Consider the following 922,746-nt stretch of genomic DNA (forward strand, 5'->3'; position numbering starts at 1 on the left):
GGCTGCGGGGTCGGTTGCGCTTGCGGCTGCTGGGCGGAAATCGGCGCCTGCTGGCCGCCGTCTTTGACGAGCTCGGCCGAGTCGGTAGCCAGCGTCGGTCCGCTGACATGCTCGTCGCTCTCGGCCGGCGAGTTGATGACCGGGATGCCGCCCGTCGTCGTATTGTCGAGGATGCGCTCGAGGTGGTTTCGCACCGCCTGGGCATCGGGCGGACGGTTGTCCGGATCCTTTTCCAGAAGGCGCATGCACAGGTCGATGAGCGCTTCGGGCACGTCGGCGCGGTCGATGAGTTCGCGCACGTGGCGCGGCTGCTCGCTGACATGCGAGACGAGCACGGCCATGGGCGTGTCCGACTCGAAGGGCGGGTGGCCGCCGAGCATGCGATATAGGATGCAGCCAAGGCTGTAGAGGTCCGAGCGGCCGTCGATCTTGTTGCCGCGGCACTGCTCCGGGCTCATGTACTCGGGGGTGCCGAAGACCTGGCCGGTCTTGGTCATCTGGTCGTCGGAGCTGGTGTCCTTGGCGATGCCGAAGTCGAGCACCTTGATGAAGGTCGAGCCGTCCGAGATCGACAACAGGAAGACGTTGTCGGGCTTGAGGTCACGGTGGATGATGTTGCCGTCGTGGGCGGCGGCCAGCGCGGACGCGATTTGCATGCAGATCTGGACGATCTCGCGCACGGTCATGTCGGGGTGGCGCAGCCGATGGGTCAGCGGCATGCCCTCCAGGTACTCCATGGCCAGATACAAGATGCCGTCGTCGGTCTGGCCAAAGTCGAGGATCGTGACGCAGTGCGGGTGAGCGATGGTGCTGGCGACGCGCGCTTCGCGAAAGAATCGGTCGACGAATTCGCGGCTGTTGCACAACTCGGGGCGCAGGGTCTTGATGGCGACCTTGCGGTCGACGCTTCGCTGGCTTGCCAGGTAGACGGCGCCCATGCCGCCTTCGCCGATCTGCTCCTCGATGACCCAACGCGAGTCGAGGACGCGGCCGATGAGGGCGTCGCCGCCTTCATCTTGCATCTCCTCGAGACGAGTGCCGTCCTGAGCACAAAACTCGGTGTCCTCGGGGTACTTCTGTTGGCATGTTGGACAGACTTTGATCATCGCTCGGTCCCGTTCATTTCAATGCGCGTTTGAGAGTTTACGTTATTTGCGCGCAAACGCCAGTGCTGTTTGAGGCCCGCGGACGCCGAAGTGACGCACTAAAAACGCCTCCCGTAGGAAGACTCTCGCACATTCGGCGGTTGCTCTTTTGGACGCGCGCTAGCTATAGAGTATTCGAATCTGCCAACCACTCGACGCATCGGTCTAGGGACGAGCCCATGCACCTTCCGAAGTTCTGGTACCTGCGGGATCTGCGCATCGACGAGCGCCTCCCCTCCGACGTTCTCGACACTCTACGACAGCGCGCGCGCCTGGAGCGCTGGGGCCACCGCGCCGACATCTTTCGCTCGCCCGACGACGCCGACGTGTCGGTGGTGCTCGAGGGCAATGTGTGGCTGCAGGATCGAAGCCGCGCCGACGAGGTCGGCCTCGGTCGCGGCGATATCTTCGGTAAAGCAAACGGTGAGCTCGACCACAAAGATCTAATTTTGCGCGCCCACGACGACACGCTTCTGGCGGTCGTCTCCCCCGAGGAGTTTCGCCAGATGGTCACGCCCCACCTGGGGCGGTTGCAGACCAAGGTCGGCATGTTCCACAAGCGCCGGGACCTGTGGGTGCCGGTTCAGCCGTTGCTCTTCACCACCCCCAAATGCCGCTTAGCCAAGGTCTTGTTGCATCTGGTCGAGACCGAAGGATCGGTCGACGACGACGGCCGCGGCCTGCTGGGCATGAGGTTGCAACCACGAAAGCTCGCCGACCTGACCGGCGTCAATCCTCAGCGCGTCAAGCGCATCCTCGCCTCGCTCGAGACCGACAAGATCCTCGAGCTCGGCCGCAGCGGGACACGCGTGTGGGACCTCGACGAACTCCGACGCATCGCCCAGAGCGGATAACGCTGCAGACAGGCATCAAATCTGGCTCAAAAGATGGTTTCGACAGGCAGCGTATTCCGGTGTATACTCCTTGTATACGGTCTTCCGTGACACCGAAACGATACCACCGCGACCAATGATACCACCGCGCCGCTGGTGGGGTATGAGCTAGTGCTGTAATTGATGGCTGTATGGGAGCGATATGATTCCCGAGGGCACGTACCTGAGTATCAATACCAGCCTGGTGCTGGGGATTCAGTTCGACGAGGTCGACTACCGTCGCTTTCTGCGTGACTACCACGCGGATTTGCGCAAACGGTTCTCCTCGCAGAGTGTGCCGGCGTACGCGCCGCACGTGGTACTCGACAGTCTGATGCTTCGCCTCGAGCCCGACTGCTCGATGCGGGCGGCCGGCAGCCGTTGGCGCGCGCTGCAGGCCTTCGCCGACAAGGCGCATCGGCTCGACTTGTGCCTGACCGGCTCCGACTTCGGTGACTTCGAGAAGCGCCGCTCACCGTATCACTTCGACCGCAGCGTCTATCACCTCGGCCGCTGCCTCGTCTCCGCGCAGCTCACCATGGAGTTTCCGGGCTACAACCCGTATCGGTCGACACGAAAGCTCGATATCCCCTTCATGCGCGAGAACCTCGACGGCATGCTCGACTACCTGCCCGATTATCTGTGGTGGGAGTTACACGACCAGAAGGACATGGTGCGCAATATCTTGGCGCCCGAGCAGCTCTTCGAGGTGCGTCGACGGTTGGAGCGCGCCGGATACAAGCTCGACCAATTCGGGCTCTATCTGACCAATATGGAGACGCTGCGCGTGCCGCTCGAGAAGGCCGCCGAGTAGCTGGCGCGCGGAATTCCCCCACTATCCCCGCACGTTGTTTTCGTGACGCGAGTCTGTATAGTGGCCCGCAGTCTACCTGTTTCAGACGCGCTGGTATGATGCGTCGTCGTACACTCGTACACGACCCCGCGGCGCGCGGAGAGGGATATGGATTTCGAAGAAAGAGTAATCGATTTAAAGAATAAGAAGCCCGAGTTCGAGTTGCGCCCCAAGCTCGTCGCCGGCATCGGCGTCTTCTTGGTGGCGGCCATCGGTATCTGGGGCTCGTGGTTCCAGGTGGAGGCGGACAGCGTCGGCATGGTGATGCGTCTGGGCGAGTATGTGCGCCAGACCGGCCCGGGCCTGCACTTCAAGCTTCCGTACGGCATCGAGACGGTCGAGAAGGTGCCCACCGAGAAGCAACTCAAAGAGGAGTTCGGCTTCCGCACCGCCGAAGCCGGCGTCGACACGCGCTACTCGTCGAAGGATTACCCCGACGAGTCGCTCATGCTCACCGGCGACCTCAACGTGGTCGACCTCGAGTGGACCGTGCAGTACCGCATCGTCGACCCGGAGAAGTTTTTGTTCGAGGTGCGGCACGTGCGCGACACCTTCCGCCACATGAACGAGGCGGTCATGCGTGAGGTGGTCGGCGACCGCACCGTCAACGAGGTGTTGACCGTCGGTCGTACCGAGATCGGCGACGCCGTCCAGCAAAAGCTGCAGAAGCTCGCCGACCAATACGAGACCGGCATTCGCGTCGATCAGGTGATCTTGCAGGACATCACGCCGCCGGATCCGGTCAAGCCGTCGTTCAACGAGGTCAACCAGGCCCAGCAGCAAAGAGAGCAGCTCATCAACGAGGCCAAGGCCGACTACAACAAGGCCGTGCCCAGCGCCCGCGGTGAGGCTCAGCGCACCATCCAGAAGGCCGAGGGTTACGCGGTCAACCGCGTCAACCGCGCCAAGGGTGAGGCGGCGCGCTTCAACAGCCTGCTCGAAGAGTACAAGAAGGCTCCCGAGGTCACCCGCCGACGCATCTACATCGAGACGCTCGGCGAAGTGCTCCCCAAAGCCAAGCGCAAGGTGATCATCGACGGCGACACCTCGAACGTCGTGCCGCTGCTTCCCATGGGAAATGGGGCGATGGGTGAAGGCGGCGTCAATCTTCCCGGACAGGGAGGGGCGAAGAAATGAAGAAGTTTTTGACGATTCTGGCAATTTTCGGCGTGATTCTGGGCCTGTGGCTCGCCTCGTCGGCCGCGTTCGTGGTCAACGAGACCCAGCAGGCGATCGTCACGCAGTTCGGCCGACCGGTCGGCAAGACGATCACCGAGCCGGGCTTGTACTTCAAAAAGCCCTTCGTGCAGACGGTCCACTACTTCGACAAGCGCTTCTTGGAGTGGAACGGCTACAAAAACCAAGTGCCCACCAAGGACAAGCGCTTTGTGTGGGTCGACACCTATGCGCGTTGGCGCATCACCGACCCGCTGAAGTTCTACCAGCGTGTCCGTAACGAGAAGGGCGCGCACTCGCGCCTCGACGATATCATCGACGGTGAGACGCGCGACGCGGTGGCCAACCACAACCTGCTCGAGATCGTGCGCACCTCGACCGAAGAGCGCGAGCCGCTGGTCGACGCCGAGCTCGCCAAAGAGGAGCAGACCGGTCTCGATAAGGTCAACGTGGCGCGCACCGAGATCATGACCGAGATCTTGGAGTCCGCCTCCAAGCGCACCCAGGACTTGGGCATCGAGATCATGGACGTGCGTTTTCGACGGATCAATTACAACGAGGACGTGCGAAATAGCGTCTACCAGCGCATGATCGCCGAGCGAAAGCGCATCGCCGAACGGTATCGCTCCGAGGGGCGCGGCGAGGCGGCCAATATTCGCGGACGCAAAGAGCGCGAGCTGCAGCAGATCGAGTCGGGCGCCTTCCGAAAGGCCGAGGAGATCCGCGGTAAATCCGACGCCGAGGCCACGCGCATCTATGCCGAGGCCTACCAGCAAGACCCCGAGTTCTATCAGTTTTTGCGCAGCATGGAGACCTATCCGAGCGTGATCGACGAAGACTCGACGATGCTGCTGTCGACGGATAACGAGTTCTTGAAGTTCATGACGGATTCGGAAGGGAAGAAGTAGAAGAGTAAGCCATGCAGGCGCCACGCCCCTGCATGGCCACCGCCCCCGAACAACCTCCCAAGATGCCCAATTTAACCCACCTGCCTATCGACGATGTCATCCCCGACATCGTCGATTCGTTGAACACCAACAACAGCCTCGTTCTGCAGGCGCCCGCCGGCGCCGGTAAGACGACCCGCGTGCCGCCGGCGGTGCTCGACGCCGGCCTGGCCGGCGACGGGCGCATCCTCGTGCTCGAGCCGCGGCGTGTGGCCGCGCGGGCGACGGCCAAGCGCATCGCCTACGAGCGCGGAGTGAGCTTGGGCGGCGAGGTCGGCTATCAGGTGCGCTTCGACCGGCGCATGACCGACGAGACCAAGCTCGCCATCATCACCGAGGGGATTTTGACCCGTCGGCTGCAGTCCGATCCGTTTTTGGAGGGCGTCGGCGCGGTCATCCTCGACGAATTCCACGAGCGCAGCATCCACACCGACCTGGCGGTCGCATTTTTGCGCGAGCTCCAGCAGGTGCGCGACGACCTCAAGGTCATCGTGATGTCGGCGACGATCACGACCGGCCCCATCGCCGACTACCTCGACTGCCCGATCATCGAGTCAGAGGGGCGAACCTATCCGGTCGACATCGAGTACCTCGACAAGCCATCCGACGATCCTATCGAGACGCAGGCCGCCCGCGCGGTCAGTCAGATCTTGGGCGACGAGGACGACGGCGATATCCTCGTGTTCATGCCTGGCGCGGGCTCCATCCACCGCACGATCGACGCGGTCGAGCCTTCCGCCAAGAGCCACGGCGTCGAGGTCTTGCCGCTGTACGGGGCGCTGCCGCCGCAGAAACAAGACCGGGCCATCGAGTCGAGCGGGGGGCGAAAGGTCATCGTGTCGACCAATATCGCCGAGACCTCGCTCACCATCGAAGGCGTGACCGCGGTGGTCGACTCGGGGCTGGTCAAGCAGCTTCGCATGGCGCCGCAGTCGGGCCTCGACAAGCTCGAGAAGACGCACGTGAGCCTGGCCTCAGCCGACCAACGCGCCGGTCGCGCCGGTCGCGTGCGGCCGGGCCGGGCGCTTCGGCTGTGGACCCACGCCTTCGAGTTTCGCATGCCCGAGGAGGACACCCCCGAGATCCAGCGCGTCGACATCACCGCGCCGATCTTGGAGGTCATCGCCTGGAGCAGCGCCGATCCCAAGGAGTTCGGCTGGTTCGAGGCGCCGCCCGACCACGCCATCGACCGCGCGGTCGACCTGTTGCGCGACCTGGGCGCCGTAGAGCGCGACGGGTTTCGGCTGACCGACATGGGCCAGAAGATGCTCGACTTGCCCGCCCACCCTCGCCTGGGACGCATGCTCATCGAAGGGGCCCGGCGAGGCTGCCTGCGCACCGTAGCGGGGATGGCGGCGGTGCTGAGCGAGCGTGATTTCGTCAACCACGTCGACGACGGTGCGCCCACCGGCGAGTCGGACTTGCTGAGGCGCGTCGAGGTGCTCGACGAGGCGGCTCACGGGCGCACGCACTCGGCCAGAAGCCTCGGCATGAGCGTGCACACCGGCGGCGCCCGCAGGGTCAAGCAGGTGCGCGACCAGTTGCATCGCCTGCTCGTCGACGAAGAGACCGGCCGAGGCGGCGGCGTCGACGCCCAGAAAGCCCTCGCCGTGGGCTACCCAGACCGCGTGTGCATCAGTCGTGGCGGCGAGCGCAAATACGTGATGGTCGGCGGCGAGCCGTTGGCCCTGGCCTGGGAGTCGGTGGTGCGCGACGCGGAGTTTCTGGTCGCGGCGAGCATCGGCGGCCAGATTCGCGGGCGCGGGACCGGTGCGGTGTCGAGCCGCGGGCTCATTCGCCTGGCCAACGCGATGAAGCGCGAATGGCTCGAGGAACTCTTCCCCGAGCATTTCACCACGCGCGTCGAGGTTGACTTCGACGACGAGCGCAAGCGCGTGATGGCCGTCGAGCGCGAGCTCTTCCACGGGCTTCGTCTCTCCGAAGCAGTTGTCTCGGTCGACGAGCACGCCGACCCTGCTGACGTCGCCGACATGCTCGCCGAAGCGGCCTCGAAGAACCTGAGCGAGGCGTTCTCGCTCTCCAAAGAGTCCGAGCAATTCCTCGACCGGCTTCGCTGCCTGCGCGAGTGGATGCCCGAGCTCGAATTTCCCGACCTCGACGCCGACGGCGAAGAGGGCCGGTTTCGCGAGATTTTGCGCCAGATCTGCTGGGGCAAGCGGAGCTTCGACGACCTCAAGCGCGTCGGGCTGGAGGGCGCGCTCAAAGGGTATCTGAACCACGAGCAGATCTCGGCGCTCGACGAATACGCCCCCGCCTCGCTGACGGTGCCGTCGGGCAAGACGCGCCACCTCAAGTACGAGCCGGGCAAACCGCCGGTCTTGGAGGTGCGCATCCAGGAGATGTTCGGCACCGCGCGCACCCCGACGGTCGCCCGCGGCAAGATTCCGGTTCTCCTGCACCTGCTCGCTCCCAATTTCCGGCCCCAGCAGGTCACCGACGACCTGGCCGGGTTCTGGGAGAACACCTACCCGGAGGTGCGAAAGGAGCTTCGCGCCCGCTATTCGAAGCATCCGTGGCCCGAAGATCCGCTGTCGGCGAAGCCGATCGCAAAGTAGGCAGGTGCCTGCGCTACTCACCGAAAGAAGTTTATTCGCCGAGCCGCCCTAGATAGGTATACTGTCCGCAGATTTTCAACATCTGTAGAGCCCTATCATGTTTGCCGCGCCGTCTGGGACGTGCGCGGTCGAGGGAGGCGCTTTGGCGAAATCTGTCGACTACTTTATCCCGCCGCATCTCGACGGCTTCGAGCGCCGTCGAGCCAGCCTGGCCGTCAAGACGGTGTTCGTGCTCGCCATGTGGGGGCCGATCGTCGGGCTGCTCTCTTGGATCTTCGTCGGGGACGCCGCGCGCGCGCTGATGATCTTGGGCGCGGCGCTGCTCTTGTTGGTCTCGCCGATGTTGTTGCGATGGACCGGAAAGCCGGCCGTGGCCGGCAACTATCTGGTGGGCACGCTCTTCGGCGTGGTCGTCTGGCTGACGTGGGTCAACGGCGGCATCGTCGCCCCGTCGTTTAGCTGGATCTCGCTGCTTCCCATCTTCGCCTTGCTCTTCGCCGGCAAGCGCTCGGCGCTCTTTTGGATGGGCGCGGCGTTGTGCGCGCTGGGCGCCTTCTTCGGATTGCACGCCACCGGATTCGAGTTCGTCCAGCAGTTGAGTCCCTGGCAGCAGATCGTGATGCGCTTCGCCGAAGTCTGCGGGCTGACGATCGTCATCTTCGGCGTGGTCTACCTCAAAGACGGCCTGCAGCAGTGGTTGGTCGACGTCGCCCAGCGCAACCAGCAAGAGACGCGCGCCATCATCGAGACGGTGCCCGACGGGCTGGTCACCGTCGACGGCAGTGGGCGGGTCGTGCAGGTCAACGAGGCCGCCACCGACATCTTCGCGTTGGACCGCGAGGCGTTCACCGGCCGGGCGATGGCCGACCTGATGCCCACCTACGACCGCTTGCAGGAAACCGCGCAGGGCCCGGCGATCGCCGCCGACGAGCATGTCGGCGAGCTCGACTGTGGGCGACAATTTCCCATGGAGGTGGCCGCCGGGGAGTTGGAGAGCAACTCGCACGCCGAGCTCGTCTTGATCCTGCGCGATATCTCCCGGCGCAAGGCCGCCGAGGAGAAGGTGCGTCAGGCGCGCGACGAGGCCCTGGAGGCGAGCCGCGCGAAGAGCGCCTTTCTGGCCAATATGAGCCACGAGCTTCGCACTCCGCTCAACGCCGTCATCGGCTACTCGGAGATGATCGCTGAGGAGATCGAGTTTGCCCGCCAAGAGGACGCGCCGGGGAGCGGGTTCGGTTCGCTCTTTTTGCCCGATGTCCAGCGCATCCGCACCGCCGGCAAGCATCTGCTCGCGCTGGTCAACGATATCCTCGACCTCTCCAAGATCGAGGCGGGCAAAATGCAGCGTCATGTCGAGCGTATCGACGTCGCCGAGCTCGTCGACGACGTCGTCTCGACCGTGCAGCCCCTGGCCGACAAGAACGACAATACGCTGCAGGTCGGCGTGGGCGAGTCGGTCGACCACGTCCACTCGGATCTGACCAAGGTGCGCCAGATCTTGTTCAACCTGTTGAGCAATGCCTGCAAGTTCACCTCGAACGGCCAAGTGCGACTCGACGTGCGCACGACCTCCGACGGGGAGCGCATCGTCTTTCGCGTCGAGGACACCGGCATCGGCATGACCCCGGAGCAGCTCGACGAGGTCTTCGAGGCGTTCAGCCAGGCCGACAGCTCGACCACGCGCCAATTCGGCGGCACCGGCTTGGGCCTGACGATCACCAGTCATTTCTGCGCGTTGCTCGGCGGCACGATTTCGGTGGAGTCGACCGAGGGCGAGGGCAGTGTGTTCACCGTCGAGTTGAGCGCGGACTTGCGCGACGAGGCGCGCTCCGAGACGTCGCCGCTGGATACGCAGGACATGGTGGGCGCGCAGGAGATGGTGGGCATCGTGGGGGCGACCGGCGAGCTCCCCTATCTGAACGCGCAGACCGACGCCGACACGATTCTGGTCATCGACGACGACCGGGCGATGCGAAATCTGTTGAGCCGCATGCTCTCGAAGGAGGGCTACAACGTAGCGCTGGCCGCCAGCGGCGCCGAGGGGTTGTTGCTGGCCGAGCAATTGCAGCCGGCGGCGATCACGCTCGACGTGATGATGCCGTCGATGGACGGCTGGGAGTTGCTCGCGAGGCTCAAAGAGGAGCCGTCGCTGGCCGACATTCCGGTGATCGTGATCACGATGCTTTCGGAGCGCTCGCGCGGGTTTGCGCTGGGGGCGGATCACTATCTGGTGAAGCCGGTCGACCGAGCGGAGTTGTTGGGTGTGCTTGGGAAGGTGGATGGGGTTGGGGTTTGAGGGGGAGGAAGGGTGAGGAGGGGGAAGAAAGGAAGAAGGCGGCCCGCGGTGGTGGGGCCGCCTTTTTCGATCTGGGCATCCGAGGGGTTATTGGATGCTTACGGGCGCTTGAATGGCGGCCGGGTCGAGGCCGACAGTGGCCGTCGAGACCGCGGTGGCGGTCCATTGGTAACCCGAGAACGAGGCGTTCGTGCAGGTGCTCGAGCCCGGATCGTAGTACGAGGCGTACGGTCCGCTGGCGCTGATCACCGAGCCGGAGCCTGTCGGCGAGACGTACGAGCCTTTGGCCGGCACGTAGACGGCAGTGTCGGCGAGCAGTTGCTCGGGGGTGCCGTCGTAGGGCAGCGAGAAGATGTAGGGCGTGCCGGTGCAGCTGCTGCCGCTGTAGGTTACCGATAGTTGCTCGTTAGTGGGCACGCCGTTCCAGTCGAGGCTGACCAGGTAGCCGCCGGAGGTGCGGATATTGATGCCCCAGGGGCCGACGCTGAGCACGTCGCCGAGCGTGGTGCCGTTGGCGTCGACCAGCGTCGAGCTGGAGCCACTGGCGCCGTTGCACACGTACTCGGTGTGGCTGACCTCGCCTGTGTCGAGCACGCCGTCTCCGTCGGCGTCGGTGCCGCTCTCGATCTTGACGCCGCCGTCGGGGCAGGTCGCGCCGGCTGCGCTCTGCTGGACCAGCGCGTCAGCGCCGTCTTGGCCGTTGGTGCCGTCCGCACCGTCTTGGCCGTTGGTGCCGTCCTGGCCGTCTTGACCGTCGACGCCGTTGCAGACGTACTCGGTCTGGTCGATCTCGTCGGCCTGCAGCACGCCGTCGCGCGCGGTGCCGCCGCCGTCGCCGTTGTCGAGGCCGCTGTCGACCTTGGTGCCGCCGTTCGCGCAGTTGGCTCCGGCTGCCTCGACCGAGGTCGACACGAGAGCGTCGAAGCCGTCGGCGCCGTTCGCGCCGTCCTGGCCGGCCTGCCCGTCGGCGCCGTCAGCACCGTCAGCACCGTCCGCGCCGTTGCACACGTAGGTGGTCGAGTCGACCTCGCCTGCGCCGAGCACGCCGTCGTCGGCGGTCTCGTCGCCGTCGCCGTTGTCCAGGCCGGTCTCGACCTTGTAGCCGCCGGCGATGCACTCGTCGCCTGCGGCCTCTTCGGTCACGTTGACCAGCGAGTTGGAGCCGTCGGCACCGTCTTGGCCGTCTGCGCCGTCTTGGCCGTCGGCACCCGCAGCGCCGTCTTCGCCATCTTCGCCGTCTGTGCCGTGGCACACGGTGGTGGTGTCGGTGACTTCGTCGTCGCCGATGGCGCCGTCGCCGTCGGTGTCCACACCCATCTCGATGAGGATGCCGCCGGCGGCGCATTCGTCGCCGGGCTCGACGGTCGATGTGCGCGAGGTGAGGGGAAGTCCGGCTTCGCCCTGGTCGCCGTCAGCCCCGCTACAGGCGGTGGCCGACAGGGCGCAGGAGACGACAAGAACGGCGATCGAGCTTAGCTTGAGATACTTCATTGATGCCTCGTGGTACGAACGTCGGGGCTCGGCGTCTCCGGCGATACAATTCGCCTCAGCATGTGTCGCATGTGGACACATCCTCGGTGTGGACCCCCAAGAGCCCGCTGTAGAGCGGACGTATTTATTGTTGGAACAGAACTGTGTGAGACGCGGTCGGAAGCCTATAGATTTGCTAAAACGGTTTCAATGGTGATTTATCGTTTTTATCGGGGCGTTTTTGTGCCGTTTTTGCAACATTGGAAAGCCCTCGACACCGGTCCAGCTCGACGGCCTCTTGCTGAATCCCTCTCCTCGGTCCTCTCTTTCCTCTCGTTTAAAGCTTACGGCGTTCCACGTCGACCTCGCCCGCGTCGACTTCCACCCACAGGTACTCGCCTGCGCGCTCGACGCTGGTCAGGTGCGTCTGCACGCCGTTGATGGTGCCCGAGTGGGCGTCATTGATGTGGCCGACGAACAACGCGTCGACGCCGGCGTCGGTGAGGATGGATAGCGTGCGTGCGCCCTCGATTTGGCTCTCGAAGCCCTGGTCGCGCGGGCCGACCGGATCGATGGGCGGAGTGTGGGTGAAGAGCAGGCGCGGGCGTTCGGTGCCCAATCGCTGCAGGGTGCTCTGCAGGCGCGTGGCGCCGTCTTGGCCGAGCGCGCCCTCGGCGGAGTAGAAGGCGAGCATATGGACGTCTTTGAGGCCGAACCGGTAGTCGAAGGGGCCGAAGGTCTCCAAAAAGGGCTGGCGCGAGCCCTCGACGATTTCGCCTTCGCCGGGGATGACCACGGCCGGATAGTCGGCACGGCGGAGCACGAGCTCGAGCTCGCGAAGCCCGTTGAGGCTGGCGTTTTCGGCGTTGTCGCCCAGGAGGACCACGAGGTCGGGGTCGTCGGCGGTCGCCCGATCGAGCGCGCGGCGAAGCTCGTCGAGGGAGGCGGTGCGCCCGAGCACGGCGAAGCGAAGCGGCGCCGGAGCGTCGTCTTGTTGGTCGGGGATTTCGGGCTGGTCGGGGACTTCGGGCTGGTCGGGCATGTCGGGTTGGCCAGACAGCTCCACGTTGTAGCTGACGCGCGTGCAGCTCGGTTGGCTGAGCTCGAGCTCGAACTCCGATCGCTGGGTCTCGGGTCGCTCGAGCGTCGGCGCCGCGCAGGCCGGGTCGGTCTCGGCGCTCTCACAGGTGATCGGCAGCCTCTCGGCGTTGGTCGGGCAGCCGAGCATCTCGCCCGAGTCGAGTGCGGTGATCTGGGCGACGCGGACGCGGGCATGGCGGTGGACGTTGGTCAGCGTCACCGACACCGAGTCGAACTCGCTCGGGCCGCTGCTCAGGCTGAAGGTGGGCAGCGGGGCGGAGGCGCGCGCTTCGACCGAGGTTTCGGTGTCGCCGGTGATCGTGCCCGGCGAGAGCCGAAACTCGAGGCCGCGCTGCAGCACGGTGTGCCCCAGATCGCGCTGCTCGGCGGTGCCGGCGAGTTGGGCGTCCGAGCAGCCGGTCAGCAGGCCGGCCGACGCGACGAGAAAGATGCCGACAAAGATGAATAACCCCAGCCAGATAGTACGTCTAAGCGACGGAAAGATTGCGCACTGAACGCTGTCGGTGCAGTGTGCTATAAAACCTAGTGCTCGCGTGTGCCGGTCGGGTCGGCGCACAAGGGCGCGTGGTGCTTCTTCTTTGTCGGGGCTATTTTTCATGCAACTGGGCGGTCTCACAGACGAGATCGACGTCAAAGTGCTGGGCAGCCACATCAAGATCCCGTTGATCTTTTTGGTGCCTGCGGCCTTCGTCGTCACACTGTACGCTGCAGTGTACCTGTATGCCAACTCCGGCTGGTTTCTCGAGACGCTCACCTCGACGTTGCACGCCCAGATGGGCGGCCATTACCGCGTCAAAGAGCTGGTGGTCGACCCGACGCTGACCAACGTGCGCCTGTACGACGTCGAGATGGAGACGCCCGACGAGCGTCCCGTCATCGCCGCCGACGAGATCTTCGCCTCCATCAACCCGCTCGTGTTGCTCTCCAGGCGCCTCGAGTTCGACGACATCGACGTGCGCGGCGCCGACGTGCGCTTGGAGTTCGACGAGGAGGGCAATTTCGGGCTGATGCAGGCGCTGGGCATCGATCTGGACGACCAGGAGGACGAGCCGCCCGAGCAAGAAGGGAGCGGGCTGGCCATCGATCTGGCCGACGTCGAGATCGTCGACTCGAGAATCGCCTTCGTCACGCCCGACTTTCGCTTCGAAATTCCGCAGATCGACCTGCCCAAAGGCTCCATCTCGGTGGAGCCCGAGCTGTTGTTGATGAACGTGCCCAGCCTCGACCTTCCGCGGATCGACTTCGTGTTCAGCCGCGAGATCTTCGGGTTCGATGAGGAGCAGGGCGACTGGACGTTCAGCGTCGAGGACGGCCGCATTCGCAACTGGCGGTGGGCCAACGACGGCTACAACGTCGACAAGGTCGCGTTTGTCATCGAGGGGATCGACGTGGAGGCCGAAGGGCAGATGGCGTTTCCCGGCGGGGAGGGGCCCGATGCGCCGGTGATGACCTACGACGCCACCGGACGCATGAGCGTGCCGTACACGAGCACCCTGGCGCAGTACTTTTTGGACGACAACGTCCACTTCGAGATGCCCGAGTTTCGCATCGCGGCCAAAGGCAGCCTCAACGAGATCGACGGCGCCGCGCAGTTGTACGCGAGCCACGTGGAGACCGCCGGGCTCAACTTCGAGGATGTGCGCGCCACGCTGGGTCTGGCCAATGCCTCCATCGATATCACCGAGGCGAGCGCGAAGGTCCACGGCGGCACGCTCGAAGTGTCGCAGGCCTACTTCAACATGTTCGCGGTGCGCTACGGCGGGGAGGGGCGCTTTCGGGGCGTCAACCCGCGCTCGCTGCTCAACGACTTCGAGGTCGACCTTCCGTTTCTGGACGGGCAGATGTCCGGGGCGTTCGCCGTGGAAGGGGGCGTGCCGCTCTTTCCCGAGGAGCCCAAGCCGCGCGACGCCTATGCGCTGCGCGATTTCGCCAGCACCAAGCTCGCCCACGTGACGGTCACCGAGGACTGGGTGCTGCAGCGAAATAACCGAGAGCTCGCCCCGGCCGACACGGCCGTGCTCGACAGGGGCGCGACGACCTGGGTCGACATGGACCGCGTGGTCATCCCGCGCGCCCGGCTTCGCCTCGACACCGACACCGTGCTCATCGACGATTTCCGGTTCGGCTACGAGGAGATGGTCTTCGAGCGCGGCCCCGACGGGCGGCCCATCGAGTTCTCGGCGTTTCTCGACGACGTGGGCGCGTGGACCTCGCACTACGGGCTCGAGGGCGTCCAGGGACCTGCCGTCGCCCGCGTGAGCGTCGCCGGCCCCTTGGCCTCGCCGACGCTGACGCTCGACGTGCGCAATCGCCGCGCGCCGATTCGCCTGCCCGGCGCGTCGGTCGCCGCCGACGACCTGAGACTGCGCGTAGGGCTCGACCGAGGCCGGCTCACCATCCACGACGCGAACGTGTCGACGGCGCTCGGCAACGCGTCCGCCAACGGCTGGATTGACCTGCTCTTGCCCACGCCGCCTGGTTCGAGCGCTTCGGACGACTCCGACGAGGCGTCGGTCTTCGCGCTTCGGCGCGTGCAGCCGGCGAACCTGTCGTTTTCGGCCGACTCGGTCGACCTGAGCGCCGTCGCCAAACTCGCCGGCCTGGGCGTGCCCGTGCAGGGCACCCTCGACGCCTCGGGCGAGCTCACCGGCAGCCTGCAGAACCCCGACGCCACGCTCGAAGCGGCCATCGAGCAGGGGCGAGTGCTCAACCAGCCCATCCCTCACGTTCGCCTCGAGGGGGGCATGCGCGACCAAAAGGTCGTCGTCGATCGCTTCGAGATCGACGCCGCCGGCGCGGGCATGTTCACCGCCAGCGGCCATTATGGCTTCGACGGCGCCTACGGGTTCGAGCTTGCGGGCAGGGGCATCAGCTTCTCGCAGGTGGGGCCGCTCCAGCTCTTACCGGCGGCGGCGCGTCCGCAGGGCCGCGCGCGCATCTCGCTGCACGGCGAAGGCACCGTCGACGAGCCCAACATCGGCGGCGACATGCAGCTGTTCGAGTTCCACGTGGGCGACCGCAGCTTTGGCGACGTGGCGATGGTGGTCAACACGGTCGACGACACGGTCTATCTGTCCGGAGCAGTGCTGCCCCTGGCCACGCTCAAGCTCGAGGTGCCGCTCGACGACAAGTCGCCGTTTTACGCGCGCATCGGCATGGAGCAGCTCGACCTGGCCGACGCGGTCGCCGAGCTGGGCGACAGCTCGGTGGTCGATGAGGCGAAGGCGACCGGCATGGTCGAGCTCTTCGTCGAAAAGGACTTCTCGCGCTACCAGGTGCTCACCTACCTGACCGAGTTCGAGGTACGCACGATGGGCCGCACCATCAAAAACCGCGGGCCCCTCGCCCTGGGACTAAACAACGGCGAGGTCTTCCAGATCCAGCAGGCGACCATCGGCACCGGCGACCGGTACGTGAGCCTCGAGGGGGCGATCGTGCTCGACCCGCTGCTGGTCGACCTCAAGGTCGACGGGCAAGTGAATCTGGCGATGCTCAATACGCTGCGCCGCGCGCTGCCGGAGGTCTTTCCGTCCGCGATCGTCGAGTCGCGCGGGGTGCTCGGCGTCGACGCGAGCTTTCGCGGCGCGCCCGACGCGCTCATCGCCGACGGCGAGCTCAGCTTCGACAACGCCGAGGTGGGGATTCGCGGGCTCTCCGACCCGATTCGGGTGGGCTCGGGCAAGGTCCAGCTCGCCGACAACCGCATCTTCGTCTCCGAGAAGACGCCGCTCAGCGGCAGCGCGTTGGGAGGCGTCTTCAACCTGACCGGCGAGCTGGCCCTCGAGGGGCGAAAGCCGGGCCGCCTCGAGCTGAGCGCGTGGAGTCACAACATGAACTTCCGCGTGCCCGAGACCGCCAACCTGACCTTCGACACCGACGTCAAGCTCCTGGCGCGCGACGTCTTCGACCCGTCGACCTGGCTGGTGAGCGGCAGCGTCGACGTGCTCGACGGCAACTTCTACCGCGATATCAGCCTGTTCGAGCAGGAGGTCACCGGCCGGGTCATCGGCGCATTCAACCGGCGCACCGAGCGCTACGAGGCGAGCATCTTCGACCAGATGCCCGAGCTCGAGGATATCCGCTTCGACCTGGCCGTGCGCGCCCGAGACGGCTTCGAGATTCGCAACCAGATCGATCGGCTGGGCCTCGATCTCGAGCTTCGTATCGACCTTCGCCTGCAGGACACGCTCGCCGAGCCCTACGTCACCGGCGACGTCGACGTCGCCGACGGGATGGTCAGCTTCCAGGGCGAGGAGTTCGAGGTGCGCTCGGGCACGGTGCGCTTTACCGGGGAGGCGTCGAACCCCTGGATCGACGTGGTCGCCGGCGCCGATATCCGCAACCGGTGTCGCGAGGACCAGTTCGCCGAGGAGTTCCAGACCGACATGACCCTGTCGGGCGATCTCGACGACGACGAGGAGCAGTACTACCACGTCATCCTCAACCTGCAGGGGCAGGCCGACAACCTCGACATCCAGTTCGAGAGCAACCCGTACGCCGACCAGCGCGACATTCTGAGCCTGCTGCTCACCGGCTGTACGGTCGACCAGTTGACCGCCTCGAGCGCGAGTGGGCCGACTTTGGAGATCGCGCTCGGCCCGCTGTTGGGGCGCATCGAGAAGGAGATTCAGGACGTGGTCAAGGTCAGCGAATTCACGATCATGCCCGGCGTCGAGCGCACCCAGGTGCGTATCGGCGACCGGCTCACGCGTCGGCTGAGCTGGAATTTCCAGCTCGACACCGGCATGGCCGAGACCGCCGGCGGGCAGCGCTCTCAACTCGAGTACAAGCTCTCCGACCGCTGGTCCGCCGAGCTCAGTGGTGAGCGCTACGAGGCCGAGACGAATAATTTCCTGCTCGATCTCAAGCTGAAGTATAGACTGCCGTTGGACTGAGGGCGCACGGAACCAATCGCTTTGAAACACCGAGACAACCAAAACAGGTCGCCTCTTGTCGGAGGCAGGGCTTCGAGCCCTGGCAGGAGGACTGTGCGCCTGTGTGTCCAGACCTGGAAGCTCTGCCTCCTGGGCGTGTGGCTCTGTCTTGGCTTTTCAATCAGCTCCGCTCATGCGCAGGAGTCCCCAGAGCAACAAGTCGAGTCGCTCGAGGGGAAGACCGTCTACGACATCGAGTTGTCGTGTGATTTGAGCCTGTGCGACAACCCGGTGTCGGTCGAGAAGCTGCGCGATATCGCCGGGTTGTACGTGGGGATGAAGTTCTCGCGCGACAAGCTTCGCCGCGCCGAGGAGCGTCTGGCCAAGACCGGCTTCTTCGACAAGATCGAGTCGACCACCGAGCCGGTCGGCGAAGGCATCGAGCTCACCATTCAAGCCTACGGGGCGGTGTTGGTGCGCAAAGTCGACTTCGTGGGCGTCGACGGCCCGCCCTTCGAGTCGGACCTGCGAAAGCTGTTGATTTTTCGACAGGGGCAGGTCTACCGCGAGGATCGCTCCAAGGCGACCACCCAGCTGCGCACGCTGCGAAACGAGTTCGAGAAGGAAGGCTTTTTCGGCACCGAAATCAGCATGTTCGTGCGGCCCGTCGAGGGCGAAGAGCACCTCGTCGACATCACGTTTCGCATCACCAGGGGAAAAGAGCTCCGCATCTGCGATATCGGCATTCGAGGCCTGCGCTCGATGCCCTACGAGGAGGCGCGCGAGAAGCTCTTGGCGAGTCACTCGCTTCTGACGCGCCGCTTCGAGGTCTTCGCGCCCACGTTTACCACCCGCGAGTTCAAAGAGGGACAAGAAGCGCTCATCGACCACTACCGAAGCTTGGGCTTTTTCCAGGCACGTATTGTCGGGCGCACCGTCAAGAAGAACACCGACAAGGGCTGCGTGACCGTGTTGGTCGATGTCTCCGAAGGCCCCCAGTGGAAGCTAAATTTCACAGGAGACCTCGAGTTTTCCACAGACGAGCTTCGCGAGGAGCTTCCGTTTTACGAGTCGGGCTACGTCGACGCCGAAGAGATCCGTCGCGCCGAGCGCGCCATTCGCCAACTGTACGAGACGCGAGGTTATCCGTTCGCCAAAGTCGACGGGACCGAGGTGCGTCGTGACCGCCTCGATCGCGTCCTCAAGTTCGACATCGACGCCGGCCCTCGCCTCGAGATTCGCAGCATCGTGCTGCACGGCAACGCCAAGGTGAGCCGCGAAGAGCTGATCGCCAATTTCGGGACGCGTCGCTTCGGGCTCTTCGCCGAGGGCGGTTATCTACAGACCGAGCAGCTCTTGGGCGACCTGCTCAAGCTCGAGGAAGCCTACCGCGCCAAAGGCTATATGCAGGCGATCGTCGAGCGGTTCGAGCTCGAGGTGCGGCCCAAGCAAAAGGCGCTGCGCATTCATATCTACATCGACGAGGGAGAGCGCACGCGGGCAAAGCGGGTGACCTTTCGAGGCAACCGCACGCTGACCGACGGCTTGCTCGAAAGGGAGATCGAGATCGGCGCCGGCCAACCCTTTGTGCCGCTCGAGCTCAAGGCCGACCGCTCCCGGCTGGTCCAGCTCTACTCCTCGTACGGTTATCCCCTGGCGGACGTGAAGACGAGTTGCCGGGCGATGACGGGCGAAGAGCTGCAGTGTCAGGCGCCGCGCATGCCTTCTGGCTGCGTGGCGAGTACGCTGGAAGACCTGGAGGAGCTGTGTAAGTGGACCGACGGGCCGCAGAGCACCCGCGTGTGCCGACGCATCCGCCGCGACTCCGGCTGCAAGCTCGGCGGCGGCGTGCAGTCCGAGGAGGTGCGCATCGAGCACGAGATCGTCGAGGGGCCGTTTGTGCGTGTCGGCGAGATCTTGCTCAAGGGCAACTTCGACACGAGCACCTCGCTGATTTACCAGGAGCTGCCGCTCGAGACCGGCGACGCATTCGACGTGCGCAAGTTGCTCGAAGGGCAGGGCAATATGCGCTCGCTGGGCGTCTTCGACTCGGTCTCCATCGAGGCGATCGGCCTCGACGAGCAGTCGCGCAGCGCCGACGAGGCCACCGCAGCCCTTCTCATCAGCGTCGAGGAGAGTCGAAACCGCTACCTCGACTTCAAGTTCGGCTTCGAAGGACGCGACCTGCTCGGCGACACGCGGCGTCTGCTGGTCACCGGCGAGACGCAGTACAACGACGACAACTTCTTCGGGCGCGCCCAGCGCTTTCGGCCGCGCCTCATCGGCGCCTTCGACGCCAACCAGGTGTTCGAGGCGGGCACCGAGACCGCCGGCATCAGCCAGTCGCAGCCGACGGGGCAGCTCGACTATCTGTTGGGCGCCGAGCTCGTCTACAACCACCCGCGCTTTCTCAAAGGGCTGACCGACATCGACAAGCTGTCGTTGACGGTCGCGCCGTTCTACATGCTCGACCTGCTCGGCGTGAGTACCGACAACGTGCTGCGCGAGGAGTGGGGGCTTCGCCTCGAGGTGCGGAAGCATCTCACCGAGGTGCTCGACCGGCTCTTTTTGTCGTTCGGTATCGAGGGCAAGCAGGCGGCGCTTTGGACGCCGGCCGACCCGACCATCGACGGTGAGCGTATCTTCTCGCCGCGGCGCGTCACCGGAAAGCTGGTGCCCGAGCTGACCCTCGACCGGCGCGACAGCCCGCTCAACCCCAACGAGGGTTACTATATCCAGCTGCAGCCGGGCATCGTCAGCGGCGCCACGCTCGTGCAGGGCGGCGAGGGGGCGATCTCGGACTCGTACCTTCGCTTCGTGCTCACCACGAACTTCTACCTGGAGTTGCTCGACGACGTCGTCTTGGGCCAGGGCGTGCGCTACGGGCATATCCTGCCGTTCTTCGGCCGCGACCGCCTCGTCACCGAAGACGAGCGTTTTCGTCTGGGCGGGGCGGGCAGCGTGCGCGGCTTCGGCAACAACACCCTGGGCCCCCTGGCCAACGAGCAGCCCACCGGCGGCGAGTTCTTGCTCAACTACAACGCCGAGCTTCGCTACCCGCTGATTCGAGGGATTAATCTGTACGGCGCTGTGTTCTTCGACGCCGGATTGCTTGCCGACTGCTTCAGCGATGCCGAGAATAATGACGTACGAGTCAGTTGTTACGAGGATGCGTTCGCCGACGGCAACCCGTTCGAGAAGGTGCGCACTGCGGCGGGGCTGGGCATCCGCTACCTGATCGTCGACCAGATTCCGGTGGTCTTCGACTACGGCATGGTGCTAGACCGCAAGCCTGGCGAGAGCTTTGGGGAGTTGCATTTCAATCTTGGATACACGTTCTGACATGAAGATCGACTGGCGAAAATTTGCGTTTGTGTTCGTCTTTGTTGCCGGATTGCTGTTCTCGACCCAAGCAAGTGCCTCGCAGCCACCTTGGGTGACCGGGGAGAGCCGGCCCGAAGATCTGTCGATCAAGCTGGTGACGTTTAGTCCGGGCGACGAGATCGTCGCCTGGTTCGGCCACACCGCGCTGGTCGTCGAGGACGAGCGCCTCGACCGGGCGCGGCTGTATAACTACGGCATGTTCTCGTTCGGCGACGATATGCTCGTCAAATTCGCGATGGGGCGGCTGTGGTTCTGGGTGGGCCAGGCGCCGGTGTATCGCACCTACGAGTTCTACAAGCATATGGACCGCGACGTGCGCATCCTCGAACTCAATCTAGAGCCGGAGGACCGCCTGGAGATGGCCAAGGCGCTGGCCCACGACGTGCTGCCGGAGAACCGCGACTACCTGTACCACCACTACTTCAACAACTGCTCGACCAAGATCCGCGACGCCATCGACAAGGCCGTCGACGGCCAACTCAAAGAGGCGACCTCACACCCGAGCGACCAGACCTTCCGCGGCCACACCCGGCGCCACTCGGCGCATAACCCGCCGATGGAGATGTTGTTGATGTTCTTAATGAACGACGACATCGACCAGCCCATCGAGCGCTGGGACGACATGTTCCTGCCCGAAGAGCTCGAGGAGGCCGTCGAGAACCTCGAGTACAAGAACTCGAAGGGCGAGGTCGTCCCGCTCGTCGTAGAAAAGGAGATCTACTACGAGTCGGACCGCGAGCGCGTGCCGCAAAAAGCGCCTACGCGCTGGCCCTGGGCGCTGGCCGTCGGCCTGTTGCTCGGCGGCACGGCCGTGCTGTTGGGGAAGTGGTATTTCGACAACCGAAGCAAGGTCGCGCGCATCGGCTTTGGCCTCTACAACGCGCTGATCGGACTCGTCGTCGGGATTCCCGGCCTGGCGCTCTTCATCATGTGGGCTATCACCGACCACAAGGTGACCTACGCCAATGAGAACCTCTTTTTGGGCAACCCGCTGACCCTGCTGGCCGCGCCCTTGGGGGTCGCGCTCGCCTTCGGCTCGACGCGCGTCGAGAATGTGCTGCGCTTCCTGTGGGCGGGGCTGGCGGCGCTGGGCCTGGCGATGCTGCCGCTCAAGCTGCTTCCGATGTTCGACCAGAACAACCTGCTGCCGGCGCTGATGCTGCTGCCGATTCTGCTCGGCTTCGGGGCCGTTTGGTGGGTGTGGGGCGGGTCTTCTGAGGAGTGACTCCGCTTGTGCGGAACGACGCCTCGCAGCCCCTATGTCCTTAATTGCCTATGTAAAAGGCCTACAAGAACCGAGGCCTCCGCAACGAAAAAATGCCCATGTAGCAACGCCTTTAGAATTCGAGGCGCCTGCTACATGGGCATTTAAGGACACAAGGGCTGCCGAATGCGGCGTAGTCGCCGCTGCGTCTCAATCCTCGACCAACTCGATCGTGGCCGTGGCGGTGAGGCCCTCGCCGCCGTTGGTGTTCCGCGATACGGCTTCGACGGTGCAGGTCCCCGGGGCGTGCATGCGCAGTTTTGTCTCCTCGAAGCTGCAGACGTCCGGTGTCTGGTTCGACAATTCGACGCCCAACAGGTCGTGCAGGCGGATGTAGCCGCTCCCTTCCGAACAGATCTTCTGTCCGTCGACAAAGTGCTCGAGGCTGAGGCTCGAGACTCCTCGAAAGACGTACTTGGTCTCGCCGTCACTGCCATCGCGAAACGTCAGGCGGCTCTCGTCGATAGCTTGGGGCTCGACGAATTCGAGGACCCGCGGGGTGGGCGCGACGTCCAGCGTGATCGAGACGTTGCCCGGTTTTGCTGCGATATACTGTTTGAATTCGCCCCAGGTGTCGGTGGGACGCCCCGTCGTCTCCGATTGGGGCACGAGAGCGTCTTCCGGGTCGGACAGCACCGGGTTCATATCCGACGCGATGAGCGGACGCCCTTTGACGTCGTGGAGCGTGTAGGTGAGTGGAACCTCGTCTCCGACGACGATCGGAGCCGATTCCGAGACACACGAGCTTCCGCCGAGCGCGCCGGAGACCGCCTCGCGCACGTTGACCTCGATGTCGATGGTGCCGTACTCGGCCGTCTTGATCTCGACGTCAGTCGTTCCCGTACGTTTGGCGCGGACGAGGAAGCTGCCCGTCTCCAGGTCGACGCCGCGCGCTGCGACGACATCGGGATCGTCACTCTCCACGCCGACGAGGCGCGTGGGCTCGTTTCGAGGGAGCTCATACTCGGGATCGATGACCCGCTTGACGTCGAGGCGCAGTGTGGCTCCGACGGCGAGCGACTGTGAAGACGTGTAGGCTTCGGAAGGCTTTCGGTCGTAGAACACATCCGGCTCGTGCCGGTCGACGCAACCGCCGACTCCCAGCAGAAGCACACACAGAAGAAGGCAGCCAGGCGAGTTGTTTGTCTTTCGGTGGTGTTCCAAGCGGTCCCCCTCACGTTCGAGAATGCTTGGAAGTGTAGCGAGAGGCGCGGCACATTTCAAAGGGCGCGAAGAAGACCTTCGCGCCCTTTGCGGTAGGTGATCAGTTACCGAACACCTGGACCCAGTAAGTGGGGTACTGGGTGTTGTTGTTGCCCTCGGCGTACCCGACGCCGATGCGGGTGGCTTGGCCATTCATGATGTTGCGGCAGTGTCCGTCGGAGTCGACCCAGCCGGCCACGACCTCTTCGGAGCTGCGCTGGCCGCCGGCGACGTTCTCGCCGACCGGGTTGCCGGTGTAGTTTGTGCGGCGGATGCGCTCGGCGAAGTCGCTGCCGTCCGAACCCTCGTGACCCAGGAAGTTGTTGGCGACCATGTCTTCGGCGTGGGCCTGGGCGGCTTTGCTCAACTCGGGGTCGAGCACGAGCGGGCCAACCGCGTCGATGGTGCCGTACTGACCGCAGTCGGTCGGCGTCGAGCGAGCGGCGTTGGTCTCCTCGGTTACGCGCATCGGAATCGACTTGCACTCGCCGGCGTTGCAGACGTCGCCCTCGGCGCAGGTGTTACCGCACGAGCCGCAGTTGACGCGGTCGACTTGCGTGTCGACGCAAAAGCCGTCGCAGTAGGTGTAGCTGTCGTCGTCGCAGATGCAGTTGCCCTGGTCGCACGTGGCGTTCCACGACGGGCAGGTCATCCCGCAACCGCCGCAGTGCTGGGTCGAGGCCAAGATGTCGCGGCATTCGTAGTCGCAGTAGGCTTCGCCCTCGCCGCACTCGGGGACTTCGATGTCTTCTTCGACGTCGGCACCGGCGTCGCTCGTCGAGCCGTCGGTGTTGCTCGTGCCGTCACTCGTCTGGTCGGTGTCGCTGGTGCTTGCGTCGGTCAGTGCTCCGCCGCCGCCTCCGCCGTTGTCATCGTCGTCGCTACATGCGGCGGCGACGAACGCCAAACACATCAGGGCAATCAGGTATCGTTTCAAGACCAAGCGCATCGACATCGGTACTCCGTGAAGGCAAGTTCTGGGGTGCAGGAATGGGGTTCTGCTTTCTGGCGAGGAGAGTAGCGGATTCCCCAGGCGAGGTCGAGGCTTGCGATTCGAGGCGCGGCACTTGAATATGTCGCCTCCGGGGCTCGTTGAACCTTTGACGTTTCCTTCAATTGCTCGAGCCGACCTATGGTACGCCAAGTTGCTTTGAAGAGTTTCTTTTTGCTGGTGGTCGTGATGTCGTCGTTTGCTGCCGCGCCGGTCTACGCGGGTCAATCCGATTGGGTGGTGAGTGCCAAGGAAGCCAAGAAGTTGATCGAAGCCGATAAGGCCACCGTCCTCGACACTCGCGGCAAGATGTCGTGGATCGCCGGTCACGTGCCGCGCTCGGCGCCGGTCAAGTGGCAGGACTTCTCGCGCACGAAGGCGCCGTACAAAGGCGAGTTGTTGCGCGACGACGCCAAGCTCACCCAGAAACTGCAGGAGTTGGGCGTCTCGAAGGGGCGTGCGGTCCTGGTGGTCGGCAAGCCTCCCAAAAATTGGGGCGAGGATGGGCGCATCGTCTGGATGCTGCGTACGCTCGGCCACTCGAACGCCGCGTTGGTCGAGGGCGGATACAGCGCGCTCAAGAAGGCCGGCGTCGACACGACCCTCAGCCAGGCGAAGGCGCCCAAGGGCGACTTTGTGGTCAAACGCACCGGTAAATACGACATCGACCGCGACACGCTGCGCAAGAAGTACAAGTCGAAGGATTATGTGCTCGTCGACACCCGCGAGCCGCGAGAGTATCGGGGAAAGACCCCCTACGGTGAGAGCCGTGGCGGGCATGTTCCGGGCGCGAAGCACTTGCACTACACCGACTTGATGGACTCGAAGGGGCGGCTCTTACCCAAAGCGAAGCTCGAGAAGAAGCTCGCCGCCAAGGGGATTTCCCCCGACAAGGAGGTCGTGGCGTATTGCACCGGCGGGGTGCGCAGCGCCTGGCTGGTCGCCGTACTCGCCGACTTGGGCTACGCGAACGTGATGAATTACGCCGGGTCGATGTGGGAGTGGTCGGCCGGGGATGAAAAGACATATCCGCTGGAGAAGTGATTGATACAGGCAGGCGTCTTGAGTACGGTGGCGGTGTTTGACATTGCCATTATGAGATGCAGGCCATGAATCGATACGTACGTGCGGCCGGGACATTTGTCGCGAGCGGGGTGGCGGCGCTGATAGCGTTGGTTTCTCTCACGACGACAAGCTGGGCCCAGACCGACACCGAGCTGACCGAGTCGCAGCTCGACTACAATAACAAGGGCGTCATGCTCATCAACGAGGGCAAGTACGACGAAGCCCTCGGCTACTTCCAGTCCTCGCTGGCCATCGGCGAGGCGAACGTCACCTACCTGAATCTGGGGCGAACCTACGCGCGCATGGAGCGCTGCGCCGAAGCGGCTGCAGCGTTCGAGCGGGTGGAGTCGGCTCCCAAGGTCAAGAGCCCGCCTCCGGCGGCCATCGACAAGATCCTGAAGCGTTATCGTGCCGAGCTCTTCGAGGTGTGCTCGGCCAGGATTCGGCTGCGCTGCCCCGACGAGAAAGTGTCGGTGGCCATCGACAACGCCCCGGCGGTGACGTGTCCGCAGCTTCCGGTGCCGGTGACGCCCGGCGAGCACCGCGTGCAGGTGACCTTTGAGGGTCGCGAGTCGGTTCAAACGGTCGACGCGAAGGCCGGCGAGGTGACGCAGTTGGATGTTGAAGTTCCCCAAGATCCCGCTAATCAGGAGCCTGCTGACGAAAAGCCCGTTGCTCAGAAGCCGGTCGAGCAGGCGCCGACGGCCCTCGAGCCGATCGAGCCTCTCGAGAGCGAGCCGTCCAATGGGCTGCGCACGGCGGCTTGGGTCAGCTCGATCACCGGCGGGGCATTACTCGTCACTGGACTTGTGGTCGACCAGACAGTCGTCGGCTCACGCCTCGACGAGGTCGAGGCTGCGTCGACGGCGGGTGATCGCTCGGCGTACGACACACGGCTCGAAGAGTACGAGCAGGCCCGCGACCTGAACCGCGCGGTCTTTATCGCCGGAGGCGCGTTGGCCGCGTCGGGCGTGGTGATGTGGGTCTTGTCAGCGGACGAGGCCGACGCGCCGACGGCCGGCGCAAGCGTTACGCCTCGCGAGGGTGGGGCGAGTCTCGAAGTCAATTGGAGGTGGTGATGTACGCACGAACTTGTTTGGTAGCGTTAACGCTCGTCGCAATCTCGGGCTGCAACACCTTCTTCGAGTCGAGCCCCGAGTTTATCGAGAATTCCGACGTCGGGCTCGACACGCAGGTCGAGGACGTCACCGAAGACGTGGCGGCTGCGGACGCCGAAGATGTCGACGACGTCGACACGACAGACGTCGATGATGTCGCAGATGCCGTCGATGCAGACGCGAACGAAGATGGCGGCGACGCGGTCGAAGGTGACGCAGGTGATACACCGGCGCGCGAGTGGTCGGTGACCGACTTGGCCTCGCGAGATGTCTTGCCGAAGGTCTCGCTGACAGGCTCCTCGACCGCCGGTGGTGGGCCTGCAGAGTTCGGCGTGGCGTATATCGAGGCCGATGGTGTCGGGTCCGAACAAGGCATCGCCTTCTTGGAGCGTATCGCCTTGCCACAGACAACGAAGTCCGGCAGCGAGCGAGTGAGCAGTCAGAGCGACGAGCAGTGGGATGTGGCAACGGGCGTCGATGAGGGAGGCGCGCTGGTCTGGGGGGCTGTTCAGTCGTGTCAGAACGCCATTGTCGCCCACGTTGTCACCAGTAGCTCGCAACAGGTGCCGATCGATGGGGGCGGTTGCGCGACCACCGAGACTTTGACCCAAACCGCGATCACCGGCGGTCTGCACAAGTTTGCGGGGGTCGGAGGACCCGAGCCGAACTGGGTGTGGACAGGCGAAGCGAGTAACACCGAGGACTTGATCTCCGCGATCAACGAGAGCTTCGCTCCGAACACCACCGACCAGACGATCGTGCGCTCATCCGAATTCCGCATCGATCCCGACTTTATTCGAGCTTCCGGTGGACGCCTGGTGTTGATGCGCTCGGCCGATCGGAAAAATGTAGTCGTTTGGGACGCCGTGGCACGTTCACAGAATGCTCTGGCACCCGTGCTGCTCGACGATATCAACCTGACGAATGGTGGAGACCTGATCTGGCTCGAAAACCACGACTACTTGTTGGTGACCTTCACTGACGAGCGGCTCAACTTGTCGACCTTGACGTGCGACTTGTCCTCGTCGAGCCCCTGTGGGGACTCGACTGTCCTCGATTTTGTTGACGAGCAGACAACCGAGGCGTTCGGTGTGGCTGCGTTCAGCAGCGGCTTCGTGCTCGGGGCGCTCGTCAGCAATCAACAAGGGCATTCGCTCGTATTTCGTGTGTACACGGTCACGGCCACCGTGGACAGCTACCTTCTGGAGAGTTCGGACTCTTATAGTGTTCAGTTGAGTGATGTGTCCCCCGTCGACTTCGACGTTGCCGCGGCGTTCACCGATGGAGAGTTGTTCGTCGCTGCCGCCGTCCTGCGAGAGCCGGCTGGCTCGCGGAGTGTGGAAGTGCACGGCTATCGTTTCCCCGACTTCTGGTCGACCGACTACTAAGTGCAAACACACAATTCATGTGACTTACGAGAAGCACCTGCTCCGATGAGCCGCCATGACAGTTGCACCTGCTCTTGGTTCTTGGTTCTTGGTAGGGACGTCGAAGCATCGACCAAGTACCAAGAACCAACCACCAAGAACAGGTGCATGCTTGCCAGGCGATTCAGCAGCCGGAGAGCGACTCTTAAAGTACATAACTTCCGTGTTTGCACTTAAGTGCAATCACATAATTTTTGGCAGAAACGGTGTCTAGATTCGGGTCTTGCTGGGGAATGAGCCCCACCTTGACCGGAGACGAAATCATGGGACGTCCTGCCAAACATATCCAGCTCGCAAAAGAGCAAATCAACGAGTTGCACGAGTTCTATCACCACGCCAAGGTCGCCAGGGAGCGAACGCGAGCCCAAATAGTGTTGCTCGCTGGCGAGCAAGGCCTGTCTGCCCCTGAAATTGCACGCCTCGTGAACATGAGCCAGCAGACCGTGGGTAGATGGATTGCTCGATATCTCGATGAAGGCATTGATGGGTTTGCAGATCGGCCTCGAACCGGTGCTCCATCGAAAGTAACTGAGGAGTTTGTCGAGCGGCTCATCGAGGTGGTGCGCCACCGCCCGCGTGCCCTGGACCAGTCTGTTTCGACCTGGACGCTCGAGCATCTTGCCGAGTTCATGGCCGAAGAGTTCGATATCGAGGTCAGTGGCGAGACCATTCGCCGGCATCTCGCCGACAATGGAATCGTTTTGCGCCGTCCACAGCACAAGATCACAAGCCCCGATCCGTTGTACCGCGTAAAAAAGCGCAGATTGAAGCCACCCGAGAAAACTTAGGCGACGACGAGGTGCTCTACTACGCAGACGAATTCAACATCAGCTGGCTGCCCACGCTTCGAGCCATGTGGTCGCCCGTCGGCCAACAGGTCATGATTCCGACGCCTGGCATCACCACCCGACGCTACGGACTCGGCGCGGTCAACTGGCAGACCGGCGACTGCATCGTTCTGGTGCGAAGGCGCAAACGACGCATCGAGGCATGTGAGCTGCTCGAAGCCTTACTTACCAAGCACCCCGACAAGACCGTTTACGTCGTCTGGGACAACGCTGCGATGCACTCAAAAAAGGAAATCGATCACGTCGTCGACCAGAGCAATGGTAGACTCAAGCTGCTGTATCTGCCGACCTACTCACCATGGCTCAATCCGATCGAGATGCTGTGGAGGCACTGGCGCCGGGAAGTGACTCACTGCGAACTGTTTGAAACCATCGACGCGCTTGTCGATGCCACCAATGACTTTTTCGATCGCTGTAATCGACTGCGCCATAAGGTGCTATCGATCATTGGCTCAAAGCACCAAGACTTCTGTGTTTGCACTTAAGTGCAATCACATAATTTTTGGCAGAAACGGTGTCTAGATTCGGGTCTTGCTGGGGAATGAGCCCCACCTTGACCGGAGACGAAATCATGGGACGTCCTGCCAAACATATCCAGCTCGCAAAAGAGCAAATCAACGAGTTGCACGAGTTCTATCACCACGCCAAGGTCGCCAGGGAGCGAACGCGAGCCCAAATAGTGTTGCTCGCTGGCGAGCAAGGCCTGTCTGCCCCTGAAATTGCACGCCTCGTGAACATGAGCCAGCAGACCGTGGGTAGATGGATTGCTCGATATCTCGATGAAGGCATTGATGGGTTTGCAGATCGGCCTCGAACCGGTGCTCCATCGAAAGTAACTGAGGAGTTTGTCGAGCGGCTCATCGAGGTGGTGCGCCACCGCCCGCGTGCCCTGGACCAGTCTGTTTCGACCTGGACGCTCGAGCATCTTGCCGAGTTCATGGCCGAAGAGTTCGATATCGAGGTCAGTGGCGAGACCATTCGCCGGCATCTCGCCGACAATGGAATCGTTTTGCGCCGTCCACAGCACAAGATCACAAGCCCCGATCCGTTGTACCGCGTAAAAAAGCGCAGATTGAAGCCACCCGAGAAAACTTAGGCGACGACGAGGTGCTCTACTACGCAGACGAATTCAACATCAGCTGGCTGCCCACGCTTCGAGCCATGTGGTCGCCCGTCGGCCAACAGGTCATGATTCCGACGCCTGGCATCACCACCCGACGCTACGGACTCGGCGCGGTCAACTGGCAGACCGGCGACTGCATCGTTCTGGTGCGAAGGCGCAAACGACGCATCGAGGCATGTGAGCTGCTCGAAGCCTTACTTACCAAGCACCCCGACAAGACCGTTTACGTCGTCTGGGACAACGCTGCGATGCACTCAAAAAAGGAAATCGATCACGTCGTCGACCAGAGCAATGGTAGACTCAAGCTGCTGTATCTGCCGACCTACTCACCATGGCTCAATCCGATCGAGATGCTGTGGAGGCACTGGCGCCGGGAAGTGACTCACTGCGAACTGTTTGAAACCATCGACGCGCTTGTCGATGCCACCAATGACTTTTTCGATCGCTGTAATCGACTGCGCCATAAGGTGCTATCGATCATTGGCTCAAAGCACCAAGACTTCTGTGTTTGCACTTAAGACGCGGCTGTGTCAGACGGTCGCACTTCCTTGCCGACCACGAATAGAATTGCCGCCAGAGCCCCCAGCCCCAACACGTGCGCCAGCACGACCGGCAAGCCGACCGCCACCCCCACATATCCCAAGCTCGCCGCCACCAGCATGACGGTGGCGGCGTAGGGAAACTGGGTGCGCACATGGTCGATATGGTCGACCGACGAGGCGATCGAGCTCATGACGGTGGTGTCTGAAATCGGCGAGCAGTGGTCGCCGAAGATCGCGCCGTCGAGCACCGCGCCGAAGCAGAGCATCAAGATGATGCTGCCGCCGGCGACCCCATCGGTCATGTAGTAGGCCAGCGGGATGATCGCCGGCAGCAAGATGCCCATCGTGCCCCAGGAGGTGCCGGTGGCGAACGCGATCACAGACGCCAGCAGGAAGGTCAGAATCGGCAGCATCGCCGGGGTGATCAGGTCGTGGACCGCGCCTACCAGATAGATGCTCGTGCCGAGATCGCTGCACACGCCCTGAATGGACCAGGCGAGCACCAAGATCGCCACGGCGAGCCACATCGCCGGGATGGCTTTGAGCCAGCTCATGAGCGCTTCGCCCATGCTCAACAATCCTTGAGCGACGGCCATGACGATGGCGGTGATACTCCCCAAAAGTGCCGCCCAGAAGAGCACCTTGGCGTTGTCGGCGTTCGAAAATGCGTCTCGCCACGCGCTCCAATCGGCCAGATCTCCGGCGGCGGTGCTCCAAGCGGCCACCAGGCCGGCCCAGTCGGCTTCGCCGAAGAGGACGTCCCCGAGGCCGGGAATCGCACCCGGGTCGGCCGCGCCAGCCCAGCCCGACCAGAACATGCCCAAGAGCGTGCCTGCGATGACCACGCCCACAGGGAGCGCGGCGTTGATCCATCGGTGAGGGATGCCCTTCTTGGGACCCATGTCGGAGACCGCGCTGCTCGACAGCGGCGTCGAGCCCGGCCGCAAGACCTTGCCGGTCTTCTGCGCGCGGCGCTCGGCCTCGAGCATCGGTCCGAAGTCGCGGCGCATCAGCCCGTTGAGCACCACGAAGGCGAGCGCGAAGATGCAGTAGAAGCGAAGGGGAATGATCCCGAAGAAGATTTCGTAGCCGCTCGTCTGCAGGTCGAGCTGTTTGGCGAGCACGTCGAAGAGGCCGACCTCGTAGCCAATCCAGGTCGAGATGATGGCGATGCCGGCGATGGGCGCGCTCGTCGAGTCGACGATATAGGCGAGTTTTTCGCGGCTGACGCGCTTTTCGTCGGCCAGCGGGCGCATGGTGGTGCCGGTGACGATGGTGTTGGCGTAGTCGTCAAAGAAGATCGCCAAACCGACGGCGGTGGTCGCCAGTTGGGTCGAGCGCGCCGACTTGGCCAGCCAGGCGAACGCGTCGAGCACGCCCTGCATGCCGCCCATGCGCACGATCACCTGGACCATGCCGACGAGGCTGAAGGTAAAGGCGATGATGTAGAGGCTGAACGTGTCGGCGACGCTGCCCCACACGTATGTTTCGGCTGCCATCCAGGCCCCCTGAAGCGGGTTGAGCCCGGTCTGGAGCGTGGCGCCCACCCACACCGCGGCGACGAGCGCGATGATCAGGCGCCGGAAGAAGAGGGCGACGAGCACCGCGATCAGCGGCGGCAGCACAGCCTGCCAGCCGCCGACGCGCTTGGTGGCGTCGAGCGCGTCGTAGGGGGCGGCTCGGCCGGGCTCGACCCAAGCGCGCACCTGGACGTTGGGGTCGTCATAGCGCACGTCGACCTTGAGGTTGCCGTCGGCGTCGGGCGCGACCCCCCTGACGATCTCGGCGTTGGTCATGCGCTGCAATTCTTGAAAGACCGGCTGGCGGCCCGGCTCGGGGCCTTCGTAGCGAAAGCGGAGCCGAACCGGATCCTGTTCGCTCGCTCCCATCTCGGCGGCGGCTTTTTCGAGCGCGGCGGTGTTCTCGCGCACCACGACCTGGGCGGTCAGACCCTGCTGAGTGTCGGGCGCTGCCTGGGTGAACGGCAGGATGACCAGGCACAGCAAAATGGCCAGGCCAAAGCCGGCGATGCGGCGCGGCGTCAGAGTCGCCTCTTGGGCACTCTCCGGGCGCTCTTCCGCGCCCGATTTTTGGGATTCATCGGTCATCGAAAAGCCGTCGAAGGTGAAACACGCTTGCAAGAATTCGTCTGCAAGTTCTAAGTTATGGCAGCATCGATTTTCAAGGATGCTAGCGCGGCCCATAGTGGATGTTTGCTGCGCTAGAGAGAGCGGGAATCGACTTCTCGATAAATCGTTCAGGAGGAAAGTGTGGCATCTCGCGAGTCGAAAACCTCGACAATCAACCGGGTGGGGACTCAGACCTCATCGGAAGCCCAAGAATCGAAGCCAGTAAGCGTCGAAATTCGGGGGCAGAGGCTGTCGATTCGCAGCAACCACGATCCTGCGTTCGTGCGCAGCCTGGCCGATCATATCGACGCGAAGGTCGCCGAGTTGCAAAAGGCAGCCCCGGCGGTGTCGCTCTCCAAACTTTTGATGCTGGCAAGCATGACCGTGGCCGAAGAGCTGTTCGAGGCCCGGCAAGAGATAGATAGATTGAGAGACGAGATCACCAACAGAACTGACGCCATGCTGGCGCTCCTCGACGAGGCCGGCGGCGATGGACCGAGCCCGGAGACCGGTTGAGCCTCTGCGGAGGCAGGGTCACACGGGGTATGCTCTCTGCAAGAAATCTGCTTTTAGTGCCTGCCAGCTCGCCGTAACCGGCGGGTGGTGCCGAGGTTTGTCTTCGGCACGACCCGGATCCTGTACGCGTGGGCACACTCATGGCCGAACAGTTGCCGTCGGCAAAGAACAAAGCGGAGCTACGCACCGCGGTTCTCAAAAAGCGCGACGAGCTCACCTCCCGTGTGGCCGAAACACACTCGCGCGACCTGTGCGAGCGCCTCGATGCGATTACCCAGCTCGAGGCTTTCTCGGCCATCGCCGGCTATGCTCCCATCCGAAATGAAATCGACGCCACTGCCTACTTGGCCCGACGCCAAGAGCAGGGCGCACGACTCTATTTCCCACGCGTGACCGGCCCGAGCTCGTTGTGCTTCGTGCCGGTCGACTCCCTCGACGAGCTCGAGCCGGGCTCGTTCGGCGTGCCCGAGCCGCAAGGCGAGCCTGCCTCGGTCGAGGAGCTCGAGCTCTTCTTGGTTCCCGGCGTAGCCTTCGACAAGCAGGGGCGCCGGTTGGGCTTCGGGCGTGGGTTCTACGACCGTGCCCTGGCGCGAGCGCTAAGTGCTCGAAAAAGAAATCAAACATCCAAACTCACGCCCCCGGTTTTGGTCGGCGTGTGCTATCATTGGCAACTCATCGAGGGCGAGATTCCCGTCGAGCCTCACGATATTTCAATGGACGTCATCGCGACCGACGAGGAGACCATCTGGTGTTCTCGCGATCGTCTGACATAAATTTTTAGGAGTAGTGATGGACATCGTCTTTCTCGTGGTGGGGGCGCTCGTCGGCTTGATCGCCGGCGTCGTCTTCGCCAACCGGAAAGCGGATGCCACGCTGGACCATAGGCTCTCCGAGAAGCTCGAGGAGCTACGCGATCAGACGGTCGAGAAGACCAAAAAACGCGTGGAGGCCGAACTCCGAGAGGAGTTGACCAGCGAAGTCCGCGACGAACTCAAGGATAAATACGACGAAGAGATCAAAGCCTCGGCCACCGAGCAGGCCGACCGAAAGCTAGAAGATGCCCAGTCCAAGGCCGACGCGCTGCGAAAGGAAGCGCAGCTCGAGGCCGACTCGATCAAACTCGAAGCCCAGAAAGAAGCCGAAAAGGAGCTCAAGGAGCGACGCGCCGAGCTACAGAAGCTCGAAGAGCGGCTGACCAATCGCGAGACCAAACTCGACGGTCGCGCCTCCAAGCTCGACGAGCGTGACGAGGAGGCCAGCCGACGCGAAGAGCGCATCAACACGCGCGAGCAGGCGCTCAACGAGCGCGAAGAAGAGTTGTCGCGCCACACCGAGCGCGTGCAAGCCGAGCTCGAAAAGGTCGCCGGCTACACCTCCGAGGAGGCCAAAGAGCAGCTCATCGACTCGATGGTCGCCGAGGCCAAAGCCGAAGCCACCCAGAAGGTGCGCGAGGTCGAGGAGTCGGCGATGGACGAGGCCGACAAGCGCGCCAAGAAGGTGCTCGCCACCGCCATCCAGCGCTATGCCGGCGAGTACGTCACCGAGCGCACCGTCAAGGTCGTCCAGCTCCCCTCCGACGACATGAAGGGGCGCATCATCGGCCGCGAGGGCCGCAATATCCGCGCCCTGGAGGCGGCCACCGGCATCGACATCATCGTCGACGACACCCCCGAGGTGGTCGTGGTCAGCGGCTTCGATCCGGTGCGTCGCGAGATCGCACGGCTCTCGCTCGAGAAGCTCATCGCCGACGGGCGCATCCACCCGGCGCGCATCGAGGAGGTCGTCGAGAAGACTGAGCAGGAGATCGCCCAGGTAATCAAGGAGTCGGGCGAGCAGGCGGCCTTCGAGTTGGGCGTCCACGGACTGCACCCCGAGATCACCAAGCTGTTGGGGCGCCTGAAGTGGCGCACGAGCTACGGCCAGAATATGTGGTCGCACTCCATCGAGGTCGGCTTTTTGTGCGGCTTGATGGCTTCGGAGCTGGGCGTCGACGTCAAGCTCGCCCGGCGCGCAGGCCTGCTGCACGACATGGGCAAAGCGCTCACCCACGAGCGCGACGGAAGTCACGCGCTCGTGGGCGCCGAGATCGCCAAGAAGCACGGCGAGACCGAGATTGTGCGAAATGCCATCGCAGCGCACCACGACGAGGAGCCGCAAAACTCGGTCATCGCCCACCTGGTCATCGCCGCCGACGCGCTCTCGGGCGCTCGTCCCGGCGCTCGCCGCGAGATTTTGGGCACCTACGTCAAGCGCCTCGAGGAGCTCGAGAAGATCTCGCTTGGCTTCGACGGCGTCGAGAAGACCTACGCCATCCAGGCGGGTCGTGAGATCCGCGTGATGGTTTCGAACTCGAAGGTCTCCGACAACGACGCGTACGCGTTGAGCAAGGATATCGCGCGCAAAATCGAGGACGAGTTGACCTACCCCGGTCAGGTCAAAGTGTGCGTGATTCGCGAGACCCGCGCGGTCGATTTTGCGAAGTAAAGCCACTGGCAAGGGGTGCCGCCCGGCACCCCACTTGCCAACACCCCCACCCGTGTGTTCTATAACCCCACACCCGGCATTCGCCGGACATAGAACAACACACGATTCCAAACCGACCAGAGCCATGAGCGACTTCAACAGCAGCGTACTCGCCGAACTCGACTGGAGAGGGTTCATCCAACAGACGACCCATGAGGATCTCGACGAGCTCCTCGAGAAAGAGTCTGTGACGCTGTATTGCGGCTTCGATCCCTCGGGTGATTCGCTGCACGTGGGCCACTTGCTGCCGGTGCTGGGGCTCGCCTTCTTCAAGCGCCACGGGCACAACCCAATCGCGCTGGTGGGCGGAGCGACCGGCCTCATCGGCGACCCGAGCGGCAAGTCCGAGGAGCGAAACCTCCTCGACGACGAGCAACTCGAGAAGAACGTCGCCGGCATCAGCGAGCAGCTCCAGTCGATCCTCGATCGCGCCACCGCGATGCACGAGGAGACGATGGGTGACGTAGACGAGTCGAGCGATGAAGTGCCGCTTCTGAACAACGCCGACTGGCTCAAGCCGTGGAGCTACATCGACTTTCTGCGCGACGTGGGCAAGTACTTCCGCGTCAACGTGATGATGCAGAAGGAGTCGGTGCGCGCGCGTCTGCAGGAGCGCGAGCAGGGCATCAGCTACACCGAGTTCAGCTACATGCTCATCCAAGCCTTCGACTTCATGCACCTGCGTGAGCACCACAACTGCAAGCTACAAATCGGCGGCAGTGACCAGTGGGGCAATATCACCGCCGGTACCGAGCTGACGCGTCGCAAGCTCGGTGAGACCGTCTTCGGGATCACCTTCCCGCTGATCACCGATTCGTCGGGCAACAAGCTTGGCAAGACCGAGGGCGGTGCCGTCTGGCTCGACCCCGAGCGCACCAGCCCCTACGAGTTCTACCAGTACTGGGTGCGCCGCGACGACGCCGACGTGCCCAAGCTCCTGCGCCTCTTTACGTTCCTGCCCAAAGACGAGGTCGACGAGCTCGTCGCCGAGATCGAAGAGGGCAGAAACCGCGGGCAGGTCCAAGAGAAGCTCGCCTGGGAGGTTACCGCGCTCGTCCACGGCGCCGACGAGGCCGACAAGGCCGTGCGCGCCTCCAAAATGCTCTTCGGCGAGAAGATCGAAGGGCTGTCGGACCGCGAGCTGGCGTCGATTTTTGCCGACGTGCCCTCCACGGAAATCCCCAAGGAGAAGTTCGAGGGCGAGGGAGTCGGCATCCTCGACCTGTTCACCGAGACCGGCCTGCAAAACTCCAACGGCGCCGCGCGCCGGCTCATCAAGCAGGGCGGGGCGTACCTGAACAACGAGAAGCTCGAGCGTTGGGACAAGCAGGTCACTCTCGATGACTTGGCCAGCGAGTCGATGATGGTGCTCAGGAGCGGCAAGAAGAACTACCACGTGGTCAAGGTGGTTGGTTGAGGGAGGGAGAGAGTAAAAGAGTAAAGGAGTGAAGAGTAAAAGAGTGAAAGAGTAAGAGAGCAAGAATGAGAAAAGGCCGGCGCCGCGATGAAGCGGCGCCGGCCTTTTTTGATCGTCCTAAACTAGGAGATCAGAGGCCACAGGCGGTGACTGCAGCGGCGGCGCCGCCACCACCGATGTCGGAGGCGCTGATATTCAGCCCGCTGCACTCGGTCAGCGAGGCGTTATCGCGCACGAAGAGCGCCACGCCACCGCTGTTGGTCAGCTCGGTGTTCGTGATGCTGATGCTCGTTGCACCGTTCCAGTAACCCAGTCCGACGTTGGAGGCTTCGACATCGTCGAAGGAGTTGTCGCTGCCGCCGCCGTCGACGACCACGTGGGTCAGCTCGTTGCTCGAGCTGGTGGTGTTGGCGAAGCGAATACCTCGCCACCAGCCAGCGGTCGACTCAGAACCCTCGAAGGTGATGGGGTTGTCGGCGGTACCCACTGCGTTGAGGGTGGCGTCGCTGACGACCTCGAGGCCGACGCGCTCGTCGAACTGGAAGGTGGCGCCGGGCTCGACGACCAGATCGGCGCCGTCGCCGGTGACCTTCAGGTTGTCGGAGATGAAGTAGGGCACGTTGACGCCTTTCCACGTGGCGGCCTCGGTGAGGTCGCCGCCCGGGATCTCGATGATGTCTTCGGTGTTGCCCGAGTAGTCGGATACGTCATCCAAATCGCCGATCACGTGCGCTCCGGCCATCATGGCGCCGTTGGTGTTGCCGGTGATGGTATTGTTCTCGAAGGCCGTGAAGTTGGTGTTGTCACGGGCATACACGCCCCAAGCACCACTGTTGCGGATCGTCGAGTTCTTCAGCGTGACTCGGGTCTCGCCATTCCAGTAGCCCATGCCCAGGTTGGAGGCTTCGACATCGTTGAAGGAGTTGTCACTGCCGCCGCCGTCGATGACCACGTGGGTCAGCTCGTTGCTCGAGCTGGTGGTGTTGGCGTAGCGAATGCCTCGCCACCAGCCGGCGCTATCTTCGGAACCCTCGAAGGTGATGGGGGCGTCGGCAGTGCCCACCGCGTTGAGGGTAGCGTCGCTGACCACCTCGAGGCCGACCTGTTCTTCGAATTGGAAGGTGGCGCCGGGCTCGACGACCAGATCGGCGCCGTCGCCGGTGACCTTCAGGTTGTCGGAGATGAAGTAGGGGACGTTGACGGCCTTCCACGTGGCGGCCTCGGTGAGGTCGCCGCCCGGGATCTCGATGATGTCGTTGGTGTTGCCCGAGTAGTCGGAGGCGTCGTCCAGATCGCCGATCACGTGCGCTCCGGCCATCACGGCGCCGTTGGCGTTGCCGGTGATGGTGTTGTTCTCGAAGGCGGTGAAGTTCGAGTTGTCCCGCGCGTACACACCCCAGGCTGCGCTGTTGCGGATGGTCGAGTTTGTCAGGGTGATCTTCGTCTCACCGTTCCAATAACCGAGACCCAAGTTGGAGGGCTCGACGTCGGAGAACGGGTTGTCGCTGCCGGCGCCGTCGATGGTCACGTAGACCAGCTTGTTGTCGCTGCTGGTGGTGTCACCGAAGCGAATGCCTCGCCACCACCCGGCGGTCGACTCCGAGCCAGTAAAGAGGATGCCGCTGTCGGCGGTGCCCTCGGCGGTCATTTTCCCGCGCACGTTCAAGCCGGTGTCCTCGGCAAAACGCAGCACCGAGCCTGGCAGGATCGTCAGGTGACCCTCGGCACTGACGGTGACGCTGCTTGTCACGTCATAGCAACCGTCGAGAGTGACAGCGGTCTCGACGTCTTCGGCCAACTCCTCGTAGGTAGTGCAATCGTTGGTGTTGGTGCCGCCGTCGTTGGTGCCGCCGTCGTTGGTGCCACCGTCGTTGTTTCCGGCGTCGGCGCCGTTGTTGACCGTGTTGTTGCTGTTATTGTCGTCACCGTCATCACCGCAGCCCGCGGTGAGGGTGATCGCTACCGCGACCACCATCAGTCGCGCCGAAAGACGGGACAGACCCCGAAGAGAAAGATCACTACGTTCGAAAAACATCATACTTTCAACCTCTCACGAAAGAAGAGTTCCATGTCAATGCTTACTGGATGGCTAATAATAATTCGGTTGCAAGTCAACAATTTGCACGACTAGATCGCCGCTTAGAGCGTAACCGGCTCTCCGAAGCGCATGATGTGAACCGCGTCGGCCTCCGTGTCAGCCTCCAGATGCCCCTGGAAGGCAGCTTTGGCGTCCTCCTCGCCGTGCACGAGTAGGACGCGCTTGGCGGCGGATTGATTCACCCAGCGCGTCAGCGTGCGGCGGCCGGCGTGGGCCGAAAAACCGTTGATCGTCCAGACCTGCGCGTTGCAGTCGTAGTAGCTGCCCATGATGCGTACCGTCGAGGCGCCCTCGACGATCTGGCGGCCCAGACTTCCCTCGGCCTGATAGCCGCAAAAGACGACGCTGCATTCGGGGCGCTCCAGGTTGAACCGCAGGTGGTGCAAGATGCGCCCGCCGGTGACCATGCCACTGCCTGCCAGGATGATCGCGCCGGAGCGGTGGTCGTTGATGCGGATGGAGTCGCGCGCCGAGCGGCTGAAGGTCAGCGCGGCGAAGTTGAACGGATTGCCGCCGTTTTCAGCCATCTCGAGCGCCTCTTTATCGAAGAACTCGGGGAAGCGGGTGAACACGCGCGTGACGTCGATGGCCATGGGGCTGTCGAGGTAAATGCGTGTGTTCTTGGGCAGCCGTCCGCCACGCCAAGCTTCGTAGAGGACGTAGAGAAGCTCCTGGGCGCGCTCGACGGCAAAGGTCGGCACGAGCACGTTCCCGTTGCGCTCGATGGTGGTGCAGATGGCTTCTTCGAACTCGGCGACGGTCTCGTCGAAGGCGCGGTGGCTGCGGTCGCCATAGGTGCTCTCGACGATGGCGATGTCGGCTTCGGGCGCGCGCTCCGGGTCGCGGATGAGCGGCTTGTCGACATTGCCCAGGTCACCCGAGAAGAGAAGGCGGCGGGTCTCGTCGCCCTCGGTCAGCTCCAACAGGATGAACGCCGAGCCGAGGATGTGGCCGGCGTCGTAGAAGGTCAGCCGAATATTCTCGGTCAGCTCGAGCGGTTCGTGGTAGCCCACAAAGGTGTTCCACCGATCGAAGGTGTCGAAGATGTCCGGCTCTTCATAGAGCGGGGCGATCGGCGGGGTGCCCTCGGGCCGGTTGGCGTTCGCGCGCTTGGTCGCTTGCTCGATGAGTTCGACCGAGTCGACCAGGCTGATGCGCGAGATCTCGTAGGTCGGCCGCGTCGAGATGATCTCGCCGTCGAACCCCTCTTTGACGAAGAGCGGGATGCGCCCGATATGATCGAGGTGCCCGTGAGAGACCACGATATAATCGATGGACTTCGGGTCGATGGGCAGAGGAGGGCGGTTGTGCTCGCGCACGCGCTTGCCGCCCTGGAAGATGCCGCAATCGAGGAGAATACGAGTCTGGCCGACTTCGAGGAGGTGGCAAGAGCCGGTGACGCCTTCAGCGGCGCCGAAACTGGTCAACTGCATAGGTTACTGCGGGGCAAAAGGGCAAAGAAGCGAAACAGCCAACGAACAAACGAGTAAAAGAGTGAAAGAGTGAAAGAGTAAAAGAGTAAAAGAGTAAACGGGTGAAAGAGTGAAAGAGCAGGAAGAGGATAAGAACGAGTGCCCGCAGTGGCCACCAAAAAAATGCCCAAGAAAGACGAAACCCCGCAAAGCTCGAAAAAGCTTTGCGGGGTCAGCGTCCCGTACGGGATTCGAACCCGTGTCGCTGGCGTGAAAGGCCAGTGTCCTGGACCAGGCTAGACGAACGGGACGTGAGCCGTGCTGGGATCGAACCAGCGACCCGCAGATTAAAAGTCTGCTGCTCTACCAACTGAGCTAACGGCCCAAATTCCGGCCACTTGGCCGAAGTTTGTCCCCGCCTCGGAGGGGATGCCTCGTCAACGGGAGGGCGTTTATAAGGGGGCTTTGTGCGCCTGTCAACTGCTTCAATAACTTCTTTGCCAAAAAGTGCCAAACGGTCTCGTCAAAGGGGCCGAGCGGCGGTGAGACTCAAGAAAGACGAAACCCCGCAAAGCTCGAAAAAGCTTTGCGGGGTCAGCGTCCCGTACGGGATTCGAACCCGTGTCGCTGGCGTGAAAGGCCAGTGTCCTGGACCAGGCTAGACGAACGGGACGTGAGCCGTGCTGGGATCGAACCAGCGACCCGCAGATTAAAAGTCTGCTGCTCTACCAACTGAGCTAACGGCCCAAATTCCGGCCATTTGGCCGAAGTTTGTCCCCGCTTCGGAGGGGATGCCTCGTCAACGGGAGGGCGTTTATATGTATGGTTGGTGGACCTGTCAACAGAATTTTCCAAATTTGTCGACGAGGTCGGTTTCTCTCCTTTTATCTGTGTCTATTTTGAATAAAGCGGCACAGATTGGTACTCTAATAAGCGATTGAAACGTCGGCGGTTGACCGATGTCGAAGTACCACGGGGCACGCACATGGAACGTTCATATCGTAGACGCTGGAGAAACACGCGGGACACTATCCCCGCCCGGCGCCGTCGTCGACGCACTCACCGTCGCGATCACAAGCGCGGCGGCACCTACTATCCGATGCGTGTCGATCCGCAATCGGCGTTGCGCGGCGTTCGTACGCGCCTCGTCGGGGCGGTGATCGCCGCGTCGACCACGCTGGTCTGCGTGCTCTATGCAATGCTGACTTCGATGAGTTCGTTCGGGTCGACTTTCGCGCTGACCTTCGGGCTGTGCTCGTTCGGGGCGGCCGTGGCGCTGTTGCTCAGCGCTCGCCACGAAGAAGAAGTCCACGAGCTCGCTTCTGAATTCAACGATCGCCACCGCCAGGCCTCCGAGGTCGATTCGACCCCGACAACCCCATCCACGCCGCGTGCGTTGCCCGAGCCCAACCCCCTCGAGGGAGCCGAGCTCTTCGAGCGCACGGAGATGAGAGGCGTGAGAAAGCGCAGTTATTCCGAAAAAACTGACGGTGTCATCTGACCAGCCCTTCTTCCCGCCCCCTGATTTCACCGGGGGCGCTTACTCGCCGCGGTAAGTACACGCCGAGGTGCACGTCTCGTGCACCGTGATCGCGCTCAGACAATCGAGCGTCTTTTCGAGCCTCACCCAGATCCACCGCGCCAAAACTTCCGAGGTGGGATTCTCCAGCCCCTCGATCTCGTTAAGGAAATAGTGGTCGAGTTCGTCATGGAGCGGCTTCCACGCCTCCTTGATCTCGGCGAAGTCAATTAACCAGCCGGTATCCGGGTCGACAGGGCCTTTGACTTCGACGGTCACTTTGAACGAGTGGCCGTGCAGCCGCCGGCACTTGTGTCCTTCGGGCGTGTTCGGGAGACGGTGGGCGGCTTCAAAGCGAAATTGTTTGGTCAGTTCTACTACCATTTTTACTTCTTTCTCGGTTCGAGTGGTTCGACGGCCTTTCTATACCACCCATACCAACGGACAACCAGCCCTCCACATTGCATTTTGTCTCCCCTGTCCGGTAAGACAGATCGGGGCTGATTCGTCATCTGGAGCAACATCGATGGGCAAAGCAACGAAAGTCACGCGAGAATTCTTGGAGGTCGTCGATGCCGGCCCGGTCGTTTTCGACGGGGCGGTAGGCACCCAGCTATACGAGCGCGGCATCTACATCAACAAGTCGTTCGACGACGCCAACCTCTCGCAGCAAGATCTCGTGCGCAGTGTCCACGAGGCGTATCTGCAGGCGGGGGCCGACGTCATCACCACCAACACGTTTGGCTCGAACCGCATTAAGCTCAAACGTCACGGGCTCGAAGATCGCGTCGTCGAGATCAACCGCCAGGGCGTGCTTTTGGCCCGCGAGGTCGCCCAAGACGCCGCCTTTGTCGCAGGCTCGGTCGGCCCCACCGGGCTGACCCCGACGATGCTTACCGACGCCGAACTCGACGAGATTCGCCAGGCGTACCACGAGCAGATCACCGCGCTGGCCGATGCGGGCGCCGACCTCATCGTGCTCGAGACATTTCGCCAGCTCAGCGAGATCCGCATCGCCATCGAGGTGGCCAAAGACGTCTGCGACCTGCCCATCGTCGCCCAAATGGCCTTCGACTCCGACATGAAGACCGGCGACGGCGCCGCTCCCGATCGCGTGGCGCTCCTGCTCAAGCAGTGGGGGGCCGATGTCATCGGCGCGAACTGTATGGAGGGACCCAATGTCCTGTTCGACGTGGTCGAGCAGATGATCGGCCACGGCTTGCCCGTGATCGCCGAGCCCAACGCCGGCTATCCGCGCAAGGTCGAGGAGCGGCTCGTCTACATGGCGACGCCCGAGTATTTCGGGGTCTACGCGCGTCGTTTCTTCAAGCTCGGCGTCAATATCGTAGGCGGCTGCTGCGGCACCGGCCCGGAGCACGTGCGCCAGATCGCGGCGGCAGCCAGGATGATGGGCGGAGGGCGTATCAAGGTCGAGATGGCCGAGGCCGACAAGGTCGAGCAGCGCGTCGAGGAGGGGCTCGACGCCATCCCCCTCGAAGACCGCACCAACCTGGCCCGCAAGATCCTCCGAGTGCAGCGAGAGCGCGTCTTGGCTCCGCCCGACAAACGTCCGCCGGTGAGCCGGGACACGTTCGTGGTCAGCGTCGAGGTCAATCCGCCCTCGGGGCTCAATCCCGACAAGTCGATCGAGTCGGCCCAGATGCTCATCGACGGGGGCGTCGACGTCATCAACACCTCCGACGGTCCGCGCGCCTCGGTACGCATGGACAACGGCGCGTTCGCTGCGCTGATGCGCAAGCGTGTCGGCTGCGAAGTCATCGTCCACTACTGCTCGCGCGACCGGAACCTGCTCGGTTTGCAGTCCGATCTGTTGGGCCTGCATGTGCTGGGGCTGCATAACCTGTGCGTGATCACAGGCGATCCCCCCAAAGTCGGTGACTACCCGCACGCCACGGCGGTCTTCGACCTCGACAGCATCGGCATGCTGCGCATGATCAGCAATTTCAACCGCGGGCTCGACCCTTCCGGCAAGTCGGTGGGCGACGTTACCCGCTTTTTCTGTGCCTGCGGCGCCGAACCCGCCGCCAAGGATTACGAGCGTGAGATCCGGCGTTTGGAAGAGAAGAAGGCCGCCGGTGCGAACTTCGTGATGACCCAGCCGGTCTACGATCATCGCGTGCTCGAGCGCTTCTTGAGCGATATCGAGCATCTGGAGCTGCCCGTGCTTGTGGGCCTGCTGCCCCTGGCGAGTCACCGAAACGCCGAGTTTTTGCACAACGAGGTGCCGGGCATGGCGGTGCCCGACGATATCCGCAAGCGCATGAAGGAGGCGGGCAGCGGACCGCAGGCGCGCGCCGAAGGGGTCAAAATCGCCCAGGAGACCCTCGAGATGGTCAAAGACCAGGTCGTGGGGGCCTATATCATGCCGCCGTTTGGCCGCTACGTGGCGGCTCTCGAAATTCTGCAGTGTATCGATGGTTATCCGGAGGTTGGCTGATGCCCATTCATGACAGCATCGTCGAGTTGGTCGGAAAGACCCCGCTCATTCGTTTGAACAAGGTCGTGGGCGACTGCCCCGCCGAGATCGTCGGCAAGGCCGAGTTCTTCAACCCATGTAGCAGCGTCAAGGACCGCATCGGCGCCAACATGATCGCGCGCGCCGAGGCCGAGGGTAAGATCGGCCCGAGCACCACGATCGTCGAGCCGACCAGCGGCAATACGGGCATCGCGCTGGCGTTTGTCTGCGCCGCCAAGGGCTACAAACTCGTGCTCACGATGCCCGACACGATGAGCTTGGAGCGGCGCGCGCTGCTCAAAGCCCTGGGCGCCCGCCTCGAGTTGACCCCGGGTGCTGCGGGCATGCAGGGCGCCGTCGACCGCGCCAAGCAGATGGTCGACGAGCAAGACGACGCCATCTTGCTCCAACAATTTGAAAACCCGGCCAACCCGTCGGCGCACGCCGAGTCGACCGCGCTCGAAATCTGGGAGGATTGCGACGGCCAGATCGACGCCATCGTCACCGGCGTGGGCACCGGCGGAACCATCAGCGGTGTGTCGCGCGTGCTCAAGGAGCGCAACCCCGATTTCAAGGCCATTGCCATCGAGCCCTCCGGAAGCCCGGTGATCTCGGGCGGTCAGCCGGGCCCGCACAAAATCCAGGGCATCGGCGCCGGGTTCGTCCCCAAAAACTTCGACACCGGCCTTATCGACGAGGTCATCAAAGTCGACGACGACGCGGCGATGACCATGGCCCGCCGCCTCGCCCGCGAGGAGGGCCTGCTGGTCGGCATCAGCGCCGGTGCGAATGTCGTCGGGGCGATCGAGGTGGGCATGCGCCCTGAATTTGCAGGCAAGCGCATCGTCACAATGTTGTGCGACACCGGAGAGCGCTACCTCTCGACGCCGCTTTTCCGAGAGCTATAGAGACTTATGAGCGAAGCATCCCAACACGAGCGCCGTCGGCCTACGACGACGCCGCCGAGCACCCATTCGGCCGGCGCCAACGGTTTTTGGCTCGACGTCATCGAAGATATCCGGGCGGTGCGCCGCGCCGACCCGGCTGCGCGCACGCCCGTCGAGGTCATCCTGACCTACCCCGGTCTGCACGCGATCTGGTTTCACCGGGTGGCCCACGGTCTCTGGAACAAGGGCCATATCGTGGCGGCGAGGCTCCTGTCTCACCTGTCGCGCCACTACACCGGTATCGAGATTCACCCGGGGGCGACCATCGGCCGGCGGGTCTTTATCGATCACGGCATGGGCATCGTCATCGGCGAGACGGCGGTCATCGGTGATGACTGTTTGATCTACAAGGGCGTAGTCCTGGGTGGCACGACTCTCAAGCGCACCAAGCGCCACCCCACGCTCGGCAAGGGTGTGACCGTGGGGAGCAACGCCTGCATCTTGGGCGCGGTCGAAATTGGCGACGGAGCGCGCATCGGAAGTGGCTCGGTCGTCATCAAAGATGTGGAAGAGGGCGCGACCGTCGTCGGCATTCCGGGGCGTGTGGTCTCCAAGGACCGCCCCAGCGGCCTGACGATTCCCAACCTCGACCACGCGGCGCTGCCCGATCCGCTACAGCGCATCGTCAAAGACCTGCTCGGTCATATCGACCGGCTGTCGAGCCGCATCCACACGCTCGAAAACCTCCTCGAGCTCAGCCCCGAGGAGCTCGCCGAAAAGCTCGAGCGCCACGAGATGCAAGACGACTTGGATTTGGAGTTTTTGGCGGCCTACGAAAACGAAGGTGCAGAGGCGAACGAAGCGTTGACTGAAGCCGAAGGTTAGAGGTGCACGATATGAAGTGGCGAAAATTTTGTTGGATAGTTGCTTGCCTGCTGACCGTCTCGGTGGCGGCGCCTGCTTTCGCCGAAGACGACAAGAGCGCCAAGCAGATCATCGACGAGTCGCTCGAGAAAAACTCGCTCGGCTTCCAGTCGGGCGAGGCTGATTTGACGCTGATCATCGAGGACAAAGCCGGCAGCCGCCGCGTCCGAAAGCTCGACGTCAAGAGCAAGAAGGTCAGCGAAGCGACGAATACACTCGTCGAGCTGACCCACCCGAAAGAGGTCAAGGGTCAGGCGTTTTTGTTCGCCGAGAACAAAAAAGCCGAGGACGACGTGTGGATGTACGTGCCTGCCTTCAAGGTCACCCGTCGTATCGAGGGGAGCCAGAAGAGCGGCTCGTTTTTGGGAAGCCACTTCACCTACGCCGACCTCGAGAGTCGCGACATCAAGGACGCCAACTACAAGCGCCTCAAAGACGACAAGATCGGCAAGCACGCCGTCTACGTCATTGAGTCGACGCCCAAAAAAGGGAGTGACAGCGACTACGGCAAGGTGATCAGCTACATTCGCAAATCCGACTCCATGCCGCTCAAAATGCGCTTTTATGACAAGTCGGGCGATGAGGCCAAGACGCTCTTTGTCGAGAAGCTCGACACGACAGAAAACGGCGAAACCTACGTCAAGCGCATGACCCTGCGCCCCAAGAGCGGCGGATTCACGACAATCAAGCTCGAGGCGTTCGACGACGATGCCAAGATCGCCGATGCCGTGTTTTCGAAGGAACAGCTGGGCAAGTGATGGTCTTTTTGGGCGAGGTCGGTGCTCGCGATTGACTGCAGGGAAGTGAATGTTCTTGGTTCTTCGTTCTTGGTTCTTGGCGTGCCGGATCGCCTCGAGAGCTCGCGGCTTTGAGGTCCGAGAACCAAGAGCCAGAAACGGCTTGAAGATATCCTTTGGCCTCAGCCTGCTGTTGATCGCTGCGACTGCTTCGCCCTCCGCCATTGCACAAGAGACCATCTTCGACCCCGAGAATCCCGCCGTCCAAGGCGTCGACGAAGAAGACGAAGGCGACGAGTCCGAGGACGACGGCGAAGAGACCATCTTCGACCCGGAGAACCCTGCCGTCTCCGGCGACGAGGACTCAGAAGCCAGTCGGGACATGGAAGGGGAGGGCGAGTCGGTCGACCTGGCCGAGCCGCGCCTCGAACCGATCGATGAAGAGCCGGTTCAACCAACGAACGCGGCCTTTTTGGGCGCCTATGCGACGAGCCTGGGTGTAGACACCGCCTGGGAGGGGCGTGACGAGGACATCGTCGAGTGGGCCAATGAGTTGGAGCTTCGTCTCGAATACGACATGTCCGGCCAGTCGCGCGCGGTCGTCGAGGGAGAGTTCTTTCACTGGATGGTCGGCAAGGAGAACCCCGACGAGACCGACCTTCTGTTCAACGCCAGTCGGGGCCGGGCGAGCTACGAGCCCCGCCTGGGCGAAGCCTACGTGCTCCTTCGGGAGGACAACGTCTCCTTCCGAGTTGGTAACTTGGTTACTCCGTGGGGGAGCACGGATATCGTGCGCCCCGGCGACGTCGTCAATCCGAGAGACCTCACTCGCATCGAAACCGTCACGGCCACCTCCGACCTGCTTCTCCCGCAGTTCACCGCCGAGCTCGCCTATTCAGCCAGCGACTGGTCGATCACCGGCCTTCTGGTGCCTTTTTTCGAGGAAAACGAGGCCTTCGTCTTCGGGCGAGATTTCGCGCTGATCAATCCGTTCAATCCGGTCATTGGTGATCAACTGCCCATCTTGCTGGCCGCCCAGGAGCTCATCGACCGCAGTCGCTGGGACGACGTGCAGTCCTTTTTCGCCGCCACGCGCGTGCCCGACGAGATTCCCAAAAACGTAAGCCTGGGTGCTCGCGCAACCGCCACGGCGTGGAACACCGACTTCGGGTTGGGCTACTTCTACGGCTGGGACCGCACCCCCTGGCTCGAACTGGACGAGGATTTGCGCGAGCTCTTTCGCCTCGCCGCCGACGACGGTCGGGTGCTCGAGGACTTTGATCTGCTCGGCTTCGCCGCACGCAACCCGCAGGCAATCGGTCTGACCGCGAGTGTGGCACAGAAGGTGGCCGACGGCGAAGAAGTCGTAGCCACCGAGTACCGGCGCCGACACACGCTGGTAGCCGATGTGGCCCGTTATATCGGCCCCATCGGTGTGCGCGCCGATGTCGTGTTTTCTCCCGAGCAGACCTTCTACTCCGACGACTTCGATCCGCTGCGTCGTACGACCCTCTTTGGGGCGCTAGGCTTTTCGTGGGAGCGCTTCGAGAGCGAGGATGACTTCCTCGCCGTGACCGTCGAGGGCTTCTGGCTGCATCCCTTCGACCGCGACAGCGCGATCAACGAGGCGTTCGTCGCCGCGGACGAGCGCGGCCCCGAAGACGCCCAGATTCTCTTGATCGGCGACGACCTGTATGGAGCGGCCGCCGCGCTGCAGTGGACGGTGCCGCTGATCGACGCTGATCTCCAACTCGGCGCGCTCGGCACCTTGTCGACCGAAGACGTGGTCGCGACGGCGTCGCTGGGCAAGCGCTGGTTTTCGTGGTTGAACACGACGGTGGCTGTCACCGTCTTGGAAGGGCCCGATCCGTCGAGCGACGAGCCGGTGAGTTTGGGCGGCCTCTACGACCACAACGACCAGCTCACGCTTACGGTCGACGGCGTATTCTAGAGCGCGACTCGCCGCATCAAATCCTTCGCCGTCGATATAGACGATGGGCGAAGCGTGTTCGATGCGGCGAGGCTCGGTCAGTCACTGTCTTTCAAAGGGATCCGATCGTCGATCAGAAGATTGGGGACGCCGTCGCGGATAGGATAGACGACGGCGTCATCTTCGCGGATCAGACCTGCGTCGAGAGTCTGTTCGACTTCGTCGCCCGCGTGATTGTGGAGCTCGCCGGCGCGGATGGCCTCGTTGAGCTCGTCGAGCTTCGAGTCATCCAGCGGGCGCAGCTCCTGTCGAGTCTCCGGGCAACGCAGCAGTTTGGAGAGGGAGTCGGCAGAAGCCATCCTCAACCCTCCTCGCCCTGAATGACATCGCCGGCGCTGCGCTCTTGGACCGAGAAGAGCTCGGCGAAGCGGTCGAGAAGCTTCTTCTCGTCGCCGTTGATCGGGCTGGTCAACTTAAAGAAGCCACCCGAAGCCTCGGCGACCTCGCGGGCCAGGTCGACCACCGACTTGTCCTGCCAGTAGTTGGGCTGCTCTTCGACCAGGTGCGCGATGACGCGGTCGACGCGTTCGAAAAAGACGTCGGAGGGCTGCTCACCGAGCAGCAGCGTCAAGAAGTTATGGGCCGGGCCTTCACGCTCGATGCCGAACCGGTAGGCCAGCTCGAGGACCTTTTCGTTCTCGGCGGTGGTCACGCTGCCGTCGGCCCAGGCCATTTGGATGAGCGGGACGAGCGGAAGCACGCGCGCCGTCTCGCTATCGAAGCCCAGCGCCAGCGCTTCGGCGGCCACTTCGTCGCTCGACTGCAGCACGTCTTGGACGCCCTCGCGCTCCTGCTGGCGGATCGCCTCGAGCTGCTGTTCGCGGCGAGCTTCGGCGATCTTCTCCATATCGCGCTGCTTGAAATACTTATCTTCTTCTTCACTCGACATTGCTTGCTCCCGTCGATGGGCGGTTAAACCATTTCACCAATTCACGGGCTGTTCTAACACGGGAAGCCCGGGTGTTGGCAATACCGTTGTTGAAGCCCGGTTTCGGCTCCGGACATGGGTGGGGCTTGTGGCTCCGACTGCGTCTGCCCGTATCGGTCACGACTCCGGGGCCTGCAGACTCGCGCTCCTCTCAGAAATTTGAGGCGGGTGCACCGAGCCCACAAAAATCTGTGATCCAAACGCGGCTTGTGAAGTGCAGGCGAGCGCATAAACTCTTGTCGAATGACCCTTCGGGGGCCTTCGATGCGTATTCTGTGCGTTGACTCTGATCTTGGATCGTGATTTGCACCACATCGGTGCGACCGAGCCGCCAACGCACGAATGGCGTCGGCGGTGCTGAGACAGGCTCGAGGACGTGATGAGTTTTGCGCTCTACAACTTGGTGGTGAAGCTCTTCTTGGTGACCACGTTGGTGGTGCCGGGCGGGCAGGGGCTGTTGCAGGGCCAAAAGCTCGACGACGTCAAGGCCTCCTACACCCAGACTTTGGATCGGCGTCAGGAACTCGTCACCCAGCTTCACCAGTACGAAGAGAACTACCGCACTCTGCTGCGGCAGGTCGATGTGCTCAAAAGCGGGCCGAATACACTCCAAAACCGGCTGGAACTCGAGGGGTTGCTGCGCGACAGCCGCCAGTTGGCCCAGCGTATGCAGACGCTCCAGAAGAAGATCCAAGCCGCCGACACTCGTCTGGACAACCAGCGCAGCCAGTTGGTCGCCGCCATCGACTCACGCACCGAGGTGCTCGAGAAGAAGTTGGCCAAGACGGCGGCCTCCGAGCGTGGAACGATCGTCAGCGAGCTCAACGAGTTGCGCGCCGAGCGTCAACGCTTCTCCGAGCCGCTGCCGAGCGCTCCAACGGACGGAGAGGTCAGCGAGACGCTGGCTATGCTCGAGGAGCTCGACGGCGCCTCGGCCGAAGATCTCTTGGCGGCTGCCGACGAGTTGCAGGACACCGAGGATCAAGTGCGAAAGCGCCTGCAGGCCATCCAGGGGCGCATCAAACAGCTGCGCGAGGCGAAGATGCTCGCCCGGCGTGCGCAGACGTTCGCCACCGAGGAGAGCTTCTTCGACGAGACCGACCGTAGCCGCTTTATCGCTACGTACGGCGACAGCGCCACGGCGGGCGATCGTTCGGGCGATGGAGCCAACGAGGCGCCGACCGTCGGCGACGAAAGCGGCGGTGCTCGCGATGGCTATGGCGAAGCGGGCGACGAGGCCGAGAGTCCGCAGCCGGGGGCCGGCATGGACCCGAACACCGACGGCGACTTCAATGCCGGAGCGGGCGATGACTCCGATTCGCTCTCCGACTCGCCCGAAGCTCCTCCCGCAGCCCCCGAAGAGCCGGGCGACTCGACTGGCGGCGACTCTCAGGACGGCGACGTCTTCGGCGCGGGGGATGACCTGCTCATCGATGGCCAGACCGACCCGGAGACCAGCGTCGGAAGTGGCTTCGAGAGTGATTACGAGCTCAACTCGCGCATCCAGCAGCTCGAACGTGAGCAAGAGCGCCTCCAAGAGCAAGCCCGCGAGCTGGAGAAGAAAGCCGGTCAGCTTCGCAAGCGCGCGAAGGACTCCCTCGACTGACATGCTGTCCATCCGGCTCCAGCCGGCCCACCCGCAGGTTCGCTCAACGATTGAGCTGCGGTTCTTTTTCGCAGTTCGGCGAGGCAGCCGCCCCAGTGGGTGATTCATGATGCCACCGTGTTTGAAGGTGTTATTAGATGATTAGCGACTCGTTCCTTGCTCTCTGAGGGCTTCAAGACGCTGGAGTTCAGCTTGATCGGCGGTGATGACCCATATCTTGCGCTTCTGAGCGGCTCGCTTTTCGGCATTGACCTTCTGGCTTCGGATCCAGTTGTAGAGTGACGCTCGCGGCATCTGGAGTCTTTCGGCCAGTTGGTCGGTCGTCCACTCATCCTCGGCTAAATTGAGGAGGTCGGTCGGCTTGCTCGACTGTGCGCGCTTCAGCCCGAGGTTGTAGCGCAATGATGTGAGCGCTGCCCGCGTAAATGGGCGGGCTTCGGCGGTTCGATACCCCTGCTCGTTTAGCCGCTCACTTATCTGGGCATCGCTTTTGCCGGCTTCGAAAAGCCGGCTGATCCTATCGACAAGCTCGTCATAGTAGCTCAATTGCTTCCAGCTCTGCACCGGCCGTTGCACGATGGCCGCTGTGCGGTCACCTCCGGCCCAGTGGACCTCGACGCGGAGTCGCTCGGTTTCGCCTTCGACCTGCGCGTGAATTTCGTCGACGATCGCGCGCACGATTTCTTGGCGCTCTTTGGGGAGCGTCTCCTCGGCATGCCACAGGACCGGCAGATCTTGGGCCAGACGGCGTATTTCTTCGGCTTGTTCGCCAGGAAGCGGCGTCTGCCACTCGGCTTTTTGGCGGGCGTAGTCGCGTCGGATTCGTTCTTCTTCCTCCAGCGCCTCTTGCCAGCGATCTTCGAGGGTCTGGGCCACCAGACGGTTTCTCGGGTCGACCGCGTCATACTGCTCGAATGCTCGTTGGGCGCGATAGCGCGCCCGCTCGAGCTTTTGCTCCCACAGCTCTCTTAGCTTTTCTCTTTCCTTCTCGGCCTCCTCGATAACCCTCAAACTCATTTCGATGGCTGCTGGCTCCAGAGCCTGCAACACAAGCGTTTCGATCAGCTCGTCGAGCGACATCCCACTGAAGGAGCGACAGCCATCTTTGGCCTTCGTCTTGTAGTTTTCGCATTCGTAGCGCCACGTTTGTGGGTCTTTATAGTGCAGGCTCATCCGCCAGCCGCACCCGCCACAAAGGACCAGTCCTCCCAGCAGCGCTTGGCCATTTTGCGCATATCCCTTCACGGCCGGTTTGTTGTCCTCGAGTTGTTCCACGTTTCTCTCGTAGGTCTTCCAGTCGATGTAGGCGGGGTGATTGGCTTTGAGCAACACGAGCCACTGCCCCTGGTCGACTCGGACCCGGCCTGGCTCGCCTCGACTCCCGAACCCGGCGTTCGAGGGCCGCTGGCGCCGCCCGTAGACATAGGCCCCCGCATAAATCGGGTGCCGCAAAAGGTTGCTCACCGCCGAGTTCGTCGCCTTGTGCCACTCAAGCGGGCCCAGGTGGGCCAGATGCCCGAAGCTGTCGCGACGATGCGGAAGCTTGATGTCGTGCGCCTCGAGATATCGACACACACCACCGATGGTGCGCCGCCTCTCGAACACCTCGAAGATCAGTTCGATGACCCGGCGCACCTGGGCGTCGGGGTCTTTGATGATCTCCTCGTCGACACTCCATACGTAACCACGCGGCACATCAAAGACGAGCTCGCCCCGCTTGGCCTTGGCCAGCTTGCCGTCCTCGAGTCGCTGCTTCATGATGTGAAGCTCTGTCTCCGACATCGTCGCTTTGACTCCCAATAGCATGCGGTCATTGGGGTCGCAGGGCTCGTAGACCACGTCATTTTCGGCAATAAGCGTATCGTACTGGGCACACAGTTCCAGGAGACGATACCAGTCCAGGCAGCACCGGGCGTAGCGAGACAACTCCAGGGCCAGAATCAGCCCGACATGCCCACAACGCACCTCCTGCATGAGTTTCTGGAGACCTTGCCTTCCCTTGATGCTTGCTCCGCTTGTGCCCAGATCGTCGTCGATGGTCAAAATCTGATCATCGCTCCATCCCCACCGACGAGCGCGTTTGGCGAGCGCATACTGTCGACGCGTCGACTCTTGATGCTCCTCGAGCTGCTGGAGAGTTGATTGCCGTACATAGACCACCACCAGCTGGTTGACATGTCGCTCGGTGATCTTGGGTGGGCGCAGAATCGCGGACTCCGTCATTTCGACCTCCGTGTCGATTTGTCGAAGTCATCTGCCGCCTGGCTATCGCCCGAAGCTGGTCGACCAGTACAGCCTTGCGTCTGTCCGTCAGCCTTTTCCAGATACTCCTCGGCGCCTTCGGCTGCTTGTGCATGATGCCTCCGTGCCAGTTGAACGAGTTTCTGAAGTGCTTGCCGTCCAAGTTTGGCAGGAGATGGCCGCTTTGATAACAGCCGATCGTAAGTGGTCTTACCAAGTACCCGTCCCACCGGGCTTGTCCCGGTGGACGGAAAGCCTGAAAGCTAGATGCTAGATTTCGTATCATCTGAGCCAAGAAAGAGTGACGGCGTCCCTGCGGGCTAAGCTGCGGACGCCGTCGATGCCTTTTCCCTCACGAATGAGGTCGATATGGCACAGATGAGAATAAGCAGAAACGCCGCTACACCCAAGGGCTTTTTACGTCGTATTTCGGATGCCCGCTTTGAGAGGGTCGACGATCCGCGAGCCCAGCAGTGGGTTGTCCACCCGCTGCACGCGCTTCTCAAGCTGGGAGCACTCGCCTTTTCGACGCACGCCCGCTCGGTGCGGGCCGTGGAGGTCAGAAGCGAGCAGCTTCGGCCCACAGTGCGCGCCCAAGTCGGGCTTAAAGAGCGGGTGTCGGACAACGCCTTTGGTCTGGTTTTGCCCCGCATCAAATGGCCCCAGCTTCGCCGATGCCTCCATCGGCAGGTCAAAGCCGAGTGGCGCCGAGGCCGTCTTGTACCGGTGCGCCTGCAAAAAAGCACCGCCGCGATCGACGGCAAGCATGTGGCCACCGTCCCCGAAAAGCGCCTGCGCGCGCTCGTCACCCAGCGCACAAGCCTCGATGGCGCCACGTTGGCCCCCGCCGAGCTTCGCCAGGTGCTGTCGACTCAGTTTCCCCACGTCCAGCTCCAGGAGAGCAGCCACGGCAAGCTGTGCGGCCTTATCCGCGTCCATCGCACTACATTGATCTCCTCGAGTGCGGCGGTCGCGCTGGATCAGTGGCCGATCGCCGGTCAGACAAATGAATGGGGCGCCATCGAGCTGACCGTCTCGGCGCTCATGTCGGCCTACGGACGCACCAAACTCATTGAGCGGGTCACGCTCGACGCCGGTAACGCCACCCCCGAGGTCGCCCAGATGCTACAGGGGCGCGACATTGATTATTTGATGTCGCTCAAAGTCGGCCAGGGCAGGCTCTGGGAGCATGCCGTCGACACTCTCGGTGATAGAGAAGGTCGTCAGGCTGACCATCGGGACGTGGTCGAAGAGCGTGGAAAGACGATCTGCTATAGCGTCTGGCGCGAAAAGCTCGACGGGGAGTACGGCTTCGAGGGTGCCAGGCAGGTGGTGCGCATCGAGCGGGTGGTCGCCGGCGACGAGGACGCCGAGGTAGGAAACCGCTACTTCGTCAGCTCCGAGTCCCCAGATGAGCTTGGGGCGAAAGAGGCGCTCGCACTCGCCCGAGCCCACTGGCGCTGCGAGAATGAAGGCCACTGGACCGCCGATGCCATCTTCGATGAAGACGCGCGTCGAACGCCGTGGACGATGCATCCCGATGGGGTGCTCGTGGCGGGGCTTTTGCGCTCCATTGCCATCAATATTCTGGCGGTGCTGCGTGCGCTGACTCGCAACAAATCCGCAGAGAAGTGGCACAAGCCAACCTGGAAGATGGTTGTCGAGCAGGCGCTTATGACGCTGTGCATTCCCATACTGGACACCACCGAGTTTGACGCCTTCGAGGCTTGAGCCCGCAGCCGACGCCGTCACTCTTTCGAAAGACAACCCGGGGCGAAAACGCCCCGAGACCAGACCTGGAAGGTCTGCCTCCAAAAAAGCGCCCGCATCGCTGGGGAAAGGGGGAGGTATGCCATTGCCGGGGCGTTGAGTCACCCCGGCGGTCTCGAACGGCCTCGTCACCCCTGGACGGGCGATCGCTGATCGAACCTGGGCCCACCCGCATCCCACGAGCACTCCTACTTGATGCGCGCGAAAGCGCCGTGGTATGCACGATCGCCAGATTCAACAGCTTTCTTCACGTTTAAGGCCTGTTTGAAAATAGATGCCCGAGCGAGGGCGAGCTGATTTTGAGGCCATTTTTGTTCGCACAACGTAGGCTTAGCAGCGCTAAGTCGAGGCTTTGCGGGCAAAAACGGACCAAAGCTCAGCCGTCATTCGCGACCAAATTTATTTTCGTACAGGCCCTAAGGGACCGGCTCCGAGGTTCTCGATGGCTTCAAGTTTAGGCGAAGAGGGCCGCAGTGGTCAGTTTGGAACGACCGCGCGGACTTCAATTCAAGTCACAGATCACAATGGAAGCGTCTTTCGCGCCGAGGTCTATCGGTGCGTCAACGTCACCACCGATCCCGAACTTCGCGAGGCGCTGACTTCCGGCGCGCTCTACGAGGTGGCGTCGCCCAGCGGCGAGGGGACTTTCGAGCTGGCCGTTCCCATCCAGTACCACGATGAAGAGCTCGAACTCTTTGCGCTGGTCGTTCCGGAGGTGTTACGCCATCGGGAATTTGCATTGCGCAGCGAGCTGCTCGACGAGTTGGCCGCGGCAGACGAGGAGCTTCCCGCTTATATGCGCGCCTTCGAGACGGTCTGCGGCGTCGGCGCACTCGAGGAGCTCGAGGCTCGTTATGCGGCCGGCGATCGACCTCGAGCCGCCGAGCCCGGCGGCGACCTGGCGGCCGACGGTGGGGCCCCGCAGCAGGTCGCGAGCGATGCCGTTAGCGATGAGGAGCGCCAGGAGCTCGAGCGCGCCAGGCAAGAAGTCGAGGAGACGCGCGCGTTGCTCGAGCAGGATCGCAATCAACTCGATCAAGATCGCCAGCAACTCGACGAAGTCGCCTCGCGCATCGACCGAGAGCGTGCGCGCATGGACGAAGTCGAGCGTGAACTCGCCGACGAGCGCGCCTCCATCGACGAGCTGCGCTCGGAGCTCGAGGCGATGAAGCTCAACCTCGAGCAAGAGCGGCTGCGCCTGGAGCAGGGCGGGCCGATCTCGAACGCCGAGGAGTCGACCCAGGTCGTCACCGACGATCAGTTCATCGAGGTCGTCGAGCACGACGAGCGGTCGGAACCCGTCGAGACGGCTGCGCCTCACGAGGCGACTGAGCTCATCGAGAGCCCTTACGTCGACGCCAACGAGGCGTCCGAGCCGGTGACTGAAGTACGCATCGAGCGTGTCGACGAGGCCCAATTCCCGGAGCGCTTCGATGAAGTCGACGCCGACCCATTCGGGCGTCACGTGGCCGTGATTGACGGGCGTGTCGTGGCAGGCGCCAAGGTTTCTGACGAGGTCATCGAAGGCATCGCCCAGGCTGCCGAGCGCTCCTTTTTCGTCCAGTTCGACGCCGAGGCGAACTACCCGGTCATCGGGCTACTCTTTGCGGGGCTCGACGACGAACAACAGGCGTGTGCCTCGGTCGGATGGACGCTCGACGTCGCCGATTCGGAGCACGAGCTTGTGCTCAACCGGCTTGGCGGCGCCGTTTCGCTGCAAGCCGCGCTCTACGATGACGCCGGCGAGCTTCGCGGGGTGTGGAATATCGCCGCTCCGCTCGCCGAGAATGTCGAGTGGATTCGTCAGCGCGCCGAGAAGCTGTTGACCGATCCCGACTTCGATGCCGGCTCTTACGAGGAGGTCGCCCAGGCTTGGCTCGAACAGGGCGACGAGCGCCTCGGAACGATGCGCCACAACTTCCACACCGACAGCTTCGCCGAGGCGACGACTCCTGCACAGCTGCTCTTGGCTTGCGGCATCGTCGGTTTTTGGTCGACCCCCGAGAAGCTCGAGTATCTGGTCGCCAACCGTTCCTTTCCAATCGACCAGTTCGAGGCGATCCAGCGACGAGTGGTGCGCCGGTCGCTGCAGCATGGACTCTACCTCAACCCCGAGCTTCGACACGTCGCCGTCTACATGGGATTGGCCGCCGACGAGACGGAGTTGTGCGACCGGCTGATCAACGAGTTCGCCGAGCTCAGCGTCGGGTTGCGCGAGAATGACCTCGACCCGGTCCAAGAGTTCGAGAACTGGGAGCAGCTCATCGAGCTGGCTGAAGAGGTGGGCGTGACACTCGACGCCGATGTGCTCGAACTCGCCGAGGCGAGCCTCAAGCGTGCGCAGGACTTCCAGGAGACCGATATCCCGGCCGAGGTGGCCCCTCCGGCACCTGTCGAGCCCGCGATCAGCGACGTCTCCTTCGACGAGATCGAGATCGACGAGTTGGTCGTCGCCCGCCGCTCCGAGACGACCGGCGTGACCTATTTTCTTCCCGACGACGCGGTGTTGGATACATTCGACGATCTCGCGTCGATGCCGCGCGAGGATCTCGAGCTTCTGCTCGAAGATGCCAAGGGCCGCCTCGAAGCGGCTCAAATGCTCATCGAGCGCTTCGGCGCCGAGGGCACTCAGACCGCGCTCGAAGCCGCCGAGCAGATGAACGCCCCTCAGGTGGCCGCGCTCGCTCGCTTTGTCGAGAGCAAGGCCGAAGGCCTCGAGGCCGAGCTGGTGCGCTGTGTGGAGTCGGGTGGACCGAGCGCCACCTACATCGCCGGGCGCGCCCTGGCGAGCATCCGTAGCACCTCGGCGCTGCCGACCCTGCTCGATGCCTATTGCGATGATCAGCGTCGGGGCGATAAAGAGGCGTTCGCTCGCGCGCTGGCCACCTATGGCAAAAAGCTCTTGCCTCAGCTCAAGCGAACGATCAAAAAGGAAGGGCACGACGATGCTCTTGTCGCGCTGATTCGCGAGCTGGAGCGCCAACACGAGGGTGTGTTGGCCGAGTTGGCCAAAGATCGCAGCAAGAAAGTGCGCGCGGCCGCCAACGAAGCGCGCAGCTAACGGACGTCTTTTCCCGAGCCTGACCGACGAAGCGGTTTCAAACGATGATTATCGGTATTTTCAGTGATGTGCACAGCAACCTCGAGGCGATGACCACGGTCCGTGAGGCCTACGAGGAGGACGAGCGCGACATCGACATGTACGTCTGCCTCGGTGACGTGGTGGGCTACGGCGCTTGTCCCAACGAGTGTTGCGATATCGTGCGCGAGATGGCCGAGATCACCATCCTCGGAAACCACGACGCGGCGGTCTGCGGTCGGATGAACTACGCGTTTTACTACGACGCGGCTCGCAATGCGCTCGACTGGCACGCCGAGCAGCTTCGCGAAGAGCACCACGAGTGGCTCAAGTCGCTGCCGTACTCCAAAACGTGGGAGGACGTCGAGTTCTGCCACGGCTCACCGGTCAACCGCGAGGACTTCGAATACGTCTTCAACATCCACCAGGCCAACGGACTCATCGACCACTGGGATGACCTGCAGCACATCACCTTTATCGGCCACTCCCACCTGACCAAAGCCTTCAGCCTGCACCCGGAAGAGGGCGCCGTCGAGATCAGCGGGCCGCTGCTCGAGTTCGAAGACGACAAAAAGTACATCGTCACCGTCGGAAGCGTCGGCCAGCCGCGCGACAACGACAACCGAGCGTGCTTCGGCTTCTACGACACCGAGGCGAAGACCTTCGAGTACCAGCGACGTGACTACGACGTGCGCAGCGCGGCCAAGAAGATCTTCCAGTCGGAACTCTCCAGCGACTTCGCCAAGCGACTTTTCTTCGGGATTTAGTCTAGGTTTCGGTGCGAGGCCATCTTGCGCTCGTCTACGAGAGCTAGAAGCACTCGCACCGATGGTTACTCGACGACCGCCAAGAAATGATCGAGCCGCAGGCAACTCAACACGTCGACACTATCGGTCGATGTGCCTCTGGCCCCCACAATCACTGACAGTTCGCCGAAGGGGGAGACGTACTCGGGCGCCTTGACCGGCTGATCGAGCACGTGCAGCAGTCTGCCGGTGGCGGCCTCGCGAAGTTGAATGTCGTCTCCGACCGCCAGGATAGCGTCTTCGATCTGGACCAGCGGCAGGTTGCCGTGCAGCAGCCACGTCTCGTCTTGCGGAGTGGCTCGCCAGATGCGTTCACCGGTGGTGATCTCGAAGCAGGACAACTCGGCGCGATCGGTCTTGACCAACCCGTGCATCTTGCCGGCGAGTTCGATGGGGAGCACCGGCGTCGGGTCATCCATGCCTGCGCTCGACAGGTCGAGTGTCCACTCGACGCGCGGCTCGGTGCGCTCGACGTCGATGGCCTGGAGCATCAGGTGACCGTGCCGCTCGACGGGCACGATCATGTACTCGTCGACGAACGACGCCTGTCCGGCGAGCACCCCGTCAATACGAAGCTGCCAGGAGGTGCGCCCGGTAAACGGGTAGAGCGCATGGACGGTGAGCTTTTGGTGCAACGAATCGTGTGACAGCGAGTAGAGCCGTCCTTGGTGGAATTGCGGTCCGGTGGCGGCCAAACCGCCCAGGCGCACCTTCCAGAGCACCTCGCCATCCAGCGGGTTGATGCTGTAGAGGAAGCCCTCTCCGGTCAGCGCGGTGATCAGCGGTCCTTGGAAGGTCACGCCGACATAGCGGCCGTGGCCCGACGAGAAGCTCCAGATGATCTCGCCGGTTTCGGGGTGCAGGCCGACGATTCGCCCATGGCGATCGCAGGCGACGATGCGCTGCTCACTCGGGTAGGCCGCCGCACCCACAATTCGCTTCCACGTGCTCACCGGCGTGGTCTCGTTCTCGAAGACCAACTCTCCCGACGCCAGGTCGAGAAGCCGCATGCCAGTGCCGTGCTCGGCGACCAGAATTCTGTCACCCGCCACTTTGTAAGACACCCGACTCATATCGACGTCTTCGGCGTGCTTCCAGCGCACCTGCCCACTCTGCGAGTCGATGAAGTACATCGCCTCGGAAGTGGGCACCAACAAGCCGCCCGCAGCGTTGATCAGCCCACCGAGTTCGATGCGTTCGGCGGCGAATTGCCAGCTGGGGCGGGGGAAGAGCGAGTGGACACTCGAGAACGCCCACGGAAAGCCGGGCTTCTCGGGCTCGGGGGGCGGCGCGGGGTTGAGATGGCCCAACGCTTCAATAAACGACTCGGGCTCGTCGTGATACGAGTTGCTCCCCGACAGGTCTTCGAACCAGCCGCGCAGTTCGCGAAGCTCGATGTCGAGATCGCTCCAGCGATGGTTGAGCTCCATGGCAGGATTGAGTGACAAGACGTCGGCCAAGAGCATCTCGGAGAGCGACAAGATGACGTCGAGCGCCTCGCGCGGGTGACTGGGCACGGTCAGCGGGCCTTCGCCGCGCACAGGCGTGCCAATGGTCAACTCCCAGTGGGGCCCCTGGGCGGCGACGTCGAAGCGCGCGTGATGCAAGCTCTCGTCGCAATAAAAGCTGCTCTCATCGGACGCTTCGAGCAGGTTGAGCAACTGGCGAGCGCGCTTGAGGAGCGCGTGGACGGTCAAGAACGGATAGCCGCGCGTCAGCTCGACGGTGCGGCCGCGGTACTCGGCGCTGATTTCGCCGGGGAAGAGCAGCGCGTGCAGGTCGAAGTCGTGCTCCCCGTAGTAATCGCGCAATGCGACGTGATCGGCGTCGAACGAGTAGCTCAGCGTCAGTCCGCTGGGACAGGACGTGCCCCCGTGGCGCTCGCCTTCGCGTTCGAAATCGGCACGATCTTCATTGGCGAAGCGTGCGCGCTTGTAGTTCTGAATTCGTCCCAGACGCGAGCTGAAGGCGCGCACGAACGAGTCTGAGGAGAACCCCTCGGAGATGCGGTACAGGTCGGTCAGCAGTGTCTCGGCGGCATCGGAGAGCGCCTCGACAAACTTGTCGACCGCGATGGGGATATCGTGGGCGATGACGCGCCGATGGCGGTTGATGCTGTATAGCGAGATGAGGAATTGGGAGCCGTCCGGCTCGAGCACCATCTCCCAGGGCTCGCAGTGGAATTCGACAATCGCCTTGCGGGAAAGTCCCTCGATCAGCCGGGCGACCGCGTCGAGCAGCTCGCTGAGCACCCCGAAGATGCTCTCTTCGGCGACGTTGCTGGTAATGTTGGTGCCGTCGACGACGATGTCGATGATATCGCGGATCTCGACCAAGTCGAGATCGGAGTCAAAGCGCCGGTACTGCCTGAGACTTTTGAGGAATCGGACATCTTGCTTCCAACTGTGTCCGACGATGATCTGGACCGACTGCATGCTCAATCACTCCTTCCTACCGCGGCTTTGCCTGCAGCGGTCAACTCGCGCCACAGAGTCGAGCCGACGTCGACGCGGTCGCGCAGACCCTCCTCGAGGTCGGCGTCGACGTAAATGCGTCGAAGCTCGCTGCCGCGTAGAAACCTGCTCAAGAAGCTCTCGCTAAAGCGCTGTTCATCGAGCAGGTACATCTTGTTGTAGATATCTTCGCAGACCACCAGGTTGATGAAGTTCTCGTCCGACTCGTCCTCATCGACCACCGTCGACTCGCCCAAGCCATCGTCAATCACCGGAAGCTCGAGGGTGCGGTCGTTCGGCCCGCGGCGTTCGATCATCGTCTGGTAGAATTGTTCGATGAGCTGCGAGCGCAGCGCTCGGTACGCGCGGCGCACATCCGCGGCCTCGCCCTCCAAGTCGAGGTTCAAGCCGTGGGTGCGAATCGAAAGTTTGTTGTCCGAGCGGCTCATGCCACGACTCCCAGATAGGTCATATCGCCTCCAACCAGGCGACTGTACGACGTCTTACCGCGCATCTCGCTAACTTGTCGGAAAAAACATTCATTCCGCCGGCTGTTCCGTGAGGCGAGACGCCAGATACCTGCAACGCCTCGATTATAGGGCTCGGCTCGAAGGCCAATCAAGCTCTAAGCTCTGCGCGCTTCGGCAGCTGCAGAACAGAGAAACCGGCATCCGGTCAGATTTATCAAAAAAGGTCGAGTGGCGGGAAAGTTGAGTGACTCCAGAGGGTTGCGGGTCGGTGACGCGGCCTGCGGAGCGCGTGATGGCAAAATTTTACGCAACGATTTCGAGAATCTGCCGAAAACCGTAATGAGGGGGTGGTCGTTAGGTGTGCCACCTCGTCGTCAAATTCTCGACTTCAGCCAAGGAGACGACAATGTCGAATATCAACGGAGTCAATTCGAGCGGATTCAACGCCACCCAACTGCAAAACGCGCAGACCGAGGGAGCTAACAATTCCGGTTCGAGCTTCGGTGACTTCATGGGGGATGTCGCCGACGGCGCGCTGGCCGGAGTGGCGGCGGTCGCGCCGTTTTTCCCGGGTGGTGAGCTTGTCAAGATGGCCGCCAACGGACTGCGGGGGCTGAGCGATCAGGCTCCAGCCGGCTTGGGCGGCGCCAAGGGGGAGAAGCTCGATCAGATGTGGGAGATGCAGGAGCAAAACCAGATGTTCAACCTGCAGTACATGCACCTGCAGCAGGAGTTGCAGTCGGACAACCGTCACTTCTCGACGATGTCCAACCTGCTCAAGGCTCGCCACGATACGGCGAAGGCGGCGATCAACAATATGCGGGTCTGATCCGGCGAGTGAGCGAGGGACCGAGTGATTGAGGGATCGAGAGTCTCGTGGTCTGGCACTGACGGTGGATCGAATTTCGGTGTCACACCACCAAACATTGCATTTGCAACGAAGGTGACTAAGAATGTCAACTATTGAGGATGTGACGAAGAACGAAGTCGAAGCATCGGCGTCGTCCGCCCGTGTGGAGCTCAAGCGCGCCTTTTTACACATGAGCTTTGCGCAATACGACGAGGCTATCGCCGCGTGCGATCGCGCGGCGGCCTGTGCGCCCGAGCACTCGTTGCCCGTGGCTCTCAAGGGCAGCTTCGAGATGGCGGCAGGCCGAGTGCGAGACGCACTGGGGACGCTGCGACGGGCGACCAAGCGGCATCCGGGGGATGCACTCTCACATATCTATTTCGCAGAGGCCTGCTTTCTGGCCGGCCGCGAGCGCCAAGCCGAGCGTGCGCTGTCGCGCGCCGAAAAGCTGGCCGAAGCCTGCGCCGATATCGGGCAGCAAGGTGTCGGGCAGCAAGACGTCGACCTGGTCGGACTGATCGAGAATCTACGCCAAACATGGCGCGACATCGGTTCGTCGCAGGTTCCGCCGCCGTTGGTCGCCGCGTTCGAAGAGCACAGCGACGAATGACGCACTTGTACCACCTGTTGGAGGCTGAGGAGGCCCTCGAATGAACATCGGTGACGGCAGTAACGCACGGGGTACCACAGACCTGTTTGCACGCATGCAGCAGGCGCATCAAAAGGAGCTGGCCGATCCGGTCGGTTCCGCCGACGATGCTGCAGCTGCCGACAACGTCGTCGAGTTGGCGGCGCTTCGGTCGATGGGAGGCGACGAGACGGTGGGCGCCGACCTCGAGGCTCGCCTGCTCGAGACTGCGGCGGCCGCGCTCGATGACGGCTTCGAGACCGTCTCCGAGTTACGAGAGGCCGTGATCGACGCCATCGTCGAGGAGCGTTATGCCAACCAGTTGCCGGCGGCGGATGCGGAACGAATCACCCGCACGATCAAAGTGACCTTGAGCACCGATCCGGTGTTCCGAAAAGAGATCGACAACATGATGATCCAAGCAGCTCGTCGCTTGGCTCAGAGCGCAGACCACTAGCGCAACAGACGCTCACCGGGGGAGAGCGTCCCTATCGCAGCGCTTGTGTTCACCAACGGGTCGGGCTATCTTGGAGGGCGTCGCGCCACGCTCGCACCCGTGCACACCCGAGACCGTGGCCGCACGCTGACTCAACGACAGATCCGACGTCATGGCAGTTAGTTCTCGACAAGCTCCGGCTCACTCCACCCCCACCGCGATGCATCACCCTGCCCAGGCGACCTTCTTGGTCATCTACTGCACGGAATGCCAGCGCGAGGTTCTCAGCGCTAGTGATCTCGACGAACACGATCAGATCGTCGACGTCTGTATGCACTGTGACCGTCATCTCGATCGAAATGACGACTCGGCCCGGTGGGTCGACGCCCACGCGTTGACCGAGCACGGCTATTTTGTCGATGGGCTCGACACCGCCGAGGATCGACACGGCGGCTCGGGTTGCCGTGGTGGCTCGTGTGGAGTGCAGCAGCCGGAATAAGTCTCTACTCTTTTTATTAGTGCGGTTTTCGATAATACGTCTAAGGAGGCGTTGATGTACTACGAGGTATTCATCCCCTCGCCGGATCCGAACGGATTCGACGTGACGATCACCGTGGAGGCGGACAACTGGATGTCCGCGCTCAAATCGGGCTTGCAGCGCACGGGCGAAGGCGCCGATGCGGTGCGAAACGTCATGTGTGATATCAAGGATGACAACACCATCCACGTCACCGACGCCTCCACCCAGCGCGTCTTCGTGCTCCAAGAGGTTTCTGCTGAAGAAGCGCAGGCCGAGCCAGCCCAGACTGAGCCGGCTCAGCCCGAGTCAACTCAGCCCGAGCCAACTCAGCCCGAGTCAACTCAGCCCGAGTCAACTCAGCCCGAGTCAACTCAGCCCGAGTCAACTCAGCAGGCTGAGCCCGTCCAAGAAGACGCCCAATCGATGGCTGCCACCCAGCGCATCGACCTGAACGAAGAGCAGCCGTTCGCCACCGAGCAACAGGCTCAGCCGGAGCCGGTCGCCGAACCCGAGCCCGAACCCGCACCGGAGCCGGCCTCCGAACCGGAGCCCGAGCCCGAACCGGAGCCCGAGCCGCAAGCACAAGAGGCCGCCCAGGCCGATCCGCACTCCTTCGCCGGCGCCGATCGCATGCGCGTGGGCTCGTCGACCCACGAGGCGCTTCGCGCCGACGAGCAAGAGCCCAAGGTTCTTCGTGAGACGCGCTCGAAGACCGACCAGAAGAAGGCCGTCGAGATCGGCCGGCGCAACGAGAAGGTCTCCGAGTCGCTCATCGAGGACATCTTCCTCGAGATCCAGGAGATCCACGAAGGCGACAAGCCGATGGAGAACGTCGTCAACTTCGTCATGGACATGGCCATGGAGAAGGTCGGCGCCGAAAGCGGCAGCGTGCTGTTCGCCGACGTCAACGGTCGTGAGCTGTATTTCGCCACCGCCCGCGGCCCCAAGGCGAACGAAATCATGGATTACCGCGTGCCCATGGGCAAAGGCATCGTCGGCTTCTGCACCCGCGAAGGCGTCAGCCTCGCCATTAGCGACGCGCCCAACGATCCGCGGTTTTACAAGGCCATCTCCGAGTCACTCGGCTACGAGACCGAGGGCCTCGTATGTGCCCCCATCCAGTACGAGGGCCGCGTGTACGGCGCGCTCGAGCTGATGAACAAGAAGTCGGGCACCGGCTTTACGGCCGACGAGATGAATGCCCTGTCGTATATGGGCCGTCAGCTCGCCCAGTACGTCCACGACACGATCATGCGGCGTGAGAAGATCGAGTAGTGGAGTGATCGAGTAAAATCGAGTAAACGAGAAAAGCCCCCGGAGCCGATTTGGCTGCGGGGGCTTTTTGATGTCTGCTGTTCTTAGGTGTGTTGTCCTTAGAATCCCATCTGGAACGCTTCTCCGATGCTGGCGTACCAGCCGATGATCCACATGACGATGCCGACCATCGCCTTGAGCACCAGTTGGATGGTCGCGACGCCCACGCTCTTGGTGAAGCCGAGGTCATACGATGACATGATCACGCCGAACCAGAGCACCGCGTACAGCGGCCAGCTCAAAAAGAACGGCAGGATTCCCAGGACCAGACCGGCCACGCCCAGTCCAAACGAAAGCCACATTGCCTTCGAATATGAGTTCTTGTGCTGGGGCACGCCCATGGTGCCGACAGCCAGCTTCAGCACGAGGGCGTGTAAGAAGAAGGTGACAATACCTATAATTAGTGTGCTCATGGATCCGTCTCTCGTGCGTTGAAAGAAAGCCCGTGCGTTGAAAGCAAGGGCGCGACGCTATTGGATGCACCCGTACCTATGACCGTCGTGCTATGATCATAAGCACTGTTCGAGGCAATTTCTATTCCCGCGCCGATGCGATATACACTCGTGTCGAGACTTTGTAGTTCCCAGAAGAGAATCGATGCTTCGCGGCAACACGCAAAAGGAATGGGGCGGACCCGCCTCGGAGAACCGTCGGCGCTTTGCCACAGTCGCCGACGTGCTTCGTGGTGCGCCCGAATTCGCCGGCAAAGCGGGCGTCTACATCATGGACGCGCGCGGCAGCCAAGAATTTCGCACCTACACGCAGATCTTGGAGAACGCGCTTCGCGTCGGCGCCTCCCTTCGAATCCAGGGGATCGGCCGGCTCGAGCGGGTCATGCTTCTGCAGTCGACTGGCTTCGACTTTATGAGCGCTTTTTTCGGGGCCGTGGCCATCGGCGCCACGCCCGTGCCCTATCCGCCGCCGGGGCGCCAAGACCACGCGAACGGTGAGCCGCGCTTCATGAAGACCGCCAAGCGGCTCGGCGCGTCGGCCATCGTCGCCGACACCGACATCGACATCGCCAAATTGTCGGCGATGGGCCCGGCGGGCACGGTCTCGTCAGTGCACACGGTCCCCTCGCTGCTCGAGGGCATGCCCGTGGGCGCGGTCGTCGAGCCGCACACTTCGCTTCCCGAGATCGCCTATATCCAGCTGACGTCTGGAGCCACTGGCCCGATGCGCGGCGTCGAGCTCACCCATCGCAATATCTTGTCGAATACCCGCGCCATCGGCCGCGCGCTCGAGGTGCGCGAAGACGATATCGGCGTCTCGTGGATTCCCCCGTACAACTCGATGGGTTTGGTCGGCCTGATCTGCTTTGGGCTTTACTGGGGCATCGACCTGGTGCTGATCCATCCCGAGCGTTTTCTCAAGCGCCCCGAGGAGTGGTTGGCGGCGATCTCTCGGCACCGCGGCACATTGTCGACCGCACCCAACTTCGCCTACCACTACGCGGTGCGCCGCTGCCAGGAGTCGAACCTCGAGGGCCTCGACCTGTCGAGTTGGCGCGTGGCGATGAGCGGCGCCGAGCCCGTACGCGCCCAGCACATGGACGCCTTCGTGCGGCGATTCAGCAACTACGGACTCCGCCGCGACGTCTTCCTTCCGGTCTACGGGCTGGCCGAGGCGACCGTCGGGGTCACCTTTGCCGAGCTCAACAAGCCGTTCGGCATCGACGGGATCAACCGCCGGGTGCTCGAGAAGGAAGGCCGCGCCGAACCCTTGCCCGAAGAGGGCGCCAAATCCCCCGCCGAGCGCCTGCACCTGGTTTCGGTCGGAAAGCCGCTCGAAGAGATCGACGTCAAGATCGTCGGCGACGACGGTCAGGAGCTCGACGATCGCCACTGCGGCGAGATCTGCGTGCGCGGGCCGAATGTGATGAAAGGCTATACGGCCGACAAACCCTCGCGGCGCGTGGACTCGCCGGGCTGCACGCGCTTGCAAGGCGAGTGGCTGATGACGGGCGACCTCGGCTACATCGCCGAAGGCGAACTCTATGTGCTCGGCCGCGTCTGCGACGCCATCGAGACGGCACGAGAGCGTCTCGTGTTCCCCGAAGAGATCGAGCTGTTCGTCAACTCCGTCGACGGCATTCGTGCCGGCAGCGCGGTCGCCTTTTCGGTGACTGCCTCTGCCGATGCCGAGGGCGCCGAGCCAAACTTGCTGGTCATCGCCTACGAATTGCAGGCGGGTACCGAGGCGTCCGACGTCGAGCGAGCCGTCAAGTCCCTGATTCGAAAGCACCTGAGCATCGACCCCCACGCGCTGGTCGCGCTCTCGCCAGGCTCGGTCCCCAAGACCCACAGCGGCAAAGTGCGCCGCTTTTTGGCGCGTCGACTCTACCTCGAAGACCGCCTCGAGCGTCGCCAACGCACCGCCGGCGAACTCGAAGGCGTGCGCCGCTTCGTCCAACGCGCCCAAACCGAAGCCAGCCGCCTGCGCAACACCTTCCTCCAGCGCCTCGACAACTGGCTCTCCAAATAACCTCCCCCCCGCGACCCCCAAACCCCTAGACCCCTAAACTCCCAAACCCCCAAACCCCCACCACATCTTTGACCCACCACCGCCAATCCGGCTACAGTAGAAAGGCCGAGCACCCGACTGGAGTAGGGTTGCTCCACTTGTGACACCGATGTCCCGATTCGACCGAGTTTCGATGTTCCGAACGGCTCACCATTCAGCCCCTTGGGTAATTTTGCTTGTCGCCGCCACCGCATTGGCGGCGAGTGTGGCGGCGTCGTGCGCGGGCCTGGGCGCGAGCTGCCAATTCGACTCCGACTGCACCGGCGGCAACCTGTGTATCCAGCAGACTTGCTACGCGGCCTGCACCGCGGCCGAAGATTGCGAGCCCCCTTACGATATCTGCCAGCCCTACGCGCGTCAGAACTCCGGCGGCGACGAGACCGTCAAAATCTGCGTGGGCGAGGATTTCGAGGTCGAGAACAACGACGCCGGGAACAATTGCGAGCAGAGCGGTGACTGCTGCCAAACCGACGCGGAGTGCGCCGCGCTGCCCGATTTCGGCCCCAACGCGGTCTGCGGCGCGGACAACCGCTGCATCACCCCGGTGGCGCACCCCGAGCAGGGCATACTCATCCGCGACCGCACCACCGTCGATACGGGCGAACAACCGGCCGACGGAGGCCTGGGCGCCGATATTGCGGCGGTCTTCGTTCGTCCGGCGGCCACCGAGGAGGCCACCGGATTCGGCGTGTTGCTCGACTACTCGCCGGTCAATGGGGCGGACGGACCCGCTGACGCCCACGTCGGCGCAGCACCGCTGCTCGACGCGCAGGGCCAATGCGTCTCCGGCGGCTTCGACGAGACAGCGCTTCCGCTGGGCGGGGAGGGGGGCTACGCGCTCTTTGGCTTCGACAATGCCGACGGCGATCGCCTGCGGTTGAATAATGGCTGGGAAGCCGTCGTCATCGAGTGGGGGGCCAATTGCGGAGCTGAGGCTGCGGCCGATTCGTACGACGTCTTTTTCTGCACCGCGCAGAGCGAGGGCGCGGCGATCGACCCGGTCACCGACTGCTCCAAGCAGCTAAACCCTCAGCCTGCCTCCGGTTTTGCGGCGATCAGCCTCGACTGAGCCCGCCGAGAGGAGCAGGCGCAGCTTGAAATTGCGCGAGTGCGTTGCATTTTCGTCGCCGATGGGTAAATGTGGCACATAACTTCATTGCACGTTCGCATTTACTGATTGTTTTTTTGCCCAGGTGGCAAACAACTTGCAACTTGGCACAAATGGCTCGATAAGAGCATCGATGAGCTCGATTGTCCGAACGTGGGCGAAGAGAGTTCTGCAATTGGATGGTTAGTGTTACTTCCACTCTAAACCTCACTGTAGGGGAGAGAAATGAAGACGTTTAAGAAATTGTTGGCAATCCTTCTGGTATCGACCGCCTGTTCCGGCCTGATCGTGGCTTGTGGTGGCAGCGAAGAAGACGATTGTCTTTCGGATGAAGACTGCGCGGCAGGCGAGCTCTGCGATCAGACGGACAAGGTCTGTCGCTTCTCGTGTGAGACCGACGCCGACTGCACCGTCGAGGGCGAAGTCTGCGATACCGACCGCACTAACAGCGGTGGTGTCTGCGTGCTTGGCGACACCGAGCCCGAGTGCACCACCGACGACGACTGCGCCGAAGGCGAGACCTGCAACACCGAAACCGGCATGTGCGAAGGCACCGAGCCCGAGTGCACCACCGACGACGACTGCGCCGAAGGCGAGACCTGCAACACCGACTCGGGTATGTGCGAAGTCGCCACCATCTATGGCTTCGCTCAGATCACCGATGTCTCCGACACCACCAACGACGCGCTGTGCGGCGACAGCCTCGACGATCCGGGCTCCGACCTGTACGGCATCGAGCTGACCTCGGCTGACGGCAGCTCCTCGTTCTGGGCCCAGTGGGTCTACGACGGTGTCAACCACAGCACCGACCTGGCTTCGCCCGCCGGCGTCATCGACGGCACCGCTCCCGGCCTCGACGCCGAGGACTGCCCGGAAGCTGGCTTCTCCGACAGCGTCGTGGCCCTCGGCTGCGGCGGCTCGCTCATCGTCGAGTTCGTCGACGACCAGGGCACCGCTGTCGACATCCTTCCCGGCGACACCATCACCGTCTACGAGTACGGCGCTCAGTGCCAGACGTCTCCCTCGGCGGACCAGGACGAGTGGAGCGTCTCCATCTGTGAGCTCAACGAAGACGAAGCCCTCGCAGGCAACTGCACCGGCGAAGTCGCCGTGGGCAGCGGTAACGGTCTGAGCGACGTGACCGTGCCGACCGACCTGTAAATCTGCAGACACGTGGTTGTGTATTGCAGCCGCGCTCTGAGTAGGTCGAACACAAACCGCCCGGACTCGCTCTTTGCGAGCCGGGCGGTTTGCTTTTGGGGCCCACCTGCTCCGCAACGGAACAATCAATTGAAGGAAGATCTGGGCGGGTTTACTCATTTGTAAAGAGCGACTAATGTCGCCGCCGAAACCGCTGCACGACTCCGAAGGGAACACACAACGATGCGAATGCGAGTGATAAGCTTGATGATGGCGCTTCTGTTGGCCCCTGTGCTGACAGTGGGAGCCGGGTGCGCCACAGGTTCCGACGCCAAGCCCCAGACCTATGCTGGCGCCGCCGAGCAGCGCTACATGAGCGCTGACGAAGATCTCGAGGACGGCAACTATCTGGAGGCGATCCGCCAATTCAATTCGGTTCGCAACAAGTTCCCGTACAGCAAGTACGCGCCCCTGAGCGAGCTTCGCATCGGCGACGCGTACTTCGCCCAAGAGAAGTACGCCAGCGCTGTCGAGCAGTACCGAAACTTCATCCAGCTGCACCCCAAGCACCCGAAGGTCTCCTACGCGCATTGGCGCGTGGCGCTCGCCTTCCACAAGCTGATGCCTGAAAACTGGTGGCTCTTGCCGCCGGCCTACGAGCGCGACCTCGCCAGGACGCGGGATGCGGTGCGCGAGATGAGACTTTTCATCAAGCGCTACCCGAACTCCGAGTACACCGACCGGGCGCGCAAGCTGTTGGCCCAAGAGCGCCGCAGACTGGCCGACCACGAGTTGTACGTCGCCAAGTTCTACCTCGACCGCGACAACCCACGCGCCGCCGCCATGCGGCTGCGCTACTTGCTCGAGAACTACTCGGGCCTCGGACTCGACCCGCAGGCGCTCTTCTTGCTCGCCCGCTCCTACATCGAGCTGGGCGACCTCCAGAAGGCCAAGACCGCGCTGGGCGATCTCATCGAGTATCACCCGAACACCGAGTTCGCTCGGGAGGCCCAGGACTACCTCGCCGAGTATGAGCTGGAGTGAGGAAGGGCGAGGGAGAAGGAGAGTTGACACGACGACCCACGATAGCTATACCATCCCCCCTCGGTTCCGGCCTGTGATTTTTCCCGGTAAATCGACAGAGTCGCGCGCCGAACAAGATTTTTTAGCTATCTGAATGTAGCTACGAGCAATCACGATACACTGCCTGCCACGCCCCCCCCACGATGGGAGACAAGCGGGGCCCAACGAGCGGGCAAGACTAGACGAGAGCAGCCATGAAGACGTTTAGCGTCAAAGAGCAGGATGTTGAGCGCGCGTGGCACCTGGTCGACCTGGAAGGAAAAACGGTCGGTCGGGCAGCCAGCGAGATCGCGAAACTGCTGCGCGGAAAGCACAAGCCGATCTACACGCCGCACGTTGACTGCGGAGACTTTGTGGTGTGCATCAACGCCGACAAAGTCGAGTTTTCGGGTAACAAACTCACCGACAAGATGTACCGTCGCCACTCCCTCTACCCGGGTGGCCTCAAAGAGATCGGTGCCGGTGAGTTGATGGAAAAAGCCCCGGAAAAGGTCATCGAATTTGCGGTGCAGGGGATGCTGCCCAAGAACACGCTGGGCCGCAAGATCATCAAAAAACTCAAGGTCTACAGCGGCGCCGACCATCCGCACTCGGCCCAGCAGCCCCAAACTTTCGAGATCGACTGAGGAGATAGACAGCCATGGCCAAAGTAGAACAGTTTCACGCAATCGGTCGTCGTAAAAGCGCTAGCGCTCGGGTCTTTTTGCGCCCCGGCGGCAGCGGCAACGTCACCGTCAACAAGCAGGACGCCGACGAGTACTTCGCTCGCGACACCCTGATGATGATCATCCGCCAGCCGCTCGAGCTCGTCGACATGAGCGACAAGTTCGACATCTACGCCACCGTCCGAGGCGGCGGCAAGAGCGGCCAGGCCGACGCCATCAAGCTGGGCATCGCCCGCGCCCTCGAGCTGTACGACGGCGACCTTCGTTCGCCGCTCAAGAAGGCCGGCTTCCTGACCCGCGACGCTCGCGTCAAAGAGCGTAAGAAGTACGGTCAGAAAGGCGCTCGCGCTCGCTTCCAGTTCTCGAAGCGCTAAGCCGAGTCGACCGACACAGTTGCTGTACCGGCAGCATTGGGCCGCAGGGACGCGGCCCGCACAACAAAAAACGCCCGACGTGTATGTGCGCGTCGGGCGTTTTTGTGTTCTTGCGTCTCTCCTTATGGGGCGCCTCGATTTCTGAAGGCCTTCTCAAAACCCAAACGGCAACAACAACATCAACGTCGCCATCACCACGAACATCGCGCGCCAGATGCCCATGCGGAAATACATGCGCAGGGCGCCGATCTCGATGTTGAAGACCCAGATGATCGACAGGAAGTGGCCGAGGGGAAACTCGGCGATGGGAGGGATGAGCAAAAAGGCGTAGCCGGCGCTGGCGTATCCGACGATGCGCGCGCTCAGGCTGAAGCTGGAGTGGCCGCCGGCGAGTCGGGTCGCCAGGTGAAAGATCCCCACGTGGGCCATGAAGATGAGCACCGCGCGGATGGGCACAGCGACAAACAGCGCCACGCGCGCCATGTCGAAGGTGGCGCCCGATTGCTCGGCGACGGTGTTGATCAGCTCCTGGTACTGCTCGAAGAAGAGCATCTGCCAGCCGGTGCTGAACAAGAGCCCGACGCCCAGGCACAGCAACCCGAAGGCCACCGCCGGGCCCCAGGAGCCCGAAAAGCGCACGTTTTGGAAAAAGGTTCTCGGGGAGGTGACCACGTCGACGAGGGTGCGCGCGAAGGCGCGCGGTGAGTAGTCCTCGTTCGGATCCTCCCACGGGGTCGTGGGAGGCGCGAACTTCTCGCGGCACACACTGCAGATGCAATAGCCGCGAAGGTCGCTCCCATGACAGGCGGCGCAGATATCGCCACCGCACTCGGTGCAGATGGCGATAGCCGGCGCGCCTTCATGGTGCGAACACGTTCTGTGGTCAGCGTGTCGCTGGGAGGTAGTCACTGCTTACTTCTTGTCGTCCTTTTTGCGCTTGCGGCGACGAGTCTTCTTGCGCTTGCGCTTTCTCTTGTTGCGCGACATCGACTTCGAGTTCGAGCCGTCCATCGCCTGGCGGTGGTGGCTCGGCGGGGTGTAGCCCGGGGGCAGGTTCATGCCGCCCATGCCGGGCAGTCCGCCGCCTTGCGACTGTCCGCCGCCTCCGCCGCCGCCCAGAAGGTCGCCCATCAGCGAGCCGATGTCCATGTCCTTCATCTGGCGCATGGCGTTGAGCTGCTTGAAGCCCGGAATCTTGTTCAAGAATCCGCCGCCCATGTTGCTGAACTGCTGCATCATGCCGCGCATCATGTTGAACTGCTGGATGACCTGCTCGACCTTCTCCTGCTCGGAGCCCGAGCCCTTGGCGATACGCCGCACCCGGTTGGGCTGCTTGGTCAGCAGATCCGGGTTGGTCTTCTCCTTGTCGGTCATCGACTGGATGATCGCGCGGATCTTGCCCAGCTCGCTGTCGTCGACGGCCACGTCGTCGGGCAGCCCGCCGCCAAAGAACGGCATCATCTCCATGAGCTCGCTCATCGAGCCCATCTTCGAGATCTGCTCGAGCTGGTTGTAGAAGTCGTTGAAGTCGAACTCGCCCGAGAGCATGCGCATGGCATCCTTCTCGGCGCGCTGCGCTTCCTCGTCGGACAGCGTACGCTCGAAGCGGTCCATCAGGCCCATGACGTCGCCGAATCCGAGGATTCGGTTGGCCAAGCCTTCGGGGCGGAACTCCTCGAGGTCGTCGAGCTTCTCGCCGACACCGATGAACTTGATGGGCTTGCCGGTGACCTCTTTGATCGACAGGGCGGCACCACCGCGGGCGTCACCGTCGAGCTTGGTCATGATGAAGCCGTCGACCTCCAAGCGGTCGTTGAACTCTTTGGCGGTGTTGACCGCGTCCTGGCCGATCATGGCGTCGGCGACCAGGAAGATGTTCTCGGGCTTGGTCGTATCGATGATCTGCTCGAGCTCCTCCATGAGGACGTCGTCGACGGCCAGGCGGCCGGCGGTGTCGAACAGGATGATGTCGCGGTCTTTGTCCTCGGCGATCTTGAGCGCCTCTTTGCAGACCTCGACCGGGTCGGCGCCTTCGCGAGCGTGCACCGGCACGTCGATGCGCTCGGCGAGCTGGCGAAGCTGCTCGATAGCAGCCGGACGATAGACGTCGGCGCCCACGAGCAGGGGCCGCTTGCCCTCGCGCTCCATCAGGTACTTGGCCAATTTGCCGGTGGTGGTCGTCTTACCCGAGCCCTGCAGGCCGACCATCATGATCTTGGTCGGACCCAGCCGCGGGTTCGAGAAGACGATGGAGGTGTCCACCGGGCCCAGAAGCCCTTCGAGCTCGTCGTGGCAGATCTTGACGAAGTGGTCGCCCGGGGTGACCTCGACCTTCTCGTTGGCCTTGGCCTTGACCTTGACGACCTCGCCGATGGCCTTTTCCTTGACCTGCTTGATGAATTTTTTGGCGATGCGGAAGTTGACGTCCGCCTCGAGCATCGCCATGCGGATGTCTTTGAGGGCGTCGTCGATATTCTCTTCGGTGATCTCCCGCTTCCCCTCGAAGCGATTGCGTACGTCGCGAAAACCCTTCGCGACAACGTCAAACATAGCCATTGCCAAACCCTTTGGTCTCTAGAAACTGGATGCCGATTGGGGCGCTCAAGTGGCGCACCCGATTTATGCTGGTTGCTTCACGAAAAACTCGTACGAAAAAGTCGCACGGAACGAACGTGTAAACAGAGCCGCTTGTTCCGGTCGACACGCAGGTCCACCGGCGGCGGCTCGATGTGGGAGGGCGACTGCCGGCCCTTTGTGCCGACAGCGGGAGGTGCGGATTGGCGAACGGCCTTCGCTGAGGCGGCAAATACCGCCCCGAAAAGGGCCCTCCGACAGGTCCGTCAGGCTGGCTGGCAACGTATCCACTGGGCGGTGGGCTGTCAACTGAGCCCGAGCGTGTTAGGATGGTGCCATCTGGACGAAATAGGCAGCAAACTTGCGGGCCGTGGCTGCGGCCTATATAAGTGAGGGTGTTTTCGACCTTTTTTGCGTCGGGTTACGCACATACGGAGAAGAGAGATATGCAGATCAACATACAGCTCATCATGCAGCAAGGCTGGACCCGCTCGGTGCTCGCCGTCCTTTTCGTCGGACTGATTGCCGCGGCGTCGACCGGTTGCGAGCCGAGCCCCAAAGAGAAGCTGAGCGCCGCTCAGGTCGCCGTGATGAACGAGAAGCCGGACGAGGCCGAGAAGTACCTCAAAGAGGTGCTCGAAGCCGAGCCGGAGAACTTCACCGCCAAGCGCAAGATGGGCGAGGTCGAGCAGCTTCGCGGCAACTACGTCAAGGCCGAGGAGCAGTACAAGTCGCTGTGGGACGCCCAGGGCTTTGGCAAAGAGGGCGCCGAACTGTCGACCAAGCAGGAGAGCCAGAAGGCACTCCTGCAGGAGAATATGCTCAAGCTCTATGAGGACTGGGCCGAGTCGATCGATCCGTCCGAGAGCCCCGACAAGTATATCGAGGTGGTCAAAAAGGGCCTCGAGATCAACCCCAAGAAGACCCGCCTGAACACCATGCTCGTCACCGCGTACGAGAATCAGGCCAAGAAGCTCGTCGAGCAGGGCAAGAAGCTCGAGGCGGCCGCGGTCTACGAAAAGATCCCGCAGCTCTACACCAGCTCCAAGAAGCGCAGCAACGCCGAGGAGCGCGCCACGAACCTTCGCTTCGAGGCCAACAAAGAGCAGATGCTCGGCTACTTCAACGAGAAGGCCAAGCCCGAGCTGCAGAAAGAGGACCGCTACGACGCCGAGAACAAGACCATCAAAGTCAGCGTCGAGAAGTCGCTCGACAGTGACATGGAAGCGCTGGCCGAGAAGGCCATCGAGAAGAGCCAGGGCAAGAAGGTCGACCTGAAGCGTCGCAGCGCCCAGCACGCCGCGATCATCTGCGACATCGCCATGCGCCAGGAAGTCCTGGTCCCGTCGGTCGAAAAGGCCATCGTCGAGGCCACCGGCATCCCCGCCGAGTCCGACTTCTCGAAGATGCGCGTGCCCGCCAGCGTCAACAAGGGCGTCAAGATCGAGGCCGGCCGCCGCGACTGCAAGCTGACCGCCGCCTTGCCGCTCGACGCGGTGCTCAAGATGGGCTTCGAGGTCAAGCAGCAGACCGAAAAGGCCAAAGCCGAGGGCGAGGGTAAGGAGGCCGACAAGGCCGAGTCGGGCGCCAAGGCCGAAGCCGACGAGGCCGGCGACAAGAAGTAGGGCCACTGCCCGATCAATCGCGCGGTTTGGTTTTAACTCGCCGTGCGGGTGTCTAAGATGGAAGGATGCGTGTCAGCGGCGATACGCATCCTTCTGTCGTCTGGGGCGCGCCTCTTCGGCGCTTGACACCATACGCATGTGCGGTTCATAAGAATCGCGGTGACAGTGATTTTTAGATTGGTATCCCTGTGTCGCGGCGCCTCGGCGCTCGACCCCTGAGCAAGATTGCATAGGAGCAGCCGCCATGTCGGACGAAGAAGAATTCGAAGACGAAGAACTCGAAATGGGCGACGACGACGTCGATCTCGACGTCGAGCCGGAAGATTACGACGACGACGATTTCCAGGCCACCGAGATCGACGACGAGCTCTTGGAGAAGGCCCCGGAGAACGCCGCCAAGGCCAACCCCAAGCGCATGAGCGCCGCCCAGCGCAAGAAGAACCGCAAGCTCGTCGAGGGCATCATCGACTCGACGTACTTCGAGTCACCCGAGTCGGCCGAGAAGGCCTACGCCGCCCTCAAAGAGGAGACGGATCTGGCCGCCGCCAAGCCGTACTCGCTCGACGTCGAGCTGACCGAGAACGACACCGTCGACCACCCCAAGTTCGGCATCGGGTTCGTGCTCGAGCTCGTCTCGCCGACCAAGGTCGAGGTCTTGTTCGAAGACGGCGAGCTCATCAAGCTTGTGTGCAACCAAAAGTCGAAGCGCTAATAAGCCTCTAGATCGAGTCGAACGCCATGGGCGACGACAACATCAAAATCATCACCCGCAATCGTAAGGCCCGCCACAACTACTATGTGGACGAGGAGTACGAGGCGGGCCTCAAGCTCGTGGGCAGCGAGGTCAAGAGCCTGCGCGAGGGCAAGGTACAGCTCAAGGACGCCTACGCGCGCTTCGAGAACCACGAGCTGTACCTTGTCAACGCCCATATCCCGCCGTACTCGCACGGCACTCACGAGAACCACGAGCCCGAGCGCGACCGCAAGCTCTTGATGCACCGGCGCGAGCTCAACCGGCTCGAGAACAAGGTCGAGACCGCCGGCTACACGCTCATCCCCCTGGCGCTGTACTTCAAGGGGAGCCACGTGAAGGTCGAGCTCGGCCTGGCCAAGGGTAAAAAGCTGTTCGACAAGCGCCACGAGCTCAAAAAGAAGCAACACAAGCGCGAGATGGCCCGCGAGCACGCTCGCCAGCACGATCGGCGCTCGTCGGATTATTGATGGGGCTAAGGGTGACTAAGAGAGGCTAAGGGTGACTAATACTACTTGGTCAATTTCGTGGTCCGCACCTGAGCGAGACCAGGGCCACGAGCGCGAGAAGGCATTCTGACAGCGATGCCGGTGCGCATCATGGAAGAATGACGCCGAAGCGATCGTGGTTCTGGGCCGCTCCAGGGCGGGTTCACCGAAAGTGACCAAGTAGTACTAATCGGATGTGGTCATTCTGGTCTCTAGTTCCCCTTAGTCACTAGCTCGCGAAGCGAGCGGCTTAGTTACTCTTAGTTCCCCTTAATTTCCCCAAAAAAATTGGAACAATCGCGACCCGTCACCAGTTTTACTAACGAATGACGGGTTACGCATTTGACACCGCACCCAAAAGCCCTTAGGTTCCCGGGTCCGGCAAAGTTTTGAAACCTTCCGCGATTCGCCGCATCTCAAGGGTGTAATCGGGAAGGCTCGGCTGACCCGACGCTCTTTGACAACCGACTGAGAAAGTCGTTTCACGACACCACTCAGTCCAGTCACACCCTTTACGGGGGCGCACTGGCTTCGACGTGGGATGTTGAAGCGAACGATTTCGTGCCGTGGGTATCTCGGTGACCACGTTATTAACTGTCGAGAATCTACAACTGGCAACGATACAAACCAGTATGCGATGGCTGCGTAAGCAGACTGTCGTGAATAGACGCGGGTAAAACCGCCCGTCCACTATTGCACCTCGCCTGTGGGGCTTTAGGGACGACGAAAAGCAGGCTTGGCCCCAGGAAGTTCGGTCTTCGGTCTGGGGCGACACATGAGAAGGCCCCTCTTTCGCCATAGCCTGTCCGTGGACAGTGGTTGAAGGAGGTAAAACTTCAAACACGGACTACGCACGTAGCAGCGTTCAGTGGATCTTCCGCGGACGCGGGTTCGATTCCCGCCGCCTCCATTCGGACCCGAGGACTTTTGTCCTCGGGTCTTTTTTTGTTTCTTGAATCACAAAAGCCGCAAACCGGCGAGGGGCTCCTCCCCCGTGGGGGAGGTGGCTCGTGCGCCGTACAGCGCGAGTCGGAGGGGGCATCAGCAACCAAGGAGCCTCGCCCACGCAACCCTAGGATGTCAGAGGCTGTCGAAGAAGGTCGCCCTTCTAGCAGGTAGGCCTCAGACATCGGCTTGCGTGAGCGGGCGGCCTCGCTACCAGGTCAAGATGACCTGCCTCCTAAGTCGTTTGCGACAACCTTTCGGCTTCGCACGCTTGGGCTTGGTGGCGGCGAAGGTACTTCGACACCAGTGGGCCGACGTCGGCCGCTGTTAGAACCGCGGTGGGTGCAGACCGCAGCACGCCGTGCCGCAGTCCAAACCTCGCGATGTTGCGGGCGCGTCTGCGGGAGCGTCCTGGAAACGCCTGGCAGATCAGTTCTGCGATCGCTGTGATGTCGTCGGCACCGGTGTCGTACGAACCTCGCGAGCGATGCGGCTTCACCTCGTTCTCGTCGCCGAGCACCTGCCGAGTTCGAGCGGTGTCCGGGTCGTAGTCTTCGTCTCGCGAGGCGAGCATGATGCGCGGGGGCAGGGCGGTTGGGGTTCCGGCGATTGGCTCCTGGCTGCCTTCGGGAACGGGCACCTCGCACTCGTCGCAGGCGCGAAACACCGCTTCGGGCTCCACGAGAATGCCGAAGCGTTCGACGTACTTGCGCCGGTGGCGAACCACCACCGCGCGCACGGAGCTGTATTTGGAGGCCCGGCGCGTTAGCTTGGCGTTGCCGGCGGGTAGGAAGGCCAGGGCGTCGAGTCTCATGCAGTTAATGCAGGTCGGCTTGGATGTCTTCTTCCCTTGGAAGACGACCAACGAGCGGCGGCCTTCGAAGGTCCGGCCGCACGCGCGGCACTTCTTCGCCTTGCGGTACGACCACACGACGATGTCGTCGTCGAGCCACTTCACCTGCCGGCGCTTTCCTTTTGGTTTTCGGTTACGCTTTCGTCTACGTCCCATCTCTGCTCTCCGTTTTTTCGCGCATTATTCACGCCGCCCGCGTCCCGCGCGCCCGGTGGCGCTGCTCCCACTCGATGCAGGCAACTTGGTGGAAGAGGACGTGGTCTTGGCCGGCGCCGGCCGGGTCGTAGGCGCGGAGGATGGCGCCGGCCTCCTCGGTGGCTTGGAGGGCGAGGGCGACCAAGGCTTTTTCGCGCTCTTCGAGCGGCAGGTTGTCGAGGTTGAGCCAGCGCTCGAGGGTGGCCGTCGACCACTGCGTCGCCCAGGTCTCGAGCGGCTCGGCCATTTGGTCGAAGCGTCGGCACTGGTCGAGGGTGTGGTCGATGCGCTGCTCGAGGCGGTTGATGGCGAGCGCCATTCGGCATCGGTGCAAGAGTTGCTGTCGGTCCATGAGAATTCTCCGTGTCGTGTGGTCGATTTTGTTGCGTTCGGTGACTCGGGACCGCCCGTACATCATGCTTGTCCCTTCCATTCTTGTTTTCGGCAAAACGGCGCTGATCGTTGCGTACTTTTTTGTGCCCGGTCCGATGTGTGTGAGGTGTGGTGGGGTGTAAGATGCTGGGAAGGTTGGGGTTTCTGGTGGGTGTGTTTCCGGCGGCTAACCGGCCGAGGGCCGTCATTCTCTGTTTGCCCGTAGAACCTCGCCGGGGACATATGTGGTTGCCGTCAACAGGACCGCTCGTGAGCAAGGCAGGGTCGTTGCGAAGGAGCCATTCGACGCAGAGTGAACAGAGAATCGCGCTTCTGTCGAACGATGGGGAGGCGTCTGTGGCGGGTCGGTAAGTTGCTGAGATTAAAGGGTAAACTTTCGTGTGTGAGGTCGGGCTCTTGGCGCGGGATGCAAAAAAAGATCGAGAAAGTACGCAACGAATCGCCCCGATCTGCCGAAAACCGTATTGAGGGGGGCAAGGGCCTTTGCTCGTCGTTTTCGGCAGACAACCACACCATGGGTGATAGGAGCAGCGATATGGGTATCAAGATTCGCAAAGAGCGCGGCCAGAAGAGTGACAAGCGGCGCCGGCGCCAAAAGCAAAAGTCCGACTACGTCGAGGTCGGCCGCGGCGACCACTGCGTGATGACCATCAACCGCCACGACGGGTCGATTGTGGTGCAGCGATTCACGTCGGCCGAAGAAGCGCAGGCGCAACACGAGCGCAACGTGGCCGCGGACAAGCCGCTTGTGGGCGTGACTGAGCTCAACTGAGGAGAGTGGGTGCATAGTCTACCGCTGAACGAAGGGTTGGCCAGGGGCGAGGATGGTGAACTAGGGAGACCATCCCCGCCCCTGTACCTTCCAGATAGCCCGACTTAGATAGCCCGGCGGCTGGCGGTGTTACGGCCCTTCGCCGCACTCATTGAACATGTAGATCGGTTCGATCAGGTCGGTGCAGTCGCCGTCGCCGCAGCTTGCGGCTTGGGCGACGGAGACGCCGCCGCGCACGCGCAGGCAACGCTCGGCTTGGCTGCCGCACTTGCCGGCGACCACGCTGACGTCGACGGCGGCGACGGGGGTCGGCGCGCAGAACGAGCCGTCTGCGTTGGTCGTGGTCTCGGCGAGCAGCGTGCCCCATTCCTCGGGGGGCTTGGTGCAGTCGATGACGAAGTCACCCATGCCGGCAGCGTCGCCTCGTTGTCCGTGGAAGACATAGACGTGCGTACCCGGGGAGACCGGTCCGAAGTCGTTGGTGCCGGGGTTGGTCATCACCTCGCCGCTGATGCAGCTCATTTGGCCGACTTCAGGAGTCAGGGGGTCGACGTCGGTGCACGAGTCGTCGCCGCAGACAAGGGAGGCGTCGGCGGCGGTGACGCTTGACGAGGCGGTCATGAACTCGCCGTTGGCGTCCGTGTGGGTGACGACCACGTCGACCTCGGCGCCGCGCGGAACTGCCAAGCAGTATTCGCCGGAGGGGCCGCTCGTCGCGGTTTCGCTCTCGGTGCCGAAGGGGCCGTCGTAGCGGCCGGAGATGGTCGCGCCTTCGATGGGATTGCCGCCTTCGTCGACGACCGTGCCGGAGAGGCACGACGGCGGGGCGAGTTCGATTTGGACCTGCTGGCAATCACCGTCTCCCATGCCGCTGCATGTCGCGGCGGTTCCCGTGCCGGAGATCTCGACGGCGTCGCCGATCTGGGTGCGCCCGTCGGAACCGGCGGCGCTCACCTGGGCGGTTGAGCCGAGCTTGAAGTCGACGCAGGTCACGCCGGAGTCACCGGTGATTCCGTAGGAGGTGCCGTTGTAGGAGACGCCGTCGACGTAGATCTGCGCGCCGGAGACCGGGGCGCCGCTGGCTTCGTCGACGACCGAGACCTGCACACACTCCTTGTCGTACCAGGGCTCGTCGCAGTTCCACCAGGTGAAGTGACTGACGTCGACCGTCCAGGCGAGCTTCTCGGCGGCGTAGGTCGACTCGATGACCTCGCCCATGCCCTCCTGTCGCCACATGCCTGCGTCGGTGTCGTACCAGTACGCCTCGATCTCTTCGCCGAGGCTGTAGTCGTCCTGCAGGTCGTCCGGGAGCACGAACTCCAGGGTGGCCTGCGCGCCATCTTTGAGCGACAGCGGCTCGCCAGCGTCGGTCTGAAGTTGGACGTCGGCCATGAACACCGACTGCATCGGCGTCGGGTCGTCGTCACCTTCGAGCACGCCCTCGAGCGGGCCGGGCATGCCGGCGCGCTCGTGGGTCGATGGGTTCAGCGGAGTGATGAGCGCCTGGGCGGCGCCGGTGTAATCGTCGCCGGCCGCGTCGACCAGCGAGTTGGCCGGGATGCTCACGTGCACCCGGTCTTCGTAAAGCTCGCTGTCCGTAGTCGGGTCGAAAGGGTGGGGCGCGCCGGTCGCCAGCAGGTGAATCGAGCGGGCCGCCTCGGTGTTCGCGGGCAGGTCGACCACGGCGGTGGCCGGTGCGAAGCCGTCGGCCTCGACCATGGCGAGGGTGCGCCCGGAGGTGAGCTCGTCGAAGGAGACAGCGCCGTCGGCGTTGGTCTGGCCTGTGGCCGGAGAGGCGGACGAAGCGCCGGGCTTCGCCAGAGTGACATTGGCCGAGTCGATCGGCTCGCCGTCGATATCGAAGATGGTCAGTTCGAGCGACGACGTCTGGGTCTCGGCGTCGGAGGCGTCGGATTGGGCGTCGCTTGCGTCGGAGCCCGCGTCAGGGCCGATGTCGCTGCCGGAGGCGTCTTCGTGAGTATCCGTGGCCGCGTCCTGTCCGCCATTATTGTTGGCGTTGTTGCCGCTGCCGCCGCCCTGGTCGTCGGAGCAGGCCCCCAGACTCGCCGCCAGGCAGAGCACGGTGAGCGCGCTGAAGAGTCGGTTCCATCGTCTGTGTCTCGTGCGTCTCATTGTCATCCTTCCCATTTGAGAGTCCATCTGAGTCATTCACGTTGGCGACGTTGGTCGCCGCCGTCCGGGAAGGGGTAATTGCAACGAAGATGCCATCGGCGCGGGATGGTGTGCTGGGCGGATCGAGGTGGGGCGGAGTACCAAAATTTCGGCCATTGATGTCAGCCGAGCAGAAGATTTCGAGTTCGGCGCGGTTCGCAGTAGCGGAATGGCTCGCGAGCTTTGGGCGGAGAATACCGCCCAGGAAGGGCGTTTGGGACCGATTTCGCAGGCGAGCGACATCGGCGTCATAGCCTATATGCAAGTGCGGGGCCAGCTTGGTGCAAGGCTGGTGCAAAGGCTCGTCGAGGGGGGCGCATTCGCTCGTCGGTGACCTCTTTGGAGGGGCGAAACAGCCCGACGTCGATGTCCCCGCGGGTCACGCACGACCTTCCGTTCGAACTCACCATGTCGGTTGGCCGCGCGTCGCGCTCTCAAAACGGTACAGGGGGCGCACCGGTCTTTCACTGGCCCGGTGACTCGTCTCCAACCGGGGCGAGTGCCTTTGCCGCTGCGCGCCGCAGGGTGCTGGATGTCGCCTTCGAGATCTTGCCGCTCTCCCAGGTCACCTTCGTGGGGCTGGCGCCGTGCAGACAGTGAAACAGCACGAGGCCGGTGAGGTACGAGCCGGCCGCCGTCGCCGAATTGCCGTTCTGCGGGCTGTGCAGGCGGATGTCGGGATGTGCCTCGCGCACGTCTGCCCACACTTCTCCAATCGGACACACCGCTGAGCTACTGGTCCAGCTACGCACGCCGCGAGCCAGCGCCTTCGTGAGCCTGTCGTAGTCGCCGAACTCCGGATAGATATTGTAGATGTCTGTCTCCGGAGCGCGCGCCCAGGGTATCCACACGATTGACCGTGCGTCGCTCTGTATCGCCGCGTTCTCCAGCTTGGCGAGCGCAGCGCCGAATGTTGTCTCCTGAGCGGCCGGCTCCAGGCTCTGTGGTTGCAGCACGACGACGTCGTATTGACCGTTGTGAATTTTGCTTTCCGCATCCTCGTCGACGTGCCAGCTCAGATCCCGCCCCGGTGAGGCAGAGAGTTCGTACCAGAGAGGCGCTTCTCCGGCCGATTTGGTCATTTCGGCGACGTAGCGGGGGATCCTCCAGTAGGTATGGCTATTTCCGATGAACAGCACGGTCATCGCGCTTTCGGGCTTCGTCTCGTAGATATTCGCAACGTCCACGTATCCTTTTTGACGTTGCTCTCCGTAATACCACAGCGGGACGACGGTCACGGCGAGTAGGGCGATGACTATCTTGAGCAGCGGGGAGCTCTTCTCTTTCGAGCTCTCCGGAGCCTTTTCACTCTCGGGTTCTTCAACAGGTTGCGTCGCGAAGGCGTCTCTGGCCGCCTCCACGGTGCTGGGACGCCTTTCGACGGCAGGCTCGAGCAACGCGCGCAGTCCTTGGCGCCATCGTTCGGGCAGGCGGACCACGTCGTCGAATTGCAGGCGGTTTTCGGCGGTCTCGAACTCGGTGGGAGGACGATTCGAGAGCAGGTGCAGCAGCGTCGCGCCGACGGCATAGAGATCGGACGCGGGCACCGCCTTGCCCATGAACTGCTCGATCGACGTGTACCCGCTGGTTCCGACGACCGTCGAGCCTCCCATGCTCCGTGCTGCGCTCGCCTGGACCGTGCCGAAGTCCACGAGGACGATCCGGCCCTCGGGGGTGCGGATCAGGTTCGACGGTTTGATATCGCGATGGACGATGGGTGGCTCGAAGCGATGAATGTAGGAGAGCGTTTCGAACAGCGCGTCGCGCACGTCGGCAGCAGCGGCCGGGTCGAAGGAGCCGTGCGTGCGCAGCTCCTCTTCGAGGGTTTCTCCTTCGATAAACTCCATCGCCATGAAGAACGCGACGTCCCCTCCGTCCTGTCGTTTGAATGAATCGACGTAGTGGGGCACGCCGGGGTGGTCCATTCGCTTGAGCACTTCGGCTTCACGCTCGAACAGTTGCAGGCTCTTCCACTGCTGCAGCCGGCCGAGATCGAGCTCCTTCACCGCGACGTGTTGTCCGCTCTGTTGGTCGAGCGCAAACCATGTTCGGGCCTGACCGCCAAACCCCAGAAGCCCGCACACCAGATATCGTTCGTGCAAGAGGAAGGGGGCAACCACTGCCGAGGGCCGTTCGAAGTCGCCCGGCTGCCGGCTCTCGGCCTCGGCCCGGATCATCCGCATGACGCGTTGTCGAACCTGTGGTGGTACCTCGCCGTGGGGCGGAGCGCCGACGTTTCGTCGAGCCGTAGGGTCTTTGGCAAACTGCTCCCACTGCCGGCGAGTCCACTCTTGCCTGGTTAATTCATCCGTCATCCCTCACCCATCGTCCAGAGCACGTTCTGACTGCTGTTCGGTCACGATACCATAGGGCCTATCTCCGCAGCGAGAGCTGGAAGCACTCGCACCGAAAGCGCGCGACTTGTTCGGTGCGTGGGCATCTTGCCCTCGCCAGCGAGAGCTGGAAGCACTCGCACCGAAAGCGCGCGACTTGTTCGGTGCGTGGGCGTCTTGCCCTCGCCAGCGAGAGCTGGAAGCATTCGCACCGAAAGCGCGCGACTTGTTCGGTGCGTGGGCATCTTGCCCTCGCCAGCGAGAGCTGGAAGCACTCGCACCGAAAGCGCGCGACTTGTTCGGTGCGTGGGCATCTTGCCCTCGCCAGCGAGAGCTGGAAGCACTCGCACCGAAAGACGGAAGCCCTCCGCGGTGGCGCATCATCAGTACGCGACCCTCGGCGTCGTGGATGACCGCGGCGACGGCGGGCATCATCAACAAGCCGTGGCCGACCTTGTCGCGCAGGCTTCTGTAGTAGTCGGACATTGGCATTTGGGGCTCCGTTTGAAACCGCGCGGCGCTGCGAGGCTCGTTCTTCGTAGGATTTGGTCTAGTTTCGAGGCGCTCGCGCACCTGCATCCACAGCTTTCCGAGCAGATTCTATTCGCCGCCCCGTCTGGAAGTAGTGCTCGACTGTCGGCCAGTAAGTGCCGTCGAGGAAGAGCCCGTGCCGCGAGGCGTTGGACAGGCAGCCATAGGGCTCTTCCAGATGAAAAAAGCGGATCGTTTCGTCGGCCATGCGTCGCCCCTGGATTGTGCCGTAGGTGGAACGACGTCATCATGCCGCATTCTCACCCGGCAGGCCAGTGGAAGTCGTGGGCGAGGAGTACTTGCTTGATTGTCATACACCAATGCTTGTCATGGCGCAGGGCAGCGAACGGTGCCGGACTCCGCCCGTTGCCCTCCGACAACGGGCGGCCGAGCTCATCCTTCAAGAGCGCCGCCGAAGCCGAAGCCCGACAAGTCCCAACAGCACCATCAGCGCCGCGGTGGCGTTCGACGGTCCACTGGTCGCGTTGCATCCGCAGCCTTCCTCGGCGCCGGCCTGGTCGCCGGGGCGGACTACGACGAGGTCGGTGTCGCTGCCAGTGTCGACGCTGACATCGGGGCCGGCGTCGCTGCCGACATCGACACCGGTGTCGGGTCCGGCATCGACACCAACATCGATGCCGACATCGATGCCGACATCGACACCGGTATCGGGTCCGGCATCGGCCCCCGGCGCTTCGGGACAGCCGTCAGGCTCGGTACCGTACTCGTTGGGGCAAGCGTCATCGGCGTCGTCGACCCCGTCGTTGTCGGCGTCGGTGTCGGTCACGGTAACCGAGACGTCTATTTGGCGGGTATCGTCTGCCACGCCGTCGGTAACCGACAGCGTGAGTTGATAGTCACCGGCATCCTGGTGGGACGGCGTCCACGTGAACGCGCCGGTCGAAGCATCGAGGCTCGCCCCGCCGGGCAAGGGCTGGACATCGTAAGTCAGGGTATCACCGTCGGCGTCTCGGGCGGTGAGTGTCAGGCTCAAGGTCTCGCCGTCGGCGACCGAAAAGCTCGCGCCGTCATCGGGCGTGGGGGCCACAAAAACTGGCGCGTCGGGCACCGCGCGGACCATGATCGACACGGTGGCGGTGTCCGAGCCTCCGTTGCCGTCGCCGGTGGTGTATCGAAACGAGTCCATGCCGTGGAAGTTCGCATCGGGGGTGTAGGTGATCTGCGAGCCGGCGATAGTTGCCGTGCCGTTTGCCGGCGTCGTCACACTGTCGATGGACAGACTGTCGCCGTCGGGATCAGTGTCGTTTGCGAGCACGTCGACGGCGGTCGACGCGTCTTCATCGACGCTCGCCGAGTCGTCGGCGGCCTGAGGGTTGTCGTTGCCCGAGCCGATGTTCACAGTCACCGTGGCTGTGTCGCTGCCACCGTTCCCGTCGCTTACGGTGTAGATGAACGAGTCGGCGCCGTTGTAGTTGGCGTCGGGGGTGTATGTGATGTTCGAGCCTGTGGTGGTGGTCGTGCCGTGCGACGGGGTCGATATATTGGTCACCGACAGGCTGTCGCCGTCGACGTCGTCGTCGTTGGCGAGGACGTCGATACTGGCGGTAGTGTCTTCAGCCAGCGAAGTCGAATCGTCGGCGGCCTGCGGGGGATCGTTGACCGGGGTAATTGTCAGCGAGACGGTGGCAGTGTCGGAGCCGCCGTTGCCGTCGCCCACGGTGTAGGTGAACGATTCCGGGCCATGGTAGTTGGCGTCCGGCGCGTAGCGGATGTCCCCGTGTGAGGGGCGGATGCTCGCCGTGCCATGGGAGGCCGTGCCCACGCTCGTCAAGGTGAGGGCGTCGCCGTCCGGGTCGCTGTCGTTGCGCAACACGCGGATGGCGACGATGGTGTCTTCGTCCATTGTGCCGGCGTTGTCGACTGCCTCGGGTGCGTCGTTCACCGGTGTGATGGTCAGGGCGACCGTGGCGGTGTCCGTTCCCCCAAGCAAATCCCTGATGGTGTAGGTAAAGGAGTCTGAGCCGTGGTAGTCGGTGTCCGGCGTATAGACGATCTGCGAGCCGTTGGTGCTCGTCGTGCCGTGGGCAGGCGACGAGACGTTGATGACCGTCAGATTGTGCCCCTCGATATCTTGGTCATTGGCGATGACGTCGATGACCACGGGGGTATCTTCGGCCAGAGTCGTAGGGTCGTCATTGGCCTGCGGGGCGTCATTGACCGGTGTAATGGTCAACGAGACGGTGGCGGAGTCGGTCTCGCCGTTGCCATCGCCCACGGTGTAGGTGAATGAGTCGGTCCCGTTGTAGTTGGCGTCGGGAGTGTAGACGACCTGCGAGCCGCTGACGGTGGCCGTGCCATGAGATGGCGTCGAGACGCTGGTGACGGAGAGGCTATCGGCGTCGGGGTCGCTGTCGTTGGCGAGCACGTCGATCGAGGTGCTCGTGTCTTCGTCGAGGCTTACGGTGTCGTCCGAGGCGTTCGGCTTCAGGTTGACGCGGACGCTATGGTAGACGAAGGCGCTACCTTCACCGCTCTCGCCGTTGTCGTAGTGGCTTGCGCCGACGATGATGTCGTCGACGCCATCATTGTTGACGTCGCCGGCGCTGCCCACCGAGCTACCAAAATACGCGTTTGGTTGATTGCTCTCTGCCGTCCAGCCAGCGCTCGTCGACAGACCATTGGCCGAGCCATGGTAGACGAACGCACCACCCTCATTACTCTCGCCGCTGGAGTACCATCGCGCGCCCACGATGACGTCGTCGTAGCCGTCGCCATCGAGATCGCCGGCACTGCTGACGGCGCTGCCGAAGCGGGCATCTGCCATATTCAGCTCGGCCCTCCATGCCTCCGTTCCCTGTAGGCCCAGCGCCGACCCGTGAAAGACATAAGCTCGGCCTTCCCGGGTCTCTCCGTTGGAGTACGTGTGTGCGCCGACGATGATGTCATCGTAGCCGTCGCCGTTGACATCACCAGCGCTGCTGACGGCGTTGCCGAATTGAGCGTCAACCTTGTCGAGCTCGACGTTCCAGTAGCTGGATGTCGCCAGGCCGGAAGGTGAGCCCAGGTAGACAAAGGCGCTGCCCTCGTCGTCCTCACCCAGCGTGTAGCCGGGGCCGCCGATGATGACGTCATCCTCACCGTCACCGTTGACGTCGCCTGCGCTGCTGACGGAGCTGCCGAAAAACGTGTTGTTGAACAGGCCGTCGGCGGTCCAGTCAGCGCTCGTCGAAAGTCCTCCCGCCGACCCGTGGTAGACAAAGGCACGACCCTCGTTGTCGTTTCCGTAGTAGGGCGCCCCGACAATGATATCGTCGAAGCCGTCGCCGTTGACATCACCGGCACCGCCTACCGACTCCCCGAATCGCGCCATGGACCAGTCAGACTCGCTGGTCCATGCCGGAGTCGCGGCGAGGCCGGCGGTCGAGCCGTGGTAGACAAAAGCTCTACCCTCGCTGGACTGTCCATTGTCGTAGAAGTAAGCCCCGACGATGACGTCATCGAAGCCGTCGCCATTGACGTCGCCGGCGCCGCTGACCGAATTGCCGAATCGGGCGCCACCCTGATCCGACTCTGCGACCCAGGCGGCCGTCGACGACAAACCATTCGCCGAGCCATGATACACAAAGGCGGCGCCCTCGTTGTTCTGACCATTGTCATAGCTCGGGGCTCCGATGATGACGTCGTCAAGGCCGTCGCCATTGACATCACCAGCGCTGCTGACCGAACTCCCCAAAAGCGCACCTGCTTGGTTGGGCTCGGCCGACCAGGAATGGGTGGTCAACAACGGGTCGACCACCACCGGGTAGACTGCGCCGGTGTCGTCGACCTCGATGGCGAGGCCGTCGCTTCGCTGGATCATACGGGCTGCCAGCGTCTGGCCGCGCGCATCCCATGCCGCAAGTTTGTCATAACGAAGCCGCCGATGGGCGGTAACGAACGCGGCGGACTGACCGTCGCGGTCGACCTCGACACGAGCTCCGTCGACTCTCACCTCGACGATCAGCGGTCCACTTCCTCCAACGGGGTCGGTCACGGTCCAGCCCTGCTCGAGGCCTTCGGCGCGGTTCGCCCACCACTCGGTAATGCCCGCGAAACGGTTCTCGAGTCGCCTCAAGCACTGACCGCGAGCATCGACGAGGGCCGCGTCGGGGCAGCCACCCTCCGCGAGATCGCCCCCACCGGCGTCTACGAGCTTCCCGGCTCGGCCCCAGCTCTCGAGCCGCAGTCTGACGGCGGAGTCGCCTTCGCCGGGGCGGACCTCGGTCGCGTCGGCGCTGAAGCGTGCGCGAAGCCCTTGGGCGCGGTTGAACGCCCGAAAGACTCCGCTCTCTCCAGCCTGCTGAATTCGATACTCACCGTCGGCAATTCTCCGGTTCACCAAGGCCTGCCAGTCCGGCTGTTCGTCGCTGTGTTCGCTCGTTGCCGCCTCCGACTCGACTGGAGCACGAACTTTCTGCGCTGGGGGCGCTTCGTCAGTCGCGGAACAAGCCCCGACGCACATAGCGAAGCTGGCCAAGCACCATAGAGGTAGGTTATGTCGAGCGAGTACTACGATCTTGTCGCGAAGCATCTTTGGGCTCTCTGTGAAACGGTATCGCTATCATTTCATGTACATGTCTAACCCTAGATGTGCGCGGCCGGAGCTTCACCTTAGAGTGTCTTAGAGTTTAAAAAGCCGATGCGTGTAACCCCCCGATTCAATGGTGCCTTTTGAGAGGCGTGTAACTCAATGGGTTAGTAGGGCGTCTGAATAAACCTCAGCCGCGCCGAGTCACAGTCGTGAAGTGATTGATGGATGAAGGCGCTGGGAGCAGACTGAATGAGTAGTGACACAACCAAGACGGCGGCGAAGACGACGTTTTACGGTCGTCGACGCCAACTCGACGAGCTCGAGCAGGCCTTCGGCACGAGCCCGTTGGTCACCGTCGTCGGCCCTGGCGGGGTAGGGAAGACGCGGCTCGCCCGCGAGTTTGTCGCACGAGGCCGGATTGTCGAACGAGGCCAAGGCGAAGCGTGGTTTGTGGATCTGAGCGCCAAGCACACCGAAGACGAGGTGCTAGCGGCGTTGGCTGCCCGGGCACCCGGCGGTGGTGCCCACAGCGCCGACGCCGAGCAGTTGCGTCAGTGGCTCTCCCGGCTGCTCAACGCTCGCCCGGGGCGGGCGGTCGTCTTCGACAACTGCGAGCAACTCGACGCCGATGCGGTGGCGCTCATCGCGCAATTCGTCGCCGTCGCGCCCGAGGTCAAGTGGCTGGCGACCTCGCGTCGGCCGCTGGAACTCGACGCAGAGACTGCCGTGGTACTCGAGCCGCTCGAGCACGACGCGGCCGTAGCTCTCTTTGTCGATCGCGCTTACAAACTGCCGGCCGATCCACACGCTGACGCGACGCTAACGGCCACCATCGGGCGGCTCGTCGACCGGCTCGATCGTCTGCCCCTCGCCATCGAATTGGCCGCGGGGCGAACTCGCCTGTTGACCCCGCAGATGATCGAAGACCACCTCGACGAGCGCTTCGCCCTGTTGCGCGCCACCGGTGCAGACGACCGGCCCCAGCGCCACCGCGCGCTGGAGGCGACGCTGCAGTGGTCGTGGCACCACCTCGACGTCCGGGCGCGCGAGGTGTTGGCCGCCGCTTCGGTGTTTCCGGCTGCGTTGACTGCCGCTCAGCTTCGGCAAGTGCTCGAACTCGCCGACGCAGACGCATTGTGGCCCGTCGGGCTGCTCGAGGAGTTGCTCGACCTGGGGCTGATCTACGAGGCGAGCCGCGCCGATGGTGCGCCGGCGGTGCGTCTGTACGAAAGCGTTCGTCAGTTCGCCCGTCAGAAGCTCGAAGGCGGCGGTGAGCGCGACGCGGTTTATCAGCGCTACGTTATCAGCACGGTCACACAGGCCGAGGCGCTCATGGAGGCCGAGCTCGGACCCGAGGGAGCGCAGGCTCGCCAGGCGCTCCTGGCAATGCGCGCGGACTTGTGGCGTTGCGTCGAGCTCGGCCGCCAAGACCATCCGGAGCTGGCTGCTCGAGCCGCGCTGGTGCTTGCTTATTGGCTTCGCCGCGTCGGCCCGCGCTACCGCCTCGACAGCCTCCTCGAGGCGACCCGCCCGTTGGTCGAGCAGAGCGGCCGCGACGACCTGCGGCTTCGGCTGGTCGTCGAGGCAGCATGGCTGGAGTGGTTCGAGGGTCGGCTCGACGAGGCGACCGCGCTCCTGGAGAGCGCCTATCGCCAAGCGACCGCCTCCGGCATAGCACGTCTGGCGGTGCGCATGGGGCGGCACCTGGTGGTCTTCTTCCGGATGCAGGGTGCGCTCGACAAGGCTGAGCAGGTCGCCGACGACACGGTGCGTTTGGCACGCACGCATAATGATCCGGTGGGCCAGGCGCTGTGTCTGTCGAATGCGATGGCCCTCTACAGTCGCATGGGTCAGCTCGAACGTGCTCGGAAGGCGGCCGAGGAGGCCCTCGAGCTGCTCGAGGCGCACTCACATCCGGCCTATCAGAGCTCCGCATTGACCGCGCTGGCGGCCACGCACCGGTTTCGGGAGCACTTTGCCGTCGCCAGAGACTACCTGGAGCGCTCGCTAGCCATTGCACGCCAGACCGGCAACCTCGAGTCGGAGGCGACGATGGCCGAGCATGTGGTCATTGTCAGCCTCGACTGCGGTGATTTCGGAAAGGCAGTCGCCGAGGCCGAGAGGGCTTGCGAGCTCAACGAGCAGTTCGGCAACCGAATGCGCAACGCCAGCGCTCTGGGCGCGTTGGCGACTGCGCACCACCTGGCCGGCAGGCTCGACGAGGCGCACAAGATCTTCGAGGAGGGGCTGCGCCTGGCCAAGCGGCGTCGTCACGAGTGGGATCGGGTCATCTTGCACGGCCATCTGGGTCTGCTGATGTGGGAAAACGATCGCCAGGCCGAGGCGACACAGCATCTCGAGCAGTGTTGCTCGCTGCTCGACGAGCACGGCGGTTTTGTACGCATGGAGGCGATGCTTCGACCGTGTCTGGCCGTCCTCACCGGGCGAGGCCAGAAGGCAGCCTTCGAGGCGGCGCGCGAGCGTCTCGAGCCGTTCCAATGTGACCACCTTCTGTTTCTCGACTTGCTCGAGCGACTCGATGCGGCTCGCTCATCGGGCCGGGTCGAGGCCCTGCAGCCCGAACTCGACGCTCTGCAAGGGCGCGCTCGCCAGGAACCGATGCTCGCCCAGCTTCGCCTTCTCGTTCGCGTCGCACAGGCAGTGGAGCGCCGCCTGCGTCACCCCGACGAGCTGCTCACCTTGCGAGTCGCCTCGCAATGCCGCGACGTCTGGTTGCCCGACGGCACCCACCTGGATCTGTCGCGGCGAAGCGCGGTGCGCCTCATTCTGTGTGCGCTGGTCCAAAGGCGTGTGAGCGCGCCGGGCGAGGGCCTGTCGACCTACGAGCTCATCGAGATCGGCTGGCCCGACCAACACCTCGATGTCGATTCGGGTACCAACCGGCTCTACAACGCCATCCACGTGCTGCGCGACCTGGGGCTCAAAGACGCCCTGGTCAAGCACGACGACGGCTATGTGCTCACAGAGCAGTGGCGCGTGAAGACCGACGGCTGACTGCTCACCGAACCAATCAGCCCTTCTTCATTCGCCACAAGAAGCCCGCGCCGCCCACACCAACGAGCAACACCAGCGCGCCGATCCACATAAACCCCTTCGTCGACGCGTCTTCGGCGCAGTCCGCGAGGGCCTCGTGGCGCGAGACGGCGCGCTGCTCGTACCGAGCGACTGCGTTGCTCAGCCGGATACGCTCCCGCTCCCATTTGGCGACGGCTTCTTTTCCTTCCGACCACGGCGCCTCCCCGTTCTCCTCTTCCCACGCTTGTAGCTCGGCCAGCGCTTCTTTGGCCTCATCGTCGGTCTGCTCGAGCGTCTCGACAAAGGTCTTGCAGCTGTAGCGCTCCCAAGCTCCCAAGTCGTCGGTCATCGCGACGATCTTCTCGACCTTCTCGACGGTTTGTTGCTCCCTGGATTGGGCCTGCGCCGGCTGTGCCAGGGCAGACAACGCGATAAGAACGGCGCCTGCGGCGACCAGATAGCCGCGCGTAGAGCTGAGGTTAGAGCTATGTTCGGTGTGCATCGTCACTCCTTGCTGGTGGTTGGATGACTTCGCCCGTTCATCGGGCTGGATTGTGTCTGATGCACACCATCGAGCAGGGAGCGGACCGAGTCACCTTAGAATACCTTAGAATTGCCTCGGGTATGGGGCAACGAGCGGCCACTGGCACTGTTCTTGTAGGACAATGGGCTATAAATGCATCTGAATAAACCTCGACAGGGACGAGTCACAATCGTGAAGTGACAAATAAACCCGCGCTGGGAGTTGATTCGATGTTTGCACACAAGACCGCCGCTCGATTCGCGCTCACCTTGCTCGTTGGCAGTAGTCTCGTCGGCTGCACGTTATCCGAGTATTCGCGCCCCAATCAGCCGGCGACGGCCCGGCAGCAGGCCTCGCAGGGAGACGTGGCTTCGGCACGTGCTCAATGCGTTGGCGGGCGTCGGACCGGCCCCAACGAGTCGGCGTCGAAGCGTTATCCGGGAGATGCGTGGACGATTGATGACATCCCCGTCGACTTCAACACGGGGAAGCCGACCGCCGAGTGGCCGCGGCAAAAACAGGCCATCGATTCAGTGACCTATGGACCGGGGTTGCCCGGCGACGTCGCCCATTGTGGTGCTCATCCCCGCGGTGGCGACGTGACGTTGGCAGGTATCGTCGGGGACCCGATTTCGGGGCTCATCGATCGAAACGGAACGCTTGTCACCAATCACCGCACGGTTCACAGTCCCTTGGATATTCGCGGCGCGATTACGTGGTGGGGGGCCGACGGAGCGCAACGTCAGCTCGACTTTTCGGACATCAAGGGGATGTCGAACCTCGTCGAAGACCCCTCCACCGGCGACCTGATCGTAGGCATCACTCACTGGGTCGACAAAGACACCTCGAAGGGAACGATGCGACTGACGCGGATTTCATCCGACGGGAAGATCCTCGACGAAGATCTCTTCGATGAGATTCGCAAGGCCAAGCCCTCGGGGTTTCGCTACGTCAGCCTGGCGTCGTTCGCGGTGAGTCAGAAGGGCGAGATTTACGTCGGCTTGACGCTGGTGCGCCGCCGTCGCGCCCACGAGAAGGGCGGCCGCCTCGACGTCGGTGAGATGATGCTCGCCAAGATCGACGCCGATGGCGACTTGCAGTGGACGGAGCGCATCAAAACGAAGTTCTTCAATCAGCAGAGCTATCATGCCGGTAACTCGACGATCTCGGCGATGGCCGTCAGTCCGAACGGAGATGTCATTGTCACGGCCTCGACGGCCAACCATATCGGCCGCCACCGAAACAAAGGCCACCTGGACGTCGTCGCGCTGAGGTACTCGCCCGACGGCAAGAAGAAATGGATGCGCGCGTGGGGAAGCCACGGCAGCGAGTATCCGGCGAAGGTCGCGGTCGACGAAAGTGGACATATCGCGATCGTCGGCAACACACGAGGGCCGCTGCACGGAAAGCACGCCAAGATCTTTCGGCCCAACGAAGACTCGTTCGTCACCCTGTTGGACCGTGGAGGCCAGGAGTTGTGGAGCCACCAGTTTGGCACCAAGTACAACGAGTTTGTCTCGTCGGTCGACTTCACCGAGCAGGGTTCACTGCTCGTGACCGGGTTTACCAAAGGGGACTTCCGCGAGCCGGACGCCTTCGACATCAACCGCTCTTTCGGACACCCCGAAGACATGTTCATCGCCCGATTCGACGCGGGCGGCCGCTTCGGCTGGGTCGACCAATTCGGCCGCTATCAGAAGGCCGAGAAGGCAAATGAGGCCGTGGTGCGCCCGGATGGGACCCTCCACATTCTCGGATCTGCGTACGGTAAGCTGAGCCGCGGTGGCTCCGTGCACGACTGGAATATGGTCGTGACCACTTCGAAGCCCTGAGTGCAGACATCGAAAGCGCGCGATTTTTTCGGTGCGGGGGCATCTTGCCCTCGTGAGCGAGAGCTGGAGGCACTCGCACCGAAAGCGCGCGATTTGTTCGGTGCGGGGGCATCTTGCCCTCGTGAGCGAGAGCTGGAAGCACTCGCACCGAAAGCGCGCGATTTGTTCGGTGCGACCGACGCGAAGACGAGCAGGCCGACCAGCGGATAGACGTGCTCATCGCCTGCCCTTACTATCTCGTCGACAGCCGAGTTCAGTCACACCGTGTCCCGATTCTTAGGCAGCCGGCCTCATGGGCGTCCATCAGACATCGACCGCGCCACGCCGCACCCGCCTCGTCAGCCACGCACGGCGCGCGATGGTGTTCGGGCTGGGCAAGTTGCTCGTCGGCGTCGCCCTGATGGCAGCGGCGTTCCACCTCGTCGAAGTACGCCGTAACGGGCCGTTGCCCCCGGTCTACAATATCGGCTTTTTGGCGGTCGGCATGCTCGGGTTCTTCGTCGGCGTGTTCACATCGTTTGCGGACCTGAAGAGCGCCCTGCAGTGGCTGCGCGCCGCGCGGCGGTCGGCGGATGACCTCGGGCCGCACGCCTTCTCGCACACCCTCGACGACGAGCACAGACTCCACGTGCTCACGCCCGCCGACGCGGACGCCTTCTTCGACCTCATCACCCACAACCACGACTTTCTGGCCGACTGGCTCACCCCCGAGACGCTCGTCGAAAGTCGCGCGGACGCCGTCGACCGGCTGCACGAACTCGACGAGGCGCGTCGCGCCGGCCTCGTCGTCCCCGTGGGCATCCGCAAGGCCGGCGAGCTCGTCGGCGTCGTCGGCCTCGGCCCCATCGACTCAAAGCGCCGAAGCGCCCAGATCTACTACTGGATCGACCAGACCAGCCAGGGCCGCGGGCTCGTCACCCGCAGTTGCTCGGCGTTGCTCGACTACGCATTCGAGGAGCTTCGGCTCCGACGCGTGGTGATTCGCTGCGAGCCTCGCAATACCCGAAGCTGCGCGGTCGCCGAGCGACTCGGCTTCGTGCTCGAGGGGACGCTTCGGCAATGCGAGCGCAGGGGCGAAGAACTCATCGACCTGCGCATCTACGCGATGCTGCGCGACGAGTATGCCGGCGCGCACGGTGACTGATATGATTTGGACGCTCAGCGCTCCGGCTCCTGCGAGCTTCCTCATTGAATGGACTTGTTAAATGGATTTGCTACGCCAACCCGTCCTCGACCGCCTGCGCGACGCCAAGTCCGTGCTTATCGCAGGCGCCGGAGGCGGCTTCGATTTGTTCAGCGGCCTTCCGATCTACTTTGCCCTGCGCGAGGCCGGCAAGACGGTCCACTTGGCCAACTTGAGCTTCTCGGCGCTGGCCAAGTCCGACGCTGTCGCGCACGACTGGGGCGTCTACGAGGTCGACGCCCGCACGCAGGGCAACCCCGACTATTTTCCGGAGCGCTATCTGGCCCAGTGGCTCGAGGCCCATGACGATCCCACGCCGGTGTTCTGCATCGAGCGCCGCGGCTATGAGGCGGTCAAGAAGGCCTACGAGCTGCTCGCCGCGACCTTGGAGTTCGACACGCTGGTGCTCGTCGACGGAGGGACCGACAGCCTTATGCGCGGTGACGAAGCCGGCCTGGGCACGCCCGCCGAAGACGTGATGAGCCTGCTCGCCGGCGCGCGCCTCGAACTCGACGACGCATTGCTGATCTGCTTGGGCTTCGGCATCGACCACTATCACGGCGTCTGTCACGCCCAATTCCTCGAGGCGGTCGCCGAGCTCACACGAACGGGCGGCTACCTGGGCGCCTTCGCACTCACTCAGCAGATGCCCGCCGTGAAGCGCTACATGGAGGCGACCGATTGGGTGCAGGGGCAGACGCCCGGGCGCGAGAGCATCGTCAGCGCCTCGATCATCGACGCGCTCGAAGGGCACTACGGCGACCACCATCGCCTCGAGCGCACCCGGGGCAGCCGGCTGTGGATTAACCCGCTGATGACCCTATACTGGTGCTTCGAACTCGACGCGGTCGCCTCGCGCATCCTGTACGCCGACTGGCTGGAGAACACGTGGGAGTTCGGCGAGGTGCTTCGGCGCATCGAGGCCTTTCGCAAGACAGTCGACGTTCGTGGTTGGGATGATATCCCGATATGATGAGCTGGCGAGGCGCCTTTGGAATCGCGTCGCCTCCGCCCGACAAGGGGGGCGCAGTCGACCGCCACAATGGATGCATGTCCTTGTAGATTACCAATCGGGTGAATTGTCTCGCGTGTTTGAATGCTCGCGAGTTTGTCGCGTCGACTCTCGTAGCCGATTGCTACCGGGACACACCGAGGCTGTCATGAATTCGCTGCTGTCAAAAGATATCGTCGCCGGCGCCTTCTGTACATTGGTGCTCGCCGAGACGGTGAACTGGATTTGTTGGTTTGTGCACTTGCTCGACCTTCACCTGCAGCCGGGGACGCCGGCGAACTTCTTGCCGTTCCTCATTCCGCTGGCCTGGCCGCTGCTTCCGCTGTTGATGCCCGGGCCCTTGCTGGCGGTGGTCGTTCCTTGCGCCGTGGTCGTCGCGCTCCTCTTTCGGTACACCGACTTTCCAGGCCCGTTGCCGCGGCGACGAAAGTTGGCGGTCTATGCGGCCATCGGCTTCGCCGTGGTGTACGCGGCGAGCTTTCCTCTCTTTTGGGTTTGGAATCTGGGCGGGGGATAAGTGCGAAATCGACACGGAGCAGCCTCAGGAGTTGCTCGACCGAGCAGTCAGCGAAGAGACGGGGGCGTTCCACGACCTCGGACAAGGTCGTGGACGCGCCCCGGCTCCCTCGCAGCCGCTCCGGACGGCGGGTAAGCCGCCCCCGTACGCCGCGTAGCCGCCCCGGACGGCGCGTAACCGCCCCGGACGGCGCGTAGCCGCCCCGGACGGCTCGTAGCCGCCCCGGCTCGCTCGGAACAGCCGTTAGACTGTCGGTACGCCCTCGACGGGCTTGTCGGAAACTGCCCTGACGTGCGTGGAACGCGTTCCATGCCCCTGCTGGGCACTTCCACGAGGTGCGGGGCGGCTTCCAGCGAGCCCATGTGGGTTTCCCAAGACCGCCGACTGCTCGACGTCGCAACCAGAAGACGGCGCGAGCCTTCGAGCCCTAATCTGGTAAGGCGAAGGCTCGTGTCTTGCGAGACGTCCGGGATGTCGCACGGCGATCGAGGGCTTACGAGGGCGTCGGCGGCCTCGCGAGAAACCCTGCTCGGTCGCAAACACGCCATATCCTCGTATTAGAGAATTACGGCTCCTGCACCCCGTTGCGGCCCGATTTTCAAGAAAGTACGCAACATTTTTTCCAATTTGCCGAAAACAGTAGTGAGGGGTGGATGTATCGTGGCCACGAATTTCCCCACACATTTGAAACGGGCGGGTGGGTCGTCGTCAGCTTTGACTCACCACCCGGCGGCTGAGCCGGTGGGCTCGGACTGCGGCGGAACGGTTTCCCGATCCGCAAAACAGAGCCTTCGTGGCGAGCGTATCTTCGAGGAGAAGTTGGACCGTACCTCTTCGACGCGCTCGGCGGAGGCCGAGCCGGTAGCTTCGTCCTTGCGACGGAGCGCAGTTACCGGATTTGCCCGGTGCGGGCTTGTTGATGCGTCGAAGTTCGTCGGTGGCGTGCAGATGGGCCTGTGCCATGTGGAGTGCCGCAGCGACGTCGTTGTAATTCGTGGGTCGTGGCGTCGGGGTGGGCGCGTCGCAGTGAGGCGTGACCTATCCGAGGTGGCTTCAAAACGGGACGGGCTTTGCCCGTTGACCGGTCAATATCACAAGCAAATCCGCAGCGCCCATGCCGGCGAAATCTGTCGGTAGACGCACCGGTATGCTGTCGCGACAGTGATGGGGGCCTGCTTAGCTGCACAGGCTGATTCACCGGTCGGGATAAACCCGCCGGGGTCTCAGGCGATTGGCGCGAGCGCCCCCTTTGCTACCTTCGCGCCCTTAGCGACCTTTGCGGCTTCCACGACCTTTGCGGTTTCCAGTGGATGCAGAGCGCTTTAGCTGAACCTGCCGAGTCACTCGTCGCCCTCCTTCACGCGCAGCTTGGGCAGCGCGTCTGGGGTGACGTCGAGCTTGTCGCGGGCGTCGAAGTCCGGGTGGGCGCCCCACTTGTCGAGCAGGTAGCGCCGGCCGGTGACTTCCGCCTCGCCGTCTTCGCGCGCTTGGGCGCACAAGCCGTCGGCGCCTTCGCCGTGGACTTGGCGGTAGTCGACCAGGATGTGGGGGACCCAGCGCGTCCGGTCGGGGTAGCGCAGGGCGACGCGCACGAAGAAGTCCCAGTCCTCGAGCCAGCGGCAGTCTTCGTCCCACCCGCCGACCTCTCGGGCGATGCCACGGCGGTGGAGGATGCCGTTGGTGTCGGGGCACTTGAGCTTCCAGACATCGTCGAGGGAGTACTGCCGGCGAAGCTCGTCGGTGTGCTCGATGCGTCGCCAGCGGCCGGTGGCGTCGCGCTCCCAGAAGGTGATGGAAGCGCCGCAATACCATAACACGTCGTCGGGGTGGGCACGGGTGGCGGAGAGCACGCGTTCGAGGAAGGAGTCGCGCCAGGCGTTGTCTGAGTCGAGGTAGGCGACGTAATCGCCCGCGGCTCGGTCGAGGCCTGCGTTTCGCGCGGCCGAGGGGCCGGCGTTTTCGGTGCGGATGGAGGTGATGCGCGGGTCGCGGAACTCCTCGAGCAGGCGTTGGGTGCAGTCGGTCGAGCCGTCGTCGACGACGAGGAGTTCCCAGCGCGGCTCGGTCTGGGCGAGGACGCTCTGGATGGCGCGCCACAAGACGTAGGCGCGGTTGTAGGTAGGCAGGATGATGGAGACGAACGGTTCCATATCGGGAGTTCACGGCAGTGGTGATGTGCAGAGGCGCTGCGCAAAGGTCGCATGCTCGGCGCATTGTGGCGAGGCGCGACATTTGGTGGAGCGGACTACGAGGTTAGCTTTCGGGTGAGTTGTCCGTGGTTTGGCCGGCCGTGGGCTCGAGCTCGGCCGAATCGTAGTCATAACCTCGTGCACATGGAGTACGTCATGGAGAAAGCATCCTGGGAGAGTGGAGTCACCCTCATTTTGGGCGTGTGGCTATTCGTCTCGCCCTTTTTCGGCCTCGGCGACGCAACGGCGGCGGCCACCTGGAACTCGTGGCTCATCGGAGGGCTGGTGGCGGTGGTGTCGCTCTTTGGTTTGAGCCGGCCGCGCGTTTGGGAGGAGTTCGTCAACCTAGCGGCGGGGATTTGGATCTTCTTCGCGCCATATCTCTACAACTACAGCGGGGTCGCGGACGCGGCGTGGAACCACCTGCTCGTCGGCGGGGCGATCGCGGCGATCGCCGCGTACGGATTGCTGCAGCGGCGAGCCTTCAACCGGACCACCCCCGCCTGAGGGCTGCGACTTAGCGACGATGATGGTGGTCACCGTCCATCATCCAGTGGTGGCCGCGGCCGGACATGCCGTCGTAGGCTTGGCAGCCATCCATCATCGGACCCCACTGGGGGCCGTCGTCGCCGACGGTCCCCATCATTTCATCGCACCGCTCCCACATGTGATCGGCGTAGCCGAGCATCGCGTCGCGGTGGCGAGTCGCCTCGCGTCGAGCCTGGGCGATATCGTCCGAGGCACAAGCGGCCTGGGCGTGATGGTCGAGCTCGGCGCGCATCGCTTCGGCCACGCAGTGCACATCGGCGAGGGACTCGCCGCGGTGGTGGTGCATGTAGGTGTCCATCGACTCGCTCATGTCCATCATGTGCCCGACGCGGGGGGCGACCCGGTCGTGATACGCCTCGTGCACGCGCCGGCAGTCTTCGGCGTCGGCTGTCTGGGAGGATGCCATGTGCTCGCCGTAGTCCTCGGCGGCCGCGCGCACCTCCCCGGTCACGGTCTGAAATTCGGTGATCTCGGCCCGGGTGGCCGGCTGCAGCGCGTCGTCGTTCGCCGAGCCGCATCCCGCCGCGACGAGGGCCAGCAGGGCGACCACGGCCGCCGACGCCCCCACCAAGAGTGTCCACTTCGATCGCTTCGTTCTCATCCGTTCGCTCCTCAAATCCAAGTTGCGAGCGTGCAGCGCACGCTCTCGGTCACTCCGTCCGGGCCCACCGGTCTCATCCGTCTTCAAGAGCAGCAAGAAGAGTGCCAGCGCAGGACGCCCATAGGTGTGTTCTGACGCGGAAATGTCGGGTCCAGGCGCGCACTATTCACGAGCGAGGGTGGAAATACGCAGATTTAGCGCGTGTGTGTGCGTTTTTATGTGGCGTGAGGGTTTGGTGGGAGTGGCCAACACTGCCCAAGAACGGCTGAGCGCGTGGGCACGCCGCCTTCGAGCCGGCCGTGAAGGCGTGGGCGCCGGCGAATCGTGGACATCTGCTCGATGAACCTTAGTTTAGCGACACGTTACTCCTGTACTGAAAGGGAGCTTGTCGTGTCTGACAATTCTGATTCGAAAGAACCACCTATCTCAAACAAGCAGCCGCGCTTGTCCAGGCGAAGCTTCGTCAAAGGGGCGGCGGCCGGCCTGGCCGGCTTGGCCATCTCGCCGTCGTTGCAGGCCAAGTCAAAACCCAAAGGGGTGGCCGGCAACTTTAGCGTGCTCGACGCGAGCAAGCCCGGCGGCATCGACCTTTACATCGAGCGCAAGGACCTGCTCATCGACGGCAAGGTCGGGCGTCCGATTACGATCAATGGGTCGATTCCCGGGCCGGTTATTCGTATGAAGGAGGGGCGCGAGGCGCTGATGCGGGTGCACAACCGGCTGGGTGAGTCGACCTCGATTCACTGGCACGGCATGCTCGTGCCCTTCAACATGGACGGGGTGCCGGGCATCAGCTTTCCGGGCATCGACCCCGGCGAGACGTTTACCTATAAGTTCGACGTGCGCCAAAACGGCACCTACTGGTACCACAGCCACACCGGCCTGCAGGAGCAGTTGGGCCACTACGGCCAGCTCATCGTCGAGCCCGAGGATGATGACCCGGTCGACTACGACGTCGAGCACACCATCGTCTTGTCGGATTGGACCTTCGAGGATCCGACGACGGCGTTCAAAAAGCTCAAGACGATGGAGGGGTATTACAACTTCCAGCGACCCACGATCGCCAACCTCGACGACCAGGTGAAGGCGACCGACAAGGGCCTGATGGAGGTCATCGGCAAGCGGCTCAACTGGGATTGGATGCGCATGGATCCCACCGACATCGCCGACATCACCGGGTCGACCTACACCTACCTGCTCAACGGACGCAGCGCCCGGGAGAACCCGACGTTTACCGCCGAGCCGGGCCAGAAGGTGCGATTTCGCATCACCAACGCGGCGACGATGAGCTACTTCGACTTTCGCATCCCGGGCTTGCCGATGACGGTGGTCAATGCGGACGGCCAGAACGTCGAGCCGGTCGAGACCGACGAGCTGCGTATCGCCGTCGCCGAGACTTACGACGTGGTCGTTACCCTGCCCGACGACAAGGCCTACACCGTCTTTGCCGAGGCGATGGACCGGAGCGGCTATGCCCGCGGCACGCTCGCCCCCAAAGAAGGGATGGCCGCCAAGGTGCCCGAGCTGAGGCGACGGCCGATGCTTACGATGGCCGATATGGGCATGGTGCACGGGTCGATGAAAATGGCGAAGAAGGCGATGGGCGGCGAGATGGAGATGGCCAAGCCTGTCAAATACGAGGCTCACGACGAGGCGAAGGTCTCGCCCATCAAAAACCGCACGGAGTTGCCGGTCAAAGACCTGCCCACCATGGTCGAGCACGGCCCTGACGAGCACGGCCCGGGCAGCATTACGATGGCCAAGAATGCCTATCGTCAGTTCGACGAGCCGGGCGTCGGTCTGGGCGACGACAATCGTCGGGTGTTGAGCTACGGCCAGCTCAAGGTCCTCGAGACTCCCAAGGACCGCCGGCCGCCGACGCGCGAGATCAACCTGCACCTGACCGGCAACATGCACCAGTACATCTGGGGCTTTAACGGCAAGAAGTGGTCCGAGTCGCAGATGATCCGGTTCAAGTACGGCGAGCGGCTGCGCATCAACATGATCAACGACACGATGATGAATCACCCCATTCACCTGCACGGCATGTGGATGGACCTGTACGTGGGCCACGAGTACGGCAAGAACCCGCGCAAGCACACGGTCAACGTGCAGCCGGCCGAGCTTCTGACCGTCGACATCACCGCCGATGCGCCCGGCCAGTGGGCGTTTCACTGTCACCTGCTGTACCACATGAAAGCAGGCATGTTCCGCACCGTCGCCGTCGTCCGAGACCTCGAAGGGGAGCCGATCGATGCTGAAGCTTGAACACGCTGCTGTAATGACGCTGGTTGCTTTGTGTGTGGCTGCGCCGAGTTCGACGGTTTGGGCTCAGGAGGTGGAGAAGAGTGAGGAAGGGGTAGAGAAGGGTGAGGAAGAGGTAGATGGGGGGGAGGAAGATGTAGGTGGGGGTGAGGAAGAGGACCAGGGCCCGCTGTTGCCCGAGGGGATGACGCTCGACGAGGTGCTCGACCGGGCCGAGAAGCCCGCGCCCGAGGACTTCCCCGACCCGGTGCCCGACGACCAGTTTCGCTTCTTCTTGCTCGTCGACCAGCTCGAGTATCGCTACGACCTAGAGGACGAGCCCGACCAGGTGGGCACCGAGCTGCAGGGGTATGTCGGCGGCGACTACAACCGCCTGTGGCTCAAGAGTGAGGGCGAGGCCGGCTGGCAGGGAGACGCGGGTTTCGAGGGCGAGTCGGAGAACGATTTGGTCTACGGCCGGCTGATATCGCCGTTTTGGCACGCCCAAATCGGCGCGCAATACGCCAACGAGTGGACCGAGGACAAATACGAGGACATCTGGGCCGGCGCGCTCGCCCTGCAGGGGCTGGCGCCGGGCATGTTCGAGCTCGACGCGTCGCTGTACGTAACCCAAAACCTCAACATGCTCGCCGACTTAGAGGCCGAGTACGATATCCGCATCACCCAAAGGCTCGTCTTCCAGCCTCGGGTCGAGCTGAGCTTTGCGGCCCAGGATATCGAAGAGCGGGGCATCGGCGTCGGGCTGACCAAGGTGGTCGGCGATCTGAGGCTTCGCTACGAGGTTTTGCGCGAGTTCGCGCCCTATGTGGGCGCGCGCTATCAGGGGCTCACCTTCGAGACGGCTGATCTGGCCGAGGCGGAGGGCGAGGACACCAGCCGGTTCTTCGTGCTCGGCGGCGTGCGCTTTGCGGTCTACTGAGTAACGAGCCGTGTGAAGCATGTCACACGCACGAGTTGTGGCGGATGACTCTCGGCCGGAGCCTTCTATTGGGGCTCCGGCCTTTTTTGTTCACTGCTGCTCCAACACCACCTTCGAGCGGCCCTCCTGCTGGGGCTCGACGCGGACCTGGCTGGTGATGCGGTCCTGGAGCGCCTCGACGTGGCTGATGACGCCGACGGTGCGCCCGGAGCGGGCGTGCAGCTCGTTGAGGATGCCCACGGCGTTGCTCAAGCTGTCGCGGTCGAGGGTGCCGAAACCCTCGTCGAGGAAGAGCGTCTCGATGGGCATCTTGATCTGTTGCTGGTCGGCCAACGCCAGCGCCAGGGCCAGCGAGACGAGGAAGGTCTCGCCGCCCGACAGGGTGCTCAGCGAGCGGGCTTCGCCGGCGTGGTAGCGGTCGACGATCTCGAAGTCGAGGGTCGGCAGGCCGCTCTTTTCGTCGTGCTGGGTCTTGAGGCGGTAGCGCGGGTGGAGTTCGCGCAGGCGATGGTTGGCGCTGTCGACGATGCGGTCGAGGTTGAGCGCCTGGGCGAATTGCTTGAAGCGCTCGCCGCCGCCCACGCCGATGAGCCGGTTGAGCTCGTTCCAGCCCTCATACTCCTCTTTTTGAGCGTCGCGCTCTTCGAGCAGCTCGCGGAAATCGGCGAGCTTGGTGCGCAGTTGGTCGATCTCCTGGCGGAGCGCGCCGATGCGTTGGTTGTAGACGGCGACGGCATCGTCGAGCTGTTCCTCGGCACCGCGCAGGGTCTCGACGTCGTAGTCGCCGGGCACGAAGTCCTCGGGCTTTTGCTCGTCGTGTTGGGTGAGCTTGGCGTCGAGGCTCTTGATGTCGCGGGCGGCGTCGTGCAGGGCAGTCTCGATGCCCTCGCACAGTGCCTCGAGGCGGCTGCGCTCGTCAGCTTCGAGGAGCGCCGCGTCGACCTCCTCGACCGTGGAGACGCCGTCGATGGCCGCGATGGCCTTGTCGAGCTCGGCTCGGGCAGCCTTTAGATCGCCGGTGAGCTCCTCGCGGCGCGTCTTGGCGCGCGCCAGATCGTCTTTGGCCTTTTGCGCCGCCTTCTCGACCTTTTGACGCTCCTCGCTGCGCGCCTCTTTGGCGCTGCGGGCGGCTTTGATGGTCTTCGCGTGCAGCTCCTCGACGGCGTCGGGGTCTCGGCCGTCGAGCTTCGTGGCAAGTGTCTCTTCCAGCGTGCCGGCGCGGTCTCGCGCCTTTTTGAAGTCCGCTTCGGCCGCCGCGAGGTTCTCTTTGGCGTTGTCGCGGTGGGTCTCGGCCTGCGCGTAGGTTTGCTCGGCGTCGGTCAGCGCCTTGGCTACCTTGTCGGCGGCGTCTTTGGCTGCCTTGTAGCCGGCGAAACGCTCCTGGGCGCCCTCCAGAGCCCCTTCGAAGTCGGGCGTGTCGTCGGCAAGACGGACCTCGATGCCGGCGGCGTCGAATTTGCGGCGAAGCTCCACGCGCGCAGCGTCGGCCTCGTCGACGGCAGCTCGATGCTCGACCTTGGCCGTCTTTTCGTTGTTGCGCGCGTTCTCGAGGCGACGCGCCATATCCTTTTGTTTCTCTTCGAGCGTCTCGCTGTCGGCCTTGGCCTCTTTCAAGGCGGCGCGGGCGTCTGCGAGGGCGTCTTCGGCGGTGTTGAGCGCCTGTTTTTGCTGCTCGAGCGCGTCGAGCTTTTCCGACAGTGCGTCCCCTGCAGCGTCGATCTCTTGCTCGGCCGTCTCCGTGTCGGGAGCGAAGGCCTCCAGCGCTTCGCCGACCTTGGCGGTCGTCTCGTCGATGGCGCCGAGGAGCCTTTCGAGCTCGTCATCGGCGGCTTCGAGCTTGGCGGCGAGGCGCGTGACGGTCTCGGCGTGCGTCACCTTGGTCTTCGTTTGCTCCTCGATGCGAGCCTCGAGCGCGTCGAGCTGCTCGCGAAGCTCGGCGGCCTCCTCCTGGAGGCGCTCTCGCTCCTGTTGGTCGTCTTTCTCGCGTGCGTCGAGGGCCTCGGCGCCGTAGTGATCGATGCGCGGGTGCTCTTCGTCGCCGCACACGGGACAAGGCGCGCCTTCGTGCAGTGTGCGGCGAAGCTCGGCGGCGAGCAGATTCTGGTCGAGCTCGGTAATGCGAGCGGCGAGCTTGTCGGCGTCGGCCTCGAGCTTCGTGCGTCTCTCGGCGAGACTGTCGAGTTGCTCGTCAGCTTCGGCAACCTTCGCCGCGGCTTCCTCTTTGTGTTTGGCGAGCTCGCCGCGCTCGTCGCGTTTGGCACGAAGCTCACCGACGAGCTTCGTGAGCTCGCCCAAGGCCTCGCGGCGGCGCGTCACCGCCTGCATCTGCGCGTTGAGCTCGTCGTAGCGCTCGCGCGGCTTTTCGGCGTCGCCCAACAGTTCGGCGAGCTTCGCTTCGGCGTCTTCGACCGCCTCTTCGAGCGGGGCGAGTTCGGTTTGCTTGGCCTGGAGTTCTTCGTCGAGCGTCGCCTTCTTGTCGACCTTCTGGGCGATATCCTCTTGCACTTCCTCGAGCTTCGTCGAGGCGCGCTCGACGCGCTCTTCGGTATTTGCGAGGGCGTGCAGTTCGGCCTGCAGGGCTGCGATGGCGGTGTCGAGTTCGGCGTCGCCGGCGCGCTCGGACAGCCGGGCGGCGGCCTTGTCCTTGGACGCCTCGGCCTCCTTCTTCGCCTCGCTCGCCTTCTCGACCGTCGCCTTGGCGTTGTCGAGTGCCTCGCGCTTTTCGTCGACCTTGGTCGACAGCTCGCCCCGTTGTTGACGGGCGTTCTTGAGGTCGCTCTTGATCGATTTGGCTTCCTCGATCTGGGGCTTGATCTCGGCGAAGGCCGCTTCGGCGGCGTCGAGTGCGTCCTTGGCTTCTTTTTCGGCTTCGCGGGCGGACCCCAGGGCTTCGGCCTTGGCGTCGCAGATCTCGGCGAGTTCGGGGAGCTTCTCGTCGAGCGTCTCGATGTCGCCTTCGAGCCGGCGCACCTCCCGGAGCGGCTCACGCGCCGGGGCGGCCTTGCGGTCGGCGTCGCGACGGGCGAACGCCTCGGCGTGCTCTTCTTTGGCGGCCAAGGCTTGCTTCTGCGCCTCTCGGGCAGCGTCGAGTTCGTCCTCGAATCGAGCGTGTTGCTCGAGCCACTCGCGGCGAAGCTTGGCGGCGTCGCGCCAGGCTTCGAGCTCGTCGCAGTCGTGTTGATCGCGGACGAGGCGTTGCTCGGCGGCGTCGATCTCTTCGGGGGTGGCCCCGTCGAAATTGGCCACGCGGTCTTCGAGCAGCTCGAGTCGGTCACGCTCCTGTCGCCAGCGCTGCTGGGCGAGGCGCCCGAGACGTTGGTAATCGCCGGTGTCGGTCAGCCGCTCCAGAATCGCGGCCTTCTCGCTGGGGCTGGCCTTGAGCAACGCCGAGAAGTCGCCCTGGGCGAGCATGACGCTTCGCAAGAAGTCGGCCAGCGTCATCCCGTCGAGGACCTCGTTGAAGACGTCCCGGTACTCGGTCTGCTTGGTTGTGCTGACGATGGTCTCCCACTCGCCGTCGGCCTTCATGCGGTGCAGTTCGCGGCGTGGGTCTTGCGGGGTGCCGTCGGACTTGTCGTGCGCGCGCCAAAACTCCCAGACAGCATTGTAGCGAACGCGCTCGCCCTGGGCGGCGTCGAGCAGGCTGAAGACGACGCCGGCCTTGGAGCGGCCGGTGCCCCGCGAGTTGACCTGCGCGCCGATGCCGGCCGCGCCGCCGTCGGCGTCGGTCTGACGTGGCGTGGTGCCGAAGAGGGCCAGGCAAATCGCGTCCAGAATGGTCGTCTTGCCCGAGCCGGTCGGCCCCATGATCAGGTAGAGCGGCACGTCGGCAAATTCACCGTCGATGTCGACGGGGTTGTCGCCGTATAGCGAGTTGATATTGGTGATGTCGATGCGATGAAATTGCATTACTCCCCCTCCTCGTTGCTGTGCATGAGCTGCTCGATCTGGCGAAACTTGGCGACCAGACGCTCGGGCGGCGCGCCGCGGTCCGGGTGCCGGCGACGGTACATCGCCTCGAAGACGTCCAGGTAGCTCAGCTCCTCGATGGGGGGCATCTTTTCAATGGGCTCGCCGCCGTCGACCATGACGTCGTAGCGCTCGCGAAGCTCGACGATGACGGGGCGTTGGCCGACCTCGTGGTGCTCGTCGATGATCTCTTTGAAGCGGCTGAGTCGGTCGACGCCGGCGACGTCGTCGGGGCCGAGTTGGACGCGCAGGAAGACGACTGGCGGGAGCTCCGCAGCGCTCTTCATCTGGGCGAGCATGTCATTGATCTCGGCTTCGGAGCCGTCGATCTCGAAGATCTCGCGCCACTTGGGCACCTGCACGACCTCGATGGGCAGGTCGGCGGGTGAGGCACCCGCTTGCACGTCGACCTGGATGACCTGGCGAGGGGGCGTGTCTTCGTCGAGGCTGGTGGCGACCGGCGTTCCGCAATAGCGAATGTGGCGCGTGCCACCCACGGGCATCGGGCGGTGGATGTGGCCCAGCGCGACGTACTGGAAGCGCTCGTCGAAGATCTGCGGGCCCATCGCCTCGATGGTGCCGATGGTGCGCAGGTGGTCGGCTTCGTCGCTGATCGGCTCACCCATCTCGCCCATCGAGGCGGCGGGCTTGGCCGTGCGGTGAATGCCGGTGTGGAAGTCGCCTTTTTCGGGCTCGTCGTCTTTGCCGTAAATGGTCAGGTGGCCCGTGGCGGCCAGCGCGGCTTGGGGCCAGCGCTCGGCGGCTTCGTCGGCCAGCCGGCGGTACAGCCGTGCGAACGCCTCCTGGTACTCCTCGCGAAGCTCGGACTCGCCGCCGTCACCCAGGCTCACGCCCAGGCGCGCTTCCTGCACGTAGGGAACGGCGGCGACGACCAACTCGACCTCACCGTCGTGGCCTTCGACGGGGACGAGGCACGTGGGCCATTCCTCCTCGTCGCGCGGCAGCGCGCCGACGACGTGGACGTCGAGGTGGCCCAGCAATTCGCGCGGGGCTTCGAGGCCGCTCGGCGAGTCGTGGTTGCCGGCGACGATGATGATCTTTCGCAGGTTGTCGACCCGGGCGCAGCGGCTCAGGAAGTTGTAGAAGAGCTTTCGGGCCGCGTTCGACGGGTTCGAATAGTGGAAGATATCGCCCGCCACGACCAGCACGTCGATGTCACGCTCCTCGAGCGTGTCGACCAGCCAACTCAAAAAGCGATCTTGTTCTGCGTGGCAATCGACCTGTTTGATCGACGCGCCCAGGTGCCAATCGGATGTGTGCAAGAGACGCACAAAGCCCCCTCAATTCATAAACAGTAGCAGAGACATACACGGTTCGACGGCCGCCAATCACTGAGACATCGTCGTCAAATTCCAAGGGGCGGGCCGGTGACCGGGGAGCTTACACAAGCACCGAGCATCGATAAAGGTTGGAAGTCGTGAAATTCGAGGGGGGAAGGGTGAGGAGGGGGAAGAACGGAGGCGTCAGGCGAGGTGCTTCGTCAACAGCTCGTCGAGCTGCGCAGGGTCGAGCGGCTTGGTGACATACTCGGTGCAGCCGACTCGATGGGCGCTGTCCTGATCCGTTTGTTGGCCGTAGCCGGTGATGGCGATGATCGGGGTGGTCACAAAGGTGTCGTTCTGGCGCAGCTTTTCGATGACGTCGTAGCCGCTGTAACCTCCGGGGAGGCCGATGTCGCAGAAGATAATGTCGGGCTCGAATTCTTCGACGCGCTCGAGGGCGGCGTGGCCGTCGGTGTCCCAGGCCACGACGAGACCTTTCTGTTCGAGTTGGAGCTGGAAGAGGTGGGCGAAGTCTTCGTTGTCCTCGACGAGGAGGGCCCGGCGGTCGGTGAAGTCGCGCGCGGCGGAGTCGGTGGCCGGCTCGGTTGTCTGCGTGTCTGACTCTCTGGGCAACTCCACCACGAAGTTCGAGCCTCGACCGGAGCCTGCCGAGTGGGCGGTCAGAGTGCCTCCGTGGAGCTCGACGAAGCCCTTGGCGATCGCCAGACCCAGACCGAGTCCGCCTTTCTCTCGTGCGATGGTCTGAGGCCCTTGGCGAAACGGGTCGAAGAGGCGCTCGAGCACGCCGGGGTCGATGCCCTCACCGGTGTCCGAGACAGTGACGTCGACGGTTTGAGAGGTCGCGGTGAGGATGACCTCGACGCGTCCATCAGACGGGGTGAACTTCAGAGCGTTGGACAGCAAATTGGCGAAGATTTGGCGCAAGCGCACCGCATCGCCGTCGATGACGACGGCCTCATCGGTGGTTGTTCGAAACGCGAGGTCGATGCCCTTTTCGTCGAAGCGCGCCCGATGATCCGCCACCAGGCCCTCCAAGATGTCGCGCAGGTTGATGGGCTGGGGCTTCAGTTCGACTTTTCCGCGAAGGAGCGACGCGGCCAAGAACAGGTCGTCGAGCAAGGCCTTCATGTGACCGACTTGTCTTTTGACGATCTGCTTGACCTTGTGGAGCCGCTTGTCGGCGCTGTCGACGAGATCGAGCACGGCCATCGCACTGAGCAAGCTCGCCAGGGGATTGCGAAGCTCGTGGCCCAGAATCGCCAGGAATTGGTCCTTCTCCTGGTCGCGCTGCTCGAGTTTGTCGACGAGGCGCTTCATCTCGGTGATGTCGATCACGAAGCCGGCGTGTTGGGTCGGCCGTCCCTGAGGATCCACCAGCGTGCGGGCGACCTCCTTGATGTGGATCCAATCACGTTTCTGATGGCGGACGCGGTACTCGAGCTCGAAGCCCTCGCCGGCGGCGGTCGCGGCGTGAACGACTGACAGGCAGCGCTCGATATCGTCGGGGTGAACGCGGTCGATCCACCACTGACGAGGGAGGGAGTTCGGCAGCGGCTCGTCGTACCCGAGCAGGTTCTCGAGACCGGCGTGGAAGCTGACAGTCCCTTCGTCGAGATCGCTGACGTAGGAGAACGCGCCGCTGATTTCGAGGGCCATCTGCAAGCGCGCCCGCACCGAGCTTTCGTGACGCTGGGCAGATCGCCGCTGGGTGACGTCGGTAACGAAGCCGACGAGTTCGGTTTCGGCGTCTTGTCCGGCCCTCACAGGCGAGAGCCAATCCTCGAGCCAACGATAGCCGCCATCTTCGTGGGTGAGGCGATATTCGAAGAGACGTGGTGCGTCGGGGCGGTCGCGCAGGAATTGGCCGATCTGTTCGGGGATGGCGCTGTCGTCGGGGTGGAGGAGGCGGCCGAGCCAAAGCGGCCCGCCGCTAGCAGCCTCGTCATCTACTCCTCCCAGGACCGACTCTAGGCCGAGGGTGAAGCAAACGTGCGGCCTGCCGTGCTCGTCGAGCGCGAGCCGATAGATGAACGAACCGCCGCTTTGGAGGGCCGAACGGACCGTCTCTAGCTGTTCGGACACAGACATCAAGGGGCCCCCCTGTCGGTGGCGATATGCTGGGCAGCACTGGCTGGCGTGATTTACTCCCTAACGCTAACCACCCAATCTCGATTTCCAGCCAAAAGAGCTCACCAGCCCATCGACTGTTCTTCGTCTTGTTCGATGGTGAGCATGGTGCCCGTGTAGACGAGCCACACGCCAAAACCGACCACGGAGCCGAAGAACCAGGTGAAGATCTGGCTGATGATATGCCCGACTTTGCCCGTCGCCATAAAGATCTGGCTGCCCGCGCCGCCCAGGCAGGCGAAGACGAAGACGAGGCCGATGCTTGCCGCGATGAGCACCGCCAGAAGGGCGACGTGGCGTTTGGCCCACTCGAAGCCGGTCGACAGGCTGTCGAAGATGCCGTCGCCGCGGCCCACCAGATAAAAGGCGGGCAGCATGAAGTAGCCGACGGCCAGTCCCGGCAGAATGCAGAGCACGATGCCGACGGTGAACGCGATGGTGAAGACCAGGTAGAAGAGCGCGCCGCGGTTGATCCCGGTGCCGATTTGGCCGACGACCTCCATGATCGAGAGGCTGCGGCCCTCTTTCCATGCGCGGCGCACCGGCCCGAAGGTGGCGACGCCCACGCCCATCTGCACAAATCCGAGCAAGACCGTCAGGCCCATGAACGCCCAGAACTGGGGGCCGAACAGATCGAGGATGGCCGTCGGGCCGGCCTGACCCGACGAGATATTCTCCAGCGCCTCTTGCTGCGAGGCGGGGTCGACGCCCAGCGCCAGCGAGCCGACGGTGGTGATCAGCGAGATGAGCAGCCAGACCGCCGAGTAGCTTCCCCACGCGCTCAACAGGGTGGCGGCGTGGTCGCGCCACAGCTCCTTGATGACGTCGAGCACCGTATCGAAATTCGCCTTGCGGTGCGGCGAGCCGGTCGGCCTCGGGGCGGCGACATCGGCTTGCGGGTCGTGCGTGGCAGGAGTTTCGTACGGGTTGGGGCTCTGGTTGTCGTCCATCGGTCGTGTCCCAAAATAGGGGGGGCATGTCGGTGGGAGTGTAGCCACGCAGCGAAGCGATGCCAAGCGCGTTGGTACGGCAATGGTGAGCAGCGAGAGCTCCGGGGCACGAAGAGCTCTCGCTGCTCGAGTTCTCAGGGCCCGAACAGGTGCGACGCCGCAGCCGGCGTCATTCCCGAGTTGCTGTGGCCCACGTTGGGCACGAAGTCGAGCGTCCAGTTGAACGGCACGCCCAGTGACTGCGCCGCTTGTTGGCCCACCGAATAGTAGAACTGACCGCGTTCCAGGCGGTTGTATCCCTGATAGTCGGCCTCGGCTCTCGTGCGCAGGTACGAATCACGCACCGTGTCCTCCTCGCCGAGGAGCACCACGAGGTTGTGGGCGAACATCTTGCGCTGGCGAGTCGCATCGGGCGGAGCACCCTGGAGCCCGTAGGGCATGTAGTAGTTGCGGTCGTTTCCGCCGCCGTCACTCGGCAGCGTCCACCAGCCGGGGTTGGCGGCGACGGCCTTTTCGACGCGCGCGTCGGGTCGGAAGGTCAGCAGACGGTGGACGAATTGGCCACCGGCGCTGTGGCCGTAGATCGAGTATTTGCACGTTCCCAGTCCCAACTCGGTCCTCACCGCCTCGAAGAGGTGCTCGATCTCGCTGTGGGTGTAGTTGTTCGGGTCGCGCCACTGATACGAGCGGTACGTGCCCGTGTACGGCGTTCCCGAGGTGCCCACGCCCAGGTTGTAGTCCTCCGAGCCGGGGTAATAGGTCTTCGGGAACTCGGGGGCGATCGCCAGCACGTTGCGCCCGTCGACGTGACTGCGCCACTTGTCGAGGTACTCGTCGGCGTTTCGGTTGGCTCCGTGCATGATGAACACGATCTTGCCGGTGGCCGGATTGAAGCTCGGGCTGCGGTGGGTGTAGGCGTTGAGTAGGTTGCCGTCGCGCGCCACGAAACGCAGCACGCCGCGGCTCGAGGTCAACGCCGAGGTGTTTTGCAGCACCGACGGATAGGGATCTGCTGCGCAGGTCGAGTTCGTCGGGGGCTGGCTGCCGGTGTCGGGTGAACTTCCGGTGTCGGCATATCCGCCCGTGTCGGTCTGGCTGCCGGTGTCGGTCTGGCTGCCGGTGTCGGGCGAGCTGCCGGTGTCGGGGGAGCTGCCCGTGTCGGGCGTGCTGCCCGTGTCGGACGTGCTGCCGGTATCTGGATACCACCACCAGTCGTCATCATCGTCGTCTTCGTCATCAGTGCTACCTGTGTCGGGAGTGCTGCCCGTATCTGGCGTGCTGCCTGTGTCGGGAATGCTGCCCGTATCGGCCGCGCTGCCAGTGTCAGTCACTGTGCCGGTGTCGGCCGGGCTACCGGCGTCGCCCATATCGTCATCGTCGACCTGGCCATCGTCGTTATCGGGCTGGCCCTCGTCGGCGAACTGGCCGGCGTCGCTCTCTCCGCCGCTGTCGAGCGGCTCGCGGGCGTCCGCGAGCCCTTCGCTGTCCGGTCTGCTGGACGCATCGCCGCGCTCCCGGTCTTCGAGCGAATCGCCCGTATCGGAGCGTGCCTCGACGTCGGCCTCATCGGCTGCGTCCGATTCTGAAAGCTGCTCGTCAGGCGACGTGGTTTTGTATTTCGGAGTGATGTCTTGGCCGCAACCAAAGGCGATGAACGAGACCAAGAAGGCGACTGCGAATCTATAGGATACTGCCATGGTAGTACTGCTCTAAGTGGTTGTGTTTCCACGGCTTTCGTATCCTATAACGTGTTGGTTTTGAAGCGGTTTTTTGAGTCCGTTGCACTGAACGATAGCTCCAGAAAGCGTGCGCGCGGGGCGAACGAGCTTCGTCACCGAGCAACTTCGAATTGTGTACGACGCGCTCCCTCAGGATGCCCGCGCACAAATCGGGCGTTTTCTCGAGCCCAAAATGCGCTAAAACAGTATGAGAGCGAAGATAACCAAGCCCCCCAGCCCAACGACCATGCCCAAGACGCGCCGTAGAAGACGCAAGCATCCAGCCCAATGCCCGTGCGGTCTCGCAAATCGCTATCGAGAGTGCTGCGGACGGTTCCACCGCGGAGACGCGACGCCCGAAAGCCCCGTCGAATTGATGCGTTCGCGCTACGCGGCCTACGCCAAAGGGGAGGTCGATTACGTCATCGAGACGACCGACCCCGACGGCGAGGCGTGGGAAGAGCCCGAATCGAAGTGGCGGGCCGACATTCGCAAGTTCGGCCGCGATGTAGACTTCTTGGGTGTCGACATCATCGACTCGGGCGTCGAGGAAGACGCCGGTTGGGTGCGCTTTCACGCCAGGCTTCGCTCGAACGGCGCGAACGCCTCGTTCACCGAGCGCAGCGAGTTCGTGCGCCGCGACGGCAAGTGGTTCTACAGCCGCGGTGAAGTCGAGGTCGAGGGCGTGAGCGGGTGACCGACAACGAGGGCTCGTATCAGGCCGTGAAGAACCCGGAGATGCGCTCCGTTAACCAGCCTCGAAACTCGTCGGTCGTCGGCGGACAATGTCGGCAGTCGGCCATCAACTCAGTCGCCTCCAGGCTCGGAATGAGCTTCTCGACGCGCGAAATGACTTGCTCGCCGGGGAAGCTCAGATCTTTGTCGGCAGCGAGCACGATGGTCGGCGCGCGTAACTCGTCGAACTCTCCCACTTTGGCCAGCCGAGGGATCTTGACCCGCCCCAGGTTCACCGCCTGAAACACCTCCCCCATATAGGCCTCCCACTCCTCGTCGCGCGTCGTCATCATATGCGCCAAAAAGGCCTCCAGGCGCTTTTGAGTCGGCGCCAGCAGGTACATCGCCATCGGAATCCCGATCTTGAACCAGCCGCTCCAGTGGCTCTTGACCACGCCGGCCGGAACGATCAGCGCGAGCCGCTCGATGCGCTCGGGGGCGAGGGCGGCCAGTCGTAAGGCCACGAAACCGCCGAAGCTAACCCCGACGACGTGGGGCTTGTCGAGCCGGAGGCCGTCGAGCACGTCTCGAAGCCAGGCGCCGTAGTCGTTGTTTTTGACCGAGAGCAACTCGTCGTGACCCATCGGCGATTGGCCGACGATGTCGACCGCGTAGACCCGAAAGCGCTCGAGCAGGGGGGCCATTTCGACGAGCACGTGAGCGGAGGTGGCCATCTGGCCGTGCAGGAGCACCAGGGCAGGTGCATCTTCGGGGCCGCCGACCAGGACGTGCGTTTCGCCGAACGGAGTGTCGAGTCGGCATGTTTCGGTGGGCGCGCTGAGGCGACCGCGGAACCGGTCGAACCAATCGATGATGCGGTCTTTGGCTTTGGGACTCTTGAAGGTGGACGCCATGCTCAGCTCCTATTTGCTTGGGGGCAGGTGTACTCGGAATCACGGCCGGAGGCCGTCGAGGTGTTGGATGAGTTGGCGCTCGACGAGCGCCACGGGGTGTTCATAGGCCCCTTGCACCCACGAAATCAGCGCGAAGTAGAAAAACGAAAAGTAGCTCATGCCGAGCAGGGCGATGTCGGTGTCGGCGCGAAGCTCGCCGCGTTCGATGGCCCCTTGGGCTAGCTGGGCGATCTTGGCGTGAATTTGCGCGACCTGTCCGGCGAAACGCTGCGCCCAGGGAGGCTCGGCGAAGAGCGACTCCTTCAGCAGCGTGCGCGACAGGTCGGGGCGGCGCCTGTAGTAGCCAAAGACCACCCGGGTCAGCTGCATCAACTGCTCGACGAGCGGCCCTTCGCCGGGAGCTTCGAGTGCGGCGGCCATCGTCTCTTCGAGATCGGCGAAGAGGGCGGCGTGCAGCAACTGCCGCTTGTCGCCGAAGTGATGGATGATCGAGCCGGCGGAGATGTCGGCGCGCCCGGCGATCGAGCGCAACGTGGCGTCTTCGAACCCGACCTCTTCGAACTCTTCGAGTGCGGCATCGAGGATCGCCTCCCGGGTCATGCGCTTTTGTTCTTTGCGAGATGCCATAGCTGTTGTTGATTTTTTCGTTAAACGTGTTTATTAAACGTGTTTAGCGAAAAGTAGCGCGGTAGGCAATAGTGACCCGTACAATTTGGCGGCGAGGCAAGCTGAATATGGAGATCGAAGACTTGAGAAACTACGGGGCGGCCTTTAGCGAGGCGGAAGGCTCGTGGCCGGACGATGTCAAAGCGCGCATGCAGAGCGACGCCAAGGCCGTCATCATGCGCCATCTGAGCGGCTGGCAGAAGGTGCGCCTGATGTGGCACTTCATCAAAGCCCGTCGTCAGGCAGCCAAGCTCGACTTGAGCGACCTGCGGGAGCGCGGGATGACCGACGAGGCATTCCTGGACCAGCAGCTCGAATATCTGGCGATGTTCTCGGCGCTCGCCCAGCTTTTCGATGCCGAGCGCGCGGTGGTCATCATGAAGGAGGTGATGGACGAGTCGGCTCGCGAGCCCCTGCTTCACTGTCTGCCCGAGCCGGAGCATGTGCGTCAGGTCGACGCGGAGCCGTTTGACGTCTTTCGCGACTACAACGACGCGATGGCGAAGTCGTCGGTCGAAGCCGGCTGCAACATGATGGCCGTCGAAGACGACGGAGACGACGCCTTTCAGCTCAACGTGACGTGGTGTGTCTGGTTGGAGTTGGCCGAGCGTATGGGCGTGCCGGAAGCTTGCAAGCCCAATTGCTATGCGGACGACTTGGTCTTCCCGGAGTATTTCGATGCACTCGGGATTCGGTACTCGCGCAGCCAGACGCTCGCATGTGGCGGCACATGTTGCGACTTTCGGTTCGAGCGCAAGTAAAGTCTCTTCGGTGAGCTGCATCGAGGCGAGGCGTCACCGCGCGTTGACCGCGATTTGCCCCACGAAATCGTAGCTGCCGTGACGTGAGTCGTTGCCGAATAGGCGCACTTCGTAGCTGCCCGGGCGGTCGATGTCGCAATCGATGGCCACGGTGCTGTTCCCCTCGACCTTGCATCGCGTGCGTTCGCCGCCGTCCTTGGGGTAAAGCGACGCCAACAGGAACTGGCCCTGCGGGCGTCGGACTTTGAGCGACGCGCGCTTCTCGACGGTGATCTGGGAACGGTCGGGGTCGATGAGCTCGAGGCCGCGTTGGTAGAAGCCGGCGCTCAAGATGGGCTGGCGCATGAACTCGCCGCGGGTGATCGGCTCACGGCGCAACTGCCACTTGTCATCGTCGGGGAAGTGGTCGACGCCGAGGACCTCCGGCGGGGTGAACAGGTAGTCGGTGGTGTAGCGCTTTTCGAAAGTGTCGTTCTCGACGTATCCCGCCCCCCACGTCACGTCGATGAGGTACCATTTTCCCTCCACCTCGACCGCGTTCCACGCGTGTCCGCTGCCTCCGACATTGCCGCCGCGGTCGCGCGAGACTCCGGTCACGTAGACCATGTTGATATCGATGGTCTCGGCCATCTTGGCGAGCAGCTTGGCGTAGCCGGCGCACACGGCCTTGCGCGTCGAGAAGACTGTCTTCGGGTCCTGGGGCGGATAGTCGCCGCGCGCCAGGGCCGGGGCGTCGTAGCGGATGTGGTCGGCGACCCAGTCGTATAGCGCTTTGACGCGCAGGTACGGGTCGCTCTCGTTGGCGGCGATATAGCGCGCGACGGCTTCGGGGCTCGTCTCGTGGGCGGCGGGGATGGTCGCCACGGCTGGATGCAGCTCGTCGGGCATCGGCCAGCGCGGCGGGCCGTCGCTGGGCTTTTGGTCGGGTGTTCGAGGCTCGTCGCCGGCTTCTTTGTTGCCTGCAGTCTTGTCGGTTGTTTTGTCGGTCGTCTTGTCCGCGACCTTGGTGTCCGCCTTGGTCTCGACCGCCTTTGCTGTGTCCGTCTTCTTCTCGTCGCTGCGCTCCTGCTCGACCTTGCCGGCGACCGGGGCAGGCACCGGCTCGTCATCCTCCTCGGCCCACTTCTCGTAGGGATTGTCGCGCGTGGAGTTGTAGAGCCATTCGAGGCCGCCGGCCGCGGTGAAGAGCACGTCGCGCGTCTTGTCGGCCCACGGCGCGGTCTGGCCGGTGAGCATCCAGTCGCCGCGGGTCGACAGCGCCGTGAATCCGTCCTGAGGAAAGAGCGCGCCGAGCACCCCCAAGAACGCCAGGTTGACCGCCAGCGTGCGCAACACGAAGCGGTCGGCCAGCGTCAGGATTCGCTCGCGCGACTCCTCGCCGTCGGCCTCCAGACGTTCGACCTTCTTGCGGTAGCGGTGTTGCCCGACGAGCTCCCATAAGAGCGGCAGCGCCGGGAACGCCGCGATCCCGACGACCCACGCCGCCCACACCGGCCCGTTCAGATACGCGGCCAGCGAGGACGCCAGCCAGAAGCCGAGCAGCGGTGTGGTGATCACCAGCACATACCACAGCCCTTTGAGGATCAATCCGATGACTTTGAGAGCGGTGGCGAGTTTTTGAAGCATGCGGGCGACCCGATTGACGCTGTGGCGATGTGGCGATTAGAATCCCCGACTTCTTGTGACACTTCAAGTTGCTCGACTCGAGTCGCCCAACTGACGAGACAAGCCCACGGGAATCGCACCTTTGCTGGAAGTCGGATCCAAATTGGTAGCAGGTCGCTTCGAGCTGGTCCGACAGCTCGGAGAGGGCGGCATGGGCGTGGTCTACGAGGCCATCGATCAGCGCGGCGGCGGTCGCGTGGCGCTCAAGACCGTCCACCGGCTCGACGGACGCAGCCTGTATCGCTTTAAGCGTGAGTTTCGCGCGCTCGAGGATATCCAGCACCCGAACCTCGTGCAGCTTCGCGAGCTGCACCGCGAAGACGACCTCTGGTTCTTCACCATGGAGCTCGTCAAAGGCGAGGACTTTCGCACCTACGTCGCACGCACGCCGAAGGCGACGCCGATTCGCTACAACACCGCCGATCTGCTCACCACGCTCGACTCCCAGACCGAGCGACTCGCCTTCGAGGCCACGCTCGACGAGCCGCCGGGGGTCATGCGCACCGGCTTCGACGAGGCGCGCCTTCGCGGCGGCATGAGCCAGCTCGTCGACGCCCTCGACGCCTTGCACCGCGCCGGGCGCGTCCACCGCGACGTCAAACCGTCGAACGTGTTGGTGACCGCCCAGGGCAGAGTGGTGCTGCTCGACTTCGGCCTCATCGCCGAGTTCGAGCGCATCGGGTTTCGCCCCGCCTCGCGTAACGGCTTCAGCGGCACTTTGCGCTATATGGCGCCCGAGCAGGCCAGCGACGAAGAGGTCGGCCCGGCGGCCGATCTCTACGCCGTGGGTGTGATGCTCTACGAGATTCTGTGCGGCCGGCCGCCCTTCGATGGCCCGGCGGTCAAGCTCATGCTCAAGAAGCGCCTGGGCGACTACGTTCCGGCCGTCGAGGCGTCCTCTGGGGCGCCACGAGACCTGCTCGAGCTTTGCGACGCGCTCATGCGTCCCGACCCGGAGTCTCGGCCCACCGCGGCCGAGGTCCTCGAGGTTTTGTCCGTCGGAGCACGGTCGCAGCGGGCGCGGCTCGATGCCGAGACGACCAGTGACGTCTTCGTGGGACGCCAGGCCGAGCTCGACGCGCTCGAAGGGGCGTGGGCGGCGGTTCGCGACGAGGGCGCCGTCAGCGTCATCGTCGAGGGGGAGGCCGGGGTTGGAAAGAGCGCGCTCGTGCGCCGGTTCGTCGAGCAGCGCTCGGTCGACAGTGAGGCGCTCTTGTTGCTGTACGGTCGCTGTTACGAGCGCGAGTCGGTGCCCTACAAGGGCCTCGACCGGGTCGTCGACGACCTGACGCGCTTTCTCGACGGGCTGGGCGACGAGGTCGAGGCGCTGCTCGACGAAGATATCGTCGCGCTCGCACGCATCTTCCCGGTGCTCTCGCAGGTCCGCCCCATCTACGCGCGGCTCAATGAGGGGCTGTCCATCCGAAACCCCCGCGAGATTCGCCGCCGGGGCTTCGCCGCGCTCAAGTCGTTGCTGGCGAGGGTGGCCGAGCAGCGACCGCTGATGGTCGTCATCGACGACCTCCAGTGGGCCGACGCCGACAGCTTGGCGCTGTTGAGCGAGCTGGTCGATCCGCCCGACGCGCCCCGCATGTTGCTGTTGGCGACGCGCCGGCCGGGTCATCGCTCCATCGAGCTGCCCGGCGAGGTACGCCAGCTGAGCTTGTCGGGGCTCCAGCGCGACGAAGTCGAGGCGTTGATGCGCTCGCTCGACGACGGCTCCGTGGGTGACGAGCACGCCTGGAGCGCAGACGCGCTCACAAGCGAGACCGGCGGCCATCCGCTCTTCGTCCAGCAACTCGTCCAGCACATGGCCGGATCGACCTCCGCCAAGGGTGTGGGGCTCGAGGAGGTGCTGTGGCGGCGTATCAACGAGATGCCCAACCAGGCGCGCTTGCTCATCGAAATCGTCGCCGTGGCCGGTGTGCCCCTCGACGTGCACGTGTTGTCGACGGCGTTGGGCGTCGGGCTGGCCGACGGCGTCGAGATCGCCCGCCAGGCCCAGACGGCGATGTTGCTGCGCATCGCCGACGAGTCTGACGAGGTGACCGTCGAGGCTTACCACGACCGGGTCCGCGAGGCGGCATCGCGCTTTATGGACCCCGAAGAGCGCCGGTTCTATCACGCGCGGTTGGCCCACGCGCTCGAGGTGACCGAGCTCGCTGACCGCCGCCCGCACCTGATGCTGCGTCACCTCGAGGGGGCCGACGAGGAGCAGCGCGCGGCGCGCTTCGCTGTGCAGGCCGCCGAGCAAGCCGCCGAGGCGATGGCGTTCGAACGCGCCGCCGAGTTGTACCGTCAGGCGCTCCGCATCGGCGACTACGCCCCCTCGAAGGCGCGCGACCTCGAGCTGGAGCTCGCCCGCGCTTTGAGCAACGCCGGGCTGGGCCTCGAGGCCGCCGAGATCTACCTCGCCGCGGTCGAGTCGGTGCCCCCCGACCAGCGGCTGGTGCTCGAGCGGCGCGCCGCCGAAGAGCTGATGACCAACGGCGACGTCGAACGCGGCATGTCGCTCATCGACTCGGTGCTCGAGGAGATCTGCGTTCCCCAGACCCAGAGCACCTTCGCGACCATCTGCCGGGTGATCTGGCTGCGGCTCGTCTTGCTCCTGGTCGGCCTACGTCCTCGTCGCAGCGAACCCGACGCCCAGGCATCCCAGATGCGCCAACGCATCGATATTCTGGCCACGCTCGGCCGGCGCCTGGCGCTCATCGACACACTGCGCGGCTTCGAGTTCCAGAGCCGCGAGCTTCGCCTGGCGCTACGCTACGGAACCGACCACCAACTCGCCGCAGCCCTGGCCACCGAGGCGACCTACCAGTCGAGCTCGGGCACGACGCGCGGCATCGAGCGCGGCGAGCAGGTGCTCGTCCAGGCGCGCGAACTCGCCGCCGAGCTGCAGGACCCGTGGCTCGACCACTATATCGCCATGCAGTGGGGGATTATTTGCTTCTTCGCCGACCGCTTCCGCGTCGCCGTCGACACCCTCGAAGAGGCGGTCGAATGGTTCGCCAGCGAGTCGCCCGGCGATCAGTATCTGGTCAACTCGGGGCGTCTCTTCATGATGTTCGCGCTGCGTCATCTGGGGGAGATCCGCAAGATGAGCGAGCATTACGAGGCCTACGCTCGCGACGCTCGCCACCGTAACGACCGGCTGGTGCTGACCACCATCGGCACCGCGGCCAACACCTATTGGTTATTCGCGGGCGACCCCGCCGGCGCCACTCGCCAGCTCGACGAAGCCGACTGGGTGCCGCCCGAGCGCAGCGTTCATCTGCAGCATTGGTTCGAGTTCGTGGCCCGCGCCGAAATCGCCATCTACGAGGATCGCGCGCTCGAGTTTTGGACCGAGAACCGCAAGGAGATCCGTCGGCTGGCCCGCAACCCGGTCATCTGGGCGGCGCGCGCGACCTACGGCGAACACTTCTGGGCCGCCGGCCGCCTCCACGCCGCCGCGGTCGACGGCGGAGCCGACCCGCAAGAGCACAGCCGACACCTGCGCCGCATCGTGCGCAAGCTCGCCGGCGAGGACAGCAAGATGGTCCAACTGTGGTCGCGCATGCTCGAGGCCGCCGCCGAGGCGATCGCGGGCGACTCCAAGGCGACCATCGCCGCGCTCGAGCGCACCATCACCCACGCCGAAAAGATCGAGATGAAGATCTGCGAGATGGCCGCCCGCGGAAGGCTCGCCGAGATCCTCGCCCAAACCGGCAACGACCCGGTGCGCCAGGCCCGCCTGCGCGCCGAGGTCGACGCCTGGATGCAGGCCGAGGGCGTGGGCGACCCGCAGCGTTTGTTGCAGCTTTACATGCCCGGCTTCGGTTCCTGATCGGCAACGTGATAGCGGGGAGGATTACACGGTGTCAGACACCGTGTTTATCAGCGAGGGCAAGATGCCCCCGCACCGAAGGAACGTCGCGCGATGTATTCGGTGCGGGGGCATCTTGCCCTCGCCGAGGCTATCGGTGCGTGGGCATCTTGCCCTCGCCGAGACTTTCGGTGCGGGGGCATCTTGCCCTCGCCGAGACTTTCGGTGCGTGGGCATCTTGCCCTCGCCGAGGCTATGGGTGCGTGGGCATCTTGCCCTCGCCGAGACTTTCGGTGCGGGGGCATCTTGCCCTCGCCGATCACATTACTTAGATCCATCGCGCTGCTCGCCCGTTGGTACGAGGTGTCCACACACCTCTTCGGGAGCAGCCATGCAACTACGTCTTCCCTTCGCCGTCGTCCTGACCGTTCTGTTCGCCTCCACCCTCGCCGCCAACGCCGGCGCGCAGGAGGCTGAGCAAGAGTCCGAACAAGACTGGCGCAAGCCCCGCTCACTCGACGGCCTCTACGAACGCATCGCCAAAGACCTGAAAGGGGGCAAGCCACTGGTCATCGCCTCGTACTACGGCATGTGGCAGGCCCGCGCCGATCAGCCCGACCGCAACCTGAACTGGGGCGTGTACTACGGCCACAAGACGATGTTGATGCGCGCCAAAAAAGACGGCCATATCGCTAAGAACTACAAGCACACCGACTGGAAGAGGGTGCACCGCGCCGAGAGCGACGCCGACCCGATGCGCGTGCTCGTCTTTCACCAGGAGGTCGAGCCCAACGCCCGCTGGAAGAAGCTCGGCGTCCAGAAGAGCTTCGACGTCTACCTGGTCATGGAGGCGTGGCAGGGCCAAGAGGCGGCCGCCAAGGCGATGGTGCGCGGCCTGCGCCAGAATAAGGGCCGCGACATCGCGATCGACGACGAGACGACGATCAACACCGGCCAAGCCCAGGTGACCGGCTATTTCGGCCACAACTTCTTTTACGACTACGTCGACTTCTACTGGGACGGCCTCGACGACATCAAAGGCGATATCGCGCGCCCCACCGGCGTCTTCGCCGTCGGCTGCAAGACCGCCCGCGTGCCCGGCTTCGGCCGGTTGATCACGCCCAACGCCTACGCCGTGCTCTACTCACGCACCCTGATGGCCTCCGAGGGCTACTCGACGCTGGCCCTGGCCGACGGCCTGCTGCGCGCGCTCGACAGCAAAGCGATGGTCGGCCTGGCCGACCGCACGTACCGGTACTTCCAAAAGCACGCCAAGCCCGATCGCCGGGTCGGCAGGCCCTTCGTCTCCCACGGGTTTCGCATGTTCGAGGACACCTCGAAGTAGCCCCGAAGTTTTGAAGCGAGCCGAAGCGCGTTTAACATCTCGACGCACTGGAATTGTGTTGTAAACAACCCTCGACGTATCGAGAGGTAAACCATGGCTGTCATTGGCATCGAAGCAATCGAAGACACCCAAGGCAACGAACTGTCCATCGACAACGCCTCGTTGGTGACCTACCCCGACGGCGGCATCGACCTCGAAATCCGCACCCGGTCGGCCGACGACCTCCAGCAAGATTTTGAAGCCATCACCGTGACCGCCGCCGGCGGCGACCAATACCTGCTCGCGGGCATCGAGCAGGAGCGCGAAGCCCCGGTGACCAGCATGGTCACAGGCGCCGTGAAGACCGTGCGCCTGTCGGCCGAGTCGGTGCGCAAAATGCCGGCCTGAAAGACGCCGGGTTGAGGCGACAAACGCAGCAAGAACGGACGAGGGCCGGCAGGAAACTTCCTGCCGGCCCTCAGTCGTTTTGCCTATCACTGTATCGACGCCAGTCGATTCAGGCGGTGATCACTCGCCGCCTTCCAGATTGGCCAGGTCGCTCTCGATCTCCTTTTCAAGCTGAGCGGCCACCTCGTCGGCGTTGTCGGCGGTGACTTCTTCCGCGAACTGCTGCTTCTTCTGGTCGAGCAGCGCTTCGCGGCGCTCTTCGACGGTCGGCGCGGCCGCTTGCTCGGCCTGCGCTTCTTGCTTGGCTTCTTGCTCGGCTTCTTGCTCGGCTTCTTGCTTGGCTTCTTGGTCGGCCTCGGCCGTCGCTTCTTCGCCGCCGGTCTCTTCCTGCGGTTTTTCACACCCGACCAGCGCCATCGAAGCCGCGGCGAGCAGGGTTACAAAAAGTACGGTCAGTTTCTTCGTCATTCTCTTTCCTCTCGAGTACGAGCTGTCGTGTAGTCGACCAAAGGTGCGGCCAGATTACTTGCCCTTGTCGGCCTTCTTTGCCTTCTGCTTGCCCTTGCCGTCGGCCTTTCCTTTGGCCTCGGCTTTGCCCTTGGCCTTGGCGCCGGCCGCTCCGATCTGCTCCATCTTGGTTTGATGGCGCTTGCGCTCCTTCTCGAGCAGCATCTGGGCTTTCTCGCGCAGGGTCTCGTTGTCGTTCTTGTCGGCCAACGTCTCGAGACGCTGGATCTTGGCCACACGCGTGGTGTGCTTTTGCAGCTCGTCCTCGACCTGCTTGTCGGGGTGGGCTTTCGCCGCGGCAGCTTTACCTTTGCCGGCCGCCTTGCCTTTCTCGCCAGCCTGGCCTTTCTCGCCAGCCTTGCCTTTCTCGCCAGCCTTGCCTTTCTCGGCGGCCTGGCCTTTCTCGCCAGCCTGGCCTTTCTCGGCGGCCTGGCCCTTTTCGCCGGCCTGGCCCTTCTCGCCGGTCTTGCCCTGGGCTCCCTTGGCCTCTTTGCCTTTGCCCTCAGCCTGCTCGCCTTTCTCGGCGGCCTTGCCTTTCTGGCCGGCCTTGCCTTTGGCCTGCTTGCCTTGCTTGCCCTTGCCCGGCTTCTCCTGCTGCTTCTCCGCCTTTTGCGAAGCCCCTTTGTTGTCGGGGCGTTGCGCGCTCGCCGTCGAGACACCCGTAAGAATGAATGCCACGATTGCGACGACCGATACCAATGAGCGTTTCATCATCACCTTCTGAAATTGAGGATAGTGATTCGGTGCGTTCGGCAGCATAACACGCTGCTCGGTTGCCCAGAAGCAACATCAGCGACGCCGGTCCAATCTCCTTTCTTTCGAGGCGCTTGACAGAGTTCAAAGGGTCCTGAACATCTGTTGGGTGCTGAACGCATGTTTGGTATGCTGCCCGTCGGTCAGCGACGGTTTGTCAGGAGGTATTCGCATGGCCCGACCGCAAGTCAACAGAAACCAAGTCAACAGAAACAAGACGATCAAAGACAAGCTCGCCATCCTCGCCGACGCGGCGAAATACGACGCCTCGTGTGCGAGTAGCGGGGTCAAACGCAAGAACAAGTCGGGCGGGTTGGGCAACTCGACGGGCGTGGGCATCTGTCATAGCTACACGCCCGACGGCCGGTGCATCTCGCTGCTCAAGATCTTGCTGACGAATTTCTGCATTTACGACTGCAAGTACTGCATCAACCGCGCCTCGAGCAACGTGCCGCGGGCGCGGTTCACCCCCGACGAGGTCGTCCGGCTGACCGTCGAGTTCTACAAGCGAAACTATATCGAGGGGCTCTTCTTGAGCTCGGGGATCATCCGCGACGTCGACTACACGATGGACCAGTTGGCCGAGGTCGCCCGCAAGCTTCGCCAGGAGCACGACTTCAACGGCTATATCCACCTCAAGGCGGTGCCGGGCGCGTCCGACGAGGCCGTCCAGAAGGCCGGCCGGTGGGCCGACAGGCTCAGCGCCAACATCGAATTGCCCACCCAGGACGACCTCGACGAACTCGCCCCGGCCAAGACCGTCGACGACGTCGAGAAGACGATGGGCGAGATTCGCCAGCGCCGCGACGAGGCCAAGGCGGCCAAAAAGTCGAAGGCCAAAGACGCCCCCAGGTTCATGCCCGCCGGCCAGAGCACCCAGATGATCGTGGGGGCGACGCCGAGCACCGACCGCACGATTCTGCAGACCGCCGACCGCCTCTACACCAACCACAAGCTCAAGCGCGTCTACTACTCGGCCTACAGCCCCATCCCCGACGTCGACCCGATGCTGCCCGCCCAGACGCCGCCGCTCATCCGCGAGCATCGGTTGTACCAGGCCGACTGGCTCATGCGCTTTTACGGCTTTCAGGCCGCCGAGATCGTCGAGGAGGAGGATAACCTGCCGCTCGACATCGACCCCAAGCTCGCCTGGGCGATTCGCCACCGCGACCTCTTTCCGGTCGACCTGAACCGGGCGAGCTTCGAGGAGATCGTGCGCGTGCCCGGCATCGGCGTGCGCAACGCCAAGCGCATCGTGGCGATGCGCCGCAAGCGCCGGGTGCGCCTGGAGGATCTGCGTAAGATGCGCTCGAACGTGCGCAAGGCCGCGCCCTTTGTGATCACGGCCGACAAAAACCCGCACCTTCGCCGCCTCGACGACCTCGACCTGCGCTACCAATTGGCCGACCGCTCCGAGCAGCTCTCGCTGTTCGACGCCGGCCAGTCGAGTCGTCTTGGAGCGTGATGGAGAACGTGATGGGAGGCCTGATGTTAGAAGTCTGCATCGACAACGGCTGGGAGCAGTGGCGAGACCTCGCCCGCGAACTTGTGCGCCGCGACGTCGCCCCCGTCGACGTGACCTGGCGAGACGCCGGCGAGCGCCAGCAGACGCTGCTCGGCGCCGTCGACACCGTCTCGCTCGACGACGTCCTCGAGCGCCCCCCGACGCGGCCTCGCCCGCGCGTGTCGCGCCGCTTCGTCGACGTCGCCAAGCTCGCCTCCTTCCACCGCGACCCCACGCGCTGGGGCCGCCTCTACAAGTTGTTGTGGCGGCTCGCCGCGGGCGAGGCGGGCCTGATGGACGTGCGCACAGACGCCGACGTCGCCGAGGTCGAGGCGATGGCCAAGGCCGTGCGCCGCGACGCCCACAAGATGAAGGCGTTCGTGCGCTTCAAGAAACTTGTCGTCGACGGCGAGGAGTTCTTCGTGGCCTGGCATCGGCCCGACCACCGCATCGTGCGCAAGGTCGCGCCGTTCTTCAAAGACCGCTTCGCCGCGATGAACTGGACGATCATGACCCCCGACGAGACGGTGAGCTGGGACGGCGAGCGCCTGAGCTTCGACGAGGGCACCCCGCGCTCGGAGGCACCCCAATCGGACGAACTCGAAGGCTTGTGGAAGACCTACTACCGGTCGATCTTCAACCCCGCGCGCATCAAGCTGCAGGCGATGTTCGCCGAGATGCCCAAAAAGCACTGGGCGACGATGCCCGAGACCGCCGCCATCCCGCGCATGCTCCAAGAGGCGTCGGCGCGGGTGCGCTCGATGGTCGACGCCAGCCCGCAGGGCGCGCGCGTGCCGGTGGGCGAGAGCGCAACCTACGACGAGCTGCGCGAGGCTTGCCGCCGGTGTCGGGCGTGCGAGCAGTGCGAGGGGGCGACCCAGGCCGTCTTCGGCGAGGGCCCCGCCGACGCCCGGCTGATGCTCGTCGGCGAGCAGCCCGGCGACACGGAAGACCGCGTCGGCCGACCCTTCGTCGGCCCGGCCGGCCAGGTCCTCGACCGCGCGCTCGCCGCCGCCGGCATCGGGCGCGACACGGTCTATGTGACCAGCGCGGTCAAGCATTTTGGCTACGAGCAGCGCGGCGACAAGCGCATCCACAAGCGCCCCGACAGCTACGTCACCGAGATGTGTCGCCCCTGGCTCACCGCCGAGCTCGAACTCGTGCGCCCGCAGGTCATCGTCGCCCTGGGCGCCACGTCGGCCGGCGTGCTGTGCGGCCGGCGGGTCGCCGTGACCAAAGAGCGCGGCCAACCCATCCGAACCCCGCACGCCGAGCTGTTGATCCCCACGTTCCACCCCGCCGCGATCCTGCGTCATCCCGACACGACCGCCCAGCAACAACGCTTCGACGCCCTCGTCGACGACCTTCGCCGAGCCGGACAGGCCGTCGAGGCGCCCGAAAACTCGTCGTGGCGACCGATGGTGTCGTCGTAACGACGGATTGGGTCGTCGTGGTGAGCAGAGGAGTCGTCGAGGTGAGCAGAGCGGTCGTCGAGGTGAGCAGAGCGGCCGTCGAGGTGAGCAGAGCAGCCGTCGAGGTGAGCAGAGGAGTCGTCTAAGCACTCGTCGAGGTCGTCGAGGTGGTCGCGAAGGTCGTCGAGGTGGTCGCGAAGGTCGTCGAGGTGAGCAGAGCGGTCGTCGAGGTGAGCAGAGCGGTCGTCGAGGTGAGCAGAGGAGTCGTCGAGGTGAGCAGAGGAGTCGTCGAGGTGAGCAGAGCAGTCGTCGAGGTGAAACGCTTGCAAGCGCTGCGGCCCCCGCATAGAGTGGCCGCGCAGTCATACAACAACTTTGCCTTGGAGGAGCAGTTATGGAACGCGACGTCGAAAAGATCACCGACCGAGAGTATTTCGCCAAAACCCTGCGCCGAGTCGCCGACGCCGTCGAAGCCGGCGAGTCGTTCCGCATTCAGGTCGCCGGCCACCGCTTCACGGTGCCCGCCGACGCGACTATGTCCGTCGAGCACGAAGCCGAGGCCGGCGAGGAAGAGCTCGAGCTGCAATTCAAGTGGGGCAGCTGAGTTGTCGCCGACGCGATGATGCATCAGTAAGGGCAGCGCGTTATCGCGCTGCTCTTTTTTTGTGCCCGTCTCGTAGCGCAATGACGAGGCGCGCGCGCAGAAAGGGTTGCGGAAATCGCATTAAATTCGTTAAAAAGACCTCTATCTGGTGAAACACTGTGGGAGGCAGGCGATGGCAAATAGAGGCGACGAAGAGGCCGCCGAGGGCACATTGGAAGGGCGCGGCGCAGAGATCTTTGCCGAGATGGCCAACGGGCTACCGTTGATCGTGTGGGTCCACGATGCGTCCGGCGAGCAGGTGATGGTCAACGACACCTTCTGCGAGTTCTTCGGGGTGACTCGCGAGCAGATGAAGGGCGACCGGTGGCAGGTGCTGATGCATCCCGACGATGCCGACGCGTACACCGAAGAGTTCCTGGCCTGTATCGAGGAGCAACGACCGTTCCATGCCGAGGTGCGCGTGCAGCGCGGCGACGGTGAGTGGCGCTGGATCGAATCGTGGGGGCGGCCGCGCTTTTCGGCGGCCGGAGAGTTTCGCGGAATGGTGGGCACCAGCGCCGACATCACCGAGCGCAAGCAGGCGACCGAGGAGTTGGCTCGGGCTAACCAGCGCATTGCCGAGCAACACGAAGACCTGCAGAAGAGTGCCGAGAGACTGCGCGAGGCCAACCGGCGCAAGAATGATTACTTGGCCATGCTCGGCCACGAGCTGCGAAATCCGCTGGCCGCCGTTCAAAGCGCGACTGAGCTGGTGGGAGTGGCCGCGATGGAGAACCCGCGGCTCGAGCAGGCCGTCGAGGTGTTGTCGCGTCAGTCCGAGCACATGGTTCGCCTGATCGACGGACTCTTGGAGGTCTCGCGCATCGCGCGGGGCAAGGTCACTATCGACAAGGACGTGGTCGATCTGCGCACGGTGTGTGCGGAGGTGCTCGAGGACCGCCGCACCCGGGTGGACGAGGCCGGTCTGTGCATGGAGGTCCAACTCCCCGACACCCCCGTGTGGGTGTCGATCGACGAGGTGCGCACCGTCCAGATCTTGGACAATCTGATTTCGAACGCCATCAAGTTTACGCCCGAGCCGGGCCAGATTTCTTTTGCGCTGCACCCCGAGGGCGAGTCGGCGGTGATGCGCGTGTGCGACACCGGAGTGGGTATCGCGCCCGACAAGTTGTCGACGATCTTCGAGACCTTTCATCAGGAGAGTCAACATCACGAGCGGAGCAGCGGGGGGCTCGGCCTTGGGTTGGCAATGGCCAAAAGTTTGGCCGAGTTGCACGACGGCAGCATCGAAGCCCACAGCGATGGCTTGGGGCAGGGCGCCGAGTTCACCGTAAGACTGCCGCTGCACGCCGAGCCGCCGCGGCGCGACGAGGCCTCCGACACGACAAAGCCGGGCGTGCGCTCCATTCTCCTGGTCGAAGACAACCGCGACGTGGCCGCCATGCTCCACGACCTGCTCGCCGTGCAGGGCCACGACGTCACGGTCGTCCACAACGGCGCAGACGCGCTCGAGGCGCTCGAGGCCGGCCGCTACGACCTGTGTCTGTGCGATATCGGACTGCCGGACATGAGCGGCCACGAGATTGCCCGCGCTGCACGCTCGAGTGACGCGATCGACGACGTCACCCTCGTCGCGCTGACCGGCTACGGCCAGGCCGACGACCGCGCGCGCAGCAAAGAGGCGGGCTTCGACGCCCATCTGACCAAACCCGTGCGCCTCAACGACCTCACCGAGGTGCTGGGTTCCGCCCGTTAATCCATTTTTGTTTGAATAATTGCTCTCTGTGGTTTGATTTAATGATGGACAGCTGATAGAGGTTGTCCGTCGGCCGGGTCGACTCGGCCGCCAACATCTCGAGGAAAGCCTACCTTATTGTTTGGTTTCCGGTTTTTTTCACGCGGTCTGTAGTGTTTGGATTTGGGTGTTCGCACCTTCCTCCCTTCGTCAGTAGATTTGCCTGGACAAAATTGGTCAGTTCCACAGTGAGCTGGCGCCCCAAGAGACGGGTGCTCGATGGATTCGAGTGTCCGCAATTTGCCCCTCGATCGGCTCCGTTAGAGAGCTGGGTCGGGGATTCATGAATGAAGCACCGAGTACACAGGACAAAGCATGTCGAACAGAGTCGAAGGTAAAGTGAAGTGGTTCAACGAAGACAAAGGCTACGGCTTCATCGAGCGCAATGACGGTGGTGAAGACGTCTTCTTGCACTTCAGCGCGCTCGCGCAGACCGGTTTCAAGACCATCGCCGAGGACGCCGCCGTCGAATTCGACGTCGAGCCCGGCCCGAAAGGTCCGAAGGCCGCTAACGTGGTTCAGCTCTGAACCGCGACGAGGTAACTCGCCGGATGCCCTGATACGGTAGTCGTCGAGACCTTCAAAAGCCCCGGTCGTCCCGCAAGGGATGGCCGGGGCTTTTTGCGTTCCGCTCCCTGCTGGAACGTCACGATGCGCCTCGATGTGCTTAGTTTCTGCAGTGTGAGGCTGGGTACTGGGGGAAGCATGCGTCTATGGCACCGCTACATTATCGGAGTCGTGGTGGCGATCGGTCTGTTCGCGCCGCTCGTCGCGCAGGCGCAGAGTGCGCCCATGACCGAGGTCGACCAGCCGGTGCGCGCCGAGGGCTTCGAGGTCATTATCTTGGGCAACCAACTGCTGCTCGACCCGGTGCTCAGCAAAGAGCTCGACCTACCTTATGCTCCCTATCCCACCGAAGCGTTGGCCCAGAAGGCCGAGCGCCAACTGCAGAGTTATCTGGTCGACACCGGCTTTACGTTGGCCCGCGTCGAGGCGGTGATCTACGGCGGCAAGCTGTGGCTCTTCGTCGACGAGGGCAAGATCGACGAGGTCTTCTTTACCGGCGCGGGCACCACCAAGACCGCGCAGATGCAGCTCGAGTTCGATCTCCCCCAGGACATCTACAACCAGATCCACCTCGAGCGCGAGCTCGAGCGGCTGCGCGCAAAGCACGGGCTGCAGCGCCTCGACGCCGAGCTGGTCGAAAAGGAGGCCGAGGCGCCCGAGCACCTCGAGCGGCGGCTGGTCGCCGCCCTGTCCGACGGGGGCGCAAATGGCGAGGGCGCCGACGAGGCCGAAAAGATCTGGCGAGAGGCCCAAGATCGCTACTCGCTGCGGGTCATCGCGGTGGGCGAAGAGTGGGGCCGGGGCGTCGACTTCGGCGTCGACGTCATCGGGCCCTACGGCCTGGAGGTCGCCGTGGGCTACTCGGACACCGACTTGTTGTTCGCCGCCGACCGCTACAGCGTCGAGCTGGAGGTGGGCGGGTTGAGCGAGGAGTGGTTCACCGGCGCCGAGGCCGAGCTGTTCTACGCCGCGCCCGAGCAGCTCGACGAGTCGGTGCGCCCGGCGATCGATATCGACGGGCAGGTCGACAACCTCGAGCGCGAGACGCTCGATCTGACCCGCTACATGTACCTGCAGACCGACGCGGTGGCGCTGGTGGGCTTCGAGCCGCGCTACGACCTGGTCATCGCGCCGGGCGTGGGCTGGGGCTACGATAACCTGCTCGACTTCGAGCCCGGCGAGAACACCCCGGCGTTCGTCGTCGAGCAGTCCCGAAGCTATCCGGTCGGCCAGATCGGGCTGGAGTGGCTCATCGACCGCGTCGGTTTTCGCCAGGACAAGCTGCACTTGCTCGAGGCGATCTTGGAGGCGCGCTCGGTCGACGAGGGGCTGTGGCTTCGCTTCGAGGGCGACTACCAAAAGGCCTGGGGCTTCGACTACGACACGCTTTTTTTGCGGGCGAACTACTTCGGGTTCTTTGGCGACGGCATCGAATGGTACGACGAAGATCCCATCGCCTCGCAGGTCATCCGGGCGGTGCCCGGCGATTACGAGTTCGCCCGACGCCTCTTCGCGGTAGGCTCCGAGTACCGCCTGTCGCTCTACGAAGACCTCGTGAAGGCGGGCGTGTCGGGCTCGGCCGCCGCCGCCAACCTGCACAACCGCCAGACCCGCGACCAATTCTTCGAGCTGTACGCCTCCGGCGGCCCCGGCTTGCACCTGCAACTGTTGGGCAACTTCCAGCTCAACCTGTACTACCACTTCGGCTGGCGCGGCGACGGCGACACCACCGGGCGGTTTTCGCTGAGGTTCTGGAAGATCTACTGAGCCGGGAATCGGTGCGGGGGCATCTTGCCCTCGAAATCGGTGCGGGGGCATCTTGCCCTCGAAATCGGTGCGGGGGCATCTTGCCCTCGAAATCGGTGCGGGGGCATCTTGCCCTCGAAATCGGTGCGGGGGCATCTTGCCCTCGAAATCGGTGCGGGGGCATCTTGCCCTCGAAATCGGTGCGGGGGCATCTTGCCCTCGAAATCGAAATCAAGTATGCGCCTTGAGCATGCCGAGGCCCCCATCGACGCCGAGCACCTGCCCGGTCACCCAGTCGTTGTGCCCGTCGAGCAGCCACGTGATCGCCGAGGCGACGTCTTCGGCCTTGCCGATACGGCCCAGCGGGTGCATGTCGAGCGAGTACTGCTTGGTCTTCTCGCTTGCGGTGATCTGCTCGGAGGCGGGCGTCTCGACCAGCCCCGGGGCCACGCAGTTGACCCGAATCCCACGCTTGGCGTAGGAGGCCGCGGCCGCCTTGGTGAGCCCGATGATGCCGGCCTTGGCGGCCGCGATCGACTCGTGGTTCGCCAGCCCGATTTGGGCGGCCGCGGAGCTGACCAACACGATTGAACCCCCTTCATTCTGCATGCGCGACGTCGCCGAGCGCACCGTAAAGAAGGCCGTGTCGAGGTTCAGGGCCACGACACGATGGTAGTCGTCGGGGTTGGTGCGGTGCGCGGGTTTCAAGAAGACCGAGCCGACACAGTTGACCGCGCCGTCGATGCGGTCGCACTCGCGCATGGCGAAGTCGAAGCAGTCATCGACCTGCACGGCGTCGGTCGCGTCGAGCTGGAAGCCCTTGGCGTCGAGCTCGCGACACAGGTGGTCGACCTTGTCCTGGTGGTGCCCGGCGATCACCAGCCGAGCCCCCGCCTCGCGCAGGTCCCTGCACAACTGCGAGCCGATACCGCCGGTCCCGCCGAGCACGACGATGACCTTCGAGTTGAGTGTGGATGCCATCTTCTCCTCCCTCTTTAAAATTATGGTGAGCCGCCGCAATACTCGGCTCGTTAGTGGGATGCAGAGAATGGGCGTCGCGTTGCGGAAAAGGTGTGGGGAGGCGAGGCAGCGCTCGACGCGCTGCCTCTGTGGTGGAAGTTGCGGACTCAGTCGCGGACTCAGTCGCGGACTCAGTCGCGGAATTGCTCGTACCAAAACTCGTTGTCGCGCTGCTCGCCTTCCGGGCCGCGTTCGACTTCGCTGCGGCGAAGCTCGACGCGTCGGATCTTGCCGGAGACGGTCTTGGGCAGCTCGAGAAACTCGATGCGACGAATACGTTTGTAGCCGGAGAGGTCCTCGCGGATCATCGCGAAGATGCTGCGGGCGACCTCCTCGCCCGGCTCGTAGCCCTCTTTGAGGGTCAAAAAGGCCTTGGGGATTTCGCCGCGGGTGGCGTGCGGGCTGGGGACGACGGCGGCCTCGGCGACCGCCTCGTGGCGGATGATGAAGCTCTCGAGCTCGAAGGGGCTGATGCGGTAGCCCGAGCTCTTGAACACGTCGTCGGCGCGGCCCACGTAGGTGATATAGCCGTCTTCGTCGCGCTCGGCCACGTCGCCCGTCAGGTAGAACTCTCCTCCGACCTTCTCGCGACTGCTGGTTTCATCGCCGTAATAGCCGGCCATCAAACCCACCGGGGCGGGGTCGAGGCGAATGGCGATCTGGCCCTCGCCGGGGCCGTCGATGGGCTCGTCGTCGGCGTCGAGCAGCACGATATCGTAGCCGGGGAGGGGGCGGCCCATCGAACCCTCTTTGATGGGCTGGTCGGGCGTGTTGGCGATCTGGGCGGTCGTCTCGGTCTGCCCGTACCCGTCGCGAGGGCGCAAGCCCCAGGCCTCGTCGATCTTGTCGATCACCTTGGGGTTGAGCGGCTCGCCGGCACTGACGATCTCGCGCAGGCTGACGTCGTAGCCGCCCAAGTCATGCTGGATGAACAGCCTCCAGACGGTCGGCGGCGCGCAGATCGAGGTGACCTTGCAGTCGGCGATGGTCTGCAGCGCCCAGTCGGCGTCGAAGCGATCGTAGTTGAGGTAGACCACCGTGGCGCCGGCGATCCAGGGGGCAAAGAAGCTGCTCCACGCATGCTTGGCCCACCCCGCCGAGCTGATATTGAGGTGATTGTCGCCGGGCTGTAGCCCCAGCCAGTACATCGTCGACAGGTGCCCGACCGGATAGCTCTGGTGGGTGTGCATCACCAGCTTGGGCGCGGCGGTGGTCCCGGAGGTGAAGTAGAGCAACAGTGGAGAGTCGGCCGGCGTGTCGGCGTCGGGGCTGAAGGAGGCGTCGGCTCGGGTCGACCCTTCGAAGCGCTGCCATCCGTCGACCTCACCTCCCACGCTGATGCGGGTCTGCTCGTCGAGCAACTCCTCGAATTTTTCGGTCTCCTCGTGCCAGACGATGACGTGGCTCACCTCGCCGCGCTCGAGGCGGTCGGCGAGGTCGTCGTCGGTCAGCAAGACCGTCGCCGGAATGGTCACCGCGCCGAGCTTCATCAGTCCGAGCATCGCCTCCCAGAGCGGCACCACGTTGGGCAGCATCAGCAGCACGCGATCACCGCGCTCGATGCCCTGATCGGCCAAAAAATTCGCCACCTGATTCGAGCGGCGGCGCATCTCGTCGAAGGTGACTTTGTGCTGCGTGCCGTCGTCGTCAATTCCCAAGAGCGCGAGCTCATCGTTGCCTTCGGCCATGGGGTCGAACCAATCGAGCGCCCAGTTGAAGGTGTCGAGTCGGGGCCACTCGAACTCGGCACGGGCGGTGTCGTAGTCCGTGCGCTGGTCGAGGAGAAGTTGGCGGGCGCGAGCGAACGAGTGGTCTTCTTGCATGCGTACGTACTCCTGTCGTCACGGCGGGAAGCATCTTCTTGTGGCGCACAAGCTACCCACGAAGGCGCGCGCGACAAGGGAGTACGCGGTCGCATCAGTTCGGCTTCGTCACTGTGGTGGTCGTCTCGTGGACGATCGCTTTGGTGTCGACGTCGAGCACATACATCTGCACGGTGTAGGTGACGCGGCGGGTCGGCGGCTCGGGCTTGGCGTCCGAGGAGACTCTCCCAGTGACGACGTAGTCGGCCTTGGCTTGCTTTCCAAACAGGGCGAGCGCGTCGAGCTCGGAGTCGGGCTCTTGCTGGAAGGCAACAGCGACGAGCTCGGAGGCGTTTTCGGGGCTGATGACACCGGACTCCGGTCGATTGACCAGCTGCGTCTCGAGCTTCATCACGATGGCATCGATCGACGCACCCACCGGAGCGTCAGTTTCGTTGGCGAAGGGAGCAAAGATGAGCAGGGGCCTGTTGCCGCTGTCGGTCTGCTGGGCCCATGTGGAGGCAAGTTCGGAGGACTCGTATTGCTCCAACAAAGTTTGGTTCAGTCGATCGAGGTCCTGACGGTCGAGCAGGAGCTCTTTGGCGCTGACCTCGTGTCGATCGCCTCCGTCGGTATCTGTCGGGCTTGTCTGCGCATTCGCGTTGGCCTGTGGAACTCGTTCGGCTTGCGTCTCGGATTGCTGATTGGCAGCGCTCGAGTCGGACGCGCATCCCGCGAGGTGCCCGATGGCCATGGCCGCGAGCGTTAAGACGACGACAGAGCGAGTGAACGGCGAGCGAACGGTCATGAGAAGACTCCTCGGAAAGTCAGTATTGGCAAAGCGGGTCGAGCGCGGATTGTATAGCGCGTCTGATGCGATGCCAACGCGACGTTCGAGAAATCAAGAGCGCGGCTCGGCGATGCGCAGCGCGACGACCTGAACGAGCAGCCAGGCCAGGCCGATCACCCAGGCGGCCAACACGTCGGTGGGCCAGTGGGCGGCGGTGGCCACGCGGCCCCAGGAGACCGAGCCGGCGAGTGCGATCCACACGAGGATGGCGACGAGTTTTTCGCCGGGACGGTCGCTGACTCTCCACCACAGGTAGCTGAGGATGCCGAAGGCGAACACGGCGTGGGCGACGTGGCCCGAGGGGAAGGCGTTGAACGCTTTGGCCGTGGAGCTCGTCGCCAAAAAGGTCGGCGAGGAGCGGCTCCAGACCCACCAGCCGGCGAAGACGATGAGCTGGGTAACCGGATAGCCAGGAAAGATGGAGAGGGCGGTGAGCGGCTTTTTTCGCCAGGCCGCCATGCCCGCAGCGAAGATCATCATCGGCCACAGCATGATCGAGTTGCCCAATACGCTCATCCACTGGGCTGCAGCAGCAGGCACGCTGTCTTCGAACCAACGCAACAGGTTCGGCTCCCAGGCAAAGTGAGTGCCGCCGGAGAGCGCTTTGACTCCGCTGGCCATGCCGCCCATCAGCACGAGGCATAGGGCAAAGCCGCCGGCAAAGACGATCAGCCAGTGCTTGGCGGCGTCCTCGGGGAGGTCGTGCCACCCCTTCAGGAAGCGGTCTTTGCAGCGGCTCAGGAACGAGGTCGCCGCCCAACGGTCATCGGTGGGGTGAGGCTGGGTGGTGGACATGGTCCGCACATCGGTTCGACGAGCTTCGACAAGGGCGAGCGTGCAGTCCCAATTGTGGGCGCGACTCACCGCCTGTCGAATCGACGCTTGCCGAAGCGGGGCTAGCCGAGCACGCTGTCGTAGAGCTTCTTGCCTGCGACGACCACCGCCAGAATGAGCGCGCCGGCGATGACCCCGAGCACACCGTCGAGCAGGATGGCGACGACGCCCGAAGCCGGCCCGGTCGCGTGGGCGATGTCGTGGAAGAGGTGGTGGATCGGCTCGATGTTGTGCGAGAAGATGCCGCCGCCGACCAAAAACATCGCGACGGTGCCCACGATGCCCAGGCCCTTCATCAGCTTGGGGGCGGCGTCGACCAGGAAATCGCCGAAGCTGCCGATGCCGCCGCCTCGCTTCGAGAGTTTGAGACCGAGGTCGTCGATTTTGACGATTCCGGCGACCAGGCCGTACACCACGAGCACGACTCCCAGGCCGACGACCGAGAGGACACCGAGTTCGACGAGGAGCTCGCTCGTCGCCTCGCTCATCCCACCGAACTGGTAGGTCTTCTCGGACAAGGGGCCTGCGATGGCGCCGAGGGCGATCACGATGATCTCGGCGGACAGGATGAAGTCCGTTCGGATGGCTCCCTTGATCTTCTTCTCTTCGAAAGCGACCAGATCGACCTTCTGGTCGCGAAACGCCTTTCGCAGGTCTTCCTTCTCGTGCTTCTCCTCCTCGTGGTGGAACAACTTGTGGTGGACTTTGTGGAAGCCCTCGTAACACAAGAAGGCACCGCCGAGCATCAACAGCGGCACGATCGCCCACGGCAGAAATGCGCTGATGAGCAGCGCGGCCGGGATGAGGATGATCTTGTTGAGCGTCGCGCCTTTGGCCACCGCCCAGATCACCGGCCACTCGCGCTCGGCGGCAAACCCGGTGACCTGCTCGGCGTTGACGGCGAGGTCATCTCCCACGAGGCCCGCCGTCTTCTTGGCGGCGACCTTGGTCATGACGGAGACGTCATCGAGGAGAGTGGCGATATCGTCGATGAGTGCGAGTAAGCTTGTGCCGGCCATGCTGCGGTCCGTTGGGTCTCAGTTGGTGAACCAGTTTCTTCGTCGGTGGGCTTTTTTATAACGGAGTGGGCCGCGACGCAAAGAGCGGGCGACGAAAAGTCGGATCACCCCGGAAAGTCGGATTAGCCAGCTGCTTCGGCCATGGCTTGGCCGGCGAGGTGGCCCGTGGTCCAGGCGTTTTGGAAATTAAATCCCCCGGTGACCCCGTCGATGTCGAGCAACTCGCCGGCGAAGTAGACGCCCGGAGTGATGCGACTCTCCATGGTGCGCATGTCGACCTCGTCGGTGGGGACGCCTCCGCAGGTGACGAACTCGTCTTTGTTGGTGCTCTTGCCGGTCACGGAGAACTCGGCGCGGGTCAGGTGGCGGCCCAGCGCGCGGCTCTTCTTTTTGGACAACTCGGCCCAGCGGCGCTCGGGATCGATCTCGGCGGCGTCGACCAGCCGCTCCCAGAGTCGCTTGGGCAGCTGGTCGAACGGCGAGCGCGAGCCGACCTGGCGCTTGCCCCAGTCGGCGCGCAGCTTGTGGAAGCGCTGCTCACAGTCGACGCCGGGGAGCCAATTGACCTGGAGATCGAAGGTGTAATCGAGCGCATGGAGCTCGCGGGCGCCCCACGCCGACAGCTTCAAGATCGCCGGTCCGCTCATGCCCCAATGCGTGACCAGCAGGGGGCCGTCGTTCGCCAACGGCTCGCCGACGACCTCGACCTCGACGTGGTCGACCGACAGGCCTTGCAGGCCCTCGATGCGCGGGTCATCGATGTGAAACGTGAACAGGGACGGCACAGGGGGGATCAACTCGTGGCCGAGGCTTCGGGCGAGGCTCGCGCCGCTCGTGGAGCGGGTGCCGCCGGTCGCCAGCAGGACGGTGCGCGTTCGGACGGTGCGTCCGTCTCGAAGCGCGAGTTCGAAGCCCTCGTCGATCGGGGTGATCGCCTCGACGCCGGCCGAGGTCCACAGCTCGACGCCGGCTCGATCGGCGGCGTCTTGAAGGCAGTCGATGACGGTTTGGGAGTCGTCGGTCGTCGGGAACATGCGCCCGTCGGCCTCGGTCTTGAGCTCGACGCCGCGCGCGGTGAACCAGCGCACCGTCTCGCGCACGCCAAAGCGGTGCAGCGGGCCGATGAGCGCCTTGTTGCCGCGCGGGTAGTGGGTGGCCATGCGCTTGGGGTCGAAGCAATCGTGGGTGACGTTGCAGCGCCCACCGCCCGAGATTTTCACCTTCTGGAGCACTCGCCGCGCGCGCTCGACGATGAGCACACGAGCCCGGCGGGGCAGGGCGTTCGCACACGTGATGGCCCCGTAGAAACCGGCGGCACCGCCGCCGATGATGATTGCGTCCCAAATGTCGGTCATAGCTGTTGAATCTCTCGCTGCATGCGCACCTGCGTCAGCGTATGGCTTAGCGAATGGTGGGTCGTCGAGGCAAGCCTCGCGTTACGCCAAGGCGAGTTCTGGCGTCTAAGTTTAGCCAGTGTGGACAAAGACCCTTCCCTGTCGGTCGAAATCGGACGGAGCGAATCATGGAACGATTTGTCAAAGAGACGCGCATCAACACGACCCCTGAGAAGCTGTACGAGTGGCATATGCAGCCGGGCGCCTTCGATAAACTGGTGCCGCCTTGGCAAAAGGTCGAGGTGCTCGAGCGACCCAAAAAGCTCAAAGAGGGCGCGGTGCTGTTGATGAAGGTCTACGCCGGCCCCATCGGGGTGCGGTGGGTGGCGCGGCACCAGGACTTTGTCGAGGGGCGCCAATTCGTCGACGACCAGGTGCACGGGCCGTTCGAGTCGTGGACGCACACCCACGAGTTCCTGCCCGACGGACATGGCGGGGCCATCTTGCGCGATTCCATCGACTACGAGCTTCCGGCGGGCAAGTTGGGCGAGGTCTTCGGAAGTTGGTTTGCGCGTCGAATGCTCGAGCGCATGTTCAACTACCGCCACGAGAAGACCGCCGCGGAACTCGAGGGAGACCAGACGTCGGCGGTCCCGCCGAATTGGAAGGACGAGTCGAGCCGCGCCCAACCGAACAGGCATAAGGATGGATGACCGCGACTTTGTCTATTTCCTGCAATGGGCGCTGCCGAAGATGGGCATGCGTTGGGCGGGGTTTCGCAAGGTGCGCGGGCAGGCCAAAAAGCGCGTGAGCCGGCGCATGGCCGAGCTGGGCGTGGGGAGTCTCGACGCGTATCAGCGACACCTCGAAGAGGACGAGTCAGAGTGGGCTGTGCTCGACGAGATGTGCCACATCACCATCTCGCGGTTCTACCGTGACCGTGGCGTGTTCGAGTTTTTGGGCGGCACGGTGCTTCCGGAGCTCGCCGAGGCGGCCAAAAGGCAGGGGAGAGGGCGGCTGCGGGCGTGGAGTGCAGGGTGTGCGTCGGGCGAGGAGCCGTACACGCTCAGCCTTGTGTGGGAGTTCGAGTTGGCGAAGCGTTTTGGGGAGCTCGAGCTGGACATCGTGGCCACCGACGCCGACGAGCACATGCTCGAGCGAGCCCGGCGGGCTTGTTATCCGGAGGGAAATTTGGCGGAGTTGCCGGAGGGTTGGCGCGAGGAGGCCTTCGAGCCGGTCGAGGGTGAGTACTGCCTGGGCGCCCGGTTTCGCGAGCGGGTTGAGCTGCGCCTCGAAGATGTGCGCGAGACGCAGCCCGACGGGCCGTTCGATGTGGTCTTGTGCCGCAATCTGGCGTTTATGTACTTCGACCACGACACGCAGATGGCGGTGCTCGACGCGATCGGCGAGCGCCTGGTGCCGCGGGGTGCGCTGGTCGTGGGCGCCCACGACACGCTCCCTGAGGGCTACAACATGGTCCCTGAGAGCCGCGACATGGTCCCTGAGTGCCACGACACGGTCTCTGAGAGCCGTCGGTCGTTCGAGCCTTGGAACGAGGGCCGTCGCGTTTTTCGGCTTACCTCATGAATCGCAGTCCTGGCGCTCGTCGGCGATCTGGAAGCGGACGGGCTTTTCGGTCGCGGGGATCGACTTGGCGTCGATGATCGGTCGAAGATCTTTGGTCACCGGGCAGCCTGCGCCGGGTCCCGTCAGCTTGACACCCACGATTATTTCGGCGTGCGTCTCGATGACCGAGGCGATGACGATCTTGCGAAGGCTGCTGCCGGCACCTTCGATGGCGAGCAGCACGTCCTTTTGGGCGAAATCGACGTTCGGCGTGACCAGCTTCTCAGGGAACATGTTGGCCGACGGAATGTAGTACATGCCCGGCTCGGGCAGGTCGGTGGCCATGGCGCCCTCGATGGCGACGTCCTCTAGCGGGAGTTCGCGGCCTTGGGTGAGCGCGAGGGTGTCCTCGTAGGTGTCGGGCAGCGGCTCGTAGATGCGAGCGCGCGCCGAGGCCTGGCTCGAGGGTGCCTCGGTAGCGGTATCAGGGACCTTTTCTGACGGTTCTTGTTCCGATGTTTTTGGGGTCATATCTTGGCTCGTTTCGGCCGTTTGGGCCGGCGCTTCGTCGGGGGCGGCCGACGGGCCGGCGCAGGCGATGAGCGGGATAAAGCTGGCGAGCAGAAGAAGTTTGATGGGAGACGGCATGGCGTTGCTCGGGTCTGAAGTGTCTGAGTCGACAGGCGTCACAGGATCGGACGTGCTGCCGGGGAAAAAATTCGTTGCATGGTCGTCACAGGAGGCCGGCGGCGCACTGATCGAGCAGCTCGTCGAGACGGTCGAAGGTCTGCTGATTGTCCTGTCGCTCGTAGTTGGCCAGAGCAGCCCGGTAGTCGGGCAGCTTGCCGAGAAAGTGCTCGATGGCGGCCGCGTCGAGTTCCTCGTAGTAGGTGCCGTAGCCGAGCTTGTCGAGGTAGCGCGCGTTCATGAGTTGCTCGAATTGGCTGCGCACCGGGGTCGCCAGGTACGGCTTGCCCAGGTGCACGGCCTCCCCCACCAGCGTAAAGCCTGCCGAGGCGATGACACCGCGGCAGCTGGCCAGATCTTCGACAAATTGGGTGTCACTGAAGGGGCGATAGGTGAGATTGCCCTCGACCTGGTCCTCGGTGATGTCGCGGCGAAGGCCGTAGATGTAGACGGGCACGTCGAGCTGCTCGAGCATCGCCGGCAGGGTCTGAAAGGTCTCTGAGGTCTGATAGACCAGCAGATGATCGCCGTCGGACGGCTCGGCTTCGACGATCGAAGGGCGCAGGATCGGGGGCACGAGCGTGGTGCGTTCTTTTCGCAGGGGCGGATGGAAAAAGGTGGTGATGAGGTAGTGGGCAGCGCGCGGGGTGCGAGCCTTGACGACGGACTTGGCTAGCTGGAAGTCGTCTTCGAGCCCGGCAATGATGTCGTCGTCGTGCTCGCAGCGGTTGATGATCTGGATATTATCGAGGCAAATCACGGGCACGCTGTACATCTTGCCGAACGCCCAGCTCCAGGTCTCGAAGTCGCTGATGACGGCGTCGGGGGAGAACTTCGCTTCGACCTCGAAGAAGCGGCGCACGTTGTCTGGGAAGCCCGACAAGGCCCCTTTGAGGTTGTGGCGAGCGGTGAGCCGCTTCTTGACCTCGTTGTCCTGCATGACCATCGAGAGGCCCCAGATCTCGCTGATGTCGCCGAAGCGCTCGCGCAGGTAATCGACCGCGCGGCCGGAGGCGACCAGGTGGACCTCGTGGCCGTCGGCCCGAAGCTTTTCGACCACGACCGAACTGCGAATGGCGTGGCCCATGCCATCGCCGACGACGCCGTACAAAATCTTCAAAACAACCTCACGTGTAGAACTGTCGAGCGCAGTGTTTCAGACGACGGCGACGCTGAAAAGTCCATCCTTACAAAACAGAAATCACCCCCCGATCTCAACCCACCCAAAACAAGGTCTCAGACACCGTGTTGTGTAGCATTCATGGGCGTATGAGCGCGATCTTGGGGCGTCCATTTGGTCGCTCCTTCGCAAGAAATTTTGCCCCAACACGCAACGAAATGGCCCGTTCTGCCGAAAACCGTAATGAGGGATGTTTGACTACCTTTACCTACGGAGGCTGACATGGGTTACCCACTGCGAGAGCAAAAGGCGGACGCGTTCTACGACATCTGCAACCGTACCCACCAGCAGTTCTACGGGCTGTTGCCCAGCGAGGAGGTCAACAAGATCATTCTGGGGCTGTTGGCCAAGTACGCCTGGATTTACGGCGTCGAGATCTTCGCGTTCTGCTTTATGAGCAACCACTTCCACATCATCGCGCGCTGCAAGTCGCTGCAGCTTCACCTGTTCATGCGTGACTTCCAGGCCCAACTCGCCAAGAAGATCAATGCGCTACGTGGACGCACCGGCACCTTTTGGGAACGTCGCTACACCGCCATCGAAATCTTGGACGACGACGCCATGATAGAGCGTTTGCGCTATACGGTGTGCAATCCATCTGAGTCAGACCTGGTGCGTCACCCAAGGCTGTGGCCGGGGCTTTGCTCGTGGGATATCCACGACAACGGCGGCGAGCCGCTCTGGGGCGAGGTCGTCGACCGCGAGACGTACTGGCGTGAGAAGCGAAAAAAGAAGAACGAAGACAAGACCGAGGCCGAACTCATCGAGATGGCGACTGTGCGCTACCCGCTCGAGCTGGCCAAGCTCCCCAAGTGGGCCAACCTCGATGACGCTTCGTACCACGCGAAGGTGCGCAAGGAATGTCACGAGCACGCACGCCACCTGCACGACAAGCGCGGCTTCAAGTGCCCCGGCCCCAAAAAGGTGCTCGCCAAGAAGTGGTGGCAGCGTCCCGTCCAACCAAAGAAGGCCCCGCGCCCGCTGTGCCACGGCGGCGACCTCGAGAAGCGTAAGGAGTATCGCGAGCAGCGCCGGGCAGTGACAAACGCTTACAAGAAAGCAGTAGGGAGGTGGCGCAAGGGAAAGACGAATATCGAGTTTCCCGAGGGGACCATTCCACCGGGTTACCAGTTTTGCTACGGGTGCAAGGCCCAGTTCAATATGACCGTGCCGCCCAAGCCAGCCTAGGACGACCCCCACCGTCGATCCGCAAAGTGCCTACCATCGTGTTCGGATAATCGTGAATTTGGGCGCGGCTCGTGTTATTACGGTAGAGCACCCCGTGGAGACCGGAGTTGTGATGGTGGACGAAAAAGACGACATGGTCGCCTACTGCCCCGAATGCGGTACGGAGTATGACGGCCACTTCAACGCCTGCCCCGAAGACGGCACAAAGCTGTACCATTATCGCGCCGCCGAGAAGGACAACGATCCGTTGATCGGCACCGAGATCGATGGGCGCTTTCGCATCGAACGGGTGCTTGGCGAGGGCGGCATGGGCAAGGTGTATCGGGCCGTGCAGTTGTCGGTCGACCGGCCCGTGGCCCTCAAAGTGCTGCACCGCGCGGTGGGCAAGAACAAGGAGTTCATCCAGCGCTTTTTGCGCGAGGCGCGGGTCATCTCCGGGTTCAAGCATCCCAACATCGTGACGCTGGTCGATTTCGGCCAGGACCCTCACCAAGACCTTCTGTACCTGGTCATGGAGATGCTCGACGGCGGCGACTTGGCCGGCCTGCTCGAGGGAGGGCGTCTGCGTGTCGCGCTCGCCGTCGAGATCGCCCTGCAGGTATGCGCCGCGCTTTCCGAGCCGCACGCCAACGGCGTCGTCCATCGCGACCTCAAGCCCGAAAACCTGATGCTCGTCGTCACCTCCGACGGCTCACTGCAGGTCAAGGTCCTCGACTTTGGCATCGCCCAGGCCGTCGGCGGTGATACCAAGCTCACCAAGACCGGCATGGTCTATGGGACCCCGAAGTACATGGCCCCCGAGCAGGCCAAGGGCGCCGAGATGACCGGGCGTACCGACATCTACGCGCTCGGCATCATCCTCTTCCAGATGCTCGTCGGTCAGGCGCCGTTCGACGGCGACACCGCCATGCAAATTGCCCTAGCGCAGGTTCAGAGTCCGGCGCCGCAGGTCCGTGACCTGCTGGGCCCCGAAGACGTCCCCGAGAGTCTCGTGCATCTTGTGGGCGACATGCTGCGCAAGGCCCCGGACCAGCGCCCCGCATCGGTTCTCGAAGTGCGCGATCGTCTCGAGGATGTCCAGAACGAGCTCGAGAACGCGCGTGTCCGTCTCGACGTCGACCAGGCATTCGACGAACGATTCTCGCCGTGGATTCTCGAGCCGGTCACCGCCGCAGCCGTGCGTTCGGCCTCGACGGGCATGCGCGCTCCAGTGCCCGAGGCGACGTCGGATCCCTCCGAGCCGGTCGACGAGGCCCGGGCCGTGGCGCCCACCGAGGCAGCAGAGGTCGTCGTCGAAGAGCGGCCCGCCGAACAGGACGTCCACACCATGGCCGCCGACCCGGTGCCTGCCCACCAGGCCAAAGGCAAGTCCAAAGGCAAGCTCGTCTTGGCGTTATTGGTGCTCGTGCTCGCCGCCGGCGGCGTGGCGGCCTGGTTGCTGTCGTCCGAGTACGAGCTGGCCTACGAATACGCCGGTCCGGGCTCGGAGAACGCCGAGTACGTTTGGCCTTGGTCCGATGAGGCCGACTTGTCGGTGCCCGTCGGAGAGGGCGATGGCCCGGCGGAGGACAAGCCCAAGAAGGCCGCCACCGCGAAGTGAACCACGTTCCCGAGAGCATTTTCTCCCCACAATGATGCGCCTCTCGATTGATTTACATGGTCCCTGAGACGGTTGCACGTGGTGTCTGCGGCCATTTTTACTGGACTTACATGGTGTCTGAGACCGTTTTTGCTGAGATCGTTTTTGCTGCGGAGACGGCCGCGCGAAAAACAACTTACATGGTGTCTGAGACCATTTTTGCGGTGCGGGAATTCGTGGCGTGAGTTGGCGTTTTTGGGCATTTCTGCGTACGGTGTTTAAGATTGCTTCGCGTAAGACAGAGCACTGGCTCGAGTAGTAAGAGGTACACAACCCATGGTCTTTCCTTACGATAAGCGCCCCCGCGGATCGGGCTCCCGCTACGTTCCGCTCGACGTCGCCCGCCAAATTGCCCAGCAGCGAGACGAGCTGTTGGCCGAAGTCCAGAAACTTCGCCGCCAGAACAACCGGCTCGAATCTGCCGTGGAGGCGGCCGATTCCAAGCAGGCTGCGCTGAGCCGACGCGTCGCCGAGGCCGAGCGCGAGGCCCGCGAGCTGCGCGCCGAGCTTGCCGAGCAGGCCGACCTTGCGGAGCAACCGCGCGAGCACCAACCGGAGGAGCAGCAAGACGCGCAGGGAGAGCAGACATCACACGAGGAGCGGGCAGAGGTTCACCAGGAGACCCCTGCCGAGCACCTCGTCGCACGCTTGAGTCAGCGTATCGAAGAACTCGAAGCCGACCTCGATCGGGTGCGCGAGCGCACCCAGCGTACCGTCGACAACGCCCGCCGCGACGAGCGCGTGCGCATCCTCGCCGGATTGGGCGCCGTGCTCGACTCCATCGAGCGCGGCCTCGACATCGGCGCCGACACCGCCTGGCGCCGGGGCCTCGAGGCGATCCGCTCCCAGCTCATGGCGTTCTTCCGCGCCGAGGGCGCCACGCTCTTGGGCGAGCCCGGCGAGCGCATGAACCCCAAGATCCACGAAGCCATCCAAACGGTCGACGCCGACGGAGTCGACAAGGGCCACATCGTCGAGGTCGAGCGCCACGGCCTGCAACTCGAAGACGGCACCCTCGTGCGACCCGCCAAGGTCGTCGTGGCTCGCTGAATCGGCTCAATGCCCCTCATAATTCGGATCTCGCCCCTGGGCGAACGCCGCGAACGCCTCGCCCAGGTCCTTCGACTGCAAAAACGCGCTGTTCCAGGTCGCCACGTACTCCAGGCCCGCCTCTTCGGAGGCGTCCTTGCAGTAGTTGAGCACGCGCTTGGCACCCTGGACGGCCAACGGGGCGTTGGCGGCGATCTGGCTGCAGATCTCTTCGACGCCTGCGTCGAGCGCCTCGCGGTCGGCGAAGACTTGCTCGACGAGTCCGACTCTTTCGGCGAATTCGGCGTCGTAGTCGCCTGCCGTAAAGGCCATCAGGCGCGTGGCGCCTTCGCCGATGATGCCCGGCAGTCGCTGCAGAGCGCCCACGTCGGGCGTAATCGCGATGCGCGGCTCGCGCAGGCTGAACTTGGCATTGGCGGTGCACACGCGTACGTCGCACGCGGCGATCATGTTGACGCCGCCGCCGATGCACCAGCCGTCGATGGCCGCGATGACCGGCTTTCGGCACTTGGCGATGGAGGTGAACGCCTGCTGCCACTCGCGGATGAGCGCGTGCAGCTCGGTGCGCTCCTTGGCCAAGTTCTGCCCGGCGATCATCGGCATGAGCGTCTGTGCGCTCGCCTTCAGGTCGAGCCCGTAGGTGAAGTGGTCGCCGCGGCCGCGCACCACGACCGCGCGCACCGAGTCGTCCGCGTCGAGCGCGTCGAACACGCCCGGCGTCTCGGCCCAGAAGTCGGGGCCCATCGCGTTTCCTTTGCCCGGGCCGATCAGCTCGACGGTAGCGATGGCGCCGTCGCGAGAGACTGCCAAAGATTTCAAATCGCCGAATTCTTCCATTTTTATCTCCTGGCTCTGCGTTGTTGGGGTTCCGATTCTGCTTGTGTCACGGGATGATACACGGTGAGCGCCTCGCGCAAAGACTCACTGTGCAGACGCGGGGTGGATTATTGGCACCCGAATGTCACTTATATAGGCGTTGACGGTTACTCCTGCTGTGCCATAGTGGCGCCGCAAGCAGTACAAGCCAGCCTCACCGCACGAAGTAGCAGTATGCGCACTCTCTGGATCGACCAGCCCGAGCAACTTCGAGATTTCTGCGCTCAGATCGAAGGCGACGTCATCGCCTTCGATACCGAGAGCGACCACTTCCATGCCTATCAGGCGCAGGTCTGCCTGATCCAGGTGGGCTCGCGCGAGTCGAGCGCGCTCATCGACCCGCTGGCGCTCGACGCCGACGAGCTCGAGCCGCTCTTCGAGCTTCTGCGTGACCCCTCCGTGGTCACGATCCTGCACGCCGGGCGCAACGACATTCTCGAAATGGATCGCGACTACGGCGTGATCATCTCGAACCTGTTCGATACCCAGATTGCCGCCAAATTTCTGGGTTACGAGCGCAACAGCTTGAGCTGGCTGCAAGAGGAGATCATCGGCGATAAGCCGGGGCAGTACTCGACGTTCGACTGGACCACGCGTCCGATTCCGCCCAAGGCGCGCGAGTATGCGGCGGCCGACGTCGCCGACCTGTTCGCGCTGCGCGACCGGTTTTTGCCCGAACTCGAAGCGGCGCTGTGGCTCGAGCCGTTCCACCAGCAATGTGCCTACGTCACCTCCATCACCAAATACGAGCCGTCGCCATTCGACGAGGAAGGCTGGCGAAAGATCGACCGGCGCAAGAATCTCGACGGCGAGCAGCGCGCGTGTCTGCGCGAGCTCTACGTGTTGCGCCACGAGATTTGTACCGAAGAGAATCGCGCCGCGCTGCATATCTTCCCCGATGCCGCCTTGCGAAAGATCTTTCGCGACCGTCCGCAGACGATCGCCGACCTCGAGGCTATCCGTCGGCTGCCCGACGAGACCATCGAGGCGCACGGCGAGCGCATTTTGGAGGCGCTCGAGCGCTCCCAGCACTGTGAGCCGCCGCCCGAGCGGCCGCCCCGAAAGTCGCGCCCGCGTCTGAGCAACGCCCACCGCAGCCGCTACTCGGCGCTCAAGGACTGGCGCAACGAGACCTCCGAGTCGCTCGACCTCGCCGGTGAATTCATCGCCACCAACGCCACGCTCTTCGACGTGGCCGAGGACCCGCCGACCTGTGTCGAGGGACTCGACGCCTTTGCTGGAATCCTCCCCTGGCATCGTGAGATGTTCGGCGAAGAGATCCTCGAGGTCATCGAGAGGGCTTCTTAGGTGCAATGAAGACTCAGCTCGTCATCCTCCTCGTCGTCCTCGGCTCGCTGCTGGGAGTCGTGGCTTCTGCAGCCGCGCAGCCGGTGAAGCTCGACGACCCGGCGCAGACTTACTCGCTGGTCGAGCACGGCCATTTTGTGCCCGACTTGGATGGACGCTGGACCGCCGACAACATCGACGGACTAGCCGAGGCGGCGCGCGCCGCCCAGACGGGCGTGTCCGAAGAGCGCGTGCGCAGCACCGAGCGTTTCTGGCTGGTGACTTCGGTTCGAAACGACAGCCAAGAGGCCCGCTGGGTCGTTTCCCTGCTCGTGTCGTACCTGCCCGAGGTGGCGCTGGTGGTCGAGGACGAGGAGGGCGAGCGCATCCTCACCCGCAGCGGCGAGTCGACCGGGCTGACGCAGATTCTTCCCGTAGTCGGCAATGCCCAGCCGGTCATCCTCGAGCCGGGCGAGGTCAACACGCTCTATCTGCTCGTCCGTGCGCGCCCCGAGCCGGGCGTCGACCCCTCCGAACTCGTCCTTCGCTCGCAGCCGGCTTGGTCGCCGCACGCCTTTCAGCTCACCGGATTCGTGCTGCTTTGCCTGGGCGCGATGATCGCGATGAGCCTCTTCTCGCTGGTCATCTGGGCGCGTTTTCGCACCACGACTTACCTGTGGTTTAGCCTCTTTGCCGCCACGACGAGCTTGTTGTGGGCGACCGCCTACGGCGTCGTGCAGCTCTTTTGGGGCGCGTCGTTCGACATCTCGCTGCTCAACTTCGGCGCGAACGCGTCGAGTCTGGTCTTCTGCACGCTCTTCGTTCGCCGTCTCTTGGAGACCTACGAGTTGTCCGCAAAGGTCGACCGGACGTTCTTGGTGGTCGCCGCGGCCGCAGCGAGCCTGCTCGTTGCGATGTTCGTCATGCCACACGGGCTGACCTACACGCTCAACGCGTTGGCGGCGCTGCTCGTCTGGGTGTTGTTGGTCGGCGCGACCGTCTACGCCACCGTCCGCGGCAGCCGGGAGGCTCGCCTGCTCTTGGTGGCGTGGGGCGTCTTTCTGGTGAGCGCCTTCTTGACGATCATCGAAGGCTTGGGCGCCTCGCTTCCCACGTTGCAGGTGCGGCTGTGGACCATCGGCACGACGGCGGCTGGCATGCTCTTGATGGGGCTGACGATGGGCAGTCAGATGCGCCGCCTCCTCATCGAGAAACGAAGCGCCGAGCGCGACGCGCGCACCGACGCGTTGACCGACCTGCGCAACCGCACCGCGTTCGAGTTCGACTTTCGCAAGCGCGCAGCGGCTTATAACGCCGGGCGCTACGCTGAGGTGATGGTCGCGTTCATGGACCTCGACGGCCTCAAGGGCATCAATGACGCCCGCGGCCACGAGACCGGCGACAATCTGCTGCGCACCTTCGCGCGCCTGCTCGAGCGGGAGTTTCGTGACGACGACCGCGCCTACCGGCTCGGCGGCGACGAGTTCGTCTTGTTGCTGCCGGCGCGCTCGGCGCCCGAGAAGGGCGAGCACAAGTGGCTGCAGATGCGCCTCGAGGGGATCATCGCCGAGGTGCGCGCCAGTGGGTTTCCCGAGGCGGACGTCAGCTTCGGGCTGGCCAGCCTGTCGGAGACGGGCGGCAACCGCAAAGAGACGCTCGCCCGGGCCGACGCGCGGATGTACAAGAACAAGCGGCGCAAGCGGGTTTAGTCGTCCGATTCGAGCCAGTGGGCGATGCTCGGCCACGTCTCGATGGGCGCGCGGCGCCCGATGAGCAAGTCCCAGTGGCCGTAGTGGTCGTTGTCGCCGCGTTCGGGGCCGTGGACGATGGCCTCGGCGTTGTCGCCGAGCAAGTCGGCGGTGTGGACGATGGCGTCGACCGAGACCTGTGCGTCCTTGCTGCCGGCGAGCAGCCGAATCGGAAACGGAAATTCGGGGGCGTTCGGGACGAACCGAAACCCGTTCTGCAGGCTCAGCCCGTCGGGCTCGAAGGTCGTCGCCAGCGAGCCGAGCAGGCTCGTGGGGATGGCGTGAAAGCACGTGGCGTGCAGCGCGCGCAGCATCTCCGGCTCGATATTGCTCGGCCAGACGTTGAAGACCTCCAGCGGCCGAAGCCCGCGGCCCATCGCCGGGGCGATCAGGTGCATGAACATCCCGTAGGGGATGGAGCCCATGCGCTCGATAATACCCCGAATCTTGAGCAGTTGCTTGAAGCCCGTCTCACCCACCGAGTAGTCGAGCGCCGAGCCCACCGCGACCCCGCGCGCAATCGGCGCCTCGGGCTGCAGAATCCCGTAGCACATCAACAACACGCCACCCATGCTGTGGCCCACCCAGTGGACCAGGTCGACGTCGGCGAGCCGGCGAATCCCCTCCAGGATCGCCGGGATATCGTGCTCGAGGTAGTGGTCGATGCGCCAGTCGTAGCGCTCGAAATCGCTGTCGCCGTGGCCGCGAAGCTCGGGCAGCCACACGTCGAAGCCCCGGTCGGCCAGCCATTCCGCGAGCGAGCGCTCGCCGAAGTGCAGGCCGCGGTGATTGGCGGCGAGTCCGTGCAGAAGCATGACCGCCGGGCGGTCGGGCTTGGCGTCGAGGCGGCGCACGCGGCGAAGGTGCAGCCGCAGGCCGTCGCGGGTGGTCACCTCGTGGCGCTCGGCGAGCGCGGGCGGGTGGTGTAGGTGGCGCCAGGGGCGCGGGCGATCGAGGAGTTGTTGGAGTGTATGAATCATGGCCGGGGGATTATGCCGGGAGCCGGCGAAAATCGCCAGCTCCCAACAACCATCTTACAATCCCGGCGGTCGCTTGATGATCACGTAGTTCAAGCACATCTCGTCGTAGGTTCCCTCGCCCCAGGTCACGTCGCGCGGGGTGCGCCCGTCGGGTTGGTTCTCGGGGGAGTTGTCGAACTTGCACGTCAGGGTGACGCGCGAGCTGCCCGGAATGCGGACGGGGTCCTTGTAGAGGTAGAAGCCTTGCCAGTCGAAATCCCACTCGGGGATGTCGACCAGGCAGGTGTCTTGGCCGTCCTTGGTGTATTTGACGTCGATGCTCTTGCCGAGCAGGTGCATGTGGGGGACCACGCCGTACAGGTCGATGGGGATGGGCAGGTCGATGGAGACGGTCTCGACGGCCTCGGCGTTGCCGGCGGCGATATTCAGGTTGGTCTGGGCGAGCGGCAGCATGGCCAGCTCGACGTCGGGCGTGCCGTCGGTGTAGTGCAGCTCGACGGTGGTGCGGTCGGTGCCGCCCGGGTCGTTGAGCATGTTGTAGTGGACCTGCATGACGAGCTTCGAGCCCTGCTCGATGCGGATGCCCTTGTCGGCGCCGAAGTCGAGCGGCACGGTGCCCGGCACCCAGCCGCCGAGCAGCGTGGGCTCACTCAGGCGCGGGCCGCCGAAGCAGGTGTAGCCAGGCGAGCTGGTGTCCTCGTCTTCGAGCTCCTGGATGCGCGAGGCCTCGTCGGGTCCGGCGGAGTAGAGGAGTACGTGGTGGACGATGGAGTCATTGCCCGGGATCGACTCGAAGGCGCGCAAAAAGCGGTCTTGGTCGAGCTGCGGGTCGATGACGAAGCAGTGGTAGTCGTCGATGCCGCCTTCGGGCGGGTTGCCCACGTAGTCGAAGCCGGGGTCGGCCACGAAGTCGGGCTCGCCCAACTCGACGGTGTCTACCTGGCCGCTGGCGGCGTTGGCCGGGTCGCCCTCGGGGGCGCCGGTGTCGGCCCACTCGCGAATCTTGGCGATCTCGTCGGCGGTGACCGCGCGGGTGTGCTGGAACTCGCCGCAGCCCTCCTGGGGCGGCCAGGGCGGCATGCTGCCGCTCTCGACGGCGGTGGCCAGCCCGCCGGCGACCGGCTTGGCGGCTTCGTAGGAGTCGAGCACGAACGGGGCGATGCCCCCTTCGGTGTGACAGCTCACACAGTTCGATTCGAGGATCGGTTTGATGTGCTGGTAGTAGGTCACCGGACCCTGCGCGGCGTCCTCGTCGGAGCCGCCGGTGTCCTCTTCGACGCTGCCCGTGTCCGTCTCGGGCTGTTCGCCGATCTTCCCGCTGCCTCCGCCGTTATCCGACGAACAGCCCGCCACGCTCAACACACCCGCCAGACAGAGCACCATCCATCGATTCTTTGCAGCCATTCTCGCCTCCGCTCGAGTTAGGAATGGCTGCAGGATATTGCCAAAGGCGCGGGTTTGCAAAGGCGGGCGTAAACGGCGCGTTTGGCGCGAAATCAGCCTTTTCCAGGCGGAAAAGCCTCGTTTCGCGCCAAATCGGCCTTTTCCGCGCGGAAAAGGCCCATCCCGCGCCAGAGCGAGGTACCCGTCGGTGGAAAAGGCCGATTTCGCACGGGACGAGGCTGTACGTTGGCGGAAAAGGCCGATTTCGCACGGGACGGGGCTGAACGTCAGTGGAAAAGGCCGATTTCGCACGGGACGAGGCCGTTCGTAGGCGGAAAAGGCCGATTTCGCACGGGACGAGGCTGTACGTCGGCGGAAAAGCCTGCTCCGGCGCGAAACGAGCGTTTTCCGGCGCCGGGAGGCCGTCGAGCTGCTCGGAGCGGGCATTTCCGGTTCGAAGCCGCCTGCTCCGGCGCGAAACGAGCGTTTTCCGGCGCCGGGAGGCCGTCGAGCTGCTCGGAGCGGGCTTTTCCGGTTCGAAGCCGCCTGCTCCGGCGCGAAACGAGCGTTTTCCGGCGCCGGGAGGCCGTCGAGCTGCTCGGAGCGGGCATTTCCGCCCGAAGAAAGCCTCGCCCGACGCCGGTCGGCCTTCTTACCTCGGAATCCCGAAGTTCTGCGTCCAGAAGTAGCCGTACCGGTTGTTGTCCAGGTACACGTAGCCAACGCCAAGCTCGGTGAAGCCGCTCATGATGTTGCGGCAGTGGCCGTCGGAGTTCATCCAGCCGACCATCGCCGAGATCGGGTCGCGGTAACCGGCGGCGATATTCTCGCCGATGCTGCGCCAGGGGTAGCCGGTGGCGTTGATGCGGTCGGACATCGAGTCGCCGTTGGCGCTGGTGTGGCTGAAGTAGTCCTGCACGGCCATGTCGAGGCTGTGGCAGCGGGCGGCCTCGCGCAGTTGCGGGTCGGCCGTCAGGGCCGGCTGCGGCGAGTAGTAGGTGGCGCCGCACGAGGCGCCGGCGGCGCGCTCGGCGTTAGTCAGCTGCAAGATCTGGTCTTCGTAGGCGACCCAGTCGGTCGGCCAGGTCGACGCGTCGCGACAGTCGAGGGCGGTGCTTCCTCCGCCACTCGACGAGCCGCCGCCCGTCGAACCGGTGTCGGGAGAGCTGCCCGCGTCGTAACTTCCGGTGTCGTAACTACCAGCGTCGTAACTGCCGGTGTCGGCTTCGCCGGCGTCGTAACTCCCTGCATCTTGGCTACCCGAGTCTTGGCTACCCGCGTCGTAGCCTCCACCACTCCAGCCGCCGGTGTTCGACGAGCTCCCGCTAGGGATGCCGAAGTTCTGCGTCCAGTAGTGGCCGTACCCGCCGGAGCCGCCGTTGTAGTAGCCCACGCCGAGCTCGGTGAACCCGCTCATGATGTTGCGACAGTGACCCGAGGAGTTCATCCAGCCAGTCATCGCCGAGCTGGGGGTGCGGTAGCCGGCGGCGATATTCTCGCCGATGCTGCGCCAGGGGTAGCCGGTGGCGTTGATACGGTCGGACATCGAGTCGCCGTTGGCGCTCGTATGGCTGAAGTAGTTCTGGATGGCCATGTCCATGCTATGGCAGCGCGCGGCCTCGCGCAGTTGCGGGTCGGCGGTCAGGGCCGGCTGCGGGGAGTAGAAGCTTCCGCCGCAGCTCGCCCCGGCGGCGCGCTCGGCGTTGGTCATCTGCAGGATCTGGTCTTCGAGCTGCACCCACGCGGACGGCCAGGTCGAGGCGTCGCGACAGTCGATGACGGTGCCTCCACCGCCGGAGCCCGCGTCGGGTTGACTTGGGTCGGGCTGGCTGGTGTCGGGCTGGCTCGTATCGGGCTCGCCGGCGTCCCATCCGCCTGTGTCAGGCGTCGAACCTGCGTCGGGCGTCGAGCCTGTGTCGGGTTGTTGGGGCGGCTCGGGCGTGTCGTCAACAGGCTCGTCGTCCTGCTCGGGCGCGTCGTTTGTGGGTTGGTCGTCTTCGGCAGGCGGCTCTTCAGCAGGCTCGTCGCCCGTGCCCGCGTCGTCGATGGGCGTCGGCTCGTAGGTTCCGGAATCGCTAGGATCGGATTCGTCGCTATCTGGGGCGGGCTCGCCGGCGTCGCGCTCGACCGGCTCGAAATAGGCGGGGCCGTCGTCCGGTGTGACCGTCGGCGGGGCAAAGCTCGGCGAATCTTCCTGTTCAGAATGATCGTCGCTGTGCGATTCGACACCGGCGTCGCCCGAGCCTTGGCTAGGGGGCGCGATGTCGTCGCCGCAGGCGACCAGGCTAAATGATGCGATCAGAACGAGGGCGTGGACTGCAAAGCGGGCGCGGCGTCGGGCCGCAGGTACTGCGAACGTCATCAGGTACTTCTCCAAAGATGTCCGTCGAGAGAACTCGTTGTCTTTAGAGAGGTTAGGAGGCTGGTTTGGGTTGATCAACCCCCTGAAAAGCCACCGTTTTTTCTTGATCGCCTGAGCCTAAGAGCCCGCAAAGGCCTCAAAGGATTCGACAACTTTTTCGATATCCGAGCGCGCGAGATCGCGGTGGGTCACCAACCGCAAAACGGGGCCGCGCACGTAGATTTGGACGCCTCGCTCGAGCATGAAGTCGGCGATCTCATCTTGGGCGCGAGCGTCGATGGTGACGAAGAGCGTGTTGGTGTGCGGGCCGTCGACTTCGAAGCCGGCGCGTGTGAGGCCGTCGGCCAGCAGACGCGCGTGCTCGTGGTCGTCGGCCAGCGAGTCGACGTGGTCGCGCAGGGCGATGATACCGGCCGCGGCGAGCACGCCGGCTTGCCGCCAACCGCCGCCCAACACTTTGCGCCAGCGACGGGCGCGCTCGATGAAGTCGGCCGGTCCACACAGCACCGAGCCGACCGGCGCGCCCAATCCCTTCGACAAGCAGATCGACACGGTGTCGAAGGGCCGGGCGAGTTCGCCGGCGCCGACGCCCAGGGCAACGGCGGCGTTGAACAGGCGCGCGCCGTCGAGGTGGAAGGCGAGCCCGTGGCGGGCGACGACGTCGGCGACCTCGTCGACGTACTCGGGCCCGATGACCTTGCCGCCGATGGTGTTCTCCAGGCAGACGAGCCGCGTCTTGGCGAAGACGAGCGCGTCGGGTTTGATGGCGGCCTCGATCTTATCGACCGGAATCGAACCATCGGGCGCGTTCTCGATAGGCTGGGGCTGCACGCTGCCGAGCACCGCCGCGCCGCCGCCTTCGTAGCGGTAGGTGTGCGCGTTTTGGCCCACGATATACTCGTCGCCACGCCCGCAGTGGGTCATGATGGCGCACAGGTTGCTCATCGTGCCGCTGGCCACGAAGAGCGCCGCCTCTTTGCCGAGGGTGTCGGCGGCGAGCGCTTCGAGCTCGTGGACGGTGGGGTCGTCGCCGAAGACGTCGTCGCCGACGGGCGCTTCGGCCATGGCGCGGCGCATTTCGGGGGTGGGGCGGGTGACGGTGTCGCTTCGCAGATCGATCATCTTAGGTCCAGTACAGGTCGTCGATACGTTGGGAGTGGGCGACGAGGTTGTCGTGGGATTGGACCGCCTCTTTGAGTCGGTCGTCGATGGGGGCGGCGAGGATGCCCGAGAAGAACGAGTGGACCATGGCGTCGGTCGTCGAGGGCTCGCCGAAGAACCAGTCGTTGTCGCCGAGGACGCTGGCCACGGCGCCGACGTCGGCGCAGCCGATGTCGAAGATCTCCTTCTTGGGCAGCCGCCCGATGCCTTGCTGGTGGGTCTGCTTGGCGACCCTGCGGCGAAGTAGCGCGGGGACCACCGTGCCGACGACCGGTGGGAGGTGGCCGAAGAACGCCTCACGGGTGACCTCCCAGTTTTCGATCCAACGCTGCCAGATCATCACGAAGTAGAGGCTGTTCTCGAGCGTGCGCTGCAGCATGTGGGCCGTGGCGCGCTGCGCGTCGCTCAGGTGGGCGTCGAGTTCGACGCCGTGCTCACGGGTGAGCGTCTCGATGATGAAGCTGCTGTCCTCGAGGTAGCTCCCGTCGGGCCGGTCGATATAGGGCGCCTTGCCGGTCGACGACTTGGGCGGGCCTTTCAAGTAGGTGACTCGGTGGGGGACGTCGCTCATGCGCAGCCACGTCAGGAGCTTGAGGCAAAACGGGCTGGCGCTGGCAGTGCCCCAGGCGCCGCCGAGGCTGTAGACGTTGACTTCTTGTTGGCTCACGGTCTGTCCGGGGAGCGGTGGTGGAGTGGCCCGCAATCGTAGGCTGCGGGGAGTCTATTGATTTTGTCGGCCCGATGATACATTAGCTGCCCGTCACGCCAAGTTTGTAGAGTGCCGTCGCCTCGAGGTCAGAAATGAGACGTCTGTCGGTCTTGTCGGTTGCCGTTCTGTTGGTGAGTCTTCTCCTTCCCGCCTGTGTGCTCAATGGGACGCACACGTCCGAGCATTTCGGGTATACCGACGTGGACGGTGAGACGCGCCGCACGTCGGGCAAAATGACATGCGACTATGTCAACGGCGTGCCGCACGGAAAATGTGTCGTGGAGTTGCGCAGCGGCGTCACCGGCAAAGGCACGGTCGAAAGGGGCCTGGCCGACGGCGAGTGGGTCTGGACCGACGAGAATGGCGAGTTGATGGCGAAGGGCAGCTTCGTCGACGACAAGCCCCACGGGATGTGGGTCTATCGCAACCGGCGACTCAAAATTGGCTTTACGAGCCGCGAGTTCGCCGAGGCCGAGGGCGGTTGGAACAACGGCAAACGCTCGGGAACCTGGACGTTCGTGCGCACCAACGGCGAGCGTATCGTGGCCAACTACACCCAAGGGGAGCTCGATGGACGCTACGAAGCCTACTATGCCTCCGGCCAACTCGAGCGAGCGGGCGACTATGAGGCCGGTGACAAGGTGGGCGTGTGGAAAGCGTTCTTCCCAGACGGAAGCCTGCAGACGCTGACCGATCGAGACGCCAAAAAGTTCGAGCGTTGGACACGTCCAGGGTATCGGCGAATCGAAGGCACCATCTATCCTTCGCCGCGCACGGTCAGCCTGAAGAGTTACAAGGAGTGGAACAAGCACTTGCCGCTGGTTCGCACGGTCGTCAAACGAGAGAAGGGACCGTGGCGCTACGGACCGAAGATCGACCGGCAGGGTCGCGAGATCGCTGCGTGGGGTGAGCCGTGTCCCGAGGGCACTAACCTTGTCGGCGCCCTGGGTGACGAGCTCGAGCAGTGGTGTCAGCTTCCGGCTGAAGATGGCCTCCACAAAAAGCACGGGCCGCACTGGATCTGGAGCACGATGAACGGGCGGGTCATCTCCAAAGGAAACTACAAAAATGGCGAGCGCCACGGTACCTGGAAGACGTTTTGGCCCACCGGCGGCCGGTGGGAGGTCGCCGAGTATGTGGGCGGCGAGAAGCACGGGCGCTACCGAGAATACGAGTCGGACGGGCGTTTGAAGCGTCAGGGCGATTTCAAACGGGGCAAACGCCACGGCGAGTGGCTCTACTACAACGCCGCCGGTCAGTTGGAGAAGAAGGTCGAATGGGCAAACGGGAAGAAGCGATGAAGCAATGGCAGTGGGCGGCGTGGGCGCTGGCAATTTCAATGTTGGCCGGCTGCGTGAGCGATAAGGTGGTCGGCGGAGGCCAAGAAGCATCTGCGGACGTGGCCGACACGGCGACGGATACCTCGTCGACGCAGGACGCAGCCTCCGACGCGGCGCCGAGCGACGTCTCCGATACCCGGGCCGACATCCAGCCCGACACCACACCGGACGTCCAACCGGACACCGTGTCTGACACCACGTCGGACACACAACCCGGCCCGGGCACCTCCATCGGTACGTTCTGGAACACCTATTACTACCTGGCCGACGAGGCGGGCTATTCGGGCGCGGACGACACGACGCTGTACGACGATAGCTGCAATCCCATCGCCGAGGTGCCCTCGGAGTTCGCCGACGACGCCTGCATCGAGGGGAGCGCGCGGCTCGAGGACGGCACGGTCATCAACTACCACTCACCGTGCTCGTGCGGGCCGTGCTCGTTTTGCTGGGCGGAGATGGACCCCGATACCCACCCGTGGGGCATGGGCTCGCGCGGCAATGCGCTCGAGCCGCTGGTGTCGTGGGCGGTCGACACCGATGTGATCGCGCGTGGCACGGTGGTCTATGTCGAGGAGTGGGACGGCGTCGAGATTCCGCAGATTGGCGAGCTCGGCGGGTTCACCCACGACGGGTGCTTCCGGGCCGACGACGTCGGCGGGGCGATCAACGGCAATCACTTCGACTTCTTCGCGGGCACGCCGGAGATGTGGCAGGCGCTCGAGGGCATTTATCCGACGCGGACCGACTTCGAGGTGTACGTCGATTCGCCGCGGTGTTCGGGGGGCTGAGGCGCTGATTCGCTGATTTGCTGAACGCTGAGGCGCTGAAGCGCGGAAGCACCGAACGCTGGGGCGCTGAAGATTCATCTGAAGTTCGCCTTGCAAGGCAGACACGCATGCTAAATGGGGCGCCCTGAACAGCGGGCGATAAGGACATAGGGGTTGCGTGGCGCAGCGTTTGGGTTGCTGCAGCCGGCCATGGCGCGCCTTCAAAAACCCGGGCGTGGCGACTCGCAGCCCTCATGTCCTCCGAGCGCGTTTTTCAGCGCGCCCTATGTAGATGGCGTCACTCTTCTGCAAGGCGTTCGCTTCGGGTCGTTTCTTCTGAGAGGTGCACCTTGCAGGGCAGACACGCCAGCGCCTCAACGTCAGTTCTCCAACTGTAGCGGATTCTTGTTCAGCGACGCGCTAGGCGTGCCGTTGAGCTCGGCGAGCGCCTCGTCGGGCAGCGGGAACCAGCGCAGCTTCTCGAAGTCCTCGCGCACCTTCGGCGCCTCGAGGTCGAGGCCGCAGTAGCGCTCTTCGGCGCGCTCGACGATTTGACGCGCCTCGTCGAGGTAGCGCGGCAATTCGGTGGCCGGGGCGGTGGCGCGGTGGCGCGGGTGGCGCGGAAAGCCGGTCTCGTAGGAGATGTCGAGTAGCGAGTGCGGCGCCTGCAAGCGGCGCTCGCGGTGGTACCAGCGGCCGGTGTCGGGCTCGAAGGCGTAGTCGGGCAGCAGCTTCCAGCCGTGCTCGGCCACGAAGGCGACCGCCTCGAGGATATAGTCGAAGACCTCGTCGGTCAGGAAGTAGTTGAAGTTCACGCGCACCCACCCCGGCTTGATCCCCTCACAGCCGCGCACGATCTCGCGCTCGAAAGCGTGTGAGGTCTCCAGGTCGATGCCCAGGAGGCGGTGGCCGTAGGGCCCGGCGCACGAGCAGCCCCCGCGGGCCTGAATCCCAAACAAATCGTTGAGCAGCGCGACCACGAAGTTGTGGTGCAGGTAGCGCTCGCCGTGGCGCACCACGAACGAGACGATGGACAGCCGCCATGCGTCCGGGTTGCCCAGGATGTCCATCTTCGGGTGCTCGGACCAGGTGTCGATGGCCTTCTTGATGAAGCGGTGCTCGCGCTGGGCGATGGCCTCGTGGCCGACGGCCTCTTTGAGCTGGAAGACCAGGCCGGCGCGGATCGACTCGACGATGGCCGGCGTGCCGCCTTCTTCGCGGTGAATCGGGTCGTCGAGGTAGCGGTGCTCCTTGGCGTTGACGTAGGCGACGGTGCCGCCGCCAGGCGTGGTGGGCACGCGGTTGGAGAGCAGCTTCTTTTTGACGACCAGCACGCCCGGGGTGCCCGGGCCGCCGATGAATTTGTGCGGCGACATGAAGATGGCGTCTTTGTAGACGAGGTCGCCGTCAGGGCCGTCGTCCTGCGGGGTCATCTCGACTTTGACGTAGGGGCCGGCGGCGGCGAAGTCCCAAAACGACAACGCCCCGTGCCTATGCAACAGGACCGACACCTCGCGGGTCTTCGAGCCGATGCCGGTGACGTTGGAGGCGGCCGAGAAGCTGCCGATCTTGAGCGGCCGGTCGGCGAACTCGACGAGCTTCTCTTCGAGCATCTCCAGGTCGATGCGCCCGTCGACGTCCTCTTCGATCTCGACGACGTCGGCGATCGACTCGCGCCAGGGAAGCTCGTTGGAGTGATGCTCGTAAGGGCCGATGAAGACGACCGGGCGCTCGTCGGCGGGGATATGTTCGTCGAGCCCGAAGCGCTCGTTGAGGTCGGCCGGCAGCCGCAGGTTGAGGATGTCGACGAGCTTGTTGATGGCCCCGGTGGCCCCCGAGCCGCAAAAGAGGACGACGTCCTCGTCGGTCGCGCTCACCGCGTCGGCGATGATCTGGCGCGCCTCCTCGCGAAAACGCGTGGTCTGCAGACCGGTGCCCGAGGTCTCGGTGTGCGTATTCGCGTACAGCGGCAGGACCTGCTCGCGAATATAGTCCTCGATGAAGCTCAGCGCGCGCCCCGAGGCGGTGTAGTCGGCGTAGGTCACCCGCCGATGTCCATAGGGACCGTCGATCGCGCGGTCCTCGCCGATGATGCTGTCGCGAATCAATTCGATAAGAACATCACTGCGGTCCATGGCGCGCCTCGCTTTTGGGTCGTGAGTCGTGAGTCTTGGTTTCTAGAAAGATAGGTCGACGTCGTGCTGGTCGTACAGCGGCACGAGCTTTTGCTCGATGAGTTCTCGCGCATGCTCCATGTCGGCGTCCTCGGGGCGCTCGATGTCGGCGCAGAGCTCCTCGAGGATCTCCTGCTGCACTTCGCCCAGGCTGTAGGCCACGCTGTACGGGATATAGCTGTACATCACCATCGCGTAGCGCGAGCGGTAGATGTCAGTGAACTCGTTCTCGAGGCGGTGCTCGACGGCCTTTTTGAGCAAAAAGTGCGGGTCGCCGACCTTGTCGCGCATCTCGACGAAGTTCTCGAGCGCCATGTCGGCGATGGCGTCGCTGTTGGGCTTGCGGCGCGTGTCGAAGGTCGAAAACGCCTCGGCGAGGTCGTCGGTCTGTGTAAAGACCTCGTCGAGGACGACGCAGTCTTCGAAGCCGCAGTTGAGGCCCTGTCCGAAGAAGGGAACGATGCCGTGGGCGGCGTCACCAATCAGAAGCGCGCGGTCGCCCAGGTGCCACGGCTTGCAGCGCACGGTGCCGAGCTTGCCGTTGGGGTTCGACAGGTACTCCTCTTCGAAGTCTTCGCCGAGAAGTGGGATGGCGTCGGGGTAGAACTCCTCGAAGAAGGCGCGCACTTTCTCGACGCTGTCGAGCTCCTCGAAGCCGTGCTCGCCTTTCCACGGCAGGTAAATCGTGCCGGTGAAGCTGCCGTCGAGGTTCGCCAGGCCCATCAGGAAGTGGTCGCCGCGCGGCCAGATATGCAACGCGTGGCCCGCCATGGCCGGCTCGCCGCCGTCGGCGGCCGGAAAGATGAGCTCTTTGTAGCCGTACTCGAGCATCTCGACCGAGTCGTCGACCGCGCCGGCCTCCACCAGCGCCTTGCGCACCGCCGAGGGCGCGCCGTCGGCGCCGAAGATGACGCCGGCGTCCACCGGGTCAGATCCCTCGAAGTGAAGCTGCGATGTGTCGAAGTCCGCGCCCGTGCAGGTCTTCTCGAAGTGAATGGTGATGCCCATCTCCTCGGCGGCGTCGAGCAAGAACTTGTTGAGCTCGCCGCGCGACACCGAGTAGTTGCACTCCGAGTCGTCCTTTCCGTAGGGCTGGTAGGCGAGCTCGCCGTCGACCGAGTGCATCATGCGCCCGAGCACCGGCACGGTGATCTCCAAGACCTTCTCGCGAAGCCCGAACATCTCGAGCGCGCGAAGCCCGCGGTCAGTGAGCACGAGGTTGATGGACCGGCCACCGTCGGCCGATTCTGCGCGCATATCGGGACGCATCTCGTACATCTCGACGTCGTGGCCGCGCTTGGCCAGAAGCATTGCGAGCACGCAGCCCACCGGGCCTGCGCCCACGACGGTCATCTTTTTGGGGGCCTTCTGCTCTCGAACGCTTGCCATCTATCGCCTCGTCTTTGCTACGGTTATCGGTCCCAAAATGTATAACCCTCGGGAGGCAAAGAGGAAAGGGCAGAAGGGTTTCTTCAGAGAGGTGTGCCTTGCAGGGCAGTCACGCCAGCTAAATGGGGCGCCCTGAACAGCGGGCGTTAAGGACATAGGGGTTGCGTGGCGCAGCGTTTGGGTTGCTGCAACCGGCAATAGAGCACCCTCAGGAATCTAGGCGTCGCAACTCGCAGCCCTCATGTCCTTAACGCGCGTTTTCCAGCGCGCCCCAAATAGATGGCGCCACGCCTCTGCAGGGCCTTCGCTTCAGGTTGTTTCTTCAGAAAGGTGTGCCTTGCAGGGCAGTCACGCCAGCTAAATGGGGCGCCCTGAACAGCGGGCGTTAAGGACATAGGGGTTGCGTGGCGCAGCGTTTGGGTTGCTGCAACCGGCAATGGAGCGCCCTCAGGAATCTAGGCGTCGCAACTCGCAGCCCTTTAGTCCTTAACGCGCGTAGTTCAGCGCGCCCCAAATAGATGGCGCCACGCCTCTGCAGGGCCTTCGCTTTAGGTTGTTTCTTCAAAGAGGTGTGCCTTGCAGGGTAGTGGCGCCAGCTAAATGGGGCGCCCTGAAAAGCGGTCGCGAAGGATTTGAGGGTTGCGTGGCGCAGCGTTTGGGTTGCTGTAACCGACGATGGAGCGCCCTGAACAACCCGGGCGCCGCGATTCGCAGCCCCTATGTCTTTAACGCGCGTAGTTCAGCGCGCCCTATGTAGATGGCGCTACGTTACTGCAAGGCGTTCGCTTTGGGTTGTTTCTTCGTAGAGGTGCGCCTTGCAGGGCAGTCACGCCAGCTAGATGGGGCGCCCTGAACAGCGGGCGTTAAGGACAGAGGGGTTGCGTGGCGCAGCGTTTGGGTTGCTGTAACCGACGATGGAGCGCCTTCAATAACCTGTGCGTCGCAACTCGCAGCCCTCATGTCCTTAACGCGCGTAGTTCAGCGCGCCCCAAATAGATGGCGCCACGCCTCTGCAGGGCCTGCTCTGCTCTTCGAATGAAATCGCGAGAGCAAGGATGCACTCGCACCGATGTGGCGAGAGTAACCAGTCAGAATAACGAAGGTCTGATGTTGCGAAGCCCACTGAGCACACGCACCACGTCGACCGACGTCTCAGCGATGCGATAGAAGATGACGTAGTTACGGAAAGGGAAGCTGCGCAGGCCGCGGACCAGGTCGTCTCGGCAGCGACCCATGCGAGGCGTATGTGTCAAAGCGAAACACCTGGAGTGAAGCGCATCGACGAAATCATCAGCGGCATTTGGATTGTCTGAGGCGATAAACGCCCAAATATCGATGAGATCGTGCTCGGCCGCAGGTGAGATGTTGAGGTCGAGAGTCATTAGGAGTTACGGTCGAGCTTCTCTCGGCCGGCACGTTTGATGTCGGCCACCGCAGACGAATCGAACGAGCGCCCCTCACCGCGGTCGAGTTGCTCGATGCCTTCCTCGAGTTCAGCGCGGAGTTCACGGCGCTGATTGTCGTATAGCTCCTCCTGGCGTTGCATCAGCCGCAGGGCTTCTCGGACGACCTCACTTTCTGAGGTGTACATCCCCGTCGCTAGGCGGTCTTGGACCCATTTTTCTAATTCGGGGGTGAGTTTTACGTCCATTGGGCTGCCGTGGGGCTAGTTGGTTGATAAATCAGCGTACGCTCTCAATTGTAGGCTCGTTGGGGGATGGTCGCAATACGCTGAGTACACGTTAGCTGGCGCCGGAGGCACCAGGGCGGGCGAGGACGCCGCGCGGCCCGAGGAGGTTCGTGACGTGCAACCGGCAATGGAGCACCCTCAGAAAGCCAGGCGCTGCAATTCGCAGCCCTCATGTCCTCCGAGCGCGTAGTACAGCGCGCCCTATGTAGATGGCGCTACGTTACTGCAAGGCGTTCGCTTTGGGTTGTTTCTTCGTAGAGGTGCGCCTTGCAGGGCAGTCACGCCAGCTAAATGGGGCGCCCTGAACAGCGGGCGTTAAGGACATAGGGGTTGCGTGGCGCAGCGTTTGGATTACTGCAACCGGCAATGGAGCGCCTTCAAAAAGCTGTGCGCCGCAACTCGCAGCCCCCTAGTCATTATCGCGCGTAGTTCAGCGCGCCCCAAATAGATGGCGCCGCGCCTCTGCAAGGCCTGCTCTTCGAATGAAATCGCGAGAGCAAGGATGCGCTCGCACCGAAGCGCCAACCGCGCTATAGATTCACGCAACCGCGAGGTCGCCGTCAGGGATGAATTGTCTTAGATCGATGAGTGGGCCGTCCCCATCGAAGGGCAGGAGAAGATGCGTCCGGTGTACCGAGACTTTCTCGACGACAGCGTCGGCTACGAGCCGTTTCACACCACGATTAATCGCGCCTTTCGCGAGTGGAAGAATGATGAGCCGATCATTGACGACTTAGTTTGTGTACCAGGTGAGCCTGTCGATGAAACGAGCGAGTTGATCCTCTCATACACCGCGCAGCACTCTAGGGACTTCGACTTCTACGAATCAATGGCGTCGTTCTTGAGAGAGTGCAAACTCCGAAAGCCAGAGGAGATTCATGACCTCGCCGCGGTTATCTGGAACGACCAGGACAATCGGTCGCTGCGAGGCAATGCGTCTGTCACTCGGGCGCTTATTGGCGCACTATATGCACACGATTTTGTGGCTCGCGAAGATGACAACCCTTATGCAAATAACTTGTTGTGGAGTCTGGTGTGTGCGTTCGAAGACATCGACTACCTCGACGACTTCGATCCGCGCACGGATGGGCAGATAGGACGGGTTATCGATCAGACTAGCCGTAATTTGAAGGACAGGAGACACTGACGCGATGGCCGACTCTGAACAACCACGAAAGCTCGTCAAAGAAGCCGCGCCCCTGTGGAAACGCCTGCTGATCACGTTCTTCACCGCCATTCTCAGCGGACTGGTGCCCGGGCTAGGGCAGTTGATCAACCGGCACTGGATCAAGGGAGTCGTGATGGGCGTCTTGGGACTGCTGCTCTTTACGTCGATGCTGGGGTTTTTGGTCCGCTTTTTCGCCTACGTGGACGCCGCGAGCTGGGCATGGCAGCGCACTGGGGCGCAGTACGAGTGATACGACCAATTGGTGCGGAAGCCCTTAGGAGGCAGCGCATCTTGCGCTGGTAGCACCAGACCTGGAAGGTCTGCCTCCTAAGGAGCGCGACTCGGTGACGGAGGCCTTGCAGGGCGGTCACGCCAGCTAAATGGGGCGCCCTGAACAGCGGGCGTTAAGGACATAGGGGTTGCGTGGCGCGGCGTTTGGGTTGCTGCAGCCGGCAATGGAGCGCCCTCAGAAATCCAGGCGCCGCAACTCGCAGCCCTTTAGTCCTTAACGCGCGTAGTTCAGCGCGCCCCAAATAGATGGCGCTACATCTCAGCAAGGCGGCCGTCGAAGCCAAACGAGAGCAATCACGCGCTCGCACCCAGTCGCCAATCGCGTTATAAGTCTCGGCACATCGAAACCAAACCAATCGGAGGAGAGCCGTGGAACAGTTCGAAGACAAAGTCGTCGCCGTGACTGGAGCTGCCGGGGGCATCGGGCGAGCGCTGGCCATCGAGTTTGCCAGGCGCGGAGCGCATCTGGCGGTTTCGGACGTCGACGAGCAGGGGCTCAAAGAGACTGCTGCGATGGTGCGCACCTACGACGTCGAGGCGCACGCGAAGACCGTCGACGTGGCCGACCGCGAGGCGGTGTATGCGTGGGCGGAGGAGGTCGTCGAGGAGTTTGGCAGGGTGAACGTGATTGTCAACAACGCCGGGGTGGCGTGCACCGCGTCGGTCGAGGACCTGAGCTACGAGGACTTCGAGTGGCTCATGGGGATCAACTTTTGGGGCGTCGTCTACGGCACGAAGGCGTTCTTGCCGCACCTGCGCGCCTCCGGCGAGGGCCACGTGGTCAATATCTCGAGCGTGTTCGGGCTCATCGCGCAGCCGTCGCAGTCGGCGTATAACGCCGCCAAGTTTGCGGTGCGCGGGTTTACTGAGTCGCTGCGTGCGGAGCTCGAGTACGAGGGGGCGCCGGTCAGCGCGACGAGCGTGCATCCTGGCGGGGTGAAGACGAATATTGCGCGGTCCGGACGATTTGCCGACACCGGCGCGCTCGAGCGCAGCCCCGACGAGATCATCGAGGAGTTCGAGCGCAAGCTCGCCCGGCTCAGCCCCGAGGGCGCGGCGTTGCAGATCATCGAGGCGGTGCGCAAAGACGAGCGTCGGGTGCTGGTGGGGACCGATGCGCAGATCATCGACCTGGTGCAGCGGTTGATGCCGTCGGGGTATGTGGGGGCGTTGGTGAAGTTGCTGCGCAGTCGTTATCGAGGATAGAGACGAGGGCAAGATGCCCGCGCACGGAGCTAGCGAGGGCAAGATGCCCGCGCACGGAGCTAGCGAGGGCGAAGATGCCCGCGCACCGATGATCAAACCCGCGGGCGGGGCTCTTCGGGGCCGGGCTGCTCGAGAAAGCCCCAGCGGGACGCCTCTACGATCGCCTCGGCGACGCGTCTTCCGGAGAGCATCGCCCCGTTGATGGAGGCGGTGTCGCGGTGGTCGCCGCACACCCAGACGCCGTGGCCCATGTCGAGGCTCTTGTGCACCGGCGGCATCGTGTCGGGGGCCTGGCGGGGCAGCGAGTTGTGGAGCACGTAGGTGCGCAGGTGCTCCCAGTCGGCCACGCCGTGGAACCAGCGCGACAGCTGCGCGCGGCACTGGGCGATGAGCTTCTCCTCGTCTTCGACCACGCGCAGCACCGAGCCCGAGACGAGCGCGCGGCGGCCGTCGCCGTAGGCCGGCGCGGTGTTGGTGACCACCGTCAGGCTGTTGATGGGCCCTCGGTGGGTGCCGTTGAGCGCCAAGATATTCTCGTCGTAAGGCGGCTCGGGGGCCGAAAAGTACACCGTCATCGACCCGCGCATCTCGCAGGTCTCCAACCCGTCGATCAGTTCGCAGGCGGCCGGGCCGTCGGTCGCCACCACGATATGTTCGGCTTCGAGTACATCGCCGTCGTCGAGTTCGACCTCTCCCTTGGCCACGCGGGCTACGCGGGTGTCGAGGCGAATGTCGCTGCGTGTGAGGCTCGTGGCCAGTTGCTTGGGCACCGAATCCATGCCCAGCGCGGGCAGGGAGGTGTCGCCGGCGCCGAACATCGAGAAGATGAAGTCGAAGAGCTCGCTCGAGTTTTCGAGCTCGGGGTCGACCATCGCCCCGCCGAAGAGCGGGCGCATGAAGCGCTCGATCATGTGTTCGCTGAAGCCGAAGTCGCGCAGCGCCTCTAGGGTCGTCTGGTGTTTGCCCTTCGAGCTGATACCGTTGGCCTTGACCAGCTCGAGCTTCGACCACAGCTTGGCGAGTTTGGCCTTGTCGGCGAGCCCGCCGACGTCGGAGACCGCCGCTTTGATTCCGCCGATGACGTCTTTGCGAGGGTCGCCCAGACGCGTGAACTTCTCGCCGGTCCAAATCATCGCGCCGCGCTTGAACCGTTGGAGGTCGAGGGCCTTGTAGTCGAGGAAGCGCTGGGTCTCGGGGTAAGCCTCCAAAAAAACTTGGAAGCCGCGGTCGAGTAAAAAGCCGTCGACCTCGTCGGTACGAACGCGCCCGCCGACCCCGTCGGATGCCTCCAAAATGAGCGCACTCCGACCCTGTTCCTCCAAGCGCTTCGCGCACGTCAAACCGGCCAAGCCGGCTCCCACGATAATGACATCTGCGTTCATGCTCTCTCTCCCGGCTATCGAGTTCGCCAAAGCGGCGTGACTCTCGAAAACTAAACACCGCGAGAGAGGTGCGGACCGTTGCAGATGTGCCTGGCGGGCGACGCTACTGCGCGTGCGGCCTTACTGGGAGATGGCGATGCCGTACTTGTCGCCCAGGTACGCCTCGACCTTGGCGATGTCGGCCTCCGAGAGGCTCTGGCCGTACACGAGCACCTCCGAAATCGCGCCGTCGTAGTAGCCCTGGTATTTCTGGCGGTGGAACCGGGCGCCCAGGCGCACCTGCGGCACGGTCAACAAGTCGGGCCCGCCGCCGGCGACCTTCTGCTCTTTTCCATCCAAGCGCACCGCAGTCTGGGTGTCGTCGATGGTCACGCTGATGAGCGCGGGGCGAGCGAAGGGGACCGAGTCCTCGAGGAAGTCTTGGCCGCAGGTGACCGTCGTCTTGGCGCTCTGGACGTTGATGGTGTTCAGGGCGGTGGTCGAGTCGGGGTACTTTTCGTCGCAGCCGGTCCAGGCGCCGCCGCCCAGGTCGACGTGAAAGCCCGTGAACGAATCCTCGGCGTTGCGGTTTCCGGCCGAGAGTAACCCGTCGAATTGCCCGGTGTTGGCGGCGGGGGCGGCGACGATGAAGACGGTGGCCATGGGCAGACGCTCGGGCGAGAAGCCGTCGCGCAGTAGCATGTCGTCTTGGCCGTCGAAGCGCACCGCGCCGCGGCCGCCGAAGGCGTCGGCGTCGAGCGTGGGCCGAAAGGTGTTGCCCGGCGCGATCATGTCGTTGCCGTAGCCGCTGGCGTCCTTCCAGTTGGTCACCTTGTCACCGGTCGTCTCGAACTGACTCGCCTCGGGGCGCAGCCACAAGACGAGCTCGGAGTCGGGGATGTCGGGCGTAGTGGGCTCGGCGGCCGTCTCTTCGGCACTCGCTTCTTTGGGCGAGGGCTCGTCGGGCTGCGAGGCGGACGAACCGGCGCAGCCGGCCAAAAAGCCGAGAGCTGCGGCGAGGGTGATTGAGCCGATGTGGCGTGAGGGCTTCGCGATCATAGGAACTCCATCCGATTTGTAAGAATTACTAGTCACTGCAGCTCGAGATGCATCGACTGCATCCACGCGCGCAGCTCGTCGACCGTTTGTTGGAACTTCTCGTTGCCCGGCTCGAGCTCGGCCGCCTTTTCGTAGGCGTCGAGCGCGTCTCCGTAGCGGCCCATGCGCGCGAGGGTCACCCCGCGGTTGAAGTGCCAGCGGGCGTTGTCGCCGTAGTCGGCGAGGATTTCGTCGTAGATGTCGAGGGCGCGCTCGTAATCGTCGTCTTCGAGCGCCTCGTGGGCGGCGAGTTCGCGGTCGAGGCCGCCGCCCGTGATGTTGACCGCCGGCCGAAAGGGGCCGCCCGCGGCGAGCATCAGCGCAAAGGCAGCGGCCGTGGCGACTCCGGCGGCGATACGCTTGGCGCCGCGGCTTCCCACCGCCCATCCGACGAGCCCGCCGAGCACGGCGCCTGCGCCGTGGGCGACGTTGGCCACGTTCATCGCGTCGACGGCGGTCGCGGCGATGCACAGGAAGAACCAGCCAATGAAGACCATCGCCGTCTGGCTGTCGACGACTTCGGCGTGCTCGGGATCGTGCTTGCCGGCAATCCACAACAAGCCGAAGAGTCCGTAGCCGACGCCGCTCAGGCCCACGCCGCCGCTAAAGACCGCGTACTCGGCTGCGCCCGAGCCCGCCGCGAGCACCAAGAAGAGCAAGAACGTGCGCGGGTGACCCCACTTCTCCTCGACGTAGGTGCCGAAGACCCACAACCAGTACAGGTTGAAGAGGATGTGCAGGATGTCGATGTGGGGCAGCGCCGAGGTCACCAGGCGCCACGGCTCACTGCCGAAGGCTTGGTAGCTGAGCGTGAGCGCGTCGATATCGTAGCCGGCGAACCACAGCAGGGTGGTGCCGAGGGCGAGCAGCCCGACGCCGGCGGTGACCGGGTAGTGGGGAGCGCGTGCTAAGGGAGGTGCTTGTCGCATCAGTTTCAGACTGTCCTATGACTTACCAGGCGCCGAATTTGGCCGAATCGCCTTCGTCCTCGGCCTCGTCTTCGGATAGGTCCGCGGCGTCAGACGAGTACGAGAAGTCGGCCAGTTGGGCCTCGCCGGCCTTGGCGAGCGCCGAGCCACAGCGGGTGAGCTCGTCGATATTGTGGCGAAGCTTCTTGTCGCCGGCGATGCCATCGTGGGTGATGCGCAGTCGGCCTTTGCCGTAGCTAAGCCGGCCACGCACGTTTTTGACACAGCGGAGCAGGGCGGAGGCCACGCCCGAGCGCTTGAAGAACTCGGCGATGGCCTCTTCGTCGTCGCCGGTGATGATGAAGGCGTCGTCGAGCACCTTCAGCCCAACCTCCATCTCGGTGCGCTTGAGCAAAGCGTCGAGCTGGACGCCCATGACTCGCTGCTCGGGTTGCAGGCGCATCGGCGGGATGCCTCGGCCGCCCAGCGGCACTTCGTATTGGGTGACCGTCTTGGTGCCGGTGCCCGAGGCCATCTCCTCGACGCGCACGACCAGGGGGACGTCGTAGCGCTCCCCCTCGAGCACGTGGTGAGACTCGTCGCAGAAGAGGTCCATCTCGCCGGCGACCTTCTTCCAGCCGCGGCGTCGCCACAGCCGGTTGGCGCCGAGCACGCCAGAAATGACCACGCCGATGGCCACGATGATGAGGCCGAAGGTGGTCAGTTCGAAGAGTGTGAGCGATGAGGAAGGTCGCATCCGTAGGGCTCCCATTGGGCCGTGACGAGGTTTGAGTCACTGTGCCAGAGCGCGGCCTGCGCCTGCAAGCGACGACCATCGGTGATGGTGTTTAACGGCGCGGCCAGCGTCCGGGGACGACGAAGCCGCGGGTGACCTCGCGCCAACCGTCCTCAGTCTCTTCGAGGCCGGCCACCAGACTCGCTCGATTTGGCGGAAGCGTGCCGTGCAACATGCTGAAGCTCATGAGCGTGTCGTCGTCAAAGGGACACGCCGGCGACATCCATCGCAGCCGCGACAGCGTCACCCAACGGCGCTCCCCGGTCGGGTCGAGCCGCTCTTCGAAGTCGGCCAGCGCGCCACGATGTACCCACCAGCCGCGAAGCCCGTGCGGGTTCGTGTGGGGGTGATGGTCGACCGCAAACGCCTCGTCGAGCGGCTCGAAGAGGTAGCCCTTGATGAACGCCGCCGGCTCGACGGGCTCGTCGACGCCGAGCTTCTGCAGCGTCTCTTTGCCCGCCGGCTTGTCGGCCAGGCGGAGCTGGTGGCGACACATCTTGCGCCACTTTTTGTCGAGCCGATCGCGGGGGTTGGGGCCGTACCACGACTGTTCGCCGTGGGGGCCGGGGTGGCCGAGGTAGAATTTGATGGCCAGCTCCCAATGGTGGACCACCCGATCGCGACGGAATACCAGGTCGAACTCGCCGATTGTGTGACCGCCGCGAGAGACCTGCTGGTTGGACGCGACGATGGTCGCCGGCGGGATCTGGTCGAGCCAGGTGATCAGCAGAATCTCGAAGTATTCGCCGAGCCGGCCGCTCTGGCGGTTTCGAAGCGCGTGGATGAGCTCGGAGCCGCGGTCGTCGAGCCGCGACATCAGCCCCTGGTTGCGCGCCAACTCGAGCTCGCCCCAGCGCTCGTCGACCGCCAACTCGTGGGCCATCATGCTCGGACTCGTCAGCGCCCAAGCGAGGTCGCGCGCAGCCTGGGTGCGGTACTTATAGACATCGTAGTGCACAAATTTGCTCGTGAAGGTTAAGGTGTCCACAGGATCGGGCCTCGAGCCCCAAGACTCAAGCCCCAAGCCCCAAGACTCGAGACACACACGACTCACACGACCCGAGACTCAGGAAGTACACTAACCGTGTTCGAACTCCTCGCAAAAGCCTACCTCGCCGCGACCGGCTGGACCGTTCGCAATGACGTGCCCGACGACGTCGACAAGTTCGTCATCATCGCCGCCCCGCACACCAGCAACTGGGATTTCCCGGTCACCCTGGCGGTCGCCAAGACGATCGACATGAAGTTCTACTGGGTCGGCAAGCACACCCTGTTTCGCTGGCCCTTTGGCGGGCTGATGCGCCGGCTGGGCGGCATCCCCATCGACCGGCGCAGTTCGCAGGGCTTCGTCGAGCAGATCGCCGAGGCCTTCGACGACGCCGACGCCATGGCGCTGGGCATCGCGCCCGAAGGGACGCGCTCGAAGCGTGATCACTGGAAGTCGGGCTTCTACCATATCGCCCGCGAAGCCGGCGTGCCGATCGTGCTCGGGTTTCTCGACTGGGGTCGAAAAGAAGGCGGGCTGGGGCCGATGGTCGACGCCTCGCAGTCCAAAAAGGAGGTCATGGACCAGATCCGCGCCTTCTACGCCGACAAAGAGGGGAAGCGACATGACACCTACACCGAGCCCCGGCTTCGCAACGAAGAAGAGTCTGCTGATCTAGCTTCCTGACCCACGGAGCGTTATGCCGACCTCGAAAGCCATCCTGGACACCAACGTCTTCGTCGGCTCGGGGTTCAACTCGAGCAGCGCGTCGCGCAAGCTCGTCGACGCCATTCGCTCGGGCGAGCTTGTCCTGGTGTGGAACGAGGAGACGCGCCGCGAGACCCTGGCCGTGCTCCGCAAAATCCCGCCGCTGTCCCACGAGGACGTCGAGGCGTTGTTCGGCGAGGAAGGCCGTTGGGACGGTGAGACGCACCCGGAGGAGTTCGAGCTCGTCGAAGATCCGACCGACCGCAAATTCGCCGCGCTGGCCCACGCGGCGGGAGTGCCCGTCGTGACGAACGACGATGATCTGCTCGGGCCGCGCGAGCAGTTGCCCGTCGAGGTGTTCACGCCGTCCGAGTTCGTCTCTTGAGTAAGATCACACCCGCGCGGCACTCAACATCATCGCGCAGGCCATTGACGAACCCGACCTTCGGCCTCGCTGAATTTTGCGGAGAGTTTCGCTGTCGGGCCACCCGATGGCCATCTGTACCCCCCGAAACTCCCACCAACTGTACCTTTTCGCATCTCCTCTCGCTGATAACCTCGAAATCAAAGGGGATTTCTTACAATTTCGAGTTGACCGCTGTGACGCTTTCCCGAGTGCTGACTGTACGAGGGGCGTCGGGGGCGGTCTCTGTTTAGGAGAAGCGATGTTGCAAGCAGTATGTCGCAGACGCTTGATGCGTCTGTTTGTTGTTTTGATTGGTTGTATGGCGGGCGTCGCGCTCGCCGAGCCGGCCCAGGCGCTCACGACGGTGCCCGGCGGTGATATCACCGACGCACAGTGGACGACGACGGGAAGTCCGTATCTGATCCAGGGCGATGTCCGTGTGCCCCAGGGGAGCACCCTCGAGATTCAGGCCGGGGTCGAAGTCTGGTTTGCCGACAGCGATTCGCAGGCGGGCGGCGTCGACACCGCGCGCGTCGAGTTCGTCGTCGACGGCACGCTGACGGTCAACGGCACGTCGACCGCGCCGGTCATCTTCAAGCCCAACTTGAGCAGCCCTGCTCGGGGCCACTGGAGAGGACTCGTGGTCGGCTCGAACGCGACCGCGGTGCGCATCGAGCACGCCGAAATCGCCCACGCCTTCCACGGCGTCGACACCGCCGCGGCGGGGCCGCGCCTCGAGATCCTGCACAGCTCGATTCACGACGCCAGCAATATCGGGCTCAACGTCACCGCCGGAAGCCCGGCGATCTCCGACACGACGATCGAGGATAATGGCGGGGGCGGCGTGTACGTCGAAGAGCCGGCGGCCGTGTCGCTGACACGCACGGTCGTCGCCCACAACGCCGGCTCGGGCGTCGAGGTGCGCCAGGGCACGAATACGTCCGAGCAGGCGACCATCGACCGCTCGACGATTTACGGCAACACCACCAACGGCGTGTATGTGCGCAACACCACCAACTCGACGGCGACGACCATCGTCAGCGACAGCATCATCGCCAAGAACGGCAGCTACGGGGTGCGCACCTACGGAAATGAAGCCTCGGTGAACCTGCTGTACGTCAACGTGTGGGGGCAGTCGCGAGACTTCTATCCGGCCACGCTGGCGCAGTCGGGCGTCGAGATCATGTCGGCCGACCCGCTATTCGTCTCCTCGCAGGACCTGCACCTGACGTCGAACTCGCCGGCGCGCTACCAGAGCTCGCAGGGCGATGATCTGGGCGCGCTCGCTTACGCCGGCGACCAGACCCCCGGGCTCTACGGGACGCTGTGGGCGGACAAGCAACTGACGGTGACCAATAGCCCGTACACCGTGCCCGGCGACCTGACGATTCCGAGCGGTGTGACCCTGACGATCGATCCGGGCGTCGAGCTGCAATTCGCGGCGACTGACCTGATGCAAAGCGGTCGGATCTCCACTCGCGTCGAGCTCAATATCGAGGGAGCGCTCAACGCCAACGGCACGTCCACCGGCAAGATCCTCATGACGAGCCCGACGACGTCGCGCTCGGCCTGGGAGGGCATCTGGGTGGGGCCGACGGCCACGAGCGTGGTGCTCAAAAACGCCACCATCGAGTACGCCTACCAGGGCATCGACTACGACGCCGACATCGCCACGACCGTCACCGAGACGACCATCCGCGAGAGCGGTGACGACGCCATCGAGGTGCGCAACGGCACGTTGACCCTCAATGCGGTCGACGTCGTGTCGAACCGGGCGGGCATTCGCGTGCATCCGGCCGCCGCCGCCACCCTCAACGACACCTTGGTGCGCGACAACGACGTCGACGGCATCTACGTCGAGCAGGACAGCACCAGCTTGACCGACACAACCATCGACCACTCCACGGTGCACAACAACCGCACGGGCATCTATATCGTCCAACGCTCGGGCACGAGCGCGACGGTGCATCTGACGAATAACCTGGTGACCTCGAACTCTTCGTACGGCGTGTACCGCAACACGACCTACGGCAGCGTCAACGTCAACTACAACAACTCGTGGGGCAACCGCTCCTCGAACTTCACCGGCCACGTGACGATGGGGACGGGCAACTTCTCGGCCAACCCGATCTACGTGTCGCAGTCGAACCTTCGTCTGACGGAGAACTCCCCGGCGCGCTTTGCGAGCTCGACCGGCGGCGATATCGGCGCGCTTCCGTACGCCAACGACCCCACTCCGGGGCTCTACGGCACCCTGTGGGCGGACCTGACGCTGACGCGCGCCAACAGCCCCTACGTGGTCCCCGGCGACCTGACCATCGACGAGAGCGTCACCCTGACGATCGAGCCTGGCGTGCAGTTCATCTTCCAGTCCGGCGACCTGATGGGCGCGGGCATCGACACCGCCCGCTCCGAGTTCCGCGTGCACGGCACGGTGGAAGTCGCCACGGGCAACACCAGCGCGGTGCGCTTCAAGTCCGACCCGGCCACCACGGGCAACTGGTACGGCATCTACATGGCCCCGACCGCCACCAACTCCCAGCTCGACAATATCGTGGTCGAGTACGCCCGCTACGGCATCCACTACGACGCCGACCAGGCCAACAGCATCACCGACGCCAGCGTGCGCTTCTCGCAGCTCGCCGGCGTCTGGATCTCGTCGGAGGGGGCCAACCTCGACTCGATCACCGTGCACAACAACGACGGGCCGGGGATCTTGATCGACTCGGACGACGGGCGCGCCTGGGCGCACTTGACCAATATCGTCAGCTACTCGAACCAGTACGGCTTCAACCTGCACCTGACGACGGACACGCCCAGTAGCATCGGCATGGCCAACGTGACCGTGTACGGCAACACCTACGACGGCATCTATATCACCGGCGCGGGGGCGGGAAATGTCGGCGTCGACATGCTCAACTCGATCTCGGCGGTCAACGGCCGCTACGGCATCTACAATCGCTCGGGCGCGGCCGTGAACGTGACCTACAGCAACCTGTGGGGCAACACCTCGGGCGACTACCAGAGCGTGTCGAGCAACGGCGTGGGCAACGTGTCGGCCGATCCGCTCTTCCAGGCTCCGCCGGCGGATCTGCGCCTCGACCCCTCGAGCGTGCTCATCGACCAAGGTAACGGCACCGGCGCGCCCACCCACGACCGAAACGGCAACACCCGCCCCATCGACGCCGACAACGACGGCCAAGACGAGTGGGATATCGGCGCCTACGAGTTCGTGCCCGACCCGGTCTGCGGAAACGGCAAGATCGAGGGCAACGAGTACTGCGACGACGGCGCCTCCAACGGCACTTACAACTCCTGCAACACCACCTGTACCGCCATGGGCCCGTCGTGCGGCGACGGCTTCACCAACGGCCCCGAGGAGTGCGACGACGCCAACAGCAACAACAACGACGGCTGTCTGGACACCTGCGTGGCCAACAGCTGCGGTGACGGCTACGTGCACACCGGCGTCGAGGAATGTGACGACGCCAACAGCGTCGACGACGACGGCTGCACCAACGCGTGCACGCTTCCGGTATGTGGCGACGGGGTGGTCCAGTCGGGCGAGGCCTGCGATGACGGCAACGCCGACAACACCGACGGATGCCTCGACACCTGCGACGTCGCTCGTTGCGGCGACGGATTCATCCAGGCCGGCGTCGAAGAGTGCGACGACGGCAACCAGTCGAATACCGACGCCTGCCTCGATACCTGCACCCTGGCGAGCTGCGGCGACGGCTACGTCCAGGCCGGCGTCGAGGAGTGTGACGACGCCAACACCAACGACAACGACGCCTGCCTTCAGACCTGCGTGGTCGCCAGCTGCGGCGACGGCCTGATCCACACCGGCGTGGAGACCTGCGACGACGGCAACACCGTCAACGACGACGGCTGCTCGAACCAGTGCGCCGTGCCCACCTGCGGCGACGGCATCCTCCAAGACGGCGAGGAGTGTGACGACGGCAACCTCATCGACACCGACGAGTGTCTGAGCAACTGTCGCATCGCCCGCTGCGGTGACGGCTTCGCCCAGACCGGCGTCGAGCCGTGTGACGACGGCAACCAGGACAACGGCGACGCCTGCCTCAACGATTGCACCGTCGCCAGCTGCGGCGACGGCATCGTCCACGTCGGCGTCGAGGATTGCGACGACGGCAACGACCGCGACAACGACGCGTGCCTGAGCGACTGCTCCAAGGCGACCTGCGGCGACGGCATTGTGCACAACGGCGTCGAGGAGTGCGATGACGGCAACGACATCGACGACGACGGGTGCACCAACGCCTGCGAACTCGCCAGCTGCGGCGACGGCATCGTCCAAGAGGGCGAAGAGTGCGACGACGGCAACTCCTCCGACGAGGACAGCTGCCTGTCGACCTGTCAGTACAACGTCTGCGGCGACGGCTACCTCGACCGCGCCAACGAGGGCTGCGATGACGGCAACGACATCGACGACGACGGGTGCACCAACTCCTGTAAGCTCTCCACCTGCGGCGACGGCCTCATTCAGGCCGGCGAGGAGTGTGACGACGCCAACACCGACAACACCGACGGTTGCCTGGACACCTGCCTGCTCAACACCTGCGGCGACGGCTACGTGCGACGCAGCTTCGAGCAGTGCGACGACGGCAACACCCTCGACGGCGACGGCTGCAGCGCCGCCTGCATGACCGAGGATGCAGGCGCAGACGCCGGCAGCGATGCCGGTAGTGATGCAGGCGCCGACGCCGGTGCAGATGCCGGTGGGGACGCCGGAACAGACGCCGGTGGGGATGCCGGTGGAGATGCAGGTGCAGACGCCGGCATCGACGCCGACCAGGTCGATCACTCCAAGACCGCCGAAAGCGAGGGCTGCAGCTGCTCGACCGGCGGCGCTCCCTCCGACGTACCTGTCAGCGCCCTGGTAGTCGCCTTCGCCGGCTTCCTCCTCGGCTGGCGTCGTCGACGCCGCGACGGGGCGTAAGCCTCCCTTGCTCCCTCCAACCCGGCCCGGCCCGCTCACGTGGGCCGGGCTCTCCGCCCCCCGGGCGCCTGCTTCGGGGGCAGAGGAATAGCTGCTACTTCGTGTGTGTACCTTTTAGGTAACATGTGTGGTGCACGAGCGGCCACTTACTCAGGCTTCGAGCTTTCTTTATGTCTAAGAACCCGTTCGACCGAGACGGGAATCAGCCATTGTACCGCCAGTTGGCGGAATGGCTCGGCAAGCTGATCTCCGAGGGGACCTACGAGACGGACAGCCGACTGCCCTCGATTCGACAGTTGAGCGAGCAGTTGTCGGTGAGTCGCACCACAGTGGTCTACGCCTATCGCTTGCTGGAGGACTGGGGTTTTGTCGAGGCGCGGTCCCGGTCGGGCTATTTCGTCCAGTCGGTGCAAGACCGTCAGCCGAGGGTAGGTGCCGCCGCGCCGCCGAGCTGGGACACCACGCCCAAACTATTCGATGTCGCGTCGGCCAGCGACGACCCCACGGTGCGCATGATCGTCGCCGGCGCCAACCTCGACGTCCTCCAGCTCGGCGTGGCGCTACCCAATCCCGAGTTCTACCCCACCGACCGCCTCTCGAGGCTCCTGAGCCGCGTAGTGCGGCATCAGCCAGCCGTGGCCGCTCGCTACTGCCCCTCACCAGGCTTCGAGCCCCTCCGCGTCCAAATCGCCCGGCGAGCGGTCGCCGCAGGGGTGTCGATCAGCCCGGAGGACGTCGTCATCACCAACGGGGCGTGCGAAGCCTTGTTCTTGAGCGTGCGGGCGGTGTTGGGGCCGGGCATGCGTGTCGCGGTCGCCTCGCCCACCTATTACGTCTTTTTGGAGCAACTCAATCAATGCGGCGTGATTCCGGTCGAGATTGCGGCGGACCCGCAGGAGGGCATGAACCTCGATGCGCTGCGCGAGGCGCATCGCAGAAAATCGCTCGACGCCATCTTCCTGATGCCCAATATCGCCAACCCCACCGGTGCGCTGATGCCGGACGCGACCAAAGAGCAAATCCTCGCCTTCGCGGGCGAGCATGGTCTTCCCATCATCGAAGATCACGTGCACGCCGAGCTCGCCTACAGCGACGCGCGGCCTCGGAGCCTGCGCGCTTTCGACAATGAGGCCGACGTTTTGTGGTGCGGCTCGTTCAGCAAGACGCTGGCGCCGGGCTTTCGCATCGGCTGGATGGTTCCGGGCGTGCATCGCGAGAAGGTCGCCAAGCTCAAGGCCACAAGTTCGGTCGCCAGCCCGACGCCCCAGCAGATGGCCATCGCCGAGTTTCTGGAGGAGGGCGGCTACGACCATCACCTCAAACAACTCCGCGAGGCATTTCGCGGCGCCGTCGAGACGATGCTGCACTTGGTCGACGCCTACTTCCCCGACCAAACCATCGCCCACCAGCCTCGAGGCGGCTATCTGTTGTGGCTCGAGCTTCCCGAAGGGGTCGACAGCATCCGTTTGGCCCAGCAGGCGCTGGAACACAAGATTGGCATTGGGCCTGGTCCGATGTTCTCGCCCGACGGCAAGTTCCAGAACTTCATCCGGCTGAACTGTGCGGTTTCGTGGACGGCGCGCACCCGGCAATCGGTGCGCCGACTCGGCGAACTCGTCGAAGAGCAGTTGCGTGGCTGAGGCTGACAGGAGAGGCGGCAGCGGTCATCGAGTTCGACCGCGACGGCTTCCATTCCATCGAGGCGTACACCGCGCCGGACTTCATCGACGCGTTGCCGCGATCGCTGCTGCCTCAACTCATCGACGACGGGAACGTCGTGATCACGAGAGACGATATCTAAGCCACTGCCCGCTCACTCGGCCGGCTCGCCGGCCACGTCGATGAGCACTTCGAGCTGTTCGGCGAGCCAATTGGGGCGCTCGACGTGCAATGCGTGGGCGGCGTGTTCGGCGATTCCAACATGGTGTCCGATACCATGTAGACGGGCGCCGAGGGCGGCATATTTGGGGTCGTCGGCGCCGACGAGCCAGGTCGTGTCGTCGAGCTCGTCGAGCCGGTGCCAGTTCGACGGCTGGCGGCCCGGGCTCAGCGCGACGATGACCCGCGCCATCGCCTCGGGATCGTTCTGGAGGCGCCGGGCGAGCATCGCCTCGAAGTTGGGATGCTGGCGCAACTCGCCGAAGATGGGCAGGCGATACCAGCGGTCGAGAAAGGCGGGGTAGTCTTGGCGGATCTCGGTGGCGCGCTCGCGGTCCTTTTGGCGGCGATCGCCGCGGGCGTCGTCGTCGGGGATGCCCGGCGAGGTCGAGACGAGCACGAGTTTGTCGACGGCTTCGGGGTGGTCGAGCGCGGTCTGAAGGGCGAGGCGGCCGCCCATCGAGTAGCCTACGAGCACGGGCTGGTCGAGTTCGTCGAGGATTTCGGTACGCAGGGCGTCGGCGAGGTCGGGGAGGGAGAGTTCGGCGTCGCCGAGCGGCTGGTCGCCGTGGCCGGGTAGGTCGACGCACACACAATGGTGCTCGTCGCCCAGCCCCTCGGCGAGGTCGCCGAAGTCGGCCGCGCTTCCCATGAATCCGTGGATGAGCACGACCGGCCGGGCGTCGGCCCGGCCGGTCGTGTAGGTGGTGAACGTGCTCATCGGTTGGTGTGGCTCGTGCGGCGTCGCAGGATGGCCAGGCCGAAGGCGACCAGCAACAGGTAGATCCCGTTCGCCGGGTTCGGCGAGTCTTGGTTCGCCGAGCAGCCGCAGCCTTCGTCGGCTGCAGTCTGGCCGTTTTCGACGGTCTGGCCGCCGTCGGCGCCCACGCCCGCGTCGGAGCCGGCGTCGTATCCGGCATCGGCGCCTGCATCGGCACCGGCGTCGTATCCGGCGTCCGAGCCGGCGTCAGCGCCAGCATCGGCACCGACGTCGTCGCCCGCTTCGGTCAGGCAGCTCGCCGAGCAGCCGTCGCCGTCTTCGGTGTTGCCGTCGTCACACTCCTCGACACCTTCGTGCAAGAAGCCGTCGCCGCAGGTCGCCTCTTCGCAGGTGATCAGGCAGGCGTCTTCGTCGCTGCCGTTGCCGTCGTCACACTCTTCGACGCCCTCGTGGACGAACCCGTCGCCGCAGCCGGCGCGTTGACACGTGCTCAAGCAGTCGTCGGTGTCGTCGTCGTTGCCGTCGTCGCAGGCCTCGCCTTGCTGGCGGAAGCCGTCGCCGCAGCTGGCCGCCACGCAGGTGTCGAGGCAAAGGTCGGTGTTCGAGGCGTTGCCGTCGTCACACTCTTCGCCCGGGTCGACCACCCCGTCGCCGCAGGTGGCCAGTTTGCACGCGTTGGTGCAGCCGTCGGTGTCGTTCTGGTTGCCGTCGTCGCAGCCCTCGACGCCGGCGTGCTCGTAGCCGTCGCCGCAGACCGCGTCGCGGCAGGCGTTGGTGCACGCATCGGTATTCGAGCTGTTGCCGTCGTCACACTCCTCGACGCCGGCCTCGACGTAGCCGTCGCCGCAGACCGCGTTGGCGCACTCGGTAGTGCAGCCGTCGGTGTTGTCGTCGTTGCCGTCGTCGCAAGCCTCTCCCGACTGGACGACGCCGTCGCCGCAGAAGGTCGTGGTGCAGCTATTCGAGCAGCCGTCGGTCTCGACGCTGTTGCCGTCGTCACACTGCTCGACGCCGGCCTGCACGTAACCGTCGCCGCAGCTCGCCGGCTCGCAGGTGTCGAGGCAGTTGTCGGTATTGTCGGCGTCAGCGTCGTCGCACAACTCGACGCCGGCGTGGACGAATCCGTCGCCGCAGGTGGCTGCGATGCAGGTGTTCAGACACCCGTCGGTGTTGTCGGAGTTGCCGTCGTCGCAGGCCTCGCCGGATTGGACGAATCCGTCGCCGCAGCTCGCGGCCACGCAGGTGTCGAGGCAGCTATCGGTATTGTCGGAGTTGCCGTCGTCACACTCTTCGCCCGACTGGACGACGCCGTCGCCACAACCCGCTGTCGTGCACGCGTTGGAGCACGAGTCGGTGTCGATGTTGTTGCCATCGTCGCATTCTTCGCCCGACTGAACGTAGCCGTCGCCGCAGGTGGGGGCTTCGCAAGTGTTGGTGCAAGAGTCGGTGTTGTCGGAGTTGCCGTCGTCGCAGGTCTCACCCGATTGGACGAAGCCGTCGCCGCAGGTAGGCGCGGCGCACGCCGTGGTGCACGAGTCCGTATTGTCGGAGTTGCCGTCGTCGCAGGCCTCGCCGGACTGGACGTAGCCGTCGCCGCAGGTGGCGCTTTCGCAGGTGTCGGTGCAAGAGTCGGTATTGTCGGAGTTGCCGTCGTCGCATTCCTCGTGGTTGCTCTGCACGGTGCCATCGCCGCAGTAGGCGGCCAGGCCGTCACAGGTGGCGTTGCAGTAGCCGTACGAGCCGTTATTCGCGCCGTCGTCGCACGACTCACCGGCGCCCACCGCGCCGTCGCCGCACACCGACGAGGCGCCGTACTCGTAGGCTCCCATATCGTACTCGGCGCCATTGATGCCGTTGCCGTCGACCGGGCGCGTGTTGCCTTCGATATCAAAGCCCGGCGCGCCGTTGGCGGTGCCCGCGTCGATGCTCGTGCTCGAGGACTGTAGCGAGTAGTCCGTGGGGGCGTTCACATACAGCGGGTTGGCGCTCAGGTTGCCGGCGCCGGTGGCCGACATGTTGTAAAAGTTGCCCGAGGTGTTGTTCCAGATATTCGAATAGGAGACGTCGATGGTGCCGTAGTTGTACTGGGCCTGGATGCCGTAGGAGGAGTTGTTGGTCACCAGAGAGTTCAGGACCTTGGCGCGAGCCGACGTGCCCGACACGGAGCGAACGTAGACGCCGGAGCCGCCGTTGTCGTCGATGGTGCAGTTGACGATGTCGTGGGTGGCCGACGAGCCGTTCTCCAGCTCCAGGTAAAGGCCATGGCTCGAGTTGCTGCTGACGATGGAGTTCGTCAGGTCGAGCTCGGCGCCGTTGGTGGCGAGGATGCCGTAGTTCCCGTTGTCGTAGATCTTCGAGTTGGTCACTGTGGCGACCGTGCCTGCGTTGAAGGCCTCGATGCCTCGGTACCTGCCGTCGTAGAACTCGACGGTGTCGACGGTGACGTTGCCGGCGGCGATGTGCAGCGACTCGCTGTAGGTGTTGCGAATCACGCTATCGCGCAGGTTGAGGACCGAGCCTGTGGCGTCGGTGCGCAGCCCGTTCTGGGCGTTTTGCAGGTCGATGTGGTCGAAGTCGGCCTGCGTGGCCGTCGATTCGACGTGGATGCCCGTCCAGTGAGACTGATTGGAGCCCGAGGCCGTGGTGCCGGTGTCGGGGATGAACTTGACCGGGTTCGACGAAGTGCCGTTGACGTCGATGGCGCCCGCGACGGTCAGTACGACTCGGTTGACCGAAGAGCCTGCGAGCATCTGGTCGCCGGCGTCGAAGTGAAGCTCCACGCCCTCTTCGATCGTCAGTGTCACCCCGCTGGGCACTGTCAGGTCGCCGGTGATCAGATAGGGGCTATTCGACGCGGTCAATGTCGTGTCCGTCCACAGATAGCCTGTCCAGTTGGTCGTCTGTGCACCGGCGTAAGGGACAGCACCCATGTCTTGGCCGTTGTCCGCGCCGAAACGCGCCGGCGACCGCGAGGTCAGCGCGTAGTCTGTGGGGGCATTGGCGTACAGCGGGTTCGTGTTGAGGTTGCCCGCGCCGGTGGCCGACATGTTGTAAAAGTTGCCCGAGGTGTTGTTCCAGATATTCGAATAGGAGACGTCGATGGTGCCGTAGTTGTACTGGGCCTGGATGCCGTAGGAGGAGTTGCTGGTCACCAGAGAGTTCAGGACATTGGCGCGAGCCGACGTGCCCGACACGGAGCGAACGTAGACGCCGGAGCCGCCGTTGTCGTCGATGGTGCAGTTGACGATGTCGTGGGTGGCCGACGAGCCGTTCTCCAGCTCCAGGTAAAGGCCATGGCTCGAGTTGCTGCTGACGATGGAGTTCGTCAGGTCGAGCTCGGCGCCGTTGGTGGCGAGGATGCCGTAGTTCCCGTTGTCGTAGATCTTCGAGTTGGTCACTGTGGCGACCGTGCCCGCGTTGAAGGCCTCGATGCCCCGGTACCTGCCGTCGTAGAACTCGACGGTGTCGACGGTGACGTTGCCGGCGGTGATGTGCAGCGACTCGCTGTAGGTGTTGCGAATCACGCTATCGCGCAGGTTGAGGACCGAGCCTGTGGCGTCGGTGCGCAGCCCGTTCTGGGCGTTTTGCAGGTCGATGTGGTCGAAGTCGGCCTGCGTGGCCGTCGATTCGACGTGGATGCCCCACCAGTGCGACTGATTGGTGCCCGCGGCCGTGGTGCCGGTGTCGGGGATGAACTTGACCGGGTTCGACGAGGTGCCGTTGACGTCGATGGCGCCGGCGACGATCAGCTCGACGCGGCTGGTATCCGAGCCCGAACTCATGTTGTCGCTGCTCGTAAAGTGAACCTCGACCCCCTGCTCGATCGTCAGAGACGCGCCGCTAGGCACGGTGATGTCGCCCTGGATGATGTAGGGGCTATTCGCCGACGTCCACGTCTGGTTGATGACGGTGCCGCCGGGGATGGTCGTCTGCGCCGAGGCGAGGCCCGACCACAGCAAACATCCAGCAAAGAGGGCGAGAGACGCCGTCGACTTCCAACTACCGGTCTTCATTCTTCGATCCTTCCACGTTGCAGATGTGAGAGCACGATCCACAAGTAATGGATGCACTCTCACGTAGCAACACGAAGGACCGAAAATCTGGGGGCTACAGGGCCTTTATTGCGCCGCCTGGTGATGCTGTCCGCTACGCTTCAACTCGACCTCCTCACGCAGCGCAATGATATTGTTGAGCAGCGACTCGGGGTGCTCGTGGATGAAGACGTGGCCGGCCCGAGGCACCATCGCCAAGGTGGCGTTGGGGATGAGCTCGGCCAAGATCTCGGAATTCTTGGGAGGGATGAGGAAGTCGGAGTCGCCGGTGACCACGCGGGTGGGCACCCGAATCTGGTCGAGCGAGTTGCCCGTGTGGTGGAAGGCTGCGGCGAGCAGTTGACCCAGGACCGCCCAGGGCGGGGTGGGGAGCTCGTCGAGGATATCTTCCCAGCGGCTGAACAGGTCACGCACGCGCTCCTCGGACTCCGGGTGGCTGAACAGCTTCTGGGCCTCCTCGAAGGTGACCGTCGTGCTCGCGAAGACCATCTTGAGCAGCAGCCAGATCGACTCCAGCCTAGGAAAGACGCCGGTGGGCACCCCGCAGGTCGTCGCTGCCAGGAGCAGTCCGCTGACCCGCTCGGGGTGATTCAGCGCGACGTGTTGAGTGAGCATGCCGCCAAACGAAACTCCGACGACCATCGCCTCGTCGATACCCTCGGCGTCCAAGATCATCGCCACGTCGTCGCTCATCTCCGACATCAAATACGGCGGCAGCGGAGCATCGGAGTGTCCCGTGCCGCGATTGTCGGGGATGACCACGAAGAAGTCGCGCTCGACCAGATCGTCGACCAGCGCGTGCCAGATCATGCCCGGCAGGCCGAGCCCCATCAGCAGCACGATCGGAGTGCCCCCGTGGATGCCGTGAGTTTCGTAGGCAACTTTGACGCCGTCGTTGGTAATATGAGCCATAGCTTTTGTGGAGAGCGGGAGCCGTAGAAGAAAAGCGAGTGCTGCTCATGAAAGTGGGGACAAGCGGCGCGATGCCAAGCCCTGAGGCGCGTTGACTTCCATCTGCCGTGTGTAGCCTCGACTGTGTGGGTTTATTCTCTGCGCAAAGGAGCTTGTCATGTTCGAAGAGTGGTTGCTTGCACCGCTGCCTAACCTGGGATTCATCGTCCTCGCCGCCATCGGCATGTACGTGGCGGTCATCATCTTTACCAAGCTCGCCGGGCTGCGCAGCTTCTCGAAGATGTCGAGCTTCGACTTCGCGATGACCGTCGCCATCGGCTCGCTTGTTGCGACGACCGTCGTGGCCAAGAATCCGCCGCTGTTGCAGGGCGTCGTCGCCCTCGCCGCGCTCTACGGGCTTCAAAAGCTAGTCAGCAACCTGAGGCGCTTCGACTGGGTCGGCAACCTCGTCGACAATCGGCCCGTGCTCTTGATGCGCCATGGCGAGATGTTCCTCGACAATATGCGCAGCACAGGGGTGACCGAGGAGGACCTACGCTCGAAGCTTCGCGAGGCCAACGTGCTCGAACTGTCTCAGGTGCGCGCGGTCGTCTTCGAGACCACCGGCGACATCTCGGTGCTGCATACCAAGGACACCGATGTCGAACTCGAGGGGTGGCTGCTCGAGGGCGTGCGCGACGCCGAGAGCCACATCGAAATGGCTGGCTCACCGGAGCCACGGCACGTTAGCGCGTAGCCGACAAAACGCCGGTCTTCTGGCCGCTTAGCAGCGAGAGAACATCCTGCTCGATGCTATTGGGCGCCTTTTCGACGACGCTTCCCACAACCTGGCCGTCGCGGTCGACCACGAAGGTGGGGATGGCGGGCAAGTCGAGCGGCACCTGCGAGACCTCGTCAGCTTGAAAATACTTGTCGACCCCGACGAGCTCGTAGGTGAAAGGGACCTCGCCGGCGGTGTCGAGCGCCTTGAAAAAGCGGGGCAACTCGCGCCGGCAGTCCTCGCACCAGGCGCCGAAATAGATCGTCACCCGAGCGCCGGGCACGACCTCGGCCAGCGCCTTGGCGGCCTTCTCGTCGACGGTGGCGTTGGCGATCGCCTCTTTCCAATCCTCACGCTGGCTCACGATCATCTCGCGGCTGACCAGACCGACCAGATCGCCGTCTCCCATCACCGTCGAGACTTCGTCGGCCGGCTTGGGCTCGGGGGCTTGTTCGGTCGGTTCTTCTGGTTTGGCCGGCTCATCTTGTTTGCTCTCCTCGGCCGGTTTGCTCTCTTCGGCCGGTTTGCTCTCTTCGGCCGGCTCGGTCTGCTCGGATTTGCAGCCGACGCTCGCGCCGAGCGTAGCGACGAGAAGGGCGAGGAGGAGTTTCGAAAAGAGGGCGTCGAACTTCATGGGAACCACGTCGGTGGGGATTGCGTTCAACCAACGCGTTCAAATTACTGGTTCGGCAGAATCGCGCAAGCCCTCGGTTCGGTGCGTGGGCATCTTGCCCTCGCAAATCCATCGGTGCGTGGGCATCTTGCCCTCGCTAATCCATCGGTGCGTGGGCATCTTGCCCTCGCAAATCCATCGGTGCGTGGGCATCTTGCCCTCGCAAATCCATCGGTGCGTGGGCATCTTGCCCTCGCTTGGCTTAGCAGGGAAGCACTCGCTCCGAAGGACGTTTCGTGGAATGATGCCGCGGTGACGTAACCTGCACTCTGTCAACCGAAGCACCCAACCAAGCCTATGTTCCGACTGTCCACGATCATCTTGGCCGCGGCGCTTCTGCTCGCCGCGTGCGACCGCCCTGCAAAGACCGACGCGCCCGCGCCAACCGAGGCTCCCCAAGCTGCAAAAGAGAAGCCCGTCGACGAGCAGCCCACGCTTCGCTTCGACTCGCCCGGCGAACCCATCGCCACGCGCCACCCCGAAGCGTCGCGCGTGGTCGCCATCGGCGACGTCCACGGCGACCTCGAGGCCTTCGAGCGTGCGTTGCGGCTGAGCGGCCTCATCGACGACGAGGGCAACTGGACCGGCGGCGAGACTGTGTTCGTGCAGACGGGCGACCTGCTCGACCGCGGCGACGACGAGCCCGAGATCATCGCGCTGATGGAGCGGCTCGAAAAGCAGGCCAAAGCGGCCGGCGGCAAGGTCGTCGCCCTCAACGGCAACCACGAGACGATGAACGTGCGCGGCGACCTTCGCTACGTGACCCCCGAGGGTTTTACCGATTTTCACGGCGTCGAGGGCGTCCAAACCGACCGCCCCGGCTTCGAGCGCGTGCCCGAAGACAAGCGCGAACGGCTCGCCGCGTTCTTGCCCGGCGGGCCGGTCGCCAAGCTCTTGTCTCACCACAATATGGTCGCCGTGGTGGGCGACTCGGTCTTCGTCCACGGCGGCTTACTCCCCGAGCATGCCGACTACGGCATCGAGCGCATCAACGACGAGACTCGCCGGTGGATGCTCGGCGAGGCTGACGCGCCGGCGTTCATGCAGAGCCGCGATCCGATGCCGCCCAACTGGGTGCGCCTGTACTCGCGACAGACGAACGAAGCCGCCTGCGAAACGCTCGACGCCGCCCTCGAGAAGCTCGGCGCCGAGCGCATGGTCGTCGGGCACACGCCCCAGATGAGCGGGATTACGTCGGCCTGCGACGGTAAGGTGTGGCGTATCGACGTGGGCATGTCGGCCCACTACGGCGGCACGCCGCAGGCCCTGGAGATTAGCGGCGACGAAGTGCGCGTGCTGCGTGAAAACGAGTAACGGCGCTTTTTCGAAGCGAGGGCAAGATGCCCTCGCTTCGATAAGGCGTCCTCAGCTCGTCGGCTTCGTTCCCACGATCACCGCCTCCACGCCGTCGGCGAACAGGTACGTCTCCGCCTCCATGCCCACCTCTTCGAAGGCCGCCTCGATCTCTTCGGGGCGCAGCAGGTGATTGCCCTGCACGTGCTCCGACAGGTTCTGCAGCGCCAGCCCGCGTCGGCGCTCGTCGCGCAGCGCGTCGCGCTCGGCCGGCCAATTCGGCTCCCAGATGATCGCCGAGCCGCCCGGGGCGAGCGTCTTCGACAGAATCTCGAAGACCTTGTCGCGGTCGCTCCACACGTGGTGCATCGCCCGGTTCATCGCGATCGCGTCGACCGGCTCGTCGGGCGCGAAGTCGTAGATGTCGCCCGTCTCGAAGCTCAAGCGATCGCCCAGACCCTCGGCTTCGGCCAGCCGCGCCGCCTGCTCGACGTTCTCGGCGAACCCGTCGACGCCGATGCCCCGAATCCCGTCGCAGCGGCTCGCCAACGCGCGCAGATACCAGCCGTTGCCGCAACCGAGGTCGGCGACCGTGCCGCCACGCTCGTTGAGGCGGGCGAAGACGGGGACGTTCGGCACGAGTTGCTCGCGGAAAAACGGCCCGAAGCGCTTCTCGAGCATCGGCCCGAACCACGGAAGCACCGTCTCGCGCTCGCCGAGCACTTTTTCGCCCGGACGCTCGCCGCTCTCCATCAACCCGGCGGCGCGCTCGGTCATGTGCGCGCCCAGGATCGAGCCGACCGCCATCGGCATGAGTGTGTCGGGGGCGTCGGGGTCGAAGGCAGCCCCCAGCGGGGTGAGCCGAAACTCGCCGCCTTCTTCGTCGAGTAACTCGAACGCGTAAGCTGCATCACACCAACGGGTGACATAACCGGCGTCGACGCCGGCTTTGTCGGCGAGCTGCGCCGGCGTGGCGGTTTCGAGTGCGTCGAGGGCGCCGAAGAGCCCATTGACGATGCCCACGTAGGCGGCCTGGAACACGCCGGCTTGCTTGGCGGCGTTGGCGAGTTGCTGTTTGCGTTCGGCGAGGTCAGTCATGGTGCGTCCTCTTGTTCGTATCGAGTTAGGTAGCGAATCAGGTAGCGAAGGAGTCTTTTCGATGAGTTGTTACTCGTCGTGTACTGAGATGGCAAAGGGGGGCGATTGGTTTCGACGTTTACCGCGGTTGACGCCACCATCCCCGTTCAGATGTTATGTGCGCGCTGTTGTTGACTGGATTTTCTCTCCCGCTGTGCATCCATGACCCGTCGAAGTCGTATCATCGCAATTGTGCTCGGAGTGGCCGTGCTCGCGGTCGGCGTGGGCGTCTATTTCTGGCTCTCCGCCGCCGAGAAGGTCGACGTGGTGCGCGTCGAGCCGCGTGACGTCGTCGAGGTGGTCATCGCCAGTGGGCGGCTGCGCTCGCGGAGCCAGAGCGCGCTCGGCGTCGAGCGCGGCGGCGTCGTCGGGCAGGTGACCGTCGAGGAGGGCGTCCGGGTCGAGGAGGGCGAGCTTCTGGTCGCGCTTCGCTCCGAAGACCTGCAGAGCCGCGTCGCCCAGGCCGAAGCGCAACTCGCCGCGGCCAACCAATCGCTCACGCAGCTCCGTCAGGGGCCGACCGCCGCCGAGCGGAGCGCAGCGAGCGCCGAGATCGAGCGCGCCGAAGCCGCGGTCGAAAACGCGCAGGACGACTACAAGCGCGCCGAGAAGCTCGTGGCCGCCGGCGTCGAGACGGGGGCGAACCTCGACGCCGCGCGCACTCGCTTGGCCGAGGCGCGCGCCAACTTGAGAGCCGCCAAGGCGCGCCGTGAACAGCTCGACCCGCGCTCGACCCAGGTCGAGCAGGCCAGGGCGCGCGTCGACGAGGCGGGCGCCGCGCTCGAGGTCGCCCGCGCCGAGCTCGCCAAGGCGACGGTGCGCGCGCCTTTCTCGGGCCTTGTGCTCGACGTCGACGCCGAGCGCGGCCAGAGCGTCTCGCCGGGCCAGCCGCTGTTGACGTTGGCGTCCCTCGACGACGCCGAGTACCTGGTCGAGACCGACGAGGACAATATCGGCCAGCTGCAGGTCGGCCAGCCCGCCTACGTGTACTTTCCGTCCAAGCCCGACAAGACCTTCAACGCCGAGGTGCGCCAGATTGGCCCCGAGATCGACACCGATCGCGGCGTGGTCAGCGTGCACCTCGAGCCCACGAAGCTCCCCGACAACGCGTTTCCCGGGCTGACCGTCGACGTCAATATCGTCGTCGAGCGCCTCGAAGACGCGCCCGCGGTGCCGGTGACGAGCCTGCTTCGCGACGGTGACGAGACCTCGGTGCTGGTGGTCGACGGCACAAGCGTCGAGCAGAAAGCCGTCGACGTGCGCGCCAACGGGCGCGACTGGGCGGCCATCGAGGGCATCGAGCCGGGCACCTTGGTCGTCGAAAAGGCCACCTCGGTCGAGCCGGGCGCCAAGGTCGAGCCGCAGGTGCGCGACATTTCCTCGAGCAAAGGGGAGACGTCGAAATGATCGACCGGTTCTCGCTCAGCGTCGCGGTGCGCGGTCTGTTGGACTCGCGCCGGCTCACGCTTTTGACCGTGGCGGTCGTCGGCGTGAGCGTGGTGCTCGTGGTCTTTTTGACCTCGCTCATCAACGGCCTGCAGGTCAAACTCGTCGAGGACGTCACCGGCGCCATCGCGCACGTGACCGTCGAGCCCGAAGAGCGCCAGCCGGTCGCCGTGTGGGAGCGCGAGCCCGAAGGCGCCGACGGCAAGCTCTACCTGGGCGAGCGCACCGGCTACACCCGACAGAAGCGCAAGCTCGAGGACTGGAAGGTCTGGCTCGACCGCATCGAGGAGACCGCGGCGGGGTTGAAGGTCGTGACGCCGACGGTGCGCGACCAGGGCTTCGTGGTGCGCGGCCAAACCCGCCTGTCGGCGCGCATCCTCGGCGTGCGACCTCGCGAGTACAACGCCATCGTCGACATCGACGAGAGCCTCGTCGACGGGCGCTTCGCGCGCCTTCCCGCCGGCGAAGTCGCCCTGGGCGAGATGCTCGCCGGGGAGTTGAAGGTGGGCGTGGGCGACCGCGTGCAGGTGACCCCGCCGGGCGGAAAGACCGTGTCGATGCGCGTGGGCGGCCTCTACAGCACAGGCTTCGGCGGCCTCGACGGGGCGACGGTCTTCATGAACCTCGACGACGCCCAATCGCTCTTCGGGCTCGGCTCGGCGGTGAGCTCCATCGACCTCAAGCTCACCGACGTCTTCGCCGCCGACGAGGTCGCCGGCAAGCTGTCGAAGCAAGTGCCCTACGACGTCACGAGCTGGACCGAAGACAACGCCCAACTGCTCAGCGCGCTCGAAGCCCAGCGCGGCTCGAGCAACCTCATCGTCTTCTTCGCCGCGCTGGCCGCCGCCTTCGCGGTCGCAAGCATCCTGGTGGTCTTGGTGACCAACAAGCTTCGCGAGATCGGCATCTTGAAGGCCATCGGCGCCAGCCGCCGGCAGGTGCGCACCATCTTTGCTTTGCAGGGAACGCTGCTTTCGTTTTTGGGCTCCGTCGTCGGCGCCGCGCTCGGTGGCCTGCTCGTCCTCGGGCTGAGCACTCTCGAGCGCCCCAACGTCGCCGGGCCGCCCGAGCCCCTCTTCCCGTTCGACCTGACCCGGACGCTCGTGTTGAGCGCGATCGGCGTGGCCTCGCTCGTGGGCTTTCTGGCCTCGCTCATCCCCGCGCGACGCGCCGCCAAGGTCCAACCCATCGACGTCATTCGGGGGCTGTGATGACCGAAAACGCCACCAATCCCGACGCCAACGCCAGCCCCAACGCCAGCGAGGCGCCGGCGGTCGTCGAGCTGCGCGGCGTCGACAAGGTCTACGAGGACGGCGTCGCCGTCCAAGTCCTGTACGACATCGACCTGACGATTCGCCGCGGCGAATTCGTCGCGGTCGTCGGCCAGAGCGGCTCGGGCAAATCGACGCTGCTCAACCTCATCGGCCTGCTCGACACGGCCACCCGCGGCCAGGTGCTGCTCGACGGCCGCGACGTCTCCGAGCTCGACGAGGACGCCCGCTCGAGCCTGCGCCTCGACTACCTGGGCTTCATCTTCCAGCAACACTACCTGCTGCCCGAATTCGACGTCGTCGCCAACGCCCTGATGCCCCTGCGCATCCGCGGCCGCGACGCCGAGCGCGCCGCCCGCGACCGCGTGGTCGCCATGCTCGAGTCGGTCGGCCTGGGCGACCACCTGCACAAGCGCCCCAACCAACTCTCCGGCGGCCAACAACAACGCGTCGCCGTGGTGCGCGCGCTGGCCAACGAACCCAAGCTCGTCCTCGCCGACGAACCCACCGGCAGCCTCGACTCGGAGACGAGCGAACAAGTTTTGGGCCTCTTGCGCGACATCAACGCGCGCACCGGCACCGCCTTGATGATGGTCACCCACGACCTCGCCCAGGCCGAACGCGCCGAGCGCATCGTCGAGCTGCGCGACGGGCGCGTGCTGCGCGATGAGCTGACTTAGCGTGGAAGCGTGGAGGGCGCCGTCGTTTGGAGGCAGACCTTCCAGGTCTGGTGGCAGGAGCGTGCAGCCTCGCTCCCAGGGCAAGATGCCCTGCCTCCAAAGGCTTTCGCGACAGCCTCAACTTGGCCGCCGCGGCTCCTCGCGGAGAGTCAACGCCGTTCCAAAAAAAGCGCCCGCAGCGAGTTGGCTGCGGGCGCTTTGCTTGTTGGGGGGCGGGTCGACGCTTACGCCTCGACCGGCTCGTCGTCGTTGACGTCGACGAGCGGCTCGACGGGGTCGACTTGCGGGTCGTTGTCGGGGGCCTCGGCGCCGCTGGTACGGTTGATCGTCGGGCGCACGCGGTCGGCGAGTTCGTCTTCGCCGGCGAGGCGGTAGGCGCCTTCGAGCATCTGGGCGATGGCGCGGTAGGTGCGCTCCCAGCGCTCGAGCATCTCGTCGCGCTCGACGAGCAGGGCTTCGGCCTGGCGGTCTTCTTCGGCGAGGCCCACGAGGCGGGCGCTCAGGCGGTCGACCGACGGGGTGAGGTTGTCGGCCAGCGTGGACGTTGACACCTGCACGCCCATGACGTCGAGCGTCTCGTCGGCCTCGCGCAGCGCCTCGGCGGCGTTGCGGGCGTAGGCTTCGAGGCTGGTGCCGCTGCGCGGGGTGGCGCCGGAGAGGCCGAAGCGGGTGGCGTGGCTCGGGCCGGCCGAGTCGAGCAGCGAGCGGGTGCGGCCGACGTCGTCGCGCAGCATGTCGGTCGCCTCGTCGCGCTGGGTGCGTTGTTCGTCGTCGTCGGCGCGCTCGCGCGCCAGGGAGAGGGCGACGCCGAGCAGGTCTTCGGTGGTCTGGTGCATTTCGCCGCGGTGGCCCAAAAACCACTGGTTCCACTCGGCGGCGCTCATCGCCGAGCGCCCGTCGAGCTTGCGGCTGACGGGTTCGCCGTGGACGTCGAGCGACGCGACCACCCAGCGGCCCCACTTGACGCGATTTTCGATCGTTTTTCCGACATTGTTGCTCATGACACATCTCCTCGGACAGAAAGAATCACTGTTGAAATGCGTACCTCCGCCAACACAGACATGCCTGGCCGGCCGGTAGCTACGCGCAGAGTATTGCGCCCCGATACAACTCGTTTGGGGTGATTCGACGACTCTAGCAGACTCGAAACGTCGTCGGAAGGCTCGTCCGGGCGCATGGGGGGGCCCAAAAGGTCGGTGCAGCCGTTGCAGGCGTCGTTTCGCAGCTCAGAAGTCGTGCGCAGCCGTTGCAGACGGTATTTCGCAGCTCAGACGTCGCACGCGGCTGTTGCAGACAACATTTCGCAGCTCAAAAGTCGCGCGCGGCCGTTGCAGGCAGCATTTCGCAGCTCAAAAGTCGCGCGCGGCCGTTGCAGGCGGCCTTTCGCAGCCCAGAAGTTGCGCGCGAGTGTTTCGTGCTCGATTTGATGCGTCAGATCGTACGCGCGGCCGTTGCAAGCGCGTTTTGAGATTTCAAAACGTGGCTGCAAGCACTGCGCGCAAGTTTTGAGCGGGCGAATCGTATGTGCGTCGACTTCGCGGATGTTTTGAGTCGCCGAGTCGTCTGTGCATCGGCTGCGCGGGAGTTTTCCAGACGTGGAGCCGGTGCCGTCTGACCATCCAACACAAATGGCGGAGGCGCACAACCGGGTTGGGCCGCGCGGCGTCCTCGCCCGCCCTGGGGCGTCACCGCCCCAGCTTGTGTGTCCTCTGCAAGGCACACGCCTTGCTCGAACACGTGCGGGGCCCGAGACGGACCCCGGCGGCCGGGGACGACCGCGCCCCAACTTTGCTGCACGCACAACCGGGTCGGGGCGCGCGGCGTCCTCGTCCGCCCTGGGGCGTCACCGCCCCAGCTTGTGTGTCATCTGCAAGGCGCACGCCTTGCTCGAACACGTGCGGGGCCCGAGACGGACCCCGGCGGCCGGGGACGACCGCGCCCCAACTTTGCTGCACGCACAACCGGGTCGGGGCGCGCGGCGTCCTCGCCCGCCCTGGGGCGTCACCGCCCCAGCTTGCGTGTCATCTGCAAGGCGCACGCCTTGCTCGAACACGTGCGGGGCCCGAGACGGACCCCGGCGGCCGGGGTGTCAACGGACGGGCAAACTGATCGCGCTCAGTTCGGCCAAAGTGATCGCGATTTTCGGGCGGATGTCATGGGCGATTTCTCGTCGTTCTCCTCAAGGTGCTGGTTCGGCCAAAGTGATCGGGTTTAGGCCGTCTTGGCTCGGGCTTTCGACGGCGGGTTTCGATACGAGTGCCCGTCGAGCGTGACGACGTGGCAGTGGTGTAGCAGTCGGTCCATCGCCGAGCTGGCGAGCAGCGCGTCACCAAACATGGCGTACCACTCGTCGATGGCGCGGTTGGATGTGATCACGAGCGAGCCCTGCTCGTAGCGGCGGCGTATCAGCTCGTACAGGTCGACCGGCTCGTCCTGGGCCAGCGGACGCAGCCCAAGATCGTCGATGATCAGGAGGTCGACCGCGCACAGCTTGTACATCAGCTTGTCCCAGCTGCGGTCGGCGCGGGCTGCTCGAAGCTCGCTCAAAAGCTGATGTGCGGCGACATACCTGGTCTTGTAGCCGGCTCGACAGGCCCGGTGACCCAGCGCCTGGGCGATGTGCGACTTGCCCGTGCCGGCCGGGCCGACCAGGAGCACGTTTTCTTGGCGCTCGACAAAGCTTGTGGTGCCGAGCTCGATGATCCGCTCGCGTGGGATCTTGGGATTGAAGCTGAAATCGAAATCCTGAAGCGTTTTGTGGGCCTCGAAATCAGCCTGGCGAATCAAGCGCGTCAGCTTATTGGCATCGCGGCGCTCCACCTCGTCGTGGAGCAGTCGATAGACAAAGTCGACGTAGCCAAGCTTGTCGTCGACGGCCTGCTCGGCGCGAAGCTCCAGCGTATTGAGAAGCCCCGACAGCCGCAGGCGCTTGAGGATGGGGACCAGATCATCACGAGCGCTCATGGTAGACCTCCTCGGCCAGGGCCAGCTCCTCGAAATTTCGGGCAAAACGCGGGTGGGCGAGCTTGCCGTGCACGTAGACGGCCTGCGGGATGGCAGGCTCTAAGTCGATGCCCTCCACCAGAATCCGCTTGATGCCTTGATAGGTGTAGTTTCCGAAAGCGCGAGCCCTTCGGCAGGCGCCCTCGGCACGCTCGACGGGGAACTGCTCGAGGTACGACACGATCGCCTGGACTGCGCGCAGCTGATTGAAGACATCGTCGGCCCCGAAGACCTCCTCGACATATTCGCCGACGATCGGGCTCATCCGGTCAGCCTTGTCCTGCCACCACTGACGGCTTCGGTGGCGCAGATCGCGCCGCCCCTCAGGAAGGTGTGCCTCATGGGTGCTCTTTCTGGGACCGCTTCGCTTGTGCGAGGTGCACAGCTCGTCGTCATAGAAGATATCGACGCTTGCGCCTCGAGCTCGGATCCAGACGGTCTGGCCGATGAGCCGAAACGGCACCGAGTAGAGCCGGCGCTCGAATTCGACGTGGCTGTCGCGGTGGACCTTGGCCTTCTTCCAGACCACCGGCACAAAGGGCGTCGGCGGCAGTGCTTTAAGTGCTTCTGCCTCCTCAGCGTCGAAGTGCTCGCGGGGCACCCTGTGAGTGGTGCCGTGGACTCGCCGATTGGCAATCTGGTCGAGCCACAGGCTCAATTGCTCCTTGGCCTCGTCGAGCTTCTCGAGGGCGCGCGGCGCAAAGAAGTTTGATTTGACGTACTTGACCGCCGACTCGACTTTGCCCTTCTTTTCAGGGGCATACGGCGGGGTCGGGTCAATCATAAAGCCGTAGTGGCGAGCAAGCTCACGGTAGCTTCGGTTGAGCTCCGGTTTGTCCTTGAGCCCGAAATAGCAGCGCACAACCGCCGCTTTGAGATTGTCCGGCACCACCGTCTCGGGCACGCCGCCGAAGTACTCGAAGGCGTCGACGTGCAGGCGAAGCCAGGTGTCGACCTTTTGGTCGAAAACCAGGTCGACGTACATCAGACGGCTGAAGCCCAGGACCATCACGAAGGCATAAGCCTTTCTGACTTTGCCGCTCATCGGGTCGAAGAGTCGGCCGACATAGCCAAAGTCGACCTGGGCAATCTCTCCTGGCGCGGTCTCGACGCGAATGACCACATCTTGCGGACGTGGGCCTCTGTCGGCTTTGATGCGGGCGCACATGCGCTTGACGGCGGACAGGCTGCCGTCGAAATCGGCGTGCTCGAGCCGAAGCCTGTCCCAGATGGCTCGGGGTGAGCGCGTGCGCTCGTACATCTCTTCAATCTGTGCGCGCCACGGCTCGACCGTGGAGGTCTCCTGGGGCGGCGTGCTCGTCGGAAGGAGCTCTGCGACCGCCTGCTTGAGCTCGTCCAGTGGGATGATCTCGGAAGGCTCGCCTTTGAGCAATCCAGCCTCATCGAGCGCGTGGCGGTATTTGCGCTCGGTATTGGGACTCATCTTTAGAAGGCGGGCAATCTCGCGGCAGCCAACGCCCTCACGGTGCATCCGCACCAGGTCTTGTAATCGATGCATGTCGATCCTCTCATTGCTCATCGGGTCCTCCAGAGCAGGGGCTAAAGCCATCTGCTCTGCATTCTCCCAGTCTGAGCGTTTCAGGTCATCGACATCCGCCCGATTTTGCGATCACTTTGGCCGAACCAGGGCCGATCACTTTGGCCGAACCAGCCGTGGTCACTTTGGGCGAACCAGCTACGATCACTTACCCCGGTCTGTGACACCGGGGACGACCGCGCCCCAACTTTGCTGCACGCACAACCGGGTCGGGGCGCGCGGCGTCCTCGTCCGCCCTGGGGCGTCACCGCCCCAGCTTGCGTGTCATCTGCAAGGCACACGCCTTGCTCGAACACGTGCGGGGCCCGAGACGGACCCCGGCGGTCGAGACGACCGCGCCCCAATCTTGCTGCACGCACAACCGGGTCGGGGCGCGCGGCGTCCTCGCCCGCCCTGGGGCGTCACCGCCCCAGCTTGCGTGTCGTCTGCAAGGCGCACGCCTTGCTCGAACACATGCGGGGCCCGAGACGGACCCCGGCGGCCGGGGACGACCGCGCCCCAACTTTGCTGCACGCACAACCGGGTCGGGGCGCGCGGCGTCCTCGCCCGCCCTGGGGCGTCACCGCCCCAGCTTGCGTGTCATCTGCAAGGCACACGCCTTGCTCGAACACGTGCGGGGCCCGAGACGGACCCCGGCGGTGAGGTGTCAGGCACCGTGTTGTGCGGCCGTGATCGTCGTCGTGATCGTGATCGTGATCGGCCGTTTGTCTCGCCGCGAACGACAACCGCCGATCACGACGACGATCACGATCACGGAGTCGTCGACGCGGTGTCAGGCGCCGTGTTGTCGCGTGTCTGAGGCAAGGCGCACGCCTTGCCCGAACACGTGCGGGGCCCGAGACGGACCCCGGCGGCCGGGGACGACCGCGCCCCAACTTTGCTGCACGCACAACCGGGTCGGGGCGCGCGGCGTCCTCGTCCGCCCTGGGGCGTCTCTGCCCCAGCTTGTGTGTCCTCTGCAAGGCGCACGCCTTGCTCGAACACGTGCGGGGCCCGAGACGGACCCCGGCGGCCGGGGACGACCGCGCCCCAACTTTGCTGCACGCACAACCGGGTTGGGCCGCGCGGCGTCCTCGCCCGCCCTGGGGCGTCACCGCCCCAGCTTGCGTGTCATCTGCAAGGCACACGCCTTGCTCGAACACGTGCGGGGCCCGAGACGGACCCCGGCGGCCGGGGACGACCGCGCCCCAACTTTGCTGCACGCACAACCGGGTCGGGGCGCGCGGCGTCCTCGTCCGCCCTGGGGCGTCACCGCCCCAGCTTGTGTGTCATCTGCAAGGCGCACGCCTTGCTCGAACACGTGCGGGGCCCGAGACGGACCCCGGCGGTGAGGTGTCAGGCACCGTGTTGTGCGGCCGTGATCGTCGTCGTGATCGTGATCGTGATCGGCCGTTTGTCTCGCCGCGAACGACAACCGCCGATCACGACGACGATCACGATCACGGAGTCGTCGACGCGGTGTCAGGCGCCGTGTTGTCGCGTGTCTGAGGCAAGGCGCACGCCTTGCTCGAACACGTGCGGGGCCCGAGACGGACCCCGGCGGCCGGGGACGACCGCGCCCCAACTTTGCTGCACGCACAACCGGGTCGGGGCGCGCGGCGTCCTCGTCCGCCCTGGGGCGTCACCGCCCCAGCTTGCGTGTCATCTGCAAGGCACACGCCTTGCTCGAACACGTGCGGGGCCCGAGACGGACCCCGGCGGCCGGGGACGACCGCGCCCCAACCGTCAACGCGGCGCATCAACTAAGATGTGCAGGATGGTGAGCCGGTGCGGTGACCGTGACCGTGACCGTCGCCGTTCCCGTTCAACTCCCCGTGACTAATTTGTGAGCGTCTTGCGGGGGCATTGGGGCTAGCGAGCAAACGGGGAGGCGAGGGCCGTGGTCGAGGGGCGCAAACCAGTCATCAGAACCGAGGAGCTGACCAAGACGTATCGCATGGGCGAGGTCGACGTGCATGCGTTGCGCGGCGTCGATCTGCGGCTGTACGAGGGGGAGTTCACCGTCATTTTGGGGGCGTCGGGCAGCGGGAAGTCGACGCTGCTCAATATCATCGGGGGCCTGGACGTGCCTACGACCGGGCGGGTCTTCTACAGGCATCGCGACCTGACGCGCGCCGACCCCGACGAGCTGACCGAGTACCGGCGCTATCACGTCGGGTTCGTCTTCCAGTTCTACAACCTGATTCCGAGCCTGACCGCGCGTGAGAACGTCGCGCTGGTGACCGAGATCGCGCGCGACCCGTACTCGCCCGAGGAGACGCTCGAGCTCGTGGGGCTCGGCGAGCGCATGGACCATTTTCCGGCGCAGCTTTCGGGCGGTGAGCAGCAGCGCGTGGCGATCGCGCGGGCGGTGGCCAAGCGGCCCGACGTGTTGTTGTGTGACGAGCCGACTGGGGCGCTCGACTTTCGTACCGGGCGGGTGGTCATGCAGGTCATCGAGCGGGTCAACCGGGAGGTGGGCACGACCACCGCCGTGATCACCCACAACGCGCCCATTGCCCGGGTCGCCGACCGCGTGGTCACGCTGCGCGACGGGCAGGTCGAGAGCGACTCGCCCAACGCCCACCGCATGCCTGCCATGGAGCTCGAGTGGTGAAAGCGCTCAACCGCAAATTGCTGCGCGACTTGTCTCGGCTGCAGGGTCAGATCGTCACCGTCGCGCTGGTGGTGGCCGCGGGGTTGTCGAGCCTGGTGGGCATCTACAGCACGCTCAACTCCATCGAGGCGTCGAAGGACGCCTATTACGAGCGCAATCGCTTTGCCGATGTGTTCGTGCACGCCAAGAAGGCGCCCGAAGCGCTCGAGCCTCGCCTCGTGGATATCCCGGGGGTGCAGACGCTGGAGACGCGGGTGACCGAGGCGGCGCTGATCCCGCTCGAGGGGATGGTCGAGCCGGCGCGCGGCCAGGTCGTGTCGCTTCCGGCGGGGTCGGAGCCGGCGCTCAACAGCCTGCACCTGACGATGGGGAGGATGCTCCGGGCCGAGGCGCTCGACGAGGTGATCGTGCTCGACGCCTTCGTCGAGGCGCACGAGCTTCGCCCGGGCGATACGCTGCCGGTGGTCATGGGCGGCCGCCAGCGCGACCTGCGCATCGTGGGCTTGGCGATGTCGCCCGAGTTCGTCTTCTTTAGCGGCTCGGGCGAGATCGTGGCCGACCCGGAGCGAAACGCGGCGTTGTGGCTCAATCGCGAGGCCGTCGAGGCGGCCTACGGGCTGGACGGCTCGTTCAACGACGTGGTCGTCGGTCTGCAGCCGGGGGCGTCGGCCCAGCAGGTCATCACCGAGCTCGACCGCCTGCTCGAGCCGTACGGGGGCCTGGGCGCGGTGCCGCGAAAGCGCCAGGCGTCGCACGCGGTGGTCACCCAGGAGATCTCGCAGCTTCGGTCGCTGGGCGCGGCCTTGCCGCTGGCGTTTTTGGCGGTGGCGGCCTTTTTGCTCAACGTCGTCTTGTCGCGGCTGGTCCAGTTGCAGCGCGGCGAGATCGCCACGCTCAAGGCGGTGGGCTACGGCGACCGGCAGATCGCGGCGCATTTCTTCGGCTTCGTGCTCGTCATCGTGGCCATCGGGGCGGTGCTCGGGCTCATCTTCGGGGCCTGGCTGGGCGACTATATGACCGGCCAATACGCCGACTATTTCCGGTTTCCGGGCTTCGAGTTTCGGGTCGACTTCAAGCTCGTGGTGCTGGGCGTGGCCGTCGCGCTGGTGGTGGGCGTGGGCGGGGCGTTCGGCACGCTGTACCGGGTGATGCGGCTGCCGCCGGCCGAGGCGATGCGCCCGCCGGCGCCGGAGGTCTACCGGGCGACGCTGCTCGAGCGGCTGGGGCTGTCGCGGTGGCTGTCGGCGTCGACGCGCATGATCGTGCGCGACCTGGAGCGCCACCCGTTTCGGTTTTTGGTGTCGTGGTTCGGCCTGGCCGTGGCGGTCTCGTTGCTCGTCTTCGGGCGCTTTGGCTGGGACGGCCTCGAGCGAATCATCGAGCTGCAGTTCACCCTCGGGCAGCGCGAGGATATCGCCGTGTCGTTCACCTCGCCGCTGTCGGAGCGCGCCGAGCGCTCGCTCGAGAGCCTGCCCGGCGTGCTCGAGGTGGAGGCGCATCGGCAGGTGCCGGTGCGTTGGGTCGCCGGGCATCGCTACCGCGACAGCGTGCTCGTGGGCTACCCGGAGTACAACGAGCTTCGCCGGCCGATCGCCGAGGGGGCGACGATCATCCGGCCGCCCGAGCAGGGCGTGCTCATCAGCCGGCAGCTCGGCGAGATCCTGGGCGTGGAGGCGGGCGACACGGTGGTCGTCGAGGTGCGCGAGGGCGACCGCGAGCGCTTCGAGGTGAAAGTGATGGGCCTGGCCGACGACACCTTCGGGCTGTTCGGCTACATGCAGCGCGAGGCGCTCGACGCCAAATTGCAGGACGCCGGCGCGATCACGAGCGCGTATCTGCGCGTCGACCCGCGCTATATGGACGAGGTGTTCCGGCGCCTCGAGGATATGCCCGCGGTCGAGTCGGCCCAGCGAAGCAGCCGGATTTTGGAGACCTTTCGCGAGCAGATCGACGAGTCGGTCTCCTTCCAGACGCTCGTCATCGTGATCATCGCGTCGGTGATCGTCATCGGGGTCGTCTACAACAACACGCGCGTGGCGCTGTCGATGCGCGGCCGCGAGCTCGCCAGCCTGCGGGTGCTGGGCTTCACTCGGCGCGAAGTCGCTTACATTTTGCTCGCCGAGCAGGCCATCCAGGTGGTCTTGGCGCTGCCGGTGGGGTTCGTGCTCGGCGCGTGGTTCGCCGAGCTTTTGGTGGCGACGATGGACCAGGAGAATTTTCGGTTCCCGATGTACATCTCGCCGCGGACATTCGCGTTTACGACGGTGGTCACCCTCGTCTCGGCGCTGTTCAGCGGCTACCTGGTGCGTCGCAAGCTCGATCGAATGGACTTGACCGAAGTGCTCAAAGAGCGGGAGTGAGACGATGTCCCTGGGCATGAACGTGTGGGCCAAACGCATCTTGTGGGGGCTTGTGGGGCTGGTCGTGCTCGGCGCGATCGTGTGGGCGTTTTTGCCCGGCGCGGTGCTCGTCGACGTGGGGCGAGTCGACCGCGACGTACTGCAGGTGACCGTGAGCGAGGACGGGCAGACGCGTGTGATCGACCGGTACACGGTCACCGCGCCGTTGACCGGTCAGTTGGAGCGCATCGAGCTCGACGAGGGCGACGCGGTCCGACGCGAACAGACGCTCGCGCGGATTGCCCCGGTCGCCCCGCCTCTGTTGGACGTGCGCACTCGCGCGGAGGCCGAGGCGAGGGTGGCGGCCGCGGAGGCGGCGGTGAGCCAGGCGCAGGCGGCGGCTGCGCGGGCTCGGGACGCCTACGAGTTTTCGCGCGCCGAGGCGCGGCGTCAGGAGAAGCTGTTGGAGTCGGGCGTCGTCACCGGCCAGGTCGTCGACGAGGCCCGGCTCGCCGAGAAGACCGCCGCGGCCGACATGAAGTCGGCGCGCTTTTCGGTCGCCGTGGCCAGAAACGAACTCGAGCTCGCCCGCACGGCGTTGCGCACGCTGACTGGTGAGGAGGAAGGCGAAGGGGAGGTCATGGAGGTCGAATCCCCGGTCGACGCGGAGGTGTTGAAGGTCGTCCAAGAGAGCGAGGGCGTCGTGCAGATGGGCGCGCCGCTCGTCGAGCTGGGCGACCTGGGCTCGCTCGAAGTCATCGTCGACGTGCTCACCACCGACGCGGTCGCCGTCGAGCCGGGCGACCCGGTGCGCCTGGTGCGTTGGGGCGGCGAGCAGGCGCTCGAGGGCCGGGTCAAACGCGTCGACCCGTCGGCGTTTACGAAGATTTCGTCGCTGGGCGTCGAGGAGCAGCGCGTCGACGTCGTCGTCGCGTTGACCGACCCGCGCGCCCGGCAGGTCGACCTGGGCGACGGCTTTCGTGTCGAGGCCGACATCATCACCTGGCAAGGATCGAACGTCTTGCAGGTCGACTCGAGCGCGGTCTTTCGTGCCGGCGCAGGCTGGGCGGTCTACCGCATCGTCGACGGCGAGGCTCAGCTCACCCCCGTGGAGGTCGGCCGGCGCACCGAGCGCAAGGTGCAAGTGCTCGATGGGCTCGGCGCCGGCGACGAGGTGGTGTTGTATCCGACCGATGCGGTAGGCGACGGGGTCGACGTGGAGGTGCGCGGGCAGTGAGTTGCAACGCCGCCGCTCGCTCCTACCATTGTCGACCCTGACGATGCGAAAAAACGACCCGCGACGAGGAGGCGACGATGACGTCTGCAGACGAGAGCAGCGCCCAACAGCCCTACGAACTCATCTACTGGCCATCGATCCAAGGTCGCGGGGAGTTCGTGCGCCTGGTTCTGGAGGAGGGCGGGATTCCCTACGAGGACGTCGCGCGCCAGCCGGAAGAGGAGGGCGGCGGGATGAACGCGATTCAAGAGATTCTCGGTGATATCGGCCAGACGCCAGGGTTTGCCGTGCCGATGCTTCGCGCCGGGGACCTGGTGATCAGCCAGACGGCCAATATTTGCCTCTTTTTGGCGACGCGTCACGGGTTAGTGCCCGACGACGAGGCGTCGCGCTGGCACGCAAATCAGTTGCAGTTGACGGTCATGGATTTTGTGACCGAAGCTCACGATACCCACCATCCGATCTCGGTCGCCGACTACTACGAGGACCAGAAGGAGGCCGCCAAGAGGCGCGCAAAGGCCTTCATCGAGCTACGCATGCCCAAGTTCTTGGGCTACTTCGAACGGGCCATCGACGCCGGCGCGCGGGCCGGTTGGCTCGTCGGCGAGCAGCGAAGCTATGTGGACTTGTCCCTGTTCCAGGTGGTCCGTGGACTCGAATATGCCTTTCCCAACGCCACCGCCCGTTGTCTCGAGGAGGCTCCCAATGTTGCAGCGCTTGCCGACCGAGTCGAGGCGCGCCCCAACGTCGCCGCCTACCTGAACTCCGAGCGGCGCATTCCCTTCAACGAAGACGGCATCTTTCGACACTACTCCGAACTCGATCCATAAAATTCGCCTTCAGTCTCCAAAGTGTGGCATCGAGTTTGTTGCATCGATGTCACAAAAGTTTCGGTTTTCGCTTGAGAAAGTTTCGGTTTTCACGACGAATGTGCTTGAAGGAATTCGTGCTGTTCCGTAAAGTGCACAGGTGGAAAACTGAATGGCCTGACTGGAGACTTATATGTTCGAAATGCCGGATTGGACGAAGCTCGCCCCTTCTCGGGTAGCGGGATTAGCCGTGGCGGTGGTCGCCACCGTAGGCGCCACCCTCGCGTATGCCCCCGACGCCGAAGCTTGCAGTTCGACGCCGCCGCCGCCCGATTGCGGTGTGTCGTTGACTTGTTCGTTGCAGATGGCCGAGACGATGACGGCCGACGACGACCCTTCGGGCCAGATGCCCGCGCTTCTGTTTTTGACGGTGACCGGCAACGACCCGCGCTGTCCCAATATGGGGCGCGTGGAGGTCAACGTCGACGGTGAGTGTACCGGTTCGACGGCCGACACCGCCGGGCAGCCGGTGCCAGGCGGCGGCGGTGCGCTGACGACGACGATCGCGCAGGGCCGGCTCAATCAGGTCAATATCCCCATCAGCTTCCAGCAGGGCGTGGCTCGCATGTGTCAGATGAGCGGCACGGCGACGGTGACGCTGTCGAGTGGCCAGACGGCCACGGCACAGTGCGCGCCGCAGCGAGCCTGCTTGGTGCCGGCATCGGGAGCCGAGACGCCGGCCGTCCAGATGCGCCTGGTCGACTCGAGCGCGGTCACCGCCGCGGGTCCCGGCCAGCCCTCCGAGACGCTCTACGAGATCGTCAACAACACCAACTCGACCTTCTTCGGCGAGTTGAACGTCAAGATGGATAACGCCAACGGCATCCCCGATGCAGGCGATCTTCCGGCGCCCAACCCCGATCCGTCGGCGGTGTGCACCGAGAGTCTGGATCCGCCCGAAGAGCCGGCCGACTGTAGTGAAGAGCCGGTCGACGAGGTCTGCGGTTGCGACGGCCTGTCGTACGCCAACGAGTGCGTACTGGCGAACGCCGGCGTCCAGAAGCTCGACGACGGCAAGTGCAAGAAGCCGTACGCCGCCGCGTCGACCTTCTCGGTCTCCGACCCCAACGGCGGCGACGTCTTCCCGCTGGCTATCGAGATGGAAGGCGAGTCTGTCGATCGCTGCATCCCGCTGCCGGCCAACCCGGCGCTGTACACCGATTCGTCGGCCAACAAGAGCATCCGCAACCTGGGCCCGGGCGAGTCGGTTCGGTTCCGCGTGATTTCGCGTAACTGGCACCTGTGCCGCGACGGCAGTTGCTCGCAGGCCACCGCCAAGCTCTCCGGTTCGCTGGCCGACGGCACGATCATCAACTCGTGCGCCGGCAACAGCGTCGTGGTCGACTCGACGCTGGCGGTCAACACCGACCAGTGCAGCGACGGCAGCGAGACCACCCCGCCGATCACCCCGTATATCCCGGACGACTCCGACGGTGACGGCATCGACGACGATACCGAAATCGACAACGGCACCGATCCGAACAACTCGGACAGCGACGGTGACGGCCTGACCGACGATGAAGAGGCCTTCGAGGGCACCGACCCGAACAACGCCGACACCGACGGCGACGGGCTGAGCGATTACGACGAAGTCCACGTCCACCACACCGACCCGAACAACGCTGACACCGACGGCGACGGCCTGACCGACGGTGAAGAGGTCAACCGTTACGACACGCATCCGCGCCTTCCCGACACCGACGGAGACGGGCTGAGCGACTACGACGAGGTGCACAATCACGGCACCGACCCGAACCAGCAGGACACCGACGGAGACAGGCTGACCGACGCTGAAGAGATCAGCTTGGGTACCGACCCGCTCAACGACGACACCGACGGCGACGGCGAGGTCGACGGCATCGAGCACCGCAACGGAACCGACCCGCTGGCACCCGACTCGGTGGGCAACCTTCCGGACTCGGACGGAGACGGGCTGACCGACGCCGAAGAGGCGGCGCTGGGCACCGACCCGAACAACGCCGACAGCGACGGCGACGGCCTGTCGGACGGCTTCGAGGTCAACGTCTACGGCACCGACCCGAACAACACCGACACCGACGGCGACGGGCTGACCGACTACGAAGAAGTGCACACCCACGGCACCGACCCGACCACGAAGGACACCGACGGTGATGGGCTGAGCGACTACGACGAAGTCAACACGCACGGCACCGACCCGCGTCTGTCGGACACCGACGGCGACGGGCTGAGCGACGGCGACGAAGTCAACGTGCACGGCAGCGACCCGACCGACGCCGACACCGACGGTGGTGGCGCAGGCGACGGCGAAGAAGTCAGCCACGGCTTCGACCCGACCGACCCGAGCGACGACGCCTACTTCGCCGGCTCGCTCAACGGCCGCGCAGGCATCGTGCTGACCGGCTCGGACGCCGACCGCTCCACGGTCCTGCTGCTGGAGAACACCGGCTTCAACCGCACCGTCGGCCGCATCACCGCGACCGCCAAGAACCTGTCGCCCAAGGTCGGCCGTATCGAGTCGACCGTCGACGTGACCGACCAGAGCTGGACGGCCGGCGACACCGTGGAGGTGACCGCCTCGTTCGCCACCTTCCTGGACAAGGACAGCAGCCCCTACGACATCGAGCGGCTGCAGATGGGTCCCAAGGCGATGGCCGCCAACCACGACGGCACCCACTTCCTGGGCATGGGCGAAATCTGGTTGTCCTCGAGCCCCTACACCGTCTTCGACGTGATGTATCAGGGCAGCGTGTGGCTGGTGAACCCGAACACGGGCCGCTTCGAGCGTCAGAAGATCGATAACTTCTCGTTCGCGCCCAACGGCAACAAGCTCGACATCACCTACAGCTTCAAGGCGCCGAACTTCGAGGTCGAGCGTGTCTACCTGATGCACGACGTCAACGGCTACGAGCGCCACGCCGTCGAGGAAGCCTGCGATGACGGCTTCGACGGCGACAACGACGGCACCGTCGACTGTGACGACCTCGACTGCGCCGCCAAGCCCATCTGCGACACCCCCGGTGGTGACGACACGGGCAACGGCTCCGAGGACGCCGGCACCGACGAAGATACCGGCACGGGCTCGGATACCGGCAACGGCTCGGCCGACGCCGGTAATGGCTCGGACATCGGCAGCGGTTCGGATATCGGCACCGGCGCCGGCGATGTGGGCTCGCGCTATCAGGGCTCCATCAAGAACCACAGCAGCTGCGCGTGCCGCTCGGTCGACTCGACACCGTCGAGCAGCCTGGCGTACCTTGTGGCTGCGGTGATGGGCCTCGCTATGGTGGCGCTGCGTCGCCGCCGCGAGACCGAAGCCAAGACGGTGCGCGTGCGCATCGACGACTGAGCAACGACAACCATCGAGGCGAGGCGAGCGGGTGATGCCTCTCATTCACCCGCCCGCCAGAAGTTTTTATGAAAAGAGGACCGAACAAAGTACCGCGTGGAGGTGCTCTTTTGGCAAAGGCCACGCTGCGGCTCGGCTGCAGCGTGGCCTTTGTCTGCTCTGTGGTGTTGGCTGGCTGCGAGCCGTCGGCGTCGATTCACGACGATTCCGGGGTGACCGCCGCCGACCCCCAAGAAGATACCACCCAGCAAGACACGACGACGCAGGACGATACGTCCGAAGACACCACGGCAGATACGGCCGAGCCCATCGACTGGGACGAGCGGCTCGCTCCCCTTCTCGAGGCCGCCGGGGCCGAACCCATCGAGCGTCGTGACGACCTCGATCCGAACAAGATCGAGTTGGGGCGCATGCTCTTCTTCGACCCTATCTTGAGCGGCAACCGCGACACGGCCTGCGTGACGTGTCACCGCCTCGACGAGGGGACGACGGTGCACCGCTCGTTTGTGGTCGGCACCAAGGCGGTCATCCGCGACGGCAAGCGCATGCCCGGGCCCGACCATGCCTTTTTGCCGCGCAATCCGCCCACGCTGTTCAACCTGGGCGAGCCGTACACGACCAGTTTGTTGTGGGACGGGCGGGTGACCAAGAATAGCGAGGGCCACTTCGTCATCTACGACAAAGGTTGGGAGGAATCGCAGAGCAACTACCTGCGGCTGCTCTCGCCGGTGCTCGACGACCTGTTGGCCGCCCAGACGATGATGCCTGTGCTTCCGCGCGACGAGATGCGCGGCGACTACGGCGAGCTCGACGTCAACGGTGAGCTCAACGAGCTGGCCCAGGTGCCCGACCACGACCTCGACAGCGTCTGGATGAAGCTCACCGAGCGGCTCTTGGCCGTAGAGGGCTACCGCGAGTTGTTCGAAAAGGTCTATCCGGACGTGCCGCTCGATGAGATCGAGTTCGCCCACGCCACGAACGCGTTCAGCGCATTTTTCGTCGACGCCTTTACCCACGGAGACAGCCCCTTCGACGGTTATCTGCGCGGCGACGAGGACGCGCTGACCGAGCAGCAGAAGCAGGGTGCGTATCTCTTCTTCGGCGAAGCTGGGTGCGCCAAGTGTCACACGGGTCCGGCGCTGACCGACGAGAAGCTCTACAATATCGGCGTTCGCCCCATCGGCTCGGGCCCCGACGAGCATTACGAGATCGACCTCGGGGCGGTGCTTCGAAGTCACGCGGGCGAGGATAAGAAGTTTGCGTTTCGCACCCCGTCGCTTCGCAACGTCGAGCTGAGCGGGCCGTGGATGCACAACGGAGCGTACACCACTCTCGAGGCGGCGGTGCGCCATCACCTCGACCCGAAGTCGGCGTTGTGGGATTACGACGTCAGCCAACTCGACACGGAGTTCCAGCGCTACGTCCACACACGTGAAGAGGCGATTCGAAGCGTGGAAGCGACGCTCGAGCCGATGGCGGTGCTCGAGTTGAGCGACGCCGAGGTCGACGCCCTCGTTGCTTTTCTCGAGTCGCTGACCAGCCCCAGCGCGCGCGATCTGGGCCACCTCGAGCCGGAGTCAGTTCCCAGCGGGCTCGCCATCCCCGACCCCTGATCCCCACGATTGGTGAATCGACCCCTCACTGATGGGCCGTCGGCATCTTCGTGTGTACGGTTAATAGTGAACGTGACCTTGCGCCGAAGGATGCCGAACCCATGAGTGTCGGGCATATCCACGACCAACCCAGACCGACCAACACCGCGCGCAGTGCCTTCCACGTCTTGTCGGGCGTGATTGGGGTGCTGCTCGCCGAGTACGCACCGTGGTGGCTGGTGATGGCGGTGCCCATCACCCTGGCGAGCACGTTTTGGCTGCTCGAGGTGACCCGGCGCATGAGCGACGCGTGGAATGACACGCTGATGCGCTTCTTCGCGCCCATCGCCCACGCTCACGAGCGTGAACTGGTCAATTCTTCGACCTGGTACGCCACCGCGTTGAGCCTCTTGTCGCTGACGGGCTCGCCGCTGGCCTTCGGCGCGGGCGCGATCGTCTTGGGCCTGGGCGACCCGGCCGCGGCCCTCGTCGGGCGCAAGTACGGGCGTGTGGCTCTCGTCAACAACCGCACCCTCGAAGGCACATTGACCTTTGTCGTCGTCGCCTTTCTGGCGGTGCTCGGCGTCGTGCTCCTATGGCACGACGAGCTGTCGACCATGCGCATGCTCGCCGTATGCACGGCCGCTAGCGGCGCGGGCGCACTCACCGAGCTGTTGAGCCGGCGCATCGACGACAACTTCTCCATTCCGGTGGTCACCGGCGCAGTCGTCTGGGCAGTGCTCGCTGTTTGATTAAGAGCTGGTTTCAATACCTTTTTTGGTCCCTGACTTCGTGAAATTGTCGATGCCTGCGTTGAAAGTGCTCGACGATAGCCTACGGCATCGCCTGCGCTTTTCGCCTTGGCCTCGACAATTTCATTTTGTCAGTGCCTCAAAACGGTTTTGAAACCACCTCTAAGTGCCCTCACACCGAATGCCGCAGATCACCTGAGTGCAAACGCTCGACTCTTGTCCTACGAGAACCGTTCTCGGTTCGCTAAACTCATCAGAAGTTATATTGTTGTCTTGACAATGGTTGTCTAGGCATTAAAGTGGTGGTGCATCGACGCGGAGCCGGCCGGTCCATGACCCGATGTTGCTATATAGTTGTCTAGGCAACTAATGAGGGGCGAACCCACAAAGAGTGAATCCAACACAGGAGTCGCAAATGAACTGCACATGCACCAGCAAACGTCGAGTTGGCCTCGCCGCGGCCATTTTATTCATCGGAATCACGACCGTCCTCTTGCTGCCTAGCTCGGGAAGCGCCGGCGGCAAGCTCTCGCCGCCGAAGTTGCAGTCGAGCCAAGCAGCGTGTGCGGGATACGCGGTCGAAAAGCGCGCCTTCATGGTCAGCCGCCAGCGTGTCGAAGGGGAGAGTTGTTCGGTGAGCACCCGAATCGAGGAGGTCGGCAAAACGCTAGTGCTCGAAGCGTCTTTTCAACCGACGTCGCTCGATTCTGGGGACCGAAGGCGTGACGAGCATGTCGCCGGGGTCTTGAGCAGCAAGCGTCACAAGGACATCCGGTTCACCAGCCAGAAGTTGGCAGCGAACGAATTCGCGCAGTGGGCGTCGAGCAAGCACCCGAAGCCATTGAATGTGCCTGGTAAGCTCTCTGTCGGGGGGCGAACAGTGCCGATCACGTTTTCGGTAATCCGAAATAGTCGCGGACTAGCCGGTGTGGTCTACACCTCATTCTCCAAGTTGGGGCTCGAACCACCAAACGCCGGCGGGGGCGTGGTCGCCAAGGTGTACGACCCGCTCACGATCGCATTCCGGGTGCGTCTGGATAAAGTCGACCTGAGCAAGGCGCCGGTACTGCGCGCATCGCTCGAAGCTAAGAGTGAAGGAGGTGAGGGATGAATCGCCAAGGTCTTGCTGTGATTCACCGTTGGTCTGCGCGGGCCGCGACCGCAATGATCGGCGTGTTCTTTATGTCGACCGTCGTTGTGGAAATTGCCGGCGACTACGAGTCGGTCCGCATGGTCAAGCACGCAATCGTATGGGCAGTGCCTGCGTTGGTGGTATTGCTAGCCGTCACTGGAATCACCGGCCAAAAGATGGCCGGACGGTCGCAGGCCGACAAGATCGTCGCCAAGAAGCGAACCACCGGAGTGATGGCTGCGCTCGGTTTGCTCGTGCTGGTACCCGCAGCGTTTGCATTGGACGCGATGGCCCAGGAGGGTAGCTTCGGCACCTGGTTCTGGGTGGTACAGGGCGCCGAGTTGGTCGCAGGGGCGACCAATTTCACCCTCGCCTTGCTCCAGATGCGACGAGGGGCGGATTTGAGTCCGGCTCGACGCGCTGCGGGGTCGCGGCGGTGAGGTTGCGATCGTCGGAACCGGTGTAGTAAGCATCACGGGCGTCCTTTGGGGGGCGTCCGTGACTCATATGCCAAGGAACCGCAATGACCATCCCACGTTCGCTCGAAGGTGCTTTGGGCTTCAACATCACCCGCGTCGCCTTGCTGTTTCGTCGCGAGTTAATCGTGGCGCTCCAAGAGTACGACCTGACCCCCGAACAGTGGCAAATCTTGGTGGCGATCGTCGAGTCCGAGCAAGCCGTCGACCAGACGGCGCTGGCGCAGGTCACTCTCAAAGACAAGCCCAACGTCTCGCGTATCTTGAAGCGTATGGAGCGTGACGGATGGGTCGAACGAGTGGTCAATCCAGAAGACGCGCGCGCCAAGCTGGTGCGCCCCTCGGAGCAGGCCACCGAGCAGTATCCGGAGATTCGTCGCACCCTCGAAGGGCATTTCGAAGAGTTGCTTCGACCGCTCGACGCCGAAGTCTCCACCCAAATGGTCGAACTAACCCACCAGTTGCGCAAGGTGCTGGGCGATCCACCCCGTTCGTCCGAAGCGAGCACGTTTTCCGCCTGAGTCTTCCCGGCCCTCTAGTCGTCGCGCACGAACGGGAGGCCGTCGAGCGTCTTGTCGGGGTTGAGCTCGGGGTCGTCATCGCGCTTGATGTGCCGGTCTTCGAGTACGAACGGGCCGCGACGCATGGTCGCCTTTTCTTCCTGGTCGTCTTCTCCGTCGAACTCGTCGTCCTTCGGTTGAATGATACGCTTCCAGGGCCCGGAGCCCTCGTCGATGTCGTAGCTTTCGAAGGGCACGTCGATGTCGTCGACGATGCGCAGCTCGACCGTATCGCCCGGGTCTTCACCCTCGTAGATCTCGGTTCTACGGTAGATCCCTTCGGTCGCGTCGTACATGAGTGTGGTTCCCGCGAGGCGTTTCGCCATTGGCTCCCCCTTTGTCGCCAGCGGTTGGTGTTGTCCCCCTAGATTGTGAATAGATCGTACCGGAGCGCTCGGGCAGTGGACTGCCGCAGTTCCCCGTCTGCGTCACAAATGGCGTCGGTACACCCTTGAAGCTGTGCACCGATGCGATCAGGTCTACCCCCGGGCCTCTCGGCGATTTCGCCGCGACGCCAGATAGATACCCGCCAGCACGAGGGTGCCCCCGACCAGATCGAGGGGGCCGAACGGTTTGTCGAAGAACAGAATGTCCCAGACCATCGCCAGCGCTGGCTGCAGCAGCAGGATGAGCCCGACGATGGAGGCGGGGAGCACGGGCATCGAGCGAGTCATCAAAAACCAGCCCAGCCCCTGGCACATCACCCCGTAGATGACGAGCGAGCCTGCCGTCGAGGCGTTGGGGATGGCAAAGGTCTGGCCTTCGACGAGCGCGGCGGCGGCGAGAAAGAGGGCGACCCACACCGAGGCCGACATCACGTTGACACCGGGGGGCAGGGTGTCTTCGTTTTGCTGGGCGCGGCGCATCCCCAGCAAGAAGGCCGAATAGGCGAACGCGGTGCCCACGCCGAAGGCGACGCCGAGTTGGTAGTCGGCGGGAAGTTCGGCGACGTCGACGCCGACGAGCAGCAGCAATCCGGGAAGCGCCAGGCCCAGCCCCAGCGGAAACCTCCACCCGAGCCGTTCTCCCATAAAGAGTACGCCGGCGCCGGCCAACACGAAGACCTGCAGGTTGGCCAGTACGGTCGCCAAACCCGGGCCGACGAAGTGAATGGAGCGGTGCCACAAGAAGAGGTCGAGCGCGAAGAAGGCGCCGATGGGCAAGAAGCGAAGCAAGTAGCGCGTGTCTCGCCACATCGGCCAGCCGCGAACCACGGCGATGACCGCCAGGGCGATGGCGCCAAAGAGCATGCGGTAGAACCCGGCGACCGTCGGGCCGACGTCCGCCACGCGCACCCACACGGCCGAGGTGCTGATGAGCGTAGCCCCGAGGAACATCTGGACGGTTGGGCCGGCGCTGGGAAATTTCATCGGGAGGCTCGAATCCGTGAGGAGACCAGTGCGTCGACGAACATCGAGATATATCGCTGGGCGGGGGCAACGTCGACACGAATTCGCCTTCTTGTACCTCTTCTTGTGCCTCGATGAGCCATACGTTCTTGCTGCGTGCGGTGTTTCGCAAAGGCTTGGGTTCGGCCTATCGGTTGCCTTCGAACGCGCGGGGACCTCTCCTCCATCGACCGAACGGCGGCGGTATGTGCCTCGAGTGGCTCCGAAGCGTCGATCGCGGTCTCCGTCGGAGAGGTCACCCGCACGTTCTCCGGCTCGCAGGTCGTTGCGAATCTGTAGCTGTGGCGATGGGGGCCTCTTCGAGGAAGAATGCGATCGACGCTGAGGCTCTCCAGCAAGCGAAGACCTTCGCCGTTCATTCGCCCGAGAAGAGGTCCCCGAGCCAGTGCGCAGGTCCATACGCAGCCGAACACAGCGGTGGGTGCTGACGCATCACGGGTCCATCTGATACGCTGCCACGTCAGGCCACGATCCGAGGCAGAAAAGAGCATGACGAGCGAGCTTTTTCACAATTCAGCGTCGGCTACATCCCTCGAGGCGAGGCGGGTCGGCGTGGTCAGATATGGCGACGACGCCCCGGCGAGTGCCGAGGACGTGGTGGCGACCGAAGAGCCGCTCGAGATCCGCTTGGGCTTCCTTTTGCGTGGAAAACCGGCTCAAAAGAGCGTGTCGGTGACCATGCGCACGCCCGGCCACGACCGCGAACTCGCCGCCGGGTTTCTGTACGGGGAGGGTATGCTCTATTCGGCGGAGGATATCGAGGGCTTCGAGCTATGCGCGGGGCCGGAAGACGACGCGCCCAACGAGAATATCCTGCGGGTGCACCTGGCCGACCACGTCGAGGTCGACACGGCCGCGCTGACGCGTCACTTCTACACCACGTCGAGCTGTGGGGTGTGCGGCAAGGCGTCCATCGAGGCGCTCGAGGTCAAGGCTTCCCCGCTCGATGCAGGCGACGACTTTCGGGTGAGCGCGCGGCTCCTCGGCGAGCTGCCGGGCAGGTTGCGCGAGGCGCAGGACGTCTTCGAGGAGACCGGCGGGCTGCACGCGGCGGGCCTCTTCGACGCCGCCGGCCATCTGCTGAGCGTCCACGAGGATGTGGGGCGTCACAACGCGATGGACAAGCTTGTCGGCTCGCAGTTCCTCGCCGGCAAGCTGCCGTTGGCGCGCACGGTCGCGGTTTGGAGCGGCCGGGCGAGCTTCGAGCTCGTGCAGAAGGCGGTCATGGCGCAGATTCCCGTCGTGGTCGCCGTCGGCGCCCCGTCGACCCTCGCCGTCGACCTCGCCGAGCAGTTTGGCGTCACGCTGGTCGGCTTTGCCAGGGCGGGGCGCTTCAACATCTATACGCATAGCCGTCGAATTTCTTTCACGGACGACGACTCATGAGCACCGATAACACTAACGAAGACGAGCATCGGCACGACGTGCTGATCCCTAACGACGCCGACGAGAACCCGCGGGTCGGCAAGCCAAGCGACTGCGCCGGCGGCATCCCGGCTGTGTTGTCGACCTTCAAGCACGCCGCGCGCCAGATGGGCGTGGTGAAGGGGACGAAAACCCTTCTTCAGATGAACCAGAAGGAGGGCTTCGACTGCCCGGGGTGTGCCTGGCCCGACCCCGACCATCGCTCGACCGTCGAGTTTTGCGAGAACGGCGCCAAGGCCGTGGCCGACGAGGCGACCAAGATGCGGGTGACGCCGACTTTCTTCGCGCGCCACTCCATCTCGCAGCTCATGGAGCGCTCGGGTCGCTGGCTCAACGCGCAGGGGCGTTTGACCCAACCGATGGTGCTCCACGAGGGCCGCGATCACTACGAGCCGATTTCGTGGGACGACGCGTTCGGGCTCATCGGCGAGGAGCTCGGCAAGCTCGACTCGCCCGACGAGGCGGTCTTTTACACCTCGGGGCGCACGAGCAACGAGGCGGCGTTTTTGTACCAGCTCTTCGTGCGCGAGTACGGCACGAATAACCTGCCCGACTGCTCGAATATGTGCCACGAGTCGAGCGGCGTGGGGCTGGGTGAGGTCATCGGCGTGGGCAAGGGCACCGTGCTGCTCGAGGACTTCGACAAGGCCGACGCTATCTTTGTCATTGGCCAAAACCCGGGCACCAATCACCCGCGCATGCTCACCGCGCTGCAGTCGGCGGCGCGAAACGGCGCGACGATCGTGAGCATCAACCCGCTGCGCGAGACGGGGCTGGTGCGCTTCAAGCACCCGCAAGAGGTGAGCGGCATTGTCGGCAAAGGCACGCCGCTGGCGAGCCTGCACCTGCAGGTGCGCATCAACGGTGATGTCGCGCTTTTGAAAGGCATCATGAAGGAGATGCTCGAAGAGGAGGACCGCCGCCCCGGCGAAGTGCTCGACCACACGTTCATCGAGAACTACTGCGAGGGCTTCGAGGCGTTTGCCGATGACCTGCGGCAGGAGTCATGGGACGAGCTCGTCGAGAAGAGCGGCATCGAGCGTGCGCAGATGAAGGAGGCGGCGCGCATCGCCATCGAGGCCGATAGCACGATTGCGTGCTGGGCGATGGGGCTGACCCAGCACGAAAATGGCGTGGCCAATATCCAGGAGGTCGTCAACTTCCTGCTGATGCGCGGCCAGATGGGTAAGCCGGGCGCCGGGGCATGCCCGGTGCGTGGCCATTCGAATGTGCAGGGCGACCGCACGATGGGGATCTGGGACCGGCCGACCGACGCCTTCTTGGACCGGCTGCAGGAGCGTTTTGGCTTCGACCCGCCGCGTGAGCACGGCCTCGACACCGTCCACGCCATCAAGGCGATGCACGACGGCAGCGCCAAGGTCTTTATCGGCATGGGCGGCAACTTTTTGTCGGCCACGCCCGACACCAACTACACGGCCGAGGCGCTCGAAAATTGCGAGCTGACGGTCCAGATCTCGACGAAGCTCAACCGCGCGCACCTGGTGACCGGCAAGAAGGCGCTCATCTTGCCGTGCTTGGGCCGCACCGAGATCGACGTTCAGGAGTCGGGAAGGCAATTCGTCAGCGTCGAGAATTCGATGGGCGTCGTCCACCCCTCCGAGGGCAAATGGAAGCCGGCGAGCGAGCACCTTCTGAGCGAGCCGGCCATCGTCGCCGGCATGGCGCGTGCGACGCTCGGCGATGTCTCGAACGTCGCGTGGGAAGAACTCGTCGAGGACTACGACCGGATTCGAGATGCTATCGAGGACGTCATCGACGGCTTCGGAGACTACAACGAGCGGGTTCGCTGGCCCGGCGGCTTCGTGCTGCCGAACGGCGCGCGCGACCGTGAGTTTCACACCGACACGGGCAAGGCCAAATTCACCGTGCATCCGACGCCCGAGCACAAGCTCGACGACGGCGAATTCTTGATGATGACGATTCGCAGCCACGACCAGTTCAACACCACCGTCTACTCGAACGACGACCGCTACCGCGGCATCAAGAATGGCCGGCGCGTGGTCATGCTCAACGAGCGCGACATGGTCGAGATGGGCCTCGAAGAGGGCCAGAAGGTCGACCTGGTGGGCACGCACGGTGGGAGAGAGCGCGTGGCGCCCGAATTTCGGGTGGTGGCGTACGATTTGCCCCGGCGCAGCGCGGGGACCTACTTTCCGGAGGCGAACGTGTTGGTGCCGGTCGATAGCTACGCAAAGCGGAGTTTTACGCCGGCGTCGAAGTCGGTGGTGATACGGATCAGAACGTCATGACCATCCTCCCCAACCTCCTCACCACGACGACCACCCTCACCAACCCGACTCTCGGCGAATGGCGAGCCGTCCACGAACAGGCTCGCGCCGCCTACACCCGGCCCATCGACGCCGCCATGGCCGCGGCCGCCCAGGCCGACCGGCTCGCTTGGGTCTTCGCCTCGGGCTATACCGAGGCCGTTCGCGCGCTCGTCGCGCCTGCACGTAACCTCGACGGCGTCGTCTCGCTATGCGTGACCGAGGCGGACGGCAATAGCCCCAAAGCCATCGAGACGCGCCTGAATTCCGGCGCTAACATGGTGTCTGGCACCATGTCTGGCACCAAAACGATGGTCTCTGGCGGACCATGGGCAGATTGGTTCGTGGTGCTCGCCAGCCGCGGCGAAGACGAAGACGGCATGAAGAAGCTGTCGCTGGTGGTCGTTCCGAGCGACCGCGACGGTATCATTATCGAAGAGCTCGACCCGCTGCCGATTGTGCCGGAGATGCCGCACGCGATCGTGCGCTTCGACGAGGTGCGGGTCGAGGCCGAGGACGTAATCTCGGACGATGCTTGGACCGAGTACGTGCGGCCGTTTCGGGTGGTCGAGGATCTATACGTCTACGCGGCGCTCGTGGCGTGGATGACGGTGCAGGCCAGGCGCAGTGGGCAGCTCGAGCTCGTGCACCGATTCGTGGCGCTCGTGGCGGCGGCGCGTGACTTGGCCGCAGCCAGCTCGCACGCCGATGCGACGGTGTCGGGGCTGGCGGGGTTGAGGGCGATGGGTCGCGAAACCCTGGAGGCGTTCGATTGGTCGTCCGTCGACGACGAGTTTCGCGAGCGGTGGGAGCGTGACAGGGGCTTGCTAGGTGTTGCGTCGAAGGCGCGCCGTCGGCGGCTGAGTCTCGTCGAAAGTCGTATTGCAGGTGCGTGACGGTGCCCTCGGGGCGGCCTTCGTGCCTTTATGCGGTTTGACCGTGCCGCCCTCCGCGAATTCGAAGTTGAGCTGAAGGATTCGAACGCAGCTGTGTCGTCTTGTTGTGCTCGCTGCAGATTCTAACGACGAGTCACGGTCACGGGCACGGTCGCGGCTCACCATCCTGCATATCTTGGTTGATGCGCCGCATTGACGGTTGGGGCGCGGTCGTCTCGAGGCTTTCGCAAAAGGTCGCCGTCGTTTGGAGGCAGTGCTTCCAGCGCTGGTTGCAGGAGCGTGCAGCCTTGCTATCAGGGCAAGATGCCCGGCCTCCAAAGGCTTTTGCGACAGCCTCGTCTCGACCGCCGGGGTCCGTCTCGGGCCCCGCACGTGTTCGAGCAGGGCGTGCGCCCTGCAAGAGACACACAAGCTGGGGCGGTGACGCCCCAGGGCGGGCGAGGACGCCGCGCGCCCCTCCATCCGCGAATCAGCGCGTCCGTGAGTCAACGCCATCGGCGCCTCCAATGAAGCTGAGGGCGACGAAACGAGGGGTAGCCTCATCACATACTGCACTGATGACCTCCGATATGTCGGAAGTGCTCATCACAATATGCACTCATCATCTCGGAGTCGACGGGTAGCCCCTTTACACTGTCTCAGCCCCTCTACCCGTCGGACGGTCGAGCCTCGTCGAGAGCGCACGACCCTACCTGTCGGGACGGGCGAGGGGGTTGCAGAGGGGAGCGACGGGATCCGAGGAGTCGGAAGGCGTTGCGGGGGAGCTGGAGGGCCTCTCCGAGGGGTCGGAAGGCGTTGCGGGGGAGATGGAGGGCCTCTCCGAGGAGTCGGAAGGCATTGCGGGGGATCGAGAGAGCAAGGCGGCCGCGACGGGCGGCCCCCCTGCGACTCCTCGACGGCGTGGAGGTTCAGGGGTGAACGACGGTTGACCTGCCGGTCAATTCGTGGCGTTCTCTGGGCATGCAGAAGTACGTCGCCAGCTATGTTCGCCGTGTTCTCGACCACAAATGGGTTGTCCTGGCCGTCATCGTCGCCCTGACGATTGCGTCGGCCGCCATGCTTCCGCGGGCGATCCTCGCCTCGTCCATCTCGCAGATGTTCTTCGAAGACGGGCACGCCGGCTACGAGCGGTATCGGGAGCGCATCGCCCAATTCGGCAGCGACGAGGTGCTCGCCGTCGGTGTGGAGTCCGAGGACCCGCTGGGCGAGGCGAACCTCGACAGGCTCGACGCGCTGCACGCCGAGCTCGAGGCGATGGCCGACATCGCCCAGGTGACGAGCATTGCCAATTTGCAACGTGTGGGGCGGGTGGGGGATACCGTGGCGGTACGCTCGTTCGCCGACGAAGCGCGCGACAACCCCAGGGAGCGCGCCGCGCTGGCCAACGAGATCCGCGGCGACCCGGCCTTCGGCGGGTTGCTCCTGTCGGAGGAGAGCGACGACTTTTTGGTGCTCGTCGAGCTCACCGTCGACGACGACCGACCCGCCGAGCGCGGCCCCGAGATTGTCGAGGAGGTGCTCAGCTCGTTCGATGCCCACGGCTTTACGGCCGCGGAGTTGCACAGCGGCGGCACGCCGGTGCTGATGTCGTCCATCGTCGAGCAGAGCATGTCGAATATCACCCGGATGTTTCCGGTGGTGATCGTGCTGCTCCTGATGGCGGTCTTCGTGATGTTCGGCCGCTTCTGGCCGGTCTTCGTCAACAGCATCTCGGCGCTCTTGGCCGTGTTGTGGGCGATGGCGTTTTCGATCGCGCGCGACCCGCAGCTCAACATCTTTCTGACGATCGTGCCGGTGCTGGTGATGGTCATCAGCTTCTCGGACGTCGTTCACCTATGCAGCGCATACCTGCTCGAAATCGAGGACGGCAAGTCGAAGCGCGAGGCCATCGTGGAGGCGACGGCGGACGTGGGGGCGGCGTGTTTCCTGACGTCGGTGACCACCGGCATCGGCTTCATCTCGATGGTCTTCGTGCCCTCGCCGGTCTTCTCGCAGCTGGGCGTGGTCGCCGGGTTCGGCGTCTTCGTCGCCTACGGACTTGCGATGACCCTGGTGCCGATTCTGCTCGACCTCTTTCGCACGCCCGGGTCGTGGCGAGGTGGGCGCGGCGGTATCGTTCAGGACCTGCTCGACGAGGTCCTCGTCGGCGCGGCGCGGCTGAGCACGGGCCATCCGGTCAAGGTCGTCATCGGGTTTGCGGTGCTCTTTGCGTTGGCCATCTGGGGAAGCTCCCAGATCTATTTCGAGACCGACTTCGAAAAGCGCCTCGCCCCCGACAGCCAGATGCGCGAGGACGCGCGGTTTCTCGACGAGACGTTCATCAGCACGACCACGCTCGATCTCTACGTCGAGGCGCCCCAGAAGGAGGGCGTGTTGAAGCCGGAACTGTTCAACGAGATGGCCAAGCTCGAAGCGGAACTCGAGGCGCTCCCCGAGGTCGAGAAGGTCGTCTCCATCGTCGACCTTCTGCGCGCCACACACGGCTCGTTTGCCGCGGAGGGAGCGTCGTTCTTGCCGCTGTCGGGTCCGGCCGTCGCGCAGCTCTTCGTGCTCCTGGAGATGCAGGGCGAGGAGGCGCTCAGTCCATTCATCGACTTCGCCCGCCAGAATACCCGCATGACCGTCTACACGACCGAGACGGGCATTCGCGCCCAGGAGGTGCTTCGCGACAAGGTCGAGCAGATGGCCGAGGCTCGCCTGGACACGCAGGCCGACGTCGACGCGACGAGCCTTGGCGCGCTATTGGGCAGTTGGGTCGACGACATCATCAAAGGCCAGCGCGATGGCCTGGGCTTTTCGCTGGTGGTCATCGCGATCATCTTGATGCTCGGGTTCGGCTCCATTCGCGCCGGGTTGTGGTCGATGATTCCCAACGTCTTCCCGCTGCTCGCCCTCGGCGGCTGGGCCGGCTTCTTTTGGGACGCTGTCGACACCGACACGCTCATCTTGGGGATGATCGCGCTGGGCATCGGCGTCGATGACACGATTCACTTCATCGCGCGCTTTCGACTCGAGCGCGAGCGCGGCGGCGAGCTCTCCGAGTCGATCGACAGGACATTTCGGTTCTCGGGGCGCGGCATCATCATCACCACCTTTATCTTCGTGTTGGGCTTTTCACCGCTGGCGATGAGTGGTTACTTGCCCATTCACATAATGGGGACGATGCTCCCGTTCTGCTTCGTCGTCGCCGTTGTGGCCGACCTGTTGCTCGTGCCGGCCATGATTCAACTCGGCGCGATTCGATTCGACTCTCACCAAAGCCAGTAGCACCCAATGAAGACCGTCACAGACCTCCATGAAGCCCTCGTCCACGTCGACTCCGGCCAGCGTGTCTTTATCCACGGCGGGGTCGCCACGCCCAAGGCGCTCGTCGAGGCGCTCGTGGCCCGCGCGCCGGAGTTGAGCGACGTCGAGATCATCCACCTGCACACCGAGGGGCCGGCGCCGTATGCCGAGCCCGAGCACGAGGGGAGCTTCCGCGTCGCCAATTTGTTCGTGGGCGGCAATATGCGCGGCCGGCTCGACTACGATCGCGTCGACTATCTGCCGTGCTTTTTGTCGGAGATCCCGGCGCTGTTCCGCTCGGGGCGCCGCAAGATCGACGTGGCGCTCATCCACGTCTCGCCGCCCGACAAACACGGCTACTGCACGCTCGGCTGCAGCGTCGACGTGGCGCATGCGGCGGTGGAGGTGGCCGATCTGATCATCGCTCAGATCAACCCGCAGATGCCGCGCGTGCATGGTGATGGCTTCGTGCACCTCGACGATATCGACTACGGCATCGAGGTCGACGTGCCCATCCCCGAGGTCGTCGTCGGCGAGGCCACCCAGGTCGAGCGTGCGATCGGACGCAACGTCGCCTCGCTCGTCGAGGATGGCGCCACGCTGCAGATGGGCATCGGCGCCATCCCCAACGCCACGCTCGCCGAGCTCAAAGGCCACAAGCGGCTGGGCGTGCACACCGAGATGCTCTCGGACGGCATCCTCGACTTGCTCGCGTGCGGCGCGCTCGACAACTCGGCCAAGACGGTCCACCCGGGCAAGACGGTGACCGGATTCTTGATGGGAAGCCGCCGATTATACGACCTGGTTGACGACAACCCGGCGGTGGTGGGGCTCGACGTCGCCTACGTCAACCGCACTCGCGTGGTCGCACGCAACCCGAAGGTCACCGCTATCAACTCGGCGGTCGAGGTCGACCTGACCGGCCAGATCTGCGCCGACTCCATCGGCTCGCACGTCATCAGCGGCGTGGGCGGTCAGATGGACTTCATGCGCGGGGCGGCGCTGTCGGAGGGCGGAAAGCCGATCATCGCCATGCCCAGCCGTACCGGCCGCGGGGTCGCCAAGATCGTGCCGAGCCTCAAGAAGGGCGCCGGCGTGGTCACCACCCGCGCCCACGTCCACTACGTGGTCACCGAGTATGGTGTGGCCGACCTGTACGGCATGACGTTGGGGGAGCGCGCGAAGGCGCTCATCGACATCGCGCACCCCGAGGACCGCGAGATGCTCGAGCGGGCGTGGTTCGAGCACCAGAAGGGCGGCGACCTGTGAGGTCGCTCGGGTGAATCAGGCTATCGGAGGTACAGAGCGTCGGAGGCTCAGAGGCTCGGAGGCTCAGAGCCCGTGATGGCGCGGAACGCTGAAACGCTAAAGATTCATCTGAAGGACGCGGAAGACGCTGTAGAAGCCTCGTCGCTGCGGCGTGTCGATGTGCGTCGGCGGGGCAGCCTTCTTCAGGGCGTACAACAAACCTGTCGGCCGCAGCGAGTCGGCGTGCGTCGGGGAGCAGCCTTCTGCAGCGCGTGCAGCGCACTTTAGATGAATCTTCAGCGCTGCAGTGTTCGGCGTACAGCCCTTTCGCGCCGTCAGCGGCTCGGAGACTCAGAGGCGCTGTGATGGCGCGGAACGCTGTAGCGTTCGGCGTCGGTCAGCGTTCAGCGCCTCCGCGCCATCAGCGGTTCAGCTACTCTCCGCGACCTCGTCTTCAGTGCCCTTATCTTCAGTGCCGTCATCGGTCCCTTCGGCTTCCTCGTCGTCCTTCTTCAGCCGGGAATTGACCCACCGACGCGTCGACAAGGTCGTCTCACCAAAGTTCAGCAACAGCCCACGGCTGGCGCCTGATGCATGGACGTTTCGACCCAGCTGGTTGTAGTGGTCTTTGGTGGTCTTCTTGACGGCCTTGAGTTCCAGCGCCACCTCGTCCTCGACCATGATATCGACAAAACCCGTGCCGATCTTGCGCCCGCGCAGGGTGATCTCGACCTCGTACTCACGCTCGTACTCCAGGCCCTCGTCTTCGAGAACAACGCAAAGACCTTCGCGATAGAGATGCTCCGGCTGGTGTGGCCCGAGTTCTTTGTGAACATCGATCGCGCAGCCGATGATCTTACCGGTGAGTTGGTCGTCTTTTACCTCTTGTTGAAAAGCCATCTAGATGCTCCGTGTTTGGTTGATTGCTTAGTGTCATGAGGGAATATTGCCCTCATTACTGTTTTCGGCAGGATGGGCGGGATCGTTGCGTACTTTTTTGAGAATCCGTGCGTGACGTGTCGCTGGAGGGGGCGGCGCTGTTGTGGATGATGTCGTTTGAGGTGCTCGGAAGTACAGATGCTCGGAGGCTCAGAGGCTCAGTGGCTCGGAGGCTCTGAGCCCGTGATGGCGCGGAACGCTGAAACGCTAAAGATTCATCTGAAGGACGCAGAAGACGCTGTAGAAGCCTCGTCGCTGCGGCGTGTCGAGGTGCGTCGGCAGGGCAGCCTTCTGCAGGGCGTGCAACAAATCTGTCGGCCGCAGTGAGTCGAAGTGCGTCGGGGAGCAGCCTTCTGCAGCGTGTGCAGTGCACTTCAGATGAATCTTCAGCGCCGCAGCGTTCGGCGTGGGTCAGCGTACAGCTCTTTCGCGCCGTCAGCGGCTCGGAGGCTCAGAGGCTCGGAGGTACAGAGGCTCGGAGACTCAGAGGCTCGGAGCTCGTGATGGCGCGGAACGCTGAAACGCTAAAGATTCATCTGAAGGACGCAGAAGACGCTGTAGAATCCTCGTCGCTGCGGCGTGTCGAGGTGCGTCGGCGGGGCAGCCTTCTGCAGGGCGTGCAACAAGTCTGTTGGCCGCAGTGAGTCGACGTGCGTCGGGGAGCAGCCTTCTGCAGCGTGTGCAGCGCACTTCAGATGAATCTTCAGCGCCGCAGCGTTCGGCGTGGGGCAGCGTACAGCTCTTTCGCGCCCTCAGTGGCTCGGAGGCTCAGAGGCTCGGAGGCTCGGAGGCTCGGAGGTACAGAGGCTCGGAGACTCAGAGGCTCAGAGCTCGTGATGGCGCGGAACACTGAAACGCTAAAGATTCATCTGAAGGACGCAGAAGACGCTGTAGAAGCCTCGTCGCTGCGGCGTGTCGAGGTGCGTTGGCGGGGCAGCCTTCTGCAGGGCGTGCAACAAACCTGTCGGCCGCAGTGAGTCGACGTGCGTCGGGGAGCAGCCTTCTGCAGCGTGTGCAGCGCACTTCAGATGAATCTTCAGCGCCGCAGCGTTCGGCGTGGGTCAGCGTACAGCTCTTTCACGCCCTCAGTGGCTCGGAGACTCAGAGGCTCAGAGCCTGTCACGGCGCGGAACGCCGAATCTTCAGCGCCGAAGCGCCGCAGCGTCCAGCGCCTCCGGGTCACTCGGAACGATGCGGGGAGTTGCGGACCATGCGTCGCATGGCTTCGTGGACGGAGGGCTCGATGCGGTCGGCGCCGCGGGCCAGCGCCATCGTGTCGAGCTGGGAGGCGTCGGTGAGGGTGCCGGTGACGAGGCCGTCGAGGAATTGCTTGAGGAGTCGGTCGCGGCCGAGTTCGTCGAGTTGTTCCTCCAATGCGTTATCGGTCACGCCGATGAACTCGGATGGGTCGAGGGGGTTGGCCAGGGGCGCGTGGCGCACGAAGCCGGAGGCGTCGAAGTTGTGTTCGAGTTCGCCGTCTTCGTCGAAGCTCACCAGTTCGTCGCCGGCCCGGCAGTAGCGGAGGCGCCACGTCGAGTCGGGGCGCACGCCGAGGCCGTCTTGGCCCGGGCGCACCGAGGATTGGAAGCTGTAGATGCACCAGCCGGAGCGCTCGTCGCCGACGACGTAGATGGCCACGTCGACGCCGCCCTTGAGCTTGGCGACGGTCTCTTTGGCTTGCGATACGCGGTGATTGGGGGCGTCGACGATCTGGCGGACCTCCTCGTCGATGGCCGCGTCCAGCGCGTGGCTCGAGTGGGAGTCCAAGACCTCGCCGAACAGCGGGCGCAGGGGCTCGAGGTCCGGCGGGATGGCTGCGTGCTGGGCGTTGGCGAGCGCCTGGGCTGCGACGTCGATCTTGTCGCCGAGGGAGATATCGTCGAAGGGCTTGTCGGGCGTGTCGACCGTGGCCACGCCGAGTTCGGCGGCGGCTTCGCGGCCCCAGCTCGACGACTCGAGCGACTCGGGTAGAGCGGGGCGCTTGCGTTCGTCGGTCGGCGCGGCGTCTTCGGAGCACAGCTCGTCGAGCGCTTCGGGGGCGCCCTGGCGCAGGAGCCGATGGGCGCGCTGCTCGTGTTGCTCGCGAGCGTAGGGGCTGGGCGCCGAGCGCGGCGGGCAGGTGAGCTCGACGACGTTCGTCGGCGGGCGCTTCGGGCCGTCGAACCGGTAGAGCGAGGCGCCGAAGACGCAGTAGACGGGCTCACCGGAGGTCGAGATGACCGGGTAGGGGAGGCTCCCGGCCATGGCGAATGGTTCGTCGGGGTCGACCTGCGTCTTGCGCTGCAGCAGGCAGTAGCCGTCGCCGCGGCGGCCGACGACGTACGCCGTCTGCAAGATGCCCCTTTCGGCGAGTTGGACCGCCTCGTCGAGGGGCGTGCGTTTGTGCTGCGCGGCCTCGACGAGCACGTGGCGAACCAGCCCGGCAAACTCCCGGCCGGTACCGACCGCGTCGACCTCGCCGATGACCTCGTCGAGCACCTCGCGGTGGGCGTCCGAGAACGGGGGCGCCAGCTGGGAGAGCCACTGCGTGCCCAGGTCGCGGTGTTGGTGCTTCGGAAAGGCGCTCGTCTTTCGACGGGTCGAATCGATCGCGGAGTGCATCGCCTGCTGAGCGCGAGCGACGCGACGCTCGGCGAGGTCGCCCGGCGAGCGATACTCGACGGTGAAGGAGCCGATGGCGATGAGCGGGATCAAAAGGGTCGCCGCGCGCACCCACCTGGTCTTCGGGTGCTTCGGCTTGATCAGGGTCGCAACTCCGACCCCGGTCATGAGGATGCCGAGGACGGCCGGAAAGACGAGGGCCTTTTTGACCACGCCCAGCGCATCGCCGACCAGCGAGTTGATGAAACCGAGAGCGTAGACCGTCACGAAGATGCTGATCCAGCCGGCGACCGTCACAAGCCATGGATGCGCGGTGCGTTGCTGCTCGCGTTTGTACCCCTTTACCAGCCAGAAGAGCGTGGTGAAGATGACAGGCAAAAAGAGGATGAGCGAGTGATCGCCCACCGCCACGGGCGCGTAGTGGCAGTCCCGGTAGGTGTCTCCGATGCAAACGGGCCCGTAGGTGCCCCGAATCCAGTCATCGACGAGGAGTACGGCGGCGATCGAGCTGCAGAAGACAAATCCCCAGTGGAAGGCCGGGTGCTTGTCGTAGCGGAAGAGGCGGTCGTCGCACGGCTCGTCGGGCCCGCTCGGTTCTTCTCGCTCGTCGCGCTCGTGTTCGTCGTCGAAGATCATCGTGGCTGCTCGGGTCACTGCTCGCGTCAAATGAGGCGGCGCTACTGGTCGGCGTTCGCGCTCAGCGCGGAGCCGGCGATGAGGAGTTGGCCCACCCAGTAGGTCAGGATGATCGGGATGCGCACCCCGTCGATGGGGGCGTGAAAGCGGTCGAGGGCGATGAGCGAGTCGCTCAGGCCGAAGGTGATCGCGCCGAGCATCGCCGCCCAGTCCCAGCCGGTCGGCTTCTGCTCGCCTGCGACCATCGCCGTCGCTCGCCACATCATCATCATGATGACCGAGCCGTAGGCGAGCGTCGGGATGCGCATCGGGCCGAGGTGGGGCCACAAAAAGCTGACCAACCAGCCGACCCAGATCGCAAAGGGCACAAACTCCAGGGGGCGCAGCGTGCGCGAGCGCCCGACGAAGGCGACGATATAGGCGACGTGGCCGAGCAGGAAGGCGACGAGTCCGGCGAGGAAAGTCGCGTCGCTGATTTCCAAGAAGATGTCACCGAAGATGCACAGCCCGAGCCCGGCGAGGATCGTGTTGGCGTAGCGTCCGCGCCCGTAGGCGGCCACCACGACCATCATCGACAGCACCGGGAAGGGCTTGCTGAGCACGCGTACCCAGTACAGGTCGAGGATGACGCCGAAGATGAAGAGCGCCGTGGCCACAAAGCCCACGGCGGCGGCGAGGGGGACGAATCTGGCGAGTTTGGACTGCATGACGCGCTCGCGTGTCGGGTGGATGCGATGTCGGTGATCATCGCGCCGATTGGCTCGATGTGCAAGGCGTGGTGCGTCTCGGACGCCAGACCGGAGCGTTGCGGTCGCTCGCCGGCCGATCCTGTCTAAGATCAAGGACGAGGATTCGATCGGCTCGCCATCATCAACGCTCGAGGGACCCATGGCATATCGACTGCACGAAGTTCATCCGTCGCTGGTTCACTATCCGCTGACGCTCCTGCCGATATCGGTGGGGGCCGACCTCGTGGGGACGCTCACCGGCAGCGACAAGCTCAAGGAGATTGGGCGCCTTTCGATGGCCGCGGGGGCGGTCTCGGCGCTGTTTGCCGGTCTGGCGGGCTTGGTTGCCCAAGAGGAGGTCGACCTCGACAACGAGGAGGCCCACGGCATGCTCACCTCGCACCGTAACCTCAACCTCGGGCTGATGGCGGGCTCGGCGCTGATGGCCTGGCAGCGAAGCAGGTCAGAGCCGGGGCCGGGCTACCTGGCGGCCGGGGTGGGCAGCATCGCCGGGTTGATGTGGAGCGCGTATCTGGGCGGCAAGCTCGTCTACAAGCACGGCGCCGGGGTCGAGCGGGCCGGCGGAGTGCTCGAAGGGGAGTCGCCCGAGTTTCGCCGCGGGCAGACCGCCGACTTGTTTCGTAAGACCGGCCGCCACCTGAAGGTCGGCTCGTCGCATACCGTCGAGCACCTCAAAGAGGGCGAGATTGCGCCGGTGATGCGTGAGCGTCGCGGCGGTTCGAAGACGAACGGGCAGCGGCCGTCGCCCTGAAGGGTGTGCGCTTGGAGTTGAAGGGGCGGCGCGGCTTGTGCCAGATTGGGGGCCGGTTTTCGACTCCCGAATGGAGGTAGCAGATGCGGCTCGTTTTTCGATTGGCGGTGATGGTGTTTCTGGCGGGCTTGGCGGCTCCTGCGTTCGCACAGGACGCCGGCGAGGCGAAGCTCGGCGCGGACGAGCTCGCCAAGAAGGTCGTCGAGGCGACCGGTGACCCGACCGAGCTCGACAAGCTCGCCTTTACCTTCGTGGTCGAAAAGGAGGGCAAAGCGGTCGTCAGCCGCCGGCATATCTGGAAGCCGAAGGCGGGCGAGCTCGAGGTCAAAGCGGGCGAGCAGACGATCGAGCTGACCCAGCTTCACGACCACGACCTGAGCAAGCTCGCCGACGACCCGAAGGCGAACGCGGAGACGTGGAAGAAGATCGCGCCGAAGAGCACCCCCGAAGAGGCGGCCAAGGCGTGGGCCTGGTTCGTCAACGACAGCTACTGGCTGCTGGTGCCCTCGAAGCTGTTCGACCCGGGTGTCAACCGCAAGCTCGACGAGCAGGGCCGGCTGGTACTGACCTTCGGCGACGTCGGGCTCACCCCGGGCGACCGCTACATGATGACCGTCGACCGCGACAATTGGCAGGTGAAGCGCTGGGATTTCGTGCTCGAGAGTGGCCGAAAAGGCGGGTTCGCGTGGACCGACTACAAGAAAGTCGGCCCGCTCGAGTTGTCGACGAAGCGCGTGGCCGACGGCGGCAACTTCGTCATCCGCTTCGAGGACGTCGAGGCCGGCGAGTGAACCGTTTGCCTCGACAGGCCTTAGGGTGCGTCAATGCCGACGACGAAGCTTCCGACCGTGTTGTCGGTGGTCTCGTCGGCGAAGGGGAGGGCGCCGGTAAAGCCAGCGGCTGCGACCACACGGCCGTCGGGCAACCAAACCAGACTCTCGGGGTACATGTAGAAGGAGGCGGTCAGATTATATACCCAACTCGCGCCCGTTTGCCCCGGGTTGATGAGGAGTGCGTTGCCGCGGCTTTCTTGGAGATGTGCCGTCGCGCTTGCGAAGGTTAGGGTCTCGTCACCGGGGCCGGTTACGTCCGCCAGAATGAGTTCGGCGCCCGAATCGCGCAACACGTATTCCTTACATGCCTCGTCGAGGGGGTTCTTGAAGTGGCGCAGCGAGGGCGGCAGTAGCGTCGCGCCGTCGACGTCGATCTGGGCCAACACCACATCCGAAATGCCTTCGGGCGCATAAGTGATCCCGTCGAGGGTCGTAGCCGCCACCAGCGTGCCGCAGAGGCGCAGATCGCCGGCTTGATCGACGGCGATTCTCTCCAAGAGGACCCCCTCGACGTTTTGTTCCGCATGGCCGGGGCCCCGCGCCGCGCCGGTCGTGTGAAAGTCGAAGACGAGCGATTCGTCGAAGCCGAGGTTGGCCACGGCGAACCCCTTCGTACCTGCGAGAGACAAATGCACCCCGTTGAGCATTTTCTGAGCGTCGATTCGACGGAGCCAAGCGGAGCCATCTTCAATGGTACCGTCTGCGGCGAGGCCGAACTCGAGCAGGACGAGTCCGTCGTCGTTGATCTCCAACGTCTCGCCGGCGGCATAGCCTCCAAACTGTAGGTCAGGGTTGACGACGGCCCATAAATCGCCCTCCGAGTCGAACGCGAGGTCCTTGACCTCGAAGTCGGTATACGCCCACAGACGTCGGTAGGAGACGAGTTGCCCGTCGGTTTTGGACAAGACGAGCAAGACGACCTCCTGCCCCCATTGTTCGGGATCGCCGAGGGGCACTTCTGTCTCGTCGACAGTGACCGCTGCATCGACGTCGATGCCGACGACCACGTAGTCATCGTTGACGGCGATTCGGCTGACGCCTTGATTCTCGACACTTATGACCGGCTGGACCCATTGCACGCTTCCGTCATCGCCCATGCGCGCGATGACCGTGTTGCTCGCCTGGCGCTCCACGACGACGTCGCCGAGTTCGACGCGGCCGGTGAAGCTGGCTGTCATATAGAGCTCGCCGTTGGCGTCATGGGTCATATCGATGGAGTCGAGGATGCCGGGGAGCTTCGTCCACTGCACCGAGGGACACCCGGCGAAGTCGGCAGATGCGTCGACGCTCCCGTCGCAGTCGTCGTCGAAGCCGTTGCAGGTCTCTTCGGCGTCGGGGTTGATCCAGGCCGCGGCGTCGTTGCAGTCGCCGCCGTCGGGGGTGAAGCCCTGAGGGCGATCGCAGGCGAGTGTGCTGTTGTCGGTGGTCCCCCAGCCGTCTTCGTCGGCGTCGCGAAAGTAGGTGGTCGGCCGGGTGCCGTCTTCGCACTGCGGCGCGGCGTCGGCTTCGACATCTTCTTCGACGTCCCCACCCACGTCGGCGCTCGACGCGCCTACTGGTCGGCACACACGGTTATTTGTCTGCGGCGACGGCTTGCACTCGTAACCGGGAGCGCAATCGGCGGTCGTCTGGCAGACGAAGGCGGTGCTGGTGTCGTAAACCTCCGTCTGACAAGCGGACAGGCCGCTCAGAAGGAACCCCGCGCAGGCGATGAGCCATAGCTTTGTCGTCATCTTCATGGTCCCCTCAGAAGCGCGTGGTGAAGGTAAACTCGACTCGGTCCGCGCTCGCGCCCAGGGCGAGGTCGGTGTCGGAGGCCGTGTCGGGAGTGGAGGCGGCGTCGGCGGTGAACAGGTAGATGCCGACGCTGGTGATCACGGCGCCGGTGATGGCGGTCGCGACCGCGGCGGTGTCGAGGGTGTTGGCCCGGTCTTGGCGCTCGAAGGCGTCGGCTTGAGAGACTCCCTCGACCTGATTGAAGCCGTTTCGGTCGGCGGCTTCGAGGTCGCTGCGAATGCTGCGTGCCCAGAGGTGCAGGCCGCCGGCGGCCAATAGCGCCGCGCCGCCGGTGGCCGTCGCCGTCCACGCCCAGGGCTTGAGGTTTGCCGGCTGGCGTTGGACGATGATGCGCACCGCGCCCGATTTGGCGGGTTTTTCGACGGTGGTCGTCGAATCTCGGCCCGATTGGCACGCCTCGTCGAGTTTGACGAGGTAGTCGTCCTTCTTGCTCGCGATGAATTGTGGGTCGGGTTTGGCGATGGCCGCGACCTCTTCGACGCGGCTGAACGCCGCTCGTGCTTGCTCGCAGCGCCCCATCAACTGGTAGGCGCGCCCCAGGTTCAGGTAGGTGATGTTGAGCGCGCCTTCCTGAAGGGAGTCTTCGAGGAGGTTGATCGCCAGAGAGTATTTCCCCTGCTCGATCGCCTCGACCGCGCGCGTGTTCAACTCGAATTGTCGATCAGAAGGCTCGGCGATGGGTTGGTCGGCGAAGGCCGGTGCGGACCATAACAGCGTCGAGACGATGGCGAGTAAATAGCTCACCCGGTACAGATGCTTCATTAAATTTCCGTTTGATACACGTTGAAGCGCCGGAATTGTGCCGTGCAGGTTAGAATAACCAGTTCGCCGCTGCAACGAGGCATCGAGGTGGCCGGATGGTGGTAGGTCGTCTGCGGTGTTGTGAGAGCCGCGGGCCTCTGGCATCATGGCCAAGCGTTCATTCCTGAAAGCGATTCAGTCGATGGCCAATGTGAGCGGAAAATGCCCGTCTTGCGATGCGCAGGGCGAAGTAGGTGCGCCTTGTAAGGGCAAGGCGTGTCAGAAACGCGGCTACCACTTTATCCCGGAATCGTTCTGGGAGCGCGCCCATGCCGGGAAGGACGGAACCCCCGACCCGCTCATCGGCTTGTTGATTGGCGACTTCCTGGTCGTCGACCTGCTGGGAGCCGGCGGTTTCGGCAAGGTGTGTCTGGCGCTGCAGAGCCCGCTGTTCCGGCTGCGCGGCGCGCTCAAGCTCATCGAGTTTCCCAACGACAACGAGGAGTTCCAGAAGGCGCTGCTCGAAAAGTTCCAGGGCGAAGCCGAGGTGCTGGCCGAGCTGAGCCACCCCAACATCGTGCGCCTGATCAAATACGGCACCCACCGCAAGCGGCCGTATCTGGTGATGGAGTTTCTCGAGAAGGGGATCACGTTGCGCGACGAGATCTTTCGTCGAGCGCGCGCCAAGAAGGCGTTTACCCAGGAGGAGTTGCGCCACATCTTCGAGCAGCTGCTCAACGGATTGGAGGCCGCCCACGCCCAAAAGATCATCCATCGGGACCTGAAGCCCGAGAATATCATGCTCCAACGCGTGGTCGGCAATCCGTACCACGTGCGCATCCTCGACTTCGGCATCGCCAAATTCGTCGAGGGGCAGGGGACGACCAAGTGGCCGCTGGGCTCGCCGAGCTACATGGCGCCCGAGCAGGTCGGCTTGCAGAATCTGGGGACCTGGACCGACCTGTACGCGGTGGGCGTGATGTTCTTCGAGCTGGTGACCGGTCGGCGCCCGTTTCCGGGCAGCTCGGACGAGGCCATCATGGCCAAAAAGCTCAAGGACGATTTCGACCCCTTCGAGCAGGTGGCCGACCTCGAGATTCCCGAGCCGACCGTGGCCTTCATGCGCCGGGCGATCGCCAAGAATCCCGAAGACAGGCACCAGATCGTCGCGGAGTTCCGCGAGGACATGGAAGTGGCGCTCGGCGAGCTTGCCGGCCAGGGCGGCGCGATCGGGCCGGGCGGCCGCGAGCTGACGTTTTTGCTCCAGTCGAAGGATATCGTAGAGCTGGGCGATACCTCCGCGCCCACACGCCTCGGCGAGTCGAAGCCGCCGGCGATGCCGGGCGAGGATGAAGAGAGCGAGGGCGGCAAGAAGGCTTCGTCGGGTCTGGGCAAGATTGCCGGGGTCGGCGTAGTCGCCGCGCTCCTCGCCGCCGGCGCGCTCGGGATCGGGAGTTGGCAAGGGCTGCTGGGGGCCGACGAGGGCGAGCCGTCGACGCCGCGAGACGAAGCCGTCGTCAGCGCCGCGGACGCCGGCGCGGACGCCGACCTGCATGGGGTCGCCGAAGAAGGAAAGGTCGCCGAACATGCGGTCACTGAACAAGGTGTCGCTGCGGAGCTGTCCGACGCGTCGACCGCTGCGTTGGACGCCGAGGCAGAACCGGAGGACGCGGGAGAAGCGCAGACGGACGCGTCCGACGCCGGCGACGTCGATGCGAATCCCGACGTGGGCCCGGCGCTGCCCGCTCACGCCATCGTCGGGTTGTCGGCGGGCAAATACCACACCTGCGCGCTGCGCGCCGACGGCAAGATTCGCTGCTGGGGTGCCAACCTCGAGGGCGAGTTGGGCTTGGGTCATACCCGAAAGCTCGGCGATAACGAGGCGGTCAACTTTGTGGACCCGCTCGACCTCGGCACGCCTGCCCGCCAAATCGCGGTGGCCGGCGACCGGGACTCGTCGTTTAGCTGTGCGCTGCTCGAAGGAGGCAAAGTGCGCTGCTGGGGCGCGAATGCTCACGGCCAACTCGGCTATGGACACACGAACGCCATCGGAGACGACGAGGGCTTGGAGGGGTTGCAGGACGTCGCGCTAGGGGCCAACGCCACGCAGCTCGCCGCCGGCGCCTCGAAGTTCGGCTCGCATGTATGCGCGCTGCTCGAAGATGGGACGCTGCGTTGCTGGGGCAGCGCTAAATTCGGCAAGCTCGGCTACGGGCACACTAACGTTATCGGCGACAACGAGCTGCCCACGGCGACCGGCAAGGTGGCTACCGGCAGCAAAGTCGCCGCCGTCGCCGCCGGAAAATACAATACCTGCGCCATCCTCGAAGACCGCTCGATGCGCTGCTGGGGATGGAATAGCGAGGGCCAGTTGGGGCTTGGGCACACCGAAAATGTCGGTGACAACGAAATCCCCGCCAGCGTCGCTCCCGTCGATGTGGGCGGCGACGTCGAGCAGGTCGCGGTGGGCCGGCGCCACATCTGCGCGGTCATCGAGGGCGGTGACGTACGCTGCTGGGGCTGGAATAACCACGGCCAACTCGGCCTCGGCCACACCGACAATATTGGCGACGACGAAACGCCCGCGTCGGTCGACCCCGTCGAGCTCGCCAGCGACGCTCAGCAGGTGGTGGCCGGCGAGTTGCACAGCTGCGCCTTGCTCGACGACGGAGGCGTGCAGTGCTGGGGTGACAACAAGTTCGGCCAGCTCGGCTACGGCCACGAAAACCCCGTCGGCGACACAGCCACGCCTTCGACCGTCGGCAAAGTCTACCTCGGCGCCAAAGCTACCGCGCTCGCCGCCGGCGCCTACCACACCTGCGCGCTGCTCGAAGATGGCAACGTGCGCTGCTGGGGCTACAATGAACACGGCCAGCTCGGCTACGGGCACTCGAACGACATCGGAGACAACGAGCCGCCGGGGAGCGTCGCAAATGTGGCGGTGGAGTGAGCGGGTGGAGGTATGAGCAACGATACCAACCAAAACGAAAACCCGGAGCCGTATAAGGTCGTCGCCGGGTTCGGCGAAGCCGAGTACGTGGTCGAGCGCAGTCGGTTCATCGGGCGTGCGTTGCCGGTCGAGTCGGAAGACGAGGCGCTCGCCTACGTCGATGAGGTCAAAGAGGAACACTACGACGCGCGTCATGTCTGCTACGGGTTTCGCATCGGACGGGGCTCGCAGACGATCGATCGGTGCAACGACGACGGCGAGCCGGCGCGTACCGCCGGGCTTCCAATCTGGCAGATTCTGGAGGGGCGCGAGATTACCGACACGTTGGTGGTGGTGATCCGCTATTTCGGAGGCATCAAGCTTGGGATGGGAGGGCTTGCGCGGGCCTACCGCGAGGCGGCCAGGCAAGCGCTCGACGAGGCCGGGGTCGAGCAGCGGTTTCCGTCGGTCGATGTCTCATTGAGCGTGCCGTACGCGATGCACGGCAAAGTCGAGCATCTGCTCGATCAGTTCGAGGGGGTTCGCGAGCGTGACACCGACTTTACGGCCGATGTCACGCTGCATTTGTCGATCTATCGACGGGACCTGGGCAAGGTGACGAAGCGGTTGGCCGCGCTTCTCCAGTGCGAGCCCGGCGAGGTCTTCGACCAGTCCTGACTGGGCATGCTTGCGGGGTTGGGGCGGCGCTTCTGTTGCCCCTGCTCGCCTTTCGAGGCCGTGTTCGGGCTTTGTCTCGGCAGTACGGCGGTGACGCGAAACTCTTCGCCGGACTTTGCTTCCGACCAACTTCCCCCCATCTCCCGTGTCAATTCGGCGGCGAGGCCCAGAGGCGTCGAGCCGTCGAGGGTGTTGCGCCGCAGAATACCGAGCAAGTCGAGGCGCAGGCTGCCCCGGGGCTTGCGGGGGGCGACGATTTCGAGGCACGCCCCCACCGAGCGCGAGCTGACGCGCACGCTGCAGTGGTTGTCACCCTCGGAGTCGAGCATGTAGGCGGCCAGCATGATGTAGACGAGCTGATACAGCCGCGGCCGGTCGGTGCGAAGGTACGCCGGGCGAAGTTGCAATTCGACGTGGGCGTTGAGAAAGCTGCCGAGCTGGTCGTGCACCCGCTCGACGGCGTCGGCCAAGTTGACTCGCTCGCTGTGGCCGCTCGACTCGGCGGCCAGCATCTCGAGCTCACTCACGATGCTGTGGATGCGGTTGAGGTTGCGCCCCAAGCGATCGACCATCAGCGCCATCTTGTCGTCGTCGTGAGGCACCATCGCGCTAAGCTGGCGCAGATAGCCCACGCAGGTGGTCAGCGGGTTGTTGAGCTCGTGGCCGACCGCGCCGGCGAGATCGGTCAGCGCATGCTCGTCGGCGACCATTGCCATGTCGTCGTCGATGGGCGCCAACACACGGTCCATCTCGAGCACACGCTCCATGTCGATGATTTGAGTGCGCTCGAGCGCTTGTTCGTCGCGCACGGTCGTGCGCAGCGACTCCGGCTCGTCGTCGAGCTGCCAGATGAGCATCTCGGGATTGGTGTCGTCCGCCGGCGCGCGCCCGTTCGATGAGCAGAGCCCGGCCGGCACACTCTCCTCTTCGTCTCGCCGTTCGCGTTTGGCCCACCCCATCCGAATCGTCGACGGGCGGTCGTCCCACTCGTCGGAGTCAGACACCTTTTCGTCGCGAATCCACTCGTCGGTCGGGGGTGTGTCCTCTTCGACACACGGCTGCCGCTCGCTCTCCGGAATCTCCAGCGTCGGACATTCCTCGAGCGTCATTCGGTCGGTGGTGTTCCTGCGGAGCGAATCGTTGTTTCGCTCGTCTGTCATCGCATGCCCCCTGTCGGCGTCGGACAGAGTTGAAGTTGGTCACCACCCCTGCCTGCGAAGGTGGACTTGCAGCACACAAGTCCGCCTCCACGACGACATACGACGGGTGTAACACGCCTCGAATTTCCCCAACTCGAGCGCCGCTGGCCTCCCTGCTGGTCGCTCGAGCTACTTCTAGTGTTTCCTCTGGTTGGCCAAAGTAAACGCATCGAGGGCGACCGCCAAATGATAATCCACACCGGATTGACCGGGATTTGTCACCACCGCGTCACCCAGAATACAGTTGTGGAGGCTCGAAGGCGCCGATGCATCGCGTCGTACGTCGCTTTGGCAGAGAGTTTGTCCTACATGTGAATACATGGCGCGGTGCGCAAATTTTTCTGGGCTCTGTTTGGCGTGTTTGCCAAACCGCCCTGACAGGCCGTACGAGCCCTAAGGTGGGCGATCTCTGCGGTCTGCCGCGCCAACCCCTCACGTGCTCGAGTGAGCGCAATGTTCACGGGGAAAGGTGGGTTCGGGGTTAGATTTGAATTCGGTTACGAGTTAGATTGTAGAATCTGCACGGGCCGGAGAGACTGCCTCGGCCGGAGCCCGAAGAACGTCGAATAACCTGGAGGAACGCCTCGTGACCACCCCCATAAAAGTGCTGGAGCGCTATACCGTGCGGAGCGCGGTGCGCATGCCGCGCATGCTCGGTGAACGCCTGTTCGGAGCGCCGCCGACCAATGATCTGGGCGTGCCACTCGACTATCAGACCCACATGATGCTCAGCTTGGCTGATTATGTTGGCCAACCACAACTGCACGAGTTGGGTACCGAGGGGGCGCGCGCCGAGTACGAGCGAACCAACCTGATGTGCAACCTGCCGGTGTGCAAGCTGCGCGAGATCGAGGATCGCCGAATCGACGGGCCGCACGGGCAGATCCCGGTACGCATCTATCGACCCTCACACGCGCCAGGCCTGCCAGCTTGCGTTTACTACCACGGCGGCGGCTTCGTCATCGGCGGACTCGACGGCTACGACGGGCTATGCAGCGCGCTGGCCGAGCGTGGCCGGTGCGTGGTCATCAGCGTCGACTACCGCCTGGCACCAGAGCACCCCTTTCCCGCGCCGATCGACGACAGCCTGGCTGCCTATCGCTGGGTGCGCGACCACGCCGACGACCTGGGTATCGATGCTGAGCGCATCGCCGTCGCCGGTGATTCGGCGGGCGGCAATTTGGCCACAGTGGTCTGCCAGCAGCTCGTCGAGGCCGGCGAGGAGCCGCCGGCGTATCAGTTGCTCATCTACCCGACGACCGATCAGATCGGCGAATACGCTTCACATCGCCATTTCGGCGAAGGCTTCCTGTTGACCGGAGCGATGATGGATTGGTTTACCCGGACCTATCTTTCCGGCTACAGCGATTTGGACGACCCGCGTGTCTCGCCGCTTCGCTTCGACCGCCTCGATAAGCTGCCCCCGACGAGGGTGATCACCGCCGGGTTCGACCCCCTCAGGGACGAGGGCATTGCCTATGCCGAGCGCCTCGCTGACGCGGGCGTGACGACCGTCCACCGCAGCTTCGATCGCCTTATCCACAGTTTTATCACCATGGGCGGTCTGCTCGACTCGGCGGGCCACGCCGTGGCCGATATTGCGCATGGGCTCCGCGATGCCCTGCATCGCGCGTAGTGGTAAGGACGTTGGCTACAAGTGTTTGGCAGCGGCCTCGACGGCCGCTTCGACGTCGGCGTCGTGGCCGTGATCGGCCAGCGCCTCGGCGACTGCGCGCACGGTTTTGAGTAGCTCCTCGGGCAGGGTGATCACGTGACCCATGTGGCCGACGCGGAAATAGTCCTGCTTTCGACCCGGGTAGAGCCCACCGGCGACAATCACGCCGCGCTTTTTGATGTCGGCCAACATACTCGCGTCGACGCCCTCCGGATACATGATCGCGCTGAGGGTATTGGCGGCGAGGTCGTCGGTGGCCGGGAAGAGCTCCAAGCCCAGCGTCGTCCAGGCGGCGCGCATGGCGTCGGCGGCGACCTGGTGGGCGTTGATGCGCGCGGAGATGCCGCGCTCGCCGCGATATTCGTAGGCGAGGATCTCTGCCAGGCTGGCCTCGAGGGCATTGACCAGATTGGTCGCCGGCGTCGAGAAGTAGCTGCCGCGGCGCTCTTCGTAGGCGTTCATGATGGGGAGCCACTCTCGCCAGTCCAACGACATCGGTGGGGGCTCGGAGAGTGCCGCGCGTGCTTCCATGGCGCGAGGGCTGGCGACCATCAGCGCGAGCCCGGGAGGCACGCCGACAGCCTTTTGTGAGGCAGTCAGATAGACGTCGGCGCCCCATTCGCTCATCTGAAAAGCTTCGGCGGCGGTGGCGCAAACCCCGTCGAACACCGACAGGACATCGTACTGGCGAGCGAGCTCGCAGATCGTCTCGGCGTCGATGCGCACGCCGGTCGAGGTGTCGACGTGGGTGGCAAAGATGGCGTCGACCGGACGCGCCTCGAGTGCTTGCTTTAGGCCGTCGACGCTGGGCACCTGACCGGGCCGGGCGCCCACTTCGGTGAGCTGGACGCCGCGGCGACGAAGCATCTCGGCCATGCGATCCGAAAAGTAGCCGGTGTTGACGACCAGCGCGCGTTGGCCGGGCTCGAGCAGGTTGCACACCGCCATTTCCATGGCGATGGTCCCGCTGCCGGCGATGACGAACGGTTGGCTGTCGGGGCCGGCGCACCACACCTGGCGCATCATCTCGATGGAGCTGCCGAAGTTTTCGATAAAGTCGGCGGCGAGATGGCTCGGCGGAGGGGTTTCGAAGGCCTCGAGTACGGTCGGAGAGACCTCAATCGGGCCGGGGATCATCAACAGATTCTTGTTCGGCATCGGCTACCTCAATCGATACGACGAAATTCGATCTGGAACGCAGCCAGTATCCCACAGTTGTGTGCAGGTGCAAGGCCGGCGACACTACGGTTCGAAGCCGTAGGTGTCGAAGACCTCGCGCAACTCGTGGGCGATGAAGCCCTTGGAGAGTCCATACTGTTCGAGGGAGTAGGAGTGGCTGCTCGTGTGCTTGTCAGCGCGGGCGAGTTCTTCGCGCACCCGCCGGCGCACGTCGTCGGTGAGCGGGCGGTCGAGCCACGCGTAGATGCGCTCGAGAGTCGCCTCCGGGGCGCTGACGAGGTCGTCGAAGCGAATCGTGGTCATCTTCCCCGGCCCCAACTCGGAGCGCGCCCGGTGCATGCGCTTGTAGTAGTCGATGGCGAGCATGGCCAGACGCCGGCTCGGCGCGCCGTCTTCGGGCAACGAGGGCGAAACCGCCGCCCAGGCGGCACGAAACATGCTCACAAATGAGGGGATGCTCTTGTAGGGGTGGCGCACCAGGTGCACGAAACGCGCCTGGGGAAAGGCCGTACGCATGGTTTCGAGTCGGCCGGCCATCAATACGCTCTTGTCGAGCAGTTGTCCGTCGGATTGCTCGGCCTCGAAGATGCGCTGGACGCTGTCGCGGTAGTAGCGCGCCAAGCGCTCGCGCACCGGGGCGGGTAGCGTGTCGACGAAGCCTGCCTCGTGGGCGGCGTCGAGTTCGTGCAACAGAAGATAGAGTCCGGGGCTGAGCAGCGTGAGTACGAAGAGCCCCTCGTCTTCCTCGGGCCTGGAGAAGCCGAGCTGGTGGATGCCGTCCCAGCCGTCGAAGGCGAGGCCCTCGAGTTTATCGAGCGCCCAGCGCAGTGGGCCGCCCACGCGCTTGTCGAGGCGTTCGAGGCCGTGGATGAGCCGAATGATCGACACCGACGGCAAGATGGTGTGGTACAGCTTGAAGTGGGCGAAGTCGTCGTCCAGAGACATCAAACGATGCAAAAAGGTGGTGCCGCTTCGGGGCGCGGCGACGATAAAGATCGGCTCGCCCGGGTCGCGGTCGCGGTAGCCGGGAAACAGCACGTCGTCGAGCGCGCGCCCCATCCGCACGCCCGCGTAGACCATCCGATGCGCGGCGAATAGGCCCAGCGCCCAGCCGATGCGGCGCAAATCGGGCTGCGTGATCGACAGAGTGGTCTTCGCCACTGCGCGTAACGTAGTTTGATCGACGAAGATGGGATCACGCTCAGCAGGCCGGGCCATTGTCTATCCACTCTCGAGGGAAGCACAATTTAGCCCAAACTTAAGACGCGTGCACCCAATGTGAAGCCGAATGAGCGTGGCTGGCTCGCGGTGGGGCGTTTGACGTCATCCCTTGTGGTGTTTAGCGTCCCGACGCACGTTCTCTGATTTTGTGACTCTCCACTTCAAGGAGCACTACTGTGATTAAACTCGTCGTCAAGACACCTAACGACGGAGAACTCCAGACTATCTGCACTCGGGAGTACAACGAAGCTAGCTTCGTGATGCCCGAGCCGCGAAACGTCCTGTCCATCCCCAACGAAGAGGGTGAGGACGAGACGCGCTACTACGTCGAAAACGTCATCCACCACCTTGCCGACGACCAGCCCGAGCTTCAGCTCGTGGTCCGTGACGAGGAAGAGGTCCTGCGCCAGGTGCGCCAGCAGCGCCAGCAGCAGATGCGCCAAATGCAGCAGCTCCAGCAGTCCCAGGGCGGCCAGGGCGGCGGCAACCCGTTTAGCAAGGGCGGCAACAGCGGCAACAACAGCCCGTTTAGCCTGTAAGTCCAGCCGGACATGTCCAAGCAGCCGAAAGAGCCTGGCGGTGCAAGTCCTTGCGCCGCCAGGCTTTTTTGTTTTTAGAAAGGTCATTGGCTACTACCGGGGGGGCGTCTATGATGAAGACCAGAAGAGTCAACAACGTATCAAAGGTAGCGAAGCAACCAAGGCCTCGAGGTGAGTATGCGTCTACGTCGGCGAATTGCCGCTCTGATGACGATGGTGGTGCTGTGGGTTCCGATTTCGGTTTCCGCTCAGTCAGCGCCTGCAGCAGCACAAGCACAAAAAGCAGAACAAGCACAGAAGGCCGAACAGGCACAAGAGCAAGCGGAGCACGACCAGTTACGGCAGGTAGCAGCGCCTACCGAAGAGGCGCGGGAGACAGAGCAGACAGACGAGGACTGGTGGACCCCATGGTACTTGGTCGACTACGGGCTCATCGCTGCGGGAACCACCGCGTTGATCGTCGGCGAAGAAATTGAGCCTACCTACGACGCGGGCATCGGACCGGCCTACAATCCGGATGATCCGGCGAGCTTCTTCGCAAGCCCCGACGCCCAACTCGTCGGCGAGCGCTTTATCGATGAACACCAGGGCGAGACCGTGCCGGCCTCCTGGGTGATGGGCGCCATCGGCGGCGCCACGCTCTATCTGGGCGCGCTCGAAGGCAAGGCGTGGGCCGACGGCTCGGGCTCCGCTCAGCAATTTCACGACATGATGATCGGCTTTCTGGAGACCACCGCGCTTACGGCCGGGGTGACCAACTTGGTCAAGCCTTCGGTGGGCCGGCTGCGTCCCGACTTCCAGGACCGCGCGCTGCGTCACGTCTGCAGCACGGACGCGCCGTCGAACGTCGACTGTGACGGCTACCGAAACCAGCCACTGTCAGACGATCCCGACGAGGCCGAGGCGATCTTGCTCGACGGGCGGCGGAGCTTCTTCTCGGGCCACAGCTCCAACGCGTTCAGCGTGTTCACCTACACCTCGTTGGCCATCGGCGGGCACTACGTCTGGGGCGACGACGCCACCCCTCGAAGCCGCGCTGCGGGCATTTTTGCCCAAAGTCTGCTGATGACGACGGCCTCGTATGTGGCCGGCTCGCGCCTAATTGACGGGCGCCACCATGTCAGCGACGTACTCAGCGGAGCGGCGGTCGGACTGGCTTTTGCCAACTTCTCCTACTGGCGGCGCTTCGACCTCGCCGGCAACCCGCGTGGTCGAGACCTGCAGTTCTGGGAGCAAGTCGACCTCGACATCGAGCTCGGCCCGGCGCCCAACGGGGCCGGCGTGCAGCTTACGGTTCGTCACTGAGAGAGGCCCCAAGACAAATATTGAGCAGCGGGAACTACCAGTCAGCGCTCGTTTGTTGGACTGACGCACCAGTCACCCTTGTGTGTAAATCGCCTTGTGATTTACCTTGGGGCGTGATTGTGTTATTGAAAGACGACGTTCACGAAAATCAGTACCGATGACTGAGTATGCAAACAGAGCAGGGTAGTACCTCGCCCTCCGTGAAGTTCTCGCACGGGGGCGACTTTCGCCGCACGCTGCAAAAGCGTGTGAAGCATTACTTCAAAGACACCGGGCTCGATCAACGCGATCAGCCTGCGATGTATCTCAAGACCGCCGTCATCCTCGGTTGGTTTTTCGCCTCCTACGCAGCTTTGGTCTTCGCTCCGCTTCCGTGGTGGGGGCGTGTGTTGATGGCCATCTCGCTGGGCCTTTCGTGTGCCGGAATCGGCTTTAGCATCATGCACGACGCCGGGCACCGAGCCTATTCGAAGAATAACTGGGTCAATCAGCTGCTTTTCATGTCCCTCGACATGCTCGGTGGCAGTTCGTACGTGTGGCGTTTCAAGCACAACACCCTGCACCACTCGTTTGCCAATATCGACGGCCACGACGACGACATCGATATCGGTTTGCTCGGACGCCTCTCGCCGGAACAGAAGCGCCTGCCGTTTCACCGCTTTCAGCACTGGTATGTGTGGCCACTGTACGGTCTCTTGGTGGTCAAATGGCAGTTTTGGGACGATTTCTACTGCTGGGCGACCGGGAAGGTCGGCGGTCGTGAAATGCCCCGTCCCAAGGGGATGGACGCGGCCGTGTTGGTAGGAGGAAAGCTGGTCTTTCTGGTCTTCGGTTTTGTGGTTCCGGCGCTCATTCACCCCGTCGGCTGGGTCATCGCGTTTTACCTGTTGGCTTCATTCGTCCAGGGTATCGTGCTGGCGACGGTCTTCCAGCTGGCGCATTGCGTCGAAGAGGCCGACTTTCCGGTGCCGCCCGAGAGCCACCGCATGGAGCATGACTGGGCCACTCACCAGTTGATGACGACGGTGGACTTCGCTCAGAAGAACCCGCTTATCACGTGGTATGTGGGAGGCTTGAACTACCAGGTCGAGCACCATCTCTTCCCACGGATCTCACATATCCACTATCCCAAGCTCGCCGAAATCGTTCGCGAAACGTGTGAAGAATTCGGCGTGCCTTACCACGCTCAACCCACCCTGTGGGGTGGCATTCGCTCCCACTTCCGCCACCTGCGTCGGATGGGGCGGCCCGAGACCGCCAGCGAGCCAACGCTGAACGCGGCTTGAACGAAAAAAATCGGAGGCAGGACCTCGAGCCCTGGCAGCGAGGCCTGTGCCTGCCGTCCAGAGCTGGAAGGTCTGCCTCCGATCGTCGTTCTGCCCTTCGTTAAGGTGTCAGGCGCGCGGACGTGTCGACGATGACTCGGAGCCGCGGTAGATCTTCACCCGCGGCTCGGTATGCGTCTGTGTATGCCCCTGCGTGTGCGTCCCCTTGTGCAGGTAGACGCCATCGCTGGTGATGTCGATATCGTCGACCGAGAAGCGCTCGCCGTTGTCGAGGATCACGGTGCGCACAAGCTTGGCGTCGGTATCGACGAGCATGTCGTCGATCTTGCCGATGCGTCCGCCGTCGCGCTCGTAGAGCACCTTTCCGCGAACATCCTCTTTGCGGTCGGACACGTGCCAATCGTCGAGATGGGACAACTTCTTCAGAGCCATGTGCTACCTCCTGGCGTAGAATGGGCGTGAATCAGCCGTTCGATCGATGCGCGGCTCAGTCGATGAGCGCCACAAGGAACCAAACTGCTGCGATCAGGACGATGAGACCGAGAATCCAGCCCCAAATCTGGGCGGTTCTGTCTTTGTTCTTTTCAACTTCGATGCGTGCCATATCGTTGCCTCCGTGGTTTGAGGGTCGCGTTGCAGTGCTCGGCGCGGGTTAGGAGCGCTGGCGGCGCCGGGCGGTTTCGAAGCCGTAGCGGGCCGCGTCACGGTGGTTCGAGAAGGTCCCCTCACCGTGCTCGCGCTCGTAGGCGCGCTTCATGTCAGGCTCCAGATCATTGTACTCACGCCCCTTGTAGCGCTGACTGACGCCAAAGGCGTGGCCGAAGCGATACGCCGGCTCGTAGTGGCTGTAGTCCTTGCCCGTGCTACCGAACTGTGACTTGTGGTGTTGCTTGAAGTCGGACTCGAAGTGGCCGTAGCCGTGCTTGTCGGACACCCCTTCGGTCAGCCGCTCGATGTCGATTTCGGTCTCACGCGCCGTTTCGCGGATGGTCTCGGTATGCTCCTCGACCTCCTTGCCGACGTGGAGCTCCTCCTCGATGCGCGTCTCCTTTTGGACCACCGGCTCCTCGGCGTGCTCGCGCACCTCGATGGTCTCTTCGCTGAAGACGTCCTTGTCTCCTTTGACCGGCTTGTCGACCTTCTCGCGGCGCACGTCGGCGTGCTCCTCGCGAAGGTGGACTTCCTCTTCGACCGGCTTCTCCTTGACGCGCTTGTGCACGCGCAGACCGCCTGTTTCCACGTCGCGCTTGCCGACACGTACGTCTTCGTGCGCTTTGGTGATGCGCGCCTCTTCGCCGGAGCCGAGGATGCGGTTTCGCTCCTGTTCGACCTGCTCACGGTTGTAGAGGTCGGCGTTGGGGTTGAACCCCTGGTAGCCTGTCTCACGCCACTTTTCGCGGCGGCTCGACAGGTCGACCGACTCTTGGTTGTCGAGGTAACGCGCGATTTCGTCGGCCTTGCTGTCGTCGTCGACCTCGGTGATGATCAGGTTTCCGCCGCGGCGAACCGCCTCGGCGAACTCACGCGCGTCGGTCGATGGCACCCCGCGTGACTCGAGCTCGTCGACCAGTTTGGCGGTGGTGTTTTCGCCGCTCCGGCCGATGCCCCAGGGGTCGTTGCCCTCCGAGAGACTTCGCCAAGTCACTGTATTGACGTGCCTTTCGCTCACGCCGTGGTCCTTCAGACCGTTCTTGATGCGGTGGACCGTCTGTTCGCTGTCGAAAAGTCCCACTATTGTCGTAGTCATGGTCATGCCTCCTCATGCGCGATCGCGCCGGGCGAATGTCCCGGCACACCGAACGCGCAGGCTTGGGTTAGGTGCTAGCTGCTATGGCCGTACACAGTGGGGCTTACGAGGCCCGATATGCGGCCTGAATTGTCAGAAATTGGCAGTCAGACAGGTATACTGCAGCGGTAATGCAAGGTGGCGTGAGCCGGAAAACAGCAAATATCAGGAAGGGCGTGATTCGCCCGGCTCGTTGCCAGAATCTGTGCGCTGGCGCTCGATGTCGATGTGCTCGCGCCGCAACGTCACCGGCTCGCTGATATCTTGCGAGTGCCGCACGCGACGCACGTGAACCTCTTCGACGAGCACCAATTGCTTGACCAATCGCTCTTCGAGCACCGGGATGACGACCGTGTCGCCGTCCTGGCGCACTCGCGGTGGCTCGTCGACCACGCGTCCAATGGGCACGCGCTCGATCTTGGCCTCCTCGAAGTCGATGTGGTCGTCGAGGGTGAACTCCTCGGTGTCGACCTGCTTGTGGACGAGCACACGTCCGATGGGACGGCGCTGGCGGCTGACGTTGATATGCTCTCGTGCCACCGTCATGTCGGCGCCGCCGTTGTCGGGCGACGACGTCTCATCGCGCGAGGTCTCATTGCGCGAGGGAGTGCGAGCCCGTGGCCGTGGCTCGGACATCTCGAACTCGTCAAAACGTCCGTCGAGCCGATAGGTCCCGTCGTCGGTCACCGTCACGCGCTCGTGGGGCACCACGGCGCGGCGGCCGTCGCCGAAGGCCACGCTCAGGGTGCCGGCGCGCTCTCCCGAGAGCACGTCGGTCACCAATCTTCCTACCTCTCCTACTTCATCGGTGACCTTCGCTCTTGTCGCCATAATGCTTCTCCGTGCGGCTTGGGATATCTGCACGATATCTGCACGTGGGCAGACACTCGTCGATTCAAACTTACGGTTGTGCGCAAATCGGTCAAACTCTGGAGCAGCGATTGACCCCGGCGGTTGCATTGGCTTTGGTGCTGCGGCATCGTGGGCATACAGGCATTGAAATCGGTGACATTGGGCCTATCGCTTCGACCAGGCACAGGCTGGCTGGGGTAGCCCCCGGCTTCTGAACTCTCCATCCGCGGCTCTCGACGATGCTTCTGACCTCCAAGGCAGCCTCACAACGTGAATTTTGCAACTGGGCGGGCAACCAGACTTGTCGGCCCGCCGGTATCCACATGCCCAGTTCGGAAGCCGAGTTCGTCGAACTCGTCCGGCTGGTACGCGCCCGTGGCCAGACCTTGCGAGTCGTCGGCGCCGGCCATTCGTGGTCGGGCATCGCGTGCACCGACGGTCATTTGGTCAGCCTCGACCGCATGGCGGAGGTGCTCGAGCTCGACGCCGACGCCGGCACCGTGACGGTGGAGGCGGGCGTTCGCCTGCACGCGCTGGTCGACTATTTGCTCGAGCGAGGTATGGCGCTGCCCAACCTGGGCTCGGTGGCCGAGCAGTCTGTCGCAGGCGTCATCTCCACGGGCACGCACGGCACCGGGGTGGGTATCGGCAATTTGTCGTCCATGGTCGAGTCGCTTCGGCTGGTCACCGGCACCGGCGATATCGTCGAGGTCGACCGAGAGAGCGACCCTGCGCTCTTCGCCGCCGCCAGGGTCGGCTTGGGGAGTCTGGGAATCATCACCGCCGTGACGATGCGCTGCGTGCCCGCGTTCAACCTGTACGAGCGCTCCTGGACCCTGCGCTTCGACGAGGCGCTCTGCCAGATGCAGTCGCTCGTCGACCGCCACGACCACATCAAGTTTTGGTGGCTGCCGCACACCGGTCGCATCCAAGTATTTGCCGCCGACCGCACCCCGCGCGAGCCGACACGGGTCAAGCTGATGCATCGCATCGACGACTCCGGGCTGCTCAAGCCGGTTTTTGCTGGGGTGTTGGGGCTGGGCGGGCGCTATCCGGAGATGATCCCGGCGCTCAACTGGCTCGTGGCGGCGACCTATTTTGCCGACTACGAGCTGGTCGACCGCAGCCACCGCGTCTTCAATTTGCCGATGCCGCCGAGTCACCTGGAGGCCGAGTTCGGCTTTGCGCGCGAGGACGCCGAGTCGGCCCTCGAGCAGATGCGTGCGCTCATCGAGTGGGACCAGATTCGGGTGAATTTCATCACCGAGGTGCGCTTTGTGGCCGCCGACGACATCTGGCTGAGCCCGGCCTACGGGCGCGAATCGTGCCAGCTGGGCGCGTATATCGGCGAGACGCCGCAGTGGCGCTCCTATTTTGAAGGGGTCGAGCAAATCGCCTGGCGCATGGGGGCGCGGCCGCACTGGGGCAAGACGTTCTTTGCCGGTGCCGAGCAGATGCGCGAGGTCTTTCCGCACTTCGACGACTTTCTCGAGGTGCGCGAGCGCATCGATCCCGACCGTGTCTTCTCGAACGCGTTTACCCGGCGCGTGCTAGGCAGCTAGTGCCTCGACGGCTCGTGCACTAGGGGCGGTCCATCGGTCGCGACGGCCGATGCGCCCCGGGCGCACGCGCCGGCGGCTCGGCGAGCTTGGTGGCGTGCGGCTCGAGGATGATCTGGCCGTTTTCGTCGATGATGTCCTCGGTCGCGTAGTGGCGCCCGTCTTCGAGTACCACGCTGGTGACGATGCGGGTGTCGGTATCGACGACCATGTCGATGATCGTGCCCAGGCATTCGCCGCTGCGTCGGCACAATTCCTGCCCGCGAATATCTTGGTGTTTGTGCTTGAGCTTCCAGTCGGCGAGCTTCGAGAGTCGCTGGATCGTCATGCTCTACCTCCTGCATGTGTTAGCCGGCAAATTCCGCCACCATCCAAATGAGGGCGAGGATTGCGATGATCGCGACGATCCAACCCCAGAAGGTCGAACTCGCCGCGGCTTTCTTCTCCACCTCGATACGCATCGGTCTGCCTCCACACGGGATCGATGAGTTGGTAGGCAACTCCACTCGCTAAATCTACGGTTGGCCCGCAGGCGGTCAAACTGGGGGCCGAGCGCACTTTCTTCGCTTCATCTTAGATCCATTTGGGCGCGGCTGCGTATCTACCCGTATCGGCCACGACAATCGTGGTGACTCGACTACCAACCTTGGCGACGACAACGGGTACGATGATGAAGACGGCGACGACGATGACGAAGACTGTGTGGATGACGCTGCTCATGTTCGCGGGTCTGGCGCTCTTTGCGAGCGCGCCGGCCCTGGCGCAGTACTCACGGGCCGCCGCCGAGAGCGTGCCCATGAAGACCGAGCGCGTGAAGGTGCGCGACGACTCCGGCAACGTGCGCTACGAGAAGCGAAAGGTGCGCGTCGACTCGGACAAGTGGGGCAACGCCGCCGGCAACCAGTACGACCTGGCGGTCGACGGGGCCTTCGAGGGCCAGACGGTGGCCGTGCTGCACTTCTACACCGGCGAGGGCTTCGACTTTAGCCTCCCCAAAAAGGCGCTCGCCCAGAAAGGGTTCTCGGTCTACCGGTGGATGAACCGGGCGCCGAGCCCCGAAAAGCTCGAAAAGGCGCTCGAGAAGGCGTGCCAGTTGTGGATCATCTCCGGGTCGACTCGCCAGCTCAACGACAAGCACCTGGCGGTGATCAAGAAGTTCTTCGACAGCGGCAAAGGCGTCTATATCTGGGGAGACAACCAGCCGTATTACGCCGACGCCAACGCGGTCGCCAAGGTGCTGTTCAACGGGCAGATGACCGGCAATCTGATGGGCAACCAGACCGTGTCGCTCCAGGAAGAGAAGGGCAAGCCGGGTCTGCTGCCCAACCACCTTTTGACCACCGGCCTCGAGTATATCTACGAGGGGATCACCATCGCGACCATCCAGCCCAACGACGCGCTCGAGCCGCTCATCTACGGCTCGGCGGGTAACCTGGTGTCGGCGTTCTACGACCACGACGGCAAACGCGCCATCCTCGACGGCGGGTTCACCCGGCTCTATATCAACTGGGATACGGCGGGCACCGCGCGCTACGTCAAGAACGCGGCCGCCTGGTTGGTCAACTACGAGCGCTTCGGCGACGAGGTGGTCGCCGCCAAGCACCGCAATCCGAAGGACGAGGAAGAGTGAATCTGGCGGGAGCGACGGCCGGGGTCGCCCCCCGGCCGTCCAGTGGGCCGACAGCTAGTTGTTCGCTCGCGCACAGAGCACCGGCTGCGGGCTCGCTGCATCGTCAGTGTTCCCGGTTCCAAGCTGCCCTTTATTGTTCAGCCCCCAACACAAGACGTTGTCATTCCTGCCCGTGGCACACGTGAAGGACCTGCCTGCATCGATGGTGTTCGCGGCGGTCAGAGTGCCCAGCTGTGTCGGATAGGTATACTGAGTCGGCGGTACCGAGCCTGTGCCGATGGCTCCATCGACGTTCGAGCCCCAGCAGTACGGACGCGAGTTGTCCCTCTCGAGGGCGCAGGTATGGCTGTCTCCCGCACGAACCCACTTGAATTGAGGCGTGTTCTGCACGGGCGTCGGCGCTTGCGTGTCATTGGTGTCGCCGGTGCCGAGTTGCCCACTGGCGTTTAGGCCCCAGCAGTCGACAAAGCCCTGGCTCGACACCGCGCAGGTGTGCCCAAAGCCTCCGTCGACCCGCTCGGCACCGATGCCGTTGGACAGCACGACCTCGAGCGGATCCGCACTGTCGCCCACGTTGGTCGAAATCTGGCCGAGTTGGCCTCCTCCGTTGGCACCCCAACACCACAGCTTGTTGGGCAGGTTGGGGTCGCTTGACTGGCTCACCGCACAGGAGTGCAAATCTCCCAAGCCCAGGTTGATCGGGCGCCCCTGCCAGTCGTGGTCGACAGCGACGGGGCCCTTTTCGTAGGCATTGGTTCCGCTCACGCCGAGTTGGTACTTATCGTTGTCTCCCCAACATAACACGCTGGGCGGGGTCTGATTCGAGCCGCGAGTGATGCCGCAGGTGTGGGCGCCACCACTGGCAATCTTGTGGAAGGACACAGAGGTATTCGTCTGGGTCACGACTTTGACGGGGTTGTCGGAGGACTGGCCCTGGCTGTTGCCGAGCTGTCCGCGCCCGCCAAAACCCCAGCAGAAGACTTCCCCGTTGCTGGCGAGTGCGCAGGTGTGTTCGCCCCCCGCCGAAATCATGGTGATGGGGTTGTTGGGGGACAGCGGAATCCTCTCGGCGCGCATCCTCGAGGGGGAGTTCTCCGCGCCGAATTGGCCCCAGCAATACACGTGGCCTTGCACCAGCATGCAGGCATGGTCGTTCCCGGTGGTGACCATGTCGGCGACGGCTTCGTCGACGATGCCGTCACAATCGTTGTCGATGCCATCGCTCAGAAGTTGGCCGTTGTTGGCCATGCCGCACCCTTGCTCGACGGCGCGGTAATCGGGCGGGGCCACGCATGTGCCGTCTTCATTGAGCACGGCGCGACCGCATGCGCCATCCGAAGATTCATTGTACGGGCAGGGGGTACACCCGTTTTCGGGCACGCCATCGCAGTCGTTGTCGACAAAGTCGCCGCAGATCTCCGGGCCGCAGGTCGACGTGTCGGTGTCTTGGCCGACGTCCTCGCTGGGTGCATCCGGTGTCACGTCCACCCCGGTATCGGTGCTGGGCGCATCGGGCGCCGTGTCAGACGTCGCGTCGGTAGACGCGTCCTCCTGGGGCTCGGCGCCGAGCTTGTAGCACGCGCTGAAGTTCTTGCCGGGCACCGGGCGGCACACGTAGCCGCTGCCACATTGGCCGACGGCGGCCGGATCGCAAGTGAACTGATATTCGTCGACCTGCAACTCCTGGCTACAACCGACCAGGCTGCCCCCAGCCAGCGCCAATGCAAGTCCACATGCCCACCGAAACATCTCTCTTCGAACGACTTGGTACATATCTCTTTCCAGCGGTGTGGCTGATCTCTAAAAGCTCTGGGTCCAGACGACGCGCAGGCCGTCTCGTGTCGTGCTCACGGCCAATCCTTCGTCGCTCTCGGCGTCTCCACGCACGAGCATGTAGATGCCTGCACCGGTCAATAGAGCGCCGCCCACGCTCATGCCGATGCCCACCGCGTCGAGGGTCCGAGCTTGCGAGGCGTTGTCGAGCGCCTGCTGGCGTGTGATCTCGGTCACGTAGCCGTCTCGGCGCGGCGCGTCGTGGACTTCGCTGCGAAGGGAGTCCGCCCACAGCAGCGAGCCGACACCGGCGCCCATCAACGCCACGCCCGACCCGGTGGCCACCCACGCCCAGGTGGGAGGCCCGGCTTCGGCCTGGGGGCCGACCGGTTCGACGGTTGCGTCTTGCTGCCCCGAATCGTCGTTGGTTTCGGAAGGCTCGGTCGCGTCGGCGAGTTGAGTCTCTTTCTCTTTGCACGCCGCGGTCAACTCGGCGGTGTACTCGTCGAGCTTCTTGTCGACCACGCGCGGCGCCGGCGCCTCGACCTTGGGCGCCGTCTTCGCCTTCGCGTACGCCTCGCGCGCCGCCTTGCAGTCACCGAGCTTTTGGTAGGCGCGCCCCAGGTTCAGGTAGGTGATATTGAGCTCGCCTAGCGCCGTCGACTCCTCGAGCACGGCGACGGCCAGCGCGTAATCCTTGCTGATAATCGCGCGGACACCTTGCTCGTTGAGCTTCTGCTGCTCGGCGCTGTATTGGGCGAATTCCTCGGCGTGAGCCACGGCGGGGCTGGCGAGCGCCAGCAGCAGGCCGGTGGCCACGAATGTCACGAATTTCCGGAGATAAAACGGACGCATACGCACAACTTACACCACGTACTCGGTAAAAAAGTGGAACCTGCGCAGTATATGTCCCCCAATGAGCCGGCACAAGGTAGCGTGAGAGGTTTGTTGGGACCAAATGAGTGCAGATGGTTTGCAAATTTGGGCGGCTGCGGTTAGCACTTTGGCAACACGTTCAACCGACGAAGACCTCCAACCCCGAAGACTCTGGTAAGCCCATGTCGATCCTCGACCGCATCATCGCCATCGCCCGCCAAGAATCTGCCCAGGCGCTGCTCGAGACGAGCGCGGCCACGTTGCACGGAGATCTGTACGAAGAGGCTGTCGAGGAGTTCGGCGGCTGGGACGGCGCGCTGGCCGCGGCGCTGGAGAAGGCGCTCGAGGACAACGATCAGGTCACCAAGTCGGCGCGGCGCAAGACGACCAGCCCCGAAGAAGAGGAGGTCGAGCGCGTGGTCACCGAGGCGGCCCGCGAGCCCATCTTCGCTATGTCGACCGAAGGAGCGTTCTTCAAGGTGCCCGGAGGCGACCTGCCGGTCACCGAGGTGCCCTCCATCCCGGCGATGCCGCAAGGGGCCGGGCGGCTCTGGCGCCTCGTGCACCAGGGCGAGCCGAGCGGCGTGATCGTCTTCTCGAATGAGGGGCGCTACTTCGGCCTCGACATGCGCATGGTGCCCAACTGGGATGGCGATTTGATGGACCGGCGCGTCCAGGACGTCATCAAGCTCGACGCCGGCGAGCGCGTCGTGGACCTGTTGCCGCGCAACGCCCTGTACGGCGGGCGACTCATCCACGTGACCCGCGGCGCCAAAGGCAAGGCCTCGGACGTCTCCGACATGAGCTATACCCTCGACCGCCAGGGCCGCGATGCCTTCTTTCTCAACGATGGCGACGAGCCCGTCGCCGTGCTCGCCGGCCCCGAGAAGACCAGCGTCTTTTGCGCGTCGGCCATGGGCAAGGCGATTCACTTCGACGCCGAGGACTTGCGAACCATGGGCCTGCAGGCCGTGGGCGTCAATGTCATGAAGCTCGACGGCGAGCGCGACGCCGTGGTGGCCGCCTTTTTGGGCCACAACGTCGACCAGGTCGCGCTGATCACCGAGCAGGGCATGGGCAAGCGCGTCGACTTCGACGAGTTCCGCCAGCAGGGACGCGCCGGCGCCGGCCTGCAGTTGCTTCGCCTCGATCGAGGCGACCGCGTCGCCGATGTCGTCGCCTGCCAGCCCGGCGGCGACCTCGCCGTGCTCACCGACCGCGGCCGGCTGCACCGCATGCCCGCCACCTCCTTCCGCAAAATGGGCCGCCCCGCCAAGGGCGACCGCCAAATCGAGCTGATCGACGACGAGAAGGTCGTCGGCCTCGCCGCGCTTCCCTGTGGGAAGGTCTGATACGCGGTAAGGCTTAATGGGCGGCGCAAATCTTAACCCAAGTTTAATGCCTCAGCCTTTGCTCTCGGTGGTGTGACGCCTATAATCAACGCCCACGTAGTTGATGAACTAAGTTGTATCATCTCGACGAGTGAATGAACGGCCCTGCACGGGTTCGGGCGCATGGATGCGTCTTGGCCTCGTCGGCCCCGACTTTCGGGTGGCCCGAGTTATTCGGGTGGTCTGGATATTTCATGGTTATCTACCGAGAGTGAGAGAATTAAAATGACGACGACTGAGCACACGACACGGACACCGTCGACAACTGCTCGGTGTCAGCACACCGCGAAGTTCTTTGTCGAAGAATCAGATCTCTACAGCACGCTCGCGCACTTCGTGAGCGAAGGGTTGAACGACGACCAGGGGGTGGTCGTCACGGCAACACGCTCGCATTGGAAGGGCTTGAGGCTCCACCTGTCGAACGCCGACGTGCGCATCGACGAGGCGATTCAACAAGACCAGCTCGTCTTCTTGGACGCCCGAGAGTTGCGCAACGCGATCATGGTCAAGGGCACGCCCGACCAGGAACGGTTCGACGAGATCATCGGCGAGCAGTTGGCCCAGATGGTCGAGCGTTGGTCGCACGTTCGCGTCTACGACGAGACCGTCGACGTGTTGGCCGCCGACTCGCAATTTGGTCCCATGCGCCAGCTCGAGCAGCTCTGGGAGCAGCTGCGCAGCCGCCACGAATTTACCCTGATGTCCGGCTACGGACTCGAGCATTTCGGCGAGTTCGACGAGGAGGAGCCGTTCGACAACGTCTGCAACGCGCACCAAGAGGTGCTCGCCGCCGATGACGACGGTGGCCGCCAGGTGGCGCGTTGGCAACGCCGGGCGATCGTGCTGAGCAAGCGTCTCGAGCAGGAGCAGCGAGCCAATCGAGAACTCGAAGAGGCGCTCGAAGAGCAGCGCGAGCGTCAACGGCGTGTCGACGAGTTCATGGGCCAGTTCACTCACGAGCTTCGCAACCCGCTGGCGCCCATCCTGACGGCCATCGAGATGATGAACCTGCGCGGCGACGCCACCAACGAGCGTGAGCGCAGCATCATCGAGCGCCAGGTCGGCAACTTGGTGGCGTTGGTCGACGACTACCTCGATGCCTTTCGCCTGACCTTCGGCGATGTCGAGCTGCAGGAGATGCGCATCGAGGCCGCTGACGTCGTCGGCGAAGCCGTCGCGAAGGTCGCTCCCCTCATCGAAAAGCGCGACGTGCACCTGAAGGTCGACGTGGCCAATACCGGGCTGATGCTCGAGGCCGACCCGCAGCGGCTCGCGCAGGCCATCGCTCAGCTGGTCGACAACGCCGCGCGTGCGTCGGAGCCGGGCCAAGATATCTTGCTGCGCGCCGAGCGCGAGGCCGGCTCGGTGGCCATCTCGGTGCGCGACGAAGGTGCAGGGATGGAGCCGGCGATGTTGGACGAGGCGTTCGACATGTTCAGCCGCGGCGAGCGTACCGACTACCGCGGACTCGGCCTGGGGTTGGCGCTGGTCCGCAAGGTCGCCAAGCTGCACGAAGGTGCCGTGGCAGCCTATAGCGATGGCCCCGGTCGCGGCAGTGAGCTTGTCGTGCGGCTTCCGCTGGCCAAGCCCGAGGCGACGCGCCCGAAGGTCTCGCGGCTCTGTCGCGACGAGATCGAGTCGGGCGGAAAGGTCTTGGTGGTCGACGACAACCAGGACTTCGCGAGCATGCTCGCGGAGACACTCGAGTTGCTCGGCCACGAGGTCGAGCTGGCGAACGACGCCACCAGTGCGATCGCGCTGTTCGACGAGCACCGACCCGACGTGGCGCTGCTCGATATCAACCTGCCCGAGATGACCGGCCACGAACTCGCCGAGAAGCTCGAGCGACGCAGCGGGCGGGGCCACGAGCTTCGACTGGTGGCCGTGACCGGCTACAGCGACGACAAGAAGCGCGAGCTCAGCGAGCAGTTGGGCTTCGACGCTCACCTGGTCAAGCCGATCGTATTGTCGCAGCTACAGCAGACGCTCGACTCGGTATTCGACGACGACTGAGGCTTGGCAGGCGCAGTATTTGCGTTTCTTATCGTGAACAGTGACAAATTTGCGCCTCGAACGGGGTAAATGGCCAAGTGATTGACGTGCCACCGGCTTTAGGAGCCGGTGGCATTTCTTTTGCTATCTCTGCAGGGCAGCGAAAGAACACCATCACTCCTTTGGAGGCCTACGCCTATGGAAACCCAAGCTTCGAAGAAATCGTTCACGATCGCCCACGCCACCGACCTCGACCCCAACGGCGGCGTCGCGTTTCGCCACAGCGTTGCGTTGGCGCGCGATACTGACAGCGTGCTCTACTCGCTGCACGCCAACCCCGTCTCGCGCGAAGACGGCCGCAAGATGCCCGACGCCAACGAGATGCTGCGTCAGTGGCATTGGAACGGCGGCAACGGCAGCGACGCGCCCACCGTCGAGTTCCACAAGATGTTGCACGAGTGCTGCGACGACGCCGTCGACACTCTTCTGGACGCCATGCGTCGCATCGAGCCCGACCTGCTCGTGGTCGGCAAGCATCAAAGCGGTGGATTCTTCGAGATCATGCACGACAGCGTCTCGGAGGCCCTGGCGCTGAACACCAATATCCCCACGCTCTTCTTGCCGCTGGAGAGCCCCGGCTTTGTCGACGAAGAGAGCGGCGCAATGAAGCTCGAGCGGATTCTGGTGCCCGTCCAAGACGAGGCGACGTTCCTGCAGTCTTTCGAGAAGGTGGGAGAGCTGCTCGAGCGGATGGGCAATCCGGCCTGTGAGGTGGTGCTGCTTCACGTCGGAGACGACGACGTGCTCGACTCGATGGTCGTGCCCGAGACCGATGACAAGACGACGTGGAAGATGGTGGAGGGGGAGGGCGATCTTGCCGAAGCGATCTTCGACTGCGTCGAAAACTGCACCGTCGACCTGATCGTGATGGGCACCCGCGGTCACGACAGCATCGGCGACGTCTTCCGAGGCAGCCGCACCCAGCGAGTCGTGCGTCGCTCGCCGTGCCCGGTCCTCTCGGTCCCGCTGGTCGACTGATGCGTCTTTAGCGCCTGGCGGCGCGGTCGCGCCGCCAGGCACCACTCTTTAGTACAAGTCGATGTCGACAATATACTCGTACGGCTCCGAAATCCCCGCCGACGAGGTCGACGAATCTTCCATGACAATCAGGTAGTAGGTCCCTGCCGTCAGGCCGGTGAAGTTCTCGGTGAAGCCGATATTGCAACCGACGAACGCGCTGTCGAGGTCGGTGCACGGCGAGCCGGTGAGCACCGAGTCGAGGTCGACGTTGGCGTTGTCGTCCAGGTCGAGCATCACGTCGGCGGTCATGCCGCTGGGGACGGTGAAGCTGAAGACCTGGTCGGGGCCGCCGAAGGTGTTGCCGGTGGCGCTGCAGGTGCCGCTGCCGCCGGCCGCCAGCGACGTGAAGTCGTTGGACAGGCCGCCCAGGTCACTCTCGACGACGAAGCGTCCGGCCACGCCGGCGGCGAGCTCGTAGGCGTCGCCGCAGGTGTCGGCGCTGTTCGTCAGCGTCAGCGTGTTGGCGGCGCCCGGCGTCGGCACGCGCCACATATAGAAGTCGACGCTGTTGTCGCCGGTGTCGGTGCCGTCGGCGTCGCGGCCCAGCGAGTAGTCGTCGGGGGCGTCGTCGGTCGAGGCGCCTTCGCCGGCGAAGTTGCCCGGCGCGGCCGAGAAGTCACCGTAGCCCACCGCGTCGATGACGGCGCCGGTGTCGTCTTTGAGCACCAAGCTGTCCTCACCGTTTTGCAGGTCGGCGAAGGCGTCGGTGATGTCCTCGTTGGCCGCGCTTCCGTCGCCGACGACCAGGTAGCCGTCCTGCGGCATGGTCGTGCCTTGCGGGAAGGTCAGCGTGTCGTAGGAGCTTCCCGTCGAGCCGTTGATGCCCTCCAGGCTGTAGCCCGAGATGTCCATGCCGGGCGTGCCGTACAGCTCGACGAACGTGCCCGTGTCGCTCCCGGCGGTGCGGTAGAGCAATTCGTTAATCAGAAGCTTCTCGATGGTGTACGACTGTGGGCCGCCCACGTTGTTGGTGCGGTCGAGGTCCGGGTTGCTCTCGTACGGGTCGATGAGCATATACGCGTCGTAGTCGCCGATGGGCAGGTTCGTGGCGCCCGTGGTCACGGTGACCGTCTGGCCTACGGCGACGTCCTGCGAGACGTACTCGCTGATATCGTAGGAGGTGGTGTCGTCGGGCGCGGCGCTCAGGTCGTGGAAGAAGCGCACGAAGAACGATGCGGTCGCGTCGGTGGTGCCGCGGTTCTCGATGACGACCTCGTATTGGACGTCCGAGCCGGTGGCCACGGCCGTAAACGACTGCACGGCCAGGTCCGGGGCCATCGCCAGGGCGTTGATCTGAATGGTGTCGCTGGCGGTGTCGCCGTCGGCGTCGGTGACCACGACCTCGGCGTCGTACACGCCGATATTGTTGTAGGTGTGGCTGACCGACTGGCCGCTCTGCGGCGAGGTGCCGTCGCCGAAATACCAGGTGTAGGTGAGCGGGGCGTTGCCGCCGCTGGCGCTGGCCGAGAAGTTCACCGACAGGGGCGCCGCGCCGGTGGTCGTGTCCGCGCTGGCGGTCACCGCCGGCTGGCTATTGTCGGCGGCCTGGATGGTCACCGTGTCGCTGTCGGTGTCGCCGTTGGCGTCGGTCACCGTGACGGTGGCCGTGTGGCTTCCGGCGGTGGTGTACGAATGGCTCGGGTTCTGGACGGTGCTCGTGGGCGTGCCGTCGCCGAAGTTCCACTCGTAGGTGAACGGCGCGTCGCCGTTGGCGACCGCGGCGTTGAAGTTGACGTTGAACGGCACGATGCCCGAGGCGGGCGAAGCCGACGCCGACACCTGCGGCACCGAGTTGTCGTTGACCTCGATGACGACCGTGGCGCTGTCCGAGTCGCCGTTGTCGTCGGTCACCACCACCGTGGCGGTGTAGGTGCCCGGCGACTGGTAGACGTGCGTGGGGTTCTGGTCACTCGCCGAGTTGCCGTCGCCGAAGTTCCAGGCGTAGTTCAGCGGGGCGTTGCCGCCGCTGGCGCTGCCGAAGAATTGGACCTGCAGCGGCGCGTAGCCGCTTTTGGGCGTCGCCGAGGCGCTCGCCGAGGGGACGAGGTCGCTGCCCACGTCGATCTGGACGCTGCCCGAGGCCGAGTCGCCGTTGGCGTCGGTCACGGTGACGCTGGCGTTGAACTGGCCGGCCGTCTGGTAGGTGTGCACCGGGTTGGCCGACGTCGAGGTGTTGCCGTCGCCGAAATTCCACGCGTAGGTCAGGCTGCCGTCGCCGCCCGAGGCGTTCGAGCTGAACTGGACTTGCAGGGGCGCCAAGCCGCTCTCCGGGGTGGCCGTCGGGCCGACCGAGGGGACGGTGTTGTCAGTCGCGGTCACGGTGATGCTGTCGGTGGCCACGTCGCCGTTGGCGTCGGTCACCGTTACGCTGACCGCGTAGTCGCCGGCGGCTTGGAAGGTGTGCGAGGGCTTGCGGGCCGAGGAGGTCTCGCCGTCGCCGAAGTCCCAGGCGAACTCGAGGGGCGCGTCGCCGCCCTGGACCTGCGGGTCGAACTGCACGCTCAGCGGCGCGATGCCGCTCTGGGGGCTCGCCGCGATTTCGGTGATGGGGGCGGTGTTGTCGGCCACCTGAATCTGGACGCGGTCGGTGGCGGTCTGCCCGTCGGCGTCGGTCACTTTGAAGACCGCCGAGAAGGTGCCCGGGGTGGTGTACTCGTGCGAGGGGTTCTGCGCGTCGGTGCTCGCCGAGCCGTCGCCGAAGGACCACTCGTAGGTGAACGGCTCGTTGCCGCCGACGACCGAGCCGTTGAACGACACGGTCAAGGGCACGATGCCCGACGAGGGCGAGGCGCTGGCCGAGGCGACCGGGGTCTCGTTGTCGGCCACACGAATCTCGGTGGTGGCCGGATCGCTGTCGACGCCGGTGGCCGTGTCGGTCACCACCACCGAGGCGGTGAAGGTGCCGGCCGTCTCGTAGCGGTGGCTGGGCGTCTTGCCCGTGCCCGTCGAGCCGTCGCCGAAGTCCCAAGCGTAGCTGTACTCGCCCGAGCCGCCGGTCACGTTGGCGGTGAACGACACATTGAGCGGGGCGATGCCCGACTCCGGGGTGGCCGTGACGCTGGCGGTCGCGGCTTCGGCCGGGACGACCGAGATGGTCAGCGACTTGACCGTGCTGCCGCCGAGCGCGTCGGAGACGGTGGCCGTGGCGGTGTACTCACCGACCTCGGTGTAGGTGTGGGTGACCTCGGTGCCGGTGCCCGTGGCCCCGTCGCCGAAGGCCCACTGCACATACAGCGGCTCGGTGCTCGTGTTGGCGACCACCGAGAACGACACCTCTAGCGGCGCCTGGCCGCTCATCGGGGTCGCTTCGACCATCTCGACCGACAGATCCGACTCCTCTTGAGGGGCGTCGGCCGCGCAGGACGCGAGCGAGGCGGCCGCGAGAAAGAGGGTCGAGACGAGGGCGAAAAAACGTGCCTTTCCAAATAAGGAAGGGGCCATTGCGTACTCCTTACTGCGCAAAAACGTTGGCTATAACGCGAGCAGCAATAGCAGGCATGCAATCGCTCGGCAACACCCGCGCCGGGTCGTGTCACCAGTAGTTCACACAACGTGTTTGTTTTTCGAAGCCGACAGGATTACGATGCTCTTGTCTCTTTTTTGATACAGACGTCCTTGTGGGGGAGCGTCACTTCCCCTGCATTAAAGATGTCCTTATGAAGAAGCTCGTCTTTCCGGCGGTCGTCGCCGCAGCCCTTCTCTCCAGCTTGCCCGCGAGCGCCCAGACGCTCGTCGAAGATTTCGCCGACCCGCTCGTCGATTGGCGAAGCGACTGGCTCAAGCTCAACAGCAACCTCGAAAACTACTACGTGGCCGGCGGCGGCACGGCGGGAGACCGGGGCAACAACCCCACCGGGCTGTGGCTGTCGGACGGCTCGAACTCCGGTGATGCCGATATTGTCTTTACGGGCAGCTACGGCGACGCCATCCGGCGCCTCGAGCTCGACGCGGCCTGCTGGTCGACGGGGACGGAGTTCTACGCCTTCGACAAAGACGGCACCGAGATCTTCAGCCAGGCGTGCACGTCCAACGACGGCACCCCGGTGCAGACGTATCCCCACCACTTCACGGTGACCTCGACCAACGGCATCGGCGGCTGGGGCTTTCGCGGCGGCGGCATCGAAGGCAACACGGCCATCGACAACGTGACCGTCGAGCTCGGCCCGGTGGTCACTGTCGACGCCGGCGGGGGCTACACCGTCGCCGAGGGCGGCACCGTCTCGGTGAGCGCGACCTGCCCGAGCGCCAACTGCGCGAGCTACGATTGGGACATCGACTGCGACGGCACCACCGCCTACGACGACGCGAGCGGGCAGTCGGCCACCTTCTCGGCCGCCACCCTCGACGGCCCGTCGACCTGCCAGATCGCGGTGCAGGCATGCGACGGCTCGGGAACCTGCAGCACCGACACGGCGGTCGTCGACGTGACCAACGCCGCGCCGACCATCACCTCGACCCCGCCGACGACGATCCAGGTCGGCGACACCTACACCCACACCCTCACGGCGAGCGACCCGGCGAGCGCGGACACGCTTAGCTTCGCGCTGGCCGGCGGCCCCGCGTCGATGACGTTGTCGGGCGATACGCTCTCGTTTGCCCCCAATTGCGGCGACGTGGGCACACACACTGTGATGGTGACGGTGAGCGATGACGACGGCGCGACCTCCAACCTGACCTACGATCTGACGGTCGAGCAGCGCGATAACGACGGCGACAGCGTCGGCGACTGCGACGACAACTGCGCCGCGCTGGCCAACCCGGCGCAGACCGACGCCGATGGCGACGGCACCGGCGACGTGTGCGACCCCGTCCCGGTGGCCAACGCCGACACCTACAGCACCGCCGAGGACACCCTGTTGACCGTGGTCACCCCGGGCGTGCTCGACAACGACAACGACTCCGACGGCGACGCCATGACCGCCGCGGTCGTCCAGGCCCCCACGAGCGGCACCCTCACGCTCAACGCCGACGGCTCGTTCGACTACCAGCCCAACGCGAACTTCAACGGCACCGACACCTTCACCTACGCCGCCTCAGACGCGGCCAACGCCTCGACCCCGGCGACGGTCACCGTCACCGTCACCGCGGTCAACGACGCCCCGGTGCTCGTCGACCCGACCCCGACCGGCCCGCTGACGGCCACGGCCGGCACCGAGCTTAGCTTCACCATCGTGGGCACCGACCTCGACGGCGACACCTTGAGCTACGACGTGCCCAACCTGCCCACGGGCGCGAGCGTCGACGCCACGAGCGGCGCGTTCGCCTGGACGCCGACCTATCTCGACGCCGGCACGCATACCGTGACCCTCGTGGTCAGCGACGGCGCCGCCCAGGACACCCGCGACGTGGACATCGAAGTCGTCACCGCCGACGAAGACGGCGACGGCCTGTACGACGACTGGGAGACGAGCAACGGCCTCGACCCGACCACCGCCGACACCGACGCCGACGGCATCGCCGACGCCGAAGAGGTGGGCGACGATCTCGACAACCCGGTCGACACCGACGCCGACGGCACCATCGACGCCCTCGACACCGACAGCGACGAAGACGGCGTCGCCGACGCCGACGAGGCCGGCGACAACGACCTGGCCACCGCCGCGGTCGACACCGACGCCGACGGCACCCCCGACTACCGCGACCTCGACAGCGACGAGGACACGGTCGGAGACGACACGGACAACTGCCGCCTCGTCGCCAACCCCGACCAGGCCGACGCCGACGCCGACGGCCAGGGCGACGCCTGCGACGACGACCTCGACGGCGACACCATCGCCGACGACGCCGACAACTGCCCCGAGGTCGCCAACACCGACCAGGCCGACCTCGACGGCGACGGCACCGGCGACGAGTGCGACGGCGACATCGACGGCGACGGCACGGACAACACCGCCGACAACTGCCCGCTGACCGCCAACGCCGACCAGACGAACACCGACGCCGACGAGTTCGGCGACGCCTGCGACGAGGACGACGACGAAGACGGCACCCTCGACGACGCCGACAACTGCCCGCTGGTCGCCAACGCCGACCAAGCCGACTTCGACGAAGACGGCCAGGGCGACGCCTGCGACGATGACGCCGACGACGACGGCGTGGTCGGCGATGCCGACGCCTGCCCGCTCGACCCCAACGAGACCGACGACGGCTGCCCCGCGACCTACCAAGGCGCCTCGGCCGGTAGCGGCTGCGCCTGCAGCAGCACACAGGGCCCGACCGGCAGCTTCGCCGCCGCGATGTTCTTCTTGCTGGGACTCGCCGGCCTGCGGCTGCGCCGCCGCGATTGAGCGATGGGGTCAATCGGTGCGTGGGCATCTTGCCCGCGTTCTCGGTGCGGGGGCATCTTGCCCTCGTTCTCGGTGCGTGGGCATCTTGCCCTCGCAGGCAACCGCCTCACCCCAACAATCACTTGTGGTGAATAAGCCGACCATTCGCCCCCCACGGCCGTAGTTTCAGGCCGAAGGGGGGCAGGCGCAAAGCGCCGGGGGGTTGAGGTAGCTGATCGGCAAGGCCTACAGAATCAAACCAGACCAAACTGGTCTGCTCCCGACAACAACACATCTACTTACACATCTACTTACGCTCCGCCTACGCCTTCTGCGCGTCGACTCGTCTATCGGAGCGAGTGCTTGCAGCGCTCGCAGACGAGGGCAAGATGCCCACGCACCGAACAAATCGCGCGCTATCGGAGCGAGTGCTTGCAGCGCTCGCAGACGAGGGCAAGATGCCCCCGCACCGAACAACTCGCGCGCTATCGGAGCGAGTGCTTGCAGCGCTCGCAGACGAGGGCAAGATGCCCACGCACCGAACAAATCGTGCGCTATCGGAGCGAGTGCTTGCAGCGCCCGCAGACGAGGGGGGGAAGGGTGTGGACGAGGGTTGCGACAATGCTCACGGCGGCCAAAAATTTCTCACCGACCCATTGCTGCAACTTGTTGACGAGTCGCAAAATCGCTCGCCGACCCATTGCGATACCGTGATCGCTTCTCGCTCGAAAGCTCGCCGAGGGGTTGCTGCAACGGGGCGAACAGGCCTCGAGCAGCTCGTCGAAGGGTTGCTCGAAGGGGCGAGCTCGCTCCTCGATCCCCAGGGCGGGGGTTGCACCAACCCTCCGGCGAGGCCCCGGGAGCGACCTTCGAGGGTGATGGCAACCCTCGCCGACAGGCTCTCAGAGCTCGCTTACATGTTGCAGCAACCTATCGACGAGCGATTTTGCGACTCGCCCAAGGGTTGCAGCAATGGGGTGACGAGCGATTTTGGAACTCGCTTACATATTGCAGCAATGGGGGACCACGTCGTCTCGATCCAACGCGCGGGCTTCACGGCTCCCTCCGCTGCAGCAAAAACATGAAGTGCGAGCAGGCCCAGCGGCCCAGCCGGCTCTGGGCGACCGCGCTATCGGCGGGGCGCCACACGCGGCGGGCCGTCTCGGGCAGGCGGTGCACCGGAGCGAACATCACGCCGCGAAAGTCGACCAGCTCGAAGAGCGGCGAGGCGAGCCTGCGGACCTCGAGCGGGTGCAGTGCGGTGGCGCAGTGCCAGCCCTCGGGCTGGTAGTCGTTGAACCGGCGGCGTAGGTCGGAGGGGGCGTCGAAGGCGAGCAGCCCGCCGGGGCGAAGCACGCGGTGGCATTCGGCGAGGACTCGCCGGATATAGGACGGGTCGAGGTGCATGAAGAAGTGCAGCGAGAAGACCGCGTCGAAGCTCTCCGGGGCATAGGGGAGGGCGTCGGCGCGGGCGCACTCGATCGGGGTGTCGGGATGGCGGTGCCGTGCGCGACCGACCATCGCAGCGCTGGCGTCGACGCCCGCCGTGGCAAGGTCGAGGGTGCGCCCGGTGCCACACGCGAGGTCGAGCCGGTCGACCCCGGGCTCGTCCGGCAGCCACTGCGCGAGCACCTCGCGCTCTTGTCGGTCCAAGAACTGGCCCCAGGTGTGGCCAAATCGGGTGTCGTCGTAGGTGGGGGCGAGTTGGTCGTAATAGTCGACGACCTCATCCATGAGCGCTCCTGTTCCTTTTTGCGGGGATCGGTTCTTGTGAGATGGGCGGTGGACGCAGCAGTTCGTACATGTCTCAAGCTATAGTGGCGTTGTGGCGAGGCGACGGCGTGGCGGTGCAGGGAAGGTGGAGAATCTGTGCAGTTTTTGTGCGGGGCGTCGGGTCTCGCGGTCCCTTCCTTGATCGCGCTCGCGCCGCTAGAGTGCGCGCGGCGACACACACTCACCCCGTTGGAGACTATGGGTTCGGGAACAGGCGACATCGCGCGTGACCTGGCGAGGTCACTTCAATACATCAAGCGTGCCGAGGGGATCGCCTTGGTCGACGGGGCGGGGTTGTGGCTGTTGTCGCGGCCGAAGCCATCGCGCGAGTGGTCTCCGAAGCTCGCCGAGGCGTTGGCTCGCGAGGAGCTTGCCTCGCGGCGAGAGCTGGCGAACCTCGTCGGTGCGCGTGAGGTGAAGAGGGTCACACCCGGGTGGTTGGGGCGCTTGTCGTATCATCTGGGTCGTCTGGACCCCGAGCGCGCCAGCTCACCCACCTCTTCCTGCAGTGGATGGCGGTCGACGAGCGAGAGTTGACGCGGCGCAAGCTCCACCACGAGGCGCTGGACGGTTTGCGCAGCGGGTCGTTGGAGGAGGCGGCGCTGGGTCTGACCGCGGCTTGGGAGCAGGCGCACGTGGCCGCGCCCATCGAGCCGGCGCACGAAGGGCTCGATATCGAGGCGCTCGGCGCGCTCTACTTGGCCTTCCCCGAGCTCCCAGTCACGCCGGACGTACGCCGCAGCAAGGATGCCCTCGAGGGCATCCTTGGCTTTCTGCGCGCGAGTTCTTCGCCGACGTGCTCGCCGGCAAGCCCTTGGCCGAGCGCGCCGAGAATCGCGCCTGGATGCAGCGGGCGAGCGGCTTCGACGTGCAGCGCTGGGCCGACGGCTTCGATCGGCGATCGACACGGGGCCAAGGCGGTCGTCGATCGCGTCGTCTCCGAATTTGCCGAGGCGTGTGGGCTCGAGCTCGACGACCATGTCAAGCCAGAGGTGCTCCACGACAGCTTTTGGTACGACGACGGTAACGAGGCGTGGCTCGTCGACGAGGAGTCCTACGAGTTCGAGACGATGCACGAGTCGGCGATGACGCGGCGTCTGCTCGAAGCCGTCGAGGCGGAGGACTTCGCCGCGGTCGAGGGCATCGCGCGATGGACCAAACCGATGCTCTCCACTACGACCTCAGCCCGTGGTTGCACGCGACTTTCCTGTTCGCCGTCGTCGAGCCGGCGTCGATTCCGTACAGGGAGCGCGAGGAGCATCTTCGCAGGCTTCATGACGGCGATTGGTGGCGCGAGCAGGCGCGTTGGGTTGCCGGACTGCTTCGCGCCGGTGAGTTCGAAGACTACCTCGCCGATCTGGCGCGAACGGGCTACGCCGACCGACTCACCGCGGCGACTCCGTTGATCATCGTCGGTCTGGAGTACGGAGACGACGATGCCAAGAAGGTCGCGCAGATGTACGTCGAGGCGATCTGCACAGTGGTGCCCGAGCAACTGCCGCGAGTGTTGGAGGCCGCGTGTCTCTACCTGCATCCAGAGTTGTCGAGTGAGCTGGTGTCCACGTACGCGAGTAGCCTGCCCGAGCAGCTAGATGGCCAACCGGCCCTGTCGGCCGTGTTGGCGCGAGGCTGAGATGTTCGAGGCGGCCAAAAGCGGTTGCCAGGCACCTGCTGCGGGCCTACCTTGCCGGTCCGTTCAATGCCGGTCCGTTCGATGCCGGTCCCACAAAATGGATGACCACCATGACTGATGTACTCACGCAACTCGTCGACCTTTTGTCTCTCGAGCCGATCGAGAAGAACCTGTTCCGCGGCCAGTCGCAGGATTTGGGGTGGGGGCAGGTCTTCGGCGGGCAGGTGCTCGGCCAGTCGTTGTCGGCGGCTGCGCAGACGGTGCCCGAGAACCGGCACGTGCACTCGTTTCACGGCTACTTCTTGCTGCCGGGCGACGTCAGTCGGCCGATTGTCTACGACGTCGACCGGGCGCGTGACGGCGGGAGCTTTACGACGCGGCGGGTGAGCGCGATCCAGAACGGCGAGAAGATCTTTACGATGGCGGCGTCGTTTCAAGTCGAGGAGGAGGGCTTCGAGCATCAAGAGGAGATGCCCGAGGTTCCCGGGCCCGAGGGGTTGCCCTCGCAGACCGAGCTGGCCCGCAGGATCGCCGACCAGATTCCGTCGCCGCTTCGGGAGCGGTTTACCGCCGCGTCGCCTATCGAGACGCGGCCCATCGACCCGATCAACCCGTTCGACCCGGACGCGCGTCCGCCCGAGAGCGCGGTGTGGTATCGCGCCGCCGGAGACCTCCCCGACGACCCGTCGGTCCACCAATATCTGCTGGCCTATGCGTCCGACTTCAACTTTTTGGCGACGTCGATGTACCCGCACGCGGTCTCGTGGCTGACGCCGGGCATGCAGGTGGCGAGCCTCGACCACGCCATGTGGTTCCACCGTCCGTTTCGCATGGACGATTGGGTGCTGCACGTGGTCGAGAGCCCGTCGGCGACCGGCGGGCGAGGCTTGGTGCGCGGCCGTATCTACGACCGCGAGGGCAACCTCGTCGCCTCGACCGCCCAGGAAGGCTTGATTCGCAAGCGAAGCAAGTAGTTAGTAGTTAGACCGGCAGGACCTTGCCGGCCGCCTTGCGCACCCCGGCGTTGACCAGCCCGTAGGTGGCGTGGCCGGCGAATTGGCGCGCGTGGGCCTGCCAGGGCAGGGCGCCGGGGCCTTTGTGCACGCCGACGGCCGGTTTGAGGATCTCCTCGACGAGCACGAAGGTCGCCACGCCGAACAACGCGCCGCGCAGCAGGCTGTCGCCGGCGCCGAGCCGGCGCCTCGCCATGGCGATGGCCACGCCGTTGCCCACGCCCAAGCCCCACTTGACGCCTTTGACGGCGCGTTTTCGGTCCTTGCGCGACAGGCGCTTGCCCATCTTCTTACTCACCTTGTCGACGAGGACCTCTTCGGCGGGCTTCTTCTCGGCGAAGGCCTCCTCGATCTTCGAGCCCGTCTTCTGGCTCGAGGCGAGCATCGTCGTCACCTTCTTCATCGCCCAGGTTGCCACTGCACCGGCTACCAAGCCGGTCGCCAGCTTGAGTCCTTTGTCGCGCGCGTCTCCGATTTTGGACATGGTCATCTCCTCAATGAAGTTGTGTGTTCGTTGCACTGGGCAAACCTAACCACGTCGCGTAGGTGCGAAGGGGGGGCGATGGCCTTGCAGGGGAGTCACGCCCTCTATTTGGGGCGCGCTGGACTACGCGCGATAAGGACATGAGGGCTGCGAGTTGTGGCGGCACGGTAATTGAGGAGAGGGAATTGGAGGCCACGGCAACCCGAACGCCCAACAAGGCAGCCCCTAAGTCCTTAACGCCCGCAGTTCAGGGCGCCCTATGTAGCGGGCGCTACTGCCCTGCAAGGCCACCACGTAGCGCGATTGTGAAGGGGGTTCGATGGCGTCGAAGAGTGGCGATGGCCTTGCAGGGGGAGTCACGCCATCTATTTGGGGCGCGCTGGACTACGCGCGATAAGGACATGGGGGCTGCGAGTTGTGGCGGCACGGCAATTGAGGACAGGGAATTGGAGGCCACGGCAACCCGAACGCCCAACAAGGCAGCCCCTAAGTCCTTAACGCCCGCAGTTCAGGGCGCCCTATGTAGCGGGCGCTACTGCCCTGCAAGGCCACCACGTAGCGCGATTGTGAAGGGGTTCGATGGCGTCGAAGAGTGGCGATGGCCTTGCAGGGGAGTCACGCCATCTATTTGGGGCGCGCTGGACTACGCGCGATAAGGACATGGGGGCTGCGAGTTGTGGCGGCACGGTAATTGAGGAGAGGGAATTGGAGGCCCCGGCAACCCGAACGCCCAACAAGGCAACCCCTAAGTCCTTAACGCCCGCAGTTCAGCGCGCCCTATGTAGCGGGCGCTACTGCCCTGCAAGGCCACCACGTAGCGCGATTGTGAAGGGGGTTCGATGGCGTCGAAGAGTGGCGATGGCCTTGCAGGGGAGTCACGCCATCTATTTGGGGCGCGCTGGACTACGCGCGATAAGGACATGGGGGCTGCGAGTTGTGGCGGCACGGTAATTGAGGACAGGGAGATGCAGGCCACGGCAACCCGAACGCCCAACAAGGCAGCCCCTAAGTCCTTAACGCCCGCAGTTCAGGGCGCCCTATGTAGCGGGCGCTACTGCCCTGCAAGGCCACCGTCGAAGTCCACGAGGGCAAGATGCCCGCGCACCGATGGCGAGGGCAAGATGCCCGCGCACCGAGGACGAGGGCAAGATGCCCGCGCACCGATGGCGAGGGCAAGATGCCCGCGCACCGATGGCGAGGGCAAGATGCCCGCGCACCGAGGACGAGGGCAAGGTGCCCGCGCACCGATGCTCAATCCCCCGACTTGCGCAGACTGCGCACCAGGATGACCGCCAGGGTGATCACCGTGATGGGCACCAAGAAGCCCATCACGGCGAGGCTGAAGAAGTCGAGCGCTGCGTGCTCGGTGGCGGCGAGCACCAGGTAGGTGGTGTAGGCGACGTAGTAGGCCACAAACACCGCGCCCTCCCACCGGTCGATGACGTGCCCGCTGAAGAAGACCGGCAAGCAGGCCAGCGAGGCGACGAGCACCAGCGGGAGGTCGAAGGCCAAGACGCCCGGGCTGACCGCGATGGGGTCGGGTGAGAAGATGGTGGTGAGCGCGAGCACCGACAGCAGGTTGAACAGGTTGCTGCCCACCACGTTGCCCACCGCGATGTCGCGCTCGCCGCGAAGGCTGGCCATCACCGAGGTCGCCAACTCGGGCAGCGACGTGCCGGCGGCGACGATCGTCAGCGAGATGACCAGGTCGCTGACCTCGAAGAGTTTGGCGAGGCCCACCGCGGTGCCCACGAACCATTGCGAGCCGAGCACCAGGAGGGCGAGGCCGACGATGACGAGCCCGACCTCCAGGGCGATGGCGGCGGCGCCGGGCTTGGGCTCGCGGCCGAATTCCTCCTCGTACTCTTGCTCGACGGGCGCGCTGGTCTTGCGGCTCTGGCGGATGGTGTAGAGGGTGTAGAACCCGAACGACCCGAACAAGACGATGCCCTCCCAGGCAGCCAACTGCCCGTCGAGGGCCATCAGGAGCACCACGACGGTGGCCCCGATCATCAGCGGGACTTCTTTTCGTACCAACTGCTGGGCGACGACCAGGGGGGCGAAGAGGGCCGAGAGGCCCAGGATCATCAAGATGTTGAAGAGGTTGCTGCCCAGGACGTTGCCCAGGGCGATGTCACCGCGGCCGCCGACGGCGCCCTGGAGGCTGACGGCGAGCTCGGGGGCGCTGGTGCCGAAGGCGACCACGGTCAGGCCCACCACGAGCGCCGAGACGCCGAAGCGCTGGGCGAGCGACGAGGCGCCGCGCACCAGCAGGTCGGCCCCGCCGACGAGAAACACCAACCCCACAACGCCGCGAATGAGGCTCCAGGTATCCATTGCACTTCCCAAATTTCGATAAGCAGTGTGCTGAATAGGTTCGTCGTGAATCTACGTCACGAGCGCAAAATGTCGACCTCATGAAGCTATCTGGGGCGCTACCACGTTGGCCGAGCGATGCCATGTGCCCAATCGTGTCCACTTTGTGAATGTTGTGTCGCGGCGAATGGTGTAGCGTGCCGTGCTGGTCAACTTACTGTGAGCGCCTTTCGAACTGGAGCCTGTTATGCAGCGTCCCTCGGGCCACGAAGTCCATGTGCCATTGGCGGTGGTTCGCAAATTAATCAGTGACTTGATCCATACGGGCGATCTGAGGCTTCGAGCCCGTCGGGATACCGTCGAGCACCTCCACGCCCGTCAGACGCTTGGTGAGGACCTGCGCGATTGGATTCAAGCGCGCATCGACGTCAACGAGCGCAGCGCGCAGAAAGAGGCGGTCGCCGAGATGGTGGATTGGTTGCTCGAGCGCCCGGAGCTCGACGACCTCTTCATGGCCGACGTCGACCTGTATTGGATGCTTCGCCGGCGGGTGTGGGATATTCGCGACGAACTCGCCGCCGGTGGCGCCGACCAGACGTTCGCCACAGTCGGGGAGGCCGATTCATCACACGCCGGCGAGCAGACCGTGGTCTATACGTCTCCGGTCACCCAGAAGAAGCCTCAGGCCTCGCGGTTCAAGTTCTTGGGCATTGACTTCCCGCTCTTCGGGGCGTCGGTGGACGAGGCCTCGTCGTATGTCGGCTCGGGCTTTTGCTGCGTGCGCCAAGAGAAGGTCGAGCACGCCTTCGAGCTGGGCATCAGCGACTACCTGTGCGTGAGCTGCGACGCATGCGGTCGGGACAACTTTTTGGACGCCTCCGATCGGGCTTCCCAGCCGTGCCGGGAGTGTGGCGTGGAGATCGCGTTCCCTCCGTTCCCCGACGAGACCCCCTGCATCGGCTACGAGGCGCTGCGCGCGGGCGGCGCCGCGCTGACCAAGGACACCGAGTTCGGCATGATCACCTGGGAGAACGCCGAAAACGGCGTCACTCACGGAGTCCCCTGGATTGATCCCGACAGGGTCGAGGACGTCGATATCGTCGAGCTCGAGGAAGGCTGGCACGCCGCGCGCCTCGACCCCGACGATATGTGGGAGCTGTTGCGCACCCCTTCGTTCGTGAGCTGGCAGGGCGAGTTCTGGCTCTTCTCGGGCGGACACCCGATGGTCTACGTGGGCGCTTGGACCCGCGTCGAATTCTGCATGCATGCCGAAGATGGCAAGGGCGAGGCGCTGTTCAACGAGGTCGTCGAAGACCTGCCCGAGCGCGACCTGTGGCCCGAGCTCGAACCCGACGGGTCGGTGGCCGCGTACGTGTTCCGCTGCCCCGAGACGGGACGACTGCGCGCGAGCTGGGACATGCCGTAGCGCGCAGTCGTCGTCGAGTCGAGGGACTGCAGGCGGTCAGGCGCCGGGGCCTTCGCCGCGGTCCTGCGGGCCGCACTGGCCGGAGACGCGGAGTTCCTTGGCCAGGTTGCGAATGGCGGTGCGGATTCCCTCCTCGAAGACGGGGTGATAGACCGGCTTTTCGAGAAGCTCGGGGACGGTGAGTCCCTCTTGGATCGCCCAGGCGAGCAGGTGGGAGGTGTGCTCGACGCGCGGGCCGAACATCTCGGCGGCGATGAGCCGGCAGTTGGACTTGCGCCCGTACAGCCGCACCAATCCGCAGTTGGCGCCCATCACACGAGCGCGGCCCTGGTTGTCGTAGGAGACCTCGCCGATGGCGATCTCGTCGGGGTCGAGGTCGATGTAGCGCTCTCCCACAATGGCCATCTGGGGCTCGGTAAACGCAATCTCGAGGCTCGTCTTGCGCACGGTTGCCTGCACGTCGGGGAATTGCGCGGCGTTCGCCCCGGCGATGCGTCCCTCGTCGGAGGCCTCGTGCAGGATGGGGCGGTGGCCGCTGACGTCGCCGGCCACGAAGATCGAGGTGTCGCCACACTGCAGCGTGCGCGGGTCGGAGATGGGCAGGCCGCGATGGTCCAGGGGGATCCCCGCCTTCTCGAGGTCGAGGGCCTCGACGTTGGGGCGCCGGCCGGCGGCGCTCATCACGTGCTGGAAGACGCGTTCGTGGTCTTCGCCGTTCAGGTCCGTCCACTGAATCCGGTAGCCCCCGTCGACCTTCTCGACGCCGGTGGCGTCGGATTTGAGGTGCAGCGTGAGCTGCTTGCCGAAGACCTTATGGGCCTTGGCGACGATCTTGGGATCGCTGAAGCGACCCAGCTCGTCGAACGGGTTGAAGAACTCGATTTGCACGCCCAGGCGCGTCAGTGCTTGGCCGATCTCGAGGCCGATGATGCCCGTGCCGAAGATCGCCATCGACTCGGGCAGATCCTCCCACTCGAAGACGTCATCGTTGACGAGCACGTCGTCGCGAATGGCGTCGAGCTGCGGCGGGATCCAGGGCCGCGAGCCGGTGGCGATGACCACCGATTTGGCTTCCACGCGGGTGTGGTCGCCGACCTGCAGCGACTTGGGCCCGACGAAGCGCGCTTCGCCGCGCAGGCGTTTCTCCTCCGGGATCGACTCGGTCGAGTCGACCACGAATCCCACGAAGCGGTCGCGCTCGCTGCGCACCCGCTCCATGACCGCGCGCCCGTCGACGTTCCAGTTCTCGACGTTGACGCCGAACTCACGCGCATGGGCGACGTTGTGAGCGGCCTCGGCGGCCGCGATGAGTAGTTTCGATGGCATGCACCCGACCCGGGCGCAGGTGGTTCCGTAGGGGCCCGATTCGATGAGCACCCAACTCGCGCCGGCCTTCTCGGCTTCCCTGCGAGCGTTCAGGCCGGCTGTACCGGCACCGATGATGGCCACGTCGACGCGTTTTGTCTTCATACACTACCTCTTTGGTTCCAATAGTTGTGACTCGGCGGTTAGACGTTAAGCACACGCCAGAGGTTTCACAAACGTTCTCTGCACGGTCTCTGCGGCGATTGGCGCTGCTCATTTGGGTCGAACTTCGATCAGCGTGACCTCGGGCGGGCAGTTGAACCGAATGGGCGGCAGTCCGTGCGCGCGCTCGGCGCCGACGCCGGAGGTGACGTTGAGGTGGGTGCCGTCGACGAGCGTGTGGCCAAACGCCCAATCGCGCGGCACCCGGCTGAGGGTCAGCGGCGGGCCATACAGCGGCACGCGCACCTGGCCGCCGTGGGTGTGGCCCGCGAGCGCCAGGTCGACCGGCTCGCCGCGAATGTTGAGGATATAGTCGGGGGCGTGGCCGATGACGATGTCCAGGGCCGCGTCGGGAGAGCCTGCGTCGAGCCAGCTTCTCGCTTGTTCCCGGGAGAGCGTGCGCGACATGCCCCCGGTGAGCCCGAGGATGCGCACCGTGCCGGCCTCCGTGGCGACCGTGATCGCCTCGTCGTGCAAGGTGGTGGTCCGGGCGCGGCGGTCGAACTCTCTCCAGTCGGCCACGGTCAGGTCGCGGTCGACGTCTCCCTCGACGTTGAAGGTTCCGTAGGTCGGCTCGAGCGTGGCGAAGAGCCCGGCGACTTTGTCGAGTTCAGCGGCGGTCGGCGGCTGCAGCACGTCGCCGGTGTGCACGACGAGGTCTGGCTCGAGCTCGGCGACTCGAGCGAAGACCTCTCGCTCGTACTCGCCAATCGTCGGCGTCTGGATATCCGACAGATGCACGATGCGAAGCGGGCGGGTGATCGCGTCGCTGGTGATCTCGACGCGTCGCACTTGCAGCATGTACGGCTCGATGTGGCTGGACCACACGTAGGTGCAAAGCAGCAGAATCCCGACACAAATCGCCGCGGTGTGGTTCCAAGTCCACCGACGTCGGGCCACAGCCGAGCCCACCCCAACGACCACCAACAGGAGGGGGCCGACGACCATCAGGCTGTAGTACAGATATTTGAGTGCCTCGAACGTTGACATCGTGGGTCGGTTCGGGTGAAGTTCGCTCGACGAAAGGCGAAAATGGTTGTACGCCAGCGACGGAATCAAGCATGCAGGTCGATCTTCAGGACTCCCTCGAACCCCCCGTCATCGTCGGCATCGCCGGCGGCACCGGATCGGGCAAGACTACACTAGCCCGACGCATTCAGGAGGGCGTTGGCGACAACAGCACTCTGTTGCAGCACGACTGGTATTATCACGACCAGAGCAACGTGCCGATGGAGGAGCGCGCCAAGGTCAACTTCGACCATCCGGAGAGTCTGGACAACGACTTGCTGGTGACCCACCTGACCAAGCTCAAGGCCGGCGAAGCGGTCGAAGTTCCGCAGTACGATTTTACGCGCCACACGCGTCTCGAGGAGACCGTGCGCGTCGAACCCACCCCAGTGGTGGTCGTCGAGGGGATTTTACTCTTCGCGGTGCCCGAACTGCGTGAGCGCTTCGACATCAAGCTGTACGTCGACACCGACTCCGACATCCGCGCGTTTCGCAGGATAAGACGAGATATCCGCGAGCGCGGCCGTGACTTCGAGTCGATCCGCGCGCAGTACTACAAGACGGTGCGCCCGATGCACCTCGAGTTCGTCGAGCCGTCGAAGCGCTGGGCCGATCTGATCATCCCCGAGGGGGGCAACAACTTCATCGCCCTCGACGTCATCATCGAGCGTCTCAAGCGCTTCTTAGAGCTCTAATCTTCTTTCCTGCAATCCTCCTCCCCCCGGCTTCGCCGAAGGGGAGGTGCCTCGCGTAGTCTGCGAGGCGGAGGGGCCCGGTCAGCAAGCAAGGGATTACAAACTCCAACCCGCGAGGCGGAGGGGCCCGGTCAGCTAGCAAGGGACTGCAATCTCACCCCCCGCCGGCCCACTTCGGCCTCTCGCCACGCACGTTCCATCTCTTCTGCGTTCTCAGCGCGCCCTTCGAGCACCCGCACATACAGCCCACAGTCCAGCTCCGGCTCTGCAAAGGGCCACGGATCGACCGTCAGCGTCGCGTCGCTCTCCCAGCGCAACTTCAATTCAGTGCCGTCGGGCGCCGTCGACCACTTGTCGGGGTCGGTCAGCCACCGTGGGATCGAGTCTGTTTGAGTGCGCGGGCCGGTCAAACAGAGGTGCAGCGAGAAGATGTCGAAGAATTTGACCCACCGCAGCGCTTCGTCGGACGCGTCGAGGCGCCAGTCGGCGATGAGTCCCTCCAGGCGCTCGCGCCTGGCTCTCTCGGGCCCGACCAAGGTGTCGACGTCGCGTGTGCCCGAGAAGGTCGTGTAGTGGCGGCTGACCAGGTGCGCGATCCACGGGTGGACCTCTTCGAGGGCGTCGAGTCCGTGTCGGTACAGCGCGATCTTCTCCTCCATCGGGTAGGTGATGAAGTCGTGCGGCAAGCCGCGATCGTCGTTGAATAGCGGCTGCGCGTCGGCCTCACGCCACGGGTTGTCGTGCACGCCGATGGCCTGGACGAGCAGCGGGTCGAGCCGGGTGGGCTTCCAGGCGCCGGCGAGGAGGCCGGAGAGGACCGCGTGGTGTTCCTGGGTGATGCACTCGAAGGTCGAATCGGACGTCGGGCGGATGAGCATGGGTGCGGGCTCGTTCAGTCTCGGTGGCGGAGATCGTAGGCGTCTACGACTGTGTTGGCCGCGTCGGGCGACAGGGCCAGGGCGACGAGGTGCTCGGCGAGTTCGGTGTTGGTCATCGAGGCATAGCGGTCGCGAAGCTTCTTGGCCCCCAGTGCCCCAAGCGCCTCGAGCACCGCGTCGCCCACCGCGGCAGCCACGCGCTCGCCGGGGCGCGACTCGCCGCGGCCGGGCCCGGAGATGAACGCCGGTCGCACCACCGTGTACGGCAGCTGGCTTTCGACCACACTGCGCTCGGCCATCCAGCGCGCTTTCATGTACGAGGTGGTCGCGTTCGGGCCGACGCCGATGGCCGAGATGTAGACGAAGCGCGGCTGGATCTCGGCCTGCTGGCAGGCGTGAACCAACAGCTCGGTCAGCTTGAAGTCGACGGCGTGGTAGGTGTTGTTGTTCGGGTTGTCGGCGGCTTGCTTGCGGGCGCGAGTGGTGCCGATGAGGCAGAAAACGATGTCCGGCTGTAACTCGGACATGCATTCGCACATCTCATTTTCATCCCACGGGGTCGTGTCGACCTGGGCGCCGTAGCTCTCGAAGCGCGGCGTGTACTCGTCGAGCCTCGAGGAGTTCGGACGAATATGAGCGATGGTGTCGACCCCGGATTGGGCGAGCAGGCGCACCACCTCGCGGCCGGTGTAGCCGGTGGCTCCTGCGACGAATGCGGTGGGTTTCGTCACGGTACTGCTCCGTTCTGCGTCAACTGACATGTGCAAGTCACCTTGCACCTCATAACAAATTATAGCAACGATGAGCCACGATCGTACTCGTGGCAAGGCTGCGTGCTTGCTGCGGCGTGCTTGCTGCGGCGAGGGGTGGCGCTATGATCGCGTCCCGCATCGCTGGTCTGACTCGAACACTGGTCTGGTCTGACTCGAACACCGAAGAGAGATATATGTCTTGGCAAGAAGCTTGGGAAGAGAAGCGCACCCCCTGGGATGCAGGCGCCTCGGCGCCGTCGCTGTGTGAACTGGTCGATTGCGACGACTTGCCCGAGGGGCGCGCGTTGGTGCCCGGGGCGGGCTCGGGCTACGACGTGCTCACGCTGGCCGGCCCGAAGCGAAAGGCCATCGGCCTCGACCTCGCCCCCGGAGCCAAGCAACGCTTCGAGGCGCTGCGCGAGCAAGAGGGTGTGCCCGCCGAGCAGGCCGAGATGGTCGTGGGCAACTTCTTCGACTGGCAGCCCGACGAACTCTTCGACGTCATCTGGGACTACACGTTTTTGTGTGCTATCGAGCCCGAGATGCGCCAGCGTTGGGCCGAAAGGGTCGACGAGTTGTTGAAACCCGACGGCGAGCTCGTCACGCTCATCTTTCCCATCGTCGACAAAGACCCCAACGAGGGGCCGCCCTACGCGCTCAGCCCCGAGCTTGTGCGCGAGCTTGTCACCCCTCGCTTCGAACCTATCTATCTCGAGCCGGTCGAGCACAGCCACCCGGGCCGCGAAGGCAAGGAGTGGCTCGGTCGCTGGCGACGGGCTTGATTGCAGTGTTGCACTCCGTCTGGAGAGTTTGTCCCCATGAATCACCTGAGCATGTACGGATCCTCGCTCGCGCTTCTGACCGACCTGTACCAACTGACGATGGCGCAGGGCTATTGGAAGCAAGAGATGGTCGAGACCGACGCCATCTTCCACCTCTTCTTTCGTAAGCCACCGTTCAAAGGCGGCTACGCGATCGCAGCCGGGTTGAAGACGGCCGTCGAGTTCCTCATGGACTTCGAGTTCGCCGCCGACGACTTGGCCTACCTGGCCGACCTGCGCGGCAACGACGGCGAGCGCCTCTTCGAGTCGGAGTTCTTGGAATTCTTGAGGGGCATGGAGTTCTCCTGCAGCGTCGACGCGATGCCCGAGGGGAGCGTGGTCTTCCCTCAGGAGCCCTTGCTCCGCGTCGAAGGACCCCTGATTCAGTGCCAGTTGCTCGAGACGGCGCTGCTCAACATCATCAACTTCCAGACGCTGGTGGCGACCAAGGCCTCGCGGATTTGCTACGCGACCCAGGGCGAGCCGGTGCTCGAGTTCGGCTTGCGCCGCGCGCAGGGCATCGACGGGGCGATCTCGGCGTCACGCGCCGCGGTCATCGGCGGCTGCTCGGCGACCTCGAACGTGCTCGCCGGCAAGCTCTTCGGCATCCCGGTCAAGGGGACGCACGCCCACTCGTGGGTCATGAGCTTCGGCTCCGAGCTCGAGGCCTTCGAGGCCTATGCCCAGGCGATGCCGAACAACGCGGTCTTCTTGGTCGACACCTACGACACCATCGAGGGCGTCAAGAACGCCATCAAGGTGGGCGAGAAGCTGCGCCAGAACGGCTACGAAATGGCCGGCATCCGCCTCGACTCGGGCGACTTGGCCTGGTTCAGCATCGAAGCCCGAAAGATGCTCGATGAAGCAGGCTTCGAGAAGACCAAGATCGTCGCCTCGAATAACCTCGACGAGCGCACCATCCGCTCCCTCAAAGAGCAGGGCGCTCAGATTGTGGTCTGGGGCGTGGGCACCCACCTGGCGACCGCCAAGGACCAGCCGGCGCTCGGCGGTGTCTACAAGCTGTCGGCGGTGCGCAAGAACGGCGGCGAGTGGGAGCACAAGGTCAAGGTGAGCGAGCAGCGCATCAAGATCTCGAACCCCGGCAGGATTCAGGTGCGTCGATTCTGGAAGAACAAGGCGAGCCGCTTCGGAGGGCAGGGCGAGTTCATGGGCGACATGATCTTCGACGAGCTCATGGGCGAGCCGCAGTCGAATATCATCGTCGACCCGCTCGACGAGACGCGACGCAAGCGCCTGGAAGGCTCGGGCATCGACATGCTCAAGCCCATCTTCCGCGAGGGGCAGTATGTGGGCGAGGATGTGATCCAAGACGACATCATGGAAATCCAAGAGCACGCCCGGCATATGCTCAAGTACTTCCACGATGGCATCAAGCGCTTCGACAACCCGCACGAATACCCGGCCGGGCTCGAGAAGAACCTGTACGACCTGAAGACGCGCCTGATTTTGGAGGCCCGCGGCTTCGAGCCGGAGACCTCCTCGTCCTGGTGATCAGCCAGTCGCTGTGGTGATGCGTCAGTCGACGTCGATGGTGCGCGTGGTTCGAAGGATCATCTCCGAGCCGGCGGGCAATTCGGCGTCGGCACTTCCCATGCCCAGGCTGATGAGCGTGCCTGCGCCTGCGCCGATGGCTCCACCGAGAAGCGCGCCTCCGACGTCTCGGCCGATGATCGCGCCCAGTGCGGCGCCAGCCACACCACCCACGGCAGCGCCCGTGCCGATGTCGCTCTTGTCACGCTCGGCCTCGACCTCGGTCTGCACGATCTCGGCGGGCAACTCGTAGGTCTCTCCGTCGAACGAAATCTCCTGGACGTGCAGCCGGATGGCGGCCTGGTCGCCCATCTCTTCCGATTCTTTGAGTCCCGTCACTTCTCCGCGCACCATCGCCCCGGCAGGGACGACCGTCTCGCCGTCTTCGGTGACCAGCGGGTCGAGCAGGGTGGCGCTGAACTCATCGCCCTCGCTGGTCGTCTCGGTCGACAGCTTCTGGTTGAGCTCGACTCGAAGCTCGGTGCCCGACGGAATCGCGTCGTCCGAAGGAAGTCGCTGTGTGGTGTACTCGCCTGTGGTGTCGGCTCCCTCGTTTTCGACCTGGGCGGTGCGACAACCGACCGCCGCGAGGAGCACGACGAGGAACGTCGCAAATACTCGATATGCCATGATCTTGCCTCCGGGGCCGCGCCTCCACCATGGGTCGAGTCCGCTGGATCGAGTCCGCGGGATCGTGGCCGATGGGAGTTGCGTCGACCCCTCGAAGTAGAAATGAAACAGCTCGGGGAGCGCAGCGTGTGAGCGACGCGCTGTTCGCCGACGAATCTAATGACAAACAGGCGACGCACTGCCGAACCCTCTAGTGTGGGATATAAACATCAATGGCGCTCCTGCAACGGCATACGCGCAATAATTGCCGTGGACTGAACCGCGGTTCACGGTTGACGAAAGTTGACTCATTCGAGTAACTAAGGCCCCAGATTTTGATAACTCGGTTGGATGATCGTCGTGGGGGGCGAGGTGTGACCTTGGTCACGGTCATCGGCTGGTAGTATTCCACTGCAATCACAGGAGTGTGACTATGCGTATCCGTACGACCTTATTGGTAACTTGTATGCTCGCGATGGGCGCGTCGAGCTGCGACCTCGTCAAGAAAGCAGCGCGCGGCGATTCCATCGACCAGCGTGACCTGGTCAACAGTGCCGACAAAGAAGTCAAAGATCACCAGCGCGAGCAGAAACAGGCGTCCGACTACGCCAAGCGCATCGACCAGACGCTCGGCGAGATCGAAGAGCAGCGCAAAGAAGGCCGCTTCAGCGCCGCCGAGTACCGCGAGAAGACCCTGCAGCGTCACATGGACAAGCTGCGCGAGCTCGACTCGGACCACGAGATGCTCAAAAAGGCGCCCAAGCGCCTGGCCGAGATCAAAGAGAAGTACACCAAAGAGGTCTACCAGCGCAAAGCTCTGGCCGAAGAGTGCTCCGAGCACGTCAACAAGGCCAAAGAAAACCGCATGGAAGATCGCTGGCGCTACGTCGACCGCGAGCTCGAGAACTACGTGCAGTGCCGCCGCAAGCTCAAGGACGTCGGCGGTGACGAGGCCAAGATCGCCGAGATGGACGCGGTCTATAAAGACGAGTTCAAGAAGTTCGCCGACTACGCCCTCGAGTTGATCGAGAAAGAGCGCAAGGCCAAGAACTTCCGCACCGCCGTGGCCTTCGAGAAGAATATCGAGCAGAAGCTCGAGGACTACGACGAGGTCGAAGAGTCGAACGACTACACCAAAGGTGTGGCCAAGCGCGTCGAGAAGGTGCGCATGACCTACCGCGACCCCGCCGAGGTCCGCGCCGAGAAGGCTGAAGAGGCGTTCAACTCCTGGAAGAAGACCGCCGAAGCCGCCTTCAACAAGGACATGGAGAAGATCAAGTCCGCCGAAAAGGCTGCCAAGCCCGCCTATGACGAAGGCGTCGCCGCTCTCGAGAAGGGCGAGTACGGCAAGGCTCTGAAGAAGCTGACCGAAGCGCGTCAGAAGCTCTACGAGACCGCCTTCCCGTCGGCCGTGGCGCTCGACACCGCCATCAACAACGGCAACCTCAAGCGTGGCCTCTCCTACGAAATCGCCTCGGCCATCGCCCGAGTGCACTTCGAAGAGGGCAACATCGCCAAGCTGTACCCCGAGCTCAAGATCATCAAAGAGGGCCGCGGTTGGCTCGACGGCGGTGAAGAGCTCGAAGTGCGCCTGTACGACATCCTCGCCGACCGCAAGGGCAAGCTCGCTCCCAAGGCCAGCGACCCGGTCAAGCGCTACGCCAGCCGCTACTCGGACACCGCCAAGAAGTATCGCTTCACCAAAGAAGCCGCCGACGCCAAAGTCGGTGAGGCCTACGCGATGCTCGGCGTCGACATCGAGACGGTCAGCCACCGTCGCGCCGGTTCGAACCCCGACGAGTACAAAGGCAAGGTCGTCTTCGTCGAAGAGACCGTCACCAGCGTCAAAGGTGGCTACCTCAACTTCGACTTCCGCGGCGAGTACAGCGTGCCGACCAAGTGCTGGCACACCAACAAGATCGCCAGCGTCAACGCCTACACCGGTCGCGTGACCTACGAGCAGAAGTGCAAGTACAAGAAGGTCAAGCGTGGCTACATCCTCAAGGTCAAGAAGCCCAAGGGTGTCAAAGTCGGCAAAGGTGACGTGGTCAGCTTCTTCGCCACCGTCGGCGACAAGCAGGGCAAGTTCACCGTCAACCTGAACGAGCCCGGCTACGTGCGCGTGGCTCCGGACGGCAAGACCGCCTGGTACCTTGGCGTGGACGTCAAGAAGTAAACGACTAAGTGGTGTGACACCGAAAGGTTGAATCTCACTTCGGCGTCACCCCACTAGCTAGTCGATTAAACAAAAAAGGCCGGCGCTTTCGAGGCGCCGGCCTTTTTTGTGTTCACTTTGTGTTCACGCATCTGAACCACGTAGCAATTCACGCATCTGAACCACGTGGCAATTCGCTGCCCCAAAATCCTTATTTGCCCAAATAGAAGGCGGTACTGAAACCGAAACGCCTCAAATCCGAAAGAGAAGGCCTTGCAGGTCATCAACGCCCGCTATTTAAGCAATTAAGGATTTTGGGGCAGCGAGTTGTGGAGTGGTTCAGCGTTGCGGATGGCGAGTTGTGGAGTGGTTCGAGGTTGCGGATGGCGAGTTGTGGCGTGGTTGAGTCAGTATAATTAACCTCAGGTTTATAATAGCGTCAGGATAATCCAGATTCACCGTGTCATCGGTTTTCACTACGTTGAGTATCACGTAAGGTGAAACCTCAACCGGAGGATATGTGATGAAACAATTGCTCGCTGCGTCATTGATTGGCTGTGTTGCTCTCGCAGGGTGTGCGGACGTCGACGAAGGGCCGGCCGAGTCGGGTTGGTCGGTCGGCGGCGAGACCACCGTGGGCATGTCGGCGGACTGCGCCGAGACGGTCGAGCCGAGCTGGTTCACCGAGCAGCCCTCGATGTGGTACCAGCCGTCGTTCTTCGGGTTTTCGCCCAACTCGGGCTTGCTGTTGCGTGCCGACTCGGTGATGGCGAGCGCGGTGGCGTACCGGGCGGCCGACGGCGAGGAGTTCTACGCTGGCGTCGGGCCGTACAGCCACGCCGTCGACGCGCACTGGAGGCTCGAGGCACGCGGTCAGGCGTACACCAACGATATCGACGTCGTCGATCGCGCGACCGACGAGGTGTTGGCGACCGTCGAACTCGGCGACACATCCAGCTGGGTGCCGGCCGCGTCGTTCGGCCCGCAGGGCGAACTCTTCACCGTGTTCTCGTGTGTCGAGACAGGCCTTCGCGTGTCCGTCTGGTCGATCGCCGACGACGCCTCGGTGCTCGATGTCGAGCTCGACACCGGCGAGCGCTGCAACGGCTACTACTCGCCGAACCCGGAAATCGCGTACACGCCCGACGCCGGCGCCTTGGTGCTGACCCTTCCGAGCACGGGCGAGTTGGTGCACGTCGACCTGCGTGAGGAGCGAGTGACCTCGGTGCTCGCCCACGAGCCCGCAGAAGGCGACCACAACATGCTGCCCGTCGAGGGCATCCTCGACCTGGCCGTGCACCCAACCGGAGAGTTCGCCGCAACGAGCGGCGTCGACGGCAAGGTGCGCTTCTGGACCCTGCCGGGCCTCGAGCCGGTCGGCGAGCCGCTGACTGCAGGCGTCGCCGCGGTCAACCTGAACACGTACGCCCCGCCGCATCGCGTCTCGCCGCTCGAGTGGACGCCCGACGGGCGGCTCCTTGCGATGATGTCGCCCTCGGGCGACATGGTGCTGCGCGAGCGCACCGGCGAGACGGTGAGCACGCTCGTCTCGCCGGAGTTCGAAGGCTGGATTCCCGAAGGGACGACCGACGGTATTGTCAACCCGCCGATGGCCATCGCCTTCGACGAGAACGGCCGGATCGGCGTGGGTAGCTACTTGTCGGCAGGTATCTGGACGTGCGGCGAGGAGGTGATCGACCACCGTGAAGGCGGGCTCGACGCCCAGATCGAGCTCGAAGGCCCCGAGGAGCTTCGCGCCGGCCGGCGCGGCGTGTTCCACGCACGTGTCGAGGGCGCCGACGCCCCGATGGTCATGCGTCTCGTCGTCGACGGCGAGCAGCAATTGTGGCCGCAGCGCGGCGGAAGCTTCAACTGGCACGCCTACGAGCCGGGGACTTACCACGTGGTGCTCGAGGTCGACGACGGCACCGCCTCGGCGACTCGTGAGATGACCGTCGAAGTGACGCCCGATACGACCCTGGAACGCTAAAAGGACGATGAAAGGACTCGGACACCTCCCCTCCATCGACAACCTGCGCTGCTTTCTGGCGGCCGCCGAACACCTCAACTTTCGGCGCGCCGCCGAGCAGATGGCGCTCACGCCGACCGCCTTCGGCCAGCGCATCCAGAAGCTCGAGGAGCTCTTAGACCAGCGCCTCTTCGAGCGCACCACCCGCCACGTCGAACTCACCGCCGCCGGCCGGCGGCTTTTGGGGCAGGCTCGCCAGACGGTCCAGCAGGCCAGGCGCTGCGCCGAGGTCGTCCACCGGGAGGAGGAAGCGCCCGCGCGCTTTACCGTGGGCACGCGCTTCGAGCTTGGCTTGTCGTGGATTGTGCCCGCGCTGCAAGAGCTTCGTGAGGTCCACCCCAATTGGCATGTCGATCTGTACTTCGGCTCCGGCTCGGACATCCTCGACGAGTTGCGCGCCGGCAAGGTCGACTGCGTGGTCACCAGCGCCCCGGTCGCCGAGCGCAAATGGCACGCCGAGTTTCTGCACCCCGAGGAGTACGTCTTCGTGGCCGCGCCCGACCTGCTCGACAAGACCCCGTTCGACGAGCCCGACCACGCCCGGGAGCACGTGCTCCTCGACATCGACCGCACCCTCCCGCTGACGCGGTACCTGACCTCGGTCACCGGCGAGTTGAAATTTGATCAGGTCTGGATGTGCGGCGCCGGCGGCGCGATGCACCGACTGGTGCTCGACGCCGCCGGCGTGGCGGTCTTGCCGCTCTACATGGTCGAGGACGACCTGCAGGAGGGCAGGTTGGTGCGGCTTCTGCCCGAGGTGGAGCTGCTGAGCGACTCGTTTCGGCTGCTGTACCGGGATTCGAGCTCCCTGCAGGGCGTGTTGTGGCGGTTCGCCGAGTTTATGCGGGGGCGGCCGTTGGAGTAGGGGGGACGTCTTTCGCGGATGTTTACCCCAAGGCAAGCCTTGGGGCTGCACCGGCGAGAGCTCCGCTCGGGGCAAGCCCCGGCTCCGCAGGAAAGCCCATCAAACCGAAATCGACCCCTTCCGGAAATCACTCGGCGCCAGGTGCAGGTTGATGAGCACCGGGACGCCCTCCGAGGCGAGCTTCTGAGCCTCTTTGATGGCGTCGTCGACCTCGGCCTCGTCGGTCACCAGGATGCCCTTGCCGCCGTAGCCCTCGGCGACCTTGTGGTACTCGGTGTGGCGAAGGCAGGTGCCCACGTCGTCTTCGAGGATGACCGTCTGGTCGCGCGCGATCTGCGCCCAGGAGGCGTCGGTGCCCACGACTGCGATGGGGGCGAGGCCGTGGCGGATATAGGTGTCGAACTCGGCCAGGCTGTAGGCGCTCGAGCCGTCGCCCCAGATGAGCCAGATCTCGGAGTCGGGCCGGCACAGCGCGCCGCCCAGGGCGAAGCCGCCGCCCACGCCGAGCGTGCCGAAGACGCCCGGGTCGAGCCAGTTGAGCGGCTGTCGGGGACGCAGCACGTAGGCGCCGGTGGCGACGAAATCGCCGCCGTCGACCGCGATCACCGCGTTGTCGCCCATCAGCTCTTCGAGGCGCTTGAAGAAGTAGATCGGGTGCACGAGCTCCTCGCCCTCGGTAGCGCGGGCGTCGATGTCGGCGTTGCGCTTCTCCTCGCGCTCGCGAATCTCGCCGAACCACAAATCCCAGCTGCGTTTGCCGCCGCCCATGCGCTCGGCGAGCCGGATGAGGAACTCGCCGGGGTGCATCTGCAAGGGGATGTCGGGCTTGCGGTTCTTGGTCAGGTCCTCTTCGCTCAGGTTGGCGGACACCAGCGTGGCCTTCGAGCTGATCTTGCGGCCGTAGCCCAGCCGGAAGTCGAACGGGAAGCCGGCCACAATGGCGTAGTCACACTTTTTGAGCGACGCGGTGCGCTTGTGGAAGAACTGGATGTCGCTGTCGCGCCCCAAGAGGCCGCGCGCCATGCCGCCCAGCCACACCGGGATGCCCAGCATCTCGATGGCCTCGGCGACCTCACGAGCCTGCCGCTGGTTCATGTTGACCAACGTCTGGTTGCCGACGACGAGCACCGGCTTTTCGGCGCGGGCCAGCGCATCGGCGGCCTTGTCGAGCTTGGCGTCGAGGCTCTTGCCGAAGGGGAGGTCGACCGACGGGGGCGACAGGTCCACCGAGATATGCGGCTGGTGGAATTGGCGCGCCAGGTAGGCCTTCATGCCCAGCTGGGCGCCCTTGGCCAGGAGCGTCTTGGGGTCGTCGAGGCCAGCCTCCTCGAGGTACCAACCGCGCACGATCTCCTCGGGATAGAGCAGGTCGATGGGAACCTCCACAAAGACCGGGCCGGGCACGCCACTGGTGGCGACGTCGAGGGCTTTCTTGATGGTCGGGCCGAGCGCCTTGACGGTGGTCACGCGGGTGCACCACTTGACGATGGGCTTCATGAGCGACATCTGGTCGATGTCCTGCAGCGAGCCTCGCCCACGCAGGATCGTAGCGGTCGCCCCGCCGAGCACGAGCACCGGCGACTGGGCCATCTGCGCGTTTTTGACGGCGGTGACTGTGTTGGTCACCCCCGGGCCGGCGGTCACCGCGGCCACGCCCACGTTGCCGGTCATCCGCGCGACGGCATCGGCGGCGAACACCGCACTCGCCTCGTCACGCACATCGACCACGTCGATGCCCAGGTTCTTCGAGCCCACAAGAATCGGCGAGATATGCCCGCCACACAGGGTGAAGAGGTACTCGACGCCGCGCTCACGCAGCTGCTCGGCAATGATATATCCACCGTCGCGATCGGCCATGTGTCTGCTCCCTTTGGACCAGTGACAAAATTGTAGAAACGACGCGTTTTGCTCTACCACAACGCTGGTTTCGACGCCAGTGAACGACGATTCATTGGGGCGCGGGCGTCCCCGCCCGCCGGCGTGGCCTCTGGCCCGCCGCACGTGTTTGGGCAGGGCGGTCGGGTAGCAGGGGACACGCGAGTTGGGGTCCGACCTGCACCATTCAGGTCGGGCTCACGGCTCCAGCCAGGTCATCATCGCCTCGCTGATCTCGACGGCGCGGGTTTTTTGCAGGTTGTGGCCGCCTGTGTCGAAGTGCAAGCGCGGTCCCTGGGGGACGCCGTCGGGGAGTTCGGCGAGGAGTTCGTCGACGATGGTGGGTTCGACGAGGGGGTCGTCGTCGGCCCAGGCGCACATGACCGGCACCTGCAGTCGGCGTACGCGGCGGCGGTAGGCGTTGAAGTCCCAGCGGTTGATCGCGGCGAGGGTGCGCTCGATTTCGTCGGGGGTGGTGTGGCGGAAGCCGGCCGCGGCGTAGGCCTTTTCGAGGCCGGCCATCAAGGGCTGGCGCACCAGCGGGGTGCGCAGGCCGGCGGCGATGAGGCCGGGCACGGGCATTTGGCGCAGGCCGCGGTGAGGGCGCAGGCCGACCGGGGCGATGAGCACGAGCCCGTCGACGAGGTCGGGGTAGCGCGCGGCGGCGGTGACCGCCACCAGCGCCCCGTAGGAGTGGGCGACCAGGACCGTGCGCTCGACGCCGAGCGCGTCGGCGACCCGGGCGATGTGGGTCGCCGCGGCGGCCGCTGTGGGCGCGGCCATCGTGGCCGAGGTCTGGCCGAAGCCGGGCATGTCGAGGCGCACCAGGCGCATGCGGTCGGCCACGCACGGGGCGAACCAACGAAAGTCGCGCACCGAGCCGGGCAGGCCGTGCACGGCGATGGCGCTTCGGGGGGACGGCGAGTCGGTCGGGCCCTCGTCGACGAGGGCGAATTGCTCGGCGCCGCGGCGCACGATGCGCCGGGGCTCGAGCGATGGTTTTGCGGGTGTCATAGTACTGCGGGACGTCGGACCACTAGGAATCGGAGACGTCGAGGTCGAACACCTCGACGGCGTTGCGCCATAAGAAGCGCTCGCGCGCCTCGTCGTCAAGGCCGAGCTCGCCCAGCCCGCTCAGGCAGTCGCCGGGCATGATCATCGGGAAGTTGCTGCCGAAGAGGACCTTTTTGCGGCCGTCCTTGCGCAGGTAGTCGACGAATTGCGGCGGGAAGCGGGACGGCTTGTAGGCCGAGGTGTCGATGTAGACGTTCGGGTACTTGCGGGCCAGGGCGATCATCTCGTCGGTCCACGGGTAGCCGATGTGGCCGCCGACGATGGTCAGCTCGGGGAAGTCGAGGGCGACGTGGTCGAGGTACGGGATGGGCCGGCCCCACTCGGAGGAGCGCAGTGGGCCGGTGTGGCCGACCTGCAGGCAAAAGGGCACGCCCATCTCGACGCAGGCGACGTAGACCGGGTAGTAGCGCCGGTCGTCGGGCGGCAGATCCCACAGCCAGGGCAGCGCGCGGATGGCCTTGAAGCCGAGTTCCTCGACGCAGCGGCGCACCTGCTCGACGGCCTTCATCGGCTGTGACAGGTCGACCGAGCCGACGCCCACGAGCAGGTCGGGCCGGGCGTCGACCATCTGGGCGACCTCGTCGTTCGAGATGATCGCGCCTTCGGGTCCCCACCAGGCGCTGACGAGCGCGCGGTCGATGTCGGCCGCCTCGAGCGCGGCGACGGTGACGTCGAGCGGGATCTCGTCGGGCACCTCTTCCATGCCCATCCAGCGCCGAAGTGACTCGAACATCGGGTGGGCGGCGAAATTCGCCGAGGGGTGCTGGATCCAGGCGTCGATGCGAAGTGCGTCTTGTTTGCCTTGTTTTCCTTTTGTGTTCGTCGGCATTGCGGACTCCCTGGTTGGTCGTGTAGCGATACGGCACCATAACACAATCTATCGAAAACACGGCACGTCTGTGTTACCAGCGCTGGAAGCCCTGCCTCCGAGGGTCTTGAGAACTCCTGCTATGACGCACACCCCCATGGTCCCACGGTCTCTGCGGCCTCCACGTTTTCACGGCTTTTGCGGCCTCTCGACATCAATGGCCGTGTCTGCTTAACTGCGCGCATTGATGAAGTCTCGAGCGAAGTGAAGTCATGAAGTTGTTTGTACGTAGTCTGCTCGCCGTCCTCGTCGCCGCCTCCGTTGCCTGTGGTGGTGACGGCCGCCCCGTCGAAGACTCCCCCGACGGCAAGGACGCCCAGGCGCTTCCGCATGGTAAGGCCGACAGCCTCTACAGTGCGTGTGAGTTCGACCACATCGTCTTGTGGCTCAACGACCCGGCGACCGACGTCGCGGCGCTCAAGGTCTCTGGCGTGCACACCCGCGCGGCCAACAACCTCATCGAGCACCGAAACGGGCCCGACGGCCAGTTGCTGACGAGCGACGACGACTTCTTCGGCGATATCGAGGAGGTCGACGACGTCTATTTCGTCGGGCCGGTCGCCCTGGCGCAGCTGGCCGGCGGGGTGTCGAGCTATTGCGAGAAGGGCGACTATGGCGTGCAAGCCGAGACGATCTTCTCGCCGCAGCCCTACCACACAAGTCACCTCGCGCGGGTCCAGGAGCTCATCGAGTCGGCGGAGCGCTCGCTCGACATCGCGATGTATAGCTTTCGGGACCAGGGGATCCTGCAGGCCATCGAGGACGCGGTCGACCGCGGGGTGAGCGTGCGGATGATCTTCCAGGGCACCTACGACGACCGCAGCGAGCCGGCCGGGTCGATGTCGGCCAAGCTCGAGGACGCGGGCGTGACCGTGCGGTGGGTCAACAAGATCATGCACCACAAATTCGTGCTCGTCGACGGGCCGCGCAACACGCTGCTCGAGGCGCCCGGCGCCACGCTGGCCAGCGGCAGCGGCAACTGGTCGTACTCGGCGGGGACGCGCTACGACGAGAACACCGTGGTCGTCCGCGGGGACGCGGAGCTGGCCTTGCGCTTCCAGAAGGAGTTCAACCACCTGTGGGCGCACTCGCGGCCGTTCGACTGGAACGACGAGCTCGTCTACTTCGAGTCGATGCCTATCGAGGCGGGGATGATCCCGGACCACGACGGGCTGGACGCCAAGTTCACCTCGGCCAATTTCCGCACCTACTACTCGAGCCGCTACGGCAACACGTTCTCGGTCGAGCGCGGCCGCGACGAGGTCTCCGACCGCATCGTCGAACTCATCGAGGAGGCGGACGAGTCCATCTGGATCGCCTCGGGTCACCTGCGCTCGCGGCCCATCTCGGAGGCGCTGCTGCAGAAGTGGCAAGACCACCCCGACATGGACATCCGCATCTACCTCGACGGCCAGGAGTATATCAGCGAGTGGTACCACGGTGAGCAGGAGCGCGAGCTCGTCGACTGCCTCGACGAGGCCGGTGACAGCGAGGCGCAGCGCCAGGATTGCCTCGACAAGGGCTTTTATTTCAGCTTCGAGATGCAGCGCGCCGGCATCCCCACGCGCTTCAAGTACTACTCGTACCGCTGGCACTACACCTACGCGGTGCAGATGCACCACAAGTACCTGATCTTCGACGGCGACACGGTCGCCTCCGGCTCGTACAACCTGTCGGACAACGCCGAGCACAACACCATGGAGAATCTGGTGGTGTACCGGGCGAGTCACTACCCGCAGCTTGTCGGCGCCTTCGTCGACAACTTCACCGACATCTGGGAGACCGGCCGCGCCGAGGGCGTCTTGGGCCAGCTCACCGACCTCATCGAGAACGCCACCACCCAGATCCCCATCGTCTTCGAGCCTATGGCGCTCACCTGGCAAGAGGTCACCGACCTCAAAGCGCTCATCCGCGACACCTGCCCGGCCATCAACAGCGAAGACTACCGTCGCTACCCCGAGGACCACGAAGTCTGTTATCTGGACTGATTCCTCGAGTCCCTAATCCTCGAGCTCCTAATCCCTCGAGCCCCTAATCCCTCGAGCCCACAAGCCCTCAAGAAACGCCGAGCGGTGTTTACCTTGAGTTCGGGGGAAGTGTAGGGAGTTCAGTGGTTTACACACGGTGGGAGGACGCCATGGAATACTGGTGGTTCATCGTCTTTATCTCAGCATTCTTGGTGGGCTTGGTCGCCTACTTCTTGTGGCGACAGTTCTACATGCGCCCGGCCGACGTCTCGGAGCCGCGGGGCGCGGGCAGGGCGTCGCACTATCGTCGAGGCAAGGGGAAGGGCACCGAAGACATTCGGCGAGCCGACCGAGAGTCCGACGCGTACCGAGTAGAAGAAGAACACCATCGCGGCAGCCAAGAGCAGAGTCCGCCGCTTTCGTGAGCAGACGCACCTTCGATCTTCAGAAGTTCTTTCGAGAGGTGAACGACCATGGATGCATTCATTTGGATTGTGCTCTCCGTCATCGTCATCGCCACCGTGCTGGGCGTCATCGCGATCGCGTGGCGGTATCTCAAGCGCCAAAAAGAGGGGACGCATCGCCGAGAGACGTTGTCGTCGTCGACCGATAGGTCGCAGCGAGACCGCCACGAGCACGACTTGGGCAGGCACGAGACCTCCACCGACGAGCGGACGCGCCGCTCCGGCGGAGGCACGCGGGTCTACCGCAGTGAGAGTGGCGCCTGATTCGGAGCGAGGGCATCTTGCCCTCGTCTGCGAGAGCTGGAAGCACTCGCACCGAAAGACGAGAGTGGCGTCTGATTCGGGTCAGTTTTTCGGGTAGGCCGTCCAGCCCTCGGTCCAGGGCGCAGCGCTCGGCGAGAACGCGCCGCGGTAGACGGCGGTCAAGTCGAAGCCGTCGGGCGGCGGACCGATATCGCGACCGGTGGTGTGCTCGGGGGAGGGCACCCAGTCCGGGTCGCCCAGATTGTAGGGCGTCTCGAAGCCGGGGTCGGAGCCGAACACGTTGTTGTACTCGGGGCTGGTGAAGTGAGCCTGCGGGTCGAAGGTGGTTTGTTGGGCGAGCTCGTCCATCGAGAAGTAGCTCGTGCCGTCGGCGCCGATATTGTAGAAGAGGGTGTTCTCGACGATGATCTTGTCGGCGACGCCGTGCTGGCCCGACTCGGTGCCCTCGATGTGGATGCCGCCGGTGCTCGGGCTCATGACGATGCCGTGGGACAAGTAGCCCAGGCCGCCGCTCTTGACGATGAGGCCGCGCTGCAGGTCGGTCTGCTCCTCGGTGCCGATGATCGTGTAGTTGTAAATCTGGAAGTCGGTCTGCGGTGTGGCCGTGGGCTGCTCGCCGCGGTTTTCGATCTCGATGGCTTCCTCGCCATTCGAGTCCATCTGCACAGCCAAAAACTGACCGGTGCCTCGCCATCCGACGTCGAGGTCGAAGCCGTCGCCTTGCGGGCGGCTCGAGACGGCGTGGCGGATATCGACCGTGCCGCCGAAGAGCTCGATGCCGTCGTCGTCGCCCAGGTGCGCCTGGATATAGTCGACGGTGGTCTCCGAGCCGCAGGCGGCCAGTGTGATGCCGTTGAGCGCCTTCTGCCCGTCGATCAACCCACCGCCAAACTCGCTGCGCACGTACTTGAGCGTGCCGCAATCCCACGTGTCGTCAGTGCCGCCGATCTTGTCTTCGTCCTCGTTTTCGAGGATGCGAAGCGTCATCTCGGGGCGGTTGAGCGTGGCTTTTCCGATGAGCGCGAGCCCACCCCAGTCGCCCGAGCGGCGCTGGCCTTCGGGCTTGGCGCTGGTGAAGACAATAGGGTTTTCGCGAGTGCCCTCGGCGACGAGCTTGGCCCCGGCCTGGGTGACCAGCGCGCTGTTGCGCTCGCCCAGAATGCGCGTGCCCGGCTCGATGGTCAGCGTGGCCGGCTGGATGACGATGATCAGGTTTTTGAGGACGTAATCGTTATCGGCCGTCCATGTGGTGTCTTCGACGATATAGTCGGTCACCTCGACGCGCGGCTTGCCGAGCTCCTGGCAGATCCCGGCGACACATTGGCCCTCGGCTCCGCAATCTGAGCTGGTGTTGCACTCGTCGAAGTCGAGCGCCAGCGAGCAACTCGACAGGAGCGGGAGTGTCAGGAGAAGTGTCAGGAGGCCCCACCGCCCACAATCAAACGTGTCCGATACTGCCTGGCTCATGGCGCTCACTGCGGTCAAAAACTGATTCGAGGTTCACAGAGCAATACCAAGCTACCGTGAGCACTTGGCACGAGCAAGCATTTTGCGTGGACCCGCGGCCACACGCTCGGTCGAGTGGGCTAGTCAGCCTCGTCGGTTTGTGCCATCAAGGGAGTATTGCCCTTTTAGAAAGCAGGCCCCAGGAGGCGGGATGAATGGCGTTGGGTTGAGTGCGGAGAGGTGGCGAGAGGTGGCGGATTTCTGGAGGGAGGTCGCCCAAGTCCCTCAACTGTCGTTCGACGATGCGCTCACGACGGTGGTCGACGGCCTGATGGCGTTGATGCGCGCCTCGCACGTCATGCTCGTGATCCAACTGCGGGTCGAGCCCGGCTTGCGTCGGTTGGACGGATTTCATCCGGTGTTGTCGCGTGATTTCGGGCCCGACGCCGAGGCGCGGATGATGATTACGGGCGAATGGGCCGCGCACGAGCCGCGCCTGCACGAGGACCCGGTCCTGCGCCGTGTCGTCGAAGGGGCGGGCACCTTTCGGGTGGTGCGCCATCGGGCCGACATCGATGCCGAGGCGTGGAGCACGGCTCCGGTGCGCCGCCTCCTCGAGCAACTCGAGCTCGAAGACCGGGTCAATGTGGTGGTGCCGGTCGACCCGGACGTCGAAGTCTCGTTTTGCATCGACCGACCTTCCGGCGAGCCCATCTTCGACGACGCGGACGGCGAGGTGCTCTCGCAGGTGAGTCGTGGGTTGGTGCCGCTCGCGACCAACTTCGTGCGCTTCCACGGGCTCATGCCCGGCCAGCAACGCCTGGACGATGACGAGCGCAACCTGTTGGCGCGGCTGTCGAGCCCTGCCTCCGAGGCCGATATCGCCGCGTCGCTGGGCGTCGAGGTCGCCGCTGTCGAGCAGCGCGCCGAGCAAGTCTACGAGAAGTTGGGCGTCGGCTCGCGACTCGAGTTGATGCACTTTTGGAAGGCCGCTGACGTCGAGCGCAGCCTGCCGTTGCAGCAGCCTGCCGAACGCGAGGACGTGAGTGCCCCGAAGGCACCACACGAGTCTGGACCGCTGATCCCGCGGGTTCGAGACGCGATTGATGGCGCGCTCGAAGATGGAGATCTCAGCAGGGAGGCGGTCGCCCGCCGGTTGGGGAGCAGTGTGCGTGCCCTGCAGCGTGGACTCGGCGAAGCGGATTTGACGTTCTCGGGACTCGTCGAGGAGAGGCGACAACACCTCGCCATGGTGTTGTTGGCGCTGCCTTGGCTCACGTTCAACGAGATCGCCGAGAGGCTCGGTTACGCCCAGGTGTCGAGCTTCAACCGCGCGGTCGCACGGTGGACCGGGAGTACCCCCTCCGAGGTGCGTGAGGCGTTGATCGACGAGCACCGGACGCGGCGACGGCTCATCGAAGAGAACTCCTGAGTGACTCGAAGGTAACGAGAAGCGAAGAAACTGGCGCGCAATGCGAAGGCGCGCGAGTGCTGCATCCCCTAGACTCTGTTGAATAGCCCACTGACTATTCAGACTTGAGTCCAACATGAGCACCTTACTTCGCTTTTTCGCCACCGTTGCCGTCGTCTCCTGTCTTGGCGCATTTCTCGGCGCAGCCGAGGTCCAGGCACAGCCGCGGATCATCGTCGGCGGGTTTGAAGCCGGTGGAGTCTCCACCATTCTGACCAATCTCGGATACGCTCACGACGTCGATCCGAACGCGCAGTATGCCTTGCCGGTCTCAGCGGGGAGCGCCAGCGGCTATGACATCGTCATCAACAGCGGTGCGGTCATCCTCGGCACCAGTCCAGACTATTCGAGCCTGCTAAACGGCGGGGGCCGCATGCTCACGCCGCTAGTGCGCGGGTTTGTGGAGTGGCCGTTCAATTACCCGCCGGTGGCCAACGAGGACTCCGGGCAGATGGACGAAGAGACCACGATCACCATCGACGTGCTGGGGAACGACACGGATCCGGACGGGGACCCGATCACCCTCGACAGCGTCGACGTCCCGGCGAACGGTGTCGCGTCGATCGTCTCCGGACAGGTCGAGTACACGCCCAACGCCGACTTCAACGGCACGGATACGTTCACCTACACGATCACCGATGATAGCGACGAGCCGGCCACCGGCACGGTGACGGTGACCGTGGCGCCGGTCAACGATTTGCCCTCCTTCGTGGCGCCCACGCCTGCTTATCAGGCCACGCTGCGTGTGGTCGAAGGCGACGTCCTTGCGATGACTTTGGCCGCCGAGGACATCGACGGCGACACGTTGACATACGGTGTCGAACCGATGCCGGCCACGGCGGTGATCGACGCGGCGAGCGGGGCGTTCGAGTGGACACCGACTTGGGAAGATATCGGAAACGTGAGTCTGGAGCTGCAGGTTACGAACGCCGAAGAGACGGTCACACGACCCGTCACGGTGATCGTCGGCATGCTCGACGAGGACGGCGACGGGGTTTCCGATGGCCAAGAGGTCGCCGAGGGGCTCGAGCCGACGACCGACGACACAGACTCCGACGGCGTGCTCGACGGTGAAGACGCCTGTCCGACTGAAGCCGGGCAGGGCACTGACGGGTGCCCCGACGACGTGCAGCCCGACGTCGGAGTGGATGTCGGAGTGGACGCCGGGGCTGACACGGGTGTCGATTCTGGTGTGGACGCAGGAGTCGATGCAGCAAGCGATGCCGGATCGGATGCGGGGGACGGATCCGATGCCGGACCTGGCGATACAGGTGCCGAGACGTCGTCCAAGGATGGTACTGCCCAGTCAGGCTGTGCGTGCAACGCGACCGGCAGTGGGCCTGCGCCCGGCTCGGCACTCTTGCTGCTCGTCGGCCTACTCGCGCTGCGGCTCGTGGGCCGGCGCAAGCGCGGCGAATCGAACGCGAAATCCCGTCGAGTCGCCGCTCTGGCCGCCATCGTCGCGCTATTCGCCGGCGCCGCTTGCGGCGGAGACGGCGGTGGCTCGACCTCCAATGCTGACGCGAGTGACGACGTCGGCGGCGCAGACATTACGGAGTCCGACGGCGGTGAAGTCGACGGTGGCGAACGCTGCGTGCGCGACGAGGCGCTCATTGCCGAGCCGCGAAACTGTCGTCTCGACAGTGACTGCGCGTGCGGCGCCTATTGCGATCTCGGCAGTTGCACCTCCGACTGCCTGACGGACGACGATTGCGCAGACGGTGAGACCTGCAGCGATTTCGGTCGGTGCCTCTCGCCGCAGAGCCTTCCTGCAGGCGTGGTCGCCGACGAGCGCGGCGAGCTCGAAGTACGCCCGAGGCTGCTCCCGTACTTGGCCGCCGGCGAGTCTGTCGGCCTCGAACTGCGCGCCCTGAACGCTCCGGTCGAGCGCGTGCGTGCGGTCGCATCGCCTGGCCTCGAATTGGTGTGCGCCGAGGGCGAAGATCCCACGGCCGAGTGTCTGATCGAATCTCCCATCGCCGCTGAGCAGATCGTCAGCCTCGAAGTCCGCGGCACCGACGAGACTGACGATGCCGACGACCGCCGCTTCGTGACCGTGCACACCGCCGGACACGTTCAGACGGTGAGCGTGGAGGAGGCCCCCGACGATTCGTCGGTCAACGGCGACCCCGCCGGTGTGTTCGAGGGCTACCTGGAGCCCATCGCCGCGGGCATCGACGGCGAGCCGCTGCAGCCTCTGACGGCTGCGCAGAGCATCCCGGTTCGCGCGGAAGTCCACATGGCCACCGGCGGAGTCATCATGTTCGAAGACCCGAGCGGCAGGCTTCATCCGCAAGGCCAGTGGGTCGGTCGATTCGAGCCTTCGGCAAGCGGGAACGCGCTCGAGTTGCCCTCGTTCGTGGCACACCAGGGCAGTGTCGAACCGGGCCAGGATACTGATCTCGTGGTCTCCGGAGAGGTCTCCGGGCTCGAGTTCACCGACGGCGGCAGCTCGTTTCAGTTCGAGCTCATCCGGCGCGTCCACGGCATGCTTCCCGACGGCAGAGGCCCGGCGATCAAGTATCGCGGCGCGTTTCGGCGCACCGAGCGCCACGCGGCCGACGCGGTCGCCCCGCAAATTCCGGCGAGCGTGACCACGACGGTCAATGACTCGCAGATCTATACGCCGCTGAGCTGGGAAGCGCGTGTCGGGACCGAGATCTTGAACGACACTCCGGCGCTGTCTACCTCCGACATGAGCGCGTTTGCCGACGCGCTAGACAGCCGTGGCGACGGACTGCTGCGCTTCTGCGCCAGCGACTCCCGCCAGCTCCTTCAAGATTCGGCCGATTACTGGATGGGGCCGTGGTTTGACGAGCGAAATCCTCAGGACCGCTACCTCTTCGATTATGCCACCTCTTGGCCAATTTGGGGCGACATGCCGGGCCTGATGTACGGAGAGTTGGCCACCTTTGCTTACGACTTCACTAATGGAAGCTTCCAACCCAGGTCTCCGCGTCTGGTCGGCATTGTCGAGGGGCGCGATTGGCAGTGGGCGTGGCACGACGTCCCCTGTGATTTCGACATGGGTGCAGCGACCTATTCGGTCAGGATGCGTGATTGGCAAGTCTTCGGATGTGCCGAGCCCGGCGACCACCCGTTCTCGGCGCGGTCCATTGATCAATGCGCCGACGTGGCGGCCGACCTTGGCTGCCAGGTGACCGATGACGTGCGCGAGACCTCGTTCACCACGAACACCCGTATTGAGTATAACGACGATTGCAGCTCCTACGGCGACCTCGACGTCCCGATTACGGTCAACAAGGTCTGCCGCATGCCGAAGGCGCCGCCCATTTGTCCCGAGATCATTCTGTGCGATGCGTCGGGCGTCGAGCCCGTGCTCGACCCACGCACCGGCGAATTTACCTGCGGCAAGGCGGGCTACGGCGTGGCGATTGGCGCCGACATTCGCGCGGCCGGTGGCGAAGCGATCAAGTCCGACGCGCTCTACGAAAGTTGTATCGCCGACCTCGACCGCCTCTTCAACGGCGTCGACGCGACCAGCGATATCGAGAGCCTCCTCGCCCCGGGCGATTGCCTCAACGCCTCTCGTTTTCTGTACGCGCTGGGTTCGGCCATCAGGGCGACGCGTACCTCGGACCCGCAATATCCCACCGAGGCGTTCTCGGCCACGTCGCGGGCTCAGAAGCACGCTCACCGCCTGCTGCAGCGCTGGCTCGTGCTCCACGGCTTCTTGGCCGTCGAGATGACCCAGCGCGACGCGCTCGAGCATATCCTGCGCGACGAGAACACCACCGTGCCGACTCCGGCCGAGGCATTGACGGCATCGTTGCGAGGCTGGGAGCTGTTGATGCACCCGCGCTTCGCCACCGTGCTCGACGGACTGCCCGGCGAGGTCTTGCTGCGTCCCGACTGGCGCGTGGAGTTCGACCCGCAAGTGTCGGCGTCGGCCGAGCACGACCACCACGTGGGCATCCCGGTGGCGATGGTCGAGACGCTGGCGCATCAATACGAGCTGGCCGCCGTGCATCTCGAGCGCGCGGCCTACTCCTTCGACCAGTCGGCACTGGCCGACGTCGAGGCGCTGGGCCGCATCGAAGAGGTGATGCGCGCCGAGGCCATCGGACTCTACGCTCGCGCCCTCACGGCGGCTCAGGCCGAGGGCCTGGCGCAAGTGCCATGGGAGCCGCGCTTCCGAAGCGCGCTCTCGCAGCTCGACACCGCTCGCCAGCGCATGCTCGAGCGTGCCGACGAGCTCGAGCGTGGCGAGGCGCCGCTTCCGATCTCGGACGTCGATCTGCCGCTCTACTTTTTCGGTGATGCAGCCGCCCCCGGCGAGCGCTTCGCCGCGGTCAGCGACTATCTGCTGGGCCGCGTCGGCACCAGCGACGTCGGCTGGGCCGAGGACGCCATCACCAAAGCCGAAGCCTCGTTTCAAACCGCGCGCACCAAGTGGGTCGCCCTCCAGGAGCGCGAATGGCGCGCCGAGATCGATGCCGCCGCCCAGGCCCAACGCGAAGAGGAGCTGCGCCAACGCTACGGCGACCAGATCAACGAGTTGTGCTTCTTGCCGCTCGACGCCGTCGACGTGCTCGACTTGCCCGAGTTGTCGCCGCAGACGTGTTTTATCGACGAGGAAGCGCCCAAATGCGCCGTCGGCGTTGAGGACTTCGCGCACGGAGCGACGGCCGAGGACGTCGCCCTGCAGGTCTGCTCGGTCTATGAGTACGCACAGCGGGGTCACAAGAGCGTTCGATTTGCCGACGATGATTTGACCTCCATCGCCAACCGCTACGAGGACTGCACCTCCATCGCCTACGACCCGAGCTGCACCGAGTTCGGTGAAGCCGGCTGCGTGGAGTGCGTGTTAGCGGACGAAGATAACCTGCGCGCCCCCGTGTCGCCCGCGTCGATGCGCCTGGTCCTGCCCAGTCAAATCCCCGCCGGTGACCACCGCGTGGTCTCCCGGGCGTGCGCGGCGAAACACCCCCGCGGGCGTACCTCGATTCCGGGAAGCCGGGACCTCGAGAACGCCGATTGCTTGCGCGGCTCGATGGGCGAGACGGTGCTGACCGTCCTGGCGGCCTCGAAGGACGTCGAGATCGCCCGCGCCGAATACGACGAGTATATGGAGTCGTACGACATCGCGATGCGAGCGTGTGCGCGCCTGCAGACGGCCAACGACAAGATCGCGACCGCGACGACGAACCACAACAAGACGATGAAAGAGCTGCGCGCCGGCAAATTCGCGGCCGACACGACCGCCTTGGTCGCAGGGAGTATCAAGGACTGCATGAGCAACATGTCGTCGGCGGCAGGCGACGGTGCAATATCGTTTGGCACGTCGGTGGCCTTCGCCGGCGTGGCCTGCGGCGCGGGCTTCGTGGAGGCGGCGGCGAATATCACGTCGGCGGGCCTGCAAATGCGCATGGACAACGTCCAGGCGAGTCACGAGGCCACCGTGGCAGGCTTCGAGCGCAGCGCCGAGATCGACCGTTGCCGCATCGAGGCCGAGGCCGAGCTCGTCGGCCTTCGCGCCGCGGGCTTGCGCATCTCGCGGGCGATGGATGACCTGACCCTGGCGATGTACCGGCTCGACGAGCAAAAGAACCTGGTCGCCGCGCTCTTCGCCGAGGGCAAAAACTCGCTGGCCCGCCTCGAAGGCCGCGCCGTGGCGCCGCCCGAGGGCCAGTTGTGGCTCGACGAAGATGTCGCCGGCTTCGAGCGCCAGATGCGCCTGGCGAAACGCATCACCTACTTGACCGTGCGAGCGGTGGAGTACGAGTTCCAGCAATCGCTGTCGGCGCGCTACGATGTGCTCGGCGCGCTGCGGCCCGCCGACCTGCAGGTGGTGGTCGACGAGCTGCGCACCGAGGCGGCCACGCGTGGGGTCAACGGCAGCCGCCCCAGCGACTTGAAGGTCGTGGTGAGCATGCGTGACCACTTGATGCAGATCTACGACCGCAGCGCGGCGGCCGAGGGCGAGCACCTGCTCACCGAGGTCGAGCGCTTCCGCAGCCTGTTGCTCTCCGACCAGTACAAAGCCTACGACGAGCAGGGCCAGTTCATCGGCCTGCGCATCCCCTTCGAGCTCGCGCCGCTGGACGCGCTGGGGCTCGGCGATAGCGCAGGCATCGGCGTCTTCGCCCAGAACGACTGCGCCGAGCGGCTCTGGTCGGCGAACGCCTCGGTGGTCGGCTCCGATGACGTCTTGCGCGGTGGGTCGAGCTTTACGCGCGTGGATCTGCTGAAGCGAAACACCTTCTACAGCCAATGGTGCAGCACGCCTGCGGAGGGCGCCGAGCCGTTCCAGATCGCCTCGGTGCGTCCGTCGGTGAACTTGTTCAAGGACCCGCAGTACGGCACCGAATTTGGCGAGAGCCGCCTGGGCGTGGTCAACGGAACCGAGTTGTTCTCGAGGGCGCGCATGCAGCCGGCGGTCAACGTGGCGCGTGACGCCTTCGAGGACGACGCCTACGCCAACGGGCAGACCGCCGAGTTGGCTGCGCGCGGGCTGTACGGCGATTACGCGCTATTCATCCCCGCCAATATGCTCAGCCGGGTCGAGAATGGCGTGGCCTCCGACGGGTTGGATATCAGCGAGGTCGACGATATTCTGATTCGCCTCGACTACGTCTCGGTGGCTCGTTGACTGAGAAAGGGGGCCTTGCAGAGCAGAAGCGCCCGCTACATAGGCAATTAAGGACATAGGGGCCGCGAATCGACCTAAAACCGCAACTCGCGACCCTTATGTCCTTAGTACTACTTGGTCACTTTCGGTGAACCCGCCCTGGAGCGGCCCAGAACCACGATCGCTTCGGCGTCATTCTTCCATGATGCGCACCGGCATCGCTGTCAGAATGCCTTCTCGCGCTCGTGGCCCTGGTCTCGCTCAGGTGCGGGCCACGAAATTGACCAAGTAGTATTAGATGCTCATGTAGCGGGCGTAACTCATCTGCAAAACGCATGTTTCGCGATGAATTTCTATCTACGTCGTCTCGGGAAAGCGCTCTTCGACGAACCCGCGAATCTCGCCCATCTGCTCGCCGGCCAATCGCTGGCCGAACATCGCGACGGCGTAGACCAGCGCAATGCCCAACATGCACCCGCCGGCGACCCAAAAACCGCTGGTCTGCTGTTTGAGCGATATCTGGCTGAATCCCATCAACACCCCGACCCCACCGCTGATGCCGAGCACGGCGTAGGCGGCCACGAACATCGTCCAGACGCTGACGTTGGGGCCGAAGCGGCCGTCGAGCTCGGCGCCTTCGTCGGTGGGCTCGATCAGCAGGTTCAAGTAGGGCGACCAGAAATGCTGGCGCGCTTTCGGCACCGTGATCTCGACCTGGTGGTCGTGGAAGTGGATGACGAAGGGGCAATCTTTCGATTGCACGCACTCTTCGAAGCGGGTCACGACTTCGTCGGGCGCCACAGAGACGCGTCGACGAAAACGAGGCCGCATCCGCAGGGCGCGGACTCGATACTCCCATTCGTAATCAGACATCGGTGCGTTGGCCGGATAGGGCTGCTTAGACGTGGACATGAGGGCCATTGTCGCCTCGGCGGCTCGAAAATTCAAGTGTGGGGTGCACTTTGCAGGCGGCGCGACCGTCCTAGGTTTGAACGGGAGACCGAACTCGACGACATCGGGCGTTCTCTTCGACCGACCTCTGAACCAAAGGCAAGTGCAATGTTGCGAGAGTTGGTGGGCGAAAGTGAGTGGCAAGACGTGCGCGAGTTCGTCTCGCCAAAGATATTCAAGATCGTGCCGTTTTCCACGGCGACGCGCCAGTTTCGCAAGGTGGCGTCCAATTACTTCGACAAAACGGGGTTTCACGAGGCCGTCGCCGAGCGCAGTCAGTGGCTCGGCCGCCGGCAGTTGCCCATCAAGTTGACCTCTCGACGCACGGTGGAGTTGGGCGACGGGGCGACGAGCGGTCAGCTGGTGCTGCAGCTCTACTTCCATCAGCTCTTTTACGGCAAGCGCACGCTGCTCGACCTGCGCCATGCGCGCTTCGGCGGCATCAACGGCAAGGTCGAGTGGGTGCCCCATGCTTTCTGGACCGAGTGGGAGCCCGAGTTTCGGCTCGCCGCCCAAGATATCTACATGGGGTTTTATCTCGACGACGACGCACGCTTCGAGGCGGGCCTGGACGTGATGGGCCTGCTCTGCGCCGAGGACGTCTTCGTCGAGCACTTCGGCGGCGGCGAGCAGCACGCGGTCAGCTTTCGCATGGAGCGCTTCATCAAGACCTTTCGAAAGACGTTGCAGCGGTGCAAGGCCGCCGGCCAACGCGCCCATCCCAACTTGATCCCGTTCGGGATGTATATCGTCACCCTCTACGACCACCTCGAGCACCTGGGCGGCGAGTTCGACGTGCGCGGAGCGTTCTTCGATGCGGTCGACGTCGAAGAGTTTCGAATTCAGTGAGTAACACCAGGGTTTGAGTCATGCTGCGAGAGATTATCAGCGAGAGTGAGTGGAAGGACGTCCGGGAGTTTCTCTCTCCGAGGATTTTTTCGGTCGTCCCGCTGAGGAAGGCGACGCGCCAGTTTCGAAAAATCTCGTCGAATTATTTCGACCGAGCCGCCTGCGAGCACGCCCTGGCTCACCGCCAGGAGTGGCTCGACCGCAAGCAGTTGCCGGTGGTGCTCCGCAGCACCCATACGGTGCCCTTGGGCGACGGGGCGCTGGGCGGCCAGCGCGCGCTCGAGATCTACTTCCATCAACTCTTCTACGGCCATATTGCCGTGCTCGACATGCGCTACGAGCGCTTCGGCGGCATCAACGGCAAGGTCGAGTGGGCGCCGCAGCCGTTCTACGTCGAGTGGGACTCCGAGTTTCAGGAGGCCATTCAAGATATGTACTTGGGCTTCTACTGCGAAGACGAGGACCGCTACGACCGCGGGCTGGAGGGGATGGGGCTGATGTGCGCCGGCGACATCTTCTTGGAGCATTTCGGCGGCGAGGAGCACGAGGTGAGCTTCAAGATCCACGACTTTATCGAGACCTTCCGCAACACGCTGCACCGGTGCAAGAAGTCGAAGGAGAAGGCTCACCCCAACCTGATTCCGCTGGGGATTTTTATCGTCACGCTCTACGACCAGCTCGAGAAGCTCGGCGGGTCCTACAATCCCCACAAGGCCTTCTTCGAGGCGGTCGATGTGGATGAGTTTTAGCTGAATGACCAGCGCTGGAAGCGCTGCCTCCAAGACGGGTCGACCCTGCCATAGGAGGCAGCGCATCTTGCGCTGGTAGAAAGCAGGTCAGTCGAGCCGCTTTAGCTCTTCGTCGAGCATGCCGACGAGTCCGTCGAGCTGGTCGACGACCGCTCCCACGGTCGACTCCTCGCTCAGGTCGACGCCTGCATCCTTCAAAAGCTCCATGGGGTGGTCGCTTCCGCCGGCGCGCAGCAGGTCGAGGTAGCGCTCGACGGCCTCGTCGCGCGCGTCACCCTCTTGGTCGAGAATCTCGCGCACGATCTTGGCCGACGAGGCGTAGCAGGTCGCGTACTGGTAGACGTAGTACGGCGAGTTGAAGAAGTGCGGGATGCGCGCCCAGGTCACCTCGTAGAGCGGGTCGAGCTCGAGGGCGTCGCCGAAGTAGTGCTCGAGGCGGCCGTAGTACAGCTCACTCAAGGTCTCGGCGGTGATCGGCTGGCCCTCTTCGACCATACGGTGAGCCCGAAGCTCGTAGTCGGCGAAGAGCGACTGCATGTAGAACGTTCCCACGATGCCGTCGATGGCGTGCTGCAGAAGCACGGCGCGCTCGGTGGGATCGTCGGTGTTGTCGAGCATGTGGTCGAGCAAGAGCGCCTCGTTGAGCGTCGAGGCGACCTCGGCCACGAAGATCGTGTAGCTCGCCGTGGCGAACGGCTGGGTCTGGTTGGCCAGAAGCGTGTGCATCGTGTGGCCGAGCTCGTGGGCGAGCGTAAAGACGTGCGACAGCGTGCCGTTGTAGTTGAGCAACATATACGGGTGCACCCCGTAGACGCCGGCCGAGTAGGCCCCGGAGCGCTTGCCCTTGGTCTCGTACACGTCGATCCAGCCACCGGTCAGCGCCTCTTCGAGCTGGCTCTGGTAGCTTCCACCCAAGGGAGCGACCGACTCAATGACCGTGTCGGCGACCGCGTCGTAGTCGTACTCCTTATCGAAGTCGACCAGCGGAATAGAGGTGTCGTACAGGTCGTAGGTGTCGAGCTCGAGGACCTCTTTTCGCAGCTTGTGGTAGCGCCGAAGTGGCTCGGTGCCGGCGGCGGCCGTCTCGATGAGCGTCTCGAGCACGCTCACCGGCACGTTGTTGCTGTCGAGCGCGGCCTGGGCGGTGCTGTCGAAGTTGCGGGCCTGGGCGCGCGCCCAGTCACGCTGGCAGATGCCATTGTAGAGCGAGGCGTAGGTGTTTCGCTTCTCGCCATAGATTTCGTACAGCGCGCGGAACGCCTTCTGGCGGTCTTCTTGCTCGCGGCGGGTGCGCAACAGCTTGCCGTAGGCGGCGTGGCTGACCTCGACGCTCTCGCCGTCGCTCAGCTCGATGGTGTTGAACTCGACGTCGGCGGTCGACAGCGCGCGGTAGGTCTCGGCGGGCTGGCCGTTGAACCGACTGTAGTACGACAAGAGCTCTTCGCCTTTCTCGTCGAGGCAGTGCTCGCGCTGGCGGTAGATCTCCGCGATCGGGAACCGGTAGTCGGCGAGCTCGTCTGTCTCGTCGATCCAGCCCATCATCTTGCCTTCGTCGATCGACAGCATCTCGGGCTCGAACCACGCCGTCTTGGTGCCGAACTCGGCGAAGAGGTTCTGGATGCGCTGGATCTTGGCGAGCAGCTCGTTGTTTCGCTGGTCGGTGTCGTAGCTGAGCATCGGAAAGCGATACAGCTTGTAGGCGAGCATGCCGACCTTGTCGTTGAGTTGGTAGGCGCTCAGGACCTGCTCGGGGCCCTCAGACAGCGTGCCGCGCATCTCGACGAAATCATCCATCAGCTCGCGGCAGCGCTCGACGTCGGCATCCCACTCCTCCCAACTGTCGTAGATATCGCTCAAGTTCCACTTGTAGCGATCATCGATGTCGTCGCGTTCGGGGACGGAGGTGGCCGGGGTGGGTTGTGCGGTCTGGGTCATTGGTTTGCTCGCATTCGGTCGTAAAGGATCAATTCGGGCACGCACAGATCTAATCGCAATTCACCGGTAGGTAAATGTCGGCGGGATCGTCAATAGGTAAATGTGGCGACGGGTAGGGCTATGGCTGATTGTCCAACACATCTTGATTAGCGTTCGCACGACTTGTTTGGGCCGCGGTCGTCTCGACCGCCGGGGTCCGTCCCGGGCCCCGAACATGGTCGAGGACGCGCGCGGTCAAACCAGGGTAGCTTGTCCGTTCGTGGCTGGTCGATTACACGCGGTCCGACGAGGCTCGCCAACTTTGTGGGAGAGCGAGACGGTCGCGGCTCAGGGTTCAACGAATGACTTGTGGTTGGCCTGCTGGTAGAGTTCGCGTGCCCGAGCTTCCAATTCAACGCAGCAAGTACGCAACAGCGGGGAATGACAGTGCACCAGTCGATCGCGTTTCCGCTAGTGAGTCTCGTCGTGTGTTTATGCATGGCGGGCTGTAGCTCAGACAAGACAGGCGAGGGCTGGTCGATCGATGACGGCGTCGAGGTCCTTCGCCCCCTACCGGAGGTGCCCACTGGCGCTCCCAGTGCTGATGCCTGGAGCTCAACCTGCGAGCGGAGCCAGGCCGTCGGTGAGTATGATGGAAAGCTTCTCGTGCGCCGGTACCTGCCAAGCGCGGAGCCGATTGCCGTCGACCTCGCGACCGGCGAATGGGAGCCCGCCCGGGAGATTCCGCGACGTTGGGGAGACGAGACATTGTACGCCGCCGGTTACCGACGGATTGGCCACCAAGAGTGGGTGTGGGGACATCCGGGAATCGCGCTGTACCGACCCGACAGCAACGCCGAGTGGCGTGAAGCCACGATCGGATTCGTGAACATCGAACAAGTCAATGGGGTTACCATCGCACGCGGTGGTGCGGACCAAGAGGCGGCGTGCACGATGTTTCGATTCGGCCTGTATCGTCATGACGGTGGAGATAGTTGGACGCGAATACGCGACAATATCTCCGACATGGGTATCGCCGACGGCCGGATCTTCGTCACCGAGAACACCAACGAGGGATTGCGACTGATTGTCTCGGATGATGCCGGGACGACGTGGACCCAGGCTGACACCGAGCACCTCGGTTCTCCTTTCGAGGTCGTGCCCTACGATGGCGGTTACGCGATGAGCAGCAGTGGGCACGTGCTTATCTCGGACGACGGGCTAGACTGGCGGTCGGTGGATCTTCCGGAGGAGAGCCACTTACTGGGGGATATGATCGACAGTCCGTTTGGGCCACTTGTCTTTCTCAATGCGCCGTGGGGCCGCCCCGATTTCGAGTTGCTCCAGTTGGTGGATGGACGCCTGCAGCCCTTCGCCGTTCAACCACCCGAGGCAGGAGGGTTGGCAGTCGTCGACGGGCGGCTGGCGGTTCTCAGCCGTCAAAAAGGCATCTTGCGCTACGATCTCGAAGCCGCCGAATGGACCCCGGTCGAACTGGCTCTCGGGCCTGTGGCGTGTTTGGCGAAAGACGAAGAGGCGTTTTACGCAGGCAATGCGAACAAGATCAATCGACTCGGCCGAGATGACGGCGAACAGTGGGAGCCGCTGCTGCTTGGCGGGCAGCGCAGCGGATGCATTATCCCCACCGACGCCGGGATCTTTGCGAAGATTCAGGGCCATCCGGACGCACCGAACGACTCGAACTACTTCGTTGCCCACTATGAGTCGGGCAATTGGCGGCTGCTCGAGCCTCCGCTCTCGTGGGCGTATGTCCGCCGGGACGGCGAACTCTTCGGCTGCGACGACGGCATACTCTCTCGCTATGAACTCAGTGGGGATGTCGAACAAGTCGCCACGCTCGCGTCCGACTCAGGACGTTGCGTCGTCGTTTCAGCCAATCAGCAGCGCGCGATCGTACTTGCCTCGGGTTCGATGTTCATCATCGGGCTCGACGATAGAGGAGTGACTGAAGCCGAACGAGGCCTGTTGCGCAGAGGGGAGAATGACCAGTTGCGCCAAATTCGCGATGTATTCGACACCGAGGACGGGCTCTTCATGACATTCTTCGCGTTGCCCGAGGACCAGACGAATCAGGACGTGTTGATGCGGTGGATGCCCGAAGACGAGGGCTGGGTCGAGGTCGCCGCGCCAAACGCGAGCGTCGACGGCGGCGTGCGTGCGTTTGCGGCGAGCGAGACGACGGTCTACGCGACTACGCCCCAGGCCGTTTGGCGCCTCGAGAACGGTCTGCAATGGAAGCAGTTGGTCGACTGGGATGGCGCTGCCTTCAGTCCGTATGGGTTCGATGCCGCCGGCGACGAACTCTTGCTCACCACGGAAAACTTTCAAGTCTACCACTATCTTCCGCCGCACAATTGAGCTCGCTTCGACCAACGGTCTCTTCTGCGGCTGTTGAGGTAGATGAAGCTGGCTCTGGACTTCTTCGCGTTTAACCTACTCGTGCACAAGAATCTAAAGCACTTGCTTGCTGTCGGGGCCCCTCCGTCGGCTTGGCTACGCCGCGCCGACACCTCCCCTTGCTCTGGAAAACGCGCTGGGAGGGGGATTGCAGAAACGAGGAGTGTTTCAAACGTGCAATCCCCCTCCCCGGGCCGCTTTGCAGGCCACGGGGAGGTGCCGAGTGAAGCGAGGCGGAGGGGCCCCGGTGCAAAGCTAGAGAGCTCGATGAAAAAATTTGCACCGCAGATGCAATTTCGTTTTGACGTGGCGGTTAGACAAATCTAGTGTCCCGCGCTTCAACTTTTCGCGTTCGCGCTCGACGCGTGCGGAGAGTCTGAGTTGTGGGATGGTTCACTAAACGTCACGTACCACTTGCAGCGAGGAGGACCCTGAGAATGCAAACGTTCGGACGACACCTGCTGATGGAGTACCAGGGCTGCGATCGGGAGATACTAGACAACCCCGAGCAGCTCGAACAATTGATGAGAAGCGCGGCCGAGGCTGCCCAGGCTACGGTCGTTGCTGCAGTCTTTCATTCGTTTACACCCTGCGGGACAAGCGGGGTGCTGGTTTTGCAGGAGTCGCATCTGTCGATCCATACGTGGCCCGAGGTGGGCTACGCGGCGATGGATTTCTACACCTGTGGAGAGTGTGACCCGTTCGCGGGTCATTTGGTGATGTGTGAGGGGTTGCGCCCCGAGATCCACGAGATCATGGACGTCGACCGCGGCAATATTGACCGGCCGCACTCGCTCGATATCACCGACCATCGCATTGAGGGCCGACGCCCACGACCGTTTGCCGCAGGAGGGCAGCGATGATTTTCAAGCAACCGACGCATTATTTCATCGCCGCCGGCCACGCCGAGGGCTACTCGCCGCTCAACGCTTTCGACCAGGCTCTGCTCGAAGCAGGAGTGGGCGACACCAACCTGGTGCGCATGAGCTCCATTCTGCCGCCCAGCTGCCAGCGCATCGAGCCGATTGATCTCCCCTACGGCGCGCTCGTGCCGGTCGCCTACGCCGACATGGTCTCGAGCAACCCGGGCGAGTGGATCGCCGCGGCGGTCGCCATCGGCGTACCGGCTGACCCGAAGCTCCCCGGTCTGATCATGGAGCACCACGGGGTCGGTCGCCTCGACGAAATCGAGGCCCAGGTGCGCGAGATGGCCGTCCAGGGAATGGCCTACCGCAACCGCGAGATCCAGAAGGTCGTCTCCATCGGCATGGAGCATCAGGTCGACAAGCACGGCGCTGCCTTTGCCGGGGTGGTCTTGTGGGACGAGAGCGTTCGCGGACGGGAGGAGGGATAACGATGGCACTTTGGTACGACGAAGTATTCGACGATTCGATGCGCCTCGGCCTCAAGGTCGAGCGCACCCTCTTCATGGGCCACAGCGAGTTCCAACGCGTGGCCGTGGTCGAGACGACGCTCCTCGGAAAGGCGCTGTTGCTCGACGATCTGTGGATGACCGCTGAGAAGGACGAGAAGAGCTATCACGAAATGATCGTCCACCCGGCGATGACCACCGCCCCGAAGATCGAGCGCGTGCTCATCATCGGCGGCGGCGACGGCGGCACGGCGCGCGAAGTGCTGCGCTACGCCGACGTCGAGCATGTCGACCTGGTCGAGATCGACGAGATGGTGGTCAAAGCGTGTCAGGAGCACCTGCCCGAGATCGGCAGCGCCTGGGACGACGAGCGCCTCAACGTGGTCATCGGCGACGGCATCGAGTGGGCCAAGCGCACCGATTTGGAGCCGTACGACGTCATTATCATCGACGGCTCCGATCCAGTCGGCCCGGCCGAAGGTCTCTTCGACCGCGCCTTCTACGAAGGCTGCGCCAACCTGCTGAGCGACGACGGTGTCTTCGTAACCCAGAGCGAGAGCCCGCTCATCTTCCGTGACGTCCACATCGACATGGTGCGCGTCATGAAAGACGTGTTCGACCAGGTGCATCCGTATTACGGAAGCGTCATGATCTACGCCGGCGGCCCCTGGAGTTGGACCTACGCCTCGAAAGGTGTCTCTCCCAAGGAGATCATCGACGAGCGCGTCGGCTTCATCCAAGAGCAGACCGAGATCTACAACCGCGACGTCCACCTGGGCGCCTTCGCAGTACCCAACCACATTCGTCGCGAACTATGAGTCGTCTCTCTTTTGCTGACGAGTGCGCGCCGCTCCTTTTGGGGGCGGTGCGCGCTTTCGAGCCCGGAAACACCGTCATCTTCGGCGTCGGCTACGACGGCACCACGTCGTATCGGCCGGGCACTCGCTTTGGCCCCGACGCCATCCGGCGGGCCAGCGACGGGCTCGAGACCTATTCGCCCACCCAAGACGCCGATCTCGAGGACCTCCAGATCACCGACGCCGGCAACCTTGCGATCACGTTCGGCTCGCCCGAGCCGGTCGCGGCACAGGTCGCCGACACCGTCGAGGAGATCCTCGAGAAGGGCGGGCGCCCGATGATGCTCGGCGGAGAGCACTCGCTTACGCCCGGTGCGGTGCGCGGTGCGCTTCGCCATCACCCCGATCTCGTCGTCGTCCAACTCGACGCCCACGCCGACCTGCGCCCCGACTACTTGGGGGAGCGCTTCAGCCATGCCTGCGCGATGCGCCGCTGTCTCGATGTGCTCGGGCCGGGCGAAGACCGGCTCTTTCAGGTAGGGATTCGCTCGGGCACGCGTGAGGAGTGGCAGGAGTTGCGCGGCACCGAGCGTTGGGTCGAGCCCAGCGCCGACGCCCTGCGAGCGCGTTTGGAGCATCTCGGCGACCTGCCGGTCTATCTGAGTGTGGACCTCGACGTGTTCGACCCGGCTTATATGCCTGGCACCGGCACGCCCGAGCCCGGAGGGATCGACTGGGCTTGTTTCGAGTCGCTGCTCGACGTGCTCGCCGAGCGTCGTCTCGTCGCCAGCGACGTCGTCGAGCTCGCTCCGGAGCTCGACCCGACCGGCGTCTCGTCGGTGCTCGCCGCCAAGGTCGTCCGCGAGATCTTGCTGGCGATGGGGCAATGAGGCGCTCCTAGTCATTCGGCGGCGCCGCCTCTTCGCTTACTCCCGCCCACGACAGCACGAACCGAGATTGCTTTAGCAAAGGGGGAGGCCGTCCGAGATGACGCGCGCACGGCCGCTGCGCTTGGCGCGGTAGAGCAGCTCGTCAGCTCGGCTCAGCGCGTCGTAGACGGTGTCTTGGCCGCCCACGCGGGTCAGCCCGGCGCTGAACGTCACCGAGAAGTGATTGCCCTTGTCGTCGGTGAACTTCACTGCCGAGAACGTTTCGAGCGCAGCGTTCATCGCCTCGAGCGCAGCATCGATTTGAAGCGCGCGCAGCCCCACAACAAACTCCTCGCCGCCCAGACGTCCCGCAATCGCCGAGTTGCCAAGGGTACGTTGCAGCGTGCGCGCCAATCGTTGGAGCACGCGATCGCCTGCGGAGTGACCGTAGGTGTCGTTGACCTGCTTGAATCGGTCGACGTCGAGCAGGGCGAGGTGGAGCGGGAGGGCAGGGTGGGCGTCGCTGGCCTGCTCGAGCCGACGGAGCGTTTCGCGCCGATTCGCAAGGCCCGTGAGCGCGTCGGTGGTCGCTTCGCGATGGACGCGCTCGTAGCTCGCCGCGATCAATAAGCGCGCCGACAGCATGCCGGCGGTCAACTCGAGCACGTTGCGGTCGAAGCTCTCGAAGGTGCTCTGGCGGGCAGGGGCAACGAGGAGTACGCCCAGGCGCGTTCCCGAATAAGCAAGCTCGGCTACACGGGTCGGGTCAGCGTGGCTGCGCACGTCGCGCGACGTTTGCCAACTGCGTAATGAGGCGCGTTTGCAGTGTGCGGAGTGGCTGCGTGGGACCAACTGATTCGGAAGCGCGCGGCCGACCAGCTTGGTGAAGCTGCCACAGGCTGCGGCGACGACCACGCCCTCTTCTTCATGCAACGCCACCGCAAGGCCGTTGACGTCGACCACCTTCGAGACCAGATCGACGAATACTTTTGCGGTATCAGCCTGGGTCAGGTCGCTGGACTGCAGCTTGTGTTGCAGGTCGAGCGCCGCCGTCATCGCCTCGTGCTCGTAGACTAGCTGTTCCTCGGTCTGAGAGCGAGTGGCGAATAGGCCCAGCCAGGTCGCCAGCATCTTGATGAACTCTTCGTCGGCCTTCGAGTAGGGACGCTCCCGTGGGGAGGTGGAAGAGAAGTTGAGCGTGCCAAAGAGTTCGCCGCCAACCTCGACGACCGCGCCGATATACGACTCCAGCGCGAAGTGCTCGTAGCAGGGGTGCGCGGCATGAGGCGACTCACCCATGTGATCGACACAGAAGACGCTGCCACTTTCCAGAGTGAGCGAGCAGTAGGTTTGGCCCAGCTCGAAGGTGGCGCCGGACTCGAGGCCCACATGTCCGCGGCTCCAATAGTCGACGATCTGATAGCTGCTCCCGTCGATCTTGCTCAGGATGGCCACGTCCGCTTCGAAAAGCTTGCAAGCTGTTTCGAGGGCGAAGCAGACGACCTCGTCGAAAGGCTCCGACTCGCGGGTCGACAGCTCGTAGAACAGCTGGGTTCTTGCCAGGCGTCGTCGCAGGGTGTCGCGGATCTCGCGCAGCTCACAGTCGCGTTTGACGACGGTGGTGTGGTCGCGAATCACCCCCACGAACCCCAGTGTCTCACCGAGCGCATTGCGCACCGGGACGCCGCATGTCTCTCCGGGAAACACTCGCCCATTCTTGGTGCGGTAGTCCAAGATGTAGACGTCGTCGCGAATCTCCACTCGGTTGTTGAACCGCTGACGTCCCGCCTCCTCGTAATCTTTGGGGTCGGCGTAGAGCTTGCGCGTCTTCCGTCCGGCAATCTCGTCGAAGTCGTAGCCGAAGAGCTCCACGAACCGATCATTGACGAAGTCAATCCGACGCTCGCGGTCGGCGAAGACCACCGCATCGGGCAGATGCGCGATGAGCGTCGAGAAGAACTCCTCGGTCCACTCGTTGACCACAAAAGTGGTCTCTTCGAAAAGGCTCGACATGGGCACTTCCAGCACTGCAGATTGACTTATTCGGCGGCGGCCACGTGGCCGGTGAGACGAGATGTGTCTGTCTGACTTAGCAGGGTCTCGAGGTCGAGCAGCAGGACGCTCCGGTCTTGGACGCGCGCATGACCGCGCAGCCAGGAGGTGGTGTTTACCTCGTCGATGACCGTCGGTTGCAGTCCCTCGGGCCGGATACGGTAGGTGCTGGTAATGGCGTCTACTGCAATGCCGACAGTGCGCGCGCTCGCCTCCACGCCTCCTTGATTGCCCACCTTGACGACCACGACCATGCAAGTCGAACCGCGTTCGGACATCGGCGCGTCGCCGCGAAGGGGCTTGCGTAGATCGACGACGGGCACCTCGACGCCATCTGCTTCGAGTGAGCCGATGACAGACTCGGGCAACGAGACGCTGTGCCGGTCTTTGAGCCAGAAGCTGATCTCGCACACGTGCAGAATATTGACGGCGTATTCCTGTCCCTCGATGACAAAGCCGAGGAAACGTTCGGCAGTGGCGCATTCGACGGTCGGCTCATCGAGCGTCGACGGGGTGTAGGCATCAACAGTCATTCTCATCTCCGCAACAGAGTGGGTCGGGTCGCCCCCGGTAGTGGAATCGTGTGGGGCAGAAGACACATCGACACGCTTGGCCCACTCTTTTAGCCGGAAGAAACGGATGCCCCGGAAGAGCAGCGGCTCAGCTCGCTCGCGACCCGGAGAGTTCTTCGAACTCGAAGAGCTGGTCGAAATTGGCGACCCTCAGGATGCGCGCTACGCTGCCGCTGCGTACCTGCAGCGCCACCTGCCCATTGGTCTCGGCGGCGTACTCGCGCAACAAGAGCAGCATGCCCAGCGCCGAGCTGTCGATATAGGTCGCCTCGACCAGGTCGACGACAAACCGAGAGGCCGGGGCAGGCTCTTGGTCGTACGCCTCTCGAAACTCCCGATACAGCTCGAAGTCGAAGCGGCCGCGCACCTTGATGATGAGCTCGGCGCGCGCCTCGTTGGTCCGCACAGTAATAGTCATCGTCTCCTCGTCGTGCTCGTTAAGCTGAAGTCATGCTCGTCGTCATGAAGCCAGTGGTCGTCGTCATGAAACAGGTTCTCGGCGAGCTCAAAAGAGCTCGATATCTCCGGCGTCCATCGTCTCCTGGAGCACCGACTGGTGCGCGTTGCCCTCGACATGCGCGATGTGGTCGCTCACCTCCTCGCGAAGCCGGTCGAGGTGGGCCAGGTAGCTGCGAAGCTCGTCGAGATCGCGGCTGTCGGTCGGCGCGCCGAGCCGGCCGGCGAGTTGACCGAGCGGCTCCAGCCGACGTCCGGCGCCCACGAGCAGTTGGGAGGCCATGTCCTCGAATTGTAGCGAGCGCACCGCGTTGGCCACGCTGCGCTCGATTTGAGCGCCCGCATCGGCCACCTCGGGCAGCTTGCTCTCCAAAAAGGCGTCCATCTCGGCGACGTTGTCGAGCAGGGAAGCCACGTCCTCCTTGGCCTCCATGGTCGTGCTCATGTCGCGCGAGGCCATCGCCCCCATATTGTCGCGCACCTCGTCGAGGGCGCCGCCGGCGCGCTCGATGCCGTCGCGGATCTGGTCGCTCAACTCGCGCGTGGCGTCGGCCAACGAGCTGATCTCGCGGGAGACCACCTCGAAGCCCTTGCCGTGCTCGCCGGCGCGCGCCGCCTCGATGCGCGCGTTGAGGGCGAGCAGGTGGACCTGGTCGGCGATCTTTTCGACGCTGGCGACCTGGCGAAACATCGCCTTGAGCTCGACGGCCAAGTCGTCGACCCGGTGCACGTTGGCCACGCTCTGGCGGCTCGTCTCGACGAGGGTGTTGACAAACTCACCGAGCAGGTCTTGGACCTGCACGATGAGGTGGTGCATGTCGATGCCGTCATCCGACGCGCTGGTGGTGCTCCTCTCGATGATGGAGTCGATGATCTTGCGTTGCCGGCGGGTGCTCAGGTCGACGCTCTCGAAGCTGTCGCCGAGGGTTTCGATCGCCTCGCGGATCAGCTCTTCGACGCGCTTCAAGTCGCCGCTGACCCGCTCGACGTCGCTGTCGACAGCCCGGGCGAGGTCGCCGAGCAGCCCGTCGACGCGCGAGGCGATCTCGAGGTGGGCGCCCGGCGTCGTCGATTCCGCTGAATGTCCTGCGTGAGACTGCGCGTTCATGAGACTCTCCTTCAACTGTGCTTGCTGAGGTCAGTGGGCTTGATGGCAGCCTCGAGTGCGGCGGAGGCGATTTGGTCCAGCGGCAGAATCTGTTGGGCGGCGTCCAAGTCGACGGCGCGCCCGGGCATGCCCCAGACCACGCTGGTGGCCTCGTCTTGGGCGATGGTCGGCGCTCCGGCGCGTCGCATCGCCAGCAGCCCACGCGCGCCGTCGGCGCCCATGCCCGTGAGCAGCACGCCCACCGCATTGTGGCCCACCTGCTGGGCGACCGACTCGAAGAGCACGTCGACCGAGGGGCGGTGCCCGCTGACCGGCGCGTCCTCGCTCAACCGACACAAAAAGCGAGCCCCGCTTCGCTGCACGCGCAGATGGTGGGTGCCCGGGGCGATATAGACGTTGCCCGTCATGATCTGCATGCCGTCCTCGGCCTCGACGACCCGCACCGCCGACAGATCGTTGACCCGGTTGGCGAACGAGCGGCTAAACCCGCCGGGGATATGCTGCACGATGACCGTGCCGGGGGCATCGGCCGGAAACCGAGTCACGATATGGCTGATCGCGGTCGTGCCTCCGGTGGACGCGCCGATGGCCAGCAGCTTGTCGGTGGTGTCGAACATGCCGCTGCTCAGGCGCTTTTCGGCCGCGTCTGCCTTGGCCTCCAGCCGGCGCACCCGCGCTCGGGCGGCAGCTTCGATCTTGCCGATCAACTCCTCGGCGTACTCGTGGATGGTATGACGCACGTCGATCTTGGGCTTGGTCACAAAATCGATCGCGCCCAATTCGAGGGCGTCGAGGGTGACCTGGGCCCCTTGCTCGGTCAGCGTCGACACCATCACCACCGGCATCGGGCGCAGCCGCATCAGGTTCTCCAAGAAGGTCAGCCCGTCCATGCGCGGCATCTCAACGTCGAGCGTGAGCACGTCCGGGTCGAGCTTTTTGATCTTTCGGCGCGCGATATACGGATCGCCGGCGGTGCCCACCACCTCGATATTGGGGGCGGCGGACAATATCTCGGTCAGCAGCTTGCGAATCAGCGCCGAGTCGTCGACGACGAGCACTCGAATCGGTTTCACGGGCAGCTCCTTCACAAAAACAAACAATCATTCAAAAGAGGTCGACATCACCACCGACCGGCTCGCGGTCGATCTGGCGGTGATAGGCGGTTTCGTTGGCGGCCACGTCCTTGCGCTCGATCGCCTCGAGCTTGCGCACGAACGCTCGGCCGCTCTTGGGCGAGTACATCACCCGGCGGCCTTGGTCGCCGCCGACGTCCTGAGCGGTCACCCGCAGCCCCTCGAGCTGGGCGAACTGGCGAATGAAGCTGATATTGCGCCGGCCCACATCCCCCAGGCTCGACAGCATTCGCGCGCCGCCGAAAATCTTGAGCTCCAGGCGGTCGCGCCGGGCGCCCAGCTTGAGCATCGAGTTGATCAACTGCTCCATGGCATACGCTCCGTAGCGCGCCGATTCAGAGACCGGCGTCAGGGTCGATTCGCTGGCATGAGGCAACATGAAGTGGTTCATGCCTCCGACGCCGACGACCGGATCGTTCACGCACACCGCGATGCAGCTTCCCAGCCGGGTCAGCAGCCACTCGCGGTGGCTCGTCACGTAATAGTCTCCGGGCAACAGGTCGGCGACCCATTCGTCGAGGCGCGCATCCCAGCGCCGACGGATATGGTCGAAGCCCAGCGCCGCCGGCGGCTTCGAAGCGCTGCGTTCAGCGTTGGTCATTCGAGCCTCCGCGTTTGCGATAGATCGTCTTTCCCTGGTGCTCGAAGGTGTGGGCCAGGGCGAACAGCGACTCGGAGTGGCCGATATACAGATGGCCGTTGGGGACCAACGCCTCGCCCAGGTGTGAGAAGAGGCGAGTTTGGGTCTCTTTGTCGAAGTAGATGGCCACGTTGCGGCAGAAGATGGCGTCGAACGGCTCGTCCCAACTCCACGGCTCGAGCAGGTTCATCGAGCCGAACGAGATCATGTCGCGAAGCTCTTGTTTGACCCGTACTTTGCCCTCGAAGGGGCCGCTTCCTCGCAAGAACCACCGGGCCAGGCGATCCTCACCGGCGCGTTCGGCCGCCCGCAGCGCATAGACGCCCTCGACGCCTCGGCTCAACGCGTTGGTGTCGATATCCGAGGCGACGATCTCGACGCGCTCGGCCTGCCTCGCCGACAGGCTCTCGCGCACGGTCATCGCGATGGTGTAGGGCTCTTCACCGGTCGAGCAGGCCGCCGACCAGATCCGAAAGCGCTTGCCCGGCTTGACCTTGGCTTGCAGCAACTCGGTCAGGTGGTCGAAGTGGTGCGCCTCACGAAAGAAGTCCGTGCGGTTGGTAGTCAGCGCGTTGACGAAATGCTCGACCTCGTCGGGGGTCGCCTCCAGGTAGCGCCGATAATCCGCAAACCGGTTCAAGTTCAACTCTCGCAGCCGTCGGGCCAACCGGCTATACACCAGGTTTCGCTTGGCGTCGGACATCGAGATGCCCGCGTGACGCCGAATGGAGGCGCGCAGCGCAGCGAAGTCTTCGTCGGTGAAGACAAACTCGCGGTCCATGCGCTCCACGAAGGGCTGGTCGGCTCTGGCTTTGGTAAGGCTCATGGTGGCTCTTTCTGGGTGTCGAGGGTTCCCGCCGGGCACGAGGCCCGGCGGGGTGAATCAATCGGGACTAAGTCCGGCTTAGAACTCGTCCCAGTGGCTCTCGTCCATCTTCGACGGCGCCTTCATCATCGGCGCGTGACCGTTGGCGCCGTTCGCACGCATGCGCCCGTTCCCGTTCCCGTTCACGTACCCGTGACCGTGACCGAAGCCGTGCCCGTCACCGTGACCGAAGCCGTGCCCGTGACCGAAGCCGTGCCCGTGCCCTAAGCCGTGCCCGTGCCCGTTCCCGCGCCCGTTCCCGTTCGCATACCCGTTCCCGTATCCCGGCTCCCCACCCAGCTGCTCACCGACGTGGAAGAACTCGAGCAAGCGTCGCAACTCCTCGACGGTGTCGCTCGCCGACACACTCGCCGCCGCGGTCTCCTCGACCAACGCGGCGTTCTGCTGGGTGACCTCGTCGAGCTGGGCGACCGCCTGGTTGATCTGCTCGACGCCTGCCGACTGCTGCTGGCTGGCCGCCGCGATCTCGCTGATGATGTCGTTGACCTGTTTGACCGCCTGGACGATCTCGCCGAGCGTCTCGCCCGAGGCGTTGACCAGGTCGGTGCCGTCCTCGACCTTGCGCACGCTGTCCTTGATGAGCGCCTTGATCTCCTTGGCGGCCGTGGCGCTTCGCTGGGCGAGGTTGCGCACTTCCTGGGCGACGACCGCGAAGCCGCGTCCGTGCTCGCCGGCACGCGCCGCTTCGACTGCGGCGTTGAGCGCCAACAGGTTGGTCTGGAAGGCGATCTCGTCGATGACCCCGATGATGTCGGCGATTTTGGTGCTCGCCTCGTTGATCTCGGCCATCGCCTCGACCGCGTCGCGCACCACCGTGCCGCCATTTTCGGCCTTGTCGCGGGCTCCGTCGGCCAACTGGTTGGCTTTGACGGCGTTGTCGGCGGTCTGGTTGATGGTAGAGGCGAACTCCTCCATCGACGAGGCGGTCTCCTCGAGGTTGGCGGCTTGCTCTTCGGTGCGCTGGCTCAGGTCGGTGTTGCCCTGGCTGATCTCGGCGGCCGACGAGCCGATGGCGTGCGAGTAGTCGCGGATGCGAGTGACCACTTCCTGCAGGCGCTGGGCCGTCGCGTTGACCGCGTCGCTCAGCTCGGCGAACTCGCCGCCGAACTCGCCGTGCATCCGCGTGGTCAGGTCCCCGCCGGCCAGCTCTTGCATGACGTTCTTGCAGGCCCGCGTCGGCGCGACGACCGCGTCCATCAACTCATTGACGCTCTCACTCAACCGGCGCATCGCGCCGTCGTAACGGTCGACTTCGAGGCGACGGTCGAGCTCGCCGGTGACCGCGCCGTCGATGAGCCGGCCCATCTGGCGCAGCGCGTCGCGCTCGTCGGTCACGTCGGTCCACTGCAGCAGGTTGCCCGCCCACTCGCCGTTCTCGTCGAGCAGCGCCGTGGCGATCAGCTCGAACTCGGCCTCGCCGACCTTGATCTCGGTGCTGTACGGCAGGTTGCTCGGGTCGCTGATCAGGTCGCGCACATGCTGGGGAGTGCGGTGGAAAATATCGATCGACCGACCCACCAGATTGTCGGCGTCGAAGTCGGGGAAGCGCGAGCGCAGGTCCTCCTCGCGGCGCTTGAACATCTCGACGGCCGCCCCGTTGACAAACGTCAGGTTGAAGTCCTCGTCGCAGGTCACCAGGCTGGTGGCCGTGCCCACCATCGCCGACTGCTGGATGGCAAGCTGGCGGCGCGCGGCTGCCAACTCCTCGACACTGTTGGCGTCGTCGAAGTCCTCCGCCATCTGCGCGGCCTCGTCGGCCACGGCCTGCTCTTCGATTTCCTTGTTGAGCTCATCAGACTTCGACGCTTTATCATTCTTCGACATTTATTGTTCTCCTCGAGAATTCGCGCTGCGTTTATAGTGAACGGTGGTGCACTGGTTGTTTAGAGACTTACTCTTCGGCGACGGACTGCGCGGCGCGCTCCATCACCTTGAGCTCGCCGGAATTGAGCAGGTGGTCGATGTCGAGCAGGATGATCATCTGCTCGTCGACGGTGGCCAGCCCGCGCAGAAACTCCACGCTGATGGCGCCGCCGAACTCGGGCGCTGGCTGCACCTGGTCGGCCGAGATCTGATAGGTGTCGCTCACCGCGTCGACTACGATGCCCATGGTGCGGTCGCGCTCGCCGCTGATGACCTTGAGCACGATCACCACCGTGGTGGGGCCGTACTCGACCTTCTCGAGCCCGAAGCGCTCGCGCAGGTCGATGATGGGCACGATCGTGCCGCGCATATTGATGACCCCTTTGAGGTACTCGGGGGTGTTGGGGATGGGCGTGGTCTTCTGCCAGCCCTTGATCTCGCGCACCCTCAGGATGTCGACGCCGTACTCTTCCCCATCGAGCACGAAGGTCAGGTATTGCTCGGTCACCGCCGCCTCGGCGGCAGGCTCGTCGAGCGCGTTGTCGTAGGTTGCAATCGTCATCGGTGTTGTCTCCTATGCAGTGGCAGCGGTGTTGGCGGTTGCGATATTGGCGCGGGCCTGGTTGCGGCCCAGCCGCATCAATCCCCCGATGTCCAGAATGAGAGCGACCGTGCCGTCGCCTAGAATGGTGGCGCCCGAGACGCCCTCGACGCGCTTGAAGTTCTCTTCGAGGCTCTTGATGACGACCTGCTGCTGGCCGAGCAGGTCGTCGACGAAGAGCCCGGCGCGCTGCTTGCCGTTTTCGACCACGACCAACAGCCCCTCGGTCAACTCCTCGCACTCGTGGTCGACGTCGAAGACCTCGTGGACCCGAATGACCGGGATATACTCGTCGCGGAGCTTGTAGATGCCCCGCGAACCCGACAGGCTCTTGATGAACTCGTCGCGCGGCTGCAGGCTCTCGACGATGGACAACAGCGGCACCACGTAGACCTGCTCGCCCACCTGCACGAGTTGTCCGTCGAGGATGGCCAGGGTCAGCGGCAGCCGTATGGTGAAGGTCGTGCCCTGACCGCGCTTCGAGTCCACGGTCACCGACCCGCCCAGCGAGTTGATATTGCGGCGCACCACGTCCATGCCTACCCCGCGGCCACTGACGTCGCTCACCTCGCTGGCGGTCGACAGGCCCGGGTGGAAGATGAGCTCGCCTGCCTGCGCGTCGGTGACGCTGTCCGAGTCGGTCAGCACGCCCGCCGCGCGGGCCTTTGCCACAATCGCCTCGGTGTTCAGCCCGGCGCCGTCGTCTTTGATCTCGACGACGATCTTGCCGCCTTCGTGAAACGCGCTCAGCTCGATGGTGCCCACCGCCGGCTTGCCTGCGGCCAGGCGCTCCTCGGGCGTCTCGATGCCGTGGTCGATGGCGTTTCGCACCAGGTGGACCAGAGGATCGCCCAGCTTCTCCATGACCGTCTTGTCCAGCTCGGTCTGCTCGCCGTTGATCCCGAGGTCGATCTGCTTGCCGAATTTGGCGCTCAGGTCGTGCACCAGCCGGGGCACCCGGTTGAACGCGAAGCTGATCGGCACCATGCGAATGCGCATGACACCCTCTTGCAGCTCGCGGGTGTTGCGTTCCAGTTGGGCCAGGCCGTCACGGAGCTTCTCGAGCAGGTCGACGCCGTGCTCCTCCATGTCCGTGCTCGTCTGGTCGAGCATCGACTGGGTGATGACCAACTCGCCGGCGATATTGATGAGGCTGTCGATCTTGTCGATGCTCACCCGAATCGACCCCGAGCTTGCGGCGCTCCGTCCGCCGGTCGACCGGCCTGCCGCCGTCGGCGTCTCGGCCGGGGCCGATGCCTTCGTCGGCTCGTCTTCGACCTCCTCGATATGTCGCGACTCGTCTTCGACTTCCTCGGCGCGCTCGATACTCAGGTCGCAGTCATCTTCGACCCATTCGAACAGCTCGGCGATTTCGTTGTGCTCGACGTCTGCACGCAGCGTCAGAGTCCAACGCGTATGCATCTCGCGCGCATTGAGTTCGTCGAGCGAGGGCAGGCCGCTGACGTCCGCCTCGACCTCCAGGTCGCCCATCTCCGAGAGCACCTCGAACATGCGCAACGGGTCGTTGCCGAACTCCATCAGGTGAGGGTAGGGCGCGAAGCGAATCCGCCACGCCGCCGCCTGGGCGTCTTCGCCGTCTGCTGCTTGCGCTCCAGCGGTCTCTTCGTGGCTGCCTCCCACGAGTCGCTCGAGCTCCTCGCGCACGTGGGCGACCGTGTCGGCGTCGAACACCCCGCCGTCGCGCGCCGCGCGAATCATGCCGGCGATGACGTCTTTCGACTCCAGGAGCAAATCGACGATCTCCGCGCTGAACTCGCGCTGGCCGGCGCGGATCTCGTCGAGCAGCGTCTCCACCAGGTGGGTGAAGTCGGACACGGCGGTGAACCCGAACGTGCCTGCTCCTCCCTTGATGGAGTGGGCCGCCCGGAAGATTGCGTTGACGGTCTCGGCGTCGAGCGCGTCGGCTGTGTCGATCGACAGCAGCTGCGCCTCGATGAACTCGAGGCGTTCGCCCGTCTCGTCGAGGTATGTCTCGACGAATTTCGATAGGTCGATGCTCATCGTGCTTACCTCAACACGCGCTTGATGGTCGCCAGCAGCTTGTCCGGATCGAAGGGCTTGACCAGCCAGCCGGTCGCCCCGGCTTGCTTCCCCTTCATCTTCATGTCCGTGGTCGATTCGGTCGTCAGCATCAGGATGGGCGTGAATCGGTACGAGCCCAGCTTGCGCAGCTCGCCCACCAGAGTGATGCCGTCCATCTCGGGCATGTTGACGTCCGAGAGCACCAGGTCGGTCGATTCCGCCTTGGCGGCTTCGAGCGCTTCGACGCCGTTGGTCGCCTCGACAATGTCGTAGCCGGCTTCACGCAGCGTGAAGCAGACCATCTGGCGCAGGGAGCGGGAATCGTCGACGACTAGTATCTTGGCCATTTGTCAGTATCTCCGGTGGGGGAATCACTTGTGTTCTCGGAGGCATCTTCGGTCGGCAGCAACAGAGCCTCGCTCAGCCCGAGCTGCTCGGCGGCGCGCACCAGAGCGGGCGAGACGGCGCGCCAGCTCACCGACCCACCGGCTTGTTGCGTGGCTCGAGCGGCGGCGCACAGCAACTGCACGCCGGCGGCGTCGAGCCTGTCGACCGCGCCCGCGTCGAAGACGATCTCGTGGGTGGTTTCGAGCAAGTCGACGAGGTGTGCGTGCAGCTCGTCGACCTGTGCGAGCCCGAGTTGCTCCGGCAGAGTCACCGGCTGGCTAGAAGTGTTCATGCGTCGCGCCCATCGATGTGAGTAGAGGCTAATGTGCATCGGGTGTTCAGACCCGACTCACAGTCCCCATCGACACGCTCGTCGCATTCGTTTAGCGAAAAGGTGGGAAGTATGGGTCACCGCCCGAGGTGCGCACGCGGCAAGGGAGCGAAAGTGGAGGGCGCGCGTTCGGGCGAGATGCCGTTAGCTGGCGTGATCGCACTCGCACTCGTACCAGTAGGTCGCCTCGACGCGGCGTCCCCCGCGCGAAAAGCGCAGCGTGTCGCACAGCTCGCGCACCAGCGTCAGGCCGTGCTGGCCCGGGGACATGCTCGTCTTGTGTCGGTCCAGACGCCGGTAATCGAAGCCGTTGCCGCTGTCCTCGACGACGACTCGCAACTTGCCGCCGTGGTCGTGGGCGGCCTCCCAACTCATCGACAGTTGCACCCACCCACCGTCGAGCTCGGAGAGGCGTCGCTTGCGCGTGGCGTAGTAGCGTGCAAACCCGTCCGCGGTGCTACGTAGGCCCCCGCTGATGCCCAGCACCCCGTGATTGACCGCGTTGGAGTACAACTCGTTGACGATACACTCGACCACGCTTAGCTCCTCGCGGCATCCCTCGGCGCCCGACTCGGCCTGGAAGCTCTCGAGCGCCTCGGCGACCGGATCGGTGCGGGCGAGCGCCACCCCGCGGACCAGCCGCTGCCACTGCCAGCGTTCACCTGTCTGGGCCGCGCGCTCCGGGCCCGCCGTCGACACCGACGTCTCGCGTACCGCCCACGGCTCGCACCCCAGCACGACCAGCCCGATATCGTCGCGCGCGCGACCGGCTTGAAAGCTTGTGACGCGGCGCTCGATATGGTCGCAGATGTCGACCGCCGATCTGGCCTCGACGATGGCCGACTCGAGACGTGCTTGGCCGAAGAATTCGTCGTACTCGTTCGCCGCCTCGATCACGCCGTCGGTATACATCACCACGCGGTCGCCCCGATGCACGGGGATGCGCTCGACGACCGCCTCGCGCGACGGATCTCGCCCAATGGGCTGGATGCCCAGGGCGATCTGGCGCGACGTCGCCCGGGCTTTGATCTTGTCGCCGTCGCGGTCGACGACCAGCACGTCGGGCATGCCCGCGTTCCACACGTCGACGTGGTCGAGCTTGGCGCTCAGCGACACGAAACACGCCGAGAAGAACATCTCGACGGGCAGGATGGCGTGGACGCGCTCGTCGATCGCCTCCATGATCGCCGCGGGCGAGGCGCCGCGGCTGCTCAGGTGGCGGAAGGTATCGGCCACCGGCAGCGCCCCGATGGCCGCGGCCATGCCGTGGCCGGTGAAGTCGCCCAGCAACAAGTCGAGGCCTCCGTCGGGCCGAAAGGCGCTGAGCATGACGTCGCCGCTGAACAACTCGGCCGGGGCAAACCAGGTCTGCAACCGGTCGACGGCGATATTGCCCGAAAAGATCGCCCGCTCGTAGATCTGTTGGGCCATCGCGCTGTCGTGGGCGATGCGTCGCGACAACTGCAGCCGCTCTCGGTAAAGGTCGCGGATGCGCTCCATCGCGCCGATCTTGGCGCGCAGCATCGGGTGGCTGAACGGCTTGGTGATCACGTCGTCGCCGCCGTGCTCGATGCACGCGATCAGCGCGTCCTCGTGGTCCATGCCCGTCACGAAGATAACCGGCACGAAGCGCTCTCCGCTCATCTCCTTGATCTCGCCGACGATCTCGAAGCCGTTTCGCCGGGGCATCATCCCGTCGAGCAGCACCAGATCGAAGCGATGCTTCGCGAACAGCTCGAGCGCCTCGACCCCGTCAGTGGCCTCGACGACCTCGAAGCCCTCGCGCTCGATCAGGCGTCGCAGCACCATGCGCTCCGACGGGGTGTCCTCGGCGACCAGCACCCTGCCGCGACTACTCGTGGTCGATTGTGATAAGTCGGAGCGTTGCCGCCCCTTGTTGGTGAGCTCGGCGCGTTCGGGGTGCGGTGTGGTGGTGATACTCATTTGAGTGTTCCCGTGCGTGATCCAATAGGGCATCAAAAAAGCTCGATATCGCCGGCGAGCTGGTCATCACCCAGTCGATGCTCACTCGAATGGAGCTCGAGCCGCTGCTTCTCGCCGCGCGCGCCGTGGGCGTCGCGCCCGCCTGGGCGGCCTCGTCGGGGGCAGGGTCGGTGGAGGTTGCTTGTCGTTGGTTCATCGTGTCTTACCTCAGCACCCGCTGGATGGTCGCCAGTAGCTTGTCCGGATCGAAGGGCTTGACCAGCCAGCCGGTCGCCCCGGCTTGCTTGCCCTTCATCTTCATGTCGGTGGTCGACTCGGTCGTCAGGATCAGGATGGGCGTGAACCGATACGAGCTAAGCTCGCGCAGCTTGCCCACCAGCGTGATCCCGTCCATCTGGGGCATATTTACGTCCGTGAGCACCAGGTCGGCCGATTCCGCCTCGGCCACCTCGAGCGCCTCGACGCCGTTGGTCGCCTCCATGATGTCGTAGCCCGCCTCACGCAGCGTGAAGCAGACCATCTGGCGCAGGGAGCGCGAGTCGTCGACGACTAGAATCTTGGCCATCTTCAGACCTCCTCATGGTCGGCGTGAACGTTCTCGGCGCAGGCATACTCGGCGAGGGGCGGGGCGCTCAGCTCGTCTGGCAGCGTGATCGATGTGCTCTCGTTGCTCATCCCTTGGTCCGTGTCTCTTCGATTGATTGGGTCGTCCGTTCGTCGGGGGCCCGGCTCGCCCATTTCATCGTCACAGGAGTGTGATATTTTAATGAAATGTTCAAAAACGTGTTAAATGGACCGCTGGCCACCGTTGTGCGTGCTTTGGTTAGGTTTTATGCGGGTTCGAGCGATCTCGTGAGATGTTGGTCTTGCGAAAAATATGCGCAAATATGGGGCGTTTGCATATTTTGCGCGCTTCGTCTGGTTCACTTGTTTATATGCGGTTTAATTGCCTTGTTGGCGGCGCTTTTGTCCCTGTTTTTGCTGGGGGAGGGGGGCTCGGAGATGCCTTTGAGCGGCGTAGAACGCGCGTCGTAGTGGTCGGCGAGGCTTTTGAGCGGCGTAGATCGCCTGTCGTAGCGGTTGGCGAGGCTTGGGGGAGCGTAGAACGCCTATCGTAGCTGTCGGCGAGGCTTGGGGCGGCGTAGAACGCCTATCGTAGCGGTCGGTGAGGCTCTTGGGCGGCGTAGAACGTGCGTCGTAGCGCTGGGCCGAGCTTCGACACGTCTTGGACGTCTTCCGTAGTGAACTGTCGTGGCTTTGATGCCGCGAGAACGGGCGCCGTCGGCTACGACGCGCTTTCTACGCGAGCGAAAAGGAGCGAGAGCTGGAAGCACTCGTACCGATGGTCCGTTCGGTGCGTGGGCATCTTGCCCTCGTAAGCGAGAGCTGGAAGCACTCGCACCGGTGGTCCGTTCGGTGCGTGGGCATCTTGCCCTCGTAAGCGAGAGCTGGAAGCACTCGCACCGGTGGTCCGTTCGGTGCGTGGGCATCTTGCCCTCGTAAGCGAGAGCTGGAAGCACTCGCACCGATGGTCCGTTCGGTGCGTGGGCATCTTGCCCTCGTAAGCGAGAGCTGGAAGCACTCGCACCGATGGTCCGTTCGGTGCGTGGGCATCTTGCCCTCGTAAGCGAGAGCTGGAAGCACTCGCACCGGTGGTCCGTTCGGTGCGTGGGCATCTTGCCCTCGTAAGCGAGAGCTGGAAGCACTCGTACCGATGCGGCTTTGAGTTCATCGACGAAGTCGTTACACTCGCCCGGCAACGAAACGCCCCCACGGACCTCAGCCTTACGAGACGCATCACCATGAGCGACGACAGCTCAAAACTCCCGGGTTCGTCGGCCTCGACGCACCTGCAAGGCGACGAGTCCGCCGAAGCCCTCGCCGCCACGATGGTCTTGGGCGACGGCCCCGAGAGCAGCCCGAGCGACTCACGCGAGCCGCCGCGTCAACAGCTGGCCACCAACCAGACCGGCGCCCACGTCGTCGACGGGCGCTACCGGCTCGTCGCCTTGTTGGGGCAGGGGGGCATGGGCAACGTCTACAAGGCGCGCGACCTCGAGCTCGACGAGATTGTGGCGCTCAAGACGCTCAAAAAGGAGCTGGTCGACAACGAGAAGGCCGTCGAGCGCTTCCGCGCCGAGGTGCGCCTGGCCCGTCGCGTCACCCACCACAACGTGGCGCGCACCTTCGATCTGGGCATGTGCGGCAATATCCCGTACCTGACCATGGAGTTTGTCGAGGGCGACGACCTCGGCTGCGTGCTCGAGCGCAAGGGCCGGCTGTCGGTCGAGCGCTTCATGGCGTTGGCGCGCCCGATTTGCCACGCCCTGGCCTCGGCACACGCCGTGGGCGTCGTCCACCGCGATCTCAAACCCCAAAACGTCATCGTCGCCAAGAGCGGACGCGTGGTGCTCACCGATTTCGGCATCGCGCGCGCCACCCAGCGCACCGAGCGCCTGACCGGCGAGGGCGTCCCGTTGGGCACGCCCGCCTATATGGCCCCCGAGCAGGTCCAGGGCGACGTCGAGCTCGACGGGCGCGCCGACATTTACGCGCTCGGGATCATGTTCTTCGAGATGCTCACCGGAAAGCTTCCCTTCGTGGGCAACACCCCCATCTCGACCGCGCTCGCGCGGCTCGTCGAGGAGGCTCCCGACCTGCGCGACTACCGCGAGGACGTGGCCGACGAGCTCGTGCAGGTCATCGACCGATGTCTGGCGAAAGACCGCGAGGAGCGCTTCGCCACCGTCGAGGCGCTCATCGAGGCCCTCGAGGCGGCCTTCGAAGGCAAGCCGATAAGCCGCGAGACGCCGACCTCGACCCCCGACGCGCAGTCACCGATCTGGGCGCGGGGCGACTTTTTGCGCGACTTCCACACGAGCCAGCCCGTCCAATCACCGAGCGACTTCGCGCGCCTCGACTCGCGGCCGACCTATTCGACCAGACCGGATGCGGCTAAACCCAATGCTATCAGACGAGACGCGACCAAAGCCGTGGCGGTGCTCCCGTTTCGCCACGGCGGCGCCGAGGACGACGTCTACGTGGCCGACGGCCTCACCGAAGACCTCATCGACGAGCTGTCGATGAGCCAGTCGCTCAAGGTGCGCCCCCGCGGGGCCGTGATGCGCTACAAGCAGACCGACCTGTCGCCGCGTGAAATCGGCGACGAGCTCGGCGTGCACGTCATCGTCGACGGCTCGGTGCGACGCTCCGGCGACCGTCTGCGAGTGCGCGTGGGGCTGGTCTCGGTCGAAGACGGCTTCCAGATCTGGGCCAAACGCTTCAAGGGCACGTCGGCCGACCTCTTCGACATCAGCGAGGACGCCTCGCGCGCCATCGTCGACGCGCTCACCGCCGACAAGTTGGCCACTCCGCAGCCGGTCGCGGCCGACTCGAGCGCCATCGACCTGTATCTGAAGGCGCGCCACGAGCTGCACGCCAGTTGGTTCGGCGACGTCAACGGGGCGGTCAACCTCTTCGAGCAGGCGCTCGCCAAGACCGCCGACGACCCGCGCATCTTGTCGGGCGCCGCGCTGGCCCACGCCCGCGCCACCTTCTACGCGGGCCGCGACCAAGACCGGCACTTCGCCGCCGCGCTCGAGTACGCCAACCGCGCCCTCGACATCACCCCCGAGCGCCCCGAGCCGCGTCTGGCGCTGGCGCGCGTCCACTTCGACCGCCTCGACTACCGCGCCGCGCTCGCCGAGCTTCGCAAGGCCATCGCCGCCGCCCCGTCAAACGCCGACGCGCACGACATGCTCGGCCGGCTCTTGCGCGAAATCGGCCCGCTCGACGCCGCGCTCCACCACCTGCGCACCGCCCTCGAGCTCAACCCGTACCTGACGAAGGCTCGCTGGGACATGGTCAACATCTACGCGCTCCAAGGGGAGTGGGACGAGGTCGACCGGCTGCTCGCCCTGGAGGTCGACGGCGAGACCAAGCTCAACGTGCGCGAGGCCGCTCGCACCCGCACCGATGCTTGGCGCGACGACCCTCAATGGCTCGCCGAGGGAGAGACGCGCCCGGTCACCGCCGAGAGTCCGCCCATTCGGTTTATGTGTGAATATCGCCGCCAGGCGGTGCGCACCGGCGAGGTGACCGAGGCCCACTTGGCGTTCCATCGCGAGGCGATGGCCGGAAGCGTCGAGGGGAGCCGATTCCGCATCATGGTCCACCAGCTCACCGCCGAGAGCTTCGCCACGGTGGGGCACTACGACGAAGCCGTCGACCAGGTCGCCGCGGCCGTCGACGCCGGCTTGCTCGACCTGATGTGGCTGGACCACTGCCCCATCTTCGGGCCGATGCGCGACGACCCGCGCTTCGAGGAGTCTCGAAGGCGGGTCGCCACACGCGTCGAACAGATTCTTTCTTAAGAATTGTCGGCTTCTCCAGCCTCTCCATCCTTCTGGGCGTGCTCGGCGTGCTGCTCGAGCTTCTCGACGACCCACCGGGCGCGCTCGCTCATCGCCTCGTCACCCTCGCCGTCGACCTCGTCGCTGCGCTTGGCGATGACGTCGCACCACTTTTGCAACAACTCGGCCGGGATATGCGTCCAAGATTCGACGTCGTGGCGGTCCTTCATGAGGTCGCGGAACGCGTCGCAATGCTCTTCGACGTCGTTCGTGCGCATCAGCGCGTGGAAGCGCTCGTTTTGCTTTTGCCACTTCTTGGTGCGCGACTTGTCACGCGGCCTCGCGACGGTCTGCTCGCTCCAGTGCACCGAGGCGGTCGGATCGACAGGGGCTGTCTGCTCGGCCGGAGCCTCGGCGACCGGTTCGGGGGCCGCAGCAGGCTCGGGAGCAGGCTCGGAGCGAGACGGCGCGGGGGAGGGCCGACGTGACGGCTCGTCGACATCCTCCATCTCCTCGGGGGTATACACGCCGACCAACACGTCCTGATACTCCATGCGCGCCAGGTTCATCGAGGCGCGCGCGGCGAGCAGGTTTCGCGGGTACTTGCGCCACGTGCCGCTCCCCCACAGCCCGGCGACCTGTGCGTCGTGCTTCGAGAAGGTGTAGCGCGTCGGCTCCGGGTTGCCGCGCCGCTTGGTCTCCCAGGTCGAGTACTCGTCGGTCGACTCGATGCAGGTAAAGTACTCGCAAGCCTCCGACGCCTTGACCACGCCCACGGCCAGCGCCGCCGGCATGGTCACCTTGCCGTTGATGACGTTGAGGTTTTGCAGCGCATTGACCGCCGACAGCCCCAACTCCGCGCCGCGCTGGATGATCAGCATGGCGTCGGCGGGAGACTTGATGTGGCGCGGGCACAGGTCGCTCTGGACGACGATCTTGCAGTAGCGCATCAGCTCGGCCAAATCGCGCGGCTCGTAGCGCCCGGTGCCGAGCGCACCCGTCTGACGCGACGACGCCGCTGCGCGACCGTGAGCATCGCGCGGTTCGCTGGTTGCTTCCGGGGTCTTCTGATTCGGTGGTGTTGCCATGGTCCTCTCTCTTTCGAGTGGAAAAACGACGTTATCTGAGGACCACTATACAGCACTGAACGCATGTTCGGTAGCGTGAAGTTTTGTTGTGGATATTCAGTCGTTTGTCTCGGTGTTGGTCGGGGCGGGGTTGCCTCGGATATGCCGAGAGTAGAACTGGATATAGTCGACCGCGGCCACGGCGCTGAACGCGATGGTCAGCACGGTCAACCAGGTAGGCACCTCTCGCCAGATCAACAGCGTGAGCAGGAAGGCGAATTGCAAGGCCGTGGTGAGCTTGCCCACGATGCGAGGCCCCATGCGCTTGAGCTCGGAGCGGTCCCCGAACAAGAGGATGAAGATGCAGGCCACCGCCACGGTCACGTCTCGCAGGGCGATCAAACCGAGGATCGGCAGGCTCAACCAGCCTTGCCACACGAAGGTGAAGAGCATCGCCACGATGAACAGCTTGTCGGCGACCGGATCGAGCATGCGCCCAAATTGGCTCTCGACGCTCCAGAGTCGGCTCAGCGCGCCGTCGAGCCATTCGGTCAGCGCAGCGACGGCTAGCACCCAGAGCCACCAGTCTTGGGGCATCGCCGGGAACGCGAACGCCAGCCCCATGCGCAGCACCGTGAGGCTGTTGGGGAAATACCGCTTGAAGGTGCGTGCGGGCGGCGAGTGGTCGGAGGCATCGGCGCCGAAGATCTTGAAGAGGTTCTCCGTATGGATTTGTTGGTCACTCACGTCTGCACTGCCTCCTTCACGTGTGCTCGGTTTGCCACTAAGATCTTCACACACAACCTCGTCTCAAGGAGATAACGATGGAAAAGCAGCAAGAAATTCTCGACTTCTGGTTCGGCAGCGACTACGTGCCCGAAGAAGGCGAGCCCGAGTTTCGCAAAGAGTGGTTCATCAAAGACGACGCCTTCGACCGGCGCATCGAAGAGCAGTTTGCCGAGGACCTCGAGCGGGCCATCCGCGGCGAGTACGATGACTGGGCCGAGACGCCGCGGGGTCGCCTGGCGCTGATCATCTTGCTCGACCAGTTCTCGCGCAACCTCTTTCGCGGCTCGCCGCGCTCGTGGAGCCAAGATCTCCTGGCGCTCAAGCTCTCGCTCGAGGGCATCGACAAGGGCCACGATTTGGAGCTGGGCGTGGTCGAGCGCGGCTTCTTCTACCTGCCCATCGAGCACTCCGAGGACATCCATCTTCAGAATCTGTCGGTCGAGAAGTTCGGTGAGTTGCTCGAGATCGCCCCCGAGATTGCCGGCGGCGAGAACGGGCTTTACGACTACGCGGTTCGCCACCGCGACGTGATCGAGCAATTCGGACGCTACCCGCACCGAAACGAGGTGCTCGGGCGTCCGAACACGCCCGAAGAAGAAGAGTTCTTGGCCAAGCCGGGCGCAGGATTTTAAATGACTGCACGGAGATAAGGTGAACGTTCCCCGACACCCCAAGATCATGGCCCGTTCGCTGCCGGAGGCCAATATGGAGGTCATCCGGCTCGGGCCGAACACGGCGGTCGTCTCCATCGGCTCGCCGGATGGGCCGTTGCCGTACGGCTTCGAAGAGGACAACCCACTGCACCTTCGCCTCGAGTTTCACGACGTCCTCAACCCCGACCCGGGCGCCTACGACGACACCGACGCCGAGATTCGGCCGCCGAAGCGCGAGGATGTGGAGTTGATTCGCCGCCACGCCGAGTCGCTACGCCAGGCCGGGGTGGTCTACTGTCATTGCAACGCCGGCATCAGCCGGTCGACGGCGGTCGCCTATATCCTGCGCTGCATCTGGCGCGGCCCCGGTTGTGAAGAGGAGTGCCTCCAGGCGGTGTTCGACGACCGTCCGGAGGCCGAGCCCAACGAATTGTTGGTGCGATATGCCGACGAGATGCTGCGCCGAGGAGGGCGCATGCTCACTGCGTTGAGTGCTCGCTAGTCGGAGCGAGCGCGCGCCCAAACTGCACTCCTTGCTCGAGCCAGTCGGTCAGCCCCAGCCCCAGCACCGCGGCCACCACCGCCGAGGAGCGGTTCTCCGGCAGTGGGAGCGCGTAGCTGAGCACATCGCCTTGGCGCGAGACGTCCAGCGCGTCGATATAGCTCTCTCCAAGGAAGGCGACGATCGCGCCGGCCGACGCTTCCAGGAGCGTCTCGCCGGGCACCACGCGGTCGAGCTCGCGAAACTGCGACTGCAGGCGCGCCAAGTTTCGCTGGACCTCGTCTTCGATCTGGTCGAGCGACTCGGCCGAGCCCCGAAAGCTCGCCTGCACCGATGGGCCGAAGGCCAATATGGCCTCGTCGGCGCTCTCCACGCCGCTCGCGCCCATCTCGGAGCCCGGGGCTGTGGTCGGCATTTCGTCGGCCTGCGCGCCGGCGCCGGCCACGACCAGACGTCCCCTGTCGGTCAACTCGAAGAGCGCCTCGAAACTCGCCAGCCGCTCGGAGTCGGCCAGCGACTCGGCCCCCTGGGCCATCCGAGCGGTCGCTCGCTCGACGGCCATCTCGTCGACGAAGATAGCCACACCCCGAGGCTCCTCGAGCATGACCATCCACAGGTCGAGCTGGCCGGCCATCAATTGCAGAAACTCGCCGGCGAACGCTCCCTCGAAGGGTTGGTCGAGCCGAAAGACCTCGTAGCCGTTCATCTCGAGCTGCGTGGCGCCCTGGGGCGGCTCGAATTGGCCGTCGAAGATGAGGGCGACGCGGTTTTCGCTGGCGGCCATGACCGCCGAGTTTGCCTGGGTCAGGTCGAGGCGAATGCGGTCGCGAAACACCTCGGAGAGACGCTCGCGCAGCCCGGCGGCGCGCTCACGAGCCGAGACGCCTTCGTCAGCAGGCACGAGTTCGCCGAAAAAGGCCCACAGATAAGCCGCGTCGGCAACGGCGACCAGTTCGGTATCGGCGGGAAACCAGCGCGCGCGCTGGTTCAGGTGTTCGAACGCCTCGAAGCGTGCGGGTGCTCGGCGCTCGGCAACGGCTTGTTGGGTGGCTTCGCTCTCGGCGCCGGCCTCTTCGGGCGCGCTCTTGCACCCCCACAGGCCCGCGGCCAAAAGGAGCGTGCTCAGACAGGCCATCAGGGCCAAGCGCGTCGGTCGTCGATTGTCGATCATGGGGTACCCCCTGCCAGCGGCCGAGTTCGGAGTCGATGGGCGGCCGATTTTCCGCGGCTGGTATCACACCGGTGGTTGGCGGTATACTAACGGCGGACACATTGAAAAATATCGACGCATCGCGATAGCGCGCAAAGGCGAGGGTAGAGATGGGCGACGATCTCACCAAATCGAAAGGACTCTCACGCCGCGGATTTCTCCGGGGCATGATCGGGGCGGCCGCAGGGGTCGGCGCCCTCTCGTCGGGCTGCGGGATGCTCTCCACCGACATCGGCCCCATCGCGGTGCGCCACCCCTCTTGGCACGACGATGCGCGCCTGCGCGCCGACCGCGTCGACCCGATCCGCTTGAAAGTCGTCTCCTACAACGTCGCGCACTGGAAGGGCGGCGACGGCAAGACCGACGCCCAACGCATTGTCGATGTCCTGGCGCCGCTCGAGCCCGACGTCATCGCCCTGCAGGAGACCGATATGGCGCGCGTCGACGGCACCGACCAGCCTCGCCTCGACTATATCGCCCAGGCGCTGGGCCATCAGGTCATCACCGTGCCCGACGAGGACGCCGGCTATTGTTATCGCCGAAACGCGCTGATGACGCGCTTTCCGATCAATGAGGTCAACTGCATCGACATTTCGCGCCCCGGGCGCGACAAGCGCGGCCTGCTCGAGGCGGAGTTGATGGTCGGCGACGAAATCGTGCGCGTCATCGGCACCCACCTGGGCCTCGACTCCGACGAGCGCGCCCGCCAGATCACTGACTTGCTCAACTGGCTCTTCGGCCGTCCCAAGCACCGCGGGGCGGTAGTCATGGGCGACTTCAACGAATGGTTTGGCGGCAGCGCCAACTTCGCCGCCCTCGAGCGCTACCTGGGCGAGTCGCGCGGGCCGTCGACCTTCCCGGCCGAAGCACCGCTGTTCCACCTCGATCGCATCTGGTCCAACCCCGTCGACGGCATCAAAAAGGTCGGCGTGCCGCGCAACGCGTTGACCAAAATCGCCAGCGATCACCTGCCCATCTGGGCCCACGTCGAGTTGTAAGCCGGCGGCTTCCTCCCAGCGATGACACGCACCGATACGTGGTCACATTTGTATCGGTAGTCACGTCTGGCTTTCGGCCACGAAGGGAGGAGACGATGAGAATCACGCAAAGCTTGGGCTCGCAGGCGCGTTGGGCGATGGTGTTTCTGGCAGCGCTCGCACTTGTCGCACTCTCAATGGTGTCGTGGGGTTGTGACTCGGACTTCGGCATGGAGTACGCCGACGAGGGGGCCGCCCCGTCGAAGGCGGCTGACCAGGCCGGCCAGGGCGAGGGCGGCGATATCGAAGTCGCCGGGGTCGCCATGGGGAGCGCGATCAGCGCCGAAAAAGAGATCACCCGTCCGACCAAAACCTTTCATCCCGACGACACGGTCTACGTGGGCGTCACCCTGCGCGGCTCCGCCAGCGACACGCACCTGACCGCGCGCTGGTTTCACGGCCCCGAGTTGGAGCAGATTGCCAAGACACGCTTTCGCGCTTCGCCCGACGGGCTGGAAATCACCGAGATGCATATCGGCGAGACCCCCGAGCCTCTCGAGGTGGGCCAGTACCGCGTCGAAGTGCGCATGAACGGCGAGATTGTCGAAGTACGCGACTTCGAGGTGGTCCCCGAGGACGTCGAACTCGAGGGAACGTGAGTTCGAACGCGAGGACGATTCAGGAGCCGGGCTTGAGCTGAGGCGAGCGGCGTTGTATCGGTCATGAGGTCCGCATTCGAACGCAATTTCACCCAAGAGGTTTCGATGCCACAGAAGCTCGAGTTGCTCAGCAGGGACGTCGCTCGGCAGGTTGTCGAGCTCGCCGAACGCGCCGGCGAAGCGATCATGGAGATTTACGAGACGGCCGACTTCGAGACTCAGTACAAAGAGGACGAGTCGCCGCTGACCGCCGCCGACCTGGCCGCCCACCGGGTTCTGGTGGAGGGCCTCCAGAAACTCACGCCCGACGTGCCCGTGCTCTCCGAAGAGTCCAAGGGCATCTCCTACGAGGAGCGGCGCGACTGGGGTGACTTCTGGCTGGTCGATCCCCTCGACGGGACCAAGGAGTTCATCAAGCGAAACGGAGAGTTCACCGTCAACGTCGCGTTGATTCGACGCGACGAACCCGTCATGGGCGTGGTGCATGCCCCGGCGCTCGAAACCTCGTATTACGCGGTCAAGGAGTTGGGGGCGTTCAAGCGCACCGCCGACGGTGAAGAGTCCATCGAGACCTCTCGTGAGGTCCAGCCACCGCTGACCGTGGTGGTCAGCCGCTCTCACCTTCGCGAGCGCGACGAGCAGTTCATCGAGCAGCTTCGCGCCCGTTATGACGAGGTGGAGCTATCTCCGACGGGCAGCGCGCTCAAGTTGTGCCTGGTCGCCGAGGGCACCGCCGACGTCTACCCACGCTTCGGGCCCACCATGGAGTGGGATATCGGCGCGGCTCAGTGCGTCGTCGAGCAGGCCGGCGGCGTCGTGCTCACCGAGGAAGGCGAGCCGCTGCGCTACAACAAAAAGCAGCTCGTCAATCCCTTCTTCATCGCTCGCACCCCGGCCGTCGAGCTTCCCTGAGATGATGGCCAGATGATGGACGTACGCACCACGTTGGAGCGAGAGTTCGGCGGCTCCTGGGACGGGGGCCGCCGTGAGGTTCACGGGTTGGTCGTCGACCGGGAGCGCAAGCTCAAGGTCGAGCTACTGTACTCGCCGTCTCGGAAGATCTGGAACTGCACTTTGTTTTACGGAGGTGCCTGTGTGGGACAGGCCAGCCGCGAAGATCCCGTCGACGCGGTCCGAAACGCCCTCGATTGCTCGAACGATTGACTCATGTGGGAACCTCCTTGGAAGAGGCTCGTCGAGCGCCTCAAAGCCGAAGACTTCGAAAGCACCTACCTCGACCGGCTCGACCGACGCCTGTCGATCGCCGCTGGGTCCAACACCCTCGAAAAAGAAATCATCGAGGAGATGGCTTACGCGTTGACGAAGTCGGGCGACAAGATCAACGTCGCCTTGCTCGAACTCGACGTGCTCCGCCGCGACTACGATAACGCATCCGACCCTGCCGAACGGGCTCGCTTGGCCGACGGGTTCAACGAGAAGCGCCGCGAGGCCATGCGTGCGCGCTGGGAGTTGATGGTTCACCGCGAAGCGCTCGGATTTCTGCGCCACGACGGCATCGAGGAGGATTTTCCCATTCCGCCGCAACTCGGTGCGTTAAAGCAGATCGGGTAAAACCACTGTTGTTTTGACCTTTTGGTTAAACGGAAGGTGACGCCCGTGCTCTCGGCTGGTATTGTGCCGGCCAGTAAACAACAGTTCGAGCGTTTTTAGGTGTCCTTCATGTCCGCCAACTACCCACGCGAGGTTATCATCCGCGCAGTGGAGAGCGTCTCCGACTGCGTCGAGATTACCGACGCACAGGGGCGTATCGAGTACGTCAATCGTGCCTTCGAGGAGAAGACCGGTTGGTCGTTCGACGAGGTGAAGGGCAAGACTCCCGCCGAAGTCTTGCGCAGCGGTGAGCACTCCGACGAGTACTACGACCAGATCTGGGAGCATATCCAGACCGGTGAGCCGTGGATCGGCCGCATGATCAGCGAGGCCAAAGATGGCCGGCGGCTCATCCAAGAGATGCTCATCACCCCCATCAAAGACGACGACGGCGAGATTACCCACTTTATCGCGGTCAAACGCGACGTGACCAAGCGAATCCAGCTGGAGACGCAGCTCCTCGAGGCCGACCGCCTCGCCGCGGTCGGGCGCTTGGCCGCGGGGGTGGGCCACGAGATCAACAACCCGCTGTCGTATGTGCTCGCCAATATCGAATACCTCAAGCGCATGATCGGCAAGCTCGAAGATAGCGTCGAGCAGGCGACCTTGGCCGAGATGAGCGAGGTCCTCGACGAGGCGGCGCAGGGCGCCACCCAGATTCGTGACGTCGTGCGTCTTTTGTCGAAGATGGCTCGCCCCCAGGATTCTTCGGGGCAGGTCGACCTCGAGAAGGTGCTCAACTTCGCGCTGCAGCTGGTCGGCCACGAGCTCAAGCACCGCGTCGAGCTCGATGTCGAGTGCGACGAGCTCGCGCCGGTCATTGGTAACAAGTCTCGCCTGACTCAAGTCTTCGTCAATCTGCTGATCAACGCCGTGCAGTCGATCGAGGTGGGCCACCGCAGCGAACACAAGATTAGTGTGCGCGGCTACATGGACGACGGCGAGGTCGTGGTGCAGGTCTCGGACAACGGCCGGGGGATCCCCGACGCGATCGTCCAACGCATCTTCGAGCCCTTCTTCACCACCAAAGAGGTGGGCCAGGGTACCGGTATGGGCCTTTCGATTTGCTACGGCATCGTCACCGACCTGGGCGGCACGATCAGCGTCGACAGCGAAGAGGGCGTGGGGACGACGTTCGAAGTGCGGCTGCCCCCCGCGCAGCTGCCATCGGACGCGACTTCGACGTTGAGTGATAAGGAGTCGTCGGTCGCCGACAGCGCGCTGCACGTGCTCTTCGTCGACGACGATGCCTTGATTCGACGTGTCGCCGAGCGTTTCCTGACCAAGCATCACGCCTTGGTCATGGCCAGCTCGGGCGCCGAGGCGCTCGAGTTGCTCCAGGGCGTCGATTTCGACGTGGTCGTCTGCGACTTGATGATGCCCGAGATGGACGGCCGCGAGTTGTACGCGCGTTGCGTCGAGCTCGACTTGCCCTGCCAGGACCGCTTCGTCTTCATCACCGGCGGCGCCTTCACCGAAGAGGCGGCCCGCTTTGCCGAGACCGTCGACGCCTCGACGGTGCTCAAGCCGTTCTCACGGCGCGACCTGCTCGACGCCATCTCCGAGGTCGCTGAAGGAGCCGCGGGGAATGTGACACCAGCCTAAGATGTGATCTATGGTGGCCGCGAAGCGTTGAACCTACCCAGGAGGACGCGTGAAACGCTGTGGCGCCGCCGAGTTTCTCGAGCTGGCAAAAGAATATCCCGTCTTCGATGCGCGCACCCCCGCGGAGTTCGAAGACGGCCATATCCCCAACGCCCATAACTTGCCGCTCTTCTCGAACGAAGAGCGCGCCGAGGTGGGAACGCTGTACAAGCAGAAGAGCCGACGCGAGGCGATCTTGCGCGGGCTCGACTTCGTCGGCCCCAAGATGCGCGATTTCATCGAGCTGGTCGAAGAGGTCAGCGAGCCGCCCGGTCCGGTGCTGGTGCACTGCTGGCGCGGCGGTATGCGCAGCTCGAGCCTGGGCTGGCTGCTCGGGACGTACGGCTACGACGTCGTCGCGCTCGACGGCGGCTACAAGGCGTACCGCAACCACGTGCTCGACACCTTCGAGACGAAGCTCCCCCACATGATCGTGCTCGGCGGGCTGACCGGCTCGGGCAAGACCGAGGTGCTCCACGAACTCGCCGCGTTGGGCGAGCAGATCATCGATCTGGAGGGCCTGGCCAATCACCGCGGCTCGTCGTTCGGCGGCATCGAGCGTCAACGGGTCACCCAGCAGCAATTCGACAACGACCTGTCGCGCGTGATCACCGAGCTCGACCCGAGCCGACGCGTCTGGGTCGAAGACGAGAGCCTGATGGTCGGCCGCTGCCGCGTGCCGCACCCGCTCTTCGACCAAAAGAAGGAGGCGCCGCTCGTCTGCCTCGAGGTGTCCGACCGCGATCGCCTCGACCGGCTCGTCGAGGAGTACGGCGAGCACGCCGACGAGGCGTTGGTCGAGGCGTTCGAGCGCATCAAAAAGCGGCTGGGCGGCGAGCGCTACCGGCGCGCCCTCGAGGCGATCGAGGCGGGCGATTTTCGCACCGCCGGCTGCGAGGCGCTGCGCTATTACGACAAGGCCTATGGCTACGGCCTCGAGGAGCGAGACGGGCCGATCATCGCGCGCTTGACCTACGACGTGCGTCCCTCGTCGGCCGAGATCGCGCGCCACTGCATCGAGCAGGTCTGAGACCCGCCAAACAACTGGTTGTCGACACCGCCCACGCGCACTATGTTGGGCGGCGTTGACGTCTTGAATGCTCAGTAGAACTACCCAGGAGAGCTGTCGTGTCCGACGACAAAACCAAGAACGAGTCCGAAGCAACACGCTCGAATTTCATTCGCGATATCATCGACGAGGATCTCGAGAGCGGAAAGCACGATTTCATCGTCACTCGCTTCCCGCCCGAGCCCAACGGCTACCTGCATATCGGCCACGCCAAGTCGATCTTGCTCAACTTCGGCATCGCCCAGGACTACGAAGGTCGGTGTCACTTGCGCTTCGACGACACCAACCCCTTGGCCGAGGACACCGAGTACGTCGAGTCTATTAAGCAAGACGTCGCCTGGCTCGGCTGCGACTGGGGCGAGCACCTGTACTTCGCCTCGGACTACTTCGAGCGCATGTACGACCTGGCCGTCCAGCTCATCAAAGACGGCAAGGCCTACGTCGACAGCCTGAGCACCGAGGAGATCCGCGAGTACCGCGGCACCCTGGGCGAGCCGGGCAAGCCGAGCCCGTACCGCGACCGCTCCGTCGAGGAGAACCTCGACCTGTTCGAGCGCATGCGCGCCGGCGAGTTCGAAGACGGCGAGCACGTGCTGCGCGCCAAGATCGACATGGCCAACCCGAACATGTTGATGCGCGACCCGCTCTTGTACCGCATCCGCCACGCCACCCACCACCGCACGGGCGACGACTGGTGCATCTATCCGATGTACGACTACGCCCACTGCCTCGAGGACGCCTTCGAGGGCGTGACCCACTCGCTGTGCACGCTCGAATTCGAGAATAACCGCGAGCTGTACGACTGGGTCATCGAGGCGACCGAGGTCGAGTGTCAGCCGCGCCAGATCGAGTTCGCGCGCCTGAACCTCAACTATACGGTGATGAGCAAGCGCAAGCTTCGCCGGCTGGTCGAAGCGGGCCACGTGAGCGGCTGGGACGACCCGCGCCTGCCCACGATCTCGGCGCTTCGCCGCCGCGGTGTGCCGCCCGGGGCGATTCACCAGTTCATCGACATGGTCGGCGTGGCCCGCGCCAACAGCGTGGTCGACGTGCAGATGCTCGAGTACGCCATCCGCGACCACCTGAACATGCGCGCCCCGCGCGTCATGGCGGTGCTCGACCCGCTCAAGGTCACCATCACGAATTACCCCGAGGGCCAGACCGAGTGGCTGCCCGCCGACTACTACCCGCACGACGTCCCCAAAGAGGGCACGCGCGAGGTGCCGTTCGGCCGCGAGCTGTACATCGACCGCAGCGACTTCATGGAGAACCCGCCCAAGAGCTTCTGGCGCCTGGGCCCGGGCCGCGAAGTGCGGCTTCGCTACGGCTACTTCATCACCTGCGACGAGGTCGTCAAAGATGACGACGGCCAGATCGTCGAGCTTCTCTGCTCGTACGACCCGGAGACCAAAGGCGGCGACGCCCCCGACGGTCGCAACCCGAAGGGCACCATCCACTGGGTCAGCGCCGAGCACTCGCTGCCCGCCGAGGTGCGCGTGTACGACCGCCTCTTCAGCATCGACCTGCCCGAGAGCGACCCCGACCGCGACTACACCGAGTTCCTCAACCCGAAGTCGCTGGTGGTCATCCAGAACGCACGCGTCGAACCGAGCCTCAAAGACGACGACGCCGGCACGCGCTACCAGTTCGAGCGCGAGGGCTATTTCTGGCAGGACCCCGAGGATTCCTCGCCCGACAAGCTCGTCTACAACCGCATCGTGGCGCTTCGCGACACCTGGGCCAAAAAGGAGGCCCAGATGAAGAAGGAGCAGGAGAAGAAGCGTCAGGAAAAGGCCAAGAAGGAAGTCGAGAAGGCCAAAAAAGAGAAGAAGTCGAGCCAGAAGGACCGCCGCCCGAGCAAGCGCCCGGCCTCGTACTACCGCGACAAGGCCCGCGAGGAGAACCCCGAGCTGGCCGCGCGATTGGAGCGCTACCAGGACGAGTACGACCTGCAGTACGACGACGCCGACTTGCTGTCCGGCGAACTCGCCCTGGCCGAATTCTACGAGGCGGCCATCGAGACCTACGACAAGCTGCAGACCGTGGCGTCGTGGCTCGTCAACGAGATGCTCCCCGAGCTCGGCGAGCGCGAGATCGAGTCGGTGAGCGACATCGACGTCGAGCCGGCCGAGGTCGCCAAGCTGATCGAGGCGTTCGACAACGAGCGCATCACCAACCAGATCAGCCGCGAAGTCTTCGGCAAGATGCTCGAGACGGGCAAAGACCCCGAGACGATCATCGACGAAGAGGGCCTCGAGCGCATCACCGACACCAGCGAGCTCGAAGGGCTCGTCGAAGGCGTCATCGCCGACAACCCCGACGAGGTCGAGCGCTACCGCGGCGGCAAGAAGGCGCTGTTGGGCTTCTTCATCGGCCAAGTCATGCAGGCCTCGAAGGGCACCGCCGACCCGCAGATCGCGCGTCAGATCATCCAGCAGAAGCTGGAGGAGTGAAACCGGTGCGGGGGCATCTCGCCCTCGTGGAAATCGGTGCGGGGGCATCGTGCCCTCGTGGAAATCGGTGCGGGGGCATCGTGCCCTCGTGGAAATCGGTGCGGGGGCATCTCGCCCTCGTGGAAATCGGTGCGGGGGCATCGTGCCCTCGTGGAAATCGGTGCGGGGGCATCTTGCCCTCGTGATGTCGTGTTTCGGGGGCCTTGCAGTAGAGTAGCGCCATCTATTTGGGGCGCGCTGAACAACGCGCGATAAAGATTTAGGGGCTGCGAGTCGTGACCACGTCGCGATACGCAGCCCCTAAATTTTTGCGCCCGCAAGGCCCGGGCGTTCGACTCGACCGACCCCCCTCAACAACCCACGCGCAGCGGTTGCTTGCTGCCCGCGGAGCGCCTCGCCGGTGCAGCCCCAATGGCTTGCCTTGGGGTAAACCGTGCGATCCCTGAACTCCGCCCCACTATGGTTGTCGTGATTGGCGCTCGATATGGAGCCATGCTATTCCAACCCACCGACAATTCCAAAGTGCAGACACAGTGGGGCAGAGACGAACGATGGCTAAAGAACAGCAACCCCCAAACCCGGTGGCCAAAACAATCATCCGCCCGCCACGCCTCTCCACAGGCGCGACGCTCGGCGTCATCGCCACCTCGTCGCCCATCGACGAGGCGGGCGATGCGCTCGTCGAGCGCGGCTATGCTCGGTTGAGAGACAAGGGCTTCGAGGTCGTCGAAGCGCCCAATTGTCGAACCCACCGCGGCCACGCCGCCGGCACCATCCAGGCGCGCGTCGACGCGCTGCACGCGTTTTTCGCCGATCCCGACATCGACGGCATCATCTCGTTTTGGGGCGGGATGCAGACTCACCAACTGCTCGAATACCTCGACTGGGAGCTTATCGCAGCCCACCCCAAGCCGCTGGTGGGCTACAGCGACCTCACCGCGTTGACGAGCGCGATTACCCACATGACGGGTCTGATCACGTTTTCGGGCCCGGCGGTCATCACCTTCGCCAAGCCCACGCTCTTCGATTACTCGTGGCGCTGCTTCGAGCAGGTGTTGATGCAAGGCGGCGACACGCTCGCCTACGAGCCGTCGCCCATCTTCAGCGACAATCCGTGGTACGAGCGTGACGACAACCAGATGATCGAGCAGCCAGCGCCCGGCTGGCGCTGCTACCGCGAGGGCCAAGCCTCGGGCCCGATCGTCGGAGGCAACCTCGGCACGCTGCTCCTGCTCGCCGGCACACCGTACTGGCCCGATATGCAAGGGCGTATCTTCTTCGTCGAAGAAGACGAGGTCGAAAGCTCGTCGACCCTCGACCGCATGTTCACCCAGGCCCGCCAGATGGGCGTCTTCGACCAGATCTCGGGCATGGTCGTCGGCCGACTCGCCTCGTGCGTCGAACTCTCCGAAGACGACTCCCTCGAGATGATCTTGGACGACGCTCTTCTGGGCTACGACTTCCCCGTCATGCTCGACGTCGACTTCGGCCACACCGACCCGCTGCTGACATTTCCGCTGGGCGTGCAGTGTCGTATGAACGCCGGGCAGGGAACGCTCGAGTTGGTCGAGCCGTGGGTTACATAGTCGCCGTGCGGCCCGGGCGTTCGAGCCATTCCGTGACCCTGACCTTGGCCGTGGCCGTGACCCGCCGTTTGTGCTGCTAGGCGAACAAAAAGAGCCCACCGCTCCGGTCGAGCATACGCGCCAACACGCGGCGGGTTGCCGCGTCGGCCGCTTTGCCCGGGAACGACGGGTCGCGGTCGCGGTCACGGTCACGGGTTCGAACCGCCGCGCTTGGGCCGGGCTGAGCGCGCAATCACAATGGGGGCGCCGAACACGTCCGCCTGGCCCCGGGCGCTCGAATCAATCAACACCCCTCAACAACCCACGCGCAGCGGCTGCTTGCTGCCCGCGGAGCGCCTCGCCGGTGCAGCCCCAACGGCTTGCCTTGGGGTAAACCTGCCAAGAGTGGCGTGTCGGTTCTCGCCGCGTGGCGCCGGCGCTCCCGCTGGGGCGCCAAACGTGTGTTGCGGCTTGGGCGTGCAAGGGTTGCCCTAAGGGCCACTAGCCGAGCCATTTAACCATCTGCAAACACGGGTTGCGCTCGTCCCATAGCGTCGGGAACTCTTCGAGGGGCTCGAAGCCGACGGCGCGATAGAATTCGCGCGTGCGGGCGTACTCCGGTGACGGGTGCGCTTCGCTCAAAGTCTTGACCTGCAAGAACCGAACGCCTCGGTCGCGAAGGTGCGCCTCGGCGGCCTCGACGAGTGCGCGGCCGACGCCGCGCCGGTGATGTGACTCCGCAACTCCCATCACGATAATCTCCGCGGCGGCCGCGCTGTGTTGCTCGACGCTCAGAAACCCAACGATCTCGCCCCTTGAGCGGGCGAGGAAGGTGGGAAGCTCGGCGATCTGCTCGACGTACTCGACGATAGCTTCCTCGATGCCGAACCAAGCCGGAAGCTCTCGCAGGATCCGTTCGCAGGCGTCGATGTGGTCCGGGTCGTCGGCAAGATTGAGCTTGATGCGCGAATCCAGTGCAGCACTAAGACAGGCCCGCAGCCTGGCGAAGTTCGACTTCAGCCACGCCTTCTGGCTCTTCAAACCCTCGACGAGCGGAATGTCCTCGCTCAGCCGTGTCCAACGCACCTCGAAGTCGTGCCCATCGGCTCGCCGGACCCATGGGGCGGCGCGTTGGACAGGCTCGACGAAGAGCACGAAGTGGCGTCGGATACGGTGGGCGAGGGCGGCTACAGGGACGTCGCCTTCGGTGGCCGAAATCACCTCCGGCGGCGTGGTGTTGTAGTCGAGAATCTCCTCGCGGATACGCGCGGCTTCGCGGGCTTGGTCGTGGGCGAGGACTTTGACGTGGTGCCCGCGCCGGAACGTGATGCCGTCGCTGGCGACCGTCTCGAGCATCACCGCAAGATCCGGCCCCAACTCGCTTAGCTGCTCGCAGAGCACGACGCCGCGGCTCGCCACCTCGAGTCCCGTCTCTTCCCACACTTCGCGCTTCGCAGCCGCAATCGGCGTCTCGCCGGGCTCGACGGTGCCCGCGGGCAGTTGCAGTCCGGCGGTTGGGTGCCCGAAGACGAGCAGGTGATGCGGCTCGTCGGCGGTGACGACGAAGGCGGTGACTTTGACGAGTTCGTTCATGTTGTCTCACTCGTTGGGCCTGAGGGCGGCCTTGCTGGGCGTGGCGTTGCGCATTGTAATCATAAACGTCGCTGCGCGAAACGCAGGTCGGGGCGCGCCCGCTCCCGCGGCGCCGGCGCTCCGCTCTGCGAAGCTTCTGGCGCGCAAAAACTCGTCAGCCGGTGAATTCGTGGTCGTTTGAAAATGAAACACCCGTCAATTGGCCGATTTGTGCTCGTTTCAAAATCAAACACGCACGATTTCGCCGATTTGTACTCGTTTGGCGGCCAAGGAGGCGCAAATCGGCGACCTCACGGCTTTTTGCGCGCAGGAAGCTACGCGGTGGCGAATTCGTGGCAGTTTCATTTTCAAACGACCACAAATCGCAGGATTCGTGGCAGTTTCATTTTCAAACGACCACAAATCGGCAAACTCGTGACTATTTCAAATGCAGACGACCACGAGGCGGCGAATTCGTGGCCGTTTCAAACGCAAACGACCACAAATCGGCGAAAACACGGGAGCTATGGCCGGGGCCGATGCGTGCGCGGCTCTTGCCGGCTCAAAAGCTCGCCGATGGTCGAGAACTCCTCGGCGAGCAGGTCGAGGACGTCGTCGAGGGCCAGGAGGCCGACCAATTTGTCTTGGTCGTCGACGACGATCACGCGGCGTACGCGGCGCGACTTCATGTGGTCGAGGGCGCGCTCGATGGGCGTCGCCTCGCGCACCGTCTCCGGGTTGCTCGTCATAATCTCGTCGACGAAGGTGCGCTCGGGGGCGCGGCCGGCGGCGACCACGCGGGTGGCCAAGTCGCGGTCGGTGAGCATGCCCACCGGGTGTTGCTCGCCGTCGATGACCACCAGCGTGCCCACCCGCTCGGTGCGCATGCGCTCGGCGGCGTCTTGGGCGGTCTCGTCGGGGTTGGCGAAGACGACTTCTCGAATGCAGACCTTGCCTACGGACATATGAGCTCCTGCGCGTTCGCGGTTTCGTGAGGGCGAGCGATGCCCTATGTGCGCGTCATCCCTCAACATTGTGACGAGTCTGTCGGTGTTCAACCGTGCGCTCGTGTCCACGTTTGGCCCACGGGGGAGTGATCGGTTCTTATAACCCACGGGCGGTACACCATGGCTCGATTGATGCAGTCCGACGAGATCTTTCCGCACATGGTCGACATTCGGCGTGCGATTCACCGGCACCCCGAGTTGGCCTTCGAGGAAGTCCAGACAGCGCAGACCATCATCGCCGAGCTCGAGCGGCTGGGGATTCCCTACGAGTACGGTGGCAAGGGCAGCGGTGTGGTGGGGCGGATTCAGAAGGGCGAGCAGTACCCGACGGTGGGGCTTCGCGCCGAGATGGACGCGCTGCCGGCCCAGGAGAGTACGGGGCTTCCGTTCGCCTCCGAAATCGACGGGCGCATGCACGCCTGTGGGCACGACGCGCACACCGCCATGGTGCTCGGCGCGGCGGCGCTGCTGGCCGAGCAGCCGCCCGACGGCAACGCCGTGTTCGTCTTCCAGCCCGCCGAGGAGCGCGGCGGCGGCTCGCGGGTGGTGATCAATTCGGGGCTCATCGACGACCTCGACGCCATCTTCGCCGGCCACGTCACCCGCAAATACCTCGTCGGCGAGATCATGGTCGGCGACGGGGTAATCACCGCGCAGTCGGACAAGTTCGCCATCGAAGTCAAAGGGCAGGGCGGCCACGGCGCGCGCCCCCACGAGGGCATCGACGCGGTGACCATCGCCGGCGGCATCATCAACGCGGTGCAGACGATGGTCTCGCGCGAGCTCAACCCGGTGCACCCGTCGGTCATCACCATCGGGCGGGTCGTGGCTGGCAGCGCGCCCAACGTGATCGCCGAGCGAGCCACCCTCGAGGGCTCGATTCGCACCACCTCGCCGCCCATCCGCGAGCATATCCACAAGGGCCTTCGGCGCATGGCCAACGCCTTCTCCGAGCTGCACGGGGCCAAGATCAGCGTCGACATCGTCGGCGGCTACCCGCAGGTCGTGAACACCAAGCGCGAGGCCGACATCGCCCGGCGCGCGGTGCGCACGGTCGTCGGCCCCGAGCACCTGCACGATATGGAGCATCCGAGCATGGGCTCGGAGGACTTCTCGTTCTTTCTCCAAAAGTTTCCCGGCGCCTACGTGCGCCTGGGCGCTCGAAGCGAAGGCGAGGACCATATCCCGCTGCACAGCCCGTCGTTCACCATCAACGAGGAGGTGCTCAAGGTGGGAGCGGCGTTTTACGACGAGGTCGTCCGCGAAGCGATCTTCGAGCTGAGCAACTAGGCGATGTTGGAGTTTCAGCCGTCAAAGCCGCTGACCGTGGGCATGGAGCTCGAGTTCCAGCTCCTCAACGCCCGGAGCTTCGAGCTCGCCGACGGGATCTTGCCCTTGTTGGAGGACTATCCCGACTCCGACAACGTCCAGCCCGAGTTCATCCAGGAGACCGTCGAGGTCGTCTCCGACCCGTGTGAGGACATCGCCGAGCTCGAGGCGCATATGCGTGCGCTGGTCGCCGACGTCGACGAGCATGCGGCAGGCCTGGGCATGCGCATGTGTGGTGCGGGCACGCACCCCTTCTCGACGCGCTTCGCCGCGATCACGCCGAAGCCGCGCTACCTCGAAATCGAGGACCGCTCCGGCTACCTGTCGCACACGCGCATCACCTACGCCACCCACGTGCATATCGGCGTGCCCGACGCCGACGAGATGGTCCGGCTCACCGGCGAATTAGTCCCCTACTTGCCGATGCTCATCGCCCTGTCGGCCAACTCGCCGTTCTGGCATGGGTGTCAGACCGGGTTCGCCTCGTATCGTCAGCGCGCCCTGGCGGCGACGGGAAGCTACGGCAATCCACCCAACTTCGACGACTGGGCCGACTTCCAGCGCTTCTTCAAGGCCGCCAAAAACGCCGAGATGTGCCGGGAGGTCGAGGACTTGCACTGGGATGTGCGTCCTCAGCCAGGCTTCGGCACTGTGGAGGTGCGCACGATGGACGCGGTGACGACGGTCTCCGAGGCGGTCGCGTTGGCGGCTCTGATTCGGTCGCTGGTGGCGTACCTGCGGGAGACGCCGGCTCACGAGCGGCCGCCGGGCCTGCCGAGGCGCCTGCCGGACTGGGCCGAGCGCGAGAATCACTTTCGTGCCTCCCACGAAGCGCTCGGCGCTCGTCGCATTGCGAACGCCCATGGCGAGTCGATGCGCATCGACGAGACGACCGAGCGCTTGCTCGAGGTGCTGGAGCCTGTGGCTGCGGGGTTGGGTGAGTCGCACTACCTCGACGGTGTGCGCGGCACGCTCGCGCAGGGGCCGGGGAGCGCGCGCCAGTTGCAGGTGCACGAAGAGACCGGCTCGCTCGAGCAGGTCGTGCGCGCGCAGGTCGAGCACTTGCGGGCCGATCTCGATCGTTCGATGCGGGCGCGTCTCTGATAATTGGTGCGAGGGCATCTTACCCTCGTCTGCGAGAGCTGGAAGCACTCGCACCGAAAGACGAAAGTCCTCCCTGCTTGCACTTAGTTACACGGGCTGTCCATCGGCGGCGAGATATACATGAAGTTAAAGCACATCTCGTCGCCGGTGCCCTCGCCGAAGTAGACCGAGTGGTCGTTGGGGTTGTCGTACTTGCACCGCGTCCGCAGCTTGTCGCCCGGTGAGAGCTGCGCTGGAGTGTCGTAGATGAGTTGCGCCTCGAAGGACCAGCCGGTTAGGTCGATGAGCGTCTCTTCGGTGCCGTCGGCGCGCTCGATGATCGTCTCGAACTCGGTGCCGATTTCGTGCATATGCGGCCAGCTCGCCCGGATGTAGACGTCGCGTTTGACTTCGCACGAGTCGGCGGTCTGTCCCTCGGAGTTCGGCCGCACGTAGATATACGGCGAGCCCACGGACGCGAGCCCGTATTCGGTCCCCTCGGTCGGCCCGTGATAGACGCGAAAGCCGCTCGAATCGCGCACGCCCTCGACGCCCGCGCCGTTGTTGTAGTGAATCTGGAGCACGAATTTGTCGTCGGGTCCGATGCGCACACCCCCGTCCTCGAATTCGATCGGCGCCTGACCGGGCGCCCACACGTACACGTAGCCGTCGCCGGGCGGGAAGCCTCCGCAGCGGAACGAGTCGCGGGTCTCGTCGCTGTCGCGGTCGATGCTCACCAGCAGGTGGTGGACGACGCGCTCGTCGTCGATGACCGGCTCGAAGCGACGCATGAACCGGTCGGCGTCGACCGGGGCGTCGATGACGAAACATTCGTAGTGATCGAGAGTATCGAGCCCGATCTCGAAGGCATTGGCGGTGACGTCGAAGTGGTCGGCGTCTGAAGGCGGGTCCTCCGGAGCCGTCCACACCGGCGCGGAGGCCTGCAGGCCTTGGCTGTGGTCGGGGTGCTGTTGGCCGCAGGTGGTCCACTCGACCAGCGTATCGAGGTCGGTGTGCGGAAGCCGCGCGCTCGTGGGCGGCGGCATCGTCCCGTCGAGCAGCCGCTCGGCCATCCGGTCGACCTTGCGCTCGCCGGGCTCACCGGCCAAGAGCGCGTCGTAGTCGAGGAGCGAGTAGGGAGCGCCGAATTGCGGCTCCTCGCCGTGACACGTGCTGCAATAGGTCTCCACGAGCGGCTTGGAGTGGCGTTGCCACGCCTCGAAGCTCGGCTCGCAGTTGGCCGGATCCCAACCGTCGGGCCCCGCATCTACCGTCGGGGTGGCGTCCTCGTCGGCCGTGTCGGCGCTCACGTCTGCGCTCGAAGCCGCGTCGTCAGCCAAGCCGGTGTCGGTCGCCCCTTCGGAGTTTTCCTCTTCACAGCCGGCGGTGATGCACAACAGCGAAATCAACAGCCAATAGCGAGCGCGGGTCATTTCTCTCCTCTGGTCTCTGGAATGCGCACAGAGTAGCCGTTCGATGAGCGGGCTTCAATCGTGCTCGGAGACCTTTACGCCGCCCCTTTGCGTCGAAGTTATCAAAATGACGCAAACCCGCTAAATCCTTGACGCATCGCGTCATCGGATTGATCCAAAAGTGCCCTTGCGAAGCCTATGGGTGCCGACTATATGTGCATCAGTTGTAGGAAAAAAACGCGTGCCGTGAATACGGCGCATAATCGTAACAAGTGGAGAAGAAATATGGATTTGTTCGAGTATGCAACGGAGCTCGAGTACGGCGAGCTACATCTCAAGACCAATCCCAAGACCGGCCTTCGCGCCATCGTCGCTCTGCACAACCTGCAGAACGGCCCGGCCATCGGCGGGTGTCGCTTCATCGAGTACGATTCGACCGACGCCGCGCTCAACGACGTGATGCGTCTGGCCCGCGGAATGACCTACAAGGCCGCGATCACCAAGCTGCCGCACGGCGGCGGCAAGTCGGTGATCATCCGTCCGCCGAACCTGACCGAAGAGCAGCGCACGGCGATCTTCGAAGAGTTCGGCGAGTTCGTCGAGAGCCTGGGCGGCAAGTACATCACCGCCGAGGACAGCGGCACGCGCGTGGCCGACATGGACCTGATCAGCCAGAAGACCGACCACGTGCTGGGCACCAGCGCCGACGCCGGCGGCTCGGGCGACCCCTCGCCGGTGACGGCGCGCGGCGTGCGCCATGGCCTCGAGGCAGCCGTCAAATACAAGTACGGCCGCGACGACGTCGACGGGCTGCGCATCGCCGTTCAGGGTGTAGGCAACGTCGGCTGGTACCTGGCCAGCGAGCTGCACGAGCTGGGCGCCGAGCTGATCGTGACCGATATCAACGAAGAGGCCGTCCAGCGCTGCGTCGACGAGCTCGACGCCACCGCCGTCGCCCCCGACGAAATCTTCGGCGTCGACTGCGACATCTTCGCCCCGTGCGCGCTGGGCGCGATTATCAACGACGAGACGCTGCCGCAGCTCAAGTGCGACATCATCGCCGGCGCTGCCAACAACCAGCTCGCCGAAGAGCGCCACGGCGAGTTGCTTCGCCAGAAGGGCATTCTGTACGCCCCCGATTACGCCATCAACGCCGGCGGCCTCATCCACGTCGCCGCCGACTACGCCGGCAAAGACAGCGACTGGGCGCGCACCGAGACCGAGCGCATCTTCGATACGATGATCGAGATCTTCGAGCGCGCCGACGCCGACGAGCTTCCCACCGGTGTGGTCGCCGACCGCATCGTCGAGGAGAGCCTGTTCGGCTAAGTTGGAGGCAGCGCTTCTAGCGCTGGTTTGCCGCCAAAAAACCGCAGCGGATCTTACACGATCCGCTGCGGTTTTTTTCGTGCTCGAAAGACTCCGAACAACAGAACGCCGAGCAGGGCGAGTGCAGGTGTCTTGCTTCTGCCATTTACGCCCGCGACCGAACACGCCTCGTCATTCGATGAGCCTCCGCTCGAACCCTGTCCGGGCGCCGAGCCTCCACATTCGGGCAGGTCGGCGAAGAGATTCTCGAGGTCGACGTCGTCGGGCTGCGTCAGCAAACACCTGTCTGCCTCACAGCTTTCGGCGGATTCGCCGCGCTCGCCATTTTGGCCCACCGGGGTCACGCTCACGCAACCGACCGGAAAATCGACGCGCATTTCGCGCGTCACCTGTGCGCCGTCGCTCTCGGAGAGGCCCGGGACCACGGCGAAGCGCTGCGACTCCCCTCCATCCTCCATGCCGAGTTCGACCTCGTACCACAACGGAGCGTCGCCCTCTTTGGCCGGCTCGATGACCAGCCGCGTGGCGTTGTTGTAAGACTCGCACTGACCCATGACTCCGGGCGCGAAGGTGACCGTGTCCCATTCGGCGATTGTCGGCTTGGCGAGCGTGGCCGCGTCACCGTTTTCGACTTGGAAGCTCGTGCCGATGGTCTCGGCGTCGCCACCTTGAAAGGGATAGGACGCAAAGAAATCGTAGGCCGTCGGACTCAACGGCTGGGCGGGGCGGTAAATGGCGAGCCAGCTGAATAAGTTGGGGCGCGCCAGAACCTCGCTCTCGAGGCTGACTTCGCCGCCGGCGCGGTCGGTCAGCGACACCTCGGCTTCGCTCGACGGCTTCATGCCACCGCCGATGACCAGGATCTCGACTGACGGCAGGACGCGGTCGCCATTGAGCGGTACGACGGCCTGCGGTGTGGTGCCGGCGGGGTCGCAGGCGTGGGCTTGTTGGGGGAGAGCCATGGCGGCCGTGGAGCAGATAGCCGCCGCGCAAAGCAAAAGTTTCGAAGTCATATCGGGCAGTACCGTCAGATTGCGGAGTCACGTTCACACCGCGTAGCCTACTCGATCGCCCCCGGAACACAAAAAGCCCCGGTCGCTGAGGGCGACCGGGGCTCTTGTCGTGTCTATTGGGCCAAATCACACGCGACTACACGTTACTCCTCACTCGCTCCGGTCGAGAACCCGAGCTGGCGACGCCCGCCGGGGTTCTCTTGCTTGAGCTTGTCGTGCATCTGCTCGTACTCGCTCTCCATCTCGGGGGTGACCGAGGGATGCGACTGTTCGAGCGCCTGCTCGAAGACGTCCATGGAGACCTTGTCGGCCTCCAAGTTGGCGCGAAGCGCGTTGAGGCCGGCGCGACGCACGAGGTTTTCGAGGTCGGCGCCGGTGAACCCCTGGGTGCGCGAGGCGAGCGCCGCCAGGTCGACGTCGTCGGCCAGCGGCATCTTCTCGGTGTGAATCTGCAAGATCTTGAGGCGGCCTTCTTCCTCGGGTACTGGCACGTAGACCACCTCGTCGAAGCGTCCCGGGCGCAGCAACGCCGGGTCGAGCAGGGTGGGGCGGTTGGTGGCGCCGACGACGACCACGCCGTCCATGCCCTCGAGGCCGTCCATCTCGGCCAGCAGCGTGTTGACCACGCGCTCGGTGACCGCCGGCTCGCCCAAGCCGCCGCCGCGCTGCGGGGCGAGCGAGTCGATCTCGTCGATGAAGATAACTGTGGGCGCGACCTGCCGGGCGCGGTTGAAGAGCCGGGCAATCTGCTGCTCGGACTCGCCGTACCACTTGGAGAGCAGGTCGGAGGACTTCGTCGACACGAAGTTCGCCTCCGCCTCGCGGGCGACGGCCTTGGCCATCAGGGTCTTACCCGTGCCCGGAGGTCCATAGAGCAAGAACCCCTTGGCCGGTCGAATGCCCACGCGGCGGAACGCCTCGGGCTGCTGCAGCGGCAACTCGATGCCCTCGCGAAGCTGCTGCTTGGCCTGGTCGAGGCCGCCGATATCGTCCCAGTGGACGTCGGGCACCTGGATCATGATCTCGCGAAGCGCCGACGGCTGGATGCGCCGCAGGGCGTCGTGGAAGTCTTCGTTGGTCACGAAGAGGTTCTCGAGCACCTCGGGGGCGAGCTCCTCCTCGTCGAGATCGATGTTGGGCAGGTTTCGCCGGAGCGCCTCGATGGCCGCCTCGCGCGCCAGGGCGGCGAGGTCGGCGCCCACAAAGCCGTAGGTCTTGTGGGAGAGCTCGTCGACGTTGACGTCCTCGTCGAGCGGCATGCCACGGGTGTGGATATTGAGGATCTGGTTGCGACCCTCCTGATCGGGCACGCCGATGACGATCTCGCGGTCGAAGCGCCCGGGGCGCCTCAGCGCCTCGTCGACGGCGTCGGGACGGTTGGTCGCCGCCACGACGACCACGTTCTGGCGCGGCTCGAGGCCGTCCATCAGGGTCAGAAGCTGGGCGACTACGCGTCGTTCCGTCTCGCCGGTGACCTGCTCGCGCTTGGGCGCGATCGAGTCGATCTCGTCGAAGAAGATGACCGCCGGCGAATTATTCTGGGCCTCCTCGAAGATTTCGCGAAGCCGCTCCTCGGACTCACCGTAATAGCGCCCCATAATTTCGGGCCCGGCGATATGGTAGAACGCCGCGTCCGACTCGTTGGCCACGGCGCGCGCGAGCAGCGTCTTACCGGTGCCAGGCGGGCCGTGAAGCAGCACGCCCTTGGGGGGATCGATGCCGAGGCGCTGGAAGAGCGCGGGCTGCTTGAGGGGCAGCTCGATCATCTCGCGCACTTGCCCGATGGCGTCGCCCAGGCCGCCGATATCGTCGTAAGTGACGTCGACGCGGTGCGACTCTTCCGGCTCGACGTACTCCGGGCTGAGCTCGATCTCGGTGTCCTGAGTCACCCGCACGATGCCGCGCGGCTTCGTCGAGATGACTTGCAGGCGAATCTCTTGAAGGCCGAACGCACGCTGCTGGAAGAAACGGCGGAACACTTCGTCGGGAAACTGGCTCTGGTTCATGCCCGGCTCACGCCGGTAGACCGACGTCGAGACGACATCTCCGGCGACCAGCGGTCGCTCGAGAAGGGTGCGAAGCAAGGCTTGGCCGCTTCCCTGCAAGCGCAGGTTCTCCTGCGCAGGTCCCAGAACGACCTTTTTGGCGGGCTTTGTCTCCGCCGCGCCCACCTGGACGCGGTCGCCCATGCTCACTCCGGCGTTGGCGCGAATCAAGCCGTCGAGCCGGATGATGGGGAGGCCTTCGTCTTCGGGATACGGAGGCAGCGCGATAGCCGCCGTGGTGCGTTGGCCGTGTATCTCGATCACGTCGCCCTGGCGGATGCCGAGCTCCTCAATGACATTCTTGTTGATGCGGGCCGTGCCCTTGCCGACGTCTCGCTCGTTGGCGCCGGCAACTTGAAGTCGCAAGCTATCTTCTTCAGTCATATCTCCAATCCGCTACTGAATTGAGTTGAAACGCGCGTATGATTTGGCCGCAATAATCATCGGCACGCGCGTGCGGATGTCCAGTTTGGAGCTAAGGGAGACTAAGGGGGACTAAGGGAGACTAAGGGAGACTAAGGGGGACTAAGGGAGACTAAGGGGGACTAAGGGGGACTAAGGGAGACTAAGGGGGACTAAGGGAGACTAAGGGAGGCTAAGGGGGGCAGAAACCAAAAAGGGTCACCAGCTCCGCTAGTAACCCTTAGTCACTCTAAGTAACCCTAAGTAACCCTTAGTTCCCCTTAGTTCCCCTTAGTTCCCCTAAGTAACCCTAAGTAACCCTAAGTAACCCTTATCACTCAATCCAACACGCCGGACCGGCATCTTTGTCCGGTCCGTCGACACCACCGGTGGCGTCTTCGGGGGTATACGAAGCCATCTGGGGCTCTTCAGTCGGACGCGTGCAGTTCGATGAGGTGATCTGCTGGCCGGTCGACGGGTCGCCGTGCTCGGCGAAGTTTGCCTCGACCGACGAGCACCACCACGAATCGCAGGTTTTCTGGATTTGGAAGTGCAGGTGCGGGCCGCAGGTCCAGCCCGACATGCCCACGCGGCCGATGAAGTCGCCGGTGCGCACGCGGTCGCCGACTTCGAGCGGCGAGGAGTTCGCCTCGAGGTGCAAGAAGAGCGCCTCGGTGCCGTCCTGGAAGGACAAGATGACGTAATTGGCGTCGTAGGCGTACGACGAGTCGCACCCGTAGCGCGTCGAGTCTTGGCGCACGGCGCGCACGATGCCGTCGGCCGGAGCGATCAACGCCGTGCCCACGGGCATGGCGAAATCCCAACTCCAGGTGCCCTTGCCGATATGACTCCCCGTATTGTGCGATTGGGAAACCGGATAGGCTTCTCCGCACGCCCAGGGGGCTCGCAGCGAGGGGGCTGCCGATGCTGGCGCCGCTCCGAGGAGCAGGCACGCCAAAATCAACAACGAGGTGGTGGCGACGGACGCGGTTCGAGGAAGGCGGTACATCAACGGCGTTGTACGGCTAAGACTGCGTTTAGAACGCCGGATTCTCCAGAGAACCCAAGACGTTAGGTGGACGTTGCCCACCATACGACGCCAACGGGTTGCTGTACAGTATTATTTTAAAATTACAGCGATATCAGACAGTTAGCGCTCGGAGGGGCGTGCGGCGGTGCGCTCGGTGGGGGTGGGCTGGCAGTCGATGCTGACCGAGGTGCTCGAGCGCAGATCGGTGCCGTCGATGCGTACGGCGCTGGGGTGGAGGCCTGCATCCTCGTCACAGCGGAAGGTGCGCTCGTAGGTGATCGTATCGCTCTTGTCGAAGGTCCACGATCGGCCGGTACTAGCGGTGACGTACACGCTATCAGCGACCTCTTCGACCTGCGCGCTGGCAAAGTCGATATGGGCGCTGGCGCTGGCGCCCTCGACGGGGCCGCTGGTGCGTACGAGCGCGGTGGCCGAGCGCGAGGCGTCGTCCGAAAGGCGGGTCTGGTACTCGCAGCTAAGCGAGGCGCCCGATTCGAGGACATAGCCGGGCAACTCGACGCCGCAGTCGATCTGGGCGGCCACGCCGTCGCTGGTCATGTCGACGACTTCGTCGATGACCGCGTTGGACGGGGTCAGGTTGTCGATGGTGATCGTGCCGGTCACCCGCCATCCGCTGTCGGTGCCCGAGTCGCGTGATACCTCCACGCGATACGTCGACACGCCTTGTTCGTCCTTGGACAGACGCCACTGGGAAGGCTCGACGGTCTCCCGAATGTCCCACTCGTACACACGGGTCAACGCCGGGTTGGCGTCCTTGTTGACGGTCAGCTCGAGGTCGTAACAGAAGGTGACTTTGGTGAGTTCGGATGTGTCGCCGACTTCGTGACGCTCGAAGAAGCGCTCCGAGTCGAAGCGACGAATTTTCGTCTCGGCGCGGCTGTGCAGCAACACGGCGTCGACGCCCAGGTCGGAACTCCAATGCAGTTGGGTGGGGGCTTTGGCGGTGGAAGCGACCAGCTTGGCCGAGCCGACATGCGTGGTCGCCTCGGAGTCGGGACTCATAGCGAGCTCGACGCTATGCCATTTGTATTGGTCGCCCGACACGTCTTGGCAACTCGGCCGGTCTCGGGCCGGCGCGCCCGGTGAGCCTTCGAGCGCAGTCGAGATCGAGATCCCGAGCGAGTCGATGCCCGCGCTTGCAGCGAGCCACACGCTCCCGGCGATCAGTGTGAGGCCGACCGCCGCCAACCAGCCGCGTCGATTCGTTCCAACGGCGTCCATAATCCCCCTCGCGACCAACACGCCATCGGCGGCGCTCTCCCCCGAGCGCCGTGTGTGCCGTGTTCGTACAGTCTCCTACATGGTTCCCTTTGGAAACTAGACGGATTCGGCGCTGTGACAAGAGGCGCGGCGGCCTTACGAAGGCCTATTTATCGGTTGTCTTCAGCCCAGTGGCACCGCTTGTACTTTTTGCCGCTGCCGCACCAGCACGGGTCATTGCGTCCGATGTCGCGCGCGTTTTTGACGGTCGCGCTGTCGTCGGGTGCTTTCTTTTTGGCGAGCTTGTCGAGCACTTCTTCGGAGCGGGTGCGAAGCGACTTGAGGTCTTCGACGACACGGTGCTCTTCCTCGGTCAACTCGCCGCCGAGCGCTTCGATGGACTCGGCGAGCGTGATGATCGGCCGGCGGTACTTCGGGTCGCCGGCGGCGGCGACGATGTAGCGGTCGAGGGCGACCTCGAGCGCGTCGATGGCGGTGGGGTCGCCGTAGTTGGCGAGCAATTCGGCGCCGGGCACCGGGTTTTTGACAAAATACTTGAGCAGGACCTGCAGGATCTTCTCGTGGCGCACTGGCAGCCCGCTGAAGACGTAGGCGAGGTCTTCGAGGAACGGGTCGTCCCACGAGTCGAGTTTTCGCAGGCCCGGTTTGATGGCGTCTTGGCCGAAGGCGCGGATGCTGTCGGTGATGGCGTCGTCGAGGATGGCGTCGGGGTCGACCTCGCGAAGCACGTCGAAGAGGGGGCTGAGCGCCTCTTCGTCGCGCAATTCGCCCAAGATCTCGGCGGCGTAGATCGGCGCGAACCCTTCGCCCGGGGCTTGATCGTCCCACAGGCGCTTGTCCTGCACGATCGCAACGAGCCGCGGGGTGGCCGCCTCGCCAAGTTCGACGATGCGACGCCGCGACTCGTGGTCGAGCGACTCTCCGTGCTCGAAGAGGGCGTTGATGCGCGCCTCGATTTCTTCGTCTGTGTAGGTGCTGCTTTTGTTTTCACTCATGGCGCGCGAACTCTACATCACGTGCGCCCCGGATTGAAAGAGGGCGAATCGCTGGCTGGAAACGATTCGACGCTGGCCTCGTGGACGACCTCGTCGTCGTCGATGTTCTCGTACTCTTGGTCGCGCTCGTTCTGCATCTTCGAGCGGATCTCTTTGAGCTTGTCGATCGTCTCGTTGAGCACCTCGACGGTTTCGTCGTGGGTGCCCTCCATGCGCTTGATCTGGGCGCGCAGCTCGCGGTGACTCTTGTCACCCTCCGAATGCCCGTCGAGAGCGTCCTGGTCGAGGGTCGACTCGCCGTTTCCTTTCTGGGCGGCGATCACGCGCTCGTGGCGCGAGATATGCTGCTCGTGGCGGTGGATCTGGCCGAGCTGCTCGTCGATCTCGGCGTTGTGGTCGAGAAGGGCGGCCTGCAGCTTGGAGAGCTTGGCGAGCACGCGCTGGTGCTCGGCGCGCCAACGGTGCAGCTTGTCGAGCCACTCGGCGTGTTCCTTCTGGGCGTGCAAGTGCTGCTTCTGCATCGACTCTTCTTTGGATGGCATGGAAATCCTCCTGGGTACGGCGAATTTGGGTTTACGCGAATCCGTTGGGAATGTGTGTGCGGGGCGGGTCGAGTCAAATTTGGGTGACGATTCGCTCGCCCTTCTTGATCTCCTCGGTCCATCGGCGATAATCGCGCCCCGAGACCATGTCCGTAGCCACCTGCCGTTGTCCTGGAGTTGCCAACGATGTCCGAGAGCACTCACGAAATTCCCGTCGTCGACCTCAATGACTTGACCAGCCCGCAGTCCGACGTGCGCGCCGAGGCGGCCGCCGCCGTGCGCCGCGCTTTCGGTCATTACGGGCTTATTTACATCCGCAACCACGGGGTCGACATCGACCTCCTGGAGAAGTTCTACGACGCCTTCTTGGAGTTCACGTCGCGCTCCGAGGACGACAAGCAGAAGATGTCGACGCCCGATATCTGGTACCAGCGCGGTTGGACGCCTCCGAACACCGAGAAAGCGGTCGTCGCCGGTGGCCAGCCCGACTTCAAGGAGTGCTTCTTCATCACTCCGTACGAGCCGGCCGACGAGCTGAAGCAGCAGTATCCCGAGATCTACGCCTCCAATATCTGGCCGGAGAACGCCGACGAGTTCGAGGGCAGCTACACCGAGCTGAGCCGCCAACTCCAACAGGTCGGCGTCAACCTGCTGCGCGGCTGCGCGCTGGCGCTCGGCCTGGCCCCGCAGCAATTCGAGGCCGCGGTCGACGGTGGCCCGCACGTCACCCGCGCGCTGCGCTATATCCCGCTCGACGACGAGCAGGTCGACACCGACATCCTGTGGGGCGAAGAGCACACCGACTTCAACTTCCTGACGATCCTCCCGGGCGGACGCTTCCTCGACCCGAGCGGTGAGCGTTGCAGCAAGCCCGACCCCGACGCCGGGCTCTACCTGCGCACTCGCCCCAACGAGGAGCACCCCAACGGCAAGCTCGTCCAGGGCCAAACCCCCGAGGGCTGCATCGTCGCTCAGGTCGGCCAGCAGCTCGAGATCGTGACCGGCGGCGAGTTCATCGCCACGCCGCACGTCATCGAGGCGCCCAAGCAGCCGGGCTATTCGCGCGTGGCCATGGCCCACTTCGTCCACCTGCACGCTCACGAGCAGCTCTTCCCCCTCGAGCCGTTCCGCACCGACGAGAGCGTGCGCGCCTATGGTCCGCCCAAGATGGTCGGCACCTACAACCTCAAGACGCTCATCGACATCGGGTTGGCCCCCAAAGAGGCGTTCGACCGCCTCGGCTACACCCAATACGAGCGCCTCGACAAGATCCGCCAAGAAGAAAAAGGCGGACAAGAAGAGATGGGCGGACAAGAAGAAAAAGGCGGACAAGAAGCCGGCGAACCGGCCGAATGACCGAGTCGGTGCGGGGGCATCTTGCCCTCGTCGCGCCCCACAGCCCTCGCACCGATTTCTTAGATCCTTTCCCGCGCGTCCTCGTTTGTACCGTCGAGTCCCCTGACCGCTTCGACCGACGAGGATATCGATGTTCCATCCCCGACTCTTTTCGCTTCTGACGTTTCTGCTCGCGACTTCGCTCTCGGCGAGTTGCTCGACGCCCAAGCCGCGCAGCGAACCGGCCCCCAACCAACCCCACGTGCGGGTGATGAGCTACAACGTCAACTACGGGCTGGCCGGCGATCCGGCAGCGATCGAGGCGATTCGGCGCGGCGGCACCGACGTGGTCTTTTTGCAGGAGACGACGCCCGCTTGGGAGACCAAGCTTCGCGAGGAGCTGGCTGCCGACTACCCCTACATGCATTTTCGGCATTGTTGCGGCGCGGGCGGTTTGGCCGTGCTGTCGAAGCATCCCCTTCGCCTCGCCGACTACATGCAGGCGCCGCGGGGCGGCTGGTTTCCGGGGTGGCGTGTGGTCGTCGACTCGCCCATCGGCGAGTTGCAGGTGCTCAACGTGCACCTGCGCCCGCCGGTCAGCGACACCGGCAGCGTCGTGTCGGGCTACTTCTCGACGGGTGATATCCGCCGGCGCCAAATCGAGACCTTTTGGGAGAAGGTCGACCCCGAAATGCCCACATTGGTCGTGGGTGACTTCAACGAAGACACCGATGGCGACGCCCTCGAATTCTTGGCCACTCGGGGGCTCGAGAGCGCGCTACCCGAGTTCGAGCCGTCGGCTCAGACCTGGCGTTGGCCCACGAGCGTCGGCCAGATCGACAGCAGGCTCGACCACGTCGTCTACGACGAGCGGCTGCGCCCGCTCGACGCGCGCGTGCTGCAGGCGGGGCGCTCCGACCACTTACCCGTGGTCGCGACGTTCGTGCTCGGCGATTGAGCCGTATCGAGTTTCAATAACCCTCCCGAAGTATCCATCTTCGGTGCTCGGCGGCAACGTGGCGCTGTTTCCATTCTTTGCACCACCTGCCAAACAACTTGAAACATCTGGAGGGGCGGCCGCCCAAAGCTGCTGCCCTAAAGCCCCAGACCCCCGGCACGGCACCTGCAATTGCAAGAACGTGACGCCGCACCTGTGGTTCGCCACGTGGCGGCGCCCTACGTTCCAATCCCTCAGTGCAGGACCATTGCCATGCAGTATTCAGCAAGCTATGTAGGCGCGGCGATGCTTACCGCGCTCGTACTCGGCGCCGGCCAGGCCAGCGCCGCCACACTGGTCGAGAACGAAGAGCTCGAGCTCGATCTCATCGGCCTCGGGGAAGTCGGGCTCGTCCACCACGAGTCCCACGAGACGCATGCCTCGGCGAACGCCAATCAGGTCAACGTCAACCTGGCCAGGCTCGCCGGAAAGGCGCGCTGGGTCGACCTGGGCGGGCTGATTGGCCAGGTCGAGGCGCGCTCGGGCGAGGCGCAGTTGCTCGACGCCGCGGTCTATCTGCAGCCGGTCGACGTGTTCCGTCTCAAGGCGGGTCGCTTCAAGGTGCCGGTGTCGGCCGAAGTGCTCGTGCCGGCTTCGGCGATGCTCTTCTCGAAGCGCGCCGCGCTCGTCGAGCTAGCGCCGGGTCGGCTCAACGGCGCCGAGGTCACGCTCAGTCCGCATCTGGGCGACACTGCAGTCGAACTGCGCACCGCGCTCTTCATCCCCGAGACGCCGGAAGGCGACGTCGCCCCGGGCGCGCTCGCCGTCGGCCGCCTCGCCGTCGAAGGGCCGGCGCATACCTGGCTGCACCTCGGGTTTGCCGAGCACGTCTTCGCCGCGAACGAAGCCAATCGCGAGCCCGGCGCCGAGACCCCGCGCCCCTTCGAGTACGAGCGTCAGCTCGACGCCGCGATAATGTTCCACACCGAGCCCTGGAAGCTCCACCTCGAGGGCTTGTACGTGTTCGACGGACCCGAAGAGACGAAGCCGTATGGCGCGGTCGCCAGCGCCGCGTACGACTTTCACGTGGGCGAGCGCATCTTGGAGCCGGCGGTCGCCTACGACTTCCTCGACCGGGGCGAAGAGGTGCTCCACCGCGGCACCGCGGCGCTCAACACCTACTGGCACTCGACCGACCTGATGACGACGGTCGAGTACGAGTTCGAGACGGAGAGCGGCCACGGCGAGGAGACGGGGGGGCCGGAGCACACCTTTTCGGTGCTGCTGCAGGCGGGGTTTTAGTGGGGTGACACCGAAGTGAGATTCAACCTTTCGGCGAGGATAGCGCCGCCAGATTCGGATGCGAACCCCGCAGGCGATGCAGCGCATCGTCGAGGAGTGAGCGCCGAAGCTGGTGGTGCTAGTTCGGCGAAGGTGAATCGAATCTCGGTGTCACACCACTAGACGGACTTCGCCACGACGACCGGCATGCTGATGCTGTAGCCCACGCCGCGCTCGAGGTGGATGACCGACTTGCTCGCATCGTCGAGGTCGAGTTCTTGGCGTAGGTTGCCGATGGTGACGTAGACGTTGTTGTGGCTCGACTGCGGGTTGAAGGGGCGGTCCCAGACCGCCTCGAAGAGCTCGTCGACCGCCACTGGGGGAGCGTCTGGAGCGCGCTTGGCCAAGAAGGAGAGCGCCGAAAACGCGACCGTGTCGTTGCCGAGTTCGATGCGCCGGCCGTCGATGAAGACCGCCCCGAGGGACTCGTCGACGAGCATCGCGCCCTCGACGCGCCACTTTTGGATGATGTCGAGCCAACTCTCGAGTGTCTCGGCCAACGCGGGAGCCATGTCGGTGCGGCGCCGGTCGAGCAGCTTCTCCCAGAAGCCGAGCTGCTGCAGGACGATCATCGGCGACAGCCTCCGCCAGAACTCGAGCATTTCGGCGTGCCAGCGCAGCATGTCGGCGCGCGGGTCTGCCCGGACGGCGTGGTGTAGAAGGCCGCGCAGAAAGCCGAACAGGCTGCCTTCGAGGTCGAGCTCCTCGCACAAGAGCAGTTCGCGCCGACTGCCCACCAGATCGCCGGCCCACAGCTTCTGCCATCCGCGGTAGAGCGGGGCGAGCTCGCTGCAGCCGACGATGCCCGAATTGTTCGAGATGGGACCTGCCTCGCCGGCCACCGTGTGCTCCCATCGCTCCATCCACGCCCCCATTGTCTCGGCGGCCGCGTGGCCCAGGCTGCGCGGGAAGAGCGTCGGGGGGCCGCCGACCTCGATGACGTCGTCGCACATATCCCACTCGCCGAAATCACCACTGAGCCACAAGGCGTCGATGATCAGCCCGGCGATGTCTCGCATGCGCTGCTCGGCCAGACGCGCGGCGTCGAGGGCGCTCAGAAGCTCGCGCGCCTTCGAGAACTCGCCGCTGTCGAGGAGCAGCGGCAGATAGTGGCGCAGCAGCCGGCGCAGCGCCTGCAGGTTGCCGCGCGACAGGTGCGCGTGCACCGACTTGTGAAGCCTATCGAGCGCTGCGGCCGCGTCGCCCTGATGGATGGCGTGCAGTGCCTCGGCGAAGTTCAGTTCGGCGCCGAAATACGACCAATCGGAGGGCGCCGGCGTCATGGTCAGCTCGGCTCGGGGCGGCGGCTCGTCCTCGGCGAGCAACAGCGCGATGATATGCTCCTCGAGGTCGACCAACTGCAGGTTGCGGGTGTCGCGTAACCGCTCGTACTCGGGCCGCACGGTTTGCAGCTCGGCGCGTGCATTTTCGTACTCGCCCAGCTCCAAATAGAGCGTCGCCAAGATATGGCGTGCTTCTACATAGGCGAGCTCGAAGCCCAGGTCGCGCAGCGTGTCGCAGGCGTCGTTCACCAAGTCGATGCCCGCGTCGCGCTCGTCGGTCAGCGCCAGGCTCATGCCGCGCATCGTGCGCAGCATGTGCAGGTCGCGCACAGCCTCGTTCGCGCGAGCTGCATGGATGCCGTCACCCGCCACATCGATCGCCCGGCGAAACATGCCGCGCGTGGTCAAAATCCTGGCGAGCACCAGCCGAGCGACCGCGTCGAGCGGCTCGCCGGGCTCGATACGCTCGTCGAGGAACGTCTCGAGCGCCTCGATGGCCGCGTCGGCGTCTCCCCCGAGGGCGGCGAACATCTGCGTCCACAAAAAGGCGCGCTTGCCGGCGTCGGTGTGCTTCATGCGCACGAGCCCGTCCAACAAACGGTCGGCCTCGTCGCTACGCCCCGCCGCGGTCAGGCATTGGCCGAGCCGCAGGCGCGCAGCCGGCATGGCTTGCTGCAGCCGCGACGGAATCTGCTCGAGCGCTGCCAGCGCCGCGGGCAGGCGTGTCGGTGTGAGCAGCGTGCGAAAGTGCGCGTCCAAACTCGCCATTACCTCTTTGAGAAAGGTGCGCTCGGCTTCCGACGGATCTTCGAGCGCCCGGCTCGCCCGGGCGAATACGTCGAGCGTCGCCTGGAGCAGCGCCGGGTCGACCGTGCCGCAGTCTGTCTCGCGGTCGGCCGCGCAGAACACGTCCCAGATGCATTCCAGGAGTTCCATCCACTGCTCGCCGGTCGGCTCGAGCATGTCTGTGAGCGCAGCTTTCAGCGGCGGGGCGACAGTGACCGATCCGATATGCTCGTAGAGCAGTCCGACCTCCAGCGCAGGGAGGAGCGCGTCGCGGTCGAAGTGCGACCAGACGACGGCGGAGTCGAGCGGGCAGGGCAGGTGGGCCAGCGGCGCGAGCGCGCGTTTGCTCTCGTCGGTCAGGCCTTCGAGCAGGTCACGGCAGAGGGCGGCGAGGACTGTTGATGAATCCTGTTGGGGGACAAAGGGCGGGCATTCGATGACGTCGAGGCGCAACACCTGGGCGGTGCGCAGATAGGTGCGGGGCGCGGCGCAGGCGACGAAGCCGCAGGAGAGTCCGTCCCGAAGCACGCGCTCGGCTCCTAGGCGGCGAAGCTCGGCGGGCATCCACTGCCAGCCGTCGATGACCACGAAGATGTCGTCTCGGTGCTCAGCGTAAATGTCGCACCAGCGCTGCCAAGTTGTCTCGAGGTCTGCTGCTTCGACGCCGAGGTTTGTAGCATCCGGCAAGGCCTCGAAGAGCTTCGTCGCCCACGCCTCGGTGGAGGTGTCGGGGTAGAGCGAGACAATTTCGACGTTGTGCGCGGTGTCTAACCCGTCGGTAGCTCGTCGCAGATGAGCAGTTTTGCCGCAGCCCTCGAACCCGTATAGCCAGAACGCGCGCCGGTCTCGAAGGCATGCGCGCAGGTCGGTCTCCCCAGGCGAAAGCGGTGGCTCTAACGGTCGCTTCATAAGACGGTTTCACCTTAAAACAACGCAAAATCGTATTGTTTACAGTTACCGTCATTGGCCAAGAACTGCAAAGCGCCCATCCCGGCTGGGATGGGCGCCTCGGTCAAGTCGCTCGAATTTCTACAACTCTGAGTGAATCCACGGAAGACTTTCGCAATATTTGTTCGGTGCGGGGGCATCTTGCCCTCGTCTGCGAGAGCTGGAAGCACTCGCACCGAAAGGCGAAAGAATCCCGTTGTTGCACTTAGCGCTCCTCGCGCGTCACACTGGCCCGTGGGTACAGCCCCCACGAAATGACCGTGCTGCCAGCATTCTTGCAATCCTCCTCGAAATCCAAGACGTCTTGATGGGGGGCATCCGCCGAAATCCAATCCTGCCCCGGTTTACCAGGAAAACACACTAAGATCTCGTTTCCATCCGTGTCATTCGCGTTGATAACCCTACCCTTCTCGGTATTGTCGGTATCTTCGCGTCCGTCACGACCGATCGGCTCGACCGGCTCGACGTCGGCATAGGCGTAGTCGACGTTGCTCAGCACAGTCCCGCCGCGCTGGAGGCAATCGAGCGCGAACGCTTCGAAGGCACCCTGTCCGTCGGAGTGTGGCAGCGTCTCGCCGGTCGACGAGCACAGGTACTTGATGTAGTCGCCTACCTCCGGGTCGTCGAACGAGCGGTACAAGACGTTGCCGCCATTTTCGCGGCATTCGCCCGACAGGCTCTTCAGGGCCTGGTATCCATCTTTATGCTGCACGGTCCGGCCGGTGGTCGAGCAGATGTAAATCATGTCACGGTTGATGTCTTTACCTGGCGCGAACGGAAGCTCCCTGGGGAAACCATTGCCGTTGTCCTTGCAGTCTTGAGCGAACATGCGGAACTCGTCGCGCGACATGCCTCCCTTGGAGACTCGTTTGGTAGACGAGCAGCCATAAACGAGCCCGGGGGTGTGCGTGTCGATGCGTTCACCCATCAATCCCTGGCAGATCGGGTTAGCGATGGACGAGCGGCGCGATGTGCCCCTCGAGCCCTCGGTGCGCGAACCCATGTCACGGTGAAGCCTCGGGTGGACGACGCCCACCCCGGGGCCGCCTGTGCCCCCGGAAGCGCCGGCGAGACACTTATCTCTCCATTCGTAGAACTCCACCATGACGTGGTCGGTAACGTTAAAGTGGTCGATGTCCGCGCCGGTATTACACGTCACCCAGTAGTTGCTGTCGATCCACATTCCCGTATAGGGATCCCCCTCTTTGAGAGGCGTGTCCTGCTGCCACTCAGGGTCCTGGTTCATGTGGAAGAAGTGGCGCATCACATCTCTGCGACATTCCGTGATTTCTTCGTCGGTTGCCCCGGGGCCGGATTGTCCGAGCACGCCGTCCATACAGGTGCGCATCCAACTAGCGAGATCGGCGCTCGGCGTGACTGAGATCGGGGGGATGTCGGCGCCGGTGTGACAGATGAGAAAGTAGTTGCCCGCCTCGTCGAGGTGGTCGGTCACGGGCGCGTCCGACAGGCTGTGGGTGGTGGTGACCGTAGTGGCCGGCGCGGCCGAGTCGATGTCTTGGGGGCCGACGTCGCCACAGGCGGCGCCGAGCACGCCTGCGGCCAACAGGCCGAGCGAGGCGAGGGTGCCTAGTGAGCGCTTCGTCTGCTTCGTATGTGTCATTCGCTTCAACATTTTGTGCTCCTGATGCTCCGATGAGATTCGTCAGTCAGTTGCCGGGCCAGGGAGGCAGCGTGCTTGCTACCAGCGCAAGATGCGCTGCCTCCGAAGCCGGCTCAGGGCGCAGGGTCGCTGACCGGCAGGTCCCAGCTAAACGAGTCGATGCACCAGCTTTCGCCGCCGTCGACGAGCTCGGTGTCGTAGTTCGAGTCGATCTCGACCTCGACCAGCTTCGCGCCCGTCAGCGTGGCGGTGAATTGCTCGCCTGCGGTGAAGGCGTCGTCGGCCATGCCGGTGCTGCTGACTTCGAGGCTGCCCTCGCCGGCGATGAACGTCTTCTGGCAGGTGTCGCCGTCGCAGCCGGCATAGACCAGTAGGCAGTTGGCGCACGTGGCGTAGTTGAAGTCGTCGAGGTTGTAGGTGCCGGTGGCGACCGCCGCGCCGTCGTAGCTCGGGTAGATCTGCAGCGACATGGCATCTCGCGGGGCGGCCTCGGCGTTGAGCGCCTCGACGATGAGCGGCCCGCTGCCGGTCGCTGTCGCCGTCACAGCGTCGGTCACCGCCGTAAAGCCGTTGTGGTCGCAGGTGACCTGGGTCGGGAAGGTGTCCATCGGGTCGGTCGACGCCGACAGAGCGAGGCTGTCGACGCACCAGGTCATTCCGTCAGTGACGCGAGTAAAGCCGGTGTCGGTCTCGGCAATCTCGACGAGTTCTATATCGAGAAGCTTCGCCTCGAAGCGACCATCTGGCTCCTGACTCCAGGTGCTGATCTCGAGGGTGCCCGAGGTCGCCAAGAAGAACGATTCGCAGCGCTCTGCACTGCAGCCATCGGCGAGCACCAGCGCGTTGGCTTGCTCGGCAAGCGGCTTGTCTTCGAAGGAGACGCTGCCAACATCGGTCAGTCCGCCGTCGTTGGCGATCGACAGCGACAGAAGCTGCGTGCCTGCGTTGGCGAATAGCGACCAGCCGGTGGCCGACTCGTCGATGACGAGGTCGGCCGGTGCAGTAAATCCGCTCAGGTCGCAGGCGACCGCTTCGCCGGTGTCTTCCTCGGTGCCGGTGTCTTCTTCGGTGCCCGTGTCCTCGTCGCCGGCGTCTTCCTCACCGACGTCCTCCTCGCCGGTGTCGACGCCCACGTCGGCCTCGCTCAGGTTGTTGCCCCCGCCGGCCGGCGTGCCGTCGTCGCCGCACGCGGCAGTCAGCGTGAGTGCTGCGGCCAAGCAGGCCACCGTCATCCATCGGTTGTTCTTCCAAATCGTGTTCATCAAACTTCCCTTCAGTTTGGGTTACCAGTCGGCCATCAAATCGGGCCAAGCTTCCGCTGTGTCACTAACTCTATGGTTCGCTTTTCCACGGGTGTTCACAACTAAAGCCGGGTGAAGATCGAAAAGTGTCGCGATTGCAGGGGTTTGTTGGGTTCTGGGTGGGGTGGTGGGAAGGTGTTCGGTAGGTTTGCGCGCCGTTGCTCCAAACTTGCACCGAATGGTAGCTGATGTTGCTACGGCGCATCCGTACAATGGGTGTCGTTGGTCGGCGCGGACGGGACACACAGGCCTTGCGAGGCGTCGCCGAACGTGTGAGGACTAACTCCACTCGAGGAGGTAGAGAATGGACGGGCGTTCCAAAATGATGGGCTGGTTGATTGTGTTGGTGATGTTGGCGCTTCCCGCGACTGCGTTCGCCACTCTGGATGCCCACGTCGACGACGTCGACGGCGACCGCATCTTCAACGACGGCGACCGCGACACCGACAACGACGGCATCCTCGACGTCGTCGAGTGTGGGAGCAGCACCAGTTGTCCCGACACCGACGGCGACGGCATCAAGAACAGCTTCGACCTCGACAGCGACGGCGACGGCATCACCGACGCCCACGAGGCCTTCGGCGACGACGCCGACGGCGACGGGCGCTACGACAGCTTCGTCGACCAGAACCAGGACGGCGCCGACGACGAGCTCGTCCGGCTGCGCACGCCGCCCATCGACACCGACGCCGACGGCGTGCCCGACTTCCTGCAGCTCGACAGCGACGGCGACGGTATCCCCGACGCCATTGAGGGCCACGACGCCGACGGCGACGGCGAGGCCGACGTGCAGGCGATGGGCGTCGACAAAGACCAGGACGGCCTCGACGACGCCTTCGACGCCCACTGCATCCGCAAGGATATGTGCCGCGACGACACGGTCTTTGGCGGCACCCCCGCTCCGACGCCCGACCACGACGGCGACGATATCGAGGACTTCCGCGACCCGGTCGACGACTCTCAGCCCGGCGAGGATGTCGGCGTGGACGCGGGGTCGGATGCAGGCATGGACGCAGGTGCTGATGTGGGCGAGGACGTCGGCGCGGATGTCGGGACGGATGTGGGCGGCGACGTCGGCGAACTCGACGCGGGTCCACAAACCGACACGGGCGAGGACGCCGGCTCGCGCACGCTCCACAACGACATGTACGTGAGCGGAGGCGGCTGTAGCAGCGTGCCGGGGGCGCCGGCCGGGGCGTCGCTACTCTGGCTGGCTGGGCTCGTCGTTCTCATCCGACGGCGTCCGTAAACCGGAGGCAGTGCTTCCAGCTCTGGTAGCAGTCACGTACGCTCCTGTACCCAGGCATGGAAGGCCTGCCTCCGACATCTTGCAGGAAGTTTTTCGTGTCATCTCCGATCGTTCTCATCCTGATATCGGCTCTCGCAGGCGCGGCTCTCACGGCCGTGCTCATGCGCTACCTGCGCCGTCCATCCGACGAGCCCCCCGAAACGCAGCCGCCCAAAGAACCCGCCGCCGACTCCGAAGCGAAGCCCGCACCCGAGCCGGAACCCGACGCCTCCCGCACGAGCCTGCTGCTCGCCACGATGAGCCACGAAATCCGCACCCCGCTCAACGGGGTGCTGGGCATGCTGCAACTGCTCGAGAACACCCGCCTCGACCGCGAGCAGCGCCGCATCGTGCAGATGATCGTCGACAGCGGTCAGGTGCTCTCGCAGGTCGTCGATGACTACCTGGCGTTCTACCGACTCGAGGCCGGTCAGAGCATCACCGCCTCGCCGGGGCCGTGCGAGCTCGAGGAGGTCGTGCTGCAGACGATGATGCTCTACGGCAGCATGGCCCACGACAAGGGCCTGGAGTTCGTGCTCACCCGTGAGCCCGGCGTGCCCCACGTAGTCAAGACCGACGCGCTCAGGCTGCGCCAGATCTTGGCCAACCTCATCCTCAACGCCATCAAATACACCGAGCGCGGCGAGGTGTCGGTGTCGATCGAGCAGGGTGACCTGGATAATAGGGGAGATAAGCGCGTCGAGCTGGCCGTGTCGGACACCGGCCCGGGCATGAGCGACGAGGCGGTCGCCGCGCTCTTCGAGCCGTATTTTCGCGACGACACGACCTCGCAGCGCGAAAAGGGCGCCGGCCTCGGCCTGACCATCGCCCGGCACCTGACCGAGGTGTTGGGCGGCGAGCTCGACGTGAGCTCCGAGGTGGGCGTGGGGACCACGTTCACGCTGCGCTTCGACTTCGAGGTGCTCGTCGACGACGCGCCCACGCCCGACCTGCCGTGGCAAAGGGCGCTGGTCGTGGGCGGAAGCCCCAGCGCGTCGATGGCGCTGGCCGACATCCTCGAGGAGTTCGGCCTCGAGGTGCGCCTGCTCGACGACGCCGCCGACTTTCGCGGCCCGCCGGCCGAGCTCGCGTTCGTCTTCGGCGGCGCGGCTCGCAAGAGCGTCGCTCGACTCGGCGCCGAATGCATCGACGTGGTCTCGCTGGCCGACCCCGCGGCGCACCGGCAGGACGTCGGCGCCCACGTGCTCATCAAGCCCTTCTCACGAGGCACCGTCCAACACACGCTGAGCGAGCTGGCCGCCGGGGCCACGCGCAGCTCGACGGTCGACCGCTGGCGAAACTCGATGGCCGAGACCTACCCCCTGTCGATCCTCGTCGCCGAGGACGACGTCGTCTCGGCCCAGGTCATCGAGGGCATGCTCGCCAGCTTGGGCTACGCGCCGACGGTCGTCGAGTCGGGGCCGGCGGCGGTCGACGCCCTCCGCGGGGGCGCCTTCGACGTGGTGATGCTCGACCTGAATATGCCCGGCTTCGGTGGCCTCGAGGTCATCGAGCGCGTGCGCGCCGACGCCGTCTGGTGGGTCGCCATGAGCGCCTCGGTCCAACCCGAGCTTCGCCGACGTTGCCGCGACGCGGGATTCCGCGACTTTCTGACCAAGCCGCTCACCGTCGGCACCCTGCAGAGCGCGCTCGTGCGCGCCGCCAAGCGCGACTCGGGCTACGTCGAAGCACGCGCGAGCTCGGGCGCGATGAAGCAGATGCGCGAGCTCTTCGCCCAATCCCCCGCCGCCTACGAAGACCTGCTGCGCTCCCACATCGCCCAGACGGATCTGTTGTGCACCGACCTCGAAGCCGGCCTCGCCCCGGGCGGCGACCTCCAAACCGCCCGCCGCGCCGCCCACACCCTGCAGGCCGCGGCGTCGAGTTTCGGCTGCGAGAAGGTCGCGACTCACGCACGCACCCTCGATGCCGAATGGGACGCCCTGAACACCGACCGCCGCCGCGAACTCGCCCACAGACTGCTCGCCGCGTGGCGTGAGGACGAGAGGGCGAAGGTGGTCGCCGAACTCGACGGCGTGGCGGGCGGGGCGTGAGTGTCGAGCGTGCGTTGGGCGAGACTTTTGTGTAGAGTGCGTCCGTTCTAGTTAAAAAATACTCTGCATGCAGCCTGTAATGGGCCAAGGGAGATAGCTATGGGGGAGCGAGCACAGATTACCACTAGTGCTGTCGTGTTCATCATCTCGGTCGCCACTTTGGCGCTCATCGCGCCCGGTTGCTCTGAGAGCGGCGGTGGTTCCCACGATCCGATCGTGGTGAATACCGACGGCGGTCAGTCGACCTCGGACGTCAGCGGTGACGACGCCGATGCGGGGCGAGTTGGCCAAGATGCCGGTGACGCCGGCTTGAGTGATGACGCCGGATCGAGCGGTGACGTCGTCCAAAGTGACGACGATACCGGCGGTTCGGAGGAACCCATTGAAATCCCGTCGAGCATCACCAACGAAGAGGTGCACGGCGACGCCAATATTCCTGCCGGGCAGACGCGTTATATGTCAGGGGTCACGATCTTTGGTGACTTGCACGTCGAGTCCGGCGCCGAGGTCGAGTTGGAGGCTATCACCGGCACTCCTGGCACGGGCTGGTACGGGGTGCGTGTCGAGGGAACCCTGACGATCGAGAGAGGCGCCAAACTGACCCAATTGGGGGGCACCAATGCCGTCGAGGCGTTTAAGCTCATCGCCCGCGGGGAGCCGTCCGACAGGGTCGTGTTGCGCGGCGAATACAAATTCGGTGACGTCGAGGCCGACTATGTCGAATTCAGCGGCCGAATTTTCGGGGTCAACGTACCCGGCAATAGGCAGTCCGCGCCACTGCACGGCACTGGCGCTGGGTGGGTAAAGGACTCCATTATTGGCGACGGCGAGAACTCCATGTTGTTTTGGTGGCGGCCAGCCCAGGGAGTGACGGCGACTATCGAGCACAATGAGTTTCGAGAGCGAGCGCGCCTCGGCGTCGTTCGCGCTGAGGTCAGCAAGAACACCTTCCGACACTCCGGCAGCCGCAGTGGTGAAGTCGTCGAAATCTGCCAGGAATGCGTGACCAATCAGGCTTGTACCGGAGATCGCACCGACGATCCGTTGCTCGAGTTTCGTGACAACGTAATTGACAATACTCAGGACCCGTCGGTGCCGGTTTACGACGTGTCTCGACGCTTCGGTCCTGTCGACGTGAGCGGCAACTACTACTCGGCCCTGGTTCCGAGCAGTGACGGTTGGGATGGGAGCGAAGTCGGCTGCCCCGACGATCTCGGTACACAAGGCGGGCCGTTGACAGTCGAACCGGCGCTCGATGCTCCGCCGGCGGACGCGGGACCGCGTTGACGGTCTCAGTTGCGCCGATCGGGAACCAGGTTCCCTGACGAAGCCGGGCGAACATAGGAGCCGTACGAATCTCCGAGGCATGTTCGGGGCGAACATGGGGCTCGTACGAATCTCCAAGGGCTGTGCGCGGCGGACATCGGGTCGCCGCGAATCTCCGACGCCTGTTCGCGGCAGACATTGGGGCGCCGCGAATCTCCGAGGCATGTTCGGGGCGGACATCGGGTCCGTACGAATCTCCAAGGCATGTTCGGGGCGAACATGGGGCTCGTACGAATCTCCGAGGCATGTTCGGGGCGGACGGAGGAGTTTTCCACGCGAAAATGTGTGATGCGAGGCGGAAGGAGCACTTTTCCGCGTCAAAATGTGTGATCCGGGACAGACAACGACGTGTGCGGCGCGAAAATATGTGCGCCGAGACGGACGGAGGAGTTTTCCGCGCGAAAGTGTGTGATACGGAGCCTTTCGGTGCGAGTGCTTCCAGCTCTCGCAGACGAGGGCAAGATGCCCCCGCACCGAATAGACGAGGGCAAGATACCCCCGCACCGAACAGACGAGGGCAAGATGCCCACGCACCGAACACACGCCGCTGCGGGCGAGTCAAAACCGCAACGACACGCCCACCCGGGCCTCCGGCAAGAACCGCAACGCCCCGTCGACCGGGGTCGCGTCGACGCCCACCTCTCCGCGCAGTCGCCACAGCTCGCCCATCGTGGGCATCACGCCCACGCTCGCCCTCGGCGAAAACCGACTCTCCCCATCGATGATCCCTTGCCAGCTCACGCCGAGGCCGGCGTGCGGGGCAAGGGCGGTTTGGAACCAGCCGGCGAGTGCTTGGGCGCGGGCGGTGGCGACCGTGTTCAGCGCGTCGCCGGAGTGAAGGGCGAGCCCGAGGCGGGCTTCGGCGGCGAAGTGATGGGTGGGGGCGGTGCCCAGACCCAACTCGAGTGTTGCGCCCGTCGTGGGGAATGCCGCGGGCCAGTACGGGTCGGCGCCGACGGCGTCATAGCCGACCAGCGCGGTGAGGAGGTACTCCGCCTGGAGCTTTTCGGTGGGCTGCATGCTGACCGTGTCGGCCTGTTGTACCTCGACGTCGAAGCTGCCCAGCAGCACGTCGCGGTAGTAGAGGGCGACTTCGCGCGTGCCCACCTGGGCGTCGTTGGCGGCGGTCAGGTTGACGCGCAACTGACCTGGACCGACCTGCAGCGGCTTGGCCTGCAGGCCTTCGCCGGAGACTTGGGCGGTCACGCCCTCGGGCAGGGAGGGCTCGAAGGCGACTTCGACCGCGCCGAGTGCGCCCTGGCGCATCGTGAGGCCGTCGCGGGTGGTGATCGTGGGGCGCACGGCTTCGAGCTCGGTCCTCAGCTCGACGCCTTCGCCCGAGCAGGCGACTTCGTGCGTCCCTTCGGTCGTCAGCTCGAAGACCTCGGCGGGCTCGGCGCCCTTCGTGGCGCAGCGCAGCCCTTTGGGGGCGCGCAGCGTCGCGCCGAGCATGACCTGGCCGTCGTTGGCCTCCAGAATCTGGGTCGCCTCGGCGCCGAGTTCGTGGATGCGCAGGCGTCGAAGCTTCGAGGGGATGCTCTCGAACTCGTCGGCGTCGATGGCGACGATCGAGACGAAATACTCGCCGGGCGGGAGGCCGCGCATCTCGAGGTTGCGGATTTTGGCGGGGACGCGCTTCGAGAAGAGGACGTCGATCTGGCGGCGGCCGCGGGAGACCTCGACGTAGTAGGCCTTGGCTTTTTGGACTGGGTTCCACTCGGCGCGCACCGTAGCGCTCGAGCCGGCGATGGCGAGGGCCTGGGGCTCGAAGTTCTTGGTCCAGGTGGGCGTCGCCGGCAGCGGGCGCGGCTTTTCGGGCGGCTTGCCGCGGCGAACGCGGGTGCCGTGGCCGGCGGTGACCGACACCTTGCCTTTGCCCTTGGCGGACGTGACCGTCACCGGCTTGCCGGTGTGGTTGGCGATGCGCGACTCGCCGTCGTCGACGGTGACCTGGGCGCGGCCGGCGTCGAAGGTCGCCTTGGCGTCGGGGGTGTCGACCTCGACGCGGCTCCCCGACAGGTCGGCCAGCCGCGTCTTGAGGCGGCCTTTTTCGACGGTGGCGCGCCGGGCGACCGTGCGCTTGGCGGTCGCTCGGCTGGGGCCGTAGATGACGACGAGGGTGTTCTCGGTCATCTGCAGTTGCGAGTTGTCGCGGAAGCCGAGCTCGGCGCGCGAGCGTTGCAGGGTGTTGACGCGCCAGGCTTTGAAGAACTCGGCGCCCACGTCGACCGGGTCCCACGCCGAGGTCGGCGGCTTGGCGCGCACGTTGCCGGCGCGGGCGGTCAGCTTGGCCTCGGCCTCGTCGGGCAGGATGGGGAGGCGGAGCTTTTGGCCCGGGCGGCACGCGTAGCCGTCCTCGCTCAGGTCGTTGTGCTGGTGGATGTGGTTGTAGGCGCGGGCGTCGCCGTAGAACTCGCGTGCGATCGAGGTGCACGTGTCGCCCTTTTTGACGGTGTACGTGCGGAACGATTCCTGTTTACGAGGGGACTGCTGGGCCGAGGCGAGGTTCGCCTGGGCCAAGAGCAGCGCCGAGAGCAGCGCCGAGAGCGCGATCAAACTCGAGTACTTCATGAGCGACCTCGTCGCTTTCGAGAGTCGTAGATCCGTTGGACCTTGCGCAGGATTTCGTCGGGGGCGGCGTCGACGGCGACGTCTTCGACGCCCATGGCGAGCAGGTCGACCGCGTGTCCGATGGACGGGGCGCCGACGACGACCAGCGTGGGGTAGTCTTCGGGGAGGTCGCGGGTGACCACCTCCGGCGAGAGCGCGACGACGACGTCGAAGTCGCCGCCGGATTGCCAGTCGCGCACATACCAGCCGGCGGCCTGCGCGGCGACGGTCAGCTGAGTCGAGGCCTCGCCGATGAGGCCGAGCACGCCCGGGTTCTTCTCGTCGAAGCCGCTCGCGGGCTTCACCGACGCCTTGGCCGCGCCGGCGGTGGTCACCGCGCGGCGGTTTCTGGGCTGCAGCAGCCTCGCCGGCCGTCCCCGCCCGCGCATCTCCTCGCTGGCGAGGAGCTTTCGCAAAAACGTGCTCGCCTCGAAAGCGCTCGGGCGGCTCGCCGGCTCTTTGGCGAGCATCGACAGGACGAAGTTGTCGAGCGCGGCGGGGATATCGGCGTCGGGGGCCTTGATGCGCATGCTCGTCGCCGGGATGTAGACGTGGGCGTTGAGCATCTCGATGAGCTTGGCCGGCTCGACGACCGATTCGCCGCAGAGCAATTCGTAGAGCACGCAGCCCATCGAGTAGATGTCGCTCTTGGGGCCGATGTCGGGCAGGCTTCGGGCCTGCTCGGGCGACAGAAACTGCGGCGTGCCCGTCAGGCGGCCCTCCTGGGTCATCCGGCTCAGGTCCTCATCCTTGGCGATGAAGGCGAGCCCGAAGTCGACGAGCGTGGCGTGGGGGCCGGCGTCGGTCTCGGTGATGAAGATATTCTCGGGCTTGATGTCGCGGTGGACGAGCCCCATCTCGTGGGTGACGGTGAGCACGTCGCAGATCTGCAGGCCGATCTCGAGGGCGCGGCGCTTGTCGATGGGGCCGTCGCCGACCTCACTTTCGAGCGGGTGGCCGACCAGGTACTCCATGACGATGTAGAGCGCGCCGTCGTGCTCGCCGTAGTCGAAGACGGTGACCGCGTTGGGGTGGTCGAGGCGCGACATTACCTTGGCCTCGCGGTCGAAACGCGCGCGGAATTCGGCGTCGTCGGTCGAGTGGGCGTGCAGGAATTTGACGGCCACGCGCCGGTCGAGGTGGGTGTGGCGCGCCTCGACGACGACGCCCATGCCGCCGGCGCCGAGTTTGTCGACGACCTCGTACTTGCCGCCGACGACGGTGCCCGGTCTGAGTGCGAGCTCGCTCATAACAACACCTCGTAGACAGTGGCGTCCTCGCCGCCCACGGTGAGCAGCTCGGTGGAGGCGCGCCGGAAGACGAACTGGTCGGCGGCGGTCCGCTGGACGTCCTCGGTGACCAGCACCTGGTTGTCGTGGGCGAGCGCTTCGAGGCGCGCGGCGAGGTTCACGGCCTTGCCGATGGCGGTGTACTCCATGCGGGTCTCGGAGCCGACGTTGCCCACGACCGCCTCGCCCACGTGCACGCCCATGGCGAGCTTGACCTCGACGCCGAATTCGCGCGACCAGCGCCGGTTGGCGAACTCGAGGACGCGGTGGATCTTCTCGGCGGCCTCGAGGGCGTGGAGCACCTGCTCGGCGTCCTCGCGCGGAGCGCCCCAGAAGGCCATGACGCAGTCGCCGATAAACTTGTCGACGGTGCCGCCGGTCCGGAAGATGACCGTGGTCATCAGGGTGAAGAGTTCGTTGAGCACGGTGACGACGACCTCCGGCTCGTGGTGCTCACAGAGCGGCGTAAACCGGACGACGTCGGCGAAGAGCACGGTGATCTTGCGGCGCTCGCCGCCGAGCGCCATCGCCTGCTCGCGGCGCACGACGTTGTCGACGAGATCTTCGGGCAGGTAGCGGCCCAGGTCGGCGCGGATTTCGATCTCGCGGGCGATCTGCTCCTCGCTCGCCTTGAGGTCGGCGGCGGCGTCGTTGAGCGTGGCGGCGACGAGCGCGATCTCGTCGCGGGTGTCGACGTCGACGCGGGCGTCGAAGGCGCGCTCGCCCAGGCGCTTGGTGAAGGCGACCACCGCGTCGAGCGGGCGGGTGAGCCGGCCGGCGAAGACCAGCGCGAGGATAAAGGCGATGGCCGCGGCGCCGGTGGTGCCGAGCCCGACGATCCAGCGCATGCGGATGAGCGAGGCGTAGGCCTCGTCCATCGGGACTTCGACGCGGGTGACCCACGGCACGGTCTGCAGCGGAAGGGCGGAGACGAGCACGGGGCGCTCGGGGTGGTCGCCGGAGTGGGCGACGCCCTGGGCGACGATGGTGTCGAGCGACTCCATGAGGCCGACGGCCGGGAGCGTCTGGCCGCGCAAGTCGGGCGCGGTCGACAGGATGACGCGGCGCTCGGAGTCGACGACGTCGATGCGCGAGCGGGCCGAGAGTTGGTGGGTGCCGACGCGCTCGGTGCGCTTCTGGGCGACGTCGAGCGGGACGACGGTGCGCAAGAAGCCTGTGATCTCGGAGGGCTTCGGCCGAATGGCGATGACCATCTCGACGGTCGCCTCGCCGTCGTCGCCGACTTGCAGGTTGTCGACGAGCATCGGCTCGCTGCCGGCGCGCTGGGCGACCTGCTTTGCGAGCGGCTCGAGGGTGAAGCCGTCGCCGGTCTGGTCGATCTGGGCGATATAGTCGCCCTGTTGGTCGTAGATGGCGACCGTCTCGATGAGCGGGTCGGCTTCGACCAGCGCGGTGGCGACCTCGACGCGGTTGTCTTGCGGGATGGCCGGGTTGGTGAGCACCTGCTGGACACCGAGCAGGCTGTCGCGCGCGTCGGCGATGGCCGCCTCGATCGTCTCGGCGATGTCCTCGGCGACTGCCAGGCGCATCTCGCGGTTCTGCGTCTCGAGGGTGCTCGCGTTGACCTCCATGAGCCCCAGGCCGACGGCGAGGGCGGGGAGCACGGCCAAGAGGCCGCCGAAGACGACGAGCTTGAGCTTGAGCGGAAAGCGAATGTCGGGGCGATCGGCGCTCATGGGTCACCCCGCTCGCCCTCGTCTGCACGGACGCGTTCGATGATATGGAACTCCACGCGCCGGTTGTCGGCGCGGCCGTCGGCGGTGTCGTTGTCGGCGATGGGGTGGCTCTCGCCGTAGCCACGCGCGGACAGACGCTCGGCGTCGACGCCTTGCTCGATGAGGAATTCTTTGACCGACACGGCGCGCTGCTGGGACAACTCGAGGTTGTCCTGCTCGTCGCCGCGCGAGTCGGTGTGGCCCTGCACGCGGAGCAGGCGGATGTCGGCGTTGGCCTTCATGACCGAGGCGACCTGCTCGAGCACCGAGTGGCTGCGACTTTTTATCGTGGCGCGGGCGGTGTCGAAGTGGACGCGCTCGAGGATTTCGATGCGGTCGCCGCTCAGGCGCACGGCGCTGTCGCCCTCGTCGGGGCAGCCGTCGGTGTCGTCGACGCCGTTGACCGACTCGGGCACGTCGGGGCAGGCGTCGTCGGCGTCGGCGATGCCGTCGCGGTCGTTGTCCGCGTCGGGGCAGCCGTCGTTGTCCTCGAAGCCGTCGGCGTCTTCGGCCTCGTTGGGGCAGCGGTCGACGGAGGCGTCGATGCCGTCACCGTCCTCGTCGACGAAGGGGCAGCCGGAGGTCTTTTCGGTGCCGGGCGTGTCGGGGCAGGCGTCGTTGAAGTCGGCGATGCCGTCGGCGTCGTTGTCCGAGTCGGGGCAGCCGTCGGCGTCTTCGAAGCCGTCGACGTCCTCGGGGACGTTGGGGCAGTTGTCTCGGGTGTCCGGGACGCCGTCGGCGTCGTTGTCGGGGTCGGCGCAGCCGTCGTCGTCTTGAAAGCCGTCGAAATCCTCGGGGAGGCCGGCGCAGCCGTCTGCGCTCGACGAGGCGCTCAGGCCCAGGCTGCCTCCGTTCGACGGTGCGTAGCCCACCGAGGCGACCACGCGCACGTCGGGCGAGCCGTAGCCGCCCGACAGGGAGCCGCCGGCGCCGAAGGTGCTCGAAAGGCCGGTCGCGCCCCAACGAACGCGCGCACCGCCGAGGTAGCCGGCGCTGACCGAGCGGGTGGGGTCGGCGAGGGCTTCCCAACGGCCGAAGCCCGAGAGCAGCAGCGTGACGGTGTCGGGGACGACGGTCGCCTCGGCGCCCAGGCGCACGTCGAGGCGGTCGTCGGTGGAGAGCAGGGCGTTACTCGTCTGCGATTGAAGCGCCCAGCCGACGTTCGCGGCCACGCGCCAGGGATAGGCGCCGTCGCTTCGGTAGTCGGCGATGAGCGAGCCGAGCGCGCCGGCCGAGCCGTTCGATTGGTAGGGGGCGTCGTCGGAGGTGGGCAGGTAGCCTGTGAGCTGCGCGCCCAGGCCGAGCCCCTGTTCGTCGAGGAGGTGGAAGCGCACTTGCCCGCGCGCTTCGGCCAGGTCGATCGTGTTGGGGGCGGGCAGGCCCGCGGCCGCGTTGCCCGACTGGTAGAGCACGACGGGCAGGACGAGGCCGACTTCGACGCGGTCGAAGAAGCCCACGCCCAAGCCGACGTCGAGCTTGTATTGCTCGTCGACCAGTTGGGTAATCGGCGTCGAATCGGAGCGTCGCTGCAGCTCGATGGGGTCGTCGGCGTAGTGGGCGACGAGCTCGACGCTCGGCAACAGGTGCGGGGCGACCCGGCTCGTGGCCACCGACCAGATCGACGTCGCGCCGACGGCCTGCGGCTCGAAGGTCTCCGAGGCGGGCGTCTGCGCGTTCGAGGTCATCGGCCACAGCAGCGCGACGAGCAGCGAGGCGAGCAGAGTCGTACGTCGTAAATGGTGGAGTGTTGTGTTCATGATGCGTTTCACCTCGAATGCTCTGCGTGAGAGCAAGGTGATTACTCGCTCGCCCGTTCAACTTCAACTGCATCATACGCAAGGCGTGGAGCAAGTACTGCGCCGTTTGGATGCAATTTTGGATGAATTTGGGGTATGAAGTTGCTATCGGTCGATGAAAGACGTTCACTTAGCGGACAGCAAACAAGGCAGCTGACCGCTCGAGATTTCGCGCAGCAGGATAGTCATGACGATTTGGGTCATTGATGACGACATCACGCTCAGGAAGATGGTGCGCCAGATCCTGACGCAGGAGGGATTCGAGGTTCGCGCCTACGACGGGCCGGAAGGTGTCGTCGAGGCGTTGGGCGATGAGGAGCCGGAGCTGCTCTTGCTCGACGTGCGCATGCCGGGGAAGAAGGGCACCGACCTGTGTCGCGAGATTCGCGCGCAGTCGAAGGTGCCGATCATCTTCGTGTCATCGGCGGGCGATCCCATCGACCGGGTGGTGGGCTTGGAGCTGGGGGCGGACGACTACATCACCAAGCCGTTCCATCCCAAAGAACTCGTCGCGCGCGTCAACGCCGTTTTGCGCCGGGCGGTGTTGGACGACGACGAGGGAGACGACGAACTCCTCGTCGTCGGAGACCTCTCGCTCGACCCCACCGCGATCAAGGTGAAGTACGCCGACAGCGAGTTGCCGCTGACGAAGACGGAGTTTCGCCTGCTGCAGACGCTGATGGAGCAGCCCCAGAAGGTGTTTAGTAGAAAGGAGCTCATGGCGGGCGCCTACGAGGGCACCCGCGTGAGCAAAAAGACGATCGACAGCCATATTCGGCGGCTACGCACGAGCTTTGATGCCTGCAAAATCGACCCGATTCGCACCGTGCGCGGGGTGGGCTATGCGCTCGACTACGAGATGTTGACCGCGGAGACCGAAAGCGTTTAGAGCGCGGGGATGGCCTTGCTGATGTCGGGGCGCCCGCTACATAGGCATATAAGGACATAGGGGCTGCGTAGCGCGACGCCCGGGGAGTTTGATTATGCTTCGGTCGTGAGCCCGACCGGGCAGCTCACGCCGGTGCCGCCAATGCCGCAGTAGCCGCCGGGATTCTTGGCGAGGTACTGCTGGTGGTAGTCCTCGGCGTAGTAGAGCTCGGGGGCTTCTTTGATCTCGGTGGTGATTTCACCGTAGCCCGCGCTCGACAGTTCGTTCCCGTAGGCCTCGCGTGAGGCGAGCGCCGCTTCCTTTTGTTCCTCGTCAAACCAGTAGATCGTCGAGCGGTACTGGGTGCCGGTGTCGGCACCTTGGCGCATGCCCTGGGTGGGGTCGTGATTCTCCCAGAAGATGCGAAGCAGCTCGTCGTAGCTCACCTGGTTGGGGTCGAAGACGACCAGGACGACCTCGGCGTGGCCGGTTCGTCCGGTGCACACCTCGCGGTAGGTCGGGTTGGGCGTGTAGCCACCGGCATAGCCGACGGCGGTGCTGTAGACGCCGTCGGTCTGCCAGAACTTGCGCTCGGCGCCCCAGAAGCAACCCATGCCGAACATCGCCATCTCGAGATGGTCGTCGAAGGGGCCTTTGATGGGCGTGCCGAGCACGGCGTGCTCGTTGGTGATGTCGATGGCGCGATCGCGGCCGGGCAGGGCCTCATCCGCGGTCGGCAGGGTGGTTTTGTGCTTCATGGGGTGTCCTCAGTACATGGCGCGGCCGAGTTTCTTTTGCCATTCGCGCACTTCATCGGTGTTCGGGCCCATCACCTCGAAGATACGCACCATGGTTTCACGCCCGGCATCGTCGCGAAAGCCGCGATCTCGGATGACGATCTGTAGCAGGTGGTCGAGGGCTTCATCAAACCGGCGCTGCGAGGCGAGCTTGATGCCGAGTTGCCAGCGCGACTCGAGGTCGGCCGCATCTTCTTCGACCCGGGCCTGAAGCTCGTCGACCGGCGCGAATTGCGCCGCCTGCACGTCGAGCAGCACGCGCTCGTACTCGCCGTCTCGCTCGGCGATGGGCACCTGGTCGAGCAGTTCTTCGGCCCGTTCGTTCTCACCGCGCATCGCGCTCACCCGGGCCATGCCGAGCAGCGCGTCGATGTGGTCGGGGTCTTCGTCGAGCACCTGTTCGTAAATCGACGCCGCCGCGTCGAGGTCGCCGCTCTCTTCGAGCGCTTCGGCCTCGTCGAGCTGGGCGTCGGGCTCCGAAGGTAAGATGCCGTCGAGCCACGCTTCGATTCGACTTTGGGGCAGGGCGCCGGTGAACTCGTCGACCATGCGCCCGTCGACGAACGCTTTGACCGCCGGAATCCCGCGCACGCCGAAGCGCTGCGCGCTCTGCTGGTTGTTGTCGACGTTGACCTTGGCGAGGATCCACTCGCCGCCGGCCTTGGCGGCCATGCTCTCCAACGTCGGGCCCAACGCGCGGCACGGGCCGCACCAGGGCGCCCAGAAGTCGACCACGACGGGCACGTCGTGCGAGCGGGCGATGACTTCTTGTTCGAAATTCTGATCGGTGACGTCGATGAGGTGTTGTGTCTCGGGCATCTCGAAACCTCGTACTGCAGGTAGTTAGAGACCGTTTTCTTCCCCCTGTGCCGGGAGCGCCGGACTAAGATAAACCGGGCGACCGAATTGTCCACCCCGTGTCTTCGGATGTCGTTGTCCGCTTCTTGTACATGGCTAGGTTGCTTCAATATGGGCTGTATTGCGGAGCGCTCACGCGCTCGAATGATTCTGACTTTTGTCAGGGGGGATTTATGCGACGCCTTTGCCTTGTGGCATCACTGGCCTCGTTTGTCTGCGCGCTGGCCGCTTGTGGTGACGTCGAGACGGCCAATCCTGCGCCATCAGCCGGAGCCAACCAGGCTCAAAACGGCACCTGTGTGACCATCGACCAAGACGTGCACATCGACTCGCCGGCCGACTTGACGCGATTCGCCCGGCTCGGATGCTTCGACATCAACGGTAGCTTGGCTGTACGGAGTCCGACTGTTCGGACGCTCGACGCTCTGTCGGGGCTACGCTCGGTCAGCTCGGCGGTGTCGATTTACGATAACCCGCGGCTGGAGTCGATCGACGGCCTGTCGTCGCTCGAGCAGGTGGGCCGCCACTTCGATATCGCCGGCAACCCGGCGCTGGAGGCCGTCAGGCTCGCGTCGTTGGAGAGTGTGGCTGGAAGCCTCAAGATCTACCGAAACGGCGGCGACTTCTCCTCCGAAGGGCCCGGGCTGCAGCTGATCGAGCTTTCGTCGTTGCGGAGCACCGGTGGGTTTCTCATCACCGGCAATCGGGGGCTGAGATCGATCCGTGTGCCGAACCTCGCCTCAGTGGACGGCTCCTTCAGGATCACGCGCCAAGAGGACATCACCCAGATCCGGTTGCCGAGCCTCGAGACCGTCGCAGCCCTATTCGAAATCTCCCACAGCTTCCGAGACCTGACGACGGTGGATGCGCCCGTGCTCCGTACAATTGGCGGCAGCCTGCTGGTCGAGCGCAACGCGGACCTGGAGAGGTTCAGCGCACCTGGGCTCGAATCGGTCGGCGGTGACTTCACCATCCAGTTCAACCGCAATCTCGCCGAGTGTGAGATGGAGGCTCTCGCAGCGAGCGTGGCTACGATCGGCGGCGAGGTCATCGTGTTGGAGAACGACTATTCGGCCGACTGCCCCGGCGACGGCTGTATCATCGACGGCGGCTTGGTCATCGATGATCGCCAAGATATTCAGGACTTCCAGGCGACCGGATGTACGACCATCGTCGGCGATGTCGTCGTGGAGGGCACCAGCCTGCAAGACTTCAGCGGCATGGAGAACTTGCGGGTCGTCGACGGAGAGTTCTTCATCCGGGAGAACAGGCGGCTGACGAGCCTTCGCGGCCTCCAGAATATGCGCATCGCCAAGCGGCTTTGGATCGAGGAAAATCCCAGGCTGGCCTCGCTCTCCGGCCTCGATTCCCTCGAGTTTACCCACTTTCTACAGATCCGGGACAACGCTTCGCTCGCCAGCCTCGCCGGGCTCGAGCTTCTCGAGAGTGCAGGGCGTCTGATCCTGGAGGGGAATCCGGCGCTGGTGAGCATCGAGGCGCTTTTGGAGTTGCGTGAGACTCATAAATTGGTCATCCGGGACAACCAGAGCCTGCCCGATGTCGATGGCCTCGATAATCTCAGGCAGGTGGTCGGCAACTTCGCCCTCGAGGAGGGTTTGTTGATCATCGAGAACAACCCCAACCTCATAAATATCGAGGGGTTCAACTCGCTGACAACTATCCGAGGCGGGATTCGGATCATCAACAACGACGCGCTCGAGCGGCTGACGGGGCTGTCGCCATTCAGAGGTTTGCTGTTCGAGTTGGTGATCGTCGACAACGACACCTTGCCCACCTGTGAGGCGTTGATACTCCAGAGTCTCATCGCCAGCGACTTCACCGACGTCGTCATCTCCGGCAATGACGACACCGGTGTGTGCCTGTAGCTCTTGTTGTTGGCGCGGGGCGAGCGCTTATTTGGAGGCGGTCGCCTCGGCCTTCCACGAGTCCTGCTCGGCCAGCGCGCGGGCGACGTTGTGGAAGCGGAAGGTGACTTTGTGGTCGATGTGGTAGCCGGCGCCGTCGCTCTCACCGCTGATAGTGTGGCGCACGAGCACGTCGTTGCCCACGTCGTACCAGACCGACCAGAAGCCTTCCTGGCCCTGCACGAGGTTCTTGACCTTGAGCAGGTTGCGGCGGTTGTCGAGGTCTTTGACGTGCTTGGCGTCGCCGGGGCTGCCGAGGTAGCGCTGCATGCGTTTGTCGACGGTCATGAAGTGCTTGTAGAACGCCTTGCCCAGTTTGTCGTGGTGGGCGCGGCGGGGGAATTTACCGCTCTTGGAGAAGTCGATCTCGACCTCGTAGAGGTGGCCGCCGTAGTACTTGTAGGTGATCTCGCACTTTTCGCCGGAGATGCGGCAATTCGACGTGCTCCACTGTGTGCGGCTGGCCGAGCGCGGCTTGGCCGACTTGGGCGGGTTGTACTTTTGGACCTTCAGGTTACCCGACGGCGTGAAGCTCGCCACGACCCACTTGTGGGTGCGCGACTTGAAGCGACGAATCAGCCGGATGCCGGCGTCGCGGAAGGCCTGGGCGGTCTGGAACTCGAAGTAGTGCGCCCAGTTGCCCGGGTTGACGTTGACCAGCCGATGCTCGGCGAGCCCGTCCATCGAGTACTGCACGGTGTAGCGGATGGTGCCGTTTTCGGGCTCCCAGCGAAAGCGCTCGCCCTGCAGGTCCCACTCGAGGGAGCGCTTGACGCGCAGCGCGTCGTCGCCCAACTCCTGCGAGTAGTCGGTGCGGGTGCGTCGGTCGACGAACGCGGGCTTACCGTGCTTTTTGTTGAGCGTGCGCACGATCCAATAGTTATTGTCGTACGAGACGACGTCGGAGATGGTGCCCACCCGCGGCTTGACGAGGTTCTCGGCGCGCTCGTAGCCCTGGGCGATGAGCTTGTCGTTGTGGAAGACGAAGAACTGGCGCCAACTCTCCGAGTGGAGGTTAACCTTGTGAGAATAGCGCTTGTACGAACCGAAGTGCTCGGTGTGAAGCGTGTCGAACTCGGCTTTGACGGTGGCGGGCTTGGCCGACCAGTCGAACTGCGAGGGGTCGAACTCGTCGGACTCGCCGGCAAACGCCGTCGATGCACCGAAGAAGACGCAGCAAAAAGCAGCGAGCAACACTTGGGTCGAGGACATCTTCACAGGTCTATTCTCCAGTAGCGCCATGGTGGCAGCATCATTTACCAGTTCACTCGCGTCTGACGAGGCTGCGTGCATTTTATTCAAAGATTGGTCAGAAAGTGAACTGCGTTCGCGGAAGCGTGGAGGCACGGAACAAGGAGATGTGATGGATTTTGATACGTTTCAGGAGTTGCGCGACGAGCACCGGCTGCTCGTTGTCTACGTCTCCGGGCCTTCGTGCTCGGTATGTGATGCGCTCGGGCCGAAGCTCGCTCAGGTGATGGACGAGCACGCGGCGTGGCGGTTCGTCAAGATCGACGCGGCCGAAGATCGCGAGGTGGCTGGGCAGATGCTCGTTCTGACCGTGCCCACGCTCGTCTTCTTCGTCGACGGGCGCGAGGCGGCGCGGCTGACGCGCAGCTTCGGGATGCAGGAGGTGCGCGGGTACTTGGAACGCTACGAAGACGCCGCTGGCTAGTTGCGCCATTCGCCGCTGGCGAATTCTTCGCGGACGCGCTCGGCGAAGAGTTTGCCGGCGCGCCCGAGCGGGCGGTCGGAGCGGTGCACGAGCATCGGGGTGAATTCGTAGCGCGAACCCGACACGTACGGCACCTCGACCAACGTTCCTGCGGCGAGTTCTTCGGCGCACATATACAACGGCAGCCAGCCGTAACCGAGCCCTCGCAAGAGGGCTTCTTTTTTGTTGTGGAACCCGCTCAGGTAGAAGGTGCGCGAGCCGCCGAACATATGTTCGTCTTGGCTGCCGCGGGCGCTCGAGTCTTGAATCGTGAGCTCGACGTGTTGTTGCAGCTCGGGGAGCTCGAGTTCCTCGCCCGCGGGAATCTGTCCCAGCGGGTGCTGGGCGCCGGCGACCAAGACGACGGTGACCTGGGCGAGCGGGTGGGCGGTGAGGTTTTCTTCGGGCTCGAAGTCCTTGACGACCATCATGTCGGCGCGGTCGCGCAAAAACCGGTATTGCACGCCACCCAGATACTCCATCTTGACCTGAATATGCGTGGGCACCTCCTCGTCGGCGAGCGTCTTGAGCACGCCCATGATGGGCGACATCGGCAAGATGCCGTCGATGATCACCTCGAGCCTGGCCTCCCAGCCGTGGGCGAGCTGCTGGGCGACGGTTTCCAGGCGGCGCGCCGAGGCGAGTAGGTGGCGGCCCTCCTCGAGCACGGTGCGGCCCGCCTCGGTGAGCTCGGCGCGGTGGCCCGAGCGATCGAACAGCTCGACGCCGAGGCGCTCTTCGAGTTTTCTGATGGCGTAGCTCACCGCCGACTGGGCCTTGTGCAGGCGCTCGGCGGCGGCGGCGAAGGAGCCTGCTTCAATAACGGCGTCGAGTGCTTCGAGGGCGTCGAGGTCGAGTTTCATAGAGGCACGGAGGTCACGGGGGGCATGGCGGCATGGAAACGCAGAGGCCACGGTCTTCATCGGTAAATTGGATGAAGATGTACGATAATTTATAGTTTATTGCGATGGTATGCGTCCATACACTCCTTGTCACCAAACATGACTCAAGGAGGCAACATGTACTTCAAGAAGGGACGCTTCAGCCGCCAAGCCCACGTGGATTTGCCCGAGGGTACCGTCGAAGAGGAGTATGCGCGCGAGGGATTCTTCGGGCGCACGAGTCACCTGTACCGCACCGAGGCACCGGTCGGTTGGGTCGACATCGAGGGTGATCTTCGCCCGCACGCGTTCGAGACGGAGCGGCTCCCCGGCCTCGGCGTCGCCGATTACGTCGAGGGGCGCGTTCCCTTTTTGCAAAACGCCGACTGCGAGTTGTCGATGGCTCATATCAGCGAGCCGATGGACTACGACTTCCGCAACGCCGACGGCGACGAGACGCTCTTCGTGCACGTCGGCGAGGGCCGCATCGACACCGATTTTGGGCCGCTGGAGTACGAGGCGGGCGACTATCTGGTGATTCCGCGCGGGACGGCCTACCGGCTGATTCCGTCCGAAAAGACCGCGCTGTACGTCATCGAGACGACCGGCGCCATCGGCATCCCCGAGCGCGGCATTATCGGCAACCACGCGTTGTTCGATCCGGGCGTGATCAACGTGCCGGAGCCCGCGCCGCGAAACCTCGAGGGCGACCGCTTCCGGCTCAAGATCAAGCGCGGCGGCAAGATCACCACCGTGACCTACCCGCACGACCCGTTCAACGTGGTGGGCTGGAAGGGCGATCTGACCGTCTGGCAGCTCAATATTCGCGACATCCGTCCGATTTTGAGCGAGAAGTACCACCTGCCACCCACCGCGCACGTGACGTTTACCGCGCCCAATGTTGTCATTTGCACCTTTTTGCCGCGTGGGCTAGAGACCGGAGACCCGGGTGCGTTGCGCGTGCCTTTTTACCACGCGAATATCGACTACGACGAAGTCCTCTTTTACCATGACGGCGACTTTTTCAGCCGCGAGGGCATCGACGCCGGCATGGTGACGTTCCACCCGCAGGGCTTGCCCCACGGGCCGCACCCGAAGGCCATCGAGGCCGCAAAGACCAAGGAGCGCACCGACGAGGTTGCCGTCATGGTCGATACGCGCAACCCGCTCGAGATGACCGCCAAGGCCCTCGAGGTGGAGCGCAAGGACTACTGGAAGAGTTGGATGACCGAATAATTCGCGGAGCGGGGGCTTGCCCCCAGCGGCGCTCGCCCCATTGTCTGGGGCGCCCGCGCAGCCCCAAGGCTCGCCTTGGGGTCAACCGTTTCAATCAACCTTGAGGAGATCAGCAATGAGCAATAACCCGCTTGGACTTCGTGGCATCGAGTTTGTCGAGTACACCACGCCCGACCCGGAGGCGATGGGCGAGCTTTTCCGCGCCATCGGCTTCTCGCTCGAGAAGACCCACCGCGACCTGGATGTCGACTACTACCGTCAGAACGGCATCCACTTCATGATCAACAAGGAAGACGAGGGCTTCGCTGCGGATTTCCGTGAGGCCCACGGTCCGTCGATCTGCTCGATGGGCATGCGCGTCGACGACGCCGCCAAGGCCTTCGACGAGGCCGTCGAGCGCGGCGCCAAGCCCGCCGAGGGCGACGCCAACGCCGACTTCGACTTCCCGGCGATCTACGGCATCGGCGACAGCCTCGTCTACTTTATCGACAAGTGGGGCGAGGACGGCAACATCTTCGACGACCTGTTCGTCGAGCACCCGGAGCCGCAGACGGTCGAGTCGAAGGGCTTCTATCGCATCGACCACCTGACCAACAACGTCTACAAGGGCAAGCGCGACGAGTGGGCGAGCTTCTACAAGGACATCTTCGGCTTCGAAGAGATCCGCTACTTCGACATCAAGGGCAAGAAGACCGGCCTGACCTCGTACGCGCTCAAGTCGCCGTGCGGAACCTTCTGCCTGCCCATCAACGAGGGCAACGAAGAGAAGTCGCAGATCGAAGAGTACCTGCGTGAGTACAACGGCGAGGGCATCCAGCACATCGCCCTGATGAGCGACGATCTGCTCGCCTCGCTCGACCAGATGGAGGGCGGCCCGGTCCAGACCCTCGACATCGCCGACGAGTACTACGAGACGGTCTACGACCGCGTGCCCAACGTCACCGAGGACCGCGATCGCATCAAGCACCACAACGTGCTGGTCGACGGCGACGAAGAGGGCTACCTGCTCCAGATCTTCACCAAGAACGTCATCGGCCCGATCTTCTTCGAGCTGATCCAGCGCAAGGAGCACGATTCCTTCGGTGAAGGCAACTTCCAGGCGCTGTTCGAGTCCATCGAGCGCGACCAAGAGCGCCGAGGCGTCTTCGACGACTAAGGCAGCGAAAGAGTAAAAGAGTGAAGAAGTAAAAGAGTAAAAGAGTGAAGAAGTAAAAGAGCAACGGCCGGTGGTGCCGTTGCTCTTTTGCTTTCTTGCTCCTTCACTCTTTCGCTCTTTCGCTCCTTCGCACTTTCGCTCAGTTAGCCAGCTTGTTGGCCATCTGGGGCGCCTCGCGCTCCGTACCAAATGTGCGGAAGTGCGAGGCCCTCTTGAATCCGAACATCTTTGCTATCACAACCTCGGGGAACTTCTGCTGGCGGGTGTTGAACCGCTCGACGGCATCGTTGTAGCCATCGCGCATCAGCGCGATTTCGTTCTCGACGTCGGTCAGCGAGGTCATAAGCCGGTCGACCATCTCTTGGCCTTTGAGCTCGGGATACGCTTCGATGGTGGCGAGGACCTGGCTGCGCACGTGCTGCTCGGCGGCGAGGGCGCCGTCGTCGGGGCTCGCCTCTTTGATCCCCTCGCGCGTGGCACGTGCCTGGGCGAGCGCCTCTTGGAGCTCGCTTTCGTGGGCGAGGTAGCCTTTGACGGTGTTGGTCAGCGCGGTGATCAGGTCGAAGCGTTTTTTGAGGGCGACGTCGATATTCGACCAGTTTCGGTGGACTCGCTCGCGCAAGAAAATCAGGTCGTTGTAGTACAAGAAGAAGAGCGTCACGAAGAGGTAGGCGCACGCAAAGCCGGCCGCGCTGGTGTAGAGCATCGGCCCGAACGAGCCGAGCGTGCCGGTCAGGCCCAGCGCCGCCAAGATGGTGGCGAGCAGGCCGACGTTGAGCAGGTAGAAGGCGCTTCTGGCCTCCTTATACATGACCGTCTTCTCGGGGTACGAGCTCACGATAAAGGGCAGTTCGCCGTGGCCGTCGGCGATCTGGAGTCGGTCGTGGGTCTGCGGGTCGATCTCGGCCGAGCCGAGCACATAGAGATCTTCGCCCGGGCTAATGCGGTACTCGATATGCTTTCGGTTCCCCGAGCGGCTGGTGCGAACCTCCTCGGGGATGAATCGGGCGCCCACGCGGTCGACATACATGCGTCCCGTGGCGTCGCGGCAGAAGAACGAAACGCTTCGCTCTTCGTCTTTGACGGTGGTCCACCCGTCGTCGTCGGAGTCTTTGCGTTTGATGATATGCCGGTAGTAGACGCACTCACGGTTCGAGATGGGCGCGCGAAGCGTGGGCTCGCCGTTCGCCAGTTCGGCGGTGCCTTTGATCTCGGCGAGTCCGTAGGCCACGCCTTCGATGGGGGAGGTGGGCACGTTTTCGATGGTGCGCTTGGTGGAGACCTTTTTGATGCCTTGCCAGGTGGCGAATAGGGAGCCGAGCGCGCCGAGTGCCAAACCGATCAACGCCGGAATGAGCCCCACGCGTGTCGGCTCGTGACCTTCCTCGAGGGCGGCGAGTTTCTGCTGGTCTCCCTCGGACAGTGGTAACGCCTCGAGGTGCGAGACACCCCAGAGCGGGCCGAGGAGAGACTCGGGAAAGCGGTCGAGGTTCTCGTTGGTACGCTCGACCGACTGGGCCAGGGCGAGGCGCACGCGCGCCAATCGCGCCCGCTCCTTGGGGCCGAGCGGGCGGTACTTGGCGTCGGCGAACGAGCCGAGGTCGGCCCATTTGCCGCTCCAGGCAATGTCGTTCTCGGCGAGGGTGCGTTCGATGACCCCTTTGCCTTCCTCCAGCAAGCGTTGCGCCCGGGTGTTGGCGTCCTCCACGTCGGCCTTCATCATCGACACGCCCTGAAATAGCAGCACGATCACCATGACCGAGGCGACGCTGAGCAGGTAGACCGCCGAGTGGTGGACGCGGAAGACTCCCAGCAGAAAGACCATCGCAAACGATAGCCCGGCGAGCCCGCCGAGTAGGCCGAGCGCGCTCCAGAGCGCCATCTCCTGGCGCTCTCCCTTCTCGGAGTTTTCCGAGACGATGGGCACGAAGCTTCCCTCGGCGTCGAAGCGAACCGAGTAGCCCGCCGCCTCGCGGGTGGCGTAGCCGAACACGAAGACCTTGGAACCCGGCTCGAGAAGGTACTCGGTGTAGCGCATGTCTCCCGCGACGCGCTGCGAGTCTTGGCGCACGTCCATCTCGACCGGGCCACCGGGCTGAATCAACACTTCGCCGGATTGGTCTTTGAGCAGAAAGTCGACCGAGCGACTCACGTCTTTGACGGTCGCCCAGTACGAGTCGCCATCGGAGTCGGTGCGCTCCTCTTCGACGACGTAGCGGTAATAGACCGCGCGGGTGCGGGTGTCGGGCGACTCGAGCAATTCGCCGGCGGGACGCACTTGGCCCGACAGGTTGACCTCGCCGGAGATGACCGCCGAGACAGGGGTGGGCGGCACGCGCTCGAGTTGGCGCATGTGGTGGATCTTCGAGAAGCTCCAACTGCTCGCCCAGAGCCCCACGCCGGTCAGGACCAGCGCGATCACCAGAAAGAGGACCCGTTGGAGCCCGTCGCTCAATAAACTCTTGCCGTCCATAAATCCGTCCGTTGGCAGTTCAGGTGGGACGGATTGTAATGGGCGAAGACGACAGCCTCAACCGGGCTTGTCGGCGGCCAAAAAGAGGGTGCTTCCGTCGCGGTACACCAAGAACAAAACTCGTGCGTCGCTCTTGTCGTAGGCCTTGGAGAAGGCGTCGACCGAATCGACACGTTCGCGATTGACCTCGAGGACGACGTCGCCGGGGCGAAGGCCCATCTGGGCGGCGGGACTGCCGGGCGTGAGATTGGTGACGATCACGCCGCGATCGAGTCGTCCGGGGATATTGAATCGTTGGCGAAGCTCTGGGTTGATGGGAGCGAGTGACAGCCCGTCGAGTTGGCTTTGGGGTCCCAGCGAAGGCGGGCCGGCGGCCTCGGAGGGCAACTCACCCAGCTCGACCTCGATGGTCTGCTGGTCGCCATCTCGCAGCACACCCATCTCGACGGTGGTGCCAGGCGCGGTCAACGCCACGCGATTGCGCAGGTTGCTCGCCGAATCGATCGACTTGCCATCCAGTGAGACGATGACGTCGCCGCGGCGCAGGCCAGCCTCGGCGGCGGGGCTGTTGGGCTCGACATCCGAGACGATCACCCCGTCGGTATTCTTTGGCAGGTCGAAGGCTCGGGCCAAGTCGTCGGTGACCGTTTGGATCATCACGCCCAACCAGCCGCGGGTCACCTTACCGTGCTCGATCAGGCTCTCCATGACGGCGCGTGCCATACGCGACGGAATGGCAAAGCCGATGCCCTGGTAGCCACCGCTTCGCGACAAAATGGCGGTGTTGATGCCCACAATCTCGCCGGACATGTTGACGAGCGGCCCGCCGGAGTTGCCCGGGTTGATGGCCGCGTCCGTCTGGATGAAGTCCTCGTAATCAGTGATGCCGACGTTTTGGCGTCCCTTGGCAGAGACGATGCCCATGGTGACCGTGCTCGCCAAACCGAACGGGTTGCCAATGGCCACGACCGGCTCGCCGAGGCGCACGCCCTCGGTGTCGGCGAAGGGGAGGGGGCGAAGGTCCTCGGGCGGATCTTGGAGTTGGAGCACTGCGAGGTCACTCTTGGGGTCGGTGCCCACAACTTCGGCAGTAAATTCGCCGCGCTCGTTGAGGCTGACCAAGATCTCGTCAGCCCCTTCGACCACGTGATAGTTGGTCAGAATATAGCCCTCGTTGGAGACGACCACACCCGAGCCCATGCCTTCTCGAATGCCGCGGTCAGGACCACCAGGGGCGCCCGGATCGAACGGAAACGGAAAGTCGTCGCCGAAGGGGCTGGCTCCTCGTCGAGTATCGACTTTCATCTTCGTCGAGATGCCGACCACGCTTGGCAGGGTCTGGTCGACCACATCGGGCAGATTGCGCAGGATCGCGACTTGGCTGTCGACGCGTGCAGCGTGCTCTGAGCTAGTTGCCTGGTCTGGCTTGTTGGCCGTCTGTGGCTTCTGGGCGTCTTCTCTCCCTTCGCAACCAGCCAAAAAGGAGAGAGCGGCCAAGACGATGAACAGCGTGGCGAGGTGACGTGGTCGTGCAACGGCGCGTGAAATCATGTCGGCTCGTCGTGCAAAGAGGGGCTTGGTAGACCGCCGGTGCGCAAGTGGTTCTCCTCTCGGTTAACCGCTCCGGCGCCGAAATGTGGGCATCAAATGCGCATCGTCAAGGGCAACTGTGGTGAGCACGGTGGTGCGCGCAATTTTTGCGCGGGGTGAGGCGCCTGCGAAAGAACTGCGGGGGGCAGGCTGTCGCTTTGTTGCGCCAAAGCGACTTCGTCTGATCGCGGGTGTGTGTATATTGTAGCTGCGAGTTCCAATGAGCCGAAACCCAGGTTTGACCATGTTGACTTTCGACACACCAACCACGCTCTCCGAGATTCAGAAGGAGCGGTGGCAGCGCGGTGGACAGACCATTTCCAACCTCCTCGCCGGTGAGGTGCTCAACGAGGCGACCATGCACGCCTGTGACGAGCAGGACCAGTGGTGGGAGTTGGTCGTCAGCGGCGACAACGGCAGCGCGACCATCGGTGGGCCCCGCCAGGTGAGTTTCGACGAGCCCCCGGCCGATTGTTGGCGTTTGGAAGTGGTGTTGGAGGCTCCGGTCGATTTCGGCACCTTCGTCCAATTGGCCCTGCGCTTTCCCGACGCGACGATTTACCTTCCCGAGGTCGCTCTTCACAAAGGCGAATGCCGGTCGATTCAACAGCAGGCCGACCTCGATCTCGTGACCATCTTCGAGATCTAGATCCCGCCTCGACGACCTGCCTCCAGCCAAGATTTGCCACCTTTGTGTTCCCTTGGCACAACAGTTGCTCCCTCTCCCACTGTAACCATTTGTGTAGGCGCTCGAAGTCTCCACTGAAATCGCCAGTTTTGTGGCTTGTGCGATTTCGTGTTTAGCTTGTTTGTAATCAGATTTATCGGCGTCAAGAAGAAGCATCGGGTCGGGGACTCCCGGTGCCTCACACGTTCAACCAGGGTCAGGGGAACACCAATGAACACGCAGCTGGCTAGTGGCAAAGTGTATCGTGACGACGTAAAGAAATCGGACAATTCCACCAAAAAACGCGCCACCGACGATCTGGTCGAGCGCGGAGAATGGTCCTTTGCGATTCCGTCCGACGGCATCGAGTTGTCCAAGGACATGAGCGCGCTCGATAGCTACTTTGCGCGGCTCAATTATGTCGAGCCACTGCCTGCCGAGGAGCAGCAAGAGTTGGCCGAGCGCTATATCGAGGAAGACGACGTCGAGGCTGCCAAGCTGTTGGTGCTCACCAACCTGCGCTTGGTGGTCAAGCTCGCCATGGAGTATCGCCGCCACGGCATGAACCTGCTCGAACTCATCCAGGAGGGCAATGTGGGGCTGGCCGAGGCGGTCAAGCGCTACGACCCGTACCGCGGCGTCAAGTTCATCAGCTACGCGCAGTATTGGATTCGCGCGATGATCTTCAACCACATGATGAACCACATCCACCCGGTCAAGATTTGCGGGACGCGCGCGGGCCGAAAGCTGTTCTTCAACCTGAACAAGGCCAAGCGGGCCATCAAGGCCAAGGGCTTGGAGCCGACCAATGAGCGTGTGGCCGAGTATCTGGACATCGACACACAAGACGTCGAGCTCATCGGGATGAATATGGAGAGCGCACCGGTGTCGCTCGACATGCCGCTGAGCGACGGGAGCGCGACCACGGTCAGCGACATGATGGAGACCGAGGAGCCGAACCCGGAGGATTATACCGCTCAATACCAGTTCCGGGCGCGGCTGCGCGAGGCGATCGACAAATTCGGAGAGAGTCTGGACGACGACCGGCGCCGCTCCATCTGGTACGAGCGCACACTGAGCGACGACCCGAACTCGCTGCGCGAGCTCGGCGAAGTGTGGGACGTCTCCAAAGAGCGCATCCGCCAGATCGAGGTCGAGATGCGCGACGAGTTCAAACTCTTCTTCACCAAGTTCATGGGCGGCGAAGCCGAGGTCTTCTCGAACTACGCAATGGCCTGAGCCTCGCTCCCAGACCTAGCGGGCGGCTGTGGCCGCGTCGTCAAAACGCGCGAAGCGGCAGCGCTTCGGCCGACGGCGTGCGCCACAGCGGCTCGGCAACGCTGCGCTTGTCGAGTGGCTGCTCCATGCGATCGACAAAGCGCTCGGCCCACCAGTACACGTCCGTTTCTCGGACCACCTCGCGCAACATCGCCATACGCGACGCACGCTCGTCGGCGCCCATCTCGACCGCTCGGCGAATCGTCTCGGCGGTGGCTTCGGTGTCGTAGGGGTTGGTCAGAAGCGCGCCGTCGGCGAGTTGTCCCGCCGCGCCGGCAAACTCACTCAACACCAGCACGCCGTTCGCGTCGACCTGCGAAGCGACGTACTCCTTGGCGACCAGGTTCATGCCGTCGCGAAGAGGCGTGACCAGTGCGGCGCGCGCTTGGCGGTACATCGCGCCCAGCTCGACGCGGTCGACCCGGCCGTAGCGGTAGCGGATCGGCGACCACTTGCGCGTGCTGAACCGCCCGCAGATGCGTCCGACGGTGCGCTCGAGCTCGTCCTTGAGCGAGGCATACGCCCCCACCTTCTCACGGCTGGGGACCACCAGTTGATACAACACGACCCGCTCGCGCAGCGACGGGTAGCGTTCGAGCGCCACCTCCAGGGCCTCGAGCCGGTGGATGAGCCCCTTCGTGTAGTCGAGGCGATCCACGCCCAGCAGGATATCGTAGGGGCCGAGCTCGCGTTGCAGCGCCTCGGCTCGTGCGGCCACCTCGGGGCGGCTGGCTCGCTCGGAGAAGTCGTCGAAGTCGGTGCCGATGGGAAATGCCTCGGCCCGAAGCCGGCGGTGGCCCACGTCGAGGACCGCGCTGGTACGACCGCGTTCGATCTCGCAATGCGGCATACAATGAGCCACACAGCCCAAGAAGTTGTGCAGGTCTTGGGGCGTTTGGAAGCCCACGAGGTCGTAGGCCAAGAGCGCATCGACGATCTGATGCATCCAGGGCATCCGGCGGCATAGATCGACGGCGGGAAACGGAATGTGCAGGAAGAAGCCGAGCCGCTCCAGGTCCATCTTGGCGGTGCGCAGCATCTTGCCCACGTGAATCAGGTGGTAGTCGTGGATCCACACGTGGGAGCCGACCTCTTTGGAGCGGGCCAGGCGAAGCGCGAACCTGCGGTTGACGTCCAGGTAGCGCTTCCAGAACTCCGGGCGAAACTCGCACAGGCGGCTAAAACCGTGGAACAGCGGCCAGAGCACCGAGTTGGCGAAGCCGGCGTAGTAGGCGTCGATATCCGCTTGAGAGAGGTTCACCGGCTCGAGACTGTAGCCGCTTTGCTGAGCAAACGCCTCCAAGGGCGCGGTCCAGTCGTCTCCGTCGACCGAGCAGCCGGGCCAGCCGACCCAGGTGCCGCCGCGGTCACGCAGAATGGGGCTCATCGCGCCGACGAGGCCTCCGCTGGAGGGCCGCACCGCGAGGCCCTCGCGATTTCGGTGAAGTTCGACGGGAAGGCGATTCGATACGACGGTCAACGGCTGGGCGTCGACCGCATTGGAAGTGCACGGCATCCGCGTCCTCACGTGATTCTTCAGGTTCCGATGAACGGGCTCGATTGAACGATCCGTGCAGGGAGAGGAGGCTGCGGAGGGGCGTACAGCGTTTCAACGATGGACTATCGGTTGACCGCCACTGGTGATGCGTTACCCCAATTCCGACTGCACAAAACTAGTCGCGGTCGAATCTAGGCAGGAAATGCACGGCGGCCAGAAAATAATGCCGGGCGAGACGGGGCGTACTCAGTCGCGTTTCGACTCGGCGAAATCGAGCGCCACCTTGTGGAGCTCGCGAAAGCCTTCGTCGTAGGCGCCTGTGTCGAGACTCTCGAGCACCGCGACCGACTGGGGCGTGGCCTTGATGGCGAGCAGGACGAGGACCTTCTCGTGCTGGCCGGGCATCTCGGGGGCCGCGTCGAGCAGCTCTTCGAGCTGGGCGACTGTGTAGTGGTCGGCGACTTCCCACAGGCCTCGAGCCAGCCATTTGAAGCGCTCCCACTCGCGAATCGTCACGATGTCCTGCTCGAAGTGCAGGTCGGCGGTGTGTTCACTGAAACATTTGGGTGTAGCCGACATCGTCTTTCCTTCGTCTCGTTATTCGTCCCGGTCGGTTGGCGGTTGTCGCTTCATACACACTGCATAACCTGTGCCAGCTTCATTTCTATTTCCTACAAAATTTCGTTGGTGGTGCTGTTGAGCCTCGCCAACCGATGCTGCTATCGTGGGGCCACTCACTGAGAATTTCGAAAATATGTGGCCAAGGACGTCTCCGATGGAGCATCACGCGATTGGTTTGGTTCTAAGCGAGCGGCGCACGCGTCGCTGGATGGTAGCCCTTTTGGCCGCGCTCGTGCTCGCAGCGTCAGGTTGCGGGGACGACGGCGGCGGCCAAGACCGCGACACTGGTGTCACACCTTCGGAGGATGCAGGCTCCGATGTGGGAGCGGACGCAGGCGATACAAGCGACTCCGGCGACGATGCGGACGCAGGCACCGTGAGCTATCCGCTCAGCGAGTGTGACCCGCTCGTCGAGCAACAATGCGCGATGCCCTGGCCGTCGAACCTGTACATGGCTCCCGACGATACCCGTGCGACCGGCTACACGCTGACCTTCGGCGAGACCTCGCTGCCGGCCAACCGCAACGGCTCCCATATCGACCCCGAGCCCTACGCTCGCATGGACGGATATGGCCTGGGCGTGCCCATCATGGCCGTCTTCCCCGATGTCGACGTCTCGGGCATGGCCGGGCGCTATTCGGTCGAGGAGTCGGTGGCGGCCGACGCGCCGGTCGTGCTTCTGCGGGTCTCCGAGGACGGCAACCACGAGCGCGTGCCGTACTGGGCCGAGCTCGACGTGCACGCCGAGTCGGCCGACGACCAGACGCTCTTCGTGCGCCCGGCCGTCATCCTCGAAGAGAACGCCCGTTACGTGGTCGCCTTTCGCGACCTGAAGACCACCGCCGGCGCCGATATCGCGCCGTCCGAGGCGTTCCAGAAGCTTCTCGACGGTGATACCGGCGATGACGCCGCGCTCGCCGCCCGCCAGGCGCGCTTCGACGAGGTGTTCACCATTCTGGAGGAGGCCGGTGTGCAGCGCGACTCGCTGACGCTCGCCTGGGATTTCCGCACGGCGAGCAGCGACGCCATGCACGGGCGCATGCTCCAGATGCGCGACGAGGCGCTCGCCGCGATGCCCGACGGGCCCGAGTTCACGATCAACGAGGTGCGCGAGTACGTCGCCCAGGACGACGGCAGCGGCAAGCCGGTCGACGACGAGATCTTTTTGGAGCTCGAGGGGACCATCGAGGTGCCCCACTACATGAGGAAACTCGGCAACGGCTACGTCTTCAACCTCGACGACGAGGGCAACCTCGTCCAAAACGGCACGCGCGACGCCGACGTGCTCATCCGCGTGCCGCACTCGGCCGTCGACGAGCCCGCCGGCCTGCTCACCTACGGCCACGGCCTGTTGGGGAGCCGCGAGGAGATCTACGCCGGCCACCTGAGCCAGATCGCCAACGATTACAACTATATTCTGGTGGCCGTCGACCTGGTGGGCATGTCGTATCGCGACCAGGAAGCCGCGCTCACCTCGGTGCTCGACCTGAGCAACTTCACCAAGCTCGCAGACCGTCTGCACCAGGGCATGCTCGAGTATATCCTGGTTACGCGCGCCGCCGGGACGCGCCTGCCCGGGCTCGAGGAGATCACCTCGCGCAATATCCAGGTCTACACCGACGAGCAGTACTATATGGGCGGCTCGCAGGGCGGCATTTTCGGCCAGACGTTCATGGCGCTCACGCCCGATATCGAGCGCGGCTACCTTGCGGTGCCCGGCAACAACTACTCGACGCTCTTGTACCGCTCGACGGGCTTCGACCCGTTCCACAGCAACATGAAGAACACGTACGGGAGCGCGCTCGACCGGGCGGTGGGCATCGCGTTGATGCAGCTTTTGTGGGCGGGGACGGAACCGGTGAGCTACGTGCGCCGCATCGAGGACGAGCCGTTCGACGGCACGCCCACGCACGTGTTGATGACGGTGGCCAAAGGGGACTACCAGGTCGCGGTCGTCACCAACGAGCATATCGCTCGCACCGATATCGGCATCCCGATCTTGGAGAATTACGACGCCGACCGCACGCCCTGGAACCTCAACGAGGTCTCGTACCCGCACACCGGCTCGGGCATCATTCTGTACGACTTCGGCAACCCGTGGCCGGACGACGGCAACGCGATCTCGGACGATGGGGTGGGCGACCCGCACAGCAAGCTTTCGGGCGTGCCCGCGGCGGGCGAGCAGCTAAACCACTTCCTGCGCACCGGCGAGATTATCGACGTGTGCGAAGGTGCACCGTGTCAATTCGACCCTTGAACTTCAATTGGGCGAGGGCTTTTCAAAAGGGCATCGGAACTGGTGAGCGCTGCATCGGGGCCTCCCGAGGTGGACGTGGCTTGCGCGACTGCTGATATTTCAAACATAATCGCGAAGCGAAACCATTCCGATGCACCAGGTCAACATTGAAGCAACATCTGTACGTCAAGCTGACGTTGATCACGGCCCTCGCCGCGGCCACCACCGCCTGCACGGCCACCAATCAGTCACTCCAAGAGGACACCGGACCGCCTCCGCGCAAAGAGACGATCACGGCCGTGCACAGCGACACGCGCCCCGAGCTTCGCGACTGCTTTGAAACCAGCGCAGCCGACGGCGTGACCGAGGTCGAGGTCGAGCTGCAACTTCCTCGCTCGGGCACCCCGGCGTCCATTCGCTTGCTCGACCCCGAAACGCTCTCGCCCGAGCTGCGCACCTGCCTCGAGACGGCGTTCGCCGACCTCGAGTACGGCGAAGGCCGCAGCGGCTCGACCTACTACCAGGTGCTCACCTGGGACAGCCAATCTCAAAAGATTCGCTTCGAGGATCCGGTCGACGCCTACCACCGTTGGGGGCTGACGGGCGACGAGATCGAGTCGGTCTTCGAGGTCCACGAGACGCGCGTCGACCAATGCTACAAGGTCGCCGACAACGACCCCGAAGGCCGCGTCGTGCTCACCGTGGCGATCGACAGCGACGGCAGGGTCTCACGCGCCGGCATCAAAAGCTCGACGCTCGGCGCACCGAGCGTCGAAGATTGCCTAGTCGACTTTGCGCTCGAGTCGGAGTTTCCGCCGCCCAGAGGGGGCGGGGTGGTGGTCTTCGATCTGGCGTTTCGCTTTCGAGCGGGCGAGGGCTGGGTTCGCTAGACCTTCATTGCTCGAAAAGGCGGGGTTAACCGCAAAGGGCGCGAAGTACGCAAAGGACGGCAAGGAGGCTAAGCCTTGCTTCCTTCGGCGTCCTTCGCGCCCTTTGCGGTTCCACTCCAACTCGATCGTTATTCGACGATCACCTTGTCCGTCCCCGTCCGTCCGAAGGTCTCGGGGTGGTACATCTCCTCGGCCTTGGTCGGCGGGACGACGTACTCGCCCGGAGTCGTCGCGCGGGCGACGTAGGTGTACTCGTGCACACCTGCCCAGACCAACGGGGAGAACGCCTCGGCGCGCTCGTCGCGCAGGTTCTGGTGGGAGTACCAGGGGCGGAACCACCACCAGTAGGCGCCACGCTGCTGCTGCGGCTCGTTTTGACGCTCGGGGATCACCTCGGTGACCGCCAGGGCCGGGTTGAGCGGCTCGAGGCCCGCCGGCAGCGGGTCGACGAGCGCGACGTGGTAGCGGCGGGCGGGGGCGACCATCGACAGGACGATGCGCACGCGGGCGCCGGGTTTGATGACCCAGGTGCCGTCCTCGCGTTGCTTGACGTCGTCGGGGTCGTCGACCGCTTCGTAGCGCCGCTCGACGGCGAAGCCGTAGTCGGCAGGCTCCAGGTCGAGCGACTTGGGCGCGTACTTCATGCCGATGCGGTAGTACATGCGGCCCTTGCCGTCCTTTTGCAGCGTCAGGTTCGCGGGCTCCTCGCCGGCGACGTCGACGACCGTTCCCATCGGGATGTCGACCTGCTTGTAGTCGGTCGTGCGGCCCTTGTAGGTGTGCTCGCCGGCGTAATTGTCACCCAGCCACATGCGCGCGACGAAGTTGGGCGTCTGCTTCTCGTAGGTCTGGAAGTAGCGGTCGAGCGCCAGCAGCACGAAGACGTTCTCCTGGGTGTTCAGCCAACGGCCCCGGGTGCGGTGGTCGAGCAGGCCGCGCACGAGCTTGGGGATGAGGTCGCTCTTGGGCTCGGTGGCCATCGTCGCGTCGAGCAAGATGGCGTCGGTGCGCCGGCTCGAGTGCATCAGCACGTGCTCCTGGCCGCCGTACGAGGTGGTGAACTGCGCGGTGGCCGCCGTCTCGCTGACTCGGTTTTGCAGGAATCGCTCGAACTCGCCGATGCGCGACTGCGCCTTCGGCTCGTCGGCCAGGGTGGCCATCAGCCAGCCAATCGCCTCCATCGACAGTTGCTCCTCGGGGTCCTTCTTCGCCAGGGCGCGGGCTTGCTTGTGCGCCGACTCGCCCATCACGTCGAGCACGTAGTAGGCGTACGCTTTGACCGCGTTGCGCGTGATCTCCGAATAGGTCGGGGGGATATAGCGCTCGACGTTGTTCAGGAACTTATGCGCCTTGCCGAGCATCTCGTCCGACACCTCGAAGCCCTTCATCTTGGCGCGTTGCAGGGCGTGGGCGACGTGGACTTCGGCAAACGGGAAGCGATAGTGGTCGCGCGTCGACCACAGGTAGAACCCGCCGTCGGAGCGCTGCAGTTGCCCCAGCTTGCGGATGTCGCGCTCGACGGCGGCGACCATCTCCTCTTTTTCGGGCAAGCCCTCGGCGTCGAACGCCTCGAGCACGTCTTTGAGGGCGGCGATGCCCATCACACGCGAGGCGAGCTGCTCGGAGCACTCGAAGGGGTACTCGAACAGGTAGAGGACCGCGTCGGTCAGCTCTTGGACGGCGGTCGACGAGGTGGTCACCTCCAGTCCGCCGAAGAGCTCGATGGCGTCGGAAGGGGCGCGAACCGGCTGGGTCACAAAGCCCTCGTCGACCGTGCCGTAGGTGGCGAACGCCTCGGTGGTCGCAGGCGTCCACACCGGCAGCCTCTTCTGGGCGGCGTCCGCCCAGTTGCCGGTGCTCGCCGCGACCTGCACGATCGCCTCGCCGGCTTCTTCGGTGACCGCCGGGAAGCGCACCTCGACGCGGTCTTTGGCAGGAACCTCGAAGGTCTTGCCGGTGACCTCGCCGAAGCGCAGGTTGGCCGCGCGCACGGCCACGTTGACCTGCTTGGGCTCGTCGGTCTGGTTCTGGATGACCACCGGCATTTCGATGCGGTCGCCCCAGTTCAAGAAGCGCGGCGGCGAGGGGCGCACCATCAAGGGCAGGCGCGCGGTCAGGTTCGACTCGCCCTTGCCGAAGTGGTCGTCACCCTCGACGGCCACGGCCATGAGCCGGTAGCGCGTCAGGTTGTCGGGGAGTTTCAGGTCGACGGTGGCCTTGCCGTCGGCGCCGGTCTTCACCTCGGGGGCGAAGAGCGCCAGCGCGCGGAAGTCCTTGCGCAGCGCGATGGGCTTGGGCTTGGCCGGTCCGGCCGAGCCGCCGACGCCGCGACCGAAGGCCGCCTTCTCCTCCATCGGCGCGGCCGCCGCCGGGGCGGCTTGCATGGCCATGCTTCGCGTCGCCCCGGCTTCTTCGGCCTCGGCCATCTCGTCCATCATCACACCATCATCGGCGCCCCCCGCGATCGCCTCCTGAATCGTGGCGAGCAGCAGGTAGCTTCGCATGTAGCGGTCCTGCACGCCGGCCGATTGCTGGCGGTAGAACGAGCTGATGGGATCGCTCAACTGGTAGCCGCTCAAGGCGAGGATCGCCTCGTCGACGGCGATGAGCGCGACCTCGGCTCCCTTGGCGGGCTTGCCGTCCGCGTCGGTCACCGCCACCGAAATCTTGGTCTTGGTGCCCGGAGCGACCTCCTTTGCGGCGGGCGTCACGTCGACCGAGAGCACGCGCTTTTTGGGCGGGACCTTCAGGTCGAGGCTCCCGCTGGCAAACGCCGGCCGCTTGGGGGCGTCCTTTTGCGGCTCGCCCTGTTTGTTGCGCCGGTAGTCGGCTCCCACAAGGTCGACCTGCACGTGCACGTTCGGGTAGTCGGCCTCCGAGATCGAAATCTCGACGGTGTGCGAGCGCCCGTCGATGTCGAAGCGCTCTTCGGTGACGATGCCGTTTTGGCGCACCGTCATCAGCGCCTCGGCGTCGGCGAAGGGCGCCTGGATCAGAAGCTTGGCGGTGTCGCCGGCCTCGTAGGTCTCCTTGTCGGGGATGAGCTCGACCTCTTGGAGTTCGGCGCGCCGGTTGGGCGGCGTCTCACCGCCGGCGACCCACACGCGCATCTGGCTCATATTCGGGCGGCCCTTGGCGTCCTTGGTGATAGCGGTGATGCGCCAACTGCCGCCTTTTTCGGGCTCGAACTTGCAGGTCTGCGGGTCATCCTTCGAGGAGATCTTGCAGGTCTTCTTGTCCTTCTCGACCTCGCTCCACTGGCCTCCTTTGTACTGCCAGTCGATGCGCGCGGCGCTGATCTCGACGGGGCGGTCGGCCAAGATCTTGCCGTCGATGTCGGTCACGATCGACTCGATCTCGATGGGGTCACCCTTGTCGACGAAGTTCTTCTCGCTTCGGATGCCGACATAGGCCTTGGACGGGTGGACGAGCAGGTCGGCGCTCGCGCTCCAGGTCTGGCGGTTGACGTCGGTGACCGCGGCGCTGGGCGCGACGACCGTCGGCAGCGGCGGGGTGGCCGCGTCGAAGCTGATCTCGAGGTGGTGTTCGCCCGAGGCGTCGGTGTGGCCCGAGAAGGTCTCGGCGCTCGACCCGCCGCCGAAGCCGTTCAGGCCGATCGAACCCATCCACCAGGGTGTCCACTTGCCGAAGACGTAGTCGTCGTGATTCGGCGGGGCGTAGTGGCCCTCGCGGGTCTGCACCGTCCACTTCACGGGGGCGCCGGAGAGTCCGCCGCCGGCGTAGTAGTCGGCGTCGACGGTGATCTGGGTCGACTGGCCGATGACGTGGGGTCCTGCAGGCGCCTCCACGCTGACCTCGAATTCGGGTCGGCGAAACTCCTGGATCTGGAAGCCGTGCGAGGTCGCGCCGCTCACGTCACCGCCCGTTGCTCGCAGTTGGATGCGCGCATAGCCCAGGTTGACGTCGTCGGGCAGGTCGACCTCGAAGTCGAAGCCGCCGGCGCTGTTCACGTCGGCTGTGCCCGTGGCGATCTTGTTGCCGCGCGGCCCGTAGGCCTCGTATTGCACCTGCTCGACCCCGGCCATCGCCAGGCGGTCTTTGCGGTTCTTCTGGGCCTTGCGAAGCCACCCTTTGAGGTGGAGCGTCTCGCCGGGCTTATACATGCCGCGGTCGTCGAAGACGTGCCACAACATGTCGGGCGACTGCTTGTGCCGGCGCCAGTTGCTCTGGCCGCGGGCCCAGGGGGACATGTACTCGGGCAAGATGGCGACGTCGTCACCCTTCTTGGCCACGAGCACGTTGCCGCGCGCGAGCTTTTGGTCGCCCGACAGCTTCGTCAGGTCGATGTCGGCCAGGCCGTCTTTGTCGGTCTTGGTCGCGCCGCCGTTGAGCAGCGAGACCTCGACGCCTTCGAGGGGCTCGCCGTCGGCCAAGGCCGAGGTCCAGGTGAGCATCCGGTCGTTCGTGATGAACGCGTCGACCGCGATGTCGGTGTTTTGCACCCAGGTGATGACGTCGTTGTTGCGGTAGTGACGGTCGTTGAACGTGAAGAAGGGCTTGATGGGCTCGACGACGAGCACGAGCTGGCCCTTGCCGTCCTCCCCCCACGCCTCGTCGAGGTCGATGAGCGTCTGGGCGAACTCGTCTTCCTCGGCGTCGAGCTCGAACTTCTTGTCGAAGACCTTCTTGCCAGGCGCCGTCGCCTTGTCGGTGCGCCGGCGGTCGTTGACGAATTGCAGGTAGTCGGACCAATGCTCGGGCTCGACCTCGTAGGCCTGCACGTGGATACGCCCGAAGTTGACGCTGAAGATGGGGAACTTGCCCTTGGCCGCCGGGTCGAGCACGGTCAGCAGGCCCGCCGACGAGCCGAGCCGCGGCACGGCCGGTCCGACCTCCATTTCGATCGTGGTGTCCTTACCCAGCGTCTGGCCAAAGCGGTCTTTGAGGCTCGCGTCGAGGGTGACCTTGTAGGTCGTGCGCGGCTCGCTCTGGCCGTGGATATTGATCGACGAGTAGCTCGCCTTGACGTCCATGTTGGGGAGCTCGGGCTCGACGGTGACCATGTCGGCCGAGAATGCCTCTTCGTCGAGCTGGTTGTTGAACGTGATCCACCAGCCCGACATCGGCGGGCATTTATGCCGGCCGGTGCAGCTCTGGCGGCGCACCTGCAGCGGCTCGTAGGTGTGGGAGCTCTCGAACTGGGCTTTCTTGGTGACTTTGGGGCCCTCGGCCGACGGCGCGCCCTTGGCGATGCCAATCTGGACGCTCGACGCCGCCGGGAGCAGCTCGCTGGCGTAAAACGCGATCCATTGATTGGGCCGCGCCCCTTCGACGAGGCGGCTGACGGCGTCGTCTTGTTTGATTTGCTCGTCGGTCGCCAGCTTTGGCGCGTAGGACGAGCCGCCGGCTTTGATGGTCACGTATTCGAGGAGTTCCTCGGGGTTCACTCGCTGGTTGAACTCCAAAAACATCAACGGATCGCGCACATGCGGCCCGTGGCTCGGGTAGACGCGCGTGATGTCGAGCGGTGGGGTCGAGAACGTAAAGGTCGTCGCCTCGCCGAGCTTGTCGCCGGTGGCCGACTCGAGCGATTTGGGCACGGTCACCGTGTAGTCGGTCGCCATCGGAAAGCGCTCGCCTTCGGGCTCGAACAGCGCGGTGCGCGTGCCGATCCAGCGCCACTTGCCCTCGACTGCCGGCTCAATGCTTGCCGGCACCGTCTCGGCGGCGTCCTCCTGGCCGCTGACGGCGACCATCGGCTTCGAGAAGGTCAGGCTGAGCTTGGGGGCGAGATCGACGTTGCCCTCGGGCGCGTAGCGAAGCACCTTCAGCGGCCCTTTTTGAGCCTCGGGGACTTCACCCCCTTCGACCTCGGGCGGAAACGCCGTCTTCACCGTCTCGCCGGTGCGGGGAGGCGGCTGAGAGCGCTTGCGGAAGGCGAACTCCTCCTGGGCGTCCTCTTCGGCCGGAAGCGCCGGCAGCCGGCCCAGCAACCGCTTGGTCTCCGCCTCGCCCAGCGGCGTCCCCTCGACGGTGCGCGGGCGCACGAGCTTGTCGGGCGTCTCTTTGGCCTCGCGCAGGGTAAACTGCAGGCCCTCTTTGTCCTCGGTCGTCACGGTATACTCCCCGTCAGTCTCGGTCGCAGCGTGGGTCTGGTCGTCGCGCTCGTTCTTCTTGTCACCGCAACCGCTGCAGGCGGTCAGCGCCAGGGTTGCCGACAGAAAGACGACTCCGATACGTGCGTTCGTCATAGCGTACTTACTCATGTTGGTTCATTCGATGCGGGGAGCATAACGCAGCGTGTGACAAATGCCCACGTGCGAGGTGTTGGACGCTCCTGAAAGTAGGACATTCAGCTTCCCGCCAAGTTCCTGGGGGTACAAACGTGGCGAGTGGGTTGGGGATCTAAATTGCTTTCGAACTCGAGGTTGTGCGTCCGCCTTCGAACACGCGGGGGCCTCTCCTTCGTCGACCGAACGGCGGCCATATGTGTCTCGAGAAACTTATTAGCGTCGATCGCGGTCTCCCGCGGAGAGGCCACCCGCGTGTTCTTCGGCTCGTGGGCCGTGGCAAATCAGTAGCGAAGACAACGGGGTCTTCTCTTCGGCTCGTAGGCCGTAGCGAACCAGTAGCGAAGGCGACGGGGGGCTCTTCGAGGAAGAGTGCGATCGACGCTAGAGCTCCTCTGTTAGCGCAAACCTGCGTCGTTCACTCGCCCGAGAAGAGCCCCCCGAGCCTTCGCGAAACAACGCCTCAACACTCCAAACAAATCTTTCCAAGCAATCAACCGAGCTCCCCCGCCACATTACGCTGCAAATACGCCCGACGCGCCTCCGCGTCGTCGTAGATCGCCAAGGCGTGCATGAGCTTCGGCACCGCCGCTTCGACGGTCATGCGGCCGCCCGACACCGCGCCGACCTCGGCGAGCTTGCGGCTATTTTGGTACAGGCTCAGGTCGACGAGTCCGTAGGCCTGGGTGATCACCAAGACCTCGATGCCCAGGCCCACCGCCTTTTCGACCGTGGGGGCGAGTGAGCGTTTGGCGGTGGGGACGGTGCCCGCGCCGAACGCGGCCAAGACGATGCCGTGCGGGTGGTCTTCCGCCTCGAGCATCAACTCGAAGAGGCGTGGGTTGAAGCCGGGGGTCATGTGCACGGCCAGCACGTGGTTGTCGAAGCGTGCGTCGGGGGCGAACGGCTCGTTGCGGTGCAGGACGTGGTCGGCCACGTCGATGTCGACGCCCAGGCGGGCCAAGGGCGAGATGCCCGGGCTGTCGAAGGCGCGGTAGTCGCGGGCGTTGCTCTTGGTGCTGCAGCAGCCGCGCAGCAACAAGCCGTCGAAGCAGATGCCCACCTCGGGGATATCGCAGGTGGCGAGTTCGACGGCGTCGGCGAGGTTGCGTCGGGCGTCGGTGCGCAGCGCGGCCAGGGGGCGTTGGGCGCCGGTGAGCACCACCGGTTTGTCGAGGCCGGCGAGGCTGTAGGCCAGGGCGCTGGCCGAGTAGGCCATCGTGTCGGTGCCGTGGACGATGACGAAGCCGTCGTAGTCGTCGTAGTGCTCGGCGATCTTGTCGGTGAGCGTGGTCCAGTGCTCCGGGCCGATATCGCTCGAGTCGAGGTTGAAGACGATCTCGGTGTCGATCTCGGCCAGCTCGTTGAGCTCGGGCACCGCGTCGGTCAGCGCCTGCGAGTAGGCGTTGGGTTCGAGGGGCTCGCCGGTCATGCCGAGGGTGCCGCCGGTGTGCAGCAGGAGGACGCGCTTCATGGGAACTCCGAGGGGTTGGGTGCAGTCTCGGCGACCATTGCCCAAATTGTGGCGTTTTGGCAAGCGAGGGATGCCGGCCTGGTCAGAATGGCTTCTGAGGGTTGTGGGTTGGGGTCGGGCGCGGCTCGGGTCGTTTTTGGAAGGTTCGTCGTTGGGGGGGATGTCGAGGTGGAGTCGCGTTGGAGGGGTTCGTCGTAGGGGGGGATGTCGAGGTGGAGCTGCGTTGGAGGGGTTCGGAGATAGGGGGGATGTCGAGGTGGATGGCGAAGTTGAGGGGGCTTCCGAGGGTGCGCTCATCGGTGGACCTGCGGGTCCACCGATTGCGCTTACCCCCGGTGACGAGGTCGTGTGGCGGGGGGTGGGAGGTCGGAACCCGCTGGGTGTGACGTGAGTCGCGCCGGAGCCCCGGGTCGAACCCTCTGGGTGTGACGTGAGTCGCGCCCTAAGAGTCCTCGCTAAAGTCGACGTCGCGTTGCTCTTCGAGCAGCTCCTCGTCGGCGTAGGCGTCGAAGACACCGCTGTGCATCCCGAAGGCGACGATGTCGGGGTCGAGCTCGTTGTCCTCGACCATGCTGTGCAGGATGCGACGGACTACGCTCGCAGGAAGCGCGTCTTTGTAGGGGCGGTCGGCGGCGGTGAGCGCCTCGAAGATGTCGGCCACGGCTAAGATGCGCGCCGGCAGCGACAGCGCCTCGGCGCCCAGCCCGCGCGGATACCCCGAGCCGTCGAGCTTTTCGTGATGGCTCGCCGCGATCTCGGGGACGCTCTCGAGCTCGGGGGTGAACGGCAACTCCGAGAGCATCTCGAGGCTGACGCGGGCGTGATTGCGGATGATCTGGATCTCGTCCTTGGTCAGCGTCCCCTTGCGAATGCACAGGTTCTCGACCTCGTCGTCGGTGAGCAGCGGGCGCGCGTGGCCGCCCGTCGTCCAGGTGCGCTGGGCGATGGCCTCGACGCGCTCGACGGCCTCGTCGGCCATGAACTCGCCGCCCTTGTTGCACGTCTCGAGGAATTCGCGCTCGGCGCGAAGCTCGGCGACCGTGTCGGAGAAGCGCGCCTCGATGTCGGAGACGTCGGCGTCGGGGCCCTGGGCGCGCACGCGGTCGAGCTTGGCCTGCAGCGCCTCGATGCACGCGTCGCGCTCGAGCACCTCGTAGCGGGTCTGTATCTCGGCGATGCGGTCGTGGATGGTCTCGAGCTTGGTCGCCTTGTCGACGACCCACTCGGGGGTGGTCACTTTGCCGACGTCGTGCATCCAGCCGGCCACCCGCAGCGCCTTGCGCGCGCTGGCGTCGAAGTGCACGTCGGCAAAGGGGCCCTCGTCGGCGGCGTCGATGGCGTCGGCCAGCCTGAGCGTGATGTCGACCACGCGGCGCACGTGCCCGGCGGTGTAGGGCGACTTGGCGTCGATGGCCGTGGCGATGGTGCGGATAAACGCCTCGAATTGCTCCTCGAGGATGGTGAAGAGCTGGGCGTTTCGCACCGCCACGGCCGCCTGCGAGGCGAGCGAGGCGGTCAGCTCCTCAAGGCGCTCGCCGAACGCGACGACCTCGCCGGTCTCCTCGCGCGCGTTGATGAGCTGCAACACGCCGATGACCCCGCTCGAGTGGTGGCGAAGAGGGACGACGAGCATCGACTTCGACCGGTAGCCCGTCTCCCGGTCGAATTTGAGCGGCCCGGTAAAATCCCACTCGTCCTGCTCGCAGTAGACGTCGGCGATATTGGCCGTCTCGCCGGTATTGGCCGCCCAGGTCGACACGTTCGACAGCCGCGGCCGGCCATCCTTGCGCAGCGGAATCGGCCGAAAGATCGCCTCGTCGAGCTCCTCCTCGGAGGTCCCGCCGATGCGAATGCCCATCGTCTCGTTCTGCACGATCTTCCAGTCGAGGCAGCCGCGCTCCTCGTCGACCAAGAAGAGCGTGCCGCCGTCGGCGCGGGTAAACCGACGCGTCTCGTCGACGACCATTTCGAGCAAGACGTCGAGGTTGCGCTCGGTCGACAGGGCGGTGCCGATCTGGATGAGGTGGTCGACGAGTTGGAGGAGGTCTTGTTGCTGCATGGCGGTCTTGGGTGGAGTTGGCGGTGGTGGGGGGATGGTATTTGCGGGGCGCGGACTTGTCGAGGTGCGAGGCGTTTCCGGGGGTGCGCTCATCGAGTGCGCCGAGGGCGCGCTCGATTACGCTTACCCCCGGGAAGCCTCAACCCTCGACAAACGTTGCACCATGATACTAACCTCCGCCCGCCTTCATAACTTGGAGTACTGATGACCACTGCAGCAATGACCAACGCCCACGCCCCCCTCGCCGACAGCCTCCAAGAGGGCCTGAAGACCCTCTTTGGCTTCGACGAATTCCGCAAAGGGCAGCGCGAGGCGATGGAGACGATCATGGCCGGCGACGACGCGCTCGTCGTCATGCCGACCGGGTCGGGTAAGAGCCTTTGCTATCAGCTCACCGCGTGCGTCAAAGAAGGCGTGACGCTGGTCATCTCGCCGCTGATCGCTCTGATGAAGGACCAGGTCGACAGCCTGCAGAAGCTCGGCCTGCCGGCCACCGAGATCAACTCGTCGATGAGCTGGGACGAGCAGCAGCGGCGTATCGAGGGGCTCAGGCTCGGCGAGTACAAGCTGGTGTACGTGGCGCCCGAGCGTTTTCGCAGCGGGTCGTTTCGCCGGGCGCTCGCCCAGGTCGACGTGTCGATGCTGGCGGTCGACGAGGCGCACTGCGTGAGCCAGTGGGGCCACGATTTCCGGCCCGACTACCTTCGTATCTCCGACATTCGCCGCGAGTTGGGCAACCCGCAGACCGTGGCGCTGACGGCGACGGCCACCAAATTCGTCCAAAAAGATATCGTCGAGCAGCTCGACATGCCCGACGCGCATATTCTGGTGTCGGGTTTCGAGCGTCCCAACCTCTTCTTCGAGGTGTTCCACGCCCGGCGCGACAGCGACAAGCTCAAGCGGCTCGTCGCGCTCATCGAGTACTACGACGGCGAGTCCATCGTCGTGTATTGCGCCACGCGCAAGCAGGTGCGCCAGGTCCAAAAGAAGCTCGCCCGCGAGGGGATCAGCTCGAGCACCTACCACGGCGGCATGGGCGACGTGGATCGCGCGCAGACGCAGAACGCCTGGATGGACGGCGAGGTGCCCGTGCTCGTGGCCACCAACGCGTTCGGCATGGGCGTCGACAAGCCCGACGTGCGCGCGGTGGCCCACTACAACGTGCCCGGCAGCGTCGAGGCGTATTACCAGGAGGCCGGCCGCGCGGGGCGTGACGGCGATCCCGCCCATTGTCTGCTGCTGTTCAACTACGGCGACAAGGGCATCCACGACTTCTTTACCGAGAACTCGTACCCGCTGCGCACCGAGGTGATGCTCGTGTGGCAGTACCTGAGCGGGCTCGGGACCGGCACGCACGCGGTCGACGCCGACCGTATCTCCGACGAGTTGGCGCGTCAGGGCGGCAAGATTCACTCGTTCGGGGTCGACTCCATCCTTCGCCTGCTGCAGAGCGGCGGGCATATCGAGGTGTTGCCGGCCGGGCAGGGCGTCACGGTGCTCGACGAGACGCCGGTGGGCGAGGTGAACGTCGACTTCGAGGCGGTCGCGCACCGGCGCGAGGTGGCCAACGAGCAGCTGGGAAATATGCTGCAGTACGCCTCGAGCCAGAGCTGCCATCAGGCCGAGCTGCTGCACTACTTTAACAGCGAGCCGAGCTTCGGAGAGCGCTGCGAGAATTGCTCGTCGTGCTCGGGCATGCCCGAGTATGTCGAGGAGAACGCCGAGGCGCTCCAGAAGTCGATCGCCACGGCCGAAGCGCCCGACGTGCTCATCAAGAAGCTCTTGGCGGGTGTGGCCCGCGGTCGCGGAAAGCGCGGGGCGCACGCAGTCGCGGCGATGCTGCGCGGCTCGATGGCCAAGTCGGTCACCGAGGCGGGCTTCGACAAGTTGAGCACCCACGGGATCTTGAGCGCGATGGTCCAGGACGACCTCGTGCATCTGCTCGACATGCTCACCGCCAGCAAGCTGGTGGAGCGAAACGAGTACGGCTGCGTGTCGATTACGTCGCTCGGGGCGGACGTCATGCGCGACGACGCGCCGATGCCCGAGTCGCTCGAGCGTCAACTCGACATCACGCTGGTCGAGCCGTCGCGGCGCCAGAAGCGCAAGCAGACGCGTCGCTCCGATGCGGCCGCGGCCACCGGGAGCACTTATGACCGCACGCTCGAGCTCGTCCAACAGGGGCTCACCCCCGACGAGATCGCCGAGGAGCGCGGCCTGAAGACGCGCACCATCACCAACCATCTCATTACGCTCGCCGCGCGCGGGGACACCTTCGACCTCGAGCCGTATCTCGACGGCGATATCCTGGCGCGCATGCGCACCCTGGCGGCCGACTGGCAGGACGGCGACGCGCTCCGCCCGCTCAAGGACGAGCTGCCCGAGAGCTGCTCGTACCCCAAGCTCAAGATTCATCTCGCTCAGGTGTTGATGGAGCGCGAAGGGTGAAGTGAACTGTCCTTGCCAAACGCCACGCGTCCGCTATGGTGGCCCCATAGGATGTGCGTAGGTGTAGTCAAACTTGATACCCATCACAGGTGTCAGCGTTGCGATGAATGGTACTGGACGGCTTCAAATTGCCGGTTGGGTGGCCGTAGTCTGTTTGCTCGTTGGGACCGCGGCGACGGCCCAGGTCCAGACGAAGCCGACCGAGCGAGCAAACCCCGACACGCCTGCCTCCACCGCCATCACCTACCAGTTCAACGACCCCAACCCGCGGGTCAAGAACTCGGTCTACTCGGTCTACCAGGCCGACGGCGTGACCATGATGGTGCGTCATCCGCGCCAGGAAGCCCCTCAATTCGACAAGCCGACATGGTACGCCAACGCGGCGACCGACGGTCGTCTGGTGCGCGTGCTCCAGGCGCATCGCCCGGTGCTCGTCAAGCCCGGCTCGGGCGGCTACAAGCCCGGCACGCGTGAGCGTCGCCGGCGTCGAGACGACGTGTCCTACGTCGCCTACGACAACCTCGAGACGAAGCTCGTGCGCGGCGAAAAGGACCGAAAGATCGCCGGTCAGAAGACCCACCACTACATCTTGCACCTCGGCTTCGAGGGGACCCGCTTCGATGACACCGGCGAGAAGGTCGAGCAAAAGAAGCTCGCCTACGAGCACCACCTCTGGATCGCCGAGGACCTGCCGTACTCGCCGGCCTTCGCGCAGCCGTTTCGCATCATCGGCCGCCTCTTCGTGGGCGACGACGGCACCAAGCTGGGCGAGTATATCTACGACCAGGTGCGCCCCGAGCTGGAGGCGAAGGGCCTTGTATTGGGCATGGAGTTTCGCCAGAAGGGCGAGAAGGCCGCAAAATACAGGCTCGAGGCCGAGCGCTTCGGCAAAGCCAAGGCGCGAAAGGCCACGCTGCCCGAGTACCCGATCATCGACCAGAAGACCTTCGCCAAGATCACGCCGTTGAGCTTCGTCAGCCGCATGGTCGCGCCCTCCGACGAGGAGGCCGCCGGCAAGTCGAGCTTCGAGCTGTCCTACAAGGGCGACGCGAAGGGGGACATCGAGGGGACCGCAGTGTGGGGAACGAACACCCACGGCGACTTCGCGCTGTTGCTCAGCCTGCCGTCGAAGTTCGGTTCCGAACAGGGCGCGGCCGCCGAGGGCGCGTCCTCCAAAGAGATCTTTTTGCTGCTCATGCGGCCCATGCACGGCCGCCCCGAGGAGGGAGAGTACGAGGTGGCCAACGTGGTCGACGACATCGAGTCGCTGTCGAAAGAGGAGCTCGAGGCGTTGTCCCAGAAGTTTACGGTCATGGCCGTCATCCGCGAGCGCAAAAAGGACGCCGAGCACCCCGATATCTACGCGCTGACCGAGGCGGCCGAGGGCAAGGTCACCGTCTCGAAGGGCGAAGAGGGCCTGCAGGGGACGATCGAGCTCGAGCTGAACGGAATCGCCCTGTCGACCGACGCCTCGAAGGCCTCCATCGAGGTAAAGGCGAGCTTTTCGGCGCGCAAGGCGCTTGATAATGTCGGATCGAGCACCATTACTCAGGTGCTCACTCGCTAGCGTCGAGTCTGGACCTCATGGCAAATTCTTTGGGCGGAGCGCCCATTCCATGTCACGCCTTTGATCTCTTGGAGCCGCTGGGCAGCGGAGGGATGGCCGAGGTGTGGCGGGCGGAGCATCGCGCACAGAAGACGCCGGTGGCCATCAAGGTGATCACGGCCCGGCAGGCCCGACAGAGCGCCTACGTGGACCGGTTTCGTCGCGAGGTTCAGGCGGTGGCCGGCTTGAATCACCCAGGCATCGTCGGGGTCTTCGATTACGGCCAGATTCCCGACGAGGCCGCCAGCCGACACCCCCGTCTGGTCGCCGGAAGTCCGTTCCTCGCCATGGAACTGATGAGCGGCGGAAGCCTCGCCTCCTTACCCACGTCGAGCAGCTGGGCCGACCTTCGGGCCCTGTTGGCGAGCATGCTCGATGCGCTGGCTCACGCCCATGCTCGCGGCGTGATTCATCGCGACCTCAAGCCCGCCAACGTCCTGTTCGACCGCCGCACTGACGGCCGCCTGACCATCAAATTGGCCGATTTCGGCATCGCCCACGCCCTGCGTCGCCGCTGCGAGATGCCTGTGACGAACTCGCCGTCGAGTTCGGTGGGCACTCCCCTTTATATGCCGCCCGAGCAATTCGAGGGTCGTTGGCGCGACTTCGGCCCGTGGACCGACCTGTACGCTCTGGGGGCCATGGCCTACGAGATGGCGAGCGGGCACCCGCCCTTTGTCGCCGAGAATCCGGTCAAGCTGGCGATCATGCATATGAGCAAGGCGCCGCCGCGGATGCACCCGCGCTTCGACGTCCCCGCCGGGTTCGAGGAGTGGGTCCAGCGCTTGCTCATCAAGGAGCCGCACGCGCGCTTCGAACGGGCGGCTGACGCTGCCCGGGCGCTCGCGGCGCTACCCGACTGTGCACCTGCGCTCAGGCAGACGTCTCCGGGGCTGCCCGCCGAGGCACCACTGCCGCGCGACCCGTCCCATGAGGATCTCGCGGATACGCTCTTCGAGGTGGTCGGCGAGACGCTCGCGATGCCCGGCGTCGAAGCCTTGGCGACACAGGCTTCCGAACACGCGGCGACCGAGCACTTGCCGCGCGAAGCCTTCTCGGGCCTGGAGACGCAGAGTCACGAATCAACCGAGACGCCCGCGCCCGAGACTCCCTCGCCGTTGCAGGTGCCGCCGACCTGGCGCATTGCCGGACGCCAAGGTTCCTCGGTGCAACTCAGCGGGGCCGGGCTGGGCTTGTTCGGACTGCGCGAGATCCCGATGGTCGACCGCGACGACGAACGCGATCTGATCTGGGAGGCGCTTCGCCGGGCCGTCGACGAGGGGCGGCCGCGGGCCGTGCTCCTGACCGGAGCCTCGGGCACGGGCAAGAGCCGGCTGACCGACTGGATGTGCACTCGCGCCGACGAACTCGGCGTCGCCACGGTGCTGCGCGCCTCGCACAGTCACACCGCGGCGGTCAACGAGGGTGTGGCGGGCATGCTGGAGGACTACTTTGCCTGTTGGGGGGCGACTCGCGAGGAGACCCGCGAGCGGGTACGTGCCGGTCTCGAGCGCGTCGGCGGCGTGGCGGAGCAGGACCCGACGCACGACACGAGCGACGACGTGAGCGCATTGGTCGAGCTGATCCGCCCGGTGGGAGAGACGGCCACCGCAGAGGAGCGCTACCGGTTTTCCTCGCCCCGCGAGCGCCATGCGGTGGTGGCTCGTTTGGTGCGCCGGCTCGCGGGGCGTCGCGCGGTCATCATCTGGCTCGACGAGGTTCAGTGGAGCTCCGAGTCGATCGCGTTGGTCGAGCACGTGCTTCGGAGCGACCGCGAGATGCCCGTGCTCTTCGTGCTCACGGCGCGCTCCGAGGCGCTCGGCGACGATGAGCACGTCGCCGCAAAGCTCGATGCGCTGGCGGAACTACCCGGGTGCGTGCACCGAGATGTGGGCAACCTGCCGTCACACTATCAACTCGAGCTCGTCCACGAGATGCTCACGCTCGAGCCCGAGTTGGCCGAGCAGGTCGTCGCTCACACCGGCGGCAACCCGCTCTTCGCCGTGCAGCTTGTGGGGGACTGGGTCGAGCGCGGCGCGTTGAGCTCGTCGCACCGGGGCTATCAGCTCAACGAGGATCTCGGTGACGCCGTGCCGGCGACAATTCGCGAGCTCGTCGAAGCGCGGCTGGCGCGGTTGATCGCGGGCGGTCCGGCGGAAGAAGGTGCGCAGGATGACGAGGCACTGGAGCTGGCCGCGGCGCTGGGCATGCGTGTGGACGCAGACGATTGGGACGCAGCGTGTCGGCACGCCGGGTTGGAGGTCGAGCTCGGTCGGCTGACCGAGGCGTTGGTCGACAGCGGTCTGGCCGAGCGCCTGCACCGTGGCTGGAGCTTCGCGCACGGCGTGGTGCGCCAATGTCTCGAAGCCCGAGCGCGCCGTGAAGGCCGGTGGCAAACCCATCACGCAGCCTGTGCGAAGATGCTCGAGGACCGAGGCGGCAACGACACGCCCTCGGCCGCGGTTCGCCTGGCCGAGCACTGGTTGGAGGCCGGACAGCCGGAGTGTGCGATCGGTCCGCTACTCTTTGCGGCAACCGAACTCGTCGAACGGGGAGAACACACTCGGGCGCAGGATCTACTCGACAGGCGCGAGGAGGCTCTGGCGCATATGGAGATTGGAACCGACGAGCGTGCTTGGTCCCAGGGCTGGGTAGTCCGTGCGCGCAGCCTGATGGCGCACGGGCCGAATCCGGAGAGCCTCGAATACTTTGATCGCGTCGAGCACTGCGCCCGCGAATCTGGCTGCCGCGACCTCCTCGCGGCGGCCGGCCACCTGCGCGGCATCGACGCGAGCCGCCGCGGCGACTCCGATGCAGGCCTCGCCTATTTCGAACAGAGCCGACGCGACGCGACGGCCGTCGGCGACCAGAGCTTGGTGGCCCATAACACCCGCTGGATCGGCACCTTGCGCCAAGCTCGCGCCGAGTTCGAGCTCGCCCAGGAGTCTTTCGAGCAGGCGATGCGAGACTTCGAGCGTCTCGCCGACGACCAGTATCACGGCGAGGCGCATAACGAGTTGGCCTATCTGTGTTTGCAGCGTGGCGACCTCGACGGGGCCGAGGCGCTCTTGGAGCAGGCTCTCGCGTTTTGGGAGAATTCGCCCACACGCAATCCGCTGGGGTTGGCGAATACCTACAATATCCTAGGCGAAGTCTATCGCCAGCGCGCCCGTCCGGCCGAGGCGTTGGCGCACTACCGGCGCGCGCTGCGTATCTACGAGCGCACCGAGCTCGACAACTTCGCCCACGTCACCCGGCTCAATATCGGCCTGGCGCTCGTCCTCGACGAGCAGTTTGCCCAGGCGCGCGAGGTCCTCGAGGATGTCGAGCACTCGTTGCACGCGCCGACTCGGGCGATGTGCAGGCTGGCGTTGCTCTCGTGTGCCGCCGACGAAGAGACTTGGGATGATTGGGACCGGTGGGCCGACGAGGCAATCGCGTGGTTCGAGGAGCACGAGTTTTTCGAGCAGGCCAACGCCTGGGCGGCCGAGGTCGCCGGCGAGCGTGCCGCCTCCCGCGGCCGGCTCGAGCGTGCACGACGGGTGTGGGAGCTCTCCGAGCGCCAGTGGCGGGCCATCGGCGACACCCAATCAGCCGCGCGGGTGGCCGATCGCATCGCCGCGCTGGCGAAATAGGTGAGCCTTCGAGATGTTTTTATGAATCGAATCGACGCTCAAAGGGGTCCAACTGTTGAGGTCACTAGACTTCGAGCGACCTGTCGGCGATCGTTGTGCAGACTGAAGACCGAGGACCGAATCATGAAGCGTAGCGTCCACATTATCATCGCCTGTGCCACCCTCGTCGCGTTCACCTGGGGGTGCGACGGCAGCACACTCGGCTCGAGCAAGAGCGCCACCGAAACCCGCGGCGCAGCCCTCCAGCAGACGACTGCCGACGAGAAGACCGAGGCCGAAGCGCACAACCACGACTTCGAGCATATCGACTACTCGGAGGTGCCCGACAAGAAGGCCGACCCCGACCTGAAGCTGACCGAAGAGCAGTGGAAGGAGCGCCTGTCGGACGAGGAGTACGAGATCCTGCGCGAGAGCGGCACCGAGCCGGCGTTTACCGGCGAGTTGCTCAAAATCAAGAAGCAGGGCGTGTACGTGTGCGGTGGCTGCGGCGAGCCGTTGTTCTCGTCCGAGACCAAGTTCAAGTCAGGCACGGGCTGGCCGAGCTTCTACGACGCCGTCGAAGACGGCACGGTGGGGTTGGCCAAGGACAACAAGTACGGCATGCAGCGCGTCGAGGTCTACTGCACCAACTGCGGTGGCCACCTCGGCCACGTCTTCAACGACGGCCCGGCGCCGACCGGCCTTCGCTACTGCATCAACTCGGCCGCGCTCGAGTTCGTGGAGGGTGATGTCGAGGAAGGTCAGTCCGGCGAAGCCGCCACCGACGAATAAGAGCGCGACGAGTAAGATCGCCGAGCAGGATTCAGACGGCGCGCCGCTTCCAACCGCAGTCCTTGCAGCGGTGCTTGGGGACCATCAAAAAGACGCCCCACAGCGCCAAGATCCCGCTCACTCCCAGAGTGGGAATCGCGCCGACAAACCCCACCATCACCAGCGCCCAACCAAAGATCACCCCGAAGACCGAGCGGCGGCGCACTACGCGCTCGCTGCTGCATTCGGGGCACTCTGCGTATTCTTTTCGATGAGCTGCGATGGGGGACCTCACGGGGCATCGGACTTCTAGGTCGCTTCGTACAACATGCGCCGGTTCGGCGCAATTTCGGGTTCGTGATGTAAGGTAGTCAGTTTTGCTTGACTAAATTGGGGGCGGCGCTACTGTTTGGTGTTGTAGTCAAGTCTGGTTGACTAAATGCGCCCGAGGCGCTCGATACGGAGAAGGATGATGCTAGAGCCGATTAGCCCCACCATCTGGGGTGCAGAGCACGATGTGAAGGCGCCGGGAGGCATCATTTTCCGCTCGCGCATGAGCGTGGTCGACCTGGGCGACGGCGAGTTGTTGCTGCACTCGCCGGTGCCCATCGACGACGCTCTGGCCGCCGAGATCGATGCGTTGGGTACGGTGCGCTGGATTGTGGCGCCCAACGATCAACACCATCTGTACGCCGGGGAGGCCTCGGCTCGGTACCCGGGCGCGACGCTCTTGGGTACGCAGGGGGCGCGGGACAACGAGCCCGACGTCGAGTTCGACGCTGCACTCGAAGACGGCGCGCCCCCCGAGTGGGCGGGGCGCCTCGAGATGGTCGGCATCGAGGGGACTCGGTATTGGAACGAGTTTGTGTTCTACGAGCCCAAGTCGCGCACCCTGATCTGCTCGGACCTGGTCTTCAATATCCACGAGATCCCCAATTTCGCGACCAACCTGATGCTCACGCTCGTCGGGGGCAAGGGCGGGGTGGTGCAGACGCGGTCGGAGCGCTGGTTTCTGGTGAAAGACCGCCCGAGCTATGCCGAGAGCATCGCGAAGGTGCTCGCGTGGGACTTCGACCGGCTCGTGATGGGTCACGGGCGTGTGGTCGAGACCGGCGGATATGAAGAGTTGGCCAGGGCGGTTCGGTGGGCGCTTCCGTCGTCGCATCGGGAGAAAACGGAGCAAGGGACGCCATGAGTGAGCAGCCTAGAGATTCCGATAAGGCTTTCGAGGAACGAAAGCGCCGAAGCTTCTTCCAGGTCCTGTTCAAGGCGGCGCGCCTGATCAACGAGATGGCGCTCGAGCGAGTGCGCGAGGCGACCGGTGACGAACGCATTCGTCCGGCGCACACTTCGCTTTTTCCGCATATCGACGCGGAGGGAAAACGTCTGACTCAATTGGCGGACAAGCTTGGTGTGACCAAGCAAGCCGTGCAGCAGTTGGTCGACGATCTCGAGCAGATGGGGTTCGTCGAGCGGGTGCCCGACCCGAGCGACGGGCGAGCGAAGCTGATTCGCTGGTCGTCCTCGGGACGCGCTGGACTCGACGCCGGTCTCGGTCTGTTGATGGAGTTCGAAAGGGAACTCGCCGAGGAGATCGGCGAAGGAGAGTTGCGTACGGCGCACGAGGTCTTGTTGCGGGTGGTGGATTGGGTTGAAGGAGAGTAGGCCTTGCAGGTGCGCGGCGGCTGCTATTGAGGTGGAATGAGTATTAAAGGGCGGACGATTCGTCGCGTTTGAGCGAAGAGGATGTCGTGGCTGATAAGACACGTGGCTTGTCAGCAATGCGTGCTCTTCGCTCGAATGTTGCGAGTCGTCCGCCCTTCAATTGTCTTTCGCGAGGGCGCTGTCGAGCCCTCGCCTCAAATAGCTGGCCTTCAAGAATCGAGGCGCTGCATCACACCTCCGGAAGCTCGGCCAACGCCGCGTCGAGCTTTTCGGCGTCGTAGTCGCGGTCTTCCAGGTTACCTGCGAAGTACTCGTCGTAGGCGGCCATGTCGAAGTTGCCGTGGCCCGACAGGTTGAACAGGATCGTCTTCTCTTCGCCGCGCTCCTTGCAGGCCAGCGCCTCGTCGATGGCGCCTTTGACGGCGTGGTTGCTCTCGGGGGCGGGGATGATGCCCTCGGCGCGCGAGAAGAGCACGCCGGCCTCGAAGCAGCCCGTCTGGTGGAAGGCGCGCGCTTCGATGATGCCGAGCTCCTTGAGGTGGCTCACCAGCGGCGACATGCCGTGGTAGCGCAGCCCGCCGGCGTGGAAGCCGGGCGGGATGAAGTTCGAGCCGAGGGTGTGCATCTTCATCAACGGCGTCAGGTGGCCGGTATCGCCGAAGTCGTAGGCGTATTTGCCGCGGCTGAGCGTGGGGCAGGCGGTCGGCTCGCAGGCGACGATCTCGACGTCCTGGCCGCCGCGAAGCTTCTGGCCGATAAACGGGAAGGTCAGCCCGGCGAAGTTGCTGCCGCCGCCGGCCGCTCCGAAAATGACGTCGGGGTAGGCGTCGGCCATCTCCATCTGCTTGATCGCCTCGAGCCCGATGACGCTCTGGTGGGTCATCACGTGGTTGAGCACGCTGCCGAGCGAGTATTTGGTGTCGTCGTTCTTGGCGGCCAACTCGACCGCCTCGCTGATGGCGATGCCCAGGCTGCCGGTGGTGTTGGGGTCTTTGGCCAGAATTTTTCGGCCCGACTCGGTCTCCTCGCTCGGGCTCGGCACGCACTCGGCGCCGTAGGCCTGCATCATCGCCTTGCGATACGGCTTCTGCTCGTAGCTCACCCGCACCATGAAGACTTTGATGTCGATGCCGAAGATCGCGCCGGCAAAGGCCAGCGACGAGCCCCACTGGCCGGCGCCGGTTTCGGTGGTGATGCGCGTGATGCCCGCCTCTTTGTTGTAGAAGGCCTGCGCGACCGAGGTGTTCGGCTTGTGGCTGCCGGTGGGGCTTGTGCCCTCGTATTTGTAGAAAATCTTGGCCGGGGTATCGAGCACGCGCTCGAGGTTTCGCGCCCGGTACAGCGGGGTGGGCCGCCACATGCGCAGCACGTCGATGATCGGGTTGGGGATCTCGATTTCGCGCTCGGTCGAGACCTCCTGCTCGATCAGTGCCATCGGAAAGAGCGGGGCGAGGTCGTCGGGGCCAATGCCTTCGCCGGTGGCCGGGTGCAAGACCGCCGGGGGCGGCTCGGGCAGGTCGGCGGCAATGTTGTACCAAGATTTGGGGATGTCCTGCTCGTCGAGCAGATATTTGAGGCGATCATCGGACATGGGTGCTCCGGTATCGAGTAGACTGCTGGTTGGCGTGTGCGAAGCATCGTAGCGGGTGAGGCCCGGCGGGAAAAGGGAAGCGCAGATGGACGTCGATTATTTCACACGGGCGGGAGCAGGTTTGGCGCATTTTTTGCGACAGTTTGGCTCCCGTGCAGAATTTTCGCGGCCCTCGGCCTTCGAACCCTCCTCGCACGCCATTTTATCTGCTGGCAACCCACTTGGTCCGTGTTTTGCTTTCAAGGGAGGTAAGTGCAGTAAAACTTAGCCCACGTCTGGAGAGCAGCGGATATGGACCCTTCGATCATTCGAAAGGGCGCGGCAATACGCGGCGTCGAACCGAATCTTCGCGACTACGAAAGCGCGCGTACGTCGTTTCGCTGGGAGGATGCCCGCGCGCGGCTCAGCGGGTTGCCCGACGAGCGAGGGCTCAATATTGCCTACGAGGCGGTCGACCGCCACGCCGAGGGAGAGCTGGCCGACAAGGTCGCCATTCGGTGGCTGTCGGCCGACGGTGAGCAGCACGACTTCACCTACGCTCGGCTGCGCGATTTGACCAACCGATTTGCCAACGCGCTGGGCGAGCTCGGCGTGGGCAAAGGCGATCGCGTCTTCGTGCTGTCGAGCCGGGTGCCCGAGCTGTACATCGCCATGCTCGGCACCCTCAAGAACGGCAGCGTCTTCTCGCCGCTCTTTTCGGCGTTCGGCCCCGAGCCGATTCGCCAGCGCGTCGAGTCGGGTGACGGCAAGGTGTTGGTGACCACGCCTGCGCTGTACCGCGACAAGGTCGCCCAGATTCGCGACGAGCTTCCCGAGCTCGAGCACGTGTTGCTGATCCCTTCGCGCGACGAGACCTCCGACATCGAGGGCACCCTCGATCTGGGGCAGCTGCTCGACGAGGCGTCGGTCGACTTCGAGATTGCGCCGACCGACCCGCAGGACATGGCCTTGCTGCACTTTACGAGCGGGACGACCGGCAAGCCCAAAGGGGCGGTGCACGTGCACGAAGCAGTGGTCGCCCACCACATCACCGGCGAGTTCGCGCTCGATTTCCATCCCGACGACATCTTCTGGTGTACCGCCGACCCGGGCTGGGTGACCGGCACGTCTTACGGGATCATCTCACCGCTGACGCACGGGCTGACGATGGTCGTCGACGAGGCGGAGTACAGCGCACAGCACTGGTATAGCGTGCTCGAGGAGCACCAGGTCAGTGTCTGGTACACCGCTCCGACCGCGATTCGCATGCTCATGAAAGCCGGAAGCGAGGCCGCCGAGGGCTTTGATTTGAGCGCGCTGCGCTTTATCGCCAGCGTCGGCGAGCCGCTCAACCCCGAGGCGGTCGTTTGGGGCGACGAGACCTTCGGCATGCCTATCCACGACAATTGGTGGCAGACCGAGACGGGCGGCATCATGATCTCGAACTACGCCTCGATGGACATCAAGCCCGGCTCGATGGGCAAGCCCCTGCCGGGGATCGAGGCGGCGATCGTCGAGCGTAATGACGACGGCGTCGAGGTGGTGACCGACGACCGTGAGGGCGAGCTCGCCTTAAAGCCGGGTTGGCCGTCGATGTTCCGTGGCTATCTGCACAACGAGGAGAAGTACCGCAACTCCTTTGTCGACGGGTGGTACTTGAGCGGGGACATGGCTCGCAGGGACGCGGACGGCTACTTCTGGTTCGTCGGCCGCGCCGACGACATGATCAAATCTGCCGGCCACCTCATCGGACCCTTCGAGGTCGAGAGCACGCTCATCGAACACCCGGCTGTCGCCGAAGCGGGCGTCATCGGCGTGCCACACCGCGTCGCCGGTGAAATCGTCAAGGCCTTCGTCTCGCTCCACAAAGACTACGAGCCCTCCAAAGAACTTCGGCGCGAGCTGATGGGCTTTGCTCGCACCCACCTGGGCTCGACAGTCGCCCCGCGCGAGATTGAATTCGCCGACAGCCTCCCCAAAACCCGAAGCGGCAAGATCATGCGCCGGCTGCTCAAGGCGCGCGAGCTCGGCTTGCCCGAGGGCGATACTTCCACGCTGGAGAGAGAGTAATGAGTGACCAGACCACACCCGATCGTGAGAGGGCGTTGCATCTGTTCAAGCAGATGCTTCGCGTGCGGCGCATGGAGGAGAAGTGCGCCGAGATGTACTCCGCCCAGAAGATCCGCGGCTTTTTGCACCTGTATATCGGCGAGGAGGCGATCGCCGTGGGCGTCATGGAGTCGCTTCGCGACGACGACGCAGTCGTGGCGACCTACCGCGAGCACGGCCACGCGCTCGTCAAAGGCATGTCGATGAACTGCCTGATGGCCGAGATGTACGGCAAGATGAGCGGCTGTAGCCGCGGCCGTGGCGGCTCGATGCACCTCTTTTCGAAGAAGCATCGCCTCTACGGCGGCAACGCCATCGTCGGCGGCGGCATCCCGTTGGCCACTGGACTGGCGCTCGCCGACAAGATGCAGGGGCGCGACCGGGTCACAGTATGCTTTTTCGGCGAGGGCGCTGTCGCCGAGGGCGAGTTTCACGAGTCGATGAACCTGGCCGAGCTGTGGAATCTGCCGGTGCTCTTTTGCTGCGAGAATAACCTCTATGCGATGGGCACCGCGCTGGATCGCTCGGAATCACAGCCCGACATCCACCTGAAGGCGGCCAGCTACGGCATGCACTCGTCGCAGGTCGACGGGATGAACGTGCGCGAGGTCGAAAAGGCCGCCAAGAGCGCCGTCGACGCGGTGCGCCGCGGCGAGGGGCCGCGGTTCATCGAGCTTCGCACCTTCCGCTACCGCGCACATTCGATGTTCGACGCCGAACTGTACCGCACCAAGACGGAGGTCCAGCAGTGGAGAGAGCGCGACCCGCTGGCAAATTACCTCGATTATCTCGAGCGTGAAGATCTCGTCGACGACGACGAGCTCGCGCGCATCGAGCAGGAGGTGATCGAGGAGGTCGAGCAGGCGGTCGAGTACGCCGAAAACGCAGATTGGGAGCCTGTCGAAGAACTGACCCGGTTCGTCTACAGCGAGGAGAAAGAGTGATGAGCGCCGAGACGATTACCTACCGTGAAGCCGTACGCCGGGCGATGTGCTCGGCGATGAGTGAAGACCCTCGGGTCTTTTTGATGGGCGAGGACGTGGGCGCCTACGGCGGCTGCTACGCCGTGAGCAAGGGGATGCTCGACGAGTTTGGCGAGCAACGGGTGCGCGATACGCCGTTGTCGGAGTCGGGCTTCGTCGGCGCCGGTATCGGCGCAGCCATCGGCGGCATGCGACCCATCGTCGAGATTATGACGGTCAACTTCAGCCTGCTCGCGCTCGACCAGATCGTGAACACGGCGGCGACCTTCCTGCACATGTCTGGCGGCCAATTCAACGTGCCGGTGGTCATCCGCATGGCCACCGGCGGCGGCAAGCAACTCGCCGCGCAACACTCGCACAGCCTCGAGGGCTGGTACGCCCATATCCCGGGCATCAAGGTGGCGGTGCCGGCGACCATCGAGGACGCCCGGTGGATGTTGGCCACGGCCCTCGAAGACCCCGATCCGGTTCTCATCTTCGAGCATGCGGCGCTCTACAATATGGAGGGGGAGCTGCCCGAAGATGGTGCGCCGGTCGACTTGGAGAAGGCGGTGGTGCACCGGCAGGGCAACGACGTCTCGCTCATCACCTACGGCGGCTCGCTCCACAAGTGCCTCGAGGCGGCCGACCAGCTCGCCGAGGACGGCATCAGCGCCGAAGTTGTCGACCTGCGCATGCTCCGCCCGCTCGACACCGAGGCGCTGGTCGAAACGGTAACCAAGACCCATCGCGCCGTGATCGTCGACGAGGGGTGGAAGACCGGCTCGATTTCGGCCGAGATCACCACGCGCCTCGTCGAAGAGGCGTTCTACGAGCTCGACGCACCGGTCGCACGCGTGTGCACCGAAGAGGTGCCCATTCCCTATGCGAAGCACCTCGAGGATGCAGCGATTCCGCAGGTGCCCGACATTCTCGACGCGGTTCGAAAGGTGGTGGAACATCATGTTTGAATTCAAGATGCCATCGTTGGGAGCGAGCATGGAGTGGGGCGTGCTCGCCGAGTGGAACGTTCGAGAAGGCGATACCGTCGAGCGTGGCCAGGTCATCTGCGAGGTGGAGACCGAAAAGGGTAATATCGACGTCGAGATCTGGCAGGACGGGGTGGTCCAGAAGCTCGTTGCGGAGCCGGGGACGAAGGTGCCGGTGGGGGAGACACTCGCATTGGTCGCAACGGAGGCTGAGGCCGAGGGAGAGCCGGAGCCGGTCGCGGAGCCGGAGCCGGTCGAGGAGCCGAAGCCGGTCGCGGAGCCGAAGCCGGTCGCGGAGCCGGAGCCGGTCGCGGAGCCGGAGCCGGTCACAGAGCCGGAGCCGGTTGCTGACATGGAAGAGGAGCGCCAACGGCTGCGGGTGTCGCCGGCGGCCCGCAAGCGGGCGGCCGAGCTCGGCGTGCCGCTCGAGCAGGTCGAGCCGACAGGGGCTGACGGGGCGATAACACTGGTCGATGTCGAGGCCGCGGCGAAGAAAGCCCCCGAAGCACCCGAGCATCACGTGCGTGTGTCGCCTGTGGCCAAGAGGCTCGCCGCAGAGCTTGGCGTCGACTTGTCGGCCGTCGACGGAACCGGCGAGCATGGCGCGATTGTGCGGGCCGATGTTGAGCGAACTGCCCGGGAGCGACGCAGGGAGGAAGCCGTCGAGAAGCCGACTGTCGACGAAGCCGACTCCCAGCGCCAGGCGATGCGCCACGCGATCGCTGCGGCGATGGAGCGCTCGAAGCGCGAGATTCCGCACTACTACCTCGAGCACACCGTCGACGTGACCGACACGCTGCAATGGCTCGCCGACAGAAACGCCGAGGTCCCGCCCACCGAGCGTGTGCTCCCCGTGGTTCTGTTCATGAGGGCCGTGGCGCTGGCTGCGCGCGAGGTGCCCGAGATGAACGGCCACTTCGTCGACGGCGAGTTTCGCCCCAGCGAGGCGGTCCACTTGGGCAATATCGTGTCGATGCGCGGCGGTGGTGTGGTCGCTCCCGCGGTCCATGACGTCGACAAAAAGAGCTCGGGCGAGGTGATGGCCGCCCTGCGCGATGTGGTCAAGCGGGCGCGTCGCGCCAAGCTGCGCGCCTCCGAGATGACCGACCCCACGCTGACGCTGACCAACCTGGGCGACCAGGGCGTCGAGAAAGTGTGGGGCGTGATCTACCCGCCCCAGGTCGCCATCGTCGGGGTCGGCAAGATCACCGAGCGTCCGTGGGCCAAAGACGGCATGCTCGCTGCACGTCAAACCGCCACCCTAACCCTGGCCGCCGACCATCGTGTCAGTGACGGCATCGTCGGCGCGAAATTCTTGTCACTCATCGAAGCATTCTTACACCAACCGGAGGAACTGTGAGCAACGAAGGCGTACGAACGGAAGTGGTCGATATCCTGCGAGATGTGGTGCCCGAGGTCGACTCGTCCGAAATTGACGACGACACGAGCTTCCAGGCCGATTTAGGCATGGACTCGATGGACTCGTTGACGGTCGTCGAGCAGGTCTACGAGCGCTTCGGCATCGACATCCCCGAGTCGGACTACGGCGACATCGATACCTTCGGAAAGCTGGTGAACTACGTCGAGGCGCGTGTCGACTGACCTGATCGAGGCTCGACAACAACCTTCTGCGTGATGACCTTTGCCGTGCGCGTTGTACGAAAGCACAGCAGTGGAGGAACTATGAGCAATCAAAGTGTACGCATGGAAGTCGTCGACATCTTGCGCGAGATCGAGCCCGACATCGACGTCGAGAGCCTCGAGGAGGACTCGAGTCTCACCCGCGACCTCGGCATCGACGATAGCGACAAGCGCGCGGTGGCCGGCGAACTCAACCAACGCTTCGACCTGGCGATGTCCGAGCAGGAGTGCGAGGAGATCGACACCGTTGGCGGACTCGTCAGCTACGTCGAGTCGCATATCCAGTAGCCGCGCCGGTGCTGCCAGCCCTGCAGGCACTCATAAGTGGCCGCGTTTAATCCACACGGTGCATCCGTTTGCCGTCGACACCTCTTGGGTGCTGCCTGCGGGCACCCGCAGCCAACTCCCCTCGGCGTAGGCGCCGAAGTCGTCGGCAAACGAGCCGGTGAGCACGAAGTACTCCGCGCCGCCGGACCACTCGCGCGGCGAGAAGGTCGTGTCGGGCTTCCAGCGCTCCAGGCAGACGGATTCGCCGGTTTTATGTGACTCGAAGAGCGGGATGCGCTCGACGGGAGCATCGTCGACCGGCTGCCACGTCTCTTCGTTGGTGTCGACCACCACACGCGGCTCGTCCGGGTCGCTCATCTGTCTCAACTTGACCAGAATGACGCAGCCATCGTCGCTTCGCGGCGAGTGGCTCGAGTCGATCGGGTTTCGCACGTACGTCCCCGCCGGGTAGTCACCCTTCTCGTCCGAGAAGGTGCCCTCGAGCACAAAGAACTCCTCGCCACCTCCATGGGTATGCTCGGGAAACGAGCTGCCGGGGGCGTAGCGCACCAGCGAGGTCGCGCGGGCGACTTCTTCGCCGTCGCGGTCGAGCATTTTGCGCCACACTCCCTCGGCGGGCGACTCCTGCCACTCCATATCCGTGGTGTCGGCGGTGGCGCGTTTGGTCAGGTCGGCGTTGATTTTCATTGGGTTGGTAGGGGTTTAGGGGTTTCGGGTTTAGGGGTTTCGGGTTTAGGGGTTTCGGTTGAGGGGAAGGATAGACACGGAGGGGGGGATGCGAAAGGTGTGTCGGTAGGTTCGAAAAGACCATTTGCATGCGAGGCGCCGAGGCAGCCGAAGTCTTCTACGACACCGAGCGCTTCGCCCGACTGTCGCCGTCGCTCGCTACATCGTGTTCGCCGCGCTCGCTTTGCACGACTACCCTCGACAGGCCGTCGACCTGCGTGACGCAGACGACGATGCCCTGGAGCTATTCGCTCACGAGGTGCGCCGTTTCTACCCGTTCTTCCCGTTCGTCGCTGCGATCGTGCGCCGCAACTTCACCTGGCGCGGCTACGAGTTCGAGGAGGGCACCCGTACCCTGCTCGATCTGTACGGCACCAACCGCGACCCGCGGGTGTGGGACGCGCCCGATACCTTCCGCCCCGAGCGCTTCCGCGACTGGGATGAAAGCCCTTTCAACTTCATCCCGCAGGACGGCGGCGATTTCCTGCACAACCACCGCTGCGCCGGAGAGTGGATCACCAAAGAGTTGATGGAGGCGGCGGTCGACTTTCTGGTCCACTCCATCGACTACGAGGTGCCCGCACAAGACCTGAGCGTCGACTTGTCGCGCATGCCGGCTATACCTGCCAGTTGCTTCCGCATCACCAACGTGCGCCGGGTGCACTAACGGCGATTGCGCGGAACATCCTCCCATCCCCGTTGTCCAACCTGCAGGAGGTTGATTGGATTGATGGATTCAGATGACGCGAGGCTGGACGATGGCGAAGCAAACGCAAGGACGAGTGCAGCAGGCGCTGCGTGTGGGCATCTTCTTGGAGGGGCGACTGATCGAAGAGCGGCTCCTCTTCGAGCCGCAATCGGTCACCATCGGTCGGTCGTCGTGGCGCACCGACTTTGTGGTGCCGTCTGAGTCGCTGCCTGCGCGATTGGAGCTCTTTGCAACGGCCGAAGGGCGCTTCGTGTTGAAGCTCGTCGACGGCGCCACGGTGCGCCTGGCGAGGACGGCCGAGGCTGCCGTCGAGCAAATCGAAGCCGGCGATGGGCACGTTGCCATCGAGCGCGGTACGCGCGGCAAGGTGACGTTGGGGGAGGTGACCGTGATGTTTCACTACGTCGAGCGGCGCCGGCCCCCTGCCAATCCACGGCTGCCGCGGGCGTTTCGGGGGGCGTGGATGACGCAGCTTAGTCCGGTTTCGGCCATGGCGATCGCGCTGTCGGCGGTGCTGCAGGCCGGGTTCGTTGTCTGGGTCCTGAACCAGGAGTGGCCCGAGCCGCTCGAAGCGCAGGTGTTCGCCGACAACACCTTCGCCGAGGTGCTCGTTCGGCCCAAGGAGGAGCGCGATAGGCCGCCCGAGCCCCTCGATCCGTCTGGGCCGACCGAGGAGGGCGAACATGGAGAGCCGGGAGAGGCGCCGCCCGCCGAGTCGGCGGCGTCTGAGCAGCCGACCGACAGCGAGCCGTCCGAGCCGGTCGATCGGCTGCGCATGACCGAGCAGGTCGAAAAAGAGACCATCATCGGGGTCATCGGCAGCCGCAACGCCGACGGTGACAACGCCGTCGACGAGATCTTGGCGATGAGCGAGGAGATGGACGTCGAGGGGGCGTTCGCCGGTGCCGGAAAGGTGCGCCGCGGTCAGGTGGGTGAGGAGCGCATGGCGGGGTCGGGACGCGACGACGATGGGCCCGGCAAGACCGTGGGCGTAGGCGGGCTCGAGCGCACGAGCGGAGCGCGCCAGGCGGGCCAGGGCGTGCAAACCGGTCAGAAGGACGAAGAGGAAGTGGAATGTCGGGGGTGCTCGGTGAGTATCCCCGAAGATTCTCCGAGTGGGTCGACCCCGCCCGCTCTCGCCGCGGAGGTGTCCGAGCAAATCCGGCGCATCAAGTCGCGTATCGAGAGCTGCTACGTGCGCCGCGTCAAGCAGTACCCGAGCCTGTCGGGCAAGGTCGTCATCACCTTCACGGTCGAGGCCCGAGGCAGCCGCGGCCAGGTGTCGGACGCGCGCGTCAGCGTCGACAAGGTCGGCCACGGGGTGGGCAAATGCGTCGCCCGTGAGATCAAACGAATCCGGTTGCGCGGGGCGCCGCAGGTGCCGGCGGTCTTCAACAAGGCGTTCGTCTTCGACACCGGCCGATAAGTGCAAACACGGAAGTTGTGTGCGATTGAGGGCGAGCGCATCGCCGGGAGGCCAAGGAGAAAGAACGCAGTGGTAGCAGCGCTACATCAAGTTCCTTCGACGCAGGCATCGTGGCGATGAGCCGACCTCAAAGCACCAGAATTTCCGTGTTTGCACTGAGCTCAGGGAGAGGTGGCGGCTGGCTGGAGGGTGTGGCCTGCGGGACTCGACGGCGCTGAAGTCTCGGTGCTCCGAGAGACAAGCTCGTCGGCTTCGCCGGGCTCCATGGCAAAGGCGGTCCGCCAGGTCACGAATGCGCTCGAAGCGACCATAATGACGGCAGCCAGCACGGGATGGAGCAGTCCGAGGGCCGCGGCTGACATACCTATCGCGTTGTACGAGGCGGCGTAGAGTAAGTTGCTGCGAACGAGCGAGACGGCCTGGCGCGCGCGGTCGACGGCCTCGGCTACTACGGTCGGGTCGGAGCCGTGCCAGGTCAGGTCGGCGACGCCGACCGCCAGATCGGAGCCATGGCTCGCCGATATGCTCACGGTGCTCGAGGCCATGGCGGCCGCGTCGTTGACGCCGTCGCCCACAAAGGCCACCCGTCGGCCTTCACTCTCCATCTGGGCTACTCGGGCGCGCTTCTGTTCGGGGCTTTGCTCCGCATAGACCTCGGGAAAGCCCAGTCGATTGGCACGCGTGGACCGGTCGCCGGTCATCAGCACGGGAGTGATGTCGAGGGTTTCGAGTCGCGTGAGCAACTGATCGAGGCCATTGTGCGGCGTCTCGTCGACCGCGGCCACTGCGGCCAGTCGGCCGTCGACCACCACGGCCAGCCGACGCGCGCCGATCTCGGCGTGCAGGCGCTTGGCGAGCATGTCAAAGAGTGGCTCGTCTTGTGGGGGCACGAGATGGTCGGTGCCGATACGGACCGAGATGAGTTGGTCGGAGCCGCGTGATTGCACGGTGGCTTCGACTCCAAGTCCGGGCAACGACCGCGAGGCACGTACACCGAAAGAAGGGCGTTCCCCGTCCGCCGGGTTGCGGTGAAACGCACGCGCGACCGGGTGATTACTGGTCTCTTCGACAGCGCCGGCCAACGCGTGGAGCCACGTGCGATCGAGCCCTTCGCGTACGACGAGGTCGACCATCCGGTGGTCTTGGCTGGTGAGCGTGCCTGTTTTGTCGAAGACAACCGTGTCGACCTCCACGAGTCGCTCGACACAGTCGCCTCCGCTGGAGACGAGTCCGCGCGCGGCGAAGTTGCCGAGGGTCATCCAGATTGCCAAGGGGATGGCAAAGCCCATCGCGCACGGACAAGCGACCAACAAGACCGCCAGCGCATTGAACAGGCCCGTCTGCCACGAGTCGATGAGCGTCCACGTCAGGAACGTGGTGGCGGTCACCACCATGACCAACGGCAGGAACCAGCGCACCAGCCGGTCGGCCTGGCGCTGCCACTGCGACGGCTGTGCCCATGCCTGCTCGACCGAGTGGGCGATGCGATCAATCAACCTGCTCCCGTGCGCCGCGCTCACGTCGACCTCGAACATGGCGTCCATCGCGATTGACCCGGCGTGCACGGTGTCGCCGGGGCGTTTGACCGCCGCAAACGATTCACCGGTGAGCTGCGATTCCTGAACGAAGCCCACCCCGGCGGTGACCTTCCCGTCGACCGGTAGCGATTCGCCCGGGAGCACGCGCACGGTCTGGCCTACGGCCACCTCATCGAGCCTCAGTTCGTGCTCCTGGCCGCAACACGTCACGATACGACAGGTGGGGTTGTCGTCGATCCAACTGCGCGCCAATGTCAGTCCACGCTGGCGGCTGGCACGGCCGACCTCGTTGCCGATGGCGTAGATGACGAGCAACAACGAGGCGACCTCGAAATAGATAGGGCCGTGGCCGCGCACCATCGAGAAGATCGAGACGCCCATCGCGCCCACGATGCCCGAGAGAAACAAGAACTCGAAGCTCAGTTGCCGCTGGCGAAGCTTGTGCCATGCGCTGGACAACAGGGGGCCGGCCAGCAGCGCGCCCACGATGATCGTGGCCCCGAGAAGGCCGAGTTCGACCAGCCGACGCATCTGGGGCTCCATGGTCGAGATGTTGATGGAGAGCCCGACGATCATGCTGTTGGCGGCGAACATGGCGCCGATCCCGATGGCGACCCATGCGGAGTGGTCGCTAGGGGATTGGTCGACAGCTGGAATCGAGCCGGCAGGTTGCTCACAACATTTCATGGCGTCTCTCCCTCGGAAGCTGCGTCCGGCTCGATCGCCTGGAGTTCATCGGCGGTCCACGCTCGAGCGCGATCGGCGGTCTCCTCGCGGACCTTGCCGACGAAGTCGGGCTCGATGGGGGGAGCGTCATTCCCCCACTCCGAGCGGATATACGTCATCACCGCGGCGATTTCGCGATCGTCGAGCTGGTCGCCCCAGGCCGGCATCTGGCCTTCGTAGACTTCGCCTTTGACCTCGATGGGGCCCTCCATTCCGTGCAGCAGGATGCGGGTGAGTATGTCGGGCGATCCAGTGACCCAGTCGGTGCCGTCCAGCGGGGGAAAGGCCCCGGGGACGCCTTGGCCGTTTTGCTGGTGGCAGGCCGCGCACTGGTTGTAGACCCGTTTGCCGAGCACGGTGAGGTCGACGTCTTCGTCGGCACCGTTTGGCGCTCCGGCGGCTGCGCCGGCGCGAAGCTCGCCCTTGGGAGCGAGAATGTCGACGCGCCAGTTGCCGTTGTAGGTGCCCAAGTAATAACCGCCCCACATCAGCAGCGCGAAGAAGATGAGCAGCAATGTAGTTGGGATGGGCTGGTAACCATCGCGCGGTCGCTCCTTCTCTCTCAGAATGGGGTCGTGCATCTCGTGGACGTCGGCGGGCATGTCCTCCGGGTGCTCGCTCGCCATGCGATCTTGCGGTGTGGACTCGCTGGTCATGGTGCACCTCCTTCGAGCGCCCCATCGGTCGCCTCGGGGGACGGCTGGCCTTCATCGGCGGCGTCCGGCTCGGCGTCGGCGTCTGGTTCGGCGTCTGGTTCGGCGTCGGCGTCTGGTTCGGCGTCGGCGTCCGAGTCTGCTTCATCCTGCTCGTCTGCCGCGGCCGGGCCCATCGCGGAGGCCGGTACGTCGGCTTGGTAAGTCAGCGAAAGCAGGTAATCGACGAGTCGCTCGCCGCGCTCGTTGGGCACCACGTACTGCCCCTCGGGGGCGTATTCCTCCGGGATATCGAGCGCTCCTTCGGGAGGGGCCAACGTCTTGTCGGCGTCGATGTGCCGAAACAGGAAGGGGAAGGGCGGCATGGTCGAGTAGTCACTGGTGATGCGCGGATTGTACAAGTGCAAGTAATGCCAGGTACGGCTGGGTTGACGGGCGCCGATATTGCGCAAGTCGGGACCGGTGCGCATCGTGCCGAACAGGGGCCGCTCGGCGTGCACATAGTCAATGGGGAGGCTGGCGCGTGCGCCGTAGCCTCGCGAGATGTCTCCGCCGAAGTCGTCGGTGCGCACCTGTTGGGAGTGGCAGTACACGCAGCCCAGGTCGACGTAGACCTCGCGGCCTTGCTGGGCCTCGACCGACAACTCTTTGGGATAGATGTCGCCGTTGTCGAGCAGCACTGGCTCGAGCGGCTCGACCTGCCAGTTGGGGACGACGACCAGTCCTACATAAGAGGAGAGCACCGCGGCGACGATGCCCCCGGCGAGCGGCACCGCACGGCTCATACCCGCCGTCGCCTTCATGATGGGGGCCAGCTTGCGGTCCTTGGCGTCTTCGCCAACTTCGACGCGTCCTTCGTCCGTTCGTTCGGTCATCACTGACCTCCTGCGCTGGCGGCGCTCGACTCGGCCCCGCCGCTTCTACGCAGCGCACCAAACAGCGTCGGTCCCTCTTCAGAGCGCACCTGGCGCAGCCAGTCGTACAGCATCCGAAACACCAGGTAGGCGAAGACGATGTGGCCAATTGTCAGCAAGATGCCCGCCGTCGAGCGCGACCAGAGCCAGGGCAAGGTGGCCACGACGACTTCACCGAAGGCCGTCTCCGGATCGAGCATCATCCGGCCCTGGATGACCCCGCCGATGCTCAACCCCACAAAGTAGATGACCATGCCGATGGCCGTCGTCCAGAAGTGCACCTTGATGAGCGCCGAGGAGGACCACTCTTGGCCGGTCAGCCGCGGCATGACGTAATACATCGAGCCGAACAGGATCATCGTGGCGAACGCGTAGACCCCCAGGTGGGCGTGGGCGATGGTGTAGTGGGTGAAGTGGGTGGTCTCCTGGACGGTACGCAGTGCGGTCAACGAGCCCTGCACGCTGACCAGGGTGTACGACATGGCTCCAAAGACGATGAAGCGCAGCGTCGGACTCCAACGCAGCTTCGAGAAGTGGCCGACCATGGTCATGTGGTGGTTGATGGCGACCGTGATCACCGGAATGAACATCATCACGCTTGCCACCACCCCGACCGACTGCATCCAAATGGGGATCGGACCGCCGATCAAGTGGTGCGTGCCCGCCCAATTATAGAAGATGGCCAGCGTCCAGAAGCCCAGGATGGACAGGTAATACGAGTGAATGGGCCGGCCGATGACTTTGGGGATGAAGTAGTAGGCGGCGGCCAAGCCGATAGGGGTGAACCACAGCCCGAGCACGTTGTGGGCAAACCACCAGTTGGCCGTGCCCAACGCGATGCCGCTGGCGAATTGGCCGTGGATGACAATGTGGGCGGCGACGTACAGAAACGGAAACCAGAAGACCGCCGCGAAGATATACCACTGGGAGACGTACACGTGGCCCGCTTTGCGGCGCAGGAACGTGAGGACCGATGCGGCGAAGATGATCAAGAACAGCCCCGACAGCACCCAGCCCACCTCGGGAGGGAACTCGAGCCATTCTACGCTGGTCGACTCCCCGAAGAGGATGGCCAAGGTGCCGGCGAGGACCGCCAGGTTCCAGACCAGGCAGGCGACCACGAGCAGGCGTTTGAGGGGCAGGTTGACGCGGCTCAAGCGCGCTTGCAGCCAGAAGAGCAGTCCAATGCCCGCCATTGACGCCCACCCGTAGATCATGGTGTTCAAGTGGGCGGGGCGTACACGGCCGAAGGTCAACCAGGCGGCGTCGTCCAAGAAGCCGGGCGTATGCAGCTTGATGGAGGCAATCAGGGCCAGCAGGCTGCCGGCGAGCAACCACAGCACGCCGGTCACGAAGAACAGCAGCACCGGGCCACGCGCGGACCTGTCGATCGCCGCACGGGTGCGCAACTCCAAAAAGCGCTCCTCGGAGCGGTCGGCCTCCTCGAGCGGCGGCGCCTCGGCCGCCGGCGCGTCGGGCCAAGGGCCGGGCGGTGGCTGGCGCATCGAGCGATCGGGTTGGTGTTCGGGAGGCTGCTCAGTGGGCATCTTCGCCTCCCCGGGCGTTGAGCCGCTCCAACACCTCCGGATCGGTGTTCGGAAAGACGTCGGTCATCTGCCCGACGGGTTCTTCGTCGTCGAAGATCGAGCGCGCTCCTTGGTCGAGCCGTTGGAATTGGCCCGTGCGCACTGCCCAGACCAGGCCCCAGATGGTGGTGATCCCGAAGATCACCCATGAGCCCCAGATCAGTCCGTGAACCAGTATCATAGGAGTACCCCTTCAGGGGTGCACATAGCGGCGACCGCTAACTCCCACCGGCTAACTCGTGTTTACCCTGGTTGTGGTGCGTGGTGATGGTGGTGAATGACGTTGCTCCTTCGCATTTCCCCGTCCGGCTTACGAGTCTTTGTCGACGTCGCGGCTCTGGTAGTACCAGTCGACGACCTCGACGAACCCGGCGTTCGACTGCAGTCGTAGTTGGTTGACGGTGCGCGGCGGGTCGGTCAGCACCGGCTGACCAGGCGACCAGTCCGCCGGACACTGCACGTCGTGGCGATCGGCGGTCTGCAGCGCGTCGATCAGGCGCAGCAGCTCGTCGGTGCTGCGGCCGGCTTCCAACGGGTAGTGAAACATCGCGCGCAAGCGCCGCTCGGGATCGATGATAAACATCGCGCGCACCGGGGCGGTGTTCGAACTCGCCTCGTGCACCATTCCATACAGCCGGGCGACCTTCTGGTCGACGTCGGCGATGATTGGAAATGGCACATCTATATGAAACTTGTTGCGGATGCTCTCCAGCCAAGCCAGGTGGCTGAACACGCTATCGACCGAGCACCCTAGCAAGACGACGTTTCGCTCCTGGAATTGCGGCGAGGCTTCTGCCAGCGAGACAAACTCCGAAGTGCACACCGGGGTGAAGTCGGCCGGATGCGAAAACAAGACGACCCATTTGTCCGGGTGCCAATCGTACAGGCCGATGTAGCCGTGGGTGGTCTCGGCTTCGAAGTCGGGGACCGGGGCATGAAGCTGTAAGCAGGGGGCTTGCGCGCGAGTATCTTCGTGTGATTGACGGGGATCGCTCATGGTTCTTCGATGCTCCGCGTTGTAAAAAACAGCCACGACAGCCGCTGGAGTCTTATTAGGAAACAAACTTCATGCCAACACCGACGCGATGACTGCCTCGGCGGACAATCCGCGCCAGCGCTGCCTCAGGCGCATCGCGCAGGTGCGCCCGATACTTTGATGCGCCGGGGAGATGGGGAGTTGCAGTTCGTCGTTGAAACGATATGTTTCAACATCAGGATTCAACACTCGGTCCCTACACCATCTGGTCTGCAGCGTCATGGGTAAACTCTTGAAGCCACCGGGGCACGAGCCCACCAACTTCCACGGGCTGATCACCGTGTCGCCCCAGATGCGCCAACTCTTCTCCGAAATCGAAAAGGCCTCGGCCAGCAGTGCTCCGGTGCTGCTGCGTGGCGAGACGGGTACCGGCAAAGAACTCGTCGCCCGCGCGCTCCACCGCTTGAGCCGCCGGTTTCGCGGCCCATTTCGCGCCCTCAACTGCGCGACCCTGACCCGCGAGATGCTCGCCTCGGAGCTGTTCGGCCACATCAAGGGGGCGTTTACCGGGGCGACGCGCAGCCGCAAAGGGCTCTTCGAGCTCGCCGACGGCGGCACGCTCTTCCTCGACGAGATCGCCGAGCTGCCGCTCGACTTGCAGGCGCGTCTGTTGCGGGTCATCGAGCAGCGAAGCTTCGTGCCGCTGGGCGGCACCGAGCAGGTCTCCGTCGACGTACGACTGCTGTCGGCCACGCACCGCTCCCTGCGACACGCGGTCGACGAAGGTCGCTTTCGGGCCGACCTGATGTTTCGCTTGCGCGTGGTCCCCATCTTCTTGCCGCGCCTGGCCGAGCGCGAGGGCGATATCGAGGCGTTGACCTGGCATTTTATCAGCGTCTTCAACGGCCGCGGCCCCCGGCGGGTCGAGGCGGTCGACTCCGAGGCGATGGACGCGCTCGAGGCTTACGACTGGCCGGGCAACGTACGCGAGCTGAGCAACGTCATCGAGTACGCCTTCGTCATGGGCGAAGGGGAGGTGTTGACCCTCGACGAACTCACCCCCGAGCTGCGCGAGGAGCCGCCGCCGATCGCCGCGCATCGGCGCGCTGACGATCGAGGTGACGAGCAGGACGAGGAGCGCCGGGAGCTCATCGACGCCCTCGAGCGGGCCCATGGCAAGAAGACCAAGGCGGCGGATCTACTCGGGATCAGCCGCACGACCCTTTGGCGCAAGCTCAAAGAGCACCAGATCGATGATTGGTGAGTAATCACTTACCACTTAACTCCAGGCGGGGAGTTGTCTATACTCGGTCCGCGTTGACCATCCGGTCAGACGCGTTGCACGCGAATCAAACTTACACGAGTGCGGGACAATCATGGCAAACCAGAAGGAGCGCGAGCCCGTCGACCGTCGCAGCGCCATTTGCGTGGTGGGCGCCGGGAGCTCGGGGCTGGCGACCGGCAAGAACCTGCGCGAGTACGGCTTCGACGTCGACATCATCGAGCGTGAGGACGAGGTCGGCGGCAACTGGAATTTCGGCAAAGAGAACTCGCGCGTCTACGAGTCGACGCACACCATCTCGTCGAAGCCGTTTACCCAGTATCCCGACTTCCCGATGCCGGATGCCTTTCCGGATTACCCGCACCACTCCGAGATCCTCGAGTACCTCATCCACTACAAGCAGCACTTCGGCCTCGCCGAACTCATCGAGTACGACACCGAGGTCGTCGGGGTCGAGCCGCGAGACGAAGGCTTGTTCTGGGACGTGACGCTCCGATTGCCCGACGGCAGCGAAGAGACCCGCCGCTACGGCGGCCTGGTCATCGCCAATGGGCACAACTGGTATCCGAAGATCCCCAACTTCCCGGGCGAGTTCGACGGCGAGGTGCTCCACTCGGCCGACTACAAGAGCCCGGAGGTCTTCGAGGGCAAACGCGTGTTGGTCGTCGGCGCCGGCAACACCGGCTGCGACGTGGCCGTCGAGGCGGGACAGCACGCCGAGATCTGCTATCACAGCACCCGGCGCGCCTACTGGTATTCGCCCAAATACGTCATGGGCAAGCCCTCCGACCAGATCTTCGACATGCTCCTGGCCGCCCCGATTCCGCACCGGGTGGTCCAGTTTCTGCTCGAGAAAGCCTCGCGGCTGACCTCCGGCGATATCGAGCGCATCGGCCTCCCCGAGCCCGACCACCACTTTTTGGAGACCCACCCCATCGTCAATAGCCTGCTGCTCTACTATATCGGCCACGGCGAAATCGTGCCCAAGCCCAACGTAGAGCGCTTCGAGGGCAAGACGGTCCACTTCGAGGACGGCTCGTCGGTCGAGGTCGACGTGGTCGTCTACTGCACGGGTTACCTGATTCGGTTCCCGTTCATCGACCACGACCACCTCAATTGGCACAACGGTCGGCCGCAGCTGTACATGCACGTGTTTCACCCCACCTACGACAACTTGGCGGTCATCGGGCTGATCCAACCCGACAGCGGCCAGTTCAAGCTGGTGCACTGGCAGAGCGTGGCCCTTGCCAAGTTGATGAGGTTACGTCGCGAAAACCCGGCGGCGGTGCGTCCGTTCTTGCGCCACTTTCGAAAGCACTGCGACGAGGTGTTGGGCGCCGGGGTCAAATACAAGGAGTCGACGCGTCACTACGTCGAGATCCAGCACATGTCGTACCTGGAAGAATTGGCTGAATTGATCGAACGATTGGATGCCGCACGCCCCCAACTGTCCCGACTGGAATATTGATGCGAAGAGCTTACGCAGATACCCGAGAGCGCGTGTTGCGGCGGCTGGACTGGGCGTTTCCGCCCGAGCCGGTCGACCTGGAGATTGTTCGCCGTGTTCCGCAGCACAAGACCGACAAGCCCCCCATTCTGTTCGTCCACGGGCTGGGCCACGCCGCCTGGGCGTTCGACGAGCACTGGATGCCCGCCCTGGCCGAGCGCGGCTGGCCCTGCTACGCGGTCAGCTTGCGCGGCCACGGCAACAGCGGCTCCGCAGACGGCGCCACCCTGCGCCACTACGAGCACGACGTGATGCAGGCGGTCATCGAGCTGCCCGAGCGCCCCGTCATCGTCGGCCACGCCGCCGGCGCGTTGGTGGTGATGCGTGTGCTCGAGCGCTACGCCGCTCGCGCCGGGGTCTTCGTGGCGCCGGTCCCCGCCCACGGCGGTGTCGGCATCGCCAGGCGAATGGCGACACGTTTCCCGGGTGATTTCGCCAAGGGCTTGCTCGCTCGGCCGCTGCGCTGGCGGAAAGAGCACTTCTTCTCCGACAAGCTCGACGACGCCACCGCCCAGCGCTATCTGCGCCGCTTCGAGTCGCCGTCGGCCTGCAACCAATACGAGATGCTCCTGCCGCGTGAGCCGCGCCCGTCGAAGGCGCCGGTATTCGTCATCGGCAGCCGCGACGACGCCTTCGTCCCCCCGCGCGACACCGAACGCACCGCGCTCTCCTACAACGCTCGCCTGCGCATGTTCGTGGGCATGGGTCACTCGATGATGCTCGACGCCGGCTGGGAAGAGCCGCTCAAGGCGATGGAGGCGTGGCTGGAGCGCACGGTACTCGACTGAGCGCGTCGCCCACCGAGTCACAGAGCGGGGTTGGGATTTCGCGGCGTCTTCGGGTAATATCCACGCATCGAGCTACTTTTTTCGGAGATGACCGCGTGATGCGCCTCACTCACGCCCTGACAACGATTGTTCTATCCGCCGCTTTGGCTGCCGGTTGTGCGAGCACCGAGCTGCCCGAGCAGACGTCCGACGCCACACTCCAGGACGCCTCCGTCGAGCCCGACGCCGGCGGGGATGTCGCTCCTTTCGACGCGCAAAACGACACGGCTGACGCCTCGCCACCGCAGGACACCGGCGAGGACGCGAGCTGTGAGCCCACCACCTGCGAGGCGCTGCAGGCCTGCGGCCCCGTCGACGACGGGTGCGGCGGCTCGCTCGACTGCGGGGCGTGCCCCGAGGTCGAGCAGGTCAAGATCTCTCCGACGGGCAATCAGGTACTGCAGGTCGGCGCCGAACTCCAACTCGACGCGGTGGCCACGGCGACCGACGGCTCGCAGACCTTCTGTGAGTTCGGGTGGTCGAGCGGGGACCCCACGATCGCACGCGTCACGACCGACGGCACGGTCTCGGGGCTCGAGGCGGGCATCACCGACATTCGCGTGGAGTGTCGCGGGGCGACCGACCGCGTGCGCGTCTACGTCAACGACAGCGGGCTTTCGGCGGCGTTGACCGACCCGGCGAGCCTGGCCATGTGGTTTCGCGCCGACGTGGGCCTGAACTTTTCGGGCGGGGCTTCGGTCGAGGAGTGGGAAGATCTGTCGGGCAACGGCTCCATCGTCGCCAACGACAGCTTTTCGAGGCATCCGCGGCGGGTCAACGGCGCCATCAACGACAAGCCGGCGCTGCAATTTACCGGCAATCAGGAGCTTCGCACCACCGCGAGTCACGCCGCGCTCGACGAGGCGACGATCTTCGTGGTCGCCAAGAACACCGAGGCGACCCACCGCGGCCAGATTCTGTCGAATTGCAACGACGGCGGGAACAACCAACTTCGCTTCGACGGCTCGGCCGACGGGCTCTACTTCTACGGCCAAGAAAACGGGCTCGACGAAGCGGTCACCGTCGGAAGCCCCACCACCGACTACAGCGTCGTCACGGTGACGTTGTCGAATTCGCAGCTACGCGTGCGTCAGAACGCCCAGGACCAGGCGAGCGTGTCGGTGTCGGCCAACGGGACGTGGAACTTCGGCCAGATCGGCGCGCGCTGCTCCTCGGAGCACCTCGAAGGCGAGGTCGCCGAGATCTTGGCCTACTCACGCGTGCTCGGCGACACGGAGCTCGGCGAAGTCGAAGCCTACCTCATGACCCGCTACGGCCTGTAGCGTTCAATCCGGTTTGTTGGCGGTGGTGCGCTCCTCTTTGCGCTGCAGGTGCACCGTCAGCAGCATGCGCGAGTCTTCGACCGCGCGCACGTCGTGCTCGACGTTGGGCGCCAAGAACAGAAGCTGGTCGTCCTCCAGGTGGTGGATCTCCTCGTCGGTCTCGACTTCAAGATACCCGTCGAGCACGTGAATGGTCACCGCCCCGTCGACCACGTGCTCGGGCATGCAGCCTCCCTCCTCGAAATGGAAGAAGGTCAGCGTCAGCGAGTTGCTGTGGGCGATGGTGATCTGGCGGTGCCCGTCGACCGCAGGATGGTCTTCCTCGACGAGCTCGTCATAACACCTGTCGAGGTCGATCTTTCGCTCGGCCGGGGCAAATCGCACGGTCGGATGGGGGCGCAATCGTCCTTCTCCGCGGCGTTCGGTGGTCATCGTATCGGCTCCGTCTCAGTCAGTGTGGTCAGCGATGGGCTGTCTCCGTGGAAGGTAAGCACGCGCCGAAGGCGAAACAAAACCGCCCGGGCGAGGGGAGTCCCTCGCCCGGGCGGTTGGTGTGCGCTAGTTGTTAGCCGCGGTTACGGCTGGATGCTCGTGACCTCGTAGTCGACGTAGCAGCCGTAGAAGCGCAACGCCGACGACTCGGTGTCCGGGGTGAAGTTACCCGAGATGTAGTAGGTGTACGCGTCGTTGTCGACGTTCGCGTAGGCAATGGTGGTGTCCGGCGCGTCGTAGAAGCTGGTCCGCGAGCCAACTGTGTCGTCCTCGGAGGAGATAGCGACGGTTCTGTAGGTCGGAGTGGTCCCGCCGATACTCAGGCGGCGAAGCGCGAAATCCCACGCCAGATCATCGTCGGGCGACAAGTTGGTGTCATCCAAATTGTCGACTGCGAGGCAGTTGAACTCGGTGATCGTGGCACCCTGGGGCAACTCGATGCGTGCATCGAGATCGACGCGTGTGCCAGACCCTCCCGTTTGTACGTACATGTAGCCAGCCAGGGAGATGAACGTGTTGGTGTTTTCCGGGTTTCTGCTGAACTGGAAGTCGTGGACCGACACGAACCGACGTCCGCTCTTGGCGGTGTTGTAGTTGAAGTTGTCGGCCGAGACGTTTCCACCGAAGCTCTGATCACCGGTCAGCGTCGCCGCCGTGCCGTCGATCTTGGTCGGCGCGATCGCCGCGTTGCTGGCCACCTGAGCATCCGAGATGCCGCCGTTGGCCACCGAGAAGGTCGTGCCGCTGAGCGCCAGGCCGGTGCCCGCGTTGTAGGTGGTGTCGGTGTCGGTGTCGATGTCCGTGGCGCACTGGACGGTGCCGTCGGCGTTGACGCCCACGATCTTGTCACCCGAGGCGCACGTGCCGCTGACGCGCGACTGGATCGTGCCCGTGTCGACCGAGAAGGTCCCGCCGTTCAAGGCCAGACCGCTTCCGGCGGCGTAGGTGTTCTGGGTGTCTTGGTCGGTGCCGCACACCACGCTGCCGTCCTGGTTGACGCCCATGACGTACTGGCCGCTGCCGCAGGTGCCCGTCACGCGCTGCTGCACGGCGGTGTAGTCGACCGCAAATTGGTTGCTGGTCAACTGCAGGCCGGCGCCGGCCAGGTAGGTGGTGTCTTCGTCGGCCTGGCAGGCCCAACTGGTGCCGTTCCACTTCAGAAGCTGGCCGCTCGTGCAGCCCGAGTTCAGGCTGATGGCGTTGTTGGCGTCGATCTCGACGCCTGCGCCGGCGGTGTAGGTGGTGTCCTCGTCGGCGTCGGCCGCGCACGACCACTGGCTGTTACCCGCGTCCCACTTCAGGATATTGTCGTCGGGGCAGGTGGTGATCAGGCCGATCTCGTTGTTCGAGTTGACCTGGACTGCGCCGGTGCCCGCGTAGGTGGCGCCGTCGTCGCCGTCGCTCAGGTCCGCCGGCACGTTCTGGATGTCGGCCCAGTCGGGCTGGTAGCCGGACGGGGCGAAGTCGGCCGAAGTCTTGCCCTCGAGGGTCGCGGCGTTGCCGGCCACGGCGGCGTACGGCACGCTCGCCATCTTGAGCCGCGGGCTCATCTCGCTGCCTCCGTCGACCGCCAGGCCAAGATACAGATCTTGGTAGTCCTCGAAGATCACCAAGTCGGGGGTCAGATACGCGGTAAACGCGCCGGCGTCGGCGCTCACGTCGAGCGTCTCGGAGTGCAACTCTGCGCCGCCGCTCTGGGCGTCGTAGATCTTGAAGGTGACCGTGACGCTGCCGTCGACCGGCACGCCGCTGTCGTAGGTCAGGTAGGCCTGGACCGGTACCTCTGCGGGTACCTGGGCTGCGGCCACCGAGGGCACCGAGAGTGCCAGGGCGAGCGCTGCTGCTGCTACTGTGCGCAATTTCATTATAAACCTCAAAATTCTCGTTCAGCTCTAGATAGTTCTGTGCTGTCTTGTCGTGTCGTTTACGCCTACGGGCTCACCGGGCCGAGTTGGATGCGGTAGCCACCGCCTTCGGCTTGTCCGCGAATGGGCGCGCCGATGCCGATGACGGCTTTGTAGCCGCCGCCTTCGGTGGTGCCCCCGCCAGAAGCGGACTGGTAGAACTCGGGTGGGGTGAACGACGGGCCGGTGTCGGGTCCGGTATCGGGACCGACGTCGGGACCAGTATCCGGACCAGTATCCGGACCAGTGTCCGGACCGGAGTCTGGGCCGCTGTCGGGCCCGACATCAGGTCCCGTGTCCGGGCCTACGTCAGCCTGCGAGTTGTTCTCGGACAACTCTCCGCCGGTTTCATCACCGCCACAGGCTGCGAGCGACACAGACAGACAGGCGATGCAAATCAATAACCTGCGTCTGAGCATGGGTGGTACCCCCTCGTTAAATTAGGGAAAAAACTTCTTGTAAAACGTTGAGGGGATTTTAAGACAAGAGATTATTAATGTCCAGAAGGTTGTCTGGGCCCGTTTGGCGGGCGTGTGAGAGCGTCAGGTAGTGGTGCGCCGGTGAGCGTTTCAAAGAAGGCGACAAGCGCGTCGACCTCCTCGTCGCTCAGGTCGAGCTCGACGAGGGTCTCGTCGCGGTGGCCGACGAGCACGGGGGATTCGTCGAGCTCGGCGTAGAAGCGCACGACCTCTTCGAGGGTCTCGAAGTGGCCGCCGTGCATATAAGGTGGGGTGAGGGCGACGTTTCGCAGCGTCGGCGTCTTGAATTGGCCCTCGTTTTCGGGCTGCTGGGCCAAAAAGCGAAGCTCTCGGGCGCGCTCGCCGTCGGGGGCGTCCGAAAACGCGCCGGCGGCGTTGAACGGGTCGGCTTTGACCTCGGGGACGGCGTCCCAGCGGCCCAGGTCGTCGGGGACGAGCCAGCCTCGCGGCTCGAAGCCGAGGTTGTGGAACTCGAAATTGGTCATCAGGGGGCCGGCGTGGCATTTGGTGCAGCCGGCGCGGCCGACAAAGAGCTTCAGCCCCTCTTTTTGCTGCTCGTCCAATGCCGACAGTTTCTCGGCGTCGCCGTCGCGCAGCCCCTCGACGTAGCGATCGAAGGGGGCGTCGAGGGAGACGAGCTGCATCTCGTAGGCCGCGATGGCCTTCGTGACGTTCGTCAGGATGCGGTCGACCGTTCGCTGGTCCTCGGCGCTCATCGACGCCCAGGCTCGTGCGTGCGGATGGTCGGGGCTGCCGGGGACAGGGCGGCCGGAGGCGGGGAATCGGTCGGGGTCGCTCAGGTCGGGCAGGGCGCCGAAGACCGCCTCGTAGGCCGCGCGCAGCTCGGCGTCGCCGGCGACCAGGTGTGCGATGTCGAGCCGCGTCGTTCCCTGCTCGTTGGGCGCCTCGAGCGGCTCGATCGCCTGCGCCCACAGCGAGTCGGTGCGCCCGTCCCAAAAATACCAGCGGTTGAACGCCGCGTTGAGCAGCGTGGGGGCGTGGCGGGCGGTCGTACCCATCGCCTCGGAGAGCTGTCTGGGGTCGGCAAAGCCGTGGTCAGGGCGGTGACAGGTCGCGCACGACTGCTCGCCGTCGCCCGACAGGCGGGTGTCGAAGTACAAAAATTGGCCCAGACGCGCGGCGCCCGGGTCGTCGGCGACCGCGTTGGTCGGGTCGGCGGGCAGAAATTCGCCCTCGGGCGACAGCTTGTTGATCGCTTCGAGCTCGTCGTGATCGAACGTCCCGCTCGGGTCGGTCAGGCCGCTCGGCGAGGCGGTCGCCCCCGGCGGGACGTCCGTGTCGTCGGCGCAGCCCGCGGCGGCGAGCCAGCCTGCGAGCATCGCTATGGCGAGTGATTCGCGCTTCATTGGCCGCAGCACATCACTTCGAAGACCGCCGTGTCGGCAGTGCCGTCTCGGTCAACGCTCACCGCAATCTCCCAGCGCTCGGCGGGCGACTGGCTCTCCATGTGGAACTTCATGCCCTCGACGAGGTAGGTCCCGTCGTCGTTGTTGGTCACCGTCGGCTCGGTATTCATGCCGTGGCCGTGGGCGGGCATCGTCACCTCGACGCTCACGTCGGCGTCGGCGACGGCGTTCGCCATGTCGGCCGACTCCCAGACTTCGACGTCGAGCTCGAAGAGTTGATTGAACGGAATCGGGTCGGGGGAGGGCGTGTAGGCGACGTAAAACGCGCCGCTTTCGGTGAGCTTGGCGCGCGACTCGCCGGAGTCCTGGCCGTCCTCTTCGGCGCCGCAGCCCAGCCCGAAGACGACGAGCGCGCAGACGAGCACCGCTCGGAGACGAAAAGAGAGCAATTGATCAGATAAGCGCACGCCGTACCTCACACAGGACATCACAAGGCGGAAAGTTCTTCGCGACCGTAGGGACGAGCCTAGAGACTCGCTCGGGCGATGTCCACCGCTCGTCAGCCCGCGCGGTGGTGTCGACTTTCCGGGAGGAAGTGGACGTGTCTTCGACTCGCGGCGATGTGATGGACGCTCGCAACCTACTTATTTCGACAGCCCTCGCGCTGGCGGTGGGCACGGTCGGGGTGTCGTGCTCGTTTTTGGCGACGCCCATCTCCGAGCAGATCGAGTACGTCATCGAGGGCGAGCAGGTCGAGCTGCGCGACCCGATGCGCCCGGCCCGCGGCGCGCCCCGAGTGCTCGTCTTCGCCCTCGACTCGGTCGGCCGCGACGCGTTTCGACGCGGGGTCGACTCGGGCGAGCTCGCCCAGGTCGCGCGGCTCCTTGGTGAGCGCCGCGCACACGACACCTACGAGCACGCCTACATGGCCCGCGACGCCCTGACGACGCTCCCGTCGGTGACCATTCCCGCCTGGACGAGCGTCTACACAGGCCGCCCGCCGGCCGACACCGGCATCCCCGGCAACGAGTGGTACGACCGGCAGACCTCGAGCTTCTTTGCCCCGGCGCCGACCACGGTGGGCGACCACGACCACATCATCCGGATCTTGACCGACAACTTCCTGAACAACCAACTCGAGGTGCCCACGCTCTTCGAGCTGGCCAAGGTGCGCAGCTTCGTGGCCATGGCGCCGGTCTACGAGGGCGCCGACCTGTTCACCAAGCCCGACCTCGACGAGATCCTCCCCGTGCTCGGCGGCATCGCCGAGGGCGTGGTCGGCCCGAACAGCGTCGACCGCGAGATCTACGCCGAGCTCGACGAGGAGGCGGCCGACGGGGCGGTCGACGCCATCGAGGAGCACGGCGTGGCCGACCTGCAGGTGCTCTACCTGCCCGGCATCGACCTCTATACCCACGTCGCCAAACGCCCCAAGCAGAGCCAGCGCCGCTACATGCGCGAGGTCATCGACCCGCTCATCGGCGAGGTCCTCGACGCCTACCGCGAGCGCGGCGCGCTCGACGACACCTACGTGCTCTTCATCTCCGACCACGGGTTTACGCCCACCAAAAACGACGACCGCCACGCCCTCGAATGGGACGGGCGCGACGAGCCCCCGCAGGTGCTTCGCCACGCGGGCTTTCGCGTGCGTCGCGACAAGCTCGAGGTCGACGACGACGAGCGCGACTACTCGGCGGTGGTCGCCTACCAGGGCGCCATGAGCTACATCTACCTGGCCGACCGCTCGACGTGTGCCCGCCGCGGCTCGCGCTGCGACTGGACGAAGCCGCCACGCTTCGACGAGGACGTCCTGGAGGTGGTGCGCGCGTTTCACGCCAACAACGCGCTCGGCTGGCCGGTCCGCGAGCTGCAGGGCACCCTCGACCTCATCCTCGCTCGCCGCCCGGTCCCCGCCGGGCAGGACGCTGGGCCCTTCGAGGTCTGGGACGGCCAAAAGCTCGTGCCCATCGACCGCTACGTCGCCGAGCACGGCCGCGACGACCTCCTCGACTTCGACCGCCGCATGCGCCAACTCGCCGCCGGCCCTTACGGCCACCGCGTCGGCGACGTCGTCCTGCTCAGCAAGGCCGGCATGGGCCGGCGCATCGACGACCGCTACTATTTCTCCGAGCCGTACCGCTCCTGGCACGGAAGCGCCCACGAGGCCGACTCCCTGGTCACCTTCACGCTCGCCCACCCCACCCGCAGCGGCGATGAGCTGCGTGAGTTGGTGCGTGGCGTGGCCGGCGACGGGCTGGACGTGTTAGATGTGACGCCGTTGGTGCTCACTCTTTTGGAGAAGGATGGCGATTTGTCGCACGATTGAGGGGTGGAACGGCCGATCACGATCACGATCACGACGACGATCACGTCCGACCCCAAACCCCAAAACCCCAAAACCCCCAAACCCCTACATCCCCATGTCCGAAAACTTCTGGAACGAAAAATACGATATCGAAGGCTACCGCTACGGCACCACGCCGAACACGTTCGTCGCCGAGCAGGCCGTCGCGCACGTGCCCAGCCAGGGCAAGGTGCTGTGCCTGGGCGCAGGCGAGGGCCGAAACGCCGTCTGGCTGGCCGAGCAGGGCTTTCTGGTCACGGCGGTCGACGTCTCCAGCCGCGGCCTGGGCAAGCTCGAGCAGCTCGCCGAGGACCGCGACGTGTACGTGACCACCGTGCAGGCCGACGTCGCCGACTACACGCCGGAGGCCGGCGAGTTCGACGCCGTCGTGCTCAACTACCTGCACCTACCCGCCGCGCTGCGCCGCCCGGTGCACCAAAAGGTCGTCGACGCGTTGCGCCCCGATGGCGTCGTCATCCTGGAGGCGTTTCGCCCCAAACAGCTCGACTACGGCACCGGCGGGCCGCCCTCGGCGGACCTGATGTATAGCGCGCAATTATTGCGTGAGGATTTCGGCGAGTTGACGTTCGAGTATCTCGAGGAGCTCGAGATCGAGCTCGACGCCGGCCACGGGCACCGGGGAACCGGTGCGGTGGTGAGGATGGTGGCGGTGCGGTAGGCGCGTTCGGTGCGGGTGCTTCCAGCGCGCGTTCGGTGCGGGTGCTTCCAGCGCTCGTTCGGTGCGGGTGCTTCCAGCGCTCGTTCGGTGCGGGTGCTTCCAGCGCGCGTTCGGTGCGGGTGCTTCCAGCGCGCGTTCGGTGCGGGTGCTTCCAGCGCGCGTTCGGTGCGGGTGCTTCCAGCGCTCGTTCGGTGCGGGTGCTTCCAGCGCTCGTTCGGTGCGGGGGCTTCCAGCGCTCGTTCGGTGCGGGTGCTTCCAGCGCTCGCTCGGTGCGAGGCCATCTTGGCCTCGTCGACGAGGGCAAGATGCCCCCGCACCGAAGGAGGGTCGACGAGGGCAAGATGCCCCCGCACCGAAGGAGGGTCGACGAGGGCAAGATGCCCCCGCACCGATCGTCTCGCTCACGCCTCGACGGGCTCCTCGTCCGTGTCGACGACCGGCTCGTCGGGCGTTTGCGGCTCGTCGAGGTCTTCGGGTTCGGGAAGCCCCTTGTTGCGCCGCGCCGTCGGGCGCACCTTCTCGGCGAGCGCGTCCTTGCGGGCCAGGTAGAACAGGCCCACGGCCACCTCGGCGACGCCGCGGTAATCGTACTTCAACTCGGCCTCGGCCTCGTCGCGCTCCGAGCGCGCCTGCTGGGTCTGGCGGGTGTCGGACTCGTTGTCGCGGGTGGCCTGCTCGACCTCGGCGCGCAGCGCGGCGAGCGTGTTGGCGTACTCGTTGGCGTCCAGCGGCTGTCGCCGCGGGCGCGTCTCGCTCGGAAAGCCCACCTGACGAAGCTGCTGCTCGAAGCCGGCCGACGCCTGGATGATGTCGTGGGCGTCGGTCGGCGTCTCGCCGGTGTAGCCGAGCCGGTCGGCGACCTGGGCGCCGTAGGTGCCCGCGATCTGGCTGCGCTGCCAGAAGACTTCCTCGCGCAGTGTCTCTACCGTTTCGTCTTCCGACTGGCTCGCCGCGGAGTCCTCACCCATTTCGACCATCACGCGGCTGGCCAACGCCGAGAAACTCTCGGTCGAGCCCTCCAGGTAATCGGCCAAGTCGAGCATGAACTGCTCGACGGTCAGGTCGGTCGGCGCATTGCCGTCGTAGACGAGCTCGACGATGCTCGCGGCGACTTCGGGACCCTGCGTGCGCAGGGCTCCGATGACCGTACCGGTGACCAGTTTGAAGTTGGCTGCTGTCTTCGAAAGAACTGCCATAGCGTCTCCTTGTTTAGTGCCACGGCCCGAACTCAATCGGATTCGGCGGGCACCACGCGTGAGTAACGAGTTACAAACACGCGCCTGCACACGGATCGACTTCGCGGTGCCATCCCACAGCAAAGAGGCGAGCTGGGGCGGTCACGGCGAGACCACACGGCCCTCAGACAGGCACACTCCCCATCGAGGAGTTTTGATTGATGAGGCCCAACCATACCGAACCGTTGGAGGGGGGCCAAGTAGAAATGGGCGGCGGCGCTGAACCCGACCTCGTTTCGGGATTGGAAACGCACTCGAGTTCAGCCCGCGACACCATTTTCAGCCGGGAGGTCGACTGGAAGCAGACTCCCGCGCCATTTTGCAGCGGAACCTGCTTCCGAGGGCAGGGCGGCGCGGCTTTCGCAGACTAGAAGAGGGCCGGCGAGCAGGCCTCATCGCTTTTCGGGGCTGGAAGACGGCTCGAAAACAGACCGCGACGCCGTTTCCAAGTTGGAAATGACGTCTCGGTCTGCTCGGCGAAGCATTTGGTCGTGCGAAATGGTCGGCGGGTCTGCTCGCGAGGCGTGTTCGCGTCGCAAATGCGCGCGAGTTCTGTTCCGGAGGTCTTTTCCGTCCGCAGAATGCGGTCGGGGTCGCGTTGCGACCGAAGGCTCGTGTCGCAAATGAGGGCGAGTTCAGCTCGTGCGTCTATTTCGGCGGGGCGCGCGGCGTCCTCGCCCGCCCTGGGGCGTCCCCGCCCCAGCTTGTGTGTCCTTAGGCGAGGCGTTCGCACCGCCTACACACGTGCGGGGCCCGAGACGGACCCCGGCGGTCGGGGACGACCGCGCCCCAACGTCCGCACTCACGGCACGGTCATCACCGCGCAGGGCGGGTGGCGCAGCACGCGGGCGGCGGTGCTGCCGAGCATGACGCGTTTGAGGCCGCGGTGGCCGGCGGTGCCCATGCAGATGAGGTCGACGCCTTCTTCGTCGGCGACGTTGTCGATGGCGGCCGAGGGCGTGCTGATGCGCAGCAGGCGCGAGCTGTCGAGGTCGGTCAGGTCGAACTCCTCGATGAACTGGTCGAACTCGGCCCACTTTTGCTCTTCGTAGGCTTCGACCGACTCGGGCGGGGCCTGCATGTCGAGCAGGGCGAGGCTGGCGGCGGGTAGGGCGAAGGCGTGCAAGATCAGCAGCTCGGCGTCGTTTTGGCGGGCGAGGTCGGCGGCGAGCTCGAGGCTTTTTCGGCTGAAGTCGGAGAAGTCGACCGGGGCCAAGATCTTGTGGAACGACTCGCCTTTGGCCTCGGGCGGTACGGTGAGCACGGGGATTTCGCTGCTGCGGACGACGTGCTCGGCGCTGCTTCCCAGCAGGACGTTTTTGAGGGGGCCCGCGCCCGTCGAGCCGAGCACGAGCAGGTCGGCGTTGTGGGCGTCGGCGGCGGCGAGGATGCCGTCGGCGGCGCTTTTGAGCTCGACGACGTAGGAGACGTCGGCGGGCATCTCGTCGTCGTCGAGGACCTCGCGCACCGTCTCGCGCAGCCGCGACTCGGCGACCTTGCGGATGCGCTCGGGGACCTCCCAGGGGGTCTGGACCAGGTGGCGCCAGAACGCGTCCTCGTCGGCGTGGACCACGCTGTGGGCCACGACCAGCTTGCCGTCGCCCGCGCGCGCCAGGTGGGCGGCGTGGCACAGCGCGGCGTGCGAGTTTTTCGAGAAGTCGATTGCTGCGAGGACGGTCATGGCGTCTCTCCGGTGGGTATAGCGCGGGAGCAGGCCTTGCGGGGTTGGGGCGCCACAAGGCCTACTCTCCAATTAACATTTTCAGCTACCAAAACATAATTACCAGCTTTTCGCCAAATAGCTCGAACGGCACGTGCAGGTGGTCGATCCAGCCGTTGGCGGCGGCCGAGATCAGCCCGAGCCAAAGGCCCGACAGGATGATGGCGTAGGGGATGATCTTCTCGCCGAGTTGCCGCACTGCGGGTTTGCATACCAGAGGGGCGGTGCCCGCGAAAAGCAAAACCGGGGTGGTCAGCGCGACCAGGCCCACCATGATCAGCGCGCCGTGCAGCGGGCTTGCCGTCGAGGCGGAGAGGCCGAGCACCCAGAACATGAGCATGCAGGGGAGCAGGCCCATGACCGCGCCGATGAGCATCATCTGCATGGGGCCGCGCCGCGGGGCGAGCCGGCGCACGCGGCGCATAACATTTCCTAAGAATTTTCCGGTCGCCGAACTCGTTGACGAGCCGGAGGGCAGCTTGAGGCGCTTGGCGACCGGCTCGATTCGCAACAAGCCGGCGCCTACGAGCGCCACGGCGACGAGCAGGCCGGCGACCTTGGTCAGCGGGCCGATGAATGCCTCGGCCGCGGCCCCCGCTAGACCGGCGGCGGCGCCAATTAACGCGTAAGTTAGCGCGCGGCCGCCCTGGTAGGCGAGCACGTTGCCGGCGCGTTGGCGAAGCTGGGTGAACCAGCTCGCGTCCGCCTCGCCGGGTCCATGCGCGCCACTTTGAGTGGCCACCAAGCTGCCCACGATCGGCCCGCACATGCCCGAGCAGTGCACGGTGACCCACAGCAAGCCAAGCCCCAGAAGTTGTGTATATTGAGGTAGATACTCTTCCAAACCGCTCTCCGTGTCCCGGATGAGGTGATCCAGATCAGCGCATGATCCAGATCAGGCGTCATTGCCCTGGCCCACCTGACACAAGAGCATAACCCGTGCCAATTGTTCCAAATCGGCAGATTTTGCGTATTTGCGACACCTCGATGGGGCAAGGGGTGCGCAAAATGTGCGCATCGCCCGCGACGCCTGCAAATATTACGGGGTGTTCAAAATGGATTGAACTGAATCTGTGTTCATTTTCGCCCGCAGGACGTTGAGGCGTCCACTCACGCTAAAACTTTCCACCTGCTTGGCATGGATCGTGAAAGTAGCGCACGACGACTCCGCGCGATGTGTGGAGACCCAGTTGTTAGAAAGTAAGTCAGAGAGACCTAGGTGTCATGAACTCATTCTTCTTCGATAGAACTGAAACAGGAGGGCGCTCCCAATGAGTACAGGGACGAGCGCTAAAGCGCCAAAGACCAAACTCGAGAAAGTAAAATACGACGATAAGATCGTCCGGATGTTCGTCTGGGCGACGATGATCTGGGGTATCGTCGGCATGCTAGTGGGTGTGGTGATCGCCCTCCAATTGGCATGGTGGCCGTCGAATATCGGTGAGCACTTCACCTTCGGCCGGCTGCGTCCCCTGCACACGAACGCGGTGATCTTTGCGTTCGCGGGTAACGCGATCTTTGCGGCGGTGTATCACTCGTCGCAGCGTCTGCTGAAGACGCGCATGTTCAGCGACGTTATGAGTCGGTTCCACTTCTGGGGCTGGCAGGCCATCATCGCCTCGGCGGCGATCACATTACCCTTAGGGTTTACACAAACCCACGAGTACGCCGAGCTGGAGTGGCCGATCGACATCGCCATCACCCTGGTGTGGGTTGTGTTCGCGGTGAACTTCTTCGGGACGCTCAAGAAGCGTCGCGAGAAGCACATGTACGTGGCGCTGTGGTTCTATATCGCCACGATCGTGACCGTGGCGATTCTGCACATCTTCAACAACCTGGTCGTGCCGGTCGACGCCTTCAAGAGCTACCCGGTCTTCGCAGGCGTGCAGGACGCGCTGATCCAGTGGTGGTACGGCCACAACGCGGTCGCCTTCTTCCTGACCACCCCGTTCTTGGGCCTGATGTACTACTACCTGCCCAAGGCGGCCGACCGTCCGGTCTTCTCGTACAAGTTGAGTATCGTTCACTTCTGGTCGCTCATTTTCATCTACATCTGGGCCGGCCCGCACCACCTTCACTACACCGCGCTGCCCGAGTGGGCGTCGACGCTGGGGATGATCTTCTCGATCATGCTCTGGATGCCGTCGTGGGGTGGTATGATCAACGGTCTGTTCACCCTGCGAGGGGCGTGGCACAAGCTGCGTAAAGACCCGGTGCTCAAGTTCTTCGTGGTCGGTATCACCTTCTACGGCATGTCGACCTTCGAGGGTCCGATGCTGTCGGTCAAAGCGGTGAACTCGCTGAGCCACTACACCGACTGGACCATCGGCCACGTCCACGCCGGCGCGCTGGGCTGGAACGGCTTCATGACCTTCGGCATGATCTACTGGCTGATTCCGCGCATGTGGAAGACCAAGCTGTACAGCAAGACCTTGGCCAACGTGCACTTCTGGATCGGCACCGTCGGTATCCTGCTGTACGTCATCGCCATGTACTCCTCGGGTATCACCCAGGGTCTGATGTGGCGCGCCTTCGACGAGACCGGTCGCCTGATGTACCCCGACTTCATCGAGACGGTCGTCCAGATCGTGCCGATGTACTGGGTGCGCTTGGTGGGTGGCTCGCTGTACCTCATCGGTGTGCTCATCGGCTTCTACAACCTGGTGATGTCGGTGCTCAAAGCGCCCAAGGGCCTGACCGACGAAGAGGTCGAAGTGGCCGCGCCGGCATGGCGTCACAAGGCTGCCGACCAGGGCGAAGACGGCACCGTCGAGACCTACGACGCCGCGCTGTTCCGCCTGCAAGAGAAGCTCAAGGGTGGATGGCACCGCTTCCTGGAAGGTTGGCCGCTGGTCTTCACCGTGCTGACCACCATCGCGGTGGCCATCGGTGGCGCCGTCGAGATCTTCCCGACGCTGCTCATCGACAGCAACATCCCCAAGATCGCCTCGGTCAAGCCGTTGACCCCGCTGGAGCTCGAGGGCCGCGACATCTACATCGAAGAGGGCTGCGTGAGCTGCCACTCCCAGATGGTGCGTCCGCTGCGCCACGAGATCGAGCGCTACGGCGAGTACTCCAAGCCGGGCGAGAGCGTCTACAACCGTCCGTTCCTGTGGGGCTCGAAGCGTACCGGTCCGGACCTGGCCCGCGTGGGCGGCAAGTACCCGCACCTGTGGCACGTACGCCACATGAAAGACCCCAGGCTGACCAGCCCGAAGTCGATCATGCCGTCGTACCCGCACTTGTTGACCAACGAGCTCGACCTGAGCGACGCGGACGACAAGCTCGAGACGATGGCCATGCTCAACGTGCCCTACACCGCCTCGGACATCGAGACGGCCGAGGAGCACGCGCGTAAGCAGGCCAAAGAGATCGCGACCGAAGTCGAGACTCAGGGTGGCCCGGCCGGCCTCGAGGATCGCAAGATCGTCGCGCTGGTGGCCTACCTGCAGCGCTTGGGCACGGACATCAAACGAGAAGAAGCCAACGAGAACGCCGTCGAAGACGACAAGGCAGGTGACCAATGAAGCGTGAAGTCATGGAAGCCGCAGATCTTTCGATCTATGCGGAAATCGGACTGATTTTATTCGTCCTCGGGTTCGTGTTCGTCCTCATTCGCGTGCTTCTCTACAAGAAGGAAGAGGTCGAGCATCTGGAGCAACTTCCACTGGATGGAGACGCCGAATCTGGCGCCTGAATAGCCTCGAAGGTGATATACAATGAGTAGTCAGACGAACAATCAACAGAGCTCCTCGGGCGACCAGTACGCCGACGAACTGCTCGACCACAACTACGACGGCATTCAGGAGTACGACAACCCGATGCCGGGATGGTGGAAAGCCATCTTCTACATCACGATCGTGTGGGCGGCGGTCTACTTCGTCGGGATCAACATGGGCTATATCCCCACCTACCAGGACGACCTGGAGCGGGGACAAGCCGAGCTGCAGGCGATGCGTGACAAGCATCAGCAAGAAGCTCCCGCGGTCGACGCGGCCATGTTGGCCCAGGCCGTCGAGGACGAAGCCATGCTCGCCGACGGCAAGGCCGCCTTCATGACCAACTGTGCGTCGTGTCACGGCCAGAAAGGCGAGGGCCTCATCGGCCCGAACCTGACCGACAAGTACTGGCTGCACGGTGGCGAGCTGACCGACATTCACAAGGTCGTCAAAGACGGCGTGACCGCCAAGGGCATGCCGGCCTGGGGCAATATCCTGACCCAGGACGAAGTGGTCGGCGTGGTCGCCTACATCGAAACGATCAAGGGCACCAATCCGCCGAACGCCAAAGAACCTCAGGGTGAGCCCGTCGAGGGCAAGTAGGACATTATGTCTGCACCATCCACAACTGATAGCAACAAGCAAAAAGGGGGCGTCCCCGACGCCCCCATCCAGGTCCTCTCCACGATGACCAACGACGGCAAGCGCCGCTGGCTCTACCCCGTGTTGAGCAAGGGCAAGCACTTCTGGCGGCGGCTCGCCGTCGCCGTGGGGCTGATCGCGCTCTTTTTGGCGCTTCCCGTCGTCCACGTCGGTGGCAACCCGGCGGTGTTCCTGGATGTGATTCACCGCGAGTTCCACTTTTTCGGTCTGACGCTGTATCCGACCGACACCATCTTGCTGATGGTCTTCTTGCTGCTCAGCCTGCTGGGCGTCTTCATCCTGACCGCCTTTTTGGGGCGTGTCTGGTGTGGGTGGGGATGTCCGCAGACAGTCTATTTGGAGTTCGTGTTCCGGCCCATCGAGCGGCTCATCGAGGGCCGCGAGATGCAGCGCAAGCGGCGCGACGAGGGGCCGTGGAACTTCGACAAGATCTGGCGCAAAGGGGCCAAGTGGGGCATCTTTGCGGCCATCGCCATCTTCCTGTCGCACGCCTTTTTGGCGTACTTCGTCAGCTGGGATTCCCTGCTGGCTTGGATGGGGGGCTCGCCCGGTGAGCATTTCGGCGTCTTCTTCGCCATGCTGCTCGTCAGCGGACTGATCTTTTTCGACTTCGCCTATTTCCGCGAGCAGATGTGCACGATCACGTGCCCGTATGCTCGTCTGCAGTCGGCCCTGCAGGACAAAGACTCGATGATCGTGGCCTACGACCCCAACCGCGGTGAGCCGCGAGGGCGTCGCACCCGCGAGCTTCGCAAAAAGGAGAAGGCCGGCCTCGACATCCCGCTGGGCGACTGCATCGACTGCGGGGCGTGCGTGCGCACCTGCCCGACCGGTATCGACATTCGAGAAGGTCTGCAGATGGAGTGCATTGCTTGCACCCAGTGCATCGACGCGTGCAACGGCATCATGGAGGGCATCGGCAAGCCCCACGGGCTCATCCGATACAGCTCCGAGCATGCCATCGAGGACAACAAGCCCACGCGCATCATCCGCCCGCGCACCATCGCTTACGGCCTGGTGTGGACGGCTCTGCTCAGCGCGTTCGTGTGGATGCTCGCCGGCCGCGAGCCGCTCCATGTCGACGTGGGCCGCATCCCGGGCGCGCCGTTCACCATGATCGATGACGACTCGGTGGCCAACCGCGTGCGCTTCCGCATGCGCAACCAAACCGGCGAGAAGGCGACGTTCCACATCGAGCCGATCACGCCCAAGAGCGCCGAGGTCAAGGTCGTGGGTCAACCCGACATCGTCCTCGACCACGGCGAGATGCGTCGCGTGGAGACCTTCGTGGTCGCGCCCAAGGCCGATTTCGGCGCGGACGGCCAGATCGACTCTCAGTTTCGCGTCGTCGGTCCCGACGGCATCGAGCAAGTGGTCGACTTCACCCTGATGGGTCCATCAAAACAACTCTAAACCTTTTGTGCCGAAAATCTTGCGCCTTGGCCACAATCTTGCACGTGGTCGAGGCGTAAGTTGCATCAGAGACGCCGCAGAGGGTGCGTCGTAGGACGCTCTAGGAGAAAGATATGTTTGGCATTCCCGAGAAGTACTTTTGGCCTGGCCTGATCATCACGCTGCTTTCGTCGAGCGTGATCTGGTGGACCAGCATGCTGTTCATCGCCAAGTCCGACGGCGGCCCGCAGGTCGTGGACAACTACTATCAGAAGTCGGTCGACTACGAGGTCACGAAGGCCTCGCGCCTCGCCGCCCAGAAGAGCGGCTGGACGGTCGACGTGGCCTGGACGGTGGCCCAAGACAATACCGTCGAGCTTCGCTTCGTCGACAAGAGCGGAGCGCCCATCAGCGGCCTCGAGGGGAGCGTCGAGTTGCGCCGCCCCGACCGCGCCGGCGCCTTCGGCTCGGCCAAGCTCGAGCCGGTCGACGGCACACCGGGAAGCTATATGGTGCAGGTCGCACCCGACAAACCCGGATTGTGGGACATGGTCATCGACGCGCGTCAGGGCAGCCAGGACTATCGGTTCGAGGTCCGTGAGGAGGTCTCCCTTTGAGCGACGTCGTCTCCGATAAGCGGGTCGACGAGGCGCTCGAGTGCGCCCACTGCGGCCTGCCCGTGCCCGGCGAGCCGGAAGGGCCGGGGCCGCATTTTTGCTGTCCGGGTTGCCGCGCGGTCTACAGCGCGCTGCACGAGGCGGGGTTGGAAGATTTCTACCAACTCCGCGAGATCACGGGCGCCGACGGCGGCGCGCCGGTGGGAGAAGAGCTTCCCAGCGCCGGCGAAGACTTCGACGCCGAATGGTTCACCGAGCGGCACACGCGCGAGCTGGCCGACGGCACGCGCGAGGCCGAGCTGTATATCGAGGGCGTCCACTGTGCGGGCTGCGTTTGGATCACCGAGCGCATGCCCCAATACGTCGATGGCGTGGTCGACGCCCGCCTCGACTTGCCCCGCGCCCGCCTGACGGTGCGCTGGGAGCCCGAACAGGGCAAATTGTCGAAGGCCGCCGATTGGCTGGCCCACTTTGGCTACTCCCCCCATCCGATTCGCGGCGAAAACAGCCGTGCGCGCACTCGCGGCGAGCGCAAACTCCTGTTCAAAGTCGGCGTCTCTTGGGCGCTGGCGGCCAACGTCATGTTGCTCGCCCTGGCGCTGTATGCCGGCCTCGATCTGGCCAACGATGCAGCGCTGGCCACCGGCGTGCGTTGGCTGAGCCTGGTGCTCGCCACCGGCTCGGTGCTGTATGGCGGCGCCGAGTTCTTCCGGCGCGCGGCCGTGTCGATTCGATCCGTATTCGGCGAAGGCGGCCTGGGCGGGCTGCTCAAGCTGTCGATGGACGTGCCCATTTCACTGGGCATTTTCGTCGGTTGGGCGCACAGCGCCTGGGCGACGGCGTCCGGAAGCGGCGAGATCTGGTTCGACTCCATCGCCGTGCTCATCGCCGCGCTGTTGACCGCGCGTTGGCTGCAGATCCGCGGCCGTCGCGTCGCGGGCGACGCGGCCGACAGGTTGCTCTCGCTCATCCCGACCACCGCACGGCGCGTGCGCGACGGCGAAGAAGAGCAGGTGCCCGTCGAAGAGCTCCAGATTGGCGACATCATCGACGTGCGCCCGGGCGAGGTCGTGCCGGCCGACGGCACGCTCGTCACCGGGCAGACCACCGCCCACCGGGCCGTGCTCACCGGCGAGAGCCGGCCCGAGCCGGTCAAAAAAGGCGAGCCGATGCACGCCGGCGAGACGAACCTGGGCGCGCCCATTCGCCTGGAAGTCGCGGCCGTCGGCGAAGAGACCCGCGTCGGGAAGCTTTTGGCCTGGGTCGAGGAGCGTTCGCGAAAGCGCGCGCCCATCGTGCAGAAGGCCGACCGATTGGGCGGCATCTTCGTGCTCGTGACCGTCTTCGCCGCGCTCGTGACCGGACTCGTGTGGTGGCAAATCGCGCCGTCCGAGGCCGTCGCCCACGTGGTGGCGCTACTGGTGGTCGCCTGTCCGTGTGCGTTGGGCATGGCTACGCCGCTCGCCTTATCGGTGGGCGTGGGCCAGGCCGCGCGGCGCGGCATCTACGTCAAACACGACGACGTGCTCGAGGCGCTAGCGCAGGTGAGCTGGGTGGTCTTCGACAAGACCGGCACGCTCACACGCGGCGAAATGGCGGTGACCGACGTGGTCGGCTCGGCCGAGGCTGTGCAACTCGCCGCCGCGCTCGAGTCGCAGAGCAACCACCCGATTGCACGCGCGCTCGCCGCCGAATTGGACGCGCAGAAATTGCGTGAGAGGGTCGGCGGCCTGCAAAACTTGCGTGACATCCTTTCAGACACGGTGGAACACGCAGGAAAGGGCATCGAGGGCGTGGTCGGCGGCCGAAAGATCTGCGTCGGAAAACCCGACTGGATCGCCGAGACGGCCGTATCTTCGTTCTCCGTCGACGAGGCGGTCGCCCAAATGACCGGCCGTGGACACACGCCCGTGGCGATCAGCGTCGACGGCAAGCTCGAGGCGGTGGTCGGCATCGGCGATCCCATTCGCGACGAGTCTGCGAAATTTTTGCGCGAGCTCGAGCGACGCGGCGTCCAGCCCGTCATCCTTTCGGGCGACCATCCGGAAGTCGTCGCGCACGTGGCCAGCGAGTTGGGCATCGACGCTCGATTCGCCCACGGCGGTGTGTCGCCCGAGGGCAAAGCCGCCTTCGTCAGTGACCTGCGTGAGCGTCAACAACAGGACGCGTCCGGCGGCCGGATTGCGATGGTCGGAGACGGCGTCAACGACGCTGCAGCCCTGCAGGCGGCCGATATTGGCATCGCCGTCGACGGCGGCGCCGAGGCGAGCCTGGTCGCCGCCGACGTCTTTATGACCCGCCCCGGACTCGAGCCGGTCTACGAGCTCATCGAGGGCTCGCACCGGGTGATGAAGGTGGTGCATCGCAACCTGTCGATGTCGGCCGGTTACAACGCGATCGCCGTCGCCGCGGCAGCCTTCGGTTTGATTGGCCCGCTTATTGCAGCGGTGGCTATGCCGTTGAGTTCGGTGGCCGTGGTAGTGTCATCGCTGGTTCAAACTTCGTTCGCAGAGAAGTCGTATGGAAATTCTCTTCCTGCTCATTCCGATCGCGCTGGTCATCGTGGCGGCGGCGGTCACCGGGTTTTGGTGGGCGACGCGTGACGGCCAGTTCGACGATCTGGAAACGCCGGCCGTGCGCATTCTGCTCGACGACAAGAATACCGACGAATCTAAGAAGTGAGGGGCCGCCCAGCGGAATTTGGCCTCGACTGAAAGGTTAATACACATGCATTTCTCGAAGGAAATCAAAGACTATATGGGCTTTAGCGGCCGGGACGCCGAGTGCCTCAACGGGCTGCACCCGATCGTGAGGCCGTACTTCGAGGAGATCGTCGATCACTTCTACAGCTCACTGAAGCAGAACCCGCGCACCAAAGACGTCTTCACCGGGCCCGAGCAACTCGAGCGGTTGGGCAAGAGCCTTCACCGTTGGCTCGACGAGGTGTTTACCGGGCCGTTCGACGAAGAGTATTTTCGCAAGCGTCAACATGTCGGGCGGGTGCACGTCGACGTCGGCCTGCAGCCGCAATTCATGTTCGGGGCGATGAATATCATTCGCATCGACCTGACGCGCGCGGTTTTCAAGGAGGAAGAGCGGCTCGAAGAGCTGCAGGTCAACCCGCGCGACTGCGTCGAGAGCATCGAGCGCATCCTCGACCTCGAGCTGACGATCATGACCCAGGCGTACTGGGACAAGCTCATGGAGATGAAGCTCGAGATTCCCTCGGCGCTCGCCGCCGGGTTGGCTCACGAGATTCGCAACCCGCTGAACACCATGGGGCTGCAGTTGACCTTATTGGACCGGCGCATTCGCGACGTCGCCAAGGTCGACGACACCGCCGAAGAGCGCATCTCGCCCATCGTCGACGCGCTGCGCTCGGAGCTCGAGCGCATTCGCACGCTGACCAGCGAGATCATGGACTTCGCCAAGCCGATCGAAGTCAGCCCCGCCTGGCATGACGCCGGCGAGCTGCTCGGTGAGCTCGAGCGGGTCCACGGCCCCACGTTGGAGACTTCTCAGATTACCTTCGAGACCGAACTCGAGGGCGACGCGCCCATCTGGTGCGACATCGACCGCATGCGCCAGGTGCTTGTGAACCTGCTGACCAACGCCGTCGAGGCCATCGACGACGAAGGCACCATCAGAGTGTGCGTCGACAACGCCGAGTACGGCACCACGTTGACCGTCGAGGATAGTGGCGAGGGCATGGCTCCCGCGCTCAAGTATCGCATCTTCGATTTGTTCTTTACGACCAAAGCGGCGGGGACCGGAATCGGCCTGCCGATCATCAAAAAGATTGTCGAAGCGCACGGCGGCTCGATCGACGTGTCTTCACAGCCTGGCAAGGGCTCGAAATTCTCCGTGTTTCTTCCACGGCCGGAGCTTCGAGACTGAGCCCGACTGATTCGAGACTATAAAACCCCGAGAATCACATGTCCTCCATGACCATGCACGACGAAACGATGAACGAGATGAGCGCCGACCGTGGTCGGATCCTGATCGTCGACGACGAGCAGCACGCCCGCGAGGCGCTGGCTGTTTTGCTCGAGGAAGACGGCTATGACGTGCGCGACGCCCCCGACGGCTTCAAAGCCCTGGGAGTGCTGCGCGACTGGGAGTGCGACATCCTGGTGACCGACTTGCGTATGCCGGTCATGGATGGGCTCACGCTCATCAAGAAGGCGCGCGAGGAGTTCCCGGAGCTCACCTGCTTGGTCATGACCGCGTTCGGCAGCGTCGAGAACGCCGTCGAGGCGATGAAGTCGGGCGCCGACGATTACCTGACCAAGCCGCTGAACTTCGACGCGGTCGAAATCGTCATCGACCGAGCCTTGGAGCGCACCCGCATGCGCCGCGAGCTCGATCGTCTGCGCAACGGCGTGAGCCTGGGCGGGGCGACCACGCAGATGGTCGGCAACAGCCCTCCGATGCAGAAGCTCAAGGGCATGATCGACCAGGTCGCCACCTCGCGCGCCACGGTGCTCATCACCGGCGAGTCGGGTACCGGTAAAGAGCTCGTCGCTCGGTTGATTCACGAGCGCAGCGACCGCTCCGAGAAGCCGTTTGTGCGGCTTCACTGCTCGGCGCTGGCCGAGACGCTGCTCGAGAGTGAGCTGTTCGGACACGAGAAGGGCGCCTTCACCGGCGCGGCCAGTCAGCGCACCGGTCGCTTCGAGGAGGCCAACGGCGGCACGCTCTTCCTCGACGAGATCGGCGAGATTCCGATGGCCACTCAGGTCAAGCTGCTTCGCTTCCTGCAAGAGCGCGAGTTCGAGCGCGTCGGCGGCAACCAGACCATCTCGGTCGACGTGCGCATCATCGCCGCGACCAACCGCGACCTCGAGCAAGAGGTGCGCGACGGCAACTTCCGCGAGGACTTGTACTACCGCCTCAACGTCATCCACCTGAACACGCCGCCGTTGCGCGTGCGCCGCGGCGATATCGCGCCGTTGGCGAGTCACTTCGTGGCCAAGTATGCCCGGCAGAACGGCAAAGAGATCGACGAGATCTCTCCCGAGGTCATCGAGGCGCTGTCTCAGTACGACTGGCCGGGTAACGTGCGTGAGCTCGAGAACACCATCGAGCGCGCCGTGGTGCTGGCCAACGGAACGCGCATCGAGATGAGCCACCTGCCCGACAACTTCGGCCAGACGTCGTTCGCGCCCAACAGCGAGATTCGCATCCCCGGGTCGACCCTCGAGGATATCGAGCGCTACGCCATCTTGAAGACCTACGAGGCCGCCGGCGGCAGCACCAGCGAGACCGCCGAGGTGCTCGACATCAGCGTGCGCAAGGTGCAGTACAAGCTCAAAGATTACCGGGGTGAGTGAGAGTTCGAGATAGCGAATGATCGAGTGACCGAGTGACGCTGAGGGCGTGGCTCGGTCACTTGCTTTTTGTCCTCACCTTATCGAACCGCGAAATTGAAAGTCGTTATCAGTATGTGGTAGTGCAAGTTCGTGGTCAGTTGTTCTCTCCCTCGGTGTCCTCCAGCCATGTTCCATCTCCTCGAGCAGCACGTGTTCTCCCGGTTTCTTGCTGCGCTTATCTTGGTTTGCAGTGTCCTCTTCGCCGCGACTGCGTCGGCGCAGACCGATGACGGTCACCGACTCGTCGGGCTGCTCGACTATATCGGCGCGGACTACGCGGCTGCGGTCAAAGACGGCGAGGTCATCAACGACTTCGAGTTCCGCGAGATGCAGGAACTCGCGGACGACGCGCAGACCTTCGCCAAAGGCTCGAAGCAGGCCCCGGAAGAGCTCTCCAAGACCTTGGTCGAGCTCGACGCGCTCATCGAACGAAAGGCGAGTCGTGCCGAGGTCGCCCAGACGGCGCTGCACGCTCGGAAGCTCGTCGTCGATAGCTTCGAGGTGGCCCTCGCACCGACGCAGGCGCCGGAGCTGACGAGCGGGCGCGAGTTGTACGAGGCCAACTGCGTGCAGTGTCACGGCGCAGACGGGCGCGCCCAGGTGCCGGGCGTCGACCAGATGGAGCCCACGCCGACCAACTTCACCGACGCGGGCACGCGTGCGGTGCTCTCGCCGTACAGGGTGTTCAACACGACCAGCTTCGGCATCGAGGGCACGCCGATGCGCGCCTTCTCGGAGCTCTCTGCGAGCGAGCGCTGGGATATCGCCTTCTACGTGATGTCGCTGGCGCACGGACATCAAACGGAGGGCTCGGCCGCCGAGTTGCCCGAGAGCTTCGACGCCAGCTTGGCGACGTTGGCGTCGCTGTCGGACAGAGACCTGCGAGGCCGCTTGATCGAAGCAGGCGTCGCGAAAGAGCAGGTCGACGCGGCCGTGTCGTACCTGCGCGTCGAGGCTCCCAAGGCGGTTGAAGAGGGCAAGGCGGACGCGCTCGCGGTGGCGTTCTCGCACATCGATCGGGCCGAGAGTGCGTTCGAAGGGGGCGACTACAAGCTCGCCAGAAAGGAAGTCCTGTCGGCGTATCTCGACGGGTTCGAGCCCGTGGAGAGCAGGCTGTCGGCCATCGACGGCGACCTCGTCGCGCAGACCGAAGCGCACTTCATGACGCTTCGCGACGCGCTCGAAAACGAAAAGGCCGAGCGGGCCGAGGCGCAGTTCGCCGCGCTTCGCGCTTCGCTCGACCAGGCCGAGGCGGCGCTGGGGCAGGGCGGCGGCCAAGCGTGGACCGCGGCGGTAGCCAGCGCAGTCATCATCTTGCGCGAAGGTCTCGAGGTGGTGTTGCTGATCGGCTTGCTGCTCGGTTTGCTGCGCCGGTTCGGCGCTCCCGAATCGCGCAAATTCGTGCACGCGGGCTGGGCGGCTGCGCTGCTGGCCGGCGGCGCGACCTGGTGGGTCGCCAACGAGCTCATCGCGATTTCGGGCGCCGGGCGTGAACTCATCGAGGGAATCGTCGGGTTGCTGGCCGCGGCGGTGCTCTTCTCGGTCAGCTATTGGTTCATGTCGAACCTGCACGGCCAGAAGTGGCTGGAGTTCATCAAGGAGAAGATCGCGCAGAAGGCCAGCGGCGGGCAGATGTTCGCCTTGTTCGGGCTCGCTTTCCTGGCGGTCTATCGCGAGGCGTTCGAGACCATTTTGTTCTATCAGGCGCTGCTCATCGAGGCCGAGGGCAGCGAGGGCGCAGTGATCGCCGGCATGGTGGGCGGCGGCGCGGTCTTGGCGGTGGTCGCCGTCTTGATTTTGAAGGCCGGGAAGAAGTTACCCATCAAGCCGTTCTTTGCTGTGTCCGGGGCGCTGTTGTACGCGCTGTGCATCGTTCTGGTGGGCAGCGGGCTCCACGCGTTTGTCGAGGCAGGTTATCTGCCTGTGTTCTCGTTGCCCCTGCCGACCGTCTCGTGGCTCGGGTTCTATCCCGAGGTCATCACGGTGACGGCTCAGACGTTGTTGATCGTCGCCGGGGTGGTTTGGGGAGTTCACACGGTCAAAAAGACTCGGGCCGGAGCGCCCGCGTGAGAGTCGGCCGACGCGCCGGCGAGGGAGATGTGATGTCATCGACAGATTTTTTCGACAAGTTATTCGGCGATCTAGAGACGCTGCCAGAGATCGATCCCGAAGACCGTATCGTCGTCAGGGATCTGATGACCGCCTACGTGTTGGCCGTCGACGTCGACGCGGCCCTGCGCACGGCCAAACGTGCGATGGAGAAGCACGCCATCCGTCACGTGCCGGTCGTCGACTGCGGGCGCGTCATCGGGATGCTCAGCCAACGTGAGCTCGCCTCGGCGGCGTATATCGCCCACCACTTCGACGCCGATCGCGACGCCTACGAGGAGTTCATCGAAAGCCCCGTGCGCGGCTTCCTCAAGACGCGTTTCAGCGCCGAGCGCGACGTGATCACCATCGGCGCCGACGAGTCGATCCAGCGGGCGGTCGATTTGCTCGTGCAGAACCGGCTCACCGCGCTGCCTGTGCTGGGCAGCCGCGGTGATTTGGTCGGCATCCTCAGCTATATCGATGTGCTGAACGGGCTTCGCGGACTCTTCGAGCGCATCTGAGCGATGCGTCGGGCGAGGCCGCGCCGCACCGGGCTTCAATCGATACGATGATTTTCACCGGGTTGAACGATTTGCTAGACTCCCAGCCATGATCGTTTGGGAGTCACAGATGTTCAGAATCACCGCGCTCGCCCTGGCTTTGCTGCTCGTCGCATGCGGGCCCGATGGCGGCGACAATAACGACCCAGCCGAGGGGTGGCAGGATGCATTCGACGCCAGTCAGTCCGGCTGGTTGTTGAGCGTAGCTGGCGCGTCTTCCTCGGAGGTCTACGCCGCGGGCGGAACTCCGGAGGAGGGCCGGCTCTGGCGCTACGACGGAAGCACTTGGGCCGAGGATGAACTCCCCGAGGGCGTCCCGCTCCTCAACTGGGTGCACGTGTTCGACGACGGCACCCCCATCATCGCCGGCAACGGCGGCACCGTGCTTCGCCGCGAAGGCGACGCGTGGGTCGCCGAGCAGACTCCGACCGAACAAGACCTGTGGGGTATTTGGGGCGCGAGCCCCGACGATGTGTGGGCCGTAGGCGGCAACGGGCGCGACGAAGGCGCCGCGACCGTGCTTCGGCGCGGGGCCGACGGCACCTGGCAAGCGCAGACGCTGCCCGAGATGGAGCGCCCCAACGTGCGCGCCTTCTTCAAGGTCTGGGGCACCGGGGCGGACAACGTCTACATTGTCGGCCAGCGCGGCGCGGTGCTCCGTTGGGACGGGCAGGCGCTCGAAGAGCTGCTCGTCGGCACGAGCGAAGATCTCATCTCGCTGTGGGGCACAGGCCCTGACAATATCGTGATGGTCGGGGGACGCTCGAACGGCGTCGTCGTTCGCTTCGACGGCACCGAATGGACGCACGCGTCGCTCGCGCCCACGCCGGGGCTCAACGGCGTGTGGATGGACGAGGCGGAGACGGCCTGGGTGGCCGGCAACGCCGGCACGCTCGGCCGACTCGATACGGCTGAGTTGAGCTTGGAGACCCAACCGATCGACACGACCCTCGAGATGCACGCCATTTTCGGCACGGGCGACGCGCTCTTTTCGGTCGGCGGGAACTTCGGCATGCCGATGGGGCCTTATGAAGGCGTGGCGCTGCAACGCGCGGCCGGCGGGGAGGGCTCGCGATGAAGACTCGGCTGATCACGACTCTGTTGGCGATCGCGGCGGTGCTCGCGGGCGGCTGTAGCGGCTGCGACGAGCCCAACGATCCGCCCCCGAAGGTGGCGACCGATATCTTCGCCGAGATGGGCGAGCCGATGCCGTCGGCGACCGACGAGCAGCTCGAGGCCTTCGAGCGCGGCCGCGCCGTGGCGCTCGAGCGCCACACCGTGGACACCGGGTTGGGGCCGGAGTTCAATACCTCCTTTTGCGCGAGCTGCCACGAGCAGCCTACGACCGGCGGGTCGAGCCCGCGCTACCGCAATTTCCTGCTCACGGGCACGCGCTTGTCCGACGACTCGTTGGTGCTCTTCGGAAAGGACGGGGTGCAGACGCAGTTTCGCACCGAGGCGCCGTATCGCGTGGCCACCGACGAGCGGGCGACGCTCTTCGCCACGCGCAACGCCATTCCGTTCTTCGGCGTCGGCGCATTGGCCGAAATCCCCGAAGCGTCCATCCTGGCCAACTCCGACCCCGACGACGAGGACGGCGACGGCATCAGCGGCCGGCCCAACTGGGACCGCGGCTTTGTCGGCCGCTTTGGCCGAAAGGCGCAGACGGTCTCCATCGAGGGCTTCATTCGCGGGCCGCTCTTCAACCATCTGGGGCTGACGTCGAATCCGCTGCCGAACGCGCGCAAGGCAGAGTTGCCGGTGCCCAGCGACCTCGAGACTGGCATGGTCGTTCGGTCGGGCTCGGGCTTTGGGTTGGGCGTGCCTTTTTGCCCGCATTGTCAGGCCGCTGCGCCCGAGGAGCCGCTCTTCGACAGCGACGACGCGGCCGACCCGGAGCTCTCCGAAGACGAGCTCTTCGACCTGGTCTCCTTCGCGATGCTCTTGGCGGCCCCCGCGCCCGACGCGCCGACCGAGGAGAGTGAGCGCGGTGAAGCGCTCTTTGGTGAAATCGGCTGCGCGAAGTGCCACGTGCCGGCGCTCGAAGGCCCGCGTGGACTCGTGATGGCCTACACCGACATGCTCCTGCACGACATGGGCGACGAGCTCGCCGATGGGCTCGCGCAGGGCGTGGCGACCGGCTCGGAGTATCGCACGCAGCCCCTGTGGGGCGTGGCGGCCACCGAGCCGTACCTGCACGACGGCCGCGCCGACACCCTCGACGAGGCGATTCGGTGGCACGGCGGCGAGGCGAAGGCGGTGCGCGAGCGCTACGAGGCGCTGGCCGAGGACGAGCGGGCGGCGATCATCGCGTTTCTGGAGTCACTCGGAGGCCGCGAGCAGCGCTCCTCGGGGCTTCTGCCCCCCGGCCAGCCGGTCGCCGACGTGGGCGAGTACGGCGGGCCCGTGCACGACCTGACGGGCGCCTCGGCCGAGCTCTACAAGCGTGGGCGCGAGGTCTTCGACCGCGATATGACGCTCGAGGCCGGCCTCGGGCCGATGTTCAACGGCGATAGCTGCCGCGCGTGTCACTTCGAGCCGACCATTGGCGGGGCGGGGCCCGTGGGCTTGAACGTCACCCGCGAGGGGATCATCGAAGGTGAATCCGGGCTCTTCTTTACGCCCGAAGGCGGCACGCTCTTGCACCGTTTGGCGACCGACGTGCACGGCCGCCCGGCGGCGGACCCGGACGCCAACGTCGTCGAGCTGCGCCAGACGCCGCCGCTATACGGGCTGGGGCTCGTCGACCAGATCCCGGAGGCGGCGATCGAGGCGAACGCCGATCCCGACGATATGAACGGAGACGGCATCTCCGGCCGCGTCGCCCGACTCGCCGACGGCCGTGTGGGCCGCTTTGGCTGGAAGGGCGACTTTCCCACGCTCGAAGACTTCGTGCGCGACGCGCTCTCCAACGAGGTCGGGCTGACGCTCGCCGACGACGAGGCCTTCTTGGCCGGGGTGGCGACCGACGACGATGCTGTCGAAGACCCCGAATTCGGTGGCGAAGACTACCTGGCGCTCGTCTTCTACACCGCGATGCTCGGCCCGCCCCCGCAGGCCGCGTCCCTCGACGAGACGCAGACTGAGGGCGAGCGCCTCTTTGGGCAGGTCGGCTGCGACAGCTGTCACGTGCCCGAGTTGCCGACGGGGTCGGGCGAGCCGGTTCGGCTCTTCAGCGACCTGTTGCTGCACGACGTGGCACCCGAGGATTACCGCGGCGTCGAGGGCGTGGTCGCCGGGACGCGCGAGTTTCGCACGCCGCCGCTCTGGGGCATCTCGCAGACCGGCCCCTACATGCACGACGGACTCGCCGGCACGCTCGACGAGGCGATTCGACGCCACGCGGGCGAGGCGGCGGGCGTCGTCGAGCGCTACGAACTGATCAGTGACGAAGAGCGCGCCGCGCTCGTCGAATATTTGGAGGCGCTGTGAGACTGCGCATGTCCCCCTGCTTCTTGCTCATCGCAGCGCTGCTGCTCGCCGGATGCCCCGACGAGCCGCCGGATTCCGACGCCGGACACGACGGCGGTGCCGACGGCACGCCGCCTGCGATCGAGGTCGAGCTGGGTGGCCGCCAAGACGGCTCCTTCGTGAAAGTCACCGAGGAGGAGCCCACGCTCGAGGTCGTCTCTGGCTTCCAGGGCGGCTATCATATCGAACCGGGACTGCGCATGGAGACGATCGGCGCCGAGGAGTTTATCTCGGTCGTCGAGTACCGCGTCACCGACGCCGAGACCGGCGAGCTGCTCTCGTCGGACCCCATGAGCTACCGCATCAACCAACGGGCGTGGAATTACGAGCCGGGCGTGGGCCACTTTCGGGTGTGGGAGCAGGTCATCCTCAACGTCGTCGACCCGGATGATGCCGCCGGGCGTCTGGTCGACATCGACGTGCGCGTCTTCGTCGAGGGCGGGCTCGGCGAGGGCACCGACTCGATGACCGTGCGTCTGATCAACGAGGTCAATGAGCTGCGCTAGAACCATCGTCGCTTTGCTCGTCGCCCTCACGCTCGTAGCCTGCGGCGACGGACAACCTCCTGCGCCGAGTTGCCCACCCGCCGAAGAACCCCCAGCGTTCGGCCGCGCATGCTCGGCGGACGGCGAATGCTCGGGCTACCTCGTCTGCATCGACCAAGCGTGCGGCTGGCCCGAGGCGATGTCGGGTGTCGAGGGGCAGGGCACGACGACGATCACCTTCACACGCGCCGACGAAACACTCACCACCTACACCGCCGAAGTCGCCGCCGGCGACCTCGCCCGCTCACGCGGCCTGGCCGAGCGCCCCTGTATGCAGCCCGGCTGGGGCATGCTCTTCGTCCACCCCGACGAAGAGGAACTCCAATACACCGTCGAGGCGATGCGCTTCCCCATTGATCTGGTCTTCGCCGACGCCGACGGCGTCGTCGTGGCGGTCGCCTCCGACCTCACACCCGGCGCGCCGGGGCTGATTTCGTCGGGCGCGCCGGCGAAATATGCCGTCGAGTTGGCGGCCGGGGAGGTCGAGGGGCGTGGGATTGAGGTGGGGGATGGGTTGGTGGTGGAGTGATGTGTGGGGAGGGATGTGTGTTTGGGGTTGTTGTGCCTCAACTCCCCGGACTCCCTTCGGTCGCCCGGGGCTACCGAGGCCTCGCAAAAGGCGCTCGGCGCGGCGCTGGACGGCGGCGCCTTGGTGGGTGGGTTGGCGGTGGTAGGCGACGGGTTGGCGGTGGCCGGCGAGTTGCCCACCAAGGCGCGTAGTCCGCGCCGCGCCGGAGTGAAGCGAAGCGAAACGAAGGCCTCGGTAGCCCGGGGCGACCGTAGCGAAGCGAAGGGAGTCCCGGGACGAGAAGCGAAGGGAGTCCCGGGACGAGAAGCGAGAAGCTCCCATCTAGGCTGCCTCCTCAAATCCCTCCTCCATGATTTCCTCGAACACGCTCCAGGTGATGCCTCGTCGATGATGCTCCTTTTGCTTTTCTACGTAGCGAACGGCGTCTTGGTAATCGAGCGCGCTCAACGTGAAGGCGCCGAACCCGACCTGCCACTTGAAGTTGCGGCGACGACGGAAGTTGCGGCGAATCGCACCGGAAGACTCGGACTTGGTTCGATCGATGAAATGGGACGGAGCAACTTTGGGCTTGATTGCCGCGATGAGATGCACGTGGTCTTCGACGCCGCCAAGGGTGATGATCTTTCCGTCATTTCGAGCTGCCGAACTGATGAGCACCGGGTAGAGGAATTCCTCGATCTCGGCGTCGATCCATTTGGCGCGACCTTTCGTGGCGAAGACAATATGAAAGCGAAAGCGGGTGAATGGCATATCTGGCTCCATAGTGGCTAGGGTGTGCGCAAACCTCTCACTATGGTTTTCGGCAGAATGGGCCGAATCGTTGCGTGGTTTTTGGGTGGATCGCGGCGAGGAGGTCGTGGGGGCGGGATTTTTCTTGGTTGGGGCTATTCGGGGACGTTCGAAGGGAAATGAGCGTTTTGGGTTGTTGTGGCTCGTTTTCCCCCGGACTCCCTTCGGTCGCCCGGGGCTACCGAGGCCTCGCAAAAGGCGCTCGGCGCGGCGCTGGACGGCGGCGCCTTGGTGGGTGGGTTGGCGGTGGTAGGCGACGGGTTGGCGGTGGCGGGCGAGTTGCCCACCAAGGCGCGCAGTCCGCGCCGCGCCGGAGTGAAGCGAAGCGAAACGAAGGCCTCGGTAGCCCGGGGCGACCGTAGCGAAGCGAAGGGAGTCCCGGGAGGATAGGGCGCACCAACTCACCACGTCCCATCCCCCACTAAAAACCTACAACCTTCGTCGGCACGCGAACCCCACTCGGTGCGCCCCAGCACCACGGCTTGCCTGACGTGTCGAGGGCGCAGGTGCCGGCGCCGCCGGCGGTGACGTCGGTGAAGTCGGCCGAGGAGCTGATTTTGGTGGCTTGTGGGCGGCTCGTAGTCGAGCCGAGGCCGAGTTGGCCGGCGCCGTTTTGGCCCCAGCAGTAGACGTCGCCGCCCGGACCGAGGGCGCAGGTGTGGGCGTGGCCGGCGGCCAGGCGCGAGAAGGAGACCGGGGCCGAGATCAGGATCGGGGTGTGGCGCTCGGTTGTGGTGCCGTCGCCGAGTTGGCCGGCGTCGTTGGCGCCCCAGCAGGCGGTGCTGCCGTCGGTGCCGATGCCGCAGGTGTGTGCGTCGCCGAGTGCGAGGGTGACGAACTCGTAGCCGCCGAGCACCTGGGTGGGGTTGTTGCGGTCGTTGGTGTCGTTGACGCCGAGTTGGCCGCGGTCGTTTTTGCCCCAGCAGTAGGCGTGGCCGGCGGTGTCGAGGGCGCAGGTGTGTTGGGCGCCGGCGAAGACTTTGGCGAAGCTCGAGCCGGGGGCGCGCACCGGGCTCGTCGAGGCGGTGGTGGTGCCGTCGCCGAGCTGGCCGGCGTCGTTTTTGCCCCAGCACCAGACCTGGCCGCTGTTCGTCACGCCGCACGTGTGCTGGGCGCCTGCCGAGACTCCCTGCAGGTCGGAGGCGTTGGTGACCTGGGTCGGGACGGCGCGGGCGGTGGTGGTGCCGTCGCCGAGCTGGCCGGCGTCGTTCTTGCCCCAGCACCAGGCTTGGCTTCCGTCCGTGGCGCACGAGTGCGCGTCGCCCAGCGAGATGACGTCGAGCGGCGAGCCGGTCGAGGCGCGGCCGAGCGCGGCGGTCGCGCCGGTGGTGCCTTGGCCGACCTGGCCGTGGTCGTTTTGGCCCCAGCAAAACGCGATGCCTTGCACCAGGCCGCAGCCGTGGCCTGCGCCGAGTCCGAGCGCCGAGACCGAGAAGTCGACGTCGATATAGGCGGTGTCGCTCTTGCCTCCGCTCGAGGCGATGATCGTCGCGCTCCCTTCGCCGACCGCCTCGACGCGTCCGTTGGCGTCGACGGTGGCGACGTCGGGCGCCGAGCTCGTCCAGGTGAGGTCGGGGTCGCTCATGACTTGGCCGTTATTGTCGAAGACCTGCGCCTGCAGCTGCACGGTGTCGCCGCGCACGAGCTGGTCACTCGCCGGGGTCACCTCGACACGCTCGACATTCGTCGGCGTCGCCTCGACGATGATCGCTGCGGTGTCGCTCTTTCCCTCACAGGTCACCGTAATGGTGGCGTTCCCCGCGCTCACGCCGGTGACGACGCCCGCCGGCGAGACGACCGCCACCTCGGGAGCCGACGACACAAATTCGATGTCGCGCTCATCTTCGATGGCCGATCGGTTGACGTCCTCCAAGAAGACCGTCAGCTCGACCTGCTCGCCGATCTGGAGGGTGCGGTCGTCGGGGATGACCTCGACGGTCTCGACGGGCTTGCCTTTGACGCGCACGCTGACCGACGCGCTGACGTCCTCGAGGGTGGCCGTGATCGTGGCCGTGCCGAGCCCTCGCCCGTAGATCTTGGCGTACTCGTTGACCGTGGCGACGTCCTCGTTCGAGCTGCTCCAGACGACGTCGTTGGTCGGAAGCTCCGAGCCGTCCGAGCCGAGCGCGGTCACCTCGAGCGTCAGCGCCGTGTTCACCTCGATGACCGGATCGGCCGGGGAGATCTCGAGGCCCACGAGCGTCGGCTCGGGCTCGGCGGTGTCGGTGGAGGCGTCGGCGGTGTCGGAGCTCGTGTCGGGCGTCAGCGCGGCGTCAGGCGTCTCGATCTCGTCGCCGGGGTCGAGGACCGAGCAGGCGGTGATGGGGGCTAGGCTGACGGCGAGGGCTAGGAGGGCGAGCGTGCGATACTTCATGTGTCGGGCCGGGTTCAGTGGGTTTGGAACCAGTCGAGGATAGCCGCAGGCGCCTCTTCAATCCAGTGGTGGCCGGCGTCTTCGTCGACGAGCAGGCGCGTGGGCGTGCCCCCGTCGCTCAGGCCCTCTTCGTAGGGCGTCATCGTCCAGATGGGCACGGTGTTGTCGAGGCGGCCGTGCACGAAGAGCGTGGGCGGATGGTCGTCGGGCAGGTCGCTGGGGACGTAGCAGGTGTAGCCGGCGCACCAGCAGTAGGAGGCCGATAAGATGGCCAGCGCGCGAAAGCGTCCGGGATACGCGACGGCCATGCGGCTGGTCATGTACCCGCCGCTCGAGATGCCGCCGGCGTAGAGACGGTCGGGGTCGACGTCGCCGAACTCACCTGCCTCGATGGCCTCGAAGATGTCGAGCATCAACTCGTGGTCCGGCGCGCTCGTCCAGTTCGTGGCCCACGGCGCGATATTGGTGTCCCAGTAAGTCGAGCCGGCGAAATGGGCCTCCGGCGTGATGACCGCAAAGCCCGCCCCGAGCAGCTTGTCGATGGTGCGCACCCGGTGGAAGAGGCCCATGGGGTCGTTGCGCTCGCCCTCCCAATAGCGCTCGGAGCTGTAGAACGAGCCCTGAAAGAGGATGGCCGTGGGCCAGCCCTCGGCGGGCGGCGAGCCCGTGGGGACTTGCCAATGGACCTCGCGGCGCTCGTAGAAGCCGTCGGAGGGGTCGAAGACGGCGGTGTTGCGGGTGCACTGGATGGCGTCTTCGGTCGACGTGCAGCGCGGTGGAGTGGGCGTTGTGTCGGCTGAGTCGGCGTCCGGTTGTGCAGTGTCGGGGGCTGTGTCTGCGGAGGCGTCGCGGGTGTCGCGGCCTGCATCGAGCGCGTCGGCGTCCTGCGAAGTCGCGTCCTGCGAGTTCGTGTCCTGCGAGTTTGTGTCAGGGCGCGTGCCGTGGCCGCCGACGTCCGACTGGCACGCCGTCACGGCGAGCAGCGTCGACAGAACGATGATGTGCAGGGGAGCCATTTGCATGGTCTCAGCGTAACGCAATCCGCCTGCGATGCAATGCCGAACGGGAGGTAGGGAAAGCGCGCGTCACTCCGAACGCCTCGTTAGAGAAATGCGGCGCCTGAGCGCCGCTGCAGGCCGATCTTGAAAAAAGTACGCAACGATTTTCGATTTTTGCCGAAAACAGTAGTGAGGGGTGGAAGTATCGTGGCCACGAATCTCTCCTTCAAATGGGCGGGTGGGTCGTCGTTAGCGTTGGCCCACCAGCTGGTGGCTGAGCCGGAGGGCTCAGAAGGTTCTGTGCGACAACTCACTCCCGTCGCCGAAGGCGGTTGATTCGTGCTTCTTCGGCGCCGTCTGTCCTCGACGATGCGCTGCATCGCCTGCGTCAGACGGCATCCGAATCTGCAGCGAATCCCCTCGCCTCGGCTCGGTCCGGAGTTGTCGCACAGAACCTGGACTGCGGCGGAACGGTTTCCCGATCCGCAAAACAAAGCCTTCGTGGCGAGCGTATCTTCGAGGAGATGTGGGACCGTACCTCTTTGGCGCGCTCGGCGGAGGCCGAGCCGGCAGTTTGGTCCTTGTGGCGAAACGGTCGGATTTGCCCGGTGCGGGTTCGTTGATGCGTCGATTTGGAAGTGTCGGCGTGGCGTGAAGATGGACCTGTGCCATGAGGAGTGCCGCAGCGGCGTCGTTGGAGGTCGTGGCGTCGGGGTGGGCATGTGCGTAGCGCATGACCTATCCGAGGTGGCTTGAAAACGGGGCGGGCTTTGCCCGTTGACTGTTCACAATCACAAGCAAATCCGCAGCGCCCATGCCGGCGAATTTCGTCGGCAGACGCACCGGTATGTCGTGATGAGCAGCCTGTGCGGGCGCTTAGCTGCGCAGGCTGATTCACCGGCGGGGTAGAACCCGCCGGGGTCTGGGGGGCGGGGTGAAGAGTCTGTCGCGATAGACCGCCGTCACGGGGTCTGGGGGGCGGGGTGAAGAGTCTGTCGCGATAGACCGCCGTCAATTGGAGGCAGCGCTTCCAGCGCTGGTTGCAGGAGAGTGCGGCCTTGCTCCCAGGGCAAGATGCCCTGCCTCCTAAGGCTTATCCGACAGCCTAGAGGCAGCGCTTCCAGCGCTGGGAGCAAGGCTTATCCGGGAGCCTGAAGGCAGCGCACCTCAGCCGGCCGGGCCGGTTCACCGGGCGGTCAGGTTCCCCGCGCCGGCTGCAGGGGGCGGCCTGACGGTGGGACGCGTCGCAGTCGGTCGTTGAGGGTGTTGACGATGTTGGCGAAGTGGCTCAGCGGGATGTGGGTGAAGGTGATGGGCCCGCGGGTGGTCTCCAGGCGGAGGTTGCCGCCCACGTGGGGCTCGCTCTCGAGGTCGGTGATGTGATCGTAGGGGATGGTCTGCGCTTCGGCGCCCGTGCGGCCCATGGTCGCGGCGACGTAGACGAGCCGGTCGTCGAGGAGCACCAGGATGGCCTTTTTGCTGGCGTGGCGTGCGCGGGTGGCCGCCAAGATAGAGTCGCCGTCGCGCACGTGGAGGCGCAGCAGCTCGAAGGGCGGCGTGGCGTCGCCGCCGGGTTCGACGCCCAACTCGGCGAGCCGGGTCTCGAGGCGGTCGAGGCGGATGCTGTCGGTGCGCGAGTTGCGTTGGCGTACCAGCCAGAAGGCGATGGCCGCGGCGATGAAGAGCGCGAGGAATGCGATGAGATACCATTCCATGACTGATCCTGTGGAGCCTTGCTAAAAACCTGCGTCGGTCGAAACGTCTCCCGGGCTCAAACCTATGTGCTCGCGCGGTATTAACAAGACCGGTCGCCGAGCTACAAATACAGCTCGCCGGGCTACAGAGAAGTGTCGCCGGGCTACAGAGAAGTGTCGCCGGGCTACAGAGAAGTGTCGCCGGGCTACAGAGAAGTGTCGCCGGGCTACAGAGAAGTGTCGCCGGGCTACAGAGAAGTGTCGTCGGGCTACAGAGAAGTGTCGCCGGGCTACAGAGAAGTGTCGCCGGGCTACAGAGAAGTGTCGCCGGGCTACAGAGAAGTGTCGCCGGGCTACAGAGAAGTGTCGCCGGGCCACAAACAGGTGTCTCGGCTCAGTCTTCGTCTTTCTGGTTGAACAGGGGAAAGGCGTCGAATTGGGTGTGGAACTTGTAGAGGAGTTTTTTGAGGTGGTGGAGCGGGCGGTCGCGGCCTTCGATGAATCGAAAGAGGAGGGGGCCCTGGCCGCGTGCGCCGGGTTGGTCGATCTCGTCGCCGAAGAGCTCCTCGAGGGTTTCTCGGGCGTTCTCGGAGGCGTAGAAATAGCAGACCATCGCGCTGCTGCGGCCGCTGGGGTAGTCGACCAGGCCCTCCTCGACGCGGATCTGGACGGCGGCGGGGCCTTCAGGGGCGTGGGCGTCGACGCCGGGGCGGTCGAGGGGATACCAGCTGGTGAATTGTAGCTGTCTCATAGAACGATTTTCTGCAAATCGGGCGTTTTATGGTAAGGGGGAGGGTGTACTGAATGTCGCCCTTCGGCAAGTGAGGAGATGAAATGGACGCCTACAAGGAACTAGAACGCCGGTTCGCCCGGCTCAACAAGCTCAACGAGGCGCTCGGGGTGCTGCGCTGGGACCACGCGGCGATGATGCCCGACGGGGGCGCCGAGGGGCGCTCGGAGCAGATGGCGACGCTGGAGTTGATCGCCCACGAGCAGCTCACCGACTCGGCGCTGGGCGACCTGTTCGAGGGCGTCGATGCGTCGGCGCTCGACGAGTGGCAGAGCGCGAACCTCGAGGAGATGCGCCGCAAATGGGTGCACGCGACCGCGGTGCCCGGTGAGCTCGTCGAGGCGGAGAGCCGGGCGACGTCGCGCTGCGAGATGATCTGGCGTCAGGCTCGGCCGGACAATGACTTCGAGCGGCTGGCTCCCGCGCTCGAAGAGGTCGTCGAGGTGGTGCGTGAGGCTGCGGCGGCCAAGGCCGAGGTGCTCGGCTGCTCGGCGTACGACGCGCTGCTCGACCAATTCGACCCGGGCATGCGCGCCGAGAAGATCGACCCGATCTTCGATGAACTCGCCGCGTTTTTGCCCGACTTCATCGACGAGGTGCTCGAGCATCAGGCGAAGGCCGCCGACCCGATCGCGCCCGAGGGGCCGTTCCCCGAGGCGATCCAGAAGGGGCTGTCGCACGAGTTCATGGAGCAGTTGGGCTTCGATTTTCGACACGGTCGCCTCGACACCAGCGCGCACGCCTTCTGTGGCGGCACGCCCGACGACGTGCGGCTGACGACGACCTACTACGAGCACGACTTTACCCGCGCCTTGATGGCCACGATGCACGAGACCGGCCACGCGCTCTACAATATGGGGCTGCCCAAAGAGTGGCGCTACCAGCCGGTGGGGCACGCCCGCGGCACGAGCATCCACGAGAGTCAGTCCTTGCTCGTCGAGATGCAGGTGTGCCGAAGCCGCGACTTCATGGAGTGGGCCGCCCCGCGCATCGCCGAAGCCTTCGGGGCGAGCGGTGAGGCGTGGACGCCCGATAACCTGTACCGGCACGGCACGCGCGTGGAGCGAAGCCTCATTCGCATCGACGCCGACGAGGTGACCTACCCGGCGCACGTGATTTTGCGCTACCGCCTGGAGCGTCAGATGATCGCCGGCGAGTTGGCCGTGCGTGATCTGCCCGAGGCGTGGAACGCGGCGATGCAGGAGATGGTGGGTATCGAACCGCCCGACGACCGTGACGGCTGCATGCAGGATATCCACTGGATGATCGGCGGGTTCGGCTACTTCCCGACGTACACGCTGGGCGCGATGATCGCCGCGCAACTCTTCGCGGCGGCCAAGGAGCAAGACCCCGAGATCGTCCCGTCGATTCGGCGCGGCGAGTTCGGCCCGCTGCTGAGTTGGCTGCGCACGAATATCCACGAGAAGGGCTCGAGCCGCAGCACCGAGGGGCTCATCGAGGAGGCGACGGGGAGCGAGTTGGATGCTTCCATCTTCGAGGCTCACCTGCGCACTCGTTACCTCGGTTAGTTCATTGGGGCGTGGAGGCGCGGAGGCTCGGAGGCGCGGAGGGCCCGGAATTGAAGAGTCGCGGGACGCTAAGGCGCTGAAGATTCATCTGATTGTGCGCGGAAGGCGCTGTAGAACCCAACGTCGAGGTGCGTCGACAGGTCGCGGCGGGGCTGCCTTCTGCAGCGCTTTCAGCGAACTTTAGATGAATCTTCAGCTCTCCAGTTTTCCTCGCCTCCCAATTCAGCGCGTTCAGCGCCTCAGCGTTCAGCGCCTCAGCGTTCAGCGCCTCAGCGTTCAGCGCCTCAGCGTCCGAGGCGCCGACGCCGGTCGGGGCGTTTGGGTGGGCGTCACTCTCAGAGAATCAGGCGAATCGGCGCCGGGGCGTCGGTGCGGGGGGCGATGTGGCCGATGATGGCGGCGTGGGCGTAGCTGCCTCGGCGCAAGGCGGAGACGCAGTCGGCGGCGCGCTCGGCGGGGATGGAGGCGAGGAGGCCGCCGGCGGTCTGCGGGTCGAAGAGGAGCGGGTAGACCGGGTGGTCGGCGGCCTCGTCCATGTTCTGCAGGGCGCGGCGTAGCCGGATATTGTCGGGCTGCAGGGAGCTGAAGATGCCTGCTGCGGTCGTCTCGAGGGCGCCGTCGAGCAGGGGGATCTTGTCGAGGTCGAGGGTGGCGTCGACGCCCGAGGGGCGGGTCATCTCGACGAGGTGGCCGAGCAGGCCGAAGCCGGTGATGTCGGTACAGGCGGTCGCGCCGTGCTCGCGCATGCACCGGGCGGCCTCGCGGCTCGACTGGGCCATCGTGTCGAGGGCGGCGTCGATCCAGCGGCCCTTGGCCTCCTGGCGCATGTTGGCGGCGAAGAGGGTGCCGGTGCCGATGGGCTTGGTGAGCACGAGGGCGTCGCCCGGCTGCATGCCGCCTTTGCGCAAGATGTCGTCGGGGTCGACGAGGCCGTTGACCTGCAGGCCGAAAGACATCTCGGCGCCTTCGCCGCTGTGGCCGCCCACGAGCGCGGCGCCGCTGTCTCGCAGCACGTCCACCGCGCCGGCGAGTAGCTGGTAGAGGTCTTGCTCGATCTTGTCTTCGACACCGTAGGGGACCACGGCGACGGCCAGGGCCGATTGTGGCTCGGCGCCCATCGCCCAGATATCGCCCAGGCTGTGGTTGGCGGCGATGCGCCCGAAGGTGTACGGGTCGTCGATGAAGGTGCGGAAGAAGTCGACCGTCTGGACCACGGCCATGCCGTCGGGCACGCGGGTCACGGCGCTGTCGTCGGGGGCGTCGAGGCCGATGATGACGTCGTCGCGCTCGACGACGTCGAGGCGTTGGAGCACGCGCGAGAGCACCGTGTGGCCGAGCTTCGAGCCGCACCCGCCGCAGCGCATCGCCATGGCGGAGAGGGCCTCGCGGGTGGTCGGGGAGTCAATCTGGACGTCGACGTCGGTCGCCTCGTCGTCTTCCATCTCGGGGAGCTCGTCCCACTGCTCCATCCAGCGCCGGTCGATCCAGTCTTTGAGCTTCCAGACCCAATCTCCCTCGAACGCGAGCAGGCTCTTGGAGCCGACGGCGTAACCGTCGCCGGTGCCGATGAGGCTCAAGAAGTTCTTCTGGGGCCGGTAGGCCTTCAGGGGGCGTCCCTGGGCGATGCGGCGCAGGTTCTCGGCGAGCGGCATGCCCTGTCGCACTGCGTAGACGCCGGACTTGGCGAGGTCGTGATTGCTCATCGAGGCGATGTCGCCGGCGGCGAAGACGCCCGGGTGTGAGGTCGACTGCAGGTGGTCGTCGACGGCGATGAAGCCGGCCTCGTCGGTGGCCAGGCCCGCCTGGGCGATCCAGCCGGGCGCCGATGCGTTGGTGACCCACATCACCGCGTCGAAGGGGTGGTGCGTGCCGGCGGTGTCGATCACACCGTCGGGCTCGACGCGCTGCACGCGGCAGTCGCGGCGCACCGCGATGCCGCGCTCGTCGAGAATGCGCGACAGCTTTTTGCGCACCCGGGGGTTGTGGGTGGGCATGATGTCGCTGCTGGCTGAAAAGAGGGTGCATTCGAGGGTCGTCTCGGGGGTCGACTGGGCCCGAAGGATGGTGCGCAGGCGATGCTCGAGGGCGAGCACGAGCTCGACGCCGCCGGCGCCGGCGCCGACGACGGCTACGCGAAGGCTGTCGCCGGGGTTGCTCTCGATGGTGCGTGTCAACTCGGCGAGGCGCTCGAGGAATTGGTCGACGGGCTTGACCGGCGTCGAATGCTCGGCGGCGCCGGGCACGTTGTGGGTCTGCGGGGTCGAGCCGATGTCGAACGAGACGAAGTCGTAGGAGACGGGCGGGCGATTCTTGCAGGCGAGTTGCTTGGCGTCGAGGTCCATCCCGGTGACGGTGTCGTGATAGAGGCGTGCTCCGGCGAACTCGCACAGCGGCCGCAGGTCGATATGGGCCTCGTCGAGGCTGTACTGGCCGGCGATGAGGCCCGGGAGCATGCCCGAGTAGGGTGTGTGGACGTCGCGGGTGACCAGGGTGACGCGTAGGCCTTCGACCGGGCGCATGCCGAGCATCTTGAGGACCGCCACGTGGCTGTGTCCGCCGCCGACGAGCACGAGGTCTTTGATAATGGGCGCAGTTGACTTCATGAGGGACTGGCTGAGGGGCGCGGTTGGTCTTGCTTTGCCGGGTTTGGCCTAACTTCGTTTACGTCGTGTCACAATTGCGAGTGTGTGACGAGCGTGATACTTTTGCATGGAACGATAAATGAGAACAACATGAGCATCATCGCCTCCGCATCTTCTTTGCCCGTCGAGCAGCAGGCTGACGCCCCATGAGCGGTCGTTTCCCGGAACCAGGAAAGATCTTCGAGGAAAAGTACCACGTCGAGAAACTTCTCGGCAGCGGTGGTTTTGCTCGGGTATACCTCGCCGAACAGACCGATTTGGGGCGCCACGTGGCCATCAAGGTGCTCAGCCCCAAGGTTGCCCGCGCGGTCAACGCCGAGGAGACCGATCCGAAGATCGAGTCGGTGGCGCTTCGCTTCGAGCGCGAGGCACGCGTCGTCTCGCAGCTCAAGAGCGCCCAGACGATCACCATGTACGATTACGGCCGGACCGAGTCCGGGCTGCTGTACATGGTCATGGAGTACGTCGACGGCGTCGGCCTCGACGAGCTCGAGGTGCCCATCGAGCCCAGGCGGGTGATCAAGATCCTCAAGCAGATGCTGCAGAGCCTGCACGAGGCGCACGCCAACGGGCTTTTGCACCGCGATCTGAAGCCCGCCAACATCATGGTGTATGAGCACCTGGGCGAGAAAGACCAGGTCAAATTGCTCGACTTCGGCATCGCCAAGGCGGTGGGGCAGGCGGCCAACGACGACCAGCAAGACCTGACCGCCTCCGACTCGCTCATCGGCACCCCGCGGTATATGTCGCCCGAGCAGATTCGCGGCCAAGACATCGGGCCGGCCAGCGATATCTACAGCCTGGGCTTGGTCGCCTACGAGCTGTTGATGGGCGAGAAGGCGATCACCAACTCCGACAGCATCGAGATCTTGGGGCGTCACCTCTCCTCGGAGTCGTTCGAGATTCCGCGCCACCACGCGATCCACCCGCGGCTGCGTCGGCTCATCAACAAGATGCTCTCGAAGAACCTCGAGACGCGCTACCAGGAGACCAAAGCGGTGCTCGCCGATCTGGCCGAGATCGAGCGCATCGACGGCGATTTGCGCGTCGGTGGGCCGCCGCCGACGCCTTCGGACGACGGCGGTGAATTTGGCGATGACGGAGAGTTGGTCCTCGACGAGGCCGATATCGAGTTCGAGGGCGACTCCTCTTCCTCGAATTCGCGCCCGTTGATTATCGGCGCGGTGATTGTGTTGCTCTTGAGCGGAGTCGGAATTGCAGCCTGGCAATTGACGGGTGCCTCGGGGACCGACGAGAAGGCCGAGCCGATCGAGATTGCCGAGACGCCAGACGAGGCCAACACCGAAGAGGCGGAGCCGGAGAAGGCCCGGGTAGAGAAGGGCGAAGAGGAGAGCGTCGTCACCCTGATTCGCACGCGACCCAAAGGGGCGAGCGTCTGGCTGGGCGACAAGCTCGTCGGGATGGCTCCGGTGCAATTCGAGTCGACCGATTACGAGTTTCCGCTGAAGGTCATCGCCAAGATGGGCGAGAAGAACGTCGAGCAGACGCTCGAGCAGCCTGGCGGCGAGATCTGGCTGGAGTTGCCCGAGCCCGAAGAGCTCGCCGAGAAGGACGACCCGCAAGGGGAAGGCGACGAGGCCGAGAAGGTCGCTTCGGGATCGAAGGCGACAAAGAGTCGATCGGACGACAAGGGCGGGGCGAGCAAAGGGCGAGGCGGCGCCAAAGAGAGAACCCGTACAAAGACTACGAAGAACGAAAAGACCTCCGAGAAGAAGGGCGGGCAGACCGCTACGGTCAAAGAGAAGCCCGAGCCCGACGAGAAAGAGGAAGAAGACGTCGACACGCGAAAGTATCTGCCGCTCGAGTGAGCCGGGCTTTCGCAGCCAAACAGCGTAGGACGAGTCCGATGCAGACGAAGAATGTCGCCGAGTGGAATGGTCACCTCCTCGCCGCGCTTGTTGCCGGTATGGTCGCCGGCATGGTCGTCCTGGGCAGCTTCGCGGCTCCGGCGTCCGCGCAAGAGTCGGGTGGCGAGCAAGGTTCGGCCGGCCAGGAGGCGTCGGACGAGAAGAAAGCCGAGGCCTATTACAACAAGGGCGTCGACGCGTTCTTCAAGAAAAAATACTCGCTGGCGATCACCTACTTCCAGCGGGCCAACACCCTCGACCCCGACCCGGTCGTTCTCTACAACATCTCGCTGGCCCACTCCAAAATGGGCAACCCCAAAGAGGCGCTCACCGCAGCGCTCGAAGCCCAGAAGATGGGCAACCTTCCCGAAGATACGGCGCTGAAGAACCAGTTTCGCATCGTCGGCTACCGGCGCGCGATTGCCGCGCGTGAGGTCACCGAGGCGATCAACCCGCCGGCCAAGGCCGAAATCGACCCGAACAAGGTGCCCGACAAGCAGCCGCAGACCGACGAAGGTTTGAGCGTGCTCGGCTGGACCGGCGCGGGCACAGCCGGGCTGGGAGTGGCTGCGCTTGTGGGCGCCGGAGTGACGAATTTCATCGTCGCCGGCAACCTCGAAGAGTACGACACCGCCCAGGCCGACGGCGATTACGGGCGGGCGAGGGGCCTGCATCAAGATATTCAAGACCGCCAATCGCTGGGACGCGTGATGCTCTACTCGGGCGCGGGACTCGCGGCGGTGGGCGGGGCGCTGTTGGCCTACGACCTGTTGGGCGGGACCGAGACCGCGGGGAACGCCGAGTCTGCCTCCGTGTTCGGCGCGGTCGACTCCGATGGCGCGAGCGTGCAGTTGCGCTGGTCGTTTTAGAGAGCTGGACGTTTTGAAGACCGATTTTTTCTCCTGGAAGTCCGTACAGGATTGCCGATGAGTCGCTTGCTGAACCAGTCGACGCTTCTCGCCTTCGCAGCCCCCATCCTGCTGTTGTTCGCGTTTGGCTCCACATCGTGCGCATTGTACGAGGAGCCCGAACCGCTGGACCCGGCGCTGGCCGTCAACGACCTCGAGATCAGCCCGGACCCGGTGCGACTCGAGCTTGGTCAGTCGACGCAACTGTCGGCGACCTTGCTCGACCGAGCCGGCGAGGAGGTCGATGGACTCGAGGTGACCTGGTCGAGTGCGAATACCTCGGTGGTGACCGTCGACGCCGACGGGATCGTCGAAGGTAAAGCCATCGGGGACACCACGATTACCGCGCAGGTCGGCGAGGTCAAAGCGACGACCACGGTGGTGGTGTTCACGCCGGTCAAGCGCATCGAAATCGAGCCGGACCCGGCGGACCTGGACATCGGCGAGAAGCTGCAGCTGAGCGCCACGGTCTACGGCGATAACGACGAGATTTTGAGCGGGCGCCAGCTCGAGTGGACGAGTTCCGACGAAGCGGTCGCCACGGTTGATGCCGAGGGGCAGGTGACCGGTGTGGCCGAGGGTCAGGCGACCATTCGAGCGCGCACCACCGGGGTGACGGGGACCGTGCAGGTCACGGTTCGCGAGCCCGTGGGGCGGGTCAAGCTCGACCAAACCGAAGCGACCATCGAGGTGACCGACACACTGCAGTTGTCGGCGCTGGTCTTCGACGCCAACGACAATCCGCAGGACCGTCCGGTGACCTGGACGAGCACGCAGCCCGAGGTCGCCTCGGTCGACGACACAGGACTGGTCGAAGGACTCAAGGGAGGTCAGACGACGATTCGTGCGGAGGCGGGCGGCAAGCGCGCCGAGGCGACGATTACCGTCGAGGACCCGGTTGCCGAGGTGGAGCTTTCGCCCAGCCCGGCGAGCGTGGGGGTCGGCCAGACGCTGCAGTTGACCGCCACGCTGACCGACGCGGGCGGCAACGAGCTTTCGGGGCGCGACATCACCTGGGAGAGCTCCGACGCGACCGTCGCGACGGTCGACACAGACGGACTCGTCTCGGGGTTGAAGGGCGGTCAGGTCACGGTTACGGCGACGAGCGAAGGGGTCACAGACACTGTGCAGGTGAGCGTCGAGAACCCCGTGGCGACGGTCGAGGTTTCGCCCGACCCGTTGACCCTGCTCGTACCCGAGACGCACCAGATGAGCGCCACCCTCAAGGACGCCGCCGGCAACGAGTTGACGGGGCGCTCGGTCACGTGGCGCTCCGACGACACCAGCGTTGCCACGGTCGATGCCAGCGGTGTGGTCACCGCGAAAGACGCCGGCGTGGTCAATATCACGGCGACGGCCGAAGGGGTCAGCGGCAGCGCGGAGGTGACCGTGGAGAATGCCGTGGCGACGGTCGAGGTCAGCCCGTCAGCGCCGACCATCGACGTCGGTGAGACGCTTCAGTTGACTGCTATCGCCAAGAACGCGCGCGGCTCGGTCATCAGCGGGCAGACGGCGACGTGGACGTCGTCGGACCCCACTGTGGTGACGGTCGACGCGAACGGCAATATTGAAGGACTCGAAGAGGGCACGGCGACGATCACCGCGCAGGTCGACAACGTCACCGGCACCGCGAGCGTCACCGTGCAGGCGTCGGTGGCCACGGTGAGCATCAGCGGGGCGTCGTCGACGGTCGAGGTGACCGACACGCTGCAGTTGTCGGTCGAGCTGCAGGATGCCGGCGGCAACGTGCTGACGGGACGCACGGTCAACTGGTCGAGCAATAACACCAACGTGGCCACGGTCGACGGGAACGGGCTCGTGACCGCGGTCGCGGGCGGGCAGGCGACGATTGTCGCCGAGAGTGAAGGGGTGACCGATTCGTATGCCGTGACCGTCGAGAACCCGCCGCGAAGCGTCGAGGTGACGCCGGCGACAGCGAGTATCGACGTGGCCGGCACGGTGCAGCTGAGCGCGACGCCGCGCGACGCGGGCGGAAACGCTCTGTCGGGCTACACGCTCAATTGGTCGAGCAGCGACACTTCGGTCGCCACGGTCGACGCGAGCGGACTTGTCACCGGACAGCAAAACGGCAGCGCGACGATCACCGCCGAGGTCGACGACGGTACGGGCACGATGGTCAGCGGCACGGCCACCGTGCAGGTGAGTGCGTCGGTGAGCACGGTGAGCGTCGACCCGACCTCGGTGTTCCTCTTTCCGGGCGAACAGGCCCAGATCAACGTGACCCTCGAGGACGCCAACGGCAATACGCTGAGTGGGCGCACGGTGACTTGGACGAGCCAGGACACCAATGTGGCCACGGTCGACGCGTCTGGGCTGATCACCGCCGTGGCAGTCGGCACGACCACGATTACCGCCGAGAGCGAAGGCGTGAGCGCCACCGTCGACCTGGATGTCGTCGAGTGGACGCAGGTGTCAACCGGCGACGGCTATAGTTGTGGCGTGTTGTCGAACGGCAATGGCTACTGTTGGGGGCAGAACTCGGCTGACGGCAAGATGGGCGACGGGACGACCGACTCGGGCACCGATTCGGCGCTGAATCACGACAACGACCGCTCCGAACCGACCCTGGTGCTGGGCGGCCTCGAGTTCGACATGATCGCGACCGGGTTCTATCACACGTGCGGATTGACCACGGCGGGCAAGGCGTATTGCTGGGGGTCGAATGGTGCGGGGCACCTGGGCAACGGGACGACTTCGCCGTCGGCCACTCCGGTGGCGGTCAACGGCACCTACACCTTCGTCGACATTTCGTTGGGCGCCAACCACGCTTGCGCGCTGGAAACCGGCGGCGACGTGTACTGCTGGGGCTCGAACCAGAACGGCCAGCTCGGACTGGGAGCGAACTCGGCGCAGTACTCGCTGGTGCCCCAGCGTGTGCCGAACCTGCAGTTCTCGTCGATCACGACCGGCGCGGCACACTCATGTGGCATCTCACAAGCCGGCGACGCCTATTGTTGGGGCGCCGGAGGGGCAGGCCAGGTCGGCGACGGCAATGGCACCGACCAAAGGGCGCCCGTCCAACTCGACTCGACGCAACAATTTACGGTGATTGTGGCCGGCTGGAACCACACCTGCGGGGTGACCTCGAACTCGCACGTGTATTGCTGGGGCTCGAACCAGTACGGCGAGTTGGGCGACGGCACGACGACGCCCAAGAATAGCCCGGTGCTCGCCGATGACGCACATACCTACACCGACCTCGCCGCCGGCGCGGGCGCGACGTGTGGCATCGACACCAACGCGGACGCCTACTGCTGGGGCTTCAATGGCCAGGGCAACCTGGGTAGCGGAAGTGTGGCTTCGTCGGAGCCCAACCCGCGTTTGGTTACCGGAGGTTATGATTGGACGGCGATGGACTTGGGCCGCCAGCACTCCTGCGGGGTCGCATCGGGGCAGGCGGACGCCTATTGCTGGGGCGACAACGATTACGGCCAGCTCGGCAACAGCTCGACGAGTAACTACTTGAGCGCGCCGAACGCGGTGACCCGGCCGTGACTGGTCATCGCCGACTCCTTGTGCAACATTTGCAGCCCGAACCTTGATAAACGGTTGCCAACATAAGGAGTCTAAGATGACTGAGAAGCTTCAAACGGTGGTCGTCACCGGCGCTAAGGGCGCCCTGGGCAGCACGGTGGCCGAGCGTTTTCTGCAGGCGGGTTGTACCGTCGTGGGCGTCGACCTCGGGCTGGGAAACGACGGCAAGCCCTTTGCCGACACCGAGCGCGACAATCTTCACTGGATCGAAATCAACTTGAGCGAGGCGCAGGCCGTGCGCGACGGCGTGGCGGCGATTGCCGACGAGGTCGGCCCCATCGACGCGGTGGTCAACTGCGCCGGCGGCTTCCGGTGGACGCTCATCGGCGACGCCAAAGACGAGGATATCGACTTTTTGATCGACGCGAACCTGCGCTCGGCGCTGTTGCTGGTGCGTGAGGTCGTTCCCGGCATGAAAGAGCGGGATTATGGGCGGGTGGTGCTCATCAGCTCGAAGTCGACGCTCAACCCGGGCACGGGCGAAGGTCCCTATGCGGCGACCAAGGCTGCGCTCAACGCGTTGACGAAGTCGGTGGCCGCCGAAGTCGCCGAGCTCGACGTGACCATCAACGCGGTATTGCCCTCCATCATCGACACGCCTGCCAATCGCGAAGAGATGCCCGACGCCGACCACGACAAGTGGGTCAAGCGCGAGCAACTCGCCGAGCTCATCTACTCGCTGACGCAGTCGGTCGGCGAGCCCATCAACGGCGCGCTCATTCCGGTTTCGGCGCGTACTTGAGCGACGGGCTGGTCCCCGAACGCTGCCACTGGCCTTCCCAGAGCGAATCTGACTCTGGGTTGGCCAGTCTGATTTCTTGCATCGTGTCGGCGTGGTCTAGGAAGAGGGTGGCGACATCGGGGTCGAAGTGGGTGCCGCTCTCCTCTTCGATGAGGCTCAGGGCTTTGTCGACCGGCCACGCCTCTTTGTAGACGCGGTCGTGGGTTAGCGCATCGAAGACGTCGGCCACGGCGACCATGCGCGCTTCCAGAGAGATATCCTCGCCTTTCAATCCGTAGGGGTAGCCCGAGCCGTCCCACCACTCGTGGTGCTCGAGGGCGATGCGTTCGGCGACCTGGAGCAGCGGCGTCGACGAGCCGCGCAAGATCGACGCGCCGATAATGGTGTGGCGCTTCATCTCCTCGAACTCTTCTTTGGTGAGCCGGCCCGGCTTGAGCAAGATCGAGTCGGGGATGCCGATTTTGCCGACATCGTGCATCGGCGCGGCCACGCGCAGGGTGTCGATGGTGTCTTGGTCCATCCCCATCAACTCGGCCATCTTGGCGGTGTAGAGCCCGAGGCGGCGGATATGGGCGCCCGTTTCGGTGTCGCGGTATTGCGACGCCGAGATGAGGCGCAGCGCGATCTCTTCGCGCGAGTGGCGGATCATCTTGGTCTGCTCGCGAACCTGGCGCTCGAGCTCACTCTGCAGCTTTTTCTGGGCCAGCTCGAGGCGCCGGCGGCGAAGGGCCGACTCGACCTGGATGAGAATCTCGTTCATGTCGAACGGCTTGATGACGTAGGCGTACGCCCCACGAGCCAGCGCGTCGACGGCCACCGAGGTGTTGTCCACGGCGGTTACCGTGATGCAAACCGTGTGGGGATCGAGCTTTTTGACGTGGTCGACCAGCTCGAGTCCGCTGCGGCCGGGCATGCGGATGTCGCTCAACACCAGCGCGATGGAGTCACGCTCGAGGATTTCGACGGCCGCGTCGACGTCGCCGGCTTCCCTGCAACGGTAACCTGCGCTCTGTAGAATGCGGCGCAGGCTGCGACGCACCCGCTCCTCATCGTCGACGACGAGCACGTATTGATCACTATCGAGTTGTTCGGACATGTGTACGGAATCTCGTGGGAAAGCAAGCGATGCGTGTGACGCAGTCGAGCACGTAAGCCATTGTATTATTATTATTTTGATGCGTAGACAAGCAACATAAACCCACGATCGGCCTCGGAAGTGGGCGGGATGATGCTGTGCGTTGAAAATCGGACGATGTGGTTACCTTGCCTCGGTGGAACTGGCTGAAATCACATCGACACAAATAACGGAGAGGTTAAACAATGAGAGTCGTTGACCTTTGCAGCAAGAATGTCGTCACCGCCACCGAGGACGAATCGCTCTTCAAGGCCGCATACCAGATGCGCGAGAATCACGTCGGCGACGTGGTGGTGGTGCGCCAGAAGAACGGCCAACGCCGTCCGGTGGGGATTCTGACCGACCGCGATATCGTCACCGCCATGGTAGCGGTGGGCGAAGATGACTTTGCCGAGACGACCGTCGCCCGAGCGATGAGCGACGTACTCATCATGGCGCGCGAGGACGATGATCTGGTCGAGATTCTCAACAACATGCAGGCCAACGGGGTGCGCCGCGTGCCGGTCATCGACACCGACGACAACCTGGTGGGTATCGTGACCTACGACGATATTTTGCGCGAGCTCAGCGGGGAACTCGCCAAGCTCAGCCAGGTGGTCGACGCCGAGGTCGCTCGAGAGAAACAGAAGCGACCTTGAGTTGCTGGCGTTGAACCTGACGGGCGTGTGTGCAATTTTGCGTGCGTCCGGTCGGCGAACGACCATTGAGTGCCTACAAAGGAGAGCTTCCCAATGTTTACGTATCATCTGAGTTATGAAGAGAAAGAAGCCCTGCTCAAGTTGGTGGGCTTCTTGGCCCAGAGCGACCAAGACGTCTCCCCCGAAGAGCGCAAGTTCGTGCTTGACCTGGCCCACGACCTCAACGTCTCGTCGGAGGGCGCCTTCGACGATCTCGACGGCCAGAACCTCGAGTCGCTGTGTGATGCCTTCCAGCGCGACTCGGCCAAGCGCGTCGCCATCGTCGAATTGGTCGATTTGGCGCTGGCCGACCACGAGTACTTTGCCGAAGAGAAGGCGGCGGTGCGTGACGTCGCCGAGGTGATGGGGATCTCGGATGACGAGGTCGCCAAGATCGAGGATTGGGTCGCGCGTGGCCAGAAGTGGCACGAGGAAGGGCACCGGCTGCTCGGTTTGGTCGGCGATCAGAAGGTCGATGTGTGAGGGGAGTGGAGGAGCGAAAAAAGTAAGAGAGTGAAAAAGTAAAAGAGTGAAGAAGTAAGAGAGTGAAAAAGTAAGAGAGTGAAAAGGTGAAAGAGTGAAGAAGTAAAAAAGTAAAAGAGTAGGAGAGTGAAAGCCCGCGGCCGGGGGTGTTGGCTGCGGGCTTTCGTGTGTTTGGGTGATGTGTTCGAGGGAGCAATCAGGCGCCGGAGTGGGGCAGTCCCATCTTGAAGCGCATGCGGTCGTAGAGCTTCATCGGCTCGAAGACCACCGGCTCTTCGAGCTCCCAGACGAGACAAGGATCGTGGTCGCCCACGGTCTGCTCGAGGATGCCGTTGACCGCGCGGCGCGCCGCTTCGTTGGCGGCCTCCATCGTGGCCAAGTCGGTGTTCGTGCGCACGTAGTCCGAGGCGACGAAGAAGTTGGAGATGGCGGTGTTCGCCTCGGGGCGGTGTTGCAGCGAGCCGACCGTGTTGATGAGCAGGGGCTCGGCGTTGACCGCAGTACTCGGGTTGTTCGGGTCGGGATAGTCGATGGCCGGGTCGAGGTGCCAGGCGACGATATTCGCCTCGTCGAGCTGGCGACGCGCGCCGTCGTTGACGTGGGCGGCGAGCTGGGCCCAGACCTCCTCTTTGATTTCCTCGGGCGTGCATTCGCGGGCGGGCTTCCGGTGCAGGATGCCCGGCGTGTTCCAGTCCGAGATGCACACCGAGAAGATGCCGTCGATGGTGCCGTCGCCGTAGCGCGACATGTCGAACTCACTCCAGAACTGGTGCTGCGAGACGCTCGTCAGCGCCCACTCGGAGTGCACGAAGATGGCGTGGCCGTGGCAAAGCTCGACGTCGCGGTCCAGATAAAACTGGATGCCGTTCATCCAGTTGGTCTGCAGCCGGTCGAGGTTGCGTAGCGACGGGGCGCCCTCTTCGATGGCCGGCGTCATCAGCTCGAGCATCACTTCGACGGGGAGGCACGCGATGTAGTAGTCGGCGTCGATGCTGAAGCCACCGTTGGGGCCGGTGGCCAAGCACTCGGTGATGCGTTCGCCGTCACATTCGATGGCGTCGATGGTCGTCTCGGGATGGAACGCGGCGCCATGCTGGCTCAGGTATTCTACCCACGGGTCGATCCATACGTCATTGGTCGGCCCGTCGAGCACGCTGTCGACGTCGAGCCAGGGGGCGGCGAGGCCGAGCATCATCTGCAGATAGACGTTGCCGATGGTGCGCGCGCTGCTCACTTCTGCCTGCATGGCCACCAAAGAACGAGTAATGCCGCGTCCCAGGAAGTCCTTGTAGGCATCCGACTTGCCGTCCGCCTCGATGAAATCCCACCACGAGATGTGGTCGTACTCGAGGTCGCGCCGCTCTTGGCAGCTCGTCAGGATGGTGAGCATCTTGTCGACGAAGAAGTTCATCTCGTCGGGCGGGATATCGAGGTCGTTGCCAAACCAGGCTCCCAGAATCGCCGTCCACTCGTCGAGGGAGTCGGGCAGCTCCGACGGCAGGGTCACCTCGGTGGCGTCGGCGCGGGCGATGAGGACCTGGGTGGTCGCGATCAGGTTGTCGAAGACCCCGTCTTCGTTTCCGGCGTAGGGGATGCGCTTCATCGTGTCCTTGAGGTGACGATAGAAGCTGGGAAAGAACCGAAAGCCGTGCTCTCCAGGAAGGGGCGAGCGATCGCCGGTAGCCGTGCCCTCGACGGGCATGCTGCGCGCCTTGCCGCCAAAGATGGCGCGGCGCTCGTACACGTCGACCTCGAACCCGCGCTCGACGAGCTCGTGGGCCGCGCTCAATCCGGCGATGCCTCCCCCCAAAATAGCTACCTTCTTGGTCATCTTCTCTACTCCGTTTGCAACGTCTGTGGATTTGTCCTCAAAACCCCGCGGCAAGCCGCAGGGCTGCACCGGCGCAGTGCTCCGCGGGCAGCAAACGGCCGGTCCGCATGATGGTTCAGCCCGATGGCAATTGTGGGCGTCTGTGCCGAGGAGCGGCCGTGATCATGGCCGTCATCGCCGCGGGGTTCTCGATGCCGTTCTCTTCCATCCAAACTTCCGCCGAGCGAATCAGCTCGGCGCCCTCGTCGCCGCCCAACAGTTCGCCTCGCCGGCGTCTGGCGGCTCGGGCGTGGAGGGCGAGGTCGTGGTCTTCCATGGCGTGTTCCGCAGACTCGAGGAGTGCGCACGCACGGTCAACTTTTCCGGCTTCGACGGAGAGTTCAGCCTCGACGAGATCGGCCAAGCCGTCCACCCACGCGGCGTCTTCGGCGCGCAACTTGGCCAATGCTCGGCGCGCCGCACGTTGGATCTTCCAGCGCGCGAAAAAGCCGGACGTTCGCCGCAGCGCGGCGACGGCGCTGCGCGCTTCGAGGTTGAGCGCAATCTGGTTGATGATCTTGCTCTGCAGCAGCAGCGAGCGCTTCAGCGGGCCGCGATGCTCCTGAAACAAACTCCAGGCGTTGAGCCCGTTCCCTTCGTACAGCGCCGTCTCGATGCTGCCCTGCAGATACCAGAAGTGCTGCATGTGGTAGCCCTGGCGCGACCAGTCACCGAGCGCCTGCTCCAGGTCGGTGCGAGCTTTCTGGGGGCGGTCGGCGCGCAGGTGCGCCGGGTACATCCAACTTCGCAGCGCCACCATGTGGAACCGGTCGTTCCGCTCTTTGGCGTGCTCGAGCATCTTGGGCATCTGTTGGGCGAACGCGTCGAACTCGCCGAGCCAGTAGGTGGGGAAGAACTCCAAGAAATGAAACGTGGTCACCTCCCAGACGACGCCCGTGCAGTTTTCGGTCAACCGCTGGCGCGCCTGGCGGATCAACTGGCGGCCGCGCTCGAACGACCCGCCCGTATAGGCGTTGAACCCGCGCAGGAAATCGACGTAGCCCTGCACGTACTCGGGGTCTTCGCAGATGCCCACGAGGGACTCGGCCTGGTCGAGCAGCCGGTTGGCCAGTTCGTCGTTGTCGGTCGTCGACGACTCCTGCGCCGCCTGCTGACACAACGTCAGCGCCAGGTGCGCCGGCGAGCCCGACTCGAGCGCCTCCCAGATGCAGTGATAGTGGTAGTAGGCGCTCGCGATCGGGTCGATGATTCCGAGCATCTTGGCGGCGGTCCACAATGCCTCGAGCCGAGAGAGCGTCTCGTCGGGGATGGTATCACGCGGACGGGACTCGACGGCAAAGCCGCGGCGATGCAGCCGGAAGCGCTTCCAGGCAATCGAGCTGATCATGCGAAGCTTGGAGCTCGGCGGCTCGAAGCCGCTGTGGCGTAGCACCTCCTCGATGACTTCCATGCCGCGGTCGAATTGGCCGCCCCGGAGCAGTTGCTCGGCAGCGCGGATGCGAAAGTCGAGCGCTTGCTGGGCGTCGGCCAGCTCGGCAGCCTCCAAAAAAGCTGCGGCGGCGCGTGGCCCGCGGCCCAGATAGCCGTAGGTCGTGCCCAGCTTTTCGAGCAGCGAGACGCGCTTGTCTGGCCAGTCTCGCAGCTCGAGGGCCTGTTCGTAGAGGCGCGCGGCGCGCTCGAAGGCGAGCGCCTCGGAGGCGCGGTTGGCCGCGACCAGCGAGTAGTGGCCCGCTTTGGCGCGGTTGTCGGCGGCCAAGAAGTGATGGGCGACCGTCTCGGGGTCGAAATGGCCCTGGGCCTCGAGGGCGTGGGCGAGGCTTCGGTGGTAGCCGACCAGGGTCGTCTCGCCGAGGCGATCGACGAGCGTCTCGCCGATGCGCGCGTGATACGGCTCGAGCCACTCGTAGTCTCGCGCGCTCTTGACCCGAAGCAGGTGCTCGCCGCGCAGCGTCGCCAGCACCGATTGCTCTTCGTTGTCGAGGTTGGCGACCTGGCGAGCGATGCGGCGATCGAGCGGCTGGGCGGCGACCGCCAATACCTCGAGCAGCCGGCGCGCCGGCTCGGCGAGTTGCTCGACGCGCCGGTAGATGACGTCGCCCAGCGAGGTGAGATCGGAGTCCGGGCCGGTGTCGTGCGCTTGGGTGTGGCGGGCGAGTTCGTCGATGAAAAACGGGTTGCCCTTGGCCTCGCGCGCGATCGCCTCGACCCGCTGGGGCACGCGGCGTGCCTCCTCGGACAGCAGGCTGGCGGCAAGCTCCAGGGCCTCGTCGTCGTCGAGTTCGCCCAGTTGGACGTCGAGTCGCGTCAGGTGATCGCCGAATTTGTCGAGCGCGGGCAGAAAGGTGCTCAAAAACGGGCTCGTTTCGGCGTCTTCACTACGCCAGGTGGTCACCAAGAAGAGCGGCGGCGGGTTCGGCGGCGCGAGCAGCTCTTTGAGCAACATGGCGCTATCTTCGTCGCCCCACTGAACGTCGTCGATGTAGACGACCACCACGTGCTTTCGGGCGAGGCCCTCCAACAGGTTGCGCAGCGCGGTGAAGGCCCGCGCGCGCAGGGTGTGCGAGTCGAGTTTGGCCGGCTCGGCGTCCTCGAGGGCGTCGCGCACCGCCGGAGCCCGCTCGAGGACCGGAAATAGACGAGTCAGCGCGTCGATATCTCCCTCGAGCCACTCGGCGACCTCCTCCTGGGAGAAGCGGTGCAGCTGAGTGCTCAGCTCGTCGATGAGGCTGTCGAGGGCTTTGTAGGGGACCGACTCGTTCTCGTAGCAGCGCCCCTCGAGGACCACCGGCTGGAAGGGCTCTTTGCCCAACGCGTCCAGAAAGCGTTGGACGAGCGCGGTCTTTCCCATGCCCGACGCCCCGTGGACGTTGGCCACGGCGAGGCTGCCGCCGTGCACACAGCGCATCATGGTGCGTCGAAGTGATTCGAGCTGGTCGGCGCGGCCCACGAAGCTGGGGCGGCGCATGCTCGAGCTCGAGCGCAACGAGCTCGTCAACGAGCGTGGGTCGGCTACCGCGCCCAGGCTCTCCAAGATCTCTTTACCACCGGGACGCTCCTCGGGAGCGAGGCGAAGCAGCCCCATGCATAGCTCTTCGAGGTCGGCGGGCACGCCCTCGACGAGTTCCGAGATAGGCGTCGGCTCGACGGTCTGCTTGCGAAGCAGAAGCTGCAGCGGCGTGTCGCCGGTGACCGGGGGCTCTCCGGTGAGCGCCTCGTAGAGCATCGCGCCCACGGCGTACCAGTCGGTCGCCTCGTCGAGGCTCTCGCCCATGGCCTGCTCGGGAGACATGTAGCGCGGCGTGCCGGCGAATTTGACCTGGTTGGGGTTGCTCTCGCGCTCGAGTTTTTGCAGCAGATTCTTGCGTGGCCCCACCTCGGTCACCATGCCGAAGTCGAGCAAGACGACGCGGCCGGCGCCGTCGATCATGACGTTCGACGGTTTGATGTCGCGGTGCAGTTTTCCGAAGCCGTGCAGGGCCATGACCCCGCGGGTGAGCTGCTCGAGGGCGTGGCGAACCCGGTCGATGTCGACCGGGCAGCGCCCCTTTCGGCCGTCGAGGCTCTCGAGCTCGCCTGTGGTCGCCGCGGTGGGGCTTGCGAGCTCGGAGGTCTCGCGGGCGAGGGTGGCGTCGATCTCGACGGTCGCCGCCTCGACGACGGCGGTGTCCTGAATGCTGCGGGAGGCATCCGGCGCCGAGGTCGGATCGCCGAGCTGCAGCCAGCCCAGAAAATCGAGGCCGTCGATGAGCTCCATGGTGAAGTACCACAGCTCGCCCTCCGAGATGAGCTCGTAGAGGGTGACCAGATTCGGGTGGGCGATGTCGGCCAGCGAGCGAAACTCGCGCTTGAAACGGTACAGCGAGCGCGGGTTGGTCTCGTGGAGGGTCTTGAGGGCGACCCGGGCGCCCAGCTCGCGGTCGAACGCCCGGTACACCACGCCAAAGCCTCCCGAGCCAAGCCTCGACTCGATGTCGAAGCGCTCGGAGACCAAGCTCGGCTGAGGGGCTTTGAAGGTAATGGCCATCAGGTCTCGACGTCGGTACTGCGCTGCCGCGGTAAAGGCTCTGAACCCCCGTTCAGACAGGAAGAAGACAACGCTGCATACCATAGGTCGTCAGCGCCCGGTTGTGAAGATCGTTGCTCGGAGTCCACTCGGGCTCATCTTGACGCTGCGGTGCGAGATACGTAGAAGTTCGGGTCTCTCGATAATTCGATGCCTTCAAAGAGGTTTTGCCATGAGCGCTGGGAACGAGACGCGCGAGCATTGGAGTGGGCCCGTTGGCTTTGTTCTGGCGGCCGTAGGGTCGGCGGTCGGTTTGGGCAACGTGTGGAAATTCCCCTACATCACCGGCATCAACGGCGGTGGCGCGTTCGTGCTCGTCTACTTGGGGTGCATCGCCGTGGTCGGCCTGCCGCTGCTGATCGCGGAGATGTCGATCGGCCGGCGCAGCCAAAAAGAGCCGGTGGGCGCCTTCTCGTCGCTGGCCCACGCCGGCCGCGGCGGCAAGTTGTGGGGCATCTTCGGCTGGCTGGCGGTCGTGACGGCCTTCTTGCTGCTCAGCTTCTACAGCGTCGTAGGCGGCTGGACCATCGGCTACTTCATCAAAGCCGTCAGCGGCACCTTCACCCCCGAGGCGGCGGCGTCTTCCGGTGAGATCTTCGACACCTTCGTGAGCGACCCGGTCCAATCGACGATCTACCACGCCATCTTCATGGCCGCGTGCATCGGCGTGGTCCTCGGTGGCGTCTCGCGGGGCATCGAGCGCGCCGCGCGGGTGCTGATGCCCGTCTTCGCGGTGCTCTTGCTGGTGCTCCTGGGGTATTCGCTCACGCTCGACGGCGCCGGCGAGGCGCTGCGGTTCATGTTCTACCCGGACTTCAGCAAGCTCACCCCGGCGGCGGTGCTCGAGGCTTTGGGCCACTCGTTCTTCACGCTCAGCCTCGGCATGGGCGTGATGATCGTCTACGGCAGCTACCTGTCGAAGCAGGACAGCGTCTTCAAGTCGGGCCTGGCGGTCTCCATAGCCGACACACTCATCGCGCTGGCCGCGGGCGTGACGATCTTTGGCATCGTCTTCAGCGCCGGCAAAGAGCCGGGCAGCGGCGCCGGGCTGGTGTTCATCACTCTGCCGTCGCTCTTCGCCCAGCTTCCGGCAGGAAGCCTGTGGGCGGCGATCTTCTTCTTGCTGCTCGGCTTCGCCGCGCTCACCTCGGGCATGTCCATCCTCGAGGTCGCCGTGGCCTATTTCGTCGACGAGCGCGGCAAGTCCCGAAAGGTGGCCACGTTGACCTTCGGCGGGATTATCTTCGCGCTTGGGCTTCTGAGTGTGTTGTCGTTCAGCGTCTTGAGCGACGTCCACCTGATGACGGTCGGGCAGGGCGACGAGCTGAAAGATCTGACGGTCTTCGACACCCTCGACTACCTCATCAGCAACTGGGCGCTGACCTTGGGCGGCCTGGGCGTGGCTCTGTACGCCGGCTGGGGCGTGAGCAGGGACGACTTGTGGGACGAGCTCAAAGACGACGCGCTCGGCAAGGCGGGCTTTGCCGGCTGGTTTTTGATCACGCGCTTTGTGGCGCCGGTGGCCGTCATCCTGGTGTTGTTGCATTCGGTCGGCGTCGTTTGATGGGCGCGACGCGCGGCTGGTCGAATGCGAGTCAGGTGGGTATGTTCGGGCTGTGGAGTTGGTTTTTGCCCGTGAGGTAGCCTATGGCGAAAGAAAACGAGCGCACCCTGGCGTTTACCTGGTATCGTGAGGAAGACTACGAGCGCCTGCTCGACGTCAGCCAGGAACAAGAGGGCCTCAAAGACAACTACAAGGAATGGCTGGCCGATGCGCGTCAGGCGTTCCTCAAGTACAAGCGTTTGGGCTTCGAGCCCACGCGTGTGTATCTCGACGTCGAGGAGTACGTCGCCTGGTGCGACAGGCGCGAGCGCCCCGTCAACCATAAGTCGCGCGAGATGTTCAAAGAGATCAAGCGCCAAGAGTTCTACCGCAACCTGGACAAGGACTGACGCGACCCGATGGCCACGTCCATTTTCGACCCCTCCAAACTTCGCATCGTGGCCACGGGCTTCGGTCCTTTTCTCGATCACCAACGAAACCCGTCCTGGGAGGTGGCGCAGGCCTTCTCACAGGCCGTCGCGCCCCATTTTTCCACCGACTGCGAGCGTCTCGCAGTGACCTACGCCGAGGCACAGCACTTTGTGGAGCGGGTGGGCTACGAAGAGGGGCACCTCTTGGTGGTGCACTTCGGGCTGAGCGGCCGGCGCGACCACGTCGCGCTGGAGCGCTTCGCGCATAATTGCCGCGGCGAGACCCGCGACGAAACCGGCCGCGACGGCTGGCCCGACCACGTCGAGCCCGGCGGCCCGTTGGCGCTCCAGACCCTCTTGCCGCTTCGTTCCCTGGCCGCCGAGATCGACGCGCGGCTCCACGAGGCGCTCGACCTTCGCGCCCGCGTCAGCCGCGACGCGGGCGAATATGTGTGCAACGCCATCTACTACTGCTCGTTGCGCGCGGTCGAGCGTGTGCGTCGCGAAGGCCTGCCCGCCGACGCGCTCTTCGTGCACGTTCCCCAGCTCGATCCCGTGAGAGCCGACGCCGTCGGCGCCCAGATGGGCGACGTGTTGTGCGCTCACCTGAGCGACCGCCAAGCCTGAGCTGAATCTTTTTCGGCTCGCATGGAATCCCTCGCAATTTCAATTCGTTGCGCTTTACAAAGCAAGAGTGCCGTTGTGTGAAGTTGTACCTGCTTCCGGGAGCGACTCTTGCTTTCGAGGTGGAACGTCCACAGTCAGTCCTTGTTCTGTGGGCAAAGAAATACTACCATGACGCACCGCGTCACAACGGAATAATGAGTCGCTTAGGGAGACGAATATGGCAGGTTCGAGTCGTCCGCAGTCACTGTACGAGTCGAGGTTCGAGCATGATGCTTGTGGTGTCGGATTCATCGCAAATATCGACGGCAGCGCCGACCACAAGACGATTGCAGATGCGCTCAGAGCCTTGGCCAGACTCAAACACCGCGGCGCGATCGACGCCGACCAGAAGACTGGCGACGGCACCGGGGTGCAGTTTCAGGTGCCCCACGAGTTCTTCCGCAGCGAATACGAGCGTCTGACCGGAGACGAGGTCGACGAGGGTGAACTCATCGGCGTGGGCAACGTCTTTTTGCCCCGCGAGAACACCGCCCAGGCGCGACGCATCGTCGAGCACGTGCTCCGGCGCCGCGGCTACGCCTTTGCCTGGCGTGAGGTGCCCATCGAGCGCGAGGTCTTGGGCGAAAAGGCCTTGGCGACGATGCCCCAGATCGTCCAGGTCATCGTGCGCGGCGGTGAGCACACCGACGAGCCGCTCGACTTCGACCGGCGCCTGTACGTCATGCGCAAAGAGGTCGAGCAGCGCGCGAGCGTCGCCGACATCGACGCGACCTACTTCGTGTCGTTTTCGTGCCGCCGCCTGGTCTACAAGGGCCTGACGGTCGCCGACGCGCTCGCCGAGTTCTATCCCGACCTTCGCAACGAAGCGTTCGTGTCGGCCTACTGCATCTTCCACCAGCGCTACAGCACCAACACGTTTCCGACCTGGTCGCTCGCCCAGCCCTTCGACATGCTCGGGCATAACGGCGAGATTAACACCATTCTGGGCAACGGAAACGGCACCCGACTGCGCGAAGGGGACCTGTCGAGCCCGATCTGGGGCAACGAAATCGAGTACCTGACGCCCATTCTCGACCAGAACCAGAGCGACTCGGCCCAGCTCGACAACGTGCTCGAGCTACTGACCCTGTCGGGCCGCTCCATTCTGCACGCCGTCGAGATGCTCATCCCAGCGGCCTGGGAGGCGATGCCCGACGTCGACCCCGACCTGAAGGCGTTCTACGAGTACCACGCGTGCATCAACGAGCCTTGGGACGGCCCGGCGGCGGTGGTCTTTAGCGACGGCGACATCGTGGGCGCCAAGCTCGACCGCAATGGGTTGCGCCCGGCGCGCTACAAGGTCACCAAAGACGGGCGCATGATCGTAAGCTCTGAGGTCGGCGTGCTCGACATCCCCGGCTCCGAGCTCGCCCAGCAGGGCCGCCTGGGCCCGGGCGACATGATCGCGGTCGATCTGGGCCGGCAGACCGTGCTCGAGAATCAGGACATCGAGCAGATGCTGTCGAGCCAGGCGCCCTACGGCGAATGGGTCGACGAGCACCTCGAGCGCGTCGACTACGCCCCGTTCGACGCCGCACACATCATCCGCGAGTCGAAGCCCGAGGACCTCGTCGAGCGCCAGCTCTGCTTTGGATACAGCGCCGAAGAGGCCAAGTTTTTGTTCGAGCCGATGACCGGCGAGGCCAAAGATCCGGTCCACTCGATGGGCGACGACACGCCGCTGGCGGTGTTGTCGCGGCTGCCCAGGCTCTTGAGCACCTATTTCAAGCAGCGCTTTGCGCAGGTGACCAACCCGCCCATCGACCCGATTCGCGAGAAGCTGGTCATGTCGCTGGGAGTCAACCTGGGCAAGCGGCGCAACTGGCTGGCCGAGATGCCCGAGCACGCCGACCAAATCGTGCTCGCCGGGCCGGTCGTCACCCAGGTGGACCTCGATGCGATGCGCGAGAAGGCCGAGGCGCATGTCATCGACGCGCTCTTCGACGTCGACAAGGGCTCCGAAGCACTGCTGCCGGCGCTCAACGAGGTATGTCGCAAAGCCGAGGCCGCGGTCGACGCGGGCGCGACGATGCTGATCCTGTCTGACCGAAGCGTCGGGCCGGGCAGGGCGCCCATCCCGATGCTTCTGGCGGTCGGCGCGGTCAACAGCCACCTGCTGCGGCAGGGAAAGCGCCTGCACACCAGCCTCATCGCCGAGTCGGGCGAGCCGCGTGAGGTCCACCACTTCGCCACGCTCATCGGCTACGGCGCCAGCGCGGTGCACCCGTACCTGGCCTTCGAGACGATCGTGCACGAGATCGCCGATGAGGACGCCACCGAGGAGCACCTGGCGGGTATGCTCGAGAACTACCGCGAGGCGATCCACAAAGGGCTGCTCAAGATCATGAGCAAGATGGGCATCTCGGTGCTCGGAAGCTACCGCGGCGCCCAGATCTTCGAGGCCATCGGCATCAACGGGCGTGTCATCGACTACTGCTTCCCGAACACGCCTTCCCAGATTGGCGGCATCGGCTTCGAGGAGATCGCCAAGGAGGCGCTGGTGCGCCACGGCGAAGCCTATCCCGACGAGGGCGAGGCCAGCGTCCAAGACCTGGGGTACTTCCGGTTTCGCCGAAGCGGCGAGGAGCACGGCTGGTCGCCCAAGATGCTGCGCGCCATGGCGGGCTTCCAGCGCCAGGCAACCTGGGACAACTACAAAAAATTCGCCGAGGAGTCGGACAATCGGCCCCCGATCGCGCTGCGCGACTTGATGGAGTTCTCCAGCGACCGCAAGCCGGTTCCCCTGGATGAAGTCGAGTCCAAAGAATCGATCCGCACGCGGTTTACCACCGCGGCGATGTCGCTCGGCTCGCTGTCGCCGGAGGTCCACGAGGCGATCGCCATCGCGATGAACCGCATCGGCGGCAAGAGCAACACCGGCGAGGGCGGCGAAGATCCGAAGCGCTACGAGCCGAGCGAAGACGGTGATTCGGCCGACGCCTACATCAAGCAGGTCGCCTCGGGACGCTTCGGCGTCACCCCCGAGTACCTGAGGCGTGCGCGCGAGCTCGAGATCAAGATGGCCCAGGGCTCCAAGCCCGGCGAAGGCGGCCAACTCCCGGGCCACAAGGTCACCAAGTATATCGCCACGCTGCGCCACTCGACGCCGGGGGTGAGCCTGATTTCGCCGCCGCCGCACCACGATATCTACTCGATCGAGGACCTGGCGCAGCTCATCTACGACCTCAAGCAGATCAACCCGGAGGCCGAGGTCGTCGTCAAACTCGTGGCCGAAGCCGGCGTGGGCACGATCGCGGCCGGCGTGGCCAAGGCCTACGCCGACGTCATTCAGATCTCGGGCCACGACGGCGGCACGGGCGCATCGCCCCTGTCGTCCATCAAGAACGCGGGCGGTCCCTGGGAGCTCGGGCTCGCCGAGACCCAGCAGGTTCTGCGCCTCAACGGACTGCGTGAGCGCGTCAAACTGCGCACCGACGGTGGCTTGAAGACCGGCAAGGACATCGTCAAAGCGGCGATGCTCGGCGCCGAGGAGTTCAACTTTGGCACCGCCGCGCTCATCGCGATTGGCTGCAAGTACGTGCGCCAATGTCACCTGGACACCTGTCCGGTGGGCATCGCCACCCAGCGCGAAGAGCTCAGAGAGCGCTTCAAAGGGAGCCCCGAACAGGTCATCGACTACTTCAACGGGGTCGCCGAGGACGTACGCCACGTGCTCGCCGCGCTCGGCTTCCGCACGCTCGACGAGCTCGTCGGACGCACCGACTTGCTGCGCCAGACGACGGTCGAAGGCCACCCGAAGGCGAACCTGGTCGACCTTTCACGACTGCTGCGCGACCCGGCGCCCGACGCCGCGCGCCGGCGCACCTGGGAGCGCAACGTGCGCCCGGCGCCCTCACTGAATGACCAAATTCTCGAGGACGTGGGCGAGGCGGCCAAGAATGGAGAGAAGGTCGAGAAGACCTATCGCATCACCAATGTCTCCCGCACCGTCGGCGCCCGTCTGGCCGGCCATATTGCCGAATCCCACGGCAATACCGGCCTGCCCGAGGGGACGGTCGACCTGACCTTCAACGGCGCGGCCGGCCAGAGCTTCGGCGCGTTCAACATCGCCGGGGTGCGCTTGCGTCTCGTCGGCGAGGCGAACGACTACGTCGGAAAAGGACTGGGTGGCGGCGAAGTGATCGTGCGTCCGCCCGACGATGCGCCCGGACATCCCACCGACGTCGTCGCCGGAAACACGTGCCTGTACGGCGCGACCGGCGGAAGGGCGTTTATCCGCGGCTCGGCCGGCGAGCGCTTTGCGGTGCGAAATAGCGGCGGTGAAGCCGTTGTCGAGGGCGTGGGCGACCACTGCTGCGAGTATATGACCCAGGGGGCGATCGTCGTGCTCGGCCAGACCGGAAAGAACTTCGGCGCGGGCATGACCGGCGGCTTGGCCTACGTGTTCGACCCGAAGGCGACCTTTGTCGGCAAGTTCAACTCCGAGTTCGTCGACGTCGCCCGCATGGGTGACGAGGACGCCAAGCACGTTCGCGCGCTCGTCGAGCGTCACGCCGAGGTGACCGACAGCCCGGTGGCGCGCGACATCTTGGCCGATTGGGACGAGGAGCGCGGCCACTTCTGGAAGGTCATTCCCCACGAGACGGCCAAGCTCGAAGACCTCTACGAAGAGGGCGAGGATTTGGTGTCGACGGGTAGTTGATGGGCGGTAATCACCGTCAAACGCAAAGAGGCGCGGGTCGAAACCCGCGCCTCTTTGCGTTTAGCTAAACCGCCGGATTAGCTTCGGCGGCGGCGCACCAGGGCGCCCAGGGCAAGCAGCAACACCGCGGCGAAGGAGCCGGGGGCGTGGCCGTTGCCGGTCGAGGAGCAACCGCCCTCGGGGCCGGCCGGGCCGCGCGTGCCGTGGCAAACCGCCGAGCTGGACTCGACCTCTTCTTCGGACAGCTCGCCGTCGCCGTCGACGTCGCGGCCGACTTCGAGCATGAAGCCGGTGGCGGAGCACTCGTCTTCGTCGCCGGTGAGCGGACGCACGCGGGTGAGCAGGCTGGCTGCGTCGGCACCATCGGCGCCGTTCTCACCATCTGCACCGTCAGTTCCGTCGGCACCGTCTTGGCCGTCGATCCCGTTGCACACGTAGGTCGTCGTCGTGATCTCGTCGTCTCCCAACGTGCCGTCGGCGTCGAGGTCAGAGCCGGCGTCGATGCGCTGGCCACCAGCTTCGCAGTTGTCGCCGGCCGGCTCTTCGGTCACCTCGACGAGGGTCTCGGTGCCATCTTCGCCGTCGGCGCCGTTGCAAAGATAAGCCGTCGAGTCGACCTCACCGGCGTCGAGGACGCCGTCGCCGGCGGTCTCGCCGCCGTCACCGTTATCCAGGCCGAAATCGATCTGAGTGCCGCCGTCCGGGCAGTTGGCGTCGCCCACGGCCAGATCGCTCGTTGCGCTCAATTGGCTGGAGCCGTCTTGGCCGGCCGCGCCGTTACACACGTAGGTCGTCGAGTCGACCTCACCGGCGTCGAGGACGCCGTCGCCGGCGGTCTCGCCGCCGTCGCCGTTGTCCAGGCCGAAGTCGATCTGGGTGCCGCCGTCGGCGCAGTTGGCGTCACCGGTGGCCAGCGGGGTGGTCAGGGTCAGCGAGTCGGAGCCGTCGGCACCGTCGGCGCCGTTGCAGATGTAGCTGGTCGAGTCGACCTCGCCGGCGTCGAGGACACCGTCGGCTGCGGCCTCACCGCCGTCGCCGTTGTCGAGGCCGGCGTCGAACTGCACGCCGCCGTTGGCACAGTTGGCGTCGCCGACCGCGAGTCCGGTGGTCGTGACCAGCGACGAGTAGCCGTTGGTACCATCGGCACCATCGGCACCATTGGCACCATCCGCACCGTCGGCGCCGTTGCAGATATAGCTGGTCGAGTCGACTTCGCCGGCGTCGAGGACGCCGTCGTCGGCCGTGCCTCCACCATCAGCGTTGTCGAGGCCCGCCTCGAGCATTTGGCCACCATTGGCGCAGTTGGCGTCGCCGATGGGCAGGGCGGTGTATCGGCTCAGCGAGTTGTGGCCGTTGGTGCCGTCAGCGCCATCGGCGCCGTCTTGGCCATTGGTGCCGTTGCAAGCGTAATTGGTCGAGTCGACCTCGCCGGCGCCGAGGGTGCCGTCACCGGCGGTCTCGCCTCCGTCACCGTTATCGAGGCCGACGTCGAGCTGGACGCCGCCGTTGGCGCAGTTGGCGTCACCGACGTTGAGCGTGGTGAGGTTGACGAGTGCGGTTGCACCGTCGGTACCGTCGGCGCCGGGGGCGCCGTTGCACACGTACTCGGTGCTGTCGATTTCGTCGGCCTCGAGAATGCCGTTGGCGCGAATGCCGGTGCTGGTGCCGTCGTCAAAGCCCGTATCGATCTGGACGCCGCCGTCAGCGCAGTTGGCATCGCCCACCGGAAGCGACGTTACCTGCGTGCGATAGGGCATCTCGACGGTGGCCGTGGTGGTCGGACAGCCGGTCGCGGCGGGGAAGTAGACGGTCGTATCGGCTGTGATGGTGCCACCGCCCGTGGTGCCGCAGTCGGCCTGCGTGGCGTCGACGCCTTCGTCATTGTTGTCCGAGATGATGCTCGTTCCGAACACCGCGATGGAGCCGCCGTTGGTGAACAAGCCGCCTCCCCAGCCCTTGCCCGGTTGGCCGTTGCTTCCCGAGTAGTAGGGGCGACCACCGGCGCCGCGCGGGGCGGCGTTTCCTTGGATAACCACGTCGGTCAAGCTGACTGCGCCTCCGTTGTCGAAGATCGCGCCGCCCAGGCCCGCTCCACCTCCGCCACCTGCCGCACAGGAGTAAAGTGCAGTGCCGCCCCGGCCGCCGCCGAAGCCGCCAGCGCCGTAGTTTCCGTTGCTGCCGCCGCCAGAGTTGGCGCCCGCGCCGCCACCGCCGCCGCCGAAGCCGCCCGTGCCGCCGGCCGCGTAGGTGTCGCCACCACCGCCGCCACCGCTGTAGCTGCCGGCGCCACCTGCGCCACCGTTGCCGCCGGCACCGCCTGCGCCACCGCCGTTGCCTCCGTACCAGCTACCATAGGTCGCGCAGTCGCCGGCTGCTCCACCGGTGCCACCTGCGCTGGTGTTGCCGTTGATGGCGGTGTTCGACGCCGTCACAGAGCCCGGCCACGTGTTGAAGATCGCGCCTCCGAGTCCGGCGCCGCCGCCACCGCCGCTACCTCGGCCGGAGCCCGCCGCGCCGTTGCCGCCCAAGGCCTGGTTGGCGCTGAGCATCGCGTCGGTCAGAGTGAGTTGACCGCTGTTGTAGATGCCGCCGCCCTGGCCACCGCCGCGGCGTTGGCCGTCGTCGCCCTCGGCGTTGTTGCCGCTGACGGTCGCGTTGGTCAGCGTGAGCGTTCCCTCATTGAGGATGCCGCCGCCGTTGGCCGCGTAGACCCGGCCGCCGGTGACGGTGATCGTGTCGAGGGTGACAGTCGCATTCGTGGTGAGGTGGAGGGCACGATCGATTTGGGCGGCGTCGATTGTCGCCGCATCCGTCGAGGTGCTCTGGATTGTAATTTCGCTGTCGAGGTCGAGGTCGCCGGTAGCGTTGGCGTCTTCACCAGTGCCAGAGAGAGCCAATTGATAGGTCTCTCCTCCCGTCAATTGGATGGTATCGGCCCCCGAGCCAGCCGCACAGGCGTCGACGGCTGCGTCGGTATTCGCCGCCTCGATCGCCTCGCGCAGCGAACAATCTCCGTCGGCGTTCAACTCGTCGGTGGTCGTATCCACCGTGATCGTGGCTGCACTGGCGACCACGGGGGTCAGCACCAAGCCGGCCGCGACGGCGCTCGCGCTCAACCACTTGCGATTGACTTTCAAGACATCGTTGTACTTCAACGTCACCCTCCGTCTAAAAATTTTCTCAAAAGAAACTTTGTCCGTGCAAAGTACATCGGCACAGTTGGCGGGGCAATATAGAAAAAAGGTTTTTTGTGGTTTTATTTTCGTTGGTGTGTGGTGGGTTGGCAGCTTTCTCTGCAGGAGGTACCCAATTCCCGGTTCTTGCCTTTCCCCGACGGCTGCTTACCATGTCGTCGAATTGGAAGATGTGCGTTATCCCAGAAGGGATGATTTACAAGGTCACCATCCCGAGATTGGATGGTGTTTGTCTTTCCGCCTTTTCATTCTTCTGGCGGGACGGACCGGACGCAGCGAGAATCCGGTCAGGGAGTTTTGAATGATATCGAACTTGGACCAAGAGTTGCTTTCGTCCGGGATCGAGGGACTCGACTCGATCCTGCGTGGCGGATTTCCCCCCAACAATGCCTACCTCGTTAAAGGGCGGCCGGGCACCGGCAAGACCTCGTTGGCGATGCAGTTTCTGCTCGAAGGCGCGCGCCGCGGCGAGTCGGCGCTGTATGTCAGCTTCTCGGAGAGCCGACGCGAGTTGGAGGTGGTGGCCGAGTCGCACGGCTGGGATATCGACTCGATCCGGACCGTCGAACTGGCCAGCAGCATCTCGGAGCGGGCCACTGCGGGATCGAGCATCTTTCACGCCTCCGACGTCGACCTGCCGCAGTCGCTCAATACCATCACCGAGTGCGTGGAGCGCTACGAGCCGACGCGCGTGGCGGTCGACTCCCTCACCGAACTCTACAATATGGCCGAGTCGGAGCGTCATTTCCGACGGGCTCTCTTCCAACTCAAGATTCGCCTGGAGAAGGCGGGCGTGACGACCATCTTCGTGGGCGAGCAGGGGCCGGCGGTCAAGACGGACGCCGAGAGCATCGTCCACGGGATCATCGAGCTGGAACGTGAGACGCCCCACTACGGTCCTCAACGCCGACGTCTGCAGGTCTCGAAGCTGCGCGGCCGCGAGATCGAGACGGGCTTTCACGACTACAAGATCTTGCGCGGTGGATTGGAGGTGTACCCGCGGATTCGACCCAGCGGACAGGGGCGACGAATCGGTGCGGGCGAGCGAGCCAAGAGTGGCATCGAGGCGCTCGATCGTCTGCTCGGCGGCGGGTTCGACCGCGGCTCGACCAGCCTTATCGTCGGCCCCAGCGGAGCAGGAAAGTCGTCGGTGGTCATCCAATATGCCGTGGCCGCGGCCAAGCGCGGTGAGAAGACGGTGATCTATACGTTCGACGAGGACCCGGCGACGATCACACGCCGTGCCGAAAACATGGAAGTTCCGCTCTCCGAGCACCTCGACGCAGGTCTGGTTCGTGTCCAGAGCGTGGACGCGGCCGAAATGTCTCCCGGCCAATTTGCCCACCTGGTGCGTGAGGCCGTCGACGAGGGGGGCGCGCAATTTATCGCCATCGACAGCATCAACGGCTACATGCACGCCATGCCCAGCACCGAGTCGCTGGTGCCTCACCTGCACGATTTACTCACTTTTCTGGGCAATCGGGGCGTCGTAATGATGCTGGTGATGACGCTGGGCGGCCTGTTTCGCGGCACCGAAAAGGAGGCGATGCACCTGAGCTATCTGGCGGACACCGTCTTGCTGCTACGCTACTTCGAGCAACGCGGCGCGGTGCGCAGGGCGATCACGGCGGCCAAGCACGGGACAGGCAATCACGAGAAGCTGATTCGGGAGTTGACTCTCGGAGAGGGCGGCGTCCATATCGGCGAGCCGATCGAAGAATTTTCCGGGGTTCTCGAGCAGACACCCGTCTTCGAAGGTTCTTCCAACGCTTTGAACCGGAGGACCCGGCATGGATATGCCGTCCACGATGATGACTGACGAGCAGGAGGAGTCCCTCAGGGTCCTCTTTCTTCCCGAGAATCCCCACGATGTGACCACCGCCGAGAAAATCTTTGGAGACGCCGACATCGACTTGGCGCCTTGCTCTTCGCTGACGGAGGTACTCTGCAAACTCGACCAGGGCGCCGGGGTGATCTTGGCGACCGAGGAGCAGTTGCTCGACGAGGAACTCGACCGACTCGTCGAACGACTCGAGGCGCAGCCGGCGTGGTCCGACCTGCCGCTGTTGGTGATCACACGCAGCGGCAAGCCCTATCCGGTCTCGCAGCGCCTTGCCGAGGCGGGAAACGTCAGCTTCATCGAACGCCCCATCCATTTCAAACCACTGGTGTCGATCGTTCGGGCGGCGTTGCGCGACCGCCAACGCCAGTACGCGATTCGCCGCTCGCTGGCCAATCGCGACCGCTTCTTGGCCATGCTCGGTCACGAACTGCGCAATCCGCTGGCCGCCATCATTTTCGGCGTCGACCAACTCGAAACCGACGCCGATGGTTCGGCCCGCGAGATCATTCGTCGCCAGAGCGCCAACCTGGAGCGCATCGTCGATGATCTGCTCGACGTCAGCCGCATCAGCCGTGGCGCGCTGTCGTTCGACAAGGAGCGGGTCGACTTGGCCCAGCTGACGCGCGAGACGGTCAGCGCCTTCGAAAACATCGCTGCCGACGAGGGCGTCGAGATGACCCTCGAAGTGGAAGACGACGCACCGCATTGGGTCTACGGCGACGCCGTGCGGCTCGAGCAGATGTTCGGAAACCTTCTCAAAAACGCGGTACGCTACACCCCGGAACATGGCCGCGTCGACGTCTCGGTGAGCCGAGAGGCTGACGAGGTGGTCGTCAGAGTGACCGACAACGGCATCGGCATCCCCGAAGAAATGCTCCAGAACATCTTCGAACTCTTCTCGCAAGCGCATGTCGACTTCAGTCGTCGCGAAGGGGGGCTCGGCCTTGGATTGAGCCTGGCGCACAGCATCGTCGAGAGCCACGGCGGAGACATCGTCGCCAGGAGCGACGGCAAGGGCGAGGGGAGTGTGTTCGAGGTGCGACTGCCTGCCGAGGAGACGACCGCCTCGCAGGGACCAGAAGGCGGCTCCGAGGCGCATGAGCCGGAACGTCCCGACGACCAAGCTCCCTCGAAAGACGAGAGAGCCGAGGGCCTGCGCCTGTTGGTCGTCGAAGATGTCGATGATGTGCGCGAGCCATTTTGTGAGATGTTGCGCCTGCGTGGCTACGAGGCGGACGAGGCCGCCACCGGGCAGGCGGGGATCGACGCGGCACACGAGCACTCCTATGACGTGGTGCTCCTCGATATCGGGCTTCCCGACCTCGACGGCTTTGAGGTCGCGCAGACCATGCGTGCAGATGGCTACGAGGGACTACTCGTGGCGTTGACCGGCTACAGCAGCGAGGAGGACCGTCAGCGCGCCGACGCAGCTGGGTTCGACACCTTGTTGACCAAGCCGGTCAGCTTTCACAAGCTCGAGGAAGCGATCGCGACCGTCCAAACCGGTTGGTCGTCCCCGCCTAGTTAGTTGTCGGACGACGAGTCATCGCTCTTCTTCGCGTCTGCACCGTTGCGCTGCATACGATACACTGGGGCGGGACGTCGCTCGGTAGTGATCCAGATGGTATTGCCGCCGCGGCCGTAGCCGAGCGTTTCGCTCTGGATCATAAACGGCGGGTTGCTCACGACAGGCTTTGTCTTGACGGCGCTTTCGAAGTCGGCCGCGTCCTCTCCCACGCAGAACGTATACGCTGCCAGGTAAGTGCGCACGGTGAACTCGGAGCCATCGGGAGCGATGTCGCCGGCGGTGATCATCTTGCCGAATCCGCTCTGCGCGCCGAAGCGCAACTGGCCCACTTCCACGGCGAGCACCGGCTTTTTTGGTGGGTGGGCCTTGTTGGCGATGCGATAGACACCGGCGTCACGCTCGGCGGTCTTTTCGACCACATAGATTTTGGCCGACTTGGGATGGACCATCACCGTCTCGGCGTCGCGCGCGCCTCCCGGGTAGGTGAACCAGTTCGCCGTGACATCCTCGACGGTGATGTCGGCGGGACGCTCGTCGCCCAGCGCAGGCTCGGCGAAGCGGTAGATGGCGACCTTTTTGCGTTTGGCGCGATTGTCGCCGATATCAGCGACATACACACACGACTCCTCGGACCCCTTGTCGCAGGGGCCGACCGCGACGTCTTCCCAATCCCGCGCGTCGACGCCGGCCAGGGTGACCGTGGCGACATGGGCGCCGTCTTCGGCCATCAGAAAGAGGCGAGGTTTGTCGCCCGAGTCGTTGTGGAGCCAGTAGAGGCCCTCGTGGCGCCAACTCGCCGCCAGCCCCGAGGCTTCATCGATCGCGTCGTGCTCGACATTGCCCGTGTGTTTCGTCTGGCCGAAACCCACGCAAGTCTGAGCGTGGGCGCGCTCGCCCTGAACGAAGACCGCCAGAAATGCGGCGGCGACGATGATCGTTCTCAATTGGACCACGGGGTTTACTCATGTCTTGTTTGAGACTAGTTTGCCTGCCGAACGTACTCACGATCTTTTGCAGTATAAGCCGATGGCAGACGACAACTATCTTGTCGACGCACAAAGCGGTGAGCAGCGATTTCGGCTGCGCCGCATGCTCGCGACAGGGCGAAGCTACCAGATCGTCCTCGCCGAAGACACCGCCTCGAACGGGCGGCTGGTCTGCGCGAAGGCCGATTTATACGACGCCGACCGCCTCGACGACCGCGACTATGTCGCCGGGCGTCACGAAGCTTTGGAAAGCGAGTGGCAGTTTCTACAACACCTCGACAGCGACTTGCTTCCCGAGCCGGTGGCGTTTTTCCGCGCCTCGAATGCCGAGGCCGACTTCGAGGACGAGCCGGTGCTCGTCTACGAGTATATCGAGGGCAAGACGCTCTTTGAATGGGTCGAAGCGGAGCACGACGAGGGGCTCGCGCCGGAGGCTGCGCTTGGAATTTTGCGCGATCTCGTGCAGTTTCTAATCTCCGTGCACGCCGCAGGCTACATTTATCGCGATCTCGACCCGCGACACCTCATCGTCGATGACGAGGGGACGCTTTGCGGGGTGGTCGGTTTTGGCAACGTCGCCGAGAAAGGCGAGCGCCCGAACGTGGCCAAGATGGAGTATGCCGACGCGCCCTACGTAGCGCCCGAGGCGCGCGCTGAGCGCTCGGGCAAGATGCTGCGCCCGGCAGCCGACGCCTACGCGCTGGGCGCGCTCATGAGCTTCATGCTCACCGGCGAAGAGCCGCGCAAGGTGGTCGAAAACCCGCTCAACTGGGAGTCTTACGACCGGTTGAGCAACCTCGAGCCGCCCGGCCTCGCGCTGCTGGTCGCTCGGCTCATCCAGCCGCTGGCTAAAAAGCGTTTCGGACGCTTGGAGCGCCTGCAGCCGTTTTTGACGATGGAGGGCCTGCCGACCACCAAGACGAAAGGCTTCGGCATGATGCTCCTGCCCGCGCCATTTTCGGGGGTCGAAGATCCCGAGAAGAATCGGGCTCTCAAGAGCAAGCTTTCGTCGGGCCCGCTGATCAGCGTCGAGGACGAGGCGCCCGTGAGTCGGTCGCACGGTGAAGCCGCGATGGACGACGACGGTATGCCGCGCTCTTGGCTTATCGGTGCGGTGATCATGGCACTAGTGACTGTAGCTGTATTGATTTCAATGGGCGTCATCTGAACCACGACCCCGAGACTCCGAGACCCCACGACACGACTTTAAGCTCCCGAGACCTCATGCCTACCAAGTTCGACCTGTCCAAATTCACCAGCAAAGCCAGAAAGGCGATGGCGCGCGCCCAAGAGCTCGCCGCCGACCTGGAGCACCGTCACGTCGAGATCGAGCACACGCTCATCGCCATGCTCGAGCAGGACGACAGCAGCGTCGATACCGTGCTCCAAAAGATCGGCGTCGATACCAAGGCGCTGGGCCGAAAGCTCATCGAGGAGCTCGAGCTTCTGCCCAAGAATTACAAGCGCGGCCAAAAGCAGGTATTTGTGGGTAAGTCGCTCTTGAGCGCACTCGAGGACGCGGGCGATGAGTCCAAGCAGGCTGGCGACAAATTCGTCAACACCGAGCATCTTCTGCTCTCCTTTGCCAAGGAGAAGAAGAGCTATGCCGGCCGCCAACTTCGCGACATGGGCGCGACGCCGCAGAAGATTCGTGAGACCCTCGAGGAGGGCCACGGCGGCAAGAAGGTCGAGGAGCCGACCGGGCAGGTCTCCGAAATCTTGAGCAAGTTCGCCGAAGACCTCACCGCGCTGGCCAAAGACAACCAGCTCGACCCGGTCATCGGTCGCGACGCCGAGATTCGCCGCGTCATGCAGGTGTTGACCCGGCGCACCAAGAACAACCCGGTGCTTATCGGCGAGCCGGGCGTCGGCAAGACGGCCATCGTCGAGGCGCTCGCCCAGCGCATGGTCGCAGGCGACGTGCCCACGGGGCTCAAAGGCAAGCGCATCATGAGCCTCGACGTGGGCTCGCTGGTCGCCGGCACCAGCCTGCGCGGCCAGTTCGAAGAGCGCATGAAGGCGGTCATCAACGAGGTCGTGCAGAGCCGCGGCAAGATCATTCTGTTCATCGACGAGCTCCAGCAGATCGTCTGCGCCGGCGGTGAGGGCGCGACCAACGCCGCCAACCTGCTCAAGCCGGCCATGGCGCGCGGCGAGCTGAGCATCATCGGCACGACCACCCTCGACGAGTACCGCGAGTATATCGAGGAAGACGCCGCGCTCGAGCGCCGCTTCCAGTCGATTCTGGTCGAAGAGGTCTCCGTCGAGGGTTGCGTCTCCATCCTGCGCGGCATCAAGCAGCAGTACGAGATTCACCACGGCGTGCAGATTCGCGACCAGGCGCTGGTGGCCGCAGCCGAGGCGACCGACCGCTACGTGACCGACCGGGCGCTTCCCGACAAGGCGATCGACGCCATCGACGAGGCGTGCAGCCGACTTCGCCTCGAAATCGACTCCAAGCCGACCGAGCTCGACTCGGTGGAGCGCAAGATTCAGAAGCTGCAGATGGAGCGCCAGTCGTTGGCCGACGCCACCGACTCGGAGACCGTCGAGGCGCGCGAAGGCTTGGAAAACCAGATCGAGAGCCTCGAAGAGGAGGCCTCTCGGCTGCGCGTGCGCTGGGAGCTCGAAAAAGAGGCCCTCGACGAGCTCACGCACACCAAAGAGGAGCTCGAGGCGACCGAGAAAGCGATCGCCGAGGCCGAGCGCGAGGGAGACCTGGGCCGCGCTGCCGAGCTCAAGTACAGCGCGGTGCCTCGCATCGAAAAGGAGATCTCCAAGGCCGAGCAAAAGCTCGACGAGATCCACGAAGACGAGCGTCTGCTCAAAGATTATGTCGACGAGCAGGATATCGCCCACGTCATCGCCAGCTGGACGGGTATCCCGACGACCAAGATGCTCGAGTCGGAGCGCGAGAAGCTCTTGAAGATGCCCGACCGCCTGCGCCAGCGCGTGGTCGGCCAGGACCACGCCATCGAGGCGATCGCCAAGGCCATCTGGCGCTCGCGCGCCGGGCTCAAGGAGCCGGGGCGTCCCATCGGCAACTTCATGTTCGTTGGGCCCACCGGCGTCGGTAAGACCGAGCTGGCCAAGGCCCTGAGCGAGTTCCTATTCGACAGCGAGGAGTCGCTCATTCGCATCGACATGAGCGAGTATATGGAGCAATCGAAGGTCAACACCCTCATCGGCTCGGCGCGCGGCTATGTGGGCAGCCAAGAGGGCGGTGTGCTGACCGAGGCTGTGCGCCTCAAGCCGTACAGCGTCGTGCTGTTCGACGAGGCCGAGAAGGCCCACCCCGACGTCTTCAACATCCTATTGCAGGTCATGGACGAGGGCCGTCTGACCGACAGCCAGGGCCGCACGATCGACTTCTCGAACACGCTGGTCATCCTGACGTCGAACGTCGGAAGCCGTCGCATCATGGACCTGTCCGGCGAGGTCGACCAGGAGGAGATGACCGACGAGGTCGAGAATATCCTCAAAGACTACTTCAAGCCCGAGTTCCTCAACCGCCTCGACGCGCCGATTGTCTTCCAGGCGCTCAGCCGCGAGGCGATTCGCCTCATCGTCGACATCCAGGAGCGCAGCCTGCGCAAGCTTCTGGCGCACCAGAAGATTTCCATCGAGCTGACCGACGCCACGCGCGACTTTTTGGCCGAGGTTGGCTACGAGCCCGAGTACGGCGCCCGTCCGCTCAAGCGCGCGATCGGCACCTACATTCAAGACCCGCTGTCGGTCGAGATTCTCGAGGGACGCTTTGGCGAGGGCGACCATGTGGTCGTCGAGGTCGCCGAGAACGGCGAGGAGTTGGCGTTCAGCAAGGGGGCGCCGAATTGATTTGGGAAGGGGGACTAGGGGTGACTAAGGGTTACTGGGGGTGACTAAGGGTGACTAAGGGTTACGAAGGGTAACTAAGGCAGCGCGTTTGGTGGCGGCTGCCTTAGTTACCCTTAGTTGCTTTTAGTTCCCCTTAGTTCCCCTTAGTTCCCCTTCGACGACGACGCCACAGGGCGCCGAGGCCGAAGGCCGCCAGGAGCATCAGGCTTCCGGGAGCGCCGCTGCCCGGTGCGATCGTCGAGCAGGTCGACTCTTCGGCGTTTTGCGCGCTGTCGTTGCGCTCGACGACGATGCCGCCGTCGGAGCCACTACCGCTTCCGCCACCACCGGTGCCTCCACCGCCGCCGGTACCGGCGTCGTCGAAGCCGGCGTCAGCGCCGCCACCACCGCCGCCGGTGTCGCCACCGGAGGAGGTGCCGTCGTCGACGCACTGGCCGTTCTGGCAGACCTGGCCGGAGCCGCAGGTGACGCCGTCACACGGGTCACCGGTGCTGCTCCCCGGCACGCACGCCTTCTGGCCGCCCGACACGCTCACGCACAGACCACCGTCGCCGCAGTCGGCGTCGGTGCTGCACATGCACGAGCAGATGCTGCCGCCGTCGGACATCGTCAGGCACACGTCGTTGTCGGCGGTGCACTGCGAGAAGTCCTGGGTGTTGGGGTCGCAACTGTTGCCCAGGCCGCCACACGCGCCGGTCGCGCCGCCACCGCCGCCGCCGGTCGAGCCGTCGCCGCCTTGACAGGTGTAGTTGGACGGGCAGACCGAGCCATTGGCTGCGTCGGGGTTCAGGCACAGGTTGTGGACGTCGGCGCAGATGGACACGCCGTTTCCGTACGACTGGCACATCTGGTTCGAGCCGCAGTCACTGTCGGAGCTGCACGGGCTGGCGCAAACGCCGCCGCTTTGGGTCTGGTAGCACTGGTCGCCCGAGGTGCAGTCGGTGCTCGAGGAGCACGAGCCGCTGGTGGCCGGCGCGGGGACCTGGAAGCACTGCGAGTCGCCGGGGCAGGCGCCGCCTTCGCCGCAGTTGGTGATGCACTTCGAGCCGCTGCCCAGGTCGGCGCAGAAGCCGTTGGCGCCGCAGTCGGCTTGCGAGGTGCACGAGCGGCACACCGGGCAAGACGAGACGCACTGGCCGTTGGCGTCACAGATATACCCGTCGTCGCAGTCGGCGTCGCTCGAGCAGGTCGGAATCTGGCAGTCACCCGTCGAGGTGTTGCACTCTTTGCCCGCCGGGCAGTCGCTGTTACTCGTGCAGGGAGCCTCTTCGCAGGTGCCGCCGTTACAGACCTGGTTCGGGCCGCAATCGGAGTCCTGTGAGCAGGAGCACGAGCCCGGATACAGCGAGCAGACGCCGGCCGTGTCGTCCTGGGAGAGCGAGCGGGCGCCGGTGCCGCCGGTGTAGGCGGCATACATCGTCGCGTCTTGGTACTGGCTGTGGCCCAAGCCCAAGTTGTGGCCGATCTCGTGGGTGGCGATGGCTTGCAGGTCGGTGCAGCGGTTGCCGCTGGTGCAGAACTGGAAGCCCACGCCGTTGAACAGAATCGGGGCGTTGGCGATCTCGCAGTTGCTGTAGACCGAGCTGAGCGTGACCGCGATGGTCTGGTTGACGTTGCCCATCTGGGTGGGCCAGCTGCTCTCTTCCCAGGAGAGCACGACGTTGCCGCCGCGGCTCAGCGCGGTCTCGCTGGTGGTCCCGCGGTAATTGGCCGAGAACGACGAGCAACACGGCTCGCCCCATTCGGCCCAGGAGTCTTCGATGATCGTCTGCAAGGAGCTCATCGGCACATCGGCCGAGCCGTTCTGGTTAATCCAGTAGTCGAGCGGCTGGTTGGCCGAGCTCCAGCGTGCGCCGTTGGGGCACTGCGAGGAGTTGATGAACTGGTAGCCAAAGGCGTTGCTCGACAGGAGCATGCCGAAGGCGACAATGAGCAGGGCGAAAAGCTTGATGCCTGTCTTATTCATTGGTGCCTCCTTTGATGCCCTGGACCAAAGCCTCGAGCTCGGCGACAAAGGAGACGAACGAACGCGTCTCGCCGGGCAGGTGGCCCAGCTTCTGCTGGCCGTTCTGCTCCAACATGAAGGTGATGTCGCTCAAGTCGCGCGACACCAGCTTGCCCTCGTTGGTCTTCTCCACCGAGAACTTCGCCTGGCCCAGCGCCGACAACGCCACCACATCCTTGCCTTTGTGCAAGAAGACGACGACCTCTTCGCCAACTTCGAAGCGCGCGTCACCAGGGATGTAATGGGTAGTGCCCTGGTAGGTGCCGCCCCATTGCTGGATGGTCACCTTCTCGCCGACTTTGCCCCAGAAGGCGCGGTTGACGCCGAAGGTGGTGTCGGTGACGACGCGGTCTTGTTCGGTGTCGAAATAGGTCTTCTGCTCGACGACCTCCGCATGGATGATGATATCGGAGATCTCGATGAGTCGGTCGACGTCGGCGTATTTCATCACGGTGGCCGACGCGCTCGACACGAAGAGTCCCACGCTCAACACGGTGGCAATTAGCGACAGCCAGACGATTCGCATCGCCGACTGCCGGACCTTTGGCAAAAGTTCTCGCATTATCTCCTCCAGCTCACGCAATCTTGCAATGAGTAAAACCTCTTAGTGTGTCAGGCGTCGTGGTGCGGTGTTCGCCTGATAACAGTACCACAGGAGGAAGCAAGATCCATTCCGCAGGTTTTCGATAGGATTCTAACACCGCGCTGAGGAGGGCTTCGGGGGGGCGTGAAAATCGTGACGTTGGGCGTGGGTGGTGGCCTTGCAGAGTCGTGGCGCCTGCTATTTGTACATTTAAAGATTTCGGGGCTGCGTATCGTCCACTGGTCGCAATTCGCAACCCCAAAATCCTTAATTGCCCAATTAGAAGGCGCCGCGCACCTGCAAGGCAACAGTTCTTGCCAGATCGAACCGAGATTCAACTCAGTCGGGCAGGGCGCCCAGGGTGAGCTCGGTCTTCATGCGCTTGTCGCCGCGCTGCAGGTCGACGACCACGGTGCGGCCGATGCCCAGGTTGCTAGCCAACCAGGTCAGGTGGCCGGCGTCGTCGATCGCCTTGCCGTCGACGGCCATGATGATGTCGCCACGCTGCAGCTTGGCCTTTTCGGCCGGGCCGCCCGGGACCACGCGGGTGACGAGCGCGCCGCCGTCCCCTTTGCTCAGCCCCAGTTCTCTACGCACCGCACCGGGAATCTCGCCGATGTAGATGCCCAGCCAACTGCGCTCGACGCGGCCCTTCTTTTTGAGTTGGGGCAAGATGTCCTGGGCCATGTTGATGGGAATGGCGAACCCGATCCCCTGGCCCTCGGCGCTGATGGCGGTGTTGATGCCCACGACTTCTCCGTCGGTGTTGATGAGCGGGCCTCCGGAGTTTCCGGGGTTGATGGAGGCGTCGGTCTGGATGAAGTCTTGGTAGCGCATCTCCTCGCTGATGGGGATGCCCTTGCGGCCGATGGCGCTGGCGATGCCCGCGGTGACCGTGCTGGCCAGCCCCAAGGGGTTGCCGATGGCGACGACCCAGTCGCCTACCCGAAGCTTGTGCGCGTCGCCCAATTCGATGACCGGCAAATCCTTGCCTTTTTTGATGCGCAACAGGGCCACGTCGGTCTTGGGGTCGGCGCCGATGAGTTCGGCCTCGAAGAAACGCTCGTCGAGCAGACGCACCCCGATTTCGGTGGCGTTGTCGACCACGTGGAAGTTGGTCAGAACGTGGCCCTCTTTGTCGATGATAAAGCCCGAGCCGAGGCTCTCGGCGACGCGACGCTGGGGGACGATGCCGCGGCGGGTGAAGGGGGAGATGCGGCTGCGGGTGACGACTTGCTTGCGAGTGTAGATGTTGACGACCGCCGGGCGGACCTTGGCGACGATGTCGGCAAAGCTGGCGGGTCGGGTGGGGGATGCCGCCGGGGCAGGCGGGGTCGGCTGGGGCTTCTTGCTCGCTGTGTCGGCCTTGCTGGCCTCGCCTGCCGCCTTTGTCGCCTCGGGCGCCTCACGGTTGGGCTCGGAGTGCGCCTCGGGAGGCGCCTCACAGCCTGCGGTGAGCAGCAACGCGAACACAACGACGAGAGGAGCTCTCGACAGCAAGTTCCCCAGCGGCATCACATCACTCCGATCAGCTTCTCAGTTCTTTCAGTTCTTGGCCTTCTTTTCGGCCACAAAAGCACTTCGCAAATCGTACAACAGGCTCTCGAGCAGCTTTTGTTCCTCGTTGTCGAGGTTGCCGGCGGTCTTCTCCTGGAGCATCTCGAGGATGTCGATGGTGTGCCGCGCGGCGGTCAAATCTTTGGTGAGGCCGCCCGTCTCGGGGTGCTCGACGCGCCCCAGGTTGATCATGCAGTTGGTGCCCAAGCTGACGATGAAGCTGCCGAAGTCGGCGGGGACTTCCAGGTGCTCGTCGCCGATGGCGGGAGGATCGTCAGTATCTTGGTCCCGCGAGGGGATATAGACCCCGGCGTTGCCGCCGAGGACCGTCCCCTCGGGTTCTCCATTCGAGTGGCCGTTGGATTTCGTTTCCGATGCGTCGTCGCTCATAATGCAATACTCCGTGCCTGTCTAAGGTGACTGGTTGGGTTGGACGCGGGGTCGAGGACGACGGTGCGGCAAACTCGAAGTGAGTCGCTTATTCTTCGCCTTCGTCCTCTTCCTCTTCGTCTTCCTCGAGCACGCCTTCTTCGAATTCGGCTTCCATCGACTCGGCGTTGTCAGCCGAATCGTCGAGGCTCTCGAGGTACTCGTGGTACTCTTCGCGGGTGATCAGACCTTTTTCGATGTTGCGCTCGACGGTGCGTACGTCGAACAAGCGTTCTTTGTCGATGGCCATGGTACTTCTCCAATTGTCTATGACGGATAACGTGCGTGCGAATTTGCAGATGTCAAAGCGCCCCCAAATATACGCAGAGACGTCTTAAATTCAACACTCGGCGAGCGCGCGCTCGATACGTTGTTTTTGGGAGCCGCGGGCGCGCTCGCGTTCCTGCTCGAGAAAGCCGCGCGCCTGGTCGACCTGCTTGCCCTGGCGCAGGTTGATCAGCGCCAGTTGAGTCTTGGCCGAGTGGCGGTAGGGGGAGTTGGCGCGCAGCGCCTTGTAAATCTGCTCGGCGTCTTCGTATTTACCCAGCTCGTACTTGATGTTGGCCAGGTTGAAGAAAAGCTTGTCCTTTTGGGCGGCCGGGGCGCGGTCGATGGCCCGCTCGAGGGCGTGCTCGGCCTCGCGGTACTTGCCCATGGCCGAGTAAACCAGCCCGAGCTTGCCCAGCATCTCGGCCTGCGGGCCGAACTTTCGCAAAAACCACTGGTCGCGGTAATACTCGAGCAGCCCCTTGTGGTCGCCTTTCTGAAAGCGGTAGGCGAATTCCTTCTCGAACTGCGTCCAGCGCTTGCGCAAATACTTGGGGTACAGGATGTAGTAAAGCGGGATCCACAGGGTGAACACGGCCAGCACCCAGATGGGGGCGCCGAAGCCGAACCGCAGGATAAACATCGCCAAGAGGCTCAGCGGGATAAGTCCGCGTCGCCACTCGATTTTCAGTCCGCCTTTTTTGCTGCTTGCCATGCCCACACTCCCTGTTAAGGGCATTGTACCCAAACCCAGGCTTGCGACCAAACGTCGAATCGTCATGAGTGAAATCTCCTTTGAAGCCGCCTGCGGCGCGGCCGAATTGACCGCCAACGCCTACCTCGTGCAGGCCCACGGGGTTCGATTGTTGCTCGACGCCGGCGCGCGCCAAAACCGCGCGCCCGCCTGGCTCGATGCCCTGGAGGCGCCCGACGCCTGCTGGCTGAGCCACGCCCATTGGGATCACCTGGGCGCGCTCGGCCCGCTCAAGGCACGCTGGCCCCGGCTCACCTGCCTGGCGACCTCTCAAACGCGCCGGCTCGCCCGCCACGCGCTCGCGCTGGGCGGGTTGGACGGCGATCGAGCCTCCGCGTTGGCCTCGCAGCTACAATCGGTTCCAGAGCGCCAATATTTCGAGCTCTCCACCTATGCAGACAACCCCGCCGCCCAGAAGTTCCGCGCGATGGTCTTCGAAGCCGGCCACATCCCCGGCGCCGGGATGCTGCTCGTCGAGGTCGATGTCGGCCAGGAACGTCCCTTTCGAATCCTCTACACCTCCGACTTCTGCGGCCACGACCAACCCGGCGTGCCCGGCGCGCTCTTCCCGCGCACCGGCCAGGCCTTCCCCATCGACGTGATGGTCATGGAGGGCGTGCTCGCCACGCGCAAGGAGTACGACGAGGTGTCGTATGCCGACGAGTGGGCGCGCTTTCAGCAGTGGACAGCCAACCGCACGGGCGGAGCGTTGGTGGCCGTGTCGACCCTCGGCGAGGCTGCGCAGGTGGTCTCCGGCCTGGTCGAGGCGGGCGAGCGCCCGGTGGTGCATCGGATGCTCGAGCCGGTGGTGGGCAAGCTCGTCGACAAGCAATCCGTCGAGTTCGGCGACGAGACCCATGCCCGGCGCGCCCTCGGTCTGGGCAAGGTCGTCGTCGCCCCCGGCGAAGGGCTACAAAGGTCGACGCCCGCAGGAAGGCTGGCCGACGCGGCAGGCGCCGTTGCGGTGCTCAACCGTAAGCCTCGCCGCAAGGCGGCCGCGCCCAGCGAGCGTTTCCTGCTGGGCAACCACGCCCCACGCGGCCAACTCGTCGGTGCGGTCAACGCGGTGAATCCATCGAAGGTCATTCTCGTGCACGGGCACAAGTCGCAGCTCTTTTCGCTGAAGAGGGCGATCGAGAAGAGCGGGTATGCCGGTGAGGTGCTGATTCCGAAGACGGGGGAGACGGTACCATTGTCGAGCTGACCCGCATGAAACGGGCCTCGTCGGGGAACCTGGTTCCCGATCTGGACGAGTGGGGAGGGCGGGCGCGGGTTCATGTTGCCCGGCGTCGCACACCTACCCACACGACTCCGGTGGATGACACGGTGCGTCAATATTTTCAGGGGTTTACGCGCCCAAATGCGATCTGCTAAGCATCGGTCGGTCACGGAACGATCAAGGCCGTTGGATCGTTTTCTGGGTGACCACGGATGATCCATTTTCCCCGACGGAGTGATCCATGGCGCGCGCCTCCGAAAAACAGATAAAAAAGCTAGGTGAAGAGATCTTCAGCCGCATGAAGGGCGAGAAGCCCTCAGTCTTCAAAAAGGACTGGTGGAGCGGCAAGATGATGGACTGGTCGATGAAGGACGAGGCCTTCAAGGTCGAGATGTTCCGCTTTGTCGACGTCTTCCCCACCCTCAAAGATCACGTGCAGGTCGCCGAGCATCTGCAGGAGTACTTCTGCCGGCCCGGCCAAGATTTTCCCTCGTCGTTCCAGTGGGGCCTGTCGAAGGTCAAGCCCGATAGCTGGGTGGCCAAAAAGGCTGCCGGCCAGATCGAGAAGCAGATCCACGGGATGGCCTCGAAGTTCATCGCCGGCACCGACGCCTCCGAGGCGATCGGGGGGCTGCGCGAGATGTGGGACTCGGGGCTGTGCTTCACCCTCGACCTTCTGGGCGAGGCGACCGTCAGCGAAAAGGAGGCCCACGACTACCTCGAGCGCTACAACGAGATCCTCGACACGCTCATCGCCGAGACGGCGGGTTGGCCAGAGCAGCCGGCGCTCGAAAAGTCCGCCTGGGGGCGCATCCCGCGGGTCAACGTGTCGGTCAAGATCTCGAGCCTGTATAGCCAGCTCGACGCCATCGACTTCGACGGCAGCATCGAGGCGACCAAAGAGCGGCTGCGCCCCCTGTTCCGCAAGGCCAAAGAGCACGGCGCGTTCATCAACATCGACATGGAGTCGTACAAGCACAAAGACTTGACGATCGCCATCTTCAAGAGCCTGCTCGAGGAGCCCGAGTTCGCCGATTTCGAGCACGCCGGCATCGTCATGCAGGCGTATCTCAAAGACGCCGAAGACGACGTCAAAGCGCTGTGCAAGTGGGCCAAAAAGCGCAAGACCCCCATCACGGTGCGTCTGGTCAAGGGCGCGTACTGGGATTACGAGACGATCCACAGCCAGCAGGAGGGCTGGGAGAACCCGGTCTTCTCCAAAAAGTGGCAGACCGACCAGTCCTACGAGAATTGCACCGAGATACTGCTCGACTACCACAAGTATATTCGCACCGCGATCGGCTCGCACAACGTGCGAAGCATCGCCCACGCGATGGCCTACGCCGACGCCAAGCGCCTGGACAAGTCGGCCATCGAGTTCCAGATGCTCTACGGCATGGCCGAGCCGATGAAGGCGGCCGTCAGCTCCATGGGCTACCGCCTTCGCGACTACGTGCCCATCGGCGAGATCATCCCGGGGATGGCGTATCTGGTGCGCAGGCTTCTGGAGAACACCTCCAACGAGTCGTGGCTCAAGATGTCGTTTGCCGACGGCAAGAGCATCGACGAGCTCTTGTCGGCTCCCGAGCCGCCAGAGGGACAAGTCGCGGCCGATGGCGGCGCGCCGCCGCACAAGCAGCCCATCACCGAGCACGGCTTCCGCAACGAGCCGATGCGCGACTTCGCCCACGCCTCCGACCGCGAGCGCTTCCAGGGCGCGCTCGAGACGGTGCGCGGCCGGTTGGGCATGGAGTACCCGCTGGTCATCAACAACGAGGACGTGGCGACGAGTCGCTCGATGAAGAGCGTCAACCCGAGCCGCACCGACCAGCTCGTGGGCACCGTGGCCGTGGCCGATATCGAGCACGCCGACCAGGCGATTCGCGCCGCCTGGGCGGCCAAGGATGCCTGGGCGGACACCGACCCCTCCGAGCGCGCCGAGTACCTGTTCAAGCTCGCCGACAAGATGCGCGAGTGGCGTGACGAGTTGGCCGGCTGGATGGTCTTCGAGGTGGGCAAGAATTGGCGCGAGGCGGACGCCGACGTCTGCGAGGCGATCGACTTCTGCGAGTACTACGGCCGCGAGATGAAGCGTCTGGCAGAGCCGCAGCGCCTGGGGCATATCCCCGGCGAGCTCAACCTGATGTGGTACCAGCCGCGCGGCGTGGCCGCGATCATCGCGCCGTGGAACTTCCCGCTGGCGATCCTCACCGGCATGACCGTCGCCGCGGCGGTCACGGGCAACACCGTCATCATGAAGCCGGCGGAGCAGTCCTCGGTCATCGCCGCCAAGCTCATGGAGCTTTGCCGCTCGGTGGGCTTTCCGCCCGGCGTCATCAACTACCTGCCCGGCATCGGCGAAGAGGTCGGCGAGCACCTCGTGCAGAGCCCGTACACCCACATCATCGCCTTTACGGGGAGCATGCAGGTGGGCCTCGATATCATCCGCAAGGCGGGCGATACCGACCCGACGAAGCAGCAGCGCGTCAAGAAGGTCGTCTGCGAGATGGGCGGCAAAAACGCCATCATCGTCGACGCCGACGCCGACCTCGACGAGGCCGTCCAGGGCGTCATCCAGTCGGCGTTCGGCTTCCAGGGCCAGAAGTGCTCGGCGTGCAGCCGCGCTATCGTGCTCGCCTCGTGCTACGACGAGTTCAAAGAGCGCGTGGTCGAGGCGACGCGAAGCCTGGTCATCGGCCCGTCCGACGATCCGGCCAACCGCATCGGCCCGGTCGTCGACGGGGATGCCTGCAACAAGATCAACTCGTATATCGAGATCGGGCGCCAGGAAGGCGACCTGCTCATCAGCCGCGAGGTGCCCGAGGGGGGTTGCTTCGTGGGTCCGACGGTCGTCGAGGGCATCACCCCCGAGCATCGCCTCGCCCATGAGGAGATCTTCGGTCCGGTGCTCGCCCTGATGAAGGCCGAGGACTTCGACGAAGCCCTCGAGATCGCCAACGGCACGCGCTACGCGCTCACCGGCGGCGTCTACAGCCGAAGCCCGATGAATATCGAGAAGGCCCGCGCGCAGTTCAAAGTGGGCAACCTCTACATCAACCAGAAGTGCACCGGCGCGCTGGTCTATCGCCAGCCGTTCGGCGGCTTCAAGATGTCGGGCGTGGGCTCGAAGGCGGGCGGGCCCGATTACCTGCTCCAGTTCATGGAGCCGCGGGCGGTGACCGAGAACACGATGCGTCGTGGCTTTGCGCCCGACGAGTTGCTCTGAGCGCCTGACGGCGCGGGCGTGATTATTGTTGGCCCTGTGGGAGTGGGATGCACGCTGATTGGAGTGTTGCTGAGCCCGGAGCCAATTTTGAGACGCCTCGCCCGGAGACTTTTCGGCGCGCTGCTCGCCCTCGTGTGGGTGGGCAGCGCGTCCGTTGCGCTGGCCGACGAGCCTGTCGAGCCGGCTTCCCCTCCAAAACCTGAATCGCCTGTCGAGGCCGACGAGGCTTCGAGCTTCGGCCTTGGCGCCGAGCTGTCCCTTCGAAGTCGCTACGTGTGGCGTGGGTTGCCCTTTGGCGACGGGCCTGTGCTCCAGCCGGCTGCGTGGGCGTCGCTGTGGAGCTGCGAGGCGATCGGTTGGGCGAATATGCCTCTTCCCAATGCACAACAGGAGACAGATCTCGACGAGGTCGACCTGGGGGCGTTTTGTGGCGTCGACGTGGGCGTTTGGAGCGTGTCGCTCGGCGGGTGGGTCTACTTTTTTCCCGGCGAGGACGCGCCGACGACCCTGGAAGGGGAGGGGGTGATCACGGCGCAATTCGACTGGCTGAACGTCTTTACGGGCCACGCGGTCGACCTGCGAGTCACTCCCGGGGCCTACGCCGGCTGGGTGGGTGTCGGGGGCGCATGGGAGCGTGGCGTCTGGGGCGTCGAGGGGTCGTTGCGCACCGGGTGGGCCAACGCGGCGTTCAACGAGATGAACGCCGGGCTGGCCGTGGGCGCGCTCGATTACGTCGGCGCCGAGCTCGCCGTGCCGGTGGCGCTGGGTGTGGGGCTAACACTGCGCACTCACGCCGGCGCGGTGGTGTTATTGCCCGACAGCTTGCGGGACGCGCTCGATGAAACGGTGGTGCTCGATTTCGGCGCCACGATCGGCGGTGAGTGGGCGCTGTAGCGGCCGTCAGAGTGCCTTTAGCCAGTTGCCCCGCGTCTTTGAGCCCCTATCTTTTACACGGCTTTTAGGCGCGCCAACCGGGTTGGAGGTGGGTAGTGCGCATGATTCACAAGATTTTGGGGGTGCTCGTCGTGGCGTTTGTGCCACTGTTGGTGCTGGTGGCTTGGGCGGCGAGCAACAGCATGAGCGAGATCGAGGACCACGCGACCTCGGAGGCGGCCAGCGCGTTGCGCGCTGCGGAGTACCGCCGACTGGCGCACTCGGCCGACGAGCGCTCCCACAGCCTCGAGGTCGAACTCGCCCAGCTCGAGGGCGACGTCGCCTCGCTGCAGTCGGCCTGGTCGGGCATGACTCGGCCCCAGCGCCGGGTGATGCGGCTGGTCGAGTACGAGGAGCCGGGCCTGTTGGACTTCCCCGGCTACGGCTACGTCGACCCGGAGATTGGCGCTTATGCCGATTTCCAACTGCGCAGCAACGCCTCGCCCTGGCTTCCCCGGTTTGCCGTCGAGCGCGCTCGCAATGATCCGCAGTGGCGCGAGCACCTCGAAGGCCAACTCAACCGCGCAGTGCAGCTCACTTCGTTGCTCTCCGACACGATAAGTCGACACCAAAATATCCTCGACCTCGCCTGGATCGTGATGGCCGACGGGCCGACCAACGCCCAACCGCGCTACGATTACGCCGCTCTCATCGCCGCCGACCCCAGTCTGGCCAATATCGTCGAGGCGGAGTTCGACTACGTGCGCCGGGTCGGCCCGGAGTTCAACCCGAAGCAGCAAGTTACCTGGCTCGACCCGTATTTCGACCCCCTCAAAGGCATCTGGATGACGAGCTGTGTGGCCCCGCTCTATGAGGCTGGCGGCTTTGTGGGGTCTGTGGGCGTGGACGTGCTCCTCTCGACGGTAATTCGGCACGTCACCAAGGTCGACAAGGAGGCTGGGGAGTACGTCTTCTTGACGACGGGAGGTGGGCATCTGTTGGCGGCCTCCGAGGACGCCGTAGATGTGTTGACGTGGACCGACGCGCACCGTCGGGCGTTTCGGCGCACGTTGAATTCCTCCAAGACGCGTACATGGACCGACGCGGAAATCGACGCGATGCGCTCCAATACACTCGACGAGCATCCGGAGCGCAATGTGCGCGAACTCGCCGAGGCGATGGCGGCGGGCAAGAAGGGGACGTGGGAGCTCGAGCTGGGCGGTGAGCGCGTGATCGTCTCCATCGCTCCTATCGAAAACGCCGGGTGGTCGTTGGCAGTGGTCAGTCCCTTGGAGCACGCCTTGGCCGGCGCACGGGCGATTCAGACGACGGTGCGTGACAAAGGCGAGCGGGTCCGCGAGCAATTTCTCATCTTCTTGGGCATCGTCGTGCTCATCGGTGGGGCGGTCACCGCCGCGTTGCACATGATGGTCATCCGCCCCCTCACCAGGCTTACCGACAGGGTCGCCGAACTCAGCTGGGACTCGCTTCGGTGGGACTCGGAGGCCTTCGACGCCAAGGGGCCGCGACGCAAAGACGAGATCGGCCAACTCCACCGAAAGTTCCACGAAATGGTGACGGCGCTGGGTGCGTCGCGAGACGAGGTGACCGCGGCCAATGAGAAACTCGAGGAGCGCGTGCGACAGCGCACTGCACAGCTTCGCCAGAAAAACCTGACGCTGGAGCGCTCGCGCGAAGAGCTGCAGCGGGCCAAAGAAGCGGCCGAGGCGGCCAACGCCGCCAAGAGCGACTTTTTGGCGAGCATGAGTCACGATATCCGCACGCCGATGTACGGGATCGTGGGGACCTTGCAACTTCTCGAGGAGACGCGGCTCACGCCCACCCAGCGCGAGTATCTGGGGCTTTTATACGTGTCGACCGAGACGCTCATGCACTTGGTCAACGATGTGCTCGATTTTGCCAAGATCGAAGCCCGTGAGATCGAGCTGCACGAGGAGTCTTTCGACTTGTGTGGGCTGCTCAACGATCTCGTGCAGGTTCACGGGGTGCTTGCCGACCAAAAGGGCCTCGAATTGCGATTGGAGCTCGAAGAGGGCCTGCCGCGAAGGGTCGTAGGGGACGCCAATCGTCTGCGTCAGGTCCTCGCCAACCTGGTGAGCAACGCCATCAAGTTTACGGACACCGGGGAGGTCGATATCTCGGTGGCGCTCGCAGAGGAAAAGGACGACGCGGTGGTCTTGGAGTTCGCGGTGTGCGACACCGGACCGGGGATCCCAGACGAGCAGATCGACGTGATCTTCGAGTCGTTCAAGCAGTTGCGAAGCTCGTACACCGAGCCGTGGCAGGGGAGCGGGCTCGGCCTGGCCATCGTCTTGGGATTGGTCGAGCTGATGGGCGGGGAGATTCGGGTCGAAAGCGAGCTCGGTCGGGGGAGCGCCTTTCGTGTTTGCGTCGAACTCACCCACCCGGAGGGGACCTGTGCGGGACGGAGCGAGACGTGGTGCGCGCCGAAACTGGAGGGTGAGGAGATGGAAGCGTCGGTGGCCGAGTCGGTGGTCGGAGCCGGCGCGAGCGCGGCTCCCAAGCGCGTCTTGGTGGCCGAAGACAACCGCGTCAATCAGGTGCTGGTCACACGCCTGCTCGAGCGCCGAGGGCACAGCGTCGAGATCGCCCCGCACGGAAAGGCGGCGGTCGACATGGTCGCGGCCGACCACTTCGACCTAGTCCTGATGGACGTGCAGATGCCGGAGATGAACGGGCTGGAGGCGACCGAAGCGATCCGACGGCGCGAAGCCCAACAGAACGGGCCACACACGCCCATCGTGGCGATGACGGCGCACGCGCGGCCCGAAGACCGCGAGCGTGCGCTCGCCGCGGGGATGGACGATTACCTGGCCAAACCCGCCAACGCCGACGAGCTGTACGCGCTCATAGACCGGCTCGCGAGCGACGCCGGCGCTCTTGCGGAGCATCCTTCTTCGTCACAGCCGACACGCCCTTGAGGACCACCGTCCCCTTGTTCAACTCCAGCGCCAGCCCTTTGAAGGCGAGTTCGCCGCCGGGGACAGCCACGTTTTGGTCGTCGAGCGATTGTTTGACGATGCGCTTGCCGCCCTCCAAAAACTCGGCGCCCATCCAGTCGGTGGCCTGCACCAGCCCGGGGACCGACGACCGCGTGATCGCCACGTCGGTCAGCGACACGGCCAGGTTTTGGCCACTCAGCGCGATGCGGCCGCTGGCGCTTCCGTCGAACCAGAAGCAAAACCCACTCTCGGGCATATTGAAGACGCTGAAGTCGATAGTCATCGGCAATTCGCCCACGCGGCCTTTGGTAAAGCGCACCGCGTTGACGACCGCGTGGGCCGGCCCGCCGCGCATCGGCTCGCCGTCGGTGGAGTAGGTGCGCGGGACTACGTCCTTTTTCATCATCAGCGAGACGCCGTGGACGACCAGGTTGGGGTTGAAGGCGAACGCGATATTCTGGTCGCCTTCCAGGTTGGTCACCGGCTCGATGCCCACGTCGGCCTGGAGCCCCTCGATATTGGTCGCAAAGCCCGCGAAGATGACGCCCGTTTTGGCGTCGGTGACAAGCTCGATCGGGAAGACCTCGAGGCCCGGGATGCCGAAGTCGGGGGTGTCGAAGGTCAGCAGGTCGACCGGGTCGACGTCTTTCATCAGCCGCTGGAGCAGGACGTCGGAGAGCTTCGACTGGAGCACGCGCGCCCAGGAGCTTCGCAAGTTCGTCAGCCGTGCATTGAGCGTCGATTTGCCGATGCGCGCAGCCTCGGGGAGGTCGAGCTTGAGGACGGCGCCGCCATTTTTTCCCCGCTCGACAAGCAGGGGAGCGACGATACTGAGCGAGCCGTCCAGGTTGGCGCTCTGGCGGCCGACCAACGGCACGTCGAGGCCGACTGCGCCGTCGAGGTCGCCGCCAACTTTGAAGCAGTGGCGACAGGCGTCGGAGGCCTCGATGCTCAGGTTGACGATATTGCCGCGGGTGCGCACGTCGATTTGTTGGCCGCCGCCCACGTCGATCTTCGAGAGCGCCTGCAGCCCGCTCTTGATGGTCGCCTGCAGCGCGGTGTTGGCGACCTCTTCGAGCATGTCGGTCTGGAGCGCCAGGCCGAACTGCGCCGGCGCGTTCCCCTCGTCCAAACCCTGCGGGGCGAGGTCCTGGGAGAGTTCGGTTTCCTGCGAGATGGCCTGGCGATAATCGCCGCGCACCTGTCGACACTGGCTCGAGCAGCCGGCGGATACTCCGACGGACACCATCATCAGCGCGACCAACATCAGCGAGCCGCGTCGGGTTCCCATACACTTCATCGGTACTGCTCCATTCGAGAATTTGGAATCAAAGGTGGCATTGCAACTCGAGCCCGGTATACTAAGAGCAACCTTGTTTCCCACAACTCGATGAGGCTCGCATGCAGTCGCTGCCACGCTACTCGATATCATTCATTGTCGGGGTCTTCTTGCTGTCCCTGCAAGGGCAGGCTTTCGCCGTCGACTATTTTCTAAAGAACGACGGCATGGGAGAAAATTTCGAGGGGACCACGGCGACCGCCGAACTCATCAGCGGAGAGATGTACGCGGCGACCTTCGAGTTGCCGTCGAGCTGGCAGTTGCCTGTGGAGCTGCAGGGCGTGCGTGTGCTCATGGTCGACGGCAGCGAGCCCTCGAAGAGTTACTGCGGTCGGTTCACCATCGAGGTGTGGGAGGAGGCGGCCGGTGCGCCGACCAACCCGGGGACCTGTCCGTATACCCGCGTCAAAGACCCCGGGCCGGTCGTCTACAGCATGTCCAACCAATTCCAGAGCAACCCGATCGGCTTCGAGTTGGTGGGCAATAACAACAATTGGCAGGACATGCGGTTTTCTGCCATCAACAACAACGCCCAGCTCGGCGTGACCATTAATCCGGTCATGCTCAATACGCGGCGGGTGCGCGTGGCGATCAAGGCGATCGACAACCAGTGCTTCAACGTCAGCAACGCCAATGCGTTTCCGGTGCTGGTTACCGACGACGACGGCACCTCGGCGGACAACTTCTTGTACGGCGAGGCTGACCTGTGCGGAAGCATCTCGGGGACGGTGCCGCCGCCCGAGTTTTATTACTGGACCGATTTCGCCCAGTACTTTCAGGCGACCCCCGGTGACTTCATCATGCGGTTGATTTTCGACAGACCCGGACCCGGCGGTGGCGACGCGGGGGGCGACGCCGGAGCGGACGCGGGGCCGGACGTCGGCATGGACGTGGGCATCGACGCCGGAGCGGACACGGGCAGCAGTGATATCGGCCTCGACGCCAAGCCGGCCGATGTATCGGGCGGCGAGGATGTCGCCCAGCAAGACACCTCCAGCGGCCAGCAAGATACCGGCGCCGAACTGAGCATCACTTCGGTATCGCCCTCGACCATCACAAACGACCAGTCGACCAATATCGCCATCGTCGGAGGCGGCTTTGTAGCCGGCGCCCAGGTGCTCATCGGCGCCGAGGCCGTAGGCGTCACCGAGACGCAGTCGGGTATCATCAAGGCGACGGTGCCCGAGGGCTTCGCGTTGGGCATGCATGACGTCATCGTGACCAACCCGGGTGGTGCCACGGCAGTCCTCGAAGACGGACTCGAGGTCACCGAGCCCGGCGCGGCCGACGCCGATGCGGGAGCGGGCGCAGACACCGACAGCGTGGGCCAGAGCAATAATGGGAGTGGTGCCGCCGCCGAGGGTTGCGGGTGCCGTTCGGTCGACACCGCCGCGGCGACGTCGACGTGGGCGTGGGTCCTCGCTGCACTGGCGCTGTTGGGCGTGATGCTTCGGCGCCGGCTGGTGCCAACTCGCCGGCGGTGTTGAGCTTCGCCCGGCGGAGTTGGTTTTTCGGTGCCGGTACGTAGTTTAGTGGCTACTTCTGACGCACACGCCCGAGCCGACAGTCTCTATGAGCCTCTCGTTGATCTCATATCTGCTGGACCTGACCTGGGAGATTAACTGGTGGACGGTGGTCTGGTGGGGCGGCATGCTCGTCGCCCTGTTCCACATCCCGTCGGTGTTGCTTCGTCGCGAGACGCGCCCGATGGCCGCGCTGGCATGGGTCTTGTGCCTCATCGCGCTGCCGGTGCTCGGCGTCATCTTGTGGTGGATGATCGGGCGAACACGTCTCGAGCGCCGAAAGCGGCGATGGGCGCGCTCCAAAAAGGTGGTGACCGACAGTCTGGCTGACGTGCGCCAGGCGATCGAGCTTCCCGACGATTCGGCCCACACCCGCATTAACGACGGAGGGTCCCACTTTGCCTCCGACGACGCGCTTTACCTGCGCCAAGAGGAGGGCGTTTTCCCGCCGACCGAAGGCAACCGTGTCGAGATCTTCTCGTCGGGTCAAGACGCCTTCAACGCCTTCGAGCGAGCCATCCGCGAGGCGACCGACCACGTTCATTTCCAGTTCTACATCTGGCAGCGTGACGATATGGGGCGGCGCTTCCGCGACCTGCTCACCGAGAAGGCCAAAGAGGGCGTCGAGGTGCGGGTGCTCTACGACGCGGTGGGGGGCGCCCCGGTCAAACGCGGCTTCATGGACCCGCTCATCGAGGCGGGAGCCAAGGTCGAGTCCTTCTTGCCCGTGGTCCTCTTCGAGCGCCAATTGCGGGTCAACTTTCGCAACCACCGAAAGATCATCGTCGTCGACGGCAAGACCGGGTTCACCGGCGGCGTCAATATCGGTGATGAGTATTGCGACTGGCTCGATCTGGCATTCCGTCTCGACGGGCCGGTCGTGCTGCAACTCCAGGAGGTCTTCGCCGAGGATTGGTATTTCGCCACCGGCGAAGACCTGGCCAGCACGCGCTACTTCGTGGGCACCGAGGCGGTCCAAAAGGCCTTGGAAGAGACGTCGGAGCGCGAGGACGACGCCGACGACATCGAGCAGGGGAGGGTGGCCGAGTCCGTGACCGCCAGGATCATCGCCAGCGGCCCGGACAACCCCGAGAGCGCCATCCAGAACGTCTTCTTTATGGCCATCACCGGCGCGTCTCGGCGTATATACATCACCACGCCGTATTTCGTGCCCGACCAGGCGATGCTCATGGCCATCAAGACCGCGGCGATGCGAGGCGTCGACGTGCGGCTTTTGACGCCGGGCACCTCGGATATCCCCATCGCCCAAGCCGCCGGCCGTTCCTACTACGCCGAATTGCTCGCCGCCGGGGTGCGTATCTACGAGTACCACGAAGAGCGCGTGCTCCACGCCAAGTCGGTAGTCGTCGACGACGTCTGGTCGATCATCGGAAGCGCCAACATGGATATTCGAAGCTTTCTATTGAACTTCGAGGCCAACGCCGTGCTGCGTGACCGCGAGCTCAACTCGACATTGGCCGAGCTCTTCGAGACGCACCTCGAGCGTAGCACCGAGATGCGTCTGCAAGATTTCGAGAAGAGGCCGCTCAAGCACCGGTTGGTGGAGAGCACGGCGAGGTTGTTCAGCCCGTTGCTATGAGCTGCCGACTCACGTCCTACTCACACCGACGGTCGGTCGGCTGGCACGTAAAGCGCACGTGGAAGTGGTTTCGGTGGCCCGGGGAGTGGCGGATGATGGCGGTGCCGCCGCTGTAGTCGGGGTACTGGAAGACCTTTTCGACCCATTCTTGCGTGGCGCCCTGGGCGAGGGCTTCCTCGCGAAGCAGCTTCTGGAACCAGCGGTCCATGAAGACGTACTCGACGTAGCCGCCATCGAGTAGATCTTTCATCAGCGACAGCGTCTTTTTGACGTCCAAATTGCTGCGGCGCACGTAGTGGAAGCGCCGGTAGTTGGGCGGCGGCTCGTGGCGCGGGTAGCTGATGTCGATGTCACGCCCCGAACGGTGCGACTTGTGCGGGTGCATGCTCCGGCCGCGCCGGAAGCTGATATCACCGACCATCAGTTTGTGGGCGTCGGGATACTTTTCGTAGTAGTTGTCGAGCACCCGCTTGACTTCGCTGACGGTGTAGTACGTTCCGAAGGTGCGGTGTGGGTAAAGGATGACGTACTTTTCGTCGTCCGGAAGCGGCTCGGCGTTGTAGAGCCGACCCCAGTGGGCCGCGCCGTAGCTCTTGGCGATCTTTTCGGGGTTGCGCTTCCACACGAGGATGCGCTGGCCCGCATCGAGATCGCGCAGGTTGATGTCGGGGTTGAGCTTGCGCAACTGGTAGTTGCTGACCTTGTACATCAGCCGCAGCCGGCGAAGCGTCTGGCCGGGCTCGACGGTGTGCCAAAGCTCGTCGACGCGGGTGGTCTTGACGACGGGCGTGCCCGCCTCGAACGGCCACTCTTTGGCGTCGGGTGGCAGGCTCCAGCGCTCCTGGCGGATGCGCTTGGCGATACGCTCGAGGGTGTCGGGCGGCAAGATCGTGTTGGTCGGCACCGGCCCGAAGCCGGAGGCCGCCAAGCGCAGCGAACCGGCGATGGAGCCGCTGGGCCCTTGTTGTGCCTCGACTTGTGACACCTCGGCGCCCGTGCCGAACACCGTCCACATCAGGACGATGGCGACCAAGCTGACCGCACGTGCCACAACCCCCGTATATTCTCGCACTATTCTAGCAAGCATAGCGAACCGCGTAGATAGTGTAAGTACAATTAAGTTCGTGAGTTAATTTCTAGAATTATCAAAATTCTAGATGCAGTTGTAAAGCGGCCCCTGATTCCGTCGGCGCTACAGACACCGACCCGGCCGTACTACTGCTCTCGGCAGGACTGTCATCAAAGAACCAGGTGTACGCCAAAACCGATGCACCGGTGACCGCAAGGGCTGCGCCCGAGATGGTCAGGGCGGTGAAGACGTTCTGTCGCGTCTCTAGTTCATCGCGAAGTTGGCGGTAACGTTCGGGCGAAGTGCCTGTACCGCCTTTGCTTTCGGCGACGAAGTCGTCGCGTAAATCCCCGCTCAAATAGTCCAGAGTGACCGCTGTCGTCAAGAGCACCGCTCCGGTGCCCATGCTCAAATGCCCTGCGAGTTCGACATTCCACGGACTCTGAGGGGTGGGGACCTCGACCACTTTGGGCGAGATATCCCCCGCGGCAATATCGCGTGCGACCTCGATGGCGCGGGGGCGAACCCCGCGCACAAAGGCACGCAAGCCCTTGTACTGCGCGTCGATCTGGGCGACCTCGGCCGGCGACCCTTCGAAGGTCGTACGGCAGGTCTTCAGATCGGACAGCGCTGCGTTCCACTCGTTCAGTTTGATGAGAGCAATCCCCCGATTGCAGAAAAAGACCGGCTCTTCGGCCAATTCGATGGCCCGATTGAACTCCTCGATGGCCTCTCGGTAGCGACCTTCCCCAAAAAGGCGCACCGCTTCGCCGTAGTGCCGGTCGGCTTCGATGGCGTCTGAATCAGACGCCGTGGCCCCGCCATCTTGAGCGGAAGCCGTTCGTGTCATGAGGAGTCCTGTACTGCCAATGATGAACACGAGCAGCAGGCGGACAAGATGTAAACCGGCGCTTTTCATGCCCTTCTTGATACGCGGAAGATGGGCAAAGGGCAAGTTATTGGTGGGGCGTGGCGCCTGAGGCGCGGTCTTGGCGCCTGCGGCGCGGTGGTGGGTCGTGGGTCGTGGGGCTAGGGGATGAGCTTGAGGCGTCCCTTCTCGAGTTCGACGCGGACCGTCTGGTCTTTGTCGGGCACGACCTTCTGGAACTTGGTGCGGTAGCCAATGAGGTTGAGCTCGAGGTTGAGCGTTTGGTCGCTCTCGTCTGCTTTGTAGTCGACCGGAGTCGTGCCGGCGGGGCGGCCGTCGACGAGGACGCGCGCTCCCGGCGGGGTGGACTCGATCTTCAAGCTCACCTTGTCAGCCTTCTGGTCCTTGCGCTCGCCGTTGTCTGCCGTCGCCCGCGCGCCCTGCGATTCGACGCCTTTCGGGTCGGGTTTCTCTTGCTGGCCGCGCTCTTTCGCCGACGGGTCGGGCCTTCGGGCAGTGCCGATAGATCCGGAGCGATCGGCGATCTTCGGGGGCTCGTCCCGAACCGTGTCGTCATCGTCTGCGTCAATCGCCTCGGCGACCGCGTCGGCCTCGAATTCCATCGTCTCGCCGGCGTCGGCTTCGGACGCAGCTGCGGCTGCCTGGGCCTCCTCGTCGGGGCCCCCGGCTCGCTCGTCGGCGGTCTCGGGCGTCTCGTCGGCCGCCGCGCGCGCCTTGTCGGCGCTCTGTTCACCCGTGCCAGGGATCAGTTGGAACATGACGGCGATGCCGACGGCGGCGAGGACGCCGATGACGATCGCCGCGATCAGCCCCTTTCGCCCTGTGCTCGGACGCGGCTGCGCCTGGGCCTTGGCCGTGGCGCCCTCGGGAACCGCCGCGCGCTTCGACTCGTCGCGGCGCTCCAAGATCTCGCGCACCCGCAGGGCGGACTGGATGCGCTTTTCGGGCTTCTTTTCCATGCAGCCGCGCACCGCCTCGCCCCAACAACTGCGCTCGAGGTGGGCGGGTAGCTCCGGCGGCTTGTCGCGCAGGTGCTTGACCATGACGCCCGGCGAGTTCTTGGCGCCAAAGGGGCGCCCGCCGGTGAGCATCTCGTACATGATCACGCCCAGCGAGTAGATGTCGGCGCGATGGTCGATCGCGTCGCCCACGATCGTCTCCGGGCTCATGTAGTGCGGGGTGCCCAGCACCGTGCCCGCCTGGGTGAGCGTCTCGTAGTTCTCCTCTTCGGTCTCCGTCTGGATCAATTTGGCGATGCCAAAGTCCAAGACCTTGACGATCTCGCGCATCTCTCCGGTCTCGGCGTCGCGCTTGGGCAGGATGACGATGTTGGCGGGCTTGAGATCGCGGTGGACGATGCCGCGTTCGTGGGCGTGCTCGAGCGCGTCGACCATCTGGTAGACGAGCTTGCGCACCCGATCGGGCTCCAGGGCCCCCTCACGGGCGATGATCTCGTCGAGAGTGTCTCCTTCGACGTACTCGACCGCCATGTACAGGAGGTTTTCGTGGCGGCCGTAGTCGTGGACTCCCACGATATTGGGGTGGTTGAGCCGGCCGACGAATTGCGCCTCGCGCTCGAAACGCTCGACGATATCGGTCTCCAAGAACGCCTTGGGGAGCAGCGTTTTGAGGGCCACATGCCGCGAAATGCCGGTTTGATGGGCCCGAAACACCACGCCATAGGCACCACGACCGAGTTCTTCCTCGATGTGGTATTTTCCGGCGATGGTGTCGCCGGGGGTCGGTATGATGTACTTCTCGGACATCTAGTGCGGCTTTTTGAGGCTATGGTGGCATTTCTGTTGACAGCCTAATGCGAATGGTCGCGAATGTCACTCGAAGTCGATACTTGCCCAGTCGACCTGCCTTACTTATGTTGTCCGCGTTACGCCACGATCCGGCAGAGGAGTAAAGATGGGATTTCTCGACTTTCTATTCGACAAAGAGAAAGCAGAAGAGCGCAAGATCAAAAAACTGCGCAAGACGCTGACCAACATGTACGTGCAGCCGCCCGAGCGCAAATACGCCATCCAGGCGCTGCGTGACGTCGGCACGGTGGACGCCGTCGAGGCGCTCCTGGCGCGCTTCGAGGACAACGCGCCGAACACCACCGTGGACGCCGACGAGAAGCGCTACGTCTACGAGACGCTGGTGAGCATGTCGGCCGACCCCGACTTGGACGTCAAGAATACCGTCGTCAAGTACCTGCACGAGCGCGACGAGAAGATCAACTGGCCCATGAAGGTCCTGACCGACCTGCTCGACTACAAAGAGATGGTCGCGCTGGTCCGAGAGCTTCTGGGCACCTGCGGCAACGAGTACAAGCGCAACCCCGAGAAGAAGCAGGAGTTGGTGCTGCGCGCCGCCGATCTCAAGTCCGAAGAGCTCTCCGAAGAGCTTCTGCGCTTTCTCGACGACCCCAACGAGACGATTCGGTTTTTGACCGTCGAAGCGCTGCTCAAGCACGGCTTCGACGAGATCATCCAGGAGCCGCTGCGAGAGCGTCTGCAGGAGGAAGAATCGATTCGTATCGTCCAGAAGCTGGCCGAGGCGTTCGCCGATCACAGCGACTGGAAGATCCCCGAGGACCAGCACGAAGACGTCGAGCACATGCTGCCCGACGAGTATTCGGTGCACAAACAGGGCTACGTCTACAAGCGGCGTACCTGAGATGGGGCTCTCTTACGAGACAGCGGCGGCCGAAAGGCCGCTTCCCAAACCGCCCGAACGCGGCGGTGATTGGGCAACGTGGGCGGCCGAACAACGGCCGCCTGCGCAGTTCTTGAGCACCTATTCGGGGCCGCGGCTCTTCGGATTCGACAGCCACGTGCGCTTGGGTGGCGTGATCGTCCAGCCGGCCGAGGTGGTCTTGGGCATTCGCGCCTGGGACGACGCCTTCGAGGGCGTCATCGAGCTCGATGGCATCGCTTCGCCGGTGCCCTACGCGCTCTTCGAGGTCGAAAAGATCGTGCGCATGATGCTCCACCAGAGCGGGCTCGCCTTCGAAATTCTGGCCAGCCCCGCCGTGTTGCACGACGACGCCTTTCCGGCGCGACGCATCGTCGACGCGGCGATCACGCGCAATATCCTGCACCATTATCGCGACGTCGCCTCCGGTTGGATGGCGCGTCTCGTCGAGACGCGAGGGCAGGGCGCCGAGCCCGCCGACGCGCTCGACGTGGTCCGAAACGCGCTGACGGGCCGAGCGCTCGTCGACGGGCGCGCCGCATTCGACGTGTGGGAGTTGGTCGGCGACTACGGTGAGGGTGGGCTCGAGGAGTTGTTGCGCGAACTCCAGACGGGCGTCGAGCCGGCAGCGGTCGACGCGCTGAGGGAGCATGTCGACGGCCTGTTGGCCCAGATCGACCCCGACGTCGCGAAGCTCCCCGAGAGCCCGCGAGACTACGACTGGCTAAATGATTTCGTCGTCTCCTCGCGTAGTGTATGCTCGAAGCGCGCGTGAGCGAGCCGTTCCTCGATCTCTCGAACCCTCGATTTCTCGATCACCCGCAGTACCCATGATTCGAATCCTACTCATCGGTCGACAGGCCGCCGCCTGGAGTGAGCGGCTCGAGCGTCGCGCGGGCGACGACTTCGAGTTCGACACAGCCAGGCTGCCGGCCGCCGGGCTGCGCCAGTTCGAGGCGACCCCGCCCGACGCGCTCGTCGTCATCGACTCGGCGTCGACGAAGCGCGCCGCCACGCTCATCGCGGCGGTGCGTGAGCGACCGTTGGGCCAGTTGATTCCGGTCATCGCCATCGCGCCGCCTCCAGGCGAGGCCGAGCACGCCGAGGTGGACGCTTGGTTGTCGCCCAACGCGCCCGTCGAGCGCCTGGTCGATGCCCTCGAAGAGTGCCTCGGCGTCGAGTTCGGCCAAGCCGACTCCCCGCGCGACTCGTCTGACTCGAATGGCGGCCCTTGGCGCGAGAAGACACCGGCCCGCGACGCCCCGAAGTCCTTTTGGGGCGACAAAACGCCGGCCAAGCAGGCGCCCGAGCCCCTCAAGTCGACCAACGAGATGCCGCAGTACTTCATCGAAGAGATCGACGACGAGCCCTTCGACCAGCCCCGGCGCCTCGACCGAAGCTCGATCTTCTCGTCGCCCTCCCGTCGCGGTCAGGAACGCCCGTCCGAGCAGGCCCGTGTCGACCAAGAGGCCGTCGAGCGCAAGCTCAAGGCGGTGCGCCACGAGGACTACTACGCCATTCTGGAGATCCGCCGCGGCGCCGAGGGCACGGTGGTGCGCGAGGCGTTCCACCGCCTGTACCGCCGGTTCGACCCGCGCGAGATGGACTTCGAGGTCGCCCACCGGATGGAAGACGAGATCGGCGAGATCCGCGACGCCCTCGAGGACGCCTGGGCGGTGCTGGGCGACCCGACGCTTCGCCAGGCCTACCTCGAGCACACCACGCGCCGGTAAGGGGGATTCACCACGGGGGGGCACAGAGGGCACGGCGACTGCTTCTTTCTAAGTGTAAAGACGGAAGCTGTGTGCGACTGAGGTCGAGCGCATCGCCGGGAGGCCAAGGAGAAAGAACGCAGTGGTAGCAGCGCTACATCAAGTTCTTTCGACGCAGGCATCGTGGCGATGAGCCGGCCTCGTGGCCCCCGTGTTCTCCGTGGTGAACCCTCCTGCACCACAGAGGTCGTCTCGGAAGTTTGGAGTAGGGTCGACTGTTGAAAGCCTGAAGTAAAACGGATAAACCGTGGGTCTGTAACGACCTGAAATGCCTAAAGAGGAAACCAATGGCTATCCGAGAGATCGTTCTCTACCCGGAAGCGCGAGACGTGCTCACCACCAAGTGTACCCCCGTCGAAGAGGTCGACGAGGAGACGAAGCAGTTCGTCGACGACCTCATCGAGACGATGTACCACGCCAACGGCGTTGGCCTCGCCGCCCCGCAGGTCGGCGTGACCAAGCGCGTGACCGTCATCGACGTGAGCGACCGCGAGAGCGACGAGCGCGAGGTCTTCGTGCTCATCAACCCCGAGATCGTCGAGCGCGAGGGCAAGCTGACCTGGGAAGAGGGCTGCCTGAGCTTTCCGGGACTGTACGGCGACGTCGACCGCGCTGCCAAGGTCAAGGTGCGTGCGCTCGATCGCGAGGGCGAGGAGTACGAAATCGAAGGTGAGGGCCTGCTGGCCGTCGCCCTGCAGCACGAGATCGACCACCTCGACGGCGTGCTGTTCATCGAGCGCATGAGCCGCCTCAAGCGGCGCATGGCTCTCAAAGAGTACAAAAAGATTCGCGCTCGCCTCGCCGAAGAGGCCGAGAAAGAGGGCGAGGACGAGGCGGCGCAATAAGCGTCGGCGAATCCGAGACTTGCACGAGCGACGAAGCGGGCGTTACAAAGCGCCCGCTTTGTGCGTTCTTGACCCACGGATAGGACAAATGACTGCCGATTCTCAGAAACAAGCCCTTCGCGTCGTCTACATGGGCACGCCCGACTTCGCCGTGCCCGCCCTCGAGGCGCTCATCGACAGCCACCACGAGGTCGTGGGCGTGTTCACTCAGCCCGACCGCAAGAGCGGACGCGGCAAGAAGGTGCGCCGCCCGCCGGTCAAAGTCGTCGCCGAGGAGGCCGGCGTTCCGGTCTACCAGCCCAAGCGCGTCAAGAAGAACGACGAGGCCTATCAAACGCTGGTCGACTGGAACCCCGACGTGGTCGTCGTGGCCGCCTACGGCCAGATCTTGCCCGAGCGCATCCTCGAGGTGCCCCGGCTCGGCTGCATCAACATCCACGCCTCGCTGTTGCCCAAATACCGCGGCGCGGCGCCCATCAACTGGGCGATCGTCCACGGCGAAGAGAAGACCGGCGTGACCATCATGCAGATGGACGTTGGGCTCGACACCGGCCCGATGCTCGAGAAGCACGAGGTCGATATTCCCGCCGACATGACCGCCCAGGAGCTGCACGACCGCCTGGCCGAGCTCGGCCGCGAGGTCATCGTGGGCGCCCTCGACAAGCTCGCCCAGGGCGAGCTCGAGCCGACCCCGCAGAATGACGACGAGTCGAGCTACGCGTGCATGCTGTCGAAGGAAGACGGCCATATCGACTGGACGAAGTCGAGCGCGGCGGTCGCCAACCACATCCGCGGGTTCAACCCGTGGCCGGGCGCGTTCGCCTTCCACGAGCACGACGGCGAGCAGACCCGCATCAAATTCCACCTCGCCCGCCCGGTCGAGGACCTGCTCGGCGAAAAGGCTGGCGAGCCGGGCGAGGTGCTCGACGTCGACGTCTCGAACGAGCGCCTGGTCGTCGCCTGCGGCGAAGGCGCCATCGAGTGCCTGGAGGTGCAGGCCCCCTGCCGCAAGGCGATGGGCGTGCGCGACTTTTTGTGTGGCTACGAAATCAGCGAAGGCGATTGCTTTGTCTGAACTCAATCCCCGACAACTCGCCCAGGAAGTGCTCGAGACGATCGAGCGTGAGGACGCCTACAGCCACATCGCGCTCGACGCCGCCCTGGAGCGAAGCGGCCTCGACGCGCGTGACCGCGGGCTGGCCACCGAGCTGGTCTACGGCACGCTCACCTGGCAGCGCTCCCTCGACAAGGTGTTGGGCGACTTCGTGCGCCGGGGCATCGACGGGCTCGACCTGCCCGTGCTCGTGGCGCTTCGGGTGGCGGTCTACCAGCTGCTCTTCTTGAACCGCATCCCCGCGCACGCCGCGGTCGACGAGGCGGTCGAGATCACCAAGGCCGGGCCGAGCAGGGCGGCCGCCGGCCTGGTCAACGGCGTGCTGCGGAGCATCGTGCGCAAAAGGGGCCAGGCGAAGCAGGCGAATCAGTCGAAACAAGTGCGTTGGTGGAGCGACAAGGGCCGCGAGCGCAAGCCCGCGCGCTACCTGGGCGAGCGCTACTCGCTGCCCAATTGGATGACCAACCGCATGCTGCAGTACTGGGGCCTGGAGCGCGCCGAAAAGCTCGCCGAGGCCTTCGACACCCGCCCGCCGCTATACCTTCGCCTGCTCGCCGACGACGTCGAGCTGCCCGAGGGCGTCGAGCCCGTCGAGGGCGTGCCCGGCGCGCTGCGGGCGGCCTCGATGAGCGACGCGGTACGCGCCGGCATCGCCGACGGCAAGTGGGGCGTCCAAGACCTGGGCAGCCAGCTCATCGGGCTGTACGCAGGCGCCGAGCCCGACCTTGCGGTCCTCGACGGCTGCGCGGGCCTTGGCGGAAAGACCCTGCACCTGGCGCGACTCGTCGGCCCCACCGGCGGGGTCGTGGCCGTCGACCCGGCCGACACCAAGATCGACATGTTGTGCACGGCCGCCGACAGCGCCGGCATGCGCGAGCGGCTCACCACGCAGGTCGCAAGCCTCCAAGACTTCGCCCAGGAGACCGACGAGACCTTCGACCTGGTGCTCATCGACGCCCCGTGCAGCGGCCTGGGCGTCATCCGACGCCACCCCGAGACCCGCTGGAGGCGAAGCGAGTCGGACATCTTCGCGCTCACCAAGCTGCAAGCAGAGCTGCTCGACGTCGCCGCCACCTTGGTACGTCCGGGCGGCACGCTCACCTACAGCGTGTGCACCTTCACCACCGAAGAAGGCCCCAAGCAGGTCGAGCGTTTCCTCGAGCGCCACGGCGACTTCGAGCGCACCGGCGCCCCCGAAAGCGGCCCCGGCGCCGAGGTCGACTGGAAAAAATACGTTGATGGAGACGCCCAATTGACGCTAGATCCGCTCGAGCACGACACGGACGCGTTCTTTGCGGCGCGTCTTCGTCGGAAGAGCTAAGAGCTGCTAGAGATGTAATCACCACGGAGCACACGGGGGCACGGGGGAAAAGCAATAATAAAAAGCGTGTCTCCGTGTCCCCGTGTGCTCCGTGGTGAAACCCAAGTTCAACCCAGCGAGTCCCTCATGAAGCCACTCATCGCCCCGTCGATTCTCTCGTCCAACTTCACCCGCCTCGCCGAAGAGTGCCAGGCGGTGCTCGACGCCGGCGCCGACTGGCTGCACGTCGACGTGATGGACGGCCACTTCGTGCCCAATATCACCATCGGTCTGCCGGTGGTGAAAGCGCTGCGCGGCGAGTTTCCCGACGCGGTGCTCGACGTCCACGTCATGATCTCGGACCCCGACTTCTACGCCGCCAAATTCGTCGAGGCGGGCGCCGACTACCTGTCGTTCCACCCCGAGGCGACCGCCCACACCCACGGTGTGATCCAGCAGATCCACGAAGCCGGCGGCAAGGCCTCGCTGGCCATCAACCCGGGCACGCCGCTCGACGTGGTCGAGTACGTCGTCGAGGACCTCGACATGGTGCTCATCATGAGCGTCAACCCGGGCTTCGGCGGCCAGTCGTTCATCCCGCAGTCCTTGCGAAAGCTGCGCGACCTGCAGGAGCTCTTGGAGCGCCACGGGCGCACCGACATGCGCGTTCAGGTCGACGGCGGGGTCAAGGTCGACAATATCGCCGAGATTTACGAGGCCGGCGCCAACGTATTGGTGTCGGGCAGCGGCATCTTCAAGAGCGAGTCGTACGCCGATACGATCGCCGAGATGAAACGCCGCGTGGGGGCGTAACGGGGGCGAGGGCATCTTGCCCTATTTGTTCGGTGCGAGGGCATCTTGCCCTCGCCAGCGAGAGCTGGAAGCACTCGCACCGAAAAGAGGTTCGGTGCGTGGGCATCTTGCCCTCGTAAGCGAGAGCTGGAAGCACTCGCACCGAAAAGAGGCTCGGTGCGAGGGCATCTTGCCCTCGCCAGCGAGAGCTGGAAGCACTCGCACCGAAAAGAGGTTCGGTGCGTGGGCATCTTGCCCTCGTAAGCGAGAGCTGGAAGCACTCGCACCGAAAGACGAAAGTCCTCCGTGATTGCACCTGGTTTCCGGTCACGCCCTACGCGAGTCGACCGGGCCGATGTCTGATACTGGGGCAGAACAAGGGGGGGATGGGGCCATGTGACTTCTGCCCCCAGACCGCGATTTTTGGGGTTCGACCCCAAAAATTTCTGGTCCGGGGGCAAAATTTTTTTGAGTCGACCTCAAAAATTTTCGGTCCCCGAGCAGAAATGAGGGGGGTAGGGGTCCCCAGAGTTCTGGTCCCCGAGCAGAAATGAGGGGGGTAGGGGTCCCCAAAGTTCTGGTCCCCGAGCAGAAATAGGGGGGGTAGGGAGGGGGGGGCGTCTGCCCCCCGAGCAAAACTGACGGGGGTCGAACCCCCCTCCACTGTTACTCGAGGTGCTTGTCGAAAAACGCCGTCGTCAGCTCCCAGGCCTTCTGGGCGGCCTCTTTGTCGTAGTTTTTGCCCGACGGGTTGGCGAAGGCGTGGCCGGCGTCCTCGAAGATCTGGATGGTCGCATTCTTGTCGAGCTTCTCGAGGGTCTTGTCGAACTCGCGCACGTTCTCGACCGGAATGCCCTGGTCTTCGGCGCCGAAGATGCCCAGGAGCGGGGCCTTCAGGTCGGCGAGCTGCGACTCGTCGGTGTTGACCTCCCCGTAGTACATGACCACCGCGTCGACGTTCTCCTTCATGTTGAGCGCGCCGCGCAGCGACCACCCTCCACCGAAACACCACCCGATGATGCCCATCGCGCTGGGGCTGTACTCGTCTTCCATCCAGCGTCTGGCCGCCGACAGGTTCACGAGCGCGGCCTTGTCGTTGTTCATCGTCTTGTTCATCAGCCGGCGCGCCTTCTCGGGCGTGTCGGCGGTCTCGCCGTTATACAGGTCGACGGCCAGCGCCCGGTAGCCCTCGCCGGCCAGCCGGCGGGTCATCGCGCGGATATTGTCGTTGAGTCCCCACCACTCGTGGATGACGATGATCGCGGGCAGGTCTTCTGCGGCGTCTTTGGGCTCGGCCAGGTAGCCCGTGATGGGCTCGCCGGCGCGCGAGAAGTACTCGACCTCTTTGCCGACGACCTCGGTGGCGGGCGCCTGCTTGGCCCCGTCACTCGCCGTAGGCTCGTCACCGGCGTGCTCCTTGGCCATGCGGTCGGTGATGGTCTCGTTGGCCTGTTCGTTGGCCTGTTCGTTGGCCTGCTCGTTGGCCGTGTCGGCCTTCACCGGCTCCTGCTCGGCGGGCTGCGGGTCCGGCTTGGGCTCGGAGGGGGAGCAGGCGGCGAGGGTGGCGAGGGCGATGCAGAAGAGCAGCAAGTTGCGCATGGTCATTCTCCGCGTGTTGAGGTTGTTGGGAGAATGCGCACGAGGTGGGGGATGTCGAGTGTGCGTGAGCGTAGCTTTATGCGGCCCCCCATCCGAGCCGCGCTGTACTGCGCGCTCGGCACCTTCCCCCAGGGGAAGGGCTGCTGTTGCGAGAAGCGTCGTGATTCAGAGGAGCTAAGGCATCCCTTCCCCTCGGGGAAGGTGGGACGCGCGCAGTACAGCGCGGCTCGGATGGGGGGCGTCGAAAAGCGTAGCGTCGCTAAAAGGGGGCGCCAAAAAGCAACGCCTACAACAGCGCAACGCCCAAAATACCCACCACCCAGCAATACCACGAAAAGTGGTGGAATCTGGCCTTCTTGAGCATTTCAACCAAGAGCAAAATACTCGCATACCCCACCGCCGCCGCAGTCAACGCCCCTGCGCCGAAGGCGATGAGCTCGGTCGTCGTCGCCTCGGTGAACATCGTCAGGTCGAACTTGAGAACGAGCGCGCCCAAAATTGCCGGGATGGAGATGAGAAACGAGAAGCGTGCTGCCTGCACGCGCATGATCCCGAGCGCCAGGGCGATGGTGATCGTCAGCCCGGCGCGCGAGAAGCCTGGCGTAACTGCGATGCCCTGGGCGATCCCGATGCCGATGGCGACCATCGGGGTGATATTCCACAGGCTCCAGGTCGACTCGCGCTCCTCGGGCTTGGTCTTTCCCAAGAAGCGGTTCGCGAACAGGATGAAGCCGTTGATGATGAGCAGGCCTGCGACCACCTTGGCGGTGATAAAGGGCTCGGTGCCCTCGGGCGGGTCGATCAGCTTTTCAATACCCAGCCCGATGATGCCGGTGGGGATGGTCGCCAAGATCGTCAGCCACGCCAGGCGCACGCCCTGCGGCTCGGCGAGCCGCTCGACCGAACGCGTCTTGAAGAAGTCTCGCAGGCCCGTAAACAAGCCCGAGACGACCTCGCGGATGTCCGACCAGTAGTAGGCGACGACGGCGACCAGGGTGCCGACGTGCAAGATGATGTCGAAGAGCAGCTCGGGCTCTTTGACCCCAAGCAGGTGCTGGCTGATAACCAGGTGGCCCGAGGAGCTGATGGGCAAAAACTCGGTGATGCCCTGGATGAGGCCCAGCAGGAGTGCTTCGAGGATGGACATGGGGTGCTTTACAACGGTGGCGAAGGCGGTGGAGGAGGGCGCACGCGGCGCCCTCCGACAGGTGATGCCTACTCGGCCGGGGCCGTCTCGGCTTCACGTTTGACTGGCGCACCGGGGATGTCCAGCGGCTGGTCGAGCTCCTGCTCGCTCGGATAGTGATCCGGGTTGAGCAGCTCCTCGGTGTGCACCCATTTCTGAATCGCAGGAAGCATCACACTATTCCATGCCTGCGACAGGCGAATCCCGAGGAACTCTTTGTAGAGCTCGTCGAGGATCTCTTCGAGCTCTTCGACGAGGTACATGCGCTCGTAGAACTGCTCCTCTTCTTCCTTGCTCAGAAGCGACGGGATCTTGACGCTGGTCAGCCCCAGGGTCTCCGCCTTGATCTTGAAGGTCCACTCGCGGCCCTCCTTGACGACGCGCAGCTTCGCAGCCTGCACGCGCTTTCCTTCCTGCAGCGCGGTCTTCGCCTCCGGCGAATACGCCGGCGCGCCGCCGCGGAACATGTTGCGCTCGGTCTCGGCCAGGTAGGCCTCCAGCGTGAGCTGGTCGTCGAAGGAGACCTCGACGCGGTCGTGGTTCGGGATGTCGAACAGCCCGTCGAGGCACTCGGCTTTGAACCAAAGCCACATCAAAAATTCGCTGCCGAGAAACGTCCGGCTATTAATCAGATCGATCAGGTCCATGCTGTATCCACTTGGGTCTCGAGTCGGGGAGTTCACCACGGGGAGCACAGGGGGCACGGAGAAAGGCGTTCGAGAGGCTGTTCCCCGTGGCCCCCGTGTGTCCTGTGGTGATTCCGTCGTTTTCCTTAGTTACTGAGGCTTGCGGCCGACGAAATTCGACGGCTCGACGGCCTGCAGGACTTCGACTTCTTCGGGCTCGAGGCCCAGCTCGACGGCGTTGATGTACGGGTTGGCCGGCAAGAGCTTGAGGCCGAAGGTGTCTTCGAAGAAGCCCTGGAACAGTTCGCACATCTTGTTCGAGTGGCTCCAAAAGCGCACCCGACCGGCGTTGATGTCCCAGCTCATGTCGACGATGCGCATGCGCGGGAGTTGCTGTTCCTTGAGACGGCGTTTGACCATCTCCTTGAGGTCGTTCTTCTCGAATTTGGACAGCTTCTTCTTTTCATTCTCGCGCATGTACTCGCGCGTGGCTTCGGCGAGGTGCGCGTTGAGCATCGCCCCGGGGACCACGTAGCGGTCCTGGCGCAGGCTCAAGTTGATGAAATGGTTGAAGAGCATGCTGTACAGGTCGAAGTTGGTGTGCAGCGGCCGGTCGATGATGACCCAGCCCATCGACTCCTCATCCTCGTCTTCGGGCTTGAGCGGCTCGAAAGCGTGGTGCTGGACGTTCTGGACAAAGCGGTCTTTCCAATCCGAGGGAAGCTCGCCTTGAACGTAAAATAGCTTGTAGGTCAATGTGCCTGAAATCGCGCCCAATTCTTACTCCTTCCGTGGTTTGTAGTTCGATGAAAAGGGCGAAAGCGTACAGGCGGGAGTGTTAACACGTTTCGCGAGGCGTGTCAGGTTTTTAGAGTTCACCCCGAATCAACGCCTCCAGCGTCTCGATATCGTCGACCAGCGTGAGCACGATGAGCTTGGTGCCGGTGGTGATTTCGTAGTCGGGGCCGGGGTTGAAGATGTACTCGCCGTCTTGCTCGCGGTACACGGCGATGACCAGCGCGTCGGTGTGCTGGCGGATGCGGGTGTCGCGGATGGTCAGGCCGATGAGCGGGCTGTTGTTGGGCACGGGCAGCTCTTCGACGCGCCGGTAGTGCTCGTGGTCCTGCATCATCAGGTCGAGGAAGGTGGTGACCTCGGGGCGGATCGCCTCGGCGGCCATGCGAAGTCCGCCGAGCACGTTGGTGTAGATGACGCTGGTGGCCCCGGCCATCTTGAACTTCTGCTCGGCCTCGGGGTGTTCGCCGCGGGAGACGATGCGCACCTTCTCGTTGAGGCTGCGGGCGGTGATGGTCACGAAGAGGTTGTCGCGGTCGTTGCCCAACGAGGCGATGAGGCCGGTGGCGCGCTCGATGCCGGCGTGCTGGAGCACGTTGTCGTGGGTGGCGTCGCCGACGATATACAAAAACTCCTCGCCGAGCTCCTCGAGCTCTTCGTCGATGCGCCCGCGGCTCCTCTCGATGACCACGCACGGCTGGTTGCTCTGCAGCACCTCGCGCAACACGTGTACGCCGGTCTTGCCGATGCCGCAGATGATCAGGTGATTTTCGAGCTTGTCGATTTCGCGGTCCATTCTCCTCATCCGAATCAGGTCGCGCAGCTCGCCCTCGATGATGAAGGCGGTGAGCGAGGAGACGAAGTACAACATGATGCCCATGCCGGCGATGATCAGCCCGATGGTAAACGCCTCGAGGGACGAATTGCCCTCGACGGGGATCACCTCGCCGTAGCCCACCGTCGTCAGCGTGATGGTGGTCATGTAGGCGCAGTCGAGCAGGGTGTACTCGGGCGGGGCGGCCGACCAGTAGCCGAGCGTGCCCACCACAAAGATGCCGATCAGCAGCCCGCCGGCGCGCAGCAAGCGCGGAAACCCGGTCTTGTCGTATTCGCGAGCCCCAAGGTCGCGCAGGTTTTCGAGAACATCAGACATGGGACGGGCCCAAACAAACTACTTGGAGTGGGCGAAGGTGATTGTGCGTATATCCCAACGGGTTGCCGAATTCAATCGCGGCGGCGTCGGCCGAGACGCTGTGGCGGTTGCCAAGGCACCTCATCTTGTTTAGAATCCCGGGTGGTTAGTGAATACTTACTTAATCGTTCATCCTCAGAGGACGCCGCCATGAGTGACCAGAAGAGATATCCGCAGTTCACCGAAGAGCACGAAATGTTTCGCAAGCAGGTGCGAAACTTCGCCGAGAAGGAACTCGCCCCGCATGCCGACGAGTGGGAAGAGCAGCGCTCGTTTCCGCGCGAGCTCTTCAAGACGATGGGCGACTTGGGCTTCTTGGGCGCCCGGTATCCCGTCGAAGTCGGCGGCGTCGGCGGCGATATCTGGCACACGGCGGTCTTCTGCGAGGAGATGCCGCGCTGCGAGATGGCCGGCCTGACCCTGGCGATGCTCGTCCAGAGCAATATGGCCACTCCGATCATCAACGAGATCGGCACCGACGAGCAAAAAGAGGAGTTTTTGACCCCGGCCATCAAGGGCGAAAAGATCGCCGCGCTCGGCGTCTCGGAGCCGGGCGCGGGCAGCGACGTCGCCGGCATGACCACGGTGGCCAAGAAGGACGGCGACGACTACGTCATCAGCGGCCAAAAGACCTGGATCACCAACGGCACCCAGGCCGACTTCATCACCCTGGCCGCGCGCACCGACCGCGACAACCGCTACGGCGGCATCAGCCTCTTCTTGTTCCCCACCGACACCCCCGGCTTCGAGGTCGGCAAGAAGCTCAAAAAGATCGGCAACCGCACCTCGGACACCGCCGAGCTCTTCTTCGACGAGTGTCGCATCCCCAGCCGCTACCTATTGGGCAACGAGGGCCATGGCTTCTACTACATCATGCAGAACTTCCAGGGCGAGCGCCTCGTGGGCGCCCTGACTGCGGTCGCCGGCGCGCAACTCATGCTCGACAAGACCAAGGAGTACCTCAAGGAGCGCAACGCCTTCGGCAAGAGCTTGATGGGCTTCCAGGTGCTTCGCCACCGCGTGGTCGACTGTGAGACCGAGCTCGAGGCCACCCGTCAACTCACCTACCACGCCGCCGACCTGTTCGAGCGCGGGATTCCCTGTCAGCGCGAGATCTCGATGGCCAAGCTCAAGGGCGGCGACGTGGCGATGGACGTCATCGACAAGTGCCTGCAGATGCACGGCGGTATGGGCTACGTCGAAGAGGGCCCGGTCGCCCGCGCCTGGCGCGACACCCGCCTGATCAGCATCGGCGGCGGCACCTCCGAGATCATGAAGGAGATCATTACGAAGGCTATCGGGCTTTAGTACGACTTGGTCACTTTCGGTGAACCCGCCCTGGAGCGGCCCAGAACCACGATCGCTTCGGCGTCATTCTTCCATGATGCGCACCGGCATCGCTGTCAGAATGCCTTCTCGCGCTCGTGGCCCTGGTCTCGCTCAGGTGCGGGCCACGAAATTGACCAAGTAGTATTAGGCGCGATAGGGGTATAGGAGTTTAGGGGTTTAGGGGTTTCGGGTTGGTTTGGCGCAGGCTTTTGCTTCGAGCAAGGCCTGCGCCATCTGCACTTCTTGGCAGTTTGCACCGAAAACGAGGCGTGGTTGATCATGCGAGGCCAACGGAAGGCAAGCTCGTAGAGCGTAACCCGATTTGATAGCCCCCTGCAAAGCGCTTTTCGCGTAGCTGGGGGATGGCGCCACATTCCTGCAAGGCGCCACATATTGGCAGCACCAAGGAAAAGCTGCTAGAACCTAGGGCATCGCAACGTTTGTCTTCATGATGTCCCAAAGGTGCCAATTTGTACGCACGACGCCTCCCCCTCGCCGCACTTGTTGCCGCGCTTGTCGCAACCTTCGCTGTCGCCTGCTCGGACGACGACTCTCAGACCAACAACCAGACGCTCGGCGACGTCGGGCCTGACTCGCAGACGGACGCCGCAGATACATCGGACGACGCCGATGCGGCCGTCGACTTGGGCACGCGAGTGCGCTTCGACCCGACGTCCGACGACTTCTTCTCGGTGCCGTTTCCGAGCGACACGCGCCGCAAAGAAGACGGCTCGTTCGGGTTCAGCGATTGGGATGGAGCGTATGACAACGGGTTGTTGAAGCTGTGGTTCGACGCCGCTGACGACCTGATGGACGGCTGGGGCCTGGTGAGCGGGGTGTTTGTGCACTTCAGCGAGCCCATCGACCCGTCGACGTTGCCGCAGACGATCGAGGCGTCGACGAGCACCGACGAGGGCTTTCCGAGCGTCTTCTTGATGGACGTCGACCCCGATTCTCCCCAGCAGGGCGAGATGCTGCCCATCGACTGCAAATTCACCGAAGGCGAGGGGACCATCCACGACGCCAACCTGCTCGGCTGCATCTCGCCGTTCGGCGTGGTGCGCCGGCCCAATACGCGCTACGCGTTCGTGGTGACCACCCAGGTGACCGACACCGACGGCGAGCCGCTCGTTCCCGATGCGGCGATGGCCGAGCTGTTGGCTGGTGAGGACGTCGAAGGTGTCAACGGCACCGTGGCGGCTCAGCCGTACATCGACGCTAAGGAGCTTCTGACCGATGCCGGCTTGAGCGACGGTGCGATCGCCTCGATCACGCTCTTCACCACCGGCGACCCGGCCTCTCGACTGGTGCGCATCAACGAGTACTACCGCAACCTGCCCGACCCGCAGTTCGACCCGAGCACGCTCACCTTCGTCGAGGAGCTCGACGACTACGTGGTGCTTCGCGGCACCTACGAAGTGCCCATCATCCAGGCCGGCGAGCGCCCGTATTCGTCGCCGCCCGACGGCAAGATCGTGTTCGATGACTCGGGCGTGCCCGTCGAGCAGGCCAAGGACAGCGTGCCGTTTCTGGTGACCATCCCCAAGACTCCGATGCCCGAGGGCGGCTTTCCGGTGCTCATGTATATGCACGGCTCGGGTGGTGAGATGCAGGAGCTCATCGACCGCGGCGCCAGACCCGACCTCGACACGCCGGCGCCGCACGGCACGGGTCCCGGAGGCGTGGTCGCCCCGTACGGCATCGCCGGCTTTGCGGCCGAGTTCCCGTTCCACGGCACGCGCTTCAGTCCGCCGGACACCACCGGCCTGAAGCTTTACGACCTGTTGAACAACCCGCGCGCGACCGTCGACAACTTCATTGTGTCGGCCAACGAGGTCACCCTGCATGCGCGCCTTCTGGCCAACGTCGAGATCGACCCGTCGGTCGCCAACGACCTGGTCGACACGGGCGACGCCGCCGACGGCAAGATCCGCTTCAACGCCGACTCGTTCACCGCCATGGGTCAGTCGATGGGCTCGACCATCGGCCTGCCGGCGCTGACCGTCAGCGAAGAGATCGACGCCGGCATCCTGTCGGGCTCGGGCGGCACGCTCATCGAGACGGCGCTCGAGTCGATCAAGCCGTTCCGGCTCAAGCCCATCCTCAAGCGCGCGCTCGGCTACCGCAACGACGAGGTCCTCGACCGCTACGACATCGCGCTGAGCGCGGTGCAGCAGACGTGGGACTTCGTCGACCCGGTGGTCCACGCTCGCCACGCCATTCACGAGCCGCATCCGAATACCCCGGCCAAGCATATCCTGCAGCACTCGGGCATCGACGACGGCTACTTCAGCGTCGAGAGCCGCACCGCCTTGTCGGGCGCGCTGGGCATCGACTTCGCCGAGCCGGTCGCCGAGACCGAAGCGCTCGACTTGATGACCCTCATCGCGCCCGACCACGCCCAACCCTTGGCCACACCGGTCAGCGCCAACATCGACGGCACGATGACGGGCGTGGTCGGCATGTACGAGCCGAGCGTGATGGACGGGCACAACGTGGCCTACCAGCGTGACGACGCGAAGGCGCAATATGCGTGCTTTGTGAAGACGGTGGGCGCGGATGGTGCGCCGGAGTTTCGGGCTGTGCAGGACGCACAGCCCGAGACGTGTGAGTAGGACGAAGTGGTCGGACGATCGCCAAGCCGACATCTTCCTCCCCGCTTTGCAGTTAAAAAGTGGGGAGGATCGAGGAGGAGGAAAAAAGGCTTGCGAAAAGCAAAAAGGCCTCTCCCTCGGTCCCTCTCCCTCCCTTCGCTTCGCTACGGGCGGAGAGGGCTGCCTCTCCTCGGTCCTCTCCATCCCTCGGCTACGCCTCGGGCGGAGAGGATGCAGTTGCTCTTACGCACCTGCTTCTGAATCGTTCTGCTCCCTCGCCGCCACCAACTGTTTATAAGTCAGCACAGGCTGGCGCGCCGCGCGCGTCTCGTCGAGGCGCGTGCGGAAGGCGTTGTGCGGGGCGTGCTTGAGCAGTTCGGGGTTCTCGGCGGCCTCGTCGAGGATGGTGCGCACGGTCGTGGCGAACGCGTCGAGCGTGGCTCGAGACTCGGTCTCGGTGGGCTCGACCATCAGCGCGCCGTGGATATTCAGCGGGAAATAGACCGTGGGCGGGTGGAAGCCGTAGTCGATGAGGCGCTTGGCCACGTCGAGGGTCTCGACGCCGCGCTCCTGCAGGGTGTTGTCGTTGAAGACGACCTCGTGCATGCAGGTGCCCTCGAAGCCCACATCGAGCACGTCGTTGAGTTTGACGCGCAGGTAGTTTGCGTTGAGCACGGCGCGCTCGGTGACCTCCTCGAGCTTGTGGCCGTACTCGGACAGGTAGGTGTAGCCGCGCACGTACACCAGGAAGTTGCCCCAGTAGGCCTTGAGCTTGCCGACCGACTGCGGGTGCTCCCAGCTCAGGTAGAATCGCTCGTTCTCGGCGGCGTCGGGATCGTCGTTCTTCGCCACGCGCGGCACGGGCAAAAACGGCTCGAGGTCGTCGCTCACGCAGATGGGGCCGGCGCCCGGACCGCCGCCGCCGTGCGGCGTCGAGAAGGTCTTGTGCACGTTGTAGTGCATCACGTCGACGCCGAAGTCACCCGGGCGGGTCTTGCCTAGGATGGCGTTCATATTCGCGCCGTCCATGTAGACTTTGCCGCCGCCTTCGTGGACGATCTGGCAGATGTCGCCGATGTGGGTCTCGAAGAGCCCCATGGTGCTCGGGTTGGTGATCATCAGGCCGGCGACCGTCTCGTCCATCACCTCGGCGACCGCCTCGGGAAGGAGGCGTCCGTCCTCAGCGCACTTGACCTCGATGACATCGAAGCCGTTGAACGCCGCCGAAGCCGGGTTGGTGCCGTGGGCCGACTCGGGGACGATGATCTTTTTGCGCGCGGTGTCTCCGCGCGACTCGTGGAAGGCGCGGATGCACATCAGTCCGGCGAGCTCGCCCTGGGCGCCGGCGGCCGGCTGCAGCGAGCAGTGGGGCAGGCCGCTGACCTCGGTGAGGATGCCCTGCAGGTTGTAGAGCAACTCGAGCGCGCCCTGGCACCAGGTGTCGGGCATATACGGGTGCAGGCCGGCAAAGCCGGGCAGCCGCGCTACGCCCTCGTTGATCTTGGGGTTGTACTTCATCGTGCACGAGCCCAACGGGTAGAACCCGGTGTCGATGGAGTAGTTCCACTGGCTCATGCGGGTGTAGTGGCGAACGACCTCCGGCTCGCTGACCTCGGGGAGCTCGGCCTTCTCCGAGCGTACCAGCGCGTCGTCCCAGATGTCGGCGGGATCGAGTCGAGGTACGTCCCAGTCGTCGGCGTGGAGGCTAAAGCCGCGCCGCCCAGGTTGGCTGCGCTCGAAGATGAGCGGCTCTTCGAATTTGATGCCGCGCGAGACGTGCTCGCTGGGAGAGGTGGCCGCGTTCTCGACAAACGCAGCGGTTCCGTTGACGGGCTCCAGCTTACCTTGGCTTGCTTTGTTCACAGTCACCCTCGGGCCCTCAAAAGGGGCATTCATCGATGGGGGTACAACGAAGTGGCTGGCGGCTATGTGGGTAACGCGCTTGTCGCGCGCGACACCTCTATATGGAGTTCGCGCCGACTTGGCAACCGTTGAAGGAGTCGAGCTCTTCCAAAGGCTTGGATGCGCCGTGCGGGTGACGCGTTGCGTCATCACGCCAAACACGCTAATTTGCACGTACCTCCCGAGAATTCACGCAGTGCAGGAGCGACGGAATGCGAAACCTGATCACCAACGGCCTCAAGAGACTCGTCAAGACTGAGGAGAAGTACCCGCGCGGCGATCGCCACGCCAAGATTCTGGCAGTGGCCACCGTCAAAGGTGGCGTCGGCAAGACGACCACGGCGGTCAACCTGGCGGCGGGGCTCGCCAAGTTCGAGGGGGCTAAGGTGCTGCTCATCGACTTGGACGCCCAGGGCCACTGCACCACGAGCCTTTCGGCGCGTCTGTCGACGTCCGTGCGCAAAAAGTCGGTCAGTGAGATTCTGTTGAGCGATGATCCTCTCGAGCTGCTCGACGCGCGCACCTCGGCGGGCATCGACAACCTCGACCTCACCCCGGCCGATCCCGGCTTGGCCGAGGCGGAAGGGCGCATCGCTCAAAAGATCGGCAAGGAGTCGTTGCTGCGCGACGCGCTCAAGATCACGCGCACCCACTACGACTACATCGTCATCGATTCGCCCCCCAACAAGGGCAACCTGACGCTCAACGCCCTGGTGGCTGCCGACAAGGTGCTCATCCCCACCGACCTGTCGGCGCTGTCGGTGCAGGGCGCCGACGAGCTCATCGGCACGGTCGTCACCGTCAACGAGCGTCTCGGCCACAACTTGGGCGTCCTCGGCGTGGTGCTCACCCGGGTCGACGGACGCACCCAGTCGATCAACGATCAGATCCTCGGCCAGATCGAAGAGGCTTGGAAGGACCTTCTGCTCGACACCCGCATCGGCATCAACACCGCACTGGCCAAGGCCCAGTTGGAGGGGCAGGCTATTTATGAGTTCGCGCCAGATAGCCGTGGGGCGGAGCATTATGAGGCGTTGGTGCGGGAAGTGGCGCGGAAGTTCTGAATGCGACCCTATCCCCCCAAAGCAACAATTGTTTGAACTCCGGATGCCAATTCATTATAGTGGCTCGCGATATACCAAAACTTTCGTGAGTTTTTAGGCAAATACAGATGAACCAATCACCCAAAAATACCAAGAGGTCGCCTATGGATGTGGGACGATGTAGGAAGGTTGCGCCAAAGATGCCACGTCTGTGGGTCGGACTGGCAGCCTTGTTTGTTTTGATGATCGGCTTGGCCGGTTGTGGCGAGGACGACACCTCCGCGGTCGAGTCGTGCTCCTTCCATAGCGACTGCCCGGTCGGCACCTCGTGCAACTACGAGGGTAAATGCATCGAGGCTGCGTGCTCGAACTGCGAAAACGAGCCGAGCCTCGTCTGCCTGGTCACCGACGAGCACCCCGAGGGTGTTTGCTCGGTCCCCGAGTGCTCGAGCGACGGCGATTGCGCCGAAGGCGAATCCTGCCAGGAAGGCCTGTGCACCGACGGTAGCACGGTCGGCGACTGCCAGAGCGACGCTGACTGCGCTGACGGCGAAAAGTGCAACCTCGCCAACGAGTGCGTCCCCGACGACTCGACCGGCTGCACCACCAGCGACGACTGCGGCGATGGCGAGTACTGCGACCAAGACGCCGGAAGCTGCGCTGTGGGCGACTGCTACGACTCGACCGACTGCGCCGACAGCGAGACCTGCGACACCAACAACACCTGCGTCCCCGACGGCACCGACCCCTGTGGCGGCTGCCCGCAAGGCCAAACCTGCAACACCCAGACGAGCCAGTGTGAAGTCACCGGCACCGAGCCGTGCGGCGGAAGCTGCCCGTCCGGTCAGGTCTGCAACACCCAGACGGACCAGTGCGAGCCCGAGCAGAACTGCGACCCGGCCTGCACCGACGGCCAGATCTGTGACACGACCTCCGGCACCTGCATCGATAATAACTGCCCTCCGGGCACCCCGGAGCCGAGCGATTGCGCGGCCGACCCGGTCTACAACAAGTTCGACGCCGATGGCTGCTTCTGCGCCCAGTGCCTGAGCGACAGCGACTGCGACACCGGCGCCGGCGAGACGTGCAACCCCAACGGTGAGTGCATCGTCTGCAACGAGAGCTGCGACCCGTCGCAGGGTGGCAACGCCTGTAGCGACCCCGGCTTCTACTGCGTGTCGAACTGCTGCATCGAGTGTGTCGGCAACAGCGACTGCCCGCAGGGCGAAGTCTGCGTCGACGGCTCGTGCGGCGCGCCGCCCGACTGCTCGGTCGATCCGTCGGCCTGCACCGGCGGCATGGTCTGCAACCAGTCCACCGGCCAGTGCGAGATGCCGCAGAGCGGAACGTCGTGCTCCTCGGACGCCGACTGCCAGCAAGGCCAGTTCTGCGACCCGAGCACTCAGACCTGCCAGAGCCTCATCGGCGACGGTAGCGGCATGACATGCGACCCGCAGTGCCCCAGTGGCCCTGACGCCTGCATCTTCGGCATGATGTGCACCTGCCCGCAGGATGCGATGCCGTGGGAACAGGTTTGCCCGAGTGGCCAGGTTTGCCTCATCGGCGTGTGCATCGCGCTGTAAGCAACAGGCATGGTGAATGAGAAAAGCCCCGGCTCGGTCGACCGAGCCGGGGCTTTTCTGTGTGAGCTATCGAAAAACTACGAAGCTAAGTCTATAGCAAAGCTGCTCCGCCGAGGCCGGCGACGATGATGTCGGCGCCTCGAGTCCCCTGGAGGCTCACCTCGCCGACGCCCGCCGGAATCACCGCCGTCTCGCCGAACGAAAGCTCGACCGATGCGCCCGGGCCCTCGAGCACAACCGTGCCGCCGGCGGCAAAGACCACCTGCGGTGTTCGTCCGTCGACCTTCCACGAAAGCTCGCGTACGCCGCTCACACGTTCGATGCGATAAGCGGGCACGTCGACGAGCACCGTGACGTCCTCGTTGCTCTCGCTCGTGTGACCGTCGAGCTTGGCGGGCGGGTGGGCGTCGAACTTCGAGACCCGCATCGCCTCCTCGAGATGCAACTCACGAGGCTCTCCGTCCATCCCGGGTCGGTTGTAGTCGTACACTCGGTAGGTGGTGTCGGAGGGTTGCTGGATTTCGAGCAGGGCGACGCCCTTGCAGATGGCGTGGATGGTGCCCGGTGAGACGCGAATGACGTCGCCGGGGGCGACCTCGACGCTACGAAGCACGTCGGCGGCCCGGTTCTCCTCGACCGCCATCCGAAAGTCGCTGGCGGTCGTCGGCTTGTCGAAGCCGTGCAGGATGCAGCCGCCGTCGTCGACGTCGAGGATGATCCAGCATTCGTCTTTGGAGTCGGCGTCGAGCCCGAGCCGCTCGATATCGTCTTCGCCGGGGTGGACCTGCACGCTCAGGTCGTCCTGGGCGTCGAGCACCTTGACCAGAAGGGGAAAGGCGTCACCGACGCCGGCGGTCAGCGCGTCGCCCCAGAGCTCGATGAGCTCGGGCAGCGACTTGCCGGCCAGCGCACCGTTGGTCGCGAACGATTGGCCCTCGGGTAGGTCGGAGACCTCCCACGCCTCGCCGTACGGCGAGGCGTCGGGGAGCTCTTTGCCAAATACATCGGCCAACTTACGACCGCCCCACACCTTCTTTCGAAGGTAGGGGCGCATCTTCACAATATACGGCTCGGTCATTACAGCAGTTGTGTAGGGACTTCTTTATCCTCTTTGGGATTCAGCACGTCCTCGACGGCTTGTTTGATCGCCGGGTCGTCGGAAAGCTCGGCCATCAGCTTCGCTTTCTGAATCTCGTCACGGAATTCTGCCATCTGACCCTCCTGTCGCGCAATGACGCCGAGGTACAAATGTGCCATGGCGGCCACGTCGAAGCGTTTGAAGGAGACGGCGTAGCCGACCGCTTCGGTCAAGACGTCCTTGGCGCGCTCGCCCTGGCCGATCTTGAGCATAAAGCTTCCGAGCGCCAGAAGGTTCTCGGAGGCGCCGCCGAAATCGCCCATGGCGATATTCGACTCCACCGCGCCGCTCAAAACCTGGCGGGCCGACCCGAGGTAGGGTCCCGGCTTTTTGAGGAAGTCGGGGTTGGTATAGAGCGAGGTCATGCGCTCGAAGATCTGGGCAGTCGACGCGAAGTCGTTGAGCTTCATCTCGAGCTGTTGCGCCTCTCGTGCCCGGTCGAAGGCGTCTTGCGGGTTGCCCATGCTCATGTCGGCGAGGAACGCAAAGTACTTCGAGCGCGCTTGGCCGCTGAGGTTATTGGCCTTCTTGTAGAGGCGCTCGGCCTCCAAAAAGGCGACCAGGCCCTGCGTGTAGTCCTCGTTTCGCATCGCCATGAGGCCTTGGTAGAGCCGAGTGGCCGCGACTTGGCTGGCGTCGTCGAGGTCGACGTGGTCGACCAAGAATTCGAGGAGTTCGTCTTGGACCTCCTCGTTGCCCTGCGGGGTGGCCCAGAAGATGCCGGCCACATGCGAGTTCAGATCACCGTCGCAACCTTCGGGGCAGGCCTTCTCGAGCTGGTCGACCACCGCGAGCGCGTCTTCGACGCGGCCGTCAGCCATGAGCATCTCGCCGTACATCGCCACCGCCGCACGCCACGAGGGGCCGGGCTTGTCCTGCTCACGCGCGTCTAAATAGCGCTTGGCGCTGGAGACGGCGCTCGCCGGCAGTTCCAGAAAATCGTACAGGCGCACGCGGGTGCCCAAGGCGTTGAGCCACGCCTCGCGATCGTTTTTGGCTGCAGCGATGGTCTCGTCTTGCAGTACCAGCCACAGTGCCTCGCGGTAGTTGTCCAATGCGCCCCAGCGCATGGCGTACTGGTCGCGGGCGTGCCAGCGAAGTGGGCCCTCGAGCGACGGATCGCGGAGCATCTGGTGCAGCTGGATGAGCGCCTCGCTCGTCTGGCCACGATAGACGAGCATCGCCGCCCACACCGTCGCTGCGAAATTCTGCAGACGGGCTTGGGAGATGTCGTCCACCGGACCCAGATCCACCCCGCCTTCGGGCGGCGCAGCCACCATGCCAGGGCCGCTCGCCGGGCCGACGCCGGTGTAGTTGGCAATCAGGTGCATCTTGCCGTCGATCTCCTTGACGGTGGTGCCGATGACGAGTTGGGGCTTTTCGAGGTGCTCGAGCTTCTCGGACTCGGCGTAAAAGTCGGCCATCGTCGCGTCGAGGGTCTGCTCGACGGTCGCCACGCCCGTCTTCGCCTCGGTGATGCTCTGCAGGTAGTCGCGCATGGCGGCGGCGATCTTTTCCTGCATCGCCGAGTCACCGCCGTTGACCGACGCCACCTGAATGACGCCCTGACGCGGCGCCGCGCCGAAGGTGTGCTCCAAGAAGATCGCCTGCTGGCCCTTTTGAGGCGCGTCGAAGCGCGGGTGCAGCTTGCTGCCGGGCCACAGCGTACACTTGGACGTATCCTCGCCGGCCTTCTGGACCATGCAGACCCCGGTCAGCCGGCGGCTCAACTGCAACTTGGCTGGGTCGACTTTGCCTTTGGGGGCGTCGCCCAAGATCGCGTAGAAGTCGCCGTCACGTACGCCATGGCGCGTGCCGATGGACAGTTCCACGGAGCGAGAGGGCTTTTTCTCCACCTTCGAGATGCGCGCCCGCCCCTTGCCCAGGTTATCGTCGATGGGCTTCGTCTCCCAATTGACTTCGAGACCGTTCGGGTCGGCGTCGGGGAGTTCGTACGACAGGTGAACCAGCCCCACGCCGCCGTCGTAAGTCTTGACCAGCCGTCCTGTGACGAGGGCAGGGCGGGCGAGGTCGCGAAGCGGCCACTCGCCGCTATAGCGCCCCAAAAAGGGCGTGCCCGGTTGGACGTCGTCGCTCATGCCGACCACGTAGACAAACCCGTCGCTTGCCGTGCGCAGCACCGCCGAGGGCGCTTCTTGGTTCAGATCCTTCGGTGGGCTCTCGGGCAGGGCGGTTTCGGCGGGCCAGACGTCGGCGCGCTGATTGCCTCCGGTGCTACAAGCGCTCGAGACCAGGGCGGTGAGCAACAATACAAAGAAAATCGACAGCGTTGAGCGGTGCGTCATTGAGGCTCCGTGAATCGGGACGGAGGAAGAAGCTCGCGCGATGAGTGTAAACACGAGATGGCGCAGGCGAAAGTGTCCTCCCCCTTGTTGCGTTGGCAGTTGTGAATTCTGAAACGCTCGACTAGGTTCGCGCATCCTTGGAGTGCACTGTTTTCCCTCGCAGAACTCGCGCAACAACTGCTCGAAGCGATCTGATTGACCAACAAGCTTTACGAAACAAGTGGGTCCCGATGTCTCGTGATATGGATGAGAACCTGGCGCCGATCGAAAGCCGCGAACAACTCGTGGAGTATTTTCGCGGCGGCGAAAAGCCTTGCGCCCAGTGGGGCGTAGGTACCGAGCACGAAAAGTTCCTGTACCGGCGCAGCGATTACGAGATGGTCTCCTACGAGGAGCCCGGCGGCATCGGCGAAATGCTGGCGACCCTGGCGGACGAGCACGGCTGGGCGCCCTCTCTCGATCGCGGCAATATCGTCGCGCTCGAGAAGGACAGCGGCGCCATCACCCTCGAGCCGGGCGGCCAGCTCGAGCTGTCGGGGGCGGTCCGAAAGACAATCTTCGAGACGGCCGACGAGCTCGACGCCCACCTCGACCTCATCCGTGGACTCGTCGGCGACCGCCTGGCGATGGTCTGTTGGGGCCTCAATCCGTTCTTCGAGCCGCCCGACATCCCCTGGATGCCCAAGTCGCGCTACGCGGTCATGCGCGATTACCTGCCCACGCGCGGCGACTTGGCCCACTGGATGATGAAGCTCACCTGCACCGTGCAGGCCAACTTCGACTACGAGTCTGAAGAGGACGCCGCCGAGATGATGCGCACCGCGCTGCTCATCTCGCCGATCGTCTCGGCGATCTTCGCCAACAGCCCCATCAAGGCGGGTGAAGAGAGCGGCCAGCAGACCTACCGCGGTTACCTGTGGACGCGCACCGACCCCGATCGCACCGGCTGGCCCGAGTTCATGTACCGCGACGACTGGGGCTACGCCGACTACCTCGATTATATCCTCGACGTCCCGATGTTCTTCATCCGCCGCGAGGGCAAGTATATCGATAAATCGGGCGACTCGTTCCGCGAGTTCATCGAGCAGGGCCACGACGGTTACGACGCGACGATGGGCGACTTCGAGTTGCACCTGTCGACCGCCTTCCCCGAGATTCGCCTCAAGCGATTCATCGAGGTGCGCGGCGCCGACGCCGGCCCCCGCGACCACATGCTCGCCGTCTCGGCGCTCTGGAAGGGCATTTTGTACGACCACGCCTCACGCGCCAAAGCGCGCGATATCATCGGCGAGGTGACCCCCGAGCGCCACGCTCGACTCTTCATGGATGCCTACAAGGATGGCCTCGACGCCGAGGCGCCGCGTGGGCGCTTGCAGGAGCTCGCGCAGGAGTTGGTGAAGGTGGCTGGCGACGGACTCGACGCCATCGCCGAGGAGTGCGGGCACGACTCGGAGCGCGGCTTCTTGGCCCCGGCCGAGGAGATCGCCGAGACGGGCGTCACGCTCGCAGACAAGCTCCTCGCCGACTGGCGTGAGTTCGACGGTGATCGCAAGAAGCTCGTAGAGGAATGGGCGTTGTAGTCAATACCCCACCTCCTCCGGTATCTCGATATCCCGAGATACCGGAAACAGCTTGTCCAGAATCTCGCCGCGCCGCTCGGCGTCGTCTTCGTACAGGTACAGATAACGCACCATGTGCTCGGCGACCTTGCGGCAGTAATTTCGGCCCTCGTTGTAAGCAAACTCTTCGATGAGCCACGGGAACGAGGCGTCCGGGTTTTGCCGAAACCAATAGGCGACGATCTGCGGCCCGGAGTTGTAGGCCGCCGCCGTCGGCACGATGAGCCCGTCGAACGTGTCGAGCAGCTTCCTCAGATAGAACCCGCTGTAGCGGAAGCCGACCTCCGGGATGGGGAAGGTGCGAGGGTTGTAGGTCACGCCCAGCGCCTTGGCGACCTTGCGGGCGGTCTTCGGGATCATCTGCAGCGCGCCGACGGCGTCGGTGTACGAAATCTGGGCCGGGCGATACCGGCTCTCCTGACGCATCAACGACCACATCAGATCGGGCGGAAGGTCGAACTCTTCGGCGACCTCGGCGACCACCTTGGGATACGTGCGCGGATAAGCCATCGCCGCCTCGGGTGAATCCGGCTCGGGCGGAGCGGGCATCGCGGCAATGCTGCCTCCGGTGGAGACCTCCCACATGTGGTGGTAATTCTCGACGAAATGACCCAGGGCGTGAATCCAGGCGCGCCGCTGCTCGTCGGGCACCGCGCGCACGAGGTCGTCGTAAATCTCGTCGATCGCCCCGCGCGCCATGTGGTGCTCACCGAGCGCGACGAGCGCCTGAACGCGCTTCCAGGTGCGCTTCTCGGACGTCGACAGTCCACGAAGCTCGAAGTCGGAGACCGACTTCTTGGGCGCGTCGTCGAGCTTGCCGCCGTCGTCGGGCCACCACACCTTCGAGGCGCGCGGATCCTTGCCCTCGATACGAGCGCGTAGCTGCTCGCCGAGCACCGCGTAGTAGGTCACCGCGTAGGTCTCGCGCAGCTCGTCGAGCTTGGCGAGTGCCTTTTTGGTCTGGCCCAACTCGTTGAACGCGTGCGCCTGCCAGTACAGCGCCTTTCCCCACACCAGCATATTGCCGAACGCGCGCATCTCCTCGTACGTGTCGATGGCGTTTTGCCACTCGCCGAGCCGCATGTAGGTCCACGCCAAAAAGCCGTGAATATACGACGAGCGCGCGCTTTTGCCGTACCGCTTGATGTAGTTCTTGAAGCCCTCGATGGCCTTTTTGTTCTCGCGGTGGTCGTACGGCAACCAGCCCCGGTAGTAGTAGACCGACTCGGTATGTCGGCCACGCGGGTAGCGCTTGCGGTAGGTCGTCAGCGTCTCGAGCGCGTCGTCGTATCGCTCCTGGCGCATCTGGGCGCGGGCGACCTGGTAGAGCGACGCCTCGCGATAACGACCGTCTTTGGCGAGCTCTTTGAAGAGCCTCTCGGCCTCTTTGGGCTTGTCGCGCAGTTTGTTGAGCGCCAGGTGGGCCAGGTACCAGCGCGCGCTCTCTTCGTACTTCTCGTCGTCGAGCAGCGCCGTGAACTCTTCGCGGGCGTCGTGGTACGCCCAACTGTCGTACAGCGCGCGGGCGTGCTCGAAGCGTTGCTCGGCGTCGAGCTCGGCCACGGACAGCGCCAGCCCTTCGCGTCGAGTGGCCGGCTCGGCTGGATAGTCGGTCAGAAGCTTGTGAGCCGCCTTGGCGGCGCGACGCAAGTCCTTGTCCTCGCCGCGGGCGAGCGCCAAGTCGTGTTCGAGCCGCCAACGACGCGCCACGAAGAAGCGCTCCTCGGCCGACCGCCCGCCAAGGGCGCTGGCCGCCTCGTCGGCCTTCTCGATGGCGTCGGCACAGGCATCGAGCTTTCCCTGCAGCAACAAGAGCTCCCCGCGCTCGACGTGGGCGTACAGCCGGTCGAGCGCCCGCGGCGCAGTCTTCCCGAGCGCGCTCAAGGCTGCGATCGCCTCGTCGACCTCGCCCGCGTTGGCCGCCGCGTCGGCGAGCAGCGCGAGGCGCCGGTCGTCGGCGTGGGGGAGCTTTTCGAGCGTTTTCGCGAGTCTGTAGGCGTGCGCCGGGTCCTCGTCGACCAGCTTGCTGGCGGTCTTGTAGGTGTCCGCTTGGCTCTCGGGGAGGAGTTGGGCGTGGGCGGTGGTGGCCGTCAGGAGGAAGAGGGCGATGGTGGTGAATCTTAGCACGGATCTTTGGCGGTGAGGGGGAACGGGCGTGGGTATGGTAACTGGGGGGATTCATTTCGGAAAGTCTGGGTTTTCGTCGCCCCCCATCCGCCTCGCGCTAAACCGCGCGCTCGGCACCTTCCCCCCAGGGGAAGGGCTGTCCTTGCGAAAAGCTACGCGCTCAAGCCGCGCAAGGGCATCCCTTCCCCTCGGGGAAGGTGGCCCGCGCGTAGTCCAGCGCGGGTCGGAAGGGGGGCCCCAGCAAGCTGGGCCTACTCCTCCCGCAACACCTCAGCCGGCTTCCCCTCCTCATCCACCGCCACGAACACCACCTCCGCATCGGTCACCTGAAACAACTCGTCCCTTCGATGCCCGCGATGCGCCACCACCAGCACATGCACTGTTACGCTGGTGCGTCCGACACGCTCGGTGCGCGTATAAAAGCTCACCCAATCGCCCACCTCGACGGGGGCCACGAAATCGACCTCATTGATCACCTTCGTGACAACGTTGCGTCCGGCCGCAATGCGCGCCTCCTCACTGGCGGCGAGGTCGAGCTGGCTCAAGATGACGCCCCCGAAAATGGAGCCCAGGGCGTTGGTGTCTTTGGGGAGCATCACGACCCGAATGGCCGGGTCGGGGCGATAGCGCTCGAGCTTTTGCTCGAGGGACTCGGGATGGTACGTGACGTTCTTGCTTTCCATACGATTCGCAATGGCTTGGGTTGTTGGACCTCAATCCCCCCAGCTCCGCTACGCTACGCAGGGGGCTATCAAAGAGTGGATTCCGCCCTTCGGACTCCAGGTGGCGAGCGCCTCGGCCTACCCAACGCCTTCGTCACCTGAACATCTGGGCGATTCATCTCAAAAAGCAATCGTCTTGAGACGTGCAGGGCCCACAAATTGCAAGCTCGAAGAGCGTAACCCGCTTTGATAGCCCCATGCGTAGCGGCGCCTTTTGCCGCGGAGCTTGGGGAGGGCGTGCGAAAACCACATTCGCGCGCCTCGCAATTCATGGGCGTGCGCAAATCAAAAACTCGCGCAACAAAAAGATTCAATCATCCCCAAGATTCTTGATCTTCTCGATACGCCTGCGCGGCCCGGCGACCTCGTCGACCGGCTCGGTCTTCTCGAGGTTCTCGGCGATGTCGGTCGGCGGGACCACCGAGTGCTTGACGTCCCATCCGAAATCTTCCTGGTCGTAGCGGCCGTCGAGGTCGTCGAAGCCGAGCTCTTCCTTTTTGTCGTCGCTCAAGTACTCGTCGAGGAACGCCTGGCGGAACTTCTCGAAGCTTCCCTCTTCGATGGCCATTCGGATGGCGCGCATCATGTCCTGATAGAAAGTCACGTTGTGCAGCGTCATCAGCGCCGAGCCCAAGATCTCGTTGGTGTTGATGAGGTGGTTGAGATAGGCGCGGCTGAAGTTGCGGCAGCAATAGCAATTGCAGTTGGTGTCCAACGGAAACTTGTCGGATCGGTAGCGCGCGTTGGTCACCCGGAAGCGTCCGCGACGGGTGAACGCCACACCCGAGCGCGCATAGCGGCTGGGGATGACGCAGTCGAACATGTCGATGCCGCGGGCGACCGCCTCGACGATATCCTCGGGGTAGCCCACGCCCATCAGGTAGCGCGGCTTTTCTTTGATCATGCCCGGCTCGGTCTGGTCGATCGAGCTCATCATCAACTCGTGGCCTTCGCCCACGCTCAAGCCGCCGATGGCGTATCCTGGCAGGTCGATTTCGCGGGTCAGTTGCGTCGACAGCGCGCGCAGGTCGGCGTAGGTCGAGCCCTGGATAATGCCAAAGAGCGCCTGGTCTTTGCGCGAGTGCGCCTCTTTGCAGCGCTCGAGCCATCGGATCGTGCGGTAGACCGCCTCACGCGCATCCTGGTATTCGCACGGATGCGGCACGCACACGTCGAACGCCATGATAATGTCGGCGCCCAGATCCTCTTGGATCTGCATGCTCTTTTCGGGCGTGAGGGTGATCTTCTTGCCCCCTTTCTGCTCGAACTTGAAGGTCACGCCCTCCTCATCGAGCTTCGCCTTGGGCAGGCTGAAGACCTGGTAGCCTCCCGAGTCGGTCAGGATCGGCGCGTCCCACCCCATGAAATGGTGCAGCCCGCCCATCTTTTTGACGATCTTGGGGCCGGGCGAAATGTTGAGGTGGTATGTATTCGAGAGGCAGATCTCGCTGCCTGTCTCGCGCAGATCGCGCGGCATCAATCCCTTGACCGTCGCGCGCGTGCCGACCGGCATGAACGCAGGCGTGTTGAACGACCCGTGGGGCACGGTGACCTTGCCGCGTCGGGCGCGGCCGTCGGTGGTGTGGAGCTCGAATTGGAGGGGGCTATCGGTCATAGTCTTGGTCTCTTTGGGTTGATGTGGGGGCCCCACATCAGGCAAATCCGTTTATCTTGATTGAACGCAACTGGTTGCGCATGCGCAACCGGCCATGGTACTTATTGACAGTGTATGTGAATCATTGCAAACGCCGCCGGTTTCAATCCACGCGGGAGAGCGGTCGCGGCGTATTCGTCGAGCATCGATCATGAGTTCGGAGACACCTTCGCTGCCACAACCGGGTGACCTGATCGGGGGCCGATTTCGGATCCTCGAGCATCTGGGCACCGGTGGTTTTGGCACCGTTTACAAAGCCCTGCAGGAGAATGTCGGGCGCGAAGTCGCGCTCAAATTCCTGACGCCGGGCGTGGCCGAAGATCCGATCAACGTCGAGCGCTTCCGCCGCGAAGCTTATCACGTCAGCCAACTGCGCCACCCGCACACTATCACCCTTTATGACTATGGCCAGACCGAAGCTGGTTTGGTCTACATGGTCATGGAGATCCTCGACGGGGAGGCGCTCTCCGACATCATCCAGAATCACGGGGCGCTCGAGCCGCCGCGCGCCGCGCACGTCTTTATCCAGGTCCTCAAGAGCCTCTCCGAGGCCCACCGACGCGGGCTGGTCCACCGGGATCTGAAACCCGAAAATATCTTTTTGTGCGAGATGTTCGGCGAGCACGACTACGTCAAGGTGCTCGACTTCGGCGTGGCCAAGATGACCCTGATGGACGCCGATGACGACGACGGCGAGGAGACGCTCACCAAAGCGGGGCGCATCTTCGGTACGCCCATGTACATGGCGCCCGAGCAGGCGTGTGCCGAGCCGATCACTCCGGCGACCGACGTCTACGCGCTGGGCCTTCTGCTCTACGAAATTTGGACGGGCAAGCCGCCGGTGACCGGGCGCAACCGCATGGACGTGATCCACAAGCAGATCCGTGATCCGGTCCCGGAGCTGAGCGACGACTTCGAGAAGACGCCCGTCGGCCAGGTGATCCGCACCGCGTGCATGAAGGGCGTCGACCGGCGCTATCAGAACGCCGCCGAGTTGCTCGAGGCGTTCGTGAGCGCGTTGCGACAGATGAAAATCTTCCCGGCGCCCAAAGGCGGCACCTCGCCGGAGATCTCGGTGACCAGCTTGGTGCCCGAGGATGCGCCCGGCGACGATTCGACGCATCAGATGACGCCGCCCAGCGAGCTGACGACTCATCCGGCGCGGTCGGTCAACGAAAAAGCGCGTCCGGCCAAGCCCAAGGCGACGCCGCCGCCGGTGCCGCCCAGTCAGGCGAAGCCAGCCAATAATTCAACGCAAGCAAGCCCCAAGAAGTCCGCTCGCCCGCCGGCGCGCGGCCGATTGCGTCGGCGAAGCTCACAGGCAGGCTCGCGTACGAACTCGCAAGTCGGCGGCCGCGGCATGCGCCGCCAGCGCAGCCGCTCGCAGCCCGGAAGCCCGCGCTACCAGTTGCCGCTGTTGGGCCGAGAGGACGTCCTCGCCCAACTCACCGGCATCGTCGAGGACAGCGCAGCCGCCAAGAGCGGCCAAATTGTCCTCGTCGAAGGCGAGTCGGGCATCGGCAAATCGCGGGTGGTGCGCACCCTCGAAAAGCAGCTCACCCAGCAGGGCGTGGCCGTCTCCATCGGCCACTTTCGTCGCCGCTCACTCCCCATGGAGGCGCTGCGCGAAGCCCTGGCGGTCTCCTGGGGCGTGGCCCACAGCGAGCGCAAGGAGGTCGACCGCGTCATCCGCAACGACCTGAACTCCATCGGAGGCTTCTCCGACGAGGAAATCGCGTTCGTGGTCGACTTCGTGCGCCCCCCGGCGCTCGACGCCTCCCAGATGCCCACCTCCACCGAGGAGGCCGGAGCGCTGTTCGCGCGCCTCGAGCGTCTGCTGCTCAAGATCTCGGAGCAAAAGCCCTTCGTGCTCATGCTCGAGGATATCCAGTACGCCGACAGCGCCACGCTCAGCTTTCTGGAGTACCTGGCCGTCACGCTGCGCACCCAGGCGGCGCCCATCGTCGTCATGATGACGCTGCGCCCCGAGGAGCGCGGCTTCAACGGCGACGTCGAGCAGAGCCTGCGCACCATGAACGCCAATATCGGCGTGGGCTTCTCGCGCGTGCCCATCAAACGCTTGCGCGGACGCCATCTGGCCCGTCTCCTCGACGCCATCTTGCCGCTTCAGGCGCGCATCAAAGAGCGCATCGGCTGGCTCAGCCAGGGCGTGCCGCTGCACGCCATCCAGATTATTCGCTACCTGCGCAACGAGGGGAAACTCGTGCGCCAGGGGCAGCGCTGGGGCCTCAAAGAGGGCTCGCCGCGTGATATCAACCTGCCGCCCGACCTGATGGACCTGATGCACCTTCGGTTGCAGCAGGCGATTTCGGCGCACGGCGGGTCGTCCGATCTGCGCGCGCTACTCGAGTGGATGGCCGTGTTGGGCATGCGCACCCCGGTCGATCTCCTCGTGGGCGTGCTCGCCGCCACCGGCGACGTCGACGTCGAGCACCTCGACGACGCGCTCGGCGCGCTCGCCGACGAAGGCATCATCCACCAGACGCTGCACCGCAACCTGATGTGCGTCGAGTTCGACAGCAGCTTGTTGCGCGAGGCGCTCCTGGGCGATCTCTCCGATCGCTGGTCGAACCGCCGGCTGCACCAGCAGGCCGCGCGCCACAAGGCCGACTTCTACCGAGACAAGAATCTCGAGCTCCCGCTCGTCGAGATCGCCGACCACTGGCGACAAGCCGGCGAGATGGAGCGCTACCAGGACACCCTCTACGAGGCCGCGCGCCGCTCCAAGGAGCGCTTCGACACCCGCGGCGCCCGCGAGCGCTTCCGCGAACTTCTGGGCGTGCTCGAAGAGCAGGGCGATCGCAGCGACAAGTGGGTCCACACCCACCTCGCGCTGGCCGAACTCGCGCGACGTTTCGGTGAGTTCGGGCTCGCCGAGGACCACTACCGGCGCATCATCGCCGCGGGCGTCAAAGAGCGCCCCGAGGGCGCCGAGGCGCTGCGCGGCTTCGCCCACCTGCTCTTCGTGCAGCGGCGCATGCAAGAGGCCCTCGACTTCTACAAGCGCGCGCTGCAGGCGAGCCAGAAGAAGAAGGATGTCGCTGGTGTCGCCAAGGCGCTCGTGGGGCTGTCGCGGGTCTACCTGATGCGCGGCGACGCCAAAGAGGGCGCCAAGGTACGCGATCGCCTCGAAGAGATGCTCCCGCACCTCCCGCAGGGCGAAATCGCCGGGCGCGTGTTGCTGCACCTGGCCGAAGTCTCCCAGCGCCAGGGCGACCTGAGCGGGCGCTACGACTACCTGGTGCGTGCCCGCAAAGAGCTCGAGGACTCACAGGACCGCCAGGGCTTGAGCGACGTGCTCATCGCGCTGGGAAGCTCGTTGATGGACCCGGCGATGAACGCGCCCGACCGACTCCAGAAGGCCGGCGACGTGCTGCGCGAGGCGCTCGAGATCAAGCGCTCCATCGGCGACCGCCACGGCGTGGCCGAGACGTTCCGCTACCTGGGCCAGCTCGAGATGGAGCACGCCGATTTCCTGGCCGCCGAGAGCTTGCTGCAGCAGAGCCTCAACGTCCACGAGGCGCTGGGCGCTCCGTTCAATATCGGCGCCTCCCACAACGGCCTCGGCGTCGCCTACTTGCTCAACGGCGAGTTCGACGCCGCCGAGCACCACTGGGACCAGGCCATCGAGCTGTTCAAGCGCGTCGGCGACCAGATCGCCATCTCGCACACGATGCTCAACAAGGGCATCCTGGCCATCAACCGCGGCGACGTCACCCGCGCGCAGAGCCTGCTGCGGGAGTCGCGTCGCATCAAGGAATCCTTCGGCAGCAGCTGGGCGCTCTTCGACCTTCGCAACCACCTGGCCATCGCGGCGATGTGGCTCGGCGAGTTCGAAAACGCCGAGCAGATCCTCAACGAGACCCTCCAAGATGTCGACGAGCGCGGCACCGACGAAGACCGCACCGTCGCGCGCAGCCTGATCGGCCTGTTGCGCTGCTTCCAAAGCCGCCTGCAGCTCGCCGCCCTCGAACTGGGCCGGGCGCGTGCCGACGCCGAAGATCTGGGCATCAAGCGCGTGACCACCTTCTGCCAGGCCAACGCCGCCTTCTATTCGCGGCTGACCGAAGCGTCGCAGAATTTCGAGAACCTCATCGACGAAATCGGCGACGCCAAGCTCTTTCACACCCTGCATCGCGATATCTGGCTTTCCCTCATCGAGAATATGGCGCACCATGCGCTCGAGCAGGAACGCGGCCGCCAAGCCGTGCGCCTGCTGCGAACTGTGGCCGCGTTCCACAGCCGCCTCGGCGACCCGAATCGCGCCGACGCGCTGGAGCGACGCGCCCAGGAGCTTGATGCAGAGTTAGAGGCGCTTAGAACTTGAGCCGCACCGGCTTATCCCCACGACAATTGAATCCGAATCACCACTGCTAACTGTTTAAGGTAAACAGCATGGCCCCAGAACTACTGTCTGAAGAAGAGATCGAAGAGCGCCTCGAAGAAATCGAGGACTGGGAGTGGGTCGACGACTCCATCGAGCGGAGCATCGAATTCGAGAGCTTCATGGACGCCATCGACTTCATCAACCGTATCGCCAACCACGCCGAAGAAGCCGACCACCACCCGGAGATCTTCAACGTCTACAACACCGTCGAGTTATCGCTGACGACGCATGACTCGGGTGGGCTGACGCACAAGGATTTCGATCTGGCGGCGAAGATCGATCTCGAGGTGTGAGGGTTCTGCGGTTTCGCAATCCCTTGCTTCTCGCAGCGTCCCCTTCGCCTCGCAGACTGCGCGAGGCACTTCCCCAGGCGCAAAAAAACGCGCAGGGGAAGGGGATTGCAGGAAAGATGAGCTTTCCAGAGCTGCAATCCCCTCCCCAGCGCGTTTTCCAGCGAGAGGGGAGGTGGGGGCGAAGCGTAGCTGAGCCCCCGGAGGGGACCTCCCAGCAAGCAAGGGACCTCAATACTTATCCAACCACTCCACCGCCTCCGCAATATCGTCGATCTGCGGAAGGATCCGGTCCTCCAGGTCCGGGTGATACGCCACGAAGCTGTCCATGGCGGCCACGCGCTTGACCGGGCCGTCCAAGTACTCGAACAACTCGTCGCCGATGCGGGTGGCAATCTCGGTGCCGTAGCCCCAGCTCTTGCCGTCTTCGTAGACCACCAGCGCCTTGTTGGTCTTCTTGACCGAGTTGGCGATGGCGTCCCAATCGTACGGCTGCAGGCTGCGCAGGTCGATGATCTCGGCGTCGATGCCGGTCTTCTTGACCGCGCGGCGGCTGCGCTCGACGGTCGAGCCGTAGGTGATGATCGTCAGGTCGTTGCCCTCGCGCACCGTCTTCGCCTTGCCGAACGGGATGGTGTAGTCCTCGCCGGGGTTGAACGACTTGTTGTAGGTCTGACGGTACAGGTGCTTGGGCTCGAGGAACATGACCGGGTCCTCGCAGCGAATGGCCGTTCGCAACAAGCCGGCGGCGTCGGCCGCGGTCGACGGCATCACCACGCGCAGGCCCGGGATGTGGGTGAAGAGCACCGCGCCCGACTGGCTGTGATACGGGGCGCCGCCCTTGAGGTAGCCGCCGATGGGCACGCGCACCACCACCGGCGCGCTGAACGCGTTGTTCGAGCGCCAGCGCATGTTGGACAGCTCGTTTTTGAGCTGCATGTAGGCGGGCCAGATATAGTCGAAGAACTGGATCTCGACGACCGGCTTCAAGCCGCGGGTGGCCATACCGATGGCGCGGCCGATGATGTTGGCCTCGGCCAGCGGGCTGTTGAACACGCGGCGGTAGCCAAACTCGGACTGCAGGCCGTGGGTGACCTTGAAGACGCCGCCCTTGCCCTTGACCTCGCCCTCGAGCTCCTGCTTGGTCACGTCGGCGACGTCCTCGCCGAAGATGACGATGCGCGGGTCGCGGCGCATCTCGGTGCGCATCGTGTTGTTCAGAAGGTCGACCATCGTCTTCTCGCCGCCTTCCTCGTCCCACTGGGGCTCGACGTCGAACTCGTCGCTCGTGGGGTCGACGTCGGGGCTCCACACGTAGTCGAGCACCGTGTCGGGATGCGGGGTGGGCAGCTCGAGCGCCTCGTCGACCGCGTCGCGCACGGCCTGCTCGACCTCGGCTTTGACCTCTTCGACGCCTTCTTCGGTCAGGATGCCCTCGGCGACGAGGAACTCGGGGAAGGTCTTGATCGGGTCCTTGGCCGCCTCGGCCTCACGCTCGGCGTCGGGCTTGTACATCTTCTCGTCGTCCGACATCGAGTGGCTGTAGGGGCGGATGACGTGGGCGTGCAGAAGCGCCGGGCCCTTGCCCGAACGGGCGTACTCGACGGCCTTTTTGGCCTCGACGTAGCTCTCGATGGGGTCGCAGCCGTCGTACTCGGTGATGTAGAGGTTCTCGAAGCCGGCGCAGGCCTTCGAAATCGAGCCGCCGTGGACCTGCTCGGTGCTCGGCACGCTGATGGCGTAGCCGTTGTCCTCGACCATGAAGATGACCGGAAGCTTGTAGGTCGACGCGGTGCCGATCGCCTCCCAGAACTCACCTTCGCTCGACGCGCCGTCACCGATGGAGACGTAGACCACCTCGTCGTCTTTGTAGAGGTCGGTCTTGTCCTTGAGCTCGTCGACCTGGCTCATGATGCGGCCGACTTCGGCGGCGCCGGCGGCCTGCAATTCCTGGGTGCCGGTGCACGAGGACTGGCTGACGATGTTGAGGTCTTTGTGGCCCCAGTGCGCCGGCATCTGGCGGCCACCGGAGTTGGGGTCTTCGCTCGAGCCGACGGCTTCGGCCAAGACTTCCAGCGGGGTCATACCCAACGCCACGCACAGGGCGCGGTCGCGGTAGTACGGGTAGAACCAATCGTAGCCCGCCTTCATCGCCTTGGCTGCGCCCACAAGCGCGGCTTCGTGGCCGGCGCCCGAGATCTGGAAATAGATCTTTTGCTGGCGCTTCAGGTTGATCTCAGCGTCGTCGAGCTTTCGCGAGGTATACATGTCGCGAAAGAGCTGGACCAACTCGTCGGGGCTCAGCCCGCCGTACTTGTCGGTCGATGCACCGTCGCCCGCAGGGGCCTTCGCCTCGCCGCCGGCGCCGTCATTCGCCTTCGCCTGGATTTCGTCTGCCGAACTTCCCTCGATATTCGTCGCCATTTTTTGCCTCTTCCCGCCTTATGATTGTGCGGCGCGCGAGGATGCTCCGTACCGCTGTGAGGGCCCAGTTTCGCAGGAATCTGACGCCCTTACGGATTCTCGACACACGCCTGAAATCGAGAAATTTGTCTTCCGGAAGGAAGTGTTAGCACAGGCGTTACGCGCGGGACAAGGGAGGGAAATAGGGTGTTGGCGTGCTTCTTGTATGACGCGCTGCGTTATCGGCGTTCCTTGCTTGTCGACGCGTCCCCTCCGCCTCGCAGAAGACGCTCGGCACCTCCCTCGCGCGAACGACGCGCGGGGGAGGGGGATTGCAGGAAAGGAATGTGATTCAGACGCGCAAAAAACACCCCGTGGCGTTGCGCACGGGAAGGAGCCCCTCGCCAAGCTGCCACATGTCAAACTTCGGACGCTGAGGGGCACTCGCAGCGAAAGAAGGTTCGGTGCGTGGGCATCTTGCCCTCTTAAGCGAGCGCTGGAAGCACTCGCACCGAAAGACGACAGCGCGATGTGTTCGGTGCGTGGGCATCTTGCCCTCGTAAGCGAGAGCTGGAAGCACTCGCCCCGAAAGAAGGTTCGGTGCGTGGGCATCTTGCCCTCGCCAGCGAGAGCTGAAAGCACTCGCCCCGAAAGAAGGTTCGGTGCGTGGGCATCTTGCCCTCGCCAGCGAGAGCTGAAAGCACTCGCACCGAAAGGGGATTGCAGGAAAGGAAACAGGTCCAGACGCGCAAAAACCTCCCCGGGCCGTCGTTCAGGCCTCGGGGAGGTGTCGGCGCGGCGTAGCCAAGCCGACGGAGGGGCCCCGCCAAAAAGCAAGGGACTGCAAACTCGAAGAGTCAGTTCGCCACGAAGTTCAAGATCCGACCCGGCACCCAGATCACCTTGCGAATCGTCTTGCCCTCCAGGTGGCGCTCGACGTTGTCTTCGGCGCGGGCGGCCGCCACGGCGGTCTCCTCGTCGGCGTCGACGGGCACTTCGATCACACCGCGCACCTTGCCCATGACCTGCACGGCCACCTCGACGGTGTCCTCTTTGGTCAGCTCCTCTTCGTACTCCGGCCAGGCCGCGTTGGCGACCGACGGCTCGTTGCCCAGCTTCTCCCACAGCTCTTCGGCCGTGTGCGGGGCGTACGGGGCGACCATGACGGTCAGCGCCTCGAGGGTCTGCTTGCTGACGTCGTCCTGTTTGTACAGGAAGTTGACGAACTCCATCATCGCCGCGATGGCGGTGTTGAAGTCCAGGTTGCCGGTGTCCTCGGTGACCTTCTTGATGGTCTTGTGCAGCTCGCGCTGCTCGTCGCCCGACGGCTCGTAGTCGAGCACGTTGTCGCTAAGCTCGCCGTCCTCGCCCACCGTCAGGCGCCAGATGCGCGACAGGAAGCGGTGCACGCCGTTGACCCCGCGCGGGTCCCACGGCTTGGTCTGCTCGAGCGGGCCCATGAACATCTCGTAGAGCCTGAGCGAGTCGGCGCCGTAGTCTTTGATGACGTCGTCGGGGTTGATGACGTTGCCGCGCGACTTCGACATCTTCTCGGTGAGCACGTCGAGCTCGATGTCGTGCTCGGGGTGCATCGGGGTGTCGTTATCCCAGCGCACGTCGGTGGGGGCGATGACGCGCTCCCTTTGCGCTTCGACCTCGCCGTCGTAGCCGACCATGCTGAACGGCTCGCCGTTCTCGTCGACCGCGTACCGGTAGGTGCGTCCCAGGATCATGCCCTGGTTGACCACCCGCTGGAACGGCTCTTTGGTGCTGACGACGCCCACGTCGTACAGGACCTTGTGCCAGAAACGCGCGTACAGAAGGTGCAGCACGGCGTGCTCGGCGCCGCCGACGTATAGGTCGACGGGCATCCAGTATTTTTCTTTCTTCTCGGCCCAGGGCTCCTCGTCGTTGTGCGGGTCGAGGTAGCGCAGGTAATACCAGCACGAGCCGGCCCACTGCGGCATGGTGTTCGTCTCGCGGCGCGCGGTCATGCCCGACTCGGGGTCGACCGTCTCGACCCACTCGTCGATGGTCGCCAAGGGCGACTCGCCGGTGCCGCTCGGCTCGTATTTCTCGACCTCGGGGAGCTCCAGCGGCAGCTGCTCTTCGGGCAGCGGCACCGTCTCGCCGTCGTCGCGGTGGATGATGGGGAAGGGCTCGCCCCAGTAGCGCTGGCGGCTGAACAGCCAGTCGCGCAGCTTGTAGTTGATGGTGCCCTTGCCCTTGCCCTCGTCCTCGAGCCACGCGGTGATCTTCTTTTTGGCGTCGGGGACCGACAGGCCGTCGATCAAGCCGGAGTTCACCAACTCGCCGTCGCCCGTGTAGGCCTCCTCCTGGACGTCGCCGCCCGAGACGACCTCGCGGATCTCGATGTCGTACTTTTTGGCGAACTCCCAGTCGCGTTCGTCGTGGGCGGGCACGGCCATGATGGCGCCGGTGCCGTAGCTCATGAGCACGTAGTCGGCGACCCAGATGGGGATCTTCTCGTCGTTGACCGGGTTGATGGCGTACGCGCCGGTGAACACGCCCGACTTCTCCTTTTGGAGCTCGGTGCGCTGCAGCTCGCTCTTCATGGCGGCTTCTTTCTTGTACGCCTCGACTTCGAGCTTGTGCTCCTCGTCGGTCAGCTCGTCGACCAGCGGGTGCTCGGGCGACAGGACCATGTAGGTGGCGCCGAACAGGGTGTCGGGACGTGTGGTGAACACGCGGATATTGGCCTCGAGCCCGTCGGCCGACTCCGGGTCGACCGCGAAGTCGACCTCGGCGCCCTTCGACTTGCCGATCCAGTTGCGCTGCATGTCCTTGAGGTGCTCGGGCCAGTCGATGTCGTCGAGATCCTCGAGCAGGCGGTCGGCGTACTCGGTGATCGCCAGCATCCACTGGCGCATCGGCTTGCGGATGACCGGGTGGCCGCCGCGCTCGCTCTTGCCGTCGATGACCTCTTCGTTCGCCAACACCGTGCCCAGGGCGGGGCACCAGTTCACAGGCACCTCGGCCACATACGCCAGACCCTGGTGGTACAGCTGCAAGAAGATCCACTGGGTCCACTTGTAGTAGCCCGGGTCGGTCGTGTTGATCTCGCGGTCCCAGTCGTAGCTAAAGCCCAGCGCCTTGAGCTGGCGCTTGAAGGTCGCCACGTTCTCGGCGGTCTTGACCGCCGGGTGGGTGCCCGTCTTGATGGCGTATTGCTCGGCGGGAAGCCCGAACGCATCCCACCCCATCGGGTGGAGTACGTTAAACCCGCGCGCCCGCTTGTAGCGCGCCACGATGTCGGTGGCCGTGTACCCCTCGACGTGGCCCACGTGTAGGCCCGAGCCGGACGGGTACGGAAACATGTCGAGGACGTAATACTTGGGCTTGCTCTCGTCGGCCTCGACTTGGAAGGTCTTGTTCTCCTCCCAGAATTTCTGCCACTTCGGCTCGATCTCTTCGGGCTTGTAGTTCGACATGGTCTCTTCTGTATAGGTGGTTGGTTCTTGGTTCTTGGTTCTTGGTGTGGGCTATCCGCAGCGTGTCGAACAAGCCATCGGCAGTGGTTCTTGGGCGCCATCGACTCTCCAACTCGCGATGAGCATCGACGGGATGGAACCAAAAACCAAAAACCAAGAACCGTGGCGAATCAGCGCCAAGTTTCGAACGGCGAGGGCTTTACATGAGCCACAAAACGTACGTTGACGTACTTAGAACAAGGTGCCCCGGGCTTCAAGTCTAGGCGCGCGTTCTCCCGGGACTCCCTCCGGTCGCCCCGGGCTACCGAGGCCTTCGTTTCGCTTCGCTTCACTCCGGCGCGGCGCCAAACTACGGCGCCTTGGTAGGTCCCGTGGACACGTGTCGGTGAGACCACCAAGGCGCCCGCCGTTGGGGCGCCGCGCCGAGCGCCGTTTGCGAGGCCTCGGTAGCCCCGGGGCGACCGCAGCGAAGCGGAGGGAGTCCGGGGAAAGAGCGCCCCAAGAATCTCGAGCGCCCGTCGCCCCATGATAAACCCCGCGCCGTCGCGGGGAAGACGCCGCGCGCGCTACGAGGACGTCGCGCGCGCCGCAAGGACGGCGAGCACGCTACGGGGACGATGGACGTCGAGGGAAGGACGGCGAGCGCGCCGCAAGCGCGGCGAGTGTGCTGCAAAGACGATGGACGTCGCCGCAAGGACGGCGAGCGTGCTACGGGGACGATAGACGTCGAGGGAAGGGCGGCGAGCGCGCCGCAAGAACGGCGAGTGTGCTGCAAAGACGATAGACGTCGCGGGAAGGACGGCGAGCGCGCCGCAAGGACGATAGACGTCGCGGGAAGGACGGCGAGCGCGCTACAAGGACGCAGACTTCGCGGGGACCCCCTGCGAGTTTGCTGCGACCCCCTGCGAGCTTGCTACGACCCCCTGCGAGCCACCCACCAAGACCCAAGACCGCGCCGCAGGCGCGATCACTCCCAGACCTGCACCTTGTAGCTCCACGCCCACCCGGGCGCCAAGCAATCCTTGTCGGCGCCGGTGATCATGAACCAGTAGGTGCCCGCCTCGAAGCGTTTGGTGGGCCATTTGATGCGCGCGGAGAACTCGCCGTCTTCGTCGACGGGGACGCATTCGTCGATCCAGCTGCCGCCGTCGATGAGCTTGCGGTGGATGGCGATGTTGGGGTGGTCGCCGTGGTAGGTGCCCTGGACGAGGTGCGACTGGTCGGGGTCGTCGATGACCGCGGGGAGCTCGCCGTCGAGGATGACTCCGTGGTGGGCGAAGGCCTCTTTGGGGATCTGCGAGAAGCCCCGGTCGCGGCATTGGGCGCGGATTTTGTTCTCGGAGGTGTACTCGGTCTCGGGGACCACGAAGCCGTAGCCGCGCTCGCGCGCCTCCCAGATGCGCACGGGCACGGTGTGGCGGGTGGAGTCGGTCAGCGCGAAGTGCAGGTGCGGGCCGCTCGAAAAGCCGGTGTTGCCGCACAGGCCGATGACCTGGCCGGCGCAGACCTGCTCGCCGGGCTCGACGAGCGCGCCCAGCTCGCGCAGGTGGTAGTACTCGGAGTAGGTGCCGTCGCCGTGGTCCAGGATGACGTAGTTGGCGTCCTCGACGCACGACGGATCGGGGCAGCCCTTGTCGCTGTCCTCGCGGATCGCCCACACCCGCCCGCTCTTCGAGGCGGTGATAGGGGTGCCCTCCTTGCAGCGGTAGTCGATGGAGAAGGCCAGGTCTTCTTTGTGGCTCAGGTAGCCGTGGAAGCCCTGCATGACCTTCGTCTTGAAACCCTCTCTAAATGGGATATGGTGCAGCGGCGCCCGCTGAGTCTGACATTTGCCGCGCGGCCCGAGCTTGGCGCCGGCCATGCACACCGGCGTGGAGCCGAAGCCCGTGCAGCCCGAGGCCGCCACCACGGCGGCGAGCACGCAGAGGGCGAGCGCATAGAGGGCCGGCAGCGGCGTCTTCGGGGCGATGTTGTCGGCGGAATGTGTACGCATCGAACGGCGTTGCGTGGGCGTGTTCTAGGTTTGTGGATCTTGCTCCCTCCGACCGACTGAGTCAACTGTGGATCCCATCATCGTCCTCATCATCACGCTGATCGCGCTGAGCGGCGGCGGCGCCGGAAGCGCGGCGGTGATGATCCAGCGCCGCAAGCGCCAGCTCGCCCTGCGCGAGGCGGTGCTCGAGAAGGTCGACCACGCCGGCCGGCCGCTCTCGCTGTTCGACGTCTTCTGGGACCTGGGCGTGAGCGACTACGCCCTCGCCCTGATGGACCACCACGGCATCTTGCCGCGGGCCCCGCAGGACTTCGAGAAGGCCCACAGCGTCCTGGACGACCTCATCGAGGCCCACGGCACTTACACCGATTTTCTGGAGGACAACCTGGCGGCCATCCAGGAGTTCTACCGCGACCACCGCCAGACCGGCCACCGCCGAAAGATCCCCACGCTGACCGTGCGCGACCGAAAGCTCTTGCCCGGCGGGCGCCGCCAGAAGGGCGCCGGGCCCAAGGGCGACTCGACTGCACTTGTGCGCAAGGGCGAGGAGATGCCCGCGGTGGTGGGCGAGGTGCTCGACGACGAGGAGCGCGAGCAGGCCGAGCGCGAGCTGGGGCTCGTGGTGCACGGCTCGGTCGACGACCGGCGCGTGTCGCGCGAGGACCTCGAGCCGCTTCTGATGACCGTGAGCGCCGACGAGCAGATGCCCATCGGGCGCGGCGTCGACGTCGACGAGGCCTCCAAGCAAGATTGGCTGGCGACGGTCAAGAATATCTTCGACGGGCGCTTGACCGACGAACTCAAAAAATGGTGGGAGTTTCGCTCGCTGCGCGCCGCCAAGTCGCGCCTCGACGAGCAATTCGCCAAGTTCTACGACTTCTACGCCGACCTCGCCGGTGAGCGTCCCGACTTCTACGAGATGCTCTACGACACCACCAAGCGCTGGCGGGGCGAGGCCGACCGGATCGACGACCTGTTGTCCCAGAAGCCGTGGCGCCGCGAGCCGTTCGCCGACTGCGCCGAAGTGCTCGTCTTCGAGGCGCGCCGGCTGGCCAACCAGCTCGCCCACCGCGCCAAGCGCAACGTCGACGACACCGTCGAGCGCATCCACGAGCACGCCCGCGACGGCGACAAGGCGATGGCGGGCTACCTATTGTATTTGAATCACCACGCATTCTTCGCCGGCCGCGCGCCCCAGTACGGCAAGTACGTCGAGCGCATCGAGCGGCAGGCCTATCGCGTCCAAGAAGAGCTACGAAAACTAAAAAAGGAAGGCCAACTGTGAGCTTCGACGTCCGCAAAAAGATGACCGACCTCGTCTTCGGGGTCCAAGACGATATCACCACCGCGCTGGCCGAACTCGACGGCATGGAGTTTCGCGAGGACGAGTGGGAGCGCCCCGGCGGCGGAGGCGGCCGAAGCCGCGTGCTCCAGGAGGGCAATATCTTCGAAAAGGCCGGCGTCGGCGTCTCGGTCGTCGAGGGCGAGCTGAGCGAGCAGGCCGCCCGCCAGATGGGCGGCGGCGGCCACATCGAGGACCTGTCGTTCTGGGCCACAGGCGTCAGCCTCGTCATCCACCCGCACAACCCGATGGCGCCCACCGTGCACGCCAACTACCGCTACTTCGAGCGCGGCGACGGCTCCGAGCCCGGCTCCTGGTGGTTCGGCGGCGGCTCCGACCTGACCCCGGCGTACCTGTTCGAAGAGGACGCCGAGCATTTCCACCGCGTGCACAAAGAGGCCTGCGACAAGCACCACCCCGACTTCTACCCGCGCTACAAGAAATGGTGTGACGAGTATTTCTACATCGAGCACCGCGAGGAGGCGCGCGGCGTGGGCGGCATCTTCTTCGACAACCTGCACGAGCCCCTGGGCGACGAGGAGACGGCCACCGAAGACCTGTTCGGGTTCGTGAGCGACTGCGCCCACGCCTTCTTGCCCGCCTATATGCCGATTATCGAGCGCCGCCACGACATGGACTTCGACGAGGGGCACAGAGAGTGGCAGCAGATGCGCCGCGGCCGCTACGTCGAGTTCAACCTGGTCTACGACCGGGGCACGAAGTTCGGCCTGCGCACCAAAGGGCGCATCGAGTCTATTCTGATGAGCCTGCCGCTGACCGCGCGCTGGGAGTATGCGCCCGAGCTCGAGGAGGGGTCGGAGGAGGCGCGCCTCGTTGATGTGTTGAAAAACCCGAAGGATTGGCTGTAGGCCGACCCGACCCGATGGCCTCATCGGTGAGTCTGCGAAAAAAGACGCCCCCGCAGGATTGAGTCACAATCCTGCGGGGGCGTCTTATTAGGTGGGAAGCCGGGCTAGGCGTTACTACTTACGGGCTGAGCGTATCGTAGATGATCACGACGCGCTCGCCGGCGACCCCGTTTGCCGGGTCTTCGAGCTGCGGGCGAGCCGGGCCGAAGAAGGCGACGCTGTTGGTCTCGGGGAAGTAGTCCCAGCCGTCGGTGCGGCTTCGGCTGACGGCCTGTCCACCCACGTACACTCGAAGCGAGGAGGCGATGGGCGAGCTCGGCAGCGTGTAGTTCGTCGCCCGCGCCGCGGCCAGGTCGAGCATGTGGTCCAAGATCGGCTCGAGGCTCTGGCACAGCGAGCCGTAGGCGCCTTGGATGGAGGCGGCCAACTGACGGTAGGAGGCGGCGTCGTAGTTGCCGCAGCTCTGACCGTCACCGACCAGCGAGACCGGGATGGTCTTGCCGCCGAAGTAGGAGACGAAGTCGCTCATGAGCTGGCTGCCGGTCGGGCTGGTGAGCGGGTCGTTCTGGAAGGTCTGAGCCTCCTCGTCGCTCAAGTAGATCGAGATGACCTCGGCGCCGGTTCGGATGGGCGTCGCCGACTGGCTTCCCAGCATGTCGGTCAGCCCCTCTTTGGTCACCTTCAACCCGAATTCTTCGTAGCGGTTGCCCGTCCAGTTGACCACCTGTTGCACTTCGGCCTCGAAGTTGGTCTGCGAGCGGTGCCAGCCGCTGGAGTTGAGCAGCTGGCCGTTCTGGGCGTCGTCCATGGCGGTCACGCCCATGCGCCAGTCGAAGCCCATCGTGGGCAGCCGCGAGAAGAAGCCGGCGTAGACGTTTTGGAGGCGCGAGTAGTCGTCGGACATCGAGCCCGACTGGTCGAGCACCCAGTAGAACTCGACCGGGGCGCGGCCGGTGAAGGTGCCGAACGTCTCGCAGTGGTTGGTCGGGGTGGCCGACGCGGCGGTGAGCGCCGTGGTGTCGACCGCGTTTTTGGCGAGGGCGCGCAGCCCGGGGTTGGCGCCCAGGGTGGTCGCCTCGGTGACGGTGGCCAAGACGATCGCGCCCTGGGTGCGCTGGACGACGGTCAGATCGACGCGGAACTCGGTGCCGCTGGGTCCGTTGGGCGTCGGCAGGTTGGCGACGTCGGTGGCCACGAAGGGGCCCATTTCGGCGAGCAGCGTGTCTCGCAGTTGACCGGTCGTCATGGCGCTGGCGGTCTGGAGCATGTAGTGGCCGCGCGCGGCCAAGAACCCGTCGTGGGTGGTGAACTCTCCGAGCGACCAGTCTTGGGCGAGCGTGCCGTGGTTGGTGAGGCGCTGGCGACGCAGCTGCAACATTTCGTTGGCGTCGGCGCCGAGAGCTGCGGTGTCGGCGACCACGAAGCCGAGCACCTCGGAGTTGGCGTCGCCGAAGGCCGCAGCGCCCAGCGAGCTGCCGGAGGTGTCGTTCAATTCGACGAATTGGGTGTAGTCGACGTCGAGGGCGAGCGCCCAGTTGCCCGCGCTGCTCGATTGGGTCTGGTAGGCGCCGGTGATGGTGCCGCTGTTGTTCGTGCACTGGGTGACGAACCAGCGGTTGGCGTCTTGGACGCCGTCGTTGTAGGTCGACGCCTGGGTCGGGTCGAGGCCGTAGGCGACCTCCTCGGCGTCGTCGAGGCCGTCGCCGTCGGTGTCGGCCAGCAGCGGGTCGGAGGAGTGGACCACGACCTCGTCATAATCGTTGAGCCCGTCGCCATCGGAGTCGGCCACGCTCGGGTCGGTGCCGGCCTGGGCCTCCTCGCCGTCGAGCAGGCCGTCGCCATCGCCGTCGGCGACCAGCGGGTCGGTGCCCGCGGCGATTTCGTCGGCGTCGGTGGCGAAGTCGTTGTCGGTGTCTTCGGAGAGCGGGTCGGTGCCGTGAGTGTTGACCTCGGCGCCATCTTCGAGGGTGTCCCCATCGGTGTCGACGGCCGCCGGGTTGGTGCCGTGAGTGTTGACCTCGGCCGCGTCGTCGAGGCCATCACCGTCGGTGTCGGTCATGGTGGGATCGCTGGCGTGCGAGTTGATCTCGCTGCGATCGTCGAGGCCGTCGCCGTCGGTGTCGGTCATGGTGGGGTCGGAGCCGTGGTCGTTGACCTCGGCGCCGTCGTCGAGGCCGTCGCCGTCGGTGTCGGTCTGCAGCGGGTCGGAGCCGTAGGTGTCGACCTCGTCACCGTCGCTGACACCATCTTGATCGGTGTCGGCTTCGAACGGGTCGGTGTCGTGGACGTTCAACTCGTCGCCGTCGGAGAGGCCGTCGCCGTCCGAGTCGGGATCGAGCGGGTCGGTGCCCTCTCGAAAGATCTCGGTGTGGTCGTCGAGGCCATCGCCATCGGTGTCGGCCGCATTGGGGTCGGTCCCGCGGGCCACTTCGTCGCAATCGTTGATGCGGTCGCCGTCGGAGTCGGCGGCGGGGTCACACTGCGGGTCATCGGAGGTGTCCGAGCCGGCGTCTTGCTGGCCGGTATCTTGCTGCCCAGTGTCCTGCTGGCCCGTATCTTCTTGCTGCCCTGCATCTTGTTGGCCGCCCGAATCCGTCTGATCGGTGTCTTCGCCACCGGCGTCCGGATTGTCGTTGTTGGGCGCCTCGAGGAACTCACAGGAGCCTTCGACGCAGATGCGGTCGAGCTTGCAGTCCGAGTCCTTGACGCAACCCTCCTCCGAGTTGTCCGACGTGCACGCGGCCGCCATTGGGACGACCAAAAGAAATATCGCTAATACGCTCTTCCACGTAGCCATGAGTACAACCTCCAAAAAATTACATGTATCCGCTGGAGGTCACTGTAGCATGTGCAAGGTTGGAATCGAACGGTGGTGCGTGACATTTATGCAACCGGCTCGCAGACGCCGAGGCGCGCGCTCAGCGAATGGGATTGTCCCAGCGACCGGTCTCGGCAAAATCGAGCGCGAGCGGCCCCGCCGGCGACTGGAACTGCGCGGTGCCGTCGAGGTCCCAGTCGATCGAGCGCGCGTTGACCACGCGGCCGGCGATCGAGCCGACGTCCTCGAAGCGCACGCGGATGGGCATCTTGACGCGGGTGGTGCGCTGGGCGGGCAGGGTCTTGTCCATGCGGGTGGTGCCGGCGCCCACGCGCGTATTAAACAGGCGCAGGTTCCAGTCGACCTGCTCGAGGGGCAGGACGAAGGGGTTGGGGTTGTTGACGTCGAAGTAGACGTCGACGGTCAGCCCGCTGAGCTTGACGCTGTCGAGGCGAGCCGAGCGAACGCTCACGCTCGGATAGGCGCAGCTCGACAGGGCGACCAGCGCGGTGAGCAGGAGCGTGCAGGCCCCGAGCAGGGCAGGGCGGCTGAGAGTGTTCATCGACTTCTCCGGCAATCGTTTGGTCTGGGATTTCGCGGGGTTCGCCCCGCGGAATTTACAATGTCCGCGACTGTTCGACTAGTACGGACGTCCGCGCGGGGCGTTTGATTCAGTTGCCCGATTCATTGGCTGGTTCGCCCACCTGGCCGCTCTGCGCACTATGGTTGACAGAGCCGGGGGCCATCTGTAGGTTTACGTGCTCATTGCGCCGCTCAAAAATTTTTGGGCTGCGCGAGCATCGAAGAGAGAGACGTAGGACTTATGTCTGCATTTCAGATTGAATTGCACGAGCTCGAGAACGGCGCCGTCGAAAAGGCGTTCCGACCGAGCCGCGAACAACTCGAGGAGCTCTTTGCCGGAGTGGAGGACGATTTTCGTATCCTCGACGCCGAAGGGTTCGCGGCCGATGTGCGCGCACAGATGGCCGACTCGACGGTCCACGTCTCCGGCCACGTCGAAGGCGGCTTCGTCTACGATTGTGGGCGTTGCCTCAGCGAGCGTCAGTTCCAGGTCGACACCGACGTCGATTTCGTCTTGATGTCTGAGAGCGAGTGGTCTAACGCCTACGCTGGCGAAGAGGAAATCGCGCTGCGCGAAGACGAATTGGACGTCAGCTACTACGAGGGCGAGACGCTCGACCTCGGCCAGTTGATTCGCGAAGCGGTGTTGCTCGAGCTTCCGCCGTTTCCGAATTGTCCGGACACCTTGCGCGAAGAGTGCGATACCCTCTATGAAGAGCGCATCGGCGAAGAGACCGTCGAAGAGCTCGAAGAGCAGAAGGTCGATCTTCGGTGGGGCCCGCTCAAGAACCTGAAAGTCACCGACAGTGGCAAGGTCAAGCAGGTCGACGACAAGAAGAATAAAGATTGAGGCGGCTCGTCCTCGGACGGGCCCATACACGTTGATTCAACAAAAGCTAGCTGTTTCAAGGAGAAAGAGATGGCAGTCCCGAAAAAACGCAAGTCGCAGGCCAAAACGCGTTCGCGCCGTTCGGCCAACATGAAGATGAAGGCGCCGCGCTACCAGCGCTGCCCCGAGTGCTTCGCCCCCAAGCGCACCCACCGCGTCTGCGGCGAGTGTGGCTACTACAACGGCGAGCAGATCATCGAGGTCTGGGAGTACTGAGCTTTAAGCCATGTCCACCGAGTCCAAAGTCATCCAGGTGGTCGCTCAAACGCTGGAATTGTCGCAAGACGAGGTCAGCACGAGCGACCGCTTCATCGAGGATCTCGGGGCGAACAGTCTCGATATCGTGAACTTGATCTGGCGTATCGAGGAAGCGTTTTCGCTCCCCGAGACGCCGGAGTCCGTGCTCGAGGAGATCGAGACGGTCGGGGATCTGGTCGGGCTGGTCGCCAAGACCCGCTCCGACGAGGCCTTTGAGGCTTCGGAGGTCGCCGATCTGGTGATCGCTTCCGACCACGCCGGCGTCGAGTTCAAGGCGATGCTGGCCGATTGGTTGCGCGAGCAGGGCAAGACGGTCGTCGACCTGGGGCCCGCCGAGGCCCAGTCGGTCGACTATCCCGATTTTGCCGAGCTGCTCGCCAACAAGGTCGCCGGCGGCCACGCCGACAAGGGCATCCTCATCTGCGGCTCGGGCATTGGCATGTCCATCGCGGCCAACAAAGTGCCCGACGTGCGCGCCGCCCTGGTCACCGACCCGCTGATGGCGTCGCTGTCCCGGCAGCACAACAACGCCAATGTGCTGTGCCTCGGCGCGCGCATCATCGGCGAGGAGTTGGCCAAAGCCTGCGTCGACGCGTTTCTGACGACGGATTTCGATCCCGGCGATGACGGCCGGCATCAACGTCGCGTCGGTCGCATCGCAGAGATTGCCCGTCAGTCCTGCAAGTAGCATGTCGAGCGCCGTCAGCCGGCGCTCGATTTTTCTTTCCAGTCCCGAGAAGCACCATGCGTTGCCCGTTCTGCGGCCACCTCGAGGATAAGGTTGTCGACTCTCGCGTCTCCAAGGAGGGCGAGAAGATTCGGCGCCGCCGCGAGTGCCAGGCGTGTGAGCGTCGCTACACGACCTACGAACGGGTCGAAGAGGCGTTCCCCCAGATCGTCAAGAGCGACGGGGCTCGCGAAGAGTACGACCGCGCCAAGTTGCGCCACGGTATTCAGATCGCCTGCATCAAGCGCCCCATCTCCATCGAACAGATCGACCAGGTCGTCGACGCGGTCGAAAAGCGCATGCTCGACCAGTCGAGCCGCGAGGTCTCCAGCGACTGGATCGGCTCGACGGTCACCGCCGAGCTTCGAGATCTCGACCCCATCGCCTACATCCGATTTGCCAGCGTCTACCGCGCCTTTAGCGACATCCAGGCGTTTCTCGAGGAGCTTCGCGGCCTCGACGAAAACCCCGGTGGCGAATCGACGCCGACTCACGGTCGACAACCCCGCCCCGACAGTGGTAGCACCGTCGCCAATGAGTCCGCCGAACCCGCGGCCGACTAGAGGATAACGATGAGCTCCGAGTCGCACGCCAACCGCCACGAGCGCCTCATGGCCGAGGCGATTGCCGAGGCGAAGAAGGCCGAGGGTCGTACCCGGCCCAATCCGCTTGTGGGTTGTGTGATCGTGCGAGACGGCGAGGTCGTCGCGCGCGGCTACCACGCCCGCGCCGGCGAAGCCCACGGCGAAGTCGCCGCGCTGCGCGCGCTCGACGGCTCCGCCGAAGGCTGCGAGGCCTACGTCAACCTCGAGCCGTGCTGCCACCACGGGCGCACGCCTCCCTGCACCGAAGCGCTGATCAACGCGGGCATCCGCCGCGTCTATGTCGGCACGCTCGACCCGTTTCCCGAGGTCAGCGGCAAGGGTATCGAGGCGCTTCGCCGCGCCGGGGTCGAGGTCGTCTCCGGCGTGCTCGAAGACGAGAGCCGACGGCTCAATCAGCCCTATTTCAAGCGCATCACCACCGGACTTCCGTGGGTCGCCGTCAAATACGCGATGACCCTCGACGGCAAGATCGCCAGCAGCACGGGCGACTCGGCCTGGATTTCGAGTGAGGCGTCGCGACGACGCGTGCACGAGCTTCGCAACGTCCACGATGCGATCATGGTCGGCACCGGCACGTTGTTGCACGACAACCCGCGGTTGACCTGTCGCATCGACGGCGGGCGCGACCCGGTGCGAGTAGTCCTCGACGCGACGCTGTCGGCCCCGCTCGACGCCAACGTCTTCGACCCGGCGCTCTCGGACGCGCGCACCATCGCCGTCGTCGGCCCACACGCCCCCGACGAGCGCCGACGCGCGCTCGCCGAGCGCGGCGTGACCTTTTTGGAGGTGGCCGTCGACGCCGCCGGCAAGCTCGACCTTCGCCAGGTGCTGCGAGGCCTCGCCGACCGCGAGTTGCCCAGCGTCTTCGTCGAGGGCGGCAGCCAACTGCTCGGCAGCCTGTTCGACCAAAAGCTCGTCGACCGCGTCTACGCGTTTGTCAGCCCCAAAGTCGTCGGTGGTCAAAACGCGCCGTCGGCGGTCGCAGGCGAGGGCGTCGAGGCGATGAAAGATGCGTTGGAACTCGAGCGCCTCTCCATCGAGGTGGTCGACGGGCGCGACGTGTTCATCACCGGCGACGTGCCGGCGAGCTTTCGCGCTGATATCGAGACGACCCCGGCGGCAAGCCGCCCGGTGACCGCCGAGGAGGCATAAGACGATGTTTACTGGACTCGTAGCGGACCTCGGCACCATCAAGGCGATTCGCCAGACCGGCGAGAACTGGACGCTGACCGTGCGCACCGCGTTCGATATGGCCAGCGTCGAGATGGGCGAGAGCATCGCCGTCAACGGCGCGTGCCTTACGGTCACGCAGATGGGCGACGACACGTTTAGTGTGGAGGCGAGCCCGGAGACGCTGCGGCGAACGACGTTGGGCGACCGCAAGGTGGGCGACAAGGTGCACTTGGAGCGCGCGCTGCGCATGGGCGACAGACTCGGCGGGCATATGGTGCTCGGCCACGTCGACGGCGTCGGCAAGCTCGTGGCTAAGCGCCGCGAGAAGAACGCCTGGCTGCTCGATTTCGACGCGCCCGAGCAGGTCGCACGCTACCTCATCGAGAAGGGATCGGTGGCCATCGACGGCGTGAGCCTGACGGTCAACACGGTCGATGCCAATCGCTTCGGTGTGGCGATCATCCCGCACACCTCCGAGCACACGAATCTGACCGATTACGCGGTCGGGCGACGGGTCAACCTGGAGTCCGACGTCATCGGAAAATATGTCGAGAAGTTTGTCAGCCCGAAAGGCGAAGGCATCAGTCGTAAGATGCTCGAGGACTTTGGGTTTTAGTATTCGAGGGCATGAGCCATGAAACAAGAAGCACTCCAGCGAGTCGAACGGGCCGTCGAGGCCTTCCGCGCCGGCGAATTGGTCATCTTGGTCGATGACGAAGACCGGGAAAACGAAGGCGATCTGTGCATGGCCGCCGAGAAGGTGACGCCCGAGGCGATCAACTTCATGGCCACCCACGGGCGCGGCCTTATCTGCCTGACGATGACCGGCAAACGGCTCGACGAGCTCGAGATCCCGATGATGGTCGAAGGGCGCTCGAACGACAGCCAGTTCGGCACCGCGTTCACCGTGAGCATCGAGGCCCGCGAGGGCATCTCGACGGGCATCTCGGCGGCCGACCGCGCGCGCACCGTGCAGGTGGCCGTGGCCGACGACGCCAAGCCGACCGACCTGGTCACCCCCGGCCACGTCTTCCCGCTGCGCGCTCGCGAGGGCGGGGTGCTCGTGCGCACCGGCCAGACCGAAGGCAGCGTCGACCTGGCCCGACTCGCCGGGCTCAAGCCGGCGGGCGTGATCTGCGAGATCATGAACCCGGACGGGACCATGGCGCGCATGCCCGATCTGGAGAAATTCGCCGAAGAGCACAAGGTGCCCATCGTCACGGTCGCCGACATCATCGACTACCGACTGCGCCGCGAGAGCCTGGTCGAGGTGGTCGCCGAGGCCGAGCTTCCCACGGACTACCCGGGCGAGTGGCGGGTCAAGGTGATGCGCAGCCTGCTCGACCGGTCCGAGCACTTCGCGTTCGTGTGCGGTGAGCCGACTCCCGAGGAGCCGACGCTGGTGCGCGTGCAGCACCGCTGCGACACCCTCGACATCTTCCTCGAGGAGCGCAGCGCCTGCCTCGACAAGTTGTCGGGCTCGATGAAGCGCATCGCCGAAGAGGGCAAGGGCGTCATCGTCTACTTGGACAAAGAGGGCCACAGCGCGCTCGACCTGATGCGTCGCCACGGTCTGCTCAGCCACGACCCGCACGCCGAACAGGACGAGGACGACGTCAACCAGCCCGAGCAACTGTTGAAAGAGGTCGGCATCGGCGCCCAGATTCTGGCGGCGGTCGGCGTCGGGCAGATGCGGGTTTTGACGAATCGTCCCAAAAAGATTATCGGGCTCGACGGCTACGGCCTCGAGGTGGTCGACCAGGTGCCGATTCACCCCGACGCGGCCGAATAAGCCCCTTTGGCGTTACAAATTTTTGAATGGAGTACGACATGCCGAATTACGTGGAAGGCAAACTGACCGCCGAGGGCAAGAAATTCGCCATCGTGGCGGCGCGCTGGAATGACATCTTCTCGGAGAAGCTCGTCGGCGGCGCCTGCGATACGCTGGTGCGCCACGGGGTCGACGACAACGATATCACCGTGTTTCGCTGCCCGGGGAGCTTCGAGCTGCCGCAGGTGGCCGCGCGTGTGGCCGAGTCGGGCGACTTCGACGGGATCATCTGTCTGGGCGTGCTGATCCGCGGCGCGACCCCGCACTTCGACTATATCGCCGCCGAGGCGACCAAGGGCATCGGGTCGGTCGGCCAGGACTACGCGCTGCCGGTGGCCTACGGGGTCATCACCTGCGACACCCTGGAACAAGCGATCGAGCGCAGCGGCTCGAAAGCGGGCAACAAAGGCGCCGAAGCGGCGCTGGCTGCCATCGAGATGGCCAATCTCTTCGCCGAAATGGAAGCTTCTGCATGAGCGTTCAACAAAAGAAAGCGCGTGAAGCCGCCCTGTGGGCGCTTTACGGCATGGACGTCACCGGCCAATTGGTGCCGAAGGCGGCCGAAGGATTCTACCCGATCTCCAGTGACCTGGACGACGAGCTCACCGAGGTGTGGCACGACGTCGAGGCGCGCGTGCACGGGGTGGTCGAGGAGTTGCCGCGCATCGACGACGAGGTCCAGCGGGTCAGCCCGCGCTGGCGTCTCGAGCGCATGGCTGTCATCGACCGCAATATCCTGCGCCTGGGCGCCTGGGAGCTGTTCAACCGACAGACGCCCGCCATTGTCGTCATCAACGCGTGTGTCGAGCTTGCCAAGGAGTACGGCGAGCAGAATACTCCCGGCTTTGTCAACGGGCTGCTGGACCAAATATGCAAGGACCACGGCATTCAAATCTCGTCCGAGTGACCCTCAAGCTGGGGCTGCTCCTTGTGATGGTGCTCGCCTTGGGCGCCTGCCGCGAGGATCCCAGCGCCGGCGAGTCGTCGGCGATGAAGTACCAGCGCACGCTCGACGCCAGCGGAAAGCGCGTGCTGGTCACCGACGCCAATGGCGACACCGTCGCCAAGCTTCGAAAGCGAAACACCAAGTTCAAAGTCTACGACGAGTCGCTGGCTCCGGTCGGCTTCGTGGAGTGGCAGAAAGCCGAAGGCGACAGCGGCGCGCGTGTTACCATGCGATCGTTAGACGGAAAGACGCGCAAGAGCGTCGAGCCGGTCTCCGAGGACTCCTTCGAGATCGAAGGACGGGTGCGCATCGAGCGCACCGACCGTGGCTGGGCCGTCTTCGACAAAGACGCCGCCTTAGTCGGCATCTTCGAGCGTGGCTCCGACGAGGAGTGGGTGCTGCGTCCCGACTACGAAGGCGAGCCGTTCGAGGCGACTCGCGACGGCGTGGATTGGAAGGTCAAGCAGGGCGAGGAGACGGTGCTGAAAGCCCGCGCCAACGCGCTGGCGCGCCCCGAAATCCTCGCGCTGAAACTCGACGGCTTGTCGGTGCTCGAACGGATGAGTGTGGGGGCGTGGATGGAGCGGGGGCGGCCGTAGCCTTGGCGCTAGGCGTCGCCGTGCTTAAGTTTTGCGCTGGGAAAAGTTGTAGCTAGGCTCCAGAGAGGCAAACGCTGTGTCTGTAGAATTCGAGGATTACTACAAAGTTCTCGGTGTCGATCGAAATGCGTCCCAACAAGAGATCCAAAAGGCGTTTCGAAAGCTCGCCAAGAAATATCACCCCGATGTGAGCAAAGAGGCGGACGCTGAAGAGCAGTTCAAGAAGGTCAATGAGGCCTACGAGGTCCTCAAGGACCCCGAAACCCGCCAGAAATACGACCAGCTCGGCAAAAACTGGAAGAATTTCCAGGGGGCCGACGGTGGATTCCGCCCGCCTCCCGGCTGGGAGAATATGCGCGCCAACATGGGCGGCGCCTCGTTCGAGGACCTGTTCGGCGGGGCTGCACGTGGCGGCGGCGGTGGGTTTAGCGATTTCTTCAACATCTTCTTTGGCGGCGGCCGTGCCGGCGCGCAGGCCGGCGGCTTCGATTTCCAGAATATGGGTGGGTTTGCCCAAGGCGCCCCTGGCGGTGCCCGAGGCAGCACGCGTGCGCAGCAGCGCAAAGGACGCTCGCGCGAAGCCCAAGTGACCGTGTCGCTCGAAGACGTCGCTGGCGGCGCCGAGCGCAAGATCACCGTGCCGGTGCACGAGCGCACGCCGCAGGGCCACGTGGTCCAGAAGACCAAGCGCCTCAACGTCAAGATTCCGCCGGGCACCACCGACGGCACCGTCATCCGCCTGCAGGGGCAGGGGGAACCGGGAGTCGGCGGCGGGCCGGCCGGCGACTTGCGACTCGAGGTCAAGATTGCGCCTCATCCAGACTTCGAGGTCGACGGCCACGACCTCTACACCGACTTGTACGTCACCCCGTGGGAGGCCGCGTTGGGAGCGAAGGTGCCGGTCAAAACCCTCGACGGGGAAGTCACCTTGACGATCCCCGCCGGATCGCAGAGTGGCTCGAAGCTGAGGCTTCGCGGCAAAGGGCTGCCGAAGAAGGCAGGCAAGAAGAAGGGCAACCTGTACGCGCGTCTGCTCGTTCGGGTGCCCGACGAGCTCAGCGACCGGGAGCGCGAGCTGTTCGAAGCGCTCGCCGAGGCTTCGAACTTCGATCCGCGCCAGGCATAAGCTTCGAACTCAGCATTGAGCGCTGGGATCGCGTCGGCGCTTCCGCTATACTATCCGTATGGAAGCACGATTCCTCGGGCATGCGGCGGTACTGTTAACTTCACAAGACGGTACCGCGCTGCTTGTCGACCCGTATAACCCCGGGGGATTCGGCCAGAAGATGGGCTATGGTCCCATTCCCTATCGGGCCGACGCAGTCGTCTGCTCGCACGAGCATCTCGACCACTGCGGTCTGTCGTACCTTCCAAACCAACCCCACCACATCGAGGGCAATGGCGAGTTCGGGCCGTTTTCGGTGCGTCGCTATCGTGCGTTTCACGACGAGTACGGCGGCCGGCGCCGAGGCGGTGCGGTCGACGTGCTCGCCATCGAAGCCGACGGGATGACGCTCGTCCACTTGAGCGACGTCGGCCACAGCCCCACCGACGCGCTCGTCGACGCGCTGGCTCGCCCCGACGTGCTGTTTGTCCCCGTGGGCGGGTTTTACACCATCGGCGCCGCCCAGGCCCGAGAGTGGCACCGTCGCCTGGCCCCCAGCGTGGTCATTCCGTTGCACTACAAGACCGACCGGTGCGGTTTGCCGCTTCGGGGGCGGGCCGACTTCGAGGCCCAGGTGGGTGGACGCGGCGCCGAGCAAGGCTCGTGCGTTGAACTGAAATCCCGTATGATTACTTTCAAAGATAGCGTCGTCTTACTCAGGCCTGAGTGCTGATGGGCGAGAGAGGCAAGCAGTGAGCGGCAAACCATCGAGGCCAATGAGCGGCAGACGCAAGTTCTCAGCACAAAGCGTGAATCTTCGAGCACGATACGCGCATCTAGCTAATACGGGGGCGATGGGGGCTGGGAACAAAATTTCGCGCCGTCGTGGTTATAATAACGTATTGCGGTAACGCGGCCGGCAGGGCGAGTCGAACAAGGGAGAGCTCGCGAACGAGAGGGTGACGTCACATGGATGTTCAGGAATTCGAACAGGCGATTCTGAAGTTGGCTTTCGAGACCGATGCGCGGATCACGACCGCGTCGGTCGCCTATTATCTGGGGATCCCCAGTAAAAAAGCCAACGAGCTTCTGAACGCGCTGCTCGAGGAGGGGGTCCTCGAGCTAGACAGCGACCAGGACGGCAACCTTTACTACCGCGTGCCCAACCAACCGGACGGCAACGACGGCTTGCTCCCCAGGCTGCGCCTGGAGCAGCAAAGCGAGGTCGACGCCAGCGCGAAGGGGCCGCAGCATGCGGCACGGCCGGAGTCGGCTCAGGCGCAACAGCAGAGCCGCCCCAAGCGGCTGCCGCCGTCGGTGGCGCTCGTGTCCGCCTCCGAGCAGGACGACACCGAGCCCGTCTCTCCGCGACAGTACGGTCGCCGCCAGTTGCCCGATGAAAGTGGTGCGGGCGACTTCGCGCGTCTGGCGGGCCGTCGGGAGGGCTTCGAGCGCCCCGGGGACCACGACGGCCAAGCCGGCGGCAGGGCCGATGTGAACGGCTGGAAACCCTCGGGCGGCGGCTCCAAGCCTATCCGCGTCGAACGCGGCCACCCCGAGCAAGGGGGCGGTCGCCGTGGCGGCCCCGACGGGTGGAACGAGCCACGCAAGCCGCGCGTTCAGACCCGCACACGCAACAGCGGCGAGCTCTTCTCGGGCCTCACCCATCGTCAAGCCCGCCCCGACGCCAGCTTGGACCGCTGCGGGGCGAGTCCGGTGATCGTGTCCGACTCAGTGCGCTGCGATCCCAAGCCGCTTCCGAGCCGCAAGCCCGTGGTGGCGAGCTGCGTGGAGCCCAGCGCACGCAAGCACAACTGGACCTCGGGCGCTTTCGAGTCGTCCAACGGTCAACTCTTCGAGCGCGCTCAATCCCAGTCGACCATGCTCGCGCCGACCGCCGGCGGCGAGCTCGCCATGCGCGATGACGGTCTCGAGCGCCCCGAGCATCAGCCCGGCATGGCGCTTCTGTTGAGCCTGATCCTTTGCGGCACCGGCCAGATCTACAACGGTGAAGTCTCCAAGGGCATCATGATGATGGTCCTGTGCTTCCTGCTGTGGTTCGTCCTGCTCGGCTGGGTCGTCCACATCTGGTCGATCGTCGATTCGGTGGTCGTCGCCGAGCGCCTCAACCGCAAGGCCGGCTAGGCCTTTCCGAATCTCGAATGTGCCCGAAAAGGCCCCTCCGGACGGTGTGGGGCCTTTTCTGTGTTTCGAGGTGCGGCCGTCCCTTGCTCGAGGGAGCGCGAAGCAGTGGCGACAAGTCGCCGCGGTGAATTTCTCAACGCCGGGCCCGTCTTCCAAGAGCGGCGGCGCAGATGGACAAGGCCCCGCAAGTTCTCCGCTCTCGATACGCTGGAAATCCAAATGGTCCCGACCTTGAAACTGCTCGCCGTCGTATGCGCCTTGGTTTGGACAGTTGGATGCGCTCCATCGAAATCACTGAAGGCCCCGTCGAAACAGCCGCCCGCGCAAACCGAAGTCATCCGCTCCGCCGAGTTGGTACTCCCGGATGCCGACAATGTTGCGATTCGCCAGGCCCGCTCCATGCCTCATGGTGGAGGGGGTCCGGAGTTTCGCGTGATTTGCCAACCGGAAGACATCGAGCCCTTCAATCGCTATCTCGACGAGCCTGTGGAGCCGGCGGCTCAGCAAGTGCTCATGGCCTCGATGGGCCCACGGCGAAAGGGGGGGATTTTCCATTCGCATTGCCCGGGTGGTGGAGACCGAGGACGCACGCTGGGTAGAGGTCGTCCAGGTGGGGCCGGATGAGGCCTGTAATGTGACGATGGCGGGCACTGAGCCCTTGGCGCTCGCCGTCGTACCGCGATCGGACAAACCCGTGCACTTCGTCGTGCGCCCTCTCGAGTTGCGTCCATGCGACTGACGGGCTGGAAGGTGGGGGCTTCGGTCGCTGTGCCCCATGGCTCGCCCTCAGGGCAACCGTGCGAGCCCTGAACTGGGACCAGCATTCGATTCCCAGCGCCGCCGGCATCTCGATCGCACATAGAAGAGGGCCGCGCACCGCGCCGTGCGCGGCCCTTTTTCGTTGGTTCTTGGAAGTCGCTGGGGCGGGTACACGTTTGGATGGGGCGCCGGCTTGCGCACACCACATTGGTGTGTTAGACACGGCGCGCCAAAAAATTCGCAGGTGCATCGACGACGACGCACCACAATTACACACGTCTCTGGACCGCAGCCCCGTGTGCTTGGCACCGACCAGGTGGGGAGGGCGGGATGAAGGAGACGGAGGACTAACAAATCAACTCAGGAGAAAAACGATGGCAGAAGTTTCCATGAAAGACCTGCTGGAGGCCGGCGTACACTTCGGTCACCAGACCAATCGCTGGAACCCCAAGATGGGCCAATATATCTTTGGCGCCCGCAACGGGGTTCACATTGTCGACCTCAGCCAGACCGTGCGTCTGTTCGCCAAAGCCCAGGAGTTCGTCGGTCGCATGACCGCCGCCGGCGAGAGCATCATGTTCGTGGGCACCAAAAAGCAGGCGCAGGACGCCATTCGCGCCCAGGCCGAGCGCGCCAACCAGTTCTACGTGGTCAACCGTTGGCTCGGTGGCACGCTGACCAACTGGCGCACCATCCGCAAGTCGATCGAGAAGCTCGAAGAGCTCGACAAGATGTCGCGCGACGGCTCGTACGCCAAGTACACCAAGAAAGAAGTCTTGATGTTCGAGCGTGAGCGCGAGCGTCTGGAGAACAACGTCGGCGGTATCCGCGGCATGGAAGGTGTGCCCGGTGCGCTGTTCGTCATCGACCCGCACAAAGAAGAGATCGCCATCAAAGAGGCCAACAAGCTGGGTATTCCGGTCGTGGCCGTGTGCGATACCAACTGTGACCCCGATGGCATCGACTATGTCATCCCGGGCAACGACGACGCCATTCGCGCCATCCGCCTGTTCGCCAACGCCATTGCCGATGCTTGCCTCGAGGGCGGCAAAGTCGCCAGCTCGCGTCGCGAGGAGAGCGCCCGTGAGGCCGCTCGCGCCGCGTCCGACTTCCACGTCGCCGAAGGCAAGAAGGGCCCCGAGGTCCAGAAGCTTGGTGAAGGCGGCGCTTCGCAGCAGGCCGAAGGCTAAGACGAGCCTTTCCAAGGTTTAGAGAACGAACCGACCGTATAAATTTTGAACCGACGACGCGGCCCCGACATTCAGGGGCCGCGTCGCCAAAAGGAGCATCACACCATGGGAATCAGTGCGAAGGAAGTAAAAGCGCTTCGTGACCGCACGGGCGCCGGCATGATGGACTGCAAGAAGGCCCTCCAGGAAAATGACGGCGATATGGACGCCGCCATCGAATACCTCGAGAAGAAAGGTATCGCGGCTGCCAAGAAGAAGTCGGGCCGCGTCGCCGCCGAGGGCTTGGTGCGCGCCTGGACCAACGACGACGCCACCGAGGCCGTCCTCGTCGAAGTCAACTCCGAGACCGACTTCGTTGCTCGCAACGACAAGTTCCAGGAGTTCGCCGATGAGGTGACCGCTGCCATCGGTCAGTCGGACATCCTGTCGGTCGACGATCTCGAGAAAGTCGAGGTCGACGGCAAGACCGTCACCGAGCACACGACCGAGACGATCGCCACCCTGGGCGAGAACATTTCGGTGCGCCGCTTCGCCCGCTTCCAAGCCGACAACGGTCTGGTGGGCACCTACATCCACGCCGGTGACCAGATTGGCGTGCTCGTCAAGGTCGCCATCGATGGCGACGCCGACCGCGGCGAAGTCGAAGACTTCTCGCGTGACGTGGCCATGCACATCGCGGCGATGAACCCGCCGTACCTGTCGCCCTCGCAGATCCCGGACGCCGAGCGCTCCTCGCAAGAAGAGGTCTTCTCGGCGCAGATGGCCGAAGAGGGCAAGCCCGAGCACATCATCCCGAAGATCGTGACCGGCAAGATCAAGAAGTGGGAGTCCGAAGTCAGCCTTCTCGAGCAGCCGTTCGTCAAGGACACCGACAAGACGGTCTCCGAATACCAGGACACCTTCGGCGGTGTGAGCATCGAGGACTTCGTGCGTTTCGAAGTCGGCGAAGGCATCGAAAAGAAGGACGAAGACTTCCGCAAAGAAGTCGCCGAGCAGCTAAAAGGCTGATCATCGGCCATTGACAAAGCGCCCTTCGGGGCGCTTTTTTTTGGAATCAACGGCGTCCCACTTACGGACCCCTAGCACCACCCGGACCGGTACATGTCGAAGCCCAAGTTTCAACGAGTCCTCATCAAGTTGTCGGGAGAAGCCCTCCAAGACGGACAGGGTTATGGAATCTCTCCGGATACACTCGGGCTCATCGCCGAGGAGATTGTCGAGCTGAGCCAGCTCGGCGTCGAGGTCGGCATCGTCATCGGCGGAGGCAACATCTTTCGCGGCGTCGCCGGCAGCACCGCCGGCATGGACCGCGCCTCGGCCGATTACATGGGAATGCTCGCCACGGTGATCAATGCGTTGGCGCTGCAAGACGCGGTCGAAAAACTCGGCGTTCCTACCCGAGTTCAGACGGCGCTCGAAATTAAAGAAGTTGCTGAACCGTATATTCGTAGGCGTGCGATGCGCCACCTGGAGAAGGGGCGCGTGGTCATCTTCGCAGCGGGTACGGGCAACCCGTACTTCACCACCGACACTGCGGCGGCGCTGCGAGCGATGGAGATTCGCGCCTCGGTGATTCTCAAGGCGACCAAGGTCGACGGCGTTTATGACGCCGACCCGGTCGACAATCCGGACGCCAAGATGTACGACCGGCTGACGTATCTGGATGTGTTGTCCAGAAACCTTCGAGTGATGGACTCGACGGCAATCAGCCTTTGCATGGACAACAGTCTTCCGATTATCGTCTTCAACCTGCGCAAGCGCGGCAACATGAAGGCGGTGATCTTCGGTGAGCAAATTGGAACGCTCATCGTGGACAACGACAGCGTATTGACTCGCGACTAGCGGACTTTGCCATTTAGGGACAAGTATCGCTGCCGAATCTGCTCGAGGAGGAGCCATGGAACAGTTGGTATTGGATGAACTCAAAGAAGATTATCAGACCACCGTCAAGGATCTGAAGCGCTCGCTGGCCAAGATCCGCACCGGTCGGGCCAACCTGGGGATGCTCGACGGCATCAAGGTCGAGTACTACGGCCAGATGAGCCCGCTCAATCAGGTGGCCACGATGAAGGTCGCCGACCCGCGCCTGATCACCATTCAGCCATGGGAGAGCGACTTGATCCCCGAGATCGAGCGGTCGATTTCGTCGTCGGATCTCGGGTTGAACCCGTCGAATGACGGCAACATCATTCGCGTGCCGATTCCGGCCCTGACCGGTGAGCGTCGCCAAGAGCTGACCAAGGTGGTCAAGCGTGAGGGTGAGGATCACAAGATCGCGCTGCGCAATCGTCGGCGCGAGGCGAACGACCAGATCAAGGAACTCGAGAAGGAGTCCGAGATCACCGAAGACCAGATGCATCGTGCTTTCTCGAAGATCGACGCGATGACTGACCAGTTTACCTCGAAAATCGACCAGATTGTCGAGGACAAAACGAACGAGATTCTGGAGGTCTGAGCCTCAGACGACTCCGAAGATCGACAAGAGCAGATAGACGACGCCCGCAAGCGAAATCACGCTGAGGGTGATCACCCCGACTTCCACAGGGCCGAGGCCCCGCGCAGTGGAGTCGGGGTTTTGTCGTTCTTCGTCCTCATCGAGTTCGGAGGTGGGCGACGCCTCGTTGTCTTCGGTCAACGTGTCGTAGCCTGGACGTGCCTTGTGCTTGGACGGAGCCTCCTCGTCGTGGGCGGGCCCGCCAGCGCCGTCGAGCTCCTCGAGGTAGGCTTCGAGAGGGTCGACAAAGCGTAACTCCACATCGCCGGCGACGATGGTCTCTCCGGACGCGAGGCGACGTGGACCGTCGAGGGGCACGCCGGCGACGCTGGGCGATACGTTGGCGCTGGTCTCGGTGGGCTCGACGCCGAACCCGTCGCCGTCGCGAAAGAGCTTCAGGGCGCAGCCCAGCCCTTCGACATGCAAGTCTGCATCGGCGGCATCGGCGAGCCGCCCGTGATCGAGGGTATCGGGCACGACGAGCTTTTCGCCGGCGCATGGTCCTCGCATCACCTCGAAGTAAGCCGACTCGTCGGTGCCCGTGTCTTGGGTGGCGAAGAGGGCGTCGCCGAGCAACTGGCGCGCCATTGTGCCTGTATGCTGCAGCGAGAAAGCGTCGCCGAGCGCGGGCACGAACTCGACATCGATGCGCAGGTCGAGGATTTCGAGTCTGCCGCCGCCGCTTAGCGCCTGGTCGGTGTCTGCAGGCAGCGGTTTGCCGTCGAGCAGGGTGCCGTTGGTGCTCTTCTCATCACGCACGACCAGGCCGGCGTCGGTGCGAAGGAGGGTCAGGTGATGGCCGGAGACGACGCGAAGGGGGATTCGAACGTCGCAACGAGAGCTGCGTCCGATGGTCACGCGGTCTTCGTCGAACTCGACGACCTGGGGTTTAGAGGTTCTGGGCGGGCGAATCGTCAGTCTTACGGGCATGAGCGCTCCCCGGAGTTGATACGGATAACGTCGAGTCGAGCCAAAGACGGCGTACGACATACAACTCACCAAGGGGGCTGACCGATCTGCAGGCTGTCGGGACTAGATAATCCCGAGAAACGCCAGAACGACGATCAGGGTAAAGACTCCGATGGCCCCCCATAGGCCGATCGACATGAGTTCGTCCTTTTGGTTTTCTGCGCGACGCTCTTCCTCCTTGCGCAAATCACGCGGCTCGTCCGCGTCACCGCGTGCAAAGCGCTGTGCCGATCTGATCTCGCGGCTCCAGAAGGCCTGCTCGGCCTCGTTGAGCAGTTGACCGCTGGTGTCGACGGTATAACTCACGCGCATGAGTTCGTCGTGGCGCTCGATGACCACCGAGGTGTGCAACTCGGTCATATTCGAGGTCCACCAACCAGCGCCGGCGCGCCCACGTTCGACAGTCGCGCCGGTCAGCGGCGCGGTATCGTCTTCGGAGGATTGTGCGTCACTCGGTTCCTTTTGACGCTCGACGATTCGATAGCCATTGGCCAAGTAAAACTCGATCAGCCGAAACACAGGATCATCGGTGGGAAAGGGGCCCTCGATTTCCCCGGTCTCTCGGTGGGTCGACATTGCGAATGCCATGCGCAGAAGGAACCAAGTATGCTACCATTCTACGCTGTTCGACGACGCTGACAACACCACGCGCGAGAAAACTCGCCGAGCGCGATGAGCCGAGACAACACGACAGCCAAGGATGGGTGGAGCCGTCAGGAGTGGTTGGCGCTTGTGCTCGGCGTGGTCATGGTCGGCTTGATGGGCCGCATGGCGTACAAGCTCTACCTCGAGGGCGACGAGATCTGCTCGGCGCTGCAGAAGAGCCTGGAGAGCGCGCCGGGTCGACGGATGCCGTGCACACGGCTGTCCTATTATGCCGAGCCCGTTGATTGGCTGGCGCTCGTCGGCAGCGACGGCGCGATTCCGGCCCCTGTGTCCGCGGACTACAGCTTCGACAACCATGGCAGCCTAGTGCGCGTCGAGACGGACCACGGCGACGATGGGGACGTCGATATCGTCTACGAATGTACGCTGCTCGGTAAGATGCTGATGCCGTTTACGAACTATGACGCGTGGACATCCTACGGCGCGATCACCGAACTCTCCAAGGGGAGCCAACCGGCTGATGAGGCCCAGTTGGCGAGCGAGGGCGAAACTGGAGTCGGTGGGCTGCACACGGAGCTGCGAGTGCGCCGCCAAGAGCCCTTTTGGGTGCAGTACGAGGCAAAGACCCACGCCAACGGCGGAGAGTTGGTCCGGCGGGTGGTGCACGGTGAGGTGACTCGCACGCTCACCGACACCAGCTACGAGTACGATGGCGGAGGCGACTTGATCTCGATGCGTACCGTGCGGGTCTCGCATCCCAATACCTTCGTCCGCCAGACCGACTACACCTACGAGTGCTGGGACTAGCAAGTGCTGGGACTAGAACTCGTAGGTCGCGCCCAGTCCGCCCACGAAGCCGCCTTCGATACCTGCTGACCGCGAGGCATAGCCGGCGCGCGCATCCAGAGTCAGACCCTCGCTCGCCTCCACACCCACATCGTAGAGGAGTCGCGTGCCCGTCGGTCCGCCTTCGTCGGGACGCTTGGTCAACTCGATGGTCAGGGCCATGGGGACGTCGGGCACCGTGTCCCAGCGAAAGGCCATCCAGCCACGGTTGCCGACTTCGTCTTGAATCTCCCCGCCCACCGCGAAATGCGTTCCGCTGATGCGTCCGATGCGCACGGTGGCTCCCGCTCCGGCGGCAAACCCCTGGTCGCTGGCGCCGAGGATGAGGCGTGTACCCACAGACAAGTTGTCGAGAAATGCCAGATTGGCTTCGCCATAACCGTAGTCGTAGCCAGGCTCCCCAAGAGGGGTGTCGCTGCCGTATCCGTCGTTGAGCCCACGACTCTCTCCGTCGACGGTGACCGTGGGTTGTGAGCCGCGCAGCCGACCGATACCGAAGCGGAAGTCGTGAAGCCACGTGAGCACCCTGTAGGTATACTCGAGCTCGGCGACCCAGTAGGCGTCGGAGTTGGCATCGGTGACGAGGTCCTCGCCGGAGGCGTCGATCGAGACTTCACCCGGGCCGACGTTGCGCCGGCCGTAGGCGGTATACTCGGCGCGCAGTCGAAACTGCGAGCGGTCGTTGTCGTAGCGCTCGAGACGGTGGCGCTCGGTTACCTCGGCCGCGGTCGGACGCACCATCAGTCGGTACGGCTCCTCTCGCGACGCAAAGTGCACCCGTTCGGTGTCATCTTGGGCACGAGAGGCGATGTAGTATTCGATGCCCGGCGGCACGGACATCTCTTTGGGCAAGATCGCTGCAAACTCGTCATCACCGGTACGCTTCAGCGCGAAGCGTCGATACTCGCCTTGGGAACCGAGCGGCCGCGCGTCCACCCAGGCCTGCTCGAGCTTCCAGTCACCCACGATTCGGGTCTCGATGAGCACTTGCTCATTCGAGCGTAATGTCGCGCTCGGCCGGTGGATGATGGCCGGCTCGACGGACGGCTCGGCAGCGGGCTCGTCCGATTGGGCGCTCACGGCCTGAGGTGCACCCAGCAAAGCGAGGGTCGAGAGCACCACACGTACATACAGTTGCGTCGAATTCATGATTCTGCTCCTTCGCTCTTTACCAGGTGAACACGGTGCCGAGGCCGGCGGTGGGCCCCTGATACTGAATCGTGCGTGCGTTCCATCCCACCCGCGCCATCAGCGTGAACCAGTCGTTGAACTGATAGCCGGTGCCGTAGTTGAGCATGACGCCCAGGTCTTCGCCGACGGGGAGGTTGGTCACCACCACCTCGCCACTCATCGGGATATTCTCGAGCTCTTCGACGGCCAACTTGATCCAGACCTCGTTGCCGATGCCGTCGGTGTTCGCGAGCCCCAGCTCGAGGCGGGTGGCGTCTCGGCGGCCGATGCGCAGCTCCGTGCGAAGCCCGAAGGTGTCGTCGAGGCTCGACGAGGAGCTCGATTGGCGGTCTCCGACGAGCAGGCGGCCCGACAGTCCGACGAACTCGGAGAGCGTGAACTGCAGCTCGGCAAAGCCGTAGCTGACGCTGATGTCGCTCGCATCGGCGCCGGCTTCGATCTCGTCGACCGGTCCACCGCGCCCCTCGAAGATACCTGCACCCACCTTCAGCGCTTCGAGCATTCCAAAGCCGACGTGGTAACGGTAATCGGACTCGAAGCGCAGGTATTCGTCATCACCTGGGCCGCTCTTGAAGTTGACGTATTCGACCACCCCGGTGGCCTTGGAGCGGTCGGCGCGGCGGATGGGATCGTTGGGCGGGACCTCGACGTGGAGGTCGTTGGGCTCCGAGGCGCTCCCGGCGATCAGTTGGAGTTCGCCGTCGTCGCGCACGGCTTCGACGAAGAACTCGAACTCCCCGGGCGCCTCGGCGTGCTCGTCTAGGCGAGTACGCCAGTTGCGGTCGCCGTCACGCTCGAGGTCGCGCTCTTGGAAGCTCGGCTCGTCCGGGTGGCGGTAGAGCACGCGTACCTTCTCGACTCGCTCGGGCTCTTCGAAGGTGGCGACCAACTCGACCGGGTCGCCAGGGTAAAGGGTCGGTGCGTAGGTGACCTTCGCCTCGAGCGGGTTTCGCTTGTCGTCTTCGCGCTGCATGATGAGCGCACGCTGCTCGAGCAAGCGCCCACGCAGCCACTTGAGCTCGGCCGCCACCTGTTCGGCAAACGGGCTGTCGGGATGCTCTTCCAAAAACGCCGTCCAGATGTCGACGCGTTCCGAAAGAGGGCGTCCGAGGGACTTCTGAAAGGCTTTGTCGACTGCCGCGACCTCTGGGCTTTGCGTGGGAGGGCACGGTTCGCTGCTCTTGGATGGGACGTCGCTGGTCAGATCGACCGTCTTCGAATCTGAAGGGTCGGTCGTCTCTTTGGGCGAGGCGGCTGGCGGTTTTGCTTTCTGCGCCTGTGCCGGAGACTGCTTGGGCGGAAACCAGACGACATAATCGCCCACTGCGGGCAGCCGCTCGAGCGATTCGGCTTTGTTTGCGATGGAGAGTTGGTCGCCGACCTGACGCAGCGGCAGATCACCGATGGGAAAGCGGTCGACGATGGTCTTCTCGGTGACCGGGTGCGTCACCTCCACCCGACGATACACACGCACCGTGGCGTCGTCGGGCAGGCCGTCCGAGCCGCCCAGATCGACGATAATTTCACCGTCGCTCACCTTCAGAATGATCCCCTCCCGGGGCGTCTGGTCTGGCTCTGCGGCGATGGCCGTGGCGCTCACTGCGCAGGCTACGGCAAAACCCACCGATGCCAGGAGCTTTGATTGTCTCATCTGCTGCTCCGTCGTAATGACTAAACTACGAGTTGGTCTTTGCGTCAGGCAATGACGAAGCAAAGGGCGTTCCAACGCTTGCAGAAGCGCGGGCAGGATGGGTCTGACTGACTGGTCAGTCGGTATTGGATGAAAAAGTGTCCAGAAGTGGAGCAAGCGCAACGCGGCGCCGGATGTGACGCCGCGGGCTATGAAAGACGCTCGAGAGCGTCGAAGAAGGGGGGAGACTCAGGGCGCAATGAGCATGCGCGGACTGTTGTCTTCCTTTTTCTCTGCCTTTTTTGTCGTGGTCTTTTCGGTCGTCGACGGTGACGACTTCTCCTCGCGTTTTTCGGTGCGCTCTTTGCGGCGCGGGGGACGCTTGGAGGTTCGGCGCACGGTCTTCTTTCGGTCGAGATCGACGGTGAGCTCGGAGTCGCTGTCCGGGCTGACGGTGATCTCCTTGCTCTGGTAACCGCGTCGGCGTAGTTCGACGTCGACCGGGTCCTCGTCACCGGGTTCGAAGGTCAGCGCGACTGGAGCGGTGCCGAGTTTCTCGGAGCCGCGATACACGGCCGCTCCCTCGGGCGACGAGTTGATGGTGATCTTGACCGGCTCGGGCTTGGTCGCAGCAGCGGGAGCCTCGTCACCTTCGGCGTTAGCGGCCTCGTCCGCCTCTTCGTCTGCTGCCGGATCGGCGGCCTCGTCTTTCTCGTCGGTTGCCGCGGCAGCCAACGCTCCGGGTTCGGCCGGTCCGGCTGCTTCGGCCCCTTTATCCAACTCACCATCCAACTCACCGGCCTCAGCCGACGCGACCGCCGCGTCGTCGTTCTGATCCTCGGATAGCTTGGTCGTGAGCAGCCATGCGGCGACTCCTCCGAGCAACAGCACGGCCAATCCCAGGATGACCAGCGCTTTGACGCCCCGGTTGCCGATCCCCGCCTCTTGGATCGCCACTTCGGTCGAGCGGGCCATCTGGTTGGTGGGGCCCTGGGGGGAGCGGGCGCGCATCGATGGGTGAGTTCCTGACAGGTCGGCGCTCTGGTCGGCGGGCACGCCTCCCTGTTGCATTTGCGCGTACCCCTGTTGGGTGTTGCCGTACAGCTGACCCGTGGTCGGCTGATTCATCTGCCCGGTACGGCTGTTCATGATGCGCGAGTTGCTATCCAACGTGCCGGCTTCGGCCAACCGCGATGTGGGCATGTCGGCGCTGAGGACCGGAACCGACGCCGGGTCCACCTCGGCCAGCGCATCGGCAAACTCCTCGGCGTTGGCGAAGCGTTGGTTGTGGTCGATATGCAGCGCTCGGGCGATGACCGGCCCCAGGGGGCTGTCGAGCAGCGCGTTGGGCAGGTCGAGTTCGCCCATCGAGTGCGCTTTGACGCAGCGAAGCGGGTGCATCTCGTCGACAACGGCTTTGCCGGTGAGCGCCTCTACCAAGATCAAGCCCATCTGGTAGACGTCGAAGGCCGGCGAGACAATCTGCGCCTCGATATACTCCGGAGAGAGGTACTGGGGCGTTCCCAGAATCTCGCCGGTGGCGGTCAAGCGGCCTTCACGGGCGTCGCGGATGTGGGCGATGCCGAAGTCGACGATGCGCAGCGACTCGGTGCGCTCGCCGGGGTTGGCCAGAAAGAGGTTCGACGGCTTGAGGTCCTTGTGCACGATCCCGAGCTTGTGCGCCTCGCCGAGGGCCTCGAGACAGTCCACAAAGAGGGGAAGGGCACGCTTCGGATCCATCGAGCCTTTATCAAAGATCTGCTCTTCGAGGTCGTGACCCGACAGCAGTTCCATCACGATGAACGGGATATCGCGCCGCTCGCCGATGAGCCCGAAGTCGAAGATGTTGACCACGTTCGAGTGCTGGATCTTGGCCGCCAGCTTCGCCTCGCGCTTGAAGCGCGCCAGGATATTCTGCTGGGCGTTCGGATCGGTGGTCGAAGCGTGCAGGTTCAGGAACTTGATCGCGACCGGACGCTCGATATTGGTATCGAACGCCTCGAAAACCTGAGCGAAACCGCCGGCCCCCAGATGGCGCGTGATCTCGTAGCGGCCCTGGATAACCGTACCGCTCTTAATCTGAATGTCGTGGATACGGATCGTTGTTTGGTCGCTCATCAGAGCCCCGAAAATGCGTCATACTAGCTTTAAGATGATTCCCGGATACATGTTACTTGGAGTAAGAGTCAAATGCTAGCGTTTTAACGGATTTTTGAACCTCCGGATGCGCGCGTGTGCGAGACGTGGTTGAAATACCCGCCGTTTTCTGTAGCATCCCGCCATACTGAGTGGATACTAACTTTGACCAAGTTGAGGAAGTAAAATGCGCGAACGACTCAAGACGTTGCTCGAGGCGATCACCGACGATGTGCAGACCGAGGTCGTCTGGCTCAATACGCTGTCGCTTCTCGAATATATCGGTGCCCGCAAAATCGGTAAGACGATGTGCCAGAGCCACCCATCGGCGGTCGTGCTCGACCACTGGGCCGACGAGACTCGCCACGCCTATGCGTTCAAGCGCCTGTGCGAAGAGCTCAACGGCGGAGAGTGCGACGAATACTTGGCCCACGACTCGGCCATCAGCTTTTTCCAGAAGCTCGATGAGAGCGCGAGCAAGTGGGTGACCGAGGCGACCGGTGAGGACGACCCTCGTCAGAACTACCTGCTGGTGACCACGCTCATCGAGCGTCGCGCGATGATGGTCTACCCGCTATACCGCGCGGCGACCTCCCACGACATCGTGCGCGACGAGTTGCAGGCGATCATCGTCGAAGAGCAGGACCACCGGGTCGAAATCGAGGAGCGCGCCATCGCTCACCTCGAAGCAAGGGGGGTCGATATCGAAGCCGCCTTCGCCCTCGAAGAGGACCTGTTCGGCAGTCTTTTGACGGCGATGGCGATGGAGATCGGCGTCGAGCTGTGAGACGGCGGGTCAGGCGGGCGAGGGAGTGCGTAGCATTGCGGCAACGATTTTGTCATACTTCTGCGAAGTTCGAGATATCTACCGATTGAGGGTTCCGAGACGATGACGACCCGACTTGCCGTACGCCGCGCATCCGGTGCGCTTCTGCTGTCGTGTGTGATTGCGTGTTCCAGCGCCGGGTGTGAGTCCGGCACCGACCAGAAGGACGAGCCGCACCGCCAAGTCGACCCGTCGGATACCGCCGGGCTCGACGGAAGCGACGATACCGCTTTCGACACGTCCTCCCGCGACGCCGCCGACGGCAGCCAGGCAAGCGACGCCGAGCAGGATGCGACCGACGACGGTGTCCCCGAGTACGCGCTGTCGGCGGCCCCCTACACGACCCTGCAGGGACTGTGGGCACCGCGCGCCCTCTCAGACGCAGCCAAGAGCGCCATGGGCGGCGAAATCGGCGTGACCGACATCGCGCGGTTTGCCGACTACGATATCGGCGTACAATTCGAGGCTGGAAAGCCGTGGGTGATTCACGGGGAGCTTGCGCCGGGATTTCGCCAAGGCAGCGGCGGTGAGCGCAGCAGTCTGCTCTACTTCTGGGAGGCGGCCGACCCCCAGATGATCGACGAGGAGTCGCCGATTCGCTTCGCGGGGACCACTATCGCGCCGATGGGGAGCACGTATCGGCCGCAGAGCCACCTCATCGCGCAGGTCTTCGAGTCGCAGGTGCGAAGCGCGCGGCGTATCAGCGAGGCGAGTGGCAGGCCGTTCGACTTCGCGTTCATCGCCGGCGACATGACGGACGGCGGCCAAGAAAACGAGCTTGCCTGGACCATCGACATCTTGGCCGGCGGCGTCATCGACCCCGACTCGGGCGTCGACGACGACCCGGTGCCGGGACCCGGCAACGACTTCGGCGACCCGTTTCGCTCACCGGGCATCGGGGTGCCTTGGTACCCGGCCGTCGGCAACCACGAAACCCTCTACATGGGGACCTTCCCGGCGACCGACGCGGTCCAGGAGGCCGCGGTGGGTGACCAAGTCATCGACTTTACCGACGATCTGCCCCTTCTGCGCAATATCGACACCGCCTCGAATGGATTTCGCGACGGCTCGACTCCCCACGGCGACGTGGTGACGGGCGGTACGACGCCGCCCGACCCCAAACGACGCATCCTCGATCTGGGCCAAGTCTTGTCGGCCCTGCAAGCGGGCGGCGGCGAGCCCGTTGGCCACGGCATCGACGACAACAACGTCTTCGAAGAACTCGGCTACTACAGCTTTCATCCCATTCCGGGAAAGCCGGTTCGTTTTATCGTCATCAACACCCTGCTGCGTAATCTTCCCACGGCGCTGGGCGGCATCAGCCGCACCCAGTTCGAGTGGGTGGAAGACGAGCTGAAGAGCGCCCAGCGAAACGGCGAGCTCGTCATCGTCGGTAGTCACCACCGGGCCTCGGACTTCGGGCCGGTGAGCGTGGTCAGCGGCGGTGAGTTCAAGTCGCTGTTGGCTTCGTATGACAACGTCGTGTTGCACGTGGCCGGCCACGGCCATCACAACGCCAAGAAGCTGGTGCGCCCCAGCGGCTCGCACGACCCCGAGCAGGGCTACTGGGAGATCATGTGCTCGTCGACGGTCGACTTCCCGATGCAGTCACGCATCATCGAGCTGGTCTACGAGGGCGCCGGCTACCTGTCCGTCTACGTGACCAACATGGAGCAAAACGCCGCCGACGGCACACTGGCGCGTTGGGCGCTCGATTTGGCCGTGGCTCGCAAGTTCTTCGTCAACCGCTCATACCGTGACAAGTGGGCGGAAGGGCTCGATACGATGAACCTGTTGCTGCGCTTCAAGCTCACCTCCAAGATCACGCAGGCCATCGAGGCCGAGGAGTGGCCTACGCGCGTCGAGTCGGAAGAGACTCTGCAGCAGTTGTCCGGTCCCTGAAGTCGCCCACGTGGACGTCGTCAGCCCCACAGAAACTCGCGTGCGCTCGGGTCGGTGAGCGCCTCGACGCCGTGGTGCGCCCCGTACGAGAGCAACTCGTCGACGGTGGCGCCGCCGGTGGCCACCCCCAGGCATTCGGCGCCGATCGCCCGCGCGGCGGCGATGTCGCGGTCGGTATCCCCGATGACAATCACCCGACATCTCTCCAGCGCCATCCCGAGGCGCTCGGCGCCGCGCCGGGCGCCTGCGGCGATGAGCTCGGCGCGATCCTCGGCGTCACAGCCAAACCCGCCGAAGTCGAAGTGAGGGTTGAGCCCGCCACGTGCGAGCTTGATACGCGCGCCGCGCTCGATGTTGCCAGTGCCCAGCCCGATGGCCGCGTTCGTGCGCTCGCCGAGCGCGTCGAGCAGCTCGACCACACCCGAAAAGATGGTGTAGCCGTCGGCGGCATCGACAAACTCGGGCAGAAACCCCAGGTAAGCCTCGATGGCGGCCTCGATCGCCTCGTCGGTCGCCTCCAGTTGGGCGGCGACGAGTCCTTGGCGGGCGATGCTGCGATCGGTCATCCCCGCAAAGGAAAACTCGAGGTGATCACCCGGGCCGGCCAGATCGGCGAAGGCGCGCTCGAAAGCGCGACGCCCGGCGCCCGCCGTCGAGATGAGCGTGCCGTCGATGTCGAACAGGAAAATGCTGGGATGGGCTTGTGTCATGATAGTTCGTTGCGTTTTATGGGCAGGCTGGACGCGAGGTGTCGGTAATCGGTAACATCGCGCGTCGCGACGGTTTCAAGTGTTATAGGAGTCTCGAAGAATGTTGAATGCCAGATTATTGCTTGTCTTGATTCTTGGATGCAGCGCAGCTTTGGTCGGTTGCGGTGACGATTCGGGGAACGGTCAGTCCAACGCACTCCAAGATACCGACATCAGCGCAGATGCCGGCGATGTCTCCGAAGACGCGCTCGGTGACGGCGGCCACGATGGCGACGTCGGCGAAGACAGCGACGCGGATGCGCCGAGCTGTGAGGCGTTCCCGGCCCCTGAGATTGCCGGCACGACCGAGACCGACACGTTGGCCAACGCCCCGGCGCGTTGCGGCCAGCCGTCACACACGTGGATCGAAGACCCCCGCCTTGGCGAGGTGACCCAGATCGGCGTCGAGAAGGATTTTCCCGCCGCGTTCATCGAGGGCATCCTCTCCAGTGAGAATATCAACGCGCCGCGCGAGATCGCCCACGATGCGCGGGTGGTTCAGTACGCCTACATGACTCAAGATCGCGGCCAATTGGTCGAGGCGAGCGCGATGGTGGCGTTCCCGACCGATCGTCAGCCCGGCGCCGAGCCCCGAGAAGTTCTGTTGTTGCTTCACGGCACCACCGGCTTCACCGACGCATGTGCGCCGTCGTCCGACCTGGCATCGCAGGGGCTGGCCGCGCTGCTCGCCTCCTTTGGTTATATGGTCGTCGCCCCCGACTATATCGGCCTGAAAGGCTTTGCGGATCCGACCGGATTTCTGCACCCGTACTTGGTGGGGCAGTCGACGGCGATTTCGTCGCTCGACGCCGTGCGCGCCGCTGCCAACTTGCCGTCGGATAAGCGTGGCGACTGGTGTCTGAAGCCCGAGGTCGTCGCCTTTGGCGGCTCGCAGGGCGGCCACGCGGCGCTGTGGGTCGATCGCCTCGCGCCGTATTATGCCCGTGAGTTGGAGCTGCTCGGCTCGGTGGCCACCGTGCCCCCGGCGGACATGCTCGGCCAGATGGACCGCGCGCTCGAGCAGTTCGTCAACGCCACGGGCAACACCGTGGCCTTCTTGGGGACCACCGCCAGCTGGTACGGGGTCGAGGATCGCCTCGACGAGGTCTTCGTGTCTCCCTACGAGACCGATATCCCCGACGCGCTCGGCTCGACGTGTGACTTTGGCGACATCGCCCCGGACGTCTCCGACACCACGGACATCTTCCAGCAGGCCCTGGTCGACGCCGCGGTCGACGATACCCTCGGCTCGGTCGAGCCATGGGGGTGCATCACCGCCGAGAACGGGCTGACGACCACGTCGGTGCCGCGCTTGGAGCCGACGAGCGACTCGTACGGCGTGATGTTCGTGGTCGGCGAGAACGACGAGCTGGTGCACACGCCCATCGAGCGCGACGCGTTCGTCGAGCTGTGTGATCAAGGCATGCAGATGGAGTTTCTGGAGTGCGCCGGCGCCGGCCACGGCGAGACGACGTTTTTCGCCATGCCCGAAATTCTCGACTTTGTCGACGCGCGCATCGATCGGGTGCAATTCGACGACGCGGCCGCTTGTCAGCTCACCTCGCCGACCACCTGTCGAGGCACGCAGTGAGGCGGCACTTGGCCCCTCGAGATGCCTCTTAGCCGGGAAGGGGGTAGACGCGCCCGTTCTGCTGTCGATATTCGAGTTTAAGGGATATCAACGACATCAGGGGGCAGAACATGGGCGTGCAGGGGCATCACTCTGTTGGTGGCGCTGTATCGAAAAACGCGGGGCGTTTGATCGCGGCGGGGGCCGCGGTGGCGCTGATCTTGTTGTGCTGGGTGGCGGCGGCAGGTGCGCTGCCCCGAGGGATCGTCGCCGAGCGCTACGTCGAGGGGCTAGCGAACCCCACGGCGATGACCATCGCTCCCAGCGGGGACATCTTGGTCACCGAAAAGGGCGGGGAAGTGCGTCTGGTGCGCGACGGCAACCTCGTGGCGGGACCGGTGGTGCGCTTTTCGCCCACGGTCAAGGGCCAGGCCGGTCTGCTGGGCATCGACGTCTTCGACGACTTTGCCGAAAGCGGTCGGTTTATCGTCGCCTACACTCCTGCCTCCGATCCGACACGCATCTGGTTGTCACGGGCGCGAATGACCCCCGAGGGCGGGGAGGTGCTCGAGGATCCTTGGAAGGTCTTGCCCAACAACCCCGACTCAGATCGCAACTATGCCGGGCGTGTCGAGGTGGCCGACGGCCACATCTATGTCGGCCTGGGCGACCTGGGGCGGCACAACGAGGCCCAGAGCACACGCCGGCTTCCGGGCAGCATTCTTCGCTACAACCTCGACGGCACGGTTCCCGCCGACAACCCCTTTGGGACGGCGGTGTATGCCTATGGGTTTCGCAACCCGCAGGGCTTCGAGACCGTCGGGGACGGCACGCTGTGGGTGGTCGACAGCGGCGAGACCGAACACGATGAAATCAGCCGCGTGGTCGCCGGCGGCAACTACGGTTGGCCGGTTGTCATTGGCCACTGCGACAATTACCCGCTGACCGAGGTGTGCGACGAGACCTCGTTGCTCGACCCTCACTACGAATTTCGTTGGCAGACGAGGGTGACCGGCGTGGCCGGTTATCGCGAGGGGCTGATGCCCGCGTTGCGCGGCAGCGTCTTTGTCACCGGGCGCCGCTACGGGGAGTTGCACCGACTGGTCTCCACCGCCGATGGCCGCCGTCTCGAGTTGGCCGTGCCCTTTTTCGTCTTGCCGGGCTCGGAGCCTCAGGCCGGCTTGGTCGACGTGAAGGTCGGGACCGACGGCGCGCTCTACGTGCTGGTCGGCGATACGCCCGCAGGTCAGATCTTGCGCATCGCCCCGCGCGAAGACGTGCTCGACCAGAACGCCATCCTCGAAGAGGGGACCGAGCTGCGGCCCGCCGATACTCCGGTGTGCACGGTCAGCCAAGTGGACGCGGCGGTGCCTTGGTCGCAGGGCGCGCTGCTCGTCATTTGCCTGGTGCTGCTCGTCTGGGCGCTTCGCCGCCGAGAGGTCCCGCGCGCAGTCACCATTTGCGCCTGCCTGCTGGCCGTGCTCACGCTGTGGAGCGCCAAGGTCCACGCCCAGGAGGCGCGCTGGGGCGTCAAAGCCGGCGCCAACGTGGCCACCGTCAGCGGAGACGATGTCGTCACCGCCAGCCTCGCGCCCGGCGTCACCGCGGGCGTAGCCTCACGCTTCGAGTTCAACGAGTATCTGGCCGTGGCGCCCGAGCTTATCTACGCCTGGAAAGGCACCGGGATCGACAGCGTCGACGACCGACACCTGTCTCATCACCTGACCCTGCCGGTCTTCATGGAGGGCAGGCTCAATTTCGGCTGGATCGAGCCGCGTCTGACGGCCGGCCCGGCGGCTACGCTGGTGTTGAGCGCGCGCACCGGTGACCAAATCATGACCGACCGGCTCAATCGTTGGGGCTTCGCCGTGGCGGGAGGGCTGGGGGCCGACTTTGGCTTCGGCAGCGGGATGATGACCGTCGATGCGCGCTTCGAGCGCGGGCTGACAGAGGTGTACGACGACAGAGCCACGCCGCACTACATTCGTACGCCGGAGAACTACAACAACGTGGCCTATCTACTTGTCGGGTATCTCTTCTAAGACAGAAGCAAGTAAGGCAGAAGCAAGACGCCGGCGCAGAGCATGCGCCGGCGTTGATCTAGCTCGTCACGCTTCGTCTTCTTCGGCCACTTCCACCAGCTGCTCGAACATCTCTTCGAGCTGGCTGCGCGACACGTTGCCGGTCAACCGGCGAAGCACATGCCCCTTGTGGAAGAAAATCAGCGTCGGGACCGCTTGGATGCGGTGCTCGTTGGCGAGGTGGGTGTTGGAGTCGATATCGACCTTGCCGACTTTGACTTGGCCGTCGTATTCGGCGGCCAACTCGTCGACCAGGGGCGACAGTGCCTTACACGGGCCACACCACTCGGCCCAAAAGTCGACGACCACAGGCAGGTCCGATTCGAGAACTTCTGCTTCGAAATTGTCGGTCGTCAACTCGATAGCGTCGTTGCTCATCAGTTACTTCCTTCGAATGAGGATGAACAATCCGTCCGTTGGACTACGCGCGCGGGCTACCGTGCCCGGCGTCAGATTGAGCGGTCACACTAGTGACTTGAGCGTCAGATGCAACCTCCCTCGTCAATCAGAACCTTAAGAACACACTCGATAACGCGCAAGTCGACGCCGAAAAGTGCGTCGAATCAGGGTGTTGGTGGTGGTTGAATTCCCATTCGACATTTGAGAAAGTCGTCTCCGAGCAGAACTCACAAATTGGCCCGGAGACTGCAGATGCGATTGAAGATGCGATGGCTGGCTTCGATGTTGGGGATGGCGCTGATGGTCTCGGTGGGGTGCACCGAGCCGAACGCAGCGGCGACGAGCAACAACGGCGACGACAACAACGGCGGTTGGAACCTGGGCGACGCCCAGAGCGACACGGCCGCTGACGACACCTCGCCCGATCCCACCGACACAAGCGGTGGCGGCGATGTCGCGGCCTCGGACACCAGCGTGCCCCAGGACACCACACCCGACCCCGCGGATATCGGTACGCCCGAGGACACCAGCGTGCCCGAAGACACGTCCCCTACTCCGCAAGACGCCGCGTTGGACACGGCTCCAGACGTCACTCCGGACGCCTCGCCCGTCGACACCGGCCCGACCACCTGCTCGACCAACGCCGATTGCACCGGCGGCACACTCTGCTGCGCCGTCGACTGGCAAGGTACCACCGAGTGCGTCACGAGCGACCAGTGTCGCACCGGCGGCGGCTTCTGCTCGAGCGACAACGAATGCGCTCCGAACGAAGGGTGTTGTGACGTCTGGGGCAACCAGATCTGCTCCACGCGCTGCGGTGGCGGCGGTGGTGGAGGTGGCGGCACCGGAAGCGGCGACCCGTGCACGACCAACACCGACTGCTCGGGCAACGAAATCTGTTGCTCGGACGGCCAGACCACCTCATGCACCACCCGCGACAGTTGCTGGACCGGCGGCATTTGCAACCAGGACTCCGAATGCCGTCAGGGCGAGACCTGCTGCGACGTTCCGCAGGTCGGCCAGCGCTGCGTCGATTCCAACTGGTGTCGCTAAACGGTGAGCTCCTCAACCTATAATTAGGACTTTTTGCCAAATCGGCCTCCAGTGTGCTACGCTGGGGGCCGATTGGCTAGAGGGGGCGCCTCACGAGGGCGCTTTTCACCTGTAGAAGCAAGGAGGTGCATTATCACGGTAGCAGCCCGACCCTATATCCATCTCTCCTCGGATGAGCGCCGCAACTACGCCGATCTGAACACCGCCGAAAAGGCGATTATCCAGGTCGCAGTGCAGCGCGAATACGTCACCCGCGACGTCGTGCTCGACACGCTGTCCGATGAATTCACCAAAACCGACCTACGCGATGCGTTCACCGCCCTGTGCGACGAGCAGCGTCTCTTTCGCGTGGGCAACAAGGCCGAGCACGTGCTCATCGAACGCGACTTGTTCTGAGCGAGCCCGAGCTCGACGCATAGATACAGAGAAAGCCGCAGTCCGTTTTGGGCTGCGGCTTTCTCTGTTTGGGTCAAGTCGGTCGGTTTGCGCCCGAGGCTACTCGGCCTTGCGCTCGTAGGTCGCCGTGATCTCGGCTTGGCCGATGGCGTCTTCGGTCACCACTTTCACGAGTTGCTCGACGGTGGGCACCTCGTCGAATTTGGCCCCCGGGTGGTCGATGGCGTAGATGCGAAACACGTAGCGGTGCGGCTTGTCACCCTTGGGCGGGCAGGGCGCGCCGTAGCCCAGCTTGTCGAAGTCGTTGATCGCCTGGAAGGCGTCGACGTCGGTCTCCGGGGCGCCCGGCGTGGTCACGACGATTCGCTCCACGTGCGGCACATTCTCGCCGAGCGCGTGCTCTTCGCCCGGGATGCCCCACATGCCCCAGTGGTGGAAGGTGCCTTGGGGCGCGTCCGGATCGGTCATGATGATGGCGTAGCTCTCGGTGCCATCGGGCGGCTGCGACCAGGTCAGCGGCGGCGACATGCCCTCGGCATCGCAGGTGAACTTGGTCGGAAGCATCCCGCCGTCTTCGAAGGCCGTCGTCGACAGGCCGAACTCCATGCCCCCGCCTTCGTCGTCCGCCTGGTCGTCTTGTTGGGCTTGTTCGTCGGCGGCCTCGGGACTCTCCGCCATGCCTTGTTCGGTGGTGGCTTCGACGGTGGGGTCTTCGGGCCGGTCGGGGGTCTCGGTCTCGCATCCTGCTGCCATGATGAGCAGCGCGGACAACATGATCACACGGTACCTCATCGCGCACTCCCTCGTTTTGGGTAGTCGACAGCGCGGAATCTAATCCCCGACCGGGTATTCTCAATCGACCCGTGGGCCTAGAAATCGGTCTCGCGCATGAGTTGGTCGGCGATCCTGGCCTGGGTGTCGTTGTCGAGCTCGAACGCCTGGACCATGTTGCTCAACAGCAGCTGCTCGGCGCTGACGATGTCGCGGTCGGAGGCGGCGATGCGCGCGGCCAGATAATAAGTCTCTTCGCGCAACCAGTCCTCGCCAAGGCGCTCGCTGATCTGGTGCAGGTAGTCGGGGGCGTCGCCCGGCTGGGCGCTGATGCGCTTGGCGCGCGCGACCGACTCGCTCACGTAGGACTCCAACGGGATCTCTTCTTCCCATTTGACGTGGCGCAGCGAGCTCGTCAGCTCCTTTTGCTCGTCGCCGGCAATCTCGCGGTCGACGGCCATAGCGTAGGTCAGCGCGTCGATCATCGCCTTCTCTTGCTCGGCGCTGATCTTGGAGAAGCTGCGGCCCGAAAACAGGTTGCTCAATGCGGTGATAATGCTCATCGAAGGCGCCTCACTGATAGCTAGGGTAATCGCTGTTTTGTGCTCGAAGACGCCGCCAGTCTAGCGCAGGCTCGTCCTTTGTGCGAGCGGCGAGCAGCGCGCCCAGGTCTCGACGTTGCCGCTGACGTAATTAGCTTGAAGACGATTTCGAACGCTCTACGACTCATGAAGGGAGGTTCTCCATGTTCTTCAAACGCATCTACGACGAAGGTCTCGCCCAAGCTTCTTACCTAATCGCCTGTGCCTCGACAGGAGAGGCGGTGGTCGTCGACCCCACGCGGGATATCGACATCTATCTGGACGAGGCCCGCGAGCAGGGCTTCGAGATTGTGGGCGCGCTCGAGACGCATATTCACGCCGACTTCTTGTCCGGCGCGCGCGAGCTGGCCAAGTCCGTCGGCGGTAAGCTGTACGTCTCCGGCGAGACGGTCTCGGGCTGGAAGTACAAGGGGTTGGATGATTTCGACACGGTCCACCTGAAGGATGGCGACGGCTTCGCGCTCGGAAACGTGCGCTTCGAGGCCGTGCACACGCCCGGCCATACCCCCGAGCACCTGTCCTACCTGGTCACCGACGGCGCCCAGGCCGACGAGCCGATGATGGTGCTCACCGGCGACTTCGTCTTCGTGGGCGACCTGGGCCGGCCCGACCTTCTGGAGACGGCCGCCGGCCAGAGCGGCACGGCCAAAAAGGGCGGCAAGCAGCTCTTTGGGGCGCTGCGCGACAAGTTCGTCGGCTTGAGCCACGAGGTGCTCGTGTGGCCCGGCCACGGCGCCGGTTCGGCCTGCGGCAAGGCCCTGGGCTCCATCCCGGCAAGCTCGGTGGGCTACGAGACCAAGCACAACTGGTGGAAGAAGTATATCGACGATAACGACCAGAGCGGTTTCGTCGAAGAGCTCTTGGCCGACCAGCCCGAGACGCCCAGCTACTTTCGCAAGATGAAGGAGCTCAACCGCGACGGGATGACCTTTTTGGGCGGGCTGCCCACGCCGGCGAAGCTTTTGCCTGACAAGTTCCGCGCGCTGCGCCGCGAGGACGCCCACCTGCTCGACCTGCGCGACAAGGAGGCGTTTGCCGCCAAGCATGTGCCCGGGGCGCTGAACTTCTCGAAGCTCGAGGAGCTGTCCACCCACGCCGGCTGGGTGCTCCCGTACGACGACCGCCCGCTGGTGCTCATCGGGCGCGCCGACCAGATGGAAGAGGCGACTCGCCGGCTGGTGCGCATCGGCATGGACAATATCGTGGGCTACGTCACCCACATCGAGGGCGCGGTCGATGACAGCGAACTGGGCTGCTATCCCATCGTCGACGTCGAGCACGCCCACAAGATGTGGGAGAGCGACGACGCCACGGTTTTGGACGTGCGCGCCCAATCCGAGTGGGAGGAGGGCCACATCCCGGGCGCCATCCACGTCCACTACGGCAAGATTCGCGACAACCTCGACGAGATCCCGCGCGACCAGAAGCTCGTGGTCCACTGCGCCAGCGGCATCCGCGCCAACCTGGCCATCAGCCAGCTTCGCGCCGAGGGCTACGAGCACGTGGCGAATATGCCGGCGGGCTTCGACGGATGGAAAAAAGCAGGCTACCGGACGGAAGAGTCGTGAGGCCTGGGGGGCTTGTGCGTTCGGGTCCTGCGAGCACATTTGGTCACGCGTGTTCGCAGGACCTGACGTCTAAAAGGGGGCCACGTGAAAATCACACCGGTCGTTGGGGGAATCGCCGGGGCGCTTGTCGCCGGCGCCGGCACCATCATCTTGGGCAGCGTGTCGAACGTCGAGGCGATGGTGCTCGTCGAGGCCATCTTGCCGTCGACGCGCTTTTTGTGCTCGGCGATCATGACCGCGGCGGCCACGATTCTGGCGTTGTTGTTGACCAGCCTGGGGTTTGCCCAGGGCATCGACGTCAAGCTCAAGGCCAAGACCTACGAGCGCATGCGCCGCCTGGCGCTGGTCGACTCGGTGGCCCTCATCGGCTCGGTGCTCGTACTGCTCTTGCTGCTCAACGTGCCCATGGAGAAGACCGAGACGGTGCCCGCCTGGTGGTACAGCGCGGCGTACTACGCCATCATCGGCTCGTCGGCGGTCTTGGGCGGCTTGCTCATCTCGATTGTGCTGCTGCTCTACGAGACCATCAAAGGCCTGACCCTGCTGGTCGGCAGCGGCACCTCGCCGCTGCGAAAGCACGACGAGGACGAAGAGCAGCAACAAGACGAGGACGTCAGTCCACCTGCGGGGTCAGTGTCACATCAACCTGGTTGAAGTAGTACGACACCTCGCCCTGGTAGTCGGCGTCGACGCCCACGATGAGCCACAGGTTGCCGTTGGCGTCGGTCTCGACCGAGGCGCTGTGGGTGTGCTCGCGCGTCAGCGTGGTGTAGCGGTCGTAGATGATCGCGCACTCTTCGTTGTGCGTCAGGTCGCCGGCGGCGCTGGCGTCTTCGCCGCCCATCTCGCCGTCACCCTTCTGCATGTTGAACTTGAAGCTGGACTTGTCGTCGCTCTCGACGTTGGCCGGCTTGTAGGTCGACGCGCCCATCTTCAGAAACATCAACTGCCCCTTCTCCTCGGCGCAGTCCTCCGGGTAATTCGACGCGAAGGTCAGCGTGTACTTGACCCGATACGCCGTCTCCGGCTCGAGCCCGGCGTCCGGACCCACCTGACGGCGCATGAACATGAAGATGTCACTGACGCTGTTCTGCCCCTCGAAATAGTAGGCCTTGTCGGTCTCGGAGACCTCGGCCGGAAGCGGGCGAACCTGCTCGACGAAGCCGATGCCCTCGCGCGCGCCGGCCGGGTAGTCGGTCACGTCGGCCTCCCAGCCCTGCTTGCCGTCGTTGAAGTTGTAGCTCAACTCGACCTCGGCCGGCCCGGAGACCTCGGCGCCGGCGTCGATCAGGTCGTTGTTGGTGGTGTCGTCTTCGCTCGCGTCCGAGCAACCGACGAGCAGCGAGAGGAGGGAGACGATGGCGAGGATCAGGATACTGCGTTTCATGGCAAAACCGTGTGGAGTGGAGCAGATGTTATCTGCGCGGTATTTACCACAAATTTGCGCCGCAAAGAAAGACGGGCGTGGCGCCTGCGGTGCAGACGCCACGCGCCGGCTCAGCGCGTCAGCGGCTTGTACTTGATGCGGCTGGGTCGCTTGGCGTCTTCGCCCAGGCGCTTTTTGCGGTCGCGCTCGTAGTCTTGGTAGTTGCCCTCGACCCAGACGACCTGCGAGTTGCCCTCGAAGGCCATGATGTGGGTGGCGATGCGGTCGAGGAACCAGCGATCGTGGCTGATGACCACGGCGCAGCCGGCGAAGTCCTCGAGCGCGTACTCCAGCGAGCGGAGCGTCTCGACGTCGAGGTCGTTGGACGGCTCGTCGAGCAAGAGCAGGTTGCCCCCTTTGAGCAGCGTCTGCGCCAGGTGCACGCGGTTGCGCTCACCGCCCGACAGGGTGCCCACCTTCTGCTGCTGGGTGCGCCCCGAGAAGCCGAACGCCGCCACGTAGGTGCGCGCGTTGATGTCGCGCCCGCCGATGCGCAGCGTGTCGCTGCCGCCCGAGATCGTCTCGTAGACGGTCTTGTCGTCGTCGAGCGTGCCCCGCATCTGGTCGACGTTGGCCAGCTCGACCGTATCACCGATGGTGATCTCGCCTGAATCGGGCTCCTCGTCGCCGGCCATCATACGGAAGAGGGTGGTCTTGCCGGCGCCGTTGGGGCCGATGATACCCACGATGCCGCCCGGGGGCAGGTTGAAGGTCAGGTCCTCGATGAGCAGGCGGTCGCCATAACCCTTCGAGATATGCTCGCCGCGCACGACCACGTTGCCCAGCCGCGGGGCGGGCGGGATGTCGATGGCGTGCTTGTGGCGGCTGGCCTTGCCCTGCAGCTCGTCGAAGTTGCGAAGGCGCTGCTGGGAGCGCTCCGTGCGCTCCTCGTTCGACAGCTTCGACCACTCGTATTCGCGCGCGAGCGTCTCGTAGCGCGCGCTGCCTTCGCGCCCGCTCTCCTCGAGGCTCTTGAGCTTCTGCTGCAGCCAGCTCGTGTAGTTGCCCTCGAACGGAATCCCCTTGCCGCCCTCGAGCTCCAAGATCCACTCGGTGATATTGTCCAGAAAGTAGCGGTCGTGGGTGACCACGATGACGGTGCCCTCGTAGTCCTGCAGCGTGCGCTCGAGCCAGGCGACCGTCTCGGCGTCGAGGTGGTTCGTCGGCTCGTCCAACAGCAGCAGGTCGGGCTTCTGGAGCAACAGCGCGCACAGCGCCACCCGGCGGCGCTCACCACCCGACAGGTGCTCGACGCTGCCGTCGCCGGCGGGCACGCGCAGCGCGTCCATCGCCACGTCGAGGGTGCGGTCGATATCCCACCCGTCGACCGCCTCGATCTTGTCCTGCAGCTCGGCCTGCTCGGCGATGAGCGCGTCCATCTCGTCGGGGCCGACCTCGGCGAATTTGGCCGAGACCTCCTCGTAGCGGTCGAGCAGCGCACGCACCCCGCCCAGGCCCTTCTCGACGTTCTCACGCACGGTCAGCTTCGGGTCGAGCTCGGGCTCCTGGGGCAGGTAGCCCACGGTGGCGTCCGGGTCGACCCAGGTCTCCCCGTTAATGTCGGTGTCGATGCCCGCCATGATGCGCAGCAAGGTCGACTTACCCGAGCCGTTCGGGCCGACCACGCCGATCTTGGCGCCGGGAAAGAACGACAGCCAGATGCCGTCGAGGATCTTCTTTCCGTCGGGAGCGGTCTTCTTGAGGTCCTTCATCGAGTAGATGAATTCTTTTGCCATCGTCGTATGCCTCGGTTTTCTTAGGGTTGATTCGCAGGATCAGCTTATGGCGGCACGTTAGTTGTGCCGCGGCGTGTTTGCAACGGACAAAGCGTTGTGTTTGTGCCCGGATGGTGGGGATGGGTTGATGGTGGGGATGGGGGGCCTCTCCCTCGATCCCTCTCCATCCCTTCGCTTCGCTACGGGCGGAAAGGGGGCCTCTCCTCGGTCCTCTCCATCCCTTCGCTTCGCTAAGGGCGGAGAGGAAGACGTTGCTTTGTCGATCTCTGTACAGAGTGCGATGTTGCTTTATCGATCTCGGTACAGAGTACGATGCAGCAACATCTTCCTCCCCTGCGCGAAGCAAAGCGTAGCGTAGGGGAGGACCGAGGAGGGGACGCCTCCTCTGCGAGCGAAGCGAAGTGGAGGAGGACCGAGGAGGAGGAAGCCTTTTTACCTACCCCCGACGCATCTCCAACCCCGCTTCTCACGGGCTGTCCTCTCCTTCGTGAAGGCCGGCGAGGAGTTGACCGAAGACTTTGTCGCCCGGGATGCCCTCGCCGTGGTCGAGTTCGACAACACCCTGCTCGACGGCCTTGCGCAACAGTTGCAGCTTCGCCTCGCGCTCGCGGACCTGGTCTTCGAGCAAGCGCACGCCGGCGCGCACCGCTTCACTCCCGTCGGGGCGCGGTCGTCCCCGACCGCCGGGCTCAGCCCTCACAGCGTTCGACACGACGTAGTTGGGGCGCTATTTCTGGTGTGCTGGCAGCTCGCTGGCCCCGACAGGAGATAGCATGAAGCGAATCGTCAACATTGCGGCCGTGTGTGCAGCCTTGGTGCTGCTCGGATGGAGCGTCTGGTTCTTGATTCACGGGCGGCATCTGAACCAGCGAGGCGCCAACATGGCGAGGGATGCATACTACGACTATGACCCTCGCTTGTATCCCTATCGCGTCAGTTGTCCGGTGAGCTTCAACTTCGAGGCGCGGTGCAACCCAGAGGCCATCGTCGACAGGCGCTACGACATCGACGGCCCGAAGCGGCGCGTGCCCGCGCAGTGCGCCGAGCGGGTCGTCCACGGGTTCTTTCGCAACCTGCCGACCGGCGCGTTGGCGGCACTCGCCGAGCTCGACTCGGCCGAGCGGCAGCCCAGATGTCGGAGCATGATCGACTCCGGAGATTCACCTGCCTATGTCGATGTGTCGGGCTACGTCTTCCGCGGCGCGGCGGTGCTCGTCGTGCAGTTTCTCGGCAAACACTTGTCGGTGCCGGACGACTACGATGCGTTCGATTGGCTCGGCGAGGAGTCGCTCGAGGTCGGTGAGGAGACCCAAGATGCACTTCGCGTGCGGGTCGACTTGGAGAGTGGGGGCGAATTGGAGTGTCTGTACGTACCGTTCGACATGTTCTTTGGAGGGCTGCCGCCGGAACTGAAGGCCTCGTTCATTTGTGCAGAGCAACTCGAATTGACTCGCGCCTTCGTCAACGACCCACCGATGCGACTGCCGGGGCCGCCTGAAGATTAGGGGATGGGGCGGATGGCGTAGTCGTGGACGTCGTCTTGGCCGTGGCCGTGGTCGTGGTCGTGGCTGTGGTCGTAGTCGTAGTCGTGGCCGTAGTCGTGGTCGTAGTCGTGGTCGTCGGCGCGCGGCAAGTACATTCCCCGACGGACCTCAATGCTTCCGTCGAGCCCTCGTCCACCCGTGCCACAGGTTTTCGAGGCTGCTCGCAAGGTCGAAATTGCCTGCCAGAGGCTCTTACGAGGCTGCTCGCAGGGTCGAGAATGCCTGCCGGAAGCGATACGGCGTTGTGGAGATGTTGGGGGAGGATAGCAGAAGTTGGAGGGGGAGGGGAGGGGCCTCTCCCTCGATCCCTCTCCATCCCTTCGCTTCGCTACGGGCGGAAAGGGGGGCCTCTCCTCGGTCCTCTCCATCCCTTCGCTTTGCTACGGGCGGAGAGGAAGATGTTGCATTGTCGATCGCTGTACAAGGTGCGTTGAAGCTACACCGATCTCTGTACGGGGTGCGTTGAAGCTACATCGATCTCTGTACGGGGTGCGTTGAAGCTACATCGATCTCTGTACGGGGTGCGATGCAGCAACATCTTCCTCCCCTGCGCGAAGCAAAGCGTAGCGTAGGGGAGGACCGAGGAGGGGACGCCTCCTCTGCGAGCGAAGCGAAGTGGAGGAGGACCGAGGAGGAGGAAGCCTTTTTACCTACCCCCGACGCATCTCCAACCCCTCCCACTCCCCGTACAACCCCTCCAACCGCGCCGTCACATCACGCAGCTTCGTATTGAGCTCGGCAATCTCATCGGAGCGGTTGGCGTACAGGTCGGGGTCGGCGAGTTCGGCTTCGAGAGCGTCTTTTTGGGCCTCGGCCTCCATGATCTCGTGTTCGAGCTCCTCGAGGCGACGCTTTTCCTTCCAGCTCAACTTCTTGTTTTGCTCATTCTCGGGCTCTTCGTCGAGCTCGTCGTCCTCGGCCTCTTTCTCGTCGGTCGGCAGAGCCGTCGGCGAGGCGCGGCGGGCTTCGAGTTTCTGGTCGCGTTGCTCGCGGTAGTCGTCGTAGTCGCCGTAGTAGCGCACGAGGTCGCCGTCTTCGAAGGCGCAGATGCTGTTGCACACCCGGTTCAGGAAGTACCGGTCGTGGCTGACCACGACGATGCAGCCCTTGTAGTCGACGAGAGCCTCTTCGAGGGCGCGCAGCGACTCGATGTCGAGGTCGTTGGTGGGCTCGTCGAGGATGAGCAGGTTGGCGTTTTGGGCGATGACGCGGGCCAGGCGAAGCCGGCGGAGCTGGCCGCCGGAGAGCATCTTGACGGGCGTCTTGAGGAGCTTTTTGCCAAAGAGAAAGCGCTCGAGGTACTTGCGCTTGTGGTAGCGGGTATCGCCGATCCAGACGTAGTCGCTCTCGCTGAAGGCGTCGAAGACCGACTTGTCGGGGTCCATGGTCATGTCCGATTGGCTCAGGTAGCCAATCTTGGTCTCCTCGCTCTTCTCGACCACGCCGGCGTTGAGGCGCTCGCGGCCCATGAGGATGTCGAGCAGGGTCGATTTGCCGCAGCCGTTGGGCCCCAGGATGCCGAGCTTGTCGCCGGGGACGATCGAGATGCTCACGTCCTCGAGGACCTGGCGGTCGCCGTAGGACTTGTAGATGCCGCGCGCCGACAGCACGTGCGCGCCCATCGACGGGCCGTTGGAGATGGGGATGTCGACCTGGCGCTCGTCGAGCAGGCGCTGCTGCTTTTTGGCGAGTTCGATCTCTTTGTGGCGGTCTTTCGAGGCGCGCCCGCGGGCTTTGACGCCGCGGTCGAGCCAGTCGAGCTCGTCGTCGAGCAGCTTTTGCTTGCGCTGCTTCGTCTTGCGGCGCACCTCGGCGCGGTGCTCCTTGCGGTCGACGAACTCCTCGTAGGTGCCCGGGTGGCTGTGCAGCCCGTCGGGGGCGACCTCGATGATGCGCTCGGCGACCTGCTCGAGGAAGTAGCGGTCGTGGGTGATGAGCAAGAGCGCGCCGGAAAACTGGCGCAGCCACCCCTCGAGCCACTCGACGGTGTCCGGGTCGAGGTGGTTGGTGGGCTCGTCCATCAGGAGCAGGTCGGGAGACTCGATGAGCACGCCTGCCAGAGCCACGCGGCGGCGCTGGCCGCCCGACAGGTAGCGGATCTTGGCGTCGAGGTGCTCGGCGAGCCCCAGACGCGCCAAGACCTCGTCGACGCGGCGCTCCCAGTCCCAGCCGCCCAGGCTCTCGATGCGCTGGCGCATCTCGTCCTGGCGGCGGATGGCCGCGTCGAGATCGTCGGCGTGCTCGATCTCGGCCGACAACTTCTCGTAGGCCGCGATGGCCTCGCGCAAGGGACGCACCGCCTCGCCGACGATCTCGCGCGGGGTGGCCCCCGGGTCGAGATGCGTCTCCTGTGACAGGTGCGACAGACGCGCGCCGTTTCTGAGCGCGATCTTGCCCGCGTCGGCCTCGTAGCGGCCGATCAGAATGCGAAACAGCGTCGTCTTGCCGATGCCGTTCGGCCCCATCAGGGCCACGCGCTCGCCGTCGTCGACTGCGAAGTCGACGTCGTCGAAGATGACGTCGGTCCCGAAGGACATCGAGAGATTTTGGACGTTTAGGACGTTCATGCGTGCCGAGAACAAACGAGGTGGGTCGAGCCTTCCGCGGGGAGGGTTGCACAGGGAAGGGCAAAGGCGCAATGGGCGGTCACGGGGACGGTCACGGCTCACCACCCAACACAAATGGCGAAAGCGCACAACCTGCCCGGGGCGCGCGGCGTCCTCGCCCGCCCTGGGGCGTCCCCGCCCCAGCTGGGCCGCGCGACGACGAGGTGTCAGGCACCGCGTTGTGCGGCCGTGATCGTCGTCGTGATCGTGATCGGCCGTTTGTCTCGCCGCGAACAACAACCGCCGATCACGACGACGATCACGGAGCCGTCGACGCGGTGTCAGGCGCCGTGTTGCGGCACGCGGAGCGGCTGCTTGCTGCCCGCGGAGCCCTCGCCGGTGCAGCCCCAAGGCTCGCCTTGGGGTCGGGCGTGCGATTCCTCAACGCCGACCAACCCCTGCTTAGCAAAACAAGTGGGCAAGCCCCGGCTCCGCATCGGCAAATGAGATGTGTGGGATGATCAGACGGTCACGGTCACGGGGTCGGCATCCGGTTTCCGGCAGACCCGCATGAAATGCGGCTCGTCGGGGAACCCGGTTCCCGTACGGGGACATTGATGGGGGCGCAGGGATTCCTGCAAAACCACCACCTGTGCTAAGCTCGGCCGCGTAGCCAATACGCTGTTTTCCGAGGTCGAAGGATGCGCAAGTTGTTGCTGTTTTGCTGTGTAGCTGCTCTCTTGGCCGCCTGCGGCGACGATAAGATCGACGACGGCGGGCTCGTCGCCGACGCGGGCGGCGATGCTCGTGCGGATGGCGATTCCGATACCGCCGATGCGGGCGCGGACACGGTGTCTGATACCGTGTCGGATGCGTCCGAAGATGCGGATGCGGGGGCGGACGCCGAGGATTTCGACGCCTATGCGCTGGCGCCCGGCGAGGTCAGCTTTGGTGAGCTGGGGTCGCTGTCGCAGGCGTCGGGCGAGGGGGGCTTTCGGTTCGGCGCGGCCACCGCGGCCGCCCAGATCGAGGATGGGCTGACCCGCAACGACTGGTATTTCTGGACGCTTCCCGAAGACCAGGGCGGCATGGGCGAGAGCGAGCCGGTGGGCGACGCGGTGTCGGGGGCGTCGAAGGCGCTCGAGGATATCGGGCTCATGGAGGCGATGAACCTCGACGCGTACCGGTTCAGCGTCGACTGGTCGCGCATCGAGCCCAGGCGCGACGAGGTCGACCAAGCCGGCGTCGACCACTACGACGCGTTTATCGACGGGTTGGTCGACGCCGGCATTCGGCCGATGATCACCGTGCATCACTTCTCCAACCCGATCTGGGTGCACGATTTCCGCGAAGATCCGTGCACCGACGCCCAGGAGCCGACCGACGCGAATCTGTGCGGTTGGGCGCACCCCGGCGGGGCCGACCAGATCATCGACGAACTCGCCGAGCACGCGGCGTTGCTCGCCCGAGAGTATGGCGACCGGGTCGACGAGTGGTGCACCCTCAACGAGCCTATCAACTACCTGCTGGCGAGCTACGGGGTCGGGTTCTTCCCGCCCGGTGAGGACTTGTTGCTCAGCGACGCGCAGCGCGTGCCGGTGGTGCTTCGCAACTACATCAAAGCGCACGTGGCGGTGTACGACGCCATCAAGCAGAACGACACCGTCGACGCCGACGGCGACGGCGTGGCGGCCGACGTGGGCTTTTCGCTGTCGATCGTCGACTGGCAGCCGGCGCGCGACAACGCGCCGAGCACCAACACCGAGGACATCGCGGCGACCGAGCGCATCTGGTACGTCTACCACCACCTGTTCCCCGACTCGGTCATCAACGGCACCTTCGACGCCGACTTCGACGGCTCGCCCGACGAGCAGCACCCCGACTGGGCCGGAAAGCTCGACTGGTTGGGGGCGCAGTACTACTTTCGGGCGGGGGTCACCGCCAAGGTCGAGCTCATCCCGCTGGTCGACGCGACGATCTGCTTCGATACCTTCGACTTCGGCTCGTGCCTGCCCAGCCGCGACGCGTCGCACTGGGTGCCGTCGATGGGCTACGAGTATTATGAGCCGGGCATCTACAACGTGCTGACCGACCTGTCCGAGCGCTACCCGGACGTCCCGCTGGTGGTGACCGAGGCAGGCATCGCGGCCAAAAACGGCACGCGCCGCGCCGAGAATGTCGTGCGCACCCTCGAGCAGATGCAGCGCGCCATCGACGACGGGGTCGACCTTCGCGGCTACTACCACTGGAGCCTGATGGACAACTTCGAGTGGGCCGAGGGATATCACCCGAAGTTCGGGCTCTACTCGGTCGACCTCGACACGATGGAGCGCACCCCGACCGAGGGGGCGACGGTGTTCGGCGAGGTCGCCGGGGCGCGCAAGTTGACCGAGGCGCAGCGCGACGATTATGGCGGGTTGGGGCCGATGAGTGAGGCGGTCGAAGAGTAGACTCCGTAATTGAAGGCGTTGCTGAAACCGAGGCGTTCCCCGATGGAACTCGAGACAATCATCGACAAATTGACCGACCCGGCGGCCTACCCGCATCCGGTCGACGGGGAGGTCGTGTGTCACCAGACGCATATCTCCGTGGTGTTTTTGGCGGGCGACTACGCCTACAAGCTCAAAAAGCCAGTCGACCTGGGGTTTTTGGACTACAGCACGCTCGAGAAGCGCGAGCACTTTTGTGAGCGCGAGGTCGAGCTCAATCGTCGGTTGGCCCCGGACGTGTACCTCGACGTGGTGTCAGTGACCGTGTCGGACGGCCAGTTGTGCGTGGGCGGCGATGGCGAGGTTGTCGAGTGGGCGGTCAAGATGCGCCGGCTCCCCGACGAGGCGACGCTCGAGGCGCGGCTCGCGCGCGGCGAGGTCACCGCGGGGCAGATGGAGTCGGTGGCCAGGCGGGTCGCGGCGTTTCACGCGGAGGCGAGGAGCGACGAGGAGACGGCGCGGTACGGGCGCTTCGAGACGGTGGCGGGCAACGCGCGCGAGAACTTCGAGCAGACCGTCGAGCACGTCGGCCAGACGGTGCATCGCGACGTCTACGCGCGACTCGAGGCGTTGCAGGAAGCCGAGCTCGACCGGCTGCACGACCTCATCGAGCGTCGGGCGGCAGCGGGCGTCCCGTCGGACACCCACGGCGATCTTCGCCTCGACCACGTGTACGTGCTCGGCGAGGAGGATGAGGAGTACGTCATCGTCGACTGCATCGAGTTCAACGACCGGTTTCGCTACGCCGACCCGGTCGCCGACATGGCGTTCTTGGTGATGGACCTCGAGTGTGCGGACCGGCGCGACTTGGCGCGGGCGTTTGCGGGGGCGTATTTCGAGGCAGCGGGCGACCGCGAGGGCGCGGAGTTGTTGTCGTTCTACGTGGCTTATCGGGCGATCGTGCGCGCCAAGGTCGAGGGCATCAAGGCGACCGAGCCGGAGGTCGACGAGGCCGACCGCGCCGAAGCGTGCGAGAAGGCGATGTCGCATTGGCTGCTGGCGTTGGGGCGGCTCGAGGCGCCCGAGCGACGCCCGGCAATGGTCCTCGTAGGCGGGCTCCCCGGCACGGGCAAGTCGACGCTCGCCCGGGCGTTGGCCGAGCGCGCGGGCTTCGAGGTCGTCGACACGGACGTGGTGCGAAAGGAGCTCGCCGGGCTCGCGCCGGACGATGACGGCAAGGCGGCGTATGGCGAGGGGATCTACACACAGGAGTGGTCGAAGAAGACCTACGGTGAGTGCTTGCGGCGGGCCGAGGCGCTGTTGTTCGAGGGCAAGCGCGTCATCGTCGACGCGACGTTCTCGGGCGAGGCGCGCCGACAGATGTTCTTGGAGAGGGCGCACGCGTTGGGTGTTCGCAGCTTGTTTTTGGAGTGTCAGACGTCCTCCGAGACGGCCTGCGAGCGGCTCGCCGGGCGCACCGGCGACGTGTCGGACGCCGATTGGGACGTCTACACGAAGATGGTCGAGGCGTGGGAGGCGCCATCGTCGGCGGTGACCGAGTGGGCGAGGCGGGTCGTGTCGGCCGAGGGCGAGGTCGGTGAAGTGGTCGATCGGGCGTTGGAGGCGTTGCGAGAGGAGGGGCTTTGCTGACATTGCTCGACGATTTTAGCGCGAAGTTACTGGGTTCGCGGACCTTCAAACTTGAGGTGGACGCGACCATCCCCGAGGCCGTCGAACTCTTGGAGCGAGAGGTTTCAACGGGCGCGCAGGTGCTGCTTCCCAAGCGTGGCCTTGCAGGACGCATCACGCCGTCGAAGGTGACGGTGCGCTATCGCAGCGGTTTGTTCGACAACGGCTGGGCTCCGATCTTTCGCGGCACGCTCGAGCAAACCGAGCAGGGGGTTCGGCTATCGGGGCGCTATACGCTTTTGCGGTGGGTTTCGGCCCTGATCATCGGGAGCCTTGGCTTTCTCCTCGTCGCGACAATGGCCTTGTTTGCAAGGGAAGTCGTGATCGGCGATGCCGGCGAAGCGTTTCGTGGGCTCGTCGGCATGGGGGGGATGACGGTGGTCTTTGCGTTCTTTCACACAGCGGGCATCGCATTGGGTTGGACGGAGACGAAGGAAATCGAGCAGCGATTGCGCGGCATTCTCGGGTGAGGTTTAGGATGTCGACGAGGACGAGTGGGGGGGGGCCGGCTAGTGGTCCAACAACTAAGTTGCTCGGCTCTTCGCCGGTTCTGAGCGACGACCTCTTCGGCGTTTTTACTCGATAATGCGCGGCATCGCCTCGCTGCAACGCCTTCGACTTCGTCGCTCAGTCCTGGCCGAATCATCCGAAAAACTCTGTTGTCGGTCCACTAGTCGGTATTAGGGAAAGCCCTCCGTAACCCCCGCCGCGGCCCGTTTTTTGAAAAAGTACGCAACGATTTCTGATTTTTGCCGAAAACTGTAATGAGGGGTGGTGGTATCGTGCGCACGAATTTCCCCACAAAGTTGAAACGGGCGGGTGAGTCGAAGTTGGCCTTGGCTCACACGCTGGTGGCTGAGCCGGTGGGCTCTGAGGGTTCTGTTCGACAACTCACTCCCGTCGCCGAAGGCGGTTGATTCGTGCATCTTCGGCGCCGTCTGTCCTCGACGATGCGCTGCATCGCCTGCGTCAGACGGCGTCCGAATCTGCAGCGAATCCCCTCGCCTCGGCTCGGTCCGGAGTTGTCGAGCAGAACCTGGCTGCGGCGGAACGGTTTCCCGATCCGCAAAACAGAGCCTTCGTGGCGAGCGTATCTTCGGGGAGATGTCGGCCAGTACCTCTTTGGCGCGCTCGGCGGAGGCCGAGCCGGCAGTTTCGTCCTCGTGGCGAAACGGTCGGATTTGCCCGGTGCGGGTTTGTTGATGCGTCGAAGTTGGCGGTGGCGTGAAGATGGACCTGTGCCATGAGGATTGCCGCAGCGACGTCGTCGTAGCCAGTAAGTCGTGGCGTCGGGTCAGGCATGCGCCCAGCGTGTGACCTGGCCGAGGTGGCTTCAAAACGGGGCGGGCCTAGCCCGTTGACCTGTCGACATCACAAGAAAGTACGCAGCACCCATGCCGGCGAATTTCGCCGGTAGACGCACCGGTGTGCCGTCCTGACGGGGGTGGCCGGGTTAGCCGCACAGGCTGATTCACCGGCGGGACAAGCCCTCATCCTTCCCCACAAATCTCAAGTCGTTTTGATAAGCGGAGGCGCAAGCCGAAGCGCCACCCCTCGTAGCGTAGCGGAGAGGGGTGTCTTTAGCCCCATGTGACCGAAGGGAACGTGGGGGAAGGGGCGATGCTCGACACACCCACGCTTCGCGAATTGACGCATGGCTAAGGAGGTCGTGAGTTGAAAACGTCGAGAAGCGACCACGTGTCGAGGGCCCTCACGGCGCTCCGGGCGTTCCCTTCGGTCACACCCGGCTACAAAGACCCGGCAAACAACGCCGGGTGTCGCTCCGCCTCCGGCTCCGCTCATCAGAAGACATCAAGTCGGAGGCCTTCCATAGCCCGTGCATCCAGAAGAGCTAAACGTGGACGAGAAAAATGTGGGGAAGGATGAGGACAAGCCCGCCGGGGTCTATGGGGCCGTTGGACGTGTCTGAATTCCGAGTTAGCGCAGGTCGACCGTGCTCATGGTGCGCAGGGTGAGGTCGCTGCCGCGTGGGATGACCGCGTCGACGGTGCTTGCGCCCAGGCCGAGCACGCTGCCTGCGCCGGCGCCCAGGAGGCCGCCGACGATGGCGTCGCCGAAGTCGCCGCCGACGATGCCGCCGAGCAGTGCCCCGCTCACGGCGCCGATGGTTGCGCCTGTTCTGACCGGGCCGCGCTCGCGATCGCGGTACAGGCGAGCGCGGACGACCTCGACGCGCATCGGGTACGAGCGTCCGTCGAAGGCGAGTTGGCGGAAGTCGAGGCGGATCAACGCGTCGTCGGCGGGCCCGCGAGAGCGTTTGACGCCAGTGACCAGGCCGGTCACCACCGCGCCTGCAGGGACGACGACGTCGCCGCCGGGGCCGACGAGTGGGTGGACGAGCCAGGCGTTGAAGTGGTCGCCGCGGCGGTTGTGGCGGGTGCTGAGGGTGTTATCGAGGCGGACCGTGACCAGCGTGCCGGGCGGGATGGCCCAGCGGGTCGGGAGCTGGCGGTCGTACTCGTAGTACGCTCGTGATTGGTCGCTTTGAACCTGTGCGCTGCGGCAGCCGGGTGTGGCGCACAGCAGCAGTGCGGCCAGAATGGCCAAGATTCGTGGTGTCATTATTGCCCCTCCTCGGCGTCGAGACGCCGCCTCCCTTCAGGAAGGATCTAGACAACTTTGGGGCGACCGCAAGGCAGATTGTTCGGGGGCGTTGGCGGACGCGGGTCAGCCCTGGTTGACGCGGGTGATCAGGGTGGGGAGCATCTTGCCGGCGTGCTCGTGGGTGGGGTCGAGCTCGAGCAGCCGCTGGTAGAAGTCGAGGGCGCTGACGAATTTTTGCTGGCGCATCGCGTCGCCGGCGAGTTTTTCGAGGGCGTCGCGCACGTCTTTTCGCTTCGAGGCCGGGGCGAATTTCTCGCGGCATGGCTTACGCGTCTTCGGTTCGCGCAGATGCTTGTGCGCCGCGTCGATGCGCGAGCGTATCTGGCGGACCCGTTTGATTTTGTCGGGAGGGAGCCGTGTCGGCAGGTTCGTCCTGCTGAGCAGGTCGCGCAGGTAGCGATAGCGCCTCTCGACTTCGGCGTCGTAGCACGACCAGTGCAGGCCGAGCACAGCAAAGGGGTCGTCGGTGGTGTGCGTTTTGTCGTACAGCGCGTCGATTCGCGACTCGGTCAGGTGCGTGCGACGCGCCCAGCCGGCGGTGTCCTTGACCTTCGACGAGCTTCGGTCGAGCAGACCCACGGCGTCGAAGCCCGCCAGGGTTGCCATCGCCCTTGCGGGCGGCAGCGGACAGGCTTTGAGGATATGGTCGAGGCGGCGCGGCGTGTCGAGAAGCCCGTCGAGGAGTTGGCGCTCGCTCAGGCTGAGGCCGAGGGTGTCCGGCGAAAAAGAGGCGAAGTCGGTGCGGCGAAGCTCGCCGATGACCAGCGCCTGTTTGGTCTGCTCGGGGTTGCGCTTGGCGCGGTACTTGGCGCGCATGAACACAAGTCGGTGCAGGTCGACGCCGGCGAGTGTTTGGCCGCGGTACGGCGAGCTGAGCTCGAAGTAGCGTCCACCGTCGAAGCTCTGTCCGTCCAGCCTTCCGGCGACCGACGCGACGTGCGAGAGCACAGCCGAAGCGGCTTGGCGTCGGTCGAGGATATGCGGGTGGCTCAAGAGCACCTGCGCTTCGGTCACCGAGCGGGCGTGCGCGTCGCGCACCAACAGGTTGGCGTCGGCTTCGCTGATGAGTTCTTTGCTTCGAAGATACGCGTGCAGCGACTTGGACTCGCGGGGCGGGTGAAACTCGACGTCGTAGAGTTTGCCGCGACCGATGAGCAGCTGTATCTGGACGTCGTCGCCTCCCAGTTCCACGATGCCCCAGCCGTCGCGACTCGCCAGGGTGACGAGCACCTCGTCGAGGGTCGTCTCGTCCAGATGAAAGGTCCAGTCGACCACGCCGCGTCCGGCGCGAAGGTCGACCGAGTGTAGGTACTCGAGTGTGGATGGGTCCTCATCGGTGGACGGCGCGTCTTCGAGTGAACGCGCCGGCGCTGCCGGCTGCGGCTTGTTCGGATGTGATTGGCCCGGATGCGACTGGCCCGGATGCGACTGGCCCGGATGCGTCAGCTGATGCACGATGCTCTCGAGCGCTTCCGACATCTCCTCGGGGGAGAGGCTGACCGCATATTCGCTGACCAGCAGTGCGACCTTGCGCTCGAACTCCCGGCGGTTGGTTTCGTTGTTGGTCGGCATGGGCGAGACGTGGCGTGACAACTTCGCTGCATTCTCAGTCGCGGCTCTAGAAACGTGGGCTTCCAGGCGAATGCAGCTCTACAAATTGGAGTTACTATCACTGCAAGCTCCTAACAAGGCGCTTTGGGTAAATAATCCATTAACGCGCAATGGGGCGTGTTTCTGGAGCCGACGCGATTTGGCATTCGAGTCAGACGTACGACATTCAAGGGGAGGTCCGTCGACTTTCGTGGAGGATTTATGGATATCCCAACGCCCATTCAACGCGCCATCGGTTCCTACGAGCGAAGAAAGGAGCGCATCGGCCACGCGCTGCGAAAGCGCGTCGGCTACTTCGACCCGATTCGGGTGGTCGGTTACAACGGCTTTGGCACGGCGGAGTGCGCACACATCAAAGGCCGAGTGCTCGCCGACGACAAGGTCGACTCCGACCCGGACGACCACGAGCTCGAGCATCTCGCCAATATGTTCCGGCGCTACCACACCGACGAAGTGCCCGAGGCGCACGTGCGGGTGACCTTCGGGGGCCAGAAGGTGGACGTGCAGACGGGTTGGGAGGGCTTTTTCGACGTCGATCTGGTGCCGGACGACTCGGTCGACCTCGACTCGTTGTGGCACGAGGTCGAGATGGAGCTTCTGGCGCCGAAGCCGCGCATCAACCAGTCGACGTTTCGCTTTACGGGGGCGGTGCAGATTCCCACGCAGGCCGAGTTCGGAATCATCAGCGACCTCGACGACACGGTCCTCGAGACGGGGGCGACGGACCTGTTTCGCCAGGCGCGAATCGTGCTGCTGAACGGTCCGTCGACCCGGGTGCCGTTTCCCGGCGTCGCGGCGTTCTATCATGCGTTGCAGTACGAGCGCGGCCGGCCGGCCAACCCAATCTTCTACATCTCCTCGTCGCCCTGGAACTTCTACGACCTGTTCGCCGAATTTCTCGACTTGCATGACATCCCGCGCGGAAGCCTCTTGCTCAAAGAGCACGGCTTCGACGAGGACCGGTTTATCAAGACGGGGCACGAAGAGTACAAGCAGAAGCGCATCCAGTACGTGCTCGATACCTACCCCGAACTGCAGTTCGTCTTGGTTGGGGACTCCGGCCAGAAGGATCCCGAGATCTATCGGGCGGTCGTGGAGGACAATCCGGGGCGTATCCGCGCGATTTATGTGCGAGACGTTTCGCCCAACGAGAGTCGGGTGCGCGACGTCGAGGTCAACGAGATCGCGCACAACGTGCAGGCCAATGGGGTCGATATGCTGCTGGTCGACGATACCTTCGAGGCGGCGCGGCATGCGCGGCGAATTGGATTGCTCGACGAGTCGGAGCTCGACGTCATTCGCCAGGCGAGCGAGCGGGATCGAGAGGAGCAGGAAGAGGAGCTGAGCGGGGTCGAGAAGTTTGCGCGCCGGCTATTTTCGTGAAGACGCCGTGTCGGGCGAGTCCTGCGGTGGCTCGAGTGTGTTGCGCGTGCCCCAGTCGTCCGAAATCTCGACGAGGGACGGTGTGCCATCGTCGCCGACCTGCCAGGTCGACTCGTGGAATTTGCGCCCGCGCACGTAGCGGCCCTCGAGGTCGTGGTGCTCGAAGGCTTCCTCGTACATGCGATATTTGTGGCCGATGACTTTCACGGAGAACGCGTCGGCGTCGGCGGGCACCTCGAGCAAGATGTCGTGGTGCTCGCCCGCGCCGATACGGTTGTCGGTGAGCTTTTTGAGCTCGGGCCACCACTGGTAGCGCGAGGCGATGCGGTCCTTCGAACGGGCGAGGACGTTGCCCTCGGCGTCCTTGGCGATGACTTCGATGTCGGCGTGGCGTTCGGGGTCGCCGGTGGGGAAGTTGTGGCCGGCGTTTTCGTTCGTCAGGCGCACCCACAATTTGGTGCAGGGGCCGTCAGGCGCGCATTCAGTGGCGCCTTTGCTGAACTCGGGGTCGCGCTCCGGTGACGGCTTTGCGTCGTCGGGCGCGTCGTGCAGCGCGATCTCGACGCCGGTGCCGTAGACCTTGCGAAGAGGCTCCAACTCGTCGGCAAATTTGGGGTGTTTGGGGATGAGCGATCCGCCGAACCAGTGTCGGCGTGTCTTTCGCTCCGGCCGGTCGAAGGCCTCGGCGAGTTTGCGCTCGACGACGGGCATATGACAGCTCTGGCAGGTCTCGCCGGTCTGCCCGTGCGTGCTCGCCGCCCACTCTTCGCCGGTGGTGAAGTAGCAACCCAAGTTGCGCTCGGGCCACTCGGCTTGCGCCTGGTGGCACTGCGTGCAGGTCTGCTCGGTGAGCAGGTTCGGGTCTTTGGCGGTGGGGTGGGGCGCGTCGGTGTCGCCGAACGGGCCGTAGATAATGCCGTCGCGCACGTGGCAGGTCGCGCAGGTAATGGCGTCCTCTTGGAGCGTGGCGTCGTAGAGCGGATTGTCGACGTAGGTCGGCTTGCCGATATTGCCGTCTTCGATGCCCGTGACCACCTCGGGGAGTTGGTTGAAGAGGGGCGTGTGGCAGTTGACGCACATCCAGCCAACATCATCCTGACTATTCGGATCGTGCTCGCCGCGCGACTTGGCCAGCTCGGCCATGAATTGGGCGTCGTCCGTCCAGGCGCGGCGGTGTGTGGAGATTTTCCACTCGTTGTAGATCTCTTGGTGGCAACCGCCGCAGGTCTCGGCGCGCATGTCCGGCAACCCTTTGGGTACCTCGGTAGGGGGCATCGGCTGCTGGAAGTAGGGGCGGCTTTCGTAGAAGGCCCACGACTTGTCGACTTTCTGTGCGTCGGTGAGTTCGGGTGCACGTTCGGCGGATTCGGGCGCAGGTTTCTGCTTGTCGCAGCCGGCTGTGGTGAGGGCGGCGATCAAGAGCAAGACTGAAAAGCTACTGCGCATCGTGTTGCCTTAGGAGGCAGACCTTCCAAGTTTGGACCAGCGCCAGAAGCGCTGCCTCCGAGAACTGGAAGCGCTGCCTCCGAGAAGAGGATCAATCGTAGGGGTTAGAGAAGACCTCCCCGGTGAAGCTGAGACCGACGCTGGCGCTCCAGCCGCGTGCGACAAAGGCTCCAGTAGGAATGTAGCTGGCGTTGCCTTCGAGCGCAAAGCCGTTCCAGACGTTGAGGAGTGCGCCGGCTCCTACGGTCAAATAGCTTTTGGTGGGGCGTTCATTCCCGTCGCTGAATCGCTGGACGCCGCCGACGCGCGCGGTCAGGGCGAGTCGCTCCGGCCACACGAAGATGCCGCCGTCGACGGCGTAGTCGACGCCGTCGCCGAAGCCGTTGAGGCGGATGCGCGGGCCGGCCTGCGCGGTGACCCACGCCGGGACGGGGTAGAGCGAGCAGCCGAAGGCGGCCGTGGCGGCCAAGTCGACGCTGCCGTCACCGAGCGCCGGGGTGTAGCGCTCGACGCCGGTCGTCCCACTGCCGATGGTGCTCGCCGTGGCGTCGGCGCCCACAGTCCCTTCGTACAACGGGATGCGCGCGCCGGGGGTGATCGAGGCGGCGCAGCCCTCGTTCATGAGTCCGATTTGCAGGCCAATATCCAGGTCGCCCGCGCCCCAGCGCTTGTAACGGGTGCGCTCGTTGAGCTCGTTGGTGCTCGACAAAAAGGGCACGCTGAATTGGAGCGCGACGGAGGGAAAGACGCCGACTTCGGCGTAGGCGCTTACGGCTTGGTGGGAGTAGGCATACTCGGGATCGACCAAGTTACCCTGGCGGTCGAAGGCCTTGTCGCTCGAAAAGAGCCCTCCGGCGAGCTTGACGTAGGAGCTTCCCGGCTCCTTGACCCACGGGCCGGCGATTGCCGAGCTGGGCGCAGCGAGAAGGGCAGCTACGACGACGGTGAGCGCGAGCTTGACGCAGGGATGTGTGAGCGCGTGTCGCATGAGATTGGCCGGTTCCTCAGCAGGTTGGGGAGAGGGGAGGGAGGCGTGCTGAGGTTCGCCTCCCTCCCGCTGCACACCCCGCCGAAGCGGAGTGTAACTTGCAGATGCTTACTGATTTTGGGGTTGCTCGATGGGCAACTCGGAGTCCGACCACTCCACCCAGGAGCCGTCGTAGTTCTGGGCGTTGTCGACGCCGAGCCAGCGCAGCACCGCGTAGATGGTGGCCGAGCGGGTGCCGGTCTGGCAGTAGGGCAGGAGCACGGCGTTTTCTTGGAGCAGGCCGACTTCGTCGAACTCGGTGCGCAACGCTTCTTTGGAGCGAAGCTCGTTATTCTCGTCCCAGACGTTCTCGTAGTAGTACCAGACGGCGCCGGGGATATAGCCCTGGCGGGGATCGCCGCGGTCTTCGGTGCCGTTGAACTCGCCCTCGCGACGCGTGTCGATGAGGATGGCTTCGAGGTCTCCGTTGACTGCCTGCTCGACCTCGTCGCGGGTGGCCAACACGCTGTCGCGGTAGGCGACCACGAAGTCACCTTCTTCGATGGAGGGCGCGTCGGTCTGCTCTTCGAAGGCAAGCTCGCCTTTCAGCGCGCTGTAGTCATTGGGGTACAGGTAGACTTCGCCGTGGCCGAAGTACTCGAGCGTCCAGAAGAGACGGCCGGCGCCCGAGTCGCGCGCGTCGGCGTAGATGACGACCTTGCGGTCACGGTCGATGCCGAGGTCACGCACCTTCTGCTGCGCCTCGACCACATCCGTGATCAGAAAGCCATTGTCATCCTTCCACGCCTTGCCGCCATCGGTGTGCACGGCGCCCGGGAAGTGGCCGGCCTCGTAGTCTTCGAGAGCGCGTGCGTCGATGATGGTCGCACCCTCGTTGGCAAATTGCTGCAACTCCTGGGCGGTCACGTAGACCTTGCTGTTCAGCGGGGCGGGCTCGGCGTTTCGCTCGCTCTCGGGACGTGTGTCGTCTTGCTCGACGGCGGTACCTCCACACGCGCTCGCCGCAGTCACGAAGGCCAGCAAAAGCAGCATCAACCAAGATCGATTCAATAGGGTCGGTCGCATCGTCATTCTCCTTGTCGTGCACACCAAAGATTGGGTGACAGTCATCTGGTCAAACAGGTTCGAGTTGTCGAGCTATCGAACCTAGACGCCTGCGATTCGCGTCCCTCAGCAGAAGGTCCACAGCATGTTTTGTAATTAAAGCAGGTAAATCCTACCTGTCAAGTAGGGTTTATGTGGAAGGGGGCTGGAGCAATAAAAAAAGCCCCGCTGCAGGGCTGCAGCGGGGCTTTCTGCCGACCGGTAAGGATCAGTCCTTGCCGCGATGCTTTCGGTTCTCGGTGCTCGGTGCTCTGCGAGGATTTCTCGGCAGCGGGCAAGGTTGTAACTCCATGGGAAACCTCACTTCCGGGGAGCGCATGTTGAATGGGCGCTTACAAACTTCGTCGAGCACCACCGAACCCAATCACTGCCCGGTTTGGCACAATCGCGTGTGAGGCGTGAGGCACAGGCGGTTGAAGATGTGGCTCGCTGTGCAAAACTTATACGCACCGCGCACGCGCACCACAATTCGAACAGAGGCGAGGATACGATTATGGAGAAGCTTTCGTACGTACACGGCACGAGCGATACGCCGTTGTTGGGCCAGACGATCTCGGAGAACTTGCGACGCGCCGTGGAGCGCTGGGGCGACCGTGAGGCGCTCGTGGTTCGCTCCCAAGACTATCGAGTGACTTACGACGAGTTGTGGGAAGAGGTCGAACGCGCCGCCAAGGGGCTGATGGCGATGGGCGTGGAGGCCGGCGAGCGCGTCGGGATCTGGTCGCCCAACCGCTACGAGTGGGTCATTACCCAATTTGCGACCGCGCGAATCGGCGCGATCTTGGTCAACATCAACCCGGCCTATAAGGCCGCCGAGCTCAAGTACGCGCTCAATCAGTCAGAGGTCAGCCTGCTGCTGATGAGCGAAGGCTTTCGGACCACCGACTATCGCGAAATCATCTCGCGGGTGCGCGACAAGTGCGAGACCCTCGAGGAGGTGCTCGTGCTCGAGGATGACTGGGGCGCGATGCTGCGTGCGGCGGCCGACATCGGCGACAACGCGCTGCAGGACCGCGAGGAGTCGCTCCAATTCGACGAGCCCATCAACATCCAGTACACGTCGGGGACGACCGGCTTTCCCAAAGGTGCGACGTTGTCGCACCACAATATCCTGAACAACGGCTACTTCGTCGGTGAGGAGCTCGGTTACACCGAAGAGGACCGCATTTGCATCCCGGTGCCGTTCTACCACTGTTTCGGCATGGTGATGGGCAATCTCGCGGCGGTGTCACACGGCTCGTGCATGGTCGTGCCCGGCCCGGCGTTCGACCCCACGAGCGTGCTCGAGACGATCGAAGCCGAAAAGTGCACGTCGCTGTACGGAGTGCCGACGATGTTCATCGCCGAGCTCGACGACCCGCGCTTCGAGGAGTTCGACTTGTCTTCGTTGCGCACCGGCATCATGGCGGGCTCTTCGTGCCCGGTCGAGGTGATGAAACAGGTTCAGTCGAAGATGCACATGCCCGAGGTGACCATCTGCTACGGCATGACGGAGACCTCACCGGTGTCGACGCAGACCAAGCGCGACGACCCGCTCGACAAGCGTGTGTCCACCGTCGGTCAGATCCACCCGCACGTGGAGGTCAAGATCGTCAACCCGGAGACCGGCGCGGTCGTCCCCCGCGGCAAATCGGGCGAGCTGTGCACCCGCGGCTACAGCGTCATGCTCGGCTACTGGAACAACGAGGAGGGCACCCGCGAGGCGCTCGACGAGGCCGGCTGGATGCACACCGGCGACCTGGCCACGATGGACGCCGAGGGCTACGTCAACATCGTCGGGCGTATCAAGGACATGATCATTCGCGGCGGCGAGAATATCTACCCGCGAGAGATCGAGGAGTTTCTCTACACCCATCCCGACGTCGCCGAGGTGCAGGTCATCGGCGTGCCCTCGGAGAAATACGGCGAGGAGGTGATGGCCTGGATCAAGCCCAAGCCGGCGCGAGAGCTCGATGACGCGCAGATGCGCGAGTTTTGCAAAGGCGAAATCGCGACCTACAAGATTCCGGCGTTCTGGAAGTTCGTCGACGAGTTCCCGATGACGGTCACCGGGAAGATCCAGAAGTTCAAGATGCGCGAGGAGTCGATCAAGGAACTTGGACTGGAGGACGTGGCTACGCAGGAGATGGCTTAGGGGCTAGGGGTTTAGGGGTTTGGGGGCAGGCTAGAAGAGCACGCCTTGCTTGACGGGGCGTGTCGAAGGGGGGAGTTCCGATGGTGCCAGTTCGATAGGTTGGCCCGGCTCTTTGCTCGCCGCGATGATGTTCGTGTCGCCGGTGGGCAGGGCCGGGCTGATTTCGTCGATGGCTAGCTCGGGGGCGTTGTTCTTCTCGCTCAGGTGCGCCAAGACGAGCCATTCGAGTTCGGGATGTGCGATGCGCGAGACGAGCGCGCGGGCCTGCTCGTTCGACAGGTGGCCGCGGCTCGAGGCGATACGTCGCTTCAAGAAGGCGGGGTAGGGGCCTGTTCGAAGCATATGCGGGTCGTGATTCGCCTCGACCACCAGTACGCGGCAGCCGAGGAGGTGCTCGGCGATTTCGTCGGTCCAGTAGCCCAGGTCCGTTACAAAGCCCATCGAGAAGCCACTGGCGTCGAGACGAAAGCCGGTCGGCTCGCTGGCGTCGTGCAGAAGCTCGAACGGGTCGACGGTGACTTCTCCAACGCGAAATGGTCCGTCGGCGGCGATGGGGGTCCAGTTTTGGGGCATCGGAAACCGCTCCTCGCACCCGACCAGCGTGCCGCGCGTCGAGAAGACGTGCGTCTCGGGATAGTTGTTCAAGAAGACGCGCATTCCCTTGACGTGGTCGCTGTGCTCGTGGGTGAGGAGCACTGCATCGAGGTCCTCGGGCGACTCGTCGATATCGCGAAGCCCATGGACGATGCGCCGGCACGAGATGCCCGCGTCGATCAGAAGGCGCGTGTCTCCCACGCGCACGAATGCCGAGTTGCCTTTGGAGCCGCTGGCGAGGATTCGGATTTTGATGGTGTCGTCCATGACTTACTGCGAAGGGCGGGGGTGTTAGTGCGCCACAGAGTTACCCTTATCCCGTTGTTCTGCAAGGTGTAATTGGAGCTGTTGGATTGACGAACGGCGCGCCGAATCGAGGATCGGAGTGGTGTAGACAACGACTCCTTTCGTGGACGGGACTAGTCTATGGCTACCGCCATTACGAGCGCCGAGCGACCCGATTGGCTTCCCGAGCATCTGTTCCCGTTCGACAGCCGCTTCGTGGGGGTGGACGGCCATCACATCCACTATGTCGATGAGGGCAGCGGGCAGGTGATCCTGTTCTTGCACGGCAACCCAACGTGGTCGTTCTTGTACCGGCATATCATCGCGCGACTGAGCGACCAGTTTCGCTGTGTCGCACTCGACTTCCCCGGGTTTGGCCTGTCGACCGCGCGCGATGGCTATGGCTTTCGTCCGCAGGACCACGCGCACGTGCTCGGTGAGTTTCTCGATATGCTCGAACTCGACGAGATGCTCGTGATGTTGCACGACTGGAGTGGTCCGATCGGTCTTTCGGTGGCAGTCCAGCGACCCGAGCGCTTCGTGGGGTTCATCGTGGGGAATACGTTCGCGTGGCCGCTCGACGAGAAGTGGCGTTTTCGAGCGATGGCGCGGGCGGTTGGAGGGCGTTGGGGGGCGAGCGTCGAGCGGCAGTTCAACACCTTCGTCAACCTGGCGATGCCGTTGGCCACGACAAAGCATCTTCCTCACGAGGTGATGCGTTGCTACCGCAAGCCGTTCCCCTCGGCCGAGTCGCGCCGGCCCATTCACGTCTTCGCTCACGAGCTTCTCGCAAGCCACGGTTTTCTCTACGAGGTCCAGAAGAATCTGGGGAAGCTGCGCGAGCATCCGGCGCTGCTGGTCTGGGGCCAACGAGACGTCGCGTTCCGCGCCTCCGAGCGCGCGCGCTTCGAAGAGGTCTTTCCTGGCCACGAGCTCGTCTTGCTCGAAGATGCCAATCACTTCATCCAGGAAGACTCCCCAGACGCGATTGCCGAGGCGATCGACGAGTGGGAGGATTTGGCGTGCAGTCACCTGCGTTGAGGCGTAAGGAGGTCGCCGAGACTACTTAGTCGCCGAGACTACTTTTGGGCGTCGAGCGCCTCGATGCCCTTCTTCAGGTCGTCACGAATGCAGCCGTAACAATCCTCGAGGTTGAGCAGGCCGCAGCCGGTGCGGCCTTTGTCGGCGAAGTGCTCCAAGACTTCCACGGCGGCCGGATCGCCCTCGTCGACAATGGCTGCGATGGCTTCTTTACGCTGCTTGCACTCGTTGTTGTGGCGAAGCTCGATGCCGAGTTGGCGCCATTCGTCGAGGTCGTCGAGCCGTCCGGTGTTCTCGAGCACGTCACGGGCGCGGTCGCGCACCGCCGAGCGGCCTGCATAGGTGGCCAGTTCGGCCAACTTGCGGGTGACGTGGGCGGTGTCGAGGTGGTCTTCGACCAGCTTGCGTGCGTGCTCGGCGCGGTGGTCGCTGCGGTCGGAGAATCGCTCGAGGACATGTTCGACGAGGACGGCGTCGTTGGCATACAGGGGCTCTTTGTCGAGCGCTTTGGCGTAGTGGTCGACGCTGGCTTGCCATCGGCCGCGTTCGCCGTTGACCCGGCCGCGCAAATAGTCGACGTGGGGGCTTTGGGCGAACTCTTTGTCGACTTTCTCGAGCGCTTCGAGCGCGGCGGTGGTTCGTCCCTCTTTGATATCCTCGAGCACCGGGACCAGCCCGGCGCTCTTCAAGAAGTCGCTACGTTCGCTGGTCAAATCACGTTCGACAGCTTCGCGCTCCTCTTCGGTCTGAGGTCCGCTCAGCCCGGTCGCGATCACGACAATCGGCAGGGCAAAGAGCGCCAGGAGCACCGCAGCGGTCAACGCCAATGTGATGCCCTGGGTGGCCGCGCTCTGTTGGCGAAGCCATCTCCAGGCACGCTCGATGTGCGGGTAGGCGAGTTCGCCGGCACGTGGCACCGCTTTGGTGATGCTGTCGAGTGAGCGGGACGCCGCCGCGGTCGTGGACGGGACCAGATTCGGTGCCGGTGGCTCTTCGAGAAGCTCGTCGTGCAGCGCCTGGGCGCTCGGCGGGCGCTTGGGAGGAGACTTGGAGAGCAGGCGCTCGACGAGGTTGGCCAGATGAACAGGAATATCGGCGTCGCCGGCGACTTTGGCGAGCGGCTCGGGCTGCTCGGTCAGGTGCATCGCCATGACGCGCGCGGGGCTGTCGTCGTCGAACGGCGGCCGGCCGGCGAGCATCTCGTACAGGATGACGCCGAGGCTGTAGAGGTCGGAGCGTCCGTCGACTTCGCCGCCGGCGGCCTGCTCGGGGGACATGTACCGGGGCGTGCCCCACACCGTGCCGGCCTTGGTCAGTTGCGCCTCTTCGTGCTCCTCAGTGAGTCGGACCTTGGCCACGCCAAAGTCGAGGATCTTGACGAAGTCGGCGTCGCCCTCGCGCTCGACGAGCATGATATTCTCGGGCTTGAGGTCCCGGTGGACCACGTCGAGCTTGTGAGCGCGCGCGAGCGCCGAGGCGATTTGAGCGGCGATGTGGGTGGCGCGATCGGGGGCGAGCCGGCCGTGTTCGGCGAGTTCGTCTTCGAGGGTGCGTCCTTCGAGATACTCGATGACCAGAAAGAACGTGCCGTCATCCATGCGACCAAAGTCGCTGGCCGAGCAGATATTGGGGTGGTCGATGTTGGCCGCGGCTTGAGCTTCGCGCTGGAAGCGCTCGACGAGTTCTTGGCGTTGGGTGATTTGGGGGCGGAGCACTTTGACCGCCACGGTCTTCTTCATCAGGGTGTGTTCGGCACGATACACCGCACCCATAGCTCCCTCGCCCAGGCAGTCCTGAACAAGGTAGCGCCCCGATAAAAGCTCGCCGGTCAACGTGTCGGACGGTGCGGCCAGTTCGCTCGGGACAGCGCCGGCCTCCACGGTTGGTTGCTCATCAGTCATCGCGAACAATTGTGCGAGATTTCGCGCAGAATTGCGAGGGCGTTGGTATAAAAGTTGGACATAAAAAAGAGGCCGCGGCCAACTTTCGGCCGCGGCCTTCGAGACCGGCGTGGAGGGGACGCCGGCCGCTGGGGGCACCTGAGAAAGCGGGGTGCTCCAGAGCTACACCGCTGCAATTTGCGGATCGGGTGCGATCCGCGCACGACGCTCCAGTACCTTGGAGTTCCCCCCTCCATACAAATGTACTGTCTATGTGACTAAATGTAGGCAGGTGTGCGAGGCGTCAATGGCGGAATGCAAATGTGCGTCGGCCGAGCGGGCTCAATCGTCGCCAGAGCGATGCACGGCAGGGTCGAGCAAATGGGAGGGGTGGACGTTGCCCAGGGCAGCCAACATGTTATTGCGCGCCTCGGGCACGGTCTGCTCGATCTGGTCGAGCAATCGCTTGGCCCATTTGCGACGGGTCTGCACGCTGCCGCACAGGTTGCAGGGGATGATGGGAAACTCCATCAACTCGGCGTACTCGGCAATCTCATCTTCGGCCAGGTAGATGAGCGGGCGGATGACCTCGAAGCGGCCGTCGTCGGTGGTGTACTTGGCGGGCATTGCCTGCATGCGCCCCGCATGGGTCAGATTGAGCAGCAGCGTCTCGAGGCTGTCGTCACGGTGGTGGCCCAGCGCGATTTTGTTGCAGCCCAACTCTTCGGCGGTGGTGTAGATAATCCCGCGGCGCATGCGGCTGCAAAGCGAGCAGGGCGTGGCGCCCTCGGGCAAGGTGTCGACGACGATGGAGTAGGTGTCGCGCTCGCGAACCAGGTAGGGGATGTCGAGGGACTCCAGATACTCGTCGATGATCCCGTGCGGGTAGCCAGGTTGTTCCTGGTCGAGGTGGAACGCGGTGAGTTGGAAGTTGAAGGGGGCGCGTGCGCGGATGTCACGCAGCAAGGCGAGCATAGTGTACGAATCTTTGCCACCCGACAGGCAGACCAACACATGGTCGTCGGGCTCGAGAAGGCCGAAATCGCCGGAGGCTTGGGTGACTTGCTTTCGAAGACGGCTGGAGAGTTGAGCCAGACGGTCCATCGCACGAGCTCCTGGAGATACATCACGGACGACCACCAGGCGAGAAACAGCGCCCGGTGCAGGCGCATTTCTTTACCTGCACCGGACGCTTCTCGTAAAGCGAAGTCACAACCGCTGGGTGCTGCTTGGCGGTCGTCGCTCGAGTGTCGTCTGGAAGCGAGACGTATCCACAGAGACCTGCGTCAAATCCCCACCGTAGTGCTCCGGGTCAGACCACGGGTAGTGCTCTGGGTCAGACCACTAATTCGGTTTTTCGGTCGGGTCGTCGGCCGTGGCTCCAAAGACCCACGTGCCTGGATTGGGTTTGACGTCTCCCGACAACTGAACGGTACGGATGCGCGGGCTCCCGCAGTAGCGACATTGCGCCTTGGGCGGGAAGTTGTACTGTCCGCAATCGCGGCAAGCCGCGGCCATGAGGTGATCTCCCTCAGACGTAGGTGCCTCGTTGCATCCTTCAGTGTGGCGGGTGAGTTCGGGCAACTTCCAAAGGTTCGCGATAAGATATTGCATCGATTCCTTTCCCCGTATGATCTCAATTGCGAGCCCCCGCTCGCTTCCATGAGCTACTTGATCGAAGGGTGTATGGGTGCTGGGTCACCGCCTTCGACCTGAGCTGAGTGACTTCGCTCCGTGAAGTCACTACTGACGATTGCTTCGGTACGACACTACGACTGCGACAAACTCAGTCCGCTTGGGTGACCGATTGGACGTTGGTCGCGTGCAGCCCTTTGGGGCCGCGGTTGAGCTCGAATTCGACGACTTCGTCGGCTTTCAGCGTCTTGAAGCCATCCTGCAGAATCTGGCTGTAATGCACGAAGATGTCCTCATCCTCGCCATCAATGTTGATAAAGCCATAACCTTTAGCGTTGTTGAACCACTTGACTGATCCCTTCGGCATTGCTTGTCCCCTCTAAAGCCTCGAGAATAAAAATTAATCACGATTACGTTCTCGAAGTGCGCGTACCAACCAGTACACCACTTCTTAGTTGCTGGACGCTTCGTGGCGTCAGCAGTAAGGTCGGGCTTGTCGGATACCCCTCGCCTTTCGGCGCCGACGCTCTCCCTCCTCACATTTGAAAGCCTAAGTGCGCCCCCGCCTACCTGTGAAGATGGGGTGTCAAATTATTTTTCGCCCCCAAAATTACAAATCCCACCCCCACGTATTTTGGTCTATTTCGATCATTTGGCGGCGTGGAAAGATACACCCAGACAAGAAGAAGGCCGTTTGAGCGCATGATTGGCCAGTCAGAGGGCAGGATCTTCTTGTCAGCGAAGTGGGCGATCAGGTGGGGAGTTTTGACCGATCGGTAGCGATCACCCCCCGATCGGCGGTGTATTCAGCGCCCGGGGCGAAGCCCGGTCATCTTCTTGCGGCTCAGCCAGTAGAGGAGCGCCAGCCCGGGCAGGGCTGCTGCGGTCGTCGCCACGAAATAGGTCGTCCACCCCATCCAGGCGACAGCGTATCCGGCGCCCGACGATGTGAGGGTGCGCAGCCCCGACGACAGGGCGGTCAACAGCGCGTATTGGGTGGCCGTGTACTCTCTTTTGCAAAGCGCGCTCAGGTAGGCGACGAACGCGGCGGTGCCCAGGCCGCCCGACAGGTTCTCGACGCCGATGGTGGCGGTCAGGAGTTGCATGTCGTGGCCGGCGTCGGCCTGCAGGCTAAACATCAGGTTAGAGGCCATCTGTAGGACTCCGCCGACCCACAAGGCGCCGACGATGCCGAGTCGACGCACCACCAATCCGCCCAAAAAGACGCCCGCGATGCTCGCTGCCAGCCCGTAGGTCTTGGCGATATTGGCAATCTCGACCTTCGAGAACTCCAGGTCGACCAACAGGGGATTGGTCATCGTGCCGGCGAGGGCGTCGCCGAGCTTGTAGAGCAGGATAAAGGCAGCAATCGCCGCCCAGCCCTTGCGGCTGGCGAAGTCGCGCAGCGGGCCGACCACTCCTTCTTTGAGGTGGGCGAGGGTGCTTGCTGGACACTCCTGCGGCTCGTCTTTGTCGGGCTCGGCGCTCATTAGGGTGGTCGCGAGTCCTACCGTGACCAGGCCTGCCATCACCAGGTAGGTGAGTTGCCAGTCGCCGCTCCACTCGGCGATGTATAGCGCGCCGGCGCTCGCGGCGAGCATGCCCACACGGTAGCCGAAGACCGCGGCCGCCGCCCCGGCGCCTTGTTCGTCGTCGTCGAGTCTCTCGACGCGATAGGCGTCGATGACGACGTCCTGACTCGCCGAGATAGCGGCCACCCCGAGCGCGGCCATCGCGCACCAGAAGGCGTCTTGGCCGGGATCGCACATCGCCAGCGCCCCAATCGCGCCCATGAGGGCGAGTTGGAGGACGAAGATCCAGCCTCGCCGAAGCCCCAGCAGTTTGCCGAAGACGGGCACCTGGAGCCGGTCGAGCAGGGGCGCCCACAAAAACTTGAAGTTGTACGGGAGAGCCGTCGCCGCAAAGAGCCCCACACTTTTGATGTCGAGCCCCTCTTCGAGCAGCCAGAACGTCAGCGTGCTGTAGACCAGCAGTCGCGGAAGCCCGCTCGAGAAGCCGAGCAAGAAGAGGGCGAGCATGCGCGGGTCGAGGTAGACGCGCATCGATGTCAGCCAGGATCTCATGGGGGTCATTGTGGCGTAGTCAGGTTGCAGATGCGAGTTTTTTGGGGGACGGGGTGGTAAAGGGGCAAGGGGCTGGGAATCATGGGTTTTTGGGCTTTGTGTCTGGGGGGGCGTGTCTAAGGTCGGTGGTGTCGAGCCAGACGGCGTTGCCGTCGGCTTGCTGGTGCGGACGAGCCGGGAGGAGGCGTCCCATGGAAGCATTCGAAGAGGTGCTCGCCGAGGTTTTTGCGTGGGTGCGTCTGGGCATCGAAGTGCTCGGCGCGGTGCTGTGCTCGGCGCTGATCGTCCGCGGCGGCCACGGGAGTTCGACCGCGTCGCGGATGCGCCGCCCACCGAGACCAACGAGCAGCCGGGGGTTCGAACGTGGACACCGTCCAGCATAGTACATCTCACCAACCCGAAGGCGAGCGTCGCCAGGGCAAGTCGAAGAAGAAGCTGAGCCGGCGCACCAGCCTGGCTTTCGAGCGCAGCGTGGCGGCCTCCGACCGCACCTTGATGGCCAGCCTGCGCACGGCGCTGTCGATGATCAGCTTCGGCTTTGCCATCTTCGAGGGGTCGACCTTTTTGGCCCAGGCCGAGGAGTGGTCGGCCGCCGGGCCGCAGCGACTCGGGTGGGCGTTGGTCCTCGGGGGCACGCTGTTGCTGTTCATCTCGCTTTGGGAACACGTGCGCTACGTGCGCAATCTCAGCTACAGGACCGGCAATGAGATGCCCGTCTCGGGCGCGCTGGTCTCGGCAGTCATCTTTTTGTTGTTGGCGCTGCTGGTCATCATCAACTGGATCTTCAAATTGGGCATTTTCTGACGCTTTCGAGCAACGGCGGGGCTCGCGCCGTCTGCGAGGACCGCGACGACATCGACAACTCGCAGCCGTACAACTTTTAGCAAGGGGAGGGCGCGATGAGCCCAGCGAAAAAACGCAAGCCCAATATTCTGGTGTTGTGGGGAGACGACATCGGGACGTGGAATATCAGCTATCACAACCGGGGGATGATGGGCTATCGCACGCCCAATATCGACCGCATCGGCGAGGAGGGCGTGGGGTTTACCGACTACTACGGCCAGCAGAGTTGCACGGCCGGGCGGGCGGCGTTCATCACCGGTCAGAACCCCATCCGCACCGGCCTGACCAAGGTGGGCATGCCGGGCGCCGACATCGGTCTGCAGGCCGAAGACCCGACCATCGCCGAGTTGCTCAAGCCGCAGGGCTATGTGACCGGCCAATTCGGCAAAAACCACCTGGGTGACAAGGACGAGTTTCTGCCGACCAACCACGGCTTCGACGAGTTCTACGGCAACCTGTACCACCTCAACGCCGAAGAGGAGCCCGAGCACCCCGACTATCCGAAAGACCCGAAATTCCGCGAGAAGTTCGGCCCGCGCGGGGTCATTCACAGCTTCGCCGACGGGCGCATCGAGGACACCGGGCCGCTGACCCGCGAGCGCATGAAGACGATCGACGACGACGTCACCGATCGCACCTGCGAGTTCATCGAAAAGGCCCACAAGGACGACAAGCCGTTTTTCGTGTGGTGGAACTCCACGCACATGCACTTTCGCACCCATATCAGCGAAGAGATGGAGGGCGTCAGCGGCCAGGGCCCGTACAACGACGCGATGGTCACCCACGACGGCCACGTCGGCCAGATCCTCGACAAGCTCGACGAGTTGGGCATCGCCGAGGACACCATCGTGGTCTACTCGACCGACAATGGCCCGCACTACAACACCTGGCCCGACGCGGCGATCACGCCATTTCGCAGCGAGAAGAACTCCAACTGGGAGGGAGCGTTCAGGGTGCCGGCGTTTGTGCGCTGGCCGGGCAAGATCCCAGCCGGCGAAGTGCTCAACGGGATGGTCGCCCACCAGGATTGGACGCCGACGTTTCTGGCGGCGGCGGGCGTGCCCGACATCCAGACAAAACTCGCCAAGGGCTACAAGGCGGGCAAGAAGAAGTTCAAGGTCCACCTCGACGGTGTCAACGTGCTCGACTATCTGACCGGCGAGGTCGAGGAGAGTCCGCGCAACGAGTTCTTCTACGTCAACGACGACGGCCAGTTGGTCGCGCTGCGCTACGGGGATTGGAAGATCGTGTTCTTGGAGCAGCGCGCCAAGACGCTGGCGCTGTGGGCCGAGCCGTTCGTGCCATTGCGGGTGCCCAAGATCTTCAACCTGCGCCGCGACCCATTCGAGCGCGCCGACGAGAACTCGAATACCTACTACGACTGGCTGCTCGACCACGCCTTCGTGCTGGTGCCCGCCCAGGCGCTGGTGTCACAGAAGCTGCAATCGTTCCGGGAGTTCCCGCCGCGCCAAGAGCCGGCCTCGTTCAACCTCGACCGGGTGCTCGAGAAGCTCAAGGAGGGCTACCGGGCCGATTGAGGTTGGCCCTGCGAGTTGATTTCGGCGGGGCGCCCTTGCTTGGCAACCGGGCCCCTCCGTCGGCTTCGCCGCCACCTTCCTGCGGCTTGGAGAGCTGACTATTGATCACATTTACCCCGAAGACGTGCGATTTGACCCGTGAACGTGCACCTGAACGTGAACGGCCGTTCCAACGGCAGTGAGCCCAAACAACGATGAAGCTCCGATTGAGCGCATACGTTCACTTTGAAGGCCATTTCGCGATGACCACATGTGCAGGGAAACAGCCGTTCAGGTTCACGTGCACGTTCACGCAGCCGCGCGACCTCGGATCTGGAAATGTGATTAATAGTTAATAGATAAGGCCGGACAACGGCCCGGGGAGGGGATTGCATGTTTGAAACACATGACGAGGGGAGCAAATGACCACACCTGCAACTACGCCCGACCAGCAGCCCGACACCGATGCGATGGTCTGGATCGAAGGGGGCACCTTTCGGATGGGCTCTGAGCAGTTTTACCCGGAAGAGCGCCCGGTCCACCGGGTCGAGGTCGACGGCTTTTTCATCGACCGCCACCCGGTGACCAACGCCGAGTACGCCAAATTCGTCGCCGACACCGGCTACAAGACGATGGCCGAGCGCAAGCCCGACCCGAAGCTGTATCCCGGGGCGCCGCCCGAGATGCTCGTTCCCGGGTCGATGGTCTTCTTTCCCACGGCGGGTCCGGTCGACCTGCGCAACGTGGCCCATTGGTGGCGCTGGGTGCCGGGGGCGTGTTGGAAGCGCCCGCTGGGTCCGGGGTCGTCGGTGCGCGGCCTTGGGCGCCACCCGGTCGTACACGTGTGCTACGAGGACGCCAGGGCCTATTGCGACTGGGCCGGCAAGGAGCTTCCGACGGAGGCTGAGTGGGAGTATGCCGCCCGCGGCGGCTTGGATGGGGCCCGGTTCGTATGGGGCGACAAGCATATGCCCGAGGGAAAGCCGATGGCGAATACCTGGCAGGGTCGGTTCCCCTGGGAGAACCTCGAGCTCGACGGCTACGAGCGCACTTCACCTGTGGGCGCGTTTCCGCCCAACGGCTTTGGGCTGTTCGATATGGCAGGCAACGTCTGGGAGTGGACCGATGACTGGTATCGGGCGCGCCACCCCGATGACCCGCAAAAGGCGTGCTGCACGCCGCAGAACCCGCGCGGCGGGGCCAAAGAACAGAGCTACGACCCCGGTCAGCCCCACGTGCCCATCCCGCGCAAAGTGCTCAAGGGCGGCTCGCACCTGTGTGCGCCGAATTACTGTTTTCGCTACCGTCCGGCTGCACGTCAGCCGCAGATGGTCGACACAGGGATGAGCCACCTCGGATTTCGATGTGTGCGCCGCAAACCCGCATGAAATGAGCCTCGTCGGGGAACCTGGTTCCCTTACGGAGGGCTGCAGGGTGATCATATTGAAGATGAACGCCCTGCAGACAAGCAGCGCCCGCTATTGAAGTGATTAGCATTGAGGGGCGGACGATGTGCAGCGTTTGCGCGAAACGGTGCGAATTGCCAAGAGGGGTGTGGTTCATTTGCAACATGCGCGTCCGGACGGCCAGGTGGGGGGGGAGACGATGAGGCAGATTCGACGGTGGACGATATGGGGTGTGGTGGGGCTGGCGGCCTTGGTGGCCGCGTCGCTTGCGGTCCCGGCCGCCGCGCAGGAGGCCAATCCCGCCGGCCCCGCCGAACCTACCGAATCAGACGGCTGGGAGCTCAACGCCCGGCTGACCAATCCGATGCACGAGTTCTGGACGCTCGAGTTCCAGAATAACCTGCAGGTGCTCGACGGCGACCTTATCCGCGGCACGGCGCTGGGCAACGAGTTGCGCCTGCAGCCCTTGTTGCCGCTCGTCTTCGGCCGCCACGACGGGGTCGTGCTCTCGCTTCGCGTCACCCTGCCCATCGTCACCAGCCCCGACCTCGACAATGGGGTGGTGGGCGACGACCAGGAGCATATCACCGGGGTGGGCGACGTGGAGTTCTTGCGGCTCATCGGCCCCAACAAACGCCGGGGCCTGGTGTACGGGGTGGGCATCACCTCGCGCTTTCCGACCGCGCCCACTGACGAGCTCGGCGGGGGCAAATACCTGGTGGGGCCGGCCGGCCAAGTGTTCTATCTGGGCGACACGTGGGTCGTCGGCGCGCTCGTCGAGCACTGGGTGTCGTACCAGGGCGGGGTGGGCCGCGAGGACGTGCTGCGCACCGACGTTGACTACGTCATCGCGCGTCGCCTCACCGAGAAATGGTCGGTGGGCATGGCCCCGGAGGCGAGCTGGGAGTGGGGCGAGGGGAGCGACAACCGCGCCACCATCCCGGTGGGGTTGGGGCTGACGCGGATGACCCGGCTGGGCTACCTGCCGCTGAAGCTTCGCGCCGAGGCGCAGTACTCGGTCTTTCGTCCCGATCGGCTCGGCCCGCGGTGGGTCTTTCGACTCCAAATCCAGGCGGTGATTCCGAACGCGTTCGAAGATTGACGGCCACGCACAAGGGGGAGTGATGCGAGCACCACCGACGATCCGAAGAATCCTGCGCGTCTCGCTGTTCTTGGCGGTCGCCCTCCTGGCGAATCTCGTGGCCCGGAGCGCGGTCGCCGCCGAGCCGGAGGATGGGTGGCGCGTGGGTATCGCGCCCTTTTTCTGGGCCGGCGGGGCCAACGGCCGGCTGTCGGTCGACAAGCACGAGGTGGAGGTGAACAAGAACTTCGACCAGATCTTTGCCGACCTCGACTTCGCCGGCAGCCTCGCCGTGGAGGTAGGCCGGGGCGCGTGGAGCGTGGTCGTCGAGGGGTTGTACGTCGACGTGTCCACCGACGAGGCCTCGCCGCGGCCCGACGGGGAGTTCGCGCAGGTCGACCTGCAGGACTGGCTGGTCAGCGGCGTGGTCGGCTGGCGGCTATTTGGGAGTTCGTGGGGCTTCTTCGAGGCGATGGCGGGCGCGCGTTACACCGACGTGAGCGTCGACCTCGCCATCGAGCGAAGCGGGCGCAGCTTCGCTCCCTCGCGCGACGCCAACTGGCTCGATCCGGTGATCGGCCTTCGCGGGCGGGTGTGGCTCGCCGAGCCGCTCTTTCTGGCCTACCGACTCGACGCAGGCGGGTTTTCCGTGGGCGCCGACCTCTCGTCGGTGGGCACCGCCGAGTTGGGCTACACGCTGGGCCCGGCCGAGCTTCGCCTCGGGTACCGCTATCTCTACCTGCGCTACGACGACGAGGATTTCGACTACGACGCGGTCCACCAGGGGCCGGTGCTCGGCGTGGGATTCCGTTTGTGAACCAGCAGCTTGTACGGTTGACCGGCTGCGTCGCCTCCCTACAACTTGGCTGAGCGCGAGCGCGCGCTCGACAACGACAACAAGGGAGGTGAAGAGATGAGCAGTGTACCCAGGCATCCGCAAAAGCCACGCAAGTGGCTGCGCCATTTGGCGGCGGCCGCGTTGACCTTCGGCATGGTCGGCTTCATGCCGGACGTGGTCGAGGTGGTCACCCAGGAGACCGATACCGTCGAGGCGCAGTACGGCGAAGCGCGCCGTGTGTCGCGTCGCACGGCGCGGCGCACTTCACGCCGGACCACCGCCCGCCAGAACTATCTGTATTCGCTGCCGGCCGGCTACGACACCGTCGTGCGCGCCGGCACCACCTACTACGTCGCCGGAGGCACCTACTACCGGCCCGTGCACGTCGACGGCCAGGTCGCCTATGTGGTCGCCGACGATATCGACTAAGAGGGGGACAACATGGAACACAACTCCAGCCAGACGAGCGGATATTCGCCGCTTCGCGCGATGCCGCACCTGCCGTGGCCGGTCGTCGTCGCCGCCATCATTCTCGGGGTGGTGGGCCTCGCCATCCACCAGACCAAGGTGGCCAAGGCGCAATCGGCACCCTACGAGCAGGCCCAGCAAGACCGCATGGACGAGCGCGCCGAGGAACTCCTGCGCCAGATGTCCACCAAGCTTGCGGCCGCCGACGCCCTGACCATCGAGGGGCGCCGGAGCGTCGACCCGGAACTGCTCCCGGGGGCTCAGGGGCCCGAAGTCACCGATATCACCGTCTCCATCCGCCGCCCGGACATGCTCTATGCCGAGGCGCGCGGCGAGGATGACCACCGCAAGATGTACTACAACGGCGAGGATTTCTCCCTTGTCGACATCGAGCAGGGGCTTTACTCGACGGCCGAGGTGCCCGGCAATATCGACGTGCTGGTGCGGCGGCTCGGCGAGGAGTACGGGTTCAATCCGCCGGTCGCCGATATTCTGGTGGCCGACCCCTACGCGCACCTGACGCGCAACGTCGAGGCCGGCAAGTACGTGGGCCAAGAGCAAGTCGACGGCAAGACCGTCGAGCACTTGCGCTTCGAGGAGGACTACCTGACCTGGGAGTTGTGGGTCGACGCCGAGCAGAAGCTGCCGGTCAAGATGGTCGCCATGGTGCCCGGCATGGAGGGGAACCCGAGGCTGGTCGCCGAGGGGATCGAGGTGAAGATCGATCCCGAGCTGGACGAGGCGATGTTCACCTTCGATCCGGCGGCCGAGGCCGAGGAGATCCCGATGGTGCCGGTGGGCGAGGAGCCGTCGGCGGCGCGATGACCACGAGCTTGTCGGCCGAGTCGGGCCGGAAACACATGGTGCGCGTCGCGTTCAGGTCGACGCCTGCTTCGAGGCGCGCTCCGGGGTGGGATCGAGGAGGAGCCATGTAGCAACGAGACTTTGGGTGATGTCTGCGCTTTGTGATCGCGGCCGCCTGGACGGCCTTGGTGGTGAGGCCGGTCGCGACGACGGCGTTACGTCGACCTGCAGACCGACGACGCGACCCCTCACGGGCTGAGCTTGGGAGTCGTGTTCAAGCGCTGATTGTGTGGCAAGCCTGGACCCCAACAGCTGGCGGTGACTCGAAGTGTGTATAGACTCTGTCTATCGGCCGTTCGTTTTCTCGGCACGCTGAACAAACTGTGTGTCTTTGCAGTCTCGGGGCGTTGCCGAGCCCATCTTTCGCCGGTTTGAATTACATACAATTCGCAGGGGTATTCGCGCGGTATCTACTCGCAGGAGCGCAGGTCTATGGCGTTCAGTGAACAGCAACCGTCGTCCGATGAACCGTCGAACCGTGCTGGAGGGTGCGCCTCCGGCTCGAGCTGCGCCGGCGTGACCTCTCGTCCGCAGCGGCCGACTACTTGGCCCAAAGACGCGCCGCCGAATTTCCACGTCATGGCCAAGCCGACCGGCGCGGTGTGCAACTTGGACTGCAAGTACTGCTTCTTTTTGTCCAAGGAGGCGCTGTATCCGGGGAGCCCGTTTCGCATGAGCGACGACGTGCTCGAGCTGTATATCAGCCAGGTCATCGAGGCGCAGCGCTCCCCGCACGTGACCATCGCCTGGCAGGGCGGTGAGCCGACCCTGATGGGACTGGCGTTCTTCGAGCGGGCGATGGAGCTGGTCGAGAAGTACCGGCGCCCCCAGATGACCATCGAGCACACCATCCAGACCAACGGCACCCGCTTGGACGAGGAGTGGTGCGCGTTCTTGCGCGAGCACGACTTCCTGGTGGGCTTGTCGATCGACGGGCCTCGCCGGATGCACGACGCCTACCGGGTCGACAAGGGCGGCCGGGGCACCTTCGACAAGGTCGCCCGCGCGGCGCTCTTGCTGGGCGAGCACGGCGTCGACTTCAATATCCTGTGCACCGTCCACGCCGAGAATGCCAGCCACCCGCTTGAGGTCTACCGGTTCTTTCGCGACCGACTCGGGGCCACGTTTATCCAGTTCATTCCCATCGTCGAGCGGGTCACCCAGGAAACCCGCGCTCAGGCCAACGAGGGCTGGGGCGAGGGGCGTGACAATCGTCCGCTCTACACCCAGCGGGGTCGCATGGTCACCGAGCGCTCCGTCGAGCCCGAGCAGTGGGGCCAGTTCTTGATCGCGGTGTTCGACGAGTGGGTGCGAAACGACGTCGGCGAGGTCTTCTTGCCACAATTCGAGGCCGCGCTGGCAAGCTGGATGCGCCTGCCGCAGTCGATGTGCATCTTCGCCAAGACCTGCGGCAACGCCGTGGCGCTCGAGCATAACGGCGACCTGTATTCCTGCGACCACTACGTCGAGCCCGACTACCTTCTGGGTAATATCCGAGACACGCACATGCTCGAGATGCTCGCCTCCGAAGAGCAGCGCGCCTTCGGCCGCGCCAAGGAGGAGACGCTCCCGCAATATTGCCGCGATTGCGAGGTGCGCTTTGCGTGCAACGGAGAGTGCCCGCGCAATCGCTTTTTGGAGACGCCCGACGGCGAGCCCGGGCTGAACTACCTGTGCGCGGGCTACAAGGCGTTCTTCACCCATATCGACAAGCCGATGCAGATGCTGGGTGGATTGCTGCGCCGGGGTCGAGACCCGGCCGAGGTGATGCAGATTCTGGCGCGAGAAGACGCCTCCCGACCGCGGCGCAAGCGCCGCCGGCGTCGCCCCTCTTGAGTCTGGTCGAGTACGGCGCATACCTGCGCCGCCTACGACGGTCGGCGGGCGAGAAGGTGGGGGCGGGTACGGCGCTCTTCTCGGCGTTTTTCGTGTTGGGCGTGGGGCTCGTTCTGACTGGCGTGCTCGTGAGCGAGTTGATGTGAGCGAACGGAAGTGAGCGAAACAGGCAACAAGGACCCGTGAGACTCGAAGAGAAACCACATGGCTAAAAAACACAAACAGTTCAAAGGACGTATCGCCCTGGACGCTCGTGACGCCGAGCCGGACTGGTCGGCCTTTGCGCCGCCGGAGGCGCCCGACGGCGCGCCCAATATCCTCTATATCGTATGGGACGACGTCGGGTTTGGCGCCTTCGAGTGCTACGGCGGGTTGATCGAGACGCCCAATATGACGCGCATCGCCAATATGGGGCTACGCTACACCAATTTCCACACCACCGCGCTGTGCTCGCCGACGCGTGCGTGCTTACTGACGGGGCGTAACGCCACGAGTAACGGCATGGCGTGCATCTCGGAGTTCGCCACCGGCTATCCGGGCTCGAACGGGCGGATTCCCTTCGAGAACGCAATGATTTCGGAGGTGCTCGTCGATGAGGGCTATAGCACCTATTGCCTGGGCAAGTGGCACCTGACCCCTGACTACGACAACCACGCCGCCGGCTCGCGCCGGCAGTGGCCGCTGGGGCGAGGCTTCGACCGGTTCTATGGGTTCTTGGGCGGCGAGACCAACCAATGGTACCCGCTGCTTATCCAAGACAACCAGTCGGTCGACCAGCCGTATATGCCCGAAGACGGCTACCACTTTAGCACCGACATCGCCGACAAAGCCCTGCAATATATCCGCGATGCCGACGCGGTCGCCCCCGACAAGCCGTGGCTGATGTACTTTGCCCCCGGCGCGGCCCACGCGCCGCACCACGTCTCCAAAGAGTGGTCGGACAAGTACGGGGGCAAATTCGACATGGGCTACGAGGCGTATCGCGAGCAGACGCTCGCCCGTCAGATCGAGATGGGGCTGGTTCCCGAGGGGACCGAGTTGCCGCCGATCAACGAGTTCGTCGACGAGACCGGCCCCAATGGCGAGCCGTGGCCACAGATCGACACCGTGCGTCCGTGGGACTCGCTCGAAGAGGACGAGCAGAGGCTGTTCTGCCGCATGGCGGAGGTCTACGCCGGCTTCGTCGACCACTGTGACCATGAAATCGGACGGTTGCTCGACTATCTCGAGGAGACCGGCAAGCTCGACAACACGATCATCGTGGTGGTCAGCGACAACGGCGCCAGCGGCGAGGGGGGGCCGAACGGATCGGTCAACGAGATGAAGTTCTTCAACGGCGTACCAGACTCGATCGAGGAGAATATGAAGTACCTCGACGACCTGGGCCTGCCGAACACCTACAACCACTACTGCACCGGCTGGGCGCAGGCGTTTTGCACGCCGTTCAAGATGTACAAACGCTATGCGAACTTCGAGGGGGGCACCGCCGATCCGCTGATGATCGCTTGGCCCGAGGGGATCAAAGCGCACGGTGAGATTCGCCACCAGTACTGCCATGCAGTCGACATCGTGCCTACGCTGTACGATTGCCTCGGGATGGAGCCGCCCGAGGAGGTTCACGGTTACACCCAGTCGGAGTTGGAGGGAGACAGCCTCTACCACACCTTCGACAACGCGGACGCGCCCACCAAAAAGCACGCGCAGTTCTACAGCATGCTGGGCACCCGCGCTGTCTGGTACGAGGGGTGGCACGCCGCCACGGTGCATCCGTCGATGGGCGGCTGGGGAGGGTTCGACCAGGACCGTTGGGTGCTCTACAACCACGACGACGACCGTACCCAGACCAAAGACTTGGCCGACGAGTATCCCGCCAAGCTCGAGCAGCTAAAGAACCTGTGGGCGATGCTCGCCGGCAAGTACAACGCGCTGCCCCTCGACGACCGTAAATCGGCCGAGGTGCTCTCGATCGAGCGCCCCGAGCCTGGCAAGGCGCGCGATCAATACGTCTACTACCCCCACACCGAGCCCGTGCCTCAGGCGGTCGGCGTCTCGACCGCGCAGCGCTCCTACGACATCGTCGCCGACGTCACCGTCGAAGACGGCGGCCAACCCGACGGGGTCATCTTTGCACAGGGGAGCCACATCGGCGGCCACACTCTGTACGTCAAGGATGGTCGCTTGCACTACGTCTACAACTGGCTGGGTGAGCTGCAGCAAAAGATCAGCTCGTCCAAGTCTCTGGAGCCGGGAAAGCACCGGCTCGGGGTGAGCTTCGAGATCAGAGACCGCGACGAGTACAACAGCCCGGTGGGGCCCGCGAGGCTGTTCATCGACGACGAGGAGGTCGGCTCCGACGACATTAAGACGACGCCGGTTTTCTTCGGGCTCGAAGGCGTCATCACTATCGGCCGCGACACCGGCAAGCCGGCGAGCGACGAGTACGAGTCGCCCGACGAGTTCAAGGGCGGGGTGGTCGAGAAGGTCACCATCGGGGTGCACGGCGAGCCACATCGCGATCCAGAGAAGGAGGCGGAGATCGCGCGGCGGCGTGACTGAAAGCGAGCCTCAGAGCCGAGTCTTCCTCCCCTCGCTTCGCGGGGGAGGAAGACGTCGGCCTATTGGACAACCTCAGCAAAACCGAGAGACACACCATGCCAAAGAAGAAATTCAACGGACGTATCGCCCTCGATATCCGCGACGCCCAGCCAGACTGGTCGCCCTACGAGCCGCCCAAGGCGAAGCGCGACGCCCCCAACGTGTTCTACATCGTGTGGGACGACGTCGGGTTTGGCGCCTTCGAGTGTTTCGGTGGGATGATTGAGACGCCCAATATGACGCGTCTGGCTAACCAAGGCTTGCGCTACACCAACTTCCACACCACCGCCTTGTGCTCGCCGACGCGCTCGTGCTTGTTGACGGGTCGCAACGCGACCTCGAACGGCATGGGTTGTATCTCCGAGGCGTCGTCGGGGTTTCCCGGCTCCAACGGGCACGTGCCCTTCGAGAACGGCTATATCTCCGAGACGCTGGTCGACGAGGGGTACAACACCTACGCGGTCGGCAAGTGGCACCTGACACCGGGCGAAGAGACCCATATGGCGGCCAACAAGCGGCAGTGGCCGTTGGGTCGGGGGTTCGAGCGTTTTTACGGGTTCTTGGGCGGCGAGACCGATCAGTGGTACCCGGATCTCGTGCAGGACAACCAGCCTATCGAGCAGCCCGCAAGGCCCGAGGAGGGCTATCACCTGTCGGTCGACCTCGCCGACACGGCGATTCAGTATATCCGCGACGCCAAGGTGATTGCCCCGCAGAAGCCGTGGTTGATGTACTTCTGCCCCGGTGCAGGACACGCGCCGCACCAGGTACCGCAGGAATGGGCGGACAAGTACAAGGGCAAATTCGACATGGGCTGGGACGCCTACCGCGAGCAGACCCTCCAGAAGCAAATCGAGATGGGGATCCTGCCCGAGGGGACCGAACTGCCCCCCATCAACGCCTACGTCGACGAAACGAGTGCCGAGGGCAAGGAATGGCCCGAAGGCGACGTGATTCGCGATTGGGACTCGCTGGATGAGGACGAGAAGACCCTGTTTTGTCGCATGGCCGAGGTCTACGCCGGCTTCGTGAGCCACTGCGACCATCATATCGGTCGCGTGCTCGACTATCTCGAGGAGTCGGGGCAGCTCGATAACACCATTGTGGTCGTCGTCAGCGACAACGGCGCCAGCGGGGAAGGGGGGCCCAATGGGTCAGTCAACGAGAACAAGTTCTTCAACGGCATTCCCGACAGCCTCGAGGAGAACATGAAGTACCTCGATGTGCTCGGTTCCACCGAGACCTACAACCACTACCCCAACGGCTGGGCGCAGGCGTTTTGCGCGCCGTTCAAGATGTACAAGCGCTACTCGGGCCACGAGGGGGGCACCGCCGATCCGTGCATCGTCAGTTGGCCCAGAGGGATCCAGGCCAAGGGCGAGATTCGCGACCAATACATTCACGCCACCGACATCGTTCCCACCATCTACGACTGCCTGGACTTCGAGCCGCCCGCCGAGGTCAAGGGCTATACCCAGTCCGAGCTCGAGGGCGTGAGCTTCAAGCATACCTTCGAAGACGCCTCGGCGCCGACCCACAAGCGCATGCAGATCTACGGCATGCTCGGCACGCGCGGCATTTGGGCCGAGGGATGGCACGCCGCCGCGGTGCACCCGGCGATCAGCGGCTGGAGTCACTTTGCCGAAGATCGTTGGGAGTTGTTCCACCTCGACGAGGACCGCACCCAGGCCCATGACTTGGCCGACGAGCATCCCGACAAGCTCGAGAAGCTCAAGCAGCTGTGGTTTATGCTCGCCGGCAAGTACAACGCGCTGCCCATCGACGACCGCACCGCGCCGGAGGTGCTGATGACGCCCAGGCCCCAGCCGGCTCCCGAGCGCAACGTCTACGTCTATTATCCAAACTGCGCCGACGTGCCCGAGATGGTCGCCGCCAACACCCACGGCCGCTCGTACGACATTGCCTGTGAGCTGACTGTCGACGAGGAGCGCGCCGAAGGAGTGCTGTTCGCCCACGGCGGACGCTTCGGCGGCCACTCGTTGTACGTCCACGAGCGTCGACTGCACTACGTCTACAACTGGCTGGGGGAGAATGAGCAGAAGGTCACCTCCAACAAGTGTATTCCGACCGGGCGCCACACCTTCGGGGCGCGTTTCGACCTGACCGGCACCGATGGCCCCAGCCCCACGGGAACTGTCGAGTTGTATATCGACGAGGAGTGCGTCGGCACCCTCGACATCAAGACCCAGCCGGCGCACTTCGCGCTCGGTGGCGAAGGCTTGGCGGTCGGCCGCGACGGCGGCCAGCCTGTATCGAGCGACTACAAGAGCCCGTTCGAGTTCACCGGCGGGACCATCAAACAGGTCAACATCGACTTGCGCGGCGAGCGCATCCGCGACCTGGAGCAGGAGGCCAAGGCGATGATGTCGAGGGAATGACTCGGTGCGAGGTCATCCTGCCCTCGTTCGGTGCGAGGGCATCTTGCTCTCGTTCGGTGCGAGGGCATCCTGCCCTCGTTCGGTGCGAGGGCATCTTGCCCTCGTTCGGTGCGAGGGCATCTTGCTCTCGTTCGGTGCGAGGGCATCCTGCCCTCGTTCGGTGCGAGGGCATCTTGCTCTCGTTCGGTGCGAGGGCATCTTGCTCTCGTTCGGTGCGAGGGCATCTTGCTCTCGTTCGGTGCGAGGGCATCTTGCCCTCGTAGTAGGAGGACACCATGGACGCATTCGATTGGGCTCTTGTCCTACAGACCATCTTCGTGATCGGGGCGATGGCCTTTATCGGCCTGTCGGTCAGTTGGCAGCAGGTCGTCGAGCTGCTGCGTCAGCGAAAGCAGTTCACGCGTGGGTTTATCGCCAATATGGTGCTCACTCCGCTGCTCGCCGTGTTGCTCATCTTGGTGTTTGACCTGCCGGTTGACGCCCAGGTGGCGTTGTTGCTGCTGGGACTGGCGCCTGGCGGAATGAATATGTTGCAGTTCACCACGAAGATCGAGGGAAGGTTGGCGCACGCGGCCGCCGCGCTGCTGGTGATGACGGTCATCGCGCTGCTGATCGTGCCGCTGGTCATCGTATTCGTGCCCCTGCCGCGCGAGCCCGGTGAGGTCACTGTGCTGGGCACGGTAGTGGCGGTCTTGGCTGCGGTGGTCGCTCCGATGGCCCTCGGCGCGGCGGTTCGCCACCGGTGGCCGGAGACTGCCCGGAAAGTAGCGCGGCCGATCAACTTGGTCTCCACCATTGCCTTTGTCGCCGCGATCATCGTGAGCGCCTCCGTCAAAAAGGAAGCCGCCCAGGTGCTCACACCGACGGTGTTGTTGGTGCTCGTCCTCTTCGTCGCAGGCACGTTGCTCATCGGTTGGGCGATGGGGGGACGAGACCCGGTGCGCCGGCAGTTCTTGGCGACCGTCACCAGTATCCGCAACGCCGGTCTGGTGCTGCTGGTGGCTATGGTGATCTTCCCGCGAGCAGGCGTCGACCTTGTCGTGCTCGCCTACACCATGCTGATCATTCCGCCCAATGCCGTGCTGACGATCACCAAGATGGTGCAGGGGAAGCGTCGGCAGAAGAGGGCGCTCAAAGGCTCTGAACTCACGGGAGGCTGACGTGCGTGAGTCGCTCGAGGAGGGCTTGGCGAGGTGATCGAGTCGAAGGCGAATAGGAGGCGAGCATGTTCGACCAATTCCAACGCGTGGACGCCATTAGCGGTTGGTCCTTCCTGGTGATCATCGTCGCGCTTTTGGTGGCCTTCGAGATCGGACGTCACCTGGCGCGTCGGCGCAAGGCGGTGAAAACGGCACGCCAGCTCCACGCTGCCAACGTCCTCAGCGGGTTGCTCGTCTTGGTCTCGTTTCTGCTGGCCTTCAGCTTCGGCCTCGCCGCCGACTACTTCCAGCAGCGTCGGCAGGTCGTGCTCGACGAGGCCAACGCCATCGGCACGACTTACCTGCGCTCGAAGTATCTGCCCGAGCCGCAGTCCAAGAAGGTCGCGCGTCTGATGCTCGCGTACGTCAATCTGCGCATCGTCGAGACGTCGCCCGAAGAACTCGCCAAGGCACGAACCCGGTCGGAAGCCTTGCAGGGCGAGCTGTGGAAGGTTGCGTCGTCGTTGGAAGACCAGAACCCCAACTCGGAGTTCGCAGGGCTATTTGTCGCTTCGCTCAACGAGATGATCGACCTGCACCAGACGAGGGTGACCACCGCCCTCGATTTTCGCCTGCCGTTGGTGGTCTTGGTGACGCTATACGTCGTCGCCTTTCTCACCCTATTGGTGATGGGCTACAACGCCGGGTTGGGCGGGACGGGAGACGCCGTGCTCACTGTCTCGGCGGTCCTCTGCATCGCGGTCGTGCTCGTATTGATCAACGACCTGAACCGGCCGGTGCAACTCACCTTCGAGGTGAGCCAGCAGGCGCTCATCGACGTGCGCGATGCGTTGGAGCAGGATTTAGGACGACATCCCTGACCAGCCACACGACCGTCTCGCGCAAACGTGTCGAATCGTCCGCCCCTCAATGATAGTTGCACCGCAATAGCAGGCGTGGGAGTCCTGCGAGGCGTGCCTCGCTCCATGGCGTGTTGAGCTTCAGGATAGGACGTATCGCGAACAGTGATTGTATGCTCCGGGGGGAGCCATGTGTCACCAGACGCAGTCCGAGAAGATTCGTTATGCCTTTTCGAGCGCCGTCGTCGTGTTGCTGGCGGCTACGCTGGTCTCGACGGCCTACGCGCAGGAGGAGGCATCAACGGCCGAAGGGGCGGCTGGCCAACAGGCCGCCGGCGCGACCGATCTGGCCAAGAAGACCCAGAACCCGGTCAGCGACCTCATCAGCGTGCCCTTCGAGAACAACTTCCAGTGGGGCGCAGGCTTCGAGGACGAGTTCAGCTACCTGCTGGTGATCAAGCCGGTCTACCCGATGAAGCTCAGCGAGGAGTGGAACCTGGTCCACCGCGTGCTCGCACCGGTGAGCTACTTCCCGGAGCCGGCCCCGGGCATCGACGATGCGTTCGGCCTGGGCGACATTACCTACCAGGCGTTCTTCTCGCCGGAGTCGACCGAGCCGTTTGTCTGGGGCGTCGGCCCGCAATTTCAATTCCCGACGGCGACCGACGATATCTTGGGCACCGACAAATGGTCGGTGGGCCCGGCGGCGGTCGCCCTGCAGCTCAACGGGCCCTGGGTCTACGGGGCGCTACTCACCTACATGTACTCCTTCGCGGGCGACGACGCGCGTGACGACGTGCGCCTGGGGGCCTTGCAATACTTCATCAACTACAACCTTCCCAGCGGTTGGTACTTGACCACCAGTCCGACGAACACGCTGAACTTCGAGGCCGACGACGACAAGTGGACCATCCCGCTGGGCGGCGGGGCAGGCAAGGTCGTCAAGTTCGGCCCCTTGCCTGTGAACCTGTCGTTGCAAGCCTACTACAACGTCGAGCGGCCTCCCGGCGCGCCCGAGGGAACGGTGCGCTTCCAGTTTTCGTTCCTGCTGCCTAGAGGGCGGTAGAGACGGCAGCACCGAGGCGCTGTATCCATACGAATGGAGGGGGAGTCATGAAGACAATCGTACCGATCATTCGCGCCAGCTTGACGGCGTTGGTCGTCGCCGCCGTGTGTCTGCCTGCCTGCGACGCTTGGGCGGCGGACGACGAGGACGGCTGGCGCTTTCGCATCGCCCCATACCTGTGGGTGCCCGGCGCCAACGGAGAGGTCACCATCGACCGGCAGACCGTCGACGTCGAATACTCGGTCGGTGAGGCCTTCGACGCGCTCTCCAATCTCGTCTCCGACGATGACGACGAAGAGGGCGACGACGTCGGCGAGGTGACCGATGCGGGCAGCGACCTCGACTTCGCCATGTTGGCAGTTGCCGAGGTCGGCAAGGGGCCGTGGAGCGTGATGGTCGACTTCATGTATCTGGGCGTGACCACCACCGAGGTCGACCCACGTCTGCCCCAGGTGGGCGCGGAGTTCGAGTTCGACGCCCTTATTTTCGGCGGCTCACTGACCCGTCGGCTCTTACGGGACGACTGGGGACGCATCGATGCCTTGGCCGGCGTGCGCTACACCGACCTCGAGGTCGCGCTCGACCTGCGCTTTGGCGACGAGCGGGGCCTGTCGGTCGCCTCCATCGAGCAAAGCTGGGCGTCCCCGATCATCGGTGCGCGCGGCCGCTTGCTGCTTCCGTGGCGCTTCTTTCTGCAGGGCTATATCGACATCGGCGGCGCCGGCCTGGGGGCGGATTTTACCTGGCAGGGGTTCGCGGCCGCCGGGCTCGGCTTTCGCTACGTCGATATCCTGGTGGGGTACAGGCACCTGTACACGGACTACGAAAACGAGGACGACGACTTCGTCTGGGATCTCTCCAATAGCGGGCCAATTGGAGGCGTGTCAGTGCATTTTTGATGTGGTTATCGGCGAGTCGTAAGCCCTGCAGACGAGCGACGCCTGCTATTGAAGGAGTTAATATTGAAAGGCGGACGATACGCGGCGTTTGCGCGAGGCGGTGCGATGCGCCAATAGCCACGTGGCTGATTGGCAAAACGACCGTCACGCGCAAACGTGTCTGATCGTCCGCCCCTCAATGGTAGTTCTACCTCAATAGGAGGTGTGTGATCCCTGCAGGGCGTTCGAATCGCACATCACAGGGAAGGGGGGATATGGGACGACGTATCTTTCGAAAGTCGACGATGCTTCTGGCCGCCCTTGTGCTCGTCAATCTTTGGGCAGCTACGGTCAGTGGCCAAGACGAAGAGGCATCGAAGAAAGCCACTGCCCAACAGAAGCGCGTCGCCCTCCGGCAGGTCGAGAACCCGCTTAGCAAGATCGTACGGATTCCCGTTGAAGCGCAGTACTTCTTCGGCCAAGGTCCCGATGACCGCTTCGCCTATCAGGTCGACTTGAAAGGCGAGCGGTGGCTGGTACCGGTCGGTTTCGGGGTAGGACGATTGGTGCTCGAAGACCTCTTTCCGTCGAATGTCCGCGTGGAGGGCTACTACCGCGTCGAGCGGCCCGAGAACGCGTCGCCGTGGACGGTCCGGGTGCGCATTACCGTGGTCCTGCCACGCTTGGAAAGATGGTGAGAAAACGCGGGGGAGCGATGAAGGTATGGGGAGGGATTGCAATCGTGATCGGCATCTTGCTGGCGGCGGTACAGGTGTCCGCTCAAGTCGAGGTGGCAGGCAAGGGCCGCTGCTGTAAGCCGACCGACGGGCGGGTGCTGTGGACCGGCGACCAGACCCGTATGAGTCTCGAGCAACTGGCGGCCTACGCCGCGCCGGTGTTGTGGTACTCGCCTGACGAGCCGCTGCTCGAAGAGATCGAAGGGCCCGAGCCCATCAATATCCCGATGGCGTTTCCCTTCGAGGAACCCTCCGAAAAGCCGGTGGTCTACTACCGCGTTCGCGAGATTATCCGGGCCGAGGATGAGAAGGCGTATTTCCCCGCCGGCGAGGACCGCAGCAAGGCTCAAATCGAGCTCTCCAAGGTCACCTCCGTCCAGATCGACTACTTCCACTATTACCCGTACGAGGCCGGCTTGGGCGGGCACACCCACGACGTCGAGTCGGTGGAGGTCAATCTTGTCGTCGTGCGCCATCCCGACTGCCAGAAGTGTCGCTACAGTCTGGCGGCGGTGTTGGTCAACGCCAAGGCCCACGGCATCAAGTGGTTCGACAATACGCTGGAGACCGACAACTTTAGCCGCTTTCCGATGCACGCCTTCGTCGAGGAGGGCAAGCACGCAAGCTGCCCCGACCAGAACGCCGATGGGCTCTACACCCCCGGCTTCGACGTCAACCGTCGGGTCAACGATGCCTGGGGCATCCGCGACACCTTGCGCGGGGGCATGCTGTTCACGGGCGCGTACCAATCGTGGTTCTTCAAGCCTCGCAAAGCGGGCGACCGTGTGTTCCCTCCGTTGCCCGACGACAGCGCGGTGCGCGACGAACTCGACGAGTACCTCGAGGAGGAGTCCGACCCGACCTTCTACGTGTTGCGACCGTACCCGCGCCTGGCGGCGGCCAAGAAGCACGACGACGACAGCATCGTCTGGTTCGTCGACAAGGGCTACGACGATTGGCCCGAGGTCGAGGATGCGCCGGAGCTGCCCGAGCTCACCGAGCAGCTCGAGGCGGAGACGTTCACCCGCTCGTTGTCAATCGCAGGTCGCTACGACGGAGACTGGGGCGTCTCGGGCGTCTTTCCCTTTTTCATTGTCGCCCACCTGACCGACCCGGTAGGCGGCGGCTGGATCATGCACCGGGTCTACCTCAAGGACGAGAAGCTGCGCGACTTCGGCTGGGGCGTGCTCTACACGCCGTCGGCTTCCCGATGGGTCGATGGCTATACCATCGTGGGCCTGGAGGTCGACGCCGAGCTGGACGCCGCCGGCGAAAAGACCAAGGAGACCGACGTGCTCGTGGAGGGCGGGTTGAAGTTTCGGGTCAACACCGACCAGTTGCCGCTGGGCTTCATCAACAACCTGACCGACTTCTGGGGCATCCGCCTGGGCGTGACGGCTCGGGGCTTCAGCGGCATCGACGACCTGGGGTGGGTGATCGAGCTGGGGGCGGGGTCGTTTTGAGTCCGATTTGTACGCCCTGCAGGCGTGTGAACCCGGCAGGGCGTTCAACTCCCACGCTACACCGACAATCCAAAGATCATCACCAGCGCCATGGCGAAGCCGGCGACGCCGAATAAGAGCAGCTCGCCCCAATGCCGCTTGCGGAACGCCAACGACATGGCGATGAGCGCTTGCAGCAAGAAGTAGCCGGCGAAGATGCGCGACGCGACCGCGATCGCCTGGGTGACGTCGGCGAGCATGACCAGCGCCACGCAGGGCGCCACGATGATCGGGTAGGTGTACTTACGATTCAGCTTCTTGTCGGTCGCCTCGACCAGCAGGTCACTGCGCGACGAGAGCGCATTGACGCCGGCCGACAACTGGCTGGTGATGGCGGCGACCAGAATCAAGAAGGGCAGCATCGGGGTGACGACCTCGCCGATCTGAATGATGGCCACCGGCCTCAACTCGGGGCGCACGACTGCAAAGGCGATCAGCGTCGATGCGATAAGCAGCACGAAGACCACCCCGGACACGAGTTGAGCAGTTCGCATCGTCGAGATGCGAAAACTAGCGTCCGGAAAGCGGTTGCGCATGTAGCGCGACGCCTCGAACCCCTGCACGATCGCGAAGAAGCCGAAGAGCTTGCGCAGTCGGTCGGGGTCGTTGGGCGGATTGTATTCGGGGATGACCCACTCGCCGGTGACGAACATCTGGACGTTGAACACGATGAATCCCGCCAAGATGGCCAACACCGCGGCGATATTGAAGGCGGTCGTCTTCTCGCCCAGGGCGTTGAGCTTGCCGAGGCCGAACAGGTAGCCGATGACGCCCAGGGCGACCAACACGGCGGCGGCAGCGAGCGAAAAGAGCTGTTGGCTCTGCACTCCGAACGGCAAGAAGACCAGCGCGCTCATGAGCTTGATATAGTACGCGATATTCGCCACGGAGGCGGCCAGAAGCGCCCAGCGTGAGAAGCTCGAGATGCGCCCGAGCGGGTCGTCGGTGCCCAGGAGGGGCTCGAAGTACTTCATGTTGTACGACATCACCACGCCCACCAGCGCGCCGGTGAGCACCAGCAGCAACATGAAGATGGGTGAGTCGACCCCGAGCAACAGCACGATGATCGGGGTCATCGCCAAGAAGCCCACGTCCATGATGTTAGCCAGGGGGACCACCGTGGCCTGGTACTTCTCCGAGCGCTGCACCTTCTTGGAGTACATCACCAGGCATAGCACCACGAGGGTGACGAGTATGACGACGGTGTTGATGGCGGTCCACAACATGGTTGCTCTCCTGCGAAGGCGTCCCCAATGTGCGCGTTCGCGCGTCCGTCAGGCCAAAGCTAGGGGCGAGTCGTCAGCGGCAAGTCTACGCAGTGCGCCCTGCAGGGCAGCAACGCCGGCTATTGAAGGAATTATTATTGAAGGGCGGACGAATTGCGGCGTTTGCGCGAGGCGGTGCGATTGGCCAAAAGCCACGTGGCTTATCTGCAGGACGACCGCCACGCGCAAACGTGTCTGGCCGTCCGCCCATCAATGGTAGTTCCACCTCAAATGTCATGCTGTGCACTGACGAGAGACGACAGCAGCGAGCGCGACTTGAAATGAAAGTGGGTCATCCCCTGAAATTGAAGTTGGAACGTGGTCCGCACGAGGCGGCCACCAGATTTCACTCCAGGAGGATGACCCATGCGAAACTATAAGATCGACAACGATGTGATTGCAACGACGCGCAAACTGTGGATGGGAATCGACGCCCACAAGCGCACGCTGCATGTGACAGTCATCGACGATGACGGTGAGATGGTGCTCTCGGAGTCGCTGCCCCACGCCAAGGAGCATGTGGTCGGGCTGGTTCGTCGTCTCGAAGACGCCGATTTCGTTGCTGTGTATGAAGCAGGACCCACTGGCTACAAGCTCTTGAAATGGCTCGAAGAGCTCGGCTGTGATGCGTTTATGGTTCCGCCGACACATGTGCGCCAGAAGAAGGGCGGAAAGAAGATCAAGACCGACGAGCGCGACAGCTACGATTTGGCCGAGCAGGCTCGTGCTGGCATGCTTCCGGCCGTTCACGCGCTCGACGAGGATACGTACTGCGAGCGGCAGGTAGTGCGTACCCGGGGCCAGCTGGTCGAACACCGCAGCCAGCTCAAGGCTCAGATCAAGTCGCTGCTGCTGTTTCACGGCGTCTCGGCGCCGGACGATTTGAAGGCCAACTGGTCGAAGCGATTCATGCGCTGGCTCGAGGAGGGGCCGACCGGTGACGAGAATCTCGACCTAGCGATTGAGGCGCTGGTGGGCGTCATCTACAGCTTCGACAAGCAGATTAAACGGCTCGAGGGGCGACTTCGCCAGATGGAAGAGAGCCAAAAATGGGCCGATGAAGCCGAGTTGTTGCGCAGCGTGCCGGGGATTGGCGCGCTGACCACGATGCTCCTTTTGCTCGAGCTCGGTGACGTGAGTCGTTTCGATCGCTGCGAGGAGTTTTCGAGCTGGCTTGGGCTTGTGCCAGGCGAGTGGTCCAGTGGAGATGGGCAAAACAAGGGCTCAATCACGCGAGCGGGCAATAAACGAGCGCGCTCAGCCCTGGTCGAGTCGAGCTGGACGCTGATCGGCAAAGACGCCGGGATGCGGGCAGTCTATGAGCGCATCAAAGCCAAGAGTGGCGCCGGTGTGGCGATCGTGGCGGTGGCGCGAAGGCTCGCGCTGGCGATACGTGCAATGCTTCGAGACCAAAAAAGTACGAGTACAACCCGATAACAGCCTAAAGAGAATCACCATCTGCTGAGTAGATCAACCGTTTGAACAAGCACTTGTAGATGAACCAAACGACAGAAATGGCAGCTTTGAGGTAGCGGGCATTGGCCATGCTCGCGAGGGACGACCGCGGCCTGCTATTCGTGCAGCCACAGGACTCACGCCCTCAAATGGCGGCGTCCCACATACCGTAAAAGACACAGGGTGCTAGGCGTCCATTGCGACGACCACGTATAGGAAAGAGAGCATGTCCTCGCTAACCGCGAGCCGCCACCAAATCGATTGCGAATCCGCAAGCTGCAAGGAGATCAATTCGACCGATTTTGCCAATCAGGGGACTTGATCACACACATAGGAATAGCAGGCGTGGGAGCCCTGCAAGGCGTTCAACTCGCCCAACCGTAAAACAGCGCCAGCAGAGAAATATCGCCCCTAGCACGCCGTCACGCAGAGTTTTCGCGTGGCGTGACGCAACGAATCGCAGAAATTGCCGAAAACCGTAGTGAGGAGTCGTACAGGCAAACATTTCTCACTACGGGAGCGAACACATGAGACGCTTTTGGCAAATCTACGTTCATATCGTCTGGGCCACGAAAGGCCGCAGTCACATCATCAAGGGGCAACTCGAACGTCCCATGCACAGTGCGATTCGGGACAAAATGCGCGAATTGTCGATGGTGCCGGTCTGCGTGAACTCGGCGTGGAACCACACGCATTCATTGGTGAGCTGGAATCCGTCCGTTTCAGTCGACGACGCTGTCGAGCAGTTCAAGGACGCCGCCGTCGAGAAGTGGAAGACGCTGCGTCAGAAGCGGGAGTTGGACGTTCCACTTCTGCAACTGCAAGACGGGTACTCCGCATTCTCGGTAAGTCCCAAGCACGTCGATTGGGTGAAAGACTACGTCGCGAAGCAAAAGAAGCGCCACAGCACCGGCAAGATTGTCGATGAGTGCGAGATCTGGACGTAGCCACGTGGCTTGTCTGCAAAGCGATCCCCACGCGCAAACGTGTCTGGCCGTCCGCCCGTCAATGGTAGTTCCACGTCAATAGCGGGCGTGTGGGTCCTGCAGGGCGTTCGATTCGCACGCCCTGCAGACAAGCAACGCCGGCTATTGAAGGAATTATTATTGAAGGGCGGACGATACGCGGCGTTTGCGCGAGGCGGTGCGATTGGCCAAAAGCCACGTGGCTTATCTGCAGGACGACCGCCTCGCGCAAACGTGTCTGGCCGTCCGCCCGTCAATGGTAGTTCCACGTCAATAGCGGGCGTGTGGGTCCTGCAGGGCGTTCGATTCGTGCCGAGCGGCGTACATAATCGCATTGTGCGTGCGAATCGTCCCTCCAATCGGGAGCACCCCATGAAAGAGCAACTTCCTTCGAGTTTCGGTGTCGTCGGCCTGGGTCGTATCGGCGGCGGGTTGGCCCGCCAGGCCCTGGGCAAGGGCATCGCGGTGGTCGGCCACGACACGAGCGAGCCGCCGGACGAGCTGGTCGACGCCGGCCTCGAGTATATCGACGACGTCTCGCTATTCGCCGAGCGCTTGGACCGGCCGCGGGTCGTCTTTTTGTACGTGCCCGCCGGGGCGGTCGTCGACGAGGTGTGCGAGGAGCTCGCCCCGGTGCTCGACGACGGCGACGTCATCGTCGACGGGGGCAATTCGTATTGGGGCGACTCGCTTCGCCGCTACGAGCGCCTCAAAGAGGAGCACGGCGTGGAGTTCGTCGACTGCGGCACAAGCGGTGGCGTGCGCGGGGCCGAGCAGGGCGCCTGCTTTATGGCCGGGGGCACCCGGCAGGCCTTCGAGGTGATCGAGCCCGTCCTGAAGGCGCTGTCGGTCGACGGAGGCTACGTCCACTGCGGCGGCCCGGCGGCCGGCCACTTCGTCAAGCTCGTCCACAACGGCATCGAGTTCGGCATGTTGCAGGCCATCGGCGAGGGGATGCAGCTGCTGGAGCGCTACCGCGACGAGTTGCCTATCGCCGAAGTGTTGCGCACGTGGACCAACGGCTCGGTCATTCGCTCGTGGCTCGTCGAGCTCATGGAGGAGCAGTACCGCGCCCAGGGCGGCACCGGCGACATCCCGCCGTTTGTCGAGGACACCGGCGAGGTAAATTGGTTGGTCGACGACGCGATGCACATGGAGGTGCCCGTGCCGGTCATCGCCCAGTCGGTCATGCAGTTGTTGGCGTCGCGGGACAGCGACCAGACATGGGCGCGGGCGGTGGCCCTGATGCGCCACGGGTTCGGCGAGCATCCGTTCGGGGCGGATGAAGGGGTGGAGCATCACCGCAAGAGTAGTCGGTTGGGGCCGTTTCCGGGGGCGTGATGGCCCCTTGCCTGCTCCCCCAGCTCCGGTCGCGCTGCGCGCTCCCTTCGCAGGGGGCTATCAACGCTCCCTTCGCAGGGGGCTATCAAAACGAGGATTTCGCTCTCCGAGCTCCAGGTGGCGTAGGTATGTGAGTGATGCGTGGCCCACGCCACACGAACTCCCTGGCAACTCGCTCCGAGAACGAAAGGTGGTGGCTCGAGCTCAGCCGACATGCTGCAAGCTCGAAGAGCGTTACCCGATTTGATAGCCCCCTGCGTAGGCGGAGCCGGAGCTGGGGGCGGGTAGGTCTTAGGTGTATCGGTCAACGCCCCAGGTCGAGGCGTCGGATGATCTTGTTGTAGACCCCGAACGCCAAGAAGGTTGGCGCCCACTGGCCCACAAAGAGGCTCTTTTCGCCCTCGCCCACCGCGCGCAGGTAGGCCGAGCCGGCGACCGAGGCGAGCGCCGCCCACACGAAGAAGTCCGACGGCAGGCGCGAGGCCTGGTGGCCGATGGACGTCTTGCGCCGCGAGTCGCTCTGTTGGGGGCGATAGCTGGTCTCTCCGGTGCTGATTCGCTGTTGGGTGCTCACGTGTCCCTCCTGGTTGAGTGGTGGAGTGCGTTGAGTGCCGGAAACTGCCCGAGTGGCTAAGTTTAGGCACAGGTTGGTTGGATTGGAGGGCGGACCTTTTAGATGCGCGCCGCCAATTCCCCCCACCTCCGGTCGCGCTGAGCGCTCCCTTCGCAGGGGGATAAGTAAAGACAAAGAGGTCTACTATGTCCCATCACCCCATCGCCGAATACGCCCTGTTGTCCGATTGCCACGGCTCCGCGTTGGTCCACCGCGCCGGGTCCATCGATTGGCTCTGCATGCCTCGGTTCGACTCGCCGGCGGTGTTTTGCCGGCTGCTCGACGAGGAGGGCGGGCATTGGTCGATTCGGCCGGTCGGGGAGTTCGAGGTCGAGCGGCGTTACCTGGACGGCACGTTGGTGCTCGAGACGACGTTTACGACGCCCGACGGCGAGCTCGTGCTGCTCGACGCGTTGGCGTTGGCGCCCAACGAGGAAGCGCACGGCCACGACCTGGGGGCCGACGCGCCGCATTGCCTGATTCGTCAGGTGCGGTGTACGCGCGGGGAGGTCGACGTCGAGATCGAGTTCCAGCCGCGCCCGGAGTACGGGCTCATCGCGTCGCTGACGCGGCAGGTCGACGGCGGTGTGTTGGCGCGGGGTGGCGCGAGCGCGTGGATGTTGTCGTGCGACGTCGACGAGGATGTCGAGCAGTCGGTCGTGCGCTCCGAGTTGTGCATGCGCGAGGGGGATTGCCGACGGTTTGCGCTGCAGTACGCCAGCATTTTGGACGCGCGTCCCGAGGCGTGGCCGCCGGCGCGCATCGGCGAGCAATTCGAGACGACCTGCGAGGCGTGGCGGCACTGGCAAGAGATGCACCAGTCTTACGAGGGGCCGTGGCGTGACCTGGTGTGGCATAGCGGCCGGATTCTGCAGGCGCTGAGCTACTACCCGACCGGGGCGATCATCGCGGCGGCGACGACGTCATTGCCCGAGACGGTCGGCGGGGAGCGCAACTGGGATTACCGATACACCTGGGTGCGCGACGCCAGCTTTACGCTCGACGCGCTGTGGGTGGCCGCGTGTCCCGACGAGGCCGAGAAGTTTATCGACTTTCTGGCCAACGCCGCGTTCACCAAGATCGAGCGCGGCCACGATATGCAAATCATGTACGGGATTGCCGGGGAGCACGACCTGAGCGAGCGCGAGCTGGGTCATCTGGCGGGGTGGCGAGGCAGCCGGCCTGTGCGCGTGGGCAACGGGGCGTGGAACCAGCGCCAGATCGACGTCTACGGTGAGCTGCTCGCCGCGGTTCATCGGCTGCGTGAGCACTTGGGCGAGGTCGACGAGCTCACCAAGCGCTTTTTGGTCCAGGTCGCCGACGCTGCGTCCCGTTGCTGGAAACAGGCCGACCAGGGCATCTGGGAGGTGCGCGGCGAGCCGCGCCACTACCTGTACTCGAAGCTGATGTGCTGGGTGGCGATGGACCGCGCCATCGCGTTGTCGGATTGGTTGGAGGCGTCGCACAGAGTCGACGCGTGGGACAAAGCGCGCGAGGAGATTCGCCGCGCGATCCTCGACGAGGGGTGGAACGAGCAGGTCGGGGCGTTCACCCAGTCGTTCGGCGACGACGCGCTCGACGCTTCGAGCCTCGTGATCCCGCTGGTGGACTTCCTGCCCGCCGACGACGAGCGAGTGCTGGCCACCGTCGACGCCATCGAGGAGCACCTGACCGACGAACACGGCCTGGTCTATCGTTACCTGCGAGACGACGGGCTGCGCGGCGAGGAGGGGAGCTTTTTGCTGTGCACCTTTTGGCTGGCTCACGCGCGGGCCCTGGCCGGTCAAACCGAGCACGCCCGCGCCATCTTCGAGCGCGCCGCCTCGTACGCCAACGATCTGGGTCTTCTGGCCGAAGAGGTCGACTCCGAGACGGGCGAATTGCTCGGTAATTTTCCGCAGGCCTTCAGCCATATCGGATTGGTCAACGCGGCCTGGGCGATTCAGCAGGCGGAGGCTTGAACGGTGGATGTCACCGGAATCGTTCGTAATTTTGGGTTAAGATGAGTTGGAGTGGTCTCGTGGCTCGACAACAGGTCTATGCTGCGGAGGCCGTGTACTCACAAGGAGGGACTCATGGCGGCTCGATCGAAGGAACTCATAAAGACACCGTACCGGGAGCGATGGGGGTGGGTGGCCGCACGCGGCATCTTTGCCCTCCTTTTTGGCGTCATTGCGCTGATCTGGCCCGGTATCAGCCTGTTCGCCCTGGTCATTCTGTTCGGCGCCTATGCGCTGATCGATGGGATTGCCTCGCTGGCGTTTGCCGCGAGCGGGGGCAAGACGCCGTCGGGTAGGACGTGGCCGCTTGTGCTGATGGGCCTTGCGGGCATCGGCGCGGCCGTCGCCGCGTTTGTGTGGCCCGGGGTGACCGCGTTCGTGTTGTTGTGGATCATCGCAGCTTGGGCCGTGGCCACCGGAATTCTCGAGGTCATCGCCTATTTCTCGTTGCGCAAAAACCTGGACCATTCCTGGCTGCTGCTGGCGAGCGGGCTGTTGTCTATCGCGTTCGGCGCAGCATTGATGCTGTGGCCGGTGGCAGGGTTGCTTACGGTGGTGGTGTTGGTCGGAGTCTACGCCATCTTGGCTGGCCTGACGCTGCTCGCGCTGGCGTTCGCCATGCGGCGTTCGCTCAAACACAAGACCCCGGTCGATCGGCGTCAAACGCCCCCGGGTGAGCCGACGCCTGCATGAGCACGGGGGAGAACATGCTGCGGGACTTCTTGGCGCTCGAGTCGAACTGGTGGGTGTTTTTCGTGCTCACCTTCGTCGTCTTTTTGGCGATGGTCGAAGTCGGCTACCGGTTTGGCCGCTGGCGCCGCAAGCGGCAGGCCGATCCGGCCGAGCAGAAGTCTCAAACGGGCACCGTGCTCGCCGCGCTGTTGGCGCTGTTGGGCTTTTTGTTGGCCATCAGTTTCGGGGTAGCCGCCGACCGGTTCGGAGAGCGCAAAGCGTTGGTGCTCCAGGAAGCCAACGCCATCGGCACGACGTTTTTGCGCACGGACTTTCTCGACGAGCCGCACCGAACCACCGTGCGCCAGTTGTTGCGAGGCTACACCGCCTCGCGCATTCAATACGTTCGGCAGGGGGATTTCACCGACCTGGACGCCGCGCTCGAAGGCGCCGCCCAGGTCCACGACGAGTTGTGGCAGGTGGCCGACGTCGTCGCCGAGCAAAACCCGCGGTCGGTTCCTGTCGGCTTGTTCATCGACTCGCTCAACGAGGTGATCGACCTGCACGAGGAGCGGGTGACGGTGGCCTTTCGCTACCGAGTCCCGCCCAGTCTGTTGTGGACGCTGTACCTGGTCTCGGTGTTGGCGATGGGCACGATGGGGCTGCACTTTGGCCTGAGCGGCACGCGCAGCTTGGCGGCGACGGTGGCGTTGATCGTGTCCTTTGCAGCTATCTTGCTGCTCATCGTCGACCTCGATTCGCCGACCCAGCGGCTCTTCGATGTGTCTCAGGACCCGTTGGTCGACACGCTGAAGACGATGGAGGAAGCGCGCGCCCGTGAGCCGCCGGTCGGCGGTGGGCCGGTCGAGGAGTAGTCTTACGAAGCGTGAACAAAAGCGCCCCGGAGCGGACACCGCTCCGGGGCGCTTTTGTGTGTGGTCAGACCATGGTTCGGTCAGACAAAAGGTTGACTCACGCCTCACTCACGCCGGCGACGCAGGCGCGGGGCGAGCACGAAGAGCAGGGCGAGCATGGCGGCCAGGCCGTTGGACGGGCCGTTGGTGCTGCTGCAGCCACAGCCGTCGTCTTCGGCGGCGTTGGCGTTGGTGTTCGTGTCGGTGTCCGGTTCGGTGTCGGTGCCCGGGGTGTCGTCGCACACGTCGCCGATGCCGTCTTCGTCGGCGTCGGCCTGGTCGGCGTTGGCCGTCAGCGGGCAGTTGTCGGCGTCGTCGAGCACGGTGTCCTCGTCGTCATCGTTGTCGCAGGCGTCGCCGAACTCGTCGGAGTCGGTGTTCGTCTGCTCGGCGTTGTCGGTCAGCGGACAGTTGTCGGCGTCGTTGTCGACGCCGTCGCCGTCGAGGTCGCCGTCGCATTCGTCGCCCGCGCCATCGGCGTCGAGGTCGGCCTGGTCGGCGTTGGCGACGGCCGGGCAATTGTCGGCGTCGTTGTCGATGCCGTCGCCGTCGAGGTCGCCGTCGCAGGCGTCGCCGGTGCCATTACCGTCGGTGTCGGCCTGGTCGGCGTTGGCGACAAGGCGGCAATTATCCGCGTCGTCGGCGACGGTGTCGTCGTCGCTGTCGGTGTCGCGGTAGTCGGGCGTGCCGTCTGCGTCGGTGTCGACTGCGGGCGTGGACGGATCGTCGTCGCCGGCCTCGTCGGCGTCGAGCAGGCCGTCGCCGTCGGAGTCGTCGTCGAGGGCGTCGATGATGCCGTCCGCGTCGGTGTCGGCGGGGGCGTTGCCCGAGCCGTCGGCGTACTCTTCGCCGTCGCCAATCGAGTCGCTGTCGCTATCGGTGAGCGTCGGGTCCATGCCCGCGGCGGTCTCGTCGACGTCCGAGACGCCGTCGCCGTCGGTGTCCTCGTCGCAGGCGTCACCGATGGAGTCACCGTCGAGGTCTTCCTGGTCGGTGTTCGCCGCGGTCGGGCAGTTGTCGGCGTCGTCGGCGACGGTGTCGTCGTCGCTGTCGGTGTCGCGGTAGTCGGGCGTGCCGTCCGCGTCGGTGTCGACTGCGGGCGTGGACGGATCGTCGTCGCCGGCTTCGTCAGCGTCGAGCAGGCCGTCGCCGTCGGAGTCGTCGTCGAGGGCGTCGATGGTGCCGTCCGCGTCGGTGTCGGCGGGGTCGTTGAAGTCGCCTACCTCGTCGGTGTCGGAGATGCCGTCGCCGTCGGAGTCCTGCGAGGCCGGGTTGAGGCCGTTGTCGGTCTCCCAGGTGTCCGGAAGGCCGTCAGCGTCGGCGTCGAGGTAGCTCACCGTCACGGTGACGTCGCGCGAGTCACTCGCCGTTCCGTCACTCGCCGAGAGGGTCAGCGTGTGGTCGCCGGCGTCGGCGTAGCCCGGCGTCCAGTTGAAGTCGCCGGTGCCGGCGTCGATGGTCGCGCCGGTCGGCAGCGGCTGGACGTCGTAGGTGAGCGTGTCGCCGTCGGGATCATCGGCGGCCACAACAAAGGTGAGGGCGGTGCCTTCGGTCACCGTCAGCGGGCCCTGCGGGGTCGGCGCAGTGAGCACGGGGGCGTCGTTGATCGGGTTGACCGTGATGGTGACCACGGCCGTGTCGACGCTGCCGTTGCCGTCGGCGATGGCGTAGGAGAACGAATCGGTGCCGTTGAAGTTGGCGTTCGGGGTGTAGGTGACCGTGCCGTCGCCGTTGTCGGTCGCGGTGCCGTTGGCAGGCGTGTTGACCGTGGTCACCGTGAGCGTGTCGCCGTCGACGTCGACGTCGTTCGCCAACAGGTCGATCGTGACCTGCATCTCTTCGTCGGTCGTGGCGGTGTCGGCGACGGCGTCGGGCGCGTCGTTCACACCCGTGAGGGTCACGTCGACCTGGGCGGTGTCGGTGCCGCCGTTACCGTCCGAGACCGTGTAGGTGAACGAGTCGGTGCCGGCGAAGTCGGCGTTGGGCGTGTAAGTGATCGTGTTGTCGGCGTTGATCGTCACGGCGCCGTGAGCCGGCGTGTTCGTGGCGGTGACGCTGAGCGTATCGCCCTCGGGGTCCGAGTCGTTGTCGAGCGGGGACAGCGTCACCGGGGTGTCCTCGGTGCCGCTTGCGGTGTCGTCGACGGCATCCGGGGCGTCGTTGACCGGGGTGATGGTGAGCGTGACGCTCGCCGAGGCGGTGCGCGAGCCGTCGGAGATTTCGTAGGTGAAGCTGTCCGAGCCGTTGAAGTCGGCGTCGGGCGTGTAGGTGAACGAGCCGTCGGCGTTGAGGGTCAGCGTGCCATGGGCGACGTCGGTGAGCACGCCGGTGACGCTGAGCGGGTCATTGTCGGGGTCGGTGTCGTTGCCGAGTACGCCGGGCGCCGAGACGTCGAGCAGCGCGTCTTCGTCGGTGGTGTAGCTGTCCGCGTTGGCCACGGGAGGCACGCCGCCGCCCCAGGTGAGCGCGTTGACCATCAGCTGGGTGCCGTCGGTATTCGACTCCCAGAAGTCCGAGCGGATGTCCGAGGAGGGCGGAAAGAAGTTCAGGCTGACGGTGCGACCGTTCGACGGGGTCAACGCCGCCACCAGGGGCAGGCCGTTGGACCAGCTGGCGACGAGCTCGGCGCCCGAGGTCAGCGTCGCGCTGGCGTTGTGGTAGCTCGACGAGCCGCCGTCGAAGGTGTTCACGCCTGCCAGAAGCTCGTGGTTGGGGAGCTCTTTGACCAACGTCAGGCGCGTGTTTTGGTCTTGGCCGCTGCCGGTGATGGGGGCGTAGCCGGCCGAGATGAAGCGGCCCTGCAGGCCGAGGGAACTCGAGGAGCCCTGCATGCCGAAGGTGGCCAGCACGACGTGGCCGCCGGCGTCGACGTAATCCGCCAAGACATCGCCGAGGGCGACCGGGCTGGCGAAACTGCTATTCGAGTAGACGAGCACCGCGTCGTATTGCTGCAATTCGGTCAACGACGGGGTGGCCTGATTCGCGTTGTGGAGCGTGATGCTCGTAAACGCGCCCGAGCCCTGCAGCTTCGTCTGGACGTCGGGCACATAACTCGGATCGGCGTGATAGATCCCGATATCTTGAGCGAAGCCCAGGGCGGGGAGCAAGAGGGTGAGGATGACGCCGAGCAGCGCTGCAAAGGCAGGGCGGCTCGGTTGGAGGCGCGAGGAGATGCCTGGTTCTCTATACATCTTGTCAGCTCTCTGAGGGGAAGTTCGAAAAGGCCATCGAGTGGCCGCTGAACGGTTGCATTTGCCCCCCAAGGGTGTTGTGCGCAGGAGCAGTCTATCGGGTGGGCAGGGGAGATGAAAGTTGATTGTGTGACTTTCTGGAGGGGCCGGCGAGATAACTCGTCACCTTTCGGTCTTTCGGGCTTATATTTCGCCGTGAGCGACGCGCGCCAGCAAATGTGCCACAAACTCCTGGAGGGACACGATGCCCGAGACGCGCAAGCAGACCGTGGAATTGCCCGACGCCGGACTCTTCGTCGACCATATCGGCGCCAGCGAGTTAGCGATCTATTTCGGATACGAGGGGGCCCTGGTGCCCCCGGGAGACGGCGCGAAGCTCGACGACGCGATCCGCACGCAGATCGAGAGGCTCTCCAAGCTGTGCCTGTTCGGCGTCGTCAGCGAGCGCGACGTATCCGAGCTGCGCGAGTGTGTGGGGCTCGATTCGGTGGTGTACGTGGGAAATCACGGCTTCGAGGTGGTCGCCGCGCACGGAAAGCGCATCGACCCCAAGCCGGGAGACGACTATCTGCCCGACCTGGCCGAAGTCGGCCACGAGCTCTCCCGGCTCCTCGGCGAGCAGGCGGACCGGCTGATCCGCCACCGGTTTTTGCACAAGCTGACCCTCGATGGACTCGAGGCCGACGAGGCGGCCAGGCTCGAGGAGGTAGTCGACGAAGTGCTGGCCAATCGCCCCGAACTGACGGCGGTGCGATCGACGGACGCCGTCGAGATCATGCCGGCGGTCGGCTGGCACGAAGGCGCGGCGATGGAGTGGGCGCTCGAGGCGATCGAGCGGGATACGCCGGGGGTCACGCCGGTCTACGTCGGCCCGTCGAGTCATCCCTTCGACCCATTTCGCTTCCTGGGCGAGCGCGGCATCTCCATTGTGGTTGGGGAGCCCGGTGAGAAGGGGGCGTCGGCCGATTTTTGGCTGCCCGATACCGATGCAGTACTCGACTTTCTCGTGCATCTGACCGAACACCTCGACCGGGTGTTGAGCCGCGAGGGGTGGATGCTGCGCTACGACAAGTACGACCCCGACAAAGAGGGCACCCGCGAGTCGCTTTGCACGCTGGGGAACGGCTATTTCGCCACCCGGGGCGCTGCGCCCGAGGCCGACGCCGACGATATCCACTACCCGGGCACCTATATCGCTGCCTTCTACAATCGCCTGAGCACCGACCGCGCGGGGCGAAAGGTCGAGAACGAGGACCTGGTCAACCTGCCGAACTGGCTGTCACTGAAGTTTCGCATCGATGGGGAGGAGTGGTTCGATCTCGACGAGGTCGACATCGAGTCGTACGAGCAGACCCTGGACATCAAGCACGGACTCTTGCACCGCCACGTGCGCTTTCGCGACCGCCTGGGGCGCACCACGAAGGTCGACCAGACCCGCTTCGTGCACATGGACGATCCGCATCTGGGTGGGCTCAAGACCACGGTGAAGCCGGTGGACTGGAGCGGTGTCCTCGAGATTCGATCGGTGCTCGACGGACAGGTCGTCAACGACAACGTGCGAAGTCACGCCGAGCTTCGGAAGCGTCACCTGGAGGTGCTCGACCTCGAGGAGGTCGACTCGCACACGGTGTTTCTTCGCGTGCGCACCGTGCAGTCGCGCCGCGAGGTCGCCCAGGCCGCGCGCACCCAGGTCTATCGCAACGGGGAAGTGGCCGATGCCCACGCTTCGTTTGTGCACGACGTGGCCGGTGAGGTGGGCCACCACTACGTGGTCGACGTCGAGCGCGACGACAAGCTGGTGGTCGAGAAACTGGTCGCGATGTTCAATTCGCGTGACGTGGCCGTCTCGGAGTGCGGCTACAACGCCCAAAAGCATATCCGGCGCGCGCCGCGCTTCGACGAGGCCGTGGTGAGCCACCAGCGCGCGTGGAATCATATCTGGCGTCGCTTCGACATCGGCATGGTGTGCCGCGGAGAGTGTCGCATGGACGCCATGCCGGTGATGATCTTGCGCCTGCACGTCTTCCACCTCGTCCAGACCGCCTCGCCGAACACTCGCGATATCGACACAGGCATTCCTGCGCGCGGCTGGCATGGCGAGGCGTACCGGGGGCACGTCTTTTGGGATGAGTTGTTCATCTTCCCGCTGCTCAACCTGCGCATGCCCGAGATTACTCGCGCGCTGCTCCTGTACCGCCATCGTCGCCTCGACGAGGCGCGCCACCGCGCGTGTGATATCGGCTGCAAAGGCGCGCTCTACCCCTGGCAAAGCGGCAGCGACGGCGAAGAAGAGACCCCCATGGCCCACTACCAGCCCGATTCGAAGAGCTGGAAGCCCGAGAACACCTGGCTGCAACGCCACATCAGCGCGGCGGTCGCCTACAACGTCTGGCAGTACTACCAGGTCACCGGCGACCTGGAGTTTTTGGACCGCTACGGCAGCGAGATCATCCTGGAGGTGGCGCGTTTCTATGCCAATCTGGCCACCTACAACAACAAGATCGACCGCTACGAGATTCGGCATGTGGTCGGCCCCGATGAATACCACGACCGATATCCGGGGGCCGAAGAGCTAGGTGTTCACAACAACGCTTACACCAACTTGATGGCCGTCTGGGTGCTCACCCGCGCGCTCGAGGTCCTCGAGTTGTTGCCCCGGCGGCGAGCCATCGAGCTGTGCGAGCGGCTGCACGTGACGCACCGGGAGGTCGACAAGTGGCACGACGTGAGCCGGAAGATGCGCGTGATTGTGCTCGACGACGGGCTCATCAGTCAGTTCGAGGGCTACGAAACCCTCGAGGAGCTCGACCGCGATCGCTACCGCCAAGAGTATGGAGGCCTGCAACATATCGCAGCCGTGCTCGAAGAAGAGGGGAGGGACATCAACGAGTACAAGATCTCGAAGCAGGCCGACGTGCTCATGCTCTTCTACCTCTTCTCGGACAAAGAGCTGCAGGAGCTATTCGCGCGTATCGATGTCGAGTTCGACGAGGAGATGGTGGGCCGAAACGTCGACTACTACCTCGAGCGCACCGCCCACGGGTCGAGCCTGAGCCGAATCGTACACTCGTGGGTGGAGGCCGACCGCAACCCGGCGCGGGGTTGGGGGCTCTTTACCGAGGCGCTGCTCAACGACGTGGCCGACACCCAAGGGGGAACCACTCCCGAAGGCATCCACCTGGGGGCGATGGCCGGCACCGTCGATATCGTCGAGCGCAGCTTCGTCGGTTTGGAGATTCGCGAGGACGTGCTTCGGTTCAAGCCAAATCTGCCCGACGAAATCGAGTGGCTGCACGTCAACCTGCGCTATCGGGGGCACTCGTTGGCCGTCACGCTGCAGCACGACGAGTTGCGGGTGACCACCGACGAGAGCTGCGCGCCGCCCATTCAAGTTGGCTTTGGCGACGATGTCTTCGAGATGAGCGGCCTCGAGTCGCGTGTGTTCTCACTACCGTGTCACTGAACTGTGACAGAGAGATTGAAATGCTGACGGGGTTTGTTTGTTTTGGGTAACGTCCGGCGTCGTTTGGTCCGCTCGACGCCATGATTCTTTCCGTCAGTATGAAAGAGGAGTAGATGCACTATCGAGAACGTCCATCCATTTCGGTGTGCGGCGAGCCACCGTTGCAGGGGCGAAGAGGACAGGAGGCCGAGGTGGCTGACCTCGTGACCGATGGAGCGGAAGCGCAGATTCAGTTCGAGGCAATCTTCGAGCATAGTCCGAACTCGATGGCCTGCGCCGATCCTCAGCGCCGGTTGATCAGGGTCAATCAGAAGTTCACGGAACTGTTTGGCTACACTGAACAGGAGTGCTTGGGGCGCACCACCAAGTTCCTGTATGCCCACCCGGAAGAATATGGGCGCACGGGAGAGCAGCGCTACAACGTCGATGCGCCGCTGCAACCGGACGCGTATGTGACCGAGTACCGCCGTAAAGACGGCACGACGTTCTTCGCCGAGACCACCGGCGTCCAATTGCGTGATAATGATGGCAGTCTCATCGGATTCATAGGGGTGCAGCGTGATCTGACCGAGCAAATCGAGTTCGAGGCCGAGCGGCGTCGGCTCAATGAGGCGAGGAGTGAGTTTGTGGCGATGGTCAGCCACGAGCTTCGCACCCCGCTGACCGCGCTGCTGGGTACGCTCGACCTTCTCGGGAGGCGGGGCGCCGAGCTTCCCGGGGGCGTGGACCGGCTCGTGGCGATGGCGCTTCGAAACGGCAGGCGTCTCGGGGCGCTCATTAACGATATCCTCGACGTCGAGAAGATCGATAGCGGTCAACTGACCATGGAACTCGATTTCTTCGACGTCTGTGACTTGGTCGACGATGTCGTGCTCGGCAACCAGAGCTTTGCCGAGCAGCACGATGTCGAGCTGCGGCTATCTTGTTCAGCGCGTGCGGCAGAGGTGTGTTTGGACGCGGGTCGTTTCGAGCAGGTGCTGACCAACTTGCTCTCCAACGCGATCAAATTTTCGCCGTCCGGCGAGGTCGTCGAGGTCGTTGTGCAACGTGTTTGGGGCAATCGGGTTCGCATCGAGGTGTGCGATCATGGCCCGGGCATTCCCGGTGAGTTCCAAGGCCGCATCTTCGAGAGATTCGCGCAGGCCGGCACCAAGCCGGTGCGTCGGACTCCCGGCACTGGGCTGGGGTTGAGTATTGCTCGAGGCTTGACCGAAAAGATGGGGGGCAGCATCGGCTTCGAGACCGAAGAGGGCAACGGAACCACGATGTACGTCGAGTTTCCCCTGGAGGTTTGAGCGAGAAATGACTGAAATCTGACGCGAAAGCGGCTTGCCTGGCTGTGCCCGACGAACGTATGGTGTTGCAACTGTGGAATTAAATCCCGGGCCAGCAACATGATCGATCAGGTACAACTAGACTTCGACCCCTCGAGCCTCTTTCTTCTGAACGTGGTGCTGGGGCTGGTGATGTTTGGCATCGCGCTCGAGCTCACCATCGACGACTTCAAGCGCGTCATCGCTGAGCCGCGTGCGGTCATCGTGGGGTTGGTCGGCCAGCTTCTGTTGCTGCCGGCGATGACATTCTTGCTGATCTTGGCTCTCGAGCCACATCCGTCGATCGCACTGGGCATGATCTTGGTCGCCGCTTGTCCGGGCGGCAACATGTCGAATTTCTTCACTCATCTGAGCCGCGGAAACTCCGGGCTCTCCATCTCGATGACCTCGGTGGTCACGCTCACCGCCGTGATCGCCACGCCCTTCAACGTCGCCTTCTGGGGCTCGAAGATTCCGTCGACCGCGGCGCTCCTGACGGAGGTCCACGTCGATCCTATCAAGATGGTCACCATCATCGCGATGTTGCTGGCGCTGCCGATTGCGCTGGGGATGAGTGTGCGGCAGAAGTGGCCCGAGGGCGCCAAACGCTGGGCCAAACGTTTCAAGTCCTTCTCCCTGGTCGCCTTCGCTGCCTTCGTCGTGATCGCGCTGGGCAAGAACTTCGATCCGTTTTTGGAGCATATCGACAAGGTCTTCTTCTTGGTGCTCCTTCACAACGGTATAGCGCTGGTGCTGGGCTATGTTTTGGCCAGCATCTCGGGGCTCGAAGAGCGTGACCGGCGCGCCATCACCATCGAGGTCGGTATCCAGAACTCGGGGCTGGGGCTCGTGCTCATCTTCAACTTCTTCGCCGGCTTGGGCGGCATGGCGGTCATCGCAGCCTGGTGGGGTGTGTGGCACTTGGTCGCCGGTCTCATCTTGGGCGGCTACTGGGCGCGCATCGAGCCTGTCGAGGCGCAGCAACCTCAGCAGCAAACGGCAAACGGCTAGTACTGCGCTCGTTCATCACGGGGACACGGCATCTTTTCCCCGTGCGCGCCGTGTCCCCGTGGTGAACGCGAGCCGCTTTATGCCCAGGCGACCACGACCTCACGAGGGCCGGTGTAGGGCAGGCGGCCGTGGCTGACAGAGTTGTTGTCGATGGCAACCATGTCGCCGTATTTCCAGTCGTAGGCGACCATATTGTTCCAGATGACGTCGCGCACGTGCTCCATGTCGTCGTCGGCGATTTCGCCGCCGTCGGCGTGGGTGCAGTGTAGGGATTGGTTCTCGGCAGGGGTGAACGTGCGTTTCGCCCAGACCATCAGCCGGGTGGCTTGCCACAGTAGCCAGATGCGCGGGGTGCGCTGGGCGTGCTCGAAAATCCGGGCAAATTCGCTCGGGGCGGACGACAGGTGGAAGACCTGGGTGTGGTTGAACCAGGCGGGAACGCCTGTCTGCGGGTGCTCTCGCACGGCGTCTTGTTCGTGGACGAGGCGAAGCTGGTCTTTGTCACGCCAGGTAACCTCGAAGCCCTGTTCGGCGCATTTTTGCTCGACGACCGACCGGTCGGTGGTGCCGAACATGTCGTCCCAGCGCTTCAGCTTCCAGAGGTCGGGGCCGTCGGGGCTGTTGGGCCCGCTGTAGTTTCGGATGATGCGGACGCCGCGGTCGATGAAGCGCGAGAGCACCGCGTCGTCCATCTGGCGGTAGACCTCACGAAAGTCGACCAGCGGGGTTTGACCCATGCCGGCGTTGGGCTCTTCGAGGCAGCAAAAGAAGAGGCGTTGCGGTGGGTTCTTGACGAAGGTCATCTCGCAGTGTTGCGGGATGGGATAGTAGCCGGGAAGTTCGCTGGCCGAGAAGACGTAGTCGGTCAGGTTTTCGCGTGGGGATGTGCCTAGATACTCGTTTTGCAGCCCCGGCTCGAGGGTGCGGGCGACGTTCTCGAAGTCTTGGGGCCCGCGGACGTCGAAGCCACGAAAGAGCAGGGCACCATGGTCAGTTAACTGCTCGGTGAGTCGGTCGCGATTTTGCTCGATCCAGCCGACCAGGTCGTCGACCTTTCTGTTGGAGCGGGCCTCGACGACGAGCGGCAGCTCTTGGCCGTTGTCGCGCAGCGGATAGACTTTCAACGTCTCGTCAAAGCGAGTCATGCGTCCTCCTTCGCTACTACACCAGAATGTCAGTTGTTCAGAAAATTCCCCTCCGAATCGCGCATGACTCGCGTAACGACGTGACTGCAGCGGCGTCGGCTAGCTGCAAAGCCGCTTGCGCAGCTTCTTGAGCAGCGCCGAGGGAGGGAATGGCTTGCCGATATAGTCGGTGAAGCCAGCCTCCAAGAAGCGCTCACGGTCGCCGGGCAGTGCGTGCCCGGTCATGGCGATTACCGGGATGTCTTGGTACCCGTTCATTGTACGCAACTTCTGGAGCGCCTGTACACCGTCCATACGCGGCAGGCTGATATCCATGATGACGACGTCGAATTCACGCTCGCCGGCAGCTCTCAGCGCGGTCTCGGCGTCACTGCAGGTGACCACGTCGCCGAGGGCTTCGAGGAGTTGGGAGAGCACGCGACGGATATCGCGGTTGTCCTCGACGAGCAGCACCGACATCGAGGGTAGCGTCTGAGACGAGCCACAGCGCGCCGATTTGGCGAGCATCGCGGCCAGGTCGCAAGTCTCGTCGTTGGAATCCTGCGGCGCGCAAGCGTCGATCCAGGGCAGGCGCACCTTGAAGGTGGTTCCCCGGTCCTTTTCGGAGTCGACGTCGATAGCGCCGTCCATCGCTTCGACCAACCGTTTGGTGATGGCCAGCCCGAGGCCGCTTCCCTCGTGGGTGCGCGTGAGGCCGGTCGACTCCTGGGTAAACTCCTCGAACATGTCGTGGATGAAGTCCTCGGAGATACCGGCGCCGGTGTCGCGCACCTCGATGATGATGTCGTCATCGTCAGTCGACACCGCCACCTCGATCTCGCCGTGGTCGGTGAACTTGACGGCGTTTTCGATCAGGTTGACCAAGATGCGGCGCATGCAACGCGGGTCGCAGTGGGTGGGCAACTCGTCTTGTTGGGCGCTGACATACAGGGCGAGCTCTTTGTCGTCGGCCTGTGGGCGCAGCGAGTCGACCGTCTCGGTAACCAGCTCGACAAGGTCGAGATCTTCGGGGCTGGGCTGCAAGAATTGGCCGTCGAGCTGGGCGAGCGTGAGCACCGAATTGAGCGTCTCGGTCAGGCGTGCCCCGGCGCGTTTGATGGCACGCACCGCCTCGAGGTTCTCATCGTCGAGCCGGCTCTCCAGAATGGCGGCGTGAGCCAACATGCTGGTTAACGGCGTGCGGATCTCGTGGCTCATATTCGTCAACAACGACGACTTGAGCCGAGTCATCTCTTCGGCTTTCTCTTCGGCCTCGCGCAGTCGCTCTTGGAGCTCGACAATCTGCTTGGCGAGCATTTCGACGTGCTTTGTTTTCGTCTCGGTCACGCTATTTTCCCACTGCTTACGTCCCGATGGACGCTCTACCTCGTGTACGATACCCTCCCGGTACCGCGAGAGAGTAACAACGAAATCAACAGGAGCAACCAAAATGTCTGAACTAAGACAGGAATTTGACGACGCCGCCGAGCGTGTCCAGAACCTTTCCGAGCGCCCCTCGAATGACGATTTGCTCGAGCTGTATGCCCTGTACAAGCAGGCGACCGAGGGCGACGTCAGTGGAAAACGCCCCGGCCTGACCAACTTCAAGGGCCGCGCGAAATACGATGCATGGAAGGGTAAAAAAGGAATGGAGAGCGAAAAAGCCATGCGCGAGTACATCGCGCTGGTCGAGCGGCTGGAAGGGTGATTATTTCAACCCCAAAATTCTGAGCAACGAACAGGTGTCTGAGCAACGAACAGGTGTCAGACACCGTTCGAGTTAGGCTACATGCGGTTGTGAGGGCGATCTGTGGTCCGCCGTGTGAGTCATCGGCGGCGACTTTCGGTCGCTTCATCGCTGATGGCGGCCACTCTCCCTGCTGACCACCTGTTTCGTTGTCTTTTCTTGTGCGGTGGAGCTTCCACTGGGGCTCGAAGGAGACCGGCGAGACGCACTGAGGCGGTCTTGCGGACCTGGCCCAGCGAATCGACTTGGTACGATGGCTTTCGGGCTGACTCGAGCGCCTACTGGATGGCTTGAGCGCCTACCGGATGGATGGTGGCGGCTCACGACGTATGTCATGACTGCCGCCTACGCAGAATTGGTGGCCGGGTGGAATCGTGCCGTCGGGAAAGCTCACCTCTGACTTCCCTTTGCGCCACTTGTCTACGGCATCTCGATAGCGGTCGACGAGTAGGTGGCAGCTGTCGCGGTATGCAATGCGCTGCTCTAGGTCGCCGCCGTGACACAGGGGGCGCGGGGCTTTCTTGGGCTCTTTCGGGCGGTCGGTCCAGCTTGTGGCGAGCACTTTTTGGGGTCCAATACACGGTTTTTTGCGCCGCTTAGCTAACTCGCCTGCGTGCTCGTGGCATGTCTCGACAATCTTCTGGTGATACGCCTCGTCATCGAGGTCCTTCCACTGCGGAAGCTTGGCCATCTCGAGCGTGTAGCGCTCGGTGGCCAGTTCGATGAGCTCTGCTTCAGTCTTGCCTTCGTTCTTCTTTTTGCGCTTCTCCGCCCAGTACTTCTTTCGGTTGACCACCTCCGCCACCAGCGGCTTTCTGCTCGCGTGAATGTCCCATGAGCATAGTCCTGGCCACTTCTTCGGATGGCGCACAAGGTCGGATTCGCACGGGTTGCAGACGATGTAGCGCAAGCGGTCGACCATCGCGTCGTCGTCCAGCACCTTGATGGCTGTGTATCGGCGCTCCCAGAAAGTGCCAGTGCGATTACGTAGTTTGTTGATCTTCTTCGCGAGCTGGCTCTGAAAGTCGCGCATGAACAGGTGCATCTGCAGCGAGCGGCAGCGCGCCAGGAGGTGGAAGTGGTTGCTCATGAAGCAAAACGCAAAGATCTCGACGCCGTAGCGCCAGGCGTACTTGGCCAGGAGTCCCAGAATAATGCGGTTGACCTCCTCCTCGGGCAGTAGGGCGTATATCTGGTGCAAGGTGCGATTGCCCAATTCGTAGATGGCGTCCTTTTCCTGATTTCGCAGCGGGTGTCCCATTGGCTCGTCTCCTCCGTGAGATAAAGGTTCATCGGTAGCCCTCAATACGGTTTTCGGCAGAAGAGGCCGATTCGTTGCGTGATTTGGCAAAATTTGTTGTGCGGACGGGACGGGGTGGCGGCCGCAAGATCGCGCTGGCAGGCGCATGAGAGCTGGTCGACACGGTGTCTGACACCGTTGGGGGGAGGGGCGAGTTCGGGGGCGGAATTTCTGTTTGCCTTCGTATGCGCTGCTTTACTTCTCGCGATTAGCTGCTTGAATGGAGGGCAGAACAAAAGCATCGGCCGTCGGGTATCGTGTCGGCGGCAGCTGACTTGCACTGGAGCAAAGCCATGCAACGCTTCGTCCTCGTCTTGTGTCTGATGACCGCGGTAACCGCTTGCGGCAACGACCCCGCCGGCGACTCGTCCGACGCCGACCGCTGGATCAACCCCGAGTCGCGTGCCGACGCGGGCGACGATGCGCGTGGTTCCGGTGATGTCGGCGGCGCAGGTGATACCGACAGTGCAGACGACGCCGGCGACGCGGGCTCGGACGCGACTGGCGACGCCGGATTGCCCGAAGGCGTCGTCATGACCGAAGAGGGGCCGGTCCAGGGCGACGAGTTTGCCGGGGTGACCAGCTTCTTTGGCGTTCCCTACGCCAAGCCCCCGGTGGGCGAGCTTCGATGGAAGGCGCCTCGGCCGCCCGAGCCGCGCTCCGAGACCCTCCAGGCCGACAGCTTCGGGCCCGCCTGTCCGCAACCCCGCGACAACGCCAACTTGCAAGAGCAGAGCGAGGACTGCCTCAAGCTCAACGTCTGGGCGCCCGGCCTCGGCGATGCGGAGCCCAAGCCCGTCATGGTCTGGCTGCACGGCGGCGGTTTTGTGGGAGGAAGCTCCCGGCAGACCGGCAACAGCGGGCGTCCGCTCTTCGACGGCGAGGACCTCGCTCGAAACGGTGTAGTCGTCGTGACCCTCGACTACCGTCTCGGGGCGCTCGGCTTCCTCGCCCACGAATCCTTTATCGGCGACGACCCAACATACCCCGCGGCCGGCAATTACGGGCTGCTCGACCAGATTCGGGCGCTCGAGTGGCTGCAAGCCAACATCGCTCAGTTCGGCGGCGACCCCGACAACATCACGCTCTTCGGACAGTCGGCAGGCGCAGCGAGCATCTGCACGCTGATGACGCTGCCTCAGGCCGAGGGGCTCTTCGACCGGGCGATCATGCAGAGTGGGTATTGTCCGGGCTGGCTGCGCAAGCTCGACGAGCGCCAGGTGCGCCAGGAGGCGGCCACCGAGCAGGGCGCGCGTCTCGCCCAAGCCGTCGGCTGCGCCGACTCGGCCGACGTCGCCCAGTGTCTGCGCTCGAAGCCTGCCGAAGACCTCGTCCAAGCCTTCGTCCTTCCCGAAGACTCGACCGAGCGGCCCGAGGGGTTCTCGCCGATTCTCGACGGGCATCTGATCCAACAGAGTCCCCGTCAGGTCGTCGAGCAGGGCGGGGCACATTCGATTCCGCTGGTCATCGGCGTGAACTCAGACGAGGGCTCGTTCTACGGCTTTCAAGACCGCAACATGACCGACGAAGAGTACGAGACGCGCCTCGCCGAGCTCTTCCCGACCCTCGACCATGTCATCATTCGCGAGTACCCGTCCAATGACTACCTCGAGCCTTGGCGCGCGCTGGCCGACGTGTGGGGGGACGCCATCATCGTCTGCCCGAGCCGGCGCCTCGCCCGGCAGCACCGCGCGGCGGGTAACGATGTGTTCACGTACTACTTCACCCACGTCGACTCGGTGGGCAGCCAGTACAGCCTCGGCGCCTACCACACCGCCGAGCTTCCGTACGTCTTCGGCGAGTTGTCCGGGCCGAACGGCAAAGACGACGACGTTCGCCTTTCGCGCGTGATGCAGTCGTGGTGGACGAGCTTCGCCATCGATGGGAGCCCGGGCACCGTCGACGAGCTCCAATGGCCGATCTACGAGGCCAGCGCCGACTCGGGCGTCGACCTCAGCGGCGAGTATCTGGGGCTGAAAAGCAACTTTCGCGCCGAGTATTGTGACTTCTGGGATGAATGGCGCTAGGGCCTGGATGGAAATAAATGCCCGAGCGAGGGCGAGCTGATTTTGAGGCCATTTTTGTTCGTAAAACGTAGGCTTAGCCGCGCTAAGTCGAGGCTTTACGGGCAAAAATGGACCAAAACTCAGCCGTCATTCGCGACCAAATTGATTTTTATGCAGGCCCCAAGCCCGCCGGTTGCAATGAGGGACGAATCCGCCGAAGATTCGACCCGTCATCTGCATTTGTCATTACAGAGAGTTCCTCGCACCGGACGTGTTATGTCAGTTCCCGAGATTTTTCAGAACACCCGACTCCCCGTCGTCGCCGCGCCGATGTTCCTCGTCTCCGGGCCGGAGTTGGTCCTCGCCTCCTGCAAGGCGGGCATCACCGGCACCTTCCCGGCGCTCAACCAGCGCACCACCGAGGGGTTTCGTGAGTGGGTCGTCGACATCAAAGACGAACTCGCGAAATTTGCCGAGGAAAACCCCGACGCTCCCGTCGGCCCGTTCGGCGTCAACCTGATCGTGCACCGCTCCAACCCTCGCATGCGTGCCGACCTCGAGGTGTGCGTCGAGCAAGAGGTGCCGCTCGTGATCACCTCGCTCGGTGCGGTGACCGAGGTCGTCGACGCGGTGCACAGCTACGGCGGCGTCGTCTTCCACGACGTGACCAACCGTCGCCACGCTCAGAAGGCCGCCGAGGCCGGCGTCGACGGCATCGTGCTCGTCGCCGGCGGCGCCGGGGGCCACGCAGGCACGACCAACCCGTTCGCGCTGCTGAGCGATATCCGCCCGGTCTTCGACGGCACGATCATCCTGGCCGGCGCGCTTTCGACCGGCCGCGATATCGCCGCCGCAAAGGCGATGGGCGCCGACCTCGCCTACATGGGCACCCGCTTTATCGCTACCGCGGAGAGCCGCGGCCAGGACGCCTACAAAGAGATGATCTGCGAGGCGCGTCCCGAAGACATCATCCACACCCCGGCGGTATCGGGTGTGCCGGCGAACTTCATGCGCCAGAGCCTCGAGCAGAACGACTTCGACATGGAGAAGCTGCTCGACCCGGGTCAGGTCGACTTTGGCGAAAAACTCACCGTCAGCGACGAGGCCAAGGCGTGGAAGACCGTCTGGTCGGCCGGCCACGGGGTGAGCGCCATCGACGAGGTGCCCTCGGTCGCCGAACTCGTCGACCGGCTCGAAGCGGAGTACCTCGAGGCGTGCCGCGAGCTGGCAGCCGAAGTAGGCTGAATTGCAACCATATGCTAGGTAGATGCTCTCAACTTCAAATAGGTAGATGCTCTCAACTTCACTAACCGGAGGGGATAGCCCGTGGCACTTTTCAAAGACCTCGACAAAGAGACGACTCTCAAAGCCATCGGGCGAGTGGTAATCGCCATCGTCGGCGCGGCCGCCATCCTTTTGTGTTTGTTGTTGGGGTTGGGCGGCGTCCTGGTGATTGCCGACGGTGAAGGGAGCCTGGCCGCCAACATCACGTTGCTCTTTGGCGTCGTGATTACCGGCTATGGTGGCTATCGATTGATGCGCAAAGGGCTCGACGGCAGCCACGGTTCGAAAGCCGAGCAGTCCCAGACTGAGCAGCGCTCACCCCAGATTCAGGTCGATCCTTCGCGTCAATCCTCCGAGAGGGAGCAACGCGAAGCCCTTCGCATGGCGCGTGACATGAATGGGCACCTGACCGTGGCCGAGCTCGCGCTGGATACCTCGCTCGATATCGACGCGGCGCGCACGCTGCTCGACGAACTCGTCGACGATGGCGTCGCCGACCTCCAGCTGACCGACTCCGGCAGCAGGGTCTACGTGTTTCCGGCGTTTGTCGACGGCGGCCGTGGGAAGTTCAGCGCCCGCTCGATGCTCGACGACGACGCCGAGATCGAGCTCGAGTTCGAAAAGCTTGCGGCGCAGCAAAAGCAGAACAAGGACTGATCCGTGCACCTCTCGTGGAAAAAGGTCGACAAGGGCTCGCTGATGCGTCCGGTCTTTCGGGTCGCTCAGGGGCTCTTTGGGCTGAGCGTGCTGATGTTCTGCCTTCTGGGGGCGATCCTCTTTACCATTTTTGCCATCGCCAAAGGTCACCTGCTGTACGGGCTGCTGGTGTCCATGTTCGCCCTCGGGTTCGGCTTCGCGGGGGGCATGATCCTGTGGGACGCGCTGACGCCTTGCTATCTGCTCGACAAGTACCTCTACAAATACACAAAGAAGTTCCGGAAGAAGGCGCGCAAGGTCACCAAGTATATCGACGACGACTACAAGGGGCGCAAAAAGCGCAAGAAGTACAAGGATAAGAAGTACAAGGACAAAAAGGACTACAAGCGCCGGAAGTACAAAGACAAAAAGTACAAGCGCGACGACGAGCACGCGCCAAAAGATGACGCGCCGAGAAGGAAGCAAGAGCCCGAGCTTACCCCCGAACAGCAGCGTGAACGACGCGAGCGCGAAGTGCTGCGCCTGGCGCGCGACCACGACGGCCGGCTCACCGTCGCCGAACTCGCCTTGGAGACCTCCCTCGACGTCGATGCCTCCCGGGCCTTGCTCGACGAGTTCCTCCAAAAGGACGTGGCCGAATTGCAGGTCGCCGATTCCGGCAGCTCCGTCTACGTCTTTCCCGCCTTTGTCGACGGAGGCCGCGACAAGCACAGCTCCCGCTCGCTGCTCGACGACCGCGACGAGGTCGAGTTGGAGTTCGAAAAGCTCGCCGAGGAGTTCGAGCACCAACACGCCGAGCATCAACAAGCCAAACCGGACAAGAGCGAGCACAAAAAGGGTTGATTGGCATTTCGGGCGGCAATTGGTGTAAAACAAGGGCGTTACGCCAAACCAACAACGCTCCGAATCGGCCGCCATGCTCTATCGACGCCACGCCGCTCCCCTCGTCCTGCTGTCTCTGCTCGTTTTGTCCGCCTGCTCCGACGGCGACGGTAACACCGAACAACCACTCGACGCTTCGACGCCCGACGCGCAGGCCGACGTCCTCTCCGATACCGGAGACACGAGCGACGCCGGCGAGACGAATGACGCCGGTGAGGAACCGCAGATCGTCGACGCCCAACGAGCCTTCGAGCTGGTCGACCCCTTTATCGGCACCGGCGGGCTCGGCTTCGGCTACGCCGCGCTCACCCCGGCCGCGCAGATGCCCAACGGACTCGTCAAGCTCGGCCCCGACACCACCAAGCAGGGCTCGCACGGCGAGCTCAATCACTTCAGCGGCTACCACTACGACGACCCGGACACGCGCGGGTTCAGCCACCTGCACCTCGTCGGCACCGGCGCGGCCGGCCTCGGAAACCTGCGCGTGCTGCCGGTCGCGCAGGTCGACGCCGCCAAGCCGTGGGAGCAGTACACCGCGATGGACAAAGCGTCCGAGGCCGCCCAGCCAGGCTACTACACCGTCGACCTCCCCGACGCCGGCGTCACCGCCGAGCTGACCGCCTCGCTCCGCGGCGGCCTCCACAAATACAGCTCTACGGACGGCGGCGTGACGCTCCTGTTCAACCCGGCCGGCGCGGTCAAGACGACGCCGAACACCACGGTCGACATGACCGTCGACGGGACGACCATCGAAGGAAACGTGATCTACTCGGGCGACTTCGCCACGCGCAGCGGCCCGTTCACCTTGCACTTCTCGGCGACGATGGACCCTGCTCCGACGAGCGTGTCGGCGTGGAACGATGACGGCGTGCAGGATGACCAGACCTCCGCGCAGGGCACACAGGGCGGGGCAGTGCTCGAATTCGACGGCGCCACTGAGGTCGAGCTTCGAGTGGGCTTGTCGCTGGTCGACCTCGACCAGGCGAGGCTCCACCGCACCGAGGAGCTCGACGAAAAGACCTTCGCCGAGGTGCGCCAAGCCGCCAAGGACGCCTGGCTCGACAAGCTCGGCCGGGTGCGCCTCAAAGGCGGCTCGGTGGAAAATCAGACCATCTTCTACACCGCGCTCTACAATATCTGGCGCATGCCCACCCGCCTCGACGGCATCGACGGGCGCTACCGCGGCGTCGACGACGAGGTCCATCAGGCCGACGGCTTCGCCTACTACTCCGACCTGTCGCTGTGGGACACCTTCCGCACGCTGCACCCGTGGCTCGCCCTCGTCGACCCCGAACTGCAGCGCGACTCGCTGAAGTCACTGTTGGCGATGAAGGACGCCTCCGGCTATATCCCGCGCTGGCCGGCGATGCAGACCTTCACGGGCAGCATGATCGGCACCCCCGCCGACCTCGTCTTCGCCGAGAGCGCGCTCAAAGGCATCGACGGCGTCGACTACGAGGCCGCCTTCGACGCGCTGTACGAGACGGCGACGCAAAAGCCCGCCGACGGGGCGATGTTCAGGGGGCGCACCGGCGTCGAGCGCTACGTCGAGCTTGGCTACCTGCCCGCCGACGAATACGACGAGTCGGTCTCGCGCACCCTCGAGTTCGCCTGGAGCGACTGGGCGCTCGCCAACCTCGCCGACCACCTGGGCCGCTCGGAAGCCGCCGAGCTGCGCGCTCGCGGCGAGAACTGGAAGCACCTCTACAACCCCGACAACGGCTTCTTCGCCCCCAAGAACGCCGACGGCACCTTCGAAGAGATTGGCGGCTCGACCTTCGGCCGCGAAGGCCCCTACACCGAGGGTAACGCCTGGCACTATCGCTTCTATCCCATCTGGCACCCCGAGGAGCTCGCCGCGACCTTCGGCGGCGAAGAGGCGCTCTACGATCCCCTGTCGACCTTCTTCGAGGACTCCAAGCTCGAGAGCGACCGCTTCCAGACAGTGCTCCCCGACCAGATGTATTGGCACGGAAACGAGCACGACCTCGGCGCCGTCTACCTGTTCCACTACGCCGGCCGCCCCGACCAAGTCGGCCGCTGGAGCCGCGTCATCCAGACGACCGCCTATACGACCGAGCCCGACGGCCTCGCCGGAAACGACGACGGCGGCACCTTGTCGGCCTGGTACCTCTTCAGCGCGCTCGGCTTCTCGCCGGTCGCCGGCGGTGACTGGTATATGCTCGGCTCGCCGCTCTTCACGTACGCCGAGGTCGACGTCGCCGACGGCCAGACGCTCGTCATCGAAGCCGAGGGCGCCGACGTCGACACGCCCTACGTCACCGGCGTGAGCCTCGACGGCGAGGCGGTCGAGGGGGCGACGATCACCCACGAGCAGCTTATGGGCGCGACGTTGCGCTTCGAGATGAGCCCGGACGCGCCTCAATAAGCCTGGGCGCGCCGACGCGAAAGCATATTGATTGGAATTGATTGGATAACTGAAATCCGACACGAGAAGTCTAGATGCGAGGCAGATACTGGGGATTGTTCGTTGCGCTTGTTGCTCTTATGTCCGTCTCTTGCGGCGACGCCGGCTCTTCGGAGCCGTGCACGGTCGCGGAGACCGATTCCGGTGCAGCGGTCATTTCGTGTCCCGATGGAACGAGCGCCGTCGTCGAAGACGGAGCCGATGGCAGCGCGTGCACGGTGGACGATAACGGAGATGGGACTAAGACCATCTCGTGCGATGACGGCACCTCGGTGACCGTCGCCGATGGAGCCGATGGAGCCGACGGAGCCGACGGAGCAGATGGCTCCTCGTGTACGGTGAGCGACAACGGCGACGGCACCAAGACCATCTCTTGCGACGACGGAAGCTCGGCGACGATCGCCGACGGTCAGGGCGGTGGCGCGTCCTGCACGGTGAGCGACGACGGGAATGGAACAAAGACGCTCTCTTGTGACGACGGATCTTCGGTGACCATCTCAGATGGCGCGGACGGAGCCGACGGAACAAACGGCGCCGATGGAGCCGACGGCGCAGATGGCTCCTCGTGCACTGTAGCCGATAATGGCGACGGCACCGCGACTATCTCGTGCGATGACGGCACCTCCGTAACGGTGGGGACCACGAACTGCACATCGCTGGAGGGGCCGCTGGCGATCGACGATCACCTCGAGGCTCTGCTCTTCGCCGCCAGTGGGTGCACCGAGGTTCAGGGCGACCTGACGATCGATGCGACAGCCCTGACGAGCCTCGACACGTTCAGCACGCTGACCACGGTGGGAGGCGATTTGATCATTGCCAACAACGCCGACCTCCTGGATATCGACGGGCTGAGCTCACTTGCTACAGTCGGAGGTGAACTCCGCATCGCCGACAATGCCGTGCTGGGAAGCGTCGACGGGTTGAGCTCACTGACCAGCGTCGGGGGCGGCTTGGTCATCAGAAATAACCCGATGATCCCAGATCTCGATGGGCTAGCCTTATTGAACAGCGTCGGAGGTGAACTGCGGATCAGAAACAACTCGGCGATGACCGACGTCGACGGCCTCAATGCCGTGACCTCTATCGGAGGAGACCTTCGACTCTTCTACAACGAGGCACTGGCGTCGCTCGACGGGTTCACAGCCCTCACCAGTGTCGGCGGCTCGGTGCGCATGTTCGACAACGCCACGCTCACCTCGTGTGATGGCTTCCCTTCGTTGGCCACTGTTGGGGGCGCGGTGATGATTTCTAGTCACCCTTCACTCACCTCACTTGCCGGATTTGACGCGTTGCACACGGTGGACGGGCTGCCCCAATACCAGACTGGGGGCTCACTCGGGCTGAAGCTCAGGCACAATCATTCCCTTGCGACGATCGCCGGCTTCGGCGCGTTGAACGATGTCGGAGGCGACTTCGAGGTCGCATTTAATGACGCGTTGATGAACCTCGACTCGTTCGGCGCGCTGACCAATATTGCCGGAACGCTCGAGATCCGTAACAACGGGGCGTTGACCGACCTCCACGGGCTGAGCTCGATAAACGCGGTGGGGCGTTACTTTCGTATTCGCGACAACGTCACGCTGCCGACCTGTGAGGCCGAGTGGTTGCGCGACAGCATCGGCACCCAGAATATCGTTGGGACTGTGTATATCGACGGCAACGATGCTAGCGGAACCTGTCCGTGACTGGAGGCCTCCACGCGCCGTGGCTGCCTCGAACGCAAACTGATTGCCGCTCTAGGCGAGTGCAGGAGGTACGACGTGCGCATTCTCGTCATCGAAGACGAACCCAAGATTGCCGGCTTTTTGGAGCGCGGCCTGACCGAAGAAGGTCACCGCGTCGATGTGGTCGAGGACCTGGCGCAGGCGCGCTTGGCGGCCAAGGTCGACGAGTACGACCTGTTGCTCGTCGACCGCATGCTCCCCGACGGGGACGGGCTGACCGTGGTGCGTGAGATGCGCCGGCGCGACGACCACACTCCCGCCATCTGTCTGACCGCGCGCGACCGGGTCGACGAGAAGGTCGAGGGTTTGTACGGCGGCGCCGACGATTACCTGGTCAAGCCCTTCGAGTTCGACGAATTGCTCGCTCGCATCGCCGCGGTCACCCGGCGCACGCCGATGGGCGAGCGCATCGAGGTCGGCGAGTTGGCCATCGACGTGCCTGCACGCCGGGTCTACCGCGCCGGCCAAGAGGTCCAGCTCACCGCCCAAGAATTCGACCTCCTTCGCTACCTCGCCGAGCATCGCGGCCAGGTCTTGTCGCGCACCCGCATCCTCGACGCCGTGTGGGATATGACCCACGACCCGCGCACCAACGTCGTCGACGTCTATATCAGCTACCTTCGCGCCAAAATCGACAAAGACTTCGACTACCCGCTCATCCACACCGTGCGTGGAGTGGGGTATGTGCTCGAGGACCGTCCCCGATAGGTCAACTCAGATGACAGACTCGATCGCCAAGAGAGTCGCCGCCGGGGGCACGGGCATCCTCGTGACCACGCTCGTGGTCGTGGGCGTGGCCACAGCCGGCGTGCTGCACACCCAGCGCGTCGAGGCGCAGGACGGCGCCTTGCTCGCCGCCGCCCACGGCCGCGCCCATCCCGATATCGGCGACGAGGTCGAGGTCGAGCACAGCCGCTCGCCTGTCGACGCCTGGCTGGTCGATCTCGACGAACACGCGTTGCCCCAGGACTACGCCGAGCGCGCCCTCGACACGGAGCGGCCCGTCTTCTTCGACACCGCCGACCGGCGCATGGTGTTGCTCCCCTTTGAAGTCGAGGGCGACGACGAGCACGAGTACCAGCTCGCCGCGGCCTCGGCGCCCACGCTCACCTTGGCGCGCACGGTCGGCCCGTTCGCGCTCGTGTACGGCATTCTGGCCGCAGTGGCCGCGGTCCTGGCGACCTTCGTGCAGCTTCGGGTGGTGCGCCGCGCCTTCGCCCCCTTGGAGCGCGCCCGCCACGAGGCCGACCACGTCGTCGGGCTCGGCGAGGGGACGCGCTTGAGCGAGGACGCCCCCGACGAGGTCCAGCCGCTGCTGCACGCCATCAACGAGCTGCTCGACCGCCTCGACGCGGCCTATCAGGCCCAGAGTCGGTTCACGGCCGAAGCCGCCCACGAGCTGCGCACGCCCGTGACCGCCATGCTCGGTGAGCTCGACGTCGCGTTGCGCGGCGAGCGCTCCGAGGAGGAGTATCGCGAGCTGTTGACGTCGGTGCGCGAGGAGGTCGATCGCCTGCGCAGGCTCGTCGAGGGGCTCACGGCGATGGCGCGCATCGACGCCGGCCAAGTCGACCGCGGCCGCGAGCTCGTCCGCGCTGCCGAGGTCGCCAACGCGGCGATGCGCACGGAGTCTGACACCCTGTCGCAGGCCAAAAACACGGTGCGCCTCGAGGTCGACGACGACCCCGAGCTGCAGGTGCATCGCTCCCTTCTGGAGATTTCGCTGGGCAACCTGCTTCGCAACGCCGCCCGCCACGCACCCGGCGCCGAGGTCGTCGTGCGTGTTCGCCGCGACGGCAACACGGCCGTCTTCGAGATCGACGACGCCGGCCCCGGCGTTGCCGAGCAAGAGCGCGAGGCGCTCTTCGACCGCTTTGCGCGCGCCGGAGAGTCGCGACGCCGCGACCGCTCGGGCCTGGGCCTCGGCTTGCCCATCGCCCGCGAGGTCGCCCGGCGCCACGGCGGTGAATGCACGCTGCACGACTCGCCGCTTGGCGGTCTTCGGGCGCGACTGACGGTGAGCGTAGCGTGAGCGACCTGGCGTGATCGACGTGGGGCGCCGCCGATTCTAATCGAATTCTAATGTGCCTCGCAGACTCCCTTGAGAACCTGCTGCTAAATTCGACTCGTAGATTGGAGGCAGCCGTTTCGGGCTGCTCGAGTTCGGACACGCAGGAGGTCCACGATGAAACGCATATTGGCCTGGGATATCCCCACTCGCTTATTTCACTGGTTGCTGGCCGGCGCCTTCTTGGGCGCCTTCATCATCGGCAACGTCGCCGAGGACGAAGGTTCACTGTTCAGCGTGCACATGCTGTTGGGGGCGACCGCCGGGTTCATGGTGCTGTTGCGCATCATCTGGGGCTTCGTCGGTTCGCGTTATGCGCGATTCTCCTCGTTCACCCTGTCGCCCGCCAAGGTGCTCGCCTACCTCAAGGGCACGGTCAGCGGCGGCGCACAGCGCTACGCCGGCCACAACCCGGGCACCAGTTGGACCTCGATCGCTATTTTCGTGATGGTGCTCGGGCTGGTGGCGACCGGGGTGTTGATGGGAAATGGCGGCGGCGAGGCCGTCGAAGAGATCCACGAGGTGCTCGCCTTCGGCACGCTGGCCGTCGTCGGCGTGCACGTGGCCGGCATCATCTTCCACACCATTCGCCACCGCGAAAATATCGCCGCCAGCATGTTCCACGGCCGCAAACAGGCCGGCGACGGCGACGATATTCGCTCGCCGCGCCCGGTCGCAGCCGTGGTGTTCCTGGTGCTCACCGGCCTGTGGTCCGGCGGCCTGGTCAGCGGCTACGACGCGGCCACGAGCCAGGTGACCCTGCCGCTCATCGGCCAGACGATTCAGGTCGGCGAGGGGGAGGAGCACGGCGAACACGAAGAGTACGAGGAACACGAAGAACACGAAGACGACGACTGAGGCGGGCAAGACTGCGTGCGATAAGGACGTGAGGGCTGCGAGTTGCGGCGCCATGGTGGTTGCACTCCCGAGCGACGTCAGCCAAAGCGACCCCGAAATCATTCACGCCCGCAGTTCAGGGCGCCCAAAATAGCGGGCGCAGCTCTCCTGCATGGCCCCCACCGAAGCAACTCAACCCTCCGCCTCGTCGAGATCGCCGCGATAAAACGCGGTCTCGCGATAAATCGCCATCAGGTCGGGCCACACAATCCGAATCGCCCCGGCCAGGGGCACGATGAGCAGCATGCCCCAGATGCCGGCGAGCTCGGCGCCCGCCAACAGCAAGATGATGACGGCGATGGGATTGAGGTCGACGCTGTCGCCCAAGATTTTGGGGCCGACGACGTAGCCCTCCAAAAACTGGTTGATCAGAAAGACGATGACCACGGCGAGCACGCCTCCCCAGCCGGGCCAGTTGAGCAGGACGACCAAGGTGGTGATGAGCGAGGCGACGATCATGCCGAAATAGGGGATGATATTGAGCACCGCCACGATGATCCCGATGGCGATCCCCAACTTGGGGTCGATGTCGGCGATGGCGAACGCGACGACCAGCCCCACCCCGTACAGCACGCCCATGAGCGAGGCGACCTGGACCTGGCCGCGAAACCAACTGCCCACCGCCGAGTCCATGCGCGACAGAAGCCCCAGCGTGTACTCGCGACGCCGCACCGGCAGCCAGCCGGCGATGGCGTGGCTGGCTTGGTCGAATTTGCGCAAGAAGTAGTACGAGAAGAGTGGGATTAGCAGCAGGTTGAACGCGGCGAAGAGCACCTGGCCGGTCTTGAAGACCGCGCCCACCGTCCAACTGCCCGCCCGCTGGGCGACCTCGGGCAGCGAGGTGCCCGCGCGTTGGCCGGCCGACTCGAGCCCCTCGCGTACCGTTGTGGGCAACTCGGTGCGAAGACGCCGCTCGAGCCAAGGAATCCACTCTTCTTGGATCGTGGTGATCAACTTCGGGATATCGGCGATGACGTCGCCGAGTTGTCGGATGAGCGGGGGCAGAAGAAAGACGGCCACGATCCCGAGGGTCAAGAAGGCGGCGGCAAGCACGACGACGATGCTCAGCCTGCGGCTCAGTCCGCGCGCCTCGATCGTGTCGATCCACGGGTGCAGCAAGTACGCGAGCACCAGGCTCGCCAGCAACGGGAAGAGCAGGGTGCCGAGCGCCTCGGCCAGCCAGAGGATGGCGTAGCCGATGATCACCGCGAAGAGCACGCGCATCAGGATATAGGTGTAGCGGAGCAGCCGCGTTTTGTACTGCTCGGCGCTCAAGCGCTGAAAGAGGGCTGATTCGGGGTGCTCTTTGGCGTCGACGTCGTGTTCGCTCATCGGTTCATTGGTCATCAGGATAGGGCTTCCATTTGGTGCCGGTTTGAAGATCTGCACGAGGAGGCGAAGGAGTAGGCAATGCCTCCGCCAAATCGACCTTACATAACACCTAAATCTGCGTTATCCGCACAGAGCAACGAACAACCTACAACAAAAAGAGCCAACGATGTCCAACGACCACGAAAACCAGCAAGAAACCAGGAAGAACCGCCGCCACGAAGCCCTGCGCTACCACGAGTCGCCGCGCCCCGGAAAACTCGAGATCCAGGCGACCAAATCCCTCTCCAGCCAGCGCGACTTGTCGCTGGCCTACACGCCGGGCGTGGCCGAGCCATGTCGGCGTATCGACGAGGAGCCGCTCGACAGTTACCGGTACACGAACCGGGCGAACCTGGTGGGCGTGGTCACCAACGGCAGCGCCACGCTGGGGCTGGGCGATATCGGAGCGCTGGCGAGCAAGCCGGTCATGGAGGGCAAGGCCGTGCTCTTCAAGCACCTGGCCGGGGTCGACGCGTTCGACATCGAGCTCGACACCGACGACGTCGAGGCGTTCATCCAGTGCGTGCGCACCATGGAGCCGACCTTCGGGGGCATCAACCTCGAGGATATCGCCGCGCCGGCGTGCTTCGAGATCGAGGAGCGTCTGAGCGCCGAGATGAATATCCCGGTCTTCCACGACGACCAGCACGGCACCGCGATCATCACCAGCGCGGCGCTGCTCAACGCCCTGGAGCTGCAGGGCAAGAATATCGAGGACGTGCGCTGCGTCTTCTCGGGCGCCGGCGCCGCGGGCGTGGCCTGCGCCAAGCTCTTCGAATCGCTGGGCGTGCCCCACGAGCACATCATGTTCGTCGACTCCAAAGGCGTGGTGCACACCGGGCGCGACAACCTGAACGAGCAAAAACAAGCGTTCGCCCTCGAGACCGACCGGCGCACGCTGGCCGACGCCATGGAAGGCGCCGACGTCTTCGTGGGCGTGTCGGTCGCCGGCATCGTCAAAAAGGAGATGGTTGCCTCGATGGCCGACCGGCCGATCATCTTCGCCCTGGCCAACCCCGACCCCGAGATCGCGTACCCCGACGCCATGGAGGTGCGCGACGACCTGATCATGGCCACGGGGCGCAGCGATTACCCCAACCAGGTCAACAACGTGCTCGGCTTTCCGTATATCTTCCGCGGCGCCCTCGACGTGGCCGCGAGCTCCATCAACGAGAAGATGAAGCTCGCCGCGGTCCACGCGCTGGCCGACCTGGCCCGCGAGGACGTCCCCGAGACGGTCACCGACGCCTACGAAGAGGACCACTTTCGCTTCGGCCCCGAGTATATCATCCCCAAGCCCTTCGACCCGCGCGCGCTGCTGCGCGTGTCGCCGGCCGTCGCGCAGGCGGCCACCGAGTCGGGCGTGGCCCGCAAGCCCGTCGAGGATATCGACGCCTACCGCGAGAGCCTCGAGCAGATTCAGAGCGCGGCCAAGGCGCTGATCCGCGGGCTCATCAACAAGGCCAAGCGCGCGCCCAAGCGCATCATCTTTCCGGAAGGCGAGCACCACCAGATCTTGCGCGCGGCCAATATCCTGGTCGACGAGGGCATCGCCAAGCCGGTGCTCATGGGTGACCGCGAGTGCATCGAAACCCGCGCTGCTCAGCACGACATCGACCTGGACGATATCGAGATCTTCGACCCGCGCGATGACGAGCGCCGCGACGAGATGGTCTGCGCCTACTACGACCTGCGCCAGCGAAAGGGCGTGACGATGACCGAGGCCGAGGCGCATATGGCCCAGCCGGAGGTCTACGCGATGATGATGCTCCGAAAGGAGCGCGTCGACGGCGTGGTCAGCGGGCTGACGAAGGCGTATGTCGAGTCGCTTCGCCCGGCGCTGCAGATCGTGGGCGTCGCCGAGGGCGTCACCGGCGCGGCCGGCGCGCATATCGTGGTCTCGCGCGACAACGGCGTGAAGTTCTTCTCGGACACCACCGTCAACATCGACCCCGACCCCGAGACCCTCGCCCAGACGGCCATCAAGATCTCCGAGCTCGCCCGCACCCTCGACGTCGAGCCCAAGATCGCCATGCTCAGCTACTCGGCCTTCGGCACCAGCCGACACCCCAACGCCTCCAAGGTCGCCCAGGCCACGCGCATCTTGCGCGAGCGCCACCCCGAGCTCATCGTCGACGGCGAGATGCAGGCCGACGCCGCCCTCGACCCCGAGCTTCGCTGCGAGGCCTTCGACTTCGCCGAGCTCGACGGCGAGGCCAACGTGCTCGTCTTCCCGAACCTCGACGCCGGCAACATCAGCTACAAACTGCTCGACAAGCTCGGCGGCGCCGAGGTCATCGGCCCGGTCTTGCTGGGCATGAAGCAGCCGGTCAACGTGCTGCAGCGCGGCTCGAGCGTGGCCTCGATCGTCAATTTGACGGTGCTGACGGTGCTCAACGCGCAGTAGCAGTTTGTTCGAAGCGAGGACGAGATGCCCTCGTTTCGATAGCGCCTGCTCAGAACGTCAAGCACGCCCCGAAATCATCGAAGCAAGCCCCTTTGACGCATTTGCCGTCCGTGCAGTCGGCGTCGGTCGAGCAGGTGCGTCGCTCGCAGGTGTTGTTGCCGCCGCACGCGTAGTGAGCGGGGCAGTCGGCGTCGGTCGTGCACCCGATGGGTCCGCAGTGGCCGGTGGTGGTGTCGCACGCCTCGCCTTCGCGACAGTCGGCGTCGAGGGCGCAGGGCGGCTGGCAGGTGCGCACCTCGGGGTTGCACAGGCACGCCTCCATCGGCGCCTGACGACACACAGCCCCGCTGCCGCCGCAATCGGCGTCGTTGAAGCAGGCGTTGGGCGCCTGCATCTCGCACGACTGCGGCGGGCACATGTTGAACTCCATGAACTCGGGGGGCGTCATGCACTGGCTCGAGCAGTCGGCGTCGGTGCGGCAGAGCCCTTCGCCGGGGCCGTCGGAGGTGATGGTGGCGTCGAAGCTGAGCGCCTCGATGCACCAGTTTTCGGCGCCGCCCCCGTTCGACATCATCTGGAGCATCGTCGCGCTGTCCAGACTGCCGGTGAGCTGATCGCCGCCGGCCTGGCCGAGCGCGGTGACCGTCAGGTCGCCCGCGGTGGCGATATAGTAGCTCATGCAACTTGTCGTGCTCGGCTCGCCCGTGCATCCCGCGTAGGCCTCGACGGCCACCTTCGCGCTGCTGGGGTCGGCGGTGGGTTGCAAGACATACGGGTCGTAGTCGGCAGTGTCGATGCTCGCCCCGGCGGGGAAATTCCAGGTGATCACCAGCACGTCGGTCTGGCCGTAGTCGGCTGCGGCGACCGCGGTGGCGGTCAGCACGCCATTGTCATCCAAGTGGGCCTCGACGGTCGGCGAGCTCAGTCCGTTCTTGCCACAGTCGGAGCCCGAGGCGTCGGCCTGGGCGTCCTGGTCGCTGCCGGTGTCGGCTCCTGTGTCGGCACCTGTGTCTGCGTTGGTGTCGGCGTCGGCCTGCGTGGTCGCGTCGTCCTCGGAGCCGGCGTCGTCGGCGGACGTGTCGGTCGCGCTCACGTCGGAGCCGGCGTCGAGCGGGGTCTTCTTTTTGGAATTATCGTCGTCGGAACATCCGGCGGCGAGGAGGGCTACTGCACAAAACGACACACAGGCAATCAATCGGTACTTCGACATTTCTTCGTTCCTCTGGTGGTGCAAAAGTGAGGCAATGAAGGGGAAGGAGCCGCAACGATACACCCCCATCCGACCAACGCGGCGGATGGCTGTCTGGCGCTTCCTATGTGAAGGAGGATTCTGGGGTGGTTGCGAGCTTCCCCGGTGATGTTCCAGTTCCTCTACACCCGCAGGCGGGCTTCGGTCCGTAGTTAATTCGTCTAGGGGGGCATTTCCACCGTTCGAGAGGATATGTGAAGTGTGTGGGCGGTTGAGGGGCGACCACGCAAGGCGACGCCGGAGGCGGTCGCGGCGGCGCAGAGCACCGCGCCCCGGCCTGGTTGTGGCGTGCAGCTGGGTCGGGGCGCGGTCGTCGCGACCGCCGGCGGCGCCTCTGGCCCGCCGAGAGCATCTCTCAAGTAAGCGCAGCCAATCGACCCGCCTCACGCTGAAGCACACCGGCGCCTTGAACCTCTTGCCACGGCAAATCGCCAAAGGCATCCATCCCACCACTGGCACCTACAAGCGCCCCATACAATGCAGCGACGGTATCGACGTCGCCGCCTGCTCGAAACAGCGCCGAAAGCCCCTGTTCGAAGTCATTCGGCCAGCGCCAAAAGAGATAGAGGACGCTCGGGATCGTGTGAAAGACCCAGCCGGTGGTGCCTAATTCGTCGAGCCCGTCATCGCCCGATTCGGCAAGCTCCTTCGCCGCCGAAAGGAGCTTCTCCCAACGCTCGATGTTTTCGCTGGACGCCCGCGGAAGAAGGCTGACGACCTCTAGTGGTTCGCCTCGCAAAAGCAGTCGCGTCGCTCGGCCGGCGACTTCGGCGCCGGCGATCGCCTCGGCATCCGCGTGCGTTGGACGGCTGCTGTTCCGAACAGCGTCGAGCATCGCTTCGAGGTCGTCGACGTATGCAATCGCAAGCGGCACAACTCGCATGGCGGCTCCATTTCCCTGGCTGTTCCGGTCTCCCGGAGCAGAATCCCCGTTCATAAGGCGCTCGACTGAAGCGCACGTCGCCCGCCCCGGGCCGATGCGGATGCGCCACCAGTCGGCGAGTTCGCGCTCGAATGTCTCGGCGTCGAAGCTTCCGTCGTCTCGGATTGCCTTCGCCACAGCGATGGTGAGCTGCGTGTCGTCGCTAATCGTGCCCCGGCGTCGCAGCACCCGCAGTATCCCACGCCTCAGTGTGGGCTTCGCGCCGAAGCGCAACTGTGTCAGCCACACCGGGAGGCTCTCGCGGGGCATGCCGAGGGCATCGCCAAGCGCCACACCCACGAGCGCGGCGAACGCATGGTCGTCATAGGTATCGCCAGTCTCGGCTGCGAACGCGCCGGACGCGAACGGAATCGCCTGATAGCTACGCAGTTGTCGAAGCGCAACGTCGCCGGCGCGATACGCGAGGTAGGCGAACGAGGGCAGGGCGATACCGAGAAAGAGGAGATCGAGCATGTCAGCTGGGGGCGGACGACGAGCAAATAGGGGCTGCACCGAGCTTAACACAAATGGGTCTCGTGATTAGTCCGGCATGCAGGGGGAGCCCCGTCATGATGCGCCTAAAGGCATCTCCCTGAATCCCTTTTATGAGGGCAAGATGCCCCCGCACCGAACAAATCGCGCGCTTTCGGTGCGAGTGCTTCCAGCTCTCGCAGGCGAGGGCAAGATGCCCCCGCACCGAACAGATACCGCGCACAACATGGTGTCTGACACCGTGTTTGAAGGTCGCACGTCGACCACGCAAGGCGACGCCGGAGGCGGTCGCGGCGGCGCAGAGCACCGCGCCCCGGCCTAGTTGTGGCGTGCAGCAAACTCGCGACGGAGGCGCCCGCCGTTAGCGACCGTCGAAGCATTTTTCGGGCGGAGCCATCTGCCCGTCGAGGCAACTGGAGCAGTTTTTTGGCGGAGCCGTCCGCCCGTCGAGGCAACTGGAGCACGTTTTTGGCGGAGATGTCCGGCTTTGGCGTGCTCTGGAGCATCGAAGGGGCGGAACCGTCCGCCCGTCGAGGCGGTTAGAGCATTTTTTTGGCGGAAGCGTCCGGCTTTCGAGGCTGTCGACGAAGAAAAACGGCGGACGCCTCCGCCGTCGCAATGCTTTTGTGCACTTTTTTGGCGGAAGCGTCCGTCTCGAACATGAAAAAAAGCATCGCCAGGCCGGAGATCTCCGGCCTGGCGATGCTCTGGTGGACTTTCGGAGCGGAGCGCTCCGGGATCAGACTGGTTCGGTGACGTCGGCGTCCACGGGCTCCTCGGGTTGGGGCTCGTCAGTGGACGCGTCGTCCTCGGCGCGCCGCCGCGCGGTCTCTTCAGCCTCGCGCAGGCTGGCGAGCAGGTCGTGGCGCTGCTCTTCGTCGAGGTCGGTGAACTCGAGCATCGTCAACAGCGACTTGGTCGCCCGAATCCACTCCAGGCGCGCGTCGCGCAGGTCGTCACTGCCGACCGCGTTGGGGTCGTCGCTCTCATCATCCGCCAGACGAGCCCGCTCGTCGACGCGGCGGCCCATCAGCAGCGCGGTGTCGAGCCAGGCGTCGACCACCTCGACCAGCGGTCGGCCGGCGAAGACCTGCGAGGCCAGAAAGTCGCGGTCCTGCTCGGTGAGCCGCTCTTTGACCTGCTGGGCGGCGCCCGCCTGCGCGCGGTAGGTCGCCTGGGTGATCTGCAGGCCCTCGGGGAACAAGGTGTCGCGCGTGCCCTCGAATCGGGCGGCCTGCTGGGCGTCGTCGGCCAGGTCGACGCCGGCGTCGAGCACGTTGTACACGCCGCGGGCCATCCGGTCGTGCTGGGCGTCGAGCCGGGTCAGCTCGGCGGTCAACTCCGCGACACGCTCGGAGCTCACGCTCTCCTGTCGTTGCATCGTCAGCAGCTTGCGGTGCGCCACGGTGATCACGCGCGCCGGCCCCACCAAAAGCTCCTGGGCCTCCAGGGTGGGCAGGTCGCGCTGCGGGTCGACCCACGGGGCCGACACCGTCACCATCTCCTGTGAATTCAAATCGCGTAAAGCCATCAGATTCCTCGTCGTTGCCAAGAGTGCATTGAAATGTGCTCGCCCCCCATTCGGGCGCGGCACGACGTGGCCCGCCTTCGGGCCCCACTGAGTAACTACACGGAGATTCTGTCGGTCATCTCGGCGGTTCTGAGCGCCAATGACTGCGTTGCTCCTTCTCGACGATGCGCTGCATCGCCTCGGCGTCGCGCCTTGTCCTTGACACTCAGCCCTCGCCGAGGCTTTCCCGCACAATCCCCGTGCAGTTACTTAAATTACTGCGATTGCGTTAGGGTCGTCGGCGGAAGGAGGGTTGTCAAGGGCGCCCCGACTGGGCTGAAGGGCGACAATAGGTCGGGGCGCGGTCGTCGCGAGGCTGTCGCAAAAGCCTTTGGAGGCAGGGCATCTTGCCCTGGGAGCAAGGCCGCACGCTCCTGCAACCAGCGCTGGAAGCGCTGCCTCCAAACGACAGCGACAATAGGTCGGGTCGCGGCGGCGCAGAGCACCGCGCCCCGGCCTGGTTGTGGCGTGCAGCTAGGTCGGGGCGCGGTCGTCGCGACCGCCGGCGGCGCTTTATGCGGGTTGACCGTGCTCCGGCCCGCCGAACGTGTGTGGGTGGCGGGTGGAGAGGATGCCCTCGCCTTAACTCACCCGCGCGAAAACCACCGCGCGGCGTGACTGTCGCCCGGCGAGGTCGGCGCGTCGATGCCCAGCGCGGCGCTGCAGATCGGGTGGATGTCGACTGCGCGAGGCAGCTTGGGCACGTCGACGTGGTCGGGGGCGCCGACGACCAGCAGCGGGCTGATCGAGTCGTACAGGTGCAGTGAGCCGTGGGAGCCGCCGCCGACGTGGGCGGCGGCGTCTCTGCTGCCGAACTCGAAGCCCGGCTGGGCGGTCACCCACAGGTCGGCGCTCTTGGTCGAGCCCGGCCCGCCTGCGATGCGCTCGAAGGCGTTGGGGTACTTGTCGAAGACCAGCTCGCCGGTCTCGACGCGTCCGTCGACCGCCGACAGCGAGCCCTGCCAGCTCCATTGGAAACCGTAGGCGTCGCGGGCGGTCTTGGGGCCGGCGTCGCCGGGGCGAAACTGCAGCTCGCCGCGCTCGGCGGTGCGCACCAGGTAGGCTTCCGGCGCGCCCTCCTCGAAGCTCTGGCGGCGGATGACCTGGTCGATGCGCTCGTCGGCCAGCAGGGTGTCTTCGACGCGCTCGACGAACGCGGGTTCGTGGCTGGCCAGGTAGATCTGCGAGGCGCGCAGGTTCGGGCAAATTGCCAACTCTTCGGGGGCTTCGAGGGGCGTGCCGTAATCGGCCACGTGAAAGTCGGCGAGCAGGTCGTCGAGCATGATGCCGGCGGTGTCTTTGTTGTCGACGATGTCGCACTGGGAGTGGTCGCCGGTCAGCACGATGCAGAAGTCCTCGAGCACCGCGTCGAGACCTCCGTAGGCCTCGATGAAGCGCCCAATATGGGCGTCGACGCCCTCGACGGTGGGACTCGCCGGGAACGGCCCTTTTTCGTGGCTCGCAAAATCGTTTTCGGGGAAATACGCCAACGTCATGTCGGGCATCGCGCCCTGACGAGCCAGCCGCGCCAGCGCCTCGCCGGTGTGGGTGTCGTCCATCCCGTACATGTCGGAGATCTCCTCGACGATACTGTCCGTTTGGACGTCGTCGATGGGCAGCGTGTCCAGAAAGTCTCCCAGAAACATCCGGCTGGGGCCGCAGATCTCGGTGCTCGAAGGCAGCCCCGGCATCACGTCGACCAACCAGGGGAGATCGATCTCGTGGGGCGTGTCCCCGCGGTGGATAAGGTAGTTGAGGCTGCAGGCTTCCCTGCCGGCGCGCTCGACGGTTTGAAACAGGGTCTCGGCCTGCAGGCGGTCTTGGTTGAGGTGGTACAGGAAGTCGCGCAGAAACTCGCCGCCCCCATGCTGCAAGACAACCCAGAAGTCCGAGCCGAAATAGACGACCTCGTCGGTGCCCTCGTCGAGCCAATAGGCGCCCTGAATCCCGTGCTCGCGCGGGTAGCGCCCTGTGATCAGGGTCGAGGTCGCCGCCGGGGTGATCGACGGGAAGATGGATAAGGACGCCCCCCGATAGGTCCCATGTTCGTGCAGCCGGCTCAGGTGGGGCAGCTTTCCGCTCGAGAGCAGGTCGTCGTAGACCTCGGCGGTGAGTGCGTCGACGATAACGAGGAGTACTTTTTTCGAGTGCATGGCACGATCGAGGGTGCAGAGAGACGAGATGAGGTCACCGCACCGAATTTGCTCGCATCACCGAGCGGGTAAAGCTCCCGGGTCCGTCGCGGTGGGTGTTTCAGTCGATGGATTCGCCTGTTGCGCGTACCACTCGAAGAAGGCCGCCTCGGCGAGTCTGGTCTCGGCGATGGGCGTGCCTCCGAGGCGGCGAATCGCCTCGCCGGCGGCCTCCGAGTAGACGCGCACCAACACGGGGCGTGCGTCCCAGTCGGAGAGCAATTGGAGGTTGTCCGAGGCCCGCGACATCGTCGAGATGATGCAGCGCGCGGCTTTGGCGCGGGCGTGCTGCAAGATGCGCGGGTCGCTTCCGTCGCCGCGAATCGCGGGGACCTCCTGGCGAACGAGGCGCTCGACGACGCCGGGGTCCTCGTCGATGACGACGACCGAGATCTGGCGGCGCTGCAGTTCGTCGAGCACTAGCTGGCCGGTCTCTCCGCAGCCGATCAACACCACGTGGCCGCTCAGCCCGTGCGACAGGGGAGGGCGGTTTGGCGTCGGGAAGAATCGCAGCAATTTGCGGATGAACTTGTCGGAGGTGACCAGCGGGGCGGCGGCCATGGTCACCACGGCCAGGGCTGCGACGACCGCCAACAGAGCCTCACCGACGTGACCCATCTTGAGGCCGATCAAGACGACGACCAGCGACAATTCGCCCACGTTAGCCAGCGCGGCGACCATCTCCAGCGCGCTTCGCCGCGTCATGCCGCGTCGGCGCAAGATGAGCCAGAGGACCAGCGGTCGGACCAGGAAGACGCCGACGACGAGGATGCTCTCGGCGACGAATTGCGTCGGGTTGGGCACGGTGACGAGGACGCCCAGGAGGACGAAGAAGAGGACCGTAAAGAAGTCCGAGAACGAGGCGACGTAGCTTCGTACGGTGCCGCCCACCGGGAAGGCCGATAGCGAAAACGCCGCCAAAAAGACTCCCAGGATGAACGGGAGATCGGCCCACCAGCACGCCCCCACAAAGGAGAAGATGAGGCCGAGCACGAAGAGCAGGCGCTCTTCTTCGCCGAGCTTCGAGCGCAGCAATACCCGCGGGGCGACCCACGTCTTGGTGATCCAGGTGAGCGCGGCGAGGGCGGCGACGACCGCGAGCGAGCGCGGAGTTGGGGCGTCGTCTGGGAGGACGACGAAGAGCAGCGTCAACAGGGCGATGACCGCGGCGTCCTGGGTGAAGCTCGTCGCACGCACGATTCGGCCGACCGGGTCGAAGAAGCGCTCGCTTTTGCGAAACAGCGCGACGGCCAAGAGCGTCGAACTCGAGGCGAGCGCCAGCACGAGGTAGGTCAGCGTCAGCGGGTCGAGGCGCAGCACGCTCCACAACACGAGCGCGATGGCGGCGGTCACGATCAGGTTCGCCGCCGTGATGGCGATGGCCGTGGGACGGCAATGGATGACCGTCTCGCGCTCGGTCTCGGTGCCGGCGGCGAAGATCAGAAACGTCGCCGCCAGCAAAAGGCCCTGGCGGACCAGGTCGCCGTCGAGGGCGACCGGTGCTGCGCTGAGAGCGACGCCTGCCAGAATGGCCATGACCGCCGGCGGAAGGCCCGTGCGACGTGCCAGGCCCACGGCCACGGCGGCGACGGCGATGGCGAGTGCGATGGTGGTCATGGGCGCACCTCCGCCGTTTGTTCGAGCGCGGCGACGAGGCCTCGGGCCGCCAGCTCTTTTCCGTCTAGTACCTGCGCGGCGCCCGCTTCGCACAGGTGAGCGAGCGTCCAGTGGTCCATCCCGTAGATCACGCACGGGATGCCCATCTGGTGCATGCGGTAAGCGAAGAGCTTGTTGACCGTCTCGATGCGAAGCGCGCTGACGGCCAGCTTGGCAGCGCCCATGCGTGCGCTTTCGAGGGTCGAGGGGAAGTCGACGTCTCCGATGACGGCTTCGCAGGGCAAGCCTTCGAGTTTGCCCGCGTCGGTGTCGACGGCGACGACCTGCTCGCCCATCTCGTGGAGCTGCCGGCACAGGCGTCTGCCGAGGTCGTTCATGCCCACCACGACGATGTGGCCGCGAACGCCGTCTTCGTCGGGCTCCTCGTCGACATTGTGGGAGGCGCCGAAGACGCGGAGTATGCCGGTGGAGCGGAGCAAGTCGTAGAGCGGGCGGTTGTAGAGGATCATATACGCCGACAAGCTGATGGTGACGATGCCCACCAGGGTGATGAGCGAGAGCACGCCCGCGTCGATCACGCCGAGGCTGAGCCCGAGCGCGGCGAAGATGAACGAGAACTCGCTGATCTGGGCGACGGTCACGCTCGTGAAGAATGAGGTGCGCTCGGAGTAGCCGTACCGGGCAATAATCCACATGAAGATGAACGGATTGCCCACGAGCACGAACAGCGAGAGCACCACGGCCTCGACCCAATAGTCGGCCGCGGCGCCGAACTCGGTCTGAGCGCCCAGCGACACGAAGAAGACGGCGATGAAGAAGCTCATCAGCGGGTGGATGCGCCGGCGCAAGTCCTCGGCGACCTCGAGCTGGGCGATGGCTAGCCCGGCGACGAAGGCGCCGATTTCGAGCGACAGGTCGAGCAACTGCGCGGCGAGCACGAAGCCGAAGCACCACGCGAGGCTCCACATGAAGAGCACGCGCGGTGAGCGGGCGGCCCAGCCCAGCGCGCGTGGGAGCAGGTAGCGCGCCGAGAGGAGGGCGACGACAATCAAGCAGGCGACGCCGCTAAACGCCTTGCCGAGGCTGGTCGCCAAGCCCATGGGCGTCATCGCCTCGGGGCTTCCCAGCCCGGCGAGCAGCGTCAATATGACGACCACGACGAGGTCTTGAACGAGGAAGATGCCGACGGCGATGCGTCCGTACAGCGAGGAGAGGTCGCCTTTCTGGTCGAGGAGCTTCACCACCACGACGGTGCTGCTGAAGGTCAGCGCGACGGCGATGAACAGCGCGGGCATCGGCTCGAAGCCGAGCGCCCAGGCGAGTAAGAAGCCGCCGGCGGCGGTGAAGACGACCTGCCCGAGTCCTGCGGCCAGCGCGACCCGGCCGACCTGCCGGATGCGGTCGAGGCTGAGCTCGACGCCCACCAGGAACAGCAGCAGCACGATCCCCATCTTCGAGATGGTCTGCAGCGCCGTCTGCTCGTCGACCGCTGGGGCCACCCATCCGAAGAGCGGGCCGATGGCCAGGCCCGCAAGGAGGTACGAGACGATCGAGGGCATGCGCGCCAGGCGGCCGACAAACGCCATCACTGCCGCCGCGACGACCAAGAGCGCCAAGCCCACGAGAAATTGTCCGGCCGCTGCTTCCATGGTGCACCGACGACGAGAGACCCGGGCTGGCGAGCAAAAGATCCGCGCCCTTGTGGGGTGGTCAAGGTGGCTATCGCCGACGCGTTTGCGCGAGGCGGTCGTCTTGCTGATGAGCAACAATTTTAGATCCATCGCCGACCGCGCTCGTTTGCACCCATGACACGGAAACAAACCCCTGTTCATGTGGAGGCAGACGATGAAGCGCACGGTGATGATGGCATTGATGTTGGTGGCGATTTTGGGCTTGGCGACCTCGGCGAGCGCCAAGCAGGCGGCAAAGCCCGCGCCGAAGGCGTCGGCGGGTGGCACGCTCGACTTGGAGGCCGCGCTCTCGCACGGCTATGTGCCGGCGAAGGCCGACAAGACGATTCACGCGCGGATTCAGGTGCGCGCCGACGACGCCAAGGCCAAGGAGCGCGCGCCGATGAACCTGGCGGTGGTCATCGACCACTCCGGCTCGATGGCCGGCGGACGCCTCGACCAGGCCAAGCAGGCGGCGCATACGCTGGTCGACCGGCTCGGGGAGAGCGACCGACTGGCGGTGGTCAGCTACGGCAACCACGTGACCACCAACATGAACTCGGTGTTCGTGACCGAGGCGAATAAGGAGAAGCTGCACGCGGCCATCAGCTCGATTCGCCTGCGCGGGTCGACCAACTTGGCCGGCGGCTTCGAGAAGGGGGCGAGCATCGTGGGCGAGCACCCGACCGACGACTCCATCAACCGCGTGGTACTGCTGTCGGACGGCCACGCGAATATCGGCGCCAAGACCCCGCACGCGCTGGGCAAGCTCGCGTCGAAATATCTCGAGAAGGGCGTGTCGGTGAGCACGATGGGCATCGGGCTCGACTACAACGAGAAGCTCATGGCCGAGATGGCCAAGCAGGGCGCGGGCAACTACTACTTCGTCGAGGACGAAAAGAAGCTCGCCAAGATCTTCGCGCAGGAGTTCGAGACGCTCTCGCAGGTGGTCGCCCGCGACGCCAAGCTCGTGCTCGACATCGGCGCCGGCGTCGAGCTGCTCGACCTGCACGGCTTCCCCTACACGAACAAGCGCGGCAAGGTGACCGTCAAGCTGGGCGACTTCTACGCCCGCCAGCACAAAGACATCATGCTCGACCTGTCGGTCAGCCCGCGCGGCGAGGTTCGACGTGACGTCGTCACCGCGCGCCTCGAGTTCGCCGACGTGACCAAGTCGAATAAGCGTGTCCACTCGAAAGCGACGCTCGCGGCGGTCGGCAGCGACGACCAAAAGCAACTCGCCCAGGTCGACAAGTCGGTCATGCGCCGCGTCGAGCAGATTAACTACGCCAAGAGCGTCGCCAAGGCGACCGACGCCTACGAAAAGGGCGACCGCAAGGAGGCCGAGAAGATTCTGGCCGACCAGCAAAAGCGCCTCAAAGATGCCCAGAACTCCTATGAGTTCGACGCCGACAAGGTCAGCGAGAAGGTCGCCGAACTCGAAGAGCAGAAGAAGGAGATGAAGCGCTCGCGCTCGAGCAGCTCGAAGTCGGGCAAGCGACTCAAGAAGAGCTCGCGCAAGAAGATGCTCGACGTCATGCAGAGCGCCGAGGCGTTCTGAGGTCGGGCGTGCCGAGCGAGGCCGTGTTGAGGTGGGACTTTTGTAGGGCTGAGGCTGCGAATCCGCGCAGCCTCAGCCCGTTTGCCAACACGAAGATGCTGCTCAGAGACATCGCTCCCGCAGCGAGCATGGGCGAGAGCTGGAGCTCGAAGACCGGGTAGAGCACACCGGCGGCGACCGGAATCAAAGCGGCGTTGTAGACGAAGGCCCAGAACAGGTTCTGCTTGATATTGTCGAGGGTGGCCTTGGAGAGCGCGATGGCGTTCGTGATGCCGTTCAAGTCGCCGCTCATCAGCACCACATCGGCAGCCTCGATGGCGATGTCGGTGCCCGAGCCAATGGCCAGGCCGACGTCCGACTGCGCCAGAGCAGGGGCGTCATTGATGCCATCACCGACGAAGGCGACCTTGTGGCCGTCCTGTTGGAGCCGGGCGACAGCCTCGGCCTTCTCGTGGGGCAGAACCTCGGCCAGCACCTGCTCGATGCCCAATTCGCGCGCGATGGCCTCGGCGGTCTTGCGGTTGTCCCCTGTGATCATGGCGACTCGCAACCCGAGGTCGTGCAGCGCCCTCACAGTCGCCACGCTCGAGGGCTTGATCGGATCGGAGACGGCCATGACCGCGGCGACGGTGTCGTCGACGGCGACGTAGAAGGGCGTTTTGCCCTCGCGAGCGAGCTTGGCCGCTTCGACGGCATGGGCGCGCAGATCGATGCCCAACCGCTCCATGAAGCGGTCGGCGCCCACGGCTACCTCGCGCCCGTCGGCCGCTGCGCGTACTCCGTAGCCGGCCACGGCCTCGAAATCGCGCACGGGCGGGAGGTGCAGCTGTCGGGATTGGGCGGCGTCGACGATGGCGCGGGCGATGGGGTGCTCGGAGTGGTCCTCGACGGCCGCCGCCAGCTTCAATACATCGAATTCGTCGAACGCCTCCCCGACACTCAGATCGGTCAATCGCGGGCGGCCTTCAGTCAGCGTCCCGGTCTTGTCGAGGGCGACGACTTCGACCTCCTGGAGGGTTTGCAGTGCGTCACCCTTGCGGAACAAGACGCCCATTTCGGCCGCCTTGCCGGTTCCCACCATGATCGAGGTGGGCGTAGCCAATCCCATCGCGCACGGGCAGGCGATGATGAGGACGGACACGGCGGCGACGAGCGCCGAGGTGAGCGCCGGCTCGGGGCCGACGAAGTACCATACGCCGAAGGTGATCGCGGCGAGCACGAGCACCACGGGCACGAAGACGGCCACGACTTTGTCGGCGAGCGCCTGAATCTGGGGCTTGGACGCCTGAGCCTGCTCGACGGTGCGAATGATCTGGGCGAGCACCGTCTCGGCGCCGACGCGAGTGGCTTCGAAGGCGAAGCTGCCGGTGGTGTTGATGGTCCCGCCGACGACTTCCGCCCCCGCGGCTTTCTCGACCGGCACCGGCTCGCCGGTGATCATCGACTCGTCGACGTAGGAGGTGCCCTCGACGACGCGTCCATCGACCGGAACCTTCTCGCCGGGGCGCACGCGAATGACGTCCCCGGAGCGCACCTCGTCGATCGGCACCTCGGTCTCTCGGCCGTTCCGGATCACGTTAGCCGTCTTCGCCTGCAGGCTGAACAACTTGCGTATCGCCTGGCTGGTGCGCCCCTTGGCGACCGCCTCCATGTATTTGCCGACCAAGATCAGGGTGACGATGACCGCGGCCGCCTCGTAATAGACGTGAACTGCGCCGGCAGGCAGGAGGCTCGGCATGAAGGTCGCCACCACCGAGTAGCCGTAGGCAGCGCTCGTTCCGATCATCACGAGCGTGTTCATGTCGGGACTGCCCCGCCGAAGTGCGGCCCATCCTGCGCGGTAAAAGCGCCATCCCGGCCCGAATTGAACGGCGGTGGCGAGCGCGAAGAAGAGATACCACAGCGTTTGGGTGGCGATGACGCCCGTGAGCCACTCGCGTACCGGCGGCAAGAGCATCGGCACCATCTCCAAGAGCAAGAGCGGTACCGTCAGTGTCGCAGCCACGGTCAGTCGGCGGCGCATCTCGATTAGCTCGCGTCGACGGGCGTCCTGCTCGCCGCGTGCACCGGCCGCTCCGTCGGTGATAGCCAAGGCTTTGTACCCGGCTTTGCGGACGGCAGCCTCGAGATCGGCGAGGCTGATTTTGTCCGGCAGGTAGTCGACGGTCGCGCGTTCGGTGGCGAGGTTGACCGATGCCTTCGAAACTCCTTGGACCTCGCCGAGCGCCTCTTCGACGTGGCTCACGCACGACGCGCAGTTCATCCCCTCAATTCGCATGGTTTCAGTTCGCGTGGTGTCCGTCAGTTGAGTCATGTCCGTATCCTCTCGGTTCACAGTGAATGTTGCGCCTTTGGGGCGCTTCACCACTGCAGACGTGCGCCGATGGATGCGGTTACACCTCCAATTGAATTTTGTTGAAAAAGACAAACCCGCGGCTGCCGAGGGCGGCCGCGGGTTTCGAGCTTGGAAGCTGGCTGCGTGAGATTTCGGGCTGTTATTCGTGGCAAGTACAGTCGAGGCAGCCGCGCTCGGCGCAATCACCGCAGCACTCCTCGAGGCGCTCCTTGAGCTTGTTGCGTGCTCGGTAGCGACGGACCTTGAGATTGTTTCGGCTGATACCGAGCCGCTGTGCGACTTGCTCGGACTCGCCGTCGCCCAACTCCATCACTTCGATCATCTCCTGATACTCGTCTTTGAGCGTCGGGATGAGATCGTGAAGGCAGGTGCAGAGGCTGGCTTGCTCGTCGGGCGTGACGGCGACTTGTTCGTCGCGGGCGTATTTCTCGAGGTACTTCGCCTCGGTCTGTTGCCGGCGTCTTCGATCGATGATGGCGTGGCGAACGATCTGGTAGAACCAGGCCACCAACTTGTCCGGATCGTCGAGCTGCTGGAGCGAGCGCGCGGCCTTGAGGAGGCTGTCGTGCAAGATGTCTTCGGCTGCCTGCGGGTCCGCGACCTTCGTGCGAATAAAGCCCAGCAACTTGTCGCGATGCTCCAAGAGTTCGCGTTCGAGGGTGTCGTGGTCGACCGTCTTTGACATGATACTTCCCATCCGTCATCGATACCGTTCGCAGTCTTAACATTCTTGGGCTCGTCTGCCTTCCCTGGCTTTGGGGTGAGCTTCGATTCGGGGCAGGCTCAGCAGCAGTGCGTCGCCGCGCCGCTCACGACCACGTCTCCGCGTGGACGGTCGTCTTCGACCCGGGCGTGAGCGTCGCGGATCTGCTCGAGCGGAAAGCAGCGGTCGAGCTCCGGACGCACGTCGTGCTCCTCGACGATGTCGCGCACCTCGTCGAGCTTCTCTGCGCTCGGCAGGGCGATGGCGAAGAGGGCTCGAGGCCCGCCGATGACGGCGGTTAGGAGCATGTGCATGAGCAACGTGAATTGCAGATACAGCGACATAAACCGGCCGTTTGGGGTGAGCGAGGCGCGGCAACTCGAAAAGCTCGCCGTGCCGGACGTGTCGAAGATGACGTCCCAGCGTCCATCCTTTTGCCGAAAGTCCTCGAACGTGTAGTCAATCAGATGGTCGGCGCCGAGGCTGCGCACCATCTCGAAGTCCGCGCCGCGGCACACGCCGGTCACCTCGGCGCCGAACTGCTTGGCGAGGGAGACGGCCATGCGTCCCACGCCGCCGGCCGCGCCGACAATCAACACGCGTTCGCCGGGTCGGACGTCGGCGAGGTCGCGCAGGAAGGTCAACGCGGTGACTGCGCCGTAGGGCAGGGTGGACGCCCTTTCGTAGCTTATGTTCTTCGGCATCGGCGCGACCGCGCTGTCCTCGGCGACGCACAGATACTCGGCGTAGGCGCCGAAGTCGCACGCCCCGTAGACGTCGTCGCCCACTCCAAAGCGGGTGATCTCGGCTCCCACAGCGACGACTTTGCCGGCGAAGTTCGTGCCGGGGACGCGTTGGCTCGGCCGGAAGAGTCCCGTCATCATACATCCGGGCACTTTCAAGATGCCCGGGTAGTCCGCTGCGCGCACCCGGCGGTCGCCTTGCGTGACCGGACTCGCAAGAACCTGCACCAGCACCTCGTGAGCGCCGACGGTGGGGGTGTCGACTTCCTCGATGGTGAGGACATCGGGGGCTCCGTAGGTATCGTAGGTCGCTGCTTTCATGGGTTTGCTCCTTCAATGAGGGGAACGGTTGGTCTCGGTCGTCTCGACGGCTAACGACGCCAAATCACTGCGTCGCCGTTAGCTCGCCGAGCTTTCTCGCACGATCTCCGTGCAGTTACTCAACTGTATCCATGCGATTGTGTTTCGAGTATTGACCGAAGCAGCAGGTCTGGTATGCGTAAATGCATGGAATGGCAGACCGTGAATTTTGACTGGAATCGAGCCAAGGCGTTCTTGGTGGCCGCCGAGGAGGGATCGTTTTCGGCGGCGGCGCGAGCGCTCGGGGTGACGCAGCCGACAGTCGGCCGGCAGGTCACGGCGCTCGAAGAAGAGCTGGGCGTGACGTTGCTCGAGCGGGTGGCCCACGGCATCGAGCTCACCCCGACCGGGCTCGAGGTCGTCGAGCATTTTCGCGCCATGAGCGAGGCGGCCGCGCGCGTTTCACTGGTGGCCGCCGGTCAGTCCGTGTCGCTCGAGGGCACGGTCTCGATCAGCGCGAGCGAGGTCATCTCGACGCACCTGTTGCCGCCCATCATCCGAGCGATCCGCGTCGACTATCCCGGCATCGAGATCGATATCGTGGCTTCGAACCTCGCTAGCGACCTTCGCCGGCGCGAGGCGGATATCGCCGTGCGAAACTTCCAGCCACAGGACCCGGAGTTGGTCGCCCGCAAGGTCAAGGAGAGCCGCGCCTGGTTGTACGCCAGCCCCGCCTACCTGGAGGAGTTGGGGCACCCGACCTCACCAGAGGACTTGTCGAACGGTGAGTTTATCGGCTTCGACCGCACCGATGCGCTCATGGAAGGGCTCAACGCGCTGGGCCTCGACCTGACCGGACGCAGCTTCCCCATCATCACCGAGAGCCAGCTCGTCCAATGGGAGCTGTGCAAGCAGGGGGCGGGGATTTGCGTGATGATGGAGGAGGTGGGCGACGCCGAGCCGCGCGTCCAAAAGGCGCTGCCCGACTTGCCGCCGTTTCCCGTGCCGATGTGGCTGGTGAGCCACCGTGAGGTGCGCATGAGCCGTCGCGTGCGGGTGGTGTTCGACGCGCTTGCTGATGGGCTTTCGTAGCGCTTTCAGGCAGTCGCCTCCCCGCAAACGTCAGGCGAATAGCACGTAGATGAGCAGCGTACTCACCGTCACGAATACCACCGACAAAATGCTGCCCGCCTTCAGATAGTCTGCTACGCGGTAGCCGCCGGGGGTCATGAGCAGCGCGTTGACGTGGTGGGTGGGCAAGACGAACGAGTTCGCCGCGCATACGCCGACCTGTAGCACGAGGGCCTGCGGGGAGAGCCCGCCCAGCCCGGCGATGCCCAGGACCAGGGGGACGAGCAAGACCGTGGCGGCCACGTTGGACATCAACAGCGACAGCCCTGTGGTCAACACCCCCACGCTCGCCAAGATCACCAGCGGATGCGCGCCTTCGAGGGCGCCAACGAGGCTGTCGGCGATCAACGCCGCGACCCCGGAGTTCTCCATGGCGAGCCCGATGGGGATGAGCCCTGCGATCAAAAAGACGACCTGCCATTCGATGGCTCGATAGGCTTCCTCGATGCTGAGCACGCCGGCTAAGATCATGGCCACTGCGCCGCTCAGAAAGCCGATGGAGATGGGCAAGTCGGACACAAAGACGACGGCCAGGGCCCCGACGAAGCTCGCCAGTGCCTTGAGGGCCTGCTCGGGGCTGGTTGGTTCGTACTCGAACGGCGTGACGCTGATGAAGTCTTCGCTCTCGTTGAAGAACTGCAGGTTCTCTTTGCGGCCGTGGAGCACGAGGGTGTCGCCGGCCTTGATGACGCGGTCGGCGATCCCCTCCTCGATGATCTCACTGTCGCTGAAGAAGAGGACCACCTGCACGTTGTAGGTCTCGCGCAGAGCGGCTTCGCGTAAGGTCTTGCCCACGATATTCGACCGCGCCGGGATCACGACCTCGAGGTAGCCACGTTTGGAGCCGGCGGGGGTCTTTTCGTCCTGCTCGACCATCTGGAGGCCGCGCCCCTCCGCAAAACGCAACACGTCTTCTTCGCGTCCCTGGATGACCAGGGCTTGGCCGGCTTCGAAGCGCAGGTTTTTGTCGACGATACGGTCGGTCGAGCGGGCGCTGTAGGCCCGGAGCAGGTTGATGTCGAACTCTTTGCCCATCTGCGATTCTTCGACCGTCTTGCCCGCGAGCGGGCTGTCGGGGAGCACCCTGAACGTATAGATCGCGTCGGAGAGGCCCCACACGTTGATGCGCTTTTTGCTCGGCGAGACGTCTTCCATCTTCTCGAGCTTGGACGGGAAGACGAGCGGGCCGAAGAGGGCGAAGTAGGCCACCGCGGTCACCAGGAGCACCACCCCGATGGGGGTGACGCTGAACAGATGGAAGGTCTCGAGCCCTCGATGCGCTAGAAGGTCGTTGAGCACGATGAGGGAGCTTGTGCCGACCATCGTCAAGGTGCCGCCGACGAGCGCGGCGAAGCCCATCGGCATCAACAAGCTGGAGACGGGGATCTTCTGACGCTTGGAGATGCCCATCATCACCGGCAAGAAGAGCGCCGCCGCGCCGATATTCTGCATCACCCCCGACATCAGCCCCACGGTCAGCGAGGTGGTCGAGATGATGCGTCGCCGACTGGCGCCGGCCACGCGCAAGATGAAGTGGGCGAGCTTGTCGGTCACCCCGGACTTGAACAGCCCGCGGCCCATGACCATGACGCCGATAATCGCCAGCACAGCGTTGCTCGAGAAGCCGGAGCGAGCCTCTTCGGGGCTGATGGCACCCACCCAGACAAGCGACAGCATCGCCATGAGGGCCACCAGATCGATGCGCCATCGCTCGGTGACGATCAGAAAGACGGTGGTCGCCAAGATGACGAGCACCAAAATCAACTGCATGTCCATGGTGGCCTTCGAATCTGTGGGACGACGGACGACGTGCGCGAGTGTTCAGGAAAGCAGCCGTGCGAATCGGCGAAGCTAGCAGATACACCGCAAGCAAGTAAGCCTCGCCGGGCTGGTCGGTGTGGGGCCGCGCTAGCCCGTATTTTGCATAGCCGCGGCGATGCCGTTGAGGCTGAGCAAGAGCGCGTGACCCAGCGCCGGGCATTCGGTGTCGTCAGCGGTTTGCCAGCGTTTCATCAGCTCGATCTGGATGGCGTTGAGCACGTCGGTGTACGGATTGCGCACGGCGATGAGGTTTCGGATGGTCGCGTTGTGCGACAGCAACACATCGGCCTGGGTAATCGTGAGCAAGACATCGCGGGTGCGTTCGAACTCGGCGGCGAGTTTGTCGTGAAAGCCGTCGTCGTCGAGCTGGGCGTAGTGGCGGGCAATCTCGAGGCGAGCGCGCGCCATCTCGAGCTGGGCGTTGTCGATGACGCTTCGGAAAAACGGCCACTCGGCGTACCAAGCGCGAAGTCCGTCGACGGTGCACTCGTCCTCGTCCAACGCGTGCTTCAGGCCCGTCCCCACACCATACCAACCGGGCAGATTATAGCGCGTCTGGGTCCAGGCGAAGTTCCACGGGATGGCCCGAAGTTTCTCGAAGCCGGCATCGTTGCCGCCCGAGCGCGACACCGGGCGCGAAGCAATCGGCAGTCGGCTGATATGCTCGATTGGGGTGATACGCTGGTACCACGGCCAAAACTCGGGGTCGTCGATGAGTTCGCGATACGTGCGCATCGAGCGCTCGGCGACCACCTCCATGAACGCGTCGCGAGAGGTGTCTTCGGCGCTCGACGCTCGGATGCCGGCCTCGACCATCGAGTGGACCAACTGCTCGAGGTGGCGATGGGCGATGGCGTCGAGCGCGTAGCGAAACGAGATGACCTCTCCCTGTTCGGTCAGCCGGATGCGCCCCGAATAGGCTTCTGGCGGAAGGCCGAGGAGGGCGCGCTTGGTCTGGCCGCCGCCGCGGCCGACGGTGCCGCCGCGGCCGTGGAAGAGGCTCAGGCGCACGCCGTGCTCGCGACACGCCTGCGCCAGGGCCCGTTGCCCCTTGTGTAGCGACCAATTCGCCATCCAAAATCCGCCGTCCTTCGAGCTGTCCGAGTAGCCGAGCATCACCTCTTGGGCGCGGCCGCGCCCGTCGAGTTGCGCCGCATACGCCTCGCTCGAGAAGAGCTCGCCCATGAATTCGGCGGCGCCGGCGAGGTCGTCGATCGTCTCCAAGAGCGGGACGACGTCGATGGGCACATATCCGCGGCCATGCGCGCCGTGTTCGCCGCTTCCGCGCTCCCACAGGCCCACCTCTTTGGCGAGCACGAGGACCTCGAGCAGGTCGCTGACTTCGTGGGTCATGCTCACGATCCAGGCGCGCACCGACGCCGGCTCGCTCTGGTGCGCCCGGCGGGCGATGTCGAAGACCTCGAGCAGTTCGCGAGTCTTGTCGCTCAGCTCGGCGCCCACCCGTGGTTGGAGAGGCCGGGGCGTAGACAACTCGGCCTCGAGAATCTCGAGGCGGGCGGCTTCGTCGAGGTCTTCGTAGTCGTCGGTCACCCCGGCGATGCTCAAAAGCTCGGCGACGGCGCTCTCGTGGACCGAGCTATGCTGGCGAAAGTCGAGCGCGGCCAGGTGGAAACCGAAAGCCTCGACCTGCACGAGCAGGTCGGCCAGCTCGCCGTCGGCGAGGCGGTCGAGACCCATCTGACGGAGCGCTGCGCCCACCACGGTGAGGTCCTGCCCAAAGGCTGTCGAGTCGTAGCGGGGCGTGTCGGGATATTCGTCGAACGCGCCGGCCTTGGATGCCTCGCGCAGCTTGGCGAGCACATAGGTGAGCTTCTGGCGAAACGGCTCGTAACGGTAGTTGCGCTCGACCAGGCGCCGCTCGGCGTCGTCGAGCTCGACGTGCTCGGCGTCGGCCTCGATGGATTCGAAGAGCGCGTCGGGCACTGGCGCTTGGCGCCGAGAGACGCTCAACTTGTCGCGAAGCGCCTCCACGGCGCTCTTGTGCTTGGCCAGCGCGACGCGGCGCTGCTTGTCGAAGGCGTGGCGGGTCACCTCGGGGGTGACGTTGGGATTGCCGTCGCGATCCCCGCCAATCCACGACACGTACCGCAGCACATTAGGCACCGCCGGCGGGTCATCGAAGCGCTCGGCGAGGGCTCGGCGAAGGTCGCGATGGATGGCGGCAATGCTGTCCCAGATGGTCGTCGCCAGAAAGTACAACCCGAAGTCGAGCTCGTCTTCGACCCGGCGGCGTTCGACGCGTACCTCGTCGCTGGTCAGCATCAGCTCGATCTCCGAGCGCACCTCCTCGGCGGCGCGGTCGCGCTCGACCGGCGTGAGCGCTTCGCGGCCGAGTTCGGTCAACCGCGCGGCGATGCGCCCCTGTATGTCGAGCAGCGTGCGGCGCCGCGCTTCGGTGGGGTGCGCCGTGAGCGTCGGCTCGATGAGGAGGTTGTCGAGCAGGTCGGCGACCTTGTCTTTCTCCCAGCCTAGCTCGTCGAGGTGCTCGATGGCCTGGGCGACCGACTCTTCGCGCGGCTCTTCGCGTGTCGCTCGGCGCTCGCGCTCGCGGTTGATGCGCGCAATCTCGAGCTGCTCGGTGTTGTTGACCAGCCGAAAATAGGCCGCGTAGCTTCGCAGCACCCCCTCGAGCTCGTCGAGCGAAAGGTCTGCGACGCGCTCGAGCAGTCGCGCGGCGTCGCTGTCGGCCTTCGCGCACTCTCGCAGAGACTCGACCGCCTCGAAGATCTCCTCGCCGAGGTGCTGCTTGATGGAGTCGCCCAGCATGTGGCCGAGCAGGTTGACCTGTCGGCGAAGGGGCTCGGTCAACGCCTGGTTTTCGGGTTCTTCGAAGGTCATGGGCCTGCTCCATCTGCTCAATCTTTGTGTTCGACGCGCCCGAACCTACGAACGCTGCGTGCCATGACAATGTGAGCCGTTGTCCCCGCGCTGGACGCGACGCGATGCCACCCTACCTTTCGCGTTGTCTTCAGGGGGGAGGCTTCGCGTTGTCTGCAGGGGATTTGATGGGGACACGATCGAAAATGACGCGTCGGGTGTTCCTGTGGGGGCTGCTCGGCTTGATCGCCTTGGTCGCGGCGGCGTGGGGCGCGCTGCAGACCGAGGCAGCCCGCAAGTACGCGCTCGACGAGTTGACCGAGTTGCTCAACCGCAAGCTCGCAGGCGAGGTCGCCGTCGAGCGGGTGACCGGCTCACTTCTTTGGGGGGCGACGCTGCACGACTTCGAGCTGCGCGATGGGCGCGGCAACTCGGTGCTTCGGGTGGACGAGGTTGACACCACCTACGCGCTGGTCACGCTGCTTCGCGGGGACCTCGTCTTCGGACGAGTCGAACTCGAGCGCCCCGAGTTTGTCGTTCGCCGCTACGACGACGGGACCCTCAACCTGTCGACGTTGGCCGAGCCGAAGGGTCCGGATGAGCCGCCCCCCGAGCGTGGACCCGAGCGCGACAAGCTGCAAATCTATCGGCTGGTGGTGTCGGACGGCACCTTGCACTACGAAGACGAGACCTTCGAGGACGTCGATGCGCGCGCCAACTTATTCGTGTCGACTCATGGCGCCGTGCGAAGCTCGATCGACTCACTCGGGTTTAACACCTCGGCCGGGCCGCTCGAGAGGTCCGTGTCCGTCGTCGTCGACACGGCGAGCGTGGACGTCCGCGCAGGGGAGGTTCGCTTCGCCTCCGACGAGGTCGTCGTCGCCGAAGACTCTCGTTTCGACGATATTCGTTTCTCCCGCAAGCCCAGCGGCGAGGACGCAGACCAGAACGGCTCCTCCCACCTGGCCGGAGAGGTCGAGCGCATGAAGATTGCCCCAACGCTCGCGCTTGCGCTCTCGGGAGACACCGCCCTGACTTCGCCGGTCGAGGCGACGCTGACCTTCGAAGGACCGGCGGATAACTTGGGGGTCTATGCCCAAGCGAAAGTCGCGGGAGGCGGCGAGATCGACTTGCGAGGCGCGTTCGAGCGCCCCGCCTCTACGCTCGACCTCGAAGTTCGAGCCGACTCACTCGCCCCCGCCGCCTGGGTCGACATGGACGCGGAGGACATCGCGGTGGGCGTGTTCGAAGGGGACCTCCACGTCGGTCTGACAGAGCAGCGGCCCGTCGACTACACACTGACGGGGTCGGCCAGGGGCGTGCGGGTCGAAGGGCGCACGGCCGAACGCGCCGACTTCGATCTCACGGGCAAGTGGGTGCGCGGTGCGCCTGGTGCGGACGAAGGCCTCCAAAGACTCACGGCCAAGGGGACACTATCGCTGCGTGGATTCGAGGCCGACGGAACGCGAGCACGCCAACTCGATTCCCGGGTCGACTTCGTACACACGCCATCGCGTGACACGGGAGATATCCGAGCCGACCTCGACCGGCTGGTGGTCGACGAGCGCGTCTACGGTTCGGGTCGCGTCGAGCTCGATCTGGAGCCGGGCGGGAAGTTCCGGCTCGACGTGCGCGCGGTGCCCGAGGCGGCGCCCGACTTTCCTCTCCGACTCGACGCTGTGGGCGTGCACTCGGAGGCATTCGACTCGTTCGAGTTGTCGCGGTTTCAGGTGGGCGGGCGCGGTCTTCTGTGGAAGCTTCGCGAGACCGCCCAGATCAGGATCACCGACGAGGCCGTCGTCATCGAGTCGCTCGTACTCGTCGGGCCGGGCCAGCCGATTCGCCTCGACGGAACCTATCCGCTCGACGGCACGCTCGCCGCCATCGCCGAGCGCCTCGGCAACGCAGGGCTCGATGCGCTGATGAGCGGCAAGCAGATGCCCGCCGTTCTGCGCGACGCGTTGCCTGAGAACCTCGACAGCCTCACCCCCGAAGAGATCCGCGAAGCGATTCCCGACGAGGTCGAAGAGCAACTCTCCGACGAGATCAAACGGCGGCTACGGCTGCCGAAGTTCTAGCTGTCTCGGCTGCATGTGAGGGGCCGAATCCGTGACTTTTGGCTTCCGAGCACCATCTTTAGCTCACGTTCTACAGTGAATCCGGTACTCGAATAGTCGAACTGCGGAGGTAAGATGCTCTCACGTGAAGAAGTGGAGAAGATAGCCGAGGTGCTCGATGGAATGCCCGTTTGGGGCTGCATTCCCGGAAGCCCTGCTCAGAAGGCCGGGATTCAGTACGGTGACGTTTTGCTGCGCGTCAACGGCTGCAGGGTCAAGTGCTTCAAGGAGTATGCGGCCGCCCAGAAGCTCGACAGCCGGAAGATGACCGCCCAGGTAGCTCGTGAGGATGAAATCTTCGAGGTCGAAATCAATCTCAAAGATCCTGAGTGGCGTCCCGAGCCCGAAGAGACGTTCAAGAAAATCGCCGACAAAGGGTATATGGCCCGCTTGTTGGGGGATGACTCGGGGAGCGACGACAAACGAATCACCTGAGTAGTGGAGCGCAAGATTTTCGCACGGGCAGCGGCTGTGCAACTTTTGCGCAACACGTGTTGCAACAAAGTGAGCCTCTCGTTCGACATCATGTGTCGACGGCAGGCTCATTTCCTTTTTTAGAGGTTGGCATAGTACTTGCTGGTATTTGTGGTAGATCAATCGCGATTGACATCTCCCGACCCGTGCAAGTCCATTATGACGTTTCGCTTCCCGCGCCTGCTGAGCCCCGAGTCATCCGACTCGGTCGCCCCGAAACACCGAACCACAGATGCTGATGGCCGTGCCTTTGCGTCCAGCCGAACCCGTCAATTCCCCACCTTGAAAGACACATCGTCCGACGGCGGCCTTCCTCAGGTGCCCCAGGGCGAGGGCGGCTTGGGAGACGAGCAGACCGATACCTTCGGTGCGTTTGCAGCTTGTCGAGGTGCCAAGGACTGTAACGAGTGTCCTCACCGCCCGGTCGAGATTACCCATGGCTGCGCCGAGCAGTCGCTGATTGTGCCGCCCCAGGCTGCCTCTTGGCTGCACATGCTCGAGGACTACGAAGGGTACTGGTTGGTGGAATGGACCCAGGCGGACGAGTCGACCCCGATTCATCTCGTGGTCGGGGAGGGGCGAGTCTTCTACGGCATCGCGCGGCAGTGTGGCTCGTGGCTCGACTCTACGTTCGACGAACGGCACGAGGAGCTCAGCGCGGACTACCGGGAGTATGTGAAAGAGCGTCGCGCCGATGCCAACCGCGTCGCGATGCTCGAGCTGCTCGTCGATCTCGACAAGTTCGAGGTCGACGCACAACGAAAGAGCGCCTTTTTGAATCACTTGGCGCGTACGCTCGCTCCCGGGGCCAACGGAAAGGGGAAGCGTTGGCGTCTCGACTCGCGCTTGTTCGAAAACCACTCGTTTCTGTCGTTCCAGCCCGTCGAGCTGCTCACCGCCATCGGGCGGCAGTTGTGCCCGGTCGACGACCTCGAGGAGCGACTTCGCTCGATGAACGTCGAGCCCGACGAAGGGTGGATCTTCACGCGTGACGGAGATCGAAGCGGCGCTTTCGTCTGCTCGACCGAGTCGCTTCCCGAGAGTATCGACCGAATCCGCGAAGTCTCGAGCATTGCCGATACCACACTGGCGGCGGCCACCGGCGTTGGTAAGGATGACGGCAAGATTAAGCCAGTCGTCAGCGTCCACGGCGACCACTTCTGGATGGCGTTGGCCGACGAAGAGGTCGTGGTCGTCACTCGCCATCCCCTGGTGCACCTGGGGCGCATTTGCACAATGATCGACGATTTCCGCGCGGCGTGACCCGCGCCGGCTCATCGTTCCGCCTTCTCAAGACCTACTCGGTGCAGTAAAGTGCCTGCATCGTTAAACGGTAGTATCGAGGTGAGCGGGACGATGAGCGACGAGACGAATCCTTCTGGAATGACCGTGGCCGAAGACGACACCCTGCCGATGGGCGTGGAGGTCTCCAAGGTCGACCTTCTAGCCACGGTCGTCGACGCGGAATGGAAACGCCCGGCGGGGCATGTGCGCACTGAAGGCGCGCCGGCCGAAGCCTACTGGTGCGAACACCAAGGCTGCCGGCTGCGCTTCGAGCGGACCGGGCGAATCTGGCAGGGCTTTCTCGACATGCTCGACGCCGGCGAAACCCTCGAGACGGGGGCTTCCGAGAATATCGGAAAGGTCGCCCGCGAGCTCAAAAAGCTCGTCGAGCAATGCCGCGTCTCCTGACGACTCATCACGGTTGCAGGTTGTCGTACGCTCGTTCGAGCGCGTCTTCGTCGAACTCCGCGGGAACCTGACACTCATCGCAGGGCTCGCCCAACTCGGGGCGGATATCGTCGCTATAGATCATCGAATCGTAGCAGCGCCCGTGGGCGTGACGGTCTCTGGCACTGGCGCTGGCAAAGGGGCCGCTTAGCGCCGGCCGACCTCCATGGTCATCCCTGCATCGCTCAGTCGGTCGACCAGCGCCATGCCCATGGCCGACGCGGGCGTCAGGATGCCTCCCTCGGTGCAGTCGTCACATTCGTCGAACGCCAGGCACAGCGCCGACTCGGCGAGCATCAGGGCGGTGGCGCCGTAGCCCGGGTCGGAGTCGGCGGCGATGGTCGCCTCGACCTCGAAGGACTCTCCGGTCTCGGAGATGCCGCGCCCGAGGTGCTTCACGCGGAAGAAACCGCTCTCGATCGCCTCGCGGCTCGGACCTTCGCCGGGGCTCGGGAGGACGTATTTTCGAAGGAGATTGCGCGTCGGCGTCAGCGCCATCAGGCCGGCGAACGCGCCGAGGCCGGCGGTCAATCCGGCGGCGCGCAGCGCGCCGGTCACGCCCTTGCCGGTGCTGGTGGTCTCTTCGTAGCTGAAATCTCGCCCATACGGATAGCCGAGCACCGCGTTGCTGCGACGCACGATCTTTTCGTTGATGCGCGCCATGATAAACGGCGCAGTCCACAGGTCGGCCTTTTTGTCGTGGCTCACCGACGTCTGAGTGCTTCCATCGGGGCCAGTTTGCTCACCTTCGGGGTTCAGCGAGTAGGGATGACCCACCACGCGTCGCAGCTCGGGCTCCTTGCCCAGCCGCTCCATCAGGTTCGACATGCTGTCGAGCGTGCCGCCACTGAAGCCTCCCTTGGCGCCCATCAAAAACATCTTGTTTTCGCGGCAGGGAGCGCCGAACTCGCGCTTGGCGAAGTCTTGGACCATCAAGGTGCCCAGGTCGCTGGGGATGGAGTCGAACCCGCAGCAGTTGACGATGCGCGTCTTGTTCTCGCGCGCCTGGTCGTGGTGCGCGTCGATCATCTCACGGATCCAGTGCACCTCGCCGGTCAGGTCGCAGTAGTCGGTCTGCTTGTCGACGCACGCGGCGACGAGCTTGCTGCCGTACTTGTCGTAGGGACCGACGGTGGTGCAGACCACGCGAGTACGCTCGGCCATCTCGTCGAGGCTCGGGCGGTCGGTGGCGTCCGCGATCACCAAAGGCACCTTCGCCGCCTGGCCAAACTCGTGCATCAGCTCGTCTCGCACTACCTCGAGCTTAGCCCGGTTGCGCCCGCCGAGGGCCCAGCGAAGCTCGTCCTCGCCATAATGGGCGGCGAAGTACTCGGCCACGAGGCGCCCGGCAAAGCCGGTGGCGCCCCACAAAACGATGTCGAATTCGCGGTCCTGGCGGTCGCTCATGTTCCTTCCTGGAGTAACTGGCCGTTATGTGACGGGTTCAGCTCCTCCGGGATACTCCACGTGTCGCTCCGTTTCAACCCGCCGCGTGCCGACGCGTTCGTGGCGACGCTCGCGGAATCGGTGCGCCAGCACCACATACAAAGGCCCGGCGATGAGGCCGAAGAGCACGTGCGCTGCCCAGTTGACCACGCTTCGGGCCGCGATGAACCACTCGAAGACGGCGGTAAAGAAGTAGAAGTTGACGATATAGAGAAGAAAGCCGTACCCGGCGCCGATGGCCGCTGCGAGGGCCGTGCTCTGGCGGCGCACCAAGACGGCCAGAGCGACGGTGAACACCACCGACAGAATCAGGTGAGTCGTCACGCCGACCAAAAAGACCCCCAGCTCGAAATTACCCGGGGTGAACGGCATCGGGTCCGCGCCGTAGGCGAACATCGACATCATGTGCGGTGGCCCCCAAAACCAGCCTCCGATGGCTGGAGTGAGCGCCATCTCGAAGAGCAAGAAGACAACGCCGGCGACCAAACCGGCGATGGTCGCCGCCTTCATGTCGATGCGAAACGGCTCGTACAGATCGAAGCCACGGTCGTGGCGGATGTGTTCTCGGTGTTCGACGGTCATATACTCCTCCCTGTGAATGAGGAACATTCCCACGCGCCGAACGCTCCGGCCACGCGGGCCAGACTACCCAAATTTGAGGACTATTTAATCGCCCTCAAGGTTTCAAACTCGTCCGCTTCCACCCAAGATGACGAATGATCGAGGCAGCCGAGCCAAGAGAGGTCTGATGTGAGAGGAGAGCCGACAGTCGCCCATTCGCTCGTGCCCGCACCTCCCGAGCATTTCGTGACACGCGACGGCGCGGGCCTTCGCGTCGGCGACCGGCCTTATCGCGTCTTCGGCTGCAATACGTATTACCTGATGGCGTGGGCGGCGGATCCGAACCTGCGCCGCCACGTCGACGAGGTGCTCGATACGGCGGTTCAATTCGGCCTCAACACGGTGCGCACCTGGGCGTTCAACGACGGCGAGGACCAGTGGAACGCGTTGCAGCCTCGCCCCGGCGAGCACGACGAGCGAGTCCTCGAGGCCCTTGACTATGTGGTCTGGCAGGCCGGTCGGCGAGGGCTTCGGCTCATCTTAGCGCTGGTCAATCACTGGGACGACTATGGGGGACGGCGCCGATACGCCGCGTGGAGCTCGACGGCCAAGCGCGCCGACGACTTCTACCGCGACGCCGCGTGTCGGCGCTGTTATCGCCACCACGCCCGCACGCTCGTCGAGCGCACCAACTCCTATACCGGCCGCGTCTACCGCGACGACCCCACCATCTTGGCCTGGGAGCTCGGCAACGAGCCGCGCTGCGCGCGCGACCCGAGCGGGTTGACCCTGCAGTACTGGCTGGAGGAGATGTCGGCGCATCTCAAGGAGCTCGACCCGAACCACCTGGTCGGTACCGGTTTGGAAGGCTTTTGGGGCAAGTGGCGCGAAGGGCGCTACAACCCGCCGCGCTGGCTCGGCGGGCAGGGAAGCGACTTCCTGTGGAATCACCAGCCCGACACGATCGACCTGATGAGCTTTCACGTCTATCCCGACCACTGGCACATGGACGAGAAGGCGACGATGCGCTGGATTCGAGAGCACCTCGATGCGGCCGCCGAGCTCGGTAAGCCGGCGGTGATGGGCGAGTTCGGCAAGCGAGGTCCGCGTGCGCTGCGCGAGCGTTGCTTTCGGAAGTGGCTCGATGCGACCACCAGCGCAGCTACCGACACGGAGCACCCCGCCGCGGCCGGCGCGCTCTTCTGGGCGCTCTACCACGACGATTACCCCGACTACGATCGCTTCGGCGTCTACCGGCGCCACGAGAGCACCGTCGACCTCCTTCGCAGCTACACGGCCCGCTGAGGGTTACTTCTTCGCGCGCATCAACTGCATGTAGTAGCGCACGATATTTTTGTAGTTCTCGACGCCGATGCGCTCGTCGACTCCGTGGATGCGCTTGGTGTCGTCGGCGGTCAGCCGCATGGGGATGAATCGATAGACGTCGTCGGCCACGTCCGTGAACCAGCGCGAGTCGGTGCCGCCCACCATCAGGCCGGGGATGACGACCGTCTCTTCGCCGAAGATCTCGCGGGTGGTGCGGCGCACGTGCTCGAACGCAGGTGTCTGACTGCTCGACACCGGCGAGGGGTTCGAGTTGAAGCTGCCTTCGGCGGCCTGAATCTCGACGCGCTCGTCGTCGATGACCTCTTCGACGTGTCGCATCACGTCGTCGCGCGTCTGGCCGGGGGCGATACGGAAGTTGACGGTCGCCCGCGCCGTCTTCGGCAGCACGTTGTCCTGCACGCCGGCGTTGAAGATGGTCACCGCGGTGGTGGTGCGCACGGTGGCGTTGGTCTGCTTTTTCTTCTCGAGTTGGCCGATGAGCACCGGCTCGAGGAGCCACAGATTGGCGAAGACCACGCGCATGGCCATGGGCATCTCCGGGCCGACGGCCTCGAACATCTGGCGGGCCGGAGCGTTCAACTCGGCGTCGAACTGGTTGTCTTCGAGCCGCTTGACCGCCCGCGCCAAGACGCCGATGGCCGTCTCGTTGGGCGGCATCGACGAGTGGCCGCCCTCGGCCTTCGCCGTCAGGTGCAGCGTCATGAACCCCTTCTCGGCCAACCCCACGAGCGCGACCGGCTTGTCGACGCCGGGCATCATCCCTTCAGTGATCACCAGCCCTTCATCGAGCACGTACGCCGGCTCGATGCCGCGTTTCTCGAGCAGCGCCGCCATCTCTTTGGCGCCGCGTCGGCCCCCGATTTCCTCGTCACAGCCGAACGCAAAGATGAAGGTGTGCCTCGGCTGCGCGCCCGCTCGGAGCAGCGTCTCGGTCGCCTCCAGGATGCCGAGCACCCCGGCCTTGATGTCGAGCGTGCCGCGCCCCCACACGTAGCCGTCGGCGACCGCGCCCGAGAAGGGCGGCTTCGTCCAGTCCTTCTCCTCTCCCTCTTCGACCGGCACCACGTCGAGGTGCGACATGAGCACCGCCGGCTTGGCCTCCGGGTCTCGGCCCTCCCACGTATACATCAGGCTGCACGGGCCGACCTTCTCGCGGTCGAGCTCGGCGTGCACCCGCGGAAACGAGGTTTCGAGGTAGTCGGTCAACGTCTCGAAGGGCGCGAGCTGCTTGTCGGTGTACTGCGCCGGCGAGAGGGTCGGTATCCGGACGGCGCCGGCCAGGCGCTCGACGGCACCCTCATCGACTTCGGGTAAGTCTTGCGGCGCAGAGACCTCGGGCTGGACGGACTCGACCCCGGCTGCGCGGACCAGCAGGATAGCGGCGAGCACGACGAACGCGGCGGTTAGGCCGCCTAACACTGTCATCACTAATTTCTTCATGTCGCACAGCTTACTGGGAACGGGCGCGGAAAAGAAGAGGGGCCCGCGTTTCGCCTGGACTCGGTGGCGGTGATTCGCCCGTCGACTCTGGTCGGCGGCCGCTGTGAGTCTAACATTGGTGTGTGAATTCGGAGGCGGCGAAATCAGACCTGGAGGTCCCGATGTCCCTTCTGACGGGCACACCTGATACTCGCACCCAGCATTCCGAGGGCTTGGGGTTGTTCAATGTCTTTTTGGCCAAGGGCATTCCGGTCGCGCTGGGAATCATTGGCGTCATCATCGAAGGCTGGGGAGGCATTTCGTGGCCAGGCGCGCTGATCAGCGGCACCGTCGCGGCCGTGGCGATGAGCGCCTTCAATGGGCTGGGGCGTGCCCTCGGGCTGACGGGGCTTCGCTTCGACGAGATGCTCGGCACCCTGATGGCCGAGCCGCGTACCACCGGGGCGCGCGCGCTGGGGATGTTCATCCACCTGGCCTTCGGCGCGCTCTTGGCCGTGGGCTGGGCCTACACCATGGCCTTGTTCAACTGGTCGACCAACTGGTTCAGCGGCATGCTCTGGGGCGCCTTTGTCGGCGCGCTCGCCTTGCTGCTGGTCTCGTCGATGGGCGTCATCCACCCCAAGATGCGCGAGCATCGCCAAGAAGACCCGGGGCCGGCGGGGACCAACTTGGGCAGGATGACACCGGTGTGGGTGGGGCTCGCCCACCTGGTTTACGGCGCCACGATGGGGTTGTTGTACGCAGGCGTCTTCTTGGAATGAGCTGATTGCACCTGAGAATAGTCGGGAGGTTGGATGAGCGCCGAAGAGACAATGCAGGGTGGCGGTCGCACCTACGAGGTGTCGGCCAACCACGAGTCATTGCGCCGGCTCATCCGTCGTTGGGGGCTGGCCAAACTGGTCTTCCTCATCGGCCTCGCCGCCACCGTCTGGATCTGGTCGTGGCTCAGCGAGCGCGAGGCCGCCTATATCAACGCCGACTTCCAGACCGACAGCGCCCAGATCGCCGCCGGCATTCAATTCGAGCTCGCCACCGAGCTTGCCGCGCTGCGCGGGCTCAGCGCGCTATATGTCGCCTTCGACGAGGTCCCGCGCGCCGACTTTATGGAGTACGCCTCTCCTTTCGTCGAATACCGCCCCGGCGTCGAAGGAATGCTGTGGATCAATCGCGTCAGCCGCCAAGAGCGGTCCACCCACGTGTCGCAAACCCGCGAAGTCTTCGACCCGAACTACTCGTTGCGCGCGGTCGACGGTTCTAAGACGACGGTCGAGCCTCCCTATTTTCCCATTCACTACGCGTTGATCGGTCCCGAAATCGAGGCGCAGCTGGAGGGGCTCGACCTGAGCTCGTCTCCCGTGTTGGCGAAGGCCTTGGCGAAGGCGCGCGACACCGGAAGCGCCGTGGTGTCGAACCCCGCCACCTTGCCGGGCTTGCGCGCGGACCAACCGTACGTGCTCGGCTTCCACCCCATCTACCAGACGGGCACGCCGGCCGAGACCGTCGCCCACCGGCGAGAGCACCTGCTCGGGTTTGTCGGGGTGATCTACCACATCGACGAGATCATCCGCGGCACGCTCCAGAGGTTGCCCAGCGTGGCCGAGCTCGAGTTCGCGCTGTTCGACCCATCGCCGGGCGACTCACAGGGGAAGGCCAAGCTCTACGAACACCGCTCCGAGGTCGCCGAGGAAGAGCCGGGGTTCATCGACCGGCTGGTGCACACCGACGACGTGTATCACATGCGCGAGCGCATCCCGATCAATGTGCCCGGGCAGCGCTGGGCGCTGATCTTCGAGCCCAGCGTGGCCTACGTCGAGGCGCGCCAAAACCTCGCCCCGGCCGTCGCTCTGGGCGGTGGCCTGCTCGCCACTCTTCTGCTCAGCGCCCTCGTCGCCTCGATGGCCGGTCGTACGCTGCGGGTCCGCGAGGAGGTCGACCGGCGCACGACCGAGCTTCGCGATGCCCATGAGGCCCTCAAGGAGCGCACCATCGAGATGGAGGCGTCGAACTTCGAGCTGGCGCAGTCGCGCGAGCAGCTTCGCCGCGCCAAAGACCGCGCCGAGGCGGCCAGCCAGGCCAAGAGCGAGTTCTTGGCGAATATGAGTCACGATATCCGAACGCCAATGAACGCCATCGTCGGCTTCTCCGAGCTGCTGCTCGACGCCGACCTCGACCCTCGCTCGCGTGAATACGTCGCTCTCATCGACCGCTCGGCCAACTCGCTGCTTCGCCTGCTCAACGATATCCTCGACCTGTCGAAGCTCGAAGCCGGTGAGCTGACCCTCGAGCATGCGCGGTTCCGCCTCGGCGACGTGCTCGACGAGGTCTTGGACACCCAAGAGATTCGCGCCCGCCGAAAGGACGTGCAGCTCAGTTGTGATATCCCGCCTCGCCTCTCCTCGAGCTTCCTCGTCGGCGACCGCCTGCGCGTGCGTCAGGTGGTCGAGAACCTGGTGAGCAACGCCATCAAGTTCACCGAGCAGGGCCGCGTCGCGGTCAACGTCGACATCGAGTGGGAGCGCAACGACCAGACCTGCCTGCACTTCGCCGTGCGCGATACCGGCGTGGGCATCTCCGAGGAGAAGCAGCAGTTGATCTTCGACGCCTTCCAACAAGCCGCACCCGCGCGGGATGCACGGCGCGGTAGCGGTCTGGGCTTGACCATCGCCTCGCGTCTGGTTGACGCGATGGGCGGCGAGATCTGGGTGGAGAGCGAAGTCGGCCAGGGCAGCACCTTTCACTTCACCAGTCAGTTTGGGTTGGAACCGGAAGCCCCACCCGAGCCCGACGCGACAGACCGCACGTATCCGATCGCTCAATCTTCATCGCTGCGCGTGCTGGTCGCCGAGGACGACCGGGTCAACCGCCGCCTCGTCGAGAGTGTGCTCGAGAAGAAGGGCCACCAGATCACCTTCGCCGAGAATGGACGCGAGGCCGTCGAGACCTTCGAGCCCGGCGCCTTCGATATCGTGCTGATGGACGTCAGGATGCCCGAGCTCGACGGCTTCGAGGCGACCCGCCAAATCCGCGCGAACGAGCAGAGCTCGGGCACGCACACGCCGATCGTGGCGATGACCGCCCATGCAATGAAAGGAGACCGCGAGCGATGCCTGCAAGCCGGCATGGACGACTACGTCGCCAAGCCGGTCAAGGCCTCGAGCCTCTACGACGTCCTGGAGCGGTGGACACAACAGAATTGATGGTCAAACCTCGAGCAGTCGCTCGAGCTTGATGCCCACGCCGCCGGTGGCCCGACGAAGCTCGCGGTACTCCTCGAGCGCCTCGGGGTCGCCGTCGCTGCGGCGCATCGCGCGGATGAGCGTGTTCTTCGGGGTGTGCTCGGAGGGGACGAACTCGACGACGCGGGTCTCGTAGCCCGCCGCGCGGAGCAGGAGCATGCGAAACGTGTCCGTGATCTGCGCGCCGCTCGTGCGTCGAAGCTGCGGGGTCTGCCAGATGGGCCGAAAGGCCCCGTCGACGTCGGCCTCGTCGAGCTCCTTCCAGCCGCGCGCGAGCTCCGCCTGGCAGCAGGGCGCCACCGCGATGAGCTCGGCCTCTTCGGCGATGCCCAGCGCGATGGCGTCGTCGGTGGCGGTGTCGCAGGCGTGCAGCGAGATGACCGCGTGGGTCTTGTCGACCCCGTCTCCGAACGCGCTCTTCCAGGCCGACGCCGAGTCGAACACGTCGAGGTCGGCCGCCTCGTAGCGCAGGATATCCTGCAGGCCGGTGATCTCGGTGCGTCGGCGGCACTCGTCGACGAGCTTGGCGTTGATGTCGACGCCGAGGATACGCGCGGGCTGCTCCCAGACGTTCCGAAAACACCACGCCAGCGCCGTCGTCAGGTACGAGCGCCCGCAGCCTGCGTCGATGAAGTTGAGCACCCCGAAGCGCTCCATCAGCTCGCGAAGCGGCGGGCCCATCAGCCACAGCATATGGTTGAGCTGCAGGTATTTGCTCACCTGCGGCGGAGGCATGGTCGCGTCGCGATGCAACAGCCCCAACGCCCGCAACAGCGCCGGCGCCTCGCCGGGCAGCACCAACAAGTCCTTGCCGCCGGTCAACTCGCGGGTGCGCTCGTCGGTCCAATACTCACGGGCCATCTCGCCGAAGGCCTCTCGCCACTGTTCTCGCATGCCGGTTTCTCGTACTTGGAGGCAGACCTTCCAGGTCTGGAGCAGCCGCCGCCTACTCATTCACTGCGAAGCATTCGCATGCCATTGAAAATCACCAACAGGCTCGTGCCCATGTCGGCCAACACGGCCATCCATAGCGTCGCCATTCCCACCGCGGCCAGAGCGAAGACGGCCACTTTGATGCCCAGCGCCAACACGATGTTCTGGCGGATGATGCGGCCGGTGCGCGCGCCCAGGTCAATGGCCTGCGGCAGCTTCTCGAGGTCGTCGGCCATCAGCGCCACGTGCGCTGTGTCGAGCGCGATATCGGTGCCCGCCGCCCCCATGGCGATGCCCACCGGGGCCGCCGCGAGCGCCGGGGCATCGTTGATGCCGTCGCCGACCATGGCCACGTGCCGGTGACGCTTCGACAGCTTCTCGATGGCGCTGACCTTGTCCTCGGGCAGCAGGTTGGCGAGCACCGCGTCGTCGTCGAGGCCGAGCTCCTCGGCCACGGCGGACGCGCACACGGCGTTGTCGCCGGTGAGCATGTAGACGTCGCCGACCTGCCCGCCGCGCAGTCGCTCGACGGTGGCCTTCGCCTCCGGGCGCGGCGTGTCCTCGATGGCGATGAGCCCGAGGAACTCGTCCCCGCGGGCCACGCCTACGACCGTCTGGCCGTGCTCCTCGAGCGCGGTCCACCTCGCCGAATTGGCCTCGGAAGCCGCGTCGAAGTCGACGCCGTGCTCTTCGAGCAGCGTGCGGCTGCCGACGAGGATCTTCTGGCCCGCCTCGCCCGACCGAGAAGGCGCCGGCGCGTCGGCCGTCGCGCTCGACGAGCACCCCCCCGAGCAGCACGACTCGCCGGCCTCGGCGACCATCTCGACCTGCTCGGCTTGTTGGGCTTGTTTGGCTTGTTGGGCTTGTTTGGATTGGGCCAAGTCGGCCTCGGCAACCCACGCCTCCACGCCGCGGCCCACCTGCGCCTGAAACGACACCAGCCGCCCGCCGTTGTAGTCGAGCCCCCGGGCGTCGGCGGCCTGCGTGATCGCGCGGGCCAGGTAGTGCTCACTTCGGCTCTCGGCGGTCGCGGCGAGCCGCAACAACGCGTCGTCGTCGACGCCGGATACCGGCACGACCTCGGTCACCTGCGGCCGGCCTTGCGTGAGCGTCCCCGTCTTGTCGAAGGCGACCGCGCGGATGCGCCCGAGCTCTTCGAGGAAACGTCCACCCTTGATGAGAATCCCGTCGCGGGCGGCGCGGGCGAGCGCCGAGGCGGTCGTGATCGGCGTCGCCAACACCAGGGCGCACGGACACGCGATGACCAACAAAACAAGCGAGCGGTAGAACCAGGTCTCCCAGTCCCCGCCGAAGAAGATCGGCGGCACGGTCGCGGCGAGCACGGCCAGGGCGATGACCGACGGGGTGTAGCGGCGCGCGAAACGCTCGACGAAGCGCTCCGACTCCGAGCGGTTCTGCTGGGCGGTCTCGATCGCCTCGATGACCTTGGCCAGCGTGGTGTCGTCGGGGGCGTGGTCGACGCGGATGTCGAGGCTTCCCTGCCCGTTGAGCGTGCCGGCGAAGACCTCATCCCCCGCCCGCTTGTGGGCCGGCTTCGACTCGCCGGTGATCGGCGCCTGGTCGACCTCGCTCTCGCCGGCCTCGACGACCCCGTCGACCGGGATCTTCTCGCCCGGACGCACGATGACCTGCTCGCCGATGCCGACCATCTCGACGGGCACCACCTCTTCCTGGCCGTCGCGCACCACCCGCGCCTCGTCGGGCGCGAGTTCCATGAGCTTCCCGATGGCGCTGCGCGCCCGCGACATGCTCGCCCCTTCGAGCCACTCGGCAAACGCGAACAGCGCGACGACCATCGCCGCCTCGAGCCACTCGCCTAGAATCAGCGCCCCGATGACCGCCACGGTCATCAACACGTTGATGTCCATGTCGAGCCGCTTGGCCGAGCGAATCGCGGTCTTGAAGACGGGAAACCCGCCCACCGCGGTCGCCACCACGAGGCTGGCCACCGCCACCGTGGGCAGCGCGAACACGTGCATGCACAACACGCCCACGACGATGAGAAGCCCGGCGACCAACACCGGAAGCAGATCCGCATCGCGCCACCAGGGTGGCCGCGTGGGCATGCTCCCGGCCCCGGGGCGCTTTCGCGGCGTGGCCGAAAGCCCCACCGGCTCCAACGCGGCGCCGACTTGGTCGGGATCGAATTCGGGCGCATGACTCACCCGCACACTGCCGGCGGCCAGGCTCACCTGCACACCCTCGACGCCCGGCAGCGGCCCGAGGGTGTCCTCGACGAGTTTGACCTCGCTCGAGCAGCACAGGCCTTTGACTTGGTAGGTCGTGGTGGTTGTGACGTTCGACATCGGAGGTGCTCGGGTAGATACAACGAGTTTCGGGGCTCACGACTACAGGAACCCATCAGGGGCGCTCAACAATCCAAAGTGATGGTGAATGGTCATTGCCTACAGATCGAAACCTCCCGGAAGTCGTCCACGTGCGGCGGGCCGGAGCACGGTCAACCCGCATAAAGCGCCGCCGACGGTCGAGACGAGGCTGTCGCAAAAGGGCGGCGTCGTTTGGAGGCAGTGCTTCCAGCGCTGGTTGCAGGAGCGTGCAGCCTTGCTACCAGGGCAAGATGCCCGGCCTCCAAAGGCTTTCGCGGCAGCCTCGAGACGACCGGGCCCCGATCAGGCTGTGCGCCTCGGCCAGGCTGAGCGCCCCAACGGGGTCGGGGTGCGGTGCTCCGCGCCTCACAATCATACATAAGTGCTCTTGTGGGCTGGAAGGGCAATTCGAGCCCGTGAACGTGCACGTGCACCTGAACGTGAACGGCAGTTAAACCAGCAGTGAGACAGAGATCTGCTCGAAAATGCGAGTGACCGCATGCGCTTGATTCGAGCGCAGTTGCTGTTTCGAGCTCGATAGCAGTCGAAAAGACCGTTCACGTGCACGTGCAGGTTCATGTTCACGGGTTCGAGTCGACCTCATCCGGCATTCGGACTTGTGAACAATCGTTGGGCGCGAAGCAGCGGGGGCCTATATGGTCGGCTTATCAGAAGTGGTTCTTTTCCAGGTATGCACCGGCGTCCGCCCACTTGGCCGCAAGCCCAACGCCCCTACGTTGTGCGCGTCACCGTCGACCGCCTCATGTCCACCAGGGAGGACGCCGTGGAAGAAATCACCTTAGCCGAACCGACCCGGGTCGCCCCCGACACCTTCGCCCTCTCATCGTATGTCCCGTTGCCCGGCCTGGGCGTCTTGCCGGTCAACGCGTTTCTCGTGCGCGCCCAGCAGCCCATCCTCGTCGACGCGGGGCTGTCGGCCACCCGCGAGGCGCTCCTCGCCCGCCTCGAAGAGCTCGTCGACCTGGACGAGCTGCGCTGGATCTGGCTCACGCATACTGACCCCGACCACATCGGCGCCATCGAGCTGCTCTTGGAGCGCGCCCCCAACGCCCGGGTGGTCACCACCTACCTCGGCATGGGCAAGATGGGCCTGCACCGCCCGCTGCCCCCCGAGCGCGTCTACCTGCTCAACCCGGGCCAAGAACTCGATCTGGGCGACCGCAAGCTCTTCGCTCTGCGCCCGCCCACCTACGACGCCCCCGAGACGACCGCCGCCTTCGACCCGAAGACCCGCGCGCTCTTCGCCGCCGACTGCTTCGGCACCCTCATGAAAGCCCCCGCCCAGACCGCCGCCGAAATCCACCCCGACGAGCTTCGCGACGGCATGATCACCTGGGCGAGCGTCGACGCCCCCTGGCTCGAGTTCATCGATGAAGAGGCCTTCGAGGCCTCGGTGCGCGCGCTCGAGCGCCTGGCGCCCAAATACGTCTTCAGCGGGCACTTGCCCCCCGCCGAAGACCTGTCCGACACGCTCGCCGCCTGCCTGCGGGACGCCCGCGGCGTGACCCCGTTCGTGGGGCCCGACCAGGCCACCATGGAGGCGATGATGGGGGAGGAGCCGCCGAGTGGTGAGGCGCGGGCTTAGCGCCCCGGGGCGCGGTGCTCTGCGCCGCCGGCGGTCGAGACGACCGCGCCCCGAGGTGGCTGTGCGCCTCGAACAAGCTGTGCGTCCTAGCCCGGGGCCGGTCGCGGTCACGGAGCCGGTATCCGGGAGCCGGCTGGCCTCCCCAACCAAAACATGGCATATTCGTCGGCACGTACCCGACAACTGAACTGTCCCCGGGAGGGGGACCCCGCTGGCGGCATGCGAGCGGAGCAATGCGAATGGAGACGTGATGCACGAAGCTAAGTTCGATATTGGTCTCAAAGCGCTGTTCAACCGTGGTAAGAACCGAGTCCAGAACATCGAGGTGGCCCAGCCCAGCGGCCGCGAGATGATCGGGATGGCGTACAACCTGCTCGACCAGGAGTTCGCGCCCTACGATGCGGCGGTCGCCGCCGTGCAGAAGGAGGGCGAGGAGGCCGCGCGTGCGGCCGAGGAAGTCGCGCTCGCCGAGGTCGACACCGAGGAGGCCTTCGCCCACCTGCACGCGACCGGCAACGCGCGCCTGTACGAGCTCAAGGCCGACCCGAACGAGGACGCCGACCTGTACGAGCGGCGCATGAGCCGTGGGATGCCGTTGAATCCGTCGGAATTCTCTCACTTGGGCGTCGACCGTACCTCGGCGGCGATGGCCACGGCGATCGAATTCATGACGGGTGAATTTCCCGACGGCCATGCCGCGCTCGAGCGCGCCCGGGAGGCGCATGCCAACCTGAAGGCCAAGCTCGAAGCCGCCGATTCCGAGGAGGCCGAGCGCGTGGCCGCGATGCAGGCGCTGTTCGACGCGCGCACGAGCGCCAAACGCGCCTACTCGGCGGCGCGCAAGCTCGTCGACGCGGCGTTGTCGCTGGACGGTTCGGAAGAGCGCATCTCGCAGCTGATGCCGCCGCTGTCGTCGATCTATGACTCGGCGACCCCCTCGACGGACGAGCCCGTTGTTCCTGACGAGCCGGTCGAGCCGGTGGAGGCGTAAGCGCGGAGTTTCGCCACACGAGCCTCGAGAACGCCAACCCCGACCATGGGGTTGGCGTTTTTTCTTGCCAGAACGCCAACCAATGCTGCTAGGTTGGCGTTTTTTCTTGCTGGAACGCCAACCAAGACCGATGGGTTGGAGTTTTTTCTTGCTAGAACGCCAACCAAGGCCGTTGGGTTGGCGATTCTTCTTGCTGGAACGCCAGCCCAAGCCCCTTGGCTGCCGTTCTTTGGGGGCGAGTGCTGCAACCAAGGTCGTTGGGTTGGCGTTCTCGCTGGCCAAAACCGCAACGCGACTCGTTTGGGTTGGCGTTTTTGCTTGCGAGAACGCCAGCCCAAGGCCTTTGGCTGGCCTTCTGTCAGCGAGAGTGCTGCAACTCGAGGGGCCGGGCTCTACTCCAGGTGGTGATAGTCGAGCTTCAGCTCCTCTTCGAGCGCCTCTTGCACCGCCTCGGGGATCTCGGGCACCTCGCGGGTCCACAGCTCCATGTGGCCGTCGTCGCTGCGTCCGTACGGGATATTGACCTTCCAGTCGTCGGCTTCGTCGGGGTGGTCCTCGCGGTATTGCGCGCCGCGTGATTCCTCGCGCATCAGCGCGCCGCGAAAGATGGCCTCGGCGCCGACGAGCATGAAGCGCAGGTTGACCGCCCACTGGAAGCTGTCGGAGCCGGGGCCGCCGTCGACGCTGAGGTCGCCGGCCTTTTCGATGATCTGCGACAGCTCCGAGAGCCCGTCTTCCAGGTCCTCCTGCGTGCGCAGGATGCCCGCCTTGTCCCACAACAAGCGCCTCAGCGCGGCGACTAGATCCTGCGGGCGATGCTCGCCGCTGCGGTCGGCGAGATCGTCGAGCTCGTCGGTGTAGCGGGCGATAACGGCGTCGTCGAGGGAGGGGTTGGGTGACTCATTGGGTGAGGCCTCGTCGGAGAGTGCGTCGGCGAGGTGGGCGCCGCAGAGTTGGCCGAAGACGACGGTCTCGCACAGGGAGTTGCCGCCCAGGCGGTTGGCCCCGTGCAGCCCCGACGTCGCCTCGCCGACGGCGTATAGCCCGTCGAGGCTCGACTGGCCGGTGGTGAAGTCGACGCAGACGCCGCCCATGGCGTAGTGGGCGGTGGGGGCGACCTGCATCGGGTCTTCGGCGATATCGATGCCGAGGTCCTGGAAGCGCTCGTAGACCGACGGGAGACGCTCCTGCAAGAAGTCGCGGTCGCGGTGGGAGATGTCGAGCAGCACGCCGCCGGCGTCGGTGCCGCGGCCCTGGCGGATCTCGCGGGCGTTGGCGCGGGCGACGACGTCGCGGGCGGCGAGCTCCATCTCGTCGGGAGCGTACTCCTCCATGAACCGGTCGCCCTCGGCGTTGAACAGGTGGCCGCCTTCGCCGCGCACCGCCTCGGTCACAAGCTCACCGCGGCGGTCCTCGGGCTCGACCATCCCGGTGGGATGAAACTGGATGAACTCCATGTCGCGAAGGTGCGCGCCCGCTCGGTAAGCCAGCCCGACCGCGTCGGCGGTGTTCTCGTCGGGGCGCGAGGTGCTGCGGTCGTACAACGCGGTGCACCCGCCGGCGGCGATGACCACGGCGCGGGCGCCGATGGCCACGTACTCCCCCGAGTCGATGTCGAAGCCGACCGCCCCGCAGGCGCGCCCGTCGTCGGTGGCGACGTGGGTGATGCAGACGTTCTCCAGATACGGCACGTCGAGCTGCCGGGCGCGCCGCACCAGGGTCTCGAGGATGGCCGCGCCGGTGCGGTCGCCCACAAAGCACGTGCGCCGGTAGGTCTGCGCGCCGAAGTAGCGCTGGTTGATCTTGCCGTTGTCGGTGCGCGCAAACCCCGCGCCCCACTCGTCGAGCTCGCAGACCCGCTCGGGCGCCCGCTTGGCGAGCAACTCCACGGCGGTCGGGTCGCACACGTAGTGGCCCTCGCGGATGGTATCGGCCGCATGCACCTCCCACCGATCCTCCTCGTCGAGGTTCCCCAGCGACGCATTGATCCCACCCGCCGCCCAACTCGTATGCGCATCGCCGTGGTCGCGCTTGCCGAGCACCAGGCACTCGACGCCCGCCCCGGCGAGCTCGATGGCCGTACGCAAGCCGGCGGCGCCGGCGCCGATGATCAGAACGGTGGTGTGTTGTCTGTGGGTCTTTGGCATGTCGGTCTCCGCGTGTCGAAACTTCACTGACGAAACCTAACCACAGCCTGTCCGTACGCCTTGCGGTGGAACGGCGAACTCACCACGGGGACACAGGGGGGCACGGGGAAAGGCCATGTTGTTTTATCCCCCGTGTCCCCGTGCTCCCCGTGGTGAACCCTCTCGTCGCAGGGCAGAACGGCGAACTCACCACGGGGACACAGGGGGCACGGAGAAAGGCCCTGTTGTCGGTATGTGTCAAGATAGTTGTCGCGTCTGAATTATCTACGTCTCTTGTAAATTGAGCGGCGCAAGCCGCACCTCTTCGGGGCGCGTCCATCCTCGCGGCCTTCGACTCCAGCGTGCGGGATTCTTTTGGCGCGCCTGTTCATAGAGCTTTTGGCGTCTTTGTAGCAGCTCGACGTCTTCGCCCGCGTGGCGCTGCTCGGGGGTCACCCAGCCGATCCCGCTGTGATAGTGCTCGGTGTTGTACCAGCGGACAAACGCCTCGACCCACTCAGACCATTCATGCACGCCGTCGAGCGGCTTTTTGGGGTAGCCAGGCCGGTATTTGAGCGTGCGAAAGCTCGATTCGCAGTGAGGGTTGTCGTTGGAGACGCCCGGGCGGCTAAACGAAGCGGCCACCTCCAGGCGCTCCAGCGTCGCCAGAAGCGTCGAGCCCTTCATCGCAGCCCCGTTGTCGGCGTGGATGCAAAGTCCGCTCGCCTCGACCTGTTCGGCGAGGATCGTCTTTTCAATGAGGCGGCTCGACAGCTCCATCGATTCTTGGTCTTCGACGCTAAAGCCGACGATCTTGCGGCTGAACAAGTCCATGATCCAGTAAAGGTAGACAAACCGGCCGCGTACCTGGGTGGGCAAGTATGTGATATCCCACACCCAGACCTGGCCGGGGCTGGCGGCCACTAATTCGGGCTTCGGCCTGGGCTTCGGCGGCCGGCTTGGCTGGCGGTGGGTCATCATCTTCTCTTCGCGCAACACGCGGTAAAATGTCGACTCGCTGGCGACATACTCGCCCCGGTCGGCCAGGCTGCATACGATCTGCCGGGGGCTCACATCACAGAATTCACGACCTGTGGCGATGGCGACCACCTGTGCTCGCTCCTCGTCGGTGAGCGCGTGCGCACACCGACTGTGGGGTCCCTGGCGAGCGTCCTCGGCCTGCGGGTCTTTTCGCCACCGCTGTATGGTGCGCTCGCTGATGCCCAGGGTCCGACAGGCCTGGGCCTGACGCGCGCCGTGGGAGACCGCCTCTGCGATCATGTCGAGGATGACTTGTCGCTCTTGCCGATCATGGGAGCGTCCTCGTCCCCCCACAACCGGCGCGCCTTTTTTGAGAGCACCAACAAGGCGGCCGTCTCGGCCAGCGCGGCCTCCTTTCGGCGAAGCTCGCTTTCGAGTTCGCGCTTGTCCCGTTGGGCCTGGCGCAGCTTCTGGGTGGCCTCCTTCTTGGCCCTGGTGCGTCCATCAAGCCCCTCGTACATCTGCGCTCTCCAGCGTCGAAGGTCGCTTGTATGCACTCCTTCCTCGCGCAGGAAAGCGCCAAACTCCTTGCCCTCGAGCGCCTCGGCGGCCATCACAAGACGCAGCTTTTCGGCCGAAGAGCGTCTCTCGGGTGCCGACTCTGGCTTTGCCTCAGCACGCAAGGCACCATCGAGCGCCGCCTTTCTCCACCGCCAAAGCGTCGTCTTGCCCACGCCGCTCAGCTCGGCCAGGCTCTCCGGGCTGATCTTTTCGTCGAGCATCCGTCGAACAAGACGCTCTTTTAGCTCTTTAGGATATGGACTCATCTCGGATCTCCTTGTTGCCCCTTCGTTCCATGAAACTAACAATCGAAGAGGCGACAACTATCCTGACACCTGGGGTTGTTTGGTCCCCCGTGTCCCCGTGCTCCTCGTGGTGAACCCTCTCGTCGCAGGGCAGAACGGCGTACTCACCACGGGGACACAGGGGGCACGGAGAAAGGCCCTGTTGTTTGGTCCCCCGTGTCCCCGTGCTCCTCGTGGTGAACCCTCTCGTCGCAGGGCAGAACGGCGAACTCACCACGGGGACACAGGGGGGCACGGAGAAAGGCCATGTTGTTTTATCCCCCGTGTCCCCGTGCTCCCCGTGGTGAACCCTCTCTTGCAAAGCCAAGCACCTTGGAAAAGCCCCCGTCCGTATGCATATTGGCGCCGACTGATAGAAGAAGCGACCAACCACAATTGATTGGAGGAAACCGATGAGCCGACACTTCGACGAAGCCGACGGACTGTACGAGGAGCGCGATCCCGCCACCCAGGGGTACGTGTTCAACCAGACGATGATGCGGATCAAGTCGCCCGAGCGTTCGCTCGATTTCTACACGCGGGTGATGGGGATGACGCTGGTCAAGAAGCTCGACTTTCCGGAGATGGAGTTCAGCCTGTTCTTCTTGGCGGTGGTCGAGGAGGACGAGCGTGGTGAGTGGGCCGAGGGGGATGACGAGCGCCTGGTGCAGACGTTCTCGCGCCCGGCTATGCTCGAGTTGACCTACAACTGGGGTGATGAGGACGACGACAGCGTCGAGTATCACAACGGAAACAGCGAGCCGAAGGGCTTCGGGCATATCGGCTTTTCGGTGCCCGACTTGGACGCGGCCTGTGAGCGCTTCGACGAGCTGGGTGTCGACTTCGTCAAGCGTCCGGATGGGGGCAAGATGAAAGACATCGCGTTCATCCAAGATCCGGACGGCTATTGGATCGAGATCTTCGAGCCCAAGCGTCTGCCCGAGGCGCTCGAAGAGCATCTGGGCTAAGAGCTGGTTTCAATACCTTGTTTGGCCCCTGACTTCGTGAAATTGCCGATGCCTGCGTTGAAAATGCTCGACGATAGCCTCCGGCATCGCCTGCGCTTTTCGCCTTGGCCTCGACAATTTCATTTTGTCAGTGCCTCAAAACGGTTTTGAAACCAACTCTAAGCTCCATTTGCACTCGCCTCTTTCGTGGAAAGGTTCGGTCTCGGGTGTGCACGATGGTGCACATCGGGCCGAACCTTTTTTTCGAGGCCGAACCTTTCTTCGGAGGAGGATGCCATGGCCGAGACCATGCGTGCTTTCGTCATGAAGACGATTGGCGAGACGGGATTCGCAGACAAACCTGTACCGACAGATCCGGGGCCCAACGGGGCGATCGTGCGCACGAAGGTCGCGCTGGTGTGCACCTCGGACACCCACACCGTGGGCGGGGCGATCGGGGAGCGCGAGAATCTGACGCTGGGCCACGAGGCGGTGGGCGTGGTCGAGTCGCTCGGCTCGGAGGTCGAGAGTGTGAGCGTGGGCGACCGGGTGGCGGTCAACGCGATCACGCCCTGCTACAAGTGCGACAACTGCGTGCGCGGCTACACCTCGCAGTGCACCGAGATGCTCGGGGGCTGGAAGTTCGCCAACGTGCGTGACGGGGTGTTTGCCGAGTATTTCGTGGTCAATGACGCCGAGGCGAACCTGGCGCGCATCCCCGACGGCGTGCCCGACGAGAAGGCGGTCTACACCTGCGACATGATGTCGACCGGGTTCGCCGGCGCCGAGAACGCCCGTATCCCCATGGGCGGCACCGTGGCGGTCTTCGCCCAGGGCCCGGTCGGGCTGATGGCCACGCTGGGCAGCCGCATGCAGGGCGCAGGGCTGGTCATCGCCGTCGAGAGCATGCCCCAGCGCAAAGAGCTCGCCCGGGAGTTCGGCGCCGACGAGGTGGTCGACTTCACCGAGACCGACGCCGTCGAGGCGATTCGCGAGCTGACCGACGGGGAGGGCGTCGACAGCGCCATCGAGGCGCTCGGGGCGCAGGCGACCTTCGAGGCCTGCGTCGAGGCGACCCGGCCCGGGGGAACCATCTCGAACGTCGGCTACCACGGGGAGGGCGACTACGTGAAGATCCCTCGGCTGGGCTGGGGCGTGGGCATGAGCGACAAGACGATCAATACCGCGTTGTGCCCCGGCGGCAAGGTGCGCATGAAGCGACTGCTGCGCCTGCTCGAGCGCGGCCGGGTCGACCCGACCCCGATGACGACCCACACCTTCGGGTTCGACAAGATCGAGACGGCGTTTCGGATGATGAAGACCAAAGAGGACGGGATCATCAAGCCGCTGATTCGCTTCGATTGAGAACTTGTAAAGTAAGAACTTATGAGGGGGCGATACGTGCTCGAAGTTACGGTGTTCGGTCGTGGACAGGCATCCGGTCGGGGCCGTCGCAACGGCTGATGGTGTGGCGGTCGGCCGGGGGCAGAAGCTTGGTTTGATCGGCGGGGTCTTCGGCCGGCGAGGCGTCGTCGGGCAGGGGGTAGGAGTCGAAGCCCGTGAGTTGGTCGGTCTTTCCCTGCGAGTCGAGCCGGAAGAAGACGGCCACCGTCGCCAGGGGAATCATGAGGATGAAGAAGTAGGCGAAGATGATGAGGGTTTCGTAGAGCATGGGGAGTCCTGGATGGGAGGTGCGTCGCCCATAGTGTACAAAACGTGCGGGGGCAGAGCAAAACGGCAAGGTGAAGTTCGGCGCTTTGAAACTGGGCAGGTTGTGTACGCCGAAGGCGATTGGTGCGTGGGCATCTTGCCCTCGTGAATCGGAGCGGAGGCGAGGGCAAGATGCCCCCGCACCGAAGGGAGGCGAGGGCAAGATGCCCCCGCACGTGCGCTGGAGAGTTTAGACAGCGCGATGGTGAGAGTCCATCCGGGGCAAGTTCCGCCCCGAAGTTGAAGGTAACTGCGTCGCCGCGAGGCGGGGTGGGAAGCAACCGAGGTAACGAAGAACCAGTCCGTAGCGAAAGCGAACTCGATTCAGCCAAAGGCACTCGGCGAGCCTATGTGCGGTCGGCGAAGCCCGGATGCCGACGAGCGGTAAAACAGATACGGGAGAAGGGCAAAACCCGTACCCCAAAGCCCACGGCCCCGAACAGACACGGCTCGGTTCGAGGGAACGAAACAGGAGCGTACGCTCGAAGGAAGCCACGCGCACCAAGGAACACACGGTGACGCGATGGGAGTGCATGGTGGTTGGAGACAGAATGGTTCTTAGTGGCTGTCTAGATGAATCCAGGAGATCTGCCGACGGGTCAAAAGACGCCGGCAGAAGTCAGAGCATTCGTAGTAGCGAGGAAACCTGGGAAAGCAGGTGGAGCGAAGGGATGCAGGAAAGTGGAATCAGGAAGGAAAAGAGCGATGGAAGACCAATCGACGTCAGTGTCCTGCGGGACTAAACAAGTCGAAGACACCCCGACCCAATGGACATGGGTGGAACCAGCGATCTGGACCGACCGGATGCTCGAGGCGCTCGAAAGGGGCGTCAAAGGAGGCAAGTGGTTCAGCCTGATTGACAAAGTCTATCGGGAGGCCACGCTGATCCGCGCATGGGATGCAGTCAAAGCCAACGACGGAGCAGCAGGCGTCGACGAGATGACGATCGCCGACTACGAGCGACACATCGAGTCGAACCTGAAGCGACTGAGCCGCGTGCTCAAAGAGGGGACCTATGTGCCCCGAGCCGTCAGGCGAACCTGGATACCCAAGCCGGGTCGAGCCGAGAAGCGACCGCTGGGGATTCCGACCGTAGAGGATCGGATCGTCCAGACGGCGCTCAAGATGGTACTGGAGCCGATTTACGAGCGAGATTTTGCTCGTCATTCCTACGGCTTTCGACCTCAACGGGGAGCCAAAGATGCGCTGCGACGCGTCGACGGGCTTCTCAAGCAAGGTTATCGGTGGGTGGTGGATGCCGACCTGAAGGGGTACTTCGACACGATCGACCATGATTTGCTCATGGCGCGCGTGGAGGAGAAGGTCTCAGACGGACGCATTCTCGAGCTCATCAATGCCTTTCTTACCTGCGAGGTCGTCGACCAAGGGGAAAGCCAAAAGCCCCACAGAGGCACGCCACAGGGCGGTGTGATTAGCCCGCTCCTGGCAAATATCTTTCTCGATCCGCTCGACCACCTGATGGAAGAGCAAGGGTTTGAGATGGTGCGTTACGCCGACGATTTTGTGATTCTATGCCGGGACAAAGAGCAGGCCGACAAGGCGCTCGACGTGGTCAGAAAGTGGGTGCAAGCCAACGAACTGACGCTACATCCGGAGAAGACCCAACTCGTCGACGAGTCCGAGGGAAGTTTCGACTTTCTGGGCTACGCCTTCAAGCGCGGGAACAAGTACCCGAGCAAGAAGGCCAAACGGAGGTTTCTTTGACCGGATTCGGCAATTGACCCCGCGCACCAGTGGCCACAGCTTGGCTACCATCATCGAGGCGATCAATCGCACCGTCCGCGGATGGTACGAATATTTCAAGCACAGTTATTTCAACGTGTTTGACAGCCTCGACGGCAAGATCCGTAGGCGACTGCGCGCCATTCTGCGCAAGCGCCTCAAGATCTCGGGCCACACCAATCACACCGATAATGTGCGATGGCCCAACGCCTATTTTGCCAACCACGGGCTTTTCTTTATGGCCGAAGCCCGACGGCTGGAACTCGAGTCCTTACGAAAAGGAACCCGCTGACTGGAAAGCCGTATGCGGGAAATCCGCACGTACGGTTTGGAGGGAGGGGCGCCCGGTGAACCGGGGGTCCCTACCCCTATCGAAGGGAGGCGAGGGCAAGATGCCCGCGCACCGAAGGGAGACGAGGGCAAGATGCCCCCGCACCGAAGGGGGGCGAGGGCAAGATGCCCCCGCACCGATTAGGTCGGCCAGGGCACGCCCAGAATCCAACCCTCGAACGCGAGCTGCTCGGTCCACGAGCAGTCGCTTCGGCGGCCGACGGGCGACTCGCGCGGCTCGAAGTAGTCGGCGAGCTCGCCCGACTCCTGTGTCTCGACGAGCCAGCGGGCGCAGGCCATCGCGTCGCGCTCGTGAGCGTTGAGGTCGGGGCGCGTGTCCTCCAACTCCTTCCTCACACCGTCGAAGAGTGACGGGTAGCATTCGGCGAGCAGGTGATGGGCGTCGTCGGCGTCGAACGCCTCGTGCATCCACACCTGGAAGTCGACCTCGTCGCGTTCGCGCCGGTCGATGAGTTCGTCGACGGCGGCCAAGAACGTGATCGTGTGAAACCCCACCGCTGCACCCGAACCCATATAAAACGTGCTGATGACCTGCGGGGCGAGCATCTCGACCTGGCGGAAGTAGCCGACTTGGTGGCCGGTGTAGAACCGGCAGTCGTTGCGGCTGTCGTTGAACCGGAACGGGCCCGGTCCGTCGGCTGCGTCGTTGACCGCTCGTGCGGCGGCGCGCGCCGTACCGTGCTCGGCGTAGGCTCGGGCGAGGTGGCGTACGAGGTCGCGCCAGGGCGTCTCGGTGGGTTCGTCCAGGAGCGCTCGGGCGGTGCCGTACGGGTAGGTGAATCCCGAGTCGACCGCGACGAGCGTGCGGGGCTCGTCGGGGGCGAGCAGCTCGGCGAGGCGCTCGCGCATCTCGCGGCGGCGCCAGCGGGTTCGGCGAGGCTTGCTCGGCTCGAGGAGCTCGAAGTCCCATCCGTCTGGGCCGCGAGTGGCGAGTACGGCGGCGAGGTCGGCGGCGGTGTCTTCGGTGCCGGCGCCCGACCAATCAATCGCTACAAAACGTTCGAAATCTGTCATTCGGGATAGTGGGGGAGCAGCTTGGGAGCCTCATTGTTGGCCGACTCGTCGGGCAACTCGTAGGAGTCGAGTGTCGGCAACAGGTGGCGTGTCTTCGGGTTGGAGTCGATCTTGAAGAACATGACCACCGTCGTCAGGGGGATGAGGTGAGCGACGATGAGGCCGATGATGATGATGTAGTCAGGGAGCATGGCGGGCGCCGTGTCACGAGTCGAGCGAATCGTCTACGGCTTTGGGATGCAGCGCGCCCGGGGCCGGTTTCGCGAAGAAATTGCGCCGGCCCCGGGCTATGCTCATCGAGCTTCGTCCGCGCCTAGGTCGGGCGCCGCGCCCTTGTCGTGCGTCTCGCCGTCGATGTCGATGCCCGACTCCTCGACGGTCACGCCCTTGTCGATGGCCACGGAGGCGTCATCACGCAGGTGGAAGTCGAAGTTCGCCGCGTCGACGAAAAGCCCCGCTGCGATCTCCTCGGAGTTGTTCTCGACCTGGCCCTGCGCGTCGTTTCGCCGCGTGATGCGGTTGACCAGGTTGTTGCGGATGTCGACGTCGGTATTCGAGAACCGGTAGTCGATGGAGCTGTAGAACTTGGTGGCCCCGTCGGTCGCCAGAATCGTGTTGTGGTAGACCTTGGCGCCGCGTGCCTGCGCGAGTTCGATGCCGGTGTCCATCGACGCGTTGTCCGCGTAGATGACGTTGTTGCGGATGATGCCGTCGTAGTGGCCGATATAGCCGGCGTTCGGGTACGGGTTGTCGGCGTACTGGCGGTCCTGGCCGTTTTCGACCAGGCCGAAGCCGATGCCGCGGGCGCAGTTCACGATCAGGTTATTCTCGACGACCGTGTCGCGCGACGCGCTCCAGAAGTGGATGGCGTGCTCGGCCAGGCCCTCGTCGACGCAGTAGATGCCGTGGAACTCGTTGTTGCGCACGACCCAGCCTTGCGAGGAGTGGACGTCGACGCCGCCGGTGTAGCAGCCGCCGGGGTTGCGCTCGACGTTGGGGCGTCCCTGGTCGGTCATCTCGAAGTAGGAGCACTCGATGCGTCCGTCGTCGACGAAGGCCGAGTCGTCGCCGTTGGGGTTGACCTTCACGAACTGCTCGCCGCCGTCGATGATGCGCAGGCCGTAGAGCAGGGTGCCGGTGACGTTCTCGCTGCCGCCGCCGGGCGTGACGTGGACCGGGTGGTCGATGGCGCGCTTGACGGTGATATGCGCGATCGTGACGTCCGAGGCGGTGATGTAGAACGGCTCGGTGACGTTGTACTCGCCGTCGATGATGACCTTGGTTGCGTCGTTCGACACCGAGCGGAAGGTCACGCCGTCGGCCTTGAAGTGCATGTGCGAGCCGGGCTTGTAGGTGCCGTCCTCGAGCAGGAACGTGGTGCCCGGGGCGGCCTCGCGCACGAGCTGCGGCAGCTCGCCTGCGCGGTCGGGGCCGATGCGCACCTCGGTGCCGCCGTCGCTCGCCGGAAGCGCCGGGCAGGCGAGCGGGTCGTCTGTGCCGGCGTCGGTCTGGCCTGTGTCGGAGCCGGTGTCGGCGCCCGAATCCGCGCCGCTGTCGGTCGCCGCGTCGGACGGGTCGGAGGTGTCGGTCGAGGCGTCCGGGGAGTCGGCGTCGTCGCCCGACTGGGCGTCGGCGAGGGTGTCGGTGTTCTTCGGCGCCGGGTCGTCGGAGCAACCGGTCATCGAGGCCAACAGCAATACGAGCAGGATCGTCGTCTTCTTCATGTTTTGGACCGCACAAGCATCAAAGAATCGTAAATGAGGGTCTTTTAGCTTTACGGCGTGAGGTCACGGGAGCGCAAGGGAAAAGCGCGTCGAGGGGGCGACGACTTCGACGTGCGTGGCTCCTTCGGGGGCTTCGGGGACGAGCACCGAGCGCTCGCCGAGGTGCGCGTAGCGCAGCAGGGGGACCTGTCGGCGGTCGACCTCGCCGCCTGCGCGGTTGGTGAAGATGGCCGTCGCCCATTCGCCGGTCGACGGGTCGCGCTCGTGGGTCTGGCGGCCCCATTCGGGAGCGTCATTCTGGCTCCAGTTGATGTAGCGCCAGGTCGTCTTGGGGGCGAGCGACATCGGGTTGACCAGCGCGTTGGCCGCGCGCATGCGGTCGAGGATGCCCAGGTAGGTGTAGTCGGAGACCCACAGGTCGTCGCAGTAGCCCATGAAGTCGGTTACGTCGTCGTGGGCGTAGAGGGTGTCGGTGCGCGCGTCCCAGCCGGGCACGCCCACCGAGTTTTCGGCGTAGGGATACGAGCGGTCTTCGCTCCACCAAGAGACTCCGCAGGGCGCGTGGCCGCGTCCGTGCATGTGGCCGAGCTCGTGGACGAGCGTCCACGCCCAGCGCTCGCCCGAAAAGCCCAGGCCCGAGCCGACGCGGTAGCTCGTCGAGTCGGCGCTAGAGACCGTGAAGCTCTGGCCGGTGGTGCATCGGCCGCCGCAGTAGTTGGAGAAGGTGTCGGCGGGCTTGATGAGCCCGTAGTAGTAGGCGTGCTCGGCGCCGTCGTTTTGCTTGAGGGTGCGAAGCTCGCGGTTGAAGTCGCCCCAGTCGACGTAGCCGTCCCAGTCGATGGCCTGGCGCACCTCGAGGCGGAGCTCGACGGCGGGGTAGAGCGCGCGCAGGGCGTCTTCGAAGAGGGCGAGCTGCTGGGGGCTCGTGTCCGGCAGGCGGCCCGAGCCGTCGCCGTTGTAGCGAAAGGGGACGAGCACCACGTGCAACTCGCCGGTCTCCTCGCTCGCTGCGAGCGGGGCGGTCGAGCCGTCCTGGGGCCAGCGGGCGGGCGAGGCGGTCGTGTCCTCGACGCTCGGCCCGCCGTCGCCGAGCAGGCGGAACGAGGCGGACATCGACGCGGTGAGGGTGCCGGCGGGCACGCGGAACTCGAAGCTCGAGTCGCGCACGTCGGGGCTCGACGCGCCGCTGACGGTCATCGTGTCGGTGATGGTCTCGGTGTGGCCGTCGGCGTCGTCGACGAGCACCAACTCGGCGGTGACCTCACGCGGCGTCCAACTCGCCGCGGGGGTCACGGCCACACGAAAGAGCGTCTCGCGTGCGGCGACGAGCGGCACGTCGGAGACGACCGGCGCGCCGTCTTCGACGAGCTTCGTCTCGATGGTCTGGAACGCCTGGATGCCCGTGATGTCGAGGTCGGCGGCGAGCGTGAGGCTCGTGGAGGTATCGGGCGTGGTGTCAGGGGTCGTATCTTGGCCGACGTCCTGTCCGGTATCCGGGCTGGACGTATCGGGGGCGACATCGGCGCGAGCGGCGTCTTCGCCCGCTGAGGTGTCCTGCGGAGCGCCCGCGTCGGCGTCGGGTTGGCTGCGCTGGCGTTTCGAGTCGCCCGTATCTTCGCTGCAGGCGGTCACGGAGAGCACCAATATGGACGTGAGCAGGGAGACGGCGAGGCGCGACGCGACGGGGGTGTTCATATCTCACACTCGAGAGCGGGCTGTAGACAGGGGACCTGCTTATACCAGCCCTGCGAGGCGGTGTCATTTGGACACAAGTCGATTCGCCAAAAAAGAAGCGGCCCCGGGGCGAAGCTCCGGAGCCGCTCGAAGGTGAAGGAGGGGGCTGACTTACTGGACGGTCAGCGGGGCGACGATGGTCGAGGGAAGACCCAGCGTCGATTTGCTCACCGTGCTCGCCGGCCAACTCCAGATGGTGCTACCGCTATCGGAGCAGGCGCCCGTGCTGATGTCCCAGTAGCTCGCGTAGGCGTTCTGCTGGCTCGAGATCGCCGCCTTGTTCTGCGGGTTGTTGGGGAGCAGATAGGCGTTGCTCTGCACCGACCAGACTGCGGTTTTGGCGTGGATGCTCTGCTCGACGTCGTCGAGGTAGATGTACGGGGTGCCGCTGCAACCGGTGTTCGAGTACAGCGTGTAGGTGATGGTCGGGGTGCCGTCCCACTTGAGCGAGACCAGGTAGCCGTTGCCCGTGCGCACGGCGACCTGCTCGAGGCTGGCGCCGAGGACGGTACCGATCACCGTGCCGTTGCCGTCGACGAGCTGAGAGCCGCCGCTGCTGGCGCCGTCGCAGACGTGGCTGGTGAAGTCGACTTCGCCGGTTTCCAGGTTGCCGTTGCGCGCGGTTCCGCCGCCGTCACCGTTGTCGAGGCCGGAGGTTACCGTGATGCCGCTGTCGGGGCAGGTGTCCCCGCACCCGCATAGAATGCGGCTCGTCGGGGAACCTGGTTCCCTTACGAGGGGCGTGAAGTCGGGGGCGCGCGCCCGCTCTGCGGCGCCGGGGTCCGTTTCGGGTCCCGAACGTGTTTGGGCGGCGCTCGCGCCGCCGGAGACATGCAAGCTGCGGCCAGAGTCCGCAGGGCGGGCCAGAGGCGCCGCGCCCCGACCGAAGCGAGGGCACCGGCGAAGGGGCGAAAGGGCGCGCACCCGCATAGAATGGGCTTCGTCGGGGAACCTGGTTCCCTTACGAGGGGGGCGAGATTGCACCACTAGATGTCAACGGACGGGCAAACTGATCGCGCTCAGTTCGGCCAAAGTGATCGCGATTTTCGGGCGGATGTCATGGGCGATTTCTCGTCGTTCTCCTCAAGGTGCTGGTTCGGCCAAAGTGATCGGGTTTAGGCCGTCTTGGCTCGGGCTTTCGACGGCGGGTTTCGATACGAGTGCCCGTCGAGCGTGACGACGTGGCAGTGGTGTAGCAGTCGGTCCATCGCCGAGCTGGCGAGCAGCGCGTCACCAAACATGGCGTACCACTCGTCGATGGCGCGGTTGGATGTGATCACGAGCGAGCCCTGCTCGTAGCGGCGGCGTATCAGCTCGTACAGGTCGACCGGCTCGTCCTGGGCCAGCGGACGCAGCCCAAGATCGTCGATGATCAGGAGGTCGACCGCGCACAGCTTGTACATCAGCTTGTCCCAGCTGCGGTCGGCGCGGGCTGCTCGAAGCTCGCTCAAAAGCTGATGTGCGGCGACATACCTGGTCTTGTAGCCGGCTCGACAGGCCCGGTGACCCAGCGCCTGGGCGATGTGCGACTTGCCCGTGCCGGCCGGGCCGACCAGGAGCACGTTTTCTTGGCGCTCGACAAAGCTTGTGGTGCCGAGCTCGATGATCCGCTCGCGTGGGATCTTGGGATTGAAGCTGAAATCGAAATCCTGAAGCGTTTTGTGGGCCTCGAAATCAGCCTGGCGAATCAAGCGCGTCAGCTTATTGGCATCGCGGCGCTCCACCTCGTCGTGGAGCAGTCGATAGACAAAGTCGACGTAGCCAAGCTTGTCGTCGACGGCCTGCTCGGCGCGAAGCTCCAGCGTATTGAGAAGCCCCGACAGCCGCAGGCGCTTGAGGATGGGGACCAGATCATCACGAGCGCTCATGGTAGACCTCCTCGGCCAGGGCCAGCTCCTCGAAATTTCGGGCAAAACGCGGGTGGGCGAGCTTGCCGTGCACGTAGACGGCCTGCGGGATGGCAGGCTCTAAGTCGATGCCCTCCACCAGAATCCGCTTGATGCCTTGATAGGTGTAGTTTCCGAAAGCGCGAGCCCTTCGGCAGGCGCCCTCGGCACGCTCGACGGGGAACTGCTCGAGGTACGACACGATCGCCTGGACTGCGCGCAGCTGATTGAAGACATCGTCGGCCCCGAAGACCTCCTCGACATATTCGCCGACGATCGGGCTCATCCGGTCAGCCTTGTCCTGCCACCACTGACGGCTTCGGTGGCGCAGATCGCGCCGCCCCTCAGGAAGGTGTGCCTCATGGGTGCTCTTTCTGGGACCGCTTCGCTTGTGCGAGGTGCACAGCTCGTCGTCATAGAAGATATCGACGCTTGCGCCTCGAGCTCGGATCCAGACGGTCTGGCCGATGAGCCGAAACGGCACCGAGTAGAGCCGGCGCTCGAATTCGACGTGGCTGTCGCGGTGGACCTTGGCCTTCTTCCAGACCACCGGCACAAAGGGCGTCGGCGGCAGTGCTTTAAGTGCTTCTGCCTCCTCAGCGTCGAAGTGCTCGCGGGGCACCCTGTGAGTGGTGCCGTGGACTCGCCGATTGGCAATCTGGTCGAGCCACAGGCTCAATTGCTCCTTGGCCTCGTCGAGCTTCTCGAGGGCGCGCGGCGCAAAGAAGTTTGATTTGACGTACTTGACCGCCGACTCGACTTTGCCCTTCTTTTCAGGGGCATACGGCGGGGTCGGGTCAATCATAAAGCCGTAGTGGCGAGCAAGCTCACGGTAGCTTCGGTTGAGCTCCGGTTTGTCCTTGAGCCCGAAATAGCAGCGCACAACCGCCGCTTTGAGATTGTCCGGCACCACCGTCTCGGGCACGCCGCCGAAGTACTCGAAGGCGTCGACGTGCAGGCGAAGCCAGGTGTCGACCTTTTGGTCGAAAACCAGGTCGACGTACATCAGACGGCTGAAGCCCAGGACCATCACGAAGGCATAAGCCTTTCTGACTTTGCCGCTCATCGGGTCGAAGAGTCGGCCGACATAGCCAAAGTCGACCTGGGCAATCTCTCCTGGCGCGGTCTCGACGCGAATGACCACATCTTGCGGACGTGGGCCTCTGTCGGCTTTGATGCGGGCGCACATGCGCTTGACGGCGGACAGGCTGCCGTCGAAATCGGCGTGCTCGAGCCGAAGCCTGTCCCAGATGGCTCGGGGTGAGCGCGTGCGCTCGTACATCTCTTCAATCTGTGCGCGCCACGGCTCGACCGTGGAGGTCTCCTGGGGCGGCGTGCTCGTCGGAAGGAGCTCTGCGACCGCCTGCTTGAGCTCGTCCAGTGGGATGATCTCGGAAGGCTCGCCTTTGAGCAATCCAGCCTCATCGAGCGCGTGGCGGTATTTGCGCTCGGTATTGGGACTCATCTTTAGAAGGCGGGCAATCTCGCGGCAGCCAACGCCCTCACGGTGCATCCGCACCAGGTCTTGTAATCGATGCATGTCGATCCTCTCATTGCTCATCGGGTCCTCCAGAGCAGGGGCTAAAGCCATCTGCTCTGCATTCTCCCAGTCTGAGCGTTTCAGGTCATCGACATCCGCCCGATTTTGCGATCACTTTGGCCGAACCAGGGCCGATCACTTTGGCCGAACCAGCCGTGGTCACTTTGGGCGAACCAGCTACGATCACTTACCCCGGTCTGTGACACACTAGATGAGTAGAGCGAGGGCGAGGAGGCCGCGGGTGGTCCAGGCGGTGGTGCGCAGCCAGTTGGTGCGTACGAGGCGGTCGATGATGGGGGCGTCGTGGGCTTCGTTGAGCCGGGAGTGGGCGGGGACTTGGAGGAGGGCGGTGGAGGCCCAGATGAGCGCGAGGAGGCCCAGGCCCGTCCATGCGAGAGGGGAGGTCGGGAGCAGGACGACGAGGAGGACGGCGGTGGCGGCCTCCAGCAGCATCGGTGGGCCGACGACCCAGCCGGTGCGGCGCACGTGCTCGCGGGTGTAGGGGACGAAGGCGTCGCCGCCCACCAGGGCGAAGCCCGGGTAGTGCACGATTTGGACGAACCAGATGAGCCCGACCATGTAGAGGGTCGCGGCGACGTGGGCCAGCTGTGTCAGCTCGAGCAGGGTCATCGCGACAAGATCCATTGGGCTGCTTGGAGGCCACTTTCGAAGGCGCCCTCGACGCGGGAGCCGTTGAGCCAGTCACCTGCAAAGATGAGCCCGCGGTTGGCGTCGACCAGACACCCCAGGTCGAGGGCGGGCGTGGCGCGGGCGTAGCGCCAGCGGTGGGCGCGGGCGTAGCTCGCTGGTGGCAGCAGATCCGCGTGCACGCCGACCTTGCGCTCGAGGGTGCGTTCGAATTCGCCCAAGAGTTTCTCCTGGGCCAGTTCGGCGGGGAGCTCGAGGAACTCGCGCGACCAGTCGGCGCCGGCGTGCACCACCCAGGCGTTGCTGCGCGGGCGGCCGGGCTTCGAGCCCTCTCGGGCGATCCAGCTCAACGGGCCGTCGTTGACGAACGCGGCGTCGAAGTCGACCGGCAGGGGGGCTTCGAAGTCGACCATCAGCGCCCAGGTCGGCGCGAAGTCGACCCGCGCGGCGCGGGCGGCCATCGACGAGGCGACGTCGGCGAAGAGTTCGGCGGCCTGGGGGGCGGGCAGAGTCGACACGACGATGTCGTACAGGGTGTCGTTCGAGGTCTCCTCGAACTCCAACGTCCAACCCTCCTCGTGGCGCTGCAGGGCGCAGGCGCGGGCGTTGTAGTGGACGTCGAGCCCGCGCGCCAGGTGGCGGGTGAGCGCGCTCATCGACGGCCGGCCGACATAGCGCTTTTCGGTCGACCGCTTGCTGCGCACGCCCTTGGCGTCGATGACGGCGAGCTTTGGGGTCCACTCGTCGGCGACGCGGTCTTGGACCCAGAAGTCGACGTGGCGGCGCAGTGCGCGGCCTTTGACGGTGAAGTACTGCGCGCCGTGGTCGAATTGCAGGTTCGTATCGGTGCGCCGAGTCGACACGCGCCCGCCGGTGCCCCGGCTCTTGTCGAAGACGTCGACGCGCAGGCCCGCCTCGTGGAGCTCACGCGCGCAGGTCAACCCGGCGATGCCGGCGCCGAGGATGGCGACCGTCGGTCGGGGTTTGTCTGAATCTGTCGGGTGGGTCGGTTCGCTCAAGGGGCTCTCTCCTGTCTGTCGTCGCGTCAACGTGGACAGGAGTGAGATGCAAACGACGATGATGGCGTTACATCATCTTTGGCAGGCTGAGGCAGGCTGACTTCAGGCGGCTTCGGCCAGGTCGCGGTACTGCTCGACCACCCAGCGAAAACACTCGTGGGCCAGCTTGTCGACGGCCTCGTCGACGCTCACCCAGCGAAGCTCGCAGTGGCCGTGCTGGGGGCGCTCGGCGAGCAGGGCGGTGAAGATGTGGCAGTGCTTGTCGTAGGCGGTTCCGTCAGACCGGCTGATGGTGAGTTGGCGGACCAACGTCAGCTTCGAGGGCGCGTCGATGCGGTAGCCCGTCTCCTCGAGCATCTCGCGGTGCAGGGCGTCGACGGGCGACTCTCCGTCCTCGAGGCCGCCGCCGGGCAGGAACCAGCCGCTGTTCTCCTCGACGATGAGCACCTTGGCCTCGTGGATGATGAGGGCGTAGGCGCCGGGGCGTACCGTGTAGTCGCGGTCGTCGCGTTTGCGACCGAATGTGGGTGTGTTGTCAGTCATAGTGGTGGGGTCGTACCGCATTGACGGCGCTCGTGTCCATCTCATCGAGCCACAAACGCCGCATCCATTCGAACATGGTCCAAACAGCAGGAGGCGGTGTTTTATTCAATCGACAACCCGCGTCACAACACGGAGGAGCAGGTCGCGCACTTTTTGCCGGAATTGCCCTCTGTGGGTGCATGATTTGCGCTGAGCTGGCCTCGTCAGAAGCAGTTGAACCTCTTGCGGCGCGCAGTGGGGCGAGTCTGCGCAGGTGGCACGGGCCTTGCTGTTACACGTAGGCGTCAGTCTACAAGAATCCCGGTTTAATGCCCGTCGATGGGCTAAGGAGCGCCGCCATGACCGGCCACCTGAATACGATACTCGAACACCGCGCACGTGGTCTCCTCCACGTCGCCTTGTGGCTGTTGTTGGTGGCGACCCTCGCCGCGTGCTCGTCGGACGAGCCCGAGAAGGAGGCGCGCGATACCGGCGTGACGGTCGACGCCGATGATGAGGCGGATGCTCCGGTGGAGGACGTCGGAGTGCCCGACGTGACGGATGTGACAGACGTGACAGATGCGACGGACGCGACGGACGTTACCGACGCAACGGACGCAGCAGATGCAACGGACGTGACGGATGCGACTGACGCGACGGATGCGACGGATGCGACAGACGTGACGGATGCGACGGATGCGACAGACGTGACGGATGCGACTGACGTGACGGATGCGACTGACGTGACGGATGCGACTGACGTGACGGATGCGACAGACGTGACGGACGCAACCGATGCAACGGACGCAACCGACGCAGAAGATAGCGGCGACGTCGACCTGATCTGCCCGGACGCCGACGGCGACGGGTTCCAGGCCACCGCCTGTGGGGGCGATGACTGCGACGATACCGACGCGGCCGTGCATCCGGGGGCGACGGAGGTCTGTGGCAACGGCGTCGACGACGATTGCGATGCGACCACCGCGGATTTGTTCGACGCCGACTCGGACGGAACCAACTGTGCGGTTGACTGCGATGATTCGGACGCGTCGGTTTATCCCGGTGCGACCGAAGTTTGCGGCAATGGCGTCGATGACGATTGCGATGCGACCACGGCGGATCTGTTCGACGCGGACTCGGACGGGACGACGTGCGACGTGGACTGCGACGACAGCAACGCGTCGGTCTATCCCGGAGCGGCCGAAGTGTGCGGAAACGGCGTCGACGACGACTGTGACGCGACCACGGCGGATCTGTTCGACGCGGACTCGGACGGGGTGACGTGCGACGTGGACTGCGATGATTCGGACGCCTCAGTTTATCCCGGAGCGACCGAAGTGTGCGCGAACGGCGTCGACGACGACTGCGACGCGAGCACCGTCGACGTGTACGACAGCGACTCCGATGGCGCGACGTGCGACGTCGACTGCAATGACAGCAACGCGTCGGTTTATCCCGGCGCGACAGAAGACTGCAGCAACGGCGTCGATGACGACTGTAACGGCCAGGTCGACGCGAACGACGCCGATTGTCAGACCGTCGCCGAGGTCTGTGACAACGGGATCGATGACGACTCGGACGGCCTCGTCGATTGCGCCGATTCGCAATGCTCCGCGCACGCGGCGTGTGCGGGGAACCTGTGCAGCAACGCCATTTCGATCTCGGGCTCGGCGAGCTACACGATCGACACGAGTGTGTTGACCGACGACTACGCGGGCTCGTGCGGCACGACGGGCGGCCCGGAGGTCGTCTTCGAGTTGACACTCTCCGGGGACTCCGACGTGCATATCGACACGATGGCCTCCGACTACGACACGTACCTGTACGTGCGCGAGACGACCTGTGACACCGGTCTGGAGAGCGCGTGCAACGAAGACGTCAATATCGCCGAGTCGTGGTCGCGCATCGCCATGCACGCGCTCGCTCCGGGCACTTATTACGTGTTCGCGGACACGTCGGGCATCGGTGGGGGGACGCTGGCGTTCGACGTGGTCGTCTCGTCGGTCTGGTCGCACTCGCCGGGCATCGTCGAAAATGACCCGCTCGTGCGCATGCCGGGCACGCAGCCGGCCGACGGCGTCAGCGTCGAGGGGCCTGGGCGTTGCCTGAACTGTCACGACGACTACGATCCGGTCGCCTCGCCGGGGCATATGTGGAAGGGCTCGATGATGGCGCAGTCGGCGCGCGACCCCATCTTCTGGGCGGCGATGACCGTGGCTGCCCAGGACGCCATCTGGGCGCTGGGCGACGCCAACGCGACCGACCTGTGCGAGCGCTGCCACTTCCCCAGCGGCTGGATCGAGGGGCGGAGCGACCCGACGAACGCCTCGCAGATGACGGGCAGCGACTACGACGGGGTGCACTGTGACTTCTGTCACCAGATGTACGACCCGTTCTTCGAGGATACCTTCAACGGCACCCGCGAGGGCAACGACTGGGTGGGCTACTGGGACGAGACCGACCTGAGCAGCACGCCGTCGAGCACACGTGCGCTGGACACCTATATTGCCGACGACACGCTCAACGACCTTGTGGCGTACTTCAACGGCGGCCCGTTTTACGACGCGAACAACCAGCCGATGAGTCCGAACTATACGGAGAACGCCGGCGGACAATACTTCGCGAGCAGCGGAGGGGAGAAGCGCGGTCCGATGGCCGACGACACCGCCTCGCACAGCACGCTGTATAGCCGATATCACAAGAGCAAATACATGTGTGGGACGTGTCACGACGTGTCGAACTCGGTGCTGCACAACCTCTCATACGCCGGGACCACGCCGGGGGACGGCACTACGGTGCTGCCGTCGGAGAAGGACAACGCCGCGAGCTACTTCCACGTCGAGCGCACCTTCTCGGAGTTCATGTTGTCGGCCTACGGTCAGCAGGGCGGGTCGCCGGGGACGGGGGCGTACGCGCCGAGCAACTTCGACACCGAGCGTCCCAATGACGTGATCGCCACGTGTCAGAACTGCCATATGCCGATCGTGACCGGGAAGGGCGCCGACAAGAATAGCGCGCCGCTTCGGCCCGACGACAGCATCGAGCACCCCAAGACGGGCGTGCCGCAGCACGACCTGACCGGCGGCAATATGTTGGTGCCCACGATTCTGGCGAGTACGCTGCAGGGTTCGCCGAATTACGACGCCACCAACGCCAGCCTGCTCGGGCAGGGGCCGTCGGTGCTCACGCTCGACTTCACGCAGGGCCTGCAGCTCGACGCGACAGCCTTGCTCGACGCGGCGAGCCGCGCGCAACAGACGCTGCAGCGAGCGGCGACGATCGAGAACGTCGCCTACGACGCGGCCACCGGTCAGCTCGACTTCCGCATCGACAACCACACCGGCCACAAGCTCATCTCGGGCTTCCCGGAGGGGCGGCGCATGTTCGTCAATATCCGGGCGTACAACTCCGGCGGGCAGGTGATCTGGGAGGTCAACCCGTACGACTCGGCCGCGGCGACGCTCAAGGGCTTGTCGGCCGACTATTCGCCGAATAGCCCGGCGCTCGAGCCGTGGGAGGAGTACGTCGACGAGCTGGTCTACGAGATGCACCCGTCGAGCTCGCTGACGGGCGAAGCCAAGACCTTCCACTTCGTGTTGGCCGACGGGCGCGAGAAGGACAACCGCATCCCGCCCAAGGGCTTCCGTATCAACGAGGCGGCCGCCCGCCAGGTCGAGCCGGTGTGGCATGGTCAGTCGTCGCCGGGCTACTTCACCAGCGCCGAGTACGCCGGCGGCTGGGACGACGTATCGCTGACGATCGTCGCCGGGGCGGCCGCGGTCGACATCGAGCTGTACTACCAGACCATCAGCCGCGAGTACGCCGAGTTCCTGCGCGACGAGATCAACGGGGATGCGACGACCTTGCCGAGCCCGACGTTGGCCGGCAACGCCATCGCGTACGTCGCCCAGGACGACCCGTTCTTCAGCCAACTCAGGGCATGGGGCGATACGTTCTGGCAGTTGTGGGACCACAACAAGCACGTGCCGGGTGCGGCGCCGGTGTTGATGACGTCGGCGTCCGCGCCTTGAAATCACCTCCGGCTCGCCCACGTTTTGTACGTGAGTGCACCGCCCGAACCGACGAGGGCGGTGCACTGAAATAGTAACCTAGGTTCTCGATGCACGGGGGAGACGATGCCCTACCACAGCAACGCCGAGCTGCCCGACAGCGTCAAAGATAACCTTCCCAAGCACGCCCAGGACATCTACCGCGAGGCGTTCAACAATGCCTACGACCGCTTCTCCGATCCCGACAAGCGCCGGGGGGATGCGTCGCGCGAGGAGGCGTCGCACAAGGTGGCGTGGAACGCGGTCAAGCAGGAGTATCACAAGGAAGACGGCGAGTGGAAACGCGACTGAGCCGGCCGACGGCGCATTCTAAGCGACTTCCAACGAGACACCATCGCGGTGTCTGAGGTGTCAAGATGCCAGTTCCACCGCCTATCCGGAAGGCTCTGGGGATTTACGACCGCCAAATGGAGCGGCTCAACCAAGCCATCCGACAGCAAATTGGCTATTTCGATTCCATCCGCGTGCTTCCCTACAACGGCTTCGGCGCCTCGGACGGGGTGTGGCTCAAAGGCCGGGTGCTAGCCGACGACAAGGTCGACGCCGAGCAGGGGGACAACGAGCTCGAGAAGCTCGCCAATATGTTCCGCCGTGCCCACACCGACGAGGTGCCCGAGGCTCAGGTGCGCGTCTCCTTTGGCAAGCGCACGGTTCAGGTGGAGACGTCGTGGGAGGGCTTCTTCGACGTCGACATCTTACCCGACGAGAGCCTCGAACCGGAGGCGTTGTGGCACGACGTCGACCTCGAACTCATCTCTCCGCGGCCGCATGTCGACCAGCCGACATTTCGGTTCCGAGGCGAGGTCCAAATCCCCTCCAACCCTCGCATCGGTATCATCAGTGATATCGACGACACGATCATCAAGACGGGCGCCGATACCATCTTTCGGCAGGCGCGCATCGTTTTGCTCAACGGGCCGTATAGCCGAACGCCCTTTGCCGGGGTGGGGGCGTTTTACCGAGCGCTTCAAAATGTGGACGGCGAGCCGACCAACCCGATGTTCTACGTGTCGTCGTCCCCGTGGAATATGTACGACCTGTTCGACGAGTTCTTCCGGGCGCACGATATCCCCAAAGGCACCATCTTCCTGACTGACTTCGGTCTCGACCGCGACAAGTTCATCGCCGGTGGGCACGACCACAAGACGCGCCGCATCCAGCGCGTCCTCGATACCTACCCGGACCTCGACTTCATCTTTATCGGCGACACGGGACAACACGACCCCAAGTTGTACCGCGAGTTGGTCTACGAGAATCCTGGCCGCGTCGCCGCGGTCTATATCCGGGACGTGCATCCGAACGTCGACGAGGAGCGTGACGCCGAGGTGGGGCGGATTGCCGAGGAGTTGGAGTCGGAGGGCGTCCAGATGTTGCGCGTCGAGGACACCCTCGATGCGGCTCGTCATGCCTGTGAGCATGGCTACATCGAGCCGGCCGACCTCGACCGTGTCGTGGAGGCGTGTCGGGCCGAACAAGCCCGGCCCGACGAGCCTCGCGGTGCCATCAAGAGGCTCGCCAGCCGGTTTCTTGCTTAGTAATTGGATAGGCTTAGTAAATGGATAGGCTGAGTGATTGGATAGTCTTAGTAACTCGATAGTCGCGAGTGAGTGGCCGCTATTGCGCGGCGGGTTGGAGTTCGTAGGTCTCCACCGCGGCCGCCTCGACTTCGTCTCGCTCGAAGAGCAGGTCGGTCGGTGTGTTCGACAGCCACTCGTCCATCAGGCTGTTGTAGAACGGTGACTCGCGGTGCAGGTCTTGGCCACCAGGCAGCTGGAAGTTGCCGCGCATGCCCTCGTCGGTGGCCCCGAAGACAACCCGGGTCGACGCGCCGGCGGAGTGGCTGTAATCGCCGTCGCGGCCGCGCGGGTTGGCCACGTCGACGGTGGTGTAGCCCCCGTCGTTCGCATACGGCCCTTCGTCGAATAGCGTGATGCCCGCCGACGAGAAGAGACTCGACAGCGTCACCGTGTGAATCCTCCCCCACAACCAGTCGCTCGCCGCGGTGCTGCCGAAGAGGTCTTCGAGTTCGGTAGCCGTGGATTCGAGCGCGGCGACCACCACATCGGCGCGTGTCTCGACGGCGGCGTCGGTGGTCACGTCGTCGAAATAGGCGGTGCCGTTGATGAGGGAGTCGGGATCGAGGAAGAGGCGCGACAGTGGGGACTGGAGGGTGCGCCAGCTTTGGCGAGCGTCATAGTCGTCGGTCGAGGCGAGTTCGTCGGCGAAGGCCGCTTCGGTCAGGTTCGGCAAGAGCACGTGGAACGCCGAGCATCCCGCGGCTTCGCCGACCACGCTCTGGTCGTCGACCGGGGCGGCGTCGGCCGGCTGGTCGCCCTGCAAGCCGTCGGGGCACTCGTAGCCCCAGTTCTCGAGGGTCGTCAGCACCGCGGCAGCCTCGGCAGAGAGCTGATCGCTATTCTCGTTGGCCGTGGTGATGACCTCGGGCAACAGGCGAGCGCCGTGCAGCGAGTAGACGTCGGCCTGGATGTCGAGCATCGTTTGGGCGGTGTGCGAGCCGCTCTGTGCCTCGAGAAGGTCGACGATGCGGCCGTGGCGAAAGCCGGGGGCGACGCCGCTTTGCCAGGGCGTGTGACCGTCGTTGGTCGGGTTGCCGTCGGCGAGGCTGCCGTCGAAGTCGTTGTTCGCCGTGGCGATGAATCCGGCAGGAGGGTTGAGCAGACTGGGGACATCCTCGTCGGCCACATACCCTTGCCATTCGGCGCTGCCGTCGCCGGGAAGGGGGAGCCAATGCGCCAGCTCCAGCGAGGCCCACGGGCGCTGCGGAATGGCTGCTTGTGGTGCCCAGGCGATATTGCCGTCGGTGTCGATGAAGACCCAGTTCTGGTTGATCGTGCGCACCGGCGCCAGTGTGTCTCTGGCCTCTTCGACCGAGCCCGCGCGCATCAATTCGAACAAAAAGTCGATGTCGTTACCCGGCTCCTGGGCGACCCATTTGATGGTGACGGCTTGGCCGGCGGCGACGTCTTTGGAGATCACCGGGCCGTGATGGGGCACCCATTCGTAGGTCTCGGTGACGGAGTCGCCGCCGCTGACCTCGAAGGTGAAGTCCTTTTGGACGAGCGGAACTTCTTGGCCGTTGAAGATGACCGCGTCGCCGGTCTCGTTGAGCTCCTCGATATAGACGTCGGCCAGGTCGTACACCGCGGTGGTCACACCCCAGGCGAGGCTCTCGTTCTGGCCGATGATGACGCCGGGCACCGCCGGAATGCCGGCGCCCGCCGCATGCAGGTCGCCTTGGCCGTTGGTCTTCGAGTCGAGCTCGACGAAGTGCCAGATGGCCGGGTTCGTGAGCGACAGGTGCGGGTCATTGGCCAGCAGGGCGTTGCCGTCGGCGGTGATACCGGGGGAGACGACCCAATTATTCGAGCCGTCCCACTTGCTGCGGGGGCCGAACGCCATCGACGGATTGGCCTGGAGGCGCGCGAGCGCTCCTTTGATGACTGAATGGGCCGGGTGCAGGAACTGATGCGCCTGGCGAATGGCCTCGGTGTCAGTCGGCTGCGCGGGCCATTCGATAGAGGTCGTCGGGCTGGCGCCCGATGCGCCGAAGATGGTGCTGTCGACGGCCGGCTCAAGGCCGAACAGGTCGCGGGCGAGGTCGCTATCGAGCGCGGCGTAAGCGTCGCCCCGGGCCAAGTCGGCGTCCGACGAGTCACTGAGTTGGAAGGCGAGCTGCAGGTATAGCGCGATGCTGTCGGCAGGTTCCCAGTCGCGGATATTGTCGCTGTTGACCAGCGGAAACTCGTATTCTTCGGTCAGCGTCGCGTCATTCTCTCCGGCGCGCATCTTGTCGAGCCAGGCGTTCACGCCGGTCGAGTAGGCGTCCAAGATCTCGCGTGTATGGGGGCTGACCTCGGCCAAATACGCCTCTTCGAGCGGCTCGCCTTGGCGAGTGGCCATCAGTTGGCGAAACGAGCGGTCGCTCGAAAGCCCGGTGGTGCCGATAACCTCGGCGAGTTGGCCGCGGATCTGGCGGCGGATGAGGTCCATTTGGAAGAAGCGATGTTGGGCGTGGAAGTAGCCCTGGGCGGCAAAACAGTCGAGGTTGGTCTGGCAGTCGATGTGGACCACTCCGGCGTCGTCGAGCTGGACGGTCACCGGGGCCGAGAGCCCCTCAATCATGATCGCTTGGCCGTCGTCCGCATCCCCAGGGGCGTCTGCAGCGTCGTCGCCGTCTGCGACATCACCCACGTCGACGGCCGCGTCGGGCTGCGGGTCTTCATCATCGTTGTCATCGTCGCAAGCCGGCGCGACCAGCGCCCCAAAAGCCAAGATGGCTACTGCAAGGAAATGTGTGCGTAGAGAGTTCTGCATCGCGGCCTCGCTTTTTATTCATTTGGTAAATCATCAGAGTACAAGCGAAGCTATGCACAAATTCCACGAGTTCGAGCGCCGAGGAGCCCAGCACGATGGGTCTATACGGTAGTCGACCAGCCTTTTTCGTCGCCGCGCACCATCTGCTCGAGCTCGTAGCGCGGGTAGACGTACTCGTGCATGAACTGCAGCGTGGTCTCGGCCAGCCCGCGCACCATCTGCTCGACGGTTTCGTCGTTGCAGGTGCCGTCCTCGTTGAAGACGTTTCGCACGCCGGCCACCGAGATGGGGCTGGGGAGCACCAGCGCGCCGACGTGGCCGCACATGCCGCGCATCTGCTCGAGCGTCTTGATGGCACCGATGCGGCCCGAGGCGACGCCGAGCAGGGCGACCGGCTTGCCTTTGAGCGCGGAGGGAAAGCCGAGGTTCTCGACGATCAATTTGGTCATCGCGGTGAATGTGCCGTGGTACTCGGGAGAGGCGAGGACGACTGCTCCGCTGGCCTTGACCGCTTCGGTCAGACGCTTGGCGTCGTCGGTTTCGGGTTGGCCCGGGAAGCTCAGGTCGAGTTCGCGAGCGTCGAAGTGCACGACCTTGACGCCGCGCTTGTCGAGCTCGTCGTTCACCAGCGCCAGCACCTTCGAGGTGTAGTTGTTCGGGCGGCTGGTTCCCGAGATGGTGACGATCTGCTTTTTGGGCTTCTTAGACACTTTGGACGTGGCGGCCACGTGCATCTCCTGGGTAAGAGGCTCGGAGGTTAACGATTCAAACGCGCGGCGATGGAGCGGACGAGCTTGCGCGGGGAGAAGCGCACCATCGTCGCGCCAAACTTGTTCTTGAGGCCGGGGATGGCCACTGTCTTGCCTCGCTGCATGGACAGGTAGGCGTGCTCGGCGACCGACTCGACGGTGGCGACGCCCGACTTGAACAGCAAGGTGTCGTCGTTAGATGCCTCCTCGGCAAATTCGGTGCTCGTCGCCCCGGGGCAATGGGCGGTAGCGGTCACGCCGGTGCCTTCGAGCTCGTGGGCGATGCCCTCGGTAAAGGAGAGCACGTACGCCTTGGTCGCATAGTAGACCGACATGTAGGGCCCGGGTTGGAAGGCGGCGGTCGACGCGATGTTGAGGATGCGGCCGAAGCCGCGCGCGAGCATGCCCGGAAGGAACCTGTGCGTCAGGTCGGTCAGCGCGACGACGTTCACCTCGACCTGGTCGAGTTCGCGAACGCGGTCGAGTTCGTGGAACGGACCGTTGCTGCCGAAGCCGGCGTTGTTGACCAGGTAGTCGACGTTCACGTCGTCGGCGTCGAGCCGCTCGAAGAGGGCGGTGCGCGCCTCGGCATCGGCCAGGTCGCACGGCTCGACGCGCACGTCGATGTCGTACTCGGCCTGCAAGGCTTCGGCGAGTTCCTCGAGGCGCTCTTGGCGCCGGGCGACGACCACCAGGTCGATTCCATCGGCCGCGAAATGCCGGCACAACTCGCGGCCGATGCCGCTGGAGGCGCCGGTCACCAGGGCGCGTCGGTTCTGCGTCTGCATCGATTTAGACATCATCTCTCTCGCTGGTCGGTCGGGATTTACCACTGCACGCGGCGACCCTAGCGCGTCTTCGACGCGGGTCGCAAGCTGTAGCAAGTCAGTGGCGAATCGCTCGTGTATCGCTCGGATGGTTGATTGCATCTTAAGGGGGCGAGGAGTCGCGCCGATCATGCCGACCACAACTCACCGGAGATGTTATGAGTCAGAGAACACGACACGCTCGAAGAGAGGGGCGGCACCGGTTGCTCGTCACCGAGGGCGTCCTCTTTCCGTCGACGCGCCTGCAGTTTCACTTCATTGATCCGCAGCGACGGGCCCTGGTGCGACAGGCGATGCTCGAGGAGGGCAGGTTGCTGCTTCGGCCGAAGGACGAGTCCTTCGAGAGTGACATCGCCACGCTTGCAGAGATTGTCGATTACTTGGAGTTCTCGCCGCAACGCACGGCGGTGACGCTCGGAGGCATCGAGCGTGTGCGCCTGGTCGGGGTCGAACCGCGCGAGGGACATGCGATGGCGACTTGGAGGCGTGTCGACGAACTCGTCTCCGACTGCATTGCGTGCAACTCGCTCGTCGCCGACATCTTGGGCACGCTCGACCATCTGTCCAAACAGGGCGTGGAGCTTGCCGGCGAGGTGGCGTCGATGGCCGCTGAAGCACGCGACCCTTCTGCGGTGGCCGATATCGTCGGCTCGGTCACCTTCGAGCGCGGCCGCGACCAACTCGAGCACCTGGCCCAGATCAACGTCTATCAACGGTTGGTTGCGGTGCACAGTCGGCTCGTGACGATTGTGAATGCCTGATTGTCACACATACGCTGCTGGCACGGTATGATTTTTGCTCTCTTTCAGGTGTATGTTCAGAATCCTTTGGGACTCGCCGCTGCGCACATCGCAACTGGCGGGAAAAAATTTCACCTAGTCGCACCTGTCCGCAGAATTTGCGCCTAACACTACGATTGAGAGCACATGCACCGGCAAAATGATTCGCTGCCTTCGGATTTTTCACGACTCCACTGTGACGAGGCCTCGCAGTGTCTGTATTTCGAGATTTTGTCCACCATGGATGAGGCCGTCATGGTGATCGATGACGAGGCGCGCGAGCTCGTCTTCATCAACGTGGCCGCCCGCGATTTGGCGGCCAGCGCAGGCATCGCGGCAACCTATGAAGCGGTGAGCACGAGGGTGCTGCCGCGGGAGGGCGCCGAGACGGCCGGTGACTCGTCGCGCATGTGTGAGATCGAACTCGACGGGCGCGTCTTCTCGTGCAGCATTCAAAACGAATGCGGCCCGTATCGGGTCGTGTTGCTGCGTGATGAGACCGACCGACGCCGCCTGGAGCAGCTGGCTGCGTCGGTCAACACCACCGAGCACATCGACCGGGTATTTGCCGGGATTCGCCACGAAATTGGCAATCCCATCAATGCCCTCAAGATGACCCTGACGGTGCTCCAGCGCAATCTCGAGCGCTTCGACCGCGAGGCGATCGTCGAGTACGTGGAGCGTTCGCTGACGGACGTGGCCCGCGTGGAGTACCTGCTGCGCTCCCTGCGTAATTTCAACATGGTCGAGGACCCCGAGCCCGAGCAGCTCGACTTGGCCGACTTCCTGGCTCAGTTCTTGGCGCTGGCGGCGGGCGACTTTCCTTCCATTACCCACCATGTAGACGCGGACGCTCGGGTGGTCCGAGCCGACCCCCGCGCCCTCCAGCAGATTCTCATCAACCTGTTGTCGAACGCCTCAGACGCCATCGAAGACGTCGACGAGCCCCGAATCGAGATTCGCGCGGGCCGCGACGGTGAGCGAGTTGTCCTCGAAGTGAGTGACAACGGACAAGGCATGGATGAGGAGACCCTCCAGAAGCTGTTCGAGCCCTTCTTTACGACCAAGCAGAAGGGCACCGGTCTGGGCATGGTCATCGTTCAGAAGATGATGGCGCGCATGGGCGGAGAGGTCGGCGTGCAGAGCCATCTCGGCCAGGGAACGACGTTCACGCTGCAACTGCCAGCAGTCTGAACTCGGCCGCGTTTCAGCACCCGGTCTTCGGGTGGCATGAATTTGGCAGGGTATGGCGTGTAGCGGATAGACAACTTGCACGAGGCGCGGATTTCACCGTGTCGGCACAACAAACGCCGGGTGGCACGCATGAAGAATGTTCTGATTGTTGATGACGAAGAATCGTTTCTCAAGAGCTTGATCGATGGCTTGGAAGCCTACTCGGCGGACTTGCGCGTGTGGACGGCCTTCGATGGCTGCGAGGCTATCGAACTGCTCGAAGACACCCCCATCGACCTGGTCGTGACCGACCTGAAGATGCCGCAGGTCAACGGCTTCGAGTTGCTCGAGCATATCAACCGCGAATTCCCCAGCCTGCCCGTGCTGGTCATGACTGCCTTCGGGTCGCGCAAGATTGCTCGCAAGTTGAGCGAGTTGGGTGTGAGCCAGTTTTTGGACAAGCCCGTCGACTTCGACCACCTGGTCAGCCGGATCTTCGACCAGCTCGACGCACGCTCTCGCGGGCGCATCAAGGGCATCGCGCTGCCCACGTTCCTGCAGCTCATCGAGATGGAGAAGAAGACCTGCACCCTGCAGGTACGCTCCGGTGACGACATCGGTCTGCTCTACTTTCTGAAGGGAGAGTTGATCAACGCCGAGATCAGCGGCGCCGACGGCGAAGAGGCAGCCTCGGAGATCGTGACCTGGCAGAAGCCCGATATCGCGCTCGACGGAGTCCTTCGCAAGCAAAAGCGCACTATCCACACGAAGCTCGGGCCGCTGCTCATGGAGGCGTACCGTCTGCTGGACGAGCGTGGTGCCGGCCTCGAGGACGAAGAGTCGGAGGTCGAGTTCGACCTGGGCCTCGACGCAGCTTCCGGGGCTTCGGAGCCGGAGGTGCTGTCGGCGCAGGCTGCCAACTCAGATGTGGACGCGTCTGCGTCGACTGCGTCGTCGAGGCAGTTGCGTATGGCTCTCGAAGGCTTGGCGTCCTTGGAGGGATTCGTCGGCGCCGGCGTCTTCTCGCCGAGTGGCGAGGCGCTCGCGTTGCTCGTGGACGAAGCCGAGCAGGCTCGCCTCGTCGAGGTGGGCGGGCAGGCCGATGCAGTGCTCGGTGTCGCCGGGGCGGCGGCGTCAGCCGCAGGCAGCGCAGGAGGGCCACTGATTCACATCGACGGTGATGATGCACACATTTTGATGTGTACCCTCGACCTCGATGGTGATGGTCGCCCCTCCGAATCGGCTGGAGCTTTTGCTCACGCCGTGCTCATCCTCGCCGATGATAGCGACTTGGGCAGGGCGAAGAAGACGCTGAGTTCGGTGAGCGTCCACGTCGGCTCTCGGGTGGCATAGAGCCAAGATGACAGTGAGGACTGAGCAAATGACTCGTCTATTCGTCTATGGAACACTTCGCCCCTCCGAGAGCCGGTGGCCGGCCATCGAGGAGTTCGTGGCTCGTGCCGAGCCGGCCAAGCTCGAAGGCTTTCGGATGCATGCGCTACCCGAGGGGTACCCTGCCATCGAACCGGGGCAGGGCGAGGTCATCGGAACGCTGCTCCATCTGGAGCCGGCACTCGTCGTCGCCGCATTGGCGAAGGCCGACCAGATCGAAGGGTATATCGAGGGCTCTCCCGATTCGCTGTACGAACGCGTCGTGGTCGACGTGGGCGGCGCGGACGCCTACACCTACGTGTACCATCCGAACCGGCGCGACCATTTGCATACTCGTGGCCGACTCATCGAGAGCGGCGACTGGTTAAATCGAGGCTGACCGGTGTAGGCGCACGCGTGCTAGGTCGATACGAAAGGGGCCGTCTTGCTTGTCGGAGATGAGTACTCCGACGGATCGGATGCGTGTCGGGTCGAGGCGGGCCCCGGCGGACAAGTGCGTGCCGCGTCGCCACAGTTCGAAATCAGTGAAGGGGAGTACGAGTTCGGTCCAAGGGCCTGATGGCGGCTCGAATGGGTGGCGCCAACTCGATTTCGGTGGTGTGTCGTCGGTGCGCACGGTGAATTTGTAGCGGTGTCCGTCACCGCGAACGAGCAGTCGAAAGGCGTCGAGGTCATCGAAGTCGGTGACGCCGCGGTCGTCGTCGACGAGGCGGGCGGAGCAGAATCCTCCGTTATTCGCCAGGGATACGATTCCCTCGAAGCGAAGAAAGCCCCGTTCGGCCTCACCGTAGTCGACGGGGGCGTCGACCCAGTGGACGTGGCTGTGGGAGCGACCTCCCATGACGGGGTCATCTACGGTTTTCCATTCCTCGACGGAGCGGGCGGCGTCGAAGTCGACATGATTCATCGGATGGGCTCCTCGTCCGTGTGCTGTCCCCAGAAGCCCGGGTATTTGGTGACCTTCAGGTCGTCTTCGACTCGAATCTGGCAAGCGAGTCGAAGTCCCGAGGAGGGGTCGTGCGGCGGAAAGTCGAGCCGCCAGCGCTCACGGGCGGTCTTCTCGCCGACGGTCCCCTCGACGATCTCGACGGCGCAGGTGCCGCAAGTTCCGAAGCCGCGGCAGTTCAGCCACTGGGCGTTGTCGTTGTGTGGGGTTTCGCCGGCGCGAAGCAGTACGTCGCGCAGGCGCTCGCCTGCTTCGCATTCGATAAGATGACCGTTGAACTCGACTTTCGGCATGACGGGTCTCTGCGGTTATGGTGTCGAAGGTCAAATGATACGTTCGCACGTGGCGCACATCTTAAAGATGCACGCCAAGGCGGCTTCGTTACCTCACCGATGTATCGAGACATGCTCCAGCTCTACTACAGCGACCTTTATACGGGTGCGATCTCCGAGGAGGCGCGCTTTCCGAAGTCGCGCTATCGCAAGGTGCGTGAAGAGCTCGACCGGCGCGGACTGACGGGGACTGATATAGCAGTTGAGGAGGCGCGACAGGCTCGTCTCGATGAGGTGCATTTGGTCCACGAACCCGAGTATGTGCGCCGCTTTATGGAGAACGAGCTCGACGACAAGATGGTGCGCAAGATCGGCTTTCGGCCGTGGACCGAACAGTTCGTCGACCGCACGTTCAGTATTGCGGGCGGTACCCTTCAAGCCTTCGAGGCGGTCATGGGCGGCGCGCAGTTCGCGGGCAACCTCGCCGGAGGTACCCACCACGCCTACGCTGACCGTGGCGAGGGGTTCTGCGTGTTCAACGACCTGGCGATCTGCGCGGTACGCGCCCTCGAGGAGTTCGGCTACGAGCGTGTGGCAATCGTCGACTGCGACGTTCACCAGGGAAACGGCACGGCCGTCATCTTCGCCGACGAGCCGCGCGTGCTCACCTACTCGATTCACTGCGCCGGCAACTATCCGTTCGACAAAGAGGAGAGCGACGTGGACGTGGCGGTGCCGGTGGGCTCGGGCGACGAGGCGTATCTGGAGTTGCTCGACCGAAGTTTGTCGCGCGCTCTGTACGGCTTTCGACCGCAGCTGGTCTTGTATCAGGCGGGCGTCGACGCACTCGAAGAAGACCGGTGGGGGCGGCTCGCGCTGACGCGCGCCGGCCTGCGGCGGCGCAACGGCCTCGTATTCGACCTGGCCGAGGCGTGGGCCTGCCCGGTGCTGATCACGATGGGCGGCGGCTACTCGCGGCCCATCGAGGCCTCGGTGGCCGCTCACGCCGACGTGTTCGAGGAGGCGTCGCGGCGCCTGAAGTCGCGGTGACCGGCTCCGGAATTGTCCCCCTAAACTAAAGGGGGCGTCAGGGAACGACGTTCCCCGACGAGCCGCACGACATGCGGTCGAACGCGCCTTCGGGCCGTCACGCGCACCGGCACAGCCCCGGTGGATACGTCCCCGTGGGGAAGCTCACCTGCGACTTACCTTTTCGCCACCTTCCCATCGCCCGTTTATAGGCGTCGACGGTGGTCATGCGAGCCTCCAAGTACGCACTCTTCTTCTCCTCGTCGGCGCAAAGGCATTTGACTCGAGGAGAGCGCTTGGGCGCGGGCGGGATATACCTCCACTTCATGCGCTTGACCTTGGCGGGGCCCGCGACGCTCTTTCTTTTTCGAGCGCGCTCTTTTTGCAGTTCGGTTGCTTGTTCCTCGATGTGGGTCACAACGAGCTGGCGCGCCTCCTCCTCGGTTTTGTTTTCCCACATCGGCAGCGTTGCGAGTACGAGCTCGTCGCTTCGCATGGCCTTTTCGCGCGGAGTTGACGGATCCTTGCGCCGAAGTCTGCGCAGCTCTTCGTAGTCGATGAGTCGTCCGACCTGCGCCTCGCCGGTCTTGTGGGACTTCCATGACGACACCCCCGGCCAATCCTCGGGGTGGCGCACCGCATCGGACAGGCACGGGTTGTTGACGATGTAGTTGAGCTTCTCCAGGAGCATGTCATCGCCGATGATCTTGGGCGCATCAAAGGGGCGTGGAAACACCGTGCCGGTGCGGTTTCTGTGGCGGTTGAGGCGAGCGGCAAGCTCGCGCTGGAAGTCGCGCATGAACTCGGACAGGTTCATCTTGGGCGCGCGTACGAGCAGGTGAAAGTGATTGCTCATGAAGACGTAGGCGAAGATCTCGACCTCGTGCTTCTGAGCCGCCCAAGCCAGACAGGCTAGGCAAATGCGTTGCATCTCACCGTCATCGTCAGGGCGCATCAAGAACCTCGCCTCGATGCAGCGATTGGTCACAAAGTAGAAGGCGTCGTCTTCGAGGATTCGAATATTGTCAATGGCAGGCATCGCAACTTCCTCCCGATTAGCAGTCAATCCAGTTAGCTCTCACTATGGTTTTCGGCAGAACCGGCCGAATCGTTGCGTGCTCGGGCGAATTTTTTTCGAGCGATCGGGATACAACGAGGCGCTGACCCGCATGAGACGGGCTCCGTCGGGGAACCTGATTCCCTGTCGCGAGGGGAAGGTTTTGGGGCAATCTCTGTTTTTCGAGCAGGAGGGGGCAGCATCCTCCTGACTGATGGGCATCTTTGTCCGTCGCCGGCACCTCTCGACGGTTGAAATGTAGCGGAGGGCCGCATACCACGGGGCTCGTCGGGGAACCTGGTTCCCGTCGGCGGTTCCCGTCGGCGGCCCGTTGGAGGGGTCATGCTCACCCGTTCGAAGCACGGGGCGAATTTCATGGGCGATCGAACGTTCGACATTCTGCTCGACATTCACCACGGCTTGCCGCGTCAGGGGCCGGGCGACGACATGTGTACGCGTCGTGCGCTTGCCATGTTCGACGGGCTACCCGCAGCCCCCGACGTGCTCGACGTAGGTTGTGGGCCGGGGATGCAGACACTCGCGCTCGCCGAGGCTCTCGGTTCAGAGGTCACGGCGGTCGATATCTTCGACGTGTTTCTCGACGAGTTGCGCGACCGCGCCCAGGAGCGGGGACTCGATGCGATGGTGCACCCGGTCAAGGCGTCGATGGATGCCATGCCCTTTGCGGATGCTTCCTTCGACCTCATCTGGGCGGAGGGTTCCGCCTATGTCATGGGCGTCGGCGAGGCGCTTCAGGCGTGGCGGCCGCTCCTTCGGGATGGCGGCTGCATCGCCTTCACCGAGATGGTCTGGCTCGTCGATGAGCCGCCCGCCGAAGCCGCCTCCTTCTTCGGGCAGGAGTACCCGGCGATGACCGACGTGCCCACTAACCTGCAGCTCATCCGAGATGCCGGCTACGAGGTCGTCGGGCATTTCACCCTCCCTGACTCGGCGTGGTGGGACAACTACTACGCGCCGCTCGAGGCGCGACTGCCCGAGATGCGACGCAAATATGCCGACGACCCGCAAGGGTTGGACATGATCGCGGCGAGTCAGCGCGAGATTGACGTGCGCCGACAGTTTCCAGATGCATACGGCTACGAATTCTTCGTGGCAAAGTCCACCTATATGACATAGCGCATTGAGCGGGGGCCGGGGAGCTGTGCTAAGAAAACCCTGGAATGCTCGGCCCAGCTCGCAACGTTTGCGTCTGGCGATTCACTTGGCGCCGGCCCTCGCTCCGGCTGTTTCATCGGAAGTGCCACATGTCTATTGAAGAGCTGCACCCTTGGTTTCTGGGCGCTTACGCCGAGAACCACGACGTCCTCGAAGATCTGCTTACCGAATTTTTGGCTGACCATGTCTACTGGCGGCGAAATTTCCATCCGGAGTGCCGCCCGCCGGTTCCCACCTCGGCGCAGTATCGCGATGACTACATCGAGTTCGTTGCCGAGCTCAAACAAGAGCTGTTCCAGTTGAGCGCCGACCTGAAGCGCTCGGTGCCTTGGTTCAGCCCGCGCTACGTGGGGCACATGTCGTCGGACCTGTTGCTCCCGGGGCTTATCGCAAGGGTCATGACCACGCTCTACAACCCCAACAACGTCTCCGAAGACGCCTCGCCGGCCACCCTCGAAAAGGAACTCGAGGTCGGCATGCAGCTGGCCGAGATGTTTGGGTATCCCATCGATGAGAGTGCCGAACCCTGCGCCTACGGTCACCTCACGTCGGGCGGAACGGTCGCCAACTACGAGGGCCTGCGCAACCTGATCGCGCTGGAGATGTACCCGATGGCACTGGCCCAGGCCTCCCGTGAGTTCGACGGCGAGTTGGGGCCGATGGGCCCCCTGGTCAAGCGGCTGACCGAGTACAGCGACTGGGAACTCGTGAACCTCGGTGTCGACGACATCATCGCGCTGCGCCGCGAGGCGCTCGGCTCAGCCAGAGAGCTGCACGGCCCTGCCGGTTTCGAGCGGTTCCGCAAGGCCATCAAAGCGGCGCGCTTCGAGGCGCTCGGCGCGGTTGACTTTTTCCGCACGCACAGCGAATTGAAGCCGCCGGTGGTGCTGGTGCCGTCGACGGCGCACTACTCGTGGGAAAAGGCGATGAAGGTCTTGGGCCTTGGTGCTCAGCACCTTCTCGAGGTCGGCGTCGACCGCAACATGCGCATGGACGTCGCCCAGCTTCGCACCGTCTTGGAGCAATGTCTGGACCAGAAGGTGCCCGTGCTCGCCCTGGTGGGCGTTCTGGGTAACACCGAGTTCGGCACCGTCGATCCCATCGGCGAACTGATGAACGTGCGCGACGAGTTCTCCGAGCGCGGCCTGCACGCCCCGGTTCATATCGACGCGGCGTGGGGCGGCTACCTCGCTTCGGTCTTTCGGGCCGAAGGGGGCGGACTGGTAGGGCGCGACATGCTCAAGAAGAAATTTCACTACTTCCCCAGCCAGACCGTCTACGAAGCCTTCGCCGCGCTGGGGCGCACCGATTCGATCACCGTCGACCCTCACAAGCTCGGCTACGTACCGTATCCCGCCGGCGCCTATGTCGCCAGAAACCGCGGCATGATCGAATTCCTCACCCAGGAGGCAGCCTACGTCTTCGATATCGAAGAGGAGAGCCACCAACGCTCGCTGGCCGACAAGCTCCGTCATCTGGGCCAGTACATTTTGGAGGGCTCCAAGCCCGGCTCGGCGGCCGCCTCGGCCTACGTGACGCATCGCGTCCTACCGCTGCACCACGACGGCTTCGGTCGCATCTTGCAGCAGACGATTCGCTCCTGCGAGTACTTCTACGACGCGATGCCCGAGTTCAAGGAGCGCGTGGGGGACTTGGTCAATCTGACCATCCCGTTCGAGCCCGACAGCAACTTGGTATGCTTGGCTATTAACCCGCGCGCCAACGACTCGCTGGCCCGGATGAACTGTTTTGGCCGACGTCTCTTCGAGCACATGAAGATTGATCCGAAGCAGCCCATCCAACAGCGCGAATTCGTTGCTTCGTACACCTCGCTGTTGGCGGAGCGCGTCAGTGATGAACGCGCCGCCGAGTTGCTCGGTGAGCTTGGCATCGACCCAGCTAGCCTGACGCCGAACCCGAGCGACGCCGAAGGGCAGGCCGACCACGTCTTTCTGATCCGCAACACGCTGATGAACCCGTGGCTATTGCACGAGCAGAACGGCAAAAACTACATCGACCTGTATTTGGATTATTTGGAGAGGATCATTCGCCAGGAGTTGGAAGGGTAGAGGGGGCATTGCAGGGACCGCGTGCTCGCGGCCCCTGCATCCTTCCTTACAATGCTCCCAGATCCTCGGTCGACTCTCGCGCCGCACCATCTTGGTGCTTCTCGTACGCACACTCCACCGGCATCGCTTCGCTCTCCAAGGACCCCGCCGCTCCGCGCGCCGGCGAGTCCGACGCCAGCGTGAAGTCCTGAGAGCCCAAGTCGACAAAGCCGGGCGCCGTGCCCGTCAGGTTGTCCGATTCGGTGACCGTCCCGCTGGCCGAGCCGTTGAATGAGTTGATCCAGCCCTCCGGAAGCCAATTGTAACTCATGTCGAGTTGACCCGTGTTATCGAGCAACGAGAGTGTCGAACTCTCCGGCGTATAGATGATATTGTTGCGCATCACGGCCGTCTCGTCGTCCGTCGACAATCTCAGCAGTGTGTTGCGATCGTTGCGAAGGGAGACCACTGTGTTGTGGTACAGGTGCAGTGTCCCTTTGCGGTAGTTGGCTTGGTCGCTTCCGTCGCCGCCGTAGTGGATAATCTGACGGTTGCCCGAGTCGTCTGCAGGTTCGACCAGGACGTTCCCGTACACGAAGGTGTCGCGATACGACGGGTCGCTTTTGACCTCATCCTTGCCCGAGTCGACCAGGTCGAGCTGTCGGTTACCACCCTCGAGCCAGTTGTAGCGCACGACCAGTCCCGCCGAGCGGTCCTTCAGGTTGTTGCCGCCGCATCCGTCGCAAAGAGGGCCAAAGCGGTTGTACTCGAAGGTGATTCCGACCGCCGAGGAGTAGTTGTTGTGCTCGTAGTAGCTTCCCTGGATGCCGTTCCCGTAGATGTGGTTGCCGGTGATGAGCACGTCGCGGGCGTTGGCGGTGATGAAGATGCCGTTGCCCGACCCATGAATGACACAGTTCTTCAGCGTCAGGTTGGAGCCGTCCTCGATGTAGAATGAGGCCGCGTTGCTGCGGTAGGTGCCGTTCGACCCGCCGTCATCGACGAAGGAATTCGAAGGATGCGCTCCGGTGATCTCGAGGTTCTCGACACGAATATGAGATGGCTGACCCGACGGGTTACTCGAGCCCCCAATCTTGACCACTCCACGGTTCTCATTCCAGAAGTCGAGTTCGGTGCGTGTCGTGGCATTCTCGCCGGTGATGACCGGTCGTTTGTCGCCGTCCATGATGCCGCGCACGACCACCGGCTTCTCGGCGGTGCCGGCGGTGGCGATGACCCACTTGCTTGCGTACGGCTCGGGCCGATAGTGGATGTTGATGAGGCTACCTGGCTGCAGCGACTCCCATGGAACTTCCGATGGGTCGGCGTACTCCTGACCCGGCCCAACCTCGTAGACGTGGTCGAACGTCTCGTTCGCAGCACCACCCGCCGGGCCGCAGTTGTCGGGTGTTGGTGGCGTGTCGGCGTCGACTTCGGCGTCAATGTCAGCGTCCGTTTGGCCGCTGTCGGCGGCGTCACTCGGGTCCGCGTCTTGGGCGGTCACATCGAGCGCTGTGTCGGAGGCGTCGGCGAGGTCACCAGTGTCTGTGGTGCCTGCATCCGACTCTGTCTGCTCATTGGTATTTTGCTTCGGATCGTCGTCCGAGCAGGCGGGCAGGGCGAGGGCGCCCACGAGGGCGATGACGATCCATCGAGTCGACATGTTCTTCAAGAGTTTGCTCCGAATAGTCGGTGGTTAGCGCGCTTCAAAAGGCCACTAGCGATTAAATTGCGGCTCTCCTGATTATCACCGGCGATGCGCGTGGGCAATGACGCTTTCACAATGAATTCGCGTCGGCTCGTTGCTTCTCCTGTCAATTCGAATGGCAGTGACCGAGTACGCTCGAGCAGGACGACTACGTGCAGTAATCGGCCTGGAAGGACACGGTGAGGGAATGGGGTTCGTCGACGAGCCGGGCCTTAGGCGCCGTCGTCAAAACTGATGGTATTTTCCGGCACGGTGAGGGAATGGGGTTCCCCGACGAGCCGCATTCTGTGCGGGGGCGGGGGCACTTGGTCTCGTTTTCTGAGGGCTTGTTCGGAGCAAGTACGAGCACATCGGGTGCGTTGTGCAGATGGCTGCAGTGATGACATTGTTAGCCAACCTTCTGCACGGAGCCGAGGATGATTCGAAAGCTACAGCCCGACGAGATAGACAGGGCCGTCGAAATCTGGCTGCGCGCCTCCATTGACGCTCACAGCTTCATCGACCGAGAGGTTTGGGAGTCAGGCGCCGAGGATATGCGCGAGGAGTATCTGCCTTCGGCCGAAAACTGGGCCCTGGATCACGACGGCGAGGTCGTAGGGTTCTTCTCGCTCGAAGGAAACATGCTCGCAGCCCTCTTCGTCGACCCGGAAGTCCAAGGCCGAGGCTTCGGCAAGAAGCTGCTCGACAAGGCGAAGTCGCTGCACTCTAGGCTTGTCGTGTCTGTCTACGAAGAGAACGACCGGGCTGTCTCGTTTTACAGGCGCCACGGATTCGCCTGTGCTGACCGTCGCAAGGACTTGCATACCGAGCATATGGAGTGGGTGATGGAGTGGGAGGCGGGGCAGGAGTAGGGGCTGATTTGGTGGTGAAAAATTGGGGGCTCGTGAGGGAACCAGGTTCCCCGACGAGGCCCATTCTGTGCGGGTTTGCTGAGTTTTTGGTCACTCTTTGACCGTCGCCTTCCAGACCTTTTCTGCGTGGGCGAGGAACCCTTCGGGAGCTGTCGCGAAGGCGGGATCGGCTTTGTAGTCACCGCCGATCCATTCGGTCTGCGACAGACGCATCTTGGAGTCGCCGCGCAGCACGTACTTCTCGCCGTCTTCGATGACAAGCACCTTGTGCGTCGCCGGGCTGACGTCCGAGCGACAGGCGGAGCGCCAGGCGAAGGTCGCCTCGCCCACGCTATCCTCGTCGAGGTCGGTCACCGACCAATCGCCGGTGAGCGGCTCGAGCGTCGTGTCGAACTCGCACTCGTCGATGAGTTCGACGAATTGGCGTACTTGCTCCCAGTCGCCACCTTCGGATTGGCGCCAATGGCGCGCCTGCAGCTTGGTGCCCGTCTTACCGGTAAGCTTGCGGCCGAAGATAACCATATTGGCGCCTTTGGCATCCGTCCAAGCGATTCCATCGACGACCTTCCCCTCAACGGAGACGCCCTCGGGCAACGTGTCGGCGAATTTGGTCTGCTCGACCTTCGTGGTCGGCTGCACCGGTTCCTCTTGGTCGGGAGCTTCGGCTTCAGGTTTCTTCTCCTCGTCTCCAGCGTTGTCTTCTACCTTCGACTCGGCGGAGGCCTCGGCTTCGACGGTCTCAGCCTCGGCCGGCTCGGCGTCGTCCTGCGGAGGCTTCTCGCAGCCCGTGAGGGTCACGCCGAGAGCAAGCCCGGCCAAGACGATTCCATATCCAATGCGATTACGATTCATGTGAGCTCCGTACCAATCGGTGCGCGGATTGCCCGGGCGTTGGCGCGAGCGCCAACGTATCTCGCAGGCTCCCGGATGTATCCAATAGTGTGTGGAGTTCCTCTAACACGGAGGCAGGCATGAGACCATTCGTTCGAACGGGGCTCGCGCTCACCGCGGCGTTGGCATTTGGTTGTCAGTCCGGCTCGGCGCGCGCCGGGGATGGAGACGCGGCGGCCGAACAAGCACAGAAGGGCGAACAAGCAGAGGAGGCAGACATGCTCGAATCGATCGACCTCGACGGGCACGCCTGGGAGCATCGCATTATCTTGCTGTTCGCCCCCAGTGCTACACAGGCTGACTACCAGGCGATACGCGACGCCCTGTCGGAGCGCCAAGACGGCGTCGAGGACCGCGACCTGGTCGTCTATCACCTCTTCTTCGAGGAGGCGGGGCATGTGGGCGACCGCGGAATCTCACCCGTGGCCACCCGCCAACTCGCCGAGCGTTACGACGCGTCGGATGACGGCTTCACCTACGTACTCATCGGAAAAGACGGCACGGTCAAGAACCGCGCTGATGAGGCCGTGGCGGTCGACGACATCTTCGGGCGTATCGACAGCATGCCGATGCGCCGGCGCGAGATGCGCGAAGAGTAAAGCACAACTTCAACCGCGCTGGGCGTCGACCAGCGCCGTCCACGCCTCGTCTGAGAAGTCGGTCGCGTGCACCTTCTCGAGTTTTGGCAAACGGAGTAGTGGCTCGAGCGACGCGGCGGGATCGTCGTCGGCAGGCGTTCCCTGGATGTCGAGCGACTCGAGGTGGTCCAGGCCCGCCAGCGGGGTCAGGTCCTCGACGTTCGTCTGTAAGATGTCCAACACGCGCAATCGCTCGAGTTTGGCCAGCGGTGAGATGTCTTCAACCCACCCGTCATCGAGGGAGAGCACCTCGAGCGCCTGGAGGGACTCTAGCGGCGACAGATCCTCGAAGGCGCCCCAACTGACCGACAACTCACGAAGCTCGGTGAGCGGCGACAACGGCGCCAGACTCGGCAGCGCGCATTGGCCGACGTCGAGGGCCTCGAGGTTGTGAAGCTCTCCGATGACCTCCGGTAGCTCGGCATACTCCGCCTGCGCCCAGGAACTCGGAAGGTCGCCGTGATTCCAAGAGCCCTCGAGGTCGAGGCGCCGAAGCTTTTCCATCGTCGCCATCTCGGCAGGATACGCCGTCACCTGCTTCATCTGGGCGAATTCGAGTGACTCGAGCTTTGGAAGCTCGGTCAAGGTCAATGGAAAGTGGTCGAAGGCATTATTTCGAAGTCGCACGGTCTGGAGGTTGTCGAGTCGTGCGAACTCGACGGGGAGCTCGGCCAAGCCGGCCGAGACGACCTCGATCTCCTCGAGCCGTTCGAGGTGTTCGACGGCCGGCGGAATCACCAGGTGGGAGCGCTGCCCGTCGATATCGCGCGCAAAGTGGCCCCAGACCTCCAGATACACGAGCCCGGTGAGATGCTCGCAGACGAGGTCGATGTCGTCGAAGATGAAGTGGCTGGCCAGGCGTAAGTGAGTGAGTTGCTCGGCCATGGGCAACGCATGGTTGACCCGGACATTCTTCAACTTCAGGTCGGTGACCGCGGTCTCGAACAAGCGACTCGGCAACGGGACCGACGCGTCTTTAGGGCCTTCGACCGAGATGGCGGCGAGGTGCGGGAGCTCGCCGAGTGCTCTCGAGACTTCCAAGTCACCGTGGATGCCCACGAGGCTCAACGAGCGCAACTCCTCGAGACGCGCGATGTCGTCGGGGATGCGGTCGAGCCCCTTGCAGTTCAGCCGAAGCGCATGTGCATCGGTGGCGTGTTCGAGTGCATCGTCGAGCGATTGAAAGACTTTCATCGGCACCGCCTCGGTTCGGTGAAACGAGTCGAGTTCAAACGAGCAGAGTGAGAGAGGCTCGGTTATATCGGCCTGCCGATGGGTCAACAAGAGGAGTTTGGACGACGCAAGGAGACGCACACGCCGTCGTGAGAGGCGCTACCCTGAGAACGCGAAGGCGAAGAAGAGGTACGCTGCCTCTGCACTCAGTATGCGAGCGGGGCGACCGGCTGGTTCTCGGTCACCGCCGGCAACAGGCGAAGAAGACGCGTCAGCGCCCGTGGTTCGGTTCGAATCAAGAGGAGGTTGCGGCCTCGGCGCGCGACCAGCCAAAACGCCTCGTCCATCGTCGCCAAGCAAGCCGGGAAGTACTCGTCGTCCAACGCCGCACGCAGCTTACCGGGATAGTTGGCGATGCGCTGGGCGTGTGTGAGCAGGCGGTTGTAGTTACGGATCGTGGGAAGGTCGACGCTGCAGTCGACCGGCACGAAGAGCTTGCTCGACGTCATTTGCCGCAGAATCCACACCTCGAAGGCGTCATCCGCGAACAGCTTGTCGATATTCCATGCGACTGGGCGAACGGTGTAGTCGGTTTGGAGGCGGGAGGCTGCGATCGCCAGGTGCCCGAGCCCACACCTACTGGGTGGAGCGCCGTCCATCGCGTGTTCCTCCGCCTCGACTCGCAGCAGGTCTTCTTCTCCGTGCGAGAGAACGTCGAGGAGCACGCGCGCAGTCTCCTCGCAATTTGGCTTCTCCAAGCCCTCGGCCACGAGCGTGCCTTTGTCAGCTCGGAAGCTCGCAAGCGGTTTGGCGGTGGCATCACGGATGACCACCTTCATCGGCTCTTCGAAAGTGTGGCAAAGGCGCAACAACAAGATGCAGTTGATCAGTCTCGGCCGGGGCGTCAGCTCCCAGTGGCCATGCTTCGATGCGGTTAGGCCCGGCTGCGTCTCTTCGAATCCGAGCCCACGATCGAACCCAACTTCGGTCGGGTCGTTGTCAATGCCCCCTGTCTCGCTCCGCTCCTCCTCTTCTGGGAGGGACTCGAGGTCGATTCCGAGCGAGGCGGCGACGTCGAAGACCTCATCACGGTTTCGCGTGATTGGGAGCACTTCCTGCAGGTACTTGCGAGCTTGAATTGGCTCGTCTCGATGGTTGATGGCGAGTTGGAGGAGGGTTTGCACAGCCGAGTGATGATCGCCACGCCGGAACTGGAGGTGGGCGAGCTCCACCATCGCCTTCTCGTTCGCCTCCGGCTTCGACGCGGCGAATCGAAGCGCGTTTTCCGCCGCTCCGAAAAGGCCCTGCTCGATGAAGTCGTGGGCGAGGGGCACCAGCTCGTGAGCCAGCGCCACTGCGGTTTGATCGGTGAAGTCCGGAGACCGCAGCAAGAGGTTGATAAACGCATCGAGTTCTTGAGCGGTGGAGCTGTCGTCTTCAACCTTCCAGAGGTCGCCGATGAGGTCGAAGTAGTTGGTCCAGGGGTATTGTTGTTCGGCTGTATTTCGCATGTCTGTCGAAGCTTGTCGTGTAAGGTGGGGGGCGCTGGACGTTTGTCGCGTAGGTTAACGTGATTGGAGTTCAGTGCCGTGACCGCCGTGGATTTGTGTTGCCCGCAGTATACAAACGATGGCCGGTCGATGGGAAGCTGAAGTGATAAAAACGTTACAATAGTGTGAATAAGTGTTTCCCTTTGCGTTGTATAGCAGAGCAGGTGGACATCACGAATCGACGAAAAAATGGATCGCGCCGGGCGCGGCGGCTACACTGGCGGTATTCGCAGTATCGATCTCTATGGGAGTTCGGTGATGAGTCAGGCGGTCTCCGACGACAACACGATCATCGGCCGGACGTTTTTCGGCGAGTATCGGGTGGTCGAAAAGCTGGGGGAGGGCGGAAACGGCGCGGTCTACCTCGCCCGCCAACGCGCCATCGAGCAGTATATCGCGTTAAAGGTGCTCCCCGGCGAGCAGGCGGCGACCGAGGAGGTCATCGGGCGCTTTCATCGCGAGGCGCGCGCCATCAGCATGCTCACCCACCCTAATATCGTGCGGGTGCTCATCTTCGGGCGCACCGATGACGACCTGCTGTGCCTGGCGATGGAGTACGTCGATGGGCGTGACCTACGCACGGCGATGGCCGAGCGCGACTTCGACGAGTTGCGGGTCATCAAAGTCATGAAGCAGATCTGCAGCGCGGTCTTCGAGGCCCACGAGTTGGGCATCATCCACCGCGACCTCACCCCCGAGAATATCCTGCTGTGCGAGTTTCGCGGAGAGCCCGACTTCGTCAAAATCCTCGACTTCGGTCTGGCTAAGATCCGCCAGCCCGACGACGCCGACCCCGGACTCACACGCCAGGGCGTCGTCTACGGCACCCCGATGTACCTGTCGCCCGAGCAAGGCCGCGCCGACGACGTCGACTGGCGCACCGATATCTACAGTCTGGGCTGCATCCTGTACGAATTGATGGTCGGCGTGCCCCCGTTCGACGGGGCGGGGCCGCGCGAGATCATCGCCAAGCAGATCGCTGAAGAGCCCGTCCGCCTGGCCGAGTTCGTGCCCGAGCGCGCCTCCGAGACGATGCAGCGCATCATCAACCGTGCGATGGCCAAAGCACCCGAGGACCGTTTCCAGACCGGCCTCGAGATGTTCGACGCCCTTGTCGAACGCGAGCGTGAGTTGCTCGCCGAGCGCAAGCTCCCCGCCAAGTCGTCGTATTACCCGGGGGTCGAGGTGACCGGGTCTGGTTCCGGCGACTACGAGGCGGCGGTGATCGATGACGTGGACGACCTCGCAGATCTCGACGAAGACCTCGCCGCCGGGGCCACGCCCGACGAGCACGACCCGCGGCTGACGATGATGGTCATCGTCAACGGCGTGCTGCTCTGCGCGGTGCTCGTGCTGTTGGGGCTGGTAAGTTGGCTGACGAGATGAGCCTCGTGCAGCCAAGTGCTCGGCTGTCTTCAGTCGTACTCGATGACAGCATTCGTCCGGTGGTCGGTCAGGTTGGGCAATAGGCGTAGAAGCTGCGTCCATCGGCGCGGCTCGGCGCGGATCAGCAGGACGTCGGCTCCTTTGCGCGCCACCAACCACAGGGCGTCTTGCATCTCGCCGATGCATGCACAGGGGTGCTCGTCGTCGAGTGCGACCTGGAACTGGCCGGGCAACTCGGCCAGGCGCTGTGCGTGAGTGAGCAGCCTGTGAAAGTCGTCCAGCTCGAACTCGGTCGTGCTCGACTTGATCGGAACAAAGATATCTCTAGGCGCGACTTGTCGAAGTACCGACCACTCGAAGAGGTCGTCGGCGAGCAGTGAGTCGAGATCCCAGGGGATGGGTTGCGCTGGGTAATCGCTCCAATGACGGGCCGCGGCGAGCAGTGCGTCGCCCAGTCGGACAGCCGAGCGGTTGCCGCTGGCTGGCTGGGCGCGTTGCGCGCGCACCTCGAGCTCCTCGCCTTCGCCGTGCGACAGGACCTCGAGGAGAGTTCGGGCGACTTGGTCGCGCTCGGTGGCTTCTTGTCTGCTCGTCCCTTGGCCGATCTGTGTGATCTTGCCGTTGTGGATGATCAAGGCGCCGACCTGCTCGCCGGCCGCGTCGTTAATGGCGACCTCGGCGGGCTCATCGAAGGTGTTAACGAGCCGCAAGAGCAACAAGCAGTTCTTCAGCGGCGAGCCGGGCGTCAACTGCCAGGTGTCGCTCTCGAGTTTGGCTGTGCCAGGCTCGGTCGTCTCGGCCCCGAGTCCTTGGCCCTGACGCATTTGAGAGTCGTCGTCCTCGAATGCTTCCCTCTCGAAGGCCATCTTGGCCATCGGAGCGCGTGCTTCGGCGGGGTCTGTGAGCGACTCCAGAGGGACCTCGAGATCTTCGGCGACGCGGTACACACTGTCGCGGCACTTGGTGATGGCAAGCGAGTCGTGGAGATAATCGCGGGCGCGTTCGGGTTGGTGGGCCCAATCGGCAGCGAGCTCCAAGAGGGTCTTTTCGGCGCCGCGGTGATCGCCCCCGCGGAATTGCAGGTTGGCGAACTCCGCGCGGGCCTTCGAGTTCACCGCCGGCTGCGCGGCCGCATATTCTAGCGCCCGTTTGGCGGTGCTGAACATGGCTCGCCCGATGTACTCGCGGGCCTGGGAGACGAGCACCTCGGCTAGCTCTGCGGCCATCTCCGAGTCGAACTCGGGGTAGCGTTGCAAGTAGGTGAGCGCCACGTCGAGCTCGACGGCTGCGGAGGTGTCGTCGACGGACTGCCACAACTCGTCGAGGAGATTGAAGTAATTGATCCAGGGCGATCGTACGGCTCGTTTACTCGTCATAAATACTGCTTGGAGTAAGACCTGAGTCAGCGGTCTGACGTGAGAATAGTCGGCGTTGACGGAAGCCCGTGAGGGGGCTCGAGGGCTGGGCGATTGGACTGGAGCGAATAGAGTAGAAGGATGAGTTGAATCTTCCGGTGCTTTGAGTTGAATAGGCTACGTGCGATTTTAACGTGCTGTCAAGCGGATGGCGCGGCCGCGGCGCCGCAGGGCTGCTCATTGCTCATCGTCTCGCAAGAAGACCACCCGATGCGCCTCGTCGGCCTGCGGCCACTGCACCGACTCGAGCTGCTTGTCGAGCACGGCGTCGGGCACCGAGCGGTCGCGCTCGCGGTTGCGGCGCCGAAACTCACCGGGCTCCATGTGGAAGCAGACGAGCGTGGTGAACGCGTCGTAGTCGAAGCCGAGGCCCAACGGAAGCCCGCGAAAGTCGCGGCGCAGGTTGGTCGCATCCCAGACCACCTTGCGATGATTGCGAAGGTGGTCTTTGAGCTGCTCTTTGGCGATCTGGCGCACCTCGCCGTTTCGCGACTGATCGGCGGTGTCGCCGGTCAGCTCTTCGCGGATGTCATCCATCGACACCACGTGGTGCTCTGGCAGATGGTGGCGCGCCCAGGTGGTCTTTCCCGACCCGCTCGGGCCGCACAGCACGACCAGATCGGCGAATGCGTCGCGGTAGCCGTACGACTTGGCGACCGCCTCTTGGGGCGTGTAGATCTCGCCTCGCTCGGCTTCCCTTACCGCCCGGGCAAAGACGAACGCGCGCGTCGTTTCGTCGAAGCCGTTGAGCTCGGCGCAGATATGTTCCCACCACCCCTCGTACAAGCTTTGCGTCGGCTGCATGGCGCCGAAGACGCCGTGCTCCACTGCGAATAATCCGAACAGGTCGATATACTCGATTTGTTCGGCTCGGTCCGGGCACCGGCGCCCGCGCATGTCGGCCTGCTCCAACAGATACAACAACTCGACGTCAGCCAGGCGCGCAAGCTTGCGGTAGCGCCTGGCCGGTCGGTCGTCGATGACCAGGTGCTTGGGGTCGTGGTGGTGGCCGACGAGCGCCAACACCTGCGTGGTGACCGAAGCCGGCAAACCGAGCTCGAGGATCCTGTACGCCAGGTACGAACGCCCCTCGTCGGCATGACGCGGCGCGACGATGCGCTCTTTACCGGCGATGACACGCGTCTGGGTGCGAAGCGGCTTGGCGATGTCGTGGAACACCGCGCTCAACACGAGCGCGAGCCGCCGCTCGGCCGACAATTCGACCTGCTCGAGCAGGCCGTAGGTCTCCTCGATCACCATCGACGTATGCACGTAGACGTCGCCCTCGGCGTGCCACTCGGGGTCCTGCGGCGTATCGCCGAGCCGGTGGAGCAGGGCGAATCGCTCACCCCACGCTTCGACGATGGCGGCGAGGTCGGGCGTCGCCCCCTCGTAGATTTGTTGTGCCAGGGTATCCATGGTTCAGTCCTCGGCGAGGCCGTTTGCAATGACCTCGCGGTGCATCCAGTGTTCGTCGGTGGTGACGTGATTCGACCGCACCCATTTGGCGATGTGGTCGCGAAACACCCCGTGGTGAAAGCCCTCGGCGGTGCGCACGACGTAGCCCTCTTGCGTCTCCGTATCGATGTCGTCGGCGAGTCCACGTATCAGCTCTTCGTGCCAGGGGCCGCGATAGAGGATGGGCACATGCTCGAGACCGAGGAGTGCGCACCACTCTAAGGCCGCGTCCCAGTCGAGGCAGACGTTCTCCTCGTTCCACACCGAGAAAACCTCGAAGTACGAGGCGAGTTCGGTGTAGCGGAGAGAATGCTCGGCGTAGAGGTTCTCCCCGCACACGCGCCAGGCCTCCGGGATGAGGTGGCCGATACGTCCCTGGAGTCTCTTGACCCAGTTGCGGCTCGGGTGATGACGCGAGTCGACCGAGCGCGCATGGATATGGTCGCGATACATCGTGGTGTTCTCGCCGTCGCGTTTCTCGGTGACCACGACCTCGCGCCCCTCGAAGTTCGACACGTCCCACCGAAAGACGTCGTCCTCGCTCGCACCGGGCGACCAAGGAAGGTGCGGAGTGCGCGGGTATTTTGTGTAGTTTGTCATGGCGTTCGTGATTCAAAATGGGGCCCAAGAAACGACAAAAGCCGGAACCCTCATCGGCACCGGCTCGAAACGGCAACATGTGTATGGGCACGCTACATGACCGCAGGGCGGTCCGGCGGGGTCGATGATGATATGTAGGTGTCCTTACGCATAGCTTTCTCCTTGGCCGGCACCATAGCGGCGGATTTTCGGGTGTCAAGTCAACCACGTACGGGAATGGGGCTCCCCGCAGGTTCGATCAGCGATCGCCCGTCCAGGGGTGACGAGGCCGTTCGAGACCGCCGGGGTGACTCAACGCCCCGGCAATGGCATACCTCCCCCTTTCCCCAGCGATGCGGGCGCTTTTTTAGAGGCAGACCTTCCAGGTCTGGTCTCGGGGCGTTTTCGCCCCGGGTTGTCTTTCGAAAGAGTGACGGCGTCGGCTGCGGGCTCAAGCCTCGAAGGCGTCAAACTCAGTGGTGTCCAGTATGGGAATGCACAGCGTCATAAGCGCCTGCTCGACAACCATCTTCCAGGTTGGCTTGTGCCACTTCTCTGCGGATTTGTTGCGAGTCAGCGCACGCAGCATCGCCAGAATATTGATGGCAATGGAGCGCAAAAGCCCCGCCACGAGCACCCCATCGGGATGCATCGTCCACGGCGTTCGACGCGCGTCTTCATCGAAGATGGCATCGGCGGTCCAGTGGCCTTCATTCTCGCAGCGCCAGTGGGCTCGGGCGAGTGCGAGCGCCTCTTTCGCCCCAAGCTCATCTGGGGACTCGGAGCTGACGAAGTAGCGGTTTCCTACCTCGGCGTCCTCGTCGCCGGCGACCACCCGCTCGATGCGCACCACCTGCCTGGCACCCTCGAAGCCGTACTCCCCGTCGAGCTTTTCGCGCCAGACGCTATAGCAGATCGTCTTTCCACGCTCTTCGACCACGTCCCGATGGTCAGCCTGACGACCTTCTCTGTCACCGAGAGTGTCGACGGCATGCTCCCAGAGCCTGCCCTGGCCGACTTTGAGCGACATCAAATAACCAATGTCGCGCCCCTGGAGCATCTGGGCGACCTCGGGGGTGGCGTTACCGGCGTCGAGCGTGACCCGCTCAATGAGTTTGGTGCGTCCGTAGGCCGACATGAGCGCCGAGACGGTCAGCTCGATGGCGCCCCATTCATTTGTCTGACCGGCGATCGGCCACTGATCCAGCGCGACCGCCGCACTCGAGGAGATCAATGTAGTGCGATGGACGCGGATAAGGCCGCACAGCTTGCCGTGGCTGCTCTCCTGGAGCTGGACGTGGGGAAACTGAGTCGACAGCACCTGGCGAAGCTCGGCGGGGGCCAACGTGGCGCCATCGAGGCTTGTGCGCTGGGTGACGAGCGCGCGCAGGCGCTTTTCGGGGACGGTGGCCACATGCTTGCCGTCGATCGCGGCGGTGCTTTTTTGCAGGCGCACCGGTACAAGACGGCCTCGGCGCCACTCGGCTTTGACCTGCCGATGGAGGCATCGGCGAAGCTGGGGCCATTTGATGCGGGGCAAAACCAGACCAAAGGCGTTGTCCGACACCCGCTCTTTAAGCCCGACTTGGGCGCGCACTGTGGGCCGAAGCTGCTCGCTTCTGACCTCCACGGCCCGCACCGAGCGGGCGTGCGTCGAAAAGGCGAGTGCTCCCAGCTTGAGAAGCGCGTGCAGCGGGTGGACAACCCACTGCTGGGCTCGCGGATCGTCGACCCTCTCAAAGCGGGCATCCGAAATACGACGTAAAAAGCCCTTGGGTGTAGCGGCGTTTCTGCTTATTCTCATCTGTGCCATATCGACCTCATTCGTGAGGGAAAAGGCATCGACGGCGTCCGCAGCTTAGCCCGCAGGGACGCCGTCACTCTTTCTTGGCTCAGATGATACGAAATCTAGATCGGTGGGTCGATCCCTCGACCGGAGCCGTGACCGGAGACCGGAGCCGTGACCGGACACCGGAGCCGTGACCGGTGCCGGCCGTCGACTCGGCGCGCTGCGCACGCCATGGAGGTGGGTGGGCGCGCATCTAGCTTTCAGGCTTTCCGTCCACCGGGACAAGCCCGGTGGGGCGGCTGCCTCGCCGAATTGCGAAAAAGAACCGCAGCTCAATCGTTGAGCGAACCTGAGGCTCCCCGACGAGGCCCGTTTGATGCGGGTGTGAGCGGAGCCACGTAAGGGAATGGGGTTCCCCGACGAGGCTCATTTTATGCGGGTGTGCGGGGGATTCACGAGGTCCCTTGGCGCGACGCGTTTCGATGGGTTAGGCTCCGAGAGAGCCACGTAAGGGAATGGGGTTCCCCGACGAGGCTCATTTTATGCGGGTGTGCGGGGGATTCACGAGGTCCCTTGGCGCGACGCGTTTCGATGGGTTAGGCTCCGAGAGAGCCAGCCACGTAAGGGAATGGGGTTCCCCGACGAGGCTCATTTTATGCGGGTGTGCGGGGGATTCACGAGGTCCCTTGGCGCGACGCGTTTCGATGGGTTAGGCTCCGAGAGAGCCAGGACCTCACCCGGAAGTTCCCATGACCCGACAATTCGTCACCGCTATCGCCACCGCCCTAGCCGTTGTCTCATTCTCGGCAATGGGCTGCAGCACCGCCAAAGACGAGGTGCGTGAGACGCCCGCGCCCGAGAAACAGAAGCTGGCGACGACCAAGCCCTCCGGCCCATTGCCGCCCGAGCTCGCCACCGAGTCGGAGCGATGGGAGGTGTATGCGCGTTACGGGACGCTGAAGCCCCAGATCGTCGTCGTCGACGCCGGCCTTGAAGCCGACAAACTCGCCGGCTACCTGCCGCAGTTGGTTCGAGTGCGCGTCTCGTTCCCCAACCCCGACCCGAGCGGCATGCCCGACCGAAAGGCCCTCGGCTGGCTCAACGAGATCAGCGACTTTCTGCACGCGCTCGCCCAGAAGAATCGGTGGAGCATCCCCGGCTGGGTGACCCACGACGGGGTGCGTGACTTCTACGTGTACGGCCCCTCGGAGCTGACCAAGGCGCTGCCGAAAGCGGTGCGCGACCAATATCCGGAGATCGACGTAGCGTTCGAGGCCGAGCAAGAGCCGGCATGGGAGACCTACCAAACGTTGCTGTACCCACGGCCGGTCGACTGGCAGGTCATCAGTAACCAACGCGTCATCCAGAAGCTGCGCGACCTCGGCGACACGCTGCAAACGCCCCGCAAGGTAATGCACTGGGCCCATTTCCCGAGCGAAGAGGCGCGCGAGTCATTCGCCGAGACCCTCGACGAATTCGAAGTCGACGAGATGTCGAAAGCCGACGACTCCCAAATGCCCTACGCGGTGCGCTTCTCACACACGACGAGCGTCGAGCCGCCGGTCATCAATCCGGTCACCATCCGCCTGATGCGCCTCGCCGCCGCGCACGGCGGCGAGTACGACGGGTGGGAGACTTCGGTCACAACGCAGGTCGAATGACCCCCAAATTGGCCGCCCCCGTTAGGGAACGGGGTTCCCCGACGAGCCGGCGAGTACGACGGGTGGGAAACTTCGCTCACAACGCAGGTCGAATGACCGCCAAATTGGCCGCCCCCGTTAGGGAACGGGGTTCCCCGACGAGCCGCATTTGGTGCGGGTTTGCGAAGTTTTAGGGGGCCGTGACGTGGCGGTGCAATTGCCTCGCCGGCCTAAGCTTTGCGGTCGATGACCGGTGCGTAGAAGAGGGCGCGCAGGAGGCCGAGGAATCCGCCGAGGACGAATGCCCAGGGGAGGGCGGCGAGCGTCGTGCGCCAGTCGGGTTTCATCCAGCCGTGGACGACCACCTTCTCGGAGTCGTCCGGGGTGCTGGCAATTCGGCCGTGTTTGGCGAAGAAGGTCTCTTGGAGATGGTGATCGGGGGAGTGGCCGTCGGCGAGCATCTCTCGTTCGAATCGTAGGTACTTTCGTTGGAAGTCGCGGCCGCGCTCGAGCTCGGCGTCGAAGACATGGCGAAGGGCGGCCGCCGATTCACCCAAATGAGCTTGGAGCTCGGTCTTGCGATCGCCGCAATACTTGTGCAACTCGGCGCGCACCGACTCGGGCCAGCCGGCCCCGAGCCGCTCGGCGCGCTCGTAGGCGGCCCAGGCAAGTCGCGGGCGTCCCACTCGCTCCATGATGCCGCCCAGCGTCAGCGCGAAGTGTGGGTTTGGACCGCCGCCCAGCCGCCACATGCCCACAATGCCCAGGACAGGGTCGTCGAACGGCACGGCGACGTTTTGGGACAATCCATCGATATCGCTCCACTCGCCCTCGGCGCCCACATCTCGGATGAGGTCGCGAACGCCGATGCCGCCGATCTCTTCGGCCACCTGGTGCCAGCCCTGTTCGACGGTGTCCCAATCGTAGCGTGCCGGGGAGAAGAGAGGGCGTGAGAGGTCGCCGAGTTCACGTCCGACATAGTGCGTTCCCGACCCGTCGAAGCGCATGTCATCGCAGCTACGGTGGACGTCCAACCGATTGCCGACCATATCGTAGCGCCGGAGGAAGTCCGGGTATTCGGCACCGTAAAGCAAATATTCGATGGCAGCCTTCTGCCACACTTCACGGCCGAAATGCGCATTCGGATTGGCGGTGATCGCCTTGTCGATAAAGCTGAGCGCCTCTTCGAGACTATGGCGAGCATCCGGGGCGCCGGAAAGCGCGGCCTTCGCCGAGCGATGGGCGAGCACGGTGCCCAGGTTGGCATAGGTGGTGTAGCGCGGAAGGTCGGCTGCCTTTTGGAGTTGCAGCTTGTCGCGCAGCAAAGCCTCGGCTTCGTCGTACTCTCCGAGTCGGTCGAGGCCGACCGCCAGGTCATCGACGTGGCCGAACCACTCGGCGGGCGGGCGCTCGTCGGTGTCGCGGTTCCACCGGCGGTCGAGCCGGGCGAGTTTTTGGCGAGCGCGTGCGTTTCGCGCCCGGTAATATGCCTCGCCGGGGCGTACGTAGCGCTCGTGCAGGATGTCGTGCACCATCGCGAAGCGAAGCGTGACCGGCTTGGCCAGCCGGGCGCGAAGGCTTGAACGACGGTCGTTCTCGTTACCGTCGAACGCGCCTTCCACCCAGAATCGCTTCCATCGGCCACCGCGATCAGCCGGGCGGTCGAGGTGGCGCCAAGGCCGGGTTTTCCTGAGCGGGAAATGGTGCGGCGCCGGTACCTGCACCGTGGGGCTTGGCGCCAGCGTGCGCGTCAAGGTCATGTCCAGGTCGGTGACGCGGTCGACGACCAAGACGCCCACGCCGACCGCGATTCCCAGCACCACCGTGGTGCCGACAGTCTTGGGCCAAAGCAGCGTCGGTGGTAAATCCGCGGCGGCGCCGCCGACGTATTCGCGCAGGGCTCGAAGTCGCTCTCGACGCGCCCACGCGAACGCCCCGCTCAGCAGCAAGACGGCGAGCGCAGACGAGCCGCCGAGTTTTAACCAGAAACTCGGTGGATAGCTCGGCTCGGCGAAGTAGGCGAGGTGCTCGTCCAGAGTCTCCAGAGTGACGGGATGGAGGGGGCGGCGAAACTCTCCCGAGGGTTGCGTAAATAGGTCATCGGAGGCCGCGTCGGGGTGACTATCCTCGACGACGGACTGCCAATACGCCTGTCTGTAGCGCTGCTCGGCATAGTCGATCAGCGAGTCGTTGAGACACGCCGACGCGAACTCTGCGCCAAGAATGAGGACGGCGAGGAAGCTCGCCAGCCCGGCCAAGCGAGTCGGTTTCATGGCTCGGCTCCGCTACCGTCCGGCGTATGGGACATCTCGATGGACAGGTCGACGACGGATTGGCTCGAGCCCGAAAACCGCGGGGTGCTAGCAGCCCGGAGTACCTGCTCGAGGCATTCGTCGAGCCGGTCGGTGTCGTCGAGTTGCTCGAACGCTGTCTGGGTCAATGAAGCCGACTTCATGCCGTAGTTCGGGTCGATGAAGAGTCGGCCTGTGAAGGTATACGTTCCCTGGCGACCAGCGGCATGCTGCGCCCTCTGCTCGAAGCATTCGATGAGCCGGTCGAGCGTTCTCTCGGCGATCGCGGTGGCCTTATGCTCGGGCAGAAAGCCGTCGACCTCGACGTGCGTGACCTCAGCGAGCCAGCGGCCCTTGCCGCGCTCGACGGGGTGTTGTTCTGCGCCGAGTGAACCGAACCCTGCAGTCCCAAAAGAAAGCTCTTCGAGCAATGAAACTCCAGGCTTGGACAGCAAGACGTACGACAGATGTCTGGGCGACGGCGCGAGGTGGCCGTCGAGGCGTTCTGGCGGCGGTTGGTACTCTTGCCAGGGAAGCCGTCCCTCGGGGTAGAAGGTTTCCTCGAAGCGAAAATAGACGTCGGAAAGGGCCTCAGAATCGACGCGCCGACCGAACTGCCGCTCGAGCAAATCTGGGTCCGAGTCGCTCCGGTGAAACGCCAATTGCAGAAAGGCGATGTGGGCGAGCGCCGAGGCCAACACACACACCGCCAGGACTGCCGAGCTGCGCTCGAGCAGCGACTGATGGTGGGTCGACGTTGGAGAGGCGTCGTCTGACATAGGGGTAGCAGCAGGGGGCGTGAGGACCCGTGGCTGTGGTGAAGGGACGCGACGAGCAACGGTCTATCTCGAAGGCTCCCGATTGTGTCCAAGCGCGTGTACCAATGATTAGCACGGAGCCAGACATGATGTCACATGCCGGTCCGCTGCAGACGTGAACCGCTGTTCGCCGGGTAAGGCGATGGAGGAGTGGTTTTGGCTCCAGACGAGCACGTATGCGCGATTGGCATTGGCCGGAGAAGCGACCTCATTGCAGTCGAAAGGCGGGGCACGGCCAGGGCCACAGTTTGGGGTGCTTTTTTGGCCCCTCGTAAGGGAATGGGGTTCCCCGACGACGCACGTTTTATGCGGGTTTGCGGGAGGTGAGCCAGTTTCCGAGCACCTCGTACACCTCCGGTTTGCACAACACGTCGAGGTGGCTGCAGCGCCTGGCGACGAACTGGTGGGCTTCGTCCAGGCCGAGGTCGTATTTGGGGTCCTCGTGGCGCCCCAGCGCGCTGTCGAGTTGGACGAGGCCGTCGCCGACGACGTGGTCGGTGACGTAGGTGGACGTGGCGGCCGTCGTGGCTGCGACGGCGTAGCATGCGACGCCCTTGGGGAGCGGTACCGGCTGGCGGCAATCAGTCGAGAGCTCGAAGCGCTCGCAGTCGCGCCAATCTTCGTGGACGAGGTTGCCGTAGCGCAGGTCGGTGACGCCGGCGCTTCGAATCTTAGCCAGCCGCGAAATGGGGGCGCTGTAGGCGCTGATTTGCAGGATCTGGTGCAGCCAGTTGCCGGAGCGCTCCAGCAGCGCGCCGTGGTGAGGCGTCGCCAAGAAGACGAGGTTGCGCAGGCGCTCGCGCCACGCGTGACCGGCCTCTTCGGCGTAGTGGCACGCGCTTCGGGCGACTAGGCCGCCCATACTGTGGGCGAGGATGCTCAGTTCGGTCAGCTCGGGCAGCTCGGCGGTGAACCCGTCGAGCAGGGCGGCCAAGTCGGCGCCGTTCTCGGAGATGTGGCGGCCGGAGTTGTAGCGCAGGTAAATCGGCACGTAGCCGAGCTCTTCGGCCAGTGCCTGGCCGTGGTCGTGGCCTTTGCGAAGCCATTGCAGGTCGTTGCTGCTCGAGCCGTGGACCATCAGCAGGACCCGGCCGCCCGCTTTTCTCACCGCGGCGTGCAGTTTGGCGTCGTCGGCCGATACGGCGCGGCCGTCCTGGCGAAACTCCATCGGAATGGCCAAGGGGTTGTCGGTGGCGACGAGGTAGTCGCCCAACACTCCGTTGACCGCAGCCAACAAGGACTCGTTTGCCGAGGTCGGCCCCGATTCGTTGAGCCGCTCGGCGAACTCCTCGAGCGCGACGTCGATACCTGCGCCCACGAGGTTCGTGACGGCTCGGATATTCCGGTAGACCATGCCGGTGAGGCCGGTGGTGCGGTCGAGTTGACCGCCGGCCAAGAGCCCGCCAAACGTCGAGATGGTGCGGTGCATCGCCTCGACGATGTCGACGACCGCCAAGACCGCCTCGACGGTCAGTTGGCTCGTCCCGCGCAGGTGGTCCGGCTTGTTGTCAGAGTCGTCGGGCACTTTTCGCTCCAAAGCAGGCGTGGCATAAGTCGGGGCAGTCCGAAAACCAGCATCGAGTCTATACAACAACTCTTCGCCCACAGAATTCGCCCATGAGCATCGCCAACCACGACATCATCTCACAACGCTACTTCTTTCCGCAGCGCCATCCGTTGCCCGGCGCCAAGATGGTGGACGTCGGCGAGGCCAAGTTGGCCTGCGACGCGCACGACGCCGGCCACGACCTGACGCTCGTGCATTTCCACGGCAACGGCGAGATTGTCGGCCACTATGTGCCCGGCTTTGCCGAGACGCTAGCCGACCTGGGCGTCAACAGCTTCTTCGCCGAGTACCGCGGCTACGGCGGCTCGACCGGCGTGCCCCGGCTGGGCGCCATGCTCGAAGACGTGTCAGCGATTCGCGACGCCGTTGGCAAACCGGACGACAAGCTCGTCGTCTTCGGACGCTCCATCGGCTCCATCTACGCCATCGAATTCGCGGCGCGGTATCCCGATATCGCGGGCCTGGTGCTCGAAAGCGGCATCGCAGACGTGCTAGAGCGCATCTTGCTGCGAGCTTCTCCCAGCGAACTCGGCAGCTCCCTCGAGGCGATGCAGGAGGAGTTCGGCCGGCTCTTCGACCACGAGCAGAAGCTCGGCCAGTACACCGGTCCGACGCTCGTTCTGCACACCGAGCACGACCACCTCGTCGACAAAACCCACGCCGAGCGCAACGCGGCGTGGGCCGGCGGAGACGCCGAGTTGGTGATGTTCGAGCGCGGCGACCACAACAGCATCTACGGCGCCAATCGCCACGCCTACTTGCAGGCGCTGCGTGCGTTCTTCGAGATGGTAGCTTAGGAGGCCGACCACCAGAGGCTCGACCAACGCCAAAAACGCTGCATCCAAACGAGGCTCGTAAGGGAAGGGGGTTCCCCGACGAGGCCCACTTCATGCGGGTTTGCGGCAATGGAGGCACATTTTTTAGATCCATCGAGGAGGGCGTGCGTTGGTAGGTGCAGCACGCCGATTCTTCGACAGGAACCACGATGGATTGCCGAACCCAACGCTCTCGACTTTTGCTTCCGCTCGCGCTGTTGGCGCTTCTCTCAATGCAATGCAGTAGTGGGAGCCCAGATACGAGTATGGCCTACGAGTCGGCCTACCCGGCTGCCGAGCAAGACGGTGCGGCGGCCGGTGGTGAGTCGACCACCTGGAAGCGCTCCAAGATCGTGCCGCACACGTCCAGGCTGAAGGTCGGTGACGAGCGCACACTCGATATTCTGGGTATGGAGACGCAGGTTCGGATCGATGGGTTCCGCGCGCGGGTGCTCATCGACTACTACTTTCACAACCCCGACGACCGTCAGTACGAGGGCACGTTCAAGGTGCGCCTGCCGAACGAGGCATCGCCGTACTTCTTGGCGTTCGGCCAGAGCAAGACCGAGTTGGAGGCGGTGACGCCGAAAAAATTCAAACAGGCGAAGCTCGACGATGCGAATCCTGCCGACGAAGCGAAGCCAGCCGACCATGAGAAGCCAACTCACAAGACCGCCTTCGAGCCCAACGCCATCATGGCCGCGCGCCAGGCGAGCTGGATCGAACCGAAGGAAGCGCGCATCGTGCCCAAAGAGCAGGCGGCGTACGCCTACGGCGAGACGGTGCGCCGACGCGTCGACCCGGCGCTCATGGAGTGGGCCGGGCCGGGCATGTTCAGCGCGCGCATCTTTCCTATCGCGCCCAACAAGGTCCATCGGGTGGTCATCGGCTACGACGCGAACCTGACCGCCATCGGCGACGACTACGAGTTCACCGTCCCATTGCCCGAAGGCGTGCCGTCGACCGAGGTTCACGTCGCCGTCGCGAGCATCGATGGGGTCACGACCAAGGTGCAGCCCGAAGTTGCCGCCGACGAAGCGTCGGAAGCCAGCTACTACTCGTTCTCCAATCCCGACGGGCGCCAGATTCGAATCCGTCTCGAAGGCGCCGGCGCCACCGCACTGACCGGTTCGGACCAAGTCGGAGACTATTTCGCCGCCCAGGTCACGCCCCAGTTGCCCGACGCATCGGACGACGGCGCGAAAAATGAGGGCGCCGCAGGAGCCAAGCCGGACGCCGTCTTCCTGGTCGACACCTCGCTGACGGCCAACCCGGACAGGTTCAACGTCTGGCGCAAGCTGATGCGCGCAATCCTGGAGAATAACCGCGGAAAGGTCGAGCGCTTCGGCGTCGTCTTCTTCAACGTCGAGTCGTTCTGGTGGAGGCCCGAGCTTGTGGCCAACACCTCGGAGAACGTCGACGCGTTGATGGAGTTCACCGACACGTTGGCGTTGGAGGGCGCGACCGATCTGGGCCAGGCGTTCGACCGCCTCGCCTCGGGGCAGGTGGACATGTCGAGGGCCGACGTCTTCTTGATGAGCGACGCATCGGCCACGTGGGGCACGAGTGACCCCTACGCGCTTTCCGGGCGATTGGCGAAGGTCGGAAGCTCGCTCTTCGCCTATCGTACGGGCATGACCGGCGACGACACCTCCATGATGGAGCACCTCGCGCGGGAGACAGGCGGGGCGGTCTTCTCGGTGGTTGGCGAGTCGGAGGTCGCCGCGGCTTCGACGGCTCACACGGCCAAGCCCTGGACGATTCGCAACGTCAGCGTCGACGGCGCCAAAGACGTGCTGCTCGCCGGGCGTCCCAAGACGATTTTTCCCGGTCAACGTCTCACGGTCGTCGGGCGCGGCGGGCTCGCTGGCGGGGCTAAAGTCGACCTGGAGCTTGCGAGGGGCGAAGAGGTCGAGACGGTCGGCGTGCCGGTCGAGCACGTGCTGTCGTCGTCCTTGACCGCCAGAGCCTACGGGCAGGTGGCCGTCGGCCAGTTGGAGGAGTTCCTCGGCTCGACGCGGCCCTTCGCCGAGGCATACGCGCGCCAATATCGCGTGCCCGGAAAATCGTCGTCGCTGCTGATGCTCGAATCCGAGGAGGACTACAAAGCCTACGGTATCGAGCCGAAGGCCGACGCCGCCACGGTGCGAGGGAGCACGGTGCGCAACCAAGTGGTGAACGCGCTCGACGCACTGGCCAGCAAGCTCGGCGATCCGAAGGCCGCGTTCACCGATTGGCTCTCCCGCGCGAGTCAGATGCAAGGCGTCGGGCTCGCACCGTCAAAGTCCTTCCTGTCCCTCCTCGAGGAGCTTCCGGCCGAGTCCTTCGATGTCGTGGCCAAGCCGCTGACGTGTCGGAATCGCTCCTGGGAGCCCGTCTCGAAAGAGCTTCGCGAGGAACTCGGCGAGCAGGAGCCGAGCTACGATACGGTGGTCGCAGACGCCAAGCGCCGCCTCGAAAAGTACGGCAGCGACGACGCGCTCAAGGCGCTCAGCTCGCTCGTCGAGGCGAACCCGGCCGATGGCGTGTTGGCGCGTGACATCGGCTATTCGGCGACCGAGTGGGGGCATCACGGGCAGGCATATCACCTGTTTCGCCGCGTCGCCGACGCTCGCCCTTGGGAGCCGCAGACCTATCACGCGATGGCATTGGCGCTGGCCAAGGCAGAGCGTGCGAACTTGGCGTTGGTCTATTTCGAGGTGGCGCTCAGCGGAAAGTGGCACGGGCGCTTCGGCAGCTTCGACGAGATTGTGCGTCTCGATTACCTGCGCTTTTTGCGCAAGACATCCGACGAGGAGTTGCACGAGGCGGCGCGTACCTTCGCCAAGACGCGACGAGCCAAGTTGGCCGACGAATTGGGCATCGACGCGGCCGATATGGTCGTCGTCATCGCTTGGAATACCGACCGCACCGATATCGACCTGCACGTGACCGAGCCGAGTGGTGAGGTGTGCTACTATGGACACCCGAAGACCGACAGCGGCGGTCGTCTAACCCGCGACGTCACCCAGGGCTACGGTCCTGAGATGTTTGTCCTCGAGGACGCGCCCAGGGGGGACTACCGAGTTAGGGCGAAGTACTACGCGACCGACCGAAACCGCGCCGGGACCCGCACCAAGGTGCAGGCCACGATCTACCGAAACTGGGGCAAGCCGACCGAGAAGGTGATCCGAAAGACTGTCACTCTGGAGGACGGCAAAGAGATGCACGACATCATGAATGTGGACGTGAAGAAGTGATGCAGTTCGAGCGCGATTCCGGCTGCAAGAAGTGGGGCAAAAAGGCTCAAAAAAAGACGGGCGAAGAAAGGGAATGGGGTTCCCCGACGAGGTCCGTTTCATGCGGGTATGCGGCGGATCCGGCCTATGCTATGACGTCGGATGAAGTTGTGGGAAAGCTACAAGGAAAAAACCGATGAAAACCATCGCCATTCGCCTCGAGCCCGGCGCCGACCTGCGCCGCGAGCTGCGCACGTTGTGCGAGGCGCGTCATATCGACGCCGCCTGCGTCGTCACTTGTGTCGGGAGCCTTCGTAAAGCTGCGGTGCGCTACGCCGATGCGCCCGACGCCGAACTCCTCGACGGCCCCTTCGAAATTGTGTCGATGGAGGGCACCGTGTCGCGCCACGGGTGTCATTTCCACGTGGCGCTGTCGGACACCGACGGCCGGATGGTCGGCGGCCATCTCAAAGACGGCTCGGAGGTTCACACGACCGCCGAGATCGTCGTCGGCGTGCTCGACGGGGTGGTCTTCGACCGCGCGCCGGACGAGCTGACCGGCTACGACGAGTTGGTGGTGCGGGAGCGGGACGTACTTTCAGAGGAGGGTAACGAAGGCGAGGTACCCGATTTGTCGGACGTCCACGAGTACAACCGCCAGGCGTGGAATCGGCAGGTGCGCGAGGGCAATCGTTGGACGGTGCCGGTGGACGCCGACGAGGTCGAGCGCGCCCGCAACGGGCAGGTCGATATCTTGCTCACGCCCACCAAATTCGTGCCCGCCGATTGGCTCGGCGAGCTCGACGGGGCCGACGTCTTGTGCCTCGCCGGAGGCGGCGGCCAGCAAGGCCCGATTCTGGCGGCGGCCGGCGCGAACGTGACCGTCTTCGACGCCTCCGATGCTCAGCTCGAGCGTGACCGCGAGGTCGCCGAGCGCGAGGGCCTCGAGCTGCGCACCGTGCGCGGCGACATGCGCGACTTGAGCGTCTTCGACGACGCCTCGTTCGACCTCATCGTCCACCCCTGCTCCAATGTCTTCGTCGAGGAGATTCGCCCCGTGTGGCGCGAGGCGTACCGCGTGCTCCGCCCCGGCGGCGAGTTGCTCAGCGGGTTCACCAACCCGATTACCTACTGCTTCGAATGGGCGTCCGTCGAGGCGGGTGATCCGCAGATTCGCTACGGCTTGCCCTACCGCACAGCCGACCACCTCGACGGCGCATTCGAGGCGAAATCGGTCGCCGACGGCGACCCACTCGAGTTCAGCCACACCCTCGAAGACCAACTCGGCGGGCAAATCGACGCCGGTTTCGCCATCGTCGGCTATTATGCAGACAAGTGGGGCTCGGGCGACTTCCCCGATCCGTATTTCGACGGGTTCGCCGCGACACGTGCGCTCAAGCTGCGTCGATAATCCATCACCCAAATACAACTCGGTAGGCCCTACGAGGTTCGGTCACCTCGCACTCTTCTTTCCGACCACGCGCAACAGAACGGCGCTCGTTGCATCTTAGCTTGTGGCAGGATGAGAGACCTGCTCAAGCACAACGTCCAGAAATGTATGCCGTACGCTCTCGGCCCTTTGTGAGCTGAGTGTGTCGGCGGTTTTCGCATTAATCGGAGAAAATATGAGCGCTTCTCCCCGAGCTACGACACGTTCGCCGGCCTCTCCCATCCTCGAGGAGGCCCTCCATCGCACCCCGGACATCGAGGGTATGGTCTTGCTTCAAGCCAAGGGCGAGGTGCTCGCCGTGGCCGGTGCACACACCGACAAGCGGCGCCAACTCGCCTCGTTTGCCGTCGGCGTCTTCGAGTTGTCGACGCGTCTGGCGACCGAATCGGGCCGCGGCGACGTCGAGTTCCACCTGATGCGCACCGACGACGGCCACATGGCGATTCACCAGGTCGGCGAGGACCGGTTCCTCTTCAGCCTGGCCGCCGCCGAAGCCCCGTTGGGCCTGGTCACCCACGACCTGGGCTGGTGCGCAGACCGGCTGTCCCGCACTCGCTGAACGCCGCCCCATCTCTTTTCGATCCACGGAGTCGACATCATGGATCCCATCACCATTGCTTCACTCGTAGGGACCGGGCTGGTCTGCGGACTGGGCGGCTTCGTCGTCGGGACGCGCCGCGACGGCTCGAGCGAGCAGACGCCTGCCGCCCCCACACGACCCCCGAAAGACCCGCGCGTCGATGAGTTGACGCACGAGAACAACATGCTGCGCAAGCTCACCGGGCTGGGCACGCCGCGGCGAATGCTTTCTGCGGAGGTGCTCGGCGAGCACCACGACTTTCTCGAGCGTCAACTCGCCGAGCTTGTCTCGTGCAATCACGTGCGCGCGGCGGCGTTCTTCGACGCCGATGGGCTCGTCGTCGCCGGTCAGGACCGAACACCGGACGTTCGGATGCTCGCCTCGGTCTTTGCGACTGCGCTGAGCTTGAGGGTACGCAACGAGTCGTTCCGGCGCATCGACTGGGTCGACTCGGGCGGGCATCGCTTCGAGTTCCACGCTCTCGGCGACAACGGACGGCTCTTCCTGGGCGTCTGGGCGGTCAGCGCGGAGGTGCCGCGCTCGGCCGTGGCGCGTATTCGGTACGCCTGCGCCGGACTGACCGGTGAGGGCACTTCGTCGGCGAAGGTGTCTCAGACCGTGCGGGCTGACGGCACGCGTTGGGAGGAGCTCTTCGAGCCGTTCACCTCGGCGATGGACGTCATCCAAATCGGCGTGGTGACGCCGGACGGAAAGACCGCCTCGCTGGCCGCGTCGGGCTCGACGCCCCTCACCGACGACTTGCGCAGCGTCGCCAGTCGCCTCGACCGCCTGGGCCATCGCTCCGAAGCGTTCGACGTGGGTGACACCGAGTACCTGGTGTTCACGTCCCCGGGCGGCCGGCGTTTTGGCTTCCACCCGCTCGAGACCTCCGATGGTCGGGTCGCGTTCCTCTACCTCGAGACGCCCGCCGACCAAGACTATCCCGAGCAGCGCATGCGCAAGTGGCTGGGTCAGTTGGCCTGGCGTCTGCCCCGGGTCGAGTTCGAGTCCGGCGAGCCAGATACGCCCGATAGGCAACCTGCCCAACAGAGCAGCGGAGGTCAGTAATGAGCGTCTTCCCCAATCGCGACAATATCGAAGAATACCTCGACTCGCTCGAGCAGCAGGTCGCCGACCTGCAGGAGGAGAACGAGCTCCTCGAAAAGGAGAATCAATTGCTGCGAAAGCGCCTGCAGCGAGCGCAGGCAAGCCGCGGCGGAGGCGCTGCCGGCTCGGCGTCCCGCAGCCGTGGGCGCTCGGACGACAGTGACTCGCCGTCGACGCTGCCCGGCGTCAAGATGCACGAGCTGCGCGATGCGGCCGCCAAGGCGGGCATTCGCACGAAGGACAACGACTGGCGCGCCCCGAACCTCAACCAGGCGTCGGCGGTCGAACACCACCATGGGCGTCGCGATGAACTCAGGTCCGCTACGCTCGGTCGTCCGTTGCAGCCGAGCGAATTCGACAGCCCCGAGCCGTCGAGGCCGAGCGGGGGCGCACCGCCCGTCGATTTGGGCTACGTCAACCGCGTCGGCGCCGACGAACTCGACGACCTGCCGTACGGTCTGGTCGTGCTCGACCGCGAAGGCAACGTCTTGTTCTACAACGAGACCGAGTCGCGCTACGCCGGCTACAAGCCCGAGCACGTCGTCGGAAAGAACTTCTTTCAGGACGTGGCTCCCTGCACTCGCGTCAAGGAGTTCGAAGGGCGATTCCGCCAATTTGTCGATGGCGAGTTGGGCCGGGTGACCTTCTTCGACTTCGCTTTTCACTTCGAGAGCGGCACCCAGGACGTGACCATCGCCCTGAGTCAGGGACGCTACAAAGGGCAGGTCAACGTGATGATGATGCGCCGCTGACTCCGACCGTGGGAGATTGCTCGCGGGGGCGTTCGTGTCGATCTTTGGAGCGGTACAACTGGCGCGTATCAGCGAGCCGGTGAATGCACTCGCCGACACATCGGGAGGAGACCATGGTTTTTGGAAAGAAGAAGCAACACATCGACAACCTCAACGACCTGTACAGCCAGCAGCTCCAGGAGCAGTACTCGGTCGAAAACGAGTACCTCGACCTGTTGGCGGATTTGAACGAGACCGCCTCACTGGCCAATCTCAAGGAAGCGCTGGTCGAAGAACGCCGGCGTACCGAGCAGCATCGCGAGACCATCGAGCGCATCTGCAGGCGCCGAAATCTCGACCCAGAGGGGCACTCCTCGAAGGGGATGAAGGCGTTGACCAAGTCGGTGGGCGACGCCATCGACGTCGACGGGGAGCCGGCGGTGCGCGACTTGGTCATCATGACGCTGCTTCGTCGCGTCAAGCAGTTCGAGGGGAGCGGCTTCGAGATGCTCCGCACCTACGCCGACAAGCTCGGCTTCGATGAGGACGCGCGCGACCACCAGAAGATGGTCGAAGAGGAAAACGTGGCCACCGCTCAGCTGGCAGACGTCGCCGACAACAAGATCCTCAAAGGACTCAAGACCTACGATTGAGGCTCGTCCCAATCGACGGCGCGCATCTGCGGCTTCGGTCCGGCGACATCTGGGATCGTCGCGTTGAGCTCGAGGTAGTGATCCCGAAGCACGTCCGCAATGTCGAGGAACCACGCCTCGCTGGGCGAGGTGGAGCGCCACTGCAGAGTGAGCGTGCGTCCGGGCGGGGAGTCGCCGAAGCTCCTCGCCACCAGCCCCTGGCCGGAGCGCAGCTCGGTGCTGAGCGCGCTCGCCGGCAAGAGCGTCGCGCCCAGCCCGCTCTCGACCATCCGCACGAGCGTCGCCACACTCGCGGCGGTGACCGAGGTCGCCGGAGGCGGCCCGGCCGCTGCGCATACCTCGATGGCTTGGTCGCGCAGGCAGTGGCCGTCCTCCATGAGGATGAGGCTCGCCCCGGCGACGTCGCAGGTTTCGATCGACTCGGGCGTGCTCAACGGATGATCGGTGGGCGCGACGAACACAAACGGTTCGACGATCAGGTCGGGGCCCGACAGCCCTGCATTGTCGAACGGACGTGCGAGCAGCCCCAGGTCGATCGCGCCGCCTCGAAGCTCGTCGAGGAGCACGTCGGTCTGCAGCTCGTGGATGGCAAAGGAGACTTCCGGGTAGATGCGACGAAGCGTCGCCAGCAGGCCGGGGAGGCCGTACGGGGCGATCGTCGGAATGACGCCGAGACGCACCAGCCCGTGGGGCTTGCCGGCGTAAGCGCTGGCCGCGCTCACCAACTCGCGCGCCTCGGCGAGCATCAGCCGCGCCCGCCTGACGATCTCTTCGCCGGCGGGGGTCATCAGCACCCTCGGCCGCGCCCGCTCGAAGAGCTCGACCCCCAGCATATCCTCGACCTCACGAACCTGCTTGCTCAGCGCCGGCTGGCTCACGGCACACTGCTTGGCAGCTTCGATGAATTGGCCCGTATCGGCCAGGGCGACGATATACTCGAGTTGTCGTAGTGTCGGTGTCATGACCGAGTGACCATAGGGGGTTGCAGGAGGCGCGACAACAGAGCGCCTCGAAGCGACTCAGTGGCGCTCCAGTCCACACGCCTGATCCCAGTCCGAGGAGTTTCCGGCGTTGTCGCCGCCGCCGGGGACGGCCACCGAGATCGGCACCGTAAACGATGCGTTGGCCTGATAGGCAGTGTCGGTGTCGGGGTTCTCCACCGTCCCCTGCACGATCCCCTCGGCGAGCAAGTGGGGCGCATCGCCCAAGATCCTGTCGATCGTAAGCGTGCCGAGGACGCGGTCGCCGTTGTCGTCCCGCGGCGATTCGAGGCCGATGATGCTTTCGGCGGTCGAGCCGCTCGAGGTGAACACCAGCGAGACCGGATAGGAACCTGGGCCGTCGTAGGGCACCCCTGCGGTGGCGACCATCGACGTGCTGCCGTCCGGCGAATTGAGCAACAGCTGCATGGTCCCCTCCTGGCCGAGGTCGGTCGCGACGATCGACCCGAAGGGTGTGTCCGGCTGGGCAGCGCCGGCGCTCCAAGACACGGGACCGGCGTCGAAGTGCGCGTCGCAGGCGCTATTGATACGCAACTCGGTGGCGCTGTGTCGGCTGGTCTTTCCGTCGGGAAGCTCGAGGAAGACCCCGAGTTTGTAACTTGTCCCCGGCGTCATATCGCGCCCGGTGGGCACCTTCAGGTCGGTCACCGCCCAGGCCCATGGAAACATCGGCACCTGTTGGCCGTGGTCTCGCAGGGGATATTTGCCGCCGATCTGCTCTCCGTCGAGCTCGAAGTAGAGCTTGTAGTCGGCGTCGGGGCCCCCGGCTTCGGGGTCGATTCCCTCGACGAGGACATGCGGCACCAACGAGTCGTCCGCGCCGTCGCCGACCATTCCGTCGACGAACCCGGTGATATTGCCTCCCTCCTCGAGACGCTGAAAGCGTGGCGTGGGCGCAGGCTCGGGGTCGTCGGGATTCTGAGGGGCGGGAGCAGGCGGTTCGATGTCGACGGAGCCGCCGCTCGGCAGCAAGGCCACGACTTCTCGTACCCGCATGTCACGCTCGCCGTCGCGAAGCTTCAAGAGCTGCGCGTCTAACGAGGCGGGCACCTCCTCGCCTTTCTGGATGAGGTCCTGTTCGATGCGTTCGCGGACCTGGTCGAGGCCGTCGGTGATCTTTTCGATGGCCACCTTCGAGGTATACCCGTGCTCGGCCAGCTCGGGATAGAGCGCCTTGGTCGCTTCGAGGGCGACTTCGTTGTCGACGGTGTCGTCCCAGCCGAGATAGACGCTGTCATCGGAGGTGATCGCCTCGCCGATGGAGCGTCCCACCCGGCTCATCGACAGGCAGCCATTGACGAAGACGAACTTATCGTCGAGGCCGTGGCCGTAGGCGGCACGGAAGAAATCGGCCTTCACGCCCACGACGAAGACGAGCTCGTTCACCCCGGAGTTGACCTCCTGGACCTGCAACAACGACAGGTAGAGCCCCGGGTCGTCCATCTCGCTGATCTGCTCGTTCGCCTTCTGTTTGGAGGCAGCGATGGCCTCCGGGTCGCGCTGCTCACCGCTGCCGAGGACTTCCGTGAGCACGTTGCCGACGCGCTGGCCGGAGAGCAACCCGACGTCGTAGCACTCGTCTTCGCCTTCGTCCGCCCAGCAGGTGCCGTGGGTCGAAAAGTGAATGACATCGAACTCGTGCCAGTTCTGCAGCGTATCGAGGGTGACCGCGTTGTCGATGGCGACCTCGAAAGCGGCATCGTGCTGGTAGTCGGCGTGGCGCTGCAGCGTCTTGCGGACCGTGTCGGCCTCGGTGCTGCCGAAGGAGTCCTCGTGGAAGTCCCACTGAAAGGGCGTCAGGATCGCGGCGCGTTTGGTCTCTCGCGAGCGTCCCTCGGTGTGGGCGACGAGCTCGTTGGTGCGGGTCAGAGCCGCGGCCGAGTCGTCGGTCGCGGGCGCCGGAAGGTCGCCGGTCAGCGCGGGGAGCCACAGCTCGGCAGGCCGGCCGCCGTCGACGCGGAAGTGAATCGCGTCGTCATTGACGCCAACCTCGACCACCGCGGGCTGGTCGCCCAGCCAGGCGCTGACCTCGGCGGGCGTGCTGCCATCGATGAGCTTGAAGCGTGCGTCGACCATCAGGTCGAGCATCTGTCGGTTGGTGTCGCTGCCGGCTTCGGCGAAGCTGCACGGCAGCGTGTCGTCGCTCTCGCAATCGAGCGGCGGTCCGCTGTCTTGTTCGCCGGACTCACCGTCCGAGCCGCAGCCAAACAAAAGGGTCGAACTCACAATCAGCAGGGCGGCGAGGCGAAGCCATCGGCGCGCGTGTCTGGTGTTGGGGCGCATGACGTGGTCTCCCGTCGTTCAGTAGGTGGTGACGCGTTCGACCATATCGTCTCGCGGACTGCTTTTCCAAAGGCCAATTCTGCGGAAGAAGAGGGCAGCGTGTGCTGCGCAGTGCATGAGCGTGCACCAGACCGCATTTGCTGTCCCAACAGTGCATGCGCAGGCATCATCTGCTAGCGTGCGGGGCAGCAAACCGTGAATCTCGCGAGGGTGGTGACATGCAACGTCGAGTTGTTGGCACTGGATTTTTGTTATTGGTCGCGGCGGCGGCCGTGGTGCTGGGGGCGCTCTTCGTGGCGCGCTCGGATGACGAGTCCGCCTCGAAGGCTGCGGCCGCAGGGGCGCAGTCGGCAGCGCCGCAGGACTCGCCGGGGGCCGATTCCGGGCCGAGCGAGCGCATCTATGACAAGGCAGTCGTTGACGAGCCGCCGGGCCATTGGGTGTCGATAGGCGATGACGCCGAGGCGCTCCCCGAGGCGCGGCGCTTCGCTGACGCGTTTGTGGAGACGGCGCAGTGTCTCGGGCACGAGACCGGTTGGTTTGTGTGTTCGGGGGAGTTGAGCGTGGAAGGGAAACCCTCGTGGTTGATGCCGGCACTCTTGGTCGGCGATAGCCATCGCCTGTACCTGGTGCCGGCCGAGCCCTCGGTGTCCGATTTTGCGACGCGATTCAGCGTCGAGGATTCCGGCTTTGACGAGGCGGTATTGGCGGTCGAGTACACCGATTCCGACGACCGAGACGACGTCTTCGAAGCCTCGTTGACGTGCGGAGAGCAGACCTTCGAGCTACGGCCGTTTGCCGCGACGGACGCGCGAAAGCTGGTCGACGAGGCCGAGATCCACTGGCCCGAGCCGCCGCGATGGTTCCGCGCCTGGCAGACCGAAGCGGGCGAGTTGGTGCTGTTGGAGACCAGGGAGGTCGCCTTGGCGGGGCGCCAGATGGCGGTCTGGGCCGGTGAGCCGCCGAGGCTCGACGGGTACGACGTCACGACGATGCGCGTGCTGCGCGATGGAGGCACTCGCACCTACTACCTGGGCGACGGCGGCAAGCTCTACCTGCCGGCAGCGATGCTCGCGCGCAATTTCGACGACGGTGAGCCCAGCGCGGAAGAGATGGTCGACGAGCAGACGACAACGTCGGGTGAAGTGCTGCGTCGCAAGTTGCGGTGGCCGACCTTCCAGCGGCCCGGCGCCGACGCAGCCGACGCCGCCAAAAAGCTCTACCTCGCCGGCGACGCCGCCCGCCAGCAACTCGAGAGCCTCGAGGCTCCCAAGCCGCTCACGCGCAAGCCGCCTTTCGAAAAGCCTCCCGGCGCCTGCTCCATCCTCGTCGGGGCGGCAGGTAGCCGATGATGTGATATTGGGGTGACTTTTTTGGGCCTCGTAAGGGAACCAGGTTCCCCGACGAGGCCCATTCTATGCGGGTAAGCTGCGATTGAGGTGGTCAGCGCACCTGCGGTCGGTCACCGCTGTCAGGACCGCCGCGTTGACGCCGGAAACTCTCTTGCTCGCCGGTGGTCTGCTCGGCGTGCTTTCCCTCGCAGAACTCCTCGACCATCTTGGCGCAGAACGCCTCGAGGTCACCCGGGTTGCGGCTGGTGACGAGGCCCTCGTCGACCACGACCTCTTCGTCCACCCAGTTCGCGCCGGCATTCTTCAGGTCGGTCTTGATCGAGTTGTACGAGGTGAGGGTGCGGCCGCGGGCGACGTCGGCCTCCACGAGCATCCAGGGGCCGTGGCAGATGGCCGCCACCGGCTTGTGCTGCTCGAAGAAGGCGCGCACGAAGTCGACCGCCTTGTCATTTGCGCGCAAGAAGTCCGGGTTCATCTGGCCGCCGGGGATGAGCAGGCCGTCGAAGTCGCCGGCGTCGGCCTTGTTCAGTTCGAGGTCGACGTCGAACTCGTCGCCCCAGTGGTCGTGCTGCCAGCCTTTGACCTTATCGGACTCCGGCGAGACGAGCACCGCCTCGGCGCCCTCATTGCGCAGCGCCTTCATCGGCTCTTCGAGCTCGACTTGCTCGAAGCCGTTGGCCGCGAGCATCGCGATTTTTTTGTTCTCCAGTCGGTTGGCCATGGGTTTTACTCCTCGGTTGGGTCGAAAGCGTGGAAAGAGGCGCGGGAATCCGGCGCCTCGTTGGTGGTTGTTCCACTTTCAACCTTATCGCGCCGCGGCGTACGGGAAGGGGGTTCCCCGACAGGCCGCATTCTGTGCGGGTGTGCGATGGATCGGGCGGCGAATCGATGGCACCTTGTAGGCCCGATTGGTGAGACGAATCACGAGGAGCACGCGATGAGCGATGGGAAGGAGCGAGAGCAAGGCCAAGACGCGCGTCGAGAGGAGCCGCCAGGGCCCCGACCGAAGGTGCGCGAGAAGGTCGTCATCCACTCGGCGGGCAGCTACGACAAGCTGCAAATCGAGAGAGAGCCGGTGCCCCGGCTCCAAGCCGACGAGGTGCTCGTCGAGGTGGAGGCGGCCGGGGTCAACTACGCCGACGTGCTCGTTCGCATGGGGCTGTACCAGTCGGCCAAGGACTTCGTCGGCTGGCCGATCACACCGGGGTTCGAGGTCGCCGGGCGGATTGTCGAGGTGGGGCCCGACGTCGACGACGTGGAAGTCGGCCGGGAGGTCTGCGCGGTGTCCCGGTTCGGTGCCTATACGAGTCACCTGGTCACGCGGCGCCCCTACATCTTCGACAAGCCCGCCTCCATGAGTTTCGCGCAGGCCGCCGGGCTGCCAACCGTCTTTATTACCGCCTGGTACGCGCTCCTCGAACTCGCCCATCCTCGCCCCGGCGCACGGGTCCTGGTGCATTCGGCGGCCGGTGGCGTCGGCGGCAGCCTCGTCCAACTCGCCAAGATAGCCGACTGCGAGGTCGTCGGGGTGGTCGGCGGCACGCACAAGATCGAGACCGCGCGCGAGCACGGCGCCGACCATGTGATCGACAAGTCCACCCAGGACCTGTGGGCCGAAGCCGAGCGCCTCGCCCCGCAGGGCTACGACGTCATCCTGGACGCCAACGGAGTCGCCACGCTCGGCGACAGCTACGAGCACCTGCGCCGAGGCGGCAAGCTCGTGATCTACGGGTTCCACACGATGATGCCCCGCAGGGGCGGCAAGCCCAATTGGCTCAAGCTCATTTCGGGGTGGCTTCGCACCCCGCGCTTCAACCCACTCGACATGACCAACGCGGGCAAGAGCGTGCTGGCCTTCAACCTGAGCTACCTCTTCGACCGCACCGACATGCTCGCCGAAGCCGTCGATGACCTGCAGCGCTGGATCGGCGAGGGCTCGATCAAGCCGGCTCCGGTCACCACGTACCCGTTGCAGGAGGTCGGCCGCGCCCACGCCGACATCGAGTCCGGGCAGACGGTGGGAAAGCTCATTCTGGTCCCCGAATAGAGGAGGGCGAACGGGGGCCGTCGCGCGCACGACTTTCTGGGGGCTCGTAAGGGAACCAGGTTCCCCGACGAGGCGGCAAGCTCGTGATCTACGGGTTCCACACGATGATGCCCCGCAGGGGCGGCAAGCCCAATTGGCTCAAGCTCATTTCGGGGTGGCTTCGCACCCCGCGCTTCAACCCACTCGACATGACCAACGCGGGCAAGAGCGTGCTGGCCTTCAACCTGAGCTACCTCTTCGACCGCACCGACATGCTCGCCGAAGCCGTCGATGACCTGCAGCGCTGGATCGGCGAGGGCTCGATCAAGCCGGCTCCGGTCACCACGTACCCGTTGCAGGAGGTCGGCCGCGCCCACGCCGACATCGAGTCCGGGCAGACGGTGGGAAAGCTCATTCTGGTCCCCGAATAGAGGAGGGCGAACGGGGGCCGTCGCGCGCACGACTTTCTGGGGGCTCGTAAGGGAACCAGGTTCCCCGACGAGGCGCATTCTGTGTGGTCGAGCGGTGATTAGGGCCGTCGCGGCAGGTCACGGCGACGAGGTCGTCTTACACAGGTCGAAAATGGAGAGTCCTTCGTCTGTTTCTACGTAAACGAGGTCGTCGGAGACCACCACCGGTTTTTCATCGCTGACCACCCCACCGGTGTTTACGGCGAGTGCGCGTACGGCGGCGTCGGGAGTGCGTGCGTCGAGAAAGAAGAGACCGCCTCTGCTCGATGAATAGTATACGTAGTCTTCGCTGGCCGTGAGCCGCGCGGTCTCAACCGCCGAGATCTCCAAGGTGGTGAGCTCTGTCAGACGCGACGGGTCGGAGGCGTCGAGCACGCGAAAATCACTGCTGGCTTCTTCGGAGAGGTAGAGGCGCTGACGGGTCGTGGCGATATCAAAAACCGGCCACCGAAGCTCATAACTGCTTACCGTGCGGACCGCCGCCGGGTCGCTGATGTCGAGGACCTCCAACGGGTCGCCTCTTTTGGCGGGGGCGACGTATAGATGCTGACCTTCAGCCACCATCGCCCGGCTCGGCGGCACGCCCCGCACAACGCTCACTACAGAAGGCCGCGCCGGGTCAAGCACGTCGACGACGTATAGATCACCTTCGAGGCTAGAGACAAACGCGTGGCGGCCGCGAAGCACGACATCCTGCGCCCCGGGGGATTGGCTGGGACTCGCCAAGTAGCGTTGCCTGTCGCGGCGATGCGATATCGAAGACGTAAAGGCCGCGGCCGGTGACGTAGGCGCGGTCGCCGCGAACCTCTAATTGCGCGGTCGGCTCATCGGTTGGGATGTTCCCGATGCGAGCGACCGCGTCGACGGGGTCGACTCGCCATAACTCTATGCCCTCTTCGAGCCCAGTGACGAGCGCAAAGCCATTGGCCACGGCCATATCCGTCGACGCACCAAAGCCGCGTCTGCGCGCCGGAAAGGAGTGTCTCTTCGGTGAACCCTCGATGTTGTGAAAGTCGATCACAACCAGCCCGTCGTAGCCTGCGGCGACCAGCGCGAGTTCGCCGATGCCCTCGACGTCATCCATGCCTCGAGTGATCGGCGAGCGCCCTCGGAGTCGAAGCGAGGTGGGGTCCGAGATGTCGACGGCGGCAACACCGCCGAGCACCGTTGTGGCGTAGAGTGTCGAGTCGGCGACGTCTAGGCCGTTTACCCTGGTCGACAACTCGAGGGTGTCGAGCAGCGTAGGGGTGGCGGGGTCGGATAGGTCGACGGCGAGCATTTCATTCCGCCGCGCTGCAAAGGCCACATCGCCTGCGAAGGCGAACTCGCTGTCGGCATCGACTCCCTGGAGCTGGCCGATCCAGTCGGGAGCGTCGAGGTCCGCAACGTCGAACACTCGTATGCTCCTGTAGGCCTGCGGATACGCTTCGCTCGTGAGCAACTGATTGCCGCGAAAAGCGAGCGTGTCCACGGTACCGGGCGAGGTGATGGTGGCTGCCAGTCGCGGGGCGGCGCGGTCGGAGAGATCGTAGAGTTGGACGCCGGCCGTCGTCGACACCGCCAACCTTCCTGCGTCGATGGCGATGATGTCTCGGGCGCCGTCCCACGCGGTGTCGCTGGCCCAATCGATCTGCAGAGAGCCCACTGGGGTGGGGGACGCAGGATCACGCACATCGATGACCCACAGGTCGCGCGGCGCCCAACGCTGCAAGACATAAGCGTAGCCTCCATCGAGCTCGACCCTGCGGAAAGAGACAGGTTCCTCGCCGTCTTCTGTGGAAGCTTGGAGTTGCACGCCGCCCACAAATCTCGGCGCACTTACCTGGGAGATATCGAAGACCAGCAGTCCCTCCTGTCCCGCCGCCACGTAAGCGTGCTCCCCCTCGACGGCTACACTCATCGCTGCATCACGCGAGTCGTCGGGATGTTCGATAAAGCCGTCTCGGCCGACCTTGCGCTGGAAGAGCAACTCGGGCATGTCGAAGGTGCACGTCTGGGCCGGAGCGCTTGGGGCGACGGACGTCCACGTGTCGGCGTCCGATTGTGTATCGGTACCGGATGTATCGGCATCAGACACATCGACACCAGACCCATCGACGCGCGTCGCGGCATCGTGCGCCGCGGCGTCGGGCCTCATGTCAGTGTCTCGACGCTCGCGGCACCCGCCCAGGGCCAGCAGCAAACAAAGGAGTGTGATCCCGTATCGGTCACGCATGCGTCCGGTCTCCCCGTCATCTTCGAAGGAAATGAGCCGACGCACGATACGCGCAGTGAGGCGAGCTGTCCACGATGCTGCGCGGACGTAAGGGAACCAGGTTCCCCGACGAGGCGGAGCGTAGCGCGCTTTGAGCGAGGCGTCGGATCATTCAACGGTTCATTCGAAGGTTACGTCCACGCCGAGGTTGAGGCCGTAGGTGTCGGCGTCTTCTTCACCGTCGGTCAACACCGAGCGGGTCATGCCGACCATCGGCGAGATGGTCGAGCCGCCGGCCTCGATCGGCACCTTGACTCCGCCGGCGAATGTCGCTCCCCAGGTTCGTTGAGCAGTCATGATGTTGGTGCCCAGACCCTCTCTTTCGGAGCTGACGTCGATCGGTTGGGCGTTGATGGGCTCGCTTACAAAGCCGTCGACCGAGGCAAATGGAACGACATACGGGTTCTCGTAGGCCACAACCAGGCCGACATCCGGTGAGATATGCTGACCACCGTCAGAGGTGCCGCCGCCCACGCCGTAAATCAACGCCACGTGGTCGCCGAGCAACTCGGGCGCCCACTTTCCGCCGACCCGCGCGCTCCAGATGGTCGGATCGAGGTCAGCCGCAGCGTCGGAGTCGTCAATCGTCATGAAGTTGGCGTCGACGCCTACCTCGGAGTGTTCGGTAACGCCGTGGCGGACCTTCAAGGTCGCACTCGCCGCGGCCAGCCCGAAGATTTCACCTTCCGATCTGACCGACACGCCGCCGGTGGTTCTGTCCTCGGCGACAGGTTTGGAAGACTCCAGCGGCGCGATGCGTGCCGGCGGCGAGTAGACGTGTGCGTGGCTGCATCCGACGAGCGCGCTCGCGATGGCAAAAAGACAGGTCGTAATGATGAGCTTCTGCATGGCAACTCCCTTGTAGGTAGCAGGTACAAACAACCATTGTGACTCGCCAGTCACTCCTTGCAGGGGCCGTACCAAGCCTCAAAAAAGGCCGTAGAGAGGCAACGTGGTATCTCGCGTAGGTGTGTGGGAGATGGAAGGCGCCGCCGGTGGATAGGGAATGCTCCGGAGGTGGAGGGGCGTCCCCTCCAAATGGTGCGTGTCCGGTCTCATGAAACCTCGTAAGGGAACCAGGTTCCCCGACGAGGCGGGTTCCCCGACGAGGCGCATTCTATGCGGGTGTGCGAGCGTTTGACTCGTTTTTCGGCGCAGTCACGCGAGCGCCCGCTCAAAGTAGTCCATGTAGCCGTGCTGCTCGAAGCCTTGGGCGGCCACGATGGGAGCCGAGGTCTCCCGCCGGGCGTAGAGTCCCAGTCGCTCAATACCGCGCCGTCTTGCCGCGGTGGCCCGGGCTGCCAACATGGCGGTGTAGACGCCGTGGCCGCGATGCGCCTCGAGCACGCCGCCCGCCCAGATGAGCCCGAAGCTCAATGCGTCGAAGAAGGTGAGTCCGCAGGCGCCGGCGGGCTCGTCGTTTCGGTAGGCCACGAAGCGCGCGACTCGGCGCCCCGGTCCCGTACAGTCGTCGACCTCGCGGGCGAGGTCCTCGTCGGAAAGCTCGGGGGCGCGGCCGAAGACAGCGTCACGGATGGCGTAGAGCGTTCGCAGATCGTCGACCGACGCGACCGGGCGCACTTCGATGCCGTGCGCCGCCTTCCGGCCGTAAGCCTCGGTCCCGATACCGTACGCGAAGTGCCGGTGCCCGGGTTCGTATCCTGCACGGACGAGCGCAGCTCGAAGCTCCGGGGCGTCGCTCATCGGGTTGATGTGCCACCGGCTCGCGCCTCCCTGGTGGGCGCCCACTACCTCGTCGACCAACGCCTCGACTGGCTCGAGCGACGGACGCACGCGCATCACGCGGTTGTAGCCGACGGTGGGCTGGGGTGAATGCGAGTATTTGATCGCCTCGCGCTCGACGACGGTGACGTGCGGCGGCACCCAAAAACAGTCGGCGGTGGCGGCCTCGAGCGTCTTGTCTAGGCTGGATGGTTTCATGCTCAAAAACGTGTGTGTACTGTTGGCCGTAAGGGAACCAGGTTCCCCGACGAGGCGCGGACCTGCAAGGCCTGCGCGGTACCAACACATTCGGAGCGACGCGCAGCGGTAATGTTACATAAGATGTCTTATCGTCGCGAGCACCGCAGATGTTCACGATGCTGCGCGATTGCAATCAACGCTCGTCAGGCGAGTCGGCGGGCTCGGAGGCTGGCTCGTCGGCCGACTCCAGCACCGGGTACTCTTGGTCGATCGCGCCCGGGGGCACCTCGACTTCGCGCTGCTCCGACTCGTCGGGCTCGACGACACCTTGGGGCGTGTCGATGGGCCCGCCGCCCATCGGACCGGTGCGCTCGGCGGGGGACTCCTCTTCGAAGAATTCGGACTGGACCGAATCGCCGTCTTCGCCGGTGCCGAAGACGGTCCAGGTGGCGAAGGCCAGCAGGACAACGAGCACGCCGATGATCACGGCGGTCACGGGATTGAGGTACTTGCGCATTGTCGGTCTCCGTTTGCGGGTACGTCTCGTGGACTGCGGTGTAAACGTAGACACGAGCCCGGGGGAGGCGGTGCGGGTGGAGGCGCGTCGCCGCCACGTGGTTGCAGTTCGCAGGTGCGACGCCTACACTCCGGTGTACTGTTTCTTAACGACACTGGGGAAGACTATGAATGTAATGCGAAAGATCGCCGGACCCGTTTTGTTGTGCACGCTCGTGCCCGCCATCCTGGTGGGATGTGACAAAGGTAACGACGCCGCTGGTGGCTCGGATGACTCGAGTGACGAGGAGAACGTCGTCACCTTCGAGGTCACCGGAGAGTTCGACACGAGCCTGGGCGTGCCGTCGCCGTACATCTCACACAGCAAGAGCAAGAAGAACGAGCGAAACAAGTGTCGAGTCAATGCCGTCGTGGACGGCTTCGAGATGACGCTGATTTACCCGGTCGGCCTGAAGGAGGGCGACGAGGTAAAGATTGTGGGCGACTACGAGTCCAAGTACCGCGATCGCATGGACGTGGTCCAGGCCGACCTCACCTACGACCCGTCGAATATGGTCGAGCCCAAAGGTTTCGAGGGCTCCTACAACCAAGATGCATCGGGGACCTTCACGGTCACCGAAGTCGGCGACAAGACCCTCTCCGCCGAATGGGAGTTCGACGCGACCAACAAGAAGGACGACAAGTCGGCAAAGGTGCACGTCTCGGGAGAGTACGACGAGCTGCCCCGCTGTGAAGTGGATGCCGGGTAGGTTGGACTCTCGGAGGGGAACCAGGTTCCCCGACGAGGCGCATTCTGTGCGGGTTTGCGGGCATTGAGGTCCCGAAAGATCGCCCCGCGAGCCGTCCCCAGGGACCCCGGGTCCTGTGGCGTGGAACCCGGCCGAGACGCCGAAGGACCCTGGGTCCTTTGTCACGAGACGTGACCGTCACGAAAGAGGACCCCCGGTCCTCGAGAACGTGACTCGGCCTCGGTGCAAAGGACCTCGGGTCCTTTTTCGCGGCGGTCGGACGTCGCGCCGAAGGATGCAGGGTCCTTGTCGGCGGCGGTCGAGCGCTGCCTGAAAGGATGCAGGGTCCTCGATCGCGCGAGTCGAGCGACGCGCGGAAGGACCCCGGGTTCTCTTTCGCGACGGTGGGGCGTCGCCTGAAAGGACGCAGGGTCCTTTGGCGTGACACTCGACCTTGGTGCAGAAGGACCGTGGGTCCTCGAGCGCGACGTCGAGCGCAGCGCGCGAGCATGCAGGGTCGGTCGACATGGCGGTCGAGTGGCGAGGACGAGGACTCGGGGTTGTTGGGGGCGGCGGTCGGGTTGGAAAACAGAGGACCCGAGGGCGTCGAGCGCGACGCTCGGTCGTGAGCGAAGGGATGCCGGGTGGTTCGGGGCGGGGCGCAGACGCGACGACGCCGACCGCATCCCGGGGCGGTCGGCGTCGTGGTCAGACCAAAGACACCCGGTGGTCAGGCTTCGACCGGCTCGGGGTCGGTGGCCGGGGAGGGCTCGTCGATATCGTCGCCGCTTCGGGGCTCGACGACCTCACCGGTGCCCGGATCGACCTCCGGGGTGTTGCCGCGCCGACGCACGTAGGTGGCGATACGCTCTTGCTGGTCTTGGACCTGGGCGAGCAGCGCGCTCATCACCTCGGGCTGGTCGGCGTAGTCGGCGAGGATGGTCGCCAGCACGCGCGCGAAGCCATCACGCGCGGCGTCTTCGGCGGCTTCGACGTCGTCGAACTCCACCACGTCTCGCCGGCGCACGTCGAGTTGGGCGCCGAAGCGCGAGTTGAGCGTCTCGAGCTGGTCGACGAGCACGTTCAGCCCGCACGCGGCGACATGCTCGGCATACTCGCCGCGCAGCCGGCCGAGCATCTCGTCGACCGCAGCGTGCTGCTCCTCGTACTTGATGCTGGTAAAGGGGCGCACGCCATTGGCAAAGAAGTCCTGACGAAGCTCGCGGGCCTTGGTGCGCTGGTCGCTGTCGACCGGGCTTCGCACCAGGACGCCCAGGTTGTAGTTGACGCCCGACAGGGTGCTGTCGATGGCGTTGTCGGTCTCGGCGGCCCCGCCACGCGATTGGGTGGTGGTGCGGTCTTGAGACAGCCATTTGGTGCGCAGCGAGCGCGCGTGGTGGCACTTGTCAATCGCCGCGGCCACACGCGTCTCCAGGGGCGCGTTGGGCTGCGACAGCGTGGCGAGCTGGCGCTCGATGTCGTTCAGACAAAAGAGCAAGCTCCCCACGCCCATCTGATACAGGTCGAAAAAGCCGCGTATACGCATCTTAGTCTCCTCACAATTGGGTCGAGCAGTGACCTCCCAGGCGAGGTCACGGACACATGGCGACTGCGGCAACAGCCAAAACCCGTACTGCGTCCAACCGGGGGCTCGAGCCGGCGAGGCCGACTCAGCCGGGAGGTGCCATCCCCCTCCCGCTACAATTGCCAGAATAGGGTGATGATGCCAGAGGAGGGGCGCGAAGGGAAGGGGCGCTCGCGTTTGTCCATTCCGCCCCACGTGTGTACGGTCAGTGCAGGTCATTCATAAACGTTCTCAACAAGGGTGGCGACATGAGCTCCGACATCGGAAGAAACGATCCTTGCCCCTGCGGAAGTGGGCGCAAATACAAGAAATGTTGCCTGAGAAAGCAAAAAGTGGCCAGCGGGAGGGTGGCGCCGCGCAGGCCCACGCCGGCCATCGAGGTGTCGCCGCGTGGTTGGGCGGAGCTGCAACGGCGGCTTCCTGACGACGTCGACACCCTCGCCGGGGCGACAGCGGCGCTCGGCGACGCGGGGCCCGACATCCACAACTGGGTGTGGGACATGCTCACGATGTGGCGCAGGCAATCGGGTTCGAGCGCCGAGGCGGCCTCCCTGGGGGCGAGCTTCGCCGAAGAGATCGTGGCGCGCTTTTCTGCAGAAGACGACGCGTTCCGCCGGTCGGTCGAGGCCGAACGCGCCTTTTTGTTGGGGCGAGCCGGTCGCACAGACGAGGCCGAGGCGATCTGCCGGCGGCATATCGACGCGCACCCCGAAGAAGCCCGCGCCTACTGCACGTTGGCCGACGTGCTTCTCGACGCCGAGCCCGCCGAGCCAGCTCGGGCGCTCGAGGTTTTGGAGGAGGCGGCTGCGCGCCCCGTTTCGGATGCGCAGAGTTGGGATCTCGCGCGTCGGATCGAAGAAGCCCGAGAGATGCTGCGCACCCAAGAGATGCGCGCCTCGGAGCACTATGTCGAGTGGGACCAGTTCTGGGAGGCTTTCGACGACGCCGGCCTCGACCAGAAGTTCGAGATGGCCCGCGAGCGGATTGACAACGCCCCGGACTTCGACGCCGAATGGGCGTTTGCGTTGATGGTCGAGGGGCTCGGGGCGCCGTGTCAGGAGGAAGGTCGACGGAAGGAGTGGCTCGAGACCTTGGCGCGGCTTCGAGCTCGGCGGCCCGAGGTTGCAAAGCAGGAGTCTGGGTCTCTCGGGTCGATGGCGGTCGAGTTCGCCCTGGCAGGACACCGCGAGTACCTCGACGAGGCGCTGGCGTTGATGTTCGAGGAGCCGGCCAGCGCGCCGGATTTAGTCTTGCGGGAGTTCGAGCTACTTGCCTACGCCGGCGAAACAGGGCTGTTGGACTGGTTGAGTGAAAAGTGGCCCGAGTACCGAGAGGGCGAGAACTTGATGCCGCACGCCTATACCGAGTGGGCCAGTTGGGCGGCACTGGCGCAGCTGGCCGCCTGGGCCGAAGAGGACATCGACAGGGCGCACACCCTGCAGGAGCTGCGCGATGTGCTCGGCGATATGTGGGAGGAGCTCGACCCCGGGCGAGTCGAGCGGTACGTGACCGAGTTTGTGGGTGCCGAGCCGGCGCGCTTCGACGCGGCTTCAGCCGCAGAGTTCGACGACGCAGACCGAGTCATCGAATCGGTCACGTTCGCGTTCGGCCGCGACTTGGTCGATGCTCAAGGCTGGCATCCCTTCAAGGCCTTGCTTGCGGTTCAGCATTTGAGCGCGTTTCTCGAGCACAACGCCCGGTGTGAGGACCCGTTCCAAGATGCGTACGCCACCAAACAGGCAATGCAATCGAAGGCGATGCGTCGCCAACTCAAAGCGCTGCGAGAAGAGTGGCGCGAGGGGCCCCGGTTCGCGCCGCATCCCGATCTAGCGGAGGGCTTCGCCGAGGCCGTCTACGACGAGGGCATGTTCGGGGCCCCCTACTCGGCGGCGGCGTTCTTCGAGGCCGTGGTGCGGCTGACTCCCTGGCTGGCGCAGCGCGGCTTCATCGAGCGTGGCGAGTTGGTCGAGGCGATCCAAGGGCACTTTGGGCAGCGAATCAACGACGTGGGCGCCAAGTACGTGCGCGCGACTGGCCGTCATCCGCTGCTGGTGCGAGGGTTCGCGGATGCGGCGGATGCGTTGGATAGAGCTTATGGCGCTAATCGCAGATGACGTGATGTCAGGCGGATGGCCGAGCGGGTTGGGTGATGATGAGCCGGTAGCGCCATCGCGGCGGTCGTAAGGGAGCCCGTCGTAAGGGAACCAGGTTCCCCGGCGAGGCGCATTCTGTGCGGGTGAGCGACGGATCGGGTGGCGGGCTAGTAGGTGATGCGTACCCCGACGGTGCCGCCGTCGAGCGTGGGCGTGGGGGCGCCGAAGATGTCGAGGTCGGGTGGGCTCGGCTCGGGCGGCTCGTCGGTCCACTCGTAGCCGATGGTCGCCCCGCCGACGGCCATCACGGCGGCTGCGCCCACGGCGGCGAGTTTGGTGTTGGTGGAGGGGTCGTCGACGAGTGAGGTGACCAGCCACACGGTTCCTCCGCCGGCGACGGCGCCCACCAGAAATCCGCCCAAAGTCCCCTGCGGGGTCCCGTTGCCCTCGAGCCAGTTCCCGCCGTAGTAGGTGCCGAGGACCGTGCCGGTCGACATCATCAGCAGAGGGATGATCTCGGCAAAGGACGGAACCTGGCCGTCGCGGGGCTGCGCGGCCACCGTGCCGCCCATGGTCATGACGCCCCCCACGATCGCGCCGCCGACAAGGCCCAGCGTGCCGAAGCCGACCTCCGACAAGATGCGCAGGCCGTCGGCGGGGCGGGTCGGCGCGTCGGCCGTCGTGTCGGGCTGCTCGGCCCAGCCGGGGGAGGCCGTCAGGAGCGTGAGCAGAAGGATTGTGGTCGTTGCGGTTCTCATCGGACTTCCGTGCTGTCGGGCGGCACCGGCTCGGGCCGCCACCATCTCGGGGACGGCGGGCGAGGCTGTGTTGTGCTGCGTTTGCGTTGTCCCTCATGGTAGGCGAGAAACGTCGATGATTGAAGGCAGCAGGCGCGTGGGGCAGCGGGAGCAAACGGTCCATCGAAGCCGAGTGGAGACGAAGACGATGCACGATTGGGATATCACCTTCGAACAAGCCAAGCAGATCCAGCAAGAACTGCGCGACAAGGTGCGCGAGGCGCCGCTGCCCGGGCCGGTGCGCTTGGTCGCCGGGGCGGATGCGTCGTTTTCGAAGGGCTCGGACGACATGTTTGCCGCCATCGTGGTGCTCGACGCCAAGACGCTCGAGGTGGTCGACGTGGGGCGGGCCGAGTGTCGCGCGCTCTTTCCGTACGTGCCGGGTTACCTGTCGTTTCGCGAGGCGCCGGCGTTGCTGCAGGCCTGGGAAGAGCTCGACGTCGAACCCGACCTGCTCGTCTGCGACGCCCAGGGCCGAGCCCACCCGCGCAAGTTCGGGCTGGCGTGCCACATGGGCGTACTCCTCGACATTCCTACCATCGGCTCGGCCAAGAATCTGCTGTGCGGCGAGCATCGCGATCCGGCGCCTGACAAGGGCTCGTACCGAAGCATCTACGATCGGGAGGGCGAGGTCATCGGGTCGGTGTTGCGTACTCGCGCCGAGGTCAATCCGGTCTATGTGTCGGTCGGCCACAAGATCACGCTGCCGGCCGCCCGCCGCCAGATCATGCGGTTCAGCCCCAAGTATCGGATCCCCGAGCCGATCCGACACGCCCATAACGAGGTCAACCGGATGCGCCGGGCTGCGTTGGAATGAGGTGCGGGTTTGGGGTTGTATGACTTCGTGGAGGTGTGGGTTGCTGGGAGATTGCGTAGAGGAGGCACTGCCGGTGCGTGGCGCTGCCCCCGGCCGGCCTCCGCCGGCCGGCCCCCGCGCGAAGCAGCGGGGGCCTATATGGTCGGCCTATCAAAAGTGGTTCAGAGGCGAACCTACAACAATGTACCTCTGTTGCTAGAGCAACCATAAATCCCCCCGTTGCTTCGCACGGGGGGCAGGCGATCGGCGGCTCGTGTTGCGGACGAGATGCATTGGCCAAGCGAAACTCGCCGAACAGGACATGAAGCGCTTGACGGGGGGAGCATCGTGGCACCTAGATGTCCCGCGTCTCGTCGTACGCTTCGGCGATCTTCAGCAGGGCGTCGAAAAGCTTCTCGCTTCGAAATGTGCGTTCGATGTCGCGCACAACTTCCGGTTCCTCGTGGTCCCACGCAACCGACATGTCTTCGTAGTAGGGGTGGGCGGTCTCCAGCTTATCGAGCATCTGGCTCGTCACCAGCACAATCGGTTGGCCAAGGTTGGCCATCAAGAATGCCTCGACAGCGCTTAATGTCACCTCTCGTGCGGGGCCAGACGTGGCGTCTTGACTCGCGCTTGATGGCGAGTCGGACTCAAAGGCGTCGGAGTGTGGCCCATACACGGCTCCACCAAACACAACGGACTCACCGTCGTCGCTACGCACGGCTTTCCCGCAGTGGATGTATTGCTTGGTCACGAGGTTGAGAAGGTGAAGGTGCATGGTTGCTACCGCTCGATTAGGGGGAGCGTTCCTTTCGTAAATACTGAGCGGAGAATAGCGATTGCCTTCGGCTAGAACAACGGGTCAAAAGGGGACGAGGCTCTCCGAGGTCGCAAGGGAACCAAGTTCCCCGATGAGCTGGGAGGTTGCGAGCAGTAGGCATTGCCGATTCGCGGCGATGCCCCCCGGCGGAGGCCGCCGGGGGGCATCGCCACGCACCGGCAGTGCCTTCTCTACGCAATCTCCCAGCAACCCACACCTCCACCAAGTCAACCGTTCGGGCCCGCCGTACGTGTGTGGCGGTCGAGGGGCATCCACGCAAGGCGACGTTAGAGACGTCGCTGCGCCGCAGAGCGCCGCGCCCCGACCTGGTTGTAAGATGTGCGGGATGGTGAGAACCAGGTTCCCCGACGAGGCGCATTCTATGCGGGTGAGCGGCGGCTTGTAGTGGCTTGTTGGGGCGCCCTTGCAGGGGAGCGGCTCCTTCTATTAGGGGCGCCTGCACGGCGGCGCGGCCATTATGGAATCGTGTCGATGTAGCTCATGTGGTCGATGAGGCGACTCCCTAATGGTCTTAGCCCTTAATAGCTGGCGCTGCTGGTCTGCATGGCTTTCGCTCCTCGCAAGCCAAACCGGACTCGTAAGGGAGCCAGGTTCCCCGACGAGGCGGGAGGTTACGAGCAGTAGGCATTGCCGATTCGCGGCGATGCCCCCCGGCGGCCTTCGCCGCCTGCCCCCCGTGCGAAGCCACGGGGGGCTTTATGGTCGCTCTAGCAGCAGTGGTGCATTGTTGTAGGTTCGCCTCTGAACCACTTTTGATAGGCCGACCATATAGGCCCCCGCTGCTTCGCGCGGGGGCCGGCCGGCGGAGGCCGGCCGGGGGCATCGCCACGCACCGGCAGTGCCTTCTCTACGCAATCTCCCAGCAACCCACACCTCCACCAAGTCAACCGTTCAGGCCCGCCGTACGTGTGTGGCGGTCGAGGGGCATCCACGCAAGGCGATGTTAGAGACGTCGCTGCGCCGCAGAGCACCGCGCCCCGACCTGGTTGTAAGATGTGCGGGATGGTGAGAGCCAGGTTCCCCGACGAGGCGGGTTCCCGACGAGAGGCATTTCACCAAGCGATTGACTAGATGAGCAAAGCGTCGCCCGCTTGGTGCCTGAGCGGGCATGGTAGATAGTTATTTGGTTTTCTCACATACCCAAAGCGTCACGTACATCCTGACGGTCCAACATCTCGACACACCAGCGAAAGTGGCCATCCGTTCCGTCGGGCGCGTAGGCGTTGCTCGTAAGGAGGGCGTACACCGCGCGGTAAGCCAGAAGCGTGTCGCGGTCGTAGCCGAATGCTCGTTGCATGGTCGTGGTTAGCTGCTCGTCGAGTTCGCGCGCACAAGGGCCCCACATCTCGAAGATGGCGCTTGTGATGCTCGCGTCGAAAGCTGGATCTCCCACCGTCGACAAGAAGCCGAAATCGAGCACGGACACGGGCTCAATGTCGTCATTGACCAGGATGTTGGCGGGGCACAAGTCTCCGTGGATTACGCTCATTGTCGCGTTGTCGCGCGACTCGAGAAAGCTGTGCGTGGCTTCGAGGAGGGCGTCGAGTTTAGACACTTCGCGCTCGAGTTGAGTTGCAAAACGCGCGACCCGTCGGCGTAGCAGACCTCCGATACTGTCGCTCCAGCGGTCACTTCCTTCCCAGAACGACTCAGTCTCATCGAGCACGAAGACCTGGCGAAACTCGGAAGCTTCGCCGATGGATAGAAACGTCGAGAGTACCTCCACGAGGGCATCGACGGCTTGTGGCTTGGGCCGCTTCGCCGTGGAGACAAGGTGTTGGTCGAGAGGGGTTCCCGGTAAGAAGTCTTCGGTGGTAATCGCGACGCCGTCGACAGTGTCGATTCGGTGAATCTTCGGGGTACGCAGTGAGTGGTTCGCACGCGAGAGCCGGTCGTAGTATGCGGCGAGCGGCCGGAGGGTGTCGGCCCCTCGATGGAACCACACCTTTGCTACGAGCTCGCCTGGAACGAGCGAGTAGACGGCTCCCTCCATACCTGCGGCGAGTCGGGTAGCGTCAGGGTAACCTCGTGCTCGAAAGTATTCGAGCCACTGTTTTTCGGCGGAAGCGGCCTTCTTGTCTCTCATTGGAAGTGATCGCGAAAGTGTTCGAGGTCATTGCATAACGACTCGATGTTGCCGGCGTCGGCCAAGGTGACAAATGGTTCTCGGTCGTCGGCGGCGAGTTCGGGCATCTCGCCAATTCGTCGTCGGTAAAAGGGTTCGACGTGCCGTAGCACCTTATCGGCCGACACCTGTCCATAGCCGCGACAAAGCGCTGCCACTCGCGCTCGAACCATTTCCCTGCTTATATCTCCGTCGAGCATCCCTCGATTCTCTCGCAGAGGGCCGAGCTCGAACGCCACTTCGGCAACGTCATCTAGCGGGTCGCCGAATCTCGCCATGTCCCAGTCGATGACGCCGGAGAATTCGCCGTCGTCGACGATCATGTTCCAGGGGCCGAGGTCGCCGTGGGTGACGACGTGCGCGGGTTCGGGGGCGGTGGGACCCCAGGCGAAGCTGACGCCGTCGGTCAGCTGGAAATCTGCCGTCGACTCGTGAACCTGCCGAAGCCAACGCCCGACCTGCTCCATCCACTCCGAGGACTGCACCGCCTCTGGCCATGGGCGGAGAACGGCCTGGCCGTGCAGATGCGTCAGTATCTCGCTACTGCCGTCGATGGCGACGAAACGAGGCACGCCCGCGACTTCACGCTGCTCGAGATGGTCGAGCAACTGATGGACCGCCTGGCTCCAGGGCCTCAGCGGGCGCCTTATATGCGCGCCGTCGGTCCAGACTTCGGTCAGGGTGCCTTCGCCCAGGCGGGTCCATGAGGAGGAGTTGTTGTTGCGATTCGTTCCTCGGCCGAGGCGCTCGAAGCAGGCGAATAGTAGCGACGTTCGGTAAGGGAGCCTATCAGGCTTGCCATACTCGTCGTCGACGGCGTCGAAGAAGCCGCTTTTGACGAAGTCACGGCCGCGCTCGTCGAGCGCTGCGAAGTTGTACATCAGCGACAGGCTCTCCCACACCTGCTCGGTGTCTGCATCGAGCTCGAGGGTGAGCGACTGGGGCGGAGTGCGTGCTTCGAATCCAGTCTTGCGACCAAAGAGCGACAGGAGTCCTTCTTCAGTGCGCGTCCGGTTGTCGCCAAGCCTCGGGCAAGCACCGCCGAACTGAGCCACGGCGTCTTTCATGAGACACTTGAATGTCCTGCCAATCCCAGCTGGCCAGGAGCCGTCACTGACAATCAGGCCAACAACGCCTCCTGGACGTAACACACGGCCAATCTCGGCGACGACCTCTTCGACCTCCTCCATGAGCATCAGCGACATGTGGCACAACACGACGTCGATCGATGCGTCGGCCAACGGCAGCTCTTGAGCTCGCGCGTTCAGTAGCTCCGGCTCACAGAGAGCAAGACGCGCTCGAGCTGCCTCGAGTTCAGCGTCGCTGACGTCGACTCCGATGAGTCGAGCGTCCGGAAGCTGTTCGTGCACGAGCTCGAGTAGAAACCCATCGCCGCAGGCCAGGTCGAGAACGGTCGCGCCTCGTTCGGCCGAGGTCGCGACGGAGCACAACATCTCATAGCTCGACCGGCCTGATTCGGTGCGTCCGCGGGCGAGGGTCTTGGTTGTGGCGCCGGCGTGGCGTTGGTGAAAGGTCTGGAGGAGTCTTTGGCCGGGGGAGAGGGCACTTGTCATGGGAATTCCATCTTCATCTGAGAACGCGGTTTTATCTGAGAACGCGGTCAATGCCTCCTGCGCGATGGGCGTCAGTTGCGTTCCCGGCAACTGGTCGAGCGGTAGCCACACCGCGTGGGAGACATCCTCATTGTCGACGACCACGGCCGGTTCGACAGCGTCGGGCGACGAGGCTCGATAGATTAGCGCCACGTGGAGGAGTTCTTCTGGCTGTGGTCGGTCGAGGAGATGACAACATTGGATAACCGTCGTCGTCAGCGGTTGCGGTGCGTCCAGGCGAAGCCCGGTCTCTTCTTGCACCTCTCGAAAGAGAGCCTCGACCGGACTTTCGTTCGTTTCGAGTCCGCCGCCCGGGAGATCCCAGCAGCCACGGTACGGCCCGCGCTGTTTGCGCACGAGCAAGACGGCGTCGTTCTCGACGAGCAGGGCGTACGCTCCCACGTGGCGATGCCTTACATCAATTTTCGTCATGCCTCTGCCCGTAGCGACGTCGACTCACGCTCGAAATAGTCCAAGTACCCGTGCCGCTCGAACCCCTGTGCGGCCACAATCGGAGCGGACGTCTCCTCCCTAGCGTAAAGCCCGAGCCACTCGATGCCGCGCTGTTTTGCTGCGCGGGCTCGGGCGGCCAGCAAGGCGGTGTAGACGCCGTGGCCACGGTGCGCCTCGAGCACGCCGCCCGCCCAGACGAGCCCAAAGCTCAATTCGTCGAAGAACGTCAGCCCGCATGCGCCGGCGAGTTCACCCTTTCGGTATGCTAGGAAACGGGCGACGCGGCGCTCCGGGCCGGTGCAGGCGTCGACCTCGCGGGCGAGGTCTTCGTTCGAGAGGTCGGGGTTGCGCCCGAAGACGTCGGCGCGGATTTCGTAGAGCGCACGCAGATCGTCGACCGACGCGACCTGATGCACCTCGATATCCGACGCGGGCTTGCGGTCGTAGGCGTCTGTGCGGATGCCGTAGGCGAAGTGTCGGTGCCCCGGGGCGTATCCGGCGTCGGTGAGCGCACGCCGGAGCCTCGGGTTGTCACCCATTGGGTTAATATGCCATCGGCTCGAGCCGCCTTCGTGGGCGTCCAGTACCTCTTCGAGTAGAACTTCGGGAGGTTCGACGTTGGGCCGCACGCGCACCACGCGGTTGTAGCCGACCGATGGCTGTGGCGAATGGGTGTATTTGATCGCTTCGCGCTCCACGACCTGCACATGCGGCGGCACCCAGAAGCAGTCGGCGGTGGCCGTCTCGAGGATGTTGTCGAGGGGTGTTGGCTTCATGATGTCTGACCTTTTTTCCAATCTTTGCTCTTCAACTCCATGCGCAGCTTGGCGTAGGAAACGTCGTCGATCACGACCGCGTCTTCGAGTACCTCGGCGGTCTCGAAGCCGAGGCTCTCGAAGAGGGCGACGGCGACGTCGTTGTCGGCGCGAACGACCAGCCAGACGTGTTTCAGCTTCATTTCGTCGAAGCCGTAGTCGAGCATCAACTCCATGGCCTCTCGACCGAGGCCGCGACCCCGCGCCTTGGCTTCTCCGAGGACAATCGAAAGCTCGGCCGACTCCCCGTCGACGACATCACGGTAGCTCGCCGAGCCGATGGTCACTCCGTCGAGAAGTTCAATGCTTACGTCGAAGACCGGACGGTTCGAGTCGGTGACCATTTCGAGATAGTCACGGATATCCTCGATGGGAAGCTCATCTTTTCCGGCGAGCGGGAGATAGCGGGTGACCTGCGGGTCGGCGAACCACTTGTGGCGAAGTGGTGCGTCCTCCATGAGCGGTTTTCGGAGCCGAAGGTGAGCGCCAGTGCTGTAGATGTGGTCTGAAGGGGCGTCGCATTCCATATCATCTACCGTTAGATCTAGCAGCAACTCGGGCTCGACCCGCTTGCCGAGCGTATCGCGCTGGATTGCCCGGTGCTCGAGGTCGATGGGAAGGGTCGACTCGGCATAGACTCGTCGGGCCTGTTCGAGATCTTCGGCCTCGATCGCGTATACCAAAACATAGCCGTCGTCGTCTTCCAGCAGCCAGGCCTTCTCCGAGCGCACACCTTCTTGCTCGAAGGACGCGAAGATCTCCTCGCGGCGGTCCTTCAACTCGCGCATCCAAGTGCGAAGCTTGTCGACTTTACCCGGTTTAACTCGTTTGAATGATATTTGGAGCATGTCTCCTCCGAAACACAATGCGCCAGCCCGTTCGTCGGAGGAGCTACCATGAACGCGAAAAGCCCCGTCCGACGAATCGGGCGGGGCGCGTAACCTTGTTTAGCTGACCGACGAAATCAGCACGCACACCCGCTCGTATCACTGTGTTCGCGACACATCGTACAGCCGGCGTTGGGGGATGCTGCGTTCATGGCGTACACTCGTTGAACGTCGGTCAGGTTGTTGTTAGCTACCAGACGTGCAGAGGCTGCGCAACTTCAACCGGCCAGCGAATCCCTTGCATAGCCAGCGTCGGTGGAGCGATCACCGCTTTCTGGTGCACGACGACGAGGTGGCGTGGCGTTCGGCTTGTTCTCGAACTTCCAAGGAGCAGTGAGATGGCGGATGACATGTATGGGCGAAGGGCGTGGCTCTACGACCTGATCTATGATGGCAAAGACTACGCCTCGGAGGTCGAAAGGCTTCGCCAGATACTCTCCGACCATGGAGTCGAATCCGGCGCCTCAGTGCTCGAGGCCGCCTGTGGAACGGGAAATTACCTCGAGCATCTCGTCAATTTCTACGACTCGAGCGGCTTTGACATCAGCGCCGACATGCTCGCACTAGCTCGTCATAAGGTGGCGGAGGTCGAGCTGTTCGAAGCCGACATGTTCGCCTTCACGCCAAAGAAGACTTATGACGCGGTGTTGTGTCTCTTCTCGTCGCTGAGCTACGCCGACAGTCTCGCCCAACTCGAACGAGCCGCACGGAACTTCTATGAGGCGCTTCGCCCGGGCGGGGTCCTGGTCGTCGAGCCCTGGATCGGACCGGGCGACGCCGAGCCAGGGCGGCCGTTCATGAAGACCTACCAAGACGACGATATCAAGGTGTGCAGACAATTCGTCAGCAAAGAGGAGGGGCGAAGGGCCACGCTCGATTTCCACTGGCTGGTCGCCGAGCGTGGAGAAGACGTCGAATACTTCACTACACAACTAGTGGCATATCTATATTCGGCGACCGAATACCGCCAAGCGCTCGAAGACGCGGGGTTCGAGGTCGTCTACGACAGCAATGGGGTGAGCGGGCGAGGTCTGTTTGTTGCACGGCGGTAGAGCGAACGCGGCGTTGGCTGGCGGAGGGCTGACGACGTCGCCGAGTAGCTCGACAGCGACGTTCAGCTGAAGATAGCAGATCTACCCAAGCCACTTGATCATCTGCAAACACGGATTGCCCTCGTCCCACAACGTCGCAAACTCCTGGAGTGGCTTGAAGCCGACGCCGCGATAGAAGCGGCGAGTGCGAGCGTACTCGGGGGAGTCGTGCGCGTCGCTGAGCGTCTTGATCTGCAAGAACTCGACGCCTTGGGCGCGAAGATAGGACTCGGCACGCTCGAGCAGGGCGCGGCCGACGCCGCGGCGGTGGTGCGACGGCGCGACTGCCATCACCACGATTTCGGCGGCGGCATCGCTATGTCGCTCGAGGCTCGCAAAGCCGACGGTGGCGCCGTCGGTGCGGGCCACGAAGGTGGGCAATTCGGCGATCTGCTCGACATACTCGACGATTGCCTCCTCGATGCCGAACCAGGCTGGCAGGTCGCGGAGGAGGTGCTCGCATGCAGCGACGTGTTGGGTGCCTTGGGCGAGTGTGATGTCTAGGTGCTCGGACATAGGCAAGGTTGCGGTCATCCATGGTTTCCCAGATGCGTTCACCGGGGCTTCGCTGCGCCAACCGCCCGGCGCAGCTCGCGCTTGCGTCGGTCGTCGATGTCCCGCCAGTCGCGGTCGGTCACTGCGCCTTCGAGCGCCCACAGCAGGTTGAGCGATACCTTCGGGTGGACCATGCGTACGCGCCGAAAGCACTCGGCGGCCCCCAGGTCGCGGACCTCTTGGAGGTCGAGGAGTCCGGCATCGGCGAGCATTTCGGCGGAGCGAGGGCCGAGGTTTCGTGCGTCGGCGAGGTTCATGAGTTGTTCCTGTGGTCGGCGGCGGGGAGCATCTCGAAATCCTCGAAGTCGAACCCGGGTACAACCAAGCAGCCGACCAACGAGTAACCCGCTGGGCCCTCGGTGGGCGTAGCCGTCTGCCACCATCCGGCGGGCACCAATGCTTGGAGTTGGCCCTGCGGCGGCGGGCCGACCAGCCGCTCTTCGAACTCCCCGTCGGAGTCGGCGCACAGCTCGAGTCGCAACGGGTCGCCGAGTTGATGCAGCCAAAGCTCGTCGGAGCGGACGCGATGCAGTGCGGAAACCTCGCCGGCCGGCAATAGGTAGATGATGCTCGTGCCCGCGTTTCGCAGCCCGGGATGGCCGGGGAGGGCGCTCGACGGTAGTGTGAGCTCCGAGCGCCACGTCTCTTTGAAGAAGCCTCCCTCGGGATGCGCTTCGAGCTGCAGGTGGTCTACGAGTTGGTCGATGGTCGGTGGCTTTGTCATGTCCGGGATGATCGGGGGGTTACGTGATGTGTGTCAATATTTGGGATGATGCCCGGGAACCAGGTTCCCCGACGAGGCCCACGCTATGCGGGTGTGCGTCGAGTTCGCGCCGGTCGAAAGGTGTTGCATTCAGGCGCTTTCGATGAGCACCTGATTCGCCGCCATGAGTTGGTCGAAGACCGACCAGTAGGTGGCCTCGTCGGGCAGGGCGTGCGTGTCGAATCGTCGCCAGGTGAGGCACGAGCGCTCGTAGTCGCGCGCCAGTGGGGTGGACGCGGCGAGGTCGACGTCTTGGCCGATGGTGAACACGTGGTCGAGGTGCTCGGTGAGGGTGTCGACCGTCGATGCGCGGCGGCTGGCGAGCAGATCGGTTGCTTCTTTGCCGTGCTCGCGGCGCAGGCGTTGCGTACCCCAGCAGATCGCGACCACGAGCGCGCTGCCGTCGGCCGCGAACATGGTGGTCACATAGCGCCCATCCTGAGCGGTGTCGGTCTCCTGCGGGTCGAGTACGGCCAGCCAGGGCACATTCGCCCAGGTCGCCCCGATTCCGGTGGACGCGCGGACGAGGTAGTCTTTCGCCAGGGGTTGCACATGCGCCTCATGCGCCTGACGAATGGCCCCCATGATTTCGAAGATCACGTGCTGCTTGTGCCGCGGTCCGTAGCGCGCCAGCGGATACTGGTCGAGCATCTGCCCGAATAGGGTGTCGAGCGATTCTTTGGACATCTGTGGCCCTGTTTGCGAGCGCAGGTGCTCATCTCGTGCAGGCTCTCAAGCTGCGTCTCTATCCGTCGCATGCGCCTTGCTTCTTCCCGTTGCTGCTCTTGGCGGCGCGCGGCGAGGAGTCGCCGCGCGCCAACTGGGGTGAGGACCAGGGGTCAGGGACGGAAGTCGTCGGCGAGCTTGGCGATCACCGAGTTCAACTTCAGCTTCGCCATTCCCAATCCATTATCGTTCTCCAAGACGAGCACCGTGTGGTAGTGCGCCTTGCCGGGGGCCGATTTCAGGGGGTCGTCTCCCTCGTTGAGGCAGCGCACCAAAATATGGGCTTCTTCGGCCATGACATGGACCAACTGGCCGCGGCCCGCGCCCATGTCCAAGCTGGCCTTCTGGGCGTTCAGAAGCACGTTGTTCGCCAACACGCCCATTGTCTTGAGCTTGTCCTTGTAGCCATCACCGGCGAGCATCGCCAGCGACTCACCATTGGGGGTGAAAATGCCGACTCCGGCAAAACCTTCGAGGTCGGCGAGTTCTTTGAGGGTGTCACGTACAGACATGTTCGACTCCGTTACAGATGCAGATTTGGCAGTAGACTTCTTCTTGCTCGTCTTGTTGCTGTTGTCGTTGCTTTTAGTGTTGTCGTTGCTTTTGCTGTCTTGCGTGCGTGTTGCTCCGTTGGTGGGCGGTGGTGGCGGTGGAGGGACTTTGAGCCCCAGATCGAATTCGACGTCCGACTCCTCGTCGGCCAGCTCAGCGCCGCGCTCGTCGTGGAGGCGATACGCGTCCATGAGCAGGGGGCCTAGCTTGGTGTCGATGGTGCGTTTCTTCTTGCGAAGCACGCTATCCACGGCGATATCGGGGTCCTCCCAGGTCACGATCTTCGAGGCGGCTTCCTCGCCGTCCATTCCGCTGGTCTCGGCGTTGATCAACTCCCCTTTGAGAAAGTAGAGCAGGCCAATCTGGTCGCCCGATTGCACCTGCAGCGTGCAGGTCTTCTTCTCCATCTCGATGAGCTGGAGAAACGTGGGCAACGCGATTCCCTGCAGGCGTCCTCGCGAGCCGGCATCGAGCTGGTCGAAGATCCGACCGACCAGGTGGTCGAACTCGATGGGCTTGTCGAGAAACTGACTGATCCCCAGCTCGGACAGCTTGCGGGCGATCTTTCGTGAGCCGAAGGCGGTCATCACGAGGACCGGAAGCCGGGGAAACTCTTTGTTGAGATGCTCGACCAGCTTGAACCCGTTGACCCGCGGCATCTTCAGATCCGTGACCACCAGGTCGACCGGCGTCTCTTCGAGCACGTCGATGGCCTCGCGGCCGTCGAAGGCAGTCAACACCTGAAAGTCTTGGGAGTACGCCTCGAGGCCATCGGCTATACTCTTCAGAAACGACTCTTCGTCATCGACAATTAGGACATTCTTCATGTGGTAACTCGACGTCTATAGCTCCGACACTCCCGTGTCAGCGCCTCTTCCATGTTGCTCATTGGCTACGTGCGAGTTCCATGCCAGCCTCGAACAGGCGTCCGAATAAGGACGATTTTTATCCATACTGGTAAGTAGAGGCACTGCGATGCGTCTTCGCAGTGGAGATGGGAGCAACTCGAGGGAAGCGAAGTCTTTTGCCGATACGTGAACTCTCGAAATCAGCTTTAGGCGAAAAACCTGCGGGCAGGCTCGAGAATGTGAAATATTTTCCTCACCTGTCGCCACCGAGGACCGGCGTCGACACGAAACCCGGGCGATTGAAGATGGGCGCGATCCGCCGTCGTAAGGGAAGGGGGTTCCCCGACGAAGCCCATTCCATGCGGGTGCGCGAGAGATTGGGGGCGCCGAGGTGCGGGTTTGGATGGGATGTTTTATTGCCTTCGGTGGCGGCCATGCAGGAGTCGTGGCGCCGTCCGAAGGTAGCGCTCGCAAAAGGCGCAAGCACAACCCTCGGCTACAGGGCCTCGCGAAAAACGCTCGGCTCGGCGCGGACGGCGCGCCTTGCTCATTGGCCTTCGTCGCTGTCTTCGCGCTCCGCGTTTTTTTGCATCTCGAGCGTCTCCCGTAGCACTGGAATGCGTGCGCGGTCCTTAGGCAGTGAGGATTCCTCTTTGAGTTCGACGTACTTCGCCAGCGACAGCACGTGGAGCCGGTGCCCGTCGAACTCGACGTCGATGGAGTCGCCAAGGAGTTGCTCGTAGGTCAGGCCATGTTCGATGGTGCCGAGCAGGTCGAGGGGACCGTAAATCGTGGTCAGGAGTTGATGACCGGTTGAGGCGAGGTGCTCGCGGGTTGGCTCGAGTCGCTTGCCGGGGGGGCCGCGGAACTGGGCGTCGAGAGCGTCGAGTGCCTCGACCAGCGCGTCGATATTTTCCTCGGTGCGCTGGTGGACGATATCAACATCGACGGTCATCACCGGTGCGCCCTGCAGTACAGCGGACAGTGCGCCGACCAAGATGAAGTCGACGTCGTGGTCGAGAAGCACGCGAAGAATCTGTTGGAAATCAGTCCGAATTGATCCGCTCCTTCATCTGCCGAACCGCGTTGACCTGTTGCTGGATAGCCAGCAGGCGCTCGGTCGGGGAGAGCGAGAGCATCCAGCGAATCAGGCTGCGGTCCACGCCAGAGTCGGCATACTCGTCCGACGGAGCGGAGGATTGCTCGGGGGCGTCAGCAGGGCCTTGCTCGGAATGCTTAGGCATAGGCGTGTTCTCTTCGCTAGAGGACACGTTCATCTTACGCGCCGTGCGCTCCATGGTCCACCAACGTGGAGCTTGTTTGTGGTTTGAGTCCGAAGGTAGCGCTCGGCGCGGCGTGGACTGCGCGCCTTGGTCGACGCGATGGCGGTCGTCGCTTCGATGGCGGCCCGACCGGTTTTTTTGTTTTTGAGAAAACCGCGGAATGCAAAGGGGGAAAGGGGACCGAGCCTCGGCGAGTTGGTTTGCTGCAGATTCGGATGCCGGTTCCCGCAGGCGTGGCAGCGCCACGTCGAGGACAACCGGCGCCGAAGATGCACAAACCAGCCGGCGAGGGCGACGGGAGCTTTCCCCCTTTGCGTTCCGCAAAGTACCCCCACCGGGATTCGAACCCGGACTGGACGGATTTTAAGTCCGCTGCCTCTGCCAGTTGGGCTATGGGGGCTTGTTTGGTGCTCATTTGTCGCACCTGAAACATGCCGGTGCGCACATTATTTCGGCGCCCGGCCGGTTGTGCAAGTGTCTCGCGTGGTGCACATCCATGGCGCAGTTGCCCCTGCGTAGCATGTGGCGTGTGGTTGCGGAAGGGGCGATCTGACAGAGCGGGCTTGAAAAATCGGGGCGGTTGCTCGTTAATTAAACGCAGTGTTGGAAAGACCTTGCGGGCGAGCCGGGTGTGCGGAGATTGGCACGCGGTGACGTCTGCTTCATGAATATTGCGCAACGGAGACAAAGGTGAGCAACGGAAACGACTGGAATGGCGGCAACAACGACTGGGGGCAGTCTTCGAATCAGCCCGCGGGTGGGCCGGAGCAGAACCAGCAGATGGTCCATCAAGGTGGAGGAACCGACGGCGGCAGTTATGGCGCCGGCGGCTCCGGATTCGAGCCGCCGGGAGGCGGGCCGCCGCTCGACGCGGTGACCGAAGGGTGGGGTGGCGGCCATGAGGTGACCCTCGACGAGGTCGTCGACCGGCTCAAGCTGGTGGCGAACCGGGCGATGGGGCCGGTGCTCAAGGCCTGGCTGGCCGTGGGCGCGGTGATCCTCGTGTTCAATATGCTCGACGCGTTTTTGGGGATCATCAATTACTTCGTCGACAGCGTGGCGGTGAGCGGGGCGATCGGGATCGTCTCGATGATCCTCGGCATTGTCGCCTTGGTCGTGTCGATCGCCGCCGGCGCGCTGCAGTTCGCCATGTTCAAGCCGCTGCATCGGGTCGTCTTCGAGGGCGAGCACGTCTACAGCGGGCCGATGGACGTGATCAACGAGGCCAAGGGGCCGTTCGTTGCGATCGTCATCCTCACCGTCGCGATCACGTTTCTGTTCGGCCTGGGCGCCGCCTGCTGCTTGGTGCCCGGTCTGTTCATCGCGTTCGTCTTCAGCCAGGCGCCGTATATTGCGGCGACCCAGGACGTCGACCCGATGGAGGCGGCCAAGCGCTCGTTCGTGCTCAACAAGACCTACTGGATGCCGGTGCTCATCGCCATCGGAGCGCTCGTCATTATCGGCGCGTTTGCGTCGTGCTTCGTTGGCGCGGGGACGTTCGTGGTCGGGCTGGCGTCGTCGTTTCTCTATCCGTTCAGTCTGGTGATCATCGCCGGGGTCTACTGGCTGTTCACGCAGTTGGCGATGTTCGGGATCTTCTTGGTGCACATGGCGTTGTTCTCGACGCTGGAGACCAAAGAGACGGGGAAAGAGCCCGCTTGAGGCGTGTGATTGTCGGGGCGGCCCTGCTGCCCCGACAACCCCAAACTTACTCTTCCAATTCTTCCAATTCCTCGACCGGCGGCGCCTTGTAGAACACCGAGATGGTGTGCCGCCCCGGTCCCACCCGCACGATTCGCTCGAAGCTGCTGCCTGTGGTGACGAGCTTGCGCAGCGAAATCTCCTCGCCGTCGACGACCACCCGCTCGATCTCCTCGCCGTCCCAGGTGCGCGGGAAAGCCACGCCCGGAATCGCGCCGCCTTCGACCGACGAGGCGCGGGCGCCGAGTAGGTTGACCGAGATGGTCAGCCGGCGGTTGACCGACGACCATTGACTGGTGAGCACCGACTGGCGCCGGGCGCTCAGAAAGTCGTGGAACTCGCCGATGGTCGTCATCCAGTGGCGGTACTCCTCGGCGAGGTCGAAGGTGTTGCGGAAGGTGAGCAGGATGCCCGGGGAAGGCTCGGTGCGCATGGCGGTCGACGGCAGGCTGATGACAAGACTCTCGTGGAAATATGCCTCGCTGTTGCCGAGCATGCGCTTGAGCCGGTCGACGTTGGCGTTCTTGCCCTGCAGGACGAACGGGTACTCGAGGATGGGCAGGGGGAGCCCACGGTCGTCGACCGGGTAGTACGGAAAGCCGGTGCCAAAGAGGTAGCCGTAGTGCTCGGGGTCGGTGGGGCCGAAGCTGTTGTCGACCTGCAGGCCGGCCTTGCGAAGCTGGCGAAGGGTGGTGTCCCAATCGTTGGCGAAGATCGAGTCCTCGACGCGGCCGAAGGAGATCGCCTTCTCACCGCCGACGGCCATGCTCAGCTGTTGGCGTTGTTGGGTGAGCGTGAGTTCGCGTTTGATGGGCTTGATGGCGCCCACGCCGACCGGCTCGGTGACGTGGTCGCGCGTCTGGCCGTTGACCCACAGGAGCCCGATCTCGGCGCCCGTCTCACGAAGCAGCGAGGCTTCGGTGGGCGTGACGATGTCGGAGGCGACAAAGACGGTCGACGAGGCGTCGTTCTTGCGCGCCCAGTCGGCGTAACCGATCGCCGCGCGAAGGTTCTCGGGGGTGGGGTGGGTGAGCATCACCGCGCCCGCCATCTGGCCGGGGAACATCCACAGCCGGGGCATCGGGCGGACTTCAGACAGCCGGTGGAACAGCGCGCGCTCGAGCAGGTCGGCGTAGGGGACGTGCGAGGTGAGCATGCGCTTGTGAGCGGCGCGTGCGTCGACCGGCAGTTGCTCGGCGCCGGGCTCTCGCCCAAAACGCATGCCCTCGGTGGGGCGCCCTTGCTGCAGCGCGGTGACCGTGCAGCCAAAGTCGAACAAAAAGGCGTAGACGTGGCCCTGGCCGAGCTGGTTGACCGTCAGGCCGGGCTGGCTGTCGACCTCGAGGAGCATCGGACCAGCCGGGTGCGCGTCCATCGGCGGGGCAGGCAAGAGCTTGCCGGTCAGGGGCGTGTCGGGCAGGTGCTTTCGCATCGGGCCGTGGATGTCGAGACCCTCGGTCGACGTAATCGTGCGCGCCATGCGCTCTTTGCCCGCGGTCGACACGCCCGTCAGGAGCTCCCAGCCTTCGCCTGGCTGCTCGACGATGATCTGGCCGCCGTTTCGGGCGAAGCCTGCCAGCGCACTGATACCCGTCGACGGCATCGCCGCGGCCACGCGCCTGGGCACGATCACCACACTGCGCCCGGCGAGCATCTCGGGGCTCAGGTTGCGGTTCAGCGCGGTGGCAAAGGAGCCGAAGTGCTGCCAGAGCCCGTTGAACCAGCCGTAGCTGCAGTCGAGCTCGGTGAACTTGGCTGCCTCGGCGGCCGGGGTGTCGGGAAGCAGCAGCAGCACGTCGCCCTCGGTGCGGTCGGGCGGCCGACTTCCGGTGGTGGTGGGCGACTCGCTCGGCTGGAAGTGCGGCTCGTCGAGCATGACGGTCAGCCCGAAGCCGGCTGCAATGAGAGCCAGCAGGATGAAGTCCCACTTGAGCGCCCCGAGGATCGATTGCTTCCGTGCCATAGCTTACCGGTAGTACACGTCGATGGTGTTGAAGCCCGCATCGAGGGGAATGCGGCGAAATTTATAGCCGACGAGTCCCGCCGGCAGCGTCTCGACGTCGCCCGAGACGAGCTCGCCGGCGATGCGGTTGACGCCTTTTTTGGCCAGATGAAAGCCCTTGCCGTCGAGCTTGGCGGGCACTGTGATGGACATGCCGCGGCGCTTCGACTCGACGGTGATGCGCAAGAGGGTCGCGCTCTCGGGGCTCGGCTCGGCGACCTCGTCGGGAGCGTCGTCGCCGGCCTGCGGCGCGGGCCGCCTCTTTCTTGGGAGCTGGGCGTCGCGCACCACGCGGCTCTGGATGCGCCCGGCGCGTCGAGAGCGCAAGAATTGGTCGAAGCGAAGCACGTTCGTGATGATGTGGTTTTGCTGCTCGGCCAACTCGAAGACGCCCAGCCACTTCTCAAAGCGCTCCATGTCGGGATAGTCGGCGAAGATCTCGGGGTCGACCGCCCAGGTGATCGCCTGGTGGTGGCCGGCGGCACTCTGCGAGATGAGCTCGGCGAGTTCGGGGCCTTCGGTCACGCCGGTCGGGTAGACCACGGGGAGCTCGCGCATGCCGAGGGGCTGGCCCTCGTTGTTGACGACCAAGAAAGGAAATCCGGTGCCGAAGGCATAGCCGGCGCCGGGCGCCGGGCTGTAGCTCGTGTCGACGCGGATGTCCTGGGCGGCCATCAGTTCGAAGGGGCGAGCCCACTCCTCGTCCCACCAGCTGTCGGTGATGCGCGCCGTCTTGACGTAGTTGACCGGCAGCGTCTCGCGCAGCTCGTCGAGCTGGGCGGCCAGACCCACCGGTTGGGCCAGCGGCTGGAACTCGCCGATGCCCACGCGTTCCAGAAGCTCGTGGGGCGTGCCTTCTTTTTTCCAGGAGAGGCCGAGCTCGCCGCCCATGCGCTGGATGATGGCCGCGCCCGAGGCGGTCAGCCCGGAGTCGACCGAGGAGAGCAGGGTGGAGACGCCGTTTTTGTCGGTCTCGTAGTCGAGCATCCATCCGCCGCCGTCGCCCAAGGCGGTGTCTTCGTGGAGGGCGACGATGGCGCCGTTGGCGCCGCCGGGAAAGGGCCAGAACATCGGCACCGGGGTGTAGCTTCCGATGACGCCGTGGACGATGAAGCGCTCGAGCAGGTCGGCGTAGGGCACCGGGTTGGTGTGAAGCTCGGGGGCCATGATCAGCGCCGAAGTCTTCGGCGTGGTATGGCCCTCGGGGGCGTCGACCTCGTAGTCCGAGGAGGGGCGGCCCTGCTGCAGGGCGACCATCTGCTGGCCAAAGTCGAAGTCGACGGTGATGGCGGTGCCGTCGCCCATCGGCGCGGCGTAGATGGCCGGGGCGCCGTCGATGGCCAGGTGGGTCGTGGCGCCCTGGCGCGGGGCAGTCGAGCCGACGAATTCGGTCGACAGCGGCATGCCCATCATTTCTTGCTTGTAGGGGTCGACCAGCCCGCGCAGGTAGGTCAGCTTCTGGCCCTCGCGCTCGCCGGCGCGGCCGTTGGCCGAGAAGGTGTCGCGAAGCTTACCCTTGGGGCGCTCCACGACGATGATGTTGCCGTCGAGGGCGTGAAGGCGAAGCTTTTCGAGCAGCTCGTCGGGCACCTGGTCGGAGACCGAGGAGGTCAGCACGACCACGCGCGATGCCTCCAAGACCTTCATCGACAGCGACTGCGGGGTGGCGATGGAGACCGGGCCGATCTCCTGTTCGAACAGGTTGATCCATGCCACACTGAAGTCGCGCGCCTCGAAGTCGGGTCCGCTATTGCGAATCGCCTCGTAGTCGAGCACGATGAGCACGTCCGAGTTCGCCTCGCGGGTAATCGTCATACCCTCGGCCGTCTCGACGTCGGTCTCCAGGACGAACGGCGAATTGTCCAGGTACAGTGCGGTGGCTACGATCAGCACGAGCGCCCACAAGAGCGCGCGATAAGCTGTGTGAGCCGATTGTTTTCGGCGACTTTCGAACATCCCGTACTGCGTGGCGAGGAACTGGGGCTGAGGAACGTCGAGCCTCGCGGGCTTCGACTCCCGCCGGAAGTATATGGGTTAGGCCCGCTCTGTAAACGCCAAAAAAGGCTGCAAAAGCCGCCAAATCGCTGGCACTTGTCATGAAAAGCGTCATTACTTCGCGCGACAACGGAACCTTCAACATCGGCCAGACCCCTGCGGGCCGCGCCGCGGCGGCGATGGAGCGCTTCGTCTTCATCTTCCCGTTGATCGTGCTCGGCGGCTCGATTTTCTTTCTGCCCGACTATATCGGGCGCTACCGTGAACAAGAGCCGATGCCCGGGTTTTTGTTCCTGGCGCTCGTCCTCACCGCGCTCTTTATCGGTCTGGTGGCCTCCACGCTGCGCTTTTTTCGCAACGATCTGTGGGTGGTCGACGCCGGCGAGGGGATGCTCGTCTACCAGGCCAGCCGCGTGTTCGGGAAGGGCTTCGAGCAGGCGGGCATCGAGCTCGACATGGTCGAGCGCTTCATCGTCAACATCGAGGACGCGCCTCGCGACAGCGAGATCTTCGTGCGCGTCGACGGCCACGGCACCGAGCGGGTGATCTCGTCGCGCTTCGGCGTCGAGTCGGTGCGCGAGGCGGCCGACGAGCTCAAAGCCTTTCTGGACGACAAGGGCATCGATATTCCGGTGATCGTCGAGCAGAAATGAGGGCGTGCACTCAACGCTTCCAGCCTTTACAATCCCACCATATCGAGTCTGCTACGGGGGCTGCAGGAATCCTTTGGACCCCTTTTGCAGTTGAAGCTTGTGCAGATGACGATTGTAGCGTCGAAATCGAGACCACTGCCACTTTCGAGGATGAGCTGAATGCAGCGTCTTCGCCTGAAGCTGGGAATCATGCTGGTTGTGCTGGCCACCTACGGCACCGCCGAAGTCATCACCCCTGCGCCGGTCTACGCGCAGGATTGGGACGTCAAAGGCGGTGAGAAGCGTCGCCAGGAGATCATTCGCCGCTACAAGCAGTTGCTCGAGCGAAACCCCGTCGAGGGGCTGATCTTCGAGAAACTCGTCGCCTACGTCGGCCGCGGCAAAGGCCTCGACGGGTTGATCGACGACTACAAAAAGGCCGTCGAAGCCAAGCCCGACAAGCTCGCCTACCGGCTGATCCTGGGGCACCTGCTCAAGACCAAGAACGACTACAAAGGGGCGCTCGAGCAATACGAGAAGGCCGTCGAGCTCGACGACGACAACCCGACCGCCTTCTTGGCGCGCGGCTCGGCGCATATGCTCCTGCAGCACGACAAGAAGGCGACCGAGGACTTCGAGAAGGCGCTCGAGCTCGAGGACGACAAGGACCGCAAGACCAAAATCTTGCGCAAGCTCGCCGACGTGGCCTTCGCCCAGCGCGACTGGGAGCGCGCCGAGAAGTACTACGACCAGCTCATCGCCCTCGACAAGCGCAACGAGTACCTGCGCATGGAGTACGCGCAGGTGCTCGTGAAGTACAAGCGCTACGAGAAGGCGCTCGAGCAGTACGACGCGCTCATCAAGCTGGCCGGGCGCGACACCAAGGCGCGGGCGACCACGCTTCGCGACAAGGGCGACGTCTACGAGCGCATGGGCGAGCCGGAAATGGCCGTCAAGACCTACCGCAAGGCGATGAAGCTGATGCGCGAGGGTCACTGGCTGCACAACGAGCTGCGCCACCGGGTCGTCGACGTCTACCGGGGCATGGACAAGCTCGACGAGCTGCTCGAAGAGTACGAAAAGGAGTGGAAGTATCCCGACTACGACGAGTCGATGATGCTGGCCAAGCTCTACGACGAGCTCGGCAAAGAGGACAAGGCCCTCGATTATTACCAGCGCGCCATCAAGAAGAACCGGCGCAAGGTCGACCCGCGCCTGAAGGTCATCCGCATCCTGCAGCGCCGCGGCGAGGACAAAAAGGTCGTCGACGCCTACCAGGACCTGATTCGTGTGGCGCCCGGCCAGCACCGCTTCCAGTTCGAGCTCGTCCAGATCTACTTTCGCATGGGCGACCGCAAGAAGGCCGAGCGCCAGCTCACCCGCATCGCGCGGCGCTTCCGGCGCGACCCGCAGGTCTATCTGGAGCTCGCCGACACCTATATGCGCTACGACATGCGCGACAAGGCGCGCAAAGCCTACGAGCGCCTGGTGCGACTCGACCCGAAAAACGAGAGCTATATCCTGAGTTTGGGCGAGTTCTACTACCGCGAGAGTGAGCTCGATAAGGCGAAGAAGACTTGGAAGAAGATCCTGCGAAGCCGGCTGTCGAAGGCCGAGGCGCACGCGCTGCTCGGCGAGACGTACGCCGAGCACGGCATGATCGACAAGGGGATCGAGGAGTACAAAAAGGCGATCGAGCTCGCGCCCGACGACCTGACGATTCGCCGCGGCGTTGCCATCAACTACGAGCAGGCGCGGCGCTTCCAGCAGGCCATCGACGCTTGGAGCCACATCATGGAGAAGGCCGAAGAGCCCGAGATGCGCGCCGAGGCGCGCGGTCGGATCATCGGCATCTACCAGCAGCAGGGCAGACTACGCTCGAAGATGCGCGACTTCGCCAAGGCCTTCGAGGCCGACGAACCCGACGAGGAGTCCGGCTACTTCCTCGCCGAGGCGCACCTGAAGCGCAAGGAGTACGAGGAGGCCGAGGCGGTCTACTCGAAGCTCATCAAGCTAGACGACGAGGAAAGCAAAGAAGACGTCGAGGCGTTCGAGGCCCTGCTTCGCATCTACGAGCAGACCGGCGACAAGAAGAAGTCGATCGCGGTGCTCGAGAAGATGGCCGAGCTTCGGCCCAAGCTCGCCCGCGAGTACTTCCACCGCATCGCCGAGCTGTCGCTGGAGCTGTATCAGGACGACAAGGCGGTGCAGTACGCCATGCGCGCGGTCGAGCAGAACCCCGACGACGCGACGGCGCACGCCCGCTTGGGCGACGTCTACCGCGAGATGCAGCGGCTGGAGGCGGCGGCCAAAGAGTATCGCGTGGCCATCGACCTCGACCCGCGCGCGTTCGACCACACCATGAAGCTCGCCGAGCTTCTCATGGAGTTGCAGCAGTACGAGGAGGCCGAGGAGCTCTATCGCACGATCGTCAAGAAGGCGCGCGACGAGTCGCTCATCCTCAAGGCGGGCCGAAAGGCGATGCAACTGGCTGAGGCCGACGGACGGCTCGAAGAGCTGGAGATGGAGTTCTCGCCGCTGTTGTTCAGCGCGCGCTCCAAGCCGGTGTACCGAAAGCTGATGCTCGAGCTGTACGACCGCGTGGTCACGCCGTTGGTGACCGAAATGCGCTACGGCATGGCGGGCGACCGAGACGAGACGAAAAAGCAGATCGACAAGATGTCGCGCCAGGCGCTGCCGGCGCTGACCGACGCGCTGCAGTCCGACGACGTCGGCCAGCGCGCGTTGGCGATTCGGCTGCTCGGCGACCTGCACGCCGGCCCGGCGGCGCCGACTCTGGCGCGTATCGCGGTCGACCCGAAGAGTTCGCTGCGTAGCCTGGCGGTCATGTCGGTGGCGCGCATCGGCGACGAGCGCGCCTCGCGTACGCTGATTCGGGCGCTCGACAGTGACGACCCGACGGTGCGCGACTTGGCCACTTGGGCGCTCGGCTTCACGGGCGGATCGCAGGCGGTCAAGGCGCTCGTCGACATCGTCAAAGAGGGGCAAAACTGGTCGCAGCAGGCGCTCGCGGCCGTCAGCCTCGGTCGTATCGGCGACGCGCGGTCGTCGCGGGCGCTGCTCGACGCGTTCGACTCGGCGCGGATCAGCCGCTCGTCGGACAATATCGCGATGGCGATTGTGTGGGCCTTGGGGCGCGCCGAGAGTGACAAGGCGGTCGACAAGCTGACCAAGGCGCTCGAAGAGGGCTCCAAAGAGGTGCAGAGTTTGGCCGCCTGGAGTCTGGCGCGCGTCGGCAACGACGAGGCGCTCGAGGCGCTGCTCGACGCCTATTGGAGCGACGAGCCGCAGCAGCGTGAGGTCGCCGGGCGTGGTCTCGTCCAGCTCGCCGGGCGCGAGCCGGAAGGGCAGGGCGCTGAGTCTACGGCGCGCGAGGTGGCCCATGACATCCAGTATATCAACGACCGCCGCCACGAGATCCAAACCGACTCGGTGCTCTCGAGCCTGCGCCAGGACGCGAGCGCCATCGACGTGACGCCGGCGGGCGATTTCATCACGGATCATCTCGACACCTTCGCCCGCATGGCCAAAGGCAAGCTCGAGGGCGACAACGCCCGCGTGCGCCGCATCGTGCTTCGCGACCTGGCGGATATGTCCGGTGGGATGGGCTTCGGGGTCTTGTCGCCGGCCACCGATGCCGACAAGGCGGCGGTGAAGAAGCTGGTCGCCAAGCTCCACTCTCCGCTCCAAGAGATCGCCAAGAGCGAGGAGTCGGCGGTGCTTCGTCCGGTCGCCACGCTTTTGGGGGCGGTGGGCGACAGCGGCGACGTGCCCAAGCTGCTCGAACTCGCCAAGAGCGACGACGTCGCAGTGCGCGAGGCGGCCGTCTCGGCGCTTGGCAAGATGCCGACTTCGAAAGAGTTGGTCGAGGCAGCCAAAGCTCGCCTCGGAGACGACTCGTTCGCTGTCCGCTCCGCAGCTGCAGTGAGTCTGGGCGAGCTCGTCGGCGCGAAGGACGCCCAGGCCGACGCGATCACCAAGGCGCTGCTCGACACGCTCGGTGACGATTACCGCGCCGTGCGCGAGGCGGCGGCTGAAGGGCTCGTCGCTCTCGGAAGCGACGCGGCCATCAACGGACTGGCCGAGCGGCTGGCGAATCTGTCGCTTCCGGTGAAGTTGGTCGCGCTTCGGGCGCTGGCCGACAGTGAGTCGGAGGCGGCCAAGAAGGCGCTGGTGCCGTATGCCGACCACGCCGATATGAGGCTTCGTCGGGCGGCGGCCGGTTTGTGAGTTGCGAGAGCCTGAAAGCGGTCGCACCGAACACCTTGACCTGAATTGTTGTCCAGCCTAATCTGCCTGCGTCATTCACTGCAGAGGAGTGCAGCATGTCGAGCTCGAGAATTTGCACAAATTGTCAGGCAGTTGTCCCGGAGGGACATCACTTCTGCGGCCGTTGCGGCGCCCGGTACCACGAGGGCGGCGAGGCCGAGCAAGACGAGACGCTCTACTTCGGCGCGATGATGGCGCCGGGGCGTGCGAAGCTCATCCTCATCAAGGGTGAGGGGCTCGAAGGTCTGAGCTATCATCTCAACGCGACCGAGCACGTCGCCGGTCGTGGGAACGGTGCGATTCTGTTCCCCGATGACGACTTTTTGAACAAGCGTCACGCGACGTTCCTGTATCGCGACAACAAGTTGTTCCTGCGCGACGAGCAGAGTCAGAACGGCACGTATTTGGGGATTCGCGAGCCCAAGCGTCTCGAAGACGGCGACCTGTTCATGGTCGGCGAGCAGCTGCTTCGCGTCGAGTATCTCGATCTGCAGAGTGAGTACCCGATGCAGGAAGATACGCTCATGTACGTGAGCCCGCCCAAGAACTACCGGTTCCGGGTCGTCCACGTGCTCGAAGGTGGAAAGCCCGGCGGGGCGTTCTGCTCGGTGAACAATGATATCCTGATTGGTCGTCACGGTTGTGACATCAGCTTCGAAGACGATCGCCACGTCTCTCCGAAGCATGCGCGCATCACCTGGGAAGACGGCGCGCCAGTCATCAAGGACCTCGACTCGAAAAACGGCACCTACCTGAAGATTTCGGGCGAAGAGCGCCTGCGCCATGGAGACTATGTCCAGGTCGGAAGCGAACTGCTACGCGTCGAGATCAACGAGTAGGCGCCGATTCAAGTCGAGCGCAGATTAAGTCGAGCGCCGCTCCTTACGGGGGTGGCGCTCTTCTTGTAATGGGGACTTTCCCTTTCGATGCACGTTGGTCGCGTGCAGCCCGTTCGGGCCCTGACAGAGCTCGAATTCGACCTTTTCTCCCTGCTCGAGCCCTCTTTGTTCATCCTCGGAGATCTGGCTGTAGTGGACGAAGATATCTTCGCCCGAGCCGCGAGTGATGAATCCGAACCCCTTGCGCCGGTTGAACCACTTCACATGACCGGTTGCCATCCTGTTCCTCCCGAATCGGTTGCTGAGATGCGGCCGTGGCGTGTGCATCTGGCAGCCCCGCCCTCCCCAGAGCGGTGCGTCTGCGATGCGATTTGGACTCCCCCTCGAGAAAGTGGAGAGGGCCCACGGACATCTCTAACCAGTAGGCCCACAACGCAGAGCGTCAAGGATGTGCAAAATCCTCAGTTTTTGGACTTGAGACGCCGGAGGCTGGCACGCGCCCGCTTGGCATACGGCCCGTCGGGTGCAAGTTCGAGGTACCGCCGATACGATTGTGCCGCATCCGAGTAACGCTTCATGTCCGCGAGCACCGCGGCATGGTTGTACCAGGCCTGCTCGAAGTCCGGATCGATTTGCTGGGCCTGCTCGTAGAACTCGACGGCGAGCTTGTTGTTGTCGCGGGCCTGCTCGACGACACCCATGCCCACGTAGGGGCGAGGGTCGTCGGGGGCGAGGGAACGGATGTGGTTGTAGGTCTCGACGGCTTTGTCGTACTCGCGCATCAGCGCCAGCGCGCCGCCCAGGTTGACGAGCGTGTCGATACTCTGGCCGTCGCCCACGGCGAGGCTGGTCTTGTACGCCTTGATCGACTGGGCGTATAGGCCGCGGTTTTGGTAGATATTGCCCAGGTTGAAGTAGACCTGCGCCTCTTTGTCGCCGCCGGTGGCTAGCGCGCGATCCATGGCCGCGATCGCCTCGGAGAACTGCTGCTTGGCCGAGTGCGCAATCGCCTTGTTCATGTAAATATCCCAGCGCTGGTCGTCGCGCTCGAGCGCCTTGTCGTACAGGGCGATAGCGGCCGGGAAATCTTTTTCATCCAGCTTCTTGTTACCCTGGATGAACAACTCCTGGGCCGAAGTCTTGGGCTCGGCTTCGGTGGTCTCGACGGCCTTGGCCTTCTCTTCTTTTTTATCGGGCGTCGACGAGCAGCCCGACAGAAGACCGAGAGCGACCGAGCCGACGATGCAGGCGGATTTGAACTTCATTGAGAGCTTCACAGACATGTTCCTCCAGCGAACGGATGAACCAAAGATGCGATCACTTTATGGCAGACGGTGGCGGTTGGCAAAGCACGCTGCGGCAATTCTTCTGGTGACCCTGGTGAGCACCTTGTTCACCGCGGGCTGTGCCACCGCTCCTCAAACACCGCCGCCTACAGGGATGGACGAGATGAGTCCGCCAGAAATTCTCTACCAGGCGATCGTGTCGACCTACGAGAGCCGTGAGATCCCGGTGGCGCTGTCGTCGGACAAGTTCTTGATCGTGACGTCCGAGTACGAGTCGGTGGGCCCGAACCTGCGCCGGAGGCTCGCCTCGCGGGTCGTGCGGGCGGCGCCCGGGGCGATGGGGCTCAAGGTGACGACGCAGTGGGAGCGACGCACGAAGATCGACGGCGAGGAGCGCTGGCAGCCTATCGACACCGTCGAGCTCAGAAAGCGGGGCAAGGCTGACGAACTCGACCTCGCCCGCGCCATCGAACAGCGCTTCGAGTCGTGGAAGGCGCAGTGGAAGGAGGGTCAGGACTCAGAGGCGTCGGCGTCGCCATAAGAGGCTGCCGGCGCCCCACAAGAGCAAGCCTACCCAGCTCAATTCCACCGAACGGCCGGACGCCGAGCACGCACAGCCCGGCTCGGGGTCTTGGCCCGCGTCGCCCACGCCCATGTCGACTCCGACGTCGGCTGCGTCGGCGCTCCAGTGGCCCAGATCGCGAACAATGACCGTCGAGGAGCCGCCGCCTGTGTCCTCGACGACGTCGAAGGTCCCGGGCGTGCCCAGCTCGACGGTGTTGCCGGCGACGTCTTGCAGCACGACCTTGGCGCACCAGCGGCCCAACGTGAAGCTGTCGTCGATCTCGAGGCTGTCCTGCAGCTCGAAGGTCTCGCCGGCGCCGATCTCCAAGGCCGTGGCCTCCACGATGGCTCTCGGCGCCTGCGTCGACGCGCCGCATGCGCCCGGCGTGGCGAGGATGCTCGCCTGTGAGACGGTCACGGTGTCTGTTCCGGTATTCTCCAGGAGCGCCGAGGCGAACATCCAGTCGCCGTGGGCGTACTCGGCGGCGTTGAACGCCAGGTCGCGCGCCATCTCCAGATCGCTCAATTCACCCGAGCCGACCGCGTCGAGGCCGGGGCGGTAGCCGAAGGTGCCCGAACCGCCGTGGCCGTCGGCGACTTCGATGCGCGCCGGCGCCGCCTCGAGCGCGTCGGTCGAGGCGAGAACCTCGATGCGCTCGCTCTCGAGCTCCGAGGCCGACAGCCAATGCACGCGGTGGTGCTCGTGCGGACTCGTCCATACTCCTGGCTCGAAGGTCGCCACGGCAATCCTCCCCGACGGCACGAGCCGGGCGGTCGCGAACTCGCCGCGAAGCTCGGCCGACTCGCCGATGTCGACCTTCCAGACCACATCGCCCTCGGTCGTGATCTCGCTCAAGCCAAAGCGTGTCGTCACCAAAAGGTTGCCGTTGGGGAGCCCCATCAGGTCGCGCAGCTCGGCGAGTTCGGGGACGATGACCGTTTCTGGGGGCGGGTCGGGGTGCTGGGCGCTCGCGAGCCGTCGAATGATCGTGGTCGGCTCGCCCGACTGTACCGTGTAGACGTCGACCGCCGAGAGTCCGAGCGCCGTCCAGTTGATCCCGAAAGCCGCGCGTTGGGACGGCAGCGCGATTGCCTGGGCGAAGGTTGCCCGCGCGCCGGGCATGGCGAAGCTCTGCTGCCAGACCCACTCGTCGTTCTGCGGGTCGACCACGAACGCCAGCGAACGATTGCTGTCGGTGACGAGGACGCGCGTCGGGGCGCCCAGACCGGCGTAGGCGGTGACCGAGGCGCTCGTGACCCTGGGGCGCTCGGTCGCCGATGCGAAGCTGTACGAGAAGCTGCCGTCGGTCTCGGTGATGGCGATGCCGCGGCCGTCGACGTCGCTGAGCAAGTTCGCGTCGTCGGGCAAGATCTTGAGGTCGCGGATGGCCACCGGCCCCAACGCGTCGCTGACCAGTTGGCGCCTGCCGCGGTCGCGCACGCGAATGTCGGCCTGGGAGGTGTCGAGGTCGAAGACGCGCGCCTCGGTGGCGCCGCCGTTGGGGATGATCGCCACGCCGTCTTCGGCCGCGGCCGTCGAAGCCATGGCGAGCAGCCCGCAGGTGACCAAAAACGTCGACCAGGTTCTTAGTGAAGTCGACCAGGTTCTTCGTGAAGTCGACCCGGTTCTTCGTGAAGCCGACCCGGTTCTTAGTGAAGCCGACAAGGTGCGCGCCATAATCGAGCCAGTGTGCAGACGAAATCTCATTAGCGACTCCCCTTGGGCAGCAGGTCGAGCCCACCCGGGAAGGCGTAGCTTACGTAGTCGTCGAATGCGTAGACGACGATGCCAAAACGCTCGCTCGACTCCATGGTGTGGTAGCCGGCTTCGATGGCAACGTTGAAGATGTCCCACGTCTTGCCGCCCAAGTCGACCTGCCGAAGGCCCAAGCGCGCCTCGGGGGCGAGCGCCACCCCATCGAGCGCGACCGCGCCGCCCTGGGGCAAGGCCACGGCCACGTAGTTACGAGCAAAGGTGGGCGGGGAGACGAAACTGTAGCCGGTGCGGAATTGTTCCACCGGCGGCACCACGAAAAAAGACGGATCGCCCGCGTGGCTGCCGTAGCTGAGCATGCCCGTCGACTGGTGGCCGCTGATGATCCCGCCGACCATGAGCGTGCCGGTGCTCTCCACGGCGACCGCCTTCATCGTGCCGAACTCGCAGACCTCGCCGGCGGCGAGCCGGACGCGGCCGTCCTCGAGCTTGGCGCGGCAGCTGGGCGTCGCGTCGTTGGAGCGGCTGGCAAGCGTGAGCGATTCGAGCGGCGGCTCGAAGGTAATCGTGCTGTCCTCGTCGGCGACCAGTCGCCAGTAGACCGCCTCGTGGCCGATGGTTTGGCCGTGCTTGTAGCCGCGCCGGCGCGTCGGCGTGAGCAGGTAGCGCTTGCCGAGCGTCTGAGCCGGCAGCATCTGCTCTTCGAGGTGATCGCAAGCCCACTCGTCCTGCGGCACGAAGGTGCACTCGTGGCCGGCGAAGACGGCGATGCGCTTGTTCGCCTCGACGACGGTGCCCGACAGGTCGCGGTTGACGCTCGGGTCGCCCGCCGTGCTGGCGGTGCCGAAGGTGATCGACTCGCCGGCGTCGAGGCGCACGAGGTCGTCGCTCCAGTGAGTGTTGGGGAACCAGTCGTCGCTGAATCGCAGGTCGATGGGGCTGTCGATTTCGACCTCGGTGCCGTCTTCCTGGGCGACGACGGTCATCGTACCGTTCGAGATCGACGTGCTGTTCTCGGAGACGAGCGACGGGAAGCCGAGCACGCGGTAGCGCTCGCCGAGGGTGGTCGTCGGGAGCAGCAGGCTCGCGTCGTTGGTGTAGGTGAAATTGCAGCAGTACGGGCTGAATTGGTACGCGATGATGGGTCGCGTGCTCTCGACCCGATACGAGCGCATGCGCTTGGGCATGCCCGGATCCATCAAGAAGACCGCGGCGGCCTGAGGCGGGACTGACACCGATGCCGCCGGTGACTCGATCTGGTTGGTGCCGCTGCGAGAGGTGCCGCTGCGAGACAAGATCTCGGAGCGCACGGTCACCCGGTAACTCTGGTTGGGGAGCCTGTCGCTCGACGTGACGTCGACCTGCTCGAGGAGCTTCGACGGGGTGCCGTCGGGGTCGGTGATGGTGATCTCGGCGTCGAGGAGGCGATCGGGGTTGGCCACCACGATGGCAAAGGGCGACTCCTCGTCCGACTCGCCGCCGTAGCGGTAGGCGTTGGGGAGCTCGCGGGCGATATATTCGCAGCCGATATACGACTGCTCGCGCTCGGCCGCCGCGCAGGCGTCGATGCACTCGCCGCCGCGACAGATATCGCCTGCGCCCTCGCAGCGGGCGGCGTCGCGCACGCTGCGGCCGTCTTCGGCGCAGGTCGCCCGGGTCTGGGTGCCCACGCACAGCTCCTTTCCGGGGGCGCACGCAAAGTCGACGCAGCGTCCGGTGCGGCACATCTCGCCGGCGGCGCAGGCGTCGACCTCGAAGCGCTCGCCGTCGAGGTCGCATTGCTCGAAGAGGGGACTATTTTCGAACAGGCAGCGGCGCTCGCCGGGGCGACAATACGAGCGCAGAGGCTGATCGTTCGGACCGGCGTCCCCGCCGGCGTCGACGTAGCCCAGATCGGGTCGCAACGACGGCCCGCTCCCGCCCGATACCCCCGTGGGGCCGAGCTCCGGCTCGCCTTCACAGCCACACACCACGACCGCCACGGCAAGGGTGGCGAAAATCGGCAGAATGCGGCACCATATGCGGGTCATCATTTCCAAATCCGTGCTCGCTGGAGGAGCTCGGCCGGGGCGCGCCCGACTGATCTTTCTCAGGTGGCACTATACGAAAAGTTGCAGTGTGGTAAAAAGCCCGTCCGAAGATCCCGTTCTATCATGTCTTTGCCTCTCGGGTTTGCTGTGGGGCAGGGAGTAGTCATGACTCGACCCGATATCGACGCCATTCGCTACACCGGCGCTCCTCAGCTCACTGAGGGCGGCGCCGAAGTGCTCGCCTTTCACTTTCACCGTTATTTGGCCACCTGGCTCGAGCAGGAGCGCCGTGCGCGCGTGCTGGTGACGGTGGGCTTCGAGAATAGCGAGGTGCAATCGGCCACCTTCGACGCTTCGATCGCGCGCTGCGAGATCGTCGAGGTCGCCTGGACCTTCGAGGACCTGTGCCGCATCTACCGGCAGGGCGACGGGCGGCTGCACGTCGAGCAGCGCGGCGAGAGCGGGCATACGGTCGTCTACGACCTGGTGCCGCTGTTGGACACGCCCGTCTCCGGCGGCGAGGCCCGCGTGCTGCTCGGCTTCGCGCTCGTCGACGAAGCCGACGTCATGGGCCCCGACGGCCTCGGCCAGCTCGCCGCCCAGGCGACCGAGGCAATCCGCGCCGCGCGCCGCAACGCCATGCGGCTCTTCTTCGACGACATGAAGACGCTGCCCATCAAGACGACCCTGTACGGGCTCATGGAGCATCTGCCCGAGTGGACCGGCTGCGATCACTCCGCGGCGATGCTCATGACGAGCAGCTTGGAGGCGATGACGCTCGGCTCGTCGGGCGAGTCGCGCTTCGATTTCCTGGCCGAGCGCCTCTACTGCGACGACGACGAAGGCGCGCCGCGCCGGCTTGTGGGCATGTCGGTAAGCCTCTCCGATGCGACCGCGGGGTTCTTGGGCCAAGCCGTCGAGCGACAGGCCCGCGACCCCGAGCAGCCGATCCAGATCTACGTGCGTTCCGACGACGACCCGCAGAGTTGGTGCGCGATCGAAGACGGCGACGATTGCGTCCCCTCCTTCCACCACTGTGAGGAGCGCGCCGACGAGTCGATGTACGTGTTGGTGCCGTTGCTCGCCCACGACGTCTCCGAGACCGAGCTTCTGGGGTTCGTGTCGCTCGTCTACAAGCACCGGCGCGAACTCGCCGCCTCGACGCGCGACATCCTCGACGAGCTGAGCCAGAACCTCAGTTCGATGCTTCGCTACTCGCCGCTGTACACGCTCAACGCGCGCAAGCTGTGGATCTTGCGCCAGACGCGCGCGGCCCTCGAAGAGGCGATCGTCGGCTCGAACGGCGCGAACGCCCGCGTCGAGAGCCTCATCGGCGAGGTCACCTCGCTGATCGTGGAACACGTCGACATCCCGAGCTTCGCCATCGCGTATATGCGCCGCGAGGGCGACAACGGCGCTCAGAAGCGCTTTTTGCGCTACGCCCACCCCCACGGCTGGACCCACTTCGAGCAGCTGAACCTGCCGGTCGACGTCGACTTCGGCGAGCACGCCGATTCGGGCGTGTCGAGCCTGGCGGTGCGCATCAACCGCCCGCTGGTGCTCGCCGGCGGCCGCGGCGAGGGCGACCAACTCGCCTTCAAGAACTACCTATTCGTCGACGAGACCCGCGGCGTGGTCATCGACGCGCGCAGCCCGCAGGCCGCCGGCGTGGCCGATGAGACCGGCTGGGTGCGCCTGTCCGACTACTACAAGCCGGCGCGCTCGTCGTCGTATGCGACCCTGGCGTACCCGATCTCGTTTGGCGGCGAGCCCCTGGGCGTGATCTCGCTGGAGGTCGAGCGGTCGACGAGTTGGTTGTGGTGGACGGGGTTTGGGGCGCAGTTGTTTTGGAGTCTGCTCGCCAATGAGTTGGCGTATGCGTTTCATGCGTTGGGGGTGGGGGGCCAAGAAACGTGAACGTGCACGTGCACCTGAACGGCAGTTAAACCTGCAGTGACTTCGAGAACCCAGATAGCTTCGGTTGAGCTACATCGGTCAGCCGGAAAGCAGTCCTTCGTTTGTGTTCATTGCAGATGAAAAGGCCGTTTACGTTCAGGTGCACGTTCACGGGACTGCTTACGCCAAGAGGCGATCAATCTCCGGCAACACCTCCCCCGTCTTCCCCCGAATCACCACATCGGCAATCTCAGACAATTCGGTCGGGTTGGGGTTGATCTCGATGAGCTTGGCGCCGTGTGAGCGGGCCAGGCCGGGGATCGTGGCGGCGGGGTAGACGATGCCCGAGGTCCCGAGCAGGAGCACCACGTCGGCGACGTGGGCGGCGCCCTGGGCGCGCAGGTAGGGCGCCTCGGGGAGCATTTCGCCGAAGAGGGTGACGTCGGGGCGGATGATGCCGCCGCATTCGTCGCATTCGGCGGCGGTGTAGTCGGTAGGGGGCTCCTCGAGGGGCTCGTCGCACACGTCGCAGCGTGAGCGGAACAGCGAGCCGTGCAGGTGCCAGATGCCTTCTTTGGTGAGGCCCTCGCGCAAGAACGCGCTCTCGAGCAGGCGGTCGACGTTCTGGGTGGCGATGGTGCAGTCGCGCTCGGCGCAGATGCGGGCGAGGGCGTAGTGGCCCGGGTTGGGCTCGTAGTCGTCGATCATGTCGCGCATCTTCTGGAACCAGGCCAGGGCGGCCTCGGGCTCCTCGCGAAGCGCGTCGGCGTGCGCGTAGCGCAGCACGTCGGGGTTGGAGTACATGCCGTCTTCGCCGCGAAAGGTGGGGATGCCCGACTCGGCGGACAGCCCGCTGCCGGCGAAGACCAGGATATGCCCGGCGCGGTCGATGAGTTCGGCGGCGCGTTTCAGTTTGCGTTTGTCCATCAATGATTCCGGTGGGGCAGCATTAGCGTTCCAAAAACTCGCGAACCAACCGTCTAAATTCCTCGGGGGCCTCGATGGGAATCGTGTGCCCGACGCCCGTGACCAGGGCGTGCTCGCCGCCGGCCAGCTCGGCCAGCTCGCGTGCGCCCTCGGGGGTGACGAGCAGATCTTTGTCGGCCGACACCACCAGGGTGGGGGTGGACACGTTCTTGGCCAGATCGGACAGGTCGGGGTAGTCCATCATCGCCTCGAGCAGCGCGCGCACGCCTTCTTCGCTGTTGCGCTGCACCGACGCCCTGACGATGCCCTTGAGGATATTCTCGTTCTTCTCCAGAAAGTTGTTGCCCAAAATGGTGGGCAGCGCGCTCCAGCTCATGGCGGTGAGCCCGCCGTTGGTGAGCACGCCGTGCCAGGCGCGCACGATGGTGCGGGCGAGGGCGGTGGGCCGGGCGGTCGCGCTGCACAAGACGAGCTTGCCCAGGCGGTCGGCGTGGTAGTTGGCCACGCCGAGCGCGATGCGCGCGCCGTGGCTGAACCCGGCCAGATGGGCGCGGTCGACCTCGAGCTCGTCGAGCAGCGCGTCGAGGTCGTGGGCGTGTTGGTCGAGCGTGAGCTCGGCGTCGCCCAGCTCGCTGTCGCCCTGGCCGCGCGCGTCGTAGGTGAGCACGCGGTAGCCGGCCTCGGCGAACGCCTTGGCCTGGCTGTTCCAGTGGGCCGTCGACTGGGTCATCCCGTTGAGGAAGACGAGGACGTCGCCGTCGTTGTCGAAGCCGGTCGTTTTGTAGTGGAGCGTGGTGCCGTCGAAGGTGGTGAACTTGGGCATGGCGTTGGGAGTCGTGCGTCGGGAAATGGTCTTGGCCCGCAGACTATGCACAATTTTTGACAAGAGGGCCACCCGCACGGACAATCCGGGCTCGAATGCTTCTGTCTGCCCCGCTGATTGCCTTGATGCGAAAGCTCCTCTTAACACTGATCACTACGGCGCTCGTCACGGGCGCGCTGAGCGTGGCTTGCACCAAGGCCGCCGGCCCGCCCAAGCCCGACGACGGCGATAAGCTGATCGCGCAAACCCAGACGACAAGCGCGCCTGCGGCCAAGACGCCCGCGCCGGCCGTGGAGGCTCCCTCCGAGCCCGACGACAGCGCGCGCAGCATTCGGATCGCGGTCGTCTCCGACCTCAACGGAAGCTACGGCTCGACGCACTACCGCGACGAGGTTCACGGCGCGGTGCGCTGGCTCGTCGACGACATCCGACCCGACGCGGTGCTCTCGACGGGCGACATGGTCGCCGGCCAAAAGCGCGGCCTCGACTACGAGGCGATGTGGGCGGGCTTCCACGCCGCGGTCACCCGCCCCTTGGCCCGCGCGGGCATTCCGTTCATGGTCACCCCCGGCAACCACGACGCCTCAGCGGGCGCGGTCTTCATGGAAGAGCGCATCACCTTCGTCGAGCAGTGGAAGCGCCACCGCCCGAAGGTGCGCTTCGTCGACGACGCGTTCTACCCGCTGTACTACGCCTTCGAAATCGGGCCGGCCCTGTTCATCTCGCTCGACGCCACGGTCACCGGCCCCATCGACGCTGCCCAGCGCCGCTGGCTTCGCGGCGTGCTCGAGCGCCACCGCGACAAGAAGGCCAAGGTCGTCTTCGGTCACGTGCCCCTGTACCCGTTCTCCGAGGAGCGCAAGACCGAGATCCTGGGCGACACGGCCCTCGAAGAGCTCTTCGCCGAGCACGACGTCGATCTGATGCTCAGCGGCCACCACCACGCCTACTACCCGGGCCGCCGCGACGAGCTGCGCCTGGTGAGCATGGCGTGTTTGGGCTCGGGGCCGCGCACGCTCGTGGGCACCGACCACACAAGCGAGAAGAGCGTGGCCGTCGTCGACATCTCGCCGGACGGCGAGATCGTGGTGGAGGCGTACGAGGCGAGCGAGCATCGCAAGATCGAGCGGTCGGGGTTGCCGGAGTCGCTCGGGTCGGGGGGGCAGAAGATTTGGCGTGACGATGTGGAACGGCATGTGAACCGCAAAGGTCGCGAAGGGCGCTAAGGGAGCAAAGGGGGGGTGTGGGGTCACGGCGCCACGGTTTTCAGGAGCGCGGCGATCTCTAGGAGCGCGGCATGCCAGGCCGCATAGGCCTCAAAAGCCGTTGCATTGGTTGCGAGGGCATCGCTCTTTCGCATGGATGGGCTCTTCCCGGGTGCGAGCCCGTCGGCTCGGCGAATTGAGGGGATGTTCCAGGTGCGAGGGCTCGGGAGGAACGCGCCGGAGGCGATGTTTCAGGGGAATGGGCATCATCGGAGCTGGCCGGAGGGCTTGTCTCAGGTGATCGGGCATCGTGTCGGAGAGTCGATGCGTTTGCACCCGGTGATCGGGCATCATTTTGGCGACGGGGTGCCCGTACACCTGGTGATCGGGCATCATTTTGGCGAGAGAATGCGATCGCACGTGAGACAAGGGGGTCTTTTTTTATCGGCAATGCCCTCGCACGTGAGACATGGCCTCTGATCGATTTGTCCGATGCGATCGCACCTCGGGCATAGCAGTGGTTGTCGCAGAAGGCCGCCGTCGTTTGGAGGCCGCGCTTGCAGCATTTGGAGGCAGCGCTTCCAGCGCTGGTTGCAGGAGCGTGCGGCCTTGCTACCAGGGCAAGATGCCCTGCCTCCAAAGGCTTTCGCGACAGTCTCGAGACGACCGCGCCCCGATCAGGCTGAGCGCCCCGGCCAGGCTGAGCGCCCCAATGGGGTCGGGGCGCGGTGCTCTGCGCCGCCGCGACGCGTCTCGCGTCGGCTTGCGTGGACGAGGTGCGACCGGCCCAACACGTGCGGCGGGCCGGAGCACGGTCAACCCGCATAATGCGCCGCCGGCGGTCGAGACGAGGCTGTCGCAAACGGCCGCCGTCGTTTGGAGGCAGCGCTTCCAGCGCTGGTTGCAGGAGCGTGCGGCCTTGCTACCAGGGCAAGATGCCCGGCCTCCTAAAGCCCTTGCGTCTTCTGCGGTTCAACCCACACGACCTCGCTCGTAAGGTCACTAACGGATCGGGATTTGCACACCAATTTGTGCGCAATCGAGGACTCTTAGTGGGCGGAGCGACAACATGAGCAGGCGCAGGCACTTCATCCGAGCAATCACACCGCTGACGTTGGCCGCGCTGTTTGCGACGGCCGGCTGCGGCGATAGCGGGCAGGCCGAAGGCGCTCGCCCGGAGAGTGGAACCGCGGCGAGTTTCTGCGAGCTCGTCTCGACACAGCCGCGCACCTACGGCGGCTGCATAAGCGGTTCGGTGCACCTGCAGCACCGCGGCTACTGGTGCCACGACTATCAGACGGTGACCTGTAACGCCGAGACCTATCCGGGCGGGGTCGAGTTCACTCCGACCGAGCAGATCGTCTCTCGCGTCGATGAAGAGGGGCGGTGCTGGTCGATGTCCGGGATGTGGCCGGCGAGGTGGACGCCACCCGAGGCTGGAGACGTCTGTTACACGAGCATTTCGTGTGAAGACTTGTGTCGGCAACTGGCGGCCCAAGATGGGCGGCAAGGAGAGTCGCAATGAGCATTGTTCGCAACGCGGTACTGATTGCGGCGCTGGCGTTTTTTGCCGGCTGCAGCGACGACACAGGCGAGGGCTGGCAACTCGACGACCAGCCCGACGCCGAGTCGGAGCCAGATGCTGCGAGCAGCGCGTACGAGTACACGTTCGCAGACCAGCCGATGGGCTGTTGTGATATCATCAATATCTACGCCGAGCGCTCCGACGGCGGCCAGTGTGTGTATGCCAAGTTGTGGTGGCCCGGCGAGGATGCCGGCTACGACGTGGAGGTGCCGGAGGGATGGTTGCTCGACGAGATTCATGTGAGTGAATCGCGCTGTGATGCGAGCCCCGCGGCCGCCGAAGCAGTGGCCGAACGTGCAGAAGGGCGGATTTGGTTTCGCGATCCCGGCGACCCGTACGGCTCGATCGCCTTCGACCTGGCGGTCACGTTCGGCGAGCCGATCGATGAGACCATTCACTTGGTGGGAGAGCGCTAGAGACTCGCGAGGCCACTCTCGCGATGCTCGCTGGTTGGGCGACGTCGCGGGGGCTAAACAACAGCCCCCGGCTCCGCCCCCCCATTGCGGCCTGGCATGCCGCGCTCCTGAAAGACGTGGCGCCGTGAGCTGAAGCTCCCCTTTGCTTTCTTTGCGCCCTTCGCGACCGTTGCGGTTCACCCCCGAGAACCCCGTTCATTGCAGATCCGTTTCGCGAAACCCTCGTTACTGTTCGTTGGCGTGGTGCTTGCAGCGAACATCTCCTGTGTAAGCATCTTCACGCTACTTTGGTCACTGGTGGGTTATGAAGCTCGAGTCGTCTGAATCCGTTTCGCTTGTTGGGCCGTCACCGACGTGGCTTCTTGCCGCGGCGACTCTCCTTGCGGCGTGCGGCTCGGCTGTCGAGCCGTCCAGTGAAGATGCCGCAGCGGACGCACCTGGACTCCCGACGGAATGTCAGGTCGATTCCGATCTTCGGGTGCAAGACGCCTTCGGGAGCCACTGGACGAGCTCCGGCCCGGCCATCTGGGAGGGGCAGCGAGACGGCATGGGCCGAGTCGTGCTGACCCACGATGGCTCTTGTGGCGACGAATGCCACAAAACGTGCGTGATGACGCTGGAAGAAACAGACCAGAGCTGTCCGCGCTTGGTTTCGTACGAGTGTGAGCAGTGGGATCTATACCTCGGAAGGTGGTCGTGGAGCGAAGATGGGACGCTTCGACTGCAACAGTGGGACCCTCATGGTGTCGTCATTGGGTACTTCGAACGCGAGAGGCCGGACCTCCAGCTGCATCCGGGCACGATGATTTGGGCCAACCTCGGCGTCGACGGCGTCGGGCTGCCGGTTGGGACGCCCTGCGACGAGGATAGTCGGTGTGCTTCCGGCAATTGCTGGGATATTGAGGCAGTTTATCCGTTGTGCTCGCGGCGCTTTTGCACGGATAGTTGCAGCGACGACGTGCAGTGCCAGCAGTGGTTCGACCAAGCCGGTTTCAGGAGGTCGGATCAGGCGGTGTGTCTGGAAACCGGGGAGTGTGGGTTCGAACGTGCCGAGACCACCGGCGAAGACGCGGGTGTGAATTTGTGGTGCCGGGTCGAATAGCTGAGGCTACGGAGGCGCCGCGCGCTCGCGAAGCTCGCTGGTTGAGGAACGTCGCGGGGGTTAAAGGGCAACCCCCGGCTCCGCCGCCCCCATGCAGCCTGGCAGTGGTTGTCGCAGAAGGCCGCCGTCGTTTGGAGGCAGCGCTTCCAGCGCTGGTTGCAGGAGCGTGCGGCCTTGCTACCAGGGCAAGATGCCCTGCCTCCAAAGGTTTTCGTGACAGCCTTGAGACGACCGCGCCCGGATCAGGCTGAGCGCCCCGGCCAGGCTGAGCGCCCCAATGGGGTCGGGGCGCGGTGCTCTGCGCCGCCGCGACGCGTCTCGCGTCGGCTTGCGTGGTCGAGGTGCGGCGCTCGTCCACGTACGGCGGGCCAGAGGCGCCGCCGGCGGTCGAGACGACCGCGCCCCGGCCAGGCTGAGCGCCCCGGCCAGGTTGAGCGCCCTAATGGGGTCGGGGCGCGGTGCTCTGCGCCGCCGCGACGCGTCTCGCGTCGGCTTGCGTGGACGAGGTGCGACCGGCCCAACACGTGCGGCGGGCCGGAGCACGGTCAACCCGCATAATGCGCCGCCGGCGGTCGAGACGAGGCTGTCGCAGAAGGCCGCCGTCGTTTGGAGGCAGCGCTTCCAGCGCTGGTTGCAGGAGCGTGCGGCCTTGCTATCAGGGCAAGATGCCCTGCCTCCAAAGGCGTTCGCGACCTTTGCAGTTCAACCCGCCCTAGTGGTGTGACACCGAGATTCGATTCACCTTCGCCGGACTAGCACCACCAGCTTCGGCGCTCACTCCTCGACGATGCGCTGCATCGCCTGCGGGGTTCGCATCCGAATCTGGCGGCGCTATCCTCGCCGAAAGGTTGAATCTCACTTCGGTGTCACCCCACTAAAACCCCCCGCCATACCGCAAATACCACTCGCTCACGCCCCCCTCGTCCAACCCGTGCGCGTAGCCCAGGCGCAGCGCGCCGCCCAAGAAGTAGCCGAAGGTCGCGTCGAGTTGGACTTCGCCGCCGACCGAGCTGAGCAGGTCGGCGTCGGTGAGGTAGCCGTCGTAGGCGGCGCCGACGTCGGCGAAGAGTTGGCCTTTGAGACGGCGGAAGAAGACCGGGACCGTCGAGAAGCCCTGGTCGAAGTTGTGGATGGGGAAGCGGTATTCGCCCGACCAGACCTGGTATTGCGAGCCGCGGGTGAACCCGGGCGGGTATCCGCGCAGGGCGAATTGGCCGCTGGGTTGCTGCAGGACGAGGTCGGTGAGGATGTCCTGGGGGGAGTAGCCGCCGATGGCAAAGCCGCGTGAGCCGGGGAAGTTCGAGCGGATGATGCCGCCGTTCATCTTGATGGCCGCCACGTGGTGGTCGAACCAGGGGATGGAGACGTAGGCGCCCAGCCCGTAGGTCAGGCTGACCGAGTTGATGTCGGTGTCGGACAGGTCGTTTTGCAGGTTGAACGAGATGTGGGTGTGCCAGCCGTCGGTGACGCTGACGCCCTGGGGGTAATACTCGAGGTCGCTGTAGGAGAGCGACAGGCGAAGGTCGCCCGAGAAGCCGTGGTCGGGGTAGCGCGGCTCGATGTCGGCCGGGTCGTGGTCGACCTGGGGCTCGTCGAGGAACTCGTTGAAGCGCACGCCCACGCTCGTGGACAGGCGCAGCGAGTCGTCGACGCTGCGGATGGGGTAGCTCGCGCGGCCGCTGAGCGAGTAGGCGCGCTCGGTGAACGGGATGTAGCGGTTCTCGGCGACCAGGCTGCGGGTGTCGGGGAAGGTGCGCACGCTGGCGCTCACCCCGAGGTCGACGGGGAGCGCGCCGTAGGCGTACGAGCCGCTGAGAAGCGAGCTGCTGTCGGTGAGGTTGGGGCCGGTGGTCCACAGCGCGCTCAGCGCCCAGCCGTGGTGGCTGATGGGGTCGTAGCCCTGCAGGGTGCCGCCGACGCCCGTGCCGCTGAAGAGCACGGACAGCTCGGGGGTGAAGAAGAGCGGGGCGAGCCAGCGCCACGGCTGGTAGTCGTGGGTGACCCAGTCGGAGGTGTCGACGTGCGGGTAGTCGCGGCGGGCGGGCCCGGCGTAGCTCTCGGGGGCTTCGCGCCACAGCCTCGTCGGCTTGCGGAAGCGGGCGATCTCGTAGCCGTCGGAGGTGTAGGCGGACACGTAGATCCACTGGCCGTCGTTCGACGGGCGCGGGCTGAACACGCCGTTGACGACGTTGCTCAACTGCCAGGTCTTCTGGGCGTCGAGGTCCATCACGTAGGCGTTGTAGATGCCCGTGCGGTCGGAGGCGAAGTAGAGCTTGCCGTCGTCGGCAAAGTGCGGGTCGAGGTCGTGGGCGGCGTCGTCGGTCAGGTTCGTCAGCCGCTCGCCGGCGGGTTTGTCGAACTCGTAGAGCCACAGGTCGCGTTGGCGGGTGTCGAGGCGCCACCAGCTAAAGACGAGCGCCTTGCCGTCGGGGCGCCAGGTGGGCTGCGAGATCTGTTGCCAGTGGCGCTCGTCGTCGCCGGGCCACTTGCTCGAGCCGACGAGGACCTCGCTCTTTTTGCCGGGGCCCGAGGCCAGCGGGCGCACGGCGAGTTCCATGGAGCCGTGGGTGTTGCGCACGTAGGCGATGCGCTCTCCGTCGGGCGAGACGGCCGGCTCGCGAGCGCGTTCGCCCTCGGTCAGGCGGCGGTCGCGGCCGGTGTCGAGGTTGCGCACGTACAGGTCCGAGAAGGCGTAGACGTTCTCGATGATGGTGCGCCGGCCGTACACGAGCGACTCGCCGTCGGGCGTCCAGTCGTGCGGGCCGCTGGCGCCGTTGACCTCGAAGAGGACGTCGTGGTCGGTGCCGGTGGTGCGCGTGACGGAGAAGGCGGCGTGCGACTCGAGGTCGGCGCGGTGGAAGCTCATCTGGCCGGAGTCGGGCCGGGGCGTGGGGTAGCGGTTTCCGCCGCCGCCCGAGGTCACGAAGTCGAGTTGGGTCTGGCCCTTGGCGCGCACGGCGATGCGTTTGGCTAACGCGTCGGCCTGTTCGTGGGCCGTCCACTCTCGCCACAGCTCGTGGAAGGTCTCGCCGCCGGCCTTCTCGGCGGTCTGGTTGAGGCTGAACGGGATGAGCCGGCTTCCGTACTCGTGGTTGAACTTGCGCACGAACTCCTGGCCGCGCGTTTCGGTGACGTAGTCCATGAAGAAGCCGCCGTACAGGTACGCGGCGCTGCCCATGGGCCACTCGACCGGCGAGCCTGTGGCGGTGCCCAGCGTGAAGAATTTCTCCTCCAGGGCGGCGGTGCGAAGCCACATCTGGAACAGCGAGCTCTCGATGCGCCCGGTGCCCGTGCGGTGCGACTCGTACATCGTGGCTAGGCCCTCGATATACCAGCGGGGCAAGACCTGGTTGGGGTTGAGCTGCTTGCCGATAACCGAGTTGATGATGGGCGCTTCCTCGGTAGTGGTGTCCAGGTGCAGGATGTGGACGTACTCGTGGTAGACGAGGATGCGCAGCCAGTCGTCGTAGTAGCCGAGCACGCCCTCGGGCTCCGGGGGCATGCTGTAGATGACCACACGATTGCGCCCGTAGACGTTGGCCGAGCCGTTGGCCGTATCGGTCTTGTCGGTGATGACCACGTGGGTCTTGTCGGCCGGTGTCCAGTCGAGCAGCGGCGACAAGATGATATGCGCCTCCTCGTGGACCTTGGCCACGCGGTGGGCGAAGTCTTCGAGCCCCGAGTAGTAGTGGACGTAGAAGTGGGGCGTCTCGAGGGTGTAGTACTCGAGGTCGGGGTCGTCGAGCGCCGTGGCGCGCACGGGGAGCGTCAACGCAAAGAGCGTCAGGAGTGCGGCCAGGAGGCGGTGGAAACGGTTCGGCAAAGTGTGACTCAGTCTCGGCGTACGAATAAGATGTTGTGCTCGTCCTCGTAGACGTTCGCCCAGTCGTCGGAGGCGCGTATGCGCTCGACGAGCGGGGCTTGGCGCTCGAGGCTCAAGACGGCGGCGTCGATCTCGAATTGCTGGAAAACCCCTCTCCAGGCGGGCGTATCAATGACCGTCTCGTAGAGTCGCCAGACGTCCTGGGGCGGCAGCTCGATGCGCTGATCGACGAAGACCAGTTGCTGCGGGTTGGCGTCCGTCAGGTGAAAGGTCAGGAATCCCGCGTACTTCTGGTCGTGGAAAATATGCAACCCTTTGCGGTACTTACGCAAGAGCTCTGTGTGGGCGACCGGCGTTTCGGCGGTCACGAGGCCGGCCAACGGGGCGCGCGTGCGCACCGGGATGGGCTGGTAGGTCGTGACGATGTCGCGGTGCCAGGTCGTGCCCGGCTGCAGCAGGATGCCCGCGGCGAGCAAGGCGAGGGCGATGAGCAGGTTGACGACGCGCAGCACCATGGGCGGCGTGTCTTGTCGCGCGTCCTGTCGCCCAGCTTCATCGAGGCTCAGGTACGGGGCGAGCGTGATGGGCGCGGCGAGGCCGAACCACATGAGCCCGCGCGCCGAGAAGGCGGCGACGATGGCGAACCCTGCAAAGAGCAGGACGTCGGCGGCGTCGAGTTCGTCGCGGGCGCGCCAGAACAAGAACGCGCCGGCGGCGAGCACGAGGTAGAAGACGATGCCGATGCCCGCGGGGTTGGTGAACGTCGTGGGCATCCACTCGGTGACCGTCGACTGGATCTCGGCGTTGGTCATCAGGTCGAAGACGTAGCCGTAGATCTCGGAGCCGCGCGGGTTGATGAGCGGCGCGGCGAGCGAGGCGGCGAAGGTGGCGGTCCAGGCGAAGACGCGCGTCGCCGAGAATTCGTGGGCGCCGGTGTAGCGGTCGAGGCCGGCGGCGGCGCCGAAGGCCAAGGCGATCGCCCCGACGACGAAGAACGAGCCGTGCAGGTTCGCCCACAGGGCCGCCGCGGCCGGAAAGAGCACGAGCAGCCATAGCGGCGCGCGGCGGGTGCGAACGCGGGTGCCGAGCCAGACGAGCAGCACGAAGAGCGGCCACACGAACATGTGGGTGCGCGCGGCGATGAGCTGGAAGGCGATGAGGAAGCCCACGAGCGTGAGCACCGCGCCGCGCATGGCCGAGCCGCTGCGTTTCATCGTCCACAGGCCGACCCAGCCGAAGACGACGGCGGCGAGCAGGTTGCGGGCGAGCAAGGCGAGCTGCAGGCCGCCTGTGTCGTGCAGCCAGAAGAGGGCCCACTGCGACAGCCAGGGCTGGACGAACGAGGGGGCGTCGGCCTCCATCGTGTACAGGAAATGGTTGGCCGCAGGCACTGCGCCCCAGTAGTGGATGAGCCGGCCCATGGTGATATGCCACCAATAGTCCCACGAGCGCAGCGGGAGCAGGCCGAAGCAGATCAGGGCGAGGGCGAAGGGGACGACCAGCCACACCAAGTCGAGGGTGAATGGGGGCTTGAGGGCGTTCCGGAGCTTCCAGGCCGTGGTGGGTTTTTGGGGATCTGCGGGCATTGGATTCTTGAGGGTTGGTTGGGGAGATGTCGCGTTGCAAGACGAAACGATCGCCTTGTGGGGTTGTGGCGCCAGCTACATAGGCAATTAAGGACATAGGGGTTGCGTATCGTCCAAAAGTGGCGGCTCGCAGTGCCTAAAAGGGGTTGCGTATCATCCGTGAGTGGCGGCGCGCAGCCCCTATGTCCTTAGATGCTTATGTAGCAGGCGTGACGCATCTGCAAGGCCAACACTCTTGCCAGCACACCCGCCAAGACGCCTACATCCGCCGGCGTAGCGACCCCGCGCCGAGTCGGATCGTGGCGGCCGCCACGGCGAACGGTAGCAATAGACCAATGACGGTCAACACGTAATGTATTCCACCGATGGGCCAGGCGTTCTTGCCGTCGATGACCGCGCCCCAATGCATCGTCACCCGGAAGGTGCAGGCGAGCACGATGAGGATGACGATCATGCCCGAGATCATGTAGATGACCGCGCCGAAGCTCGACGCGATCTTGGCGGCGTTGGGGTTGTGGAATTGCGGGTAGACTGCGCCCAGGCCCACGGCCATGGCGGCGACCGACATCGACAAGATGAAGATGAGCAGGCTGCCGGCGAGCATCAAGAACCAGTTCTGTACGACCAGCAGGTTCGACGCCCAGATGAGGAGCTGGCCGACGACGACCACCGGGAGCATCGCGCCGATCCACTTGCCGACGAGGAATTTCTCGAGCGAGATGGGCGCCTGCAAGATGAGCCAGAAGCTGCGGCCTTCGATGCTGACCGAGGGAAACAAAAAGCGCCCGGAGAGCGCGACGACGACGAAGCCGCAGGCGGCCAGGTTGAAGAAGAAGAGGCCCACGTCGCCGAACAGACGCTCGTCGGCGGCGACCTCGAAGTATTTGTAGTTGACCAGGTAGATGACGATGATGGCGACGACGACCAGCAGCTGGGACCACTGGCTGGCGTCGCGCAAAAAGATCTTCTGGTCCTTCTTCACCAGCATCTTGAAGGGCGACACGATCTTGGAGCCGGCCTTGTCGAGCTCGTCCAGGTTCTCGTCGAGGTCGCCGCGCATCTCGGCGGTGCGCTGCAGGAGCCAGTCGCGCACCACCTGCAAGAGGCTGGCGCCGTGGCGGCCTTCCTGGGCCTTCGAGTAGCCGCGCTCGTACCATTTGCGGTGACACCAGGCGGCCACGAAGAAGAGCGCGGCGGGCGTGCTGTAGAGCATGGCCACCGACCACCAGTCGGGGCTGCCCGAGTTGAAGAGCACGGGGATGACCGCGTTCATGCACCAGTCGCTGGGCAGATACGCGCTCGTCGGCGCGCTCAACAGGTTGAGCATCTCGCCGATGGATTCGAAGCTGTCGGGGTTGAGCAGGCGCTCGGGGCGAAGCGCGCGCACCATGATGAAGAGGATCGAAAACGCGACCAGCCCGAAGAAGAGCATCGCGTCGCGGGTGCGGTTCGCCTCCAGGATATTGGTCACGAGCAGCGCCACGAGGGTGGCAAAGGCCGTGGGCAGCGCCACGAAAGGTAGCAGCACCCCCGCGAGCATGGCGTAGTAGTGCCAGGGGGCGTTCGCGCCGACGCCGGCGGCGATGAAGACGGGCAGGCCGAAGAGCAAGACGATCCACGACGACTGGGTCAGCGACTCGATAAAGCGCGAGCTGAAGAGCGAGTCGCGTGGGATCGGCTTCGACATCAAGAACTGCAGGTCGTCGGCCAGATAAAAGGTCGTAAAGGCGGTGACGATATTCGAGAAGGCGAGCAGGCCGAAAAAGACCAGGAAGGCGATCGACAAGAGCTTCTGGATGAGAAGCTCGCCCACCGGCTCGATGGTGATGGCCTGCTCGACGAGCCAGAGGCTGCCGCGAAAGAGCATCACCCAGAAGAGAATGCTCAAGGCGAGGAAGACCGGGCCGCGAAAGCGGCCGTCCTGCTCGGAGCGCAGGCTGCCGCGGGCCATGCGAAGCTTTACGCCGATGAGGTTGCTGATCACGGCGTCCCCCGTCCGTCCTCCGAGGCGTCGTACTCGTGGCCGAAGCGCTCGGCCACGGCCTGGGCGCGCTCCTCTTTGCTCTCCTCGGTCAGCCGCAAGAAGACCTGCTCGAGGGAGCCGTCGTCCTCGCCGGACTCGGTTCTGAGCTCGTTGAGCGTGCCGCGGGCGATGATATTGCCGTGGTTGATGATGACGATGTTGTCGCAGACCTCCTCGGCGACCTCGAGGGTGTGCGTCGACAAGAGCACCGTCATGCCGATCTCGTGGGCGAGCTCTTTGAAGAGGTTCTTGATGAGCCGGTGGCCCTTGGGGTCGAGGCCGACCATCGGCTCGTCGACGACCAGGAGCCTGGGCTTGGGGAGCAGGGCGCCGGCGAAGACCAGGCGCTGCTTCATGCCGTGCGAGAAGCTCTCGATGAGGCTGTCGCCCCACTCGCGCAACTCGAAGAGCTCGAGCATCTCGCGCATGCGCTCGGCGATGCGCTTCGAGGGCATGTTGTAGAGCCCGCCGATGAACTTGAGGTACTCGAAGGCGGTGAGCTTGTCGTAGACGTAGGGGCGGTCGGGGATGAATCCGGTGACGCTCTTGGCGGCCACCGAGTCCTCGCCCATGTCGTGCCCGTCGATGGTGATGCTGCCCGAGGTGGGCTTGAGCAGCCCGGTGATCATGCGCAGCGTCGTCGTCTTGCCCGCCCCGTTGGGGCCGAGCACCCCGAAGACCTGCCCGTAGGGCACGTCGAGGTCGATATGGTCGACGGCGGTGAACTCGCCGTACTTTTTGTGGAGCTTTCGAAGCTGGACGATGTAGCCCTGCCGGTCGGATTGTTCGGCGGTCGCGGTTGCTGTCTCAGTCATACAGTCAGTCCGTCCCTGCGTTGTCTTCGTTACTGCCTGCGGCTTCGTCGGTGCCCGAATCGTCGGTCTTCTCGTCGGCTTTCTGGGCGTCGTCGGCGCCGTCGGCTTGTTGCGTGTCTTCGGCCTCGTCGGCTTTTTCGGCCTCATCAGGCGCGCCGATGCCGACCTTCTCCGGGGCGACCTGGCCGCCCAGAAGCTCCATGGCCGTGCCCAGGTTGAAGTCGAATTGGCCGGCGCCGGGCTTTGTCTTCTGCTGCTTTTTGCGCTCTTCGAGCTTGCGGCGGATCGACGAGGCTCGAGTGCGGCCGAGCTCGGCGGGCACGCGCGCGCCGACCATGCGCAGCGGGAACTCCTGGATGAGGATCTCGCCCTTGTCGTCGACGTAGACGTCGAGCTCGTTGCCGGCGACCTTCTGGAGGATGTGGTGGGCGGGCACCTTTTCTTCGTACACGTCGACGGTCTTCTTGCCCTTGTAGAGCATGACCATCTCGGTCATCTGCATGGTGGTGGGGTCGAAGAAGCGCTCGGAGAACTCGTCGCCGGCCTCGATATCGCCCGAGGCCAACAGTTGGTTGAACGCGCTGGTGGACAGGCGGGGCTTGTCCTGCAGCTCGATGGTCTGCGTCTTGGGCTCGCCGAGCAGGTTGAGGGTGGTGCTGATAGTCTTGCCGTCGACCTCGCCTTTGGCCTTGAAGGAGCGGCCCGAGGCTTTGACGTCGGCGGTGAACTCGGTCAGGTAGCCGTCCGTGTCGAGGCGAGATTTGACGGTGGTGTCGATCGCCCGCTCGGTGCCGAGCAGCTGGATGGTCATGAGCATGTCGTACTCGAGCAACCAGCCGTCGCCCAGGTTGGTGCGCGTCTGGTGGACGAAGCCGACCTCCTTGCCCTCACGGCGAAGCACCAGCCAAGTCTCGCCCTCGTGCATCGAAAACTCGCCGTCGATCCCCTGGGCCGCGGACGGCTCGGAGAACTCGGCGTCGTAGACGTACATGCCGGCGAGCACCACCCAGGCGGCTACGACCAGGGCGCCAACTACGTCGAACAGCTTCAACGGGATACTCTCACGGTGTGGGTTGGGTGAGTCGACGTGGGGATTGTAGATGACAAGGGTTCATCATTGAAGCTTCGATGCGACGGGAACCGTTCGAGGTGCGCCGTCGCATCGAAGCTTCGCATGGCTCAGCGAACGAAGACCTCGACCCAGACCACTTTGCAGCTGGCATCGTAGCACTGGGCGGACTGGGTTTGGCTCAGTCCATTGTCATTGCACGGCCACTGTCCGGTGGTGCACGCCTGCGGAACAATATTGCTCAGCTTGACCATGGAGTGGTCCTCGGTCTGCCAGGTGGCTTGGCCCGAGGGCGTGTTCGACAGGCCGTCGACCCAGCAGCAGTCGGCGGCGAGCACCGAGATGGCGGTGTTTTCGTTGCCGTTGGGGAAGCAATCGGCGTTGCTGTCGTGGCCGCGGTAGGTGTAGCCGAAGGTGTCGAGCTGGGTCTGGGTGAGGTTGCGACCGAAGTCGGCACCCGAGCGCATCCAGGTGGTGTTGCACGTCGACGGCCAGTTGGCGTTGATATGGGCGTCGTAGGTCATGTTGCCGAGGAGTCCGCGGTAGCCCAGGTTGTACTCGGCGTTGTTGAGCATCAGGTCGTCGCCGGCCACGGTGGTCCAGGCGGGAGACTTGAAGTCGGCGCTGTGCCGGTTGGCGATGCTTCCGAAGGTCGTCGCGTCGGTGATGACCGACTGCGAATCCCAGTTGCGCTGCCCGTCCTGGTTGACCTGGGTGCCCAGGAGGGTCCATCCGCCGCCGTCGGTGGTCATGTCGCAGTAGACGTCGAAGGGGGCGTTCGCGCCGGTGCCGTCGGCGTCGATGGTGTAGGTGCCGTCGCCGGTGTTGATGCTGTTGTTGAGCGCGTCCATGCACGAGGTCGGGTAGCGGCAGGTGATGCCGTCGCCGATCATCGTCGACGGGCACTCACACGTGAACGAGCCGTCGGTGTTGGTGCAGGTGGCGTTGGCGTCGCAGTTGTCGGTGTCGGTAGCGCACTCGTCGACGTCGGTGCAGGTGACGCCGTCGCCGGTGAAGCCGGAGTCGCAGGCGCAGGTGAAGGTGCCCGGCTCGTTGGTGCAGGTGGCGTTGGCGTCGCAGTTGTCGGTGTCGGTAGCGCACTCGTCGACGTCGGTGCAGGTGGTGCCGTCGCCGGTGAAGCCGGAGTCGCAGGCACAGCTGAACGAGCCCGGCTCGTTGGTGCAGGTAGCGTTGGCGTCGCAGTTGTCGATTTGGTTGGCGCACTCGTCGACATCCGTGCAGGTGGTGCCGTCGCCGGTGTATCCGGAGTCGCACTCGCAGGTGAAGGAGCCGTCGGTGTTGGTGCAGGTGGCGTTGTCAGCGCAGTCGTCGGTGCCGTCCGAGCACTCGTCGACATCCGTGCAGGTGGTGCCGTCGCCGGTGTAGCCCTCATCGCACGCACAGAACCACTGGCCCTGGTCGTCCTCGCTGCACGAGGCGTGCGTGTCGCACAGGTCGCACTCGGTGCCCTCACAGCCGGGGCCTTGACCGTAGCCGTCACCATCGGGGTCTTCGCAGTATTCGGTCGGCACGCAGGTGCCCTCGAAGCAAGAGACGGCCTCTCCCTCGCAGGTCTCGTCACAGTCGGTCGTGCAGATCTGGGTGTCGCCGAACGTCTCGCAGCGGCCCGACTCGCACTCGTCGTCGGTCGAGCACACCTCGCCGATCTCACTCAGCGCGGGAGCGTCAACCGCGTCGATGTCCGCGTCCTCCGAGGAGGTGTCCTCGGAGACGTCTAGGGCGGCGTCAGCCACGCCTGTGTCGGCTTCGTTAACTGGACCGCCCCCGGCGGTTTCGTCTCCACAGCCAGCGGCCATAAGTACACTAAAGCAAAGCACCGCGAAGAGCTTCGATGCTGCGAATGTTCTCGACCTTGTACAATTCATGATACGTTCACTTTTAAGCGAGTGTGGGTTGAGCGCGCACTTGTGCACCCGTACATTCAGTCTGTTTAAGTCGAGGATGCCACACCTAGAAGGCATGAGAAAGGACGAATGGGCATCTTGCACCACTGGCCGACGCATTGCATCATGAACGTCGCAACCCCACCCCCGTCAGCCTCACCGAGGGAGTAGCAGATGTCGTCCGAGGAGACAGTCCGGTTCCAGTTCAACTTTCGCGGCGTGCAGGTCGAGATTTCCGGCGAGCGCCGGTTCGTCGACGAGATGTATCAGGAGTTGATGCGCGATATCGAGGCGGCGCGCCTCGGGGCGTCGGAGCGCAAGGATGAGCTGAAGTTGCCCGATGACGAGGGGCTGGTGTGGGTGCACCGCTGCAGCAGCATGATGCGTAAGATCTACATGGCCACGACCGACGATATCGGCTTTACGCTGTTGTCGAACGCGCTCGATGCGCGCCAGTTGAGCAGCATCTATGTGGACAAGCAGGTCTTCGACCGGTTCATGCCGAATATTGCGAAAGATCGCACGTTGTGGGCGGAGCTGACCGAAGAGGGGCGTCGGACGATCAACAGTGCGTCGGAGTGAGGGAGCGATTGTCTACGAGGGCAAGATGCCCCCGCACGTGCGCTGGAGAGTTTAGACAGCGCGATGGTGAGAGTCCATCCGGGGCAAGTTCCGCCCCGAAGTTGAAGGTAACTGCGTCGCCGCGAGGCGGGGTGGGAAGCAACCGAGGTAACGAAGAACCAGTCCGTAGCGAAAGCGAACTCGATTCAGCCAAAGGCACTCGGCGAGCCTATGTGCGGTCGGCGAAGCCCGGATGCCGACGAGCGGTAAAACAGATACGGGAGAAGGGCAAAACCCGTACCCCAAAGCCCACGGCCCCGAACAGACACGGCTCGGTTCGAGGGAACGAAACAGGAGCGTACGCTCGAAGGAAGCCACGCGCACCAAGGAACACACGGTGACGCGATGGGAGTGCATGGTGGTTGGAGACAGAATGGTTCTTAGTGGCTGTCTAGATGAATCCAGGAGATCTGCCGACGGGTCAAAAGACGCCGGCAGAAGTCAGAGCATTCGTAGTAGCGAGGAAACCTGGGAAAGCAGGTGGAGCGAAGGGATGCAGGAAAGTGGAATCAGGAAGGAAAAGAGCGATGGAAGACCAATCGACGTCAGTGTCCTGCGGGACTAAACAAGTCGAAGACACCCCGACCCAATGGACGTGGGTGGAACCAGCGATCTGGACCGACCGGATGCTCGAGGCGCTCGAAAGGGGCGTCAAAGGAGGCAACAGCGCCTATTTTGCCAACGACGGGCTTTTCTTTATGGCCGAAGCCCGACGGCTGGAACTCGAGTCCTTACGAAAAGGAACCCGCTGACTGGAAAGCCGTATGCGGGAAATCCGCACGTACGGTTTGGAGGGAGGGGCGCCCGGTGAACCGGGGGTCCCTACCCCTATCGAGTTTACGAGGGCAAGATGCCCCCGCACCGAGTTTACGAGGGCAAGATGCCCTTGCTCCGAGGGTTTGCTCAGAAAATCTTGTCTAGCAGCCCGCCCACGGGGCCGAAGAGGCCCTTGAGCTGCTGGGTCTTGAGACGGTCGCAGATCTCCGAGATCGATCCCTTCTTGCCGCGACCGTAGGCGCCGTCCAGGCGCACTTTGCGGCCTCCACGCTTCAACGTGAGTGATTTCAAGACGACGGCGTCGTCTTTGAAGAGGACCAGGCCGGGCTTGCGTGTCTTCCAGCGCATGCCGGGGCGGCCGAGCGACATCTTGTCGACGGCGAGCGCCTTCAGGTCGCGGGCGTGGCGGCCTTTGATGTCGAGGTAGATGGGGAGGCGCAGCTTGGCGACCGAGATCTTGGTCTTCGAGCGGAAGCGAAACTTCTGCTCGTCGAGCAGGCTCAGCTTCATCTGTACGGAGTTGAACTTCTCACCTTTGATTCGCACGCCGGTCATCAGCGCCGACACGGCGCCTTTGCCCAGCGGGAACGCGCCGCGCACGTTCAGGTTCACGGCGACGCGACGGGCGCGGAGCTTCTCGTGGCGGTAGCCGTCCAGATCGATGCCGCCGCGGGCTTTCAGGGTGTCGAGGGGCCATTGGGCGCCGTCTTTGGCGGGGCGGAATGCGCCGCTGACCAACATGCGCGCCTTCTCGGCGCGGTGGTCGCCCACGCGTATGTCGGTGAGGATCCCGCGTGTCTTGAAGGCGAGCATGCGCTCGTCGCGGTCCTTTCGTTGCACGGACGGGACGAGGAGTTCGAGCGAGCCGCTCGAGGCGCCGTAGCGGTTGCCGTCGAGCACGAGGTCACGCGCGGTCCACTTGGACTCGGTGTCGGCGTGGGCGAGCATTTGCAGCGGGTCGCGCGCGGAGTCGGCGAGCGCCGACAGGTCGAGCTTTCCGTTCGCCTTCGTCCAAACGCGCACCCGCGTGGCGTCGTCCAGCGGGATGGCGAGGCGTTTGGCGAGCCGGCGGGCGTGCTTGTTGCCGGTGGTGTTCAGGGCCATCGACAGCGCGAATTTGCCGGCCTCGGTGACGTGGCCGCTGGTGTTCAGTGAGGTCTTCGAGGCTTTGAGGTCGAGCTTGTCGACCTGCAGGCGACCCTTCACCGCACGCGCGATGAGTCGAAGGGTGTCGACGCGCTCGCCGGCGAGGGCGATGTCGTTCGCGCTCCAGCGCAGGGTGGTGTCCATCTCGTCGCGCGACCAGCCGCGCCCGGCGATGCTTCCCTTGCCGTCGAGGACGAGCCACGACCAGTCGGGCGCGCCTGGCCAGGTGCGAGGCTCGAAGTCGCGGGCTTCGAGGTCGAAGTCGTAGGCGTCGTCGTCGCTCATCTGGCCTTCGACGTCTAGCCAGCCGCCGTCGGGCGTCGAGGCTCGACCGGAGACGGCAATCGGGGTTTCGGGCGGAGCTTCGCTGCGTGGAATCGACACGTCGAGCTTGTCGAGGCGCCAGTGCTCGTCGACCTCGAGTGTGTCGGCGGTGATATCGCAGGTGATCTCGTTCTTCTCGACGCGTGTGCCCGTCGCGCGAACCTTGCGAAGGGTGGGGGAGAAGGTGGAGACGACGTCGGCTTCGAAGCGGTCGAGACGCTTGACGACAGTTTTGTGTGAGAGCACGCGAAGCTGTCCCTTGGCCTGAACCTCTTGTGCGGTGACGACTCTCGAAGGCTTATCGGGTTCGATGGAGTTAACGTAATATATCTTACCGTCGATGACCTCCGCCTCGGTCATCTCGAAGAGCACCTGGCCCGCCGGGCGAGGGGGGCGCGATTCGGCGCCCGACCTTCGTGAGCGGAAGACGTGCTCGACGTTGCGGTTGCCGTCGGGCAACTCCTCGACGAAGACCACCGGGCGGACGAGCCGCGCTTTGTCGAAGCGAAAGTCACCGTTGAGAAGGGCGAAGGCCGAAACCTCGACCTGCAGCTCGTCGATGTGGGCGACGGGGCCGCCGTAGACGTCGCGGATCTCGACGTCGTGCGCGGTAAACCCGTGGACGAGCGACCCGGTGAGCCGTCGCGCCTCGAAGTCTCCCTCGAACTTCTCGTCGAGCTTGCGCTCGAGCTCGTCGAGGACGTGCTCGTGCACTTTGCCGGCGTCGTACGCGGCAAACGCCACCGCGCCGAGCGCGATCGGGACGAGCGAAAATGAGAGTAGGCGCATGAGGTACTGCAGACTGTGGGGGCTCGCTCGTCCGGGCGGCTACAACGAGGTGCTCGGGAACATCGGGAGCGACGAGCGTACGGATGCCGGGTGGGTTAACTCGACAGAGTCTGCAGTAATTTCATAGTTTTACAGAAGGGGCGGATGGCGAAGGGCGAAGGGCGAAGGAGCGAAGGAGTAAAGGAGCAAAGGGGCGAAGGAGCGAAGGAGTAAAGGAGCGAAGGAGCGAAGGAGCGAATTAGCTCGGGACCCCCTTTGCTACCTTTGCGGTTCATTCCCCGCGATCACGTCCAATCAAAGACACGCGCCGCGTTGTCCCATACGAAGCTTTCGAGCTCGTCGAGGGTGATGCCGCGGGCGTCGGCGATCTTTTGGGCGGTGTGGCGTACGTAAGCCGGCTCGTTGGTCTTGCCGCGGTTGGGGACCGGGGCGAGGTAGGGCGAGTCGGTTTCGACGAGGATGCGGTCCTCGGGGGTGTCGCAGGCGATCTCGAGCAGCTCTTTGGCGCTGTTGAAGGTCACGATGCCCGAGAAGGACAGGTAGAAGTCGAGCTCGAAGAGGCGCTCGGCCATCCAGCGGCTGCCGGTGAAGCAGTGCAGGATGCCGCCGGTGACGCCGGTCTCCTCGAGCAGGGCGATGGTGTCCTCGTCGGCGTCGCGGCTGTGGATGATGACCGGCTTGTCGACCTCTTTGGACATCTCGAGGAATTGGCGAAAGGCCCACTTCTGCTGCTCGACCGGCGCGTTGTCGTAGTAGTAGTCGAGGCCGGTCTCGCCGATGCCCACGACCTGGTCGTGCTCGGAGAACTCGCGGCGGATGGTCTCGACGACCTCCTCGGTGGCCTGCTCGGCGTCGTGCGGGTGGATGCCGGCGGTGCAGCGAATCCAGTCGTGCTCTTTGGCGATGTCGAGCGCGCGGTAGTTGCTGTCGAGCCCGCGGCTGGCCCCGATGGTCACGATGCGCTCGACGCCGGCGTCGCGTGCGTTCTGCAGGACCTCGTCGAAGCGATCTTGGAGTTTCGGAAAATCGAGATGTGCGTGTGTGTCGATTAACGGCATGGGAGGGTTTCGGGGTTAGGGGTTTAGGGGTTTCGGAGGGCGTCGCTGTTCTGCAAGGCCTGCTTTGCAAGTTCGCGAACTTCTGAATCACTGTGCTTTTTGACGACATCCTCGAGCACCGCACGGGCCTGTTGGCCGCCGTAGTCGGCCAGGGCGAGCACGGCGGTGTCGGCGTGGTAGTCGTCGCTTCGGGCGACGCGGTCGAGCTCGTCGAAATACTCGCTGATGCGCAGGCGTCCGACCAGCCGCAGGGCGTAGCCGCGGGCGTCCTTGCGGCTGCTGTTGAGCGATTTCTCCAAGTGAGCGGTGCCGCTGGCCTTGCCCAGTTCGTGCAGGGCTCCGGCGGCTTCGACCTTGAGGATCGGGTGGGCGAACCAGCGCTTGACGACATTTTCGAGGGCGTCGACGGCGCGCTCGGAGCGCAACTGCACCAGCGCCTGACTCGCCGCGGCGATGGTCTCTTCTTCCTCGAGGGCTGCGATGAGCTCGTCGGTGATGGCGTCCAGCACCTCGCCGGGGACCTCGGCGCCGTGTTGGGTGTGCAATTCGCTGAGCGACAGGGCGATCTGGAGCTTGTCGGTGCCCCCGAGCTCGCGCCACTGCTCGAGCAGCTTGGCGGTGTTCTGGGTCCAGCCGTGCTGGGCGGTGATCTGAGCGGCGACCACGACGACCTCGGGGTCCTCGTCGTCGAGGCGCGATGCGACGAGCTCTCCGAAGGCGTCGCCAGAGGCGTCGAGCTCGTGCAGCGAGACGAGCGCCTGGTAGCGCACGTCGGGCGAGTCGTCTGTGCCTGCGTGGAGCAGGGCGGAGACGGTTCTCGGGTTGTGGGAGGTGCGCAGGGCCAGGCAGGCGGCCTCGCGGAACGGCGCGTCGGGCGTGGGGATGGCGCTCGGCTCGACGCCGAGCTCACCCGCCTGTGCCACGGCGCCTTCGGGCTCGCCGACCACGAGCGAGCGAAGCGCCTCGTCGAAGGTCTCGTCGTCGCGGTCGGCGCTGGCCAGAGCGGCTTGGTGGCGAAGCGGCGGATAGGAATCCGCCATCGCCTCGAGCAAGGTGCGTCGCACCTGAGTGTCGGAGCCCTCCCGAAGACGCAGCTCGAATTCGGAGAGCCGCGTCTTCGGGTTGGAGATATCGGCGAGGCGGGATTGGGTCATGGTTCGTGGTCTATATGTACGCCTTACTGGTTCGTGGCCTCAACCCCCCGGCGCTTCGCGCCTGCCCCCCAACGCCGATGGCTTGGGGGGCGAATGGTCGGCCTTACGAGATGCGAGTGCCCGGCTTGACGTTCTCGGAGAAGAACGCCAGCTCCAGCTTGCCTTCGTCGGTCTCGGCGGCGAGCACCATCGCCTCGCTCTTGATGCCGAAGAGCTTGGCGGGCTTGAGGTTGGTGACCATGGCCACCTGCTTGCCCTCGAGGTCGCTCGGGTCCCAGCTCTTGGCCAGGCCGGCGACGATGGTGCGGTTGTTGTCTTCGCCGACGTCGGCCGACAGCTTCAGGAGCTTGTCGGCGCCCTCGACCTTCTCGGCCGACTCGATGCGCCCGACGCGAAGTTCGATATTCATGAAGTCGCCGAACTCGACCAGGCCGGTCTTCTCGGAGTCTCCCTTCTTGCCCTTGGACTTCTTCTGCTTCTTCTCGACCATTTTGGTCTGCTCTTCCTCTTTGGCGATGGCCTCGAGGTCGATCTTGTCGAACAGAACGTCCGGGGTCTCCACCGTGTTTCCGGCCGGCAGGCCGCCCCACTTGAGCGAGGCGAGCTGCAGGTCGTCGTCGCTCGTGAGCTGCAGGGCGCCCAGAATCTTCTGCGCGGCATCGGGTACGAACGCCGAGGCGAGCACGGCGACCCAGCGGATGCCTTCGAGGGCGTGGTACAGGATGTGCTGGACGCGCTCGATGTCACCTTCTTTGTTGTACTTCCAGGGCTGGGTGGTCTGGATGTACTGGTTGAGGTCCTTGGCGAAGCTCATGATGGCGTCGAGCGCGTTGTGCGGCTCGCGCTTGTTCATGGCGTCGCGCACGGTCGCCAGGATGACGTCGGCGGCCTTGCGAAGGGCCACGTCGTGCTCGTTCTGCGTCTCGGTGTACGCGGGCACCTCACCGTCGATGAAGCTCTGGACCATCTTGGTGGTGCGGTTGACGAGGTTGCCAAGGTTGTCGGCGAGCTCGCTGTTGTTGCGCTCGACGATGCGCTCCTGGACGAAGTTGCCGTCGCTGCCCAGCGGGATCTCGCGCACCATAAAGTAGCGAAGAAGGTCGAGCGGGTACTCGTCGGCCAGTTCGAAGGCGTCGATCCAGTTGCCCTTCGACTTGCTCATCTTCTCGCCCTCGACGGTCCACCAACCGTGAGCGAAGACCTGCTTGGGCAGGTCGACGCCGGCGCTGAGGAGAAAGGCAGGCCAGTAGACGGCGTGGAAGCGCAGGATGTCTTTGCCGATGAGGTGGACGTCGCACGGCCAGAACCCGCCGGTCTCGCCGGCCTCGTCGAAGCCGCCCACGCCGCTCAGGTAGTTGGTCAGCGCGTCGACCCACACGTACAGCACGTGCTCGGGGTCGTCGGGGAACGGGATGCCCCAGTCGAAGGTCGTGCGGCTGATGGACAGGTCCTTGAGGCCGCCGTCGACGAAGGCGCGCACTTCGTTGCGACGCGCCTTGGGGCGCACCGGGACCGTGTCGCTGTCGTACCACTCGATGAGCTGGTCTTGGTATTTGCTCAGCTTGAAGAAGTAGCTCGCCTCCTCGACCCACTCGACCTCCGAGCCGGTGGCGACGGCCTTGCCGTCTTCGATCTCGTCTTCGGCGTAATACGCCTCGTCGGAGGCCGAGTACCACCCCTCGTAGGTGTCGAGGTAGATGTCGCCCGACTCCTTCATGCGCCGAATCATCTCCAGGACCGTCTCTTTGTGGTCCGCATCGGTGGTGCGGATGAACCGGTCGTGGCTCAGCTCGAGCTTCTCGAACAGGTCGCGGAACTTCGCCGAGTTCTCGTCGACCAGCTCTTGGGGCTCGATGCCGCGGTCTTCGGCGGCGCGCTGGATCTTGAGGCCGTGCTCGTCGGTGCCGGTCAAGAAGAAGACGTCGTCACCGCGCTGCCGGTAGTGGCGCGCGAAGACGTCGGCGACGATGGTCGTGTAGGCGTGGCCGATATGCGGCGCGCCGTTGACGTAATAGATCGGAGTGGTGATGTAGAAATTCGCCATTGTTCAACTCTGTCGATTTTCAGGCAAGCCCCAGCAGGAACACAATGGTTGGGGCGAATGGACCAAATTCAAGGTGGTTCTTAGAACTTGGAGGTGGGTTTGGCAAGGCTTCGGTGCTCGGGCCACTCGACTCATTTCAATGCCCCGCCGAAAAGCCAAAGGCCATCCAGAATCCATTTTAGCGGGCTCAGAAAAAGTTGGGGGCACACAAACGCCGTTTCATCGGGCTCGCAAAAAGCGATGGGGCACACAGACGCCATTTTGTCGGGCTCAGAGGGAGCGGAGGGCACCGAAACGTCGTTTCATCGGTCTTGGGAAAAGATTTGGGGCACTGAAATGTCTGTGCGACGGTCTTGGGAAAAGATTTGGGGCACTGAAATGCCGTTTCAATGGCCTCCGCAGATTCTGAGGGCATCGAAATGGCGTTCGTGAGGCGGGATCGGGTTCGGGAGGCGTGGTTGATGAGGATCAAAGCCCCGCGGCAAGCCGTAGGGCTGCACGGGCGCCGCAAAAGGCGCGGCGAGTTCCGCTGGGGGCGAGCCCCCGCTCCGCGAAAGGCAACGGCTACTTCTTCTTGCCGCGACCGCCGCGTTTGCCGCGTTTGCCGCGTTTGCGGCGCCGGGAGCCGCGGCGTCGCGACTTTTTGCCCGATTTCTTCTGCTTGTTGTTAGACGATTCTTGGCCGCCGTCGGCAGCCAGGTCGGGGATGCCGACGAATTCGACGCTGCCTGGGGCATCGTCGTTCCAAAGGTAGCGCTCGTGGCGCTCGTCGGGCGGGGTGTCGACGGTTTCGTCGAGCTTCTTGGCGTCGATGATCTCGATTTCGTCGACTGGGAAGAGTTGGCGGTTCTCGTCATGCAGCTTGATGGTGACCCGCCGGTTGATGACGTCGAGGTCGATGATTTCGCCCACGCCCATGGCGGTCTGTGCCTTTTGGCCGGCCCGCGGCAACGACTTCTTCATGCGCCGGTACATCTGCTGCTCGTAGACGAGGCAGCACATCAGGCGGCCGCACATGCCCGAGACCTTCGAGGGGTTGAGCGTCAAGCCCTGCTGTTTGGCCATGCGAATCGAGACCGGGGAGAACTCCTGCAAGAAGGTGCTGCAGCACAGCTCGCGCCCGCACGGGCCGATGCCGCCGAGCATGCGGGCGCCGTCGCGCACGCCGATCTGGTGCATCTCGATGCGGGTGCGGAAGCGGTGGGCGAGGTCTTTGACCAGGTCGCGAAAGTCGATGCGGCCGTCGGCGCTGAAGTAGAAGACGATCTTCGAGCCGTCGTGCATGTACTGAGCGCGGATGAGCTTCATGGGCAGGTTTCGTGCCCGGATGCGCTCGATGCAGAATCGGTAGGCGTCGCGCTCGCGCTCTTCGTTTTTGTCGGCGTGGCGCACGTCGCCGTCGTTGGCCTTGCGCAGCACGCGCTGGATGCTGCCGGTGGGCAAGAGCTTTCGCTGCACGTGGCCGGTGATCTTGGCGATGGCCGGGCCGCGGTCGGTTTCGACGATGACCTGGTCGCCCGGGTAGAGCTGCAGCTCGCGGGCGTCGAAGTCGTGCTTGATGAAGTTCGTGCGAAATTTGGCCTGCACGACGTTGTAGAGGCGCTTTTTGCCGCCGAACGGCTCGCCGCCGGTCTTGTCGTGGGCTGTGTTGTCGGTGGTCGTGGTGGTCATGGGGTTCCGACTGTCGCTACAGAACGTTCGTTTTTCGAGCTTCAGGCCGACGCGCCGTGGCGTCGGAAGTTGCCCAGCAGGTTCTCGGTGATGAGCTGGGCGTGCACGTTTCGCATCAACAAGCGTTGGGCCTCGCGGATTTCATCGAGGAGTCCGAGGAGCTCGTCGAGGGAGACGCGGTCGCTGTAGGAGGCGACGAGGTCGACCAGGTCGGTGTTGATGAGCCGATCGGCGTTGCCGGCGGCCTTATAGAGCATGACGTCGCGCAAAAAGAGCTTGAGGACGTCGAGCTTGCGCTCGAGCTCGTTTTTGTTCGAGCTCAGCTCTTCGGCCAGGTCCAGCAGAGGGACGGGTTGGCCGGCGGGCAGGTTGACGATCTGCTCGACGAACTCGCGCCGGGCGTCGAGCATGCCCGACTCGACCACCGCGAAGGTGCGCCCGACGCTCCCCTCGCCGTAGCCGGCGGCGACCTCCAGCAGCTTGGCGTCGGGGCGCTCGATGTCCTCGTTCTCTTCGAGGAGCTCGTCGAGCAGCTCGACGACGTCCGATTCTTCGAGCGCGCCGAAGCGCAGCACCTGGCAGCGCGAGATGATCGTATCGAGCAGGCCGTGGGGCTGGTCGGTCACGAGGATGAGGCGCATGCGCTTGGAGGGCTCTTCGAGCGTCTTCAACAGCGCGTTGGCCGCCTCTTCGGTCATCGTGTGAGCGTCGTCGATGAGGACGATGCGAAAGCGCCCCTCGTAAGGCGCCTTCATGGCGGCTTTCTGGATCTCGCGGATCTGGGCGATCTTGATGCGCCCCTTCTCGGGCTCGACGAAGAGGACGTCGGGGTGCTGGCGGCCGTCGATCTTGCGGCAGCTACTGCATTCGCCGCAGGCGTCGCGGAACTCGCCCTCGGGGCGGTGGGCGCAGTTGACCACGGCCGCGAAGGTCTGGGCGGTCAAGAATTTGCCGACCCCCTGCAGACCGGTGAACAGGTACGCGTGGTGGACGCGGCCGGTGTTGAGGGCCGTCTTCAAGATGTCGAGCGGGCGTTCTTGCCCCCGAATTTGCGACCAGTGCAGCACGGTGATGTCCTCGGAAGGGCGCGAAGTTAAGACGCCCGCGATGCTAGCGCAACGCGGGCGAAAAAGTAAAAGAGCGAAAAAGCAAAGGAGCGAAAAAGTAAAAGAGTGAAGAAGTAAAGGAGTGAAAAAGTAAAGGAGTGAAAAAGTAAAGGAGTGAAAAAGTAAAGGAGTGAAAAAGTAAAGGAGTGAAAAAGTAAAAGAGCAAAGGCGGTACGTGTCGACCGCCTTTGCTTCTTCGCTTCTTTACCCTTTTGCTTTTTCGCTCTCCTATCGCGTCACCGCGATATAAACGACGCGTCCGCCGCGCACGACCTTCAGGCGTACGACGTCGCCGCGCTCGAAGGCTTTGATCGCTTTGTCGAACTCTTTGGAGTCGGTCACCTTGTCTTCGCCGACCTCGGTGATGACGTCGCGTTGGCGAAGGCCGGCGCCGTGGGCGGCCGATTGAGAGCCGACGTTGGTGACGACGACGCCGTCGGTGCTGCTGGCGCCCAATTGGCGGGCGAGCGAGTCGGTCAGGGCTTTGACCGAGACGCCGAATTCAGCGCTCTTGGGGGCGCTGGCGTTGCTGGCGTCGAAGCTGGGGATATTGGGGTGATCCTGGTCGGGGAGTTTTTCGAGCTTGATGTCGAGCTTCATCTGCTTTTTGCCGCGGAGCAATTTGACGTCGACCGTCTTGCCGGCGCCTGCGGTGGAGGCGAGCCAGGGGAGCTTGTCGCTCGACTTCAACGGGGCGCCGTCGAACTCGAGGATGACGTCGCCGGCTTTGACCCCGCCTTTGGCCGCCGGGCTGTTGTTGACGACCTCGGTCACCAGCGCGCCGGTCGGTTTGTCGAGGCCGAAGGTAGCGGCGAGCTTTTTGTCGAGTTCTTGGACCCGGATGCCCAACCAACTGCGCACCACGTAGCCGTGATTGGCCAGGTGGGGTAAGAGCTTTTTGACCATGTTGATGGGGATGGCAAAGCCGATCCCCTGGCCGTTGCGGTTGATGGCGGTGTTCATGCCGATGACCTCGCCGGAGAGCCCGATGAGCGGGCCGCCCGAGTTGCCCGGGTTGATGGAGGCGTCGGTCTGGATGAATTCGGCGTAGGCGTCGTTGTCGATGCCCAGATCGCGGCGTCCCAGTGCGCTGACGATGCCGGTGGTCACCGTGTGGCTCAGCCCCAGCGGGTTGCCGATGGCCAGCACGTGCTCGCCGACCTTGACGCGGTCGCTGTCGCCCAGCGCGATGGCGGGCAGCTTGCGCTCGGTGTCGATCTTGAGCAGGGCGACGTCGGTGTCGGGGTCCATGCCCACCACGCGGGCGGCGTACTCGGTCTTGTCGAGCAGCTTGATCTTGATGGCGCTCGCGCTCTCGACGACGTGGTTGTTGGTCAGGATATAGCCGTCGGGATGGATGATGAAGCCGGTGCCCTGGGCCATCGAAGTCGGCCCGCCAGACCATTCGCCTTTGCCCAGGAGGCGCTCGATTTCGTCGCTCTGCCCGTAGCTGACGATGATATTGACCACCGACGGGCTGAGCTTCTCGGCGAGCTTCGACAGGCTCGAGAAGCGCAGCGGGGCGTTGGGGTCGATGCCCTGGTGCGACGACTCTTCGACCCACACCTCGTCGGGCGCCTGGTCGTCCTGGGCGAACGAGGTCGTCGCGCCGAGGGACAACGCGGTCGCCACGAGGCCGGAGAGCAAGAGCCGGGAGATTCGCCGTTTTAGGGTGCCAGTCATCGTCGTCGGGGGGCTTGAGACTTCCTGCAGTGCGTCGCGCTCGGCGCACGTCAGGCGCTTGTCGCTCGACTTCTCTACCAATAAACGTCGCCACAGCAGCGCTCTCTATCAAGATGCAACTCGGGCCGCTCAGGTGGCAAAACACTCGGGGGAGAGGGAATAGTCCTGTTTTCTAATTATGCCGGTTATCGAAGCGCTCTCAAAGGAGCCGTGTGGATTTTCTTTGGGCAACGCGCGTCAACCCTTTGATGTGCGTTTGTGTGTGTGCTAATCCTCCACCGATCGAAACCTTTTTTCGATGCGCTACTTGTTTCAAAGGAGTGATTAGTATGAAGCGCAATCTATTGATTCTGTTGCTCGCCGCCGGCCTGATGGCCGCTTGTGGTGACGACGACGAGCCGAGTAACAACACGCCCTCCGAAGACGTGGGCACTGACGTGGAGGCCGACGCGGGCCCGGACGCCGAGACCGATGTCGAAGATGATGTCGAAGATGACGTCGAGAATGACGTCGAGGACGACGGCGGCACGCAGGGCGACTTCACCGAAGAGGAGCCGAACAACACCGAGGAGGAGGCCAACACCTTCACCGTCGGAGAGCCGATCACCGGCCAGATCTCGCAGGGCTCCGGTGAGAACAGCGATATCGACATCTTCCAGGTCGACCTGACCGGCGGCAAGATCTTCGAATTCGAGCTGACGGAAGTGGGCTCGGGCTTCGACACCGCCGACGGCAACATGGCTACGGTTGTCTTCGCCGATGCCGAGGGCACCTTCAGTCGCGCGCTCATCCCCGACTTCGGCACCAAGCGCCAGGCTTTCGTGCCCGCCGACGGCACCTACTTGGTGTACGTGTACGACGCACGCTCGGGAGCCGAAGAGCCCATCGAGCACGGAGGGGCGGACAGCACCTACGAAATCGCCACCTCGGTGGTCGATCCGAGCCCGACTTCGGTCGACGTGCCGGTCGATCAGGACGACGAGCTCGAAGAAGACGGCGTGGACGTGTTCGAGGTCAGCCCGGCCGACGACACCACGCTGATTGCCGAGACGACGGCCACGCGCGCCCCGGTCTCCAGCGACCTGGACACCGTGCTGTACGCATGGAGCGCCGCGGACAGTCAGACGATCGCGACCAACGATGATTTCCCGGGGCAGGACGGAACCTACGACTCGAGCATGGCGTTCAGCGCCACCGGTGGGCAGACCTACTGGATCGTGGTCGACTCGTACTCCAACGCCCAGGACGCGTCGTACAACCTGAGCGTGACCGAGACCGACGATGCGCCCACCGCACGTCGCGCGATCGGCGCCGGCGATTCGCTGACCGGTGAGATCTCGGACGCAGGCGCCGACGACTTCGACACCGACTACTTTGAAGTGACTCTGCAGCCGGGCGAGACCATTCGCCTCGAGGCGACGGCCGACGACGCGATGCAGCCGCGCATCGACGTGCTCGTGTCGAGCTTCTTTGGGCCGATCTCCATCGCCGAAGGCCGTCCGGTCGAAGGCGTGGCCGCCGTCGAGCTGGCGCATCCGAGCTCTGCCGATGGAGCGGGCACCTATCAGGTCAACGTCGACGACGCGCGCAACGTGCCGCTCGACGAGAACACCGACCCGGAGAACGTCGGTGGAAGCACCTTCGGCTACACCTTCACCGGCACCGACATCAGTTGGACGGCGACGACCGAGACGCTGCCTTTCACCAGCGCCGGGAGCATCGCTAACGTCGGTAACTACGACTGGTACGAGTTCGCCGTGACGGCCAACACCGTCGTCGGTCTGCAGGTCGGTGGCGCCGCCACGGCCGACTTCGAACCGGTCGCCGCGCTGCTTCTCGACGGCGCTGCTACCACTGGCGACTCCATCGCCTACGTGGCCACCGCCGCTACCGACATCACCGCCGGCATGCGCGACGCGTACTTCCGCGGCGGCACCGGCTTTGACGCCGACATGTCGTTCATCAACGTCAGCTACGACGGCGTGACCTTCACGGACGTGGCCGAGAGCGAGTCGAACGACCAGCAGAGCGAAGCCAACGACCTCACCGCCGACATCCCGGCGGCCGTCACCGGCACGCTCGACGGCGCCGGCCCCAGTGACCTCGGCTCCGACTACTTCCAGGTCACTCTCACCGAGGGCGACCAGCTCGGCTTCATCGCCGAAGCGGGCGCGGACGGCGACACCGACGATGCCGACACGGTCGTCACGGTCGTCGACAGCAACGGCGACGTGGTCTTCGAAAACGACGACTACCTTCCGCAGGAAAATGGCTTCTTCAGCGCCGGCGCCTTCGCCGCGCCTGCTGATGGCGACTACTTCATCGTGGTCGAGCCGTACTGCACCACCGATCCGAACGCCACGGACTGCAGTGGTAACGGCGATTACACGCTCAAAGTGTTCATGAACTGAGCAACGAGCGTATTGTGGCGTAGTTGCTACGTGGCGTCCGCTATTTGGGGCGCCTGAACTACGGCGCGAACGGCAATTTGAGTGTCGAGTTGTCGATGCGCCTTTCAAGGTTGGTGCCCGCTATTTGGGGCGCCTGAACTACGGCGCGAACTACAATTTGGGTGTTCCCCGATGCACCACATAAGGTGATTGGGGAACACCCAAATTGCTTTTTCGCGAGGGCGTTTTTGCCCTCGCCCAAAATAGCGCGCGCCGCACGTCACAAAACCCACGCCTCCCCCTTCCTACTTCTTCCCCCCCCATCCTAACCCTTCCCCCCCTCACTGCCCCCCACGTTGACAGATCCCCATCCGGCTACTACGTCTGAGTTCGAGCACCGACTCACGTACCCAACCCTACGTCAAACCGGAGGACGCACGATGAAACTCGGAACCCTCAAAGATGGAACTCGCGACGGTCGTCTCGTCGTGGTCAAGCGCGACAACTCGGTCTACGCCACCGCCGACGGCATCGCCAAGTCGATGCAGGAAGCGCTGGACAACTGGGACGAAGCCGAGCCCAAGCTCCAAGAGCTGTTCGAGAAGCTCGAAGCCGGCGAGGTCGACGGTGAGCCGGTCGACGTCAACGACTTCCACTCGCCGCTGCCGCGCGCCTACGAGTGGATCGACGGGTCGGCCTACATCAACCACATCGTCCTGGTCCGCAAAGCTCGCGACGCCGAGCCCCCCGAGACCCTCGAGACCGATCCGCTGGTCTACCAGGGCGGCTCGGGCCACTTCTTGGCGCCGACCGAGGACATCCCGCTGCCGAACCCGGAGTGGGGGCTGGACTTCGAAGCCGAGATCGCCGTCGTCATGGGCGACACCCCGCGCGGCGTCTCCAAAGAGGAGGCCGGCGAGCACGTCAAGCTGCTGATGCTCGTCAACGACAACACCTTCCGCAACCTGATCCCGGGCGAGCTGGCCAAGAGCTTCGGCTTCTTCCAGTCCAAGCCGGCGACGACGTTCTCGCCGTTCGCAGTGACCCCCGACGAGCTGGGCGACAAGTGGGACGGCGGCCGCGTCAACCTGCCGCTCGAGACCGACTACAACGGTGAGTTCTTCGGCGACCCCGAGGCCGGCCCCGAGATGCACTTCTCGTTCTTCGACCTCATCCAGCACGTCACCAAGACGCGCTCGTTCACCGCGGGCACCATCCTCGGTAGCGGCACGGTCTCCAACGAAGACCAGTCGAAAGGCTCGTCGTGCCTCTCCGAGAAGCGCATGCTCGAGAAGATCGAGACCGGTGAGTTCAAGACGCCGTACATGCAGGTCGGAGACACGGTCAAAATCGAGATGAAGGACGAAGAAGGCAACAACATCTTCGGTACTATCCAGCAGAAGGTGGTTGACGCCTCGTAACATGGCAGCGAGATGGCCGCTCTTGCCGGTTTGAAACTGTTCTTGGTTCTTGGTTCTTGGTGAAGGCAGCACGGTCAGCCAGGGCCAAGAACCAAGAACCAAAAACCAAGAACAAAATACAATGAAATTGTATAGTTATTGGCGAAGCTCCTCGAGTTGGCGGGTGCGCACGGCGCTCGCCTTCAAGGGGCTCGACTACGAATACGAGGCGATTCACCTGCTCGAGCAGGGTGGCATCCAGCACAGCGAGGCGCACAAAGCGCGCAACTCGATGGAGCAGGTGCCGGTGCTCGAGGTCGACATCGACGGCGAGACGCGCCACCTGGCGCAGTCGATGGCGATCCTCGAATTCTTGGAGGAGACCCATCCCGAGCCGGCGCTCTTGCCCGAGGATGCATTCGGTCGGGCGCGCTCGCGCCAGCTCGCCGAGATCGTCAACAGCGGCATCCAGCCGGTGCAAAACCTGCTTTTGCTCCAGCGACTCGGCCGATCGTTCGACGTCGACGCCAAAGCCTGGTGTGCGCCGTTCATCGCCGACGGCCTCGCCGCCTACGAAAAGCTCGCCCGCGAGACCGCCGGCGATTTTTCGGTCGGCGACGCGCCGACGTTTGCGGATATCTGTCTGATTCCGCAGATGTACAACGCGCGGCGCTTCAAGGTGGACATGAGCGAGATGGAGCTCTTGCTCCAGATCGAGCAGAACTGCATGGCGCTCGACGCCTTCAAGGCGGCGCACCCGGACCAGCAGCCGGACGCGGCCGTTTGAAAAACATCCTTCGGAGGCAGCGCTTCCAGCGCTGGTCCAGACCTAGAAGGTCTGCCTCCGAAGGATCTCTTCCCCCCGCCAAATATGGACCACGCGACCCTTCAAATCGACATCAAGCACTACCGCGACCTGACCAAAGATGAGCTCTACGCCATCATGGTCCTGCGCGACCTCGTCTTCGTGGTCGGCCAGAAGATCACCGCCGTGCCGGAGGTCGACGGGCGCGACCCGGAGTGCGAGCACGCCATGCTCTACGACGGCGAGCAGTTGATTGGGACCGCGCGGCTCTTCGCGGGCGAAGACCCGGTGGTCGTCGGTCGCGTGGCCATCCATCCGGAGCGCCAACGTCAAGGATTGGGGAGCGTCTTGATGCGCGCCGTTCAAGAGCATTTGGGGGCGCGCCACGCCGAACTCCACGCGCAGGCGCACCTCGAGGAATGGTACGCGAGTCTGGGCTGGGAACGGTTCGGCGAGCCCTTCGACGAAGCCGAGATCCCGCATGTGATGATGCGCTGGGTGCCGACGCGATAAGTTGGGGCCGACGATTACGCCGGCGGCGCGCTGCCGCCGCCGAGGTGCTGTCGAGGCCGGTACTCGCGCTGGGGCTTGAGGCGTTGCTCGAGTATTTCGTGCTGCCGGCGGATCATGCTCGCGTTCTCGGCGCGTGTCTTCGCCTCGATTATCCAGTCGCGAATCCCCATAAATGCCGCTTCGTCGAGGCCCACGCGGTAGACGAGATCCGATGGGCCCCACCCGAAGTCGAGCCGGGCGCGGTAGAGCAGGCGACTGCGATTTGTGGCGAACGGCTCGACCAAAAGCGACCAGCTCGCTTGCCGTTTGTGGCCGTCGTCGGCGGGTACGAGGACCAAATCGTGGTTTGGGTTGACCGCCTCGACGCGCAAGCTTCCGGCAGCGCCCATCGAGAGAATATCTCCCTCCTCGAGTTTCCCTCCGGCTCGCTCGGCGAGCGCCGGCCAAATATCGACGGGCATCGCCTCGATGACGAACGCGCGGTTGGTGATGACGGTGGGGTCGTCGACGAGTTCATCGCCGGGCATGGGGCGCTTGACGTCGATGGGGGCTGCGCCCCACTTGCGCTCCCAGGAGCGGACCATGAGACGACGGGCAGCCGCTGCGGTGCCGATGAGCGCGGCAGCCCATCCGAGGACCTTCTTGGTGCGTACTTCCACTGCATCCTCCTTGTGATTCGTGAGGCAACTCAATCGGTTGTGCGACCGAGTCACTCGGGAATCTAGGCAGGCGGCTGTTGCAGCCAAGCAGGGCTCAGCCAAGCAAGCAGGGTTCAGCCAAGGAAGAGCACGGCCACGCCGACCACGGCGACACACGCGCCCAGAATGGAGCGCGCCGACAGCTTTTCCTTTTCGATGAAGTAGGCCAGGGGGAGGATGAAGATGGGACTGGTCGACGACAGCGTCGACGCGATGCCGGTGTAGGTGTAGCGAAGGCCCGCGTTCATCAGCCAGATGCCCAAAAAGGTGCCCAGAAAGGTCGCTGCGAAGAGCAGGGCGAAGGTGCGCCCGTCGCGCAGCGGCTCGGCCGAGCGTGCCAGCCGGCCCATCGCGCCGAGCACAATCGCCAGGCCGCCGATACCGAAAGCCAGGCGTACGATGCTGATCTCGAGCGCGGTGATCTCGCTTCCGCCGAGCTTGGTGAGCACGTTTCCCGCTGCTTGGCCGAAGGCGGCGAGGATGCCAAAGCCGATGCCGGCCTTCTCGGCGCCGCTCAGTCCGCTGTCGGCCTCGTCGCGCTCGACGTCGGCGACCTGGTCGTCGCCGGGATGGCGCTCGAGGATCACCCACACCACGCCGCCCAACGTCAGCCCCATGCCTACAAGCAGGCCGAAGGTGATCGGCTCGTCGAGCACGAAGACGGCCATGATAGCGGTCATCGGCGGGGTGAGCGCAGCCAAGAGCAGCGTGCGACGCGGGCCCAGTCGGTTCAGCGCGTTGAAGTAGGCCGTGTCGCCCAGGGTAAGACCGGCCAGCCCGCTCAGCGCGAGCATGCCGGTCTCGAACGTCGAAAGCCCAGCCGGCCACAGACGCCCATCGAGCACCAGTAGGACCACGAACATCAACGCCAAGGCGATGACGCACTTGAGGATATTGATCACCAGCGGCCCGATGGATTTACCGAGCCGAGCGAACATCAAACTGGCGGTCGCCCACAGGGCGCTGGCGGAAAGGGCGGCGATTTCTCCCATAAATTCTGCTCCGGAGGCATCGGGTGCTGCATCTCTGCCTATAGGCGGGGCGATGGCACATGTCCACAGCCATCAGGCTCGCTGGCGCCTCCGTTCACACCCATCGAGTTTGACGACCGTGTCCCTTGGAGTTATTAATTGCCTAGTAACTCAGTGGGGATTGTGTGTATAGCAGGCGCAATCGCCCGCCGCGCCGGCGACGGCTGGATCTTTATTCGTCGGGAACGTATGCTGCTCGCCGCTTGTTTGGAGCGTGAAAGGGCATTCCTTGCCGGTCGGTTTTGTGCCGCCTGATTCTGTACCGCTCGATAGGGCGTGACATTTTATGAAAGCAGTAACCGAGAAACTCGAAGCCACTGTCAACAGCACCGATTCGGGTGCCGAACGAGCGGGGACGGATTTGCGAGCCGTGCGACGCATAGACGAGCTGGTCGGGCAGACGCCTCTGGTCAAGCTCAATCGAGTCGTCGATGACGATGGCCCGGACGTCTACGTCAAGATGGAGAACGTCAACCCGAGCGGGTCGATTCGCGACCGGTACGTCAGCGAGATCGTCACCCGTGCGGTCGACGCCGGCTATATCGTGGCCGGGGACGAGCTGGCCATCGCCGGCGTGGACGACTCGTCGGTGGCCGCCGCGCTGCTGACCAACCTGTTGCAGCTGCGCCTGCGCGTGTTTGCTCCGTCGCACTCGAGCAAGCGGCTGTTGCCGCTCATCGAGCGCTACGGCGCAGAGATTGTGTGGACGGATGAAGACAAAGGTCTGGGCGGCGCCATCGACGCGGCTGCCACCTGGGCGCGCCAGGCGGCCGACCGCATGTACGTCGACGGTTACCGGCGCCAAGCAGTCACCGACTCGTATGCCGACATGGCTGACGAACTCCTCGAGGCGCTCCATGGGCGCATTCTCGGGGCGTTCATCACGTCAGTGACCACCGGCGGCACCTTCCGCCACGTGGCCAAGGAGTTGCGTGAGACTCACCCGGCCTTGCAGGTCGGGGGCGCGGTGTTGACCGACAATGACTTTTCGGATTTGACCGGTCACGCTTATAACCGGCTGCGCAAGGTCAGCCTGAGCGAGGCCTGGGAGATGCGCGACCGCATCGCCCGAGAGGAGGGGCTGCTTTTGGGGCCCAAAGGCGCTGCCGCAGTGCTCCTCGCCATCGAGATGCGCAAAGATGTGCCCGAACAAGAGGCGATCGTGGCGTTGAACCCGGATTCGGGCCAGCGATATCTCGGTTGGGAGCAAAAACAACTCTTCGAGGTGACCTTTCACCCCGACTCGGCCCACTGAGGCCTTTACAGATTCAATTCTGTAGCTCGAATCTACCACCCCTAACTACGAACGATTACGGAGTGACGATGACTGTCAGTGTGAGAATCCCGACCCCGCTGCGAAAGTACACCGATGGCCAAGATCAGGTCAGCGTCGAGGGCGCGACCGTCGGCGAGGCCCTCGCCAACTTGGCTGAAGCTCACCCCGAGCTCAAAAGCCGCATCTTCGATGACAGCGGCTCGGTGCGTCGCTTCGTCAACGTCTTCGCCAATGACGAAGATATCCGCTTCCAGGACCAGCTCGACACCGAGCTGTCCGATGGCGACCAGGTCTCGATCGTTCCCGCCATCGCCGGAGGCTGAAGTGTCCGTACGCTCCTCGAAGACGAAGAAGAGCGAGTCGCGACCTCTGGCGCCGACGCCCAAGAAGTCGCTGTTGGAGATGGTCGGCAACACGCCGATGGTCAGGCTCGAGCATGTCACCTCGCACTTGCCCGATGAGGTCGAAGTGTGGGCCAAGCTCGAGTTCATGAACCCCGGCGGCTCGGTCAAGGACCGGCCGGCGCGCCAGATCATCCTCGACGCTCTCGAGACGGGGGAACTCACCCCGGAGAAGACGCTCATCGACTCGACCAGCGGCAACACCGGCATCGCCTACGCGATGATCGGTGCGGCGGTCGGAATCGACGTGGCGTTGGTCATGCCCGAGAACGTCTCGCCTGCCCGCAAGCATATCGTGTCGACCTTCGGCGCCGAGATCATTTACTCGGACCCGATGGACGGCAGCGACGGCGCCCAGCGCCTGTGCAAGGAGCTCGTGGACAACGACGAGGAGGGCAAATACTTCTATGCCAATCAGTACGGCAACCCGAATAACCCGGGAGCGCACGTGCTGACGACCGCGCCCGAGATTTGGGAGCAGACCGACGGCCGGGTCACCCACTTCGTCGCTTCGACCGGCACCTCGGGCACGATCATGGGTGTGACGCGCGGCCTCAAGCAGTTCAACTCCGACATTCAGACCTACGGCGCCCAGCCCTCCGACGCCTTCCACGGCCTCGAGGGCCTCAAGCATATGCCGTCGGCCATCGTCCCCGACATCTATCACGAGGATGAGCTGTCCGGCGTGATCTACGTCGACACCGAAGACGGCTGGGATATGGCCGAGAAGCTCGCGCGCACCGAAGGCATCGCGGCCGGCAACTCGGCCGGAGCGAATGTGTGGGCAGCGCTGAAGGTGGCTGAAGAGTTGGACGAAGGGGTGGTCGTGACGGTGATTTGTGACCACGCCGATCGCTATTTGGGGCAATAATACTCGGTGCGGGGGCATCTTGCTCAAAACTCGGTGCGGGGGCATCTTGCCCTCGTTTGCGAGAGCAGGGATGCACTCGCGCCGAAAGAGGATACCAAAACTCGGTGCGGGGGCATCTTGCCCTCGTTTGCGAGAGCAGGGATGCACTCGCACCGAAAGAGGATACCAAAACTCGGTGCGGGGGCATCTTGCCCTCGTTTGCGAGAGCAGGGATGCACTCGCACCGAAAGAGGGTGGATCAATGACTGATATTTGGACGAAGGATATTCTCGACAAGGTCGTCGCCTGGCTCGAGGCGGCCTATCCGGTCGAAGGTTGTGGGCTCATCCTCGAAAACGACGGCGAGTATCGCGTCCTCGAGTGTGAGAACCTCGCCGACAAGTACCACCAGATGGATCCGGAGCAGTTTCCCCGAACCGCCCGCGAGTTCTATATCATCGACCCGATGGAGTTCATGCGCGCCGAGGACCGCGGTGAGCGTGTGGCGGTGGTCTTCCACAGCCACGCCGATGTGGGCGATTACTTTAGCGACGAGGACGTCAACGCGGCCACGTTGCCGCGCGACAGCGACGACGAGCCGCTCGAGCCGAGCCACCCCGGGGTCGACTACCTGGTCGTCTCCACCCGCGAAGACGGCGCCGACCACGCCACGCTCTTTCGCTTCGACGAAGAAGAGGAGGGCTTCCCCTCCGTCCTCGAGATCGAGATCGAAGACGGCGAGTACGAGTTGAGCACGGTTACAAGCTGACCGGCACCGCCTTGGGGCGGCCGCGCTCGTCGTGCTCGACGCGTGCGCAGCCCATCTTCGGGTCGTGCTCGAAGATGAGGACCCAGTCGTTCTTGGCGGCCTCGTACAAGACCTCCCGTTTCTCCTCCACAGTGACCAGCGGCTGCAGATCGTAGCCCATCACGTACGGGTCGCGCATATGCGAACTCGTGGGGATGAGGTCGGCCAGGTGCACGAAGGTGTGCTCGGCGGTCTCGACTTTGACGAGCTGCATGCCGAAGGTGTGTCCGTGGACCGGAAGCACCTCGATGCCCGGCATGATCTCGGCGATGCCGTCGACCAATTCGAGCGGCGGCGCGTCGTCGGAGGTCTCGAAAAAGCCGAAGTCGAGCTTTCGGTAGCTGCCGCCGTCGCGCGCGCTGGGGCTGTTGGCCCAGGACCAGTTTCGACGCTGCACCCAGTGGGTGGCGTTGGGGAAGGTCGCGCGCACTGTCTCTGCGTCGTCGGCGAACTCGCTGACGCCGCCGGCGTGGTCGAAGTGCAGGTGGGTCAGGATGACGTCGTCGATGGCCTCAGTCGACAGCTCACGCTCGTCGAGCGCGGCGCGCAGGCCATCGTCTTGGTCGTGAATTTTGTAGATGCCGCGCTCTTTGTCGCTCCACTTCGAGCCGATGCCGGTGTCGACGAGTACGGTGCGGTCGCCATACTCGACCAACAGGCAGCGGCAGGCCATGTCGATGCGGTTATTCTCGTCGGGCGGGTTCGTCTTGCCCCAAAGCGGACGTGGGATGATGCCGAACATCGCTCCACCGTCGAGTCCGAAGCGTGCCTCGACCAACGGCGTGACGCGCAAGGGAAGATTCTTGTTGCTCATCGTATTTCTCATGTGATTATGGTTGGCGCATGATGCGCCACATACGCTAATGCACCCTGCCGCGGTCGCCAAGACCCCAACGCAGTTACGTAGTCCCGAGAGCCCAAGACCCCCAGACCCCGAAACCCCGATCCTATGAACCGAATCGCACTCTTCTTCAAGGGCGTCTGCATGGGCCTTGCCGACATCGTCCCCGGTGTCAGCGGCGGAACCATGGCGCTCATTCTGGGCATCTACACCGAGTTCATCGACTCCATCAAAGGCTTGCACCTTCGCTGGGTCAAGCCGCTGTTGCGTTGGCTGACCGGCGGGCGCAAGCAGGAGGACTGGGACGCGCTCAAAGCCGAGCTCGGGACGCTCAACTTACCGTTTCTGATCACGCTCGGCGGGGGCATCCTCGTGGCGCTCGGTATCGGCAGCATGGTCATCCCGACGCTGATGGCCGAGTATCCGGTGCAGATGCGCGCGTTCTTCTTCGGCCTGATTCTGGCCAGCGTCTGGGTGCCGCTCCGCATGATCCAGACCGGCAAGGGCCCCAAGCTCGCCGGCGTGATCTTGGCGGCGGTGCTCGGTGCCGGGTTCGGGTTCGTGGTCACCAACCCCGGCAACACCTTCGAGATTACGCGTGAGTGGACCGAGGTGACCTCCGAGGGAGAGACCCTCGAGCACCTCGCCCGTCGCGCGCCGAGCGCGATTCCGACCGACGCGATTTACTGGTCGCCCAAAAACGAAGCGCTGCGCGAGTCGATGGCCGCCAGCGAGCCCGAGGTCGCCACGAAGCTCGACACGCTGCACCACGGGGAGGGTAAGATCGACGAGACCGACAAGAAGGCGCTCAAGGCGCGCGCCGAGCCGTATAACGAAATCATGGTGCCCGCAGGCGTGAGCGTGCAGGTTCCGCGACCTGCCTATTGGTACGTTTTCGCCGCCGGCGCGGTCGCCATCTCGGCGATGCTGCTGCCCGGCATCAGCGGCTCGTATATCTTGCTGATTCTGGGGGCGTATTTCTTCATCCTCAACGCCCTCAAAGGCTTCATCAAGACGCTGCTGGGCGGCGCTATTCCGGTGGCGCAGGCGGGCTACGTGGTCGTCTTCCTCGCCGGCGTCTCCATCGGCATCCTGACGTTCGCGCGCATCCTGAGCTACCTGTTGCACAAGTTTCCCGCTTACACGCTCTCCGCGCTCGTGGGGCTGATGATCGGCTGTCTACGAGGCATCTGGCCCTTCCGGTCGCAGATCGAGGGCGTGGTGGTCAACGTGTGGCCGTCGGCGATGTCAGGCCCGGTGGTGTCAGCGCTGGTGACGTTCGTCGTCGGCATGCTGATCGTCGGCACGCTTACGTGGCTGGGGTCGGCCAACGAGGACGAAGAGACGGCCAAGGCGACAAGCTAACTTGGTTTGTTGGCGTGAAGTCTTCGAGTTGCCTATAGTGGAACTGCGCTCCGGAAGTGCCGGGGCGCTCGTTCGAAGTAGTATTGCAGGGGCTCCATCATGCATCGCAGTGTCCGCGACGGCTCGGTTCGTCGCCTTTTCATCAGTCTGCTCGCCTTCTTGGCTCTGTCCGGGCTTGTGCTCGCCTGCACCGGCTCGGACTTCGACGAGGACGGCATCGCCGACGTCGACGACAACTGCCCCAAGATTGCCAACCCCAACCAGAATGATCCCGACAAGGACGATTTGGGCGACGTGTGCGACAATTGTCCCACCGTCGACAATCCGGATCAGGCCGACAGGGACGACGACGGGGTCGGTGATGCGTGCGACAACTGTCCGGATGACCCTAACGGGCTGCAGCACGACACCGACACCGACGGCATTGGCGATAGCTGCGACGACGATATCGATAACGATGGCGTAGCCAACGCGGACGACAACTGCCCGAACACGGCGAACGCCGATCAGGCCGACGATGACAACGACGGCACCGGCGAGGTGTGTGACGTGTGCCCCGGGCTCTCCAACCCCGACCAGGCCGATCAAGACGGCGACGGGGTGGGCGACGACTGCGACATTTGCCCCGAAAATGAAGACCCCGAGCAGCTCGAGAGCGACGGCGACACCATCGGTGACGCCTGCGACAACTGCCCGAATATCGCCAACGAAGATCAATTCGACGGCGACCAAGATGGCGTGGGTAACCCGTGCGACAACTGCCCCGGCGTGCGAAACCCCGACCAAGAAGACCTCGACCGCGACGGCCTGGGAAATGCCTGTGACGACGACATCGACGGCGACTCGGTGCCCGACACGGAGGACAACTGCCCCGAAGACCCCAACTCCGACCAGAAGGATAGCGACCGCGACGGGAAGGGCGACGCCTGCGACAACTGCCCGGTCGATCCGAACGTCGAGCAGACCGACGTCGACGACGATTTGATTGGCGACGCTTGCGACGTCTGTCCCACGATCGTCGACTACGACCAGGCCGACGCCGACTCAGACACCTACGGCGACCTGTGCGACAACTGTCCCGACGACGCCAACCGCGACCAGCAAGATCGCGACGGCGACGGCGTCGGCGATGCCTGCGACAACTGCCTGCGCACCGAGAACCCCGACCAGACCGATTCAGACGGCGACGGCTTTGGAGACGCTTGCGACAACTGTACGGGCGCGCCCAACAGCCAGCAGGAAGACTCGGATTCGGACGGGATTGGAAACGCGTGCGACAACTGCCCAGCCGTCTCCAATCCTGCTCAAGAGGACGAGGACGGGGACGGGCAGGGCGACGCCTGCGAAGACGACTGCGGCGATCGCGATACTGACGGGGACGGAATCCCCGACGACTGCGACAATTGCCCCGACACGTACAACCCCAACCAGTCGCCGAATTGTGGCTGACGAAGGCGTCAGCCCGCTCAGATTTGGTAGATCGGTTTGAAGTCGTCGCCGGCGAGTTCGGGGACGGCGTCGGCGATCGATTGGATGGTGTAGGTCTGCAGCACCCGAATGGTCGCCGCACGCACCTCTTTCCAGACCGGGTGGAAGGCCTTTTGGCGGTCGGTAAGCGCGTCGCCGGCCGTCTTGTCGTGCAAAGCCACCGGCGCGACCGGGCCGTCGAGGTGGCGAATGATGTCGAGCAGCGTGATCTCGCTGGCCGGACGAGCCAGAAGATAGCCGCCGTTGGCGCCACGCTTGCTGCGCACGAAGCCGCCTCGTTTCAGGTCGGCCATGATCCCTTCGAGAAATTTGGCGGGAAGAGCCTCTTCGTCAGCGATGGCTTGAATGCTCATCGGGTCGTCGGAGCGAGCATTGGCGAGGGTGACGAGCGCTCGCAGCCCGTACATTGTGCGTGCACTGATATCCATGAGACTACCGGGTTGGGTTAAGATAATGGGGGATTTGGCGCCCACTATAGGGAAAAACCGGTGGGGGGGCCACTGCATTTCCCGAATTCAGGTGGGGATGGTGGGGATTGGTCGCGCGCTCGATACGCGCCTCAATGGTGGCCATAGTTTTTAGTTGAGGGCCTTCAGGAACCGAGGCGCCCACTATTAGGGGCTAAGGCCATTAGAGAGCAGCGAGTTGGAAGGCGTAGCAGATACGCGATTCCCTAGTGGCCTAAGCCCCTAATAGATGGCCTCCAGAAACCGAGGCGCGCTATTTGAGGCGCCTGAACTGCGGCGCGAAAAGGCAATTTGAGTGCTGACTTTAGGCGCCGCTTTTCAGGGATGAGGCGCGATTCTAGAAATTCGGCTGCGGCAAATAGTCCAGACGCATTTTCTGGCCCACGTACACCTCCTCGACGCCCTCGTAGACGCGCAGGTAGAGCGACAGGAAGCGGATGACCTTTTTGACGTAGCCGCGCGCCTCGTTGAACGGGATCTCCTCGACGAATTCGTCCATCGGCATGTTGCGGCCGCGCTTGTCCATCCAGGCGGCGACGCGGTGTGGGCCGCCGTTGTAGCCGGCGATGGCCAAAAGCTCTTGGCCGCGGAACTTCTTGACCAGCTTGCTGAAGTAGAATGCGCCGTGCTGGATGGCGATGTCTTCGTCGAGCAGGTCCATGGGGCCGAAGTCTTCGTCGCCGAGCATCTCGGCGGTCTTCAGCCCGGTGCGCGGGATGACCTGCAGCAGGCCGAGCGCGTCGGCCGGGCTGATCGAGTCGGGGTTATACGAACTCTCCACCGTCATGAGCGCCCACACCAGGTACGGATTGACTCCGTTCTTGATGCTCTCGCGCAAGACTTGTCGCGGGAAGGCGCGCGGGTAGGCCTGCATCCACTTGTAGCGCATCGGCCCCTGCGGGTCCTTGCGGTACCAAGGGCCGGTGCCCAACGTGAAGCGGCGCACCAGGTGGTAGTCACCCACGTCCTTCATCGCGTCGAGCATCAGCTTGTCGAGCTCGTCGCGCTTCTCGTAAATCTTCTGATGGCGCTCGAGCATGCGCTTCTTGGCGCGGGCCGAGTCGGGCACCGGATAGCGCTCCTCGTCGGAGCTGTAGCCCCAGAAGCCTGCCTCGCGGCGGCGGTTGTCGATGAGGTGCTCCCAGCGCTCGTAGGGGAGCTCGTGCGGCTTGGAGTAGGGCTTTCCACGGCGCGACAGTCCGCGGAACTCGAGCGCCGCGTCACGGATGGCCCAGCGCGAAAACTTGGTGTAGCCGGCGTCGCGCAGCCACTGGGCGCGCTCGAGTTGCGGGAACAGCTCGCCGACCGTGTCGACCGCGCGGGCGAGTCCGCCGTGATAGTCTTCCTGATCGTACGCCCACGGCTCGTCGGGAAGCGGTCCGATGACCTGGCCTTTCTCGGCTTTGACGAACGCCACCGGCGAGTCGCTTCGGCCCTCCCAATAGATGCGTGCTTCGGTGTTGTAGCGGATACGCGGGGCAGTGCGGGTCTTCTCGGTGACCTGGATGCCGCGGCGCGGCGCGGGCGCGTCGGCGCCGGCTTTGTCGCCCAGCTCGACGACATCGTTACTCTCGTCATCGTCAAACGCGGCCTCGGCGACCTGATCGGGGGTCATCCCCGGCATGCCCGTCGAAAGCAGCCCGGAGTAGGGGCGCATCGGAGCGAGCGCCATCATCAGCGCCTTCTTGCTCCTGCCGGTGAGCTTGCCGGCCATCAACTCGCAAAACTGTTGGTCCTCGGGGGTCTCGGCCTCGCATTTTACGTGCGAGACCTGGTCGGCGACCTGCGGCGGGGCGGCCGGTTCGCCCTCGCCGGTGCGTTGCACCAGACGCGGGTCGCGATACGGTGCCTGCGTCTGCTTTTTGGCCAGCGCGTCGCCGGCGCGGTCCATCTCTTCGAGCACCTCGTCGCCTCGCTCGACCAGGCCCTGGGTGCCGGCGAGCACCGAGCCGTCGACGGCCTTGCGCTGCTGGATATCGAGCAGGCGGTTGCGCGCTTGGATGCCGTAATAGCCGAGCTCGTAGGCCTCGGAGACGTCCCCGTACAGCTTGGCGGCTTCTTCGAGGTTGCCGCCACGCTCCAGGGTGCGCGCCGCCCAGTACATGTACTTCGCCCGGCGCTGGCCGCGCGAGCGTTCGGCCAGGCGTGTCAGGTTCTCGTAGGCCTGCTGGAACTCACCGGTTTTGTAGAGCAGCCAGGTGTATTGCCAGCCGCGCTTGCGCCACTTCGAGTAGAACGTGTCGTAGATCTGCTTGGCACGATCGTACATGCCGTGATCATCGAAGAACTGCGCCTTCTCTGAGCGCAGGGTGTAGCTGCCCCGATTCTCGTAGGCCTTCTCGAGCATCGCCAGGGCCTTGTCGAGCTGGCCCATCCGCGAGTAGGTGCGGCTCAAGTACTTGTAGAGAAACTCGTCGTCGATGCCGGCGGTGTGGCCTGCCTCGTAGGCTTTGCGCAGCTTCTCGAGCCAGGCGAATGCCTCTTCGTAGTTCTGAGGCACGTAATCGTTGAGCGCGAGCTGCACGAGGATCTGGTGCTCGAAGGCCGAATGGCCGTCTTCGGTCTTGTTCGCCTCCAACAGCTCCAAGAAGAGCTTCTCGGCCAGCGGCCAGTGCTTGTTGATGCGCAGGCGGCGGTAGCGCGAGAAGAGCTCGTCGCGGTCGATTTCGGGGGCCTCGTGGCCCTGCTTGGCGAGCTGGCGCACCTTTTGGCGCGCCTTCACTCCCGTGTCTTTGTGCGGGAACTCGAACCAGGCCTCCTGGTAGGCGGCCGCAGCATCGTCGAGCTTGCCGAGCGCCTCGAGCGCCCGAGCGCGCTGGTAGAGCAGCAGATAGCGACGCGGATAGTCCGGGAATTTATCGATCGACTCTTCGAGCACCGGCAGCGCTTCTTTCCACTGCTTGGCGTCGGCGAGGGCATGTGCCTGCTCGACGCGGGCGCGCAGCTTCACCAAGGTGGTGTCTTTTTTGTAAGCCGACTCGTAGAGCTTGGCGGCCTGGGCCGGCTTGCCGGCGGCGTGGAGTGAGCGCGCGTGCAACCAGTCGACGAAGTCGCCGACGGGCGTGTCGTCCGAAATTTTGGCGAAGACCTTGGCGGCCTGGGCGTGTTGATCGGTCTCGCTATACAAGTGGGCGAGCAGCAGGCGAGCCTTGTCGAGCTCGCGCTCGATCGCGGTCGTGCGCTTCGCTTGCTCGCTGTTCGCTTGCTGTGTCGATCGGTGCTCGATCAGCGCGCGCAAGAGTTGCTCGGCCTCGTCGTAGCGTCGCTCGACGAACGCTTGGTGAGCGCGCGTGAGCGCCTCCCCTTCAATTTGGGCGTAGGCCTTGGCTTGCGCTCGCGCACGCGCGTCGACCAGCTTGGCGCTGGCTGTGGCTGTCACCCCTGGGACTTCGAGTTGCTTTCGGACCTGCTCGACGCCCTCGGCGTCGATCGGAGCGGCGTCCACTCCGCCTGCGGTCCCCTGAAAGCGTTGAGCGGCCAACTCGGGAACGAGCGAGACGGCTGCCGCGGCAAAACAGATGACTCCGAGCGATTTGTACCAGAAGCTTCGATGCTCCGTCATAGCTATGCCTTCCCGTGCTGTGCGGCGACCGCAGATCTGTAAACCACGCAGATCCTTACGGATAGGCCCCGCGGATCATCATTATAAATGTTTTGGCGTCTAGCACCAGAATCTAAGCGCGACTCTGCGTTCGTCGCCCTCGAGGGACTCACAGCGGCTTCTGCAGGCTCTTTTTGCACGGAACTTTACTGTGGCGAGGATGATGGTAGCGTAAACTTTAGCACAAAGCTTAACGAGATAGGCCCATGAACCGGATAAGGTTTCTGTTACGGTTACTGAAATAGGAGCGGCCGATGGATAAATTCCAACGCGTCGCTCGGGTGCGGGACATTTTTGCCAGTTACCGGCGAGGTGAGTTCGACTCATTGACCTGGTGGCAGCGCGCACTGGTGATGCCGGTCGAACTTGTCTGGATGGTCGTGCGCCAATTTCGCCACGACGACGCCGTAACTCTGGCGAGCAGCCTGGCGTTTATCTCGGCTCTGTCGGTGGTGCCGATGTTGTCGGTGGCCACCTCGCTGATGGCCGCCTTCGGAGTCTTCGAGTCGGAGACGGGCTTCATCAACGACGTGCTGGCCACGGTCACCCCGTCGGCCGCCGGCGACATCGCCGCCTACCTCAAGGATTTTGCCACCAACAGCGCCAACACCGTCGGAGGCATCGGCGGCGTGGCCTTGGTCATCATCAGCTTGGTCTTGACCCACAAGATCGAGCAGACCTTCACCAACATCTGGAGGGGCACCCACGATCGCCCCTTGTTGGCAAAATTTCTGACCTTCTACGCTATCATCACGCTCGGGCCGGTGCTCTTGTCGCTGTCTTTCATCCACTCGGCGCGCTTGCAGATTTATTTGAGCCGGTTCGGCATCGACACCGGCTTTTTCTCGCAGAGCCTGCCGGTGATCTATGCGCTGGTGCTCTTTACGCTGATGAACAAATTGTTGCCCAACGCCAGGGTCAGCTGGAAGGCGGCGTTGGTCGGCGGGCTCTTCACGGCGGTGGCCTTCGAGTTGGCCAAGTGGGGGTTCAATCAGTACATCAATCTGGTTATCTTGGACGCCTACAACAAGATCTACGGAGCGTTGGGGCTCATCCCGATCTTTCTGATCTGGATCTACATCACGTGGTCGATCATCCTCATCGGCGCCGAGATGGCCTATTGCTTCCAGAATCTTCGCAGCATGCTATTGACGCGCCAGCGCGACGAGCACTCTCACGGAGGAAGTCGTCAGTTGTACGATCCTCTGGTCGCCCTCGAGATCTTCGCGCCGGTGGCCTCGGCATTTCACCGCGGTGACTCGCCGGTGAGCGAGAGGGCGCTGGTAGAGAGCACCCATTACGACCCGACCATCGTGCGTGAGACGATCAAGCGGCTGCTCAAGAGTAACTTTTTGCGTCGGGCCCAGGACAAAAAGAGTAGGGGGCTGTTGCCCGCGCGCTCGCTCGACACGATTCGGCTCGATGAACTTGTCGCGGTCTTTTTGCAGGACCACGTCGCCCAGGGTTCGCGGCCGGTCGACCGTCTGTGGGAGGAATTCCGCACGAGCACCCGACGCACCCTGGAAGGGTATACAGCACTGGAGTTGGTCGATTTTGATGCCTTGCCTCCCGAAATCGAGGAGGCGTTCGACGAGCCGGCGGTCGACGAGCCTGCGGCCGACGGGATGGCGGTCTGACGGCGCCAAGAAACGCGAAAGCCGCTGCTCGAGCAGCGGCTTTGGGCGTTATTCGAGCCCGTCGGGGGCTCGGCCTATCCTTGCATCGACATCATCTTGTCCTTGATCGCCAGCTTCTTCTTCTTGATGCGCTGCATCTCTGCGAGTTCCTCCGGTGATTTGGAGCGGGGGCGGCTTAGCATTCGTAGACGGTGCTCGAGATTTTGATGCTCGCTTTTCAGCTGCTCGAGCGATGCTTCCTCGAAAAGATCGTCGCGTCTAGCTGTCGATTTGGACATGCGTGCCTCCATAGTCACAGGGGCTGAGTTGGGTTGGGGACGGACATGCGTCAAACGCACCTGCAGCGGTGTCAGCCGAGGGGCTGACGGGATGGGACAAGGCTCGAGTGGGGAAAAATGAGACGAAGCGACGCTCGTGAGGAGTGATGGATTGTGCCCGGAGAATGTGGACACCCATGGCGCTCGCCTCGGTGGTGTGAGAGCCAGACTGCAAGCCCGCTTAACTCCCCTACACGATAGCCACGCCCCGAGAGGGTGTCAATGTGGTGCAAAGGTTTTCGATTTCGTTAATAGACGCCGAAATACGCGTCTGTTCTTCCCTGTTATGGGGAGGTGTCAAAACCACGTGTCGCGCCGGTGAGCAGCACGCAGGCAAAAAGACGTTGACACAGCATAGGTCGTCTCTTATAACGCCGTGCGCTTGCAGCGGCTCAATGATTCGGCCGCCGAGACAAAACGCAAGATTCAAGCGCTTCGTCGCTTGTTCGGGCATCGTCTAACGGCAGGACATCGGGTTCTGGTCCCGAGAGTCAAGGTTCGAATCCTTGTGCCCGAATTTGTGGCCCGTTCGTCTAGGGGTTTAGGACGCCGGCCTCTCACGCCGGTAACACGGGTTCGAATCCCGTACGGGCTATTGACTGAAGGTTGTCTTTTTCTTAGGAGAGTGACTCATGGCACGTAAACCAGCAAAGATCGCTAGTCAGAAGCGCGACGCAGGCATCAAGAAGACCTGTCCGACGTGCGAGAGCGAGATGGAGATGACGCGCGTGATGCGCAGCGAAGGCCCCAGCGGCATGTACTGGGTGTGCACCGACTACAAGTGCGCCACGGTCTTGACCAAAACGGGCGTGCAGCTCGAGCAGCTCGAGCTTCGCTAAACCGCGTGAACAATCTGGACCACGCCGCCCCGAGCCTCGGTGTCGAGGTGGCGCTGGTGTCGAGATGCCCGCTTCGGCGGGCATTTCCATTTGTGGATCGACGGCGCGAGCGGTAAAACGTCTCACGCGAAATGGAATGAAATCCCATTTCGCTCGTCTTATTGGTCGATGGTCGGCACAAGCTGCCCAAGAGCACTCGACGCGAGTACAGATTTAGGAGAGTTGACGCGATGCGTTGCGGATTACTTGACCGTTTTCGTCCCCTCACTGCCAGCGCCCACGCCAGCCGAGCCAAGGGCGTGTTTGCCGCAGCCGTTGCTGCGCTAGCCTTCGTTGCCGCCAGTCCGTCGATGGCCTGGGCCGAGGGTGGGACCGTGCGCTACTCCTACGAGCGTGTCGATTTGCCCACCGGCGAGCACTATGTTCTGGTGCCTGTCGATGAGTACAAAGAGCTCAAGGGCAAGCTGAGCAAGTCGACCTTGTTCGATGCGTTCAACCTGCTCAAAGACGATAAGAAGGCGACTTACGGCCACTCGAGCATTCGCATCACCGGCCGTTTCCCGGGCAACCCCAAGGTCTCGGTCAAGATCGACTCGTCCAAGAAGGGCTACGCCTCGATCATCATGGCCGAGACGGTCTACACGCTCACCGAATTGGGCGTCAAAGAGGTCGAGTTTCCGGGCTATTACGAAGGCGCGATGACTCGGGCGGACGTGCCGTTCTCGGCGTATAGCTTGACCCTGCCGATGTGGCGCGCGCTTCCGCTTTCGGACACTTCCCACGCTCAGATCCGCCTGCCAGACGGCGAGTTGATTTCGGCCAGCGAGTTCGCTCGCCGCTGGAAGAAGGGGGACGACAAGCTTCAAAAAGCGTTGTTCACCTACCTCGGCGACGGCCTGCCGTTTACCGTCAACCAGGTGCTGAGCCTGTTGCCCAAGCTCGACGTCGAATATGTCGGCGAGGTCACTCCGCTGCTGACCCACGACAGTGTCTCGGTGCGCAAAAAGGCGCTTTCGGTCCTCGAGAAGCACCGCAACGACGACAAGGTGCTGACTGCAGTCGAAAAGATGATGGAGTCGGACAAGAGCGACAAGCTCGCCCGTGCGGCCGCCGAGTTCTTGGGCAAGGCCAAGTCCGATAAGTTCAACGTGCTCGAGGCGCTCTATCTGCTCGACAAGGGCTCCGAGAAGGAGGCGGTCGACGCGGCCGCCAAGCTGGGCAAGCGAAAGGGCGACGAGCGAGTCGTCGACGCGCTCTACACTCACTTGAGTGACAAACGTGCCCCGGTCAGCCAGGCCTCCGCCGACGCCCTGGAGGCGCTCGACGCCGATGCCAAGCAACTCGAGGCGCTCGAGAACAAGAAGATTGGCGACGAGCTTCGCCTCTCCATCGCGCGCACCTTGGCCGAAGACAAAGACGATAAGTCGAAGATTGTGGGGCTGACGTATATCGCCGAGAACACCACCGCGCGCTCGGCCGAGCTGGCGCTGCGCAAGCTTGGTAAGGTCGACTCCGATGAGGCCCGCAAGGCCGTCGAGGAGTTCCTGAGCGCCGAGACGCGTCGCAAGCGCCTGACAGCCGCAGACGTGCTCGCCGAAGGGGGCAAGGTCGAGTCGCTGCCGGCGTTGACCAAGGCGGTGGCCAAAGGCGAGAATGCCCACGAGATCGAAGAGTACGCCTACAAGCTCTTGGTCGCCCAACCGCTCGATTCGGTGCTCGAAAAGACCGACTCGCGCGACAAGGTCATCAAGCGGCTGGCCTACCAGGCGCTGGGTGAGCGGGCGGTCAAGCAGGGCAAAGGCCGCAAGGTGTTCGACAAGCTGGTCCAAGGCGCAGACAGCCGCGATGCGGCCATCCGCGGCGCCTCGGCGCAAGCCATCGGCGCGTTCGCCAACGACAAGGCGCTCGAGGTGCTCGAGAAGCTCGCCGACGACAAGAGCGCGGCGGTGCGTGCCGGCGTGGCTCACGGTCTGGCGAATTACAAAGGCGGCGAGATGTTCGATACCCTCGCCGGATATCTCGACGACAAGTCGCCCGAGGTCGTCGCCGCGGCCATCGACGCGATGGCGCAGCGCCGCGAGGCGACCAAGTGGAACGAGATCAAGAAGCTGACCGAGGCGAAAGACCCCAGGGTGCGCGCGAATGCGCTCCGCGCCCTGAGCCAGCTCGTGTCACGTGAAGACAAGACCGGCGTGCGTAACGTCATCAGCATGCTCAGCGGCTCGGTCTCCGACGACAACCGCGCCGTGCAGCTGACCGCGATTCGCCAACTGGCGACCTTCAAAGATGGCAAGGCGACGACCGGTATCGCCATTCAGCTCAACGCCGCCGATCCGAACCTGCGCGTGGCGGCCATCGAAGCGCTCGGCAAGACCGGTCACGAGAGCGCGACCGAGCTTGTGCTGAGCGTGCTCGAAGATCCCAACCCGGACATTCGACGCGCGGCGATCGTGGCGCTGGGGGAGCTCGACGACAAGTCCGCCGAGTCGAACCTCGAGGCGCTGCTCGACAAAGAAGAAGATCCGGACCTCAAGAAACTGATCCAGAAGACGCTTCGCAAGATATGAGCGTGCTCGACGACGTCGCCAACTTGATCGGAGGCAGGTTTTCTCGACCTGGTGGAAAGGCTGTCGCGCCTGGCCACCAGACTTGGAAGGTCTGCCTCCTTTGCGTCGCCGTCTTGGTCGCCGCGGTCGGGTGCGAGCAGAAGACCGCCAAAACTCGGCCCGACCAGGCTCGGGCTGAGGCCAATGGTACCGAGAAGGGGGCCGACAAAGCGGCCAGCAAGTCGGGGCCGGAGGGAGTAGGCAAGAGTTGCGCGACCATCGAGGATTGCGACAGCTACTTGTCTTGCATCGAAGGCAGCTGTCAGGTGCCTCCGGCGGTGACCGGTCGGCATGAATCGGACACGCCTCGTGTTACCTTCATCGACGGCAACGGCGACGAGGTCGCCGAGTTCTACGTCGAGCTTGCGATTACCCCGGCCGAGCAGACCAAAGGTCTGATGTTTCGCCGCGAGATGAAAGACGACTGGGGCATGCTCTTCATCTATCCCGATGAGGCGCCTCGCAGTTTCTGGATGCAGAACACCTTCATCCCGCTCGACATGATCTTCATCGACGGTCGGGGGCGCGTCGTCAACATCATCGAGGCAGCCGAGCCGCTCACGCGCGTTCGGCGCCAATCGAAGGGACCGACGCGCTACGTTCTGGAGCTCGTCGCCGGTCGCGCCGCTGAGGTGGGCATCGAGCCGGGCCAGCAGTTGCAGCTCGACCATATCGACGAAAAGCACGCGCCCCGCGCGCCAAAATAGCCTCTTCGAGACTCTGGATGCAGCCTGTCCGAACCTTTTTGTCCTGGCTCGCGCCGACGCACGTGTACGCCGCTGCGTTCATCATGACCGCGTTGGCAGGCGTCCTCTCCTGCTTTATCCCCCTGGTCAACCTGCTGGGCTACGAATCGGCGGCGGTCTTTGGCGTCCTCGGCGGTATCACGACCACCTTTCTGACACTGCACGCGGTCAACGGCGACGTCCTTCGCGCGCCGCTGGCTGACGAACGCGACGTTTCTCCGACATCCGACTTCTTCGTGCTGTTGGTGCGCCACGAGCTTCTGCTCGTCGTGCCCGCGCTCCTCTTGAGCCTCAACGCGCTTCGGGTGGTCAACTGCGCCTATGGCACCGGCGTGGGGTTTTGGCTGGCCATCGCCGTGCCTGCGATCTTTTTGGGGCAGACCATCGGCTGGCTCGTCGCCACGCTCCTGCCCGGGCGCGGGCGTCTGCAAATCGGGCTCTGTGTGATCGTCATCGTGGCGAGCGCGGCGACTCTGTTGGCGCATCTGGCCCTCCAGCCGCCCATCGTGGGACATCAACTCTTCTTGGGCTACTTCAGCGGGTCGATTTACGACGAGGCGCTGTCGCTTCCGTCGAGCCTGCTTTGGTATCGCGCGATGAACATGGCCGCGGCGATCGTGGTCTTGGCTGCCATCGAGGTGGTGTGGCGGCGTCGGCAGGGGCGGCCCTCGCGCTGGGTCGCCATTTGGGTGCTTCTGGGGCTGGCCGCCTTTGGGTCGATCTGGGCGTATCGTCACGACCTCGGAATTCGAATTGATCGCGAGTATATCCAGGAACAACTCGGCGGTCGGCTCGAGACCGAGCACTTCGTGATTCACTACCCGCAGACCGGCTACTTTTTGAAGAACAGGGAGCAGTTGGCCGAGGATCACGAGTTTCGGTATGCCGAGATGGCTGACTTCTTCGGCACTGATCCGGCGACCGAGGGCAAGATACACAGCTACGTCTATCCCGACCGCGAGGTCAAAGGTCGGCTGATGGGCGGGCGGCGCACGCTTGTGGCCAAGTTGTGGCTCCACGAGATGCACATCACCTGGCGAGGCTACGGGGACCACAAACTCGCCCACGAATTGGCGCATATCTTCACCGAGCCGTTCGGCGCCGGGCCCCTCAAGCTGAGCATGCAGGCGGGGGTGGGCGTCAATATGGGGCTCGTCGAAGGGGCCGCCACCGCGGCCGATTGGCCCACTGAGGAACTCTCACCGCACCAGGCGAGCGCGGCGCTTCGGCGTCTGGAGCTCGCCCCGAGCATCAGCTACATCGTCGACGCGTCCGGTTTTTGGACGCAGTCTTCGGGGCGCGCCTACACACTGGTGGGATCATTTGTGCGGTTTCTGATCGACGAGTACGGCGTCGAGAAGTTCAAGAGGGCGTACCCGACCGGCGACTTTCAGCAGGCCTACGGCAAACCGGCCACCGAATTGGTCGGGGAGTGGGAGGCGTTCGTCGATAAACTCGAGTTGTCGGAGCACGAGATGGAGCTCGCGCGCTATCTGTTCGACCGGCCGACGATTTTCGACAAGGTCTGCGCCCGCGAGATTGGTGAGCTCAAGCGCCAGGCGGGGCTGGCCGCGGGCGAGGGCAACGTGGGGATGGTGACTGAGACCTACGAGCAGATCATCAGCTTCGCCCCGCGCAACATCAATCACCGCATCGCCTATGCCCACGCGCTGACCCAGGCGAGAGAATACGAGCGTGCGCAGGAAGTCGTCGAGGAACTACTCGACGACGAGCAGGCCCCGGCAGTGCGCGCGCGCTTGCTCCACCTGCGAGGTGATCTCGCTTGGCGGCGTGGGAACACAGAGGTTGCCGAGGACGCCTA

Annotated in this window: 708 protein-coding genes, 7 tRNA genes, 1 other RNA gene and 1 pseudogene (2 of these 717 only partly in view); 385 read left to right on the forward strand and 332 right to left on the reverse strand. The window is 64.3% G+C overall.

Going from position 1 to position 922,746, the window contains the following annotated elements:
• Nucleotides 1-1,106, reverse strand: partial view of a protein kinase domain-containing protein gene (locus FIV42_RS22145; RefSeq protein ID WP_141199809.1) — the 5' end (the start) only. Its footprint begins 1,111 nt before the window's first position; 1,106 of the gene's 2,217 nt are visible here — the first part of the coding sequence; the start codon lies at nt 1,104-1,106; the stop codon falls past the left edge of the window.
• 218 nt (nt 1,107-1,324) lie between these two features.
• Between FIV42_RS22145 and FIV42_RS22150 the strand changes: the two genes are divergently transcribed.
• The 6 genes from FIV42_RS22150 to FIV42_RS22175 all read left to right on the forward strand — a co-directional run bounded on the left by FIV42_RS22150 (nt 1,325) and on the right by FIV42_RS22175 (nt 9,865).
• Nucleotides 1,325-1,999 (forward strand): Crp/Fnr family transcriptional regulator, encoded by a 675-nt coding sequence (locus tag FIV42_RS22150; protein ID WP_141199810.1) that lies wholly within the window; start codon nt 1,325-1,327, stop codon nt 1,997-1,999.
• A 181-nt stretch (nt 2,000-2,180) separates the two neighbouring features.
• Nucleotides 2,181-2,831: a hypothetical protein gene (locus FIV42_RS22155; RefSeq protein WP_141199811.1), complete on the forward strand. Its 651-nt coding sequence runs from the start codon at nt 2,181-2,183 to the stop codon at nt 2,829-2,831.
• Between the two features lie 147 nt (nt 2,832-2,978).
• Nucleotides 2,979-4,007, forward strand: a complete 1,029-nt coding sequence (gene hflK, locus FIV42_RS22160; protein ID WP_141199812.1) for an FtsH protease activity modulator HflK — start codon at nt 2,979-2,981, stop codon at nt 4,005-4,007.
• On the forward strand, nt 4,004-4,954 hold the full coding sequence (gene hflC, locus FIV42_RS22165) for a protease modulator HflC (protein WP_141199813.1): 951 nt from the start codon (nt 4,004-4,006) through the stop codon (nt 4,952-4,954). Before hflK ends, hflC begins: the two co-directional genes overlap by 4 nt.
• An 11-nt stretch (nt 4,955-4,965) precedes the next feature.
• Complete coding sequence (gene hrpB, locus FIV42_RS22170; protein WP_141199814.1) at nt 4,966-7,569, forward strand: ATP-dependent helicase HrpB; 2,604 nt, start codon at nt 4,966-4,968, stop codon at nt 7,567-7,569.
• A gap of 142 nt (nt 7,570-7,711) precedes the next feature.
• Nucleotides 7,712-9,865 carry an ATP-binding response regulator gene (locus tag FIV42_RS22175; protein ID WP_168210857.1) on the forward strand — a complete coding sequence of 718 codons (2,154 nt, stop codon included), beginning with the start codon at nt 7,712-7,714 and terminating at the stop codon, nt 9,863-9,865.
• Between the two features lie 87 nt (nt 9,866-9,952).
• Here the strand turns inward: FIV42_RS22175 and FIV42_RS22180 are convergent, their stop codons facing one another.
• Together FIV42_RS22180 and FIV42_RS22185 are read right to left on the reverse strand one after the other, a co-directional pair.
• On the reverse strand, nt 9,953-11,356 hold the full coding sequence (locus FIV42_RS22180; protein ID WP_141199816.1) for a DUF7151 family protein: 1,404 nt from the start codon (nt 11,354-11,356) through the stop codon (nt 9,953-9,955).
• Nucleotides 11,357-11,672: 316 nt separating this feature from the next.
• Nucleotides 11,673-13,034, reverse strand: a complete 1,362-nt coding sequence (locus FIV42_RS22185) for a metallophosphoesterase family protein (RefSeq protein WP_168210858.1) — start codon at nt 13,032-13,034, stop codon at nt 11,673-11,675.
• Between FIV42_RS22185 and FIV42_RS22190 the strand changes: the two genes are divergently transcribed.
• The 3 genes from FIV42_RS22190 to FIV42_RS22200 all read left to right on the forward strand — a co-directional run bounded on the left by FIV42_RS22190 (nt 13,033) and on the right by FIV42_RS22200 (nt 21,919).
• Complete coding sequence (locus FIV42_RS22190) at nt 13,033-17,331, forward strand: translocation/assembly module TamB domain-containing protein (RefSeq protein ID WP_141199818.1); 4,299 nt, start codon at nt 13,033-13,035, stop codon at nt 17,329-17,331. The genes FIV42_RS22185 and FIV42_RS22190 overlap by 2 nt on opposite strands.
• A gap of 93 nt (nt 17,332-17,424) precedes the next feature.
• Nucleotides 17,425-20,652 (forward strand): outer membrane protein assembly factor, encoded by a 3,228-nt coding sequence (locus FIV42_RS22195; protein ID WP_141199819.1) that lies wholly within the window; start codon nt 17,425-17,427, stop codon nt 20,650-20,652.
• A 1-nt stretch (nt 20,653) separates the two neighbouring features.
• On the forward strand, nt 20,654-21,919 hold the full coding sequence (locus FIV42_RS22200) for an Lnb N-terminal periplasmic domain-containing protein (RefSeq protein WP_168210859.1): 1,266 nt from the start codon (nt 20,654-20,656) through the stop codon (nt 21,917-21,919).
• A 189-nt stretch (nt 21,920-22,108) separates the two neighbouring features.
• Here the strand turns inward: FIV42_RS22200 and FIV42_RS22205 are convergent, their stop codons facing one another.
• Both FIV42_RS22205 and FIV42_RS22210 read right to left on the reverse strand, forming a co-directional pair.
• Nucleotides 22,109-23,023 carry a hypothetical protein gene (locus FIV42_RS22205; protein ID WP_141199821.1) on the reverse strand — a complete coding sequence of 305 codons (915 nt, stop codon included), beginning with the start codon at nt 23,021-23,023 and terminating at the stop codon, nt 22,109-22,111.
• 199 nt (nt 23,024-23,222) lie between these two features.
• Nucleotides 23,223-24,116, reverse strand: a complete 894-nt coding sequence (locus FIV42_RS22210; protein WP_141199822.1) for a CAP domain-containing protein — start codon at nt 24,114-24,116, stop codon at nt 23,223-23,225.
• Between the two features lie 177 nt (nt 24,117-24,293).
• Between FIV42_RS22210 and FIV42_RS22215 the strand changes: the two genes are divergently transcribed.
• The 7 genes from FIV42_RS22215 to FIV42_RS22245 all read left to right on the forward strand — a co-directional run bounded on the left by FIV42_RS22215 (nt 24,294) and on the right by FIV42_RS22245 (nt 30,251).
• On the forward strand, nt 24,294-25,196 hold the full coding sequence (locus FIV42_RS22215) for a sulfurtransferase (protein ID WP_222615292.1): 903 nt from the start codon (nt 24,294-24,296) through the stop codon (nt 25,194-25,196).
• A 65-nt stretch (nt 25,197-25,261) separates the two neighbouring features.
• On the forward strand, nt 25,262-26,296 hold the full coding sequence (locus FIV42_RS22220; protein WP_168210860.1) for a tetratricopeptide repeat protein: 1,035 nt from the start codon (nt 25,262-25,264) through the stop codon (nt 26,294-26,296).
• A complete protein-coding gene (locus tag FIV42_RS22225; RefSeq protein ID WP_141199824.1) occupies nt 26,296-27,723 on the forward strand; it encodes a hypothetical protein in 1,428 nt (475 codons plus the stop codon). The genes FIV42_RS22220 and FIV42_RS22225 overlap by 1 nt, the downstream gene beginning before the upstream one ends.
• Nucleotides 27,724-28,025: 302 nt before the next feature.
• The gene (locus FIV42_RS22230; RefSeq protein WP_168210306.1) at nt 28,026-28,550 is read left to right on the forward strand and encodes a helix-turn-helix domain-containing protein; all 525 of its coding nucleotides are present in this window, start codon (nt 28,026-28,028) and stop codon (nt 28,548-28,550) included.
• Nucleotides 28,551-28,561: 11 nt separating this feature from the next.
• A complete protein-coding gene (locus tag FIV42_RS22235) occupies nt 28,562-29,095 on the forward strand; it encodes an IS630 family transposase (protein ID WP_246099065.1) in 534 nt (177 codons plus the stop codon).
• Nucleotides 29,096-29,181: 86 nt separating this feature from the next.
• Nucleotides 29,182-29,706 carry a helix-turn-helix domain-containing protein gene (locus FIV42_RS22240; protein ID WP_168210306.1) on the forward strand — a complete coding sequence of 175 codons (525 nt, stop codon included), beginning with the start codon at nt 29,182-29,184 and terminating at the stop codon, nt 29,704-29,706.
• Between the two features lie 11 nt (nt 29,707-29,717).
• Nucleotides 29,718-30,251, forward strand: coding sequence for an IS630 family transposase (locus FIV42_RS22245; protein WP_246099065.1), 534 nt, complete (start codon nt 29,718-29,720; stop codon nt 30,249-30,251).
• Here FIV42_RS22245 and FIV42_RS22250 read toward each other — a convergent pair.
• Nucleotides 30,248-32,383 (reverse strand): Na+/H+ antiporter NhaC family protein, encoded by a 2,136-nt coding sequence (locus FIV42_RS22250; RefSeq protein ID WP_141199825.1) that lies wholly within the window; start codon nt 32,381-32,383, stop codon nt 30,248-30,250. The genes FIV42_RS22245 and FIV42_RS22250 overlap by 4 nt on opposite strands.
• Before the next feature lie 201 nt (nt 32,384-32,584).
• On the opposite strand from FIV42_RS22250, the gene FIV42_RS30950 reads away from it, so the two are divergent.
• From FIV42_RS30950 to tyrS, 4 genes are all read left to right on the forward strand, one after another.
• Nucleotides 32,585-32,920 (forward strand): cell division protein ZapA, encoded by a 336-nt coding sequence (locus tag FIV42_RS30950; protein ID WP_281285838.1) that lies wholly within the window; start codon nt 32,585-32,587, stop codon nt 32,918-32,920.
• Nucleotides 32,921-33,060: 140 nt separating this feature from the next.
• Nucleotides 33,061-33,693: a 5-formyltetrahydrofolate cyclo-ligase gene (locus tag FIV42_RS22260; RefSeq protein WP_141199827.1), complete on the forward strand. Its 633-nt coding sequence runs from the start codon at nt 33,061-33,063 to the stop codon at nt 33,691-33,693.
• A 16-nt stretch (nt 33,694-33,709) separates the two neighbouring features.
• The gene (gene rny / locus FIV42_RS22265) at nt 33,710-35,404 is read left to right on the forward strand and encodes a ribonuclease Y (protein WP_141199828.1); all 1,695 of its coding nucleotides are present in this window, start codon (nt 33,710-33,712) and stop codon (nt 35,402-35,404) included.
• 124 nt (nt 35,405-35,528) lie between these two features.
• On the forward strand, nt 35,529-36,860 hold the full coding sequence (gene tyrS / locus FIV42_RS22270) for a tyrosine--tRNA ligase (protein ID WP_141199829.1): 1,332 nt from the start codon (nt 35,529-35,531) through the stop codon (nt 36,858-36,860).
• Nucleotides 36,861-36,990: 130 nt separating this feature from the next.
• Here tyrS and FIV42_RS22275 read toward each other — a convergent pair whose 3' ends face one another.
• The 6 genes from FIV42_RS22275 to FIV42_RS22300 form a co-directional block, all read right to left on the reverse strand.
• Entirely contained in the window at nt 36,991-38,835 is a 1,845-nt protein-coding gene (locus FIV42_RS22275; protein ID WP_141199830.1) for a hypothetical protein, read from the reverse strand.
• Nucleotides 38,836-38,999: 164 nt separating this feature from the next.
• Nucleotides 39,000-40,391: an MBL fold metallo-hydrolase gene (locus FIV42_RS22280; RefSeq protein WP_141199831.1), complete on the reverse strand. Its 1,392-nt coding sequence runs from the start codon at nt 40,389-40,391 to the stop codon at nt 39,000-39,002.
• Nucleotides 40,392-40,606: 215 nt separating this feature from the next.
• A tRNA-Glu gene (locus FIV42_RS22285) sits at nt 40,607-40,681 on the reverse strand.
• Nucleotide 40,682: 1 nt separating this feature from the next.
• Nucleotides 40,683-40,755, reverse strand: a tRNA-Lys gene (locus tag FIV42_RS22290).
• Nucleotides 40,756-40,968: 213 nt separating this feature from the next.
• Nucleotides 40,969-41,043: transfer RNA gene (locus tag FIV42_RS22295), tRNA-Glu, on the reverse strand.
• Nucleotide 41,044: 1 nt separating this feature from the next.
• Nucleotides 41,045-41,117, reverse strand: a tRNA-Lys gene (locus tag FIV42_RS22300).
• A gap of 238 nt (nt 41,118-41,355) precedes the next feature.
• Here FIV42_RS22300 and FIV42_RS22305 point away from each other — a divergent pair.
• A complete protein-coding gene (locus tag FIV42_RS22305) occupies nt 41,356-41,871 on the forward strand; it encodes a hypothetical protein (protein ID WP_141199832.1) in 516 nt (171 codons plus the stop codon).
• Between the two features lie 39 nt (nt 41,872-41,910).
• Here FIV42_RS22305 and queD read toward each other — a convergent pair whose 3' ends face one another.
• Nucleotides 41,911-42,273, reverse strand: a complete 363-nt coding sequence (gene queD / locus FIV42_RS22310) for a 6-carboxytetrahydropterin synthase QueD (protein ID WP_141199833.1) — start codon at nt 42,271-42,273, stop codon at nt 41,911-41,913.
• A gap of 142 nt (nt 42,274-42,415) precedes the next feature.
• On the opposite strand from queD, the gene FIV42_RS22315 reads away from it, so the two are divergent.
• From FIV42_RS22315 to FIV42_RS22335, 5 genes are all read left to right on the forward strand, one after another.
• Nucleotides 42,416-44,347, forward strand: coding sequence for a bifunctional homocysteine S-methyltransferase/methylenetetrahydrofolate reductase (locus tag FIV42_RS22315; protein WP_141199834.1), 1,932 nt, complete (start codon nt 42,416-42,418; stop codon nt 44,345-44,347).
• Entirely contained in the window at nt 44,347-45,273 is a 927-nt protein-coding gene (cysK, locus tag FIV42_RS22320; RefSeq protein ID WP_141199835.1) for a cysteine synthase A, read from the forward strand. Before FIV42_RS22315 ends, cysK begins: the two co-directional genes overlap by 1 nt.
• 6 nt (nt 45,274-45,279) lie before the next feature.
• Complete coding sequence (gene cysE / locus FIV42_RS22325) at nt 45,280-46,137, forward strand: serine O-acetyltransferase (protein WP_141199836.1); 858 nt, start codon at nt 45,280-45,282, stop codon at nt 46,135-46,137.
• An 11-nt stretch (nt 46,138-46,148) separates the two neighbouring features.
• On the forward strand, nt 46,149-46,934 hold the full coding sequence (locus FIV42_RS22330) for an outer membrane lipoprotein-sorting protein (RefSeq protein WP_141199837.1): 786 nt from the start codon (nt 46,149-46,151) through the stop codon (nt 46,932-46,934).
• Nucleotides 46,935-47,076: 142 nt separating this feature from the next.
• Nucleotides 47,077-48,864 carry a DUF1302 family protein gene (locus FIV42_RS22335; protein WP_141199838.1) on the forward strand — a complete coding sequence of 596 codons (1,788 nt, stop codon included), beginning with the start codon at nt 47,077-47,079 and terminating at the stop codon, nt 48,862-48,864.
• Between the two features lie 77 nt (nt 48,865-48,941).
• On the opposite strand, the gene FIV42_RS22340 is transcribed toward FIV42_RS22335, so the two are convergent.
• Both FIV42_RS22340 and FIV42_RS22345 read right to left on the reverse strand, forming a co-directional pair.
• Nucleotides 48,942-49,202, reverse strand: a complete 261-nt coding sequence (locus FIV42_RS22340) for a hypothetical protein (protein WP_141199839.1) — start codon at nt 49,200-49,202, stop codon at nt 48,942-48,944.
• A 2-nt stretch (nt 49,203-49,204) separates the two neighbouring features.
• Complete coding sequence (locus FIV42_RS22345; RefSeq protein WP_141199840.1) at nt 49,205-49,792, reverse strand: tellurite resistance TerB family protein; 588 nt, start codon at nt 49,790-49,792, stop codon at nt 49,205-49,207.
• A gap of 418 nt (nt 49,793-50,210) precedes the next feature.
• Here FIV42_RS22345 and FIV42_RS22350 point away from each other — a divergent pair, with 418 nt between their 5' ends.
• Nucleotides 50,211-51,437 (forward strand): hypothetical protein, encoded by a 1,227-nt coding sequence (locus FIV42_RS22350; protein WP_141199841.1) that lies wholly within the window; start codon nt 50,211-50,213, stop codon nt 51,435-51,437.
• 141 nt (nt 51,438-51,578) lie between these two features.
• Here FIV42_RS22350 and FIV42_RS22355 read toward each other — a convergent pair whose 3' ends face one another.
• On the reverse strand, nt 51,579-53,660 hold the full coding sequence (locus tag FIV42_RS22355; protein WP_141199842.1) for a recombinase family protein: 2,082 nt from the start codon (nt 53,658-53,660) through the stop codon (nt 51,579-51,581).
• 387 nt (nt 53,661-54,047) lie between these two features.
• Between FIV42_RS22355 and FIV42_RS22360 the strand changes: the two genes are divergently transcribed.
• From FIV42_RS22360 to FIV42_RS22370, 3 genes are all read left to right on the forward strand, one after another.
• The gene (locus FIV42_RS22360; protein ID WP_141199619.1) at nt 54,048-55,409 is read left to right on the forward strand and encodes an ISAs1 family transposase; all 1,362 of its coding nucleotides are present in this window, start codon (nt 54,048-54,050) and stop codon (nt 55,407-55,409) included.
• 481 nt (nt 55,410-55,890) lie between these two features.
• Entirely contained in the window at nt 55,891-58,509 is a 2,619-nt protein-coding gene (locus tag FIV42_RS22365) for a CpXC domain-containing protein (protein ID WP_141199843.1), read from the forward strand.
• 44 nt (nt 58,510-58,553) lie between these two features.
• A complete protein-coding gene (locus tag FIV42_RS22370; protein WP_141199844.1) occupies nt 58,554-59,294 on the forward strand; it encodes a metallophosphoesterase family protein in 741 nt (246 codons plus the stop codon).
• Between the two features lie 65 nt (nt 59,295-59,359).
• On the opposite strand, the gene FIV42_RS22375 is transcribed toward FIV42_RS22370, so the two are convergent.
• Together FIV42_RS22375 and FIV42_RS22380 are read right to left on the reverse strand one after the other, a co-directional pair.
• Nucleotides 59,360-61,768 carry an outer membrane protein assembly factor BamB family protein gene (locus tag FIV42_RS22375; protein ID WP_141199845.1) on the reverse strand — a complete coding sequence of 803 codons (2,409 nt, stop codon included), beginning with the start codon at nt 61,766-61,768 and terminating at the stop codon, nt 59,360-59,362.
• 2 nt (nt 61,769-61,770) lie between these two features.
• On the reverse strand, nt 61,771-62,235 hold the full coding sequence (locus FIV42_RS22380; protein WP_141199846.1) for a hypothetical protein: 465 nt from the start codon (nt 62,233-62,235) through the stop codon (nt 61,771-61,773).
• A gap of 427 nt (nt 62,236-62,662) precedes the next feature.
• On the opposite strand from FIV42_RS22380, the gene FIV42_RS22385 reads away from it, so the two are divergent.
• From FIV42_RS22385 to FIV42_RS22400, 4 genes are all read left to right on the forward strand, one after another.
• Nucleotides 62,663-63,085, forward strand: coding sequence for a hypothetical protein (locus FIV42_RS22385; protein WP_141199847.1), 423 nt, complete (start codon nt 62,663-62,665; stop codon nt 63,083-63,085).
• A gap of 124 nt (nt 63,086-63,209) precedes the next feature.
• A complete protein-coding gene (locus FIV42_RS22390) occupies nt 63,210-63,716 on the forward strand; it encodes a tetratricopeptide repeat protein (protein WP_141199848.1) in 507 nt (168 codons plus the stop codon).
• 40 nt (nt 63,717-63,756) lie between these two features.
• Nucleotides 63,757-64,191 carry a hypothetical protein gene (locus tag FIV42_RS22395; RefSeq protein WP_141199849.1) on the forward strand — a complete coding sequence of 145 codons (435 nt, stop codon included), beginning with the start codon at nt 63,757-63,759 and terminating at the stop codon, nt 64,189-64,191.
• A 151-nt stretch (nt 64,192-64,342) separates the two neighbouring features.
• Entirely contained in the window at nt 64,343-64,669 is a 327-nt protein-coding gene (locus FIV42_RS22400; RefSeq protein WP_141199850.1) for a hypothetical protein, read from the forward strand.
• 229 nt (nt 64,670-64,898) lie between these two features.
• Here FIV42_RS22400 and FIV42_RS31475 read toward each other — a convergent pair whose 3' ends face one another.
• Nucleotides 64,899-65,273: a pentapeptide repeat-containing protein gene (locus FIV42_RS31475; RefSeq protein WP_390619674.1), complete on the reverse strand. Its 375-nt coding sequence runs from the start codon at nt 65,271-65,273 to the stop codon at nt 64,899-64,901.
• A gap of 239 nt (nt 65,274-65,512) precedes the next feature.
• Here FIV42_RS31475 and FIV42_RS31480 point away from each other — a divergent pair, with 239 nt between their 5' ends.
• Nucleotides 65,513-65,965 carry a GAF domain-containing protein gene (locus tag FIV42_RS31480; RefSeq protein ID WP_390619676.1) on the forward strand — a complete coding sequence of 151 codons (453 nt, stop codon included), beginning with the start codon at nt 65,513-65,515 and terminating at the stop codon, nt 65,963-65,965.
• Between the two features lie 98 nt (nt 65,966-66,063).
• Here FIV42_RS31480 and FIV42_RS22420 read toward each other — a convergent pair whose 3' ends face one another.
• The gene (locus tag FIV42_RS22420; RefSeq protein ID WP_141199853.1) at nt 66,064-66,417 is read right to left on the reverse strand and encodes a hypothetical protein; all 354 of its coding nucleotides are present in this window, start codon (nt 66,415-66,417) and stop codon (nt 66,064-66,066) included.
• 184 nt (nt 66,418-66,601) lie between these two features.
• On the opposite strand from FIV42_RS22420, the gene FIV42_RS22425 reads away from it, so the two are divergent.
• From FIV42_RS22425 to rpsI, 6 genes are all read left to right on the forward strand, one after another.
• On the forward strand, nt 66,602-68,488 hold the full coding sequence (locus FIV42_RS22425; protein WP_141199854.1) for an AMP-binding protein: 1,887 nt from the start codon (nt 66,602-66,604) through the stop codon (nt 68,486-68,488).
• A 244-nt stretch (nt 68,489-68,732) separates the two neighbouring features.
• On the forward strand, nt 68,733-69,596 hold the full coding sequence (locus FIV42_RS22430; protein WP_141199855.1) for a hypothetical protein: 864 nt from the start codon (nt 68,733-68,735) through the stop codon (nt 69,594-69,596).
• 264 nt (nt 69,597-69,860) lie between these two features.
• Nucleotides 69,861-70,796 (forward strand): hypothetical protein, encoded by a 936-nt coding sequence (locus tag FIV42_RS22435; protein ID WP_141199856.1) that lies wholly within the window; start codon nt 69,861-69,863, stop codon nt 70,794-70,796.
• 228 nt (nt 70,797-71,024) lie between these two features.
• Complete coding sequence (locus FIV42_RS22440) at nt 71,025-71,819, forward strand: outer membrane protein assembly factor BamD (RefSeq protein ID WP_168210863.1); 795 nt, start codon at nt 71,025-71,027, stop codon at nt 71,817-71,819.
• 233 nt (nt 71,820-72,052) lie between these two features.
• Nucleotides 72,053-72,484, forward strand: a complete 432-nt coding sequence (gene rplM / locus FIV42_RS22445; RefSeq protein WP_141199858.1) for a 50S ribosomal protein L13 — start codon at nt 72,053-72,055, stop codon at nt 72,482-72,484.
• 14 nt (nt 72,485-72,498) lie between these two features.
• Nucleotides 72,499-72,897, forward strand: coding sequence for a 30S ribosomal protein S9 (rpsI, locus tag FIV42_RS22450; protein ID WP_141199859.1), 399 nt, complete (start codon nt 72,499-72,501; stop codon nt 72,895-72,897).
• Nucleotides 72,898-73,050: 153 nt separating this feature from the next.
• Here the strand turns inward: rpsI and FIV42_RS22455 are convergent, their stop codons facing one another.
• Together FIV42_RS22455 and ffh are read right to left on the reverse strand one after the other, a co-directional pair.
• Nucleotides 73,051-73,806 (reverse strand): YIP1 family protein, encoded by a 756-nt coding sequence (locus FIV42_RS22455; protein ID WP_141199860.1) that lies wholly within the window; start codon nt 73,804-73,806, stop codon nt 73,051-73,053.
• 3 nt (nt 73,807-73,809) lie between these two features.
• Nucleotides 73,810-75,447: a signal recognition particle protein gene (ffh, locus tag FIV42_RS22460; RefSeq protein ID WP_141199861.1), complete on the reverse strand. Its 1,638-nt coding sequence runs from the start codon at nt 75,445-75,447 to the stop codon at nt 73,810-73,812.
• A gap of 470 nt (nt 75,448-75,917) precedes the next feature.
• Here ffh and FIV42_RS22465 point away from each other — a divergent pair, with 470 nt between their 5' ends.
• The 4 genes from FIV42_RS22465 to ssrA all read left to right on the forward strand — a co-directional run bounded on the left by FIV42_RS22465 (nt 75,918) and on the right by ssrA (nt 79,248).
• Nucleotides 75,918-77,096 (forward strand): tetratricopeptide repeat protein, encoded by a 1,179-nt coding sequence (locus FIV42_RS22465; RefSeq protein WP_141199862.1) that lies wholly within the window; start codon nt 75,918-75,920, stop codon nt 77,094-77,096.
• A 244-nt stretch (nt 77,097-77,340) separates the two neighbouring features.
• On the forward strand, nt 77,341-77,808 hold the full coding sequence (locus FIV42_RS22470) for a hypothetical protein (protein WP_141199863.1): 468 nt from the start codon (nt 77,341-77,343) through the stop codon (nt 77,806-77,808).
• A 26-nt stretch (nt 77,809-77,834) separates the two neighbouring features.
• On the forward strand, nt 77,835-78,317 hold the full coding sequence (smpB, locus tag FIV42_RS22475) for an SsrA-binding protein SmpB (protein WP_141199864.1): 483 nt from the start codon (nt 77,835-77,837) through the stop codon (nt 78,315-78,317).
• A gap of 534 nt (nt 78,318-78,851) precedes the next feature.
• Nucleotides 78,852-79,248, forward strand: a transfer-messenger RNA (tmRNA) gene (gene ssrA, locus FIV42_RS22480).
• 267 nt (nt 79,249-79,515) lie between these two features.
• On the opposite strand, the gene FIV42_RS22485 is transcribed toward ssrA, so the two are convergent.
• Nucleotides 79,516-80,238, reverse strand: coding sequence for a hypothetical protein (locus tag FIV42_RS22485; RefSeq protein ID WP_141199865.1), 723 nt, complete (start codon nt 80,236-80,238; stop codon nt 79,516-79,518).
• 79 nt (nt 80,239-80,317) lie between these two features.
• Complete coding sequence (locus tag FIV42_RS22490) at nt 80,318-80,680, reverse strand: hypothetical protein (RefSeq protein ID WP_141199866.1); 363 nt, start codon at nt 80,678-80,680, stop codon at nt 80,318-80,320.
• 576 nt (nt 80,681-81,256) lie between these two features.
• Here FIV42_RS22490 and FIV42_RS22495 point away from each other — a divergent pair.
• Nucleotides 81,257-81,493 (forward strand): hypothetical protein, encoded by a 237-nt coding sequence (locus FIV42_RS22495; RefSeq protein ID WP_141199867.1) that lies wholly within the window; start codon nt 81,257-81,259, stop codon nt 81,491-81,493.
• Nucleotides 81,494-81,622: 129 nt separating this feature from the next.
• On the opposite strand, the gene FIV42_RS22500 is transcribed toward FIV42_RS22495, so the two are convergent.
• The 4 genes from FIV42_RS22500 to FIV42_RS22515 form a co-directional block, all read right to left on the reverse strand.
• Nucleotides 81,623-83,626, reverse strand: coding sequence for a carboxypeptidase-like regulatory domain-containing protein (locus FIV42_RS22500; RefSeq protein ID WP_168210864.1), 2,004 nt, complete (start codon nt 83,624-83,626; stop codon nt 81,623-81,625).
• Between the two features lie 503 nt (nt 83,627-84,129).
• The gene (locus FIV42_RS22505; protein ID WP_141199869.1) at nt 84,130-85,980 is read right to left on the reverse strand and encodes a serine/threonine protein kinase; all 1,851 of its coding nucleotides are present in this window, start codon (nt 85,978-85,980) and stop codon (nt 84,130-84,132) included.
• Between the two features lie 568 nt (nt 85,981-86,548).
• Nucleotides 86,549-86,737, reverse strand: coding sequence for an NADAR family protein (locus FIV42_RS22510; RefSeq protein ID WP_174769523.1), 189 nt, complete (start codon nt 86,735-86,737; stop codon nt 86,549-86,551).
• 192 nt (nt 86,738-86,929) lie between these two features.
• The gene (locus tag FIV42_RS22515) at nt 86,930-90,868 is read right to left on the reverse strand and encodes an Ig-like domain-containing protein (protein WP_168210865.1); all 3,939 of its coding nucleotides are present in this window, start codon (nt 90,866-90,868) and stop codon (nt 86,930-86,932) included.
• A 441-nt stretch (nt 90,869-91,309) separates the two neighbouring features.
• Here FIV42_RS22515 and FIV42_RS22520 point away from each other — a divergent pair, with 441 nt between their 5' ends.
• On the forward strand, nt 91,310-94,075 hold the full coding sequence (locus FIV42_RS22520) for an ATP-binding protein (RefSeq protein WP_141199871.1): 2,766 nt from the start codon (nt 91,310-91,312) through the stop codon (nt 94,073-94,075).
• A gap of 16 nt (nt 94,076-94,091) precedes the next feature.
• Here FIV42_RS22520 and FIV42_RS22525 read toward each other — a convergent pair whose 3' ends face one another.
• Complete coding sequence (locus tag FIV42_RS22525; protein WP_141199872.1) at nt 94,092-94,598, reverse strand: hypothetical protein; 507 nt, start codon at nt 94,596-94,598, stop codon at nt 94,092-94,094.
• 251 nt (nt 94,599-94,849) lie between these two features.
• On the opposite strand from FIV42_RS22525, the gene FIV42_RS22530 reads away from it, so the two are divergent.
• The 4 genes from FIV42_RS22530 (at nt 94,850) to FIV42_RS22545 (ending at nt 99,163) form a co-directional block, all read left to right on the forward strand.
• Entirely contained in the window at nt 94,850-96,451 is a 1,602-nt protein-coding gene (locus tag FIV42_RS22530) for an NHL repeat-containing protein (protein WP_141199873.1), read from the forward strand.
• A gap of 292 nt (nt 96,452-96,743) precedes the next feature.
• The gene (locus FIV42_RS22535) at nt 96,744-97,595 is read left to right on the forward strand and encodes a GNAT family N-acetyltransferase (RefSeq protein ID WP_141199874.1); all 852 of its coding nucleotides are present in this window, start codon (nt 96,744-96,746) and stop codon (nt 97,593-97,595) included.
• A gap of 61 nt (nt 97,596-97,656) precedes the next feature.
• Nucleotides 97,657-98,607: a DUF1152 domain-containing protein gene (locus tag FIV42_RS22540; protein WP_141199875.1), complete on the forward strand. Its 951-nt coding sequence runs from the start codon at nt 97,657-97,659 to the stop codon at nt 98,605-98,607.
• A 187-nt stretch (nt 98,608-98,794) separates the two neighbouring features.
• The gene (locus FIV42_RS22545; RefSeq protein ID WP_141199876.1) at nt 98,795-99,163 is read left to right on the forward strand and encodes a hypothetical protein; all 369 of its coding nucleotides are present in this window, start codon (nt 98,795-98,797) and stop codon (nt 99,161-99,163) included.
• A gap of 1,340 nt (nt 99,164-100,503) precedes the next feature.
• Here FIV42_RS22545 and FIV42_RS22550 read toward each other — a convergent pair.
• Nucleotides 100,504-101,313: a glycosyltransferase family 2 protein gene (locus FIV42_RS22550; protein ID WP_141199877.1), complete on the reverse strand. Its 810-nt coding sequence runs from the start codon at nt 101,311-101,313 to the stop codon at nt 100,504-100,506.
• Between the two features lie 195 nt (nt 101,314-101,508).
• Here FIV42_RS22550 and FIV42_RS22555 point away from each other — a divergent pair, with 195 nt between their 5' ends.
• Nucleotides 101,509-101,859, forward strand: a complete 351-nt coding sequence (locus FIV42_RS22555; protein WP_168210866.1) for an SPW repeat protein — start codon at nt 101,509-101,511, stop codon at nt 101,857-101,859.
• Nucleotides 101,860-101,869: 10 nt separating this feature from the next.
• On the opposite strand, the gene FIV42_RS22560 is transcribed toward FIV42_RS22555, so the two are convergent.
• Nucleotides 101,870-102,502: a hypothetical protein gene (locus FIV42_RS22560; RefSeq protein WP_141199879.1), complete on the reverse strand. Its 633-nt coding sequence runs from the start codon at nt 102,500-102,502 to the stop codon at nt 101,870-101,872.
• 444 nt (nt 102,503-102,946) lie between these two features.
• On the opposite strand from FIV42_RS22560, the gene FIV42_RS22565 reads away from it, so the two are divergent.
• A complete protein-coding gene (locus FIV42_RS22565) occupies nt 102,947-104,770 on the forward strand; it encodes a copper resistance system multicopper oxidase (protein ID WP_222615293.1) in 1,824 nt (607 codons plus the stop codon).
• Nucleotides 104,757-105,686, forward strand: coding sequence for a copper resistance protein B (locus tag FIV42_RS22570; protein WP_141199881.1), 930 nt, complete (start codon nt 104,757-104,759; stop codon nt 105,684-105,686). The genes FIV42_RS22565 and FIV42_RS22570 overlap by 14 nt, the downstream gene beginning before the upstream one ends.
• A gap of 90 nt (nt 105,687-105,776) precedes the next feature.
• Here FIV42_RS22570 and FIV42_RS22575 read toward each other — a convergent pair whose 3' ends face one another.
• From FIV42_RS22575 to FIV42_RS22595, 5 genes are all read right to left on the reverse strand, one after another.
• Nucleotides 105,777-109,595 (reverse strand): SbcC/MukB-like Walker B domain-containing protein, encoded by a 3,819-nt coding sequence (locus tag FIV42_RS22575; protein WP_141199882.1) that lies wholly within the window; start codon nt 109,593-109,595, stop codon nt 105,777-105,779.
• Nucleotides 109,595-110,947: an exonuclease subunit SbcD gene (gene sbcD / locus FIV42_RS22580; protein WP_141199883.1), complete on the reverse strand. Its 1,353-nt coding sequence runs from the start codon at nt 110,945-110,947 to the stop codon at nt 109,595-109,597. Before sbcD ends, FIV42_RS22575 begins: the two co-directional genes overlap by 1 nt.
• 192 nt (nt 110,948-111,139) lie before the next feature.
• Nucleotides 111,140-113,047, reverse strand: coding sequence for a hybrid sensor histidine kinase/response regulator (locus FIV42_RS22585; RefSeq protein WP_141199884.1), 1,908 nt, complete (start codon nt 113,045-113,047; stop codon nt 111,140-111,142).
• Between the two features lie 101 nt (nt 113,048-113,148).
• A complete protein-coding gene (locus FIV42_RS22590; RefSeq protein ID WP_141199885.1) occupies nt 113,149-114,036 on the reverse strand; it encodes a hypothetical protein in 888 nt (295 codons plus the stop codon).
• A 134-nt stretch (nt 114,037-114,170) separates the two neighbouring features.
• Nucleotides 114,171-115,733, reverse strand: coding sequence for a hypothetical protein (locus tag FIV42_RS22595; RefSeq protein ID WP_141199886.1), 1,563 nt, complete (start codon nt 115,731-115,733; stop codon nt 114,171-114,173).
• A 397-nt stretch (nt 115,734-116,130) separates the two neighbouring features.
• On the opposite strand from FIV42_RS22595, the gene FIV42_RS22600 reads away from it, so the two are divergent.
• The gene (locus FIV42_RS22600) at nt 116,131-116,451 is read left to right on the forward strand and encodes a YchJ family protein (RefSeq protein WP_141199887.1); all 321 of its coding nucleotides are present in this window, start codon (nt 116,131-116,133) and stop codon (nt 116,449-116,451) included.
• A gap of 19 nt (nt 116,452-116,470) precedes the next feature.
• Here FIV42_RS22600 and FIV42_RS22605 read toward each other — a convergent pair whose 3' ends face one another.
• Together FIV42_RS22605 and FIV42_RS22610 are read right to left on the reverse strand one after the other, a co-directional pair.
• Nucleotides 116,471-117,343, reverse strand: coding sequence for an alpha/beta fold hydrolase (locus FIV42_RS22605; RefSeq protein WP_141199888.1), 873 nt, complete (start codon nt 117,341-117,343; stop codon nt 116,471-116,473).
• 39 nt (nt 117,344-117,382) lie between these two features.
• The gene (locus FIV42_RS22610; RefSeq protein ID WP_141199889.1) at nt 117,383-117,970 is read right to left on the reverse strand and encodes a TetR/AcrR family transcriptional regulator; all 588 of its coding nucleotides are present in this window, start codon (nt 117,968-117,970) and stop codon (nt 117,383-117,385) included.
• A gap of 107 nt (nt 117,971-118,077) precedes the next feature.
• Between FIV42_RS22610 and FIV42_RS22615 the strand changes: the two genes are divergently transcribed.
• Nucleotides 118,078-118,770 carry an L-2-amino-thiazoline-4-carboxylic acid hydrolase gene (locus FIV42_RS22615; RefSeq protein ID WP_141199890.1) on the forward strand — a complete coding sequence of 231 codons (693 nt, stop codon included), beginning with the start codon at nt 118,078-118,080 and terminating at the stop codon, nt 118,768-118,770.
• A gap of 33 nt (nt 118,771-118,803) precedes the next feature.
• On the opposite strand, the gene FIV42_RS22620 is transcribed toward FIV42_RS22615, so the two are convergent.
• On the reverse strand, nt 118,804-120,396 hold the full coding sequence (locus tag FIV42_RS22620; RefSeq protein WP_141199891.1) for a transglutaminase domain-containing protein: 1,593 nt from the start codon (nt 120,394-120,396) through the stop codon (nt 118,804-118,806).
• A 121-nt stretch (nt 120,397-120,517) separates the two neighbouring features.
• Between FIV42_RS22620 and FIV42_RS22625 the strand changes: the two genes are divergently transcribed.
• The 3 genes from FIV42_RS22625 to FIV42_RS22635 all read left to right on the forward strand — a co-directional run bounded on the left by FIV42_RS22625 (nt 120,518) and on the right by FIV42_RS22635 (nt 125,975).
• Entirely contained in the window at nt 120,518-124,264 is a 3,747-nt protein-coding gene (locus tag FIV42_RS22625; RefSeq protein WP_141199892.1) for a serine/threonine-protein kinase, read from the forward strand.
• 370 nt (nt 124,265-124,634) lie between these two features.
• On the forward strand, nt 124,635-125,588 hold the full coding sequence (locus FIV42_RS22630; RefSeq protein ID WP_141199893.1) for a hypothetical protein: 954 nt from the start codon (nt 124,635-124,637) through the stop codon (nt 125,586-125,588).
• A gap of 93 nt (nt 125,589-125,681) precedes the next feature.
• Entirely contained in the window at nt 125,682-125,975 is a 294-nt protein-coding gene (locus FIV42_RS22635) for a hypothetical protein (RefSeq protein WP_141199894.1), read from the forward strand.
• A 120-nt stretch (nt 125,976-126,095) separates the two neighbouring features.
• Here FIV42_RS22635 and FIV42_RS30320 read toward each other — a convergent pair whose 3' ends face one another.
• Both FIV42_RS30320 and FIV42_RS22645 read right to left on the reverse strand, forming a co-directional pair.
• Nucleotides 126,096-126,443 carry a hypothetical protein gene (locus FIV42_RS30320; protein ID WP_168210867.1) on the reverse strand — a complete coding sequence of 116 codons (348 nt, stop codon included), beginning with the start codon at nt 126,441-126,443 and terminating at the stop codon, nt 126,096-126,098.
• Nucleotides 126,444-126,497: 54 nt separating this feature from the next.
• A complete protein-coding gene (locus FIV42_RS22645) occupies nt 126,498-127,193 on the reverse strand; it encodes a hypothetical protein (RefSeq protein ID WP_141199895.1) in 696 nt (231 codons plus the stop codon).
• Between the two features lie 214 nt (nt 127,194-127,407).
• Here FIV42_RS22645 and FIV42_RS22650 point away from each other — a divergent pair, with 214 nt between their 5' ends.
• The 7 genes from FIV42_RS22650 (at nt 127,408) to FIV42_RS22675 (ending at nt 134,884) form a co-directional block, all read left to right on the forward strand.
• A complete protein-coding gene (locus FIV42_RS22650; protein WP_141199896.1) occupies nt 127,408-128,700 on the forward strand; it encodes a putative DNA modification/repair radical SAM protein in 1,293 nt (430 codons plus the stop codon).
• Nucleotides 128,701-128,723: 23 nt separating this feature from the next.
• Nucleotides 128,724-130,172 (forward strand): UdgX family uracil-DNA binding protein, encoded by a 1,449-nt coding sequence (locus FIV42_RS22655; RefSeq protein WP_168210868.1) that lies wholly within the window; start codon nt 128,724-128,726, stop codon nt 130,170-130,172.
• Nucleotides 130,148-130,297: a hypothetical protein gene (locus FIV42_RS30325; RefSeq protein ID WP_168210869.1), complete on the forward strand. Its 150-nt coding sequence runs from the start codon at nt 130,148-130,150 to the stop codon at nt 130,295-130,297. Before FIV42_RS22655 ends, FIV42_RS30325 begins: the two co-directional genes overlap by 25 nt.
• Before the next feature lie 248 nt (nt 130,298-130,545).
• Nucleotides 130,546-130,755, forward strand: a complete 210-nt coding sequence (locus FIV42_RS22660; RefSeq protein ID WP_141199898.1) for an amphi-Trp domain-containing protein — start codon at nt 130,546-130,548, stop codon at nt 130,753-130,755.
• Between the two features lie 172 nt (nt 130,756-130,927).
• Nucleotides 130,928-132,511, forward strand: a complete 1,584-nt coding sequence (locus FIV42_RS22665; protein ID WP_141199899.1) for a hybrid sensor histidine kinase/response regulator — start codon at nt 130,928-130,930, stop codon at nt 132,509-132,511.
• 354 nt (nt 132,512-132,865) lie between these two features.
• A complete protein-coding gene (locus FIV42_RS22670) occupies nt 132,866-133,078 on the forward strand; it encodes a cold-shock protein (protein ID WP_141199900.1) in 213 nt (70 codons plus the stop codon).
• A gap of 177 nt (nt 133,079-133,255) precedes the next feature.
• Nucleotides 133,256-134,884, forward strand: a complete 1,629-nt coding sequence (locus FIV42_RS22675) for a BamA/TamA family outer membrane protein (RefSeq protein WP_141199901.1) — start codon at nt 133,256-133,258, stop codon at nt 134,882-134,884.
• Nucleotides 134,885-135,094: 210 nt separating this feature from the next.
• Here FIV42_RS22675 and FIV42_RS22680 read toward each other — a convergent pair whose 3' ends face one another.
• The 6 genes from FIV42_RS22680 to FIV42_RS22705 form a co-directional block, all read right to left on the reverse strand.
• Nucleotides 135,095-135,844 carry an SDR family NAD(P)-dependent oxidoreductase gene (locus FIV42_RS22680; protein ID WP_141199902.1) on the reverse strand — a complete coding sequence of 250 codons (750 nt, stop codon included), beginning with the start codon at nt 135,842-135,844 and terminating at the stop codon, nt 135,095-135,097.
• A gap of 170 nt (nt 135,845-136,014) precedes the next feature.
• Complete coding sequence (locus FIV42_RS22685) at nt 136,015-137,706, reverse strand: AMP-binding protein (protein ID WP_141199903.1); 1,692 nt, start codon at nt 137,704-137,706, stop codon at nt 136,015-136,017.
• A gap of 94 nt (nt 137,707-137,800) precedes the next feature.
• Nucleotides 137,801-138,493, reverse strand: coding sequence for a hypothetical protein (locus FIV42_RS22690; RefSeq protein ID WP_141199904.1), 693 nt, complete (start codon nt 138,491-138,493; stop codon nt 137,801-137,803).
• A 93-nt stretch (nt 138,494-138,586) separates the two neighbouring features.
• Nucleotides 138,587-139,330: a phosphatase PAP2 family protein gene (locus FIV42_RS22695; RefSeq protein ID WP_141199905.1), complete on the reverse strand. Its 744-nt coding sequence runs from the start codon at nt 139,328-139,330 to the stop codon at nt 138,587-138,589.
• A gap of 101 nt (nt 139,331-139,431) precedes the next feature.
• Nucleotides 139,432-140,388: a DUF808 domain-containing protein gene (locus FIV42_RS22700; protein WP_141199906.1), complete on the reverse strand. Its 957-nt coding sequence runs from the start codon at nt 140,386-140,388 to the stop codon at nt 139,432-139,434.
• A gap of 122 nt (nt 140,389-140,510) precedes the next feature.
• Nucleotides 140,511-141,743 (reverse strand): BaiN/RdsA family NAD(P)/FAD-dependent oxidoreductase, encoded by a 1,233-nt coding sequence (locus tag FIV42_RS22705; protein ID WP_174769525.1) that lies wholly within the window; start codon nt 141,741-141,743, stop codon nt 140,511-140,513.
• Nucleotides 141,744-141,910: 167 nt separating this feature from the next.
• Here FIV42_RS22705 and FIV42_RS22710 point away from each other — a divergent pair, with 167 nt between their 5' ends.
• Nucleotides 141,911-142,435 (forward strand): SRPBCC family protein, encoded by a 525-nt coding sequence (locus FIV42_RS22710; RefSeq protein ID WP_168210870.1) that lies wholly within the window; start codon nt 141,911-141,913, stop codon nt 142,433-142,435.
• A complete protein-coding gene (locus FIV42_RS22715; RefSeq protein ID WP_141199908.1) occupies nt 142,428-143,309 on the forward strand; it encodes a CheR family methyltransferase in 882 nt (293 codons plus the stop codon). Before FIV42_RS22710 ends, FIV42_RS22715 begins: the two co-directional genes overlap by 8 nt.
• Here FIV42_RS22715 and FIV42_RS22720 read toward each other — a convergent pair.
• Both FIV42_RS22720 and FIV42_RS22725 read right to left on the reverse strand, forming a co-directional pair.
• Nucleotides 143,304-143,936 (reverse strand): hypothetical protein, encoded by a 633-nt coding sequence (locus FIV42_RS22720; protein WP_141199909.1) that lies wholly within the window; start codon nt 143,934-143,936, stop codon nt 143,304-143,306. The genes FIV42_RS22715 and FIV42_RS22720 overlap by 6 nt on opposite strands.
• 85 nt (nt 143,937-144,021) lie before the next feature.
• Nucleotides 144,022-145,095, reverse strand: a complete 1,074-nt coding sequence (locus FIV42_RS22725) for an MJ1255/VC2487 family glycosyltransferase (RefSeq protein ID WP_141199910.1) — start codon at nt 145,093-145,095, stop codon at nt 144,022-144,024.
• 282 nt (nt 145,096-145,377) lie between these two features.
• On the opposite strand from FIV42_RS22725, the gene FIV42_RS22730 reads away from it, so the two are divergent.
• From FIV42_RS22730 to grpE, 3 genes are all read left to right on the forward strand, one after another.
• Nucleotides 145,378-146,343: a transposase gene (locus FIV42_RS22730; RefSeq protein WP_141199911.1), complete on the forward strand. Its 966-nt coding sequence runs from the start codon at nt 145,378-145,380 to the stop codon at nt 146,341-146,343.
• A 112-nt stretch (nt 146,344-146,455) separates the two neighbouring features.
• Nucleotides 146,456-147,943 carry a serine/threonine-protein kinase gene (locus FIV42_RS22735; RefSeq protein WP_141199912.1) on the forward strand — a complete coding sequence of 496 codons (1,488 nt, stop codon included), beginning with the start codon at nt 146,456-146,458 and terminating at the stop codon, nt 147,941-147,943.
• A gap of 315 nt (nt 147,944-148,258) precedes the next feature.
• A complete protein-coding gene (gene grpE / locus FIV42_RS22740) occupies nt 148,259-149,032 on the forward strand; it encodes a nucleotide exchange factor GrpE (RefSeq protein ID WP_141199913.1) in 774 nt (257 codons plus the stop codon).
• 6 nt (nt 149,033-149,038) lie between these two features.
• Here grpE and FIV42_RS22745 read toward each other — a convergent pair whose 3' ends face one another.
• Nucleotides 149,039-149,869: a crotonase/enoyl-CoA hydratase family protein gene (locus FIV42_RS22745; RefSeq protein WP_141199914.1), complete on the reverse strand. Its 831-nt coding sequence runs from the start codon at nt 149,867-149,869 to the stop codon at nt 149,039-149,041.
• 213 nt (nt 149,870-150,082) lie between these two features.
• On the opposite strand from FIV42_RS22745, the gene FIV42_RS22750 reads away from it, so the two are divergent.
• Both FIV42_RS22750 and FIV42_RS22755 read left to right on the forward strand, forming a co-directional pair.
• Nucleotides 150,083-151,216 (forward strand): ribonuclease D, encoded by a 1,134-nt coding sequence (locus tag FIV42_RS22750; RefSeq protein ID WP_141199915.1) that lies wholly within the window; start codon nt 150,083-150,085, stop codon nt 151,214-151,216.
• 5 nt (nt 151,217-151,221) lie between these two features.
• Nucleotides 151,222-152,904, forward strand: a complete 1,683-nt coding sequence (locus FIV42_RS22755; RefSeq protein WP_141199916.1) for a GGDEF domain-containing protein — start codon at nt 151,222-151,224, stop codon at nt 152,902-152,904.
• Here the strand turns inward: FIV42_RS22755 and FIV42_RS22760 are convergent.
• From FIV42_RS22760 to FIV42_RS22780, 5 genes are all read right to left on the reverse strand, one after another.
• Nucleotides 152,901-153,923, reverse strand: coding sequence for an alpha/beta hydrolase (locus FIV42_RS22760; RefSeq protein WP_141199917.1), 1,023 nt, complete (start codon nt 153,921-153,923; stop codon nt 152,901-152,903). The genes FIV42_RS22755 and FIV42_RS22760 overlap by 4 nt on opposite strands.
• 54 nt (nt 153,924-153,977) lie before the next feature.
• Nucleotides 153,978-155,327 (reverse strand): monooxygenase, encoded by a 1,350-nt coding sequence (locus FIV42_RS22765; protein ID WP_141199918.1) that lies wholly within the window; start codon nt 155,325-155,327, stop codon nt 153,978-153,980.
• 631 nt (nt 155,328-155,958) lie between these two features.
• A complete protein-coding gene (locus tag FIV42_RS22770; RefSeq protein ID WP_141199919.1) occupies nt 155,959-157,668 on the reverse strand; it encodes a CAP domain-containing protein in 1,710 nt (569 codons plus the stop codon).
• A 117-nt stretch (nt 157,669-157,785) separates the two neighbouring features.
• Nucleotides 157,786-158,790, reverse strand: coding sequence for a low-specificity L-threonine aldolase (gene ltaE / locus FIV42_RS22775; RefSeq protein WP_141199920.1), 1,005 nt, complete (start codon nt 158,788-158,790; stop codon nt 157,786-157,788).
• Nucleotide 158,791: 1 nt separating this feature from the next.
• Nucleotides 158,792-159,496, reverse strand: coding sequence for a glutathione S-transferase family protein (locus FIV42_RS22780; protein ID WP_168210871.1), 705 nt, complete (start codon nt 159,494-159,496; stop codon nt 158,792-158,794).
• 134 nt (nt 159,497-159,630) lie between these two features.
• On the opposite strand from FIV42_RS22780, the gene FIV42_RS22785 reads away from it, so the two are divergent.
• Nucleotides 159,631-160,839 carry a toxin-antitoxin system YwqK family antitoxin gene (locus FIV42_RS22785; RefSeq protein ID WP_141199922.1) on the forward strand — a complete coding sequence of 403 codons (1,209 nt, stop codon included), beginning with the start codon at nt 159,631-159,633 and terminating at the stop codon, nt 160,837-160,839.
• Nucleotides 160,836-161,666: a 3D domain-containing protein gene (locus FIV42_RS22790; protein WP_168210872.1), complete on the forward strand. Its 831-nt coding sequence runs from the start codon at nt 160,836-160,838 to the stop codon at nt 161,664-161,666. The genes FIV42_RS22785 and FIV42_RS22790 overlap by 4 nt, the downstream gene beginning before the upstream one ends.
• 359 nt (nt 161,667-162,025) lie before the next feature.
• Here FIV42_RS22790 and FIV42_RS22795 read toward each other — a convergent pair whose 3' ends face one another.
• The 4 genes from FIV42_RS22795 to FIV42_RS22810 all read right to left on the reverse strand — a co-directional run bounded on the left by FIV42_RS22795 (nt 162,026) and on the right by FIV42_RS22810 (nt 166,859).
• Nucleotides 162,026-163,780, reverse strand: a complete 1,755-nt coding sequence (locus tag FIV42_RS22795) for an aminotransferase class V-fold PLP-dependent enzyme (RefSeq protein WP_141199924.1) — start codon at nt 163,778-163,780, stop codon at nt 162,026-162,028.
• A gap of 42 nt (nt 163,781-163,822) precedes the next feature.
• Nucleotides 163,823-165,208, reverse strand: a complete 1,386-nt coding sequence (locus tag FIV42_RS22800; protein ID WP_222615294.1) for an FAD-dependent oxidoreductase — start codon at nt 165,206-165,208, stop codon at nt 163,823-163,825.
• Nucleotides 165,209-166,296: 1,088 nt separating this feature from the next.
• Entirely contained in the window at nt 166,297-166,590 is a 294-nt protein-coding gene (locus FIV42_RS22805; protein ID WP_141199925.1) for a type II toxin-antitoxin system RelE/ParE family toxin, read from the reverse strand.
• Nucleotides 166,590-166,859, reverse strand: coding sequence for a type II toxin-antitoxin system ParD family antitoxin (locus FIV42_RS22810; RefSeq protein WP_141199926.1), 270 nt, complete (start codon nt 166,857-166,859; stop codon nt 166,590-166,592). The genes FIV42_RS22805 and FIV42_RS22810 overlap by 1 nt, the downstream gene beginning before the upstream one ends.
• A 658-nt stretch (nt 166,860-167,517) precedes the next feature.
• On the opposite strand from FIV42_RS22810, the gene FIV42_RS22815 reads away from it, so the two are divergent.
• The 3 genes from FIV42_RS22815 (at nt 167,518) to FIV42_RS22825 (ending at nt 169,563) form a co-directional block, all read left to right on the forward strand.
• Nucleotides 167,518-168,045: a hypothetical protein gene (locus tag FIV42_RS22815; RefSeq protein ID WP_141199927.1), complete on the forward strand. Its 528-nt coding sequence runs from the start codon at nt 167,518-167,520 to the stop codon at nt 168,043-168,045.
• A 4-nt stretch (nt 168,046-168,049) separates the two neighbouring features.
• Nucleotides 168,050-168,316, forward strand: a complete 267-nt coding sequence (locus FIV42_RS22820; protein ID WP_141199928.1) for a hypothetical protein — start codon at nt 168,050-168,052, stop codon at nt 168,314-168,316.
• Nucleotides 168,317-168,726: 410 nt separating this feature from the next.
• Nucleotides 168,727-169,563, forward strand: a complete 837-nt coding sequence (locus tag FIV42_RS22825) for an SDR family NAD(P)-dependent oxidoreductase (RefSeq protein WP_141199929.1) — start codon at nt 168,727-168,729, stop codon at nt 169,561-169,563.
• Between the two features lie 92 nt (nt 169,564-169,655).
• Here the strand turns inward: FIV42_RS22825 and FIV42_RS22830 are convergent, their stop codons facing one another.
• The 5 genes from FIV42_RS22830 to FIV42_RS22850 all read right to left on the reverse strand — a co-directional run bounded on the left by FIV42_RS22830 (nt 169,656) and on the right by FIV42_RS22850 (nt 174,684).
• Complete coding sequence (locus FIV42_RS22830) at nt 169,656-170,945, reverse strand: NAD(P)/FAD-dependent oxidoreductase (protein WP_141199930.1); 1,290 nt, start codon at nt 170,943-170,945, stop codon at nt 169,656-169,658.
• A gap of 120 nt (nt 170,946-171,065) precedes the next feature.
• Entirely contained in the window at nt 171,066-171,983 is a 918-nt protein-coding gene (locus tag FIV42_RS22835; protein ID WP_141199931.1) for a LamG domain-containing protein, read from the reverse strand.
• Between the two features lie 32 nt (nt 171,984-172,015).
• A complete protein-coding gene (locus FIV42_RS22840) occupies nt 172,016-172,951 on the reverse strand; it encodes a rhomboid family intramembrane serine protease (protein ID WP_141199932.1) in 936 nt (311 codons plus the stop codon).
• A 22-nt stretch (nt 172,952-172,973) separates the two neighbouring features.
• A complete protein-coding gene (locus tag FIV42_RS22845; RefSeq protein WP_141199933.1) occupies nt 172,974-173,687 on the reverse strand; it encodes a hypothetical protein in 714 nt (237 codons plus the stop codon).
• A 91-nt stretch (nt 173,688-173,778) separates the two neighbouring features.
• The gene (locus tag FIV42_RS22850) at nt 173,779-174,684 is read right to left on the reverse strand and encodes a DUF1853 family protein (protein WP_141199934.1); all 906 of its coding nucleotides are present in this window, start codon (nt 174,682-174,684) and stop codon (nt 173,779-173,781) included.
• A 126-nt stretch (nt 174,685-174,810) separates the two neighbouring features.
• Here FIV42_RS22850 and FIV42_RS22855 point away from each other — a divergent pair, with 126 nt between their 5' ends.
• From FIV42_RS22855 to FIV42_RS22870, 4 genes are all read left to right on the forward strand, one after another.
• Nucleotides 174,811-175,398: a lysophospholipid acyltransferase family protein gene (locus FIV42_RS22855; RefSeq protein ID WP_141199935.1), complete on the forward strand. Its 588-nt coding sequence runs from the start codon at nt 174,811-174,813 to the stop codon at nt 175,396-175,398.
• Between the two features lie 13 nt (nt 175,399-175,411).
• On the forward strand, nt 175,412-175,804 hold the full coding sequence (locus tag FIV42_RS22860) for a PIN domain-containing protein (protein ID WP_141199936.1): 393 nt from the start codon (nt 175,412-175,414) through the stop codon (nt 175,802-175,804).
• Nucleotides 175,805-176,114: 310 nt separating this feature from the next.
• Entirely contained in the window at nt 176,115-180,788 is a 4,674-nt protein-coding gene (locus FIV42_RS22865; RefSeq protein WP_168210873.1) for a DUF4215 domain-containing protein, read from the forward strand.
• 170 nt (nt 180,789-180,958) lie between these two features.
• The gene (locus tag FIV42_RS22870) at nt 180,959-182,428 is read left to right on the forward strand and encodes an aminotransferase-like domain-containing protein (RefSeq protein WP_141199938.1); all 1,470 of its coding nucleotides are present in this window, start codon (nt 180,959-180,961) and stop codon (nt 182,426-182,428) included.
• A gap of 173 nt (nt 182,429-182,601) precedes the next feature.
• On the opposite strand, the gene FIV42_RS22875 is transcribed toward FIV42_RS22870, so the two are convergent.
• The 3 genes from FIV42_RS22875 to FIV42_RS22885 all read right to left on the reverse strand — a co-directional run bounded on the left by FIV42_RS22875 (nt 182,602) and on the right by FIV42_RS22885 (nt 188,351).
• Entirely contained in the window at nt 182,602-183,387 is a 786-nt protein-coding gene (locus FIV42_RS22875) for an alpha/beta fold hydrolase (protein ID WP_141199939.1), read from the reverse strand.
• The gene (locus tag FIV42_RS22880; RefSeq protein WP_141199940.1) at nt 183,384-187,400 is read right to left on the reverse strand and encodes a DUF4215 domain-containing protein; all 4,017 of its coding nucleotides are present in this window, start codon (nt 187,398-187,400) and stop codon (nt 183,384-183,386) included. The genes FIV42_RS22875 and FIV42_RS22880 overlap by 4 nt, the downstream gene beginning before the upstream one ends.
• Nucleotides 187,401-187,505: 105 nt before the next feature.
• Nucleotides 187,506-188,351 (reverse strand): alpha/beta fold hydrolase, encoded by an 846-nt coding sequence (locus FIV42_RS22885; RefSeq protein WP_141199941.1) that lies wholly within the window; start codon nt 188,349-188,351, stop codon nt 187,506-187,508.
• A 157-nt stretch (nt 188,352-188,508) separates the two neighbouring features.
• Between FIV42_RS22885 and FIV42_RS22890 the strand changes: the two genes are divergently transcribed.
• On the forward strand, nt 188,509-189,087 hold the full coding sequence (locus tag FIV42_RS22890) for a DUF421 domain-containing protein (protein WP_141199942.1): 579 nt from the start codon (nt 188,509-188,511) through the stop codon (nt 189,085-189,087).
• Here FIV42_RS22890 and FIV42_RS22895 read toward each other — a convergent pair.
• Both FIV42_RS22895 and FIV42_RS22900 read right to left on the reverse strand, forming a co-directional pair.
• Nucleotides 189,077-189,745 (reverse strand): TlpA family protein disulfide reductase, encoded by a 669-nt coding sequence (locus tag FIV42_RS22895; protein WP_141199943.1) that lies wholly within the window; start codon nt 189,743-189,745, stop codon nt 189,077-189,079. The genes FIV42_RS22890 and FIV42_RS22895 overlap by 11 nt on opposite strands.
• Before the next feature lie 39 nt (nt 189,746-189,784).
• The gene (locus FIV42_RS22900; protein WP_141199944.1) at nt 189,785-189,970 is read right to left on the reverse strand and encodes a hypothetical protein; all 186 of its coding nucleotides are present in this window, start codon (nt 189,968-189,970) and stop codon (nt 189,785-189,787) included.
• 111 nt (nt 189,971-190,081) lie between these two features.
• On the opposite strand from FIV42_RS22900, the gene FIV42_RS22905 reads away from it, so the two are divergent.
• Nucleotides 190,082-191,098, forward strand: a complete 1,017-nt coding sequence (locus tag FIV42_RS22905; protein WP_141199945.1) for a shewanella-like protein phosphatase — start codon at nt 190,082-190,084, stop codon at nt 191,096-191,098.
• Nucleotides 191,099-191,149: 51 nt separating this feature from the next.
• On the opposite strand, the gene FIV42_RS22910 is transcribed toward FIV42_RS22905, so the two are convergent.
• The gene (locus FIV42_RS22910; RefSeq protein ID WP_141199946.1) at nt 191,150-192,175 is read right to left on the reverse strand and encodes a class I SAM-dependent methyltransferase; all 1,026 of its coding nucleotides are present in this window, start codon (nt 192,173-192,175) and stop codon (nt 191,150-191,152) included.
• 201 nt (nt 192,176-192,376) lie between these two features.
• On the opposite strand from FIV42_RS22910, the gene FIV42_RS22915 reads away from it, so the two are divergent.
• Genes FIV42_RS22915 through FIV42_RS22925 form a run of 3 tightly spaced genes read left to right on the forward strand, consistent with a single transcriptional unit; the run spans nt 192,377 to nt 195,611 of the window.
• Entirely contained in the window at nt 192,377-193,621 is a 1,245-nt protein-coding gene (locus tag FIV42_RS22915; protein ID WP_141199947.1) for an efflux RND transporter periplasmic adaptor subunit, read from the forward strand.
• Nucleotides 193,618-194,871 carry an ABC transporter permease gene (locus FIV42_RS22920; protein WP_141199948.1) on the forward strand — a complete coding sequence of 418 codons (1,254 nt, stop codon included), beginning with the start codon at nt 193,618-193,620 and terminating at the stop codon, nt 194,869-194,871. The genes FIV42_RS22915 and FIV42_RS22920 overlap by 4 nt, the downstream gene beginning before the upstream one ends.
• Nucleotides 194,871-195,611 carry an ABC transporter ATP-binding protein gene (locus FIV42_RS22925; protein ID WP_141199949.1) on the forward strand — a complete coding sequence of 247 codons (741 nt, stop codon included), beginning with the start codon at nt 194,871-194,873 and terminating at the stop codon, nt 195,609-195,611. Before FIV42_RS22920 ends, FIV42_RS22925 begins: the two co-directional genes overlap by 1 nt.
• A 224-nt stretch (nt 195,612-195,835) precedes the next feature.
• On the opposite strand, the gene FIV42_RS22930 is transcribed toward FIV42_RS22925, so the two are convergent.
• The 3 genes from FIV42_RS22930 to istA (FIV42_RS22940) all read right to left on the reverse strand — a co-directional run bounded on the left by FIV42_RS22930 (nt 195,836) and on the right by istA (FIV42_RS22940) (nt 200,133).
• Nucleotides 195,836-196,612: a hypothetical protein gene (locus FIV42_RS22930; RefSeq protein ID WP_141199950.1), complete on the reverse strand. Its 777-nt coding sequence runs from the start codon at nt 196,610-196,612 to the stop codon at nt 195,836-195,838.
• 1,210 nt (nt 196,613-197,822) lie between these two features.
• Entirely contained in the window at nt 197,823-198,575 is a 753-nt protein-coding gene (gene istB, locus FIV42_RS22935; RefSeq protein ID WP_141195814.1) for an IS21-like element helper ATPase IstB, read from the reverse strand.
• Nucleotides 198,562-200,133, reverse strand: a complete 1,572-nt coding sequence (istA, locus tag FIV42_RS22940; protein ID WP_168210300.1) for an IS21 family transposase — start codon at nt 200,131-200,133, stop codon at nt 198,562-198,564. Before istA (FIV42_RS22940) ends, istB (FIV42_RS22935) begins: the two co-directional genes overlap by 14 nt.
• Before the next feature lie 1,975 nt (nt 200,134-202,108).
• On the opposite strand from istA (FIV42_RS22940), the gene FIV42_RS22945 reads away from it, so the two are divergent.
• From FIV42_RS22945 to FIV42_RS22990, 10 genes are all read left to right on the forward strand, one after another.
• On the forward strand, nt 202,109-202,768 hold the full coding sequence (locus FIV42_RS22945) for an ABC transporter ATP-binding protein (protein ID WP_141201385.1): 660 nt from the start codon (nt 202,109-202,111) through the stop codon (nt 202,766-202,768).
• Nucleotides 202,765-205,128 (forward strand): ABC transporter permease, encoded by a 2,364-nt coding sequence (locus FIV42_RS22950; RefSeq protein WP_141199951.1) that lies wholly within the window; start codon nt 202,765-202,767, stop codon nt 205,126-205,128. Before FIV42_RS22945 ends, FIV42_RS22950 begins: the two co-directional genes overlap by 4 nt.
• Nucleotides 205,129-205,132: 4 nt before the next feature.
• Nucleotides 205,133-206,344 carry an efflux RND transporter periplasmic adaptor subunit gene (locus FIV42_RS22955; protein WP_141199952.1) on the forward strand — a complete coding sequence of 404 codons (1,212 nt, stop codon included), beginning with the start codon at nt 205,133-205,135 and terminating at the stop codon, nt 206,342-206,344.
• A 77-nt stretch (nt 206,345-206,421) separates the two neighbouring features.
• Entirely contained in the window at nt 206,422-207,174 is a 753-nt protein-coding gene (locus FIV42_RS22960; protein ID WP_141199953.1) for a glutathione S-transferase, read from the forward strand.
• Nucleotides 207,175-207,346: 172 nt separating this feature from the next.
• On the forward strand, nt 207,347-210,541 hold the full coding sequence (locus tag FIV42_RS30330; RefSeq protein WP_168210874.1) for an MYXO-CTERM sorting domain-containing protein: 3,195 nt from the start codon (nt 207,347-207,349) through the stop codon (nt 210,539-210,541).
• Nucleotides 210,542-210,651: 110 nt separating this feature from the next.
• The gene (locus FIV42_RS22970) at nt 210,652-212,154 is read left to right on the forward strand and encodes a cytochrome-c peroxidase (protein ID WP_168210875.1); all 1,503 of its coding nucleotides are present in this window, start codon (nt 210,652-210,654) and stop codon (nt 212,152-212,154) included.
• A gap of 101 nt (nt 212,155-212,255) precedes the next feature.
• The gene (locus tag FIV42_RS22975) at nt 212,256-212,885 is read left to right on the forward strand and encodes a diacylglycerol/polyprenol kinase family protein (protein ID WP_141199955.1); all 630 of its coding nucleotides are present in this window, start codon (nt 212,256-212,258) and stop codon (nt 212,883-212,885) included.
• Nucleotides 212,886-213,276: 391 nt separating this feature from the next.
• Nucleotides 213,277-213,996, forward strand: coding sequence for a YceI family protein (locus FIV42_RS22980; protein WP_141199956.1), 720 nt, complete (start codon nt 213,277-213,279; stop codon nt 213,994-213,996).
• The gene (locus FIV42_RS22985; protein WP_141199957.1) at nt 213,993-214,457 is read left to right on the forward strand and encodes a hypothetical protein; all 465 of its coding nucleotides are present in this window, start codon (nt 213,993-213,995) and stop codon (nt 214,455-214,457) included. The genes FIV42_RS22980 and FIV42_RS22985 overlap by 4 nt, the downstream gene beginning before the upstream one ends.
• Before the next feature lie 83 nt (nt 214,458-214,540).
• Nucleotides 214,541-215,014 carry a MarR family winged helix-turn-helix transcriptional regulator gene (locus FIV42_RS22990; RefSeq protein ID WP_141199958.1) on the forward strand — a complete coding sequence of 158 codons (474 nt, stop codon included), beginning with the start codon at nt 214,541-214,543 and terminating at the stop codon, nt 215,012-215,014.
• Nucleotides 215,015-215,028: 14 nt separating this feature from the next.
• Here the strand turns inward: FIV42_RS22990 and FIV42_RS22995 are convergent, their stop codons facing one another.
• Together FIV42_RS22995 and FIV42_RS23000 are read right to left on the reverse strand one after the other, a co-directional pair.
• Entirely contained in the window at nt 215,029-215,379 is a 351-nt protein-coding gene (locus tag FIV42_RS22995) for a hypothetical protein (RefSeq protein ID WP_141199959.1), read from the reverse strand.
• Nucleotides 215,380-215,532: 153 nt separating this feature from the next.
• Nucleotides 215,533-216,423, reverse strand: a complete 891-nt coding sequence (locus FIV42_RS23000; RefSeq protein ID WP_168210876.1) for a DMT family transporter — start codon at nt 216,421-216,423, stop codon at nt 215,533-215,535.
• A 528-nt stretch (nt 216,424-216,951) separates the two neighbouring features.
• On the opposite strand from FIV42_RS23000, the gene fdhD reads away from it, so the two are divergent.
• The 5 genes from fdhD to FIV42_RS23025 all read left to right on the forward strand — a co-directional run bounded on the left by fdhD (nt 216,952) and on the right by FIV42_RS23025 (nt 225,625).
• Nucleotides 216,952-217,848 (forward strand): formate dehydrogenase accessory sulfurtransferase FdhD, encoded by an 897-nt coding sequence (gene fdhD, locus FIV42_RS23005; protein WP_141199961.1) that lies wholly within the window; start codon nt 216,952-216,954, stop codon nt 217,846-217,848.
• Complete coding sequence (locus FIV42_RS23010; RefSeq protein WP_141199962.1) at nt 217,845-220,157, forward strand: FdhF/YdeP family oxidoreductase; 2,313 nt, start codon at nt 217,845-217,847, stop codon at nt 220,155-220,157. The genes fdhD and FIV42_RS23010 overlap by 4 nt, the downstream gene beginning before the upstream one ends.
• A complete protein-coding gene (locus tag FIV42_RS23015; RefSeq protein ID WP_141199963.1) occupies nt 220,154-221,071 on the forward strand; it encodes an acyl-CoA dehydrogenase family protein in 918 nt (305 codons plus the stop codon). The genes FIV42_RS23010 and FIV42_RS23015 overlap by 4 nt, the downstream gene beginning before the upstream one ends.
• A 960-nt stretch (nt 221,072-222,031) precedes the next feature.
• Nucleotides 222,032-224,338 (forward strand): efflux RND transporter permease subunit, encoded by a 2,307-nt coding sequence (locus tag FIV42_RS23020; protein WP_141199964.1) that lies wholly within the window; start codon nt 222,032-222,034, stop codon nt 224,336-224,338.
• A gap of 6 nt (nt 224,339-224,344) precedes the next feature.
• The gene (locus FIV42_RS23025) at nt 224,345-225,625 is read left to right on the forward strand and encodes an acetyl-CoA hydrolase/transferase family protein (RefSeq protein WP_141199965.1); all 1,281 of its coding nucleotides are present in this window, start codon (nt 224,345-224,347) and stop codon (nt 225,623-225,625) included.
• 408 nt (nt 225,626-226,033) lie between these two features.
• Here FIV42_RS23025 and FIV42_RS23030 read toward each other — a convergent pair whose 3' ends face one another.
• The 3 genes from FIV42_RS23030 to FIV42_RS23045 all read right to left on the reverse strand — a co-directional run bounded on the left by FIV42_RS23030 (nt 226,034) and on the right by FIV42_RS23045 (nt 230,487).
• The gene (locus FIV42_RS23030; protein WP_141199966.1) at nt 226,034-226,504 is read right to left on the reverse strand and encodes a GxxExxY protein; all 471 of its coding nucleotides are present in this window, start codon (nt 226,502-226,504) and stop codon (nt 226,034-226,036) included.
• Between the two features lie 1,218 nt (nt 226,505-227,722).
• Nucleotides 227,723-229,780 (reverse strand): hypothetical protein, encoded by a 2,058-nt coding sequence (locus FIV42_RS23040; protein WP_141199968.1) that lies wholly within the window; start codon nt 229,778-229,780, stop codon nt 227,723-227,725.
• A 41-nt stretch (nt 229,781-229,821) separates the two neighbouring features.
• Nucleotides 229,822-230,487 carry a lysoplasmalogenase gene (locus FIV42_RS23045; RefSeq protein WP_168210877.1) on the reverse strand — a complete coding sequence of 222 codons (666 nt, stop codon included), beginning with the start codon at nt 230,485-230,487 and terminating at the stop codon, nt 229,822-229,824.
• 181 nt (nt 230,488-230,668) lie between these two features.
• Between FIV42_RS23045 and FIV42_RS23050 the strand changes: the two genes are divergently transcribed.
• Both FIV42_RS23050 and FIV42_RS23055 read left to right on the forward strand, forming a co-directional pair.
• Nucleotides 230,669-231,280 carry a DUF2231 domain-containing protein gene (locus FIV42_RS23050; RefSeq protein WP_141199970.1) on the forward strand — a complete coding sequence of 204 codons (612 nt, stop codon included), beginning with the start codon at nt 230,669-230,671 and terminating at the stop codon, nt 231,278-231,280.
• Between the two features lie 83 nt (nt 231,281-231,363).
• Entirely contained in the window at nt 231,364-232,071 is a 708-nt protein-coding gene (locus FIV42_RS23055; RefSeq protein ID WP_141199971.1) for a DUF2059 domain-containing protein, read from the forward strand.
• Between the two features lie 20 nt (nt 232,072-232,091).
• Here FIV42_RS23055 and FIV42_RS23060 read toward each other — a convergent pair whose 3' ends face one another.
• Nucleotides 232,092-233,852, reverse strand: coding sequence for a putative metal-binding motif-containing protein (locus FIV42_RS23060; protein ID WP_222615296.1), 1,761 nt, complete (start codon nt 233,850-233,852; stop codon nt 232,092-232,094).
• Nucleotides 233,853-233,859: 7 nt separating this feature from the next.
• Nucleotides 233,860-234,672, reverse strand: a complete 813-nt coding sequence (locus FIV42_RS23065; protein ID WP_141199972.1) for a tetratricopeptide repeat protein — start codon at nt 234,670-234,672, stop codon at nt 233,860-233,862.
• Between the two features lie 145 nt (nt 234,673-234,817).
• Between FIV42_RS23065 and FIV42_RS23070 the strand changes: the two genes are divergently transcribed.
• On the forward strand, nt 234,818-237,601 hold the full coding sequence (locus FIV42_RS23070) for an RCC1 domain-containing protein (RefSeq protein ID WP_141199973.1): 2,784 nt from the start codon (nt 234,818-234,820) through the stop codon (nt 237,599-237,601).
• A 12-nt stretch (nt 237,602-237,613) separates the two neighbouring features.
• Nucleotides 237,614-238,258, forward strand: a complete 645-nt coding sequence (locus tag FIV42_RS23075; protein WP_141199974.1) for an IMPACT family protein — start codon at nt 237,614-237,616, stop codon at nt 238,256-238,258.
• Here the strand turns inward: FIV42_RS23075 and FIV42_RS23080 are convergent.
• The gene (locus tag FIV42_RS23080) at nt 238,174-239,418 is read right to left on the reverse strand and encodes a histidine kinase dimerization/phospho-acceptor domain-containing protein (protein ID WP_141199975.1); all 1,245 of its coding nucleotides are present in this window, start codon (nt 239,416-239,418) and stop codon (nt 238,174-238,176) included. The two genes, FIV42_RS23075 and FIV42_RS23080, sit on opposite strands and share 85 nt — an antisense overlap.
• 625 nt (nt 239,419-240,043) lie before the next feature.
• Here FIV42_RS23080 and FIV42_RS23085 point away from each other — a divergent pair.
• A complete protein-coding gene (locus FIV42_RS23085; RefSeq protein ID WP_141199976.1) occupies nt 240,044-241,093 on the forward strand; it encodes an alpha/beta hydrolase in 1,050 nt (349 codons plus the stop codon).
• A gap of 15 nt (nt 241,094-241,108) precedes the next feature.
• On the opposite strand, the gene FIV42_RS23090 is transcribed toward FIV42_RS23085, so the two are convergent.
• Nucleotides 241,109-242,290 (reverse strand): pyridoxal-phosphate-dependent aminotransferase family protein, encoded by a 1,182-nt coding sequence (locus tag FIV42_RS23090; RefSeq protein ID WP_222615297.1) that lies wholly within the window; start codon nt 242,288-242,290, stop codon nt 241,109-241,111.
• Nucleotides 242,291-242,374: 84 nt separating this feature from the next.
• Complete coding sequence (locus FIV42_RS23095) at nt 242,375-243,472, reverse strand: sulfotransferase family protein (RefSeq protein WP_168210878.1); 1,098 nt, start codon at nt 243,470-243,472, stop codon at nt 242,375-242,377.
• A 236-nt stretch (nt 243,473-243,708) separates the two neighbouring features.
• Between FIV42_RS23095 and FIV42_RS23100 the strand changes: the two genes are divergently transcribed.
• From FIV42_RS23100 to FIV42_RS23110, 3 genes are all read left to right on the forward strand, one after another.
• The gene (locus FIV42_RS23100) at nt 243,709-244,071 is read left to right on the forward strand and encodes a hypothetical protein (protein ID WP_141199978.1); all 363 of its coding nucleotides are present in this window, start codon (nt 243,709-243,711) and stop codon (nt 244,069-244,071) included.
• 177 nt (nt 244,072-244,248) lie between these two features.
• Entirely contained in the window at nt 244,249-245,376 is a 1,128-nt protein-coding gene (locus tag FIV42_RS23105; protein WP_141199979.1) for a phosphatase PAP2 family protein, read from the forward strand.
• Between the two features lie 167 nt (nt 245,377-245,543).
• The gene (locus FIV42_RS23110; protein ID WP_168210879.1) at nt 245,544-246,662 is read left to right on the forward strand and encodes a fatty acid desaturase family protein; all 1,119 of its coding nucleotides are present in this window, start codon (nt 245,544-245,546) and stop codon (nt 246,660-246,662) included.
• 108 nt (nt 246,663-246,770) lie between these two features.
• Here the strand turns inward: FIV42_RS23110 and FIV42_RS23115 are convergent, their stop codons facing one another.
• The 3 genes from FIV42_RS23115 to FIV42_RS23125 all read right to left on the reverse strand — a co-directional run bounded on the left by FIV42_RS23115 (nt 246,771) and on the right by FIV42_RS23125 (nt 249,279).
• A complete protein-coding gene (locus tag FIV42_RS23115; protein ID WP_141199980.1) occupies nt 246,771-247,094 on the reverse strand; it encodes a PRC-barrel domain-containing protein in 324 nt (107 codons plus the stop codon).
• Nucleotides 247,095-247,314: 220 nt separating this feature from the next.
• On the reverse strand, nt 247,315-248,409 hold the full coding sequence (locus tag FIV42_RS23120; RefSeq protein WP_168210880.1) for a YsnF/AvaK domain-containing protein: 1,095 nt from the start codon (nt 248,407-248,409) through the stop codon (nt 247,315-247,317).
• Between the two features lie 204 nt (nt 248,410-248,613).
• Entirely contained in the window at nt 248,614-249,279 is a 666-nt protein-coding gene (locus FIV42_RS23125; protein WP_141199982.1) for a YsnF/AvaK domain-containing protein, read from the reverse strand.
• Nucleotides 249,280-249,539: 260 nt separating this feature from the next.
• Between FIV42_RS23125 and FIV42_RS23130 the strand changes: the two genes are divergently transcribed.
• A complete protein-coding gene (locus FIV42_RS23130) occupies nt 249,540-250,862 on the forward strand; it encodes a D-arabinono-1,4-lactone oxidase (RefSeq protein WP_141199983.1) in 1,323 nt (440 codons plus the stop codon).
• Nucleotides 250,863-250,881: 19 nt separating this feature from the next.
• Here the strand turns inward: FIV42_RS23130 and FIV42_RS23135 are convergent, their stop codons facing one another.
• Nucleotides 250,882-251,187: a PRC-barrel domain-containing protein gene (locus FIV42_RS23135; protein WP_141199984.1), complete on the reverse strand. Its 306-nt coding sequence runs from the start codon at nt 251,185-251,187 to the stop codon at nt 250,882-250,884.
• Nucleotides 251,188-251,547: 360 nt separating this feature from the next.
• Between FIV42_RS23135 and FIV42_RS23140 the strand changes: the two genes are divergently transcribed.
• A complete protein-coding gene (locus FIV42_RS23140; RefSeq protein WP_222615298.1) occupies nt 251,548-252,489 on the forward strand; it encodes a hypothetical protein in 942 nt (313 codons plus the stop codon).
• 54 nt (nt 252,490-252,543) lie between these two features.
• Here FIV42_RS23140 and FIV42_RS23145 read toward each other — a convergent pair whose 3' ends face one another.
• Nucleotides 252,544-254,262, reverse strand: a complete 1,719-nt coding sequence (locus FIV42_RS23145) for an RCC1 domain-containing protein (RefSeq protein ID WP_141199985.1) — start codon at nt 254,260-254,262, stop codon at nt 252,544-252,546.
• 27 nt (nt 254,263-254,289) lie between these two features.
• Entirely contained in the window at nt 254,290-255,117 is an 828-nt protein-coding gene (locus FIV42_RS23150) for a tetratricopeptide repeat protein (RefSeq protein ID WP_141199986.1), read from the reverse strand.
• A 203-nt stretch (nt 255,118-255,320) separates the two neighbouring features.
• Here FIV42_RS23150 and FIV42_RS23155 point away from each other — a divergent pair, with 203 nt between their 5' ends.
• The 3 genes from FIV42_RS23155 to FIV42_RS23165 all read left to right on the forward strand — a co-directional run bounded on the left by FIV42_RS23155 (nt 255,321) and on the right by FIV42_RS23165 (nt 259,559).
• Entirely contained in the window at nt 255,321-256,490 is a 1,170-nt protein-coding gene (locus FIV42_RS23155; protein ID WP_168210881.1) for a DNA gyrase C-terminal beta-propeller domain-containing protein, read from the forward strand.
• 264 nt (nt 256,491-256,754) lie between these two features.
• Nucleotides 256,755-258,542, forward strand: coding sequence for an ATP-binding protein (locus FIV42_RS23160; RefSeq protein WP_168210882.1), 1,788 nt, complete (start codon nt 256,755-256,757; stop codon nt 258,540-258,542).
• Nucleotides 258,543-258,719: 177 nt separating this feature from the next.
• Complete coding sequence (locus tag FIV42_RS23165) at nt 258,720-259,559, forward strand: universal stress protein (RefSeq protein ID WP_141199989.1); 840 nt, start codon at nt 258,720-258,722, stop codon at nt 259,557-259,559.
• Nucleotides 259,560-259,607: 48 nt separating this feature from the next.
• On the opposite strand, the gene FIV42_RS23170 is transcribed toward FIV42_RS23165, so the two are convergent.
• Nucleotides 259,608-263,042 (reverse strand): PKD domain-containing protein, encoded by a 3,435-nt coding sequence (locus FIV42_RS23170; protein WP_141199990.1) that lies wholly within the window; start codon nt 263,040-263,042, stop codon nt 259,608-259,610.
• A 215-nt stretch (nt 263,043-263,257) separates the two neighbouring features.
• Here FIV42_RS23170 and FIV42_RS23175 point away from each other — a divergent pair, with 215 nt between their 5' ends.
• A complete protein-coding gene (locus FIV42_RS23175; protein WP_141199991.1) occupies nt 263,258-265,888 on the forward strand; it encodes a thrombospondin type 3 repeat-containing protein in 2,631 nt (876 codons plus the stop codon).
• A gap of 1,032 nt (nt 265,889-266,920) precedes the next feature.
• On the opposite strand, the gene FIV42_RS23180 is transcribed toward FIV42_RS23175, so the two are convergent.
• Nucleotides 266,921-267,601 carry a class I SAM-dependent methyltransferase gene (locus FIV42_RS23180; protein ID WP_141199992.1) on the reverse strand — a complete coding sequence of 227 codons (681 nt, stop codon included), beginning with the start codon at nt 267,599-267,601 and terminating at the stop codon, nt 266,921-266,923.
• A 237-nt stretch (nt 267,602-267,838) separates the two neighbouring features.
• On the opposite strand from FIV42_RS23180, the gene FIV42_RS23185 reads away from it, so the two are divergent.
• From FIV42_RS23185 to tesB, 4 genes are all read left to right on the forward strand, one after another.
• Nucleotides 267,839-268,177, forward strand: coding sequence for a hypothetical protein (locus FIV42_RS23185; protein WP_141199993.1), 339 nt, complete (start codon nt 267,839-267,841; stop codon nt 268,175-268,177).
• Nucleotides 268,153-269,046, forward strand: coding sequence for a hypothetical protein (locus tag FIV42_RS23190; RefSeq protein ID WP_141199994.1), 894 nt, complete (start codon nt 268,153-268,155; stop codon nt 269,044-269,046). Before FIV42_RS23185 ends, FIV42_RS23190 begins: the two co-directional genes overlap by 25 nt.
• The gene (locus tag FIV42_RS23195) at nt 269,043-269,273 is read left to right on the forward strand and encodes a hypothetical protein (protein ID WP_141199995.1); all 231 of its coding nucleotides are present in this window, start codon (nt 269,043-269,045) and stop codon (nt 269,271-269,273) included. Before FIV42_RS23190 ends, FIV42_RS23195 begins: the two co-directional genes overlap by 4 nt.
• A gap of 110 nt (nt 269,274-269,383) precedes the next feature.
• Nucleotides 269,384-270,247, forward strand: a complete 864-nt coding sequence (gene tesB, locus FIV42_RS23200; protein WP_141199996.1) for an acyl-CoA thioesterase II — start codon at nt 269,384-269,386, stop codon at nt 270,245-270,247.
• A 7-nt stretch (nt 270,248-270,254) separates the two neighbouring features.
• Here the strand turns inward: tesB and FIV42_RS23205 are convergent, their stop codons facing one another.
• Complete coding sequence (locus FIV42_RS23205; protein ID WP_141199997.1) at nt 270,255-270,770, reverse strand: hypothetical protein; 516 nt, start codon at nt 270,768-270,770, stop codon at nt 270,255-270,257.
• Between the two features lie 1,251 nt (nt 270,771-272,021).
• Entirely contained in the window at nt 272,022-273,107 is a 1,086-nt protein-coding gene (locus FIV42_RS23210; RefSeq protein WP_141199998.1) for a calcium/sodium antiporter, read from the reverse strand.
• A 226-nt stretch (nt 273,108-273,333) separates the two neighbouring features.
• Between FIV42_RS23210 and FIV42_RS23215 the strand changes: the two genes are divergently transcribed.
• A complete protein-coding gene (locus FIV42_RS23215) occupies nt 273,334-274,512 on the forward strand; it encodes a CbrC family protein (protein ID WP_141199999.1) in 1,179 nt (392 codons plus the stop codon).
• A 36-nt stretch (nt 274,513-274,548) separates the two neighbouring features.
• On the opposite strand, the gene FIV42_RS23220 is transcribed toward FIV42_RS23215, so the two are convergent.
• Nucleotides 274,549-275,982 carry a dihydrolipoyl dehydrogenase gene (locus FIV42_RS23220; RefSeq protein ID WP_141200000.1) on the reverse strand — a complete coding sequence of 478 codons (1,434 nt, stop codon included), beginning with the start codon at nt 275,980-275,982 and terminating at the stop codon, nt 274,549-274,551.
• A gap of 108 nt (nt 275,983-276,090) precedes the next feature.
• Nucleotides 276,091-277,029, reverse strand: a complete 939-nt coding sequence (locus tag FIV42_RS23225) for a metallophosphoesterase (RefSeq protein ID WP_141200001.1) — start codon at nt 277,027-277,029, stop codon at nt 276,091-276,093.
• 71 nt (nt 277,030-277,100) lie between these two features.
• Here FIV42_RS23225 and udk point away from each other — a divergent pair, with 71 nt between their 5' ends.
• Entirely contained in the window at nt 277,101-277,742 is a 642-nt protein-coding gene (gene udk / locus FIV42_RS23230; RefSeq protein WP_141200002.1) for a uridine kinase, read from the forward strand.
• 131 nt (nt 277,743-277,873) lie between these two features.
• Here udk and FIV42_RS23235 read toward each other — a convergent pair whose 3' ends face one another.
• Both FIV42_RS23235 and FIV42_RS23240 read right to left on the reverse strand, forming a co-directional pair.
• Nucleotides 277,874-278,620, reverse strand: a complete 747-nt coding sequence (locus tag FIV42_RS23235) for a DUF3891 family protein (RefSeq protein WP_141200003.1) — start codon at nt 278,618-278,620, stop codon at nt 277,874-277,876.
• A 14-nt stretch (nt 278,621-278,634) separates the two neighbouring features.
• Complete coding sequence (locus tag FIV42_RS23240) at nt 278,635-279,351, reverse strand: NAD(P)H-binding protein (RefSeq protein ID WP_222615299.1); 717 nt, start codon at nt 279,349-279,351, stop codon at nt 278,635-278,637.
• A 215-nt stretch (nt 279,352-279,566) separates the two neighbouring features.
• On the opposite strand from FIV42_RS23240, the gene FIV42_RS23245 reads away from it, so the two are divergent.
• The gene (locus tag FIV42_RS23245) at nt 279,567-280,154 is read left to right on the forward strand and encodes a methyltransferase domain-containing protein (RefSeq protein ID WP_168210883.1); all 588 of its coding nucleotides are present in this window, start codon (nt 279,567-279,569) and stop codon (nt 280,152-280,154) included.
• A 36-nt stretch (nt 280,155-280,190) separates the two neighbouring features.
• Entirely contained in the window at nt 280,191-281,705 is a 1,515-nt protein-coding gene (locus tag FIV42_RS23250) for a nicotinate phosphoribosyltransferase (RefSeq protein ID WP_141200006.1), read from the forward strand.
• A 24-nt stretch (nt 281,706-281,729) separates the two neighbouring features.
• Here the strand turns inward: FIV42_RS23250 and FIV42_RS23255 are convergent, their stop codons facing one another.
• Complete coding sequence (locus tag FIV42_RS23255) at nt 281,730-282,374, reverse strand: hypothetical protein (RefSeq protein WP_141200007.1); 645 nt, start codon at nt 282,372-282,374, stop codon at nt 281,730-281,732.
• A gap of 412 nt (nt 282,375-282,786) precedes the next feature.
• On the opposite strand from FIV42_RS23255, the gene FIV42_RS23260 reads away from it, so the two are divergent.
• The 3 genes from FIV42_RS23260 to FIV42_RS23270 all read left to right on the forward strand — a co-directional run bounded on the left by FIV42_RS23260 (nt 282,787) and on the right by FIV42_RS23270 (nt 287,402).
• A complete protein-coding gene (locus FIV42_RS23260) occupies nt 282,787-284,529 on the forward strand; it encodes a hypothetical protein (protein ID WP_141200008.1) in 1,743 nt (580 codons plus the stop codon).
• A 502-nt stretch (nt 284,530-285,031) separates the two neighbouring features.
• Nucleotides 285,032-286,498, forward strand: a complete 1,467-nt coding sequence (locus FIV42_RS23265; protein ID WP_141200009.1) for a WD40 repeat domain-containing protein — start codon at nt 285,032-285,034, stop codon at nt 286,496-286,498.
• Between the two features lie 7 nt (nt 286,499-286,505).
• Nucleotides 286,506-287,402, forward strand: a complete 897-nt coding sequence (locus tag FIV42_RS23270; RefSeq protein WP_141200010.1) for a LysR family transcriptional regulator — start codon at nt 286,506-286,508, stop codon at nt 287,400-287,402.
• A 99-nt stretch (nt 287,403-287,501) separates the two neighbouring features.
• Here FIV42_RS23270 and FIV42_RS23275 read toward each other — a convergent pair whose 3' ends face one another.
• The 3 genes from FIV42_RS23275 to FIV42_RS23285 form a co-directional block, all read right to left on the reverse strand.
• Nucleotides 287,502-289,259 (reverse strand): thiamine pyrophosphate-binding protein, encoded by a 1,758-nt coding sequence (locus FIV42_RS23275; RefSeq protein ID WP_141200011.1) that lies wholly within the window; start codon nt 289,257-289,259, stop codon nt 287,502-287,504.
• A gap of 216 nt (nt 289,260-289,475) precedes the next feature.
• Nucleotides 289,476-290,291 (reverse strand): alpha/beta fold hydrolase, encoded by an 816-nt coding sequence (locus FIV42_RS23280; protein ID WP_141200012.1) that lies wholly within the window; start codon nt 290,289-290,291, stop codon nt 289,476-289,478.
• A 22-nt stretch (nt 290,292-290,313) separates the two neighbouring features.
• Nucleotides 290,314-291,180, reverse strand: coding sequence for an amidohydrolase family protein (locus tag FIV42_RS23285; RefSeq protein ID WP_141200013.1), 867 nt, complete (start codon nt 291,178-291,180; stop codon nt 290,314-290,316).
• A gap of 251 nt (nt 291,181-291,431) precedes the next feature.
• Here FIV42_RS23285 and FIV42_RS23290 point away from each other — a divergent pair, with 251 nt between their 5' ends.
• The 3 genes from FIV42_RS23290 (at nt 291,432) to FIV42_RS23300 (ending at nt 293,914) form a co-directional block, all read left to right on the forward strand.
• Nucleotides 291,432-293,207: a phospholipase D-like domain-containing protein gene (locus tag FIV42_RS23290; RefSeq protein WP_141200014.1), complete on the forward strand. Its 1,776-nt coding sequence runs from the start codon at nt 291,432-291,434 to the stop codon at nt 293,205-293,207.
• A gap of 149 nt (nt 293,208-293,356) precedes the next feature.
• Nucleotides 293,357-293,611 (forward strand): hypothetical protein, encoded by a 255-nt coding sequence (locus tag FIV42_RS23295; protein ID WP_141200015.1) that lies wholly within the window; start codon nt 293,357-293,359, stop codon nt 293,609-293,611.
• 48 nt (nt 293,612-293,659) lie between these two features.
• Nucleotides 293,660-293,914 carry a hypothetical protein gene (locus FIV42_RS23300; RefSeq protein ID WP_141200016.1) on the forward strand — a complete coding sequence of 85 codons (255 nt, stop codon included), beginning with the start codon at nt 293,660-293,662 and terminating at the stop codon, nt 293,912-293,914.
• Between the two features lie 81 nt (nt 293,915-293,995).
• Here FIV42_RS23300 and FIV42_RS23305 read toward each other — a convergent pair whose 3' ends face one another.
• Nucleotides 293,996-295,381 carry a hypothetical protein gene (locus FIV42_RS23305; RefSeq protein ID WP_141200017.1) on the reverse strand — a complete coding sequence of 462 codons (1,386 nt, stop codon included), beginning with the start codon at nt 295,379-295,381 and terminating at the stop codon, nt 293,996-293,998.
• A 229-nt stretch (nt 295,382-295,610) separates the two neighbouring features.
• Here FIV42_RS23305 and FIV42_RS23310 point away from each other — a divergent pair, with 229 nt between their 5' ends.
• Nucleotides 295,611-296,792, forward strand: coding sequence for a helix-turn-helix domain-containing protein (locus FIV42_RS23310; protein ID WP_168210884.1), 1,182 nt, complete (start codon nt 295,611-295,613; stop codon nt 296,790-296,792).
• Nucleotides 296,793-296,907: 115 nt separating this feature from the next.
• Nucleotides 296,908-303,444, forward strand: a complete 6,537-nt coding sequence (locus tag FIV42_RS23315; RefSeq protein ID WP_141200019.1) for a cadherin-like domain-containing protein — start codon at nt 296,908-296,910, stop codon at nt 303,442-303,444.
• 336 nt (nt 303,445-303,780) lie between these two features.
• On the opposite strand, the gene FIV42_RS23320 is transcribed toward FIV42_RS23315, so the two are convergent.
• Nucleotides 303,781-304,335 (reverse strand): ABC transporter ATP-binding protein, encoded by a 555-nt coding sequence (locus FIV42_RS23320; RefSeq protein WP_141200020.1) that lies wholly within the window; start codon nt 304,333-304,335, stop codon nt 303,781-303,783.
• 147 nt (nt 304,336-304,482) lie between these two features.
• Here FIV42_RS23320 and FIV42_RS23325 point away from each other — a divergent pair, with 147 nt between their 5' ends.
• Nucleotides 304,483-305,223, forward strand: a complete 741-nt coding sequence (locus FIV42_RS23325) for a hypothetical protein (protein WP_141200021.1) — start codon at nt 304,483-304,485, stop codon at nt 305,221-305,223.
• 20 nt (nt 305,224-305,243) lie between these two features.
• Nucleotides 305,244-305,972 carry a hypothetical protein gene (locus FIV42_RS23330; protein WP_141200022.1) on the forward strand — a complete coding sequence of 243 codons (729 nt, stop codon included), beginning with the start codon at nt 305,244-305,246 and terminating at the stop codon, nt 305,970-305,972.
• An 87-nt stretch (nt 305,973-306,059) separates the two neighbouring features.
• Here the strand turns inward: FIV42_RS23330 and pepF are convergent, their stop codons facing one another.
• Complete coding sequence (gene pepF / locus FIV42_RS23335) at nt 306,060-307,907, reverse strand: oligoendopeptidase F (RefSeq protein WP_141200023.1); 1,848 nt, start codon at nt 307,905-307,907, stop codon at nt 306,060-306,062.
• 348 nt (nt 307,908-308,255) lie between these two features.
• Between pepF and FIV42_RS23340 the strand changes: the two genes are divergently transcribed.
• From FIV42_RS23340 to speB, 5 genes are all read left to right on the forward strand, one after another.
• The gene (locus tag FIV42_RS23340) at nt 308,256-310,265 is read left to right on the forward strand and encodes a WD40/YVTN/BNR-like repeat-containing protein (RefSeq protein ID WP_141200024.1); all 2,010 of its coding nucleotides are present in this window, start codon (nt 308,256-308,258) and stop codon (nt 310,263-310,265) included.
• 476 nt (nt 310,266-310,741) lie between these two features.
• Entirely contained in the window at nt 310,742-311,167 is a 426-nt protein-coding gene (speD, locus tag FIV42_RS23345) for an adenosylmethionine decarboxylase (RefSeq protein ID WP_141200025.1), read from the forward strand.
• Nucleotides 311,164-311,658 carry a pyruvoyl-dependent arginine decarboxylase gene (locus tag FIV42_RS23350; protein ID WP_141200026.1) on the forward strand — a complete coding sequence of 165 codons (495 nt, stop codon included), beginning with the start codon at nt 311,164-311,166 and terminating at the stop codon, nt 311,656-311,658. Before speD ends, FIV42_RS23350 begins: the two co-directional genes overlap by 4 nt.
• A gap of 2 nt (nt 311,659-311,660) precedes the next feature.
• The gene (gene speE, locus FIV42_RS23355) at nt 311,661-312,494 is read left to right on the forward strand and encodes a polyamine aminopropyltransferase (RefSeq protein ID WP_141200027.1); all 834 of its coding nucleotides are present in this window, start codon (nt 311,661-311,663) and stop codon (nt 312,492-312,494) included.
• Nucleotides 312,491-313,363 (forward strand): agmatinase, encoded by an 873-nt coding sequence (speB, locus tag FIV42_RS23360; RefSeq protein ID WP_141200028.1) that lies wholly within the window; start codon nt 312,491-312,493, stop codon nt 313,361-313,363. The genes speE and speB overlap by 4 nt, the downstream gene beginning before the upstream one ends.
• Before the next feature lie 72 nt (nt 313,364-313,435).
• On the opposite strand, the gene FIV42_RS23365 is transcribed toward speB, so the two are convergent.
• The 14 genes from FIV42_RS23365 to FIV42_RS23430 form a co-directional block, all read right to left on the reverse strand.
• Nucleotides 313,436-315,355, reverse strand: coding sequence for a sensor domain-containing diguanylate cyclase (locus FIV42_RS23365; RefSeq protein WP_141200029.1), 1,920 nt, complete (start codon nt 315,353-315,355; stop codon nt 313,436-313,438).
• A 26-nt stretch (nt 315,356-315,381) separates the two neighbouring features.
• Nucleotides 315,382-315,927 (reverse strand): chemotaxis protein CheW, encoded by a 546-nt coding sequence (locus tag FIV42_RS23370; protein ID WP_168210885.1) that lies wholly within the window; start codon nt 315,925-315,927, stop codon nt 315,382-315,384.
• Nucleotides 315,928-316,054: 127 nt separating this feature from the next.
• A complete protein-coding gene (locus FIV42_RS23375; protein ID WP_141200031.1) occupies nt 316,055-316,384 on the reverse strand; it encodes an STAS domain-containing protein in 330 nt (109 codons plus the stop codon).
• Between the two features lie 87 nt (nt 316,385-316,471).
• Nucleotides 316,472-317,530 (reverse strand): methyl-accepting chemotaxis protein, encoded by a 1,059-nt coding sequence (locus tag FIV42_RS23380; protein ID WP_141200032.1) that lies wholly within the window; start codon nt 317,528-317,530, stop codon nt 316,472-316,474.
• Between the two features lie 11 nt (nt 317,531-317,541).
• Nucleotides 317,542-318,603 carry a protein-glutamate methylesterase/protein-glutamine glutaminase gene (locus FIV42_RS23385; protein WP_168210886.1) on the reverse strand — a complete coding sequence of 354 codons (1,062 nt, stop codon included), beginning with the start codon at nt 318,601-318,603 and terminating at the stop codon, nt 317,542-317,544.
• Nucleotides 318,604-318,634: 31 nt separating this feature from the next.
• The gene (locus tag FIV42_RS23390) at nt 318,635-319,264 is read right to left on the reverse strand and encodes a chemoreceptor glutamine deamidase CheD (RefSeq protein WP_141200033.1); all 630 of its coding nucleotides are present in this window, start codon (nt 319,262-319,264) and stop codon (nt 318,635-318,637) included.
• Nucleotides 319,251-320,129, reverse strand: coding sequence for a CheR family methyltransferase (locus FIV42_RS23395; RefSeq protein ID WP_222615300.1), 879 nt, complete (start codon nt 320,127-320,129; stop codon nt 319,251-319,253). The genes FIV42_RS23390 and FIV42_RS23395 overlap by 14 nt, the downstream gene beginning before the upstream one ends.
• 78 nt (nt 320,130-320,207) lie before the next feature.
• Nucleotides 320,208-322,013, reverse strand: a complete 1,806-nt coding sequence (locus FIV42_RS30955) for a methyl-accepting chemotaxis protein (protein WP_141200034.1) — start codon at nt 322,011-322,013, stop codon at nt 320,208-320,210.
• Nucleotides 322,014-322,080: 67 nt separating this feature from the next.
• The gene (locus FIV42_RS23405; protein ID WP_141200035.1) at nt 322,081-322,614 is read right to left on the reverse strand and encodes a chemotaxis protein CheW; all 534 of its coding nucleotides are present in this window, start codon (nt 322,612-322,614) and stop codon (nt 322,081-322,083) included.
• A 12-nt stretch (nt 322,615-322,626) separates the two neighbouring features.
• Nucleotides 322,627-324,675 (reverse strand): chemotaxis protein CheA, encoded by a 2,049-nt coding sequence (locus FIV42_RS23410; RefSeq protein WP_141200036.1) that lies wholly within the window; start codon nt 324,673-324,675, stop codon nt 322,627-322,629.
• A gap of 5 nt (nt 324,676-324,680) precedes the next feature.
• Nucleotides 324,681-325,043 carry a response regulator gene (locus FIV42_RS23415; RefSeq protein WP_141200037.1) on the reverse strand — a complete coding sequence of 121 codons (363 nt, stop codon included), beginning with the start codon at nt 325,041-325,043 and terminating at the stop codon, nt 324,681-324,683.
• Nucleotides 325,028-325,375 carry an STAS domain-containing protein gene (locus FIV42_RS23420; RefSeq protein WP_168210887.1) on the reverse strand — a complete coding sequence of 116 codons (348 nt, stop codon included), beginning with the start codon at nt 325,373-325,375 and terminating at the stop codon, nt 325,028-325,030. Before FIV42_RS23420 ends, FIV42_RS23415 begins: the two co-directional genes overlap by 16 nt.
• Nucleotides 325,376-325,558: 183 nt before the next feature.
• Nucleotides 325,559-327,358 carry an ATP-binding SpoIIE family protein phosphatase gene (locus FIV42_RS23425; protein ID WP_168210888.1) on the reverse strand — a complete coding sequence of 600 codons (1,800 nt, stop codon included), beginning with the start codon at nt 327,356-327,358 and terminating at the stop codon, nt 325,559-325,561.
• Between the two features lie 202 nt (nt 327,359-327,560).
• Nucleotides 327,561-327,923, reverse strand: coding sequence for a response regulator (locus FIV42_RS23430; RefSeq protein ID WP_141200040.1), 363 nt, complete (start codon nt 327,921-327,923; stop codon nt 327,561-327,563).
• Between the two features lie 1,237 nt (nt 327,924-329,160).
• Between FIV42_RS23430 and FIV42_RS23435 the strand changes: the two genes are divergently transcribed.
• Nucleotides 329,161-331,731, forward strand: coding sequence for a protein kinase domain-containing protein (locus FIV42_RS23435; protein WP_141200041.1), 2,571 nt, complete (start codon nt 329,161-329,163; stop codon nt 331,729-331,731).
• Here the strand turns inward: FIV42_RS23435 and FIV42_RS23440 are convergent.
• Complete coding sequence (locus FIV42_RS23440; RefSeq protein ID WP_141200042.1) at nt 331,728-332,798, reverse strand: hypothetical protein; 1,071 nt, start codon at nt 332,796-332,798, stop codon at nt 331,728-331,730. The genes FIV42_RS23435 and FIV42_RS23440 overlap by 4 nt on opposite strands.
• A gap of 96 nt (nt 332,799-332,894) precedes the next feature.
• Nucleotides 332,895-333,524: a CDP-alcohol phosphatidyltransferase family protein gene (locus FIV42_RS23445; protein WP_141200043.1), complete on the reverse strand. Its 630-nt coding sequence runs from the start codon at nt 333,522-333,524 to the stop codon at nt 332,895-332,897.
• A 77-nt stretch (nt 333,525-333,601) separates the two neighbouring features.
• On the opposite strand from FIV42_RS23445, the gene FIV42_RS23450 reads away from it, so the two are divergent.
• Both FIV42_RS23450 and FIV42_RS23455 read left to right on the forward strand, forming a co-directional pair.
• Nucleotides 333,602-334,198, forward strand: coding sequence for a DUF924 family protein (locus FIV42_RS23450; protein ID WP_141200044.1), 597 nt, complete (start codon nt 333,602-333,604; stop codon nt 334,196-334,198).
• A gap of 19 nt (nt 334,199-334,217) precedes the next feature.
• Entirely contained in the window at nt 334,218-334,721 is a 504-nt protein-coding gene (locus FIV42_RS23455; RefSeq protein WP_141200045.1) for a hypothetical protein, read from the forward strand.
• On the opposite strand, the gene FIV42_RS23460 is transcribed toward FIV42_RS23455, so the two are convergent.
• Nucleotides 334,699-335,892, reverse strand: coding sequence for a hypothetical protein (locus tag FIV42_RS23460; protein WP_141200046.1), 1,194 nt, complete (start codon nt 335,890-335,892; stop codon nt 334,699-334,701). The genes FIV42_RS23455 and FIV42_RS23460 overlap by 23 nt on opposite strands.
• Nucleotides 335,893-336,041: 149 nt before the next feature.
• Between FIV42_RS23460 and FIV42_RS23465 the strand changes: the two genes are divergently transcribed.
• The 9 genes from FIV42_RS23465 (at nt 336,042) to FIV42_RS23505 (ending at nt 345,930) form a co-directional block, all read left to right on the forward strand.
• Nucleotides 336,042-336,929: an endonuclease/exonuclease/phosphatase family protein gene (locus FIV42_RS23465; RefSeq protein ID WP_141200047.1), complete on the forward strand. Its 888-nt coding sequence runs from the start codon at nt 336,042-336,044 to the stop codon at nt 336,927-336,929.
• Between the two features lie 95 nt (nt 336,930-337,024).
• Nucleotides 337,025-337,567, forward strand: a complete 543-nt coding sequence (locus tag FIV42_RS23470; protein ID WP_141200048.1) for a hypothetical protein — start codon at nt 337,025-337,027, stop codon at nt 337,565-337,567.
• Nucleotides 337,568-337,672: 105 nt separating this feature from the next.
• On the forward strand, nt 337,673-338,479 hold the full coding sequence (gene cysQ, locus FIV42_RS23475; protein ID WP_141200049.1) for a 3'(2'),5'-bisphosphate nucleotidase CysQ: 807 nt from the start codon (nt 337,673-337,675) through the stop codon (nt 338,477-338,479).
• A 12-nt stretch (nt 338,480-338,491) separates the two neighbouring features.
• Entirely contained in the window at nt 338,492-338,731 is a 240-nt protein-coding gene (locus tag FIV42_RS23480) for a hypothetical protein (protein WP_141200050.1), read from the forward strand.
• A 3-nt stretch (nt 338,732-338,734) separates the two neighbouring features.
• Nucleotides 338,735-339,139, forward strand: a complete 405-nt coding sequence (locus FIV42_RS23485) for a hypothetical protein (RefSeq protein ID WP_141200051.1) — start codon at nt 338,735-338,737, stop codon at nt 339,137-339,139.
• A gap of 108 nt (nt 339,140-339,247) precedes the next feature.
• Complete coding sequence (locus FIV42_RS23490; RefSeq protein ID WP_141200052.1) at nt 339,248-340,783, forward strand: hybrid sensor histidine kinase/response regulator; 1,536 nt, start codon at nt 339,248-339,250, stop codon at nt 340,781-340,783.
• Nucleotides 340,784-340,832: 49 nt separating this feature from the next.
• Nucleotides 340,833-341,852, forward strand: coding sequence for a tRNA 2-selenouridine(34) synthase MnmH (gene mnmH / locus FIV42_RS23495; protein WP_141200053.1), 1,020 nt, complete (start codon nt 340,833-340,835; stop codon nt 341,850-341,852).
• 98 nt (nt 341,853-341,950) lie between these two features.
• The gene (locus FIV42_RS23500) at nt 341,951-344,344 is read left to right on the forward strand and encodes a glutamine--tRNA ligase/YqeY domain fusion protein (RefSeq protein ID WP_141200054.1); all 2,394 of its coding nucleotides are present in this window, start codon (nt 341,951-341,953) and stop codon (nt 344,342-344,344) included.
• Between the two features lie 551 nt (nt 344,345-344,895).
• The gene (locus FIV42_RS23505) at nt 344,896-345,930 is read left to right on the forward strand and encodes a S66 peptidase family protein (RefSeq protein WP_141200055.1); all 1,035 of its coding nucleotides are present in this window, start codon (nt 344,896-344,898) and stop codon (nt 345,928-345,930) included.
• Nucleotides 345,931-346,410: 480 nt separating this feature from the next.
• On the opposite strand, the gene FIV42_RS23510 is transcribed toward FIV42_RS23505, so the two are convergent.
• Both FIV42_RS23510 and FIV42_RS23515 read right to left on the reverse strand, forming a co-directional pair.
• On the reverse strand, nt 346,411-347,502 hold the full coding sequence (locus FIV42_RS23510) for a GNAT family N-acetyltransferase (protein ID WP_141200056.1): 1,092 nt from the start codon (nt 347,500-347,502) through the stop codon (nt 346,411-346,413).
• Nucleotides 347,503-348,005: 503 nt separating this feature from the next.
• Entirely contained in the window at nt 348,006-348,446 is a 441-nt protein-coding gene (locus tag FIV42_RS23515; protein WP_168210889.1) for a CBS domain-containing protein, read from the reverse strand.
• Between the two features lie 162 nt (nt 348,447-348,608).
• On the opposite strand from FIV42_RS23515, the gene FIV42_RS23520 reads away from it, so the two are divergent.
• A complete protein-coding gene (locus FIV42_RS23520) occupies nt 348,609-349,778 on the forward strand; it encodes a M20 metallopeptidase family protein (protein WP_141200058.1) in 1,170 nt (389 codons plus the stop codon).
• Nucleotides 349,779-349,781: 3 nt separating this feature from the next.
• On the forward strand, nt 349,782-350,921 hold the full coding sequence (locus FIV42_RS23525; RefSeq protein WP_141200059.1) for a carboxylate-amine ligase: 1,140 nt from the start codon (nt 349,782-349,784) through the stop codon (nt 350,919-350,921).
• Nucleotides 350,922-351,004: 83 nt separating this feature from the next.
• Here the strand turns inward: FIV42_RS23525 and FIV42_RS23530 are convergent, their stop codons facing one another.
• Entirely contained in the window at nt 351,005-352,333 is a 1,329-nt protein-coding gene (locus FIV42_RS23530; RefSeq protein ID WP_141200060.1) for a monooxygenase, read from the reverse strand.
• A 264-nt stretch (nt 352,334-352,597) separates the two neighbouring features.
• Between FIV42_RS23530 and FIV42_RS23535 the strand changes: the two genes are divergently transcribed.
• Complete coding sequence (locus FIV42_RS23535) at nt 352,598-353,641, forward strand: Glu/Leu/Phe/Val dehydrogenase family protein (RefSeq protein ID WP_168210890.1); 1,044 nt, start codon at nt 352,598-352,600, stop codon at nt 353,639-353,641.
• Nucleotides 353,642-353,694: 53 nt separating this feature from the next.
• On the opposite strand, the gene FIV42_RS23540 is transcribed toward FIV42_RS23535, so the two are convergent.
• From FIV42_RS23540 to FIV42_RS23565, 6 genes are all read right to left on the reverse strand, one after another.
• The gene (locus FIV42_RS23540; RefSeq protein WP_141200062.1) at nt 353,695-354,654 is read right to left on the reverse strand and encodes a hypothetical protein; all 960 of its coding nucleotides are present in this window, start codon (nt 354,652-354,654) and stop codon (nt 353,695-353,697) included.
• Nucleotides 354,655-354,797: 143 nt separating this feature from the next.
• Complete coding sequence (locus tag FIV42_RS23545; RefSeq protein ID WP_141200063.1) at nt 354,798-357,083, reverse strand: CDC48 family AAA ATPase; 2,286 nt, start codon at nt 357,081-357,083, stop codon at nt 354,798-354,800.
• A 352-nt stretch (nt 357,084-357,435) separates the two neighbouring features.
• Nucleotides 357,436-357,912, reverse strand: coding sequence for a M23 family metallopeptidase (locus tag FIV42_RS30345; protein ID WP_168210891.1), 477 nt, complete (start codon nt 357,910-357,912; stop codon nt 357,436-357,438).
• Nucleotides 357,913-358,251: 339 nt separating this feature from the next.
• Nucleotides 358,252-359,373, reverse strand: a complete 1,122-nt coding sequence (locus FIV42_RS23555; protein WP_141200065.1) for a hypothetical protein — start codon at nt 359,371-359,373, stop codon at nt 358,252-358,254.
• Nucleotides 359,374-359,522: 149 nt separating this feature from the next.
• A complete protein-coding gene (locus FIV42_RS23560) occupies nt 359,523-360,368 on the reverse strand; it encodes an SEC-C domain-containing protein (protein ID WP_141200066.1) in 846 nt (281 codons plus the stop codon).
• 17 nt (nt 360,369-360,385) lie between these two features.
• Nucleotides 360,386-360,910, reverse strand: coding sequence for a hypothetical protein (locus FIV42_RS23565; RefSeq protein ID WP_141200067.1), 525 nt, complete (start codon nt 360,908-360,910; stop codon nt 360,386-360,388).
• Nucleotides 360,911-361,096: 186 nt separating this feature from the next.
• Between FIV42_RS23565 and FIV42_RS23570 the strand changes: the two genes are divergently transcribed.
• From FIV42_RS23570 to FIV42_RS23580, 3 genes are all read left to right on the forward strand, one after another.
• Nucleotides 361,097-362,266: an isopenicillin N synthase family dioxygenase gene (locus FIV42_RS23570; RefSeq protein WP_141200068.1), complete on the forward strand. Its 1,170-nt coding sequence runs from the start codon at nt 361,097-361,099 to the stop codon at nt 362,264-362,266.
• Between the two features lie 130 nt (nt 362,267-362,396).
• On the forward strand, nt 362,397-363,203 hold the full coding sequence (locus tag FIV42_RS23575; protein WP_141200069.1) for an endonuclease/exonuclease/phosphatase family protein: 807 nt from the start codon (nt 362,397-362,399) through the stop codon (nt 363,201-363,203).
• A gap of 252 nt (nt 363,204-363,455) precedes the next feature.
• Nucleotides 363,456-364,484: a porin family protein gene (locus FIV42_RS23580; protein WP_141200070.1), complete on the forward strand. Its 1,029-nt coding sequence runs from the start codon at nt 363,456-363,458 to the stop codon at nt 364,482-364,484.
• Nucleotides 364,485-364,642: 158 nt separating this feature from the next.
• Here the strand turns inward: FIV42_RS23580 and FIV42_RS23585 are convergent, their stop codons facing one another.
• The 3 genes from FIV42_RS23585 to FIV42_RS30350 all read right to left on the reverse strand — a co-directional run bounded on the left by FIV42_RS23585 (nt 364,643) and on the right by FIV42_RS30350 (nt 370,423).
• Nucleotides 364,643-367,501, reverse strand: coding sequence for a winged helix-turn-helix domain-containing protein (locus FIV42_RS23585; protein ID WP_141200071.1), 2,859 nt, complete (start codon nt 367,499-367,501; stop codon nt 364,643-364,645).
• A 244-nt stretch (nt 367,502-367,745) separates the two neighbouring features.
• Nucleotides 367,746-369,173, reverse strand: a complete 1,428-nt coding sequence (locus tag FIV42_RS23590) for a hypothetical protein (protein ID WP_141200072.1) — start codon at nt 369,171-369,173, stop codon at nt 367,746-367,748.
• 101 nt (nt 369,174-369,274) lie between these two features.
• On the reverse strand, nt 369,275-370,423 hold the full coding sequence (locus tag FIV42_RS30350) for a hypothetical protein (RefSeq protein WP_168210892.1): 1,149 nt from the start codon (nt 370,421-370,423) through the stop codon (nt 369,275-369,277).
• Between the two features lie 343 nt (nt 370,424-370,766).
• Between FIV42_RS30350 and FIV42_RS23600 the strand changes: the two genes are divergently transcribed.
• From FIV42_RS23600 to FIV42_RS23610, 3 genes are all read left to right on the forward strand, one after another.
• Nucleotides 370,767-371,711, forward strand: a complete 945-nt coding sequence (locus tag FIV42_RS23600) for a hypothetical protein (protein WP_141200073.1) — start codon at nt 370,767-370,769, stop codon at nt 371,709-371,711.
• A gap of 95 nt (nt 371,712-371,806) precedes the next feature.
• A complete protein-coding gene (locus FIV42_RS23605) occupies nt 371,807-373,804 on the forward strand; it encodes an ATP-binding protein (RefSeq protein WP_168210893.1) in 1,998 nt (665 codons plus the stop codon).
• 99 nt (nt 373,805-373,903) lie between these two features.
• The gene (locus tag FIV42_RS23610) at nt 373,904-375,091 is read left to right on the forward strand and encodes a hypothetical protein (RefSeq protein ID WP_141200075.1); all 1,188 of its coding nucleotides are present in this window, start codon (nt 373,904-373,906) and stop codon (nt 375,089-375,091) included.
• A gap of 597 nt (nt 375,092-375,688) precedes the next feature.
• On the opposite strand, the gene FIV42_RS23615 is transcribed toward FIV42_RS23610, so the two are convergent.
• From FIV42_RS23615 to FIV42_RS23630, 4 genes are read right to left on the reverse strand one after another with little or no spacing between them, the layout of a single operon-like run.
• Nucleotides 375,689-377,701 (reverse strand): LysM peptidoglycan-binding domain-containing protein, encoded by a 2,013-nt coding sequence (locus tag FIV42_RS23615; protein ID WP_141200076.1) that lies wholly within the window; start codon nt 377,699-377,701, stop codon nt 375,689-375,691.
• On the reverse strand, nt 377,698-378,990 hold the full coding sequence (locus tag FIV42_RS23620; protein ID WP_141200077.1) for a serine/threonine protein kinase: 1,293 nt from the start codon (nt 378,988-378,990) through the stop codon (nt 377,698-377,700). The genes FIV42_RS23615 and FIV42_RS23620 overlap by 4 nt, the downstream gene beginning before the upstream one ends.
• Nucleotides 378,987-380,726 (reverse strand): adenylate/guanylate cyclase domain-containing protein, encoded by a 1,740-nt coding sequence (locus tag FIV42_RS23625; protein ID WP_141200078.1) that lies wholly within the window; start codon nt 380,724-380,726, stop codon nt 378,987-378,989. The genes FIV42_RS23620 and FIV42_RS23625 overlap by 4 nt, the downstream gene beginning before the upstream one ends.
• The gene (locus FIV42_RS23630) at nt 380,723-382,522 is read right to left on the reverse strand and encodes an OmpA family protein (RefSeq protein WP_141200079.1); all 1,800 of its coding nucleotides are present in this window, start codon (nt 382,520-382,522) and stop codon (nt 380,723-380,725) included. Before FIV42_RS23630 ends, FIV42_RS23625 begins: the two co-directional genes overlap by 4 nt.
• Here FIV42_RS23630 and FIV42_RS30355 point away from each other — a divergent pair.
• Nucleotides 382,521-382,661, forward strand: a complete 141-nt coding sequence (locus FIV42_RS30355; protein WP_168210894.1) for a hypothetical protein — start codon at nt 382,521-382,523, stop codon at nt 382,659-382,661. The genes FIV42_RS23630 and FIV42_RS30355 overlap by 2 nt on opposite strands.
• 87 nt (nt 382,662-382,748) lie before the next feature.
• Complete coding sequence (locus FIV42_RS23635; protein WP_141200080.1) at nt 382,749-383,450, forward strand: response regulator transcription factor; 702 nt, start codon at nt 382,749-382,751, stop codon at nt 383,448-383,450.
• Between the two features lie 92 nt (nt 383,451-383,542).
• Here FIV42_RS23635 and msrA read toward each other — a convergent pair whose 3' ends face one another.
• Together msrA and FIV42_RS23645 are read right to left on the reverse strand one after the other, a co-directional pair.
• On the reverse strand, nt 383,543-384,187 hold the full coding sequence (gene msrA / locus FIV42_RS23640) for a peptide-methionine (S)-S-oxide reductase MsrA (RefSeq protein ID WP_141200081.1): 645 nt from the start codon (nt 384,185-384,187) through the stop codon (nt 383,543-383,545).
• 9 nt (nt 384,188-384,196) lie between these two features.
• Nucleotides 384,197-385,045 (reverse strand): thioredoxin family protein, encoded by an 849-nt coding sequence (locus FIV42_RS23645; RefSeq protein WP_141200082.1) that lies wholly within the window; start codon nt 385,043-385,045, stop codon nt 384,197-384,199.
• 212 nt (nt 385,046-385,257) lie between these two features.
• Here FIV42_RS23645 and FIV42_RS23650 point away from each other — a divergent pair, with 212 nt between their 5' ends.
• A complete protein-coding gene (locus FIV42_RS23650) occupies nt 385,258-386,970 on the forward strand; it encodes a hypothetical protein (protein ID WP_141200083.1) in 1,713 nt (570 codons plus the stop codon).
• A gap of 27 nt (nt 386,971-386,997) precedes the next feature.
• Here the strand turns inward: FIV42_RS23650 and FIV42_RS23655 are convergent, their stop codons facing one another.
• The gene (locus FIV42_RS23655) at nt 386,998-388,221 is read right to left on the reverse strand and encodes a hypothetical protein (RefSeq protein ID WP_141200084.1); all 1,224 of its coding nucleotides are present in this window, start codon (nt 388,219-388,221) and stop codon (nt 386,998-387,000) included.
• 151 nt (nt 388,222-388,372) lie between these two features.
• Here FIV42_RS23655 and FIV42_RS23660 point away from each other — a divergent pair, with 151 nt between their 5' ends.
• Nucleotides 388,373-388,684: a thioredoxin family protein gene (locus FIV42_RS23660; protein WP_168210895.1), complete on the forward strand. Its 312-nt coding sequence runs from the start codon at nt 388,373-388,375 to the stop codon at nt 388,682-388,684.
• Here the strand turns inward: FIV42_RS23660 and FIV42_RS31195 are convergent.
• Nucleotides 388,681-389,586 (reverse strand): LysR family transcriptional regulator, encoded by a 906-nt coding sequence (locus FIV42_RS31195; RefSeq protein WP_141200086.1) that lies wholly within the window; start codon nt 389,584-389,586, stop codon nt 388,681-388,683. The genes FIV42_RS23660 and FIV42_RS31195 overlap by 4 nt on opposite strands.
• A gap of 156 nt (nt 389,587-389,742) precedes the next feature.
• Between FIV42_RS31195 and FIV42_RS23670 the strand changes: the two genes are divergently transcribed.
• Nucleotides 389,743-390,840: a homogentisate 1,2-dioxygenase gene (locus tag FIV42_RS23670; RefSeq protein WP_141200087.1), complete on the forward strand. Its 1,098-nt coding sequence runs from the start codon at nt 389,743-389,745 to the stop codon at nt 390,838-390,840.
• A gap of 115 nt (nt 390,841-390,955) precedes the next feature.
• Nucleotides 390,956-391,996 carry a 4-hydroxyphenylpyruvate dioxygenase gene (hppD, locus tag FIV42_RS23675; protein WP_141200088.1) on the forward strand — a complete coding sequence of 347 codons (1,041 nt, stop codon included), beginning with the start codon at nt 390,956-390,958 and terminating at the stop codon, nt 391,994-391,996.
• A 139-nt stretch (nt 391,997-392,135) separates the two neighbouring features.
• Here hppD and FIV42_RS23680 read toward each other — a convergent pair whose 3' ends face one another.
• Nucleotides 392,136-394,469, reverse strand: coding sequence for a LemA family protein (locus FIV42_RS23680; RefSeq protein ID WP_141200089.1), 2,334 nt, complete (start codon nt 394,467-394,469; stop codon nt 392,136-392,138).
• Nucleotides 394,470-394,526: 57 nt separating this feature from the next.
• Nucleotides 394,527-396,020, reverse strand: a complete 1,494-nt coding sequence (locus FIV42_RS23685; RefSeq protein ID WP_141200090.1) for a DegQ family serine endoprotease — start codon at nt 396,018-396,020, stop codon at nt 394,527-394,529.
• Nucleotides 396,021-396,297: 277 nt separating this feature from the next.
• On the opposite strand from FIV42_RS23685, the gene FIV42_RS23690 reads away from it, so the two are divergent.
• Together FIV42_RS23690 and FIV42_RS23695 are read left to right on the forward strand one after the other, a co-directional pair.
• Nucleotides 396,298-396,708, forward strand: coding sequence for a hypothetical protein (locus FIV42_RS23690; protein ID WP_141200091.1), 411 nt, complete (start codon nt 396,298-396,300; stop codon nt 396,706-396,708).
• 249 nt (nt 396,709-396,957) lie between these two features.
• Nucleotides 396,958-397,965 (forward strand): sigma-70 family RNA polymerase sigma factor, encoded by a 1,008-nt coding sequence (locus FIV42_RS23695; protein WP_141200092.1) that lies wholly within the window; start codon nt 396,958-396,960, stop codon nt 397,963-397,965.
• 40 nt (nt 397,966-398,005) lie between these two features.
• On the opposite strand, the gene FIV42_RS23700 is transcribed toward FIV42_RS23695, so the two are convergent.
• Together FIV42_RS23700 and FIV42_RS23705 are read right to left on the reverse strand one after the other, a co-directional pair.
• Entirely contained in the window at nt 398,006-399,520 is a 1,515-nt protein-coding gene (locus FIV42_RS23700; RefSeq protein WP_141200093.1) for an alpha,alpha-trehalose-phosphate synthase (UDP-forming), read from the reverse strand.
• 228 nt (nt 399,521-399,748) lie between these two features.
• Nucleotides 399,749-400,081 carry a hypothetical protein gene (locus FIV42_RS23705; protein WP_141200094.1) on the reverse strand — a complete coding sequence of 111 codons (333 nt, stop codon included), beginning with the start codon at nt 400,079-400,081 and terminating at the stop codon, nt 399,749-399,751.
• A gap of 250 nt (nt 400,082-400,331) precedes the next feature.
• Here FIV42_RS23705 and FIV42_RS23710 point away from each other — a divergent pair, with 250 nt between their 5' ends.
• A complete protein-coding gene (locus FIV42_RS23710; protein ID WP_141200095.1) occupies nt 400,332-402,380 on the forward strand; it encodes a hypothetical protein in 2,049 nt (682 codons plus the stop codon).
• Nucleotides 402,381-402,526: 146 nt separating this feature from the next.
• The gene (locus FIV42_RS23715; RefSeq protein WP_141200096.1) at nt 402,527-403,249 is read left to right on the forward strand and encodes an AgmX/PglI C-terminal domain-containing protein; all 723 of its coding nucleotides are present in this window, start codon (nt 402,527-402,529) and stop codon (nt 403,247-403,249) included.
• A 128-nt stretch (nt 403,250-403,377) separates the two neighbouring features.
• Here the strand turns inward: FIV42_RS23715 and FIV42_RS23720 are convergent, their stop codons facing one another.
• The 3 genes from FIV42_RS23720 to FIV42_RS23730 all read right to left on the reverse strand — a co-directional run bounded on the left by FIV42_RS23720 (nt 403,378) and on the right by FIV42_RS23730 (nt 413,033).
• On the reverse strand, nt 403,378-409,461 hold the full coding sequence (locus tag FIV42_RS23720; RefSeq protein ID WP_168210896.1) for an Ig-like domain-containing alpha-2-macroglobulin family protein: 6,084 nt from the start codon (nt 409,459-409,461) through the stop codon (nt 403,378-403,380).
• Between the two features lie 532 nt (nt 409,462-409,993).
• Nucleotides 409,994-410,974, reverse strand: coding sequence for an asparaginase (locus tag FIV42_RS23725; protein ID WP_168210897.1), 981 nt, complete (start codon nt 410,972-410,974; stop codon nt 409,994-409,996).
• A gap of 442 nt (nt 410,975-411,416) precedes the next feature.
• Entirely contained in the window at nt 411,417-413,033 is a 1,617-nt protein-coding gene (locus FIV42_RS23730) for an HD family phosphohydrolase (protein ID WP_141200099.1), read from the reverse strand.
• A 204-nt stretch (nt 413,034-413,237) separates the two neighbouring features.
• On the opposite strand from FIV42_RS23730, the gene FIV42_RS23735 reads away from it, so the two are divergent.
• From FIV42_RS23735 to msrB, 4 genes are all read left to right on the forward strand, one after another.
• Nucleotides 413,238-415,481 carry a RecQ family ATP-dependent DNA helicase gene (locus FIV42_RS23735; protein WP_141200100.1) on the forward strand — a complete coding sequence of 748 codons (2,244 nt, stop codon included), beginning with the start codon at nt 413,238-413,240 and terminating at the stop codon, nt 415,479-415,481.
• Nucleotides 415,482-415,635: 154 nt separating this feature from the next.
• Nucleotides 415,636-417,048, forward strand: a complete 1,413-nt coding sequence (locus tag FIV42_RS23740; protein ID WP_141200101.1) for a hypothetical protein — start codon at nt 415,636-415,638, stop codon at nt 417,046-417,048.
• 17 nt (nt 417,049-417,065) lie between these two features.
• Complete coding sequence (locus FIV42_RS23745) at nt 417,066-420,722, forward strand: serine/threonine-protein kinase (protein WP_141200102.1); 3,657 nt, start codon at nt 417,066-417,068, stop codon at nt 420,720-420,722.
• Nucleotides 420,723-421,040: 318 nt separating this feature from the next.
• On the forward strand, nt 421,041-421,493 hold the full coding sequence (gene msrB, locus FIV42_RS23750) for a peptide-methionine (R)-S-oxide reductase MsrB (RefSeq protein ID WP_390619678.1): 453 nt from the start codon (nt 421,041-421,043) through the stop codon (nt 421,491-421,493).
• 31 nt (nt 421,494-421,524) lie between these two features.
• Here msrB and FIV42_RS30360 read toward each other — a convergent pair whose 3' ends face one another.
• The gene (locus FIV42_RS30360) at nt 421,525-421,698 is read right to left on the reverse strand and encodes a hypothetical protein (protein WP_168210898.1); all 174 of its coding nucleotides are present in this window, start codon (nt 421,696-421,698) and stop codon (nt 421,525-421,527) included.
• Between the two features lie 246 nt (nt 421,699-421,944).
• Between FIV42_RS30360 and FIV42_RS23755 the strand changes: the two genes are divergently transcribed.
• Complete coding sequence (locus FIV42_RS23755) at nt 421,945-422,667, forward strand: DUF4336 domain-containing protein (RefSeq protein ID WP_141200104.1); 723 nt, start codon at nt 421,945-421,947, stop codon at nt 422,665-422,667.
• The gene (locus FIV42_RS23760; protein WP_141200105.1) at nt 422,664-423,137 is read left to right on the forward strand and encodes a MarR family winged helix-turn-helix transcriptional regulator; all 474 of its coding nucleotides are present in this window, start codon (nt 422,664-422,666) and stop codon (nt 423,135-423,137) included. The genes FIV42_RS23755 and FIV42_RS23760 overlap by 4 nt, the downstream gene beginning before the upstream one ends.
• A gap of 229 nt (nt 423,138-423,366) precedes the next feature.
• Here the strand turns inward: FIV42_RS23760 and FIV42_RS23765 are convergent, their stop codons facing one another.
• Nucleotides 423,367-424,728, reverse strand: coding sequence for a TrpB-like pyridoxal phosphate-dependent enzyme (locus FIV42_RS23765; protein ID WP_141200106.1), 1,362 nt, complete (start codon nt 424,726-424,728; stop codon nt 423,367-423,369).
• A 291-nt stretch (nt 424,729-425,019) separates the two neighbouring features.
• On the opposite strand from FIV42_RS23765, the gene acsA reads away from it, so the two are divergent.
• From acsA to FIV42_RS23795, 6 genes are all read left to right on the forward strand, one after another.
• Nucleotides 425,020-426,777: an acetate--CoA ligase gene (gene acsA, locus FIV42_RS23770; RefSeq protein ID WP_141200107.1), complete on the forward strand. Its 1,758-nt coding sequence runs from the start codon at nt 425,020-425,022 to the stop codon at nt 426,775-426,777.
• Nucleotides 426,777-427,760, forward strand: a complete 984-nt coding sequence (pdhA, locus tag FIV42_RS23775; protein WP_141200108.1) for a pyruvate dehydrogenase (acetyl-transferring) E1 component subunit alpha — start codon at nt 426,777-426,779, stop codon at nt 427,758-427,760. The genes acsA and pdhA overlap by 1 nt, the downstream gene beginning before the upstream one ends.
• A complete protein-coding gene (locus FIV42_RS23780) occupies nt 427,760-428,749 on the forward strand; it encodes an alpha-ketoacid dehydrogenase subunit beta (protein WP_141200109.1) in 990 nt (329 codons plus the stop codon). The genes pdhA and FIV42_RS23780 overlap by 1 nt, the downstream gene beginning before the upstream one ends.
• Entirely contained in the window at nt 428,742-430,127 is a 1,386-nt protein-coding gene (locus tag FIV42_RS23785; protein ID WP_141200110.1) for a dihydrolipoamide acetyltransferase family protein, read from the forward strand. The genes FIV42_RS23780 and FIV42_RS23785 overlap by 8 nt, the downstream gene beginning before the upstream one ends.
• Nucleotides 430,124-430,369 carry an acyl carrier protein gene (locus FIV42_RS23790; RefSeq protein WP_168210899.1) on the forward strand — a complete coding sequence of 82 codons (246 nt, stop codon included), beginning with the start codon at nt 430,124-430,126 and terminating at the stop codon, nt 430,367-430,369. Before FIV42_RS23785 ends, FIV42_RS23790 begins: the two co-directional genes overlap by 4 nt.
• Before the next feature lie 81 nt (nt 430,370-430,450).
• Nucleotides 430,451-430,696, forward strand: coding sequence for an acyl carrier protein (locus tag FIV42_RS23795; protein ID WP_168210900.1), 246 nt, complete (start codon nt 430,451-430,453; stop codon nt 430,694-430,696).
• Nucleotides 430,697-430,726: 30 nt separating this feature from the next.
• On the opposite strand, the gene FIV42_RS23800 is transcribed toward FIV42_RS23795, so the two are convergent.
• Nucleotides 430,727-431,383 carry a cupin domain-containing protein gene (locus FIV42_RS23800; protein WP_141200113.1) on the reverse strand — a complete coding sequence of 219 codons (657 nt, stop codon included), beginning with the start codon at nt 431,381-431,383 and terminating at the stop codon, nt 430,727-430,729.
• A gap of 223 nt (nt 431,384-431,606) precedes the next feature.
• Here FIV42_RS23800 and FIV42_RS23805 point away from each other — a divergent pair, with 223 nt between their 5' ends.
• Together FIV42_RS23805 and FIV42_RS23810 are read left to right on the forward strand one after the other, a co-directional pair.
• Nucleotides 431,607-432,089 carry a cytochrome P450 gene (locus tag FIV42_RS23805; RefSeq protein ID WP_222615301.1) on the forward strand — a complete coding sequence of 161 codons (483 nt, stop codon included), beginning with the start codon at nt 431,607-431,609 and terminating at the stop codon, nt 432,087-432,089.
• A gap of 91 nt (nt 432,090-432,180) precedes the next feature.
• The gene (locus FIV42_RS23810; RefSeq protein ID WP_168210901.1) at nt 432,181-433,557 is read left to right on the forward strand and encodes an AgmX/PglI C-terminal domain-containing protein; all 1,377 of its coding nucleotides are present in this window, start codon (nt 432,181-432,183) and stop codon (nt 433,555-433,557) included.
• Nucleotides 433,558-433,718: 161 nt separating this feature from the next.
• On the opposite strand, the gene FIV42_RS23815 is transcribed toward FIV42_RS23810, so the two are convergent.
• From FIV42_RS23815 to FIV42_RS23845, 7 genes are all read right to left on the reverse strand, one after another.
• Entirely contained in the window at nt 433,719-435,782 is a 2,064-nt protein-coding gene (locus tag FIV42_RS23815; protein WP_141200116.1) for a heavy metal translocating P-type ATPase, read from the reverse strand.
• Nucleotides 435,779-436,477: a c-type cytochrome gene (locus tag FIV42_RS23820; RefSeq protein ID WP_141200117.1), complete on the reverse strand. Its 699-nt coding sequence runs from the start codon at nt 436,475-436,477 to the stop codon at nt 435,779-435,781. Before FIV42_RS23820 ends, FIV42_RS23815 begins: the two co-directional genes overlap by 4 nt.
• A complete protein-coding gene (locus FIV42_RS30780; RefSeq protein WP_222615302.1) occupies nt 436,474-437,349 on the reverse strand; it encodes a cbb3-type cytochrome c oxidase subunit II in 876 nt (291 codons plus the stop codon). Before FIV42_RS30780 ends, FIV42_RS23820 begins: the two co-directional genes overlap by 4 nt.
• Entirely contained in the window at nt 437,349-438,935 is a 1,587-nt protein-coding gene (locus tag FIV42_RS23830) for a cbb3-type cytochrome c oxidase subunit I (RefSeq protein ID WP_222615303.1), read from the reverse strand. The genes FIV42_RS30780 and FIV42_RS23830 overlap by 1 nt, the downstream gene beginning before the upstream one ends.
• On the reverse strand, nt 438,925-439,155 hold the full coding sequence (locus tag FIV42_RS23835) for a cbb3-type cytochrome oxidase assembly protein (protein WP_141200118.1): 231 nt from the start codon (nt 439,153-439,155) through the stop codon (nt 438,925-438,927). Before FIV42_RS23835 ends, FIV42_RS23830 begins: the two co-directional genes overlap by 11 nt.
• Before the next feature lie 129 nt (nt 439,156-439,284).
• Nucleotides 439,285-439,971, reverse strand: coding sequence for a peroxiredoxin (locus FIV42_RS23840; protein WP_141200119.1), 687 nt, complete (start codon nt 439,969-439,971; stop codon nt 439,285-439,287).
• Between the two features lie 69 nt (nt 439,972-440,040).
• Nucleotides 440,041-440,232: a hypothetical protein gene (locus tag FIV42_RS23845; protein ID WP_141200120.1), complete on the reverse strand. Its 192-nt coding sequence runs from the start codon at nt 440,230-440,232 to the stop codon at nt 440,041-440,043.
• Here FIV42_RS23845 and FIV42_RS23850 point away from each other — a divergent pair.
• The 4 genes from FIV42_RS23850 (at nt 440,231) to FIV42_RS23865 (ending at nt 444,849) form a co-directional block, all read left to right on the forward strand.
• Entirely contained in the window at nt 440,231-441,214 is a 984-nt protein-coding gene (locus FIV42_RS23850) for a sigma-54 interaction domain-containing protein (protein WP_141200121.1), read from the forward strand. The two genes, FIV42_RS23845 and FIV42_RS23850, sit on opposite strands and share 2 nt — an antisense overlap.
• A gap of 112 nt (nt 441,215-441,326) precedes the next feature.
• Nucleotides 441,327-442,700 carry a flavin-containing monooxygenase gene (locus FIV42_RS23855; RefSeq protein ID WP_141200122.1) on the forward strand — a complete coding sequence of 458 codons (1,374 nt, stop codon included), beginning with the start codon at nt 441,327-441,329 and terminating at the stop codon, nt 442,698-442,700.
• Nucleotides 442,700-443,527 carry an alpha/beta hydrolase gene (locus tag FIV42_RS23860; protein WP_141200123.1) on the forward strand — a complete coding sequence of 276 codons (828 nt, stop codon included), beginning with the start codon at nt 442,700-442,702 and terminating at the stop codon, nt 443,525-443,527. Before FIV42_RS23855 ends, FIV42_RS23860 begins: the two co-directional genes overlap by 1 nt.
• Before the next feature lie 98 nt (nt 443,528-443,625).
• Nucleotides 443,626-444,849 (forward strand): Ig-like domain-containing protein, encoded by a 1,224-nt coding sequence (locus FIV42_RS23865; protein ID WP_246099108.1) that lies wholly within the window; start codon nt 443,626-443,628, stop codon nt 444,847-444,849.
• 3 nt (nt 444,850-444,852) lie between these two features.
• On the opposite strand, the gene FIV42_RS23870 is transcribed toward FIV42_RS23865, so the two are convergent.
• The 5 genes from FIV42_RS23870 to FIV42_RS23890 all read right to left on the reverse strand — a co-directional run bounded on the left by FIV42_RS23870 (nt 444,853) and on the right by FIV42_RS23890 (nt 449,558).
• Nucleotides 444,853-445,281 (reverse strand): cupin domain-containing protein, encoded by a 429-nt coding sequence (locus FIV42_RS23870; RefSeq protein WP_141200124.1) that lies wholly within the window; start codon nt 445,279-445,281, stop codon nt 444,853-444,855.
• 143 nt (nt 445,282-445,424) lie between these two features.
• On the reverse strand, nt 445,425-447,206 hold the full coding sequence (locus tag FIV42_RS23875; protein WP_141200125.1) for a hypothetical protein: 1,782 nt from the start codon (nt 447,204-447,206) through the stop codon (nt 445,425-445,427).
• A 65-nt stretch (nt 447,207-447,271) separates the two neighbouring features.
• Nucleotides 447,272-447,664 carry a hypothetical protein gene (locus tag FIV42_RS30785; RefSeq protein WP_222615304.1) on the reverse strand — a complete coding sequence of 131 codons (393 nt, stop codon included), beginning with the start codon at nt 447,662-447,664 and terminating at the stop codon, nt 447,272-447,274.
• 74 nt (nt 447,665-447,738) lie between these two features.
• A complete protein-coding gene (locus FIV42_RS23885) occupies nt 447,739-449,091 on the reverse strand; it encodes a cytochrome-c peroxidase (protein ID WP_141200126.1) in 1,353 nt (450 codons plus the stop codon).
• Nucleotides 449,088-449,558: a FixH family protein gene (locus FIV42_RS23890; protein WP_168210903.1), complete on the reverse strand. Its 471-nt coding sequence runs from the start codon at nt 449,556-449,558 to the stop codon at nt 449,088-449,090. The genes FIV42_RS23885 and FIV42_RS23890 overlap by 4 nt, the downstream gene beginning before the upstream one ends.
• 134 nt (nt 449,559-449,692) lie before the next feature.
• On the opposite strand from FIV42_RS23890, the gene FIV42_RS23895 reads away from it, so the two are divergent.
• Nucleotides 449,693-451,417, forward strand: coding sequence for an alkaline phosphatase family protein (locus tag FIV42_RS23895; RefSeq protein ID WP_141200128.1), 1,725 nt, complete (start codon nt 449,693-449,695; stop codon nt 451,415-451,417).
• A 94-nt stretch (nt 451,418-451,511) separates the two neighbouring features.
• Complete coding sequence (locus tag FIV42_RS23900; RefSeq protein ID WP_141200129.1) at nt 451,512-452,114, forward strand: class I SAM-dependent methyltransferase; 603 nt, start codon at nt 451,512-451,514, stop codon at nt 452,112-452,114.
• A 401-nt stretch (nt 452,115-452,515) separates the two neighbouring features.
• Here FIV42_RS23900 and FIV42_RS23905 read toward each other — a convergent pair whose 3' ends face one another.
• The 3 genes from FIV42_RS23905 to FIV42_RS23915 all read right to left on the reverse strand — a co-directional run bounded on the left by FIV42_RS23905 (nt 452,516) and on the right by FIV42_RS23915 (nt 455,913).
• A complete protein-coding gene (locus FIV42_RS23905) occupies nt 452,516-453,310 on the reverse strand; it encodes a hypothetical protein (RefSeq protein ID WP_141200130.1) in 795 nt (264 codons plus the stop codon).
• Between the two features lie 841 nt (nt 453,311-454,151).
• Entirely contained in the window at nt 454,152-455,030 is an 879-nt protein-coding gene (locus FIV42_RS23910; protein ID WP_141200131.1) for a universal stress protein, read from the reverse strand.
• 85 nt (nt 455,031-455,115) lie between these two features.
• Nucleotides 455,116-455,913: a sulfite exporter TauE/SafE family protein gene (locus FIV42_RS23915; RefSeq protein WP_141200132.1), complete on the reverse strand. Its 798-nt coding sequence runs from the start codon at nt 455,911-455,913 to the stop codon at nt 455,116-455,118.
• Between the two features lie 427 nt (nt 455,914-456,340).
• Between FIV42_RS23915 and ccoN the strand changes: the two genes are divergently transcribed.
• From ccoN to FIV42_RS23985, 15 genes are all read left to right on the forward strand, one after another.
• Nucleotides 456,341-458,596, forward strand: a complete 2,256-nt coding sequence (ccoN, locus tag FIV42_RS23920; RefSeq protein WP_141200133.1) for a cytochrome-c oxidase, cbb3-type subunit I — start codon at nt 456,341-456,343, stop codon at nt 458,594-458,596.
• Nucleotides 458,593-458,766, forward strand: coding sequence for a hypothetical protein (locus FIV42_RS30365; RefSeq protein WP_168210904.1), 174 nt, complete (start codon nt 458,593-458,595; stop codon nt 458,764-458,766). The genes ccoN and FIV42_RS30365 overlap by 4 nt, the downstream gene beginning before the upstream one ends.
• Before the next feature lie 22 nt (nt 458,767-458,788).
• Entirely contained in the window at nt 458,789-459,391 is a 603-nt protein-coding gene (locus FIV42_RS23925) for a cbb3-type cytochrome c oxidase N-terminal domain-containing protein (RefSeq protein ID WP_141200134.1), read from the forward strand.
• 6 nt (nt 459,392-459,397) lie between these two features.
• Nucleotides 459,398-460,864, forward strand: coding sequence for a cytochrome c oxidase accessory protein CcoG (gene ccoG, locus FIV42_RS23930; protein WP_141200135.1), 1,467 nt, complete (start codon nt 459,398-459,400; stop codon nt 460,862-460,864).
• Between the two features lie 113 nt (nt 460,865-460,977).
• The gene (locus tag FIV42_RS23935; protein WP_141200136.1) at nt 460,978-461,460 is read left to right on the forward strand and encodes a FixH family protein; all 483 of its coding nucleotides are present in this window, start codon (nt 460,978-460,980) and stop codon (nt 461,458-461,460) included.
• Nucleotides 461,457-464,063, forward strand: a complete 2,607-nt coding sequence (locus tag FIV42_RS23940; protein WP_141200137.1) for a heavy metal translocating P-type ATPase — start codon at nt 461,457-461,459, stop codon at nt 464,061-464,063. Before FIV42_RS23935 ends, FIV42_RS23940 begins: the two co-directional genes overlap by 4 nt.
• Nucleotides 464,023-464,142 carry a cbb3-type cytochrome oxidase assembly protein CcoS gene (gene ccoS / locus FIV42_RS30970; protein WP_246099109.1) on the forward strand — a complete coding sequence of 40 codons (120 nt, stop codon included), beginning with the start codon at nt 464,023-464,025 and terminating at the stop codon, nt 464,140-464,142. Before FIV42_RS23940 ends, ccoS begins: the two co-directional genes overlap by 41 nt.
• 45 nt (nt 464,143-464,187) lie before the next feature.
• The gene (locus FIV42_RS23950; RefSeq protein ID WP_141200139.1) at nt 464,188-465,357 is read left to right on the forward strand and encodes a protoglobin domain-containing protein; all 1,170 of its coding nucleotides are present in this window, start codon (nt 464,188-464,190) and stop codon (nt 465,355-465,357) included.
• A gap of 38 nt (nt 465,358-465,395) precedes the next feature.
• Nucleotides 465,396-466,793, forward strand: a complete 1,398-nt coding sequence (locus tag FIV42_RS23955; protein WP_222615305.1) for a sigma-54-dependent transcriptional regulator — start codon at nt 465,396-465,398, stop codon at nt 466,791-466,793.
• Nucleotides 466,794-466,958: 165 nt separating this feature from the next.
• Nucleotides 466,959-468,902, forward strand: coding sequence for a cytochrome c/FTR1 family iron permease (locus tag FIV42_RS23960; protein WP_141200140.1), 1,944 nt, complete (start codon nt 466,959-466,961; stop codon nt 468,900-468,902).
• 32 nt (nt 468,903-468,934) lie between these two features.
• Entirely contained in the window at nt 468,935-469,444 is a 510-nt protein-coding gene (locus tag FIV42_RS23965) for a CBS domain-containing protein (RefSeq protein WP_141200141.1), read from the forward strand.
• Between the two features lie 109 nt (nt 469,445-469,553).
• A complete protein-coding gene (locus tag FIV42_RS23970) occupies nt 469,554-470,561 on the forward strand; it encodes a beta propeller repeat protein (protein WP_141200142.1) in 1,008 nt (335 codons plus the stop codon).
• Entirely contained in the window at nt 470,558-472,915 is a 2,358-nt protein-coding gene (locus tag FIV42_RS30610) for a di-heme oxidoredictase family protein (protein ID WP_141200143.1), read from the forward strand. Before FIV42_RS23970 ends, FIV42_RS30610 begins: the two co-directional genes overlap by 4 nt.
• Before the next feature lie 8 nt (nt 472,916-472,923).
• Nucleotides 472,924-473,460 (forward strand): hypothetical protein, encoded by a 537-nt coding sequence (locus FIV42_RS23980; RefSeq protein ID WP_146983782.1) that lies wholly within the window; start codon nt 472,924-472,926, stop codon nt 473,458-473,460.
• Nucleotides 473,447-474,028 (forward strand): DUF192 domain-containing protein, encoded by a 582-nt coding sequence (locus FIV42_RS23985; protein ID WP_141200145.1) that lies wholly within the window; start codon nt 473,447-473,449, stop codon nt 474,026-474,028. Before FIV42_RS23980 ends, FIV42_RS23985 begins: the two co-directional genes overlap by 14 nt.
• 321 nt (nt 474,029-474,349) lie before the next feature.
• On the opposite strand, the gene tnpA is transcribed toward FIV42_RS23985, so the two are convergent.
• From tnpA to FIV42_RS24010, 5 genes are all read right to left on the reverse strand, one after another.
• Nucleotides 474,350-474,778, reverse strand: coding sequence for an IS200/IS605 family transposase (gene tnpA / locus FIV42_RS23990; protein ID WP_168210905.1), 429 nt, complete (start codon nt 474,776-474,778; stop codon nt 474,350-474,352).
• 460 nt (nt 474,779-475,238) lie between these two features.
• On the reverse strand, nt 475,239-477,191 hold the full coding sequence (locus tag FIV42_RS23995) for an Ig-like domain-containing protein (RefSeq protein ID WP_141200147.1): 1,953 nt from the start codon (nt 477,189-477,191) through the stop codon (nt 475,239-475,241).
• 14 nt (nt 477,192-477,205) lie between these two features.
• A complete protein-coding gene (locus FIV42_RS24000; protein ID WP_141200148.1) occupies nt 477,206-478,207 on the reverse strand; it encodes an extracellular medium-chain-length polyhydroxyalkanoate depolymerase in 1,002 nt (333 codons plus the stop codon).
• Nucleotides 478,208-479,385: 1,178 nt separating this feature from the next.
• Nucleotides 479,386-479,904 carry a PH domain-containing protein gene (locus tag FIV42_RS24005; RefSeq protein ID WP_141200149.1) on the reverse strand — a complete coding sequence of 173 codons (519 nt, stop codon included), beginning with the start codon at nt 479,902-479,904 and terminating at the stop codon, nt 479,386-479,388.
• 373 nt (nt 479,905-480,277) lie between these two features.
• Nucleotides 480,278-480,634 carry a hypothetical protein gene (locus FIV42_RS24010; protein WP_141200150.1) on the reverse strand — a complete coding sequence of 119 codons (357 nt, stop codon included), beginning with the start codon at nt 480,632-480,634 and terminating at the stop codon, nt 480,278-480,280.
• Between the two features lie 83 nt (nt 480,635-480,717).
• Between FIV42_RS24010 and FIV42_RS24015 the strand changes: the two genes are divergently transcribed.
• The gene (locus FIV42_RS24015) at nt 480,718-482,202 is read left to right on the forward strand and encodes a carboxypeptidase M32 (protein WP_141200151.1); all 1,485 of its coding nucleotides are present in this window, start codon (nt 480,718-480,720) and stop codon (nt 482,200-482,202) included.
• A 335-nt stretch (nt 482,203-482,537) separates the two neighbouring features.
• Here FIV42_RS24015 and selD read toward each other — a convergent pair whose 3' ends face one another.
• Entirely contained in the window at nt 482,538-484,805 is a 2,268-nt protein-coding gene (gene selD, locus FIV42_RS24020; RefSeq protein WP_141200152.1) for a selenide, water dikinase SelD, read from the reverse strand.
• 185 nt (nt 484,806-484,990) lie between these two features.
• Between selD and FIV42_RS24025 the strand changes: the two genes are divergently transcribed.
• The 4 genes from FIV42_RS24025 to FIV42_RS24040 all read left to right on the forward strand — a co-directional run bounded on the left by FIV42_RS24025 (nt 484,991) and on the right by FIV42_RS24040 (nt 491,917).
• Nucleotides 484,991-486,673 (forward strand): serine/threonine protein kinase, encoded by a 1,683-nt coding sequence (locus FIV42_RS24025; protein ID WP_141200153.1) that lies wholly within the window; start codon nt 484,991-484,993, stop codon nt 486,671-486,673.
• A gap of 38 nt (nt 486,674-486,711) precedes the next feature.
• On the forward strand, nt 486,712-487,581 hold the full coding sequence (locus FIV42_RS24030) for a tetratricopeptide repeat protein (RefSeq protein WP_141200154.1): 870 nt from the start codon (nt 486,712-486,714) through the stop codon (nt 487,579-487,581).
• Between the two features lie 57 nt (nt 487,582-487,638).
• The gene (locus FIV42_RS24035; protein WP_141200155.1) at nt 487,639-491,136 is read left to right on the forward strand and encodes an Ig-like domain-containing protein; all 3,498 of its coding nucleotides are present in this window, start codon (nt 487,639-487,641) and stop codon (nt 491,134-491,136) included.
• A 76-nt stretch (nt 491,137-491,212) separates the two neighbouring features.
• Nucleotides 491,213-491,917 carry an SDR family NAD(P)-dependent oxidoreductase gene (locus tag FIV42_RS24040; protein ID WP_141200156.1) on the forward strand — a complete coding sequence of 235 codons (705 nt, stop codon included), beginning with the start codon at nt 491,213-491,215 and terminating at the stop codon, nt 491,915-491,917.
• Here the strand turns inward: FIV42_RS24040 and FIV42_RS24045 are convergent.
• A complete protein-coding gene (locus FIV42_RS24045; RefSeq protein ID WP_141200157.1) occupies nt 491,892-493,013 on the reverse strand; it encodes an HD domain-containing phosphohydrolase in 1,122 nt (373 codons plus the stop codon). The genes FIV42_RS24040 and FIV42_RS24045 overlap by 26 nt on opposite strands.
• 224 nt (nt 493,014-493,237) lie before the next feature.
• Here FIV42_RS24045 and FIV42_RS24050 point away from each other — a divergent pair, with 224 nt between their 5' ends.
• Complete coding sequence (locus FIV42_RS24050; protein WP_141200158.1) at nt 493,238-493,690, forward strand: CBS domain-containing protein; 453 nt, start codon at nt 493,238-493,240, stop codon at nt 493,688-493,690.
• A gap of 93 nt (nt 493,691-493,783) precedes the next feature.
• Nucleotides 493,784-494,212 (forward strand): TerB family tellurite resistance protein, encoded by a 429-nt coding sequence (locus FIV42_RS24055; protein ID WP_141200159.1) that lies wholly within the window; start codon nt 493,784-493,786, stop codon nt 494,210-494,212.
• Nucleotides 494,213-494,408: 196 nt separating this feature from the next.
• Here FIV42_RS24055 and FIV42_RS24060 read toward each other — a convergent pair whose 3' ends face one another.
• Entirely contained in the window at nt 494,409-496,043 is a 1,635-nt protein-coding gene (locus tag FIV42_RS24060) for a hydroxysqualene dehydroxylase (RefSeq protein ID WP_141200160.1), read from the reverse strand.
• 115 nt (nt 496,044-496,158) lie between these two features.
• Nucleotides 496,159-500,067, reverse strand: a complete 3,909-nt coding sequence (locus FIV42_RS31200) for a protein kinase domain-containing protein (RefSeq protein ID WP_168210906.1) — start codon at nt 500,065-500,067, stop codon at nt 496,159-496,161.
• Between the two features lie 211 nt (nt 500,068-500,278).
• Here FIV42_RS31200 and FIV42_RS24070 point away from each other — a divergent pair, with 211 nt between their 5' ends.
• The 4 genes from FIV42_RS24070 (at nt 500,279) to gltB (ending at nt 507,409) form a co-directional block, all read left to right on the forward strand.
• The gene (locus tag FIV42_RS24070; RefSeq protein ID WP_141200162.1) at nt 500,279-501,670 is read left to right on the forward strand and encodes a sodium-dependent transporter; all 1,392 of its coding nucleotides are present in this window, start codon (nt 500,279-500,281) and stop codon (nt 501,668-501,670) included.
• A gap of 83 nt (nt 501,671-501,753) precedes the next feature.
• Entirely contained in the window at nt 501,754-502,059 is a 306-nt protein-coding gene (locus FIV42_RS24075; protein ID WP_141200163.1) for a hypothetical protein, read from the forward strand.
• 9 nt (nt 502,060-502,068) lie between these two features.
• Nucleotides 502,069-502,707, forward strand: coding sequence for a pyroglutamyl-peptidase I family protein (locus FIV42_RS24080; RefSeq protein ID WP_141200164.1), 639 nt, complete (start codon nt 502,069-502,071; stop codon nt 502,705-502,707).
• A gap of 217 nt (nt 502,708-502,924) precedes the next feature.
• A complete protein-coding gene (gltB, locus tag FIV42_RS24085) occupies nt 502,925-507,409 on the forward strand; it encodes a glutamate synthase large subunit (protein WP_141200165.1) in 4,485 nt (1,494 codons plus the stop codon).
• A gap of 77 nt (nt 507,410-507,486) precedes the next feature.
• Here gltB and FIV42_RS30385 read toward each other — a convergent pair whose 3' ends face one another.
• Nucleotides 507,487-510,564: a DUF7151 family protein gene (locus FIV42_RS30385; protein ID WP_168210907.1), complete on the reverse strand. Its 3,078-nt coding sequence runs from the start codon at nt 510,562-510,564 to the stop codon at nt 507,487-507,489.
• Between the two features lie 340 nt (nt 510,565-510,904).
• Between FIV42_RS30385 and FIV42_RS24105 the strand changes: the two genes are divergently transcribed.
• A complete protein-coding gene (locus FIV42_RS24105; RefSeq protein WP_141200167.1) occupies nt 510,905-512,422 on the forward strand; it encodes an ATPase domain-containing protein in 1,518 nt (505 codons plus the stop codon).
• Entirely contained in the window at nt 512,394-513,974 is a 1,581-nt protein-coding gene (locus FIV42_RS24110; protein ID WP_141200168.1) for a hybrid sensor histidine kinase/response regulator, read from the forward strand. Before FIV42_RS24105 ends, FIV42_RS24110 begins: the two co-directional genes overlap by 29 nt.
• Here FIV42_RS24110 and FIV42_RS24115 read toward each other — a convergent pair.
• A complete protein-coding gene (locus tag FIV42_RS24115) occupies nt 513,971-514,927 on the reverse strand; it encodes a hypothetical protein (RefSeq protein ID WP_141200169.1) in 957 nt (318 codons plus the stop codon). The two genes, FIV42_RS24110 and FIV42_RS24115, sit on opposite strands and share 4 nt — an antisense overlap.
• A gap of 73 nt (nt 514,928-515,000) precedes the next feature.
• Between FIV42_RS24115 and FIV42_RS24120 the strand changes: the two genes are divergently transcribed.
• Nucleotides 515,001-516,128 carry a protein kinase domain-containing protein gene (locus FIV42_RS24120; RefSeq protein WP_168210908.1) on the forward strand — a complete coding sequence of 376 codons (1,128 nt, stop codon included), beginning with the start codon at nt 515,001-515,003 and terminating at the stop codon, nt 516,126-516,128.
• Between the two features lie 56 nt (nt 516,129-516,184).
• Entirely contained in the window at nt 516,185-518,797 is a 2,613-nt protein-coding gene (locus FIV42_RS24125; protein WP_141200171.1) for an ATP-dependent Clp protease ATP-binding subunit, read from the forward strand.
• A gap of 133 nt (nt 518,798-518,930) precedes the next feature.
• Here the strand turns inward: FIV42_RS24125 and FIV42_RS24130 are convergent, their stop codons facing one another.
• The 6 genes from FIV42_RS24130 to FIV42_RS24155 form a co-directional block, all read right to left on the reverse strand.
• Nucleotides 518,931-520,763, reverse strand: a complete 1,833-nt coding sequence (locus tag FIV42_RS24130; protein ID WP_141200172.1) for a matrixin family metalloprotease — start codon at nt 520,761-520,763, stop codon at nt 518,931-518,933.
• Nucleotides 520,756-521,364: a hypothetical protein gene (locus FIV42_RS24135; RefSeq protein WP_141200173.1), complete on the reverse strand. Its 609-nt coding sequence runs from the start codon at nt 521,362-521,364 to the stop codon at nt 520,756-520,758. Before FIV42_RS24135 ends, FIV42_RS24130 begins: the two co-directional genes overlap by 8 nt.
• 360 nt (nt 521,365-521,724) lie before the next feature.
• Nucleotides 521,725-522,900: a trypsin-like peptidase domain-containing protein gene (locus FIV42_RS24140; RefSeq protein WP_141200174.1), complete on the reverse strand. Its 1,176-nt coding sequence runs from the start codon at nt 522,898-522,900 to the stop codon at nt 521,725-521,727.
• Between the two features lie 30 nt (nt 522,901-522,930).
• Nucleotides 522,931-523,332, reverse strand: a complete 402-nt coding sequence (locus FIV42_RS24145) for a DUF1844 domain-containing protein (RefSeq protein ID WP_141200175.1) — start codon at nt 523,330-523,332, stop codon at nt 522,931-522,933.
• Nucleotides 523,333-523,420: 88 nt separating this feature from the next.
• A complete protein-coding gene (locus FIV42_RS24150) occupies nt 523,421-523,621 on the reverse strand; it encodes a hypothetical protein (RefSeq protein WP_141200176.1) in 201 nt (66 codons plus the stop codon).
• A gap of 90 nt (nt 523,622-523,711) precedes the next feature.
• Nucleotides 523,712-524,353 (reverse strand): tetratricopeptide repeat protein, encoded by a 642-nt coding sequence (locus FIV42_RS24155; RefSeq protein ID WP_168210909.1) that lies wholly within the window; start codon nt 524,351-524,353, stop codon nt 523,712-523,714.
• Nucleotides 524,354-524,417: 64 nt separating this feature from the next.
• Here FIV42_RS24155 and FIV42_RS24160 point away from each other — a divergent pair, with 64 nt between their 5' ends.
• The 4 genes from FIV42_RS24160 (at nt 524,418) to FIV42_RS24175 (ending at nt 532,673) form a co-directional block, all read left to right on the forward strand.
• Nucleotides 524,418-525,596: an MBL fold metallo-hydrolase gene (locus tag FIV42_RS24160; protein ID WP_168210910.1), complete on the forward strand. Its 1,179-nt coding sequence runs from the start codon at nt 524,418-524,420 to the stop codon at nt 525,594-525,596.
• 256 nt (nt 525,597-525,852) lie between these two features.
• Nucleotides 525,853-528,837, forward strand: a complete 2,985-nt coding sequence (pruA, locus tag FIV42_RS24165; protein ID WP_141200179.1) for an L-glutamate gamma-semialdehyde dehydrogenase — start codon at nt 525,853-525,855, stop codon at nt 528,835-528,837.
• Between the two features lie 87 nt (nt 528,838-528,924).
• Entirely contained in the window at nt 528,925-529,731 is an 807-nt protein-coding gene (locus FIV42_RS24170; RefSeq protein WP_141200180.1) for a hypothetical protein, read from the forward strand.
• A 101-nt stretch (nt 529,732-529,832) separates the two neighbouring features.
• Nucleotides 529,833-532,673: a response regulator gene (locus FIV42_RS24175; protein WP_141200181.1), complete on the forward strand. Its 2,841-nt coding sequence runs from the start codon at nt 529,833-529,835 to the stop codon at nt 532,671-532,673.
• Here FIV42_RS24175 and FIV42_RS24180 read toward each other — a convergent pair.
• Entirely contained in the window at nt 532,600-533,994 is a 1,395-nt protein-coding gene (locus tag FIV42_RS24180; protein ID WP_141200182.1) for a hypothetical protein, read from the reverse strand. The genes FIV42_RS24175 and FIV42_RS24180 overlap by 74 nt on opposite strands.
• 101 nt (nt 533,995-534,095) lie before the next feature.
• Between FIV42_RS24180 and FIV42_RS30390 the strand changes: the two genes are divergently transcribed.
• Entirely contained in the window at nt 534,096-535,520 is a 1,425-nt protein-coding gene (locus FIV42_RS30390) for an IPT/TIG domain-containing protein (protein ID WP_168210911.1), read from the forward strand.
• 85 nt (nt 535,521-535,605) lie between these two features.
• Nucleotides 535,606-537,156, forward strand: coding sequence for a cardiolipin synthase (gene cls / locus FIV42_RS24190; RefSeq protein ID WP_141200183.1), 1,551 nt, complete (start codon nt 535,606-535,608; stop codon nt 537,154-537,156).
• 16 nt (nt 537,157-537,172) lie between these two features.
• Here the strand turns inward: cls and FIV42_RS24195 are convergent, their stop codons facing one another.
• The 3 genes from FIV42_RS24195 to FIV42_RS24205 all read right to left on the reverse strand — a co-directional run bounded on the left by FIV42_RS24195 (nt 537,173) and on the right by FIV42_RS24205 (nt 540,880).
• Nucleotides 537,173-538,207 carry a penicillin-insensitive murein endopeptidase gene (locus tag FIV42_RS24195; protein ID WP_168210912.1) on the reverse strand — a complete coding sequence of 345 codons (1,035 nt, stop codon included), beginning with the start codon at nt 538,205-538,207 and terminating at the stop codon, nt 537,173-537,175.
• Nucleotides 538,208-538,301: 94 nt separating this feature from the next.
• Nucleotides 538,302-539,144, reverse strand: a complete 843-nt coding sequence (locus tag FIV42_RS24200; protein WP_141200185.1) for a tetratricopeptide repeat protein — start codon at nt 539,142-539,144, stop codon at nt 538,302-538,304.
• A gap of 110 nt (nt 539,145-539,254) precedes the next feature.
• Entirely contained in the window at nt 539,255-540,880 is a 1,626-nt protein-coding gene (locus FIV42_RS24205) for a serine/threonine protein kinase (RefSeq protein WP_141200186.1), read from the reverse strand.
• A 148-nt stretch (nt 540,881-541,028) separates the two neighbouring features.
• On the opposite strand from FIV42_RS24205, the gene FIV42_RS24210 reads away from it, so the two are divergent.
• The 7 genes from FIV42_RS24210 (at nt 541,029) to rpe (ending at nt 547,646) form a co-directional block, all read left to right on the forward strand.
• Nucleotides 541,029-541,784 carry a HEAT repeat domain-containing protein gene (locus tag FIV42_RS24210; protein WP_141200187.1) on the forward strand — a complete coding sequence of 252 codons (756 nt, stop codon included), beginning with the start codon at nt 541,029-541,031 and terminating at the stop codon, nt 541,782-541,784.
• A gap of 1 nt (nt 541,785) precedes the next feature.
• Nucleotides 541,786-542,577, forward strand: a complete 792-nt coding sequence (locus tag FIV42_RS24215) for a DNA polymerase beta superfamily protein (RefSeq protein ID WP_141200188.1) — start codon at nt 541,786-541,788, stop codon at nt 542,575-542,577.
• 55 nt (nt 542,578-542,632) lie between these two features.
• Nucleotides 542,633-543,535 (forward strand): J domain-containing protein, encoded by a 903-nt coding sequence (locus tag FIV42_RS24220; protein WP_141200189.1) that lies wholly within the window; start codon nt 542,633-542,635, stop codon nt 543,533-543,535.
• A gap of 326 nt (nt 543,536-543,861) precedes the next feature.
• Nucleotides 543,862-544,419: a peptide deformylase gene (gene def / locus FIV42_RS24225; protein ID WP_141200190.1), complete on the forward strand. Its 558-nt coding sequence runs from the start codon at nt 543,862-543,864 to the stop codon at nt 544,417-544,419.
• Between the two features lie 88 nt (nt 544,420-544,507).
• On the forward strand, nt 544,508-545,494 hold the full coding sequence (gene fmt / locus FIV42_RS24230; RefSeq protein ID WP_141200191.1) for a methionyl-tRNA formyltransferase: 987 nt from the start codon (nt 544,508-544,510) through the stop codon (nt 545,492-545,494).
• Complete coding sequence (gene rsmB / locus FIV42_RS24235) at nt 545,487-546,854, forward strand: 16S rRNA (cytosine(967)-C(5))-methyltransferase RsmB (protein ID WP_168210913.1); 1,368 nt, start codon at nt 545,487-545,489, stop codon at nt 546,852-546,854. The genes fmt and rsmB overlap by 8 nt, the downstream gene beginning before the upstream one ends.
• A 126-nt stretch (nt 546,855-546,980) precedes the next feature.
• Nucleotides 546,981-547,646 (forward strand): ribulose-phosphate 3-epimerase, encoded by a 666-nt coding sequence (gene rpe, locus FIV42_RS24240; RefSeq protein WP_141200193.1) that lies wholly within the window; start codon nt 546,981-546,983, stop codon nt 547,644-547,646.
• Between the two features lie 645 nt (nt 547,647-548,291).
• On the opposite strand, the gene FIV42_RS24245 is transcribed toward rpe, so the two are convergent.
• The 5 genes from FIV42_RS24245 to FIV42_RS24265 form a co-directional block, all read right to left on the reverse strand.
• Nucleotides 548,292-549,224 carry a dienelactone hydrolase family protein gene (locus FIV42_RS24245; RefSeq protein WP_141200194.1) on the reverse strand — a complete coding sequence of 311 codons (933 nt, stop codon included), beginning with the start codon at nt 549,222-549,224 and terminating at the stop codon, nt 548,292-548,294.
• 286 nt (nt 549,225-549,510) lie between these two features.
• Nucleotides 549,511-550,371, reverse strand: a complete 861-nt coding sequence (locus FIV42_RS24250) for an undecaprenyl-diphosphate phosphatase (protein WP_141200195.1) — start codon at nt 550,369-550,371, stop codon at nt 549,511-549,513.
• A 68-nt stretch (nt 550,372-550,439) separates the two neighbouring features.
• A complete protein-coding gene (locus FIV42_RS24255; protein WP_141200196.1) occupies nt 550,440-551,057 on the reverse strand; it encodes a hypothetical protein in 618 nt (205 codons plus the stop codon).
• 129 nt (nt 551,058-551,186) lie between these two features.
• Nucleotides 551,187-551,813 carry a recombination-associated protein RdgC gene (rdgC, locus tag FIV42_RS24260; RefSeq protein WP_141200197.1) on the reverse strand — a complete coding sequence of 209 codons (627 nt, stop codon included), beginning with the start codon at nt 551,811-551,813 and terminating at the stop codon, nt 551,187-551,189.
• 91 nt (nt 551,814-551,904) lie between these two features.
• On the reverse strand, nt 551,905-552,984 hold the full coding sequence (locus tag FIV42_RS24265; RefSeq protein WP_141200198.1) for a potassium channel family protein: 1,080 nt from the start codon (nt 552,982-552,984) through the stop codon (nt 551,905-551,907).
• A gap of 189 nt (nt 552,985-553,173) precedes the next feature.
• Between FIV42_RS24265 and FIV42_RS24270 the strand changes: the two genes are divergently transcribed.
• Together FIV42_RS24270 and FIV42_RS24275 are read left to right on the forward strand one after the other, a co-directional pair.
• Nucleotides 553,174-554,331 (forward strand): acyl-CoA dehydrogenase family protein, encoded by a 1,158-nt coding sequence (locus FIV42_RS24270; protein ID WP_141200199.1) that lies wholly within the window; start codon nt 553,174-553,176, stop codon nt 554,329-554,331.
• A gap of 491 nt (nt 554,332-554,822) precedes the next feature.
• Nucleotides 554,823-556,967 (forward strand): hypothetical protein, encoded by a 2,145-nt coding sequence (locus FIV42_RS24275; protein ID WP_141200200.1) that lies wholly within the window; start codon nt 554,823-554,825, stop codon nt 556,965-556,967.
• Between the two features lie 222 nt (nt 556,968-557,189).
• Here the strand turns inward: FIV42_RS24275 and gcvPB are convergent, their stop codons facing one another.
• A complete protein-coding gene (gcvPB, locus tag FIV42_RS24280; protein ID WP_141201397.1) occupies nt 557,190-558,710 on the reverse strand; it encodes an aminomethyl-transferring glycine dehydrogenase subunit GcvPB in 1,521 nt (506 codons plus the stop codon).
• A 350-nt stretch (nt 558,711-559,060) separates the two neighbouring features.
• Here gcvPB and FIV42_RS24285 point away from each other — a divergent pair, with 350 nt between their 5' ends.
• Nucleotides 559,061-559,912: a ParA family protein gene (locus FIV42_RS24285; protein WP_141200201.1), complete on the forward strand. Its 852-nt coding sequence runs from the start codon at nt 559,061-559,063 to the stop codon at nt 559,910-559,912.
• A 179-nt stretch (nt 559,913-560,091) separates the two neighbouring features.
• Entirely contained in the window at nt 560,092-561,474 is a 1,383-nt protein-coding gene (locus tag FIV42_RS24290; RefSeq protein WP_141200202.1) for a hypothetical protein, read from the forward strand.
• A 91-nt stretch (nt 561,475-561,565) separates the two neighbouring features.
• On the opposite strand, the gene FIV42_RS24295 is transcribed toward FIV42_RS24290, so the two are convergent.
• A complete protein-coding gene (locus FIV42_RS24295) occupies nt 561,566-562,552 on the reverse strand; it encodes a type I phosphomannose isomerase catalytic subunit (protein WP_141200203.1) in 987 nt (328 codons plus the stop codon).
• A complete protein-coding gene (locus FIV42_RS24300) occupies nt 562,552-564,918 on the reverse strand; it encodes a hypothetical protein (RefSeq protein WP_141200204.1) in 2,367 nt (788 codons plus the stop codon). Before FIV42_RS24300 ends, FIV42_RS24295 begins: the two co-directional genes overlap by 1 nt.
• A 230-nt stretch (nt 564,919-565,148) precedes the next feature.
• On the opposite strand from FIV42_RS24300, the gene FIV42_RS24305 reads away from it, so the two are divergent.
• The gene (locus tag FIV42_RS24305; protein ID WP_141200205.1) at nt 565,149-566,498 is read left to right on the forward strand and encodes a glutamate--cysteine ligase; all 1,350 of its coding nucleotides are present in this window, start codon (nt 565,149-565,151) and stop codon (nt 566,496-566,498) included.
• Here FIV42_RS24305 and FIV42_RS24310 read toward each other — a convergent pair whose 3' ends face one another.
• From FIV42_RS24310 to tgt, 3 genes are all read right to left on the reverse strand, one after another.
• Nucleotides 566,499-568,664: a transglycosylase SLT domain-containing protein gene (locus FIV42_RS24310; protein ID WP_141200206.1), complete on the reverse strand. Its 2,166-nt coding sequence runs from the start codon at nt 568,662-568,664 to the stop codon at nt 566,499-566,501. It lies immediately after the preceding gene.
• A gap of 251 nt (nt 568,665-568,915) precedes the next feature.
• Entirely contained in the window at nt 568,916-569,347 is a 432-nt protein-coding gene (locus FIV42_RS24315) for an acyl-CoA thioesterase (protein ID WP_141200207.1), read from the reverse strand.
• 349 nt (nt 569,348-569,696) lie between these two features.
• Nucleotides 569,697-571,001: a tRNA guanosine(34) transglycosylase Tgt gene (tgt, locus tag FIV42_RS24320; protein WP_141200208.1), complete on the reverse strand. Its 1,305-nt coding sequence runs from the start codon at nt 570,999-571,001 to the stop codon at nt 569,697-569,699.
• A gap of 190 nt (nt 571,002-571,191) precedes the next feature.
• Between tgt and FIV42_RS24325 the strand changes: the two genes are divergently transcribed.
• Nucleotides 571,192-575,388 carry a protein kinase domain-containing protein gene (locus tag FIV42_RS24325; protein WP_168210914.1) on the forward strand — a complete coding sequence of 1,399 codons (4,197 nt, stop codon included), beginning with the start codon at nt 571,192-571,194 and terminating at the stop codon, nt 575,386-575,388.
• A gap of 68 nt (nt 575,389-575,456) precedes the next feature.
• Nucleotides 575,457-575,741: a 4a-hydroxytetrahydrobiopterin dehydratase gene (locus tag FIV42_RS24330; protein ID WP_141200210.1), complete on the forward strand. Its 285-nt coding sequence runs from the start codon at nt 575,457-575,459 to the stop codon at nt 575,739-575,741.
• A gap of 228 nt (nt 575,742-575,969) precedes the next feature.
• Here the strand turns inward: FIV42_RS24330 and FIV42_RS24335 are convergent, their stop codons facing one another.
• The 3 genes from FIV42_RS24335 to FIV42_RS24345 form a co-directional block, all read right to left on the reverse strand.
• Entirely contained in the window at nt 575,970-578,162 is a 2,193-nt protein-coding gene (locus FIV42_RS24335; RefSeq protein WP_141200211.1) for an alpha-ketoacid dehydrogenase subunit alpha/beta, read from the reverse strand.
• Between the two features lie 836 nt (nt 578,163-578,998).
• On the reverse strand, nt 578,999-581,593 hold the full coding sequence (gene leuS, locus FIV42_RS24340; RefSeq protein ID WP_141200212.1) for a leucine--tRNA ligase: 2,595 nt from the start codon (nt 581,591-581,593) through the stop codon (nt 578,999-579,001).
• A 967-nt stretch (nt 581,594-582,560) separates the two neighbouring features.
• Nucleotides 582,561-583,586 carry a M23 family metallopeptidase gene (locus FIV42_RS24345; protein ID WP_141200213.1) on the reverse strand — a complete coding sequence of 342 codons (1,026 nt, stop codon included), beginning with the start codon at nt 583,584-583,586 and terminating at the stop codon, nt 582,561-582,563.
• Nucleotides 583,587-583,653: 67 nt separating this feature from the next.
• On the opposite strand from FIV42_RS24345, the gene FIV42_RS24350 reads away from it, so the two are divergent.
• Together FIV42_RS24350 and hemF are read left to right on the forward strand one after the other, a co-directional pair.
• Complete coding sequence (locus FIV42_RS24350; protein WP_141200214.1) at nt 583,654-584,871, forward strand: hypothetical protein; 1,218 nt, start codon at nt 583,654-583,656, stop codon at nt 584,869-584,871.
• A 20-nt stretch (nt 584,872-584,891) separates the two neighbouring features.
• Complete coding sequence (gene hemF, locus FIV42_RS24355) at nt 584,892-585,797, forward strand: oxygen-dependent coproporphyrinogen oxidase (protein WP_141201398.1); 906 nt, start codon at nt 584,892-584,894, stop codon at nt 585,795-585,797.
• A gap of 118 nt (nt 585,798-585,915) precedes the next feature.
• Here hemF and FIV42_RS24360 read toward each other — a convergent pair whose 3' ends face one another.
• On the reverse strand, nt 585,916-588,546 hold the full coding sequence (locus FIV42_RS24360; RefSeq protein ID WP_141200215.1) for a hypothetical protein: 2,631 nt from the start codon (nt 588,544-588,546) through the stop codon (nt 585,916-585,918).
• A gap of 169 nt (nt 588,547-588,715) precedes the next feature.
• Complete coding sequence (locus FIV42_RS24365) at nt 588,716-589,177, reverse strand: LEA type 2 family protein (RefSeq protein ID WP_141200216.1); 462 nt, start codon at nt 589,175-589,177, stop codon at nt 588,716-588,718.
• Nucleotides 589,178-589,438: 261 nt separating this feature from the next.
• Between FIV42_RS24365 and FIV42_RS24370 the strand changes: the two genes are divergently transcribed.
• From FIV42_RS24370 to frr, 18 genes and pseudogenes are all read left to right on the forward strand, one after another.
• Nucleotides 589,439-590,047 (forward strand): YceD family protein, encoded by a 609-nt coding sequence (locus FIV42_RS24370; protein WP_141200217.1) that lies wholly within the window; start codon nt 589,439-589,441, stop codon nt 590,045-590,047.
• 69 nt (nt 590,048-590,116) lie between these two features.
• Nucleotides 590,117-590,302 (forward strand): 50S ribosomal protein L32, encoded by a 186-nt coding sequence (gene rpmF, locus FIV42_RS24375; RefSeq protein ID WP_141200218.1) that lies wholly within the window; start codon nt 590,117-590,119, stop codon nt 590,300-590,302.
• Nucleotides 590,303-590,312: 10 nt separating this feature from the next.
• Nucleotides 590,313-590,519, forward strand: a pseudogene (locus tag FIV42_RS31485) (phosphopantetheine-binding protein); the annotation flags it as partial.
• Between the two features lie 60 nt (nt 590,520-590,579).
• Nucleotides 590,580-591,032, forward strand: a complete 453-nt coding sequence (rpiB, locus tag FIV42_RS31490; protein ID WP_390619681.1) for a ribose 5-phosphate isomerase B — start codon at nt 590,580-590,582, stop codon at nt 591,030-591,032.
• Between the two features lie 56 nt (nt 591,033-591,088).
• Nucleotides 591,089-591,634: a transcriptional regulator NrdR gene (gene nrdR, locus FIV42_RS24385; RefSeq protein ID WP_141200220.1), complete on the forward strand. Its 546-nt coding sequence runs from the start codon at nt 591,089-591,091 to the stop codon at nt 591,632-591,634.
• Nucleotides 591,635-591,643: 9 nt separating this feature from the next.
• Nucleotides 591,644-592,828 carry a bifunctional diaminohydroxyphosphoribosylaminopyrimidine deaminase/5-amino-6-(5-phosphoribosylamino)uracil reductase RibD gene (ribD, locus tag FIV42_RS24390; RefSeq protein ID WP_222615307.1) on the forward strand — a complete coding sequence of 395 codons (1,185 nt, stop codon included), beginning with the start codon at nt 591,644-591,646 and terminating at the stop codon, nt 592,826-592,828.
• 4 nt (nt 592,829-592,832) lie between these two features.
• Complete coding sequence (locus tag FIV42_RS24395) at nt 592,833-593,465, forward strand: riboflavin synthase (protein ID WP_141200221.1); 633 nt, start codon at nt 592,833-592,835, stop codon at nt 593,463-593,465.
• Nucleotides 593,466-593,483: 18 nt separating this feature from the next.
• Nucleotides 593,484-594,641: a 3,4-dihydroxy-2-butanone-4-phosphate synthase gene (gene ribB, locus FIV42_RS24400; RefSeq protein ID WP_141200222.1), complete on the forward strand. Its 1,158-nt coding sequence runs from the start codon at nt 593,484-593,486 to the stop codon at nt 594,639-594,641.
• Between the two features lie 38 nt (nt 594,642-594,679).
• Complete coding sequence (ribH, locus tag FIV42_RS24405) at nt 594,680-595,156, forward strand: 6,7-dimethyl-8-ribityllumazine synthase (protein WP_141200223.1); 477 nt, start codon at nt 594,680-594,682, stop codon at nt 595,154-595,156.
• On the forward strand, nt 595,153-595,587 hold the full coding sequence (gene nusB, locus FIV42_RS24410) for a transcription antitermination factor NusB (protein ID WP_141200224.1): 435 nt from the start codon (nt 595,153-595,155) through the stop codon (nt 595,585-595,587). Before ribH ends, nusB begins: the two co-directional genes overlap by 4 nt.
• Nucleotides 595,584-596,225 carry a hypothetical protein gene (locus FIV42_RS24415; protein WP_141200225.1) on the forward strand — a complete coding sequence of 214 codons (642 nt, stop codon included), beginning with the start codon at nt 595,584-595,586 and terminating at the stop codon, nt 596,223-596,225. The genes nusB and FIV42_RS24415 overlap by 4 nt, the downstream gene beginning before the upstream one ends.
• 76 nt (nt 596,226-596,301) lie before the next feature.
• Nucleotides 596,302-597,351 carry a DnaJ C-terminal domain-containing protein gene (locus FIV42_RS24420; RefSeq protein ID WP_141200226.1) on the forward strand — a complete coding sequence of 350 codons (1,050 nt, stop codon included), beginning with the start codon at nt 596,302-596,304 and terminating at the stop codon, nt 597,349-597,351.
• Nucleotides 597,352-597,409: 58 nt separating this feature from the next.
• Complete coding sequence (locus FIV42_RS24425) at nt 597,410-598,063, forward strand: MBL fold metallo-hydrolase (protein ID WP_141200227.1); 654 nt, start codon at nt 597,410-597,412, stop codon at nt 598,061-598,063.
• Nucleotides 598,064-598,299: 236 nt separating this feature from the next.
• Nucleotides 598,300-599,475: a hypothetical protein gene (locus FIV42_RS30790; protein WP_222615308.1), complete on the forward strand. Its 1,176-nt coding sequence runs from the start codon at nt 598,300-598,302 to the stop codon at nt 599,473-599,475.
• Nucleotides 599,476-600,608: 1,133 nt separating this feature from the next.
• A complete protein-coding gene (rpsB, locus tag FIV42_RS24435; protein WP_141200228.1) occupies nt 600,609-601,424 on the forward strand; it encodes a 30S ribosomal protein S2 in 816 nt (271 codons plus the stop codon).
• A gap of 105 nt (nt 601,425-601,529) precedes the next feature.
• Nucleotides 601,530-602,432, forward strand: coding sequence for a translation elongation factor Ts (gene tsf / locus FIV42_RS24440; RefSeq protein WP_141200229.1), 903 nt, complete (start codon nt 601,530-601,532; stop codon nt 602,430-602,432).
• A 93-nt stretch (nt 602,433-602,525) separates the two neighbouring features.
• A complete protein-coding gene (pyrH, locus tag FIV42_RS24445) occupies nt 602,526-603,266 on the forward strand; it encodes a UMP kinase (protein ID WP_141200230.1) in 741 nt (246 codons plus the stop codon).
• A 55-nt stretch (nt 603,267-603,321) separates the two neighbouring features.
• The gene (gene frr / locus FIV42_RS24450; RefSeq protein WP_141200231.1) at nt 603,322-603,879 is read left to right on the forward strand and encodes a ribosome recycling factor; all 558 of its coding nucleotides are present in this window, start codon (nt 603,322-603,324) and stop codon (nt 603,877-603,879) included.
• Nucleotides 603,880-603,882: 3 nt separating this feature from the next.
• Here frr and FIV42_RS24455 read toward each other — a convergent pair whose 3' ends face one another.
• Nucleotides 603,883-604,848 carry an FHA domain-containing protein gene (locus FIV42_RS24455; RefSeq protein WP_168210915.1) on the reverse strand — a complete coding sequence of 322 codons (966 nt, stop codon included), beginning with the start codon at nt 604,846-604,848 and terminating at the stop codon, nt 603,883-603,885.
• A gap of 102 nt (nt 604,849-604,950) precedes the next feature.
• Nucleotides 604,951-605,463 carry a hypothetical protein gene (locus tag FIV42_RS24460; protein WP_141200233.1) on the reverse strand — a complete coding sequence of 171 codons (513 nt, stop codon included), beginning with the start codon at nt 605,461-605,463 and terminating at the stop codon, nt 604,951-604,953.
• Between the two features lie 96 nt (nt 605,464-605,559).
• Between FIV42_RS24460 and FIV42_RS24465 the strand changes: the two genes are divergently transcribed.
• A complete protein-coding gene (locus FIV42_RS24465) occupies nt 605,560-606,300 on the forward strand; it encodes a hypothetical protein (protein WP_141200234.1) in 741 nt (246 codons plus the stop codon).
• Nucleotides 606,301-606,312: 12 nt separating this feature from the next.
• On the opposite strand, the gene FIV42_RS24470 is transcribed toward FIV42_RS24465, so the two are convergent.
• The 3 genes from FIV42_RS24470 to FIV42_RS24480 all read right to left on the reverse strand — a co-directional run bounded on the left by FIV42_RS24470 (nt 606,313) and on the right by FIV42_RS24480 (nt 611,278).
• Nucleotides 606,313-607,488 (reverse strand): hypothetical protein, encoded by a 1,176-nt coding sequence (locus FIV42_RS24470; protein ID WP_141200235.1) that lies wholly within the window; start codon nt 607,486-607,488, stop codon nt 606,313-606,315.
• Nucleotides 607,489-607,507: 19 nt separating this feature from the next.
• The gene (locus tag FIV42_RS24475; RefSeq protein WP_141200236.1) at nt 607,508-609,181 is read right to left on the reverse strand and encodes a hypothetical protein; all 1,674 of its coding nucleotides are present in this window, start codon (nt 609,179-609,181) and stop codon (nt 607,508-607,510) included.
• A gap of 228 nt (nt 609,182-609,409) precedes the next feature.
• Complete coding sequence (locus FIV42_RS24480) at nt 609,410-611,278, reverse strand: serine/threonine-protein kinase (RefSeq protein ID WP_141200237.1); 1,869 nt, start codon at nt 611,276-611,278, stop codon at nt 609,410-609,412.
• A 205-nt stretch (nt 611,279-611,483) separates the two neighbouring features.
• On the opposite strand from FIV42_RS24480, the gene FIV42_RS24485 reads away from it, so the two are divergent.
• Nucleotides 611,484-612,083, forward strand: a complete 600-nt coding sequence (locus FIV42_RS24485; protein WP_141200238.1) for a hypothetical protein — start codon at nt 611,484-611,486, stop codon at nt 612,081-612,083.
• Between the two features lie 102 nt (nt 612,084-612,185).
• Nucleotides 612,186-614,024: a metallophosphoesterase family protein gene (locus FIV42_RS24490; protein WP_141200239.1), complete on the forward strand. Its 1,839-nt coding sequence runs from the start codon at nt 612,186-612,188 to the stop codon at nt 614,022-614,024.
• A 20-nt stretch (nt 614,025-614,044) separates the two neighbouring features.
• Here the strand turns inward: FIV42_RS24490 and FIV42_RS24495 are convergent, their stop codons facing one another.
• Nucleotides 614,045-614,734, reverse strand: coding sequence for an HAD family hydrolase (locus tag FIV42_RS24495; protein ID WP_141200240.1), 690 nt, complete (start codon nt 614,732-614,734; stop codon nt 614,045-614,047).
• A 100-nt stretch (nt 614,735-614,834) separates the two neighbouring features.
• On the opposite strand from FIV42_RS24495, the gene FIV42_RS24500 reads away from it, so the two are divergent.
• Nucleotides 614,835-616,364, forward strand: coding sequence for a lipase family protein (locus tag FIV42_RS24500; protein WP_141200241.1), 1,530 nt, complete (start codon nt 614,835-614,837; stop codon nt 616,362-616,364).
• A 188-nt stretch (nt 616,365-616,552) separates the two neighbouring features.
• A complete protein-coding gene (locus tag FIV42_RS24505) occupies nt 616,553-618,385 on the forward strand; it encodes a PQQ-dependent sugar dehydrogenase (RefSeq protein ID WP_168210916.1) in 1,833 nt (610 codons plus the stop codon).
• Nucleotides 618,386-618,451: 66 nt separating this feature from the next.
• Here FIV42_RS24505 and trxA read toward each other — a convergent pair whose 3' ends face one another.
• Nucleotides 618,452-618,802, reverse strand: coding sequence for a thioredoxin (gene trxA, locus FIV42_RS24510; protein ID WP_141200243.1), 351 nt, complete (start codon nt 618,800-618,802; stop codon nt 618,452-618,454).
• 273 nt (nt 618,803-619,075) lie between these two features.
• Here trxA and FIV42_RS24515 point away from each other — a divergent pair, with 273 nt between their 5' ends.
• Both FIV42_RS24515 and FIV42_RS30395 read left to right on the forward strand, forming a co-directional pair.
• Nucleotides 619,076-619,876 (forward strand): hypothetical protein, encoded by an 801-nt coding sequence (locus FIV42_RS24515; protein WP_141200244.1) that lies wholly within the window; start codon nt 619,076-619,078, stop codon nt 619,874-619,876.
• Between the two features lie 231 nt (nt 619,877-620,107).
• Nucleotides 620,108-620,272: a hypothetical protein gene (locus tag FIV42_RS30395; RefSeq protein WP_168210917.1), complete on the forward strand. Its 165-nt coding sequence runs from the start codon at nt 620,108-620,110 to the stop codon at nt 620,270-620,272.
• 99 nt (nt 620,273-620,371) lie between these two features.
• Here FIV42_RS30395 and FIV42_RS24520 read toward each other — a convergent pair whose 3' ends face one another.
• Nucleotides 620,372-621,064, reverse strand: a complete 693-nt coding sequence (locus FIV42_RS24520; RefSeq protein ID WP_141200245.1) for a YbhB/YbcL family Raf kinase inhibitor-like protein — start codon at nt 621,062-621,064, stop codon at nt 620,372-620,374.
• A gap of 77 nt (nt 621,065-621,141) precedes the next feature.
• On the reverse strand, nt 621,142-621,606 hold the full coding sequence (locus FIV42_RS24525; RefSeq protein WP_141200246.1) for a hypothetical protein: 465 nt from the start codon (nt 621,604-621,606) through the stop codon (nt 621,142-621,144).
• Nucleotides 621,607-621,788: 182 nt separating this feature from the next.
• Between FIV42_RS24525 and FIV42_RS24530 the strand changes: the two genes are divergently transcribed.
• Nucleotides 621,789-623,213 (forward strand): MBL fold metallo-hydrolase, encoded by a 1,425-nt coding sequence (locus FIV42_RS24530; RefSeq protein ID WP_141200247.1) that lies wholly within the window; start codon nt 621,789-621,791, stop codon nt 623,211-623,213.
• Between the two features lie 84 nt (nt 623,214-623,297).
• Nucleotides 623,298-623,867, forward strand: a complete 570-nt coding sequence (locus tag FIV42_RS24535; protein WP_141200248.1) for a hypothetical protein — start codon at nt 623,298-623,300, stop codon at nt 623,865-623,867.
• Here the strand turns inward: FIV42_RS24535 and FIV42_RS24540 are convergent.
• The 3 genes from FIV42_RS24540 to FIV42_RS24550 all read right to left on the reverse strand — a co-directional run bounded on the left by FIV42_RS24540 (nt 623,827) and on the right by FIV42_RS24550 (nt 627,087).
• Nucleotides 623,827-624,600, reverse strand: a complete 774-nt coding sequence (locus tag FIV42_RS24540; RefSeq protein WP_141200249.1) for a hypothetical protein — start codon at nt 624,598-624,600, stop codon at nt 623,827-623,829. The genes FIV42_RS24535 and FIV42_RS24540 overlap by 41 nt on opposite strands.
• A gap of 110 nt (nt 624,601-624,710) precedes the next feature.
• Nucleotides 624,711-626,375, reverse strand: a complete 1,665-nt coding sequence (gene ettA, locus FIV42_RS24545) for an energy-dependent translational throttle protein EttA (protein WP_141200250.1) — start codon at nt 626,373-626,375, stop codon at nt 624,711-624,713.
• A gap of 466 nt (nt 626,376-626,841) precedes the next feature.
• Nucleotides 626,842-627,087, reverse strand: a complete 246-nt coding sequence (locus FIV42_RS24550) for a ribbon-helix-helix domain-containing protein (RefSeq protein WP_141200251.1) — start codon at nt 627,085-627,087, stop codon at nt 626,842-626,844.
• A 61-nt stretch (nt 627,088-627,148) separates the two neighbouring features.
• Here FIV42_RS24550 and FIV42_RS24555 point away from each other — a divergent pair, with 61 nt between their 5' ends.
• The gene (locus FIV42_RS24555; protein ID WP_141200252.1) at nt 627,149-627,880 is read left to right on the forward strand and encodes a hypothetical protein; all 732 of its coding nucleotides are present in this window, start codon (nt 627,149-627,151) and stop codon (nt 627,878-627,880) included.
• Here the strand turns inward: FIV42_RS24555 and FIV42_RS30400 are convergent.
• The gene (locus FIV42_RS30400; RefSeq protein WP_168210284.1) at nt 627,877-628,014 is read right to left on the reverse strand and encodes a hypothetical protein; all 138 of its coding nucleotides are present in this window, start codon (nt 628,012-628,014) and stop codon (nt 627,877-627,879) included. The genes FIV42_RS24555 and FIV42_RS30400 overlap by 4 nt on opposite strands.
• A gap of 555 nt (nt 628,015-628,569) precedes the next feature.
• Nucleotides 628,570-630,456 (reverse strand): ABC-F family ATP-binding cassette domain-containing protein, encoded by a 1,887-nt coding sequence (locus FIV42_RS24565; protein WP_168210918.1) that lies wholly within the window; start codon nt 630,454-630,456, stop codon nt 628,570-628,572.
• A 710-nt stretch (nt 630,457-631,166) separates the two neighbouring features.
• Between FIV42_RS24565 and FIV42_RS24570 the strand changes: the two genes are divergently transcribed.
• From FIV42_RS24570 to FIV42_RS24580, 3 genes are read left to right on the forward strand one after another with little or no spacing between them, the layout of a single operon-like run.
• Nucleotides 631,167-632,915 (forward strand): glycoside hydrolase family 1 protein, encoded by a 1,749-nt coding sequence (locus tag FIV42_RS24570; RefSeq protein WP_141200255.1) that lies wholly within the window; start codon nt 631,167-631,169, stop codon nt 632,913-632,915.
• A gap of 42 nt (nt 632,916-632,957) precedes the next feature.
• Nucleotides 632,958-634,544 (forward strand): bifunctional aminoglycoside phosphotransferase/ATP-binding protein, encoded by a 1,587-nt coding sequence (locus FIV42_RS24575; RefSeq protein WP_141200256.1) that lies wholly within the window; start codon nt 632,958-632,960, stop codon nt 634,542-634,544.
• A complete protein-coding gene (locus FIV42_RS24580; protein WP_141200257.1) occupies nt 634,538-635,053 on the forward strand; it encodes a hypothetical protein in 516 nt (171 codons plus the stop codon). Before FIV42_RS24575 ends, FIV42_RS24580 begins: the two co-directional genes overlap by 7 nt.
• A 1,468-nt stretch (nt 635,054-636,521) precedes the next feature.
• Here FIV42_RS24580 and FIV42_RS24585 read toward each other — a convergent pair.
• Both FIV42_RS24585 and FIV42_RS24590 read right to left on the reverse strand, forming a co-directional pair.
• On the reverse strand, nt 636,522-637,166 hold the full coding sequence (locus FIV42_RS24585) for a hypothetical protein (RefSeq protein ID WP_141200258.1): 645 nt from the start codon (nt 637,164-637,166) through the stop codon (nt 636,522-636,524).
• A 105-nt stretch (nt 637,167-637,271) separates the two neighbouring features.
• Entirely contained in the window at nt 637,272-638,780 is a 1,509-nt protein-coding gene (locus tag FIV42_RS24590; RefSeq protein WP_141200259.1) for a hypothetical protein, read from the reverse strand.
• A gap of 240 nt (nt 638,781-639,020) precedes the next feature.
• Between FIV42_RS24590 and FIV42_RS24595 the strand changes: the two genes are divergently transcribed.
• Nucleotides 639,021-640,202 (forward strand): App1 family protein, encoded by a 1,182-nt coding sequence (locus FIV42_RS24595; RefSeq protein WP_141200260.1) that lies wholly within the window; start codon nt 639,021-639,023, stop codon nt 640,200-640,202.
• Here FIV42_RS24595 and FIV42_RS24600 read toward each other — a convergent pair.
• From FIV42_RS24600 to FIV42_RS24610, 3 genes are all read right to left on the reverse strand, one after another.
• Nucleotides 640,191-641,648 carry a multiheme c-type cytochrome gene (locus FIV42_RS24600; RefSeq protein WP_141200261.1) on the reverse strand — a complete coding sequence of 486 codons (1,458 nt, stop codon included), beginning with the start codon at nt 641,646-641,648 and terminating at the stop codon, nt 640,191-640,193. The genes FIV42_RS24595 and FIV42_RS24600 overlap by 12 nt on opposite strands.
• Before the next feature lie 91 nt (nt 641,649-641,739).
• A complete protein-coding gene (locus tag FIV42_RS24605; protein WP_141200262.1) occupies nt 641,740-642,636 on the reverse strand; it encodes a hypothetical protein in 897 nt (298 codons plus the stop codon).
• Between the two features lie 108 nt (nt 642,637-642,744).
• Complete coding sequence (locus tag FIV42_RS24610; RefSeq protein ID WP_168210919.1) at nt 642,745-643,701, reverse strand: sulfurtransferase; 957 nt, start codon at nt 643,699-643,701, stop codon at nt 642,745-642,747.
• A gap of 532 nt (nt 643,702-644,233) precedes the next feature.
• Here FIV42_RS24610 and FIV42_RS24615 point away from each other — a divergent pair.
• Nucleotides 644,234-645,874 carry an AMP-binding protein gene (locus FIV42_RS24615; protein WP_141200264.1) on the forward strand — a complete coding sequence of 547 codons (1,641 nt, stop codon included), beginning with the start codon at nt 644,234-644,236 and terminating at the stop codon, nt 645,872-645,874.
• A 30-nt stretch (nt 645,875-645,904) separates the two neighbouring features.
• Here the strand turns inward: FIV42_RS24615 and FIV42_RS24620 are convergent, their stop codons facing one another.
• Nucleotides 645,905-646,735 carry an MBL fold metallo-hydrolase gene (locus FIV42_RS24620; protein ID WP_141200265.1) on the reverse strand — a complete coding sequence of 277 codons (831 nt, stop codon included), beginning with the start codon at nt 646,733-646,735 and terminating at the stop codon, nt 645,905-645,907.
• Between the two features lie 159 nt (nt 646,736-646,894).
• Here FIV42_RS24620 and FIV42_RS24625 point away from each other — a divergent pair, with 159 nt between their 5' ends.
• Entirely contained in the window at nt 646,895-647,794 is a 900-nt protein-coding gene (locus FIV42_RS24625) for an alpha/beta fold hydrolase (RefSeq protein WP_141200266.1), read from the forward strand.
• Nucleotides 647,795-647,832: 38 nt separating this feature from the next.
• On the opposite strand, the gene FIV42_RS24630 is transcribed toward FIV42_RS24625, so the two are convergent.
• The 5 genes from FIV42_RS24630 to FIV42_RS24650 form a co-directional block, all read right to left on the reverse strand.
• Nucleotides 647,833-649,695 (reverse strand): serine/threonine-protein kinase, encoded by a 1,863-nt coding sequence (locus tag FIV42_RS24630; RefSeq protein WP_141200267.1) that lies wholly within the window; start codon nt 649,693-649,695, stop codon nt 647,833-647,835.
• Nucleotides 649,696-650,016: 321 nt separating this feature from the next.
• Nucleotides 650,017-650,778, reverse strand: coding sequence for a tRNA 2-thiocytidine(32) synthetase TtcA (ttcA, locus tag FIV42_RS24635; RefSeq protein ID WP_141200268.1), 762 nt, complete (start codon nt 650,776-650,778; stop codon nt 650,017-650,019).
• 240 nt (nt 650,779-651,018) lie between these two features.
• Nucleotides 651,019-651,288, reverse strand: a complete 270-nt coding sequence (locus FIV42_RS31495; protein WP_141200269.1) for a zinc ribbon domain-containing protein — start codon at nt 651,286-651,288, stop codon at nt 651,019-651,021.
• A gap of 172 nt (nt 651,289-651,460) precedes the next feature.
• Nucleotides 651,461-651,676, reverse strand: a complete 216-nt coding sequence (locus tag FIV42_RS24645) for a cold shock domain-containing protein (protein ID WP_141200270.1) — start codon at nt 651,674-651,676, stop codon at nt 651,461-651,463.
• A 439-nt stretch (nt 651,677-652,115) separates the two neighbouring features.
• The gene (locus tag FIV42_RS24650; protein ID WP_222615309.1) at nt 652,116-653,393 is read right to left on the reverse strand and encodes an AmpG family muropeptide MFS transporter; all 1,278 of its coding nucleotides are present in this window, start codon (nt 653,391-653,393) and stop codon (nt 652,116-652,118) included.
• 191 nt (nt 653,394-653,584) lie between these two features.
• Between FIV42_RS24650 and FIV42_RS24655 the strand changes: the two genes are divergently transcribed.
• From FIV42_RS24655 to FIV42_RS24735, 18 genes are all read left to right on the forward strand, one after another.
• Nucleotides 653,585-653,776: a hypothetical protein gene (locus FIV42_RS24655; protein WP_141200272.1), complete on the forward strand. Its 192-nt coding sequence runs from the start codon at nt 653,585-653,587 to the stop codon at nt 653,774-653,776.
• Nucleotides 653,757-654,197, forward strand: coding sequence for a YidH family protein (locus FIV42_RS24660; RefSeq protein ID WP_141200273.1), 441 nt, complete (start codon nt 653,757-653,759; stop codon nt 654,195-654,197). The genes FIV42_RS24655 and FIV42_RS24660 overlap by 20 nt, the downstream gene beginning before the upstream one ends.
• A gap of 95 nt (nt 654,198-654,292) precedes the next feature.
• Complete coding sequence (locus FIV42_RS24665; protein WP_141200274.1) at nt 654,293-655,774, forward strand: arylsulfatase; 1,482 nt, start codon at nt 654,293-654,295, stop codon at nt 655,772-655,774.
• A gap of 401 nt (nt 655,775-656,175) precedes the next feature.
• Nucleotides 656,176-657,141 (forward strand): formylglycine-generating enzyme family protein, encoded by a 966-nt coding sequence (locus tag FIV42_RS24670; RefSeq protein WP_141200275.1) that lies wholly within the window; start codon nt 656,176-656,178, stop codon nt 657,139-657,141.
• 217 nt (nt 657,142-657,358) lie between these two features.
• Nucleotides 657,359-658,261: a hypothetical protein gene (locus FIV42_RS24675; RefSeq protein WP_141200276.1), complete on the forward strand. Its 903-nt coding sequence runs from the start codon at nt 657,359-657,361 to the stop codon at nt 658,259-658,261.
• A 22-nt stretch (nt 658,262-658,283) separates the two neighbouring features.
• Nucleotides 658,284-659,057, forward strand: a complete 774-nt coding sequence (locus FIV42_RS24680; RefSeq protein WP_141200277.1) for a hypothetical protein — start codon at nt 658,284-658,286, stop codon at nt 659,055-659,057.
• A 96-nt stretch (nt 659,058-659,153) separates the two neighbouring features.
• On the forward strand, nt 659,154-659,507 hold the full coding sequence (locus FIV42_RS24685) for a DUF6515 family protein (protein ID WP_141200278.1): 354 nt from the start codon (nt 659,154-659,156) through the stop codon (nt 659,505-659,507).
• Between the two features lie 12 nt (nt 659,508-659,519).
• Nucleotides 659,520-660,371, forward strand: a complete 852-nt coding sequence (locus FIV42_RS24690) for a DUF2092 domain-containing protein (RefSeq protein WP_141200279.1) — start codon at nt 659,520-659,522, stop codon at nt 660,369-660,371.
• Nucleotides 660,372-660,989: 618 nt separating this feature from the next.
• Nucleotides 660,990-662,246 (forward strand): anaerobic sulfatase maturase, encoded by a 1,257-nt coding sequence (locus FIV42_RS24695; RefSeq protein ID WP_390619684.1) that lies wholly within the window; start codon nt 660,990-660,992, stop codon nt 662,244-662,246.
• Nucleotides 662,243-662,392 (forward strand): hypothetical protein, encoded by a 150-nt coding sequence (locus FIV42_RS30410; RefSeq protein WP_168210921.1) that lies wholly within the window; start codon nt 662,243-662,245, stop codon nt 662,390-662,392. The genes FIV42_RS24695 and FIV42_RS30410 overlap by 4 nt, the downstream gene beginning before the upstream one ends.
• Nucleotides 662,393-662,450: 58 nt before the next feature.
• Nucleotides 662,451-664,802 (forward strand): sulfatase-like hydrolase/transferase, encoded by a 2,352-nt coding sequence (locus tag FIV42_RS24700; protein WP_141200281.1) that lies wholly within the window; start codon nt 662,451-662,453, stop codon nt 664,800-664,802.
• 95 nt (nt 664,803-664,897) lie between these two features.
• Nucleotides 664,898-667,240 (forward strand): arylsulfatase, encoded by a 2,343-nt coding sequence (locus FIV42_RS24705; protein ID WP_141200282.1) that lies wholly within the window; start codon nt 664,898-664,900, stop codon nt 667,238-667,240.
• Between the two features lie 275 nt (nt 667,241-667,515).
• On the forward strand, nt 667,516-668,400 hold the full coding sequence (locus tag FIV42_RS24710) for a bile acid:sodium symporter (RefSeq protein WP_141200283.1): 885 nt from the start codon (nt 667,516-667,518) through the stop codon (nt 668,398-668,400).
• A 65-nt stretch (nt 668,401-668,465) separates the two neighbouring features.
• Nucleotides 668,466-669,260 carry a bestrophin-like domain gene (locus FIV42_RS24715; protein ID WP_141200284.1) on the forward strand — a complete coding sequence of 265 codons (795 nt, stop codon included), beginning with the start codon at nt 668,466-668,468 and terminating at the stop codon, nt 669,258-669,260.
• A 169-nt stretch (nt 669,261-669,429) separates the two neighbouring features.
• On the forward strand, nt 669,430-670,305 hold the full coding sequence (locus tag FIV42_RS24720; protein ID WP_141200285.1) for a transporter: 876 nt from the start codon (nt 669,430-669,432) through the stop codon (nt 670,303-670,305).
• Nucleotides 670,306-670,352: 47 nt separating this feature from the next.
• Nucleotides 670,353-671,204 carry a hypothetical protein gene (locus tag FIV42_RS24725; RefSeq protein ID WP_141200286.1) on the forward strand — a complete coding sequence of 284 codons (852 nt, stop codon included), beginning with the start codon at nt 670,353-670,355 and terminating at the stop codon, nt 671,202-671,204.
• Nucleotides 671,205-671,458: 254 nt separating this feature from the next.
• Nucleotides 671,459-671,881 (forward strand): hypothetical protein, encoded by a 423-nt coding sequence (locus FIV42_RS24730; protein WP_141200287.1) that lies wholly within the window; start codon nt 671,459-671,461, stop codon nt 671,879-671,881.
• Between the two features lie 17 nt (nt 671,882-671,898).
• A complete protein-coding gene (locus FIV42_RS24735; RefSeq protein WP_141200288.1) occupies nt 671,899-673,383 on the forward strand; it encodes a hypothetical protein in 1,485 nt (494 codons plus the stop codon).
• A 56-nt stretch (nt 673,384-673,439) separates the two neighbouring features.
• Here FIV42_RS24735 and FIV42_RS24740 read toward each other — a convergent pair whose 3' ends face one another.
• Nucleotides 673,440-674,648, reverse strand: coding sequence for a hypothetical protein (locus FIV42_RS24740; RefSeq protein ID WP_141200289.1), 1,209 nt, complete (start codon nt 674,646-674,648; stop codon nt 673,440-673,442).
• A gap of 405 nt (nt 674,649-675,053) precedes the next feature.
• On the opposite strand from FIV42_RS24740, the gene FIV42_RS24745 reads away from it, so the two are divergent.
• The 3 genes from FIV42_RS24745 to FIV42_RS24755 all read left to right on the forward strand — a co-directional run bounded on the left by FIV42_RS24745 (nt 675,054) and on the right by FIV42_RS24755 (nt 678,448).
• Entirely contained in the window at nt 675,054-676,124 is a 1,071-nt protein-coding gene (locus FIV42_RS24745) for an IS110 family RNA-guided transposase (RefSeq protein ID WP_141200290.1), read from the forward strand.
• Between the two features lie 545 nt (nt 676,125-676,669).
• On the forward strand, nt 676,670-677,089 hold the full coding sequence (locus tag FIV42_RS24750) for a transposase (protein ID WP_141200291.1): 420 nt from the start codon (nt 676,670-676,672) through the stop codon (nt 677,087-677,089).
• A 390-nt stretch (nt 677,090-677,479) separates the two neighbouring features.
• Nucleotides 677,480-678,448: an NADP-dependent phosphogluconate dehydrogenase gene (locus FIV42_RS24755; protein ID WP_141200292.1), complete on the forward strand. Its 969-nt coding sequence runs from the start codon at nt 677,480-677,482 to the stop codon at nt 678,446-678,448.
• A 304-nt stretch (nt 678,449-678,752) separates the two neighbouring features.
• Here the strand turns inward: FIV42_RS24755 and FIV42_RS24760 are convergent, their stop codons facing one another.
• Nucleotides 678,753-679,022 (reverse strand): hypothetical protein, encoded by a 270-nt coding sequence (locus FIV42_RS24760; RefSeq protein ID WP_222615310.1) that lies wholly within the window; start codon nt 679,020-679,022, stop codon nt 678,753-678,755.
• A gap of 185 nt (nt 679,023-679,207) precedes the next feature.
• Between FIV42_RS24760 and FIV42_RS24765 the strand changes: the two genes are divergently transcribed.
• From FIV42_RS24765 to FIV42_RS24775, 3 genes are all read left to right on the forward strand, one after another.
• The gene (locus tag FIV42_RS24765; protein WP_141200293.1) at nt 679,208-681,022 is read left to right on the forward strand and encodes a glycoside hydrolase family 15 protein; all 1,815 of its coding nucleotides are present in this window, start codon (nt 679,208-679,210) and stop codon (nt 681,020-681,022) included.
• A 114-nt stretch (nt 681,023-681,136) separates the two neighbouring features.
• A complete protein-coding gene (locus FIV42_RS24770) occupies nt 681,137-681,754 on the forward strand; it encodes an HdeD family acid-resistance protein (protein ID WP_141200294.1) in 618 nt (205 codons plus the stop codon).
• The gene (locus tag FIV42_RS24775; protein ID WP_141200295.1) at nt 681,751-682,608 is read left to right on the forward strand and encodes a bestrophin-like domain; all 858 of its coding nucleotides are present in this window, start codon (nt 681,751-681,753) and stop codon (nt 682,606-682,608) included. Before FIV42_RS24770 ends, FIV42_RS24775 begins: the two co-directional genes overlap by 4 nt.
• Before the next feature lie 104 nt (nt 682,609-682,712).
• Here the strand turns inward: FIV42_RS24775 and FIV42_RS30795 are convergent, their stop codons facing one another.
• On the reverse strand, nt 682,713-685,838 hold the full coding sequence (locus FIV42_RS30795; protein ID WP_222615311.1) for an Ig-like domain-containing protein: 3,126 nt from the start codon (nt 685,836-685,838) through the stop codon (nt 682,713-682,715).
• Nucleotides 685,839-686,082: 244 nt separating this feature from the next.
• Here FIV42_RS30795 and FIV42_RS24800 point away from each other — a divergent pair, with 244 nt between their 5' ends.
• The 3 genes from FIV42_RS24800 to FIV42_RS24810 all read left to right on the forward strand — a co-directional run bounded on the left by FIV42_RS24800 (nt 686,083) and on the right by FIV42_RS24810 (nt 691,625).
• On the forward strand, nt 686,083-689,301 hold the full coding sequence (locus FIV42_RS24800; protein WP_141200297.1) for a glycosyl hydrolase family 65 protein: 3,219 nt from the start codon (nt 686,083-686,085) through the stop codon (nt 689,299-689,301).
• A gap of 191 nt (nt 689,302-689,492) precedes the next feature.
• Nucleotides 689,493-690,596 (forward strand): PAS domain-containing sensor histidine kinase, encoded by a 1,104-nt coding sequence (locus tag FIV42_RS24805; RefSeq protein WP_168210922.1) that lies wholly within the window; start codon nt 689,493-689,495, stop codon nt 690,594-690,596.
• Nucleotides 690,597-690,695: 99 nt separating this feature from the next.
• On the forward strand, nt 690,696-691,625 hold the full coding sequence (locus tag FIV42_RS24810) for a bile acid:sodium symporter family protein (protein WP_141200299.1): 930 nt from the start codon (nt 690,696-690,698) through the stop codon (nt 691,623-691,625).
• Between the two features lie 77 nt (nt 691,626-691,702).
• Here FIV42_RS24810 and FIV42_RS24815 read toward each other — a convergent pair whose 3' ends face one another.
• Together FIV42_RS24815 and FIV42_RS24820 are read right to left on the reverse strand one after the other, a co-directional pair.
• Nucleotides 691,703-692,770: a TauD/TfdA family dioxygenase gene (locus FIV42_RS24815; protein WP_141200300.1), complete on the reverse strand. Its 1,068-nt coding sequence runs from the start codon at nt 692,768-692,770 to the stop codon at nt 691,703-691,705.
• A gap of 99 nt (nt 692,771-692,869) precedes the next feature.
• Complete coding sequence (locus tag FIV42_RS24820; protein WP_141200301.1) at nt 692,870-694,096, reverse strand: ATP-binding response regulator; 1,227 nt, start codon at nt 694,094-694,096, stop codon at nt 692,870-692,872.
• Nucleotides 694,097-694,199: 103 nt separating this feature from the next.
• Here FIV42_RS24820 and FIV42_RS24825 point away from each other — a divergent pair, with 103 nt between their 5' ends.
• Nucleotides 694,200-694,457 carry an acyl-CoA-binding protein gene (locus tag FIV42_RS24825; RefSeq protein ID WP_141200302.1) on the forward strand — a complete coding sequence of 86 codons (258 nt, stop codon included), beginning with the start codon at nt 694,200-694,202 and terminating at the stop codon, nt 694,455-694,457.
• Between the two features lie 337 nt (nt 694,458-694,794).
• Here FIV42_RS24825 and FIV42_RS24830 read toward each other — a convergent pair whose 3' ends face one another.
• Nucleotides 694,795-695,757 (reverse strand): transposase, encoded by a 963-nt coding sequence (locus FIV42_RS24830; RefSeq protein WP_168210923.1) that lies wholly within the window; start codon nt 695,755-695,757, stop codon nt 694,795-694,797.
• A 332-nt stretch (nt 695,758-696,089) separates the two neighbouring features.
• On the opposite strand from FIV42_RS24830, the gene FIV42_RS24835 reads away from it, so the two are divergent.
• The 9 genes from FIV42_RS24835 (at nt 696,090) to FIV42_RS24875 (ending at nt 707,703) form a co-directional block, all read left to right on the forward strand.
• Entirely contained in the window at nt 696,090-697,823 is a 1,734-nt protein-coding gene (locus tag FIV42_RS24835; protein ID WP_141200304.1) for a carboxylesterase/lipase family protein, read from the forward strand.
• 255 nt (nt 697,824-698,078) lie between these two features.
• A complete protein-coding gene (locus FIV42_RS24840; protein WP_141200305.1) occupies nt 698,079-699,047 on the forward strand; it encodes an NAD(P)H-dependent flavin oxidoreductase in 969 nt (322 codons plus the stop codon).
• Between the two features lie 81 nt (nt 699,048-699,128).
• Nucleotides 699,129-699,743, forward strand: a complete 615-nt coding sequence (locus FIV42_RS24845; protein WP_141200306.1) for a hypothetical protein — start codon at nt 699,129-699,131, stop codon at nt 699,741-699,743.
• Nucleotides 699,744-699,746: 3 nt separating this feature from the next.
• Nucleotides 699,747-700,586: a hypothetical protein gene (locus FIV42_RS24850; RefSeq protein ID WP_141200307.1), complete on the forward strand. Its 840-nt coding sequence runs from the start codon at nt 699,747-699,749 to the stop codon at nt 700,584-700,586.
• 73 nt (nt 700,587-700,659) lie between these two features.
• Entirely contained in the window at nt 700,660-703,014 is a 2,355-nt protein-coding gene (locus FIV42_RS24855; RefSeq protein WP_141200308.1) for a GH92 family glycosyl hydrolase, read from the forward strand.
• A gap of 119 nt (nt 703,015-703,133) precedes the next feature.
• Entirely contained in the window at nt 703,134-704,738 is a 1,605-nt protein-coding gene (locus FIV42_RS24860; protein WP_168210924.1) for a receptor L domain-containing protein, read from the forward strand.
• A 75-nt stretch (nt 704,739-704,813) separates the two neighbouring features.
• Nucleotides 704,814-705,485, forward strand: coding sequence for a response regulator transcription factor (locus FIV42_RS24865; protein WP_141200310.1), 672 nt, complete (start codon nt 704,814-704,816; stop codon nt 705,483-705,485).
• 10 nt (nt 705,486-705,495) lie between these two features.
• Nucleotides 705,496-706,809 (forward strand): sensor histidine kinase, encoded by a 1,314-nt coding sequence (locus tag FIV42_RS24870; RefSeq protein WP_141200311.1) that lies wholly within the window; start codon nt 705,496-705,498, stop codon nt 706,807-706,809.
• 153 nt (nt 706,810-706,962) lie between these two features.
• Nucleotides 706,963-707,703, forward strand: coding sequence for a cytochrome b/b6 domain-containing protein (locus tag FIV42_RS24875; protein WP_141200312.1), 741 nt, complete (start codon nt 706,963-706,965; stop codon nt 707,701-707,703).
• Nucleotides 707,704-707,874: 171 nt separating this feature from the next.
• Here FIV42_RS24875 and FIV42_RS24880 read toward each other — a convergent pair whose 3' ends face one another.
• Nucleotides 707,875-709,074, reverse strand: coding sequence for an AI-2E family transporter (locus tag FIV42_RS24880; RefSeq protein ID WP_168210925.1), 1,200 nt, complete (start codon nt 709,072-709,074; stop codon nt 707,875-707,877).
• A gap of 166 nt (nt 709,075-709,240) precedes the next feature.
• Between FIV42_RS24880 and FIV42_RS24885 the strand changes: the two genes are divergently transcribed.
• Complete coding sequence (locus FIV42_RS24885; protein WP_141200314.1) at nt 709,241-711,520, forward strand: NADP-dependent malic enzyme; 2,280 nt, start codon at nt 709,241-709,243, stop codon at nt 711,518-711,520.
• Nucleotides 711,521-711,569: 49 nt separating this feature from the next.
• On the opposite strand, the gene FIV42_RS24890 is transcribed toward FIV42_RS24885, so the two are convergent.
• The 6 genes from FIV42_RS24890 to FIV42_RS24915 all read right to left on the reverse strand — a co-directional run bounded on the left by FIV42_RS24890 (nt 711,570) and on the right by FIV42_RS24915 (nt 721,211).
• The gene (locus FIV42_RS24890; protein WP_141200315.1) at nt 711,570-712,730 is read right to left on the reverse strand and encodes a hypothetical protein; all 1,161 of its coding nucleotides are present in this window, start codon (nt 712,728-712,730) and stop codon (nt 711,570-711,572) included.
• Between the two features lie 394 nt (nt 712,731-713,124).
• On the reverse strand, nt 713,125-714,165 hold the full coding sequence (locus FIV42_RS24895; protein WP_141200316.1) for an ADP-ribosylglycohydrolase family protein: 1,041 nt from the start codon (nt 714,163-714,165) through the stop codon (nt 713,125-713,127).
• A 757-nt stretch (nt 714,166-714,922) separates the two neighbouring features.
• Complete coding sequence (locus tag FIV42_RS24900) at nt 714,923-715,714, reverse strand: hypothetical protein (protein ID WP_141200317.1); 792 nt, start codon at nt 715,712-715,714, stop codon at nt 714,923-714,925.
• Nucleotides 715,715-716,340: 626 nt separating this feature from the next.
• The gene (locus FIV42_RS24905; protein ID WP_141200318.1) at nt 716,341-717,906 is read right to left on the reverse strand and encodes an alkaline phosphatase family protein; all 1,566 of its coding nucleotides are present in this window, start codon (nt 717,904-717,906) and stop codon (nt 716,341-716,343) included.
• A 57-nt stretch (nt 717,907-717,963) separates the two neighbouring features.
• Nucleotides 717,964-719,562 (reverse strand): cation:proton antiporter, encoded by a 1,599-nt coding sequence (locus FIV42_RS24910; protein ID WP_141200319.1) that lies wholly within the window; start codon nt 719,560-719,562, stop codon nt 717,964-717,966.
• Nucleotides 719,559-721,211 (reverse strand): cation:proton antiporter, encoded by a 1,653-nt coding sequence (locus FIV42_RS24915; RefSeq protein WP_168210926.1) that lies wholly within the window; start codon nt 721,209-721,211, stop codon nt 719,559-719,561. Before FIV42_RS24915 ends, FIV42_RS24910 begins: the two co-directional genes overlap by 4 nt.
• A 196-nt stretch (nt 721,212-721,407) precedes the next feature.
• Here FIV42_RS24915 and FIV42_RS24920 point away from each other — a divergent pair, with 196 nt between their 5' ends.
• Nucleotides 721,408-722,793, forward strand: coding sequence for a vWA domain-containing protein (locus tag FIV42_RS24920; protein WP_168210927.1), 1,386 nt, complete (start codon nt 721,408-721,410; stop codon nt 722,791-722,793).
• Here FIV42_RS24920 and FIV42_RS24925 read toward each other — a convergent pair.
• The 3 genes from FIV42_RS24925 to FIV42_RS24935 all read right to left on the reverse strand — a co-directional run bounded on the left by FIV42_RS24925 (nt 722,768) and on the right by FIV42_RS24935 (nt 726,916).
• A complete protein-coding gene (locus FIV42_RS24925) occupies nt 722,768-725,107 on the reverse strand; it encodes a heavy metal translocating P-type ATPase (RefSeq protein WP_141200322.1) in 2,340 nt (779 codons plus the stop codon). The two genes, FIV42_RS24920 and FIV42_RS24925, sit on opposite strands and share 26 nt — an antisense overlap.
• A 181-nt stretch (nt 725,108-725,288) precedes the next feature.
• On the reverse strand, nt 725,289-725,834 hold the full coding sequence (locus tag FIV42_RS24930; protein ID WP_168210928.1) for an RNA polymerase sigma factor: 546 nt from the start codon (nt 725,832-725,834) through the stop codon (nt 725,289-725,291).
• A 98-nt stretch (nt 725,835-725,932) separates the two neighbouring features.
• On the reverse strand, nt 725,933-726,916 hold the full coding sequence (locus FIV42_RS24935; protein ID WP_141200324.1) for an NAD(P)-dependent alcohol dehydrogenase: 984 nt from the start codon (nt 726,914-726,916) through the stop codon (nt 725,933-725,935).
• Nucleotides 726,917-727,090: 174 nt separating this feature from the next.
• Between FIV42_RS24935 and FIV42_RS24940 the strand changes: the two genes are divergently transcribed.
• The gene (locus FIV42_RS24940) at nt 727,091-727,987 is read left to right on the forward strand and encodes a LysR family transcriptional regulator (RefSeq protein ID WP_222615312.1); all 897 of its coding nucleotides are present in this window, start codon (nt 727,091-727,093) and stop codon (nt 727,985-727,987) included.
• A 30-nt stretch (nt 727,988-728,017) separates the two neighbouring features.
• On the opposite strand, the gene FIV42_RS24945 is transcribed toward FIV42_RS24940, so the two are convergent.
• Nucleotides 728,018-729,802 (reverse strand): SLC13 family permease, encoded by a 1,785-nt coding sequence (locus FIV42_RS24945; protein WP_141200325.1) that lies wholly within the window; start codon nt 729,800-729,802, stop codon nt 728,018-728,020.
• Between the two features lie 132 nt (nt 729,803-729,934).
• Nucleotides 729,935-732,706, reverse strand: coding sequence for a phosphoenolpyruvate carboxylase (ppc, locus tag FIV42_RS24950; RefSeq protein ID WP_141200326.1), 2,772 nt, complete (start codon nt 732,704-732,706; stop codon nt 729,935-729,937).
• Between the two features lie 185 nt (nt 732,707-732,891).
• On the opposite strand from ppc, the gene FIV42_RS24955 reads away from it, so the two are divergent.
• From FIV42_RS24955 to FIV42_RS24970, 4 genes are all read left to right on the forward strand, one after another.
• Nucleotides 732,892-734,763, forward strand: a complete 1,872-nt coding sequence (locus tag FIV42_RS24955) for a DUF748 domain-containing protein (protein WP_141200327.1) — start codon at nt 732,892-732,894, stop codon at nt 734,761-734,763.
• A 114-nt stretch (nt 734,764-734,877) separates the two neighbouring features.
• Nucleotides 734,878-735,237: a PDZ domain-containing protein gene (locus FIV42_RS24960; protein ID WP_141200328.1), complete on the forward strand. Its 360-nt coding sequence runs from the start codon at nt 734,878-734,880 to the stop codon at nt 735,235-735,237.
• Between the two features lie 321 nt (nt 735,238-735,558).
• Nucleotides 735,559-736,539: a hypothetical protein gene (locus FIV42_RS24965; RefSeq protein ID WP_141200329.1), complete on the forward strand. Its 981-nt coding sequence runs from the start codon at nt 735,559-735,561 to the stop codon at nt 736,537-736,539.
• A 93-nt stretch (nt 736,540-736,632) separates the two neighbouring features.
• Nucleotides 736,633-736,968, forward strand: coding sequence for a hypothetical protein (locus FIV42_RS24970; protein WP_141200330.1), 336 nt, complete (start codon nt 736,633-736,635; stop codon nt 736,966-736,968).
• Between the two features lie 186 nt (nt 736,969-737,154).
• On the opposite strand, the gene FIV42_RS24975 is transcribed toward FIV42_RS24970, so the two are convergent.
• Together FIV42_RS24975 and FIV42_RS24980 are read right to left on the reverse strand one after the other, a co-directional pair.
• Nucleotides 737,155-738,414: a saccharopine dehydrogenase family protein gene (locus tag FIV42_RS24975; protein ID WP_141200331.1), complete on the reverse strand. Its 1,260-nt coding sequence runs from the start codon at nt 738,412-738,414 to the stop codon at nt 737,155-737,157.
• Between the two features lie 24 nt (nt 738,415-738,438).
• Nucleotides 738,439-739,035, reverse strand: a complete 597-nt coding sequence (locus tag FIV42_RS24980; protein ID WP_141200332.1) for a hypothetical protein — start codon at nt 739,033-739,035, stop codon at nt 738,439-738,441.
• Nucleotides 739,036-739,260: 225 nt separating this feature from the next.
• Here FIV42_RS24980 and FIV42_RS24985 point away from each other — a divergent pair, with 225 nt between their 5' ends.
• Entirely contained in the window at nt 739,261-740,319 is a 1,059-nt protein-coding gene (locus FIV42_RS24985) for a glycoside hydrolase 5 family protein (protein ID WP_141200333.1), read from the forward strand.
• A 3-nt stretch (nt 740,320-740,322) separates the two neighbouring features.
• Here FIV42_RS24985 and FIV42_RS24990 read toward each other — a convergent pair whose 3' ends face one another.
• Nucleotides 740,323-741,801 carry a M20 family peptidase gene (locus FIV42_RS24990; protein WP_141200334.1) on the reverse strand — a complete coding sequence of 493 codons (1,479 nt, stop codon included), beginning with the start codon at nt 741,799-741,801 and terminating at the stop codon, nt 740,323-740,325.
• A 161-nt stretch (nt 741,802-741,962) separates the two neighbouring features.
• Between FIV42_RS24990 and FIV42_RS24995 the strand changes: the two genes are divergently transcribed.
• Nucleotides 741,963-742,562: a hypothetical protein gene (locus FIV42_RS24995; protein WP_141200335.1), complete on the forward strand. Its 600-nt coding sequence runs from the start codon at nt 741,963-741,965 to the stop codon at nt 742,560-742,562.
• Between the two features lie 33 nt (nt 742,563-742,595).
• Nucleotides 742,596-744,998: a CHASE domain-containing protein gene (locus tag FIV42_RS25000; protein WP_141200336.1), complete on the forward strand. Its 2,403-nt coding sequence runs from the start codon at nt 742,596-742,598 to the stop codon at nt 744,996-744,998.
• A gap of 3 nt (nt 744,999-745,001) precedes the next feature.
• Here the strand turns inward: FIV42_RS25000 and FIV42_RS25005 are convergent, their stop codons facing one another.
• Both FIV42_RS25005 and FIV42_RS25010 read right to left on the reverse strand, forming a co-directional pair.
• Nucleotides 745,002-745,931 carry a class I SAM-dependent methyltransferase gene (locus tag FIV42_RS25005; protein ID WP_168210929.1) on the reverse strand — a complete coding sequence of 310 codons (930 nt, stop codon included), beginning with the start codon at nt 745,929-745,931 and terminating at the stop codon, nt 745,002-745,004.
• A gap of 56 nt (nt 745,932-745,987) precedes the next feature.
• On the reverse strand, nt 745,988-748,297 hold the full coding sequence (locus FIV42_RS25010; protein WP_141200338.1) for a heavy metal translocating P-type ATPase: 2,310 nt from the start codon (nt 748,295-748,297) through the stop codon (nt 745,988-745,990).
• An 805-nt stretch (nt 748,298-749,102) separates the two neighbouring features.
• Here FIV42_RS25010 and FIV42_RS25015 point away from each other — a divergent pair.
• Nucleotides 749,103-749,924: an oxygen-binding di-iron domain-containing protein gene (locus FIV42_RS25015; protein WP_222615314.1), complete on the forward strand. Its 822-nt coding sequence runs from the start codon at nt 749,103-749,105 to the stop codon at nt 749,922-749,924.
• A 250-nt stretch (nt 749,925-750,174) separates the two neighbouring features.
• Complete coding sequence (locus FIV42_RS25020; protein WP_141200340.1) at nt 750,175-750,915, forward strand: hypothetical protein; 741 nt, start codon at nt 750,175-750,177, stop codon at nt 750,913-750,915.
• 392 nt (nt 750,916-751,307) lie between these two features.
• Here FIV42_RS25020 and FIV42_RS25025 read toward each other — a convergent pair whose 3' ends face one another.
• The 3 genes from FIV42_RS25025 to FIV42_RS25035 form a co-directional block, all read right to left on the reverse strand.
• On the reverse strand, nt 751,308-753,062 hold the full coding sequence (locus tag FIV42_RS25025; protein WP_141200341.1) for an L-aspartate oxidase: 1,755 nt from the start codon (nt 753,060-753,062) through the stop codon (nt 751,308-751,310).
• Between the two features lie 264 nt (nt 753,063-753,326).
• Nucleotides 753,327-754,322 (reverse strand): IS3 family transposase, encoded by a 996-nt coding sequence (locus FIV42_RS25030; protein WP_141196617.1) that lies wholly within the window; start codon nt 754,320-754,322, stop codon nt 753,327-753,329.
• Entirely contained in the window at nt 754,319-754,849 is a 531-nt protein-coding gene (locus tag FIV42_RS25035; protein ID WP_141196618.1) for a transposase, read from the reverse strand. Before FIV42_RS25035 ends, FIV42_RS25030 begins: the two co-directional genes overlap by 4 nt.
• Before the next feature lie 431 nt (nt 754,850-755,280).
• On the opposite strand from FIV42_RS25035, the gene gloA reads away from it, so the two are divergent.
• The gene (gene gloA, locus FIV42_RS25040) at nt 755,281-755,835 is read left to right on the forward strand and encodes a lactoylglutathione lyase (RefSeq protein ID WP_141200342.1); all 555 of its coding nucleotides are present in this window, start codon (nt 755,281-755,283) and stop codon (nt 755,833-755,835) included.
• 288 nt (nt 755,836-756,123) lie between these two features.
• Complete coding sequence (locus FIV42_RS25045) at nt 756,124-757,179, forward strand: NAD(P)-dependent alcohol dehydrogenase (protein ID WP_141201403.1); 1,056 nt, start codon at nt 756,124-756,126, stop codon at nt 757,177-757,179.
• 46 nt (nt 757,180-757,225) lie between these two features.
• On the opposite strand, the gene FIV42_RS25050 is transcribed toward FIV42_RS25045, so the two are convergent.
• Nucleotides 757,226-757,486, reverse strand: coding sequence for a hypothetical protein (locus FIV42_RS25050; RefSeq protein WP_141200343.1), 261 nt, complete (start codon nt 757,484-757,486; stop codon nt 757,226-757,228).
• A gap of 815 nt (nt 757,487-758,301) precedes the next feature.
• Between FIV42_RS25050 and ltrA the strand changes: the two genes are divergently transcribed.
• On the forward strand, nt 758,302-759,249 hold the full coding sequence (ltrA, locus tag FIV42_RS25055) for a group II intron reverse transcriptase/maturase (RefSeq protein WP_222615315.1): 948 nt from the start codon (nt 758,302-758,304) through the stop codon (nt 759,247-759,249).
• Nucleotides 759,250-759,262: 13 nt separating this feature from the next.
• A complete protein-coding gene (locus FIV42_RS30800; protein WP_222615316.1) occupies nt 759,263-759,559 on the forward strand; it encodes a group II intron maturase-specific domain-containing protein in 297 nt (98 codons plus the stop codon).
• A 179-nt stretch (nt 759,560-759,738) separates the two neighbouring features.
• Here FIV42_RS30800 and FIV42_RS25060 read toward each other — a convergent pair whose 3' ends face one another.
• From FIV42_RS25060 to FIV42_RS25105, 10 genes are all read right to left on the reverse strand, one after another.
• Nucleotides 759,739-760,632: a hypothetical protein gene (locus FIV42_RS25060; protein WP_141200344.1), complete on the reverse strand. Its 894-nt coding sequence runs from the start codon at nt 760,630-760,632 to the stop codon at nt 759,739-759,741.
• Nucleotides 760,629-760,823 carry a hypothetical protein gene (locus tag FIV42_RS25065; RefSeq protein ID WP_141200345.1) on the reverse strand — a complete coding sequence of 65 codons (195 nt, stop codon included), beginning with the start codon at nt 760,821-760,823 and terminating at the stop codon, nt 760,629-760,631. Before FIV42_RS25065 ends, FIV42_RS25060 begins: the two co-directional genes overlap by 4 nt.
• A gap of 102 nt (nt 760,824-760,925) precedes the next feature.
• Nucleotides 760,926-762,356, reverse strand: coding sequence for a right-handed parallel beta-helix repeat-containing protein (locus FIV42_RS25070; RefSeq protein ID WP_141200346.1), 1,431 nt, complete (start codon nt 762,354-762,356; stop codon nt 760,926-760,928).
• Between the two features lie 63 nt (nt 762,357-762,419).
• Complete coding sequence (locus FIV42_RS25075) at nt 762,420-764,051, reverse strand: hypothetical protein (protein ID WP_141200347.1); 1,632 nt, start codon at nt 764,049-764,051, stop codon at nt 762,420-762,422.
• Nucleotides 764,052-764,201: 150 nt separating this feature from the next.
• Nucleotides 764,202-764,927, reverse strand: coding sequence for a hypothetical protein (locus tag FIV42_RS25080; RefSeq protein ID WP_141200348.1), 726 nt, complete (start codon nt 764,925-764,927; stop codon nt 764,202-764,204).
• A 278-nt stretch (nt 764,928-765,205) separates the two neighbouring features.
• On the reverse strand, nt 765,206-765,958 hold the full coding sequence (gene istB / locus FIV42_RS25085; protein WP_141195814.1) for an IS21-like element helper ATPase IstB: 753 nt from the start codon (nt 765,956-765,958) through the stop codon (nt 765,206-765,208).
• Nucleotides 765,945-767,516 carry an IS21 family transposase gene (gene istA, locus FIV42_RS25090; RefSeq protein WP_168210300.1) on the reverse strand — a complete coding sequence of 524 codons (1,572 nt, stop codon included), beginning with the start codon at nt 767,514-767,516 and terminating at the stop codon, nt 765,945-765,947. The genes istB (FIV42_RS25085) and istA (FIV42_RS25090) overlap by 14 nt, the downstream gene beginning before the upstream one ends.
• A gap of 207 nt (nt 767,517-767,723) precedes the next feature.
• On the reverse strand, nt 767,724-768,161 hold the full coding sequence (locus FIV42_RS25095) for a hypothetical protein (RefSeq protein WP_222615317.1): 438 nt from the start codon (nt 768,159-768,161) through the stop codon (nt 767,724-767,726).
• A complete protein-coding gene (locus FIV42_RS25100) occupies nt 768,143-769,183 on the reverse strand; it encodes an NAD(P)/FAD-dependent oxidoreductase (protein WP_168210930.1) in 1,041 nt (346 codons plus the stop codon). Before FIV42_RS25100 ends, FIV42_RS25095 begins: the two co-directional genes overlap by 19 nt.
• 102 nt (nt 769,184-769,285) lie before the next feature.
• A complete protein-coding gene (locus FIV42_RS25105) occupies nt 769,286-769,726 on the reverse strand; it encodes an NUDIX domain-containing protein (RefSeq protein ID WP_168210931.1) in 441 nt (146 codons plus the stop codon).
• 338 nt (nt 769,727-770,064) lie between these two features.
• On the opposite strand from FIV42_RS25105, the gene FIV42_RS25110 reads away from it, so the two are divergent.
• The 3 genes from FIV42_RS25110 (at nt 770,065) to FIV42_RS25120 (ending at nt 775,310) form a co-directional block, all read left to right on the forward strand.
• A complete protein-coding gene (locus FIV42_RS25110) occupies nt 770,065-773,736 on the forward strand; it encodes a putative metal-binding motif-containing protein (RefSeq protein ID WP_187027611.1) in 3,672 nt (1,223 codons plus the stop codon).
• 105 nt (nt 773,737-773,841) lie between these two features.
• Complete coding sequence (locus FIV42_RS25115; RefSeq protein WP_141200352.1) at nt 773,842-774,066, forward strand: ChaB family protein; 225 nt, start codon at nt 773,842-773,844, stop codon at nt 774,064-774,066.
• A 65-nt stretch (nt 774,067-774,131) separates the two neighbouring features.
• Complete coding sequence (locus FIV42_RS25120) at nt 774,132-775,310, forward strand: App1 family protein (protein WP_141200353.1); 1,179 nt, start codon at nt 774,132-774,134, stop codon at nt 775,308-775,310.
• Nucleotides 775,311-775,389: 79 nt separating this feature from the next.
• Here FIV42_RS25120 and FIV42_RS25125 read toward each other — a convergent pair whose 3' ends face one another.
• The 3 genes from FIV42_RS25125 to FIV42_RS25135 all read right to left on the reverse strand — a co-directional run bounded on the left by FIV42_RS25125 (nt 775,390) and on the right by FIV42_RS25135 (nt 779,659).
• Nucleotides 775,390-778,110, reverse strand: coding sequence for a penicillin acylase family protein (locus tag FIV42_RS25125; RefSeq protein WP_141200354.1), 2,721 nt, complete (start codon nt 778,108-778,110; stop codon nt 775,390-775,392).
• A gap of 101 nt (nt 778,111-778,211) precedes the next feature.
• Nucleotides 778,212-778,838: an NADPH-dependent FMN reductase gene (locus FIV42_RS25130; RefSeq protein WP_168210932.1), complete on the reverse strand. Its 627-nt coding sequence runs from the start codon at nt 778,836-778,838 to the stop codon at nt 778,212-778,214.
• Between the two features lie 29 nt (nt 778,839-778,867).
• Nucleotides 778,868-779,659 carry an SDR family NAD(P)-dependent oxidoreductase gene (locus FIV42_RS25135; protein ID WP_141200356.1) on the reverse strand — a complete coding sequence of 264 codons (792 nt, stop codon included), beginning with the start codon at nt 779,657-779,659 and terminating at the stop codon, nt 778,868-778,870.
• A gap of 185 nt (nt 779,660-779,844) precedes the next feature.
• On the opposite strand from FIV42_RS25135, the gene FIV42_RS25140 reads away from it, so the two are divergent.
• From FIV42_RS25140 to FIV42_RS25155, 4 genes are all read left to right on the forward strand, one after another.
• The gene (locus FIV42_RS25140) at nt 779,845-780,447 is read left to right on the forward strand and encodes an LON peptidase substrate-binding domain-containing protein (RefSeq protein ID WP_141200357.1); all 603 of its coding nucleotides are present in this window, start codon (nt 779,845-779,847) and stop codon (nt 780,445-780,447) included.
• A gap of 258 nt (nt 780,448-780,705) precedes the next feature.
• A complete protein-coding gene (locus tag FIV42_RS25145) occupies nt 780,706-781,659 on the forward strand; it encodes a sensor histidine kinase (protein ID WP_168210933.1) in 954 nt (317 codons plus the stop codon).
• 129 nt (nt 781,660-781,788) lie between these two features.
• Entirely contained in the window at nt 781,789-782,991 is a 1,203-nt protein-coding gene (locus FIV42_RS25150) for a response regulator (RefSeq protein WP_141200359.1), read from the forward strand.
• 28 nt (nt 782,992-783,019) lie between these two features.
• Nucleotides 783,020-783,409, forward strand: a complete 390-nt coding sequence (locus tag FIV42_RS25155; RefSeq protein WP_168210934.1) for a gamma-glutamylcyclotransferase family protein — start codon at nt 783,020-783,022, stop codon at nt 783,407-783,409.
• Here the strand turns inward: FIV42_RS25155 and FIV42_RS25160 are convergent.
• Entirely contained in the window at nt 783,395-783,937 is a 543-nt protein-coding gene (locus FIV42_RS25160) for a CIA30 family protein (protein WP_141200361.1), read from the reverse strand. The two genes, FIV42_RS25155 and FIV42_RS25160, sit on opposite strands and share 15 nt — an antisense overlap.
• The gene (locus FIV42_RS25165) at nt 783,934-784,269 is read right to left on the reverse strand and encodes a 2Fe-2S iron-sulfur cluster-binding protein (RefSeq protein ID WP_141200362.1); all 336 of its coding nucleotides are present in this window, start codon (nt 784,267-784,269) and stop codon (nt 783,934-783,936) included. Before FIV42_RS25165 ends, FIV42_RS25160 begins: the two co-directional genes overlap by 4 nt.
• A gap of 99 nt (nt 784,270-784,368) precedes the next feature.
• Here FIV42_RS25165 and FIV42_RS25170 point away from each other — a divergent pair, with 99 nt between their 5' ends.
• Nucleotides 784,369-785,298, forward strand: coding sequence for a histone deacetylase family protein (locus tag FIV42_RS25170; RefSeq protein WP_168210935.1), 930 nt, complete (start codon nt 784,369-784,371; stop codon nt 785,296-785,298).
• 97 nt (nt 785,299-785,395) lie between these two features.
• Here the strand turns inward: FIV42_RS25170 and FIV42_RS25175 are convergent, their stop codons facing one another.
• A complete protein-coding gene (locus FIV42_RS25175; RefSeq protein WP_141200364.1) occupies nt 785,396-786,316 on the reverse strand; it encodes a transposase in 921 nt (306 codons plus the stop codon).
• Between the two features lie 360 nt (nt 786,317-786,676).
• Between FIV42_RS25175 and FIV42_RS25180 the strand changes: the two genes are divergently transcribed.
• Both FIV42_RS25180 and FIV42_RS25185 read left to right on the forward strand, forming a co-directional pair.
• Complete coding sequence (locus FIV42_RS25180; protein WP_141200365.1) at nt 786,677-787,471, forward strand: class I SAM-dependent methyltransferase; 795 nt, start codon at nt 786,677-786,679, stop codon at nt 787,469-787,471.
• 128 nt (nt 787,472-787,599) lie between these two features.
• Complete coding sequence (locus FIV42_RS25185) at nt 787,600-789,579, forward strand: pyridoxal phosphate-dependent decarboxylase family protein (RefSeq protein ID WP_168210936.1); 1,980 nt, start codon at nt 787,600-787,602, stop codon at nt 789,577-789,579.
• 46 nt (nt 789,580-789,625) lie between these two features.
• On the opposite strand, the gene FIV42_RS25190 is transcribed toward FIV42_RS25185, so the two are convergent.
• On the reverse strand, nt 789,626-791,221 hold the full coding sequence (locus tag FIV42_RS25190) for a right-handed parallel beta-helix repeat-containing protein (RefSeq protein ID WP_390619686.1): 1,596 nt from the start codon (nt 791,219-791,221) through the stop codon (nt 789,626-789,628).
• Nucleotides 791,222-791,682: 461 nt separating this feature from the next.
• Between FIV42_RS25190 and FIV42_RS25195 the strand changes: the two genes are divergently transcribed.
• Nucleotides 791,683-792,117: an N-acetyltransferase gene (locus tag FIV42_RS25195; RefSeq protein ID WP_141200368.1), complete on the forward strand. Its 435-nt coding sequence runs from the start codon at nt 791,683-791,685 to the stop codon at nt 792,115-792,117.
• Nucleotides 792,118-792,207: 90 nt separating this feature from the next.
• Here FIV42_RS25195 and FIV42_RS25200 read toward each other — a convergent pair whose 3' ends face one another.
• The gene (locus FIV42_RS25200) at nt 792,208-792,969 is read right to left on the reverse strand and encodes a M949_RS01915 family surface polysaccharide biosynthesis protein (RefSeq protein WP_141200369.1); all 762 of its coding nucleotides are present in this window, start codon (nt 792,967-792,969) and stop codon (nt 792,208-792,210) included.
• A gap of 119 nt (nt 792,970-793,088) precedes the next feature.
• Here FIV42_RS25200 and FIV42_RS25205 point away from each other — a divergent pair, with 119 nt between their 5' ends.
• Nucleotides 793,089-793,607 carry a DUF4174 domain-containing protein gene (locus tag FIV42_RS25205; protein ID WP_141200370.1) on the forward strand — a complete coding sequence of 173 codons (519 nt, stop codon included), beginning with the start codon at nt 793,089-793,091 and terminating at the stop codon, nt 793,605-793,607.
• A 9-nt stretch (nt 793,608-793,616) separates the two neighbouring features.
• Here the strand turns inward: FIV42_RS25205 and FIV42_RS25210 are convergent, their stop codons facing one another.
• Together FIV42_RS25210 and FIV42_RS25215 are read right to left on the reverse strand one after the other, a co-directional pair.
• Nucleotides 793,617-794,840 (reverse strand): leucine-rich repeat domain-containing protein, encoded by a 1,224-nt coding sequence (locus tag FIV42_RS25210; protein WP_141200371.1) that lies wholly within the window; start codon nt 794,838-794,840, stop codon nt 793,617-793,619.
• A 185-nt stretch (nt 794,841-795,025) separates the two neighbouring features.
• Entirely contained in the window at nt 795,026-796,330 is a 1,305-nt protein-coding gene (locus tag FIV42_RS25215) for a tetratricopeptide repeat protein (RefSeq protein WP_141200372.1), read from the reverse strand.
• 228 nt (nt 796,331-796,558) lie between these two features.
• On the opposite strand from FIV42_RS25215, the gene FIV42_RS25220 reads away from it, so the two are divergent.
• Nucleotides 796,559-797,755, forward strand: a complete 1,197-nt coding sequence (locus FIV42_RS25220; protein WP_141200373.1) for a serine/threonine protein kinase — start codon at nt 796,559-796,561, stop codon at nt 797,753-797,755.
• A 29-nt stretch (nt 797,756-797,784) separates the two neighbouring features.
• On the opposite strand, the gene FIV42_RS25225 is transcribed toward FIV42_RS25220, so the two are convergent.
• From FIV42_RS25225 to FIV42_RS25240, 4 genes are all read right to left on the reverse strand, one after another.
• Nucleotides 797,785-799,131, reverse strand: a complete 1,347-nt coding sequence (locus tag FIV42_RS25225) for a hypothetical protein (RefSeq protein WP_141200374.1) — start codon at nt 799,129-799,131, stop codon at nt 797,785-797,787.
• 216 nt (nt 799,132-799,347) lie between these two features.
• Entirely contained in the window at nt 799,348-800,589 is a 1,242-nt protein-coding gene (locus FIV42_RS25230; RefSeq protein WP_141200375.1) for an AAA family ATPase, read from the reverse strand.
• Nucleotides 800,590-800,592: 3 nt separating this feature from the next.
• Nucleotides 800,593-801,228 carry an RNA ligase family protein gene (locus FIV42_RS25235; protein ID WP_141200376.1) on the reverse strand — a complete coding sequence of 212 codons (636 nt, stop codon included), beginning with the start codon at nt 801,226-801,228 and terminating at the stop codon, nt 800,593-800,595.
• 430 nt (nt 801,229-801,658) lie between these two features.
• On the reverse strand, nt 801,659-803,020 hold the full coding sequence (locus tag FIV42_RS25240; protein WP_141200377.1) for a transposase family protein: 1,362 nt from the start codon (nt 803,018-803,020) through the stop codon (nt 801,659-801,661).
• Nucleotides 803,021-803,745: 725 nt separating this feature from the next.
• Between FIV42_RS25240 and FIV42_RS25245 the strand changes: the two genes are divergently transcribed.
• A complete protein-coding gene (locus FIV42_RS25245; protein WP_141200378.1) occupies nt 803,746-804,657 on the forward strand; it encodes a DUF695 domain-containing protein in 912 nt (303 codons plus the stop codon).
• 209 nt (nt 804,658-804,866) lie between these two features.
• Here FIV42_RS25245 and FIV42_RS25250 read toward each other — a convergent pair whose 3' ends face one another.
• The 3 genes from FIV42_RS25250 to FIV42_RS25260 form a co-directional block, all read right to left on the reverse strand.
• On the reverse strand, nt 804,867-806,909 hold the full coding sequence (locus FIV42_RS25250; protein ID WP_141200379.1) for a tetratricopeptide repeat protein: 2,043 nt from the start codon (nt 806,907-806,909) through the stop codon (nt 804,867-804,869).
• Nucleotides 806,906-807,706: a hypothetical protein gene (locus tag FIV42_RS25255; RefSeq protein WP_141200380.1), complete on the reverse strand. Its 801-nt coding sequence runs from the start codon at nt 807,704-807,706 to the stop codon at nt 806,906-806,908. The genes FIV42_RS25250 and FIV42_RS25255 overlap by 4 nt, the downstream gene beginning before the upstream one ends.
• A 343-nt stretch (nt 807,707-808,049) precedes the next feature.
• On the reverse strand, nt 808,050-809,270 hold the full coding sequence (locus FIV42_RS25260; protein WP_222615318.1) for an esterase/lipase family protein: 1,221 nt from the start codon (nt 809,268-809,270) through the stop codon (nt 808,050-808,052).
• A 92-nt stretch (nt 809,271-809,362) separates the two neighbouring features.
• Here FIV42_RS25260 and FIV42_RS25265 point away from each other — a divergent pair, with 92 nt between their 5' ends.
• The 7 genes from FIV42_RS25265 (at nt 809,363) to FIV42_RS25295 (ending at nt 817,866) form a co-directional block, all read left to right on the forward strand.
• A complete protein-coding gene (locus FIV42_RS25265) occupies nt 809,363-810,109 on the forward strand; it encodes an alpha/beta hydrolase (protein ID WP_141200382.1) in 747 nt (248 codons plus the stop codon).
• A gap of 284 nt (nt 810,110-810,393) precedes the next feature.
• Nucleotides 810,394-813,366 (forward strand): hypothetical protein, encoded by a 2,973-nt coding sequence (locus FIV42_RS25270; protein ID WP_168210937.1) that lies wholly within the window; start codon nt 810,394-810,396, stop codon nt 813,364-813,366.
• A 175-nt stretch (nt 813,367-813,541) separates the two neighbouring features.
• A complete protein-coding gene (locus FIV42_RS25275; protein ID WP_141200384.1) occupies nt 813,542-814,756 on the forward strand; it encodes a PCC domain-containing protein in 1,215 nt (404 codons plus the stop codon).
• Between the two features lie 214 nt (nt 814,757-814,970).
• Nucleotides 814,971-815,354 (forward strand): roadblock/LC7 domain-containing protein, encoded by a 384-nt coding sequence (locus FIV42_RS25280; RefSeq protein ID WP_141200385.1) that lies wholly within the window; start codon nt 814,971-814,973, stop codon nt 815,352-815,354.
• A 39-nt stretch (nt 815,355-815,393) separates the two neighbouring features.
• Nucleotides 815,394-816,443 (forward strand): roadblock/LC7 domain-containing protein, encoded by a 1,050-nt coding sequence (locus FIV42_RS25285; protein ID WP_141200386.1) that lies wholly within the window; start codon nt 815,394-815,396, stop codon nt 816,441-816,443.
• Nucleotides 816,443-817,234, forward strand: a complete 792-nt coding sequence (locus tag FIV42_RS25290) for a PAS domain-containing protein (protein WP_141200387.1) — start codon at nt 816,443-816,445, stop codon at nt 817,232-817,234. The genes FIV42_RS25285 and FIV42_RS25290 overlap by 1 nt, the downstream gene beginning before the upstream one ends.
• Before the next feature lie 113 nt (nt 817,235-817,347).
• Nucleotides 817,348-817,866 (forward strand): YciE/YciF ferroxidase family protein, encoded by a 519-nt coding sequence (locus FIV42_RS25295; RefSeq protein ID WP_168210938.1) that lies wholly within the window; start codon nt 817,348-817,350, stop codon nt 817,864-817,866.
• On the opposite strand, the gene FIV42_RS25300 is transcribed toward FIV42_RS25295, so the two are convergent.
• Together FIV42_RS25300 and FIV42_RS25305 are read right to left on the reverse strand one after the other, a co-directional pair.
• Nucleotides 817,857-818,828, reverse strand: a complete 972-nt coding sequence (locus FIV42_RS25300) for a hydrogen peroxide-inducible genes activator (protein WP_141200389.1) — start codon at nt 818,826-818,828, stop codon at nt 817,857-817,859. The two genes, FIV42_RS25295 and FIV42_RS25300, sit on opposite strands and share 10 nt — an antisense overlap.
• Before the next feature lie 57 nt (nt 818,829-818,885).
• Nucleotides 818,886-821,150 (reverse strand): hypothetical protein, encoded by a 2,265-nt coding sequence (locus FIV42_RS25305; protein WP_141200390.1) that lies wholly within the window; start codon nt 821,148-821,150, stop codon nt 818,886-818,888.
• A 218-nt stretch (nt 821,151-821,368) separates the two neighbouring features.
• Here FIV42_RS25305 and FIV42_RS25310 point away from each other — a divergent pair, with 218 nt between their 5' ends.
• On the forward strand, nt 821,369-822,502 hold the full coding sequence (locus tag FIV42_RS25310) for a hypothetical protein (RefSeq protein ID WP_141200391.1): 1,134 nt from the start codon (nt 821,369-821,371) through the stop codon (nt 822,500-822,502).
• 91 nt (nt 822,503-822,593) lie between these two features.
• Here FIV42_RS25310 and FIV42_RS25315 read toward each other — a convergent pair whose 3' ends face one another.
• Nucleotides 822,594-823,223, reverse strand: a complete 630-nt coding sequence (locus FIV42_RS25315; protein ID WP_141200392.1) for a type 1 glutamine amidotransferase domain-containing protein — start codon at nt 823,221-823,223, stop codon at nt 822,594-822,596.
• 216 nt (nt 823,224-823,439) lie between these two features.
• On the opposite strand from FIV42_RS25315, the gene FIV42_RS25320 reads away from it, so the two are divergent.
• A complete protein-coding gene (locus FIV42_RS25320) occupies nt 823,440-824,549 on the forward strand; it encodes a synaptic vesicle VAT-1 family membrane protein (protein WP_141200393.1) in 1,110 nt (369 codons plus the stop codon).
• Between the two features lie 83 nt (nt 824,550-824,632).
• Complete coding sequence (locus FIV42_RS25325) at nt 824,633-824,959, forward strand: zinc-binding dehydrogenase (protein WP_222615319.1); 327 nt, start codon at nt 824,633-824,635, stop codon at nt 824,957-824,959.
• Between the two features lie 117 nt (nt 824,960-825,076).
• Here the strand turns inward: FIV42_RS25325 and FIV42_RS25330 are convergent, their stop codons facing one another.
• From FIV42_RS25330 to FIV42_RS25355, 5 genes are all read right to left on the reverse strand, one after another.
• Complete coding sequence (locus FIV42_RS25330) at nt 825,077-825,562, reverse strand: LVIVD repeat-containing protein (RefSeq protein WP_141200394.1); 486 nt, start codon at nt 825,560-825,562, stop codon at nt 825,077-825,079.
• A 91-nt stretch (nt 825,563-825,653) separates the two neighbouring features.
• Nucleotides 825,654-827,213: an LVIVD repeat-containing protein gene (locus FIV42_RS25340; protein ID WP_141200395.1), complete on the reverse strand. Its 1,560-nt coding sequence runs from the start codon at nt 827,211-827,213 to the stop codon at nt 825,654-825,656.
• Nucleotides 827,214-827,372: 159 nt separating this feature from the next.
• Entirely contained in the window at nt 827,373-828,101 is a 729-nt protein-coding gene (locus tag FIV42_RS25345) for a hypothetical protein (protein ID WP_141200396.1), read from the reverse strand.
• A gap of 309 nt (nt 828,102-828,410) precedes the next feature.
• Nucleotides 828,411-829,193: a GNAT family N-acetyltransferase gene (locus tag FIV42_RS25350; protein WP_168210940.1), complete on the reverse strand. Its 783-nt coding sequence runs from the start codon at nt 829,191-829,193 to the stop codon at nt 828,411-828,413.
• A gap of 175 nt (nt 829,194-829,368) precedes the next feature.
• Complete coding sequence (locus tag FIV42_RS25355) at nt 829,369-829,692, reverse strand: hypothetical protein (RefSeq protein WP_141200398.1); 324 nt, start codon at nt 829,690-829,692, stop codon at nt 829,369-829,371.
• Nucleotides 829,693-829,858: 166 nt separating this feature from the next.
• On the opposite strand from FIV42_RS25355, the gene FIV42_RS25360 reads away from it, so the two are divergent.
• Nucleotides 829,859-830,440, forward strand: coding sequence for a hypothetical protein (locus tag FIV42_RS25360; RefSeq protein WP_141200399.1), 582 nt, complete (start codon nt 829,859-829,861; stop codon nt 830,438-830,440).
• 709 nt (nt 830,441-831,149) lie between these two features.
• Here the strand turns inward: FIV42_RS25360 and FIV42_RS25365 are convergent.
• Entirely contained in the window at nt 831,150-831,965 is an 816-nt protein-coding gene (locus FIV42_RS25365; protein WP_141200400.1) for a DUF6261 family protein, read from the reverse strand.
• A gap of 287 nt (nt 831,966-832,252) precedes the next feature.
• Between FIV42_RS25365 and FIV42_RS30415 the strand changes: the two genes are divergently transcribed.
• Nucleotides 832,253-834,118 carry an SEC-C metal-binding domain-containing protein gene (locus FIV42_RS30415; protein WP_222615320.1) on the forward strand — a complete coding sequence of 622 codons (1,866 nt, stop codon included), beginning with the start codon at nt 832,253-832,255 and terminating at the stop codon, nt 834,116-834,118.
• A 146-nt stretch (nt 834,119-834,264) separates the two neighbouring features.
• Here FIV42_RS30415 and FIV42_RS25375 read toward each other — a convergent pair whose 3' ends face one another.
• The gene (locus FIV42_RS25375; RefSeq protein WP_141200401.1) at nt 834,265-834,855 is read right to left on the reverse strand and encodes a hypothetical protein; all 591 of its coding nucleotides are present in this window, start codon (nt 834,853-834,855) and stop codon (nt 834,265-834,267) included.
• Nucleotides 834,856-835,042: 187 nt separating this feature from the next.
• Between FIV42_RS25375 and nfi the strand changes: the two genes are divergently transcribed.
• Complete coding sequence (gene nfi / locus FIV42_RS25380; protein ID WP_141200402.1) at nt 835,043-835,711, forward strand: deoxyribonuclease V; 669 nt, start codon at nt 835,043-835,045, stop codon at nt 835,709-835,711.
• Between the two features lie 334 nt (nt 835,712-836,045).
• On the opposite strand, the gene FIV42_RS25385 is transcribed toward nfi, so the two are convergent.
• The 5 genes from FIV42_RS25385 to FIV42_RS25405 all read right to left on the reverse strand — a co-directional run bounded on the left by FIV42_RS25385 (nt 836,046) and on the right by FIV42_RS25405 (nt 842,388).
• On the reverse strand, nt 836,046-836,258 hold the full coding sequence (locus FIV42_RS25385; RefSeq protein ID WP_141200403.1) for a hypothetical protein: 213 nt from the start codon (nt 836,256-836,258) through the stop codon (nt 836,046-836,048).
• 1,408 nt (nt 836,259-837,666) lie between these two features.
• Nucleotides 837,667-838,620: a phosphotransferase family protein gene (locus FIV42_RS25390; protein WP_141200404.1), complete on the reverse strand. Its 954-nt coding sequence runs from the start codon at nt 838,618-838,620 to the stop codon at nt 837,667-837,669.
• Nucleotides 838,617-840,704 (reverse strand): methyltransferase domain-containing protein, encoded by a 2,088-nt coding sequence (locus FIV42_RS25395; RefSeq protein ID WP_141200405.1) that lies wholly within the window; start codon nt 840,702-840,704, stop codon nt 838,617-838,619. Before FIV42_RS25395 ends, FIV42_RS25390 begins: the two co-directional genes overlap by 4 nt.
• Nucleotides 840,701-841,501, reverse strand: a complete 801-nt coding sequence (locus tag FIV42_RS25400) for a GNAT family N-acetyltransferase (protein ID WP_141200406.1) — start codon at nt 841,499-841,501, stop codon at nt 840,701-840,703. The genes FIV42_RS25395 and FIV42_RS25400 overlap by 4 nt, the downstream gene beginning before the upstream one ends.
• Nucleotides 841,498-842,388 carry a GNAT family N-acetyltransferase gene (locus FIV42_RS25405; RefSeq protein ID WP_141200407.1) on the reverse strand — a complete coding sequence of 297 codons (891 nt, stop codon included), beginning with the start codon at nt 842,386-842,388 and terminating at the stop codon, nt 841,498-841,500. The genes FIV42_RS25400 and FIV42_RS25405 overlap by 4 nt, the downstream gene beginning before the upstream one ends.
• A 377-nt stretch (nt 842,389-842,765) precedes the next feature.
• On the opposite strand from FIV42_RS25405, the gene FIV42_RS25410 reads away from it, so the two are divergent.
• Nucleotides 842,766-843,479 carry a class I SAM-dependent DNA methyltransferase gene (locus FIV42_RS25410; protein WP_141200408.1) on the forward strand — a complete coding sequence of 238 codons (714 nt, stop codon included), beginning with the start codon at nt 842,766-842,768 and terminating at the stop codon, nt 843,477-843,479.
• A gap of 81 nt (nt 843,480-843,560) precedes the next feature.
• Here the strand turns inward: FIV42_RS25410 and FIV42_RS25415 are convergent, their stop codons facing one another.
• The 8 genes from FIV42_RS25415 to FIV42_RS25450 form a co-directional block, all read right to left on the reverse strand.
• Complete coding sequence (locus FIV42_RS25415) at nt 843,561-844,052, reverse strand: GNAT family N-acetyltransferase (protein ID WP_141200409.1); 492 nt, start codon at nt 844,050-844,052, stop codon at nt 843,561-843,563.
• 20 nt (nt 844,053-844,072) lie between these two features.
• Nucleotides 844,073-844,330 (reverse strand): TfoX/Sxy family DNA transformation protein, encoded by a 258-nt coding sequence (locus tag FIV42_RS25420; RefSeq protein ID WP_168210942.1) that lies wholly within the window; start codon nt 844,328-844,330, stop codon nt 844,073-844,075.
• Complete coding sequence (locus tag FIV42_RS25425) at nt 844,327-844,797, reverse strand: cupin domain-containing protein (protein ID WP_141200411.1); 471 nt, start codon at nt 844,795-844,797, stop codon at nt 844,327-844,329. Before FIV42_RS25425 ends, FIV42_RS25420 begins: the two co-directional genes overlap by 4 nt.
• Nucleotides 844,798-844,926: 129 nt before the next feature.
• Nucleotides 844,927-845,523, reverse strand: a complete 597-nt coding sequence (locus FIV42_RS25430; protein WP_141200412.1) for an MrcB family domain-containing protein — start codon at nt 845,521-845,523, stop codon at nt 844,927-844,929.
• A gap of 152 nt (nt 845,524-845,675) precedes the next feature.
• A complete protein-coding gene (locus FIV42_RS25435) occupies nt 845,676-846,941 on the reverse strand; it encodes a response regulator (RefSeq protein ID WP_141200413.1) in 1,266 nt (421 codons plus the stop codon).
• Nucleotides 846,942-847,509: 568 nt separating this feature from the next.
• Nucleotides 847,510-847,989 carry a hypothetical protein gene (locus tag FIV42_RS25440; protein ID WP_141200414.1) on the reverse strand — a complete coding sequence of 160 codons (480 nt, stop codon included), beginning with the start codon at nt 847,987-847,989 and terminating at the stop codon, nt 847,510-847,512.
• A gap of 19 nt (nt 847,990-848,008) precedes the next feature.
• A complete protein-coding gene (locus FIV42_RS25445; protein ID WP_141200415.1) occupies nt 848,009-848,206 on the reverse strand; it encodes a hypothetical protein in 198 nt (65 codons plus the stop codon).
• 365 nt (nt 848,207-848,571) lie between these two features.
• Nucleotides 848,572-848,645, reverse strand: a tRNA-Leu gene (locus tag FIV42_RS25450).
• Nucleotides 848,646-848,935: 290 nt separating this feature from the next.
• Here FIV42_RS25450 and FIV42_RS25455 point away from each other — a divergent pair.
• Nucleotides 848,936-849,907 carry a hypothetical protein gene (locus tag FIV42_RS25455; protein ID WP_141200416.1) on the forward strand — a complete coding sequence of 324 codons (972 nt, stop codon included), beginning with the start codon at nt 848,936-848,938 and terminating at the stop codon, nt 849,905-849,907.
• 46 nt (nt 849,908-849,953) lie between these two features.
• Here the strand turns inward: FIV42_RS25455 and FIV42_RS25460 are convergent, their stop codons facing one another.
• Both FIV42_RS25460 and FIV42_RS25465 read right to left on the reverse strand, forming a co-directional pair.
• Nucleotides 849,954-851,909, reverse strand: coding sequence for a polysaccharide deacetylase family protein (locus tag FIV42_RS25460; protein WP_141200417.1), 1,956 nt, complete (start codon nt 851,907-851,909; stop codon nt 849,954-849,956).
• Between the two features lie 3 nt (nt 851,910-851,912).
• Nucleotides 851,913-853,904, reverse strand: a complete 1,992-nt coding sequence (locus FIV42_RS25465; protein ID WP_141200418.1) for a hypothetical protein — start codon at nt 853,902-853,904, stop codon at nt 851,913-851,915.
• A 140-nt stretch (nt 853,905-854,044) separates the two neighbouring features.
• Between FIV42_RS25465 and FIV42_RS25470 the strand changes: the two genes are divergently transcribed.
• The 3 genes from FIV42_RS25470 (at nt 854,045) to FIV42_RS25480 (ending at nt 859,704) form a co-directional block, all read left to right on the forward strand.
• On the forward strand, nt 854,045-854,596 hold the full coding sequence (locus tag FIV42_RS25470; protein WP_141200419.1) for a hypothetical protein: 552 nt from the start codon (nt 854,045-854,047) through the stop codon (nt 854,594-854,596).
• 159 nt (nt 854,597-854,755) lie between these two features.
• A complete protein-coding gene (locus FIV42_RS25475; protein ID WP_141200420.1) occupies nt 854,756-858,826 on the forward strand; it encodes a HEAT repeat domain-containing protein in 4,071 nt (1,356 codons plus the stop codon).
• 95 nt (nt 858,827-858,921) lie between these two features.
• Nucleotides 858,922-859,704 carry an FHA domain-containing protein gene (locus FIV42_RS25480; RefSeq protein ID WP_141200421.1) on the forward strand — a complete coding sequence of 261 codons (783 nt, stop codon included), beginning with the start codon at nt 858,922-858,924 and terminating at the stop codon, nt 859,702-859,704.
• Between the two features lie 24 nt (nt 859,705-859,728).
• Here the strand turns inward: FIV42_RS25480 and FIV42_RS30980 are convergent, their stop codons facing one another.
• Together FIV42_RS30980 and FIV42_RS25490 are read right to left on the reverse strand one after the other, a co-directional pair.
• Complete coding sequence (locus FIV42_RS30980; RefSeq protein ID WP_141200422.1) at nt 859,729-859,983, reverse strand: cold-shock protein; 255 nt, start codon at nt 859,981-859,983, stop codon at nt 859,729-859,731.
• 182 nt (nt 859,984-860,165) lie between these two features.
• A complete protein-coding gene (locus tag FIV42_RS25490; protein ID WP_168210943.1) occupies nt 860,166-860,969 on the reverse strand; it encodes a tetratricopeptide repeat protein in 804 nt (267 codons plus the stop codon).
• Between the two features lie 184 nt (nt 860,970-861,153).
• Between FIV42_RS25490 and FIV42_RS25495 the strand changes: the two genes are divergently transcribed.
• Nucleotides 861,154-861,531 carry a hypothetical protein gene (locus FIV42_RS25495; RefSeq protein WP_141200424.1) on the forward strand — a complete coding sequence of 126 codons (378 nt, stop codon included), beginning with the start codon at nt 861,154-861,156 and terminating at the stop codon, nt 861,529-861,531.
• On the opposite strand, the gene FIV42_RS25500 is transcribed toward FIV42_RS25495, so the two are convergent.
• Together FIV42_RS25500 and FIV42_RS25505 are read right to left on the reverse strand one after the other, a co-directional pair.
• Entirely contained in the window at nt 861,508-863,100 is a 1,593-nt protein-coding gene (locus FIV42_RS25500) for a hypothetical protein (protein WP_141200425.1), read from the reverse strand. The genes FIV42_RS25495 and FIV42_RS25500 overlap by 24 nt on opposite strands.
• 161 nt (nt 863,101-863,261) lie before the next feature.
• Nucleotides 863,262-865,301 carry an IgGFc-binding protein gene (locus tag FIV42_RS25505; protein ID WP_141200426.1) on the reverse strand — a complete coding sequence of 680 codons (2,040 nt, stop codon included), beginning with the start codon at nt 865,299-865,301 and terminating at the stop codon, nt 863,262-863,264.
• 162 nt (nt 865,302-865,463) lie between these two features.
• Here FIV42_RS25505 and FIV42_RS25510 point away from each other — a divergent pair, with 162 nt between their 5' ends.
• Nucleotides 865,464-867,215 (forward strand): hypothetical protein, encoded by a 1,752-nt coding sequence (locus FIV42_RS25510; RefSeq protein ID WP_141200427.1) that lies wholly within the window; start codon nt 865,464-865,466, stop codon nt 867,213-867,215.
• A gap of 159 nt (nt 867,216-867,374) precedes the next feature.
• Here FIV42_RS25510 and FIV42_RS25515 read toward each other — a convergent pair whose 3' ends face one another.
• The gene (locus FIV42_RS25515) at nt 867,375-868,121 is read right to left on the reverse strand and encodes an SIR2 family NAD-dependent protein deacylase (protein WP_141200428.1); all 747 of its coding nucleotides are present in this window, start codon (nt 868,119-868,121) and stop codon (nt 867,375-867,377) included.
• A gap of 22 nt (nt 868,122-868,143) precedes the next feature.
• Nucleotides 868,144-868,944, reverse strand: coding sequence for an alpha/beta fold hydrolase (locus FIV42_RS25520; protein WP_141200429.1), 801 nt, complete (start codon nt 868,942-868,944; stop codon nt 868,144-868,146).
• Between the two features lie 95 nt (nt 868,945-869,039).
• Here FIV42_RS25520 and FIV42_RS25525 point away from each other — a divergent pair, with 95 nt between their 5' ends.
• From FIV42_RS25525 to FIV42_RS25535, 3 genes are all read left to right on the forward strand, one after another.
• The gene (locus tag FIV42_RS25525) at nt 869,040-870,170 is read left to right on the forward strand and encodes a metallophosphoesterase family protein (RefSeq protein WP_141200430.1); all 1,131 of its coding nucleotides are present in this window, start codon (nt 869,040-869,042) and stop codon (nt 870,168-870,170) included.
• A 1,048-nt stretch (nt 870,171-871,218) separates the two neighbouring features.
• Nucleotides 871,219-871,674: a hypothetical protein gene (locus tag FIV42_RS25530; RefSeq protein WP_141200431.1), complete on the forward strand. Its 456-nt coding sequence runs from the start codon at nt 871,219-871,221 to the stop codon at nt 871,672-871,674.
• Complete coding sequence (locus FIV42_RS25535; RefSeq protein WP_141200432.1) at nt 871,671-872,150, forward strand: hypothetical protein; 480 nt, start codon at nt 871,671-871,673, stop codon at nt 872,148-872,150. Before FIV42_RS25530 ends, FIV42_RS25535 begins: the two co-directional genes overlap by 4 nt.
• A gap of 1,976 nt (nt 872,151-874,126) precedes the next feature.
• On the opposite strand, the gene FIV42_RS25540 is transcribed toward FIV42_RS25535, so the two are convergent.
• The 6 genes from FIV42_RS25540 to FIV42_RS30805 all read right to left on the reverse strand — a co-directional run bounded on the left by FIV42_RS25540 (nt 874,127) and on the right by FIV42_RS30805 (nt 884,322).
• The gene (locus FIV42_RS25540; protein WP_141200433.1) at nt 874,127-877,075 is read right to left on the reverse strand and encodes a BamA/TamA family outer membrane protein; all 2,949 of its coding nucleotides are present in this window, start codon (nt 877,073-877,075) and stop codon (nt 874,127-874,129) included.
• Between the two features lie 8 nt (nt 877,076-877,083).
• Nucleotides 877,084-878,661, reverse strand: coding sequence for a hypothetical protein (locus FIV42_RS25545; RefSeq protein WP_141200434.1), 1,578 nt, complete (start codon nt 878,659-878,661; stop codon nt 877,084-877,086).
• 259 nt (nt 878,662-878,920) lie between these two features.
• Complete coding sequence (locus FIV42_RS25550; RefSeq protein ID WP_141200435.1) at nt 878,921-880,645, reverse strand: putative ABC transporter permease subunit; 1,725 nt, start codon at nt 880,643-880,645, stop codon at nt 878,921-878,923.
• On the reverse strand, nt 880,642-881,499 hold the full coding sequence (locus FIV42_RS25555) for an ABC transporter ATP-binding protein (RefSeq protein ID WP_222615321.1): 858 nt from the start codon (nt 881,497-881,499) through the stop codon (nt 880,642-880,644). Before FIV42_RS25555 ends, FIV42_RS25550 begins: the two co-directional genes overlap by 4 nt.
• A gap of 4 nt (nt 881,500-881,503) precedes the next feature.
• Nucleotides 881,504-882,550, reverse strand: coding sequence for a hypothetical protein (locus FIV42_RS25560; RefSeq protein WP_141200436.1), 1,047 nt, complete (start codon nt 882,548-882,550; stop codon nt 881,504-881,506).
• Between the two features lie 128 nt (nt 882,551-882,678).
• A complete protein-coding gene (locus FIV42_RS30805) occupies nt 882,679-884,322 on the reverse strand; it encodes an EGF domain-containing protein (RefSeq protein ID WP_222615322.1) in 1,644 nt (547 codons plus the stop codon).
• 324 nt (nt 884,323-884,646) lie between these two features.
• On the opposite strand from FIV42_RS30805, the gene FIV42_RS25575 reads away from it, so the two are divergent.
• A complete protein-coding gene (locus FIV42_RS25575; RefSeq protein ID WP_141200437.1) occupies nt 884,647-885,054 on the forward strand; it encodes a hypothetical protein in 408 nt (135 codons plus the stop codon).
• A gap of 638 nt (nt 885,055-885,692) precedes the next feature.
• Nucleotides 885,693-885,845, forward strand: a complete 153-nt coding sequence (locus FIV42_RS30420) for a hypothetical protein (protein ID WP_168210944.1) — start codon at nt 885,693-885,695, stop codon at nt 885,843-885,845.
• Between the two features lie 151 nt (nt 885,846-885,996).
• Here FIV42_RS30420 and FIV42_RS25580 read toward each other — a convergent pair whose 3' ends face one another.
• From FIV42_RS25580 to FIV42_RS25615, 7 genes are all read right to left on the reverse strand, one after another.
• The gene (locus FIV42_RS25580; protein ID WP_141200438.1) at nt 885,997-888,129 is read right to left on the reverse strand and encodes an AsmA family protein; all 2,133 of its coding nucleotides are present in this window, start codon (nt 888,127-888,129) and stop codon (nt 885,997-885,999) included.
• A gap of 284 nt (nt 888,130-888,413) precedes the next feature.
• The gene (locus FIV42_RS25590; RefSeq protein WP_141200440.1) at nt 888,414-889,187 is read right to left on the reverse strand and encodes a TatD family hydrolase; all 774 of its coding nucleotides are present in this window, start codon (nt 889,185-889,187) and stop codon (nt 888,414-888,416) included.
• Between the two features lie 23 nt (nt 889,188-889,210).
• Nucleotides 889,211-890,341, reverse strand: coding sequence for a HEAT repeat domain-containing protein (locus tag FIV42_RS25595; protein WP_141200441.1), 1,131 nt, complete (start codon nt 890,339-890,341; stop codon nt 889,211-889,213).
• A 103-nt stretch (nt 890,342-890,444) separates the two neighbouring features.
• Nucleotides 890,445-892,385: a methionine--tRNA ligase gene (metG, locus tag FIV42_RS25600; RefSeq protein ID WP_141200442.1), complete on the reverse strand. Its 1,941-nt coding sequence runs from the start codon at nt 892,383-892,385 to the stop codon at nt 890,445-890,447.
• Between the two features lie 564 nt (nt 892,386-892,949).
• Nucleotides 892,950-894,056, reverse strand: coding sequence for a PSP1 domain-containing protein (locus tag FIV42_RS25605; protein WP_141200443.1), 1,107 nt, complete (start codon nt 894,054-894,056; stop codon nt 892,950-892,952).
• Nucleotides 894,057-894,097: 41 nt separating this feature from the next.
• The gene (holB, locus tag FIV42_RS25610; RefSeq protein ID WP_141200444.1) at nt 894,098-895,123 is read right to left on the reverse strand and encodes a DNA polymerase III subunit delta'; all 1,026 of its coding nucleotides are present in this window, start codon (nt 895,121-895,123) and stop codon (nt 894,098-894,100) included.
• Between the two features lie 267 nt (nt 895,124-895,390).
• Complete coding sequence (locus tag FIV42_RS25615; protein ID WP_141200445.1) at nt 895,391-896,845, reverse strand: Do family serine endopeptidase; 1,455 nt, start codon at nt 896,843-896,845, stop codon at nt 895,391-895,393.
• A 329-nt stretch (nt 896,846-897,174) separates the two neighbouring features.
• Here FIV42_RS25615 and FIV42_RS25620 point away from each other — a divergent pair, with 329 nt between their 5' ends.
• From FIV42_RS25620 to FIV42_RS25635, 4 genes are all read left to right on the forward strand, one after another.
• On the forward strand, nt 897,175-899,256 hold the full coding sequence (locus FIV42_RS25620; RefSeq protein WP_141200446.1) for a pre-peptidase C-terminal domain-containing protein: 2,082 nt from the start codon (nt 897,175-897,177) through the stop codon (nt 899,254-899,256).
• Nucleotides 899,257-899,675: 419 nt separating this feature from the next.
• Nucleotides 899,676-900,656 carry a fumarylacetoacetate hydrolase family protein gene (locus tag FIV42_RS25625; RefSeq protein WP_141200447.1) on the forward strand — a complete coding sequence of 327 codons (981 nt, stop codon included), beginning with the start codon at nt 899,676-899,678 and terminating at the stop codon, nt 900,654-900,656.
• A 121-nt stretch (nt 900,657-900,777) separates the two neighbouring features.
• Nucleotides 900,778-901,422, forward strand: a complete 645-nt coding sequence (gene maiA / locus FIV42_RS25630) for a maleylacetoacetate isomerase (RefSeq protein ID WP_141200448.1) — start codon at nt 900,778-900,780, stop codon at nt 901,420-901,422.
• A gap of 84 nt (nt 901,423-901,506) precedes the next feature.
• Nucleotides 901,507-901,953 (forward strand): GNAT family N-acetyltransferase, encoded by a 447-nt coding sequence (locus FIV42_RS25635; protein WP_141200449.1) that lies wholly within the window; start codon nt 901,507-901,509, stop codon nt 901,951-901,953.
• 14 nt (nt 901,954-901,967) lie between these two features.
• Here the strand turns inward: FIV42_RS25635 and FIV42_RS25640 are convergent, their stop codons facing one another.
• Both FIV42_RS25640 and FIV42_RS25645 read right to left on the reverse strand, forming a co-directional pair.
• Nucleotides 901,968-902,612, reverse strand: coding sequence for a hypothetical protein (locus FIV42_RS25640; protein ID WP_141200450.1), 645 nt, complete (start codon nt 902,610-902,612; stop codon nt 901,968-901,970).
• A gap of 113 nt (nt 902,613-902,725) precedes the next feature.
• The gene (locus tag FIV42_RS25645; protein ID WP_141200451.1) at nt 902,726-903,643 is read right to left on the reverse strand and encodes a DMT family transporter; all 918 of its coding nucleotides are present in this window, start codon (nt 903,641-903,643) and stop codon (nt 902,726-902,728) included.
• 409 nt (nt 903,644-904,052) lie between these two features.
• Between FIV42_RS25645 and FIV42_RS25650 the strand changes: the two genes are divergently transcribed.
• The 4 genes from FIV42_RS25650 (at nt 904,053) to FIV42_RS25665 (ending at nt 906,978) form a co-directional block, all read left to right on the forward strand.
• Nucleotides 904,053-904,937, forward strand: coding sequence for a pyridoxal-phosphate dependent enzyme (locus FIV42_RS25650; protein WP_168210945.1), 885 nt, complete (start codon nt 904,053-904,055; stop codon nt 904,935-904,937).
• A gap of 68 nt (nt 904,938-905,005) precedes the next feature.
• Nucleotides 905,006-905,281 carry a ubiquitin-like small modifier protein 1 gene (locus FIV42_RS25655; protein ID WP_141200453.1) on the forward strand — a complete coding sequence of 92 codons (276 nt, stop codon included), beginning with the start codon at nt 905,006-905,008 and terminating at the stop codon, nt 905,279-905,281.
• Nucleotide 905,282: 1 nt separating this feature from the next.
• Entirely contained in the window at nt 905,283-906,230 is a 948-nt protein-coding gene (locus FIV42_RS25660) for a PLP-dependent cysteine synthase family protein (protein WP_222615323.1), read from the forward strand.
• A gap of 241 nt (nt 906,231-906,471) precedes the next feature.
• Nucleotides 906,472-906,978 carry a Mov34/MPN/PAD-1 family protein gene (locus tag FIV42_RS25665; RefSeq protein WP_168210946.1) on the forward strand — a complete coding sequence of 169 codons (507 nt, stop codon included), beginning with the start codon at nt 906,472-906,474 and terminating at the stop codon, nt 906,976-906,978.
• Here the strand turns inward: FIV42_RS25665 and FIV42_RS25670 are convergent.
• A complete protein-coding gene (locus FIV42_RS25670; protein WP_168210947.1) occupies nt 906,968-907,831 on the reverse strand; it encodes an MBL fold metallo-hydrolase in 864 nt (287 codons plus the stop codon). The two genes, FIV42_RS25665 and FIV42_RS25670, sit on opposite strands and share 11 nt — an antisense overlap.
• A 135-nt stretch (nt 907,832-907,966) precedes the next feature.
• Here FIV42_RS25670 and FIV42_RS25675 point away from each other — a divergent pair, with 135 nt between their 5' ends.
• Together FIV42_RS25675 and FIV42_RS31310 are read left to right on the forward strand one after the other, a co-directional pair.
• Nucleotides 907,967-909,223 (forward strand): DUF368 domain-containing protein, encoded by a 1,257-nt coding sequence (locus FIV42_RS25675; protein ID WP_141200457.1) that lies wholly within the window; start codon nt 907,967-907,969, stop codon nt 909,221-909,223.
• A 99-nt stretch (nt 909,224-909,322) separates the two neighbouring features.
• A complete protein-coding gene (locus FIV42_RS31310; protein ID WP_141200458.1) occupies nt 909,323-910,672 on the forward strand; it encodes a thrombospondin type 3 repeat-containing protein in 1,350 nt (449 codons plus the stop codon).
• A 17-nt stretch (nt 910,673-910,689) separates the two neighbouring features.
• Here FIV42_RS31310 and FIV42_RS25685 read toward each other — a convergent pair whose 3' ends face one another.
• Together FIV42_RS25685 and FIV42_RS25690 are read right to left on the reverse strand one after the other, a co-directional pair.
• Entirely contained in the window at nt 910,690-911,139 is a 450-nt protein-coding gene (locus tag FIV42_RS25685) for an RrF2 family transcriptional regulator (RefSeq protein ID WP_168210948.1), read from the reverse strand.
• A gap of 376 nt (nt 911,140-911,515) precedes the next feature.
• Nucleotides 911,516-914,740, reverse strand: coding sequence for a lytic transglycosylase domain-containing protein (locus tag FIV42_RS25690; RefSeq protein ID WP_141200460.1), 3,225 nt, complete (start codon nt 914,738-914,740; stop codon nt 911,516-911,518).
• Between the two features lie 293 nt (nt 914,741-915,033).
• Here FIV42_RS25690 and FIV42_RS25695 point away from each other — a divergent pair, with 293 nt between their 5' ends.
• Entirely contained in the window at nt 915,034-916,416 is a 1,383-nt protein-coding gene (locus FIV42_RS25695) for a YihY family inner membrane protein (protein WP_141200461.1), read from the forward strand.
• A 74-nt stretch (nt 916,417-916,490) separates the two neighbouring features.
• On the opposite strand, the gene FIV42_RS25700 is transcribed toward FIV42_RS25695, so the two are convergent.
• The gene (locus tag FIV42_RS25700; RefSeq protein ID WP_168210949.1) at nt 916,491-916,694 is read right to left on the reverse strand and encodes a DUF465 domain-containing protein; all 204 of its coding nucleotides are present in this window, start codon (nt 916,692-916,694) and stop codon (nt 916,491-916,493) included.
• A 485-nt stretch (nt 916,695-917,179) separates the two neighbouring features.
• Between FIV42_RS25700 and FIV42_RS25705 the strand changes: the two genes are divergently transcribed.
• From FIV42_RS25705 to FIV42_RS25730, 6 genes are all read left to right on the forward strand, one after another.
• Nucleotides 917,180-917,250: transfer RNA gene (locus FIV42_RS25705), tRNA-Gln, on the forward strand.
• A 5-nt stretch (nt 917,251-917,255) separates the two neighbouring features.
• A tRNA-Glu gene (locus FIV42_RS25710) sits at nt 917,256-917,328 on the forward strand.
• A 37-nt stretch (nt 917,329-917,365) separates the two neighbouring features.
• On the forward strand, nt 917,366-917,572 hold the full coding sequence (locus FIV42_RS25715; protein WP_141200463.1) for a hypothetical protein: 207 nt from the start codon (nt 917,366-917,368) through the stop codon (nt 917,570-917,572).
• Between the two features lie 350 nt (nt 917,573-917,922).
• On the forward strand, nt 917,923-920,139 hold the full coding sequence (locus FIV42_RS25720; RefSeq protein WP_168210950.1) for a HEAT repeat domain-containing protein: 2,217 nt from the start codon (nt 917,923-917,925) through the stop codon (nt 920,137-920,139).
• A gap of 2 nt (nt 920,140-920,141) precedes the next feature.
• Nucleotides 920,142-920,885 carry a DUF192 domain-containing protein gene (locus FIV42_RS25725; RefSeq protein ID WP_168210951.1) on the forward strand — a complete coding sequence of 248 codons (744 nt, stop codon included), beginning with the start codon at nt 920,142-920,144 and terminating at the stop codon, nt 920,883-920,885.
• A 17-nt stretch (nt 920,886-920,902) separates the two neighbouring features.
• Nucleotides 920,903-922,746, forward strand: partial view of a tetratricopeptide repeat protein gene (locus FIV42_RS25730; RefSeq protein WP_141200466.1) — the 5' portion only. It continues 469 nt past the right edge of the window; 1,844 of the gene's 2,313 nt are visible here — the first part of the coding sequence; the start codon lies at nt 920,903-920,905; its stop codon lies off the right edge, out of view.

The organism is Persicimonas caeni (assembly GCF_006517175.1).
Taxonomy (GTDB): Bacteria; Myxococcota_A; Bradymonadia; order Bradymonadales; family Bradymonadaceae; genus Persicimonas; species Persicimonas caeni.

What these genes read in the sequence shown, in the direction of transcription:
- FIV42_RS23480 (WP_141200050.1), top strand. Translation starts at nt 338,492, where the DNA reads ATGATGGACGTACGCACCACGTTGGAGCGAGAGTTCGGCGGCTCCTGG.
- FIV42_RS24725 (WP_141200286.1), top strand. Translation starts at nt 670,353, where the DNA reads ATGAAGACAATCGTACCGATCATTCGCGCCAGCTTGACGGCGTTGGTC.
- FIV42_RS24610 (WP_168210919.1), bottom strand. Translation starts at nt 643,701, where the DNA reads ATGCGACCGACCCTATTGAATCGATCTTGGTTGATGCTGCTTTTGCTG.
- FIV42_RS23485 (WP_141200051.1), top strand. Translation starts at nt 338,735, where the DNA reads ATGTGGGAACCTCCTTGGAAGAGGCTCGTCGAGCGCCTCAAAGCCGAA.
- FIV42_RS24960 (WP_141200328.1), top strand. Translation starts at nt 734,878, where the DNA reads ATGCTCTCACGTGAAGAAGTGGAGAAGATAGCCGAGGTGCTCGATGGA.
- FIV42_RS23060 (WP_222615296.1), bottom strand. Translation starts at nt 233,852, where the DNA reads ATGAAGATGACGACAAAGCTATGGCTCATCGCCTGCGCGGGGTTCCTT.
- FIV42_RS24800 (WP_141200297.1), top strand. Translation starts at nt 686,083, where the DNA reads ATGCCCGAGACGCGCAAGCAGACCGTGGAATTGCCCGACGCCGGACTC.
- ettA (WP_141200250.1), bottom strand. Translation starts at nt 626,375, where the DNA reads ATGGCAAAAGAATTCATCTACTCGATGAAGGACCTCAAGAAGACCGCT.
- FIV42_RS30610 (WP_141200143.1), top strand. Translation starts at nt 470,558, where the DNA reads ATGAAGACTCGGCTGATCACGACTCTGTTGGCGATCGCGGCGGTGCTC.
- FIV42_RS24270 (WP_141200199.1), top strand. Translation starts at nt 553,174, where the DNA reads ATGAGTGACCAGAAGAGATATCCGCAGTTCACCGAAGAGCACGAAATG.
- FIV42_RS23270 (WP_141200010.1), top strand. Translation starts at nt 286,506, where the DNA reads ATGAAAGGACTCGGACACCTCCCCTCCATCGACAACCTGCGCTGCTTT.
- FIV42_RS24370 (WP_141200217.1), top strand. Translation starts at nt 589,439, where the DNA reads ATGTCTGCATTTCAGATTGAATTGCACGAGCTCGAGAACGGCGCCGTC.
- FIV42_RS23870 (WP_141200124.1), bottom strand. Translation starts at nt 445,281, where the DNA reads ATGACCACCGAACGCCGCGGAGAAGGACGATTGCGCCCCCATCCGACC.
- pepF (WP_141200023.1), bottom strand. Translation starts at nt 307,907, where the DNA reads ATGACCCAGACCGCACAACCCACCCCGGCCACCTCCGTCCCCGAACGC.
- FIV42_RS24285 (WP_141200201.1), top strand. Translation starts at nt 559,061, where the DNA reads ATGCGAAACCTGATCACCAACGGCCTCAAGAGACTCGTCAAGACTGAG.
- FIV42_RS22490 (WP_141199866.1), bottom strand. Translation starts at nt 80,680, where the DNA reads ATGGACCGACAGCAACTCTTGCACCGATGCCGAATGGCGCTCGCCATC.
- FIV42_RS24980 (WP_141200332.1), bottom strand. Translation starts at nt 739,035, where the DNA reads ATGACCGTCGAACACCGAGAACACATCCGCCACGACCGTGGCTTCGAT.
- FIV42_RS23845 (WP_141200120.1), bottom strand. Translation starts at nt 440,232, where the DNA reads ATGACGCTGCAGACCAGATGGTGTAGGGACCGAGTGTTGAATCCTGAT.
- FIV42_RS22560 (WP_141199879.1), bottom strand. Translation starts at nt 102,502, where the DNA reads ATGAGAACGAAGCGATCGAAGTGGACACTCTTGGTGGGGGCGTCGGCG.
- tgt (WP_141200208.1), bottom strand. Translation starts at nt 571,001, where the DNA reads ATGACCGATAGCCCCCTCCAATTCGAGCTCCACACCACCGACGGCCGC.
- FIV42_RS22180 (WP_141199816.1), bottom strand. Translation starts at nt 11,356, where the DNA reads ATGAAGTATCTCAAGCTAAGCTCGATCGCCGTTCTTGTCGTCTCCTGC.
- FIV42_RS24815 (WP_141200300.1), bottom strand. Translation starts at nt 692,770, where the DNA reads ATGACTCGCTTTGACGAGACGTTGAAAGTCTATCCGCTGCGCGACAAC.
- FIV42_RS23710 (WP_141200095.1), top strand. Translation starts at nt 400,332, where the DNA reads ATGGTAGCCCTTTTGGCCGCGCTCGTGCTCGCAGCGTCAGGTTGCGGG.
- hemF (WP_141201398.1), top strand. Translation starts at nt 584,892, where the DNA reads ATGACCGACCTCGTCTTCGGGGTCCAAGACGATATCACCACCGCGCTG.
- FIV42_RS25175 (WP_141200364.1), bottom strand. Translation starts at nt 786,316, where the DNA reads ATGCCTGCCATTGACAATATTCGAATCCTCGAAGACGACGCCTTCTAC.
- FIV42_RS23570 (WP_141200068.1), top strand. Translation starts at nt 361,097, where the DNA reads ATGTCCGAGAGCACTCACGAAATTCCCGTCGTCGACCTCAATGACTTG.
- FIV42_RS24690 (WP_141200279.1), top strand. Translation starts at nt 659,520, where the DNA reads ATGGAACACAACTCCAGCCAGACGAGCGGATATTCGCCGCTTCGCGCG.
- FIV42_RS23835 (WP_141200118.1), bottom strand. Translation starts at nt 439,155, where the DNA reads ATGATACTGGTTCACGGACTGATCTGGGGCTCATGGGTGATCTTCGGG.
- rpsI (WP_141199859.1), top strand. Translation starts at nt 72,499, where the DNA reads ATGGCCAAAGTAGAACAGTTTCACGCAATCGGTCGTCGTAAAAGCGCT.
- cls (WP_141200183.1), top strand. Translation starts at nt 535,606, where the DNA reads ATGAGCCTCTCGTTGATCTCATATCTGCTGGACCTGACCTGGGAGATT.
- FIV42_RS25155 (WP_168210934.1), top strand. Translation starts at nt 783,020, where the DNA reads ATGACTCGTCTATTCGTCTATGGAACACTTCGCCCCTCCGAGAGCCGG.
- FIV42_RS22660 (WP_141199898.1), top strand. Translation starts at nt 130,546, where the DNA reads ATGGAACGCGACGTCGAAAAGATCACCGACCGAGAGTATTTCGCCAAA.
- FIV42_RS24590 (WP_141200259.1), bottom strand. Translation starts at nt 638,780, where the DNA reads ATGCCGACCAACAACGAAACCAACCGCCGGGAGTTCGAGCGCAAGGTC.
- pdhA (WP_141200108.1), top strand. Translation starts at nt 426,777, where the DNA reads ATGAGTGACCAGACCACACCCGATCGTGAGAGGGCGTTGCATCTGTTC.
- FIV42_RS25225 (WP_141200374.1), bottom strand. Translation starts at nt 799,131, where the DNA reads ATGACGAGTAAACGAGCCGTACGATCGCCCTGGATCAATTACTTCAAT.
- FIV42_RS23785 (WP_141200110.1), top strand. Translation starts at nt 428,742, where the DNA reads ATGTTTGAATTCAAGATGCCATCGTTGGGAGCGAGCATGGAGTGGGGC.
- FIV42_RS25305 (WP_141200390.1), bottom strand. Translation starts at nt 821,150, where the DNA reads ATGCGCCCCAACACCAGACACGCGCGCCGATGGCTTCGCCTCGCCGCC.
- FIV42_RS22185 (WP_168210858.1), bottom strand. Translation starts at nt 13,034, where the DNA reads ATGAAAAATAGCCCCGACAAAGAAGAAGCACCACGCGCCCTTGTGCGC.
- FIV42_RS25355 (WP_141200398.1), bottom strand. Translation starts at nt 829,692, where the DNA reads ATGCGCAAGTACCTCAATCCCGTGACCGCCGTGATCATCGGCGTGCTC.
- FIV42_RS23010 (WP_141199962.1), top strand. Translation starts at nt 217,845, where the DNA reads ATGAGCACCGATAACACTAACGAAGACGAGCATCGGCACGACGTGCTG.
- FIV42_RS23620 (WP_141200077.1), bottom strand. Translation starts at nt 378,990, where the DNA reads ATGAGCGAGCTCGCACTCAGACCGGGCACCGTCGTCGGCGGCAAGTAC.
- FIV42_RS23505 (WP_141200055.1), top strand. Translation starts at nt 344,896, where the DNA reads ATGGCTAAAGAACAGCAACCCCCAAACCCGGTGGCCAAAACAATCATC.
- FIV42_RS25110 (WP_187027611.1), top strand. Translation starts at nt 770,065, where the DNA reads ATGACCGGCCACCTGAATACGATACTCGAACACCGCGCACGTGGTCTC.
- nfi (WP_141200402.1), top strand. Translation starts at nt 835,043, where the DNA reads ATGCACGATTGGGATATCACCTTCGAACAAGCCAAGCAGATCCAGCAA.
- FIV42_RS24060 (WP_141200160.1), bottom strand. Translation starts at nt 496,043, where the DNA reads ATGACCAAGAAGGTAGCTATTTTGGGGGGAGGCATCGCCGGATTGAGC.
- FIV42_RS24035 (WP_141200155.1), top strand. Translation starts at nt 487,639, where the DNA reads ATGAGTCGCTTGCTGAACCAGTCGACGCTTCTCGCCTTCGCAGCCCCC.
- FIV42_RS24490 (WP_141200239.1), top strand. Translation starts at nt 612,186, where the DNA reads ATGACGACCCGACTTGCCGTACGCCGCGCATCCGGTGCGCTTCTGCTG.
- nusB (WP_141200224.1), top strand. Translation starts at nt 595,153, where the DNA reads ATGAGCGTTCAACAAAAGAAAGCGCGTGAAGCCGCCCTGTGGGCGCTT.
- istB (WP_141195814.1), bottom strand. Translation starts at nt 198,575, where the DNA reads ATGAGCGCTCGTGATGATCTGGTCCCCATCCTCAAGCGCCTGCGGCTG.
- FIV42_RS22900 (WP_141199944.1), bottom strand. Translation starts at nt 189,970, where the DNA reads ATGCCCACGCACCGATGGATTTGCGAGGGCAAGATGCCCACGCACCGA.
- FIV42_RS24425 (WP_141200227.1), top strand. Translation starts at nt 597,410, where the DNA reads ATGGAAGCACGATTCCTCGGGCATGCGGCGGTACTGTTAACTTCACAA.
- FIV42_RS22635 (WP_141199894.1), top strand. Translation starts at nt 125,682, where the DNA reads ATGGCTGTCATTGGCATCGAAGCAATCGAAGACACCCAAGGCAACGAA.
- FIV42_RS23415 (WP_141200037.1), bottom strand. Translation starts at nt 325,043, where the DNA reads ATGGCCAAGATACTAGTCGTCGACGATTCCCGCTCCCTGCGCCAGATG.
- FIV42_RS22785 (WP_141199922.1), top strand. Translation starts at nt 159,631, where the DNA reads ATGAGACGTCTGTCGGTCTTGTCGGTTGCCGTTCTGTTGGTGAGTCTT.
- FIV42_RS23235 (WP_141200003.1), bottom strand. Translation starts at nt 278,620, where the DNA reads ATGCTCATCCGCCCGACGTCCGATTCGACCTTCGAGTGCATCACCCAG.
- FIV42_RS23955 (WP_222615305.1), top strand. Translation starts at nt 465,396, where the DNA reads ATGTCCTCCATGACCATGCACGACGAAACGATGAACGAGATGAGCGCC.
- FIV42_RS23860 (WP_141200123.1), top strand. Translation starts at nt 442,700, where the DNA reads ATGCGAAGAGCTTACGCAGATACCCGAGAGCGCGTGTTGCGGCGGCTG.
- FIV42_RS25665 (WP_168210946.1), top strand. Translation starts at nt 906,472, where the DNA reads ATGACTGATATTTGGACGAAGGATATTCTCGACAAGGTCGTCGCCTGG.
- FIV42_RS25135 (WP_141200356.1), bottom strand. Translation starts at nt 779,659, where the DNA reads ATGTCTAAATCGATGCAGACGCAGAACCGACGCGCCCTGGTGACCGGC.
- FIV42_RS23275 (WP_141200011.1), bottom strand. Translation starts at nt 289,259, where the DNA reads ATGGCCGATCGCGACGGTGGATATATCATTGCCGAGCAGCTGCGTGAG.
- tesB (WP_141199996.1), top strand. Translation starts at nt 269,384, where the DNA reads ATGACTGATGTACTCACGCAACTCGTCGACCTTTTGTCTCTCGAGCCG.
- FIV42_RS22875 (WP_141199939.1), bottom strand. Translation starts at nt 183,387, where the DNA reads ATGAGCACGTTCACCACCTACACGACCGGCCGGGCCGACGCCCGGCCG.
- FIV42_RS22200 (WP_168210859.1), top strand. Translation starts at nt 20,654, where the DNA reads ATGAAGATCGACTGGCGAAAATTTGCGTTTGTGTTCGTCTTTGTTGCC.
- FIV42_RS24460 (WP_141200233.1), bottom strand. Translation starts at nt 605,463, where the DNA reads ATGTCGACCCACCGAGAGACCGGGGAAATCGAGGGCCCCTTTCCCACC.
- FIV42_RS25105 (WP_168210931.1), bottom strand. Translation starts at nt 769,726, where the DNA reads ATGACTGACAACACACCCACATTCGGTCGCAAACGCGACGACCGCGAC.
- FIV42_RS22240 (WP_168210306.1), top strand. Translation starts at nt 29,182, where the DNA reads ATGGGACGTCCTGCCAAACATATCCAGCTCGCAAAAGAGCAAATCAAC.
- FIV42_RS22795 (WP_141199924.1), bottom strand. Translation starts at nt 163,780, where the DNA reads ATGGACCGCAGTGATGTTCTTATCGAATTGATTCGCGACAGCATCATC.
- FIV42_RS23650 (WP_141200083.1), top strand. Translation starts at nt 385,258, where the DNA reads ATGCGACGCCTTTGCCTTGTGGCATCACTGGCCTCGTTTGTCTGCGCG.
- cysQ (WP_141200049.1), top strand. Translation starts at nt 337,673, where the DNA reads ATGCCACAGAAGCTCGAGTTGCTCAGCAGGGACGTCGCTCGGCAGGTT.
- FIV42_RS24365 (WP_141200216.1), bottom strand. Translation starts at nt 589,177, where the DNA reads ATGAACACTCTCAGCCGCCCTGCCCTGCTCGGGGCCTGCACGCTCCTG.
- FIV42_RS23705 (WP_141200094.1), bottom strand. Translation starts at nt 400,081, where the DNA reads ATGTCGGCTACACCCAAATGTTTCAGTGAACACACCGCCGACCTGCAC.
- FIV42_RS22895 (WP_141199943.1), bottom strand. Translation starts at nt 189,745, where the DNA reads ATGAAGTTCGACGCCCTCTTTTCGAAACTCCTCCTCGCCCTTCTCGTC.
- FIV42_RS22735 (WP_141199912.1), top strand. Translation starts at nt 146,456, where the DNA reads ATGGTGGACGAAAAAGACGACATGGTCGCCTACTGCCCCGAATGCGGT.
- FIV42_RS24470 (WP_141200235.1), bottom strand. Translation starts at nt 607,488, where the DNA reads ATGAATTCGACGCAACTGTATGTACGTGTGGTGCTCTCGACCCTCGCT.
- FIV42_RS25470 (WP_141200419.1), top strand. Translation starts at nt 854,045, where the DNA reads ATGAAAAGCGTCATTACTTCGCGCGACAACGGAACCTTCAACATCGGC.
- FIV42_RS23535 (WP_168210890.1), top strand. Translation starts at nt 352,598, where the DNA reads ATGGATTTGTTCGAGTATGCAACGGAGCTCGAGTACGGCGAGCTACAT.
- FIV42_RS22340 (WP_141199839.1), bottom strand. Translation starts at nt 49,202, where the DNA reads ATGGCTTCTGCCGACTCCCTCTCCAAACTGCTGCGTTGCCCGGAGACT.
- FIV42_RS25365 (WP_141200400.1), bottom strand. Translation starts at nt 831,965, where the DNA reads ATGCGTATACGCGGCTTTTTCGACCTGTATCAGATGGGCGTGGGGAGC.
- FIV42_RS22905 (WP_141199945.1), top strand. Translation starts at nt 190,082, where the DNA reads ATGTTCCGACTGTCCACGATCATCTTGGCCGCGGCGCTTCTGCTCGCC.
- FIV42_RS24685 (WP_141200278.1), top strand. Translation starts at nt 659,154, where the DNA reads ATGAGCAGTGTACCCAGGCATCCGCAAAAGCCACGCAAGTGGCTGCGC.
- FIV42_RS25400 (WP_141200406.1), bottom strand. Translation starts at nt 841,501, where the DNA reads ATGAAGCCAACACCCCTCGACAACATCCTCGAGACGGCCACCGCCGAC.
- FIV42_RS23910 (WP_141200131.1), bottom strand. Translation starts at nt 455,030, where the DNA reads ATGACCGTCCTCGCAGCAATCGACTTCTCGAAAAACTCGCACGCCGCG.
- frr (WP_141200231.1), top strand. Translation starts at nt 603,322, where the DNA reads ATGGAACAGTTGGTATTGGATGAACTCAAAGAAGATTATCAGACCACC.
- FIV42_RS22790 (WP_168210872.1), top strand. Translation starts at nt 160,836, where the DNA reads ATGAAGCAATGGCAGTGGGCGGCGTGGGCGCTGGCAATTTCAATGTTG.
- FIV42_RS23280 (WP_141200012.1), bottom strand. Translation starts at nt 290,291, where the DNA reads ATGACACCCGCAAAACCATCGCTCGAGCCCCGGCGCATCGTGCGCCGC.
- FIV42_RS23090 (WP_222615297.1), bottom strand. Translation starts at nt 242,290, where the DNA reads ATGCCGAACAAGAATCTGTTGATGATCCCCGGCCCGATTGAGGTCTCT.
- FIV42_RS25240 (WP_141200377.1), bottom strand. Translation starts at nt 803,020, where the DNA reads ATGGCACAGATGAGAATAAGCAGAAACGCCGCTACACCCAAGGGCTTT.
- fmt (WP_141200191.1), top strand. Translation starts at nt 544,508, where the DNA reads ATGACTGCCGATTCTCAGAAACAAGCCCTTCGCGTCGTCTACATGGGC.
- FIV42_RS22890 (WP_141199942.1), top strand. Translation starts at nt 188,509, where the DNA reads ATGTTCGAAGAGTGGTTGCTTGCACCGCTGCCTAACCTGGGATTCATC.
- FIV42_RS24735 (WP_141200288.1), top strand. Translation starts at nt 671,899, where the DNA reads ATGAAGGTATGGGGAGGGATTGCAATCGTGATCGGCATCTTGCTGGCG.
- FIV42_RS24925 (WP_141200322.1), bottom strand. Translation starts at nt 725,107, where the DNA reads ATGACTCAACTGACGGACACCACGCGAACTGAAACCATGCGAATTGAG.
- FIV42_RS25005 (WP_168210929.1), bottom strand. Translation starts at nt 745,931, where the DNA reads ATGCGAGAACAGTGGCGAGAGGCCTTCGGCGAGATGGCCCGTGAGTAT.
- ppc (WP_141200326.1), bottom strand. Translation starts at nt 732,706, where the DNA reads ATGACCTTCGAAGAACCCGAAAACCAGGCGTTGACCGAGCCCCTTCGC.
- FIV42_RS23380 (WP_141200032.1), bottom strand. Translation starts at nt 317,530, where the DNA reads ATGAACGCGCAGTCTCACGCAGGACATTCAGCGGAATCGACGACGCCG.
- FIV42_RS25050 (WP_141200343.1), bottom strand. Translation starts at nt 757,486, where the DNA reads ATGCTCTACGAAACCCTCATCATCTTCGCCTACTTCTTCATCCTCATG.
- FIV42_RS30400 (WP_168210284.1), bottom strand. Translation starts at nt 628,014, where the DNA reads ATGTACTTGCCGCGCGCCGACGACCACGACTACGACCACGACTACGGC.
- FIV42_RS23320 (WP_141200020.1), bottom strand. Translation starts at nt 304,335, where the DNA reads ATGTCCACGTCTAAGCAGCCCTATCCGGCCAACGCACCGATGTCTGAT.
- FIV42_RS23375 (WP_141200031.1), bottom strand. Translation starts at nt 316,384, where the DNA reads ATGACTATTACTGTGCGGACCAACGAGGCGCGCGCCGAGCTCATCATC.
- FIV42_RS24585 (WP_141200258.1), bottom strand. Translation starts at nt 637,166, where the DNA reads ATGACACCACGAATCTTGGCCATTCTGGCCGCACTGCTGCTGTGCGCC.
- FIV42_RS22570 (WP_141199881.1), top strand. Translation starts at nt 104,757, where the DNA reads ATGCTGAAGCTTGAACACGCTGCTGTAATGACGCTGGTTGCTTTGTGT.
- FIV42_RS23900 (WP_141200129.1), top strand. Translation starts at nt 451,512, where the DNA reads ATGTCCGAAAACTTCTGGAACGAAAAATACGATATCGAAGGCTACCGC.
- FIV42_RS24620 (WP_141200265.1), bottom strand. Translation starts at nt 646,735, where the DNA reads ATGGACGACACCATCAAAATCCGAATCCTCGCCAGCGGCTCCAAAGGC.
- FIV42_RS23045 (WP_168210877.1), bottom strand. Translation starts at nt 230,487, where the DNA reads ATGCAGTCCAAACTCGCCAGATTCGTCCCCCTCGCCGCCGCCGTGGGC.
- FIV42_RS30790 (WP_222615308.1), top strand. Translation starts at nt 598,300, where the DNA reads ATGGATGTTCAGGAATTCGAACAGGCGATTCTGAAGTTGGCTTTCGAG.
- hflC (WP_141199813.1), top strand. Translation starts at nt 4,004, where the DNA reads ATGAAGAAGTTTTTGACGATTCTGGCAATTTTCGGCGTGATTCTGGGC.
- FIV42_RS23255 (WP_141200007.1), bottom strand. Translation starts at nt 282,374, where the DNA reads ATGGCATATCGAGTATTTGCGACGTTCCTCGTCGTGCTCCTCGCGGCG.
- FIV42_RS24360 (WP_141200215.1), bottom strand. Translation starts at nt 588,546, where the DNA reads ATGGCGGCCGCGTGCACGTCGGACAACTCGGAGGAGGGTTGCGTCAAG.
- FIV42_RS23145 (WP_141199985.1), bottom strand. Translation starts at nt 254,262, where the DNA reads ATGTACCAAGTCGTTCGAAGAGAGATGTTTCGGTGGGCATGTGGACTT.
- FIV42_RS22465 (WP_141199862.1), top strand. Translation starts at nt 75,918, where the DNA reads ATGCAGATCAACATACAGCTCATCATGCAGCAAGGCTGGACCCGCTCG.
- ttcA (WP_141200268.1), bottom strand. Translation starts at nt 650,778, where the DNA reads ATGGACCGTCTGGCTCAACTCTCCAGCCGTCTTCGAAAGCAAGTCACC.
- def (WP_141200190.1), top strand. Translation starts at nt 543,862, where the DNA reads ATGGCTATCCGAGAGATCGTTCTCTACCCGGAAGCGCGAGACGTGCTC.
- FIV42_RS30345 (WP_168210891.1), bottom strand. Translation starts at nt 357,912, where the DNA reads ATGCCCGTGGGCACGGCGTTGATCGCTCCGGCCGACGGCATCGTGCGC.
- FIV42_RS23165 (WP_141199989.1), top strand. Translation starts at nt 258,720, where the DNA reads ATGGAAACCCAAGCTTCGAAGAAATCGTTCACGATCGCCCACGCCACC.
- FIV42_RS23395 (WP_222615300.1), bottom strand. Translation starts at nt 320,129, where the DNA reads ATGAGCCTTACCAAAGCCAGAGCCGACCAGCCCTTCGTGGAGCGCATG.
- FIV42_RS25480 (WP_141200421.1), top strand. Translation starts at nt 858,922, where the DNA reads ATGTCGAGCTCGAGAATTTGCACAAATTGTCAGGCAGTTGTCCCGGAG.
- FIV42_RS24345 (WP_141200213.1), bottom strand. Translation starts at nt 583,586, where the DNA reads ATGCGTACACATTCCGCCGACAACATCGCCCCGAAGACGCCGCTGCCG.
- FIV42_RS24835 (WP_141200304.1), top strand. Translation starts at nt 696,090, where the DNA reads ATGCAACGCTTCGTCCTCGTCTTGTGTCTGATGACCGCGGTAACCGCT.
- FIV42_RS24710 (WP_141200283.1), top strand. Translation starts at nt 667,516, where the DNA reads ATGGACGCATTCGATTGGGCTCTTGTCCTACAGACCATCTTCGTGATC.
- FIV42_RS23735 (WP_141200100.1), top strand. Translation starts at nt 413,238, where the DNA reads ATGACCACTGCAGCAATGACCAACGCCCACGCCCCCCTCGCCGACAGC.
- FIV42_RS24825 (WP_141200302.1), top strand. Translation starts at nt 694,200, where the DNA reads ATGTCTGAACTAAGACAGGAATTTGACGACGCCGCCGAGCGTGTCCAG.
- FIV42_RS23795 (WP_168210900.1), top strand. Translation starts at nt 430,451, where the DNA reads ATGAGCAATCAAAGTGTACGCATGGAAGTCGTCGACATCTTGCGCGAG.
- FIV42_RS24855 (WP_141200308.1), top strand. Translation starts at nt 700,660, where the DNA reads ATGCTCTATCGACGCCACGCCGCTCCCCTCGTCCTGCTGTCTCTGCTC.
- FIV42_RS24130 (WP_141200172.1), bottom strand. Translation starts at nt 520,763, where the DNA reads ATGAATAAGACAGGCATCAAGCTTTTCGCCCTGCTCATTGTCGCCTTC.
- FIV42_RS24500 (WP_141200241.1), top strand. Translation starts at nt 614,835, where the DNA reads ATGTTGAATGCCAGATTATTGCTTGTCTTGATTCTTGGATGCAGCGCA.
- FIV42_RS24540 (WP_141200249.1), bottom strand. Translation starts at nt 624,600, where the DNA reads ATGAAACGCAGTATCCTGATCCTCGCCATCGTCTCCCTCCTCTCGCTG.
- FIV42_RS23540 (WP_141200062.1), bottom strand. Translation starts at nt 354,654, where the DNA reads ATGACTTCGAAACTTTTGCTTTGCGCGGCGGCTATCTGCTCCACGGCC.
- FIV42_RS24010 (WP_141200150.1), bottom strand. Translation starts at nt 480,634, where the DNA reads ATGAGACAGCTACAATTCACCAGCTGGTATCCCCTCGACCGCCCCGGC.
- FIV42_RS24300 (WP_141200204.1), bottom strand. Translation starts at nt 564,918, where the DNA reads ATGACGCACCGCTCAACGCTGTCGATTTTCTTTGTATTGTTGCTCACC.
- FIV42_RS25140 (WP_141200357.1), top strand. Translation starts at nt 779,845, where the DNA reads ATGAGTCAGAGAACACGACACGCTCGAAGAGAGGGGCGGCACCGGTTG.
- FIV42_RS23245 (WP_168210883.1), top strand. Translation starts at nt 279,567, where the DNA reads ATGTCTTGGCAAGAAGCTTGGGAAGAGAAGCGCACCCCCTGGGATGCA.
- FIV42_RS24255 (WP_141200196.1), bottom strand. Translation starts at nt 551,057, where the DNA reads ATGGACCTGATCGATCTGATTAATAGCCGGACGTTTCTCGGCAGCGAA.
- FIV42_RS22275 (WP_141199830.1), bottom strand. Translation starts at nt 38,835, where the DNA reads ATGGTGGTCGCGGTAGCGATCACCCTCACCGCGGGCTGCGGTGATGAC.
- FIV42_RS24910 (WP_141200319.1), bottom strand. Translation starts at nt 719,562, where the DNA reads ATGACCACCATCGCACTCGCCATCGCCGTCGCCGCCGTGGCCGTGGGC.
- FIV42_RS23470 (WP_141200048.1), top strand. Translation starts at nt 337,025, where the DNA reads ATGAGAATCACGCAAAGCTTGGGCTCGCAGGCGCGTTGGGCGATGGTG.
- FIV42_RS25180 (WP_141200365.1), top strand. Translation starts at nt 786,677, where the DNA reads ATGCTCACCCGTTCGAAGCACGGGGCGAATTTCATGGGCGATCGAACG.
- FIV42_RS23725 (WP_168210897.1), bottom strand. Translation starts at nt 410,974, where the DNA reads ATGAAGCGCGTCCTCCTGCTGCACACCGGCGGCACCCTCGGCATGACC.
- FIV42_RS23330 (WP_141200022.1), top strand. Translation starts at nt 305,244, where the DNA reads ATGCTGCGAGAGATTATCAGCGAGAGTGAGTGGAAGGACGTCCGGGAG.
- FIV42_RS25060 (WP_141200344.1), bottom strand. Translation starts at nt 760,632, where the DNA reads ATGACAGATTTCGAACGTTTTGTAGCGATTGATTGGTCGGGCGCCGGC.
- msrA (WP_141200081.1), bottom strand. Translation starts at nt 384,187, where the DNA reads ATGAAGCACAAAACCACCCTGCCGACCGCGGATGAGGCCCTGCCCGGC.
- FIV42_RS23970 (WP_141200142.1), top strand. Translation starts at nt 469,554, where the DNA reads ATGTTCAGAATCACCGCGCTCGCCCTGGCTTTGCTGCTCGTCGCATGC.
- FIV42_RS23160 (WP_168210882.1), top strand. Translation starts at nt 256,755, where the DNA reads ATGACGACGACTGAGCACACGACACGGACACCGTCGACAACTGCTCGG.
- speB (WP_141200028.1), top strand. Translation starts at nt 312,491, where the DNA reads ATGAGTCGTCTCTCTTTTGCTGACGAGTGCGCGCCGCTCCTTTTGGGG.
- FIV42_RS23170 (WP_141199990.1), bottom strand. Translation starts at nt 263,042, where the DNA reads ATGGCCCCTTCCTTATTTGGAAAGGCACGTTTTTTCGCCCTCGTCTCG.
- FIV42_RS22615 (WP_141199890.1), top strand. Translation starts at nt 118,078, where the DNA reads ATGGAGATCGAAGACTTGAGAAACTACGGGGCGGCCTTTAGCGAGGCG.
- FIV42_RS24215 (WP_141200188.1), top strand. Translation starts at nt 541,786, where the DNA reads ATGGGGCTCTCTTACGAGACAGCGGCGGCCGAAAGGCCGCTTCCCAAA.
- FIV42_RS23510 (WP_141200056.1), bottom strand. Translation starts at nt 347,502, where the DNA reads ATGAACGAACTCGTCAAAGTCACCGCCTTCGTCGTCACCGCCGACGAG.
- FIV42_RS25475 (WP_141200420.1), top strand. Translation starts at nt 854,756, where the DNA reads ATGCAGCGTCTTCGCCTGAAGCTGGGAATCATGCTGGTTGTGCTGGCC.
- FIV42_RS30955 (WP_141200034.1), bottom strand. Translation starts at nt 322,013, where the DNA reads ATGTCGAAGAATGATAAAGCGTCGAAGTCTGATGAGCTCAACAAGGAA.
- FIV42_RS22975 (WP_141199955.1), top strand. Translation starts at nt 212,256, where the DNA reads ATGAGTGTCGGGCATATCCACGACCAACCCAGACCGACCAACACCGCG.
- selD (WP_141200152.1), bottom strand. Translation starts at nt 484,805, where the DNA reads ATGAAGTCAACTGCGCCCATTATCAAAGACCTCGTGCTCGTCGGCGGC.
- FIV42_RS25490 (WP_168210943.1), bottom strand. Translation starts at nt 860,969, where the DNA reads ATGAAGTTCAAATCCGCCTGCATCGTCGGCTCGGTCGCTCTCGGTCTT.
- FIV42_RS25315 (WP_141200392.1), bottom strand. Translation starts at nt 823,223, where the DNA reads ATGGCCAACCGACTGGAGAACAAAAAAATCGCGATGCTCGCGGCCAAC.
- FIV42_RS23020 (WP_141199964.1), top strand. Translation starts at nt 222,032, where the DNA reads ATGCAGAAGTACGTCGCCAGCTATGTTCGCCGTGTTCTCGACCACAAA.
- FIV42_RS22690 (WP_141199904.1), bottom strand. Translation starts at nt 138,493, where the DNA reads ATGACCGTTCGCTCGCCGTTCACTCGCTCTGTCGTCGTCTTAACGCTC.
- FIV42_RS23175 (WP_141199991.1), top strand. Translation starts at nt 263,258, where the DNA reads ATGAAGAAGCTCGTCTTTCCGGCGGTCGTCGCCGCAGCCCTTCTCTCC.
- FIV42_RS23025 (WP_141199965.1), top strand. Translation starts at nt 224,345, where the DNA reads ATGAAGACCGTCACAGACCTCCATGAAGCCCTCGTCCACGTCGACTCC.
- pruA (WP_141200179.1), top strand. Translation starts at nt 525,853, where the DNA reads ATGGCGCGCGCCTCCGAAAAACAGATAAAAAAGCTAGGTGAAGAGATC.
- FIV42_RS23000 (WP_168210876.1), bottom strand. Translation starts at nt 216,423, where the DNA reads ATGAAATTTCCCAGCGCCGGCCCAACCGTCCAGATGTTCCTCGGGGCT.
- FIV42_RS23065 (WP_141199972.1), bottom strand. Translation starts at nt 234,672, where the DNA reads ATGAAGCATCTGTACCGGGTGAGCTATTTACTCGCCATCGTCTCGACG.
- FIV42_RS25425 (WP_141200411.1), bottom strand. Translation starts at nt 844,797, where the DNA reads ATGACAAAGCCACCGACCATCGACCAACTCGTAGACCACCTGCAGCTC.
- FIV42_RS22835 (WP_141199931.1), bottom strand. Translation starts at nt 171,983, where the DNA reads ATGATCGCGAAGCCCTCACGCCACATCGGCTCAATCACCCTCGCCGCA.
- FIV42_RS25195 (WP_141200368.1), top strand. Translation starts at nt 791,683, where the DNA reads ATGATTCGAAAGCTACAGCCCGACGAGATAGACAGGGCCGTCGAAATC.
- FIV42_RS23300 (WP_141200016.1), top strand. Translation starts at nt 293,660, where the DNA reads ATGGATGCATTCATTTGGATTGTGCTCTCCGTCATCGTCATCGCCACC.
- FIV42_RS24705 (WP_141200282.1), top strand. Translation starts at nt 664,898, where the DNA reads ATGCCAAAGAAGAAATTCAACGGACGTATCGCCCTCGATATCCGCGAC.
- FIV42_RS23040 (WP_141199968.1), bottom strand. Translation starts at nt 229,780, where the DNA reads ATGATCTTCGACGACGAACACGAGCGCGACGAGCGAGAAGAACCGAGC.
- FIV42_RS24920 (WP_168210927.1), top strand. Translation starts at nt 721,408, where the DNA reads ATGAAGCGCACGGTGATGATGGCATTGATGTTGGTGGCGATTTTGGGC.
- FIV42_RS23370 (WP_168210885.1), bottom strand. Translation starts at nt 315,927, where the DNA reads ATGACTGTTGATGCCTACACCCCGTCGACGCTCGATGAGCCGACCGTC.
- FIV42_RS24250 (WP_141200195.1), bottom strand. Translation starts at nt 550,371, where the DNA reads ATGTCCATCCTCGAAGCACTCCTGCTGGGCCTCATCCAGGGCATCACC.
- FIV42_RS25375 (WP_141200401.1), bottom strand. Translation starts at nt 834,855, where the DNA reads ATGAGAACCGCAACGACCACAATCCTTCTGCTCACGCTCCTGACGGCC.
- FIV42_RS23185 (WP_141199993.1), top strand. Translation starts at nt 267,839, where the DNA reads ATGGGTTCGGGAACAGGCGACATCGCGCGTGACCTGGCGAGGTCACTT.
- FIV42_RS24520 (WP_141200245.1), bottom strand. Translation starts at nt 621,064, where the DNA reads ATGAGGTACCGTGTGATCATGTTGTCCGCGCTGCTCATCATGGCAGCA.
- acsA (WP_141200107.1), top strand. Translation starts at nt 425,020, where the DNA reads ATGGACCCTTCGATCATTCGAAAGGGCGCGGCAATACGCGGCGTCGAA.
- FIV42_RS25360 (WP_141200399.1), top strand. Translation starts at nt 829,859, where the DNA reads ATGAATGTAATGCGAAAGATCGCCGGACCCGTTTTGTTGTGCACGCTC.
- FIV42_RS25150 (WP_141200359.1), top strand. Translation starts at nt 781,789, where the DNA reads ATGAAGAATGTTCTGATTGTTGATGACGAAGAATCGTTTCTCAAGAGC.
- FIV42_RS23615 (WP_141200076.1), bottom strand. Translation starts at nt 377,701, where the DNA reads ATGAAGTACTCGAGTTTGATCGCGCTCTCGGCGCTGCTCTCGGCGCTG.
- FIV42_RS23450 (WP_141200044.1), top strand. Translation starts at nt 333,602, where the DNA reads ATGGAAAAGCAGCAAGAAATTCTCGACTTCTGGTTCGGCAGCGACTAC.
- FIV42_RS24615 (WP_141200264.1), top strand. Translation starts at nt 644,234, where the DNA reads ATGGAGAAGCTTTCGTACGTACACGGCACGAGCGATACGCCGTTGTTG.
- FIV42_RS22620 (WP_141199891.1), bottom strand. Translation starts at nt 120,396, where the DNA reads ATGCTTCAAAAACTCGCCACCGCTCTCAAAGTCATCGGATTGATCCTC.
- FIV42_RS22650 (WP_141199896.1), top strand. Translation starts at nt 127,408, where the DNA reads ATGGCCCGACCGCAAGTCAACAGAAACCAAGTCAACAGAAACAAGACG.
- FIV42_RS24765 (WP_141200293.1), top strand. Translation starts at nt 679,208, where the DNA reads ATGTCCCATCACCCCATCGCCGAATACGCCCTGTTGTCCGATTGCCAC.
- istB (WP_141195814.1), bottom strand. Translation starts at nt 765,958, where the DNA reads ATGAGCGCTCGTGATGATCTGGTCCCCATCCTCAAGCGCCTGCGGCTG.
- FIV42_RS25395 (WP_141200405.1), bottom strand. Translation starts at nt 840,704, where the DNA reads ATGACGAAAATTGATGTAAGGCATCGCCACGTGGGAGCGTACGCCCTG.
- FIV42_RS25340 (WP_141200395.1), bottom strand. Translation starts at nt 827,213, where the DNA reads ATGCGTGACCGATACGGGATCACACTCCTTTGTTTGCTGCTGGCCCTG.
- FIV42_RS23730 (WP_141200099.1), bottom strand. Translation starts at nt 413,033, where the DNA reads ATGCAGCAACAAGACCTCCTCCAACTCGTCGACCACCTCATCCAGATC.
- ffh (WP_141199861.1), bottom strand. Translation starts at nt 75,447, where the DNA reads ATGTTTGACGTTGTCGCGAAGGGTTTTCGCGACGTACGCAATCGCTTC.
- FIV42_RS24870 (WP_141200311.1), top strand. Translation starts at nt 705,496, where the DNA reads ATGACAGACTCGATCGCCAAGAGAGTCGCCGCCGGGGGCACGGGCATC.
- FIV42_RS22715 (WP_141199908.1), top strand. Translation starts at nt 142,428, where the DNA reads ATGGATGACCGCGACTTTGTCTATTTCCTGCAATGGGCGCTGCCGAAG.
- FIV42_RS24025 (WP_141200153.1), top strand. Translation starts at nt 484,991, where the DNA reads ATGAGCGGTCGTTTCCCGGAACCAGGAAAGATCTTCGAGGAAAAGTAC.
- FIV42_RS22800 (WP_222615294.1), bottom strand. Translation starts at nt 165,208, where the DNA reads ATGGCAAGCGTTCGAGAGCAGAAGGCCCCCAAAAAGATGACCGTCGTG.
- FIV42_RS25505 (WP_141200426.1), bottom strand. Translation starts at nt 865,301, where the DNA reads ATGATGACCCGCATATGGTGCCGCATTCTGCCGATTTTCGCCACCCTT.
- FIV42_RS24495 (WP_141200240.1), bottom strand. Translation starts at nt 614,734, where the DNA reads ATGACACAAGCCCATCCCAGCATTTTCCTGTTCGACATCGACGGCACG.
- FIV42_RS24940 (WP_222615312.1), top strand. Translation starts at nt 727,091, where the DNA reads ATGCGTAAATGCATGGAATGGCAGACCGTGAATTTTGACTGGAATCGA.
- FIV42_RS22960 (WP_141199953.1), top strand. Translation starts at nt 206,422, where the DNA reads ATGACGTCTGCAGACGAGAGCAGCGCCCAACAGCCCTACGAACTCATC.
- FIV42_RS23610 (WP_141200075.1), top strand. Translation starts at nt 373,904, where the DNA reads ATGGGGGAGCGAGCACAGATTACCACTAGTGCTGTCGTGTTCATCATC.
- FIV42_RS23105 (WP_141199979.1), top strand. Translation starts at nt 244,249, where the DNA reads ATGCGTCTACGTCGGCGAATTGCCGCTCTGATGACGATGGTGGTGCTG.
- FIV42_RS24555 (WP_141200252.1), top strand. Translation starts at nt 627,149, where the DNA reads ATGAAGCGAATCGTCAACATTGCGGCCGTGTGTGCAGCCTTGGTGCTG.
- FIV42_RS24900 (WP_141200317.1), bottom strand. Translation starts at nt 715,714, where the DNA reads ATGGCTTTACGCGATTTGAATTCACAGGAGATGGTGACGGTGTCGGCC.
- FIV42_RS25420 (WP_168210942.1), bottom strand. Translation starts at nt 844,330, where the DNA reads ATGAACCTCGCCGACGCACGAAACCTCGGCCCTCGCTCCGCCGAAATG.
- FIV42_RS23460 (WP_141200046.1), bottom strand. Translation starts at nt 335,892, where the DNA reads ATGATCGACAATCGACGACCGACGCGCTTGGCCCTGATGGCCTGTCTG.
- FIV42_RS22595 (WP_141199886.1), bottom strand. Translation starts at nt 115,733, where the DNA reads ATGGCAGTATCCTATAGATTCGCAGTCGCCTTCTTGGTCTCGTTCATC.
- FIV42_RS25720 (WP_168210950.1), top strand. Translation starts at nt 917,923, where the DNA reads ATGGCCTGGGCCGAGGGTGGGACCGTGCGCTACTCCTACGAGCGTGTC.
- FIV42_RS25555 (WP_222615321.1), bottom strand. Translation starts at nt 881,499, where the DNA reads ATGACTGAGACAGCAACCGCGACCGCCGAACAATCCGACCGGCAGGGC.
- FIV42_RS24040 (WP_141200156.1), top strand. Translation starts at nt 491,213, where the DNA reads ATGACTGAGAAGCTTCAAACGGTGGTCGTCACCGGCGCTAAGGGCGCC.
- FIV42_RS25270 (WP_168210937.1), top strand. Translation starts at nt 810,394, where the DNA reads ATGGCCTACGAGTCGGCCTACCCGGCTGCCGAGCAAGACGGTGCGGCG.
- hflK (WP_141199812.1), top strand. Translation starts at nt 2,979, where the DNA reads ATGGATTTCGAAGAAAGAGTAATCGATTTAAAGAATAAGAAGCCCGAG.
- FIV42_RS25685 (WP_168210948.1), bottom strand. Translation starts at nt 911,139, where the DNA reads ATGGATATCAGTGCACGCACAATGTACGGGCTGCGAGCGCTCGTCACC.
- FIV42_RS25295 (WP_168210938.1), top strand. Translation starts at nt 817,348, where the DNA reads ATGGTTTTTGGAAAGAAGAAGCAACACATCGACAACCTCAACGACCTG.
- FIV42_RS22230 (WP_168210306.1), top strand. Translation starts at nt 28,026, where the DNA reads ATGGGACGTCCTGCCAAACATATCCAGCTCGCAAAAGAGCAAATCAAC.
- FIV42_RS24125 (WP_141200171.1), top strand. Translation starts at nt 516,185, where the DNA reads ATGCCTACCAAGTTCGACCTGTCCAAATTCACCAGCAAAGCCAGAAAG.
- FIV42_RS25045 (WP_141201403.1), top strand. Translation starts at nt 756,124, where the DNA reads ATGCGTGCTTTCGTCATGAAGACGATTGGCGAGACGGGATTCGCAGAC.
- FIV42_RS22805 (WP_141199925.1), bottom strand. Translation starts at nt 166,590, where the DNA reads ATGACTCTCGACCTCAACATCTCACCTGCGGCCGAGCACGATCTCATC.
- FIV42_RS24565 (WP_168210918.1), bottom strand. Translation starts at nt 630,456, where the DNA reads ATGTCCTTCGGGACCGACGTCATCTTCGACGACGTCGACTTCGCAGTC.
- FIV42_RS23680 (WP_141200089.1), bottom strand. Translation starts at nt 394,469, where the DNA reads ATGGACGGCAAGAGTTTATTGAGCGACGGGCTCCAACGGGTCCTCTTT.
- FIV42_RS24810 (WP_141200299.1), top strand. Translation starts at nt 690,696, where the DNA reads ATGATCGATCAGGTACAACTAGACTTCGACCCCTCGAGCCTCTTTCTT.
- speE (WP_141200027.1), top strand. Translation starts at nt 311,661, where the DNA reads ATGGCACTTTGGTACGACGAAGTATTCGACGATTCGATGCGCCTCGGC.
- FIV42_RS31200 (WP_168210906.1), bottom strand. Translation starts at nt 500,067, where the DNA reads ATGGCCATTACCTTCAAAGCCCCTCAGCCGAGCTTGGTCTCCGAGCGC.
- FIV42_RS22990 (WP_141199958.1), top strand. Translation starts at nt 214,541, where the DNA reads ATGACCATCCCACGTTCGCTCGAAGGTGCTTTGGGCTTCAACATCACC.
- FIV42_RS24110 (WP_141200168.1), top strand. Translation starts at nt 512,394, where the DNA reads ATGGATATGCCGTCCACGATGATGACTGACGAGCAGGAGGAGTCCCTC.
- FIV42_RS22665 (WP_141199899.1), top strand. Translation starts at nt 130,928, where the DNA reads ATGGCAAATAGAGGCGACGAAGAGGCCGCCGAGGGCACATTGGAAGGG.
- FIV42_RS25310 (WP_141200391.1), top strand. Translation starts at nt 821,369, where the DNA reads ATGCAACGTCGAGTTGTTGGCACTGGATTTTTGTTATTGGTCGCGGCG.
- FIV42_RS24220 (WP_141200189.1), top strand. Translation starts at nt 542,633, where the DNA reads ATGATTCGAATCCTACTCATCGGTCGACAGGCCGCCGCCTGGAGTGAG.
- FIV42_RS25520 (WP_141200429.1), bottom strand. Translation starts at nt 868,944, where the DNA reads ATGCCCAAGTTCACCACCTTCGACGGCACCACGCTCCACTACAAAACG.
- FIV42_RS24245 (WP_141200194.1), bottom strand. Translation starts at nt 549,224, where the DNA reads ATGCGCAACTTGCTGCTCTTCTGCATCGCCCTCGCCACCCTCGCCGCC.
- FIV42_RS23625 (WP_141200078.1), bottom strand. Translation starts at nt 380,726, where the DNA reads ATGAGCGCCGATCGCCCCGACATTCGCTTTCCGCTCAAGCTCAAGCTC.
- FIV42_RS24325 (WP_168210914.1), top strand. Translation starts at nt 571,192, where the DNA reads ATGAGTTCGGAGACACCTTCGCTGCCACAACCGGGTGACCTGATCGGG.
- FIV42_RS22420 (WP_141199853.1), bottom strand. Translation starts at nt 66,417, where the DNA reads ATGAGCACACTAATTATAGGTATTGTCACCTTCTTCTTACACGCCCTC.
- FIV42_RS23885 (WP_141200126.1), bottom strand. Translation starts at nt 449,091, where the DNA reads ATGAAGCGCGAATCACTCGCCATAGCGATGCTCGCAGGCTGGCTCGCC.
- FIV42_RS24105 (WP_141200167.1), top strand. Translation starts at nt 510,905, where the DNA reads ATGATATCGAACTTGGACCAAGAGTTGCTTTCGTCCGGGATCGAGGGA.
- FIV42_RS22730 (WP_141199911.1), top strand. Translation starts at nt 145,378, where the DNA reads ATGGGTTACCCACTGCGAGAGCAAAAGGCGGACGCGTTCTACGACATC.
- FIV42_RS23855 (WP_141200122.1), top strand. Translation starts at nt 441,327, where the DNA reads ATGGCAAACCAGAAGGAGCGCGAGCCCGTCGACCGTCGCAGCGCCATT.
- FIV42_RS25145 (WP_168210933.1), top strand. Translation starts at nt 780,706, where the DNA reads ATGGATGAGGCCGTCATGGTGATCGATGACGAGGCGCGCGAGCTCGTC.
- FIV42_RS22190 (WP_141199818.1), top strand. Translation starts at nt 13,033, where the DNA reads ATGCAACTGGGCGGTCTCACAGACGAGATCGACGTCAAAGTGCTGGGC.
- FIV42_RS24335 (WP_141200211.1), bottom strand. Translation starts at nt 578,162, where the DNA reads ATGGCGACGAATATCGAGGGAAGTTCGGCAGACGAAATCCAGGCGAAG.
- FIV42_RS22280 (WP_141199831.1), bottom strand. Translation starts at nt 40,391, where the DNA reads ATGCAGTTGACCAGTTTCGGCGCCGCTGAAGGCGTCACCGGCTCTTGC.
- FIV42_RS25275 (WP_141200384.1), top strand. Translation starts at nt 813,542, where the DNA reads ATGAAAACCATCGCCATTCGCCTCGAGCCCGGCGCCGACCTGCGCCGC.
- FIV42_RS25445 (WP_141200415.1), bottom strand. Translation starts at nt 848,206, where the DNA reads ATGCCTAAGCATTCCGAGCAAGGCCCTGCTGACGCCCCCGAGCAATCC.
- FIV42_RS30415 (WP_222615320.1), top strand. Translation starts at nt 832,253, where the DNA reads ATGAGCTCCGACATCGGAAGAAACGATCCTTGCCCCTGCGGAAGTGGG.
- FIV42_RS22685 (WP_141199903.1), bottom strand. Translation starts at nt 137,706, where the DNA reads ATGCAAGAAGACCACTCGTTCGCTCGCGCCCGCCAACTTCTCCTCGAC.
- FIV42_RS23810 (WP_168210901.1), top strand. Translation starts at nt 432,181, where the DNA reads ATGGCGAAGCAAACGCAAGGACGAGTGCAGCAGGCGCTGCGTGTGGGC.
- FIV42_RS24935 (WP_141200324.1), bottom strand. Translation starts at nt 726,916, where the DNA reads ATGAAAGCAGCGACCTACGATACCTACGGAGCCCCCGATGTCCTCACC.
- FIV42_RS24740 (WP_141200289.1), bottom strand. Translation starts at nt 674,648, where the DNA reads ATGTTGTGGACCGCCATCAACACCGTCGTCATACTCGTCACCCTCGTG.
- FIV42_RS24955 (WP_141200327.1), top strand. Translation starts at nt 732,892, where the DNA reads ATGACGCGTCGGGTGTTCCTGTGGGGGCTGCTCGGCTTGATCGCCTTG.
- FIV42_RS25115 (WP_141200352.1), top strand. Translation starts at nt 773,842, where the DNA reads ATGCCCTACCACAGCAACGCCGAGCTGCCCGACAGCGTCAAAGATAAC.
- FIV42_RS25070 (WP_141200346.1), bottom strand. Translation starts at nt 762,356, where the DNA reads ATGAAGAAGACGACGATCCTGCTCGTATTGCTGTTGGCCTCGATGACC.
- tnpA (WP_168210905.1), bottom strand. Translation starts at nt 474,778, where the DNA reads ATGCCATTCACCCGCTTTCGCTTTCATATTGTCTTCGCCACGAAAGGT.
- FIV42_RS30365 (WP_168210904.1), top strand. Translation starts at nt 458,593, where the DNA reads ATGAAGCGTGAAGTCATGGAAGCCGCAGATCTTTCGATCTATGCGGAA.
- FIV42_RS22885 (WP_141199941.1), bottom strand. Translation starts at nt 188,351, where the DNA reads ATGGCTCATATTACCAACGACGGCGTCAAAGTTGCCTACGAAACTCAC.
- FIV42_RS22930 (WP_141199950.1), bottom strand. Translation starts at nt 196,612, where the DNA reads ATGAGCAACAATGTCGGAAAAACGATCGAAAATCGCGTCAAGTGGGGC.
- FIV42_RS23925 (WP_141200134.1), top strand. Translation starts at nt 458,789, where the DNA reads ATGAGTAGTCAGACGAACAATCAACAGAGCTCCTCGGGCGACCAGTAC.
- FIV42_RS24595 (WP_141200260.1), top strand. Translation starts at nt 639,021, where the DNA reads ATGGATATCCCAACGCCCATTCAACGCGCCATCGGTTCCTACGAGCGA.
- FIV42_RS23600 (WP_141200073.1), top strand. Translation starts at nt 370,767, where the DNA reads ATGGACGGGCGTTCCAAAATGATGGGCTGGTTGATTGTGTTGGTGATG.
- FIV42_RS23325 (WP_141200021.1), top strand. Translation starts at nt 304,483, where the DNA reads ATGTTGCGAGAGTTGGTGGGCGAAAGTGAGTGGCAAGACGTGCGCGAG.
- FIV42_RS24140 (WP_141200174.1), bottom strand. Translation starts at nt 522,900, where the DNA reads ATGCCGCTGGGGAACTTGCTGTCGAGAGCTCCTCTCGTCGTTGTGTTC.
- FIV42_RS24175 (WP_141200181.1), top strand. Translation starts at nt 529,833, where the DNA reads ATGATTCACAAGATTTTGGGGGTGCTCGTCGTGGCGTTTGTGCCACTG.
- FIV42_RS24150 (WP_141200176.1), bottom strand. Translation starts at nt 523,621, where the DNA reads ATGGCCATCGACAAAGAACGCTTGTTCGACGTACGCACCGTCGAGCGC.
- FIV42_RS22355 (WP_141199842.1), bottom strand. Translation starts at nt 53,660, where the DNA reads ATGACGGAGTCCGCGATTCTGCGCCCACCCAAGATCACCGAGCGACAT.
- FIV42_RS25590 (WP_141200440.1), bottom strand. Translation starts at nt 889,187, where the DNA reads ATGCCGTTAATCGACACACACGCACATCTCGATTTTCCGAAACTCCAA.
- FIV42_RS25170 (WP_168210935.1), top strand. Translation starts at nt 784,369, where the DNA reads ATGTATCGAGACATGCTCCAGCTCTACTACAGCGACCTTTATACGGGT.
- hrpB (WP_141199814.1), top strand. Translation starts at nt 4,966, where the DNA reads ATGCAGGCGCCACGCCCCTGCATGGCCACCGCCCCCGAACAACCTCCC.
- FIV42_RS22815 (WP_141199927.1), top strand. Translation starts at nt 167,518, where the DNA reads ATGCGTCCGGTGTACCGAGACTTTCTCGACGACAGCGTCGGCTACGAG.
- cysK (WP_141199835.1), top strand. Translation starts at nt 44,347, where the DNA reads ATGCCCATTCATGACAGCATCGTCGAGTTGGTCGGAAAGACCCCGCTC.
- FIV42_RS23205 (WP_141199997.1), bottom strand. Translation starts at nt 270,770, where the DNA reads ATGTCCAAAATCGGAGACGCGCGCGACAAAGGACTCAAGCTGGCGACC.
- FIV42_RS24290 (WP_141200202.1), top strand. Translation starts at nt 560,092, where the DNA reads ATGCCACGTCTGTGGGTCGGACTGGCAGCCTTGTTTGTTTTGATGATC.
- FIV42_RS23645 (WP_141200082.1), bottom strand. Translation starts at nt 385,045, where the DNA reads ATGCCCGAGACACAACACCTCATCGACGTCACCGATCAGAATTTCGAA.
- tyrS (WP_141199829.1), top strand. Translation starts at nt 35,529, where the DNA reads ATGAGCGACTTCAACAGCAGCGTACTCGCCGAACTCGACTGGAGAGGG.
- FIV42_RS22315 (WP_141199834.1), top strand. Translation starts at nt 42,416, where the DNA reads ATGGGCAAAGCAACGAAAGTCACGCGAGAATTCTTGGAGGTCGTCGAT.
- FIV42_RS22985 (WP_141199957.1), top strand. Translation starts at nt 213,993, where the DNA reads ATGAATCGCCAAGGTCTTGCTGTGATTCACCGTTGGTCTGCGCGGGCC.
- FIV42_RS24775 (WP_141200295.1), top strand. Translation starts at nt 681,751, where the DNA reads ATGAGCACGGGGGAGAACATGCTGCGGGACTTCTTGGCGCTCGAGTCG.
- FIV42_RS25695 (WP_141200461.1), top strand. Translation starts at nt 915,034, where the DNA reads ATGGATAAATTCCAACGCGTCGCTCGGGTGCGGGACATTTTTGCCAGT.
- FIV42_RS23465 (WP_141200047.1), top strand. Translation starts at nt 336,042, where the DNA reads ATGGGCGACGATCTCACCAAATCGAAAGGACTCTCACGCCGCGGATTT.
- FIV42_RS24155 (WP_168210909.1), bottom strand. Translation starts at nt 524,353, where the DNA reads ATGGCAAGCAGCAAAAAAGGCGGACTGAAAATCGAGTGGCGACGCGGA.
- FIV42_RS25205 (WP_141200370.1), top strand. Translation starts at nt 793,089, where the DNA reads ATGAGACCATTCGTTCGAACGGGGCTCGCGCTCACCGCGGCGTTGGCA.
- FIV42_RS24670 (WP_141200275.1), top strand. Translation starts at nt 656,176, where the DNA reads ATGACCACACCTGCAACTACGCCCGACCAGCAGCCCGACACCGATGCG.
- FIV42_RS25700 (WP_168210949.1), bottom strand. Translation starts at nt 916,694, where the DNA reads ATGTCCAAATCGACAGCTAGACGCGACGATCTTTTCGAGGAAGCATCG.
- FIV42_RS24995 (WP_141200335.1), top strand. Translation starts at nt 741,963, where the DNA reads ATGTCCCTTCTGACGGGCACACCTGATACTCGCACCCAGCATTCCGAG.
- FIV42_RS23960 (WP_141200140.1), top strand. Translation starts at nt 466,959, where the DNA reads ATGTTCCATCTCCTCGAGCAGCACGTGTTCTCCCGGTTTCTTGCTGCG.
- FIV42_RS30320 (WP_168210867.1), bottom strand. Translation starts at nt 126,443, where the DNA reads ATGACGAAGAAACTGACCGTACTTTTTGTAACCCTGCTCGCCGCGGCT.
- FIV42_RS25000 (WP_141200336.1), top strand. Translation starts at nt 742,596, where the DNA reads ATGAGCGCCGAAGAGACAATGCAGGGTGGCGGTCGCACCTACGAGGTG.
- rpe (WP_141200193.1), top strand. Translation starts at nt 546,981, where the DNA reads ATGAAGCCACTCATCGCCCCGTCGATTCTCTCGTCCAACTTCACCCGC.
- trxA (WP_141200243.1), bottom strand. Translation starts at nt 618,802, where the DNA reads ATGAGCAACGACGCTATCGAGTTGACGACCGACAATTTCGAAGCAGAA.
- rpsB (WP_141200228.1), top strand. Translation starts at nt 600,609, where the DNA reads ATGGCAGAAGTTTCCATGAAAGACCTGCTGGAGGCCGGCGTACACTTC.
- FIV42_RS30390 (WP_168210911.1), top strand. Translation starts at nt 534,096, where the DNA reads ATGCAGTCGCTGCCACGCTACTCGATATCATTCATTGTCGGGGTCTTC.
- FIV42_RS24205 (WP_141200186.1), bottom strand. Translation starts at nt 540,880, where the DNA reads ATGTCCGAGAAGTACATCATACCGACCCCCGGCGACACCATCGCCGGA.
- FIV42_RS25330 (WP_141200394.1), bottom strand. Translation starts at nt 825,562, where the DNA reads ATGGTGGCTGAAGGTCAGCATCTATACGTCGCCCCCGCCAAAAGAGGC.
- FIV42_RS22880 (WP_141199940.1), bottom strand. Translation starts at nt 187,400, where the DNA reads ATGAAGACCGGTAGTTGGAAGTCGACGGCGTCTCTCGCCCTCTTTGCT.
- FIV42_RS24075 (WP_141200163.1), top strand. Translation starts at nt 501,754, where the DNA reads ATGGCGAAAGAAAACGAGCGCACCCTGGCGTTTACCTGGTATCGTGAG.
- FIV42_RS23115 (WP_141199980.1), bottom strand. Translation starts at nt 247,094, where the DNA reads ATGGCTCTGAAGAAGTTGTCCCATCTCGACGATTGGCACGTGTCCGAC.
- FIV42_RS24055 (WP_141200159.1), top strand. Translation starts at nt 493,784, where the DNA reads ATGTTTACGTATCATCTGAGTTATGAAGAGAAAGAAGCCCTGCTCAAG.
- FIV42_RS23670 (WP_141200087.1), top strand. Translation starts at nt 389,743, where the DNA reads ATGTACTTCAAGAAGGGACGCTTCAGCCGCCAAGCCCACGTGGATTTG.
- FIV42_RS24030 (WP_141200154.1), top strand. Translation starts at nt 486,712, where the DNA reads ATGCAGACGAAGAATGTCGCCGAGTGGAATGGTCACCTCCTCGCCGCG.
- gloA (WP_141200342.1), top strand. Translation starts at nt 755,281, where the DNA reads ATGAGCCGACACTTCGACGAAGCCGACGGACTGTACGAGGAGCGCGAT.
- FIV42_RS25250 (WP_141200379.1), bottom strand. Translation starts at nt 806,909, where the DNA reads ATGAAACCGACTCGCTTGGCCGGGCTGGCGAGCTTCCTCGCCGTCCTC.
- rpmF (WP_141200218.1), top strand. Translation starts at nt 590,117, where the DNA reads ATGGCAGTCCCGAAAAAACGCAAGTCGCAGGCCAAAACGCGTTCGCGC.
- FIV42_RS24720 (WP_141200285.1), top strand. Translation starts at nt 669,430, where the DNA reads ATGTGTCACCAGACGCAGTCCGAGAAGATTCGTTATGCCTTTTCGAGC.
- metG (WP_141200442.1), bottom strand. Translation starts at nt 892,385, where the DNA reads ATGGCGAATTTCTACATCACCACTCCGATCTATTACGTCAACGGCGCG.
- FIV42_RS23780 (WP_141200109.1), top strand. Translation starts at nt 427,760, where the DNA reads ATGAGCGCCGAGACGATTACCTACCGTGAAGCCGTACGCCGGGCGATG.
- FIV42_RS22745 (WP_141199914.1), bottom strand. Translation starts at nt 149,869, where the DNA reads ATGGAAGAATTCGGCGATTTGAAATCTTTGGCAGTCTCTCGCGACGGC.
- FIV42_RS25245 (WP_141200378.1), top strand. Translation starts at nt 803,746, where the DNA reads ATGACCCGACAATTCGTCACCGCTATCGCCACCGCCCTAGCCGTTGTC.
- ccoG (WP_141200135.1), top strand. Translation starts at nt 459,398, where the DNA reads ATGTCTGCACCATCCACAACTGATAGCAACAAGCAAAAAGGGGGCGTC.
- smpB (WP_141199864.1), top strand. Translation starts at nt 77,835, where the DNA reads ATGGGCGACGACAACATCAAAATCATCACCCGCAATCGTAAGGCCCGC.
- FIV42_RS23055 (WP_141199971.1), top strand. Translation starts at nt 231,364, where the DNA reads ATGCGGCTCGTTTTTCGATTGGCGGTGATGGTGTTTCTGGCGGGCTTG.
- FIV42_RS25235 (WP_141200376.1), bottom strand. Translation starts at nt 801,228, where the DNA reads ATGACAAACTACACAAAATACCCGCGCACTCCGCACCTTCCTTGGTCG.
- FIV42_RS25690 (WP_141200460.1), bottom strand. Translation starts at nt 914,740, where the DNA reads ATGACGGAGCATCGAAGCTTCTGGTACAAATCGCTCGGAGTCATCTGT.
- FIV42_RS24395 (WP_141200221.1), top strand. Translation starts at nt 592,833, where the DNA reads ATGTTTACTGGACTCGTAGCGGACCTCGGCACCATCAAGGCGATTCGC.
- FIV42_RS23700 (WP_141200093.1), bottom strand. Translation starts at nt 399,520, where the DNA reads ATGCCGTGCACTTCCAATGCGGTCGACGCCCAGCCGTTGACCGTCGTA.
- FIV42_RS25020 (WP_141200340.1), top strand. Translation starts at nt 750,175, where the DNA reads ATGCACGAAGCTAAGTTCGATATTGGTCTCAAAGCGCTGTTCAACCGT.
- FIV42_RS23745 (WP_141200102.1), top strand. Translation starts at nt 417,066, where the DNA reads ATGGCAAATTCTTTGGGCGGAGCGCCCATTCCATGTCACGCCTTTGAT.
- FIV42_RS22540 (WP_141199875.1), top strand. Translation starts at nt 97,657, where the DNA reads ATGGATTTGCTACGCCAACCCGTCCTCGACCGCCTGCGCGACGCCAAG.
- FIV42_RS25220 (WP_141200373.1), top strand. Translation starts at nt 796,559, where the DNA reads ATGGATCGCGCCGGGCGCGGCGGCTACACTGGCGGTATTCGCAGTATC.
- FIV42_RS23765 (WP_141200106.1), bottom strand. Translation starts at nt 424,728, where the DNA reads ATGTCCGATGATCGCCTCAAATATCTGCTCGACGAGCAGGACATCCCC.
- FIV42_RS23285 (WP_141200013.1), bottom strand. Translation starts at nt 291,180, where the DNA reads ATGCCGACGAACACAAAAGGAAAACAAGGCAAACAAGACGCACTTCGC.
- FIV42_RS25350 (WP_168210940.1), bottom strand. Translation starts at nt 829,193, where the DNA reads ATGAAACCATCCAGCCTAGACAAGACGCTCGAGGCCGCCACCGCCGAC.
- cysE (WP_141199836.1), top strand. Translation starts at nt 45,280, where the DNA reads ATGAGCGAAGCATCCCAACACGAGCGCCGTCGGCCTACGACGACGCCG.
- FIV42_RS22440 (WP_168210863.1), top strand. Translation starts at nt 71,025, where the DNA reads ATGCGAGTGATAAGCTTGATGATGGCGCTTCTGTTGGCCCCTGTGCTG.
- FIV42_RS23490 (WP_141200052.1), top strand. Translation starts at nt 339,248, where the DNA reads ATGTCCGCCAACTACCCACGCGAGGTTATCATCCGCGCAGTGGAGAGC.
- FIV42_RS24120 (WP_168210908.1), top strand. Translation starts at nt 515,001, where the DNA reads ATGGCAGACGACAACTATCTTGTCGACGCACAAAGCGGTGAGCAGCGA.
- FIV42_RS25280 (WP_141200385.1), top strand. Translation starts at nt 814,971, where the DNA reads ATGAGCGCTTCTCCCCGAGCTACGACACGTTCGCCGGCCTCTCCCATC.
- FIV42_RS24905 (WP_141200318.1), bottom strand. Translation starts at nt 717,906, where the DNA reads ATGCACTCGAAAAAAGTACTCCTCGTTATCGTCGACGCACTCACCGCC.
- FIV42_RS25190 (WP_390619686.1), bottom strand. Translation starts at nt 791,221, where the DNA reads ATGTCGACTCGATGGATCGTCATCGCCCTCGTGGGCGCCCTCGCCCTG.
- FIV42_RS22860 (WP_141199936.1), top strand. Translation starts at nt 175,412, where the DNA reads ATGCCGACCTCGAAAGCCATCCTGGACACCAACGTCTTCGTCGGCTCG.
- FIV42_RS23755 (WP_141200104.1), top strand. Translation starts at nt 421,945, where the DNA reads ATGCTAGAGCCGATTAGCCCCACCATCTGGGGTGCAGAGCACGATGTG.
- FIV42_RS22770 (WP_141199919.1), bottom strand. Translation starts at nt 157,668, where the DNA reads ATGACGTTCGCAGTACCTGCGGCCCGACGCCGCGCCCGCTTTGCAGTC.
- FIV42_RS25215 (WP_141200372.1), bottom strand. Translation starts at nt 796,330, where the DNA reads ATGCGAAATACAGCCGAACAACAATACCCCTGGACCAACTACTTCGAC.
- FIV42_RS22675 (WP_141199901.1), top strand. Translation starts at nt 133,256, where the DNA reads ATGCGTCTATGGCACCGCTACATTATCGGAGTCGTGGTGGCGATCGGT.
- FIV42_RS22870 (WP_141199938.1), top strand. Translation starts at nt 180,959, where the DNA reads ATGTCTAAGAACCCGTTCGACCGAGACGGGAATCAGCCATTGTACCGC.
- FIV42_RS23565 (WP_141200067.1), bottom strand. Translation starts at nt 360,910, where the DNA reads ATGCCATCCAAAGAAGAGTCGATGCAGAAGCAGCACTTGCACGCCCAG.
- FIV42_RS24455 (WP_168210915.1), bottom strand. Translation starts at nt 604,848, where the DNA reads ATGCCCGTAAGACTGACGATTCGCCCGCCCAGAACCTCTAAACCCCAG.
- FIV42_RS30795 (WP_222615311.1), bottom strand. Translation starts at nt 685,838, where the DNA reads ATGTATAGAGAACCAGGCATCTCCTCGCGCCTCCAACCGAGCCGCCCT.
- FIV42_RS23120 (WP_168210880.1), bottom strand. Translation starts at nt 248,409, where the DNA reads ATGACTACGACAATAGTGGGACTTTTCGACAGCGAACAGACGGTCCAC.
- FIV42_RS23180 (WP_141199992.1), bottom strand. Translation starts at nt 267,601, where the DNA reads ATGGATGAGGTCGTCGACTATTACGACCAACTCGCCCCCACCTACGAC.
- FIV42_RS25615 (WP_141200445.1), bottom strand. Translation starts at nt 896,845, where the DNA reads ATGACTGGCACCCTAAAACGGCGAATCTCCCGGCTCTTGCTCTCCGGC.
- FIV42_RS23435 (WP_141200041.1), top strand. Translation starts at nt 329,161, where the DNA reads ATGAGCGACGACAGCTCAAAACTCCCGGGTTCGTCGGCCTCGACGCAC.
- FIV42_RS22305 (WP_141199832.1), top strand. Translation starts at nt 41,356, where the DNA reads ATGGAACGTTCATATCGTAGACGCTGGAGAAACACGCGGGACACTATC.
- FIV42_RS22530 (WP_141199873.1), top strand. Translation starts at nt 94,850, where the DNA reads ATGTTTGCACACAAGACCGCCGCTCGATTCGCGCTCACCTTGCTCGTT.
- FIV42_RS24625 (WP_141200266.1), top strand. Translation starts at nt 646,895, where the DNA reads ATGGCTACCGCCATTACGAGCGCCGAGCGACCCGATTGGCTTCCCGAG.
- FIV42_RS23140 (WP_222615298.1), top strand. Translation starts at nt 251,548, where the DNA reads ATGACGAAGACTGTGTGGATGACGCTGCTCATGTTCGCGGGTCTGGCG.
- FIV42_RS25200 (WP_141200369.1), bottom strand. Translation starts at nt 792,969, where the DNA reads ATGAATCGTAATCGCATTGGATATGGAATCGTCTTGGCCGGGCTTGCT.
- FIV42_RS24650 (WP_222615309.1), bottom strand. Translation starts at nt 653,393, where the DNA reads ATGAGATCCTGGCTGACATCGATGCGCGTCTACCTCGACCCGCGCATG.
- FIV42_RS25515 (WP_141200428.1), bottom strand. Translation starts at nt 868,121, where the DNA reads ATGGACAAACGCAAACTGAAACGCGCCGCCGAACTCATCGACCGCGCC.
- rplM (WP_141199858.1), top strand. Translation starts at nt 72,053, where the DNA reads ATGAAGACGTTTAGCGTCAAAGAGCAGGATGTTGAGCGCGCGTGGCAC.
- FIV42_RS24680 (WP_141200277.1), top strand. Translation starts at nt 658,284, where the DNA reads ATGCGAGCACCACCGACGATCCGAAGAATCCTGCGCGTCTCGCTGTTC.
- FIV42_RS23585 (WP_141200071.1), bottom strand. Translation starts at nt 367,501, where the DNA reads ATGAAGCGACCGTTAGAGCCACCGCTTTCGCCTGGGGAGACCGACCTG.
- FIV42_RS22525 (WP_141199872.1), bottom strand. Translation starts at nt 94,598, where the DNA reads ATGCACACCGAACATAGCTCTAACCTCAGCTCTACGCGCGGCTATCTG.
- FIV42_RS24000 (WP_141200148.1), bottom strand. Translation starts at nt 478,207, where the DNA reads ATGGCTCCCCTGCACATCATCGTTCTGTCGACGCTGCTCGCCGTGACG.
- FIV42_RS30980 (WP_141200422.1), bottom strand. Translation starts at nt 859,983, where the DNA reads ATGGCAACCGGTCATGTGAAGTGGTTCAACCGGCGCAAGGGGTTCGGA.
- FIV42_RS22920 (WP_141199948.1), top strand. Translation starts at nt 193,618, where the DNA reads ATGATCGACCGGTTCTCGCTCAGCGTCGCGGTGCGCGGTCTGTTGGAC.
- FIV42_RS24265 (WP_141200198.1), bottom strand. Translation starts at nt 552,984, where the DNA reads ATGTCTGATGTTCTCGAAAACCTGCGCGACCTTGGGGCTCGCGAATAC.
- FIV42_RS25265 (WP_141200382.1), top strand. Translation starts at nt 809,363, where the DNA reads ATGAGCATCGCCAACCACGACATCATCTCACAACGCTACTTCTTTCCG.
- FIV42_RS22470 (WP_141199863.1), top strand. Translation starts at nt 77,341, where the DNA reads ATGTCGGACGAAGAAGAATTCGAAGACGAAGAACTCGAAATGGGCGAC.
- FIV42_RS22545 (WP_141199876.1), top strand. Translation starts at nt 98,795, where the DNA reads ATGAATTCGCTGCTGTCAAAAGATATCGTCGCCGGCGCCTTCTGTACA.
- FIV42_RS24210 (WP_141200187.1), top strand. Translation starts at nt 541,029, where the DNA reads ATGGGATTTCTCGACTTTCTATTCGACAAAGAGAAAGCAGAAGAGCGC.
- FIV42_RS24200 (WP_141200185.1), bottom strand. Translation starts at nt 539,144, where the DNA reads ATGAAAAGCGCCGGTTTACATCTTGTCCGCCTGCTGCTCGTGTTCATC.
- FIV42_RS22585 (WP_141199884.1), bottom strand. Translation starts at nt 113,047, where the DNA reads ATGTCTGTGTCCGAACAGCTAGAGACGGTCCGTTCGGCCCTCCAAAGC.
- FIV42_RS22705 (WP_174769525.1), bottom strand. Translation starts at nt 141,743, where the DNA reads ATGACCGACATTTGGGACGCAATCATCATCGGCGGCGGTGCCGCCGGT.
- FIV42_RS23215 (WP_141199999.1), top strand. Translation starts at nt 273,334, where the DNA reads ATGCAGCGTCCCTCGGGCCACGAAGTCCATGTGCCATTGGCGGTGGTT.
- FIV42_RS24990 (WP_141200334.1), bottom strand. Translation starts at nt 741,801, where the DNA reads ATGAAGAAATTAGTGATGACAGTGTTAGGCGGCCTAACCGCCGCGTTC.
- FIV42_RS24530 (WP_141200247.1), top strand. Translation starts at nt 621,789, where the DNA reads ATGTTCTTCAAACGCATCTACGACGAAGGTCTCGCCCAAGCTTCTTAC.
- FIV42_RS22505 (WP_141199869.1), bottom strand. Translation starts at nt 85,980, where the DNA reads ATGACGGATGAATTAACCAGGCAAGAGTGGACTCGCCGGCAGTGGGAG.
- FIV42_RS22375 (WP_141199845.1), bottom strand. Translation starts at nt 61,768, where the DNA reads ATGCAGTCGGTCCAGATCATCGTCGGACACAGTTGGAAGCAAGATGTC.
- FIV42_RS22995 (WP_141199959.1), bottom strand. Translation starts at nt 215,379, where the DNA reads ATGGCGAAACGCCTCGCGGGAACCACACTCATGTACGACGCGACCGAA.
- FIV42_RS24485 (WP_141200238.1), top strand. Translation starts at nt 611,484, where the DNA reads ATGCGCGAACGACTCAAGACGTTGCTCGAGGCGATCACCGACGATGTG.
- FIV42_RS23075 (WP_141199974.1), top strand. Translation starts at nt 237,614, where the DNA reads ATGAGCAACGATACCAACCAAAACGAAAACCCGGAGCCGTATAAGGTC.
- istA (WP_168210300.1), bottom strand. Translation starts at nt 200,133, where the DNA reads ATGCATCGATTACAAGACCTGGTGCGGATGCACCGTGAGGGCGTTGGC.
- FIV42_RS25075 (WP_141200347.1), bottom strand. Translation starts at nt 764,051, where the DNA reads ATGAACACCCCCGTCGCGTCGCGCCTCGCCGTCTCCCTGCTCACGTCC.
- ccoN (WP_141200133.1), top strand. Translation starts at nt 456,341, where the DNA reads ATGAGTACAGGGACGAGCGCTAAAGCGCCAAAGACCAAACTCGAGAAA.
- FIV42_RS24465 (WP_141200234.1), top strand. Translation starts at nt 605,560, where the DNA reads ATGAGCCGAGACAACACGACAGCCAAGGATGGGTGGAGCCGTCAGGAG.
- FIV42_RS24695 (WP_390619684.1), top strand. Translation starts at nt 660,990, where the DNA reads ATGGCCAAGCCGACCGGCGCGGTGTGCAACTTGGACTGCAAGTACTGC.
- FIV42_RS22925 (WP_141199949.1), top strand. Translation starts at nt 194,871, where the DNA reads ATGACCGAAAACGCCACCAATCCCGACGCCAACGCCAGCCCCAACGCC.
- FIV42_RS24755 (WP_141200292.1), top strand. Translation starts at nt 677,480, where the DNA reads ATGAAAGAGCAACTTCCTTCGAGTTTCGGTGTCGTCGGCCTGGGTCGT.
- maiA (WP_141200448.1), top strand. Translation starts at nt 900,778, where the DNA reads ATGAAATTGTATAGTTATTGGCGAAGCTCCTCGAGTTGGCGGGTGCGC.
- FIV42_RS24645 (WP_141200270.1), bottom strand. Translation starts at nt 651,676, where the DNA reads ATGCCGAAGGGATCAGTCAAGTGGTTCAACAACGCTAAAGGTTATGGC.
- FIV42_RS25390 (WP_141200404.1), bottom strand. Translation starts at nt 838,620, where the DNA reads ATGAGAGACAAGAAGGCCGCTTCCGCCGAAAAACAGTGGCTCGAATAC.
- FIV42_RS23850 (WP_141200121.1), top strand. Translation starts at nt 440,231, where the DNA reads ATGGGTAAACTCTTGAAGCCACCGGGGCACGAGCCCACCAACTTCCAC.
- FIV42_RS25300 (WP_141200389.1), bottom strand. Translation starts at nt 818,828, where the DNA reads ATGACACCGACACTACGACAACTCGAGTATATCGTCGCCCTGGCCGAT.
- FIV42_RS30780 (WP_222615302.1), bottom strand. Translation starts at nt 437,349, where the DNA reads ATGACCGAACGAACGGACGAAGGACGCGTCGAAGTTGGCGAAGACGCC.
- FIV42_RS23950 (WP_141200139.1), top strand. Translation starts at nt 464,188, where the DNA reads ATGCATTTCTCGAAGGAAATCAAAGACTATATGGGCTTTAGCGGCCGG.
- FIV42_RS23110 (WP_168210879.1), top strand. Translation starts at nt 245,544, where the DNA reads ATGCAAACAGAGCAGGGTAGTACCTCGCCCTCCGTGAAGTTCTCGCAC.
- FIV42_RS25500 (WP_141200425.1), bottom strand. Translation starts at nt 863,100, where the DNA reads ATGGCTTCGACGGCCGCGGCCGAAGACGGCGTGGCGATCATCCCCAAC.
- FIV42_RS22655 (WP_168210868.1), top strand. Translation starts at nt 128,724, where the DNA reads ATGTTAGAAGTCTGCATCGACAACGGCTGGGAGCAGTGGCGAGACCTC.
- FIV42_RS23015 (WP_141199963.1), top strand. Translation starts at nt 220,154, where the DNA reads ATGACCATCCTCCCCAACCTCCTCACCACGACGACCACCCTCACCAAC.
- FIV42_RS23965 (WP_141200141.1), top strand. Translation starts at nt 468,935, where the DNA reads ATGTCATCGACAGATTTTTTCGACAAGTTATTCGGCGATCTAGAGACG.
- FIV42_RS23425 (WP_168210888.1), bottom strand. Translation starts at nt 327,358, where the DNA reads ATGAGTATCACCACCACACCGCACCCCGAACGCGCCGAGCTCACCAAC.
- FIV42_RS23530 (WP_141200060.1), bottom strand. Translation starts at nt 352,333, where the DNA reads ATGACCCGCGCTCGCTATTGGCTGTTGATTTCGCTGTTGTGCATCACC.
- FIV42_RS23315 (WP_141200019.1), top strand. Translation starts at nt 296,908, where the DNA reads ATGAGCACCTTACTTCGCTTTTTCGCCACCGTTGCCGTCGTCTCCTGT.
- FIV42_RS23350 (WP_141200026.1), top strand. Translation starts at nt 311,164, where the DNA reads ATGATTTTCAAGCAACCGACGCATTATTTCATCGCCGCCGGCCACGCC.
- FIV42_RS24315 (WP_141200207.1), bottom strand. Translation starts at nt 569,347, where the DNA reads ATGGAAAGCAAGAACGTCACGTACCATCCCGAGTCCCTCGAGCAAAAG.
- FIV42_RS23875 (WP_141200125.1), bottom strand. Translation starts at nt 447,206, where the DNA reads ATGAAATTGCGCACAGTAGCAGCAGCAGCGCTCGCCCTGGCACTCTCG.
- FIV42_RS25575 (WP_141200437.1), top strand. Translation starts at nt 884,647, where the DNA reads ATGTCGTCCGAGGAGACAGTCCGGTTCCAGTTCAACTTTCGCGGCGTG.
- FIV42_RS23695 (WP_141200092.1), top strand. Translation starts at nt 396,958, where the DNA reads ATGAACACGCAGCTGGCTAGTGGCAAAGTGTATCGTGACGACGTAAAG.
- FIV42_RS24895 (WP_141200316.1), bottom strand. Translation starts at nt 714,165, where the DNA reads ATGCTCGATCTCCTCTTTCTCGGTATCGCCCTGCCCTCGTTCGCCTAC.
- FIV42_RS24750 (WP_141200291.1), top strand. Translation starts at nt 676,670, where the DNA reads ATGAGACGCTTTTGGCAAATCTACGTTCATATCGTCTGGGCCACGAAA.
- FIV42_RS25430 (WP_141200412.1), bottom strand. Translation starts at nt 845,523, where the DNA reads ATGTCCAAAGAATCGCTCGACACCCTATTCGGGCAGATGCTCGACCAG.
- FIV42_RS22535 (WP_141199874.1), top strand. Translation starts at nt 96,744, where the DNA reads ATGGGCGTCCATCAGACATCGACCGCGCCACGCCGCACCCGCCTCGTC.
- FIV42_RS23590 (WP_141200072.1), bottom strand. Translation starts at nt 369,173, where the DNA reads ATGTTGAAGCGAATGACACATACGAAGCAGACGAAGCGCTCACTAGGC.
- speD (WP_141200025.1), top strand. Translation starts at nt 310,742, where the DNA reads ATGCAAACGTTCGGACGACACCTGCTGATGGAGTACCAGGGCTGCGAT.
- FIV42_RS23635 (WP_141200080.1), top strand. Translation starts at nt 382,749, where the DNA reads ATGACGATTTGGGTCATTGATGACGACATCACGCTCAGGAAGATGGTG.
- FIV42_RS22345 (WP_141199840.1), bottom strand. Translation starts at nt 49,792, where the DNA reads ATGTCGAGTGAAGAAGAAGATAAGTATTTCAAGCAGCGCGATATGGAG.
- FIV42_RS24715 (WP_141200284.1), top strand. Translation starts at nt 668,466, where the DNA reads ATGTTCGACCAATTCCAACGCGTGGACGCCATTAGCGGTTGGTCCTTC.
- FIV42_RS23390 (WP_141200033.1), bottom strand. Translation starts at nt 319,264, where the DNA reads ATGACCAACGCTGAACGCAGCGCTTCGAAGCCGCCGGCGGCGCTGGGC.
- FIV42_RS22670 (WP_141199900.1), top strand. Translation starts at nt 132,866, where the DNA reads ATGTCGAACAGAGTCGAAGGTAAAGTGAAGTGGTTCAACGAAGACAAA.
- FIV42_RS23250 (WP_141200006.1), top strand. Translation starts at nt 280,191, where the DNA reads ATGAATCACCTGAGCATGTACGGATCCTCGCTCGCGCTTCTGACCGAC.
- FIV42_RS25025 (WP_141200341.1), bottom strand. Translation starts at nt 753,062, where the DNA reads ATGCCAAAGACCCACAGACAACACACCACCGTTCTGATCATCGGCGCC.
- FIV42_RS22865 (WP_168210873.1), top strand. Translation starts at nt 176,115, where the DNA reads ATGCGTCTGTTTGTTGTTTTGATTGGTTGTATGGCGGGCGTCGCGCTC.
- FIV42_RS22575 (WP_141199882.1), bottom strand. Translation starts at nt 109,595, where the DNA reads ATGCAATTTCATCGCATCGACATCACCAATATCAACTCGCTATACGGC.
- FIV42_RS24665 (WP_141200274.1), top strand. Translation starts at nt 654,293, where the DNA reads ATGAGCCCAGCGAAAAAACGCAAGCCCAATATTCTGGTGTTGTGGGGA.
- FIV42_RS23410 (WP_141200036.1), bottom strand. Translation starts at nt 324,675, where the DNA reads ATGAGCATCGACCTATCGAAATTCGTCGAGACATACCTCGACGAGACG.
- FIV42_RS24970 (WP_141200330.1), top strand. Translation starts at nt 736,633, where the DNA reads ATGAGCGACGAGACGAATCCTTCTGGAATGACCGTGGCCGAAGACGAC.
- FIV42_RS22510 (WP_174769523.1), bottom strand. Translation starts at nt 86,737, where the DNA reads ATGGCCGACGAAACGATCCGCTTTTTTCATCTGGAAGAGCCCTATGGC.
- FIV42_RS23365 (WP_141200029.1), bottom strand. Translation starts at nt 315,355, where the DNA reads ATGTCGAGCCTTTTCGAAGAGACCACTTTTGTGGTCAACGAGTGGACC.
- FIV42_RS22765 (WP_141199918.1), bottom strand. Translation starts at nt 155,327, where the DNA reads ATGGCTGCAAAGAATCGATGGATGGTGCTCTGTCTGGCGGGTGTGTTG.
- FIV42_RS22830 (WP_141199930.1), bottom strand. Translation starts at nt 170,945, where the DNA reads ATGAACGCAGATGTCATTATCGTGGGAGCCGGCTTGGCCGGTTTGACG.
- FIV42_RS24915 (WP_168210926.1), bottom strand. Translation starts at nt 721,211, where the DNA reads ATGGAAGCAGCGGCCGGACAATTTCTCGTGGGCTTGGCGCTCTTGGTC.
- FIV42_RS24600 (WP_141200261.1), bottom strand. Translation starts at nt 641,648, where the DNA reads ATGCGCAGTAGCTTTTCAGTCTTGCTCTTGATCGCCGCCCTCACCACA.
- FIV42_RS23135 (WP_141199984.1), bottom strand. Translation starts at nt 251,187, where the DNA reads ATGACGATCCAGCGACTCTCGAAGCTCGCCGACTGGAAGCTCAAGCAC.
- FIV42_RS24135 (WP_141200173.1), bottom strand. Translation starts at nt 521,364, where the DNA reads ATGCGAGAACTTTTGCCAAAGGTCCGGCAGTCGGCGATGCGAATCGTC.
- FIV42_RS25285 (WP_141200386.1), top strand. Translation starts at nt 815,394, where the DNA reads ATGGATCCCATCACCATTGCTTCACTCGTAGGGACCGGGCTGGTCTGC.
- FIV42_RS23210 (WP_141199998.1), bottom strand. Translation starts at nt 273,107, where the DNA reads ATGGATACCTGGAGCCTCATTCGCGGCGTTGTGGGGTTGGTGTTTCTC.
- FIV42_RS25595 (WP_141200441.1), bottom strand. Translation starts at nt 890,341, where the DNA reads ATGACCCAATCCCGCCTCGCCGATATCTCCAACCCGAAGACGCGGCTC.
- FIV42_RS25065 (WP_141200345.1), bottom strand. Translation starts at nt 760,823, where the DNA reads ATGCTCCCTGACTACATCATCATCATCGGCCTCATCGTCGCTCACCTC.
- FIV42_RS23440 (WP_141200042.1), bottom strand. Translation starts at nt 332,798, where the DNA reads ATGGCAACACCACCGAATCAGAAGACCCCGGAAGCAACCAGCGAACCG.
- FIV42_RS22500 (WP_168210864.1), bottom strand. Translation starts at nt 83,626, where the DNA reads ATGAGACGCACGAGACACAGACGATGGAACCGACTCTTCAGCGCGCTC.
- FIV42_RS24005 (WP_141200149.1), bottom strand. Translation starts at nt 479,904, where the DNA reads ATGGAATGGTATCTCATCGCATTCCTCGCGCTCTTCATCGCCGCGGCC.
- FIV42_RS22630 (WP_141199893.1), top strand. Translation starts at nt 124,635, where the DNA reads ATGCAACTACGTCTTCCCTTCGCCGTCGTCCTGACCGTTCTGTTCGCC.
- FIV42_RS24700 (WP_141200281.1), top strand. Translation starts at nt 662,451, where the DNA reads ATGGCTAAAAAACACAAACAGTTCAAAGGACGTATCGCCCTGGACGCT.
- FIV42_RS25125 (WP_141200354.1), bottom strand. Translation starts at nt 778,110, where the DNA reads ATGCAGAACTCTCTACGCACACATTTCCTTGCAGTAGCCATCTTGGCT.
- FIV42_RS24305 (WP_141200205.1), top strand. Translation starts at nt 565,149, where the DNA reads ATGTCTCGTGATATGGATGAGAACCTGGCGCCGATCGAAAGCCGCGAA.
- FIV42_RS22365 (WP_141199843.1), top strand. Translation starts at nt 55,891, where the DNA reads ATGGCTTCAAGTTTAGGCGAAGAGGGCCGCAGTGGTCAGTTTGGAACG.
- FIV42_RS30350 (WP_168210892.1), bottom strand. Translation starts at nt 370,423, where the DNA reads ATGAACACGATTTGGAAGAACAACCGATGGATGACGGTGGCCTGCTTG.
- FIV42_RS24080 (WP_141200164.1), top strand. Translation starts at nt 502,069, where the DNA reads ATGGCCACGTCCATTTTCGACCCCTCCAAACTTCGCATCGTGGCCACG.
- FIV42_RS25185 (WP_168210936.1), top strand. Translation starts at nt 787,600, where the DNA reads ATGTCTATTGAAGAGCTGCACCCTTGGTTTCTGGGCGCTTACGCCGAG.
- FIV42_RS23260 (WP_141200008.1), top strand. Translation starts at nt 282,787, where the DNA reads ATGCGTATCCGTACGACCTTATTGGTAACTTGTATGCTCGCGATGGGC.
- FIV42_RS23545 (WP_141200063.1), bottom strand. Translation starts at nt 357,083, where the DNA reads ATGACTGAAGAAGATAGCTTGCGACTTCAAGTTGCCGGCGCCAACGAG.
- FIV42_RS23515 (WP_168210889.1), bottom strand. Translation starts at nt 348,446, where the DNA reads ATGTCCGTAGGCAAGGTCTGCATTCGAGAAGTCGTCTTCGCCAACCCC.
- FIV42_RS22645 (WP_141199895.1), bottom strand. Translation starts at nt 127,193, where the DNA reads ATGAAACGCTCATTGGTATCGGTCGTCGCAATCGTGGCATTCATTCTT.
- FIV42_RS23290 (WP_141200014.1), top strand. Translation starts at nt 291,432, where the DNA reads ATGAAGTTGTTTGTACGTAGTCTGCTCGCCGTCCTCGTCGCCGCCTCC.
- FIV42_RS24570 (WP_141200255.1), top strand. Translation starts at nt 631,167, where the DNA reads ATGCGCAAGTTGTTGCTGTTTTGCTGTGTAGCTGCTCTCTTGGCCGCC.
- FIV42_RS22750 (WP_141199915.1), top strand. Translation starts at nt 150,083, where the DNA reads ATGCGCACTCTCTGGATCGACCAGCCCGAGCAACTTCGAGATTTCTGC.
- FIV42_RS23430 (WP_141200040.1), bottom strand. Translation starts at nt 327,923, where the DNA reads ATGGCCAAGATTCTAGTCGTCGACGACTCGCGCTCCCTGCGCCAGATG.
- FIV42_RS24945 (WP_141200325.1), bottom strand. Translation starts at nt 729,802, where the DNA reads ATGGACATGCAGTTGATTTTGGTGCTCGTCATCTTGGCGACCACCGTC.
- udk (WP_141200002.1), top strand. Translation starts at nt 277,101, where the DNA reads ATGCAGGTCGATCTTCAGGACTCCCTCGAACCCCCCGTCATCGTCGGC.
- FIV42_RS23630 (WP_141200079.1), bottom strand. Translation starts at nt 382,522, where the DNA reads ATGAACACAACACTCCACCATTTACGACGTACGACTCTGCTCGCCTCG.
- FIV42_RS22710 (WP_168210870.1), top strand. Translation starts at nt 141,911, where the DNA reads ATGGAACGATTTGTCAAAGAGACGCGCATCAACACGACCCCTGAGAAG.
- FIV42_RS22590 (WP_141199885.1), bottom strand. Translation starts at nt 114,036, where the DNA reads ATGGACGACAACCAGAGCCCCAACCCGTACGAAACTCCTGCCACGCAC.
- FIV42_RS23575 (WP_141200069.1), top strand. Translation starts at nt 362,397, where the DNA reads ATGTTCCATCCCCGACTCTTTTCGCTTCTGACGTTTCTGCTCGCGACT.
- FIV42_RS24975 (WP_141200331.1), bottom strand. Translation starts at nt 738,414, where the DNA reads ATGAGCGACCGCCAGGACCGCGAATTCGACATCGTTTTGTGGGGCGCC.
- ribD (WP_222615307.1), top strand. Translation starts at nt 591,644, where the DNA reads ATGAGCTCCGAGTCGCACGCCAACCGCCACGAGCGCCTCATGGCCGAG.
- FIV42_RS25675 (WP_141200457.1), top strand. Translation starts at nt 907,967, where the DNA reads ATGAACCGAATCGCACTCTTCTTCAAGGGCGTCTGCATGGGCCTTGCC.
- FIV42_RS22520 (WP_141199871.1), top strand. Translation starts at nt 91,310, where the DNA reads ATGAGTAGTGACACAACCAAGACGGCGGCGAAGACGACGTTTTACGGT.
- ribH (WP_141200223.1), top strand. Translation starts at nt 594,680, where the DNA reads ATGCCGAATTACGTGGAAGGCAAACTGACCGCCGAGGGCAAGAAATTC.
- FIV42_RS22955 (WP_141199952.1), top strand. Translation starts at nt 205,133, where the DNA reads ATGTCCCTGGGCATGAACGTGTGGGCCAAACGCATCTTGTGGGGGCTT.
- FIV42_RS23220 (WP_141200000.1), bottom strand. Translation starts at nt 275,982, where the DNA reads ATGAAGACAAAACGCGTCGACGTGGCCATCATCGGTGCCGGTACAGCC.
- FIV42_RS25035 (WP_141196618.1), bottom strand. Translation starts at nt 754,849, where the DNA reads ATGAGTCCATATCCTAAAGAGCTAAAAGAGCGTCTTGTTCGACGGATG.
- FIV42_RS24330 (WP_141200210.1), top strand. Translation starts at nt 575,457, where the DNA reads ATGGCCCCAGAACTACTGTCTGAAGAAGAGATCGAAGAGCGCCTCGAA.
- FIV42_RS24675 (WP_141200276.1), top strand. Translation starts at nt 657,359, where the DNA reads ATGAGGCAGATTCGACGGTGGACGATATGGGGTGTGGTGGGGCTGGCG.
- FIV42_RS22555 (WP_168210866.1), top strand. Translation starts at nt 101,509, where the DNA reads ATGGAGAAAGCATCCTGGGAGAGTGGAGTCACCCTCATTTTGGGCGTG.
- FIV42_RS23820 (WP_141200117.1), bottom strand. Translation starts at nt 436,477, where the DNA reads ATGACCAGCGAGTCCACACCGCAAGATCGCATGGCGAGCGAGCACCCG.
- FIV42_RS22425 (WP_141199854.1), top strand. Translation starts at nt 66,602, where the DNA reads ATGCTTCGCGGCAACACGCAAAAGGAATGGGGCGGACCCGCCTCGGAG.
- fdhD (WP_141199961.1), top strand. Translation starts at nt 216,952, where the DNA reads ATGACGAGCGAGCTTTTTCACAATTCAGCGTCGGCTACATCCCTCGAG.
- FIV42_RS25495 (WP_141200424.1), top strand. Translation starts at nt 861,154, where the DNA reads ATGAGTCCGCCAGAAATTCTCTACCAGGCGATCGTGTCGACCTACGAG.
- FIV42_RS24295 (WP_141200203.1), bottom strand. Translation starts at nt 562,552, where the DNA reads ATGACCGAGCCGTATATTGTGAAGATGCGCCCCTACCTTCGAAAGAAG.
- FIV42_RS24885 (WP_141200314.1), top strand. Translation starts at nt 709,241, where the DNA reads ATGTCCAACGACCACGAAAACCAGCAAGAAACCAGGAAGAACCGCCGC.
- FIV42_RS31195 (WP_141200086.1), bottom strand. Translation starts at nt 389,586, where the DNA reads ATGAAACTCGACCTCGACGCCCTCGAAGCACTCGACGCCGTTATTGAA.
- FIV42_RS24575 (WP_141200256.1), top strand. Translation starts at nt 632,958, where the DNA reads ATGGAACTCGAGACAATCATCGACAAATTGACCGACCCGGCGGCCTAC.
- FIV42_RS25030 (WP_141196617.1), bottom strand. Translation starts at nt 754,322, where the DNA reads ATGATCGCAGAGGCGGTCTCCCACGGCGCGCGTCAGGCCCAGGCCTGT.
- FIV42_RS23050 (WP_141199970.1), top strand. Translation starts at nt 230,669, where the DNA reads ATGGCATATCGACTGCACGAAGTTCATCCGTCGCTGGTTCACTATCCG.
- FIV42_RS25645 (WP_141200451.1), bottom strand. Translation starts at nt 903,643, where the DNA reads ATGGGAGAAATCGCCGCCCTTTCCGCCAGCGCCCTGTGGGCGACCGCC.
- FIV42_RS22210 (WP_141199822.1), bottom strand. Translation starts at nt 24,116, where the DNA reads ATGTCGATGCGCTTGGTCTTGAAACGATACCTGATTGCCCTGATGTGT.
- FIV42_RS24015 (WP_141200151.1), top strand. Translation starts at nt 480,718, where the DNA reads ATGGACGCCTACAAGGAACTAGAACGCCGGTTCGCCCGGCTCAACAAG.
- FIV42_RS24880 (WP_168210925.1), bottom strand. Translation starts at nt 709,074, where the DNA reads ATGAGCGAACACGACGTCGACGCCAAAGAGCACCCCGAATCAGCCCTC.
- FIV42_RS25635 (WP_141200449.1), top strand. Translation starts at nt 901,507, where the DNA reads ATGGACCACGCGACCCTTCAAATCGACATCAAGCACTACCGCGACCTG.
- FIV42_RS25385 (WP_141200403.1), bottom strand. Translation starts at nt 836,258, where the DNA reads ATGGCCAACCTTGGCCAACCGATTGTGCTGGTGACGAGCCAGATGCTC.
- FIV42_RS23760 (WP_141200105.1), top strand. Translation starts at nt 422,664, where the DNA reads ATGAGTGAGCAGCCTAGAGATTCCGATAAGGCTTTCGAGGAACGAAAG.
- FIV42_RS23815 (WP_141200116.1), bottom strand. Translation starts at nt 435,782, where the DNA reads ATGAAATGTTGTGAGCAACCTGCCGGCTCGATTCCAGCTGTCGACCAA.
- FIV42_RS25290 (WP_141200387.1), top strand. Translation starts at nt 816,443, where the DNA reads ATGAGCGTCTTCCCCAATCGCGACAATATCGAAGAATACCTCGACTCG.
- FIV42_RS24745 (WP_141200290.1), top strand. Translation starts at nt 675,054, where the DNA reads ATGCGAAACTATAAGATCGACAACGATGTGATTGCAACGACGCGCAAA.
- FIV42_RS22350 (WP_141199841.1), top strand. Translation starts at nt 50,211, where the DNA reads ATGAGTTTTGCGCTCTACAACTTGGTGGTGAAGCTCTTCTTGGTGACC.
- FIV42_RS23935 (WP_141200136.1), top strand. Translation starts at nt 460,978, where the DNA reads ATGTTTGGCATTCCCGAGAAGTACTTTTGGCCTGGCCTGATCATCACG.
- FIV42_RS25670 (WP_168210947.1), bottom strand. Translation starts at nt 907,831, where the DNA reads ATGAGCAACAAGAATCTTCCCTTGCGCGTCACGCCGTTGGTCGAGGCA.
- FIV42_RS25525 (WP_141200430.1), top strand. Translation starts at nt 869,040, where the DNA reads ATGCTTCTGTCTGCCCCGCTGATTGCCTTGATGCGAAAGCTCCTCTTA.
- FIV42_RS23560 (WP_141200066.1), bottom strand. Translation starts at nt 360,368, where the DNA reads ATGAGTGAAAACAAAAGCAGCACCTACACAGACGAAGAAATCGAGGCG.
- FIV42_RS22150 (WP_141199810.1), top strand. Translation starts at nt 1,325, where the DNA reads ATGCACCTTCCGAAGTTCTGGTACCTGCGGGATCTGCGCATCGACGAG.
- FIV42_RS25625 (WP_141200447.1), top strand. Translation starts at nt 899,676, where the DNA reads ATGAAACTCGGAACCCTCAAAGATGGAACTCGCGACGGTCGTCTCGTC.
- FIV42_RS23130 (WP_141199983.1), top strand. Translation starts at nt 249,540, where the DNA reads ATGCTTCTGACCTCCAAGGCAGCCTCACAACGTGAATTTTGCAACTGG.
- FIV42_RS23125 (WP_141199982.1), bottom strand. Translation starts at nt 249,279, where the DNA reads ATGGCGACAAGAGCGAAGGTCACCGATGAAGTAGGAGAGGTAGGAAGA.
- ltaE (WP_141199920.1), bottom strand. Translation starts at nt 158,790, where the DNA reads ATGATCGATCTGCGAAGCGACACCGTCACCCGCCCCACCCCCGAAATG.
- FIV42_RS23660 (WP_168210895.1), top strand. Translation starts at nt 388,373, where the DNA reads ATGGATTTTGATACGTTTCAGGAGTTGCGCGACGAGCACCGGCTGCTC.
- FIV42_RS25655 (WP_141200453.1), top strand. Translation starts at nt 905,006, where the DNA reads ATGACTGTCAGTGTGAGAATCCCGACCCCGCTGCGAAAGTACACCGAT.
- FIV42_RS23225 (WP_141200001.1), bottom strand. Translation starts at nt 277,029, where the DNA reads ATGTCAACGTTCGAGGCACTCAAATATCTGTACTACAGCCTGATGGTC.
- FIV42_RS25210 (WP_141200371.1), bottom strand. Translation starts at nt 794,840, where the DNA reads ATGAAAGTCTTTCAATCGCTCGACGATGCACTCGAACACGCCACCGAT.
- FIV42_RS22360 (WP_141199619.1), top strand. Translation starts at nt 54,048, where the DNA reads ATGGCACAGATGAGAATAAGCAGAAACGCCGCTACACCCAAGGGCTTT.
- FIV42_RS25465 (WP_141200418.1), bottom strand. Translation starts at nt 853,904, where the DNA reads ATGTTCGAAAGTCGCCGAAAACAATCGGCTCACACAGCTTATCGCGCG.
- FIV42_RS22695 (WP_141199905.1), bottom strand. Translation starts at nt 139,330, where the DNA reads ATGTCCACCACCCAGCCTCACCCCACCGATGACCGTTGGGCGGCGACC.
- FIV42_RS25320 (WP_141200393.1), top strand. Translation starts at nt 823,440, where the DNA reads ATGAGCGATGGGAAGGAGCGAGAGCAAGGCCAAGACGCGCGTCGAGAG.
- FIV42_RS24045 (WP_141200157.1), bottom strand. Translation starts at nt 493,013, where the DNA reads ATGTCCGAACAACTCGATAGTGATCAATACGTGCTCGTCGTCGACGAT.
- FIV42_RS22380 (WP_141199846.1), bottom strand. Translation starts at nt 62,235, where the DNA reads ATGAGCCGCTCGGACAACAAACTTTCGATTCGCACCCACGGCTTGAAC.
- FIV42_RS23070 (WP_141199973.1), top strand. Translation starts at nt 234,818, where the DNA reads ATGGCCAAGCGTTCATTCCTGAAAGCGATTCAGTCGATGGCCAATGTG.
- FIV42_RS25345 (WP_141200396.1), bottom strand. Translation starts at nt 828,101, where the DNA reads ATGCAGAAGCTCATCATTACGACCTGTCTTTTTGCCATCGCGAGCGCG.
- istA (WP_168210300.1), bottom strand. Translation starts at nt 767,516, where the DNA reads ATGCATCGATTACAAGACCTGGTGCGGATGCACCGTGAGGGCGTTGGC.
- FIV42_RS25095 (WP_222615317.1), bottom strand. Translation starts at nt 768,161, where the DNA reads ATGGATCTTGTCGCGATGACCCTGCTCGAGCTGACACAGCTGGCCCAC.
- FIV42_RS23525 (WP_141200059.1), top strand. Translation starts at nt 349,782, where the DNA reads ATGTTGGAGTTTCAGCCGTCAAAGCCGCTGACCGTGGGCATGGAGCTC.
- FIV42_RS23030 (WP_141199966.1), bottom strand. Translation starts at nt 226,504, where the DNA reads ATGGCTTTTCAACAAGAGGTAAAAGACGACCAACTCACCGGTAAGATC.
- FIV42_RS22700 (WP_141199906.1), bottom strand. Translation starts at nt 140,388, where the DNA reads ATGGCCGGCACAAGCTTACTCGCACTCATCGACGATATCGCCACTCTC.
- hppD (WP_141200088.1), top strand. Translation starts at nt 390,956, where the DNA reads ATGAGCAATAACCCGCTTGGACTTCGTGGCATCGAGTTTGTCGAGTAC.
- FIV42_RS25230 (WP_141200375.1), bottom strand. Translation starts at nt 800,589, where the DNA reads ATGGATACCCTGGCACAACAAATCTACGAGGGGGCGACGCCCGACCTC.
- FIV42_RS22435 (WP_141199856.1), top strand. Translation starts at nt 69,861, where the DNA reads ATGAAGACGTTTAAGAAATTGTTGGCAATCCTTCTGGTATCGACCGCC.
- FIV42_RS24480 (WP_141200237.1), bottom strand. Translation starts at nt 611,278, where the DNA reads ATGAGCGACCAAACAACGATCCGTATCCACGACATTCAGATTAAGAGC.
- FIV42_RS30330 (WP_168210874.1), top strand. Translation starts at nt 207,347, where the DNA reads ATGTTCGAAATGCCGGATTGGACGAAGCTCGCCCCTTCTCGGGTAGCG.
- FIV42_RS24830 (WP_168210923.1), bottom strand. Translation starts at nt 695,757, where the DNA reads ATGGGACACCCGCTGCGAAATCAGGAAAAGGACGCCATCTACGAATTG.
- FIV42_RS25160 (WP_141200361.1), bottom strand. Translation starts at nt 783,937, where the DNA reads ATGAATCATGTCGACTTCGACGCCGCCCGCTCCGTCGAGGAATGGAAA.
- FIV42_RS25715 (WP_141200463.1), top strand. Translation starts at nt 917,366, where the DNA reads ATGGCACGTAAACCAGCAAAGATCGCTAGTCAGAAGCGCGACGCAGGC.
- FIV42_RS23295 (WP_141200015.1), top strand. Translation starts at nt 293,357, where the DNA reads ATGGAATACTGGTGGTTCATCGTCTTTATCTCAGCATTCTTGGTGGGC.
- FIV42_RS25435 (WP_141200413.1), bottom strand. Translation starts at nt 846,941, where the DNA reads ATGAAGAATGTCCTAATTGTCGATGACGAAGAGTCGTTTCTGAAGAGT.
- FIV42_RS24050 (WP_141200158.1), top strand. Translation starts at nt 493,238, where the DNA reads ATGAGAGTCGTTGACCTTTGCAGCAAGAATGTCGTCACCGCCACCGAG.
- FIV42_RS25120 (WP_141200353.1), top strand. Translation starts at nt 774,132, where the DNA reads ATGCCAGTTCCACCGCCTATCCGGAAGGCTCTGGGGATTTACGACCGC.
- FIV42_RS23905 (WP_141200130.1), bottom strand. Translation starts at nt 453,310, where the DNA reads ATGGCAGTTCTTTCGAAGACAGCAGCCAACTTCAAACTGGTCACCGGT.
- FIV42_RS22915 (WP_141199947.1), top strand. Translation starts at nt 192,377, where the DNA reads ATGACCCGTCGAAGTCGTATCATCGCAATTGTGCTCGGAGTGGCCGTG.
- FIV42_RS25530 (WP_141200431.1), top strand. Translation starts at nt 871,219, where the DNA reads ATGAGCAGGCGCAGGCACTTCATCCGAGCAATCACACCGCTGACGTTG.
- FIV42_RS24860 (WP_168210924.1), top strand. Translation starts at nt 703,134, where the DNA reads ATGTCCGTCTCTTGCGGCGACGCCGGCTCTTCGGAGCCGTGCACGGTC.
- FIV42_RS22370 (WP_141199844.1), top strand. Translation starts at nt 58,554, where the DNA reads ATGATTATCGGTATTTTCAGTGATGTGCACAGCAACCTCGAGGCGATG.
- FIV42_RS23685 (WP_141200090.1), bottom strand. Translation starts at nt 396,020, where the DNA reads ATGATTTCACGCGCCGTTGCACGACCACGTCACCTCGCCACGCTGTTC.
- FIV42_RS23190 (WP_141199994.1), top strand. Translation starts at nt 268,153, where the DNA reads ATGGCGGTCGACGAGCGAGAGTTGACGCGGCGCAAGCTCCACCACGAG.
- nrdR (WP_141200220.1), top strand. Translation starts at nt 591,089, where the DNA reads ATGCGTTGCCCGTTCTGCGGCCACCTCGAGGATAAGGTTGTCGACTCT.
- FIV42_RS24770 (WP_141200294.1), top strand. Translation starts at nt 681,137, where the DNA reads ATGGCGGCTCGATCGAAGGAACTCATAAAGACACCGTACCGGGAGCGA.
- FIV42_RS30355 (WP_168210894.1), top strand. Translation starts at nt 382,521, where the DNA reads ATGATGCGTTTCACCTCGAATGCTCTGCGTGAGAGCAAGGTGATTACT.
- FIV42_RS22385 (WP_141199847.1), top strand. Translation starts at nt 62,663, where the DNA reads ATGTCGAATATCAACGGAGTCAATTCGAGCGGATTCAACGCCACCCAA.
- FIV42_RS22760 (WP_141199917.1), bottom strand. Translation starts at nt 153,923, where the DNA reads ATGATTCATACACTCCAACAACTCCTCGATCGCCCGCGCCCCTGGCGC.
- FIV42_RS22840 (WP_141199932.1), bottom strand. Translation starts at nt 172,951, where the DNA reads ATGCGACAAGCACCTCCCTTAGCACGCGCTCCCCACTACCCGGTCACC.
- FIV42_RS22495 (WP_141199867.1), top strand. Translation starts at nt 81,257, where the DNA reads ATGGGTATCAAGATTCGCAAAGAGCGCGGCCAGAAGAGTGACAAGCGG.
- FIV42_RS25535 (WP_141200432.1), top strand. Translation starts at nt 871,671, where the DNA reads ATGAGCATTGTTCGCAACGCGGTACTGATTGCGGCGCTGGCGTTTTTT.
- FIV42_RS22155 (WP_141199811.1), top strand. Translation starts at nt 2,181, where the DNA reads ATGATTCCCGAGGGCACGTACCTGAGTATCAATACCAGCCTGGTGCTG.
- FIV42_RS25545 (WP_141200434.1), bottom strand. Translation starts at nt 878,661, where the DNA reads ATGCCCGCAGATCCCCAAAAACCCACCACGGCCTGGAAGCTCCGGAAC.
- FIV42_RS25415 (WP_141200409.1), bottom strand. Translation starts at nt 844,052, where the DNA reads ATGACCGCAACCTTGCCTATGTCCGAGCACCTAGACATCACACTCGCC.
- FIV42_RS23305 (WP_141200017.1), bottom strand. Translation starts at nt 295,381, where the DNA reads ATGAGCCAGGCAGTATCGGACACGTTTGATTGTGGGCGGTGGGGCCTC.
- FIV42_RS25580 (WP_141200438.1), bottom strand. Translation starts at nt 888,129, where the DNA reads ATGCGCCTACTCTCATTTTCGCTCGTCCCGATCGCGCTCGGCGCGGTG.
- FIV42_RS22755 (WP_141199916.1), top strand. Translation starts at nt 151,222, where the DNA reads ATGAAGACTCAGCTCGTCATCCTCCTCGTCGTCCTCGGCTCGCTGCTG.
- FIV42_RS25460 (WP_141200417.1), bottom strand. Translation starts at nt 851,909, where the DNA reads ATGGCACGGAAGCAATCGATCCTCGGGGCGCTCAAGTGGGACTTCATC.
- FIV42_RS25510 (WP_141200427.1), top strand. Translation starts at nt 865,464, where the DNA reads ATGACTCGACCCGATATCGACGCCATTCGCTACACCGGCGCTCCTCAG.
- FIV42_RS24730 (WP_141200287.1), top strand. Translation starts at nt 671,459, where the DNA reads ATGGGACGACGTATCTTTCGAAAGTCGACGATGCTTCTGGCCGCCCTT.
- FIV42_RS24160 (WP_168210910.1), top strand. Translation starts at nt 524,418, where the DNA reads ATGAGTGAAATCTCCTTTGAAGCCGCCTGCGGCGCGGCCGAATTGACC.
- FIV42_RS25405 (WP_141200407.1), bottom strand. Translation starts at nt 842,388, where the DNA reads ATGCTCCAAATATCATTCAAACGAGTTAAACCGGGTAAAGTCGACAAG.
- FIV42_RS24605 (WP_141200262.1), bottom strand. Translation starts at nt 642,636, where the DNA reads ATGCGACACGCGCTCACACATCCCTGCGTCAAGCTCGCGCTCACCGTC.
- FIV42_RS22400 (WP_141199850.1), top strand. Translation starts at nt 64,343, where the DNA reads ATGGCAGTTAGTTCTCGACAAGCTCCGGCTCACTCCACCCCCACCGCG.
- FIV42_RS22810 (WP_141199926.1), bottom strand. Translation starts at nt 166,859, where the DNA reads ATGGACGTAAAACTCACCCCCGAATTAGAAAAATGGGTCCAAGACCGC.
- FIV42_RS22610 (WP_141199889.1), bottom strand. Translation starts at nt 117,970, where the DNA reads ATGGCATCTCGCAAAGAACAAAAGCGCATGACCCGGGAGGCGATCCTC.
- FIV42_RS23580 (WP_141200070.1), top strand. Translation starts at nt 363,456, where the DNA reads ATGCAGTATTCAGCAAGCTATGTAGGCGCGGCGATGCTTACCGCGCTC.
- FIV42_RS23800 (WP_141200113.1), bottom strand. Translation starts at nt 431,383, where the DNA reads ATGAAAATCAACGCCGACCTGACCAAACGCGCCACCGCCGACACCACG.
- FIV42_RS23405 (WP_141200035.1), bottom strand. Translation starts at nt 322,614, where the DNA reads ATGACGATTGCAACCTACGACAACGCGCTCGACGAGCCTGCCGCCGAG.
- grpE (WP_141199913.1), top strand. Translation starts at nt 148,259, where the DNA reads ATGGTCTTTCCTTACGATAAGCGCCCCCGCGGATCGGGCTCCCGCTAC.
- FIV42_RS22680 (WP_141199902.1), bottom strand. Translation starts at nt 135,844, where the DNA reads ATGGCATCCACACTCAACTCGAAGGTCATCGTCGTGCTCGGCGGGACC.
- FIV42_RS23720 (WP_168210896.1), bottom strand. Translation starts at nt 409,461, where the DNA reads ATGACGAACGCACGTATCGGAGTCGTCTTTCTGTCGGCAACCCTGGCG.
- gltB (WP_141200165.1), top strand. Translation starts at nt 502,925, where the DNA reads ATGGCAGGTTCGAGTCGTCCGCAGTCACTGTACGAGTCGAGGTTCGAG.
- FIV42_RS25410 (WP_141200408.1), top strand. Translation starts at nt 842,766, where the DNA reads ATGGCGGATGACATGTATGGGCGAAGGGCGTGGCTCTACGACCTGATC.
- FIV42_RS24145 (WP_141200175.1), bottom strand. Translation starts at nt 523,332, where the DNA reads ATGAGCGACGACGCATCGGAAACGAAATCCAACGGCCACTCGAATGGA.
- FIV42_RS22550 (WP_141199877.1), bottom strand. Translation starts at nt 101,313, where the DNA reads ATGGAACCGTTCGTCTCCATCATCCTGCCTACCTACAACCGCGCCTAC.
- FIV42_RS25010 (WP_141200338.1), bottom strand. Translation starts at nt 748,297, where the DNA reads ATGTCGAACGTCACAACCACCACGACCTACCAAGTCAAAGGCCTGTGC.
- pyrH (WP_141200230.1), top strand. Translation starts at nt 602,526, where the DNA reads ATGTCGAAGCCCAAGTTTCAACGAGTCCTCATCAAGTTGTCGGGAGAA.
- FIV42_RS25255 (WP_141200380.1), bottom strand. Translation starts at nt 807,706, where the DNA reads ATGTCAGACGACGCCTCTCCAACGTCGACCCACCATCAGTCGCTGCTC.
- FIV42_RS22215 (WP_222615292.1), top strand. Translation starts at nt 24,294, where the DNA reads ATGGTACGCCAAGTTGCTTTGAAGAGTTTCTTTTTGCTGGTGGTCGTG.
- FIV42_RS22605 (WP_141199888.1), bottom strand. Translation starts at nt 117,343, where the DNA reads ATGGCGTCCACCTTCAAGAGTCCCAAAGCCAAAGACCGCATCATCGAT.
- FIV42_RS22600 (WP_141199887.1), top strand. Translation starts at nt 116,131, where the DNA reads ATGCGTTCGCGCTACGCGGCCTACGCCAAAGGGGAGGTCGATTACGTC.
- FIV42_RS25620 (WP_141200446.1), top strand. Translation starts at nt 897,175, where the DNA reads ATGAAGCGCAATCTATTGATTCTGTTGCTCGCCGCCGGCCTGATGGCC.
- FIV42_RS23520 (WP_141200058.1), top strand. Translation starts at nt 348,609, where the DNA reads ATGGCTCGATTGATGCAGTCCGACGAGATCTTTCCGCACATGGTCGAC.
- FIV42_RS31495 (WP_141200269.1), bottom strand. Translation starts at nt 651,288, where the DNA reads ATGCAATATCTTATCGCGAACCTTTGGAAGTTGCCCGAACTCACCCGC.
- FIV42_RS24930 (WP_168210928.1), bottom strand. Translation starts at nt 725,834, where the DNA reads ATGTCAAAGACGGTCGACCACGACACCCTCGAACGCGAACTCTTGGAG.
- FIV42_RS22910 (WP_141199946.1), bottom strand. Translation starts at nt 192,175, where the DNA reads ATGACTGACCTCGCCGAACGCAAACAGCAACTCGCCAACGCCGCCAAG.
- FIV42_RS22220 (WP_168210860.1), top strand. Translation starts at nt 25,262, where the DNA reads ATGAATCGATACGTACGTGCGGCCGGGACATTTGTCGCGAGCGGGGTG.
- FIV42_RS24890 (WP_141200315.1), bottom strand. Translation starts at nt 712,730, where the DNA reads ATGTCGAAGTACCGATTGATTGCCTGTGTGTCGTTTTGTGCAGTAGCC.
- FIV42_RS24875 (WP_141200312.1), top strand. Translation starts at nt 706,963, where the DNA reads ATGAAACGCATATTGGCCTGGGATATCCCCACTCGCTTATTTCACTGG.
- FIV42_RS23080 (WP_141199975.1), bottom strand. Translation starts at nt 239,418, where the DNA reads ATGACAGACGAGCGAAACAACGATTCGCTCCGCAGGAACACCACCGAC.
- FIV42_RS23840 (WP_141200119.1), bottom strand. Translation starts at nt 439,971, where the DNA reads ATGAGCGATCCCCGTCAATCACACGAAGATACTCGCGCGCAAGCCCCC.
- FIV42_RS22820 (WP_141199928.1), top strand. Translation starts at nt 168,050, where the DNA reads ATGGCCGACTCTGAACAACCACGAAAGCTCGTCAAAGAAGCCGCGCCC.
- FIV42_RS25165 (WP_141200362.1), bottom strand. Translation starts at nt 784,269, where the DNA reads ATGCCGAAAGTCGAGTTCAACGGTCATCTTATCGAATGCGAAGCAGGC.
- FIV42_RS22225 (WP_141199824.1), top strand. Translation starts at nt 26,296, where the DNA reads ATGTACGCACGAACTTGTTTGGTAGCGTTAACGCTCGTCGCAATCTCG.
- FIV42_RS24525 (WP_141200246.1), bottom strand. Translation starts at nt 621,606, where the DNA reads ATGAGCATTATCACCGCATTGAGCAACCTGTTTTCGGGCCGCAGCTTC.
- queD (WP_141199833.1), bottom strand. Translation starts at nt 42,273, where the DNA reads ATGGTAGTAGAACTGACCAAACAATTTCGCTTTGAAGCCGCCCACCGT.
- FIV42_RS23865 (WP_246099108.1), top strand. Translation starts at nt 443,626, where the DNA reads ATGCGCCTCACTCACGCCCTGACAACGATTGTTCTATCCGCCGCTTTG.
- FIV42_RS23420 (WP_168210887.1), bottom strand. Translation starts at nt 325,375, where the DNA reads ATGAACACTTCTAGCCAGCCGGTGACTCTGCCGGAGCAACTCGGGCTC.
- FIV42_RS30785 (WP_222615304.1), bottom strand. Translation starts at nt 447,664, where the DNA reads ATGCTCAGACGCAGGTTATTGATTTGCATCGCCTGTCTGTCTGTGTCG.
- FIV42_RS23150 (WP_141199986.1), bottom strand. Translation starts at nt 255,117, where the DNA reads ATGCGTCCGTTTTATCTCCGGAAATTCGTGACATTCGTGGCCACCGGC.
- FIV42_RS23155 (WP_168210881.1), top strand. Translation starts at nt 255,321, where the DNA reads ATGTCGATCCTCGACCGCATCATCGCCATCGCCCGCCAAGAATCTGCC.
- FIV42_RS24630 (WP_141200267.1), bottom strand. Translation starts at nt 649,695, where the DNA reads ATGACTGATGAGCAACCAACCGTGGAGGCCGGCGCTGTCCCGAGCGAA.
- FIV42_RS23555 (WP_141200065.1), bottom strand. Translation starts at nt 359,373, where the DNA reads ATGGACGCCGTTGGAACGAATCGACGCGGCTGGTTGGCGGCGGTCGGC.
- FIV42_RS23265 (WP_141200009.1), top strand. Translation starts at nt 285,032, where the DNA reads ATGAAACAATTGCTCGCTGCGTCATTGATTGGCTGTGTTGCTCTCGCA.
- tsf (WP_141200229.1), top strand. Translation starts at nt 601,530, where the DNA reads ATGGGAATCAGTGCGAAGGAAGTAAAAGCGCTTCGTGACCGCACGGGC.
- FIV42_RS23655 (WP_141200084.1), bottom strand. Translation starts at nt 388,221, where the DNA reads ATGTCCTCGACCCAAGTGTTGCTCGCTGCTTTTTGCTGCGTCTTCTTC.
- rny (WP_141199828.1), top strand. Translation starts at nt 33,710, where the DNA reads ATGGACATCGTCTTTCTCGTGGTGGGGGCGCTCGTCGGCTTGATCGCC.
- FIV42_RS25605 (WP_141200443.1), bottom strand. Translation starts at nt 894,056, where the DNA reads ATGACCACCACGACCACCGACAACACAGCCCACGACAAGACCGGCGGC.
- FIV42_RS22845 (WP_141199933.1), bottom strand. Translation starts at nt 173,687, where the DNA reads ATGCGACCTTCCTCATCGCTCACACTCTTCGAACTGACCACCTTCGGC.
- FIV42_RS22250 (WP_141199825.1), bottom strand. Translation starts at nt 32,383, where the DNA reads ATGACCGATGAATCCCAAAAATCGGGCGCGGAAGAGCGCCCGGAGAGT.
- leuS (WP_141200212.1), bottom strand. Translation starts at nt 581,593, where the DNA reads ATGTCGAACTACAAGCCCGAAGAGATCGAGCCGAAGTGGCAGAAATTC.
- FIV42_RS23995 (WP_141200147.1), bottom strand. Translation starts at nt 477,191, where the DNA reads ATGAAGTATCGCACGCTCGCCCTCCTAGCCCTCGCCGTCAGCCTAGCC.
- FIV42_RS23830 (WP_222615303.1), bottom strand. Translation starts at nt 438,935, where the DNA reads ATGCCCACTGAGCAGCCTCCCGAACACCAACCCGATCGCTCGATGCGC.
- FIV42_RS22390 (WP_141199848.1), top strand. Translation starts at nt 63,210, where the DNA reads ATGTCAACTATTGAGGATGTGACGAAGAACGAAGTCGAAGCATCGGCG.
- FIV42_RS22945 (WP_141201385.1), top strand. Translation starts at nt 202,109, where the DNA reads ATGGGCGAGGTCGACGTGCATGCGTTGCGCGGCGTCGATCTGCGGCTG.
- FIV42_RS24655 (WP_141200272.1), top strand. Translation starts at nt 653,585, where the DNA reads ATGGAAGCATTCGAAGAGGTGCTCGCCGAGGTTTTTGCGTGGGTGCGT.
- FIV42_RS31480 (WP_390619676.1), top strand. Translation starts at nt 65,513, where the DNA reads ATGGAGAACGTCGTCAACTTCGTCATGGACATGGCCATGGAGAAGGTC.
- FIV42_RS22260 (WP_141199827.1), top strand. Translation starts at nt 33,061, where the DNA reads ATGGCCGAACAGTTGCCGTCGGCAAAGAACAAAGCGGAGCTACGCACC.
- FIV42_RS23980 (WP_146983782.1), top strand. Translation starts at nt 472,924, where the DNA reads ATGTCCCCCTGCTTCTTGCTCATCGCAGCGCTGCTGCTCGCCGGATGC.
- FIV42_RS31310 (WP_141200458.1), top strand. Translation starts at nt 909,323, where the DNA reads ATGCATCGCAGTGTCCGCGACGGCTCGGTTCGTCGCCTTTTCATCAGT.
- FIV42_RS24840 (WP_141200305.1), top strand. Translation starts at nt 698,079, where the DNA reads ATGTCAGTTCCCGAGATTTTTCAGAACACCCGACTCCCCGTCGTCGCC.
- FIV42_RS22720 (WP_141199909.1), bottom strand. Translation starts at nt 143,936, where the DNA reads ATGCCGTCTCCCATCAAACTTCTTCTGCTCGCCAGCTTTATCCCGCTC.
- FIV42_RS24475 (WP_141200236.1), bottom strand. Translation starts at nt 609,181, where the DNA reads ATGAGACAATCAAAGCTCCTGGCATCGGTGGGTTTTGCCGTAGCCTGC.
- FIV42_RS24180 (WP_141200182.1), bottom strand. Translation starts at nt 533,994, where the DNA reads ATGAAGTGTATGGGAACCCGACGCGGCTCGCTGATGTTGGTCGCGCTG.
- FIV42_RS24070 (WP_141200162.1), top strand. Translation starts at nt 500,279, where the DNA reads ATGAGCGCTGGGAACGAGACGCGCGAGCATTGGAGTGGGCCCGTTGGC.
- FIV42_RS22395 (WP_141199849.1), top strand. Translation starts at nt 63,757, where the DNA reads ATGAACATCGGTGACGGCAGTAACGCACGGGGTACCACAGACCTGTTT.
- FIV42_RS22330 (WP_141199837.1), top strand. Translation starts at nt 46,149, where the DNA reads ATGAAGTGGCGAAAATTTTGTTGGATAGTTGCTTGCCTGCTGACCGTC.
- FIV42_RS24515 (WP_141200244.1), top strand. Translation starts at nt 619,076, where the DNA reads ATGCGATTGAAGATGCGATGGCTGGCTTCGATGTTGGGGATGGCGCTG.
- FIV42_RS23985 (WP_141200145.1), top strand. Translation starts at nt 473,447, where the DNA reads ATGAGCTGCGCTAGAACCATCGTCGCTTTGCTCGTCGCCCTCACGCTC.
- ribB (WP_141200222.1), top strand. Translation starts at nt 593,484, where the DNA reads ATGAAACAAGAAGCACTCCAGCGAGTCGAACGGGCCGTCGAGGCCTTC.